Here is a 912,060-nt window from a genome sequence, read left to right on the forward strand (position 1 = left end):
CCGGTGATGCGGGAGGCGAATTCTCCCAGCGTGGCCGGCTCGCCGCGCCAGAAGTCGCGGACGGTGTCGCGGTACTTGCCGTTCCACTCGGTCCACTGCGGCGGGAAGTTGCCCACCTGGTAGCCGCCGGGGCCCACGTCCCAAGGCTCGGCGATGAGCTTGACCTGGGAGACCACCGGGTCCTGCTGGATGAGTTCGAAGAAGGTGGAGAGCTTGTCCACGTCGTAAAACTCGCGGGCAAGGGTGGAGGCGAGGTCGAAGCGGAAGCCGTCCACGTGCATCTCGGTGACCCAGTAGCGCAGGGAGTCCATGAGCAGCTGCAGGGAGTGGGGCTGGCGGACGTTGAGCGAGTTGCCCGTGCCTGTGTAGTCCATGTAGTGCTTCTCGTCGCCCTCCATGAGGCGGTAGTAGGACTGGTTGTCGATGCCCTTGAAGGACAGCGTGGGGCCCAGGTGGTTGCCTTCCGCGGTGTGGTTGTACACCACGTCCAGGATCACTTCAATGCCGGCCTGGTGCAGCGAGCGGACCATGGCCTTGAAGTCCTGGACCTGCTGGCCGCTGTCGCCGTTGGAGCTGTAGGTGTTCTGCGGGGCAAAGAATCCGATGGTGTTGTAGCCCCAGTAGTTGTTCAGGCCCTTGTCCTGCAGTGTCCCGTCATTGACGAACTGGTGCACCGGCATCAGTTCGATGGCGGTGACGCCCAGCTTCTGCAGGTGCGAGATGACCGACGGGTGCGCCACGCCGGCGTAGGTGCCGCGCTGCTCCTCGGGGATCTCGGGGTGAAGCTGCGTCAGGCCCTTGACGTGGGCCTCGTAGATGACCGACTTGTGGTACGGGACGCGCAGGTTCTGGTCACCCTCCCAGTCGAAGAAGGGGTTGATGACAACGCCCATCATCATGTGCGGAGCGGAGTCGTCGTTGTTGATGGTGTCCGGCGCTTCGCCCAGGTTGTAGGTGAACAGCGCGGGATCCCAGTCGATCTGCCCGTGCACGGCTTTGGCGTACGGGTCCAGCAGCAGCTTGTTCGGGTTGAACCGGTTGCCGGACTCGGGGTCGTAGGGCCCGTGGACGCGGTAGCCGTATTTTTGGCCCGGCTGGACCTGCGGGATGTAGCAGTGCCAGACGTAGCCATCCACTTCATCGAGGGTAAACCGCGTCTCCACGCCGTCGTCATCGAAGAGGCAGAGCTCAACCTTTTCGGCGCGTTCGCTGAACAGCGCGAAGTTAGTGCCAGTCCCGTTATAAGTGGCGCCAAGCGGGTAAGCCGATCCAGGCCAGATTTCCATGCGTGCTCCTCGTTGTTGTTCGACAGCAGGGGCCCACCAAAACATCACCGCACCCCTGCCAGCGCAGAACCTGTTCCTACGGTAGCGGGTGGGTGTGACTATTACGTTTCGAGCCCCCGTGTTTACTAAGCAGACTGACTTTACCCCAAACGTCTGCTATCGCGCCCGCAACGTGCCGGTAAGCCCTGCCCAGACCGCCGGTACCGCGTCCGCAATCCGCCCGGCAGTGAGCGGTCCCCCGGCGGCAGCGGCCTTGCCTGCCAGGCCGTGGAGGCTGGCACCCAGCGCCGCGATCGCCGCCCAGCGCTCGTCCGGGTCGATGCCTGCGTCACGGAAGCGCCCGACGTCGGGCCCCATCTGGGCGAGCAGCCCACCGATGATGCCCGCCAGGACGTCGCCGCTCCCGGCGGTGGCGAGCCACGGAGTGCCGTCGGCCTGGCTGTAGAAGTCCTGGAACGGCGACGCGACCAGGGTGGTGGCGCCCTTGAGCAGCACGGTGGCCTCGGTCAGGGCGGCGGCATGCCGGACGGCGCCCAGGGTGTTGGCCTCCACCGCGGACCGCTCGTAGTCAGCGCCGAGCCGATCCAGGAGCGCCGCCAACTCGCCGGCGTGCGGGGTCAGGACCACCTGCGGGCCCAGGACGTCGGGCAGGGCGGGCAGCGCACCGGCGTCGGCGATCACGGGCAGCCCGGACTCCACGGCGTCATAGGCCCGCCGGAGCTGGTCGGTATCGCCGGGACCCATGCCGGATCCCACCAGCCATGCCTGCACGCGCGTGTCCGCCACCGAACCGGTGCTGCAGACCACTTCGGGGCAGGACTGCCGCACCAGGTCGGCGACTGCGGGCGGGCCGAGGTAGCGGACCATGCCCGCCCCTGCAGCCAGTGCGCCGCGGCAGGCAAGCACGGCCGCGCCGGGGTAATCGGCAGACCCGGCGACGACGCCCAGGACCCCGCGGGAGTATTTGTGTGAGCGCCGCCCGGGCCGCGGCAGCAGTTGCCCAAGGTCGTCCGGTTCGAGCCGGCGCAGCGATGGCCAGGGCAAGTGTTCCTCGATGCCGATGGGCACCACCTGGACGCGGCCGGCGTGGTCGGCGCCGGGGTCCGCCAGGAGGCCCACCTTGGCCGCCCCGAACGTCACTGTCAGGTCCGCGGACAGCACGGGAGCATGGGCTTCGCCGGTGTCGGCATCCACGCCGCTGGGTATGTCGCAGGCCACCACAAGCCCGGACGTACCGGGGTCAAGGCCGGCAACCAAGGCGGCCGCTGCACCCCGCAGCCCGCCCTGCGCGCCCGTCCCCAGCACAGCATCAATAACGACGTCGGCGCCCGCCACGTGCGCGGCGAGCTCACCGGCGTTCACGTCAGTGAGCACATGGACCCGCCCGCCCGCGCGTTCAAAAGCGGCCAGCGCCTCGGGGTGGGCCGCGCCTGCGGTGAGTACCGCCGTCGTGCGCATTCCCCTGGCGGCCAGGAAGGACGCGGCGAAGAGTCCGTCTCCGCCGTTGTTGCCCTTGCCGGCGAGGACGGCCACGCTGGCGCCGTACAGGCGCCGGCCGCGGGACCGCAGCTCGTGCACGATTGCGTTGGCGAGGCCGTAGGAGGCGCGCTGCATCAGGACAGCCCCCATGCCGGCGGCCAGGAGCGGCTGTTCGGCCGCCCTGATCTGTGTTCCGGTGTAGGCGCTGATCACGGTGTCAGGTCCCTTCGCGGCTCGGCCGAGGGGCTCTCTTAGCCTTCGGCGATGACCGTGGCGGTGGCGATCCCGCCGTCGTGGCTGATGGACACATGCCAGCGCTTGACGCCCTTGGAGTCAGCCACGGCCAGGACCGTGCCCTTCACCTGGATGGTGGGGCCGTGCTGGTCCAGGCCGATCCAGCAGTCCTGCCAGTTCATGCCGGCCGGTGCACCCAGGACCTTGGCCACGGCTTCCTTGGCCGCGAACCGGGCAGCCAGGGACCGGGTGTTCAGCTCGCGTTCCGCAGGGACGAACAGCCTGTCCCGAAGCCCAGGCGTCCGCTCAAGCTGGCGGCCGAACCGCTCAATGTCTACAACGTCTACCCCAATGCCAACAATCATGGCACTACTCTACGGTGACGCCGGACGGCGGCGGGCCATATGACGGAAGCCCCGAGCCTGAGGCTCGGGGCTTCCTATGTAGAACGAGCGTGGGCCGTTCAGCCCGCGATTACTCTACGGTGACGCTCTTGGCGAGGTTGCGCGGCTGGTCCACGTCGTAGCCCTTGGCCGCGGCCAGTTCGGCGGCGAAGATCTGCAGCGGGACGGTGGTCAGGAGCGGCATCAGCAGCGTCGGGGTTTCGGGGACGTAGAAGACGTATTCGGCGTAGGCCTTCACGGCTTCGTCGCCTTCCTCGGCGATGACCAGGGTGCGGGCGCCCCGGGCGCGGACTTCCTGGATGTTGGAGACCACCTTGGCGTGCAGCGAGTCGCGGCCGCGCGGGGACGGGACAATCACGAATACCGGCTTGCCTTCCTCAACCAGCGCGATAGGGCCGTGCTTGAGCTCGCCTGCGGCGAAACCTTCGGCGTGGATGTACGCGATTTCCTTGAGCTTCAGCGCGCCTTCGAGGGCCACGGGGTAGCCCACGTGGCGGCCCAGGAACAGGACGGACTGCTCGTTGGCCATGCCTCGGGCCAGTTCGCGGAGCGGGCCTGCGTTGTCGAGGATGGTCTGGATCTTGTCCGGGATTTTGCCCAGGTCAGCCAGGACGTCCTTGATCTGCCCGGAGAAGATGTTGCCGCGCAGCTGGGCCAGGTACAGGCCCAGGAGGTAGGCGGCGGTGATCTGCGCCAGGAATGCCTTTGTGGAGGCCACCGCGATCTCCGGGCCTGCGTGCGTGTAGAGCACGGCGTCGGATTCACGGGGGATGGTGGACCCGTTGGTGTTGCAGATGGAGATGGCTTTGGCGCCCTGTTCGCGGGCGTACCGGACAGCCATCAGGGTGTCCATTGTTTCGCCGGACTGGCTGATGGAGACCACCAGGGTGTTTTCGTCCAGGATCGGGTCGCGGTAACGGAATTCGTGCGCCAGTTCCACCTCGGTGGGAATCCGGCACCAGTTCTCGATGGCGTACTTTGCCACGGTCCCGGCATAGGCTGCGGTCCCGCAGGCCAGCACGATGATCTTGTTGACCTTCTTGAGCTCCTCCGGATCGATGCGCAGCTCGTCCAGGGTCAGGTTCCCGTTCAGGTCCGAGCGGCCCAGCAGCGTCTGGCGGACAGCGTCCGGCTGGTCGTGGATTTCCTTCTCCATGAAGGAGCTGAAGCCGCCCTTGGTGGCGGATTCGGGATCCCAGTCGACGTGGTATTCCTTGCCCTCGGCCGGGGCGCCGAAGAAGTCGGTGATCTCCACCGTGTCGGCGGTGATGGTGACAATCTGGTCCTGGCCCAGCTCCACGGCGCGGCGGGTGTAGTCAATGAACCCGGACACGTCCGAGCCCAGGAAGTTCTCGCCCTCGCCCAGGCCAACCACCAGCGGGGAGTTGCGGCGGGCTGCCACCACAACACCGGGCTGGTCAGCGTGCACGGCGAGGAGGGTGAACGCACCCTCCAGCTGCTGGCAGGCGAGCTGCATCGCGGTGGCCAGGCCGCCGTCGGCGGTGTTGCCGTTAAGTTTGGTGCGGAAGATATCGCCCAGCAGCACGGCCGCGACCTCGGTGTCCGTTTCGGACGCGAACTCGTAGCCCTTGGCCACCAGGTCCAGCTTGAGTTCGGCGAAGTTCTCGATGATGCCGTTGTGGATCAGAGCCAGCTTGCCGCCGTCGGCCAGGTGCGGGTGCGCGTTCTGGTCCGTGGGGCCGCCGTGCGTGGCCCAGCGGGTGTGGCCGATGCCGGTCAGCGTCTCCGGCAGCGGGTGCGCCTCCAGCTCGGCCCGCAGGTTGCTCAGCTTGCCTGACTTCTTCCGGGACTGGATGGATCCCTCGGAGACCACCGCTACCCCGGCGGAGTCGTAACCCCGGTACTCAAGGCGCCGCAGTCCCTCAAGGACCACATCCAATGCACTGTGACCGGCATTCCCACGGCCATCAGCATGACCCACATATCCCACAATTCCGCACATGCGCATCAGCTTATCGGCAGCAGGGTTGAGATTTAAACTTGGGGCGCCGCATTTCGCTCTCAGCCGCGCGCGGGGCAGAATCTCTATAGTGACTTTGCAACGCAACGAAGCGAACGGCGAGGGTGTCTCCCCGTTCGTTGAGCTGGACCGTCAGACCTGGTCCCGGCTCGCCGCCCAGATGGAGCAGCCCCTTAACGAAGAGGACATCGTCCGTCTGCGTGGCCTCGGCGATCCCCTGGACATGAAGGAGATCCGCGAGGTCTACCTTCCGCTGTCCCGGCTCCTGCACTTATATGTGGAGGCAGCGGGCCAGCTGCATTCGGCCACCACCACCTTCCTGGGTGAGAAGACCCAGCGAACGCCCTTTGTTATTGGCGTGGCCGGATCCGTGGCTGTGGGAAAATCCACAATTGCGCGTGTGCTCCGGGAGATGCTGCGGCGCTGGCCCGGCACACCGAACGTTGAGCTCATCACCACAGACGGCTTCCTCTATCCCCTCGCCGAGCTCAAGCGCCGGCAACTGCTGGAACGCAAAGGCTTCCCCGAGTCCTACGACCGCCGCGCGCTGCTGCGCTTTGTGAGCGAGGTCAAGGGCGGCGCGGAGGAGGTCCGTGCACCCTGGTACTCGCACGTTACGTACGACATCGTGCCCGAGAAGGAAGTGGTGGTCCGCCGCCCGGACGTCCTCATTGTGGAGGGCCTCAACGTCCTGGCTCCGGCGCGCCCGCGCCAGGACGGCCGGCAGGGCCTGGCGGTGAGCGACTTCTTCGACTTCTCCATCTATGTGGACGCCAAGACGGCCTACATTGAGGAGTGGTACGTGGAGCGGTTCCGGCGGCTCCAGAGCACGGCGTTCGCGCAGCCGGAGTCCTACTTCCACCGCTACGCATCGCTCTCCCCCACCGAGGCCGAAAGCACGGCCCGGGACATCTGGAAGCGCATCAACGAGCCGAACCTGGAGGAAAACGTCCTCCCCACCCGCGGCCGCGCCCAGCTGGTGCTGACCAAGGACGCGGACCATTCCATCCGCCGCATGCTCCTGCGGAAGGTTTAACCCAGGTGTGCCACAACTGTGTGGCCGGCTCGTCTTCCGGAGCCAGCCGCCGCTCCTTTGCCCGCTTCCTCGCCGCCGGGGCCGGACTGACTGTTTTGGCAGCGTGCACGCCTGAGGCACCCGTGGCCGAGGCGCCGTCGTCGTCCGCCCCCATTCCAACCATTACCTCCGAATACACCACCCCCTCTCCCGCCGCTGTGGAAAGTACGACGGCGGCAGCTGAGCCGCCTGCGCAGGTTCCCGTTCCGCCGTCGGCTGCTGCGTCATTGCCCGGGCAGTTCTCACTGACGGATCCGGCCAGCCCCTGGGTGGTGGTGAACAAGCACCGTCCGCTCTCGCCGGCGGACTATGCGCCTGCGGACTTGGTCCAGCCCAGTGTGCAGCTGGCTGCCTCCGGCGAGGCGGCCCTCCTTAACAGCACCACCGCGGCCGCCGCGGAGGCGATGTTCGCCGCGGCCGCACGGGAGGGCATGGTCATGGTGCTGGCGAGCGGCTACCGCTCGTACGGCACGCAGGTCGTGACGTACAACGGCTATGTTGCGGCGCGAGGGCAGGCGGATGCCGACACGGCCAGCGCCCGGCCCGGCTACTCGGAGCACCAGGCCGGATGGGCATTCGACATCGCCGACGGCGGCGGAGTGTGCGGTTTCCAGCCTTGCTTCGCAGACCAGCCGGCCGCCGTCTGGGCGAAGGCGAACGGGCACCGCTTCGGCTTTGTGGTGCGGTACCCGTGGATGTTCCACCCCGTCACCGGCTACTACTACGAGCCGTGGCATCTGCGCTACATCGGCGTTGAGGCAGCCACGGACATGGTTGGGCGCGGCATCAACACCGTGGAGGAGTACTTCGGGGTGGAAGCGGCGCCGGGGTACCCCTAAACGAGATCGATGCCTGTTCGGTTCCCGACACGGAGGAAAAATTTACAAATTAGTCATGTGCGGCTCATGTTGGTGCGCTAGTTTGGTCCTATGTTGACAGGATTCAAGAATTTCATCATGAAGGGCAACGTCGTAGACCTTGCCGTCGCCGTCGTGATGGGTGCCGCTTTCGGTGCCGTCGTGACCTCAATTGTCGAGGGCCTGCTCACACCGCTGATCGGCCGTCTGTTCAGTGCCAAGGGCATTGAAGAAATGCAGTGGGAGGGATTCATGTACGGATCCGTCATCTCCTCCATCATTTCCTTCCTGCTGGTGGCCGCCGCCATCTACTTCATCGTCATCGTGCCCATGAACCACATGATCGAGCGCCGCAACCGCCGGCTCGGCATCGACCCGGACGTCAAGGAAGAATCTGCCGAGGATCCGCAGATCGCCCTGCTCACCGAAATCCGTGACTCGCTGCAGAACCGAGCACGCTAGGTTCTCCTACGCACCAACCAAGTGTGGCCCGCTTCCTGACGGAGGCGGGCCACACTTGTTTGAGACTTAGATCAGTCCGTCACGAGTTCGAGCGCAAGCTCGGTGCGGACCACCTGGGCCAACCGCTCGGCGATGGACTCAGCAGTCGCTTCGTCGCCCGCTTCCACCATGACCCGGACCACGGGCTCTGTACCGGACGGACGGAGCAGGACGCGGCCGGTTTCGCCGAGTTCGGCCTCGGCCACCGTTACAGCCTGTGAGAGGGCCGAGGACTTGTTGACGCGGCTGCGGTCAACGCCTTTGACGTTGATGAGGACCTGCGGGAGCTTGGTCATCACGGTGGCCAGTTCCTTGAGCGGTTTGCCGGTCAACGCAATCTGCGCTGCCAACTGCAGTCCGGTGAGAACGCCGTCGCCGGTAGTGGCGTAGTCGGCGAAGATCACGTGGCCCGACTGCTCGCCGCCGAGGTTGAAGCCCCCGTCGCGCATACTCTCGAGGACGTACCGGTCCCCCACTGCTGTTTCGCGGATGCTGATGCCAGCATCGCGGAGCGCGATCTTGAGGCCGAGGTTGCTCATGACGGTGGCGACGAGGACGTCGTCGACGAGCTTCCCCGAAGCCTTGAGCGCAACAGCCAGGATCGCCATGATCTGGTCGCCGTCCACTTCGTTGCCTTCGTGGTCCACGGCGAGGCAGCGGTCGGCGTCGCCATCGTGGGCGATACCCAGATCCGCGCCATGTGCCACTACTGCGGCCTTGAGCTGTCCTAGGTGCGTGGAGCCGACGCCGTCGTTGATGTTGTGGCCGTCCGGGTCAGCGCCAATGACCACGACGTCTGCCCCTGCATCCTTGAAGACCTGCGGCGAGCAGCCGCTGGCGGCGCCGTGAGCGCAGTCCAAGACAACTTTGAGACCGTCCAGGCGGTGCGGCAGCGTGCCAAGCAGATGGACGACGTAGCGGTCCTCGGCATCTGAGAAGCGCTGGATACGGCCCACGTCGGCGCCGACGGGCCGGACGGGCTCCTTGCCCATCTGCTCCTCGATGGCGTCCTCGACCTCATCAGGGAGCTTCTGGCCGCCGCGGGCGAAGAACTTGATGCCGTTATCGGGCGCAGGGTTGTGCGACGCGGAGATCATCACGCCGAAGTCGGCGTCGAGATCGGCCACAAGGTAGGCCGCGGCCGGAGTCGGAAGCACACCGGCGTCGTAGACGTCAATGCCGGAGCTGGAGAGCCCGGCCTCAACGGCCGCGGCGATGAACTCACCGCTGGCGCGGGGGTCACGCGCCACCACGGCGCGGGGCCGGGTGCCGTTGGTGTTGCGGTCATGACCCAGCACGACGGCGGCTGCCTGGGCGAGCTGCATGGCAAGCTCCGCCGTCAACAGCCCGTTAGCCAGGCCCCGGACTCCATCTGTTCCAAATAATCTAGACATCGGGGTCAAGTCTAGGGGATGCCGGGTTCAGGGCTTGAAATGACAGGTCAGACGGACCGCCAGCTCGTCATAAGACGGCAATTAACGGCAGAAGCCCGCCCCGCCAATGGCGGAACGGGCTTCTGTGCAAGCGGATTTAGCGCTTGGAGTACTGCTGAGCCTTGCGGGCCTTCTTGAGACCAGCCTTCTTGCGCTCGATGATGCGTGCGTCACGACGCAGGTAACCGGCCTTCTTCAGGGTGGCGCGGTTGTTGTCGACGTCGATCTCGTTCAGTGAACGGGCGATGCCGAGACGCAGTGCGCCGGCCTGGCCGGAGATGCCGCCGCCGTGAATACGGGCGATAACGTCGTAGGCGCCTTCGAGATCAAGGATCTTGAAGGGCTCATTGACGTCCTGCTGGTGCAGCTTGTTCGGGAAGTAGTTGTCCAGCGCACGGCCGTTGATGGTCCACTTGCCGGAACCCGGTACAACGCGGACGCGTGCAACAGCTTCCTTGCGGCGGCCAACAGCTGCGCCGGCAACGGTCAGGGCCGGGCGCTCCTTCTTCGGCGCAGCAGCTTCAGCAGCTCCGCTTTCAGAGGTGTAGCTGGTCAGGGTTTCCTCAGCCTCAACGGCTTCGGTGGTCTCTTCGTTCTGAGCCACGATTCTCCTTGTATAGATAAGTTGTTTGGTGGCCAGGACTACTGGGCGACCTGGGTAATTTCGAAAGTCTTGGGCTGCTGGGCGGCGTGGGGGTGCTCTGCACCGCGGTACACCTTCAGCTTGCCCAGCTGCTGTGCAGCGAGGGAGTTCTTGGGGAGCATGCCCTTGATGGCCTTCTCAACGGCGCGGACCGGGTTGGATTCCAGGAGTTCCGCGTAGTTGACGGAGGTCAGGCCGCCCGGGTAGCCGGAGTGGCGGTATGCGCGCTTCTGCTCCAGCTTGGCGCCGGTCAGGGCTACCTTTTCAGCGTTGATGATGATGACGAAGTCGCCCATGTCCATGTGGGATGCAAAGGTGGCCTTGTGCTTGCCGCGCAGCAGGATTGCGGTCTGGCTGGCAAGACGACCAAGGACAACGTCTGTGGCGTCAATGACGTGCCACTGGCGGTTGATATCGCCGGGCTTCGGGGTGTACGTACGCACGGTTTTTGCCTCGTTCTTGTTCTGGCGTTCTTGTTTAGGTGTCCCTCAAGCGTGGGCACCTACTATCTATGCGCTACCGGAACAGAGGTGAGGGCTCTATGTAACCAGTCATCCAGAAGTCTCGAATGTGCTCGTTGAGTAGTTATCCTGCAACCGGATTCTCAAGCGGGCACGCATCATCGAGAAAGGACACGCACAACGACTACCAATGTTAGCTTGAACTCGGCCCCAGGGTCAAAATGGGTGAGCCGGACTGTCTTCACCACGCGCCGGCCCGATTCAAGCAGGGGGACTCGATGACTTCTTTGGGCTACGCCGGTTCAACGCTGCCGCTGTATGTGGCTGGCATCGGGCTCCTGGGACTCATTCTGTCACCCATAGCTGAGCTGCTGATCGCCAGGCTCCTCCCCCGGATCGGCGGACTGCCCGCCACCCGTATAAGGATTACGACGGCGGTGATCACCGGCGTCCTTTGCGCCGCCTTCGCTTGGCGCTTCGGATTCGACGCAGCGTTACCGGCCTTCTTACTGCTTGCCGTCCTTGGTGTGCAGCTGGTCCGGATCGATATTCTGCTGCATTTGCTGCCGAACCCCCTGGTTTTGTCCCTGTTAGTAGGGGGACTCATTTGCCTTCTCGCCGCGATTTTTGGTGGAACGCAGGGGGCAGACGTACTCCGAGCAGCTGCCGGCGGGGCAATTCTCTTCGTCATCTACCTGGTTCTGGCGATTATTTCGCCAGCCGGCATGGGAATGGGCGACGTCAAATTCGCGGCACCGATCGGTCTTTACTTGGGCTACCTAGGCTGGAGCCATTTGCTGTACGGCGGCCTGTTGGGATTCATCCTGAATGGGGCCGTCACGGTCGTCATTCTGGGCAAAAACCGCTCAGAACGTACCTCTGAGGTGCCTCACGGGCCGTCCATGCTTGCGGCCGCGGCCGGTGTTGCACTCCTTTTGGGGCCCTTCGCATTTACGCATGGTTGGTTTGTTTGATCCGGTAGTGCCGGTGGCCGCCGGCGGCGAGTAGGCATCTGAGCCGGTAGTTGGTGAAGTTGCGGAAGCCTCGGGCTATTCTGCGGGTGGTTTCGATGACTCCGTTGATTGCTTCGGTAGGCCCGTTGGAGGCGCCGTTCGTTTCGAAGTAGGCCAGGATCGCGGTTTTCCATTGTTTGAGTGTCCGGCCGAGGCGGGCGACTTCCGGGATTGGGCAGGACGGGAAGGACCCAATGACTTCATTCACGAGTTCCCTGCCCCGCTCCGGCCGGGCGTGATAGATGTTGCGGAGCTTCTGGTAGCACTGCCATGCGAGGGTGACTTCGTCGTCGGGGTCTCCGGCATTGAGTTTCGCATCGAGCCGGGCGGACTGCTTGTCGGTCAGATGTTCGGCGCCGATCTGCAGGGTCCGGCGGATACCGTAGAGCGGGTCACCCTTGCGTCCGCGGTGGCCGAGAGTGTTCTGCTGGACCCGGCGGCGGACTTCGTCGACCATGGCCGATCCGAGTTTCACGACGTGGAAGGCGTCCAGGACCGTGATGGCTTCGGGCAGTTCGTCGCGGATCGCGTTGGCGTAGCCGCGGAACGGATCCAGCGCGGCGGTCTTGATCCCGGCGGTGAACCCGGGGCCACGGTCTTTGAGCCAGTCGGCGTAGGCCTTCCCGGACCGGCCTGGAACCAAGTCAAGTAGCCGTGCGTGCACCACGCCGTTCTCGTCGCGGGTGTGGTCCACGATTCCGGTGACCATGCCGGATCCCGGCGGGCCGGTGTGTGACCAGACGTGCTCATCCACCCCGAGCGCGTCAACGCCGGCGAGCCGATCGGAGTTCCTGATGCGGCGGGTGGCTTCTGCTCTGATGGCGTCCCAGACGGTGTGCCAGGAGACCCCGAGCTGGTGGGCCAGGGCCGAGACCGAGGTATCGAACCGCTGCAGCGCGTCGGTCGCCCAGTGGGCGGCTCGGGCGGTGAGTTTCGCCCGCGGCCCGGCCAGCGGGTGTTCTTCACTGAATGTTGTTTTTGGGCAGTCCGGGTCCGGGCAGCGCCAAACACGTTTGGCCCACAGCAGCCGCACCGGCTGGCCGAAACAGGGAATGTCATGGAGCCGGACCTGGCGGCGTCCGTGGCCGACCGCGACGACGCCGCAGTCCGGGCAACCGGCGAGGTCCACATCGGTTTCGACGCCCAGTACGAGGCCAGTCCTGGTTGCCGTGACGGAGCTGACGTGGACGCCCTCGACACCGAGCAGCGCATCCGCGCGCATGCACCAGCGGCCAGCAGAACAAGACATAGAGTTATTCATGTCAGGGTCTCTTTTTGGTTTTGGTTGCTTGGTCGCTACCAATTCAAAGAGGCCCTGACCTCTTTACTGCCGCACCACGCCGCACCACATCGCACCGCAGAATACCTACGCGATGGCGCCATCCTCAGACTGCGCATCCATGCTTATCTGCGAAGGCCCCCTTTTGGCCTAGGCCCGCGACGCTCCTCGAATACGGCTAAGGATCGCTTCCACTGCCGTAACCAAGTAGTGACCTGCGTACTTGTATCCCCTGGTGCGAGTACTTGGGATTGTGTTCCGAGTACGTGATTAAGGTGACCCGAAAAAAGTCGAGTACCTCTACGCGTTGTTGCCAGGTTCCCCGAATGACAATCTCTTCTTAGCGAAGTCCAGCCGCTAAGGAATTAGGGGGCAGCTGGAAATTCGTTGGAATCAATTCCAATCCATTTCACCGAATTAAGGAAATTACAATGACTTCTCTTATGGTCTCAATGACTGCGTTCATCGCCGGCGTTAAGGATCGCCTTGCATCCGAGAAGGGCGCAACGATGGTGGAGTACGGAATCATGGTCGCCCTCATCGCCGTCATCGTCATCGTGGCCGTCGGCCCTCTCGGGGACGCGATCGCGGCGATGTTCGTAGACGTCACCGATAGCGTCGACGGCCCGTAGTCAGGTTCAAACAGTGTTTGGCGGCGGAGGGTCCACCCCGCCGCCAAACACATCTATTGAGGTCACCCGAGCGAACTGGGGCGCACATTGCTAAAAACAAAAAAAGAGCGCGGCGCGGTAGCCGTCGAGATGGCAATACTGCTGCCCCTCTTGCTCATGCTGCTCATTGGAACCATCGAATTCGGCCGCGTATTCAATGTCCAAATCTCACTAAATCAGGCGGCCCGAGAAGGCGCCCGCCACGCCGCTATCCATTACGGTGACCCGACCTTAGATGTGGAAGGTACTGCACTAGCCGCAGCGCCGTCCCTCGACAATCTGACCGTACTCGTCACGGACAACGCCACCGAATGCGCTGATGATGGCGCCAACGTCGAGGTCATAGCCAGGACAACTCTCAATTCAGTGTCTGGTTTGTTCGATGTCGAACTACTGGGAATGCCCGTAATTTTCCCGCTGGAACTAACTGGAAGAGGGGTCATGCGATGCGGCGGTTAAAACTACCACTGTTGCCGCCGGACGAACGAGGGGCATCCAGCATCATCGTTGCCATTCTTTTGGTCGTCCTCCTAGGTTTCGGAGCTCTGGCCGTTGATGTCGGCGCGATGTATTCCGAGAAAGGTCAACTTCAGAATGGAGCAGATGCCGCAGCACTAGCTATTGCACAGGAGTGCGCTGCGAAGGCAAGCACCGCCCCCTGCGCCGCGGACCAGACAACGCGGGCTGTTCCGTTTGCCAACGGCAACTCCGTTGACGGCGACAGCGGTGTTATCTCGGCAACCGTTAACGCCGGCGTAGTGGACGTCCTTACCGAGACGCCAGAGAAAGCGAATGGCGAGCACTTCTCGTTGTACCTGGCTCGCGCCCTGGGATTCGAGTCGGTTGAAATTCAAGCCGCCGCTCAGGCCACCTTCGGAGGTATCGGGGCCGCCGATACCATACCCTTGACTTTTTCGCAGTGCGAATCAGATGCAACCTTCGTAAAAGGACTGCAGTTCTTTCCAACGCACGGTGACAAAATTGCCGAGGAACCTCCCTATAACTGCGCACACCAGTCGTCGTCCGGACACGAACTTCCAGGTGGGTTTGGCTGGCTCAAACACCCTGGAACGGTATGCTCCGTGCACGTCGATGTTGATGATCCATGGATTGAGGCAAGACCGGGCACCAGCTTCGACGAATCTTGTGCATCAACTTTTGACCGATGGGCGGAGCGTCTCGACGCAGGTCAAGAAGTGAAAGTCCTGATTCCAATCTTTGACACCGCCTGTCCTGAGCCAAAAAAGGTAAAGACGGGCCCAGATCCCTGCCTTAATTCCCCTTTCGGTAAAGCATTCCATATTGAGGCGTTCGCCCAACTATCAATTCGCGGATGGCATCTCACTGGCGGCGGCAGCACGTATATGACCGATGACGCGACGGACCTGTCAACAGCCCTGAAGCTGAAGAACTCCGACACCGGCCTGTTTGGAGAATTCATCCGTCGCGTGTCTCTGGTAGAAGCAGCCACAATGGGCGGGCCCGTCAAATACGGGGCATTGGGCGTGATGCTCACGCAATAGCCGCTTGAAAATCACTGGGAATTTCAATCCATAAAGGAGCAATTCAATTGAAAGCACGCCTACTGGGAGGCATAGCAGCGTTAGTCCTGTCTATAGTCGGAGCCCTCTTGCTATTCGTTTACGTTCAAGGTGCGGATAACCGCGCTCAACAAGGTCTCGAACCGATTGATGTGTTGGTAGTCGCCGACCGTATCCCCGCGGGAACCAAAGTGGCTGACATCCGCAACCGGGTTACGTTAGAGGCCGTTCCACGCTCGGCTGTAGCCGAGGGCGTTCTGACCAACCTGGACGAACACGCGGGGACCGTGACTGCAGTTGATCTGATGCCGGGAGAGCAGCTGATGTCATCCCGCCTTGTGGACCCCAAAGACCTGGTGCCCGGCACGGTGCCAGTCCCGGACGGCCTGGAGGAAGTTACTTTCCTCTTGGAGCCTGAAAAGATTCTGGGCGGCCGTGTGAAGGCGGGCGACAAGGTTACTGTTTTCACTTCATTTGAGTCGAAGGACGAGATGCCCGCCGATGCTCCTGTTGCTGCGGAAGTCAAAGGCTGGAAACAATCCACGGGCCTGCTCTTCCACGATGTATTGGTCACCGCGGTGCAACAGGCAACGCCAGAAACCGCAAAGTCGACTGGCGCTGAAGCGGACAAGGGTGTGGCCATGCCCAGCGGCTCGGCTTTCGTGACAGTAGCACGGAGCGATACAGACGCAGCTAAAATGATCTTCAGCGCTGAATATGGCAGCCTCTGGCTATCGAAGCAGACGGACAGCACAACGAAGAACGATCCGCCGGTCACTACCTTCGGTGGGCTGTACCCGTGAGTCGCTTCGTAGCAATCACTGCGGTCCGCGACTTCGAGGGCAACATCCGCGAGGCAATCATGGGTGCTCTTCACGGCGATCTGCAAACTCTCTCCCCGGAAGTGCTGGCCGGCGGCCCGGAAGACGTTTTCAAGCAACTCAGCGGCGCGCCGCCGGAGGTGTTAATTCTCGGACCAGGTGTAACTCCAGACAACGCCCTGAAATTGGCCACGGTTTTCGACCTTCAGTATCCCGAAATCAGCCTCATTTTGGTCGCCGAACCAGCACCGGAACTGGTTCTCCGTGCGATGCACGCAGGGATACGCGACGTTGTCAGGCCCGATATCGACGTGAACGACCTTCGAGTCCTGTTGGAGCGCGCGTGCCTGGCTTCCGCTAGCCGGCGTCGCGGCATGGGCCCTGCTGCCGAGTCGGCACAGGAGCGCGGCCGCATCATTGCCGTGATGTCTCCGAAAGGCGGCGTCGGCAAGACGACCATAGCTACCAACCTCGCCGTCGGACTGAGCAAGCTTGCCCCCATGAGCGTTGTTATCGTAGATCTCGACCTACAGTTTGGCGACGTCGCCTCTGGGCTACTGCTAGAACCCGAGCACTCAATCACAGAAGCCGTTCACGGTCCCGCTGCCCAAGACTCCATGGTTCTCAAAGCTTTCCTGACGGTGCACCCCGCGGGCCTCTACGCCCTCTGTGCTCCTAAAACTCCGGCGGAGTCGGACTATATAACCGCAAGTCACGTCACCCGACTCCTCAACCAGTTGGCGACCGAGTTCAAGTATGTAGTGGTCGATACTGCCCCGGGGCTTGGGGAACACTGCTTGGCCACGCTTGAACAGGCAACAGATGGCGTATGGGTTTGTGGTATGGATGTGCCGAGCATCCGCGGGCTTAGCAAAACCTTCAGCGTACTGAAGGAGCTGCAATTGGTACCCCAGGGACGCCACACAGTACTCAATTTTGCAGACCGCAAGAGCGGCATCTCGGTGGATGACGTGGAATCAACTATTGGTGTACCCATCGACGCGGTCATTCCGCGGTCCCGAACTTTGCCGTTTACAACAAACCGCGGAATTCCTGTGCTGCAGGGTAACACCAGAGACGCGGCATCAAAGGGCCTGAAAAGGCTAGTCGACAGGTTCGACGCTGACTGGATCGCCTCCAGTCAGAACAAATTGCACAGACGGGTGGTATTGACATGAAGCTATCGGACCGTCTTTCAACATCGGTAGCCAATCGGCTGCCCGCGACAGGGGCCCCGCAGGCCGGAACCCCTGTTGACAGCGCTCCCTCTGGTGCCGTGGCCGAGCGTACGATTCCCCTGGCGGAACCAAGCCAGCCGACAACCTTGTCCCGGGGCAGTTCTCCAACGCCGGTGGCAGTGGACGCCCTTGCGGGGCTGAAGCAGCGCGCTGCAGAAGCGCTCTTTGAACGGATGGGGACCAGATCGGGAGACTCATCGACCTCCGAAGAGGACCTCCGCGCACAGGCGGTCGATGAACTGTCCTCGGTCATTGACCAGGAGCAAGTGCCTCTGTCTCCGGAGGAACGTCGCCGCCTTATCCGCGAAATAGCGGATGAAGTCATGGGTTACGGTCCTCTTCAGCGATTGCTGGAAGATCCTTCCGTAACCGAAATTATGGTCAACCGATTTGATCAGATCTACGTGGAGCGATCCGGCCATCTCTCCCTTACCGGAGCGCAGTTCAGTTCGGATGACCACCTGCGGAAAGTAATCGAGAAGATTGTCTCGCGTGTGGGCCGAAGGATCGATGAATCGTCACCCCTTGTGGATGCACGCCTCGAGGATGGGTCCCGCGTCAACGCAATCATTCCACCCCTAGCTGTCAATGGACCATCGCTGACAATCCGAAAGTTTAGCCACGTTCCGTTGACGGTCCAGAACCTGATCGACTGGGGCTCCATCACACCTCAAATGGCAGAACTGCTAAGTGCATGCGTTCGAGCACGATTGAATATCATCGTTTCCGGCGGTACCGGTACAGGCAAGACAACCTTGTTGAACGTCCTGTCCTCTTTCATACCTGAAGATGATCGCATCGTCACCATCGAAGATGCCGTGGAACTTCAGCTCCAACAAGAGCATGTCGTTCGACTCGAAAGCCGGCCTCCCAACATCGAGGGCAAGGGTGCTGTGGGAATTCGTGAACTAGTCAGGAACTCCCTGCGGATGCGACCCGACCGAATTATTGTCGGGGAAGTCCGAGGCGGTGAGTCCTTGGACATGCTTCAGGCGATGAATACCGGCCATGATGGTTCGCTTTCCACAGTTCACGCAAATTCGCCTCGAGATGCCGTCGCACGACTGGAGACTCTTGTACTGATGGCCGGAATGGATCTCCCACTAAGGGCTATCCGAGAGCAAGTTTCTTCGGCTGTAGATCTAATAATCCAGGTGACCCGCTTGCGTGATGGCAGCCGAAGGGTCACCCATGTGACTGAAGTTCAAGGAATGGAGGGCGAGGTTGTGACCCTCCAGGATGCGTTCGTCTTTGACTATTCCGCGGGCATGGACGACGAAGGCCGTTTTCTGGGCAAACCAGTTTCCACCGGGATTCGGCCGCGTTTTCTGGATCGTCTTTCAGACCACGGAATCTTCGTATCGCCCGAAGTTTTCGGTAGCGCTTTCAGCCCCACGGTGAGAAGGTAACCATGGACTTTCCACTACTTCTCGTCGCGGCGTTCGTCCCCTGCCTCGGTGCGCTGCTCCTACTCTTTCTCGTAGTCCTGAAACCCAAATTTGATGCGCTTCCGCGTGACCGTCGCCGACCGCCATCAGAACTTGCTGATCCCACAGCGATAAGTCGTCTTTCGCAGTCGGCCGTCAATGTCGTGGGCGATGTCATCGGTGAGTCAGGTGGCCCCTACAACAGGACAGTCTTATACAATGCCGGCGTCAAAATGCCGCCAGCGGACTTCACAGTTGTTGTCGCCGTTGGCTCTTTCCTGGTCGCCGTATTTGCGACGCTGGTGACCAATATCTTCATCGGCCTTCTCCTAGGAGCAGCGACACCGTTCCTCACGCGCTTTATCTTGGTGATTCTCACCGATCGGCGGAGGGGACAATTCGAGAGTCAACTCATAGACACTATTCAGATGGTCATCGGCGGACTCCGCGTCGGACACAGCGTGATGCGTTCCATCGAAGCAGCCGCCGTTGAATCGGATGTTCCGACATCCGAGGAACTGTCCCGCATTGTTAATGAGACGCGAATTGGTAAAGACCCCCGACAAGCCATCGAAGAAGCCTCAATTCGAATGGACAGCGAAGACTTCCGTTGGATTGGTCAAGCCATTCAGATAAACCGCGAAGTGGGCGGCGACTTAGCCCAAGTATTAGAGCAGGTGGCCGGAACCATTCGTGAGCGTAGTGAAATTAAGGGCCAGATTCGCGCCCTCAGTGGCGAGGGAAAGATGTCAGCCTACATACTAATGGCAATGCCCGTCGGGGTCGCCATCATGATCAGCTTCATCAACCCTGGCTACATGGACGTTTTCATTGAGGAGCCGATCGGTATCGCCATGCTTATTGCCAGCTTCATCATGTTCGCAATCGGTGGCTTCTGGATGAGCCGCATCATCAAGATCAAGTTCTAGGAAGGCTCGGCCCGTGACTCCAACCGTATGGTTTATTATTGCCACTATAGTCCTTCCCTTGGCCTACTTTTCATGGACGCTCATCACTGCAGACCGAAAAGGCATGATCGCGGTTCAAACAAATCTGGGCCAGGGATTGTCCGCGACCGGAAACATCGAGTACCGGCGATTTTCCACTCTTCTTGTGCTTTCAAAGCGGTTCACCCCCGGAAGCTACGAATCCAAGCTGGACAGATGGCTGTCTCTGGCTGGTCGCCCCGAGGCAATCCCACTTGAACGGCTGATTGTCGGAAAACCCGTCCTGGCACTTGCCGGAGCTCTCCTGGGTTTGCTCCTCTTCACCGGGGATCCGAACGCGAAGAATCTCGCCATCGGGCTGTTCATTACGGTATTTATGTACTTCGTGCCGGATTTGCTGATAGTCAACAAGGGCATCAAACGGCAGGTGGCCATGGAACTGGAACTACCGAACACCTTGGATCAGATGCTCATCTCCGTGGAAGCGGGACTCGGATTCGAGGCTGCAATGTCCCGAGCAGGACAATACGGCGATGGGCCTCTCGCGCAAGAGATCGTGCGTACCCTCCAAGACATCCAGGTGGGTCGCCCCCGGCAGGAGGCCTATGAGGCATTGGCCGCCCGCAGTTCGGTTCAGGATCTGAAAAGTTTCGTCAGAGCCGTTATTCAGGCCGACAAGTACGGCATCGGGATAGCAAGCGTTCTCCGGGCCCAGGCAAAGCAAGCGCGAGTGAAGCGGCGCCAGCGAGCCGAGGAAAAGGCTTTGAAACTTCCCGTGAAAGTCCTCTTTCCGCTTCTACTCTTTATCTTCCCTGTGCTTTTCATCGTGTTGCTTGGGCCTGCGGCCATCAATATCATCGAGGCTTTCAGCTAGTACGTGCCACACCGCGTCACTTGGCGCCCCAAATACCGGACCCCCTCGGCACCCAGAACCGAGGGGGTCCGCTTGTGTGCCGGAACCATTGGGTTCCAAACTTGAGCATCGGATCAACAATGGAATTGCGCAGGAAATTCACGCTGGGAAAGCGGTTGTGAAGGAAGTTGCAACACTAACTTTCCGTGCTGTTTTCGCCATACTTGGACCTTGCCGTTATCAACGCAGTTGACACGTTCAGCGGCCAGTGACTTCGGATCAAGCGCTGCAGGGATGACTCAAGGTTTCCACAGGATCTCCGAAAAAATGGACCGTCACCTAACTACAGTAAGTAGCCTTGTCGCATGGACAGTCCACCAATCACCTCCAGCAGCGGGGGTGTCCCTGCCGAGCCGTCGGCTGCGGGATCCGCCGCGGGGGTGAAGGGTGGCGTGCATCCAGGCGTACCGACGGCCGGCGCGGAACCTGCACGGTGGGTTCAACCTGAGATCCTGGCCGAGTTGGAAGCCGAGCTGAACGGTCCCGAACTGGCCCTCGGCTTCGCTCGCGACTACGCCGCCTTGTGGGACCAGCGCTTTAGCAGGCTGACAGCAGCCATCACCGGCCAGGACCGGGCGGCTGCACTGGACGCCATCATCAGCCTGCGGATCGCTTCCGCCATGGTGGGCGGCGTCCGGTTGGCCACGCTGGCCCAAGCACTTGAGCACACCGTCCGCGGCAGCGATTTCGCTCAGGCCCACCAGCTATTGGCAGGCCTGGCTGACCACGGCGTCCGCACCATCGCAGAGCTCCAGTCCACCTATATCCAGAAGTACAGCTAGCCCCTCAGCGGTCCGGCGCCGGCCAAACCGGCAGGTCGGTCCGTTGGGGTGCCAGCCGGTAGCCAACTCCCCTGACCGTCTGGAGCCAGCGCGGTGACTGCGGATCCTCCTTGAGCTTGCGGCGAAGATTCCCCACGTGCACTTCCACGGCCCGCTCGTCAGCTTCACTGATGTACGCGCCCGGCTCATACGAGTCGCCCCGGACTGCGCGGACCAGGTCGGACCGCGTGCACACGGCACCTTCCCTCCGGAGCAGTGTGTGCAGCAGGTCAAATTCGCTGCGGGTAAGCCCCAAGTTGGACTCGCCGATGGTTACAGTGCGGGTCCGGTAGTTCAAGGCGAGTCCGTTGTGCTGCAATACGCCCGACTGTCCGGACGGGTCTTGCCCGGACAGCGAATGCCCCGAGGCACTCTGCCCAGACAAAGAGTGGCCGGGCGAAGCCTGCTCCAACGGAGTGTGTCCCCAGGTGGCCTGCCCGGCGGAAGTTCCCAACAAGGCCGGTGCCGCCGGAGGCGACGCCCAGGTGGGCGAAGCCTGCTGTGTCGGGTTGATCTCTTGGCGGGGCCGGCGCATCATTGCGGCCACCCTTGCCCTGAGTTCGCGCGGCCGGAAAGGCTTTGCAATGTAGTCGTCAGCTCCGGCGTTCAGTGCCGAGAGCAGATCCGGTTCCTCGGTACGGCCCGTCAGCATGACCACGTACGCATCGCTGAAACTCCTGATCCGCCGCAGGACCTCAAATCCGTCGATGTCCGGGAGGCCGATATCCAACGTGACAACATTGGCCATTTTGTTCCGGACCACGTCCACGCCTTCACGTCCCTCAGCGGCGGTATGGACCTCAAATCCAGCCTGACGCAGCACACCCTCCAGGAGGTTGCGTATATCCACGTCGTCTTCGATTACGACTGCTACCCCAAGATCTTCCATTTATCTATCCCTGACGCCAGGTGAAAAAGGCCCCCATTAGCCCAGCGCTAATCCCTTTTCCACTCCAACTCTCTCTACGCTACAAGGATGAACGGCAGATGACACTACTTCCCGTGTTTGGGTCTGAAATGTCAATTACCGTGACAAGACACGTACATTCGTGGGCGACCGAAGGAGCTAGTGCTTCCGCACAGCCCGCGTCAGTTCGGCCCGGGCCAGCATCTCGTCGTCGGACGGGTAGGCCACTTCCTCAAGGACCAGCGGGTGCGGGGCCGCCAGCACGGACTTGGCGTCGCGCTTCTTGGCCAGCAGCCGCTCGTAGAGCCAGCCCGGCTGCTCCACGCCCTCACCCACATACAGGGCCGAGCCAACCAGGGACCGGACCATGTTGTGGCAGAAGGCGTCGGCCTGGACTGTGGCCACGATGACGCCGTCCTCGCCGCGGCGGAACTCGAAGCGCTGCAGCTCACGGATGGTGGTGGCTCCCTCCCGCGGCTTGCAGTAGGACAGGAAGTTCTGCAGACCCAGCAGCTTGGACGCACCCTCGTTCAACAGCGATACGTCCAGCGGATTCTTGTGCCACAGCGTGAAGTAGCGTTCCAGCGGGTCCCACAGGGCAGGGCCGTCCGCGATGCGGTAGCTGTAGCGGCGCCACAGCGCCGAGAACCGGGCGTCGAACCCCACCGGGGCCAGTGACACCTGGTGCACCTCGATGGCCCCGGACAAATCGCCCAGCCCGCGGCTGAGCGCACCCCGGATCCGGCGAAGAAGCGCGACGGCGGGATCCAGCTCATGCCCCCGCGGCAGTCCCAGCCACTCGGCCTCCGTGAGGTCCAGGTGGACCACCTGCCCGCGCGCGTGGACGCCGGCATCGGTGCGCCCCGCCACTGTCACCCTAATGGGGCGCCGGACCAGCAAGGCCAGTGCCTCCTCAAGGATCCCCTGGATGGTCCGCAAGCCAGGCTGCAGCGCCCACCCGCTGAAGGGGCCGCCGTCGTACGATAAATCAAGCCGCAAACGCAAAAACCCGCCGCCCCCTAAAACGGGGGCCGCGGGTTTTTGGTGGTTCATAGACCTAAGTCTATGCGACGGAACGGGCGAACTACTTCGCTTCGTCCTCGTCCTTCTTCTTAGCGGCGGGAGCCTTAGCAGCCTTCTTGGCGGCCGGAGCTTCTTCCGTGGCAGCTTCCTCAGCGGCCGGAGCCTCTTCGGTTGCAGCTTCGGCTTCAGCCTCGGGAGCAGCAGCAGCTTCGGTCTCTACAACCTCGGCCTCGGGAGCTTCAGCAGCTTCCTCGGCGGCAGGAGCAGCGGCTACTTCCTTCTTGTCAGCGTCGCGCTTTGCAGCAGAGGTAGCCTCGGCTACGACGGCCTGCTTGGCGGAAACCGGCTCGAGAACCAGTTCGATGACAGCCATGGGAGCGTTGTCGCCCTTGCGGTTGCCGATCTTGGTGATGCGGGTGTAGCCGCCTTCGCGGTTCTCCACTGCCTGTGCAATGTCGGTGAACAGCTCGTGGACGATGCCCTTGTTGCTGATCAGGCCGAGTACACGGCGGCGGGAAGCCAGGTCGCCGCGCTTGGCGAAAGTCACCAGACGCTCGGCGTACGGCTTCAGGCGCTTGGCCTTGGTCACCGTGGTGGTGATCCGCTTGTGCTCGAACAGTGCAGCGGACAGGTTCGCGAGCATAAGACGCTCGTGAGCCGCTCCGCCTCCGAGGCGCGGACCCTTAGCGGGGGTAGGCATAATAGTTTCTCCTCATATGGAAGCCGGTGGTGGGCACACCATGGTGCCCGCCGGCAAAGATCTGTTTTAGAGTTCGTCGTCGCCGAAGGCGGCGTCGTCCTCTTCAATTGCTGCGGCGCGTGCTGCGAGGTCAAAACCGGGAGGCGAGTCCTTGAGGGACAGGCCCAGTTCAACCAGCTTTGCCTTGACCTCGTCAATGGACTTCGCACCGAAGTTGCGGATGTCCATCAGGTCAGCCTCGGAGCGTGCAACGAGTTCACCCACGGTGTGGATGCCCTCACGCTTGAGGCAGTTGTAGGAACGGACGGTGAGGTCCAGATCCTCGATCGGCAGTGCCATGTCTGCTGCCAGGGCAGCATCCGTCGGCGACGGGCCAATCTCGATACCTTCAGCTGCGGTGTTCAGCTCGCGGGCCAGACCGAAGAGTTCCACCAGGGTGGTACCTGCGGAAGCAACAGCATCGCGCGGAGCGATGGCCTGCTTGGTCTCGACGTCGACAATGAGCTTGTCGAAGTCGGTGCGCTGCTCAACACGGGTTGCTTCCACGCGGAAAGTAACCTTCAGCACCGGCGAGTAGATCGAGTCGACCGGGATACGGCCGATCTCGGAGTCGCCGGACTTGTTCTGAGCTGCCGAAACGTAGCCGCGGCCGCGCTCGATGGTCAGTTCGAGTTCGAACTTGCCCTTCGAGTTCAGCGTGGCAATGTGCAGATCCGGGTTGTGGAATTCGACGCCGGCCGGCGGAGCAATGTCCGCGGCGGTGACGATTCCGGGGCCCTGCTTGCGCAGGTAAGCAACAACCGGCTCGTCGTGCTCGGAGGAGACCGAGAGGCTCTTGATGTTCAGGATGATCTCAGTGACATCCTCCTTGACACCGGGAACCGTGGTGAACTCGTGCAGCACGCCATCGATCCGGATGCTGGTTACAGCGGCACCGGGGATGGAGGAAAGCAGGGTACGGCGGAGGGAGTTTCCGAGGGTGTAGCCGAAGCCCGGTTCCAGCGGTTCGATGATGAACCGTGAACGGTTGTCGGAGACTACCTCTTCGGAGAGGGTGGGGCGCTGTGCAATGAGCACTTAGGTTTCCTTTCGGCGAGCATCCGCTATATGACGCAACACAGGTGGTGGAAATTCGGTCTGAAGACTTAACGCGGCTGGGCTTGCCCGGACCGTAACGGTCCGGGCAAGCTCAAACAGCTGGAAAGGCTTAGACGCGGCGGCGCTTGGGCGGACGGCAGCCGTTGTGGGCTGCGGGGGTGACGTCCTGGATGGAGCCAACCTCCAGGCCAGCGGCCTGCAGCGAGCGGATTGCGGTCTCGCGACCGGATCCCGGACCCTTCACGAAAACGTCAACCTTGCGCATGCCGTGCTCCTGCGCACGCTTGGCAGCGGCTTCGGCAGCCATCTGAGCGGCGAAGGGGGTGGACTTACGCGAGCCCTTGAAGCCGACCTCACCTGAGGAAGCCCAAGAGATAACAGCGCCGTTCGGATCCGTGATGGAAACGATGGTGTTGTTAAAAGTGCTCTTGATGTGCGCCTGGCCCAGCGCGATATTCTTTTTGTCCTTCTTACGCGGCTTGCGAACCGCGCCACGAGTCTTTGGGGGCATTTTTTTCTCCTACAGAAAGTTATCGGGGAAAGCCGTGTTAATCCCGGAGGATTTAACGGGCCTTCTTCTTGCCTGCGACGGTACGCTTCGGGCCCTTGCGGGTACGGGCGTTGGTCTTCGTACGCTGCCCACGAACGGGCAGGCCCTTACGGTGGCGAATACCTTCGTAGCTGCCGATTTCAACCTTGCGGCGGATATCAGCTGCTACTTCGCGGCGAAGGTCACCCTCAACCTTGTAGTTGCCTTCGATGTAATCACGCAGCTCAACCAGCTGGGCATCGGTGAGGTCCTTAACGCGGACGTCAGCGCTGATGCCAGTGGCAGCCAGGGTTTCGTGTGCACGGGTCTTACCCACGCCGTAGATGTAAGTAAGCGCAATTTCCAACCGCTTTTCGCGGGGAATGTCTACGCCAGCGAGACGAGCCATATTGGCAGTACTCCTTGAATAAACCGGAGGTCGTAGGCAGTACACCCGCACGTACTGTGCGGCCCCAGCCTCCGACCGGGGGTTAGCTGTCCGGGCTCATACGTCCCAATTCAGCTTGTGCTGCCTTTATTTACTTGCGTGGGTTAGCAACCCAGGGTTTCCTTCAAAGAAGGAAATTAGCCCTGGCGCTGCTTGTGGCGCGGGTTCTCGCAGATCACCATGACCCGGCCATTACGGCGGATCACTTTGCACTTTTCGCAGATCTGCTTGACGCTCGGCTTGACCTTCATGGCATTCCTTTGCGTGTGGCAGTTGGTCAACTGGTCCAGCCTTCAGCTGATGCTGAGACTGCCCAGAATTTACTTGTAGCGGTAGACGATACGACCCCGAGTGAGGTCATAAGGGCTCAGTTCCACCACTACCCGGTCCTCAGGGAGAATCCTGATGTAGTGCTGGCGCATCTTGCCTGAGATGTGCGCGAGTACGATGTGCTTGTTGGTCAGCTCAACGCGAAACATCGCGTTAGGCAGCGCCTCGGTCACAACGCCTTCGATCTCAATGACCCCGTCCTTCTTGGCCATACCCTCCGCTAACTGTTGTTGCCGCAGCCCTGCCGGATTGCACCGGACATGACCACGAACGTTTTTGTTGGATCGGTTATCACCTCAGGCCCCAAACAGGGCACAGCAGGCCAGACAACCAACAAGCAACACTACCCTCTATCGCGGTAAATGTTAAATCGAGCATAGTAACCTACAGGGCGCCGTACGCACCATATTCGCCGGCAGGAGTACTCACCGCCGCCGCGCTGTGCACCCCATCCAGAATCGCCAGGCGTACGACGTCGGCTGCCGCACTTTGGAGCGTGATGAGACTTATCTGCCGGGCAGTCTCCGTACTCCGGTCCAGCGCGACGTCACCAGTCGCCAGGCAAAAGACAGTGTCCCCGTCCGCCAAGGTATGGCTCGGGTTGAGCGCCCGGGCCAAGCCGGCATGGGCAGCAGAAGCTGTCCGCTTACACTCGGCCGGGTCCAGGACGGCGTTCGTTGCTACTACGACAAGGGTCGTATTGAGTCCGGATCCCGGCTGCGCTTCCGCCGCAGCAGCTGTGCCAATGGGCAGTCCCAGCGCATTTACGACTGCGATCGCCCCCACAACAACGCCGTTCTCGAGCGTGATCGAGGCCGTGCCTACTCCCCCTTTGTAGGTCCGGGCTATGACTGCTCCGGTTCCTGCGCCTACGTTGCCGCGCGCGACGGCGTGCCCGTCCTTCTCGGCGGCGGCGGCGACGGCTGCCGCGTAGCCCATGTCCGCCGTCGGGCGCGCTGAAAAATCACCGCCGCGGCCCAGGTCGAAGATCGCGGCGGCGGGGACGATCGGCACCACTCCCCCGGTGACGGGGAAGCCCCGGCCGTTCTCCTCGCACCAGCGCTGCGCGCCGTGCGCCGCGACCAGGCCGTAGGCGCTGCCGCCGGTGAGGACCACGGCGTCGACTGTAGAAACCAGGGTGGTGGGATCCAGGGCGTCGGTCTCGTGCGTTCCCGGACCGCCTCCGCGGACGTCCACGGACCCGACCGTTCCCGGCGGCGGCAGCACCACCGTCACCCCGCTCAGCCACCCGGCGTCGTTCTTCTGTACGTGCCCAACCCGGATCCCCGGCACATCGGTAATGGCTCCCATGGCCTCCATTCTGCGCCATCACCTACAGCACTTCCCTCCCGTCAGGCAAACACTATGCAATACTGCAAGCAACACGGCGTAAATGGGCGATGAAGCCTTCACTAACTATCCTCTGACGAGGGCTTATGCGGGATTCTGCCCACCAGCCGTGTGGTGAAGTATGGCTAGATCCCCTTGCCCGTCGGCCAGCCATTGCAGGCCCCGATCCGTTAGAGACACGAATGACTCGGCAACTTGCTTCCACGCCACCCACCAGTCCACCCGGCCGGTCCGGTCCGCCGGAGAGGCTTCGGAGCCGCCGCTGGTCCGGCCGGTCCCGGCGTGATTTCATCGTCTTCCTCGCTCTGGCCCTCCCCAACCTGATCCTGATTGCCGTGTTCACCTACCGGCCGCTCATCAGCAACATCTACTACTCAACCCTCGACTGGACCCTGGGCTCCGCCTCGGCAACCGTCGTTGGGTTCGAGAACTACGTCACCTTCTTCACCAGCGACGACGCCCCCAAGGTACTCGGCACCACAGCGGTGTTCACCCTGGTGACAGTCGGCGGGTCCATGCTGCTGGGCCTTCTCATCGCGTTGGCACTGAACTCCAAGGTTCCCGGCACCACCTTTGCCCGGTCCGCGGTCTTCGCTCCCTATGTGCTTTCCGGGGTGGGCGTGGGCCTTGTCTGGCTTTTCATCTTCGACCCCGGCTACGGCGTCCTGGCCTGGCTGCTGCGCGGTATCGGCCAGCAGAGCCCCCAGTGGATCAACGATCCCCAACTGTCGTTGGTGATGGTCATCCTGGTCTATATCTGGAAGAACCTGGGCTACTGCGCCGTTGTGTATCTGGCCGGACTGCAATCGCTGCCGCAGGATGTCATGGAGGCAGCCTCGCTGGACGGGGCCAACGGATTTCGCCGGTTCATCAGCATGTCCATCCCGCTGCTGTCCCCCACCACCTTCTTCCTCCTCATCACCACCATGCTGAGCTCACTCCAGGCGTTCGATTTGATCAGGATCATGACCCCCCTCGGAGCCGGCACCAGCACCCTGATCTACGAGGCGTATTTGCAGGCGTTCGGCGCGTTCAACAGGGCAGGATATTCCGCGGCCATCTCGGTCATCCTCTTCGCCATCCTGCTGGTCATCACCGTCCTGCAACTCCGGTTCGTGGAACGGAAGGTGCACTACTCATGAGTTCACTCTCACCGGTCAATCCTGACCCGGCCGCTCCCCCGGTGGCATCGGAGCCCTTCACACCGCGGGACCGGCCCTTCTCGGCCCGGAACCTGGTCCAGACCATCGCCGGCGGCTACCTTCCCCTGCTGCTGGCAACGCTGGTGGTCTTCCTCCCGCTGCTGTGGATGATCCTGAGCTCCTTCAAGCTCCCCGGGGAAATCATCACCATGGATCTGAAGATCCTGCCGGCGAGCCTGGACCCGCAGAACTACAACATAGCGATGACCACTGTGCCGTTCGCGCAGTTCTTCATCAACAGCACCATCGTCACCGTGGTGGGCTCAACCATCAAGGTGCTGCTGGCCATCCTCACGGCCTACGCCCTGGTGTTCGTCCGTTTCCCCTTCAGGAACGCCATCTTCATCCTCATCCTCGTGGCCCTGATGGTTCCGCCCCAGGTCTCCATCCTGCCGAACTACATCCTGATCGCCGGGATGGGCGGCAAGAACACTCTGTGGGGCATCATCCTGCCCGGGCTTGGCACGGCGTTCGGGACGTTCCTGCTGCGGCAGCATTTCCTCACGCTGCCGGCCTCCATCCTGGAGTCTGCCGAGATTGACGGTGCCGGTCACTGGCGACGCCTGTGGCAGATCGTGGTCCCTGTGTCTGTCCCGTCCATTGCCACCGTGGCGCTGGTGACAGTGGTCAGCGAATGGAACGAATACATCTGGCCGCTGATCATCACTGACCGCCCGGAAACCATGACGTTGCCGGTTGGCCTGACGCTGCTGCAGAACTCCGAAAGCAACGCTTCCGGCTGGGGCATCCTCATGGCCGGCGCAGTGCTGGTGATCGTCCCCATCCTGGTGGTCTTCGCAGCCCTCCAGCGCTATATCGTTGCGGGCCTCACCCAAGGCAGCGTCACAGGCTGACCCTGGCTCGCCGCCGTTCGCTAACCCACACAGCTCTAACCCACACAGCAGCACCTTCCTAGGCAACAACCGAAAGGAACACCATGACTACGAATCTGGACCGGAGGCATTTCCTGGGGCTGGCTGGCGTAACGGCCGGCGCCGCAGCACTTTCCGCCTGCGGAGGGCCCGATACCGGCGGCACCACCACCTCAACGGAGGCCGCGGAAATCGACTTCAGCGGCGTCAAGCCGGCAGCCACCATCGATTTCTGGACGAACCACCCGGGCAAGTCCCAGGATGTTGAGAAGGCGATTATCGAAAAGTTCCACGCCAAGTACCCTGACATCAAGGTTAACCTGGTCACCGCCGGGGCAAACTACGAGGAAATCGCCCAGAAGTTCCAAACCTCCCAAGCCGCCAAGTCCGGGCTGCCCGGAGTTGTCGTGCTGTCAGACGTCTGGTGGTTCCGCTACTTTACGAACGGGAGCATCATCCCTGTGGACGGGCTCATCAAGGAACTGGACATCAAGGTGGACGATTTCCGCCAGTCCCTCGTGGACGACTACAAGTACGATGACCGGCAGTGGGCGCTCCCGTATGGACGGTCCACCCCGCTGTTTTACTACAACAAGGACCATTTTGCCGCGGCCGGCCTGCCGGACCGGGCCCCAGCCACCTGGCAGGAGTTCGGCGAATGGGCCCCCAAACTCAAGGCCACCTCCGGCGCGCAGTACGCCTACATCTATCCCGCCCTGGCCGGCTACGCAGGCTGGACACTGCAGAATAACCTGTGGGGCTGGGGCGGTGCGTGGTCAGAGGATTGGGACATCACGTGTGATTCACCCGAAGCGGTGGAAGCCCTGCAGTGGGCCCAGGACTCTATCTACAAGCACAACTGGGCCGGGGTCTCGTCCAAGGAAGCCGCTGACGATTTCTCAGCCGGCCTGACCTCCTCCACGATTTCCTCCACCGGCTCGCTCCTGGGCGTGCTGAAATCCGCCACGTTCAACGTCGGTGTCGGCTTCCTGCCGGGCGGGCCGAAGGTGAGCAGCGGGGTGTGCCCCACCGGCGGTGCCGGACTTGGCATCCCCAGCGGCATCACCAAGGAGGAACAGCTCGCCGCAGGGACGTTCCTGAAGTTCATGACCGAACCGGAGAACACGGCGGCGTTCTCCGCTGCAACGGGGTACATGCCCACGCGCACGTCGGCGGACATGGCCACGGTGCTGGCGCAGACACCGCAGATCAAGACCGCCATGGACCAGTTGGCCGTGACTAAGGTCCAGGACCGGGCCCGCGTGTTCCTGCCCGGGGCCGATCAGGAAATGGCCAAGGCCGCGGCGAAGATCCTCACGCAGCAGGGCGATGTGAAGGCCACCATGACGGAGCTGAAGAAGACTTTGGAAGGCATCTACATCAAGGACGTCAAGCCGAAGCTCAAAGCCTGACGCACGGCCCGGCCCGGTTTCGACGCGCAAAGTCGCCCGGGACACATAAAATCCCTGGAGACACCCGTATTCGGGTGTCGCCAGGGATTTTCTGCGTCGTAGGGGAAAACGCGTGTCCTCAGGTGCGCCGAAGCCTACGGGATCGGGACAGGCGTGACGCCGAGCGGCACCAGGTGCTCCGCCCCGCCGTCGGGAGCTGAGAGAACCCAGATCCCCCGATCGTGGACAGCCACGGAATGCTCCCACTGGCAGGAGCGCTTGCCGTCGGTGGTCACCACGGTCCAGTCATCCGCCAGGACGGCGGTATCGATGCTGCCGCGGACCAGCATGGGTTCAATGGCCAAGCATAGGCCGGCCTTGACCTTGGGGCCGCGGTGACTGGTCCGGTAGTTCAGGACGTCCGGCGCCATGTGCATCTCTGAGCCGATGCCGTGGCCCACGTAGTCCTCGAGGATGCCCAGCGGCTTGCCCGGAACCGACGAGACGTAGTCGTCGATGGCTGCGCCGACGTCTCCCACGTGGCCGCGCTTGGCCAGCGCCGCGATGCCGTGCCACATGGCTGCCTGGGTGACATCGGAGAGCCGCTGGTCCTCCGGATCTGCGGTGCCCACGATGACTGTCCGCGCGGAGTCCGAATGCCAGCCGTCAACAATCGCGCCGCCATCAATCGAGATGATGTCGCCGTCGTTCAGGACACGGCCGCCGGGGATGCCGTGCACCACTTCCTCGTTCACGGACGTGCAGACGGTGGCCGGGAATCCGTGGTAGCCAAGGAAGTTGGACTTGGCGCCGGCTTCGTTCAGCACCGCGGCGAAGACGTCGTCCAGGTGCTTGGTGGTGACGCCGGGCACGGCCGCTGCAACGGCAGCATCCAGTGCACGGCTCAAGACCAGGCCGGCCTCGTGCATGGTGCGCATCTGGGCGTTGGTTTTGTATTCGATACGGGGCTGGCCGAAGGCCATGGTGTGTCCTCTCAATGGCTGAGGCTCCTCCCGGGGTGCCGGGAGGAGCCTCGAAATACTGTTTGCCTGACTCAGGCGGCCTGTGCTGCCTTGATGGCAGACATCACGCGGTCGGTGACCTCGTCGATGCCGCCGATGCCGTCAACCTGGGTAAGGATGCCGCGTTCGGCATACTTGGCCACAACGGCCTCGGTCTGCTCGTGGTACAGGTCAAGGCGGTGGCGGATTACGGCTTCGTTGTCGTCGCTCCGGCCGGTTTCCTTGGCGCGGCCAAGCAGGCGGGCAACGAGTTCCTCGTCGTCGGCCGTGAGCTGCAGGACGACGTCGAGCTTTTCTTCGCTGTTCGCGAGGATCCCGTCGAGGTAGTCAACCTGCGCGGTGGTGCGCGGGTAGCCGTCCAGGAGGAAGCCGTTTTCGACGTCGTCCTTGCTGAGGCGGTCGCGGACCATTTTGTTGGTCACGCTGTCCGGAACGAAGTCCCCTGCGTCCATGTACTTCTTGGCTTCGATGCCAAGGGGCGTTTCGCCCTTTACATTCGCGCGGAAGATATCACCGGTGGAGATCGCCACGACACCGAGGCGCTCGGAAATACGTTCTGCCTGGGTTCCTTTACCGGAACCGGGCGGTCCAATAATCAACATTTTCGTCATCGCAAAAGCCCTTCGTAGTGACGTTGCTGTAGTTGCGCATCTATTTGCTTGACGGTTTCAAGGCCAACGCCCACCATGATCAGGATCGAGGTGCCACCGAACGGGAAGTTCTGGTTCGCGTTGATCAGTACCAGTGCAACCAATGGAATCAGCGCCACGAAGCCCAGGTACAGGGCGCCGGGCAGCGTGATCCGGGAGAGCACGTACTGCAGGTAGTCCGCGGTCGGTTTACCGGCACGGATACCCGGAATGAAACCGCCGTACTTCTTCATATTGTCGGAGACCTCTTCTGGGTTGAAGGTGATCGCGACGTAGAAGTATGTGAAAAACACGATCATGGCGAAGTACAGCGCCATATAGATCGGGTGGTCGCCACGGGTCAGGTTGTTGTTGATCCACTCAACCCACGGCTGAAGCTGTTCACCGGCTTTGGGCTGGTTGAACTGCGAGATAAGTCCCGGCAGGTAAAGCATGGAGGAAGCGAAGATCACGGGGATCACGCCGGCCATGTTCACCTTGATGGGAATGTAGGTGCTGGTGCCGCCTACCGTGCGGCGTCCGATCATGCGCTTGGCATACTGCACCGGAACGCGGCGCTGGGACTGCTCCACGAACACAACCAGGGCAACGGTCACAAGGCCGATGGCCAGGACCATAAAGAACGTGCCCGGACCCTGCGAGCTCCAGATGGCGCCCAGGGAAGTGGGGAAGGTCGCCGCGATGGAGGTGAAGATAAGCAGCGACATGCCGTTGCCCACACCCTTCTCGGTGACGAGCTCGCCCATCCACATGATGAGTCCGGTGCCGGCGGTGAGGGTGATGATCAGCAGGATTGTGGTGATAATGCTGTTATCCGGGATGATCGGCAGTGCACAGCCTGGCAGCAGCTGGCCTGAACGGGCCAGCGACACCAGCGTCGTAGCGTTCAGCAGGCCCAGTGCGATGGTGAGGTACCGCGTGTACTGCGTGAGCTTGGACTGCCCGGAGGCGCCCTCTTCGTACAGCTGCTGGAACCGGGGAATAACCACCCGGAGCAGCTGCACGATGATGCTGGCCGTAATATACGGCATGATGCCCAGGGCGAAGATGGACACCTGAAGCAAGGCACCGCCGCTGAACAGGTTGACGAGCTGGTAGAGCCCGCCTGCTGTCTGACCGTTCTGCAAGCATTGCTGGACATTCTGGTAGTTCACACCAGGCGAGGGAATGAAGGCACCCAAGCGGAAGATTGTGATGATTCCCAGCGTGAACAACAACTTGCGTCGCAGATCAGGCGTGCGAAAGGCCCGGCCAAATGCGCTAAGCAAGCGTCCTCCTGTGTTGTTAATAAGCGTGGTGTGATGGGGGTCAATAATCCCAACAACCGAGTCTAACGGGTGGATTGGCCATGCGAATAATCCGCAAGGTCAACCGCGCGACGGGCGGCAGGAAATTTTCGGCAGGCGGATATGAAGAAACTCCCGGCGTGCAGGGCCCTGGGGTCCTGCACACCGGGAGTTCACAACGGGCTTATGCCCACCGTCTACTAGAGAGCGGTGGTGCTTCCGCCTGCTGCAGCAATCTTCTCTGCGGCGCTGGCCGAGAATGCGTGGGCCGTGACGTCAACCTTGACGGTGATGTCGCCGGTGCCCAGCACCTTAACGGGCTGGTTCTTGCGAACGGCACCCTTTTCGACCAGGTTCTCCACGGTGACTGCGCCACCTTCCGGGAACAGCTCGTTGAGCTTGTCCAGGTTTACAACCTGGAACTCAACCCGGAACGGGTTCTTGAAGCCGCGCAGCTTCGGCAGGCGCATGTGCAGCGGCAACTGGCCGCCGGCAAAGCCAGCCTTGATCTGGTAGCGGGCCTTCGTACCCTTGGTACCGCGACCGGCGGTCTTACCCTTGGAACCTTCACCACGACCCACACGGGTCTTGGCGGTCTTGGCACCCGGGGCGGGACGCAGGTGGTGGACCTTCAGAGCGTTCTGCTTCTCAGCAGCCGCGCCCTGTGCCTTCTCAGCAGTGTTCTTCTCTGCCATTTACTTCGCCTCCTCTACCTGTACCAGGTGCGGAACCGTGTTGAGCATTCCAACGGTCACGGCGTCGGCGGTGCGGACAACGGTGTGTCCGATCCGCTTCAGGCCGAGGGACCGCAGGGTGTCGCGCTGGTTCTGCTTGCCGCCAATGACGGACTTGATCTGAGTGATCTCCAACTGAGCGTCGGAGGGAATCAGGTTCTTAGCCATGACTTAGACACCCGCCTTCTGGTTCAGGATTGCCTTCACCATTGCCGGCGGAGCAACCTCGTCGAGGGGCAGGCCGCGGCGTGCTGCCACTGCTGCCGGCTCTTCGAGGCGCTTCAGTGCATCAACGGTCGCGTGAACGATGTTGATGGCGTTCGAGGAACCGAGCGACTTGGAGAGGATGTCGTGGATGCCCACGCACTCCAGTACTGCACGGACCGGGCCACCGGCGATAACACCGGTACCGGCGGAAGCCGGACGCAGCATTACGACGCCTGCGGCAGCCTCACCCTGAACGCGGTGCGGGATGGTGTTGCCAATGCGGGGAACGCGGAAGAAGGACTTCTTAGCCTCTTCAACGCCCTTCGCGATTGCGGCGGGAACTTCCTTAGCCTTGCCGTAGCCAACGCCGACCATGCCGTTACCGTCGCCAACGACGACCAGAGCGGTGAAGCTGAAGCGACGACCACCCTTGACCACCTTGGAAACGCGGTTGATGGTGACAACGCGCTCGATGAACTGGCTCTTTTCAGCTTCACGGCCGCCGTCGCGGCCGCCACGGCCACCACGGTCGCCGCGGCCCTGGCCACGGTCTCCACGCTCGCCACGACGAGCGCCACCACGGCGGTCATCGGCAGCGGCTGCGGGAGCAGTGGTCTCAGTGGCCGGAGCAGCTACGGCTTCAGTCGCCTTCTGATCTGCAGACACAGTGTCCTTTTCGTTGTTTGCTTCCGTCACAGTGACAGCCCACCTTCACGTGCGCCGTCAGCGACAGCGGCAATCCGGCCGTGGTACTTGTTACCACCGCGGTCGAAGACAACTGCTTCGATACCGGCAGCCTTCGCGCGCTCGGCAACGAGCTCGCCAACGCGCTTGGCCTTGGCGGTCTTGTCGCCTTCGAATGCACGAAGATCGGCTTCCAGTGTGGAGGCGCTTGCCACGGTCAGGCCCTTGGTGTCATCGACAACCTGGACGAATACGTGGCGTGCGGAACGGTTGACGACCAGACGAGGACGTACAGCCGTACCGGAGATGCGCTTACGGATACGAAGCTGGCGGCGGCTGCGCGAAGCAGACTTGCTCTTGTTCGTACGCTTCTTGTTAATTGAGATGGCCATGGTTACTTACCAGCCTTTCCGACCTTGCGGCGGATGACTTCGCCTGCGTAGCGAATGCCCTTGCCCTTATAGGGGTCCGGCTTCCGCAGCTTGCGAATGTTGGCAGCAACCTCGCCGACCTGCTGCTTGTTGATACCTGAAACAGAGAGCTTGGTCGGGGTCTCAACTGCAAAGGTGATGCCGTCCGGTGCGGAGACATTTACCGGGTGGCTGTAGCCGAGAGCGAACTCAAGGTCAGATCCCTTGGCCTGAACGCGGTAACCAGTACCAACGATTTCAAGCTTCTTCTCGTAGCCCTTGGTAACGCCCTCGATCATGTTGGAGATCAGGGTGCGGGTCAGGCCGTGGAGTGAACGGGAGGCGCGCTCGTCGTTCGGGCGGGCGACAGTCAGGGTGTCTGCTTCCAGGGAAACCTCGATCGGGCTGGCCACAGTGTGGTTCAGCTCGCCTTTGGAACCCTTGACGCTGACGACAGAGCCGTCAACCTTGACCTCAACGCCGGCGGGAACGGTGATGGGGAGACGTCCAATACGTGACATTATTCTCTTCCTTTCCCGTTACCAGACGTAGGCGAGGACTTCGCCGCCCACGCCCTTCTTGCCGGCTTGCTTATCAGTCAAGAGGCCGGAAGAGGTGGACAGGATTGCGACACCCAGGCAACCGAGCACGTGCGGGAGGTTGGTGGACTTTGCGTAAACACGCAGGCCCGGCTTGGAAATACGACGAACACCAGCGATTGAACGCTCGCGGTTCGGTCCGAACTTGAGCTCGAGGGTCAGCTTCTTGCCAACCTCAGCGTCTTCTTCTTTCCAGGAGGCGATGTAACCTTCGGCCTTCAGGATGTCGGCAACGCGTGCCTTGAGCTTGCTGTACGGCATGGACACGGAATCGTGGTATGCCGAGTTTGCATTGCGCAGACGCGTAAGCATGTCTGCGACAGGATCTGTCATTGTCATTGTGGGCTCTTGCCCTTCCTCATAACGGTTTCCTCGCTGCGGCAAAGCCTCAGCGAAGGACCTGTTACGTAGCTAGATTAGTCTTCGGCCTTGAACGGGAAACCAAGCGCCTTCAGCAGCGCACGGCCTTCGTCATCGGTCTTGGCAGTGGTAACAACCGTGATGTCCATGCCGCGGGTGCGGTCGATGGAATCCTGGTCGATTTCGTGGAACATAACCTGTTCGGTCAGACCGAAGGTGTAGTTGCCATTGCCATCGAACTGCTTGCCGCTGAGGCCGCGGAAGTCGCGGATACGGGGCAGAGCCAGCGTGACCAGACGATCCAGGAATTCCCACATGCGGTCTCCACGCAGAGTTGCGTGTGCGCCGATGGGCATGCCTTCGCGCAGCTTGAACTGTGCGATCGACTTGCGGGCCTTGGTTACCTGCGGCTTCTGGCCGGTGATCAGGGTCAGATCGCGGACAGCGCCGTCGATCAGCTTGGAGTCCTTGGCGGCATCTCCAACACCCATGTTCACAACGACCTTCACCAGGCGGGGAACCTGATTGACGTTGTTGTAGCTGAATTCCTCAATGAGCGTGCTCTTGATGGAATCGGCGTACTTGGTCTTCAGACGAGGAACGATCTTCGTTGCCGGAGTCTCGAGAGTCTCAGTCATTAGATGTCCTTCCCGGAGCTCTTGGCCACGCGGACACGCACTTCGCGCTTCACGCCATCGCGCTCAACGGTCTCGGTGCGGAAACCGACGCGGGTGGGCTTCTTGGTGGACGGGTCAACCAGAGCCACGTTGGAGATGTGGATCGAAGCTTCGACGACCTCGATGCCACCGGTCTTGGTGCCGCGCTGCGACTGACCGACCTTGGTGTGCTTGGTTACGCGGTTAATGCCTTCAACCAACACGCGGTTGGTCTCCGGGAATACGCGCAGAACCTTGCCCTGCTTACCCTTGTCGCCGCCGCGCTCAGCCTTGGCGCCAGTGATGACCTGAACGAGGTCACCCTTTTTGATCTTAGCCATGGACTAGAGCACCTCCGGAGCCAGAGAAACGATCTTCATGAACTTCTTGTCACGGAGTTCACGACCAACCGGTCCGAAGATACGGGTACCGCGGGGGTCACCGTCAGCCTTCAGGATCACAGCTGCGTTCTCGTCAAACTTGATGTAGGAACCATCCGCACGGCGGCGTTCCTTCTTGGTACGGACGATGACTGCCTTAACAACATCGCCCTTCTTTACGTTGCCGCCCGGAATTGCGTCCTTGACGGTAGCGACGATAACGTCGCCAATGCCTGCGTAGCGACGGCCAGATCCACCGAGAACGCGAATGGTAAGGATTTCCTTAGCACCCGTGTTGTCGGCGACCTTGAGTCGCGACTCCTGCTGAATCACTATTTACTCCTTGCGTCGCGCCGGTTCTCAGACCGAAAATCTTCCTACGGAATGAGCCTTGCGGAACGGTTGATCGGGGTGTCTCTTGACCTGCCTGGATTTTGCCAGACCAGGCCTAAACTCCCGTGCCAAAAACATTTGCTTCCCAGGCGGTTCCGGACAGGTCCGAAGCGCTAGGGGGCACTATGCCGTGGCACGATTGTTTACGAGGTTGATGTCGGCACACGAAAGGCGCCATACAAACTCAAAATCTTAGCACAGTTTGGCCCAGCTCCCATATCACAGAGCAGCTGTCCCTGCCCATTCGCCGCCGACAGCACACGGGAACCACCGACGACGTCACGCACCGCACGCTGCTGGCCCGCCCCGGGTGCCGCTCCCCCGAAATCCCGGCCACCCGCCGTCGGACGCTCTCTCACTTAATGCGGGTTTTCGGCCGACGCTCTCTCACTTTCTTGAAGAAAGTGAGAGAGCGTCCAAGGAAATTCCACGTTAAGTGAGAGAGCGTCCGGGGTGGAGGGGCGGACGACGGCGGCACCCACGCCACGTTTTGGCCCGCCGCGTGCCGGGCGGCCCAGTTGCTACTCCCCCGGTTAACGCGGGAAACCCCCGCTCCCAAAAGGGAACGGGGGTTTCCGTGCAATACCTGCGGGCAGGTGTTACTTGGCCTTTTCGAGGACCTCAACCAGACGCCACCGCTTGGTGGCGGACAGCGGGCGGGTCTCGGCGAGGAGAACGAGGTCGCCGATGCCGGCGGTGTTCTCTTCGTCGTGAGCCTTGATCTTCGTGTTGCGGCGGATGACCTTGCCGTACAAAGCGTGCTTTACGCGGTCTTCTACCTGGACAACGATGGTCTTTTCCATCTTGTCCGAGACCACGTAGCCACGCTTCGTCTTACGGTAACCGCGTTCGCCAGCCGTAGCTGCTGCGGAAACAGTTTCCGTCACGTTCTCGTCCTTTTCACTCACTTGGCATCCTCCTCGGTCTCAACCGTTTCAGCCTTTTCGGCCTTCTTGGTTGCGGCCTTCTTGGACTTCTTTTCTTCCTTGGCTTCCACAACCGGTGCGGCAACCTCGGCACGAATGCCCAGCTCGCGCTCACGGAGAACGGTGTAGATGCGTGCGATGTCCTTCTTTACCGCGCGCAGACGACCGTGGTTCTCCAGCTGACCGGTGGCGGACTGGAAACGCAGGTTGAACAGCTCTTCCTTAGCCTTACGGAGTTCTTCAACGAGGCGCTCGTTGTCGAACGTGTCCAGCTGTGCGGATGCAAGTTCCTTGGATCCTACTGCCATTTCTATTCACCACCTTCGCGACGCAAAATGCGTGCCTTCAACGGGAGCTTGTGGATTGCCAGGCGCAGGGCCTCGCGAGCTACCGATTCTTCGACGCCGGAGATCTCAAAGAGAACCCGACCCGGCTTGACGTTAGCGACCCACCACTCCGGTGAACCCTTACCGGAACCCATGCGGGTTTCGGCCGGCTTCTTCGTGATCGGACGGTCCGGGTAAATGTTGATCCAGACCTTGCCGCCACGCTTGATGTGGCGGGTCATCGCGATACGGGCAGATTCGATCTGACGGTTGGTGACGTATGCCGGGCTCAGAGCCTGGATGCCGTACTCGCCGAACGAGACCTTGGTGCCGCCCGTAGCAGTTCCGGAGCGACCCGGGTGGTGCTGCTTACGGTGCTTGACTCGACGTGGGATAAGCATTTAAGCCTGTCCTCCTTCTACTGCAGCGGGTGCAGCCTCAACTGCCGGAGCGGCGGCAGCCGGAGCTGCCTCTGCTGCCGGACGGTCGGTACGACGGCGGCGGTCACCACGGTCAGCGCCACCCGGGCGGCCCGGACGATCGCTGGGGCCGCGGCCACGGGACGGAGCAGCAGCTGCCTGCTGAGCCAGTTCCTTGGAGGTGACGTCACCCTTGTAGATCCAGACCTTCACGCCGATGCGGCCGAAGGTGGTCTTGGCCTCGTAGAAGCCGTAGTCGATGTTCGCACGGAGGGTGTGCAGGGGCACACGGCCTTCGCGGTAGAACTCCGAGCGGGACATTTCAGCGCCGCCCAGTCGACCGGAGCAAGCGATACGGATGCCCTTGGCACCTGCACGCTGTGCGGACTGCATGGCCTTCTTCATCGCACGGCGGAAAGCCACGCGGGAAGTCAGCTGCTCAGCAACGCCCTGGGCAACAAGCTGTGCTTCCATCTCGGGGTTCTTGACCTCGAGGATGTTCAGCTGAACCTGCTTGCCCGTCAGCTTCTCAAGCTCGCCGCGGATGCGGTCTGCTTCAGCGCCGCGGCGGCCGATGACGATGCCGGGACGTGCCGTGTGGATATCCACGCGGACACGGTCACGGGTGCGCTCGATTTCAACCTTGGCGATGCCGGCGCGCTCCATGCCCGTGGACATGAGCTGGCGGATACGGATGTCTTCGCGAACGAAGTCCTTGTACCGCTGGCCGGCCTTGGTGCTGTCAGCAAACCAGTGCGATACGTGATCGGTGGTGATGCCGAGTCGGAACCCGTGCGGGTTAACTTTCTGTCCCACTTAGCGAGCCTCCTCTTTCTCCGGGGTAGCGACTACCACGGTGATGTGGCTCGTGCGCTTCTTGATCTGAAATGCACGACCCTGGGCGCGCGGCTGGAACCGCTTCATGGTCGGGCCTTCATCAACAAACGCTTCGCTGATGATGAGGTCACCTTCGTCAAACGCAACACCGTCGCGGTCCGCGAGGACCCGGGCGTTGGAGATTGCCGACTGAACTACCTTGAATACCGGCTCTGAAGCTGCCTGTGGGGCAAACTTCAGAATTGCCAGAGCCTCATTCGCTTGCTTACCACGAACAAGGTTGACGACGCGCCGGGCCTTCATAGGCGTTACGCGGATGTGACGCGCAATTGCCTTGGCTTCCATTGCTTTCCTTCTCTCGTCTTTGACGTAAGTGCAGGCGCCTAGCGGCGCTTGCCCTTACGGTCGTCCTTGACATGGCCGCGGAATGTCCGCGTGGGAGCGAATTCGCCGAGCTTGTGCCCGACCATCGACTCAGTGACAAACACCGGGATGTGCTTGCGTCCGTCGTGCACGGCGATCGTGTGCCCGAGCATGTCGGGAATGATCATCGAACGGCGGGACCAGGTCTTGATGACGTTCTTGGTGCCCTTTTCGTTTTCCCTGTCCACCTTCACAAAGAGGTGCTGGTCAACGAAAGGACCTTTTTTCAGGCTGCGTGGCATGTGTCCAGGCTCCTATCGCTTGTTCTTGCCAGTACGACGACGACGCACAATAAGCTTGTCGCTCTCTTTGTTCGGGCGGCGGGTGCGGCCCTCACGCTTACCGTTCGGGTTGACGGGGTGACGTCCACCGGACGTCTTACCCTCGCCACCACCGTGCGGGTGGTCAACCGGGTTCATGGCGACACCACGGACGGTCGGGCGAACGCCCTTCCACCGCATACGGCCGGCCTTGCCCCAGTTGATGTTCGACTGCTCGGCGTTGCCGACCTCGCCGATGGTTGCGCGGCAGCGCACATCAACGTTGCGGATTTCGCCGGAAGGCAGACGCAGCTGGGCGAAGCGGCCTTCCTTGGCAACAAGCTGGATCGATGCGCCGGCGGAGCGGCCCATCTTGGCGCCGCCGCCCGGACGCAGTTCGACTGCGTGGATTACGGTACCGACCGGGATGTTGAGCAGGGGCAGGTTGTTACCGGGCTTGATGTCAGCACCGGCACCTGCCTCAACGACGTCACCCTGGGACAGCTTGTTCGGGGCGATGATGTAACGCTTGGTGCCATCAACGTAGTGCAGGAGGGCGATGCGAGCCGTGCGGTTCGGATCGTACTCGATTTCGGCAACGCGGGCGTTGACGCCGTCCTTGTCGTGGCGACGGAAGTCGATCAGACGGTACTGGCGCTTGTGGCCACCACCCTTGTGACGGGTGGTGATCTTACCGGTGTTGTTACGGCCGCCCTTTTTGGGCAGCGGACGTACCAACGACTTTTCCGGCGTTGACCGCGTGATTTCGGTGAAGTCCGCTACGCTCGAGCCACGACGGCCCGGTGTAGTCGGCTTGTACTTACGGATTCCCATAGTTTATTTCCTCGTTAAAGTGGTCTCCGCTACGAGAGCGGACCGCCGAAGATGTCGATGGTGCCTTCTTTGAGGCTCACAATTGCACGCTTGGTGCTCTTGCGGGTACCCCATCCGAATTTGGTGCGCTTGCGCTTACCGGCACGGTTGATGGTGTTGATCGATTCGACCTTGACGGAGAAAATCTTCTCCACGGCCAGCTTGATCTCGGTCTTGTTCGAGCGGGGGTCCACCAGGAAGGTGTACTTGCCCTCATCGATCAGGCCGTAGCTTTTTTCCGATACGACGGGTGCAAGCACGACGTCGCGCGGGTCTTTGATGGTGGCTGCACTCACTTGGCATCCTCCTCGTTCTTTGCTACTGCCTTGTCAGCAACGAATGCTTCGTAGGCAGCCTTGGTGAAGACAACGTCGTCAGAGACGAGTACGTCGTAGGTGTTCAGCTGGTCTGCGTACAGAACGTGAACACCGGCGAGGTTGCGCACGGAAAGTGCTGCAACATCGTTGGCGCGCTCGATGACAACCAGCAGGTTCTTGCGCTCGGAAACTCCGCGCAGCGTTGCAAGTGCGGACTTGACGGACGGCTTGGTGCCCTCCACCAGTTCAGCAACAACGTGGATGCGTCCGTTGCGGGCCCGGTCAGACAGTGCGCCGCGCAGGGCAGCAGCAATCATCTTCTTGGGGGTGCGCTGGCTGTAGTCACGCGGTGTGGGACCGTGGACAACGCCACCACCGGTCATGTGAGGAGCACGGATTGAACCCTGACGGGCGCGGCCGGTGCCCTTCTGCTTGAACGGCTTGCGACCTGCACCGGAAACCTCGGCGCGGGTCTTGGTTTTGTGGGTACCCTGGCGAGCAGCAGCGAGCTGGGCAACGACGACCTGGTGCAGCAGCGGCACGTTGGTCTGAACGTCGAAGATCTCTGCAGGCAGGTCAACCTTGACAGTGCTAGTCATTTAACTAGGCTCCCTTCACGGCGGTGCGTACGAGTACGACCTGGCCGCGGGCGCCGGGGACGGCACCCTTGATCAGGAGCAGCGACTTCTCGACGTCAACTGCGTGAACCGTGAGGTTCAGCGTGGTGTGACGAACGGCGCCCATGCGGCCGGCCATTTTCATGCCCTTGAAGACGCGGCTCGGGGTGGATGCGCCACCGATTGAACCGGGCTTACGGTGGTTCTTGTGGGCACCGTGGGAAGCTCCAACGCCGTGGAAGCCGTGACGCTTCATAACGCCGGCGAAGCCCTTACCCTTGGTGGTGCCGATGACGTCGATCTTCTGGCCGGCTTCGAAGAGCTCAACAGAAAGCTCCTGGCCCAGCTCGTAAGTGTCAGCATCTGCAGTGCGCAGTTCGACGACGTGGCGGCGAGGCGTGACGCCTGCCTTTTCAAAGTGACCAGCCAGCGGCTTGGTGACCTTGCGGGGATCGATCTGGCCGTAGCCGATCTGTACAGCTACGTAGCCATCAGTGTCTGCGTTGCGCAGCTGGGTGATGACGTTCGAATCTGCCTGGACCACAGTGACGGGGATGAGCTTGTTGTTCTCGTCCCAGACCTGGGTCATGCCGAGCTTCGTGCCCAGCAGGCCCTTTACGTTACGGGTTGCGGTCATAGTCTCTCAGCACCTCCCTACAGCTTGATTTCGATGTTCACGTCGGCCGGCAGGTCGAGACGCATAAGCGAGTCAACAGCCTTCGGCGTGGGATCGATGATGTCGATAAGACGCTTGTGCGTGCGCATTTCAAAGTGCTCGCGGCTGTCCTTGTACTTGTGCGGAGAGCGGATTACGCAGTAGATGTTCTTCTCCGTAGGCAGCGGCACAGGGCCAACTACCGTTGCGCCTGCGCGCGTGACCGTCTCAACGATCTTCCGGGCTGAAACGTCAATGACCTCGTGGTCGTATGACTTCAGCCGGATGCGGATTTTTTGTCCCGCCATGTCGCCTGACTCTCTTTCAGTTAGTGCTGCTCTGAGTAGGGCTGCTCTGTTCACTTTCGTGTTGCATGTGGCTGCCGAAGCATTTGAAGTCTGAACTACCACCCGCCGCACAAGCTGAATCCGGATGAATCCGGGTTCCTCAACCTGCCGACGTAACCGACCCCCGCGGTCGGGCGTGTCGCGCTTAGCACGCATACAAATCCGCAGTTCCATGGGGAGTGGGTTATGTTTGGGCTTCCACTTGGACCCTGACACCCGGCATTATCCGGATCGGGACACGAAGAAGCGCTTGAACAACTCATCTAGTATGCCGGATATTGTGCGGAGAAGCGAATCTGCAGCCCGGCGCCTCCCTACGGCGCCGTCGGCCCTCAGCGTCCGGGCCCGTGAGTCTCCGGTCGGAGGCCATTGCCTTCCCCAACATCCGAATGGATGATGGGGTCATGACCGTCGAAAATGACGTTTCCATTCAGGATCTGGCCGGCCGCCTGCCGCCCTCCTTCACTCTGGGAGTAGCCGCGGCCGCGTTCCAGATTGAAGGTGCCCTGGCCACCGACGGCCGGGGCCCCTCAGGCTGGGATGCTTTCGTGGAGAAGCCCGGAGCCATCTGGGACGGCCACTCGCCGGCAATGGCCTGCGACCATTACAACCGCTCGGCCGAAGATGTGGCGCTCATGCGGGAGCTCGGAGTCGATTCCTACCGCTTTTCGCTTTCCTGGCCCCGGATCCAGCCCGATGGCCGCGGCCCCTTCAACGAGCAGGGCCTGGATTTCTATGACCGGCTGATCGACCAGCTTCTTGACGCGGGCATCTCGCCCATGGCGACGTTGTACCACTGGGATACGCCCCTGCCTCTGGAACACGGCGGCGGCTGGATGAACAGGGCCACGGCCGAAAGGTTCGCTGAATATTCAGCTGCGGCCGGCCGGCGTTTTGGTGACCGCATAGACCAGTGGGTCACGCTCAATGAGCCCGCGTCCGTTGTACTGAACGGCTACGCCCTGGGCACCCATGCCCCCGGGCGCTACCTTCTTTTTGACGCTTTTCCTGCCGTCCACAACCAGCTGCTGGCACACGGCCTGGCTGTGCAGGCCCTGCGTGCGGAGGGGGTCCGCGGCAGCATTGGCGTGACCAACCTGCACTCCCCCGTTCGCCCAGCAACAGGAAAGTTTGCCGACAGGGCCGCTGCCAAGGTCTTCGACATGATGTTGAACCGGATTTACGCGGATCCTCTCCTGCTTGGCCGGTACCCTTTCGCTCTCCGGCTTGCGAAGCCGTGGCTGCGTTCGCTGCCCAGGATTTCCGACGCAGATCTCCGCACCATCCATCAGCCGGTGGACTTCTACGGGGTGAACTACTATCAGCCGGTGAAAGTTGCGGCCGGGCAGGGCACCGGCGAAGACCTGACGGTTCCGGCGGAAGCGATGATCAAGATTCCGGCCCACCAGGTGCCGTTTGATGAGTACGAGACAACGGGTTTCGGGTGGCCGGTGGCTCCGGATCATCTGGGGATCCTGCTGCGTGAACTCAAGGACCGCTACAAGGATGCTTTGCCGCCGATTTACATCACGGAGAGCGGTGCCAGCTTCCCGGAGCCCGAACATGTCACCGGCCCCGTGCCAGACCAGCCCCGGATCAACTACATCGCGGCACATCTGCAGCATGCTATGGAGGCCACAGCCCCCGGGGGCATCGCTGACGACGTAGAACTACGCGGCTATTACGTGTGGACGCTGATGGACAACTTTGAGTGGGCTGCCGGCTACTCTCAGCGGTTTGGCCTGGTCCACGTGGACTTCGAAACCCTGGAGCGCACGCCGAAGGAATCGTTCTACTGGTACCAGGCACTGAGCCAGGCCCGGAAACCGCTGGCCGGCTAAGGCCTGGCTACTGGTTCTTGTTGGCGCGGTTGATGCGCTTTGCGCGGTCAATCTCGTTGCGGAAATGCTTCTTGGCCCAGAACACTCCTGCGACCACGGCAACAACGATGACCAGAAAAATCAGGAATTCCATGATGTACTCCTCTCGCTGCTAGCAACAGTATCAGTGCCGGCCTGACGGTTCCCGGTGGTTGCCTGGGTGAGGATCACCAGCGTGGGGGTTGCCGGACCCTGGCGTCCCCGAGGGTCCCGGTCCTGCCTCCGGCCCGCTGCCTGGCCCCGTATTCGGTCCACTGCCTGGTCCGGCGTTCGGTCCCGTGTTTGGTCCCGTATTTGGTCCGGCTTCCGGCGCCGCAGTGGACGTGCGGTTGAGCCGCCAGACGGCAAACACGATGAGTCCCACGGCCACCAGCGCCAGGAGAACGAACGTGTAGTTCCTCATCGCCCACAGAATGCAGGCCGCCACTCCGGCCGCTCCCCACCAGACAAAAAGCCGCTCGCCCACAATCAGCCCGGCCACCAGCAGGGCCGCGAACAGCACCAGTATCCACAGTTGCTGCGCACCGGTGCCGCCGAACACCACACCCAGGCCACTGAACGACAGCAACAAGGCAGCTGCTCCCACCAGGATCCGCCCGGCCGCGCGGTCGCCGGAGAAGTAGCGCAAGCCACCGAGGACGGCAGCCAAAAGCACGTACCACTGGACCACCCAGAAGGGATCCGGCAGGTCACCGAATCCGCGGCTGTTGAGCCGGCCCGGTCCATCCAGGACGAAGATTGCGGCCCGCTGGACCGCGGCGGTCAGCACCAGCGCGCCGGCTTCCAGCACAACCCGGCGGGCGCTCACGGGAGCCTCATGGTAGGCAATCGCGACGGCGGCAGCCAGGACGGCTGCCGCCGTCCAGGAGGTTTCATCGTGCGGAACTCCGGCCATGGCCACGAGGATGACTGCCACGAAGGCTGCCCCGGCAAGGGCCCAGCGGCGTACCGGATCGGACTGCAGCGGCGTACCACGAACCAGCCGCACGGCGTAAAGCACTATGGCTGCCGAGCCTGCGCCGGCCAGCCACGGCAGGAAGTTGCCCCAAACGCCGGTCTGGTCCGGGATGGACTCCGCCGCCAGTGCCATGGCACCGCTTAGTGCCGCCACAGCCGCCAGCGGATACAGCAGCGGCTGGCCTTCGACATGCGACGCCGCAAAGAACACAGCCGAAAGCACCAGGACGGCGGCGCCGGTGACCCAGTCTTCCGCCAACGGTGCGAGAACCAGGCCGGCAACGGCGAAGGAGCCAGCGGTTACCAGCCAGAGCCAATGCTCGCTGTCCTCTGTGCCAACGTTCAGCCTCCGACGCAGGATGCCCGCAGCGACCGCAACTAACGCCACGGTCAGCAGGACGACGGCAGTTCCGGTATGGCTCAGTATGGCCGCCGCCAGGTGTGTCCCGCCGAAGGTGAACAGCGGACCCAGGCTCAGCACCCCGAACAGCGCAGCGTATACGGTGAAGTAAAGAGCACCGCGCGCGCCGAAGAACTTCCTGGCAACGACGGCGGAAGCCAGGAGCATCAGCAGTTCCAGCAGCACCACCCAGCGGCCGCCGTCGTCCTCCCCCGCCTGCAGCCGTGCGCTCCCCCGACCTGCCACATACACAAGCGGCAGCAGCGCCTGGCCCGCCAGCGTGATCCAAACGGCTGCCTGCTGGAACGGAACCTCGGCCAGCCGTGCGCGCATCGCCCACCGGACCGCATGCTGGGCGGCGAGCACCACGGCGAAGGTCAGCGAAACCACTGTGGGGGAAGCGGAGATGTCGTAGCTGAGGACCAGCGCCAGGGCGGCAGTCAGCACGCGGGCGGCGACAAAGTACCAGCCCTTCCGTAGGCGCTCCGGCTCGGCCACCACCATCACTGCCGCATACACGGCGAAGATGCCGAGTATCAGCTCTACGTTGAGGAGGTTGCCGTCACTGAAGACAAGCAGCGAACCAAACGCGAACGGCGCCAGCCAGACGGCGCCGGTCTCCCTGCGGAGGAAGTAGCCGGACGCCGCAGCGCCCAGGGCTGTAAGCACGGCGGCGGAAGTGGCCTGCCAGCCCGTGGACATCGATTGCGCGAGGCTGGCGGTGGCCACCACCTGCATGACGACCACAGCGCCGGCATCCGCGAGGACCCACCGGGGAGCACGACGGCGGGCGGTGGCCAGCAGAGGCAAGCCCACCTGGAGTGCCAATACTGTCACGAGGACCGTGGCGGGGCGGAGCGCCTCGTCCGCGATGACCACCGGACCCGCCTCGTCGTGGAGTTGGCGGAAGGCGGTCAGGGCAAGGACCGTTGCTCCTGCCCGGGCCAACCACCAGTACGCCCAGCGGTGCTGACGCAGCGGCAGTTGAACCGCAATGATCGCCAGATAGGCAACTACCAGGATCAGAACTACGTTTCCGGCACCCTGGGAGACCAACCGGAAGGCTACGGCTGCGGTAACCAGGGACATGGCCAGCGGCATGGCTTCCCATACGGTCGCGGACCAGTCCTTGTCCGCGGCGGGCCGGGGAACCAGCAGCAACCCGATGGCCAAGGCCGCCGTCAGTTGGATGAGCAGGGCAACAAATGTCAGTTCGTGGGCCGGCAAGGTCTCAAGGAACGGCAGCCCGATCAGGACCAGGGCTCCAGCACCCGCGAAAGCACCCAGCGTTGCCTCCGGCGCGACGGTCTTGACGCCTGACCGCTGCAGGAGGGCAGTCAGGAGTTGCTGGCACACCAGTGCTATCAAGAGCGCGAATGCCGCGGCTTCAGCCCGCGCCGGACCATGGTCAACGACAGCTGTTACAGTCACGGGCACCGCCAGCGTCAAAGCGACCCGGGCTCCCAGTACAAGCCGACCGCGGAATGTACCTGACGCAAATGCTGCCCGGGCAGCCCAGTAGGCAGCGCCGAGGAACAGCATGACGGCAAACGGCCAGTCACCCATGGACGGGGACGCCAGCCCGGCAAGGACCAGGGCAGCCGCCGGCGGCCATTCGGTCCGGCCCGGCCACCGGGCCGCCAGGACCATGCCCGTCACCAGCGCCAACAGCACCGGAACCCAGAGGGGCACGGGTCCATCCACCTGCAACGAGCCTTGGCCGGTAAGGCTGCGGAAGAGACCCGCAGTAGCCTCAGCGATACCGTAGGCGGCCGCCGCTGCAAGCTGCAGAACGAAGGTCACCGAAGCATCGGCGGGCCAGCGGCCGCGGGCGCTGCCCGTGCCCGTGCCCGTGCCGGGATCGGAACCCGAACCGGCGGGGGCCTGCAGTCGCTGCGCCGCCTCGGGGAATCTTGTGGCTAACCGGTCCGTCAGCAGTACCAACCCAAATGCCTGGACTGCAAGCAGGACGCAGAGGGCCAACAGTGCGTCGCTCCCCCGGCCGGTGAGGTCCCAGATTGCGACTGCGGCCGCCACAGTCAGGGCAGCCCGGGCCAGGTAGAAGTTTCGGAGCCCCAGCGGACCCTGGACCACAGCCATCAGGGCGAAGTAGATCCCGCACAGGGCGATGATCAGCGCATACTCCGCTTTGTCCAGATACAGCGGCACACATGTGGCCGCCACAGCGACGGCCGGGACGACGTAAGGATGCAGGACCATCAGAGGCCGGACATAGACCGGTGGCAACCAGCCGGGCCGTCCCAGCGCCAGGCAGGTCAGCACCACTGCCACGCCCATCAGGGCGGCGAAGTACCAGACCAGTGCGCCCCCGAGGACGGAAACGCCCGAGAACGCGGTGGAGGCGACGAACGTCAGCGACAGGTAAACCAGGACCCGGCTCTCCAGCCGGACAGCCGCCGCAACATAGGCAACAGTGCCCACCAGCGATGTCAGTAGCCAGGCGGTGGGGCCGTCCGGCAGGGCAAAGTTGTAGAGTGCCAGCCCGGCGACAGGAACCATGGCGAGGCCAGTGCCTGTGAATGCCACCGCTGCAGGCCGAAGCCGCGGGACCCTGGCGTGAAGGACGAAGCCTGCACCGTAGAACAGCGCCGTCACGGTGCAGACCCCCGCAAAGCGCATCGTCGGAGGAAGGCTGGTACCAATGAACAGTGCGGCAGCAGCGACCAGCAGAAGGCTGGCCACATACAGGGTGATGTTGATGTTCTGGCGGTCCCGCTTTTCACGGCGGGCCTCGCGCTGGGCAGGCGTTTCCGGATATGACCGGAAGGACGCCGCAGGAGCCTGGGGCGGCACGATGGAAGACCTCGGGGTGGTGACCAGGGGTGCCGCTGGGGGCGCAGGCGAAGCAGGCGAAGCAGGCGGGGACTGGATTTTTACAGGCGCAGGCGGGGCCTGCTGCGCGGCTGGAGTCGGGGACCGCACTGCCGCCCATGGTGACGCTGGCGGCATGGAAACGGGGACATCAGCATTTCCTGCCGGAGCCGGAGCAGGACGATCGCCGCGTACCGCCGTCGGCCCCTCCCCTGCGGACGGTTCAGCAGGGGCAGGACTAACAGGCTCACTGGTTGCCAGGCGTGCCCCGTCCTCTGCCTGCAGCTTGGCCATGGCGTCTAGCCACCCTTGGAGGTGCCCGGCGCGGTAGCCCGCTTCAAACATTTCGTCCCTCACGGCGATCCCTCTCTACGGCGCAGCAGCCTGCACAATTAATCCAATGAGTGGATTAACCATAGCAAACAACAGCCCCGCTGCGAAGATACGCAGCGGGGCTGTTGATAAGTCTCAAGGACCCGGCAAGCGGGCTCCTGATCCTAGATCAGCAAGTGGTTACTTGATGATCTTGGTGACACGGCCTGAACCAACGGTGCGGCCGCCTTCGCGGATAGCGAAGCCGAGGCCCTCTTCCATGGCGATGGGCTGGATGAGCGCAACGGTCATCTCAGTGTTGTCGCCAGGCATAACCATTTCCGTGCCTTCCGGCAGGGTGATAACGCCGGTTACGTCCGTGGTGCGGAAGTAGAACTGCGGGCGGTAGTTGGAGTAGAACGGGTTGTGACGTCCGCCTTCGTCCTTGGAGAGGATGTAGACGTTAGCCTCGAAGTCGGTGTGCGGGGTGATGGAACCCGGCTTGACGACAACCTGGCCACGCTCTACGTCATCACGCTTCAGACCGCGGAGCAGGAGGCCACAGTTCTCGCCGGCCCATGCTTCATCGAGCTGCTTGTGGAACATCTCGATACCGGTAACCGTGGTCTTCTGGACCGGGCGGATGCCGACGATCTCGACCTCGGAGTTGATGGCGAGGGTTCCACGCTCGGCGCGGCCCGTTACAACGGTGCCACGGCCGGTGATGGTGAAGACATCTTCAATCGGCATCAGGAAGGGCTTGTCGCGGTCGCGGATGGGGTCCGGAACAGAGTTGTCCACGGCCTCCATGAGTTCCTCAACGGACTTGACCCACTCGGGGTCGCCTTCCAGGGCCTTCAGGCCGGAAACGCGGACAACCGGTGCTTCGTCGCCATCGAAGCCCTGCGAGCTGAGGAGCTCACGAACTTCCATTTCAACGAGGTCCAGCAGTTCCTCATCGTCAACCATGTCGGACTTGTTCAGCGCGACCAGCAGGTAGGGAACACCAACCTGGCGGGCGAGCAGAACGTGCTCGCGAGTCTGAGCCATCGGGCCGTCAGTGGCGGCAACCACGAGGATTGCACCGTCCATCTGAGCAGCACCGGTGATCATGTTCTTGATGTAGTCAGCGTGACCCGGAGCGTCTACGTGTGCGTAGTGGCGCTTCTCGGTCTGGTACTCAACGTGGGAGATGTTGATGGTAATGCCGCGCTGACGCTCTTCGGGAGCAGAGTCAATGGACGCGAAGTCACGCTTCTCGTTGAGAGTCGGGTACTTGTCGTACAGCACCTTGGAAATGGCGGCCGTCAACGTCGTCTTACCGTGGTCAACGTGACCAATGGTGCCGATGTTAACGTGCGGCTTAGTCCGCTCGAACTTTGCCTTTGCCACAGGTTCCTCCTAGAACGTTTTCAAATGACTTACCCTTCAACCGCGCTTATCGCGGCAGAAACTCAGGTAAGTCTACTTGGGGGGCTTTGGATTGGTGAAATTGCAGATTCAGGAACTAATACTAGTGCCTAGTGCCTGTTCGTGCAGATGGCCAGGAACCGGCCAAAACCGGGACTGCGTCCTGACCCGGTTCCGGCCATCTGCACCAGGTGTGCTTCCGCTAAGCGGAAACGCACCCGAGTTTGTCGCTGTGAAAGTCCGAAGGACTATTCGCCGCGGGTCTTCTGGATGATCTCGTCGGCAACTGCCTTCGGGACCTCGGCGTAGCTGTTGAACGTCATGGAGTACACAGCGCGGCCCTGGGTCTTCGAACGCAGGTCACCGATGTAGCCGAACATGCCGGACAGCGGGACGTGCGCACGGATGACCTTGACACCCTGTGCATCTTCCATGGACTGCATCTGGCCACGGCGTGAGTTGATGTCGCCGATAACTTCACCCATGTATTCCTCAGGGGTGCGGACTTCGACATCCATCAGCGGTTCGAGCAGAACAGGGTTCGCCTTGCGTGCAGCTTCCTTGAAAGCCATACGGCCGGCGATCTTGAACGCCATTTCCGAGGAGTCAACATCGTGGTAAGCGCCATCAATCAGCGTTGCCTTGATGCCAACAACCGGGTAACCGGCCAGGACGCCGTCGTTCAGTGCATCCTGGATACCCGCGTCAACGGACGGGATGTATTCGCGCGGAACGCGGCCACCGGTGACCTTGTTCTCAAACGCGTACAGCTCGCCGTCGGCGGTGTCCATCGGCTCGATCGCGATCTGGATCTTTGCGAACTGACCCGAACCACCGGTCTGCTTCTTGTGCGTGTAGTCGTGACGCTCTACTGCACGCTTGATGGTTTCGCGGTAAGCAACCTGCGGCTTGCCGACGTTCGCCTCGACCTTGAATTCGCGGCGCATGCGGTCCACCAGGATGTCCAGGTGGAGCTCGCCCATGCCGGCGATGATGGTCTGACCAGTGTCTTCGTTGAGGGAGACCTGGAAGGTCGGGTCCTCAGCGGAGAGCTTCTGGATGGCCGTGGAGAGCTTCTCCTGGTCACCCTTGGTGTTCGGCTCGATGGCAACCGAGATCACGGGCTCCGGGAAGCTCATGGACTCGAGAACGATCTGGTTGGCGGAGTCGCACAGGGTGTCACCCGTGGTGGTGTCCTTCAGACCGATGGCTGCGTAGATGTGGCCGGCGGTAGCGCCCTCAACGGGCATTTCCTTGTTGGCGTGCATCTGGAACAGCTTGCCGATGCGCTCTTTCTTGCCCTTGGTGGAGTTGACCACCTGTGCGCCTGCTTCCACGTGACCGGAGTACACGCGGATGAAGGTGAGCTGGCCGAAGAACGGGTGCGCGGCAATCTTGAACGCCAGAGCCGAGAAAGGCTCTTCGGAAGACGGCTTGCGGGTCAGTTCCTTCTCTTCGTCGCGGGGATCGTGACCGATCATCGGCGGGACGTCGAGCGGGTTCGGCAGGTAGTCGATGACAGCATCGAGCATCGGCTGAACGCCACGGTTCTTGAACGCGGAGCCACAGAACACCGGGTAGAGCTCAGAGTTGATGGTCATCTTGCGGATGCCGGCCTTGAGCTCGTCGACGGAAATCTCTTCGCCTTCGAGGTACTTCTCCATGAGCTCTTCAGAAGACTCTGCAACGGCCTCAATGAGGGCTGCGCGGTATTCCTCAGCCTTTTCCTTGAGGTCAGCCGGGATCTCCTGGATCTCGTACTTGGCACCCATGGTGACGTCACCCTTGGAGTCGCCGGGCCAGACCAGTGCACGCATGTACAGCAGGTCGACGACGCCGATGAAGTCGTTCTCGGCACCGATGGGCAGCTGCATTACCAGCGGCTTGGCACCGAGACGGCTGATGATGGTGTCGACGGTGAAGTAGAAGTCAGCGCCGAGCTTGTCCATCTTGTTGACGAAGCAGATGCGCGGAACGTTGTACTTGTCAGCCTGGCGCCAAACGGTCTCGGACTGCGGCTCAACACCTTCCTTGCCATCGAAGACGGCGACAGCGCCATCGAGGACGCGCAGTGAGCGCTCAACCTCAACGGTGAAGTCAACGTGGCCGGGGGTGTCGATGATGTTGATCTGGTTGTTTTCCCAGAAGCAGGTCACGGCGGCAGACGTGATGGTGATGCCGCGTTCCTTTTCCTGTTCCATCCAGTCAGTGGTCGAAGCGCCGTCGTGCGTTTCGCCGATCTTGTGGTTCACACCCGTGTAAAACAGGATGCGCTCGGTGGTGGTGGTCTTGCCGGCATCAATGTGGGCCATGATGCCGATGTTGCGGACCTTACTAAGGTCTGTAAGCACGTCCTGTGCCACGGTGTCTCCCTTTCGGATGGACTGCACGTTCGCCGCCGGCTCAGGTGAGCCGGCGGCGTCCGGGAAGTATTACCAGCGGTAGTGTGCGAAGGCCTTGTTGGACTCGGCCATCTTGTGGGTGTCTTCGCGACGCTTCACAGCGGCACCGAGACCGTTGGAGGCATCCAGGATTTCGTTCTGGAGGCGCTCGGTCATGGTCTTTTCGCGGCGGGCCTTGGAGTAGCCAACCAGCCAACGCAGGGCGAGGGCGGTCGAGCGACCCGGCTTGACCTCAACCGGAACCTGGTAGGTGGCGCCACCAACGCGGCGTGAGCGGACCTCGAGGGAAGGCTTGACGTTGTCCATGGCCTTCTTGAGGGCTGCTACGGGGTCGCCGCCGGACTTGGCGCGGGCGCCTTCGAGGGCACCGTAAACGATGCGCTCTGCGGTGGACTTCTTGCCGTCAACGAGCACCTTGTTGATGAGCTGGGTGACCAGCGGGGAGCCGTAAACGGGATCTAGTACGAGCGGCCGCTTCGGGGCCGGACCCTTGCGAGGCATATTACTTCTTCTCCATCTTTGCGCCGTAACGGCTGCGTGCCTGCTTACGGTTCTTCACACCCTGGGTATCGAGGGCGCCACGGACGATCTTGTAACGGACACCCGGAAGGTCCTTAACACGACCACCGCGAACGAGCACAATGGAGTGCTCCTGCAGGTTGTGGCCTACACCGGGGATGTAGGCAGTAACTTCCACGCCACCGTTGAGGCGCACACGTGCGACCTTACGCAGAGCCGAGTTCGGCTTCTTGGGGGTGGTGGTGTAAACGCGGGTGCAAACACCGCGGCGCATCGGGCTGCCATTCAGGGCAGGAGCCTTGGTCTTTTTGACCTTAGGCGTGCGGCCCTTGCGGACCAGCTGGTTAATCGTAGGCACTCTCGTGTTCTCCGTTGGTTTGATCTCTACCGATACATCCAGGCGTCAGCCGTCATCGCATCGGTTTTGGCGTTGTCCTTGCAGCCTTGGTGTCTCGAATCGTGCCTAGGCGTGCAAAAGAGTGGCATTCGTTGCGCACCTAACCCGCAACCCGGAAACAAGCTCACACCCAACATCATGAGAACAAAACCAAAATGATGCTGCGGCGGCCTTCATCCACTGCCACACAGAACAATTACCAAAATTCTAGCACGGCTTGCTCCCGCGCCTTAATCGGGTGTAAGGAGGGCGACGGCGGAAGCCGGGTGCCGCCGTCGTGTTCCCCCCCCCAGCGTCCTTCCGCGCTTAAGCAGCAACGCGGGGTCACTGTGAGCCCAATCCACGGTGTGGATCGGGCCGTAAGTGACCCCGCGTTGCCTTAGGCGTTAGCGGAAATCGTTGCCAAGATCGTAGTCATCCAGCGGAATGGCGTGGAACTCAGGAGCTCCGTCGCCGCCCAGGGAATCGTACGAGAAGTCACTGAATGCGCTGGGGCCGGTGAACAGGTTGGCCTTTGCTTCTTCAGTGGGCTCCACGGTGACCTCGGTGTAGCGCGGGAGACCCGTGCCGGCCGGGATCAGCTTACCGATGATGACGTTCTCCTTGAGGCCGAGCAGCGGATCGCTCTTGCCTTCCATGGCCGCCTGCGTCAGGACGCGGGTGGTCTCCTGGAAGGAAGCTGCGGACAGCCAGGACTCGGTGGCGAGGGACGCCTTGGTGATGCCCATGAGCTCAGGACGTCCGGATGCCGGAGTCTTGCCCTCGGACACAACGCGGCGGTTGGCATCCTCGAAGCGGCTGCGCTCGGCGAGCTCGCCGGGCAGCAGATCCGATTCGCCGGACTCGATGACCGTGACACGGCGCAGCATCTGGCGGACGATAACCTCGACGTGCTTGTCGTGGATACCGATGCCCTGGCTGCGGTACACGCCCTGGACCTCGTCCACCAGGAACTTCTGCGCGGCACGGGGACCCATGATGCGCAGAACCTGCTTGGGATCAACCGGGCCGTTGATGAGCTTCTGGCCTACCGTGACGTGATCGCCATCCTCAATGAGGAGACGTGAACGGCGCAGTACCGGGTACGCGATCTCTTCAGATCCGTCATCCGGGGTGATGACCAGGCGCATCTGGCGCTCGGACTCTTCGATGGCGATGCGGCCGGCTGCTTCAGCAATCGGTGCGACACCCTTCGGAGTACGGGCTTCAAAGAGCTCCTGGATACGGGGCAGACCCTGGGTGATGTCGTCGCCGCCGCTGGCGGACACTGCACCACCGGTGTGGAACGTACGCATGGTCAGCTGGGTACCGGGCTCACCGATGGACTGTGCCGCGATGATGCCCACGGCCTCACCGATGTCCACGGTCTTGCCGGTGGCCAGCGAGCGGCCGTAGCACAGGGCGCAGGTGCCAACGCTGGACTCACAGGTGAGTACAGAGCGGACCTTGACCTCGGTGATGCCGGCTGCGAACAGCTCAGCGATGACGACGTCGCCGCAGTCAGTGCCGCCGGCTGCAAGGACATTGCCATTGGAGTCCACAACATCAACAGCGAGCGTACGGGCGTAGGCACTGTTCTCGACGTTCTCGTCCAGGACCAGTTCGCCGTTGGCGTCCGGCACGGCAATGGGCGTGACCAGGCCGCGCTCGGTGCCGCAGTCCTCTTCACGGACAATGACGTCCTGCGAAACGTCCACCAGACGACGGGTCAGGTAACCCGAGTTGGCGGTACGCAGCGCGGTGTCAGCCAGACCCTTACGGGCACCGTGCGTGGCGATGAAGTATTCCAGCACCGACAGGCCCTCACGGTAGGAGGACTTGATGGGACGCGGGATGATTTCACCCTTAGGGTTGGCCACCAGGCCACGGATACCCGCGATCTGACGGACCTGCATCCAGTTACCACGTGCACCGGAGGACACCATGCGGTTGATGGTGTTCATCGGCGACAGGTTGTCGCGCATCGCCTGGGCGATCTCGTTGGTTGCCTTGTTCCAGATCTCGATCAGTTCCTGGCGACGCTCGTCGTCGTCGATCAGGCCCTTGTCGTACTGGCCCTGGATCTTGGCGGCCATGGTTTCGTAGCCGGCAAGAATCTGCGGCTTGTCCTTGGGCACCTCGATGTCCGAGATGGCGACGGTGACGCCGGACCGGGTGGCCCAGTAGAAACCGGCATCCTTCAGGTTGTCCAGCGTTGCCGCCGTGACCACCTTCGGGTAGCGCTCGGCGAGGTCGTTGACGATCGTGGACAGTTCGCCCTTGTCCGCAACGTTCTCAACCCAGGGGTAATCCTCAGGCAGTGTCTGGTTGAAGATGACCTGGCCCAGGGAGGTCTCCACGAGCACCGGCTGGCCGGGCTCCCAACCTTCCGGAGCTTCCCAGCCCGCGTAGGGAACGAAGCCTTCAAGACGGATCTTAACCTGCGAGTTCAGGTGCAGCTCGCGGAGGTCGTAGGCCATGATGGCTTCGGCAACCGAGGAGAAGACGCGGCCTTCGCCAGCTGAACCGACACGCTTGGTGGTCAGGTGGTAGAGGCCGATGATCATATCCTGCGAGGGCAGGGTGACCGGACGTCCGTCCGAGGGCTTCAGGATGTTGTTCGAGGACAGCATCAGGATGCGTGCCTCGGCCTGGGCCTCCGGGCTCAGCGGCAGGTGCACTGCCATCTGGTCGCCGTCGAAGTCAGCGTTGAAGGCGCCACAAACCAGCGGGTGCAGCTGGATTGCCTTACCTTCAACAAGCTGAGGCTCGAAGGCCTGGATGCCGAGGCGGTGCAGGGTAGGTGCACGGTTGAGCAGCACCGGGTGTTCGGTGATGATCTCTTCCAGCACGTCCCAGACCTGCGGACGGTAACGCTCAACCATGCGCTTGGCCGACTTGATGTTCTGTGCGTGGTTGAGGTCAACCAGGCGCTTCATCACGAACGGCTTGAAGAGCTCCAGTGCCATCTGCTTGGGCAGGCCACACTGGTGCAGCTTCAGCTGCGGGCCGACCACGATGACCGAACGGCCGGAGTAGTCAACGCGCTTGCCAAGGAGGTTCTGGCGGAAACGGCCCTGCTTGCCCTTGAGCATGTCGCTCAGGGACTTCAGCGGACGGTTGCCCGGTCCGGTGACCGGACGGCCGCGGCGGCCGTTGTCGAAGAGGCTGTCAACAGCTTCCTGAAGCATGCGCTTCTCGTTGTTGACGATGATCTCCGGCGCGCCGAGGTCAAGCAGGCGCTTGAGGCGGTTGTTGCGGTTGATCACGCGGCGGTAGAGGTCGTTGAGGTCGGAGGTCGCGAAGCGGCCACCGTCCAGCTGGACCATCGGGCGCAGTTCCGGCGGGATCACCGGGACGGCGTCAAGAACCATGCCGAGCGGGCTGTTGTTGGTGGTCAGGAACGCGTTGACCACCTTCAGGCGCTTCAGGGCGCGGGTCTTGCGCTGGCCCTTGCCGTTGGCGATGATGTCGCGCAGCAGGTCAGACTCGGCCTGCATGTCGAAGTTCTCAAGACGCTTCTTGATGGCTTCGGCACCCATGGATCCCTCGAAGTACATGCCGTAGCGGTCGCGCAGTTCGCGGTACAGGCCTTCGTCACCTTCAAGGTCAGCGACCTTGAGGTTCTTGAAGCGGTCCCAGACCTGCTCGAGGCGCTCGATTTCGGCGTCGGCACGCTTACGCACGTTCGCCATCTGGCGGTCGGCGGAGTCGCGGGCCTTCTTCTTGTCGGCAGCCTTGGCGCCTTCACCTTCGAGGCGGGCGATCTCGTTTTCGAGGTCGCGGGCAATCGTGGCGATATCGGAGTCGCGGTTGTCGATCAGCTGCTTCTTCTCGATGTCGTGCTCAACCTGCAGGTTGGGCAGTTCCTCGTGGCGGCTGTCGGCGTCGACGCTCGTGATCATGTAGGCGGCGAAGTAGATGACCTTTTCGAGGTCCTTCGGAGCCAGGTCAAGGAGGTAGCCCAGGCGGGACGGAACACCCTTGAAGTACCAGATGTGCGTGACCGGGGCGGCCAGCTCGATGTGGCCCATGCGCTCACGGCGGACCTTTGCGCGGGTGACTTCGACGCCACACCGCTCGCAGATGATGCCCTTGAAGCGCACGCGCTTGTACTTACCGCAGTAGCATTCCCAGTCGCGGGAAGGGCCGAAGATCTTCTCGCAGAAGAGGCCGTCCTTCTCAGGCTTGAGCGTGCGGTAGTTGATGGTTTCCGGCTTCTTAACCTCGCCGTAAGACCAGCCACGGATGTCATCCGCGGTGGCGAGGCCGATCTGCATGAGGCCGAAGGAGGATTCGCTGGACATATGGTCCCTGTTCTCTCTTGTTCTCTAAATTCTGAAGTCTTGGGTTACGGGAAGAGGGAGCCCCGGAGCAAGGCAGCGCGGCGGGCCGGCTGCCCTGCTCCGGAGGACTCTAGACCTCTTCTACGGAACTGGGCTCTGCACGAGACAGATCAATACCCAGTTCCTCCGCAGCCGTGAAGACTGCGTCATCAGAGTCACGCATTTCAATTGTGGTTCCGTCCGTGGAAAGTACTTCCACGTTCAGGCACAGCGACTGCATTTCCTTGATCAAGACCTTGAAGGACTCAGGCACGCCCGGCTCGGGGATGTTCTCGCCCTTGACGATGGCTTCGTAGACCTTCACGCGACCGTGGATATCATCCGACTTGATCGTGAGGAGCTCCTGGAGCGTGTAGGCGGCGCCATAAGCTTCGAGCGCCCACACTTCCATTTCACCGAAGCGCTGGCCACCGAACTGTGCCTTACCACCCAGCGGCTGCTGCGTGATCATGGAGTACGGGCCGGTGGAGCGGGCGTGGATCTTGTCGTCCACCAGGTGGTGGAGCTTCAGGATGTACATGTAGCCCACGGAGATCGGATCCGGGAACGGCTCGCCGGAGCGGCCGTCGAACAGGCGGGTCTTGCCTGAGGAGTTGATCAGGCGGTCGCCGTCGCGGGTCACGTTGGTGGAGTCCAGCAGACCCGTGATTTCTTCCTCACGGGCGCCGTCGAACACCGGCGTTGCAACAGTGGTCTGGCCACTCTCGCGCGGCAGGTTCGGCAGCTGCTTGACCCACTCGGGCTCGCCTTCGATCTTCCAGCCGGTCTTGGCAACCCAGCCGAGGTGCGTTTCGAGCACCTGGCCCACGTTCATACGGCCCGGAACACCCAGCGGGTTCAGGACGATATCGACCGGGGTACCGTCGGCAAGGAAGGGCATGTCCTCGATCGGGAGGATCTTGGAGATAACACCCTTGTTGCCGTGACGGCCGGCGAGCTTGTCGCCGTCGGTGATCTTACGCTTGGCAGCCACGTAGACGCGGACCAGCTGGTTCACGCCCGGGGGCAGTTCGTCGTCGTTGTCGCGGTCAAAGACGCGGACGCCGATGACGGTGCCGGACTCGCCGTGCGGGACCTTCAGGGAGGTGTCGCGCACTTCGCGGGACTTCTCACCGAAGATGGCGCGCAGCAGGCGCTCTTCCGGGGTCAGTTCGGTTTCACCCTTCGGGGTGACCTTTCCAACCAGGATGTCGCCGGCTTCAACTTCAGCACCGATGTGGATGATGCCGCGCTCGTCCAGGCCTGCCAGGACTTCCTCGGACACGTTGGGGATGTCACGGGTGATTTCCTCGGCACCAAGCTTGGTGTCGCGGGCATCGATCTCGTGCTCCTCGATGTGAATGGAGGAAAGGACGTCCTCGGCAACAATGCGCTGCGAGAGGATGATGGCGTCCTCGAAGTTGTGGCCTTCCCATGACATGAATGCCACGAGCAGGTTCTTACCCAGGGCGAGCTCGCCCTGGTCCGTTGCCGGGCCGTCGGCGATGATGCCGCCAACCTCAAGGCGCTGGCCTTCGTTAACCAGGACGCGGTTGTTGTAGCAGTTGCCCTGGTTGGAGCGCGCGAACTTGTTGATGCGGTAGTTGGTTTCGGTACCGTCGTCGTTGAGCACGATGACCAGTTCAGCGGAAACCTCGGTCACCACACCGGCCTTCTTGGCGATGGTGACGTCACCGGCGTCCACTGCTGCAGCGCGCTCCATGCCGGTGCCCACGAAGGGAGCCTCGGAACGGACCAGCGGCACAGCCTGGCGCTGCATGTTGGCACCCATGAGTGCGCGGTTGGCATCGTCGTGCTCGAGGAACGGGATCAGGGCCGTAGCCACGGACACCATCTGGCGCGGGGAAACGTCCATGAACTCGACCTCGCCGGCGGGAACGAGCACAGGCTCGCCTCCACCACCACGGGCGCGGACCAGGACGGTCTCTTCGGCGAACTTCTTGTTCTCATCCAGCGGGGCGTTCGCCTGGGCGATCAGGACCTCAGCTTCGTCGTCAGCCGTGAGGTACTGGACCTCATCGGAAACAACGCCTTCGGAGACGAGACGGTAAGGAGTCTCGATGAAGCCGAACGGGTTGATGCGGCCGTAGGATGCCAGCGAACCGATCAGACCAATGTTCGGGCCTTCAGGGGTTTCAATGGGGCACATACGTCCGTAGTGGGACGGGTGGACGTCACGGACTTCCATGCCTGCGCGGTCACGGGACAGACCGCCCGGGCCAAGCGCGGACAGACGGCGCTTGTGGGTCAGACCCGAGAGCGGGTTGTTCTGGTCCATGAACTGCGACAGCTGGGACGTTCCGAAGAACTCCTTGATGGCTGCGACAACCGGGCGGATGTTGATCAGGGTCTGAGGCGTGATGGCCTCGACGTCCTGTGTGGTCATACGCTCGCGGACAACGCGCTCCATGCGGGACAGGCCGGTGCGGACCTGGTTCTCGATGAGCTCGCCGACGGCGCGGATGCGGCGGTTGCCGAAGTGGTCGATGTCATCGATCTCGACACGCAGTTCGTGGTCCTGGCCGTCGCGCTTGCCCGTGAGGGTTTTCTCGCCGGCGTGCAGGGCAACCAGGAACTTGATCATGGCTACGATGTCTTCAACGTGCAGGACCGAAGCTTCCTTGTCGCCAAGGGAGCGGTCGATGCCAAGCTTGCGGTTGATCTTGTAGCGGCCAACCTTGGCCAGATCGTAGCGCTTGGAGTTGAAGTACAGGTTGTCCAGGAGTGACTGGGCAGCCTCGACTGTGGGCGGCTCGCCCGGTCGCAGCTTCCGGTAGATGTCCAGCAACGCGTCTTCGCGGGTTTCGGTGGCGTCCTTCTCCAGCGTTGCACGCATGGAGTCGTACTGGCCGAATTCTTCGAGGATCTGGCCTTCGGTCCAGCCGAGGGCCTTCAGCAGAACCGTGACCGACTGCTTGCGCTTACGGTCGAGGCGGACGCCGACCTGATCGCGCTTGTCGATTTCGAGTTCAAACCATGCACCGCGGGACGGGATGATCTTGGCAGTGAAGATGTCCTTGTCACTGGTCTTGTCAGCGGTGCGCTCAAAGTAGGCGCCCGGTGAACGGACCAGCTGGGAGACGACCACACGCTCGGTGCCGTTGACGACGAAGGTGCCCTTCTCGGTCATCAGCGGGAAGTCGCCCATGAACACGGTCTGCTGCTTGATTTCGCCCGTGTTGTTGTTCATGAACTCGGCCTTGACGTACAGCGGAGCCGAGTACGTTGCGTCCCGGTCCTTGCACTCGGCCATGGTGTACTTGGGGTCAGCGAACTCCGGCTCCGAGAAGCTCAGGGACATGGTGCCCTGGAAGTCCTCGATCGGGGAGATCTCTTCGAAGATGTCCGACAGTCCGGACGTGGTGGCGACGCTGAGATCGTTTTCTTCGACAGCCTTCGCTACGCGTGCCTGCCAGCGTTCGTTGCCGACCAGCCAGTCAAAGCTGTCCGTCTGCAGGGCAAGCAGATTCGGAACGTCAAGAGGTTCGTGAATCTTTGCGAATGAGAGCCGGCGAGTGGCACCATCAGTGCTGTCGGCGGTGTTAGCGGTTTCGTTATTAGAGGTGCTCGAGGCGACCAAGAGGGATCCTTCCACAGACCTTCAGGCGTTTTCAGATCTCCCCCGCTGTGCACCCTGCGGAATGACTCCGCAGTGCTACCATCCGGTTCCGCTATATGACCCGGGGCCGGGGCCGACCATACAATGACGTTGTTGACGGCACGTTGATGGTCAGCTGCCAGGCAAAGCCCACCGCTATATGAAGGCTGAAGGTAAACAGGGAAGACGCAAATATCTACGATACGGCAAAACTAATTACGTGTCTACCCCACAACCGCAGGTTTTGCAAGCACTGATTTTTTGGCGCGAACCCGGGCATCAGAGCGTCAGCGTAACGCCCTCCGCGGTGCAGGCTCCGGCGTTCGCAAAGACTGCGTCCCGCACGGCGTCCTTTGACGCCTGCTCCGGTTCTCCCCCGGTATTTACAACGGACGAGTGGTCAATGGCAAGGGAACCCAAGGTAGTGAACAGTGCTTTCAGGTTCCCTGTGTAGTTGTCCTTTACAACCCTGGCTGCCCGGTAAACGTCCTTGTAGGCGTTGCGGTCAGCGGCGGCCGCCCGGTACTCGACGTAGAGCGAGTTAAACAGTTCGCACGCTTCCCTGGTCCCGCTGGTCTGCGGCTCCGCCGAGGCGGAAGAGCGCGACGGCGACGCCTGGGCCGGTGCCGCGGCGGACGTCGCGGGGGTGGTCTCCGAGGTGGCGGGAGCGGACACGCTGCAGGCGGTGAGTCCCACGAGACCGGCCACCGCCGCCGCCGCGCACGCCCACACCATGGGCACAACTCCCCCACCGCCGGCGGGGCAAGGGCCCCGCGCAGGAATGGGCCGGGAGGCCGCAACGTTCTGGTAGTTAGGTGATGATGCTCACGATAGCCTTGGCCTACATCGCAAAAGAATGGAAGAGATAACCATGGGCAATACCCCGGACAACACTGACGTTGTCATCCTTTCAGGCGTTCGGACCCCGCAGGGCCGCCTCAACGGGCAGCTGGCGTCCTTCACCGCCGTCGAACTCGGCGCACACGCGATCAGGGCGGCGCTGGCCGCGAGCGGCGTGGACGCCGGCAAGGTGGATGCGGTCATCATGGGCCAGGTGCTGCAAGCCGGTGCCGGCCAGAACCCCGCGCGGCAAAGTGCAATTGGCGCCGGGATCGGCTGGAACGTTCCCACTGTCACCATCAACAAGGTGTGCCTGTCCGGCCTCACCGCCGTCATCGACGCCGCACGCATGATCCGCAGCGGGGACGCCACCGTGGTGGTGGCCGGCGGCCAGGAATCCATGACCCGGGCGCCCCACTTCCTTCCCGGATCCCGCCAGGGCTGGACCTACGGCTCCATCCAGGCGCTGGACGTTGCGGCGCATGACGGCCTGACCGACGCCTTTGATGGCGAGTCCATGGGGCTGTCCACCGAGACGCGAAACCTGACGCTTGGCATCGACCGCACCTCACAGGACAATGTGGCTGCGCAGTCCCACCAGCGCGCGGCGCTGGCTGCCAAGGACGGAGTCTTCGACAACGAGATCGCCCCCATCAGCATCAAGCAGCGCAAGGGCGATCCTGTGGTTGTTTCCACTGACGAAGGCGTGCGGCCCAACACCTCCATCGAAACCCTGGCCGGGCTGCGGGCCGCGTTCGTCACTGACGGAACCATCACGGCGGGCAACTCCTCGCCCCTGTCCGACGGCGCCTCGGCACTGGTGCTTGCATCACGCCGGTTTGCGGAGGACAACGGCCTAGAATACCTGGCCGTTGTGGGCAGGCCCGGCCAGGTCGCAGGTCCGGACAACTCCCTGCATTCCCAGCCGTCAAACGCCATCATGAACGCCTTGGACCGGGCCGGCTGGACGACGAAGGACCTGGACTTCATCGAAATCAACGAAGCCTTCGGTTCCGTGGCGGTGCAGTCGCTGAAGGACCTTGACTACCCGCTGGAGCAGTGCAACCTCCACGGCGGGGCCATCGCCCTGGGCCACCCGATCGGGGCCTCCGGCGCGAGGCTGGCCCTGCATGCCGCCCACGAACTCAAGCGCCGGGGCCGCGGCAAGGCTGCGGTGTCACTGTGCGGCGGCGGCGGCCAGGGCGAAGCCCTCCTGCTGTACCGCGACTGATGGAGGCAGGACTGATGGTGAGGCGAAACTAATGGTGGAGGAAGCCGGGAACGGAAGCGCCGCCGTCGGACGTGAACGCTTCCTGGCTGATGCCGCCGCGCGCGGCCTTGAGGTGCAGATCGTGCAGCGGATGGCCGCGCGCAGCCTCGAGGAGGCGGCCGGGATCCTGGGCATCACGCCGGCGGACATTGTGAAGTCGCTGGTGGTCAAGCACAAGGACGGGACGTTCCTCTTTGCGCTGATCCCCGGCAACCGGCAGATCTCGTGGCCCAAGCTGCGTGCCCTTGTGGGGGTCAACAAGTTGTCCCTGCCGTCCGCGGACGTTGCTTTGGACGCTACCGGCTACGAACGGGGCACCATCACACCGTTGGGCAGCACCACCCAGTGGCCTGTCTACGCCGACTCCACCATCACAGGCCGCCGGATTTCCATGGGCGCGGGCGAGCACGGCTACAGCGCCTTTGTGGAAGCCGACGCGCTGACATCAGCCCTCGGCGCCGTCGTCGCTGATATCTCGGACCCCACCTAGCAACGCGGGGTCAGATGCTGCCCAATAATGTGCATTTCAAGGGCAATATCTGACCCCGCACTGCGGTTAAACGCAGGAAAACCCCGCCCAACTGGCTGGCAGTGGGGCGGGGTTTTCCGTGAAGCAGCGTGAGTTACTTGAGGGTAACGGTAGCGCCGGCAGCCTCGAGCTGCTCCTTTGCCTTTTCGGCAGCTTCCTTGGTGACGCCTTCGAGAACAGCCTTCGGAGCGCTGTCAACAACGTCCTTAGCTTCCTTCAGACCCAGGGAAGTGATGGCGCGAACTTCCTTGATCACTGCGATCTTCTTTTCGCCAGCTGATTCGAGAACGACGTCGAATTCGGTCTTCTCTTCAGCTTCTTCAGCGGCGCCGCCACCGGCGGGGCCGGCAACAGCAACAGCAGCTGCAGTTACTTCGAAGGTCTCTTCGAAGAGCTTGACGAACTCGGAGAGCTCGATGATGGTCAGTTCCTTGAAAGCTTCAATGAGCTCTTCGTTGGTGAGCTTCGCCATGGTGTGGCGTCCTTCCTATAGGTGGTGCTTGGCGGCCTGGGCCGTTGCCTTCGCACCGGAGTCTGGTGGGTAAAGAGAAACTAGTTCTCTTCGGCAGCGGGTGCTTCGGCGGGAGCCTCTGCAGCTGCTTCGGGGGCTTCTTCAGCTGCAGGAGCTTCTTCAGCGGCGGGAGCCTCGGCAGCTGCCGGTGCACCGTTCTCTTCTTCAAGCTTGAGGCGCAGTGCGTCAATGGTGCGTGCAGCGGCGGCAGCAGGAGCCTTGAGGATGCCTGCAACCTTGGCGAGCTGCAGCTCGCGGGACTCGAGTGCTGCCAGGGCAACAACTTCGCTCGCGTTCAGTGCCTTGCCCTCGAAGTAACCGGTCTTGATAACCAGCTGCTTGTTGGCCTTGGCAAAATCCGTCAGGCTCTTGGCAGCGGCAACTGCGTCACCCTTGATGAACGCGATTGCAGTGGGGCCGGAGAGCTGGTCGTTGAATGCTTCAACGCCGGCTTCCTTGGCTGCAATGGCGGTCAGGGTGTTCTTGACGACCGAGAACTTGGTGTCCTGGCCGAGAGAAACACGCAGCTGCTTGAGCTGTGCAACGGTGAGCCCACGGTATTCGGTCAGGACAGCGGCGTTCGATTCCTTGAAATCGTTAGTGATCTCAGCTACTGCTGAAACCTTTGTAGGCGTTGCCATAACCCTCCTTCCGGGGATAGTGCCGGTATGCGACGGTCCCCGCTCAGGTGAGCTAAAACTAAAAAACGCCCCGCGCAGATGCACGGGGCTTGGCTCAACATGGCTTATGCCGTGGAGCGTTGCTTCGTTCACCTGCGCCGGCCGCCCTATGTTCAGGGTCCTTCGTCCAGAAAAACACTTGGTCTCCCGAGCGCAACTGCAGAGTTGAGCTGAGTTCAGGAGAGTGGATTTCCAACAACCGACGGTCTTTGGTAGTTCAAGCGTACGGGACGCCCTGCCCGTCCGCCAAATTGGCCCTCAGCTCTTGCTGGTTCCAAGGTACGGGAGTTCCTTTTCCCAGATGCCTGTCACACCGGCCGTGGTGAAGCCCAGCTGCTGGTTGACGGTCAGCAGGTACCTGTTTTCCGGCGCGTTCCAGGTGTAGATCACGCGGGCATCGGGGAACTGCTCGGTAAGCCGTTCCATGTTTGCCACTTTGATCAGCAGGCCAAGCTTGTTACCGCGGTGCTCCTGCAGGACCAACGTGTCATCCTGGAAAACCACATCCGGCCGATGGGCAAGCACACTGATGGTGGTCAGGCCAACCAGCGTTCCGGACGCCAGATGCTCGACGGCGGTGACCACCGTCCGCCTCCCCTGCGCAATGGTGACCTCCTCCGCTTCACGGAGGATCCGGCCGTCGAACACCATATCCGGCTCAACCGGAGGTTCCAGGGAAGGGTCGACGACGGCGCCCGCCTGGTTTTCGAGCGTAGCCACCGCTTCCAGCCACTCGTCCGGGCAGCGGTCCGTCCAGTGGTGCAGCCGGTAGCGGCCGTTATTGGCCTCGTCCGCTTCCGCCTGCAGCTCAGCCACCAGCTTCGTATCCAACGGCAGCGCACATGAACTGAACTGCTCGATGTGCTGGAGCGTGTAACCGGATTTACGGGCGAACTCGACTTCCGGGCTTTCCAGCGGCACAAACCCCTGCCCGGAGCCGGGAACCAGCTGCGCCCTCTCGAACTCGTGCAGCGATGCGCCGGGATGGTTGGTGTCCACCAGGATCTGGGTGCGGCCTTCATTGCGGACCAGGTGTTCAGCGGCCAGCAAAAGCTTGCGGCCCACCCCCTGCCGCTGAATTTCGGGCAGGATATCCAGGGTGAACTCGGCCAGGTCCAGGTTGTCCGTCAGCGGAAGGGCGATGTCCACGGTGCCCACGATCTGTCCGCCCACCTTGGCCACGAGGATAATCTGCCGTTCATAAGGGTCCGCGAGTTCGAGGAGCTTTTCCAGCGGCGTATAGGCGAGGTCATCGCTGCCCCACGTCTGCATCCTGACCTTGCGGCCCACTTCCACCGCGGCCAGGAAGTCCGCCGCGTCCGGCGCGTCGAGGGAGTCCGGAATCCACAGCTGCTCGATCCGCACGTCTTTAGCCCTCAGGGGCATCATCCCAGCCGTTTCTGCCATTCACCCTCATAACCAGCAGGCTTGAAACCAAGCGTTATATTGATCGCCAGCATATGCTCGTTTTCCACAGCATTCCACGTCAGGACCGAGCGCGCCGCCGGCCAGCGGTCCTGGGCGGCCCGCAGGTTCGCAGCTTTGATCAACAGGCCCAGTTTCCTTCCCCGGTGCTCCGCGGACACCAGGGTGTCCTGCTGCGTGATGCTGGCAGGAACGCCTGCCCGCCAGTTCAGGACCGTGTAGGCAACGAGCTCGCCGGATTCTTTATGCATGGCAGCTGCGACTTGGATCTGCACCCCGCCCCGGCTGTTCGACCGCTCCTCATACCGCACCCTGTCCGGGTCCCAGTCTTCGGCCTCCCAGCCGAGCCCGGCCGTGGGCACATCGGTGCTCATCCGGTTTCTGAGGACCGCGTATTGGGCCACGAGTTCGTCCGGGCACACGTCTCCCCAAGTTTTCAGCACGTAGCCGTCCGCCCGCAGGGAAGCCACTGCTGTGAGTTCTTCCAGGCGCTCCGGCGGGACCGGAAGCGCGAGGCGGCTGGCCCGCTCCACCTGCTCCAGGTCATAGCCTCCTGCGACGGCAAAGGCGATGGTGGGGTCATCAAGCGGGAGTCCGCCTGCCCCGGATTTGGCCGGCAGAAGCCGTTCTGCCATGTCCACTGCTTCCGCCGGCAGCTCACAGTAGCCATCCAGCGACGTCCTGCCCCTGGCGACGGCCACGGCTTCCGCATACTCCAGCAGCCGGCGTCCCCGGCCCCGCCGCCGGAAGCCGGGCGCCACCAGAACGTTGATTCCGGCGGTGGCAGTGTTTTCCCGAAGGGGCAGCGACACCGAGCACGTGCCCACCGCCTCCCGGCCCTGCCTCGCGATGAAGACCTGCCGCTCCTCGTAGTCGCTGCCGCGCCAATACTCCATGTCCTCCAGGAGGGTAGGGCACCGGTCCAGGTTGCCCCACTTCTCCAGATGGTGCGCTTCGAGCAGCGCGTGGCAGTCGTTGAAGTCCGTGGCAGCGCCCGGACCTGGGCCGCTGACTTGGGTGCCGCCGTCGGGCGATGGCGGGATCGCGACTCGGGTGATGGCCAGCGGGGTCATCACCCCAGCCTAGCCATCCGGGCGGCTTAGCCGAAGGAAAATTAAGCAAAAAGGGACCGCCCGGCGTGGTGCCGGACGGTCCCTTTGGTGCCGGACAAGCCCGGCTGGAGTCGCTGTGAGGATTAGACCTCGGTCAGGACCTTGGTGACGTTGGGGTCAACGGAGATGCCCGGACCGAACGTGGTGGCCACGGTGGCCTTCTGGATGTAGCGGCCCTTGGAAGCGGACGGCTTCAGGCGAAGGACCTCTTCCAGTGCTGCTGCGTAGTTCTCGGCCAGCTTGATGGCGTCGAAGGAAACCTTGCCGATGATGAAGTGCAGGTTCGAGTGCTTGTCGACGCGGAAGTCGATCTTGCCGCCCTTGATGTCGTTAACAGCCTTTGCCACGTCAGCGGTCACGGTGCCGGTCTTCGGGTTCGGCATCAGGTTACGCGGACCCAGGACCTTACCGAGGCGGCCAACCTTGCCCATGAGGTCAGGGGTGGCGACGGCGGCGTCGAAGTCGGTCCAGCCGGCTGCGATCTTCTCGATCAGGTCATCGGAACCAACGAAGTCGGCGCCGGCAGCGATTGCTGCCTCAGCCTTGTCGCCGGTAGCGAAGACGAGGACGCGGGAAACCTTACCGGTGCCGTGGGGCAGGTTGACGGTGCCGCGGACCATCTGGTCAGCCTTGCGAGGGTCAACGCCCAGGCGGAAGGCAACCTCAACGGTGGCGTCGAACTTGGACGGGTTGGTGTCCTTGGCGAGCGTTACTGCCTCGAACGGCGCGTAGAACTTCTCCGCGTCGATCTTGGCGGCTGCTGCCTCATATGCTTTGCTGCGCTTTGCCATGCTGCTTATTTCTCCTTGTGCAGTTGTGGTCTGCGGACCGCGCTGGGCCCTGCCACAGTCGGATGATCGGGGCTTGTTGTCCGTGCCCCGGTGTCCAACATTTCAGTTTCGGTGGTGCCGGTTTCCCGGCGGTGCCGCCCGTCGTCGTGATCGGTTTCCCGGAAAAGACATTGGGCAGCGAGGGAATTAACCCTCGACGGTGATACCCATGGAGCGGGCGGTGCCGGCGATGATCTTCGCTGCGCCTTCGAGGCTGGTGGCGTTGAGGTCTTCCATCTTGGTGGTGGCGATCTCGTTGACCTGTGCCTGCGTCAGCTTGGCAACCTTGACGGTGTGCGGGGTGGGTGAACCCTTGGCAACGCCTGCAGCCTTTTTGATGAGCTCTGCAGCCGGCGGGGTCTTGGTGATGAACGTGAACGAACGGTCCTCGTAGACCGTGATTTCCACGGGGATAACGTTGCCGCGCTGGGCTTCTGTGGCAGCGTTGTACGCCTTGCAGAATTCCATGATGTTGACACCGTGCTGGCCAAGCGCAGGACCGATCGGCGGGGCCGGGTTAGCGGCGCCTGCCTGGATCTGCAGCTTGATGAGGCCGGTGACCTTCTTCTTGGGAGCCAATGTAGGGTCCTTCTCTCAATATCTTCCTGGGACACAGGAGCGTGCCTCAGGTTGTTGGCCGCCATGGCGAGGCGGCCGGCCGTTCCGGGGCTGCTAAGCGGGCAGTCCGGAACGAATTCTGTGCGGGTTGCTAGATCTTGCTGACCTGGTTGAACGCCAGGGTGACAGGAGTTTCGCGTTCGAAGATCGAGACCAGCACCACGAGGGTCTGGGATTCAATCTTGATCTCGGAGATCGTGGCGGGGAGGGTCTCGAACGGACCTTCCTTGACGATGACGGACTCGCCAACCTCGAAGTCGACGTCCACGGGGGTATGAGCCTGCTTGTTGACCGGCTTGCCCTTCTCGGCCTGCTCTTCTTCGAAGACCGGAGCGAGCATGGAGAAGACTTCATCGAGGCGCAGCGGCACCGGGTTGTGGGCGTTGCCCACAAAGCCGGTAACACCCGGCGTGTGGCGGACGGCGCCCCACGAAGCATCCGTCAGGTCCATGCGGACCAGGACGTAGCCGGGGATGCGGACGCGGTTGATGATCTTGCGCTGGGCGTTCTTGATCTCAACGACTTCTTCCATGGGCACCTGGATTTCGAAGATGTAATCTTCCATGTCCAGGGTCTGGATGCGGGTCTCAAGGTTGGCCTTGACGCGGTTTTCGTAGCCGGCGTAGGAGTGGATGACGTACCAGTCACCCTCCTGGCGGCGCAGCTTGGCTTTGAATTCGTCGGCGGGGTCCACCTCGGCCTTTGCGGCCGCGGCTGCCAGCGCATCGGCGTCGTTGCCTTCAGCAGCGTCGCCTTCTGAATCAGAATCCTCTTCAGCGGCATCCTCCGCTGCGGCATCGTCGGCAGCTTCAGACTCGTCGTCGGCGTCGGCGGATTCGGGCGCAGCGGACTCGACCTCGGACTCTTCACCGGTTTCGACCGTGGGGGCCGCCGTGTTGTCCGTGGACTCTTCCAGCTCAGTCTCGGTTACCTCGAGCTCCTGCTCAGACACTTGGTCTCCTGCTTCCTCATTGCCTAACATGCCTATTTAAATGGCTCAATTCCGCACACCGTGTGGTTTCTTACCGGTTACCCGGTCAGTGCCACGCGGCCTGCGGACGGTGCGCCTTAGCGATCCCCGGGGGCAATCCCGCCGAAGACCCAGCTGACCGCGGTTCCAAAACCGAGATCCAGCAGGCTGACGATGACCATCATGATGGCCACGAAAACCAGCACCACGAGCGTGTAATTGATCAGTTCCTTGCGGGTTGGTGCAACAACCTTCTTCAGTTCGCCGATGACCTGGCGAATGAAGAGTGCAATACGAGCGAAGAAGTTTGCCTTGGCGTCCTTCTTAGCTGGGCGGCCCTTGGAGCTGCTGGCAGCTGTTTCGGTCACCTGGTCCTCGCTCATCTTTGCAATGGTGGATTACCCGGTCCTGATCAGAACCATGGTTACTGCGCGTGTTCCGGCGGCATACCGCCGGAACAGCTTGCGCAGGGCAGACAGGACTCGAACCTGCAACCTGCGGTTTTGGAGACCGCTGCGCTACCAATTGCGCCACTACCCTATGGGAGGAAATACGAAACCTTGCCGCGATTGCCAGCTTTCACTGGGGCGCACGTCATCATCCGTGTTTCAACACCGGTGAACCAGTCTACGCAACAACTTCGTCTACGTCGAACCAGCTCGTTTCGGACCTTCGTTCCGCCTTCAGATGTGCCCCTGGCCTGCAGTCACATCCACGCCGACAATCCGATCGATCCGCTGAACAGCATAGAGTAGATCTCGTCGATTTCCACCATTCAGCCTCCGGGCTGCAAGCGAAGAACGGACCCGCCATGTCTTCCGCCCGCGTTTCCAAGCGCATATCCGCCATTGCCGAATCCGCAACCCTGGCCGTAGACGCCAAGGCCAAGGCGCTCAAGGCAGCCGGCCGGCCGGTTATTGGCTTCGGCGCGGGCGAGCCGGACTTCCCCACCCCGGACTACATCGTGAAGGCGTCCATTGAGGCTGCCGGCCAGCCCAAGTACCACCGCTACTCGCCCGCCGGTGGCCTGCCGGAGCTGAAGAAAGCCATCGCTGAGAAGACCCTCCGCGATTCCGGCTACGCGGTGGGCCCGTCCCAGGTGCTGGTGACCAACGGCGGCAAGCAGGCCGTGTACAACACGTTCGCCACGCTGGTGGATCCGGGCGACGAAGTGATTGTTCCCACTCCGTTCTGGACCACCTACCCGGAGGCCATCCGGCTCGCCGGCGGTGTTCCCGTTGAGGTTTTCGCCGGGCCTGAGCAGGACTACCTGGTCACCGTTGAGCAGCTCGAAGCCGCCCTCACGGAGAAGTCGAAAATCCTCCTGTTCGTCTCGCCGTCCAACCCCACCGGCGCCGTGTACTCCCCCGAACAGGTCGCCGAAATCGGCAAATGGGCTGCCTCGAAGGGCCTCTGGGTGGTCACCGACGAGATTTACGAGCACCTGACCTATGACGGCGTTCCGTTCACCTCCATCGCCACCGCCGCCCCTGAACTGGGCGACAAAGTGGTCATCCTCAATGGCGTGGCCAAGACGTATGCGATGACCGGCTGGCGTGTGGGCTGGATGATCGGCCCGGCCGATGTCATCAAGGCCGCCACCAACCTGCAGTCCCACGCCACGTCCAACGTGTCCAACATCATGCAGATCGCCGCCCTCGCTGCCGTCTCCGGCCCGCTGACCGCCGTCGACGAGATGAAGGTGGCCTTTGACCGCCGCCGTAAGGCGATCGTTGCCGGCCTCAACGCGATCGACGGCGTGGAATGCCCGACGCCGAAGGGCGCGTTCTACGTGTACGCGGACGTCCGCGGGTTGCTGGGGAAGGAATTCCCGACGGCGGCAGGCACCGCGACGCCGTCGACCTCCGCCGAACTGGCGGCCCTGATTCTCGACGAGGTGGAAGTGGCAGTGGTTCCGGGCGAGGCCTTCGGCCCCTCCGGCTTCCTGCGGCTCTCCTACGCCCTGGGCGACGAGGATCTGGCCACCGGCGTGCAGCGCCTGCAGGACTTCCTCGGCAAAGCCAAATAGGACGCTCTCTCACTTAACGCAGGAAAAACCCGATCGCTCTATCACTCTCTTGAGGAGAGTGATAGAGCGATCAGGTTTAAGCCACATTAAGTGAGAGAGCGTTGGGGAAAAAGCCACATTAAGTGAGAGAGCGTCCGAGGGGGCGGCGGGTTAGAGGAGGCGGCGCTCCGCGGCCCACTTGGTCAGCTCGTGGCGGCTGGACAGCTGGAGTTTGCGCAGCACCGCGGACACGTGGGTTTCCACGGTCTTGATGCTGATGAACAGCTCCTTCGCCACTTCCTTGTAGCTGTAACCGCGCGCGATCAGGCGCATGACTTCCAGTTCGCGGGCGGAGAGCTTGTCCAGCTCGTCGTCGGCGATGTCGGCAGGCGCCGTTCCGAAGGCGTCCAGCACAAAGCCTGCCAGCCTGGGTGAGAAGACGGCGTCACCGCCGGCCACCCGGAACACGGCGTCGGTGATCTCACGCCCAGAAATGGTTTTGGTGACGTACCCCCGGGCCCCGGCCCGGATGACCGCCACGACGTCCTCGGCGGCGTCCGACACGCTGAGGGCCAGGAACTTCGTGGTCCCCAGCAGCGCGGCGGAGCCGGCGATGACCTCACGCCCGCCGCCGCCCAGGCCGCCGGGAAGGTGGACGTCCAGCAGCACCACCTCGGGCCGCTCCCGGGCGATCACCGCAATGGCCTGCTCCACCGTGGCGGCCTCCCCCACCACCTGGATGCTTGCATCGAGGTCGGCTTTGAGGCCGGACCGGAAAATGGCGTGGTCGTCCACAATGACCACCCGGACGGTCTGGGCCGGGCGAACGGGGCCTGTTCCCTGCGCGTTGCTCATGATCTTCCTCCTGCATTGTCCGGCTGACGCATGGTGTCCGGCTGGCGCGTGGTGTCCTGCTGCCGGCCGTTGTCCGGCTGGCGCGTGTTGTCAGGCAGGCGCGCCGGGAGACCGAGCCGCACCTCCGTGCCGTCCGGCGTGCTTGCGATGGAGGCCGTCCCGCCGTGGCGCTTCATGCGTCCGATGATGGATTCCCTGACACCCAGCCGGTCCTCGGGCACGTCGTTGAGGCCGAAGCCGGGGCCCCGATCCTTCACGAACACTTCAGCCCGGCCGTCCGAGACCTCCAAGTACACGGAGACGGTCCCGCCGCCGTGACGGGAAGCATTCAGCATGGCCTCGCGGCTAGCCTGGACCAGCGCTTCGTGGGCCTCGGTCATGGCCGCATCCCCCACGCTCACCACCTCCACGGCGTTGCCCAGGACGTCTTCCACCTCGGCTGCGGCGGCCTTGATCCGGTCCGAAAGCTGACCAGCTTCCTTGCCGGGATCCTGGAACAGCCAGCCCCGCAGCTCCCGCTCCTGAGCCCTGGCCAGGCGCACCACATCATGTTCGTTGGCGGCCCGCCGCTGGATCAGTGCCAGGGTCTGCAGCACGGAATCGTGCAGGTGGGCCGCGATCTCGGCCCGCTCGGTCTCCCTGATTCTGCCTGCGCGCTCCGTTTCCAGGTCGCGCCAGAATTTGAGTGCCCACGGCAGCAGCACGATTATTACACCGCCCAGCACCGCCACCGAGGCCAGCAGCGCCAGCCAGGTCTGTTCCCAGGAACCGGACCCGGACACCATCACCAGCACGCCAGCCACTACCAGCGCGAGGCCCGCCGCGAGGCGCGCCCAGCCGCCCGCCTGATCGGCTTTGGTTTTGTCCACCAGCCCGGCGCGGCGGCTCTCATCGAGCTGCATCCAGGCGATGGCGGCGCCGCCGAGTACAGCCGCGGCGGGAATGAGGGTCCCCAGTGGCACGTCCACGCCCAGGAGCTGGGCGATCATAATGCCCGCAACCAGCAGAAGGCCGGCTCCTAACAGGATCTCCTTGCCGTACCGCATGCTGCGGAAGCGGAACCACGGCGGACTCACGCCCGCACCATAGCCCGCAGCGGACGGGTCAGCAGCGCCGGAACCGTAGGCTGCGCCGGAGCCGTACGCGGCAGTACCGTACGCAGCTGCGGCGGCGGAAGCACCGGCGTCGGGCACTTCCCACGGTCCGGCCACGGCGGGCAGCCCCTGGAGCTTCGACGTTGCGGGCGAGGGCACGAGGCTCACCGTCGGGGCAATGGGCGACGCCGGCCGCTTGGCGTTGCGCCGGGCACTTTCGTCTGCGGTGGGGACCATAATCCACAGCCACGCGTAAAACGCCAGACCGGCGCCCCCGGCCAGGGTTGCGAGCGCCATGCCGAGCCTGACGTTTTTCACCGGCCAGCCCAGATGCGCCGCGAGTCCGGAGCATACGCCCGCGATGACACGGTCGGGGCTACGGACCAGCGGTGGGCGGGTCATGGCGGTGGTCATGTGTCAATCCAAGCATGGATCAGGGTTCCCCGGACCCGGTTCAGGCCGGAACCGGGGGTAACTCAGGGACGGGTCAGGGTGTTCCCCAGTAGAGCCGTACCGCCCCGAACGGCAGGATCGAAGTATGAACTCGCAGACCCCTACCCCTGACGACGGCCAGCCCACGGAACCCCTCCCACCCCGCGGACCGGACCAACCCACCGAACCTCTCCTGCCGCCCCCGGCTGCAGGCCCCTACGCCGCTCCCCTATGCCCCGGCCAGCCAACTGACTTCTTCACCTGGATCCGGAGCCACGGCATCCAGCGCGGACGCGACCGGTGGATCGGCGGCGTCTCCAGCGGCATCGCGAACCGGATGGGCATCGACCCGCTGATTGTCCGCGGCATCTTCATCGTGCTGACGCTTTTCGCCGGCGTCGGCGTCCTGCTCTATGGCATCGCCTGGGCCTTCCTCCCGGAGCCCGATGGGCGCATCCACGTCCAGGAAGCGGGCGCGGGCAGATGGTCCAGCGGCATGACCGGCGCCCTGGTCACCGCCGTGGTGGGCCTTACCGGGCTGGGCGGCGGATTCTGGGGCTGGAGCCGCAACGGCTTCGGCGGATTCCTCTGGACCGTCTTCTGGGTGGGCGGCGCCATCTACTTCATCTACTACCTGACACAACGCAACAAGGTCCAGAACGGAGCTCCCATGAACGCCACACCACAGCCGGCGGGCGCCGGCGGAGACGCCTCCTTCACCGCGCCTTACCCACGAACCACCTACCCCACGGCCCCGTACACCTCGCCGTACGCCGCCACTGAGACGACCGGAACGCCCCCCTACACACCCGCGTCGCCTTCCGGTCCCACCCCGCCCTCCAGCGGAGCGTTCCCCGGCGGCGACAAGTACGGAAGCGGCGATGCGTACGGCGGCGGAGGCAGCTACGGCGGCGGTAACTACGGCGGCTACCAGCCCCCGCAGGGACCAGGCAAGACGCCGCAGGTCCGCCCCTCCGGCCCCGGCGCCCCCGCCGTTGCCATCACAGCGGGCGCAGCGCTGCTGGTCGGCGGCGGCCTCAAAGCCCTCGATGCAGCAAACGTGATCAACCTCGGTGACGCCGCCAACGCCATCGTCTGGGCCAGTGGTGCAGCAGTGGTCGGGTTGGGCATCCTCATCGCCGGCCTTCGCGGAAAGACGGCCGGGATCCTGAGTTTCTTCGCCGTAGCGGCCCTCATCACCGGCGGCATCTACAACGTGGTGGGCAACAGCGACAGGGTCCGCTTCACCGAAGTCGATTGGACACCGGTCAGCGTGGAACAGGCGCGGAACGGCTTTGACATCACCGCCGGCCGCGGCACGCTCGATCTCACCGAACTGAACCTCACCGCGCCGCTGACGACCGAAGTTGTGGTTCCCCTGGACGTCACGGCCAGCAACGTCACCGTGGTGATCCCCGACGACGTCCCCGTGAAGATCGAAGCCGACATGACAATGGGCAACATCCACGAGGGCAGCAACAACCGCGGCGGCATCACCACCCGGGAAAGTACCTACAACACCGACAAGCCCGGAGCCAGCCTGGTTGTGGAGATCGACGGCACCTTCAGCAACATCACTATCGAGGAAGGAAACTGACGTGAGCAGTTTTGATCCGGTACCGGATTCATCCAAGTCAGAAAGCACGACGGCGGCAGGCCAGTCCGGAGCCGACGCACCGCAGCAGCCATCCGCCCGCGTGGGAACCATAGTCTGGGCCCTCATCGTCCTGGCGCTGGCCGCCCTGATCATCGTGGCCCAGCTGGGCGTGGTGACCCTGAACGGCACCTATGTGCTGATCGGGCTCATGATCGGGGCCGGGGCAGCCCTTGTGATCGGCGGCCTGCTGTCGGCCCGGAAACGTGACAACGAACCCACAACAGGGAAGTCTTGAGCCATGGACAAGTTTTTCAGCATTGTCAGGGGCTTCGGCCTGAAACGCGGGCCGGAACGCTGGCTGGGCGGCGTGTGCGGCGGCCTCGCCGCCAAGCTCAACGTGGATGTGGCGTTTGTGCGGATCGCCTTCCTCATCTTCTGCCTCCTCCCCGGCCCCGCGGTGGTCTTCTACCTCCTCGCATGGCTGGTCCTTCCCGACCAGCAGAACTCCATTCCGCTGCAGAGCTTCCTGGACCGCCGCTCCCTCGGCGGACGTTAAGCACCCCGTTGCACACCAGGCCCCCGTTCCGGAGACACCCTCCGGGAACGGGGGCCTTGTGTAACCGGTTTGTGTCGTAACGCACACCACCGACTACAATCTAGGTTGAGCTCAGCGTGGCGCTCTGCCCGTACGCCCTTCAATAAGGATTTGAGCAGAGAAATGAAAATTGGAATTCTTACCAGCGGTGGCGACTGCCCGGGACTCAACGCGGTCATCCGCGGAGCGGTCCTCAAGGGCATCGCCATCCACGGCCACGAATTCGTAGGCTTCCTGGACGGCTGGCGCGGTGTGGTTGAAGGCGACATCATCGATATTCCCCGCACCATGGTCCGCGGCATCGCCAAGCAGGGCGGCACCATCCTGGGCACCTCCCGCACCAACCCCTTCGAAAACGGCGGCGGCCCTGAAGTCATCAAGGCCCACATGGACCGCCTCGGCATCGACGCCATCATCGCCATCGGCGGCGAAGGCACACTGGCTGCAGCGAAGCGCCTCACGGACGCCGGGCTCAAAATCGTCGGGGTTCCCAAAACGGTGGACAACGACCTCGACGCCACCGATTACACCTTCGGCTTCGACACCGCCGTCCAGATCGCCACCGAGGCCATCGACCGCCTCCGCACCACGGGCGAGTCCCACCACCGCTGCATGATCGCCGAGGTCATGGGCCGCCACGTGGGCTGGATCGCCCTGCACGCCGGGATGGCGTCCGGTGCGCACGCCATCCTGATCCCGGAACAGAAGGTCAGCATCGAACAGATCACGGAGTGGGTCCAGGAAGCCCACGACCGCGGCCGCGCACCCCTGATTGTCGTGGCCGAGGGCTTCGTTCCGGAGCACATGGAATCCCCGCATTCAGAGCGCGGTCTTGACACCTTCGGCCGGCCCCGCCTGGGCGGCATCGCGGACCAGCTCGCGCCGGAGATCGAGGCCCGCACCGGCATCGAAACCCGGGCCACCATCCTGGGCCACATCCAGCGCGGCGGCGTCCCCTCAGCTTTCGACCGTATCCTCGCAACGCGCCTGGGCATGGCAGCCATTGATTCCGTGGTGGAAGGCTACTGGGGCACCATGGTGGCCCTCAAGGGCACCGACATCGAGCACGTCGGCTTCGAGAAGGCCCTCGGCCAGCTGAAGACAGTTCCCCAGAAGCGCTACGACGAAGCGGCCGTCCTGTTCGGTTGAGCCGCACACGGCGCCTAGGCTGGGGATATGACTCTTGACCCGGGTTCCGCCGCCATCATCCAGCTCGCTTGGGCCCGGCACCTGGGGCTCGACGACGGTGCTTTCGCAGCTGCCCTGATTTCCGGTGAGCGGGTGGTCAGGGCGGACGACGCTGCAAAGACCGTGGAATTCGTGAGGCTTTTCGGCAGTTCAGCCCTGGTGGGCCCGCAGTGGGTCATTGACGCGGCCGCCGGCATCCCCGACGACGAGATGGCCCAGCACGTGACCCTCCTGACCCTGACCCGCTCGCACGGCGGCCACGGCCTCGGTGCTGCCGCACTGTTCTTCGCAGACGACCTGCCGCTCCGGCAGCCGTCCGAGGAACTGACCGTCTCGCACGGCAACCCTGAGGCGATCGAGCTCGAAGGGCTGTGCCCGCCGGACGACGTCAACGAAGTGGGCCTCTCCGACCTCGAAAACAGGTACACCATCGTGCACGAGGTCGACGGCCGCCGGGTTCCCGTGGCGTGTGGTGCCTACGCGGAATGGGAGGGCCTGCTGGCCCATCTGGGAGTGCTGGTGGACCCCGAGTGGCGTAGGCGCGGCCTGGGCTCCCTTGCCGCGTCGATCGCCGCCCACGAAGCACTGGCCGCGGGGCTTACTGTCCAGTGGCGCGCTGAAGTCAGCAACACCGGAGCCGTCGCCCTGGCGAGGAAGCTGGGCTTGGCTGCCGGCGGCATCCAGACCAGCGTCCACCTGGGCTGACCTGCCGCTACACGGGCCGGGTGGAGCTCTCCGAAACCGCAGCTGCCGGTGCCTCTCCGGCACCCCAGCCGTCAACGGGCTTTGGTTTGGCGAAGAACAGCGTCACAGCCGCCCCAAGCAGGATCACGGCCGCCGGCAGCATGATGGACTGGCCCATCGCCGTCGAGAAGCCCTCCTGAAGTGCCTCGGGCAGAGTCCCGGCGAACGACATGGGGCCGCCGCCTGCGGCTTCTCCGGGTGCCGCGGGGAGTTCAGCGGCGAGCCTGGCCTGGATCAGCACGGCTATCGCGGCACTGCCCAGCACGGCCCCGATCTGCCGGGTGGTGTTGTAGACGCCTGATCCGGCACCGGCCTGGCGCGGCGCCAGGTTCCGGGTTGCGGTGGTGCTCAGCGGAGCCCAGATCCCCGCGTTGGCCAGGCCCAGGACGGCGCTGGGGAGCAGGAAGATCCAGATGGGCGTGTCCGGGTGCATCAGTGCCGAGTTCCAGAAGAGCGCCACAGACATCAGGACCAGGCCGGCGGCCGCGATGTACTTCGGGTTGCCGCGGTCGATGATCCTTCCCACCACCGGGGCAAGCCCGCCGGATATCACGGCCATGGGAACCATCATGAGCGCGGACTGGGTTGGCGTCAGGCCGCGGACCATCTGGTAGTAGAAGATCTGCGGGAGAGTAAAGGCAGTGATGGTGAAGCCCACTGTGGTGATGCCGATGTTGGCGAGGGAGAAGTTGCGGTCCCTGAAGAGGGCCAGGGGCAGCAGCGGCTCGCCCTTGTTGAACCGCTGCCAGAGCACAAACACCGCCAGCACGGCGATGCCGGCAATGACGAGCCCCCATACGGTGATGGGACCGGTGATGGTCCCCCAGTTGTAGGTCTCGCCTTCCTGGATTCCGAAAACCAGCAGGAACAGCCCGACGGCGCTGAGCAGGACACCGGGGATGTCGAACTTATGCGGGTGGGTGCTGAGGGACGGCACGAACCGCCAGGCCAGGATGAAGCCGACGATGCCCACCGGAACGTTGATGAAGAAGATCCACTCCCAGCCCAGGCCATCCACCAGGACGCCGCCCAGGATGGGCCCCACGAGTGTTGCCAGGCCGGCGGTGGCTCCCCAAATGCCCATTGCCGGGCCGCGCCGGTCCGGCGGGAAGATGCGGGTGATCACGGCCATGGTCTGCGGGGTCATGATGGCAGCACCAAGGCCCTGGAGGACGCGCGCCATGATGAGTGACTGGACGTCCCCGGACAGTCCGCACCACAGCGACGCCAACGTGAAGACCGCCAGGCCTGTCAGGTACAGCCGCTTCGGCCCGAAGCGGTCGCCCAGCCTGCCCATGATGAGCAGCGGGACGGCGTACGCGAGCAGGTACGCGCTGGTAACCCAGATGACGGAGTTGATGTCCGCCTTAAGGCCCTCCATGATCCGGGGATTCGCTACGGACACGATGGTGGTGTCGATCAGGATCATGAAGAACCCGATCACCAGTGACCAGAGGGCTGGCCAGGGCCTTGCCACGCTTTCCAAGCGTCAGGCTCCCAGCAGATCGAGGATGTCCGTGCGGGCGAACATCTTCGCCGCGTCACGGGCAGACGGGGTGCCGGCGTCGGGATCTGCACCGGCCTCCAGCAGGAGTTTGGCGACGTCCGTGTATCCCTTGAAGGCCGCGCCGGCCAGCGGTGTCTGGCCGCGGTCGTTGGCCGTGTCAGCCTCTGCCCCGTGCTGGAGGATCAGCTCAACGGTCCCGGCATGTCCGTGGTAGGCGGCCAGCATCAGGAGGGAATCGCCGGCCGCATTGGTCATGGAAGCCGGCGCCCCTGCTTCCAGGTACGCGCGCAAAAGCCCGGCGTCTCCCTCGCGGGCGGCCTGGAAGAGCTTCTCCGCCAGCGCAAGCGTTTCCTCGTCAGGCGCCTGGCTGGCAGGCCCTTGCCTGAGGGATTCAGAAGCGTCGGATGCGGCGTTTTCGGTCATGAGCGGGTCCCCTTCAAGAATCCTGTCTGACGCCCCACAACCTGGCCGGCGTCGGGGGCAACAATCACTTCCTGGGCGGCGACATAGGGTTCGTCTCCGTCCAGCACCGTCAGTGTTTCATCCGGTGCCACCGACCGCTTAATGACTGCCAGGGCGACGGGGCCCATTTCGTAGTGCTGGGCCACAGAGGTCACCGTTCCGACCTTCCGCTCGCCCAGCATGACCGGGCTGCCCGGTGCCGGCATGGTGTGCTGCGAGCCGTCGAGCTGCAGGAACACCAGGCGCCGTGGCGGATGGCCGAGGTTGTGCACCCGGGCGATTGTCTCCTGGCCCTTGTAGCAGCCCTTGGCCAGGTGCACCGCGGTGCGGAGGAGGTCCAGTTCGTGCGGGATGGTTTTGTCGTCCGTTTCCGCGCCGAGCCGGGGACGCCAGGCAGCGACGCGGAGGGCTTCGGCGGCCAGCATGCCGGCGAGCGGGCGGTCCCCCAGCGTCTGCTCCAGCTGGGCGGCCGGCACCAGGTACTCGATCCAGGGCCGTTCCAGCCCGGGATGGTCAGCTTCCGCCACCACGGAATACGCGTAACCGCCTGCGCCCACGTGGGGCCAGGGATCACGCCAGGCCAGCAGCCCGGCCCAGTCAGGCACATCCTTGGTGGTGCCGAGGACGGCCCAGTCACCGGAGACATCGTTGATTTCGACGCGGAGCATGAACTTCATTTTGTCCAGCCACTCAGCCAGCGGGGCAGCCTCGGCGGCCTCGACGATCAGCCAGGTGGTTTCGCCGTCATCCACTACCCGGGCGTCAAACTCGATCCGCCCCTGGACGCTGAGCAGGAGCAATTCGCTCGAATCCCCCGGCTGCAGGCCGGTGACCTGCTGCGAAGACAGCGTGTTCAGCCAGGTCAGCCGGTCCGGGCCGCTGACAGTGACCACACCGCGGTGGGAAAGATCGACGACGGCGGTGCCGGCCGCGAGGGCGCGCTGCTCGCGCAGCGGCTCCCCGTAGTGGGATGCGACGCCGGCGTCCGCGCCGGTGGCCTCGACCGCGCCAGGGCGCGACAGGAGTGGGCTGGGGGTAGTCATACTGGGGGAACGTCCTTTAGTCAGTGAGTATTCCGGTCCCGTTCCGGCGAGTGCCCCGGCCCGGGGGTGCGGGGGCAGGGACCCGATGCGGCGATGCGAGGTGAGGGCGGGTATCAGCGGTATTCCGGATTTTCGAAATCGAAGCGTGCACCGGTTTTCCATTCTTCCGGAAGGTTGCCGTAGGCGGGAATCCCGCCGGCATCCTTCAGCATCCTGGCGAAATGCAACAGGTTCCAGGTCATAAACGTGGTGTTGCGGTTGGTGAAGTCTGACTCAGGGCCGCCGGAGTCGTCGTCCAGGTAGCTGGGACCAGGGCCGACGGCTCCTATCCACCCGGCATCGGACTGGGGCGGGATGGTAAAGCCGATGTGCTGAAGGCTGTACAGGACGTTCATGGAGCAGTGTTTGATACCGTCTTCGTTGCCGGTAATCAGGCACCCGCCCACCTTCGGATAGAAGGCCCACTGGCCTTTGTCATTGAGTTCCCCGGAGTGGGCGTAGAGCCGTTCAATCAGCTTCCTGGTCTGCGAGGAATTGTCCCCGAGCCAAATTGGGCCGGCCACAACCACGATGTCTGCTTCCTGCACCGCGGGGTACAGGTCCGGCCACTCATCGGTGGACCAGCCGTGCTCCGTCATGTCCGGGTACACACCGCTGGCGATGTTGTGGTCCACCGTCCTGATCACGCGCGTGCTGACGCCCTGCTTTTCCAGGATCAGGCGGCTGACCTCGATGAGGCCCTCAGTGTTACTGGTCTCCGGTGACCGCTTCAGCGTGCCGTTGAAGAACAGCGCCTTCAGGTCGCTGTAATCGGTGGTGTTCTGCGCTGCAGCCATGATGCTCCCGGGTTCACACAGGTCCGGTTCACCCGTACGGGCCAGTGACGCTGTGGAAGCTCAGTCTACTGATCGCCGGCGAAGTAGTGCCGGGTCAGGACACTTTCTTCAGGAAGGCGGAAGCATGCGCCTCAAGGCCGGTTCCGGGCTGTCCGGTGCCGCCTGTGGCAACGTCCCAGCGCCAGAGCAGGTTGCCGTCCACCAGTCCGAAGATCCTGGTGGCAGCGCTGTAATCCTTGGAATGGCTTCCGCGCATCACCATATCCGTGGTGAGCTGGATCTGCGGGCCCTTGATCTGCCCGTAGTAAAGCTCAGAGATCCCGCCCGGGTGGGCGATGGACACGGAGATGTCGAAGCCGCCGTCCTTGTTGCGCAGGGCTTCGACTTCGTCGGCGCTCTTGAGTGCCGGGACGATGTCTGCCGGAATCAGGCCCGGACCGCCGTCGGCATCGAGCTGTTTGCGCTCAAGCGCCCAGAAGCCGGTCTCAACCGTGAGTGGCCGCAGGCGGGTGCCGTCGTCGTCCGTCAACCAGCTTTCCGCCCGATACTGCAGGTACGGCAGGCCGTTGTGCGTGAAGGAGACGTGCTGGACAAAGTGTTCAGAATCTTCGTCACCGCTGCCAAGCCGGCCGCTGCCTTCCCACTCACCGATGAGCCAGGAAAGCGGAACAAGTTCCGGTGTCAGGTCTGTTGGAATTTCAATCGGCACAACAATTACCTCAGAAAAGCGCTAGCTCCGGGACAGGGGTTTACTTCTGGCCTTTGAAGAGGCGGTAAACCACAAAACCGGCAAACCAGGCCATGGCCAGGCTGGCGACGCCGAGAAGGACAAGGAAGAAGATTTCAAATGCAAGTACGGACATGATGCCATCCTAACCGTTAGTAGATGAGTAGTTTGTCTATGAAGTAAGCAAGGGAGCCCACCGCGGAAACAGGTGCCAGACCCATGCTAAGGGCGGCAGCAAGATTCAGCGGACCCCCGCGAAGTGTGACAAGCCGGCGGAAGCTGACCAGGACAGCGCCCACCACCACACCGAAGATCGCGGCCGGCACCACGGCGAGGTCGGAGAAGACCAGGCCGGCGAGCGGCCCCGCTAGTCCTGCCAGGGCGATGCCCAGCGGAGCCACCACCCTGTCCGGCCAGCGGATCAGCCCGGCGAGCAATGCCACGCCGGCGCTGATGGCCGCCACAAGCATCATTTCGCGGACGCCGTTGAACCGGGCACCTGCAATCCAGCCGGCGCCAAGGCACGAGAGGAGCACGCCGGCGCAGCAGCCCAGCGTGGATTCGAGGCGTTTGGCCTGGCCGGTCCCCCGGATGAGCTGCACCACAAATACGGCCATCATCCCCAACGCTATAAAGGCCGGAGTCCAGTTGAGGAATCCCGGGGCCGGGAGATAGCCGGCCGCGACTGCCGAGCCCACTCCGGGCAGCGCAATAACACCTGCAAGGGTCTTCTTCGCAGGGATTCGGAGGAAGTGGGGCCAGCCAATGCCGACCGCCACCGCGATGATACTTGCGACGCCGACCAGCGCTTCCCGGGAGACATACACTCCGGCGATGATGGCAACGAGTCCTGCGACGCCGATGAGGCCAATAACCCACGAGCCCAGTGATCGCGACGGGGTACGCACCGCCGGGCTGACTCTGGGCCCGCCCGTTTCGGTTCGCCGCTTCTGCTCTGCACTCAATTCGCTGCATTCCCGTTCTGGCTCTGGACCCGGCGGCTCTGCCGTCCGCGGCAGGGCGTTCTGCCCCATTCCCCAATCCTGCCTTATATGACCCGGATATGTCGCAAAACGAAGGTCTTGGCAGCAGGAATCCCTGTTCGCGGGAACACCGTTCGGTATACTCAGAGTTCAGCTACGCTTCCCGCAAAGGTTGCCGGCCGGATGGATTCCCGTCCGGCTCCGGCCAGCGCAGGGAGCTGGTTCCCGCCGGTGAGAACCCGGTTCAGTCGCCCGAAGATGCGCGGACGCCCCTTGGAGGAACAATGTCGCACATCCTGCTATTGACGAACAGCACCGGGTCATCGGTGGACATTCTGCCTGCCCTGGAATTACTGAATCACAGGGTGCATATCCTCGCCGCCGAGCCCACCGCCCTCCTGGAGACGGATCCGTGCGACATCGTGCTGCTGGACGCCCGGAAGGACCTGGTAGGCGCCCGCTCGCTCACCCAGTTACTCAAGGCGACCGGGTTGAGCGCGCCGCTGATGCTGATCCTTACCGAGGGCGGCATGGCTGCCGTCTCCTCTGCCTGGGCCGTGGACGACATTGTGCTCGATTCGGCAGGTCCCGCCGAAGTGGAGGCGCGCATCCGGCTGTCTGTGGCGCGCGCCGTCCCCGAGCAGGAGGACGCCCCGACGGAAATCAGGGCGGCCGGCGTGGTCATTGATGAGGCCAGCTACACGGCCCGCGTCAACGGCGCACCGTTGAACCTGACGTTCAAGGAATTCGAACTCCTCAAGTACCTGGCACAGCACCCCGGCCGCGTATTCACCCGGCAGCAGCTGCTCACGGAGGTGTGGGGCTACGACTACTACGGCGGCACGCGCACCGTGGATGTCCATGTGCGCCGTCTCCGCGCCAAGCTGGGCGCGGACCATGAAAACCTGATCAGCACCGTTCGCAACGTTGGTTATCGACTCACCCTGGTGCGTCAGCAGGAAGACGAACTGACGGAGGCCTGACAGCCGCGCAAAGCAACAGCCCCGGACCATTGGTCCGGGGCTGTTGCTTTGCGCCTGTAGGTGGAGGACATACGGGTCGAACGTATCGAGGCCACCCCACTGGTGGATCCCCCTCGCCCGGCGCGTTATGTGCCGGGTGAGGTACCGACTATACGTAAGCGGCAGGAAGCCATCAAATCGGGGCACGTTCCCGTGCGGGCGTATAGCCTTGCCTCATGAGTCCTGCGCACCCGGAAAAATGGCCCGTCCTTGTTGTCCACGGCGGAGTGGACAAGCAACTGCTGAAGGACTGCCTGGGCCTCCTGGCAGCCGCCGAGGAATCCGACGGCAACCCCTCCCTGTCCGAGCAGACAGTGGTAACCGTCCGCGCCGGTGACTCCGCTGAGCACTCCTTGCTGACCCTTGCCCTCTACGCCCCGGACGAGGACTCAGACCCCTCCTCCGGGCAGGACCTGGCCGGAGTCGCAGTGGTGGTGGAAGAGGCCGATGGCAGCGGCGTGCTGGAGATCGCCGTCCACCCCAGCTACCGCAACCAGGGTGTGGCGGACCGCCTTGTGGGTGCGCTCCAGTCCGGGCGCGGCCTCGACGGCCTGAAGGCCTGGTCCCACGGCAACCATGAGGCGGCAGCCGACCTTGCCGCGCGCTACGGTTACGGCCCGGTGCGCGAGCTCTGGAAGATGCGTCTGACCACCGCCACGGCCGAACTGCCCGACGTCGGCCTTCCGGACGGTGTCACGCTCCGCGCCTTTGTGCCGGGCAAGGATGAGGAGGGCTGGCTGGCAGCGAACCGCGCCGCGTTCGCCCACCACCCGGAGCAGGGCTCGCTGAACCGCGCGGACCTGGATGCCCGGATGGCGGAGGACTGGTTTGATCCCGCCGGCTTCCTGCTCGCTGTGGACGCAGAGGACCGGCTGCTGGGTTTCCATTGGACCAAAGTCCATCCTCGCCACGGCGCGCACCCGGCGATCGGTGAGGTCTACGCGGTAGGCGTCACGCCGGCCGCCCAGGGCATGGGACTGGGTAAGGCCCTGACTGTGGCCGGCATCAGGTACCTGCAGGGACTCGGGCTTCATGCCGTCATGCTCTATACGGATGCTGACAACGCCGCGGCAGTGGCGCTTTACCGGCGACTGGGCTTCACGCGCTGGGACATGGATGTAATGTACGGGCCCGTTGCCACCGTTTAGGCCCCGCCTGGTGAGTTAGCCCACTCGGCAGATAAACGGCCGTGCCCGGCCCGAAACCCAGGGCCCCCGGAGCGGGTTTGATTGTAAGGTTGGTAGAGAACCGCGCCGGCCTTGGGCCAGCATCAAGCGCCAGGTAATGAGGAGACACCATGAAACCGGAACCCGCGGGAACAGTCACGTCCGAGGGCCCCGCAGTGCCCGTTCGGGCCCGCTTTGGTTCATCCGAAGTCCCGGCCTCGCGCGCCACCCAGGATCGGATCGACATTCCGGAGTTTGCCCCCAACCTGGTACCCGAAGGCGACATCCGTCCGGACCGCTTCCTGGACCGCGAGCTCAGCTGGCTCGCTTTCAACTCCCGCGTTCTGGAGTTGGCTGAAGACCCCAACCTCCACCTGCTGGAGCGAGTGGCCTTCCTGTCCATTTTCGCGTCCAACCTGGACGAGTTCTTTATGGTCCGCGTTGCCGGCTTGAAGCGACGCATCGCCACTGGCCTTGCCGTGCCCTCCCCCGCCGGACTCAGCCCGGTTGAGGTGCTCGAAAGGATCGGGGACGAGGCCCACCGGCTGCAGCAGCGCCATGCCCAGGTCTATGCAGACCAGATCCGGCCGGCGCTCGCCTATGAGCACATTCACCTGATGCACTGGGACGAACTGGACGACGCCGCGAAACAGATGCTCAGCGAACTGTTCGCCGAAAAGGTCTTCCCCATCCTGACGCCGCTGGCTGTGGACCCGGCACACCCGTTCCCGTACATCTCCGGGCTTTCGCTGAACCTTGCCGTAGTGGTGCGCAACCCGGTCAGCGACAAGGAACTTTTCGCTCGCCTTAAGGTTCCGGACCAGCTGCCCCGCCTGATTTCCATTGACGGCCCGCGCGCCGGGGCCGTGGCCGGCCGCGTGGCACGCTTCATCGCCCTGGAAGAAGTCATTGCCGTCCACCTGGACAAGCTCTTCGCAGGCATGGAAGTCCTGGAACACCACATCTTCCGCGTGACCCGCAACGAGGACCTTGAGGTTGAAGAGGACGACGCCGAGAACCTCCTGCAGGCTCTGGAAAAGGAACTGCTGCGCCGCCGCTTCGGTCCGCCCGTCCGTCTCGAAGTCACCAACGACATCAACCCGAACATCCGGGCGCTGCTGATCCGCGAACTTGGGGTGGAAGAGTCCGAGGTGTACTCGCTGCCCGCCCCGCTTGACCTCCGCGGGCTGTCGGTTATCGCCGGCATCGACCGCGCCGACCTCCATTACCCCAAGCACATGCCGCACACGTCGCGGTTCCTCAACGAGTCCGAGACGTCCAAGGCCGCGAACGTTTTCTCCGCGATGCGCCGCCGCGACATTCTGCTCCACCACCCGTACGACTCCTTCTCCACCTCCGTGCAGGCATTCCTGGAACAGGCCGCCGCGGACCCCAAGGTCCAGGCAATCAAGCAGACCCTGTACCGGACGTCAGGCGACTCCCCGATCGTTGACGCTTTGATCGATGCCGCCGAGGCCGGCAAGCAGGTGCTGGCGCTGGTGGAAATCAAGGCCAGGTTCGATGAGCAGGCCAACATTTCCTGGGCCCGGAAACTCGAGCAGGCGGGCGTCCACGTGGTCTACGGCATCGTGGGACTCAAGACGCACTGCAAGCTGTCCCTGGTGGTCCGCCAGGAAGTGGACGGGCTTCGTCGCTACTGCCACATCGGCACAGGCAACTACCATCCCCGCACTGCCAGGTATTACGAGGACCTCGGCCTCCTGACAGCCAACGAACAGGTCGGACAGGATCTGTCCAAGCTGTTCAACCAGCTCTCCGGCTACGCCCCCAAATCCACGTTCAAGCGGCTGCTGGTGGCACCGCGTTCTGTACGCTCGGGGCTTATTGACCGGATCGAGACCGAGATCCGCAATGCCCGGGCCGGCTTGGCCGCACGGGTGCAGATCAAGGTCAACTCCATGGTGGACGAGGCCATCATCGATTCCCTCTACCGCGCTTCGCAGGCCGGTGTCATGGTGGACGTCATTGTCCGCGGCATCTGCTCACTGCGCCCTGGTGTGCCGGGCCTCAGCGAAAACATCACGGTACGTTCAGTGCTGGGCCGCTTCCTGGAACACTCGCGGGTATTCGCCTTCGCCAACGGCGGGGACCAGGTTGTCTACATCGGTTCGGCAGACATGATGCACCGCAACCTTGACCGCAGGGTCGAGGCGCTGGTCCAGCTGGCCAACGCTGAGGACATCACTTACGTTCTTGACCTGCTGCGCCGGTACATGGATCCGGAGACAGCCAGTTGGCACCTGGATAACCAGGGCCAATGGAGCCGCCACCACATCTCCGACGACGGCACGCCCCTTGACGACATCCAGTCCTGGCTTCTGGCATCGCGCACGCGCCAGCGCAGCCTGAGCCGGCGGTAGGTCCGGCGTTGTCCAGCGACATCCTTGTAGCAGACCAGACGGACCATCCCGGCGAAGCGGTCGCGGTGGTGGCGGCCGGCGCCATCCCGTGGCGGATCAGCTCGGACGGTCTTGAAGTCCTGGTGATCCACCGGCCCAGGTACGACGACTGGTCCTGGCCGAAGGGCAAAATCGACCCCGGGGAGACCCTGCCGGAATGCGCGGCGCGGGAGGTGCGCGAGGAGATCGGGCTCGCCGCGCCCCTGGGCATCCCCCTGCCGGCCATCCACTATCACGTGCCCTCCGGCCTGAAGGTGGTCCACTACTGGGCGGTCCGCGTCAACGGGGACCGCCTGGTTCCTGACGGCAAGGAGGTGGACCGTGTGGTGTGGTGTGCTCCGGAAACCGCGGCCGGCCTGCTGTCCAACCCGTCCGACGTCGCCCCCCTGGAGTACCTGCAGGCCGCCTATAAGGACGACCAGCTGGACACGTGGCCGTTCATCGTGGTCCGGCACGCAAAGGCAAAGCCCCGCTCATCGTGGTCCAAAGCGGAGGGTGAGCGGCCTCTGGCGGCCACCGGAATCAGGCAGGCGGAGGCCGTGGCCCGGCTGTTGCAGGCGTGGCAGCCGCCGCATGTGGTGACCAGCCCCTGGCGGCGCTGTGTGTCCACTGTGGCGCCATACCTGAAGATTTCCGGAGCGAAGGTCAAGCTGGTGGACGCGCTGACCGAACACCGGCACGCGCGCACCCCGAAAAAGACGGCCGCCGTCATTGAGACGCTGCTGGAAAAGCAGCGCCCCGTGGCGGTCTGTACGCACCGTCCGGCGCTGCCCACCGTGCTGGCCCAGCTGGCCAAGCGCATGCCCGGCCGCCTTCGTGCCCTCCTTCCGGACTCGGACCCGTACCTGTCCCCGGGGGAACTGGTGGTGTGCCACGTGGCTGCCAACCATAAACAACGCATCGTCGCGGTGGAGCAGTTCAAGCCCTTTGACGACTAAGGCTCCGGGCCGTCCCAACCATTGACGCGGGATTCTTTGTATCAAATACTTAGTACATTGATGCATAAAATCTTTGGGGGATGATGTGCCAGGCGCCGACAGCTTTGGATTCAGCGTCCCGGATGTGCCGCCGATGCTGCTGATCGGGCCGTTCCTGCTGGCTGCCGGACTGTACCTGCTGTTGCGGTGGGTGGTCCGGGCTCCCGGTGGCGGAGCGTCGGCGGTCAGCGTTTCCCAGCATGCGCTGTGGGTCGGCGTCCTGGGATGGCTTGCGAGCTCGCTGCAGTCCGCCGCCAACGCCGGCATCCTTCCGCTGACCGGCACCTCACCGGCCCTGGCCAGTCCTACCGGCATCCTGGTGGCGCTGGCCTGGCCGGTCCTTGGGTGCCTGGCCATCCACGCCATCGGGCAGCTGAGCTATCCGGGACCCCGGCTCCCCCGCAGGATTGCCAGCTTGGACGTCCGCAGGGTCAGGGGCTTCCTGCCACGCCGCCTGGCGTGGACTGTGCTGGCCATTCTTGCCGGCGCTGGCCTGCAGATTGCTTACGTGGCTACCCTTCCCGGCTACGAACCCATCCCGTTTAGCACCATCCAGGACAGCGCCGGCAATTTCCGTCCCGTCGGAGGAGACGGGCGTATCGCGGGAAACGTGCTGGCGGCCTGCCTGGGTGCTGCCTGGCTCGCCCTCGCTGCAGGGACAGCCTCTGTGCTGATGCTCATCAGCCGCCGCAGGCAGCTCGAGGCCCTGAACCCGCAGGAGAACGACGTTCTGCGGACTATCGCCATGAACAGGTTACTGCGGACCGTCGCAACGATCGCCGCAGGGCTTGGCGCTGTGGCGGGCAATTTCGCTGTCCGGCCGGACCCTGCCGCGAATTCGACCGGCTGGACCAATCCCGCGGGACTCGTGGCACTCGTGGTGCTGCTGACGATGTGGGCATGGGCACCGCCAAAGCTGCCAAGCGCCCACACAGACGGTTACGGAATCCGATTGGCTGACTCGCCGGCCTCCACCCACCCGGCCACCAGGCTGTCGGTCTCAGTCGGGGCAGCCATGGGCATCGCGGCGGTGGCAGCCGGAGTGCTGGCCACCTTTATCCCCGGATTCTTTGTGCCGGGCTCCGGGTTTCCAGGGCAGCAAATGTTCTTCGTGCCGTTGTTGGCCGTGACCGTCCTGCTCGTGGCAGGCGCGGGCGAGCTGCTGCTTCAGCGCAACTACGGTTCACGGGAGGTACCCAGGACTTGGCCGCGGGAGGCGGTCAGCCCCGCTTTGCTCACCACTGGTATTACCGCCGCCGTGCTGTACGTGGCAATCACTGCAGTAACGGCCGTGGGCGAGTGGAAACTGCTGGAGGCCGGGTTTGTCGGGTCACTGCGAGCGGACAGCCCCAATGGCGGATCAGCGGCATGGGCAATCGCCGCCACGGCAACAGCTGTGGTGGCAGCGGCCGCCTGCCTGCCCGTTGCGGTGGCCCGGAAGCGCCCCGGCATTTCCGCCGATCTTCCCGGCCTGGACGCCGCGCTCAGGGCAATTACGGTTCACCGGGTGGTCCGGACGCTGGCTGCCTACTGCACGGTCCAGGGCGGCGTGGTCCTGATGACGGCCAGCAGTGCGTGGCCGCCTGCCCTGGGTCTGCCCGCTGCGTTGTGGCCGGCCGCGTGGCAGCCGGTAATGATCGCCGGGGCGATGCTAGCGGCGGTCGGCGTGGTGATCGCTGTGATCCCCGTTCGGGGATTTGCGCGGATCCCCGCATCGGGCAGAACTGTTACGCAGGCGGCCCGATGAATGCGGGAGTGTCCGTAGACCTAAGGTCGGCCACCCCGCCGTACGAGCAGATCCGTTCGCAGATCAGCTCCCTGATTGCCACCGGTGATCTTGGGGTCGGAAGCCGGCTGCCCACCGTTCGCAGCCTCGCCGCCGATTTGGGCATCGCGGCTGGAACGGTTAGCCGGGCCTACAAGGAACTTGAGGCGGCCGGCCTCATCGAATCCCGGCGGCGGAACGGAACCGTGGTGGCAGAACCGGCGCCGGGAGCCTCGGCCCGATCAAACGGGACCGTGCCCGAAGCGGTGACTGCCGCCGTCGACCTTCTGATCAACGCGGGCCGCGACGCGCGGCTTAGCGATCAGCTGCTGCTCGACCTGGTCCGCGGAAAGCTCCAGAAGGGCTGACATGATGCAGGAACATTCTCATGACCGACGCCGGCAGCGCACGGGTTCGTGCCATCACTGGTGCTGCTGGCGCTCATGGCCTATCCAACACGGTTTGCGTCAGGGCTGTGTCGGCTGTTGCGGCCGCACCCGGTCCCAAAAGGTAGACTCTAGCCGTGAGTATCCCGACGCCCTACGAAGACCTCCTCCGCGACGTCCTGGCCCATGGCACCCACAAATCCGACCGGACGGGCACCGGAACCACCAGCGTTTTCGGCCGCCAAATCCGCTTCGACCTGGGCAAGAGCTTCCCGCTGATCACCACCAAGCGCGTACATTTCAAGTCTGTTGCGGTGGAACTGCTTTGGTTCCTGCGCGGCGAATCGAACGTGAAATGGATGCAGGACCAGGGCGTGACCATCTGGAACGAATGGGCAGACGCGGACGGCGAACTGGGTCCTGTGTACGGTGTCCAGTGGCGCAGCTGGCCCACTCCGGACGGCGGCCACATTGACCAGATCGCCGAACTGGTGGAGAACCTGAAGTCCAACCCGGATTCGCGCCGGCACATCGTGTCCGCCTGGAACGTCTCCGAGCTCAAGGACATGGCGCTGCCCCCGTGCCACGCGTTCTTCCAGTTCTACGTGGCAGACGGCAAACTCTCGTGCCAGCTGTACCAGCGGTCCGCAGACATGTTCCTGGGCGTGCCCTTCAACATTGCCTCCTACGCCCTCCTCACGTGCATGGTTGCCCAGCAGGCGGGGCTGGAACCGGGCGAGTTTGTCTGGACCGGCGGCGACGTCCACATCTACGAGAACCACATGGACCAGGTCCTCAAGCAGCTGGACCGGGAGCCCTATGACTACCCGCAGCTGAAGATCACCCGGAAGCCCGCATCGATTTTCGACTACACCTTGGACGACTTCGACGTGGTTGGCTACCAGCACCACCCCACGATTAAGGCACCGATCGCCGTATGAGCACCGAGAACACAGCAGATCCCCAGGCCTTCACCGAAGAGCTCGCCGATACCGTCACCGGCGTCGGCCTGGTGTGGGCCCAAACGTCCGGCGGCGTGATCGGCAAAGACGGCGACATGCCGTGGAACCTGCCCGAAGACATGAAGCACTTCACCCGGCTCACGCTGGGGCACCCGGTAATCATGGGCCGCAAAACGTGGCTGTCTTTCCCGGAAAAGTACCGTCCGCTGCCTGGCCGCACCAATATCGTGGTCACCCGGCAGAAAAACTGGGGCGACTCACCCGAGGCGAAGGGCGCCGTCGTGGTTCCCTCCCTGGATGATGCGCTCCTGGAGTCCCAGTTCGTCGACGGCGGCGAAACAGTCTGGATCCTGGGCGGCGGCGAAGTTTTCCGCCAGTCCACAGACCTTGCCAACGTCGCGGTGGTCACCACGATTGATGTGGAGGCCGACGGCGATACGTTCGCTCCGGAGCTCGACGAAACGTGGGAAGCGGCTTCGGCCGTTCCGCCGGACGGATGGCTGACGGCAGCCAACGGCACGCGCTACAGGTTTACCAAATGGGTTAGGACGCAGGGCTGAGATGCTGAAAAAACCGGAAACACTGTTTGTGCTGGGCTATATGCTCCTGCCGCTGCTCGCGCTGCTCTCCGCAATTGTTGGCCTGACCATGGTCCTGGGCGGCAACAAGATCGCCGGCGCCATCGTGCTGGTGGTGGTGACGCAGGTCTTCGCGTTCGGTGCCTTCTTCGCCCTGCGCGCCCGAAAGCAGGCCATGCTGCAGGACGACAAGCGCGGCTGACGGCTCATCTGTACCGTCAGCCTGATGAACTCTAACTGCAGGATCTTTTGGGGATGATGCATAGTGGCTGGAAATATGTGGGGGCCGGGGAGCGAGCGCGAACGGCGCAATGACGCCGTGTATGCCGAGCACAAGGAAGCCCTGTCCCGTGGCGAGAAGCGGGTGCTCCGCAGGACTGACACCGGCGAGCTCCACAGCTATGCCGGCGATGAGATCGGGTTCTCGCCCGGCCGCGGGCAGGCCCAGGTCAGGACCTGGTGGGGCATGGGAATTGTGTCCCTCGTCCTGGGACTGTTGTTTGTCGCATCCTGGATCATACTGCTGATGCCGCTGGGCAAGGGTGAGCAGCCTTTTTGGGGTGCGCTGTTCCTGACAGCACTAGCCGGGTTGGGCTGCTGGTACACGCTTGGCATGGCCAGGGACGAGCACCGGGCCGCCAGGATCCGCCAGGAGCGCGGTGCCCCCAGGCCCGGCAGCGGGCACGTGTCCACGCCTCCTGCCAGTCCTTCCCCGACGAAGCCCTCCGACGTCTGACCGCACCGGACGGTGACCGCCGCTTCCCGCCCCTCCGTGCGGCCTGCCGCCGCCGTGCATCGGGCCGTGACGTAACCGACTGCGCGGTGCCGGTTCCGAAGTCTAAACTGTACGAATGACTACAGCAGCTACCCCCTCCGTCGGCCTGGTCGGATGGCGCGGCATGGTCGGCTCCGTCCTGATGCAGCGCATGCAGGACGAAGGCGACTTCGCCAACATCAACCCGGTATTTTTCTCCACGTCCAACGCAGGAGGTGCCGCCCCGTCACTCGCTGGAACAGCAGCGGGCAGCGCCGGCAAGCTCGAGGACGCGTTCGACGTCGACGCCCTGGCGAAGCTGCCCATCATTGTCACCGCCCAGGGCGGGGACTACACCAAGCGGGTCCACACCGAGCTGCGCGGCCGCGGCTGGGACGGCCTGTGGATCGACGCCGCCTCCACCCTGCGCATGAACGACGACTCCATCATCGTGCTGGACCCGATCAACCGCGACGTCATCGACAAGGGCATGGTCAACGGCACCAAGGACTTCATCGGCGGCAACTGCACCGTGTCATGCATGCTGATGGGCCTGGGCGGGCTGTTCAAAAACGGCCTCGTTGAGTGGGGCACGTCCATGACCTACCAGGCAGCCTCCGGCGGCGGTGCCCGGCACATGCGCGAGCTGCTCAGCCAGTTCGGCACGCTCAACGCCGAGGTGAGCTCCGAACTGGACGACCCGGCGTCGGCCATCCTCGAAATCGACCGGAAGGTCCTGGCTCACCAGCGCACGGACATCGACGCCACCCAGTTCGGCGTGCCGCTGGCCGGCTCCCTGATCCCCTGGATCGACGCGGACCTTGGCAACGGACAGTCCAAGGAAGAGTGGAAGGCCGGGGTTGAGACCAACAAGATCCTGGGCACCTCGGACGAGAACCGGATCATCATGGACGGCCTGTGCATCCGCATCGGTGCCATGCGTTCCCACTCCCAGGCCCTCACACTGAAGCTCCGTGAGGACCTGTCCGTGGCCGAGATCGAAACCCTCCTTGCCGATGACAACGAGTGGGCCAAGGTCATCCCCAACACCAAGGAAGACTCCATGGCCGGCCTGACTCCCGTGGCCGCTTCCGGCACGCTGGACATCCCGGTTGGCCGTATCCGCAAGATGGAGATGGGCCCGGAGTACATCAGCGCGTTCACCGTGGGCGACCAGCTCCTCTGGGGCGCCGCCGAGCCGCTGCGCCGCATGCTCAACATCGCCACAGGCAACCTGTAGCCTTTCCCCTGACACGAGCGGTCCCGACCCGCAGGAGCGGTGCTACCCGGCACCGCTCCTGCGGGCCGGGGCCGCTTCTGCGTCCTGGGCCCGCTCAGCGGTCCAGGAAGGTGATGTACCGTTCGGCTGCCCGGGTGAAGGCTGCCTGTGCTGCCGTACCCAGCGGCTTGGTGCCGTCGAAGAGTTCAGGCACGACGGCGGCGCTCCGGCCTGCGCCTGCGCGGGACCACGTGCCGATCACCTCTCCCCCGGCCACGAGGGTCTTCTTGAACACGCCGTTGCCGCCGGGGACGATCTTGTTGGCGTGCTCCGGCGCCAGCACCAGGCTCCGGTCCTGGTAGCCCAGCAGGAACTCGTCAAAGCCGGGCAACAGCAGCACCGACCGCTGGCCCGGCACACCGTCGTCGAGCAGTGATGCGGTCTCCGGCGACATCCAATAGCCGGCACCGCAGAATTCCAGCTCGACCAGCAGGCCCCGGACCTGTTCCATAGCGGACCGCACTTCGGTCAGCGGGATCTGGGTCCACCACGCGAAATCGCGGAGCGTGGCGGGGCCGTGGCTCCGGAAGTAGCGAAGCACGAACTCCGCGATCCCGTCCTGCCGCTCCAGCGTCCGGGACTCAGGGATCCACTCGTCGAAGGCCACCAACAGCTGCTGGTTCCCCGAGAGCGGCCCCTGGACCAGCCACCCATGCCGGCACAGCGTCCCCAGGATGTGGATCCCGCGCTGCCCGGCCGTGGGCTGGCCAGCGGCCTCAAACACGGCGAACAGTTCGTTCCTGCTGACTGACCCGCCCCCGACCACGCGCTCCAAGGCCACGTCCCGGCACTTTTCGATGTCCGCCCACGTGATGTCCAGTTCACGGTGCCGGCCCGCCACCACGCGGTGAAGCCGTTCCGCCGTCAGGCTCAGCATCCAGCGCAGGTCCTCCGGAGCCACCAGGTGGAGCGTTCCCCGCATTGGCCAGGAACGGACCACGCTGCCATCGTCCAGGGCGGCCCGGATGTCCGACAGCCCCGCACCGGGGACACGCAGTCCAACAGCCAACAGCGAAGCCTGCAGGTCCTGCGCCTGGGTAGCCGTCATCCAGCGGACAGCCGCCGGGACTGAGGCCAGCCCGGGACCAAGCAGCCCCTGCGATGCCAGCCGGAGCCGGCCCATAACGTTGCGGGTGACGCGGGTGGCTGCCATGTCCTCATCGTAGAACCCTGCCGGATAGGGTAGAAGCATGACTTTGGGGAGTTTGTGGCCGTTGTTCGCGCGTGAAACACAAGGATGGATGGTAGGAGGGACCGCTGCGGTCCTGGCCGGGGTGGCCCTCGGGCTTGCCCCGGCGCTGGGATACCCGGGCGGTGACGAGGGGCTTGAGGTGTTGTTGCCTTCCCTGTTCCTCTGCCTGGGCGGAGGGTACGCAGTCCTGTTTCCCGGTGTCAGGGTCAGCCGTGCCACCCTCCGCATTGTCCGCGACTGGAAACTCTATCCGCTCAGTGGCCGGCTGCTCTGGATCCTCGCCCATGTCACCGCCGTGACCGGCCTGGCGGTCTGCATCGCCGCCGCCACCACGGGCCTGGCGGTGCCGGGACTCCTCGTCTGGCTGTTTACCGGCCCCTATCTGGCCCTGACCGGATGGGCCGCCGCCCTGATGGGGGCGGCGGCGAACATCAGGCTGATCGGCAGCGAAGAAGGCCTCCTCGCACCGGCTGTGCAGCCCGGGTAAGGCTAGAGCGTCAGCCCGATCAGCAGCGGTTCCGGATGCAGTTCAATGCCAAAGCGTTCGACGACGCCGTCCCGCACCTCGCGGGCGATGGCCAGCATGTCCTTGGCACTGGCTGAGCCCCGGTTGGTAATGGCCAGCGTGTGCTTTGTGGACAGCGCCGCGCGCCCGCCGGACGCGCTGTCCGGTTCCAGGCCGTAGCCCTTGCCGAACCCGGCCCGGTCGATCAGCCAGGCAGCAGAGAGTTTGACCATGCCGTCCACACCGGCGGGGTACTGCGGTGCGTTGTCCGGCAGCCCGGCGGCGACGTCCGCGGGGACAACCGGGTTGGTGAAGAACGATCCGGTGGAATATGTGTCCCGGTCGGCGGCGTCCAGCACCATGCCTTTGGACGCGCGCAGGCGGAGCACTTCGCGCCGGACATCGTTTGAGTAAGCCCGTTTGCCGGGTTCGACGTCCAGGGAGCGGGCCAGCTCGGCGTAGCGGATGGGCGCACTCATCCGGCCCAGCGGCAGCTGGAATTCGACGGTCAGCACAACGTACCGGGGCGATCCGTCCACGGTGGTCTGCTTCAGGATGGAATCCCGGTAGCCGAACTTCAGCTCGGAGTTGGTGAAGGTCTGGACAGCATTCCGGGTCCGGTCCCACGTCCGGACCGCGGCGATGGTCTGGGAGACCTCTGAACCGTACGCCCCGACGTTCTGGACCGGAGTAGCGCCGGTTGCCCCGGGGATCCCGGAAAGTGCCTCGATGCCGGACCACGCATGCAGCACGGCGTGCTCCACGAGGGCATCCCAGTTGTGGCCGGCCTGCACCACCACCGCCACACCGCCGCAGGAGTCCTCAGCGTTAACAGTGAACCCTTCCGAGGCGATCTTCACCACGGTGCCGGGGAACCCGTCGTCGGAAATCAGCAGGTTGGAGCCGCCACCGATCGCGAGGACGGGCTCCCCCGCCGCGTCAGCCGTGCGGACGGCGTCGATGATCTCCGCCTCGGTCCGGGCTTCAACGTACTTGCCGGCGGGACCGCCCACAGCGGCCGTGGTCAGGGCCGCGAGCATTGTCTGGGTCACAGCTCCATCCCTAGGACAGCCTGACGACGGCCTGGGCCTTCATCAGCACTTTTTGCCCGGCCGAAACCACGGTGAGGTCAACGCGCGCGGTGCCGGCCTCGGCGTCGAGCTTTCCAACGGCGCCGCTGACCTCGATGGTGGCCCCGGGTTCCGTGGTTCCGGTGGTGTCGGTGACCAGGACCGGCTTGGTGAAGCGCGTCTGGAAGTCGACGACGGCGGCGGGGTCGCCTGCCCAGTCGGTGACCAGCTGCACTGCCGCACCCATGGTGAACATGCCGTGGGCGATCACGCCGGGCAGTTCCACGCCGGTGGCGAAGGCCTCGTTCCAGTGGATGGGGTTGAAGTCGCCGGACGCACCGGCGTACTTGACCAGGTCGGTGCGGGTGACCTCGATGGTCCGGCTGCCAATGTCCTGGCCGGCGCTGAGTTCGTGGAAGGTGGGGCTCATGGTTACTGTCCCTCTCCGCGGACGAGAATGGATGATGTGGCGGTGGCGACGGGCTCGCGTGCACCGCTGCCGCCGTCGGTCAGGGCAAAAATTTCCTGGCGCGTGGTGATCATGGCGCCTCCGCCCATGGCACGGACGCCGTCAACGTGCAGTTCCGCCACCAGCCGGTCGCCGGCGACGATGGGGCGGTGGTGGATGAAGCGTTGGTCGGCATGGACTACGCGGGTGAAATCGATGCCGGCATCAGGATCCTCGATCAGCTGGGCGTCGGCGCGCTGGGCGATGATGATGGCGAACGTGGGCGGCGCCACCAGATCGGTGTGGCCCAGGGCCTTGGCGGCCTCGACGTCGAAGTGGGCGGGGTGCGTTGCCTTGACGGCGCGGGCGAACTCGCGGATTTTCTCGCGGCCGACGTCGTACACCTCTGCGGCAGGGTAGCTGCGGCCCTGCAGATCCGGATTGATAGTCATGGCCTCAAGCCTATCGTTCCGGGCAGCCGTCGGGGTCTTGCCATCCCTTGATATGATGAATTCATCATTCCATCAAGTGACCTGCTTGCAGGATCAGGAGCGTTCCCGATGTTGACTGCCGCCCAGGCTCCGCTGTACGAGATCAAGGCCAACCTCTTCAAAGCACTGGCCCACCCCGCGCGGATCCGAATCCTCGAACTCCTGTCCGCCGCCCCGCACAACACGGCAGCGGTCAGCTACCTGCTTGCCGAGACAGGGCTGGAGGCCTCCCACCTCTCCCAGCACCTGGCCACGCTGCGCAGGCACAAAGTGGTGACATCGGTGCGGAGCGCCAACGCGGTGACCTACAGCCTGGCCCACCCGGGGATTTCGCAGCTGTTGGCCATTGCCCGCACCTTCCTGCTGGACAGCCTCGCCGACTCCAACGAACAGCTCCGACTGGCGCAGCAGCTGCCGGCCGGGCATCTGCCCGCGGAGTCCGCCTCGTGAGCACCGGGCTGCGTTCGGGTTCGCTGGCACTTTCCCGCTTCCTGCCGTCCCGGGCGGACTACGCAGGGCTCCGGCTCTCCTGGCGGACTGACGTTTTCGCCGGGATCACGGTGGGCATCGTGGCTTTGCCGCTGGCGCTGGCGTTCGGGGTCAGCTCCGGGGTGGGCGCGGAGGCGGGGCTCATCACGGCGATCGTGGCCGGACTGGTTGCCGCCGTCATGGGCGGCTCCCACGTCCAGGTCTCGGGACCAACAGGGGCCATGGTGGTGGTCCTCGCGCCGGTGGTGGCGGTGCACGGGACCGGCAGCGTAGCCCTGGTGTCACTGATGGCCGGATTGATGGTCTGCGCGCTCGGCATCAGCGGCCTGGGGAAGGCCGTGGCCTTTATTCCGTGGCCGGTGGTGGAAGGTTTCACGCTGGGGATCGCCGCCATCATCTTCCTCCAGCAGGTTCCGCTGGCCACCGGTACGGCCGGCACACCGGGCCACAACACACTGCTCGCAGCCATTGAGGCGGCATCGGTGGCAGTGGCACCCACCGTCGTGCTGACCCTCGCGCTCGTGGCGGGTGTCGCCGTCGTAATGATCCTGGTCCAAAAGTATTTCCGGGCACTGCCGGCCAGCCTCCTCGCGGTGCTCCTGGCGACGGCGGCTGCCGAACTTCTGCGGCTGGACGTGCCCCGGATCGGCGAACTGCCGCACTCCCTGCCATCGCCCTCCGTACCTGCCATGGATCTGGCTTCCGTGAGCGCCTTGGCGATGCCCGCCGTCGCCATCGCAGCCCTCGCGGCCATCGAATCGCTGCTTTCTGCACGCGTGGCAGGAGGAATGGCCGGGCCGGACGGAACTCCGAGCGGCCCCTACAGCCCGGACCGGGAGCTCACGGGCCAGGGCCTGGCCTCCATCGCCGCCGGCCTGTTCGGCGGGATGCCCGCCACCGGCGCCATCGCCAGGACGGCCGTGAATGTGCGGTCGGGCGCGAAGACCCGGCTGTCCGCCGTGGTGCATGCCGTGGTGTTGCTTGCCATTGTCTACCTGGCAGCCGGACTGGTGGGACGGATTCCGCTCGCGGCCCTCGGCGGTGTGCTGATGGTCACCGCGGCGCGGATGGTTTCCCGGCGCACCGTGACCGCGATCCTCCGTTCAACCCGTTCGGATGCGGCGGTCTTTATCCTCACAGCCATCATCACTGTGGCGTTCGACCTGATTGTGGCCATCCAGATCGGGCTGGCCGCTGCCGCCCTCTTCACGCTGCGGAAATTCGCGTCGCTGAGCAGTGTGCAGCGTGAGGAGATTGCCGGACCGGCCGCTGACGGCGATGAGCACATTGCAGTCTTCCGGCTCGATGGTGCCATGTTCTTTGGTGCCGCCGAACGCATTCTCCAGGGGATCAGCCAGGTCAGGGACGTTCAGGTGGCCATCATCAGGCTCTCCCAGGTGCGGATGCTTGACGCCACCGGCGCGCACGCCCTGGTGGAGGTGATCTCCGCGCTGGAGCTGCGCGGCATCACGGTGCTTTTGAAGGGAGTTCGGCCGGATCACCTTGCCCTGGTGACCAACGTCGGCGTGATCCGCTCGCTGCGCCACCACAAGCATTTGTTCGAGGACCTGCCGGCAGCCGTGGAACACGCCCGCAGCCACGTTCGCCGGAACGCAGCCGCCGCTACCGCTTGAGGTTCTTCCGGATGGTCTGGCCTCGCACCACGATCCCCGCGATGTGCAGCACAAGCCCGGCGCCAATAACCGCCAGGGACGCCATGGCGAGGTCGCGGTTGTTGGTGCTGTTGCCCACCAGGTTCAGGATGATCCCGACGGCGATGAGCCCCATGGCACCGAACGCCAGGACTTTGTATGAGGTGGGCGCGGACTCCCAGAATTCTTTAAGCACCGTGACAGTCTACCGAGCGTTCAGAACAGGGATTCCTGGACAGCGGGTACAGCCGAGGAAAACTCCCCCAGCACGAGTGTGCGTGCTGCGAGCCGGCCGAGGTTCACCACGAACTCCGAGTCCGTGCCATCCAGGAGGGCGAGGGCGTTGGCTCCGCTGAGCCCCGCAATGGTGAAACCATGGTGGCCGCCGTCGAGTGCATGCGGATAGGCGTGGCGCAGCGCCGGCCTGCAGAGTGCGGCAGCCTGCGCGGGCGGCACCCAGCGTTCATCAGCTACCTCAAAACCGTCGACGGCGGTCCGGTCAAGCAGGCTGCGGACACGGGCCGCGTGCCGGGCATTGATGTCCCCAAGTTCGGCTGCGGGGCGCGGCCCGGTCAGTGCCCCTGCCTTTGCGGCGGAGCGGACCTGCTGGACGAGTCCGGCCTCCCGGGTGACCATGTCCTCAAGGATCCGCACTACGCGCCCGTCCTGGGCCCGTGCCACGTAGCTGGCCACCACAGCCCCCTGTTCGGCAAGCCGGTTCCACTTCCTGAGGTCCGATGCGGTGCCCACTTTGCTGGCTCCGCCGGCGAACGTCGCCACATACAGCCAGTGCTCCTGCATCAGGTAGGTCCGCAGCCCGTCCGGCACGTAGCCGCCGCGGTGGAAGTCGTGGATGAGCCTGGAATGGTCCGCCACGAAGCATCGTTCACACTGTTTGCCCTTGGCTGCCGGCGCGCCGGCGGAGCACAGGACATGGGTCCGGCTGGTGGCCGAGTGGACCTTGTGGTGCCCCAGGCAGGACCTGCCTGGGGAGGTGACGTCGAAACCCAGCCGGATCCCCCGCCGGAGGCTTACCTCACGGAAGTCACCGGCCGGTGACTGCAGGCGCAGAACGGGGCTGCCGCCGTCGTGCCCTGCCTCCGTGGCCGGGGCACCGTCCCAAAAGACCCCGTGGACCAGATAACGGGTATCGGTCACGGGGTCTCCTGGTGTGAAGCTTCGGGTGCTACAGCGCGGGCTGCACTCCAAAGGCTACTGCGAGCTTCATGATCTTTTCGGCGCGGCCCAGCCGGGGCAGGTCAGAACCGTCGCGGATAACGCGGCCGTTGGCTTCGAAATCGGCCATAAAGTCCGTGGCCCAGGCGACGTCGGACGGCGTGGGACTGATGACCTCGTTGATGACGTTGGTCTGGTCGATGGCCAGGCACAGCTTGCCGGTCATGCCCATCATGACCGTGATGCCGGTCTGCTCGCGCAGGATGGGGTGGTTGGTGCCCACCGTGGGTCCGTCGATGGGGCCTGGAAGGTTGCCCACGCGGCTGGCAACAACCAGTTTTGCGCGCGGGTAGGCCATGGCCTCGGGGGTGGCCGCCATGCCGGTGTCGCGGCGGAAGTCGCCGGAACCGAAGGCCAGGCGGAAAGCGCCCTGCGCCTTGGCGATGTGGTTGGCCTCCTCGATGCCCAGCGCGGATTCCACCAGCGGAATGACCGGCGTATTGCCATCCATGCGGTGGAAGCTCTCGGTCACCTGGTCAGCTGACTCCGTCTTGGCGAGCATGACTCCGAGCAGGCCGGGAGTGCCGCGCAGCCCGGCGAGGTCCGCTGCCCAGAACGGGCTGGTGGCATCGTTGATCCGGACCCAGGCCTTGCCGCCGCCGCTCAGCCAGTCAATAACGTTTCCGCGCGCCTGGTCCTTCTGCGACGGGTCCACGGCGTCTTCGATGTCCAAAATGATCGAGTCAGCGCGGGAAACAGCCGACTGGTCAAACAGTTCGGTTTTCATCGCGTTGACCAGAAGCCAGGAACGGGCGATTTCAGCTGGGATGTTGCGCTCAGGCCGAACAGTCTCGGTGGCGATGGTAGAGGTCATGTATCTACCGTATCCGGCCGGGCACTGCGAGCGCTAAGCAGGATTGCCTGACGGGGCGACCAATACGAACATTACCGGCACCGCCCACGCCACCTGGATGCCCATGTAGGTAGCAGCAAGTGTCGTTATGACGGCTCAAAACGACACCTACTGCTACCTAGTTGGGTTAGGGGAGGTTGGTTCCCCGGGCTGCGATCCACAGTCCGTACCAGTCGGCCCGGGTCATGGCCTCTGACACCCGGCCTGCGTCCGCGCACGCCGCAATCCGCGCCGGGTTCACGGTGCCGATCACCGGCGCGATCCCGGCCGGATGCTTCATGAGCCAGCCGAGGAGGACAGACTCCCCCGTGCTGCCGTACTTGCCTGCCAGGTCCCGGACGAGGGCAGCCGTGGCGGTCTCGGCCGACGTCGGGTCTTCCGGCGCCGCGCCGGTGTACAGCCCCCGCGCCAGCGATCCGTAGGCCTGGAGCGTCACTCCGTTGCTGGTGCAATACTCCACCGTGCCGTGCGGGAAGGCGTAGTCCAGCGAGTCGGGATGGTTCACCAGAACCTGGCTCTCCAGCCACGCCCGCTTCAGCAGACTCATCTCCAGCTGGTTGGCCACGACGGGCACGTCCAGCCGGTCCTGCAGCGCATGGATCTGCGCGCCGGACATGTTGGACACGCCCACCTGCCGCACTGCCCCTTCTGCCAGCAACTGCCCGACGGCGCCCGCCACCTCGCCCAGATGTGTCAGGGGGTCGGGGCGGTGCAGCAGGAGCACGTCCACATGGTCAGTCTGCAGCCGCTTCAGGCTGCCCCTGACCCGTTCGAGGATGGCGTCCCTGCTGAGGTCATAATGCGTGGCCAGCCCGCGTTCGTTGAGCCGGATCCCGCACTTGGTCTGCAGCCGGATGCGGTCCCGCAGCCCGGGCGTTGCTGCCAGCACTTCGCCGAACACGGCCTCGGACTTTCCGCTGCGGTAGATGTCCGCGTGGTCGAACAGCGTGATGCCCGCGGCCAGCGCAGCCTCAACGGCGGCAGCGGCCTCGTCCACATGGTCGGTGCCGTGTGGCTCGTCGGACCAGCTGCCGCCCAGGCCCATGCAGCCATAGATGAGTTCCTGCATCAGGCGGTCTCCCCGCCCGCCACTCCCGGCGAAGTCATCAGCGCAGCCACGCTGTGCTGTTGGCGGGCAGCTTGCCGTCTTCCAGCTTGACGCTGCTGATGAGGACCTCGCCGGCGGGAAGCCCGACGGCGGTGTCCCCGAAGTTGGTCACTGACTGCCAGCCGCCGGGACGGCTGAAGTGCAGGACCTCCGGGTTGCCGGTCTCGATCCAGTCCAGTTCCTCCTCCGCCTGGAGCTCCCGGCGGAATTTCAGGGCCTTGCGGTACAGCTCTAGGGTGGAGTTTTCGGTGCCGTCCTGAGCCTCCACCGCGTACTTGCTGAACCAGTCCGGCTGCGGAAGGTGGGCACCGTCGGCGCCGAACCCGAAGGACGTCCCCTCGACCTTCCACGGCAGCGGCACCCGGCAGCCGTCCCGGCCCACCTCAACACCCTTGCTGCGGAAGAACGTCGGGTCCTGGCGGTCTCCATCCGGGATGTCCGCCACTTCCTGCAGGCCAAGCTCCTCGCCCTGGTAGAGATACGCGGAACCCGGTACGGCCAGCATCAGCAGTGTGGCGGCCCGGGCACGCCGCTCGCCCAGTTCCACGTCCAGCTCGTCCTGGGGACCGCCTGCCAGCAGCCACGCCTTGCCGTCCTGGCCCTTGGCGGGCTTCTTGTCGGCAGGTCCTTTCGCTGCCTTGGGCAGGCCGTAGCGGGTGGCATGGCGGACCACGTCGTGGTTGGAGAAGACCCAGGTGGACGATGCCCCGGTCTCCTTGGCCTCGGCCAGGTTGCGGGTGATGATCTCGCGGAATTCCTCGGCGTCGAAGTCTGCCTGGAGGAGGTCGAAGTTGAAGGCCTGGCCCAGGCCTTCAGGGCTGGCGTAGCGGGCGCGGCGGGTGGCGTGCACCCAGGCCTCGGCGACGGCGGTGCGCGGCGGGTTGTACTCGTTGAAGACCTCGCGCCACTCAACGTAGATGTCGTGGACCTCGTCGCGGTCCCAGAAAGGGTGCGAGCCGTCGTCGAAACCGTCGGTGCCGCTGTTCGCCTCAGACAGTTCCATCTTCGAGAGCAGCGGTTCGGTGAGGTCCTTGGTCAGGGCGTGGGCCACGTCTACACGGAAGCCGTCCACGCCGCGGTCGGACCAGAAACGCAGGGTCTTCAGGAAGTCGTCGCGGATTTCGCGGTTGGCCCAGTTCAGGTCAGGCTGCTCCTTCGCGAAGATGTGCAGGTACCACTGGCCGGGGGTCCCATCAGGTTCGGTGATGCGCTCCCAAGCCGGCCCGCCGAAGACGGAGTCCCAGTCCGACGGCGGCTGGTCGCCGTTTTCGCCCAGCCCGTCCCGGAAGATATAGCGGTCACGGGCGGCGGAACCCTTCGGCGAGGCAAGCGCCTCCTGGAACCATTCGTGCCGGTTGGACGAGTGGTTGGGGACGATATCGGCGATCAGCTTGATGCCGGCGCTGTGCAGTGCCTTGGCCATCTCGTCAAAGTCCGCCAGGGTGCCGAGCTTGGGATCCACGTTGCGGTAGTCGTCCACGTCATAGCCGCCATCAGCGAGAGCCGACGGGTAGAACGGGCTCAGCCACACGGCGTCGATCCCCAGCGTTTTCAGGTACGGGACCTTGGCGGTGATGCCCTTGATGTCACCGAGGCCATCACCGTTTGAGTCGGCGAAGCTGCGCGGGTAGATCTGGTAGACAGCAGCCTGCCGCCACCAGTTGGGGTCGGCGGTGAGGGCTGAATCGGACAGGGTTGCCAGCGTGGCAGTGGTGGGCAAGGGTTGATCCTTTTCATTGTGGCGGGTTCATTGTGGCGGGTTATTGGCTGGTGGATTTAGAAATCTGTCTGACGGCTCCGCGCGCGTTCATTTTTGATCTAAATTTAGTTCCTCAAGTATCATGTCGTGCAGGAGACAGGGAGGTCAACACCATGGCGGAAATTACCTCAGCAACACCCCAGCTGCTGCGGCGCGTCAGCGCCGGAGCAGTGCTGGATTTCCTCCGCGTCTCACAGGCAGTGACTGTCACGGAAGTTATGGACGCCACGGGGCTGACCCGGGCCACCGCCATCTCCGTCTGCGAGGAGCTCATGGACCGGGGCTGGATCCGCGAACTGGAAAACCAACGCGCATTCGGCGGCTACCAGAAGGGCAGGCCGGCACGCCGGTTTGAACTCAACGAACGGGCCGGATACGTCCTGGGCATGGATGTGGGCATCCTCAAGGCCACCGTGGTGGTGTCCGACCTGCGCGGCAACGCGCTGGGACGGGCCAGCCAGCCCTTCACGGATGCCGAAATTTCAGCCGAGGAGCGCATTGCCGGCATTGACAAGGCCGCCATGATGGCGCTCCATAGCGTGGGAGCCTCCCCCGACGACGTCCTGGCCGCCTGCGCCGGAATCGCGGCCCCCGTGGACCGCAACGGCGAGGTGCTGACCACCCAGCACTTCTGGGGACTGTTCGACGTCGGGCTGAAGTCCGCGTTGCACCAGCGCCGGGGCTGGACCGTCCTGCTGGAAAACGACGCCAACCTGGCAGCCCTCGGAGACCGCTGGCGCGGGGCAGCCGCCGGCGTGGACGACGTTGTGGTGATCCTGGCCAGCGAACGCCTGGGTTCAGGGGTGATCGACGGCGGGCGGCTGCTGCACGGCCGCGGCGGCGGCGCCGGGGAACTCGCGTTCCTCGAACTGCTGGAGGGCGTGGGAGACACCTACGGCATCGCAGCAATGGCCAGGACGTGGGCTGCCGACGCCCTGGCCGGCAACGCCAAAACATCGCTCCGGGAGTTCGCCGCCGAAGGCGCCGAGGCCGAACAGGTCTTCGCGGCCGCAGCCGCCGGGGACGCTGTGGCGCTGAAAATACTGGCCCGCCTGGCCGACAGGATGGCGAGGGTCATCGGGGCTATCGCCACCATGACCAACCCTGAACTTGTGGTGCTCGGCGGCGCCGTGGCCAATTCCGCGGGCGTGCTCCTGAAGCCGATCACCGAACGCCTGCCCCTTTACACAGCCACTCCCCCGCGGGTGGCCGTGTCCCCCTTGGGCGCTTCCGTGGTGACAGTCGGCGCCGTCCGCTGCGCCCTCGACTACGTGGAGAAGAACAGCCTGGACCTGGAACTCGCCCGGAGCGCCTGACCCGCCCCGGTGCTGCACGGCTATTCGGGCATGATCATGGTCCGCAGGTCCAGCTGGCGCAACACCCTGTCCGCTACTTCGGGGTCCATATCCGGCTCGTTGCGTGCCGTCACCACTTCCTGCCGGGCAGCATCGAGGGCGATCGTCTGGACAGCGATGGCCAGCCCGCGGCCCCTGCTCCGGAGGTCGGCAACGGATTCGTTCCGGAGGCTGCCGTCCAGGAGTTCGGCGTGCAGGCGGCCCATCTTTTCCTTGACCAGTGCCACTTTCTCGGGCGGCAGGTCCTTCATCAGGTCATGCTCCTTCAGGGCCGCGAAAGCGGCGGCCTGTGCCCGCTTGGCCAGGACCCTGGCGGCATCGCGTTCCTCCGAACCGTCGTTTGAGGCTTTGAGGACGCGCATCAGCCACGGGAGCGTCAGGCCGGGGAGGACCAGCGTGGCCAGGAGCACCGCGCAGGCGATTACCAGCATGTAGTCCCTGGCCGGGAAGGGTGTTCCGTCCGCCAGCGTCAGGGGCAGCGCCAGCGCAAGGGCCAGGGTGGCCAGTCCGCGCATGCCGCACCACGTCAGGATCAGGACTTCCTTGGCGGAGCCGGGCTGCAGGAGGTTCCTGCGCTTCCGTGCGCCCAGCGCCAGGACCGCCATCCAGAGGAACCGCACAGCGAACACGAGGACGCACACCAGCACCGCAACGCCGAGCATGCCCCAGATATCGTTGCCTTCGTCCTGGATGACGTGCCGGATTTCGAGTCCCACGAGCCCGAATGCCAGGCCTGTGACAAGCAGCTCCACCACATCCCAGAAAGCGGTCCGGGTGATCCTCTCGGCCGCATCTTCCGGGCGTGAATGGCGCTTCATCTCCAGGGCGGTGACAACCACAGCGATGACGCCGGAGGCGTGGACCTCCTCGGCCAGGATGTAGGCGGCGAACGGCACCACGAGCGTCACGGCACTGCGGGCCACCATCGAAGCCACCAGGCGGGTGATCAGGGCGGTGAGCCAGCCCATGGCGACGCCGACCAGCACGGCAACGGCAGCGCCGATGACAAACTTCAGGACGACGTCGGATCCCAGCTCTGTGCCGCCCACCGCCGCAGCCACCGCCGCCTGGAAGATGACGATGGCGGCGGCATCGTTGAAGAGGCCTTCGCTTTGCAGCACGGTGATGAGCCGCCGGGGCATGTGGACCCGGCCCGCTACAGACTCCACCGCAACCGGATCCGGAGGAGCAACCATGGCGCCCAGGGCGATGGCCGCGGGAATGCCGATCCCGGGGATCAGCAGCCAGGCGGCGCCCGCCACCACTGCCGTGGTGATGACAACCAATGCGACGGCCAGCATCAGCAGCGTCCGCCAGCGGACCCGGAAAACGGCCCACGAGCTGCGCTGGGCCGTGGCAAAGAGCAGCGGTGGAAGGAAGATGGGCAGGATCAGCTCAGGCGCGATGTCCAGGTCCGGGAATCCCGGGATGAAGGTGAGGGCTGCAGCCAGGATGAGCATCAGCACCGGATACGGCAGCCGGAGGCGGTCCCCCAGGCCGACGGCCACAACGGTGGCCAACAGTAGCCCGATGATGAGTGCCAACTGATCCATGTGCCTGCTTCCCCAACGGGGCGGCCTGTCCTGCCGCCCGGTGGGAGGCGCCTGCCGCCGGTCTCAGTTTAGCGGCGCCGGCACCGGCCGCCTTCCGGGCTGCGCCGGCCGGACGGGCTGCGCCGGCTGGACGGGCTGCGCCGGCTGGACGGGCTGCGCCGGTTGGATCGTCAGGCCAGCGGTTCCAGGGCTGCCGCAATGGGCAGGGTGCCGTCGCGGAACTCGATGGTCCGCCCCGCCGTCCGGGGTAAATCCAGTACAGCCGCAACCACGCTGGCCGTGTTGCTGCGCGAGGTGGCCCCGTTGCCGTCCCGTGGCGGGTTGACCTCGATCAGGCCGCTGGCCGGCTGGTCCGTCAGGCTCCCCGGGCCCAGAATGGTCCAGGCCAGGCCGGTGCCGCGCAGGTACTCGTCCGCCGCCGCTTTGGCGTCCGCGTAGGCAAAGAACGGGTTGTCGGCCGGGACGCCGTGGTCCGGGCCGGCGCCTAGGTAGGACACCATGACATAGCGCCCTACGCCGGCCTGCGCCGCAGCATCCATGGAACGGATGGCAGCATCACGGTCCACCGCATAGGTGCGCGTTGGGTTCCCGCCCCCGGCACCGGCTGACCAGACCACGGCATCGTGGCCGCTGAGTGCGTCGGCGATGGCCGCCGTCGTCGAATTTTCAACATCAAGGACCGACGGCGTCGCCCCCGTTGCCGCAACGTCTGCGGCATGGTCCGGGTTGCGGATGATCGAGGTGACGCTGTGGCCCTCTGTGGCGAGGAGCGTGGACAGGTGAAGGGCCACTTTGCCGTGGCCGCCGATGATAGCGATGCGGGTCATGGCTCCCATTGTGCCCGCAAGCGGCGCGTAAAGCTGTCAGGCGAGAACGCGGTAGCTCAAATAGACCACTCCGTTGCCGAATCTTCGTTCGTCGAGGAGTTCAAACTTCAGGTTCAGTCCGTCCGGCAGGAACCGCAGGCCGCCGCCGACGGCCACCGGGTTGACGAAAAGCCTGCACTCGTCCACGAGCCCGGCCCTGAGGGCGGCAGCGGCGAGAGTGGAGCCTCCAACGCCGAGATCTGCTTCTGTGCTGTCCTTCAATTGCCGGACCGCGTCGGCGTCAAATGTCCGTTCGATCCTCGTGCGGGCGGTCTCGACGGTGGCCAGCGAGGAGGAGTAGACAACTTTGTCTGCCCCCTGCCAGATCCGGGCATAGTCCTGGATATAGTCCGGAGCGTCCGCGGTGCCGAGGGTTTCCCAGACAGACATGACCTGGTACATGCGGCGCCCGAGCAGGTAGGTGCCGGCCTCGCGTTCGACGTCGTTAACGAAGCTGTGGACCTCCTCGTCCGGCATGCTCCAGCCGAAGTCGCCGTTCCGGTCCGCCACGTAGCCGTCCAGTGACGCGATGCCTGTGTAGATGAGCTTGCCCATCCGCTTATTGTGCCGCCGCCCTCCGCCCGTGAACAGGCCCCCCGCCCGCCCCGAGCGGCGACATCCCGGCGCTAACGCCCGCCCAAAGCGCCGAGACCTCGCCTCTCACTTGACGAAGAACTGCTGCGCCATGGTCCACAGGTTGGTGGTGGTCCAGTAGATCAGGACGCCGATCGGAAAGAGGATGCCGCCCACGCCGAAGACGATCGGCAGGGCGTACAGGATAATCCTCTGCTGCCGAACCAGGGGGTTGTCCGGGGCGTCCTCGGGCATGCTCCTGGCCATGATGCGCCGCTGCGTGATGAACTGCGCGGCCGTCATCACCAGGATCATCAGGACCGTGAGGACCGCCACCGCAGCCGGATCGCCCTGACCGCCGTGCAGCACCGAAGCTGACAACGTGGCACCAACAATGCTCGACTGGTCGAACTGCACCACCTGCCCGTGACTCATCGCCCCGATGCCCTGCCCTCGCCCGGCCGCCGACGTGATTCCGGAAAGGACCTGGAAGAGGGCGAAGAAGAACGGCACTTGGATCAGCATGGGCAGGCAAGCGGAGAAAGGATTGGTTCCGTGTTCCTTGTACAGCGCCATCTGCTCCTGCGCCATGGCCTGCCGGGACTGCGGATCGGACCGGCCCTTGTACTTGTCCTGCAGCCTCTTCAGGTCCGGTTGCAGGAGCCGCATCCGGCGCTGGGCGTTGACCTGCTTCAGGAATACCGGAATCAAGGCGGCCCGGATGATGACCACCAGCGCGATGATGGACAACGTCCACGTCCAGCCGCTCGCAGCGGGCATGCCAATGCTGCTCAGGGCATCGTGGAACCACACCATAACGGCGGACACCAGCCACTTGAACGGAACCATGAATGTTTCGAAGAAGTCCACCGGTATCCCCTTCGCCAGGTGCTGCCAAAGCTACGGCGAAATACGGCGCTTGTCACTGCCCCGCCCGCGCCAGTGCCGCCGGCGTGCCCGTGATACAGAAAAGCCCCCGGAATCTCGGGGGATTCCGGGGGCCTGTCCTGTAGCGGTGGGGAGGCTCGATCTCCCGACCTCACGATTATGAGTCGTGCGCTCTAACCAACTGAGCTACACCGCCACGAATGAGAAAAACCTGCGCAAGCCGGTCAAAAACCGCCTTGACACAGGCCCTCATTCAGAGCCCCCCACCGGAATCGATCCGGTGACCTCGTTCTTACCAAGAACGCGCTCTACCACTGAGCTAGGGGGGCAACGAGTAAATACTCTACCGGAAGATTTGGCCACCAACAAATCGAGGCCGCATAGGAGCCAAAAAGGCCTAAACACTAGCGTTGGCGGGCTTTTCAGGCCCCAGGAAGCCCCTCGGCCGCCACATCCGGCGGCGTGAGAGTGGTCACGTTTGCGGGGGACGTTGCACCGTCAACCGGGAACGACGGCGGAGGGTGGGGCGCCGCCGTCGTCGCTGCGTTAAATGCCAAGGGGCCGGCTCGAAAGCCGGCCCCTTGGGAGAACGTGTCAGGCTAGCTGACGGTTACCACTTGCCCTTGCGGTTGAAACCGCCCTGGCCGCCCTCGGTGCGGGGCTTGCGTGAACCGTCGCCGTGGCCGCCGAAGCGGGAGTCGCTGGCCTGGCCGCGGCTGGAACCGCTGTCGGCACCAACGCTGCGCTCTGAACGGTCGCTGTACGAGCGGCCACCACGGTCAGCGGAGGAACGCTCGCCGTCGTTCTTGCGGAAGTCCTTCTTGAACCCGCCGGCGCCCTTGAAGTTGCCGCCACGGTCGCCGCCGCCGGAGTAACCGCCGCGGTCGCCGCCACGGTTGCCCTGGTAGCCGCCACGCTCGCCGCCGCCGGAAGGCTTGCGGCCGTTGTCCAGCTCGAGGTGGATCAGTTCGCCGCCGATCCGGGTACGGGACAGTGCGCGCAGCTGCTCGGGGCTCAGGTCTGCCGGGAGCTCCACCAGGGAGTGGTCCGAGCGGATGTCGATGCCGCCGATCTGGGCGGAGGAAATGCCGCCTTCGTTGGCAATGGCACCCACGATGGAGCCGGGCATAACGCGCTGGCGGCGTCCCACGGCGATCCGGTAGGTGGCGTTGCCCTCGGTGAGCGTGCGGGTGGGGCCACGTGAGCCGAAGCCGTCCTTGGAGCGTTCGCGCTTCTGGAACTCAGGAGCTGCAGGCAGTTCCTTGACCAGCAGCGGCTGTCCGCCCTGCGCCATGACGGCCAGCGCGGCAGCGATCTCCGAAGCCGGAACGTTGTGCTCCTGCTCGTAGGAGGCGATCAGATCACGGAACGCCGAAACGTCCTCAGACTCGAGGGTCTCGGTGATCTTCTCGGCGAACTTGCCCAGGCGCAGCGTATTCACGGTCTCGGCCGTGGGCAGGTGCATCTGTTCCACCGGCTGGCGGGTGGCCTTCTCGATGGAGCGCAGCAGGTACTTCTCCCGCGGCGTCATGAACAGGATGGCGTCGCCGGAACGGCCTGCGCGGCCGGTGCGGCCGATGCGGTGGACGTAGGACTCGGTGTCGTGCGGGATGTCGTAGTTGACCACGTGGCTGATGCGCTCAACGTCAAGGCCGCGGGCGGCGACGTCGGTGGCCACCAGGATGTCGATGCGGCCTTCCTTCAGCGCGTCAACAGTGCGCTCGCGCTGCTGCTGCGGGATGTCGCCGTTGATGGCGGCAGCCTGGAAACCGCGGGACTTCAGCTTGTCAGCCAGGTCCTCGGTGGCCATCTTGGTGCGCACGAAGGCGATAACGCCGTCGAACTCTTCCACCTCGAGGATGCGGGTCAGCGCGTCGAGCTTGTGCGGGCCCATGACCTGCAGGTACCGCTGGCGGGTGTTGGCGCCGGTGGTGGTCTTGGACTTCACCGAGATCTCGGCCGGGTTGTTCAGGTACTGCTTGGACATCCGGCGGATCTGGCCCGGCATGGTGGCGGAGAACAGCGCGACCTGGCGGTCCGAGGGGGTCTGCTGGAAGATCTGCTCCACGTCTTCGGCGAAGCCCATGCGCAGCATCTCGTCGGCCTCGTCCAGCACCAGGTACTGGAGTTCGGACAGGTCCAAAGAACCCTTGGAGATGTGGTCGATCACACGGCCGGGCGTACCGACAACAACCTGGGCACCGCGGCGCAGGCCGGCGAGCTGGGGGCCGTAGGCGGAGCCGCCGTATACGGGGAGGACGGTGAAGTCATCGATGTGCTTGGCGTACGAGGTGAAGGCCTCGGCAACCTGGAGCGCCAACTCGCGGGTCGGAGCCAGGACCAGGGCTTGGGTCTTGCGTGACGGGCCGTTGAGGTCGTGGAGCTCGGCCAGGCGGGACAGTGCCGGTACTGCGAATGCTGCAGTCTTACCGGTGCCGGTCTGGGCGAGGCCCACGACGTCGCGGCCTTCGAGCAGCAGCGGGATGGTTGCTGCCTGGATCGGGGACGGCTTTTCGTAGCCGACGTCCTGCAAGGCGGCGAGGACGCGGCCGTCGATGCCGAGATCGGCGAACTTGATGCCCTCTTCCTCTTCCTCGGCCGGGGCTGCGGATGCTTCCTCGGTCTTGGCGGGAGCGGCAGGTGCTTCCTCGGTCTTGGCGGGAGCGGCGGGCGCTTCGGCGGCGGGCGCTTCGGCGGCAGGTGCTTCGGTAACGGGAGCCTCGACGGCGGGAGCTTCGGTTTCAGCGGCGGGCTCTGCTGCGGGGACAACGGCCTCGGTGAACTCGACGGTGGCGGTTTCGGCGGTTACCGCTTCGGCGGTAGCGTCATTCTGATTTTCGGGCATAGGGAAATTTCCTCATCCATAGGGGGCCAGGCGGCACTACCCGAGGTGAGCGGAGCCGCAGTACGTGTGCCGTGGGTGCCGGGCATCCATTGACCGGCCGGTCACTGGAAGTCCGGCGCTTTCGCAATCCCGTGGCAGGACTTCCCGCTGCATCTCTTGGCTGCTATCCCAGCAGTCTGTACAGCGTTTTCTTTAGCCGGCTCTCCCTATGAAAATGCCCGCATCGCATGTGCGGGCCCCAACACTTGCCAGTCCTGCCTCAAAAATTGGGCAGGAATAAGGGATTTCCGGAGTGGGGGATATTTCAAGTGTAAGGTACAGGTCCGCTTTGCTGCTAATTGAACGCACGACGACGGCGGTGAGCTTGCGCACACAGCTTCCGGTGGTGCCTCATGGCTGCGCACTGAGGCGCTCAGCTAGCCGCCCAGCCGCCGCGTCAGGGCTTCAAACTTCTTGCTGAATTCGGGCTGCTGCAGGCGGATCTCCCCATCGGCGTCGGCATCCCGGAGAAGCTCCATGGACTCCAGGTCAGGGTCGCTGAACCACTTGCCCACGGTGATGCCGTGTTTGGGCACAAAGATCCGGTGGATGTAGTCCCCCGCCTCGATGCTGCCGGTGCGGATCACCCTGAGGTACGTGCCCACCCGCCCGGCTTCCGTGAAGCGCTTGACGAACTGCGGTTCGGCAAGGCGCCGCTGGAAGACCGAGCATGGCGTCCGCGGCGAGGTGACTTCCAGTTCCACGTCCAGGCCGATCTTCCAGCGCTCACCGATCACTGCTCCGGTGGCGTCGATGCCGGAAACGCGGAGATTCTCGCCGAAGATGCCCGGCGGCAGTTCGCGGCCCAGTTCACCCGCCCAGAAGTCAGCGTCCTCCTGGGCATAGGCATAAATAGCCTGATCCGGGCCGCCGTGGTGCACGCGGTTGGCCTGGATATCACCCCGGAGGCCCAGCTTGTGCACCTTCACAGGCCCCTCCACCGGCCGCTTGTCGATGGCCGTCACACCCACGCTGGAGTCATCCGGCAGGAGCTGGTGGACACGGCAGACAGCAAGCACAGAAGCGGTTTCCATGGCACCAGTGTAGATTCCCCGGGCGTGAGTGGAGCCCGGGCGGCCGGGTGGGTACTTCTCCCCCGGCTTTCCGCTCGCAGCCGGCCGGGGCACCGGCTAGGCTGACTTTCAGGATTGAACTTCCGGCGCGCCGCTGCGCCCACTTTCAGCATGGACTACCAAGGGGGGACGTCATGGACCCGGATAAGGACCAGGGCAATGGTCCGGACAACGGCCAGGCCAAGGACCAACAGGGACAGGACGGGGCCAAGGACGCGCCGAAACCGCCGCCCTGGCAGGTACCCAGGCCGGAGCTGCGGCCTGAGCTCCTGAACGAACCCGTCACTCCGGTGGATCCCTTCGCCCGCGACCGCGAGCGCCAGAGCCACGAGGCAGCCACCCGCAAGAAGCGCTCCCAGCGCCGCACCGTCGTCGTGGGTTTGGGCGTCACTGCCCTGCTGGCCGGAACCATCACCGCCATCGTGGCAAGCAATGAGGACGAGCCTGAGTACGCGCAGGTGTGTTTCAACGATGAGACCGGCGAGCGCGTGGAAGATACCCAGTGCAACAGCTCGGCGGGCCGCGGCGGCGCGCTCTATGCGTGGTACTTCTACTCCCGCGGCGCCAGCGTGCCCGCGGTGGGCCAGAACCGGTCCGCGTACCCGAGCTACACCAATACCATCCCCAGCGGCGCCAAAGCCTCCACCGGCTACAGCACCAAGGGCGGAACGGTCAGCAGGGGCGGCTTCGGCAGCAGCTCCAAGGGCGGAAGCACGGGGGGCTAGGCGTGAAGCGGCTGTTATCGGAGCCCAGGCCTGACTGGAAGCAGAAGATCGAAGAGCAGGGCCTGGTCTTCTCCACCACCACCATGCCCGACGGCCGGAAGATCGAATACTGGAACGAATCCGCCTATTACGAGTTCACCCTCGATGAGGTGGAGTCACTCGAGATCCAGGCCGAGGACATGCACAGGATGTGCCTGGAAGCGGCCAAGTTCCTTGCCACCGGCGCCATGGGCACCATCGGCATCGGCCCGCAGGCCCTGGAGCTTGCCGCCGAATCGCTGCAGGCCGGGGATATGGACATCTACGGGCGCTTCGACTTCATCTATGACGGCCAGGGCGGTCCGGCCAAGATGCTCGAGTACAACGCCGACACCCCCACCGGCCTGATCGAGGCCGCCGTGGCGCAATGGTTCTGGCTGCAGGATGTGTTCCCTGAGAAGGACCAGTGGAACGGCATTCACGAGGCGCTGATCCGGCAGTGGAAGAAGATGCAGTACCGCACGGGGATGAGCACCCTTCACATAGCCCATTCCGAGGCCGAGGAGTCCGGCGAGGACTGGATGACGGCCGCCTACATGCGTGATGTTGCAAGCCAGGCCGGCTGGACCACCATTGGCATCAACATGTCCGATATCGGCTGGGATCCCAACCTGAACCGCTTTGTGGACCTGGACAACTTCATGATCAACACCATGTTCAAGCTGTACCCGTGGGAGCTGATGATGAAGGAGCCGTTCGGGCACCGTCTGCTGCAGCGGGCACACAACCCCCGCTGGGTGGAGCCCGCGTGGAAGATGCTGCTCTCCAACAAAGCACTTCTCGCCGCGCTCTGGCACCTGTACCCGAACCATCCAAACCTCCTGCCCGCCTATCTCAACGAGCCCGGCCCCCTGACGGAATGGGTGGCCAAGCCGCTGCACGGGCGCGAAGGCGACAACATCAGGATCCACGCCCCGGGCATCAATCTGGAGCAGCCCGGCGGGTACGGCCGCGAGGGCTGGTGCTACCAGCAGTACCAGCCGCTGCCCGACTTCGACGGCAACCATCCCGTCCTGGGCCTCTGGGTTGTCGACGGGGAATCCGTGGGCTGCGGAATCCGGGAATCGGATGGCCCCATCACCGACTACTTCTGCCGGTTTGTGCCCAACACCATTGACGCCCCGGCGCCGCTTTCAGCGCAGGCCCACTCAAGCAAAGCAGGTATCGCCCTATGAGCCCCCTGACACTTCCGATCCCGGTGACCGCATGAGCACGGAGACGACGACGGCGGGCGGCGGCTCCGGCGGGGGTGCCGGCGGTGCCGTCCCGGCGAAGGGACTCCGCGCGGGAATCCTGGACCTCGGTGACTCGGTCATGCTGGGCCTGGCGTCCACCGCGCCGGTCTATTCGCTGGCGGCCACGCTGGGCCTGATCGTGGCCGTCAACGGCAACTACACCCCGCTGATCCTGATCCTGGGTTTTATCCCGGTCCTGTTCATCGCCTACGCCTTCCGTGAGCTGAACAGCGCCATGCCTGACTGCGGCACCACGTTTACGTGGTCCCGCCGGGCGTTCGGTCCGTGGGCCGGCTGGCTGGGCGGCTGGGGCGTGGCCCTGGCCGGCATCGTGGTCCTCGCCAACCTGGCGCAGGTGGCCGGGCAGTACCTGTGGCTGCTGATCGGGGACGGCTCGCTGGCCGAAAACAAGGCGGTGGTTACGGGCACCGGCGTGCTGTTCATCGTCTTTATGACCCTGGTGAACTACCGGGGCATCCGGCTGGGCGAGCACGTCCAGCGTGTCCTGACCTACGTGCAGTATGTCTCGCTGGGAATCTTTGCTCTGGCCATCGTCATCAGGATCGCGGGCGGCGCCCCCGAAGGCCAGGCTTTCGACTTTGAGTGGTTCAACCCGGCCGGCGCCTTCGCAGATCCCGGCGCCGTGGTGCACGGGGCGTTACTGGCCCTCTTCATCTACTGGGGCTGGGACACCTGCCTTGCCGTGAACGAGGAAACCGAAAATCCCGCCACCACCCCGGGGCGCGGCGCCGTCACCTCAGCCTTCGTCCTGGTGGCAATCTACGTCTCCGTGGCCCTTCTGGTGATGATGTACGCCACGGTTGGAACCGAGGGAATCGGCCTCGGCAACGAGGCGAACCAGAGCGATGTGTTCCTGGCCATGAAGGACGTGGTCCTTGGACCCTGGGGCTGGCTGATCATCGTGGCCGTTCTGGCCTCGGTTCTGTCATCCACGCAGACCACCATCCTGCCGACGGCCCGCGGCACGCTCTCCATGGGTGTGCACGGCGCGCTGCCGCCGAAGTTCGGCGAGGTCCACAAGCGCAACCAGACACCCGGGTTCTCCACGCAGGTCATGGGTGCGGCCGCCGTCGTGTACTACGTGGCCATGAGCTTCCTCAGCGAGAACCTGCTGTCCGATTCCATCAGCGCCATCAGCCTGTTCATCGCGTTCTACTACGCCCTGACGGGCTTCGCGTGTGTCTGGTACTTCCGCAACACCCTCCGCAGCTCGGCACGCAACCTCTGGTTCCGGGGAATCCTTCCCCTCGTGGGCGCCCTGATCCTGACTGCGGCATTCTTTATCTCCGCGGTCCAGATGTGGGATCCGGCCTACGGCGACACGCAGATCTTCGGCATCGGCGGAGCGTTTGTCAGCGGCGTGGTGCTCCTGGCGCTGGGCGTGGTGCTGGCCGTCGTGTGCCGGTTCCTGCCCTCAACGCGGGACTACTTCACGGGAAAACCGGCCACGGCCGGCGCCCCGGCGGCGTCGGCCTAGGATGCTCCCATGAGCAACGCTGAACCCACTGCCGATGTGCCTCCCGCTGAAGACCCTTCCGATGTCCTGGCTCTGGCCGCCCTGCTGAGCTCCGACGAGCACGCCCTCCAGCAACGGATCCGGGACTTCACCGACCAGCGGATCAAACCAAACATCGCATCCTGGTATGACAACGCCCACTTTCCGCTGGAACTGGCACCGGAACTCGGCGAACTGGGCGTCCTGGGGATGCACCTTCAAGGGTATGGCTGCCCCGGCCGATCCGCCGTCGAATACGGCCTTGCCGCCATGGAACTCGAGGCCGGCGACTCCGGGATCCGCACTTTCGTGTCCGTGCAGGGCTCACTGGCCATGACGGCCATCCACAAGTGGGGTTCGGAGGACCAGAAGCAGGAGTGGCTCCCCCGGATGGCCGCCGGCGAAGTCATCGGGTGCTTTGCCCTGACCGAACCGTCGGCGGGTTCGGATCCGTCCTCCATGACCACGTTTGCCCGCCGGGACGGTTCCGGTGATGAAGCCGGCTGGGTCCTTGACGGAGCCAAGCGCTGGATCGGCTTGGCTTCCGTGGCCGGGGTGATGGTGGTCTGGGCAAAAACGGACGACGGCATCCGCGGCTTCCTGGTGCCGGCCGGCACGCCGGGGGTCACCGCCACGCCGATCCCCCGGAAGCTTTCCATGCGTGCCTCCGTCCAGTGCGATATAACGTTCGACGGCGTCCGGCTGGGTCCCGAGGCCATGCTGCCGGCCGCCATGGGCCTGCGGGCGCCGTTCACATGCCTGAACGAGGCGCGCTACGGGATCGCCTGGGGTGCCATGGGGGCGGCGCGTGATTCGTATGAGGCTGCCCTGGCGTACTCCCTGGAGCGGCTGCAGTTCGGCAAACCCCTGGCCGGGTACCAGCTGACGCAGGAGAAGCTGGTTAACATGCTGCTGGAGATCCAAAAAGGCACCATGCTGGCCATCCACCTGGGCCGCCTGAAGGACGCCGGAAAACTGCGGCCTGAACAGATCTCACTCGGCAAGCTGAACAACGTCCGCGAAGCCATCGCCATCGCCCGCGAAGCCCGCTCGATCCTCGGCGGCAACGGCATCACCCTGGACTACTCCCCGCTGCGGCACGCCGCTAATCTGGAGTCTGTCCGCACCTATGAAGGCACGGACGAAGTCCACACCCTGGTGCTGGGCCAGCACGTCACGGGCCTCGGCGCGTTCCGGTAGACCCGCCGGCGCCCCGCCCAACTAGGTAGCGCTAACTGTCGTTTTGAGGGCTCATAACGACAGTTAGCGCTACCTAGTTGGGATGCCAGGCCGCGGGTTCTTAGGCTGCTGTCACCGGGACAGGCACGGGGTCATTGTCAGTCTTGTCCTTCCGGATCGTCGCGCTGATAGCGGCGGCGATGGTGCACATGGCCGCGGCCCCGAACCAGGCGTAGGTGTACTCGCCGGTGGCATCACGGATGGCACCGGCGCCCAGGGCAGCTGCAGCCGCACCCAGCTGATGTGCAGCGAAGACCCACCCGAACACCACGCTGCCGTCCGCCCCGAACGTCTTGCGGCAGATCGCTGCGGTGGGCGGGACCGTGGCCACCCAGTCCAGGCCATAAATCACCACAAACACGATCATGCTCGGCTGGACGGTGGCGCTCAGGAGCAGCGGCAGCACCAGCAGCCCGATCCCCCGGAACTGGTAGTAGACGGCCAGCAGGACTTTGGGGTTGTAGCGGTCGGTCAGCCAGCCGGAGGCGATGGTTCCCACGATGTCGAAGATCCCGACGACGGCGAGCAGGCCCGCTGCGGTGGTTTGGGGCATGCCGTGGTCGTGCGCGGAGGGGATGAAGTGGGTGCCGATCAGGCCGTTTGTGGTGGCGCCGCAGATCGCGAAGCCGGCTACCAGCGCCCAGAACGTCCGCTCCCGGCTGGCCCGTTTGAGGATCTGAAGGGCGCGCACGGCAGCGTTGCTGCTGCGTCCGCTGTCCGCGGCAGGGGACGCAGCAGCGGCCGACGCTGCCGCTCCCTCCTCAGGAGCGGGTTCCCCGTATGGCAGGGCGCCGACGTCGGCCGGTGAGTTCTTGAGGAACTTCAGCACCAGCGGAACCACGGCGAGTGCGCCGGCGGCGATCAACAGCGAGGCCTGCCGCCAGCCCGGATCCTGGGCCAGCATGGCGATGAATGGCAGGAACACAAGCTGGCCCGCAGCGCTCCCGGCGGTCAGGATACCGATGACCAGGCCACGGCTCTTGGAGAACCACGTATTGGCGATGGTGGCGGCGAAGACGAGCGCCATGGAGCCCGTGCCCAGCCCGATCAGCAGGCCCCACGTGAGCAGGATCTGCCAGGACTGATTAACCAGGACAGTCAGCGCACTGCCGGCACCGATCATCACCAGGGCGGTGGCGGTGACGGCACGGATCCCGAAGCGTTCCATCAGGGCCGCGGCGAACGGGGCGGTCAGGCCGAACAGCACGAGGTTGATGCTGACTGCTGCCGAGAGCACGGTGGTGGACCAGCCGAACTCCTGCTGCAGCGGCACCATCAGGACACCCGGTGCGGCCCGGAATCCGGCGGCGCCGACCAATGTCAGGAAGGCAACGGCCGCGACGATCCAGGCCGGGTGCAGGCGGCGGCGCCGGCGCGATTTCGTGACTCTCATGCGGCGGCCGTGGCGAGGTTGATGGGGGCTTCCGAGCGGGTAAGGCTGTGCCAGCTGGTGTTGGCGGCCGTGAGCCGTTCCCCGCAATGGGTGCACGTGTCAGCCGAACCGGTCCGTTGCCCGCAGCCGGTATGGATCACGAACATGTGTGCCTCCGCTGAGGGTGCCGGGAGGTGCTTTTCGGACCACATCACCACGGCGTTCAGCACCGGAAGCGCATCCTCACCCATGGACGTCAGGACGTACTCCTGACGGGGCCGGCCGCCGTCGTCATAGGTCCTTTTGGCCAGCAGGCCGGCCTCCACCAGCCCTGTCAGGCGCTTGGTGAGTACGGAGTCAGCCACCGCCAGCCGGGACTTCATGGCGTCGAAGCGCCCGTTGCCAAAGAAGACCTCGCGGAGCACCAGCATGCTCCAGGGGTCGCCCAGGATGTCGAGGCCGCGTGCCATGCTGCAGGAGCGTTGGGACCAGTCGGATCGGAGTGCCATAAAGGCACCCTAGCTAACTTTCTTCAAGAAAGCCAGGGTGCCTTTATCAGCGGCGACAGAGTTATTTCAGGAAGGTAAACGCGTGCTCCAGGTCCGCGATGAGGTCCTCGATGTCCTCGATGCCGCAGGACAGCCGGATGAGGTTGACCGGGACGGCCAGCTCCGTGCCCTTGACCGAGGCGTGGGTCATCTCCGACGGATAGTTCATCAGCGATTCGATGCCGCCCAAGGACTCGGCCAGGGTGAACACGGAGGTGTTTTCCGCGACGGTGCGGGCCGCTGCTTCGCCGCCCTTGAACTGGACGGACACCATACCGCCGAACTTCTTCATTTGCTTTTTGGCCAGATCGTGGCCGGGGTGCGACGGCAGGCCCGGGTACAGGACGGCCTCCACCTCGGGGCGCTCAAGCAGCCATTCGGCCACGGCCTGGCCGTTGTCGCTGTGCCGGTCCATGCGCACGCCGAGCGTCTTCAGGCCGCGGGTGGTGAGGAAGGCGTCCATCGGGCCGGAAATCGCGCCGACGGCGAACTGGACAAAGCCGATCTTTTCCGCGAGGTCCGCGTCCTTGACCACAATTGCGCCGCCCACTACGTCGGAGTGGCCGCCAATGTATTTGGTGGTGGAGTGGACCACAACGTCGGCACCCAGGGCGAGCGGGGTCTGCAGGTAGGGCGACGCGAAGGTGTTGTCGACCACGAGGAGGGCCCCGGCGTCGTGCGCCACCTTGGCGAGTGCCTCGATGTCGGTGATCTTCATCAGCGGGTTGGAGGGGGTCTCCACCCACACGAAGCGGGTCTTGTTCGCCGCCACGGCAGAGCGCACAGCGTCCAGGTCCGCCATGTCCACGGGGGTGTTGCCGATCCCCCAGTCGCCAAGGACGCGGCTGATGAGCCGGTACGTGCCGCCGTAGGCGTCGTTGCCGAGGACGATGTGGTCCCCGGGCCGGGTCAGCGCCCGGATCAGGGAGTCCTCCGCCGCGAGGCCGGAGCTGAAGGAGTAGGCGTGGGTGCCGCCTTCGAGCGCGGCGAGCTGCTCCTGCAGCGCATCACGGGTGGGGTTGGTGCCGCGGCCGTATTCGTAGCCGTCGCGGAGTCCGCCGATCCCGTCCTGGGCGTAGGTGGAGCTGAAGTGGACGGGCGGGACCACGGCACCGGTGCGGGGCTCGAAGGCCTGGCCTGCGTGGACGGCGCGGGTGTTGAAGCCCTGGTTTTCAGAGGCAGTCATGGTGCTCCTTCGAAGCTAGTTGCTGAGGTAGGCGAGGAGGTCGTGGCGGGTGAGGATGCCCACCGGGGCGCCAACGAAGGTCACCATCACGGTGTCCACGTCGGAGAGCAGCTCCCGGGCGGCGGAAATGGTTTCCAGCGAGCCGATGACCGGCAGCCGCTCCCCCATGTGCTCAGAAATCTTGTCCGTCAGCTTCGCTTCGCCGCGGAACAGCTTGGACGTCAGGGTCCGCTCATCCACGGCGCCGAGGACCTCGCCCATCACCACGGGCGGTTCCTGGGAGAGGACCGGGATATGGCTGACGCCGAATTCATTCATGATGTTGATGACATCGCGGACGGTCTCATTGGGGTGGATATGCACCAGGTCCGGCAGTTCGCCGTTCTTGGTCTTGATGACCTCGCCCACTGACGCTTCCTCGCCGCCGGACAGGAAGCCGTAGGAACGCATCCACTGGTCGTTGAAGATCTTGGCAAGGTAGCCGCGGCCGGAGTCCGGCAGGATGACCACCACCACGGCGCTTTCCGGCAGGTCCTTGGCCACCTGCAGGGCAGCCACCACGGCCATGCCCGACGAGCCGCCCACCAGCAGCCCTTCCTCGCGGGCCAGGCGGCGGGTCATCTCGAAGGACTCGGCGTCGCTGACCGCAATGACATCATCCGGCACGGCCTTGTCGTAGTTGGCCGGCCACATGTCCTCGCCGACGCCTTCAACGAAGTACGGGCGGCCGGTGCCGCCGGAGTAGACCGACCCTTCGGGGTCGGCGCCGATGATCCGGACCCGGCCGCCGTCCGCCTCGGGGCGGTCAGCGGAAACTTCCTTCAGGAAGCGGCCGGTGCCGGTGATGGTGCCGCCGGTGCCGGCGCCGATCACGCAGTGCGTGATCCTGCCGTCGGTGTCGCGCCAGATTTCCGGGCCGGTGGTCTCGTAGTGGCTGCGCGGAGCGGCCGGGTTGGAGAACTGGTCCGGCTTGTAGGCGCCAGGGATTTCGGTGACGAGCCGGTCCGAGACGCTGTAGTAGCTTTGCGGGCTGTCCGGGGCCACGGAGGTGGGCGTGACCACAACTTCGGCCCCGTATGCCTGGAGGACGGCGCGCTTGTCCTCGCCCACCTTGTCCGGCACCACAAAGATGCACTTGTAGCCCTTCTGCTGGGCCACGAGTGCCAGACCAACGCCGGTGTTGCCGGAGGTCGGCTCAACGATGGTGCCGCCGGGCAGCAGTTTGCCGGTCCGTTCGGCCTCTTCGATCATCTTCACCGCGATGCGGTCCTTGATGGAACCGCCTGGATTGATGTATTCCAGCTTGACCAGGACAGTGGCTTTGATGCCGTCCGTCACATGGTTGAGCTTGATGAGCGGCGTGTTTCCGATGAGGTCCAGGACGGACTGCGCGTACTTCATACCTACAAAGCTACCGCCTGCCACGGCGGGCCCTTCCCCGGGGTCAGCTGCCCGCCGAGGAATCCGTCTGCCAGAGGCCCATGATGTTGCCTTCAGTGTCCTTGAAATAGGCGTACCAGCCCATGCCGGGAACGGCGTCCTTGGGCTGGGCTACCGACCCGCCGGCGGATTCGACCTGTGCCAGCGCAGCGTCAAGGTCCTCCACGTCGATGGTGATGATGGGGGTCTTGAGGCTGTCCGTACGCGGAAACAGGGCGCCGTTGATCGCCCCGGGCGTGCTCGGCATCCCTGTCTGTTCGTCCGACGGCGTGGTGATGGCGCTGGTGTAGTCCATCCCCTGCATGGGGACCAGATTCCAGCCGAATGCGCTTTCGTAGAACGTGTTGGCGCGTTCCTTGTTTTCTGTGGGGATCTCGAAATGCACAACTCCAGCCACTGCATGCTCCTTTGAATGCGAGGGGAAGGCGCGGACGCCCCGCGCCACATGGTGGAGTCTAGTCCCGGCTCCGGCGGTGTGTAAGTGGCTCCGTAAGCTTCATTGTCAGCCCGCCGTGGGACGATGAATGCATGACCATTGCTGACGCACCCGCCCGGCTGGCCGCCGCCGCGGACGCGTCGCTCCGCTGGCATCCGGACGGCCCCTACAGCCTGCAGCAGACGCTCGGCACCCTCCTGCGGGGCACCGGCGATCCGTCGTTTTCCTTCCGGCCGGACGGGCTGTGGATGGCGTTTACAACGCCGGATGGCCCTGTCACGCTGCACCTCACCGCTGCGGCGGGTTCGGGAGCGGGCGGCGTCGTCGATGGTGCCGTGGATGCCCAGGCGTGGGGCCCCGGTTCTGTTGCCGGGCTCGCGGGCGTGCCGCGGCTGCTGGGTGCCGGAGACGACTGGACAGCCTTTGATGAACCGGCCTTCCATGCCAGCCTCCCCCGTATGGTCCGTGAGGCCCGACGCCGGAACCTGGCTGTCCGCCTGCCCTCCACCGGACGCATGGTTGACTGCCTCGTGCCCACCATCCTCGAGCAAAAGGTCACCGTCATCGAAGCGCGCCGCGGCTACCGCTACCTGATGTACCGCTTTGGCTCTCCCGCGCCGGCAGCGGGCACGGCCGCTCCCGAGGGTCTCCGCGTCCAGCCCACGCCGGAGCAATGGCTGCGGATCCCCTCGTGGGAGTGGCACCAGGCCGGAGTGGGCCCGCAGCGCTCGGCGACCGTCATGCGGGCGCTGCGGTCCGCCGTCGCGCTTGAACGGCTGTCCGCCCTCCCTGCCCTGGAGGCGGCGGCAAAGCTGCAGGTCATTCCCGGCATCGGGATCTGGACCGCGGCCGAGGTGGTGCAACGGACCCACGGCTGCCCGGACTCCATCGCCGTGGGCGACTACCACCTCGCCGCCTATGTGGGCGCTGCCCTGACCGGTCGCCGGACGGACGACGCCGGGATGCTGGCGCTGCTGGAGCCGTGGAGAGGCCACCGTCAGCGCGTGGTGCGGATGATCGGACTCAGCGGCTTCCGCAAACCCACCTTCGGGCCGCGGATGACCATCCAGGACCACCGCCGGCACTGACGAATTTGTCATGGACTCGCCCCGGCAGGACGGTATAGCGTGGCGCCATGGAGGCTGCACCAGAGCCCCGGAATTCCGCATCCTCTGGAGTCACGCATGATCCACACTGACAAACTGACCAAGACCTTCGTGGTCAAGAAGGAAACGGTGGAGGCCGTCAAGGGCGTCGACATCGATGTTGCCCCCGGCGAGCTTGTGGCCTTCCTCGGCCCGAACGGTGCAGGGAAATCCACCACCCTCAGAATGCTGACCACACTGCTCAGACCCACCTCCGGCTCGGCCACCGTGGCAGGCGTTGACGTCGCTGCCGACCCTGCCGGGGTGCGCGCCCGGATCGGTTACATCGGCCAGGGCAACGGCGGCGGACACAGCTTCCGGGTCATTGATGAACTGGTGATGCAGGGCCGCTTCTACGGCATGAACACCACCGATGCCACCGCCCGGGCCCAGGAACTGCTGACGTCCCTGGACCTGGCCGACCTCGCCAAGCGCACCGTGGTCAAGCTGTCCGGCGGGCAGCGCCGGCGGATGGACGTTGCCCTGGGCCTGATGCACTCGCCGCGGCTCCTCTTCCTCGACGAGCCGTCCACCGGCATGGACCCGCAGAACCGGGCCAACCTCTGGGAGCACATCATGCGGATGCGATCCGAGCACGGCACCACCATCGTGTTGACCACGCACTACATGGACGAAGCGGACCTGATGTCCGAACGCGTCATCGTGATCGACCACGGCCAGATCATCGCCGACGACACCGCAGCCAGGCTAAAGGCCAACCTGGCCGGCGACCTGCTCGCCGTCGAGGTGGCGGCGGACTCGGCCGGGAGCGTGCGCGGGCTGCTGGGGCGGGCCGCCGCGGGCGGGGAGATCAACGAAAACGTGTACGACGGCGTGGTCCGCTTCCGCCTCCGGCTCACCGAGGGCGCCCGGCTGGCGCCGGCGCTGCTGAAGGAAATGCACGACGCCGGCGCTCCCGCACAGTCACTGGAACTGAAGCCGCCCACGCTGGATGACGTGTTCCTGGAGCTCACCGGCCGCAACCTGAGGGAAGGAGCGAACCGCTGATGGCTGTCCAGAGCAGTTTTGAGAGCGTGGAAAAACCGAGCCTCGGCCAGGTTCTCCGGGATACCAAATACGTGTTCTGGCGGGAGATGCTGCTGCCGCTCCGCGACCCGTTCTCGCTGGTCTTTTCGCTGCTCCAGCCGCTTGTGTTCCTGGGGCTGTTCGGGCCGCTTTTAGGCGCGGCTGTGGGCGCACCGGCGTTCGGCGGGCAGTCCACCCTCCAGTGGTTCCTGCCCGGCGTGGTGGTGATGATCGCCCTGTTCGGCACGTCCATGACCGGTTCCAATTTGCAGTACGAGCTCATGACGGGTTCCTACGAGCGGATTCTTGCCACGCCGTTGTCCCGCTCCTCGCTGATGATCGGCCGGGCCCTGAAGGAGTGGGCTCCGCTGGTGGTGCAGGGCCTGCTCATTGCCCTGGTCTGCATCCCGTTCGGGTTCGTCTTCCATCCCCTGCACGTGCTGTTCGGCCTGGTGATCCTGGGGATCTTCGGCATCGGACTCGGCGCGCTGTCCTACGCTTTGGCGCTGGTCTCGCAGAACAAGGAGTGGATCTTCTGGGGCGTCCAGCAGACGCTGCTCTTCCCGTTGATGATCCTGTCCGGCATCATGCTGCCCATCGAGGCCGGACCGGACTGGATGAAGACGGCCAGCCTGTTCAATCCCCTGACCTACCTGGTCAACGCCGAGCGGGAACTGTTCGCCGGGAGTGTCGGGACGGACACCCTCCTGGGCCTGCTCGCCGCAGCGGCGACGGCCGCCGTCGGACCTGTAGTTGGCGTGCGGGCCATCAACCGGAACATCAGCTGACGACGGCCGGGGCAGTTCTGCCCATCCCTTTCCCCGGCGTCGTGTCATAGGCTTCCTGAGACGCAGCAACGGCATTTGGGGGAATAGTGGCAGGCATCTATGGCGCCGACGTGGTCCAGCTCCGGGCACTCGGCAAACAACTCAGCACCTCGTCCGCGAGGCTGATGTCAACTCAGAGTGCCCTATCCCGGCAAGTGCGCGGCTCCACACCGTGGAAAGGTTCCGACGCCGACCGCTTCCGCCGCGACTGGGAAGGGACACACAGCGCCCTGTTGGCGAAAGTCGTGGAGGCCCTTGCCGCCGCCGGCAAGGCCGTGGCCCTACACACAGACGAGCAGGATAAGGCCAGCGGCGCCGGCAGCAGCCAAGGCGGCGCTGTGCACGGCACAGCCGGGAGCGCCGGCCGGAACGCCGGAACCTTCGACGGGCTATTCGACCGACCGGATCATTCGGTTCCCCGCCACCCGGACAAAGGACACGCGGACCTCAGCGGTGAAGAACTGAAGAAGCTGCAGGACCTTGTCCGGGACGCCGGAGATAACAACGACTTCTTCGAGGGGAACGACAGGGACGTCAATGAACTCCGCGATGCCCTTGCTGCCCTGAAACCTGCCCAGCTGGACCAATTCCTCAAGACGCTGTCGGACAACGAGTTAAGAAAGTTGGCCGAGGGGTCCGCCTCGGACGGCAAAGGTCTGTTCAACCGGGAGGGCACCACGCCCTTCGAGAGACACCAACTGCTGGACCAGCTGCTGTCCAAGGCCTCCGCCGAACAGGTGGACCGCCTGACGGGCCTGATCCCGTGGGCGCAGCCAAACGGCGAATCCATGGGTGACGCTGCCCGGCCGGGAGGTGCCAAAGGAAGCACAACGAATGACTGGCTGGAACCTACTGCGCCCGTGATCGGCCTGCACCCCGGCAAGGACGACATCCGCCAGACGGGATACGGCGACTGCGTGGTTCTGTCCGCTGCCGGCGCCATGATTAACGCGGACTCAGAGTGGGCCCGCAACCACGTGACCGACAACGGAAACGGCACTGTCTCCGTCAAGCTGTTCGATTCCCAAGGCCAGGAACAGTGGGTGACCGTGACCACCGATCTACCGGCCAACGAGGCCGGAGACCAAAAGGGCGCCCTGCCCGGTGACAATGGGAATTGGCCTGCCTACATTGAAAAGGCCCTCGCGCAGGTGTACACGGAAGATGACGCCCGGGACGGCACACCTCCAGGTGCTCCGCCCGACATTGCCCATGGACCCGGCAACTACAAGGCCATCGAAGGAAACTGGGGACCCGACGCCTTCAAGTACCTGGCGGGGCCGGACGTCGAACAGACGGAAGATGCTGAAAGCCTCTGGAAAGCAGCCGAGGAAGGACGTCCTGCCCTGGTAACCACTCTTGGTGATCTGCCCGACGGCGCACCGATGGGATACTTCACCGGTCATGCCTACTTTGTGACAGGTCAGGACGAGCAGGGAAACCTCCTTCTGCAAAACCCTTGGAGTCAGCACTACCCCATCCTGTCCATCACCAAAGAGCAGTTTGAACAGCAGTACCAGAACGCATCGGTGGCAGGCTGATGCGTCTGCTCCGACAGGCAGCCATGCCGGCGGCCGTGACGCTCGCGCTGCTCACCATCAGCTCATGTAGCGCCGGCCCCCAGGCAGAACCGACCACCCCTCCCACCTCACAGGAGTCCACCGTGACCACCAGCAGCTGCACCGGATCCGGTGCGTACCGGATTGTCCCGTCGATAAATGGATCCACACCACCGCTCCCGCACTCGGGGCAGGGCAGGGAGTTTACGCCGCGCATTGGGCTGGCCGGAACCAAGGTGGACGCGATGCCCCCGACGGCAAACATTTCCATCGCCGCCGACGCCCCTGACCCGGCGCCCGTGTTCTACGACGGCATGGAAGTGGGCTCCGAGGCCACACACAACGGCTACACCATCAAAGTGACCTCGATCTGCGACAAGGAAGTTCTTTTCGATCTCGTGTCGCAGCCGAAGTAAGTTGTAGCGGCCCTGGTTCGAACAGGAAACGGCGGGTCAAAGCCCGAGGCGGGCCACGGCTTCCTCGCGCATCTCCACCTTGCGGATCTTCCCGGAGACAGTCATCGGGAAGCTTTCGCGGACGTCCACATAGCGCGGGATTTTGTAGTGCGCCAGTTTCCCGCGGCAGAAGTCGGCGACGGCACCCGTGTCCAGTGGTTCCGCCCCGGGTTTGAGGATGATGCAGGCCATAAGTTCTTCGCCGTACGTGTCATCCGGGACGCCAATCACCTGCACGTCCTGGATGGCGGGATGGGTGAAGAGGAATTCCTCGATCTCGCGGGGGTAGATGTTTTCGCCGCCCCGGATCACCATGTCCTTGATCCGGCCTTCGATGACCACGTAGCCGTCCTGGTCCATCCGGGCGAGGTCGCCGGTGTGCATCCACCCGTCGGCGTCGATGGCTTCCGCGGTTTTGTCCGGCTGGTCCCAGTAGCCCTTCATCACGGCGTAGCCGCGGGTGCAGAGCTCGCCGATCTCTCCGCGCTCCAGGACTTCGCCCGAGCCGGGATCCACAATCTTGCTTTCCAGGTTCGGCATGGTGCGCCCCACGGTCTCGGTGCGCTGCCGCATGGTGTCACCGTTCCGGGTCATGGTGGACACCGGCGAGGTCTCGGTCATGCCGTAGCAGATGGCCACATCCACCATGTGCATCTCCGCAATGACCCGGTTCATGACCTCGACGGGGCACACGGATCCGGCCATGACCCCGGTGCGGAGCGTGGAAAGGTCGTAGGACGGGAAGTCCGGCAGAGCCAGCTCGGCGATGAACATGGTGGGCACACCGTACAGGGATGTCCCGCCGAAGTCCTGGACGGCCTCCAGCGCAGCCGCCGGGGTGAAGCCGCGGCCGGGAATGATGGTGGCGGCGCCATGGCTGAGGGCAGCCAGGTTCCCGATCACCATCCCGAAGCAATGGTAGAACGGCACCGGAATCACCACCCGGTCGTGCTCGGTATAGCCCAGCAGTTCGCCGATGGAGTAGCCGTTGTTCAGGATGTTGTGGTGCGTCAGCGTTGCGCCCTTGGGGAACCCGGTGGTCCCGGACGTGTACTGCAGATTGATGGGATCGTGCGGGTCCAGTTCCGCCATCCGCGCCTTCAGGCCGGAATGCCCGACGGCGTCAGCCCGCTTGAGCAGCTCGGCGTACGTCAGCTCTTGATCGCTTTGGGGGTCGCCGGCGTCGAGCCCTTCCACCAAGTGGTCCGGCAGGAAGACCAGCTCCTGAAGGTCCGGGCAGCCGGCCAGCGCCTGCCGGGCCATGCCCACATAATCGCTGTTCCGGTCTGACGGTGCGGCCACCAGCACCCGCATCCTGTTCTGCCTCACCACGGATTCCAATTCGTGGCTGCGGTAGGCGGGGTTCACGTTCACAAGGATGGCCCCGGCCTTGGCAGTGGCGTACTGCAGGAGGGTCCATTCGGCGCAGTTCGGGCTCCAGATGCCCACACGGTCCCCCTTGGCAACACCGGAGGCGAGGAGCGCACGCGCCAGGCGATCGACGTCGTCGTTCATCTTGGTGTAGCTCCAGCGGCGGGCGTCCCCGCCCGGCACTGCCGCCGCCTCGATCAGCGCGTCGTGGAAGGGAAACTCTGCTGCCACCCGCTCAAAATTCTCGCCGATGGTCTCTTCGAGTAGCGGAACGTCAGTGTCCCCGGCTGTGTAAGCGCGCATGGTGGCACGCTACCAACTGGCCCCCGGCAATGAAAGCACAAGAGCAGCGCAACAGGAGGGTGTCCGCGCGTAAACCGGACGGGCCAGCGGCGTGCGGCCCGGTATTGTGAAATCCATGAGTGCACCCATCGACCTGCAGGCAACGTTCATCCCCAACGACGGCGAGTTCTTCCGCGTGAAGCTCGCCCTGGAAATCGCCATCGACGAGGTGGTGAACGAGCCCGGCTGCATCCGCTACGAGCTGACCGAAGCCACCGAGGAGAAGCTGGTCCTCACCGAGCAGTGGGCGTCCGAGGAAGACCTCGAGAAGCACTCCAAAGGCATCGCTGTGCAGGACCTCAACGAATCGCTGAGCGCGCTGCTGGCCGAGCCCGTGAAGGTCGAGCGCATCTAACCCTCGTCTTAACCATCGATTGCTCCGTAACTGCCGTTTTGAACGATCAAAAAGGCACCTACGGAGCAATCGATGTTTAAGGGGCTATGCTCCGGGGATCTGCGTGCCGTCCTGGGGTCCGGAAGTCTTTGCACCGGCCGGGGATCCTGCTGCGGCTTCCGCCTGCGAGCGCGCCACGTGGGCGTGGACCTCGTCCATGTCCAGGGCCTTGACGGCGTCCACAACCTGCTCCAGCTGCTGGGCGTTCAGGGCACCGGGCTGGGAGAAGACCAGGACTTTTTCGCGGAAGGCCATCAGCGTGGGGATGGACGTGATGCCGGCCTCGGCGGCGAGCTGCTGTTCGGCCTCGGTGTCCACCTTCGTGAACAGGACGTCGGAGTGCTTCTCCGACACGGCGCTGTACGTGGGCCCGAACTGCTTGCAGGGGCCGCACCATTCAGCCCAGAAGTCCACCAGGACAATGTCGTTGCCTTCGATGGTCGATGCGAACTGTTCACCTGTGATGTCTACGGTTGCCATGATGTCAACGGTACGCGAGGCCCGGGCGGATGTCCCGGCCGCGAAGGCCCTGTTCGCTGCCCGCGTCATCGGGAATAACCGCTGCGGTGCCGTGTACAGCGGGCGGCACGGGGCCTAACGTAGGGGCATCAGCCGCTGACTGCCGCACACAGGAGGGACTATGGCCCAGGCTATTTCCACCAGGTCCCTTACCAAGAAATTCGGTCACCGCGAGGTGCTCCACGGGGTTGATTTCGTTGTCGAGAGTGGCTCCGTGTTCGGCGTGATCGGCCCGAACGGCGCCGGCAAGACCACCACCATGCGCTGCCTGCTGGACATCATCCGCCCCACGTCCGGTGAGGTCCGCGTCCTGGGCAAGGACCCGCGGCTGGGAGGCCCGAAGCTTCGACGCAGGATCGGCTATCTGCCCGGCGAACTGTTCCTTGAGGGCCGCGTGACCGGCCGGAAACTGCTCTCCCACTATGAGGCCATCTCCGGCCCGGTGCCTCCGGGCCGGATCGACGCGCTGGCCGAACGGCTGGGACTGGACCTCGACAGGCACACCCGCAAGCTGTCCAAGGGCAACAAGCAGAAACTCGGCCTGGTCCAGGCCTTTATGCACCATCCCGAGCTTCTGGTCCTCGATGAGCCCACCAGCGGGCTGGATCCGCTGGTCCAGCAGGAATTCCATGCCATGGTGCGCGAAGCACAGCACCAGGGGCAGACCATTTTCCTCAGTTCCCATGTGCTCAGCGAAGTCCAGCAGACGGCGGACACCGTGGCCATCCTCCGCGACGGCCGGATCATCGCGGTGGAGTCCGTCAGCGGGCTCCGGGAAGGCGCGGTCCGGCACCTGCGGTTGACGGCGAACGGCATCACAGCGCACGACGCCGGTGCGCTGCTGCGTGGGGTACCCGGCGTCGGGCACGTGGAGGTACTGGAGTCCAACGGCACCCTCACCCTGTCCGCCACGCTGGAGGGTGCCATCCAGCCGCTGGTCAAGGCCTTGGCGACGCTGCAGTTGAAGGATCTGGTCCTGGAGGAGCCCGACCTTGAGGAATCGGTGCTGCAGATGTATTCGATGCCCGGAGATTCGCGTTCCAAGGAGGCCCGGTGAGCACCGCCCTGCCGCTGTTTCGCCGTGCGTTCTTCGACAGCTGGCGCTCCACGCTCGCCTGGGCGGCCGGGATGGCTGCTGCCGTGTTCCTGTACCTGCCGCTGTACCCGTCCATCGGCGGGAGCGCGCAGATGGAGGACCTGATGAACGCCCTCCCGGCCGAGATGACCAAGGCACTGAACTACGACCAGATCGCCACCGGCCCGGGCTATACCCAGGCGACGCTCTTTGGCCTGCTCGGGTTCGTCCTGATGACCATCGCCTCGGTGGGATGGGGTGCTGCGGCGGTGGGCGGCGACGAGGAGTCCGGCCAGCTTGAGCTCACCCTCGCCCACGGCGTGACCCGCGTGCAGGTGGTACTGGAACGCGCACTGTCCCTGGTATTGAGAGTGGTCCTGCTCGCTGCGCTGGTCTTTGTACTGGTCCGGGCGCTGAACGATTCTGCCCTGCTGGATATCGTGCCGGAGAACCTCTTCGGCGCAGCGGTGCTCTTCGCCGGGCTGGCGCTGCTGACCGGAACCGCAGCACTGTGCGGCGGTGCCGTGTCCGGCCGGCGGACCTACGGTCTTGCGGCGGGTGCGGGCGTGGGCGTTCTGGGGTATGTCTTCAACGCCGTCGGCAGGCAGAGCCCGGATGTCGAGTGGCTGCTGAACCTGAGCCCGTACCACTGGGCGTACGGGAACTCGCCGGTGGCCAACGGTGCCGACTGGGCTGCGGCGGGGTGGATCTGGGGCATCTCGGCGGCCTTGGTGGCTGTGGCGGCCTTCGCTGTAGACAGGCGCGACGTCGGCGCCTGAGTTGTGCAGGCCGGTCGCGGGGATCGCGCGCGCTGGGACGTCAGACCGTGGCGTCCCACAGGTGCGGCGCGGGGGTCCGGCTGCCCGGCAGGGCGTTGGTCTCCCGCCATTCGTGGATCCACTCCGGGAGCACCAGATCGGCAGGCGGGTTGCCGAACTCCCGCAGGATCTCCTCCTGGCTGACAGGCTTGCCCTTGTTGACCAGGCGGGTGGCGATGTAGGCACGGGCGTAGATCTCGCCGTCGGACACCATGCGCTGCTCAAAGTAGATGGCCTTTGCGTCCAGGCCAATGATCTTCGTTTCGATGGTGTACTGCTGCCACAGCTGCAGCGACTTCCGGAAGGCGATTGTCTCCCCCGCCGCCACCGGACTCCAGCCCCGCCGGCGCATTCTTTTCCAGACGCCGCTGCGGACCATAAGGTCGAACCGGCCCAGGTCCATCAGGGAGAAGTACATGCCGTTGTTGACGTGCATGGCGATGTCGATGTCCGTGGGCAGGACCCGCAGCGGCAGGGACGAGGTGTCCCAGATGGTCAGCGGGGAACGGCGGGTGGATGTGAACAGCATCAGGAGTGTGCGCAGAAGCAGGTGCATCCCATCATGTTACCCGTCGGTAACTTTGTGGCAAGCCCGAGTATTTGGAAGCCGCGTAGGATGTGGAAAATGACGCAACAACGCTACCGGGATCTTGCCGAGTGGCCGCTGATGGGGACGGCACTGGTGTTCCTGGCGGCCTACGCGTGGCAGGTGGTGGGCCGCGTTGAGAGCAGCGGCGCGGGATGGCTTGAGACGGTGATGTGGCTGACCTGGGGGATCTTCGCGCTGGATTACGCGGCCAATCTGTGGCTCGCGGAAGACCGCCGCCGCTGGTTTCTTTGGAACCTGCACGAGCTCCTCATCGTGGCGCTCCCGTTCTTCCGCCCGCTCAGGCTCCTGCGGCTGGTGACCCTGCTCTCCGTGCTGCACCGCACTGTCGGGGAGACCCTCCGCGGCCGCGTGGTCACGTATGTGGCCGGCTCAGCTGCACTCCTGGTTTTTGTCGGGGCGCTGGCGGTGCTGGACGTTGAACAGTCAGCGCCCGACGCCAAGATCCTGACGTTCGGTGACGCTGTGTGGTGGGCCGTCACCACCATCACGACCGTGGGTTACGGCGACATGTACCCCGTGACGCCCATTGGCCGCATGGTGGCAGCGGCCCTCATGATGAGCGGCATAGCCGTGCTGGGCGTGGTCACAGCGTCCATCGCCTCCTGGCTGGTCCAGCGCGTAGAAGAATCCACCGAGGCTGCCGCGGAGTCCGCCGAGGAACCGGTCCGGGCCGAGCTGGCTGACCTGGTGTCGGAGATCGCAGCACTGCGGCGCGAGCTGGCCGAGCTGGCCGAGCTCAAGGATCCCCGTTCCTCCTGACAACAGGCCGCCGCCAGATTAGGTAGCCAGAACGAATAGTTGGGTATCCCTTATTCGTGCATTCGGAGCATTGGAAGACTCATACTTGGATTCCCTGGGGGTGTACAAGTGCAGGCGCATCTTCCAAAGCTGGGTCGATGATGCCGCTCCATAAGGGAAATCCGTATTTTCTGGGTATACGGGCCCATCGTGCGAGCGCAGTGCTGGCTTCAACCAGCCACCGCGCTCGCGTCAATCTTTGATCCGTCCAGCATCCGGAGACAGTGGCACCGCCGCAACAACCCTCTTGCCGGGCCGACCCACGATGGGCCCCAGCCATGGAACAGTCGCCTCTCAACACATCCGAATCCCCGCACCGACTCACCCCAGGCCGTAAACCAGTCAACAACAAGCTGTGGGCAGGCATGGCGAGCGCCGTCGTGGTCGCCTCCGTCACCGTTGCATCATTGGCAGGACCCATAGCTACAACCCCCGGAGCACCTGCCCCGGCGGGTGCCATTACGACGGCGGACCCGGCAATTGTGCGCGTGGCCCGGCCGCTCGCCCCGGCACTGTTGGATGACCCTTACCTGGGCGCGGTCCAGGCAGGCGCTGCCGATGCCGCCGCAGTTCCACCTCCAGCGGCCCCGCCGGCTGAGGCACCGCCGGCTCCTGAAGCGCCACCGGCGGCCGACACCAATCTCTACACCGTTGTGTCCGGTGACACTGTAGGGTCGATCGCGGCCAGGCATGGCGTGGATATGAACGCGATGCTTGCCGCCAACGGCCTTGGCGGTTACAGCACCATCGTTCCCGGCCAGGTCCTCAAGCTGACGGGTCCGGCCGTCGCAGCCCCGGCGCCGGTGCCGGTGCCTGCGGCCGCGCCAGTGGCGGCCGCCGCTCCTGCCCCTGCGCCGGCTCCCGTGGTGCCGGCCGCGCCGCCTGTCCGGACGATCTACGTTGCGGGCGCCGGCGGCCAGTCCATGGTGGACGCCTGCATCGGCCCGATCCATTACACGCCCAATGACGGCTATTCGCTGTTCATCACCGAACACGACTTCTGTGGCGGCTGGGCGCGGTTCTCCGGCATCGCCGTGGGTGAAACTGTCAGTATCCCCGGCTATGGCACGTACACGGCAACGGCGAGGGGCCAGGTACCCAATCCCGGCACCACGAACGACGTCATCCGGGTCTTTGGCGGTTTCCCACGGGCGATCCTGCAGACCTGCATCCCCGGGACCAGCCAGATGTTGCTGATCGCCCTGAACTGAGCATCCCGCGCCACGACGCCGGCGCTGGAACGACGCCCGCCCTGGAACGGGGGCGAAGTGGAACGGGGTCGAAGCGGAACGACGGGGGCCTGGGAGCTGAACTGCTCCCAGGCCCCGTTCCTCGGCCTGTGCCCGGTTCGCGGCCATTAAGGCAGGGAGCCGCGCACAGAGCCTTTTAGTGTTAGCTAGGCCGACATGTGGTGGCGCTCGGAAATGTGCTCCACCAGTTCACCTACACGCTCCTCGGTGTAGTTGCGTGCGATGTCACCCTGACTGAGGATGCCAACCAGTTTGTGGTCGGCAATGACCGGGAGGCGCCGGACCTGGTGCCGTTCCATAATTTCGATGGCGTCATCAACACTTGCATCCGCGTCGACCCAGTGGGGTTTGCCGGAGGCGAGCTCGCGGGCCATCATCTCGCGGGGGTTGTGTCCGGCGGCGACGCACTTGAGCACAATGTCGCGGTCGGTGATCATGCCCTTCAATTTGCCGTCATCGCCGCAGATCGGCAATGATCCGCAATCCAGGTCCTGCATCATGCGTGCGGCGTCTTCGAGCGTCTGGTCTTCCTTGATACACCGCGCGTCCGTCGTCATAAATTCACGTACTGCACTCATCGGTTCTCCTTCATCGATTGGTGTATCGACGCAAGGCATCGGGGTACATGCGCCGATGCTGCCAGACTACGCCCGGCCCGGAGCACCTGTCGACGACGGTTCCTCCCCTGATTTCCCCCTCCTCCGGCAGGCCTGTCACGGCACAAATCCCAGGCTTGTTCGCACTGACCCCGCGCATTCCAGCCGGCCCCTGATCCAAGGCACAAAAAAGCCTCCGGAACCTGGTGGTTCCGGAGGCTTTTCCAAGGGTGGCAGATGAGGGATTCGAACCCCCGTAGGCGTTGCCAGCTGATTTACAGTCAGCCCCCTTTGGCCGCTCGGGTAATCTGCCGAACTTCAAAAGAAGTACCCGCTGATGCAGTCTGTGGAACGTCCGTTTCCGGGCCGTTCCGCTTCCAGTAACCGCGGGCAAGACAACTTTACAGAACTTCTGCCGAAGAATCGAATCGAGCCTCCTCGCCATCGAAAATGGGCTCAAAACCCCTGCAAATCCGGGGAAAACAAAGGAATCAGACGTCGCCGAGAATACGGCCCGCCAACCGTGCCTCGAACTTCAGGGCCTGCTCCTCGGTGATCTGGTTCAGCTCGACCGCCCGCTTCAGGTCCTCGCTGATGCCATTCATCCGGGCAGACGCGTCCGGTACGGGGCTGAAGATGATGGAGCCTGCCAGGGCTGCAGCGGCGACTGAGGTGGCAGCGGTGGCAACTGCCCCGGCGGCAGCGGCGGTGGTTCGGGTGACGTAACGGACGGCGTTGTTCTGCATTGCTTCCCTTTCGTACTTCTTCCAACTGGTTCAACTCTTCCCCGTCCGGCTTCGTTCCCGCAGTGCGTCCGCTAGGAGGGAACTGTGAATCGCGCGCCGGCGCCGCGGTACCCTCACAGCCGATCCGTATTAGGCTGGAATGCAGAGATCCACGCCCTGCAGAGGCATTTCAGGGCATCCATCAGCACAAAGGAGAGTCATGGCAGGCGAGTCAACGTTCGATGTCGTAAGCAAAGTGGACAAGCAGGAAGTAGCCAACGCGCTGCACCAGGCGCAGAAGGAACTTGTCCAGCGCTACGACTTCAAGGGTGTAGGCGCCGAGGTCGATTTCAGCGGCGAGAAGATCCTGATGAAGGCCAACTCCGAGGAACGCGTCCTGGCTGTGCTGGACGTGCTCCAGTCCAAGCTGATCCGCCGGGGCATCTCGCTGAAGTCCCTGGACACCGGCGAGCCGTTCGCCTCCGGCAAGGAGTTCCGCCTGGAAGCCACCATCAAGGAAGGCATCGAGCAGGATCTGGCCAAGAAGATCAACAAGCTGATCCGCGACGAAGGGCCGAAGGGCGTCAAGTCACAGATCCAGGGCGACGAACTCCGTGTCTCGTCCAAGTCCCGCGATGACCTGCAGTCCGTGATGGCACTGCTGAAGGACTTTGACGAGGCCGACCTGCAGTTCGTCAACTTCCGCAGCTAGCACACAGCCAGGACACGGAAACGGGCCGGGGACACCTGAACTTAGGTGTCCCCGGCCCGTTTGTGCGTCCTGAGCCCGGACCGGTGTCCTCAACGCGGACGACGGCGGCACCGGGTTACCGGGGAATGTCACCGCAGCGGCCGGCCCGCCATCCGCTCCAGCCGGGCAATGCGTTCCCGCATGGGCGGATGGGTGGCAAACAGTTTGGTCATGGCGCCGCCGCGGAAGGGGTTGGCGATCATCAGGTGCGAGGTATTGACCAGCTTCTGGTCCTGCGGCAGCGGCGCAATCCGCACCCCTTGCTCGATCTTGTTCAGGGCTGAGGCGAGCGCCAGCGGATCGCCCGTGAGCTGCGACCCATCCTCGTCGGCGTCGTACTCCCTGGTCCTTGAGATGGCGAGCTGGATCAGCGAGGCGGCAAAGGGCGCCAGCAGCGCCATGGCAATCATGGCCAGCGGGTTCGAATTGCGCCTGTCGCCACCAAAGAACAGCAGCATCTGGCCCACCGAGGTAATCACCCCGGCCACAGCGGCTGCCACCGAGGATGTCAGGATGTCCCGGTTGTAGACGTGCATCAGCTCGTGACCCAGGACGCCGCGGAGCTCCCGGGCATCGAGCAGTTGGAGGATCCCTTCGGTGCAGCAGACTGCCGCATTTTTGGGGTTCCGACCTGTTGCGAACGCGTTCGGATTCATGGTTGGCAAGAGGTAGATCCGCGGCATCGGCTGGTTGGCCCGGACCGAGAGCTCCCGGACAATCTGGTAGAGCTGCGGCGCCTGCGCTTCCGTGACAGGGTAGGCAGCCATGGAGCGGATGGCGATCTTGTCGCTGTTCCAGTAGCCGTACGCCGTGGTGGCCACGCCCACCAGCGCCATGATCCAGATAGGAGCCGAGCTGCGGGTGTTGAGCCCGATCAGGCCGCCCAGCCCCAGCAGCACGGCCCACAGCACACCGAACAGCGCCGCAGTTTTCAGTCCGTTGTAATGCCTGTGCATGTCCGCTCCTCCATGTCACCCCGGCGGGGCCGTCCCAACGGGCAAGGCCTACGGCACCGGGTTATGGGCATCGTACTTCCGGAAGCCCGGCTGCAGCTGCGCGGCCAACCAGGCCACCAGCACGCACAACGCCCCGCCCAGGAGCAGGACCCAGCCCTCACTCAAAATCTTAGTCCCGCCGCCCGCCAGCAGGTCCCCCACCCGGGGTCCGCCGGCCACCACCACAATGAAGACGCCCTGCAGCCGTCCGCGCAGGTGGTCAGGGGTGGCGGCCTGCAGGATGGTGTGGCGGAAGACGGCGCTGATGGAGTCCGCGATGCCGGCCAAGGCACAGCACAAAGCTGCCGGCAGCAACCAAAGGGTGGCTCCGCCGTCGTCCGTCCGGCCTGCAAGGAGCACCACCAGACCGAACCCCGCAATGGACGCGCCCCACCCCATCACCGACCACACCACCGCGCTCCCCTGCCACCGGACCCGGCCCAGCGGTCCGGAGAACAGGCCGGCGAGGAAGGCGCCCACGGCGGTGGACGCCAGCAGGATGCCCACCGTAGCTTCACCGCCGCCGATCATCAGCGCACCGATGGCCGGCATCAGTGCCCGCGGCTGGGCGAGGATCATCGCAATGAGGTCGATAATGAAAGTCATCCGCAGGTTGGGCCGGGTGCCCAGGAACCGGAACCCTTCGATGACAGACCGTAGGCCCGCCCGGCCGGCTTTCCCCGAGGGCGGGACCGACGGCAGCCGGAAAATGGCCCACAGCACAAAAGCGAAGCAGATGAAATCAATGGTGTAGGTCCAGCCGAAGCCCACCCAGGCCACCAGAACCCCTGCCAGCAACGGGCCCACCGTCATGGCCAGTCCGAACGACATCATGCTGAGCGCGTTAGCTGCAGGAAGCATTTCCTTCCGGATCAGGGTTGGGATGATGGCACTTCGGGCAGGCTGGTTAATGGACTGGGCGCCGCTCTGCAGTGCCACCAGAAGGTACAGGACCCAGACGTTTCCCAGCTGCAGCCAGGATTGGAGCGCGATCATGCCTGTCGTGAGCCACAGGACGGAGGTGGCCGTGAGCGCCACCGTCCGGCGGTTGTGGGCATCGGCGATGGACCCGCCGAGCAGGCCGCCGAACACCAGCGGCACCAGCGCGAAGACGCCCAGCAGGCCCACGTAGAAGCTGTCCTGCGTCAGCCGGTAAACCTCCAGGCTGACGGCCACCAGCGTCAACTGGCTGCCGACGGCGGCCACAGCGGACCCCAGCCAGAGCCGGCGGAAGGCAGGGCTCTCCCGCAGCGGCGTGATGTCAGCGAGTAATTTCCCCACCCCGCAACCCTAATGTGGACAGGCCCGTCCGGAATGTCCCCCACGCTTGGTATCCTCAGGCGGGGAAGGGAGTGGCTCATGAGTATGTCCAGGCGGCTTCTTTACGCATCGGAGATCTGGGAGGTTGTCCGGCCGCGGACCGCACTGACCCCCGGCCATGTGCTCATCCGGCTCACCAACCCTGCCATCGCCTTTGACCTGCGTTCCGCCGCAGACTGGCTGCTCTGCCATGAAGCCGCACGTCAGGCCCTCGCCGGTCTACTGGGTGCCACGCGCTGCACGGTGGTGTTTGCGCACCAGTGGCACCCCATCGGAGCAGCCATCGGCGAGCCTGAAGTGGAATCTTCCACACCCACTTTCCATCTGTTCGGGCGTTGGGACGGCGAGCCGGTCACCCCTGGCGAACAGCTGCTGCTTCCCACCCAGCGACGCGTGCCCACCGCTGAGGACAAGCTCGAAATGTACGACGGCGGCCTCCGCGCCGCCCTGCGGCGCTCGGCTGAGGAGCGATCAGGAGAGTCCTCCCCGCCAGCGGAGGGCCCGTTGCCCGGGATTGTCGCGGTTCCACCCCCGGTGATGGCCGGACCCCACCATACGGTCCTGTCCCCTGCGCCCCTTTCCCCGGCGGCGGAGGACGCCGGGCTCACGCCCGGACACCTGCTGGCACTGGCCGCCTCGCTGCAGGGACTCACGGAACGCCGCGGGGTGACCGGCATCAGTTGCGTGGTGCCGGATCCGGGCCCGGGACGGCTGGAGGTCCACGCCTTGGGCCGGTCGGCGGGCGAATCCGTCAATCCACTGCAGGAATTCCTCGCGTTACCCAAAGTTAGCCAAGCCTTATTGTGATGAACTCATAATAAGTGCTTGAATAGAGGCATGACGGAACACTCTGACGGCCACGAAGCATGGGCTGCCGCCCTGCGCGCCCACGGCCGCCGCGTGACTAAGCAGCGGCTCGCCGTGCTGGCCGCCGTCGAACACCACCCGCATTCACCGGCGGAAAGCATCCTGACTGCGGCCCGCGCCGAGCTCCCGGAGCTCACCGCACAGTCGGTCTACGTGGTCCTGGGGGACCTGACGGACCTGCACATGCTGCGCCGCTTCGAGCCCCCGCACTCCCCCGCCCTGTACGAGACGCGCGTCGGTGACAACCACCACCACGCCATCTGCATCAGCTGCGGCCGCGTGGAAGACGTTGAATGCGCCGTCGGGCACGCCCCCTGCCTCACCCCGCACTGGGATGAGAATGCGAAGCCTATGACCATCCAGATCGCGGACGTCATGTACCAGGGCATCTGCCAGGACTGCCAGCAGTCCCAAAAACTTCCTTCCGAACGTAACCAAGTAATAGAGAAATAGGAGAACAATGACTGCCATTTCAACCACCCAGTCAGGTGCCCCCGTCACGTCCGACGCGCACTCCCAGTCAGTTGGTGCCGACGGTGCCATCATCCTGACTGACCACTACCTGATCGAGAAGCTCGCGCAGTTCAACCGCGAGCGCGTGCCGGAGCGCGTAGTGCACGCCAAGGGCGGCGGCGCTTTCGGTACGTTCAAGACCACCTCGGACGTTTCCAAGTACACCAAGGCAGCCTTCCTGCAGCCGGGCGTTGACACGGACATGCTGATCCGTTTCTCCTCCGTCGCCGGCGAGAGCGGCTCCCCTGACACGTGGCGCGATCCCCGCGGCTTCGCAGTCAAGTTCTACACCTCCGAGGGCAACTACGACCTCGTGGGCAACAACACCCCCGTCTTCTTCATCCGCGACGGCATCAAGTTCCCGGACTTCATCCACTCCCAGAAGCGCCTGCCGGGTACCCACCTGCGCGATGCCGACATGCAGTGGGATTTCTGGACCCTGTCCCCCGAATCCGCACACCAGGTCACCTGGCTGATGGGTGACCGCGGCCTGCCGGCTTCCTGGCGGGAGATGCAGGGCTACGGCTCGCACACCTACCAGTGGATCAACGCCGAGGGCGAGCGCTTCTGGGTCAAGTACCACTTCAAGTCCAACCAGGGCGTCAAGGCCATGACCGGCGATCAGGCCGAGGAACTGGCCGGCTCGGACGCTGACTTCTACATCCGCGACCTGCAGGAAAACATCGCCGAGGGCAACTTCCCGTCCTGGGAACTGCACGTCCAGGTCATGCCCTACGAGGATGCCAAGACCTACCGCTTCAACCCGTTCGACCTCACCAAGGTGTGGCCGCACGCTGACTACCCGCTGATCCACGTGGGCACCATGGAGCTGAACAAGAACCCGGAGAACTACTTCGCGCAGATCGAGCAGGCCACCTTCGCGCCGTCGAACTTCGTGCCGGGCATCGCCGCTTCGCCGGACAAGATGCTGCAGGCCCGCATCTTCTCCTACGCCGACGCACACCGCTACCGTGTGGGCACCAACCACGCCCAGATCCCGGTGAACCAGCCCAAGAGCCAGGTCAACAACTACAGCCAGGACGGCGCCGGGCGTTTCCACTTCAACGCTCCCTCCGTTCCGGTGTACGCACCGAACTCCGTGGGCGGCCCCGCGGCTGTTGAGCCGGCATCCCCGGCCGGCGGCTGGGAGAACGACGGCGAGCTGACGCTCTCCGCGCACTCCCTCCGTTCCGAGGACGGCGACTTCGTCCAGGCCGGCACACTGTACCGTGAAGTGTTCGACGACGGCGCCAAGGCCCGCCTGCTCGATACCATCACCGGTGCCGTGGGCGGCGTGAAGACCCCTGAAATCAAGGAACGCGCCATCCAGTACTGGACCAACGTTGACGCCGACCTCGGCGCCAAGCTGCGCGCCAACCTGGGCGCCGGTGTCACCGCTTCTGACGCTGAGGCTGCCAACAAGGTGGGCTAATTCCCCCTTGCGGCCCTGAGCGAGCACGCAAAACACCCCGCCGCGGACTCCTCCGTGGCGGGGTGTTTTGATTGGTGCAGTGAGGGCTAGGCGGCGTCCGTATGGCCCGGGCGGGTGGCTGGTGTTGTGACTGCCGCCGCGGGGCGGTGGCCCTTCTTGGCCAGCTGGATCTGTTCGTAGACGTGGTGGCGGAGCTCGGTGAAGCGGGGCAGGGACCGGGTCTCCAGCTGGTCGCGGTCCACCGGGAGGTCGATCACGATGTCCTCCTGGATCACGGTGGGCGAGGACGACAGGATGATGACGCGTTCGCCGAGGTAGACGGACTCGTCGATATCGTGGGTCACGAACAGCACCGTCACCCCGAACTTCTTCCAGATGGCGCGGATCAGGTCCTCCAGGTCGGCACGGGTCTGGGCGTCCACGGCGGCAAAGGGCTCGTCCATCAGGAGCACCTCAGGCTGGTACGCGATGGCGCGGGCGATCGCCACGCGCTGCTGCATGCCGCCGGAGAGCTGCCAGGGGTAGGACCGGGGGACGTGGGACAGGCCCACGGCCTCGAGTGCCTCGTCCACAAGCCTGTCCCGTTCCCCCTTGGGCACACCCTGGTTTTTCAGCGGCAGTTCCACGTTCTCGCGGACGCGCATCCAGGGGAACAGGGACCGGCCGTATTCCTGGAAGACCACGGCCATCTTCTTCGGCGGCCCGGACACGCGCTTCCCGTCCAGCATGACCTCCCCTTCGGTGGGGGCCATCAGCCCGGAGATGCATTTCAGGAGGGTGGTCTTGCCGGAACCGGACGGGCCCACGAGGCAGGCCAGTTCTCCGGCGCGAAGGTCGAAGGTCAGGTTGCGCACCGCCTCGATGTCGCCGCCGTCGGTCTGGTACACCTTCTTCAGTCCGCGGACGGAGAGCATCGCCTCCGGCAGCGTCTTTCCGGACGAAGCCGGGGTTGCGTCAGGCTGCATTTTCTACCTCTTTCTGGCCGTGGTACCAGCGCAGGATGTTCCGCTCGGCCCACTGGAAGATGAACGACATGGCCACGCCCAGGAGGCCGAGCACCACAATGCCGGACCACATTTCCGGGATGGCGAAGGACCGCTGGAACTGGACGATGGTAAAGCCAAGCCCCGATGACGAGGCGAACATTTCGGAGATCACCATCAGGATCAGCCCGAGGGACAGGGACTGGCGCACTCCGGCCATGATCTGCGGACTTGCCGAAGGCAGCACCAGGTACCGGACCCGGGCCCAGCCGTCGATGCCGTAGGTGTGCGCGGAATCCGAGAGCACCCCGTCGACTGCCCGGACACCTTCAATGGTGTTCAGCAGGACCGGCCAGACACAACCGGAAATGATCACCGCCACCTTCATGGAATCCGTAATGCCCATCAGCAGGATCAGAACCGGGACCAGGACAGGCGGCGGAATCGCACGGAAGAACTCCAGCGTGGGTTCCAACAACGCCCGGAGCCATTTGATGGATCCAATCAGCACACCACCGACGACGCCGATGATGATTGCCGCAACGACGCCGATCAGGAGCCGGCCGACGCTGGGCAGGACGTCGGAGAAGAAGCGGGGCCCGAACCAGACCTCGCCAAAAGTCCCGACGAGCGCGGCCGGGGTGGGGACAAAGAAGTTGACTGCCCCGAGGGTTGAGGCCCACCAAATCAGGACCAGCAGCACCGGCAGGGCCAGGATGTAGCCGAGAGTCTTGAGCGCATTCACACGATCACCTCGGAACGGACGGAGGAATGCCAGGACAGCGTTTTCTTCTCGATGAAGCGCATCAGGACATTGATCAGCACTCCTATCAGGCCGGTGGCCAACACCAGGGCATACATGCCAGAGATGGCGCCGCCGGACTGGGCCAGGGCGATTTCACGGCCAAGGCCAGGTGAACCGATCACAAGTTCGGCCGTGATGGCCAAGACCAGCGCCACCGTGGCGGCAAGCCGGACGCCCGTCATCAGGTAGGGCAGTGCTGTTGGGAAGACGACGTAGCGGATCCGCGCCATCCTGCCCAGGCCGTAGGTCTTCGCGGTGTTGTTTGCGACCATATCGACGTCGGCCACGCCGTAGAGGACCTGGATCAGGACCTGCCAGAACGCGGCATAGGTAATCAGCATCAGCGACGATTCAATCTTTACCCCGAAGAGCAGCACCGCCAGCGGGATCAGCGCAACCGACGGGATGGGGCGCAGGAATTCCACCGTGGAGTTCGTGGCCTTCCGCAGGAAGTCGCTGGAGCCGATGACAAATCCCAGCAGCACGGCCAAGGTGACGGCGATGACCAGTCCCAGGAACCAGGCCATCATGGTTTCGCCGACCGCGATCCAGAATGCTGTCAGGCCGAAATCCCGCAGCAGCGCGAGGATAACTTCGCTGGCCGGCGGGAGGAAGCGTTCATTGATGATGCCCAACCGTGGAATAAGTTCCCACGTGCCCAGGAATCCTACGATCCCGGCCAGGCCCAGCAGCTGTTTTGCCGGCAGCCTGCGGACCGGCCTGCGGTCCCGCCCCACAGTGGAGTCGGGACCGCCGGAGGTTGGAGCGTCTGTACTCACGGCAGGAGGTCGCCGGCGTTCGGTGCCTTGGTCAGCGTGCCGTACTTTGCCGCGGCATCGCCGAGGGTCTTGAAGGCGTCCTGATTAAATTCGACGCGGTAGCGCGGCAGGAGCATCTTGGCGCGGGTGGCCTCGTCGATCTTGGTGTAAGTGCCCACGATGTCGCGGACCTCCTGGGGATGTTCCTGGGCGTACTCAAGGGACTTGTTCATGGCACGGGTGAACTTCTCGGTGAGCTCAGCCTTGCCTGTGATGGTGTCCGCTTTGGTGAAGTAGCCCGCGATGTCCAGTTCCGGGCTCATCTCCACGAAGTTCGAGGAGACGATGGTGCCGCCCTCGTCCACAGCCTTCGAGAGGAAGGGCTCCAGGATCCACGCTGCATCCACCTGCTTGTTGGCCAGAGCCGCCGGGGCGTCCGGGAAGGCCACCTCTACAAACTTCACGCTGTTGGGGTCGCCGCCGTCTTTTTCGATGACCGATTTGATGGTGGTATCACCGATGTTGGAGAGGTTGTTCACCGAGACAGTTTTACCGGCCAGGTCTATGGCGGAGGCGATGCTGGAGCCGGCGGGCACCACCACGCCGCCGATATCCTTGCCCTCTTCACCGGTGGTGGACGCGCCGTTGGCGACGAACTTCAGGTCAAGGCCCTTGTCCTTGGCAACCATGACGGAAATCAGGTTGGAAAACGCGAAATCGAAGCTGCCACTGACGACGCCCGGGACGATTGCCGCGCCGCCGGTGGCTGTCTGGATATCCAGCTGCAGGCCCTCATCCTTGAAAAATCCCTGTTTGTCGCCCAGGTAAATGGGTGCGCAGTCGACGATCGGGATGACGCCGACGCTGACCTTCGTCAGGTCCGTGCTTCCGGTGGCACCGGCGGTGGACGTGCCGCCTCCGGGGGCGCTCGGCGAACCGGATCCGCATGCGGATAAGCCCAGGACTGCTGCTGCGGCGAGGGCGGCGATAACTGTACGACGTTCCATGTCACTCCTTTGTGCACGGGCAAGGGAGCAACGGCACTCCCAAGCCGACGCTGTCCGCATTCGGAACAGACGTTCAAGTGAAAGCTTCTGCCACCGGACGTTGAAGCGTCAACCAGATCCGCCCATCGTTACCCTCATGATACGTATGCAACCGCATGGTGGACAGGGGTACGCATTTGGCTGCATCCCGGGCTTTCCGGTACGTCTTCCCCGGCGCTGTCCACATACGCGCGATTGTCTCTGGCTGGAGTCAACTCCGGTACCTAGGATCGCAGCATGAGTACATTCGAGGGGATCCCCGCGGGGGCTTTTGAGTTCTATGCCGAGCTGGAGCACAACAACAACCGGGAGTGGTGGCTGGAGCACAAGGACAGCTACAACGCCCTGGTCCGGGACCCTGTCACGGCGCTGCTGGCCGAGCTGGAACCGCGGTTCGGGCCGGGCAGGATTTTCCGGCCCAACAGGGATATCAGGTTTTCGCAGGACAAGTCGCCGTACAAGACGGCCCAGGGTGCCTTCGCATCGGCCCAGGAGGGCGTGGGCTACTACCTGCAGATCAGCGCTGACGGGCTGTTGGTCGGCGGGGGCTACCATTCCCACACCCCTGCCCAGCTGGCACGGTTCCGGAATTCCGTGGATGCTTCCGGTACAGGTGAGTCGCTGCGGCACATCGTGGACAGCGTGACCGCAGCGGGCTTTGCAGTTGAGGGGGAGAAACTCAAGACCGTGCCGCGCGGGTACGACCGGGACCATCCACGGGGCGAGCTGCTCAAGTACAAGTCACTTTCGGGCGGCATCGAATTGGGCCGGCCGGAGTGGGTTGAGACACCGGACGCCGTCCGGAAGATCGCCGGAATGTGGGACCAGCTCCGGCCCCTGGTGGAGTGGGTAGGCCGCCACGCCGCGCCCTGAATCCGTCTACCGAACGCCTTCGCGCCCAGGCTCTTGTTCGGCGGCCGCCAGCCGGTATTCGAGATTATTGAAAAACACCGTCAGCATCAGTTCAAAAGCCTGGGTTGCCGCCTCCGGCTGGTTCATCACAACAAAATCGAACTGCAGCCCATAGAAGGTCGATGTGAAAAGCCGTGCATCGGTATCAGCAAACTGCTCGGCAACGCCCTGGACCATTAGCCAGTCACGGGTTTTGTGGTGCAGCAGTCGGAAGTGCTCCTGGGCCGTCCCCCGCGGTTCTGCGGCCACAATGTCCTGTGCCGTCGCTTCGAACTCCAGCCGGGCAAGGTGCCGGTTCCGTTGCGCCATGGTCCATTGCCAGGACTCAAGCAGATAGGACCGCCAGGCCTCCGTGCTGATCTCGCGAACATCCGTACTGCGCATGCTGTCGAGCCGGGACTCGATGGAACGGATGACCTCGGTGATCAGCTGTTCGCGGTTGCCGAAGTGGTAAACCAGCACGTAAGTGCTGATTCCCAGCCCTTCGGCGAGGGAGCGGAACGTCAGTTCGGCCAGCGTTTTGTCCATTAGGTAGTCAAGGATCGCGCTTAGCAGCTCTGCTTTGCGCTCCGGTTTTGCGGGGCGGGCCATGCAGCTAACGATATAGCGTGTTCCAACACCAAAGGCACCCGGCCGCCTGGCGGCGGGCGGATGCCTCTGGTGTTGTTACAGGCCGTTGCGGGCCGCGTTCATCTCTGCGGCGCAGCCGTCCTGATTACCGGCGGGTGAGCGTCCCGTCCCCGGCGTCGGCCCGGGCGGAGGAATTTCCGCCGTCCACGGCGGACCTGGCCGCGGCGAACTTCTCGTTCAGGCGAGAGTGTTTCTGGCCGTAGGCGAAGTAGATGATGATGCCGATCACCAGCCAGCCGGCGAAGAAGATCCAGGTCTCCACCGCCAGGTTGGTCATCAGGTACAGGCACAGCACTGCGGACACGATGGGCAGGACCTTGCCGAAGGGAACCTGGAAGGACGGCTTCAGGTCGGGCCGCTTCTTCCGCAGCACCAGGATGCCCAGGCTGACCATCACGAATGCAGACAGGGTACCGATGTTGATCATTTCTTCAAGCAGATCCACGTTGGTCAGGCCTGCCACAAGTGCCACGGCAGCACCGCAAATGATCTGGAGGCGGACCGGCGTCGAACGCTTGTCGCTGGTCTTGGACAGGGCCCGCGGCAGCAGACCGTCGCGGCTCATCGCCAGCACCACACGTGAAAGTCCCATCAGCAGCACCATGATGACCGTGGTGAGGCCGATCAAGGAACCGAACGCGATGACCTTGGCGGCGGTGGTGTTTCCCACAGCCTCGAACGCGGTGGTGAGGGTGGGGTTCTCCGCTGCGGCGAGATCGGTGTAGGACACCATGCCGGTCAGCGCGAGGGACACCAGGATATAAAGGACGGTCACAACGGCGAGGCCGCCGAAGATGCCGCGCGGCAGCGTCTTCTGCGGGTTTTTCACTTCCTCCGCGGAGGTGGCCACAACGTCGAACCCGATGAAGGCAAAGAACACGAGGGCGGCACCGGCGAAAACGCCGAGCGTGCCGTACTGGGCCGGCGCCGCGCCGGTGAGGAAGCCGAAGAAGGACTGCTTCAGGACATCGGCGGCACCGCCTGAGGTGGGCTCGGCGGCGGGCACGAACGGAGTGTAGTTCTCGAATTTGACGTAGGTGAAGCCCACCACGATCACAAACAGGACAACGCCGATCTTGATCAGCGTGAACACGTTACCCACCCGGGCCGAAAGCTTGGTGCCAAGCACCAGCAGGACGGTGAAGATGGCAACGATCAGGAAGGCACCCCAGTAGAGGTCGACGCCGCCGATGGACAACGCCGGCGGAACGTCGGCCCCCATCAGTGCGAAGACGTTACTGAGGTAGATGCCCCAGTACTTGGCGATTACTGCCGCCGCGGTGAACAGTTCCAGGATCAGGTTCCAGCCGATGATCCACGCGAGCAGTTCGCCCATGGTGGCGTAGGTAAAGACATAGGCTGACCCGGCGACCGGAATGGCGGTGGCAAACTCGGCGTAGCACATGATCGCCAGGGCGCAGGTCACGGCGGCGATCAGGAACGAGACCGTCACCGCCGGGCCGGCGAAGTTGGCAGCGGCCTTGGCGCCGACTGAGAAGATACCGGCGCCGACGGCGACGGCGACACCCATGATCATCAGGTCCCAGGTGCTGAGTGAACGCTTGAGCTTGCGTCCGGGTTCATCGGCGTCAGCGATGGACTGCTCAATGGATTTGGTCCGGAGAAGGTTCATAAGGAGTTCCACAATCCTGATTGTGTTGGAAACAGACTTATCAACTTTACCGTCCATCCACTGGACGGTCGTAATTGTCCCGTATGGTGAGACACCCCTAATGCCGAAGATTATTGTGGGAAACACCTTGGGGCCCTCCATTTTGGAGGACCCCAAGGTCAAAGCACCGAACCGGCTAAACCGGCCAGTCCATCAGGGCGGACCGGATCAGGAAGCGTTTGCCTTCGGGGGCTTCCACCGAAAAGCCGCTCCCCCGGCCCTGGACCACATCCACGGTCAGGTGCGTATGGCTCCAGTAGTTGAATTGCTCCTTCGACATCCAGAACTCCAGGGGCTGCGGCTGCAGGCCGTCGGCGATGTCGAACAGCCCCAGGAGAACATCCGCATCCCCGGTGATGAACTCCCCGGCCGGGTAGCACATGGGCGAGGAGCCGTCGCAGCAGCCGCCGGACTGGTGGAACATCAGCGGACCGTGCTGGAGCCACAGCATCCTGAGCAGTTCCATGGCCTCGGCGGTGAGCGCCACCCGGGAGAAATCCTCCCCGGGCAGCGTCACCGCGGCGTCGAGCCTGGTGTGGGGCATCAGAACCTCAGCACCACACGGCCGTCGATCTTCGCGTGCTTCATTTCGTCGAGGACGGCGTTGACTTCCCCCAGCCCCCGGACCGAGACGGTGGGATGGATCTTGCCCTGGGCGTAGAAGTCCAGTGCCTCCTCCAGATCCTGCCGGGTACCCACGATTGAACCGCGGACGGTCAGGCCCTTGAGCACAATCTCGAAGATGGGTGCCGGAAAGTCGCCCGGCGGCAGGCCATTGAACACAATCGTCCCGCCACGGCGGGCCATCCCGATCGCCTGCCCGAAGGCTGACGGGTGCACTGCGGTGACCAGGACACCATGGCAACCTCCTGTTTCGCGCTGGATGACTTCCGCTGGATCTTCGTGCAGGGCATTGACGGTCAGTTCGGCGCCGTGGGACTTTGCCAGGGCGAGCTTGTCGTCCGCGATGTCCACGGCGGCAACGCGCAGTCCCATGGCCACCGCGTACTGGACGGCGATGTGCCCGAGGCCGCCGATCCCCGAAATGGTGACCCACTGGCCCGGCTTGGCTTCGGTCATCTTGAGGCCTTTGTAGACCGTAACTCCGGCGCAGAGGACCGGTGCCACCTCAACCGGGTCCGAGCCTGCCGGGATCCTGGCCGCGTAACGGCTGTCCACCAGCATGTACTCGCCGAAGGAACCGTCCACGCTGTAGCCCGCGTTTTTCTGCGCTTCGCACAGGGTTTCCCAGCCGGTGCGGCAATACTGGCAGTCGCCACACGCGGACCAGAGCCACGCGTTGCCCACCAGGTCGCCGACGGCAAGATCCGTGACGCCCTCACCGAGGGCCACCACTTCACCGACGCCTTCGTGGCCCGGGACAAACGGCGGGGACGGCTTGACGGGCCAGTCACCCTCTGCCGCATGCAGGTCTGTGTGGCAGACGCCGGTGGTGAGCACCTTGACCAGGGCCTGGCCCGGCCCCGGGGTGGGGATGGCGATCTCCTTGACCTGGAGGTCCTTGCCGAATTCGGTTACTACTGCTGCTTGCATTGTCGTCGTCATTGGCGAAATCCTTGCGTCGTTGAAACAGTACTGAGTTGTTGAAACGGTGATGAGTTGTTGAAGCGGTGATGAGTTGTTGAAACGGTGATGAAGGGCAGGGGCGGCCCTGGGCCGCCCCTGCCCGCCGGGCCTAGAAGAAGCCGAGCTTGTTTTCGTTGTAGCTGACCAGCAGGTTCTTGGTCTGCTGGTAGTGGTCCAGCATCATGGAGTGGTTTTCACGTCCGATGCCTGAGGACTTGTAGCCGCCGAACGCGGCCCCCGCCGGGTAGGCGTGGTAGTTGTTGACCCAGACCCGGCCTGCCTGGATTTCGCGGCCGGCGCGGTACGCGACGTTGCCGTTGCGTGACCAGACACCGGCGCCGAGGCCGTACAGGGTGTCGTTGGCGATGCCCATGGCGTCGTTGTAGTCGCTGAACCTGGTCACCGAAACCACGGGGCCGAAGATCTCTTCCTGGAAGATCCGCATCTTGTTATGGCCTTCGAAGACCGTGGGCTGGACGTAGTAGCCGCCGGCCAGGTCGCCGGGGAGTTCCGCGCGGCCGCCACCGATGAGCACCTTGGCGCCCTCCTGCTTGCCGATGTCGATGTAGGAGAGGATCTTTTCGAGCTGGTCGTTGGATGCCTGGGCGCCCACCTGGGTGTCGGTGTCCAGCGGGTTGCCCTGGATCATCTTCCCCACCCGGGCGATGGCGTCGGCCATGAAGGAGTCATAGATGTCCTCCTGGACCAGGGCACGTGACGGGCAGGTGCAGACTTCGCCCTGGTTGAAGGCGAAGAGGGCGAAGCCTTCCTGGGCCTTGTCGTAGAACGCGTCGGAGGTGTCCGCCGCGACATCGTTGAAGAAGATGTTGGGGCTCTTGCCGCCCAGTTCCAGGGTGACCGGGATCAGGTTCTGGCTGGCGTACTGGCTGATCAGCCGGCCCGTGGTGGTTTCGCCGGTGAAGGCGATCTTGCGGATCCGCGGGCTGGAGGCAAGGGGCTTACCTGCCTCGACGCCGAAGCCGTTGACCACGTTCAGGACGCCCGCCGGGAGAAGATCACCGATGAGCTCCATCAGGACCAGGATGGAGGCCGGCGTCTGCTCGGCCGGCTTGAGGACCACGGCGTTGCCTGCGGCCAGCGCCGGGGCGAGCTTCCAGACGGCCATCAGGATGGGGAAGTTCCACGGAATGATCTGGCCCACGACGCCCAGCGGCTCGTGGTAGTGGTAGGCGGTGGTGTCGTCGTCGAGCTGGGACAGCCGGCCTTCCTGGGCACGGACGGCGGAGGCGAAGTAGCGGAAGTGGTCCGCGGCGAGCGGCATGTCCGCATTCAGGGTTTCGCGGACGGGCTTGCCGTTGTCCCACGATTCGGCGACGGCCAGCATCTCCAGGTTCTCGTCGATCCGGTCGGCAATCTTGTTCAGGATTGCCGCACGCTCGGCCACGGAGGTCTTGCCCCAGGACGGCGCGATCTTATGGGCGGCGTCCAGCGCCAGCTCAATGTCCTCGGCGGTGCCGCGGGCCACCTCGCAGAAGACCTTGCCCGTGACGGGCGTGATGTTTTCGAAGTACTGGCCCTTGACGGGGGCCACCCACTCGCCGCCGATCCAGTTCTCGTAGCGGTCCTTGAACGTGACCTTCGAACCCTCGGTACCGGGCTGTGAGTAAACAGTCATTGCTAGCTCCTTTGCTGTGCATGAGGCGGGGCCCTGATGCTGGCGGCCGCCGTTGGAATCAGCGTAGGAGTGCGAGGGTTGCAGTCAGGTTGCGACCGTGTGAGCCAGCTCACGGAATTGGTTTCGACAGGCTCAACCACCGGCTCGGTGATTGAGCTCGTCGAAATCCGGTTTCGACAGGCTCAACCACCCGGGGCGGTTACGCGCGGAGTTCGGCTTCCAGCCGCTCAAGGTCGGCGACGACGGCGGCCCGCTTGGGTGAGCGCGGCGGCAGCAGCTTGAGCGCGGCAGTCCGGACGTCGACGTCGTCCCTCGCCTCCGGAAGGGCCGCGTACTTGAGCAGCGTCTCGGCACTGCCGTCAGTCAGCACCGCTTCGCGCATCAGGGAGGAGACACGTTCCCGGAGCCTGACGATGCCGGGCGCTTCGGAGCGCGGCAACACGGCGCCGCGGTAGATTTCCAAGGCGATCCGGTGGGCGCCCCGCTGCAGGCAGTTCAGCACCTGGCCGCTGTCCGGGACCAGGTCCATGCTGATTTTGTAGGGCCGGGATTCGGGGACTGCGGCCGGGTTGAGCTGCTGGAGCACTTTCCGGAGCCGTACCATTTCCGGGCGCAGCGTCATGGCGGAACCGCCGCCGGGGTACAGCTGGTCACTGAGTTCCTCTGCCGTCAGACCATCCGGGTGGGTGCTCAGCAGGGCCAGAATTTCGCTGTGCCGGGCGGACAGCACAACGGTCTTGCCTTCGATGCTGAGCACAGCCTGGTCGCGGCCCAGAAGCTGCAGGCTGTTGCGGTACAGGCTGCCTTCCTTGCCGCCGCCCGCTCCCCCGGCCCGCGCCGAATCCTGCCTCGCCGCCGAACCGGAGTTCCGCCGTCGGGAGGGCCGGCTGGCAAGGGTCGCGGCCAGCTGCAGCCGCTCAACCCGGAGCTGCGCCTGCGCCGCAGCGACGGTCGCCTCCACGAGCGACAGCGTGTGGGGCGCCACCGCTGTGGCCTTGCCCGTGATGTCCACAACGCCCAGCAGCGCGCCGGAATCGGGATCATGGAACGGGACGGCGGTGCAGCTCCAGGCGTGCAGGGACCGCTGGTAGTGCTCCGCCCCGGAAATCTGGATGCCGCGTCCCAAAGCCAGGGCCGTGCCCGGTGCGCTGGTGCCAACGGTGGCTTCTGACCAGTCGGCACCAGGGACGAACATCATGCCTTCGGCGCGGCGTTGCAGGGCCGGATCGCCTTCCACCCACAGCAACCTGCCAACCTCGTCCCCCACAGCCACAAGCAGGCCGCTGTCGTGACTGGGCAGGACCAGCAGCTTCTGGATCACGGGCATGATGCTGGCCAGGGGGTGCTGCCGACGGTATTCCTCAAGCTCGTCAGTGTCCAGGGCAAGGGGCGCCTCAGGGTTGTCCGGGTTGGCCTGCAAATTGGCGGAGCGCTGCCACGATTCCCGGATCAGCCTGCGCAGGCCGGGGATTTCCGGTGCGTCCGGAAAGGCGGAGGCGTCCGGAAAAGTCCGCGCGTCGAGGTCCTCGTGGGCTGCCAGGGCATGCCGCTGGGCCACAGCAGTTGCTTCACCGCCGGACATCGGCGGCACGATCAGGTTCCTCATCGAACTCCCCTCGGTGCTGCACAGTCTAGTGGCTTGCCCAGCTTTCCGTCCGGTCACGGAGCTCGGCATAGCGCTCGTACACCTGGGGCTGCGGGGTGTCTTCAAAAACGACGGACTCGGCTCCCGGCCATGCCGGCGGCTGGTCGGCGCCACTGAGTGCCCAGGCAGCCTGGCGGGCTGCGCCCAGCGCCACATACTCCCCCGGCGCCGGGACGTTTACAGCCACACCGAAGACCTGGGGCGCGATACGGCGCAGCGCTTCCGACTGTGATCCGCCGCCGATCAGCATGATGCGCCGGGTGGGCACCCCGGTGGCACTTTCGAGGGCCTTAACCGCGTCCTGCAGCGAACACAGCAGGCCCTCGATGACGGCCCGTGCCAGGTCTTCCCGGTTCGTTGCAGAGGTCAGTCCATGCATGGTGCCGCTAGCCTCCGGCCGGTTGGGCGTCCGCTCCCCGTCCAGGTAGGGCAGCATCACGGCACCGCCCGCGCCGGGCCGGGCGGACAGGGCCAGCCTGGCGAATTCGGCATGGTCCACGCCCAGAAGGCGTGCCCCGAACTCCAGCACGCGGGCGCCGTTCAGGGTGCAGGCCAGCGGCAGGTTCCGGCCGGTGGCGTCGACGAATCCCGAGACCAGCCCGCTGCCGTCATGCACACTGGCATCAACGACGGCGGACGCCACGCCGGACGTGCCGATGGACACGCACACATCACCGGGACCAAGTCCCAGGCCGAGGGCTGCTGCCATGTTGTCGCCGGTGCCGGCGGCAATGGCCTTGCCGTCGCGGGTGGTGCCGACCACTTCGTTCGGGCCCGCTACCCGGGGCAGGCCGACGGCGTGGCCCAGTGCCAGCCCGGCGAGTTCCGGCATGAACTCACGTGCCGACGTCGAATAGTAGCCCGTGCCTGATGCGTCGCCGTGGTCGGTGGTCATCTGCTCGCTGCCGCCCAGCTGCCAGGTCAGGTAGTCATGTGGCAGCAGCACGTGCTCTGTCCGTGCTGCGCTGTCGGGCTCGACGTCCCGGAGCCAGCGGAGTTTGGACGCGGTCAGCGAGGCCACCATGACGCTGCCAACGGCGTCTGCGCAGGCCTGCGGTCCGCCGAGCTCGTCGATCAGCTGGCGGGCCTGCGGTGCGGCGGCGGTATCGTTCCAGAGGATGGCGGGCCGGACCACCCGGCGGCCGGAATCGAGCGCCACCATGCCATGCTGCTGGCCGGCCACAGACACGGCGCCGGCCTGCGGGAGCAGTTCGCCGGCGGAGTCGGCCAGGGCCGCTACCCACGCTTCGGGGTCCACCTGCGTGCCGTCCGGGTGGGCGGCGCGGCGCAGGGTATGGACTTCACCGGTCTCGGCGTCCACCAGGGCGGCTTTGCAGGACTGGGTGGACGAATCGATGCCAAGGACGTACTGGGGACTCACGAAAGCTCCTGAAGAATGAGGGGACGCTCGGTCCGGCGGGTGCCGTGCCTCACGGTGCGGGCGCGGTGTGAATTGTCAGGCCCAGCCGCTCCAGCCGGGCCCGGTGCGGGGCGGGCAGGTCCGCCTCGACCACGATGTCGTCAAAAACCTCCAGGTCAACCACATGGTAGAGGCCGTTGGATTCGAACTTGCTGGTGTCGGCCAGCAGGACCTTGCGTTCGGCCACTTCGATGATGGCCTTCTTGGTCAGGGCAGCCTCCGCGTCAGGGTGGAAAAGTGCCCCGTTTTTCAACGCCGTGGTGGACACGAACACCACGTCCGCGGCAATGCGCCTGACCTGGTCCACCACCACGGTGCCGAGGAAACTGTCCGTCTCGGAGTAGTACTGGCCACCCAGGCCCACCAGCGCGATGGCCGGGTGCTGGGCGACCGCACCCATGAGGCCCAGCGAGTGCGTGAACACCGTGGACGGCTGACGGTCCGCGATGTACCGGCCCATGGCCCCGACGGTGGTGGAGTCATCGAGGCATACGATGGCGCCGGCGGGGATGAGCCCGGCGGCGGTGCGGGCCAGGAGGTCCTTCTGGGCCGAGTTCATATGACGCCGAAGCCTGACATCGCGTTCAGCGAACCGGCGCGGAATTGCCCGGGCACCGCCACGGATGCGTTCCAGCCGTCCATCCTTGGTCAGCTGGTCCAGGTCGCGATGGATGGTCATGATGCTGACGCCGAAGGTCTCGGCCATCGCTTCCAGCTTGGCAGTGGTGCGCTCCTCCACGAACCGGGCCAAGGCGTGGCGGCGAGCGTCGGGCGGCAGGCCCTGGACGGCTGTTCCGGCGCTGGATTCCACACCTCGTTGTTCGGTAGTCACATTCCAGATGGTAGATCCAAACCCGAAGTGAATCAAACATCGGGGTTATTTCTCATTTCTAACATCAAACATGTTATGTTTGTGAAATTGATGTTAGATTGACCACACGGATTCACAGCGACGCAAGGAAGCGACATGAGCCCTGATGCACTGGCCCGGGAGGCCGCAAACACACGCCCCGACTCGTTCTTCGACCGGCTGGGGCTTCCCCGGCCGCTGATCTGGGGATTCGTCGGTCTGACGCTGTTTATGATCGGCGACGGCGTCGAGACCAACATCCTGGCGCCCTACCTCACCGATGCCCACGGGTTCTCGATCCCCCTGGCAGGTTCGCTGGTCACTGTCTACGGGATTGCTGTCGCCATCGCAGCATTCTTCTCAGCGGCCCTGTCCGACCTCTGGGGTCCGCGGAAAGTCATGATCATCGGGGCCGTGATCTGGATCGTGTTCGAGGTCCTGTTCCTCGCCGTTGCCCTGGCCGCCAGCTCCAACACGGTCCTGATTTTCGTCAGCTACGGGCTCCGCGGATTTGGCTACCCCTTCTTCGCCTACGGCTTCCTTGTCTGGATCAGCGCCACGGCCAATGCCAAAAGGCTGGCCATGTCCATCGGCTGGTTCTATGTCGCATTCAGTGCCGGCCTGCCCACGCTCGGCGCCGCCACGGCCAGCGTATCCCTGGACCTCTTTGGCCTCTCCTACTACCAGACCCTGTGGATCTCGCTGATCCTGGTGGTGGCCGGCGCTGCCGTGGCGCTCATCGGAGTCAAGGAAAAGACGGGCCGCGCCCCGCTGGTGGAAAATTCCGATCAGGTCTGGTCCACCCTGACGTTTGGCCTGAAGCTGCTGGTGACTGATCGAAGGGCCCTGCTGGTGATGCTGACGCGCATGATCAACTCGATTCCCACGTACGGCATGGCCATCTTTTTTCCGGCGCTGTTCGTGGACCGTTTCCAGTGGTCCGTGGGGCAGTTCCTGATCCTGACCACAGTGATCTACGCGGTGAACATCCCCTGCAACCTGTTCTTCGGATGGCTCGGCGACCGCCTGGGCTGGAGCCGGACCGTGACCTGGTGCGGCGCACTCGTCTGCGCCGTGTCCATGCTGGGCCTCTATGTCGTGCCGGACTACGCAGTCAGCCAGGGCTGGGCGGCCGCCTACCCGCTCACCCTGCTGATCGGCGCCGTCTTCGGCATCGGCCTGGCCGGTTTTGTTCCGCTCTCAGCCATTGCCGTGTCCCTGGCCCCCAAACACCCGGGCGCCGCCATGAGCTCCTACAACCTGGGCATCGGCGCCGCCGTATTCGCCGGACCGCTGCTCGTGGCACTCCTTTACGGGACACTGGGGGCAGCAGGAATGGTGTATCTCTTCGCCGCCCTCTACCTCGTCGCAGGTCTCTTCGCCGCCGCCCTGCGCGGAACCCAGCCCGGCTTCCACGGCGTCCCCGCTCCGGCCGCGGACGCCCCGGCCGCACCCGCCCCCGTGGCCGCCACCACCACCTGACCCGCGCCAATTCCTTCAACCCCTCAGAGGAGAGCACCATGGAACTCAGCAACAGCAGCCTGGCCGACGTCCGCGAAACGGTCGCAACGCCGTCGTACGACCGCTCCGCCGTCACCGCCGGCATCATTCATTTTGGGGTCGGCGGTTTCCACCGCGCCCACCAGGCGATGTACCTGGACCGGCTCATGAACCAGGGCAAGGCCCTGGACTGGGGAATCTGCGGCATGGGCGTCATGCCTTCGGACACCAGGATGCGCGATGCCCTCAAAGCCAGCGACGGGCTGTACACCCTGGTGGTCAAGAACCCGGACGGCAGCCGCGACGTCCGGATCATCGGTTCGATCATCGACTACGTCTTCGCCCCGGATGATCCGCAGGCCGCCGTAGAACGGCTGGCCGATCCCGCCATCCGGATCGTCTCCCTCACCGTCACCGAAGGCGGCTACAACGTCCACCCCGTGACGGGCGAATTCGACATTGGCAACCCGCAGGTGCAGGCCGATCTTGCCAACCCGGAGCGGCCGCAGACCACCTTCGGCCTGGTCTGCGCCGGCCTCAAGCTGCGCCGCGAACGCGGGATCGCCCCGTTCACAGTGATGAGCTGCGACAACATCCAAGGCAACGGCGAAGTGGCGGAACGGATGTTCACCGCGTTTGCCACGGCCATGGACCCGGAGCTTGGTGCCTGGCTTGAGGCCAACGTGCCGTTCCCGAACTCGATGGTGGACAGGATCACGCCGGTTACCACCGATGCCGACAGGGCCGATGTCACCACGGAGTATGGCATCGATGACGCCTGGCCGGTGGTCAGCGAGGACTTCGTCCAGTGGGTGCTGGAGGACAAGTTCGCCGCGGGCCGCCCGGCTTTCGAAGAAGCCGGCGTCCAGCTCGTGGACGACGTCGTTCCGTACGAGCTGATGAAACTGCGGCTGCTCAACGCCAGCCACCAGGGCCTGTGCTACTTCGGCTACCTGGCCGGGTACCGCGCGGTGCACGATGTTGTCCGGAACCCGCTGTTCGCCGAATTCCTGCTGCGCTACATGGACCAGGAGGCCACCCCCACGCTGTCCCCGCTTCCCGGCGTCGATCTGCAGGCCTACAAACGCAAACTGATCGAACGCTTCAGCAACGAATACGTGGCGGACACTGTAGCCCGGCTGTGTGCCGAGAGTTCGGACCGCATCCCCAAGTGGCTGATGCCCGTGGTCCGCGAAAACCTGGCCGCGGGCCGGCCGGTGGAACTGTCCGCCGCGATCGTTGCCAGCTGGGCGCGGTACGCCGAAGGCGTGGACGAAAGCGGCGAGCCGATCGCCGTCGTCGACCGTCTGGCCGAACAGCTGACGGCAGTGGCGCAGCGCAACCGGGAGGACCTGGACGCCTTCATCGCCAACCGCGAACTGTTCGGCGACGTGGTGGATGATGAACGCTTCCGCAGCGCCTACCGGGACACGCTCGCCTCACTGCACAGCAGGGGCGCCATCGCCACTTTGGAGAGACTGGTGGGCACTCCAGTCTCTGCTGCGTAGCGCTATCAGGCGCGGGAAATATTGATCATTTCCTCGCGCGGGACTACTTTGATGCGTTCACGCACGACGGCCGCGGTCCCGTCGTCACCGACCCATTCCGCACCGAGGGCTGCTTCGTGCGCGTCGAGCTTGATCCAGCCCTCCCACGTGGTGAACTCGATGCCCCGGTCCTGGAGGAGGTCGATGATGGCCTGCGGGTCCGGGTTCTGGGCCGGGGGCAACGATAGCCTGTCCTCGAGCAGGAAACCGATGGTTTCCAGCGCGTCGCCCTTGGTGTGCCCGATCAGGCCGACGGGACCGCGCTTGATCCAGCCGGTGGCGTAGATCCCCGGCACCGGGTTGCCTTCAGCGTCCAGGACCCGGCCGCCCTCGTTGGGGACCACGCCGCGTTTGGCGTCGTATTCCAGTTCGTCCAGGGGCGAGCCGTGGTAGCCGATGGCGCGGTACACGGCCTGGACCGGGTAGTCCACAAACTCGCCGGTGCCTTTAACGTTGCCGGTGCCGTCCAGCTCCATGCGCTCGAACTTGATGCCGGCGACGTGACCGGACCCGCCGTCGGTGCCCTCGCTCCCGAATATCTCGACCGGGCTGTGCAGGAAGTGCAGGTGCAGGCGGCGGGAGGACGGTTCGTCCGCTTCCGCGTGCTCTTCCACAAGCCAGTTGGTGAGGGTGTTCACCATGGTTTTGATCTGGTTGTTGCTCCGGATGGCGTCATCGGAGGCTTCGTCGAATTCGAAGTCTTCCGGGTACAGCACAATGTCCACGTCCTTCATGTGGCTCAGTTCGCGCAGTTCCAGCGGCGTGAACTTCACCTGGGCGGGACCGCGGCGGCCAAACACATGGACATCAGTCACCGGGGAGTTTTTCAGGCCGCGGTAGACGTTGTCCGGGATCTCCGTGGACAGGAGTTCTTCGGGGTGCTTCACGAGCATCCGGGCGACGTCCAGCGCTACGTTGCCGTTGCCGATCACGGCAATCTCTTTGGCGTCCAGCGGCCACTCCCGCGGGACATCCGGGTGGCCGTCGTACCAGGAGACAAAGTCCGCCCCGCCGAAGGAGCCGGGGAGGTCGATGCCCGGGATGGGCAGGTCCGCGTCCTTGATGGCACCGGTTGAGAAGATGACAGCGTCATAGAAGGCGCGGAAGTCATGCAGGGTCAGGTCACGGCCATAGGTGACGTTACCCAGGAAGCGGATGTCGCCGCGGTCCAGGACCTTGTGCAGCGCATTGACGATGCCCTTGATGCGCGGGTGGTCAGGCGCCACGCCGTACCGGATCAGGCCGTAGGGCGCGGGGTAGGCCTCGAACAGGTCAATGCTGACCTCGAAGTCGCCGTCCTTGACTCCGTTGGACTTGGTCAGGATGTCCGCCGCATAAACCCCTGCCGGTCCTGCGCCCACAATGGCAACGCGGAGTGGACGTTTGGAGGTGGTTTCGCCTGTGTTGGACACCGGGAGCCCTTCTGGAAGGAGGATTTCGCGCCGAAGGCGCTTCGTACAGCGCACAGTGCGGTTTGCGCACAGTGTCCCTATTCTAAATGTGCGCGGGTTCGAAGTGTGCGCGGCTGAAGGCGGCGGTCAGCCACTCTTTTGCAGCGGAACAACGTCGCCTTCCTGGTATAGCAGCGCGCGGAGCTCGGACTCGGCGGCATGCACCCGGCGGGGATCGATGGTGGCGCCGGCAGCAAAATGGTCCAGCAGGCGCGGATCAACATAGCTCTTGCGGGCGATCGAAGGCGTGTTCCCCAGGACCGCCGCTGCCTGCGCCATGGCTTCACTGATGGCACTCTTACGCGCCCCGACTTTGTTCTGCGGTCCGGTGCGCGCCAGGCTCACGGCTGCCGCCACGGTCCCGTGCAGGGTCCGGAAGTCCTTGGCCGTAAAGTCCGATCCCGTGCGTTCCTTGACGTAGCCGTTGATGTCGGCGGCGGTGACCGGATGCCAGGCCCGGCCGTTCTTGTACGCCAGCAGCCGGGCGTTACCCCCGCGCCGCTTGAGGGTACGCACCAGGGCGGCGAGGTCGGCGTCGTGGATCTCCGATTCCCAGTCCTTGCCGCTCTTGGCGGGAAACCTCAGCTCCAGGCAATCCTTGCGCACCTGGACGTGTGCACACAGGAGCGTGGCAAGGCCGCGGCTGCCATTCTCGTTTGTGTACCGCTCGGACCCCACCCGCAACGATCCGCTGTCCAGCATCCTGAAGGCCGCTGCCAGGACACGTTCGCGGCCGACGCCGTCGCTGCGCAGGTCCAGGGTGACCAGCCGCCGGGCCGTAGGCAGCGATTCCGCCAACTGCAGGGCGCGGTCGAACTTCACCCGGTCTTTCCGCTCGCGCCACTCCGGATGGTAGATGTACTGCCGGCGCCCCACCGCATCCAGGCCTGTGGCCTGGATGTGCCCGTTCTCGAACGGGGCAATCCACACGTCCGTCCAGGCCGGCGGGATCCCGATGCTTTCGAGCCTGTCCCGGATAGGTCCCGGGGGCAGCGTGGAGCCGTCCAGGTCGCGGTAGCTGAAGCCCGTCCCCGCGGCCACGCGCCGATAGCCCCGGCCGTTGGCGTTACTGCGGCGGAGCCTCACGGCGGCCACCCTTCCGGTTCGTCCGTTCCATAAAGGCAAGCCTACTGATGATTTGGCGGAATACCCGCCGGGAGCATGATGTTATGGAAGGCGTGCCTACTCCCCACGGTTCGACGTCCGCCACCCAAGCCACTGCTCCAGCGGGCCGTTCCGGCGCCGCGGGCCTGAAGGCTGTGGACAAAGAAACGACGGCGGGAATCCTGTTCGGTTTCGGCGCGTACGGGCTGTGGGGGCTGCTCCCGTTGTACTTCTTCGCGCTGCTGCCCGCCGGAGCCGTGGAGATCGTGGCCAACCGTGTGGTCTGGTCACTGCTGTTCTGCGTCCTGCTGATCACCGTCACCCGGTCCTGGGGAGCGCTGGCGAATGCCTTCCGGAACCGCGCGGTCTTCGGGGCCCTGACCATTGCCAGCGCCCTCATCGCCGTGAACTGGCTGACCTATACGTACGGCGTGACCACCGGCCAGGCCGTCGAGGCCTCGCTGGGATACTTCATCAACCCCCTTGTCTCGGTGCTCCTCGGCGTGATTGTCCTCAAGGAGAAGCTGCGCGCCCTGCAGTGGGCCGCCGTCGGGATCGGTTTTGTGGCGGTGGGCGTCCTCACGGTGAGCTACGGCAAACTGCCGTGGATCGCCCTGACACTGGCCTTCAGCTTCGGGCTGTACGGCTTCGTGAAGAAGCGTGTTGGCCCCAAGGTGGATGCCGTGACCAGCCTCAGCGTCGAGACCATGGTGCTGGCTCCTGTAGCCGGGGCCACGATGGTGTTCCTGGGCATAAGCGGCTCGGCCACCCTGACCAGCCAGGGCCCGGGGCATTTCTGGCTCCTGGCGGCGTCGGGTGTCCTCACCGCGGTGCCGCTGCTGTTCTTCGGCGCGTCAGCGAGGCGGTTGCCGTTGACCACCATCGGGCTGCTCCAGTATGTGGCCCCGGTGCTGCAGTTCATCGTGGCGCTGGTGGTGTTCCGCGAAGTCATGACCCCGGACCGCTGGATCGGGTTCGGGGTGGTGTGGCTGGCGCTGCTGGTCCTCACGGTGGATATGCTTCGTGCGACACGAAAGAAGTCCGTAGCGAAACGGCGCACCGGCCAGGCGGCTGCCCGGCCTTAGCGGGCCGCCCCGGCCGGTCGCCGGGTCAGCCGGCAGAGTCAGCCGCCCAGCTCGCGCTTTATCGCCTCGTACGCGGGCGTCGGCTTGCCGTCCTCGAACAGGAAGTCGTGGCCCTGCTGCAGCCCGCCGTCGTCGTCGATCCACCAGTCGTAGCGGCCGTCCACGCCCCACGTTGTGTAGGAGACGCAGGTGCGCGAGCCCAGGCAGGTGGCCAGCACCGTGGCGTACTGCTTCGCCTGAACGTCCCTCCCCTCGTCGTCGGAGACGTCGTTCTCCGAGATACGGGCATGCAGCCCCGCCGCCCCGATGCTGTCGAGGGTTTGGCTGAGGTCCTCGGCGGAGATGGAGTCGGTCTCAAGGTCGTAGACGTGGGCCTGGAGGCCCACGCCATAGATGTGCCCGCCCAACGCGTTAGTGTCGACGGCGAGCTTCAGCAGGGCATCCTGCCGTGGCCCCGGGACGTCGGCCCCGTTCTCGTTGATGAACTGCTTGACGTCCGGGTCCGCGTCGAAGACGGCACGGGAGACAACCGCCGGGTAGGAGGGCCCGAAGACGCGGTACCAGATGTTCTCTTGGAGGCTGGTTCCCTGATAGATGTCGAGCGGTTCGTTGACGACATCAAGGGAGTCAAGCCTTCCCTTGAAGTGCGTCACCACGGTTTTGACGAAGTCCAGCAGGGCCTCAGCGCTGGCACGGCGTTCCTGCTCGGAGCCGCTGGGGAGCTCCTGCATCCAGCGCGGCATCGCCTCCGTGAAGGCGATCGTGTGACCGTGTACCGCGATGCCCTTGCTTTCGGCGATCGCGAGGATCGCATCGGCTTCTTCAAACGTGTAGACGCCCTGCTGCGGCGAAAGGAACTGCGGCTTCATCGCGTTCTCCGGCGTGAGGGCGCCGAAGTTGCCGACGAGCTCCCGCGCGTAGTCCGCGTCTGATGCCAGCGGACCGAGGGCCACTGCCGCACCGATTTTGAAATCCGGCCGGATCCTTGCAGCCAGTGCCTGCAGTCCGTCCGCTGCCTGTTCGGCCGCAGCCACCGCGGGGCCGGCCGTGGTCAGCGAGGTGCCCTTCGGGGCGGTGGCGGTGAGTGATCTGACCTGGAACGAACCGTCGTCGCTCGACAGGCCCAGCCAGAGCTTCCCTGAGTCGAATACGCCGCCCAGGGGCAGCGACAGCACGGTGTCCCCGCCGCTGTCGACCTCGAGTGTTTTACCGGACCGCCGCACCGAGAGCTCCGCCTCCGGATCGGCGACCTTTACGTGTTCCTCATGCGCGGGCCGGGGGTTGGTCACGTCTTTTTGGACCGAGCCGTCAAAGACCGCAATCCCCAGATCGTCGCTGCGGAGGGTCAGCCGCAGTCCGGCCGGCTCGATCCTGAACTCGTCGGCGATCACCGGCGGGCTGTCGTAGACGGTCCAGGTCGCGTCGGCTGTCACATCGGTGAAGGAAACACTGAGGGAGAAGTCCCCCCCGGCTACCAGGTGCGTGCCTGCCAGGTTCAGCGGCGGGTTTGGCTGGCCTCCCCCGCCGTTCTGCTCAACGATGCTCCGTGTTGTGGCGGCGACCTGCAGCGTGCCGCCGCCGGCCGCCACGCCCGGCGTGTGCTGCCAGTCCTGCTGGAGCAGGTCAACGATCACGTCGGGCTCCGGGTTCGGATCGCCGGTACAGCCTGCGATGGTGAGAAGGAGGCAGGACGCCAACACCATGAGCACGCGCGGGCGCTTGGCCATCCTGCCTCCTTTTTCTCCCATCCTGCATTCTCGTCCTCGACTTAGGACCTGGTCCAGCGGACGTCGTCCACATAGGCCAGCACGCCCGAATTGCCGGTCACATACACCTGCAGACTGGCCCTCGCGACGTTGGTGGTGCTCGGTGAATAGGTCAGGTCGACGTTGCTGGCGCCCACCGTGGTGCTCGCGAGCTTCCACTGCCCGGAGATCCAGTTGCCGTTGGCATCGTACTCGTCGATGTACCAGCCCAGCTCACCGGCGGTGCGGTTCCTGATGCTGAGGTAGGCGGCGATCTTGTAGCTGCCCGGGGTGACGTTCACCTGCGGTGAGAACAGGTGGATGTTGGCCGCGGTGGACTGCATCTTCACGGAGTTCACCGGGTTTGCCGGCGCGCCGTTGTTGGCGCCGTCGGCCACGATGGCCGTCCCGGCGTCGCTCCTCCAGCCGCCGCTGATGCCGGCGTCGAAGGTGCCGTTGGCCACGAGGTTCGAGGCCGGCGGCTGCTGGGTCTCCGCGCTCAGCGCCATCATCTGCACGTTGTCGAGGTAGGCGGTGATTCCTGTGCCGGCCACAATGACCTGCAGGCTTGCGGTGGCCACGTTGGTCGAACTCGGCGTATAGGTGAAGTTGAGCGCTTCCACCCACCGCGTGTTCTCCCGCTTGCGGTACTGGCCCGAGATCCAGGTCCCGGCGGCGTTGTACTCGTCGACGTAGAAGGCCACCTCGCCGCTGGTAATGGCTGCGACGTTGAGGAACGTCTTGTACAGGTAGTTGGTCCCCGGGGTGACCGGGACCCGCGGCGAAAACAGGTGGCCCTGCCCTGTGCCGGAGACGAGCTTCACTGACCTCGCGGAGTCCGGGAAGCTGCCGTTGTTGCCAGTATCGGCAGTGATGGTCGCCGGGGCGTCGGTCCGCCAGCCGTCCCCGAGTCCGTTGTTGAACGTGGGGTTCGGCATCTTGTTCGGCGAACCCGTCACGAGGCCCTTGCTGACGTTGACGTTCTTGATCTGGCCGGCCGCCACCTTGGTCTTCACATACGCAGCCAGCTCGTCGAGCTCGGCGGTGCCGTACTGGTAGTCGTCCGGGTTCCGGCTGGGATTCGGCCGGATGTCGTGGAAGGTGAACACCACCCAGTTCTTGTTCGCAATCGCCTCGTCAACCTTCGCCTTCAGCGTGGCCACCGGCGTGGTCACCTCCTGGACCGGGACGTTGCGTAGCAGGTAGTCGCCGAGCGGCCAGATGTTGTTGCCCGTGTCGGCGAAGCCGCGCATCGAGCTGTAGTACTTGGCCACCTGGGCAATCACCGGCATGTCATAGTCGCCGTACGGCGGGGCGAACGCCGTCGCGTTGATGCCGCGCGCTGCGAGGGCGGACTTGCTGTTTGCCAGTTCGGCGTTGACCTGGGCGGCCGTCAGCTTGGTGGCCTGGCAGTCGTCGCCGACGCTCACAAGGCACTGGTGGGAGACGGTGTGTGAGCCGATTTCCCACCCGTAGGTGTTCTGCAGCTGCACGATCTGGTCCCACGTCATGTAAGGCACATCCGTGTCAGCCCGGCAGGTATTGGGCACGGTGGTCATGCCGACGCAGTTGGTGGTGACGTAGTTCGTGCCCGTTAGCCCGTGCTTCTGGAGCGTCGGCGCGGCCTGCGTCAGTGAACTGAGGGCCCCGTCATCGAAGGTGAAGGACACCAGCGGTCCGGGCGCCGGGTTGTCCACGGCTGCGTTCGCCACCCCTGGCGTCAGCAGCGCGGCGGCCATGGCTGCCACAGCCACCCCAATGGTCACGAGCCTGGCGTGCCCCCGCGCCAAGCTGGATCTGGTTATGGTCATGAGTTCCATCCGTTCCTTTTGTGTGGCTGACGGCACCGGGTTACGCCGCCGATTGGTGGTCACGGGCCCTGCAATTGCTGATAGGCCTGAGCGACCGTCTGCACCTCGATACCGCTTTGGTGGATGAGCGTCAGTTGGGCTGCGAGGGCGTCACTGGTGATGGTGCTCCGGTCCGCCGCGATGGTGCCGTTTTGCTGGGTGCCGGTCGAGTCGGGGGCCGCGATCTGGTGGTAAACGAGGATGAGCCAGCCGTTCATCCGGGATGTCTCGGCGAGCGCCTCGGCCAGGATCTCCGGGGTGGTCTCGTCGGTCACGTAGAAGACTTTCAGATCGTGCGGCTCCAGGTTCTGCCGGGTGTTGATGCCATCCTCTGTCCCGCGAACAATGTCGAAGTACTTGCTCGCGTACCAGTCAACCTGGGGGTCGGACCGTCCGTAGGGGGGTGCCAGGTTATTGGTGCCGAGGCCGGCGGCGGCAAGGGCTTCGTCGCTCTGCCGCATCTCATCGTGCAGCCGGTCGGCACTGATTGAGGTGAGATCGACGTGGTTGTAGCTGTGGGAGCCGAATTCATGCCCTGCCTCGGTCATCTGCTGCACCTGGGCGGCCGTCATAAAGTTCTGCGTCTCGATGGAACTGGGATTGACGTACTGGGTGGACGGGAAGTTGTGCCCGTCCAGCAACGGCAGGGCACGGTCGTAGACAGACTGCCAGCCGTCGTCGAACGAGATCGACACCATGGGCTTGGACCAGCGGAGAGGACCTGGCTTGGTGATATCCGTGAGTGAATAGTCACGGACTCCGGTGGTGCCGTCACCGTGCGAAACCAGGGTGACCATCACCGACTTTGCCCCGACCGGCACCTGGAACGGTTCCCTGATGGTTGTCCACTCCCCTGCCGGCGGGACGGTCTCCAGGTTAAGGAACGAGCGCCCGCCGTTCACGAGCTCAAACTCGGCCACGACGTCCACCTCCCGCTCGGACCTGTATGTCGCGCCGAACTCGAGATAGCGGTCGACGGCGACCGGGACCGGCGGGTACTGCCACTTGGCCTCGCCGTTCCGATAGTTCGCGATCCGGGTCCAGAGGAAGCTTCCGTCCTCGTCCTCGGTGCGCCCGGACGCCACGTTCAATGCCCCGGAGGTATACGGGGACCATGAGTAGGGTACGCCCGGCTGCGGGGCGGCGAGCCCGGAGTTGGGGATGAGGTTGGTACCCACGGCCGAAGCGGTCCGCAGCCGGACGTCCTCCGCAGCTTCGAGGTAAGCGCCCTCGACAGTGATAACGCCCGTTGTCGCGAGCCGGAAGACGTACTCCACCGCGGTGGTCGTTTCTCCGCTGTCGAACGCGTCGCTCACCGTGAAGGCGGCATTACCCGGCCGTTCGAGGGGATTCCGCAGCTGCTCCAGGGAGGTGCTGCCATCGGCGTAGTGCTTGCGGGCGAGCAGCGTGAAGTCCGTGTCGCTGGTGGTGAATGCTTTGAAAAGGTAGGTCTTCCCGGGCTGCACATCCACCCGCGGGCTCGTCAGTGTGATGTCGCCCGAGGCGTAGCGGGTGATATCGAGCTTCAGCGCGTCGTCGTTCATCTGTCCGTTGACCAGCTCCAGCGAGGTCTGGGCGTCCCCATTGTTGTTCACCTTCCATCCCCCTACAAGGCCCGCGGGCGCCGACGGCGCGGAGGCCATCGAGGCGCCGGCCGTGGTCGGATCGAGCGGGGGGAGCAAATTCGCGCCGGCCCGCGCTCGGGCCATGCTGTTGGTCCCACCGGTGTACAGGAGCCATCCTGACGTGGCAAGGATGACCACTACGGTAATGGCTACGAACGGGTTCAGCAGGAAACGGCGAAGGCGGTGTCGTTTATGCTGCACGGGCTACCACCAGGCTGCCTGCGCGCTGTGGCGACTTCCATGTGGTGTGCTCGGAACGCTTGAAGAGACCCTTGGAGCGTGCGATACAGCGGAACGCTGCCGACAACTGCACCAGGTCCATAACGTAAAACAGGAAGTAGGCGGTCGGGGCGTACACGGACAGGCGGGCGCGTTCGCTCACCGACAGGTTCTCATCCATCCAGATAGTCAGCAAAGTGTATGCGGTGATGGTGGCGTACGCTCCGAGGACCAGGGCGGGCGTCTGTGTGACCACCGACCAGTAGGCAGCATAGGTCCAGGCAAGCGGCGAGACGAGCAGCGTGAACTCGCTGAGCACGGCCATCGGCATCCGATAGTAGGTCAGCGTGCCGGTGTACCGGCGACTCGGGTTCATCACCATTCCGCGATACTTGATCAGGTTCTGCAGGCTTCCGAACTTCCACCGATAGCGCTGCTTTGCCAAGGCTCGGAAGGTGAGGACGCCCTCGGTCTTGGCGACCACGTCAGCGCCGTAGATCATGCGGAACCGGCGGTTGCCCAGACTGGTGATTTTTGTGCTCAGGCCGATGTCCTCCGTCAGGGTGTCCGTATCGTAGAAGCCCACCTTGCGCAGCACGCGCATCCGATAGGTAGAGGCCACTCCACCCACCACAAATTCGCAATTAAGCAGCGAGTAGAGCTTTTTCGAGCGGTATCCGATCATGTGCTCGAACCGCTGCAGGATGCCCAGGCCCGTCGTCTCTTCTAAGATCTGCACGTTGGCAGCGACGCCAGCCACATGCGGATCGTCAAAGTAGGTCAGCGCGTTGGCAATGGCGGTCGGCTCGAGGATGGAGTCGGCGTCCATCGTCATGACGAATTGGCCGCGTGCGTGCCTGCGAAGCGCCTCGTTGAGCGCGGCGCCTTTCCCAACGTTCTTGTGCATTCGCACGATGCGCAGATCCATATCGGGGTGCCGCACCTGGTAGTCGCGGACCAGCCGGCCCGTCAGGTCGGTGGAGGCGTCGTCCGCAACGAGGACCTCAAAAGAACGGTATGTGCTGCGCCGGAGGGAGTCGAGGGTCCGAACGATTACGGTCTCCTCATTGTGTGCTGCGATGGCAACAGAGACCAGCCCGGGCACCTCGGGGCGGGCACGGCGGGTCCATGTCGCCGTCGCCGCGCACTCCGCCTGGTACTCGGCCGGTAGCCGGACCCCGCTCATCCCTTTCCGGCGCTGCTGCCAGATGTCATAGAAGTTGGCACCCACCAGGTACAGGCCGAAGTGTACGACGTAAAGGATGCTGACACCGGCGAACAGCCAGAAGACCACCAGCGGGATATCCATACTCATCCCTCAGTAGAGTTGGCGGCGAGCGCAGGCACGTGCGTGGCGGTCCGGCGCTCGCTGCGCCAGTGGCGAAGCGAGCGCCGGGACACCTGCACGGACGTGGCGGCGACAGCCGGTGCCTCGTCCGGCTGCCGGAGCTGGTCGAACGTGGCGGGCGTGACGACGTCAGTCCTTAGCGTGTGGACGGCATCCTTTCCGGCGATGGTGGCGTGCACTGTCTCCTTCAAGGCCATGGCGGCCGGAACCGTGTCCTTGGTAGCCGCGTTGACCGTAGTGAGTGTGTTTAGCGTGTTGACTGGCACGACGGTCGGCACGACAGCGGCAATCGGGGTCAAGGCCACGACGCGTGCCTTGCGGTCGGCACCGCGCCGATACATCCAAATGCCGACGAAGCGCACCACCACGGTGAGGATCACGAGCGCCCATAAAGCGACGCTGAGCTGAGCTACAAAATCGACCAGGCCTTCGAAGAGCGCACTGTCCCGACCGAAGGTCGCCTGGGCAGGCACAGAGCTCATGATGTGCGTCATCGGAGGCCCCTCTCTTCTGCATAGGTGTTGTCAGTTGTGGCGCGCCCGTGACCGGGCCGGCATGGTTTGTCCACGAAGGTTGGCGCCGGAGCAGATGTGCCACCGGTCCAGTCCACGGCTCCCGTAAGTAGTCGAGTCATTGCATTTCCCCTGTCTCGTGCAAGATGTTGTCATTGGCCGTGGGGCGAGACGTCCAGTCCCAGGGCTAAGCCGTGTCTGCGTCCATGCATCTTGCGCAGGACCTCCGCAAGCGAGGGCACCATTGCCGCGTTGCGAAAAAATTATGGGCGGGGTGGCGTCTCCGCTTCCGACAGCGGGCACCGGAACATGACCTAAAGCAATCTCGTCTACCGCCCTTGGCATTGCCGTAAAGCAGTCGACAGCTTCGAGGAATGTCATCACGAATCTCCGCATAGTTAAGCCTTCCAGGAGCCGCTGCATAGCTCACCGATGTGTCCAAACTACGAGTCGTCCCTAAGGCCATACACGAGTAGCCGGTACTCTAATAGTTTCTTTGGGGTACTTACTCAAAGAGCCTCGCGGCTGCAGTTCATTAGGGAGTTACCCGCTGGAAGAGCGGGTGCATTAGGTATCCGTGCCCCTTTCGGCGCAAAGTCGTTAGGTAGTTCCCCTAGCTGGAATGTCCGGACAACAAAAAAGCAGCACCCCCGTTGCTGGGGGATGCTGCTTCTTGTTGCTGTTTATTGCAGGCCCACTTACTACAGGCCAGCCTGCTTCCGTCAGGCGTTAGCCTTGATGGCCGCAGCCAGGACGTCCAAACCGTCGTTCAGCAGCTCATCCGTGATAACCAGCGGCGGCAGGAGCCGGATGACGTTTCCGTAAGTGCCACAGGTGAGGATGATGACGCCGTCCTTGAGGCACGCAGCCGCCACATTCCTGGTCAATTCCGGATTCGGCTCCTTGGAGCCGGCCTGGACCAGCTCGATGGCCAGCATGGCGCCGCGGCCGCGGATATCGCCGATGACGGCGCTTCCCGAAGCGGCGAGCCGTGCCTGCAGCTCGCGCAGGCGGCCCGTGGCCAGCTCCTCGATGTGGCGGGCCCGGCCGGCGAGGTTGTATTCCTCCATGGATCCGATGGCCGCGAGGGCGGCGGCGCACGCCACCGGGTTTCCGCCGTAGGTGCCGCCCAGTCCGCCCGCGTGGACGGCGTCGAGCAGGTCGGCGCGGCCGGTGATGGCGGACAGCGGCATGCCGCCGGCGATTCCCTTGGCCATGGTGATGATGTCCGGGACGACGCCTTCGTGGTCAACGGCGAACCATTCGCCGGTGCGGCAGAATCCGGACTGGACCTCATCGGCGATGAAGACGATGCCCTTGTCCTTGGCCCAGGCGGCCAGTTCCGGCAGGAAGCCTTCGGCCGGGACGATGAAGCCGCCCTCTCCCTGGATCGGTTCGATGATAATGGCGGCCACCAGGTCCCCGCCGATCTGCTTTTCGATCATGGTGATGGCGCGCCGGGCAGCCTCGGCCCCGGTGATCTCCGGGTTTTCCTCGCGGTACGGGTAGCTCATCGGCAGGCGGTAGACCTCCGGGGCGAACGGGCCGAAGCTGCCTGCCGGGCCTGACTTGTACGGCATGGCCTTGGCGGTAAGTGCCATGGTGAGGTTGGTGCGGCCGTGGTAGGCATGGTCAAAGGCGACGACGGCGTCGCGCCCCGTGGCCAGTCGGGCCACCTTGACGGCGTTCTCCACTGCCTCGGCGCCGGAGTTGAACAGCACCGTCCGTTTCTCGTGGTCGCCGGGAGTGAGCCGGTTGAGCTGCTCCGCGAGGGCCACATAACTCTCATACGGGGTGACCATAAAGCAGGTGTGCGTGAAGTGCTCCACGGCTTCCTTCACGGCACCGACGACGGCGGGATCGGACGCGCCGACGCTGGTCACCGCGATGCCCGAGCCGAGGTCGATGAACGAGTTGCCGTCTACGTCGTGGATGATCCCGCCGTCGGCATCCGCCACGTACACGGGGACGCTTGAGGCGACGCCGGCGGCGACCACGGCCTTGCGGCGTTCGGTCAGGGCGATGGACTTAGGGCCCGGGAAGTCGGCCTGGACACGGCGCTTCTGCTCCAGGCGGAAGGTGATGTCGTTTGTGGTGGCAGTCATGGTGGTTCTTTCTCTAAGTTAAGGTGCCGGTGGCGGCCGGAGGAACGTGGCTAGGCGTCGAGCGCGGACATAACGTGCTTGATGCGTGTGTAATCCTCCACGCCGTACATGGACAAATCCTTGCCGTAGCCCGACTGCTTGAAGCCGCCGTGCGGCATTTCGGCCGTCAGCAGGATGTGCGTGTTGATCCAGACCGCGCCGAAGTCCAGGTCGCGGCTCATCCGCATGGCCGTGCCGTGGTCGGATGTCCAGACGCTGGATGCGAGGGCGTAGTCGACGTCGTTCGCCAGCTCCAGGGCCTCCGCTTCGGTGCTGAACTTCTGCACCGTGATGACCGGGCCGAAGGTTTCCTTCTGGACGATGTCGTCTGTCTGCTTGGCGCCGGTGACGATGGTGGGCTCGAAGAAGTAGCCCTTCTCCCCCGCCCGGTGGCCGCCGGTGACAATCCTGCAGTTGTCCGGGAGGTGCTCCACCACGGACGTCACGGCATTGAAGTGGTTCACGTTGTTCAGCGGGCCGAAGTAGTTGTCTTCATCGTTCTGCGAGCCGGTGTGCAGGGTCTTGGTGTGCTCCACCATGGCTGCCACAACGTCGTCGTGCACGGAGTCCTCCACGAGGACCCGCGTGATGGCGGTGCAGTCCTGGCCGGCGTTGAAGAACGCGAATTCGGCAATGGCCGCGGCGCTCTTCTTGATGTCGGCGTCCTTGAACACGATGGCCGGTGCCTTGCCGCCGAGCTCCAGGTGGGCCCGTTTGAGGCCCTTCGCGGCGCCGGAGGCCACAGCGATGCCCGCGCGGACGGAGCCGGTGATGGAGACCAGGCCGGGGACCTTGTGATCCACCATCAGGGCGCCGGTTTCGCCGGTTCCCAGCACAACGTTCAGCACACCGGCGGGCAGGATCTCACCGGCCAGGCGGGCAAGCACCAAGGTTGATTCCGGCGTCGTGTCCGAGGGCTTGAGGACCACGGCGTTGCCGGCGGCGAGCGCGGGGCCGATCTTCCAGATGGCCATGAGGAACGGGTAGTTCCACGGCGCCACCTGGGCAACCACGCCGATGGGTTCGCGGCGCACGTAGGACGTGTGGCCCTCAAAGTACTCGCCGGCGGACTTGCCTTCCAGGATCCGGGCAGCGCCGGCGAAGAAGCGGAGCTGGTCGGCGCCGGCGGCAACTTCCTCGGAGGCGATGAGCGAACGCACCTGGCCGGTGTTGCGGTGCTGGGCCTCCACAAGTTCGTCGCTGTTGGCCTCGACGGCGTCTGCGAGCTTCAGGAGCATCAGCTGGCGCTGGCCGGGGGTGGCGTGCTTCCAGGTCTTGAAGGCATCCTTCGCGGCGGCCATGGCGGCGTCAACATCTGCCTGCACTGACACGGGCGATTTCGCCACCACCTCGCCGTTGGTGGGATTGACGATGTCCAGCAGGCCTGTGCCGGCCGGGGTGACAAACTCACCGTTGATGAAGTTTTGCAAGGTCTGGACCACGATGTACAACCTCTTTCAGGGGGAAACAGCACCGTCGGTGCGGTGGGCGACTGCTCTGAGCCTATGCTGCCCCCCGCACCGAGGGAATAGCCACCTGCACACCGTTCCTCGACCTCTTTAGTGCGGTCGCCCAACCTTGCCTATCCTAGGAGTATGGCCATTTCCCTCGCGATGCTCCTCGGCGTTCAGTCCCTCCACCTGTCCAAGGCCGGGCTGGCCGAAACGACATGGCACCATGACATTAACTGGGTGGCCGTCACGGAGCTGGAAGACCCGCAGCGCTTCCTCAACGGCGGCGAACTGGTGCTGACCACCGGGATACGCCTGCGGTCCGCGCCGGAGCAGCGGAGGTTCGTCCGGCAGGTCCAGCGCGCGGGTGCCGTGGGGATCGGGTTCGGCACCGGGCTTACGCACGACGATGTTCCGCCGGCCCTGGTTGCAGAGGCCAACCGGTGGGGGCTTCCGGTGGTCCGGGTACCTTACGAGACGCCCTTTATTGCCATCGGAAAGCTGGTGGCCGATGCGCAATCCGCAGACCACGTCGCCAAGCTGGAGCGGCTGATTGCGGGCCACCAGATCCTGGCCAGGGCACTCCTCACCGGCGGCGGTCTGGGCCAGCTCCTGAAGCACCTCGGCGGCATGCTGCGCACCGACATTGCCCTCACGCAGTTCACCGCCCCGCTGTACAACAGCAGCATCGAACTTCCTACCGCGGACACGTGGGCGTCCTACCCGATTCCCACAGGCCGCCGCGACGCATGCACCCTGTGGGTCCGCCAGCCCTTCGAGGATTCCGGCATCATCGGCTATGCCCAGAACCTGATCAGCGTGGAGCTGAACAACATGGTGAAACAACGCCAGGCCCAGCGGGCCTTGTGCGGCCAGGTCCTGGAGGACGTCATCCACGGCGCCCTGGAGACCAGCGAGGCCCAGCGCCGGCTGGCCGGTGTCGGTCTGAACAGCACGCGCCGGAACGTGGTGCTGCTGGCAGTATCCGCCGCCCATCACAAGGCACTGGTGAGCACCTCGGTACCGCAGGTTCTGGAGGACGCGGTGGCCGCCGTCGTCGGGCAGGACCTGGTAGTGGTGGTGCACGACGACGGCGGCGCGGCACCTGCGCTGGCGCGGCAACTCAGCGATCACCTTGCGGAGGCGGGGATCCATGCGACCATCGGCATCGGCGGCGCGTACACAAAGCCGAACGGCCTGCGCTGGAGCTACTTCGAGGCGCGGGACGCCGCCAGCCACGGCCTGCCGGTGAACGAGCCGGAACGCCTCAGCCTGACGTCCCTGCTGCTGGCAAGCGAAGACGTGCCCCTCGCGGACATGGCCAATGAATCCCTCAGCCCGCTGCGCGCCTTTGATGCGGCCCACGGCTCCGAACTGATGACCACGCTGGAAAGCTACCTGACCAACAACGGTTCAGTGGCCGCCGTCGCCGAAGCCCTGACCCTGCACCGGAACACCGTGCGCTACCGCCTGGCGCAGATCACTGAACTGACCGGCTATGACCCCGCGGTCACGGCCGACAGGGTTCAGCTGTGGCTCGCGCTGGCGGTTGCGCGGCTCGGCGCGCGGCAAGGCAAGTAATCCACCCCTGCTCTCACAGCAACGCGGGGTCACTCCGCGTCTAATAGAGGGCCTCCGAGGGACGCTAAATGACCCCGCGTTGGAGTACCGTGCGGGACTTCTTGCGCGCCTTCCAGTACGCGGCCTCCGCCTCGGCCGCCAGCTGGACCTGCCGGGTCTCAAGCGTGACGAAGGCCGACGCCACCTCTTGGTTCAGGTCCGGCGCTGCCGCCAGCCTGGCCAGAACACCGCGGGCCACCACACTGTCCTGAAAATCGCCGAGGATCTTCTGCTGGCGGTGCGCGGCCTTGACGATCTTCCTGGCGCGTTTGCCGTGCACGGGGCCCACGGACTCCGCGACGTGGCGCAACCGCTTGGCATCCTTGCGGACCTGGTGAAGGGCGGTCTCGTGCTGGGTTCCGCGGCGGGCCCGCTTGGCTGTCCGGGCCGCCCGCTGCAGCCGCTTGGCCGCTTTCCCCACCAGTTTGCCGGCTGCCTTGCGGGCCGTGGCCTGCCCGGCCGGCCGTGTTGGCGGATGGTCGCGGAACGCCTCGAGGTCATCCAGGAGCCGGAAATACCGTTCGGAAAGCAGCGTCTTTTGGAGCTTCCGGTAGGCCGTGTCCAAAGTATTGCCGAGTTCCTCTTCCAGCCGGTCCGCCGCGGCTTTGGACGCCGGGCCCGGGGGCAGCTCCGCGGCCTGCCCGCGCAACCGGTCCAGCATCACTTCGGCGTCACGCGGTGCCCCCAGCATCCCGCCGAGCCACTTGAGCTCGTCCCGGAGCCGCCGCACTGTGGCTGCGCTGTACAGCCGCCGGTAGGCCGCGAGCGCCGAGCGGGCCCGGCGCGTGGCCGAGCGCAGGTCATGAACCGTTTCGGGCTGCTCCAGCCGCACCCCCGGATCATTGGCCAGGATTTCGCTGATCTGCGCATCCAGGTAGGCAATGAGCAGATCCGAGACCGGCCCTTTCTTGCGGGGCGGTTCGGGCGCCGGGCGGCGGCCTCCGGTGCCGGCGCCTCCGGGGCCGGCGCTTTCGGTGCCGGCCGCCGCGTCCTCGCTGCCCTGCAGGGCCTTTGCCAGCTTTGACGCGTGTCCTGCCGGCCGGGCCCCTGCGGAGGCAAGGACCTCCCCGGCCGCCGGGAACAGGTCCGGGCTGCCATGGACAAGTTCCAGTTCCCATTCCCGCCATTGCTGCGTGCGGGCCCCCTCGTCGGCCGGCACCGTGCCGCCAAGGACATGGGCCGTGACGCGGTCGTCGGCGAGATCCGCCAGGTGGACACCGTCGTCGGCGTAAAGCGCGTACGTGGTCCGCCGCGTTTCCAAGCGGACAGCCGGCACCGGTTCATCGCCGCGGAGGTACACCAGCACATGAGCCAGCAGGCTGTCGGGCACGACGTCGGGCTGGCCCAGCGGGGCGTGCAGCTCACGGCGCCGCTGAGGTGCTGAAGCCGGCTCCGCCTCGTGTGAAACCTCCGGCGGCAACTTCAGGTGCCAGCCGGCATCAGCGCCGCCGGTGCGGCGGCGAAGGGTGATGCCGCGGGCGGCGAGCGCGTGGCGCTCCGTATCGAAGTACACCGCCTGCAGCGCATCCACACGGGGTTCCCCTACGCGCGCCACCCCGGGAAGCCCGGCGAGATCGGGCACCTCCGCCTCCCCGCCGACGTCGTACTTCTTTTCGACCTCAACGTTCTCGGAAGCCATAACCATCCCGTCCCTCCACTTCGATAGCCCTAGCGGCCCGCTGGCCCGAGTCTATGCCCGCCAGCTGAACAGCCGGGAGATTTTTGCCACACAACCCTAGACATCAAACGTCTAACGTCTAACCTGAAGAGATGACTGCCGCCGCAACCGCTCCGCCCGCGCCGCCCGCCGTACCGCCCAAGCAACGTACGGTCGTTGTCTTCGGCGTTGTGGCGTTGGTGCTTATCGGGCTGAACCTGCGGACCGGTATCTCCGGCGCGTCCGCACTCCTGCACGATCTGCAGCAGGTCCTGGGCTACGGGCCGCTGGTCGCAGCGATCATCCCGTCCATCCCCACCCTCTGTTTCGCGGTGGCAGGGGCCGGGACGTCCTGGCTGACCGGACGCCTGGGAGTTGAGAAGGCCATCCTGCTGGCGCTGGCATTTTTGGCCGGCGGGTTGCTGCTGCGCGGAATACCCGCTACCGGCATGCTGCTGGCGGGCACGGTGGTGGGGATGTCCGGGCTGGCGGTCTGCAACGTCGCCATGCCGTCATTCATCCGCGAGCATTTTGCGCACCGCACCTCGGTGATGACCGCACTGTATACCGTCACCATGACCACGGGCGCCACTGTGGCCGCCGTGACGGTGGTTCCCTTGTCCCAGGCGCTGGGCTCCCCTTCCTCCGCCGTGGGTGCGCTCGGTTTCCTGGCGGTGGCAGCGTTCCTGGGCTTCCTGCCCATGGTCCTGCATACGCACCGCAACCGCGCCCTTAACACGACGCCGCACATCTCACCATGGCCTCTGCTGCGCACCCGAAAGGGCCTGCTCCTCACCGCCATTTTCACCTTGCAGGCACTGATTGCCTATGCGCTGATCAGCTGGTTCCCGTCGATGCTGACCAGCATGGGCCTCAACGCGGCGGACAGTGGCCTGCTGTTCGGGCTGCTGCAGCTGGTGTCGGTACCGGCAGGCATGCTGATCCTCGCCATCGGCTCAAGGCCCCGGATGCTCCGGCCCGCACTGTATCTGGTCAGCATCATTATGGTCTCCGGCCTGGTTTCGCTCCTGGTCATGCCCGTGCACCTGGCCGTCATCCCCGCGGTCCTGCTTGGCTTCGGCCTGGGCATCTTCCCGCTCGTGATGGTACTGATCAGCCGAAGCGGGACCAGCACCGCCGAGACCACCGCCCTGTCCACGCTGGCGCAGTCCACCGGTTACCTTTTGGCGACAGCGGGACCGTTCGGCACGGGGCTCCTGTACGGAATGACCGGCAGCTGGACCTTGCCCGTAGCACTGCTTCTGGGGCTTGCAGTGGTCCAGGTTGCAGTGGCCCACCTGATCTCGCGCAGTCCCATCGGGACGCGGAAGAAGTAGGACGACATGACCCTGAGCACCTCACACCGCCAGCCCCTCGCCGAAGAAGTCACCGCCAAACTCCGCCAGATGATCCATACCGGCGAATGGCAGCTGCAGCAGCGGATCCCCTCCGAGACTGAACTAATGCAGGCCCTGGGAGTTTCCCGCGGAACCCTCCGCGAGGCCGTCAAGGCCCTGGCCCACAGCGGGATGCTGGAAGTCCGCCGCGGTGACGGCACCTATGTCCGCGCCACCAGCGAAATTTCCGGCGCCGCCCGCCGGATGTACCAGGACCACACGGATGAACACATCCTCGAGGTCAGGCTCGGCCTCGACACACAGGCCGCCCGGCTTGCCGCCCGGAATGCAACGCCCGACGACGTCGCCGCCCTGCGTGCCGTCCTCGCCGCCCGGGAGGTGGCCTGGAACGCTGCCGACATCGAGGGCTGGGCCCGGGCGGACTGGGCCTTCCACGCCCGCGTGGCCCAGGCAACCGGGAACCCGCTGCTGCATGAGCTCTACGTCAGTTTCGGCGACGTCTTCCACCAGGACCTGCTGAGGCAGCAGCGCAAGGGCCGCCTGGACGGCCTCACCCACGAGGGCCACGGGGCCGTGGTGGATGCCATCGAAGCCCACGACGCCGAAGCCGCCGTGGCCAGCGTCAACCAGAACCTCAACTCCTGCGCCGAGTGGCTGCGGGCGTAGGGCTGCCTACGCCAGGTCGCGTCCGGTAGCGCGGCGGCTTCGCGGCGGGCCAATCCAGTCAGTAGGCTTACTTTCTGAAAGGTACTGAGCCCGGAATGCCCCGACGCTCCTGTTACCCGCCGATCGAGGAGTACACATGGCGAAAGCAACCGATCTATCCGGCCAGGAGCAGTTTCCAAAGCGGCCATCCACTGCAGCCGGACCTTTGACGGCAGAAGGTTCACCGGCCGCTTCCACCAGCGCGGCCGCGCCGCGGAAGGCCCCGCGGAGGGCGCCGGCTGAGCTCTGGGCCGACGGCCTGGGCAGGGTGGGCATCCGCTCGGCCCAGATCCTGCTGCTCCTGACGGTGGCCGTCGTCTCCGTGTACGCCCTGATGCAGATCAAGCTCCTGGTCATCCCGATCCTGATCGCGCTGATCCTGGCCGCGGCCATCGGTCCGTTTGTGAACATGCTGCGCCGGCGCGGGCTGCCTGGCGCCGCAGCCACGGGGGTGGCGTTTGTGGCCCTTCTGCTCCTGCTGGCAGGAGTTGGCACCGTCATTTACTTCTCCGTCCGGAGCCAGTGGGCTGAACTGGCGCAGCAGGCATCCTCCGGCCTGGACGAACTGGAGCAGTTCCTGCTCAACGGACCCGTTCCGATCGAGAAGGAGCAGCTGGACCAGGCGCGGGAAGGCCTCATCCAGTTCGCCACCAGCAGCCAGGTCCGTTCGGGTGCCATCACCGGGCTCTCCGTGGTGACCGAGTTCCTGGCCGGGAGCATCCTGATGGTGGTCATCCTGTTCTTTTTCCTCAAGGACGGCGCCAAGATCTGGACCTTCTTCCTGCGGCCGTTCTCGGGGGAACGCGAAGCGAAGCTCCGCCGGTCCGGCAAGCGCACCCTGGAGGTCCTGGGCGGCTACGTCCGGGGCACCGCCATCGTGGCACTCGTGGACGCCGTGGCCATCGGCGCAGCGCTCCTGATCCTCCAGGTGCCGCTGGCATTCCCGCTTGCCATCATCATCTTCATGACCGCGTTCATCCCGCTCGTTGGAGCCACCGTGGCCGGCATCCTTGCCGCCCTTGTCGCCCTTGTGGCCAACGGTCCAGTGGTTGCACTGATTGTGGTGGCCGTGGTCATCGCCGTCAACCAGCTCGAGGGCGACCTGCTGCAGCCCATCGTCATGGGTAATGCCCTGAAGCTCCACGCTTTGGTGATCCTGATGGCGCTGACCGCCGGCACCATCCTGGCCGGCATCGTGGGCGCCGTGCTGGCTGTCCCGCTGGCGGCAGTCATCTGGGCGGTCATCCAGGTGTGGACGGCCGAGGACCCCAACCTCCAGGACATGAACCCCGACCTCCCGCCACCTGACACCCAGCCCGTCTGAGGATTTGTCCGACTTTCGACGCGGACCTTCAATAAGTGACCCACGGTTCGGTTGTAGCGCACGACGGCGGTCCGGCAACCACGTGCCGGACCGCCGTCGTTCGTTAACTGCTTGGGATTGTGACCCTAGGAGCGGAGCCCTGCGAACACATTCTTGGGACGCTGCATTTCGCCGTGCTTCGCACCGAGGATGACCACCGCGCCGGCAAAGGCGGGGATGGCCCACTGCAGCAGCTTTAACTGCTGCTGGGCTGCTTTCAGCTCATCGGACGCGCCCGGCCTGGGCTCGGTGGCACCTTCGCCGCCCTGGTCCGCGAGCTTGTCCACCTTCTTGCCGAGGATGCCGGCGTACAGGGTCACGGCGGCGCCGGCCACCGTCACCGCCGTCTTGATGGCCGTATCCCGGGCCACGCCGTCCTGCTTAGCGATGCGCTCCTTGTTTTCCCAGGCGATGGCGAGGTCCGCGAGCAGATGTGAAGCGAAGGCTGCCGTCTGGACGGGTGCCCACTTCATCCAGCCCGCACTCGAGAGCCGGGTACGTTCTGCCGGGTCTTTTGCCTCGGCCGCCGCCCCGTTCAGCCCGATGGCACCCATCAGCGAACCGCCGAACCAGGCCGCGGCCGTCAGGTCGTGAATGGAGCGGGCAACAAGATTTCCTGCCATGATGTGTTTCCTCACGTTTGGTTCCAATGCCGCTGGTGCCGTTTTCTTACTGGCCACCGCGAAGGTCTTAGTCACGCTATCGTAAGCACACTTACTAATGTTACGGAACCCCGCCTTCAGCAGGCTGGATACCGCGTAATATCGTCGGCATGGAAACAGGGACTTTGTTCGGCTGGGCATTCGGGGACCCAGCCCGCGAAAATGACGGCTCATATATTTCAAACCTGGAGAAGGAAGCATTCGAAAACGCCAGCCAGACCGCCAAGGCAAGGGGTGTCACGGTGGTGGCAGGCTCTGAAGTCTTCACCTCCCTCAGCGCGAACGACAGCCTGGTGGAACTGGACCACGCTCCGGGCAAGCTGGTGGTCCGCTGCACGATTCATGTTGAAGGTCCAGGAGCCGGCAAGCTGCACGCAGAGGGGCCCATGAACGGCTAGGCCATGGCAGACGGCGAATCGGGCATCAGCGAGGCGGCAGACGCCGTGGAGGAAGCGTCGGATACCAAGGCGCTGGACATTGTGGCGCGCACCGGGTTTGCCGTAATGGCCTTGCTCCACATCATTGTGGGTGCCATCGCCATCGCCATCGCCTTCGGGCAGCCGGGACAGGCTGAAGCCACCGGCGCCATCGAGCAAATGGCCGCGAACATCTGGGGGCCTGCAGTGCTCTGGACGTGCGTGGTGGCGTGCACCGGCCTGGCGTTATGGCAACTGAGCGAAGCCACGCTCCGGGCCCGGCACCTGCCCCGTAAGCAGCAACTCGGCAAGCTGGTCTCCTCCGGGTTCCTGGCCATCGCGTACGGCAGTGTGGGCTTAAGCTTTGCCGGGTTCGCCGTTGGCCTGCGCGGGGATTCCGGGGACACCACCCGGGATTTCAGCACCGCCCTCCTGAACACGCCTGTCGGGCTGCCCGTGCTGATAGCCCTGGGCCTGACCATCATGGGCGTGGGGATCTACTTTGTGGTGAAGGGAGTGCGGCGCGGTTTCAAGGAAGAGCTCTTCCATTTCGACGGGACCCGCCGCGGCAAGCTCATCGACTCCCTGGGCGTCACCGGGCACGCGGCCAAAGGCATCGCGTTGAACCTCGCAGGGCTGCTCTTTGTCATCGCTGCTGCGAAGCGCAGCCCCGAAGAATCCACCGGCCTGGACGGCAGCCTGAAGGCCCTCCGCGACCACCCGTTTGGCCCGTATCTTTTGGTAGCGATCGGCGCCGGCTTCATCTGTTACGGCGTGTTCGCGCTGGTCCGTGCCCGGTTTGGCCGAATGTAGCCCGACGCCGGGAGCCATCTGTGAGCGAGATGCTTTACCCAATGGAAGGAACGCACAATGTCCACCGTTTCCCGCGTATTCAATTCCCCGGCCGAGGATGTCTGGAAGGTGATCGCCAACGGATGGCTGTACTCGGGCTGGGTGGTGGGGGCCTCCCGGATCCGCGCGGTTGATGCGCACTGGCCCGAAGCCGGCTCCCGGCTCCACCACTCCGTGGGCGCCTGGCCGCTGGTGATCGACGACAGCTCCCGGGTGACCGCCGTCGAGCCCGGACGCTCACTGGAACTGGTGGCACGCGGCTGGCCGCTGGGCGAAGCCAAGGTGCTGATCACCCTGGAGGATATGGGCACACAATGCCGGGTCACCATTGCCGAGGACGCCATCCGGGGACCCGGCAAGCTGGTTCCCAAGGCGGTGCGCGACCCCCTGATCGACGTGCGCAACAAGGAAACGCTCAAGCGGCTGGAGCTGATGGCCGCTGGCGGCGCCGGGAGTTAAAGGCAGGAGCGCGGGACCACCAAGGTGGTCCGGCGCTCCTAACTATGTCCTAGACCGCGGCGGTGACGCCGTCGCGGGAGATGGCAACCATGTCCTCGCGCGGCACCACCTTGATGCGCTCACGCTTGACCTCAACACCGTGGGATCCGCCGGCCTCGGTGGCCGCGGCGCCCAGCGCCAGTTCGTGGGCGTCCAGGGCCAGCCAGCCTTCCCAGCTGGTGAACTTCACGCCGCGGGCATCAAGGAGTTCGACGACGGCGTCCTCCGCGGGAACGGCGGCAACCGGCAGGTTTTCGCGGTCTTCGAGCAAGTACGTGACGGTCTCGAGCGCGTCGCCCTTGGTGTGGCCGATGAGGCCGACGGGGCCGCGCTTGATCCAGCCGGTGGCGTAGATGCCCGGCACGTGGGTGCCGGCGGCATCCAGGACGCGGCCGCCGTCGTTCGGTACGACGCCCTTCTTGTGGTCGAATTCGATCTCCGGCAGCGCCGAACCGAAGTAGCCGATGGCGCGGTACACGGCCTGCACAGGGTAGTCCACGAACTCGCCGGTGCCGCGGGCGTTGCCCGTGCCGTCCAGCTCGGTGCGCTCGAACTTCATCCCGGCAACCTTGCCCGGCGTCTCGGCGTCGTCGTAGATCTCCACCGGGCTGTGCAGGAAGTGCAGGTGCAGGCGGCGGGAGGCGGTGAGCTCGGAGAGGTCCTCGGGCTGTTCGGCGATCCAGTTGGTGAGGGTGCCCACCATGGTCTTGGTCTGGTTGTTGCTCTGGATCTGGCGGTCCGATTCCTCATCGAACTCGAAGTCCTCGGCGTAGAGGATGATGTCCACGTCCTTGGAGTGGGACAGCTCGCGAAGCTCCAGCGGCGTGAACTTCACCTGCGCGGGGCCGCGGCGGCCGAAGACGTGGACGTCTGTGACGGGTGAGTTCTTCAGGCCGGCGTAGACGTTGTCCGGGATTTCGGAGACCAGCAGGTCGTCGGCGTGCTTGGAGAGGACACGGGCCACGTCCAGGGCCACGTTGCCGTTGCCGATCACAGCGATTTCCTTCGCGTCCAGCGGCCATTCGCGGGAGACGTCCGGGTGGCCGTCGTACCAGGAGACGAAGTCCGCGCCGCCGTAGGAGCCGTCCAACTCGATGCCCGGGATGTTCAGGTCCGCGTCCTTGATGGCGCCGGTGGCGAAGATGACGGCGTCGTAATGGGTGCGAAGGTCCTCGATGGAGATGTCCGTGCCGTAGTCCACGTTGCCGAAGAAGCGGATGTCGCCGCGGTCCAGGACCTTGTGCAGGGCGTTTACGATGCCCTTGATGCGCGGGTGGTCCGGTGCCACGCCGTAGCGGATCAGGCCGTAGGGTGCCGGGTAGCGGTCAAAGAGGTCGATGCTCACGGTCAGCTCACCGCTCTTGACGGCTTCGCTCTTGGTGAGGATGTCCGCGGCGTAGACGCCGGCCGGGCCGGAGCCCACAACGGCAACGCGCAGCGGACGCTCGGCAGATCCTACGGAGGTGCTTGATGACACGGCTGTGTTCCTTTTCTTCGTTCCATCCCAACTAGGTAGCACTATCTGTCGTTTTGAGGGCTCATAACGACAGATAGCGCTACCTAGTTGGGTTGGTGGCTAGGTGGTGAGGACGCGGGTGGTGCTTTGGTTTGTGCGGGGACTGGGGGTGGTACGGGGCTTGTTCGGGGTGGTGGTGCTGTAATCGGCGGTCTTGAAGTGCGACGGCGCGAACGGGCTGACGCGGACAACGTCGCCGATCACAATCACGGCGGGATTCGCGACGCCGGTGGCTTCCGCCTGGTCAGCGATGGAACCGAGCGTGCCGATGGTCACGCGCTGATTCGGCAAATAGCCGTTTTCAACAATACCAACCGGCGTGTCCCGGGGCAGACCGGCTTTGCCCAGGGCGGACGCGGAATCGCGCAGCGCGGCAACGCCCATCAACAGAACGATCGTGTGGTCCGGGCGGGCAGGAACCTCAGACAGTTCCTCGTGGCCGGTCACCACGCTGAATCCCTTGGCCAGGCCGCGGTGCGTGACGGGGATGCCTGCGGCGGCCGGGACGGAGATCGCGGACGTGACGCCGGAGACCACTTCGACCTCGACGCCGTGCTGCCGGCAGTATTCGGCTTCCTCGCCGCCGCGGCCGAGGACATACGGGTCCCCGCCCTTGAGCCGGACAACGCGGTGCCCCTGCAACGCTTCGTCGACGAGGATGCGGTTGATCTCTGCCTGCGGCACGGGGTGGTGGCCGGGGGTCTTGCCCACTTCGATGACGCGGACGTCCGGGGCGAGTTCGTTGAGCAGTTCGCGGGGGCCGAGGCGGTCTGCAACCACGACGTCGGCCTGGCCGAGGAGCCGGCGGCCGCGGACGGTGATGAGGCCGGTGTCGCCGGGTCCGCCGCCCACGAGGGCGACACTTCCACGGTGGGCGCGCTGGCGGCGCAGCGGGAGGTCGCCGGTCTCGAGTGCGGTGGCGACGGCGTTGCGCAGGGCCATGGCGCGGCGGGGGTCTCCCCCGGCGTTGACGGCGATCTGCACGTCATCAACCACGGCGACGGCGGGAGTCCAGGCGGCTGATGCTTCGTGATCAGAGGCGTTAACGCACCAGATCCGCTGCGCTTCGGCGTCTTGTGAAACGCGGGTGTCCACGGCGGAATCGCCGGTCGCAGTCTGGACGAACCAGACGCCGTCGACGTCCTCCGGGCGGTACGGGCGCGGCTCCCAAGTGAGGAGCCCGGCGTCGGCCAGTTCTAAAAGTGCGGGGCAGGCAACGGGAGCCACGACGGTAACCCGGGCACCGGCGTCGAGCAGGCCCTTGGCGCGGCGGGCAGCCACCGGACCGCCGCCAACCACCAGCACCGGGCGGCCGAGCAGCCGCAGCGCGGTGGGGTATATATCCTGAATTGCCATGAATCAACGGTAGGGCCGCGTCACACTGGCCAACAACGGTACGGAAACACCCGGTAACGCTAGGTAATCCTGCGTCACATAGACCGCGCCACCGTCGTGCTCCCACAGCGCCCCAGAACCACCGAGGGGTCACATCAGACGATGGATATTGAGCCTAATCTGACCCCGCGTCGGTGGGAGGCAGGGAGCTGGCATCCAGTGGCGCAGCGGCGAGGAACCGTCCGCGGTCTTCGATGAGGCGCTGCAGATAGCGGCGGAGGATGAGCCTTTCTACGAGGCGGCCTGCCGGACCGAACGGCGCAGTGAACTCCACGCGGTCCGTCATGATGCAGCCGGCGGCAGTGGCTTCGAACTCGTGGACGTGGCGGAAGGCCTTTAACGGCCCTCTCACCTGCTCATCCGTGAAGCTCGCTGGGAAGTTGAGCGCCGTAATGCGGCTGGTCATCCGCAGGGGCACGCCGAAATGCCGGGCCTGCCAGGTCACCTCTTGGCCTTGACCGATGAGGCCTGTCGTGACGCCGGCGACCGCGCGCTCCCCGGCCCGCTGCTGGGACTCGAGGTGGACATCAACACTCCGGGCGAGATCGAACAGGCGTTCACGCGGGAGCGCGGACTCGGTGCGGCACACAAAGCTGACGGTCATGGCGCCAGTCTGCCAGAGTCCCTGCTCGCCGGCGGGCAGCGCAAATGCGTAACTATTGCGGGCAAGCGCCTCTGGGTTCCCCGGATTCTCGGGGTTGTGGCTACAAGGCGAGGCCAAGAATTACGCAAAGTGGTTGCCATGTGCCCGGCAAAGGCCAACGCGGGGTCAGGTTTTGCCCAATAACCATCGTTTATTGGGCAAAACCTGACCCCGCGTTGGAGGGAAACCTAGCGGGTGCTGCCGGCGAGGAGGCCGCGGCTGCGGAGGAGGCGCTTCTCGATCGGGGCGAACACCAGCAGCTCGATCAGGATGCCGACCCCAAGGATCAGCAGGATGGCAGCCATCACGATGGTCATGTCGGACAGGACGCGGCCCTGGTCAAGCAGCGAGCCCAGGCCGAACCCGATGGTGCCGCCCACCGCGATGATTTCCGCCGCCATAAGGGACCGCCAGGAGAAGGCCCAGCCCTGCTTGAGGCCCCCGAGGTAGCCGGGGAGGGCCGCGGGCAGGATGATCTGGATGGCCATCTGCAGCCGGTTCGCGCCCAGGACCGTGCCCACGCGGCGGTACTGCGGCGGGATCTGGTCCACGCCCGAGATGAGGCCGTTGATGATGGACGGGATCGCACCCATAAACACTACGAAGTAGACGGTGGCGTCGGTCAGTCCGAACCAGATGATCGCGGCAGGAACCCATGCGACGGACGGCAGGACCTGCAGACCCGAAATCAGGGGTCCAAAGGCACGGCGCAGCGGCGCAACCTGAGCCAGCAGCAGCCCCACCGGAGTGGCGATGGCAACCGAAATCAGGAAGCCGACAATGCCTCGCTGCAGCGACGTCCAGACGGCTTCCTGCAGTTTCGCATCGCCCCAGAGCACCCCGAGCTGGCCGAGCACGTCGAGCGGGCCGGGGACCAGGTCGCGGCGCTTCACACCAAGGGAGACGTAGAACTGCCAGACCAGAACCAGGATCACCAGGGCGGCCACCGGCAGGAGGACCCGGCTCCAGTCGATCCGGTGCTTGCGGGCGGCGTCGGACTGCAACGAATCCAGCCCGGCCTCAAGCTCGCGCAGGTCCTCGTGCCCGGTGGAAGTGCGGGTCAGCGCGGCGTGAATATGACGGGTTTCCGGTTCAGCCACCGGTTTGGTTTCGACAGGCTTAACCACCGGATCAGATACTGAGTTATTTGGCATGGCGGCGAATCTCCTCCCGCAGCCGGGCGGTGATGACCCCGGTCAGCTGTCCGGCGAGGCCGGCGTCGGTTCGGTGTTCCTCGGTGACGGCCCATTCCCGGACCACCCGGCCGGGGCGGGAGGACAGCAGCAGCACCCGCTGGCCCAGGCGCACGGCCTCGCGGACGTTGTGCGTGACGAAAACGATGGTGCGCCCGGTTTCCTTCCAGATGCGTTCCAGCTCGTCGTGGAGGAGGTCGCGGGTGATGGCGTCAAGGGCGGCGAACGGCTCGTCCATCAGCAGCAGCTGCCTGTCCTGCGACAGTGCCCGGGCCAGTGCCACGCGCTGGCGCATGCCGCCGGAAAGCTCGTGCGGGCGCTTGTCCCCTGCCTCGCCGAGGTGTACCAGGTCCAGGAGTTCGTCGGCCTTGATGCGGCGCTCAGCTTTCCCCACACCGCGCAGCTTCAGGGCCAGCTCGATGTTCTCCCGCGCGGTCAGCCACGGGAACAGGGCGGCGTCCTGGAACATAAACGCTGCTCCGTCGCTGGGTACTTCGAGGGCGCCCGACGTCGGGGCCTCCAGTCCCGCCATGATGTTCAGGAGGGTGGATTTGCCGCAGCCGGACGCACCGAGGAGGGCGACGAACTCGCCCGAGCCGATGGTGGCGTTGACATCCTCCAGCACCGGGGCGCCGTCGCCGAAGCGCTTGCCCAGCTGTTCCAGTACGACTGGCATGGTCCCGTCCTTAGGTTGGTGGTGGTGCGGTGGCGGCGCGGTCAGTCCTGGCCGAGGTCCGCGGCGGAGATGGGCTGGCCTGACGTGCCGATGACTTCGTTCAGGGCGCGAAGGTCAAACAGGCCGGTGATGTCGGCTTCCTTGGTGGTGCCGGCGTCCGCCCCGTCCTGGAGCAGTTTGGGGTACGTTCCGGCGAGCGGATCCACGGTGAAAATGACGTTCTGCAGGGACCGGTCGAGGACATCGGCGGAAAGAGCCGCACCGGCTGATTCCAGCAGGGCGGAGTTGATGACGTCCGCCTTCTCAGCAGCGGGTGCGCTGTTCAGCCAGGCCACGGCTTCGGCGTGGCCGCGGAGGAGGGCCTTCACGGTGTCCGGGTGTTCGGCGGCGAACTTCTTGTTCACAATCAGGATGGTGGTGGGGAATTCGCCTGCCTTGCCGGAAAGGGAACCGTCCCAGAGGTCCTTTTCATCCACCAGCACCTTTGCTCCGGCGGTCAGCACCAGGCGGGACGCCCACGGCTCAGGCAACCACGCGCCGTCGAGCTTTCCGTCCTGGAACAGCTTCAGGGTCTGCGCGTTGTCGGTGGGGTTGATGGCGACGTCGCCGCTGCCGTCCACGTTGGTTTTGTATCCCTGCGAAGACAGCCACGCGCGCAAGGCCACGTCCTGCGTGCCGCCAAGCTGCGGGGACGCCAGGGTTTTGCCGCGGAGGTCGGTCGCGGAGGTGATCTCCGGCTTGACCACCAGCTGCGCGCCGCCCGCGGCCGCACCGGCAATGACGCTGACCGACTCACCGCGGCTCTTCACGAAGGAGTTGATGGCAGGGTTCGGACCGATGTAGGCGGCGTCGATGGCGCCGGCGTTCAGGGCCTCGATCGCGGCAGGCCCGGCGTTAAACGTTTCGGTGCTGAGCGTGGTGGTGCCTAAATTCCGGGCGAGGATCCCCTGCTTCACACCCACCAGGGCGGGCGCGTGGGTGAGGTTTCCGAAGTAGCCCAGCTTGAGTTCATCGGCGAGCGTAGGAGCCGGTGCGGAGGCTTGGGCGGACGCGTCCCGCGAAATATTGGATGCCACCACGGCGCCGAGAGCGATCAGCACAACGAGCCCGATGGCCAGGGCCGCCTCGATGGCACGCTTGCGCTTAGGAACTGCGCTTTCGCCTGCCACGATGCGGGTCATCCCGGGCTTGGAACTTGTCATTGTTTCACCATAGGGAGTGGCATAAACCCATTCAATGAAGCAGAAACGGGGGGTCACGCGCGTTCACGCGGCGTCACATTCCGCACCGGGCCGGAACCACAATACGGCCGGTTCAATCCCCTTTGACGTTGATGAGCTGACGCAGTTTGTGCCGGACCTTGACGAGGTCCGAGGCGTCGTGCATGACCTGGTCGATCGGTTTGTACGCGGCCGGAATCTCGTCGATGAACGCCTCGGTGGGCCGGAACTCGATCCCCTGCATGGCCGTCTTCAGCTCCGACAGCGTGAACGCCTTGCGTGCCGCCGTTCTGGAATACTCACGGCCGGCGCCGTGCGGTGAGGAATTGAGCGACACCGGGTTGCCGAGGCCTTCCACCACGTACGACGCCGTTCCCATGGACCCGGGAATCAGTCCCGGATCGCCGTGCTCGGCTTTGATGGCCCCTTTCCGCGATACCCACACGGACTTCCCGTAGTGGGTTTCCTGCCGGGTGAAGTTGTGGTGGCAGTTGATCCGCTCGCGTTCCGTGACCGGCCCGCCCACCCAGTGGCTGAACTGGGTGGTGACGCGGTCCATCATTTCCTCGCGGTTGAGCAGGGCGAAGTGCTGGGCCCACCGCAGCTCCGCGATGTAGCGGGTGAACTCGGAGGTGCCTTCCTCAAGGTAGGCGAGGTCCGGGTCCGGCAGCCTGGTGCCGCGCTTCCGGTTGACCTGCTGTGCGACGCCGATGTGATGCTGGGCGATCTTGTTGCCAACACCGCGCGAACCGGAGTGCAGGAACAGCCAGACGGCGTCCGTTTCGTCGGCGGAGACCTCGATGAAGTGGTTGCCCGAGCCCAGGGAGCCCAGCTGCAGCTCCCACTTCGCCAGGTACTGCGCGGGGTTGAAGCCGGCTTTGGCTGCCAGCTTCCGAAGCTCGGCGAGGCGGGGCTCGGCCGTGGCCTTGACCGTGCGGTTGTTGTGGCCGGCGGACAGCGGGATGACGCGTTCGATGTCCTCGCGCAGCCGCTTCCGGTCCTTGGGAAGGTCTGTCACGGAGTACTGGGTCCGCACGGCGATCATGCCGCAGCCGATGTCCACCCCCACGGCGGCCGGAATGATGGCGTGCAGCGTGGGAATCACCGAGCCCACCGTGGCGCCCTTGCCCAGGTGGGCATCCGGCATCAGGGCCAGGTGCGGATAGATGAACGGCAGCGTTGACGTGGCGATGGCCTGCGCGCGGGTCTTCTCGTCCAGGATCGAGGCCCAGTTGATGAGCTTTGGGGTGATGGTTTCCACGCTGCGCCTCCCACTGTTGATGATGGTGGACCGCCAGCCGGGAGGCAAGAGACCGGGAAGATCCCCAAGCCCTGTTGCACCGGCGCCAGGTGGAGTAGGTTGCTCGGATGGAAGACACATACCAGGTCATCGTGGTGGGGGCCGGGTTCGCCGGGAAAACTGTGGCCAAGGAGCTCGGCCGCAAGGGCATCCCCGTGCTCCTCATCGACGCCAACAACTACCACCAGTTCCAGCCGCTCCTCTACCAGGTGGCGACCTCCCAGATCGGGGTGTCCGCTATTGCCCGGCCGCTTCGCTCCATTTTCAGGCGCATGGGGAAAGTGCGGGTGCTCACCGCGGACGTGGCCTCGGTCGATGCGGCCAACCGGACCGTGACCACGGCCGACGGCGAAACCCACCGGGCACAGATCCTGGTCATCGCGCCGGGCGCCGTCCCGAACTTCTTCAACACCCCGGGCGCGGAGGAACATGCCTATCCGCTGTATTCGGTCACCGACGCAACCCGGCTGGGCGCAAAACTGACCCACCTGCTGGATGAGGCCGACCGGGAGCCGGGCGGCTCCGTGGACGTCGTCGTGGTCGGCGGCGGGCCAACGGGCGTGGAAACCGCAGGCGCCATGGCGGAGAACGTGAAGTTCGTGGTGCCAAAATACTTCTCGCCGGAGCTCGCGGCCCGTTGCCGCGTCCATCTTGTGGACATGATCCCGACTGTCCTCAACGCTTTTTCGGAGAAGTCGCAGGAGTACACCCGGAAACGGCTGACGAAGATCGGCGTCCAGCTCCACCTCGGCGTCGGCGTGACGGAGGTCAGGGACGACGGCGTAACGCTCGCTGACGGGACGGTCATCCCGACCCGGGTGGTGGTGTGGGCCGGTGGCCTGAAGGCCGGCGGGATCATAGCGGACTCCGGCCTGAAGCAGGGCCGGGGAGGCCGCATCGATGTCCGCCCGGACCTGACCGCGCCGGACGTCGAGGGTGTGTATGTCCTCGGCGACGCCGCCAACATGACCGATTCCACTGGCGCCGCGCTCCCGCAGCTGGGCTCCGTGGCGCAGCAGGCGGGCAAGTGGGCGGCGCGCAACATCCAGGCCGACCTCACCGGCGGGACCCGGCTGCCGTTCAAGTACCTCGACAAGGGTTACATGGCGATGATCGGCCGGGGCGCAGCAGTGGCTGAGATCGGCCGGCAGCGGATCCAGCTACAGGGGCCGCTGGCCTTTATGTCCTGGCTCCTGGTGCACTTGGCCCTGCTGTCCGGATTCCAGCAGAAGCTCCGTGCCCTGTTTTCCTGGCTGAACGGCTACATCATCCACAGTCCCGCACAGGTTGTGGTGGGCCGGCCGGAGTAACGGCGGCCGCCAATACTCGCCCACGAACGGCTCTGCCCCGCACAACCGGTGCTGGGCAGCAACGGTCATGCGGGGCAGGGCAGCTCGAGCTGAGCGGCAGTTCGAACGGCTCAGATGGAGTAGCGCTCGTCCTCGTGGTCTCCCGGGTGGTCCTTGACCAGGCCCGCGGCCAGCGTGTTGCCGTCCTGAGGGTCGATCACCAGGAACGCGCCGGTGCGGCGGTGGTGCAGGTAGTTCTCGAGCGGCAGCGGCGCGGCGAGCCGGAGCTGCGCATGGCCGATGTCGTTGAGCTCCAGGCTGGACGCACCCTCAAGCTTGAAAGTGGCCAGGTCCAGCTTGCCGCTGACGCTGCGGACCAAAGCCTGGACGGTGCGGGTGCCGTGCTTGACCAGCACCTTGGCGCCCTCCCGCAGCGGCTTCGGCGACAGCCAGCACAGGGCCGCATACAGGTCGGCGGAGGACTCGCGGACGGTGCCGGCTGCTGCGATGGTGTCACCGCGGGCGACATCGAACTCGTCTGCCAGCCGGATTGCCACGGACTGCGGGGCGAACGCTTCCTGCAGGGACTCGCCGGCGAAATCGATGCCAAGCACCGTCGTCGTGCGTGCATCCTGGCCGGGCGTCAGCACGGACACGGAATCACCCACCTTCACGGACCCCTCGGTGATCTGGCCGGCGTAGGCACGGTAGTCGCGGTAGGCCTCAACGTCCAGGCCGGCGGCCACGGCGTCGGGAGCCAGCGCACCCTGCGGCCGGATGACCAGCTGCACGGGGAAGCGGAAGCTCTCCAGCTGCGTGTCGATCTCGTCGGCGGCGGGCAGGGTTTCGAGGACCTCCAGCAGGGCCGGGCCGTCGTACCAGGGGGTGCGTTCGGAGCGGTCCACCACGTTGTCGCCGTCGAGGGCGGACACCGGGATGACCAGCAGGTCATCGATGTGGTCGGCGCTGCCCAGCTCGGCGGAGCCGATGCCCAGTTCACGGGCCACCTGCTGCACGTCGGCCTGGATCTCGCGGAACACGGACTCGCTGAAGTCCACCAGGTCAATCTTGTTGACGGCCACAATCACATGCGCCACGCGCAGCAGCTGCAGCACGGACAGGTGCCGGCGGGTCTGCTCCAGCACACCCTTGCGGGCGTCAATGAGTACGACGACGGCATCCGCCGTGGACGCGCCGGTCACCGTGTTTTTGGTGTACTGAACGTGCCCGGGGCAGTCGGCCAGGATGAAGCTGCGGCGGTCCGTGGCGAAGTAGCGGTACGCGACGTCGATGGTGATGCCCTGCTCGCGCTCGGCACGCAGGCCGTCGGTCAGGAGGGCCAGGTCGATGCCGCCTGCCGAGCCGCCAAAGCCGCGGTCGGCCGAGGTGCGGGCGACGGCGTCGAGAGTGTCAGCGAGGATCGCCTTGGAATCGTGCAGGAGGCGGCCCACCAAAGTGGACTTCCCGTCGTCGACCGATCCGGCGGTGGCGAAGCGGAACAGCGTGGTGGGCAGGGCTGTTTCCAGCTCGGCGGCCAGGAGCGAAGTGTCGGTGCTCATTTAGAAGTAACCATCCTTCTTGCGGTCTTCCATGGCTGCCTCGGAGATGCGGTCATCTGCACGGGTGGCACCACGTTCGGTGATGGTGGAGGCGGCAACTTCGATCACAACGTCGCTCACGGTGGCTGCGGCCGACTCAACGGCACCGGTGCAGGACATGTCCCCCACAGTGCGGTAGCGGACCGTCTTGGTAATGACTTCCTCGTGCGGCAGGGGCTGGGATACCTCGCCCACCGCGCGCCACATGCCGTCGCGGGCAAAGACCTCGCGGTCGTGGGCGTAGTACAGGCCCGGCAGCTCGATGTTCTCGCGCTCGATGTAGCGCCAGATGTCCAGCTCGGTCCAGTTGCTGATGGGGAACGCGCGGACGTGCTGGCCCACGGTGTGGCGGCCGTTGTACAGGTTCCACAGCTCGGGACGCTGGTTGCGCGGGTCCCACTGGCCGAACTCGTCGCGGAGGCTGAGAATACGCTCCTTGGCGCGGGCCTTGTCCTCGTCACGGCGGCCGCCGCCGAACACGGCGTCGAACTTGTTCTGCTGGATGGCGTCCAGCAGCGGAACGGTCTGCAGCGGGTTGCGGGTGCCGTCAGCGCGTTCGGCAAGTTCGCCGCGGTCAATGAATTCCTGGACGCTTCCGACGACGAGCTTGAGTCCCAGCCGCTCCACCGTCCGGTCGCGGAAGTCGATGACCTCGGGGAAGTTGTGCCCCGTGTCAACGTGCAGGACGGGGAAGGGCACCTTGCCCGGCCAGAACGCCTTGGTGGCCAGGTGCAGCATCACCACGGAGTCCTTGCCGCCGGAGAACAGCAGCGCGGGCTTCTCAAACTCGGCCACGACTTCGCGGATGATGTGGATCGCTTCTGACTCGAGGGCGTCCAGGCTGGAGAGGCGCGTGGATACAGCGGCTTCAGTCACCTGGGTGGTCTCCTCAGTTAGGAAAGTACTCATTCGTGTAGTCCGCATTCTGTCTTGTCGGAGCCTGCCCAGCGGCCGGCGCGGGGGTCGTCGCCGGGCGCCACCTTGCGGGTGCAGGGCTGGCAGCCAATGGAGGGGTAACCCTGGGAAAGCAGCGGGTTGACGGGCAGGAGGTTGTCATCGGAGTACTGGACCAGCTGGTCGAACGTCCATGCAGCTACCGGGTTGACCTTGACCAGGCCGTTCTTTTCATCCCAGGAGACCAGCGGGGTGTTGGTCCGGGTGGGGGCCTCGTCGCGGCGTACGCCGGTGAACCACAGTTCGTAGCCGGCGAGGGTGCGCTGGAGCGGGGCCACCTTGCGCAGGGCGCAGCACTGGGCGGCGTCGCGGGCAAAGAGGTCCTTGCCGAGGAGCCGGTCCTGCTGTTCCACGGTGTTCTCCGGGAGGACGTCCACCACGTTGACGCGGAGGTTCGCTGCCACCTCGTCACGCGTGGCGTAGGTTTCCTTGAAGTGGTAGCCGGTCTCCAGGAACAGGACGTCGACGCCGGGCATCTGGTCAGCGACCAGCGCCGGGAGGACGGCGTCGGCCATGGAGCAGGCGACGGCGACGGCGGGCAGGTCGAAGTTGCGCTCCACCCAGGCGATCACGTCGCGGGCCGGGGTGTCCCAGCCGAGCTCGGCGGCGCCGGCTTCGGCGATGGCCTTGAGTTCTTCCACGGGACGCTTGGCAGGTGCGGGTGCGAGATGTTTTGCCATTACTGGAGGGCCTCCTCTTCTGCTGCGTGGGCCCACTCGGCGAAGGTCTGGCCTTCGGCGCGCTGGGCAACGAAGGTGCGGACCACGCGCTCCACATAGTCCGGGAGGTCCTCAACGTAGACCTTGAGGCCGCGGACGGTGCGTCCCAGGCCGGCCTCCTCGCGCTCCGACGAAGCCAGCCCGCCGCCGAGATGGACCTGGAAACCCGGGGAGGGATCGCCGTCGGGCGTTGGCAGCATCATGCCCTTGAGGCCGATGTCTGCGGTCTGGATGCGGGCGCAGGAGTTGGGGCAGCCGTTGATGTGGAGGGACAGTGCGTGCGGCAGTTCACCCGACTCCGCCAGGTCAGCAAGGCGGCGCTCCAGGTCGGCGACGGCGGTGGCGGCGGTGACCTTCGTTTCCACGATGGCCAGCTTGCAGTATTCGATGCCGGTGCAGGCGATGGTGCCGCGGCGGAACACAGACGGACGGGCGGAGAGTCCCAGCGCGTCCAGTTCGGCGACCAGCGGTTCAACCTGGTCTTTCTCGACGTCCAGGACCACAAGCTTCTGGTGCGGGGTAGTGCGCAGGCGGTAGGAGCCGCGGGCCTCGAGGGTGTCCGCCAGCTTCACCAGCGCCGCGCCGGAGAGCCGGCCGGCCAGCGGGGTGGCGCCGATAAAGAACTTGCCGTCCTTCTGCTCGTGCACGCCGATGTGATCGCCGGGGGTGGTGGGCTTGGGGGCTGCGGGACCGTCGGCCAGCTTGTAGCCGAGGTATTCGTCCTCAAGGATCTGGCGGAACTTCTCCGGACCCCAGTCGGCCATCAGGAACTTCAGGCGGGCCTTGGTGCGCATGCGGCGGTAACCGTAGTCGCGGAAGATGCTGGTAACGCCGAGCCAGACTTCGGCTGCTTCTTCGGGGCGCACAAAGGCACCGAGGCGCTTGCCCAGCATCGGGTTGGTGGAGAGCGCGCCGCCGGCCCAGAGGTCGTAGCCGATGCCGAGTTCGGGGTGCTCGACGCCGACGAGGGCGAAGTCGTTGATCTCGTGGACCACGTCCTGGCTGGGGTGGCCGGTGATGGCGGTCTTGTACTTGCGCGGCAGGTTGGACAGCAGCGGGTTGCCGATGAACCGCTCCCCCAGCTCCGCAATCAGTGGCGTGGGGTCGATGATCTCGTCCTTGGCGATGCCGGCCACGGGCGAACCCAGGATGACGCGGGGAACGTCGCCGCAGGCCTCGGTGGTGGACAGGCCAACACCTTCCAGGCGGGTCCAGATCTCGGGGATGTCTTCCACGCGGATCCAGTGCAGCTGGATGTTCTGGCGGTCGGTGAGGTCGGCGGAATCCCGGGCGAAGTCCACGGAAATCTGGCCGATGACGCGCAGCTGCTCGGTGGTGAGCGCACCGCCGTCGATCCGTACGCGGAGCATGAAGTACTTGTCTTCGAGCTCGTGCGGCTCGAGCGTTGCGGTCTTGCCGCCGTCAATCCCGGGCTTGCGCTGCGTGTACAGGCCCCACCAGCGGAACCGGCCGTGCAGGTCCTGGCCGGGGATGGAATCGAAGCCCTCTTTGGAGTAAATGGTCTCGATACGCTCGCGGACGTTGAGGCCGTCGTCTTCCTGCTTCCAGGTTTCGTTGGCGTTCAGCGGAGTTTTGCCGTCCACTTTCCACTGCCCGTGCGGCTTTGCGGCGGGGCGGTTGGTGCGCGCGGGGCGCTTGGCGGCTGCGGAGTCCGCGGACGCTCCGGCTAGAGCTGTATCAGTCATGCATCGACTGTAGGTGTCCCCGAATTGCGTCACAAAGGGTCGGGAAACGCTGAGTCACCTAGGGAAACATTTCGTCACGAATCGCCGGGGAGCCTTGAAGAACCGGGCCTCTTGTGATTCGCCGAGCCGTTGTTTTCAGGGCGCCGGGCGGGCTTGGCACGGCGCCCTTACTGCCCGTTCGCGACGGCGGCGTCGAACCGTTCCAGCGCGATCTCGGCGAGCACAGCTGACGGCAGCAGTGGTTCCGTGACGAGGTCCGCGCCCGCCTTGGCCAGCTGGTCGTGAAAGAAGCCCGGCGCGAGGAGGTAGGAGGCAATCACCACGCGTCCGCCGAGGTCAACGGCTCCCGCGGACTCCCCCGCCCCGGCACCCCCTTCGGCTTCCTCGCGAAGCATGTCGACGGCGTCGGGCACTGACGGCTTGGCCGAGGCTCCGTAGGCCGCTTCGATGCGGTTGCTTCGCAGCTCCCTGAGCTGGTTGGCGAGCTCTTCGACGCTGATGGCGGCGTTCGGGTTGGAGGACCCCGCAGCGGCAAGGACGATGGAGTCGCGGTCGGTGACACCTGCCTCGCGGAGGCGCTGGTCAAGCAGCGCGGCGAGGCGGGGATCGGGTCCAAGCGGCGCCGCCGCGAGGGTGCCCGGCCGGCTCTTCACAGCACGGGCGATGTCCACCTTGACGTGGTAGCCCACGCTCAACAGCAGGGGCACCACCACGGCGGGCGTACCTTCGGGCAGACCGGCCACCACGTCCACCAGGTCAGGCTGTTGGACGTCCACGTAGGCCTCCCGCACGTCGAGACCGGGGCGCAGGGCGGCGATCGCGGCGCGCAGGGCGTTGACTTCCGCGGCGCCCTGGCTGCTGGATGTCCCGTGGGCACAGGCGATCATGATCGGGTTGTTCATAGGGGCTAGCGTAACGTTGGAGCCGCACTGTCCGCCCACTTTGAATCCGCCGGGACGCCCATGACATTCGCCTTTGACAACGCTCCCGTGTGGCTGGACCTGCTGGGCGTTTTCTTCTTCGCGGTATCCGGCTCGCTCCTCGCGGCACGGAAGAACATCGACATCGTGGGCTCCCTGCTCCTGGCCTCCCTGGTGGGCCTTGGTGGCGGCGTGATCCGCGATCTGATCCTCGACGCCGGCCCGCCCGCGGCATTCAGCAACCCGGCCTACCTGGTCCCGCCGTTGCTGGCCACCGTCCTGGTGTACTTCCTGTTCTCCAGCGTCCAGCGGTTCACGTCGCTGCTGACACTGTTCGACGCCGGCGGGCTGGCCCTGTTCTGCATGACCGGAACCGTCAAGGCGCTGGCCGAAGGCATGAACCCGGTGGCGGCGGTGCTCCTGGGGGTCATGACGGCGGTGGGCGGCGGCCTGCTGCGCGATGTGACTGCCAATGAGGTACCCGACCTGTTCAACCCGCGGGATATCTATGCTCTGCCGGCCTTTGCGGGAGCAGCGCTGACCGCTGTTTTGTGGGTCTTGGGTGCGTTTAATGTCCTGACCGCTGCGGCCATTGCCGCGGTGGTGTTCACCTTCCGAGTGGTGGCCTGGCGCCGTTCCTGGCAGGCCCCGCTGGCCGTACACGGCCGGCACCGCCGGCCCCTGCCCAAGGACGAGTCCGGGGAAGTTGGCGGCGGCTCGGAGGGCCCCCGCGATTAGCTAGGATTGGGACCATGACTGACATGTTCCTCGAGAAGTTCCGCGCGCTTGTTCCGAAGTATCTCGAGGACGAATGGCAGGTAGAGGACGGCCTGTCTCCGGACGAGCTCGACACCGCACTCGCCGAACATCAGTTCCAGGTCCCGCTTGTCCTGCGCGAGTTCTACCAGGCGGTGGGCGGCTGCGAGGACCTCATGGAGGCCTACCACTACTTCTGGGATCCCGAAGAGCTGGAAGTGGATGACGACGGCTTCCTGATGTTCCTCGAGGACGAGGAGGAACAGTTCACCTGGGGCTTCCGCGTGGGCGATCTCAGCGTCCCGGATCCCATCGTCTACCGCCGCAACAACGCCCGTGGCCAGTGGAAATCCGAGGAGGGCACGTTCTCGGAGTTCGTCTTCGACATGTTCGAGTGGGCCTTCAACGACGAAGAGGACTAGGGCTTCTCAGGCTCTTTTTGGGGCCGTTCCTTCTGGCTCCTCGCTCGGACACCCCACGCGAAAATGCGTAACTTATAGCAACGGGCTGGCCGAGGATCCGCGACTTTCCGGGCTTTAGGGTGACCGACGGCCTCATAACTTACGCATTTGTGTCGGCTAAAGCAGACGTCGGATCAGGCAAAGCTGCTATCGGGGGCAGGGGACTCAGCTGAACTTGCCCTCGCGCTTGAGTTTCAGGACGCCGAGGACCTCCGCCACCATCTCCTCGGGTGTGTGAACCACGTCTGCGTAGTAATACCGCAGCACCAGGTAGCCGCCCAGGACGGTCCTGTTGTTCCGCCGTTGGTCCCGTTTGATGGACTTCGGCTCAAAATGGGTAGCCCCGTCAGTCTCCACCACCAGGCATTCCTCGATCAGGAAGTCGACCTCGCCAACGCCCGGGATGACAACATGCCTTAGAACCCTCAGGCCAGCTCGCCGGAAGTGTGTGTTGGCCAGGACTTCCAAGAGCGAATCTGCCCTCGGAATCACCAAGTCCAGAACCGCCCGCGCCTGCCCGTTGCGCCGCCCCGGCAATCTGGAATACAGGAAGTCCAGTTCAATATCGCGCCTGCCAGCGGCCGACTGGATCATCACCAGCGATTCAAGCTCGGGCAGGCAGCGGAGACTGTGAATCAAGACATCCGCCAGCCCAGCCACTGGAAGCCACCCATGCTTGGGGTGTCTAGTGCGGCCGTGCTCCACAATTGTGGGTTCGGGCACAGGATGGCTCCGGCAAAGGTGCAGGCCACGGGCGTCCTTCAGAGTCCACAGCTGATAGATGGGTGCCGCCGACACACAGGTCAACAGGCCGCCATTGGCTAGGGCCTCGCTGAGCTGACTCTTGCCGGGAATGCCGTAGACCCCGCGACTGACCTTCACTATCCGACCCAATGTAACGGCCTTGGTAACCTCAGGCCGGCGGAACCCGGATGCAGTCAACTGCGACGCGCGGGCGGCGCCGCCGTGTCGATGAAGGAACTCGATGATGTCCACGAACACAGGCTGACCCACTGGAACACCGCCTGCGAGACTCAAAGAGGGCTATGTGGACAACCTCCGAAGTTCGCCACCTCCAAAAGTGCGTAACTATTGGCCGCCTCCCCCACGAAGATCCCCGTGTTTCCGGTGGCGTGCTACCCGGCCCTGCCCAAAAGTTACGCATTTCGATCGGTCGGGAGCCAGAAACAAGCGGGCCAGCCCAATGGCTCCACGAAGGCCCCAAGAACCTGTGACACTCGACCTAACAGCTAGCTTGCGATTCGTGACAAACGTGTCATAGACTATTCACGGATCCGCTAAACGCCTCCGGCGGGTCTGATGCGAACGGAGATATAGCCCCGGTTCGACGCAGCGTGTGACTCGTAACGTTGCTGAGAACCGGGGCTATTGCATTTTCTAAACCAATGCCCCCAACACAAACAGCGGGGCCCGCCAAGGTTTACCTCGGCGAGGCCCCGCTCCAAGAAAAATCCGGAATCAGCTGGCGCGGTCCACCACGGCCAGCGCGAAGTTGGACAGCGACGTCTTCACAACGCCCTCCGGCAGCGGCTTCAGCGCCGCGATGGCCTCGTCGGCCCAACGCCGCGCAACCACCCAGGACTCTGCGGTCACGGGGTGCTCCCGCAGCCCGGCAACCGCCTCGGCCAGGGCTTCATCCGTGCTCAGGTCCCCGTCAATGAGCTTCAAGAGTTCGACGGCGGACTGGTCACCGGCGGCGGCATCACGCCGCAGGTACAGGACCGGCAGCGTCGGGACGCCTTCCCGGAGGTCGGTGCCGGGCGACTTGCCGGACTTGACCTTGATGCCGGTGACGTCAATGACGTCGTCGGCGAGCTGGAAGGCCACGCCCACCTTCTCACCGTATTCCACCAGCAAGTCTTCGTAGGCCTCGTCGGCACCGGAGAAGATGGCACCGAACTGGCCGGAGGCTGCCACCAGGGAACCGGTCTTGTCCGCGATGACGGACAGGTAGTGCTCCACCGGGTCCTCGTCAGGGCGCGGACCGACGGTTTCGTGCAGCTGGCCCAGGCACAGGCGCTCGAACGTGCGGGCCTGGATGCCCAAGGCACGGGAGCCCAGTTCGGACACCAGGATGGACGCCCGGGCGAAAATGAGGTCGCCGGTGAGAACTGCCACGGAGTTGCCCCAGACCTCGTGGGCGGTGGGGGCGCCACGGCGGAACGGCGCGGAGTCCATCACGTCGTCGTGGTACAGCGTGGCGAGGTGGGTCAGTTCCACCACCACGGCCGCCTGGACAACGGCGGGCAGCGAAGCATCACCGAGGTGCGCGCACAGGAGGGTCAGCAGCGGCCGGATGCGCTTGCCGCCGGCTTCGACGAGGTGGCGCGACGTTGCGTCAGCCAGCGGATCGGAGTTGGCAATGGCCTCGCGGAGTTTTTTCTCCACGCGGGCAAGGTTGGTGGTGATGGCGGGGCCCAGTTCGGCGTCCTCCGCGATGGCCGCAAAACCTGCGGGCAGCTGCAGTCCCGTGGCGATGGCAGTGGTGTTGAGGCTGGGTTCGGAGTCCGGCAGGCCGTGCCCGGCATGCGTCCAGCTGTGGTCTGCGGAGTTGGTCACGGGTTAACCCTAACTTTTTGTTGCGGATACCGCTGATTCGTAGCCGACGGGGTGTTGGACGTGGCCGGAACCAGCGATTCCAGGACGCGGATCACCCGGTCCTCAAAGCCCTTCGCGGCCGGATCTGTCAGGTTCGCGAGCAGCCGCACCACAAAGCGCATCAGCACCGGAATGGGCATCCCCGTCCGCAGCGCGAGTTTCATCACGGCGGGTTTTCCGATCAGCGCGGCAAACGCCCGGCCCAGCGTGAAGTGCGAACCCCACTGGCCGCGCACATAGTCCGCGTACCCGGCGAGGTGCGCGTCGGCGTCGTACGTTGACCCCGCAGCAAAAGACCGCGCGGAGGCGTCAATGATGAACTCCGCCGCGAATCGCGCAGACTCCATCGCGTAGGAGATGCCCTCGCCGTTGAACGGAGACACCATGCCGCCGGCGTCGCCCAGGAGGAGCAACCCGGGCGAGCAGTGCGGCGTGCGGTTGAAACCCATAGGCAGGGCGGCGCCGCGGATCTCCCCCACCTGGTTCTCCGGCGTGAAGCCCCATTCGGTGGGCATGCCGGCGGTCCATTCGCGCAGGACCTGCTTGTAGTCGAGCTTGCCGAAGTCCTTGGAGGAGTTCAGGATGCCCAGGCCCACGTTGGAGGTGCCGTCGCCCACGCCGAACACCCAGCCGTAGCCGGGGAGCAGCTTGCCGTCGCGTCCGGGGAGCTCCAGCCAGCCCTCCATCCAGTCGTCATCGTGGCGGGGGCTTGTGAAATAGGTACGCACGGCAACGCCGAGGGGGCGGTCGTCGCGCTTCTGGATGCCAAGGGACACGGCCGTCCGTGTGGAATTTCCGTCAGCTGCGAGTACGACGTCGGCGCTGAAGTCGCGCGTCTCCCCCGTCTTGCGTCCGGACTCATCCAGGAGCGCTGCGCGGACACCGGTCACGCGGCCGTCTTCCGAGCGCAGGGCTTCAGTGACGCTGTGCCGCTCCAGGATTTCGGCGCCGGCAGCCTGTGCATGGCGGGCCAGTTCCTCGTCGAACCCGAGCCGGGTGCGGATCAGGCCGTACTCCGGGAAGTCGGAGACCTCGGGCCAGGGCAGTTCGATGGTCCGCCCGCCGGCAATGAGCCGCAGGCCCTTGTTGCGCCGCCAGCCGTCCGCTTCGGGGTGCGGCAGGCCGAGCTTCTGGATCTCGCGGACTGCGCGGGGGGTGAGGCCGTCGCCGCAGACTTTCTCACGCGGGAAGCTGGTTTTTTCGAGGACGGTCACGCTGATGCCCGCCTTGGCAAGGTAGTAGGCAGCAGTCGATCCGGCCGGCCCGGCGCCGACAATCAGTACAGTCACAGGTATCAGCGGGTGATGTTGCGGCGAAGCTTGGCCACGGGGCCCTTGTGCGCGGCAATGGCGGCAGCAGCGCCGTCGGGAGTGCTGGCGGCCGCCGGGTCGAGCCGCTTGGTGGCACGGTGGACCGCCACAATCCCGCCGGTCAGGTTCCGGTAGGTGACATTTTCCCAGCCCGAGTTCTGGAGCCAGTCGGCCAGATGGTCCTGGTCGGGCCAGGCACGGATGGACTCGGCGAGGTAAACATACGCGTCCGGGTTTGATGCAACCTTCGTGGCGATGGCCGGCAGGGCACGCATCAGGTATTCGGTATACATCGTGCGCCACAGCGGCACCACGGGCGCGGAGAACTCCGCGATGACAAGCTTGCCGCCGGGCTTGGTGACCCGCAGCATCTCGGCCAGCGCCTTCTTGGGCTCGTTGACGTTGCGCAGCCCGAACGAAATGGTGCTGGCGTCAAAGCTGTTGTCCGCGAACGGCAGGTTGGTGGCATCCCCGGCAACAAAGTTGATGTCCGGGCGGCGGCGCTTGCCCACCTTCAGCATGCCGAGGGAGAAGTCGCAGGCCACCACATCTATGCCGGCATCGGCATACGGTTCGCTGGAGGTGCCGGTACCGGCTGCGAGGTCGAGCACGTGCTGTCCGGGTTTGGCGTCCACCGCTTCCACCACGATCTTGCGCCAGCGGCGCGTCTGTCCCATCGACAGGACATCGTTGACGACGTCGTATTTAGGTGCGACGTCGTCAAACATCGTGGCTACTTCGTCCGGACGCTTATCCAAGGATGCTCGGTTCACCCGCTCATTGTCTCAAAAGTTCTGCGGGCCCCCTAACTGCGGGGGAATCTTGGGCTGTGGGCTGAAAGTGCCGCAAACTGACCCTTAAAGCAGCGGGAACTACCGCAGAGTACTGTTGTCTCATCATGACGAGCACGTTCCGCACCCTCACGGTCCCCCTGGATGGCAACGCATCTGCCGGCGGACTGCCGCAGTTCCTGGTCCGGGACGACGTCCTCTGCTGGACCCGCCGCGAGGCCGGCCTGGTGGGCTTCGGCGAAATCGCCCGCTTCACCGCAACCGGCCCGGAACGCTTCCTCGAGGCCGATATCTGGTGGCGGCACCTCGTCCTGGAAGCGGACATCACCGACTCCGTGGAACTGCCCGGCACCGGGCCTGTGGCCTTCGGCTCCTTCGCCTTCTCAAAGAAATCCGCCCACGAATCACGCCTGATCGTCCCCGAGGTCGTGGTGGGCGTCCGGGACGGCCAGTACTGGGTCACGCAACTGACGTTCGACGACGGCGAACTCACCGAAGCGGGCGCCCTCGCCGCCCTGGACCGCTGGCTCAGTGGTGGCAGCACCCACGGTGACGTCACCGCCGAACCGGATGCCGGCGTCGTACGCCCTTTGCCCGCGGCTCCCGGAGCAACGCTGCATACCGGGTCGCTGAGCGAGGAAGACTGGATGGCTGCCGTCGCTGCGGGCGTGGAGGAAATCCGCACCGGGGCGCTGGAAAAGCTGGTGCTGGCCCGGGACATTGTGGCCACGGTTCCCTCGGGCGTCAATGCGGCAAAGGTCCTGCGTGAACTGGCCGTACGCTACCGCGAATGCTGGACGTACGGGGTGGACGGCCTGGTGGGCGCCACGCCGGAGATGCTGATCCAGGTGGAGGGCCGCACCGCCCAGGCGCGCGTGCTCGCAGGGACTCTAGACCGCCGCGATGCGCACGGCGAAGACGGGATACCCATGGACTACGCCGAGCGCGTGCTGGCCGGGTCCGAGAAGCAGCGGCACGAGCACGAGATCGCCATCCAGTCGCTGACCTCGCAACTGGCGCCGTTTTCCGAAGCCATGAACGCGCACGACGAGCCCTTTATCCTGGAGCTGCCCAACGTGTGGCACCTGGCGTCGGACGTGAAGGCGGAGCTCACCGAGGTGGAGGGCCATGTGCCTACGTGCCTTGCCCTGATCAACGCTCTGCACCCCACTGCGGCCGTCTGCGGCACACCCACGCTGGTGGCCGGGGCCCTGATCCGCAAGCTGGAGCACCTGGACCGCGGCCCGTATGCGGGTCCGGTGGGCTGGCTGGATGCGGCGGGCAACGGCGAGTGGGGCATTGCCCTGCGGGGCGCCGTTATCGAGGATTCCAACACCGTGCGGTTATATGCCGGCTGCGGCATTGTGGACGGTTCCCTGCCTCAGGCCGAACTCGCCGAGACGTGGGCCAAGTTCCGGCCGATGCTGGAGTCGCTCGGCATCATCAGTTAGAACTGCCCCTCTCCCAACTCCCTCCTGGGACATTGAGAGCGGCGCGGCTGGGCGGGGCGTCCGGGGTTTCAGACAGGACCGGGCGATAATCTCTTGAAATAGGCTGTGATTTAGTTATCCAATAGTGAAACTAAGTTTCATGTGATGCACATCTCTCGTTCGGCGATACACTATGAACCGATTTAGTACCGCATACCCCTGCAACAAAAGGTAAAAAACATGCAGCTCAAGTCCCTGGCCCAGGCCAAGATCGCCGCCAAGGCAGCAGCAATCCTTGCCGCCGGCGCACTCACCCTCACTGCCTGCGGCGGCGGAACGACCACTCCGGCCGCGTCCGAAGGCGGAGTCCAGCTCATCAACGCCGGCAAGCTCACCGTCTGCTCGGACGTCCCCTACGAGCCCTTCGAATTCCAGAAGGACGGCCAGATTGTTGGTTTCGACATCGACATCGCCAACGAGGTAGCCAAGGACCTCAACGCCGAACTCAGCGTTGTGGACAGCTCCTTCGAAGCCATCGAGACCGGTACCGCCCTGACCGGTTGCGACCTGTCCATCTCCTCGGTCTCCATCACGGACGTCCGCAAGTCGGTCATGGACTTCTCCGACCCCTACATGGATGACGACCTCACCCTCGTGGCCACCACGGCGTCCGGCATCACTGACATCGACAGCGCCAAGGGCAAGAAGGTCGGCGTCCAGCAGGCCACCACCGGCGCCAAGTACGCCTCAGAGAACGGCATCGACGCGCAGCAGTTCGAGGACAGCGGCCTCCTGATCCAGGCTCTGCTGGCGGGCACCATCGACGCCGCCCTGGGCAACCAGTCCATCCTGGCCTACGCCATCAAGGACGACCCCAAGTTCAAGCGCGTGGAGGACTACACCACCGGCGAGAAGCTGGGCATCTCCATCAAGAAGGGGAACACCGCCATGACCGAGAAGGTCAACGCCACCCTCAATCGCCTGAAGGACGACGGCAGCCTGGAGAAGTTCGAGACCACCTGGTTCGGCGAGACCGCCAAGTAAGTTGCCGGACTGAACTTCAGAGCCCTAAGAATTACGCCGCCGGGGCCCCTGATGAACTGCACCGCAGTCCGTCAGGGGCCTCAGCCACGCAAATGAATGTGAGCACCTCATGGCAATGACCGCACGTCAACGGGCCAGAGTAAGCCTGTATATCCAGATCGGCATCTTTGTTGTGGCCGTGGCCGCGCTGGTCCTGACCATCGACTGGAAGACGGTCGGCAACAGCGTCTTCAACTTCGCCAAGATCGGCCCGATGTTCCCGGACATCTTCCTCGTCGGCCTCAAGAACACCCTGATCTACACCTTCCTTGGCTTTGTGGTGGGCCTCTCCGGCGGCCTCCTGCTGGCTCTGATGAAGCTCTCCAGCTTCCCTCTGTACCGCTGGCTCGCCACCGGCTACATCGAATTTTTCCGCGGCGTCCCGGCACTGCTGGTGTTCATCGCGTTCGGCTACGGCGTCCCGCTGGCGTTTGGCGTGCAGTGGAACGTCACCCTGATCGTCATGATTTCCCTGGGTATGGTGGCCTCGGCATATATCGCTGAAACCCTTCGTGCCGGCCTGCAGGCTGTCCCCAAGGGGCAGTTGGAGGCCGCACGGTCGCTGGGCATGCCGCAGTGGCGGGCCATGGTGTCCATCGTGATTCCGCAGGCGTTCAAGATTGTGCTTCCGCCGCTGACCAACGAGGTCATCCTGCTGACCAAGGATTCGTCGCTGATCTACGTCCTGGGCCTGACCGCCTCGCAGTATGAGCTGACCAAGTTCGGCCGCGACGGCATCTCCAGCCTGGGTGCCGGCCTGACGCCGCTGCTCGTGGCCGGCGCCTTCTACCTGGTCATCACCATCCCCCTGAGCCTCCTGGCCCGGAAGTTCGAAAGCCGCTCCGCGCGGACCAAGCGATAGGCAGGGAAGCCATGAACGACGTCGTAAATTCCTCCTCCGGCAGCACCGGCACCATCCACGCGGCCGGGGTTTCCATCAAGGACCTGCGCAAGTCATACGGGTCCAACGAAGTCCTCAAGGGCATCAGCCTGGACGTGGCGCCCGGCGAAGTGGTGTGCCTCATCGGCCCGTCCGGCTCCGGTAAGTCCACGCTCCTGCGCTGCGTCAACCTCCTGGAGCAGCCCAATGAGGGCGCCATCCATGTGGGCGGCTTTGAAGCCACCCACCCCGACGTGGACATCGACAAGATGCGCCGCAAGGTGGGCATGGTGTTCCAGCAGTTCAACCTGTTCCCGCACCTGAATGCCACTGCCAACTGCACCATCGCGCAGACAAAGGTGCTCAAGCGCTCCCAGGAAGAGGCCACCAAGGTGGCCCGGCACAACCTGGAACGTGTTGGCCTGGGACACCTGGCCGACCGTTTCCCGGACCAACTCTCCGGCGGCCAGCAGCAGCGCGTCGCCATTGCCCGGGCGCTGAGCATGAACCCCGAACTGATGCTCTTCGACGAGCCCACCTCCGCGCTGGACCCCGAGACCGTGGGCGATGTCCTCTCGGTCATGCGGAACCTGGCCAAGGAAGGCATGACCATGCTGGTGGTCACGCATGAGATGGGCTTCGCCCGCGAAGTGGCCGACCGCGTGGTCTTTATGGACGGCGGCGTCGTCGTGGAAGAGGGCGTGGCCGAGCAGGTCATCGGCTCTCCGACGCAGGCCCGCACCAAGGAGTTCCTGCGCCGCGTACTGGACCCGACCCACATCGAGATCGAGGAGTAGGCCGGGGCTTCTCGCCTCACCCGAGGACACGCAAACGGTCCGGGGACGCCTGTTAACGGGTGTCTCCGGACCGTTTCTGCGTCCCCCGGCCGGTGCCGTGTCCTACGGAGGGCCGACGACGGCGTGGGACCCCCGCCTCCGACAACTTCCGTTCCAGTTCGCCCGCCGTCCACAGATCCGACCAGACCCAGCGCACCATGTTGCGGCCGGTGGCCCGGATGTTGTCTTCCCGCATCTTCTCGGCAACCACCACTTGACCGGGTGTCCTGCCCTTGAGGTACTCCGCCTTCTCATACTTGGCGAACCCGTCGAATTCACCAGCTGTCCGGCTGCCCTCCCAATAAAAATCCGACCAGCCCACGCGGCCCTTGCTGTTGCAAATTTCGTACTGCAGAGTTGGTGCCGTGAACCCCGCCACATGGATCAGTCCTCGGCTGTAGGACTCACCAGCCGAGCCGGACGCGGGATCTGAAAATTCGAGCGCCGCCATAACGCGCCGCTCGGCTGCGGGCGTATACCGCCCTGGCAGAGCGCCAATCAATTCATCTTTGGTCAACGCCGCCAGGCCGCGGGTGGCGTCAGGCTTCAGAACATGGTCCAGCGGAACCAATGCCTCGGCAAATGGAACGAAGGCGGCGATATCTAGTACGGTCTGGACGCGGGAGGTGATCAGGAGCCCGCCGAGTTCATGGGCGTCGATCCTGCCGGGCGCAACCAAGTGCCGGCGGATGCCGGACAGGTCTCCGCCGCGGCCTCGATCCGGACTCTGTACTGATCCCATGGCTGGAGGCCCTTCCATGCGGCCGCGTCAACGTAGACCCCTTGACGGATGCGCACGAGTGCGCCGGCTCTGACTGCCGCCGGCAACTGACGGGTGCTCACACCTAACGACGCAAGATCCCGCGTCAGGACCAGCTTGGGGAGGACTGTCATCACCCCAAGATTTCACTGGCGGCCGGCGACGTGAAGCCCGCTGGGCCGCTATGTGGACAACCTGCCCAAACATCAGGACACGGATCCGGGCCGGGGACTCGCGACCGGCACCGGGACACGCGGATGCGGGTGTCCCAGTGCCGAAAGCGCGTCCTCGGGCCGAGAGGGTGTCAGCCGCCCAGGCCCCGCGAGACTGCTGCGGACACGGCCGTCTTGATCCGGGCGTGCAGGTCCCGCAGGCCCGCCCGGTCCATACGGACTTCCACGATGCTGCGCCCCTCGATCGGCTGCGCGAGCGCCTCGGCGAGACCCGCCGTCGTACTTACCGAGCAGTGCCCGACGCCGTACGCTGCAGCGAGTGCCGCGAAGTCCACCGAGTGCGGGGTGGCGAAGAGTCGCTCGACGGCGTCCGCGTAGCCTCCCGCCTGGCGCACCGCCCCATGTTCAAGCAGGTCGAAGATGGCCCCGCCGGCGTCGTTGAGCACCACGATCCGCAGGTCCGGGGAAGCCTCGCCGGCACCGAGAAGCAGCCCGCCGGCGTCGTGCAGGAACGTGACGTCACCCAGCAGCACGGTGGTTTCCTGCCGGCCGCCGAGGGCGATTCCGGTGGCGGTGGAGATGGTGCCGTCGATACCGGACAAGCCGCGGTTGGCGTAGACGGTGGCGCCGGGTTCCGAGGCGGGCAGCCCGGCCAGGTCCACGTCGCGGATCCCGTTGGAGGACCCGAGCATCAACTGGCCACGGGCACTGCCCCATACGAGCGCGGCCGCGGACGGGCCGGTGGCGTGGGGCTCCGCGGCGAGGACTGCGTCAAGGGCGTGCTGTGCGGCGGACCCCGCCAGCAGCCATGTATCCAGCCAGTCGGACGGGCCGCGGCCGGCGAATTCGGCGAGGTCGGCCAGGTTTTCCAGCGGCAGTTCAGTGCGCCGGCCGGGCTCATACCAGGCGACGGGAACCGGCTGGTAGAGGGCGGACGGCACATCGGCCCGGGCCAGCAGTGCGGAAACCGGCCGGGACAGCGTGGGGCGGCCGAAGAGCACCACGCGTTCGATTGGCTGCGCGGAGGACGGCCCGAAGTGCTCCAGCAGCAGCCGGTACGGGCCCACCGCGTTCGGCCCGAAGCGTGCGTTGGAGGACGGCTCCGCCAGCAGCGGCAGTCCGTGGGCGCGGGCGAAGGCTTCGGCGACCGGACCGGCGTCGTGCCCAGCCAGCACCACGGTGCGCCGCTCCGCAAGGGAAGCTGAAGCCGGCTGGAGGGCCATGGTGAGCGGCTCGGTGCCGATGCGGAATTTGGGGTGACCGGCCGCCGTCGGAAGCTCCTCCCCCGGCGCTGGCACCAGCGGGTCGCGGAAGGCGAGGTTCAGCTGGACGGGACCGGGCGCGAGCTCGGAGAACGCGCCGGTCGCTGCGGCCAACGCCGTTTCCACGGCGCGGAGCGGGCTGCTGCCGGCGGGGACATCCGCGGCAAAGCGGACGTGCTCGCCGAACAGATCCAGCTGGATGGTGGTCTGGTTGGCGCCGGTCCCCAGCAGCTCTTCGGGCCGGTCTGCCGAAAGAACCACCAGCGGCACGGCGGCATGGTTCGCTTCCATCACGGCCGGCATAAGATTCCCGACGGCGGAGCCGGACGTGGTGACGACGGCCGCCGGGGAGCCGGTGGACAGGGCGAGACCCAGCGCCGTGAAGCCGGCGGACCGCTCATCGCTGCGGACCAGCAGCTCCACCCGTCCCGCTGCTGACGCTTCGGCCAGGGCATAGGCCATGGGAGCCGAGCGGGATCCGGGCGAGACCACCACGTACTCCACGCCGCCGTCGATCAGGGCGCCGACGGCGGTCCGTGCCGCCTCCAGCGCGGTCATGGGCAAGGCTGAGGAGTGCGTTTCGGGGGCGGGGTCATCCAGGGAAGTCACCGAACCAGTCTGCCACCCCCGGACGCTCTCTCACTTAACGTCGGTTTAAACCAAACGCTCTATCACTTCCCGCCGCCGGAGCAGCAGCAAGTGATAGAGCGTTGGGGAAAAACCCGCATTAAGTGAGAGAGCGTCCTTCCGGAGGCAGACGGGGAGGCGGGCTGCCGGAGGCGGCGGCAGCGGAACTAGCCGCGGAACACCTGGACCACTGACGGACGGGGCGCGCGCGCCTGACCGCGGGCCGGCGTCGTACCTTCCGCAACGAAGTCCGGGAAGAAGGAAAGCTGCTTGTCGAAGGAGCCGTCCTCGCCCGGGTGCTGCACGGCGACGAAAACGGTGCGCTCGTCGTCGTGGATGATGGGTCCGCAGGTTTCGCCGTCGCGCGGAACGGCAAGGAACTGTTCCACCTTGCCGCGCTCGGCGCCTTCAAGGGTGACCTTGAAAAGGCCGTCCGCCTTGCCGATGCCTGATGGGGCGCCGTCGGTGGAGATCCAGAGGTTGCCTACGGAGTCGAACGCGAGGTTGTCCGGGCAGGAGATGGGCGAGACCTTGTCCACCGGGAAGCCGGAGAAGTAGGTGACGTCGCCCTGGGCCGGATCGCCGCAGACCATCAGCAGGTTCCAGGTGAAGTTCGTGGAGGTCTGGTCGCCGGTTTCGGTGATTTCCACGATGTGGCCGTCGCGGTTCTCGTTGCGCGGGTTGATCTCGGTGGCGCCTTCCTTCCCTGCCTTGCCGCGGTCCGAGTTGTTGGTGCAGGCGACGTAGACCTTGCCGGTGTGGAGGCTGGGCTCGACGTCTTCGGCGCGGTCCATCTTGGTGGGGCCAACCTTGTCGGCGGCAACGCGGGTATAAACCAGGATCTCTTGGACGGACATTCCGGGCACGCAGGACGCCCCGTTCTCAACCAGCGGCAGCCACTTACCGGTGCCGTCGAAGGAGCCGTCGGCCGGAACCGTGCCCTTGCCGTCGATTTCGGCGACAGGCGAGTTGCCCGTGAACTTGGCGACGTAGAGGTTGCCTTCGGAGAGCAGCGTCATATTGTGCTTGCGGTCGCCTTCGCGGTATTTGGCCTTGGAGACGAACTTGTAGAGGTAATCGAAACGCTCGTCGTCGCCGGAGTACGCCACCACGTGGCCGGACTCGGCGATGATCACATTGGCGCCCTCGTGCTTGAAACGGCCCAGCGAGGAGTGCTTCTTCGGGGTGGACTTGGGATCGAACGGGTCAACTTCGACGATGTAGCCGAAACGGTTGGCTTCGTTCTTGTACTTGTCGTTGCGCGTGTCGAACCGGGGATCGTCCGCCTCCCAGTTGCGGGCAGTGGCCTTGTCGGTGAGGCCGTAGCGCTTGTCCTCAGGGGATGTCCCCGGGGAGCGGAAGTAGCCGTTTAAGTTTTCCTCACCGGAGAGGATGGTGCCCCAGGGGGTGGTGCCGCCGGCGCAGTTGCCGAGTGTGCCCTTGATGAAGCGGCCTTCGGGATCGTCCTTCGTCTGCACGAGCGCGGAGCCGGCGGCCGGACCCGTCAGTTCGTAGACCGTGTTGTTCAGGTAGCGGCGGTTCAGCTCCGCGCCCTGGACATAGGTCCACGGCTTGGTGGTGTTCTTGCGTTCGAGCTCGACGACGGTCAAACCGTGCGCGGCGGCCCCCACCGCACGCTTTTGGGCATCGGGCATGGTGGCCGGGAACATGATGTTCTCGTTGGTGTATTCGTGGTTGGCGAACAGCACAGCGCGGCGGCCCTTGGTGCCCGGAATCTCGAGGATGTCCGTGTAGTCGTTGTTGTAGCCGAACTGCTGTTCCTGCGCCTTGGCAGTCTGGTTGTTCAGGTCGAAGTCCGGGGCGCCCTTGAAGATGGGGTCGCCCCAGCGGATGACGGGCTGCCAGGTGAAGCCTTCCGGAACGGTCATCGCATCGACGGCGGCGTCCACCGGAGCGATCGGCGTGAACTTAAGCTTCGACTTGGAGAAGCCCTCCTTCGCGGCGGGTGCCAGCCCCGGACCGCCGGCAACGGCAGGTTCCGCGGAGGTAACAGCGCTGCCGAGTACGACGGCGAGCGCACCGGCGGCGCCAAAGCCCAGGGCGGCGCGGCGGGACATGGTGGCGGACGCGATGTCGCGGAAGTAGCTGTTGGAGCTGGTGTTGCAGACTTCGCCGGCGCAGGCGTTGTCACACTTGAGCGCGCAGGTAACGGCACTGCGCTTGCCCTTCGTATGGCCAAGCATGGGTAGCAGGGTGAACTTGCGGGATGTCGTTTCAGACAAGGGTTGCCTCCAATAAGACGATCGGGTCCCGGCCACCCTGTCAGCCGGTTTCGACGCGCAGCCATCCGCCAAGTGAAGTTCCGGTTAACCGCCGGTGACCTGCGGAAACTGCGAGAGCGTTGGCGAAAAACCCACATTAAGTGAGAGAGCGTTGGGGAAAAACCCGCGTTAAGTGAGAGAGCGTCCCTGGGGGGAGGTAGGGGTGAGGAGGGCGTGGACGCGGCTTAGCCGGGCCAGCCACCAATCGCGGCGGTCGGCGGAAGCGGCAAACCGCGAAAGCAGCCCGGCGTCGGCGGCGGCGTCGCGGAGGCGGATGGCGCCGTCATCGGCCACCAGCGGGTCCAGGGTGATGTCCGATTCAAACAGGGAGACGGTTCCCAGTCCGCACGCGTACGGCAACTCCGGCAGGGACGCCGCCAGGGCCAGCCCGGCGCGGATGCCCACGGACGTGTCCAGCGCGGAACTTACGACGGCGGGCAGTCCCGCCTGCGCCACGATGTCCAGTGCGCGCCGCACTCCCCCGAGCGGCGCCACCTTTACCACCAGCAGGTCGGCCGCGCCGGCCCGGGCCACGCGCAGGGGGTCTGACTCCTTGCGCACGCTCTCGTCCGCCGCGATCAGCACGGGAGTCCCCGCGGCCCGCAGCCGCGAGCGCACCTCAGCGAGGCCCACAATGGTGGGCACAGGCTGCTCGGCGTATTCAAGCCCGACGGCGGCGAGCCGCGTCAGTGCCTCCACCGCGGTCGGTACGTCCCAGCCGCCGTTGGCGTCGACCCGGATGGCTGCGTCCGGCAATGCAGACCGGACGGCCGCAACCCTGGCGTAGTCGTCGTCGAGCGTTTGCCCGCGTTCGGCCACCTTGATTTTGACCGCATCCACGCGGCCGAACCGGGCCAAAACCTCGGGCACCCGGTCCGCCGAGACGGCGGGGACTGTGGCGTTGACCGGAATCACCTGCCGGACCGGCTCCGGAAAACCAACCCAGCCGGCCTCGATCGCGGCGGCGAGCCAGCGGGAGGCCTCGGCGTCGTCATATTCAGGGAAGGGGCAGAACTCGCCCCAGCCGAGGGGGCCGCGCAGCAGCAGGGTTTCGCGCTCCATGATGCCCCGGAACTTCACCCGCATTGGCAGGCTCACCACATGCGCGGACGCCAGCAGCTCATCAAGCGTGGGAAATCCGAAGGACGGCATCGGACGCGGGACCGGGGAAGGCATGGGTTCACTGTACAAGCGGGGGCCGACAGGTCAGGAGTCAGCGCATCAGGAGCAAGCGTGTCAGGCGCCAGCGGTTCAGGCACCAGCCCGCGGAACGGTCACCAGCAGGTCCCCCACCTGGCAGTCCAGGGCGTTGCAGATCGCGATGAGGGTGGAGAACCGGATGGCCCGGGCGCGGTCGTTCTTCAGCACGGACAGGTTCACCAGGCTGACACCGACCGTCTTGCTGAGTTCCGTCAACGTCATCCCCCGCGCTTCCAGGAGCTCGTCAAGGCGGCAGTGGATGTCGGAGTCGCCGGCTGGCATCAAACCAGCCCGTCTGTGTCTGTCTGAAGCCGGCGGCCGTACTGGAAGACGCCAGCAACCAGGACGAGGATCAGGCCTACTCCCAAGGGCCAGAGATCGAACTCGGCAGTGAAGGCGAAGGACTCCCCCGGCGGTCGCCCGTTTGCCGCGATCATTTCCGCCAGCCGGTTTCTTGCACCCGCGTCGAGAACTTGGCCCACCGTCCCGGCCAATGCCAGCACCGCGCCGCAGGCCCCCACGATCCACACCGATCCGGGCGTGAACAGGATTGCGCTGCGGAGCCGGTAAGCCAGCACAAACACCAGTGTCAGAACTGCCAGTAACCCCGCCTGGTTCAGGGCCGCACCCCAAGCCAGAAGCTCCCCGGGGCCGGCGGGCAGGTCAGGAATAGTGGCCACCAACGACGAGAAGTGCCCGGTGGATTCCAATTCCAGTCCGCTGACGGCCCGCTGCGTTGAGGCTATGGGAAGCTCCAGCGTCACAGGCCCCCTGAAATACCCGATGATCCCTGCCACTGTCAGGCCTGTGGTCAAGACCGCCACGGCGGACGAGGTGATCATAAGAAAAACCGCATCCGCCCTCGAGACGAACTTCTTCCCGCTATTCCGCGGCCCTGCAGTGTCCTTGGTCAGTTTCATGGCTCCCCCAATGAGTATTATCGACATTCGTTAATAACGATAATCGATAAGTTACCGCCACACGCCCCCGCGCGTCAATGGCCCGGTTGACCCCCGCCCCGGCCCGCAGCTGCCTAGGCGCCCGGACACCCTAAATCCACTTATTGCGCTTGAAGGTCAGGTAGAGGCCAAGGCCCATGGCAACCATCAGGCCCAACGCGAAGGGGTAGCCGAACAGCCAGTTGAGCTCGGGCATGTCCCGGAAATTCATGCCGTAAATCGATGCCACCAGCGTCGGCGCGAACAGGATGGCCGCCCACGAGGATATGCGTTTGACCTGCTCGTTCTGGGCGAAGCTGGATTCAGTGAGCTTGCGCATCTCGTCGTTCTGGCGCTGGGCCACGAGGGCGGCGTTGACCGCAAGGGCGTTCTGCAGGAGCGCACGGAAGGACGCCACGCGTTCGTTGAGCCGGATGATGTGGTCCAGCACGTCGCGGTAGTGGTCCTGCAGTTCGGTCCCGGGCACACGTTCCGCCGTTCCGGCCATAAGCGCCTGCAGAATTCCCACCAGCGGGCTGGTGGCGCGCTGGAACGTGATGACCTGCCGGGACAGCTCGTAGATCCGCCGGGAGACATCCGGATCGGCGCCGAAGAGGTCGTCTTCGATCTCGTCCACATCGTTCTCCAGGCCCGCGGCGACGGGTTCGTATTCGTCCACCACCTGGTCCAGGATGCCGTAGAGCACCGCGTCCGGGCCGAGGGCGAGGAATTCCGGCATGGCCTCCATCCTGCGCCGAACCCTGGCGAGGTCCGGGGATTCCGCATGGCGGACGGTGATCACGTAATCGGCGCCCACAAAAACGTGGATCTCGCCGAAGTCCACCTTCTCCACATCATCCAGGTAGCGGGCGGGGCGCAGGACCAGGAACACGCACTCACCGTAGTGCTCCAGTTTCGCGCGCTGGTGCCCGGCCAGGGCATCGTCCACGGCCAGCGAGTTGAGGTCGAACTCCTCGGCCACGGAGCGGAGTTCGACGGCGTCGGGCCGGTAGAGGCCGATCCACGCCATCCCTTCGCGCTGCCTCAGCACAAAGTACGTCTCGTCGAGGTTTTCAGGGTCCGCCGTCCGCAGCCCGTCCACGTACACCGCGTTGTCGATGATGGTCATGGCTGTGACGTTAGACCCTTCAGAACCCGCCGCCAACAGCCCCTTCCAACGCATATCCATATGGGTATACAATTCGAACATGGCACGGGCAGCAACAACGGCAGATGCGTTCAACGCGGTGGCGGAGCCCCGCCGCCGCGAAATCCTGGATGCACTCACCCACGGAGAGCGCCCGGTCGGTGAGCTGGTTGACCTCCTGGGCCTGGCGCAGCCGCACGTATCACGGCACTTGAGGGTGCTGCGCGAGGTGGGCGCCGTCGTCGTGCGCGATGCAGGCCGGCAACGCATGTACCGGCTGAATCCGCAGGCGCTCAAACCCATCCACGACTGGGTGGCCACCTACCAGCACCTCTGGGAGGAACGGTTCGACCTCCTCGAGGACGTGCTGGATGACCTCAAAGACGAAGACCAGAAAGAACACGGGCACTGAAAAGGAGTACGGCAATGGCACAGACAAACACCATGGACGTGACGTTCCCCGGCGACACGGAAATCCTGATCACCCGCACCGTCAACGCGCCGCGGCACCTCGTGTACCGGGCCTGGACCACGCCGGAGCTCGTCAGGAAGTGGTGGCCGGGCCGGCGGGGCGAGATGACAGTAGCGGACATGGACTTCCGGGTGGGTGGCGGGTGGCGGTATGTCATGACCGCGCACGGCGAGTTCGAGGTGGCCTTCCACGGCACGTACCGCGAGATCGTGCCCAACGAGCGGATCGTGCACACCGAGATCATGGAAATGCAGGGCTCCGCACCGGACAGCGAAGACGGCGCAGTGGTCAACACCGTCACCTTTGAGGACGCGCACGACGGCGGCGCCACCGTGGTCAGCATCCGCACCGATGCGGGCAGCAAGGAAGTCCGGGACATGATTGCGCAGTCCGGCATGGAGGGCGGCGTGCGCGAGCAGTTCGAGATCATCGAGGAGCTGGCTGCGTCCCTCACCTGACGCACCCCCGGCCCAAGTAGGTAGCGCTATCTGTCGTTATGAGCGCTCATAACGACAGATAGCGCTACCTACTTGGGGAATGGAACGACAAGCCCGCCGGTACGCCCACCTCACACGCGTTAGGTAGACTGCAGGAAACACCGCACGCCGGAGGATACGCATGAACCGCAAAGCCACAGCACTGGACGTCGCCAAGCTCGCCGGGGTGTCCCGCAGCGCGGTGTCGCTGGTCCTGAACGGCCGCGGCGACGGCAATGTGGCCCAGGAGAGCCAGGTCCGCATCCGCGAAGCGGCAGCCACGCTGAACTACACGCCCAACGCCATCGCGGTGAGCCTTCGGAACCGCCGGTCCAGGATCATCGGCATCGTCTCGGACCAGGTGGTCACCAGCCCGTTCGACGGCAACATCATCGCCGGTGCGGACGCCGTGGCCAGGTCCCAGGGCTTTGTCACCGTGGTGATGGATACGGAGCTTGACGAGACGCGGGACGAAAGTGCCGTGGCCACGCTGCTGGACCGCCAGGTGGACGGGCTGATGTACGTCACCGTGGGCCTGCGGCCCCTGCACGTCCCGCTCAACATGCTGCGCGTGCCGGCTGTGCTGGCCAACTGTTTTGATGACCGTCCGGAGGCCGGCGTTCCCGCTGTGATCCCGGATGAGGTCCGGGGCGGCCGCGAGGCGGCGGCGCATCTGCTGGAGCTTGGCCACCGGGACATCGCGTTCCTCGCTGGCGACAACCTCACGCCCGCTGCCCCGCGACGCATCCAGGGCCACCGGGACGCTTTCGAGGCCGCCGGATTGCCGGTGCTCCCGGGCCGGATCCTTGAGGCTGGCTGGGACATCGACGCCGGGTTCCACGGTGCCATGAAGCTTCTGGACGGGGTTGCCGCAGCGGAGCGGCCCACCGCGATTGTGTGCGCGAACGACCGCCTGGCCATCGGCGTGGTGCTCGCGGCCAACCGGCTGGGCCTGGCCATCCCCCAGGACCTCTCCGTCATGGGCTACGACGACGAATTCCGCATCGCCTCCACCATGGTCCCGGCCCTCACCACCATGGCCCTGCCCCTGCGCGAGATGGGTGCCGCCGCCATGACAGGGCTCCTCGGGGAACTCTCTGAGGCACCGGAGGATCACGACGGCGGCGCCTCCACAGCGGGCGGACTCACCGTGGGCGGTGCACAGCAGACGCTGGTCCCGTGCCGCCTGGTGGTGCGCGAATCAACGGGCCCGGTCCCCGCCGGCCGGATCTGATCCAGCCGGCGGGGACCAGCAGGAGCTACTTCGGCTGCTCCAGCTGCCACACGTCAGCGGCTGCACCATCGGGAAGCCGCAGCACCCACCGCTCGCCGGGCGCCGGGTAGGCCCGCAGCGTGGTGGCCACCGACCCGCTCCGGTACACCTCCACAAGCGAAGCGTCCACAAACACCCGCAGCTCCTCCCCCGCCGCCAGTGCGCCACTGAAAATTACTTGCCCGGCGTCCGTCGTACCGTCGGCCACAAGGGAAAGTTCGACGACGGCGTCCCCGGCCAGCGCGCCCGGCCCACCAGCAGGGGCGGTCACCACAGCTTCGGCATAGGCCGGGAGCTCAACACTCCCGGTCGCCCGAGAGGCCAGTTGCGTGCCGCGGTAGGCGTCCACTTCCGGCGCGGGCGCAACGGCCAGGGAACCGTCCACCACGGACAGCAGTCGCGGATGCGTGAGCACGCCCGCCCAGCCCGCGGCATCGATCTCGTCCTGGGTGCGGCCGCGTCGGCCGTCCCGGCCTGGCCCTTCATTGGCCCAGCCCCACAGCAGCGCCTTCGGCTCACCCGCAGCACCCGCACCCGCACCGGCACCGGCGTCACCCGCACTCGCGGCATTTACGGCAGAGCCGTCCTGCAACTGCACAATCTGCGGCGCGTAGAAGTCCCGGCCCAGGTCCGATTTTCCGCCGGTCTCCGGGGAGAATACGGGCAGGCCGGTGGCGGGGTCCTCGGCCAGGGTGCCGATGAGGTGGCCCACGCCGTTGGCGTGCTCGTGGTGGTCACCGGAGAGCCAGAGCGAAAACATCATCACCCAGGCGTCCTCCGGAGAGCCGGATGCGGAACCGGAAGCCGGCACGTGCACCAGCTGCGGGCACTCCCAGATCTCGGCCGGCGTGTGGGCTGAAGCAACCGGGTTTTCGGACGTGAGCCAGATGCCCTGGTACTTCCAGTCGGCCAGGTCCTCCACCGTGTACAGCAGGAGTGCCGCGTGGCCGGAGGCGAGCCCGGCGCCCTGCATGGCGTAGCGCCTGCCGTTGAACCGGAAGATGAACGGGTCGCGGACCGCCGTCACCTGCGGATCGGACGGCATGGACGCAGCAACGTGCCCGTCCTGGTTCCAGGACACCAGGTCCGCCGATCCGCGGGAGATGACCACCTGGGAGTGGCCGCCGTCGCCGCGGACGCCGGAGTACGCAGCGGTGGGGACACCGCCGTCGTCCGTCACCACACCGGTCCAGCAGCCGTACTCGTCCGGACCGCCGTCCTGCGGGCGCAGTGCGACCGGGTGCTCCTCCCACCGCACCAGGTCGGCGGAGCTGACGTGGCCCCACGCGATCTTGTGGTGGCGGGCGGACTCGGGGTTGTACTGGAAGAAGACGTGGTAGCGGCCGTTGATGTGGCTGACGCCGTTGGGATCGTTGATCCAGCCCTGGGCGGGGCGCGGGTGGAAGTGCGGGAACGCGGGGTCCGGGTGGGCCGCGGCCAGGCGGGCGAAGTCGGTGGCGGCAAGATCCGGGGATGACATGGAGGTTGGCCTTTCAGAAGGGTTGGGGTTACTTGCCGCTGCCGGCGGTGAGGCCGTCCTGCAGCGCGCGCTGGCCGAAGATAAAGACCACCAGCGCGGGAATCATGGACAGGACCACGCCGGCCAGCACCACGGAGATGCTGCCGGTGCCCAGGTTGCCCTGGAGGGAAACGAGGCCCAGCGGGAGGGTGAAGTTCTGTTCCGAGATGGTCATGATGAGGGGCCGGAAGAACTCGTTCCAGTGGAAATTGAAGGCCAGGATGCCCACAATCGCCATGCCCGGCACGGCCAGCGGCGCGTAGACCGAGCGGAAGGTCCGCCAGGGCGTGGCGCCGTCGATCGATGCCGCTTCAGCGAGGTCGGCCGGCAGCCCCAGGAAGTACTGCCGCATCAGGAAGGTGCCGAACGCCGTCGGGATGGCCGGCAGGATCAGTGCCAGCAGGGTGTCCGAGAGGCCCATGCCGCGGATCAGCATAAACACCGGCACGATGGTCACCTGCACCGGCACCATCATGGTGGCCAGCACGATGGAGAACAGGGCGCCTCGGCCGCGGAACTTCAGGTTGGCGAAGGCGTAGCCTGCCATCGCGGCGGTGATCATCTGGCCGACGGCGATGAGCCCGGTGACCAGGGCGCTGTTCAGCACCAGGAGGACGATGTCCAGCTGCTGGAAGACCTGGGCGTAGGAGGTGAAGTCCGGGTTCCAGGGGAAGAACGACGGCGGCAGCATGAACGATTCCGACGGCGACCGCAGCGACGTGGACAGGGTCCACATCACCGGCCCCAGGGTCAGGACGGCGGCGATCATCAGCAGGACGATGCGGAGGACCAGGTTCCAGTTCAGCTTCCGCCGGGGGCGGGCAGGCACGGCCGGGGCCGTGCCGGTGGAGACACGCTCTGTAGTGATAGACATGGCTGGCCTTACTGGTAGAAGACGAATCGTTTGCTGAGCCGGAACTGCGCGGCCGTGATGGCCATGATGATGAGGGTGAGGATCACGCCGATGGCCGAGGCCTGGCCGAATTCAAGCCGCTGGAAGGCTGATTCGAAGATCACCATCACGGCTGTCCGGGTGGAGTCGCCGGGGCCGCCGCGGGTCAGGACGTACGGCTGGTCGAACACCTGCAGCGCGCTGATGATGGCCATCACCGATGCCAGCAGGGTGGTGGGGCTGAGCAGCGGCAGGGTGACGTAGACGTGCTTGCGCCAGCCGGTGGCGCCGTCAAGGGAGGCCGCCTCGTAGGTTTCCGCGGGGATGGAGGCCAGCCCGCCGATGAACAGCAGGAACGAGAACCCGAAGTTCTGCCACACGTAAACCAAAATCACGACGGCGGCGGACCCGCCGGGGGTGGTAAGCCACGGCACCGCGGGGATGCCCGCAAGGGACAGGAACCAGTTGACCACGCCGAACTGCTCGTTGAAGAGGTACCGCATGAAGATGGACACCGAGGCGGCGGAAAGGATGAGCGGGAAGAAGAATGCCGAGCGGAAGAAGGCCCGCAGCCAGGCCGGCATCTTCTCCTGCACCATCACGGCGAGCGCCAGGGCGAGGCCGAGCTGGAGGGAGACCGCCACAATCACAAACACGATGGTGTTCAGGAACGAGACCCGGACCGTGGGGTCCTGGACCACTTCGGCGAAGTTGTCGAAGCCAACGAACGTGGGGGCCGAGATAATGTCCCAGCGGAAGAACGCCAGGACCACCGAAGCCACAATGGGCACCAGGGTGAACAGGCCCATGCCCAGGATGGTGGGGGCCAGGAAGATCCAGGCAAGCCAGCGCTGGCTGTGCCGGCCGGACGCGGTGTGCCCGGGTTGCGCCCCGGGTGTTCCCGGTGTGTTCGCGCGCTGGTTTGCCCGCTCCCGGCGAGGGGTGGTGGTGCTCATGACTGCCTCCTCAGGGCGAGTTCAAGGTCGCGCTGCATGGACTCGAGGGCCTGCTTCAACTGGCGCTCATCGCCGCTGACGGCCAGCGAAACGTTCTTCATAAGGGCCGTTTCGACGGCGGCCTGCTGGGGCGGTGCCGGGATGGGGCCGGTGGTGGGGTACTTGTCCAGCGTGTCGTAGAAGACCTTCCAGTGGGCCGGGCCCTTGCCGGCGTAGAGGGCTTCGTTGACCATGGAGCGGCGGGCCGGGGTGGTGATCGGGTTGGGGAAGATCAGTTCCATGGCCTCGCGGCTGGCGCTGAACTTGATCCATTCCCAGGCGGCGTCCTTGTCCTTGGCCGTCTTCATGATGGCGTAGCCGGCCGTGCCGAACTGGTGCCGCTGGCTCCGCCACTTGGGGAAGAACGCCACGTCGTAGTCGTTCTCCTTCATGCCGGCCTCGTGCAGGCCCTGGACCCAGTAGCCGCCGGCCGGGGTGGTGCCGATCCGGTTGGAGGCGAAGAGCCCCACCAAGGAACTGCCGCCGCCCTCCTCGGGCCGGACGCCGAGGCCGTCCTTGACCAGGCCGCGGAGGTAGTCGAAGGTCTCGAACACGCGCGGATCGTCGGCGTTGGGTTCCAGCCACTGGTAGCCGCCGGAGCGCAGGCTGCGGGAGGGGTCCTTGGCGTAGAAGGAGTCCCACAGCCAGTCCCCGCCGGTGGACCGGGTCTCTTTGAGGAAGCTGGTGTCGTTGGCGTACAGCCAGGGCACCACACCGCCGAAGAGCCGGTTGGTCCAGTAGTAGGGGGTGAAATCGGACGGCCGGGCCTTCCGCATGGCGGCGAGGTTGCTGCGGAAGTCCAGGTGGGTCCAGTCGTCCGCCGGACGCTCCAGGCCTGCCTGCGAAAAGGCGGTGGTGTTGTAGTACATGTTGGCGGCATTCCAGTCCATGGGCAGCTGGAACAGGCTCCCCTTGTACATAAAGGCCTCCACCAGGCTGGGGTGGACGTCGTCGAAGAACTCGGCCATGTCCGCGGCGTCGCGGCGCAGGTACTCGTCCAGCGGGTGGGCCAACTTGTCCGCGAAGAGCTGCGCGCCTTCGGTGGCGACGTAGACAACATCCGGCGGGGTGCCCGCGGCAACCATGGTGAGGATCTTGGTGAAGAAGTCTTTCCAGTCCACGGCCTGGATGGCCTGGACCTTGACCCGGATGTCCGGGTGCAGGCGGGTGAAGGCGTCGATGGCGCGCTGGCGCGCAGCGGCATCGGCGGCTGTTCCCATGATGGCAATGCTGAGGCTGTTGTCGCCCCGCCCGGGAATGTCGGATCCGGAGAGCCGTGGCCACGACGCCACGGTTGCTCCCAAAATTCCTGCTCCCAGGGCACCCAGGGCGGTCCGGCGAGAGATCTCACGCAGGCGGCCATTTGTGGCACCGGTCATGTCAATTTCCTTCCTAACACGTGTTAGGAAGCTTAGATGCTCGACCTAACACGTGTCAAGCATCACAGGAGGAAGTGCGGCCCCCTCGCCCAAGTAGGTAGCGCTAACTGTCGTTTTGAGCCTCCATAACGACAGTTAGCGCTACCTAGTTGGGTGAGAGTTACCCGGTGGGGTGAGACTGCCTCACAGGATTTTGTGACACCCTTAACTGATGACGCTTTCACCGCCCGCGCGCACCAGGACTCCCGTTCGCCCTGCCCCGGGCTCCGGGTTTATGTTTTCCTTCGCCTGGCTCGCCTGCGTCGTGGGGCTGATCGCCACCTATTACTATTTCGTCCAGACCACCACGGGCCAGTTCATCGACGAGTCCGCGCTGGTGGAAGCCGTGGACATCCACGGGCCCGCGGGCAAGGCGGCCACCGAGTTCCTGGACTGGCTGCCCACCATCTCCCTGGTGATGGCCGCCGTCGTGGTGCTCTTTGTGACCGTGATCCGGCAGCGGTGGTCGGCTGCCGGAATCGCCCTCACGGCATGCATCTGCGCCAACGTTGCCACCCAGGTCCTCAAGGACCTCCTGCCCGCGCGGCCGGACAAGGGCGTGGTGACGCTGGAGCTGAATTCGTTGCCGTCCGGGCACACCACGCTGGCGGCGTCGGCTGCGGCTGCGGTGTTCCTGATGTCCTCGCCCCGGTGGCGTCCGCTGGCCGGTTTTGTGGGCGGCACGTTCGCCATCGCCTCGGGAGTGTCCACGCTGATCAACCAGTGGCACCGCCCGGCCGACGTTGTGGCGGCCTTCCTCCTGGTGGGCGCGTTTATGATCCCCGCCGGCTGGCTGATCATGCGGCAGGGGTCGGCGTGGAACGTGTGGGACGGCTTCGGCAGGCATCCCGGCTCGGCCAAAATCTGGCTCAAGCTGCCGGTGCTGATCGGGCTGGCGTCCGCCGCCGTCGCGGTGTATTCACTCGCCAGGATCGCGCCGGGCCCCCTCCAGGAGGGCAGCACCACCAACTATTTCTGGGCCGGGATCGCGCTGATTGTGATCGCAGGGTACCTGGCCACGGTGGCCACCACGTCACTGTTTGCCTACGCCGCACGACGGCGGGACGCGCCAGGGCGCTAACCGCACCGGCCGCGGGCCTCAGTGGCCCATTGGCGGCAGTCCCTCGTCCTTGCCCACGTTCTGCATGCCCACGGGTTCGCCTTCCGGGGTATTGGTCCGCTTGTTGATGAGCCAGGTGATGAACCACAGCACCACGCCGATCGCCATGAGTCCCCCGGCGATCTGGTACTGGATGATGTTGCGGCCCACCCACGGTCCGGCGAGGAACGCGCACAGCAGGGCGGCGACCAGCGGCAGCTGGCCCGGCGAGGTGAAGAACACCTTCCGGTTGGGATCCCGCTTGCGGCGCAGGACCACGCAGGTGATGTTCACAACGGTGAAAACGAGCAGCAGCAGGAACGCCGTGGTGCCGGAGAGGTTGGCCACCACGTTGCTCTTGGGATCGCTGGTGACGTACCAGATCAGGCCCAGCGCCAGGACGGTGGAGAACAGAATGCCGGCCCACGGAGTGCGCCGGGTCGGCAGCACCTTGCCGAGGGGACGGGGCAGGACGTTCTGGCGTGCCATCCCGTAAATCAGGCGGCTGGCCATCAGCATGTTGATCAGGGCGGTGTTGGCCACGGCAAAGACGGCAAGGAACGGGAAGATCTTGTCGATGGGGAAGTCCGGCGAGCCCTTATGCACCACTTCAAGGAGCGCTGCGCCCTCGGCTTCCCTGATGTTCTCCAGCTCGGTGGGCGAGAGGACGCTGACCACGGAGACGGCCACCAGCATGTAGAGGATCACGGCGATGCCCAGGCCTGTCAGCATGGTCCGCGGGAAGATTTTCTCGGGGTTCTGGGTCTCCTCCACCATGTTCACGGAGTCCTCGAAACCCACCATGGCGAAGAAGGCGATCGACGTCGCCGCGGTGACAGCCAGGAACAGGCCTTTGTCCTGGTAGTCGTTGAACACAAAGATTTCGCCGGGGTTGCCGGTGCCCTGGGCCATGACGTAGAAGCCGACGCCGATCACAATGCACAGCGCCGTCATCTCGACGATTGTCAGCATCACGTTGAACTTCACGCTCTCGCCCACGCCGCGGAGGTTGATGACGGCCAGCAGGATCATGAACCCCATGGCGACGACGGTGATGACGCCTTGGTCAGGCACCGCCATCCAGCCGTTGATGTTCAGGCCGCCGAAGAAGTTCTGTGCCAGGACGTTCGCCGAGGTGGACGCGCTGGTGATGCCGGAACAGACCACGGCAAAAGCCACCAGGAACGTGACGAAGTGGATGCCGAACGCCTTGTGCGTGTAGAGCGCCGCGCCCGCCGCCTGCGGGTACTGGGTGACCAGCTCCAGGTAGGAGAAGGCGGTCAGCGTCGCCACGACGAAGGCCAGCAGGAACGGCAGCCAGACGATGCCGCCCACGGTCCCGGCCATGGTCCCGGTGACCGCGTAGACGCCGGCGCCCAGGATGTCGCCCACTATAAACAAAAGCAGGAGCTTGGGCCCCATGACCCGTTTGAGCTCGTGCTTGTCACCTTCGGGAGTTACGTCGAACACTTGATCTGAAGTGGCGCTCATGGCAGGACCTCCACACTCAATACATCGATGTGACTTAGTTCACTGTGATCCTTTCGGGCTCCGTTGGCAACATATTCGGACCGTGACCCCGCCCGGCGGCGCATCTGCCTATTGCGAGGGCTTTTCAGCCGGGGCCACAATGGGCACATCAACGCCTCGAGAGCCTGATTGGGGATGACATGATCCTGAAGACCACACCGGAATCGGAAGCAACAGGGGTGGTTGCGGAAATTTACGACGACGACATCACCTCGCTCGGTTACGTCACCCCCCAGACGAAGGTCATGGCCATCGCTCCTGAGGCCTTCCAGGCGTGGGATGCCATGCTTGGTGCCATCAGGGGTTCGATGGATCTTCGCCGCTACGAGCTTGTCACCCTCGCGGCGGCCCGGGCCATCGGCTCAACGCACTGCCTGCTTGCCCACGGGGCCAAGTCGCTGAAGCTGTTTCCTGAGGACGAGGTCGCTGCCCTGGCCCGGGACTACCGGACCGCGGGGCTGACTCCGGCTGAAGTGGCCATGATGGAGTACGCCGAGAAACTCAGCAGGGATGCCGCCGCCATGACCGACGCCGACACCTTGGCGCTCCGCGGCCACGGATTCACGGACCGCGAGATCGTGGACATCACGCTGGCCGCGGCGGCGCGCAACTTCCTGAGCCGCGCGGTCCTTGCCCTGGCCGTCGACGTCGACGTGCCGCCGGGCCTGAGCCCGGAACTGCAGGAAGCGCTGCTGGCACCGCTCTCCGCCCGCAGCCCGGAGTAGCGGCCTACGCCAGAGCCGCACTTAGCGAGCGCACCAGCCATTCCCGGTAAGCCTTCACGGACCAGCCCGCATCCCCCACCAAAACAGGCCGGCCTTCGACTGGATCGAGGGCCTGCCCCTGGACACGGACGGCTGGCCTGCAACCAGCCGGGGTGTTGTGCCCGAACTGCCCGGTTTGTACTTCGTCGGGATGCCGTTCCAGTACGCGCTGACGTCGGGGCTTGTTGGCGGCGTGGGCCGGGATGCGGAGTACGTGGTGGAGCACCTGTCGGCACGCCTGTTAGTCCATCAAATGGATGATAGATGAGCCACTGACCTGCGGAAACGTAGAAATCCTTGAGAATTTCTTGATCGATTACCCGGCAGTAAGTTGAGTTTCGTCGGGGAAAGTAGTTCCTAACGGAGCCGCTGGGGCTCACAGGATCTGCGAAAATCGCACAACTTCTTAGGGGTCTCATATGGGCAAGACAACCGGCCGTAAAAAGCGCATCGTCATCACCACCGCGGCTTTGCTGGCAATCGGCGGCGGGGCAGCTTTCGCATACTGGACTGGTGTGGGGACCACTAGCACCGCGGTCACGTCGGGTAGTGAATCGGCGCTCACTGTTGAGGTCACCTCCCTTGCCAGCGGCGTCCTCACCCCGGGCGGGCCCGGGCAGTCGGCAGAGATTACTGTGACGAATCCCGGAAAAGGCGTGCAAAAGCTAAATAATGTCGTCGTAAAAGTCGCGGAATCCGACGGCTCTCCGTGGGCGGCCATCACCGGCTGCTCAAAAGATGATTTCTCGGTTGCAGCAACCGTCGATAACGTCACTCAAATCGAGGGCGGCAAGCACGTTAAAGGCACTGTGACCATTCAAATGGTCAACGGGAATTACAACCAGGATGCCTGCAAGGGCGTATCCGTTCCCCTCTACGTTTCAGTTAACTGAAGGGGAACAGGCCTAACGTTTCTTGCCCAGACTGTCAGTTTCGTCGCCCGCTGGTGACTTGGCTAAGTTCACCCAGCGTTGAGGCCAACGCCTGAAAGGCTCACATGTTCGGCAACACCAGCTCCCTCGCGGGCCTCCCCCGGCCCCGACGGGAGCTGGTGTTGTTTCGTCGCAGTGTGCAGGCAGCCATTCTGGTCATCATCTTGTCCGTAACCACTGTTTTTCAGGCGTTGCCGGCATCTGCACATTGGAGCGCAACGGGAAACGGAAGTACGACGGCGACAGTAGGGACGCTCGCCCCGCCCACGAACGTCTCGGTTCCGGCACGCAGCGACTCAGATGTAGCTGTCGGTTGGACAAAGTCCGTGGGGCTCGTCGTTCCGACGGGCTATGTGGTTACCCGAATCACTGGCTCAGGCAGCGTGCCTGCGTGCGGCTCGAGCCTGGCCGCGCCCATCACGGGGACCGGCTGTACAGACATCTCTGTGCCCGAGGGCGATCATAAATACCAGGTAACTGCTGTTTACCAGTCGTGGACCGCCGCGGCCCAGCCGAGTAACAGTGTGACTGTATCCAGCCGTCGGGACTTGTACATCAGTTCGCAGCCCTCAGTCTCGGTAATGGCAGGTGCGAAGTTCTCGCTAACTGTCCAACTGCGCACCCTATGGGAGTTCCCGTTGTTACTCGGCGACATTCCCGTGACCGTAGCCATCGGTGCCAGCCCTGGCGGTGGATCGCTCTCAGGGCCAACAAAAGTTGATACCAAATGGACAGGCACAGCCACGTTCAATGATCTGATCATCACAAAGGCCGGAACATATACGTTGACGGTCTCAAGCCCAGGGTTTGCGGGAACAGTAAGCCGCTCCTTTACTGTCACTCCGGCAGCAGCCGCACAGTTGGTGGTAACGACGCCCACGCCGGTGTCGGGAGTTGCATCCGCCACAGCCAACCTTGGGCCGGTGACAGTGGAACGCCGCGACCAATTTGGGAATCCGGCAGTTGGAACAGCGTCGAGCATCAATTTGGCCTCAGACACTTCCGCAAACGGGGTCTTTGCAGAGACGGTCACCGGGCCAGGCATCACGTCCGTAAGCATTCCGGCCGGATCGTCGTCAGCATCGTTCTACTACGGCGCCAAGATTGCAGGCACCACGCTGTTCACGGTCTCCGGCATTGGAACGCCGTTGTCCGTTCCAGTCCAGATCCTGCCGGCCCAGGCGTCCAAACTCGAGTTCGGCAAAATTGGCCTCGACGGAGTCCTCCCGAAGAACGTCCACTTCATCGTGACTGTCAGCGTTCTCGATGTCTTCGGTAACGCAGTGGACGCGCCGACGATAACTACCATTAACCAGACGGGGGCAGCGAAGTGCAGTATCGGCGGCGCGCCGCAAACCGTCTCTTCGGTTCACGGAGTGGCTTCTTTCATTGGGCTGATACACAACGGACAGCAGGACGATTGCCGGTTGACCGTCACCAGCACGGATTTACCACCGAAGGACAGCGCAACGTTCAAATTCCGCTGAGCATCAGCCCCCCACCGCCACATGGAATTCCTACACTTTCAGCGCCTTCCGCTCACGGGCGCTGATCGAGGAGACCCTGCCGCAATTCGAACAGGTGATCTGGTACCGCCGGGACGTGGTCAGGACGGGAATGAAGAACAACGTGAACTTCCGGGCGTGCTCGTCGAGGTAGTGCTGCACGAACTGGCCGCAGTTCGTGCAGGTGGCCGGCCGGCCCGGCAAAGCGCGGACTACAGTCTTGAGGCCAAAAATAAGAAGCATGAGGTTCCCTTTCAAGGATGCCGGCAGCCGAAGATGCCGAAGACTCCACGAGGTCCTGGGCAATTGGAAAAAGCGCGGCGGACTAGTCGAGCGTACAGCGTAAATAGGAAGTGGCCTTAGTATTTGGCCGTGCTTCAATGCCCGTCAGAGGGACTCGTCGCTGTTTCCGGGGCGTGGAGGTCGATGATAGGCAGGTGGCCGTCTGTACGGATGGAGTCCCCTCCCCCGTTGCGGTGGTGGTAGCCGGTGGAGAAGTTGCGGATGACGTGCACGGATTCCACCGCGTTGGCCGCACGCAGCGTCTCGATGATGAAATCGCGTTCTTCGTCGGTGCGGTCGGCGATCTTGTGGGTGATTTGGAAGGTGAACAGGGACAAGCCCACGCTTCTGTCGTAGGTGCCCGCGCCCACCCAGTCGACGGGAATGCCGCCGGGCAGCCTCCAGCCGTCGGCACACTGCCAAAAGCGGACGTGGTGCCGCTTCCGCGGATTCCCGTCGATCTCGCGCTGAAAGGCCAGGTTCTGCCTGTTACCGAAGACGTAGAGGGAGCTGACCGGTGCCCTCGGATAACTGCGGCCCCGGATCGTTGACGTTAGAGTCCTCCAGGCGGTCGCCGGGGTGAGGGCATCGGCCTCCACCCAGCCGGCCTTGAACATCGCATGCCGCAGTTCGGCTTCGGGGCCAACCACTGCGAGGTTGACCGGGTCGCCGAGGACACCGTCGCCGGTGCGGGCGCGGCCTATGAAGTAGTCGGGAATGTAGAGGCTGCTCAGGATCTTGTGTATCCGGGGAAGCAGTGCGTAAGCCAGGATCAGCCAGACCGGAATGAACACCCAGGCCTGCGACGGTCCACGGGAAAGCCTGGCAAGCAGGAAGTAATACACAGCCCAGCCCACTGCCACGGTAATGAACCCATAGAACAGCCGCTGCAGCACGGCGAGAACCGTTGCCCAGCGGCTCTGCCTGCGCTCCTGGGAGTTCTGCGCCCGGGAATGGTCCGGTTCAGCCGGAACAGGGTGGTCAGCATTCCCCGATGTCACCTTAGTAGTTCCTCCTGTGCTTCAGCCGGGGAAGGACAAAAGCAAACACTGCAGCCGCCGCGAACCCCAGGAAACCGGTGGCCGCAACCCCCGCCCCCAGCGTGGCCACAGCTGTCACGCCGGACAGCAGCACCGGCCCACCGGTGGAGCCGGCGTCGGCAATGAACCGCCACAGCCCCAGGAACTGGCCGCGGCCCCTGTCGGGCGAGAAGTCGGCGCCGAGGGTCATGATCAGCCCGGAGCTGATGCCGTTCCCGAACCCGATGAGCAGCGACGCCAGCAGCAGCCCCGTAAAGGAAGCGGTCAAGGGAATCACCAGCATCGCGATGCCCATGATGATGGTCGAGGGAATGGCCACGAACAGCCTGCCGCGCCGGTCCATCACCTTGCCCGCCGGGTAGAACACCAGCATGTCGATCGCCCCGGACAGCCCGTAGATCACCGACGCCTGCGCCGGGTCCATCCCCAGGTGGTCGGCCCACAGCGGGATAACCACCTGCCGTGAGGCGCGCAGCGCGCTCAGCAGCAGGATCCCCACTCCGAGCGTCAGGAACACGGTCCGGTGCGCGACCGCCACGTTCCGCAGCGTCGGCTCCGGAGTCTTGTGTCCGCCGTCGGGCGCTGGCGGAACCACCAGGTCCGGGATGGTGACGGCCAAAACGGCGGCCGCGGCCATGCCGGCCACCCCCACCCAGTACGCTCCGGCGAGACCGGCAAACTGCATCACAGCGGCACCCACAAAGGGCCCGATGAACACCCCGATCCGGGTCACCCCGCCAAGCGTTGACAGCGCCCGCGCCCGGAACTCAATGGGCACGGCCTCGGTGAGGTACTTCTGCCGGGCCAGGCTGAACACGCTGGCCGCCATCCCGACGACGGCCATCGCCACCGCCAGCAGCCATAGCCCGCCGGGAATCAGGGCGGACATCGCCGCGGCAGCGAGCGCAAGCGCACCCACCGCAGCAGCCCCGACGATCGACCAGCGTTCGCCGAACTTCAGCGTAATAAGGGACGCCGGCAGGTTGAAGAACCACGAGCCCAGCCCGATCAGGGTGACAAGCAGCGCAGAGACGGCCACCGAGGCGCCGAGGTCGCGCGCGGACAGCACCACCACGGGAAGCACTGCGCCTTCGCCGATACAGAACAGCAGTGCAGGCCCGAAAGCGGGTATTGCGATGCTTCGGAGATTGAACGGCTGCGGGGTTCCTGGCGAAGTCATCAGATTTATCTTAGGCCGCAGAAATTCCTTAATATTCAGGGGGTCACAAGCAGCCTCGCGAGGACTAACGTTTGCCTTGTGGGGCGCACTGCCACCTGCGCCTCAAAGCCAAGGAGGTCTCATGGGTGAGGTGTGGATCCGCACCATCAATAACAGCCTGGTCCGGGCAGACAGAGTCACGGAAATCGCGTCCACCCGGGCGTCCCTCCACGACGACCAGGGCTACGCGTTGAAGGTCATTGTGGACGGCAAGGCCCACGTGATCATTGACGACGGCGGGCTGCCGGGCTCGTTCACCGAGCGGCAGGACTATGCGCGGCATCTTGAGGATGCCCTGCTTGTTGCCATCGATGAGGCGCACCAGTCCGGCGCATCCGTCGTTGTCTGCTTCGAACCGGAATCCGAACGATGGGTCATGGCCGCCGCCGCTGAGCTGACCGGACAGATTCCCGCCGTCGGCTAACGCTTCATTTGCATCTAACGGCAGCGCCCGACGGCGGGACTTCCGTTCAGCGCGCGTTCAGCGCGCCGCCGCACGTCCGCGGGTTTCGACAGCGCCGCCCTTCAGGCCGCCAAATGGCCTGCGGCGTGAACGGCGCGGCGGGGCGGAAGAATGCTCAGCTTGCACGGGGTCTGCAGCGGATCGATCCGGACCGGCAGGTGACGTGTCAGGGAGCAGGTCTCGAGCTGGCGAAGGGCTTCCGGGTCAATGCGGGCATGGCGCATGTCCAGTTCCAGGGCAAGGTTCGGTTTCAGGGCGTTGGCGCGCTTCACCACGACGTAGAGCGCCTGGATGCTGTGAATGGTGACGTGGCCTTTGGCGAGGACGTGGGCCTTGGCGTGGTCGAGGTCCAGACGGACAAGAATGCTGAGCTTTTCGGTCAAGGCGAAACACCTTCTTTGCATGGCTGCGACGCTGCAACCGGGGCGGCCGCGACGCCGCGGCCTGTGGCCGCGCTTCAGCAGCCATCTTCAGGGTAGGCAGAATTGTGTGACCCGCACAACATTGGGTCCATTGTGTCGGTAGCCTCCATGCCCGGCGCCGGCCCTCCCGGCGCTTCGGATTGTGTGTCATAGAGTTCGGATCATGAACATCACCGTTGCAGGAGGAACCGGAACTGTTGGACGCCACGTTGTGGCCGTTGCCCGGGCACGTGGCCACCACGTAGTCAGCCTCTCCCGCGCGGACGGCCTGGACACCGTGACCGGCGACGGCCTGGCCCAAGCACTTGAGGGTACGGACACGGTGATTGACGTGGCCGGCATCCAGACGCTGAACGCGAAGAAGGCAGTGGACTTTTTCTCCACCACCACGCACAACCTGCTCAAAGCGGGGACGGCGGCCGGAGTACAGCACCATATGGTGCTCTCCATCGTCGGGACCCACAAAGCGGCCGCCGGGTACTACGCCGGCAAGCTGGCGCAGGAGAATCTGGTCAGCAACTCCAGCGTGCCGTGGACCATCCTGCGGGCCACCCAGTTCCATGAGTTCGCAGCGCAGATGCTGGAGCGCAGTTCAGTAGGCCCGCTGGCCCTTGTCCCGCGGATGGCCACCCAACCCGTGGCGGCACGCGAGGTAGCCGAGGCGCTGGTTGACGCGGCGGAAGCAGGGCCCCAGGGACGGCTTGCAGATCTTGCCGGCCCCGAACGCAAACGATTGGTGGACCTCGTCCGGGCGTATTCGCAAAAGTACGGGCCAAAGAAGCTCATCATTGAGTTCACCGCCCCCGGGCCGCTTTGGCGCGCGATGCGGAACGGCGACCTGCTCCCGGAGGCAGGGTCCGACGTCGGGCGCCAAACGTTCAGCGCGTGGCTGGCAACTGACCGTAACAGAAGTTAGGAACCGCGCGGCGGGTGATGTTCGAAACAAGGGGCCGACGACGTCAGATGTTCAGGCCTGGCTTTACCCTGAGGCCACTTCGCCGCCGGCCCCGCCTGCTCCGTCGGCAGCTGGGCGGCGACCCGTTGGTCCCTGCGCAGACGGAAACTTGAAGGCCCACCATCGGAGCCTAGGACTGACTAAACCCATTAGATTCCCTATTGACGCTGCGCGCACGAGTAGGAGCTACCCTACTTTTGGCCATCGCTGTTCGCCCTCACAGGTAGTGCCGGCTGTTCGGAAAAATGTGCCAAGTACCGGCGGCCAGGAAGTCGAGTACTGACCACTCATGCCACGGGAAGATGCCGGGAAGTAGCCTAAATACCTGCACCAGCTTCTACCGGGCGCTTCGTCCGGGTCAGACTGTGCCGGCGGCGAGAGGGCCTTTTGAGACCGGGACCCTTCATCATCCGCCGCCGGCACTACCACCGCATCAGCGCGGATCAGTCTCGGATTGGAAAAGGCGGCTGCTTACATCATTGCGAAGAATGTGGAACTGCCCGCCGTTGCCGTTGACGGCACCGTCCAGGACATAGAGTCCCCTTCCAGCTTCCGGGCCTCCGGCAGCACGGTCCAAAGCCTCCACCAGGTGCCGGCCCAGCCGCCCCTTCGGCCCCAAGGCCTTGATCTCTTCCAGTTCCTCCGCTGTCAGCCTCGCCAGTACCGCGTTGATTTCAGCCACAAAGCACCCCTCCCCAGATGTGCAGGCAATTATTGGCCTGAGTCCCCACAGGCTAGGGCAGGCCGGGAGGCCCCGCAAGAGCACCGGGGTCTAGGACTGGATCAGTGCGGTGGCTAGGATAAAAATGTGGCCTGCCAGCAGACAGCCGGCAGAAGCAGACCGTAGGGAGAGACACCATGGGTTTGGATGACAAGATCGAAAACGCCGCCGAGAAACTGGGCGGCAAGGGCAAGGAAGCCACAGGCAAAGCCACTGGCGATGAGAGCCTCGAAGCCGAGGGAAAGCTCGACCAGAGCAAGGCGGACCTGAAGCAGGCCGGCGAGAAAGTCAAGGACGCTTTCAAGAAAGACTGACTCCGCCTGACACGAAGGGCGCCGCTGCGCAGCGGCGCCCTTCGTGCTGTCGGCCGGAAGCCCGGGACAGCCAGGAAAAGAGCGGGCCTAGTGGCTTCGCCGGAAATGCATAACGCCTGCCGCAATTCCCATGGCGCCCACCAAGGATCCGAGAATGATGCTGAGGCCTGAAACGTATTCAAGAACGGTCATCGTGACTCACCTTTCATAGGGCTGAAAGGCTGACGCTAACGTGCAAAACTCAGGATCGGTCCAAGACTGCCTGTGTGTCGCATCACAATTCAGGCACGGCCCCGCGCGCCCTAATCGGTGTAATAAATACGTAACTGTTGCGTGGGTCACATTCGCCCCTTACTCTGGACAAGGCTCAAGAAACGGGCCAAAGCAAGAAGCTGCAGCGTCGCAGCCAATGCCGGGGAAGGCTTTACAACGTGAACTCAAAGCTCAACATCGTTGTCCGAATGGATCTCGACCACGCCAAGGCGCTGGTGATTGCGAAGGGGCATATCACCATCCACAGCGTAAATGCACTGTATGTAGTCGTTAAGCGGGCCAATTCCTTAATGGACGGCCTGGACCTGAAGCTGGACATCACCCACGCGCGGGTTGATGAAGATGCCCTGGAAACGCTTCATGCCGCTTCTGAATCGCACCACCTGCCGGCGCGGATCGATCCGCAGCAGGCACCATGCACCATCCATGTCCTGGCACCGCGCCGGGAACATGCACCCGCGAGGCGAGCACTGATCGCCGCCTAAGGCTTTTCAAGGCAAGGCACCCGCAGCGCCCAGGAATCGGGCCGGAGCGCCAGCCACAGGCTTTCTTTCTTCCAGATTTCCACAAGCTCAGAGTGCAGCTGTATCCGAATAGACGGGTAGCTGCACTCTTAGTTTGTGGCTAAACCCTCCTGCGCAGGCGGGAGTATCTTGAGTCATACTTGCGCCGGTCTGCACGCGGTCTTGAGCGTGTTCATGCACAGTATTCCTTAGAGACCGGAAACGCACCGTAGCTGCCAAGGCCAACAGTAGGTCCCGTTGGAAAAGCGAGTACTTCCTACTCGTGTGCTCCCCTGTTGCCCGCCTGTAACGTCCTGAAGCATGTCGAAAAGGATGCATTTACTGGCGAAAAGACTGCCGTGACTCAGCATGAGGCCCTGGTGGTCCCTCTGCTGGACAGTGCTGTGCTGGACAGGTTGCAGCTGGAGCTGGATTACGACGAAGGCGTCTGGAAAGTCTTCATTCAGGACTTCGTGGCGCTTCTTCCCGCCAGGATTGAAAGGGTCCGGATGGCGCTGACCACCGGCGATCCTGTCACGTCAAAAGACGCGGCACTCAGCCTGAAGACCGCCAGCCAGATGGTTGGTGCAGAACGGCTGGCGGGCCTTACCCTTGACCTTGAGCTCGCCATTCGGAACAGCTCTCCTGACGGCCCCCATTCCGATATCCTGCCGCGGCTGGCGGTGGCCCACCTGCCCCGCCTCCGGCAGTGTGCACAGCAGACCATCCACCTCCTCGAGAGACACCTGAGAGGTAGCCGCGCCTGAGACGGCGACGGACTCTAGCGGTACCCGTCCACGATGGCCGCCGCGATCTCCTTGTAGGCCCGCCGGGTCTCCGGTTTGAGCACATCCAGGGTGACCAGGTCGCCGTCGGCCACGCCGCGGTCGTGCGGGACTGCGATGAGCTGGCGGCAGATCCCGGCGAGGTGTTCCTCAATGGCGTCCTTGTCCACGCGGGAGGAGACCTCGTCCTTGTCCGTGATGACCACAATGGCGTTCCGGGCCAGGTCCTCGTACCCGTGGCTGGCCAACCAGTGAAGCGTGCTGCGCGCCCGCTTCGCACCGGAAACCGCATATCCGGCAGCGATCACCAGGTTATCGGCCGACTGCAGGATCCCGCTCATCGCGTTGTGCGTCACGCCGGTGCCGCAGTCGGTCAGGGCCACCGAATAGTAGTTGGAAATCAGCTTGCGGATCCGCAGATACTCGGCGGCCGTGAGCGAGTCGGACACCTCCGGGTCCTGCTCCCCTGCGATCAGGTGCAGCCGGCCGGCGTGGTGCATATACCGGGCGAGCGCGGTGAGCGAGTCCACGGATTCGATGTTCCTGAGCAGGTCCGTGATGGTGCGCGGGCTGGCCTGCTGATAGATCCCCTCGCCCAGGGCACGCTCCACGAGGTCACCGGAATCCGGGTTGGCATCAATGGCACAGGGGGCGTCGCCGCGGAATTCGGCCAGGGTCAGGCCCACACCCACCGTGGTGGAGGTTTTCCCGATGCCGCCCTTGAGGCTCAGCACGGCGGTGTTGTAGCTGCCCTGCAGCTGGCGTGCGATGCGGCGGCGCAGTTCGTCCTCGTCGCGCTGCTTGGCGCTGGGCCCGAGATTCCAGGCCCCGCCCGTCATCGCGTAGATGGCGCCGCGGACTCCGCCCACGGGCCGGGGCTTCTGCTCTTTCACAAACAGGCCCGGGGAGCTGATGAAGTCAGGCATGGGGCTCTCGGCAATGACGTCCGCTGCGGTCGGGCGGATGCGCCGGAATGCCGGTGTTTCGTCCGGAAGGGACGACGACGGCGGCGCCGGGGTGCCGGCGTCGTGCGCCACCGCGGAGGTACCCGAGTCCTGGCCGGCGGACTGCGCCGCCTGCGGCCGCGCAGTGATCGGCGGCTTGGCGGGACGGCGGGTTGGCGCCGGAACGGGCGCCGCGGGTTTGGCCTGGTCGGCGGCAGCCGCGGCCTCCGCCCAGGAGGTGCGGCGCGGAACCGGGGTGCCGGCGTCGGGAGTGGCGAAAGGCTCTGGAGTTAGGGCTGGCATGGTTCCTGTCTGGGCATCCGAAAGCGCGCCGTCGGCGCGGCGAAGGTCGCGGCGTCGTCGGGACGGTTGCGGTTGCCCTGCATCCTCTGCATTGGCGCGTGCGTTCTGATCCGCCGGATCTGGCATGTCTGTCCCCCAGGACGTTCGGCACAAGGTTCTGCGGCACTTTACGGACTGATTCAGTCACCAAGTCTAGGCGCTGCGCCGGAAATACGAGGTCAGTGACGGGCCAGCGCAGCCACCACAACACAGGCGGTGAGGATTAGAAGGACGGCGAGGACGGCGTAGCCCTGCCAGCGGGGACGGCCCTTGTGCGGGTTGATGTCGACGTAAGGCATGGCTAGTTGCGTTCGCTCCTTGTGGCGGTCACCCTGACGGCGCGCCGTTTGAGGCGCAGTACCTGGTACATCGCACAGAAAGGAACCAGCAACGTGAACAGCAGCGCGCAAAGCGCCAGGACATAGTCAATGAGAGCCACAGCGGCCTCCGTTGGTTTAGCAGTGATCCCCCATGCGATCTGGGTCAGGCTAACCGTTTGTCACAGCCGTTTACAAGTCACGTCAAGGGTTGCGGCCTCCCGAAGCCCGCCTGAACTCCTGCAACGCGGGGTCAGACATGGCCCGATAACCGGCATTCCAGGGCCCGAAAGTGACCCTGCGTGCGGGCCGTTATCTTCCCTGCACCGGACCTTTGAGCTTGTAACCGCATTGGAACGATTGCCGCCCCCGTGGAGCCGCTGGCCACCTTACTATCGGTGAATACGCAGTTGTGTGGTCCGAGGAGGCACCCCATGAGCAGGCACCGTCCACGTTTAATGTTCCTCCCGGCCGCGTTGTGCGTGGCCTTCGCCCTCAGCTCGTGCGCCGGGGTCCCCGCACCCGCAGGCACGAAAACCACGGCGCCTTCGGCGTCCACAGCGCCGGCCTCCACAGCGCCGGCATCTCCGTCCGGCTCCGCGTCCGCCTCCCCCACCGAAACGCCCGACGGCGGCAGCACCGCCGTCGCGCTCTCCACCTTTTCGGGGACCTGGGAGGACGTGGAGTATTCGTTCGACCACCCGTCCGACTGGACGGTGCGGGACACCACCAAGGACGACCCGCCGCAATCCGGTGCGGTGACGGTCCTGGGACCTGACGGCCGGGAGCTCGCGCACCTGACCATCCTGCTGGCGTGGGGCGCGGAGTGCCCGTGCGTGGAGAGGCCCGCGGTGCACTTCGGTGATGTGCCCGGCAAGACGCCGCTGTCCAAGTCAGGACCCTTCGTGGCCCGGTCCGTGGCCATGGACCTCACGGACTTCCCGCAGGACCGCGCGGACCGTCTGTGGACAAACAACGTCCAGGTGGTCACGTCCCTCACCGGAGCGTCGGCCCCGGTGAGCGCCACGCTGGTCCCGCGCCTGATGTACGGACTGGGCCTGGTGGAAACCGGCGTAATGGCCGTAACTGAGGTCACGCACCGCACCGTCCTCTTCATTTCCGGCCGCGACTTCGGGACCATGGCGGAAGCCGAGGCCTACGGCGCGTCGGAGGAACACCGGCAAATCCAGGAGATGATCGCGTCGTTCCGGGAAGTTAGCGCCAGCGCCTAGCGCCGGGCCCCAACCAACGCGGGGTTAGCGGTTCCGCGAGCCGTTCCAAAGCACGTGGCCCAGGCGTATCATCCGGGTACGTTGGAGGGCCGGTTTTGCGCCCGCAATGGACCTGCAATGGACGGAGGACCCATGAGTGAGCTCCACCACTACGCTCCAAAATTACTCAGACCGGGCTCGCAGCGCACGCTCTTCGTGGCCGCTGCGCTGGGGCTCGCCGTTGGAAGCTCACTGTTTCTCTTCACCACCCAGACTGACCGATTTTTCGCTTGGACCATCCAATCGGCGCTGACGGCTGCGTTCCTCGGCGGCTCATACTTATCCGCCGCCGTTCTCTTTCTTATGGGAGGACGCGAGCGCCTATGGGAGAATGCGCGTGGCGCACTCCCAGGTGTCATCGTCTTTTCTGCGCTGACGTTCGCCGTGACGCTGATACACGCCGACAAGTTCCATTTCAGCGCGGGCGAGATATTCACAAGCGCGGGCACATGGGTCTGGCTGGTCATTTACGCACTTGTGCCGATTGTCTTGACCCTGGTGTTGATCCTCCAAGTACGTTCGCCCGGGAGCGATTCACTGCGCCAGTGGCCACTTGCATCGTGGGCCCGGGCAGTCTTGTGCTCTTTCGCTGCGGCCATGGTTTTTCTCGGTGTCGTTCTCCTGGTGGCCCCCGGCACCGGAGGACTGCTCTGGCCGTGGGCGTTGACACCGCTGACGGGTCGCGCCGTCGGCGCATGGCTTGTGGGACTCGGTATCGCCGCCGGGCAGGCAGCTCTCGAGAACGAACTGCGGCGTGTACGCCCCCTGGCTGGCGCCGCCGTGACCTTCGGTGTGCTCCAGTTCATCGCATTGTTGCGCTTTCCCAGCGAGTTCGACTGGGGCGGGCTCCGCGGCTGGTTCTACCTCACCTTCCTGGTACTTTTCCTGCTGGTTGGCGCCTACTGCTGGCTTGCGGGCCGGACCACGGTGGCTTCCGGACCGTCCCGTCACACGCGCCCAGTCAGTGAAGGCTCAAGTGATACGAGATGACAGCCAAAGACTTCGAATTCATTAGCGTCTGGCGGCTTCAGGCAACGATGCCTGAAGTGTTCGACGTCCTCGCCGATGGGCTGTCCATGCCGATCTGGTGGCCCGCCGTGTTCCTCGACTCCTGCGAACTTGAGCCGGCCGGGGCGAATGGCCTCGGGAGGGTCCTCGACCAGCATGCGAAAGGCTGGCTGCCCTACACACTGCACTGGCAGTCCCGCCTGGCTGACAAAGAACCGTGCAGCAGACTCACAGTCGAAGCCCGCGGAGACTTCGTGGGCTGGGGACGCTGGACGCTCGCACAGGATGGCGAATGGACGGTGGCCACATACGCGTGGAATGTGCAGCTCAACAAACCCGTGCTGCGCCGGTTCACTTCCGTGATGGAGCCGATATTCTCGGCCAATCACAGCTGGGCTATGGCGCGCGGGGAGGAAAGCCTTGCCCTCGAAATCGCCCGCTGCCGCGCTACCACGCCGGCTGAGCGGGCGTGCATTCCTGCACCGCCGCCGCCTACACCCTCCCTTGGGCCGGCGCTGCTCGCCACAGGCAGTGCAGCCCGCCGGCTCATCCGGCGCCTAGGGCAGCGGGCCTCCTAAGGAGACCTATGGCAACGCTGTCAGTGGAGGGGGCGCGTCTCCTGCAGGCGCTTGATGAACCAGCGCGACTGCTCCGGGCCGTAGGGCAGAACCGGGATGGCCTTGGTGGCGTCGGAGGGGGCTTCGCGGATGGACAGCTGGGCCTGGCGGACTGCGGTGGTCATGGTGTTGGCCATGGTCTTGACGAACTGGTCAGTGCAGGGCTCGCCGTGGCCGGGGATGAGGAATTCGTAGCGGTGGCGCAGCGCGGAGATGTGGCGCAGGCTGTCGGCCCAGTCCTCCGGGTAGGAGTCCTCGAAGGACGGGTGCGCGCCCTGCTCCACGAGGTCACCCACGAACAGGGTGGAGGGGGTGCCCACCAGGAGGTCGCCGTCGGTGTGGCCGCGGCCCAGGTAAAACAGGGTGACGGTGATCCCGCCGAGGTCCACCAGCACGGGCTGGTCGCGGACGATCGCGTTGGGCACCACCAGGTCCACGTTCTCGCCCTCGCCGGTGGACATTTCCGGCTCCAGCGTGCCCACGAAGCGGCGCTGCAGGTCACCGTGGGTGTCGATTTCGCGGGCGCAGTTTTCGTGCGCCCAGAACTCGGTGGCGCCGTCGGATGCGAACACGGCGTTGCCGAAGAAGTGGTCGTAATGCGCGTGCGTGTTGACCACCACGATGGGCAGGTCCGTCTTCTCCCGCACAGCGTCCAGAATCTCGCGCCCCTGCCGCGGTCCGCATCCGGTATCAACCACCATGGCACGCTCGGAACCAACAATCAGGCCGGTATTCAGCAGCGAACCTTCGGTCACCAGCACGTAATTGTCCGCGCCGACTTCGAGCCATTCTGACATTTTTACTCCGTACCTCCGGAAAGCACTTGTGTTCTTCTTGGCCTCGATTCTACCCACGGAGCCGGCGAGCTTCCGGGAGGCGCTGCAGGCGCTGAACGCCCGACGGCGGCATTCCGCCGTGTGCGGCTGTCCAGCTTCGGGGCACGCAGCCATGCCCGGGTAGCCCGGCTGACGCGGTGGGCAGTGCTCCCCATCGCGGCCCGCTCACGAAACCCGGCATGATGGTAGTTGCACTTCTCGCGCCAAATATTGGGGGAACCACGTGACCAACAACCAGCAGCCCGGCCAGCCGCCCTACACCCAGCAGGAGTGGCCGCAGCAGGGCCAGGCCCCGTACGGCAACGAGGGTGGTCAGTACGGCCCAGGCAGCTCCTTTATGCAGGCCCCGCCTAAGAAGGGCATGCCGGTGTGGGGCTGGGTAGCAGGCGGTGCGGGCGTTGTGGCTGTCCTCGCCGTGGCCGGAGTCATGGCCTTCAATGGCTTGGCGGGCAGCAATCAGGCGGACCCCGTGCCCGTGCTCAAAGCCAGCGAATCCGCGGCGCCGGAAGAATCTGCTGCGTCCGAGGAGCTGGCGGAGTCCGGGGACACGAGGTCCTCATCCGTATATACCTTTGACGATGCCGGCTTCACCAGCGCCCCCGTATGGTCCATCAAGGAACCCCAGGGCTGGACCAAGGAACAGGTCAGCGAAGGAACCGTCAACTACCGGAACTCCAGCCTGCAGTGCACCTTCACCACGTACCAGGCAACCCTGGAGCCCACCGGCGAAACCGACGATGAGGCCAGCACAAAACGGATCCTGGCCTCGGAGATCGAGGGCGTCAAAACCTCGTTGGGTAAGCCGGTTGAGCTGGTCGACGACACCCGGTCGCTCTACGTCAAGCTGCGCGACGACGGCCGGGAAATCGAAATGCAGCAGGCAGAACTCCGCTTCAAGAACGACAGCGATGCCGACGTTGTCTACCGGCTGGCCGTGCGCACAACTACCAGCAGCAACGGGCTGATGGAACTGGCGCTGGCGTGCCCCGCCGGCATGGACTATGACTACGGGCTCTGGCTGGAACTGGCCGAGCGGGTCAGCATGGTGGAGGCGCCGTAGCTCCCCAGCAACAAGCCAATGAGCGGCACAGGCCATGACGGCCTGGGCCGCTCATTCAGTTCCTGGGCCGCTCATTCAGTTAACGTGGCCCACGCTTCCAAAAACTTCCCGGCCATGTGGGCGTAGCCGGCGGTGTTGGGGTGCGCGCCGTCAGCATCGAACCCGGGGCTGTTCGCGGCCGTGAACCAGCCGGCCTCGTACGCATCGATAAACGGGGCGCTGGCGGCCTCGGCGCCCGCACGGACCGCGGTGTTCGCGCTGCTGAGCTCTTCGGCGAGGGGCTGCGGGGCGGAGGGCCCCAGGACCACCACCTGGACGCCGGGCCACAGCCTGCGGGCCGTCTCGATGGTCTGCGTGGTGGCGGTTTTCAGCTCATCGGGGTTGTTGAGGAAGGCGTCGTTCTGCCCGCCCTGAAGGATGAGGAGGTTGGGGACGAAGCGCGGATCTTCGGCGATTTCCCGCAGCCGGACTTCGTACTCAAGGCCCCGGTCATCCTGCGGTCCACCGCCCCAGGCGAACCCCGTTCCGGGAACGCCGTCGATGTTCGTGGGATAGCCGAGCGAGTCGGCAACCACGTACGCCCACCCCTGGTCCTCCCGGGTCGCCCCCATACCGGCCGTGTAGGAGTCACCAAGAATCAGGAGGACGGGCTGGGCGGGAAGCTCGATTCCCAGCCGCTGCGCCGTTGCGGACGCCGAGGGGGTGGCGGTTGCCGTGGCCGTCGGTGCCGGGGCCGACGTCGCAGAACCGGTTGGTGTTGCGGCCGGAAGGGTCGCCGACAGGGCGCCTGTCGGTTCCTCCGGAGCCCGCGGGTTGGTCAGGGCGATCCCGGCAACGCCGAAAGCGACGACGGCCAGCAGAAAAAGCGCGCCGTACTTGATCCATTCCTGCTTGGTCACGTTGAAGCCCCCACGGTTTCTTATCACCGGCACATCTTACCGTCGCCCGGCGTTTGAGCCCGGGTCTAGGCTGGGTGCTGAACCGACAGAGAGCGATTTGCATGAGCAGCCACCACACGGTCCTGGCCGGCCTCGAGGCCGAACTCCCTTGGGTCCGGGACGTCTACCAGGACCTTCACCGGCACCCGGAGCTCAGCCTCGAAGAGCACCGGACCTCCCAACTCGTCGCGGAGAAACTCGCCACGTTCGGTTACGAGGTCACGCATCTGGGAGGTACCGGCGTCGTCGGCGTCCTGCCCAACGGCGAAGGCCCCACGGTCCTGGCGCGCGCGGACATGGACGCGCTGCCCGTCACCGAGGCCACCGGCCTCGGGTATTCCTCCACAGTGGCCGGCGTGATGCATGCGTGCGGGCACGATGTGCACGTCAGCACGCTGCTGGGCGCCGCGAAGCTGATGGCGGACGGCCGCGCCGCCTGGTCCGGGACGTACATTGCGCTGTTCCAGCCGGCCGAGGAGGTGGGCGTGGGGTCCCAGGCAATGGTCGACGACGGCCTGGTCACCACGGTGCCGCGGCCCGACGTCGCCCTCGCCCAACATGCGATGCCGATTGCCGCCGGCACGGTGGCCACCGCGGCGGGACCGGTGCTGTCCGCCGGGGATTCGCTCCGGATTACGGTGTTCGGGAAGGGCGCACACGGGTCGATGCCGCACATGGCGGTGGACCCGGTGGTGCTGGCATCCTCGATTGTGCTCAGGCTGCAGACCGTGGTCTCGCGGGAAACGAAACCCGGGGACTTCGCCGTGGTCACGGTGGGGGCACTGAACGCCGGGACAAAGTCGAACATCATCCCGGACCGCGCCACACTGCTGCTGAACATCCGCACGTACGACAACCAGGTGCGGACTGCAGTGCTCGCGGCCATCGAGCGGATCGTCCGGGGCGAGTGCGTCACCGCGGGGTCGCCGCAGGAGCCCAAGTTCGAGTACTACGACCAGTTCCCGCTGACCAGCAACGATGAGGCCGTGACCGCTAAAGTCACCGACGCGTTCACCGCCCACTTCGGCAGCGACGCCGTCCATAGCGCTACAAGACAGACCGCGTCCGAGGACTTCAGCCGCATCCCGGACGCGTTCGGCGTCCCCTACACGTTCTGGATGATCGGCGGCGCGGACCCCGAAACGTACCGGGCCGCCGTCGCGAACGGAACGTTAAGAAGGGACGTACCGGCCAACCACTCCCCCTTCTTCGCGCCCGTCATGGATCCGACGCTGGAAGTGGGGGTCAGGGCGCAGGTGGTGGCGGCCCTGACTTATCTGGGAGGTTCCGCGTAGAGGTCAGTCGGCCGCGTCCCTGTTCCACTGCAGGTCCCGCTGTTCAGCAGGCACCACCTGCCGCGACGCGGAACACGCATCGCATTGGCCCACAAACTGGTGAGGGCAATTCATGGGATCCAGGTTGTCACCGGTTGCCAGTCTGATTCGCATAGTGTCCTGCGTTTCCGCCCCTGCCGCGATGGCCGGGCTGTACTCGGTCCAGGTAATGGAGCCGGCGGCGACCGTTGTGGGCATCAACCCTGATGCCGCCGGCTCCATAAGTACATCGAATGTACGGGCTACGTGCACGAGTACGAGGTACTTGATTTCTTGGCCATCACTACGGGTCAGGGCGCCGCTCGTGGACCGTCCAACCGAGCACGTATCGTGCATGCGCCACGATGTCTTCCTGATCTAGACGGGACAGTTCCGGGTTCGGATCGTCCCCCACAATGTTGGCCGCCACGAATCGGCGGACTGCTTCAGCCAGGCGCTTCATTCAGCGACCGTAGGACGCGGCGTGGCCGCACCAACAGCGTAGGCAGTACCCGTTTGCCGGACCCCGGCTACCTGCCTCCTGGCCGGGAAATAAGTGCAGGAACTTTTGCGCAAAGAACTCATGGCGGCGACGTTTGGAGCTGTAACGCCGCAGTAACGCGTCCCCCGAATGCTTGAGCGTGCACATCCATAAAAGGAAAGGTGACACGATGAGCGGACTTCGGAGCGAATGGACGCCGCAGCAAGTGCAGGAGAACCTCGGCGAAGCCAGCGAGAACCTGCCTGAAGCACGGACTACCGACAGGTTTCCGGTAACAGGCACAGCGAGTGGCATGGACTTGCGCGAAGGCGAGGATCTGGACGAGGAGTACGCGGCCGCAGCAGGTCCAGGCAGCGACCTGATGCCCCCGGACCCGCCACGGCGCCCCACGGATCAGGAGGCCCGGTGATGGGCCTCTACTTCAAGAACGGCACCGGGGACACCCTCTTCGTGGCCTACGCCTACCACTCTCCCGGTTGCGAGGGCGGCACGGACTGGTCCAAGAAGGGCTGGTACCGCATCGGGCCCGGTGGCACCGTGAAGGTCTACAGCGGGTGGGCGGGGCCCGGGAAGTACTTCGTCTTCGCCGAGAACGAGTCCCGCACCAGGAGCTGGTCCGGCCCGTTCTTCACGCAACTGCCCTCAAATGCCTTCGACTGGTGCTGGCAAACCGGGAGCAGCAACAGCCGCACGCTAGGTCTGGCCAAATTCGAGGTGGGCTGGGGAATCCTGGACCACACCGTCCGTTTGGCTTGAACCCTGGTCCGGCATACCCGTAACGCGCAAGTAACGGGGTGCGACCTACTCTTCAAATCCATGCCCAAGGAGGCCATAAATGAACGAAGCATCCCTTCCCCAGGACCCTGTGCCTTGGAAAAACGTAGAACAGAGCATCCTCCGTGCGCTCGCCACGGGCGGCGTTAGCGACGAACTGGCACGAGGACTTCTGGAAGATCTATCGGGCTTGGACGTCATCAGGTCCTACCCGATAAAGCCATTCCCCTATGGCATCATCAATCCGGACGGTATAGCTGTTCAGATCGTCCTTGACCGGGACGGCGTACGGAAGTTGGGCGAGAGCCTTATCGATATTGGGCGCCTCGACAGGTTCGAGTACTTTCCTTACGGGATCATCGACCCACAAATTTTCGTTGGACGCGCCGAGTTCCGGTTCTGACCAGCATGCGAGAAGTGAGCGCAGGCTTCGGGCACCGTGTCCTGCAGGTCCACCCGACTTTACGATGCAACTTGAAATGCACCCACTGCTACTCGTCCTCAAGCCCGGCCAACGTCGAAGAAATGGATGTGGAACCCCTTAGGGATGCGATAACGGCGGCGGCCCACCTCGGTTTTCAGTCAATGTCAGTCTCCGGCGGAGAACCACTGATGTACCGGGGCTTGGACGAGCTGCTTGCCCATGCCAGGTCGATCGGGATGCGGACCGGTGTTGTGACCAACGGGGCTCTGGTGTCAAAGGACAAGGTGAAACAGCTTGCCGCCCTGGTAGACGTGGTGGCCGTCAGCTTGGATGGCCCGAAAGATCTACACAACCGGATCCGGGGGTCCCATCAGTCCTACGACCGGGCTTTGAGGGCTTTGGCCCTGCTCGCAGAGGCCGGCGTCTCCACGGCAGTTCTTCATACGGTTACCAAGGACTCACTGCCCTTCGTGGCAGACCTGGTTTCGACGGCCCGTGAGCACGGAGCTGCCGTTGTGCGGCTTCATCCGCTGGAGCTCTACGGCCGGGCAGCCGGGTCAATGGGCGGTCAGGCTTTGGACGAGGGAGACAAGAACAGGCTCTACCTCCAGGCACTCGCTTTGGACAAGCTGCTGGGTGGCGGGATGAGGGTCGAAACGGACCTCATCCTCCGTGCCCAGATTCTTGGTGCGCCGGAAAGAGTCTATGCCTCGCCCTTCCACAGCGACGGAAGTGCCAGCGGGGTGGGCCTCATTGACACCCTCGTGCTCGGCGCGGACGGCGACGTCATACCCGTGGCCTACGGAATGAACAGCTCTTACCGGATCTGCTCGCTCCGTGAGTCCGGTCTGGCTGATGGATTTCAAAACTTCGTGGATTGCAGGTACGAGGGTTTTTTGAACCTCTGCAGGAGTCTGTACCAGCGGTTGGAGTCAGAAAGCCGTTTGGTCGTGAACTGGCACGAATTACTGGTGGCGGCCAGCAACAAAGAGCCGTTGTTGGCTGCTGCCGGCTAACCCCGCGAATGAACGACCCTTGATGTTTACCCTCGCGAAACGTCGCCCCGCTTAGAATCATGGAATGGGGACAAAACAACACACCACATTCTGCCCATCCTGCGGTAAGTCAACCAAGCACGTGACCCGTTACCAAAAGGACGACGGCGGCAGCCAGTTACGAGCGACCGTCCAGTGCACTGAACACGCGGAATCGCCGGCCTAACCTACGTCGGCAGAATCGGCGCTAACCAACCACTCGGCCCGTTGCCGAGCTGGGTTAGCGGGTTAGTACGAAGGTAACAATAGCTACACCCACCAATAGGACGGTGCTCAGTAACACGATCCGCGGCAGGCCTCGCTTGACTGGGGTGGGATTTCTGCGGCGTCCGTGCCGGCGCTCAACAATCTGTGCCATGCAGTTGACCTTATCCAGCGTCCAAGTATGGCACCCGCGTATCGACTACTTGTTTTGGGAACACCCGAATACTTGGCATGGGCGAGGACGGCGTCAGCCGGACCACGTTGAAAGCCCCTCCTGGGAGGGGCTTTCAACGAAGTGCGGGCGTTCTACAGGTCCGAAAGCACCGATCCCGGGTTCTCGATGGCGTCCGCGACGAACCGGAGGAACCCGGCTGCCGTGCCGCCGTCGCACACGCGGTGATCGAACGTGAGCGTCAGTTCGGTGACCTTGCGGACCGCGAGTTCCCCGCTCACCACCCACGGCTTGTCGATGATGCGCCCGACCCCGAGGATCGCCACCTCGGGGTGGTTGATGATGGCCGCGGAGCCGTCCACGCCGAACACCCCATAGTTGTTCAGCGTGAAGGTTCCGCTGCCCAGTTCCTCCGGGGTTGCCTTCCCCTCGCGTGCGACGGCGGTGAGCCGGCGGATCTCTCCGTCCAGTTCGCGGGCGCTGAGTTTGTCCGCGTTCCGGATGGAAGGGACCATCAGTCCGCGGTCCGTCTGGGCCGCGAAGCCAAGGTTGACGCCGCCGAAGGACACGATCTCCTGGGCGCCGCCGTCAGTGGTCTCGATGCGGGTATTCAGCTCCGGGAATCGTTTTAACCCGGCCGTGACAAAACGGGCGATGAAGGCCAACAATCCCGGCGTAGCGTGCGAATCGGCCTTCTTCAGGCCCGCGCGGAGCTCCACCAGCGCGGTGGCATCAACGTCAACCCAGACTGTGGCTTCGGGAATCTCCTGCCGGCTTCGGGCCATGTTGGCCGCGACGGCCTTACGGACACCCTTGACCGGCGTCCGGGCGGAAATATCGAGGCCGGTCCGGGAGTCAACAGCGCCCTGGGTTGCGGCAGGCTCAACTACCGGGCTCACCTCAACAGTTGGGCTCTCCTTAACGGCCGGGATAATGGCGGCTTCGACATCCCGGCGCATGATCAGGCCGCTGTCGCCGGAGCCGTGCAGCTCGCCGAGGTCCACACCGTGCTCACGGGCCATCCGCCGGACCAGCGGCGAAATGACCGCGCCAAGCTTCCCGGGTACCCGTGTACGGAGCAGCGAGAGGTCCACATCCTGGGTCTCGGCGGGATTAGTTGCGGCAGGCTCAACTACCGGGGTCCGCGGTGCCCGCGAGCGCCGCGACTGACCTTCGCCGCCGGGCGTCCCGTAGCCGATCAGCACGTTGCCGGACCCCGCCTTCTCCTCCTCGCGGTAGGCGTTGGCTGCTACCGCAGCCGGCGCGGATGATGCCGGCGCGGAGGCCGGCGAAGGGGCGGGGGCGGCATCATCCGCGCCGGACTCACGCGCTAGAGAACCAACCGGAGCAACAGAAATCAGCGGCTTCCCCACGTCCAATGTCTGCCCGGGCTCGCCGTGCAGCTCAAGGACCGTGCCGGCGTAGGGCGAGGGCACTTCCACCACGGACTTGGCCGTCTCAACCTCGGCGATGGGCTGGTCCACGAGGATCTCATCGCCCACGGCGACAAGCCAGTTCACCAGTTCGGCTTCGGTGAGGCCTTCGCCGAGATCGGGCAGCAGGAATACTTTGGTTTCGCTCATTGGTCAGTTCTCCCACTGGAGGTCGTCTACGGCGTCGAGGATGCGGTCCACGCCGGGCAGGTAGTAGTGCTCAAGCTTCGGTGCCGGATAGGGGACGTCGAACCCCGTCACCCGGCGGATCGGCGCTGCTAAATAGTGGAAGCAGCGTTCCTGGACCCGCGCCACTATCTCGGAGGATACGGATGCGAAGCCGTGCGCTTCGGCGATCACCACGGCCCGGCCGGTCTTACGTACCGACGCGCACACTGTCTCGTCATCGAACGGAACGATCGAGCGTACATCGATGACCTCCAGGAAGCGGCCCTCCTCTGCTGCGGCTGCGGCCGCTGCGAGGGCCGTGGGCACGGACGATCCGTAGGCGATCAGCGTTGCGTCAGTTCCGGAACAGGCGACGGCGGCCCGGCCTTCCGATGACGTCCCGGCTTCTGTGTTGGCTGAGTGCTGAGCCCTTAGCTGGTCCAGGTCCACCATGTCCTTGGACCAGTACAGCTTCTTGGGCTCCATAAACATGACCGGGTCGTCCGAATCGATGGCCTCCCGCAGCATCCGGTAGCCGTCGGCAACGGTGGCGGGAGTGAACACTTTTAGGCCTGCGGTATGGGCGTAGTAGGACTCCGAGGAGTCGCAGTGGTGCTCCACTCCCCCGATGCCGCCGGCATACGGAACCCGGATCACCATGGGCAGCTTCAGGGCGCCCTTGGTGCGGTTGTGCATCTTGGCCACGTGGCTGACAATCTGCTGGAAGGCCGGGTAGGCGAAGGCATCAAACTGCATCTCCACCACGGGACGCATGCCGTTCATGGCCATCCCCACGGCCATGCCCACAATGCCGGACTCCGCCAGCGGCGTATCGAAGCAGCGCTGCTCGCCGAAGGTTTTGGTCAGCCCATCCGTGATGCGGAAAACGCCGCCCAGCATGCCGACGTCCTCACCGAAGACCAAAACCGTCTCATCGGCCTGCATCGCATCGGCTAAGGCCCTGTTCAGGGCTTTGGCCATCGTGATGGACTGTGGACCTGTTGCTTCTTGGGAGGCCGCCGCGGTTGCCGCAGCGCGGGCGGTTGCCGCGCTGACGTTCCCGTTTGCCTCCGACGACGTGGTCACTGTCGGACTCATTTGGCTGACTCCTTGGACGATGCTTCGCGGGCAAGTTCGTCGGCGAGCAGTGCAGCCTGCTCCTTCAACTGAGGCGTGGGTGCAGAGAACACGTGGCGGAAAAGGTCCTGCGGGTCCACGGGAACGTCCTCGCCGAGGCCCTCGCGAAGCTGAGCGGCAACATCCTCCGCGTGGGCCGCAATCCGTGCCTCGGCTTCCCCGTCCAGGACCCCCCTGTCCATAAGGTAGGTCTTCATCCGGCTGATCGGGTCCTTGGCCAGCCACTCAGCAACCTCGCTGTCCTGCCGGTAGCGTGTGGCGTCATCGGCGTTGGTGTGGGCCTGCATCCGGTACGTATGGGCCTCCACCAGGAGCGGACCCGAGCCGCCCCGCGCGAGAGCAACTGCCCGGTCCAGCACGGCGAGGAGGGCAACCACGTCATTGCCGTCGACGCGCTCACCGGCCATGCCGTAGCCAACTGCCTTGTGGGCGAGCGACGGCGCCACCGACTGGTGCGCCAGCGGAACAGAGATCGCGTACTTGTTGTTCTGGACGAAGAAAATGACCGGAAGGTGAAAGACGGCCGCGAAGTTCAGGGCTTCATGGAAGTCGCCCTCGCTGGTGGCACCATCACCGCACATCGCCAAAACCACAGTGTCCTCGCCGCGCAGCTTGGCCGCGTGGGCAACACCGACACCGTGGAGCAGTTGTGTGGTCAAGGGAGTGCACTGGATGCCCACCTTGTGCTTGGCGGGGTCGTAGCCGCTGTGCCAGTCGCCGCGGAAGATTGTCATCGTCTGCACGGGATCAACTCCGCGCGTCATGACGGCCACAGCGTCGCGGTAGGTGGGGAACAGCCAGTCGCCGTCGGAGAGGCAGAGGGCCGCCGCCACCTGACAGGCTTCCTGGCCGTGGCTGGACGGATACACGGCCATCCGGCCCTGGCGGACGAGCGCAGAGTTCTGGTCGTTGACCCGGCGTCCAACGACGAGCTGCTCGTAGGCAGCCAAGAGTTCATCGTCGCCGGGCAGCGGATACTCGTGGCCGGGTTCGGTTCCCTGCTCGCTTTCGGCTTTGAGCCGTCCGTCCTGGTCCACCATCTGGATCTGGTGACGGGCGGGAAGCATGTAATCCTCGGCAGTGATGCCGAATTTCCGCACGGCTTCGGTTACGGCATCTTCGGCCGGCAGCCGTTGGGCCTGGTCCGGCGCAGGGTGGTCTGCGGAGATCGTCATTGGTCCGTCCTTTATTTAGGCACTATTCACCCCCAGTATCTGCCTATTGCAAGTTTCGTATCCAGACCTGAGCTGAATCGTGGAGAAGCCAGTTCCGCGGGGCTATTCTGAGAGACGAATCGTCAGTTACACCGGCACTACGGCAAGGAGCTGTGGACATATTGGCACGCACAACCGACCGCGCAGAAACGGCGACGTTGGACGATGTGGACCGGCGCATCATCTCAGAACTGACCAGGGACGGCAGAATGTCCGTCACCCAGGTGGCGGAGAACGTCCATATCTCCCGCGCACACGCCTACACACGGATCGCAAGATTAACCAGCGAAGGCGTGCTGACGAAATTCACGGCCCTGGTGGACCCTATCAAGGCAGGACTCAAATCCTCCGCCTACGTGACGCTGAAGGTCAGCCAGCATTCGTGGCGCGAGCTGCGCGAACAGCTCCGCGCTATCCCGGAGGTCCACCACATTGCCCTGGTCGGCGGCGACTTCGACGTCATCCTGCTGGTGCGGGCCATCGACAACATCGATCTCCGCCGTGTGATCTTCGACCAACTCCAGTCCATGCCCGGAGTCCTGGACACGCAGACGTTTCTGGTGTTCGAGGACTTGGATACGCGTTAGGTTCCTGGAAATGCTAACTCGTACGCGGCTCTCCGGAAGCCTGATATCCGGGCCTTTTGCAGTTTGAGCATGGACGCGCAGTCTGAGGATGGCGCCGTCGCCTAGGTATTCCGCGCTGCGGCGTGGTGCGCCAGGAAAGGGGTCAGGGCCTCTTTGAATAGGTAGCGACGAAGCAACCAAAACCAAAGAGACCCTGACATAAATAACTCTATGTCCTGTCCCCATTACAGCTGGTGTACGCGCACATATGCGCTGCTCGGTGGCGAGGGCATCCACGTCATCTTCGTCATTAATGCCGGGACCGGCCTCGTACTGATCAGCGAAACCGGATGGTCCTGGCCGCTGGCCCGGACTGCGGCATCGCCCGCGGTCGGCCACGTACGCCGCAAGCTCCGGCTCCATGACATTCCCTATTTCGGCCAGCCGGTGCGGTTGCTGTGGGCCAGACGGGCTCTTCACCCCACCAACCATGAAGAGATGCAAGCCACTTAACCGGCTCTTCCACTTTTAGCGTGGCGGCAGGTGTTCAGCATGCTTGTTGGGCTGCTGTGTACAACAATAACCGGAGCCTGTAATGGTCATGGTTCCGATATCCGCGTGCCGCGCGTTTGAGGTTTTTCGCGCTGAGGTTCGCCGCTTCGCTGCGGGCGTTTGTGACCCGTGTCCGGCAGAACGTGAGCAGCTCTCTCCGCCACATCCGCAGGGTCAGAAACAGTGATTTGGCCTCCCGCATCCTGGTTGCTTTCACGGCGTGTTCGAGTTCGGCCCAGGCGCGGTGGAACGCGTCGATGTGATCTGTCTTCAGCAGCTGGCGGACGTGTTCTTTGATGCCCCAGACGACGCCGAGTTCGATGTCGGCAGCGATGATTTCCTGCATCCGTCCGCGCTGGGCGCCGGACATATTTTCCTGATTGCACGTCAGCAGCTTCCGGTATTTCCAGGCCGGATCCGTGGCCCGGCCGCGCCTGCCATGCAGGTCGTGGGCACGGCGCCGCCGGACCTCGGTGACCATCTGATTCGCCCGGGCCACCACATGCCAGTGATCGACGGTGATTGCTGCCTTAGGCAGGGCCTTGCGGACGGCCCGGCGGAACTCGGTGGACATATCCATCGCCACCAGTTCCACCCTGTTCCGCCACCAGCGCGGCCGGGCCCCGAGCCAGTCCCGCACCGCCTGCCCGCGGCGGCCATCCACAATGTCGAGGATGGCCCCGGTATCGAGATCGGTGAACACGATCGACCAGGGCTCGACCCGGGTGACCTTGCCGGAACCGTCCTTCAGGTATCTGACCCGTCGGAAGCGGTGTTCATCCACGCCCAGCCGGCGGACGAGTCTTCGGTCCACGCCCCCGTCTAGGACGGCCGTGTCAGCTGTAACTCGCATGACTGTTGTCCATGACACTCCGGCGGCTGCAGCGACCCGGGAGACGGCACGCAGCTCAGTGGACAGCCCCGTGACAATGCCAGCCACCAGCCTGCTGGTCGGCCGGGACCGCAACGGAATTTCATCTGTGGTCTGCACGAACGACCTCCGCGGACACTCTGGTTCCAAACAGGCCAGACGCCGCTTCCGGACCCGGACTTCCAGCGGCGCTCCGCCGCACTGGACATCCCGGACGCGATGAATCGGGCGGGCCTGGACCCGGGACGACAGCACACCGCAGTCCGGGCAGGCGCCTTCGCGTTCGACGGGTTCGACCAGCACCGCCCGGGTGTCGCCGGCATGCTCGGCGGAGAGCACAACATGGCCCTCCAAATTGAACAGAATCGACGCGGCATCGCACGTCTGCGTAATCTGTAACAAGGCTCGTAGTCCTCAGCAATAGATGTCTCGACAACACCTATGCTCGCAGGGCTACGAGCCCCTTCATTTGAAGGACACCACGCTAAAAGTTGATGAGCCACTTAACCTTGCGCAGCTCATCTTCCTTCTCCGCCTCGAAATACAAGGTGGTGACGTCATACAAGACCAGGGAGACGTCCCCGTCCCTGCTGGCGTGCTCGAAGCACCAGGTCGCGATCCTGTCGCGGTACTTTCCGGCAGAGGCCCGGCCGAGAGTCCGCTTCATCGTCGCGTAACTGGCAGGGGCCTGACCCAAGTCCCGCAACACCCGCCGGCATCCAGCAGCGAGGTCGGCTCCACAACCCGGGCGACCACCAGGTCACGGAAGACCTCGTCCCTCAGGCCGTCGAATCCCAGCGCAGTGAAGACACTGGCCAACGCATTGAACAGGACACGTAAGTCGGTGCCGACCACGCGGGCAGGGCCGGTGCGATCAGATGTTTCTGCACTGGCGGCACGGTCGAACCGGCCCGAATCGCCGGCCGGAGCGAGCAACCTCACCGATGGAGGCGTGGGCTCAACACCGAGTTCCAGGACGCCCTGCGCAGGGTCCTCAAGCAACTCGCGGGCACGCGCCAGCAGCACACCGAGCTCGGCCGCCGTATGCGCTGAGCCCACGTGCTCAACGATACGCTGCCGGCGCCGAACATACTGGCTCTTCGCATTGCAGTGGCTGTCCACGCCAACCACAACTAAGGCGAAGAGTCTCAAATCACGCTACGGCGGAGAAGGAGCTTCGAGACTCGGCGCCCACTTATATCTCTGGCTTCCCTCCAGCGACCTTCGGAATGCGGATGATCCGACCATCAGTACAGGAAATGGAGATGTCCGTATCTGACTGGTTAACCGATGGTCGCATCTCATTGTTATTATCATCTGCTATGTCGTAGAGACGCGACGCCGCAATGAACACATTCACTTCGCAGGAGGCGTTATCAAGAAGGCCCATTACAGCGGATGGACCGAGGGGAGAGGTGACGTCCCCTGCTACTAGTGAAGCTTGCCTAAAACCGTGTAGCCCGATAAGTTCTGCGCCGGTCGTGGCATTTCGCCACCGCGCACTGGGGATGTCGGAGTCGCTATCCACCGTGTACTCGTATGCCACCGATTCCGACGGCAAAGCCCAGCTAGTCAGGCGAAAATGCAGCCCAGGCTTCTCTTTAGAAAGGCAAAAGATTTGGATGTCCCACTTTCCATCCAATATCGTGTACTCCACTATGCTGACACCACCGGCGGCAAGCACGCGAGGGCCGATTCGATCAAACTTCCCGAAATTCAACAGGTTTGAGGAAAACAAGAACCTAGTAACGGTGGGCTCAATAATTGACGCTGCATAGTCACGCGAGGTGGTAACAACCTTAACGACGCCACGACCACTCAAACGTCCTTTTTGCAATATCCCAAAAGAATTATCCGGCATTCCCGAAATCTCAATCGGAACAGTCCGACTTGAGTAGCTTCGACGCGTGTACAGCGGATCATCCTTGAAAAATGCTGTCACTCTAGCCTTTTGATGATCGCTACCATGATTATGCAGGATAGCAACTTTAGCGCGGGTCGTCGCGAGGAGGCCTACACCCGACACGGCATGTTCACTCCGGGCTTCGGCTTCTGGCGCATCTTGTTTCCAGAACTCTGACTGATTCGGAATCAGCAACGCTGCGAATGCTTTTGAAGCCCAGTACGGTGAAGCCGGTCCAGTATAACGCTGAGCCATTTCTCGATACTCACCGTGCCAGCCAACACTCAACAGACCACCTGTAACCGCGCCCCGAGACATGAAGTACTCGATCACAGCGGACCAAATACGCCCGCGCTCCCCGTCATCCCTGACCGCCGGACTAATAAGTGCCGAAACGGCAAAAGGTGCAGCAATTGCGAACCTGTAAGTCAGGGACCTGCCAAAAAATACGGGCGCACCAGAAGACTCAACCAAGTTTCTAGCGAATCGCCAATACTCGTCCAGTCGGGCGCCATATAGCTCAAGAGCGGACTGATCTCTACCCAAGTGAGAGATGAGGGGTAAGTAAAAATGAAAAGCCCACGCATTGTAGTAATCAAAAGTTCGGCCACTTCCATCTGTATATAATCCCCCACCCCGATACCAACTCTCGGTGTATTTTCGAGAATTAGCGATAGCCCGACGCGTCTTTTCGTCGGATAATCCGATGGATTCCAAGAAATCAGCGATAACGTGCGGGAACATAACCCAATTGTTCTCAGATGGGGTGACATCTAAAGATCGTCGGAATCGCTCAATCAAGGAGTTTTTGGCTCCTTGACTCAAAGGCTCGAATAGGCGGGAAGGTGCGATGCGAAGGCTTAACGCCAGCGAGGCGGTCTCAACCAGTGCTTGCGCCAACTTATCGGCTTCTGGCCAACCGCCACGGTTCGATGCCCCCAATTCGATAACGTCCAACAGGCGGTCATGCCACTCAGGCAATCCTGGCGATCCTGCCAACCTAAACGAGGCGAGCAAGAGAGGACGGCTGACTCCTTCGTACCCGTCGGAAGCGGTACCCCACTTACTGGCTTTGCCCGGTAGATGAATGGAGCCGTCAGTCGAGGCACGGTCAATCACAGCAGAAAGGAGGACATCGGCCAGATCCAGTGCGCTTTGCTTATCCATATTACCTCCGGGCCGATTTAATGTATTTCACCTTTGAGGCACATCCAGAACGAGAGGAATGCCTTGGAAAGGTAACTACCACAAAGATTCGAACGAGCAGAATCGGCAAGACAATTGTAAGGCCATAATATAGGTCAAATGCCGAGCCGCCGAGCATGAACCGGAACGTAACAAGGACAACCACTGCGAGCCAAAACGATTGAGAGAACTTCAAGGCAAGTGAAGACATGAGGGCCGAAAATAGAATAATTCCAGCTAGAGCGCCGACATAGGAACCGAGAGCCAAAGAGAGATATCCAATTGGCGATAAATACTGACCGCTTGCTTCATATCGCAGATATCGAGAGCTCACATCTACCGAAATTTCTTCAGGCTTTTCAGGCCAGATCGCGCGGGGAATAAATGTGGTTACTACGGCAAGCAGATCGGAGGGCCGCGGTTCTTCGAACGTGAGTATGCGTTGAGAAAACCGATACCCATCCAGAGTATCCAGGCCAGACTCGTATGGCGCCGTCCAAGGATTCTCAAACGTTTGATCTACTACCTGTTGAGCCGTATATCCATAATTCCGTGTCAAATTTGCGCGCATATTTGACATAACAGAGCCTGCGAAGGCAAAGACAAGAATCAACGCAACTGCGGACACAAATCGTCGCTTGGTTCTAAATTCGTTTCTGCTGATCATGCCAGCTATGAAGGCGATAATCACGACTAGGAGAGGACTTCGCACATTGCCCAGAAGTAGGAAAATGACGCCGCCAGCTAGCAAAAATCCGAAGCTCCTCTTACCAAAGAACTTATGGTAGCTGATCAACGCGAGGCCAGAAAGTAGGAACGTCCTTAGAAGAACCTCGAATCCCTGCCCACCAGCAGCCCGCTCATCTAGCGCAGGCGGAGGAAAGATCAGCGTTGCCGACGCGCCCACCACCACAAGTAGCACGGCAACACGCTCGACGCCCCACCAGTTCGGTACTACCTGATCACCACCAGCGCGCTCCGTGGCTGCCCGCTGTTGCAAAACAAGAAGCCCAACTAGCACATCTGTGACCACGATTAAGCCGAGCTCTAGGCTCCACCGGAGGGCCAAATCCTGAATTTCAGCTGACACGGGGGGTGCAGCAAACCCGGCTTTGTCTAATTTACTCGTGATGAGGCCAGATTCTTGAAGGTGGGCCGGCACCCACATGAACAGAACATAGACCAACACGGCGATCGCAGAAACAACGCCTTGTGAGGCACGCCCCGACAGACAGTGTCTCAGCCAACGGGCTAAGCCCAGAAAAGCCACGACTAGGAATAGCGCTTCATGCAAAGGAATACAGCCTGTCAATAGTAGTCTGGTAGAGGGCCTCCGCCACTCTCCACCACGGCACGCCTTCCAACACTACGACCGCGAACCGTCCCGGCAAATTTCTCTAATCAAGCTGTAATGAGCATCCGCCCACACCTTCTCCGATCGCAGCCGCAGGGAGGCCTCCGGCAATTTCTGGCTCACCAGACTCGCGGCGTCCGAAATAACCTTGGCCAAACCTTCGCCCGTGGGGTAAAACGTGGTGCATAACAGTTCGCGGGCTTCACTCGCAGCATGACAATCTTCGGCAATCAACACAGGAACCCCCAAGCGTCTTGCCTCAAGCATAATCATCGGAGAGCCCTCGCGGGCTTCACGCCCAGAAGTGATCACAACCGCGCTGCATGAGGCCACAACCGGCAAGACGGGCGTAACCAGCCCAAGAAACTGTACATTTTCGGGGCTAATTGATTCGTAATAACCACGGTCTGGTCCATCACCAGCAATCAGAACTTGTATCTCTGGCTTCAATCTAGCGGCTTCGATCAGCAGCTCAATTCGTTTAGAACGATGCAGTCTACCCGCAAAGAGAAGGCTGGTAGCTGCGGGAGGACGCCGCTCAACTTGCACTCCGCCAACGTCGATGGAAGGCATGGGATTGGGAATAACCCGACTGGATATTCCTTGGGACAGCAAGGACTCAGAAACACCCTTGCTTACAGCAACAACAGAACAATACCGGGACTGTCTGGCTAGAAGGCGGAGACCTCCAGGAGGAAAGTTCTCAGGCAGCGGCCCATGCTCGGTCCACAGAATCGGAAGTCCCCGGAGAAAGAATGGCAATGTCAACTTCTCTTTAAAATACTGGACGTGGATAACGTCATAACTCTTTCGCTTTGCGATTTTGTAAGAGTTGATCATTGGAGCAACCAAGCTAAAAATTTGGAAAATCAAACCTCGTCTGCGAGTGAGCTTCGGGGACCTTCCGACCGGCCGGACGGCGCCTACAACTTTTGGCCATTGCGGAAGGCTACCCACCAGGTCAACGGTAACCCGGCCGTCTTTGACGAGATGACTATACAGTCTATACAGGTACTGCTCACCGCCACCGGAGATGTCAGAACTCACGATCAAACCGACTCGAATGGGCTCTCTTGCAATATCATTTTCCGCGCGCACTGTTAATAACCCCCACTAGACTAGTCGATTCTATTTCCGTTACACCGCGCCTCGAGGGGCGATTTCTAAACACAAAAAGAATGAGAATTGCAATAAATAAGGCCGACACTTGGCTGAATAGAGAAATATAGGCAGCACGCGTGCTGTTCATAGCATCGCCGACGTAGATGAATCCTGCAATTGTTACCAGTAATCCTCCCAGCGGGATCAACGAAGACATTGCAGGCTTACCCCGACCTGCAATTATTGAAATCAGGGTCATTGAAATGCATGCAAAGCCCGTGCCGATTACTAGGACTTGGACGGAAGCTACGCTCGGAACGAAACTTGCTCCAAAAAACAGAGGTACAAGCCCCGGAGCAATGGTGGCCAAAATTGCACTCGCCCCTACGGCCGCCACCAGAAATGGGCCGACCGCCTTAGCCACTTGTAAGGTCGAGGCACCCTTTCCTGACTCGTGCAAGGCGTTCCTTGCCGCCAGAGCCCCGAAGATCAGAGGCACCTCTGCGACAGTCACGGCAATTGAATAGTAGCCGAGTTCCCGGCTCGGAGAGACCAAAGGGAGAAGGACCTGGTCCAAACGATTATTGGCTACGATAGCAATGGTCCCCAGCGAAGCCCCAAGCGAGTATTTGGCAACTTCCGCATACCGGATCCGTCCCCGCCCGAAAACTACACCGCTCCCAGGTGTCCAAAGTATCAAGGCCGCGACGCAGAAAGCGGCTAGCGATCCTAGTGCAAACGATGGCGCATACGCTATTCCTAGGAACGCCAGAACAACAACCACTGCGAAACGCAGCAAGGCAAAGCTGAATCTTTCAGCATCAAGTTTCCGCCAGCGACCTTGTCCTTGCCAAAATCCGCGTCTAATTTGGATTACAGCAGATGGAAATATAATAGCCCAACATAAAATTAAACTGCCTAACGGAAGGTTTTGTTGCCTACTCACCTCCCCGGCGTAGATGCACATGCCGATAAACGTCAGCACGGCTGGAACGATAGCCAAAACGATCCCTCTGCGATAGACAGAACCCGCTCTAGCCCCTTTTGCAGAAAAATAGGCGACGGCCGCAGGAATGCCCAAGCTTGCTACCGCACCTGCTAAAGTAATTGGTTCCATTATGCTCGCGAACTGCCCGCGCCCATCGGGACCCAACGCGCGGGCAAGTATCGGGCCACTGAGCAGCCCAAGGATCGGGCCGGCGCCATAAGCGAGTGAACCGCGAAGAATCGGCCAAAGCCTTCGCACAAATGATTCCAGCCCTTTCAAGACGATGTCGCCGTCTTTGGCTCTGTCTCTAGGGGTAGTGTTCGGACAAGCCGGGCGGGAACCCCCACATATAATCCATGAGGTTCGCAGTCAGTTGAGACTAATGCAGAGGCGCCGATGACAGCACCGTCTCCAATGGTTACACCTGGGAGGATCACTGCATTCGACCCAATGAAAACACCGTCTCCGACTAGGACACCAGCGCTCTTCCCGCTTCCTGCCCTACAGTCGGGATCCGATATGTCATGGTCTGTATTGAGAAACTTAACACCAATTCCAATGCCGACACGATCACCAATTCTAACTCCTGCCCGATTATCGAATACGCAAGCATAGTTGATCGTAGACCCGCGGCCGACAGTAAGCCTACGGCTGCGAATTAGACAACCAGGCCGCACCAAAGTAGACCAAGCTATGTCTATCTTCATTGCCCGATAGAGGAGTGTGCGAACACGGCCGGAAACACAACTCGAAGCTGCCACGGAATTCACGACTGAATGCCACCACAAAGGCTGCGGTTCGCCTCCATCACAGAGGAAGACCTGTCTGACTCCCTTAGCAATCGAAGAGAATCCCATTATATGTTCCCGCGTTCGGGCTTGTGGGGCCCCAAAAGTCCAGTCAGAAGCCTCTCCGCCTCCTCTGTTCTCCGCGTCCACGAATGATCGGAAGCATCAAGTGTTCGTACTTCAGCCTGCTCCTCAGTAAATATCCCAAGTTCATGCAATACCTTCTCGATGAAGGCCTCCTTGTTGTCTGCTAAGTGCAACCCACTTATTTGTCTCTCTTTCAGACTGGGTAAGGGGGTTGAAACAACAGAAAGTCCAGAAGCTAAGTACTCGTAAACCTTCATGGGAAACACGCCTGCAGTATATTCGTTTATATGGTAAGGAATAAGTCCTACTTTAGACTTCGAGAACTCTACGGCCAATTCGGCTAGTTCTAGGTTTCCTAGATAGTCGACGAACGGATGATTCAATACGGAGCTAAGCGCGCCTGACAGAGGTGTCCCGTCAATATTGATTGGACCGGCAAGCGCGACCTTCACACCGCTCTCAGCAAGATCCAGCAAGAGCTCTGCCTGGACTTTTGTTGGCGTCAAGTTCCCGGCAAATATTGCGCGTCGAAGTCTGTCATTCTTTGTGCCCGAAAACAGCTCCACCGACGCGACGTTTTCCCATAAAACGACATCGGGGGCCCCGAGGGAATCCAGGTGTTGTTTGACACCCTGACTGCTCGCGATCACGACCTCTGCAGCACGCACGAGCTCTTTTTCTGCAGCAAGCAAAGCTGCGGTTGGAATGCCCGGAATCGTGTGAAGTAGATCAACTGAATGGTACACAACGTTACCGAAGTGAGAATCCAATCCGTAGTTCAAGGGACTGAAAGTCCAATATACAACTGAATCGCCAGGAACCGGCAGTTTTGGTTTTAGCATGGAGCGAATCAGAATACTATTCAGCATACGAACTAACCGAAATTGATGGAAAGGAATCACAAGCGGCCGAACGACCTCAGGACGGTTAGTTGTCCTGTTAGCAGCCGGCCCTTCCTTTAGGTTGGCCCGGCGCAGTTTCTGCCAGATTCGCCCCAGATCACGTCTCGAGAAAGTGGGGCGTCGCAAACCGAGGGACTCAATATAGACCACTCTGTGGTTCGATATAAGCCCGCTTGCCAGGTGTTGCTTGTTCGTCCAGACCTCGCTCTCAAAGTCTGCCGTCGAGAGTATGACGACAGTGCTGTCTGGACCAGGATTCTTGACCATATGAATACTAACCAATACATTCTGGCGAAATCTCGCCACTATTTCACGGCGGTTCTACCCGGCGCCGGGCATCTTGCTATTTTGACTTCGTTGATTGAGGAAGGCCAAGCCCGGATACGGAGTCCGATTCATCCTTGATCCAACTTGTAAGCGAAGTTCGAAAGACGTCATTGCCAAAAGCCCTAGCCCTGCGACGGCATGCCTCTGTATCTAAGGACGCGGCAGCGGATAGCGCGTCAACGAATTCACGCCCACCGAAGTCCTCCAGGAGGAAACCGGTTTCACCGTGAAGAACTGTTTCCGAGGCTCCGCCTATGTTTCGGGCGATGACAGGTGTCCCAGTCGCCATTGCTTCAACAGGCATAATTCCAAAGTCTTCAATCGGCGGAAAGACGTAGACGAGACTTCGCCGATACAACTCACGCAACAAAGTCTGTGAGGGACGGTCAATAAACGTCACCAGATTCGGAAATTCGTCGGCCATTGCCCTGAGGGCACCGAGGCTAGGGCCGCTCCCGGCAAGTACAACTTTGACCCCGGCAACGTTCCCCGCTCGGATTACCTGATCCAATTGCTTGTAGGGAACAAAGCGCGACGCCCCCAAGATGAATTCCTTCGGAAGATCGGATAGTATGCGCTCTTCATCGGCAGTGAACGCTCCATCCTCGCCGCCGCTGTAAGCGGTCACATCAACCGGAGGATAAATAACTGTGCTTTCGCGGTCCCAGAAATCTGCGATGCGCTGCTGCACGAAGCGGCTGATGGCCGCAATTGCATGCGGCTCTTGCGCACGACGGGCGTCGAGATGGCGGAGCGGTTTGGACGCCTGTTTCGCCGCCCAGGACGTTCCGCGCGAATCTATTTCGGGAGTCCAGATGTAACGTGCGGGGGTGTACGCATATACGAATTTGGGGCTTGATCGAGCTGCTCCAGCGAAACGAGCATGATGAGCGAATAAGTGAGAGCTGCACAGCACCCACTCAGCATCGGAGTTACCGAGATTTCTCCAAGTCAACGGCATGAAGGGTAGTGCGAAACTTTTCTTTTTTCTGAGAGGAGTTTCCGCTAGCCATGTTTCGTGAACTCGTGATGAATCAAAGCGTCCTGGGGCATCATTCCAAAGGGTCCAAATGGGAGCGTCTGGAAACGCAGCAGCCATCTGGTCGATAACTTTTTCTGCCCCACCATGGGGCTCCAACCATTCATGCACTATCATTCCAGGCATATATTCTCCTTTTCGTTCACCTATGTTCCCTAAGTGACGATTTTCAGGTCGTTTTGTACCATCCTGCTTGCGATCTCGAAGAATGGCACGGTGGGCCGCCAGCCCAATGTAAGCGCAGCCTTCGCTGGGTCTCCACGCATCTCCGGGGCATCGGCTGGACGAGCAAGCGTAGGGTCCAGGAGAACGTATCTCTCCCAATCATGTATTCCCGCCGACTCGAAGGCGGCTTGGACGAACTCGCGTAGGCTATGCGATTCACCTGTTGCAACAACGTAATCGTCGGCTGCCTCCGTACTTGACATTCGGATCATCGCATCCACGTAGTCCGGCGCCCATCCCCAATCTCGCCTTACGTCCAAATTTCCCAGTCGTAGAGTATCCTGCAGACCTGCTGCAATCTTCGCTACGCCTAAGGTGATCTTCCGAGTTACAAATTGCTCAGGTCGCCGCGGGGATTCATGATTGAAAAGGATCGCTGCCGACGAATGGAGACCACGGTTCCTATACATGGCAACCATATGATGTGCATAAGCTTTGGCAGCGCCGTAGGGATTTACCGGCCGCACAACAGAGGTTTCTGTTTGTGGATTATCCCGTGAAATCCCGAAGATCTCCGCGCTAGACGCCTGTACGAATTTTACAGGTCTCCCCAGCCGCTCTTGAAGGCGCCAAGCCCCTTCAAGAAGTTCAGCTGTAGCGGCACCCGTTACAACTGCAGTGCGAGTCGGTGCCCCCCAAGAAGCGGCCACTGACGAGATGCCGCCCAAATTGAAAATCACATCCGGTTCAGACGCATCCACAGCTTTCCTGATGGATTCATCATCGGCCAAGTCTCCAAAATGCGTCGTAACGCCTGAATCCAAGGCTTCGGCTTCTGTGTCGTGTCGGCGCACGAAAACATGTATGTCGTAGCCATCTGCAAGTAGCATCTCTTGGAGGTAGCTGCCATCTTGCCCCGTACTTCCGGTGATTAATGCTCTCGGGCTCACAATAGCCTCAGTGGACCAACGCCGATTGCTCGGCTAGGTCGGCCTCAACCATCAATTTGATCAACTCATCGAAGCCGACGGCCGGCTTCCACCCGAGAACTTCACGGGCTTTTGACGCGTCTCCGACGAGCAAATCCACTTCTGCCGGTCGCATAAACCGGGGGTCTTGCTCGACATACCGGGCCCAGTCGTCGACGCCTACGGCCTTGAAGGCGGCGTCAAGAAGGTCACGAATGGAATGAGTTTCACCAGTGGCGATGACATAATCGTCTGCAACGGGCTGCTGAAGCATCCGCCACATTGCCTCTACGTAATCCCCGGCGAATCCCCAGTCCCGCTTTGCGTCCAGGTTCCCCAAGGTCAGCGAGTCCTGCAAACCGAGCTTGATGCGCGCAACTGCCATAGTGACTTTGCGTGTTACAAATTCAGGGCCCCTTCGAGGAGATTCGTGGTTGAAAAGAATCCCGCTAGACGCGTGCATGCCGTACGACTCGCGATAGTTGATAGTCATATAGTGACCGAAAACTTTAGCGACTCCATAAGGAGAGCGAGGCCAAAGGAGTGTACTTTCTCGTTGGGGCACATCCTGCACCTTGCCAAACATCTCGGACGACGACGCTTGATAGAATCGAACCTTTTCGATGTCATCGCCTGCATAGAGTCGCGTTGCCTCCAGCATGTTTAGGACGCCCTTGCCTGTCACATCCGTGGTCAGAGCTGCGTTCTCCCACGAGTATGCAACAAATGAGACCGCTCCCAAGTTGTAGATCTCATCTGGCTGAGCAACGGCCAAGATCCTCACAAGGCTAGACACATCGGTGAGATCCCCCGTTAACACCTGGACTTCCGGAGCAACTCGACGAAGCACGTCAAGCTTAGGATTATTTTGACCACGTACGAGCCCGAAGACCTCATAGCCTTTTGACAGCAACAGCTCTGACAGATACAGGCCGTCTTGACCGGTAATCCCGGTGATAAGTGCTCGAGGCACAGTTCCCCCTTGTTTCTTTGAAATCTTGCATCGAGCAGACGTACGAGGCTGCCATATGGTCGGAACGAATGGTGAGGTCGGCTTAAAATTGCCGGTCCGACCAGCTATGTTCGGCACCTACCCTAGCGTTGCCGGGTGTCACTTGATGAAGTGCTTGCGCTCATTGTTACCACCAGCGGCAAGCTTGGAGCCTATGTTACGCGAAACGCTGCGAGGCGATGACAGGATCTGCGGATTCGCTCCGGGGCAAGATGCTGTTGGCAACGAATCTCCCATGCGATATGGATAACAGGCGTGCTCCGTGATGTTAGAAGTTTCTGTGGCTCAGGAGACGGATCTTTAGCCTCGTAGATTGCTGCGGCCGGCTCGGTCCGTTTCGTGTTGTTCCTGCCCTAAGTTGCTGGGGGATCCCCCCGCCCTCACTGCACTGTGGCCGTTTGAGAGATCGACCACGCAAATTACTCCGATTGCTGATCAATCCCTTCGGAGTTTGTGACGGACCGGCTAACTAGACGAGGCGCTAACGTAACTGAAATGAAAGCGTCGGGCCGCCCCCTAAGCGAGCTGGCAGTCTTACAGATTCCCTCCTTGGGCTCGGTAGAAGCGCGGGCCCCGTCAAGAATCTTCGTATATGCCTTGGTCCTCGGCGGGTCCGGTTCATTTCATCAACGATGTGCCGCGTGCCAACCTGCTACTAACACTCATTCCTGGTGGCGTCACCGTGCCCCATTTTCCGCGGGATACAATCAAGTGGCTTGTCTCCGTGGGGGGGCATGGATACAGCGCTAGAAAGGTCTCATCTTGCAGTTGAGCGACTATTTGCCCGTATTACGCCGTAACTGGCTCGCGATCTCTGCCATCACTATGCTTGGCCTAATTATCGCAGCAACGGCATCAATCATGGTGAAGCCGACGTACACCGCCCAGACGCAACTATTTGTGTCGATACAAAGCTCGGGATCGGTCACGGAGCTTCAACAGGGCAATACATTCAGTCAGGCCCGAGTCAAGTCCTACGTCGAGGCCGCAAAAACGCCGGCTGTGTTGCAGCCTGTGATCGACAGTCTAGGTTTGCCGCTTTCGCCTGCAGAGCTGCGGAGGCAGGTTACCGCAAGCGCCGACTTGAACACAGTCATCATCTCTATCGCAGTTGAGGACACTTCAGCGGTGCAGGCCTCGGCGATCGCCCAAGCTGTGGGCACGAGCCTTATCTCCACCATAGAAACACTGGAAAGCCCGACGGCTGGCGGGCCCTCACCCATCAAGATTTCCGTTGTTACCCCCGCCAGCGCGCCGACGGTCCCCTCTGCACCTAACACACGGCTGAATCTGGCGCTAGGAACGCTTATGGGTCTCGCTTTCGGCATTTGCTTGGCTATTGTTCGGAACGTACTCGACACGAAAGTTCGAGGAGAGGCAGACCTCCGTCGGGTTCACGACGCACCTATCCTCGGGGGCATTGCGTTCGATACCGACGCCGCTAAGAGGCCCCTGCTAACTCAGACGGAGGCACAAAGCCCACGTGCAGAGTCATTCCGCCAAATACGTACTAATCTCCAGTTTGCGCACGTCAGCCACAAGTCTAAATCCATGCTTATTACTTCTTCGTTACCCGGAGAAGGCAAAAGCACGACTGCAACAAATCTAGCCATAGCGATGGCCCAGGGAGGTCAGTCTGTGGTTCTCGTGGACGCGGACCTTCGGCGCCCTAGTGTTGGAGACTATTTAGGCTTGGAGCGCAACGCGGGATTGACAACGGCATTGATTGGTGAAGCCGACGTGGATGACCTGCTTCAGCCTTGGGGTGACGACGCACTCTACGTCCTGACTTCTGGCCAGATTCCCCCCAACCCAAGCGAGCTGCTGGGTTCCACCGCTATGAGGCAACTGATTTTGCAACTCGAGCAAACATTTGACGCGGTAATTATCGATGCCCCGCCGCTGCTTCCCGTAACGGATGCGGCGGTACTAGCCCAACAGGTAGGGGGCGTGGTGTTGGTAGTTGGCTCATCCAAAGTGAAGTTGCCCGATCTGCAGAAATCGTTCAAAGCACTTGAAATGGTAGACGCCGATTTGCTGGGGGTTGTGTTGAATCTGCTACCAGCGAAGGGTCCGGATGCCTATGCCTATAGGTACCCCAAGTATGATTCGGCACCGAGCGACACGCCGGCGTTGGCTTCCAATACCCGCAAGGTCCGGAATCGGCCCGCCACCAGCGAAACTCACGAGGCCTCGCACAGACACGAGCGAACCGCATCCCGCTAGTTCCATGGTTCGGCTGAAACGTGAGAGCGCGGAATCGATTCCTGAACGTAGACGCTGATCTCGCGTGGGCTCTCAGGCAAAGAGTACCCCGACAAATCTCACCATCGGATATTTGAAGATCGCCGCTTCGACTTAGCGCAGCGGAAGTCGACTCGCCCTGGCTAAGAACCGTGTCGAGTCAAGCCGCAGTCGCAAACCGCAACCGCGGAATCTTCTGCGGTCGAGAATTTCAAGGTCTCAGCGCTATTGCTTCCGTCTTCGTCGTCGCCGCTTAATCCTCCACAGCAGCAACTGTGTCAAGTAATCAACCCAACGCGCGCGCAGCGGGAAATTGTGTAAATGCAAGAGAGGAGCCACCGCATTGGGGGCTAATGAGAATTGGCGCAGGCGTTCTTCGCTGAGCCTACAGATGGTCGACGCCTTCGTCGTCATTTGGGCCGTTTTGGGAGCGTTCCTGATACGATTCGGGCTGGACTCAGAATTTGCTTCAGCGGGCCAGGATTTACCATACGTGTGGTTCTCGGTGGTCCTCGCGGCCGCATGGTGGGTAATGCTGGGCGCTTGGAACAGCCGTCAGAGCCGCATCCTTGGGTCAGGACCTGACGAGTACAAGCGAGTAGCCGCGGCTTCCTTATGGTTATTTGGCATCGTCGCTATCGTTTCCTACGTTTTCCGGATCGACACAGCCCGCGGGTACGTGGGGCTGGCCCTTCCTGTTGGACTACTTGGACTCCTGCTTGGCCGATGGCTCATGCGGCAGCACCTCAGTATCAAGCGTAGACAGGGCCAGAGCATGTCCCGCCTCCTCTTAGTTGGTGGACCCGGGGCCGTCTCTCACTTAGCCTCATCCCTGACTAGCGCACAACATGCAGGTTATCTTCCCGTCGCGGTATACATGCCTGGGGTAAAGAGCAACCTTGCGGTCGAGCCAAGCTCGGGACTTGAAATTCTGGGGTACAAACCTGATACACATTCCATCGTCGCCGCCTTGAAGGACTGTAGTGCCGATGCCGTTGCCCTGTCCGCAGGAGTTCAGTTGCATCCTCAGACCCTTAGGCACTTAGGCTGGGAGCTAGCGGCTCGGAACATTGGCCTAATTATGGCTCCCGCTCTCACAGACATCGCTGGGCCTCGGATACATACCCAGCAAGTCGCGGGCTTACCCCTGATTCACGTCACGACACCAACACTTGAAGCAGGACAACGAGTTGCTAAGCGGCTTTTTGACCTTTTCGCCGCTGGCATTCTCTTGTTGATGGCATCCCCCGCAATGATCCTCGTAGCCATCCTTGTAAAGCTAGACAGCCCGGGTCCTATCCTTTTCCGCCAAGAACGTGTGGGAATAGAAGGGAGCCATTTTTACATGCTCAAGTTCCGTTCAATGATTGTGGATGCAGAAGCCCGTTTGGCCGATTTGACCCGGGAGAACGAAGGTAGCGGTCCTCTATTTAAGATGAAGAATGATCCGCGGGTTACTCGCATAGGAGGATTTCTACGCCGATTCAGCCTGGACGAACTGCCCCAGCTCCTGAACGTCCTCACCGGAACAATGAGTTTGGTGGGCCCACGGCCGCCACTCCCGAAGGAAGTCGAAGCCTACGAAAGCGATGTCCGTCGTCGTCTGCTGGTCAAGCCCGGATTAACGGGACTCTGGCAGGTCAGCGGACGCTCGAATCTGTCGTGGCAAGACTCCGTCCGGCTCGACTTGTACTACGTAGAAAATTGGTCGCTAGCCGGCGACCTGGTCATCATCCTCCGTACCGTCCGAGCTGTCTTTGGCAGTAGCGGCGCCTACTAAAAGCGCGTTTCCACGCGACGCGACAACTCACCCCTTGGGGAAGGAATCATCAAATGCGTATTTCTGTAATTGGCTGTGGCTATCTGGGCGCTGTCCACGCGGCATGCATGGCTAAGTTAGGCCACGAGGTGGTCGGTATCGATGTGGACGCGCGGAAGGTCGAAGAATTGTCTGCCGCACGTGCTCCGTTCTACGAGCCAGGGCTTGAAGACCTCCTGAAGGAAGTTCAAAATACGGGACGCTTGTCCTTCACCACCGACTTAGCCGCTGCAGCTGGAAGCGCCGTGCACTTCATTTGCGTGGGCACACCGCAGAAGAAGGGAGAAAACGGTGCTGACCTGACGCACGTGGACGCCGCCGCAATAGGGCTGCTCCCCTACATTGCACCAAACGACCTGGTTGTAGGAAAGTCGACGGTACCTGTCGGAACTGCTTCACGCCTGGCGGCTCTCCTCCGCAGTGAACAACCTGAGGCGCACTTGGTTTGGAATCCGGAATTCCTTCGTGAAGGACACGCGGTAGCGGACACTCTGCACCCCGACAGGTTTGTTTACGGCGTTGCGGGCGGTTCTGAGGACCATCCTGCAGTTGCAGTCCTTGACGATGTGTATTCGGCTCCGCTCGCGTCCGGCACTCCCCGCCTGGTGACCGACCATCCAACCGCGGAGCTCGTCAAGACGGCCGCAAATTCCTTCCTCGCCACAAAGATTTCGTTTATTAATGCTATGGCTGAGGTTTGTGAAGCAGCAGGAGCAGACGTAACGCAGCTCGCTGACGCCATCGGAATGGATGATCGGATCGGTCGCAAGTTTCTCAATGCGGGCATCGGCTTCGGCGGAGGCTGCCTACCCAAGGACATCCGTGCGTTCATGGCCCGCGCCGGTGAACTCGGTGCCGACCAAGCGCTTACTTTCCTTCGCGAGGTCGATGCCATTAATATGCGCCGTAGAACCCGTGTGGTTGAGCTCGCGCGCGATTTGTGTGGCGGATCCCTGCTAGGCAAACGAGTCACCGTGCTGGGCGCCGCATTCAAGCCAGAAAGTGACGACGTTCGCGATTCCCCCGCCCTCAGTATTGCGGCACAGCTGCAGTTGCAAGGGGCTGTGGTTACGGTGACAGACCCGAAGGCCTTGGCAAACGCCGCACGTAGATTCCCGGAGCTCCACTACGTAGCCGGCACGTCTGATGCAATCCAGAAGGCGGATGCTTTGCTGTTGCTTACTGAGTGGCAGGAATACCGCGACCTGGACCCTTACGCGTTGGCGGACTCAGTTTCTTCGCTTCGCGTCCTTGATGGCCGCAACGTTTTGGACGCTGCGAAATGGCGGGCTGCTGGCTGGAGCTACCGTGGCCTAGGCCGACCCTGACGATGAATGAAAATCAAGGCACCCCGGCAATTGCTGTGCCGTCCACGAGCCAGCTTTCCAAATCCGGCCGGAAAGTTCGTCGCCGACTGCTCGTGAGTCTGCTGGGCTCGTTGGCGGCCATCGTACTCATTGCTGTGGCCGGGGCAGCCTGGTTGGGAGGCAAGGCGTCCGCGATAAACTCTGAACTCACCTCCGTGACCGGCCTGATCCCATCCCTCAAAGAAGAAATAGCTTCCGGTAATTCCGATGCGGCCACTGTCACGGTTGAAAGCGTGCGCGCCCATGCTGCAACCGCGAAACAAGCAGCAGACGACCCATTATGGACCTTGGCATCGACGTTGCCTGGAGTTGGATCAAACTTCAGCGCGGTCGCCGAAGTTGCACGCTCAGCCGACGATGTAGCCAACCTCGGTCTAGCACCGCTGGTTGAAGTCTATGGCTCTCTTGATTGGGGAACGCTTCTGCCTAGCGCCTCAGGTACCGATTTGGAACCACTCCGAGCAGCCTCGCCAAGCATTTCTGCTGCTGCGCATGCCGTTCGGCTGTCGGCGGACAGGCTACGTCAGATCGACACCACGAAACTCATGCCGCACGTGGCTGAGCCCTTAACCAGAGCTAGGGACCAACTTCAAGACATTACTGGGACCCTAGACGCAGCCGCCAACGCGTCGAGCCTCGCGCCGGGAATGCTCGGCGCGCAATCACCACGCAGCTATCTCCTCATGATCCAAAATAACGCCGAGACTCGGGCCTCTGGCGGCATACCTGGAGCGCTTGCCGTTCTCAATTTCGATGAGGGCAGGCTGACGCTCGGCGCACAAAGCAGCGCCGCAGATATCGGTGTCATGTCCCCAATAGTGCCTACTGATCCCGAGCAACAACAGATCTACTCGCAGCGCGTGGGCAAGTTTATGCAAGATGTTAATTTGACGCCAGATTTTCCAACGGCGGCCAGCACCGCTCAGGCCATGTGGGAGAGAAAGACCGGACAGCGTGTTGACGGAGTAATCTCCATTGACCCAGTTGCATTATCCTATATCCTGGATGCCACCGGCCCTGTGAAGATTACCCATCCCGAGCTTGTGAAGCTCGCGTCTCTGGGCTTACCGACAGAACTGACCGGGAAAAACGTCGTCCAGACCCTACTCTCCGACGTTTATGCCAAGATCGAGCAGCCCGTTCTTCAAGACGTCTACTTCGCCGGAGTCGCTCAAGAGATCTTTGCGGCCCTATCAGACGGCAGGGGAAACGCAAAGGGCATGATCGAAGGCCTCACTCGGGGTACCGGCGAGGGTCGTGTTCTCGTCTGGTCAGGATTGCCATCGGAGCAGTCAGTAATAGCGAAGTACGCCTTAAGCGGATCCGTCGCTGGACCGAGCGTTGCCCCAGCACAGTTCGGTGTCTACTTCAATGACGGCACAGGCGCAAAAATGGATTTCTACATCAAGAGGACCGTGCAACTGATTCAAGAGTGCACCTCCGATGATTATTCACAAATCACTGTCAGGATTGCGAGCACAAATACCGCACCTTCAAACGCAGCAACTTCGTTGCCCTCTTATGTGACGGGTGGCGGAGCGTTCGGCATTGCGCCAGGTACTGTTCAAACCAACGTGACAGCATACGGGCCGGTTCAGGCAAATCTGGCTGGCGCAAAGCAGGACGGCAAGGTGACTTCTGTCAGTTCGCACCGCCACGCCGGAAGACCGGTCGGCACTACAACAGTGACGCTGGCACCGGGCGAATCAAGCACAGTTGACATGAAATTCAATAAAATCGTCCAACATACCCGCCCCGCCCTGCGTGTGACACCCACTGTCCAAGACATCGGAGACGTGCTTCTGGAAACCGAATCGGCGACATGCGACCCTGTTCCGTGACGAGATTGTGAACGGTATGTAAAGTGTTTGGATTCACTTTGGATCCTCCACTAAGTGAGTGGTATCGTCGTTTTGGGCAAGACATGAGATTCACCCCAATGTCACATGGGGATGGGGAATCTCCACAAATAATGTGACATCCGGTTTGAAAAGGTCTCAGGGGGACAAAAATGAAGAAGTCTATTGCTGCGCTCGCGCTCGCAGGATCCATCGCGCTCATTGGCGCAGGCCCGGCCATGGCAGGTCCGGCGGTACCATACCCGGCTCCGAGTACGGGCACAACAGTTTCCGCCACTATCGTAACTCCGGGTGGAACGGTCATCCTCACGGTGGTCAGTGGCTTCACGCCCGGTGAGACCATCACCATCACCATTACGTTCAACGGAGTACCGCAGGCCATCAGTAGCAACCTCGGCGGTGGCGCCAGTATGGCGGTTCCGTCCAAGATTAACGTCCTTTCGCAGACGGCACCGGAATCGTTCACCGTCACAGCGAACGAGGATGGCGGCTTCTCGACGCCGGTAACGCTTGGCGCTGCTGAAGGAACCTACACGATCACCGCAGTTGGTAACGAGTCCGGTCGCTCAGTCTCGCAGACCGTTACCGTTGACGCCTCTACCGGTTCAGGCACAGGCTCCGATCTTGCAAACTCAGGCGGTGGCGACGCCGACGGCGCCGCATTGGCCAACACTGGCGCTGACTCGGGCTTGGTCCTCTGGACCTTGGTTGGTGCTGGCGCGCTTGCAGCCGGTGCCGTTTCCGTAGTTGTAGTTCGCCGCCGCGCTAAGTCCGAGGCAGCAGCGTAACGCAGCACACCCACCAACACCAAAGCGGGTGGGGAGTCTCCGGTTTTCCGGAGGCTCCCCGCCCGCTTTTAAATGTCGACAGGCCACCACCGAACGGATGGGCTCAACCCCGAATTTGGGAGCTCCTTGAGATACCTTGAGAGTTATGGGCTGTGGCGATTTGTGCTTGTCGCCATGCTTGTTCCCCTGGCACTGATCGCATTCTGGCCCAGCCCTGTTGATGCCCCCGTTGAGGGCCAACTCGCCGGCGTCCTAAAGTTCCTCCACGCAAACGGATTCCCTGAGTGGTTCAATTACCACTTTGTCGAAGCGTCGGCCAACGTAGTGCTCTTCGTTCCACTGGGCGTTGTGGCGGCGGTGGCCTTTCCTAAAAAGTACTGGTGGCAGATCGGAATTTTAGGATTTATCGTCTCCGGCTGCATCGAGCTGGGCCAGTTACTGTTTCTTCACAACCGGTTCGCGAGCCCGCTGGACCTTGTCACAAATACGGGCGGGGCTGTCATCGGCTCCATGATTGCCGCTGTGGCCCTTAAACAGCTACAGGCCCACCGCCAATCAGAGGTGGGCCCGTAGGGGCATCACAGACACTTCAGCAGCTAGCCTACAAAGGTCTTCAGCCACGTTTTCAGGTCATCGCCGAACTCGACGCGTTCTGATGCAAGGGTGATTACGGCTTTGAGGTAACTGAGCTTGTCGCCTGTGTCGTAACGGCGGCCCTTGAAGACCACACCGTACACGCCGGAGCCTTCGCCGTCGGCCGCAGCCAAGGTCTGCAGCGCGTCGGTCAGCTGGATCTCCCCGCCGCGGCCCGGTTCGGTGTTCGAGAGAACACCGAACACTGAAGGATGCAGCACGTACCGGCCAATGACGGCGAGGTTGGACGGCGCCTCGTCGATGGCCGGCTTCTCCACCAGGCTGTTGACGCGTACATACTCCTCGCCGTCGATGGCCGTGATGTCTGCGCAGCCGTAGGCACTGATCTGAGTCGGATCCACTTCGATCAACGCAATCACCGAACCGCCCGTATTCTGCTGCACCTCCATCATGGTAGTGAGAAGCGTTTCAGCCTCATCGATCAAGTCATCGCCCAGGAGGACGGCGAAAGCCTCCTCGCCCACGTGCTGCTGTGCGCACAGCACTGCGTGGCCCAACCCCTTTGCCTCGCCTTGACGAACGTAATGGATGGGACCAAGTTCAGAGGCTTCGTGGACAGCATCCAAGCGGGCTTGATCGCCTTTAAGTTCCAGTATCCGTTCAAGCCCCGGCGCACGGTCGAAATGGTCTTCGAGGGCACGCTTGCTGCGCCCTGTGATCATCAGGATGTCATCGAGACCAGCCTTCACGGCTTCCTCAACGACGTACTGGATAGCCGGCCGGTCAACCACCGGCAACATTTCCTTCGGCATCGCCTTGGTGGCGGGCAGGAAGCGCGTCCCCAAGCCTGCAGCAGGAATCACGGCTTTTGTAATGTTTTTCCCCATAGTCATAGGTGAACCTTACAAAATCGATGGCTGAAACCTTCAATCGGGGACGACGATTACGATCGTCAGGTTCTACAGGCTCAACGACCGGAAACCCTCGGCCGCGCTTCGACACAACGCGCCCACGGTGCGGCTCTCGCTGCTGCCATCCGAGAATCACGCGTGGCTCGCGCAGATGATCCACATCGCGACCGTAAAATTCAGGAGATACCAAGGGCTCAAAGGCTTCGAGATTTCGACAGCTTCCCCACGGGGCTGGGTAGGCCCAATGCCGGCCAGCAAATTATCAGCTACCAAAGGTCGGTTCAGCCGACGAACGGGAGGCTCACCAACAGGCCGACGCTTATTATCCCTTCTGGAGTGGGCTGAGGTCGCGCAAGATTCGCGGTGCCGCTCGCAGAAACCGCGCCCACCGGGCCTTATGCAATTTAAGCCTGCCCGGGAGGGACATATCGGCATAGATATCACGAGACAGATGCACTTCAGGCGCAGGAAAGACCGCACGGAACAGCATTCTGGACTTCGCCCGCAGGGGGGCTTGGGCAATCCCGATAAGCCGCGCACTGCCCGGCTCTTTGGCCATCAAGCGGTTGCTCCATTCCGTGGAAATCTGCGGCCATTCCACCGCCACAGGCAGGGGAAGGATGTCCTCGAGGAACGGGCGCATGGCTGCGAGGGAGCCGGTCGCCCTGGCGAGAAACAGAAGTTCGGGGAACTGCAATAGCCGTTCCGTGAGGTTGGCCAGGAACTCGAGTTCCTGCCTGCATGCGGGCAGGTGGGGTGAGCGGAGGGCATGCAGGACAAGGATGACGATTCCCAGCGCCTTTGACGGGACCCGCACCCCCTGCCCTGCAAGTTCAAGGCGCTCGGTGTTCGCCCACATCACGTCAAAACAGTCAGCGGGCGCGTTCTCCATTCCCGGAAAGCGGAAGTGGACGTCGATGCAGCAAGGCCATTCTGGGTGATCGACCGTAACCGAGTGCTGTGGAAACGTTCTGTTGTCCGGATCCACCGGGCGTTCCCGCCACCCTCTCTCCCGGAGGCCGGAAAGCATCACATCAAGTTCCCCAGGGGACACAAAGACGTCTACGTCAGCTGACGTCCTGGGGAGACGCAGCCCCTGAATCACAGTGGCCGGGCCCTTGATAAAGAAGGCCTTGATGCCCAGTTTGTCGACCACCCGCGAGACCAGGGCATGGCCCAGCAGGACGGCCTCGGGGATGCTGAGCTCCGTTTCATTCGCTTGGTTTTCCACGCGTGAACTAGCCACGCGTCCGACGGCCAACGGGCACGGGTTCTCGGACCGTGCGCTCCGCACTGCCCCGCCGGGGATCGACGAGTTGCGGTCCAGCAGAAGGTGCTGGACGGGACGCGGAGGTATAGGTGCCATAGTAGGAATAGGCATCCGTTCCTCTGGTCGGCACGTAGTTGAGGACGGCACCCAAAATTCGGCCCTTCACTTTTTCCAGGTTCCCCAGGGACTGGGCCAACTGCTCGTGAGTGGTTTTGCCCGACCGGATCACGACTATGGCGCCATCTGCCACATTGGAGAGGACCGCGGCGTCCGTCACCGGCAGAAGCGGAGGAGCGTCAATCAGGACGATTGCATTCTCCGCCAGGGTGCTGAGCAGGTTCTGCATGGCCCGGGACCCCAGCAGCTCACTGGGGTTTGGCGGAATACGGCCGGAGCCAAGAACCGAAAGGTTCGGCAGGGCACCCCAAGGCTGAAGGACATCCGCCAGTTCGGCGGTGCCGGTAAGAACATCGGTGACCCCGACCCCCGGAACCAAGTTGAAAACGTCCACCAGCGTGGGGCGCCGGAGATCGCCGTCGACCACTACGACATTCTCGCCGGCGGCCGCCATGGTGACCGCCAGGTTGGCTGTGACAGTAGATTTCCCTTCTGCCTGCATGGAGCTGGTGACCACAATGATCCGCGGCGGGTGATCCACGTCAAGGAAGCTGAGGTTGGTGCGCAGCTCCCGAAGGGCCTCGGCCATCGCCCCGCCGGCATCGTGGAGTGGGGCTTCGCTGCCGTCTTCCAGGACGGTGCTTTTTCCATCCAAACGGTGGTCCACTGGGAGAGTGCCGATCACAGGGACATCGAAGAGCCGCTCGATTTCTGCCGCGTTGCGGATGCGCCGGTCCAGGTGCCTGCGGACCAGCGCATAGGCCAAGCCGAGGGCGAGGCCGATCAGCGCACCGAGCACAAGGGTGAGCTTGACGTTGGGTGAAACGGGCGATGTGGGTAGGACCGCCTTTCCCAACGGGAGCACCCGCACTGCTGAAGCGGATGCGGAAGCTGAGGTTCCGGCGTCCGGCGTTGCTGCTGTGCCGGGCTCAACGGCCTGGGCGGGAGGTGCCGTTTCGATCGCTTCCACCTGGGCGGCGAGGCCGTTGACCCAGGCATCGGCCACGCGCTGTGCGATGGCCGGGTCGGTCGACTGGGCGCTCACCCGTATCTCGGCGGTGTCTAGCGGAACCTTCACGCTGATGGTGCCGAGCAAGGCGTCGGCCGTTGTCTTCAGGTCAAGATCTGCGATCACTCGATCCGCCACAAGGCGGGATTGCGCCACCGACTCGTAGTTCTTGACCTTTGCCTTGGCTAGGCTGTCACCGGCGAGGGAGAGGCTTACGTTGTCCGAGCCGGGCGTCACCACGATGCCGCTGGAATCGGAGGAGTAGATCTTGGGCTGGAGGACTGTCCAGCAGAACGCCGTCAACGTGGCCAGCAGGGTGAACGCGGTGATCGCCTTCCAGTATGTCTGGACCACCCGCAGGTAGTCACTCAGGGCCAGACCTGCAGGGGCCTCCCCCGGGGTGGCTGTGGTGACGCTCATGGCGGTTCCTTCTCATTCGTTTCGGGTGCTGCTGGACCGGTCTTCGTTGCCGGGTCTATGCGTCGAGTGGTTTCCCACGCGGATGGCGGCTAGTTGCTGCCCTGTGCCAAGACTGATTTCGCAATGAGCTGCTGGACGGCCTCGGAGACGGCGACCCGGTAGCCTTCCCGGCGGCCGTGCACTTTTCCTACTTCGTCGGCCAGCTGGTCTTCCGCTACGGCTTTCGCGGTTGCTTCCCAGATGGCCGGGCCGATCCCGCTCAGCCGCACAATCTCGTTGTCCAGCATGAGCAGGAGGTCATCACCGATGGCCACTGCGTCCTTTGATGCTGCGCGCCGGATGAAACCCGCCGGGATCTGTCCCGACCCGGTTTCAACTGCGGGCGCTTCCCACTCGGGGTTCGTTCGGAGCTGCTCCTGAAACAGCGGTTGCAGCGCTGCTGGCAGGTCGGCGGCTTCCGAGTAGGTCACCCGCCACACTCCCCCGACGCTGTCGATCAGGCGGCACAGCGACTGCAGCGGCTGATCGATTTCGCCCTGCGAGGAGGAATCCGGGATCAGTGCCAGCAGGGCGTCGGCGAGCGGCTCCTTGCTTAGGGTTGGGCGGACGGCGCCCTCAACTCGGTCCAGCAGCACTATGGACTGGATGAAGAGCTTGGTGTGAGCCGGCTGGAGTCTGAGCTCGTCCGGGCCCACCTGGAGCTTTGGAACAACGTACTCCTGCTTCAGTGACAGCGGCTTAGGGTACGGAACCACCGAGCCGTCCGGCCTGATAGCGACCGTCTCGTCCGTGACGTAACCATAGGTTCGGGCCATCACACTCGCTGCTGTGGTCTTGCCGGTCCCCGACTTAGCAACCAGGGCAACCACCGCCCCCGTGGCCGGATCAGCCACACCGCAGGCGTGCAGCATGGTGAGCTCCCCCGCGTTTGCCAGGATGGCGGCAACGGTCATGCGGGAGGTCAGGTTCTCAGCCAGCTCCTCAAAGGAGGCTGCCTGCAGGGCGAACGTGCCGCCGTCGTTCGTTGGTGACTGATAGGTGACGCACGCCGAGAACGGCTGGGAGCCGTTGGGTTCCCGCGGCAGTGAAGGAAGGCGAGGTGCGCTTTCACTGGCACACCGCGCCCACGCCGAGCGCATCCGCTCCCGCTGCTGCCCGGTGACGCCCCGCCCCCAGCGCACAGTGAACTGCACGCCCAAAATGTCCAGGCACAGCGGGTGCCTTCCGCCCAGCATTTCCTCAACCTGCAATGGCGCCCACGCCACTAGTACGTTGCTGTTGCTCATGATTCCCCCCGGATCTGAAGCTGTTTGTTGTTACTGGCCAGCGGCGCTGGCAGGTTCAATCAGGTACTGCTCTTGGAGATGCGCCAGAAATTCGGCGACTTGGGACGCCATCTGGCCGCTTTGGTCCTCGAAGCTGGCCTCTAGCTCGGCCAGGATTCCCTGTTCGGTGCGTTGGCCGTCGATCAGCTCCCAGATGGCTGCTGCCGTGCCTTCGAGGACCACCGGCTGGGTGGCGTCGAGGTGAAGTAGGGCAACGCGGTTTGCTGATTCGGTGCGGACCTGGGCGACGTTGGTGGAGTGGCGCCATGTCATGGCTACTCCGCTGTGTCGAACTGACGTCACGGGAAGACGACCGTGATGGTGGCCGGAACAGTCACAGATGTGGAATTGCCCAGCGTGACCGTAAGGGTGACTGCGTACTCGTGAGTTCCCTTTCCTGGACTTACGTCGAAAGTAAACCGATTCAACGCGACCTGAAGTTTGTGGTTTCCGGGTGTGGTGGTCAAGGTGTCGGAAAATGTTGTGATTACCTTGCTGCCAGTACCAGAAATAACGGTCTTCCCAGAGGTACTCGGAGTCACTGACGCTACTGAGATAAGCGCCCTCTGATTTCCCGCCACCGCGTCAATGGAGATTCCGTAGGTGACCGACGTGCCCGCAAAGGTGGTCCCGGTCTCTATATCGAAACTCGTTGGACCGGTAGCTGATGTTGCCCCTGCTACAGTCACTGATCCAACCGCAAAGGTTGCTGACGGGGTCGTTGGGGAAGCCGCGGCCGCCGGAGCCGCGATGGCTGTGGCGATAACCGGAAGTGACCAGGCCACGCCCTTGGCTACTCTTCGGCGGCTGAATTCGCGCGCCTCGTTGCTAGCTACTTTTTCTTTCAGAACCTCAGACAAATGCGCCCCCAAATCGTTGCGGCTGCGGTCCTTTGGACCGGCCAATTGCTCGGCGCGTTGTCGCGACAGTCCACACTCTTCCCAACGCGACTAAAGGTTCAGTCAACCGCGTTGCAAGATTGGGTCAAGTTCTGCTGTTTTTTGCTTCAAGAAGGCTCTGACCTGCGGCGATGCAGCGGCCTTGCGGCACAGCCCGTGATTTAGGCCCGCGGGTCAGGCTGGATCTCCACCCTGACATCAAGTCCGCCAAGGAGCTTCCGACGTTCTGCATCCCGCTCAACGATGCTCAGGCCAAAGGACTCTCCTACCTGTCCTTCCTGCGGCCGGTCGATCATGAGGAATAAGGTGTGCGAGGCACCGGGCGGCAGAACGATGCCTCGCAGCCGGACCTTCTTACGCCTGCCCGCAACGAACATGAGGCCGTGGTCCAGTGCGGCTTGGATGTCCCCGAGCCGTTGCTTGGACCAGCCTTTGTGGTACGCGTGCCGGCTTCCCTGGTTCGTGGTGATGAGCTCACTCTGTTCCGCGGCCCATACTTTGAACTGCTCGAAATCTTCACCGGGAGACAAGCCGTCGCCCGCCTCGATAATGGCGCCCCGAGTTGTCAGCCGCGGCAGAAACAGCCTCACGCGGCCGCGATAACCGGAAAGACCAATGTCCAGATCGGACGTAACTTCCCGCTCGGCGTCGGCCCCGTGGATACGGAACGCGACCATCGCAGGTGGCGGCGACGGGAGTGTGCCGGTGAACTGGACCACGGCGAGGTTCTTGTGGGCTGCCTTGCGTTCCCGAACCGAATTCACGTCCGTGTTGGTGATTGCAGACGTGTAGGGGTCATCCTGGTGGTGGAGCAGAGCCAGTACGCAGAAGTGATGGTTGCCGGACAGGTTTGCCGGTGGCGGCAGTTTGTCCGAGGTCAGGTTGAAAGCTGCAATCTGGGGGAACCCTGCCCGCACATCGTTGAGCGTCACCACGCCCAGCGTCTGCCAGTTGGACGTGTTGATGTTAGTTCCGTTTTGCACGCTTGTCTGGTAGCCGGGCGGAAGCGGCGGCAAGCCCGCGGACGCGTTGGCCAGAAGGCACATGACCCTCACATTGTCCGCGGGGACAACGCCGCGGTTATGGACCTGCACGTAGACCCTGGTGGTTATTGTCGCCGTCGCGTGCGTCGCGACATTCTGGGAATCATCACTCAGCGTGTCGACGAAGTCCAGGAAGTTAATCGTTCCGCCGAGCGGGAATTGGTATTGGCCGTTCACGTTAGGCGTATCGACCCTGATATCGGGGCCGCGCCAATGGGCCACGGTCTGCCCCTGGTTGACTGGGTCCGCGATGGAATTGACGGTGGGGAACCGGCCCTGGTCCAGCTGGGTGTCCCGGACGTAGAGCTCGATGCCCTGTTTCGGCAGGTTGTCGAGAGTACGCTCAAACGCCCCGCGGCCATGGGTGCTCGCCCGGAGCAGGCGGCGCGGATTGTGCAGCTTCAGGTCCAGCACCGCGGCGTCAGGAAGACCATCAGAGAAAACCTGCCACGTAGTACCGCCGTCAACGGAGCGCCAGATGCCAATATCGGCCCCGGCATAGACTTGTGCGGGGTTCACCGGGTCGACGGCAAGGGCGTTGTGTTGGACATCGAGAAGCGCATCGGCGGCGCCGGCTGCTGATCCGCTTCGCTGCTGCCATTGGGCGCCGTTGAAATGCCAAATGTGCCGATAGTCCCCCACGCCACCGAAAGTGATGTAGATCGAGTTGCCGGTCGCATCCGCGGGATCGACGGCGATTGACGTCACGACGCCTTCAAGCGGCAAGTTATTCGCCCCGCCAATGGTGTCGAGCTGCGTCCGCGTCCAAGTGGCACCGGACCTGTCCAGCCGGTAGACGCCCCCACTCATGGTTCCGGCATAGAGTCTTGCCGCATTGGCGAATGTGAGGCACTTTATTCTGTCGTTGAGCCGGTCGCCGGCCAGCGTATTGTTCGGGATCGACTGCCATGTCGTAGCGAAGTTGCTGCTGATCCACGGGCACACGGAGCCGAAGGCAAGAATCTCCGCTTCACCTGGCGCCGCGGGGTTGGGTGGCGTTCCCACGAGCGGCGCGTAGAAGAGAACATTCTCGCCAGCCCGCAGCGGCACCGCGTGGGTGGTGTAGCTGTAGCGTGTTCCGCCGGTGGTGCTGCGACGGACAGAGCCGCGGACATAGGTGTCGGCCACGCGGTAAGGGTCGATCCAGTTGACGACGAAATAGCCGCTGTCTCCCCCCGACGTGTATAGCCACGCTTCCTCCCCGGTGAAGCGTTCGCCGCCGTTGTCCTGGGACCCCGAGAAGACCACAGCGTCCTCGGTGGGGTGCTGGCCTAGGTAGTTCAGTGTGAGCGTCTGCAGGCCTTTGTTCAAGGACGTGAACAAATCCCCTGTGCCCGTTGCGTTGTTAGTGCGGTAGACGCCGCCATCGCAGCCAACCCAGAGCTGTGCCGCGTTCCCTGGGGTGAACACGATGGTGTGAATGTCCGCATGGACGGAATTGCCTATATACGTAGCGACGGCTGATACCGCTGCGGCGCTGACCGTAATGTCGCCACGGTAGAGCGCTCCGGACCAGTCGCCCCCTGAGAAGACAATCGAACCGCCGAGGTAGATACGGTTGACACTGTCCGGTGCCACCGCGATTGCCAGATCGTACGAGCCCTGGCTGCCGACAAGGTCACCAGCCGCTGGCAGGCCTGTGACCTGCCGCCAGTTTCCGGCGGCCGTGTCGAGACGATAGACGTTGCCCTGCTCTGTAAATGCGTAAAGCACACCGGGGTTATTAGGCTGGACCGCAAGGCTGATGCGGCCAACCTGCGCAGGAAAACCTGTACCGACGGCTGCCCACGTCTCGCCGTCGGTCGACGAATAGACCGGACCGAACCAGAAAGCGGCGAAGAACGTGGTGGTACCCCCGGTTCGGGCTACGACGACGCTGGTGGCCCACGCCGAACCCGGGCCCGGCGGCGTCTTGCTGTCCCAGTGGAAGCCTCCGGCTCCATCAGGCTCCCGCCGGTAGAGGCCCCGTCTGGTTGCGCCGACAACACGGTCCGGGTCAGCCGGATCGACCGCCAGCGCATAGAACGCGCTCCCGGCCAGGTCCGGGCTGCCGGGGGAAACCATTTCCGTGGCCCAGCTCTGTCCGCCGTCCAACGAAATAATCGGGCCGACTCCGAAGTATGCTCCACCCGCCCCCTCGCCTGATCCGACGTAGATCCGGTCCTGGCCGACGCCGGCCCCCGGCACCACGGCAATCGCCCCGACGGACAAGCTGTCCGAGCTCGCGTGTGCCGGATTGAGGTCGAAAGCGTCCATCAGCGATATCCACGACGAGCCGCCGTCTTCAGTACGCCATACACCCCCGTTTGCCGCGCCGATATAGGCGCGGCTGCCTCCGGGGACAGGGGCAATCGCGGGCGTGCGCCCGCTCACTGCGGGCTTAACTCCGCCCTGGCCTTGCCGGACAACCGAGGGACCGAACGGAATCCAGTTATTCGCGGGCGGCGGCGCCGTGGGAGCCTCGGGCACTCCCTCCGGCGGGTGCCCTAAGTCCTGTTTCCTGCGGTACTCCTCGATCAGCCGCCTTCGGTCAGGCAGAGGGGCCGGTCCCTCCTCCTCAGCTTCCGGTGACCCTTCAGTAGCCGGTCCGCCAGGTTCCCGTCCACCTTGCCGGGAAGGCTCTTCCCTCGCGGCAGGGGGTGGCGACGGCGGCGGAGTGCCCGTACCTGCAGATTTCCGGCGCAAGGGCGTAAGCCGTTCCTCCAAGAACGCCCGCGACCGCTCGGCGGGTCCACCCTCCGGCTCCGCCTCTTCCCGTTCCGGGGGCATCGAGTCATCGGGCTCCGGCCCGCCGGTCTCATTGTCTCCGTTGGGGCCACCCGGTTGGTCGGTCATCACGGCTCCTTCCTGTCATGGCGTGTGCCTTGAATTCAGGGATGTGGAAGGAATACAACTTCTAACTCCCGCGACAGGAAAACGCGATGTCTGCAGAAGTTCTTTGGTGCGGATTTGTGTCGATTTCATCAGGGTAGGCCGCCAAAAATTGAGGGTCAAGGACTGTTTTTGGAGGGGTTTACTGACCCGTTTTCAGTAACGCTGCAGTAACGGCAAGGGTTGTTTACTGGAGCTGAAGTCCGTCTTGCGGCGCCCACTTACGAGCGTCATGCCTTACTACGGGACTCGGCCTGATATAGGAAAGGAAGGCCCATTCATGTTTCAGCTTTTCAAATTCCTCAGCGCGCAGCAGCTCGTTTTGCAGCAACTTCCGGTCTTTCTGATTTCCTTCGGAATAGCGGCTTTCTTCTACAAATTTGGCAGCTTCGCGATCGAGTGCATCGCTTTCCTCGCCACGTGGGCGGTGCTGGATTTAGTTTCGGATTGGCTCGTTACCCGAGGTAAACAGCAGGCGGAGGACACATCTGATGTCTGAGCACGGCGGGCATGGCGGGCATGGCGGCACGATGGGTGTCCACGGCATGCTCCTGTTGGTGACGATGCCATTTTCATGTCGCATCTGCCCATGTTCGAAGGTCCACACAATTTTCAAGTGATCCTTGAGGTGGTGCTGGACGACGCTGCAAGCCAACTCCTCAGCGCCGACCGCGAAACCAACGGCAATGGTTTATGGACGTTCGAGCCCGAGAAATTCCATATCACTGAGCTCGATCCCAGCGGCGACGGGCCGGCACGATCGTCAATCGCGGGCACCATATACCGGGGCCACTTCGAGCGCGGAGGGCACCCGATTGTCCGCGGCGTTGATGCCGCGGTCCGCAGCGTCGTGCACTTCAACGAGCTCGACGTCGCTGCTGCCCACAGTGCGACCCAGGAGCTGACGTATCTCTGCTTCGGGCGGGCCAAGCAAATCCACCTCGCACATCGGATTACGGCCAGCCCGGACTTTGATCAGGTCCTCACGGCACGATTGGTCCCCGGTACCGTTACGAATCAGGCAGGACGTCCTGTGGGAGAGGACATTACGCGAGACTTCGATCATGCCGCGCCTGTTGAATTTCAGGGCCGCCGCGACACTCCGGAGTTCCGGCTGATACCCCAAGAAACCGTCGAGGGGTCCTTCTTCGCGACCATCGCACCAAAGGGGTTCCACGGTTTCCGAGTTCAGATACAAATCGACCGGGAACTCTACCTTGAATTACGTGAGCTTGGCTCTGGCTGAACAAGCCCACCTTGCATACTGCCAGGCGTTCACCCTTCCGTTCACCCTTTGATTATCAGCGAGACGTAAGAACGGTGCGCGTTTCTTCCAATGATTGAACTAACGTATTGAGTTCCCTCTGCGGCTCCGCAAATATCGTTGCATACACTCCAAGAACTGCCGCCGCATCTGGAATGTATATGGGGTGCGCCATACCAGCAGGAGCCAGGGCTGCGTCGACATCTTTAACCGCCGCCTCTGCCAGCTCCATCATCCGGCGAATTGTGTCGGCAAGTTTTTCATCGTCCGCATAAAAGTTGCTCCAGACACTTGCCAGCTCTGCGGCATCCCGGCGACCTTTCTCGCCCAACAACCCGAACATGGAATCCCAGCCACGGTCCGTACTGTGCGCATTAAGGGCATCGCGCAGGTCACGGACTTTTCCGCTGCTGCCCTTCAAATCCCGAAGCCGGCCATTGAGCTCGACAAGTTTTGCCTTCTGCTCGATCACATAGTTGTTGAAGCGCACCGTCTCGTAATCGGCGGCTGGACCCCCGCTGAACCGAAAGGCACTGACCACCTTGGTGACCTCGGCAAGACCTTCCACCGTCCGTTGCATTTGATCGAGGAGGTCAGCCCACTCGTCCCTTGAATCGGGATAGTTGAGCTCCAGGTACTTGCGGCCATCGTTGACTGCCTGGATGATATCGCGGGTATTCCGCACCACGTCTGCCACCATTTTTACAACTTCTGCAATATCGCTAACTCCGGCCACCACACCCCATCTCCTTTGCGAATCAGTACTACGGGGAATTCTTTTTGCACCTAGGGCAGCCTCTCAAACGGGACCCGGGCCGACTTCACCGACGTTTCACCACTGGCCCTGACGACGGTCGAGAACCCGGGGGGAGGCGCATCTTTCGGCACAATGATGGTGGTGCTGAATGCTCCCTGGCTGTCAGCTTTCTCCTGCTTGATAAGCGTGGCGTGAATATATATTGCGACAGTCTCGTCCGGGTAGAAATTCCGGCCACTGACACTCAGCGACTCCCCGACCTGTGCCTGAGAGGGGGCGATCTCGATGTGGGCCGTTTCCTGGACCTGCTGCTTGATCATGTCGGCGCGGTTCCGGGATTCCTGGGCCGCCGACTTATCCACCGCCGAATCCGCCTGCGTCTCGGCAATCTTCAGGCAGTCGGACACGACTTGGAGGGCGACCACCGTGTTCTCCCGTTTCTGCTCCTCGTAGGCCGCCTCGACGGATGCATCGGCAACCACTTTGAAGGTTCCTCCGAGTTTTCCGCCCACTTTGGTTGTTAGGTCGACCCCGCGCTCCTTGGTGCATTCGATGTACGTGATGGCCATACCACTCAGGCATTGGCCGTTGTACTCTCTCGTATTGCCGGTACAGGTCGGTCCCCCGCACGCGACCAGCATGGCGCTGACGGCAAACTGGACCAGCAGCAGTGCAACCATGCGGGAAGACCCGCCGGTCACCTTCTTACACGCATCGTCACGGCCATCCATGACTAACTCCATCCCGACTGAATGTCCTGCAGCATGCAGGCACGAGCCTGACCTGAGTAAACGCGATTGCCCGTTACCGGTGCGTTACTGCCTCCGCGGCCTCAACGGGGCCCTTCGCGGGCCTGGAGATTCCTCTCGGGCGCCGCCGACACAGAAAAATCACCGGCCGGAAATACTCCGGCAACCTGACCACGGCATGCTTGGGCCTACGGGGACAACCAGCAGGGGGCACAGCATGACAGCACAGCAGACCGAAACGGCGCCACTCCAGGTGGACGACTACATTCAGGCGTGGCACAACGGGAAGCTTTTCCACCAGGGGCGCGTGACCGACGTCGTCCGTTCACTGGACCTTATCTGGATCCTGGACGTGGGCACCGGAACGCGGAAGCTCCTCGATCCGGAAGCCCTGGAGATCGTCCGGGTTGAGGGCCCCGCCCTCTAGGGATTTTTGGGGGACGTTCCGCAGCATCCAAACGGCAAGCCCCACGATGGCCACCGCCAGACCCACCAGACCCAGCTGCAGCACCGTTTCCGGAAAGACGGTACGGAACGCGATGGGAATGACGCTCGCCATGTACAGGACCACCATGCCCTTCGGCACGCTCGAGCTGCGCCAAAGCGCCAGCATCAGGACCACCGTACCGAGCAGGAACAGCATGGAGACTACGGTCAGGGCGATGCCCAGCGGGCCGGCACGCAGGGCAGCCACCACCCCGGGATCAACATAGGGAAAGACAAGGTTGAGCACAAACTCCACCCCCACGAGGCCGGCCAATGCCACCACGGAGATCACCGCACCCGCGGCTCCCAGCGCTCGTGCCTGGTGGGAAACCAGCACATAGATCCCGAGCACCAGCCCGATCGCAGCGAGTTGGGCGACCGGAGCAGCCAGCTGCGTGAAAGAGGACGTGGGGATGACGCCTGCCCGCTTGGCGGCGTTCACCAGCAGGATGGCTGCGGAGAGAAATCCGGCCAACGCAAAAATCCTGATGAGGACGGCGGGCAGGTAAAGCTCAATTCTTGAGGACATCAGAGGCTCTTGACTACTCGTCATGCACGAAGCGCCGGCTGTTTCCAATCGACGTGACCCGGGCAGGGTGCCGGGGTCAGTTCGAAGCTACGGCGGGGCAGGGTGAGCGGGCATCACCACATGTGGTGATTGGGAGGGTGACTGGAGTCGGCAAAACCGGCGGCCAAATCAGGGCAGCCGCGCACCGACGTCGCGCTTTAGAATGGCGACATGACACCTCAGGAACTGGCCAACCTGGCGCACTTGCGCCGCGCCCGTGACCTGATCGACCGCGAGTACGCCAAGCCGCTGGACGTCCCCACCATGGCCGCCGGCGCCCTGATGTCCGCGGCGCATTTCTCCCGCCAGTTCAAGGCCGCCTACGGTGAGACGCCGTACAACTACCTCATGACCCGCCGGATAGAACGCGCCATGGCGCTGCTGCGCGCCGGCGCCAGCGTCACCGATGCGTGCATGGAAGTGGGCTCCACGTCGCTGGGTTCGTTCAGCTCGCGGTTCACCGAGATCGTGGGCATGACCCCCAGCGCCTACCGCGCCCGGGAGCACCATGCGGTAAAGGCCATGCCGTCCTGCATCGCCCGGCAGCACACCCGGCCCTCGCGCAAACCGAGCAGGATTGAAGAAGCGTCCCTGACGCCGCCGCAATAGCGTGGAAGACATGAACATTTCACTGAAATACGCACACGTCACCGTCAACGATCTCGATGAGTCCCTCGCGTTCTACCGCGACGCCCTCGGCTACGAAGTCCGGAACGACGTCGGCTCCGACGGACAGCGCTGGGTCACCCTGGGCAACGCCGCCCAGCCCGACCTCGAACTGGTCCTCTCCCCTCCGCACGCCGGCCGCTCCCAGGCCGACGGCGACGCCATCCAGGAACTGCTCACCAAGGGCGTGATGCCCATGCTCGTGTTCACCACGGACGATCTCGACGCCACCTTCGAGAAGCTCCGCGCATCCGGCGCCGAAGTCCTCCAGGAACCCATCGACCAGCCGTGGGGCCCGCGCGACTGCGCCTTCCGCGACCCCTCCGGCAACATGATCCGCATCAACCAGGGCTAGCGTCGCTCCCCCACCACCGGAGCGCACGACGTCGGCACCCAAGTTGGGTGCCGACGTCGTGCGTTTTGAAACGGCGCGGGGCAACTGTGTGACAGTTAGCACCTCCCAGTCTGTAACCGGTGCTGACCCGCGCACCTAGCTAGTAGCGAATTGGCCAGAGCAACGGCCCACACGCATGCCACTCGAACTCGGGGCCGTGGTAGACGTGCTGGAGGTGTGCGACGTACCACATCACCACGTCCGTGCCGTTGACTGGCTCACCGGTGATGTGCTGATACAGCCCGTCATCGCTGGCCGATCCCAGGCGCCCTCTCAGGTCTTCAGCGCCCCGGTAGGCTACGATCGCCCCATTCAGCCCGCCGAAAAAGTCGGGCCGCCCATCGAACTGTCCCCGATTGATCTTGTAGCCACGGTTCGATTTCTTGTTCAGAATCGCCCAGGAGGTGTTGGACGAGTAAATGGCCTCCTCGCCCACTAATGGCCGCCAACCCGGCCCGTAGCCCCAGTTTGTGGTCTGCCCCGGCGAGTACTCCAGTGGCAAGTTGTTCGAAGCCCCTTCGATGTCGAAGTCGAAGCGCCAGTACACATGATGCTGATGGGTGGACGGATGCTGCAGGCCGGCGCTGTGGAGCTGCGGCAGGATGAGTCCGTCGTGGCGGAAGAACCATCGGTTGAGGAGATGATATCTGCCGATCCGGTGATAGCTCTCCACCACCAGGTGACGGAAACCTCCCTGGAAGTGCTCGTAGACCTTGACGGGTCGATCCATGTTCCCGATGCTCAGTTGGTCCTTGTAAGGGCCGTTCCCAGAGTCGTAGCGGACCCGGATCATAGGCAAGCTTGCCTTGTGCAGGACCTTCCTGCCGCGGAAGACCACATCCCGAAAGGCGATGGCCTCGGTGTCCCCGTCGTTTAGCTCCCACAGGAACGTCCAGACCGGAGCCTCGGCAGGCCAACTCACACGTGCGAAAACGCTCATAGTGATGCCTCCTCCCTCGGTATCAGGCCGGTCTTGACGACCTCCCGGTTGCTGAGATCAACGATGGCAAAGGCCGTCGGGACGTACCTGTCCGCAGGTCCAAAGCGCAAGTCCACCACCCGATGCCCGAAGCGAGGGCTCTGAAAGTTCACGTCCTCGACAATCAGACTCACGGCGGGGTCGAGGTCAATGCCGGCGTCGGACAGCGGGTTCTCGGCACGCAGGATGGCCAGCGCCTCGCGGTGCTCGGCGTCGGTCACCGGTGGCTGATATCGCTTGACGCTCACATCGAGCACCGCCTTCCGGGCCGGATCGACCATCGCCTCCACAACGACATCGTCGGTGTAGTCGTAGATGATGACCAGGGGGAAGTCGGTCTCGCGATCCAAGGATCGCGTACCGATCTCCAGCACCTCGTAGCGTTTGTCCCGGAGATTTGATGCGACCGCTTCCGAAGCGAGGGCAACGTCCGCCGCTTCCCGGCGACTTTCATCGCTGATCCTGGGCTCCAAATACTCGACGTCGACCGGGGTGATGTTCGGCGGGGTCAGGTAGTGGCTGAAGTCTGGAACGTCGACGAACGGAGGATCGATAACGGGTCCCAGGTTGGGGATCTCGGCACTGAAGAGGTTCGGCGGCGGTAGCAGGTCGGAGGGCCGCCTGCCGGCGGTGTTCGTTTCTTCTCCATCGTCATTCGCCATGGAAGCTACTCCTCGCGTAGGGGTGAACGTCTGACTCAGCACACCGCGAGTGGCGCGACGTGTCACCCGTCATGGAATCAAACCCGCCGTTACGGTGGCGTTACCCGGGCGTTCCCGTTCCCCGTGACGAGAACGCCCGTCGTCCCCGGGTTCGGTCACCGCGTGCGGCCGCCAGGACGAGTGCGAAGGTTGCGAACAGGATCATGATCGCTGCCTCGAGGGCCATTACACAGAAGCTCCGGTCTCGTAGGAACTGAGGCTTTCGGAACGCCGCGCAGGGACAACCACAAGGGGTAGGCCTACTCCTTGCGGGCGGGCCTAAGATATCGTCATGCCGCTGCGCTTCTTCTCCCGCCGCCCGCGTTCCGTCCCGGAGCCCGGGCAGCTACGCCCCAAACGGCGACGGCGGGTGCTTCGGGTTATTGCGCGGGTTGCCCTGGTGCTGCTCGGGCTGGTGCTTGTCTCCACTGCTGCCAACCTCATCCTGGAAGGCGTTGAGCGCGCCAATGCCACTCCGTACGGCGAGCGCGTCCGGATCGAACAGGGAACCATCAACGTCTCCCGCGCAGGTGACACCGGGCCAACACTGGTGCTGCTCAGCGGGCTGGGCACCCCGGCGCCGGGGCTGGACTTCGCCCCGCTGGTCAGGGAGCTGGACGGGTACCGGACCGTGGTGGTGGAGGGGTTCGGCTACGGCTACAGCGACACGGACGTCAGGCCGCGGACCCTCGAGAACCAGTCCGAGGAACTCCATTCGGTGCTCTCCGCGCTGGGCATCAACGGGCCCTATGTTCTGGCGGGCCACTCCATCGGCGGCTTCACCACCCTGTACTACGCCAACAAGTACCCCGCGGAAGTGTCGGCGGTCATCGGCCTCGACGCCACTGTGCCTACCGCACCCGCTCCGCCGCCCGGCTCCGCGGCACCTGCCGATGCACCGCCGTCGGGCAATTTCTGGGAACGCCTGGCCTCCACCACCGGGCTGGTCCGCTGGGCTGCGGCGCTGGGCCTGGCCGATCCGGAGGGCAGCAGCTATACGCAGGCCGAAATTGAGCAGATGCGCATGCTCGCGAGCTGGAACTTCGGCAACGCGGCGGTGACCGATGAAACGAACCGGATCGGGGAAAACGCCGCGAAACTGCACGGCCTCAGCTACCCCAGCGGGCTTCCGGTGCTGCAGTTCCTGGCACAGGACACCATCGACCACCGGGCAGACTGGCTGAGCCTGCACGAACGCCAGCTGGAGAATGTGGCGCGGCATCAGCTGGTGGTGCTCGAGGGCCCGCACTACCTGCACTGGACCGAGGCCAAGGAGCTGGCGGACGGGATCGACGCGTTCCTGGGGGCAGGGGCTGGATAGGCGCAGGGACGATTAGGGGCGTCCGGGTTGTGGCTGCTCTCCGTTCGTCCTAGATTTGGGCATGACCATTTCCCCCGAACACGAGCTGCTCCTTGAGCTCCAGGACCTGATCATCGGCACGGGATCGGTAGCCGATTTCCTGGGCGGGCTGTCCAGCATTGCCGCCTCCTCACTCAGCCGTGCGGCCGGGACCACGGTGGAGTGCGGCGTCACCCTCCGGCACAACAAAAAAACGCGAACAGTCGGCGGCAGCACAGAGCGGGCCATCCACCTGGACAAGATCGAACAACAGGTGGGTGAGGGCCCCTGCATCGACGCCCTGAAAGTGAAGGCCCCCGTCCTCCTGGCAGACGTCCGGACGGACCCCCGCTGGCCCGTGTACCAGGAACGCCTGTTCGAGGAGGGTGTCCTGAGCGCCCTTGGTGTGCCTCTTGACCTCAGTGAGGACGCGACCGCTGCCCTGAACTTCTTCGCATCGACAACAGGCGTGTTCACCGAGGCGACCATCACTGAGGCTGTCAGCTTCGCCGGAGTCGCCCGCACCGCCGTCCGCCTGGCCGTGCGGGTGGCTAGCGCCGAAGGGGCAGCGGATGACCTGAGCGCCGCGATGGAAAGCCGCACCGCCATCAACCTCGCATGCGGCATCATCATGGGCCAGAACCGCTGCACCCAGAACGAAGCCATGGGCATCCTGATCAAGGTCTCCAGCCACCGGAACCAGAAGCTCCGGGACGTTGCCGAGGACATCGTCATTAAGATCTCGGGCGAGGAACCTACCACCTACTTCGACATGTAAGTCCCTGGTTTTCTCGGCTACGAGGATTTGGGCCTGGCCCGAATATGCATGCGCTCGCCCTGCTGTCCGAACAGGCTGATGAATTCGACGGGTTTGCCGTCAGCGCTGGCGAACCAGTGCGGGGTGCGGGTGTCGAACTCCGCCGCTTCGCCGGCGCGCAGTTCAAAGTCCTTCTCCCCCAGCACCAGGCGCAGCCGCCCATTGAGGATGTAGAGCCACTCGTACCCCTCGTGAACACGGGGATCGGGCTCGGCGCCGCGGGCACCGCCGTCGAGCACCATCTTGAACGCCTGCAGGCCGCCCGGGCGGCGCGTGAGGGGAACAGCCGTCATCCCCGCGTGGGTGATGGGCCGCATGTGGATCCGCGGATCCCCTGTGGGCGGGGCACCCACCAGATCATCGAGCGGCACCCCGTACAGCTGCGCCAGGGGCAGCAGGATCTCCAGGTTGGGCCTGCGCTGGCCGGATTCAAGGCGGGACAGCGTGCTCACAGAGATCCCCGACGAGGCTGACACTTCCCCGAGGGTGAGGTTCCGTTCCGTCCGGAGAGCCCGAAGCCGGGGACCCACCGCCCCGAGTACGTCATCAAGTTCATTGGCCATGTCCTGCATTTTGCCATAACAGCAAGAAAGTTTGCCAACAATTGGTGGTGCGCCCGAAGCTGGATTGACCGCCACTGATATTGGCGGCTCTCTCTCAGGACGTGAACGAAGGACAGGCACCATGGACACCACACGATACGACGCTGTGATTATTGGCGGCGGCGCCGCGGGACTCAGCGCGGCCACAACACTGGCCCGGGCGCTGCGCTCGGTGCTGGTCATTGATTCCGGCACGCCCCGCAACGCACCGGCGGCGGGTGTGCACGGCTATCTTTCCCGGGACGGCATGAACCCGCTCGAGCTGCTGGCCGCCGGGCGCAGCGAGGTGCTCTCCTACGGAGGGACGGTCCTCGACGGCGAAGCTGTTTCGGCCCGGCGGACGCCTTCCGGATTCGAGGTTGTGCTCGGGGATTCCCGCCGGTTCACCGGGCGACGACTCCTGGTGACCACCGGCCTGGCCGACGGGCTGCCGCCCATCGACGGGCTGCGCGAACAGTGGGGACAGGGCGTGGTGCACTGCCCCTACTGCCACGGCTGGGAAATCCGCGGGCAACGGATCGGCGTGCTGGGCACGGGCCCGCTGTCCATCCATCAGGCGCTGATGTTCAGGCAGTGGTCCCCCGACATCACCCTGTTCCTCAACGACACGGTTTCTCCCACGGACGAGGAGTGGGAGAAACTCGCTGCCCGGTCAGTCCGTGTGGTTGGGGGTGCCGTGGCCTCTGTCGACTCTGTGGACGGTGTCCTTACGGGGGTCTCTTTGCGGGAGGGTTCGTCGTTTTCCGTGGAGGCCCTGGCCGTCGGGTCACGGATGGAAGCCAGGTCCGCGCTGCTGGAATCCCTTGGGCTTGCTTCGCAGGTGCACCCGTCGGGGGCCGGACGGTTTATCGAGACCGACGCCATGGGTGCCACGGCGGTTCCGGGCGTGTATGCGGCCGGCAACGTCTCCAATCTGATGGCCCAGGTGATCACCGCGGCATCCGAGGGTGTGATGGCCGGCGCGAGGATCAACGCCGACCTCATAGAGGAGGAGACCCGCTGGGCGGTGGAGGGGCGTTTCGGTCCCTTCTCAGCCGCTTCCGAAGCGGCTGTGTCCGAGGCCGTGCTGGGCGGGCAGCGCCACGGCCTGGCAAGGTAGGGTGACGGCATGGAACTCCGACTCGAAGTTGTTCAGGTGCCCGTTTCCGATGTGGACCGCGCCAAGGCCTTCTACACTGACCAGCTCGGCTTCGTGCTCGATCACGACGTCGAACACATTCCCGGGATGCGCGTTGTCCAGCTGACCCTGCCGGGCTCCGCCGCCTCAATTGTGATCGGCACCGGCATGAACAGCATGGTGCCGGGCAGCCTTGAGGGTCTTCAGCTGGTGGTGCCGGACATGGCCGAGGCCCGCACCGAGCTGGTCCGCCGCGGCGCCCCCGTCAGCGAGCCCCAGGACATGGGCGGGTTCCTCTTCGCTTCCGTCAGCGACCCGGATGGCAACAAGTGGGTTATCCAGGAGATTCCGGCGCGGTAGAACGCTTCCGAATAACCGGAACATCAGGTTACGGCTGGGTCATTTTTTGTAGACCTCGAGCCTGTGCGCAACCCGCGCGACGGTGACGGTCAACACCTCGTCATGGATCTCGTACAGCACACGGTAGTCCGCAATTCGCACCCTCCAGGCGTTCTGCTCGCCTACAAGTTTCTTGCATCCGGCCGGGCGCGGATCCTCTGCAAGGGCCGCGACAGACGAGAGTATTCTTCGACGCACACCAGCGTCCAGCTTGCGGATTTCTTTGGCTGCGCCGGTGGTGAATTCGACCGCGTAGCCGGCCACGCCTAGAGGTCAGCCTGAAGCTCGGCCAGGCTGACGCGAGTGCCATCGTCTTCGGCCTTGGCTGCACGGAATTCCGCAAGATCAACTGCGTCCTCAAGCGCTTCCAGCCGTGCGAAATCCTCAACGCCTATCAGGAAAGCGACCGGTTTGCCATGACGTGTTATTTGAACGCGCTCATGCCCGTAGTTTGCCCTGTTGACAACATCAGGCAAGTGCTCGCGCAGGGCGCCGACAGTGACCGAGTTGGGATCAATTTCCATCCTTGTAGGGTACACCGAAAGTACATTTCGTACAGAACTTACGAAATGATGCAAAGGTACAAAAGCCAGGCTACGGCAGCCTCCCAAAAAACGAGTACTCACTACTCGTGCGTCCCAGTACTCAGGTTCGTATGCTGTGGGGGTACCGACTCTGGGGGTTTGGCGCATGCTAATTGAACAACATAAGACCTGGCTTGGCTCCGGTTCGGGAGCCTTGCTGGACATCCATGGGCATTCGGAGGCCGCACTGGCGCGGGCTCTGGTCCGGATCACTGTCAGTGCGGTCGGTGATCTTGCCGGTTCGCCGGTGGAAGGCACCGTGACGCTGGTGCGCCCGGACGGGACACCGTGCACGGTGGCACACGGCGAGGGTCCCGCCGTCGAGCTTTCCCGCTGGGACCAGCGCACCGGCGCCGGTCCCACAGGGCGTGCCCTTGGCGGCCGGCTGTCCATCGTCCTCAACCACCGCCGCCCGGACCAGCGGTGGCCCGAGTACGTCGGCAACCTTACGGCGGCAGGTTTCCGGTCCGCCGTCGCGATCCCGCTCCAACTGGAACGCGGGTACACCGCCGCGCTGACGCTCTACTCCGCGACCCCGAACATGTTCGCGCCGGAGATTGCGGGCAAGGTCCTGGTCTTCTCGGGCGTGGCTGCCAAAAGCCTCCGGCTCGCGCTGAAATACCGCGCAAACCTCGCCGTGTCCGCGGAGAACCGCGCCACACTGGCCGCCCGCACCGCAGTCGACACAGCCTGCGGGGTGATCATGGGACGGAACCAGTGCTCCTACGAGACGGCGTTCCAGATCCTCACCCAGACTTCGAGGCAGCGGAACCTCACGGTCCGCGAGGTGGCCGAGGACCTCCTGCGGGTCATGCCCGGCGGGGTGCCGGCCGCGTACTTCAAAGCGCGGGCCTGAGGTTTCGCGTCCCCCCCTCTCCCCCAAATGTAAGTAGCGCCAACTGTCGTTATGAGGGCTCAAAACGACAGTTAGCGCGACCTAGTTGGGTGGGGACGCGCGGAAACGGTCAGCGCAGAATAACTGTCCGCCCGCCGTCGAGCATTACCCGGCCCTCACAGTGCCAGCGGACCGCGTTGGACAGCGCCTTGCACTCGGCATCGCGGCCCACCCGGACCAGGTCCTCGGCGGTGTGCGTGTGGTCCACCTCGATGACCTGCTGGGCGATGATGGGTCCCTCATCCAGCTCGGCGTTGACGTAGTGCGCCGTGGCGCCGACGGTTTTGACGCCGCGGTCGTACGCCTGGTGGTACGGCTTCGCTCCCTTGAAGCTGGGCAGGAACGAGTGATGGATGTTGATGGTTTTGCCCGTCAGCTTCGCGGACAGCTCGTCGCTGAGGACCTGCATGTAGCGGGCCAGGACAACAAGCTCCACATCAAACTCGTCCACGAGTTCCAGCAGCCGCGCTTCCTGCGCCGGCTTGGTCTCCTTGGTGACCGGCAGGTGGAAGAACGGGATGCCATGCCACTTGACCAAGTCCTCGTGATCTGTGTGGTTGGACACCACAGCCACGATGTCCACCGGCAAGTCACCCGTGCGGGCGCGGAACAGCAGGTCGTTGAGGCAGTGCCCGAACTTGGACACCATCACCAGCACCCGGCGCTTGCGGCCGTGCGGCTCCAGCTGCCAGTTCATTTTCCACTCGCCCGCCAGGGGTTCGAAGTCGCGGCGGAGCTCCTCGGTGGTGAACTCCTTCTTCCCGGCCGCAAAGTGCACCCGCATAAAGAACTGCCGGGCGTGCCGGTCACCGAAATGCTTGGTGTCGATGATGTCGCAGTCGTGGTCGAGCAGGAACCCGGTGATCGCGTGGACGATGCCCGGCGATTCGGCACAGTTGACTGTGAGGACGTGTTCGGTCTCCATCTAGCTCTCCCGTGCAGCCTTCGCGTCGGCGAGCTCTGCGTCTGCCTTGGCGTCGGCTATAACCTTCTCGCCGGCGAGGGCCTGCTGGAACTCCGCGTAGCGGGCCAGGTGGGACGGCCGCTTGCGCAGGATGAACCAGGCGACGCCGAGGATGACGAACCAGATGGGCGTCACCAGAAGCGCGGTCAACGTGTCCGGCTGCGTGGTCAGGGCCCACAGGACGAAGGCGAAGAACGCGAACACCAGCCAGACCATGGGGATGCCGCCGGGCATCTTGAACTTGGACGCCGTGTGCAGGTGCGGGCGGCGTGAGCGGAACTTCAGGTAGCTGGCCAGGATGATCGACCAGACAAAAACGAAGCAGACGGCAGCCACGGTGGTGACCATGTCGAAGGCCTTGGCGATGTCCTTGCCCGCATACATTAGGACGATGCCGGAGAGCAGCAGGATGCAGGAGAGGAACAGGGCGTTCTGCGGAACCTTGCGGGTGGAGAGCCGGCTGAACACACCGGGCGCGTCGCCTTCCTGGGCCAGGCCGTAGACCATGCGGGAGGTGGAGTAGATGCCGGAGTTGGCCGAGGACATGGCAGAGCTGAGCACCACCAGGTTCACGATGGTGGCCGCGGCGCCGAGGCCTGCCAGGGAGAACATGGCGATGAACGGGCTGTGGCCGGCCTGGAACTGGGTCCACGGGGTGACGGACATGAGGATGATGAGGGCGCCCACGTAGAAGAGCAGGACGCGGATGGGGATGGAGTTGATGGCCTTGGGCAGGTTCTTCTCCGGGTCCTTGGCCTCGGCGGCGGTGGTGCCCACGAGCTCAATGCCCACGAAGGCGAACACGGCGATCTGGAAGCCGGCAACAAAGCCCATGAATTCGTTCGGGAACATGCCGCCGTGGCTCCACAGGTTGGTGAAGGTGGCAGGGCCGGCGTCGGACTGGAAACCGCTGAAGATCATAAACAGTCCCACGATGATGAGCGCGGCGATGGCGATGATCTTGATCAGCGCGAACCAGAACTCAGTCTCACCGAACGCCCGCACCGTTGCGAGGTTCAGGACCAGCAGGATGACCACGGTGGCGATGCCCGGGATCCACAACGGGACGCCCGGCCACAGTTCCTCCGAGTAGGCGGCAATGGCGATGACGTCCGCGATGCCCGTGATCACCCAGCAGAACCAGTAGGTCCAGCCGGTGAAGAAGCCGGCCCACGGGCCCAGCAGGTCAGCGGCGAAGTCGCTGAAGGACTTGTAGTTCAGGTTGGAGAGCAGCAGCTCGCCCATGGCCCGCATAACGAAAAACAGCATAAAGCCGATGATCATGTAGACGAAGATGACGGACGGGCCGGCCGCCGAAATGGTCTTGCCTGAGCCCATGAACAGGCCGGTGCCGATGGCGCCGCCAATGGCGATCAGCTGGATGTGCCTGTTGCTGAGCTGGCGCTCAAGGTGGGGTGTTTCCTGGGAAACGGTGGATTTAGATGTCACGTGCTGCTCCTCGAATCAATTCTGGCTGGAGTGCTTTTGTGGAAGACGCGGCCGCTTCGTTGGGAACCGCGTCCAGATTGTTGAAACTGTAAAGATGGATCCCTGCGATGCCGGGCTGGTTTTCCAGCGCCGCCACCAGGGCGTCGGGTGAGTAGCGGTCGCCGCTGAGGAGCTTGCGCGCCAGCGGGCCTTTGCGGCTGAGGAACTTCAGGGAACTTCCGACGCCGATCTTCGTGGCAAGTGCCACCAGCTTGGTCCGCGGCACGGACCCCGCCACACCCGCCCAGACGGGCAGGTCCACTCCTTCGCGGCGCAGGAGCGCCGCGAAATCGAGGATTTTCGGGGCGTCGAAACACATCTGGGTGACAACGCTCGTGGCCAGGTGCTGCTTGCCCTGCAGGGCATCGATGAGGTCCAGGGCGGCCACCGTCGGGTGGCCTTCCGGGTAGCCTGCCACCCCTGCGCGCATCATGCCCCCGGTGTACTGGGCGATGTCTTCGAGCACCGGCAGCGCGGACTCGTACGGGCCGGCAGGGTTCTTCCGGTCACCGCCGATCACAAACACTTCTTTGATGCCGGCCACGTCGCAGTCGCGGAGGATTCCGGTCAGCTCGGCACGGCTCTGCAGGCTGCGTGCAGCCAGGTGCGGGATGACCTTGTAGCCGTGCGTGGCCAGCTCCACCGAGGCGCGGACGGTGCGTTCGATGCCGTGGTGGGGCAGGCAGGTCATGGTCAGTGTGGTGGTTCGGGGAACCAAATCCTGGACCAGGTCCACGATCCCGGCCGAGGGGATGATTTCGATTCGTGTAGGGAACATCGTTGGTCCTTTCTGGGTATCGGCTCGTGTTTTGGGCGCGGTTCAGTGGGCGCGGTTCAGCTCGTGCTGCCGGCGCGGGTCACCCGGCGCGGGCGGCGCGGGTCAGCTGGCGTGTGCGGCGAGCAGGGAGCTGGCTTCCTGGCGGGTGCTGCCGGAGGACTCGATGTGGGCGAGTTCGGCGGGGATTTCCCAGCCCTTCTTGCGCATCGCGGTGGCCCAGAGCCGGCCGGCCCGGTAGGAGGACCGGACCAAGGGCCCAGACATGACGCCGAGGAACCCGAGTTCGGTGGCCTCGTCCTGGAGGTCCACGAACTCCTGGGGCTTGACCCAGCGGTCCACCGGCAGGTGCCGCTCGGACGGGCGCAGGTACTGGGTGATGGTGATCAGGTCACAGCCGGCCTCATGCAGATCCCGCAGCGCTTCGGAGATCTCCTCGCGGGTCTCGCCCATGCCCAGGATCAGGTTGGACTTGGTCACCATGCCCAGGGCCCGGCCCTGGGTGATGACATCCAGGGACCGCTCGTACCGGAACGCCGGCCGGATCCGCTTGAAAATCCGCGGCACCGTCTCGACGTTGTGCGCGAACACCTCGGGCTTGGAATCGCAGATCGCCGCGATGTGCTCGGGCTTGCCGGAGAAGTCCGGGATCAGCAGCTCCACCCCGGTGCCCGGGTTCAGCTCATGGATCTTCCGGACCGTCTCCGCGTACAGCCACACCCCCTCATCGGCGAGGTCATCGCGGGCCACCCCGGTCACGGTGGCGTAGCGCAGCTGCATGGCCTGGACACTCCGGGCCACCTTCGTGGGCTCGAACATGTCCACCGGGGAAGGCTTGCCGGTATCGATCTGGCAGAAATCACAGCGACGGGTGCACTCGGACCCGCCGATCAGGAACGTGGCTTCCTTGTCTTCCCAGCACTCAAAAATGTTCGGGCAACCGGCCTCCTCACAGACCGTGTGCAGGCCTTCCTTTTTGACCAGGTTCTTGAGCTGGACATACTCAGGACCCATCTGGACCTTGGCCTTGATCCACTCCGGCTTCCGCTCCACGGGTACAGCGGAGTTACGCTGCTCAACGCGCAGCAGCTTCCGGCCTTCTGGTGCCAATGTCATCAGTACTCTTTCCTTAGCATTCCACTACGTTGACGGCGAGGCCGCCCATGGCTGTTTCCTTGTACTTGGAGCTCATGTCCCTGCCGGTTTCCCGCATGGTCACAATCACCTCGTCGAGGGACACGCGGTGCGTGCCGTCTCCCCAGAGCGCCATCTTCGCCGCGTTGATGGCCTTCGCCGCCGCGATGGCGTTCCGCTCGATGCAGGGAACCTGCACCAGGCCGCCGATCGGATCGCACGTCAGGCCCAGGTTGTGTTCCATCGCGATTTCCGCGGCGTTCTCCACCTGCTGCGGTGTGCCGCCCATGACCTCCGCGAGCCCTGCCGCCGCCATCGACGACGCCGAGCCCACCTCGCCCTGGCAGCCCACCTCGGCGCCCGAAATGGACGCCTGTTCCTTGTAAAGCACCCCGATGGCACCGGCCACGAGCAGGAACTTGACCACAACGTCGTCGCGGTCTTCCTGCGTTGCCTTATCCATTCCGGGCGCAAAATGCAGCGCGTAATAGAGTACCGCGGGGATGATGCCGGCCGCGCCATTGGTGGGCGCGGTGACCACGCGGCCGCCGGACGCGTTCTCCTCGTTGACCGCCAGGGCGATCAGGTTCACCCATTCCTGCCAGTACTTGGGGTCCCGGTCCTTGTCCTCCTTGAGGAGGCGTTCGTGCCAGTCAGGCGCACGACGGCGGACCTTCAGTCCCCCGGGCAGCAGCCCCTCGCGCTTGAGGCTGACTTCCACGCACTCCTCCATGACGGAGTAGATGTGCAGCAGCCCCTCGCGGATCTCTTCCTCGGTGCGGGAGGCACGTTCGTTGACGAACATGATCTCGCCGATGGACAGACCCTTGGACTGGCACCGGCCCAGCAGCTCCGCCGCGGTGCGGAAGGGCAGCGGCAGCTCCTTCTTGGACTCGTCGAGCTCCTTCAGGGCCGCGTCCTCTTCGCCTTCGCGGACAATGAAGCCGCCGCCGACGGAGAAGAACGTGGCCTTGTGCAGCTCCTCACCGTTTTCGTCGGTGACCGTGAACGTCATGCCGTTGGTGTGGCGCGGCAGGATGGTCAGCGGGCGCAGGATGATGTCCTTCACGCCGTAGGGAAGCTGGACGCCTCCCCCTTCACCGGCGCCGGCAAGGTTCAGCATCCCGGTCTCGGCAATCGCGGCGAGCCGCTCCTCCACCTCGGCCGGCAGGATCTTTTCGGGATGGAACCCCTCAAGACCCAGCAGGATGGCCGTCATGGTGCCATGGCCGTGGCCCGTTGCAGCGAGCGACCCGTACAGGTCCACCCGCAGCCCCGCCACTTTCTCCAGGACGCCGGCGCCCCGGAGCTCTTCGGCAAACACGGCAGCAGCCCGCATGGGCCCAACCGTGTGCGAGCTCGAAGGCCCGATCCCGACGGAGAACAAATCAAAGACTCCAACGGCCATGTGCATTTCCTAACTAACTAATTCTTCGTGATGCGGCACCGCAGTACACGGTGCCGCACGAGGTGCCGGCCGGAGCCGGACTTTTCGAAAGCGTGCGTCAAAGCGAGGAACTGGGCCCACACCGTCAGGGTTCCCTGGCCGAGCTTGCGAGGCTAGGGGGACGGTGGGGCGCAGCACGCGTGAAAAGTCCGGTCCGCCGGCACCGGGGTTGCTAGAGCCCCGGGTACAGGGGGTGGGCTGCGGCGAGAGCCTCAACCCGGTGACGGAGACCGGAAAGGTCCGCGTCGGCGTCGGCAATCAGTGCCTCGGCGATGATGTCCGCAACTTCACGGAACGCTGCCTCGCCGAAACCACGGGTGGCCAGGGCGGGGGTGCCGATCCGGAGACCGGAGGTGACCATCGGGGGGCGGGGATCGAACGGCACGGCGTTGCGGTTGACGGTGATGTCAATCGCGGCCAGGCGGTCCTCGGCCTGCTGGCCGTCGAGCTCGCAGCTGCGCAGGTCAACCAGGACAAGGTGGACGTCGGTGCCGCCGGAAATCACGGAGATTCCCTTGGCCGTGACGTCCGGCTGGACCAGGCGGTCGGCCAGGATGCCGGCACCCAACAGGACGCGCTCCTGGCGTTCCTTGAACTCCGGCGTGGCGGCGATCTTGAAGGCCACCGCCTTGCCGGCGATGACGTGCTCCAGCGGCCCGCCCTGCTGGCCCGGGAAGACAGCAGAGTTGATCTTCTTGGCGATCGCGGGATCGTTGGAGAGGATGATGCCGCCGCGCGGACCGGCGAGGGTCTTGTGCGTGGTGGAGGTAACAACGTGGGCGTGCGGCACCGGGCTCGGGTGCAGGCCGGCTGCCACCAGGCCTGCGAAGTGCGCCATGTCCACCATCAGGTAAGCTCCCACCAGATCAGCGATCCGGCGGAACTCGGCGAAGTCCAGCTGGCGGGCGTATGCCGACCAGCCGGCAACGATCAGCTGCGGCTTGGTCTCCAGCGCCAGGCGCTCCACCTCGGCCATGTCAATGGTGTGGGTGTCTTCGCGGACCTGGTACGGGACCACGTTGTAGAGCTTGCCGGAGAAGTTGATCTTCATGCCGTGCGTGAGGTGCCCGCCGTGAGCCAGGTTCAGGCCCATGATGGTATCGCCCGGCTTGATCAGCGCGTGCATCACCGAGGCGTTGGCCTGTGCACCGGAGTGCGGCTGCACGTTGGCGAAGTCTGCACCGAAGAGTGCCTTGACGCGGTCGATGGCCAGCTGCTCGATGACGTCCACGTGCTCGCAGCCACCGTAGTAGCGCTTGCCCGGGTAGCCCTCGGCGTACTTGTTGGTCAGGACCGAGCCCTGCGCCTGCATGACCGCGACGGCGGTGTGGTTCTCCGAGGCGATCATTTCCAGGCCGTCACGCTGGCGGCCCAGTTCGTCGTTGATCTTGACGGCGATTTCCGGGTCCAGTACGGACAGGTCCGCGTCCAGGCTGGCGGAGACTACCTGCTCGAAGACTGTGTCGGTGCCTGCGGCCGCGGCAGCCGCGATCACAGTTCGCCGCCGTTGGCCTCGGCGTATTCCTGCGCGGACAGCAGCGGGCCCTCTTCGGTCACGGTGACCTTGAACAGCCAGCCGGCACCGTACGGATCGGAGTTGATCAGGGCGGGATCGCTGACGGCTTCGTCGTTGATCTCGGTGACCTCGCCGGTGACCGGGGAGTACAGGTCAGAGACGGACTTGGTGGACTCGATCTCGCCACAGGTGTCCCCTGCGGTCACAGTGGAACCAACCTCGGGCAGGTCCACGTACACAATGTCGCCCAGTGCTTCGGCAGCAACGGCGGACACACCAATCACGGCAGGACCGTCTCCGTCAGCGGCGATCCACTCGTGCTCAGCGGAGTACTTCAGTTCAGCGGCAACCTTGGCCATGTCTTGTGTTCCTTAAGTTTGGAGGTATCGGAAAGTGAGAGAGCGTTCGCCCAAAACCCACATTAAGTGAGAGAGCGTTCGCCCAAAACCCACATTAAGTGAGAGAGCGTTCGGGGGTGCTGGGGCCGAGGGGCCGGCGGCCCGGGGTTTTCGAAAGCGTGCGTCAAAGCGACGAAGGAGCAGCACGCGTGAAAACTCCGGGTTGCCGGTTCCGGACCCACCCCCCGGAGGGACTACTTTTGGCGCTTGTAGAACGGCAGGGCGATGACCTCGAAAGGTTCTGCCTTGCCGCGCAGGTCGACGTCCAGTGCGGTGCCCAGTTCGGCGTGTTCGACGTCGACATAGGCCAGTGCAACAGGGTACCCGAGCGTGGGGCTGGGCTGGCCCGAGGTGACTTCGCCGACGACGTTGCCGTCCTTGAGGACCGGGTAGCCGCCACGGCCGGCGCGGCGGCCGAGGCCCTTCAGGCCCACAAGCTTCCGCTTGGAACCGGCTGCCTTGGAGGCTTCCAGTGCGGAGCGGCCCACGAAGTCGCCTTCCTTGGACTTGAGCGCCACAACGCCGCCGAGGCCGGCATCGAACGGTGAACGTTCCAGGGAGAGCTCGTTGCCGTACAGCGGCATGCCGGCTTCCAGGCGCAGCGAGTCGCGGGACGCGAGGCCGCACGGAATGATGCCGAACTCTTCCCCTGCTTCGGCGACCTTCGCCCACAGGTCCGCGGCGCCGTCGTTCGGTACAAAGAGCTCGAAGCCGTCCTCGCCGGTGTAGCCGGTGCGGGCCAGGATGACGTTGTGGCCGGCGACGGTGAGCTCGTTGAACGCGTAGTACTTCAGGTCGGTGACCAGCGCGTGCTGGGCCTCATCGGTCAGCTTGAGCAGGATGGCCTCGGCCTTGGGACCCTGGACGGCCACCAGCGAGGTTGCAGCGGAAGCGTCCTCAACCTTCACGTCGAAGTCCGCTGCGCGCTCGGCGAGAGCGGCGGCGACGGTGGGGGCGTTGCCCGCGTTGGGGACCACGAGGTACTTCTCGTCGCCGAAGCGGTAGACGATCAGGTCATCGATGATGCCGCCGTCGGGGTTGCAGATCAGCGAGTACTTGGCCTTGCCATCGGCGACGGCGGAGAGCTTGCCCACCAGGGCGTAATCCAGGAACTCGCCGGCTGCGGGGCCGGTGACCCAGACTTCGCCCATGTGGGAGAGGTCGAACAGGCCGGCAGCGTTGCGGACTGCGTGGTGCTCGGCGAGCTCGGAGCTGTACTTCAGGGGCATCTGCCAGCCACCGAAATCGGTGAAGGAGGCGCCGAGTTTCTTGTGCTCTTCGTAGAGAGCGGTGTACTTCTCAGTCATGATCGGAATCCTTAGTTTTCGAACTCGGAGAGCGGCGGGCAGGAGCAGATGAGGTTACGGTCTCCGCCGGCGCCGTCGATCCGGCCCACCGGGGGGAAGTACTTGTCCTGCTTGAGGTGGTGGACGGGGAAGACGGCCTGCTCACGGGAGTACTCGCGAGTCCAGTCAGAAATTACGACGGCGGCCGCTGTGTGCGGTGCGTTGCGCAGCGGCGAGTTCTCCACGGTGAAGTCACCGGCAGCGACCTGGTCGATTTCCTTGCGGATGGTGATCATCGCGTCGATGAACCGGTCGATCTCGGCCAGGTCCTCGGACTCGGTGGGCTCCACCATCAGCGTGCCCGCGACCGGGAACGCCAGGGTAGGGGCGTGGAAACCGTAATCGATCAGGCGCTTGGCCACATCCTCGGCCGTCACGCCCGTCTTGGCGGTCAGTTCGCGCAGGTCCAGGATGCACTCGTGCGCCACCAGACCGCCCTCACCGGTGTAGAGGACCGGGAAGTACTCGTTCAGGCGGGCCGCAACATAGTTCGCCGCGAGCAGCGCCGACTTCGTCGCTTCCTTCAGGCCCTCGGCACCCATGAGCTTCACATAGGCCCAGGAGATCGGCAGGACACCGGCGGAGCCGAAGTTCGACGCGCTGATCGCCACGCCGTGGCCTTCCTGGTGGGCTGCCTTGTTCGCGTCCCCGGGCATGAACGGGGCCAGGTGGGCTTTCGCCGCGACCGGGCCAACACCGGGTCCGCCGCCGCCGTGCGGGATGCAGAAGGTCTTGTGCAGGTTCAGGTGCGAGACGTCCCCGCCGAACTTGCCCGGCTGGGCCAGCCCAACGAGGGCGTTCAGGTTCGCACCGTCCACATAGACCTGCCCGCCCGCGGCGTGCACGGCGTCGCAGATCTCGGTCACGTCCGCGTCATACACCCCGTGGGTGGAGGGGTAGGTGATCATGATCGCGGAGAGGGCGTCCTTGTGCGCCTCGATCTTCGCGTACAGGTCCGTGTGGTCAATGGTGCCGTCCGCCGCGGTGGCGACAACAACAACCTTCATGCCGGCCAGGACCGCGGACGCGGCGTTGGTGCCGTGCGCGGAGGCCGGGATCAGGCAGACGTTGCGCTGCGCATCGCCGTTGGCCCGGTGGTACCCGCGGATCGCCAACAACCCGGCGAGTTCGCCCTGGGACCCGGCGTTCGGCTGCAACGAGACCTGGTCATAGCCGGTGATCTCGGCCAGGTCGTCTTCCAGGCCCTTGATCAGTTCGCGCCAGCCCACGGTCTGGGACTCAGGGGCGAACGGGTGGATCGAGGCGAACTCCGGCCAGGAAATCGCCTCCATCTCCGCGGTCGCGTTCAGCTTCATCGTGCACGAACCCAGCGGAATCATGGTCCGGTCCAGCGCCAGGTCACGGTCCGAGAGCTTGCGGATGTAACGCAGCAGCTGCGTCTCGGAACGGTGCGTGTTGAACACCGGGTGCTGCATAAATTCGGAGGTGCGGAGCACCTCTGCGGGCAGCTCGAAGCCCTTGGCCTCGACTACCGGGCCGGCGCCGAAGGCGACGGCAACAGCGGACAGGACATCCGCCGTCGTGGTTTCATCAACGGACACACCGATGGTGTCCTCGTCGATGTGGCGCAGGTTGATCCCGCGTGCTTCGGCGGCGGCGATGACCTTGGCGGCCTTGCCCGGGACGGACACGGTGACGGTGTCGAAGAAGGTCTCGGTGGCCAGGTCGCGGCCGGCGACCCTGAGGGTGGTGGCGAGGGCGCGGGCGTGGTTGTGGACGCGTTCGGCGATGGCCTTCAGCCCGTCCGGGCCGTGGTAGACGGCGTAGAACGAGGACACGATGGCCAGCAGGGCCTGCGCGGTGCAGATGTTCGAGGTCGCCTTCTCCCGGCGGATGTGCTGCTCGCGGGTCTGCAGCGCCAGACGGTACGCCGGCAGGCCGGCGTCGTCCTTCGACACACCCACGAGGCGGCCGGGCATGGACCGCTCCAGCCCCTTCGCCACCGCCATGTAGGCCGCGTGCGGGCCGCCGAAGAACAGCGGCACCCCGAAACGCTGGGTGGAACCGACCGCGATGTCCGCGCCCTGCTCACCGGGAGGGGTGATCAGGGTCAGCGCCAGCAGGTCCGCCGCGACCGTGACCAGAGCACCGCGCTCCTTGGCAGCCTTGATGACCTCGGCGTGGTTGAACACCCGGCCGGAGACGCCGGGCTGCTGCAGCACGATGCCGTTGATGACACCCTCGGGCAGGCCCTTGGACAGGTCAGCGACCTCCACCTCGAAACCGAGGGCCTCGGCGCGGCCCTTCACGATCGCGATGGTCTGCGGCATCACATCCGCATCCAGGACGGTCTTGCCCTCCACGGCGGCCTTGTTTTTGTTCGCCCGGCGCATCATCAGCACGGCCTCGGCCACGGCGGTCGCTTCATCCAGCAGCGACGCGTTGGCGATGGGGAGTCCGACGAGGTCCTGGACCATGGTCTGGAAGTTCAGCAGCGCCTCGAGCCGGCCCTGGGAAATCTCGGGCTGGTAGGGGGTGTACGCGGTGTACCAGGCCGGCGCTTCAAGGATGTTCCGGCGGATCACGGCAGGGGTCACCGTGTCGTAATAGCCCTGGCCGATCATCTGGACCGCGGTCTTATTCTTGCCGGCGAGCTTGCGCAGCTCAGCCAGGACTTCAACCTCACTGAGGGCGTCCTTGAGGGCAAGCGGCTTGGCCTGGCGGATGGAGTCGGGGACGGCAACGTCAACGAGGCCATCAACGGTGTCATAGCCGACGGCCTTGAGCATTGTTTCGATGTGCGACTGGCTGCGCGCACCGATATGCCGGTCGGCGAAGGTGGTGGGGGACGACTGAACTGTCATGAAAGGAACTCCATAATTCAGGTGGCGTCCGCTGGGTACGCCACATTGATTCGGGTTCCTCCCCACTCTGTAGGGAACCTGAGAGTTTCCGCGTCCACCTGTTTTTGCAGGATTTCGCTTGCACCGTCGGTGAGCCCGTTGCCGGACTGCTTTCCAGAGTTGCCTAACCGCGGCGGTACGGGGGCCTGAGAGATTCCTGGGGAGGATTTGCTCCTACGGCGCCTGCTGAACGTACCGGCAGAACTCTCCCGCCGCAGATCAAAAGCATGTGCCACATAGTCCGTGACACGCCTCACAGCTTACCGTGAACGGTGTCCGCAAGCAATTTCCCGGGGCGCGCGCAGGTCATGATGGGACGGGCGTCACGCTCCCCCGGCATCGATTGCTCCGCAAGGGCCCTTTTGGGACTCGAAAAGGACCTCTACGGAGCAATCGATCGACGATGACGCCGCCGCTCCCTTGGCGGGCTACGCGTCGGTGCCCTTGCCCCGCCGTCGTTCGTTGCGGCGCAGCTGCAGGATGCGGGCTCCGCCGGCGATGGCCACAAGGATTCCGCCGCCCACGGCAGCGATGAAGAAAGCCACACCCTGGGCGAGGCTGCCCTCCCAGCCGAGGAACCTGACGGCGACCATGTCCTGGTTCTGGATAAAGAAGATGATCAGGAGCACCAGCACCGCCAGGCTGACCGCCACGGCACTCCAGATGACTGCGGCCCGGGTGGTGCGGGTCCTGTCAGCGGCAGTTTTGGGAGCCGCGGTCCTGGGAGCCGGCGCAGCAGGCGCGGCGGGCCGTTCCGCAGGCTGGGAAGGCTGGGCGGGAGGCACGGCTGAAGGTCGAAGCGGTTCTTCTGAGCTCATATCGCCATTGTCCCCCCGCGCAGGAGCTTTCGGGGGCAACCGGGCCGGTGGCAGCGCGGGGTGGTGCGGGTCAGGCCTGGACGTCGGCGGCCAGCGGCTGGCCGTTGTAGTACTCCAGCTGCCAGCCCTCGTGGACGTGATGGTGGGCGAGGTTGAGCACGGCGTTGTCGATGCTGTGCAGGGTGCGGCCGATGGCACGGCTGAGGCTCACCCGCAGGAGCGTGCCGTGGGCGACAACCAGGACGCGGCGGCCACGGAACTCCTCGGCCAGTTCCTCCAGGGCGGCCAGTCCGCGGCTCGCCGCAGCATCTTCGCTCTCGGCGCCCTGGAATCCGCCCGGAATGCGCAGGGCCTCCAGTTCGGGGCCGGCCTGCAGCCCTTCCGCCCGGCCGAAGCTCCGCTCGGTGAGCGCGGGGACGTGCCGGGCCACACTGAGACCAAGCCCCTCGGCAATCAGGTTGGCGGTTTCCGCGGCACGGCTCAGGGGCGAGGTCACCACGGCGTCCCAGTCATGGCCCGAAAGGTTGGCGACGGCGTCCCGCGCCTGGCCGCGGCCGACGTCGTTCAGTGGAATGTCAGTGGCGCCCTGCAGGCGGCGCTGCGCGTTCCAGTCAGTCTGGCCGTGGCGGACGAGGGCGAACGTCGTGAGGGTCATGCCTTCCATTGTCCCCGACGGCGGGAGCCTGCCGGCGCAGGGCGGCCTGCCCTGGCCCTCAATCCTGGTGCGGTGCAGATCCCGACAGCGCATCGATCAGCTTGAGCCCCCGCTTGGCCCATTCGATTTCCGTCTCCGCGCGGGCAATCAGGCCTTCGTAAGTGAAGACTTTGTATTCGATGGTGCGTTGACGGTCGGTTTCGGGGGTGGCAGCCAGTCGCTTGCTCAACATCTCGTTTGTTCCTGCCCGCAACTCGGTGATCATGTCCGCCCACTGATCGCGACGCATCGTGTGATAGTCGATATGGGCCCGCATGTGCTCCCGCGCCACAGCGGGTTCCGCCCACTCCAGGTAGGCGGCCTTCAGGTGCACGGGATCGCGCTCACGGGAGTACTCCAGCGGCTCGTGCATCCAGGTACGGAACGCGGCCCGGCCGTCGTCGGTCATCCGGTACTGCGTCTTCTTGCCGCGGGGCCCCCACGAAACCTCCTCGGCTTGCAGCAGTCCCTCCTTCGCCATCTTCCGCAGCTCCGGATAGATCTGCGAATCAGGCGCATGCCAGACGAAGGCAACCGAGGACTCAAATCGCTTGGCCAGGTCGTAACCGGTCATGGGTTCCACGGAAAGCAAAGCCAGAAGCGCGTAACGAAGACTCACGGGTAAATCCTTTCAGGGTCTTGCCAACTAACTATATCTATAGCTAGTGTGTGATCCAAGCCACCAACTATGGACATAGATAGTTGAGGGCACCCCCAGAAAATCTTCATGCGTCCGGCGTGCAGCGTGAGCAGCGCCGCCGGGCATCGGAAAGAGGTCAATGATGACTGTGCTTCAGTCCAGCAGTTCCACCACCAACAAGGTCCTCGGCCATCCCCTGAACGCCTGGTACGTCGCCGCCTGGGACCACGAAGTCACCCGCAAACCCATGGCGCGCAAAATCGCTGACCGCCCGCTGGCGCTGTACCGCACCGAGGACGGCAAGGCCGTCGCCCTTGCGGACGCGTGCTGGCACCGGCTTGCCCCGCTGTCCATGGGAAAGACCGTTGGCAAGGACGGCATCCAGTGCCCGTACCACGGCATCGTCTACAACTCTGCGGGCCGCTGCGCGTCCATGCCGGCCCAGGAGAGCATCAACCCCTCGGCGACCGTCCCGTCCTTCCCGGTGGTGGAGCGTCATCGGTTCGTGTGGGTCTGGCTTGGCGACCCCACCCAGGCGGATCCCGGCCTTGTCCCGGATATGCATCAGATGGACAGCCAGGACTGGGCAGGCGACGGTGAGACCATTTTCGCTCCGTGCAACTACCAGCTGGTCCTGGACAACCTGATGGACCTCACCCACGAGGAATTCGTCCACGCCTCCAGCATCGGCCAGGAAGAGCTGAGCGAGTCCGAGTTCGTGGTCACGCACGATGACCGCACCGTGACCGTTTCGCGGTGGATGCTCAACATCGACGCCCCGCCGTTCTGGCTCAAGAACATGCGGGACAAGTTCCCCGGCTTCGAAGGCAAGGTGGACCGCTGGCAGATCATCCGCTTCGAGGCACCCTCCACGATCCGCATCGACGTCGGCGTTGCCAAGGCAGGCACCGGAGCCCCCGACGGCGACCGCAGCCAGGGCGTCAACGGCTACGTCATGAACACCATCAGCCCGGAGACCGCCAAGTCCTGCCACTACTTCTGGGCATTCATGCGCAACTACTGCCTGGACAGCCAGCTCATCACCACCCAGCTCCGCAATGGCGTCCACGGCGTGTTCGGGGAGGACGAAGCGATGTTGAAGGCCCAGCAGGAAGCAATCGACGCCAACCCGGATTACGAGTTCTACAGCCTGAACATCGACGCCGGCGGAATGTGGGTCCGCAGGCTGATCGAGCGCATGCTCCAGGCAGAGGGCCGCCTCGCGGCGGCTCTCTAAACCGGCCAAAGACCCAAGGAACAAGACAATGGCAGCAACCAACAACGAAGTCTGGCAGTCCGCAACGGTCGTGGCCGTCACGGATGTGGCCGCAGGCATCCGGCGTATTGAACTGGAACCGTCAGCACCCAAGCATGCAGAGCCCGGCTCGCACATTGACCTGACCGTCACCATCAACGGCGAGCAGGAGAAGCGCTCCTACTCGGTGGTGGAATCCCTCGACGGCGGAAACACCCTCGTCATCAGCGTCTTCAAGGCTCCCGTCTCCCGGGGCGGGTCCGTCTTTATGCACACGCTCAAGCCGGGTGACACACTCCGCATCACCCAGCCCCTGCAGAACTTCCCGCTGCGTGTCGGGGCAGAGCGGTACGTCCTGCTGGCCGGTGGCATCGGCATTACCGCCATCGCGAACATGGCCGCGGTCCTTCGCAACGTCAAGGCCGACTACACCGTGGTGTACGCGGGCCGAAGCCGTGCCGCGATGGCCTATCTGACGGATCTGCAGGACCTGCACGGGGACCGGCTCCAGATCCATGTCGACGACGAGGGAAGCAGCCTGGACGTCAGCGCCCTCATCGGCGGCATCGATCCCGGAACCGAGCTCTACATGTGCGGACCCATCCGGCTGATGGATGCGGTCCGCCGGGGCTGGACCGAACGCGAACTGGCGCTGCCGGACCTTCGCTACGAAACGTTCGGAAACTCCGGCTGGTACGACCCCGAGGAATTCGTCGTCCGCATCCCACGGCTGGGCATCGAAGCCACAGTCGGGCAGGGCCGCTCCATGCTCGAGGCACTCGAGGACGCCGACGTGGACATGATGTTCGACTGCCGCAAGGGCGAGTGCGGTCTCTGCGAAGTCCGCATCCTGAACCTGGACGGCGCCGTGGACCACCGCGACGTTTTCTACAGCGAACGGCAGCAACATGCCCAGGAGAAGATGTGCTGCTGCGTCTCACGGGCCGTCAGCTCCGCCACAGGTTCCCGTGCCGACTCACCCGGCAGGCCCGCCGTCGTCACCATCGACGTGTCCTAGCCCCACCTGAACTAGGGCTGCCCGCATCCCGGGCAGCCGTCAACAGCTTTCGCTCCCGCCGGGGAGCCCCTAGGTTTCAAGGAAGATGCCATGGATCTGCGTGAACGTATCAACACCTCGAAGATGTCGCCCTATCAGTGGGCCATCATCGGCATGTGTGTCCTGCTGAATGCCCTCGACGGCTTCGACGTACTGGCGATGGCCTTCACCGCCAACGGCGTCACCAAGGAGTTTGGCCTGACCGGCTCCGAACTGGGCATCCTGCTCAGCGCGGGGCTGGTGGGCATGGCCATCGGCTCCCTATGCCTCGCCCCGCTGGCAGACATCATCGGACGGCGCCCCATGATCATCGCATCGGTGGGCGCGGCCGGCGCCGGCATGCTGCTGGCAGCGACGGCCACCACCATGGAGCAGCTGGGCATCTGGCGCCTCCTGACAGGACTCGGAGTTGGCTGCATCCTTGCGTGCACCAACGTCATCGCCAGCGAATACTCCTCAAAAAAACGCCGCGGCCTGAGCATCAGCATCTACACCGCCGGTTACGGCATCGGGGCAACCCTTGGCGGCGCCGCCGCCGTCTACCTCCAAAGCCAGTACGGCTGGCGTTCCGTCTTCGTTTTCGGCGGCGTCTCCACCCTCAGCATCCTGCTGGTCCTGCTGTTCCTCCTGCCCGAATCCGTTGACTTCCTCGTCACCAAACGGCCCCGCAACGTCCTGGACCGCCTCAACCGGATCGCCCGCAAGACGGGACACCCCGAGGTCACGGCGCTCCCGGACGTCCAGGCCGTCGCCAAGGCAAAAACCAACCCCGTTTCCGACCTGCTGTCCCCTGCCAACCGGCGTTCCACCCTGCTGCTCTGGCTGGCGTTCTTCACCACAATGTTCGGTTTCTACTTCGTCAACAGCTGGACCCCGCGGCTGCTGGTCACCGCGGGCATGACGGAAAGCCAGGGCATTACCGGCGGCCTTATGCTCACCCTGGGCGGGATCTTCGGCGCGGTCCTCTACGGCGTCCTGGCCACCAAATGGAACAGCAAGATTGTCCTTGTGGCCTTCACCGTGCTCTCGGCCGTCATGATCGTGGTGTTCATCTCGTCCGCCTCCATCATCGTGCTCGCCCTCGGTGCAGGCGTCCTCGTGGGCATGCTGATCAACGGCTGCATCGCCGGCCTCTACACGCTGGCCCCTTCCCTCTACCCGGCCTCGGTCCGCAGCACGGGCGTCGGGTGGGGCATCGGCATCGGGCGGATCGGAGCCATCATTGCCCCGCTGATCACCGGTGCCCTGCTTGATGCATCCTGGTCCGCCGTGCAGCTCTATCTCGCTGTCGGTGCGGTGGTGCTGATCAGCGCCGTTGCGGTCGGCATGATCCGCTCCAAAGAGCCGGTCAAGAGCCCGGCATCCGCGGAGGAACTCACCGGAGTCTGATCAGAGAACCTTTTCGCCGGGCCCTCGACCGCATTTATGTGCGTCGGGGGCCTGGCTCTTTAAACCGGCGTTACTCCACTCCGCCGAGGCGCACCGAAAGTCGCCGCGCCACCTCAAGGCCCCGCGACGCGGGGACCCCGGCGCCCGGTTCCCCGTCCTCGGCAGGTGCGGCAGCGCCGACGTCGGACGCTACCTGCTCCCACCGGTGCAGCTCCCGGACCACAAACCGCCACGCATCTTCCGGAAGCGCCACCGTGAGCTTGTCGTCCGTAGGCGGCCAGTCGCCCCAACCATCGTGGCGGCGCGGGTGCGCCCGGGTTGCCGCCCAGCCTGCTTCGCGGATGCTCCTCCCCTGCCGGACCACGGAATCGTTGCCGTCCGTGGCAGCAATCGAGACTGTGTTGTCGATGGTCGCGTCGATGAACAGCCAGTCGTCCACGCGCATGGTCAAGCTAAGCGGTTCGTTCCCCATGGCTCGAACCTAACCCACTACCGCCCTGTTGCGGGACGCCGTCCACGAGGGGGACCACGGTCACCGAACCGAGATTGCGCAGGGATCCGCGCGCTGCCGCTTCGAGGCGTTGGACGACGACGGCGAACTCCCCCAGGTGCGTACCGGCACCCGCCGGGACGGTTATCTCCGCGTGCAGCCGGTGCCCGCTCCACCGCAGCCGGGAGGAACTTCCCTCCGGCGCGTTCTCGGTGACCAGTGCGGCCAGCCGGTCGGACAGGGCGGGGTCGACGCCGTCCAGGAGGCGGCGGCCGACGTCACGGACAGTGCCCCACAGCAGGACGAAGATGGCCGCCGAAATAAGCAGGCCCACGATGGGATCGGCCAGCGGGAAGCCAAGCCAGATACCGATGACACCAGCGACCACGGCCAGCGAGGTAAATCCGTCCGTCCGGGCGTGGACGCCGTCCGCCAGCAAAGCCGCTGAGCCGATCCGGCGGCCCACCCGGATCCGGTAGATGGCCACCAGCTCGTTGCCGGCGAAGCCCACGAGGCCGGCGGCCAGCACCCAGCCCAGGTTATGGACGGGCTGCGGCTCGAAGAAACGGCGGAAGGATTCCACGGCCGCCACCACCGCCGAGAGGGCGATCATGGCCACGATGAACAGGCCCGCGAGGTCCTCGGCCTTGCCCAGGCCGTAGGTGAACGTCCGGGAAGCCGGCCGGCGTCCCAGGACAAACGCGATCCAGAGCGGGACGGCGGTGAGGGCGTCGGAGAAGTTGTGGACGGTGTCGGCCAGCAGGGCCACCGACCCGCTGACCAGCACAATGGCCAGCTGGAACAGCGCCGTTGCGCCGAGTCCCAGCAGGGAGATTTTGACGGCCCGGATGCCCTGGGCGCTGCTCTCCAGGGCGTCATCCACCGAGTCTGCGGAGTCGTGGGAGTGGGGAACGAATATCTCCTGGAGCCAGCCCTTGAATCCGGTCGCGTGGTGATGATCGGCGGGGTGGTTGTGATGCCCGTGCTCGTGGTGGTGGTCGGCGGGGTGGTTGTGATGCCCGTGGTCGTGGTGGTGACCGTGCCCGTGCCCGTAGTGCGCGTCCCCGCTCTGGTGTGGGCCGCCGTCGGGCGTTTCCCCCTGCGCGTGATCCGATTCCGCTGATTTGTGGCTCACTTTTCCTGCCCGCAGTGGGGTGCCATGCCATGGTTCGGGGCCGTCCCCAGGGAGTGCTCGGCCTGATGGATGGCGTCGGCCACCAGCTGCGAGGCGTGGCCGTTTTGCAGGCGGTAGAAGACCTTGGTGCCTTCCTGGCGGGTGGACACCATCCGGGCCAGCCGCATCTTGGCCAGGTGCTGGGACACGGCCGGGGCCGGCTTTCCGGCGATCGCGGCGAGCGCGTTGACGGGCAGCTCGCCGTCTCGGAGGGCCAGGATCAGGCGCACCCGCGTGGCGTCGGCCAGCATCGCGAAGACCTCCACTGCCAGTTCGACGTACTGGCTGTCAGGCGCATGCGCGGAGGCGTGCATATCTGCATTCATACGCAGATACTTACATAGGTTGGCACGCAATATCTACTGGCTCCCGGCACCGGGCCGCCTTACAGCCCGGGAGCGGCCGGTGCTGTCATATGGCGGAACGACGGCCGAGGTGTGTGCCCTTCCGCGTGCGCCGCCCCGAATTCGGGCGTACCCCCATTTCCCGGAGTGCGGCATCAAGCTCGGCGGGCCGTCCCGGCAGCTCTGCCAGGCGGACTATCTCGGCCGCTACCGCCGCGAGCTTCACGTTGCGGTGACTGCTGTGGGTTACAAGCATCCGGAAGGCATCCTCGGAGCCAACCAGCAGCCTGCCCATCAGAATGCCGCGGGCTTGATCGATGATGCTGCGGGTGGCCGTGGCCGCAACAACGGCTTCCCGGGCTATCTGCTCCGTCTCCCGCCGCAGCGTGGACGACAGGTCCAGCAGAATGCCCTCCAGCGCCGTCACCGTGCCGTCCTTATCCTGGATCGCGTCGCCGGAGGTAAGGACATGGCGGATGTTTCCCTGAGCATCGATGATCCGGTGGTACATGCAGAAATAGCCGCCGGTCTGCAAAACTTTGGTCACGATCTCCTGGCACCGCCGCCTGTCATCGGGATGTTTGTGGGAGTACAGAAGATCCAGGGTGGGCACCACCTCACCGCGCTCGTAGCCGTGAATCTGGAACATCGCGTCAGACCACTCCACGGTCTGCTCGGGAAACCTGGCCTTGAAGGTGCCGGCCAGGCACGGACCGTCTCCGAGGGCGCTGGAATAGGTCATGGGGCTGTTGAGCTTGGCCATCAGGACGCCTCCAACCAGTATCCGGCTGCCGCCATTGATGCCGGTGTGCCTTCCAGTATGGACACGAAGTCCGTCCAATCGGTAGCCAGCCGGGCCTCATTTGCGCCTTCCGGGGGCATCGGGAGAGGCTGGAGGTTCTTGACATCGCATACCCCCCGGGGGTATCTTGTGAGTGTTGTCAGTGACATGGTATGTCCCGGCGGGCGCCAAGGCACCAGCTTTCACAGCCGTTCAATCCCAGCACCAGTTGATCCTCTCCAACGGAATGGAACTCACATGTGTGGAACTGAACATCGCACCGACGCAGCCTCGGGACGGCTGCAGCTGCCACTGGTAGGGGCAGCCGCGGCAGGCTGCAGCTGCTGCTCACCCGCAACGGGCGCCAGTGCCTCCGCCGGCGCAGCGGGAAGGACCGACGCCGGGATCCCTGGTAACGGAGGCACCGCCGTCGGGAAGACCCAATTCACGGTTGAAGGCCTGACCTGCGGGCATTGTGTTCAGGCGGTCGAGAAATCCGTCTCCGCCCTGCCGGGCGTTGAGGACGCTTCGGTCCACCTCGTCGCCGGCGGGCGCTCCCGCCTTGTGGTGGCCGGCGCCGTTGACGCTTCAGCGGTACAGAAGGCAGTCAGCTCAGCCGGCTACATCTTCATTCCTGCCGGCCCCGGCCTGGAGGAGGAGTCATGAAAGATCACACAGGCCACACCGGCCACACCGGCCTTGCCGGGCACGGGGGCGACGCCCGCCATGGTGGCGACGCCGGCCATGCCGGGCGCATTAGCCATGCCGACCACGGAACCATGACGTCGGCTACTGCCGCAGGGGTCCCGGAAGGTTCGTCCCCTGCGGACATGCACGCACAGCACGGCGGGCACCCGCCGCAGCACGGGCACGGCCCGGACGACGACCATGCCGTGCACACTCACGGCCAGCACGCCGGACACAGCACGGCCATGTTCAAAAACAGGTTCTGGCTGACCCTGCTCCTGTCCGTTCCCGTGGTCTATTTCAGCCCCATGGTGGGTCACCTCCTGGGCTATATGCCGCCGATGTTCCCCGGCTCGGCCTGGATCCCGCCCGTGCTGGGAACCGTCATTTTCCTCTACGGCGGCCAGCCGTTCCTCAAGGGCGGTGTCCGCGAGCTGAAGGAACGCCAGCCCGGGATGATGCTGCTGATCGCCATGGCCATCACGGTGGCGTTTGCCGCGTCCTGGATCACGAGCCTGGGCATTGGCGGATTTGATCTGGACTTCTGGTGGGAGCTGGCCCTGCTGGTGGCCATCATGCTGCTGGGGCACTGGATCGAGATGCGTGCCCTCGGCTCGGCCCAGGGTGCCCTGGACGCCCTCGCCGCCCTGCTTCCGGATGAGGCGGACCGCATCACCGACGACGGCACCGAGACCGTCCCCGTCTCCGAACTCCGCGAAGGGGACACCGTCCTGGTGCGCTCCGGGGCCAGGATGCCTGCCGACGGGACAGTGGTGGACGGCCAGGCCGAGTTCGATGAATCCATGATCACCGGCGAATCCAAGACCGTCCCGCGGACGGTGGGCGACGCTGTGGTGGCCGGGACAGTGGCCACGGACAACAGCGTCCGCGTCCGGGTCACCGCCGTCGGAGAGAACACCGCGCTGGCCGGGATCCAGCGCCTGGTGGCCGAAGCGCAGGCCTCGTCCTCGAAAGCCCAGGCCTTGGCCGACCGTGCCGCGGCCTTCCTCTTCTACTTCGCAGCCGGCGCCGGCGTCATCACGTTCATTGTGTGGACCCTGCTGGGCAGCGTGCCGGAGGCGGTCACCCGAACCGTCACCGTACTGGTGATCGCCTGCCCGCACGCCCTGGGCCTGGCCATTCCGCTGGTGATCGCCATTTCCACTGAACAGGCGGCCCGGGCCGGCGTCCTGATCAAGAACCGGATGGCGCTGGAACGCATGCGCACCATCGACGTTGTGCTGTTCGACAAGACCGGCACCCTGACCACCGGCGCACCCGACCTCAAGGACGTCGCTGTCGCCCCGGGCGTCGACGCGGACACCCTGCTGGCCGTCGCTGCCGCCGTCGAATCCGACAGCGAACATCCCGTGGCCCGGGCCATCGTCCGCGCCGCCCGCCAGCGTGGCCTTGTCCTGCCGGCTGCCAGTGGTTTCAGTTCGCTGACCGGACGCGGCGTCCGCGCCGAGGTGGACGGACGCACTGTGCACGTCGGCGGACCCGCGCTACTGCGCGAGCTCGGCGTCGTCGAGCCTTCTGCCGTGGCGGCCACGACGCGCGGGTGGATGGACCGCGGCGCCGCGGTGCTGCATGTCATTGACGACGGCGGCCGCGTCCTGGGTGCCGTGAGCCTCGAGGATGCGGTGCGGGCGGAGTCGCGGCAGGCCGTGGCGGCGCTGCAGAACCGCGGCGTGAAGGTTGCCATGGTCACCGGCGACGCGCGTCAGGTGGCTGAGGCCGTGGCGGCGGACCTGCACATCGACGAGGTGTTTGCCGAGGTCCTGCCCGCGGACAAGGACAAAAAAGTGGCTGAGCTGCAGTCGCGCGGGCTGAAGGTGGCCATGGTGGGCGACGGCGTCAACGACTCCCCGGCCCTCGCCCGGGCCGAGGTGGGCATCGCCATTGGCGCCGGAACCGACGTCGCCATGGAATCGGCAGGCGTGGTCCTGGCCGGCAACGACCCGCGGGCGGTGCTGTCCATGGTGGATCTCTCCCGGGCCAGCTACCGGAAGATGTGGCAGAACCTGGTGTGGGCCACGGGCTACAACGTCCTGGCCGTGCCGCTTGCCGCAGGTGTCCTGGCGTTCGCCGGCGTGGTGCTCTCCCCCGCTGCCGGTGCGGTGCTGATGTCCGCCTCCACCATCGTGGTTGCGCTCAACGCCCAGCTGCTGCGGCGTGTGAAGCTGAACCCCTCGGCGGTCCGATGAAACGCTCTCTCACTTACCGTAGGTTTTTCCCGGACGCTCTCTCACTTAATGTGGGTTTTTTCCAAACGCTCCTGCAGCGTGGCGCCCTGCTAGCAGGGGTTCTGGCAGTCATCGCCGGAATCCTCGGCATGCATGTGCTGACCGCGAACCATGCCGCGCACGGAACCCACACCGCGGCGGTCCAGGCCGCCGGGGCACTGGTGGCTGAGGTGCATGAGTCCGGTACGCATGTCTCCGGTGCGCATGTCTCCGGCGTCCATGCGTCCGGTGCGCACACAGGGGCGGCGCATGCTGAACACAGCCACGCGGAGCCCGCGCAGGCGGACCAAGAGGACGCGGCCCCTGCCGGCGTCGTTTCCTGCGGGGGCTCGTGCCACGGTATGCAGGAATCCGGAACGTCCTGCATTCCCTCCGCCCAGGCGGGCACCCTGGCATTTTTCCCGCCGCACCAAACCGGTGCCGCCGTCCACCCACCCCGTGCACACAGCGGCCCGGCCATGGCCTACGCCTACACTCCCCGGAGCCCAACACCCTGCGACTTGTCCATCAGCCGGACGTAAACCGGAACTGTGCCATACCAGCCCACCGCAGTTCCCCCCACGTTTTGAAGGACACTTTCGATGAAGACCAAGATTCGCTTTACCGTGATCGCTGCTGCTTTGGCAGCCTCCCTGGGCCTGGCCGGCTGCTCGGCCCCGTCCCCCGCCGGCCCCATGCCCGGCATGCCCCATGGCAGCTCCGGGCCGATGTCCAGCATGATGCCTGACGCCAACGCCGACCATAACCAGGCGGACATCATGTTCGCCCGGATGATGATTCCGCACCATGCCCAGGCGGTGGAGATGAGCGACATCATCCTGGCAAAGCAGGACATCCCCGGCTCCGTGACAGCTTTGGCCACCAAAATCAAGGCAGCCCAGCAACCCGAAATCGAGCTCATGACAGGCTGGCTGGAGTCCTGGAACCAGCCCACCGGCATGATGGGTGCCTCCGGCATGCCCGGCCATGGGATGGGCGGCATGGTGGATGCGGAGGGCATCCAGAGGCTCAAGTCGGCCGCCGGAACGGACGCCGTCCGGCTGTTCCTGGAGGACATGATCGGCCACCACGAAGGCGCCATCGACATGGCTGAGCAGGAGATCCGCACTGGCAAGTACCCGGCCACCATCCAGCTCTGTCGGGACATCGTGGCCTCGCAGGGGGCGGAGATCAAGGAGATGCAGGCGCTGCTGGCCGCCCTCTGACCCCCACCCCCAGGACGCTCTCTCACTTAATGTGCGTTTTTGGCGGACCCTCTCTCACTCGATGCGGAGGGTCCGCTGCACGTTCAGTGATAGAGCGTTCGGGAAAAACCCACGTTAAGTGATAGAGCGTTTCGGAAAAACCCACATCAAGTGAGAGAGCGTCGGGAGGGCGGGCCTGGGGCATGGCCGTGTTAAGTTGAAATAGCCCGGCCGTACCCGGTCCGGCGCCCCGGCTGGAAAGAGATGTTCCGTGGAATCCCCCGCACCTGCCCCTGCTCCCGTGAGGATCCTGACCGTCTGCACCGGCAACATCTGCCGGTCCCCCGTGGCCGAGCGGCTCCTGCAGGCGGGCCTCGACCAGGTGCTGCCGGGCGGATTTGAGGTGACCAGTGCCGGGACCCGCGCCATGGTGGGCGACCCCATGCAGCCGCTCTCCGGGGACATCGTGCGCATGTTCGGCGGAAACCCCAACGGCTTTGTCTCCCGGCAGCTGACCGGCAAGATCCTGCGCGGCGTGGACCTGGTGCTCACCATGACCTCCGGCCACCGCGGCGAAGTCCTCCAACAGGACGCGTCCCTGCTCAAGCGCACCTTTACCATCCGCGAGTTCGCCCGGATGCTCGACGTCCTGGACGACCGCGCGGATGGCTCCCCAACGCAGGCAGGAACGGCCGACGGCGGCTCTCCCCTCAGTGCCAACACCGCCTTCTGGCGGGGGCTTCCGGCGCGGGCAGCAGCTGTGCGGCACCTGTCACTGCCGGCGGACTCCGCCGACAACGACATCATCGACCCCTACCGCCGCGGCCCCGAGGTCTACCGCCAGATGGAAGACGAACTGGCCCCGGCGATCGTCTCCGTGCTGCGTCACGCCCGCCTGAACGCTCCCGCTTAACCCGGCCCGCCGGCGTCGTACGCCTGCTGCCTCTGCCCTGAATCCGGCGCCGGCATCAGCCCCCGTCAACCGTTAGGAAATCGACACACTACTGCCCATGGCGGAACCGCCCCCGCAGGCGGACACTAAGTCATGGCTACCCCAAGCGGTCCAGAACGAATCGGCCCCGGCGCACCGGGCCAGGAAAATACTGCGCCAGCCGCGAGCAAACGACGCCGTTTGCTCGCGGCTCTTTTGTCCCTCTTTTTGGTGGCGATGGTGGTTGGATCCGCCCTCCTGTTCAGCCGGCCGGCCGCCCAGGTTGCGGCCCCGGAGCCGACAGCCACCGAAACCGTCACCCCTACTCCGTCCGAGACCACCCCGCCGCCCCCGCCGGCCCCCGCGCCTCCGCCGCCGCCCGAACCCATCGCCGAACTCCCGGCGGTGCCCATGAACATCCTGCTGATCGGCAGCGACAGCCGCGCCAACGCCAGGGACCAGGCGGCCCACACCCAGGCCACGGGCGAATGGCAGGATCACCGGGCCGACACGCTGATGCTGGTCCATGTCCCCGCCGACCGGCGGAGCGTCCACGTGGTCTCCCTCATGCGGGACCTGTACGTCAACATCCCCGGCTACGGCGCCTCCAAGATCAACGACAGCCTGTCGGTGGGCGGCATGCCGCTGGCGGCGCAGACTGTGGGGCAGCTGATGGGCACCACGATTGACCACACCATCATGCTGGACTTCAACGGGTTCCGGGCCCTGACCGACGCTCTGGGTGGCATCGCGGTGGACGTGCCGCTGGCGTTCCAGTCCACCCACGACAGCCAGCACGTGTTCACCCAGGGCGTCAACCATCTCAACGGCCAGGCCGCCCTGGAATTTGTCCGCGAGCGCTACGCCTTCGTCGACGGCGACTTCCAGCGGGTCCGGAACCAGCAGACGTTCCTCCGCGCCATCCTCGCCAGGCTGACCAGTGACACCGTTCTCCACGACGTCACCGCCTTGCGGGGCCTGGTGAACTTCGCCGGTAGCTACCTCACGGTGGACCAGGGCTTTGATCCGGCGGGTGTGGCAGTCCTGGCCTACGCAATGCGCGGCATCGACCCCAACAGTTTCGTCTCCCTCACCCTGCCCACGGCCGGCGTGGGCTTTGCGCCGGGCGGGGCATCGGTGGTTTTCCCGGACTACGGCGGGATCGCCCAGGTGGCCGCGGCCATGCGCGAAGGCCGGCTGCCTGAGTACGCGGGGGTCCGCTAACGTCCGCGCCGCGGCGGGATCCTGCGTCAGGACACGGACTGGCCCCCGGCATCTGCCGGGGGCCAGTCGGGTTAACTCCGCGTCGGGTCAGGGTGCAGCGGCACCGGCCCTGGATCCGGGACGGGCAGCGGGCCGGGCGGCTCGGGCGTCGGGACGGGGCTGGGCCTCTCGGGTCCCGGATGGCCGGGATGCGTGGGATCCGGCGTTAACGGATCCGGCCCTGGCTCGGGCGGGAACGGCTCGGGTTCGTGCACTGGCGGGATGGTCATTCAACTTCCCCTCTCACGCTGGGCGGATGCGCCTTGGCGTGATCAGGATACGCCCGACCGCGTCCCCCATCTACGGACGGCCCGGACGCTCTCTCACTTAATGCGCATTTTCCTGGAACGCTCTATCACTTAATGCGGTAAATACCGGAACGCTCTATCAGTTCCCGACGGCGGCGCAACAGGAAGTGCGAGAGCGTCAGCAAAAACCCACATTAAGTGAGAGAGCGTCGGCCAAAAACCCACGTTAAGTGAGAGAGGGTTTGGCAAGGGCGGGCGGGGCGTGAGCCGGGAGCCCGGGTCCTAGGCCGGGCGGCGGAGGCCGTGCTGGGGGTACTCCGGCACCTGCTCCAGTTCGTCGGCGTCGTGCATCGCCGGGACGGCGAAGGACACCACATAACGGGCTTCAGCGGCGTCGGTAGAGCGGATGGTCAGGCTTCTGGTGCCGGGAGGTACTGATGGCCTGAACACTTGGATGTTCCGGGAACCCATGGTGATGGAATCCCGGAAGTGGTAGGCCGTGCCCCAATGGTCCTCCACAACAATTTTGGGGATTGCATTCCCCGCGGCGGACTCCACATGGATATTCACCACCAAGCAGGTGCTCCAGACCTCCACGGAGAGCACTGTGAAGTCGGCGGCCCGGGTCAGATGCAGCCCGAAAGTGGGCGGCAGGAGCATCTGGCGGAGAGTGCCTTTCGGGATTATGTTTCTCATTGTCCTCGACCCCAATGTGATAAGTGTGCTTACAATTACCGCGCGGTAAGGTCGCCATGTCAAGAGTTCTCTCTTGGTTCTGTGGAAAGCCGCACTGACCTGCGCTAACGCCGGTGGTTACAGCCGATTTCGGGCGTGCGGTGACGGGCAGCGGAACGCCAGCGCCGCCGTCGGACGTTAGCGCACGCAGATTATGGGTACGCCGCAAGTGACGCCCCTGCGCACGGCAGGCGGCACATGGCAGCGGGGTGGTCGAGGGTGGAAAACAGCGGGTTGACGCAGGCGGTGCGGGAAGCGGGAGCTGTGGAGCTCATCCTGGTGCGGCACGGCGAAAGCGAAGGCAACGTGGCGGCAACCCAGGCCAGCCGGGCCGGGGCGGACGTGATCGAGGTACCTGCCCGGGACGCCGACGTCACACTGTCCCGGACCGGGCAGGACCAGTCGCTCGCCCTGGGCAGAGCATTGGCATCCATCCCGGAGGAGTTGAGGCCCGACGCCGTGGTGTCCTCCCCCTACCGTCGGGCATTCCAGACGGCGGAGATCGCCGTGGAAACCGCCGGCTGGCCGGTCAAGGTCCGCACTGACGAGCGCCTCCGCGACCGTGAACTCGGCATCCTGGACATGCTTACCCGTCAAGGCGTGGACCGGCGGCATCCCGACGAGGCCGAACGCCGGCTGTGGCTGGGCAAGTTCTACTACCGGCCGCCCGGCGGGGAGTCCTGGGCGGATGTTGTGCTGCGGCTGCGCTCCGTGCTCGCCGAACTGAACAACCTGGGCAGCGGACACCGCGTGATGCTGGTCTGCCACGATGCCCTGATCCTGTTGGCACGGTACGTCCTGGAAGGGATGACCGAAGCGGAAGTCCTGGACCTGGCCGCCGGCACGTCCGTCCTGAACGCCTCCCTAACCCGCTACGTGCGCCCCGAAGGACAGGGGCCGTGGGCGCTGGAAAGCTTCAACGTGGCGGACCACCTCATCGCCGAGGGCGTGGAGGTTACCGAACACGCCGGGGATGCCAATGTCCACCCGCGGTAGTGCAGACGGAGCCAACGGGACGCGCTCCGGCGGCACTGGCTCCGGCGGGACGGGCTCGGGCGGCGGGGGCTCGGGCGGGACGGGCTCCGGCGGGACGGGCTCTGGCGGAGAGTCCGCCGACGCTTCACGGGCGACGCCGGTCACCCCGTCGTTGCTGCGCGGCTGGCCGCTGCCGGCCGCCGGGGAGGACAAATACTCCCGCGGCACGGTGCTGGTGATCGGCGGCGCCCGCGCCACGCCCGGCGCCGCGCTGCTGGCCGGCACCGCCGCGCTCCGGGCGGGGGCCGGAAAAATCACCATGGCAGTCTCCGAATCGGTGGCCATGCAGCTGGCCGTCAGCTTCCCCGAGTCCGGCGTCATAGGCCTTCCCGAAACCCGGAACGGCTCCGTCCGGGGCACAGGGCTGGAAGCCATCGCTTCGGAGCTCGAGGGTGCGGACGCCTTGCTGATCGGGCCCGGGCTTGACGATCTGGACCGCAGCGAAGAGCTGCTTCGGCAACTGCTGGAAAGCGATTCCGACGGCGGATCGGGCACCGGAGGTGCCACCATCATTCTGGACGCCTTCGCGCTGGGCTGCCTGCCCAGGCTGGGGGACGCACTGCAACCATGGATGGGGCGGCTGATCCTTACCCCCAATCCACAGGAGGCGGAGATCCTGCTGGAACGCGAGGCGGACCAGCTGGAATCCGCCGTGTGCGACATCGCACGCAAGTATCAGGCCGTGGTGAGCTGCCAGGGCTTCATCGCACGCCCGCCCGGCGGGGAAGCGCCGGAAGGCCCGGAGCTCTGGGCGATCACCACCGGCTACGGAGGGCTGGGCACATCCGGCAGCGGGGACGTTTTGGCCGGCGCCATCGCGGGACTTCGCGCGCGGGGCGCCAGTGATGCCCAGGCCGCGTGCTGGGGAACCCATCTCCACGCCGCCGCCGCCGACAGACTCGCCAGCAGGCTGGGCCCTCTGGGGTTCCTGGCCCGCGAGCTTGCGGACGAACTGCCCGCGCTCATGGTGGAACTGGCAACGTGACCGTAGTAGATCTCAAAAGCGTGGCCCCCGGCGATGCCGGGGGCCACCGTATGACGCTATGCGGAAATCTTGTGTTGCGCTTCCCTGGTCTCGATCTCGATCTTGCGCGGCTTGGCCTTCTCGGCGACAGGTATCCGCAACGTCAGGACACCGCCGTCGTACGTTGCCTTGACGTTGTCCGCGTCCAGCGTGTCACCGAGGATCAGCTGCCGGCTAAAGGTTCCCCTCGGACGCTCGGAGGCGATCAGCTCAATGTCCTTGCCTGCCGGATCCGGCCGCTGGGCCTTGACCGTGAGCACGTTCCGCTCGATATCGAGGTCAACCGAATCGAGGTTCACCCCGGGCAAATCAAAAGCCACGACGAATTCCTGGTCCTCCCGCCACGCATCCATGGGCATCGCCGCAGGGTGCGCGGTGGTTCCGAGAACCTGCTGGGCCAGCCTGTCCAGTTCGCGGAACGGATCGGTTCGCATCAGCATGACTTTCCTCCTCGTTGATGTTCAGCACCTTCATGTCAGCAGATTATCTATGTTTGCTGACATAGATTTTTTATAGCACCAAGGCCCAATTGGGCGCAAGCCCGCGTGAGCCCGCGTGAGCAGATTTTTCGCCGTCACCCATTGGCCTCTTCCTTTTAGTAAGCATGCTTAGCATAATTAACGGACTGGTTATGAACCCGGCACAAGGCCTGGCAACCAGGGCGCGCACGCCGGCTCAAAACCCGATCAGGCCGACGGCCCCAACGGTCGCCTGAACAGTTGAGAGAAGTTTTCCCACTGATCCAACAACTCATGACAGGAGCACCCGACATGACCACCAACACCAGCGCAACCAGGACGAACCTCCAGAAGGCAGCCCTTGCGATGGGAGCAGTCTTCCTACTGGTGGGCGTTCTGGGCTTTATCCCCGGCATCACCACAAACTATGGGTCGCTGGGCTTCGCCGGGCATGGCTCGGAAGCCCTCCTCCTGGGGATCTTCCAGGTCTCCGTCCTGCACAACATCGTGCACTTGCTCTACGGGGCGGCCGGCATCGCGCTGGCGCGCACCCACGGCCAGGCCAAGCTGTACCTTCTCTATGGTGGCGTGGTCTACCTGGTCCTCTGGCTCTACGGACTGCTGATCGGCCACGACACACCGGCCAACTTCGTTCCGGTTAACACCGCGGACAACTGGCTGCATCTGGTCCTTGGCCTCGTCATGATCGGACTTGCCGTACTCCTTGCCAGGAACACGGCCCCGGCCCGGGCTACTGTCCGCGGCGCAGGACGCTAATTACGCCGGGCGTTAGTCACGCGGGGCGCCATCACCAGGACTAGCCGGCACGGCATAGGGATGGCCCCCGGCGATGCCGGGGGCCACCGTATCGGGAGGGTCGCCCGCAACTGCCGACGCGCGGTCTGGCGCTGTGGCGTGCCGAAACGGCTAACCGCCCTCAAGAGGCAGATGATAAAGAACGCGTTCGGACTCTCCCGGTACTGCCGTTTTAGCACCACGCAGTGGACCGTTCAAGGGCTCCTGGCCGGTAACTTTCAGGACGGACTGAACTGGTCCCGAAAAGTTCAGACCGCGAGAGCGTCCGGGAAAAAGCCACATCAACTGAGAGAGGGTGTGCCAAAAATCCACATTAACTGAGAGAGCGTCCCGGGGGGGGCGGTGCGGGCGCCAAGGCCGAGGCCCTGGGGCGGCTACCCCGGTAGCGAACGGGCGGGCCCTTTGTCGGCGGGGGTCTATATATTGAAGGAATGACCCAGACGCCGTTGCAGGATTCCGCCAGCTCCTCCCCCGCTTCCGCAGGGCCGCAGTCGCCGCCCGCGCCGCCGCAGGCCAAAAAGGTCCGGCATGAGCGGACCCACCACGGCGACACCTTCGTGGACAATTACGAGTGGCTGCGCGAGAAGGAATCGGACGAGGTGGTGGACCACCTGAAGGCCGAAAACGCCTACCAGGAGGCGGTCACCGCGCACCAGGAGCCGCTCCGCGAGGCCATCTTCCAGGAGATCAAGGGCCGAACGCAGGAGACAGACCTGTCTGTCCCGAACCGGAAGGACGGCTGGTGGTACTTCAGCCGCTCGGTGGAGGGCAAGGAGTACGGTATCCAGTGCCGCGTCCGCGCCCAGGACACCGGCAACCCCGTGGCCGACTGGACTCCCCCGGCGGTGGAGGCCGGCGTCGAGATCCCGGGCGAGGAAGTGCTGCTGGACGGCAACGTTGAGGCCGAAGGCAAACCCTTCTTTTCCGTGGGCGGTTCCGCCGTCACCGTGGACGGAAACCTCTACGCCTACGCCGTGGATAACGCCGGCGACGAACGCTTCACCCTGCACATCAAGGACCTGCGCACGGGTGAGCTGCTGCCGGACGTCATCGAGAACATCTTCTACGGCGTCAGCTTCTCCCCCGACGGCACCCGCATCTTCTACACCGTGGTGGACGAGTCGTGGCGTCCCTACCAGGTCAAATCGCACGTCCTGGGCACGCCCGTCGCCGACGATGAGGTGATTTACCAGGAGGACGACGCCGCCATGTGGCTGGGCTTTGAGCTCTCCTCTGACAGGCGTCACCTCGTGCTGGGGATCGGCTGCTCCGAGTACAGCGAAACGCGGCTGCTCCGCTTTGATGACCCGACGGCGGAGCTCACCACCGTCATTTCCCGCAACGAGCGCGTCCTCTACGAGGCGGAGCCGTTCCTCCTCGCGGGCCCTGACGGCGAAAAGTCCGAGCGGATCCTCATCACGCACAACCGGAACGCCGTGAACTCCATGGTCTCCCTGGTTGACCCGGCCGAGCTCATCAAGCCGCTGGCCGGGCAGCACTGGAGCACCGTCGTCGAGCATTCCGACGACGTCCGCGTCAACGGTGCCGGCGTGACCTCCACGCACCTGATCGTCTCCGTCCGGAAGGACACCATCGAGCGGGTCCAGGTGATGGGGCTGTCCGGCCTGGGGACACCCACCCCGAAGCCACCCGTGGAGCCGGAGTTCGACGAGGAGCTGTACACGGCGGGCGTCGGCGGTTCGGACTATGAGGCGCCGGTGATCCGGCTGGGCTACACGTCCTACTTCACGCCGTCGCGCGTGTACGACTTTGTGCTGCCCACCCCGGCGCAGCCCGCCGGCGAGCTGCTGCTCCGCAAGGAAAGCCCGGTGCTCGGCGGCTACTCCGCCAGCGACTATGTGGCCACCCGGGAATGGGCGGACGCCGCGGACGGCACACGCATCCCCCTCTCCGTGCTGCGGCACAAGAGCGTCAAGCAGGACTCGACGGCGGCGGGCCTGGTGTACGGGTACGGCTCCTACGAGCTGAGCATGGACCCCGGTTTCGGCATCGCGCGGCTGTCCCTGCTGGACCGCGGCGTGGTGTTTGTGATTGCGCACATCCGCGGCGGCGGCGAGCTGGGCCGGCACTGGTACGAGGACGGCAAGAAGCTGGCCAAGAAGAACACCTTCACCGACTTTGTGGACGCCACGGACTGGCTTGCGGGATCCGGCTGGGTTGATCCGTCCCGGATCGCCGCACTGGGCGGGTCCGCCGGCGGGCTGCTCATGGGCGCGGTGGCCAACCTGGCGCCGGAAAAGTACGCGGCGATCGTGGCTCAGGTCCCGTTCGTGGACCCGCTGACGAGCATCCTTGACCCGGAGCTGCCCCTGTCCGCTCTGGAGTGGGAGGAGTGGGGCAACCCCATCACGGACCCGGCCGTCTATGCCTACATGAAGTCCTACACGCCCTACGAGAACGTGCGCTCCGTTGCGTACCCGAAGATCGCCGCGGTGACCTCCTTCAACGACACGCGTGTCCTTTACGTGGAGCCCGCTAAGTGGGTACAGGCGCTGCGGTCCACGACGACCGGGACCGAGCCGATCGTGATGAAGATCGAAATGGACGGCGGCCACGGCGGAGCGTCCGGCCGGTATGTCCAGTGGCGCGAGCGGGCGTGGGACTACGCGTTCATCGCCGACTCCCTCGGCGCCACCGAACTGCTGCCGGGGGCGGGCCTGAAATAGGCGATGACTGGAAAGCCAGCCGAGCCGGCTAGGGGCTGACGTAGGGCTGTCCGGTGGGGCCGGATCATCCGCACCGGATGATCGTTAGCCGCCGTTCTGGCCGTGATCGGGATGCTCGGCCAGCAGGTCCGCGAGCGTCTCCAGGTTGGCCCGGACGGTCCTGCTGTGGGCTTTCTGAACAAACGAATCAGCCAGCTTTCCGAACACGCCGCCGAGGCCGGAGTCGGCGTCGATGCTGTAGGTCAGGCGTGTCCCCTCGGCGCCCTGTGGCTCCAGGCTGTACGAAATGGTGAAGGTCATGGGCCCTTCCACGCTCCGGATCACCGTTTTCGACGGCGGCTCGAACTGGATGTTTTCGGTGACCCAGTCGAAGCGCCTGCCCATGATTTTGCTGGTGCCTTTGAACCGCGTGCCCACTTGGACGGGCCCGTCCCCCACCTGTTCTGCCTGGATAACCGACGAGTCCCAGACGGGGATGTTTGAGGTCTTGGTCAGGAAATCGAACACTTCCTGAGGCGGGCGGGAGATGAGAACACTTTCCTCGATAACGGCCACGGGATACTCCTCGGCATCGCCTGGTGACGGCACGGCGTGGCCGGCAGGTAGGCTCAAGCGCCAGTGTGATCGGACCCAACCGCACTGTCAACGGGGCAGGACCCGTGACCAGCGATACTAACCATGCTTACTATTGGTAGCAGCTTGTTTCTCACCCCGGACCGAAGGAGCAGACATGTCGCTACGCAAGGGAACCTCCGTGGAATGGAACACGCCCCAGGGACCCACCCACGGGAAGATCGTGGAGAAGAAGACCAGCGATTTCGAACTGGACGGGAACCAGCACCGGGCCAGCGACGCAGAACCACAGTACGTTGTGGAGTCCGCCAAGACAGGGGCCCGGGCCGCCCACAAGGCGTCGGCCCTGACCGAGAAGGACTAGGGCAATGACCGCCACGGCGCATCACGACGTCCTCGTTATCGGCGGCGGCAACGCCGGAATCTCCCTGGCGGCACGGCTCCACCGCTACGGCGTGACTGATATCGCCGTCGTCGAACCCAAAGACCACCACCTGTACCAGCCGCTCTTCTCGCACATCGCCGGCGGCCGGGCGAAAGCGTCCGAGGCGATCCGTTCGCAGGCTTCCGTCACCCCAAAAGGTGTCGAATGGATCCACGACGCAGCCCTGGTTGTCAACGCGGCAGCAGACACCGTCACGCTGGAGTCCGGCGAGCAGGTCACCTACAACCACCTGGTGGTCTGCCCTGGCATGCAGCTGGACTGGGACAAGATTCCGGGCCTGGCAGCCGCCGTCCACTCGCCCTTCGGCGCCTCGCATTACGACTTCGAGCTGGCCCCCAAAGCGTGGACCCTGCTCAGCAGCCTCAAGTCCGGCACCGCGGTGTTCACCATGCCCTCCGGTCCGGCCAAGTGCGCCGGGGCGGCCCAAAAACCCATGTATCTGGCCTGCGATTACTGGAAGGAACACGGAGTCCTCGACAAAATCCGTGTGGTCATGGTCCAGCCGTACCCGAGCATCTATGGGGTCCCCGGCGTGGACGAGGAACTCAACCGGAAGATCGCCGAATACGGCATCGAGCTGCGCCTCAACAGCGAACTGACAGCGGTGGACCCGCTCGGACGGACCGTGGTGATCAGCGACAACGCCGCGGGGACCACCGAGGAAATCCGCTATGACGTCCTGAACGCTGTTCCCCCGCAGTCGGCACCGGACTGGCTCAAGGCCACGGATCTGCCGGCCCCGGGGAACGACGGCGGATTTGTACAGGTGAACCCGGAGACCCTCCGGCACGTCCGCTACCCCAACGTGTGGTCGCTGGGCGACGCCGCCGCAACCACTAATTCCAAGTGCGGCGGCGCGCTGCGCAAACAGACCAAGGTGCTGGCAAAAAACCTCATGGATGCCAGGAAAGGCGCGCCGCTGACAGCGAAGTACAACGGCTACGCGGTGTGCCCGTTCACGGTGTCCGGCTCAACCGTGGTGTTCGCCGAGTTCGACGCCGACTACCGGCCCATGCCCACCATCCCCAAGATCCCCACATGGAAAGAGAGCCGCGCGTCCTGGGTGGTGGACCGCGACGTCTTCCCGCAGGTCTACTGGAACCTGATCCTCAAGGGCCGGGCATAGATTCCTCATCGATTGCTCCGTAAATGCCCTTTTGGACCCTCAAAACGGCGGTTACGGAGCAATCGATGGGATTATCTGTCCCGCGCCCGCCATTCGTCCTCGAGGATCGCGTAGACCACTTCCGTTGAGGTCAGCTTTGGGCCGGGTCCAGCGGGACCGGAACGATCGGCTGATCGTTCGCCGTCAGGTCAATGCCAAAGTCTTTGGCGAAAACGAGCCGCGTGTCCTTGTAGACTCCGGGGTGGCCCTCGTCCAGTTCGAAGACGCGGGCGCCACGCAGCCGGTTCCGCTCGGCGCCGTCCAGCCCGTAGGCCCCAAATCCCGTTCCCGGACCGTAGCCAAGCTGCACGCCGTAATAGTCACCGACGTAGGTGTTGACGTGGTCGTGCCCCACGAAGTACCCCCGGACGTCCCCGCGCTCCAGGAAAGCGTTGAACAACCCGGAGTTGAAGGGTCCCGGGCACTCGTCCTCATTGCGCTCGCCGACGATGCTGTGCTTGGCGACGGCGCGGGCGTGATCTGCTTCAGTACGCGAGTCGATGCTGGCGAACCACATGTTGCGGTGCTCGTGCAGGGCGATGTGGCCCCACATCAGGGAGGGGATTTTCTTGCCGTACTTCTGCTCCGTGGCGATGGACTGGTTCCGGTACCAGGTGACTTGGTCCATGCGTACCCAGTCCCAGTCGGGGTAACCTTCAAAGTCCTGGCCGTTGATGGCGTCCGGCGCGTACCGGCCGGTGTCAATGAGCCAGAGGCCGAAGACAGGATCCTTGGATCGCGAGGACTGGACCAGCAGCTGCGAGTTGGACGTACCGGTCAGGCCCGGCACCGAGTCGGCGTTGACGTTGTGGGCGTAACTCTGCAGGAATTGAAGCATCCTGGCTTCGGTCGTCCCCGTCCGCTGCGCGGAATCCTCGTCATGGTTGCCGAACGTGATGGCCCACGGAATCCGGCGGCTTTCCATCGGTTTGACCACGTGGTTGAGCGCCTGTTTGACGTCCAGCTCCGAGTCGCATCCGCCGTTGATGACATCGCCATTGATCACCACGAAGTCCGGCTTCTCCGCATCCAGGGTCCGGTCCATGAGCTCTATGGTGCGGCGGTCCGTCTGTTCGTCATCCTGCGTGTCGTTGAACTGCACCACTTTGAACGTGCCGTCCGGGCGGAAGGCAAGCGTGGGTTTGGGCGCCTTCGCGCCGGGGGCAGCCTTGCCCGCGGCTGCAGCGGACACTGTGATTCCCAGCGCCCCGAGCGTTCCGGCTGCCGCCAGGGCCGCTCGCCTGCTGAGTGTGGGCTGGTTGATGCGTGAAGTCACTGTTACCTCTCGTTGCGGTGACGGCCGCAATATCGTGCGGCCTTACTGCCGAGACGATAGAGAGGCCAAGCATCCAGCCCAGGAACTGACAGTGAACGAAAGGTGCCCGCGTAATCCCATCCACTGGTCCGTAAGCGCCGTTTTGGGCGGCCAAAACGGCAGTTACGGAGCAGCGGATGAACGGACGACGGCGGCAGTCGCCTCTGCGATCGCCTGTTCTTCGTCGGTGGGAACCACCAGGACAGGGATGGCGGACCCGGGCGTGGAAATCACCCTGGGTTCCTTGGACCGCTCACTGTTCAGGCCGGCGTCGAGCTCTATGCCCAAGGCACCCAGTTTGTCCGCCACGAGCGTGCGGAACTGGTGCGAGTTCTCCCCGATGCCCGCTGTGAACACCAGGGCCTTCGCTCCCCCGACGGCCACGTGGTAGCCGCCGATGTACTTGGCCAGCCGGTAGGACGTGACGGCGAGGGCCATGGATGCTTTGGCGTTCCCGGCTTCGGACGCCTCCACCACGGAGCGCATGTCGTTGTTGCCGGCGAGCCCCTTGAGGCCGGATTCGCGGTTGAGCATGGTGTCGATGTCCTCCGGGGTCCAGCCGGCCCGGCCAAGGAACACGAGGATGGAAGGGTCCACATCTCCCGAGCGGGTGCCCATTACCAGGCCTTCGAGCGGGGTGAAGCCCATGGACGTGTCCACGGATTTGCCGCCCCGGATGGCTGTGACGGAGGCGCCGTTCCCCAGGTGGGCGATGACGCCGTCGAACTCTTCCACCGGAAGGTCCAGCAGCGCGGCGGCGCGATGCGTTACGTACTCGTGCGAGGTGCCGTGGAAGCCGTAGCGGCGGATGCCGTGCTCCGTGTAAAGCGAGTCCGGGACGGCGTAGCGCCAGGCGTGCTCAGGGAGGCTGCGGTGGAAGGCGGTATCGAACACAGCAACCTGCGGCATGTCCGGCCATTTTTTGCTGATGGCGCGGATGCCCAACACGTTGGCGGGGTTGTGCAGCGGGGCCAGCGGGTTGAGGCGCTCGATGGCGCGGGTGATCTCGTTATCGACCAGGACCGGTTCGGCGAACCGCTCCCCGCCGTGCACCACGCGGTGCCCCACCGCGGCCAGTTCGAGGTCGCCGAGCTCGGCGTGGATGGCCGCGTCCACCTGTTCCAGCGCCTCCGCGTGGTCCCGCGGGCCCTCGATCTCGCCGTCGCCGTCGCCGCCGTTGCCCATGCCGATCTTCTCGATCAGCCCCTCGGTCAGCACACTGCCCGCGGCAACATCGCGGACCTGGTACTTGAGCGAGGACGAGCCGGAATTGATGACGAGCACAAGCATGGGGGCCTCCTGAGCCTTACTGGCATGGTTACAGCCACTATATGTACTGCCGGCGTGGCGGGACCGCCGCGCCGGGGGTGATCTTCGGTTCGTTCCCCGAACCCCAACCCCGCTGGACTTGTTTTTGAGAACCATTCTCATTAGAGTGATCGGTATGCAACTCACAGTGATCAGTTCCCTGGACGCCCTGTGCCGCCAGCAGGCGTGCCACGAGGCGGCCGAGGCCAATCCCGGTGCCGTGGTGGTGCTTCACGACCTGCTGGAGAACGGCGTGGTCATCCGGAGGATCGCCAGCCACTGCGGACTTGTGGAGCGCTCCGAGACGCAGCTGGAACATGGCTGCCTAAGCTGCACCGTGCGGCTGGACCTGGTGCCCGCTATCGAGCGGCTGCTGGACCGCGGGGAGGCCGAGGTGATCGTCGGACTCCCTCCCGCAGTGTCCGCGGAGGCCGCGATCGGGGCGCTGCGGAGGTGTCTTTCCCGCCCGGTGACAATTGTGTCCGCGGTCCTTGCCTGCACCGCTGACACGCTGGAGGACCATATTTGGGACCGCCACACCTTGTTTGAGTCCGGGTTCACGCCGGTCCCCGAGGACCAGCGCACGGCGGGTGAATTCCTCATAGGCGAGCTGGCGTTCACTGACACCGTCCTGCTGGCGGACGTGGACCTGTTTCCGGCCGACCCCGCCCTGCGCGTTCGCGGCACCCAACTCGTCAGGGAACTGGCTCCGCACGCTGACGTCGTGGAACACGCCGCCCTTATCCGCCCGGGCCGCCACAACTACCAGGACGCCCTCGGCCGGACAGTGCCGGGCACAGTCCGGATCCCGGCGTCGTCCTCCACCTCACCGTTCACCACCGTGACGCACCGCGCCCAGCGTCCGCTGCACCCTGAACGGTTCCGGCACGCCCTGACCACTCTCGCGGAGGGATGCTGCTGGTTGCGCGGCCGCCTCTGGATCGCCGCCGCACCGAAGTGCCGGATCGCCATCCAAGGCATCGGCCCGCGTGTCTGGCTCGAAAATACCGGGCCGTGGCTGGCCGACCAGGACGCCGGCGCGGTGCCGGATCCCCTGAACCATGTGGACGCCCACCTGGACTGGCATGCGGAACACGGGGACCGCGGCAGCGTGCTGGCCGCGACCGGCGAAGGCATCGACCCCGCGGAAATTGCCCGGCTGCTCTCCGCGTGCGAGCTCACCGACGCGGAGATGGAAGCCGGATTCGCCGGACTGGCCGATCCGTTCCGGCTCGACTCCGCTCCATCCTGAACCCGCTACTACCCGCCACCCGAACAAGGAGCAACCCATGAAAGTCAGAAATTCCCTCCGAGCCCTGAAAAAGGTTCCCGGCGCCCAGATCGTCCGACGCCGGGGCCGCACCTTTGTGATCAACAAAAAGAATCCGAGGATGAAAGCCCGTCAGGGCTGAGCCGGCGGCCGACTCACCCGTGCCTGCCGTTGCGCCAGCGGCCGGGGCCTGCATAGAGTCGGCGGGCACGTTACATTCCGCAGAGAGGGACTTCCATGCCGAACGACACCACTCAGCCCGACAACTCAGACAGCACCACGCAGGATCCGGCTTCAGGCTCGGGAACCAAGGACCCCACCGGCGTGGAGGGCGCCAACCCGGCCCTGGACGACACAGGCAAGCCCAAGGCCGAAGAAGTCGGTGACGCCCCCGAGCAGCCCGAGAACCCGGAAAACCTTGACCTCACGCCCGAAGGCCTGTCCGACGAGCCGGCCACGCAGGAAGACCCGGAGAGCCTGGCCAAGCCCGAAAACAGCTAACGCCCCGAGTCCGGCCTGCGAGGTCAGTCCACCGCCTCAACCGAGATCAGGACAATTCCCAGGTCCCGGACCTTCATCAGTACCCCATACAGTGCTGCCTGATCCGGGACGAATCCACAGAGCGTCGTGGTGCCGTCGCCCTCATGGGTCAGTGTGAGGTCACCAAACCAGGCCGACCAGTGTTTTTCGAGGTGCCCGCCGATACGGATCTCGTACCGGGCGGGCACCTCCTGCTTTGGGGACGCCGTCATGGTGCCTCCACCCCCACCGCCGTCGCGCTGTTACGTGCCGGCGCCGGGCGCAGTCCGCTCCACAGCGAATACCCCAGTCCCATCAGGGCAACGCCGAGGGGCAGGGCGAACAGCCTGTCGTTGACCTGCGGCAGCAGCGGGAGGAAGAGGGTTGCCACGGAGCCGGCGGCGAGCAGCGCGGCGGCCCAGCGGGCGAGCACCCCGGCGCGGAAGAGGGCGATACCGAAGAGGAGTCCGCCACCGAGGAATGTCACCGCCGACGCCAGATTGAGGACGGACATCAGGCCGATGTCGCCGGTGACCGGGTCCCCCATGACTGTGGCGAACACGTCGTTAACGTAGCCGGGTGTGGTGCGGGCAATCGTGGGCAGGACAGCCGCACCGATGATTTCGACGCTGAACATGATGAGGTAACCGGCGCCAAACACGAGGTAGCCGATCAGTCCCAGCACGCCGGCCTGGGCCACCTGGCGCAGGTACATGCCAGTGATGCCGATGAGTGCGAGGCCGGCCATCAGCGCCTTCAACGACTGGCGGACGGTGTACTCCGCGGTGGTGGCGAACCCGGCGTCCAGGTGGGGGTGGTTGATCTGGACGCCGATGAACAGCAGGCCCGCGGCGGCTGCGGACAGCCCTGCCCAGCGGGTGAGTTTGGTGGTGGTGATGGACATGTCCGGCTCCTTGAGTCTGCTTCCGGCGGCGGGCGCTGCCGGATAACTTAAAGGTAGGGACGGGTGGTGTGAGGCGGCATCACCCGATGATGTGACTTCGCAGGGTGAACCTGGCCATCGGAAAGTGCCGGGGCGGTCCCGGTCACAGCAGGCCTCGGTCGCGCGCACGGCTGACCGCCGCCCGGCGGCTGGTGACGCCCAGCTTGGTGAAGATGTGTTTGGTGTGCGTGCGCAGCGTATTGTGCGAAATGAACAGTGCGCGGGCGATCTCCGGGCCGCTCAGCTCGCTGTCGAGGAGCCTCAACACCTGCAGCTCGCGCTCGCTGAGCGGGTCAACGTCCGACGGCGGCCGCTCGCCCGGGTGGGTCACCGCACTGTGGGCGGGGGTCGTCTGCGGAGGTGCTGAGTGCGGCGGCGCACCCAGGGTGAGGAGACGCTGCGCGCGGGCGGCAGCACCGACATCGTGCGTTGCTGCATCCGGTGCATCTCGCATGGCGTCACGCAGGAGCTTCATCATGGGCGGTCCTTCGTCCAGGAACAACCGCACGTACTCATCCGGTTCGGGCGATCCATCAAAGGCAGCGCCAAGGGCCTCAACGGCTTGGCTGCGCTGATCCAACACGTCATGGGCAAGGGCCTGCAGGATGCGGATCTCCACCACGCTGCCCGCACGGCCGGACTCCGTTGCGCGGGCCAGTAGCCGGTCCAGCAGGCCCAGCGCCCCCGCGACGGCACCGGTATCAGGCTGGGCGCGGTGCTGCGCAATCACAAGCCGGACCAGGGTGAGGTGGTTGTACTCCTGCATGTAACCGGCGCTGTTGGCCACGGATAAGCCGCGGGCACGGGCCCAGCCGGCAGCCCCGGACAGGTTGCCGGCACGTATCCAAACCCGGGCTTTGATGGTCGGGATGGGGCGCACCTCCGGGAAGAACCCCGGCCGGAAAAGCTGCTCTGCCTGGTCCAGGTAGCCGATGGCGCCGCCCACGCCGCCCTCTTCCCGGGCCACCAGAGCACTCGCCACGAACCAGCGGTAGCGGCTCTCGGTGATGGGCCCATTGTGCACGAACGGCGCGGCAGCCTGGAGGTGGTCCTTGGCGCTGCCGAGGTCGCCTGCCTCCCGGCTGATCTCACTGAGTGCCACGTGTAGCTCGGCGCTGGCGCGCGCCATGGAATCCCCGCGTGCCTCGGCCTGCCGCAGCGCAGTCAGGCAAATCCGGCGCGCCTCACTTGGCCGGCCCGCCGCCAGCCACATGTCCGCGAGGATGACGGTGCTGCTGAGTTCGTCCAGCAGGTTTCCGGCCGCACGCAGGCTCGCAACGGCCTGCGTGAACGTCTCCAACGCATCCTGCACATCGCCCTCCGCCCACGCCGCCAGCCCGAGGAAAGCGCCTGCTGCGCCGCGCGCAAAGTGATGGTCAGGCCCGGCCAGCTCCAGCGCATGCCGGGCGTGGGCCGACGTCCCGGCCACGTCGCCCCTGGCCTGCGCGAGCGAGGCGCGGTACATCGCGATGGTGGCCGGCAGCATCTCAAGCTCCGCGGCTGCGGCCCCCTCCGGCCCGGAAGACGCCGTGGCCCGCTCCACGGCAACCATGTCCTCCCCCGCAGCCGCGCGGTCCGCAGCCGCAGGGTCCATTGCCGCTCGTTCCGCGAGCGCGCGGTCCGCGAGCGCGCGCTCGGCGTCGTCGAACCGCTGCTCCGCCCCGCCGAGGTCGCCGGACGCCATGAGCATTCCGCCGTAAAACACGCTCAGCAGCGGGCTGCGCCGGATGACCAGGTCCGGGAGTTCCTTCAGCCAGCCGAACAGCACAACGTCCTGGCGGCTGCGGCGGAGCACCGGTACGGCCCGTTCCACAAGGCGGGCAGCATGTTCAAAGTCCTGGCCGCTCAGGGCGTGCCGCACGGCGTCCTCGACGTGTCCGTGGGCCTCGTACCAGTGGCTGGCACGCCGGTGAAACAGCGGAATGTGCCCGGGTTCCTCGCTGAGCAGGCGGCCGCGCAGGACGTCGGCGAAGAGGTGGTGGTAGCGGTACCACTCGCGCCGGTCATCCAGCGGGACCACAAAGAGATTCGCGCGTTCCAGGGCCACGAGCATGGCGCTGCCGTCGTCGCGGCCGGTGACCGCATCGCACAGCGGCCCCGTCAGCCTGTCGAGGACCGCGGTGTGCAGCAGGAGACCCCGGACGGCTTCCGGCTGGTGTTCCAGGACCTCTTCCACCAGGTAGTCCACGATGTAGCGGTGGTCCCCGGCGAAGCGTTCGATGAATCCGGCGGCGTCTTCATGGTCCCGGAGCGAGAGCGCGGCGAGCTGGAGTGCGGCAATCCAGCCCTCCGTCCGCTGGTCCAGGGTGGTCACCTGCTCTGCGGGCAGGTCCAGTCCGGCCACGTCGTTGAGGTACGCCGCAGTCTCGTCCGGGGTAAACCGCAGGTCTGCTGCGCGGATCTCCACCAGCTCTCCCCGCGCACGCCATCGGGCCAGGGGCCAACCGGGGTCCGACCGGGTGCCCACCACAACGTGCACCTGCGGCGGAAGGTGCTCCAGGAAGTAGGTCATGCCCGTCCCGATGGCCTGGCTGTCCACCGTATGGTAATCGTCCAGCACGAACCACACGTCGCGGGCCACGTCTCGGGTCACGTCCGCCAAGTCGTTCACAAGGTCGTTCACGAGTGTGGTGAGCACCAGCTCGGTAGCCAGTGGCTGTGACCCGATCAGCTCCAGCGCCGCCGAACCAACGCCGGGCATTGCGCTCTGGAGCGACGCAATAACGCTGCTCCAGAAAACGGCCGGCTCGCGGTCCCCCGGATCCAGCGAGAGCCAGGCAACGCGGCGCTCCGGCCCGGCGCCGGCAGCCAGCCAGTCCGCCAAGAGGGCGGTCTTCCCGAATCCGGCCGGTGCGGACACAAGGGTGAGGCCGGACTCCGCGCCGAGGCGCAGCTTCTCCAGCAGCCGCGGACGCACCACAAAACCCCGGCGCGGCGCGGGGACGTACAGCTTAGTGGCCATCATCGAACGTTCCATACGAATCCGTTCCAGCCTAGGCGACGGCGGTCGGGCAGGGTGCTGATCAGCCTCAAGTTGGACCCCGGCCTCGCAACCGCACTGTCTGCGTCTACGAGCAGTGACTGGCCGCAGCGGCGTTCGATCAGCGGGCACCCGGCGACGGCGGCACCCAACCAGGGTGCCCGCCGTCGGACGTTAACCGCTATGCCTCCGCCGGAACCGGCACCTGCGCCTGGATGGCCGTGATGGCCACCGTGTTCACGATGTCCTCCACGGTGCAGCCGCGGGAGAGATCGTTGACCGGTTTGCGGAGGCCCTGCAGGACGGGCCCGACGGCGACCGCACCGGAGCTCTGCTGCACCGCCTTGTACGTGTTGTTGCCGGTGTTCAGGTCCGGGAAGATGAAAACTGTCGCCTGCCCGGCCACGGTCGAGCCCGGCATTTTGGACTCCGCGATGGAAGCGTCCACGGCGGCGTCGTACTGGATGGGGCCTTCGACGGCGAGATCCGGGCGGCGTGCACGCACCAGTTCGGTGGCCTGCCGGACTTCGTCCACGGCCTCGCCGGAGCCGGAACCGCCGGTGGAGTACGAGAGCATGGCCACCCGCGGCTCCACCCCGAACTGCACGGCGGTTTCGGCCGAGGCCAGGGCGATGTCCGCCAGCTGTTCCACGTTGGGGTCCGGGTTCACGGCGCAGTCGCCGTAGACCAGAACACGGTCGGGCATGAGCATCAGGAACACCGAGGAGACGATCTTCACGCCCTCGCGCGTCTTCACGAATTCCAGCGCCGGACGGATGGTGTGGGCGGTGGTGTGCGCGGCGCCCGAAACCATCCCGTCCACCACACCCAGCTGGACCATCATGGTGCCGAAGTAGCTGCCGTCCTGCATGATCTCCAGGGCCTTGGGCAGGTCCACGCCCTTGTGCGCGCGCAGTTCGGCATACTTTTCGGCGAATTGTTGGCGCAGCTCCGAGGTGGCCGGGTCCACGATGTTGATGCCGGCGAGGTCGATGCCATTGGCCGCAGCCAGCTCGCGTACGTCCGATTCGGGCCCCAGCAGGGTCAGATCGCAGACGTCGCGGCGGTGCAGGATTTCGGCGGCACGCAGGATCCGCACGTCTGTGCCCTCCGGCAGCACCACGTGCCGGCGCTGTCCGCGGGCCCGTTCAATGAGGTCGTGCAGGAAGCGGAGCGGGGTCATCCGTTCCAGGCGGGGCAGGTGGAGGCGTTCCACCAGCTCGGCTTCGTCCACCCGCTTGGACCACAGGCCCAGGGCTGAGGCCACCTTGCGGCGGTGCCCTGACCAGATCTCACTCCGGACTTCGGAGACGCGCTTGGCCGTCATGTACGTGTCCTCGCTGGCGGCAAAAATGGGGAAGGGAGACTGTGCCAGCAGGGGCAGGATGTTGGCGTCCGGGGCCAGGCCGCCGGTGAGAATCAGCGCCGACGGTACGGGGAATTCCGGCGAGAACGACGACGCCAGGCAGGCCACCATCACATCCGCTCGGTCGCCCGGGACGATCACCAGGGCGCCCTCGTCCAGCACGTGCAGGAAGTTGCCCACATTCATGGCGGCAACCTTAATGTCCCGCACGTCGCGTTCCATGTCCGCACGGCCGGCGATCTGCCGTACCCCCAGCGCCGCGGCCACCTCACCGGTGGTGGGCCGCGCGATTTCCTCCAGCTCCGGCAGCACATACACCGGCCGGCCGGATGCACCCACAGTGACTTCGGCGGCGATCCGGTCCACGAGCTCCGGGTCGGCGCGGTTCACCATGATGGCCAGCAGCGCGCACTTCTCGGCGATCAGCTCCTTGCGGGCAACCTCGACGGCGGCTGCCGCCTCCGCCACGCTGAGTCCCTTCGCGCCCACCACAGCGACCACCGGGGCGGCCAGGTTGTTGGCCAGCCTTGCGTTGAGGTCAAACTCGACGGCGGCGTCCTGGCCGGTCAGGTCCGTCCCCTCCACGATCACCACATCGCAGTCCTTGGCGATTTCGGCGAAGATCTCCACGCAGCGGGCATCGATCTCGGCGCGTTTTCCGTCTGCGAGGAGGGCACGCACCTCAGCGGACGTCAGGCCCCCACGGCAGCGGTCGTCGTCGAGCCCGAAGCGTGCCTTCATCAGCGCCACCATCGGGTCATCCGCGGCATCCGGGCCGTGGACCACCGGCTTGAAGAAACCGATCCGGTCCGCGTGCCGGTGAAGAGTGTCCGCGAGGCCCAGGGCTACAAGGGATTTGCCCGAGCCCGGAGTGGTTGCGCTGACGTAAATGCCTTTGGCCATGGTCCGCCCTTTGCTGTGCTGGTGCCGGTCCCAACCATCCTTTCACTTCCGGGGTGCGGCGTGCTGCACCGGCTCCGCCGTACCCCGCCCGCCCCCTCACCCCCGGACGCTCTCTCACTTAACGTGGGTTTTTTCGGGACGCTCTCTCACTTAACGCAGGAAACCACAGACGGCCCAGCCGGGCGGGCGTTCCAGCCCGGTTGCCACTGGTTTCGCGGCCACCCGCGCGGCGTTTCACGGCGTGTCCCCGGTCCGAAGCAGGTCGCGAATCCGACTGACTGGGCTGGAACGTACGCCTCCTAGGCCTGCCTGCGCTTCCAGACCGCATGCCCCGCCGTGGCAGCCACCGTCAGGACGATGCTTATGCCAAAGCTGAGGGCGAATATAGTCTCGTACCGGCCATCTTCGGCGAGTCCTGCCGTGCCGTATGCAGCCACGGAGCTGCCCAGAAACAGTGCGCAGGCAAACAGGGAAACGGTGGTGGCGCGTGCCTGCGGGGCCACTTCAGTGACCCAGCCCTGCATGGATGAATGAAGGACGGCGTTCGACACCCCAATGAGCACCGCCGTCACCGTTAGGGTCGCGGGTAGCTGCCACAGGGATGAAGCTGCGAAGGCGCTGACGAGCACCATTCCCCCGATGGCAATAAGCCGTGTGTGGTTATAAAGCTGGACCAACAACCGCATCAGGCGGGCACCGGCAATAACGCCGACTCCATAGCCGGCTGCGAGGATACCGGCCAAGGAAACCCCACTCCCAGCCTGTTGCAATGCCGGGACGATGTAGGTCAAAGCCCCCATCAGCACCGCTCCTTCCATCACGGCGAGCCCATAAACGCCCAGAGGAGCGCCCGCGAAAGCGCTGCGAAAGTCCACGCGGCCGGTCCTCGAGGAACCCGGACCAACCCGGCGCAGGGCCACCAGCAAAACCAGACAGCCGACCGCGGGCAAAGCGAATACCAGTCGCCAGTCCAGCAGAGCTGCCAAAGTACCGGCTGCAAGGGTTGCGCCAGTGGTTCCCAGTGAGGAGTAGATCTGCAGATCGGACAGACCTTTAGCCCGCAGGATCCCGGTCCGCGTGTCGCCTAGGAGCGTCAACAGGGTTGGATACAACGCACCGACCATAAGCCCCGTGAACGCCCTGGCCAGGAGGAGGGGAATATACGCACTGACCAACGTGCTTGCCACTGCTCCCAGCAACACTCCGACAAGCGCCGTCCGCAGTACCGTGATCCGTCCGAACCGGTCGCTGATGAGCCCCCACACTGGCTGTCCAACAGCGTAGAGCAGGGCATAGGCGGCGACGAGTTCGACGGCTTGGCCCAGCGAGAGGTCGGTCCGCTCGGCAAGCACGAGGAGCATAGGCGGGGTGGCGAATCGGTCGAAGAAGGACAGGAAGCCGACCGACCGCAGTATGGAGTCGGGAACCTCGTCCCGCCGGCTGGCGGATCGTTTGCTGTGGCCCAGCATCTGGTCAGCTACTCCTCAGACAAGGCGCTCGGCGCGTCCGTCGTCGTTTTCGATCCACTGCAGAAAGATCCGTCGGTCTATTTTTCCTCTGTCGGTTAGGGGCAACTCACTGAGTGCGTAGTAGTGGACGGGCCTTTTGTCCCGGCTTAGGAGTTCATCCAGTCCCGCCGTAAGGGCGGTAGGGGTGAGGCCTCCACAGGAAGGAACGATTCCGGCCACAACACGATGACCACGCAGGTCATCGGGCAGACCGACTGCCACTGCAGTTTCGACGCCGGGAACGGAGGACAGCGCGAGTTCGACCTCGTGCGGGTAGACGTTCTTCCCCGCCGTGTTGATCATGTCCGAGCTCCGCCCCAGAATGTGCAAATCGCTGCCGCTGAGGTATCCCTGATCACCGACGGTCACGTAGCCGTTCAGACGGCGAAGGGCTTTCCCGTCGTCGCCCCAGACGTACCCCTGGCACAACATGGGGCTTTTGACGCCGATGTTGCCCGGGGTGCCGTCCGGCAGGGGTGTTCCGTGGTCGTCGAGGATCCGCACCTCCACACCAGGGAAGGCCGTGCCAATGGCGGTGCCGGCAGAGTCCAGCGGCTCCCTCGCGGCAAAGCCGCGACCGGACACGAAGCTTAGTTCCGCGGCGCCGTAATACTCGAAGATGGTGGCGTTCGGCGCCCAGCGCCGGGCTGCTTCCAACGTCCGGGCATCCAGCTTGGATCCGGCGCAGATGATGGTCCTTATCGCGGAGGCATCCACTGATGCCATGAGTCCGCGTTCACTGAGTAGGCGGAGCATTGTTGGGACAAGAACCAACCTAGTGATCCCGTCATGGGTGATTACTGCATGCGCTTCTCCAACATCGAAACTGCGCAGGGTGTGGAATTCAGTGCCGGCGTAGAGGCATTCGGAGAGTGCAAATAGGTTCAGGCTGGCCGAGAGCGGTCCGGGGGCAAGTGTCTTGTCGTCCGGCCGTAGGCCGAAAAACTCGATGGACGCTTCAAAAGAGGTCTGCCAGGACCGGCGGGAGCGTGTGAAAGCCTTGGGTGTCGAGGTGGTGCCGGCGGTAAAACCGATGAGGAAGGTCGAGTCTGGGTCGCCGTCTTCCAGCGCGGTTCCCGCTGCACGGGACGGGGCAGGCAGCTTCCGAATGATTTCCTCCCTGGCCTGCGGCGTCCAGGCCGGATCCAGTACGGCGATCTGCCGCCCTCCTGCAATTCCGGCACAGTAGAGCGCAGCAAACTCAGCCGTGTTGGGCTCGGACAGGATATACGTTTCCGGGGTAGAGGGGACGAGCTCCTCGGCAGCTCCGCGAAGCTCGGACCAGCTGAATCCACGGCCGCCGACGGCGATTGCAGTTTCTGCCGGGCGGAGATCCGCCCACATCTGGACTCGGTTCAGGAATGGCAAGGGGTTCACGTCCTGTGTTGGGTGCCGCTGTGCCGGCGTCCGGTCGGGCGAATACCCTTTAGTAAGTATGCTGGAGGGCCGCATCGAGATCAAGACGAGCGTTTGTTCTTAGACTATCCGGACGCGACAGAAGGTGCGATCCTCGATCGCTATACCTGAACCAGGGTCGCTGGCTGCTACTCCCTCAGCTGATGGGTCAGCACTTCAAATTCGTCCACGCCGAGGATTTCCATATGTTGTTCGGCCGTGGTTTCGGCGCGGATGCGGTCCACCACCGGACGGCTGGCATCAAGAGCGTCCTCGTCGTCCCACAGGGTGAGGGCAAGTGAGGTGTCTTCTTTGCCCAACAGGTAATAGATACCCCGGCACCCGGGCAATCCAAGCACTTGCTGGACGGTTTCCCCTGAGGGCTTTCCGGAACTGCCAGGTGCTGGGCGGTACGTGCTGACGCGAGCAAACATTATCGATCCTCCAACAGTTGCTGGTGAAGCCTGCGCGCGGCTCAAGGTGGTGGCGGCAAGCTCAGAGGCATGGCCTCATCCCACCAGTAAGGACCCGGGTTGCTCGAAGCGCAAGATGAGTGAAATCTACTGCCCCGCCCGGGTCCTTACCCAGTCACTGTGGTGGCTGTGGTCAGTGTTCCTCGTCCAGCGAATGCTTGTACCGCTCCGGCAGGGTCAGCGTGGCAATGATGGAAATCATCACGATGCCCAGTGCGATTGCCGTCAGGGCGAACGTTCCGTTCTCCGTGTTCTGGAAGATCCATGCGGCGATGAACGGAATGGGCGCACCAAAGATCAGGCCCGCCAGGGTCATGCCAAGCGCGGATCCGGTGTAGCGCATGCTCGTGGGGAGCGATTCGGCGAAGAACGCGGCCTGCGTTCCGGCGGTGACCTGGATCCCGCACAGGGCCAGGGCGATGATCGCGACACTGGCAGGGTAGTTCATCGTGTTCATGACGGGGAACATGGTGCCGGCCGCGATGCCCTGCATGACCAGGCCCAAGAGGAAGGTCTTCTTTCGGCCGATGCGGTCACTGAGGCGGCCGCCCAGGACCGCCGCGGGAATCGACACGAGGTTGGCGACGAGCAGGAGCCCGAAGGTGATCGAGTTGTCGTAACCCAGTTCCTTGGTCAGGTAGTTCACGGCATAGGTAACGCTGATCCAGAAAAGGCCGGCAGATGCAGCCCAGGACAGAACCAGCTTGATGACCGTTCCCGGCTTCTTGAGAATCACTGCCAGAGCGCGTTCCTGCGGGATGGCCGATTCGGCTGCCTTCTTTTGGTTTTCCTTGAAAGCCGGCGTTTCTTCGATCCGCCGGCGGATGAATACGCCAACAACCAGCAAGAACACGCCCATAAGGAAAGGAATCCTCCAGCCCCACGCTGCGAAGTCATCCTTGGACAGGAACATGGCCAGTCCGGTGAGGGTAATGGACGCGAAGGTCTGGGCGAGAGGCGAACCCGTAGCCAGGATGCCGCCATACAGGCCGCGGTGATTCGTCGGGGCATGTTCAACAACCAGCACCTGGACACCGGTGGCCTCGCCGCCGAGTGCGAAGCCTTGGAGGAACCGAAGAACCACCAGGAGTATCGGGGCGACAATCCCGGCCATAGCGTAAGTAGGCAGCAACCCGATGAGTATGGAAGCCGCGCCCATAAGGACCAGTGTGAACATCAGCACGTTGCGCCGGCCGATCCTGTCGCCCAGGGCACCGAAGACGATGCCGCCCAGCGGACGGGCAACCATGCCTGCGCCGAAGGTGGCAAAGGAGGCAAGGATTGCAGTGTTTTCATCGAAGCCGGGGAAGAAGAGCTGGGGAAAGAGGGTTGCGGAAAGGGTGCCGTATACGGCGAAATCGAACCACTCGAGGGCGGTGCCGAAAGTCCCGCTCACAACGGCCCGCCGCGACGTCTTCGGATCGAACGTGGGTGCTTCGCCCGCCTGGGGCGGAAAATGCTCTACAGGCTTGGTCAATTCCGACATTGGAACTCACTCCTAAATCGATGGAAAGTCAGCGGCATCAGCCGGTCTACCGTGCGGCAAACTGCACCGGAGTTCGGATACGCCTTCAGACGAGGGTCCTGCACCGCGAGGGATCTGCAATAAAAAACAAGCGTTCGTTTGTAAGTGTACGCTGTGACATGTATCGCATACAACGGCTTTGGAAGAAAAGGTCTCCGTCGTTTCCAGACGGAGACCAAAGTGCTTAGGGTAAGGCGGCGAGGGCCCGGTTGCCACCGGGCCCTCGCCCATAACCAGCGGCTATGCAGAGGCTGTGGCAGGGGCTCCCGCGGCGACCTCTGCGCGGCGCTTCATCAGGGCGGTCCGGCGGACAACGCAAACCAGTTCGTCGTTCTGGTTGTAGCCGCGGTGCTCGATGCCCACGATGCCCGTCTCCGGGCGGGACTTTGATTCGCGCTTGTCCAGGGCCTGGGTCTCCACGCGCAGGGTATCGCCGAAGAAAACCGGCTTGGGGAACTCGATGTCACGGAAGCCGAGGTTACCGAGGGTGGTGCCGAGCGTGGTGTCCTGCACGGGAACGCCGGTGACCACGCCGAGGGTGAAGATGCTGTTGACGATCTGGCGCCCATAGATGCTGTTCTTTGAGAACTCGGCATCCAGGTGCAGCGGCTGGACGTTCATGGTCAGCGTGGTGATCAGCAGGTTGTCCGTCTCCGTGACGGTACGGGTCACTTCATGCTTGATGACGTCGCCAACAATGAAATCCTCGTAGTACATTCCGGCCATGACTGGCCTCCTTCTCGCGTTTAGTTCTGCTGGTTTTCTTGGGGGGCAGGGCAGGTCTTACGTTTTCGCGAGGGCAAGGGCCTCGCGGGCGTGGTTCGCGTGTGCCAGGTCGATATGGTCGCCCCGGAAGGAGACAGCCCCGTGCCCGTTGCGCTGGCCTTCTTCAAATGCCTCGATCAGGCCTTGGTAGTAGTCCTGAAGAGTCGCTGTTAGTCCGTATTCCTCGTTGGCGATAGGTGCGTGTGAGGGGTGGATAAGGACCTGGCCTGTGTAGCCGAGCCCGCTGTTGTCCTGCGCGAAGACGCGCAAACCGTCAAGGTTTCGGACCTCCTGCCAGAGGCCCAACACGATCGTGCGGATACCCGCGGCACGAGCGGCCACAACCACCTTGGAACGCAGGTAGAGGGTCTCCACCCCCGCGGCTGTCCAGCGGAAGCCGACTTCCCTTGAGACGTCCGCGTCCTTGGCGGCTGCCGCCATGACGCCGCCCACCCGCGGGCCGGCCAGGATTTCGTCCACCTTGCTGATGGACGCCGCAGTCTCCAGTGACGGGACGAGCTCAACGGTGCCGCGATCAATCCCGTGCTCCAGCTCCGCGGCGGTGACCAGGGCATCGAACCGGACCACGTCGTCGCGTGAGAACAGCTTGGGCAGCAGGAACGCAGTCAGGTTCCGGTGCGTCACGGTGGCCACGTCCCGGCCGAAGAACTCAGTGTCCAGGGCGTTTGGACGGACCAGGATCCCCTTGGAACCGTCATGGGCTTCGAGGGCTTCACGGGCGTTGGCGCGGGCCAGTTCCTTGTCCTGTGAGGGGACGGAATCCTCGAGGTCGATGATCACGGCGTCGGCTTCGGAGTTCAAGGCTTTGTCGATCCAGTCCCTCTTGTGGCCGGGGACAAAGAGCAGGGAGCGGTAGGGCTTCATGCTGCAGCCTCCTCGGTCACCTTGGTCAGCAGCGTGCCGGCTGCGAGGGATTCACCGATACTTGCAGTGATGTCACCGACGACGCCGGCCACCGGGGCAGCGATGGGGTTCTCCATCTTCATGGCCTCGAGAACGAACATCACGTCACCCTTGGCTACCTTTTGGCCTGGCGTCACATTGATTTTAATGATGGTGCCCTGCATCGGAGCCTTGACCGTGCCATCGCTGACAACCTCGCGCCTGGCCCGTGCCTGGCGGGTCTTCCCGACGGCGGCAGCGGGATCGCCGGGCGCGGTGTCCGCACCCCCTGCAGCAACAGCACTGCCGTAGCCGCCGGCGGTGCCGTAATCGCTGAAAGTGGGGATGATGTAGAAGCGTCCGCCCACTTCCACGTTGGCGCGGTCAACGGGTTCCGGCTCGGTGAAGTCAACCGATTCCTCGAGCCACAGCGTGCTGAAGCGCAGTTCCTGGAAGTCCGGGTGCGACACAATGATCTTCGCGGCCGGGGCCGTGGTGGGAACCCCCTCTACCTGCAGCCTGTCCAGGCCATCAAGCAGGCGCTTCATGGCCGTGGCACGGTCAGGACCGTACGCGATCAGCTTGCCGATGAGGCTGTCGTAGAACGGCAGCACGGTGTCACCGGACTCGTAGCCGGCATCAAAACGCAGGCCTTCACCGTCAGGCGCATTCAGCACCTGCACCGGTCCAGGTGCTGGAAGGAAACGGCCCTCGGCGACGTCCTCAGCGTTGATTCGGGCTTCGATGGCTGCACCCTGGGGCTTCAGGTTGTTGAGGATTGAAAGCTTCTCCCCTGCCGCGACGCGGATCTGTTCCGCGATGAGGTCCACCCCGTGGACCATTTCCGTGACCGGGTGCTCCACCTGGATGCGGGTGTTCATTTCCAGGAAGTAGAACTTTTCGTCTTCCACAAGGAACTCCACGGTTCCGGCACCGACGTATCCCACTTCGCGGGCCAGCCGCACCGCGGACTCGCCCATGGCCGCACGCAGTGCATCCGACAGGCCTGGGGCCGGGGACTCTTCGATCAGCTTCTGGTGCCGGCGCTGCACGGAGCAGTCGCGGTCCCCGACGTAAACGGCGTTGCCATGGGTATCGGCGAAAACCTGGACCTCAACGTGGCGTGCATGCGTGAGGTACCGTTCCAGGTACACCTCGCCATTGCCGAACGCGGCAGTGGCTTCACGGACGGCGGCGTCGAAAGCTTCCCTGGCCTGGGGTTCGGAGTCGATGCGGCGCATGCCACGTCCCCCGCCACCGGCTGAAGCCTTGACCAGCACGGGGTAGCCGTGCTCGGCGCCGAACGCTTCAACTTCAGCAGCGCTGGCGATCGCACCATCAGTGCCCGGCGCCAGAGGCACCTGGACGCGGATGGCCACATCCCGGGCCGCGACCTTGCCGCCCATGGTGGTGATGGCGTGCGGGGAAGGACCAATGAAGGTCAGGCCGGCGGCCGCGACCGCTTCGGCGAACTCCGGGTTTTCCGAGAGGAACCCATAGCCCGGGTGGATCGCCTGGGCACCGGATTCAAGGGCGGCTGCGATGATCTTGGGGATATTCAAGTAGTTCTCGCTGGCGGGCCCGTCACCGAGGTTGATGGCGGCATCCGCCACTCGCACGTGCAATGAGCCGGCGTCGGCGGCTGAATACACTGCCACGGACTCGATGCCCATAGCACGGCAGCTGCGGGACACCCGGACAGAAATTTCGCCACGGTTGGCGATGAGGATCTTGGTAAACATGATGGTCCTTAGTGCTAGGGCGCAGGAATCAGGGGCCGGATTCAGCGCAGGATGCAGGCGTTGCGGCATTCGCCGATGCCGGAGATCGAGGTGGTGACGACGCTGCCGTCAGCCAGGAATTCCTTGGGATTAAGGCCGTCGCCCACTCCCCCGGGGGTTCCGGTGAGGATTACATCACCGGGGTTGAGCGTGGTCACCGCGGAGATGTAGCGGACCAGCTCAACTGGACCGAACACCAAATCACCGGTGTCCGCCTTTTGCTTAGTGGCGCCGTCCACGGTGCAGGAAATCTCCAGCGCGGGTGCACTGCCGGCCTCATCGGCCGTCAGCAGGAACGGACCCAGAGGCGTGGTTGCATCGAAGGTTTTGCCCTGCAGCCACTCCGTGGTGCGGCGCTGGAAGTCGCGGGCTGAAATGTCGTTGGCAACCGTGAACCCGGCGATCGCGGCCGCGGCTTCCTCCTCCGTGGCCCGTGAGACCCGGCTGCCGATCACCACGGCCAGTTCGGCTTCCCAGTCCACTGCTTCCGATCCCGGCGGCAACACGATGGGATCGTTCGCCCCGATCAGGGCGTCGGCGAACTTCGCAAAAAGCGTGGGATGGGTCGGCAGTTCCCGGCCCATCTCCAGGATGTGCTCACGGTAGTTCAGCCCTACGCACACAATTTTTCCGGGTGCGGTGACCAACGGCGCAAAGTCCGCCTCTGACAACACCAGTCGTGCGCCGCCGTCGTACGCTTCAACCGCGGGCGAACCGGCACGCAGCCACTCCCCGACGTCGGAAAACGGCAACAGGGTCAAAGCACCTTCTGCCTCGACGGCGGCCGACGTGCCTCCTTCAATGCGTACAGTTGCGAGTTTCATGCTCCCCATCCAAGGTTTGTCTTGAGCTGCGATTTCACGAGCTTCCCGGCGGCAGACCTCGGCAGCTGGTCCGCGCCCATAAAGACGATCTTCTTCGGGATCTTGTACCCGGCCAGGTGGGAGCGCAGAAAGGTGGAGAGCTCCTCACCGTTGGCGCTGACTCCGTGACGGAGTACGACGACGGCGCGCACCTCCTCGTCCCAGCGAGGGTCAGGGACACCCACCACAGCCGCTTCCAGGACTGCGGGGTGAAGGTGCAGCGCCTGTTCGATTTCCGCGCAATAGACGTTTTCGCCACCGGTCTTGATCATTTCCTTGAGACGGTCGCGGAAGAAGTAGTAGCCGCGCTCATCCTGTACCGCGAGGTCGCCGGTGTGCAGCCAGCCGCCACGGAATGCCTCGGCGGTGGCATCCGTCCGGCCGTAGTAGCCAGTCATCAACGAGGGACCCTTGACGCAGATCTCGCCGAGCTCGCCGGGTGCAACCGGCTGGCCGAGCGGATCCTGGAGTTGGGCCTCGGCCAATAGGTATTCGGTTCCGATCGAACCGTCCACGGCCGGGTCCAGCATGTCCCGTGGCTTGAGCCTGGTGACCATGGGCCCGGCTTCGGTCAGTCCGTAGCGGAAGTACAGTTCGGCGCCGGGCAGCAGATCCGTAAACAGCTGCTTGTCCGGCATCCGCAGCAGGCCCGCACCGGTATGAACGGCTTTAAGATGGGTCCTGATGGCCTGATCCGCGAAAACCCCGCTCTCCATAAGGCGGCGCATCATGTTGGGAATGAGGAACGTGTTGGTGATCCGTTCCCGTCCCACGAGGTCCACGATGAGTTCGTCGTTGAACTTCTCCGCGATGACGCTGGTGGCGCCGGCGATGAAGTGGGGAACCAGCCAGCACAGCAAAGCAGCCGAGTGGAACAACGGCGTGACAATCAGGCCGCGTTCGTCCTGCCGGTTGCCGACTCCGCAGTCGTACATTTCGTTGAAGGCGTTGGCCGCTGCCGCGCCGTGCGACATGACCACCCCCTTGGGAGTGCCGGTGCTGCCGCCGGTATATATGATGCACAGCGGGCTGTCCAATGTGGTGACGTCCTCAAGCGGACCCGCGCCGGTGTGCAGGCCCTCAAACTCCGCACCCTGGCGGACCAGGTGCGGAACTTCCCCTTCAGTACGGCCAAGGATTTCAAGGGCTTCCTCGGCATTGGGAAGCATGCGTTCCTCGACCAGGATGATCTTCGCGCCCGTTTCCTTCATGCCCGCGGCAAGTTCCGCCGGGGCCCAGCGCCAGTTGTACGCCACGTAGGTGCCGCCGGCCGCGGCGACACCAAAGAATGCTTCAGCATTAAAGACCGAATTGCCGGCAAGGACGCCCACATTGTCGCCTGCGCGGACGCCGGCGTCCCGCAGGCCACGGCCCAGGCCCCAAGCGCGCTCCGCGAGTTGACCGAAGGTCAGCCGGCTGGTGCCGTCCACCAAGGCCTCACGCGTGGGGTAGCGCCGGTGGTTGAGCCTGATCCACTCACCAATCGTTCGCAATGTTTACTCCTCGGTCGGGCTGAAGTGGGCCGTTGTGTCGCGGACTCCACGACACTTGTTCATCAACGAACAAGCGTACGTTCGATAGCTTAGTCCGAGATGGTTCCTGCCGCAAGAGGCTGGGATAATTAGGACCGCCTATGCCTTATTTTGTCCGCAAAACGGCAGGTTTGAGCACGGAAAAACCGGCTCCGCAACGCTGGGTGCGCAGCGGAGCCGGCCGGTATTCCTTAAATTTCCCGGGGGAATCTAGCGCTTCACCGCCAGGACGGGACATTCAACGCCCATGAGGAGATCGTGCGCCACGCTGCCCAGCACCAGTTTGCCCACGGGGCTGCGGCGCCGAAGACCGATGACCAGCATTGACGCCGGAAGTTGCTCGGCCAGGTCTTCGATTTCCTCCGCGGCCGTCCGGCCGCGGACAAATTGTTTCAGTTCATAGGTCACGCCGGAGGCGGCCAGCTCCTGGTCCACCTCGTCCATGTCCGCGGTATCAGAGAAGGCTTTGCTCATGTGGTCACCCCCCGGCCCGGCGTTCACCACATAGAGCGGCTGGCCGGTCAGCCTGGCCATCTCGATGCCACGCATGACGGCGGCGCGCCCCTCGGGGCGGGGGACGTAGGCTACAAGGACGGTCATTTCGCCTCCGCGGAGAGGGCAGCAGCAGGCTGCCCGGTAGCGGATCGCTGAGTAGGGTCCTGCCGGGTGGCATCGGGATCCGCCGCCGCGCCCAGGTACACCTGCTGGACCATCCTGTCCGCCTTGAGTTCCGCGGAAGTCCCGGAGGTCAGGACGCGGCCGCCGCTCATGAGGTAGCCGCGGTCGGCCAGGCCCAGGGCCGCGTGCGCGTTCTGCTCCACCAGGACGATGGTCAGTCCGGATTCCCGGCGCAGTTCACCCAGCACCTCCATGATCCGCGCGGTCATCTGCGGTGCGAGCCCCAGGCTGGGTTCATCCAGCAGCATCACTTTCGGACGGCTGAGCATGGCCCGGCCGATCGCCAGCATCTGCTGTTCGCCGCCGCTGAGTGTGCCGGCGAGCTGGTTGGACCGCTCGGACAGCCGCGGGAAGATATCGAACACCCGCTCAATGGTGGCTTTGGCGGTGCCTGCGCGGCGGGACACATAGCCGCCGAGGACCAGATTGTCGTGGACTGTCAGTGAGGAGAACACCTGGCGGCCCTCGGGAACCAGGACGCAGCCCAGCTTCACCACGCCGGCCTGCGAGAGCCTTTCGGTCCCGTGGCCAGCCATCCTGATATTCCCGCGCCGCAGCTTGTGGGACCGGGCCACGACGTTGAGCAGGGTGCTTTTCCCCGCGCCGTTGGGCCCGATGATCGTGACGATCTCGCCTTCCGCGGCTTCGAAGGAAACGTCGTAGAGGACCTGGGCGCGGCCGTAAGAGTAACTGACATTTGAGACTTCGAGCATGGCGCTCATCGAATGACCTCCGGTTCAAGGGGCTGGTCCGTGGCATCTACGGAGTCACTGGGGACGCCCAGGTAGGCATCGATTACGGCCTGGTCGCCCTGCACCTCGGCAGGGCTACCGATCTTGAGGGTGGCACCGAAGTTGACCACATGGACCCTGTCGGCCGAAGCCATAACAAACTCCATATCGTGTTCGATCACCAGGACGGCAATTCCTTCGCGGCCCAGCTGTCGAAGGAGCACCAGCAGTGATTTCTTCTCCGCCTTGTTGAGGCCGGCGCAGGGCTCATCGAGCAGCAGCACCTTCGGATTGGCCACCAGTGCGCGGGCAATCTCGATCTTTTTCTGCTGGCCCAAGGACAGGTTTTTGGCATCCTCAGCCGCAAAGGCGGCCAGTCCCAGACGGTCCAGGACCTCGTGTGCCAGCCTGTCCAGCTCCCGCTCCTCGCGGAGAGCCCCGGGAGTGGGGAGAGACGAGCGGAGCATACCGATATTCCCGCGCAGATGCGCTCCCACCTTGACGGTGGACAGCACATCCATGCCTTCGAAGAGGCACGGCGTCTGAAACGAACGGCTCAGTCCGTGCTGCGCCACGACGTGGGCGGGTTTGCCGGTGATTTCCTCGTCAAGGATGGAGACTGTTCCCGCCGTCGGCAGCAGGTTTCCGGAGAGAAGGTTCACCAAGGTGGACTTGCCGGCGCCGTTCGGTCCGATCACCGCGAGCACCTCACCGGCGTGGATGTCCAGGGAGATATGGTCGACGGCAGTGACGCCGCCGAAGCGCTTCACCAGCCCACGGGCCTGCAGGACTACCTCGCCTAGGGCATGGCCTTCGCGTTCCCGGACGGCGTCATCCGCTGACCGGGCCTGCGCCATGGTCACGTACTCTTCCTGGTCTGCTTCGGCGGCGGTCTCCCGAGCGGCCGCCTTCCGCTTGAACTTCCGGACGATGCTTGCTGCAACCCCCACGATCCCGTCCGGTCGCAGGATCAGAATGACCACAAGCAGTGCGCCCAGAACCAGCGTCTGGCCCGCACCAACGGCGGCAGAGCCCAACAGCTGCGTCAGGACGCCTTCGATGCTCTGGTGCAGGAATTCCAGGACCACCGCACCAATCACCGCACCCCACGGGGAGCGCATGCCGCCAAGGACGGCAATGACCAGCACATCGATGGCGGTGGCCACGCCAAAGGGCGGCGGATTCACGTACATGACCTGGTGCGCGTACAGCGATCCGGCCAGGCTGCTGATCACGGCGGATGCCACAAACACCCGCGTCTTGGAGGCGGCAATATTAATGCCGGCGGAGGCGGCGGCGGCCTCATGGCCGCGGATGGCTTTGAGGGCGCGCCCTTCGCGGCCCACAGCAAGCCGCAGGCAACCCCAGAGGACCAGGCCAACGATGAGCCAGTTCAGGATGAAGTGCTGGCCGGTGTCAAAGAGTTCAAATCCGAAGACGTCCAGGGCGGAAAGGGGAAGGCCGGAGGAACCGCCGGTGATTTCAAGGTTGTTGACCAGCAGGAAGAAGACTTCACTGAGGGCGAGGGTTCCCATGGCGAGAAAGTGTCCACGAAGCCGGAAGATGGGCCGTCCCAACATGTACGCGGCACCCCCCGCCAAAGCGGCGCTCACGATGATGGCGAGGATACCCAGCCAGCCAAAGTTCATGGTCAGCAGTGCGCTGCCGTAGGCACCGATTCCGTAGAAGGCGCCGACGGCGAGCGAGAACTGGCCTGCGTAGCCGGTCACCAGAATCATGCCGAGTGCGAGGAGGGCCATCAGGCCAACGCTTGCACCAATGCCCTGCCAGTAGTCGCTGAGCCCAAGTCCGGCAGCGGCAACCACCACGACCCACATCAGGGCGGCAGCACCGTGGGACCATTTCAGGCCGTTTCCGCTCAGGCTGACGGGCAGTGCTGCCCTTGCATTCTTGCGATCGTTCTCGGTGAGGGAGGACCTAGACACGTTCGACCACCAACTTTCGGGTCAGGCCTTGCGGACGCAGGATCAGGAGGGCAATAAGGAGCACGAACAGGATGGTCTCCGAGTGCGCCGTGGAAATGCTCCGGGACGCCACGTTTTCCACCAGGGCAATGAGGAAGCCGCCCGCCAGGGTGAGCCCGATCTTGTCGAAGCCGCCCAGGATGGCGGCTATGAAGCCTTTGAGTCCGAGGGCGAACCCGGCACCGACGGTGATGAACGACGTCGGGACCTGGGTTGCCAGGACAGCGCCGGCAACGGCGCCCGACAGGGCAAACGCTATGGTGGCCATGACCGTGAGATTGATGCCCACCACGCCGGCGGCATAGCTGTTGACCGCACAGGCGCTGAGAGCCTTGCCGGTGAGTGTCCGTTCGAAGAACATGGCGAGGGCGACGTAGGCCACCAGGGTGATGCCGATAACCCAGAACGCCTGCTGGGGCAGCGATGCGCCGGCAATGTTCACGGGGCCGCCGGCGGTGATCGGATCAAATTGGCGCGGGCCGGTTCCGAAGACCAGCTGCAGGACAGACCGGATAACAATGCCAACCCCGAGGGTCACGATCGTCTGTACCAGCAGGCCCTGCTTGCGGAGCGGGAAAATGGCCAGGTGGTACATCAGGACGCTCGCTACGGCTCCCGTCAGCGCGCCGACACCGATGGCGGCAAGCGGGGGAAGGACAGCCGAAGCGACAACCGCCCCGAATGCGCCAGCGACAGCGATGTCGCCCTGGGCAAAGTTGACCATTCCTGTCATGCGATGGATCACCACGTAGCCGATGCCCATCGAACCGTAAATGGCGCCCACGGCTAGCGCGGAAAGCACTAGTTGCAACGCAACTTCCATGAGAAGCCTCTCTCAAAAACAGTGGAGCCCGGAACCGATTGGTTTACGAGCATTGACATACAAGCGTTCGTTCGTTTTGATGGAGTCTACGAGCGTGACGCAGATCATGTCAACGCTCGCCCCAACTCTCCGCACCGGCAATGTTGCCGGGATGAAAGGCAGACCCATGCGTCGTAATTTGAGTTCCACATTCAACCGGAGGACCTTCGGCGCCATTGCCGCAGCGGGCGTTCTGGCCGCGTCCCTGACGGCCTGCGGGGCCAACGCCGCAGGCGGCGGGACCGAGGCATACAAGGTTGGCGTCCTGGTCGGCTTGACAGGCAGCTATGCCGCCCTGGGCGAGCCCGAGCGCAAGGCAATCGAGCTGTACTTCGAGGACGTCAACGCGTCCGGCGGTGTCAACGGCAAGAAGGTTGAACTTGTGGTCCTGGACAGCACCAGCGATGAGGGCAACGCCGTCAACCAGCTCCGCAAGCTGGCCACCCAGGAGCAGGTCCATGCTGTTCTTGGCCCCAGCTCCAGTGGGGAATCGATTGCCCTGAAGTCCTTCGCCAAGTCCCTGAAGCTGCCCGTCATCTCGCTGGCTTCATCTTCCGCGATCGTTTCGCCGGCGGCAGAGGCGACCTACATGTTCAAGGAATACACAGACACCAAACTCTCCCTCCAGGCACAGCTCGCGCTGGCCAAAGACAAGGGTTGGACCAAGATCGCACTGCTGGCCACGAATGACGGCTACGGCCAGGATGCGGTCAAGACCATCGAACCGCTGGTCAAGGAGGCGGGCGTGGAGCTCGTTGCCAACGAAGTGTTCAACGCAACCTCCACGGACGTCACCGCCCAGCTTTCCAAGATCGCGTCGGCTGCGCCCGATGTGGTTCTGGTGTGGGCCGTGAACCCGGCCAACGCGATCGTTGCCAAGAGCGCTGCGTCCATCAACTTCAAACCGATACTCTTCCACTCCCCCGGCGCGGGCTCACCCGCCTATATAGACAACGCTGGCGCCGCAGGCGAGAACACCCTGCTGCAGGGTTCCAAGGTGCTCGCGGCGGCCGACGTGAAGGAAAGCGATCCCCAGTACAAGGTGGTGCGCAACCTCGTGGACAAATACACAGCAAAGTACAACGAGGCCCCCGGCCAGTACTCCGCGAACGGCTGGGATGGAGCCATGCTCCTGGAGAACGCGCTCAAGAACCTCAAGAGTGAACCCTCCGGCCTCCAGGACACGCGTGACGCCATCAGGGATTCCCTGGAAAACAACACCAAAGACCTGACCGCCGTCAACGCCATCTACACGTTTACACCCGAATACCACGGCCCCACAGGGCTCACCGGGTTGACCGTGCTGGCGGTCAAGGACGGAAAGTTCGTCGTCGAAAAGACGTACTGACCACTACGAACAAAGCGCGAACGCCCGGCTGGAATCTCCAGCCGGGCGTTCTGGCGTGCACTCCGCCGTCGGGTGGCGGCATCTCTGCGCCAAGAGCCGGCTTTAGCGCCGGGATCCCACGCCTCGATTAGGGAACTAGGCAGCACCCCGCCGGACGCGCTCGTCAGCGTCCTTGACGTTCAGCTCACGCAGGGCAAGCCGCGTGTAGATGCGGACAATTTCCTCGAGCGAGAACCGGCCACCGGGCTTGAACCAGCTGGCAATGTGCGTCGCCTGCGCCACGAAGCTGTACACATGGATTTTGGGGTCGATGACGTCAGCGAGGCCGTCCTTGCCTGCAGCACGAACCAGCTTTTCAAGGATCAGCTCATAGTCCGCACGCTTCTTGATGACTACTTCACGGGCCTCCTGGGGCAGCGAGCGCAGCTCGGCGTTGCCGATGAAGACTTCCTGGGCCCGCTCGGCGTGGAAGGTGATGTGCTCGGCGAGCGCAGCCTGGAGCAGGTCCACACTGTCGCCACCCTCCGCTCCGGCAATGGCTTCCTCAACGCGTTCGAGCAGATCATCGATGATCCCGCCCATGATCTGCAGGAGGAGGTGTTCTTTGCTGTCGATATGGTTATAGAGGCTGCCGACCTTTAGCCCGGCAGCGGAGGCAACCTGGCGCAGTGTGGTGGCGTCGTAGCCGCGCTCGAAGAAGAGCTTGGCCGCGCCCTCCCTAATGGTGTGGGCCGTGTTTCGTTCAGCTCGTACAGTCATGCTGGCCGCCTCCTTTCAACGTCGTGTTCGTGGTGGTCCCTATCCTAACAAGCGTCCGCTTCTGGTGATCAGGCATTGACATCGCCAAGAACATCCGCAAAACTCAGCTTAACGTACAAACGCTCGTAAGTCATGAGGAGAAGACCTTGGAACGTCCCAGCCGCTTGTTCCACAGTGTGGTCGTGGGAGGCCAGTCGCTTCGGAACCGCATTGTCCTGCCGCCCCTGACGCGCAGCCGTGCAACTGATGACGGCGTCCCAACGCCGCTGATGGAGGAGTACTACCACCAGCGCGCAGGTGCCGGCCTGGTGATCAGCGAGGGAGTGGTGATCGCTCCGCAGGCCACAGCATACGCGCGGGTGCCCGGGCTCTACTCCGCTGAACAGGTGGCGGCGTGGCGCCCGGTGGTTGCCGCGGCCAAGCGCGATGGCGCAGCAGTGTACGCCCAGCTGTGGCATGTCGGCCGGCAGTCCCATTCCAGCGTCCAGCCCGATGGCCTGCCGCCAAAGGCGCCCTCAGCCATCCCCATCACCGGCTACCAGTACCGCAGCCCCCAGGGCCGGATTCCGTATGAGGTTCCGCGGGAACTGACGACGGCGGACATCGCCGGCATCATTCACGCGTACGGTGCAGCGGCCCGCAACGCTGTCCGGGCAGAGTTCGATGGCGTCGAACTTCACGCTGCCAACGGTTACCTGGTGGACCAGTTCCTGAACGACGGCTCCAACCGCCGAACCGACCAATACGGGGGGTCGCTCGAAAACCGCACGCGGTTCCTCCGCGAGGTGATCGGGGAAATGTCCCGGCACCTCCCGGCGGACCGGATCGGCGTCCGGCTCTCGCCGTCGTCAGACTGGATGGACGCCCACGATTCAGACAAGCGGACGCTTTATTCCACGGTGATCCGCCAGCTCAATGACCTTGGAATCGCCTACCTCCACCTTGTGGAGCCCGAAATCGCCGGATCCACCACTGTGGAGAGTCCGGCCGATTCCATCCCCACTGCAGAGCTCGCGGCCTTGTTCGACGGCGTGGTGATTGTCACCGGCGGACACGACCAGGCGTCCGCCGAACGGCTCCTCGCCGATGGGACTGCGGACCTCGTGGGCTTTGGCAGGTTGTTCATCGCCAACCCCGACCTCCCCCAGCGTTTCCGGGCCGGGGCGCCGCTGGAGCCGCTGCGTCCTGCCGGCATCTATGGCGGAGGCCATGAGGGCTACACCGACTACCCGTCGCTGGCCATCAGCGGGATCTGACCGCGGGCTGTCCCCTCCTCTGAACCACCGCCGCAACCGACTTCCTGAAAGAGACGCAACGCTATGAGCACTCCCCTAAACATCCTGGTGACTGGCGCTGGCGGCGGTATGTGCCGCGGCATCAACGCCCGCCTCGCCGGAGCCGGCCACACCATCGTCTGCGTTGACCTGAACGCCGAAGCCAGCGAGGCGGCCGCCCAAACCATCCGGGACTCGGGCGGGAATGCAAGTGCCTTTGCCGCAGACGTGGCCGATGAAGCCGCCGTCGCCCGCCTCCTTGCCGAGGTGACCTCGGCAGTAGGTCCCGTGCAGGCGCTGGTCAATGCCGCGGGCATCCTGGACCGCAAGTACCTCGCGGATAGCACCGCCGAATCCTTCCGCCGCGCGCTGGACGTAAACCTGGTTGGCCCGTTCAACCTCATCAGGGCGTTCTCCCCCGCCATGATCGAAGCCGGCTGGGGGCGGATCATCAACATCGCCTCCATCGCCGGCGTTACGGGCTACCCGTACCCGAGCTATGCGGCGTCGAAAGCCGGCCTCGCCAACCTCACGCGTTCGCTCCTCGAAGATTTCTGGGGCACGGGGGTCACCGTCAATTCAGTGTGCCCAGGGGTGGTGGACACCCCCATGGTCATCCAGGAGGTCCGGGACCAGGTCCGACGGCGTGTCCCCACGCAGAACGTCATCGAACCTGCTGAGATCGGAGCCATGATTGCCTTCCTCCTCACCGACGACGCGCGCAATATCAACGGTGCGGACCTTCTGATCGACGGCGGCGCCACCCGCCTCTTCTCGCTGTTCAACAACCATGAGGGCTGAGACCGCGGGCATCACCATCACCGGCACCGCCCAGCGTGAAGCCTGGCACAGCAAGGTCCTGCCCCCGGTGGAGCTGGTCGCGGCGGGCGTGCACAGCGTTCCGGTGGTCTTTCCCGGGAACCCCATGCGTTACACGCTCAGCTACGTGCTGCTCGACGGCGACGAATGCGTCGTGGTGGATCCCGGCTTCGATTCCGACGAAGGCCACGGCCAGCTGATTGCCGCCCTTGCCAGCCTGGACGTTGGCCCCCGGGAAATCACCGGCATTGTTGCCACCCACTTCCACACCGACCACCTGGGCATGGCAGCACGCCTGGCGAGCGGCTCCGGGGCATGGATCGCCCTGGGCAATAACGAGCGACGTCATATCAGCGCCTTCGAGGACGCCCACGAGGAATCGGCCCTGGACCAGACCCGTATGCGGGCCTGGGGCGTGCCTGAAGAACGGGTGCCAGAGGCGGCCATGACCCCGGAGTCACTTCTGGACATGCGCCGCCTGGCCGACCCCGACCGGCGCCTCGGCGACAACGATATCCTGTCCGTTGCCGGCCGCAACTGGCGCATCATGGACACCCCCGGCCACACCCCGGGCCACATCTGCCTGTGGGACGACGCCGGCGAATTGGTCCTGTCCGGCGACCACGTCCTTCCCCGCATCTCCCCCAACGTGTCCCTCGAAATCCGCGGCGACACCGATCCGCTGCGCCGCAACATCGAGTCGTTGCAGAAGATCGCCGGGAACGACCACTACGAAGTCTGCCCGGCACACGAATACCGCTTCCGGGGCGTGGGCCACAGGGCCCGTGTCCTGGAAGAGCACATTACCGAACGTTCACGCGAGGTGCTGGCCGTCCTGAGCGCGGGCGCTTCGACGGTCCATGACGTGGCCAGGCAGCTCACTTGGTCCAGGGGCTGGGCCTCGCTGGGGCAGCTGCAGTTCAGACTGGCCCTCAGCGAGACAGCCGCCCACATCCGCTACTTGGCGACCTCAGGAATCCACCCCGGCGTCCCGGGACTGGTCGCGGCGCCGTAACCGCCGGTTTCCAGTCATTACGCGTCAGGAATCCAGTCCGGGGTAGGTTCAATCAGGCTCGACATGGGTGGGCGCACCTGATCCCCGGTGAGCAGGTCGATCCGGGTCCGGAGGAGCCGCATGACAGAAATGCGCCATCGTCCGTTGAGGCGGCGGTATTCCTCTTCGTAAAAGCCGTACCCCCGGATTCCATACAGTCCGGGGACACAGGCCCCGCGGTAGTCCCTGCTGTCACGGGGCCACAGCAGGTAATCGTGCATTGACCAGAGTCCATGGATAGCGCTGTCGGCGGTAGCTGCCAACCGGGGCATAAAGCCCTGGTGCACAGAGTCCACACCATGCAGGAACCCCGATACGCTCCGGACGAAGTCATCTGCGTCCTCCGTATCGAAAGGAAAGCCGCCGAAAGTGGCATCGGCATGGAACAGGGACCTCAGGCCAGACCAATTCTTGGCGTCAAGGTGCCGAAAATAGTCGGCCTTGAGATTCCTGATCTCTTCAAAGTCTTCGGGTCCGGTCACTTTGTTTCCTCCATCTCCCCGTCCGGGGACTCCAGGGTTCGGTTCGAGCCTGCTTGCGCCAGGCCGGTCCGGGCGTCGCCGGCCGGCACGGCGCCCGCTTGGGCCAGGACAATCCCGGCAATGACGATCGCAGCTCCGGCGAGCTGATTCCAGGTGATTTCCTCGTGGAGTACCAGCGCACCGAGGGCCACCCCCACCAGCGGAGTGATGTAGGCAACCGTGGATGCTGCCGTGGCACCCCACTGGCCGATGAGGCGGAAATTCCAGATGTAAGCCAGGCCGGTACTAACCACGCCGAGCAGCAACATGCCAACCACCACCGGTACGGTCAGCGTCACCGGGCCCACGGCAATGAAGGGCGCCATGACCAGCACCAGCAGGCATGCCGCTGCCATCTGGACAGCGGCCACGCCGACGGGATCCGCTGAGTGCGGCGAAACGTATTTCTTCGTGTACGCAAAGACAACGCCGAAGCAGAGCACTGCTCCGAGGCAGGCGAACTGCCCCCACAAATCGACTGCGTCCGCGGCGTAGAAGCGCCAGGGCGATAACACCAGGAGGATTCCGACGGCGCCCGTGAGGATGCCGGCCAGCTTCCACCGCGTTACTTTTTCCTGCCGCAAGGCCAGGGCTGTGACCGCAGCAGTGGCAAGCGGCACCGCCGAGTTCAGGACGCTGGAGACGCCACTCGGGATCCGTTCCGCCGCCCAGGCGAACAGCAGGAACGGAATGACGCAGCCGACGGCGGCGGTCACCGCCAGATGAAGCCAGAGTTGGCGTTGCCGGGGCCACGGGCGCCGCGCCAGGACCAACAGCAGGCTCAACGCCAGCGCACCGAGGACCAGCCTCCCCAGGACCACCTGTCCCGGTGACAGCCCGGCCACCGCCAGTTTCATCATCAGGAAACTGGAACCCCAAGCTCCTCCGAGCAGGATGAAACGGACCACCGCACCGGCAGGAGTCATGCTTGTTCCTTTCCTGGCCCGCTTCCCGTGGCCGTCGGTTCAATCAACGCGGGCAGTCAGATGATGACAATTTCCTCGGCCAGGCAGGCATGCAACCGGGTCAGGACGCCTTGGAGTCCGTCCATTCCCTGAGCCAGCTGCTGGTCCAGCTCATCAGCAGCCGCCTGGGCGGCGGCCTGGGTAGCAAAGCCGATGGAGACAGCCACTTCTGGAATCGGTTCTTCGCGGCGCAACGCCTCGCGGACTAACAGCTCGGCCCCCGGGACCAGGACGTTCACGCCCCAGCCGAGGGCGCCGTCGTGCGTTGCGGACAGCTGCTCCGCCCAGAACTCGAGGGCATCCCGTGCCGGTTCTGCCCCGTCCGCCCAGCGGGCCAGCACCCAGACCTTGAACGGCCAGTGAGCGTTCGGCGTGCCGGCCGTGACCGGTCCACCGGTCAGGCCGCTGAGGAAGTTCGGTTCGTCCACAATCAGCCGGGCGGCGACGTCGGACGCGAATCCCGCTCCCACGACCTTCTCATCGGCGAACCACAACTCCACGATGCCGTCGACGCGGTACGCCAAGCCCTCCGCCGACTCCTCGACGGCGGATGCGGCAGCGGGCGCGGACGATTGGCCGGCGGGCGGCAGAACGTGGTTCTGCCGGTAGGCCGTCACGCCAGGCAGATCCCGGGCTATCTCGGCGTGCGTGGTTGACCAGTGGGTCCGGAACGCTTCCCGGTCCTTGTCCGGCCGGGCTTCCAGATACGTGATCCGCTTGGGCATTCGTCAGGCACCTGCCGTCAGCGGCACGTCGATTTCCTCGGCCAGGAACCATTCAACGCTTTCAAGGAAGTGGTGCTCATGGTCGAACAGTTCCTTGCCTTCGGGCCCTGCGTAGGCCACCTTGACGTCCTCCACCGACGCGAACCAAAGCTCAGCCATGCCGCTGTAGGGCCAGGGCTTCCGGTGCTCAATGGCGGGGTTCTGGCGGTATCGGATAATCCCCGGCAGCTTCCGCACGTAGTCCGGATGTTCCGCGTTCCAGAAGTGCAGGAACTCCTCTCTTGTGAGTTCCGGCTTTGCCTTGATCACTGCCACTACTTTGATCACGGGTTCCGCCTAGGCCGGGGTGACGGCCTGGCGCCGCTCAACGGGGACCATCTTGCGCTTGGAGTACAGTCCAAGCCGCCTGGTCAGGTCAGCACGAAGCTCGTTGGCGGGAACCACGGCCTCCACAGCGTTCGCGTTGGCGATCTTGAACACGTCGATGCCTTCGGCGTACTCGTTGTGCTTTTCCAGGATGAAGGCCTTGCGTGCAACGGGGTCCTCAATCTCGTGGATCTGGTTGTAGTAGATGCCGTTGACGGCAGCGTCGGGACCCATGAGTGCGGGGCGGGCCGTGGGCAACGCAATGACCGCGTCCGGGTTCATGGGGGCACCCGACATGGCGAGGTAGCCGCCGCCGTAGGCCTTGCGGACAAGGACGGTGATGCGCGGGACCCTGCACTCCGAGACTGCGAAGATCATCTTGGCCCCGTGCCGGATGATGCCCTGGCGCTCCACAGCCGAACCGATCATGTAGCCCGCGATGTCCACGAGGAAAACAATCGGGATGTTGTAGGCGTTGCAGATCCAGATGAAGCGGGCAGCCTTGTCCGAGGAGTCGGGGAAGATGGACCCGCCCATGTGCTTGGGCTGGTTGCCTACCAGCCCAACGGGGCGGCCGTTGATCCGGGCGAACCCTGTCAGCATTTCCGGGGCGAACAGTTCCTTGTACGGGAACCAGGATCCTTCGTCCACGAGGGATTCGACGAATTCCTCCATGTCGAAGACTTCAGCTTCGCGGAGGGGCACAATGTCCTGCAGTGACCGGCCCGGGCGGGGTTCAATCGCAGGAGCAAGCGGCGCGGGGGTCTCCCAGTTGGCGGGAAGGAAGGAAAGCCAGACTCGGATAGCGTTGAGCGCTTCCTCGTCGTCTTCAACCAGTACGTCACCGAGGCCGGAGACGGTGCAGTGCATTTCGGCGCCACCCATTTCCTCCAGCGTGACTACTTCACCGGTGACCATTTCGGCCAGGCGGGGTGATCCGAGGTACGCCGTCGCGTGGCCACGGACCATGATGGTCATGTCGCACAGCGCGGGAACGTAGGCCGAACCGGCGGGTGAGGGACCGAAGAGTGCGCAGACCTGCGGGACGCGGCCGGAGATCTGGACCTGGTTGTAGAAGATGTTGCCCCACGCGTGGCGGCCGGCGAAGCTTTCAAACTGCTCGTCGATACGTGCTCCGGCGGAATCGAACAGGTAGACGATGGGGATGCCTGCGGCATCTGCCTTCGTCTGTGCCTGGATGATTTTTTCAAAGGTACGGTTGCCCCAGGTGCCGGCCTTGACGGAGAAGTCGTTGGCAATAACGCAGACTTCGCGTCCGTCGACCCGGCCGAACGCGATGACTACGGCGTCACCTGGCAGGCCTTCTTCATAGCGGGCCAGCAGGCCGTCTTCGATGTAGTTTTCGTCGTCGAAAAGGATCGCGAGGCGCTGGCGGACCAGGAGCTTGCCGGATTCGATGATTTTCCTGCGGTTCTTTTCGGAACCACCGAGGCGGGCCGAAGCGAGCTTCTCGGTCAGTTGTTCATGCACCGTGGGTGCCGGAACTTCGATGTCCGACGCCGGCGCGGGGGCGACGATCGTAGCTTCACTCATGTTGAGCCTCCAGAAAATTAGAGTTGGTGTCCTCTATTAGTATACGAACAAGCGTTCGCTCGTCTAGTCTTATTCAAGAGGGACTTACGATTCCCCTAGGGACCCGTCCTCATTTGACCGAACAGGAGAGAGACATGCACGGCACTAATCCCCAAGCGGCCGGCACCACACTGCCGCTTCCCAAGGGCCGCCCCGACCACTTCTGGGAAGACCTGGTGGCCGGTGACGTGATCCATACGGCCGGAATGACCATCACGGATGCGCACCTGGTCCAATGGGCAGGGCTCACCGGCGACCTTGTCTCGTTGCACCTTGACGAGACCTACGCGGCAACGACGCCGTTCGGCCAGCGCATTGCCCACGGCCCCCTCACGCTGTCACTGGCACTGGGACTGATGACCCAGACCGGTTACTTCAGCAACGTGGTGGCCTGGCTGGGACTGGACGAGGTCCGCGCGTCAGCGCCGGTGTTCATCGGCGACACCATCCGCGTCATCGCCACCGTTGATATGGCCCGCGAGACCAAAAAGCCCGGACAGGGCATCTGGAAAATCAACTACTCGGTCCTGAAACAGGACCACACCACCGTCATGACATTCAGCAGCAGCTTCATCATCAAGAGGAAATAGGCAATGAGCATTCAAGACGATTTCAAACCCGCGCCGCCGGCCGACATCGCCGAGCCCGCCGAATTCGCTGCGCTGCGTCAGCGGGTCCGGGCCGTCCTGGCCGAACACGTCACCCCGGAACGGCTGAACAAATTCGATGAAGCCGAAGAGTACGACGTCGAACTCTTCCGCGAGATAGCGGCCGCCGGCCTGCTCAAGCTCGACGGCGAGCTCCACGGCCCTGGCCCGAAGCACCAGGCGCAGGCCGTGGTCCTAGAGGAACTCGGTGCCGGACCCACCTCGGTGGGCGTCAGCATGGTGGTCCAGTACATGGGTGTCCAACTGCTACACTCGTACGGCAACCGCGAGCAGCAGGAGGAGTTCCTGGCACCCCTGCACGCCGGAGCGGCCAAGATGTCCTTCGGGCTGAGCGAGCCCGACGGCGGCACTGACGTTGCGCGGGCGATGAAGACTATTGCAACCCGGCTGGAAGACGGCAGCTACTCGATTACCGGGCAGAAACGTTGGATCGGTGGTGCGATGGATGCGGACTACCTCATCCTTCTGGCCCGGACCAGTGAAATATCCCGCTCCGCAATCGACGGCATCACCATGTTCCTGATCCCGCGGTCCACCCCGGGGATCCGCACCGAAGTCATCGACACCATGGGCATCCGCGGGCTGGCGCAGTGCGATGTCTACCTGGACGACGTCCGCGTCCCGGCCTCGAACGTCCTCGGAGAACTCGACCGGGGGTTCCGGCAGGTGCTGGACACCCTCAACGGGGAACGGCTCAATGGCGCCGCAGTGGCCCTGGGGATCGCGCGCGGAGCCATGGAAACCGCCGTCGGCTGGGCCCGGCAGCGGCACGCCTTCGGCAAGCCGGTAGGTTCGTTCCAGGGCCTGCAGCACAGCCTGGTGGATGCGAGCGTGAAGATTGAATCGGCGCGGCTCCTGCTGCGTCAGGCCGCAGAAGCGTCCGACGCCGGCCCGGTTACCAATGAGACCTGGTCGGCCATGGCGAAGCTCGCCGCCTCCGACGCTGCCACCACCACCACGGACATCGGCATGCGCGTCATGGCCGGTTGGGGCTTCTTCCGCGGACTGCCCATGCAGCGCTACTTCCGCGACGCCAGGCTGTACACGTTTGCCCCGCTGACGGATGAGATGACCCGAAACTACATCGGTGAGAAGCACCTCGGACTGCCGCGGTCCTTCTGAACCTGACCAAACGGGAAAGAACGACGGCGGGCGCGCACCCGCCGTCGTTCTTTTGTTCCCTACAACCTCCCGCGCACGAAAAACAGGGTGGCCACCTTCCGGCAGCCACCCTGTATTTCCCTCACTCAGGAACGGTAGTCGATCTTCAGGTCCACAATCTCCTGGTCGTGCAGGTTCACTACGATGTTGTCCGGCGTCCGGGTGGTCATCCAAATCAGTTCTTCGGTCTTGCTGGCGTTGCCTTCGATGTGCGGCATGAACGGCGGCACAAACACGAAGTCCCCCTCTTCCAGGTAGACGATCTGGCTATACGCCTCGCCGTAGCGAATAAAGCCACGCCCCTGGAGGACGTAGCCTCCCGTGTTCGCTTCGCCATGGTGGTGGGCGTCCGAGATTTCGCCCGGACCGGTGTACACCTTGCCAAACCACAGTTGCTCGACAGGGCTGTTTTCCTTGCTGACACCGGAGATGCGGCGGGCATTCAGCGTCTGGCCGGGGGCGGCCGCTAGCTCGTCGGCACGGTTGACCCGGAACAAATCCACGTTGCGGTTGATATCAAAAGCCACTTCGGTCATGGCAATCCTCCTGAGGTTTCGAGTTGCCGCCGGTTTCGTCGTTGCAGCCGGGGGTCCTGATTCAGTATGTCGGCTGCGCCTACAGTAGTCAAGACGTACGCTCGTTCGTATCTTTTCAACGCCGGATTTCCTGATTTCGGCAGGCCCATGGCTCACTCCCCCCGGACACTGGCGGCGTCTTGCACCCGGCGCTACGGTGGAGGGACAGAGCCGACGTCCAAGTGGAGGTTGTCGATGAAGCCACCATCCAGCTCAGCGCGCGGCCGTCGGGGCGCGTTCCTGGCAACGGTGTTTAGCGCAGTCCTGGCGCTTTCCGCCTGCACGAACTCACCGACGCCCGGCCCTTCGCCCGTCACCACGGGGAGCACATCGCCCGGCTCCGCCGCCACCACGGGCGCTGCTCCTGCTCCGGCCGATCCGGGCACAGCCTTGTCGATCACCCAAATCGTGGAGAACTTAGCCCCGTCGGTGGTTACCATCTTCACCGACGGCGGGCTGGGCAGCGGTGTGGTCTACTCAGCGGACGGGCTGATCCTGACCAATGAGCACGTGGTCCGCGGCAACACAGAAGTGGAAGTGGGTTTTGCTGACGGCCAGCGTGTGGCCGGCACCGTCAAGGCCACCGATCCCGTGACGGACCTTGCCCTGGTCCAGGCGTCACGGACCGGCCTGCCCCAACCGACATACCAGCCGGCCCTGCCCAAGGTTGGTGAGGGCGTGGTCGTGCTGGGTTCGCCGCTGGGCTTCGAGAACACTGCCACAGCCGGCATCATTTCAGGCCTCCACCGGTCTATTCCCGGATCGGCGCAGGACAGCCTGTCCCTGGTGGACCTTATCCAGACAGATGCGCCGATCAGCCCCGGCAACTCCGGCGGGGCCGTGATCAACATGCGCGGTGAGGTGGTGGGCATCAGCGAGGCCTACATTCCGCCGTCGTCCGGTGCTGTGGCGCTGGGCTTCGCGATCCCGGCAGCCACCGCCGTCGAAGTGGCCGAGGAGCTGTTGGCAGACGGCACGGCGGAACACGCTTATCTGGGACTGACACCGGGCGAACTGACGCGGCCCATTGCCGAGCAGCTGGGCGTCGACGTCAGTACCGGCGTCGTTGTTCTCTCTGTTGACGGGGACGGCCCGGCAGGGCGCGCGGGCATTCGCCCGGGGGACGTCCTCGAATCCATGGAAGGCGTGGCGCTCACCGCCCCGGAGAAACTGCTGGCCGAACTCCGGAGCCGCAATCCGGGCGACACCGTTGGCTTCCAGGTCAAGCGGGGCGGCGAGAGCCTGGACATCAAAGTCGGGCTCAGCGAACGGCCGGCCAGCAACGCCGGCCGGTAGCCGTCCGTTCAGCGCCGTCCGCCGGCCGGGCCTGGTCGCGTGCCGGGTTGGCCGCGTGCCGGTCAGAGCTGGTATTCAGGCTCGCTGCCGCCCAGAGTCTCGTGGACGCACAGGATGTTGTGTTCGGTATCCATGAACCAGGCACACTTCTCTGAGTCCGTGGTACAGATGTGGTTTTCGGTCCTCAAGTTGGGCAGGTCGTAGTCCTGGAACCGGACACCCTTGGCCTCCATGTCCTGCACGATCCGCTCAATATCGTGCACCTCGAAGCTGAGGGCGGTGTGCTCGGAATGCTTGCCGTCCGAGACCGGCTTCAACTGCAGCATCGGGCCGCCGTCGGTACCGAGCAATTCGCTTCCATCCTCTGTCATCCCGCGGTGCGGAAGGCCCAGTTTCTCGGTGTAGAAACTGTGGGCCCGCGCGGGATCGTCGACGGGCAGAATGGTTCTGGCTGTGGTCATCGCTAGGGTCATTTCGCCACCTCCTACGGTGCAAATTTTACGCCCGGGCGGCCGGGAAAGATCCGCCGGGTACCCCCGCCCTTGCCCCCTCAATCGGACCTCTCTCACTTAATGTGGGTTTCTGGCCAACGCTCTCTCACTCGATCAAACTGCCGAGGCCGTCAGTGCGAGAGGGTTCCGGAAAAACCCGCATTAAATGATAGAGCGTTTGGAGAAAACCCACGGTAAGTGAGAGAGCGTCCCAGGGGGGCTACTCCGCCGGGGTTGCGCGCTGCCGCCTCCGCCGCTGTGCCAGCAGCAGCAGGACACCGCCGACGGCGAGCGCAGCGGCCGCAAGACCGGCGGCCAGGAGCAGGCCGGAGACACCGGTGTTGGCAAGCGCGGCGGGCCGGTCAGCCACGAGCGGACGGACGACGGCGGCGCTGTTACTGAGGGCGGTTGGCGCACCGCCCGCCGCGGTCACCGCCGCCGGGGTTTCGACCACCGGTGCGGGAACCGGAGGCGCCGGAGCGAACTCGAACTGCCTGACGCCCGACGCGCTGAACCCGTTGACCGTTTCAGCTGTAAAGCGCAGCGGTCCTGCCACAGCCGGAGCCGTAAACGACCATGCACCGGCCGTATCCACAGGCACCTCAAACGGCGCCTCGCCGGCGACCGTGACCCTGACCTTCGAACCCGCCGCGACTGCCGATGCCGGAGCGGCGGCCACCTGGCCGCTGATGGTCTGCCCGGCGTCGAACATTGCACCGGGGGCCGGCGAGGCGACCGTGGGCCTGTTGAGGAAGAGTTCCAGCTGGTACCCGGGGAGCACCGCGAGCGCATCCTCCAGCGTGGCGGCCACAGCGAAGTTCGCTGGCGCAGCTTCACCGGGCCTGGGTGCTTCTTCGCCTGCCGCGTGGGTGCCCACCGCGTAGTTCCCGCTCAGCCACGGCCCGCCCGAGTCGCCGCCGCCGGACTGGACATCGAAGGACAAGAACCCGTTGAACGCCCTGAGATCCAGGGGGTCGGCCGGGTAGCCGTGCCCCGGCACAACGAAGATCCCCACCGCGTCGATGGTTCCGCAGGACCAGGCGGACGTCCGGCCCGAGCGGCAGACGGGCATGCCCACTACAGGGGCCGAGGTCCCGACGACCTTCACATCCGGGTCCGGTTCCGACGGGTTGCCCCAGGTGCTGGCCGCCGGCGAGGGGTCCACATCGGGCCGGAGGTCATCGATCACGGCGATGTCCGTCCCCACGTTGCCGGGGTCGGTGGAATTGCCGGGCCGCAGTACCGTGGTGTTTCCCGGCCCGCCGAACTGGCTGAAGCCAAAGTCTCCGAGCCGCCCGGCCGGAGTTCCAAGGAACTGCAGCGTGGCCGACCGTGCCGAGCCGTCGTTGGTGCAGTGGCCGGCAGTAAGGACGGCGGGCAGCCCCGCCGGATCAAAGGCGGCGAAGCCCGTGGAGCAGACATAGCCGGTGTCGGCGGCATAGCCCAGGCCCCCGGGGACGTCCGCTTCGGGGGCGAGCCGGGCGCCGGCGTCGAGCTCCACGTTGGCGAAGCGCGCCACGAACTCCTCGGCGGAAATCTTGCCCGCGGCGGCAGCGGCCTCCGGGCCCGCGACGTCCGTGCCCGCACTTTCGGGTGCGCCCATGCCTTCCTGTGATGCTTCGGAGGTGTTCACTCCCCCGGTGCGGATGACGAACCCGCTGCCGGTGTGGGCCACTGCCTGGAGCCCTGCCGGTCCCACCTCGCGAAGGTAAGCCTGGTACAGCTGCTGCGTGCTGTGCGCGAGCTCGCTGCCCGTCGCGGCTTCTGTCCGGGACGTGGCCGGGGTGCCGGCGGCGTCACCCGAACCAGCCGCCGTCGGAGCGGACCCAGCCGGCGCGGACCCATCCGGAAGGGACTCTCCCGGAACGTCCGACGGCGGCGTGGTCCGTACCGCTTCAAGGGTCACCGCCGGGATGGTCACCCTAAGTTTGGCTACCGCGGATTGCAGTTCCTTCCCGCTGCCGGCAACGAGAATACTGCCGTCCTCAAGCCGCGTTCCGAGGTATCCGGGGACGTCCCGCAGCGCCGCGGCAACATCAGCGGCCTGCTTACCCAGCTGGCCGGCGGCGGCGAATTCCGCGGGCGTCAGGCCGAGGTCCCGGAGGGCGGCCTCGGCCAGGCCGGCCTCCGAAAGGCCACCACCCGCCGTCGGGCTTTCCCCTGCATCCGGCGATGGAACCTCTGCCGACGGATCTGAGGACGGAGCCTCCGACGGCGCCACCGGCGCCGGAACAGCCGGGGGCGTTGACCCCGGCACCGCCGCCACCGCAGACGCCGGAACGCCGCCCAATCCCACGGCAAGTGCCATCCCCGCTGCCGATGCTGCTCCCCATACGCGCTTCAAACCGGCCGCCTTCGCTCTTGTTCTAGTCATCTGCTCTGGTCATCTGCATCGCTCCGCCGTGACAGGTAGGCGGTGATCACTGCGGCCACGCACAGCACGGCCCCTGCCACCATCAGGAAGACCTGACCGGGAAGCCACTCGCCGTGGACGGTCCCGTCGCCGAGGCCGAAATTTTCGTCCGTCTGCCCAACATCCGAGGTCAGGACGGCCCAGAGAGGCCCGGCCACGAGCATCACCACACCCGCCACGGCAAGGCCGGCTGCCACATATCGGAGCGTATTCATGGCCCCTCCGGACGTTCGAGCAGTCGAAGGATGGCGGCGAGTTCGGTGTCCCTTAGCCCGTTCTGCAGCAGGAAGGCCCGCGTATCCAGCTCGCGGACGAACGTCACCACGGTCCGGGAGCGTTCCTCCAGAAGAGGCGTCAGCTCGGCGTCGGGGAGGTAGCGTTCCCGCGTGTGCGGAGGCCCGTGCGTCCGGTAGCGCTCGTTGATGCCGCGGCCCGCCTTCGCGTAGCCGTCGGCGATGAGGTTATCCGCGTGGCCGGCCAGATCCTGGAGCATCGCGGCCACCATGCCGCTGCGGTCCCGGCCCGCCGCGCAGTGGACCACAACGGCGCCGGCAGACGCCCTGGCCAGGGCACGGAAGACGCCGACAAGCTTTTCCGGGAAAAGCCTGACGTTGTGCAGATAATGCGCAGGATCGTTGAGGTACGGGCCGCAGACGGCAGTGAAGCGCGGATCGTCGGGCTCTTCGGTGGGGGTGATGACGATGTCCACGCCGGACAACGCCTCGTCAGGCACGGCCGGGTCGGTGTCCCGGCGACGCACCTCGCGGGGGTGACGGAGGTCCACCACGGTGCGGATGCCGTCGTCGTGCGCCTGCCGCCACCCGGCCTCGGTGAGCCACTCGCGGCGGCCCATCCGGTAGACACGGCCGGCGACGTGCCATGCGTTGACGGCTCCGTCCCAGCTCACAGCTCCCCCAATCGTCTCCACCCGGACAGCTAACCACAAAGCCGCCACGGCCCGCACGCGCATTGGTGCAGGTACACCCCACGTATCCGGGCAGGGGCAGCGCGAAAGTCGAGTACTCCGGAGCGGTGACGAGGTTGGACGTGAGGCGTACGGTGTCACTTATATGCCTGTGTCACCCGTTCAATGGATCAATCTGAGGGGAATTCGATGGCAACGTCAGCAGTACGACGGCGGCGCCCGGCTTTTGCGGCCGGCCTCGCCACCATGGTCATGGCCTTGGGGTTTGCGGCTATTCCGGCGGAGGCGGCACCGCCTGCGCCCAAGGTGGACTACGTCGCTTTGGGCGATTCGTACGCCGCCGGGACCGGCGCGGGTGGCGCGGAGCGTCCCGGGGGAATCGCCTGCTGGCAAAGTCAGCGCGGCTACGTTGACGTCGTAGGTAAGACAAGCCGCGTGGACCTAGCTCCTAACGCGGCCTGCCACGGTGCCGTGCTCTCCGCCCAGAGCCCCGCTTACGATCCTGTGATCTCCACTCCCACCGTCGAAGAGCAGCTCGATCGCTTGGTGTTCACCGGAAAGATCTCAGATGCGACCGAACTCGTCAGTATCACTGCCGGGGCCAACGATTTGGGGTTTGCTTACGTCCTTGGCCAGTGTTCAGTTTCGCCGGAGGCCTGCAACGTAGCCATCGCGTCGGCCACGAGCGAGGCGGCCCTGGCCGAACTTACGTCCGCCCTGGTCCAGACTTATGCTGACATCCACGCCGCGGCACCACATGCCAAGATCGTGGTCTTGGGCTATCCACTGCTTTTTGCCCCGGACAGCCCGGTTGCACCCCTTCCACCAGCCTCACAGTTGGCTATCAACCAAGCCACCCTGGGGCTTAACGAACTGATTGAAAATGCTGTAGCACTAGCTAACTATTACTACAGTGCCAACGCCGTCTTCGTCGACGTAACGCCACGCTTCCTTGGACATGCCGTGAACTCCGCCGACCCATGGCTCGTTTTTGATCCGAACAATCCCACCGCAGATTACAACTTCCATCCAAACCGGACGGGACACACCTTGGGCTATGCAGCAGCTCTGGTGGCAGCCATGTAGCAGGCGCGCAGAGCCCGAACCCGCAGTCCCAACTCGCCAAACACCCCTAGGGGTGCTTGGCGAGTCTGTGTTCGAGCCCGTTGCGGACCATGGGCCACTCGTGCTCCAGGATGGAGAACACCACGTAGTCCCGCAGAACGCCGTCGGCCGTGCGTGAGTGGCTGCGCAGCACACCGTCCTGCTTGGCGCCGAGCCGGGCAATGGCCTCGCGGGACTGGTGGTTCATCCAGTGGGTGCGGAACTCCACCGCCACACAGCCCAGTGCTTTGAAGGCGTGCTGAAGCAGCAGCAGCTTGGAGTCCGGGTTGGTGCCGGTGCCGTGGGTTGAGGCGGCGTTCCAGGTGTAGCCGATCTCCACGCGGGGCGTGACGGCGTCGACATTGCAGTAAGTGGTCATCCCGATGATGCGGCCCGGGCCGCCAGTCGCGGGATCGATCAGCCGTGTGGTGAACGGCAGCATGGACCCCTGCGCCTGCATGGCCAGCCTGCGCTCAATCTCCGCGCCCATTCCGTCCGGGGTGGGAACGGACGTGTACCAGAGTTTCCACAGGTCGCCGTCCCGGGCCGCTGCCACCAGGCCGTCGTGGTGCCCGTACCGCAGCGGCTCAAGGATGACGTGGCGGCCGGTCAGGGTGAGGGGCTGAAGAAAAGTCACGGCACCAGCCTAGGCCCGCCACCCGCTGGCAGTTAGTCTGGGGACACGATCAGGACCACCCCACGCCGAGCCGAGGAAGTTACCGTGACAGGACCTAACCCCGATCCGCAGGACGACAAGATCACAGGCCTGGAACCGGGCGGCGGTGTTCCTCCCGGTGAAACCCCGCCTGGCGAGGGTTCCGTGGCCGGCACACACGAACCAACGCTGCGGGGCTCCGGAAAAGGCCAGCAGGTTTTCTGGATCGCAGCCATCGCAGGTGGCGTCCTGCTGTTTCTTCTCTTCTTCATCGGCTACATCGTGGGCTTCTTCGACTGACCCTGGTGTAACCGGCACCTCAGGACCGGGCTACACCACCCGCATGCCCAGGTGTGCCGCCAGCAGCGGGGCCAGCAGGCTCAGCTGGTAGTCGTCAATCACGACACCGGCCAGGCTCCCCAGACCGCTGATGGTCCTGAAGTCCGTGCCGCGGATATCGAAGTCCTTGAGCCGGGCCCCGGTGAGGTCCAGCGTCCCGATGGTGCAGTTCTCCAGCGCCACTCTTGTTCCCGCGGCGGAGCCCAGGTCCAGCTCGTTGATGATGCAGTCCGTGATCAGCACGTCTGTCAGCTTGGCGCCCCGCAGGTTGAGGAAGTCCAGCTTCCCGCCGTCGACGCGCACCGATTGCCAGCCGCTCTCGTAGAGTTCAGCGGACCCGAGTCTGGGGTTGTTCAGCTGCACGTCACGCCATGTGGACCGGGCCGCCCTGAACACAGGCGCGTACAGCTCGGACAGGACGCAGTCGCGGAAGCCGGCGCCGCGGAGCTGGGTCTCATTGAACGAGGCGCCCTGGAACTCACACTCGGCGAAGTCCGTGCCGCTAAGCTCCAGACCGTCAGCCGCCGCCCGGCTGTACCGGACGCCGTCGTACGTTTCACCGCGCCGGAAGTCCGGCGAAGGATCCTCGGTGAGGTCCTCCAGCCGCACCTCACTGATCCGGGGACCGGTGATCTTGGGAAGCTTGACCGCCACTAGAGCGATTCGGCTTTGGCCGCGATTTCCGCCAGATCCTTGGTCAGGGCCTTGCGGGTAATGTTCATGCCGAGCTTGCCGAACAGGCCCATGTAGATCTTGCTCAGCGTGGTGGGTTTGACCACTTCGGCGCCGAAAGTCACCGTGAGGTCCGTCCCGCCGTCCCGCTCGGCGAGGCTGAAGCGCGTGGTGTAATCGGCTCCGCCCTGGTTGGCCTTGACGGTGGTGCTGCGTGGCGGATCAGCCTGGTTCACCCACATCTCAACCGTTTCCGCCCGGCCCATCATCCTCCGCGTCTCCTTCCAGCGTGTCCCCTCACCGTAGGGTCCGTCGCTGAGCATCTGCACCGCCTCGATGCTGGACAGGGTGGCAGCAGAGCCTGGAATATCCGAGATGACGGCCCAGACCTTGTCCGGGCTGGCATGGATGTGCTGCGTCAGGCTTGTTGTGTGGTCCATGCATCGAGCCTAGCCGGGGCTGCTGACATTCAATAGGCAACCTCAACCGGGCCCTTGAAATAGTAAGCATGCTTTGTGTTATGGTGAAAATGCAGTGTTTGATCAACAGGAAACGAAAGGCGGTCAGTGACATGGGCCTCGGAGACAAGATCAGTAACGAAGCGGAAAACCTCGGCGGCAAGGCCAAAGAAGCGGCCGGCAACGCCACGGACAACGACCGCCTGAAGGCTGAAGGCCAGACGGATCAGGTCAAGGCTGACGCCAAGAAGGTCGGCGAAGACGTCAAGGACACCTTCAAGAAGGATTAGTTCCTAACAGAACCGGACGGCGGCGGATTCCTATGGGGGATCCGCCGCCGTTCTTTTGCCTCTTTCCTCATCGACTGCTCCATAACGGCCCTTCTGAGGCCCCATAAGGACCGTTACGGAGCAGTCGATGCAAGGGCCCGGCTACCCTTGCCCCATGACGTACGTCGACCTGAGCGCCGAAAGTGCCGCTGCCGGGGGTTCGCCCTCGCTGGGCGGCTACCTCGCCAGGCCGGCCGGAGCCGGCCCTTTTCCCGCCGTCCTCATGATTCACGAGGCCTTCGGCCTGAACGACTCGATCCGCGGCCACGCGGAGCGGCTGGCCCGCGCCGGTTACCTCACGCTGGCGGTGGACCTGTTCAGCGACGGCGGTGCCCGGCGCTGCGTGGTCAGCACCATGCGGAGCATGATGACGGGCAGCGGCCGCGTGTTCACCGACCTCGCCACCGCCAGGACCTGGCTGGCCAAGTCACCGCTGTCCACGGGCAAAACCGGTGTGATCGGGTTCTGCATGGGCGGCGGCTTCGCCCTGCTGGTGGCCCGCGACGGCTTCGATGCGGCCTCGGTCAACTACGGCCGTCTCCCCCGCGATTTGGAGGGAGCCCTCCGCGGAGCCTGCCCCATCGTGGCCAACTTCGGAGCCAAAGACACCACACTCAAGGGCGCGGCCCGCAGGCTCGAGACCGCCCTGGACAACCTCGGCATCGAAAACGACGTCAAGGAATTCCCCACGGCCGGCCACGCGTTCCTCAACGAAACCGACCTGGGCCCGGCAGTGCTCCGGCCGTTGATGCGGGTCATGGGCATCGGCCCAGACCCCGAATCCGCCCCTGAGGCCTGGCAACGGATCGAGGATCACTTCGCCCGGCACCTGAAGGGCTCGGACAACCCGGCTGTCTGAGCACTCCAGCCCGGTTACTCCCCCGAAATCCAGGCAGACCGCCCGAAATGGCGTGATTATGGCCGGGCCGGCCGGACAAACCGGGCAGGAACGCACGGGAGTACGACGGCGGCGGCCACCTTGGGAAGGTGACCGCCGCCGTCGTTCGTACTGCTTGGGTGGAAAGCCTTAGCTGAAGAGTTCGCTCTTGGGCTCGTTGTGCTTGACCTTCTGCCAGCCCAGCCACAGCACCAGCGCGAAGAACGGGATGGTGGCCAGGGTCCAGAGACCGAGGTGGAATACCTCGCCGGTCTTACTGGTCATGGTGTCGAAGCCGATCAGCACGGTAATGGCCAGCAGTGCGATGAGGCCAGCCCAGCTGCTCCAGATGCCGCCGGGCGCGGGCAGGGAGGAAACCTTGCCTTTCTTCGTGCGGAGCGCGATCTGGCTGGCGAAGATGGCACCCCACGTGAAGATCACGCCGATTGATGCGGAGTTCAGCGCGAGGTCGAAGGCGTGGGAGCCGCCCAGCCAGATGTTCAGCAGGATGCCCACAAGGTACACGGCGCCGATGGCTAGGATGGCGGCGTAGGGCACGTGGCTCTTGGACATCCGGGTGAGCCATTCCGGAGCGTGCCCGTTGTTGGCCATGGTGCGGAAGATCCGGCCGATGGAGTACAGGCCCGAGTTGCAGGAGGACAGCGCGGCGGTGATGACGATCATGTTCATGACATCGCCCATCCAGCCGAGGCCCATCTGGCCGAACACGGTGACGAACGGCGAGGTGCCGGCTACGTACTGGTCCGAGGGCAGCAGCATGGCCAGAAGGGTCACGGAACCGACGTAGAACACCACGATGCGGAAGACGACGGCGCGGATGGCCTTGGGCACTTCCTTGGCCGGGTTCTGCATTTCGCCGGCGGTGATGCCCACCAGTTCGATGCCGTTGTACGCGAAGATCACGGCGTTCAGCACCAGGATCATCACAAGGGCGCCCTTGGGGAACATGCCGCCTTCGGCCGCGAAGAGGTTGTTGACCGAGGCGTTACCGTCGCCCACCTGGGCATTGGTGATGACCATGAAGGTGCCCACGGCCAGGAAGATCATGATGGCGCCGACCTTGAGGCAGGAGGCCCAGAATTCGAATTCGCCGAAGGCCTTGACGCTCAGGAGGTTGACGCCAACGAGCAGCAGCAGGGCGGCGATGGCGGACAGTTCAACCGGAACGTTGGGGAAGAAGAACTGGAAGTACAGTCCGATCGCAATGAGCTCGGCGATGCCGGTCATGGCCCAGTTGATGAAATACATCCAGCCGGAAAGGTACGCGCCCTTCTTGCCGAACATTTCGCCGGCATAGCTGACGAAGGAACCGGACGTCTGGCGGTACATGATCAGTTCGCCCAGTGCACGCATCAGCAGGTAGGCGATGACGCCGGCAATGGCGTACGAGAAGATGAGCGCCGGGCCGGTGGAGGCCAGGCGTCCGCCCGCACCCATAAAGAGGCCGACGCCGATGGCGCCGCCCATGGCGATCATGGTGACCTGGCGGCCGCTCAGGGATTTTTTGTAGCCCTCGGCGCTGAGGGTGGAGTCGACGACGGCGGATTGCGCCGTGGGGCTCACGAGTTCTGTGGGGGTACTTTGAGGCACAACAATTCCTTGTGGGTAGGGGATTGGCCGGCGCCCCTGGCACAGCTCTCTCATCCTGAAAATTCGGCTTCAGTATGTTTGAAGGAATTTCCTGCATGGAAAGTCTCATTGCGTCGAAGTTCGCGCGGCCTGTCTATCCTACAAGACCCGCACCGCAGCGAGTGACGCGGACTACATTCAGCGGCAATTAAGCTGAAGAACTGCGAGCCGCTTCCCCGCATTGCAGAATAATATTTCGCGCAGGATCCGCCTGCACCCCATAGGCGGTGAGTGGTTCGGCACCGGTTGTGGAGCAGCCGGTATCCAGCTCGAAAGCGTGCTGGTGGAGCGGGCACATCACAACCTGCCGGTCGATGGTGCCGTCCGCAATGGGTCCGCCGCGGTGGGGACACACGGCTGAAAGTGCCCGCAGGGACCCGTCACGGAGCCGGAAGACCGCCACCTGCTCCCCGTCAACGCCGAACGCACGCCCCTCGCCGACGGGGATCTGGTCCACCGGGCCCAGGTTGTGGGTATGGACGCTTGAAGGGCCGCTCATCGGACCGGCACCTGGGGCAGGACCGTGAGCGGCAACGCTGTGCGGAACTGGCCGGGCGTCAGCGGATCGTGGCGCTCGCTCCAGGGATCCACGTAGCTGTCCACGGATGCCTGCATGGCGGCGTCGAGAGCGGCGGCGATGCCTTCGGAATCCTCCACAATCACCGCGCGGAGGTGCTCAATGCCTACCCGCGGCACAAAGGCGTAGGTCCGCTCCAGCCAGTTGGCCTGCTCGCGGTAGTACTGCATAAACCGTCCGGTCAGGAGCTTGACCTCCTCTGGATCGTCCACGGTGGCCAGGAGGTCGCCCTTGCGGATGTGGGCTCCCGCCGCTCCCCCGACGTAAAGCTCCCAGCGGCCGCCTTCCACGGCCACCACGCCCACGTCCTTGACCAGCGACTCCGCACAGTTCCGCGGGCAGCCGGACACGGCCAGCTTCAGTTTGGCCGGCGACTCGATCCCCTGGAACCGGGACTCGATCTCGATGCCCAGCTTGGTGGAATCGCCCGTGCCGTACCGGCAGAAGTCCTTGCCCACGCAGGTCTTGACGGTGCGGAAGCTCTTGCCGTAGGCGTAACCGGAGGGCATGTCCAGGTCCGCCCAGACCTGCGGGAGGTCCTCCTTGGGGATCCCCAGCAGGTCGATCCGCTGCCCGCCGGTCAGCTTGATCAGCGGCACCTTGTGCTTCTCGGCGACGTCGGCGATGCGGCGCAGCTGCTGCACGGACGTCACGCCGCCCTTCATCTGCGGCACCACGGAGAACGTGCCGTCGCGCTGGATATTGGCGTGGACACGGTCATTGATGAACCGGGCGTCGCGTTCGTCGATGTACCGGTCCGCGAGCATCATTTTCAGCAGCGAGGCCAGGCCCATCTTCGACTTGGCGTCCTCGGCACTGCCGGGAGCCAACGCCGCGAACACCTGGGACACGGACCGCAGCCCCTGCTTCCGGATGGCGGCCATGAGCGCCGGCTTGTCCAGCGGGATCCCGGGCACGTAATAACTGGCGGCCGGGTCCTCCTCCACGGCGCCGTCGGCCGCCCACTCCACCACCTGCTTTACCAGGAGCTTGCACGAACCGCAGCCCTTGCCGGCGCGGGTGGCGTCCATCGCGCCCGAAACCGTCGCGCAGCCGCCCTTCACGGCGGCCACGAGCGCCCCTTTCGAGACGCCGTTGCAGTTGCAGACCTGGGCGCCGTCGTCGAGCTCGGCCACGCCGGCCTCCTCACCGGGCCCGCCGACGTCGAACAGGAGCGCGATCCGCTCCTCCGGCAGCGGCAGCCCGCGGTCATACGCCTGCGTCAGGTAGGCCACTTTCCGGCTGTCGCCCAGCAGCGTTGCGCCCACCATTTTGTTGTCGCGGACGACGATGGACTTGAAGATGCCGCGGCTGGGCTCGGAGAAGACGATGTGCTCGTCCGTGTCGAGTTCCGGTCCGTGGAGCCCCATGGAGGCGACGTCGACGCCGGCGACCTTGAGCTTGGTGGCTGTCCGGGAGCCGAGGTAGGCCGACGACGTATCGGCGCCGGTCACGTGGTTGGCGAGCACCACGGCCTGTTCCCACAGCGGCGCCACCAGTCCGTAGACTTCCCCGCGGTGCTGGACGCATTCCCCCACCGCAAAGATATCGTCCTCGTCCTGGACCATCAGCCGGTCATCCACCACGATGGCCCGTTCCACCGGCAGCCCGCTCAGCACGGCCAGGTCCACGTTCGGCCGGATCCCGGCGGCCACCACCACCATGTCGCACGCGATGTCCTCCCGGTCCCGGAGGCTGACCCCTATGACGCTGTCGGTGCCGAGGACGGCAGTGGTGCGGCTGGACGTATGCACCCCGATGCCCAGCGCCTCCACGCTCCTCCGCAGCACCGCGCCGCCGTCGGGCCCCATCTGCGCATTCATGAGGTGCCCGCCGGAGTGCACCACTTCCACGGCGATGCCATGGCTTTTCAGCCCATAAGCGGCTTCCAGGCCCAGGAGGCCGCCGCCGATCACCACCGCCCGGCGGTGGTGATCCTGCTGGGCGTGCTGGACCATCTTGCGCGTGTCATCGATGGTGCGGAAGCCGAAAATCCCGTGTTTCACGGACCCGCCGGGAGTGTACAGCCCGTCCATCGGCGGCATGTGGGAGCGGCTGCCGGTGGCAATAATGAGGGTGTCGTACGGCGTGACGCGGCCGTCGTTGGAGAACACGTGCTTGGTGGCCTTGTCGATCCGGTCAACGCGGACCCCGGCGTGCAGCGTGATGCTGTTCTCGTTGTACCAGGACAGCGCGTTGAGGAAGATGTCGGCATCACTTTCCTCACCGGAGAGGACATGGCTGAGCATGATCCGGTTGTAGTTGCCGTAGGGCTCGTCGCCGAACATGGTGATGGTGAACTGGTCCGCGCCTCCGCGGGCAAGGATCTCCTCCACGGCGCGGGCACCGGCCATCCCGTTGCCCACCACCACCAGCCGACGGCGGGGCGCGCCGCCCGGGTGCCTGCCGTGCGGCCGCTCCAGCACGCTGGTCATCAGTGCTCCACCATGCCCAGGTCCACCACAACGAATCCCGCCACGCCGTCCGGTGCCGCGACATGGAGCTCCACCACCGAGCCGCCGTCGATGTCCTCCACCACGCGCAGCGGCACGTGGACCTCGCTCTTGGCGCCGATGGGAAAATAGCGCATGGGCACGCCGTTCCGCATCAGCACCACCGTGATGAGCTCAGCGCTGGAATTGCCGCCGCGGAAGTAGAGCGTCTGGTTGATGACCCCGTCCGGGACGTAATGCGACAGTTCGCTGTGGATCAGGCCGGGTTTCTCCAACCCCGCGCCCTCGAACGGGAAGATGCCCTGCAGGAAAAGGTTCTTGGTGATCATGGACAGATCCTTTCGGCCGGCGGGAAGACTGGCATGAGCCCATCTTCCGCCGCCGATGTTTCCGTCCGCCGGTCCGCCGGTAACTTTTCGTTTGCGCAAAACTCACCGTTTCGGGGGCGCGGTGCGCGGGCGCGGGCCGGCGCAGCGCAGTGCGCGGGCGCTCAGGCCCCGGCCAGCACCCCGCTGTCCATCGAGTACCGGATCCAGCGGCCGGCCTCGTCCGTCCGCGACTTTTCGCTCTTCTTCGCGCAGCGGGCAAACCAATCCCGGAGGGCGCGGTCGTGGCTGACCATCACGAGAGTCCCGGTGAAGTCCGCGAGCGCCTCCTCGAGCTGCTCCACCAGCACGGGCGCCAGGTGGTTGGTGGGCTCGTCCACGATCAGGGTGCTGTAGCCGCCCAGCAGCAGGCGGGCGAGGGCGAGCCGGCGCTGCTGGCCTGCTGACAGGCTGCCCACCGGCACGTGGAACTCGCTGGTGCGGAACAGGCCTAGGCGGAGGAGGGCCTCGGCGTGCTCATCGATATTGCCGCCCAGTCCCGCCACGAAGGCCGGCAGCAGCCGCAGTGAGGGCCGTTCCGGCAGTTCGAGTTCCTGCTGCAGATAGCCGACGCGTGCCGGGCGGCTCACGCTCCCCCCGGCCGGCTCCAGGGTGCCGGCCAGTACGGAAAGCAGCGTGGACTTGCCGGCGCCGTTGGGACCGGTGATGAGGATCTTGTCGCCGGTCCAGGCTTCGAAATCCGTAGGGCGCAGGCGGCCCGGAACGCTCACGCCACGGACGGAGAGGACCGCTGAGGGCTCATCCAGGCCAGGGGCGGTTTCCGTGTCCACGGCCAGGTCCGCGTTCAGCCGCAGCGGAACCGGCGGGCGGTCCACCGGGCTCGCCTCAAGCCGGCGGAGCCGTTCCTGGGCATTGCGGACCTTGCTGGTGGCCGCCTTCTGCCAGGTCCCGGCCTTGAAGTCGAAGCCCATCTTGTCGCCGTCGCGTTTGCGGGCGTAGCCCATTTTTCCGGCCACGGTGTCGGCCTGCCGCTGTTCGGCGTCCATCGCGTCGATCCATTGGTGGTACTCCTGGACCCAGCGCTGACGCTCGGCGGCCTTCTCGCGGAGGTAGCCGTCATACCCGTTGCCGAAGCGGGCCACTGCGAGACGCTCGGCGTCCACCTCGATAATCGTGCCGGCAACCTTACGGAGGAGCACACGGTCGTGGGAGACCACCACTACCGTGCCGCGGTGGGCGGCCAGCCGGTCCTCCAGCCACGCCGTTCCCCGCGCGTCCAGGTGGTTGGTGGGTTCGTCCAGGAGCAGGATGTCCGCCGGATCGGCCAGCACGCAGGCCAGGGCTACACGTTCCTGTTCGCCGCCGGAAAGTGAGCCCAGGGTCCGGGTCCGGTCCAGGCCGCCCAGGCCCAGCCGGTCCAGCGCGGCCTCCACCCGTGATTCCGCGGCGTAGCCTTCGCGCAGCTGGTACTCGGTCTGGAGCCTGCCGTACGTTTCCAGGTCGTCGTCCTCGGCCTCGGCCAGGCCTGCCTCCAGCCGGTCAAGCTCAGCCTCGAGAGCCCTTAGCGAGGCCAGGGAAGCGTCGATGGCGGCGCCCACGGTGAAGTCTTCCGGCAGGCCGTGGGCCTGCGAGAGGTAGCCCACCCGGCCATCACTGGTGACGGAGCCTTCGTCGGGCGTTTCGAGGCCGGCCATAATCCGGAGCAGGGTTGATTTACCGGCGCCGTTTTCGCCCACAATGGCCACATGTTCCCCGGCCGTGATGACCAGGGTGATGGCAGCCAGCAGCTGGCGGTCGCCGTAGCCGTGGGAGACGCCTGAAAGCTTGAGATGTTCGGTCACGGGAAGTCCTTGTATTTTTCCGCAGTGTGGCCGCCGGAGCTGAACCGGAATTGTTCAGGGGGTGCTCGACGACGGCCTTGGGTTTCGGGGGAACGGTCCGGCCTGGCCGGTCCGCTGCTTAGGACTTCATCGGTCCAGCCTGCCGTGCGGCGGTCCGTCAGTCAATAATCGGGACCCCTGTGCGGGATTACGCGGCCTGAAGCGCGGCTGCCTTCTTGCGGCGGGCCTTCGCCAGCCGGGTTCCGATCAGCCCCTGCCGCGGGCTGAAGAGATAGACGACGGCGAACACGGCTCCCTGCGTGAGCACCACCATCGCGCCGGAGGCTGTGTCCAGGTAGTAACTGAAGTAGATGCCGGCGATGGAGCAGGTGGCCGAGACCGCCGGGGCGATCACCAGCATGCGGGAGAAGCGGTCGGTCAGCAGGTAGGCCGTGGCACCCGGAATGATGAGCATGGCCACCACCAGCACCACGCCCACGGTCTGCAGCGCCACCACGGACGTCAGCGCGAGCAGCCCCAGGAGCAGCGCCCCCAGCCGCTTCGGCGAGAGGCCGATCGCGTGGGCATGCGTGGGGTCAAAGGCGTAGAGCGTCAGGTCACGGCGCTTCAGGATCAGGATGGCGAAGGCAACAACGCCGAGGACCAGCACCTGGATGAGGTCCGGGATGCTGACTCCCAGGAGGTTGCCGAAGATGATGTGATTCAGGTCTGTCTGGCTGGGTGTGACGGAGATGAGAACCAGGCCCAGGGCAAACAGCGAGGTGAACACGATGCCGATCGCGGCGTCCTCCTTGACCCGGCTGGTGTTGCGCACCACCCCGATCAGCGTCACGGCGATCAGCGCGAACACCAGCGCGCCGACTGCGAACGGCGCCCCCACAATATAGGCGAGAACGACGCCGGGCAGCACAGCGTGCGATACGGCGTCACCCATCAGCGACCAGCCGATCAGGACCAGCCAGCAGCTGAGCACGGCACAGACGATGGCGGCGAGGGCGGTGGTGATGATGGCACGGACCATGAAGTCGTAGCTCAATGGCTCCAGGAGCAGTTCCATGGCTCAGCTCCTGCTCTCGGTACCGGCTGCCGTGGCGCGTGCTGTGGGGTGTTTGCGGCCAGGCTCCTCCGGAAGGTCCCGGTTCAGCACGTCCAGGCCGAACGCCATGGCCAGGTTTTCCGGCTGCAGGACCAGCTCGGGGGCGCCGTGCATCAGGACCCGGCGCATCAGGAGCACGGCTTCGTCGCACAGTTCGGGAAGGGCGTGCAGGTCATGGGTGGAGACCAGGATGGTGCAGCCGTCGGAGGCGAGTTCGCGCAGCAGCCGGGTGATGGTGGCTTCGGATCGTTTGTCGACGCCGGCGAACGGCTCGTCCAGGAGCATCATGGTGGCGCCCTGGGCGATGCCGCGGGCCACAAATGCCCGCTTCTTCTGGCCGCCGGACAACTGGCCGATCTGGCGTCCGGCGTACTCGGACAGTTCCACCCGGTCCAGTGCTTCGTCCACGGCGGCGCGGTCTGCCTTGGAGGGGCGGCGGGTGAATCCCTGGTGCCCGTAGCGGCCCATCATCACCACATCGCGGACGGACAGCGGGAACTGCCAGTCCACATCCTCGCTCTGCGGCACGTAGCCGATCCCGCCTGCCTTGCGTGCCCTGGCGGGTGACTGTCCGCCGATCAGGACGCGGCCGGCGTCGGGCTTGATCATGCCCATGATCACCTTGAACAGGGTGGATTTCCCGGACCCGTTCATGCCGATCAGGCCGCAGATCCGGGCGGCGTCCAGGGTGAGCGAGGCGGAATCGAGCGCCAGGACCTCGCCGTAGTGGACGGTGACGTTTTCAACGAGGATGGCCGGGGCGTTCATGACGTTGCCCGGGCTGAAGCTGCTGCGGTGCCGGTGAGCGCCTTGGTGATGAGGTCGGCGTCGTGCCTGATCAGATCCAGGTAGGTGGGGACGGGGCCGTCCGCCTCGGATAACGAGTCGACGTAGAGGATGCCGCCGAACGTCGTCCCGGTTGCCCCGACCACCTGCTGCATGGGGGCGTCTGACACGGTGGATTCGCAGAAGACAGCCGGGACCTGGTTCGCCTTGACGTACTCGATGGCGCGGGTGATCTGCTGCGGCGTGGTCTGCTGCTCGGCGTTGACGGCCCAGATATAGACCTCGCGGAGGCCGGCGTCGCGGGCCAGGTAGGAGAACGCGCCTTCGCAGGTCACCAGGGCACGCTGTTTCTCCGGGACGCCGGCCAGGCTGGCTGTCATCTCGTCCTGCACAGCCTGCAGCTCGGCCTTGTACGCGTCACCGTTGGCCTTGAAAGCCGCCGCGTTCTCCGGGTCCAGCCCGCTGAATGCCTTGACCATGTTGTCCACATAGATCTGCACGTTCACCGGGGACATCCACGCGTGCGGGTTCGGCTTGCCCTGGTAGGAGTCCTCGCTGATGTCCATGACCGCCACACCGTCGCTGACCACGGCGTGCGGCACATCCAGACCCTCCACGAACTGCGCAAACCACGCTTCAAGGTTGAGTCCGTTGTCCAGGATCAGGTCGGCTTTGGACGCCTTCCGGATATCGCCGGGGGTTGGCTCGTAGCCGTGGATTTCGGCGCCTGCTTTGGTGATGGACTCCACCGTCAGCTTGTCCCCCGCAACGTTCCGGGCCACATCCGCCAGCACCGTAAAGGTGGTCAGCACCACGGGCTTCTCACTGTCGCCGTTGCCCGACGCATCGCCGCCGCAGGCTGTAAGGGACAGGGAGAGGAGGACGACGGCGGCAGCACCTGCAGCGCGCAACCTCGCCGCTTGGGGCGCGAAGGTCCGGGCGGCTACTTTGGCGCACCGAAACAGAAAGTTAGGCATACCGAATATTCTACGGGACGCCGAACTGGGGCCGCAATGTGACGCCACCCGCTTCCCTCGCCCAACTAGGTAGCGCTAACTGTCGTTTTGGAGCCCCATAACGACAGTTAGCGCTACCTAGTTGGGCGGGCGATAGGCTGAACCCATGGCGACAATCCACCGGCGACCACCCGCTCCGCAGCCCGAGCTCTACCGGTTTTCGGCCCTCGACTTCACCACCGTGGCCCTGTACGTCGCCGCGGCCGGACTCTTCGCCGTTGCCGGTGAACTGCTCGCCCCGTTCCTGCGCCAGCTGGCACCCAGCCCCGCCGCGGCGTCGTACGGGGTGAATCTGTTGTTCTACGGGTCCGTCGGGATCCTGGCCGTGATCGCCGCCCGCCGGGTGATGGCCAGGGACCTCCGGGTGCTGGCCACCCGGCCATGGTTCACGCTCCTGATGATCCCCACCGCGGTGATCGCCATGATGATCCTCACCGCCATCGTGGTGACCGCGGCCGGCGGCGTGCAGACCTCCGCCAACCAGGCCGGACTCCAGGAGCTTATGCAGCAGGTCCCCGCCTGGCTCATGGTGCCCGTGGTGGTCATCGTGGGCCCTTTTGTGGAGGAGTACATCTTCCGGCACCTGCTGATCGGCAAGCTCAGCCGCAAACTGAACATCTGGCTGTGCTGCGGCCTGTCCGTGGTGCTGTTCGCCGCCCTCCACATCGTGGGCCAGGAAGCCATCACGCTCCCCGCCCTGCTGCCGTACCTGGCCATGGGCGCCACGCTGGTCTTTGTGTATGTCTGGACCGGCAGGAACCTTATGTTCGCCTACTTTGTGCACGCGGCGAAGAACCTGCTGGCCGTGGTGTTCATCTACGCCATCCCGCCCGAGCTGTTCGAGCAGCTCCAGCAGGTCCAGCCTTAACAGTTCCGGCCCAACAGGGGGCCGGCTCCCCTATCCATCAGCAAGCCGCCGCGCGTAGGTTGGTGGGATGGGACTGAAGATCCAGATTGTGGTGGACAGCAAGAACCCGCACGAGCTCGCCGACTGGTGGGCGGAGACCCTGGACTGGGCTGTGGAACCTCAGGACGAGGGCTTCATCCGGTCCATGATCAGCCAGGGCTACGCCACGGAAGCGGAAACCCTCACCCACAACGGCAAACTCGTCTGGCGCACAGGACAGGCTATCCGGCCGCCGGAGGAACTCGAGGCTCAAGCGCCCGCCCACCGCGTGCTGTTCCAGGCAGTCCCGGAAGGGAAGACCGTCAAGAACCGTGTCCACTGGGACGTGCGGCTGGACGGGCGGGACAAGGAAGAAGTCCGGAAGCGACTCGAAGCCCGCGGGGCCACCTTCCTCTGGACCGCGAACGAGGGCCCGCACGAGTGGCACACCATGGCTGACCCGGAAGGCAACGAGTTCTGCATCAGCTGACCCGATTACTAGACTTGTCCGGTGAGCAACCAAATTCCCGCCAAGGTGTCCGACGTCTTTGACCCCACCCGCTGGCGCACCGTCTCCGGCTTCGATGACTTCCAGGACATGACGTACCACCGGCAGGTGGAGCGCTCCGGGGATGGCACCGTAACCAGGGACCTGCCCACCGTCCGGATCGCGTTCAACCGCCCCGAGGTCCGCAACGCGTTCCGCCCCGGCACCGTGGACGAGCTCTACCGCGCCATGGACCACGCCCGTATGACCCCGGACGTCGCCACCGTCCTGCTCACCGGCAACGGCCCCTCCCCCAAGGACGGCGGCCACTCGTTCTGCTCCGGCGGGGACCAGCGGATCCGCGGCCGCGACGGCTACCGGTACGCGGAAGGTGAGACCAAGGAAACCATCGACCCCGCCCGCGCCGGCCGCCTCCACATCCTGGAAGTCCAGCGGCTGATGCGGACCATGCCCAAGGTGGTCATCGCCGTCGTGAACGGCTGGGCAGCCGGCGGCGGGCACTCCCTGCACGTGGTCTCCGACCTCACCATCGCCTCCCGCCAGCACGGCAAGTTCAAGCAGACCGATGCCACCGTGGGAAGCTTCGACGCCGGATACGGCTCCGCACTGCTGGCCCGCCAGATCGGCCAGAAGACCGCCCGCGAGATCTTCTTCCTGGCCCGCGAGTACTCCGCCGAAGACATGGTCCGCATGGGCGCCGTAAACGAGGCCGTGGACCACGAACGGCTCGAGGAAGTGGCCCTGGAATACGCCGCGGACATTGCCCGCCAGTCACCCCAGGCCATCCGCATGCTCAAATTCGCCTTCAACCTCGCCGACGACGGCCTGGCAGGCCAGCAGGTCTTCGCCGGCGAAGCCACCCGCCTGGCCTATATGACGGACGAGGCCGTGGAAGGGAAGGAAGCGTTCCTGGAGAAACGCGACCCTGACTGGTCCCGCTTCCCCCATTACTTCTAAGGCAGGACGGCACATGAACATCGGACGCCAGCACATCGGCCCCCTGGACATTGAACCGGCGCTCACCGCCCTGGCGGCCGCCCTCCGCGGTGAGGGCCCCGCCGTCGAACTATCCATCAGCCCTGACGGCGAACTGGTGGTGGGGCACACCGAAACCCCCGGCTGCGACGACGCCGTGGCAGTGGTGCGCACGTCTGGCTCGACCGGCGCGCCGAAGGCCACCGTCCTGACCGTCGAGTCACTGGCCGCGTCCTCCATGGGCACAGCGCTGGCACTCCAGGGCGAAGGCCAGTGGCTGCTTGCCCTTCCGGTCCAGTTCGTGGCCGGCGTTCAGGTGCTGGTGCGCTCGCTGTTTGCCGGCACACGGCCGTGGGTCATGGACATGTCCGGCGGTTTCACGCCCGAAGCGTTCACGGCGGGCGCCCTGGAGCTCACGGATCCCATCCGATTCACCTCGCTGGTGCCTACCCAGCTGCAGCGCCTCCTGGACGCCCCGTCCCCGGAGACCCTGGCTGTCCTGCGGCGTTTCGACGGCATCCTGCTGGGCGGCGCACCGGCGTCGGCCGGGCTCCTGAAGGACGCCCGCGAGGCCGGGCTGCGGATCATCACCACTTACGGCTCGGCGGAAACCTGCGGGGGCTGCGTCTACGACGGCGTGCCGCTGACCGGTGTGGAGGTCCGGATCGCCGAGGACGGCCGGATCCTGCTGGGCGGCGACACCGTGGCCGCCGGATACCTCGACGCGCCCGAAAGCACTGACACGTTTTATGAGGAAGACGGCGTGCGCTGGTACCGCACGAACGATCTGGGCTCCGTGGACGCGGACGGCCGGCTCACCGTGCTGGGCCGCGCCGACGACGTCATTATCACCGGCGGCGTCAAGGTCTCCGCGGCGCACGTACAGGAAGAGCTGGAAAAGTCCGACGGCGTCGCAGCGGCTTTTGTGGCCGGTGTCCCGTCCGCGGAATGGGGCCAGGCCGTGGCCGCCTATGTTGCGCTGGCCGGCGGCGCCTCCGGCGCCGATGCTTTGGCAGCTCCCCCCGGCGACGCCCCCTCCGGCGCCGGGGATCACGCCGTCGTGCTTGAACAGAGATGGCACGCCCGGCTGGGACTGCTGGCCCCGAAAACAATCCTCACCGCCAGTGAGCTGCTGATGCTTCCCAACGGCAAGCCGGACCGCCTGGCCATGATCGAGCGGCTCAACGCCCTGCACCAGGGAAAGTAGAGTAGAGCTGCACCGGCCGCCCCCGCAGCCGGTGCACACCGTTTCACCGTTTTCCCCCAACCCAACACGAGGTACTCACCGTGGCCACAGCCGCACAATGGATCCAAGGCGCCCGCCTCCGCACTTTGCCGGCCGCCATCGCCCCCGTGCTGATCGGCACCGCCGCAGCCTACGAGCTGGATTCGTTCCGCCCCGTGAACGCCGTGCTGGCCGCCCTGGTGGCGCTGCTCCTGCAGGTCGGCGTGAACTACGCCAACGACTACTCCGACGGCGTCCGCGGCACCGACGAGGACCGGGTGGGACCGCTGCGGCTGGTGGGCTCCGGCGCTGCCAAACCCGAGCACGTCAAGTATGCGGCGTTTGGTACGTTCGCCCTGGCCATGCTGTTTGGCCTGGCACTGGTGGTGATCACCCAGAGCTGGTGGCTGATCCTGGTGGGGATCGGCTGTGTGATGGCGGCCTGGGGCTACACCGGCGGCAAGAACCCGTACGGCTACATGGGCCTGGGTGACGTTTTTGTGTTTGTCTTCTTCGGCCTCGTGGCCACGCTCGGCACCACCTACACCCAGGCCGGTCAGGTCAGCCTGTCGGCGGTGATCGGCGCGATCGGCACGGGCCTGATTGCCTGCGCCCTGCTGATGGCCAACAACGTCCGCGATATCCCCACGGATATCCAGGCGGGCAAGAAGACCCTGGCCGTGCGGCTGGGCGATAAACACGCCCGCGAAAGCTACGTGCTGATGCTCGCGGTGGCCATCCTACTGGTGGTGATCCTTGCACCCGGGCGCCCATGGATCCTGATCGTGCTGCTGCTCATCCCGGCCTGCCTGATGCCCGCCTGGCTGATGATCAACGGCCGCAAGCGCAAGAGCCTGATCCCCGTCCTCAAGCAGACCGGCCTGATCAACCTCGGCTACAGCCTGCTGTTCACACTGGGACTGGTACTCAGCCACGGTTTCTAGGCGTCGGGAGTCTTCGGGGTGGTATTCCGGATGGTGACGTCGGTACTGGCATCCGTGAGGCGGTCCTCGGCGGCGGCATCCGCGGCCTCACCGGCGTTGGGCCCCGGCTTTGTCTTGCCGGTGAACCGGTCATGCAGGGCGGCCGCAGCTTCGTCGCGCTGCTTCTGGAAGAACAGGTAGCTGACGGCGAAGGCAATCAGCGCCGCGCAGACAACAGACAGCAACGCCCCCAACTGCAGGAACATAAACAAGACGAAGAGCGGCGCAAACAGCGCCAGCCGGATCAGGGAGTATCTCAGGAAAGCCACCACCCAAGTTTAGCCGCCCCGCCTGAACGCCAAACCCCTGCGGACGATAGACTTAATGGCATGCTCTTCCGTGTGGCTCTGGCCGTGGCAGTACTCGTCATCTTTGTGTATGGATTGGTGGACGTGATCCGTACTGACGCCCGCCTGACCCGGGGGATCTCCAAGCCCGCATGGATCATCGTCATGATCGTGCTTCCCGTGATCGGCGCCATCCTCTGGCTGCTGATGGGGCGTCCCCGGAACACGCCTCCTGCCCGGCGCGCCTACAGCGGCCCCACCGCCCCGGACGATGATCCCGACTTCCTCCGGAACCTGGAGGTCCGCCGCCGGAAACAGGCCGAAGCAGCCCGCCTCAAGAAACTCAAGGATGACCTGGAGGCGAAGGCCGACGACGGTCCCGCCGGCGCCGGACCGGACAGCACAGGAGACGCAGACACCCACGACACCGGCGACGTGAAGTAGGACCTATGCCACAGCACCCCGACGGAAACCCCCAACTGCCAGTTGCGCCCGCCGGGGCTGCTTCGCCCCCTCCTCCCCCGCCGCGGCCGGGCCTGTCCTACGCCGCACCGGCTCCCATCCTGGTGATTCCGCCGGCCCCGCGCAGCATACGGCTGGGCCGGGCCCTTTGGCTGTCCAGTTTCGTCGCCGGGCTTGCCGTCCTGGTGGGCTCTTTCCTCACCCGGGATTCCCATCTGGAGCGGCTCCGCGCCGTCGTGGACGAGATGGCGCCGGGCGGGGATGACGCCGCCCTCACCACGTCCACGGCCATCGTTTTTTGGGGCAGCGGCGGTGCCCTGCTTCTGTTGATCCTTCTCCAGGCGGCCCTGCTGGGGGCTGTCTCCGGCCGCCGCGGGTGGGCCCGCTGGCTCATGATCCTGCTCCTGGCCGGGCAGGTGGGCGTGATGGCCGTGACAGCAGTCTTCCTCGTTCCCGAGGGCGACGCCGGCAGTTACGTTCTTATCCTTTGGGCCGCCCAGGTGCTCCTGGCCTTCGCCGGCCTCCTGGCACTGCTGATGCCTTCGGCCCACCGCTGGTTTAAGTCACGGCGGAACCGGCCCTAGCAGGCCGTCGCGGGCGCCCGCTGTCAGGCAGGTTGCTTGTGCAGGTGCACCCCGGCGGCCTCAGCCAGGATGCCCTCACAGCTGCGCACCACTACCCGGCACACATCCAGTACGGATCGGTCCGTCAGCGGATTCTCGGCCAGCAGCCGCCACCGGTGAAGGACGCGGTGGGCCTCCGCGCTGATCTCGTCCCGCGACGCCTCCGGCTCCAGGCCCAGCCTCAGATGGGCTGCCACGCCCTCACCGCCAACGATCCGCTCGGCCTCCACGGCCAGTTCGTGCTTCAGCGTGACCCCGGTGGTCCGCAGCGTGGCCAGCAGGCCCAGTTCCCTGAACTCGTGGGCGTTGATCTGGAGCCGTTCCAGTGCTGTGGCCAGGTGCCCCGTTCCGTCCCGGGGTGAGTTGCGGAGCAGGGTTTCCACCCCCACCAGGGCGGTGCGGGCCTTGAGTGCGTCCGCGCGTGCATGGAACTGGCCCGCCAGCATGGCCAGCAGCGGGTCCAGGCCGCTGCGCCTGGCCAGCTCGTGGGCCAGTGGCGTGGGGTCCGTAAAGCCTGCCCGGATCAGGACTACGGCCAGCCGGATTCCGAACAGTCCGAACCGCTCCAGCAGCTGCTTCCGTGCCTCGGCGGTGAGGCCGTCCGGAACGCCCGCCCGCAGAAACCTGTCCGCGGAGAGCAGCAGGCGCTCCCGTTCCGCCCGGTCCAAGGTGGAGAGAAGTGCCAGCGACTCGTAGTCGGACTGGCGCATGCTCCGGGCACTCTGGGCCAGCAGACCGGCCACCGGGACCACCCCCAATGCCAGCTTGCGCAGGCCGGGGTCCCGGCGGTACCGCTCTGCGATTTCTCCGGCCGAGAGCAGGGAATCGATCCGCCCGGCGCCGATTTCGTCGGCCCGGGACAAAACCGCCAGGGCGTTGACTGTTCCCGAACGGCCGGCCTCGGTGTCCTTGAAGGACTCCAGGAACCGCAGATCGGCGGCATGCATATGCCGCATCAGGTACACAATGGCGTCCGCTTCGGAGGGCGAGTCGGCAGGAGTGAGGAAATTGACGGACCGGGCAGAAACGTCGCCGGACAGGGAAGCGATGCCAGGGGTGTCGATCAGGGTGACGTTCCGCAGGCTTTCCGACGGCCATTCCACCACCAGTCGTTCCACGTCCTCCGCCCGGTCCCTGCCGAGATCGAAGACGAGGCGCCCGTTGCTTCGTCGCAGGGGAAGCGGGCGGGGTTCGCCCGCAACGGGATGGAGCATGATGCGGGGCGAGTGGGCGAACCGGTACCAGGTGACGATGCGGGTGCATTCACCGGTGTCCGTGGGGGCGATCTCCTCCCCGATGATGGCGTTGAGAAGGGTTGATTTTCCGGCTTTCACCATTCCGGCCACGGCGATCCGCAGAGGCTCCGACAACCTTGCGGCCCAGCCTTCCAGAGCCTCCACCGCAGCGGGGTCATCGCGGTAGGCGGCAAGCGCCTCCTGGATCAGGTCCGCTACTCCCGCGACCGTGGTCACCTTCATCCGGCTGCCACCACCGCCGGAGCCCGCCGCGGTACGGAAACAGCCCCGTGTGCCGGCTTGGAAGGCGCCTGCTCCTTCTCCGCCAGGGCCCTGGCAGCCTGCTGCAAGGTGTCCACCCGCTTGAGCTCGGCCTTGATGTCCCGGATGCGCGTGTCCTTTTCAAGCTTGTACGTCGTGGCTGCCTTCTGCGCCGCCGACACCGAATCCGAGAGCGAGCGGTGATGCTCCTCGGCGATTTCCGTGAAGTGGTCACGGGTGGACCGCTGGACCATCCGCAGCCTGTCCTTGAGCTGCTTTCCCACCTGGAAGACCACATCGTCCAACTGGCGGCGGACCAGGGCCTTGGCCTCTGACTGCCGGCGTTTGAGCCTGGCGTCCTTGTCCTCCCGGTAGGCCTTGCGCCCCAGCAGCAGCCCCGCGCCGACGGACAGCGGATTGATCAAAGCCATGCCGAAGATCCCTGTCAGGAGGCCGAACATCAGGACACCGCCATAGGATCCCCGCATGCCGATAAGGACTTTTTGCATCGGGTTGATGTGCCCGTCGTCGAGGCCGGGCATATCGTCCACGGGGTCCAGGGCATCCCCGGTATCGGAGACGCGCAGCACCGGAAGTGTTACCTCGTCCTCGGAGAAGTGCTCGGCAACCTGCGTTGCCAGCCACTGGGAGCGCTCGCTCGTCCAGACGAAGGTGTCCGAAATCGCGGCAGCGGTGCACTCTTCAAGCCATTTGGTGAACGCCGTCCATGTAGGGCCGGGATCGCCCTGATCAATGGCGTTCTCCGCATCGCGCTGGATCCGCCGCAAGCGGTCCCGCAGGTCGTATTCCATGTCGGCTATCAAATCGCCGATACCGTCGTTAAGGGTGATCTGCCACCGTGCCGAGCGTTTGCGGAGGTCGTCGGCCTCCAGTTTCGCCGCTTCAAGGCCGGCGATCATGGCCGGCGTCCCTGCCGGGTTCTCCAGGGCCGCCAGTTCCGCCTGCAGGGACAGGCGGAGGTTATCGGTCACGGAGACCAGGTCCTGGCTTACGGAGCGCCGCTGGATCCGCTCGGCCTTCCCCACGATTTCGTTCCGCAGATGGCCGATGAGGCCGGGGAAGCCCGATTCATTGTTCAGTTCCGCATCCTGGTGCCGTGCGGCCTCGAGCCGAAGGTCCGAGGACACGGGGAACAGCGGGATGTCGGCCGACACCTGGGCGAGGTGTCCGCGGTCCAGTTCAGCCACGCGGCGCCAATCCGGGTAAAGGTCCGTCTTGGACAACACTCCGACAACGCTTGGTGTGATGCGCATTGCCTGCCGGAGGAACCTTATTTCCGGCTCGGTGTATTCCTGGGACGCATCCGATACCAGCAGCATCGCGTCTGCGGTCGGCAATGCCGTCAAGGTGGTCAGCGTGTGGCTGGAGCCCATGCCGCCGACACCGGGGGAATCAACAACCGTCAGGCCGCCGGCCAGGACTTTGCGGGGCAGGAACACTTCCGCGGCCACCAGCTTCTTCGCGTTGCCGGGATTCCCGCGTTCGGAAACATAGGCGGCCAGGTCAGCGATGTTGATCGGCAGCCGTTCGAGTGGTTCGTCGTCACCGGGGTCCTTGTCTGCCCGGGGCAGGAGGACAGAAGCCGACGCCGGATCGCCGTGCCGGACAACCGTGGGCACCGAGGTGGCAATATCGTCGTCGACGGGGCAGACCGGCGCGTTGACCAAAGCGTTGATGAGTTTGCTTTTGCCTTGCTTGAACTCGCCCACCACTATCACCCGGATGCTGGGATCCTTCAGCCGTGAAAGGGTCTGGTCCAGGCGCTTCCGCAAGTCGGCCCGCTCACCCTCGCTGACGATGTCGATTGCCTGCTCAACGAGCCTGACCAGCTGCACTGAGGTCGCCGGCGCCGCTGGCTGGGGCGGGGCGGGAGATTCTGCCGCCGCTGCCGGAGCTCCTGATCGTTGCGTTTCAACCACAGCCAGTCCTTTGGTCAATTCTCGAAAATGGGACGTTAGGGTGAGCCGGGAAATGCCCGGCGGGAGGTTGGACTCCCGCCGGGCACTTCCTGGCTACCGCCTTAGTTAGTCGATTTCGTTGTCGTTCAGCGAATCAACCACCAGTACGTTGTCCTCGATGTCCACATCCGTGTTGATCGAGTTGTCGGAGTTGTCCTCGGTGAACTCGAGGGTGTTGTCCTCAACATTGACATCGGTGTAATCGATGTCGCCGACCGTCACAGACTCGTCAGTGGTGGTGGTGTTGTTGAAGTTCTCCAGGTCGTTCTCGGTGTTGGCGACATTCTCCAGGTTGTACTCGGTGTTTCCGACGTCCTCCACATCCACCTCGATGGACTCGTCGTTGTAGGAGCCGGTGGTCTCCTCGGAGTTGTCCACGCGGTTGTCCGAGTTGTCGTTCAGCGAGTCCTCGATATCAACGTCGATATCCGTCTCCGACGAGTTATCGGAGTTGTCGGAGTTGTCGGAGTTGTTGTTGTTGGAATCGTTGGTGGAGTTATCCGAGTTGTCGTTGAAGGATTCTTCAATGTCGACGTCAAGGTCGGTGTTGAAGGAATCCTCGATGTCCGTCTCTTCGTTTCCGATATTGACGTCGCCGCCTGCGCGGATGGAGTTATCCGTCGAATCGTCGTGCGAGTTGTCCGTGTTGTAGGAGTCCTCGATGTTGTTCGAATCCTCAATGTCGACGTCGTCGCCGGCAGCCACTGCACGGTCACCGGAGGCAACGACGGAGTCGTTGTCGAACCACTGCGTGACATCGCCATCGGCCCAGATGTTCTGGTTGACGGACTGGTCCGTGATGGTGTCGCGGTCATCCACCGTTGAGGTGTAGGAGTAGTTGTTCACTACATGGTGCAGCTGCTGGACGGCGTGTGCGTGGTCATCGTGGTCGTGGTCACCATGATCATGATCGTGGTCATGGTCGCGGCCGCCTCCGGCCGGAGGCGGGGTGTGGCCGCCGCCACTGACCTCGGAATCGTTCCCGCCGGTGTTGTATTCCCGGTCGAAGGACGAAGCATTAACGGTGATGGGAGCGAAGTCCAGGATGACGGGCATTGCGGCATCAACATCTGCTGAGCAGACCTTGTCGAGTCCGTGTTCCTCAAGGACCTTCTCCGGATCATCCAGGAATTCCTTCGCTGCCTCCTCATTACCGAAAAGGCTCATCAGGAACAGTACGAGGTCGTTTGCGAGTGTAGGCATTGGATGGTCCTCAAATCTTCTCTGAGTTATGGGTAGCCCGGCTTCCTTGCGGGGCCTGAATCAAACGTAAGGTCCTACCCCGGGACCGGGCATCGGGTCGTTTCCCCCTACCGGGCCGGCCCCTACGGGGGATGGGCCGGCCCGGGCGGTTAGGGGTACTAGGGATCATTCGCGCGGGGGTTCTTCCGGCCCAAGGGCCAGCCTCAGCCGCACCAGCAGGTCAGAGCGGTTTTCAGCCCCCAGCCGGCGGCGCATCCGGGCAATGTGGTGCTCGGCGGTACGCGGCGAGATATAGATTGCTTCCCCGATTTCCCGGTAGGTTTTTCCTTCCAGCACCAGCCTTGCCACTTCTTTTTCGCGTTCACTCAGCACGGACGCATCCGATGGCCGGGTGCCATTGCCCTGGTCAGCGTCGGGAACATTGTGGACTTCGGCCTGGACGGACGGTTTCGGCCCGCCTGAGCTCGACTGCGGGTGGAGGTCCCGGGCGCAGGAGAGCAGGCGGAGCATGTCTTTCCGCTCGTCTGCGCGGGCCGCGGCGTGCCCTGCCAGCCGGGCACCTTCCCAGGGCATCCCGACCGTGTTCAAGCCCCGGGCTGCCGCCTCGACGTCTGCCGGCTGGAATTTTCCGGCGAGGACCGAGACCCACGCTTTGCCGGCAGCCGCCAGCAGGGAGGCAAGGTGGCTGTGGTCCGCAGCGCGGGCAAGGGCTGCTGCATGGGGGCCCAGTGCGGCCGGACTTTCGTTCAACAGCGCCGCCTGCACGGCGGCCCAGTGGAATGGCACTGCCCAGAGCGGCGGCTCCCCCAGGTCCCGCAGAAGCTTCCACGCCTCATCGAAGTAGTGCGACACCCGCCGGGTTTCCCGCAGGCGGGCGGCGGTGATCATCAGTTCCCCCCACGGAAGGAGGCTGTACAGGTCCAGCGTGGTGTGCAGCATGGCTTCGCGGGCCCGTTCCCACGCCAGGACCAGGCCATGAACTTCGCCGCTCCGGCGCGCCAGGCCTACCTCCAAGGCAGCGCAGAGGAATTCGTCTCGCGGGACCAGCGGCCAGTGGTTGGCTTTGGAGGCTTCGTTGATGGCCAGCCTCGCTTCATCCGGATTGTCCTGTTGCATGGCGGACCATGCCTGGAGCAGGAACAGCCGTGGCTTGGCCGCATCGCCCCCCTGGCCCGCCGCCGCCGCGGCGCGCACAATCGTCTCTGCGAGATGGGGTTCGCCGCTGTGCAGTGCAACCAGCGCGGCCAAAGCCCCGGGCGTATCCGGAGCAGGCAGGGCTGCGCCCGAAGCGTTCAACATGTCTGAGGCGTGGATGAGAATCGGAAGCCCCTGATGCGGATCCCCAGCCAACGATTCCATGATGCCGTTGGCCATTTGGGCCTGCGCCACGGCCAGCGACGTGGGCGACGCGGGCGCAGATCCCTTCGGGAACATTGCCTCGGCACCTTCGCGGTCGCCGCTGCCGATCATCGCAACGGCGGCCGCCGGCCGGGACGGTCCCACCCTCTCCGGGCCAAGCCACGTGTACACATCGGCGCCGCGGGCCAGCATACCCCGCTGTGCCCACACTGCAGCAGAGACGTCCGCCCCCAGCCGGAGGTCCGGCGGATCAGGACACATCAGCAATCCGTCGATGATCCGGCTGGCAGAATCCAGGTCCCCGATGGCAAACGCTGCCTGGGCGCGGCGGGCCGCGGTGGCCAATTCATCCGCGCCGGCTAGGAGGGCCTCGTCGTAGAGCTGGGCGGCCAGTCCGGGATTGTGTTCCAGGGCCCGGTCCCCGGCCTTTTCAAGGTCGGCTGCGACGCGGGGGTCGGCCAATCCAGTGCGTGCCAGTTGGCGCGCGAGTTCGCCGAGGGGACGCCCGTCCGCAGCGAAGCAGCCCACAAGTTCGCGCTGCAGTGCGTGAACCCGCGGCGTCGGGGTGGACGACAGGAGAGCGTGCTGGACGGTTCCCATCACTGTGCCGTCAGGATTCAGAAGCCCGGATGATTCCGCCCGGGCGACCAGGGAGTTAAGGCTCTCCCCTTCCCCGTCTGCCATCCGGCGGGACAATTCCCCGGGCAGCGGTCCGGGAAGTGTGAACCCGACGGACAAAGCCAGCAGAAGCTCCCGTAGCACGGCGTCCTCGCCACGGAGCTGTGCAGCAGTGTGCTGGGGGTTGGCGGGCAATGACGATTCCGTTGCCGGCGTGGCCTGATGTCTCATCATGGATCACCCTGCCGGAACGATGGTCGGATCGGGTGTCGGCTCTGCGGTCTGCGCAACGGTCTGCGTAGCCGTTGGTTCCGGTTCGGGCGCGGGCGGCGCAGACGGGGTCGGCGCAGGCTCGGCACTTGGCTCCGGCGTCACAGGCGTATCCGTGGGCGGCGGCGGATCAGTTGACGGCGGCGGGGTGGGCGTCGTCGGTGGCTCCGTTGGCGGCGGGGTGGCAGTCGTCGGCGGCGTCGTCGGTTCCTGCGTCGCCGGAGGAGGATCCGTTGGCGCAGGCGTGACCGGGGCCGTCGTCGAAGGCGGAGGGATCGTGGTGTCGGGTGTTGTCCCGGCGGGAGTTCCCGGTACGGCCGCCGCCGGCGTTGGTTCAGTCTTTGTCCCCTGCCCGTCGGGGGTGGACGCCGGGGCCGCGGCGTCCGGCGTGGTGCCGGCAGGCGATGACGCTGCGGGGGACGGCTTGCTGCTGGGTGACGCCGCCGCTTCGAGTCCTGCTGAACTGCCAATTGTGTCCGCAGGCTTCTTCGCGCTGGCCTCAATGCCACTCGCGGGATCCTGTACCGCGTCCGCAGAACCTCCGGGCGCCGCCGCCACGCCGTTGCCGCCGCCTGGAGAGGCGTCGGCCGGCGCGGCTGGCGGTGCGAACATCGCGGTGAGGTTTCCCAGCCCCTCCGGGCTTTGCGCGGCAGTGGCGGTCAGGATGGTGAACAGGGCAGCCCCTGCCGCCACCGCTGTCAGCCGGATGGCGGGACGCGGAGCATGTGCCCCCGCCTTCGCACCATGCCGGCGGCCCGCGGCAACTCCCCTGGCACCGTCGCCTGCGGCGGCCGTGCCGGCCAAAGAGCCAAACCCGGGTTTCCGGGACCAGCTGGCGCGGCGGTCAGCGTTGTGCGGCTCATCCGCCAGGTCTGCTGGAGCCGGGATCGCAGGAACCGTGCCGGCAACAGCGTCAGCGGGGCCGGCTGCGGACGCCGCAGCGGCCCGGAGCGCGGCGACGGCCGCGCCGAGGCAAATGGAAGACTTGGGGTCTGCATCTACGGCGATAGGCCGGTCCAGCTGTTCGGAGATCAGCTGCGCCACCAACGGAATCCGTGAAGAACCGCCAATCAGGAGCACCGCGGACAGGTCAGCAGGCTCCAGCCCGAGCTGCTCCAGCGAACGTTCCAGCGCATCCACGGTTTCGCGGATGGGCTCCTCGATCATGGCCTCGAACTCTGAGCGGACCAGCCGGACCTGCTGCTGCATGCCGGGCAGGAAGACGGAGATGTTCGCCTCGCTGTCGGCCGAGAGTGCCTCCTTGGCCTCCACACATTCACGCTTCAGCCTGGCCAGTGCGGCCAGGGCGCCGGGGTCCTCCGGGTCAAGGGCTGCCAGCGCCTCCCCGGTATGCGAGGCAACGTACCGGAGCACGGCAGCGTCAAAGTCGGCGCCGCCCAGCCCCTCAATGCCGTCCGGGCTGCCCAGGAAGTCGAAGCGGCCGTTGCCGGCCTTCTTCAGGATGGCTGTGTCGAACGTCCCGCCGCCCAGATCGTAGACGGCAATAGTGCTGCCGTCCTCCACGCGAACCTGGGAGGCGTAGTGCAGTGCCGCCGCTTCCGGTTCGCTGATGAGCGTAACGTTGTTCAGTCCTTTGGCAGCGAGGGCTGCCAGGACCGCGGTGGTCCGGTGTCCGCCCCAGGCTGCGGGGTGCGTGATGATGATTTCCGACGGCGGGGCGCCCTCGCGTTCTTCGGCCCGGTCGGCGACCCAGCGGGCCATCGTGGCAAAGATGTCCTCTGCGGGCAGGGCTAATGTACCGACTGCGATGGGGACGCTGTCACCGATGCGGCGTTTGAACTCGCGCACAACCCTGGCGGGAACATCCAGGCCGCGGCGTTCGGCTGCCTCCCCCACCAGGACGGGGCCCTCTTCAGGGTAGTAGACCACTGAGGGGACTGCTGTTCCGCGGAGGCCCAAGGGCAGGCTCTCAGGAACAGGCTGGTCGTTTTTGGCAATCGCGGCGGCGGTGAAACTGGTCCCGACATCAACGGCGAGGACATAGCTCATGGGTACCTCGGAAAAACGCAGCTGGCCGTCTGCAAGCTTCATCACAGACGAGCTTCCACCAAGGTAGCATCACCGTCTGCCGGGCGACACCCTTATTCGTACATCGATTAGCGTATTACGCCGGAGGCTGGCGACCGATCCGACGAAACCGCTGATCAGAGCCCTGAATACGAGTGCAGGCCGTTAAAGAACTGGTTCACGATGGTGAAGTTGAAGACGACACAAAGGTAGCCAACAATCGACAGCCATGCTGCGCGGGTTCCGGTCCAGCCGCGTGTGGCACGGGCATGGAGGTAGCCGGCGTAGACCACCCAGATCACAAACGTCCAGACTTCCTTGGTGTCCCAGCCCCAGAACCGGCCCCAGGCCTTTTCGGCCCAGATGGCCCCGAACATCAGGGTGAACGTCCAGCCGATGAAGGCGATGGCGTTGATCCGGTAGGACAGGTTTTCGAGGCTCAGGGCTGAGGGCACCAGGCGCATAAAGCCAAGCTTGTCTGCGCCGCCGGCCGCGATGGTCTTTTGCCGGTGGGACTGGACCAGCTGCAGGGCGGACATGGCGAACGTGAGCGTAAACAGGGCCGAGGAGAGCACGGCGATGGAGACGTGGATGATCAGCCAGTAGCTTTGCAGCGCCGGGACCAGGTGGCCCACGGGCGTCCAGTAGGCCACCGACGCGGCGACCAGCATAACGATCGCCAACCCGACGACAAATGTCCCCAGGAACCTCAGGTCGCGACGGATCAGCACCAGCAGGAAGACGGCCACCGCCACGAACGCGCCTGTGGTGAGGAACTCGTACATGTTGCCCCACGGCACGCGGCCGGCGCCGAGGGCGCGCGTGACCACTCCGCCGCCGTGGATCAGGGCACCCAGGACGGTGAGGGCGACGGCTACCCGTGCAGGGACGCGGCGTTCAGCCGCGTAGCGCATGTCGGCGTCGGCCGTCAGCCCCGCTCCCGAGGCAGTTCCGGCTTTCGCCGCGGACGACGACGGGCGCTCGGCCCGTCCGGCCGGTCCGGCCAGGTGCGAATCCACGCGGTCCGCTGCCGCGGCTGATGCGCCGACTCCCGCCGCCACCGGAACCTTGGCACCGGCCGCACCGGCCGTACCGGCAGCCTCGGCGGCCTTCAGGTCAATGGCACGCAGGGCCTTGCTGCTTCTGGCCAGGTCCCAGGCGAAGGCGATGAACGCCACGGTGTAGGTGCCGGCGGCGAGCAGCATCAGCAGTTCGCTGTATGCGCCCATGGTTTCGTTGATCACGACAGGCATTACTGGTCCTTTGTGGGTCCGGCGGAGCCGGTGGGGGTGGTGACGGAGTCTGCGCCATTATCGCCCTGGCGGCTGGGAGTTTGCTGGGTGGAACCGGAATCGTCAAGGTCCCATTCCTCGGCGAGAAGCTTCCGGATAGCCTGCGCTTCCCCGGCCAGGCGGTGGTCCTCGCCACGGGCAAGGAGGCCATATTCCACCATTGTCCGGCCGTCGTCGTGGGTTCCGGTGCGGATCCAGACGCGGCGGCGGTTGACGTAGAGCGAAACGATGAGCCCGGCCACCGCAAGCAGGGCGAAAATGAGGGCGTAGAGCTGGCCGGGGTTGTGGTGGATGTCCACACCCACGTACCGCTTCACGCTGTCAAAGCTGATGCTGCCCTTGCCGTCGGGCAGGGTGTAGGTGCTGCCCGGGGCCAGGGTGATGCCGCCGGCCTCCAGGTTGCGGTTGTTCAACGGTGTCAGGTCCGCCACGTCAAGTTCAAAGACGTTCTGCGGTGACCCGTTGTCCAGGCCGAGGTCCCCGAAGTAGGAGTTCAGGGTCAGCTGCGGGTTGAAGAGGTCCGGATCGCCGCTGAAGGAAATGCCCTCGTCGGTGATAAACGCGGTGGGGAGGAAGAAGCCCACAAAACCCAGCTGGTCCGGCTTGGCATCGGGGACCTTGATGACCACCGACGAGTAGTAGTTCTCGCCTTGCAGCTTCGCCACCACGGGGCCCTGCATCGCCACGTTGCCGGCGCCGTCGCGGATGGTCACCACGGGCGCGTAGCCATTGCCCGTGAGGTAGATGCTGGTGCCGCCCAGGGTCACCGGTTCGTTGACCTTGAGGACCTCCTGCTTCGCGGGCGCGTCCGGGGTTTCCCGGGTGGTGACTTCGGCGTTGAAATCGATGGGCTGGCCGAACTTGCCCGGGGACTCGCGGTCGAACACAACGTCGAACTTGTCCAGCTGGATGGAGTACGGCTGCAGCTGGCTGGACTGGAAGTTGGTGCCGGGGGTGAACTGGTCATAGCCCACCAGGGTGTTGACGAACGTATCGCCCTCCACCAGGATGCGCTGGCCGCTGTAGCCGAACAGGCCGCCGATGGCCACGGACACCAGCACGCCGATCAGCGAGGTGTGGAACACCAGGTTCCCTACCTCCTTGGCGAAGCCGCGCTCGGCCCCCAAAGACGGCCGCGCGCCGTCGTCGTCCCTCACCTCAACGCGGTAACCGCGCTTCCGGAGCAGCCCGGCGGCGCTGTTAATAGCGTCCGACGCCGGGAAGTTGGCGCTGGCGGGAACCACCAGGGTGCCGTACTCGGGGAGGCGGGAGAGCCGCTTGGGGGTCCGCGGCGGCTGGGAGCGCATGGCCTTGTAGTGCGCAATGGCGCGCGGAACCACGCAGCCGATCAGGGAGATAAAGAGCAGGATGTAGATGGCCGAGAACCAGGCCGAGGAGCAGACGTCGAAGAGCTGGAGGGTGTCCAGCAGTTCACCGTATTCCGCGTTGTCCTTGATGTACTGCGTGACGACGAAGGGGTTGGCCGGGCGCTGCGGGAACAGCGAACCCGGCACCGCGGCAACAGCCAGCAGGAGCAGGAGGAACAGCGCCGTGCGCATGCTGGTTAGCTGCGTCCAGGCCCACCGCAGCATCCCGAGCGGCCCCAGGACGGGCAGGGCCGCGTCTGCCTTGGCAGCAGCAACCGGGGCCGGGGACTTCTTGTTTGCTTTCACTCGCTCGCTCATCAGATTGGTAACTTCACGTCGGTTTGGAACCAGTACTGCAGTTCGGTGACCCAGGTGCCCCAGACGCCGCTGGCCATCAGCAGGCCCAGCACCACCAGGATGCCGCCGCCGATCCGCTGGATGGCAAGGCGGTGCTGGCGGAAGAAGGACATCACGCCCATGCCGCGGCGGACGGCCAGGGCAATCAGCAGGAACGGGATGCCCAGGCCCAGGCTGTACACGAACGCCAGGAGGGCGCCTTTGGCGGCGGAGGACCCGCCGGACAGGCTCAGGAGCTGGACGGCCGAGTAGGTGGGGCCGATGCACGGCGCCCAGCCAAGGCCGAAGGTGAGCCCCAGCAGCGGCGCTCCCCAGAGACCGGCCGGCGGCTTGGCGTGGATCTTGGCGTCACGCTGCAGCCAGCCGAATCCGCCCATAAAGACCACGCCCATGATGATCACCAGGATGCCCAGGAGCTGGGTGATCCAGGCGTTCTGGGAACCCGTGATGAGGGTGCCTAACTGGCCGAAGGCACCGCCCAGCAACACAAAAATGACCGAGAAACCCAGCACAAAAAGCCCGATCCCGGCGAACATCCGCCCGCGCTTCTGCTTCTGTAGGTCCACCCCGCTCAGGCCGGTGACGTAGCCCAGGTACCCGGGCACCAGGGGCAGCACGCACGGGGACAGGAAGGACACCAGGCCGGCGAGCAGTGCCACCGGAATGGCAAGCAGCAGCGAGCCGTTCAGGATGGTTTCGGCGAAGGGACTGTTCACGGTGGGCGGCCGCTACTCTGCCACTGCGGCGGCAATGAGGGCTTTGAGGGTGCCCTTTTGGATTTCGCCCAGCACGCGGGAGGCTACCCGGCCCTGCTTGTCCAGGACCAGCGTGGTGGGGACCGCCCCCGGCGGGACAATGCCGGAGACGGCCAGGAGCACGCCGCCGTTCTTGTCATCGAAACTGGGGTAAGTCAGGTTGAAGGTCTTGTCGAAGGCCTCAGCGGTGGCTTTTTCGTCGCGGAGGTTAACGCCAAAGAACTGCACGCCCTGGTCCTTGAACTCCTGATGGAGTTCTTCCAGGATGGGCGCCTCCACCCGGCACGGGGCACAGGCGGCGAACCAGAAGTTCAGGACGGTCACCTTGCCCTGGAAGTTTTCGGGCGTGACTGTGGTGCCGTTAAAGAGGGTGCCGTTGACGGCGACGGCTGACTTGCGGTCAGCGGCGGTGAATTCCGTCACCGAGCCGTCTCCGGCGATGTAGTTCTTGTTGTCGCCGGCTTTGGCCTGCTTGGCGAGGGCATCCTCCTGGGCGCAGGCGGAGAGCCCCAGGACGAGGAACGCTGCGCCGCCGGCGGTGAGCAGGGCGCGTCGGGAGGTGGTGGGGTTAAAGGTCACGGTCAGGCCCCCGGGGTGGTGGCGGCACCGGGAAGAAGGGCGGCAGCGGGCTCGCTGTACTCAACGCGCAGGAGGGAGCCGTCGTCGTCGAATACCAGGGAGGTGATTGACGTCAGCGTGCACTCGCGTTTGCGCGGGTCATGCCACAGAGGGCGGCCCTCGGCGCTCAGGCGCGTGGCCCAGATGGGCAGCTGATGGCTGACCATGATGGCTTCGGGGCCGCTGGTTCCATAGTCACCGGCGGCCAGTTCGATGGCCCGCAGCCGGGCATCCTCGACGGCGGTCCGGACGCGGGCAGCCTGCGCCTTGTAGGGCTCGCCCCAGGACGGCCGCAGCGGGTTGACCAGGTGCGGCCAGTGCTTGGGCTTGCGGAGTTCGGCCTTGGTGACCTTCATGCCCTGGAAATAGTTCTCAGCCTCGATGATGCGCTCGTCCGTGTGGACCTCGAGGCGCAGCGCCTCGGCAGTGGGGGCGGCGGTTTCCTGGGCCCGGACCAGCGGCGACGCTGCCAGATAAGTGATCCGGGCGCCATGGGCGGCGCGCTCGGCGAAGTGCTCGGCGAGGGTCTGCGCCATTTCCCGGCCCAGCTCGGAGAGGTGGAATTCGGGCAGCCTGCCGTACAGAACGCCGTCGGGATTATGGACCTCGCCGTGGCGGAGCAGATGGACAGTGGCTTGGGGCATGTTTACCAGTTTCTCAAAGATGGCGTGCGATCCGAAATCTTCTACATTCCGTAGAACTGAAACTCTGGGAAAAAAGTTCCTGAACACGGAACAAAACATGCAAATGCATGCTTATACTCGGTACAGCGGATGGTTGATACTTCAATAGCTGAAGCGTCAAGCTGTCCGGCAGGACCACCCGACAAACATTAAGGAAAACACCATGACTCTTCCCGCAGACGTCACCACCGGCACCTGGACCCTCGACAACTCGCACAGCGAAATCGGCTTCACCGTCCGCCATGCCGGCATCAGCAAGGTCCGCGGCCAGTTCAAGGATGCGGCCGCAACCCTGGACCTCGCCGAAAACGTGGCCGATTCCAAAATCAGCGCCACCATCCAGACCGCAAGCTTCGACTCCGGCGACGCCAACCGCGACGGGCACGTCCGCGGCGAAGACTTCTTCGACGTCGAGAAGTTCCCGGAAATCTCTTTTGTCTCCAACGGCCTCGTGGCCGCAGGCGACGGCTACGAACTGACCGGCGACCTCACCATCAAGGGCATCACCCGCCAGGTTTCCCTCGAGACCGAGTTCAATGGCGTGGCCGTTGACCCGTTCGGCATGACCCGCGCCGGCGTTTCCGCCGAAACCACCATCAGCCGCAAGGACTTCGGCCTGACCTGGAACGCTGTGCTCGACGCCGGCGGCGTCCTGGTCAGCGACAAGGTTGCCATCAACCTTGAACTGGCATTCATCGCTCCCGCTGCATAGTTCTTCCCACGCTGAGCCCGGCTGCCGGATCCCCAAGGGGGTCTGCGGCCGGGCTCAGTACGTTAACCCCAACTAGGTAGCGCTAACTGTCGTTTTGACGGCTCAAAACGACAGTTAGCGCTACTTAGTTGGGGCGCAGTGGGCGCGGGGTGCGGGTCCACTCATTCCTGCGTTGCGCATGCCGACGTGTCCCCCGGAAGGCCGCCTCCGTTCCCGGCGAGTTTGCCCCGATTCTCCTAGAGAACCGGGAATTCGCCGTCTACAGTGAGAGCCATGAGCAACCCCAGTGACACACCGCCGCCTCAGCCCGGTGACCAGCCGCCCGTCGGCAACGTTCCGCCCACCGGCTACCAGCCGCCGCAGGGATACCCGGCTCCGCAAACGCACCAGCCGCCAGGCCAGCCCTATCCCCCACAGGGCCAGAGCTACCAGCAGCCTGGCCAGCCGGGCGCCTTCCAGTTCCAGATGCCAACCGACGGTCCGCGCAACTTCAACGATGTGATGCCGAAGGGCGGGCTCTCGGGGATGTTCAGCGTGGCCGGGCTTCCCATGGAACTCAAGGTCTCGTACTGGATCTGGCTCATCGGCGGCATGCTGGGTGTGCTCGGCACGTTTTTCGGTCTGCTTGCTGCTCTGGCTGTTTTCACAGTGGCCCCCGCCCTGGCGGCCATCGTTCTCGTCCTGGTCCTGGTTGCCCTCGCCCTTGCCGTGGCTCAGATCGTCCTCGCTTTGAAGATGAAGGAGGGAAAGGAATGGGCCCGCCTGGCACTCACCATCGTTGCGGGCGTCTCATTGATCCTGGCGGTCATCGGCGGCAGCTTCGGTGAAGGCATCGGCAATAACTGGTTCGGCTTCCTGATCAGCGCCGCGGCGACCGTACTCATGTGGCTTCCCAACTCGCAGGCCTGGTTCAACGCTTCCAAAGGCCGCTGACCAGCCCGTTTCCACCATGATTCCGCTTGGCCGGGAGGGCGCGAATACCTCTCTGGTATGACCCGTCCCGGCACCGGCAGGGGTACGGTTGGAAGTAAGCCGTACTGGGGGCAGGGCCAGTGGACTGCACCCAGCAGCCGAACTGACTTCCGACCTGCAAAGGACCGCTCATGAGCACACCCGTCCCGCCTCCCGTCCCGAACGAACCCGAGCCAGGCAACCAGCCCCAGGCACCCCGCTACGGCGGGAACGGCCCGCAGTCCGGGCAGCCCGTTCCGCCGGCGCCGCAGTACGGCCAAAACTCCCCGCAGCAGCCGCAGTACGGCCAGAACTCACCACAGCCGCAATTCGGCCAAAACGCACCGCAGTACGGCCAAAACTCACCGCAGGCACCACAGCAGCCCTACGGCCAGAATCCACCCCAGTTCGGGCAACCTACGCCGCCGGCCTATGGCCAGCAGCCGTACGGGCAGTCCCCCTACGCCCAGTACCCTTCTGAGCAGCCGCAGGCCACCGGAGCCAAGGGCGTTCCCCAGCTGGTCAACATTTCGTTCTGGCTCCTGATCGCTGCGGCTGCACTCTTTGTCATCACCCTGCTTGTGGGCATCGGCATGCTCGATGACCCGATCATGCGTGACGCGTTCGAAGATGCCATGCGCAGCAGCGGCGCCACCGGCACGGAGTTCAACTTCGAGGACTTCAGGAGCGTCTTCGCCGGAACGCTGGTGGTCGTGGCAATCCTCGGTGCGGGAATGTACTTGCTGGTGGCCTTCTTCATCCGCAAGGGTAAGAACTGGGCCAGGATCCTGGGAACCGTATTCGCGGCGCTGTCCATAACCAGCCTTTTCCAGGTGCCGAACCTCGGGACTTTGGGAACCGTGGCTGGAATCGCAGCGATCGTTCTGCTGTACCTGCCGTCCACCGCTCCGTATTTCCGCAAGCAGCAGCCGTTCGCCAACCCCTACAGCTCGCCGGGCAACCCCTACGGCCAGTAGGTCCCGGCCAAGCCAGACACGACGGGCGTGGACCCCGCCAGCCGCCGAACAGAACCTAGGCGGTTTGGTCCGGGGCCTGCGCCCGTTGCGCGTGATACGCCAGGATCTGAAGTTCGGTGGCCATGTCCACCTTGCGCAGGTTGACTCCGGCGGGGACCTGCAGCATGACCGGAGCGAAGCTCAGGATGCTGTGGACACCGGCCGCAACGACGCGGTCGCAGATTGCCTGTGCCACGGCGGCCGGCAGCGCCAGGACCACCATATTGGCGCCCGTCCGCTCGAGTACTGTTTCGAGGTCGGCAACGTCGCTGACGCGCAGCCAGCCCACCTCGTTGCCCACCACCATCTGGTCGGCGTCGAAGATTGCCACAACGTCAAAGCCGCGGGACTCGAAACCGCCGTAACGGGCCAGCGCCTTGCCCAGGTTGCCGGCGCCGACGATGGCCACCTTCCAATCATGGGTCAGCCCGAGGGCCGCGGAGATGTGGCGGCTAAGGTACTGCACTTCATAGCCAACCCCGCGCGTGCCATACGAGCCAACATAGGACAGGTCCTTGCGCAGTGTTGAAGAACTCACGCCCGACGCTTCCGCCAGGGACTCCGAGGACACGCGCTCCACACTGTCTGCGAGCAGTGTGTTCAGGGCGCGCAGATAGATGGTCAGCCGTGCCACGGCGGCGGGCGGAATCTGCTTGGCGATTTCCCCGGTCGGGGAAACGCCCGCACCTTCTACGGCATGGGGGGATGAATCCAGTGAACTCACTATCCCCTCCGTTGCCTCGCGTTGTGACTCCACTCTAGAGCCCCGCGGCTGGTGTCAACAAAGCCAGCGACATTTTTGGCAATCGGTTGTCTACTGGGCCATGGCACGCTGGAGGACACGCTCAAGCCGGGTTTCATCAATTTGCCAAAAGTCACGCTGGATGCCGTCCACCAGCACCACGGGAATTTCCTCCGCGTACCGCTCACGCAGTTCCGGTAGTTCATCAACCCGCTGTTCCGTCCACCTGAGTCCCAGCGAGGCGGTAACCCGTTCGACGGCGTCGCGCGCGTCTGCGCACAGGTGACAGTCTGCTTTGGTGATGAGGACTACCTCCGGTTTTGCCATGCTTTAACCGTATCGCCCTTTGGGTGCTGCCAGCGCTGCGGGCAGGGTCGCCGGCGCCTGCTGAAATGTTCGGCGCCGAGTATTGACTAGACTCGTGGAATGCCCGAGGAGAAGTACGTCGCTGTGATCACCAAGCCGGATGCGGTGATGCAGACCGGCGAAGCGGCCTTCTTTGACGTTGACAACACCCTAATGAAGGGCGCCAGCCTCTTCCACGTGGCCCGTAAGATGCACCAGCGGGGCGCCTTCACGCTGACCCAGGCGGCCGGATTCGCCTGGAAGCAATTCAAGTTCGTGACGCGCGGCGAGAACATGGACGATGTCCATGCAGTACGCGATTCGGCCCTCACCCTCGCGGCCGGCATCACGGTGGACGACATCAAGGCCCTGGGCGAAGAAGTGTACGACGAGATGATCGCCTCCAGGATCTGGCCAGGAGCCAAGGCACTGGCGCAGCAGCACCTACGCGTGGGCCGGCGGGTCTGGCTTGTCACGGCCACCCCCATCGAAGTTGCCGCAGTCATCGCAACCCGACTGGGACTCACCGGAGCGCTGGGCACTGTGGGCGAGATTGCGGACGGCATGTACACCGGCCGGCTGGTGGGTGACATCCTGCACGGCTCCGCGAAAGCAGTGGCAGTCCAGGAACTGGCCGATGCCGAGGGCCTGGACCTGAAACGGTGCTGGGCGTACAGCGACTCCTACAATGACATCCCGCTGCTGACCCTCGTGGGTCACCCGGTGGCCATCAATCCCGATGCCCGGCTCCGCAGCCACGCGCGCGACCACAATTGGCCGGTCTACGACTTCCGCTCCGGCCGCCGCGCCGCCACCCTGGGCCTCAAGGCGGCAACGGCCGGCGGCGTGGTCTACGGACTGTGGAAGGGCTTCGCCCGCATCCGCGGCCCCCGGGCATAACTGCGGCCCCCGGGCATAACCGCCGTCGCGACTGTCGCCGTCGGCGTTTCACCGTCTTTTGCACACAAAAATGCCCGCTGCCGGGGAGGCAACGGGCATTTCACACAGTTCGAAGTATCTCTACTTCTTATTGCGGCGCTGGTGACGCGTTTTGCGAAGCAGCTTGCGGTGCTTCTTCTTGGCCATACGCTTGCGACGCTTCTTAATAACTGAACCCACGAAAGTTCCTCACAAACTAGATGTAGTACCTGTCTGATGGAAGTGGTCCGTGAGCAGAGCTACAGACTGAAACAACTGACAGATTCTTACAATGACGTAAAACAATCCTTAACAGGGTACCGCTTTCTGGCGTCGACCACCGACCGCAGTCCATCCTCGGGCCGAATCATCGGTTGGAACGCCAGGTTGTCACGCGGTTTCGGTGTGACCGTCCACCACCGCACCCTTGAGATACTGCTCGACGGCGTTCTCAGGCACTCTGTATGAGCGACCGAAACGCACCGCGGGCATTTCACCTGAATGAACCAGCCGATAGACGGTCATTTTGGAGACGCGCATGACCTGGGCCACTTCGGCCACGGTCAGGAACTTCGCGTTCGAGAAGTTCTGTTCTGCAGACATTTCCCTATTCCTTTGCTGACGGATGACTACTAACCCCAGCGTGTTCCATTGCGGTGTGCCGATGCTGAGCCATCCACCAACCATGTGATAGATACTCTAGAGGTTCATGGGGCTGTAGTGAAAGTCATTTCCGGCAATCACTGTGCAGTACGGCGTTTCCGCGCGGACGCTGCGAGCTGGTTGAGGACCGATGCTGACACATCCCACTCCATGCATGCATCCGTTACGCTCTGCCCGTACACGAGCGCGGAGGTTCCCGCGGCGTGCTCGGCGACATCCAGGTTCTGCGCCCCGCCTACGAGGAAGCTTTCGAGCATCACGCCGGCGATGGCCTGGGCAGCCGGGCCGCCCTCCTCAAGCTGGGCGCCGATTTCGAGCGCAACTTCAGCCTGCCGGTGATGGCTCTTGCCGCTGTTGGCGTGGCTCGCGTCCACGATCAGCCGGGGGTTCAGTCCCTTGCCGGCCAGCAAGGCGGAAGCGCTTTCGACGTCGGCTGCTGAGTAATTGGGCCCCTTGCGTCCGCCGCGGAGAATGACGTGCGTGTCCGGGTTGCCTGCAGTGGCCACCAGCGCGGCGCGGCCGTCACCGTCGATCCCCAGGAAAGCCTGCGCTGCCGCGGCGGCACCGCACGCGTCAATCGCAACCTGGAGGCCGCCGTCGGTACCGTTCTTGAAGCCGATGGGCATGGACAGCCCGGACGCCAACTGGCGATGGATCTGGCTCTCGGTGGTGCGAGCACCGATGGCACCCCAGGAGATCAGGTCCGCCATGTACTGCGGGCTGATGGGCTCCAGGAACTCTGTTGCGGTGGGCAGGCCGAGTGCGGTGACCTGCTGCAGGAACTGCCGGGCAGCGCGGAGGCCGGTTTCCATGTCGTGGCTGCCGTCCAGGCGGGGATCGTTGATGAGGCCCTTCCAGCCCACCGTGGTGCGCGGCTTTTCGAAGTAGGCCCGCATGACAATCAGCAGGTCTTCCTTGTGCCTCTCGGCCTGGCTGACGAGCCGGCGGGCGTATTCCAGGCCGGCCTTTGGGTCGTGGATGGAGCAGGGGCCAACGATAACCAGCAGCCGGTCGTCCACGCCGTCCATGATGGCGCGGACCTCATCGCGGCCGCGTTCGACGACGTCAGTCACCCGGTCATCCAGCGGCAACTCGGCGATGAGCTCGGCGGGCGTGGGCAGCGCAGTGAATTCGCTGACGCGCAGGTTGGATGTGGATTTAGCGGGAGTTGCTGTTGCGGGGCTCATGCTCGGGGTCCTGTTCCAGATAGGAAGCGGGCCCAGATCAGAACCCGCCGGAGAAATGGCGAAGGGCAGAGAATGATCTCTGCCCTGTTGGCTCTGAAGGAAGTTGGATGCGTGTCAGTTAGACGCGGGCTCCTCCAGAGCCAACGAAAAATACGCATACCAACGGTTAGTCATAGGGAGACCATAACCGGACGATTTGGCCCGTGCAAAATCGGCGGCGTCACACACCGCAATCCGCCCCTCCCCAAGTAGGTAGCGCTATCTGTCGTTATGAGCGCTCAAAACGACAGATAGCGCTACCTAGTTGGGCCGGGAAACGGGTACGCGCCGGATGGTCAGCCGAGGAGCTTGCGGAGGTACTGCAGCTGCCGGATCCAGTGGTGCTCCTGGCCGCCCTCGTGGTTGTTGAACCGGTAGACCTCGATCTCCTTGGCGGCCCCGGTTCCGTAGGCATTGAAGCTGGCGAACACGGTGGACGGCGGGCAGACATCGTCCATCAAAGCCACCGAGTAAAGCGCCGGGGCGGTGGCCGCCCGGGCAAGGTTGACGCCGTCGAAATAGTTCAGCACCGCCAGCATCGGCTCGTACCGGTCGCGGTGCCGGCCCAGGAAGGCCGCGATTTCCGGATAGGGGCCGCGCGGTGCGATGTCGATGGACCGGGGAAAGTCCTGAAGGAACGGGACATCGGGCAGCGCGGCGATGACGCCGTCGAGTCTTCCGGCCGCCAGTCCGGCCACCGCCACCACGATGCCGCCGCCCTGGCTGATTCCGGCCAGGACCACGCGCGACGGATCCACCTCCGGGTGGGCTTGCGCCGCCTCCACAGCACGGAACGCGTCGACATACACGCGCCGGTAATAATAGTCCTCGCGATTGGCTGCGCCCCGGGTCATGAGTCCGGCATAGGCGACGTCACCGGCGGACGGGTGAGGGTCCGGAGTATCGCCCGTGATCCCGCCGTATCCCTGGCCCCGCGTGTCCATGATGAACTGCGCATAGCCGGCCTGTGCCCATCGAGTGTCCTGGTTGACCAGACCGCGACCGCCTGAATATCCGATGTACTGCACGACGACGGGCAGCCGGCTCCCGGCCGGACGGTTTGCCGGGAGGTGCAGCCAGCCTTTGATCGGTGCGCCGCCGTAGCCGGGGAACCTGACGTCGAAGGTGTCGATGACGGTCAGGTGGTTCTCTACCGGCTCGAACGTCGCGGTGAGCGGAAAGGTCCTGGCTTCCCGGATGGTGGCGTCCCAGAAGTCCTGCAGGTCCGGAGGCGGTGCGACGGAGGACGTGTAGCCGCGGAGCTGCTCAAGCGGGAGGTCAAAGAGGGGCATGGTGCTGTCCGGTCCTTACTCGTCTGGATACCTTCGGAGATCCTATGTCATACAAATCACCCGCGGCACCCGCTGGCCTGCCAACCCCGGCGAGTCACAACCGGGACAGCTGCTGCGGCGTGAAGGTCCGGAGGCCCGCCGACGCCGCCGCCAGGCGCCGCAGATCCGCTAGTCCCCCGCTAACCTTCCCGGCAGCCCGTGCCTGGATGAGGATGTTGCCGAGCGCGGTGGCTTCGACGGGTCCTGCGATGACGCGTTTGCCGATGGCATCGGCAGTGAGCTGGCAGAGCAGCTTGTTTTGTGAGCCGCCGCCGACGATGTGGACGACATTCACCGTGCGGTCTGACAGTCGCTCCGCTTCTGCCAGGGTGCGGGCGTAGCCGGCGGCGAGGCTGTCCATGATGCACCGGGTGATCGCTGCGGGGTCATCGGGCAGGATGTCCCCGGTGTGGCGGACGGCGCCGCGGATGCGGTCTGGCATGTTGTCCGGGGCAATGAAGTAGGAGTCGTCGGGGTTGATCTGCGGCCCCCCCGGGGGTAGTGCCGCAGCCGCTGACAGCAGTTTGGGGAGGTCCGGGGTGAAGCCTTCCGCGGTCCAGGTACGTTGGCATTCACTGAGCAGCCAGAGCCCGCCCATGTTGCGCAGGTAGCGGATGGTGCCGTCCACACCGCGTTCGTTGGTGAAGTTCGCCGTCCGGCTGGCTTCGGTCAGGACCGGGTGCTTCAGTTCGAGCCCCACCAGGGACCAGGTGCCGGAGGAGATGTAGGCGAAGTTCTCCTCGCTGCCCTCAGATGTCACGGCGGGAACGGCGGCGACGGCGGAGGCGGTGTCGTGCGAGCCGACGGCCACTACCTTGGTTGCGTGGGCCAGGCCGGTCCGCGCGGCGATGTCCGGCAGCAGGGTCCCGACGGTTTCGCCGGGCTCGATCAGCGGCGGGAACACGTCCTTGGGCAGGCCCAGGGCGGTGAGGAACTCGGTGGCCCACTCCCCCGCGACGGCGTCGAACAGTCCCGTGGTGGAGGCATTAGTGGATTCCGTCCGGCGGACTCCGGTAAGCAGGAACGCGATCAGGTCCGGGATGAGCAACGCCTGCAGACCCTCCAGGTCCGGTTCGGTGGCGAGCTGGTAGATGGTGTTGAACTGCAGGAACTGCAGCCCCGTGGTGCCGTAGAGCCGCGCAGGGTCCAGTTTCTGGTGCACCGGGGCGACGGCGGCGCGGCTACGGTCATCCCGGTAGCTGTACGGCTGCGCTGTCAGTTGCCCGGCCGTGGTGACCAGGCCGTAGTCCACCGCCCAGGTGTCGATCCCGATGCTGGTAATGGTCTCGCCGCGCTCCCCGGCCGCGCGGGCCGCGGCAGCGAGCCCGGTGAGGACCTCGGCGAACAGGGCGTCGAAGTCCCAGCGGAGACCGCCGTCGAGCTCCACCACCCCGTTGGGGAACCGGTGCACGGTCTCCAGCTCCACGGCGTGTTCCCCGGTGCTTCCCTTGTCACCGATCCGGCCGAGGATGACCCGGCCGGAGGACGCACCGATGTCGACGGCGGCGAACACGCCGCCATCGACACCCGCCTGTGCATGGGTTGCGCCGGTGTTCATCGGAGGAAGGCTGCTGCCACGCCGGCGTCCACGGGGATGTGGAGTCCGGTGGTGTGGGACAGTTCGGCGCTGGTCAGGACCGCGGCGGCGTTGGCCACGTGCTCGGGCAGGACTTCGCGTTTGAGCAGGGTGCGCTGGGCATAGTACTTGCCCAGTTCCTGCTCGTCCACGCCGTAGACTGCGGCGCGTTTGGCGCCCCAACCGCCGGCGAAGATCCCGGATCCGCGGACTACGCCGTCGGGGTTGATGCCGTTCACGCGGATGCCGTACTCGCCGAGCTCGGCCGCGAGGAGCCGGACCTGGTGGGCCTGGTCTGCCTTGGTAGCGGAGTAGGCGATGTTGTTCGGGCCCGCGAAGACGGAGTTCTTGGAGGAGATGTAGATAATGTCCCCGCCCATATCCTGTCCGATCATGACCTTCGCTGCGGCCTTGGCCACCAGGAACGAGCCCTTGGCCATCACGTTGTGCTGCAGGTCCCAGTCCTTCTCGGTGGTGTCCAGCAGCGGCTTGGAAATGGACAGTCCGGCGTTGTTGACCACCAGATCCAGCCCGCCGAACGCCAGCACAGCCGCGTCGATCGCGGCGGCAACCTGGACTTCGTCGGTCACGTCAGCCTGGACACCGATGGCGACGTCGGGTCCGCCCAGTTCCGCGGCGACCTTTTCCGCGTTTTCAAGGTTCAGGTCCGCAATGACCACGCACGCGCCGTCGGACGCCAGCCGGGTGGCGATCGCCTTGCCGATCCCGGAGGCGGCACCGGTGACCAGCGCGATGCGGGTGGCGTGGGACTTGGGCTTGGGCAGCCGGGCGAGCTTGGCTTCCTCGAGAGACCAGTATTCGATCCGGAACTTCTCGGCTTCCTCGATCGGGGCGTAGGTGGAGATCGCCTCGGCGCCGCGCATCACGTTGATCGCGTTGAGGTAGAACTCACCGGCGACACGGGCGGTCTGCTTGTTCGCCCCGAACGAGAACATGCCCACGCCCGGGACCAGGACGATGGCCGGGTCCGCGCCGCGAAGGGCCGGGGAATCGGCGTCGGCGTGCCGGTCGTAGTAGGCCTGGTAATCCGCCCGGTACGCGGTGTGGAGTTCCTTCAGCCGGGCGATCGAGTCCTCGATGGACGCGTCGGCGGGCAGGTCCAGGATCAGCGGCTTGACCTTGGTGCGCAGGAAGTGGTCCGGGCAGGACGTGCCCAGGGCGCCCAGGCGGGGGTGTTCGGCGGCTGCGAGGAAGTCCAGGACGACGGCGTCATCGCTGAAGTGCCCCAGAACCGGTTTGTCGGTGGAGGCCAGGCCGCGGATCACCGGGGCGAGGGCGGCGGCCTTCGCGCGGCGCTCCGCCACCGGCAGGGCGCCATAGCCGGGCAGTTCGGGGCCGAACGGCTGCAGGCGGCCGTTGTCGCGGATGTACTTTTCGGCTTGTTCGATGATCCAGAGGGAGTTGGCTTCGGCTTCTTCGGACGTGGCGCCCCAGGCGGTGATGCCGTGGCCGCCGAGGATGGTCCCGATGGCCTGCGGGTTGGCCTCCTTGATCGCGGCGATGTCCAGGCCCAGCTGGAACCCGGGCCGGCGCCACGGCACCCACACCACCTTGTCACCGAAGATCTTGGTGGTCAGGGCCTCCCCGTCCACCGCGGTGGCAATCGCGATCCCGGAATCCGGGTGCAGGTGGTCCACGTGTGCGGCGTCCACCAGGCCGTGCATGGCGGTATCGATCGAGGGGGCGGCGCCGCCCTTGCCGTGCAGGCAGTAATCAAAAGCGGCCACCATCTCATCTTCACGATGCACACCGGGGTAGACGTTCTTCAGCGCGTTCAACCGGTCCAGGCGCAGTACCGCGAGGTTCTGTGCCGTCAGCGTGCCGAGGTCCCCGCCGGAGCCCTTCACCCAGAGGAGCTGGAGGTCCTCGCCGGTCACCGGGTCCTTCGCGGTGCCCTTGGCCGAGGTGTTGCCGCCGGCGAAGTTGGTGTTGCGCTTGTCCGCACCCAGGCGGTTGGAACGGGAAATCAGGTCTTCAACAGTCTTGTTGTTGCTCATGCTCTTAGGCGCCCCATCCGGCTTGCTGGCCGCCTGCGCGGTCCTCGTTGATCTGTTTCTGGTAACCGCTGGCCTTGAACGCGGCCATCGGGTCCGCGGGCAGGCCGCGCTCTTCACGCCAGTCGGCCAGGAGGGGCCGGACGTCTGTGTAGAAGGCATCGTTGAAGATGCCGTTCGCGGCCAGGACATCGCCGGCACGCTGCGCCTCACCCAATGCAGTGGTGTCCACCAGCATGGCCCGGGCCGTCATTTCCTGGACGTTCAGGACCGACCGGATCTGGCCCGGAATCTTCTCCTCCAGGTTGTGGCACTGATCCAGCATGAGCGCCACACCGGATTCCTTCCCGAAGCCTCCGCCGCGGATGACCTCGTACATGATGCGGAACAGCTGGAACGGATCCGCCGCACCCACAATCAGGTCATCGTCCGCGTAGAAACGGGAATTGAAATCAAAAGAGCCCAGCTTGCCCAGGCGCAGCAGCTGCATCACGATGAACTCGATGTTGGTGCCCGGCGCGTGGTGGCCGGTGTCCAGGCACACAAACGCCTTCTCACCCAGCGCCAGCGTCTGCGCGTAGGACGTACCCCAGTCCGGAACATCGGTGTGATAGAAAGCCGGCTCGAAGAACTTGTACTCCAACACCAGACGATGGTCCTCGCCCAGGCCCGCGTAGATCTCCTGCAGCGACTCAGCCAAACGGTCCTGCCGTCCACGCATATCGTCCTGGCCCGGGTAGTTAGTGCCGTCCGCCAGCCAGATCTTCAGATCCTTCGAACCGGTAGCGTGCATAATCTCAATGCAGTCCAGGTGATGCGCGATGGCCCGGCGCCGCACAGCCTCATTCGAGGACGTCAGCGAGCCGAACTTGTACTCGTCATCCTGGAACGTGTTGGAGTTGATGGTGCCCAAACCGACGCCGAGGCCCGCCGCGTAGTCCTTCAGGGCCGCGTAGTCATCCACCCTGTCCCACGGAATGTGCAGGGCCACGGTGGGGGCCAACCCGGTCAGCTCATGGACCTTGGCCGCGTCCGCGATCTTCTCCTGCACCGTTCGGGGGGTGCCCGGCGTGCCAAACACCTTAAACCGAGTGCCTGAATTTCCATACGCCCACGAAGGGACCTCGATGGCAAGCTCCCCGAGCCTGCCCAGCGCCGTTGCTACGTCATTCATGATGTGTTCTTTCAGTCTGTGGTTCTGCGGTCGATAACCGCTGTGGTTAAGAAGCTGTGGTCTGTAACTGCTGCCTGCGTGTGCTGCAAGGTATTGCGGCCCTGCCGCGGGTGCCGGTGAATTCAGCGTGCGGTGGACTCCGCCGCCGCCAGCTGGTCATCAAGGTTGAAGACTTCTTCAAGGACGCGGAACCCTTCGTCGGGTGCCTGGTCCGGATTGTCGAAAAGTGCTGCCATTTCCGTCTGCCACCGGGCGTTCACTTCGGTCAACGCCATCCGGGCCCGGACTGCGTCGAAGTCGTCGCATTCGAGATAGCCAACGAGGAGCCCGTCCTCACCGAGGAAAAGCGAGTAGTTGTGCCAGCCGGCACTTTCCAGCGCCTGCAGCATGTCCGGCCACACGGCTGCGTGCCGCCGTCGGTATTCATCGATCTCCTGCGGCATAACCGAAGCTCGGAAACACACCCTCATCTGGACCCCTCGTGAAGTTTCGCGTATTTGAATCGTTTCATTGTTACGATTCAAAGTACCCGTGGGGCCAGAGGGTGTCAAGCAATTTTTCGGCCGTAGTCTTGGAGCAGGAAGCAATGCAGGCCAAGAGGTACGGAGGACCATGAATCGCTCAGCCAGCATCAAGGACGTCGCCAACCAGGCCGGCGTGGCTGTCGGCACGGTGTCCAACGTCCTGAACTACCCGGACAGGGTGTCGCCCCGGACCAAAGAACGGGTGCAGCGGGCCATCGATGAGCTGGGTTTTGTCCGCAACGATGCTGCCCGCCAGCTGCGTGCCGGCCACAGCAGGACTATCGGGCTGATCGTGCTCGATGTCGGAAACCCGTTTTTCACCTCGGTGGTGCGCGCCGCAGAGGACGCCGCCGCCCTCCAGGGCAGTGCCGTTTTGCTCGGCGACAGCGGCCACAACGCGGGACGCGAATCCAACTACATCGACCTTTTCCAGGAACAGCGGGTACAGGGTCTCCTGATCTCCCCGGTCGGAGACGTGACTGCCCGCATCGACCAGCTCCGGGAGCGCGGCGTCCCAACCGTCCTGGTGGACCGGCTCGCCGATGAGAAAAAGTACAGTTCGGTTTCAGTGGACGACGACGCCGGCGGTTACCTCGCTGCCCGGCACCTGCTGGATACCGGCCGCCGTCGGCTCGCCTTTGTTGGCGGCCCGGCGTCCATCCGCCAGATTGCCGACCGTCTTCAGGGCGCGGAGCGCGCCATGAAAGAGGAACACGATGCCACGCTGGAAGTCCTCGATTCCGACGGACAGACCGTCCTGGCCGGACGGAGCGTGGGAAACACGCTGGTGGAACGTGGGCTTGAGGACCTCCCGGACGGCATCTTCTGCGCCAATGACCTCCTGGCCCTTGGAGTCATGCAATCACTCGCCATGACCCACCGGCTAAGGATTCCCGAAGACGTCGCCCTGATCGGCTACGACGACATCGACTTCGCAGTTTCCGCGGTCGTACCGCTCTCCTCCATCCGCCAGCCCACCGAAGCGTTGGGACGCACGGCCATTGAACTGCTGGCTGAGGAACTCGAATCCGACCAGCCCAAACACAGGGCCGTCATTTTCACCCCCGAACTGGTGGTGCGCCAGAGCACTGGCGGGGCCAAAATAACAGCAGCCGCCGACACCCGGTAGGGAGCCCTCTTCAGCCTCAGCTTTTCCCGCCTTTCCGCGTCCCGCCGCACGGCTCCAGTTTCCTCTTGTCAGGCCTACAGCGTTGTGGGACTCTGCTGGAAGGAGCGAGAGGTCCGTGATTCCAGTGACACAAAGCGTGGAGATCGACGGCACTGCCGTCGACGAACTGCAGAGGTCCTTTCGAGGCGAAATCCTCCGCCCGGATGATGCCGGGTACAACGATCACCGCAAGGTGTGGAACGGGTCGATTGATCGCCGACCCGCCGTGATAGCCCGCTGCGCCGGCGTCGCAGACGTTCGCGCCGCCCTGCGGCTGGCACGTTCCCAGGGCCTGCGGACCGCCGTCCGCGCGGGCGGTCACAGCTTCCCGGGACTGTCCGTCTGCGACGACGGCCTGGTGATCGACCTGGGCCTGATGAAGGGGATTCGTGTGGATCCCGAGGCGCGGATGGCGCGCGTCCAGGCCGGTGTTCTGCTTGGAGAGCTTGATCGCGAGACGCAGGAGTTCGGGCTGGCCGTTCCCTCGGGAATAGTCACCCATACCGGCGTGGCAGGCCTGACCCTGGGCGGCGGCATCGGCTGGATCATGCGCAAGCACGGACTCACCATCGACCAGTTGGTGTCCGTTGATCTTGTCACCGCGGACGGCGAGCTGGTCACGGCCAGCGAGCATCACAACGCCGACCTCTTCTGGGGCGTGCGGGGCGGGGGCGGGAACTTCGGCATCGTCACCGAGTTCGAGTTCCGGCTTGTCCCTGTGGGTCCCCAGGTGATGGCCGGGCCGGTGTTTTGGGCCATGGAAGACGCCCCGGAGGTGTTGCGCTTCTATCGTGACTGGATCGCAGACTGCCCTGATGAGCTTATGACCGCCGCGATCCAACGGAAGGCACCGGCGCTGCCGACCGTTCCGCCCGAACTGGTGGGCAAGCGCGTTATCGCAATCGTCGGATGCTATTCCGGATCGGTTGATGACGGCGAACGGGTCATGCGCCCGCTGAAGGAATTCGGGTCCCCCGTACTCGATCTTTGCCGGCCGAAGCCGTTCCTGGAGCACCAGAAGATGTTCGATCCCTCGTTCCCGCACGGCTGGTCGTATTACGTCAGGTCCTGCGATGTCGCGGGCCTCAGCGACGACGTCATTGACATCGCCACCGAATACGGGCTGCGCATCACCTCGCCCGTCACCAGCGTGGCCATGTGGCAGCTGGGCGGTGCCGTGGGTCGGGTTGGCAACGATGCCACCGCGTTCAACGGACGCCAGGCAGGGTTTACCTTCAACATCAACGGCAACAGCAAGACCGCCGATGGTTTCGATGCTGAGCGGCAGTGGGCCCGGGACTATTGGTCGGCGCTGGCACCCCATCACACCGGCGTCTACGTGAATTTCCTTATGGAAGAGGGTGAGGAGCGCGTCAGGCAGGCGTACGGTGCCGCCAAGTACGACAGGCTCAAGACCCTCAAGCGCAAGTACGATCCCACGAACTTCTTCCGCCTCAACCAGAACATCAAGCCCGACTAAGGTCCTTACGGATCGGAGAACGTCGTGCTCAAGATGCTGCTCTGCAAAAAGAACGTGCGTCACGATTGGCACGTTGAAACCACGGTCGACGGCGGCCGGTACCGGCAATGCGCACGCTGCGGCAAGTACAAGACGGGCGGCAGCGGCCGCAACGGCAACTGGGCAGCCCCGCTCGGCGGGTAGCCGGCGGGCAACAAGCCTGCGCGCAACCGGCCCGTCGCGCGCCTCCCCCTACACAGATCGGGGCACAGATTCCGCCTCCGCCCGGAAACGTCAGCGGCCCTGCCCCGCTCAAACGGGGTGGGGCAGCACCGGTCATGCGGGTGAGGGCCGGCCATGCGGGCGAGCACCGGTCATGCGGGCTACGGCAAGCGGGGTGGACCGGTGGCGCGGGGCAGCCTGCAAGACACACTGGACGACCGCCCTGGCTTTGCTGCACACTGGATGCGGGAAAGCGCTTGCCCAGCGATTGGGAAGCAAGCCCCTTGCGCCCTTCTGGGCAGGAATGGAGCACCATGGGAACGTCATCGCCCGCAACGCCGTCACCAGTCCAGGCACAGCCCGCCGCTGCGCTGACCGGCAGGCCAACGACGCCGGCGAGGGTGGCGCTGGTAGGCGTCCACGGCTTCGGTACTCACCACCTGCGGAACCTTGAACGATTGCAGGAGGCCGGCGTCGTCGACCTCGTGGCAGTGGCTGATCCGCAGCCACCGGAACCGGGGTCCGTTCCGGAGACCGCCGCGGCCTTCCCTGGACTGGCTGAACTCCTGACGGACACACCGGACCTTGACGTCATTATTGTGGCCACGCCCATCCAGACCCACGCGCCACTGGGCCTCGCGGTCCTGGAAACCTCGGCCGACCTCTATCTGGAGAAGCCTCCCGTTGCTTCACTGGCGGATTTCGACGCACTGCTTGATGCTGCCGCGGCCTCCGGGCGGGCAGTGCAGATCGGTTTCCAGAGCCTTGGATCGCATGCCCTGGCCGCCATCGGGGAGCTCGTCGCTGACGGAACCATCGGCATCCTTGAGGGCATCTCCGCGACCGGTCGCTGGGTTCGTCCCCGCGCGTACTACACGCGCTCCCGGTGGGCGGGGAAGCGCAGTATTGACGGCATCGATGTGGTGGACGGCGTCGCCACCAACCCGCTGGCCCATGCGGTGGCAACGGCCCTGCGGATTGCGGGGGCGCGCACCAAAGCTGATGTCGCCTCTGTGGAAACCGATCTCTACCGCGCCAACGACATCGAATCAGATGACACGTCCGTAGTCCGGATCCGCACCGCTACGGGGCTGCCCATCACCTGCGCCCTGACCATCTGCGCCAGCGAATCAGTGGAACCCTACGTGACCCTGCAGGGCTCAGCAGGCACGGCAGTTTTCCACTACACCGAGGACCGCCTCGTCGTGACAACGGCAGAAGGGCAGTCAGAAACCACTTTTGGCAGGGACGATCTCACCGAGAACCTGATCGCGCACCGTGGAGGGGACGCCAAACTGATCAGCCCTATCGCGGACAGCGGCGCCTTTATGCTGGTCCTCGAAGCGATCCGAACAGCGCCTGCACCCACCCGCATCGCGCCGGAGTACATCCGCTGGGAGGGCGTCGGCGGCCAGGCGAACGCCGTGGTGGTAGGGATCGAAGACGCCCTGGAACGGGCAGCCACAGGACACGCAACGTTCAGCGAACTGGGGCTGCCTTGGGCGAACCACTCTTAATGACGCCCTCAAGCTAAGCTTCCCCGGGAACAAGGGACCGGCCGGTCTATGCGGCAGACAGTCCGGTCACGGAGCCGCGGATCTGGACCTTCCCTGCAATCAAGGCTCAGCGGTTTAGCGCCCCTTAGGCCTGGCATTCAGCCACAGCAAGAGACCGACAGCGGCCGCGGACACCATGGCCAGCGCACCGGTGACAACCAGGCCGGTCCGCACGCCGAACTCCTCGGTCAGCCAGCCGGCCAGCAGCCCGCCGAGGGCATGCCCGCCCAGAAGCAGCGGCAGGTAGAGCGCCATCACCCTCCCCCGGACCTCGGGGCCCGCCTCCAACTGCACGGCCGTTGCTGCGCTGGTCAGGAAAAGCAGGGTCGTCAGGCCCACCACGACGAGCATCACGATGAAAAGAACCAGCGTGGGCATCAGTGCGGCGATCAGCTGCGAGAGCCCAAAAAGGCCGGCGGCGGCGACGATTCCCTTGCGGCCAAGGGTCTTCAACCGGGCAGCCAGGAGTGCGCCGGCAAGAGCGCCGGCAGCGCTCACCGTATTGAAAAGCCCGAACCCGGCGGCTCCGTTGTGCCACACCCGTTCGGCGAAAGCTGCCAGGACCACCGGCCCGTTCATGCCAAATGCCCCCAGCAGCCCGGCCAAAGTAATGATCAGGAGCAGCGATGGCCGCTCACGGACGTACCGGAACCCCGCCAGCAGCTGACCGCGTCCGCGCGATGCCGGGGCGCTGGCGTGCAGGAGCGCCGGGCGGACGGCGGCGATCATGCCCAGCACCAGCAGCGAAAGGACGGCGTTGGCGGCGAAGGCGGCGGCAGATCCCGCCTGCGCGATGACCACCCCGCCCAGTGCCGGCCCCAGCATGGCACCGAACTGGCCGATAGCATTGTTGACGCCGATCGCGGGCCTCAGCCCGGCGTCGCCCACCACCTCGTTGACGAACACCTGGCGGGCCGGCCCATCGATGGCCGACGTCACGCCCAGCGCCACGCAGCTTCCGTACACGGCCCAGACCGTGATGTTGCCGCTGGCCGCCCAGGCCGCCAGGCCGATGGCCAGAAGCGCGATCACCGACTGGCAGACCATCATGATGCTGCGCTTGGGGAAGATATCCACCAGCAGGCCGCTGAGCGGGCCGACGATCAGCATGGGGAGGAACTGCAGAGCGACGGCGATACCCACCGCCGCAGGACTGCCGGTGAGTTGGAGCACCAGCCAGTCCTGGGCCAGCCGCTGCATCCACACGCCCATGCTGCCGGCCAGTGTCATGCCCAGGAACAAGCGGTAGTTATGCTGCGTCAGCGGGTGGTACCACCGGACCGGTGGCTGAGGTGAACGAAGGGATTCTGCGGACTGCGGGCGGTCGGAAGACACGACTGGGCTCAACTCGCTAGTGATGGAAAGGTCTCGTAAGAGGTTGGAGACGGAGAGAACAAGTTCCTAAGCGCGGGCGGACCGCATTTTGACCGCAGCCGCCGCCAGGATCAGCGTGCCCGGAACCACCACAAACAGGGCTGCGAGCATCCAGACAAAGACCACGGACGCGAACAGCGCCGCGGCAAGAAGGAGCGAGCCCGTCCAGTCACGCAGCGTCAACGCTTTAGCGGTACTAATGGCCGAGTGCCATGCTCCCGGCGCAGCGGATCCCCCGCCGGGAACGGCGGAATCGCGACCGTCAGGCCAGGCAGCTGCAGTGCGCAGGAGCAGGATCGCGCCGGCCACTGCCAGGACCAGCGTGGCCGGAAGGACCACCGCACTGCCCGGCAGCTGCCCCACTGTTGCGAGCAACAGGTTAAGGACAATCACGACGGCGGCTCCCGCCGTCGTGATTCCCAGCTTCCAACTGCCGGGGAGAGCAGCGCGGAAGGTGGTCCACAGGGAACGGACGGAATCGTCGCGTCCCGAAAGATGCCGTTCCAGGTGGGCGATCCCCGCCGCATACGCGGCAGGGATCGTAACCAGCGGAACGGACAGCACCAGCACCAGCAGCCCGGCGAGGAGGGTCTCGGAAAAGAGTGCGAAGCGGTTCACCGGGATGGGATCACTCCGGTCGGAGTCGGCTCTGGTGCTGTCCATGATGCTCATTTTTCTGTATCCGATTTCCGTTGCCGTCAGCCCTTGAGGCCCTGGGTGGAGACGCCTTCAACGATGTAGCGCTGGAAGACGAGGAAGAAGATCAGCACCGGGAGCAGCGCCAGGACGGACATGGCGATCATGGCACCGTAGTCCGAGGATTGGGTCTGGTCCACGAAGAGGCGCAGCGCCAGGGGCAGCGGGTACTTTTCCGGGGTGTTCAGGTAGAGCAGGGGGCCCAGGAAGTCGTTCCAGCTCCAGATGAAGGAGAAGATCGAGGTGGAGATCAGGGCCGGTTTCATCAGCGGGAGCATGATGGCGGTGAAGATCCGGACGTGGCCGGCGCCGTCGATCCTTGCCGCTTCGTCCAGTTCTGCCGGGAGGTTGCGCATGAACTGGACCATGAGGAACACAAAGAACGCGTCAGCGGCGAGGAACTTGCCGATCAGCAGCGGAACGTAGGTGTCCACGAGGCCCAGCTGGTTGAAGACGATGTACTGCGGGATGATCACCACGTGGAAGGGCAGGAGCAGGGTGGCGATCATCATCCCGAAGAAGATGCTGCGGCCAGGAAACTTGATCCGGGCGAAGGCGTAGGCCGAGACGGACGCGGAGAGGATGGTGCCGACGACGGCACCGATGGCCAGGACCAGGGAGTTGGTGAAGAACTGCAGGGTGGAGACCCCGCCGATCCCGTCCATGGCCGTCACGAAGTTATCGAAGCTGAAGTTGTTGGACCACAGCGACGTGTTCGCGCCACCGATCTCGGCGTTGGGTTTGAAGGCTGAGGCAACCATCCACAATGCCGGGTACAAGACGACTGCGGTGAGCGCGAGGGCCACGATGTGGAAGATGGTGTTCTTGACCCGCTTGGCCGTGGCCGACTCGGATTTGGGGTTGTAGTGCGGCACCTGGTCGTCCGGGATGGACTGGGTGGGGGTTGCCAAAGTTGTCATTTAGAATCACCGCTGTAGTGGACCCAGGACTTGGAGGTTTTGAAGAAGATGAGGGTGATAACGCCGACCACGACCACCAGGAGCCAGGCCATCGCCGAGGCGTAGCCCATCCGGAAATCGGAGAAGCCGCGCAGGTACAGGTAGAGCGTGTAAAAGAGGGTGGAACCGGCCGGGCCGCCTTCACCGTTGGAGATGATATAGGCCGAGCTGAAGATCTGGAACGCGTGGATGGTTTCCATCAGCAGGTTGAAGAAAACAACCGGGGAGAGCATGGGCCAGGTGATGTTGAAAAACTTCCGCACAGGGCCGGCGCCGTCCATCGACGCCGCCTCGTAGAGGTCCGCCGGGATCTGCTTGAGGCCGGCGAGGAAGATCACCATCGGCGCACCGAACTGCCAGACGGTCAGCAGGATGAACATGGCCATGGTCATGGACGGGTTGCCCACCCAGCCGCCGAGGTTGATGCCGAAGAAGGACAGGCCCTGGTCCACCGGGCCGGCATCGCCGAACATCGCCTTCCACACGATCGCGATCGAGACCGACGCTCCAATCAGGGACGGTGCGTAGAACGCCGAGCGGTAGAAACCCTGTCCCTTGCGTGCACTGTTCAGCAGCATCGCCACCGCCAGTGCCGCCGCGAGCTTGAGTGGGGTACCGAACACCACGTAGCCCACGGTTACGCCCACGGACTGCAGGAACCGCTCGTCCTGGAACATGGTGACGTAGTTATCCAGCCCGATCCATTTGGGGGCGTCAAAGAGGTTGTAGTTGGTGAAGGACAGGTACAGCGAGGAAATCATCGGGCCCACGGTCAGGGCGATGAATCCCAGCAACCAGGGCAAGAGGAAGGTGTAGCCGGCGCGGGCGTCCGCCCCGCTCCGCTTGGACGTGGGCCGGCGCGATGTGCGGGGCTGCGAAGGAGCGGAGCGCGGCGGGCGCCTGCTCAGGGTTGGGCTTTGAGTCACGATTTCAGTCCGTCAGTTATGAGCGTCGGGCAGGCAATACGCTGCTCAGGCGTTCTGCTTGATGAGGTCTTCAGCTTCCTTGAACCAGGCGTCTGCTGCACCGTCCACGGTCAGCTTGCCGTAGTTCAGATCGGAGGCGACGCGCTTGAACGACGACTCGAGAGTGCCGAAACCGACGATGGGCGGCTCGGGGGCATCCTTGAGGTACTGCTCGATGGACTTCTCGTAGTCAACAACCAGCTTGTCGGTCCCTTCGAAAGTGGTGCCGTCCCGCTGCGTTTTGGATGCGGGAACCCCGCGGGAGGTCTTGAAGATCTGACCCACCTCGGGATCGTTGACCATAAAATCGATGAACCGGGCAGCAGCGTCCTTGTACTTGGTCTTGGCGCTGGCCACCATCAGCATGGAAGGCTTCAGGAACAGGCCCAGGTTGTCCGCGTCGTCCGACGGAACCGGGACGAGCTTGAGCTCCTTGGCGCCGCTGTCACCGAGGTAACTGGCCATGAAGTTGTCCCACGTGACTTCCGAGCCGGTGACGTTTGAGCCGAACGGCGACTTGGGAGCAAGCTGGGTGACGCGTTCTTCGGAGACGATCGCAGGGGTGCCGCGGAGCTCGGCGGTGACGTTCCACCACTTCTTGAGGTCATCCTTGGTGAAGCCGAGCTTGCCGTCCTCGGTGAAGGCCTCGATGTTGTTCTGGCGCAGCCAGATGTTGAACATCCACCAGACGGAGGTGTAATCCGTGGCGCCGAACAGTGCACCGTTTCCCTTGGCCCCCACCTCGGCGAGGAACGCGTTGTAGTCCTTGTAGGTCCACTTGCCGGTCGGCTCTGTGATGCCCAGGGAGGCCAGCTTGGCGGGATCGTAATAGACGGCAAACGCGTTGGTGCTGGTGGGGATGCCGTAGGTCTTGCCCTTGATCTGGCCGGACGGCAGAAGGGACTTCTCGAAGGCGTCCGTGTTGATCTTGACGGTGCCGAGATCCAGGAGCTGGTTGCGCTGGCCGTAGTCCCGGAGGTAGGACAGGTCCCACTGCATCACGTCCGGCAGGCCGCCGCCGGCAGCCTCCGTGGCGCGCTTCTGCCAGTAGCCGGCAAAGTCAGTGAAGTTGCCGTTGACCTTGATGTCCGGGTTTTTCCCCTCGAAGAGGGCAATCGCCTTGCGGGTTCGCTCGGCGCGGTCGTCGTTGCCCCACCAGGTGTAGTTGATGGTGACGGGGTTCTCCGCAGAGCCCGTCTGGCTCGCTGCGGGTGAGCCGCAGGCCGCCAGAGCCGCGGCCGATGCCGAACCGATCGCTACCGTGGTGATGAAACTTCTCCTGCTGATCATAAGAGCCTCCTTGCTCGGGTTGTGCAAACCATTCGCTCCGGCAACTGCAGGTTGTGAGCTGGCTTACACGCTTTCTGAATCGATACAATACGGGCATTCCCCGGATTGGGCAAGCGTTTTCCCAGGGCCGTTATTGCGATACGTTTAGTCCATCCCGCAGACCAAGGAGTCCCATGACCAGGCAAGGCAATTCCGTCCCCGCCAGTATCTGGAGCAACGTGGAAGGGATCGCTTACGGCGGCGATTACAACCCGGAGCAGTGGCCGGTCAACGTCCGGCTCGAAGACCTCGAGCTGATGAAGGAAGCCGGCGTCACGTTCCTGAGCGTCGGGATTTTCTCCTGGGCTCTGTTGGAACCCTCCGAAGGCCAGTACAACTTCGGCTGGCTGGACGAGGTAATGGACAACCTGGCCGCCCACGGAATCAAGGTGGCCCTGGCTACGGCAACGGCGGCACCACCGGCGTGGCTGGTCCGCAGGCACCCGGAAATCCTCCCCGTCACGGCTGACGGGAGCGTGCTGGGACCGGGCTCACGGCGGCACTACACGCCGTCGTCGGCCGTTTACCGCCGGTACGCCAGCGGCATTACCCGCGTCATCGCCGAGCGGTACAAAAACCACCCCGCTCTGGCGCTCTGGCATGTGGACAACGAACTGGGCTGCCACGTTTCCGAGTTCTACGGAGCCGAGGACGCGGCGGCCTTCCGGGCGTGGCTGGAGCGGCGATACGGCAGCATCGATGCCCTCAACTCAGCGTGGGGAACGGCGTTCTGGTCCCAGAACTACGGTTCCTTTGAAGAGATTCTGCCGCCGGGCGTCGCGCCTTCAACACTCAATCCGGGCCAGCAACTGGACTTCCAGCGGTTCAACTCGTGGGCCCTGATGGACTATTACCGGGAACTGGTGGCGGTCCTGCGGGAGGTCACCCCCGGCATTCCGGCTACCACCAACCTCATGGCCTCCAGCGCCACCAAAGCTCTGGACTACTTCGATTGGGCGAAGGATCTGGACGTTATCGCCAACGACCACTACCTCGTGGCGGCGGATCCCGAACGGCACATCGAACTGGCATTCAGCGCGGATCTCACCCGGGGAATTGCGGGCGGGGACCCGTGGATCCTGATGGAACATTCGACGTCGGCCGTCAACTGGCAGCCGCGCAACCAGCCCAAACTGCCGGGCGAGATGCTGCGCAATTCGCTGGCGCACGTGGCCCGCGGCGCAGACGCCGTGATGTTCTTCCAGTGGCGGCAAAGCTTCGCCGGGTCCGAGAAATTCCACTCGGCGATGGTGCCCCACGGCGGCCGGGACACGCGGGTGTGGCGCGAGGTAGTGGGACTCGGCGCCGCCCTGAAGCGGCTTGCGCCGGTCCGCGGATCCCGAGTGGAATCGCGCGTGGCGATCGTGTTCGACTACGAGGCCTGGTGGGCAAGCGAAATCGATTCAAAGCCGAGCGAAGACGTCCGATACCTGGACCTGCTGCGGGCCTTCCACCGGTCGCTGTTCCTGCGGGGCGTATCCGTGGATATGGTGCATCCTTCAGCCCCGCTTGAGGCATACGACCTGGTGCTGGTATGCACGCTGTACGCGGTGTCCGATGCCGACGCCTCCAACATCGCGGCTGCTGCGTCCGGCGGCGCGACAGTGCTGGTGACGTACTTCAGCGGAATCGTGGACCAGAACGACCATGTCCGGCTCGGCGGCTACCCGGGTGCCTTCCGGGACCTGCTGGGCATTCGGGTGGAGGAATTCCATCCGCTGTTGGCCGGTAGCCAGCTGAAGTTGAGCGACGGCGGCGTGTCCAGCATCTGGAGTGAGCACGTCCATCTTGCCGGGGCCGAGGCCGTGCAGAATTTTGCTGAATATCCCTTGGAGGGCGTGCCTTCCCTGACCCGCCATGCTGCCGGTTCCGGTACTGCCTGGTACTTGGCGACGTTCCCGGACCATGACGGCATCGAGGCGCTCGTGGACCGGCTGCTGGCCGAATCCGGAGTTGCCCCCGCTGCTGCGGCCGACGCCGGGGTGGAGCTCGTGCGCCGCCGCGCCGACTCGGGCGGGAGCTATCTGTTTGCCATCAACCACACCCGGTCCGCTGCCGCCGTTGAGGCTGTGGGTATTGACCTGCTGACCGGTTCGGCGTTCGCGGGGACGGTTGAGGCCGGCTCAGTTGCGGTGATCGCGGAGGACTGATTCGGAGGGTTACCGGGGGGCTTCCGAACGCTCTCCGGTCCCCCTTCCAGAAGGAATGCCCGACGCCGGCCTAAATGTCAGTGCCTCACGGCAGAGTATTCCCATGGAGGCTTTGACGGAGCAACTCACGGGGAACGGCAGCCGTTCCGCTGTGCAATTGCGCGCCGCCACCACAGCTGACGAGTGTTCCCGAGGCGGAATGCGACGCCGGCAATAATGTCAGTGCCTCACGGCAGAGTATTCCCATGGAGGCTTTGACGGAGCAACTCGCGGGGAACGGCAGCGTTTCTGCCGTGGCTGCGCCTGCGAGTCTGGCGGCGGCGATCGGCGTCGTCCGCGCCGCTGCCGCCGCCGCCCCGGCCCACCTGGCCATGGCCTCCTATCTGGAGGCCGCCGATTACGCCGGCCTCACCGAAGAACTCTCCCGGACCGTGGAGTACCTCCAGATCCTCTCCGCCGGGGCCGTGGACCGCACCCGCACCCAAGCCATCGCCGACGCCGCTGCCACCCGGGCGGTCAGGTCCTGGACCACCGGCTGGGACAGCACCGGCATCGAAACCGTCACCGAAACCGACGCAGCCTGGCCCGCCGGCGCAGGCACTCCTGCTCCTGCGTCCGGGTCACCGGCGGACGACGGCTGCAAAAACACCGCCGAATTCCTCCGTCTACGGCTGCGGATCGGTGGCAGCGAAGCCAAACGCCGCCTCCACCTCGCCCACGCCATCCTCCCCGAAACCACCCTCACCGGCGACACCCTCCCACCGGCCCGCGAACACCTCGCCGCAGCCCTCACCCCCACCAGCGACACGACAGACCCCGGCACCGAAACCCTGAACCCCCTTGAGCTCCCGGCAGCAGCCGGGCCCGTGATGTCCTCCCAGGCCGGGACAATCATCAGCGCCACCCTGGACCGCCTCACACACCACACCACCGCCGAAACCCTGGACCGGATCGAACACGACCTGACCCGCGCCGCCGCGACCACCGACCCCGACTTCCTCGCCCGCCTCGCCCGCCGCTGGGCCGACACCCTCGACGCCGACGGCACCGAACCCACCGAAGAAGCCCTCCGCCACACCCAAGGCGCGTTCATCCGCAAACCCCGCCACGGCCTGCACCACCTCGAAATCTTCGCCACCACCGACCAATACGAACACTTCGCCACCATCATGAACGCCGCCACCAACCCCCGCACCCACCCCACCACCAGCCCAGACACGGACAGCAACACCGGCAGCGCCGGCACGGACAACAGCGACGGGACCGGGCAGGGCGCGCGGCAGAACACCGGCGTGTGGCAGGACAATAACGTGGACCTGGACCGGCGCACCCGGCCCCAAAAACAACTCGACGGCATCATCACCGCCTTCAAAGCAGCCCTCACCACCAACAAACTCCCCACCGCCGGCGGGAACCGCCCCCAAATCATCGCCACCATCAACTACCAGGACCTCCTCCCCCACCTCCCAGCCCCGGAAACCGGCACCGACACCGGTCCGGCCAGCGCCGACACGGACACAGTCGCAAATACAGGTGCAGGTACAGGCACAGGCACAGGCAGTTTCATCTTCACCGGACCCGCCGCGGCCGCCACCATCCGCAAACTCGCCTGCCACGCCGACATCATCCCCACCCTCCTGGGCACCCACGGCGAAATCCTGGACCTCGGCCGCAAAACCCGCCTCTTCACCCCCGCCCAACGCCTCGCCCTCACCGCCCGCGACCAAGGCTGTACCTTCCCCAACTGCACCATCCCCGCACCCTGGTGCGAAGCCCACCACATCACCTACTGGTCACACAACGGCCCCACCAGCACCACCAACGGCGTCCTCCTCTGCTCACACCACCACCACCTCATCCACAAAGAACAATGGACCATCCACACCACCAACGACACCCCCTGGTTCACACCCCCACGCCACATCGACCCCACCCAAAAACCCCAACAAAACCACTACTTCAAACCACCCCCACCACCCCAACGCGAATAAGCAGCCGTCCACGCTTACGTGGCATGCCGCCGGAACACACGACAATCACTCCAGTCGGTGGGAATCCGGTATCACCAGGAATTCCGGGAGCAGAACACTACTCGGCCGCTGCGGCCAGGACCGGGCCCGCCCGCTCCCCCATGGCACCGCCGGACGTAAAGCCCAGGACCTCAATCAGGACATCCTTTTCGCGATGTACCTCTGTCACGTTGACGGAGCGGGCCGATCCTTCAACGACGCCTGCCGGGTAGCCGTCAATGGTCACTCCCCACCGGTACACCGCCGGATCAGCAGACTCCCAGCTGACTTTGACCTCGCTGATCCGCCCCACCGTAGAGAGAACTTCGACACGGACATTAGACGGCGCTGCCAGCCGCGGGTGCGACGGTGCAGTGCTGACGCGAACTGGTGTCTCCAACGTGTCGGTACCACCGGCAATGCCGGTGGTACCGAGAATCATAAGTCCTTCAAATTCTGCGGCGTAGGTGTGCTTGAGGACCGGAGCGTTAGTGGTTCGGTCGTAGCTTCCGTCCCCGTCCAGGTCCCATTCGTACTTCACGACCACGCCCACGGATTCTGATGCGTCATACGTAATTTCCATACCCGGCATTGCGAAGTATCCGTTGATCGGCAACCTGGCCTCGACATAGTCAACATGCTTACCCAGAGGAATGGCGATCGCCTGCACCGGAGCACCCGAAGCCTGCCCCGACGGCGAGGAAGCGTCCGCGGGGGCTGGAGGTACGCCGGTTTCGGCGGGAGCTGAAAGAGTCCACGTCTGCGGCGTCGCACCTCCTCCCGGCACACCTTCGGCGCAACCCGTCACCAGGAGCGCTAACGCTAAAAGTGTTGCGGGCGCCACAGCGCGCCTGCTCAGCCGGTTGGATGCCTTCATGTTTCCCCCAAAGAAGTGACGTGCACCAAGTGGATCACGCGCGCCGCTTCCGGTCTATGGCCACATGCAGCCAGCAAACCCGCCACGACTCCGCGGGCACTTTCGACCTGGTCTCAAGAAGCACTCTTGCGGGGCAACGTCCTTAAACACGGCTGCCCCGGCCGGAACCCAAAGGTTCCGGCCGGGGCAGTGGTGACAACCCGCCGTCGTACGCTTCCTGCATGCGCCCCAGGTCCCGTCAGAGGCGCCCGGAGGGATGCACTGGCGCGTCCTTAGCTGATTGCGGACTTCATTTCGTCGTGTGCCTTCTTGCCCGCGTCGTCAGTGGAGAGTCGGTTGAAGAGGACTTCGGAGGTGTAACGCTTGACGATCTCCTGGATGGCGCCGGCGCCCTTCGGCGGCGGTGCGGGAGCCTCGCCGAGCTCATCCTTGATCTGATCGATGAACTTGACCACCTTGATATCGGCGGGGGTGAGCTTCGGCTCGATCGCTGCGCGGACGTCCGAGTTGGGGTACACACCGCGGTCTGCCAGCAGGGCCTCGCCGGCCTTTTCACTGTTGGCCAGGAAGTTGATGAACTTGGCGGTTTCCTCAGGGTGCTTGGTGCGCGATGAAGCCGACCAGAACTGGGAAGCCTTGTACCAGAGCTGCGCATCGGCAGCTTTGCCCGTGGTGGACGGGAAGCGGAGGATCTGCAGGTCCGAACCCGCAGCCTTCTCCAGTGCCGGCAGCTGGTTGGACCACCAGAACGCGAGCCCGTTCTTGCCGACGGCCAGGCCACTCTGATCGAGCGGGGCGGCCTCGGCTTCCACAACCTCAGACGCCGTGGGCACAGCCTTGTTCTCGCTGAGCTCCTTCAGGTTTGCCCACCACCCGGCGATGTCGCCCGGCTCGAAGCCGAGCTTGCCGTCGGAGGTGTACAGGGACTTGCCGTTCTGCCGGAGCCAGACGCCGAGCGAGGCTTCATCCGTGCCATAGGCGGCGGCACCGTAGGTGCCCTTCGGCGAGTTGGCGGTCACTTCGGCGGAAATGCGCGCGAAGTCGTCCCAGGTCCAGGTCGTGTCGTCCGGGAGTTCAACCCCGGCGGCCTTGAAGACTTCCGGATTGGCCAGAATGGTGGCGGCATTGATGCCGGCCGCGATGCCCGTCAGGCCCTTCTCACTCTTGCCGGCGTTGAGGGCTGCCTCGTCAAGCTTTGACGTGTCGATCTCGTACTTGGAGAGGTCCAGGAGCGCACCGCGGGTTGAGTACTCGGTGATGTACTTCTCGTCCATCTGGATGATGTCCGGGGCATCGTTGGCAGCAACCTGGGTGGCCAGCTTGTCCCAGTAACCGCTCCAGTCGCCGTACTCGGGCTTGATCTTGATGTTGGGATTCTCTGCCTCGAAGGCGGCGATGGCGGCCTGTGTGACCTGGGCCCGCTTGTCGCTTCCCCACCAGGAGAAGCGCAGTTCAACGGGTCCGCCGTCACTCTGCGGGGCGGCTCCCCCGCCGCAGGCGCTAAGGGCCATGACGACGGCGGCTGCCGCGGCTACCGCGCCTGTCTTACGGAAGCGGCGGCGTGCGCCGGAGGGTGACGCAGCTGCCGGACTTTGGTTGCCAGCAGCGTCAGAGCGGGGAAAAAGCGGCACTGGATACTCCGATCTTCTTTGATCTCGTGAGGAAGGAATGGATGAGAAAGCGTTTTCTTGATCTAATGCTACAAGTCTATGACTTGTATTACAAGAGGTTATTTGATGCCCGTGGTGGCGATGCCCTTGATCAGGAACCGCTGGCCAAAGAGGAACACGAGGAACACCGGCAGCAGCGAGACGATGGACATCGCGAACAGCGATCCCCAGCTGGTGGCGGACTGCGCATCCACAAAGGCGCGAAGAGCTACGGGGACTGTGAACATGTCCGGATCGGTCAGGTAGATAAGGGCGCCGAAGAAATCGTTCCAGGTCCAGATGAAGGTGAAGATGGTGGTGGTGGCGAGGGCCGGCACCATCAGCGGCAGGATCACCCGCAGGAAGATGCGCGGGTGGCCGGCGCCGTCGATCCGCGCGGCCTCATCGAGGTCCTTCGGGATGCCGCGGATGAACTGGACCATCAGGAAGACAAAGAATGCGTCCGTTGCCAGGAGCTTGGGCACGATGAGCGGCCAGAACGTGTTCACCCAGCCGATCTGCGAAAACAGAATGTACTGCGGCACAATCACCACGTGGAACGGCAGCATGATGGTCAGCAGCATGATGCCGAAGAAGAGCTTCTTGCCACTGAACTGCAGCCGGGCAAACGCGTAGGCGGCCATCGAGCATGAGATGAGGTTGCCCAGGATGGAGCCGATCACCACGATGGCCGAGTTGAGCATGTAGTGCCCGAACGGATGCGTCAGCGCGGACCAGCCGTCCGTGTAGTTGCTCATTTCCAGGGTGCTTAGCCAGAGTCCGGGATCCTTGAAAATCAGGTCATTGGGCCGCAGGGAGGACACCACCATCCACAGCAGCGGGTAGATCATCAAGCCGCCGGCCAGGATCAGGATGGCGTGCTTGATCAGCGCCTTGGTGCGGGCCGAGCGGCTGAACGCGAGGGTTCCGCGGGATTCGCGGGCCTTCTTGGGCTTGCGGTGGTTCGTTGGCGTACCGGCGCCGGCATTGTTCTTATCCGGGGCGGGCAGCGTCTCAAGTTTAGTCGTCATAGAAAACCCAATACTTTGCAGCGATGAAGTTGATGGCGGTGAATACACCGATGATGACCAACAGGAACCAGGCCATGGCCGAGGCGTAGCCCATGTCGAACTGGCCGAAGCCCTTCTGGTACAGGTACAGCGTGAAGAACATCGTGGAGTCCGACGGCCCGCCGTTGCCGCCCGAGACGATGAACGCCTGGGTGAAGGACTGGAACGATCCGATGATCTGCAGCACAAGGTTGAAGAAGATGATGGGGCTGAGCATCGGCAGCGTGATCTTCCAGAACTGCTGAAGCGTGGTGGCGCCGTCAACCTTGGCGGCTTCGTAGTACATCACCGGGATCTGCCGGAGGCCGGCCAGGAAGATGATCATGGGGGCGCCGAAGGTCCACACGTGGAGCAGGACAATGGAGCCCAGCGCCGTGCTCGGGTCGGAGATCCAGCCCGGGCCCTGGATGCCAACAAGGGCCAGCGCCTGGTTGACCAGGCCGGTGGTGCCGAAGATCTGCTTCCACAGGATAGCCACCGCCACCGAACCGCCCAGCAGGGACGGCAGGTAGAAGACCGAGCGGTAGAACGGCAGGCCGCGCAGGCCCTTGTCCAGCACCAGCGCGATCAGCAGGGCCACTGCGAGCTGCAGCGGCACACCAACAAAGACGTACGTGAACGTCACGCCCAGCGAGTTGTGCAGCCGGGCGTCGGTGAACATCCGGATGAAGTTGTCCAGGCCGGTCCATTCCGGCGGCTGCAGGAGGTTGTAGTCCGTAAAGGACAGGTACAGCGACATCAGCATCGGTCCGATGGTGATGGCCACCAGGCCTACCAGCCATGGCAGCAGGAAGATGTACGCGGCCTTGTTGTCCCGGCCGTTAGCCTTCTTCTCCTCAGCCGTCATCGGCCCCTTGCGGCGCTTGAGCGTTGAGAGTTCACCAATGGCGCTCATACTGGCGCCCTGCTGTCGCCCCGCCGGGCTGCTGCAGCCAGCACGCCTTCCGGGGACGGTCCCGCCGGGCGCAGAGCCCCGGGTTTCTGGTTAGCGGCCATATGGTCTCCTTTGGTCATCGTGGCCCTCCACGTGGTGTTGATCGCTCCGGCAGGGTGAATCCGCCGGTTCGGGTGAGTGCGCAGTCCGGGTAGACCCGCAGATCGGATGACCGCAACCGGGTCATCAACCCATGCGATCCGTTGCCATACCGCTTCCGATGGCGGATTCTGTCCGTATCCGGCTAAGAGGCGCCGGCCCGGATCCTGCCACCGTCCCGCGGTCTGCGGGAAAGCGGTTCCCTACCAAAGTAAACGGTTTCTTGACTGCTGTACAGGCTTTTGCTAATTTTTGAGAAAGCGTTTTCCGAAACGGGTCCGCTGACTCAGCCACCGGCTTTGTCTGCCTCTAACAGTGACGTTTCTGCGCCAGAAGTCTGTAATGGGAATGACACCGGGAGTAAACGTACGACGACGTCACCTCCTCCCAGCCCCGTTCACCACTAGCCCCAAGGATCCTGATGATTCAGCAATCGGCCAAGCAGGCCGCCCGCCACACCGTCGGGCCCGGGGCTTCTGCCCCTACAGCGCCTCCGCGCATCGCTTTGGTAGGCGTGCACGGCTTTGGCGAGAGGCACCGGGCCAACCTGACTGGGCTCCAGGCGGCCGGCGTCGTCGAGCTCGTGGCAGTGGCCGATCCCTACCCCCCGCAGGACGGCACTCTCCCCGGTTCTGTGGCGGTCTTCAACACACTGGACCAGCTTCTGGCCGCCGGCGCAGCCCCTGACGTGGTCATTCTTGCCACGCCTATCCAGACGCACGCACCGCTTGCGCTGGCCGCGCTCACGGCCGGGTCCGACATCTACGTGGAAAAGCCCCCGGTGGCGTCCATGGCACAGTTCCAGGACCTGCTGGCCGCGGCGGATGCGTCGGGACAGCTGGTCCAAGTGGGGTTCCAGAGCCTGGGATCGCACGCCCTCCCCGCGATCCGCAGGGCCATCGACTCTGGCGGGATTGGCGACGTCCTGGGGCTGAGCGCCCAGGGCAGGTGGGTGCGGACCAGGGGGTACTTCACGCGTTCGCGCTGGGCCGGCAAACGCAGCCTGGACGGCACCGATGTGGTGGACGGCGTGGCCACCAACGCGCTGGCACATGCGGTAGCCACCGGACTCCACATGGCAGGCGCACACACCACCGCAGATGTGGCTTCCGTGGAGACCGACCTCTACCGTGCCCACACCACCCAGAGCGATGACACCTCGGTAATCCGCGTCCGCACCACCGCCGGCCGGACACTGCTGTGCGCCCTCACGCTCTGCGCCCCGGAACAGCAGAATCCCTCGGTGACGGTCCACGGCACGCTGGGCGACATCACGTTTTTCTACACCGAAGACGAGGTGGTCACCACCACCCGCGACGGCGAGCGCCGTGAAACCTTCGGCCGGACCGATCTGCTGGAGAACCTGCTCGCCGCGCGGCAGACCGGGACTCCGCTGCTGTGTTCCCTGGCGGATACCGGCGCGTTCACGTCGGTACTCGAAGCCATCCGGACGTCCCCGGAGCCCCAGGAAATCGGCGCCGATCATGTCACCTGGGAGGGCGACGGTGACGACGCGCACCCTGTCGTCCACAATCTTCCCGAGGTGATGGACCGCGCGGCCAAGGCACAGGCCACCTTCGCGGAACTGGGCGTTCCGTGGGCACGCAGCCTTCCGGCGTCCCGAAGCTTCGTCTTGGACGGTCATCCTGTGGCCGCCTTCCAGGACGGCAGCCGCATCCGCTCCGTTTCCTCTCCGCGGCCCTACCTTCATCCCGTCCGCACACTGGCCGGGACCGTCGTCACGGATCACCAGCCGCTCGACCACGTGTGGCACCTCGGTGTCGGCGTGGCCCTGCAGGATGTGGACGGCGTCAACTTTTGGGGCGGCCGCACTTATACCCGCGCGGCGGGCGAATACGTCTGGCGCCCGGATCACGGCAGCATCGTCCGGTTGGGTGAACCGCTCGAGCGGGACGGTTCCCTGGCGGAAAAACTGTCCTGGAACGGTCCCGACGGCGCTCCCATCCTGACAGAACAGCGCATCTGGACGTGGGCCGCCGTCGCGCCTTCCGTTTGGCGGCTCACGCTGGACTTCGCGCTCTCCCCCGCCGGCCGCCATCCCGTCAGCCTGGGCAGCCCGGGCTCCAACGGCCGCGCCCAAGGCGGATACGGCGGGTTCTTCTGGCGCCTCCCCGAATGCTCCGGAGCCACCGTGTGGGCGCCAGATGCAGCCGGGAATACCCTGACCGGCGAGTCAGCCGTGCACGGGACCGTGACGCCGTGGCTTGCCTGGTCCGGCGCTTTTGCCGGCAGCGCCGCCACTTTGGTGTTCGTCGCCGCTGAGGGCTCCCATGACCCGTGGTTTGTGCGCGTGGACGGCTACCCGGGCGTGGGGCAGTCGCTCGCTTGGGATGCGCCGGTAATTGCCGAGCCCGGCACACCGGTCCGGCGGAGCGTCACCGTGTTTATCGCCGACGGATTTTTGGGCACCGACGACATCGAGACCTTGATATCAAAACTTTGACCAGACCACAGGGGACCCCATCATGAGCCAGACAACCACCGTCGTCACGCCGCCGTCCCTGCTGAATGCAGCCGCAGACCCCGCGGACCAGTTCCGCCGCACGGCACCCGCCTCGGCGAAGGACCGTGCCATCAAGCGGCGCAGGGTCCTGGACATCCTGGATGCCAAGGGGCAGGACTCGCTGCTGCTGACAACACACACGGCACTGACCTGGTATCTCGACGGCAGCCGCGTGCACATCAGCCTGGCCGGCGATCCCATCGCCGCGCTGCTCGTGGACCGGGAGGGCGACCACCTCGTGACGTTCAACAACGAGGCCGGCAGGGTCGCGGCCGAGGAGCTTCCTGCCGGAGTCTCACTCCACGCGGTGCCCTGGTACGGGAATCTGCACGAGGCTGCTGCCGCCGTCGGGCGTTCTTCGGGCGCTGCGGCAGTGCCACTCGCTGAGGCCGCGGTGGCAACCGAGCTGAGGGCCGCCCGTCAGCAGCTGCTGCCGGGCGAGAGCGCACGCTACGCAAACCTGAGCGCGGAACTCGCGGGCATCATGACCGATGTCCTGTCCGACGCACGGCCGGACACCACGGAATTCGAGCTGGTGTCCGCGCTGGCCGCCCGAGTGGTGGCGGCGGGTGCTGAGCCGCTGGTGCTGCTGTGCAACGGCAGCTCCCGCAGCGAGTTCCGCCACCCGCTGGCTACACACTCGCCTTTGGGCCGCCGTGCCATGGCCGTGATGTGCGCCCGCCGGGACGGCCTGGTTGCCAACATCACCCGCTGGGTAAGGTTCGACGCCGGCACTCCTGACGAGCTCGACGCCGAGGCCCGCATCGCTGCGGTGGAGGCGGACATCTTTGATGCGACCGTTCCCGGCGCCCGGCTGGATGCGATTTTCGGCGAGATTCAGGCAGCCTACGTCCGGCACGGTTTCGGCGCAGATCAGTGGGAGCAGCACCACCAGGGCGGCCCCGCAGGATATGCGGGGCGGGACCCGCGCGTCACCGCCGCGGTCACCGACACCGTGGTCATGGGCCAGCCGTTTACGTGGAACCCCTCGGGACCGGGAGTGAAGATCGAGGACACCGTGCAGCTCATGGAGTCGGGCCTCAAAGTCCTGACCGTGGATGACCGCTGGCCGACTACGACGGTCAACGGCCTGCAGCGGCCGGTCACTCTCCAGCTGTAGCCCCCTGCTACCACCCGCCCCCGCCCGCCCCTGGAACGCTCTCTCACTTAACGTGGGTTTTCCGGCGACTGCGGCCGTATGGTTTTCTGAGACAGCTTGATGGGAGCTTTGCTTCAGATGACCACGCCCAGAAGAAAATACGATGCCGCTTTCCGTGAGGAAGCAGTGCGGCTGGTTTTGTCCACAAACCGTTCGGTGAAGCAGGTCGCTGAGGAAATCGGGGTGAAGGAGAGCACGCTGGGGAACTGGCTTCACCGGCATCGGGAACGCCAACCAAACGCCACTGTTCCTCCTGAGGACCGGGGCCCGGTGGCGTGGGATGAGCATCAGAAGGCCTTGGCCGAAAATGAGCGTTTGAGGGCCGAGGTCGAGTTCCTGGGAAAAGTCAGCGCCTTCTTTGCCGCGAAGCAAAAGTAGAGGACTTCTACGAGTTCATCGAAGCGGAGAAGGCCAACCATTCCGTGGTGTGGCTGTGCCGGGCGTTGAAGGTTTCCCGAGCCTCTTTCTACCGGTGGCGGAACCCCGCTGGGCCTTCACCGCGCGCCGTGCGGCATGAGGACCTGACCAGTGCGGTAGCCGGCCTATATGAGAAGGAAGGGGGCCGTGCCGGGCGGGACCAACTGACGCTCTTGCTGAACGCGGCCGGGACCAAGGTCTCGGCCCCGACCGTCGGGGCCATCATGCGCCAGAACGGCCTGCGGGCCATCCGCACCCAGGCCTGGAAACGGACCACGGTCCAGGACCCCCAGGCCAAGACCGCCCACATCGAGAACCACATGCTCGATGACCAGGGCAAACGCGATTCACCTCCGCCGTGCCAGGGACCCGGCTGGTCGGCGACATCACCTACCTGCGCACCGGTGAGGGCTGGCTGTATCTGGCCACCGTCATCGACCTGTTTTCCGGAATGGTCATCGGCTGGGCCATGGCCGAACACATGCGCGCCAGCCTGTGTACCGCGGCCCTGAAGATGGCCCGGAACCACGGCCGCTTCGCCGAGGATTCTGTGGTCTTCCACTCCGACCGCGGCACCCAGTACACCTCCGAGGAATTCCAGACATGGTGCGGCGCCCACGGGCTCACCCAGTCGATGGGCAAAGTCGGGGTGTGCTGGGACAACGCAGTCGCGGAGAACTTCTTCTCCCACCTTAAAACCGAGTTCTACCACCACCACCGCTTCGGCTCCCGGCTCGCTGCCCGGACCGCCGTGATGGACTACATCGAGGGCTGGTACAACCGCCGCCGGCCCAACCGCAGAGCCGGCGGCATCCCACCAGCCACCGCCCACACAAACCACCAAACCAGCGCCCAGACAACCCTGGCCGCCTAACCAACAACAACGACGACCTGTCTCAAGAACTTGACGACCGCAGACGCTCTCTCACTTGATGTGGGTTTTCCGGCGATCCTCTCTCACTTAATGTGGGTTTTCCGGCGATCCTCTCTCACTTCCTGGACCTCGGAACGCGTGGCCTGTCTTCATCAAGAAGCGAACACGAACAAAACCCGAACGCAAATAACGCTCCCGCAGTCTGTGACTGCGGGAGCGTTTGGCTCAAAGCAACATTAAGTGAGAGATCGTTTGGATTTAATGCACATTAAGTGAGAGAGGGTTGCGGGGAGTCGCGGAAGCGGAAACCCAGCCCCGGCTGGTCCGCCAGCGCCACCCGGCTGTTGCTGAAGCGGACCGGTGACGGTCCCGCCAGGATGCCCAGCTGCTCGAAGGACGCATCCTCCACGTCTTCCACCAGGGTGGCTTCGGCCAGTGTGAGGGCGAGCTGCCCGGACAGTTCGGGCAGCAGGTGCGGCATGACCCGGATGCTGTTGGTCCGGGCCAGCTCCACGATCCGCCGGAACGGTGTGATGCCGCCCACCCGGATGATGTTGGGCTGGATGATGTCCACCGCCTCCGCCTCGATGAAATCGCGGAAGCGGTAGATGGTGTGCAGGTTTTCGCCGAGTGCAATAGGTACAGGTGAGTGCTTCCGCAGCCTGCGGTAGGCCCAGAGGTCGTCCGCACGGAGGGGTTCTTCGAGCCATTCCAGCCCGTACTCCGCCAGCACGTCCAATGCTTTGAAGGTGGCGGGCAGGTCCCAGCGCTGGTTGGCGTCGATCATCAGCTTCCGGTCCGGGCCGAGCACGGAACGGACGGCCGCAACGCGCTCGGCATCCTCGCGGATGTCCGGCTTGCCCACTTTGATCTTGACGGCACGGTGCCCGGCGGCCACCCAGCGTTCGGTCTGTGCCACCAGTTCCTCAAGCGTGTAGTGCAGGTTCACGCCGGAGCCGTACACCTCGGCGGACTCCTGCCGCTGGCCCAGCAGACCCGTGACCGAGGTGGCGGCCCTACGGGCCTGGAGGTCCCAGAGGGCGAGGTCGATGCCGGCCATCGCGATGGTGGTCAGTCCCCCGCCGCCTGCCTCATGCAGCCGCTTCCACAGCGCGTCCCACACCGTCTCCGGATGTGCGGGAAGCCCCGTCACAAAAGGTGCGATGTCGTAGTCGAGGAGGGCCTTGACGGCCTGCGGCCCAATGGTGGGCGTCCACGAAAAACCGTGCCCTGCGCCGCCGTCGTCCGTCTGGATTTCCGTAACGATCACATGGTTTTCCGGCGCGTCAGTTCCCCAGCTGCGGCGCAGGGGGACGGTCAGGAGCCGGGTGGACAGCCCCGTAATCACCGGGGCAGTCCGGACGGAAGCCATTGCGGGCGCACTCATCAGCGGCCAGCCAGCTCGTAGCCCCTGGCCAGGATGGACTTCAGCTGGACCAGCTGGTCTTCAGTGGGGTCAACCAGCGGCGGACGGACGGGGCCCACAGGCAGCCCGCCCAGGCGAAGCCCGGCCTTGATCAGGGAGACGCCGAAGCCTGGCGTCTGGTCGCGGAGCCGCACCAGCGGAGCGTAGAACTCCTCCAGCAGCGCGTTGCGGCGGTCCTCGTCACCGGCCACGTAGGCGTCGTAGTACGCCTTGGCGATCTCCGGGGCCATGGCGAACGCAGCTGACGAATAGAGCGGGATGCCCAGGCCGCGGTAGGCACCCTGCGTCAGTTCGGCGGTCAGCAGGCCGTTGAAGAACGCGAAGTCCTCGCGTCCCGTGGCGCGCACGGCGGACACAATTTCCTGGGCGAGGCCCACGTCGCCGAGCCCGTCCTTGAAGCCCGCCACTTTCGGGTTGGCCGCCAGCCTGGCGACGGAGGCGGCCGTGAACTTGGCGTTTCCGCGGTGGTACACGATCACCGGGAGGCTGCTGGCGTCCGCCACTGCTTCGATGTAGGCCACCAGGCCATCGGTGGGGCCGGTGACCAGGTACGGCGGCAGGACCAGGAGTGCGTCGGCGCCGGCCTCCTCCGCCACCCGGGCGGCAGCAAGCGCGTGGCCCAGCGGCCCGCCGGCCCCGGCAACCACTGGCACCTTCCCGGCCACAACCTCGACGGCGGCCGTTACCACGGTGCGCACCTCATCGATGCTGAGGGCGTGGAATTCTCCGGTGCCGCAGGCGGGGAACACACCGCCCGGGCCGTACGGCAGCCGGGAGCTGATGTGCTCCTTGAGAAGGTCAACATCCACGGCGCCTTCGGGCGTGAACGGGGTGACAGGGAAGAACAGGACGCCGTCGAATTTCATGGTGTCTCCTTGGACCCGGCTCCGGCTGTGACCAGTGAAGCGGACGTCTCGTCATTGAGGTGGGTGTTTGTTTTGAGTTCGGTCCGCCAGCTGCGTTTGGGCTCCCAGCCCAGCAGCTCAAAGGCCTTGGTGATGGCGAAAGCGGGGCTGGTGCCGGTCAGTCCGGCGGCGAGCGCTTCGCTTCCCGGCAGGAAGCGGGGCATCAGCTCCGCCAGCGGTGCGGTGGCCAGGGCGTCAGCGGCCCCAACGAAGAAGGTTTCGCCGTTGGGGATGGAATCCATCTTCTGCAGGAGGATGTCCAGGAAATCTGCGACGTCACGGGCGTCCACATAGTTGAACAGCGCGGGCGCGGACAGGGCCGGGTCGGCAAGGCGTTCGGCAAGGGTATGGCCCTGCTGGGTGGGGGCGCCGTCCCATTCCTCGGGCGAGATGACGTAGCAGGGGCGGAAAGCGGCGTACCGGATCTTCGTACCCTGTGCTGCGGCGAACATCTGCACGGTCTGCTCGGCGATGAGCTTGGACAGGGCGTAGGCGTTCCACGGTTTGGGCGCGGTGCGCTCATCCAGCGGGAAGCTGTCCGGCAACCAGCCGGCCGGCGATCCATAGCCCAGCACTGTGGGGCTGCTGGCCGTGACGATCTTGCCGATCCCCAGTTCCGTGGCCGCACTGATCACGGCATAGGCGAGACGCGTGTTCTTGGCGAAAATGACGTCCTCGGGCGCGCTGAACGGCACGGCGATTGCGGCAAGGTGGATGACGGCGTCGGGCGCGGTCTTCCGGAGGAGGCGCAGCGCCTCCCCTGGCGCCAGCAGGTCGCCGGTCTCCTGTATGACGCCGGCGGGCAGCTGGTCGGCCGGGATCGAGTCGCGGTCCACCGAGATGACCTGATGGCCCGCTTCGGCGAGGCCGGCCACTACGCTGCGGCCGAGACGGCCGGAGCCGCCGGTGACAAAGATTTTGCTCATGGTGGTTCCTTAGTAGGTCAGGATTGCGCGGGTCAGGCCGCGGCGGTCAGCGAGTCAGAGCGGGGGCTAGGCGCCGCGGCGGAGGTCGGCGCCGAGGTCCAGGTCCTCGATGCGGACCGGGAGGGATGATTCCAGGGAGCGGTTGCCGGCAATGCCCACGGAGACAGAACGGAGTCCGTCGAGGTAGCCGGACGGGCGGCCCAGCGGGTCCTCGCCGGGACCGTTGAACAGGTCCGAGAGGAGCAGCGCGTCGCCGCCGCCGTGGCCGCCCTCGCCGTTGACGATGGGCACCTCATAGGCTGCTTCCCAGTGGCGCTGGACCACCAGGCGTTCGCCGATGCGGCGGACGGCGTCCTCCTCCTCGATGGGTGTGGCGCTCGGGTCCACCACCAGCTTCTTATCGGTGCTGCTGACCACCGCGGCGCGTTCCACCACCTCCAGTTCAGCCCGGCCTTCGGTTCCGTTGACGGCCACGCGGTAGCCTTCCCACGGGCTGTGGGCATTCAGGGAGTAGCTCAGCCGCGGTCCGCCCTGGTATTCGACCACGAGGGCAAGGTTGTCCTCGATGGTGATGCCGCCGGTGAAGACGTCCTGGTCGCGGCGGTACCCGTCATAGTGTTCGTTGTCCAGGAAAAGTGCCTTGAGCCGCTCATCGTCACGGAGGTCCAGCACGAAGGGGTCCTTTTCGGCTGAGCTGTCCCGCGCACCCGGGCTTCCGGCGTCGGGCGTTCCGCGTTCCGGACGGGGACCAAGTCCGCGCTCGGCGGCATTCCTGTCGCCATAGAACTGCAGCCCGCCGGAGGCGAAGACCCGCTCGGGAACATCGTCAATCCACCAGTTGACCAGGTCGAAGTGGTGCGATGCCTTGTGGATCAGCAGGCCGCCGGAGTTCTTCTTTTCACGGTGCCAGCGGCGGAAGTAGTCTGCGCCGTGGACGGTGTCCAGGACCCAGCTGAAGTCGATGGATGTAACCTTGCCGATCACGCCGCTCTGGATAATCTCTTTGAGTGCGCTGTTGCGCGGCGAATACCTGTAGTTGAAGGTGACCACCACGTTGCGGCCGGTCTCTGCCACCGCTTTGGTGATGCGGCGGCAGCCGTCAGCGTCGATGGTCAACGGCTTTTCGACCACGACGTCGGCACCCGCCTCGAGTGCCTCCACGATGTAGTCCGCGTGGGTGTAGTCCGGCGTGGTCACCACGACGCGGTCGACGTTGTTCGCCTGGATGAACGCTGTGAGGTCCGCGGGATCGAAGGTAGCCACGGGAGCGGGCGCCCCCAGTTCCTGGATGAGTTTCTGGTAGTACTCCACGCGGCCGGGGTTGAGGTCGGAGAACGCAACGAGCTCCGCGGTGTCGGCGTGCTTCCCGTAAACGGCGCGGATGTACATCTCGGAGCGGCCGCCGGTGCCGATCAGCGCGAGGCGGGCTTTGGTGCGCGCGCCGGCTTCCAGGGCTGTTTCGGTCTGTGCGCTGCGGGCCGCGGTTCCGGCTGCGCTGCCGGTTCCTGCGCTGCCTGTTCCTGCGCTGGCTGCTGCGCCGGGCAACGGGACGGGACTGGAATCGGCGGCGGTGCTCGGTTCGGCGGTGTTGACCATGGGGGTCCCTTTCGAAAGCTCAATACGCGGCCGGGCATGGCCGTTCGTGGCTCTGGGGACTGCGTGTTCTGCAGTCGCTGTAGAGTTCGGTGAGAAAGCGTTTTCTCGGTTCGCTACATGATTTCTATCAATAGACGCGCAGTCCCGTCAACCCTTATTCTTTCTAGGAGAAAGCGTTTTCTACGATCGGCGCCGGAAACACGTCCTGAGCATCACCCGGAAACGCAGCTTCGGGTGGAAATCGGTTTCTGAGCGCGATATATGCTTCTCACAACAGTGACTTTGGAACACGGCTCAGGGCCGGGACTCACAGGCGAGCGCCCGCCGGGGCTGAATATACACCGCGACACGAAAGGCAGGACATGGTCAGGAGATCGGCAACAGGCAGGATCGGCATTGCGGATGTCGCCCTCAAGGCCGGGGTTTCGCATGCCACGGTTTCGCGCGTCATGAACGGCAACTTCACGGTGGACCCGGACATCGCGGCGCGCGTCCGGGCGGCCGCCGTCGAACTCAAATACCAGCCCAACCCCGTGGGACGCAGCCTCGCACTGGGCAAGACGGACACCATCGGCATAGTGGTGCCGGACCTGGCCAACCCCACGTTCCAGGCAATCCTGCGAGGCCTGAGCCGGGCCGCGGCGCAGGACGGCTACCGGGTCCTTATTGCCGATTCCTTCGAAGTCTCCAGCGAGGAAGCCATCCTGGCCGGCGAGGCGCGCCGGCGCTGCGACGGCCTGGTGCTGTGCGCCCCGCGCATGAGCGACGCCGAGCTCGAGGAAATCTCACCGTCCCTGCACCCGCTGGTCCTGATCAACCGCACCACGGCCGCGCCAGGAATTCCCAGCCTCGTGGTGGACTACGGGCAGGGCGTCCAGGCCCTCGCGGAGCACCTGGTGGGGCTCGGCCACACACGCCTCGCATTCCTCGCCGGCCCGGCAGGCAGCGCCTCCAACGGGCTCCGGCTCGAAGGGCTGGCAGCCTTCAAGGCCAGCCACCCGCACGTAAGCGTCACCATGCTCGACGGCGGCTCGGACTTCGACACCGGCCATGACGCCGTGGACGCCGTCCTGGCCAGCGGCGCCACCGGCATCCTGGCGTTCAACGACCTCGTGGCCATGGGCCTCATGAGCGGCCTGCACGAACGCGGAGTCAACGTTCCCGCCGACATCTCCGTCACCGGCTTCGACGACATCCCCTTCGCCCGCTACACCACACCCACCCTGACGACCGCCGCGGTTCCCATCGCCGATCTCGGCGCCCAGGCCTGGTACCAGATGCGATCGCTGATCCGTCAGGAAGGCCTCGAGATTCCCGGCAGCCGCTACCAGCCGCGCCTCGAAATCCGGGCCAGCAGCGGCCCTGCACCGGTGAACGCTGCCCAGGGAACCCCCGGCCCCACGAAACCAGCCAAGGATCCCGCTCCCGCGAGATGACACTCTGCCGGAGCGTGTTCCGCCAACGCGGCTGCCGACTGGCGTCCCGACGCCGGGTCAAGACTTCGGCGCGTGCCTGACCCCGGCTTCCCGGTAGTAGCCCTCGATGTGGTCAGCGACGAGCTTGGCCGCGAGGCCGCCGTCGCCGTTCCGGATGGCGGCCAGAATGCCGCGGTGCTCAGCCTGGAGGCGCTGCGCCGTGGCGTCCCACTCCGGGAGGTTGGCCGTCAGCGTGGCGGCATAGCCTTGGATGGACTCGCGCAGGGACCCCATCATGGCACTGACCACGGCGTTGCCGGCAGCGTCGGCCAGACAAAGATGAAACCGGACATCCAGCGCGAGGAAGGCATCCGCCTCCCGGCTGCCGTGTCCGACGGCGTCCATTTCGTCCAGGAGCGTCGCCGCCTGTTCCAGCTGGGGTGCGTCAGCCCTGGCCCGGGCGGCTGCCCAGGATTCCAGCAAGACGCGCGTCTCTACAATGTCCGCGACGGGCAGGTGCTGCGTGGCAACGTGGAGCCGCAGCGCCGAGCCGAGCGCCGCCGTCGGATCCGAAATGACCACGGTGCCGGCTTCCGGACCGGAACCGACCCCGGCCCGGACCACACCCATGGCCTCCAGGATCCGGATGGCCTCCCGCACCGAGGTCCGCGAGACGCCCAGCTTCTCAGCAAGGGTCCGCTCGGCAGGCAGCCGTCCGCCCACGCTCAGTTCCCCGTCGGAGAGCTGCTTTTCGATCCACGTCAGGACAAGTTGGTGCGTACGCATATCGCCATAGTAGTTGATGTGGTCGGACCACATGGCTTACAGTGTGGTTAGACCACAGCGCAACCCGCAGGGTCCGGCACGTCCGGCCCGCCAATGGAGGAAGCCATGACCCACACCATCCAGCCGAACAATCCCGAGACCACCCCGGCTCCGGATGCAACGGACATTCCAGCCACCGACACCGTCCCGCGCGCCACGCCGTCGTCGGTTGTGCCTGCGGCACTCAAGCGCCGGGTCCCCAAGTACTCGGACCTCGCCCCGCTCATGCAGTTCAAAAAGCCCGAGTTCAGCCGCACCGCGAAACTCAAGCGCGCAAGCACCATCTGGGAACTGCGCGATATGGCCAAGCGCCGCACCCCGCAGGCCCCGTTCGACTACACCGATGGTGCGGCCGAGGAAGAAATCACCCTGCGCCGCGCGCGCCAGGCGTTCCTGGACATCGAATTCCGGCCCGGTATCCTGCGGAACGTCTCGGAGATCGACCTGACCACCGACATCCTGGGCAAGCCCTCCCGGCTGCCCGTGGGCATCGCCCCCACCGGCTTCACCCGGATGATGCAGTCCGAGGGCGAATATGCCGGCTCGCAGGCTGCCGAAGCCGCCGGCATCCCCTATACCCTTTCCACTATGGGCACCGCCTCCATCGAGGACGTGGCCGCCGCCGCCCCGAACGGCCGCAACTGGTTCCAGCTCTACCTGTGGACGGACCGCGAGCGGTCCCTCGAACTGATCGAGCGCGCCGCCAAGGCCGGAAACGACACCCTGATGGTCACGGTGGACACCGCCGTCGCAGGCGCCCGCCTCCGCGACGTCCGCAACGGCATGACCATCCCGCCGGCACTGACCGTCAAAACCGTGCTGGACGCGTCCTACCGCCCGGCCTGGTGGTTCAACTTCCTCACGCACGAGCCGCTGACCTTCGCCTCGCTCTCCCGCTACACCGGCACCGTGGCTGACCTCATCAACTCCATGTTCGACCCCACGCTGACCTTCGAGGACCTGGACTGGCTGCGCGAAACCTGGAAGGGCAACCTGGTGGTCAAGGGCATCCAGACCGTGGAGGATGCCCGGAAGGTGGTGGACCACGGCGCCGACGGCATCGTGCTCTCCAACCACGGCGGCCGCCAGCTGGACCGCGCACCCATCCCGTTCCATCTGCTGCCGGAGGTTTCCGCTGCCCTGAAGGCGGACAACTCCGAGGCCGCCATCATCCTGGACACCGGCATCATGAGCGGCGCGGACATCGTGGCCGCGCTGGCCCTCGGTGCCGACTTCACCTTGATCGGCCGGGCGTACCTCTACGGCCTGATGGCCGGTGGCCGGGCGGGCGTGGACCGTGCCATCCAGATCCTGGAAAAGGACATGGCCCGCACCATGGCCCTGCTCGGCGTCAGCTCAATCTCCGAGCTCACCCCGGACCACGTCCGCCTGCTCAACAAGTAAGGCGCCCGCTCAACTAGGTAGCAGCACATGTCGTTTTGGGGCCCCAGAACGACATGTGCTGCTACCTACTTTGGGTTAAGTGGTTATTTCTTGCGGCCGAACTTGGGGAGGTTCGGGAGGTTGGCCAGCAGGTCCGCCGCCTTGGTGGCGGCGCGGCCCACGGTCCGGCCGATCTGCTGCGGCACGGTGTCGTCGCTGAGCGGGGTGGTGGTACCGCCGGGGATTACGACGGCGGGGCTCAGCTCTGCGTCTTCGCGTGCCAGAACGGCTGCCACGGCTGCGTCATCCGGCAGGTGAGGTGCCGCGGCGGGTTCACTCCCCGCTTCCGCGGCAGGAGCCTCAGGTGACGCTGCAGCGCTGGCTGTCCGGCCGACGTCGAACGTTTCCAGCCAGCTGATGACGCCTTCCAGCGGCTTGGGGTTGAGCGCGTAATAACGCTTCTGGCCCTGTGCGCGCATGCTGACCAGCTGCGCCTCGCGCAGGACTTTCAGGTGCTTGGAAATTGTGGGCTGGCTGGCGGAAAGTTCCTCCACCAATTCCCCCACTGCCTTGTCCCCTGCGCGAAGGGATACCAGGATGTCGCGCCGGGTTGCTTCCGCAATGACGGCAAATACGTCGTCTGTCACCATGCCTCCCACCCTAGCGACATATACGCCGCAGGGCATCAACTATTTCGCCCGCCGAACGTGCAGGGGAATTAGTCGAACCAGGGATCCAGGCCGTGGAAGGGGAATACGGCTTTACGTGTGGCCATGACGGACCGGTCAACGGCGTCGTTGGGGTCGAACCCGACCTCCCAGGACCGCCACCAAAGCTCCACGTCATCCCCCATCATGTCCGGGGCATCGCGGCCAAACTTCGCCAGCACATAGGCGCGCCAATCCTCTGGCACCTCAGTCCGCAACGGCACGGGACGTCCGGCGGCTATGGCTATCAGATGGCTCCAGGACCGCGGAACGACGTCGGTGACGCTATACCCGCCACCGCCCGTGGCAATCCAGCGGCCCTCGCAGTGCCGCGCGGCAAGATTCCCGACGGCGGTTGCGGCCTCACGCTGGCCGTCCACGCTGATGTTCAGGTGGGCCAGAGGGTCGCGGCGGTGCGAGTCGCAGCCGTGCTGGCTGACAATGACTTCGGGCTGGAACGCACCCACCAGTTGCGGCACCACGGCGTGGAAGGCACGCAGCCAGCCGGCGTCGCCCGTGCCCGAGGGAAGCGCCACATTGGCGGCGCTTCCCTCCGCCTGCGGACCGCCGGTCTCGTTGGCGAAGCCGGTCCCCGGGAACAGTGTGAGTCCGCTTTCATGCAGCGAGATGGTGAGCACGCGGGGGTCATCCCAGAAGATGCTTTCCGTTCCGTCCCCGTGGTGCGCGTCGACGTCGATATACACCACCCGGCGGATGCCGCCGTCGAGCAGCCTCTGGATTGCCAGCGCGGAGTCGTTGTAGATGCAGAAGCCGCTGGCGCGCTCCCGGGCGGCGTGGTGCAGGCCGCCGCCGAAGTTGACGGCGTGGAGGGCCGAGCCGTCAAGGATGGCGGACGCGGCCATCAGCGATCCGCCCGACAACCTCGCGGCAGCCTCGTGCATGCCGGCGAAGGCGGGATCATCGTCCGTGCCCAGGCCCCGGGCTTCATCAGGCGACAGCGGATCCGCACTCACGCGGCGGACCGCGGCCACAAACCCGGGCGAATGGACGGTCTCCAGTTCGGCGTCTGAAGCGACCTCAGGGGCGGCAACGGAAACGTGCTCCAGGTCGAACAGTCCCAGGCTCCGGGCCAGTCGCGCCGTCAGGTCCAGGCGGGCCGGGGCCATGGGATGGACCGGCCCAAAATCGTAGGCGGTCATGGCGGAATTCCACACCACCATCGTTGGTGGCGCGGGCTGACTGAGGCCTGGCAGGAATGTCATCACTGACAGGCTACCGGAGGTCGCCGCCGGCCCGGCCCGGCCATTACGCATGCATTAGTGGTTTACTACTGAAGGAAACAGTTTCTACCAAGGAAAAGCCACCTATGACGGATCGCCAGTCGAGGCCCCGAAACCCGGCCCCCTGGCACCCTGCCGCACCGGAACGCGAAGGCCTGTGGATGTTCGCGCGGCTGCGCGACTTCGTTGACGACATTGCCAACACCTCGCCCGCCCGGCTGGCCCTGACGGTGTTCGCAGCGGTCTGCCTGGTGTTCACATTCATCCTGTCGCTGCCCGTCTCATCCGCGACCGGTACGGCCACCCCGCTGCACCAGGCAATGTTTACCGCGGTATCGGCTGTGTGTGTCACCGGCCTGACGGTGGTTTCGACGGCGGTGCACTGGTCATTCTTCGGCCAACTCGTCATCCTTATTGGCATCTTCGTGGGCGGCTTGGGAACCCTGACGCTCGCCTCCCTGCTAGCCCTGATGGTGAGCAAGAGGCTTGGCGTCCGCGGCAAGCTCATTGCACAGGAAGCCATGAACAACGCCGGCCGCCTGGGCGAGGTGGGTACACTCCTGCGGATCGTCATCACCACCTCCGTGGTGATCGAAGGTGTGCTGGCCCTGGCACTGATCCCCCGCTTCATGACGCTGGGCGAGCCGTTCTGGCAGTCTGTGTGGCACGGCATCTTCTACGCAATCTCGTCCTTCAACAACGCCGGCTTCACCCCCCATTCAGACGGAATCGTGCCCTACGAGACAGATCTGTGGATCCTGGTCCCGCTGATGCTGGGCGTCTTCCTGGGCAGCCTGGGCTTCCCCGTGGTCATGGTCCTGCAGCAGAACGGCCTCAACTGGAAGAAATGGAACCTGCACACCAAGCTGACCATCCAGGTGTCCTTTATCCTCCTCTTCGCAGGCACCTTCCTCTGGGGGCTCATGGAGTGGGACAACATCCGGACCATCGGCCACATGGACCTCGGCGACAAAATCACCCATTCGCTGTTTGCCTCCGTCATGACCAGGTCCGGCGGCTTCAACCTCGTGGACCAGAACCACATGGAGTCCACCACCATGCTGCTGACGGACGCGCTGATGTTCGCGGGCGGCGGCTCGGCGTCCACAGCGGGCGGTATCAAGGTCACCACCATTGCGGTGATGTTCCTTGCCATCGTTGCTGAGGCCCGCGGCGACGCGGACGTCAAGGTCTACGGCCGGACCATCCCCCAGGGTGCCATGCGGGTGGCCATCTCGGTGATCGTGGCCGGGGCAACGCTCGTCTCCGTCTCGGCGTTCCTGCTCCTGCAGATCAGCGGCGCATCGCTGGACCGGGTGCTCTTCGAAACCATTTCCGCCTTCGCCACGGTGGGGCTGAGCACCAACCTCAGTGCCGAGCTGCCGCCGTCGGGCGTTTACGTCCTTACTGCCCTGATGTTCGCGGGCCGCGTGGGCACGGTAACCCTTGCCGCCGGCCTCGCCCTGCGCCAGCGCAGCCAGCTGTACCACTACCCGGAAGAGAGGCCCATCATTGGCTAATTCCTCAGGCACCCCAAACCGCCCCGCCCACAACGCACCGGTGCTGGTGATCGGATTGGGCCGTTTCGGTTCGTCCACGGCCGAGCAGCTCGTGAAGCAGGGCCGGGAAGTGCTGGCGATCGAGCGCGACCGGACCCTGGTGCAGAAGTGGGCGCCGCTCCTCACACACGTCGTGGAGGCGGACGCCACGAACATCGACGCGCTGCGCCAGCTCGGCGCTCAGGAATTCAGCTCCGCCGTCTGCGGCGTAGGCACGTCCATCGAGTCCTCGGTGCTGATCACCGTGAACCTTGTGGACCTGGGCATCGAGCACCTCTGGGTCAAGGCCATCACGCCCTCGCACGGCAAGATCCTGACCCGGATCGGCGCCAACCACGTGATCTACCCTGAGGCCGACGCCGGCGTCCGCGCCGCGCACCTCGTCTCCGGCCGCATGCTGGACTTCATCGAGTTCGACGACGACTTCGCCATCGTGAAGATGTACCCGCCGCGCGAGACGGTGGGCTTCACCCTGGACGAATCCAAGGTGCGTTCCAAGTACGGCGTGACGATTGTCGGCGTGAAGTCCCCCGGCGAGGACTTCACTTATGCCCGGCCGGAAACCAAGGTGTCGGCCCGTGACATGCTGATCGTGTCCGGCCATGTGGATCTGCTGGAACGGTTCGCCGCCAGGCCTTAACCCTTGCGGTCGAGGCTCCACTCAGCCGAGCTGTTTGGTGATCTCCGCTGCCCGGTTTGCGGCGGCACGGGTGCCGGCGGCGATGATGGCCGGCAGGCCCCGCTCGTCGAAGGTGGCGAGGGCGCGCTCGGTGGTGCCTTTGGGGCTGGTCACACCTTTGCGGAGCGCTGACGGATCGGCGCCCGGCTCGGCGAGCATAAACCCGGCTCCGGCTACTGTCTCCCTCGCCAGGAGCAGCGCCAGATCCTTATCCAGGCCTAGTTCGACGCCCGCGGCTGCCATGGCCTCGGCGAGGTAGAACACATACGCCGGGCCCGAGCCGCTGATGGCTGACAATGCATCCACCTGCTCCTCGGGAACCTGAACCACTGTGCCCGCGCCTTTGAAGACGGCCTTGGCCTGCTCGAGCTGCTCCGGCGTGCAGTTGGTCCCCGGGGAGACGGACACGACGCCGCGGCCCAGTTTCGAAGGCGTGTTGGGCATTGTCCGGATGACCGGCTGCCCGGACGGCAGGGCAGCTTCAAGCTGGGCAAGCGAAACACCCACGGCGACGCTGACCACGATGGTTTTCGGCGAGAGGGAACCGCTGATCTCCCGCGCCAGGTCCGCGATGCCCACAGGTTTGACACCCAGAATCACCACCCCGGAGCCCTTGGCCGCCTGCTTGTTGTTGTCCGGCTCCTCTTCACCCGCGATGGCCGTAATACCGTGATGGCGCTCGGCCAGTTCCGCAGCGCGTTCGGCCCGCCTGACGGTGGCCACGACGTCGGCGGGGTCGGTTCCGGCCTTAAGCAGGCCGGAAAGGATGGCTTCGTTCATGGATCCACAGCCCAGGAAGGCGATTCGGTTGCTCATGGACCCATCATTGCAGTTTGGGTGGACGGCTGCAGAAATGGAATTAATCCTGTGAAGCGGGAACTCCCTTATTTGGACTCCCAGCGGACTCCCATGTTCGCTGCAGCTTGTTCACAAGTTGCCCGACTAACGTAGTTACTACCTCATTGAGGGTGCGAGTGATGCGGCAAGCATGGGGATGTTTGCCCGAGGCGCCGGTAGTTTGCAGCAGGTTTCCCCCCATTTTCCTGCTGTGGACGCCGGCGCTTGCGCGTTAACGGGTAGCTGGCACGCCGACGTGGGGTGCGGGATCGAGCGGACCGGCAAAGACAAGCTGGTCCAGGCGGCGCAGGATCAGGCCCTCGCGCAGCGCCCAGGGGCAGATTCGCATCTTCTTGAACTTGAACAGTTCCAGCGCAGCTTCGGCCACCAGTGCCCCTGCGAGCAGCTGGTGCGCGCGGGCATCGGATACACCCGGCAAAAAGAGCCGGTCCTCGACTTTCATGGCGGAGATCCGCTGCGCCCACACGCCCAGGTCGGTGGCGTTTAGCTCGCGCTTCACGTACGGCCCGGCCGCGCTGGGGGCTGCGCCGGCGATCCGGGCAAGCGAACGGAAGGTCTTGGACGTTCCCGCCACCACGTTCGCCCGGCCAAGGCCCTCGAACTGTTTCACCGCAGGGGCGAGCGTGGCCCGGATATAGCGGCGCAACTCCTTGACGCTTTTGGCCGACGGCGGATCCTCGGCCAGCCAGTCCCTGGTCAGGCGGCTGGCGCCAAGCGGAACCGACGTGGCCACTTCCGGCAGCTCGTCCTGGCCGAAAGCCATTTCGAAGGAGCCGCCACCGATGTCCAGGTTCAGGACGGGTCCGGCCCCCCAGCCGTACCAGCGGCGGACGGCGAAGAAGGTCATGGACGCCTCCTCGCTGCCCGTCAGTTCCTGCAGGGTCACCGTGGTCTCGTATTTGACGCGTGCCAGCACGGCGGGGCCGTTGGTAGCTTCGCGGATGGCCGATGTACAGAAGGCCAGCAGGTCATCGGCCTTGTGCCGGGCAGCGAATTCCCAGGCTTCCAGGACGAATTCGGTCAGCTCATGCTGACCGGCATCGTTGATGTTGCCGTCCGCGTCCAGGTACTGGACCAGGGACAGCGGCCGCTTATGAGAGGCGAAGGGAACCGGGCGCGCGCCAGGGTGGGCATCCACCAGGAGGAGGTGGACAGTGTTGGACCCGATATCGAGGACGCCTAGCCGCATCCTGCCATTATTCCCCGGCCCGGGCCTGCACTCACAACCGGTCCAAAAGTGTCAGTTGGCGGAAGAGTCTTCGGGTGCGCCGTCGGGAAGCTCATCGGCGCGCTTGAAATCGCGTTTGATGTTGGCCACGCCCTCAGGGTTGATCTCGAAACCGTACGCGGCTCCGGGGTTGATCACCATGCCCAGGTCCTCGCCGAGGTTGGCAATAATCGCGGCTCCCTGCGTTCCCAGGACGTTCGGGGCCGCCTCGAGGTAGTGCTCATCAACGCGGGTGGGGTGCGAGAACACGGCCAGGACCGGCTCGCCCTCGGCGTTGGCCAGGACCAGGGGCTCCACCTGGGAATCTTCGCCTTCGATCCCGTCGGTGCTGATGACGTACACCTCGCTGTTGAGGAACGACAGGATGACGTCCACCGGGCTGCCCTCAGGCTGTCCGCCCTGGGCGAGCTTCTCTTCGAGGTCGTTCAGCGGCGTGGGGTCGGCTGTGCCGGGCTGTTCAGTCATGTATCTACTCGACCACGTTGAGCCCGGCACCGCAAATAGAGCCGCTCCCCACACTACTTCTTGGCCGGGGCCTTCTTCTTCGCCGGAGCCTTGCGGGCTGTTGTGGTGCGCTTGACCGGCCCCTTGGCCCGCTTCTCGGCAAGGAGTTCGATGGCCTGTTCGCGCGTCAGTTCCTCCAGGGAGGTGGCGCGCGGCACGGTGATGTTGGTGACGCCGTCGGTGATGTACGGGCCGAAGCGGCCTTCCTTCACCACGATGTTCTTCTCGGACACCGGGTCCGGGCCGAACTCGGCCAGCGGCGGAACCGCTGCACGGGCTCCACGCTGCTTGGGCTGGGAGTAGATCTCCAGCGCCTGCTCGAGCGTGATGGTGAAGATTTCCTCTTCGGTGCCGATCGAGCGCGAGTCCGTACCCTTCTTCAGGTACGGGCCAAAGCGGCCGTTCTGTACGGTGATGAGGTTGCCTTCGGCGTCCTCGCCGAGCGCACGGGGCAGGCTCATCAGCTGGAGTGCTTCGTCCAGGGTGACCGATTCAACCGTCATGGACTTGAACAGCGAACCGGTGCGCGGCTTGGCCTTGACAGGCTTCTTCGGCGGCTTCGGCTTGCCGTTCTTGTAATACTCCACGGGCTGGTTGGCGATCTGCTCCTCGGTCATCTCCGGGATGACTTCGGTGACGTAGGCGCCGTAGCGGCCGTTTTTCGCAACCACGGTGTGGCCGGTGTGCGGATCGGCACCCAGGACGCGTTCCTCGGGTGCGGCCGTCTCCATGAGTTCCACTGCCTTGGCAGGGGTCAACTCATCCGGAGCCAGCTCCTCGGGCACGTTGGCGCGCGAGTTCTCCACGATTTCGCCGGTCTTCGGATCAACCACGGCAGCGGAGCTTTCCAGGTACGGGCCGAACTTGCCCACCCGAAGCGTGATTTCATCCGTGATGGGAATGGAGTTGATTTCCCGGGCGTCGATCTCGCCGAGGTTGTTAACGATGCTCAGCAGGCCGGGCTCGGTGTCCTCACCGAAATAGAAGTGACGCAGCCAGGCGGACCCCACAGCCTGCCCGTTGGCGATCTTGTCCAGGTCGCCTTCCATGTCTGCAGTGAACTCGTAGTCCACGTAATCCGAGAAGTGCTGTTCCAGCAGGCGGATCACGGAGAAGGCGATCCAGCTGGGCACGAGTGCGGATCCCTGTTTCCGGACGTAGCCGCGGTCCTGGATGGTGGAGATGGTGGAGGCATAGGTGGACGGACGCCCGATGCCCTTCTTCTCCAGCTCTGCGGTCAGTGATGCTTCGGTGAAGCGCGGCGGCGGGGAGGTCTCGTGGCCAACAGCAACAATGTCCGACGCCGTCAGGGCATCGTCCTTCGCGACGTTCGGGAGCCTGCGGGCCTCGTCGGAGTCGTCGTCACCGCGGCTTTCGTCCTTGCCTTCTTCATAGGCGGCCAGGAAGCCCGGGAAGGTGATGACGGTGCCGGAGGCAGAGAACTCAGCGTCGCGGCCATCGGTAGCAACGGCACCCAGGCGGATGGTCGCCGTCGACCCCTTGGCGTCACCCATCTGGGATGCCACGGTGCGCTTCCAGATCAGCTCGTACAGCCGGAATTCGTCACCCGACAGCAGCTTGGCCACCTGGGCCGGGGTGCGGAAGGAGTCACCGGCGGGACGGATGGCCTCGTGGGCTTCCTGCGCGTTCGCGGCCTTGCTGGAGTAAACCCGCGGCGATGCCGGGATGTACTCCGGGCCGTACAGCTCCGAAGCCTGGCGGCGGGCGGCCGTGACGGCTTCGTCGCTCAGCGCGGAGGAGTCGGTACGCATATAGGTGATGTAGCCGTTTTCATACAGGCGCTGGGCAATCTGCATGGTGCTTTTGGAGGAGAAGCGCAGCTTACGGCCGGCCTCCTGCTGCAGCGTCGAGGTGGTGAACGGCGCGGCTGGGCGGCGGGTGTACGGCTTGGTGTCGACGGAGCGGACGCGGAAGTCCGCCTCCTGGAGCCCTGCCGCCAGCGACGTAGCAAGTTCCTCGTTGAGGTGGACGGCATTGCGCGCGGTGAGCACGCCGTCGTCGTTAAAGTCGCGGCCACTGGCCACCTTGGCACCGTCAACGGCCGCCAGCTTGGCTTTGAAGGAGGAGGCGCCGGCGCCGAACTGGCCCGTCAGGTCCCAGTAGGAGGCAGCCTTGAAGGCCATGCGTTCGCGTTCGCGGTCCACCACCATACGTGTGACCACGGACTGCACGCGGCCGGCGGACAGGCCGCGGGCCACCTTGCGCCAAAGTACCGGGGAGATCTCGTAGCCGTAGAGGCGGTCCAGGATTCGGCGGGTTTCCTGCGCGTCCACCAGGGCAGTATCAACGTCGCGCAGGTTGTCCATGGCGCGGTGGATGGCTTCCTTGGTGATTTCGCCGAAGGTCATCCTGTAGACCGGGACCTTGGGCTTGAGCACTTCCAGCAGGTGCCACGCGATGGCCTCGCCCTCGCGGTCCCCATCGGTTGCGAGATAGAGGGCGTCGGCATCCTTGAGCGCCGCCTTCAGCTCGGTGACCTTTTTCCGCTTGTCCGCTGACACCACGTAGTACGGTTTGAAGTCGTTTTCGATGTCGACGGCGAACTTGCCCACCGAGGTCTTCTTCAGTTCCGCGGGAAGCTCGGACGGCTGCGGCAGGTCGCGGATGTGACCAATGGAGGCCTCAACGATGAAGCCTTCGCCGAGGTATTTGGCGATGGTCTTGCTCTTGGCGGGAGACTCCACAATCACGAGTTTCTTGCCGGTTTTGGCCTTGCTTGGCACGGTGCTCCTACAGAAAAAGGTTGCTCGGGCAGATGAGCCCATACTCGCCTAGTTCACCATATTTTGGCCAAGGATGCGCATTCATGTGGAAAACGTCAGGGTCCGCAGCGCGGTTTTTGGGCCCGGAATCCCCGCTATTTCGCGCCGCGGGGATCCTCCCTAATCCGCCGGCACCAGGAATCCGTCGCGGACCAGGTTGCCCGCTTCGGTAAGCAGCGCCGCCCGGAATGCGTCGTCGTCGAACCCGTCTTCCCCGGCCAGGCTGCCTCCCAGCAGCGCGGCAAGTGCCCCGATGATCTGCCCAACGGAGAGGTCGCCGTCGCACGCGGATACGAAGCCGGCCAGCTCCGTGCTGAGCAGGTTGGTCCGGCGCAGCCCCGCACCCTGGCGGAGCAGGATCACGCCCGGATGTTCGGCGCCCGGGCGCTGGTGGCGTTCCTCGGTGACGTCGTCAGCAACGAGCAGGTGTGCGTCCTCAAGACTGTGTGCGGCCAGCCAGTCCGAACGATCGACGGCGGCACCCAGGTGTGGTCCCACCGGCTGTTCGATGGGGTAGGTGATTTCCTCGAAGCGGCTGATGGTGGCCCCTCCGGATCCTGGAGCGGCGGATCCACGTACGGCGGGGCTTGCAGTGGCGGGACGCCGCAGCCAGATCATGCCGAAACCGATCCCGGCAACGTTCCGGGAGGCAAAGTCCGCGAGGTAGGCGGCGTAGGCGTCGCGATAGTGCTGGCGGTCGCGGGCCTCGGAGGCGTCCTGCAGCCACGTTTCGGCGTACTGTTCCGGGCTGACCTGTTCCCGCTGGATGAACCAGGCATCCGCGTCCGGACCAGCCCAGCTTTGCGGCCGTTCTGCCCAGTCCGCCCCCGCCGGGATCTCCCAGTTGCCCAATAACTGGGCTGTTCCGCCAGGAGCCAGGACCGAGGGAAGGTCCCGGACCAGCGAGGACACAATCTGGTCCCCCGGCAGGCCGCCGTCGCGGTACGTGAACTGCCCGGAAGCCTGTTCGCCGGAGGTTCGCGGCGTAATCACAAACGGCGGGTTGGATACCACCAGGTCGAATTCCTCCCCGGCCACAGGCTCCAGCAGTGAGCCGAGCCGGAGGCTTACCCGGTCCTCGAGGCGGGCGGGATCCAGGTGCAGCGCCTCGGCGTTGAGGAGCAGGTTGAACCGGGTGAAGGCCAGTGCCCGTGCGGAAATGTCCGTGGCCGTGACGTGTTCGGCGTGGTGCAGGAGGTGGAACGACTGGATTCCACAGCCCGTCCCCAGATCCAGCGCCTTGGCCACGTGCCGCCGGATGGTGGTCTGCACCAGCGTGGTGGACGCCTGGCCGATCCCCAGCACATGGTCGTGGCGCAGCATCCCGGCCTGCTGGTGGGCGGCGAGATCGCTGGCCACCCACAGTTCGGCGCCGCCGCTGCTGACTGTGTCTTCCCCTTCGGCGCCCTCCCAGCCATAGGGCCGGAGGTCCGCCTTGGCTTGCATGAGCCCGGCCCCTGCGGACGCGGTGCCGGGCACGGGCTCCAGCAGCCCCAGCTCCACCAGGCCCGCTGTCCGGATTCGCGGCAGGGCGGCGTCGAGCGTTGCCGGCGTCTGCGGTTCCGCCAGGAGCCAAAGACGGACGACGGCGGCGAGCGCTGCCGCTGTCCGGTCACCGGATGTGCCGCCTTCAACGCCGGCCTCGACGGCGCTTTCGGTGGCCAGCAGGGCCGGGATGATCTGGTCCCGGTTCAGCGCGTTGTAGGCGGACTCACCCAGCAGAGAGGCCACGCCGTCGAGCGTGTAGTCCACCGCCCGCAAGTCGGCGGCGAGAGCCGCCAGGAGTTCCGGGCGGTCGCTGCGCGGTGCGTCGGGGGTGTTGCCGGCGAAGAAAAGCGTGGAATCAGTCACCGGCCAAGTCTATTGGCGGAGTATCCCCGCGCCGTGCCCAACTAAGTAGCGCTAACTGTCGTTTTAGCGCCTCAAAACGACAGTTAGCGCTACTTAGTTGGGAGGGACCGGAACCTAGCAGGGCGACCAGCTACAGGTTCTTCTCCGCGTAGACCGCGAGGGCGTCCCTGACAAAACCTGCCCCCTCAGCCCCGCCGTAGTTCTTGGCGAACCTGGGGTCCGCGACGTACATTTCGCCGAGACCCGTGACATACCCCTTGACGCCTCCGGTGCCACCACCCGCGCCGTCTGCCGTGCCGCGGGCGTCCGACGCCGGTGTGCCCGGTATGCCGGTCAGCCATTCGACGTGCCGCTTCGCGAGGGCCTGGGCTTCGGCGCTGTCGGGCTCGATGCCGGCCGTGGCAGCAGCGATCCAGTCCTCGCCCAGCTGCTGCGAGCGCTGCTTCCACGCCGCTTTCTCATCGGCGCTCATGCCGCGCCACCACGAATCCCCCTTGGCGTAGGCGTCCTTGCCCCAGCGCTCCTCCACTTCGTCCTTGTACTGCGTGTGGTCAAAACCGTTGAACATCTCTTCTGCCATGATTTCGCCGCCTCCTTTTACTGCGTTGATGGTTTGTGTGACCGACGCGATCTGCCGCGACAGTCTGTCCTGCTCCTGTTTAAGCCAGGCGAGATGGCCGGCGAGGGCCTTCGCGGCGTCCGTTTCGTCGTCGAGCACCTGGCTGATGACCGGCAGGCCCAGCCCGAGTTCCCGAAGCAGCAGGATGCGCTGGAGCTGTACCAGGGCCGCCTGGTTGTAGAACCGGTATCCGTTGTGGCCGGTGCGGCTGGGTTTCAGCAGGCCAATGCTGTCGTAATGCCGCAGTGTCCTGCTGGTGGTACCGGCGATCCGGGCGATCTCCTGGATGGACCAGTCCATCCGCTCCTCCTTCCGGTGCATTTCCCCGAAATATAAGGCGTCCCGGGCTGATGGTTAAACCGTAAATGTTGACGCTGCGTCAAGGTCAAGATGTTTGGGATCCGCGGATCACAGGGGCTCCGGGTAAGTTTGAAGCATGGCTCTCTTTCCCACTTCCATCCCGCGTGCCCTGACCGCGGTGGCGGCAGCCGCCGTGGTGCTTGGCGTTTCCGGTTGTGCACAGCGGCTTTCGGTGGAGAACGCCGATGTTCCGGCATGGAAGGCCACGGCGATGCCCTCGGCCAGCGGCATCGTGGCCGAGGATGCAGGCAAGATCCTCGACGGCCGGCCCGTGGACCACACCGAGAATGTACCGGCAGGAAAATACACGCTGACGCTGGTGTGCGACGGCGGCGGCAAGGCTTTCCTCGCCGTCCGGTCAGGCGGCAAGGACCTCATGGACCTCGGCGCTGCCTGCTACGGAACCCGCGAGACAGCGAGAATCACCATCACGGAATCCGGACCGCTGGAGCTCAGCGCCTCCAGCGTGGACGCACCAACCCTCTATGCCTACCAGCTTGTGCAGGCCGGCTAGTGCCTGTGAATGCGGGACGATCTCTGCTCGTAGCCGGCGGCATGCTGCTGGCTGCGGTATCGCTGGGCGCGTGCGAGTACGAGGATGCGGAACCCCGGCCTGGCGGGAGCACCGCTGCGCTGCCGTCGGCCCCCGCCGACTCAACCATGGACGCAGGCGAAGCCGCCCGGCAGGCGGAACTGATGGCCGAAGTGGAATCCCTGATGGGTGAGCCCGAAGGCGTCGTTTCCCTTGGGGCGATGGGCGGATTGCGGGACGGTCGCGGCATCACCACGGGGGGCCTGCTGCGGGACACCGGCACGTACACGGTCCGCGCTCTCTGCACCACCGGCCCCGGCGCCACGGTGACCGTCCGGCAGCATGGAGAGTTGCTCCTCTCGCAGCGGATCGAGTGCGGCGCTCCGCACGACACGGTGCTTGACCTTACCGCCGGCGAGGTGTCGGCTGCTCTTGAACCCATCGGGGACGCGGGGCCGGCTGGCGGTGCCGTGCGTTTCGCCGGCCCGGCCTGAGCCACGCGGCTGCGGCTTGGCTACGCGGCTCCGGCGCGCGGCTCCGCCGCGCGGTTAGCGCGCGTTTAAGTAGGGGGCGCATGACCCGCTTCTGCCGGGCCTGCCGGCGTTAAAATCAGTCCATGCCCTCACTGCAGGGAGCATCTGCGCATCACCGTGCGGCTTGTCGTCCGGGCCTTTGCCTGTCCGGGAAGGTTCCCCTGCGCACCCGGACAAGGGCCGCCGTCGCGCTTTCAACGGCGGGTGCCTTGCTGGCGGGAGCGGTGCTGGCCGGGTGCGAATACAGTTACGACGACGGCTGGCGGACTGCCCTCAATTACGTTTCCGCAGCCCCGCGGGTCACAGAGCCGGATGTTGCCGCGGAGCAATGGCAGAACGAACCGGTCAGTGCGGCGGGCCTTGAGGCCTGGCTCGAGACGGTCCAGCTCGGCTCCGGGCTGCAGGTTGCACACCGGGGCTATGGCCTGCTTCAGGCCAAGGAAGTCCGGACCGAAACCGTGGCCGGCCTGCCGGTGGGGACATACGTCTTAGCGCTGGTGTGCCGCAGCCAGCGGCCGGTCACCTTCACCGTCAGCAACGAGGTGTACACCATGGTGCACCTCAGCCTGCGGTGCGGATCGAAGCGGCAGAATGTGATCTACCTGGCGAAGGAAACGGCGCTGACTTTCCGGGTGGAAGCGCAGTCCGAGGCCAATTACGCGTACCGGCTGATCTGGCTCTAACGGCAACGCTTTAGGCGGCGCAGCCTTCAGGGCAGCGCAGCGTCTCCGGGCTGGCGGCGCACTCTGCGCAGTACAGGGTGAGGGTGCGGCAGCTGAGGTTGGAGCAGTTTTCGAACTTGCTGGTGGGTGCTGCGCAGCGGACACATTCGCCGATGGTCTTCGCCTCCTCGCTGAACTCCAGGTGCATGCGCTTGTCGAAGACGTAGAGCGAACCTTCCCAGAGGCCCTGGTCCTTGAACGTTTCGCCATAGCGGACAATGCCGCCGTCGAGCTGGTAGACCTGTTTGAAACCGCGGTTCACCATCAGGCTGGACAGCACCTCGCACCGGATGCCGCCGGTGCAGTAGGTGACGACCGGCTTGTCTTTGAGGGCGTCGTACTTGCCGGAGTCGAGTTCCTTGATGAAGTCGTGTGTGGTGGCGACGTCCGGGACGATCGCGTCCTTGAACTTGCCGATCTGAGCCTCGAAGGCGTTGCGGCCGTCGAAGAACACCACGTCCTCCCCCGCCTGTTTCCTGTCCGCTACCAGTTCATGCAGCTCTTCGGGCTTCAGGTGTGTGCCGCCGCCCACAACACCGTTTGCATCCACCTTGAGCTCGCCGGGAGCGCCGAAGGAGACAATCTCGTCCCGGACCTTGACGCTCAGCCGCGGAAAGTCTTCCGCACCGCCGTCGGACCACTTCACGTCGATGCCGTGGAAGCCCTTGTATTCGCGCGTGGTCTTGACGTACTGCTTGACGGCGCCGATCTCGCCGCCCACCGTGGCATTGATGCCGTCCTTGGAGATCAGGATGCGTCCGGTCAGCCCGAGCTTCTCGCACAGGGCACGCTGCCAGAGCCGCACCGCGTCCGGATCAGCGATGGGCGTAAAACCGTAAAAGAGCACAATTCTGTTCAAAGCCACGTATTTAAGGGTACTGGCTTTGCCCCGCCCGGTCCTGCCGGTGAGCCAGCGGCCGCCAGGGTTCGCTGCGCCGGCTGCATCGCGCCTGTTCAGCACGGTTTCGGCATCCCTGTAAGCCGGGGACGACGACGGCAAACCGCACAGCGGTGACCGTCACCGCTGCCGTGGCCGCGTCTGCGCCGCTGTATCCCCGGGTCACGATTGGATAAGCAAGTCACATCAAGGGAGGCAACCCCTGTTGCTTGTGACGGGGCTGGAATACCCTCATCACATGAGTCCGGATGCCATGGTTGAAGACATTACGAACCTTCTTGAGGTCTGGGTAACTGGCTGGGCAGGTTGCCGCGGGTACCAGACGTCCACTGAGGGCCGCTTCCCCGCTGTACTGCGGGCCGACACCACCGGGGACTGGGAATACTTCTCCCATGACCCTTCCGACGATGAGTTCGCAGCATTGGTAGCAAAGACCGTTGAAGCTCCTTCACGGATTCTGACCGTGCTGACCAATGACGTCCTCCGCTACACGCAGCTTGCCGAGAAGCACGGGCTGAACATCACCTCCGCATCGCAGGCCATGATGATCGTGGATATGGAAACCCAGGACACCGAGGATCCCTGGCTCTCGGATGACGAGTTGAACCTGGTCACGTCGCAACTCGACGGCGTCCACCACGCCGTTGTCCGCTCCGGTGATGAGGTTGCGGCCAGCGGCAGGGTTTTTGTGGTGGACGGGACGGCCGTGTTCGACAAGATTGTGGTCCAGCCGGAGTTTCAGCGCCGCGGTCTGGGCAGCTTCATCATGAAGGCCCTCGCGGCGCAGGCCATCGGACCGGACGTTGAAAACGGCCTGTTGCTGGCCTCGCTGGATGGCCAAAAGCTCTACTCGCACCTGGGCTGGTCCGTGGTGTGCCGGGTACTGATGCTCTCCACGTCCTCCGAAGGTTCCGACCTGTCCGTGGGCTGATTTTTCCCCGGGTGAAAGAATGTTGGGGTGAACCCCCATGACTCGCTGATCCCGTTGCTGGGCCGCGGCCCGGACCCGGAGCAGCTCCGTCATGTCCGCACCATCCCCGCCCGGCGGGCGGTCCACGAGCCGTGGCCTGACTGGGCCCATCCAGACCTGGTGGCAGCCTATGGGTCGCTGGGCATCCATGAGCCCTACCGCCACCAGATCCAGGCGGCCAGCCTGGCCCACGGCGGCGAGCACGTGGTGATTGCCACCGGCACGGCCTCCGGAAAATCCCTTGCGTACCAACTGCCGGCGCTGGACGCCATCCACCGCTCCGAGCTGCGGGTGCTGTCCGAACCCGGAAAAATCCACGACGACGGCGCCGTGACGCTGTACCTCTCCCCCACCAAGGCGCTCGCCGCCGACCAGCTGGCGGCCATCCGCTCCCTGAAGCTGCCCACCGTACGGGCAGAGACGTACGACGGCGACACGGACCCCGCGTCCCGCCGCTGGATCCGGGACCACGCCAACTTCATCCTGGCGAACCCGGACATGCTGCACTTCGGCATCCTGCCCAACCACGCCTGGTGGGCAAGTTTCTTCCGGCGGCTGCGGTACGTCATTGTCGATGAAGCCCACAGCTACCGGGGGGTCTTTGGCTCCCATGTTGCCAACCTGATGCGCAGGCTGCGCCGCATCTGCGCCTACTACGGTGCCGGGACGTCCCACCCGGGCCCGGTCTTCATCGCGGCGTCCGCCACAGCCTCGGAGCCGGGTACATCGTTCGGGCGGCTGATCGGGGCGCCCGTCCGGGCTGTTGCCGAGGACTGCTCGCCGCACGGTTCCACCACCGTGGCGTTCTGGGAGCCGGCCCTGACCGAACTCAAGGGTGAGAACGGGGCCAAGGAGCGCCGCACAGCTGTTGCGGAGACCGCCGACCTGCTGGCCAACCTGGTCTCCTCCCGGATCAGGACCATCGCCTTCATCAAGTCCCGGCGCGGGGCCGAAACCATCTCCTCGATCACCAAGCGATTACTGGACGAGGTGGACCCCAGCCTGCCGCAGCGCGTGGCCGCCTACCGGTCGGGCTACCTGCCGGAGGAACGGCGCGCCCTGGAGAAGGCCCTCCGCTCCGGAGAGCTCCTGGGTGTCTCCAGCACGTCCGCCCTCGAGTTGGGGATCGACATCTCCGGGCTGGACGCCGTGCTGGTGGCCGGCTGGCCGGGCACCAGGGCATCGCTGTTCCAGCAGATCGGCCGGGCCGGACGCGCCGGCCAGGACGCCATTGCTGCGTTCGTTGCCAGCGACGACCCCTTGGACACGTACCTGGTGAACCATCCCGAGGCCATCTTTGACGTCTCGGTGGAAGCAACCGTGTTTGACCCTTCCAACCCCTACGTGCTGGGACCGCATCTCTGCGCTGCCGCCGCGGAGCTCCCGCTTGGTGTGGCCGAACTCGGGCTCTTCGGCAACACGTCCGAAAAGCTGCTGGGGCAGCTTGTTGCCCAGGGTTACCTGCGGCGCCGGCCGGCCGGCTGGTTCTGGACCCACTCCCAAAGCGCTGCCGCCATGGTGAACCTTCGGGCCGACGGCGGCGGACCGGTGAGCATCGTGGACGCCGACACCGGCTCCCTGCTGGGGACCATGGACTCGCCGCAGACCCACTATCAGGCCCATACCGGGGCGGTCTACGTCCACCAGGGTGACAGCTATGTTGTGGAGGAGCTGAACGAGGACGACCACTGCGTGATGGTCCGCCGCGCCAACCCCGACTACTACACCACCGCCCGCGACGTCACCCAGATCGAGGTCCTCGAAACCCAGCGGACCGCACAGTGGGGCGACGTTTCCGTGCACTTCGGGGACGTCAAAGTCACAACCCAGGTGGTCTCCTTCCAGCGGAAGGCCCTGATCTCCAATGAAATCCTGGGTGAGGAACCGCTGGAGCTGGGCGCCCGCGACCTGTTCACCAAGGCCGTCTGGTTCGTGGTGGAGAACCGTTCGCTGACAGGTGCGGGGCTGATCGAGGCACAGTTCCCGGGAGCTCTGCACGCTGCCGAACACGCAGCGATCGGGCTTCTGCCGCTGGTGGCCTCGAGCGACCGCTGGGACATTGGCGGCGTGTCCACAGCCATCCACGCCGACACGGGCGTGCCCACCATCTTCGTGTATGACGGGCACCCCGGGGGCGCGGGTTTCGCGGAGCGCGGCTTCGACAAGGCGAAGGTCTGGCTCTCGGCGACGCGGGACGCCATCAAAGCCTGTGAGTGTGAGTCCGGCTGCCCGTCCTGCGTCCAGTCCCCTAAATGCGGGAACAAAAACAACCCCTTGGACAAGGCTGCGGCCATCATGCTGATCAACGTCCTCCTCAAAGACTCGAGCGAGGCGCCTCCCCGAGACGTGGAACTCCCGCCCCCTGCGGAGCGCGACCTCGATCCGGTTTCGGCTCAGGGCGGCGGTCCCGCCCGCGCATGACCGCTGGCGGCGCCCAACACGGTCCGGACCGCCAGCTCTGTTCTGACTTCCAGGGTCTGCCCGGGTCCTTCCGTGCACGTCACGAGGACGGCGCTGTGCCGGGCGGCCACGTCCGCTGCGACCGTACAAGGATCACCTGAGGTCAGCCCGCGCAGGGCATCTGCTCCGGCGAGCGCGGCAAGGTCCGCCGCCGCTGCCGCCCTGCTGGCCATCACGGCTGACTGGGCAAGAAGCACCATCAGCGCCAAAGCCATGATGACCACCAGCCCCAGCCCTGCCGCCAGGACGGTTCCCGAGCCGCGCTCCCGCTGGTCCCGGCTCCGGACGCTCATGACCGGACGTCGCTCAATCGGGGCAGCACGTCGGGCGGCACCATGCTGTGGAGGGCGATTCCTGACGCTACCGGCACTTCGCCGCGGGTTGATGCCCGTGCTGTCAGGGTCCACGGCACGGTGGCGCCCATGGGACCGCCAACCCTGTCCGCAACGGTGACGCTAAGCCACTCGCCGTTGACCGTCACAGACGCCGTGGCCGACGCGCCCGCTAAGGTCCGGACGATACCCTCCACCGCACCCGGGTCCTCGCCTCGTGCCAGTGCCCTGGCGCCAGCGTGTGCTGCCTCCTCAAGCCTGAGCTGGGTGACGCCGGCAGCGGTTCCGGACAGGAGCAAAGCAAGCAGCAGAAGGACAGCCGGCAGCGCCACGGCGAATTCGGCCGTCACGGCGCCGGTCACGGAGCCCGGGGCATTTCCGGCCCCACGAGCTTCACCACCACGACCCCCGCGACCGGCAGGGACGGGATCCGGCTTCCTGATGCTGCCCTGCCCGGTGTCCGGAAGCATCGCTGCCGGCGCCCTTCTCACGGCAGGGCCAGCGCGGTGCGGATCAGCGTCAGCAGGAATCCGCGTACCTCGTCGCTGCGGAGAATGAAGACGAGGATCCCGGCGAAGCCCACCGCCGCCAACGTGGCTATGGCGTATTCGGCTGTAGCCATCCCGGCCTCGGAAGCCGTGAACTGCTGCCAGCGCTTCTTCGCCGCGCTGGCTCCCGGGTTCAGCTCCACAACGTTGCCCGCGGTCTCTGTGCCGTCCTCCCGCGGGCAGGTGCAGGCGACGGATTCTGCAACGGAAGGCGCTGCCGGGTCCCGCTCAGGGGTACCGGCAAACCCAGCGCCGGACTGCGGTGCAGGGGCCGGGGAAAAGCCGTTTTGGATGGTTGTCATGGTTGTTTGTCCCTTCTGTGTCCGGCCGAGTTGCCGGGCTGATTCGACTCTTCCGGGCTTCCCACGGGGCGGTAAGGGCGAAACTCCTCCAAGTGGATAACCGGGCCTGTGAACAGGTTGTGGAGGAGGGGACGGAACCAGTGCCAGGACCCGGCGTTACGATCCAGAGGGAACCAGCGCCAGGAGAACGGGCACCACGCCGAGGCAGATGAAGGCAGGAAGGGAGCACAGGCCCAGCGGGATGACGAGCTTCACGCCCAGGGAGGCGGCGCGTTTCTCCGCCGCACGGAACCTTTCCCGGCGCAGCCTGGCGGCCTGTGCATAGAGAATGGCGGACGACGGCGCGCCGGTCAGGGCGGCAAACCCGAGTGCATCACGCAGTTCCAGGATCTCGGGAAGCCGGACTTCGGAACTGCGCCAGGCCGTCTCCCAGTCGGCCCCGATGGCCAGTGCCGAGACTACCGGGCGCAGCGCCTGGCGGTAGTCCTTGGACGCGGAGGCCGCAATGAGTTCCAAGGAGCGTCCAATTCCGGAGCCGGCGTCCAGCATTGCGGCCACAAGTTCCAGCATCATGGCTGTGTCGCGCAATCCGTCAGGGAGGCCCTGGCCATCGCCCTGCCGGGAGCCATCCCGGGCGCTCCGCGTACCCGGTTTGTTGCCGGACCGCCCGGACCGCACACCCAATCTCAGCAGCCGCTGCCGTACCCGGCCCGGCTGTGAAAAGACCAGACTTGAAACGAGGACCAGGAGAACGGCGAGCACAACCCCGGGCACAAAGTGACCTGTCACGGCACGGCCCCTGCGGCAGCGTGGACCAGGCGGGCGGACCAGATTCTCCCGGCCACGGTGAGGGCCACCCCCGCTGCGAGCGCCGCCATGCCCAACGGCGTCCCGAACAGCATGGCCAGGGGGTCTGCACCCAGGGCCATGCCCAGGCCCAGGCCCGTCGCTGGCAGCCAGGTCAGGAGGCTCACGGTGGCCTTGGGCCCGGCAAGCGCTGTTTGCCGGGCGGCGTCCGCGTCATCTTCCACCTCCAGCTGGGCTGCGAACCGCGCCAGGACATCCGCCAGGGGACAGCCGCTGGCTTCGGCAATGTCAAAACACGCGGCCAGCTCCAGCCAGATCCGGGTCTCCCTGCCGGCAGCGCGCGGAAATGCTGCCGGGGCGGCTCTCCTGATCGCCTCGGACACCGGCAGGCCCCGGGATGCAGCGGCCCGGACGGCGCCCAGCATCGCCAGGGAACCGGGGCTCAGGCCAGGTACATTACGCCCGGCAGCTCGTGCCTTGGCTGAAGCAGCCGGTGCCTCGGCCGGAGCAGTTCGTGCCTTGGCCGGAGCAGCTGGTGCCTCGGCAGGATTCCTTTGCCGGGCAATGCCTGATGGGCCACGTCCGCTTTCTTCCGGACGGCCGTGGTGGACCAGCCATAATTCGTCCCACAGCCGCGCCGGTGTGCGCCCTCCCTTCAGCAACGCCGCGAGCTGCTGGACCACCAGGGTCAGCGAAAGCTGACCTTGGCCCTGTCCGGCACGGCGTACCTTGCGCCATGAAAGGCCAAAGCTGAATCCCGGCGCCGAACGGTCGATGCTTCCGTCACCGTGCAGGGCATCCGGACCTGCGGCGCGGCCCCGGCCGGTGCTCCCTGCAGCCCGCCGAAACCGGCCCGCCGCACCGCCGGGCGGCCGGAACAGCAGAATGACAGCAGCGGCGAGGATGCCGGCCAGCACGGCCGTCACGCCGCGGCGCCCAGCTCAGGCGACATCCCCAGCCGCTCACTCAGCAACTCCCAGGCGGGCCCGGCGGCTAACCGGTTGAGCCGGTTCTCAAGGGCCGGGACCACAGCCAGTCCTCCGGGGCCATCCTGCACCACGCCCACACAGGATACCCGCCGTCCCTGACGCGACCGCTCCACATGCACCACAACGTCCAGTGCACTGGCTGCCTGGAGCCGGACCGCGTCCTGGCCTAGCCCTGCGAGTGCGCCCAAGGCCGTCAACCGGGCTGGGACGGCGGTGGCCGTATTCGCGTGAATGGTCCCTCCTCCGCCGGTGTGGCCGGTGTTCATGGCCGTCAGGAGTTCCCGAACCTCGGCGCCCCGGCACTCCCCCACCACCAGGCGGTCCGGGCGCATCCGCAGTGCTTGCCGGACCAGTTCGCCCAAATCCACCTCGCCTCCGCCTTCGAGGTTTCCGTGCCGGGACTCGAGCGAAACGATGTGCGGATGGACGGGGTTCAGTTCGGAGGCGTCCTCGATCAGGACCAGCCGCTCCGCCGGGGAACACAGCCCCAGCAGGGTAGAGAGCAGAGTGGTCTTCCCCGAGCCGGTGGCTCCGCTGATGAGGAAGCTCAGCCGGTGCCGGACAATGCCCTCCAAAACCTCATGCACCACGCTGCCGAACATCCCGCCGGAGCTGAGCTCCGCCATGGTGAAGACCTGTTCGCGCCGGATCCTGACACTCAGCAGGGTGCCCGCTGTCGAAATCGGCGGCAGTACGGCGTGGACACGGTAGCCGCCTTCGAGCCTGACATCAACGCACGGCGAACCGTCGTCCAGCCGCCTTCCGCCGGCAGCCACAAGCCTCGAAGCCAACGCCCTCACCTGGGCTTCGCCGGCAAACGAAACCCCCGCCGGTTCGATGCCCCTCCCCCTGTCGATCCATACCGAGTCCGGGGCATTGACGAAGATGTCCGTGACCCGGACGTCCCGGGTCAGCTCCTGGAGGGGTCCAAGTCCGTTCAGCTCCGCGCTGATCCGTTCGACGGCCGCCAGGGAACCGGCTGTGCCCAGCAGCCGTCCGGTGGCCTGGACAGCTGCCGCAACGCGGGAAGCCGTAACCGGACCGGCGTCGGCCATGACCGACTCGCGGACCGTTTCCAGCAGTGCCGAATCAACACCGCGAGGGTCCAGGACACGTGCCTGGCGGCGGCGCGCTCCGGCAGGCTGAACCGGTGGAAACGGCATGGACGGCGGACCGGCCTGCCTGGTCACAGCAACTCCCCCACCGGGATGTCGCCGGCCACAAGATCCAGCACAGATCCGGCGAAGTGCCTGATGCTTCGCCGGTTGCCCAGGTCAAGAAGCCGCCCGTTTTCCCCGGCCGCGGTGACGCCCCGCAGCTCCGGCACCCGGCCCTGCACTGGCAGACCAACAGCGTCCGCAATCAGTCCGGCGTCCAGTGCGGCGCCGGTTTTGCCCCGGACCAGCAGCGCCGCCTCAACCGGGGGAAGTTCGTGGAGCAGCCGGGCCGTTGCCACGGCGGCTTTCAGCTGTGCCGGCACAACCACCAGAAGCCGGTCACAGTCCCAGGCAAACATGTGGACGGGCTCTGCGCCGCGACCAATGTCCACCACCACCAGTTCGTAGCCGCGGCGGGCAGCATCCAGCACACCACCCGCGGCAGCAGCATCCACAGGCGCCGGACGATCGCGGCTGCCCGGCCAGGACAGGAATGAAAACCCGCCGGCGACGGGCAGTGACTCGGCGAGCTGCTCTGGATCGATGCTGCCGCTGGCGCCGGCCAGATCCGGCCAACGCAGGCCGGGCGTCTCCTCGGCGGCCAGCGCGAGCTCCAGGCCGCCGCCCCAGGGATCGCCGTCAACCAGCAGGACCCGGACACCCAGCCTGGCTGCTGCCTGTGCAATCCAGATGGCCGAGGTGGTGGCTCCGGCCCCGCCGCAGCCGCCTGTGATACCCAGAACCAGGCCGCCGGCTTCGGGCGAACGCGATCTGCTCAGATGCTCAGCCAGCCAGGCCGAGGCATCGGGAAGCACTGCCACCCGCTCCGCCCCGAGGGCCGCAGCCAGGTGCCAGAGGCTGTCCCCTTCCCCGTTGAGGCCCACCAGTACCGCGGGTGCCCGGCGTCGCGGAGGCAGTTCACGGACATCGCTTCCCACCAGCACGGCGGCGGCGGAGTCCCAATATTTGGCCGCATCCGCGACGTCTGCCACGACCCTTAGCTGTCCGCCGGCGGCAGCCACAATCTGCTCCACCTGCCCCTGCAGAAAGTCCTGGCCGGTGACCAGCAGCACCTCGTCTGCCGCCGTGTCCGGCAACCATGCCCCGGCAGCCGGCCCGGAGCCGGACGTTCCGGCGCCCAACCCGCCGGGCCCCACCCCGCCGGCACCTAACCCACTGGCCTCGAAGCCGCCGGCCCCGGGCTCGGCGGATGCAGCTCCACGGGGAGGGGAGGACCGGGCGCGGGGCCGCTGGGAAGACGGCTGGTCGGAAGGTGATGGCGATAGCTGGTGCCTGCTCATGGAGCAACTCTCCACGTCACCGGGTCCGACACACAGGGGCCGTTCCCTCTATGTGGACAACTCCACTCATCCGGAAAGGAATGGACCTACGGGCCGATGACCCTGGAGGTCCACATCCCTCCCGCCCGGCTACTGCTTCCCGTACTTTCGGTGGACGGCCTGCTTACTGACGCCCAGGCACAGGGCAATCGCTTCCCAGGACAAACCCGCCTGCCGGGCCTTGCGGACCAGGGACGCCTCAGTGCGTCCCACTTCCTTGTGCAGTTCGGCCACCGCGTAGAGCGCTTCCGCAGGCCCTTTTCCGTCCATTGATGCCACCAGCATTTTCATTCGTTCCACCTCCATGCCGTCAACACTAGTTGACAACCTGATTGGCGTCAACAAACGTTGACGGAGAACCGCCGTCCATCCGCGCCCCCGCCACAAGGCAGAATTGACGGTATGTACCTGCTGCTCGCCGCCCATTCCCACGGCGCAGCCCTCCAACAGGTCACCGAGGCCGGTGATCCGCACCCGGACCGCCCTGAACCGCGGCTGATCAGCGCAAGCGAGCTGCCCGGCGTCGTACGCCACCTCGAAACCCGGCCCCGCGAAGCGCCGCCGCGTTGGATCTGGCACCGCACGCAGGACTGGTACCCGGCGCTGCTGGCAGCCGGAGTGGAAGTGGACCGCTGCTACGACCTCAGCCTGTGCGGGACGATTCTGGCCTACTCGGAGTTCACCGCCCACACCGAGTACGCCCTGAACGCCGAAAAGGCCACGCTCGACGATCCCCGGGAACCGCCCCGCGCCCTCCAGCCGCCACCCCCGCCCGCAGACCAGGGCGCACTCTTCGACGATCTCCGGCACCGGGCGCCGCGCCACACACTGGCGGACCTGCGCGCCGAATTCGCGGCCCAGCAGACAGCACTGACCGCAGCCGCCCCGGACGGGAACAAGCGGAAACGGCTGCAGCTGCTGCTTGCCGCCGAGTCCGCCGGCGCCATGATCGCGGCAGAAATGCAGCACAGCGGTGTCCCTTGGCGGGAGGACCTGCACGAGCAGATACTCGCCGAATACTTGGGACCCCGCCCTCCCGCGGGCCACCGGCCTGCGAAACTCGAAGCCCTGAACACCGAGCTCCGTGCCCTCCTGAACTCCCCCGCGCTGAACCCGGATTCGCCGCAGGAACTGATGCGCGCGCTGCACCGCAACGGCATCGAGGTCAAGAGCACGCGGCAGTGGGAGCTGATGGAGTCCAGCCATCCCGCCATCGAACCGCTCCTCGCCTACAAAAAACTGTCCCGCCTGCACACCGCCAACGGCTGGGCCTGGCTGGATGCGTGGGTGAGCAACGGCCGGTTCCAGCCCGAGTATGTGGTGGGCGGCGTGGTGTCCGGCCGGTGGGCCTCCCGGGGCGGCGGTGCCCTGCAGATTCCCCGGCAGATCCGCGGTGCCGTCCATGCCGATCCCGGCCACAAGCTCATCGTCGCCGACGCCTCCCAGTTGGAACCGCGTGTCCTGGTGGCCCTGGCGCAGGACGCCAAAATGGCTGAAGCTGCGCGCGACAAGGACCTTTACGCGGGCATCGCCGCGCAGGGCTTCGGCGGCGACCGCGCCAAGGCCAAGGTGGCCCTCCTGGGCGCCATCTACGGCGCCACCACCGGGGAATCCGGGCGGCTCATGCCGCAGCTGGCCCGCACCTACCCCCGCGCCGTCGGCTTCGTGGAGCAGGCAGCGCGTGACGGTGAGGCCGGCGGGACCGTCACCACACGGCTTGGCCGCAGCAGCCCGCCGCCGTCCGAACAGTGGTTCCGGAGCCAGCAGTCGGCAACGGCGGAGGAACAGCGCCGCGCGGAAGCCATCGCGCGCTCCCGCGGCCGCTTCACCCGCAACTTCGTGGTGCAGGGCTCTGCCGCCGACTGGGCGGCGTGCTGGCTGGCTGAATTACGACGCCGGCTGCGGTCCCTGCGTGCCGACGGTTCGGTTCAGGCGGAGCTGGTCTTTTTCCTGCACGACGAGGTGATGGTGCACGTCCCCGAGTCCGGAGTTGCCGCCTGCATCCGCGCCATCGAGGAAGCGGCTGCCGCGGCAAAGGAGCTCCTGTTCGGACCCATCCCCGTGGAATTCCCGGTCAGCGTGGCCGTGGTGGATTCCTATGACAACGCCAAGTAGCGGAAGGTAACCTACCCGGCAGTAGCTGGTTCTGCGCTGTGACGGTGGTTACAGTCGGGGAAGACCCGCTGAAGCAGACGGCGGGGCTAAACATGCAATGACGCATATTAGGGGAGGTCCGGATCATGCCCGGCAGGCTAGAAATACATCGGGTGAGTGACGAAGCCTATCGCTTCAATCTCACTGACAAAAACGGCAAGGTTGTGGCCGTTTCGCCCGACTTCAAGCACCTTGGGGCGCTGAAGGACGGCATCAAGGCCTTGCGTGAAAACGCGGCAACCGGAGTGGTTGTGGATCTGCGCCATAAACCGCATCCGAGCTAGGCGGGCCAAACCCCGCACCGGCAACCGGGCCCGGCCGTCAGGCCGGGCCCCAGCCATTTAAGGCCGGCTGGAGAACTTAGAAAGCTACCTCGTGCACGCGCGTCCGGTCCCACGGCACGGCCCAGCCCAGCTGTTCAAAGAGGCCATCAAGAATAATCCCGGTGAACCCCCAGACCAGCACGCCGTTCACGGCGAACGCCGGACTGCTGAAGGTCCTGCCGTCACGGCCGACTGTTGCAGTCACCCGGTTGGCCGGGTCCAGCAGGTCGCGGACAGGGATCCGGAAAACCTGCGCGGATTCGGCGTAATCCACCACGTGGACCGGCGACGGCGACGCCCACCAGCCGAGCACGGGCGTCACCAGGAAGTTGCTGCGGGCCAGGCCCAGCTCCTGAAGGGTGCCCAGGACTTCCACTCCCGTGGAGTCCAGCCCCGTTTCTTCCTCGGCTTCCCGCAGGGCGGCGGCAATGGGGGTTTCGCCCTCATCAATGCCCCCGCCCGGAAAGGCGACCTGGCCCGGGTGCGAGCCGAGCGTGTGCGCGCGCTCCAGCAGCAGGACATCAAGATCCGCCGCGGCCAACAGTTTGTCCGACGCCGCCGGAACGTCGTCCAGCACACCGAAGAGCATCAGGATTGCGGCCTTGCGGGCCACGCTTTCGTCCACCGTCAGAGCTGCCCACGCGGTGTTGGGCGCGTCCACTGTGCCGTCATCCGATCTGCGCACCAGGTCAATCAGATCCTGCCGTGCGGTCACGGTACCCGCCTCTGGGATTCCATCCGGATCTCGGCCGCACGGTGCGTTTCGGCCAACAGCTGCTCCAACAGAGCCTCGTTTCCGGGCGCCAGTTCGTATTTCAGGAGCTTGGCGGCTTTGACGGGGTCCGTCTCGCCGAGGCCATAGCTGGGGCACCAGTTCGCTACGGGGCACGCGCCGCAGGCCGGCTTCCGTGAGTGGCAGACACGCCGCCCGTGGAACACCACCCGGTGGGACAGCATGGTCCAATCCTTGGGCTCGAACAGCTCGGCGACGTCGAATTCAATCTGGACGGGATCCTCGGACCCGGTCCAGCCGAAGCGCCGGGCCAGCCTGCCGAAGTGCGTATCCACAGTAATTCCCGGGATCCCGAAAGCGTTGCCCAGCACCACGTTGGCGGTTTTCCGTCCGACCCCGGGAAGGGTCACCAGGTCTTCGAGCTTGCCGGGCACCTCGCCGTTGAACTCGTCCACGAGCCGGTGGCTCAGGGCCAGGACATTCTTCGTTTTGGCCCTGAAGAAGCCGGTGGGCTGCAGGATGGCTTCCAGCTCGGCGGGATCGGCCTCGGACATGGTGCGGGCATCAGGGTACCGGGCAAACAGGATCCTGGTGACCTGGTTGACCAGCACATCGGTGGTCTGCGCCGACAGCACGGTGGCCACCACCAGCTCGAACGGGTTCCGGAAATCCAGCTCCGCGTGGGCGTACGGGTATTTTTCCGCCAGCGCCCTGTTGATCCGCCGGGCCCGGCGCTTCAACGCCAGCAGCGACTCCGCGGCTATGCCGGGCGATGCCGGCCGCGGCGCGGGACCCCGGGCCAGACGGGGGCCGGTTCCTGTTCCGGGCGTACGGGAGGTGGCCACGGTCGGGGCTAGCCGCGCTCGATGTTGCTGAGATCGCGCAGCAGGCCCAGGCGTCCGTCGGTGTGCTGGACCAGGAACTCGTGGCCCCGGTCTTCGAGCGCCAGCACCCAGCCACCGGGTTCGATCACAAAGGCAGGGGCGCCGGTGTGGGGGTCCACGGCGGTGCGGTGCTGTGCCACGGCAAACCAGAAAGCCTCATGCACCGGCTGTTCCTCGGATTCGTCCGGCCGGCTGGCAGGGTCCACTGTCGCGCCGATGGGCTCGGCGTTGCGCACCTGCTGGTGCACCGCCGTGGCGGCGGGTTCGGCGGCGGCCGGGCGGGAGGCGGCACCCGCCTGCGCTCCGTCGTCGTGCGCTGCAGCTTCGGCAACAGGCGCCGCAGCTGTCCGGGGCGCTGACGAGCCGCCAGCGGGGATGTCACCCAGCTTCGTCTCATCGGCGGCGGATGCTGCGGAAGCGTTTGACGCTGAAGGCACGACGTCGGCCGCCTGGGTTGCGGGGCCTGCGTCACCGGCAGCGGTCCATTCCCTGACCTCGGGGGCGGTAGAAACTGCTCCGGCCGCGGCCGGAGCGCCAGCACCGGCGCCCGCAGCGGCAACGCCCGTAGCGGAAGCGCCTGTGTTGGCGGGCGCGGACGCCGCAGGAGCCGAGGCGCCGTGCGACGTCTGTGCAGGCTTGGAAGCAGCCGAACGGTTGGCCGGCCAGAGCCCGGCAGGGATCCCGAAAGCCGGCTTGGACGCCGCCCCCGCCTCTGCGGCGGGCTTGGGTTCCTTGGGCGTGTGCGGCTTGGGAAGCGGAACGGCCGCGTCGCGGGCCATCACGTGGGCGGCGGTTTCGTCGCGTCCCAAAAAGTCGCCGGCGAAGTACGGGATGAAACGGCTCAGCACCGTTGCGGCGAACAGGATGGCGGAGCCCGCCAGGCCCACCAACAGGCTGGGCACGTAGGCTGCAGCGGCGGACACAAAGAAGAACGCGAGAGCGAAGGACGCCACCACCGAGGCGAACTGGTCAACGGACAGTGAGCCGATCCGGACCTTGGTGGCGGGAGCCAGCCGGCGTGCGGCAAAAAGGGCGGTGACGATCATCGGCAGGACGATGCCCAGTCCGAGGAAGAACAGGCTGCCAGCATTCCAGAGGTTGAACCGGCCAAGGAAGATCGGCAGCAGAGAGGCCACCAGGAGAACCAGAGTGGCGCCAAAAACCGTCAGGTCACGCAGCGTAAACGGGCCCAGTACGGCCTGGTTGGTGGTGCCGGGCTTGGCGCCGGCCTGCCGCTGCGGGTCCTGCGCTGCGCCATTTTCCGGCGTGGCGTCATGCCCTGCCTCCGTTGCGCGGCCAAGTTTCTGGCCGGAGCTTTGCTGGTTCATTCTGTTCTCCTTAGCGTGGCGGCACGGGGCGGTTCCGCCCCAAAAACTGTGCCGTCCGGAACGGCGGCAGCGGCCAGGTCCGGGCAGTGATGCACCGGGTCCGACAGCTCCGTAGAAAGTCACAATTCACATCTCAGCCTAGTCATCCGTATGGCCGATCACTAGCTGATCCGTGGCGCCGGGAGCTCAGCGTGCACGGCCCCGCAACCATTCACCGCTAAATAAATGCCGTTCGCGGGCTGCAGTGTGACAGCTGACACACAGGAGCAGGTGCAAGCATTAGTCTTGTTCCGGAACAGCTCTTTGCGGAACTTCCGTGATCCGCCTTGCCCGATGCCGCGCACAGTGGCGGAGCACGGCGAGGTGACGGCCGGCCGCAGCAAAGACCGATGAATGATGAGGTTCACCAATGTCCCAGGACACTCCCGGCGCCACCGCCACTGCCCCCAAAGCCGCTGAGCAGAGCCTGCAGGGCGACGCCTTTGAAAACCTGCTCCATGAGAACCGCACCTTCCCCCCGAGCCCCGAATTTGCTGCCGACGCCGTTGTCACCGCAGCCGATTACGCTGAGGCCGACGCCGACCGGCCGGCTTTCTGGGCCCGGCAGGCCCGCGAGCTGCTGACCTGGTCCAAGGACTTCGACCAGGCCCTTGACTGGTCCAATCCGCCGTTCGCCAAGTGGTTCGTCGGCGGAGAGGTCAACGCGGCCTACAACGCGCTGGACCGGCACGTGGAGAACGGCCTGGGCGACCGGGTGGCCATCTACTTCGAGGGCGAGCCCGGGGACACCCGCACCTACACCTACGCGCAGCTCACCGACGAGGTGAAGAAGGCCGCCAACGCGTTCGAGTCCCTCGGCGTGGCCAAAGGCGACCGGGTGGCCGTCTACCTGCCCATGATCCCCGAAGCGGTGATCACTCTGCTGGCCTGCGCCCGGATCGGCGCCGTGCACTCGGTGGTGTTTGGCGGGTTCTCCGCCGACGCGCTCCGGTCCCGGATCGAGGATGCCGAAGCGAAACTGGTGGTCACCGCCGACGGCACCTACCGGCGCGGGAAGCCCAGCTCCCTGAAGACCGCTGTCGACGACGCCCTCGCCGCCGAGGGCCACACTGTCCAGAACGTCGTGGTGGTCAAGCGCAACGGCCAGGACGTGGACTGGCACGAAGGCCGGGACCACTGGTGGGCGGACACAGTTGAGGCGGCATCAACCGAGCACACCGCCGTCGGGCACGATTCCGAGCACCCGCTGTTCATCCTCTACACGTCCGGCACCACGGGAAAGCCCAAAGGCATCCTGCACACCACCGGCGGGTACCTCACCCAGGGCGCCTACACCCACAAGGCAGTCTTCGACCTGCACCCCGAGACGGACGTGTACTGGTGCACGGCCGACGTCGGCTGGGTCACCGGGCACTCCTACGTCGCTTACGCCCCGCTCATCAACGGCGCCACCCAGGTCATGTACGAGGGCACCCCGGACTCCCCGCACCAGGGCCGCTGGTGGGAGATCATCGAGAAGTACAAGGTCTCCATCCTCTACACCGCCCCCACCGCGATCCGGACGTTCATGAAGTGGGGCCGGGAGATCCCGGACAAGTACGACCTGTCCTCCCTGCGCGTCCTCGGCTCGGTGGGCGAATCCATCAACCCCGAAGCCTGGATGTGGTACCGGGACGTCATCGGCGCCAACAAGACCCCCATCGTGGACACCTGGTGGCAGACCGAAACCGGCGCCCAGATGATCGCCCCGCTCCCCGGCGTGACCGCCACCAAACCCGGCTCCGCCCAGACACCGCTGCCCGGCATCGCCGTGGACGTCGTGGACGAGATGGGCGAATCCGTCCCTGACGGGCACGGCGGCTTCCTGGTCATCCGGGAGCCCTGGCCGGCGATGCTCCGCGGCATCTGGGGCGATCCTGAGCGGTTCAAGGACACCTACTGGTCCCGCTTCGAGGGCATGTACTTCGCCGGTGACGGCGCCAAGAAGGACGAGGACGGCGACGTCTGGCTCCTGGGCCGCGTGGACGACGTCATGAACGTCTCCGGCCACCGGCTCTCCACCACCGAAATCGAATCCGCCCTGGTCTCCCACCCCGCCGTGGCCGAAGCCGCCGTGGTGGGCGCCTCGGACGAAACCACCGGCCAGGCCGTCGTCGCCTTCGTCATCCTCCGCGGCGACGCCGTGGACTCCGGCGACGCCATCGTCCAGGAACTCCGCAACCACGTCGGCAAGGAAATCGGCCCGATCGCCAAACCCAGAACCATCCTCGTGGTCCCGGAACTGCCCAAGACCCGCTCCGGCAAGATCATGCGCCGCCTCCTCAAGGACGTCGCAGAAGGCCGCGAAGTAGGCGACGCCACCACCCTCGCCGACAACACCGTCATGGCCCAGATCGCCGCGTCGCTCAAGAAATAAGGAGACAGGAGCGGCCCCGGACCGGCGGGCAGAAGCGTCAGGCATGTTAGCTTGAAGTCGCGTGCACCCGCCACCGATGCCGGGGCCGTTCCTGGAGGGGGAGTTCAATGAGTGGGAATGTGCGTTGGGGCGTCCTGGGTACCGCCCGAGTCGTCCGCAAGACGATTCCGGCGTTGCAGGAAACGAGAAACGGCGAGGTAGCGGGCATTGCTTCCCGCAGCGAGGAAAAGGCCCGGGAATACGCTGCCAGGCACGGCATCCCGCAGGCGTTCGGCTCGTACGAGGCGCTGCTCGCTTCGCCGGACATCGACGCCGTGTACATCGCCTTGCCGAATGCACTGCACCGTGAGTGGATCCTCAAATCCTTGGACGCAGGCAAGCATGTCCTCTGCGAAAAACCCCTGGCGATGAGCGCCGCCGAGTGCGGGGAGATTGCGCGCAAGGCCGGGGAGACCGGGCTCAAGGTCCTTGAAGGTTTTATGTACCGTTTCCACCCGCGTTTCGAAAAGCTGCAGGAGCTGCTGGCGGCCGACGCGGTAGGCAAGCTGACATTTGTCCACGTCGCGCACTCCTTTGACGCGGGCGGAGACGATAACATCCGCTGGTATGCAGGGCTCGGTGGCGGCGCACTGTTTGATACCGGGTGCTACGTCGTCAACATGAGCCGGATGGTCACGGGGCAGGAGCCGGCTCACGTCGCCGCCTTTGGCAACTACCGGGACGCCAACGACGGCGGCCGGATCGACACGAGCATTGCGGGCATGCTCCGCTTTCCCGGCGGCGCAACCGCGCTTTTTGATACGGGAGTCAACCTCGAGCGCCGTAACTTCCTGGAAGTAACCGGAACTGAGGGACGGCTCTATCTCGACAATCCTTTTGGGCTCCTGGAGGAGGATTCGGTTTTGGAGGAGCATCACTTCGGGCAGGACACCATCCGTCACACGATCAAGGGCGGCGCGAACCACTTCGTCCGGATGGGCGAACACTTCGCCGACAGCGTCCTGAACGGTACACCGCTCCGCTATGACCTCACGGACGCGGCAAACAACGCTCGGGTTTTGGAGGCACTGGACCACGCAGCGCGGACACAGGAGGGGGCACCTGAACCCTCGCTGCGTTCTGGGGCAGGCGTCAGCTGAAGGTTCCGCCGTTCAGGCCGCTCCCCCTTCCGCGTGGGCGGCTCAAGCAGCCAAAATACTGCACGCCCTAGACTGGGACCAGCCCTGACCGCCGTTCTGAAGGATCCCCTGATGCTCCCCGCTGCACGTCACCAGGCCATTGTGGACGCCGTCCAGCGGGAGCGGGTTGTCCGGGTGTCGGACCTGGCACAGCAGTTGGGTGTCTCCCTCATGACCGTGCGGCGCGACATTGAACTTCTCGAGGAAGGCGGCCGGCTGGAGCGCATCCACGGCGGCGCCAAAATCCCCGGCGATGTCAGCACCCATGAGCCCGGTTTTGAACTCAAATCCACCCAGCTGACAGCCGAAAAGAAGGCCATTGCGCTGGCGGCCGCTGGCCTGGTGCACGAGGGCATGGCCGTCGGATTCAGCGCCGGCACCACCACATGGGCGCTGGCCAAGGAACTGGTCAACGGTCCGCGGATCACCGTGATCACCAACTCGGTGCGCATTGCCGATCTCTTTCATCACGCTGCCGCGGCGGGAGTCCCCCGCTTCAGCTCAACGGTGATCCTGATCGGCGGCGAGCGCACGCCGTCGGACGCCCTGGTTGGACCCATCGCGACGGCGGCGCTGAAGCAGCTGCACCTGGACGTGCTGTTCCTGGGAGTGCACGGCATGGACGCGGAGGCAGGATTCACTACCCCGAACCTGCTTGAAGCCGAAACCAACCGGGCCTTCATAGCGGCTGCGCGCAAAACCGTGGTCCTGGCCGACCACACCAAGTGGGGACTCCAGGGCATCAGCACCATCGCAGCCCTGGACGACGCCGACGAGGTCATCAGCGATTCAGGCCTGGGCTCCGAGGCGCAGCGGCAGATCAGTGAGAGCACCCGGCTCAGGGTGGTTCCTGTCTAGGGCACGCCTCAGGCTGAATCGCGCCACATTATGGCGGTTTCCAGGACCCGCGGCGGGCTGGGCTGTCCCGAAAGCTGCGCCAGCACAAGCTCAGCGGCCGCACTTCCCAGCAGGTCCGCCGGCTGGCGCACCGTGGACAGCTGGGGCCTGCAGCGCAGCGCCCAGCTGCTGTCATCGAAACCAACGATGCCCACGTCTTCAGGTACCCGCCGGCCGGCTTCCTGCAGAGCTGTCATTGCCCCTGCGGCCACGGCATCGGAGGCTGCAAAGACGCCGTCGACGGCAGGATCGCGGCGCAGCAGTTCCTGCATCCCTTCCAGCCCTGCTGCATAGGTGTAGAGGGGATATTCGACCACCAGCCCCGGATCGAAGCTGTCGCCCATGGCGGCCCGGAACCCGGCAAGGCGGTCCTGGCCGGAGTCACGGTCCAGCGCACTGGCGATCATGCCCACCCGCCGCCGGCCCGTCTGGAGCAGCCTGCTGGTGATGCTGCGCGCGCCCTCCACGTTGTCGATGGCTGCGTAAGGCAGGTCCGGAGTGCCGTCCGGGTGGCCCACGAAGGCGGCGGGAAGTCCGATGTCGGCAACAGCGGCTGCTATCGGATCCGACGCCCTGGCCGAGATGATCACCGCACCGTCCACAAGGCCGCCGCGCAGGTAATCCGCCACCCGGCGGCTGTCGCGGTCCGAGTCGATGATGAGGGATACCAGCTGGTAATCCGCCTTTGACAGCACTTCGTTGGCACCGAGCAGGATGGAGCCGATGTTCGGGTCTTCGAAGAGCAGCGAGTGCGGCTCGTGGATGATCAGGCCAATGGCCCGGGATTCCTGCTTGACCAGGTTCCTGGCCGCGTTGTTGCGGACGTAGCCCACCCTGGCAATGGCCTCTTCCACCGCCAGCCGGGCTTCATCGGAGACGTACTTTTCCCCGTTCACCACCCGTGAAACGGTGCCGCGGGAGAGCCCGGCAGCGTCCGCCACATCATTGATGGTGGCGCGGCGGGCACGGGTGCGGGTATGGGCCATACCAGTACTGTAGCGGAGGCCCAGCCTGCGCATCTTTGGCCAAACCGTTGACATGAACGAAAGCCCGCCTATAGTCTGTGAACGTTCCCACACCAACCCGGCCCTCAGAAGTTTGCGCCGCTCTGGGAACGTTCACAGATTAGACGACAACGGCGTCCATGTCCCAGGGAGCACTCCTTCGGCCGGCACGCCTGCTGCAAGCCGAAGGAGCAGGGTTGAGCCCCACCCGAACACCCGTCAAACAACTTTCCGGGAACGGAAAGCTCGTGTACGGCTGCGATTACAACCCCGAACAGTGGGACCGCGCGGTCTGGGAGGAAGATGTCCGCCTCATGAACCAGGCTGGCGTGAACCTGGTAGCGGTCAATATCTTTGGCTGGGCCGAACTGGAAAGCTCCCCCGGCACGTACACGTTCGAGCGGCTGGACGAGATCCTCGACCTGCTCCACGCCAGCGGCATTGGCGTGAATCTGGGCACCGGAACGTCTTCCACCCCCGCATGGCTGACCGCCCTCTATCCGGAAATCCTGCCCCGGTCAGCGTCCGGAACAGTGGCATGGCCCGGCGGACGCCAGGCCTGGTGCCCCAGCTCCCCGCGGTACCGGGAACACGCCCTCCGGCTGGTCAGTGAGACGGTGCGCCGCTACGGTGCCCATCCTGCCGTCCGCCTGTGGCACGTGTCCAACGAGCTCGGGTGCCACAACGCCCTGTGCTACTGCGACGTCTCAGCCACCTCGTTCCGTGGATGGCTCAAAGCCCGCTACAGCACCCTGGATGCGCTGAACAAGGCCTGGGGCACCACCTTCTGGTCCCAGCGGTACTCTGCCTGGGAGCAAATCCTTCCGCCCCGGACCACCATCTCCACAAACAACCCCACCCAGGTCCTGGACTTCCACCGCTTCAGCTCCGACGAACTGCTTGGCTACTACCAGGCAGAGGCCGCGGTCCTCCGGCAGCACAGCAGCGTTCCGGTGACCACCAACTTCATGGTGGCCGCCCACATCCGCAACCAGGACTACTGGTCCTGGGCGCCCCACATGGATGTCATCGCCAACGACCACTACCTGGACCACCGGCTTGCTGACCCCGCCACCGAACTCGCCTTCGCCGCCGACGCGACCAGGGGGCTGAGCCAGGGCCAGCCCTGGCTATTGATGGAACATTCCACCTCTGCCGTGAACTGGCAACCCCGCAACATCGCCAAGGGCCCCGGTGAAATGCTGCGCAATTCCCTGGCCCACGTGGCACGCGGAGCCGACGGGCTCTGCTTCTTCCAGTGGCGCGCCTCCGTCCAAGGCAGCGAAAAGTTCCACTCGGCCATGCTTCCCCATGCCGGAACAGATTCACGGATCTGGCGCGAGGTCCTGGAACTGGGCGGCATCCTCGAGACGCTGGCCGAGGTAGCCGGGACCACGGTCAGGGCAGACGCCGCGCTGGTGTTCAGCTGGGAGGCCTGGTGGGCCTATGACCAGGAGTCCCACCCCTCCTCCGATGTTGGCTACCTCGATCAGGTCCACGCCACGTACAGGGCACTCCGGGAATCCGGCATCACCGTGGACGTCGTCGCCCCGGGCGCCGATCTCTCGGACTACAAACTGGCTATCGTTCCCGGGCTGTATCTCGTACGGGACAGTGAGTCCGCAGTACTGACCGAATTCGTCCGGACCGGGGGAACCGCCGTCGTCACGTATTTCAGCGGCATCGTGGATGAGAACGAGAAGGTGCTCACGGGCGGTTACCCGGGAGCGTTCCGGAACCTGTTGGGGATCCGCTCCGAGGAGTTCTACCCCCTGCCGCCGGGACAGGCACTGGCGCTGGACAACGGTTCCACCGCCACGCTGTGGACTGAGGCCATGCGGCTCGAAGGTGCCGAAGCAAGGCTGTCATTCACGGCGGGACACCTGGCCGGCACACCCGCCGTCACCCGCAACACCTACGGAGCCGGGGCCGCCTGGTATGTCGGCACGGCTCTTGACCCGGCGGCGCTGCGAACCGTCATGACCGATGCCGCCGCCGAGGCGGGCGTCAGGGCCCTGATCGCTCCGGAGGGACTGGAAGTGGTTGTCCGCTCAGGCACCGACAACAGTTACGTGTTCCTCATCAACCATTCCGAGGAAGAGCACAAGTACCCTGCGCACGGCCGCGAACTGATTGTGGGCGAGGACGTCTCCAACGCCGTCGCCATTCCTGCGGGCGCCGTGCGCGTCGTCCGCACTGCCAACCCCGTACCCCAAACCGCTGGATTCACCACCGGCCAAAAGGATGTTGAAAGTGACTAGACCAAGCACGGCACCGGTACCGGCCCTGGGGGCGCCGAAGAACCGGAAAGCCAAAACTACCGGGGCCCAGCGCCGGGCCGTCTTCCTGTTTGTCGCGCCGTTCGGCGTGCTCTTCCTGGCCTTCTACGCCGTCCCGATTATCTTTGCGGTGGTGCAGTCGCTGCTGACGGTGGAGCGCAAAGGAACCTTCGGCCCGCCGAAACAGGTTTTCGGCGGGTTCGTCCAGTACCAGCAGGTGTTCCAGAACAGCGAATTCTGGGAGTCCGTGGGACGGGTGCTCCTGTTCGGAGTGGTCCAGGTACCGATCATGCTGGGCCTGGCCCTTCTGTTCGCCCTGCTGCTCGATTCTCCCCTGCTGAAGGGCAAGAAGTTCTTCCGCCTGGCGTTCTTCGCCCCGTATGCGGTCCCCGGGGTTATTGCCGCCATCATGTGGGGCTTCCTGTACTCGCCGTCACTCTCCCCGTTTGATGCCATCACCTCCGAGGTGAACTTTCTCTCGGCCGAGCTGGTGCTGTGGGCTGTAGCAAACATCGTGACGTGGGTGTACGTGGGCTACAACATGCTCATCATCTATTCGTCCCTTCTGGCCATCCCCACTGAAATCTATGAAGCCGCCCGCCTGGACGGTGCCAGCAACTTCCAAATCGCTTGGCAGATCAAGGTTCCGCTGGTGGTGCCCGCCATCATCCTCACCGGCGTCTTCTCCATCATCGGTACGCTCCAGCTGCTCGCCAAGCCCCAGACCCTGCGCAGCTTCAGCTCAGCCATCAGCAGCACGTTCACCCCCAACCTGGCGGTGTACACCACAGCCTCGGTCCCGAACTACAACCTGGCCGCAGCATTCTCGGTGGTGCTGGCGCTGGCCACATTCGTTCTTTCATTCGTCTTCCTCAAGGCAACCCAGCGGAAGGTCTCCCAGTGAGTGCAGCAGCGGCAACGGCCACAGAAAGTTCGCCTACCCCCGGTCAGGCCAACCCCCGCGGTCCACGGCACAGCATCATGTCCCGCAGCGCAGCGATGCTCATCATGGGGGTCTTCACGCTCTACTTCCTGACCCCCATCTGGTGGCTCCTGGTTTCCTCCTCCAAGACCGGCGGCGAGATCACAAGCACCGCGCCGCTGTGGTTCACCGCGGATTCCACGTCCACGTTCCTGGCCAACCTGGGCAGCCTCTTCACCTATGGCGACGGCGTTTTCGGACGCTGGCTGGCCAACAGCGCCCTGTACGCGGGGCTCGGTGCCCTGCTGGGAACGCTCATCGCCGCAATGTGCGGCTATGCCCTGGCAAAGTACGAGTTCCGCGGCCGGGAGGCCATCTTCAACATCGTGCTCAGTGGTGTGCTGGTTCCCGCCACTGCCCTGGCCCTGCCGCTGTTCCTGATCTTCAGCGAAGTGAAACTGACAAACACCTTGTGGGCCGTGTTCCTGCCCAGCCTGGTCAGTCCCTTCGGCGTCTATCTCGCGCGGATTTACGCGGCGGCCAGCGTTCCCACCGAACTCCTGGAGGCGGCCCGGCTCGACGGTTCCTCGGAAATCCGGACGTTCTTCACCGTCTCCACCAGGCTCATGGCACCGGCGCTCGTGACCATCTTCCTGTTCCAGTTTGTCGCCATCTGGAATAACTTCTTCCTGCCCCTGATCATGCTTCGCGATCAGGTGCTGTTCCCCGTGACCCTTGGCCTTTACGCCTGGAACAGCCAGATCAGCCAGATTCCCGAACTCCGCGTCCTGGTGATCGTCGGCGCACTCGTCTCGATCCTCCCGCTCATCGGAACGTTCCTTGCGCTTCAGCGCTTCTGGAGCAGCGGGCTTGGCGCTGGAAGCGTCAAGTAGCTCCCCCGCCATCCCCCAAAAAACGTCCTGCGGCGGCCGCCACGGGAACACCCCATTGATAGGAAAAGAAATGCGCGCGCATTACGGAAAAGCCACTGCAGCCTTTGCCATCGCTTCAGCGCTGGCCCTCGCCGGCTGCTCCGGCGGGAGCGGCGAAGGAGGCACAACGGCCGACGCGGCCGCAGCCTCCTGCGAGCCGGCTTCCGGCCCGGTCGAACTGACCTTCACCACGTGGGTTCCAGGCATGGACAAAGTGGTGGACCTCTGGAATAAGGAAAACGAGAACATCCAGGTCAAGGTGCAGACCGGCCCCAACGGCAACTCGGGAACGTACCAGAACTTCTTCAACCAGCTGCAGGCCGGGAACGCCCCGGACCTTGGCCAGATCGAGTACGACGCACTGCCCAACTTCCGCGTCCAGGACGGCCTGGAGAACATCGCTGCCTGCGAGGGTGTGGCCGGCGCCAAGGACAAGTTTGTGGACTGGACCTGGGGCCAGGTCACCTTCAATGAGGCGGACGCCGTCTATGCAGTCCCGCAGGACAGCGGCCCCATGGCCATGTTCTACCGTGCCGACCTCTTCAAGGAGGCGGGCATCAAGGTTCCCACCACCTGGGACGAATACGCTGCCGCCGCTGAGCAGATCAGGGCCCGCGGTTCCTACATCACCAACTTCCCGCGCGGCGACGTCAACTGGTTCGCCGGCAACGTGTGGCAGGCCGGCGGGCAGTGGTTCTCCAGCGCCAATGACCAGTGGGAGGTAAAACTGACCGGGGAGGAGTCCGCGAAGGTAGCCACTTACTGGCAGGACCTGCTGGCAAAGAAGCAGGTCTCCACGCTGCCGTCCTTCTCGGACGAGTGGAACGCTTCCTTCAATGAAGGCCAGCAGTGGACCTGGGTCTCCGCAGTGTGGGGCGCCTCAACACTGGCAAGCGGCGCTCCGGACACCGCAGGCAAGTGGGCCGTTGCCCCCATGCCGCAGTGGGAACAGGGCGGCAAGGCGGCCGGCAACTGGGGCGGCTCCTCCACCGCTGTCCTCAAGGGTTCCAAGCACCCCTATGAGGCGTCCAAGTTTGCACTGTGGCTGAACACCGATCCTGAAGCCCTTGCCCTGGCCAACGAACTGGGCGGCCTCTACCCCGCGGCCAAGTCGGCCACTGACCTGGACGCATTCACCGGCGGCGTGGACTATTTTGGCGGCCAGAAGATCTATGAAGTGTTTGCCGAGGCTTCCGCGAACGTAGATCCGAACTTCACGTGGGGCCCCACCATGACGCAGACCTACACGGACGTCTCGGACGGATTCGGCAAGGCCGCCGGCGGCAGCGGAACCCTCCTGGACGCGCTCCGGAACGGTGAGAAGAAGACAATTGATTCGCTGAAGTCCCAGTCCATCCCCGTCAAGGAGTGACTCTTCGGGTTGTAACTTAGCCCTGAGTTCCTGACAGGCAATCCACCGCCTCCGCAGCCCGCGGAGGTGGTGGATTGCTGTTTAAGGAACCACCGGAAGCCGCGGAAAAGGCTCACGGGGGGGGTTTCAGGGACAGCCGCAGGACTGGCGGACGAGCAGTTTCGTGGGAAAAATCCTGTGCCGCGGCTTTTCCCCACGGGCGGCACCCACCAGTGCCGCCACGGCGGCTTCCGCCATGGCAGCAACAGGCTGCTCCACCGTGGTCAGCGGCGGCCACGAGTATTCAGCCTCGATGGAACCGTCAAATGACACCACGGCCACCTCACCCGGAATCGCCAACCCGGCTTCATGCACGGCACGCAACAGGCCCACCGCCTGGGTGTCAGAAGTAGCAAAGATGGCAGTGGGCCTGTTCACTGAGGCAACCAGGCGTTGCCCGGCAAGGTAACCGCCGGGCCAGGTGAAGCCGCTGTAGACAATGGGACCTTCAGGCAACCCTGCGTCCTGCAGCGCCTGGCGCCAGCCCACCTCGCGGCCGTCGGTGCTGCCCGACACGTTGGTTCCCATCGCCAGGCCGATGTTTGTGTGGCCGTGGCCAATGAGGTGTTCGACGGCGATCCGGGCGCCGGCGGCTAGGTCCACGCCAATACTGTTGAACCCCGGCGCGTCCCGCTCCTGGTTAAGCAGGACCGCCGGGATGTCAGCCCGCTCCAGGACTTCAAGATCGGGTTCGAAGAGCACGCTGGCCAGCAGCACCCCGTCCACTTGCCGGGCCGCAAGGTTGCGGATGTTGCGCCGCTCCTTGGCGAGGTTGCCGTCGGAATTACTGAGTACCAGGGCATAGCCGAGCTCCGCGGCGGCATCCTCCACCGCGTGGGCGAACAGCGAGAAGAACGGGTTGGTGTTGTCCGGGATGATCAGGCCCAGCGTCTCGCTGGAACCCAGCTTGAGGGCCCTGGCGGCCGCGTTGGGCCGGTAGCCCAGCACCCGGATGGCATCCTGCACCTTGGCTTCGGTGGCCGGAGCGACTTTCTTGGGCCCGCCGTTGACCACGTAGCTGACGACGGCGGTGCTGACGCCGGCGTACCGGGCAACATCCTTGCGGGTCACAGGGCCACGCGGAGCCTGCACTGCGGGAGTGGTCATGGTGTTCATGCTAACCGCCTGACTTTCGACCGGGAGCACACCCGGCGAGCGCTCCGCGTCAGAGCCCAGTGTCCCACCTGCAATCTACTCGAGTCAACACGCCATCAATTGGAAGAATCCCGCTTGTTAGCAGCCGGAAAAACACTGTTGCGATCCTCGATCTACTCGTGTAGATTCATCGGCAGTTGTTATCCACATCACAGTCCAGGAAAGGGTCGACGATGACCACCCTTGCCAAACCCACACGAACCGCCCGGCCGCAGACGGGCGCACCGAGCCCCCGCGGCGGCTACCGCCGGCTCGGTGACCTGAAGATCGCCCTCCTCTTCATCGCCCCGGCCATGATCGGTTTCACTTTCTTTTACGTCGTGCCCACCATCCGTGGCGTGTACCTGAGCTTCACCGAATACAGCATCCTCGGCGACCCCGAATGGGTGGGCCTGGACAACTACACGGCCCTCGCCACGGACCCGCTGTTCTGGAATTCACTGGCCGTGACCGGCCAATACGTCTTCCTCAACATCGTTCTTCAGACGGCCTTGGCCCTGGGCCTGGCCCTGCTGATGCACCAGGTGGCCAAGTCCACGCTGGTCCGGGGCGCGCTGCTGCTGCCGTACCTGATGTCCAACGTCATCGCGGCGCTGCTCTGGTTCTGGATGCTCGATTACCAGATCGGCGTGGTGAACCAGTTCATCGAATGGGCAGGCATCCCCCGCATCGCTTTCTTTGGCAGCGAGGAGTGGGCCATCCCCACCCAGGCCCTGATCAACACGTGGCGCCACATGGGCTACACGGCACTGCTGATCTTCGCCGGCCTGCAGGCCATCCCCCACCACGTCTATGAGGTGGCCAAGCTGGACGGCGCTTCCCCGTTCCAGACCTTCCGCAAGATCACCATTCCGCTGCTGCGGCCGGTGCTGGTCCTTGTCCTGGTGGTTACCGTGATCGGTTCGTTCCAGGTCTTCGACACCGTCGCCGTCACTACCCAGGGCGGTCCGGTCAACGCCACCCGGGTCATCCAGTACTACATCTACCAGCGCGCCTTCACCGAGTCGGACTTCGGGTACGGGTCCGCCATCGCCGTCATTCTTTTCCTCATCCTCGCCCTGGTGGCCTTCATCCAGATGAAGTTCCTCAAGGGCAACGAGTCGGACCTGGACTAAGGAGTCCCGCATGAGCACCACCATCAGCCGCACCGCCGCGGTCGCCCCGGCCCGCCGCCGTCGCCCGTTCAACGCCCGCCGCGCGGGCGCCTGGGCCCTCCTGCTCCTGGCCATCGCCGTCTCCGTCCTGCCGTTCCTGTGGGTCCTGCGCACGGCGCTGTCCACCAACAGTTCGCTCGCCTCACAGTCGGCCAGCCTGCTGCCGGCGGACTTCACCTGGGGCGCCTTCCTGCGGGTCTTCGGGCTCCAGAGCCCGGCGGATGCCATCGCGGAAGGCGGATCGGGGGCAGCCATCGACTTCTGGCTGTACCTGCGCAACTCCGTGATCTTCTCCTCCATCACCACCGCCGGCGCCGTGTTCTTCAGCGCGATGGCTGCCTACGCCTTCGCCCGGCTGCGCTGGCGGGGCCGGAACACGGTCTTCAGCCTGTTCCTGGGCACCATGCTGGTCCCGCCGATCTTCACCGCACTGCCCAACTTCCTGCTGATCAAGAACCTGGACCTGCTCAACACGATGCTCGGCATGGTCCTGCCCTACGTCTTTATGACGCCCTTCGCCATCTTCTTCCTCCGCCAGTTCTTCCTGAACATGTCCCGCGAGGTCGAAGAAGCGGCAATGCTCGACGGCGCCAAGCACCTGCGCATCTTCTTCCAGATTGTGCTTCCCAACGCCGCAGCCCCGCTCGCCACCCTGGCGCTGCTCACCTTCATCGGCCAGTGGAACGAGTACTTCTGGCCCCTGCTGGTGGGCTCCCAGGACGACGTGCGAGTCCTGCAGGTGGGCCTCGGCGTTTTCAAGTCCCAGTCCCCGCAGGGATCCCCGGACTGGTCCGGCCTGATGGCCGCCACCCTGGTCTCGGCCCTGCCCGTCCTCATCCTCTTCGCGGCCTTCGGCAAGAAGATCGTCAACTCCATCGGCTTCTCCGGCATCAAATAAGCACTCCACCCTCCGCACCCTCCCGAATTCCCCGAACGGAAAGTAGAACCATGAAGAAATCCCTCGGCGCCGTCGCCGCTGCCGCCGTTATGGCGCTGTCCCTGTCCGCCTGCGGCGGTGGCTCCTCCTCCGCAGAATCCGCCAAGGGCGAGATCAACTACTGGCTCTGGGACGCCAACCAGCTTCCCGCCTACCAGCAGTGCGCGGACGATTTCACCAAGGCATACCCGGACATCGCCGTCAAGATCACCCAGCGCGGCTGGGACGACTACTGGAGCACCCTGACCAACGGATTTGTGGGCGGCACCGCCCCGGACGTCTTCACCAACCACCTTGGCCGTTACGGTGAGCTCGCCGAAAACAAGCAGCTGCTGGCCCTCGACGAGGCCGTGGAAAAGGACAACGTGGACGTCTCCGCCTACAACGAGGGCCTCGCTGACCTCTGGGTGGGCCAGGACGGCAAGCGTTACGGCCTGCCGAAGGACTGGGACACCATCGGCCTGTTCTACAACAAGGCCATGCTCACCAGTGCAGGCATCTCAGAGGACCAGATGAAGGACCTCACGTGGAACCCCCAGGACGGCGGCACGTACGAGGACGTCATCGCACACCTGACCGTGGACAAGAACGGCAAGCGCGGGGATGAGGCCGGCTTCGACAAGAACAACGTGGACGTCTACGGGCTCGGACTGAACGGCGGCGGCGATTCCTCAGGCCAGACGGAGTGGAGCTACTTCGCAAGCACCACCGGCTGGTCGCACACGGACAAAAATCCGTGGGGCACACAGTACAACTACGACGACCCGAAGTTCCAGGCCAGCATGGAGTGGTTTGCCGGACTCGTCAGCAAGGGCTACATGCCCAAGCTGGAGACCACTGTTGGCGCGAGCATGGCGGACACCTTCGCCGCAGGCAAGTCGGCCATCAACGCGCACGGTTCGTGGATGGTGGGCCAGTACACCGGCTACAAGGGAATCGAAGTGGGAATCGCTCCCACCCCGGTAGGCCCCGAAGGCAAGCGTGCGTCCATGTTCAACGGCCTGGCGGACTCGATCTGGGCCGGGACCAAAAAGAAGGACGCATCCATCAAGTGGGTGGAGTACCTCGCCTCCGCTGAGTGCCAGGACGTTGTGGCTTCGAAGGCCGTTGTCTTCCCGGCCCTGAAAGCCTCCTCCGACAAAGCCGCCGAAGCCTTCAAGGCCAAGGGTGTGGACGTCACCGCCTTCACCGAACACGTCAAGAACAAGACCACGTTCCTCTACCCCATCACGGACAACACCGCCAAGGTCAAGGGCATCATGGAGCCCGCCATGGACGCTGTGGTTTCGGGCAAGGCACCGGCCAGCTCCCTGACCCAGATGAACGAACAGGTCAACGCGCTTTTCAAGTAGGCTCCCAGCATCACCCGGCCGTGCGCCGCGGGCATTGTCCTGCGGCGCACAGCCTCCCATTCACAACCCCTCGCAGAAGGACAGCATTCTATGGACCCGCTCCACCTCCGTTCCGCCGGCACCAGCCTGGTGATGAGCTTCGCCAGCGCGGAGGCCGAGATCATCCACTGGGGCGCAGATCTGGGCCCCACGCTGCCGGACCTCGCCATCCTCGGCGACCCGATCCCCCACTCCGCCATCGACGCCACCGTCCCTGCCGGCCTCCTGCCCCAGGCATCCTCCAGCTGGCGCGGCCGTCCGGCACTCCGCGGGCACCGCATTGCCGACGGCGTCTCCGGCCTGGACTTCTCTGTCCGCCTCCGCGTGGTGAGCGCGGGCGCCGACGGGGACTCCGACGCCGGAAGTGCCGCCGCCGGCCGTTCCGCGGTTATTGTCCAGACCGATCCCGACGCCGGCATCACCGTCGTGTCCTCCCTGACACTGCACGACGGCGGGCTGCTGGAACTGCGTCACACCCTCACCAATGACGGCACCACCCCGTACCAGCTCGACGAACTGGCCACCGTCCTCCCGGTGGCGCCGGACGCCGTCGAACTCCTCGACCTGACCGGCCGCTGGTGCCGCGAAAACCACCCGCAGCGCCGAGCCATCCAGCAAGGCACGTGGGTCCGCACGGGCCGCCACGGCCGCACGGGGCACGATTCCTCGCTGCTCTTCGCCGCCGGCACCGCCGGGTTCGGCAACCGGCATGGCCGGGTGTGGGCCACGCACCTGGCGTGGAGCGGCAACCACGAGCAATTCGCAGACAGCATCGGTGACGGCCGCACCATGATCGGCGGCTCCGAACTCCTCGGGCCGGCCGAAGTCATCCTCGAACCGGGCGGCAGCTACACCACGCCGGCCCTGTTCGCGGCGTATTCGGACCGCGGGCTGGATGGCATCAGCGAGGCGTTCTACAGCTGGTTCCGCTCGCGCCCTCACCATGTGCTGCCCGCCGCCGGCACGGGCCTGCCTTCCGGAAAGCCCCGCCCCGTGGTCCTGAACACCTGGGAAGCGGTCTACTTCGACCACAACCTGGCCACCCTGATTGAGCTTGCCGATTCCGCGGCTGAACTCGGCGTGGAGCGTTTTGTGCTCGACGACGGGTGGTTCCGCGGGCGCCGCGACGATCACGCGGGCCTGGGCGACTGGTACGTGGACGAGGCACTCTGGCCGGACGGACTCACTCCCCTGATCGAGGCCGTGACCTCGCGCGGGATGGAATTCGGGCTGTGGGTGGAACCGGAAATGGTCAACCTGGATTCGGACATTGTCCGCGCGCATCCGGAGTGGATCGCCGGACCTGCTGCCGTGTCCTACAAGGACGGGGGCCGGCTGCCCCTTGAGTGGCGCAACCAGCATGTGATCGACCTCGTGAACCCCGAGGCCTGGCAGTACATTTACGACCGCGTCGACGCCCTCCTGCGCGGGAACAACATCAGCTACCTCAAGTGGGACCAGAACCGGGACCTGCTGGAACACGGCCACGCCGGCCGGCCGTCCGTCCACGAACAGACGCTGGCCGCCTACCGTCTCTTCGACGAACTCAAGAAGGCGCATCCCGGCGTCGAGATTGAAAGCTGCTCCTCAGGCGGCGCACGTGTTGACCTGGGAATCCTGGAGCGGACGGACCGGATCTGGGCCTCGGACTGCAACGATGCCCTGGAACGCCAGACCATCCAGCGCTGGACCGGGCTGGTGGTGCCGCCGGAGCTGGTGGGCGGCCACGTCGGCCCCACCACCTCGCACACCACGGCCCGCACGCACGATCTGTCCTTCCGCGCCATCACGGCCCTGTTCGGTCACTTCGGCATGGAGTGGGACGTCCGGCAGGTCACCGGTGCCGGGCGCGAGGAGCTCAAACGCTTCATCGGCCTCTACAAGGAGCACCGCGGCCTGATCCACTCCGGGCGAATGGTCCGCGCTGACCTCGCCGACAGCTCTTTGATGCTGCATGGCGTCGTGGACGCCGGGGCTGCCGGGTCACCTGAGCCGGGCACGACGGCGGCGCTGTTTGCCCTGGTCAGCACAGGCACCTCCTTCGCGGAACAGACCGGCCGGATCACCATCCCCGGCCTGGATCCGGACCGCTCCTACCGGGTGGACGCCATCTTCCCGGCGCCGGGAGACGCGGACTACGCCCATACGTTCACGCAGGTCCAGCCGCCGGCGTGGCTGGCGGACGGAGCCGAAGCCAACGGACGTTTCCTGGCCGGGGTGGGCCTGCCGATGCCCATCCTCAACCCGGAGCACGCCATCGTCCTGAGGTTCACGGCGCTGTAGGTCACAGGGTCAGGCCGCGTTGCCTAGCCTCGAATCCCCGAGCCGGGACGAGATCGCGGAGCCCAGCAGCAGGACCCGGAACGTCCGCTCGGTGGCCTCACGCAGCAAAGTGGCCCCGTTCGCGACAGCTGTATCAAGGTCCATGGGGATGGGGATGATCCCTGCAATGGCATCGATCCCCGCCGCATGGACATCGCCGGAGTCCTTGCCGATGGACCCGGCGAGCGCCAGCACCGGGACACCGGCCGCCTGCGCCCGCCGGGCCACCTCGGCCGGCACTTTGCCGCGGGGTGTCTGGAAGTCGATGGCACCCTCGGCCGTCACCACGAGGTCCGCCCGGGAGATGTGGGCGTCGAGGTCCACACCGGCCAGCCCCGAGTCCAGCAGCAGTTCAAAGCGCGGAACCAGGTTGGCTCCCAGCGATGCCAGACCTGCACCGAGGCCGCCCGAAGCGCCCGTACCGGGGCCTGTCCGCAGGTAGCTTTCCGGCTGTCCGGTGGCCCCGGCAAGCAGCTGCGCCCACCGGTCCAGTCCCGCGGAAAGGACCTCAACCTGTTCCGGAGAGGCCCCTTTCTGCGGACCGAACACACGGGCCACTCCCTGCGGTCCGCAGAGGACGTTGTAGGGGTTGAGCGCCAGGTCGATCCGGGTGCTGGCAAGGCGGCTGTCCAGCCCGGACAAGTCCACAGCCGCGGCGTGAGCCAGGGCTGCGCCGCCTTCGGGCAGGTGGTTGCCCTCGGAGTCCCGCACCCGGGCGCCGAGCGCACGCAGGGCGCCCGCACCGCCGTCGGACGTTCCCGAATCGCCGCAACCCACAATGATGCGTTCGGCACCCTGGTCAAGGGCGGCGAGGATCAGTTCGCCCACGCCCCGGGTGGTGGTCAGTCCCGGGTCGCGGAGTCCGGCCGGCACCAGGCGCAGGCCCGCCGCCGCTGCCATCTCCACGACCGCGGTGGGCCGGTCCACTTTGCCGAGCATCGCGAAGTGCGAGTCAACGGGGCTTCCCACCGGGCCGGTCACCCGGTGCCGGACCAGGCGGCCGCCGGTGGCACTGGACAGCGCCGCGGCGGTCCCTTCACCGCCGTCGGCCATGGGCACGGTGGTGACCTGGACGCCCGGGATGACCCGCCTGATGCCGGCCGCGATCGCAGCGGCCACTTCGACGGCGTCGAGGCTCTCCTTGAAGCCGGACGGTGCCACCAGAATGCGTTGCGGAATGGACATAACCATGGGAGCCACCTTCGGTGTAGGGCTGAAATTAGGGCGTAAAGAGGGGCAGGCCCAGGACGGGCCAGACCGCAAAACTGAAGAGCAGGACCACAGCGGTGCTGAGCGGCCCCAGCCATGCCGAGAGCCGCAGCAGATCCGCCGCGGAGTAGTGCGTCACGCCGTCGGCCTCGGCGAACATGGCCACCGGCTTGGCTGAACTCGTCAATGTGTGGCAAAACCCTGCCGCCGCCGTCGAGGCGAAAGCCGCTGCCATGGGATCCACGCCCATGGAACCGGCCGACGCCACCACCACGGGGATCAGGACGGCGGACCGGGCCGACCGCGACTGGATCAGCAGGTGCGCCGCTGCCGAGACCACCACCACCGCCACCACAAAGACCGGGGCTTTCCAGGCGCCGAGAACTGCCAGCGGGGCGAGCATCGAGGAGGCCAGCCAGTCGGCGGCTCCCGTGGTCACCAGGCTGGATCCCAGCGCCAGGGTGGCGGCCATAAAGAGCAGCATGGACCATGGCACCTTCTTGAGTGCCGCGCCCAGTTTCACCGATCCGTAGTACGGGGAGCTCACCACCAGGGCGCCGATGAGTGCCACCAGGGCGGGTTCGAGGCCGTGGATCGGCTCGGTGCACCACAAGGCCACGACGGCGACGAGCAGCATCAGCGAGCGCTGCTCATCAAGGTCCAGCGGGCCGCGAAGGCGCGTGGGGCTCTCCCGCTGCAGCTGGGCAGCGTCCACCCGCAGCGGCACGTTCCTGTCACTGGGGTCGGTAAAGAGGCGGACTGTCAGCTCGGCGGCCATGGCGCTGGACACCAGCGCCAGGGGCAGCCCCAGCAGGAGCCAGGAGGCGAAATCAAAGCCTTCGTGGCCCGCCGACTGCAGCACCTGGCTGGTGATCAGGTGCGCGCCCGCACCGAGGAAGGAGGCCACGGCGGACAACAGGATGACGGTCGGGAACAGGATCGCCAGCATCTTTACGACGGCGGGCCGGTCCTTCAGTGCCGTGCGCAGGGCCAGGAAGATGGGCAGCACCAGAGCCGCCCGGCCGGAGGTGGCCGGGATGGCGAACGCGGTGACGATCAGGCCGAGGCTGGTCAGGTGCGCCAGCTGCCGGACGCTGCGTGCTCCCGTGATCACAAAGGCAGCGCCGCGGGCGGCAAGCCCGGTGGACGCCACGGCGCTGGCGATGACAAAAGCCGCCATCAGCAGCCACACGGACTCTTCGCCCAGGGCGTCGAACAGGCTCCGGGTTGGCATTGCCCCGCTGATGACCAGCGCCACCGCCGCGCCCAGCGCAACATAGGTGTCCTCCACCGGCGAGAAGATCCAGAACCACACCGCCGCCAGGAAAATGCAGAGCGCGACGGCGGCCTCCGCACCGAGCGATCCGGGTCCCGCCTGCAGGGACAGCGCCACCATGGCCGCTGCCGCGACGCCGGCCGAGATCAGCGCGGGCGGCCGCAGCATGGCCGGCAGTCCGATGCGGCCCGTCGTGGCCCCGTCCGGGCCGGCGGCGCGCGGCGTGGCTTCGTAATAGGTGGTTTTCATCTGAGCCGGTATCCCGCGCCGCGGACGGTCTCCAGCCGAGCGGCACCAATCTTGGCCCGGAGCGCCCGGACGTAAACATCGACGACGTTGGACGCCGGGTCGAAATCCATGTCCCAGGCGTGGGAGATGAGCTGCTCCCGGGTCAGGACCTGGCGGGGGTGCCGCAGGAAGACCTCCAGCAGCGAGAACTCACGGGACGTCAGGTCCGCGTCCTGCTCCCCGCAGCGCACGCGTCGGCTGCGGAGGTCCAATTCCATGTCCTCATGGCTGAGCTTCATCACGGGTGTTGAGTCGCCGTCGTCGGTCAGCCGGAGGCGCACGCGTGCCAGCAGTTCCGCGAACTGGAACGGCTTGGTCATGTAATCGTTTGCCCCGCTTTCGAGCCCGTACACGGTGTCGGCCACGGAGTCGCTGGCGGTAAGGACAATGACGGCGGTTTTGGAGCCTTCGCCGCGGAGCCGTTCCAGTACTTCGAAGCCGCTCAGGGTGGGCAGGCCGATGTCGAGGATGAGCATGTCGAACTCGCCGGAGCGTGCCAGCAGGAGGGCACTGGCGCCGTCGTCAACGGTGAGGCAGGAGTAGCCTGCGGCGCGGAGGCCTTTCTCCACGAAGGCTGCGATGCGGCTGTCGTCTTCCGCGATCAGGATCCGTTTCATGGTTGCTCCTTCTGCGGCTCGGCGCCGGTGCGTTCTGACCTGTGGGGTTTCCCGGCTGCGTCCTGGTCCTCATCCGGGGCGGGGATGGTGAGGCCGAAGGTGGCGCCCTCCCCCTCATTGCTGCGGACCCAGGCGGTGCCGTGGTGGGCCTCGGCGATGCTGCGGACGATGGCCAGTCCCAGCCCCGCGCCGGGACGTGCGGCATCCGGGTGGCGGGCGGCTTCACCCCTGTGGAAACGGCCGAAGATCCGGGCTGCCTCGTCCTGGCTGACGCCGATGCCTTCATCGGAAACCCACACCGAGAAGCTGCGTTCCTGGCCGGAGCCCTCAAACCGGGAACCCAGGCGGACGGTGGTCCCCCCGGCCGAATACTGGCAGGCGTTGGTGGCCAGCTGCAGGACGGCCTGGGTGATGCGCTGCGGGTCCAGGCTGATGTGTCCTTCCGCAATTTCCAGGATGGGCCAGCCCCGCGAACCGAGGGTCTGTGCCTTGGCTTCGATGTCCAGCAGCAGCGACGCGGCGTCAGTGCTGCGGAGCTGGGTGAAGCCGGGGCGGTCCACTTTGGCCAGCAGCAGCAGGTCCGAAACGATCCTTCCCATCCGGGCCAGTTCATCATCCACCAGTGCCAGGGTGCGCCTGCGCTCCGGGGGGCTGTCCGACATCAGTTCGAGGTGGCCCCGGATGACCGTGATGGGTGTCCGGAGTTCGTGGGAGGCGTCATCCACGAAGGCCCGCTGCGTGCGGTAGGCCCCTTCCAGCCGGTCCAGCATGGTGTTGAAGGTCAGCGCCAGTGCGGCGATATCGTCGTTGCCCTGAACGGGGACACGGGCGGTCAGGTCTGATTCAGAGATGTCCTCTGCCACGCGGCGCACTTCCCGGATGGGCCGGAGGATCTGGCCGGCAACCAGCCAGGCGATACCCGCCGTGACAGCCAGCCCGCCGAGGGAAACGAAGAAGATGGTGACGGTGGTGCTGGCCACCTGGGCTTCACGCGGCGCCATGTAATCGCCAACGATCAGGAAACCTGTGTCGCTGCCGGACTCAATCGGCAACCGCGCCCAGTGCATCTCGCCCGCGCTGGTTGCGGCGATGCCGCTGGCTGCCTGCCCCGACCGGATGCTGTCCAGCAGTTCCGTGTCCGACGGCAGCTGGTGGCCGGCGTCCGGGGAGTTCATGGCCCCGCTCGGCGTGTACAGCACGCGCTGGCCTACGCTGCCCAGGATCACTTCGCCGGACGCGGCCGACTGCCGGCTCAGGTACCGTTCCAGCATCTTTTCAATCGACGTGAACGGCAGGGCGGTAGTGGGGTCAACGCCTTCCTTGGCGAAGGCCCTGAATTCCTGCAGCTCCTGGGAGATGGCCTGGTGCGCCTGGACGCGGGCCTGGTTGACCATCAGCGAACGGACCGTCAGCAGGACAGCCAGCAGGGTCAGCGCCGTGGTGAGCAGGATCCAGCCGGCGATCCGCCAGCGGGCAGGCACCCGGGACCCAAGGCGTCCGCGGGCGGCGTGGGTCCGGGGGGCGCGGGCCGGAGCCTCCGGTGCGGCTGCCGCGGCGGGCGGTTGGTGCGTTGCCGTGTCAAGCACGGCTGTCTGGTGCTCCATGGTCAGTCCCCGTCGTCGAAAGCGTCATCATCGTCGTCGTCCTCGATTACCACCGGCGGCGCCACAGGTGCCGGCGGCGCAACCGCGGGCGGCGCCACAGGTGCCGGCGCTGGCGCGGCTGGCGCCGGCGGTGGTGCTGGCGGCTCTGCCGGCCCGGACTCGGCCGGATCCTGCGCCGGCGGCACGGGGTCCTGCGCTGGCGGCGCCGTTGGCGGCTCCGACGGCGGCGCTGACGGCTCGAGGCCGGGTGCAGGAGTGCCGCCGGGACCGGCACCCAGCCGGACAGGCTGCGAGTCGATGACCGGCGGGCCGGCCGGTGCTGCGAGGAGGCTGCCAGCCACAGCGAGCAGCACCGGGATAACCAGTACGGCTGCCATCACTGCGATGCGTCGGATCATGTGCATGCCTTTATGCTGTCAGGCCTTCATGAGGGGCTGATGAAGCGGGCATGAAGAAACCTTCATCCGCGATGGCGCCAGGAAACCTTTCTTGCCCGCCGGCGTCGGTAGATTGGAGCCATGACTGACGTTTCTTCCCCTCATTCCGAATCTGCAACCTCCGCCGGCCGGGAAACCAACGGACGCGGCACCATCCTGGTGATCAACGGCCCCAACCTCAATCTGCTGGGCACCCGCGAACCGGAAAAGTACGGCACGTCCACCCTCGCCGACGTCGAACAGCTGGCTGCTTCAACGGCACAGGCCCACGGCTTCACGGTGGAATGCGTCCAGTCCAACCACGAGGGCGTCCTGCTGGACGTCATCCACGCGGCCCGCACCAACGCTGTCGGCATTGTCCTGAACGCCGGTGCGTTCACGCACACCTCCGTCGCCCTGCGCGACGCCTTGGCAGCGGTGCAGCTGCCCGCCGTCGAGGTTCACATCACCAATGTGCATCAGCGCGAGGAATTCCGGCACCATTCGTACCTGTCGCCGGTGTGCGTCGCCGTCATCGTGGGGGCCGGCGTGTTCGGATACAAGCTGGCCATCGACTACCTGGCTGAAGCCCTGTAGCCATGACCGGGCGGACCGCGGCGTGGTACCGGCATTTCGGCACGGTTGACGCGCCGGGGTCATCGCCCTGTTATGCCGAATGGTCGCTGGGCATCGCCGAGGACCCACCGCTGATCGCCCGCATTGACCTGTGGCCGAATGACAAGCGGCAGCCCATCCTGCTGTTCGCGGCCGCGCGGTTCCTCGGCGCAGTTCCCGGCCCCTTCGAGGAGTTCCGCAGGTTCCTTGAAACCCACTGGGACGACGTCAGCAGGGTGGTCCAGTCCCGCGCGACGCAGACCAACGAGGCAGGACGCTGCGCCACCCTCCTGCCCTCCCTCGCTGCGATCGCCGCGGCGGAGGGCAGGCCGCTGGCGCTGCTGGAGGTGGGCGCCTCGGCTGGCCTGGCCCTGTACCCTGACCGTTACCGCTACGAGTACGACGACGGCACAACCGTCACGCGGCTGTCTCCGGTTTCTGACGGGGGAACCCCTGCCGCGGCCCCGATCCTGACGTGCGCCACCAGCGGCTTGGTTCCGCTGCCGGCAGCGCTTCCACCGGTGGTGTGGCGGGCGGGCATTGACCTGAACCCGCTTGACGTGGGCAATCCCGATGACGTCGCCTGGCTGGAAGCCCTGGTGTGGCCGGAGCAGGAATTCCGGCGGGAGCGGCTCCGGCAGGCTGTAGCGATTGCGCGGCGGGATCCGCCGCTGCTGGTGGCAGGCGACCTGAATGAACGGCTGCTGGAGGTGGCGGCGCAGGCTCCTGCCCAGGCAACCCTGGTGGTCTTCCACAGCGCGGTCATGGGTTACGTCAGCGCGGCGGGGCGACTCGCGTTCCGGCAGGCCATGGCCCGGCTCTCAGCCAGCCGGGGATGCCACTGGCTGTCCAATGAGGGGCAGATGGTGATTGACCAGGAAGACGGCTCCACTGAGGTACCCGAGGTGGACCCGCAGCTGATCCTGGGCAGGTTCCTGCTCACCCATAACGGCACTCCCGTGGCCATCACCGGGCCGCACGGCCAAAGCCTCGACTGGCTGTGAGCCGGGCGTGCGTCCTACTTCTGGATGCACTGCCCGGAGGAAACCGGCGCACTCAGGCCGGCAGCCTGTGACGCCACCGGGTAGAGGTCATCCATGGTGATCGCGAAGCCCATTTCGGCGTCGGACGTCGCTTTGGCAAAGATGACTCCCGCCACCAGGCCGTCCATGGTCAGCAGCGGTCCGCCGGAGTTCCCGGGCTGGACGTCTCCGGCGAGGCGGTAGATGTCTTCCGGCGCCGGGTTCTCGCCGTAGATATCCGGCACCAGCACCGAGGCGATGTCCTGGACCGTGGCTGGGTTGGACTTGAACGGACCGCCGTGTGGGTACCCGGCGAAGGCGGCCGGGCTGCCGCCGGGAAGGTCTGATGTCAGCGCCAGCGGTTCGGACGGCAGCCCGTCCACGGCCAGGACGGCGAGGTCGTGCCGGGTGTCGAAATAGACCACGCGTCCGGGCATCGCCCCGCCGTTGGGGACCTCCACCACGGGCTGCGACACGCCCGCCACCACATGGGCATTGGTCACAACCCGCCCGGGAGACACCACGAAGCCGGTGCCGGTCTGGTTCTGGCCGCACTGATAAGCCGTTCCGGCGATTTTCAGGACCGATTCGGCCGCCCGGTTCAGCTCCGGCGTATTGGTGCTGGCATTGGGGACAGCTACCTGGGGTCCCTGGCCGAGGCCTTCGATCAGCGTGGGGATGCCGTTTCCGATCACCGTTGAACGGAGCTGCGCAAGGGTCGCCTTGACCGGGACGGGCGTCAGTCCGTCGATGTACCGGATGACCCGGGATTCGGCGAGCTGCTGGGAGACGAAGGGAACACCCAGGGAGCTGATACTGAAAGCCAGCATGGACATAACGAGGGCTGAAACCACCACATTGACGGCCCCGCCGACCAGCCGGTCCACGGCCCGCAGCGGTTTGATCCGCACGGCGCCGCGGATTTTGCGGCCGATCATGGTTCCGAGGCCGTGGCCCATGGCCATCAGTACGACGGCGGCCGCCACGATGGCGGTAAGCCTCCAACCGGAGTCATCCACGAACTCGCTGACGAGGGGGACAGCAAAGAAGGCGGCTACGGCGCCCGCGGCGAAGCCTGCGATGCCACCGAGGGTCACCAGGAAGCCGTTGCGCAGGCCATAGATCAGGTAGGACAGCAGGGCCAGGATCAGCGCAAGGTCCAGAACGGTCAAGCCAAACACTGACGCTCCTCTAATACGGTTGAGAACCAATTCTAGGGGCGTACGCTGACATTCCTCTGTGGAGGGCCTTACGGTGCCGGTTCCCGCCGGGTTCGGGCGCCAAAGCTTCCCCTCGCCGTGCTGCCCGGGCACCCGCATGGCCCTCTTTGCACCCATTCAGCGGCGTTTCCGCTGCCAAGTACGTCACAGAACCTTGAAACTTCTGAAACAATGGCAAAAGCGCCACAGCCGAAACTTTTTATTCAGGAGATTTTATGGACATCGAGGTACTGCGCCGAGCACCACTCTTCGCCACGCTTGACGACGAAGCATTCAGACTGCTGACGGACGAGCTGACCGAGGTGGACCTTTCACGCGGTGCATCGGTATTCCGCGAGGGCGATCAGGGTGACCAGCTCTACTTCATCGTCTCGGGCAAGGTAAAGCTGGGCCGCACCTCCCCGGACGGCAGGGAGTCCCTCCTGGCCATCCTCGGCCCGGGCGAACTGTTCGGCGAAATGGCACTCTTTGATCCCAGCCCCCGCACGGCTACGGCCACGGCCGTTTCCGAGACCCGCCTGGCCGGCCTGAAGAACGAGAGCCTCAACGGCCTCCTGCGGACCCGCCCTGAGGTGTCAGCCCAGCTGCTGCAGGCCCTGGCCCGCCGCCTGCGCCGCACCAACGATTCGCTGTCCGACCTGGTCTTCTCCGACGTTCCCGGCCGCGTGGCCAAGGCGCTGCTGGACCTGGCAGACCGCTTCGGCCGCCCCGCAACTGACGGCGTCCTAGTGGCCCACGAGCTCACGCAGGAAGAACTGGCCCAGCTGGTCGGCGCCTCCCGCGAGACCGTCAACAAAGCCCTGGCAGAGTTCGTCCAGCGCGGCTGGCTCCGCCTCGAGGCCCGCGCCGTTGTGATCCTGGACATGCAGCGCCTCCGCCAGCGCTCCCGCTAAGCCACATAGCAAAAGCCGCTCCGGTTCTGAATCGGAGCGGCTTTTGTTGTTAACGCACTTAGGCGGCCCTTCGCCGTCGCCCTGACGCACGCTTCCGGATGCGGGCGACCTCGGCCTTTTTCGCGTCCCTGGGAAACGCTCTCTCACTTAATGTGGCTTTTCCTCAAGCGCTCTCTCACTCTCCTAAAGAAAGTGAGAGAGCGTCGGCCGGAAACCCACATTAAGTGAGAGAGCGTTTCCAGCCGGGGCGGAGTCTTCCGCGCAGGAGCGCGGGTCAGCGTTCGCGCTGGGGGTCTCCGGCTACGGTTATGGCGGCCTCGACTTCGAGCATCAGCCTGCCGTCCTCTTCGACCAGCTTCGCCTGGTAGACGTGGGGCTTGCGCTTGTAGCTGAGGTAGGCGATGCAGCCGTTCGCGGCGGCCATCTTCTCGAGCATGATCTCGGAGCCCGGCACCAGGAGCTGGCCGAGGGTGAGGCCGACCGTGTTCTCCTGGCCCACCTCGTCGCCCAGGGCGGTGGTGTCGCGTTCGGCAATGGCTTTCGTGGCGCACACCCAGCGGCCCCAGACGCCTTTGCCCTCCAGCAGGCTCGGCTGCTGGTTCACCGGCACAGTAGCTGCAAAGTAGCGGGTGTCGAAGCGCCGGTGGGCGAAGTCCGGAGTCCGCCAGTTGACCAGCGACTTCAACAGGTCGGTCCGGACCGAGAGCCCGCGTTTGGCGAGCAGCTCGGGGAAGCTCTTCTCCTGCTCTGCCACAGCCACGCGGATCTTCATCCATTCGTGGCTGGACGTGCCTTCCACAGTGGTGGACATGTCCGGCCCGGCCAGGAGCACACCGGTTTCCTCAAACAGCTCGCGGATGGCGCCCACCACGTGGCGGCGCGCCAGCCCGACGTCGTCCGTCCCCAGGTGGTCAGCCCAATGCTGCGCTGAGGGACCCAGCCACCCGACGGCGTCGTCGTCGGACGCCTCCAGGGAACCTCCCGGGAAGGCGAGCACGCCCAACGGCGAGGAGCCGGGGCGGTATCCCAGCCACGTCTCCAGGCCGGTGGGCGAATCGCGCAGAAGCACCACGGAGGATGCCGGGCGGGCGGCGCGCGGTGTCCGCTCGCCATGGTCCAGCCAGCTTTGAGCCGCCCCTTCCAGATCCGGAGGGAGGGCGAACAGGCGTCGGGCGAGGTGAGGCAATTGAGTGAACCGGGTCCTTAGCTGAATTCAGCGATCAGTTCGACCTCTACCGGGGAGTCCAGCGGAAGGACGGACACCCCGACGGCGGAGCGGGCGTGCTGCCCCGCCTCGCCAAAGACCTGGCCAAGGAGCTCGGACGCGCCGTTGATGACGCCGGGCTGGCCGGTGAAGGACGGGTCCGATGAAACGAAGCCCACAACCTTCACGATCCGGGTGATGCGATCAAGGTCACCTATGACGCTCTTCACTGCTGCCAGCGCGTTGACAGCGCAGACGGCGGCGTAGGCCTTGGCGTCCTCCGGGGACACGGTGGGCTCGTCGGACGTGCCCTCCGTGCCGGTGGAAACCTTGCCGGTTGCTTCGAGTTTGCCGTTAATAAAGGGCAGCTGGCCGGAGGTGTAGACGTAGCTGCCGGTGATGACCGCCGGCACGTAGGCGGCTACCGGGGCGACCACCTCCGGAAGGGTCAGGCCCAGCTCGGCGAGACGCTGTTCGACGGCGGAAATGGGAGCCTCTGGAGCTCCGGATGCGGTCTCTGCGGAGGTGCTCACTGCTACTGCTTCTCCCTCTTGAGGTAGGCAACCAGGCCGTTGCCGTCCGGTCCGGTAACTACCTGAACGAGTTCCCAGCCGTCCTCTCCCCACTGGTCCAGGATCTGCTTGGTGGCGTGAATAATGAGCGGAATCGTCGCGTACTCCCATTTGGTCATGAGAGAAAGACTAGTCGTTGCCGGTAAAGTGGAAAACATGGTGACTCGTAAGAACCCCATTTTCGACACGGCCACTACCCTCGGAAAGATATTTGGTTTCCTTGGCGTGAGCGCTATTTGTGGTGTCCTGGTGGCAGGCCTGCTGGTGCCGGCCGCAGCAGTTTCAGGCAGCGCGGCGAGTGGCTCGATCGAGTTCTTCGACACCCTCCCGGCGGAGCTGAAAGTGGACCCGCCCAACCAGACCACCCGCATCCTGGCCTCTGACGGCAGTGTGATCGCGAGCGTCTTCGAGGAGAACCGCACCAAGGTCAGCCTGGACCAGATCTCGCCGTTCATGAAGGAAGCCGTCATCGCGGTGGAGGACAGCAGGTTCTACGACCACGGCGGCGTTGACACCACCGGCATCATGCGAGCATTGGTGGCCACCGCCCGGGGTAACAAGCAGGGTGCTTCCACCATCACCCAGCAGTACGTCAACAACGTCCTCAACGCCAACCTCGCCGCTGAGGGCAAAGACGAGGACATCAAGCTCAACGGTGTCAACAAGGGCGTCGGCGACAAGCTTCGTGAGATGAAGCTCGCCATCGCCCTCGAGAAGGAATTCTCCAAGGAGCAGATCCTTGAGGGTTACCTGAACATCGTGTTCTTCAACCGCGACGCCTACGGCATTGAAGCCGCGTCCAAGTTCTTCTTCAGCACCACGGCCAAAGACCTCACCCTTCCGCAGGCCGCACTCCTTGCGGGACTCGTCAACAGCCCCTCGGCCTTTGACCCGATCAACAACCCTGAAAGCTCCAAGGCCCGCCGTGACCTGGTGCTGAGCCTGATGCTGAGCCAGACCAAGATCACCCAGGCCGAATATGATGCCGCCGTGGCCACACCGGTGGAGACCCAGGTCACCCCGGCACGCCAGGGCTGCGCCTACGCGGCCACCGCACCGTACTTCTGCGACTACGTGCTGCACCTGCTGGAAAACAACCCGGCGTACGGTGCGGACCTGAAGGAACGCCAGCGCCTCATCTACGGCGGCGGGCTGACCATCACCACCACGCTGGATCCGGCAGCCCAGGCATCCGCCCAGGAGCAGGTCAACGCTTCTGCCGGCGCCAACCCGGACAAGTGGGGTGCGGCACTGGTTTCGGTGCAGCCCGCCACCGGCAAGATCACCAACATGGCTCAGAACACGTCGTTCCTGCCGGCTGAGGGCGGCTTCGATTCCCAGGTCAACTTCAGCGTTGACCAGCTCGACAAGGACGGCAACGACCTCAACGGCCTCGGCGGTGCCCAGCCCGGGTCGACCATGAAACCGTTCACGTTCGCGGAGTGGCTGAACGAAGGCAAGTCCATGAACACCGTGGTCAACGCCGCCCAGCGCCGGTATCCGCTGAACTTCAACTGGAAGCACACCTGCGGCCAGGTGACCGGCGCGTACAACACTGCGCAGAAGGCCCTCGGCGCGGCGGATGACCTGCAGAACGCGGAACCTCAGTTCTACCGGAACATGCCTGTCCTTTTCGGCCTCTACAACTCCATCAACACGGCCACCTTTGCCTCCGCCGCACAGCTTGATTTCTGCGGCATCCAGAAGGTCGTGGACGCTGTCGGACTGCACAGCGGGCTGCCGAACAAGGATGGCGAGCCCAACCCCAAGATCGACATGTCCACCCTGGGCAACCTGCTTGGCTCCACCCAGACGGCGCCGCTGACCATGGCCAGCGCGTTCGCCACCTTCGCGAATGACGGCAAGTACTGCGAGCCGATCGCCATCACCTCCGTGACTGACCAGTCCGGCGCCCAGTTGCCCGCCCAGAGCAGCAGCTGCCGCGACGCGATCAAGCCCGAGGTTGCCCGTGGCGTGAACTACGCCCTGCAGGAAGTGATGAACGTCGGTTCCGGCTCCCTGATCCAGCCGCGGCTGTCCACCAGGACCAACTTCCCGGTTGCCGCCAAGACCGGTACCTCCAACATGAACGAATCCACCTGGGTTGTCGGGCACACCACCGGGCTGGCAACCGCCGCCTGGTTCGGCGATCCGCTGGGCGCCCAGAACCGCCCGGGCCGTGACCTGACCTTCAACGGCAAGTTCTACGAATCCCTTGACGGCTACATGATCGCCGGGCCCATGTTCTCCAAGTTCATGACCCAGATGGCCCCCGCGTTCGGCACGGACCCGTTCCCGGCACCCCCCACCAACATGGTGAGTGGCGGCGGCACGCAAACCCGGACACCATCCACCCAGGCAACGGCCCCGGCCCCCGCCCCGCAGGCCTCAACCCCGGCCGCGGACAGCCCGGGCAACAGCGAGAAGAAGGACTAGCCGCCCATGGCCGTCAGTCCTGCGTTGGCGAGCCGCGTCCGGAACATCGGGCGCGGCTTTGCCGTCACCGCCGCCACGGGAACAGCAGCCGGTCTCGCTGCCTTCGGGTACGGGCTCTGGGAGAAGAACCAGTTCGTCCTGCGCGAAGAAACCCTGCCCATCCTGCCGCCGGGCCAAGCGCCTTTCCGGGTCCTGCACCTGAGCGACATCCACTTTGTCCCCGGCCAGGACACCAAAGCGGCGTGGCTTGAATCGCTGGCCTCGCTGAAGCCGGACCTGGTGGTCAACACCGGCGACAACCTGAGCCATGTCAACGCCGTGGATCCCCTCCTCAAGGCACTGCGGCCGCTCATGGAATTCCCCGGCGTGTTTGTGCCCGGATCCAACGACTACTACGCCCCCACGCTCAAGAATCCCGCGTCCTACCTGCTGGGACCCTCGAAGGCCAAACCGAAGCCGGTCGAACTCGACTGGCCGCGCCTGCGCTCCGGGTTTGGCATGGGCGGCTGGATTGACCTCACCAACCGGCACCAGTCCGTGGTGCTGAAGGGAATGCGCTTCGACTTCTCCGGGGTTGACGATCCCCACCTGCACCGGGAACGCTATGCCGGCTGGCCCCGCGGCACCCGCAACCAGGACCAGGACCCGCACCTTCGCGTGGCCGTCATCCACGCCCCCTACCAGCGTGTGCTGGACCACTTCACCGAGGCCGGTGCGGACCTGCTGCTGGCGGGCCACACCCACGGCGGACAGTTGTGCATCCCGGGCTATGGTGCGCTGGTGGCCAACTGCGACATCCCCACGTGGCGGGCGAAGGGCCTCAACGACTGGGAAAGTGACGGACGTACGACGCCGGTAAACGTCTCGGGCGGCATCGGCACCTCACGTTTCGCTCCCATCCGGATCGCCTGCAAGCCAGAGGCTGTGCTGCTGACGCTGACGTCCCGCGAACAGGGCGTGTGAACAGGCTCACGTCATGGCATAGGGTAGTTGCTACGGGAAACTACATTCGATTTAGAGCTTGAGAAGCGGGCATGGCCAAGCAGACCTCATTTTTCAGATCCATCAGCCGTCTCTACCCCCACGTCAGGCCGATCCTCCCCCGGCTGGTGCTGGGACTCATCAGCGCCCTGCTGGCCAGCCTTGTGGCCCTGACCATCCCGCAGGTGCTCCGGGTCCTCGTCAACGAATCGCTGAAACCGGGCGGCGCGGCGGGCGCAGTCTGGACGGCCGCCGTCGTCATCCTGCTCCTCGGCATCGCCGAAGCGGTCCTCGTGGCCCTGCGCCGGCAGTTTGTGATCAACCCTGCCACCACCGTGGAAACCAGGATGCGGGTCTCGCTGTACGGGCACCTGCAGGACCTGACCGTCTCCTTCCATGACCGCTGGGGCTCCGGCCAGCTCCTCTCCCGGGCCATGACGGACCTGAACTTCCTGCGCCGGTGGATGGCGTTCGGCGCCATCATGCTTGTTGTCACCACCCTGACGGTTGCCATCGGCATCGTGGTGATGTTCTCCATGAGCTGGCAGCTGGCCCTGATCTTCATGGCCGCCGCGGTGCCCATCATGGCGTACAGCTTCCGATTCCGGACCCGCTTCAGCAAGGTGGCGCGCCGCAGCCAGGATCAGGCCGGCGATCTTGCCACCACCGTGGAGGAATCGGTCCACGGAATCCGCGTCCTGAAGGCTTTCGGCCGCAGCCGCGAAGCCCTGGAGAACTTCAACGAGCAGGCCGAGGAGCTCCGCCAGACCGAGATCGCCAAGGCCAAACACCAGGCCGGCTTCACCATGGTGGTGACCCTGCTGCCGGAGCTCGCGCTGGGCGCCGGCCTGGTAGTGGGCGTGATGCTTTGCGCCAGCGGCCAGCTGAGCATCGGTGCCCTCGTGGCGTTCTTCGCCACCGCCGCGGTGATCGCCACGCCCGTGGAATTTTCCGGCATGCTGCTGGCCATGGCACTGTCCGCCAAGACGGCTCTCGACCGCCACTTCGAGGTGATGGATTCGGTGAACACCATCACCAGTCCCCCGGCCCCGCGCAAACCGGAGCAGCTAAGGGGCGCCCTGCGTTTCAACAACGCCGCCTTCGCGTTCGAGGACGCCCCGGACAAGCCCATCCTGCAGGACGTCAACCTGGAGATCCTCCCGGGTGAAACCATGGCGCTGGTGGGCATCACCGGCAGCGGCAAGAGTGCCCTGATCCAGCTGGTCCCCCGCCTGTACGACGTCACGGCCGGTTCCATCACCATCGACGGCGTGGACGTGCGCGAGTTCGCCGTCGACGAGCTCCGCAAGGTGGTGGGCGTCGCGTTCGAGGACACCACGCTGTTCTCCAGCTCGGTCCGGGACAATGTGCTCCTCGGGGCGCAGGAGCGGACCGAGGAAGCACTCGACGAAGCCCTCGACGTGGCCCAGGCCCATTTCGCGTACTCGCTGCCGGAGGGTGTGGACACGCTCATCGGCGAGGAGGGCCTGAGCCTGTCCGGCGGGCAGCGCCAGCGGCTCGCCCTGGCCCGGGCCATCGCCGCACGGCCGCGGGCACTCGTGCTGGATGACCCCCTCTCTGCGCTCGACGTGCACACCGAGGAACTGGTGGAAACCCGGCTCCGGGCGGTCCTGAAGGACACCACCACGCTGATCGTCGCGCACCGCCCTTCCACTGTGGCGCTGGCTGACCGGGTGGCGCTGCTCGAGGACGGCCGGATCGCCGCCGTCGGAACCCACACCGACCTGCTGTCCCACAACCCCCACTACCGCTACGTCATCGCCAGCCTCGACCAGGAACCACGGGACCTGGATACGGAACTGTCGGAACTCGAGGAAGCGGCAGAGGAAGCCACCCGATGAGCAACTCAACCTTCGGCACCGCCAATGAGGACAACGCCCACCTGAGCAAGGCGGAGAGCAAAGCCGTACGACGCCGGTCGCTCGCCCTGCTTGCCACGCTGATCCGTCCCGTCCGGCTCAGGTTTTGGCTGACCATCGCCATGGTGGTCCTCTCGCAGGCGGCCCGGGTGGCCGGGCCGGCGCTGATCGCCTTCGGCATCGACCACGCGCTGCCCGCCCTCCGCGCCGGGGACAACCTGCCGCTGGTGCTCACCGGCGTCGCTTACCTGCTGGCGGCAATCACGACGGCGGGACTGACCGCCCTCTACGTCACCTCCACCGCGAGGCTCAGCCAGGCCATGCTGCTGGACCTGCGCGTCCGGGTCTTCCGCCACACCCAGCGCCTGAGCCTGGAATTCCACGAAAAGTACACGTCCGGCCGCATCATCGCCCGGCAGACCTCGGACCTGGAGGCCCTGCGCGAACTCCTCGACTCAGGTGTGAGCTCGCTGGCGTCCGGCCTGCTGTTTATGATTTTCACGGCCATCACGGTGTTCGTCCTGGATTGGAAGAGCGGCCTGATTGTCCTGGCCGCGGGAGTGCCCATGTTCTTCCTGGCGCGCTGGTACCAGAAGCACTCCCAGATCGCCTTCCGCGAATCCCGGGTGGTGTCCGCCGGCCTCATTGTGCACTTTGTGGAGACCATGACCGGGATCCGCGCCGTCAAGGCCTTCCGCAAGGAACGGGAGAACGCCGAACGCTACGGCCGGCTCGCCGAGGACTACCGGCAGGTCACCGTGCGCTCCATCAACCTGAGCGGCGTTTTCCAGCCCGGCCTGGTGCTGATCGGGAACGTGTGTGTGGCCGCGGTCCTGCTGTTCGGCGGGTTCCGCGTGCTGGGCGGGGACCTTGCGGTGGGCGTGCTGCTGGCGCTGATCCTTTCCACCAAGCGTTTCTTCCAGCCGGTTGACCAGATGGCCATGTTCTATAACTCCTTCCAGAGCGCCCAGGCCGCCCTGGAGAAGGTGTCCGGCCTCCTGGAAGAGGTGCCGACGGTCCGGCCGCCCAAGAACGCCGTGGCGCTCCGCGATGCCCGCGGCTCCATCGAGTTCAAGGCCGTGGAGTTCCGGTACGGCGACGGTCCTGTGGTCATCCCCGCTCTGGACCTGCACATTCCTGCGGGCCAGACTGTGGCACTCGTAGGCCAGACCGGCGCCGGCAAATCCACGCTGGCGAAGCTGGTGGCCCGTTTCTACGACGTCTCCGCCGGTTCCCTGACCCTGGACGGGGTGGACCTCCGCAGCCTCAGCACCACGGACCTGCGGCGGAACATCGTGATGGTCACCCAGGAGGCCTTCCTGTTCAGCGGCTCGGTGGCTGACAACATCGCCCTGGGCCGGCCCGAGGCCTCCCGCGAGGAAATCGTTGAAGCCGCCCGGGCGGTGGGCGCCCACGGGTTCATCACCGAACTCCCCGACGGCTACGACACGGACGTCAACAAGCGCGGCGGCCGCGTCTCGTCCGGCCAGCGGCAGCTGATCAGCTTCGCCCGGGCGTTCCTGGCCCGGCCGGCGGTGCTGATCCTGGACGAGGCCACGTCGTCCCTGGACATCCCTTCCGAGCGGCTGGTGCAGACCGGCCTGGCGCGGCTTTTGCAGGCAACGTCCGACGCCGGCAGCGGGCCGGGTGCCCCGGGGTCCGGTGACCTGCCCGGTTCAGAGAGCGCTCCTGACCCCGCCCGCGTTGATGCTGCCTACGGCAGCGCCGCGGGGGGTGCGGGACGGACGGCGCTGATCATCGCCCACCGGCTTTCCACGGTTGAAACCGCGGACCGGGTGCTGGTGGTCCACGACGGCCGCATCGTGGAAGACGGCACGCCTGCCGAACTCATCGGCGGCGGCGGCCGGTTCGCGGACCTGCACGGCGCCTGGAAGGACTCGCTGGTGTAAGGATTGGCACCCCGGCCGACGCCGATTTCGCATCCGGGCGGGCATCGGATACTCTTGTAAAGTTGCTTTTGCAGCGGATCGGGATGTGGCGCAGCTTGGTAGCGCGCGTCGTTCGGGACGACGAGGTCGCAGGTTCAAATCCTGTCATCCCGACCAAATAAAAAGAGGGCCCCCCTTGGGAGGCCCTCTTTTTGCATCTCCGGTGGCATTGAGAGGGGCAGGAAATCGGCAGCATGGCACGAGCACGAACAAGATCAGGCAGGCACGAAAAAGCCCCGGGCATGATATCCATGCCCGGGGCCGCGCGCCTCCGAAGTGAGGAAGCTTCTACATCGGGTTGGGCCAGTTACCGCTGTATGCGGTGTAGGAGGTGTCGGCGGTAGACTTTTTGCCCTTGTCGGCCTTCTCCTTGGTGGACATGGGATTGGGCCAGTTACCGCTGGCAACGGCGACACCCGTGCTGTCGGAAACGGAACCTGCGGACAGGACGGCTGGTGCCGCCGCCGAGAATGCCAGGGCGCCGGCTAGTACAGCTGCTGCTGCAATCTTCTTGAACATTTGAGTTCCTCAATACGAGTCGGATTCGTTACAAAGTCAGCACGTCCTTGTTGACACTTATTGTAAAATGGGTCCCACAGGGCCTGTCAAGCTTTGCGTCCCAAGACGGTCCGGAACAAGGAGGAACCCCATGGGCAATGGATTCGGGGAAAAACTTCGAGCAGAGCGGCTTGAGCGAGGGCTGACTCAGGCCGAACTCGGCAAGGACCTCTATTCCCCCAGCTATATATCACTCCTGGAGACCGGCCGCCGCGAGCCTACCGCCGAGGTAATCGATGAACTCGCCCGCCGTTTGGAGTTGGCGCCGAAAGCTTTGGAGGCCTGGAGCCAGCCCATCTCGGCCAGCGACGCCGAGTACGTCCTTGCCGGTCTCTACGCGCGGCAGGCCTGGGACCTTCGCGACTACGAGCTTGCCGCCAGCCATGCCGCAACGGCCGCAAAGATTGCCCTCGAAGGCAAGAACACAAGCGCCTGGTGGAACATGACGTACATGCAGGCCGAGTGCCTGGTGCGGCACGGTGACCTGCTGGAATGCCAGCGCATCACCGAGCGGCTTATCGAACATCCGATGGCACGGGAATCCATAGGACTGGGAGTACGTGCCCGCCAAATGCTGGCTGCTGTCCTGCAGCGGCAGGGCCAGCTGTCAGCCGCCGTGGATCAGGCCTTGGAAGCCACCAAGCTGTCCGAGCAGCTGCCGAAAAGTTCAGCGATCATCATCGGGGCCCTGCGTGTCCTCATCGGAGCCTTGGCGGAGAGCGGCCGGCTGGAGGAGGCTTGGACGTACTGTCAGACGCTGGTCAGCCAGGTTGATGCAACCACGATGCCCCAGCTTGCCGGTGAGGTCGCCTGGGTAGTGGGCAACGTGGCCTTTATGCGCCATGACTATGCAGAGGGAGTCAAGGAACACGAACGGGCCGCAAAGCTGCTGTCCCCCGCCAACGACATCGAAATGTGGGCCCGGTTCAACAAAGCATCGGCCGCCGTCAGGCTGCAGGCAGGCATCGTCGAGCCCGAGACCCTGGCCTCGATCGAGCGCGCAGAGCTGGCATTCTCCATTGTTTACGAGATGAAAAGTGATGAACTCGAAGTCGCGTTCATCCGTGCCCGCTGGCTTTACCTCACCGGCGATATCGTGGCCGCCATTGAGAAGTTACGGAAAATCCATGCAGAACGTGAGGCCTTGGCCAAGCACACCGCCGGCGAGGTTGCGCTCCTGCTCGGCAAGTCCCTCAAGGCCGCCGGCGAGTCAGAGGAAGCGATTGTCTACCTGAAGGAAGCGCAAAAAGCCTTCAGCTCCGCCGGAGCCCAGGATCTGGTCCAGCAGGCTTTGGATGCCATCCTTGAAATCAATCTGGCCCAGCAGCGCGCAGCCGCGGCGGCAAAAAAGGCCAAAGCCAGCTAGTGGCGGACCCGGCTGAAAACCGGGCCCGCCAGGGCAAGCTAGACGAACTTCTTGCCGGTCAGCTTCTCGTAGGCCTCTACATACCGGCTGCGGGTGCGGGCTATGACATCCTCGGGCAACGCCGGCGGCGGCACATCCGAGGAGCGGTCCCAGCCGGATTCAGCTGAGGTCAGCCAGTCGCGCACGTACTGCTTGTCATAGGACGGCTGCGCCTGCCCGGGCTGGTACGTGGCCGCGTCCCAGAAACGGGACGAGTCCGGGGTGAGGACCTCATCGCCCAGGGTGATGGCACCGGACACGGCGTCGTAGCCGAACTCCACCTTCGTATCAGCCAGGATGATGCCGCGTTCGCGGGCGGTCTTCTCCGCCGTGGAGTAGATCTTCAGGGTCAGTTCGCTGAGGCGTCCGGCGATGTCATCCCCCACCATGGCCGCAACATCGTTGTAGGAGATGTTCTCGTCATGCTCGCCGATTTCGGCCTTCGCGGACGGCGTGAAGATGGGCTTCTCAAGCCGTGAACCGTCCACCAGGCCCGGAGGCAGCGGAATCTCGCAGACCGTCCCGGAAGCCTTGTACTCCAGCAGCCCTGACCCGGTGAGGTAGCCGCGGGCAATGCACTCCACCGGGAACATGTCCAGCTTCTTGCAGATCATCGCACGGCCTTCAACAGCCGCGGGAACCCCGCCTTCCACAGTGGATGCCAGAACGTGGTGCACCACATCAAGCTGGTCGAACCACCATAGGCTCAGCTGGGTCAGGATGCGGCCCTTGTCCGGGATCTCGCTTGCCAGGACGTGGTCGTACGCACTGATGCGGTCGCTGGCCACCACCAGGACGCAGTCCTGGCCCACCTGCTCGCGGATGGATTCGTCCGCAGGTTCGTACAGGTCGCGGACCTTGCCGGAATAGACGTGCGTCCAGCCGGGCAGGTCAAGGGTTGCGGTGCTGAAGCCGCGCTTCCGGGCTTCCTCAGCGGAATTCTCAGTCATGGTTATGCCTTCGCCTTCGTGACAGGCAGCGATGCGGTTGCGTTGGAGGCAACCTTGATCTCGCCGCGGGTCGCCTTGCGTCCGATGTCCGTCCGGAACTGGGAGCCTTCGAGCTGAACCAGCTCCACGCCGTCGTACGCCCGTTCCCGTGCCTCCACCAGGTCACTGCCGAGGGCAACAACGGCGAGCACACGCCCGCCGGCGGAAATCACCTTGCCGTTTTCGTCCAGCGCGGTGCCTGCATGGATCACGTGCACGCCCTCGAGCGCCTCCGCTTTCTTGAGCCCGCGGATGCGGTCGCCGGTGCGCGGGGTGTCGGGGTAGTTCTCAGACGCGACGACGACGGCGACAGCGGTCTCCTTGGACCAGCGCAGCTCGTCTGCCTTGTCCAGTTCGCCCTTGGCCGCTGCCAGCAGCAGCGCGCCGAGCGGGGTCTTGAGCCTCGCCAGCACAGCCTGGGTTTCGGGGTCGCCGAAGCGGACGTTGAACTCGATGACGCGGGTGCCGCGCGACGTCAGGGCCAGGCCGACAAAGAGCACGCCCACAAACGGGGTGCCGCGGTGGGCCATGGCGTTCACGGTGGGCTGGGCCACGCGCTCGATGACTTCGTCCACGAGCCCGGCTGGAGCCCACTCAAGCGGGGTGTAGGCTCCCATGCCGCCGGTGTTGGGGCCCTCGTCGTTGTCGAAGATGCGCTTGAAGTCCTGCGCCGGGGACAGCGCCACCGTGTTGCGGCCGTCGCAGAGGACAAAGATGGAGACCTCGGGGCCGTCCAGGAATTCCTCGATTACCACGGTGCCGCCGGCGTCGAAGCAGGTCTGGGCATGGGCCAGGGCTTCATCGCGGTTTTTGGTGACCACTACCCCCTTGCCGGCTGCCAGGCCGTCATCCTTGACGACGTAGGGTGCGCCGAAGGTGTCCAGGGCCGAGGCTGCTTCCTCTGCGTTCGTAGCCACCATGGCCATGGCCGTGGGGACGCCCGCTTCGGCCATGACTTCCTTGGCGAATGCCTTGGAAGCCTCCAGCTGGGCCGCGGCTTTGCTGGGTCCAAACACCGGTATGCCGGCCTCGCGGACGGCGTCGGAAACCCCGGCAGCAAGCGGCGCCTCAGGGCCGACCACAACAAGGTCAACACCGAGCTTCGTGGCCAGGGCGGCTACGGCGTCCGGATCATTGCCGTCGATGTTGTGGGTGGGGACCAGCTTGCTGATCCCGGCGTTGCCGGGAGCTGCATGGACTTCGGACACGTTGGGATCGGCGAGCAGGGAGCGGACAATGGCGTGTTCGCGGCCTCCAGGGCCAATGACGAGTACCTTCACAGTCTCCAAGGGTACTTTGTGCACCCTTCCGTTTCCTAAGGGAGAAAGTCCCAAGCTGTCTGCCTGCCCAACCATCCCTGTTGCCTGCCGCAACGAACCCACAGCATGAAGAAGCTCCTGAACTGGCTCAAGGAACCCGCCGCCCTGGCCGCTTTGGCAGGCGTGGCGGCCGCCGCCGTCGTGCTTGCCGTGGCGGAACTGATCGGAGCGTTCTTTACGGCGCGCGCCACCCCGGTCATTGCTCTGGGGTCCACATTCATCGACTTCACCCCGCCGTGGCTCAAGGATTTCGCCATTTCCACGTTCGGCACCAATGACAAGGCCGCCCTCTTTGTGGGGATGGGGCTGACCATTGCCGCGCTGGCCTGCCTGCTGGGCGTGGCGGCATACCGAAAGTGGGCGCTGGGGGTTGCAGGGGTGCTGCTGATGGGAGCGGTGATTGTGGCCAGCGTGGTGACGCGGGCAGGCGTCCAGCCCCTGGATGCCATCCCCACCGTGCTGGGCACGCTGGCAGGCCTGGTGGTGCTGAGGCTGCTGGTGGCGCCCCTCTGGCAGCTCAGATCGTGGCCGGAAGCGTCGGCCGACACCGCAGCCGGGGAAGCCGGCCGCACCGCCACGAGCCGCCGGCGCTTCTTCGCCGCTACGGCCCTCACTGTCGCGGGGGCCGGAATCGCCGCCACGGGCGGCCGCCTGCTCAGCGGCGCCCGCAGCAACATTGCCAAAGCGCGGGAAGCCTTGCAGCTTCCCGCGCCGGTTAAGGCGGCCGCGGCGGTTCCCGGCGGTGTGCAGTCCCCGGTGGCCGGCGTCACGCCCTGGATCACCCCCAACGGAGAGTTCTACCGGATCGACACGGCCCTCAGCGTGCCCGAAATCAACGCCGAGGACTGGGAGCTTCGGGTCCACGGCATGGTGGAGCAGGAAATCCGCCTGAGCTTCCAGGACCTGCTCGACGCCGACCTTATCGAATCGCACGTGACCCTCACCTGTGTGTCGAATCCGGTGGGCGGAAACCTGGCCGGCAACGCGAAGTGGCTGGGCTTTCCGATTCGTGAGGTCCTCAAGCGGGCCCGCCCCAAAGACGGTGCGGACATGGTGCTGTCAACCTCAATCGACGGGTTCAGCGCCTCCACGCCCCTGGAAGTCCTCCTCGATGACCGGGACGCCATGCTGGCGATCGGGATGAACGGTGAGCCGCTGCCTCTGGAACACGGCTATCCCGTGCGCATGGTGGTTCCCGGGCTGTACGGCTTCGTCTCGGCGACTAAGTGGGTGGTGGACCTGGAGGTAACGCGCTTCGCGGACAGCAAGGCCTACTGGACAGAACGTGGCTGGTCCGAGCGCGGCCCCATCAAGACCATGGCCAGGGTGGAGGTGCCCAGGTCTTTCGCCAAGGTGCCGGCCGGCCGCGTGGCAATCGGCGGGACGGCCTGGGCGCAGACCCGCGGCATCACCAAGGTGGAAGTGCAGATCGACAACAACCCCTGGGCCGAAGCCGTCCTGTCCGCCGAGGCGTCCCTCATCACCTGGCGGCAGTGGTCCTTCGACTGGGACGCCACGCCGGGTCCGCATTACATCAAGGTCCGGGCCACCGACGGCACCGGTGAGGTGCAGACGGATCAGCGGGCCGATCCCGTACCCGACGGAGCCTCAGGCTGGCAGTCAGTCATGGTCACCGTGGAGTAGCGCGGCCTTCCGCATTCCTTCCCAAGCCGCTACCAGGGCATTCCCTCCGGGGGCCATAGACTTGGCAGCATGCCCCACAACCCGCATGCCACGTTCACCGTGGACTCCGCCGTAGAACTCGCCGTCATCGAACGCAGCGGATTTGTGGAGTCCCGGCACATCGGTTCCGCAGTAGTACTGTCAGCCGACGGCAGTGTGGTCACCGAACTCGGTGATATCAGGACTCCGCTCTATGCCCGCTCCTCGCTCAAACCGCTGCAGGCGCTGGCATCCATGCAGTCCGGCGTTCCGCTCCGCGGCGCGCAGGTGGCGGTGGCCTGCGGCAGCCACGTGGGTTCCCTGGACCATATGGATGTGGTGGAGGGAATGCTGAAGGCAGCCGGCGTGAAGGAAGAACAGCTGCAGTGCCCCGCCGCATGGCCGCAGGACGAGACAGCCCGCAACTGGCTGCTGCGCTCCGATCGCGGCAAGTCCAGGCTCGCCTTCAACTGCTCAGGCAAACACGCCGCGTTCCTGTGGGCCTGCACGGAAAACGGCTGGGACACCCAGAGCTACCTGGAGCCGAACCATCCGCTCCAGCAGCGGGTCCGCAGCGTAATTGAGGAGTACAGCGGCGAGCACATCGCCCATCTGGGCATCGACGGGTGCGGCGCCCCGGTTGCGGCCATTTCCTTGACCGGCCTGGCCCGCGCCTATTCCATGCTGGCCAAGGCGCCGGGAGACAAAAACTCCAACGCCCGCGCCGCCACCATCGCCACCTCCATGCTCGACTACCCCTGGGCGGTCCAGGGCCGCGGCGAGGCCAACACCATCGTGATGGACGAACTCGGCATTATCGCCAAGATCGGCGCTGAGGGCGTGCTGGCCATGGCCACTCCCCAGGGCGTCTCGGTGGCCATCAAAATGCTGGACGGGAACCTGCGCGCCACGTCCCTGGTGGGCCTGACGCTCCTCGCCGCCGCCGGCGCCGCGGACATCCCCGGCGTCTCCAGTGTCCTGGAAAAGGTGGTGGCCCCGGTGATGGGCGGCAGTCACCCGGTAGGCAAGATCCGCCTGGGTCCGGCCGTGTCGGCCCTGCTGGACTGAGCCCGCCCGGCTGAACCGCCGGAGTGAACCCGCCCGGCTGAACCGCCCCGAAGGGAAGCTGCCCGAATGGAAGCTGCCCGCTAAGCGCAGGGCGCCCGGACCGCTGACTGCTTCGCCAACGGCGCGCTGCCAACGGCCCGGACTTCCTGTGGGTTCCCCGGAGGGCAGGCGGCTACGCCGCGCTGTCCTGGACCGGCCCGACGGCGGTTGCCATGCTCGGCTGGTAAGGGCGCCCCAGTGCCCGGTATTCCCATCCCCGGGACGTGTACCGCTCGGGATCGAGCGCGTGCCGTCCGTCCACGATGCGGCGGTGGCGCACCAGGACCCCCAGATCGTCCGGGTCTGCCGTGCGGAACTCGTCCCACTCCGTCAGGAGTGCCACAACGTCGGCCTGTTCCACGGCGGCAGCCAGGCTGCCCGCGTAGTTCAGGTCCGGATAGAGGCGGTGGGCGTTGGCGTTGGCTTCCGGATCGTAGACGCTGACTGTGGCGCCCTCGAGGTAGAGCATCCGTGCAACGTCCAGTGCGGGGGCATCGCGTACGTCGTCTGAGTCGGGTTTGAAGGCAGCCCCGAGGGCAGCGATCTTCATCCCGGCAAGGCTTCCCCCGGCAAGCTCCCTGACCAGGTCCACAGTGCGGACGCGGCGGCGGTTGTTGATGGAATCCACCTCGCCAAGGAAGCTGACGGCCTGCCCCACGCCGAGTTCCTCGGCGCGGTGCTTGAAGGCGCGGATGTCCTTGGGGAGGCAACCGCCGCCGAAGCCAAGGCCGGGTTTGAGGAACCTGCCGCCGATCCGGTCATCCAGGCTCAGGGCGGACGCCAGGAGGCTGACGTCGGCGGAGGTGGCCTCGCAGACCTCGGCCATCGCATTGATGAAGGAGATCTTTGTGGCCAGGAAGGAGTTCGCGGCCACTTTGACCAGTTCCGCGGTGGCGAGGTCGGCAACGACCAGCGGGGTACCGTCGTCGAGCAGTGGCTTGAAGGCGCGCCGGAGCGCGTCCTCCGCCCAGTCCGAGGTCACCCCGAACACCAGGCGGTCAGGATGCAGTGTGTCCTGGACCGCGAAACCCTCGCGCAGGAATTCCGGGTTCCAAGCAAGTTCGAGTTCCGTGCCCAACGGCGAAATGTCCGCAACCAGGGCTGTAAGGCGTTCAGCGGTGCCGATGGGAACCGTGGATTTGCCCACCAAGAGTGCTTTGCGGCGGATCCGGGCGGCCAGGCCGGTAAATGCCGCCTCCACGTAACTGAGGTCCGCCGCGAATGAGTTGGGTGCCTGGGGCGTGCCAACGCAGATGAAGTGCACGTCGCCGAATTCGGCAACCTCATCCAGATCGGTGGTGAACTTCAGCCGGCCGCCGGCCAGTGCCTCCTGGAGCTTCTCTGGCAGCCCCGGTTCATAGAAGGGCACCTTCCCTGCCCGGAGCTGTTCTATCTTGTGGTGGTCGACGTCGAAGCCCATGACGTCGAAGCCCATGATCGCCATGCAGATTGCGTGAGTTGCACCGAGGTACCCGGTACCGATCACCGTGATTTTGGGCGCGCTTAAGGACTCAAGGTTGTTCATTGGATTCTCGTTCCATTGGTGTGAAGAGAGGATTGAACAGAGTTCCCGGTTCCGGGGACGTTCCCTAGTTCGTGCAGGGCAGGTTGGAAAGGCCCTGCTCCGCGTGGGAGGCAGTGTTGCTGCAGTCGACCACGTTGTCGCGCACCGGTTTCAATGAGTATCCAAGCCCGGGACCGTTGACTTCGGCGGTGTTTTCCCGGAAGACGTTTCCGGTGCCCCATCCGTCGAGGATCTCGTGTGTTTGGAACCCGTCCAAGGGCGAGTTCTTGCCACTGTTCCTTTCTATCCGCCAGCCCTTGCCTTTGACATCAACCCAGGAGTCGGCCTCCCGAATTGATGAACCTTCGAAATTGTTGCCGATCAGGACCCCATCCGAGGTCCCTTCCTTGATGTCGACGCTCTCGGCAGTAGTGCCGGAGATGATGTTGTCGCTGATTTCGTTGCGATCGCTTTTGTCCGGTTCACACGATGAGATGTTGCACCAGTTGCTCTCGGCGGTGCCGACGTAGATGCCTTCGCCGAACTTTGGCTTGCGCAGGCCGGCGCCGGTCACGGTGTTGCCCGCCACCCTGTTGTCCGAGCTGAACCTGCGCAGGTGGATTGCCTCATCACCGATGCCTTCGACCAGAAGGCCCTGGATGACCGATTGGGTCGTCTCGTCGAGCATGACCCCTTTTTGCCCGTTCCGTACCGTGAAGCCCTGCACTGTCCAGTACGATGCCCGGTCCAGATGGAGTACGTAGCCCTCCTCCTGGCCGCCGCCGTCGAGCACCGCTCCCCTTCCGCCGCACAGTGTGACGTGTTGATCAGAGGTGCCGGCGCCCGTTCCCACGAAGTTGCCCACGTATACGCCGTCCGCGAGGAGGATCACTGCACCGGGCTGCGGCGCCGCAAGTGCCGCCGTCAGTTCGGCCGCCGTGGCCACTGTCACGGTTGCAGCGGGGCAGTCAGGGGGAACAGCCGCGGGCCCGCCGGCTCCGCCAAGGGGCCCGGCAGATTCCGTCGGACCCGGCGTAGAAGGTTCGCCAGCCTTCGGAGCCGCGTCCTGGAAGCTGATCACCGCGAAGACGGCAACCAGTGCCACCAGGACCATGAGGACCAAGGCGATCCACGCCGCGGGTTCCATCCTGCGGCCGGTCACTGGAGCTGCCTCACGTCGTTATATGTCACCACTCCCTTGCTGAGGGAGGTCAACGGGACATGGTCGGCGTAGGGGCTGCGGAGCACGCGTTCAGCGTTTCTTCCACGGGCCACGGCGGTCACCAGTAACAGGGCACCCAGGAGGAACCAGATAAAGGTAAGCGGCTGGAACACCGATTTGACCACGCGCTCCGCGGTGAACGCCGGCGCCCAGGCGAGGGTGTCGTTGTCTCCGACCAGGGCTCCCGTAGACGCTTCAGCCCAGATGGCAGTGGACCCGTTTCCCGCGACGAAGTTGCCTTCCACACTGGTCTCGTTGACTGCGCCCAGCAAGGTGATGCCGTGGTTGGAAATGTGGTTCATGGTGTTTTCCTTCACCACGGCGCCGGCGTCCCGTACGTAAATTCCCGTGTCCCCACCGGTGATGGAGTTGCCGGTAACCACCGCTGCGGAGCCCACATCCCTGATGGCCACACCCTGCCGGATCTGGTCCAGCAGGGTGTTGTCGGCGATGGTCACGTTCGTGGCCCCGTCCGCCGCAACAATCCCCACCTCGTTCAGGGCCACCCTGTTGTTCCGGAGAGTGAGTCCGGATCCACCAACCACCTCGATCCCGTACCGGGCGTTCCGCTCGAATGAACCGCCGCTGACCTGGTTGCCGCCGTAGCCGTTGACGGCGGTTCCCACGGCATTGGGACCATCGGCCAGTGGCTGGCCGTCCATGGAGAGTCCGTTGCGGCCGTTATCCCGGGCCTGGATGTTTTCAAAGCTGATCTTTTCGGTGGACCGTCCGATGCTGAACCCGTCAACGGCGTTCCCGGAGGAGGAAGTCCCCGTGATGGTGGCGTTGGTGACGAACCGGTGGAGCACCAGCCCGTCCACCAGGCTTCCGGAAATGATGGTGTCTTTGATGGCTACATCCCTGGCGTTGGTGACGAAGAGCCCGAAGGCGTTGCTGTCGACCCGAAGGTTTTCAATTCCTGCCGTGACCACACTGTAGTCCTGGGCGGATTCCTGGGTGAGGTCTTTCAGCTCGGCCTCCGGGAGGAGCCGGGCGCCGCCGCCCGCCTCCCGGGCCTCCGCCGACGTAGGCTGCTCGTCAGTGAACACAGCCACCGCATCCGTCCCGGTCAGGGAGAGCCCCCCGGTGTTTCCGCTCCAAAAACCCAAATGGGAGACGTTCGAGTGGGCAAAAGATGCATGGCCCCCAATGACGCGGATATAGGCCCGCCCATCCTTTGTGGTCTTGTCCGGTCCCCCCTTGGTGCTGTCCCAGCTTGAGACCGAAACCTTGGAGGCCTCGGAGCCGCCCAGGGTGAGGGATCCACCCAGGGCCACCACGGAGGCAAACCCCTCCGCTCCACTTTCAAGCCGGAGGTCCAGGCCACGGGCCGGGTCCGGGGAAGCCAGCGCGAGCGTGGCTCCTGCGAGCACGGCAATGCTCTCGGAGAGCAGGTACGATCCACCTTGCTGCAGACGGAATGCATTGGGGGCCAGGGCCAGCAGGTCCGTCACCGTGTAGGCCGCGCTGCGGGCCGGGAGGACCAGCGTGTAACTCGATCCTGTCCGGATCCGATAGGCGCCTTCGAGGCCCTCCACCCGCCACCGGGCTGCGGAGGCGATGGTCCGGACGTAGACCAGCCGCTCGTCTTCCTGCTCCACGAGGCGTGCCTCGCTGGCGGGGTCGCCCGGATAGAGCACTCCCTGGACGTTGCCGTTGTCCGCAATCTCGTTGCGGCCCATGGCATCCACCGCGTCACCGTTACCTATGCTTCCCGCATAGATGAAACCTGCGGTGGCCAGCGTGACAGCCAGGGCAGCAACCATAATCACCCGGCCCGTCTTCATGCTGCCACCTCCCCGGTGGACAGGCTCGCCGCATCCTGTCCGTCGCCGCCCAGCGTGTCTGCGTGGCGGGTCAGCCAGCCCTGCTTGTTCATGGTGGCGAAGGCGTACAGCTTGATGGGGAGGGCAACGAGGATCACCGTGACCGCCAGAACGGGAAGGATCAGGATGTCCTTGGGATGCCTCCGCAGATGGGAGATGCCGCGGATACCCCGGCCCAGCAGCAGCCAACATACGGCCGCGGCCACGCCGAAGGGTGTGGGATCAAGCCGGTTGAAGATGAGGTAGAACATGGTCAGGCCCATGGTGAGGGGCGTGAGGATGATCTGCAGGACGGTCACCTTCGTCACGAACGGCACCCGCCAAAGCCATCCTTTGGCTGCCGCGGTGAGATAGCACCGGTACGAGTTCCGGCTCCAGCGGATGCGCTGCTTCATGAATGCCCGGAAGCTGGCGGGGAACATGGACAACGCGCGGGCCGAGGACTGGTGGACGGTTTTGTAGCCGGAGGCGAGCACCAGCCACGTGAGCCGTCCGTCGTCGCCCGAGATGCACCGCCTGCCCATAAAGTATTCGTTCTCCAGGTGCTCGATCAGTCCCATCACGGCGCTGCGCCGGTAGACCGCTGTACGGCCCGAGATGCAGGGCACTGCACCCGCCCGGCCCATCGCCGGGACGTAATCGAGGTACCGGACGTTGACCAGCCAGTCCGCTATCCGCCGCCAGACACTCGTGTCCCGCTGGTACACGGTCTGATGGGTCCCCACACCCCCGACGGAGGGGTCAGCAAACGGCATCTGGACGTTCGCCAGCAGGCCAGGCTCCCACCAGGTGTCAGAATCTGTCAGCACCAGGATGTCGAACCGCGCCATCCGCATGCCAACGCCCAGCGCGGATCTCTTGCCGACGTGGTGGAACAGGACCGGCCGGATTGTTTCGTCCGCCAGTGCGGTGATCCGGTGATAGGCGTCCAGATCCTCAACATCCAGGACCACGATGATCTCGTCCGGTTTTTGGGCCCGCCATGATTCCAACGCACTCATCAGGATCTCGGGATCCTCATGGAACGACGGGACCACCACCGACGTGGACGCCCTGAAATCCGTCACGATCGGTCCGGCACGGTGGGAGAGGACGAAGCGGTAAAGCCAGAGGCCCCAGACAATCACACCGGCGACGGCCAGCGGAAAGTAGGGCGAAATTTCGGCATAGAACTCGCTGACGCTGCCGCCGGTGAGGCTGCGAAAGGCATCATTGAAATCCAGGGGAAGGGGAGGCATGAGCGGTCCTTCGCTGTTGCGGATGTCAGTGAGGGAACTGCCGGGCGGATACGCCGGCGGTCAGTCCGGTCCGCCACATCGATTCGGGTGGCGGAAGCCCTGTATCTATCACCCCCACGGCGGGGGCCGGGCTGTTCACTGCTGCCAACTCTCCGATGAGCCTTGTTATCGAGCATGCGGGAGCAGGTTCGTCCGCCGCCAGTATTCGCGCTACCCTAATTCACTTCGTGACTACCCGACTTCCTTCGTCCGGGGTACTCGCGTTCTACACAGGTGATTACTGAGATTGTTTCCGGAAGGGGATTGGGACCTCATGGCCGTAGCGCGTCGTCGGATCGGCATCGAAGAAGGGAAGGCGGCGCTCGCCGCGTGGCGGGAAGCCGCCGCCACGCCGTCGGACGCCCCGCTCCCCCGCAGCGTCACCGCTACGGCCGTGCGGTACACGCTGGAGGAAGTTACGGCCCGCGCCCCCGGCAACTCGGTGGAGGTCAGGGTGCCTCCGTTCGGCGTCACCCAGTGCGTCGAGGGGCCGCGGCACACGCGCGGCACCCCGCCGAATGTGATCGAGTGCGACGCCGTCACCTGGCTCTCGTTGATAACGGGCCAGTTGACGTGGTCGGACGCAGTGGCCGCGCACCGGGTGGCCGCGTCAGGACTCCGGGCGGACCTCTCAGCCCTGCTGCCGCTGTAGGGGCTTCGGGGACTACTTCCCGGGGTTGAGGACCACCTTGATGCAGCCGTCCTCTTTCTTCTGGAACTTCTCGTACAGGGCGGGCGCACCGTCCAGGCCGGAGCGGTGAGTGACCAGGTCCATCACGCCCAGCGGATCAGCGTCGTCCTCCACGAGCGGAAGCAGGTCATCAGTCCAGCGGCGCACATTGCACTGCCCCATCCGGACCTGGATCTGTTTGTCGAACATGGTCAGCAACGGCATGGGACTGGCCTGGCCACCGTACACTCCGCTCAGCGAGACCGTCCCGCCGCGCCGCACGGCGTCAATGGAGGTGTGCAGCGCAGCCAGCCGGTCCACCCCGGCCGTCTCCATTGCCTTTTGCGCCAGCTTGTCCGGCAGCAGCCCGAGTGCCTGGTGCGCGAAGCCTGCCACCGGGGAACCGTGGGCTTCCATGCCCACGGCGTCCACTACTGCGTCCGGTCCACGCCCGCCAGTCATCTCCCGCAGTTCGTCCGCAACATTCTTGCTGTAATCGATGGTCTCCACGCCGTGCCGCCCTGCCATGGCGCGGCGCTCAGCCACCGGATCCACGCCGATGACCCGGAGCCCGCGGTGGACACCGATCCGGCCGGCGAACTGGCCCACGGGCCCCAGCCCGAATACCGCCAACGTGCCACCTGGCGCCACATCCGCGTACTCCACTGCCTGCCAGGCCGTGGGAAGGATGTCGGAGAGGAACAGGTACCGCTCATCGGGCAGGTCCATTCCCACCTTCACCGGACCGTAGTCTGCGTGTGGCACACGCAGGAATTCGGCCTGCCCGCCCGGGACGGACCCATAAAGCTCCGAGTAGCCAAAGAGGGCGGCGCCCGATCCCTTATCCCGGACCTGCGTGGTTTCGCACTGGGACTGGAGCCCCTGCGAACACATGTAGCAATGACCGCAGGCAATGTTAAAAGGGACCACCACCCGGTCGCCTTTGCGCAGGTTGGTGACGGCACGTCCGACATCCTCCACGATGCCCATGGGTTCGTGTCCGATCACGTCCCCCTTGTGCATGTACGGGCCGAGAACCTCATAGAGGTGCAGGTCCGATCCGCAGATTGCCGTGGACGTGATCCGCACGATCGCGTCGGTCGGTTCCTGGATCACGGGGTCCGGGACGTTTTCCACCCTGACTGAGCGCTTGCCTTGCCACGTGAGTGCCTTCATGGTCTGCCTTTCTGTCGGATCCGGCGAATGTGCGTCCTTCGACGCTAACGAATTGTCGCGAAAAAAGTAAGCAGGCTGACTAATTTCCTGTGAAGACCGGCGATTCCTTGTGAAGGCCCGGGACGGCCTCTAGCGTAGGGAAGGTCAGATGTGACCCACCGACAGTGAGGAGGCGCCGCCATGGCGCTGCACCAGCCGGAACCCGTAGAGATCTCCACCCGGATGCGTCCCGGGGAATGGACAGATGCCACCCTGGCCGAACTGGTCGCCAGCTACCGCGCCAAAATCATGGACATGGGCGCTTCGGCTTCGGAAGTGGTGGAGGAGATCGAGAAGAACGACGACGGCTCGGTCAAGGTGAACGTTTCGTGGGTCAAGCCGGCGCTTTAGGTTTCCAGCCCGAGCAGCCTGCCGATGGCACTCTGCTGGAGATTGTCGAGTAGGTCACGGGGGCCGGCATAAACCTCGGCGGCCCCCGCATCAAGGAGTTCAGCGGCGCTCCTGCCGCCACAGGTGACGCCGATGGACGGCATTCCCAGTGCAGCGGCGGCTTTCATGTCCCACACCGCGTCGCCGACAAACACGGCCGCGGCAGCCGGCACCCGAACGGCCTCCAGCGCCGCGACAAGAATGTCCGGAGCCGGCTTGCTTTCCTTCGCGTCATTGGCGCTGGTGGCCGCATGGATAAAAGCGTCCGCGGCAAGCGCCTTGCGGCTGGCAGCCAGGTCCTGGTTCCGCGCGGATGAAGCCAGGGCGACGGCGAGTCCCCCGGCGTGGCACTGGGCAAGCAGCTCTTTGGCGCCGTCGAACGGGCGCAGTGATGGCCAGCTGCTGGCGAAAATCGCCGCGTGGCTGGCCATGATGTCTGCGTCGGCACCCTTGTCGCGGCTGCCGGGAAGGAGGCTGTCCACCAAGCGGTCGCCACCCATTCCCACGTGCCAGTGGATGGCAGCCATGGGGACGTCATACCCGCGCTGGCGGAACGCCTGCCACCACGCGAGGGTGTGGACGTACGCGGAATCCACCAGCGTCCCGTCAACATCGAAAAGCACGGCGCCCCGCCACCAGGCTGCCGGGCCATGACTCTGCGGGACCATCACCCGACTGTTGCGCGCGGGGTCTTGGAAGCCTTCCGGGCCCGGGGTTCCAGGCTGTCCTTTGGAGCCGACACGGTGCGGCTCTTACCCCGGATGACCCCGCCGGCCCCGTTGTTGCTGCAGTCCTTGATCAAGCCCGTACCGGCGATCTCGCGCGCCATGGCGACGCCGGCGACGGCGGCCCGCTTGGTTGGAAACGTCACCGAGATTGCCATCAGGCTTCCTGAGCCGTCCAGCATCCGCACTCTGTAGCCGCCGTCAGGCGCATCCACCAGCTCAAAATGTCCGGCCATTCCTACCACCCCTCGTTCAGTCGCGGTGGCGTGCCGTGTCTACGGGCACTCCGCGAGTATTTAGTAAGTCTACTTACCTCTTCCGTGGAGTTGAAGTGCGCACCGCCCACCGGGCCGTTACTGCCCTACCCTTTCGGACTCAGGCGGAATAGGGGTATCACTTCGCCGGACCGTGTCCTGATGCAGTTCGAGGGCGCTTGTCACGAGCGCGAAGTGGCTGAAAGCCTGGGGGGTGTTACCCAGTTGCCGCCCCGCCTCCACGGCCCACTCCTCACTGAGCAGGCCCACATCGTTGCGCAGTTCCAGCAGCCGTTCGAAGAGGACGGTGGCTTCCTGGCTGCGCCCGGCCCCCAGGAGCGCCTCCACAAGCCAGAAGGAGCAGGCCAGGAACACACCTTCGTCCCCCGGCAGCCCGTCGTCGCTGTCGGCAGGGCGGTAGCGCAGCACGAATCCGTCCTCGGTCAGCTCCCGCTGGATGGCCTCGATGGTTCCCACCACGCGGGGGTCATCCGGCGGCAGGAACCCGACCCGCGGAATCAGCAGCAGGCTGGCGTCGAGTTCGGGCCGTCCGTAGGACTGCACAAAAGTGTTCCGGACGGGGTCGTAGCCGTTGGCCATGACCTCAGCATGGATAGCGTCCCGAAGGGCCTCCCACCGTTCCACCGGTCCCGGCAGGCCGAAGTCACGCACGCCCTTGACCATGCGGTCCGCCGCCACCCAGGCCATCACCTTGGAGTGCGTGAAATGGCGGCGTGGTCCACGCATCTCCCAGAGCCCGTTGTCCGGCCGGTCCCATACGGTTTCCAGATGCTGCATCAGGGCAACCTGCAGATCCCAGGACTCATCAGTGTGTTTCAGCAGCGAGTTCCGCGTCAGGGCCAGGCAGTCAAGCACCTCGCCCCAAACGTCCAGCTGAAGCTGCTCGGCGGCACCGTTACCGGTCCGCACCGGCTTGGAATTCTCGTAGCCGGCCAGCCAGGGCAGCTCCAGTTCCGGCATCCTCCTTTCGCCATGGATCCCGTACATGATCTGCAGATCAGCCGGGTCACCCGCCACAGCGCGGAGCAGCCAGTCCCGCCACGCGGCAGCCTCCGCTGTGTAGCCCGCTGCCAGCAGCGCCTGAAGCGTCAACGTGGCATCCCGCAGCCAGCAGTAGCGGTAGTCCCAGTTACGGGGACCCCCGAGTTGTTCCGGAAGCGAGGTGGTCACGGCGGCAACGATGCCGCCGGTGGGCGCATACGTCAGGGCTTTCAACGTCACCAGGGACCGGAGCACGGCGTCCTGGTACTTTCCCTTGACGGTGCACTGGGAAGCCCAGCCGCGCCAATAGGCCAGGGTTGTGCCCAACACGTGCTCCGCGTCCACCGTGTTGGGCCGGGGAACGTGGCTGGGCGCCCACGTCAGGACAAAGGGAACCCGCTCCCCCTCCTTGACCGTGAAGTCACTGATCGAGTGCATGTTTTCGCTGTGGAGGGGTGCCGGGGTGACGAAGTAGACGGCATCCGGACCGGCGATGGCGTGCAGGCCGTGCTTGTCTTTCCGCACCCAGGGCATGATGTGCCCGTAGTCGAACCGCAGGGCCAGTTCGCTGTGCATCCTCACGCTTCCGGTGACGCCTTCGACAATCCTCACGATGTCCGCCACTTCGTCACGCGGGGGCATAAAGTCGATCACCCTGACGGTGCCGTCGGGGGTTTCCCATTCCGTTTCGAGGACCAGCGTGCCCTCTTTGTAGCCGCGTCTGGTGCAGGTGCCGCCACCCTCGGGTGCCAGCAGCCAGCGCCCGGACTCGGGCGTATCAACCAGCGCGCTGAAACAGGCCGGTGAGTCGAAGCGGGGCAGGCAGAGCCAGTCGATGGAGCCTTCTGTGCTGACCAGGGCGCCGGTGTGAAGGTCCCCAACAACTGCATAATCCTCGATGAGCGCCATGACCTTACACTGCCACAACGATGCCCTGTGCAGGGGAAAACGCAGCGAAACCCTGCGGGGAAACACCCGCGCCCAATCCGGCACAGTAGCCTGAAGGCAAGGCCAGTCCCCGAAGACACCGGAGGCATCATGACCCACCCCGCATGCCCGGACGGCTGCTGACCGTGGCGATCCATATCGGCACCTCCGGCTGGAGTTACGACCATTGGGACGGTGTGCTGTACCCGCCGGGCCTCCCCGCCCGGGACAGGCTGCAGCATTACGTTGCCCGGTTCAGCACCGTCGAACTGAACGCCAGCTTTTACCGCTGGCCAAGGGATACCTCCTTCGCCAGCTGGCGTCGCCGGCTCCCGGACGGATTCGCGATGTCCGTCAAGGCTCCCCGCGGCCTGACGCACGGCAAAAAGCTTTACGCGCCTGAAGTGTGGCTGGAGCGGATAGCGCGGTGCTGGCACGAACTGGGCGACAAACGGGCAGTCCTGCTGGTTCAGCTTCCGCCGCAGATGGAGCGCGATGATGCCCGGCTGGACTACTTCCTCGCCGCCGTGCCCTGGTGGATCCGCGTGACCGTCGAGTTCCGGCATTCCAGCTGGGACCATCCTGACGTCTACTCCCTGCTGGAGCGGCACGGAGCCGCATACTGCATCATGAGCGGCGCCAACCTCCCGTGCATTCTGCGCGCCACGGCACCGTTCGTCTACATCCGCCTTCACGGCCCTGACCATGAGCATCTGTATGGCGGTTCCTACTCTGACGCGGACCTTCAGTGGTGGGCGGACCGCATCCGGGAATGGTCGGCGTCCGGCCTGGACGTGTACGCCTATTTCAACAACGACGGCGGCGGGAATGCGGTGCGGAACGCCGAAACCCTGCGGTGGTTCGTGGGGGCCGGCTGACGTCACGTACGACGGCGGCACCGCCGCACGTGCCGGCGCGGCGGTGCGCTGTGGCAGAGTGGAGGCATGGACATGGCTCCTCAGAATTCATCCCGGAACACTCCGCACCAGGCTCCGCTGTCCGGCACGCAGCTATTCCGCCTGGCTCACCGGATTTCAGACACGGTCAATTCCACGCGCATCCGCCTCGCGGGACGCTGGAATTTTTCCCCGCAGACTATCGGCTACCAGGGCTACGGATCATCCACCGGGTGGGTGCGGGTTCTTGGCCGGGTCCTGCTGACAAAGAAGCCGGTCCCCGGCAGCCCGGCCGCCCATGCGGCCCTCAACGGCACCCAGAACGTCCGCGGCTGGCGGGCCTTCACCAGCGTTCCCCTCCAGCACACCGAGGTGGAAATCACCATCGGCGGCGTGTCCACGCGGGTCAAGGCAGACCGCGGCGGGCTGATCGACACGGTAGTAGACGTAAAACTGTCCCCCGGGTGGCATACGGCTGTCCTGCAGGCGGACGGGACCGAGCCGGTGGAGACCCTGATTCAGGTGATCGGTGAGGACGCGAAGTTCGGCATCGTCTCCGACATTGACGACACCGTCATGGTGACTGCCTTGCCGAGGCCGTTCCTGGCCCTGTGGAACACGTTTGTGCTCAGTGAGCGGGCACGCATGGCCACGCCGGGGATGGCTGTCCTGCTGGACCGGCTCACCATAGAACACCCGGAAGCCCCCGTCATTTACCTCTCCACCGGCCCGTGGAACGCGGCGCCCACGCTCAAACGGTTCCTGGGCCGGAACATGTATCCCGCCGGCGCCCTGCTCCTCACCGACTGGGGCCTCACGCAGGACCGCTGGTTCCGCAGCGGACAGGAGCACAAGCACCGGAATCTGGAACGCCTTGCCAAGGAGTTCCCGGACATGCGCTGGCTGCTGATCGGCGACAACGGCCAGCACGACGAGCAGATCTACTCAGGTTTTGCCCAGGACCATGGGGACAAGGTGGCCGCCATCGCCATCCGGCAGCTCTCCGTCAGCGAGTCCGTGTTTGCCGGCGGCCACTCCGAGGACGGCGACCACACCGCCTCGGCAGTGCCCTGGATCTATTCGACGGACGGTGCCGGGATGGCCAAACAGCTCAAGGTCCTGGACCTGCTCTAGGTGTAATTCCCACATCTAGGGCCCATCAGCACCGCATCAGTCAGGCGGACGCGCCCGAGGTGGTCACGCCGTCGTCGGGTACTGCTGCTGCATCGTCTGCTTCGTCCGGTTCCGCACTCAGGGCGTGCGCGACGGCGGCACCCGCCGCCGCGGCAAGGTTCCGTTCCTCGATGAGCTCCTGGAACCAGAAGTAGGAAGCCTTGGGTGTCCGCTCCAGGGTCTCGAAATCGACATGGAGCAGGCCGAACGGCTGGTTGTACCCCGCGGACCATTCAAAGTTGTCCAGCAGGGACCACACATAGTAGCCGCGCAGGTCAATGGCCTCGGCGTCACCGCCGGGGCCTGTGGCCTCCAATGCGGACTGGATGTGGTCCGAGAGGTATTTGAGCCGCCGTTCGTCCGGGATGAACGTGGTGTTGGTGGATTTGTCGCGGACGAGGATGTCCTCGAAGCTGGCCCCGCCTTCGGTAATGATGACCGGCGGCAGGTTCGGATAGCGCTCGGCCATCTCCTTGAGCGCCACCTTCATGTACTCGGGCTTTACCGGCCAGCCGTAGGAGGTGATGTCCGCTTCCGGCCAGGTCACCACGTGGAACGGCGTGGCACCGTTGCCCGCGGCACTCAGGTCGCTGCCCATGGCCTCCGCCATGCTCGCCGGCACCGCACCTTCGCCCGGGCCCACCGCAACCTTCGTGGGCATGTAGTAGTTCAGGCCGTAGAAGTCGAGCGGCTGGGAGATGATCTCCATGTCCTCGTCCGGGTGGTTGAAGGAGCTGAAGAACTTCGCGGCCCGAATGATGTCCGGGTACTTGCCGGTGAGGACCGGGTCAGCGTAGAGCCGGTTCTGGGCGATGTCCATGAGGCCCGCGCTGATCTTGTCCAGGGGGTTGATGGAGTTGGGGACCATGGGCGAGTACACATTGGTCATCCCGATCTCGCCGGGGACCCCCGCCGCCCGCAAGGCCTGGAGCGCCACGCCATGTCCCAGAAGCTGGTGGTGGACGGTAGGCAGGGCGTTGAGCATCAGGGCTTCGCCCGGCGAATGCAGGCCCAGCGTGTAGCCGTTGGTGGTGACAGTGGCGGGCTCGTTGATGGTGCACCAGCGTGCCACGCGGTCACCGTACGCGGCAGCGGCGATCGCGGCGAACTCCGCGAGGCGGTAGGCGGTGTCGCGGTTCATCCAGCCGCCGGCGTCGTCCAGTGCCAGCGGCGTGTCCCAGTGATAGAGGGTCAGCATGGGTGAAATGCCGTTGGCGAGCAGCTCATCAAGGAGCCGGTCGTAGAAAGCCAGGCCGGCAGGGTTCACAGGGCCGCTGCCGTTGGGCTGGATCCGGGACCAGGACAGCGAGAACCGGTACGAATCGACACCGAGCTGTTTCATGAGGGCCACGTCGTCCGGCATGCGGTGATAGTGGTCGGTGGCAACAGCAGGGCTGTGGTTCTCCACGATGGCGCCGTCCTTGGCGGAAAACACGTCCCAGCCCGCGGGACCCCGGCCGTCTTCAGTGAGCGCGCCCTCGATCTGGAAGGCGGCGGTGGCCACGCCCAGGGTGAAGTCCGAAGGGATACGGGCTGCCAGGTCTTTGGCGGAAATATGCATGGTGTCAGCCCTTAATGAAATGCGAAAACATGGAACTGGTGAGACTCAGAATCGTACACCGGCGTGGCTGTCGGACCGGACTGTTAGGGTCGGGGCATGGATGAAAAACTGGGGAAGTTCATCGATGATTTTGGCGCGCTGGTCCAGCTTTCGCAGGCCGGCAACCATCGGCAGCAGAAAGGCCTCCAGCTGCTTCCGGCGCTGACCGCACACCTGAGGGCTCCCGCTGACGGGCTCTCGGTGGTGGAGGAAAAGATCCCGCCGCACCGCTTTGTGGACGCTGACATTGTGATGGCGGGGCTCGCCGCGCAGGACCCCTCCAGCCGGCTGGTCGGCATCGGGGGCGGGGGCCAGCGGCACCACCAGTCGTTCAGTGACATGGTGCAGCAGTCCCAGCTCTATCCGCAGTTTCCGCTCGCCCAGCCCGACTACGCCAACCTGGCGGTAGGGCCGGACACACAGCGGCAGGCCGTGGCGCTGGGCCTCTGGCTTTTCAGCTTCGCCGGGAACCCGCTGGCGGTCTTGCAGCGCGACGCCGAGCCTCGCTCCGGACGCCAGACAGCATCGCTGGAGGTCCTGGCCACCAACCCGGAAACCGCCACGAAGTTCCTGGCGGAATTCCGCGTCCGGCTGGATAACAACAGCGTCCTCAAGGGCCAGGTCATTTCCCTGGTGATGTCCGAGTACGGCCCCAGCACCGCGGGGGTGACCTTCCACCACCGCCCCCGCCTGCCGGCGTCGGAGGTCATCCTGCCCGACGGACTGCTGCAGAAGGTTGCCGATCACACCGTGGGCATCGCCACACACAGGGCGTCCCTCAAGGACCACGGCCAGCACATTAAGCGCGGCATTCTGCTCTACGGCAGGCCGGGGACGGGCAAAACGCACACCGTGCGCCACCTCCTGAGCCAAAGTGAAGGCTCGACGGCCATCCTCCTCTCGGGCGGGTCACTCGCCCGGATCTCCGAGGCGGCCCGCATGGCCCGCGCGCTCCAGCCGTCCATTGTGGTGCTGGAGGACTGCGACCTCATTGCGGAGGACAGGAGTTTCGGTCATGGACCGCAGCCGCTGCTTTTGAGGTTCTGGACGCCATGGACGGGCTGGACGACGACGCTGACGTGGCGTTTGTCCTCACCACCAACCGGCCGGACATGCTGGAGCGGGCACTGGCCCAGCGGCCGGGCAGGGTGGACCTCGCCGTCGAAATTCCGCTCCCGGCGCACGCCGAGCGGGTCCGGCTGCTGGAGCTGTACGGCCGCCTCGTCGGCTTCAGTCCCGCGGCACTCGAGGCCGCCGCGGAACGGACGGAAGGCACCACCGCATCCTTCGCCCGCGAGTTGGTGCGCCGGGCCGTGGTGGCCGCGGCACTGGAAGACGTGCCGGTCTCCGACTCCCACCTCAGCGCCGCCGTCGAAGACCTGATGGCCGACGCCGAAACCCTCACACGCAGCCTGCTGGGCAGCGGTTCGGATCCGGCGGCCGGGCCTGGTCCCGGTTTCCCCGGGCCCGGGCTTCCCCGGCCGGGACTATTGTGAGCCGAACAGGAATTCCTTGGCGTGCGCCACTGCCTTGCGGTAGGCATCGTTCCGGAGGGTGACGAGCTGCTCGGTGTCGCCGTCGGCAGGTTCGAGATAGCCCGTGTAGCCCGGCCGGAGGACCCAGATATCACCGGCGGGCGGGAGATAGAACACTCCGAAGGAGCGCTGCTGGCGTTCCTCCGCTGTCCATACCGGCACAACCGCCAGGGCCGCACCCGTGGCCGGGTTGATCCACTGCGCGCGCGGAAGCGGCTCTTCATGGGCCTCGGGATCGAGAAACGGGGCGGTACCCTTGCCCCAACGCGCTTCGAAGCGTTCGTGGAACGCCGGAATCAAATGCGAATCGTAGCGACGCCATTCGCTCATTGTTGTGTCCGCCTCCTCGCGGTGATGCTGCCGCCCCGTGGTGCGGACTACGTCCAGGGTCCGCTTTCCCAGCGTACGGGCGTGATTCTGATGGTGTTGCCGGCCGGCTGGTCACGCCGCTGCACCTTGCGGACCGGAATAACCACCGGTCCGCTGCTCTGCGTGCCTGTACCTGCCCCGGCGCGGCTCCGGTCGTAGGCCGCGCGTTGGGCGGGGTCACGCAGGACAGAGAACGCCTGCATGATCTGCAGCAGCTCACGGCGGGACAGTTCACCGCCTTCTGCCGCGCCGTCATCCAGGTCCGGATGGTGGGTGCGCATCAGGGCACGGTAGGCGCGGGAGATCTCCTGCGGGCTGGCGGCTGGCTTCACGCCCAGAACGTCATAGTAGTCCGGCTGGCTGGTCATGGCGGCGTCCCGGTGAATTCTCAGGAGCACGGCGCCGGGGCGCCGGCATCATGCCGGCGCCCCGGAGAAGGGCTAGCCCTTGATCTCGTGCATCTGGCCCTTGGTTTCGATCTCGATCTTGCGCGGCTTGGCCTGCTCCAAGACAGGGATCCGCAGGGTCAGGACGCCTTGGTCGTAACTGGCCTTGATGTGCTCCGTGTCCAGGGTGTCGCCCAGGATCAGTTGGCGGCTGAACACACCACGGGGGCGCTCCGCGGCCACCAGCTCAACGTTGGGCTGGGTCGGATCAAGACGCTCCGCCCGCACCGTCAGGACGTTCCGCTCAACATTCAGGTCCACGGAGTCGAGCTTGACCCCGGGCAGGTCAAAGGCCACCACAAAATGACCGTCTTCCTGCCAGGCGTCCATAGGCATGGCCGCCGGCCGGGCCGCTGTTCCGAAGACCTGCTGCGTCAGCCGGTCCAGCTCCCGGAACGGGTCCGTACGCATCAACATCATTTCCCACTCCTTCAGCACTTGCAGTTCATTGATTGGGTAATACCCACGGGCCACTATCTGTGGTGGTGGATATAGATTTTTTATAGCACCTGTGCGAAACTGAGGCAAGCCACTTTCGAGAGTTTTTTGGGAGCAGACATGACCGAACCGGACACCGAACCTGCACGCCAGCCCCGGGCGGGCCAGGGTCTCTACGCCATCTCCGTAGCTGCCCAGCTGGCAAGCACAGGACAGCAGAACATCCGGCTTTACGAGACCCGCGGACTCCTTAGGCCCGCGCGTACTGCCGGCGGCACCCGTCAGTACAGCGACGCCGACATCGCCATCCTCCTGCACATTGGAGAGCTGCTGGAGCAGGGGCTGAACCTTGCCGGCGTCGCAAAGGTCCTGGAACTTGAGGCTGCCAACGCCAAACTGCGCCGCGCGCTTAAACGCGCCCGCTCTCTCCCGCAGCGCTAGCGCCTTCCGGAACCGCCCGACGCCGGCCGGTCAGGTTCCGCGTCCGCCAGCCAGCCGGTAGGACTCATCGAGCAGTTCGCCCAGTTCAGCGGTCTCGATCCGCGCCAGCCGCACCAGCACCAGCTTGGGTGACCGTTCGTGGTGCGGAGTCCAAAAGTAGGTTTCGGGGTCCGTTCCGGCCAAGGCTTCGCGTTCGGTGGTTTTTACGGTCAGTACGCCGTCCTCCCATATGCGTGCCACCAGCGTTTTTGCGAACCAGGCGGGCTGGCCCCAGCTGCTCCGTTCGGTGACACCGGGCAGTGCCAGGCACATCCTGCGGACATCCTGTTCGGTGGCCATAGCGGCTAGTCGCCGGGTGCGTCGGCTTTGGAGAGCTCGCCGGTGATCCGCTCACCCGGAATCCTGGCGGTCCGCCACGTGTCAAGGGCAATGACGGCACCCAGGATGACCAACGCCAGGGAAAGCGAGGCGAGGGCGTCACTGAGCCAGTGGTAGCCGAGGTAAAGCCGGCTCACCGCGGCCAGCACAATGCCAACACCCGCACCTGCAAAACCCAGAACGGCGGACCGCGGGTTCTCCCGGCGCGAGAAGCTCAGGAAAGTGCCCACCAGCAGGAAGTCGCAAGCCCCCAGGACGTGGCCGGAGGGAAAGGAAAAGGTATGGTCGGCCCCGAAGAGCATCAGCTCCACGGGCGGACGCGACCGCCGGACGATCTGCAGGATGATCTGCGAAATCACCACGCCGCTGAGCATGGCGGCAGCCAGGACGATGGGCCGCCACGCGTGTTTGGCCGCAAACCCCCACGCCACCGTGACCACCAGCACGATGATGGGCAAGGCGATAGGTCCGAAGATCACGGCGAGGAAGATCATCACGCCCGTAAGCGTCTCCGAGCGGGTGCCCAGCAGCCAGTCCCGGATCGGCTCGTCCGGTCCCCACGGGGCGGTGCCGCTTTGCACTACCCCCACGAGGGTGGCGATGAACATCAGGGCGCCTACCCCGATCAGGATTACCGCAGCGCGGTAGAGGTTCCTGCGCGCCCCCGGCTCCATGTAGCGTTCTTCCACCACAAACTTGTCATGGAAAATGCGCCACCAATGGGGCCCCTTCCCGGATTTTCCTGCCTGTTCTGCCACGTCTGACTTCCGTCCCTGCGCCGTTGAAGACTTCCTTCAGATGAAGACTATCGCTGTAGCCTGACCGGATGGGCGCAATGAACGAACTGATCAGCCGGAGCAACGTGGAAGCGCTTGCTGACATCCTGGCGCTGTCAGCACCCGGGACGCAGTGGCCCAACGTGGGCGTGGCAGCAGCAACGCTGGAGGAGCTCAGCCTGCGCGGGCGGACCGACCGGGTCAGCGGAGCCCTGCTGGCTGACCTCCGGCAGGTCCCTCGAGCGGACTATTCGAGCACGGCAGCCCTCTTCCGCCGTGCTCTGGACCACCCGGGATTCACAGGCTGGATCCTCTGGCCGGTTTCCGAAACGGCAGTCACCCTGGCACTCGAAACGGACACCACGGCCGGCTTTGCTGATTGCCTGGCGCTGCTGGCCGAGCTCACCCCGCGGCTCACCGGGGAGTTTGCCATCCGGCGGCTGCTCGCCCGTGATACCGACGCCGCACTCGAAATAGTCCTCCGGTGGACGTCACACCCGGACGAACACGTCCGCCGCCTGGCCTCCGAAGGCACCCGCCCCTACCTCCCGTGGGCGGTGCGGGTTCCGACTCTGGTTGAGCGGCCCGAGGCGACCATTCCCATCCTGGACGCCCTGTACCGGGACCCGTCCGACTATGTGCGCCGGTCCGTCGCCAACCACCTCAACGATCTGGCCCGGCATTCACCGGATGCCGTGGTGGCGACGGCCGGCGGCTGGCTGCAGGCCCCGGATGGCAACACGGCGTGGGTGGTCAGGCACGGCCTGCGGACCCTGGTCAAGAAAGGCCATCCGGGCGCGCTGGCACTCCAGGGCTTCGCGCCGGCGTCGGTTGCTGTCACCGCACTCCGGCTGGACCGGCAGGTGGTGGCGATGCCGGAAGACCTCGGGTTCGAGTTCGAGATTTCGAACACCGGGCGGCAGACGCCCGGCTGGCCGTGGACTACGCGGTCCACTACGTCAAGGCCAACGGCAGCCAGTCCGTGAAGGTCTTCAAACTGACGGCACTAACGCTGGCCGCCGGCGAAACACGAACACTGGCCAAGCGCCACGCGTTCAAACCGATGACCACCCGCGTCCACCACCCCGGACTGCACGCCCTCGAAGTGCAGGTCAACGGTGTCCGGCACGGCCATACGGAATTCGAAGTCCGGACGTAGCTGAACCGTACTGGTTCCCGGTGAGCTCCGCGTATAGCTCCCGGACCCGGGCGCTGATATCGTCCCGGACCAGGCGCATCCGTTCCATGCCTTCGATGCCGCGTTCGGAGGGCTCGTCGGTTTCCCAGACCTCCAAGCGGGTGCCCTTGCGCGGTTCGAGTTTCGCTTCGGTGCCCAGGACAATGACGGCGTCCACGGTGTCCAGAACCTCGTTGGTGACAGGTTTGGGATGTTCGCCGGTGATGTCGATGCCCAGTTCGGTCAGGGACTCCACAGCCTGCGGGTTCAGGGACGTGCCCGGTTTGGTGCCTGCCGAGTACACGGTCACGGCCCCGCCGGCGAGCTGGTTCATCAGGCCGGCGGCGAGCTGGGATTTGCCGCCGTTCTTGCTGCACACAAAGAGCACGGAAGGGATCTTCCCCGCAGCAGGTGTTTCCAGTGTCATGGGAGCGTTGTTTCCTTTGTGAGTGAGGCCACCAGGGTCTTGACCCGTGCGTGGATCTGGTCGCGGATCTCCCGGACCGTTTCGAGGGGCTGGCCGGCCGGGTCCGGGAGTTCCCAGTCCTCGTAGCGTTTTCCGGGGTAGATGGGGCAGGAGTCGCCGCAGCCCATCGTGATCACCACATCGGAGGCGCGCACCACGTCGTCGGTCAGCGGTTTGGGGTAATTCCGGGCAAGGTCCAGGCCCATCTCGGACATCACAGCCACAACATCCGGATCGAGTTCCGCCGACGGCAGGGAGCCGGCGGACCGGACATGAATCCTACCCTTGGCCTCGACGGTGAGCAGGGCGGCGGCCATCTGGGACCGTCCGGCGTTCTGGACGCACACGAACAGGACCTCGGGCACCCCTGCGGCAACCGCATTGGACTTCGCCAGGGCGTTCAGCCGGTCGTTGGCAAAGTGCTCCGTGGTGGCTGGAAGGTAGGCGGTGACCTTCGCGGTCCTGGCCAGCGCCGCATAGGACTCAAAGACATAGCGCTCGACGGTTTCGGCGGCAAAAACCCCGGCGAACCTGTCAGCGAGGCGGGCGCTGATGCGGTGGAGTAGCTCGGTGTTGTCCTGCAGCCCCAGGCTGGTCTCACGGTGTTCAGTCATGACGGCACTCCAATTCTGGGTTAGGGACAGACGGTGCTCAGTTGATGCCGGAGCGGCCGTGGGCCAGGCCGGTGGGGAAGCCGACCAGCACCGGCTCCGGAGCGGCGCAGCAACCGGTCTCCGCCGCGGCAGCGACGGGCGCCGGGGCATCGCAGCTGGTACCGGAGTCGGTGGAGCAGACCCCCGTTTCGGGGAGTTCCAGATGCACCGTGTCAGCGGCTTCGCGGTCCCCGGCGAGGGCCGCGGCGACAGAGCGGACCTGTTCGTAGCCGGTGGCCAGCAGGAAGGTCGGGGCCCGGCCGTAGGACTTCATGCCGACAATGTAGAAGTCCTTCTCCGGGTGGGCGAGCAGCTTAGCGCCGTGCGGCTGAACCGTGCCGCAGGAGTGGAATTCCGGGTCTATCAGCGGGCCCAGCTGGGTGGGTGCCTCGACGGCCGGGTCCAGGTCAAGCCGAAGTTCGCGCAGGATGTCCAGATCCGGGCGGAACCCGGTGCAGGGAACGACGACATCGGCATCCAGGGTGCGTCCATCGACAGCCTCCACGCTCACGCCGGAGTCCAGGGATTTGAGTGCGGCGATGCCGAAGCCCGTGTGCAGTTCGATGGTTCCGGCCTCGACGAGGCGGCGGAGCCGGGAGCCGAGCTGGCCGCGGGCCGGCAGGCCGTCAAGGTCCCCGCCGCCGTAGACCTTTTCCGCGGAGGGCCCCCGTACGGCCCACAGGATAGTGGTTGCGGGTTCCTCCTTCGCGAGGCCGGCGAGGCTGATCAGCGTGTTTGCTGCCGAGTGGCCCGCCCCGACCACCAGGACGCGGCGGCCGGCGAAGGAAGCGCGGTCCCGTCCGGCGACGTCAGGCAAGGGCAGGGAGATCCGGCCTGCTGCTGCCTCTTCACCGATGGCGGGAAGCCCGGCGGTGCCGAGCGGGTTGCGGGTGGACCAGGTGCCCGACGCGTCAATGACGGCGGAAACAGTGTGATCGCGGACCTCGCCGCCGTTGCGTTCGACCCGGACGGTGAAGGGCATGGTGCCGCGGTCCCGGGTGTGGGTTTTGTCCATGCCCTGGCGCGTCACGGCGATGACCCGGGCGCCGGTCTGAAGCCGGGGCGCGAGGGCCGGGGTGGCAGCCAGCGGGGTGAGGTAGTTGTCAATCAGTTCCCCGCCGTAGGGCAGCGCGGTCAGGCGGGGAGACTCCCAGCCCGTACCGTCGAGCAGGCGGACGGCGGCGGCGTCGAGATTGAACCGCCAGGGTGAGAACAGCCGGATGTGGCGCCACTGCCCGATGGCCCATCCCGCCGTCGGGCCGGCTTCGAAGATCAGCGGCTCGAGGCCGCGCTCCAGGAGGTGGGCCGCGGCGGCAAGACCTATGGGTCCGGCGCCGATGACTGCGACGGGAAGGTTCTTCACTGGATCCAAGCTGTCCTCTGTTCCATCTGTAGGTGTCACGGTTGGGGATTGGCCTGCCGGGTCCTCATGGGCCCGGCAGGCGGCGTGTCAGCAGCAGCCCTGCATGTCATCGTCGTCGTCGCAGCAGCCATCGCCACAGCAGCCGGTGTTCATTCAGCTCACCTCCTTGCCTGCCGGAGTGAGGGACCCGATGAGTCCTTCGATGCGGGTTTTGATCTCGTCGCGGATGGGGCGGACGGCGACCACGCCCTGGCCGGCCGGGTCCTCCAGGACCCAGTCTTCGTAGCGCTTGCCGGGGAAGTACGGGCACTCGTCGCCGCAGCCCATGGTGATCACCACGTCGGATTCCTTGACGGCTTCCGTGGTGAGGATCTTGGGGATTTCGGCGGACATGTCGATGCCGAGCTCGGCCATCGCCTCGACGGCGGCCGGATTGACCTTATCGGCGGGCTGGGAACCGGCGGAGCGGACCTCGATGCCGCCCTTGGACAGCGTGGTCAGGAACGCGGCGGCCATCTGGGAACGGCCGGCATTGTGGACGCACACAAACAGGACGGAGGGCTTCTTGGCGGATTCGGTTTCGGTGCTCATGGTGTTTCTCCTGAAGTCAGTGAGGCGTGGATCGGTTTGGTTGTGCCATCGTCCCCGCCGCCCTGCGAATCAGACATTGATGATTGTCGATATAGGCAGTATCGGGCAGGAGATCGATGCTTGTCAATATTTGCGGGCCGGGGATTCAGGCAGCGTGCAGACGGGGTGCGAGGCCGCCGACACGGCGGGCGATCTCACTGAATGCGGCTTCGAACGCATCCTCCGTGTTCAGCCGCAACGGATCCGGAACGGACCAGTGGATTCCTCCCGGATTGAGGATTTCCTCATGGGCGTTATCGCACACCGTCACCACAAAGTCATCGCCATGCGCCACGTCATCCAGCCGTCGCGGGGGAAGGTCCGCAAGCGCGACCCCGTGGCGGTTCGCAACATCAATGGCGCCCGGGGCGATGCGGTCCGCGGGATGCGTTCCCGCCGACGCGGCAGGAATTTCACTGACCTGGTTCCAGAGGGCGGTGGCCAGCTGGGATCTGGCGCTGTTGCGGGTGCAGACGAAGAGGATGCGGCGGGCCCCGTGTTCGCGTCCGGGAGCCAACCCTTCCAGGGCGCCCGTAGCGAGCCGGATGTAGCTGCGCCGCTTGTCCGCTTCCGATCGGTGACGTGCGGCCAGACCCGCGCTTTCGAGCGTACGCAGGTGATGTGACAACAGGTTTGAGGGCATGCCGAGTTCGGCCTGCAGCTCGGTGGGCGAAAAATCCCCCAGAGTCAGCAAGTCCACAATACGGAGCCGCGCCGGATCCGCGAGGGCCGCATGTTTGGCAACCCGCGCCATAAAAACGTCAACTGGGTCAGTATTCATTGGTTCAATTTTGACTGAGTTAATTTCTTCCGTCAAGCTATTGTCATGACTTCTCACCAACCGCCGCTGTGGCGCCGCGCCGTCGCTGAGCTGCTCGGCACCAGCCTGCTCGTGATGATCGTGGTGGGTTCCGGAATTGCAGCCCAGCAACTCTCCCCCAACGACACAGGGCTGCAGCTGCTCCAGAACAGCACCGCCACCGTCCTCGGCCTGACGGTCCTCATTCTCGTCCTGGGGCCTGTCAGTGGCGCCCACTTCAACCCTGCAGTGTCCCTGGTGGACTGGATCCTCGGCCGCCGCAGCGGAACCGGCCTGAGCCTGCCGGAGCTGGGGACCTACGTCATTGCCCAGACCGTGGGCGGGATCAGCGGCAGCGTCATCGCGAACGCCATGTTTGAGGTGGGAACCTCCATCTCGGCCAAGGACAGGGCGACTCCGGGCCACCTACTCGGCGAAGTGGTTGCCACCGCGGGCCTCGTGCTGCTGATTTTTGCCCTGGCCGCCACCAGGCGGGGCACCCTCGCGGCCCCTGCCCTCGGCGCCTACATCGGCGCAGCCTACTGGTTTACGTCTTCGACGTCCTTTGCGAACCCGGCAGTGACAGTGGGCCGCATCTTCAGTGATACCTTCGCCGGCATCGCCCCGGCGTCGGTCCCCGGCTTCGTGGCCGCCCAGCTGATCGGCGCAGCGGCCGGGCTTGGGCTCCTGCTCGTCCTGTTCCCCTCCGCGTCCCGGACCGCAGATGACGTGGTTGTGCCTCACGCTTCGGAATCACCCGGCCGATAGCGTCCCTGTCCGGGTAGATTCCCGAAACTGCCCGTACTTCACATGGCAACAGCCAATCAACGATGCCCAAACTACCAGCGTTTACACCGCCCACGCCGAGACCGCCTACCTCAGCGACGAAGAACCCGTGGAACTTGGCTCACGGCAGGCCGCCATGTCCTGACGCCCCTGCCGCCCAACCAGGGTGAGCGGGCGACGGCGGGACCTCCCCGCCGTCGCCCGCTCACTTTTGCGTGGGTCACGTACTCATACATTGATGCCCATCAATATCAGGGCATAATGGGTACATGAACCTGCTGCGCGTACTTGAACCGGCTACGGACGAAGCCTGCTGCACACCGGCAGGCCAGCCCGCTCTGGGCGCCGAGGAGGCCCGGCAGAAAGCCCTGGTCTTCAAAGCACTGGCCGATCCCAACCGGCTCCGCCTGCTCTCCATGGTCAAGGCCGAGGCGTCCGGCGAGGCCTGCGTGTGCGACCTGTCCGGACCGCTCGACCTGGGCCAGCCAACGGTCTCCCACCACCTGAAGATTCTGGTGGAGGCCGGGCTGCTGCACCGGGAAAAGCGTGGAACCTGGGCCTATTACTCTTTGGTTCCCGGCGCTTTGGAGGAGACAGCCGGGGTCCTGGCCGCGCTGTGACCCCGCACCGGAACGGGATGGATCCGGCCAAGGAAACAATCCTGGCCGGCTACAGCCGTGACCGGCACGACCTCGAGAGGTGGCTGAAGGACGCGGGCGCTGCGGACCTTCGCAGAAGGAGTGACGGCACCCGGTGGACCAACGAGGAACTGCTGTTCCATATGGTTTTCGGTTACATGGTGGTCCGCGCCTTGCTCCCGATGGTCCACGTCATCAGCAGGCTCCCCGTGCCTGTTGGTAAAGCCTTTGCAGCCCTCCTGAACGCCGGAACACGGCCTTTCGACTTCGTGAACTATTGGGGGTCCCGCGGCGCGGCCATGATCTACAACAGGCAACGGATGGGCCGGAAACTCGAGAAGACCATCACCGCGATAACCCGCCGCCTTCACCGGGAGGACGCCCGAAGCCTGGCCCGGACCATGCCGTTTCCCGACCGCTGGGACCCGTTCTTCGCCCCGACGATGTCGCTCAAGGACGTCTACGCCTACCCGGCACGTCACTTCGATTTCCACGCCCGGCAGCTGTCCTTGAGGCAGCCGCTCCGTTAGCGGACCGTGGCGCCGCTCCGGGCGGAGGCCAGCATCACGAGCTCTTCACGTGTGGGCAGGCCCTCCCAGTCTCCGGCGGTGCTGACGGCGAAGGCTCCCATCACCGTTCCGCGGTGCAGGCGCCCGGCAATGTCCTCGCCGTCGAGCAGTGCGGAGAGGTAGCCGGCCGTGAACGCGTCCCCGGCGCCGACGGTGTCGATACTGGTCACTGCCACGGCGGGCGACTCGAACCGCCCGGCGGCCGTGTGGACGCCGGCGCCGTGGGCGCCCCGCTTGACCACAACTTCGGTGACCCCGCGGCCAAGGAGTTCTTCGGCAAGTGCGGTTTCGGCGTCGTCGGACATTCCGCTGCCCAAGGCGGCGGACGCCACGAGGTCAAGTTCGTCGTCGGACGCTATGAGGATGTCGGCGTGACGGACGACGGGCGCCAGCACGGCGCGTGCCTCATCCCGGGTCCACAGCTTGCTGCGGTAATTAACGTCGAGGGAGACCACCATGCCCTCTGCCGCGGCCCGCTCGGCGGCGTATTCCAGTGCCGCCCGGGCTTCCGTGCCGAGGGCGGCGGTGATGCCGGTCAGGTGCAGGACGCGGGCGCCGGCGGTCAGGGCGTGGTCCACGTCGTCCCGGCGGAGGGTGGAGCCCGCGGAGCCGGCGCGGTAGTAGAACGCCCGGGTCAGGTCGGCGGTCCGCTGCTCGAGGAACATCACGCCCGTGCTGCGCGACGGATCCAGCCGGTGCCTTACCTGGATTCCCTCGGCACGAAGTTGCCGCAGGATGAATTCGCCGTGCGGATCCGCACCAACAACGCCGGCCCAGCCGACGCTGTGGCCCAGGCGGGCGGCCCCCACAGCCACATTCGATTCGGCTCCGGCCACGTGCATGGCCAGGCTGCCTCCCGCGGACAGCGGGCCGGCTGAGCGCAGGGAGACCATGGACTCACCGAACGTCAGGAGGTCGACGGCGGTGCTCACCTTGCGTCCGCCGCGGCCGCGCCGGCGGATCGCCGTCCGAACGCCGCTGCCAGGTCCACGAACGCGCGGGCGCGCTCACGCATTGGGGCGAGGTCTCCCCCGGAACCGGCGTTGCCGAACAGCGGTCCCCCGAGCCCGACGGCGATCGCACCGGTTTCCCAATAACCTGCGGCTTCGTCAAGGCCCACTCCGCCCACCGGAATAAACGGGATCCCGGGGAAGGGATCCCGCAGCGCCTTGAGGTAGCCGGGGCCGCCGATGGATGCGGGGAAGAGCTTGACCGCCGTGGCGCCGCGGTTCATGGCCTCGTACGCCTCACTCGGGGTCAGGGCACCGGCCAGCACCGGGATCCCGAGGCGCGCGGACTCCGCGATTGATGCCGCCAGCGCCGGGGTCACCATAAACTGGCCGCCGGCCCGGGCAACCTTCTCCACGTCCTCCGCTGTCAGCACTGTTCCGCCGCCCACGAAGCAGCCCTCCGGCGCCGCCGTCCGGACCTCGCGGATCGCGTCGAAGGCGCCGGGCGTCGTCAGGGCGATCTCGACGAACCGGAAACCCTCCTCCATCGCGGCGATGGCGGCCTTCGCGGCAGCACCGCCGCCGGTGCCGCGGACGATTGCCACCAGCCGGGCCTCTTTGATTCCGGCCAGCAGGCCGCCGGGGGTAACACTGTCAGTCATGTTGTTCACCATTCTGCGAAGGCTCCGTCCGGGTGGCGCCAGACCGGTCCGCGCCAGGCGTGGCCGCGTTTGTCCGCCGCCCGGACAACCGCTTCATCGATTTCGATGCCGAGGCCGGGGCCGGTCAGACGTTCAATATGGCCGTTGACGAACTTCAGCGGACTCTTGTCCACCACGTAATCCAGGACTTCGGCGCCCTGGTTGTAGTGGATGCCGATGCTCTGCTCCTGGATCAGGAAGTTGGGCGTCGCGAAGCCCACCTGCAGGCACGCGGCGAGGGCAAGGGGTCCAAGCGGGCAGTGCGGGGCCAGTTGGACGTCGTAGATCTCGGCCAGGGAGGCGATCTTGCGGACCTCGGTGATGCCGCCGGCGTGCGAGAGGTCCGGCTGCGCCACGGCGATTCCGGCCTGCAGTGCCGGCAGGAATTCCTGCCGGCTGTAGAGCCGCTCACCCGTGGAGACCGGAGTGGTGGTGGATGAGGTGAATTCGCGCAGCAAGTGCGTGTTTTCCGGGACCACGGGCTCCTCGAGGAAGAACGGCCGGTACGGTTCCAGCAACGGCGCCACGCGACGGGCGTTGGCCAGGCTGAAGCGGCCATGGAAGTCCACCGCGACGTCGCCGTGGTCTCCCAGGACTTCGCGCGCCGCGGCAACCCGGCGGATGACGCCGTCGATCTCTGCCACCGAGGCCACCGGGCTCATCCGGCCGCTGGCGTTCATTTTCACGGCGGTCAGGCCTACGTCGAGCTGGGCGCTGATCTGGTCCGCCACCTCGTTGGGTTCGTCCCCGCCCACCCAGCCGTACATCCGGATGCGGTCCCGGACGTGGCCGCCCAGGAGCTGGTGCACGGGGGTGTTGAAGTGCTTGCCCGCAATATCCCATAATGCCTGGTCCAGCCCGGATACGGCGCTGGCGAGGATGGGTCCACCCCGGTAGAAGGAGCCCTTGGTCATGACCTGCCAGTGGTCCTCGATGCGGAGGGCATCGTTGCCGATGAGCAGCTCCGAGAGCTGTTCAACGGCGGTGCGCACGGTTTCGCTGCGCCCTTCGCAGGTTGCCTCGCCCCAGCCGACGATGCCGCTCTCGGTTTCGATCCGGACAAAAAGCCACCGCGGGGCGACGAGGAAGGTTTCGATCCTGCTGATGCGTGTCATGCCGGCCTAGCCTTTGGTAGCGCCGGCGGTCATGCCGGAGACGATGTACTTCTGCGTAAAGAGCGCAATGATCATGATGGGAACGGTCACCACGGTGGCGGCCGCCATCAGGCCGCCCCAGTCGATGCTGGCGTAGGAGACGAAGTCGAAGATGGCCACGGGGAGCGTCTTGGTCTTGGACCCGGACAGCACCAGGGCGAACATGAAGTTGTTCCACGAGAAGATGAAGGACAGGATGCCGGCGGTGGCCATGCCGGCCACGGACAGCGGCAGCGTGATGCGGCGGAACGCGCCGATCGGGGTTAGTCCGTCCACCTGCGCCGATTCCTCCAGTTCCAGCGGAAGGGAATCGAAGTAGCTCATCATGATGTACACAATCAGCGGCAGCGCCACGAACATGTGGCTGAGGATCAGCACCTCGAAGCCGCCCACCATCCGCAGGTTGGAGAAGACGTAGTACCAGGGCACCAGCAGCGAGACGCCCGGGATGACACGGGCCATCAGCACCACCAGGGCTGATCGGTGCATGGTGAACCGGCTCATGGCGTATGCGGCGGGGACCCCCAGCACCAGCGAGAGCACCGTGGAGACGAACGCCACCCAGAAGCTGTTGAAGATGAAGACGAAGTAGTTGTTGCGCTGCAGGACGTTCGCGTAGTTCTCGCCCGTGGGGGTGAAGATGATGGATTTGGCGGAGTCGTAGATGTCCACGTTGGTTTTGAAGGACGCCATCAGCATCCAGGCCAGCGGCGCGAGAAGGAACAGCACCACGGCGATCAGGGCGACCACCCGGAAGACCTTGTAGGCGCGGGTGGCAAGGGGCTTACGGCGGCGGCGGACCGGCTGGGAAGGCCTGGCCGACGTCGGGTTCCCTGTGTTTTCGGCGTTTTCGTTGACGACGGTCATTTGCTTACCGCTTTCTTGCGCATGGTCAGCAGCCACATGGAACCGATGATGATCATAAAGAACAGGATCAGCACCGCGGAGGACAGCCCGTACTGGTTGTAGTCGAAGCTCAGCCCGTAGGCGTAGACGTTCAGGGTTTCCACTTCATGGAAGGACCCGCCGCCCTTGCCTTTGGTGGCGTACAGGATGTCGAAGGTTTTCAGGGCGTCGATCCCCCGGAGCAGGATGGCCACGATGACGGTGGGCATCATCAGGGGCAGCGTGATGTAGAAGAAGCGCTGGAAGGAGTTGGCCCCGTCCACGCGTGCCGCCTCGTCCGGTTCCTCGGACAGGGAGGTCAGGCCGGCCAGCAGGATCAGGACCACCATGGGGGTCCACTGCCAGACGTCCATAAAGATGGTGGTGCCCAACGCCGTGTCCTGGCCGGACAGCCAGGGCTGGGCGGGGATGCCCACCATGCCCAGGAGCTGGTTGACGAACCCGATATTGGGATCGAAGATCAGCCTGAACATCATGCCCACAGCAACCGGGGTGGCGACGAGCGGCAGCAGGATGGCCACGCGGACCCATTTTTCGCCGCGGAACGGCCGCCACAGCAGCAGGGCGATGCCCATGCCCAGGACCACTTCGCAGACCAGGGCAATGCCGGTAAAGGTGAGGGTGCGGCCCACCGCGGGCCAGAAGCGTTCCACGTCGGACAGGACCGTCATGTAGTTTTCCAGGCCAATGAACTCGGTGGCGGCACGGACTGAACCCTGGGAATCGGTGAGGCTCAGGTACAGCGTCCAGGCCAGAGGGAAGGCGATGAGGACGGCTACGAAAGCCATCGCCGGGGCTGCGAAGAGCCACTTCCGGTGCGTATTGGTCCAGTCAGAGAATTTTTCGCGGCCGTTCGGGGCACGCCCGGCATTCCGCGCTGCGCTGCGGGGAGAGGTCGTTACAGACATGGTTCACCTAAAAAGTTGGAGGGTGAAGAGTGGCCGGGGCGGGACGGCAGCAGCACTGCCATCCCGCCCGGGCAAAGGGGGCGCCGGGGACAATTGGCCGGACCGGCGCCCCGGGTGCGGTACTACTTTTCGCTGTCCAGGAACTTCTGGAAGGCTTCGTGTGCCGTCTCCGCAGCTGCGGCAGCGTCGGCCCCGGTGATGCTTGCAACGATCGGCTCGCCCACGATCTCGCGGGCCTTACCGACGGTGACCACCTCGGGACGGTCGTGTCCCACACCGTTCTTGGCGCTGGCGGCAATGGCTTCGGCCAGGTCCTTCGGGTACGTGGACGTGCCCTCGGGGTTGGACCAGACGGAGGCACGGGGTCCGGGGACGCCGGCCTTCTGTGCAGCCAGCGTGCGTTCCTTGCCCGTTGCCCACTGAATGAACTTCCAGGCGTTGTCCTGGTTGCCCGAAGCCTCGTTCACGGCCAGGCCCCAGGAGGGGATGTTGTACGGCTTGGAACCGGCAGGGCCGGCCGGCAGTGCGGCGAAGCCGACCTTATCGGCAACCTTGGACTTGGCCGGGTCGGTGGCGTTCTTGTAGAGCGAGTCCGCCTCTGTGTAGAAGGCGGCCTGGCCCTGCGTGAAGATGGCCATCGCCTCGGGCCAGCTCATGTCCGTGCTGACGTTGGCAGGGCCGTAGTTCTTGATCAGGCCGCCATAGTAGGCGTAGGCCTCTTTCGCTTCGGCCGAATTGACCGTGGACTTTCCGCTGGCATCCATGAAGTCGCCGCCGAAGCTGAAGAGGAAGCTCGAGAACTGGGTAACAGCGGCGGACTTGCCGGTGCGGGCCACAAAGCCTGCGGTGCCCGGGTTGGATTCCTTGATGGCCTTGGCTGCTGCTTCAAGCTCTTCCATGGTCTTGGGCACCTCGAGGCCGGCGGCCTGCAGCAGGTCCTTGCGGTAATAGAGGACTTCGCGCTCGGTGATGATCGGGACGCCAACCACCTTGCCGTCAGCCGTGGTGGCCTTGACGGGGCCCTCCTGGAAGTCCTTCCAGTCCCAGCCCGAATCCGATGAAACCTTTTCGGTCAGGTCCGCGAGGTAGCCGTTCTTCGCGAATGCCTTGCCCTCCTGGAGCGGGCGGTACATCATCACGTCGATCTCGTCGCTGCCGGCGTTGAGCTTGACGTTGTACTGGTCGGAGAGCTGGTCCTCGCCGAGCTGGGTCAGTTCCACCTTCAGCCCGGTGGAGCTCTCGAACTCGGGGATTGCTGCCTTAATGCCCTCGGTCCAGACGTGGTTGGCCAGCGTCACCCTGACCGTGCCCGATTCCTTGGCGTCGCTGCTGCCGCTGCCGCCGCAGGCAGTCAGGCCCATGGAAAGTGCCGCAGCGACTGCCGCGTACTTCATTACTGAACGTCGCTTCATGACGACTCCCTTGTTTTCTGGCTGACGTCGGTGTGCAGCCGGTCACAAATGCATCTTTACATCTGCTCTGGGGAAGATCATAGGTAAATAAGGCAGACTTAAACAACCCTTTTTGCTACACCGTATGATTTATTCATGAAAACCCCACAGGCGGAGTCCCCGATCGACCGGCATGCCTCGTTGGTCCAGAGCCTGGGACTCGCCATCGCCGAGGGTTCCCTGGCACCGAATTCGGTGGTGCGCCTGGACGAGCTTGAGACGCAGCACAACGTCTCCCGCTCGGTAGTCCGCGAGGCCGCCCGCGTGCTTTCCTCAAAGGGCATGCTGGCATCGCGCCGGCGCTTCGGCACGGTGGTGCAGCCCGAAGCGGCCTGGAATCTGTATGACCCGGAGGTCATCCGCTGGCGGCTCGCCTCATCCCGGCGGCTGGAGCAGCTGCAGGCCCTGAACGAGCTCCGCGGTGCCATCGAGCCGCAGGCAGCCCGGCTCGCCGCCGAACGCGCCTCCTGGGATGCGGGCAGCGACCTGGTCCACCTTGCGGCGCGGCTGTGGGCCGCCGGCCAGCGGGGAGACCAGGACGAATTCCTGCGCCTGGACGTCGCGTTCCACGCCGCGGTGCTCAAAGCATCAGGCAACGCCATGTTTGCCCAGCTTCTCAATCTTGTGGCCGAGGTCCTCACCGGCAGGGCCGAGCACGGCCTGATGCCGCACCTTCCGGATCATGAGGCCCTGCAGCTGCACGTTGACGTGGCCAGCGCCATTCAGCGCGGCGAGGCTGCCGCGGCGCATGCGGCGATGAGCCGGATCGTCCAGCAGTTCGCCGAAGAGGTAGGCCACATCTGGTCAGAGCATCACCCTGACACGGCGGCAAAGGCGCCCAGGCAGCGGGGAGAATCCGACGACGCCCCCCACCGGCCGCCGTCGGACTCCCTTACCCGGCCGACCGGTTAGAACGATCCCGTGGTGAACTGCCACGTGCTGCCGGCCAGGTGATTGCCGGCGAGGTCCCGGATGGCCGCGGCCCCGCCGGTAACGGTGACGGTGTATTTCGTTTTGGCGGACAGGGCCTGCTGCGGGTCCAGGACCCACTGGTTGGTGGTGCCGTTGCGGACCACGGCGGCCGGAACCACTGCGCCGGTGCCGGCGTTTTTTACTACGAAAGTGGAGGTGCCCACGCCCAGGACAGCCTCGTTGAAGGTGACCGTGATGTTGTTGTTGCGGCGGACCAGGATGGCGTTGCTGCCGGGCGTGTAGCCGGTGACTACCGGCGCCGGGCCGGTGGTGAACGTCCAGCCCGTGGTGGCGAGCGGTGTGCCCGCAGCGTCGCGGATGGCGGTGGCACCACCGGTCAGCGTTGCCGTGAATTTCCCGTCGGCGGCCAGGCTCGCAGCCGGGTTGAGGGTGGCCGTCCTGGTGGTGGCGTTGTAGCTGACTGTTGCGGGGATGGCGGTTCCGGCGGCGTTCCGGAGCACAAACGTCCCGGCGCCGACGCCCTGGACCGGGGCGCTGAAGGTGGCGGTCACGTTACTGCCCTGCGGTACTGACGTTGCGCCTGCTGCCGGCGTTTTGGCAGTCACCGTGGGAGCGGGAGCCGGTGCGGGAGCGGGAGCGGGTGCGGGTGCAACGGGCGCCGCGGCCGAATACAGGAGCCTGTTGGGCGTGCCGGCCGCGGCACCGCTGATGACCCCGGCGGTGGCGTTCGATGCCAGCGCCGAGGCCACCTGCGCGGGGGTGAGTCCGGGGCTTTGGGAGAGCAGGACCGCCGCGGCGCCGGCAACATGCGGCGTGGCCATCGAGGTGCCGGACATGGATGCGGTGGCCGTGGTGGAGGTGTACGCCGCGGACACGATCCCTACGCCGGGTGCGTAGAGGTCCACGCAGGAGCCGAAGTTGGAGAAGGACGCCTGGCGGTCGGCGGAATCGCTCGCTGCCACGGTGACCGCTGCGGGAAGCCGTGCGGGCGAACTGCCGCAGGCCTCTGCGGCGGAGTTGCCGGCGGCAACCAGGGCAGTGACGCCGTCGTTGATTACCGCCTGGAGAGCGGCATCCACCGCCGGGCTGGCCGGTCCGCCCACACTCAGGTTGGCCACGGCCGGGGTCCCGGCGGCGTGGTGGGCCACGATCCAGTCCAGGCCGGCCACCACGTCCGAGTTGTAGCCGGAGCCGGTGCAGTCGAGGACGCGCACGGGAACGATCGTTGCGCCCTTGGCCACGCCGTACGTGGACCCGGCCACTGTTCCTGCCACATGCGTGCCGTGGCCGTTGCAGTCCCCCGAGCCCCTGCCGTCCGCCACGGCACTCCACCCCGCGGTGATGCGGCCGGAAAACTGGGCATGGGAGGCCAGCACGCCGGTGTCCACCACGTACGCACTGACCCCCGCGCCTGCTGCCGTCCAGCTATAGGAACCGGACAGCGGCAGGGCCCGCTGGTCCGAGCGGTCCAGCCCCCACGGTGCGGGCTGCTGCGATTCGGAAACCGCGACGGGCGCGTCCACTTCCACGGAGGCGACATCCGCCGCCCGGGACAGCGCCGCCGCCTGCGCCGCTGTTGCGGTCACCGCGGCGCCGCGGACTGCGTGCGAAAAGGAGCGTCCGACGGCGATGCCCTGGGACGTGAGCCGGCCCACCGCCGCGGGGACATCGGTGCCGGGGGCGTAGCGGACCAGATAGCGGGCGGCCGCCTCGTTGGTGTCTCCTTTCCTGTCCGCCGCGGCTGCCGGCAGCGCGGGAACCGCAAGGACCGCGGCGATGATCAGCGTCGAGGCGGCGGGCAGCACAAAACGGAGGGTGCGCATGGGGAGTTCCTAGCGTGGCGGTGCGGGCTGATGAGGGGCGGAAGGTCCCTGCCCCCACATCAGGGTAGGAGCCCACGCCGGGCCATGGCGGGAACTCAGCAGATCCTGCGCCAACCCTTGGCCGGCTGCGGAAAACCGTGGGTTTACCGGGGCTGCGCCGCTTCAGTCCTCCGTGGGCGTGGTGCGGTTCGAGTGGTAGGAACGCCAGGTGTGTTCGGGCTCGAATCCCAGCAGGCGCCGGGCTTTGTCGATGGACAGCATGGTCTCGTGCTCGCCGAGTTCCTTCGTTACCTTGACGTTGGGGAACACCTCCGCCGCGAGGCCGGCACTGGAACGGGACATCACGGTATCGGCGTTCGCAATGATGAACGCCTCGAAGCCCGGCCGGCCGTGTTCGAGGGCGCGTGCTACGGCCTGCGCCCCGTCGCGTCCGTCGATGTAGCCCCACAGGTTGAATTTTCGCGCCCGGGCGTCTGCGTCGAACTGCGGGAACCGTTCGTAATCGTCCGGGTCCATCACGTTGGAGAACCGCAGGCCGGTGATGCTCAGCTCCGGGTCCCAGCGGGTGAACTGGATGGCCATCTGCTCCTCGAGGTGCTTGACCAGCGAGTACGTGCTTTCGGGCCGGGCCGCGTATTCCTCGTCCACCGGGATGTAGGGAGGGTCGGCGTCGAACGGGAGTCCCAGCACCGTCTCGCTGGAGGCGTACACCACCTTTTTGATGCCGGCCCGCCGCACGGCCTGGAAAACGTTGTAGGTGGAGAGCATGTTGTTTTCGAACGTGGCGGCCTCGGGTGCCATCCCGGGTGCGGGAATGGCACCGAGGTGGACCACGGCGTCGAAGTCCCTGAGCCTGTCATCGAGGCCAAGCAGGGCATCCATGACCTGCCCGTAGTCCCGCAGGTCCACCCGGGTCATGAGGTGGCTCCGCTCCCCGGAAGAGGCTACTTTATCCAGGGTGAGGACCTGATGGCCGTCATCGGTGAGCCTGCGGACCACATGGCGCCCGAGTTTTCCGCTCCCGCCGGTGACCGCAATCCTCATGGGGTCACTCCGGCTGCCAGGAACTTTTCGACGGCGGCGATCGCACGCTTGGTGATCTCCCCCGGGTCACCGCTGCCGTCCACGGAGACCACCATGCCCCGGCCGGCATAGACCGCCACCACCTCATGGGTTTCCCGGTGGTAAAGGTCCAGCCTGCGCCGGAAGACCTCCAGGGTGTCGTCCTTACGGCCCTGCTCCTTGGCGCGCCGGAGCATCCGCTGTTCCAGTTCGGAATCCTGGGCGCGGAGTTCCACCACGGCGTCGAGGCGGTGGCCCTGCGAAGCCAGCATGTTGTCCAGTTCCATGACCTGGGGCGCGGTCCGGGGGTACCCGTCCAGCAGAAAGCCCGGCTGGACATCGGCGTCGAGGAGCCGATCCTTGACCAGCGCATTGGTGAGGTGATCCGGCACAAAAGCACCGTCGTCGAGATACCTTGCGGCTTCCAGCCCCAGCGGTGTTTCCTCGCTGACGTTGGTCCGGAAGATTTCGCCCGTGGAGACGGTGGGGACGCCGAAGTGCCTGGCGATGTGTTCCGCCTGCGTGCCCTTGCCGGATCCGGGCGGCCCGATGATGAGCAGTCTGGTCATGTCCTGTCCCTCCGCGGCGCCGTCGCCGGCTGGTTTCGGGTCCACCGCCCGCAGCGGCCAACGTGAGCTACATTCTGCCCACAAGTGGCAACGCAACGCCAGAGGCAGCCCGCCGTGCCACGGCGCGAAATGTGGCATTTGAAATACTCAGGCCTGTATATACTTCTGGTTACCGGTTTAGCAGCAGGCCGTTGGACAGTTCGTCGATCCAGCGATCGCCGCCACCCTCATGCCTCACGGGCAGATTGTGCGGGGCATTGCCGGGTCGTTTTGACCTGAGCGAATGGCACTAAGAACCGTGGCCAGCGAGTCAACAGCAAATACAGCTACATCAATCACTGATCACCTGCACGAAGAACTCCTCAACAGCTCCGACGTTGAGGAGTTCCTTGACGAACTCGCGCGCGTCTCCGCGCGCAACCTCTCCGGGTCCGGAGACGAGGTTCTCTGCAGCATCACCCTGCTGCGGCAGCGCAAGGCGGCAACCGTCGCCAGCAGCGGCGCAGCTGCCCAATCCATCAGCCAGATTGAATGCCAGTCCATTGACAGCCCGGGCATGGCAGCCTCCGTGGACCAGCTGACCGTCCACGTTCCCGATCTGCGGGAAGAGGGCCGCTGGCCTGAGTACACCGAAGCGGTGCTGGGTCACGGCATCCTCTCGGTCCTGGCCATCCCCTTCCAGCTGGAAGGCGAAACCAAAGCGACCCTGCTGTTGTATTCACACCGGAGCGGCCGGTTTGAGGGCCGCATCCTGGAAACCGCCGAGGATTTTGTCCGGCAGACATCCCTCGCCCTGCGGCTGGCGGTGCGGTTCGCGCATTACAGCGAAACCGCTGCCCACCTGCGTGCCACCCTCAAAACCCGTACCGTCATCGACATGGCTGTGGGGATCATCATGGCCCAGAACCGCTGCAGCCAGCAGGAGGCCTTCGAGCTCCTCAAGGCCGCCTCAAGTACCCGCAATTCCAAGCTTCGGAACGTCGCTGCCGCCGTGGTGAACGCCCTCGGCCAAGGTCCCGCCGAGACCCACTACGACGGGTAGCGCCGGGGCGGACCGGAGCAGCCCGGCGTCAGGGCGCGTCGCCGACGTCGGGGGGCCGCCCGGTTTTCCGCTGAATTCGACGCCAGCTACACCTGGTCATAGACAAGCTCTGTCCCGCTGACGCGCACACCGGACGTTAGCCGGTGTGGTGCCAGTTTTCCGCCGGGCATCAGGTGCAGGACGCTAACCCCATCGAGCAGGACGGCATGATCGGAGATCAGCCGCCGATGGCACCGCCACCACACGGTCTCGCTGCACATAATGGCGGTGGACTGTTCTCCAGCCTGTGCCAGCAGTTCGCTGAGGGCCAGCGAAAACTCCGGGGTCCGCATGTACGCTGCGTAGGCCCTGAAGGAGTCATTGCGCAATGCCACATCCGGCGAATCCTGCGGCAGCTTCCGGAACCCGCCCAGCCGCTTCTCCCAGCGGTAGGCCACCCCGGCCGCAGGCAGCCATTCTCCCAACAGGTCCTTGCCAAAATGCGGGAACTTCCGGCTGCCGGGGGCGATCCGGACATCCACCAGGGATTGGATTCCTGCTGCGGCCAGCATCCCGGCGAACTGCTCCTGGCCGGCCGTTCCGTGGCCCACTGTCAGTAACGTGTGGTCTGCGGAATGTGTCATGGTAGCGATTCTCCATCACCCCAGCCCGTACACTGGTCTCAAGCTGGCTCTGGGGGCTTTATGGAAACTCAACGCGTCTGCCTCGTCATCGAGGACAACTACGATATCCGCGGGCTGATCACCGTGGTACTCACCCGCGCGGGCTTTGACGTGCGCGCCGTTGCGAGCGGCGCCGAGGGCATCGCCGCGGCAGCGGACCCCTCCGTGGCACTCATCACCCTGGATCTTGGCCTGCCGGACATGGACGGCCATGTGGTTGCCCGGGCCATCCGCGCCCTCAGCGATGCTCCGCTGCTGTTCCTCACCGCCCGGTCCGAAGAGGATGACTACCTGGCCGGAATGGCGTCCGGGGCTGCCGCTTACCTGACCAAACCGTTCCACCCCAAGGAATTGCGGGAACTGGCACTGCGGCTCTGCCCGGCAACCGCGCCGGCGCCTGCGCCGTCAAGCGCGCCAGCACCCGGCAGCCAGGACTCTCCCGCCCAGTCCCGGTAGCCCGCGGACCCGGTAGCCGGCGAGCGCGGTAGCCGCAAGCTCGGCCTCAAGGCGGCGCTGTATCACGGCGGCCACTACGTCTTTCCGCTCTTACGCGCTTTCACAGGCTGGGCACATCTCCGGCAAATCCCTGCGCTAGCTTGGCTGCCTAGAACTGAGGAATGACTCCTCTCAAGAACACTAAACGCCAAGGCAGCCGCATACGGCGCGCCGTCGTCGCGGGGGCAGTTGCCCTCACGCTGTCCGCGGGAGGCGCCACGGCCTGGGCGCTGGACCGCTTCGTGGTCCAGCACGTGGAAATCTCCGACGTCTCCGCATATGAGGCCAGCCAACTGGGCACCAGCCAATCCGGTTCGGGCCAGGGCACGACGGCGGGCACAGCAGCCGGGTCGGCCACCGCGGTCACCACCGACACTTCCTATTCTTCCGACAGCTCCGAGATCAATATCTCCACGGTGACCACCGGCAGCGGTGACAGCACCGTCACCTACTACGTTGCCGACGTCGTTCTTGACGATGCCACCGCGCTTCAGTCCGCCTTCGCCGAGAACAGTTTCGGCGAGAACATCACCGAAACCACGTCGGCAATCGCGGAGGCCAACAACGCGGTCTTCGCGATCAACGGCGACTACTACGGGTTCCGCGACACCGGCATTGTGATCCGCAACGGCGTGGTGTTCCGCGACGAGGGTGCTCGCCAGGGCCTCGCCTTCTACCGCGACGGCACCGTCAAGGTCTACGACGAAACCGCCACCACCGCCGAGCAGCTTGTGGCGGACGGCGTCTGGAACACACTCTCCTTCGGACCGTCCCTGCTGGACAACGGCGAGGTGGCCGAGGGCATCGAGGACGTGGAAGTGGACACCAATTTCGGCAACCACTCGATCCAGGGCGAACAGCCGCGCACCGCCGTCGGGATTATCGACGCCAACCACCTGGTGTTTGTGGTGGTGGACGGCCGCAGCCCCGGCTACAGCGCCGGCGTCACCCTGACGGGGCTGGCGGAAATCATGCAGGGCCTCGGAGCCACCACGGCGTACAACCTCGACGGCGGCGGCTCGTCCACCATGTACTTCAACGGTTCCCTGGTGAACAACCCGCTGGGCGCGAACAAGGAACGCGGCACCTCAGACATCCTGTACATCGCGGGATAGGCGGGTAGCGATGATCATCCTGATCCCGGCGTACGAGCCGGACCACCAGCTTCCCGCCCTGATCCGTGCCATCCGCGACGCCGAGCCGGCTGTGGCGGTGGTGGTGGTTGATGACGGCAGCGGGCCCGCGTACAAGGACGTGTTCGACGCCGTCAGGAAGCTCGGGTGCCACGTCATCGGGTACACCCGGAACCGGGGAAAGGGCTTCGCGCTGAAAACCGGATTCGGGTTCATCGCGGACCATCTCGCCGGCCAGGACGTTGTCTGCGCGGACAGCGACGGCCAGCACACCATCGTGGACATCCTGCGTGTGGCGGCCGGGGTGGCCTCCGGCGGCGGACCAGGCGGCGGAGCGCCGGCCATGGTGCTGGGAACCCGGAACTTCACCGGAAACGTTCCGGCACGCAGCAGGTTCGGCAATGCGGCCACCCGCCTGCTGTTCCGGCTGGCCACCGGCGAGCGGATTACCGACACCCAGACAGGCCTGCGCGGCTACCCGGCGGCCATGCTCCCGTGGCTGCGCTCCGTCCGCGGCGAACGCTACGAATACGAGCTGAACCTGCTGCTGGAAGCGAAACAGGCAGGCTGCGCCATCCGTACCGTGGACATCGCCACCGTCTACCTTGACCACAATTCCGGGTCCCACTTCCGGCCGGTGGCGGACTCGGTCCGCATTTACGCTCCCCTGCTGAAGTTCCTGGCGTCCTCCTTTTCGGCCTTCCTCATGGACACTGTGGTGTTCCTGCTCCTCACCCTCGTCACCGACTCGCTGCTGGTTGCGGTGTTGGGTGCCCGGGCTGTCAGTTCTGCCGTCAACTTCCTGGTGAACCGGCGGCTGGTGTTCAATCACGGCCGCGACAGGCCGGTCTCCGCCGCCGGGCTGCGCTACTTCAGCCTGGTGGCGGTTCTGCTCGCCGCCAACTACGGATTGCTTTCTGTCCTCGGTGCGCTGTCTGTTGCTGCACTGCCGGCCAAAGTCCTCACTGAAATCGTGCTCCTGACCGTCAGCTACGCGATGCAGCAGCGGTACCTCTTTTCGGCGAACCCAGTTGATCTTTCACGGCAGACTGCCGACGATCAGACTTCTGTGGAGGTCACTTCCGGACGGGCCGTCCTGTGACCTAACCTGCAGTGCCCATCTTCCCGGCGTAGGACGTGGCCTGTCTGCGGACCTGGTCCACATAGGAATCGGACTGGTTGTAGGAGTAGACGGCCCCGGTCCAGCCGTTCGCGGTGGTGAGGTCACGTCCGCGAGCGCACAAGTAGCCTGCCGCACTGAGGGCGGCATCGTCGATGTTGAAGGGATCCGCTGTTCCGTCGCCGTTCCCGTCCCGTCCCGCAAGCTCCCAGGTAGAGGGAATGAACTGCATGGGTCCGACGGCACGGTCCCAGCGGGCGTCGCCGTCCAAAGCGCCGCCGTCGGTATCAGCGATGGCGGCAAATCCGTTCCCGTCCAGGCTGGGGCCAACGAGCGGCCCGCTCGCCTGCCCTGCGGCATTCAGGCTTCCGCCGCCGTACGCTCCGTGGGCGGATTCGACGAAGCCGACCGCCGCCACCGTATTCCAGCCGATCCCACACCCCGGAGCGAAACGGCCGGCCGCATCGGCCGCGGCAACGTAGGCCCGAAGCGCACGTGCGGGAATACCCGTCTGCTCGGCGGCCCCCATGAGCCACTCGGCGTCAGCATTCCTCGTGACGTTCACGGCGGGGCTAATACCCGGGGCCGTTTCAAATACGGCCTCAGACCGGGGCGGCGGAAGGGCTCCGCCCGCCTCCGCGCCGGAGCGCTCCAGTGCCCAGAATGACACCGCCGTGACCACACAGATCGCAAACACACAGAAGACCACAAAGCGCCTTAGCCAGAGCACGCGGCTCCGCCCGGGAAGCGGGTGTCTCCGGCGGGAAACGCGGGGTCACAAGGGGCAGTCACGGGTTTGATCCTATCCACCGAAGCCGGCCGGGTCGTGCACCCGCCCCCGCAAACAGCAGGTGAACGCCCGGCCAACACTCATATTCGGGCCTGGGTTCCGTCACAGCACCTGCACAGTTTCGCCCGGGATTGTAGAGAACAGCCCACCAACAGATTCCGGAGAATCCGATGACTTCACTCATTTTCATCGCCGCAGACCTCGCGGCCATCAGCGTCCTGACCTTCATCCTCTACCTCCGCCGCCACCGGCGCCGCGACCTGGTGGTGTCCTACCTGGGCATGAACGTCGGCGTCCTGGCCGTAGCCACCGCACTGTCCGGCTCAGCCGCCGGCCTCGGCCTGGGACTCGGCCTCTTCGGCGTCCTGTCCATCATCCGGCTCCGCTCCACCGAACTCGCCCAGCACGAGGTGGCCTACTACTTCTCAGCCCTGGCGCTAGGCCTGATCGCCGGCCTCGGCATCGAACCCCTATGGCTCACCGCCTCACTGATGGGCCTGATCCTGCTGGTGATGTTCGTCGGCGACCACCCCCGCGTCCTGCCCGCCCACCGGCACCAGACCGTGATCCTGGACCGGGCCCTGACCGAGGACGGCGAGCTGCATGCACGGCTCGAGGAAGTCCTGCACGGCAAGGTCCACTCCGCCACCATCCTGGAACTCGACCTGGTCAACGACAAAACTATCGTGGACGTCCGCTACGCCTACAGCCCCGCTGCGGCCCCGGCCGCTGTGACCTACCTTCCGACGGCGGGTCCCCGCCATGCCGAGCCGGCACCTCACCTGACCCTTCCCCCGGACGAAACAGCGCCGGCGTCGTCCGCTCCTACCCACGCCTCGGCTGGTGCGGCATGAGCGCCCCGGCCGGCGCCGGCGTCGTGAGCAGCCTCCGCGGCCTGCCCGGCGTGGGACTGGAGGAACTGAACACCGAAGCGGCGCTGCAGACCAGGGTGGACCGCAAGTACGTCGTCCCCGAAGACCTGGCCCGGGAGCTCCTGGCCACGTTCGATGCCGAGGTCCGGGTCCTGGAAATGGACGGCTCCCGCTGCTTCGCCTACGACTCCGTGTACTTCGACACGGCGCAGCTGGACAGCTACCTGCTGGCCGCCCGCGGCCGCCGCCGCCGCTACAAGATCCGCACCCGGACCTATGTGGACAGCGCCATCAGCTTCCTGGAGGTTAAAACCGAAGGCGCCCGCGAGGCAACGGTGAAGGAACGCATCCCGTATGAGCTCACGGACCGCGCCCGGCTGACCGCGGAAGGCCTTGACTACGTCAATGAAACGCTCGCCGCGGCGGTTGGCGGAGCCCCCGCCGGGCCGCTCGGGCCCGTGATCGAGACCCGTTACCACCGCACAACGCTCTTCCTCCCGTTGTCCGGCAGCCGGGCCACCATCGATACGGATGTCACCTGGCAGCGGCCCGGGGAACCGGCCTGGGTGCTTGACGGTGCGGTGATTGTTGAGACCAAGTCCGGCTCGGCCGCCGGGCCCCTGGACAGGCACCTCTGGGCCGCCGGGGTCCGGCCGTCCCGGATCTCCAAGTTTGCCACCGGCATGGCGGCCCTCTGCCCCGATCTGCCAGCCAACCGCTGGAACCGCACACTCCGCCGCACCATGGCCCTCCGGCCTGCGGCCTGACCTTTCACAGACTTCCCCTAAGCTCACCGAAGGAACACACCATGAACCGCTTCCGCACCGCCCTGTCCGTCACTGCCCTCGCCCTCACCGTTGGCCTGGCCGGCTGCGCCTCCGCCGGAACGGCCGGCACCGGCTCGTCCATCACGGGCACCACATCTGCCGGCTCCTCCTCATCCACCACGTCCGGCACCGCCCAGGCCGCTGTCTCCCTGGACACCCTCGCCGCGGACACGCATTACGACGCCGATGACCTCACCTGGGATGCGGCCGCCGAAGTAGCCGTGACCCTGGCGGACGGCGCCAGCACTGTCGCCTCTGGATCGTCGTCGGACGCCGTGAAGGTCGACGGCGACACCGTCACCATCAGCGCGGCCGGCACCTACCGCCTCAGCGGGTCCCTGTCCGACGGCCAGGTGGTGGTGGCCGCCGGCGAGGAGGACGTGGTCCGGATCATCCTGGACGGCGCAGAGATCTCCAGCTCCACCGGCTCCCCGTTTGTGGTGCAGAGCGCCAACGAGGCCATCGTCTACCTGGAAGCCGGCTCGTCCAACTCATTGAGCGATGCCACCACCTACGCGGACACGGCCGAGGATGCCCCGAATGCGGCCCTGTACTCGCAGGCCGACCTGACCCTCGCCGGCTCCGGTTCGCTGAGCGTGCAGGGCAACTTCAACGACGGCATCTCCTCCAAGGACGGCCTGGTGCTGGCTGCCGGCAACGTCACCGTGGAGGCCACGGACGACGGCATCGTGGGCAAGGACTACGCGGTCCTGCTCGACGGCGCCTACCAGGTCACCGCGGGCGACGACGGCTTCAAGTCGGACAACGAGGAGGACGAAGGCCGCGGCTGGGTCCTCCTCAACGGCGGCACGTTGAACGTCAGCGCCGTGGACGACGGCATCAAGGCGTTCAACACCCTGACCATCGCGGCCGGCATCACCACCGTTGAGGAGTCGGAGGAAGGCCTGGAGGCCCAGCACATCGTGATGTCCGGCGGTACCGCCAACGTCACGGCGAACGACGACGGCGTGAACGCCTCGGGCGGGTCCACCACCTCAACTTCCGGCGCCGCGGGCGGAATGGGCGGCGGCATGGGCGGCGGCGAGATGGCTGTGGGCGACTACACAGTGGAGGTCACCGGCGGGTCACTGACCATCAATGCGCAGGGCGACGGCCTGGACTCCAACGGCAACGCCAGCATCTCCGGGGGCACCGTGGTGGTCAACGGCCCCACCAACTCCGGCAACGGCGCCCTGGACGTCAACGGTGATCTGACTGTCACCGGCGGCACCGTGGCAGCGGCCGGCAGCGTGGGCATGGTGGTCACCCCGGGCGCCTCCTCCACCCAGTCCGGTGTGCAGGTGTCCCTCGGATCAGCGGTTCCGGCGGGCACCGTGGTGCAGATCGCTGACCCGAGCGGCACCGTGGTGGCAGCCTTCGTGACAGCCAAAACGACGGCGTCGCTCGTGTTCTCCTCAGCCGCGATCACCGAAGGTGAGGACTACACCGTCTACACCGGCGGCACGGCCACGGTCAGCGCCGGACTCGGCGAAGGCTCCCTGGACGGCGCCGACCAGGCGGGAACCGTAACAGCCGGCGAATACACGGCAGCCCAGGGCCCCGGCGGCGGAGGCGGCAGCTTCGGCGGCCGCCCCTAACCCGACCCCCTTGAGACGCTCTCTCACTTAATGCGGGTTTTTGACCGACGCTGTCTCACTTTCTTGAAGAAAGTGAGAGAGCGTCGGTCGTTTTCCCGCATTAAGTGAGAGAGCGTCTGCGGCCGTATGGTTTTCTGAGACAGCTTGATGGGAGCTTTGCTTCAGATGACCACGCCCAGAAGAAAATACGATGCCGCTTTCCGTGAGGAAGCAGTGCGGCTGGTTTTGTCCACAAACCGTTCGGTGAAGCAGGTCGCTGAGGAAATCGGGGTGAAGGAGAGCACGCTGGGGAACTGGCTTCACCGGCATCGGGAACGCCAACCAAACGCCACTGTTCCTCCTGAGGACCGGGGCCCGGTGGCGTGGGATGAGCATCAGAAGGCCTTGGCCGAAAATGAGCGTTTGAGGGCCGAGGTCGAGTTCCTGGGAAAAGTCAGCGCCTTCTTTGCCGCGAAGCAAAAGTAGAGGACTTCTACGAGTTCATCGAAGCGGAGAAGGCCAACCATTCCGTGGTGTGGCTGTGCCGGGCGTTGAAGGTTTCCCGGGCCTCTTTCTACCGGTGGCGGAACCCCGCTGGGCCTTCACCGCGCGCCGTGCGGCATGAGGACCTGACCAGTGCGGTGACCGGCCTATATGAGAAGGAAGGGGGCCGTGCCGGGCGGGACCAACTGACGCTCTTGCTGAACGCGGCCGGGACCAAGGTCTCGGCCCCGACCGTCGGGGCCATCATGCGTGAGAACGGCCTGCGGGCCATCCGCACCCAGGCCTGGAAACGGACCACGGTCCAGGACCCCCAGGCCAAGACCGCCCACATCGAGAACCACATGCTCGATGAACAGGGCAAACGCGATTTCACCTCCGCCGTGCCAGGGACCCGGCTGGTCGGCGACATCACCTACCTGCGCACCGGTGAGGGCTGGCTGTATCTGGCCACCGTCATCGACCTGTTTTCCGGAATGGTCATCGGCTGGGCCATGGCCGAACACATGCGCGCCAGCCTGTGCACCGCGGCCCTGAAGATGGCCCGGAACCACGGCCGCTTCGCCGAGGATTCTGTGGTCTTCCACTCCGACCGCGGCACCCAGTACACCTCCGAGGAATTCCAGACATGGTGCGGCGCCCACGGGCTCACCCAGTCGATGGGCAAAGTCGGGGTGTGCTGGGACAACGCAGTCGCGGAGAACTTCTTCTCCCACCTTAAAACCGAGTTCTACCACCACCACCGCTTCGGCTCCCGGCTCGCTGCCCGGACCGCCGTGATGGACTACATCGAGGGCTGGTACAACCGCCGCCGGCCCAACCGCAGAGCCGGCGGCACCCCACCAGCCACCGCCCACACAAACCACCAAACCAGCGCCCAGACAACCCTGGCCGCCTAACCAACAACAACGACGACCTGTCTCAAGAACTTGACGACCGCAGTCCGGGGTGTGAGGGCAGGGCGTGTGCGGCTACAAGGTCAGTTCTTACCCCGTCGTATGGTCGTTGCTTCGCATTCGGAGGGCGACTACCAGGCCGGAGGCGGCTGTGAGTGCGGCGATGGTGGCGATGGCTGCGGGAATCCCGTACAGGTCCGCGAGCAGTCCTGCTGTGAGTGCTCCAATGGCGAAGCCGCCGTCACGCCAGAGCCGGTAGACCCCGACAGAGCGGGCCCGCCAGGCAGGGTGGGCGACGTCCCCGACGGCGGCCAGGAGGGCGGGGTAGACCATGGCCGTTCCGAGCCCGAGGAGGATGGCTGCCGCGAGCCAGGGCCAGAAACTGTGGGAGGCGGCGACTAGCGCGAGTCCCGCGGCCTGGACGCCCATGCCAGCCACGATGAACCATTTGCGGCCCCACCGGTCTGACGCGGCGCCGGTGAAGAGCTGCCCGGCGCCCCAGACCGCGGGATAAACGGCGGCCAGAATCCCTACCTGGTTCAGGCTCAGCCCGGAGCTGACGAATAAGACCGGAAAGAGGCCCCAGGCGAGGCCGTCGTTGAGGTTGTTCACCAGGCCGGCCTGGCTGATGGAGGACAAGGACCTGTCCCGGAAGCTGGTGAGCGTGAAGACGTCCCGGGTGCGCAGGCCGGCCCCTGCTCCCGCATGGACGGAGACATGGCCAGCGGCCTCGGCCTTGGCATGGTGGTGTGTCTCGCGCACTGTCAGCACGGACAGCCCCAGGCCGATGGCGATGAAGGCTGCGCCGAGCAGGAACGGCCACGGGCGAAGGCCGAAGCTTGAGGCGATGTAGCCGGTGGCCAGTGCCGTGCCGGCAACGCCGAGGTAGCCGGCGGCTTCGTTCAGTCCCATGGCCAGTCCCCGGCGTTTGGGGCCAACAAGGTCCATCTTCATCATCACGGTGGTGGACCAGGTGAGGCCCTGGCTGATGCCCAGCACCACGTTGGCGGCGACGATCAGGCCCCAGGAATCACCGAAGATCAGCAGGAACGGGACCGGGAGGGCGATGAGCCAGCCCGCCACAAGCACCGGTTTCCGGCCGTAGCGGTCCGAGAGTGTTCCGGCGAAGTAGTTGGTGGCGGCTTTGGCCACACCGAACGCAACGATGTAGGTCAGGGCGGCCGTGTACTGGCCCAGGCCAAAGACCTGGTCCGCAAGCAGAGGCAGCACGGTGCGCTCCTGGCCAAGGGTGCCGCCCACCAGGGCGTTGACTGCCACCAGCAGCATGAACTGTGCCAGGTTTTGCCGAAGCCCCAGCACGGTACCGGCTGATCCCCGGCCTTGGCGCTGGAGTGTCCTGCCCTGCATGTGGAGTGCTCCGTTCGTCGTGGGGACAAGAAGGTGCCCGGACGCGTGGGGGCGCGCCCGGGCGTGCCCGGGCCGGAGGGGTGACCGGCCCGGGCGGTCTGGGGGATGCCTGGTTAGGCTGCGGGAACGGAGTTCCGCCAGGCATTCCAGCCGGCGTAGCTGCCGTCGAGTTCGACGACGTCGTACCCCGCCCGGCGCAGGGCGCTGGCTGCCACGGAGTTCCGGACACCGGACTGGCAGTAGGTGACGATGGTGCCGTCGGCGGGGAGCTCATCGAGGTGCCACATGACCCGGCCGCCGCTGAGCTGGTGCGAGCCCGGGATGTGGCCGGCGGTGTGTTCGGTCTTGTTGCGGACGTCCAGGACCATGGCGGCCTCGAAGCTGTCGAGGTTCCCGGGCTGGATGAGCTTCGGCGTGAAGGTGGGGAGCCCTTCGATGCTGGTGACGTAGCCTGCGACGTTGTCGATGCCCACGCGGATCAGGTGGTCCCACATGTCCATAGCCTGGTCCTGGTCGTTAGCCAGGAGCACCAGGGGATTTTTGTCGGTTTCCGGGTTGACTACCCAGGCGCCGTAGCTGGCCACGGACTTGCCTGCCGGCACGTTCAGGGAACGGGCTACCGTGCCTTCGTGGACCTCGCTGTTGGAACGGGTGTCGATGAAGGTCAGGGTGTCCGCTGCCAGGCCTGCAGCAACGATGCCGGGCGCGAGCTCGGGCAGCGGGGTGCGTTCGCCCATGATGGCCGGGCCTTCACGGTTTTCGCGTTTCATCCGGCCGAAGTAGGCGTGGGCGTCGGGCTGGCCGTCGAGGAGTTCGTTGATGAAACCCTGCTCGTCGTTGGCGGCGAGGTAGGGGCCCCACCAGGCGTAGAGGCGCTCATAGCCCACGGTTGAGGAGGGGATGGCGCCGAGGGCCTTGCCGCAGGCGCTGCCGGCGCCGTGGGCAGGGTGGACCTGGACGTAGTCGGGGAGTGTGAGGAACTTGTCCTGCAGGCTGGCGAAGAGCTGCTTGGCACCTTCGAAGCGGGTGTCGATGCCGCCGGCTGCCTCGTCCAGCAGGTCCGGCCGGCCCAGGTCGCCTGAGAAGACAAAGTCGCCCGAGAGCAGGTAGCCGGGCTGGTCGCTGAAGGCGCCGTCGGTCACCAGGAAGGACAGGTGCTCGGGGGTGTGGCCGGGGGTGTGGAGGGCCTTGATGGTGATGTTGCCCAGGGTGATGGCGTCGCCGTCGTAGAGGCGTTCGCCGTCGAATTCGTACTGCCAGTCTGGTCCGCCCTCGCCGGAGACGTAGATCTTCGCGCCGGTGGCAGCGGCCAGTTCGCGGGTGCCGGAAAGATAGTCGGCGTGGATGTGGGTTTCGGTGACGGCCACGATCTTCATGCCGTTCTTCGCGGCAAGATCCTGGTACACGGCGATGTCGCGGCGGCCGTCCACGACGATGGCTTCCCCCTTGGCCTGGCAGCCAATCAGGTAGCTGGCCTGGGCGAGGTCTTCGTCGTAAATGCGCTCGATAAGCATCTGGTGCTCTCCTTCGTGGAGTGGGTTTTTAGAGAAGGTCTTGGCTTAAGTGTAATACCCCAGGGGGTATCCAGCAACGAGGGGTGCGGGCCGGGCAATCCGCGCGTGCGTCAGGCGGGCTGCCGGGCTGCGTCAGCCCGGAGTTTGTTCATGTCGAGGTTTTTGACTTCCTGGATGACTTCTTCGAGGCCGGTGGCGTTGAGGGCCTGTTCGGCTTCGGTGCCCTCCTTGGCGAAGTCGATGGTTGCCATCGTCTTTTGTGTCCTTTCGGGCGTGGTTTGGGGTGAAGGGTGGCGGAACTGTGGGGTTAGGTGGTGGGGAGGCCGGCGCGGGTCCAGGCGATCATGCCGCCGGCCATGGTGTCCGCGGTGAAGCCGGCTCCGCTAAGGGCGTCGGCCACGCGGGCTGAACGGTTGCCGCTGCGGCAGACCGCAATGACGGGGACGGCGGAGTCCAGCTCGGACAGGCGTGCCTGCAGCTGGCCCATGGGGATGTGCAGGGCACCGGGGATCATGCCTTCGGCGACCTCGAAGTCCTCGCGGACATCGAGGATGCGGGCGGTGGCACGGCGCTGGTCGGCCTCGGTGATGGTGATTTCAGCCATGGGATTCTCCTTCGACATACGTGTGGGGCTGTTGTTAGCGGACGGGTTCGCCGGCAGAGCGCCAGGCGCCCATGCCGCCGCGCAGGGAGTAGGCCTCGTACCCCTGGGAAGCGAGGAGACGGGCCGCTGAAGCGGAGCGGACCCCGGACTGGCACATGGCTACTGAGACCGTTTTATAGGGCTTGCTGAAGGCTTTTTTCAGGGAGCTGATGAGGCCCATGGTGTTCTCCTTGGCTGGTTGGTGGCGGGTTTAGACGGGTGAGGGGACGTTGCTGCGCCGGCCGCTTCGGTTGCGCAGCGGGCACGAGCTGATGAAGAACCAGCAGGTGCCCGCGGTGACTGCCATCAGGGCTGCGACTCCGGCAGCGATGAACCACCGCAGGTCGGCAGGGGCCTGCTGGATGAGGACGAAGGTTCCCATGGCCAGGACGAACCAGCCGAACGCCTTCCGCAGGGCGGCCTCCGGGATGCGGCCGGCGAGTGTGGAGCCGGCAAGGGTGCCAACGATGGCAGCTACGGTCACGCCGAGGGTGATGCCCCAGTCGAGCTGGACGGTGGTGAGGTAACCGGCGAGCCCGGCGAAGGACTTCATGGCGATGACCACCAGGGAAGTGCCCACGGCAACAGACATCGGGAGGCCGCCCAGGAGCGCCAGGGCCGGAACCACAAGGAAACCGCCGCCCGCGCCGACCAATCCGGTCACGAGCCCGACGACCGCCCCGTCCAGTAGCACCCTGCCCAGGGGCAGCTCATGCTTCACCGGTGCGCCGCCGTCGTCGTTCTTCTTCTTGCGGCCGCGAAGCATGGCCACGGAGGTGGCCACCATCATGACCGCGAAGGCGATGAGCAGGATCTGGCCGGGGATGTGCCCGCCCAGGAGGCCGCCGACGAACGCGCCGGCCATGCCGGCCGCGCCGAAGATCAGGCCGGTCCGCCACATCACCCTGCCGCCGCGGGCGTGGCTGAACACGCTGACCGCGGAGGTGACGCCGACGACGAACAGGGAGGCCGCGATGGCTTCCTTGGCCTCGAAGCCCGCCACGTAGACCAGGATCGGCACGGTCAGGATCGATCCGCCGCCGCCCAGGACGCCGAGCGAGAGCCCGATGACTACCGACAGGGCAAGGACCAGGAGGAGGGTGGTGGTCATGAGGCCTTGGCCTCACCGTTTCCGGTGGCGCGTGCACCCGCGACGGGAAGGGTCAGGATGGCGCTCTCGCGGGTGGGTTCCTTGGCAGCCTTATTCCACGGCATTGCCGAGATGGCCTGGCCCATGGCGCAGGTATTGGTGGCGGCCGAGAAGGTCAGTCCTGTGCCGATGGCGCCGGCGAGCAGGCGGATTTTCGGGGAGACGAACTTGCCGCCCGCCAGGCCCAGGACCACCAGGGAACCGGCCACGAGGCGGACCTGGCGCTCCAGGTCCCAGCGGCTCTTGCCCCGGACAACGTCGCCGCCGGTGGCAGCGAAGCCGGGCGCGCCGCCGGTCAGGACGTAGGCACCGTCGATCCCGGACTTGCCCAGCCGCTGGCGCGCCTGCTCGGCGCGGGCACCGGACTGGCAGACAAGGACCACACGGGAGCCCAGGCGGGCCGCGAGTTCATCCGCGTGCTCCGACAGCAAGGGAAGCGGCACATTGTAGGAGCCCCGGATATGCATGGACTCGAACTCGGCGGCGGAGCGCACGTCGATCACCACGAGGTCCTGATGCTGGTCAATCCAGGTGCGCAGGGTCTCTGGAGCAAGGGCGGTAACGGCCGATGCCGCGGAAGGGGAAGTCATGTGCTGGCCTCTCGATTTGGGAAATGGTGGATACCCCACCGAGTATTACAGATACCCCCATGGGTATGTCAAACACCCTGGGGGGTATACAATGGACGGAGTCGCCGACATTGGAGAAACCCATGGAACTCAACCCGTCAGAACTGACGCCCGTGATCAACAGGCTCAAGCGCGCCCAGGGCCAACTGGCCGCTGTCACCCGCATGCTTGAAGAAGGCCGGGACTGCAAGGACGTCGTCACTCAGCTCGCGGCCGTGTCCAAAGCACTCGACCGGGCCGGATTCGCCATCATCGCCACAGGCCTGGAGCAGTGTATCGTCCAGAAGGACGCAACGATGGACAAGAAAGAGCTGGAAAAGCTCTTCCTTTCCCTCGCCTGACCAGCGCCGCCCCGGACGCCATGTCCGGTAGCTGAAGCTTCAGATGAACCCATGGGACGCTCTCTCACTTAATGCGGGAAAAAGACCGACGCTGTCTCACTTTCTTCAAGAAAGTGAGACAGCGTCGGTCAAAAACCCGCATTAAGTGAGAGAGCGTCCGGGGTGGGGTGCTGTATCGGGTCCGCGTAACGGCGCATACTTGAACGCACAGGCGGCCCTGGCCCTAGGAGGACACCATGAAGTTTCTCGGAGCACTGATTGTCATCTGGCTGATCATCGGAGGAATCGCCGCCTGGCAGCGCGGCTACTTCGGCGGCGCCCCCGGGACCTGCGCACAGGCCGGCACGGTGGCTGTGACCATCATCGCGGGTCCCCTGAACTACATGGGCGTCAACCCGAAGATCGAGTGCGAACTCCCCCAGCCGTCCCAGTAGCCGGATCCGGCAGTCCCTTCCTTGGAGCCGCGCCGGGCGTTGCCTAGAGTAGGAAATGCCGGGCGCGGCGCGTCCGCGCCCTGATTCTGATCCCGAAGCTTCGAAAGGACCGCCAGATGGCCTACGTCACCGTTGGAACCGAGAACAGCACCGATATCGAGATCTACTATGAGGACCACGGAAGCGGACAGCCTGTGGTCCTGATCCACGGGTACCCGCTGGACGGTTCCTCCTGGGAGAAGCAGACCACAGCCCTGCTCGAAGCCGGCTTCCGCGTCATCACCTACGACCGCCGCGGATTCGGCAAGTCAAGCAAGCCCACCAAGGGCTACGACTATGACACCTTCGCCGCCGACCTCAACACCCTCCTGACCACCCTGGACCTGACCAACGCCGTCCTGGTGGGCTTCTCCATGGGCACGGGCGAAGTGGCCCGGTACATCAGCACCTACGGTTCAGAGCGTGTCGCCCGGGCCGCGTTCCTGGGATCGCTGGAACCTTTCGTGCTGAAGACCGATGACAATCCCGACGGCGTGCCGCAGGAGGTTTTCGACGGGCTCACCGAAGCCGTCACTGCAGATCCATACGCGTTCCTGCGGGAGTTCTTCAAGAACTTCTACAACACCGACACCTTCCTGGGCACCCCACGCCTCAGCCAGGAAGCCGTGGATGCCAGCTGGAACGTCGCCGCCGCCGCAGGAGCCACTGCCCTGGTTGCCGCGCAGCCCACCTGGCTCACCGATTTCCGGGCAGACATCCCCAAGATCGATGTCCCGGCCCTGATCCTGCACGGCACGGCGGACAACATCCTGCCCATCGACGTGACCGGCCGCCGGTTCACCAAGGCGCTGCCGAGCGCCCAGTACCGGGAGATCGAGGGCGCGCCGCACGGCCTGCTGTGGACGCACGCCGCGGAGGTCAACGAAGCCCTGCTCGCGTTCCTCAAGAAGTAGATCCTCAAGAACCCCCGGCTGCGGAGACAACAAGAGGAGGGATCAGGCACCATGCCTGATCCCTCCTCTGTGTTGGTGCGGTGGTGCCTTAAGCCTTGGCAGTCTTGCCCGGCAGCGCCAGGCGGAAAATCTTGCCCCAGGTGGATCCAACCTGCTTCAGCAGCGGACCCGTGGTGTACTTCAGGCCGTAGCGCTGGCAGATTTCACGAACGAGCGGTGCAACCTCGGCGTACCGGTTGGACGGCAGGTCGGGGAAGAGGTGGTGCTCGATCTGGTGCGAGAGGTTGCCGGTCATCAGGTGCATGAACTTCGACCCGGAGATGTTGGCTGAACCGATCATCTGACGGACGTACCAGTCCCCGCGGGTTTCGCCTTCCACCATTTCCTCGCTGAAGGTGTCTGTGCCTTCGGGGAAGTGGCCGCAGAAGATGACAGCGTGCGCCCAGACGTTGCGGACGGCGTTGGCCGTCAGCGTGCCGTAGAGGGCCTGCTTGCCGGAACCGGTGAGCATGGCGACGGCGGGAGTGGCGGCGTAGTCCTTGGTGAACTGCGTGACCACCTTCTTGCCCAGCGCCTTGAGGTCCTTGAGCAGGGCTTCCTTGGACTTCCTGCCCTCCTTGAACTCGGTGAGCTCGAGGTCGTAGATGGCGATGCCCCACTCGAAGAGGGGCGCCAGGATGGCGTTGTACAGCGGGTTGCCCAGGTTCGCAGGCACCCACGGCTGGCTCTCGTCCATGCGGAGGAGGTTGTACCCGACGTCGTTGTCCTTGCCCACCACATTGGTCCAGCGGTGGTGCAGGTCATTGTGGGTGTGCTGCCAGGAGCGCGACGGGGTGACGAAGTCCCACTCCCAGGTGGTGGAGTGGATATCCGGGTCCCGCATCCAGTCCCACTGGCCGTGGAGCACGTTGTGCCCGATCTCCATGTTCTCGAGGATCTTCGCCAGGCTCAGGAGGGTGGTGCCGGTGACCCAGGCTGCCTTGTTCTTGCTGACCAGGAGTGCCGCGCGGCCGGAGATTTCAAGACCGCGCTGGATCTTGATGATGCGCCGGATGTAGGCGGCGTCCGACGCGCCGCGCTTGGCGAGGATATCGTCGCGGATCGCGTCGAGTTCCCGGCCCAGCTCAGCTACCTGTTCATCTGAGAGGTGCGCGGCTGTGGGAGGGCGGACCGACGGGCTGCCGGACTCGGCGAGCGCACCGGGGCGCGTCCTTGCCGCTCCTGTCGGGGCGGTCTTGCCTTCTGAAATTGTCTTCTTTTCTGAAACTACTGACATGCGGTGAAGCTCCTCAGAGTTCGAGGTTGACGGGTCCGGCGGCTGCCGAGACACACGTTTGGATCAGTTCGCCGGGCTCGCCGTGGATCTCGTTGGTGCGGAGATCGCGGACTTGTCCGGCCAGGAGCGGGGTAAGGCAGCTGTGGCAGATTCCCATCCGGCAGCCGCTGGGCATCAGCACCCCGGCGTCCTCGCCGATGTCCAGCAGCGGGGTGTCGCCGTCGGCATCGACTTCCCGGTCCGACGCCTCAAAGGTGACCAGGCCGCCGTCGTGCCCCACACCCCCGGCGAAGGTGGTGTTAAACCGTTCAATCATCAGGTTGCCGGGGTCGCCGGCAATCGCAACGTCCGAACCCGGGGCGGCGGTGGTCAGCGCGGCCTGTTTCCAGAGCGCCTCGGCGTCGTCAAGGAAACTGTCGGGGCCGCAGGCGTACGCGGCGCGTTCTTTCCAGTCAGGGCAGATCGCATCCAGCTCCGCCGTGTTGGTCAGGTCCATCCGGCCCTGCTCGCCGGTGTACCAGTGGGCCAGGCGGAAGTTGGGAAACTGGTCCGCCAGCTCGGCGAGTTCCTCACGGAAGAGGCTGTCGCCCGGGGTACGGGCGGAATGGACCAGCACGACGTCGGCATCCGGGCGGCGCGGGACCAGCGTGCGGATCATGGACATCACCGGAGTAATGCCGCTTCCGGCGGTAACCATCAGCAGCGGCCGCGGGTGCTCGGGAAGGACAAAGTCACCCTGCGGCGGTGCGAGGAAAAGGACGTCCCCGGGCTTGGTGGTGCGCACCAACGTTCCGGAAACGGCCCCGACGTCGGTCACTGTGATGGCGGGGTCCTTGCCGGCGGGGGCGCTCAGGGAGTAGGACCGCCAGTGCCGGACGCCGTCGAGCTCAACGCCGATGCGGGCCCATTGGCCGGCCAGATGGGAATGCCACCCGCGGCCGGGGCGGAAAAATATGGTGGCCGACTGCGCCGTTTCCTGAACCACGCGGGTGACCACACCGCGAAGCTGGCGGGCCGAAAACACGGGGTTGAACAGCGACAGAATATCTTCTGGCGACAGGGGCGTCGTCAGGACGGACGCGGCTTGAGCCAGTTGGCGTAGCCGGATCATGCAGTTGTACCTAAAGCGGCGCGAGCCATATTTCTCTCTCCTGACCGTTCCGCAGTCACGCTGTAGCAGTCACACTGTTGTGTAGGGCATAAGCCCCCAAACCCGCTATAAGCCTAACGGCTTCGGCTGGTGGATGGTTCCCGGATCAGCGGGTATCCCGCGACTGGAATTCCTCGTCAAGGTCCTGATGCCTGAATTCCGTCTCCGGATTCGGTTCGCCTTCGGCCACGTATTCGTAATCGAGCTGGCGTTGCACCTGGCTGTCCAGGACCTGGAGCTGCTGGTCTGGAAGTGCAGCCAGGTCCGCAGGGAATTCGTCTTCCGGCGACAAATGGAGCTTTTCGGACATGGGTGCCTCTCTGGCTGCAGGGCAGAGCAGGGATCAGCAGGTTGCCCGGTCCTCATAGGATATTCCCTCCGCGCCGGATTACCCATCGAAATCTGCCCGTCTCAGGAGGTGGACGGGCCCCGGCGGATGGCAGGGGCAATGTACCGGGCTATGTTGCCCAGCATTTTGGCGTTGAAGTCCACGCCCAGCTGGTTAGGCACTGTGACAAGAAGGGTATCGGCGGCCTGGACGGCGGCGTCCGCCGCGAGCTGTGCTGCCAGGACATCAGGTGCTCCTGCGTATGTTTTGCCGAACCGGGCAGTCAGGCCATCGATGACACCAACCTGGTCACGGCTGTCCCGCAGGGCGCTGCCGGCGAAGTAACGGCTGTCCTCCTCGTCCACAATGGGAAGGACGCTCCGGCTGACGGACACGCGCGGCTGATGGCTATGCCCGGCGGCCGCCCACGCATCCCGGAAGAGCTGGATCTGTTCCGCCTGAAGCTGGTCGAAGGGCACACCGGTGTCCTCGGTAAGCAGCGTTGAGCTCATCAGGTTCATGCCCAGGCCCGCAGCCCAGACCGCTGTTTTCCGGCTGCCTGCTCCCCACCAGATACGCTCGGCAAGGCCCGGCGACTGCGGCTGAACCGGCAACAGGCCGGCAGCCGCGTAGCGCGGGTCCGCCTCTGCCACGCCGGCGCCGCTGATGGCCTGTCTGAACAGTTCCGTATGCCGGCGGGCCATGTCCGCATCCGTTTCGCCGGCCTCCGGACGGTAGCCGAACACCGCGGCGCCGTTCCGGGCAGGTTCGGGTGAACCGCGGCTGATACCAAGCTGCAGCCTGCCGCCGCTGATCAGGTCCGTGGCCGCGGCTTCTTCGGCCAGGTAGAGCGGATTCTCATAACGCATGTCAATGACGCCGGTCCCGATCTCAATCCGACTGGTCCGGGCCGCGATGGCGGCCAACAGCGGAAACGGGGACGCCTGTTGCCGGGCGAAGTGGTGCACCCGGAAGAACGCGCCGTCGATGCCCAACTCCTCGGCGGCCACAGCGAGGTCAATGCCCTGGAGCAGGGCGTCGCCCGCCGTTCTGGTCTGTGACCCCTGGCCGGGGCCCCAGTGGCCGAATGAGAGGAATCCAATGCGCTGCATGTCCTGCCCAACCCAGACAAGGCCACCCGCATTCCCGGCTGGCATGATGGGCCTGTGAACATTCCTACTGAAACGGTGTCGATCGCCAAGACGGCTGTGCTCTTTCTTCTCGCCGCGGCGGCTGAGATCGGCGGCGCGTGGCTGGTGTGGCAGGCCGTCCGCGAGGGCAAGGACTGGTGGTGGGCCGGACTCGGCGTCATTGCACTGGGGCTGTACGGGTTTGTTGCCACGCTGCAGCCGGACGCGCACTTCGGCAGGATCCTGGCGGCCTACGGCGGAGTTTTTGTGGCCGGCTCGCTGGCCTGGGGTGTGATCTTCGACGGCTTCCGGCCGGACCGGTGGGACATCGCCGGGTCTGTCATCTGCCTGCTGGGCGTGGCCGTGATCATGTTCGCGCCGCGGAACGCCGGCTGACCCCACCCGGCACACCCCGGCTGACAGCCCGGCCGGGAGCCGACCCGCCCGGCCGCGCCGGCATTCCCGGCTAAACTGGCCCGGTGTCCAGCAACCAGCCGCCCAGCGGGCCCGTGCCGCCTCCTCCCCCGCCGTCGCGCGGAAAGATCGCCGAACGGCTGCTTCCCGGCGGCACCGAGCCCGATCCCCGGTTCACGCTGGCCAACGAACGGACCTTCCTCGCGTGGATCCGCACCGCACTGGCACTCCTGGCCGGCGGCATCGCCATTGAAGCGTTTACCTCGGACCTGTTCCTGGAGCCTGTCCGCAAGAGCCTGGCGGTCATGCTCCTGCTCCTGGGCATGCTGCTGAGCGCGGGCGCCGCCGGGCGCTGGATCCGGGTGGAACGGAGCATGCGGAACAAAACCCCGCTCCCGCTGCCGCTGATCGTGCCTCTGCTGGCCGGCGCCGGGGCGCTGGCTGCCGCCGTCGTCCTCGTTTTTATTCTCTGGCGGTAGCCCGTGGTCCGCAGCCGGCTGCCTGACCCCGCACCGCACGGGGATCCAGGGCTCCAGCCCGAACGGACCACGCTGGCATGGGGCCGGACCATGCTGGCGCTGGTGACGGTCAGCGCCATCTTCCTGCGCTGGCTGCCGCACCACGGCCTCCCCATCCTGCTGCTGTTCGCCGTGTCCTCAGCCGCCGCGGCGGCAATCTACTTCACCCAGCGCCGCCGGTACAGTGCCAGTTCACGCGGCATCGCCAAGGAAAATGTCGACGCCGATACCTCCGCAGTGCTCTGGACCGCCTTCGCCGGGGTTGCGCTGGGCGGGCTGGGGATCGTTGTGGTCCTCGCGGCCTAGGCTTCGGCCAGGTGGGGCCGCTTGGAGGGGCCCCGGAGTGCCACGATGGTGAATACCAATGCCACGACGGCGGTGGCGACGAGAAGGAGCAGGCCGATCGAGTAGCTGCGGGTCGCGGCGTCGTAGGTTGCCCCCATCACAAGCGGCGGGAAGTAGCCGCCCAGGCCGCCTGCCGCGCTGACCACCCCGCTGATGCTGCCCACTTTGCCCTGCGGCGCGAGGACGCCCACCCAGGCGAATACCCCGCCCGCGCCCAGGCCGAGGGCCGCGGCCATGCCCAGGAAGGTCAGGCCGGCAGGCACGTCGCCGTCGGGCTGCAGGTTCACCACCCAGGCCAGAATGGCAACGCCTGCCAGCGACGTGATGACCACCGGCTTGGACCCGAACCGGTCCGCCAGCACGCCGCCCACCGGGCGGGCCAGCACGGCCGCGAGGGCGAACCCTGCCGTGCGGGCGCCGGCGCCGCTGGGGTCAAAACTGTACACATCCCGGAGGTAGGTGGGCAGGTAGGTGGCGAAGGAGACGAACCCGCCGAATACGACGGCGTAGAGGAAGCACATCCTCCACGTCACCGGGGTCTTGGCGGCGTCCAGGAGCTTGGGCAGCACCGGGGAATTGTTCCGCGTCCATCCCGGCGACTCCTTCATCAGGAACCAGACCAGGGCCGCCATTACGGCCAGGACGCCGGCGATCAGCAGGTGCGTGGGGAAGTACCCGATTCCCGCCACCAGCCGCGGGTTCAGGAAGGCTGCCAGCGCCGTCCCGCCCATCCCGGCGCCAAAGACTCCCGTGGCGAAGCCCCGCCGTGACGGCTCGTACCAGCCGCTGACAAAAGGGATTCCGACGGCGAACACGGTACCGGCGACTCCCAGCAGCAGGCCGGCGCCCAACACCAGCGCGAACGAATTGAGGAGTCCGCCTACGGCCACCAGGAGGATGGGCGGGATGGCGGCCAGCAGCACAAAGGAGAACATGGCGCGGCCGCCGTATTTGTCCGTCAGCGCCCCCACGGCGATGCGCCCCAGCGAACCCACAAACACCGGCATCGCCACGAGGACACCCGTTGCCGCCGGATTCAGCTGCAGGTTCTGTGTGTAGAACGAGCCCAGGGTGGCCACCGAATTCCAGGCCCAGAAGCCGGCCACGGACGCCGCCGTGGCCAGCACCAGGTTCAGGGTCCGTCCTTGGGCGCCCGCCAATGGGAGTGGTGCCGTTCCAGCCACTGTTACTCCTTAGGATTCGGCGATGAGGATTCAGCGATGAGGATTCAGCCGGCCATGTCAACGGTTGCGGGTATCTCTGTCCTTGGTCCCTACCGGGGACCAGCCTCGCCGGGCCACGGCATCCCGGGAGCGGTAGACGATGTACGGCCGGAAAAGGTAGTGCAAGGGCGCCGTGAAGGCATGCACCAGCCTGGTGAACGGCCAGATGACGAACAGTGCCATCCCCACCAGCGTGTGCAGATGGAAGGAGAACGGTGCTGCCGCCATGGCCGCGACATCCGGCTGGAAGATGAACAGGGAACGGAACCAAGGGGCCACCGTTTCCCGGTAGTTGTGCCCGTGCTCCCCCTCGAAAACGCTGGCCAGGGTGGTCCACAGCCCGAACACGATGGCGGCGGTGAGCACCACGTACATGGCTTTGTCGTTGGTGGTGGTGGCCATAAAGACAGGCCCCGTGGTGCGGCGCCGGTAGATCAGCAGGATGATCCCGCCGAGCGTCCCGACGCCGGCAATGCCGCCGACGAACAGCGCGTTGAAGTGGTAGAAATCCTGGCTCATCCCCACGGCCTGGGTCCACGCCATCGGGATGACCAGGCCGAAGAAGTGCCCGGCGATGACGGCCAGCAGGCCGAAGTGGAACAGCGGTGAGGCAATCCGGAGCAGCTTGGACTCATACAGCTGGGAGGAGCGGGTGGTCCAGCCGAATTGGTCGTACTTGTATCGCCACACCAGGCCGCCCACCAGGACCACCACCATGATGTAGGGCAGGACGCCCCACAGTGCGGTGTCCAGGGCGGAGATTTCGACGACGGCCCCTGGCTCCGTTTCGAACGGCGCGGTTTCGAAGGTCAGCATTCTCAAGTCCCCTTTACGGGCAGCAGTCGCGGGTCATACGGGTCCAGCCCTACGGCCTCGGTAGGCGGCCCGTAACCGGCCATCCGCATCACGGCCTGTTCGTCGGCCGGCGATTTCCCGGGCAGCGTGTCGCAGATGGCCTGCAGGATCCGGGCATGCGGGAGCTCGTCCCGCAGCAGGCCGAACCTGAGCATCTCGAGGCTGGCACGGTAGCCGATGAGGAGTTCCCGGCCGGCGCTCAGGTCCACCAGCGCCGCATATTCGAGGACCATGGGCAGGTAGTCAGGCAGCTCGCCCCGCGTGTCCACCAGGATGTCGCTCTGCCGGTAAGCCTTCTTGAAGCTGCCCAGGACTTCACCCCGGCGCCGGGTGTCGCCGTCCGTCCAGTAGCTCAGGTGCAGCGCGTGGCGCCGGCCCAGGTCGAACTCCCGCACGTAGAAGGCCTGGATCTCCATCGGTCCGGAGGATTCGAGCAGGTCCAGGACCGCTGCGAAGTCCTGGACCGCGCCGGGAAACTCGGCCAGGGCGGCCCGCATCAGCGGTACCTTGGCTATCAGGTCCTCGTCCGGGTACGACAGGCACCAGGCTGCGGCCATGTAGACCACCTGGTCGCGCCGGCTCACAGCCGGTCCTCAGGCGCGCGCTTCTCGGGCGCGGGTTTCTCCGGGACGGGCTTCTCCGGGATGTGCTTCTCCGGGAACAACCCCGACGGCGCCCCGGTGCCATCCCAGTTCAGCAGGTTTACCCGGCCCCGGAGAGTCGATTCACCGGGTGCGGCATCAGAGGTCTGCCGGTCGCGGAGGGCGTTGAACGTCTCCACGGCAACCGGCACCGGCCTGCCGCTGGCCTCGCCGAACGGGGACGAGTCCTGCATGCCCGGGCCGCCGTCGAAGTCCAGTGAGCAGCCCATCTCCTCAAGATCGTGGGCCTGTTCCACGTGGGCCTTGGGGATGACGTACCGTTCGTCGTACTTCGCGATGGCCATCAGCCGGTACATCTCGTACATGGTCTGGCCGTCCATGCCCACGGCCTCTGCGATGGACTCGTCCGGATCGTTGCCGAGGCTGATGCCGCGCATAAAGGAGCGCATGGCGGCAAGCTTTTTCAGCACCCCGGTGACCCTGTCTGCGTCCCCGGCGGTGAACAGCTCCGCAAGGTATTCCACCGGGATGCGCAGCGCGTCGATGGCGCCGAACAGATTGCCGTGATCCTCGCCGTCGTGCCCCTGGTCGCGCAGCAGGTCAACCACGGGCGATAGCGGCGGCACGTACCAGACCATGGGCATGGTCCGGTATTCCGGGTGCAGCGGCAGGGCAACCTTGTAGACCTTGGCCAGCGCGTACACCGGCGAGCGCCGGGCGGCGTCAATCCAGTCCTCGGGGATGCCCTGTGCGCGGGCGTTGGCTTGGACGGCGGGGTCGTTCGGGTCGAGCAGGACGTCCATCTGCGCGTCGTAGAGTTCCTGCGGGTCGGTGACAGCGGCGGCTGCGGTAACCGCGTCGGCGTCGTACAAAAACAGCCCCAGGTACCGCAGCCTGCCCACGCACGTTTCGGAGCAGACCGTGGGCAGCCCCACCTCCACCCGCGGATAGCAGAAGGTGCACTTCTCGGCCTTGCCGGTCTTGTGGTTGAAGTAGATCTTTTTGTACGGGCAGCCCGTAACGCACTGCCGCCAGCCGCGGCATTTGTCCTGGTCCACCAGGACAATCCCGTCCTCCACCCGCTTATAGATGGCGCCGGAGGGACAGGACGCCATGCAGGAGGGGTTCAGGCAGTGCTCGCAGATCCGAGGCAGGTAGAACATAAATGTCTGCTCGTACGCGAACTTGATCTTGTCCTCGGACTCGCGGCGGACCTTCTCCACGATCGGATCCAGGTGGCCGTGCTCAGTGGAGCCGCCGAGGTCATCGTCCCAGTTCGCGGACCAGGTGATCTTGGTGTCCTCCCCCGTGATGAGGGATTTGGGCCGCGCAACCGGGAAGTCATCCCCTAGCGGTGCGTCGATGAGGGTCTTGTAGTCGTAGGTCCACGGCTCGTAGTAGTCCTTGAGCTCGGGCTGGACCGGACTGGCGAAGATCCCGAAGAGTTTCTTCACCCGGCCGCCTGCCTTGAGGACCAGCTTGCCGCGCCTGTTCAGTTCCCAGCCTCCCTGCCACTTCTCCTGGTCCTCGTAGCGCCGCGGATACCCCTGGCCGGGCCGGGTTTCCACGTTGTTGAACCAGACGTATTCGGTGCCGGCACGGTTGGTCCAGGCCTGTTTGCAGGTCACCGAACAGGTGTGGCAGCCGATGCATTTGTCCAGGTTCATGACCATGCCCATTTGAGCCATTACACGCATCAGTACTGCACCTCCTGGGAACGACGGCGGACGGTGGCAACCATGTCGCGCTGGTTCCCGGTGGGGCCAAGATAGTTGAACGCGTAGGCCAGCTGCGCGTAGCCGCCGATCAGGTGCGAGGGTTTGACCAGCAGCCGGGTGACGGAGTTGTGGATGCCGCCCCGCCTGCCCGTCGCCTCGGACTTCGGCACGTCGATGGTGCGTTCCTGCGCGTGGTGGACGTACACCACGCCGGCCGGCATCCGGTGGCTGACAATTGCCCGGGCCACCAGGACGCCATTGATATTCAGGCATTCCACCCACTCGTTGTCCCGGACCTTGATGGACTCGGCGTCGGCAGGGCTCATCCAGACCGTGGGTCCGCCGCGGGACAGCGAGAGCATCAGCAGGTTGTCCTGGTATTCGGAGTGGATGGACCACTTGGAATGCGGCGTCAGGTACCGGACCACCACTTCGAGCTGCCCGTTGCTGCCCAGCCTGGGCTCGCCGAAGAGCCGGTGCATGTCCAGCGGCGGGCGGTAGATCGGCAGCGCCTCGCCGATGTCGGTCATCCAATCGTGGTCCAGGAAGAAGTGCATCCGGCCGGTCAGGGTGTGGAAGGGCTTGAGCCGTTCGATGTTGATGGTGAAGGGCGCGTAGCGCCGCCCGCCGGTTTCGGAGCCGGACCATTCCGGCGAGGTGATCACCGGGACCGGGCCGGCCTGGGTCTGGGCGAAGGTGATGAACTTTTCCTCGGAGCCCTCGGACAGGTCCGCCAGCTTCCGTCCGGTCCGAACTTCCAGGTCCTTGAAGCCCTGCACGGACAGGGCACCGTTGGTGGTCCCGGAGAAGGCCAGAATGGCCTCGGCGAGCTTCGCATCCGTGTCGATGGCCGGGCGTCCGTCCGCGGCGCCGCCGAGCATCACGCCGTTGGACCGGCTGAGCCGGTCCAGGGCGCCGGCGAGTTTGTAGGTGACATTCTTGACCGTGAAGCCCAGCTTGTCAGCCAGGGGCCCGACGGCGGCCAGCTTGTCCGCGATGGCCGTATAGTCCCGCTCCACCACCGAGAAGACGGGCATGTTCTGCCCCGGCACCGCGGGGATGCCGGTTTCCCGCCAGTCCCGGACGATCCCGCCGGGCTGCGCCAGCTGGCCGGGGGTGTCGTGCTGCAGCGGCACGCTGACCAGGTCCCGCCTGACGCCCAGATGGGTTGCTGCCAGCCGCGAGAATTCCCGCGCGAGCAGGTGGAACGTGTCGAAGTCCGTTTTGGTTTCCCACGGCGGGTCAATCGCCGGGCTGAAGGCGTGGACAAACGGGTGCATGTCGGTGGAGGAAAGATCGTGCTTCTCGTACCAGGTGGCGGCCGGGAACACGACGTCGGACAGCAGCGTGGTGGAGGTCATCCGGAAGTCTGCGGAGACCAGCAGGTCCAGCTTTCCTTCCGGTGCCTGCTCATGCCATCTCACGTCCCGGGGCTTGAGCCCCTCGGCGTGGTCCTCGCCCAGGACGTTGTTGTGGGTGCCCAGCAGGTTCCGCAGGAAGTATTCGTTGCCCTTCGCTGAGGAACCGAACAGGTTGGAGCGCCACAGCACCAGGGTCCGCGGCCAGTTCTCCGGGGCATCCACGTCCTCGATGGCCGGGTTCAGGGTGCGGTTCTTCAGGGCCTCCGCGACGTAGCTGGGGGTGTCCTTCGCGGAACCGGCGGCGACGGCGGCCTCCGCCTCGTCCGCGAGGTCCAGCGGGTTGCGGTCGAACTGCGGATAGAAGGGCATCCATCCCAGCCGCGCGGACTGGGCCAGCGCGTCCGCAGTGTGCATGCCGTCCAGGGCTCCGGTGGACAGCGGGGACTTCAGCGCGTCCGCGGAGTAGCCGTCCTGCCGCCACTGGTCCGTGTGCATGTACCAATAGCCCGTGCCGATCATGGTCCGCGGCGGCCGCGACCAGTCCAGGCCGTTGGCCAGCGATAGCCAGCCGGTGACCGGCCGGGTCTTCTCCTGCCCCACATAGTGCGCCCAGCCGCCGCCGTTGCGGCCCATGCAGCCGGTCAGCATCACCAGGGCCAGCACGGCCCGGTACGTGGTGTCGCCGTGGAACCACTGGCAGATCCCGGCGCCCATGATGATCATGGACCGGCCTTTGGACTGCTCGGCATTCCGGGCAAATTCGCGGGCCACGCGAATGCAGGCCTGTGCCGGAACGCTGGTGATCTCCTCCTGCCAGGCCGGGGTGTAGGGGGTGGCGGCGTCGTCATAGCCCGCTGCCCACTCGCCCGGAAGCCCGGCCCGGCCCACGCCATACTGGGCCAGCATCAGGTCGTACACGGTGGTGACCAGGTGGCCCTCCATCTCAAGGACGGGCACGCCACGGCGCAGGACGCTGCCCGCTCCCCCGGCGTCCTCGAAGCACGGCAGCAGGATCTCGGCGCTTTCGCCGGAGACCTCCCGCAGCGACAGCGCCGGGTCCATCCCCTCGAGGTCCAGGTTCCACTTGCCCTCGCCGCTTGCCGAATAGCGGAACCCCAGGGAGCCGTTGGGCACCGCCGGACGTCCCGCCTTTTTGTCGAACAGGACGGTGCGGAACGCCGCGTCCTCAGCCCCGGACTCCCCCGGGAGATCCGCCGCGGTGAGGAATTTCGACGGCGTCAGGGCGCCGTCGTCGTTCCTCACCAGCCGGACCAGGAACGGGAGGTCCGTGTACTGCTTCACGTAGTCAGCGAAGAAGGGGACCTGCCGGTCCACGAAGAATTCCTTGAGCATGACGTGGCCCATGGCCATGGCGAGCGCGGCATCGGTGCCGGCCTGGGCGGGGAGCCATTCGTCGGCGAACTTGGTGTTGTCCGCGTAGTCCGGGCTGACCGTGACCACCTTGGTGCCCCGGTACCGCACCTCGGCCATCCAGTGCGCGTCCGGGGTCCGGGTCACCGGGACGTTGGAGCCCCACATCATGAGGTAGCGCGCGTCCCACCAGTCCCCGGATTCGGGGACGTCGGTCTGGTCGCCAAAAACCTGCGGGCTGGCAACGGGGAGGTCCGCGTACCAGTCGTAGAAGGACGTCATCACCCCGCCGATGAGCTGGATGAAGCGGGTTCCCACGGCGTGCGAGACCATGGACATCGCCGGGATCGGCGAGAAGCCCGCGCACCGGTCCGGCCCGTAGGTCCTGATCGTGTTCACGTGCGCCGCGGCCGCGATCTCAATGGCTTCCTGCCACGAGACCCGCACCAGTCCGCCCTTGCCGCGGGCCTGCTGGTAGCGGCGGCGGCGTTCCGGGTCAGCCGCGATCTCCGCAAAGGCCAGCACCGGGTCGCCGAGGCGGGCTTTGGCTTCCCGGTACATCTCAACCAGGACGCCGCGGGCATAGGGGAAGCGGACCCGCGTGGGTGAGTAGGTGTACCACGAAAAGGCTGCCCCTCTAGGGCAGCCTCGTGGTTCGTATTCAGGACTGTCCGGGCCTACCGAGGGGTAGTCGGTCTGTTGGGATTCCCAGGTGATGATGCCGTCCTTGACGTACACCTTCCAGGAGCAGGAACCGGTGCAGTTCACCCCGTGCGTGGACCGGACCACCTTGTCGTGGCTCCAGCGGTCCCGGTAGAAGATGTCGCCTTTGCGGCCGCCCTCCCGGAACACCGCCCTGCCGTCCTCTGTCTGGTCCCATTTCGTGAAGAAACGGCCCAGCTTCAACATTGCATCTGATGCGGGTCCATCCAACCCCGCATGGGGTCCGGCAGCCATGGGCAACACGCTATGCCTCGGCGGGCCGCAACTCCAGATCGAAGGGCCCTACCTGAAAGCGACGGCGTAGGGTAGGCACCGGGTCAAGGGCAACCCTTTTCCCCGGGAGCCTTTAGAACATCGGGAGCAGAAAACCAGCGATCAGGGCTGCTGCCCCGATGCCGGTCAGAACGCGGCCAAGTACGACGGCGGTCCTCGCCACCTCTTCCGGCGCTGCGGTCTGCCACTGGGTGGGGCGCTTGGGGTGGTAGTAGATCGGCAAGGTGTCCCCGACGGCCAGGTCTTTGATGTCGTGGGGCGACATCGGCGCGTGATGAACCTGGAACTTGCGGTCAAACCAGCGAAAACCTGTTCCGCTCTCGTCAGCGTAGACCACAGCTTCAGCTTCTGACCACGGATGCACAAAGCGCCGCAGGATGCCCGAATAGAACAGCAGGCCGAGCCCGGCGGGCAGGCACAGCCAAGTCAGTATCTCCAGAATGGGACCTGCCATTTCAAGCACAGTGGGCATAAGTTGATGCTACCGGTGGTGCTTGGCTGCCGATAATTACGGCCGCTCAGCCCGGTAGTGAGCGGCCGTTCATCCAGAGGAAATCACGGGCCGCTGGCCTCCGCTCCGGACCCTCTTTTCACCGCGCGAAAGCAACTATGTAACGTGCAGGAAACATGACCGCCATGCGGTATTCACACAGCGCCAAATTGCGTAACATCCCCGCAACGCAGCGCGGCATGGACGGAAACAAGAGGCCACAACTATTGACCAGGGGGATTGCGCGGGCCAGATGTCCGGGTGATCAGGATCAATGGAAGGAACCGGCGTGGACATCACTGCGCAACATGTCTGGATGATGATCGCGGCGGCGATGGTGCTGCTGATGACTCCCGGACTTGGCCTTTTCTACGGCGGCATGACCCGGGCCAAGGCGGCCCTCAACATGATCATGATGAGCTTCATCTCGGCCGGCATCGTTGGTGTTGTCTGGGTTCTCTGGGGCTACTCCATGACCACGGGCGAGGGCGTGCTTGGCATCTTCGGTAATCCCTTCGCCAACTTCGGCCTGCAGAACCTGATGGGCTCACCCGATCTGATCAAGGCCGGCTTCAGCGCCACGTTCGCGATCATCACGGTGGCCCTGATCAGCGGCGCCATTGCGGACCGGGCCAAGTTCAGCGCCTGGGCCCTGTTCGTCCCGCTGTGGATCACGCTGGTCTACTGCCCGCTCGCCTACATGATCTGGGGCGGCGGCCTCATGAGCGCCGGCGGTGCCATCACCGCCGTCTTCGGCCAGGTGATCGACTTTGCCGGCGGTGCCGTCGTGGAAATCAGCTCGGGCACGGCCGCCCTGGTGCTCGCGCTGGTGGTTGGCCAGCGCCACGGTTTTGCCAAGGATCCCGGCCACCGCCCGCACAATGTCCCCTTCATCATGCTGGGTGCTGCCATCCTGTGGTTCGGCTGGTTCGGCTTCAACGGCGGCGCCGCCACCACCGCGGAGCAGGCCGGCCTGGTCTGGATCAACACCCTGGTCACCCCGGCCGCGGCCATGCTGAGCTGGCTGCTCACGGAAAAGGTCCGCCACGGCCACCCCACGTCCCTGGGCGCAGCCTCTGGCGTTGTGGCCGGCCTGGTTGCCATCACGCCGTCCTGTGCCAACATCAGTCCAGTGGCCGCAGTCGGCCTGGGCCTGGTGGCCGGAGCGGCCTGCTGCGTATTTGTTGACTTGAAGTTCCGTTTCGGCCTGGACGACTCCCTGGACGTGGTGGGTGTGCACCTCGGAGCCGGCCTGATCGGAACCCTGGCGCTGGGCTTCATCGCCCTCCCGGTGGACGGCCAGGGCGGCGGCCTGTTCTATGGCGGCGGACTCCAGCAATTGGTGGCACAGTCCGCGGCCGTGGTGGTCACCGTGCTGCTGTCCGGCATCGTCACCCTGGTCATTGGCCGGGCCATCCACCGGTTTATCGGCTTCCGCGTCAGCCACGAGGCCGAGACCGTCGGAGTGGACCTGTCCGAGCACGCAGAGAGTGCCTACGCGTTTACGGAAACGGGCCGCAGCTTCAACCCCGCGGGGCACCACCAGCTGTCACCTGCCGTCGCCGGCGGGGACACGGCCGCGGAGGTTTACGCCCGTCGGGGCAAGGAAAATACCTTCGCCTAGGCTTCAGCCTTCGTCACACAGCAGGTGGTACCAGCTGTCTGCCAACACCTCGAGCGCATGCTCACGGTTCGGCTCAAACTTACGGCGGGTCCACAGCGTGGCCACGTAATCGAGCGACGTGAAGGCGAGGGTTCCCCTGATGTGGCGCGTTTCCTCCGGGAACCGGCCGGCCAGCTGCATGCCCCGCACGATGTCGGAAATGACTTCTTCGTGCCACTCTTCGAGCATGGCCCGCACGTCCCGGTCCACGGCTGCGGCTTCGTCGAGAACGTCGAGGTAGGGGCGGAAAACCGGCCACAAAGCCGCCCGTGACTCCAGCCAGGCAAGGATGCCGGACAGCTCGCCTGCACGCACAACGTCCACAAGCTCGGGGGCGGTGGTGCCCTGTTCGGGGGCATCCGCGCGCTCCAGCACGGCGTTGACCCGCGCCATGAAGTCACGCATCAGATCGCTGCGGGACGGGTAGTAGGCGTAGAACGTTGCCCGCGTGGTTCCGGCCGCCGCCGCAACCTCGTCAATGGTGGTGGCGGCGTAGCCCTTCTCCGTAAACAACTTCAGTGCCCGCTCGACGATCACGTCCCGGGTCAGCTGTTTCTGGGCTTCTCGCAGCGACGACATGCGTCCATCCTATCCGTGGGGTGTGGCGGCCGGACACATCAGACGCCTGCGGGCGCGGTCCGTTGCAGGGCCTCCGGACCGGCGTTGGCCAGCCTGCGCAGTTTGGGGATCGGGATCCGGTAGTTGATCGCGGCGGCTGTGCCGGAACCGTCCTGGTTGTCCCAGCGCATCAGCATCGAGTCCGTACCGTCACCCGGATCACAGAAATCGGGAGTGCCGGCCACGGGCGTGAAGCCCACTGCCTTGAGCGAGAGTCCGAATCCCTCGGTCCAGAAGTACGGCTGGAAGGTGAACCCGGGCGCGGCGTCACCCTGCAGAAGTCCGACGGCGGCTGCCTTCGCCTGGTCGATGGCGCTCGTCCACAGCGGAATCCGCTGTACGCCGCGGCTGGTGGGAAAGAATGCCACGTCGCCGGCGGCCACGATGTCCGGCCGGAGCCGGCCACGCGAATCCACGCTCAGTGAACCGTTGTCGAGGAGTCCCGAGCCGGCCAGCCACTCAACGTTCGGCTCGTCCCCGATGGCGGTGACCACGAGGTCCGCCGCCACCGTGGTGCCGTCTGCCAGGACCACCTGTGACCCGTCGTCGGAATCCGAAAGGCGGGCCCGCCCGCCGCGGATGATTTTCAGGCCGCGCCGGATGGCGGCGGACGTGAAGATACCGGCCAGATGCTCACCCAGCTGCCGCGACAGCGGCGTGGCATCAGAGACAAGCGTGACGTCGCAGCCCACGTGGAGGCACCCGGAGGCCACCTCCATGCCGAGCGGGCCGCCGCCGATGACCACCACCGAAGGCCGCGAAGCCACCAGTTCCTTGAGGAGGATCGCGTCCTCGATGGTGCGCAGCGTCAGCTCCCGCGGAGTGCGGGTACCTTCCTCAGGCAGTCCCGCCGCAAGGCGCTTCGCCCGGGAACCGGAGGCGATGACCAGCCCGTCATAGGGCAGCTCGCCGCCTCCTTCCAGGCGCACCAGCCGCGCATCAACATCCAGGCCCGTGGCGCTCACGCCCAGCAGTTCGGTCGCTTCATGGGTGGGCCGGGGCAACTCGTGGGCCTGCAGGTTGTCCTCGCCGTTCCCGTTAACACCGTGCAGCAGGGCCTTCGACAGGGCGGGCCGGCTGTACGGCTGGTGCCGCTCGGCACCCACCACCGTCAGCTCGCCGTCAAAACCGGCAGACCGCAGCGAGTCGCAGGCCGTCAGCCCTGCGATCCCGTTGCCAACCACCACAATCCGGCGCATTGTCATGCCGCGGCCAATCGCAGCGCGGCCACCGGGCAAATCCGGACCGCCGCCTTCGCGGCGTCAAGCTCCGCCCCGTCCACCTCCGGGACATCGATGACCAGTTCGCCGTCGTCGTCCAGGTGCATCAGCGCCGGCGCGGCTTCCTCACAGAGTCCGTGACCCTCGCAGCGCGGCCGGTCGAGTTCGATCCTCATGCTGCCACCACCTTTTCGACCTGGAGCTTCTCGATGCTCCGCGTAATATTGCTCGGTTCCCGGACCTCGTCACCGAGCGTCAGCGTCTGCACGCGGCGGGCGAGGGCTTCGATGACGGCGTGTGCTTCCAGCTTCGCCAGTCCCTGGCCGGCGCAGCCGTGCGGGCCGTAACCGAAGGACAGGTGGTCCACCGGGTTGCGCGCGACGTCGAAACTGTCCGGGTTTTCGTAGTGCCGCGGGTCGCGGTTTCCGGCGCCGAACAGGATCCCCACTTGAGCGCCGGCGGGGATGGTCACGCCGTCGATCTCCACGTCGCGCGTTGCCTTGCGGCCCCAGATGTGGACCGGCGCCCAGTAGCGCAGCACCTCGGCGAAGGCAGCCGGAACCAGATCCGGGTTGGCCCGGACCAGGTCGAACTGCTCGGGATGGCGCCCGAACAGCGCCACGATGTTCCCGATCGCGGCGATGGTGGTATCGACGCCGGCGCCCAGGTACTGGTGGATGATGTGCCCTGCGGTGCCTTCGGGAATCTCGCCCCGGGTCTCGGCGTCGAAGATTCCACGGCCGATGGAGCCGGCGGCGAGGTCTTCGGCGGTAACCGACGAGCACCAGCCGTAGAGTTCCCCGGCGATGGGGAAGCTCTCCTGGGTGCGCTGGTTGAGCGGGCCGATGACCTGCATGGCGGCCTGGCCCCAGCGGAGCATGTTGTCCTTGACGTGTCCCTGGAACCCGATGAGGTCGGCAACGATCTCGATGGGGAATGCACGGGCCAGGGAATCGATGGCCTCGAAGCTTCCGCTCTCGGCGAGCTCGGCAACCAGCTTGTCGGCTTTTTCGTCGATGGTGACCTTGAGGCCGCGGAGCGCCCGGGGCGTCAGGTTCTGGGAGAGCGTTGCGCGCAGCTGGGTGTGCAGGGGCGGGTCGGAGGCCAGGGAGGTGCCCTGCAGTGCCTCGTTGACCATGGGGTTGAAGCCGATGCTGGCGGACGAGAACGTTTCCGGATCACCGAGTGCGTCGCGGATGGCGTCGTAGCGCGTCAGGACGTAGAGGTCGTTCCTGGGGAGGTGGACCACGGCGGCCTGCTCGCGGAGCGCGGCGTAGGTGGGGTAGGGGTCAACGAGGACGTTGTCATCCCAGATGTCGATGTCTGACTGGACGGGTGCAGTCACAATATTCTCCTTGCGGCTTGGAAATGGTTCGGTGAAGTTTTTGGTGGAATAAGACGGTCAGCTAGACAACAGCCCCGGCGTTTTCCTGGGTGGTCCCAGCGACGGCCTCGGTCATGGGTGCCGAGGACCGGGCGGAGATGAACAGGGTCAGGATGGCGGAGAGGATGGCCGCGACGCCGGCCGTGAAGTACACGGCCTGGAATCCCTGGCCCAGCGAGGTCCCGGCAACGCCCTGGATTTGCGGCTGGGCGGCGTTGAGGGCCTGGACCATACCGTCGACGGCGGGAGCGGGGGCGCCGCCGGCTGCGGCCTGGCCGGAGAACTGCGCGATCACGCCGTCCCAGCCGGAGAGGAAGCCCAACGGCGGTATGTTCGCCAGCCCACTGACGGCCTCGGCCGGCAGCCCGGCTCCGCCGAGGATCCCGGCAAGGGGACCCGCAAAGGCCGTGGCTCCGATACCGAAGGCAATGGCTGAGCCGACAACGGGACCGAGGGCGAAGCCGAGGTCACGCAGGAGGTTCGTTGTGGCCGAGGCCATGCCGATCTGCCGGGGCGGAACGGTGTTGATGGCAACAGCGGTGACGGAGCCGACCGTGAGGGCGAAGCCGATGCCCAGCACCAGGAGCGGCGGGATGAACGCTGTCCACGGCGACCCGCCGAAGGCCTCCGGGGTGCCGAGGGCGAAGGTCGAGAGCCAGAAACCGGACACGGCCATTAGTGCGAAGCCCGCGGTGAGTACCCAGCGCGGGGCCACGTGGTGAATAAGCCATCCCACCACCGGGATGAAGGCGAACGCGGGACCCTGGATGAAGACGAAGAGCACACCGACCTTCCAGGTCTCGGCAAGGGCGAGTCCGCTGACGGCGACACTGGTGCTGAAGCAGATCGCGAGGAAGGCGAACATGCCGGTGACGGCCACGATGCCGGTGATCGAGTAGGCACTGTTCCTGAACAGCGAGAGGTGGATCAATGGCTCGGCCGTGCGTGACTCGATGATGACGAAGGCAGCAAGGAGGACGACACCAACGACGTAGCTGGCAATCACCTGGGCGCTGCCGAAGCCGGCGTCCACCGCGGTCACCGTGGCGTAGAGGACAGCGATCAGGCCGAGTGCGAGCGTCGCCTGGCCGGGCAGGTCGAGCTTGCGCCGCCCGTCCGCAGCCGCAGAGTCCTTCGCCCGGAGAGCGACCATGAGCACCAGCACGGCAAGGCCTGCCGCGATCAGGTAGGCCGCCCGCCAACCGCTGAATGTGTTCGGGGCGCCCGGAGCCACGCCCGGCACGGTAAAGAACTGTGCCGTGAATCCGGCGAGCACCGGGGAGATCACCGCGCCGAGGGACAGGAACCCCGCCCAGGTGGCGATGACCTTGGCCCGGGCACGGTGGTCGGGCGTGATCGCCGCGATCATGGACAGCGAAATGGGGAACAGGATGCCCGCCCCGATGCCGCCGACCGCCTGGGCGAAGATCATCACTTCGGTGGTCTGCGCCAGCGCTGCCAGGACGGAGCCGGCAACACTGACTGCGGCTCCGACGTAGAGCAGCTTCTTGCGTCCGAACATGTCGCCCAGGAGGCCCCAGCTGAGCTCGAACACCACAATGCCCATCAGGAACATGCCCGCGATCCACGTCAGGCCTGCCCCCGAAGTGCGGAATTCCACGGCAAACGTGCCGCTGAGGGCGCCGGGCAGGGCGTTGGTGATCTGGGCCAGCGTTACCGCACTGTAGGCGGCCACAAAGGTGGCCCGTACCGAGCCGCGGCTCGACACCTTGAAGGTCTGACTCATCGATGAAACTTCCTTGTCTCCGGTCGATTTTCACGTGTTGCCCCAAAGAACCGGTGTCTGTCCGGCGGGGCCAACTGGATGTGGCGCTGCCCACATTCTGGCGCTAAGCTTTACACAATGTCAAGAGAGACTACGAAGCGTGTGCTTCATAAACTCCAAGATTAAAATCCACAAAACACCTCGACTATTTCCTTGACACTGTGTATAGAAATATGTGATGCTGGCTACACCTGCAACGGAGGGCCTGCACAGTCCGGCTCCGCGATCCCCAGCATTCAGCAACCCCACCTTCAAGGGAGAAGCCCAGTGAGTCACACCGCACCCGTCGCCGCCGGTGACGCGTCCCAAGCCCCCGCCGGGCCGACAGTCAACACGGTCCTCGGTCCCGTTCCCGCCCACGAACTGGGCGTGGTGGCGGTGCACGAGGCGCTCCTGTCGGTCCTCCCGGGCGCCCAGTACGCCCCGGACATCTCCATGGACCGGGCGGAGATCTTCGAGGTCCTGGCCGCAAAGCTCACTGAGTTCCGCGGGCACGGCGGAGGGTCCATCGTGGACAGCACCGGCATGTTCCACGGCCGGGACCTCAAGCTCTACGAGGCACTGTCCCGCTCCACCGGCGTCCACATCATTGCCTCCACCGGCCTTGGCCCCGAGGAGGAACTCGGCGGCTACTTCCTGACCCCGCAGACCAACCCGCCCACACCGTGGCCTGCCGAGAAGTTCGCCGATCTCTTCGGCAAAGAGGTCACTGAGGGAATGGTGATTCCGCGGGTCGAGCGCCGCGCAGCTGCCGGCATCGTGGCCACTATCGCCGACCGCTCCGGTATGACTCCGACCGAAGAAAGCCTGTTCCGCGGCTCCGCCCGCGCCGCCCGGGACACCGGCGTGCCGGTCTCCATCCGGTTCGGCGCTGACGCCCTGCATGACCTGGACATCGTCCTGGACGAGCAGATCGGGGCCGACCGGGTGCTGGTGGGCGGCCTCGACCGCCGGGACGCCAAGGACTCGGCCGTCCAGGTGGCGGCCCGCGGGGCGTTCGTGGGCATCGACCATGTGGGCCTGAACGACCACGCCGATTACGTCACCGACCAGGAGCGCGCCGAGCTGGTCCTCGAGCTGGTCAAGGCCGGTCATACGGACAAGATCTTTCTTTCGGGCAACTCGATCGGCGTGGCCAAGGGCGTGCCCGAGTACAACCTGCCCTTCAGCCACGTCCTGACCACGTTTGTGCCTTTCCTTAAGTCCCGGGGCCTGAGCGAAGAAGACGCCCGGCGGATCCTCGTGGACAACCCCCGCAACCTGCTGACCGTGCGCTAAGCACGCCGGCTGCCATCCAACAAGCTTTCGAACCCCTGAGGTGAACGAATGACCAAGGTCAACACCGTGCTGGGAACCATCCCGGCCGAAGAACTGGAAATCGTGGCCGTCCACGAACACATCGGCTACGGCATGCCCGGCTCCGAGCTGGACACAAAGTGGTGGAAAACGCCGGAACAGGCGTACGAGGAAACCGTGCCGAAGCTGCGGAAGTTCCGCGAATACGGCGGCGGTACCTTCGTGGATGCCACGGGCATCTGCAACGGCCGCGACGTGGACTACTACAAGTCGCTGTCCCGGAAGACGGGCGTGCACATCGTGGCCTGCACCGGCTTCGTGGGCGGCGACACCGCCCTCCCGCACTTCTCCCGCGCCACCGTGGACTACCTCGCGAAGGTGTTTATCCACGAGATCACGGTCGGCATCGGCGACACCGGCGCCAAGGCCGGCGTCATCAAGGTCGGAGTGAGCCGCGGCGGACGGATGACGGACCTCGATAAGCGCATCTACCGCGCCGCGGCGCGCGCCGCCGTCGTCACCGGCGCCCCGATCCTGACGCACCTGGCCATCGACCCGGAACCGGCCATAACCATCTTCAACGAAGAGGGCCTCCCGCTGGACCGTGTGCTCTTCGGCCACGCCGACGACGGCCTGAACGCTCCCGTCACCCCGCACGACTGGATCTACGAGCAGGGCGGCCGCATCGGGTTCGATACCTTCGGTTACGACCTCGAACTGCCGGATCCGCCGTTCTGGGGCCGCAAGCGCGCCGAACGCATGGAGCACTTCGTCAAGCTCGTCAACAAGGGCTATGCGGACAAGCTCCTGGTCTCGGCCGATGCCAACTGCAGCCCGCTGGGCTGGCCGGGGGTGAAGGGCCACACCATCAACTACATCTTCGAGGACATGATCCCCGATATGCGCGCCGCCGGGATCGACAACGCCACCCTCAAACTCCTGCTTGAGGACAACCCTGCCGACTTCCTGTCGCTGCACGCCTGATCCCGGACAGACCCGCCACAACTACCCCTCCCAGGCGCCGCCTGGCTCATGAAAGAGACTCATCCAATGAAGGCTGAAGACATCAAGAACCTCAAGATCGCCGTCATCGGCGCAGGCTACGGCGGCGCTGCCGCGGCAAAGGCCCTGAGCCTGCTCGGCGCAGACGTCACGGTCTACGAGCAGGCTCCCCGGATGGGCGAGGTGGGCGCCGGCATCGGCCTGCGCCCCGCCACCATGGCCCGGTTCCGCCAGTGGGGGATCTTCGACGCTATCGCCAACGTGAGCTCGGCAAGCGACTACTTCGAGATCCTCACGGCCACCGGTGAGCCCATCATGAAGGACACCTGGCCGGAATTCGGCGACGAAAAGCACACGTACCTCATCCACCGCCGCGACTTCATCGAGGCCCTCGTCGGCGTGCTTCCGGAGGGCATGGTGCAGCTCGGCCACCGGTTGGAGTCCATCGAGGACAACGGCGGCCGCTCCCTCCTGACCTTCACCAATGGAAAGACCGCCGAGGCCGATCTGGTGGTGGGTGCCGACGGCATCAAGTCCACAGTGCGCGAGCAGCTCTTCAGCGACAAAGGCCCGGTGTTCTCCGGCGAGCACGCCTACCGCGTGGTGATCTCCGCCGACGATGCCCACGGCATGGTGACCGACGACAACCTGCGCATGTACATCGGCAAGGGCACCAAGGTCTACCTGCTGCCGCTGCGCCACCGCAACCAGATGTCCTTCGACATCACCGCCCTGAACCCGGACAGCACCTGGGCGCCCGCCATCACCAAGGATGAACTCCTGAAGACCGTGGAAGGCTTCGACGAACGGATCGTGGCGATCGCCCGCGGTTTGGACATGGACACCGTGAACATCCGCGCCGTGTACGACATCGACCCCGTCGAGAACTGGCACACCGACTCTGTTGTCCTTATGGGCGATGCGGCACACTCCATGCTGCACCACCAGGGCCAGGGTGCGAACTCCGCCATTGAGGACGCCGGCGCGCTCGCCGATGCCCTCGTGCAGGCCGGTTCCGTCAAGGAGGCACTGGCACTGTTCCAGGCGACCCGCAAGCCGGTCACCGACGAACTGCAGCGCATCTCTCGCCAGGGCTGGAGCGAGGAAGAGGTCAACGACGTCTTCCCGGGCCAAAAGCCGGCTTCGCAGCAGCCTGCAGAAGCAGCGAAGGCCTGAACGCCATGACCATCCATCCAGAAATTGCCAAGATCCTGGCTACCCTGCCGGCGCCCGACGGTTCCCCGTTGGACCCTGCCGCCATGCGCGCCGGCGAGGCCGCACACGTGGCGCCGCTTGCCGACCGGCTGCCGCTGCACGCCGTGGAGGACCTCACGGCCGCCACCAAATCCGGCCAGGTGCCGGTCCGCATCTACACGCCTGCCGAGGCCGACTCCTACGGCGTGCTGGTGTACTTCCACGGCGGCGCGTTCTTCCTGGGCAGCCTGGACACACACGACCATGTTGCCAGGGCGCTGGCCAAGGAGACCGGCTACAAGGTCATTTCTGTGGGCTACCGGCTGGCCCCGGAGGCTGCGTTCCCCGCCGGACTCGAGGACTGCTACGCGGTGCTCCGCTGGGCCGCCGAACAGGGCACTGCCCTGGGTTGGGACGGCAAGAACCTCGCCATCGCGGGCGACAGCTCCGGCGGCAACTTCGCGGCCGCCGTCGCCGCCAAGGCCCACGATGACGGGTTCGACGGCGTCACGCACCAGATCCTGTTCTACCCGTCGGTAGACCTGGACTTCGATGAAGAGCGGTATCCGTCGATGCGGGAGAACGCCGTCGGGTATGGGCTCGAAACTGCGGGGCTGAAGCCCTTCAATGCCTTCTACCTCGACAGTGGCGCCGATCCCGCCGATCCCCTGGTCTCCCCCATCAAGCGGGAAGACCTCACCGGACTGCCGCCGGCCCTCATCATCACGGCCGAACACGATCCCCTGCGGGACGAAGGCGAGCTGTACGCCCAGCGTCTGCGGGAAGCCGGAGTAGGCGCCACCGTAAGCCGGTACGCCGGCGCCAACCACGGCTTCGTCCAGAACTTCTCTTGGATCCCCGAGTTCTACCGGCCGTTCCGCGAAGCAGCCGGCTTCCTGGCCGCGAGGGCCGGGCAGTGACCCAACCGGTCGCCGTCCATCCCCTGGTCTCCCCGTGGGGCCGGTTCGGGCTCTACAGCTTCTTCATCGACGCTCCGGAACCTGCCATCGTGGACACGGGGATCGCCTCCTCGCCCGCCGAAGGCATGGCGCCGGCGCTGGCGGCGATCGGCCGGAACATCGAGGACGTCCGCTGGATCTTCCTGACCCACGGACATATTGACCACATCGGCGGCGCGTACGCGCTGTGGGAGCTCACCGGACGGCGTGCCCAGGTGGTCATCCACGAAGCTGACGCACCGTTGCTCCGCTCACGCCGTGCCCACGTGGACGACTACCTTGCCGGCCGCGCACAGTATCTGAATGACCCGGACGGCGAGGCGAAGCTGACGGCAGCCACCAACGCCGTCATCTCCGGCGAGATGGAGCCGACGCTGCTGGTGCGGGGCGGCGAAACCATCTCCCTCGGCGGCGACGTCACCGTCTCCGTCCACTCGATCCCGGGCCACACCCCGGGGTCGGTGGCCTATGTGATTGACGGACAGAACGACGTGTTCGTCGGCGACGCTGTCCAGGTCCATGGTGCTGCCAACGGATTCCCGGGCTTTGTGGATCCGGCCGGTTACCGCAGCGGCCTCCAGTACCTCACCGATGAGGTCCGTCCGCAGCACCTCTACCTGGGGCACCCCTACCGGACCGCGGAGGGCACACCCTACGGTGTGGAGCTCGACGCCGACCAGGCCCGGGAAGCGCTCCGGGCCAGCCTGGAAATCGAGGCCCGCGTCAGTGCAGCGGCGTGCAACTGCCTGGCGGCCGGGCTGCAGGATACGGACTCACCGTATTCACCGTTCGCCGGTGTGGCCGCGGACCTGGGCTACAACGGCGATCCCACACTGGAGCCGTCGCCATTCTTTACAACACTGCACGGCTACCGCACAACGTTCGGCCGTTTGACCGAAGATGAGGAGATGAGCACTCGTGGATGACTTCCAGCTTGTGAATGCCGGCGCTGAGAAAATTGCAGTCCGCAAGGACCTGCGGGTCCCCATGCGCGACGGCGTTGAACTCGCCGCGGACGCCTACCAGGGCACCGAGGACAGGCCACGCCCGGCGCTGGTGGCGCTGAGCCCCTACGGCAAGGAACTGCAGGCCCTCGCCCTGACCACCCCGCCGCAGCGCCGGCCCAGCCCCATGTGGGACGGCTGCATCGAGGCCGGCGACATCGCCCGGATCGTTAAGGAAGACTACGTCCACGTGATCGGGGACCTTCGCGGCTCCGGCGCGTCCGGGGGCGAGCACATCGGCAACTACAACGCCGGCGGCGTCTCTCTGGGCCAGGACGCGTACGACTTCATCGAATGGGTTGCCGAACAGCCCTGGTGCGACGGCAACGTGGGCATGGTGGGCATCTCCTACTTCGGCTCCATGCAGGTCCTGGCAGCTGCCGAGCGCCCGCCACATCTGAAGGCCATCTTCGTCTCGGGCGGCCACTACGACTTCTACGAAACCACCTACCACGGCGGCGTGATGTGGTTCATGCCCCGTGCCGCCCGTGAAGGCCGCGGCGGCGACTCCGGCTGGGCCTTCACGGACAACGTCAAGTCCCGCATGATCGAAAAGTACTCGCCCGAGGAGCTGAAGAAGCTTGTGGCCGAGCGCCTGCAGGATCCGGACGTGGCCGCCTGGCCCAACCTGGTGCACGTGCTGAACTACCCCAAGAACCACGAGGCCTGGTTCGACATTGTGATGAACGAGCTCGACGGCGACTGGTACGAAGAGCGCAATCCGATCACGCTGGCCCCGAACATCGACATCCCCGTCTACCTGCAGCTTGACCAGGGCCGCGGCTGGACCCTGGACGGCACCATCGAGCTTTACAACGGGCTCAAGGGCCCCAAGAAGCTGGACATCGGCCCCTACCCGCCCATGCAGTCGCGCCCCTTCATCGAAGAGCACGACAAGATGTTCCGGTGGTACGACTACTGGATCAAGGGCATCAACAACGGCGTCATGGACGAGCCGGCCGTGAGTGTCTTCGTGGAGGGCTCCCGCGAGGTGGTCACCGCGGACCAGTGGCCGCCGAAGGACGTGGAGTACAAGTCCCTGTACCTGCGCCCGCGCGGCAAGCTGTCCCCGGAAGCAGAGCCAATGGGTGCCGAGTACGCCGCTCCGGACGGCTTTTACCAGGCACCGCTGACGGTCACGGACAAGGTGGAAATCCTCTCCTGGAGCACCGATACGTTCGAGACAGCCACCGAGCTGATCGGCACCGGCGCCGCGCACATCTTCGCGGAGATCGACCAGCCGGACACCAACTTCATCATGCGCCTCTGGGACTACGCCCCCAACGGCAAACGCCAGCTCATCACCAGCGGATACCTCAAGGCCTCACACCGCGAGCTCGACGAACGCACCACCGAGGGCAACCCCTACCACCCGCACACCCGCTCGGTGCCGGTGGAGCCGGGCCGGATCGAGGAGTACGTGCTGCGCCTCTACCCGTTCGCAAACACCTTCATGCCGGGCCACCGCCTGGTGGTGGAACTGTCCAACGACGAGCCGCTGGCCGACGAGCACAACGCGCTCCTCCCTCCGGACGCGTTCCACCTGCCGGTGGGCCGCCCCGTCACCCACAAGATCTACCGCGACGCCGCCCACCATTCGCGGCTCGTCCTGCCGTTCACCACGGGCAAGGGCCACTAAAGTCAACGCACGACGCCGGATCCTGGTCAGTCGGCCAGGATCCGGTAGAGTGCGCGGCGGGTTTCGTCGAGCTTCTCGATTGCCGCGGTGCGCTGCTCTTCGGTAGCGGCGGTCCGGAACTGATGGATGACCCCCATCAGTTTTCCCACACTCTGGTGGAACGCAGGCCCCGACCCTTCGGCGTCGTTATTCCAGGCGTTCTCAAGCTCCTCCGCATGCTCTGCCACGTAGGCCCTGCCCGCATCGGTGAGCGTGAAGTCCGTCCGCCGGCCCTCGCTCAGTGGTGTCACCAGTTCCTCGTCCACCAGCTGCTGGAGCGTGGGATAGACCGACCCCGGGCTCGGCCGCCAGGCCCCTGAGGTTTTCTCAGCGATGGTCTTGATCAGGCCGTAACCATTCGACGGCGCTTCGGCCAGGAGCGACAGGATGGCCCACCGGACATCACCCCGTCCGGCCCGCCTCGAACCGGGCCCGCCGCCAGGCCCGAACCCCGGGCCAAAGCCGGGTCCAAAGCCGCCGCGCGGCCCGAATCCCGGGCCGAACCCGCCACCCCTGTGGCCATGCGGACCGCGGCGTCCCCGCCCGCGCCCAAACTTTCCCCGCCCGAATGGCGGTTCCAAAAACTTCTCATCGTGTATGCCTTTCATGGTGGCATCGTCCCTTCATGTTCGCTGGAATCGGTGAACCGATCACCGATAGTTAACGATATATCGGTAACTATCGGTTCGACAAGAGGTATTCCGGAAAGTCGCTGGGAAATTGCGGCTTGGCATCAGTTCATCCAGCCTCTGGCTGCGGCAGCCCCTGCGGCGTATCCTGTTCAAACGCTGCTAGCTTGAGGGCTGATCAATGGCGACGAAGAATCGCGGGCATGGGACGGCCGGGACCTTGGCAAGGATCCTCGGGTTCTTCATCGCGAGCGCCCTGTGCGGCGTCCTGGCTGCCAGCCTGATAGTCCCGGCCGTGGCGGCCGCCAGCCTCGGGGTCCGCACGTCCATAGGATTTTTCGACAGCCTCCCCGAGGAACTCACCGTTCAGCCGCCGTCGCAATCCACCAAGGTCCTCACCGCCGACGGTCAGCCAATCGCCACGTTCTATGCCGAGAACAGGGTCCGGATTCCGCTGGACCAGATGTCCCCGTACATCAAAGACGCCGTGGTGGCCATCGAGGACAGCCGCTTTTATGCCCACGCCGGCATCGACCCCCAGGGCATCGTGCGGGCGCTCGTGTCCAACGTGACCTCCGGCGGGCGGCAAGGCGCCTCCACCATCACCCAGCAATACGTCACCAACGTCATCAACGAAGCACGGCTCTCGCAGGACAAACGGGATGAGGTGATCCTGAGCGGCCAGAAGGACATGGGCGACAAACTGCGGGAGATGAAGCTGGCCGTCGCGCTGGAAAAGAAGTTCACCAAGGAACAGATCCTTGAGGGTTACCTGAACATCGTGTTCTTCAACAGTGACGCCTACGGAATCGAGGCCGCTTCCCGGTATTTCTTCAGCAGCACCGCCAAAGACCTGACCCTTCCGCAGGCAGCATTGCTGGCCGGGCTGGTCAACAGCCCCACCTTCTACAACCCCGCCATCAACCCGGAAAATTCGATGGCCCGCCGCAACCAGGTGCTCGACGAGATGCTCAAACTGGACAAGATCACCCAGGTCCAGCACGACGAGGCCGTGGCCACCCCCATCGAACTGAAGATCAGTCCGGAGCGGCAGGGCTGCGCTAATGCCACCATGGCACCCTATTTCTGCGACTACATCTCACACCTGATCCTCAACAACCCCGCCTTCGGAACGAGCCTGATCGAACGGCAGCGAAAGCTCTACCGCGGCGGCCTGACCATCACCACCACCTTGGACAGCAGGCTGCAGGCAGCGGCCCAGGCTCAGGTGGACGGTACGGCGGGTCCCAACCCGGACCGATGGGGAGCCGCCCTGACCACCGTGCAGCCGGGCACCGGCAAGATCCTGGCCATGGCGCAGAACACTGTATTCCTGGCCGAACCCGGGAAGTTCGATACCCACCTGAACTTCAACGTTGATGCCAGGGATCCCCAGGGCAATGACCTCAACGGAGCCGGTGGCTTCCAGCCCGGGTCCACCATGAAGCCGTTTACGTTCGCTGAGTGGCTGAATGAAGGCAAGTCAATCACGGCAGAAGTGGACGCTTCCCGTCGGGTCTACCCGCTGGGATTCCCGTGGCGGTCCAGCTGCGGAAAGGTGATGGGCGCCTACAGCACGGCACAGAACAATCCTGAACTGGGCGCTGCCGATGACCTGCAGAACGCCGAAGAGGGCTTCTACCGCAAAATGCCCATAAATTACGGGCTGTACAACTCCATCAACACCGCCACCTTCGCCTCCGCAACCCAGCTGGACTTCTGCGGCATCCAGAAAATGGTCGACGCAGTAGGCCTGCACAGCGGGCTGGATGGCGCCCCGATCAACATGCACCAGCTGGGCAACCTGCTGGGCGCCATCGGCGTGGCACCCCTGCATATGGCCAACGCGTTCGCCACATTCGCGAGCGACGGGAAGTACTGCAACCCCATAGCCCTCGTGGAAATCATCGATGCCACCGGGGGCAAGCTCCCGGCCCAGAACGTCGAATGCCGGGACGCTGTGAAGCCTGACGTTGCCCGGGGCGTCAACTCGGTGCTGCAGGATGTGCTGGTCAAGGGCTCCGGCTTCTGGATCAACCCGAAGATCCACGACAAGATGCCGACTGCCGCCAAGACCGGCACCTCGAACAACAACGGATCCACGTGGGTAGTGGGATACACGTCGGGCCTGTCCACCGCGTCCTTCTTTGGTGATGCGCTGGAGGGCCAGAAACGTTCCGGCCAGAACGTCACCATCAACGGGACCTTCTACCCCCGGCTGGATGGCTGGATGATTGCCGGGCCGCAATGGGTCAATTACATGTTGAAGGCGGCTCCGCTGTATCCGGCGAACCCGTTCCCGCCGCCACCGGCTGCCATGATGAAACCGACCTACTACGCTCCGGTCGCGCCCACCACCCCCTGGGTTGCGCCCCCTCCTGCTGCCCCGGCAGCCGTTGCCCCGGACCCGGTCCCGGCTCCGGAATCACCGGTTCCGGCACCACCGGCTCCGGAATCACCGGCTCCGGCACCCGAACCGCCGCCTGCACCAGCGCCGCCGCCCGCCCCCGCTCCCGAGCCGGCACCTGCTCCCGTTCCTGAACCGGCCCCGCCGGCACCCGAGCCGGAGCCGGAGCCGGAGCCCGATCCTGAACCCGAGCCGGACCCGTCCGAGCCGCCGCTCCCGCCGGACCTGCCGCCTGATGCCGGCTTCCAGGGAGGCAGGCGCTAAGTTGTTCCGCGCCAGAGCCGCTGCCACCAGGAGCGCTTCGGCTCCGGCTCCGGCCGGGCGGCCAGGGCGCGGGCCGCGCGCCGCTCGTGCCACCGGGCCACTTCGGCGTCCACGTCCCGCGTTTTGGTAATGACGGGCGGGCCGCCCTGGAGCTGGCGCCGGGCGTCAATGACCCGGGCGTTGAAGTCCGCAAGGAGGTCACGGACCTGCTTTTCTGTGAACTGGGCATCGAGCCGGCCGTCCAGTTCGGCGTCCTCGGTGCGGAGCAGAATGGCTTTGGGACCCAGTCCGCTGAGATTCTCACGCTGGATCAGGCCTTTGACCCACCAGTCGGGATCGTAAGCCTCACCCAGTCCCGGGATGGGTTTGCCCGCGTATTTGAGGTTGTCGAACTTTCCCTGCGCCATGGCGTCCCTGATCAGGTATTCCACCCGCCGGGCATCGTCCACCTTCTTGCGCTTCTCTCGCTCCTTCGCCTCTGCCGCCTCAAGTTCGGCTTCCTCATCGGCACTGATGCCCGCTCCGCGGTAGGAGCGCAGCTCCGCCCCACGTTCCAGCCGCCGTCGAAGTTCGCCTGACCCGCCCATCGCCCCGCTGCCTCCCAGTCCGCCTCATTCCCCAGGTTTCCAGTATTCCTAAGGCAGCGGCGGTCAGGGAAGCCCCAGGGCCGGCACCCCGGCGTCGGCTACAACCACCGCGCCGCTCGCCGTCGAATCCGGGTTCAGCATCCAGCCCATCCGCTTGGCCCTGCTGAGGATTACGGCGCTTTCCACGAGCTCAATCTCCGGAATGCGTTGCTGGAGGGCCAGTTCGGCGTTCATGACATCCGCCAGCGACTTGAGCCACATGAGGATGACGAAGTTAGTCCTCCCGCTGGTGGATGCGTTGAGCCGGACTGTCCGGAGGCTGCGAAGTTCCGCTGCGGCAGCCTCGTGCTGGCCGGGCGGGACGTTGGCGAACCACTGGCAGCTCACCGGGTAGCCGGAGAGGTTCTGCGCAATGTCGCACCGGAAGGTCAGCAGGCCGCTGGATATGACCCTGTTCAGCTGCCGCTGCACCGTCGCCGGGCTTCGGCCCAGGCTCCGGGCAATGTCGGCTGCGCTCGCCCTCCCGTCACGCGCCAGGAACGGAATCAGGTCCATGTGGCTTGGCGGCAGCGGGCCGCCGGAGCGCGGTCCCGCATGGGCCGTATCCTGGCCAACCAGTGCCTGCAAGGCATTCTGCTGCGCGGGATCCAGCGCGTTCAGCCGCCACACATGGCCGGCGGAGTGCAGGCGGGTGCCCAGCGAGGTGCGGTATTTCAGCAGTCCCGGGATTTCCTTGAACCGGGGCAGAACGTGGTCCGTGAACTGCTCCAACGTGGGCGAAATGACCGTCAGCATGAGGTCCCTGTTGCTCGCGGCTTCCTCCACCGTGACCACGTCCGGGATGGCGGCCAGCTCGGCGGTGACTTCGGCGCGCAGCCGCATTTCGCAGTCCACATCCACCAGCGCCAAGCACATCTGTTTGGGATCGCCAATCAGGTGTGCGGTGGTCCAGGCAGCGCCCGCAGCCTTCAACTTGTCCCAGCGCGCGGCCAGCGTGGTGGCATGTACCCCCAGCACCTCCGCCGCGTCGGACCAGCTGATGCGGGGCGTCACCTGCAGGACGTTGATGAGGGCCAGGTCCTCTTCACTGAGCATCACTTCGCACCAACCTTCCGTTGCATTGAATGAATTCTGCATTTCCCAGCATACTTTTGATTTTTTCCAGTTAGTTCGGCGCCTGTGAACCACGTCACCCCACAATGGACAGCAGAGCAACAAAGGCCGCATTTCCAGAAGGAGAGAAGATGTCAATAACCGCCGACGCCCAGGAGCTGCAGGCAGAGCTTGTCCAGCTTCGTCGTGGGCTGCACCAGGAACCCGAGACCGGCCTGCAGCTGCCCCGGACCCAGGAAAAGGTCCTCAAGGCGCTTGACGGCCTGCCGTTCGAAATCACCCTGGGCAAGACCACGACGTCGGTCACGGCGGTCCTGCGGGGCACCGCACCTTCTGCGCTTGCCGCGAAACCTGAGGCGAAGCCGGCGGTCCTCCTCCGCGCCGATATGGACGGCCTTCCCGTGCAGGAACGGACGGGGGTGGAGTTCTCGTCCAAGGTTGAGGGCGCCATGCATGCCTGCGGCCACGACCTCCACACTGCCATGCTCGCGGGGGCGGCCACCCTGCTGGCCGAGCGCCGGGACCAGCTGGCCGGCGACGTTGTCCTGATGTTCCAGCCGGGTGAAGAAGGCTGGGACGGTGCATCCCACATGATTGCCGAGGGTGTGCTGGACGCGGCAGGCCGCCGGGTTGATGCCGCTTACGGGATGCACGTCTTTTCGGCCTTGGAGCCCCACGGCCGGTTTGCCACCAAGTCAGGGGTGATGCTCAGCGCGTCAGACGCGCTCACCGTCACTGTACTGGGCGCAGGCGGCCACGGCTCGGCGCCGCATATTGCCAAGGATCCGGTGACCGCGGCAGCCGAAATGGTGACCGCCCTGCAGGTCATGATCACCCGCCAGTTCAACGTCTTCGATCCGGTTGTCCTGACGGTGGGCGTCCTCCAGGCCGGCACCAAGCGCAACATCATTCCGGAATCAGCCAGCATCGAAGCGACCATCCGCACGTTCTCGGAATCCTCCCGGGAACGAATGATGACCGCCGTCCCCACACTGCTGAAGGGGATCGCCTCTGCCCACGGGCTGGAGGTGGACGTAGACTACCGTCACGAATATCCCGCCACCATCAACGATGTTGACGAGACACATACAGCCGAGAAGACCATTGAGAATCTCTTTGGAACCTCGCGCCTCTCCCGCTGGGCCACTCCGCTCGGCGGCTCCGAGGACTTCTCCAGGGTCCTCGCCGAAGTACCGGGAACGTTCATCGGCCTCAGCGCCGTCGCCCCCGGAGCAGACCATAACGCCACTGCCTTCAACCACTCCCCGTACGCCACTTTTGACGACGGCGTCCTCTCCGACGGAACTGCGCTCTATACAGAGCTGGCCGTCTCCCGCATCGCAGCCCTGGCCTCGGCCCACTAGAACCTCCCGGAGCACACCATGACCACAACTGCAGGCGTCCCAGCTGACGTCCAGGTACACAAGTCCCACCTGCGGACGCTCGTCGGCACCGGCATCGGCAACGCCGTTGAATGGTACGACTGGGCCATCTACGCCACGTTCTCACCCTTCATTGCCAGTGCCCTGTTCAGCAAGGCGGACCCGACGTCGGCCTTCCTGGCCACCTTGGCGATCTTCGCCGTGGGCTTCGTTGCCCGGCCCTTCGGCGGATTTGTGTTCGGCTGGATCGGCGACCGCATCGGCCGCAAGACCTCGATGACCTTTGCAGTGGGCCTCGCCGCCCTCGGCAGCCTGCTGATCGGCATCGCCCCCACCTTTGAAGTGGTGGGAGCTTTCGCCTCCGTCCTGCTGCTGGTGGCCCGGCTCATCCAGGGCCTGGCCCACGGCGGCGAGCTGCCGTCGTCGCAGACCTACCTCTCCGAGATGGCGCCCAAGGAAAAGCGCGGCTTCTGGGCAACCCTGATTTACACCTCGGGCACGGCGGGCATCCTGGCCGGTACCATGCTCGGCGCCATCCTGTCCAACGTCCTGAGCACGTCCGACATGAACGCCTGGGGCTGGCGGATCCCATTCCTGATCGGTGGCGCACTGGGCCTCTACGCGCTGCTGATGCGGGCCCGCATGAAGGAAACGGCGGCCTTCGAAGCAGAATCACCCAAGGAAAAGCACGAGCCCATGTGGCCGCAGATCTACAAGCACCGCAAGCAGGCCCTGCAGGTCATCGGCCTGACCGTCGGCCTGACTGTCTCCTACTACATCTGGGGCGTCGTGACCCCCAGCTATGCGTCCTCGGTCCTGAAGATGGACCGCGGCGAAGCCCTCTGGGCCAGCGTGATCGCCAACGTCCTGTTCATCGCCGCCCTGCCGTTCTGGGGCAGGCTGTCGGACCGGATCGGCCGCAAGCCCGTCATGATCATGAGCGCCGCGGGCGCCGCCCTGCTCCATTTCCCCATGACGTGGCTGCTCAAGGACTCCCCCTGGCAACTCGCCGTCACCATGTCCGTGATGCTGTTCTTCATCGCCGGCAGCGCAGCGATCGTCCCGGCCGTTTACGCTGAACTGTTCCCCACCAAGATCCGTACCGTCGGAGTAGGCGTCCCCTACTCCATCTGCGTGGCCCTCTTCGGCGGCACCGCACCGTATCTGCAGGCCTGGCTCGGTTCCATCGGGCAGCCCAACCTGTTCAACGTCTACGCGGTGATCCTGCTCGTCATCAGCATCGCGTTTGTGTTCACCATCCCCGAAACGAAGGGCAAGGACCTGACCCACTGATTCTCTGATCTGTTTGTCTGATCTTTGCCAGCCGTCGCCTCACCCGAGGCTTGATCACCAACGCTCTCTCACTTGATGCGGGAAAAACAGCAACCCTCTCTCACTTTCTTCAAGAAAGTGAGAGAGGGTTCCGGTAAAACCGACATTAAGTGAGAGAGCGTCATGCTTGGCTCCGGGGCGGACAATCTTCAGGCGGGCAATATCGGGCCGGGCGTCACAGTTATCAGCGTGCGCTCCCACAGGGTAAGTCTTGAGGGAGCGCGCGGTACTTTAGGCACCGCGCCCTACTTTTGAGGACCCACATGAACGCCCACCGTGCCAGCCGCGACGCCCGGCCCCTCACGCTGTTCTGCGCCTTTGCGCTCAAACAGGCAGTCGAGGGCACCATCCTGCGCGCGTACCTCCGGGCCGGCGGGCCACCGGTCGAGGCCGTCTATGAGCCAACGTTCCGGCTGCTGACGCGGATCGAGTCGGGGGCCCGGCCGGATGTGATGGTTGGGATCACCGGCTCGCTGGCGGACCTCGTGACGGCCGGTGTTGTGGCGGACCCCAAGCCCGTTGCCCGGACCGGCGTCGGCGTTGCCGTTGCGCCGGAGGCAGCGATCCCGGACATCAGCAGCGTGGAAGCGTTCGTAAGCGCGGTGACCAGCGCCCGCTCGGTGGCCTACTCCCGCAGCGGACCCAGCGGTATCTACTTCGCCGGACTGCTGGAACGGCTCGGGATTGCGGAGCAGGTCAAAGCCAAGGCCACCGTGGTCGATTCAGGACCAACGGCATTGGCGCTGCTGGACGGCCGCGCCGACCTCGCCATCCACCAGCTCAGCGAACTTATCCTCGTGCCGGAGGCCGCCATCATCGGCCCGCTTCCGGAGGCCATCCAGGAGTACACGGACTTCTCGACGGCGCTGGGCACCCCTGCGTCCCTGATGGCGGACCAGCCTGCGGGCGCCGCGGAGCTGCGCGACTTCCTGCATGGCCCCGAAGCCAGGGCGGCCTACGAGGCCAACGGACTGGAAACTGCCTAAGGCGTATTCAGCCCGACGGCGGCGTGAACTGGCTGGCGGTGAATTCCGCTCCCTGCGGGTCGCGGATCAACGCGGCGCGTGTCCACTCGGTGTCGTCCTCGCTGAGGATCCGGGCACCGAGCCGCTTTGCGTCAGCGACCGTCCGGTCCCGGTCGGCCACGGCGAAGGCGACGTGCCAGTGTGGCGGTTCACCCGGGGCGGCAAGTGCGAACCAGGCGACCGCGTCCTCGAATCCGGGCGGCGTGTTTACGTCAGCCTGCCGCTGCCTGATGTCCGGATCGGTTGTGGCCTCGAGGTGGTCGCCATAGCCCGGCCTGCGGACCATCGTCCCGAAGCCCAGGTCGTCGAACTCCCAGCCGAACGCTTCCCGGTAGAACGCCATGGCCGCACCAATGTCGGACGTGTGGAGTCGCTGAAGTTCCACGATCCGGGTTCGTTGACCGCCTGCGCACCCAGCCGCCGCCTGGCCTGCCAGATCTGGAATTCAATTCCCTGGCGATCGGTGAGCACGGCACCGCGGCCGCCCTCTCCGGCATCGGCGGGCGCTGACACCACGGTGGCACCGGCGGCCGCCAGCCGCCGGGCTGCGGCATCCGCGTCGTCCACGGCAATGTACGTGCTCCAGGCCGCGGCATCGCCCTCCGTGCCGGTCAGCCCGCAGACATCCCTGCCGTCCAGCTTGGCGATGAGGTAGGTACCCGGCGCGCCTGGCGGCATGGCCTCCTCGAACGTCCAGCCAAACAGCCCGCCGTAGAAGTCAGCGGCTGCCCGGACATCAGGCTGCCGGGTGTCGATCCAGGAGGGCACGCCCTCCGGATAGCTTCGCTGGGTCATGGCTCGCTCCCGTGCATGGGGCAAGCCTACCGAGCCATGACCGGGCCCGGTACCCCAAAATAACTGGAAGAAAATACTTGACTCTTCAACTTTACGGGACTATATTTAGTTGTAGCTTCAAGTATCGCGCTCCCGGCAGAATCCTCCAGCAGAACAGAATCTGATGAAAACCCTCCTCGCCCGCCTTTTCGGAAAGAAGAACACCATGACTGACATCACCATCATCGGTAACGGCAACATGGCCCGTGGCATCGCCACCCGCGCCGTCGCAGCAGGCAAGCAGGTCGAGATCCTCGGCCAGGATGCCGCCAAGGCCCAGGCGCTCGCCACGGAACTCGGCGCCGGCGTCACGTTCGGCACCACCGCCAGCGCCCCGCAGGGCAGCATCGTGATCCTCGCCGTCCCGTTCGAAGCCGCCAAATCAGTGGTCACCGCGTACGGCGACCAGCTCGCGGGCAAGACCATCGTGGACATCACCAACCCGGTCGACTTCGAGACTTTCGATTCCCTGGTCGTGGCCCCGGGCTCCTCGGCCGCTGAAGAAATCGCAGCCCTGGCTCCGGCCGGCGCCAACGTGGTCAAGGCCTTCAACACCACCTTCGCGGGCACGCTTGTGGCAGGCGAATCAGGCGGCCAGCCGCTGGACGTCTTCATCACCGGTGACGACGCCGCCGCAACCGAGGCGGTAAGCACCTTTGTCAGCGCGGCCGGCATGCGCCCACTGGCAGTCGGGCCGCTCAAGCGTTCCCGCGAACTCGAGGGCTTCCAGTTCGTCCTCATGACCATGCAGGCCAACCCGGCGTTCGAGGATTTCAACTGGGACACCGGACTCCTGGTCACCAAGTAGCACCGGCCACCAAGTAGCACCGGTCACCAAGTAGCACCCGTCGCCGGCTGACCCAAGTCGCCACAAAGGCTCAGGTGCGGGCGTGCTCGGCGAGGATTGCATCGACCTGGCCCAGAGCCTCCTTCATGCCTTCCTCCATGCCCATCTTGACCATCTCTTCCATCTGCTCTTCGGAATCGAAAGTGGACATGATGGTCATGCGGGTGCGGCCACCCATGTCCTCAAGGTCAACAGCGGCATGGGCGCTGCCCATGGCATCCACGGGCACTCCGGATTCGTCAGCGAAGCCGTCATCAAATTCGAGCCTGCGCGGCGCCTCAATGGTTCTGAATTTCCACCAGCCCCGCGGCTTCTCGCCTTCCGGGGTGGTCATGTAGTAGTCGGCCTTTCCTCCGGGCTGGAAGTCGAACCGGTCAAACGTGGCCGGATAGTTGGGCGGGCCCCACCAGCGCTCAAGCTGCCGGGGGTCTTCCCAGATCTGCCAGACGCGTTCGACGGCGGCGTCGAACTCGGCGACGAGGGTGAGGCTGAGTGCCTCGAGATTCTTGGTGGAACTGATAACAGGCATTGCCGTACCTTCCTTATCCTTCAGCCAGAATGTCCGCGATCCGATCGGCCCGCTGCAGCCAGATCGCCTCATACTCATCGAGCAGCCGGCGGGCCTTCGCCAAACCGTCGTGGTTGCCCCGCACGATCTGCTCCCTTCCGCGCTTCTCCTTGGTGACCAGGGAAGCGCGCTCCAACACCGCCACATGCTTCTGGACGGCGGCGAAACTCATGGCGTAGAGCGCAGCAAGGCCGGAGACGGAATACTCCGCCAGGGTCACCCGCCGGACGATGTCCCGGCGGGTAGCGTCCGCGAGGGCCTGGAACAGGCGGTCAACGTCCGCATCACTGAGCTGATATACAACCATTTGGTTGTACGATACGCCTGCCATGCACGCGCGTCAAGGTTTTCAGAGAGACGCCGGGGCGCCCCGGGTAAGCTGGAGGAACCACCCAGCACCGCCAGCCCGAGTCCGTCCACGGAGGCCAGCATGAGCCAGCGCTCCAAACCAGAATCCGACGTCAGGCCGGGCCCCGCCACAAGGCCGGCCGGCACATCGCTGCGGCTGATTCCGGCAACGCTCGTATCGGCGTCGGGCTTTACCCTCTTTGCCCTGGAAAACCGGCTCGTCGGACTTATCCTCCTCGGCGCCGCCCTGCTACTGGCCGGATTCATCAGCCGCCGCCTGCTGCTCGACCTCGCCCTGATCGGCGTGGGCCTGACGGCCATGAGCGCCGTCCCCATCACCACGGACATCAGCACCGGGCACATGCTGGTCATGGGCACGGCCATGATCGTGGCTGTCGGCATTCCGTACCTGGTCTCCCGCTTCGCCACCAAGGACCATGCCATCGGCTTCCCCCTTCGGACCGGTGAGCGCTGGACCCGCGCCGAGAAGTGGTACCTGCTGGCCGTCCCGGCGCTGGGCTATGCGGTGCTCCCTGTCTACATGATCAGCACGGGCGTCTATCAGAACTGGCCGGCCGTCAGCGATCCGGAGGGCATCGGCAGGCTGTTCCTGGGCACCAACGCGCTAGGTATCTGGGACGAGCTGTTCTTCATCTGCACCGCGTTCACGCTCCTGCGCCGGCACCTCCCCGACTGGCAGGCCAACCTGCTCCAGGCGGTCCTCTTTACGTCATTCCTCTGGGAGCTCGGGTTCCACGCGTGGGCGCCGTTTTTCATCTTCCCGTTCGCGCTGCTCCAGGCGAAGCTCTTTACGCTCACCCGCTCACTGACCTACATCGTGGCCATCCACCTGCTCTTCGACTTTGTGCTGTTCCTGGTCCTGCTGCACGCGCACAACCGCGCGTGGATCGACATTTTTGTTTACTGAGCACCCTCGCCGGCGCCCCTGAACCGGCGTAACAGGCGCACGACACGAACGTGGAATCCATCACACTTTCGCCGTTTTGGTTGCCACAGCCCCGGCTCACCATGAACCATGAAGTAAGGGCCCCGTGCCCCGCACACCTAAACCAGCAATCCTCACCGACGAGGATGCGGCCTTATCAAGGATGACCGGGCCGTCAACTGCTAGAGCGAAAGTACTGACAATGACGTTTGATTCCAGCCACTCTGTGACCCTCAAAATCTGGGACCGCACCGCGGTCGATCACACCCTTGACGCTGCAGCGCAGGACCTTTCTGCCAAGGCAAACACCACCAAGTGCCGCATCGCGGTCCACGCCAGCGGCCCGAACACCTTCACGCTGACCGTCCGCAGCGACGACCGCCAGCTCGTCACCGTCTAACGGCTCCACACCAAAACCAAAGAAGCGGACGTCGCCGGGACCCCATCGGGTTCCAGCGGCCGTCCGCTTCTTTTGTGTGCCCCGGGGCACACCCTCCTGACGACCCCGTCACGTTCGGGGTCCACCCGCCGGGAACTGGCGTACAGTAAGCATAAGTGCATGCATATGCATGAAGTGATTTCACAAAAGAGCTTAAGGAGACGCCCCATGAAGGCATGGCAGTTCACCGGAACCAATAACCCGCTGGCACTCAACGAGGTGGCCGAACCCACGGCGGGTCCGGGCCAGGTGGTTGTCAGCGTCAAGGCCGCAGGCGTATGCCACTCTGACGTCACCGCCATTGACGACGCCGGGTGGATGCCGCTGTTCCCGGTTCTTCCCCGCACCATGGGCCACGAGAACGCCGGTGTCATCACCGGGGTGGGCGAAGGCATGAACCACTGGAAGGTCGGCGACCGGGTGGGCCTCTCCCCCGTGATGAGCGACGGCGACGCCATTGGCTACGGCAAGTGGGACGGCGGCTTCGGCCCCAAGCTGCTCGCCACGGACGACAACCTGGTGAAGCTGCCCGACGAGGTCTCGTTTGAGCTCGGGGCCATGGCAACTGACGCCGGGCTCACCGCATACCACGCCATCATGGCTGTTGGCGGAGCCAAGGCGGGCATGAAGGTGGGCGTGATCGGACTGGGCGGCCTCGGCTACATCGGGGCACGCGTCGCCGTCATCGCCGGCGCGGAGGTCTACGGCGCCGAGGTGAACCCCGAGACCCAGAAGCTCGCCGACGAGATCGGCCTGGCAGGAGTCGCCGACTCCATCGAGGCCTTCAAGGACAAGAACCTCGACCTGATCGTTGACTACGCCGGCTTCGGCAGCACCACGGCCGCCGCGCTCGAGACGCTCGCCGAGTTCGGCACGCTGGTGCAGGTGGGCATGGGCCGCCTCGAAGCCACCATTAACACCTACCCGCTGATCGTCAACCAGCTCTCCATCAAGGGTTCCAAGTCGGGCACCAAGGAAGACCTCGAGAACCTCTACGCCCTGATGAAGTCGGGCCAGCTGAACCCGCCGATGAACCTCATCACCCAGGCGGACATCCCGGAGGCAATCGACAAGCTGCGCACGGGCGGCGTTGTGGGCCGCTTCATCGCGGTATACCAGGACTAGGTTCCCCAGCACCTCAGGCAAAACGGAAGCGGACGACGCCGGGACCTCCCGGCGTCGTCCGCTTCCGTTAAAGCTGCCCCCTGCGGCAGCCGCGCCTACGCGGGCTTAGCGGGCAGGTTCACGCTCCAGCGGTGCCGACGGTCCGCTTTCGACCTCGGCAGCCGCGGTTTCTACTGCCGCGGTCTCCACCGCGGCGGCTGCAACGGAGTTGCGCACCAGCAGGGTGGCCAGGGCGGCGAGCACCAGCGGCACGGCCAGGGTCATGAAGTAGCCCGAGGCGCCAAAGCCGGCCAGGATGAGCCCGCCAAGGGCTGAGCCCACAATGGAGCCGAGGCGGCCGATGCCGATGCCCCAGCCGGTTGCCGTGGCGCGCAACTGGGTTGGGTAGGCATTCGCAATCAGGTAGTTCAGGGCCAACTGCTGCCCGCCGATGCCGAAGCCGGCCAGGCCGATCAGGATGAACACCAGGGCGAAGTTGGAACCGGCCAGGCCCAGGCCCAGCGCCACGAGGATTCCCGCGCCGAACATGGCCAGCAGCAGCTTCCGGGGGTTGACCCTGGGCAGGATGATGGACAGCGGAATGGCGAAGAGGATGAAGGCGCCGTTGACGGTCACGGTGCCCATGGCCGCCTGTGAGGCTGCCAGACCCAGCGTCTTCAGGGCGGTAGGCATCCAGAGCAGCAGCAGGTACCAGGCGATCCAGTTCAGCAGGTACGTGGCGAAGACGGCGATGGTGACCATGCGGTACTTGGCGGAGAACAGTGCCGAGATGGAGCTCTTTTCCTCCTTCTTGTCTTCAGTGACAAGCTCGACGTCCGGATCAACCGGCTTTCCGGAGATGGCAGCCATGATTTTGCGCGCCTGGGCCTGGGCAGCGGGCGTCAGCTTGGTAGCCAGGAACACCGGGGACTCGGGGAGCATTTTGAGGCACACGAGGAGCAGCGCCAGCGGAAGCACGCCGCCCACCAGGAAGATGCCGCGCCAGCCCATCACGGGGAGCCAGGCCGCCGCCACCAGGCCGCCGAGCAGCGCGCCGCCCGGGAGGCCAAGCAGCACCAGGGTCATAAACGTTCCGCGGCGGGCCTTCGGGCTGAACTCCGCCGTCAGGGCCAGGAGTGCCGGCGTTGCGCCGCCCATGCCGAGGCCGATCAGGAACCGGAGGACGATGATCTGTTCGAGCGTCTGGGCGAAGGCACCGGCCAGGGAAAAGACGCCAAAGAGGGCTAGCGCTAGGAGGATCGTCTTCTTGCGGCCGATCCGGTCACCGAAAGTGCCCAGCGTCATGGCCCCGGCGCACATGCCGATGGTGCTGGCGGTGATCACCCAGGTCATGTCCGTGGCCTGCAGGCCGAAATCCTCGGCGATGGCCGGGCCGATGAAGGCGATGGACTGGGTATCAAAACCGTCCAGCAGGGCAACAATGAAGCACAGGGCGATGACGGACCAGCGCTTCACCCCCATGGGCGTGTTGTCGATAACGTCCTGGACGTTATAGGCAGCTTTAGTCAACGGTGACTCTCTTTCACATATCTTTGGCCTTGGTAGCCGTGGGGGCGTGGGTAGCCCGGGAATTACGGTGGCTGACAACCGCACGATGTGCCGGGCATCACGTCAGCGACATCCGCAACCTTATGGCACCGATTCGGCAATGGGAAATACTAATTCAGGCTTGATTGATATTCCAGAGGTCTAAATACTGCCCACCTGCTGTTATGGCTCGCATTCCGTCCGGCCCGGCAGGAACAGACACCCCGGCCCTGGGTACATATGCTGAAACGATGCAGCTCGAAGAGTTCAATGCGGCCGGCCGGCGGGAGGCTGTCGATTTCCTTCGCCCCTGCCTGGACATCCCCCGGTGGCTTGATGAGCTCGCCGACGGCAGGCCGTACTCCAGCCTTGCGGAACTCCTGGCTGCCGCGAACGACGCAGCTGACCCGTTTACCCGCACGGAAATCGAGGCGGCGCTGGCCCGCCATCCAAGGATCGGCGAGCGCGCACAGGGCGACAGCGCCGAGGCCAGGCTGTCCAGGTCAGAGCAGGCCGGGCTGGGGGCGGCCGATGCCGCCGTCGAGGACGCTTTGGCGGAAGGCAACCAGGCCTACGAAAGGAAATTTGGGCGGGTCTTCCTGATCCGGGCGGCCGGCCGCAGCCGGGCGGAGATCCTCGCCGCGCTCACCACGCGGCTCGCCAACACCCCGGAACACGAAGAACCAATCATTGGCCGGCAGTTGCGGGAAATCGCGGTACTCCGGCTCGAAGGGCTGATGGGCACATGAGCACCTCCCACGTCACCACCCATGTCCTTGACACCGCGTCCGGCCGGCCGGCTGCGGGCGTCCCGGTCATCCTCCAGGAACCCGACGGCGAACGCTGGGTCCGGCTCGCGGAAGGCCTCACGGACGCTGACGGGCGCATCAAGGAACTTGGGCCTGAACGGCTTGCTTCCGGGACCTACCGGCTGGTCTTCGACACGGGAAAGTACTTTGCCGCCAACGGCACACAAGCCTTCTTCCCGGAGGTGGCCCTCACGTTCAGCCTGGCAGAGAGCGAAGCGCACTACCACGTGCCCCTGCTGCTCAGCCCGTTCGCTTACTCCACTTACCGGGGCAGCTGAGCCGGTCCCGCTCAGCCCCGCCCGATGTCAGCCCCGCCCGATGAACGGCATTCCCGCTGCCGTAATCACCACGGACCCGACACTTGCCGAGGCCGGCATGCCCGCCATCATCAGCACCGCCCGGGCTGCGTCCGCCACGGGGAACATCGGCTCGACCTTCCGCGAGCCGTCAGCCTGGAGCGCGCCGGAACCAACGCCAATAGTGTCCATGATGTCGGTGGCGGTATTCCCGATGTCTATCTGCCCGCACGTGATGCCAAAGGCCCGCCCGTCCAGCTCGATGCTTTTGGTCAGGCCACTCATGGCGTGCTTGGTGACGGCGTAGGCCACCGTCCGGGGCCGCGGCGAGTGGGCCGAAATGGACCCGTTGTTGATGATCCTGCCGCCTTGCGGGACCTGGGCCTTCATGGCCCTGACCGCCGCGCCGGCGCACAGCAGGGAGCCGGTCAGGTTCACGGCCAGGACCTCCTCCCACTGCGCAAGGCTGATCTCGTCCACCGACGCCGCCGGGCCGAACACACCCGCATTGTTGAACAGGACATCCACCCGCCCCCACCGCCGGACGACGCTGCCGAACAGGTGCTCGACGTCGTCGGGCCGGGTGACGTCGCACGGCACCACCAGCGCTTCCGGATGGCCGTCCGCCGTGTCCAGCAGCGGGGCCTCCCGGCGCCCGGCAAGGGCCACCCGGTAGCCGTCGGCCAGCATCTGCCGGGCCACTTCCCGGCCAATCCCGGAACCGGCCCCGGTCACCACCGCAATGCGTGCGGGCAGCTGTGGAGTGGTCATGGAAAGCTCCTCATCTGATCGCGTCACACTTCTACCAGCGGGGGTGGATGGCGTCGCGGAAGTAGTGGTCGTAGATCCAGCGGACGCCGTCGTCGAACTCTTCGGTGACCTGCACGGACGCCGCAGCCGCGTTCGTCGTCGCCTGTTCCACGTTCCGCGCGCCGGGGATCACGGTGCTGACGCCGTCCTGCGCTGCGATCCAGGCGACGGCCGCCTGCGCGGTGGCGGCTCCGGGCGGGACCAGCTGTTCAAACTCCGCCACGGCTTTGAGTCCCAGTTCAAAGTCCACGCCTGAGAAGGTCTCCCCGACGTCGAAGGAGCCGCCATTGCGGTTGAAGTTCCGATGGTCGTCCCCGGCGAAGGCGGTTTCCTTGGTGTACTTTCCGGAGAGCAGCCCGGATGCGAGCGGTACACGGGCGACGATCCCCACGTTTGCTGCCTTCGCTGCGGGAAGGACCTCATCCAGGGGTTTGAGGCGGAAGGCGTTGAGGATGATCTGTACGGAGGCGGTTCCCCCGTGGCGGATTGCTTCCAGGGCCTCGTCGGCGCGCTCCACGCTGACGCCGTAATGGCGGATGGCACCCTCGGACACCAGCGTGTCCAGGGCGTCATAGACTTCGGCGTTGCTGTACACCGGAGTCGGCGGGCAGTGCAGCTGGACCAGGTCCAGGGTGTCCGTGCCCAGGTTCTTCCGGGACCGGTCCACCCACTGGCGGAAGTTGGCCAGCGTGTAGTTCTCAGGCCGCTGGTCAACGCGCCGGCCCATTTTGGTGGCCACGGTGATGTCCAGCCCGGGGTTCCCGGCGAGGAACGTTCCGATGGCCTGCTCGCTCCTGCCGTCACCGTAGACGTCGGCGGTGTCAAAAAAGTTGACCCCTGCCTCCGCCGATGCCGCCAGGATTGCCTGGGCCTGGGCCGGGTCCACGTTCCCCCAGTCCGCGCCCAGCTGCCAGGTGCCCAGTCCCACGACGGAAACGCTACGTCCGGTCTTGCCTAAAATCCGCTGTTCCATTCCACGACTATATGGGTCAGAACACGCCGGTTCCCAAGCTCTGGCTTTCCGGCCCACGCGCAGTAAGGATGAAGCATGGACGGAATTAAGGTAGTCGTGAACGGGCAGCCCCGCGATTGCAGCGGCACCAGCCCGCATACCCGGCTCCTCGACTGGTTGCGCGGGGAGGGCCTGACCGGCGCCAAGGAAGGCTGCGCCGAGGGCGAATGCGGGGCCTGCGCGGTCCTGGTGGCCCGGCCGGACGGGCCGGACCGCAGCCGCTGGACCCCGGTGAATGCGTGTCTGCCTCCGGCCCTGGCTTTTGACGGCCAGGAAATCATCACAGCCGAAGGCCTCGGTACGGTATACGTGCCCGACGCCGCCCGGGAAGACCTCCATCCGGTCCAGCAGGAAATGGTGGACCGGGGCGGATCCCAATGCGGATACTGCACCCCAGGCTTCATCTGCTCCATGGCGGCCGAGTACTACCGCCCGGACCGCAGCCCCGCCCAGGCACAAAAGGAAACCGGGACCGCCGCCGTGGGTGAAGAGCATGCCACCGATCACGAATACGGCCCCAACGGGTTTGACCTTCACGCCCTGAGCGGGAACCTGTGCCGCTGCACGGGCTATCGGCCCATTCGGGATGCGGCCTATGCTCTCGGTGCACCACCGGCCGCCGATCCGCTGCTGGCCCGCCAGAACCGGCCGGCCCCGGCCGCGAAGCACACGCGTACAGAAGGCGGCGCGCAGTTTCTTCGCCCTGGAACGCTGGCCGAGGTCCTCCAGGTCCTGCAGGAACACCCGGACGCAAAACTCATGGCAGGAGCAACCGACCTCGGCGTCGAAGTGAACCTCCGGCACGCCCGTCCCCCGCTGGTCCTCGCCATCGACCGCCTCGAGGAGCTGCGGTCAGTCAAGCTCGACGGCGACACGATCGAGATCGGGGCAGCCCTCACCCTGTCGGAAGCCGAACACAGCCTCGACGGCCGGGTGCCGCTCCTTAGCCAGCTGTTTCCGCAGTTCGCGTCCCGCCTGATCCGCAACGCCGCAACCTTCGGCGGGAACCTCGCCACGGGGTCACCCATCGGCGATTCCGCCCCGGTGTTCCTGGCCCTCGACGCGCGGGTAGTACTGGCCTCCGCAGCCGGTGAGCGGGAGGTTCCGCTCTCGGAGTACTACACCGGATACCGGCAGAGCGTGCGGAAGCCCGGCGAAGTGCTCCGGGCCGTGCGGATTCCGACGCCGCTGGCCGGCAGCACCGCGTTCTATAAGATCGCCAAGCGGCGCTTCGACGACATCTCCAGCGTGTCGGTGGCCATCGCACTCACCATCACCGACGGCGTCATAGCCTCGGCCCGGATCGGCCTCGGCGGTGTGGCAGCCACGCCAATCCGCGCCTCCGCAACAGAGGACGCCCTGGCGGGCCGGCCGTGGACCGCTGACACTGTGGCTGCGGCGGCCGCCGTGATGGCGGGCGAGGGCACGCCGATCGACGACATGCGTGCGAGCGCGCTATACCGTTCGGCCATGCTCCGGCAGGCCCTCCTGAAGTTCCATGCCGAAAACGCTCCCGCGCTGGAGGTGGCCTCATGAAATCCCTGGCAGACCGTCCGGTCAACCCTGTGGTCGGTGTTCCCGTTTCGCACGAGAGCGCCGACGCGCACGTGACCGGGACCGCCCTCTACACCGATGACCTCGTGGTCCGGTCCCGCAGCGTGCTGCACGCGTGGCCGGTCCAGGCCCCGCACGCCCATGCGCGGATCCTTTCGATGCAAACCCGGCCCGCGCTGGAGGTTCCGGGCGTGGTGAAGGTGCTGACGGCGTCGGACGTTCCTGGGATCAACGACTCCGGCACCAAACATGACGAACCGCTCTTCCCCACCGAGGTCATGTTCCACGGCCAGGCGGTGTGCTGGGTCCTCGGCGAATCGCTGGAGGCGGCACGGCTGGGCGCGGAGGCTGTGGCGGTGGAGTACGAGCCGCTGCCGTCGCTCCTCACGCTGACCGAAGCCATTGCCGCCGGCAGCTTTCAGGGCAACCAGCCCAGGCTGGCCCGGGGTGAGCCGGACAAGGCTCTGGCGGGCGCGGCACACCGGTTCAGCGGCGAGTTCGAGTTCGGCGGCCAGGAACACTTCTACCTCGAGACCCAGGCGTCGTTGGCCTCCATCGACGACGGCGGGCAGGTCTTTGTGCAGTGCAGCACCCAGCACCCGACCGAGACGCAGGAAATCGTGGCCCATGTGCTCGGGCTCTCCAGCCACCAGGTGACAGTGCAGTGCCTGAGGATGGGCGGCGGGTTCGGCGGCAAGGAAATGCAGCCGCACGGGTTCGCTGCAGTGGCAGCACTGGGTGCAAGCCTGACCGGGCGGCCGGTCCGGCTCCGCCTCAACCGGACCCAGGACATCACCCTGACCGGCAAGCGGCATCCGTTCCACGCACGCTGGGAGGCAGGATTCGACCACGACGGCCGCATCCAGGCACTCAAGGCCACCCTCACCAGTGACGGCGGCTGGAGCCTTGACCTCTCCGAGCCCGTCCTGGCAAGGGCGGTGTGCCACATCGACAACGCGTACTTCATCCCCAACATCGAGGTGCACGGCCGGATCGCGAAGACCAACAAAACCTCGCAGACGGCGTTCCGCGGCTTCGGCGGTCCGCAGGGGATGCTGGTCATGGAGGACCTCCTGGGCCGGTGCGCGCCGCTGCTGGGCGTCGAGCCGGGCGAGCTCCGCCGCCGGAACTTCTACGAGCCAGGTCAGAGCACACCGTACGGGCAGCCCGTGCGCCACGCGGAAAGGCTGACCGCGATCTGGGAATTGCTGCTCGACCGAGCGGACGTGGCGCGGCGGCGCGAGGACATCGCGGGATTCAACGCAGCGCATCCGAACACGAAGCGGGCGCTCGCGATAACGCCGGTGAAGTTTGGCATCTCCTTCAACCTCACCGCGTTCAACCAGGCGGGCGCGCTGGTCCATGTCTACAAGGACGGGTCCGTGCTCATCAACCACGGCGGCACCGAGATGGGCCAGGGCCTGCACACCAAGATGCGCCAGGTGGCCGCCACAGCCCTGGGGGTGCCGCTGGCGTTCATCAGGCTGGCTCCCACCCGGACCGACAAGGTGCCCAACACCTCAGCCACCGCGGCAAGCTCCGGTGCGGACCTCAACGGCGGGGCCGTCAAAAACGCCTGCGAGCAGATCAGCTCCCGGCTGGCCGAGGTGGCTGCACGGAAGCTCAACATCCACCCGGATGATGTGAGGTTCCACGACGGCAAGGTGACGGGGATCGGGTTCCACGACCGCGATCTCACTTTCGCCGAGGTGGTCCACGATGCGTACTTCCAGCGGGTCCCGCTGTGGGCCGCCGGGTACTACCGGACGGAGGGTCTGCACTGGGACAGTGCCCGGATGCAGGGCGAGCCGTTCAAGTACTTCAGTTACGGCGCGGCGGTCACCGAGGTGGAGGTGGACCGGTTCACGGGCACGTACCGTCAGGTGCGGGCAGACATAGTGCACGACGTCGGCGACAGCCTTTCGCCGCTGATCGACGTTGGGCAGATCGAAGGGGGCTTCGTGCAGGGCGCGGGGTGGCTGACCCTTGAGGACCTGCGGTGGGACGTGTCCGACGGCGACGGGCGGGGACGCCTGACCACGCAGTCGGCCAGTACGTACAAACTGCCGAGTTTCTCGGAGATGCCTGAGCAATTCAACGTCCACCTGTTCGAACGGGCCACCGAAAGCGGCGTGGTCTACGGCTCGAAGGCAGTGGGTGAGCCGCCGCTGATGCTGGCCATCAGCGTCCGCGAGGCCCTGCGGGCGGCGGTGGCGGCCTTCGGTCCCGCCGGAATCTCCGTGGAACTGGCCAGCCCGGCAACTCCGGAGGCCGTGTTCTGGGCAATTGAAAGGCTCACGCCGCAGTCCGCGTACAACCAGCACGACTCCCGCCCGTCAGCCACGGCGTCAGTGCCCTGACATGGACTGGCTGGATGCGTTGCAGCACTTGAGGTCCGCGGGTCTGCCCGCGGTCCTGGCCACCGTGTCGGGGGTGCGCGGCCATGCGCCGCGTGAGGCGGGCGCCAAGATGGTGGTCGGGGCTGAAGCCACCTGGGGCAGCATTGGCGGCGGCAATCTCGAGGCCACCGTAGTGGACCAGGCCCGGGACATGATGGCGCGGGGCATCACCGCGCCCTGCACCACCGAGTTCGCGCTCAACGAGCACGCGCCCACAGAGCACGGCCGGCAGTGCTGCGGCGGGAAGGTCACTGTGCTGCTGGAACCTTTCCTGTCGCTTCCCACAGTGGCGATTTTCGGCGTCGGCCATGTTGGTTACGAACTCGGCCGCATCCTCTCGAGAATGCCCATGACCCTTTACCTGGTGGACAGCCGCGGGGAACAGCTCGATGCCGCGAGGCTGGCCGACGTGACCTCCGGGTTAGCGGACGTGCGCCCGGTGCACACCCCGGTTCCCGACTCGTTCCTCGGCGACCTGCCTCCCGGCGCCCATGTGTTCATCATGAGCCACGACCACGCCGAGGACTTCATGCTCTGCCACGCAGCGCTGCGCCGGGGAGACCTGGGACGCGTGGGACTGATCGGTTCGCGGGCCAAGTGGCTGCGGTTCCGGCAGAAGCTGGCCGCGGAAGGTTTCGCCGAGGCTGAGATTGACCGGATCCAGTGCCCCATAGGGCTCCCGGAAGTGCGGGGAAAGGCCCCGGCGGTCATCGCCGTGAGCGCCGCCGCAGACCTGCTCGCGGCCCTGCCGTCAGCCGGCCCGCAACCCAGCGCCTCGGCCAGCGCCTCAGCCAGCCCGTCAGCCAGCGAACACCTATGAAGTGGGGAATCCGACCATGAGCAGCAACATCATCCTCGGCCCGAACCAGTATGGAAAAGCCGAAGTCCGGGTCGTCAAGATCACCCGCGACACCCGCCGCCACGAGATCGAGGACCTGAATGTCACCTCCCAACTGCGCGGGGACTTCGAGGCCGCCCACCTTGAGGGCGACAACGCCCACGTGGTGGCCACGGACACCCAGAAAAACACCATTTTCGCTTTCGCCCGTGACGGCGTCGGCTCCCCCGAGGCGTTCCTGCTGCGGCTCGGAGAGCACTTCACGTCCAGTTTCGACTGGGTCACCGGCGGCCGTTGGGAAGCCGAGTCCTACAGCTGGGACCGCATCCAGGCCCACGGCTCCGGGCACCACCACTCGTTTGTGCGCAACGGCCAGGAAGTCCGCACCGCCGTCCTGGTGCGCGACGGCGCCGGCACCCACCTCATCGCCGGGCTGAAGGACCTCACGGTCCTCAAAACCACCCAGTCTGGCTTTGTGGGCTACGACAAGGACAAATACACCACGCTCCCGGAAACCACGGACCGCATCCTGGCCACCGATGTTTCAGCGCGCTGGCGCTTCAGGACCACGACTGACTTCAGCACGCTGGACTTCAACAAGAGTTACGCCGACATCAAGGCCCTCCTGCTCGAAGCCTTCACGGAGAAATACTCCCACGCCCTGCAGCAGACCCTGTTCGATATGGGCAGCAAGGTCCTGGAAGCCCACCAGGAGCTCGACGAGATCAGGTTCTCGATGCCCAACAAGCACCACTTCCTGGTGGACCTTTCGCCGTTCGGCCTCGATAACCCCAACGAGGTCTTCTTCGCGGCAGACCGGCCCTACGGACTGATCGAAGCCACGGTCCAGCGCGACGACGCTGTCCCTGCTGAGACGGCCTGGTCCGGCATCGCCGGGTTCTGCTAGCTTTCAGCACGGGACCACCACCGGACATCACAGCGCGAAATTCATCCGACTGAACTGCCTGACGGCAGCCATCGAAAGGACCAGCAATGGCCATCACCGTGACCGACCCCCAGCCGATCGAGCGGGCTGAGGAAATCCTCACGCCCGAGGCACTGGCGTTCATTGAAGAACTCCACCAGCGCTTCGGCGGCACCCGCAACGAACTTCTTGCTGCACGCCGGGTCAAGCGGCAGAAGGTCGCAGAAACCGGCAAGCTGGATTTCCTCCCGGAGACCCGGGACGTGCGCGACGGCGACTGGAAAGTTGCAGCGGCGCCGGCACCTTTGCAGGACCGCCGGGTGGAAATGACCGGGCCGGCATCGCCTGCCAAAATGGCCATCAACGCCCTGAACTCCGGCGCCAAGGTCTGGCTCGCGGACCTCGAGGATGCCAGCACTCCCGCCTGGGGCAACGTCATCGACGCCATCCTGAACCTCCGGGACGCGGCCCGGGGCACGCTCAGCTTCACGTCGCCCGAAGGCAAGGCGTACTCCCTGCGGACCGATGCTCCGCTCGCTGTGGTGGTGGCCCGACCGCGCGGCTGGCACCTGCCGGAGAAGCACGTGCTGATCGACGGCGAACCCGCCGTGGGTGCGCTGGTGGACTTCGGCCTGCACTTCTTCCACGTGGCCAGGCAGCTGGTGGAGAACGGCCAGGGTCCGTACTACTACCTGCCCAAGATGGAGAGCCACCTTGAGGCCCGCCTCTGGAACGAGGTGTTCGTCTTCGCCCAGGACTTCCTCGGACTGCCGCAGGGCACGGTCCGGGCCACCGTCCTGATCGAAACCATTCCTGCCGCGTTCGAGATGGACGAGATCCTCTACGAACTCCGGGACCACGCCTCGGGCCTGAACGCGGGCCGCTGGGACTACCTGTTCAGCATCATCAAGTACTTCCGTGACGCCGGTGAGCAGTTTGTCCTCCCGGACCGCGCTTCCGTGGCCATGACGGCTCCCTTCATGCGGGCCTACACCGAGCTGTTGGTCAAGACCTGCCACAAGCGCGGCGCCTTCGCCATGGGCGGCATGGCGGCGTTCATCCCCAACCGCAAGGAGCCGGACGTCACGGCCGCTGCTTTCGAGAAGGTCCGCGCGGACAAGACCCGTGAAGCCAATGACGGGTTCGACGGTTCCTGGGTGGCGCACCCGGATTTGGTGTCCACCTGCCAGGAGGTGTTCGATGCCGTGCTTGGCGATCCGGAAAACGGCGGCCGTCCCAACCAGCTGGACAAGCAGCGCCCGGAGGTCACTGTCACGGCCGATCAGCTGCTGGACATCGCCTCAGCAGGTGGCCAGGTCACCGAGGCCGGGCTGCGCCTCAACCTTTACGTCGCCATCGCCTACACGGCGGTGTGGCTGTCCGGCAACGGTGCCGTGGCCATCCATAACCTGATGGAAGATGCCGCCACGGCGGAGATCTCCCGGTCCCAGGTGTGGCAGCAGATCCGGAACAAGTCAGTCCTGGCGGACACCGGCAACACCGTGACCCGGGAACTCGTGGAGCGGATCCTGGGTGAGGAAACGGAACGGCTCCGGGCGGAGGTGGACGAGGAAGCGTTCCAGGGCTACTACGAACCCGCCAGCCACCTGATTGCCGGCATCTGCCTTTCTGAGGACTACACCGATTTCCTCACCCTGCCGGCCTACGAACTGGTGGACTGAGGCATGGCGGTGTCCCCCACTCCTGCACTGTCCGCGGCGGACACCGCCCACATCGACGCCCAACTCGCCGCTACGGATCGTCTTCTGGAGCGGAACTATCCGGGCGATGACGGCTCGCGCCAGCCCGTGCACAGTGTCTACGTCCCTGCCGACCGGTTTACGCCGTCGCTCGCTGCGGATTGGGGTTCCCAGGCGCTGGCGACGGCGGCGGCCCACGGCGGGCTGGAACGCCTGGGCGCGTTGCTGGGCCAGGACGCGGAGCTCGCCGGGGCGGTTGGGTCCCGGGTCCGGGCAAAGCTGGAAAGCGAACCGATCGAGGACCTGCGCCTGGACTTCGAGGACGGTTACGGCGCCCGCGGGGACGAAGCAGAAGACGCCGACGCCGTTGCTGCCGCCAACGCTGTGGCTGCCGCAGTTGCCGCCGGCACCGCTCCCCCGTTCATCGGGATACGGTTCAAGTGCTTCGAAGCTGCCACCCGGGCCCGCGGGCTCCGGACGCTGGACCTCTTTGTCTCCGGGCTTGCAGCGGCCGGCGAACTTCCCGAGGGCCTGGTTCTGACCCTGCCCAAAGTCAGCACCGTTGCCCAGGTCCAGGCCATGGACTATGCGGTGTCCCGGCTTGAAGAGGTCCACTCCCTCCCTGCCGGCCGGCTCCGCTTTGAGGTCCAGGTGGAAACCCCGCAGCTCATCCTGGGGCCGGACGGCACCTCCCCGGTAGCGCTGCTGCCGCACGCTGTTCCCGGCCGAATCAGCGGGCTGCACTACGGCACCTACGACTACTCCGCGTCGCTGCAGATTTCCGCCGAATACCAGTCCCTTGCACACCCTGTGGCGGACTTCGCCAAGGAAGTGATGCAGCTGGCTGTCGCGGGAACGGGTATCCGGCTTTCTGACGGTTCCACCAACATCATCCCGGTGGGTGACAACGTCGAAAACGCCTGGGCGCTGCATGGCCGGCTGGTCCGCCGGTCCTTGGAGCGCGGCTACTACCAGGGCTGGGACCTCCACCCCGCCCAGCTGCCCAGCCGCTTCGCCGCGACCTATGCCTTCTACCGCGAAGGCCTTCCGGCTGCCGCGGCCCGGCTGCGGAACTATCTGGCGCGGACCCCGGGAGCCGTGCTGGATGAGCCCGCAACGGCCCGGGCTCTGGCGGCCTTCGTGCTGCGCGGGTTCCAGTGCGGCGCCGTCGGTGCCGACGAGATCCAGGTGCTGGCCGGCGTCGAGCTTTCCCGGCTGACCGCACTGGCGCACCCGCGGCTGGCGCAGTCCACTTCCAAATCACAGCCCGCCTCGCAGCCCCAGTCCATCTCGAAGTAAGGAAGGCTCCACCATGGGCACGTACTACTACCCCCAGGGCGGCCTGCCGCCGCAAACGCACCTCACCACGGAGCGGGCCATCGTCACGGAGGCGTACACGGTCATCCCCAAGGGCGTCTTGACCGACATCGTGACCAGCAACCTGCCGGGTTTCTCCAACACCCGGTCCTGGATCATTGCCCGCCCGATCTCCGGCTTTGCCACCACCTTTTCGCAGCTGATCGTGGAGATCGGCCCGGGCGGGGGCGCCCCCAAAGCAGAGTTCGAGGCCGGGGTGGAAGGCGTCATTTTTGTCACCACGGGCAAGGTCAACCTGACCCTGAACGGCGAACTGCACCAGCTTGCGGAGGGCGGCTATGCGTACCTGGCCGCCGGTTCCGGCTGGGGGCTGGAGAACGTCTCGGATGAGATCGTCTCCTTCCACTGGATCCGCAAAGCCTACGAACGCCTCGAGGGCTACGAGGCGAAGTCGTTCGTCACCAGCGACCAGGACGTGGAACCGACGTCCATGCCGGACACGGACGGCGTCTGGAAGACCACCCGCTTCGTGGACCCCAACGATCTGGCCCACGACATGCACGTGAACATCGTGACGTTCCAGCCCGGCGGCGTGATCCCGTTCCCGGAGACGCACGTGATGGAGCACGGCCTGTACGTCCTTGAAGGCAAGGCCATGTACTTGCTCAACAGGGACTGGGTGGAAGTGGAAGCCGGGGACTTCATGTGGCTGCGCGCCTTCTGCCCGCAAGCCTGCTACGCGGGCGGACCGGGCGAGTTCCGCTACCTGCTCTACAAGGACGTCAACCGCCAGATCCGGCTCACCTGAGCTTCTCGCCGGTACTGGAGTGACCAGGCTGACGCCTGTGACAAGGCCGCCGCGTACTATTTGGCAATCGAAAGAAGCAACTGAAAAAGGTTGCAGTTTGCCCTAGCGCTAGGCCCGAAGGCAGGCGCACCATGGATTTACCGGATCACAACCATCGAAAGTGAGTCCGGAGTCAAGCCCCCGCTCAGTCGGGCGTGCTGTTTGAAAAATGGGGACCAAGAAGGCCGCGGCTGCCACGCTGCTCCAAGCGCGACATTTTGCTCGGTTGCGCGCGGTTTTGCGCTGCCCAAAAAATTGTGAATCGCATCCTTACAAGGAGCAATAAATAATGTCTGGCACTACAACTACGAAAAGCCGTTCAATGCGGGCAAGGATCGCTTTGGTTCCGGCCCTGTCGTTGAGCTTGCTCGGGGGCTCCGCGGTGTTTGCTGCCCCGGCCCAAGCTGACAATGACCGTGATTCAAAACGTGGATGTACAGTCGAAGCCCTGAAGCCTTCGGACGAACGCGGGGTGTGGGTGAACTTCAGGATCAAAGTGGATTGCACAGATGGGAAGCGGACTGTCCACATCAAGCAGGTACGCTACGAAGCTGATCGCGGCCGGGATACCAGGCTGGGCGACAGCTACATTGAGCGCGATGTGAGGGGCCACAAGGTAATCGACAGCCTTGACAAAGTCCGGCAGAACCTCGACCGCCGCGGCAGCGAAGAGGTCTATCACGTGATCTGGTACGGGGTTGAGAACAAGGATGGCAAAGTGACGAAGTGGCACTACGACAAGAGCCCCACCTTGAGGTACGTCAACTCGCACTATGACCGCTAACTGACAACCATGCAGTACCAATCAACGCAGTACTAATCAATGCAACCCGGGAGCCAGGGGCCCACAACCCCTGGCTCTTCGATGCCCCCGCAGGTCAGACCGTGGCGGGGTCCGTGTTGGCGCCGCAGAGAATCACGGCCACGCGTTCCCCGGCCGCCGGGACATAGGCGCCGGACTGCAGGGCTGCGAACGCTGCAGCCGCCCCGTGCTCCACGATGATGCGGTACTCCTGCCACAGCAGGGAACGGGCGGCCACGATGTCCTCGTCCGAGACCAGCACAGCGCGGACGCCGGTGCGGACCGCCACCTCAAACCCGATCCGGCCAATCCTGCGGGCCCCAAGGGAGTCGGCGGCGATGCCGGCGACGGCCACGTCCACGGGTTCCCCGGCGGCGAGCGCGGCGTGGAGGGTGGGCGTTGTTTCGGATTCGACGCCCACCACTGTGGCCCGGCCCTCGACGGCGGCCGCAACGCCCGCCATGAGCCCGCCGCCGCCTACGGCCACCATAATGGTGTCCACTTCGCCCAGCTGCTCCAGCAGTTCGGTTCCGATGGTCCCGGCGCCGGCTGCGATCTCCGGCTGGTCGTAGGCGTGGCAGTAAACGGCGCCGGTCTCGGCGGCGTAGGCGATGGCGGCGTCGTACGCTTCGGAGTATTCGGTTCCCTGCTGAACCACGTTGGCGCCGACGGCCCAGAGCTTTTTGACCTTCACGGCGGGAGCCGTCTCGGGCACAAATACCGTGGCGGGGACGCCGAGTTCCCTGGCGGCATAGGCGTTGGCGAGGCCGGCGTTTCCCCCGGAGGCCACCACGATGCCAATGTCATCCTTCAGTTCGCCGTGCTCGCGGCAGGCCAGGACCCGGTTGAACGCGCCCCGGGCCTTGAACGTGCCAGTGTGCTGCATGAACTCGCACTTGAGCCACACATCGCAGGGGAACATTCCGGCGTCGGCCTTCAGGACGGGTGTGACGCGGATCCTCGGTGCGATCCGGGCGGCCGCTTCGTCAACGTCGGTGCGTGTAATCAAGGGGAAATCCTCGTTCCGGAGTGCGGCTTGCGGGCGGTCTTCAGGCTATCGCGGGAAGATGGATCAACGCCCCTTCCCGGAAGGACCCACGATGACCTACACGGTGAACTGCTCCATCCTCCTGACCGAGCTTCCGCTGCCCGAACGTCCGGCCGCCGTCCCACAGGAGGACGTCCGTGCCTGACGAACGCTTTGACCTGGTGATCCGGGGCCGCACCCTCACCGCCGACGGCATCGCCCCGCGGGAAGTGGGCGTGCGGAACGGCAGGATCGTGGCCGTCGAACCGCTCGGCAGCGGCCTCGCCGGCACTGAACCGGCCGGCACTGAACTGGCCGGCACTGAACTTGTCGAGCTTGCCGACGACGAAACGCTCCTTCCCGGCCTCGTGGATACCCACGTCCACGTTAACGAGCCCGGCCGCACCGAGTGGGAGGGGTTCGCCTCCGCCACCCGCGCCGCGGCGGCCGGCGGCGTCACCACCATCATCGACATGCCGCTGAACTCCATTCCGCCCACCACCACCGTGGAGGGACTCAAGCTCAAGCGGGACGTGGCTGCGGACCAGGCGTTCATCGACGTCGGGTTCTGGGGCGGCGCCATTCCAGGCAACAAAGCGGACCTGCGCCCCCTGCATGACGAAGGCGTGTTCGGCTTCAAATGCTTCCTGCTGCATTCCGGCGTTGACGAGTTCCCGCACCTGGACGCGCACGGGCTGGAGGAGGACATGGCCGAACTCAGGACCTTCGATTCCCTCATGCTGGTGCATGCCGAGGACTCCCGCACCATTGACCACGCCCCGCACCCGGGCGGCGGCGACTACGGGACGTTCCTGGCCTCCCGCCCGCGCGATGCCGAGAACACAGCTATCGCCGAGGTCATCGAACGGGCACGACGGACCGGCGCCCGCGCCCACATTGTGCACCTCTCGTCGTCGGACGCCCTGCCCATGATCGCGAGCGCAAAGCGCGACGGCGTCCGCCTCACCGTGGAGACGTGCCCGCACTACCTCACCCTCATGGCCGAGGAGATCCCCGACGGCGGCACGGCATACAAGTGCTGCCCGCCCATCCGCGAGGCGTCCAACCGCGAGTTGCTGTGGATGGGGCTGCAGGACGGCACCATCGACTGCATCGTCTCGGACCACTCCCCCTCCACGCTGGACCTGAAGGACCTGGAAAACGGCGACTTCGCCATGGCCTGGGGCGGCATTTCCTCCCTGCAGCTGGGGCTCGCCCTGGTGTGGACCGAAGCCAGGCAGCGCGGCATCACCCTGGCAGAGGTGGTTTCCTGGATGGCTGAGAAACCCGCCGTCGTGGCCCGCGTGCACAACAAGGGCCAGCTGGCTCCCGGATTCGATGCGGACTTCGCGGTGTTCGCACCGGACCAAACGTTCGTGGTGGATGCCGCCAGGCTCAAGCACAAAAACCCCATCACGCCCTACGACGGGAAGGCGCTCACCGGCGTCGTCCGGAAAACATACCTGCGCGGCGTTGAGGTGGACGGACTGACACCCCGCGGCAGGCTGATCCGCCGCCGCAGCGTGTAGCCCCCTCCGGACGCTCTCTCACTTAATGCGGGAAATCCCCGGACGCTCTCTCACTTAACGCAGCTCCAGCGCGATGCACACCGGCCGCATGGCCCCGGCACAGGAACAGCACAGCTGCACCCGCAACCGTGGAATGAACACATTCCCGAGCCTGGAGCAGGATCCATGCAACGTTCCACCGGTGCCATTCTCTCCTCCTCCGCCCTTGCGGTGGCCCTCGCCCTGACGGGCTGCGGAACCGGCACGGGCGCCACCTCCACGGGGTCCTCCGCCACGGCGACGTCCACCGCGACGTCCACAGCGGCGTCCGCGGCCGGAGCGGAGGCGAACGGGACAGAAGCTGCAACGACGACGGCGGGGACCACCCTTTTCGCGGACGGCGCCTCCCATTCGGTCAGCATCACGTGGAACGCGGATGATTACGCCGCCATGATCGCCGCCTATGAGGCTGACGGCTCCAAGGACTGGATCACGGCCAACATCACCATCGACGGCACGCTGGTGTCCAACATAGGCGTGCGCCTCAAGGGCAACTCCACCTTGAGGAGCCTCAGCGGCGGCAGCGATATGGGCGGCCCCGGCGGAACGTCGGCCGGGATCTCCTCTGACGTCCCCGAATCGCTGCCGCTGCTGATTGATTTCGACAAATATGTGGACGCCCAGACCTATGAAGGCCTGACACAGCTTTCGCTGAGGCCGGGTTCCCCCGTCCTGAACGAGGCCCTGGCGCTTGCGCTGACTGCGACCAGCGGCCAGGCCACGCAACGCTACGCCTACACCACCTACTCGGTTAACGGCAGCGCCACCCAGACCCGGCTGCTGGTGGAAAACCCGGACGAGGCGTACGCGGATTCCCTGTTCGACACCGACGGGGTCCTCTACAAAGCGGATGCCGAGTCCAGCTTTACCTACCAGGGCGACGACCTGGCCACTTACGAGGAACAGTTCAAGCAGCTCAACGCTAAAAAGACGGCGGACGTCCAGCCCGTTGTGGACTCCCTCAGGTGGCTGTCCGAAGCCAGCGACGAGGAGTTCGACGCCCAGCTGGGCGAGTGGGTGGATGTGGAGTCCTTCGCACGCTACACCGCCACAATGAACCTTTTGGTCAACGGCGACGACATGGCCGGCCCCGGCCAGAACTACTACCTCTGGTACGACCTCGGGACGAAAAAGATCTCCGTGATCTCCTGGGACCTGAATCTGGCAATGACCGGCAACGCGGCCGCATCCCCGGACGAGCAGCTGTCCATCGGCGGCGGTGGAAACGGCGCAGGTGGCGGCGGTGGCGGGGCAATGCGGCCACCCGGGCAAAATGACGACGCCGGTGCGCCCCTTGCGGGATCCGGCCGCGGCGGCAACGAACTGAAGGAGAGGTTCCTGGCCTCGGCCGCCTTCCAGACCGCCTACGACGACGCCTACGCAGAGCTCTATCAGCAGCTGTACGCCAGCGGGACCGCCGCCGGCCTGCTGGACGCGATCGCCGCCGTCGTGCCCTCAAGCGATGGTCTGACCGCCGACGAACTGGCAGCGGAGACTGAAACGCTCCGCACCTTCCTGCAGGAACGCACCGATGGGCTCCGTGCGGCAGCGGCCTCCTGAACTACGCTGCGCGGAGCCGGCCCAGGCAGTAGTTCTTCGCGAAATGCCGGACCGGTTGCGGAAGCCGTGGATACACCGCGGCCGACACACGGGTGGTGCGGTCGAAGAGGCGGCTGCGGCGCGCACTCCACGGCAGGCCGTAGCTGCTTCGAAGGCGATCGGGCAGGAGACCTGCGGTGATGAACCGGATCACTGGCATGCTCATCCGTAGCCAGAGCGGGCCGGTTGGCGGGTAGAGCAGATCGCGGCCGACGCGCGCCGTGACATCGTCCGGCTCGAGTGCCTGCATGCGGGCGTCCCAGTACTTCCTAAAGGCTGCCCTGTCAGCCGGCCAGAGTTCCGCCGGCAGCTGCAGGACGGTACCGAGGCGGGCGTAGTCCTTATACATCAGCTCGGCTGTCTCGTCGTCCATCGGGCCGTAGATCTTCTCGTAGACGGTGACCGCGGTGTCGTACAGCGTTGCCACCACCCAGAGTTGCGCGTGCGCGTCGAAGGCGCTGTATCCGTGGTGGCCTGCCCCGGCCTTGCGGCGCACAACAGCGTGGGCGCGGTTTACGCTGCGGCGGACAGCTGCCACCTGGTCCTCAGTTCCGTACCTCACCGCGTACACATAGGTGAGCGTGGCACGAAAACGGTCCAAGGGCCGCGAGACGAAGTCGCTGTGCTCGGCCACACCGTGGCCCACCGCGGGGTTGGCGATCTGCAGCAAAATGGCACGCCCGGCTCCCGCGAGCAGAACGCCTTCCGCTCCAATATCGGCCACGTTGCGCACCATGCCCACACGATACCCAGAATCCCCGCGGCCGGTACAGGGCCTGTCCGGCGACAATTTGCCTGAGTTCCGGCTGTCTCCTTCGGTCCTGGCGGCCGTCGCACTCCTCGCCATTGAGGAACGGTTGACACTTGGTCAGGCGGTCCTATACTTAGCCATGCCCGTGACCGGCCGAGCCGTCTCCGCCGCGGTGCTGCTCGTCGTTGGGGCAGGACTGGCTCTGCTCGCTGTGCTGGTCCACTACGAATTTATGAGAGTGTACGGCGATATCACCGCTACCGCGTTGGAAGGGCTCATGTGGGGGCTCACGGCCGGTCCCGCCGGGTTGGCGCTCGGCCTGGTCGCGGTAGTTGCCTTGATCGGCTTTATGCTCTCGACACGACTCTGGATGCGGCTGGCAGCCGTGGCCATCCCGGTCCTCATGCTGGTGGGGATGTTCGCTGTCACCCCCTCGGCACTGGGGCAGCGGCTTGCGGTGCAGTTCAACTCGACTCCGCAATGCGTGATTGAGGGCATGGATGAACGCACGGCCAGCGCAGACCGTGAGTCCCAGCAGACGTTCGATTCCATCGAGCACATCGGGCATTTCGGTGGTGGCGGCATGAACGGTGTCGGTGGCTGTACCCGCGGTTTTGTGCTCTCGGGAGACGCCGATGTGCTGCAGCACTACCGTGCAGCGCTGCCAGCGGCGGGCTGGGACGTGGTCGAGGATGACGGGCGCCACCTTCGGGCCCGGCTTGATGGCAGAGCGTTCGCGGTGATGCCCTGTCCCCGAGGCGGTGTCGTCTGGGCAGGAAGCGACGACGACCCCGCGTTCGGGCAGGGAAGGCCTGAGCTGGCGGGCGCTGAAATCTGTCCGCACGACCTCTGAAAAACGGCGTGACGCTGCCCTGGCCCGCAACCTCGCGCGTGGCTGGTTCCGTTGGTGGCCTGTCAGGCCTGCAGCGGCACGGTCAGGTGACCGAGTTCCGCCGTCCGGGGCGGGTTGGCCCCTGGCCGTGAGCAGGTGATCGCCGCGGCGCGGTTGGCGTAAGCCGCGAGCGCCTGCAATTCCTCCACGGTGAGCGCCTGCAGCCGGCGCCTTCCGCCGGCGCCGAGGGCTGAGAGCTGGTCCAGGCCAGAGATGAGGGCTGCCATGAACGAGTCGCCCGCCCCCACAGTGTCCGCCACCTTGATGGGTTCGGCGGCCAGCTCCACCCGGCCCCGGCGGGCGAGGATGACAGGGCCCGCCGCGCCACGCGTCAGGGCGACGATGGCCGGCCCGAGCTCCAGCCACGCTGACAGTGACTGCTCCGGCGTCCGGTCCGGGTAGAGCCAGGCGAGATCTTCGTCGCTGGCCTTGACGATGTCACTGGCGGTGACAAAGCGTTCGGTCTGTGCCCGCGCCGCGTCCACGTCCGGGCTAATCCCGGGCCGGCAGTTCGGATCATAGCTGATACTCGCGTGCTCCCGGGCTGCCGCCAGGAGGGCAAGCGTGGCCTGGTCGCCCGGCGCCACCACGGCGGCAATGGATCCGGTGTGGACGTGCCTGGAACCCTGAACCGCTTCAAGGGCAGGCAGGGCTGCCCCGTTGATGTCCCAACTGATGGTGAACGCATAGCTGGCGCCGCCGTCGGGCCCCAGCGTGGCAGTGGCCGTCGACGTCGGTGCGCTGCCGCCCCGGATCGCGGTGACGCCGTTCACGCTCAGGTGTTTTTCGATCATGTCCCCGTATGAATCGCCGGCGTAGTGGGTCACGAGGGTGGTCGCCAGGCCCAGCCGGGCCGCGCCGACCGCCACGTTCAGGGGGCTCCCGCCCGGGTGCGCCTCGGTGGGCGCCTCCCGGTGCGGGCCACTGATGATGTCCACAAGCGATTCGCCGATGACAGTGATCATGGTCAGCGGCCCGGGTAGACGACGGCTTTGAGCTGACCTGCCTGCTTGCCCGCTTTCAGGGCTTCTTCAGACTCGGCAAGGCTGAATTTGCCGGTCACCAGGATGTCCAGGTCCACCTTGCCGTCGGCGATCAGCTGGATCGCCAGCGGCCAGGTATTGGTGTACCGGAACACACCGGAGAGCCAGATTTCCCGGTTCTGGATGAACGACACGGGGAGCTCGACGTCGTCCGCCCCGAGCCCCACCAGGATCACCCGGCCTGCCGGGCCCACTGCCTTGATCCCGGAACGGACTGCCTGCGGGGCGCCGGAAGCGTCAATAAAGGCATCGACGTCGAGCCCTTCCACGCTATCCGTTTTCGCGTTGAGCGCGTGTGTTGCTCCGTGTTTGAGGGCGAACTCGAGCCGGTCGTCGGCGATGTCCGTGATGTAGATTTCCGTGGCTCCGAACGCACGGGCCGCCTGCGCGGCGATGATGCCGATGGGGCCGGCGCCGGCGATCAGGACCCGGCTGCCGGGCTTGATCCCGGCACGTTCACAGGCCCAGAGGCCCACGGAGAGCGGCTCGATCAGTGCTGCCGCCTCGTCGCTGACACTGTCCGGGATGTCGTAGGCGAAGTCGGACTGGATGGTCACGTATTCGGCGAAGGCGCCGTCGATCGGCGGGGTGGCGTAGAACTCGATGTCCGGGCAAAGGTTGTAGCGGCCGGCCTTGCACTGCTTGCACGTGCGGCAGGGGCGCTGGGGCTCGACGGCGACGCGCCGGCCGATGCGGGCAGGGTCCACGGCGCTTCCGACGGCGGCGATCCGGCCGGACAGTTCGTGGCCGAGGATGAGCGGGTGGTCCACCACATAGTCGCCGATGCGGCCGTGCTCGTAATAGTGGACGTCGCTGCCGCAGACCCCCACGGCAGCCACTTGCACCAGGACCTGGTCGGCGTCGAGTGTCGGAACGGGCAGCGTTTCCATCGTCATGTCGCCCTGGCTCTTGAGGATGTTGGCCCGCATCGTGGCGGGCAGTCCGGAACCGGTGGCAGGTGACTGTGCGGTTGTTGTTGTCATCGAAGTTGTTCCTTTGCAGCTATGGGTGGGAAGGTTACTTGACTGCGCCCAGGGAGAGACCCTGGACGAGCTTGTCCTGGGCGGCGAAGCCGGCGAACAGTACCGGCAGGGAGATCACGACGGCGGCGGCGCAGACCTGGGCCAGGAAGAGGCCCTGGCCTGAGACGAAGCCGGTAAGGAAGACGGGCGCGGTCCCTGCCACCACACCGGTGAGGACCCGGGCCAGGAGCAGTTCGTTCCAGCTGAAAATGAAGCAGATCAGGGCAGTAGCCGCGATGCCGGGCATGGCCACCGGGGCGATGATCTTGCGCAGGATGAGCAGGAGGTTCGCGCCGTCGATCTGGGCTGCCTCCAGCATTTCTTCCGGCACCTCGGCCAGGAAGGAGCGCATCATCCATACGGCAATGGGCAGGTTCATGGACGTGTACATCAGGATCAGGAACCAGATGTTGTCCAGTGCCCCCACGGTCCGGGCGAAGAGGTAGAGGGGCAGGATCGCCGCCACCACCGGCATCATCTTGGTGGAGAGGAAGAAGAACATCACGTCCGTCCACTTCTTCACCGGCCGAATGGAGAGCGCGTAGGCGGCCGGGAAGGCCAGGAGCAGCACGAGGACCGTGGACAGGATCGATGCGGTGGCCGAGTTGATCAGCGACGGCCACGGGCTAACGCCGGAGGTTTCGCCGAAGAACTCCCGGTACGCGTCCAGGGTCAGGTTCGCAGCGATCGACGGCGGGTTGGTGGCGGCGTCGGTTTCGGAGTGGAACGAGGTGAGGATCATCCACAGGACCGGGACGGCGAAGAGCAGGGCGAGCAGCCAGGCGGCGATGCCGGCGGCGGTGTTGTTGCGGGTGGGGTCCATCCGGGTCTTGCCGCGGCGTGGAGTGCGGCCGGTGTTCAGCGCGGTGGGACCGGGAGGGGTGTTCTGCGGTGCGGCGGGGGTGAGGGTGCTCATCGTGCTGCCTCCTTCTTGAAGAGTGAAAAGACGGTGCGGAGTGCGAAGGTGGCCACGATGATGGTGCCGATGACCACCACGACGCCGGCGGCGGAGGCCAGGCCGTATTCGTTCGCGAAGTAGAACGTCTGGTAGATGGCGTAGGGCAGGTTGGCTGTGCCCAGTCCGCCTGCCGTGAGGGTGAAGACCGCGTCGAAGTTCTGCACGATGTAGATCGCGCCGAGCAGGCCGCCGAGTTCCAGGTATTGGCGCAGGTGCGGCAGGGTCAGGTGACGGAAGATCCCCCAAGGTGTGGCGCCGTCCATCTGGGCAGCTTCCACGGTGTCCATGGGGCGGGACTGCAGGCCGGCGAGCAGGATCAGCATCATGAACGGGGTCCACTGCCACACGAGGGAGAGGATTACCGCCATCATGGGTGCCTGGGAGAGGAGGTCCAGCTGGGGCGCCGTGGCGCTGCCGAACAGGGACCACACCCAGGTCAGGATGCCGTTGATCAGCCCGTAGGTGGGGTTGAGGAGGGCGTGCTTCCAGATCAGTGCCGCTGCCACAGGTACCACCAGGAACGGGGCGATCAGCAGGGTCCGCGCCAGGCCGCGGCCGATGAACTTCTTGTCCAGCAGCAGGGCCAGTCCCAAGCCGATGAGCAGGCTGATCAGCACGACGGAGACAGTGAGGAGGATGGTGGTGAAGATGGCCTGGCGCAGGTCCGGATCCGTGAGGACGGTGACGTAGTTCTCGAAGCCGGCGAAGGCGGTCTTGTCCGGGCTCAGGCTGTTCCAGTTCATAAACGAGATGATCAGCGTCACCACGAACGGAAGCTGCGTGACCAGGATAAGGAAGATCAGGGCCGGGAGCAGCGGTGCACGCCGGGCCCACGCCAGGGCGCGTTCCCGCGACCGGCTGTCTTTCGAAGGTTTGGCTGCGTGGTGTCCCGGGCGGGAGATGCGCGCCGTTGCGGTAGTCATGATGTTCTCCTGCGGTTCGGTTAAGGCTGCTTGTACTTGTTGGCGACTTTTTGGGCGGCTTCCTGGCCCTTGGCCAGCGCGTCGGCCACGGTGCCCTGGCCGGCGATGGCGGAACTGACACCCTGAGAGACGTTCGTGCCCAGGGCAGCGAATTCGGGAATACCCACAAACTGGATGCCGACGGCGGGACGTTCCTGCGCGCCGGGGTTCTTCGGATCGGCGTTCTCAATGGCGAAGCGTTCAGCTTCGAAGAACGGGGCGGCCTTCTGGAACTCAGCGTTTTCGTAGGTGGAAATGCGCTTACCGGAGGGAACCTTCGCCCAGCCGAGCTCGGAGGCCACGAGCTCCTCGTAGTCCTTCGAGCTGGCCCAGGCGATGAATTTCTCGGCGGCGTCCTGCTTCTTGGACGCCGCCTGCATGGCCCAGGACCAGGTCCACAACCAGCCCGAGGACTTGGTCTCCTTCACGGGTGCCTGGGCGTAGCCGATCTTTCCCTTCACCGGAGAATCCTCGGCTTCCAACGCACCTGCGGCCGACGTTGCGTCGTACCACATGGCAACGTTGCTCTGGCTCATGTTGTTCAGGCACTCGGTGAAGCCGGCCTGTGCGGCCCCTGCCTCACCGTGATCGCGGACCAGCTTGGTATAAAACTCCACGGCCGCGGTGAACTCCGGGGAGTTGACCTGTGCGTTCCAATCCTTATCGAACCAGGTGCCGCCGAAGGTGTTCACCACGGTGGTCAATGGTGCGAACACCTGGCCCCAACCGGGCTGGCCGCGGAGGCAGATGCCCTTCATACCCGGTTCCGCACCGTCTACCTTCGCCGCGATGTCCGCGACTTCGTCCCAGGTGGGCTTCGCCGGCATGGTCAGGCCCTTGGCTTCAAGGATGTCCTTCCGGTACATCAGGAACGAGGACTCGCCATAGAACGGTTCGCCGTAGAGCTTGCCGTCCTCCCCAGTGAGGGACGCCGTGTAAGCCGGCAGGATGTCGCCCTGATGAAACTCAGGGTCCTCGGCAACGTCATCCAATGGTGCCAGCCAGCCGTTGGCGGAATAGAACGGGATCTCGTAGTTGGACAGCGAGGCGACGTCATACTGGCCGGCCTGGCTTGAGAACTCCTGGCTGATCTTGGCCCGGACGTCGTTCTCCGGCAGGATCGTGTAGTTGACCCTGATCCCGGTTTCCTTGGTGAAGTTCTCTGCCGTGAGCCGCTGCAGGTCCTCCATCTGGGGGTTGTTCACCATCAGGACACTGATGCTGTTCGGGTCACCGGCGGAGTTGCCTCCGCCGGCTCCGGCACAGGCCGAGGCGCTCAGGGCGACGCACAAAGCGCCGGCGGCGAGGGTCGCAGCACGCATTTTTGGGCGCATTAAGGACTCCTTTGTTCTTCAGGGGATGCGCAGCCGGCTTGCGTCGACTGCGGTATCGACGTCCTGCGGCTGTGGCTGGCCCGTCATCGGGATTTCGATGGGCCGGGCTGGTCTTCCTCAACTGTAGGGGTGTGCGGTATGCCACAACTAGCGTCGTCGTTGACATATCCTGATACTTATTTTCCGCATGATCCGCACTGTGGGCGCTAATCTTGGGGAAGGCGCACGGTATCGTGTCCAAATTTCATGAAACCCCAAAGCCTGGAGAACCATCATGAGTGCTGCCGACCTGAGCGACGGAGCAACGGCCCGGCTGGCCGAAAGGCTGCTGGGCATGCGCGCCAACCGGGAGATCATCCCCCCTGATCCAAACCACTCCGTCCGGTGGCACCAGCATGACTACCCCAGCACCGTGGCACGGTGGAATTATCATCCCGAGTACGAGATCCACCTCATCCGCAAAGGCACCGGCAAGTTCATCGTCGGTGACCACATCGGCACATTCGAGGCCGGGCATGTCTCCCTGGTGGGATCAGGACTTCCCCACGACTGGGTCAGTGACCTCGAGCCCGGCGAGGTTATCGCGGGCAGGGACGCGCTGATCCAGTTCGATGGGAAGTGGGTGGAACAGACGGCAACCCTTGTTCCCGAATTCGCCGAAATCAAGCCCCTGCTCGAACAGTCCGCGCGCGGGATCGAGTTCCTGGGGACCACGGCTGTGACGGCGGCCGCAGCCATAGAAGCGATGGGGGCTTCCACCGGGCTGGAACGGCTACACCATCTCTTGGAGCTCTTTGCGATTCTTGCGCATGCTCCGCAGGAAGACCGGCGCTACCTGGCGGACGAATGGTTCAGGCCGCAGCTGGACGGACAGGCCGCCGCGGTGGTGGACATCGTCCTCGAGTATGTCTTCAGCAACCATGCCGGCAGCGTCAAAATGTCCGAGGCGGCCGCCCTGGTGGGGATGCCCGAACCGACATTCTCGAAATACTTCAAACGCGCCACGGGGCAGAATTTCAGCGACCTGGTCCGGAAGCTACGCCTTGCCCATGCCCGGCGGCTGCTCGAGCACAGCGATAAGGCCATCTCGGACATTTGCTACGAAGTGGGCTTCTCCAACCTGTCCAACTTCAACCGGCATTTCCTCAACGACGCCGGCGAAACGCCCCGGCAGTACCGCCAGCGGACGCAGGGCTGATGCAGACCCACGCAGCTACTGCACCGGAGACCCGGCAAAACCAGCGCGACGGCGGAACCTCCCGCCGTCGTCCGCGCACGTTGCGCTTAGGCGGCGCTGGCGCCCAGTTCCCGGTTGACGGCGGGCATGATTTCGGTGGCGAGGAGCTCGATGGAGCGGGCAGTTTCGGCGAAGGGCAGGCCGCCGAGGCCGATCTGGGCCATGTAGCGGGTGTTGCCGAGCGTTTGCTGGATGACCAGGAGCTTCTCGATGATCTGCTGCGGGCTGCCCACCAGCAGTCCGCCGCCCGGATCGCTCCAGTCATCGAAGGTGGAACGGGGGAAATGGTCCACGTTGCGCGGCATGTTCTGCTCGAAGTAGCCCCGGTAGTGCGGGTAGAACGTGTCCCGCGCCTGCTGCGAGGTGGCCGCGGCGTAGAAGTGGCCGCCCACGCCCACCGGCAGGGCTGCGGCATCGTGCCCTGCTTCGTCGGCGCTCTGGCGGTACAGCGCGGCCAGGCGGCGGAAGCGCTCCGGGCCGGACAGCAGGGCGATGAACAGCGGGAGGCCAAGCCGTCCGGCGCGGGCGAAGCTGGCGGGCGTGCCGCCCACGCCTACCCAGATGGGGAGCTTTTCCTGGCGGGGCCGCGGCGCAATGTCCATGCCTGGAATGCTTTGGGTCAGGTTGCCCTTCCAGTTCAGGACGGCGTTGTCGCGGAGTTCGAGGAGCATTCGCAGCTTCTCGTCGAACAGGCCGTCATAGTCCGCGGTGTCGTGGCCGAACAGCGGGTAGGACTCGATGAACGCGCCGCGGCCGGCAATGATCTCGGCGCGGCCGTCGGAGATGAGGTCCAGGGTGGCGAACTGCTCGAAAAGCCGGACGGGGTCCTGTGTGGACAACACGGTCACGGCCGTGCTGAGCCGGAGGTTGGTGGTTTCCCGGGCGATGGCCGCGAGGACGATTTCCGGGGCCGAGAGCGCGAAGTCGTGCCGGTGGTGTTCCCCCAGGCCCATAAAGCCGAGGCCCGCCTGGTCCGCCAGTTTGGCAAGCTCAATGATCTCCTTGAGCCGCTGCCCGGGTGAAAGGGCGCTGCCGGTATCGCTGCGGGTGAGTTCGCCGAAGGTAAAGATGCCAAAGTCCATGACTGCTTGAACATTCAAGTTTCTGGATTCATTCCCAAGGCAAGCGGACGACGACGGGTGGCGCCGCCGTCGTCCGCCCGCTGCGGTTACCCGCTGAAGAGCACCTTCTCCCAGGACAGGACTTCGGCGCCCCGTGCGTTGTTCGCCGCGACGTTGAACTTCACGTAGTTGGTGGCGTTGGCGGATCCGTCCACCGTGATGCGCTGCAGGTGGTCAGCGGCCGTGTCCTGGCCGTAGACAGCCAGCCATGGTGACCCCTCGGCAAGCGGCTGGTTTTCGGCATAGACGTGGCTATCGCCGTTGATGAGGTAAACGGGACCGTCGAAGCGGTTGGTCTCCTCGACGATGGCCTGGACGATCCCGCGGAAACCGGACATGGTTTCGGGGTCGGCGGTCGCCGTACCGAGCAGCGAGGGATCGAACATGTCGGCCTGGGTCATCAGGACCACGGCACGGTCGTTCCGGCGCGTAGCCTCGCTGAAGGTGGTCCGGATCTGCTCCAGGACGGCAGCGGTCCGGTGCTCCACTTCGGCCAGCTGCTCAGGTGTCGCGGCCGTCTCGCCCAGGCCGGTCCACGGCTGCAGGGAGTTGTTGCTGCCCTGGACATTCACCACGGAGAAAGCCACACGGTTCTGCGTGAAGCGGACATTCTCCGGCAGGCCCTGGCTTTCCTGGGTTGTGACGGGCATGGTCTCGCCCAGCGTCTTACCGGGTTCGTTGAAGAAGACCTGGCGCAGCTTGTCCAGCCGCTCCAGGGGGTTGTAGGCGCCGTTGTTGGTGCGGTGGCAGTCCACCCACTCGTTGTCGCCGGGGGTGAAGACCAGCGGGTGCTCGAAGGTATCGAACTCGGATCGGATGTGCTGGAAGTACTCGTCAGAACAGATGGATGACCCGTTCTTGATGTCTCCCACGTGCGTGACAAACTTCAGCCCGGTGTCAGCGTTGATGTCCTTTATCCGGGCCGGGAACTTGGCGATTTCAGCGGCGCCGTACGGGATGTCGCCGATGACGCCGAAGCTGAACGCCTGGTCGCTGACGGGGGCGCCGGCGGGAACACCCGCGCCGGACGGAACACCCGCGGCGGCGGGAACAGCGGACGGGCCTGCGAGTCCGGTTACGGACAAAAGCGTCACAAAGGCGGTGACGGCGCTTCTAACAAACACGGAGGTTCTCCTCGGTCAATGGCTGCTCAGGTGGCCGGGTTATCCCCCGGGCTGCGCTGGGCGTGTGCCTTAACAGACTTCAGGGCGAGGACCAACGTTCAGGGACCACATGGTTTCGGGGCCGTGAACAGCAGCTGTCCTGGTGACAGAGGGCCCGAGGGCCCAACAGGCCCGACGCTCAAAGGGCCGCCCGGAACCCTTCCACAAACAGCTGCGCCCTCTCCTCCACATACTGTTCCAAAGGCACAAGGCCGGCAGTGATGCCTGGGCGGCCGCTGAGGGCGGCCGAGTCTATGTAGAGCCGGGACGTTTCCCAGACGAGGACAAAATGCGGCGGCGGAAACCACTCTGTGGCGCCTTCGGCCGGTCCGGAGTCCGCCAGATCCGCTTCCTGGGCAAACTGGATGTAATGGCTCAGGCCCTCATGGAGTGGAACTGCGCGGTCCGGGAGGGCGAGCTGGAGTTCCCCTTCCCGCGTGACATTCAGATACACAGCACCGTGCGGATGGTAGGTGAAACCGTTGTCCCGCCGTTTGAACAAGGCGTCCGCCACGGGCCAGCTATCGCCGGGGATGGTCCCGGTTATCCCGGCCTGGGCGTACTTTTCGAGGGTGCGCGAACCGAGCTCACGGAAATACGGCACGAGACGTTCAATCCGTCGCTTCTGTTCAGCTTCGTCAGCGGCCATGGCCCGATCGTACGCTCCAGAAGCTCAACCTGTTACCTACGGTCCGCCCACGCCATGCTCTGCCCAAGCCACACGGCCGGGAACAAGTGCACTGCCCCGGCCGTTGGCATACCTACGACGTGCTGCGGGCTTGGGCCGGGCTGCACCCTACGGAACGGAACCACATGGTCAGGGCTGTCTGGAATGGAAAAGTCATTGCCGAATCAGGGGAGACAGTGGTGGTTGAAGGCAATCACTACTTCCCGCGGGACGCCGTTAATCCGGACTTCCTCAGGGACAGCGACCTCCATTCCTTCTGCCCTTGGAAGGGGCGCGCCAGCTATCACACCTTGGAAGTCGACGGAAAGCTGAACGTGGACGCCGCCTGGTTCTACCCCGAGACCAAGTCGCGGGCGAAGCCCATCGAGGACCGGATCGCCTTCTGGCACGGCGTGACCATCGAGGCGTAGTCCACTCACCCTGGGTGACGCGGACGACGGCGGGAGGCGGCCGCCGTCGTCCGCGCGCCAGTCATTCGCGCCAGTATCGGGCACCACCGGAATCGGCCACTAAGCTGAGCTGACCATCCAGAGTGATGGATGCAGCGGCAAAAGGGGGAACTGTTGGGTTCAGGTTCTGACGACGGGGATCTTCCGCATATCCGCCGGTCACCGAGCGGCCGCATTCCGCAGTGGGCCATCGATGAGGCACGGGGGAAACAGCCAGCGCCCGACCCCTGGCGGAGTGCTCCCGTTTCACAAATGACTGCCCGGCGAACCGGTTACGCCCGCAAGCGGCCTGTCCGCGCGCGTAAGTGGAAAAGGCGGGCGACCACGGTCCTGGGCCTCGCGCTGGTGGTGGTCCTGTACTTCACGCCCACCCTCTTCGACCGCTATGTACTGCCGGCGGCCGCACCCCATCTGCCGGGGGCGAAGGTGCCGCCGCCAGGATTTGAGGCGGCGCCGTCCCCGCTCGGACTGCCTCCGGCGTCCAGCGGATCCACGGCCTACGTCCTGCAGAAATCGCCGGACCCGGGCCAGCCATTTGTTGCCTACGATCCGTGCCGACCCGTGCACTACGTCGTCCGGCCGGACAATGCACCGCCGGGCACGGACCGGCTCATCCAGGAGGCCGTGGCCGCAGTTTCCGCCGCCTCGGGACTGCAGTTCGTCGACGACGGAACCACCGATGAAGGGCCGTCCGAAGCGCGCGAAACCTACCAGCCTGATCGGTACGGCAAGAAGTGGGCCCCCGTCCTGATCACGTGGTCAACGCCGGAAGAAGCACCCGAACTTGAGGGCAAGGTTGCGGGCACAGGCGGAAGCGCGTCAGTCCAGATTCCGGGCGAACCCTACGTTTCCGTCACCGGCCAGGTGACGCTTGACGCGCCAGGCCTCGCCGAAACACTCTCCCGGCCCGACGGTCCCCCGCTGGTCCGTGCCATCATCATGCATGAACTGGCTCACGTCCTGGGACTGGACCACGTGGACGACCCCACACAGCTGATGCACGAAGAGAACACCGGGCAGTTCGACTTCGGCGAGGGCGACAGGGCCGGGCTGGCCCTCCTGGGAACCGGGGCGTGCGTCCCGCGGTTGTGACTTCCGTGATCACGGGCCAGGTGCACGATGAAGACCCGGGATCATGGCTGGCTGCGACCTGGCAGTGTTTCGCTTTGCACCGCGTGCTCTTGGGTGTTCCGGGGAGCCACGGTAAGGGACGCCACGTTTTCCAGCCTCGGGTGCAGGTTGTCGCCGTGGTGCACCACGCCGGTTTGCCACCAGAGTTTCAGTCCTTCCGGGGTGACTTCGAGGCTGGCCAGATTGTTGTCGAACCACGGCCCCTTAACCCGTTTCCAGGCAAAGGGCGGGTCGGGTACACGCGCCGAGCGGGCCACCAGGGCGCCGATCGGGGCAGCAAAGCCGTAAGACAGAACGGCCCCAAAGGACCGCATCAGGCGGGGAAGTGGATTGCGGATCGGGGAGCACACCGCCTGCATAATTCGGCTTCTCGACGAGCGCTCAACCTCCGCCACGTAGGAAAAGTGCACGTCCCCGGACAGGAACGTCACCGTATCCGGCGCCGGGCCGCGCATGCCGTCCGCCACCTCGGCAGCCATAACGGCCACCGCATGGAAGCTCTTCTGGAAGGCACCCCAGTGCTCCAGATCCAGGGCCCGCCTAAGCTTTTCACCAACCTGGCCGACGTGCTTCCCCCAGGCTCCTTCGGACACGGCCTCATCCCAGGACTCGACATGGTGCAGACCCATCGGCAGCAGGAAAGGCAACGACGTCGCCACCAGGACATGGCGGAATCCCCCGCGCATCTGGGCGTCGAGCCAGGCCATTTCCTCGGCGTCGAGCAGGCCGCGGTTTTCCGGTTTCAGGTTCCGGGCGGCGCGGGAGTCGACCACGATCAGCCTCGTGTCACCAAAGTCCCGGCAGAAGCTCCATCGGTACGACTCAGGGTCCCGATCAGCCCGGTCCGCGAAACTGTCCAGCTCTGTGCTGAGATCAATTTCAGGTTCATCGTTCCGGTGCAGGGCGATCCGCTGCCAGAGGGCATCCTCGGCGCGCTCCCTCGGGGACAGGTTCCCCAGGTGTTGGTAGACCCAGTACGAGCCCAGTCCCGCGACGATCCGCTCATGCCACCAGGAAGTTGCTTCCATTTCCTGTTTCCAGCTCAGCGAGGAGTTCCAGTCGTCCCGGATGTCGTGGTCGTCGAAAATCATGGCGCTGGGCAGGGTGGACAGCAGCCATCGGTTAGCCGGGTCTGACCACGCGAGATGGTACAGGTGGGCATACTCCTCGTAGTCCTTGAGCTCCTCTCCGGGCGGCGCATCAATGTCCCGCCGGGAACGAATGAACTCCTGCATCTGCTCGCTGGTCAGATCTGCGTAAACCTGGTCTCCGAGGAAAGCCACCAGGTCCGGCCACGCCAGGCCTCCGCCGGCTGCCATCGCCAAAGCATAGGCCCGAAGCGAGTCCACGCCGTGGGTCCGGTTGCCCGCACTATCGTGCGGAACACTGGTGCGGCAGGAACCGTAGGCCATACGCAGCGGCTTGCCGGGCTTCAGGGTGGCGATCACCGGCGGCGGGTACTCGGAAGCGGCCTCAGGCCAGCACTGCGTTCCGTTGATGTCCAGGGTGTACTGCAGCACCGAACCAGGCTCTATGCCGTCCGCCTCCACCAATGCGTAATGGTGGCCGTGCACGGCGAAGGTGCGGGCCTCCCAGCTGCTGCCACCTGCGCGGACGGTGACACGGGAATCAGTTCGGGTTTCCACCCAGATGCTGGCGGAGGTCTCATCCACGTACCGCATCATCGGGCCAAGCACCAGGGAGGACATCGTCATGACTTAGTTGTACCCGTTCGGAGCCGCCGCAACCATGGGCACCAAAAACCCGAGGGCCCCACTGAACCGCGCAACCACTCAACCGCACGGGACGTTTGTCAGGCGAGCGCATGGAGGAACCGCTCCAGGCCGTCTTCTCCCAGGGATACCCCGAGGTGGACGAAGTCCGGCGGGCCGCCCCGGGGTCCTGCCGGCTGTTTCAGCAGGTCCGGCTGGTTGAGTAAGTCTGGCCAGTGTGGTGGTTCCCAGTCCTGGTGTTCGCTTCGGTATCGTCGGCCGGAGGGTGAGATCCAGCCGGGTGGTTCGTTTTGGGTGGCCGGGGTGGGGGTCCAGGGTGTGGTGTGTCGGAGTTTGTGGTGGGCCGGGCAGGCCTGGCCGAGGTTGCTGATGCCGGTGGTCCCGCCTTGGGCCCAGGCGAGGAGGTGGTCCGCTTCGTTGTCCAGGGACTGGTTGTTACAGCCCGGGAAGGAGCACTTGCCGTCCCGCAGCCGCAGCCAGTTCCGCATGGCTTTGGTGAGCCGGTAACTGGTCCGGCCGATTTCCAGCGGCGCCCCGTCCCGCGGATCGATCAGGACCCGGTAGAACGAGCCGGCCCCGTTCGCCACGAGGTCCCGGGCCATCGACGCCGGAATCGGGCCGTAACCGTCCAGCATCGCCGGTTCCTCGGTGACGCCGAGCAGGGAAAACACCGGGACCGTCACCAGGACCTGGGCCCGCGGCGGCGGGACCTGCCCCGGACCGGATCCTTCGTGGTCTCCGTTGCTGAGTTGGTTTCCGCCGCTGAGCTGGTTTCCGTGGTTGAGGAGGGCGGTGGCGAAGGCGTCGGCGCGGAGCTGGGTGAGGGTGCGGTCCTCGTCCGGGCCCTGCAGGCCGCGGGCGATCGCGGTGGTCCGGTTCCAGATGGCTGCGGCCTGGTCTGCGGGGAGGTAGGCGGTGAGCCAGGCCATGCCGTCCTGGTCCGGGCAGTATTCCACCCGCCGGTCCAGGAGGCCTTTGGCGTGGCGTTTCTCGAGGCTTTCGGTGTGGTGGCGTTCGCGCCAGGTCCGGGCCCGGTGCCGGAACCGGGACGCCGGCATCTCCCCGGCGGGACAGCCGCTGGCCGCGCCCGGCGCGTCAGGGTCCAGGAAGTGTGCCTCCAGCGCCGCGGCGCCGGCGGGGTCGAGGGTGGCGGCTTCGTCCGCCATGACCCGGGCGTGCTGCCAGGAAATGGACCCGGATTGCAGGGCGGCCAACGTCAGCGGCAAAGCAGTGGTCAGGGCGTGGGACACGGCCAGGAACGAACCGGCCGCCCGGCCGCCAATGGTCATGGCACACGCGACCTCGGCGGTGACTGCCATCTCCCGGGCCTGTGGCGAAGCGTCCGGCGGGGCCGCCGCGTCCGCGGCCGCAACAAATGTCGCGGCAGTCAGGGCTTTCAGCCCGGCAATTTGCGCGTCCGCTCCCGCCGCCCCGGCCAGGATATCCAGGCAATCCCCGGATAATTCCTGCAACGGATCGACCCCCGGAGAAAGTCCACCAGGGCCAGATTCGCCCGCCTCACCGGTGAGCACGCCGTTGACCACTCCGGTGAGCACAGCAACGGCAGCGGTGATCTCCGCGTACGCCTTCGCCACCACCGGATTCCTCATATACCCATCATGACAAGGGGGTCTGACAATCAACCGAGACCGCTGGTAACGCGCAAAAACCGGGGGCCGCCGGAACGGCAGCCCCCGGTTTTCGAGTGGCTCAATCACAGATACGGCTAGCCGCGCAGGCGCTCCATGCCTGGATCGAAGAGCGGCTCGGCAGAGACTGTCGCGGCGATGCGCTTCCCGAAGTACTCAATCTCCACAGCGTGGCCCTCGGACACTGCCGCAGGCAGCCAGGCGTAGGCGAGGGGCTTGCGGATCGAGTAGCCGTAGGCTGCGCTGGTGACGTAGCCAACGGCAGAACCGTCCACGTACACCGGCTCCTTGCCCAACACGATGGAGGCGCCGTCGTCCACGGTCAGGCACCGCAGCACCTTCTCCGGCTGCTGCTCCTTCAGCGCGGCCAACGCCTCGGCGCCCACAAAGCCCGTCTTGTCCTTGGCCACCGAGAAGCCCAGGCCGGACTGGTAGGGGTTGTGCTCGGTGTTCATGTCCGTGCCCCACAGCCGGTAGCCCTTCTCGAGCCGCATGCTGTTGAACGCGCCGCGTCCGGCCGCAACGATGCCGTACTCCTGCCCGGCCTCGAACAGCAGGTCCCACAGCTTCAGCCCGTACTCGGCGGTGGTGTACAGCTCCCAGCCGAGTTCGCCCACATAGGAGAGCCGCATGGCTGTGACCGGGATGCCGGCCACCGAGATTTCCTTGGTGCGGAAGTACTTGAGGCCGTCGTTCGTGAGGTCGTCCGTGCTGAGTTTGCCCATGACTTCACGGGCCAGCGGGCCCCACAGGCCGATGCAGCAGGTGCTGCCGGTGATGTCGGAGACATGCACCCACTGGGCGGGATCGGCGGCGGACTGCTTCCGCGCCTCAACGCGCAGGTAGTCGAAGTCCACGTTGCTGTTCACGCCCAGCTGGAAGTCTTCCTCCGCGAGCCGGGCGACGGTCACGTCACTGCGGATGCCGCCGTCGTGCTCCAGCAGCAGGCAGTACGTCACAGCGCCGGGCTTTTTGGCGATGTTGCCGGTGCTGAGGCGGTGCAGCAGTGCCTGCGCGCCGGGGCCCACCACGGACAGCCGCTTCAGCGGCGTCATGTCATAAAGTCCGACGGCGGTGCGCGTCTTCCACGCTTCGGCTGCGGAAATGGGGGAAGAGAACATCGCCGACCACTCATCCCGCGGAGGCGTCTGCCATTCCTCCGGCAGCTCTGACAGGAGCCCGCGGTTGGCCTCGAACCAGTGCGGCCGCTCCCAGCCGGCGGACTCGAGGAAGAACGCGCCCAGCTCCTTTTGCCGGACGTTGAAGGGGCTGACGCGCAGGTCGCGCGGGGATTCCTTGGGCTGCAGCGGGTGCAGGATGTCGTAGATTTCCACGAAGTTCTGCTGCGAGGTTTCGCTGACGTACGCATCCGAGGTCTGGACCTTTTCGAAACGGGTCAGTTCGGTGCCGTGCAGGTCGGTACGGGAGCGGCCTTCTACCAGCAGCTCGGCCACGGCTTTGGCCACACCCGAGGAGTGCGTCACCCACACTGCCTCGGCCACCCAGAAGCCGGACAGGTCCGGGTGCTCGCCCATGAGCGGGCCGCCGTCGGGGGTGAAGGAGAAGATGCCGTTGAAGCCGTCCTGGATCGCGGAGCTGCGCAGTGCCGGCAGCAGGTCCTGGCTGTCCTCCCAGGCCGGCAGGAAGTCTTCCAGGGTGAACTCCAGGCGTGACGGCATCTTGTGGTCCGACATTTCCTCGGCGGGGACCTTCGGCAGGGCGGACATGTCCACGGGCATGGGCCGGTGCGCGTAGCTGCCGATGCCGATGCGGTTGCCCCATTCGCGGTAGTAGAGGTCCTTGTCCTGGTAGCGCAGGATGGGCTTGCTGGCACCCTTCGGGAGCTCGTTGACGCCCTCAAGTTCGGCAAGGGGGGCGGTGACCACGTACTGGTGGGCAAGCGGCAGCAGCGGCACTTCCAAGCCCACCATCTTGCCGAGCTCACGCCCCCAGAAGCCGGCGCAGGACACCACGATGTCGGCCGGGATCACGCCGTCGGAGGTTTCGACGCCGGTCACCTTGCCGCCCTCCTGGGCGATGCCGGTCACGGTCGTGTTCCCTTGGTATGTCACGCCGGCCGCACTGGAACGCTCGATCAGCAACTGCACCGCACGGGCGGCCAGGGCCAGGCCGTCGGTGGGAATGAGCAGGCCGCCCAGGACTTCGCGGCCGCCAGTGAGCTCGCCGGTGTTCAGGAGGGGGTAGATCTTTTCGCATTCGTCGGCGTCGACCATCCGGCTTTCCACGCCCCAGGAGGTCATCACGCCCATCTTGCGCTTGAGGTCGGCCAGGCGCTCGGGGGTGGTTGCCAGCTCCAGGCCGCCCACCTGGTTGAAGCAGCAATCGCCGTCCTTGGTCAGGGCCAGCAGCTTGTTCACCGTGTAGGTGGCGAATTCGGTCATGGTCCGGGACGGGTTGTTCTGGAACACCAGGCCCGGCGCGTGCGAGGTGGAGCCGCCGGCCAGCTCAAGCGGGCCCTGTTCCACCACCGTGATGTTGGTCCAGCCGCGGGTGGCGAGTTCGTCGGCAAGGTTGGTTCCGACAATGCCGGCACCGATAATGACAACGCGTGGTGATGCGCTCATGGTGTTGTTTCTCCTGTGTAGCTTTGCGGGCGTTGGCGTTAGCGGAAGACGACGGTGCGGGTGTTGTTGAGCAGGACCCGGTGCTGGCTGTGCCACCTGACCGCGCGGGACAGTGCCTGCGATTCGGCATCCCTGCCTACGGTGACCAGGGCGTTCGGGTCCAGGCTGTGGTCCACCCGGAACACTTCCTGCTCGATGATCGGTCCCTCGTCCAGGTCTGCGGTGACGTAGTGCGCGGTGGCTCCGATGAGCTTCACGCCGCGGTCATAGGCCTGGTGGTAGGGCTTGGCCCCCTTGAACCCGGGCAGGAAGGAATGGTGGATGTTGATGGCGCGGCCGCGGAGGCTGGCGCACAGGTCGTTGGACAGGACCTGCATGTACCGTGCCAGGACCACCAGGTCCGCGTTGTACTCGCCCACCAGTTCCAGCAGGCGCGCTTCCGCTTCGGGCTTGGTAGCGGCCGTCACCGGGACGTGGATGAACGGCAGGCCGGCGGCTTCCGCCATGGGGCGGAGATCCTCGTGGTTGGACACCACGACGGCGATTTCCGCACCCAGGCTGCCGGCGCGCCAGCGGAAGATGAGGTCGTTGAGGCAGTGGCCGAACTTGGAAACCATCACCAGCAGCCGCTGCGGCCTGCCGTCATGGATGGCGAATTCCATGCCGAACTCATCGGCGATGGAAGCGAACTCCGCGCTGAGGCCTTCCGCGGAAACTTCCTTGCCCCCGGGAGTGAAGGCCGTGCGCAGGTAGAGCTTGCCGCTGATGTGGTCATCGAACTGCTGGTGTTCAACGATGTCGAAGCCGCGATCAGCCAGGAACGCGGTGATCGCCCGGACGATTCCGGGGCGCTCCGGGCACGCAAGGGTCAGGACGTACTGTACGGTGTCGGTGCCGCGACCGCCGACGACGGCGCCGGCCTCCGCCGTCACGTTAGCAGTGGGGCGGCCTTCGAGGACTGTGGTCATTGTCTACTCCTGGTTCTTTGCGGGGGCTTGGGTGTCAGCGGGAGAAGCCGCGCAGCGGCTGTCGTCCGGACAGTGCTGATCACACTGATGCTTGGTAACGAGATCGAACTGGACGCCGCCGTGCTGGTCCACGCCGCTGCGAATGGCGCGCTCCACGACGGAGTCCGCCAGCCGGCGCCGGAGGGACAGTGGATCCCGGCGCAGGTCCTTGACCAGGGCGAAGCACAGCAGCAGCATGACAAGCACGAACGGCAGGGCCGCCACGATGGTGATCCGTTGCAGGCCGGAGAGCGCCTCGGACGGTTCATCGCCGCCGGCCAGCATCATCACGGCGGCAACTGCGCCGGTGAGGAGGCCCCAGAAGATGACCAGTCCGCGCTTCGGGTCGGAGGATCCGTTGGAGCTCAGGGACGCCATGATGATCGATGCCGAGTCGGCACCGGTGATGAAAAAGATGGCCACCAGGACCATGGCAAGGACGATGACCGCCGCGGTCAGCCAGGCCGGCATGGACATGTTCTTCACCAGGTTGAACAGGGCTCCGTCAAAGTCGATGGACGGTGACCCGCTGGCCATGGACATGAGGCCGGCCGTGCCGGCCTTGTCCGCGTCCTCCTGGATCTTGAAGGCCGTTCCGCCGAAGATGCCGAACCAGATGACGCTGACGATGCTGGGTACCAGCAGGACGCCGGTGACGAACTGCCGGATGGTGCGGCCGCGGCTGATCCGGGCGATGAACATGCCCACGAAAGGCGTCCAGGACACCCACCAGGCCCAGTAGAAGATGGTCCAGCCGGACATCCAGGTGCGCAGGGCCTCGTCACCGACGGCCTCGGTGCGGGAGGACATTTCGGCCAGGTCCCTGGCGTAGTCGCCCACCGCGGCGGGAATGAGGTTGAGGATGAACAGCGTGGGCCCTGCGATGAAGACGATGAGCGCCAGGATCACGGCGAGGACCATGTTGATGTTGGACAGCCATTGGATGCCGCGGCTGATGCCGGACACCGCCGAGGCGACGAAGCAGGCGGTCAGGATGGCAACGATGGCCACCAGGACGGGGGTGCCGATCTCGCCGATCCAGCCGTTGGAGGTCAGGCCGCTGCCGATTTGGAGGGCGCCGAGACCCAGGGAGGCCGCCGTGCCGAAGAGCGTGGCGAAGATCGCCAGGATGTTGATGAACTTGCCTACCGGCCCTTCCACCGTCCTGATGCCGAACAGCGACGTGAACGCGGCCGAGATCAGCTGCCGGCGGCCCAGCCGATAGGTTCCGTAGGCCATGGCAATGCCGACGACGGCGTACATCGCCCAGGGGTGCAGGGTCCAGTGGAAGATGGAGGTGGCCATGGCGGTCTGGATGGCCGCCGGGGTCCTCCCGTCCACCGTTCCGGGCGGCGGAGAGATGTAGTGGTAGAGCGGCTCAGCCACACCGTAGAACATCAGGCCGATGCCCATGCCGGCCGCGAACATCATGGCGATCCAGGAAACAGTCCGGAACTCCGGCTTTTCCCCGTCCTTGCCGAGGGGAATGTTGCCCCACTTGCCCAGGGCAAGCCAGAGGACGAAAACAACGAACAACGAGGCGAGGACCATAAAGAGCCAGCCGGTGTACTCCATCACCCAGTCAAGGGCCAGTGTGGAGGTGGCGGCCAGGCTGTCCCGGCCCAGGAAGCCCCAGGCCACAAAGGCAATGGCGAGGACCCCGGTGATGCCGAAGGTGGCCTTGTCGAGGGTGAGCTTACGGTTCCGCCGCTCCGCAACAGCCTGCTCGGCCTTGGTCTGGCGAAGCTCCTGCATGATCTGCTGGGTGTTCTCCGCGTCGTGTGAGTCGTGGGACGAAGGAGAGTTCTCCGGTGCCGGAACCGGTGTGGGCTCCTCCAGGTCAAGGGGTGGTTGGGCATCCGTGCGGATGTCGCTGTTCAAAGCCATGTCAAGTCCTTTGGTTTGAATTCATGGGCTTACGCTGTACTCCGGCGTCCCCAAGCCGGGCGGAAGATCGGGAGCTTCCTGGCCTTCAGTAATTAAGTTCAGGCATCGATCACCAGGTCCGTCTGCGCGGTGGAGCAGCAGGGCAGGAACTTGCCTGCAGAGATTTCCCGCGCCCGGATCCCGCCCTGGTGGTTCATCTCGACCTCCCCGGAAAGCTTGACGACCTTGCAGGAGCCGCACATGCCTTCCTTGCAGTTCGCGCCGATCCTGACGCCCGCACGCTGTGCCACCTCGAGGATGCGCTCGGCGGGGTCGATCCGCACATTGATGCCGGTACGCATGAAGGACATGGTGAAGCTGCCTGTTCCCACCGTGTCGAAGCTCGAGGCATCAGGGGAACCGGCTTCCGGTTCCCCGCCGGGGCTGTCGGCGGAGGGGTCGGAGCCGGGCGTCTCCGGGCCGACGATTTCCAGCGGCAGGCCCGAGGCCTGCAGAGTCCCCTCGGCGTCGTAGCCAGGCTCGTAGAGCCCGAACGCGGCGGGCTGGCCTTCAAAGTAGTCCTCGGCGGATTCGGCGATCTCCTCGGCGATCTCCTCCGCGACGTCGGCTGCAAGTGCCACCTCCGCCTGGTACTCAAGGAGCGTCTGGCGGTCTCCGGAGAAGAACTCCATATAGATGGAAGTGTCGTCCACACCGACGTTCTTGAGGAGCTCGGTGGCCGTGTTCAGGTAGCCCTCAGGACCGCATGCGTATACCTGGCGGCCGTTGGCGTCCGGAGCCACCTCCTCGAGCATGGCCGCAGTCAGTCTTCCGCTGAGTCCCTCCCACCCCTCGGGTATGCTGCGGTCGCCCAGGGAGTAGTAGACCTTGATGCGTGAGTCCACGGAGGCGATATAGGCCAGTTCCCGGTGGAAGGCAAAGCCTCCAGCGTCCGAGCCGTGGTAGAGCACCACAACATCGGCGTGTCCGGGCAGGGAGTGGATGGTCCGCATCATGGACATGATGGGAGTGATGCCTGCGCCGGCGGCCAGCAAAAGATACCGTGCCCGGCGGTCAGCATCGGGCAGGTGGAATGCTCCCACCGGTCCCAGCATCTCAAGGACGGTGCCGGGTTTGATGTTCTCGTGCACCCACGGCGAGACCAGTCCCGTGGAGTCGCACTTGACGGTAATGCTGAAGGTCCACGGCTCGGTGGGCGAACTGGACAGCGAGTAGCTGCGGTCCACCGGTTCCTGGTCCTCGCCATTCACGGGAAATGCGACGTTCACGTACTGGCCGGCACGGAACGCCAGGGGCGCACCGTCGCAGCGGCGGAACACGAAGGTCATCATGGCGCCGGCCTCGGGAATGGTCTCGACGCATTCGGCCATGAACTCCTGCGGATGCCATGGGCCCAAAGCACGGGCTGCCCGGGCGGGTGTCTCAGTGCTTCCCATCACCCTGTTCCAGGGCATCTCAAGACCGCGGATACGCTGTGGTTCCTGGATTGCCGTTTCAGTGAGGAGTTCAATCACGCCAAGTGCTCCTGCACGCGCTGCACGTACCAGTTGATGAATGCCTCGACCTGGTATTCGCTCTTCATGTAGGGGCCGGGCTCGTAGGCGGGACTGCCGGCACCCTGCTGGCACAGCTCCACGAACGCCTTGTCCTGCAGGTTCGTCTGCTTCCAGGTGTAGGTGAGCTTCTCCAGGTCGTAGTCGACGCCTTCCACGGCGTCGTCAGCCACAAGCCACGTGGTGCGTACCAGGCTCTGGTGTTCGTTGATGGGGAAGACACCGAACGTGATGACATGGTCGCCGAGGAAATGGAACCAGCTGTTGGGCTGCAGGTGCATCGAGCAGCGGCCAAGGCGGAAGTCGCGCAAGTCACCGAGGAGCTTCTTGGAAAGCCTCCGACCGTCGGCAGAGAACGATTCACCGTCTCCATCGAGTGATTCCCGCGAGATGCGGATTCCGGCGATGCGCGTGTCCAGCTGCTCGACCACCTCGTAGGGAAGGCCGTAGCGGCGGCACCGCTCCTCGAGGGAGGACTGGGCCTCCTTGTTCCGGTTCCACACTTCCTCAAGGTGGGGCGGGATCAGGCCCTCCGTCAGGCCCCAGGTGGGGAAGAGGGAGCAGGCGAGCTCAGGGTGGCCGTCGCAGTGGTAGCACTCACGGTTGTTCTCCATGACGAGCTTCCAGTTGCCCTCTTCGATGATGTTCTGCTGGTAGGCAATTTTTGTCTTCGAGAGATCGTGGGGCGCCAGGTAGGGTTCAAAGATCTTTGCGGTTTCGTCGAAGTCCGTCGGCGGTTCATCCGCGATGCAGACGAAGATAAGTCCGGCAACCTCGCGGCCGTGGGCGCGCTTGAGGCCGAAGCAGCTCTTGTCGAACTTCGTTTCCCCCGGCGCGGAGGCATGGATCAGGTTGCCCTCCGGGGAGTAGGTCCAGGAGTGGTAGCCGCAGACAAGGTTTCCGGTTGAGCCGGCCGCTTCCGTGAGGACGCGGGCGCCGCGGTGGCGGCATACGTTGTGCAGGACGTTCACGCCGCCGTCGTCGTTGCGCAGCACAATCAGGGAGTAGGGCCCGTAGTCGACGGTGACGTAATCGCCCGGCTCCGGCAGTTCGGCGGTGCTTGCGGCAAAGATCCAGTGCTGGCCAAAAATGGCCTCCATGTCGATCTTGAAGATCGAGGGATCGGTGTAGAAGGGGGCATCGAGGGAGTAGCCGGTGCGCCGGAACTCAAACAACGCGGTAATTTCTGCCAGCTGCTCGGCAGGCAGTGATGCAGCGATTTTTCCGCGTGAATTGAGGGGCACGTTCACTGAAGCAGTCATGGGTTTCCTCCCGGGAGGCATGGGTAGTGGGTGTTGCGTGTTGACCACGGGTGCTAACGGCGTGGTCGAAGTACCTGTAATGATGAGATTAGAGTCACATCAGCTGCAATAAAAGCGCAAGATTTTGAAGATAACCATGCAGAATAGATGCATGATCGATCCGAGGCTTATCACACTTCGCGTGTTCGCCCGGTGCGGCACCGTAGGCGCCACCGCGGAGCTCACGGGCTTTTCTCCCTCTGCCGTCTCATCGCAATTGCGCGAGCTCCAGCGCGTGCTGGGAATGCAGCTGCTGACGAAAGACGGCCGGGGCCTGCGGCTTACCGCGACGGGACGCTTTCTGGTGGCGGGCTCGGATCCCCTTATTGCCCAATGGGAGAGCCTGCGCGCCGCAGCCATGGAGGCTGGCGACCAAGTGCAGTCCCACTTTGGCCTCGGCGGATTCTCCTCTGCGGCTGCCCAGTTGCTCGCGCCGCTGGCCGCCACCCTGCGCTCGACACGCCCCCTGCTGGAGGTGCAGGTTCTTGAGGCTGAACCGGCCCGCTGTTTCGACTTGTTGGTTGCGGAACGGATCGACCTTGCGGTTATCGTCGCCATGCAGTCCGACAGTTATGGTGAGGACGATCCACGCTTCGAGCAGAGAGTGCTGCTCGACGATCCACTGGACGTGATCATTCCCGGGGACCATCCGCTGGCATCACGCCAAACAGCGACGCTTGAAGAGCTGGCATCGGAACCTTGGATTACCGAGGCCGCCGGTTCCACGTACCATTCCCTCTTCACCGCGGCGTTCACGGCAGTCGGGGTGACGCCGCGGATTGCCCATGAAGCCGTTGAATGGGAAACGCACATCGCGTTCGTGGGAGCGGGGCTGGGCGTAGGCCTGCTGCCCCGGCTGGCGCCTTTGCATGGTGCCGAAAACGTGGTTCGGCTACGCATCACGGGTCAGACGAAACCTACGCGCCGCATCGTCGCCGCGGTGCGCAGGGGCAGCATCGCCTCACCCCTGATCCAGGAGTCGCTCGGTATCCTGCAGTTCAATGCCAACCGGATTCTCACCGAGCGGCTCGACGAGGATCTCTGAACGCTGCCGCCGCGGGGCGTGCAGGCTTTGTGCCCATCGCGAGGTCCCCAATCGGGAGGTTAGTTTTAGGACATGACAGAAACCTACCGGTACGACGTCGAGATCCGGCACCTCCTGGTGTCACCGGCACACGCCTACTTCGGCCGCGCACGCGAAGGGGCGGCGGACGTCCCCACCGCGGACGCGGACAGCGTCGAGCTGGTGGCCGGCAAGGGGATCGTGGGTGACCGGTTTTTCGGCAAGGCCGCCCACATGGATGCCGCCGTCACCCTTCTTTCGGTTGAAGCCCTCGAAGCGATGGCGGCAGAACTGGGTGCCGCACCGTTCGACCCGCTGCTGACCCGGCGCAACATCGTCCTCCGCGGCGCCCACCTCGCTCCGCTCATTGGCGGCGACTTTGCGCTGGAATCCAACGGGCACGAGGTGTGGTTCAAGGCCGGCCGGCCCGCCAACCCCTGCGCGTGGATGGACCAGATGCTGGCCCCCGGCGCCCACAAGGCGATGCGCGGCCGGGGCGGCGTGCGCTGCCAGCCGCTCACCGGCGGCATCCTGCACCGCGGCCCGGCAGTGCTGATCAGCCCGGTTCCGCTGGAGCCTGGCCGCGCCGGCGAGGCGTCGATGTTGAGGGCGTCAAGGCTGCCCTAGCAGGGCCGGTGAAGCGGGTCAGACGTGCTGGTCTACCAGGACCGGGTTGCCGTCCGGGTCCACCACGATGAAGCTGCCCGGCCCGGCCGTTGCTTCGTCCGCTTCGGACGTGAACTCCATCCCCTGGGCCTTGAGTTCCTTCTGCAGGTCACGAACATCGGTGAACGAGTCCAGCGCTTCGGCGTTCTGGCTCCAGCCGGGGTTGAACGTGAGCATGTTCTTCTCAAACATCCCTTGGAAGAGGCCGATAACCGTCTCACCGTTCTTCAGGATCAGCCAGTTCTGGGTGATGTCGCCACCGAAACTCGTGAAGCCGAGCTTCCCGTAGAACGCAGCCGAGGCCGCGATGTCCTTGACGGCGAGGCTGATCGAAAAGGCGCCGAGCTGCATGGGTAACTCCACTCTCAAAGGGACGGATGCTCCGATGATACCCATCTCACCGCCTGCGGGAGCTTCAGGGAACTGGAGCGTTCGACGGCGGGACGTCCCGCCGTCGAGCATTCCCGCACTGCGGTTATCCAGCCGGGAGGAGCCCCGCGCTCCGGAGCCAGGACCGGATGTCAGCCCCTGCCTCGCGGACTTCCTCGCCTTTCACTGCCAGGCCTTCCGCGACCGTGACCCCGGGGCAGGATTCCCCATAGTCGCGGGCGGTGGTCCCGAGCCCGCTCATGGCGTGGGTGGTGACGGGAAAGACGGTTTTCCCGGTGAAGTCGTAGCTTTCGGCAAAGGTGGTCATGATCATCGGCGCCCTGACGTTCCAGATGCCGCTGGCCAGGATCACGGTGTCAAACTCGTCGATGGCGGGCAGCGGGTTCCTGATCGCGGGACGGGCATCCTCACGCTGTTCGCGCACATTGCGCGCCACAGTGGCGTCATAGCTGCCCGGGTAGGCCTCCGCAGCCTCTATCCGGTGCACCTGGCACGGAATCAATGCGCTGACCATGCCCGCGAGCACCTCGGTGTTGCCGACCTCAAGGTTGGTCCGGCCGCCGTAGTAATAGTTCTCGCCCGCCCGGGAGAAGTAAGCCAGCAGAATCCGCCCGCCGCCGTTGCCCGGGCCGTTGCCGGGGCCTGAAGTGCCGGGAACGGGGGTGGCTTCCCGGGATGGCGGTGCGCCTGGTCCTTGAGGTGTGCAGGCTATCGTTCCGGCAGTCAGGAGCGCCCCGGTCAGGCCGGCGGCAGCACCGCGAAGGGCGGACCGCCGGCTGACGTCCAGCGGATTGGCGTTCAAAGCGTGTCCTGCTCTCAGCTGTACCGGCGGTCGCCAAGCCAGCTGACCATGGCGGGGTCCCGGTGGTCGAAAAAGAGGCTGGCGCCGGTGTCCAGCGCCGCGATCCGGGTCATCTGCTCATCGGTAAGGGCGAAGCCGAACACATCGAGGTTCTGGGCCATGCGTTCCGGCCGGACTGATTTCGGGATGACCACAACGTCGCGCTGGATGAGCCAGCGCAGCACCACCTGCGCGACGGACTTGCCGTGGGCATCGGCGATGGCGCTCAGGACGGGATCGGTGAAGAGATTGTTGCGGCCCTCCGCGAACGGCCCCCAGGACTCGATCTGGACGCCGCGTTGGCGCATCAGTTCCTGGTCGGCGGCGCGCTGGTGGAAGGGGTGGGTCTCGATCTGGTTCACAGCAGGGACGATTTCGTTATGGTCGATGAGGTCCACCAGCCGGTCAGGCTGGAAGTTGGACACACCGATGGCCCTGGCCAGGCCGTCCTTGTTCAGGTCCTGCAGGGCGCGCCACTCGCTGTAGTAGTCACCGAGCGGCTGGTGGATCAGGTAGAGGTCCACATAGTCCAGTCCAAGCCGGTTCAGGGAGTTCTGAAACGAGGCTTTGCTGTCGTCATAGACGCTGCCTGCGGGTGCGTGCTGGATCCAGATTTTGGTGGTGATGAAAAGTTCACGGCGGCTGATGCCGCTGGCTTTGATGGCCGCCCCGACGGCCTGCTCATTGCCGTAGGACGCGGCGGTGTCCAGATGCCGGTACCCGGCGGCCAGAGCTGCTTCGACGGCGGCCTGCGTATCTTCTTCCGGGATCTGGAAGACGCCAAATCCCAGGATGGGCATCTCGACGCCGTTATTGAGCGTGACAGTCTTCATGGGTCTTCCTTCGTTATGTCTCTTGTGGTCAGCGTTGCGCCTGGCCAACGGTGTGTCCCGAACGGGAACCGGCCTGATCCAAGGGAACCACCCCTCTTTCCTGTGTGGGAGTGCCTGTTGTGCGGTGTACTGGCAGTTCCTGTTAGAGCCCACCGGACCGCCGTAGCGTAGAGGCCATGGACAATACGAGCGACGTTCGCGAGTTCCTCATGACCAGACGGTCGCGGATCACGCCGGCCCAGGCGGGGCTGCCCGCCTACGGAGGAACCAGGCGGGTTGCCGGACTCAAGCGCGAGGAAGTGGCCATGCTGACCGGCGTCAGTACCGAGTACTATGCCCGCCTTGAGCGGGGAAACCTGCGGGGCGTGTCCGAGTCCGTGCTTGACTCGCTCGCCCGTGCCCTGCAGCTCGACGAGGCAGAACGCGCCCATCTGTATGACCTGGCCAAAGCCGCTGCGCCTGCATCAGCATCGGGCGTGCGCCGTCCACGGTCTGAGGTGCGCCCGAGCATCCACAGGCTGCTGGCCGGGATGACAGGGACGCCCGCCTATGTCCGGAACGCCCGCATGGACGTGGTGGCCGCCAACAGCCTCTGCTTCGCCCTGTACACGGACATCCTCGGCCCGGAGACGCTCCCGGTGAACCTTGCCCGGTTCATGTTCCTGGATCAGCGGTCCCGGGACTTCTTTGTGGACTGGGAAACCCTCGCCGACGATTTCGCGGCGGCAATGCGCACGGAATCGGGCCGGAGCCCGCGGGACCGGGCATTGAACAACCTTATTGGCGACCTCGCCGCCGGCAGCACTGAATTCTCCGCAAGGTGGGCGCGGCACAACGTCCGTTTCCACCGGACGGCCCGGAAGACGCTGCGCAATCCGCTTGTAGGCGAGATCGAACTCACCGGCGACGCCCTGGAGCTTCCGGGCGAGGGACTGACCCTGATCGCTTATACCGCCGAGCCGGGCAGCCGCGCACAGGATCAACTGGACTTCCTCGCCAGCTGGAGCGCCGGCAATAGAAGCCCGGCCGAACCAAGCGCAGTGGTCCCGCCGACGGCTTGAGACCGAACACGGCGGGAGGTTCTTTGGGTTCCTGGAACCGCCCGGGGGTGCCGAGTGGATTCGTATGTTCCCACCGTCTAGCGTGAGTTCCATGTCGGCGTCCGATTCATCATCTAAGTCCAGCAGCAGCAACCCCTTGCTTGTCCTGGGAAAGATCACGTCGATCCTTGATGCGTTCTCCCTCTCCAAGCCGGTCCTGTCGCTGAGTGATATCCGCGAGTACACGGGAATGCCCACGTCAACGGTGCAGCGGCTGGTCACCAACCTGACCTCCCAGGGATTCCTCGACCGCGAGGAGGACGCCTACCGCATCGGTATGCGGATGGCCTACTGGGCGGCGCCCGCAACCCGCGGGATGGAAGTTGTGGACATTTTGAGCCCGTTACTCAAGACCCTGCGCGACACCACAGGCGAAACAACCTGTTTCTTCAAGTCCGAGCAGCACTATCGCGTCTGCGTGGCCATGGCCGAAACCCGCCACGCCCTGCGCCGCGAGATGCACCTGGGCAAAGTGGCCCCGCTTTACGCAGGCTCGGCCGGGCGGGTCTTGCTTGCCTGGGATCCGGAGCTGATGGACGCGGTCCTGCGCGATCCCCTGACACCGATTACGGAATCCACCATCACCACGTCCGAGGACCTTGCTGTCGCCGTCAAGCAGACCCGGCGGGACGGGTTCGCCATCACCGTCGGCGAGCGTGAAGACGGATCATCCGGTCTTTCGGCCCCGGTTTTCGATTCTGCGGCCAGCCTGGTGGGTGCGGTGACCATCAGCGGTCCAACCCTGCGGATGCCGCTGGAGACGTGCGAAGCGTGGGTGGAGCCGCTGCTCACCACGGCGGAGCACATGACCAGGCTGATCGGCGGCAGGTTTCCCGGGGAGCAGTAAAGCCGCAGGGAATACCGGGCTCCTGCGCCTGCAACGCCGGCTACAGAGCGGCGATTGCCTTGCCGGCAACGCGCATGGCGGCAGCATCGGTGGCGATATAAATGTCCGCAAAGTGCTCGGCGTAGCTCCCCAAGTCGTCAGCAACACAGCCGACAACTGCGACCACCGGGATATCCCGTCCTGAGTCCCGCACGCGTTCCAGGATTGCGGAGATGATTTTCCCTTCGCCTGTTTGCGAGTCCAGCCGCCCCTCCCCGACCACAACGGCGTCAGCAGTCGTGAGCAAGGCATCGAACCCGGCTGCGTCCAGGACTGCATCCGCCCCGGACACAAGGTCTGCTCCAAAATGCGCCCACAGCCCGCCGGACAGACCTCCCGCAGCACCGGTGCGCGGAACACCCTCGGGGTTGCGCGGATAGGAACCGGCAAGCTGGGCGAGGCGGTCCGCCAGCAGTCTGACGGTGGCCGGATCCGCGCCTTTCTGGGGTCCGAAGACTCCTGGTGCGTCAAGGAACGTTGTGGTGACGTCGGAGAGCACCGTGATCCGGGCACTGCCGAGGCCGCCGTTTTCGTTGATGGCCTGCACCGCCCCGGACCCGCCGTCGGTAGTGGCTGATCCGCCGGCCGCCACCAGGATGCGCTTGGCACCAAGGTTCACCGCGGCGGCGATCAACAGGCCCGTGCCGTAAGTGCTGGCCGAGAAAGAATCGGCCGGGCTGGTCCGCCCGGCCGAGAGGCCGCTCGCCTGGGCAACCTCGACGACGGCGGTTCCGTCGGCTGCCAGCCCCAGAGTTGCCTGCAGCGGTTCGCCCCAGGAATTGACGACGTCGACACTCACCGGTGATGCCCGCAGGCTGCGGCAGAGCGCGTCGAACGTTCCCTCCCCTCCGTCGGCGACGGGCAGTTGCGTCGCCGATCGTCCTCCGTCGCTAACTCCCGCGGCAATGGCCGCCGCGACCTCCGCCGCCGAGTAAGTTCCCTTGAAGCTGTCCGGGGCGATAAGGATGGTCATACGGCGATGAGGGAGTTGACCGGATGAAGCGGTAAGCGTCCCTCGGCGATGGCGATGGCGTTGAGGGCGCTGAGCCGTGCCATTTCGCTGCGGACGCGGACGGTGGCGCTGCCGACGTGGGGCAGCAGCACGGTGTTGGGCAGTTCGGCGAGACCGGGCGCCAGCCGGGGTTCGTCCTCGAACACGTCCAGCCCGGCACCGGCAATGACCCCGTTGCGGAGGGCCTCCACCAGGGCGGCCTCGTCCACCACCGGCCCGCGGGCGGTATTGATGAGGATGGCGTCGGGCTTCATCCGTGCCAGCACCCCGGCGTCCACAAGGTGGCGGGTCTGGTCGTTGAGCGGGACGTGCAAGGAAAGGAAGTCGCTCGATTCCACCAGCTCGGTCCACGGAACCTGCCGGACCTTGCCGGCGAACTCGCCGAGTTCCTCGTCGCTGACCGGCCTGTCACCCGGCGGCCTCGGCGAGAAGATCACGTCCATGCCGAATCCCAGCGCGCGCCGGGCGGTGGCCCGGGCGATCCGGCCGAAGCCGGCCAGGCCCAGCACGGCGCCGGACACGTCCCGCCCCAGCAGGAGCTCCGGTTCCCAGCCAAGGAACTTGCCGTCGCGGACCAGCCGGTCCGCTTCCACGACACGGCGGGCCGTGCCGAGGATGAGGAGCATGGCGATGTCCGCCGTCGCGTCCGTCAGCACACCCGGGGTGTTGCCAATCAGGATGCCGTGCCGGGTGGCGGCGTCAACGTCGATGTTGTTGTACCCCACGGCATAGTTCGACACGCCCTTGATGCGGGCGTCCGCCAGCAGCGGTGCATCCACGACGTCGCGCAACTGGGTAAGGACGACGTCGAAATCGCCTGAGGCGCACAGCCTCGCCAGCGTGCCGTAGTCGGGCGGTTCGGGCAGCACAGTGACCCGGCCGGCGTCGGACAGCAGCTGCAGGCCGGGCTCCGGGATCGCCGTGGTGACCAGGAAATGGTTCCCCATGCTCAGTTCCTTCCGGCAACGCCGGGTGCGGGGCTGGAGCTTTCCGCAGCAATGACCCATTCGAAGGCGGGCGCCTTGGACCGGGCGCCTTGGGCTGCTTTGGAGCGGTTTGGTTCGCCGAGTTCGGCGAGCAGCTTTTCGGACAGGACCACGAGGTCTGCGAAGGTGTCTGTGGTAAGCCATTCCGGGCGGGTGGCGAAGAGGATGTCTTCGCTGGAGGTATTGCCGCTGGCGCCGGGTGCGAACGGGCAGCCGCCGAGGCCGCCGAGGGCGCCGTCCACCATGGTTGCGCCGGCCTGGATGGCGGCGAGGGTGTTGGCCACGCCGAGGCCCCAGGTGTCGTGGCCGTGGTAGACGACCCGGCGGGCCGGGGATTCGTCCCGGACGCGGGTGATGAGCCCGGCCACCTGGGCGGGGAAGGCCTGTCCCAGGGTGTCGCAGAGGACGATGTCCGTGGTGCCCTCGGCCCGGGGATCGTTGGCGATGGAGAGGATCCGCTCCTCAGGCACGATGCCTTCGAAGGGGCAGGTGAACGATGTGGCGATGCAGAGCTGGATCTGCCCGTTGACAGCCTGGGCGTACTTGATGGCTTCGGGCAGTGCGGCGAGGCTTTCCTCGGTGGTGCGGCCGATGTTGGCCTTGTTGTGCGAGTCCGAGGCTGAGAGGCAGTACTGGAAGTTCCGCGCGCCGGCGGCTGAGGCTTTGGCGACGTGGCCGGGGGTGGCCACCCAGATCCAGCATTTTTCCAGTTCTTCGGGGGTGAGGGCCTGGACCACGTCGAGGGTGTTGGCCATGGTGGGGACGAGGTCGGCGCGGGCCATGGAGCCGAGCTCGATGGCGGGCACCCCGAGCCGGATCAGCTCGCGGACGGTTTCGACTTTCCGCTCGGTGGAGAGCAGTTTCCCGGTGAGCTGGAGCCCGTCGCGCAGGGTCACGTCCCGGAGGATGGTGTTGCCCAGCGTGCTGGCGAGGCTGGTTTGGTCGGGGTTCATGGCTGGAGGGCCTCCTCGCGGCCGGAGGCCGCACTGATCTGGGCGGGGTCCATGTGCAGGAGCCCGGCAAGGATTTCTTCGGTGTTTTCGCCCAGGTCCGGGCCGAGGTTCCGGATGGGCAGGGACTGGTCGCCGATCACGGGCACGATGCCGGGGAAGCCGACACCGGGCAGGACCTCGTCCCCGGTGGAGACGTCGAACTTCTGGATCATGTTCCGGGCAGCATATTGGGTGTCGGTGCTGATGTCCGCTGCGGTGTAGATGGGACCGGCGGGCACGCCGGCGGCATCCAGGGCTGCGAGGGCGTCGGCGGCATCCAGCTCCGATGTCCAGGCGCCGATGGCCTGGTCGAGTTCTTCACGGCGGGCCCACCGGCCGGCGTTGCTCTGCAGCGTCGGGTCGGCGGCCAGGTCCGGGCGGCCGATGGTATCCATGTACCGCTGGTAGATCGAGTCACCGTTGCCGGCCACCACGATGCTTGCGCCGTCCTTGCAGATGTAGGCGTTGGAGGGGGCGATCCCTTCCATCCGGCCGCCCACCCGCTGCCGGTCCACTCCGTAGGCCTGGTAGTCGGGGATAAGGGATTCCATCATGGAGAACATCGCCTCGTTGAGGGCCACGTCGATGATGCGCTCGGTGAGCGGGACAGCGGCGGCCGCGTCCCGGCGTCGTGCTTCCCGCTGGTACAGGCTCATCATGGAGCCGAAGGCGGCGTAGAGGCCGGCGATGGAGTCCCCGATGGAGACGCCCACCCGGACCGGGGGGCGGTCCGGGTCACCCACGAGGTTCCGGAACCCGCCGTAGGCCTCGGCGACGGCGGCGAAGCCGGGCCGGGCGGACAGCGGGCCGGTCTGCCCGAAGGCCGAGATGCGGGTGATGATGAGGTCCGGGTTGGCCTCGTTCAGGACCTCGGGCCCGAGGCCCCACTTTTCCAGCGTGCCGGGCCGGAAGTTTTCGAGCAGGATGTCCGACTCTGCAACGAGTGCGAGGACTGCCTGTTTGCCGGCTTCAGTGCGGAGGTCCAGCACTACGGATTTTTTGTTGCGGTTGATGGTCCGGTACAGCATGGACGTATCGCCCTTGTGGAGGCGCCAGTTGCGCAGTTCGTCCCCGGTTCCGGGCCGTTCCACCTTGATGACTTCGGCGCCGAAGTCGGCGAGCAGCCTGCCTGCGGTGGGGGCGGCGATGTAGTTGCCGAGCTCCAGGACGCGGACCCCTTCCAGGGGCGCGATGGGTGTCTGTGTCATGTCAATCTTCTTTCGTTGGCGTGGGCCAGGACGGACGGGGCGGTTCCGGTCAGAACAGCAGGCTCATGGGAAGGATCAGGAGGATCGCGACGACGGATGCCACCGAGACGCCGACGGTCACCGACTTCAGCGCACCCCGGACACTCTGCCCCAGGAGTGACTGCAGGAGCCAGAACGTGTTGCTGGTGACGTGGACCATAAAGAGGGATCCGGCGCCGGCGGCGAGGGCCAGCAGCACGGGGTCCAGGCCGATGGCCGGGGCAATCGGGGCCAGCAGGCCGGCGGCGGTGATGGCGGACAGCGTGACGGAGCCGACGGCGATGTGCAGGACAGCGGCGATGGCCCAGACCACCAGGAGCGGGGCGACGGTGCTGGCGGAGAAGAATCCGCCGAGGATGTCGCCGAGGCCTGCTGCGGCGACGGTTGCGGCGAGGGATCCGCCCACGCCGGTGAGGATGAGGATCTGACCGCTTTCCTTGAAGCCTACGGTGATGGCCTGTTCGACTTTTTCCTGGCCGATGGCGGCGCGGGTGACGAGGCAGGTGCCGATCAGGCCGATGAGCAGGGCAATGACGGGCTCTCCGAGGAGCTGGAGCCAGGGCAAGTCGATGTTCAGGATCTGTAGGATGGCGCCGGCGCCGATGAGGAGCAGGGAGGTCAGGAGCGGGGCGAAGAGCAGGAGCAGCGGTGCCTGCTTCCGTTCGCGTTCGGCCACCGTCACGGTTCCGCGGCCCGGCCGGGCATCGGCTCCCCCGTTACCCTGCCCGCTGCCCGCGGACTGGCCGGGTGCTGACTGGCTCGTGCCGCCGTCGGACTCTTCTTCGCCCTCACGGTCCTCCTCTTCGACGAAGGTGTGATCCTCGTCCTTGGCTTCGCTCCAGAAGCCGCGCCGGAAGAGGAACGTCATGATCGCGATGGAAATGATGATGGTGGGGATGACCAGGAGGAGACCGAACAGGAGCATCTTGCCGAGCGGGACGTTCAGGAGGCCGGCCAGGGCGAGGGACGCGACGCCGGGAACGGTGAAGACAATGCCGCACTCGAGCGCGATGGCCATGGCCGTCGCCATCCGGGCCGTGCCAAGTTTGCCGATCTTGGGCGCCAGCTTGCGTGCCAGCGGAGCGGAAATGACCAGCAGTACATCCAGGAAGATCGACTGGAGGACCGTGCCGATGGCCAGGCCCATCGTGTAGGGCAGCCGCTTGGGACCGAACGTGCTCAGCAGGTGCTCCACGAGGCGGCGGATGGCGCCGCTCTGGTTGAGGATGGACCCCATCAGCACACCAAAGGCGATGAGGAGTCCAACCTCCACCATGATTTCGCCGAACCCGGAGGTGATGGTCTCTACGGTCTTTTCGACGCCCAGGCCTACGGCGAGGCCGAGGTACACCGAACCGATCACCAGGGCGATAACGGGGTTGACTCTGAAACGGACAATCAGGACCACTGCGGCAAGGACCGCCACGGCCGTGTTGATCAGGACAGCTATGTCTGACATTGGGGGAATCCGATCGTTGGGCCTTCGGCGTTGAAGGCTTGGGGATTGAAGAGCACCTTGTGAGGAGGGCCACATCTCTAAACCCATATTATGGGATTCAGCTCACAATGCAAGACTTTTACGCTTTTGATCTGGCCTAACCAACGCCGAAGAGCCACAACGGCCGGGCTTTTTGGGCAAAGAAAAAGGTCGACGGCGGGACCTTCCCGCCGTCGACCCCTGTCGCTTACAGCCCAGTTGGACAGTCCGGCTAAGACTTCTTTGCGGATTTGGCAGGGCTCGTGGCGGTGCTCTTGGCCCGGCCCTTGCCGTCAGACGTAGCTGTGGTGTCCTTGGGGTTGTTCGCGTCCTGCAGCTCCACCTCTGCGGTCGCCTGGATCAGGGCGAGGAGGTCGGGGTCGAGTCCCGGGGAGAACTCCTCGCGGCGCTCCGGGGAGATGGTCATCGGGAAGCCCTCTGGCATAACGTCCGTGCTGAGCTCGGTGCCGTCATTGGAGGGCGAGGCGCCGCGGTAGAGCTTGCCGGCCTCGCTGAGGTTGTCCGCGCTGAACGTGTACTGGATGCTCTGCAGGCCCACGTCCAGCAGCTTCTTGACCTCGGGGAACTGCTCGGCGTTGGTTTTGGGGATGGGCAGCACCTTGCCCCAGTTCACGCCCAGGGATTCGAGTGCCTTGGCGAAGGCGTTCTCGTGGGCCTGGTCCCGGACAATGAGGTACGCGATGGTGGACCGGGCCGTTTTGTTTTCTGTCATCTCGTAGATCCGGCACTTCTGCAGCCGGCCGGTGGATTCCAGCATGAGGTTGTACAGCAGGTCCAGGACCAGGTTGCCGCTGTTGTAGACGTAGGAGCCGCTCCACGGGTTTCCTGCCGCGTCCACTGGCAGAGCACCCTGCGCGCCAACCAAATAGTGATGGATGTTGCTGGTGTCCAGCGCGATCTTCAGGGGCGTGGCACCTTTGGCGCCCGGCTCATCCAGGGGGTCTGTCTTTTTGCCCTGGTACCGCGGGGAGCCGTCCAGGAGCTGGGAGATGGTGGTTCCGATGAGCTCGACGTGGCTGATCTCCTCCGTGCCTACGCCCTGAAGCAGGTCCTTGTAGGGCTTGGCGGCGGCGTCGCCACGGAAGTTCATGCTCTGGAACAGGTACTGCATCATGGTCCGCATCTCGCCGAACTGTCCGCCGAGACCCTCCTGTAGCGCGTTGGCGGCAGCGGGATCCGGCTCGTCGGCAGCGATTTCGTTGATCAAAAGCTGTGTATGCAGGTACATGGGCTTCCTCACTCATTGATCTGATGACGGAGCATTGACGTGATCCGTGTCACTACCATAAGCATGCTTATCATCCAATTGGCAAGCATACTTATCATTTAGGCATGGCGAAGTCATGGCGCAGCGGCGCCGGTCATCAGACTCCGGGAAGGCCTCGCCCCGGGATTATTTGCGGTCCGTGGATCCTTCGTCCTCGGCGACCACCTGGTTGGCGATCAGGTCCACCCGGTCCGCGGCGGTCAGGTCCTCGTCCGCCTGGATGGCAGCAACGTCGCTGCTGTCCACGGAATCCGGCCCGGCAGGCTCAGCATCGCCGTCGTGGTGCGGGTGATCTTTGTGCCGGGCCTCCTGGAGGTGGTGCTCCAATTTCTCCTCCGCCTCGCGGCGTCGCTGCCCCACCGTCCGAATTTGCTGTGTTGTCGGGGCCGAGTGGGCATGCAGGTGCGGGCCGTGGTCGTGTGTGCTGTCAGGAATGTCTGCGCTCATACTGAAATCGTCCCACCGCACACGCACGCCGGGAAGGTGCCGCATTGACTCATATGCCACCTCCGGCTGGGCAGGGCTGTCGGGGCCTGGCAAGTTGCTCTCTCCTTGTCGGCACTCGGGTCGAGAGCTTACCCGCACCCTTCTGTGTATCGACGATTGTCGATACTCTGAGGAGAAGTCGCAATCACACCGCTTACGTCCCACGAAAGCCCCAGGAGAACAACATGCCTGCTATTCGAATTTACGAATCCGAGTCTGCTCTGACACCGGGGTCTGTGGCCCTGAAATGGACCACGTCCTTGATCGAAAAGTCCGGCGGCTGCTGCTGCGGCGGCTCAGCGAGCTGCAGCTAGGTCCCCGTCGTGAAGTTTCTCGAGAACGCGCCCCGATTCCTGTTCTTTACCGGCAAGGGCGGTGTGGGCAAGACCTCCGTAGCGTGCGCAACTGCGCTCACCCTCGCCAAGTCCGGGAGGAAAGTCCTGCTGGTGAGCACCGACCCCGCGTCCAACGTCGGGCAGGTCTTCGGCATGATCATCGGGAACACCGTCACCCCCCTTCGGGATGTGCCGGGCCTATCGGCCCTGGAAATCGATCCGGAGCAGGCAGCCGAGGCTTACCGGGAGCGGATCATCGCCCCCGTCCGGGGGCTCCTGCCAGAGACGGAACTGGTCGGCATCGCCGAGAGCCTCTCAGGATCCTGCACCACGGAGATCGCCTCCTTTGACGAGTTCACCAACCTTCTCGCCGACGACACTTCCTACGGGGACTATGACCACATCGTCTTCGATACCGCCCCGACGGGCCACACCCTCCGGCTGCTGCAGCTGCCCGGTTCGTGGACCGATTTCCTCGCTGCCGGCAAGGGAGACCCCTCTTGTCTGGGCCCGCTCTCAGGGCTGGAAAAGCACAAGCAGGTGTACGCCAAGGCACTCCAGACCCTCACGGACCCGGCGAGGACCAGGCTTGTCCTGGTGAGCCGCGCCCAGACCTCGTCCCTGGGCGAGATTGAGCGGACCTACCTCGAACTCAACCAGATCGGGATCGGTGGCGGATACGTCGTCGTCAACGGCGTCCTGCCGGAAGCCGCAGGCGACGAGGATCTGGCGCAGGCATTGCGCGCCCGGGAAGCGGCTGCCATCGCGGCCATTCCCGAAGCGGTTGCCGGGCTGCCCCGCGATGTTCTGGATCTGAAGCCGGGGAACATGGTCGGCATTCCGGCACTTGAGTCCCTGTTCGCGGCCACGTCCGAAGCCGTCATTACTGCTGACGCCGCGCTAGCCGACGTCGAGGAGGCCCCGCTGGCCGCTCTGGTGAACGAAGTGGAGTTCGGTGGCCACGGCCTCGTGATGTGTATGGGCAAGGGCGGGGTCGGAAAGACCACCGTAGCTGCCGCCATCGCGGTCGCCCTGGCCAAACGCGGCCATGCGGTCCACCTCACCACGACGGATCCCGCAGCGCACCTTACCGAAACACTCCACGGTTCCATCCCGGGCCTGACGGTCTCCCGCATCGATCCGGAAGCGGCCATTACGGAGTACCGGAGCCACGTCATGGAGACCAAAGGCCGAAACCTGGACGATGACGGGCGCGCGGCCCTCGCTGAGGACCTGTTGTCGCCCTGCACCGACGAGGTGGCCGTGTTCCGGCAGTTCTCCAAGGTGGTCCAGGAATCCCGCCGGCACTTTGTCGTGATGGACACCGCACCAACCGGCCACACCCTGCTGCTCCTGGACGCCACCGGTTCGTACCATCGAGAGATCGCCCGCCAGGTTGGCGACGCCATGGGATTCGTGACGCCGCTCATGCGGCTTCAGGACCCGGCACAGACCAAGGTCGTCCTCGTCACCCTGGCCGAAACGACGCCCGTGCTCGAAGCCGAAGAACTCCAGGACGACTTGGAAAGGGCCGGAATCCACCCCTGGGCGTGGGTCATCAACAACTCGATCGCGGCCGCACACCCGCAGACGCCGTTCCTGCAGGCCCGCGCCGCGGGCGAAATGGACCAGATCACGAAGGTGCACACCCTGACGGACCGGGTCGCCCTCATTCCCCTGTTACCCGAAGAACCCATCGGTGAAGCGAAGCTGTCCGCCCTGACCGCGCTCAGCTCCCAGCCCGCCTGACGAGGATCCAGGAGGCGCAAAGATCACAGTCAGGCCGAGGGATCCCTGCAAAAGAAATTGCGGGAGGTCGCCGTCGTGCGTTCCCAGCTTGAAGTAGGTAGACTGGGCTACCTACTCATCCTCAGGGAAGGACCGGCCATGACGGCGAAGCAGACTGCATCGGCACCGCCCCCCGCACGCCGACCAGCCAGGGAGGCGCTCCTGGAGGCGGCCGCCAGGCGTTTCTACGCCCACGGCCTCACCGGGACGGGCATCGATACCATCACAGCCGAGGCTGGCGTGGCCAAGAAAAGCCTCTACAACAACTTCGCGTCCAAGGCCGACCTGGTGATCGCCTACCTCTACGCCCGGCATGAGGAATGGCTGGGGCTGTACCGGGCGCGGCTGGAAAGGGCGGCCACACCGAAAGACCGCGTGCTGGCCGTCTTTGATGCCTACGCAGACCACGCCGACTTGGCCTACGAGCACGGTTTTCGCGGGTGCGGGCTCCTGAATGCGGCGGCTGAACTGCCTGCCGGCGACCCCGGGCGTGCGGTGGTCCGGCGGCACAAGGAAGAGGTGGAAGCGCTCCTGGCCGGCCATCTGGCAGAGTTCCTGCCCGATCCGGCAAAGCAGGCTGCACCCCTGGCGCAGCATCTGGCGTTCCTCCTCGAAGGGGCGATGGTCCGCGCCGGACTCGAAGGCGACGATCGCTGCGTCCTGGAGGCGCGCGGCATCGCGGCCACCCTGATCGGCGCCCCGTGACGGCGGCCCGCCCGGCGGCCCGGCCTGTGACCCGGCCTGTGACGGGGGCCCGGTTTCACGGGACCACCTGGGGCGCGCTGTTTGTGCTCGCCGCTTCTGTCCTGTGGGGCACCACAGGCACGGCGGCCACGTTCGCTCCGGGTGTCAGCCCGCTGGCGATCGGTGCGGTGGCCATGGGGTTCGGCGGCCTGCTGCAGGCGGCGGTCGCCGTGCGGCCCATGATGGCTTTCAGCGCAAGCCTTCGAAAACAGTGGCGCACCGTGGCACTCGGCGCACTGGCTGTGGCCGCGTACCCCCTGGCTTTTTACTCGTCCATGCACCTGGCCGGCGTGGCGATAGGAACAGTTGTGTCCATCGGCTCGGCTCCCCTGGCTTCGGCTGTCATCGAAAGGGTGGTGGACAAGAGGCCCTTCACAGGCCGCTGGGTTGCCGGCGCCGTCCTCGGCGTCATCGGCGCCGTTCTCCTGTGCATCGCCGATGCCGGTCACCCCGAAGCGGCAGGATCGGGCAGCACGGAGTGGTCCACACCCGCGGGGATCGCGCTGGGCCTGCTGGCCGGACTGACATACGCCCTCTACTCCTGGGCCGCCCACCGGCTCATTAACACGGGCGTGCCATCACGGGCGGTGATGGGCGCGGTCTTCGGCATCGGCGGGCTGCTGCTTATGCCCGTACTGGCGGCAACCGGAGCACCTTTGTTGGCTTCCTGGCAGAACCTGGCAGTGGGTGCCTACATGGCGCTTGTCCCCATGTTCGCCGGGTACGTCCTGTTCGGCTGGGGCCTGGCCCGCGTCCGCGCCAGTACGGCCACCACCCTGTCCCTCTCGGAGACGGTGGTGGCGGCCGTGCTCGCCGTGCTGGTGGTGGGCGAACGCCTGCCGGCCCTCGGCTGGGCCGGCGCTGCGATGATCGCCGGCAGCCTGCTCATCCTGACACTGCCGGCGAGGCGCCGCCCCGGGCCGGTCCCGGCCATGGAAGAAACGCAGCCCGCTTAGGCTGCCAACGGTGCGTCGAAAAGCTGCTCGGCGAGCCGGATCAGGCGGATGGGAGCGTCCGATTCGTCCCCATGGGCGCAGTGCCCCAGGAACACTGCTGTCCCGTTCAGTGTGTCATCGAGATGGACCCCTGCCTCACGGGCAAGCACTTCGGCTCGGAAGTTCTGGGGCAGGCGGCTCCCCTCATCATTCAGGTAAACGTGCCAGTCCCGGCTGGTGATGGATTCAATGTTTCCTGCAACCAGCTTCTGCAGCGCCGCCATGCCCGTATCCACGGTCTCAATGCGCACAGGCTGGGCGAGCTGGGCAGGAACGATCAGGGCCCGATAGTTGGTGTTCATGGTCTTGTCCTTGTGACTGAAACGTCGTGCTCAGGGGCGGCCTCAATTCCGCGGCATGAGTGTGGCAGGCAGCCGATTGGGTCTAGGAGTCTCGCAATCGGCTGCCCGCGGCATATTAGCGCTGGTTTTTGCGCGGCTTTACGAACAAGTCATTGGTCTCGCCCTTAGCCCTTTTTTCGGCGCACTTTTCGAGAATTGACTTTCCCGCTTTTTTGGCACTGCCGCTTTTGGGAGATTTTCCTGACAACGCAATCACACCTTTCTATCCTCTGTGCTTACCCAGTACCATACACACTTATATTTTTATTGCCAGTTTCTCCGAAAATCCCCGCCAGTTCGCCACCATGGACTCGTGCGGTCAAGCGCGTCGCGCCCTGGATAAAGCCGCAGGATTCTGCAGTTGATGTCACATTCCCGGATTTTTGATGGTAAATAAAACCTGCTTGCCCCGTTTTATTCGGTTCACTTGCGTAACCCATATTAAGTTCGCCGTAGGCACCTAAATAAGTGCCGGCGTCGAACTTTATGCGTCTTATAGGTTTTTCGCTGCTCCGGCGTCTTGGACTTACCGGGCGATCTTGCCCACGATCCGGCTGGCTACCATCCGGTCGATGCCCGGCACATGACTGGCCCGGATGACCAACCGGCGCAGAAGACGCCGGATCCGGTTTGACGGGAGGAAGGATGACGCGGCGCGCCTCCCGGCGGCCTGGGCCTCCTCCACCGCCGGACGCCAGCGCCGCTCGAATTCGGCGAGCGCCGGGCCCACACCCGCCGGAGTGACAACTGGCCCAAGGAGGTCTACGAGCAGCGAGGCGCCGGCAACCGCCAGCGAACCTCCCTGCCCGGCGAGGAGCGACACCGCGCCGCAGGCATCCCCCAGGAGCACCGCCCGCCCCACATGCCAGCCCGGCATGACAATCTGTGCTACCACGTCGTCGTACGGTTGCTCCGGGCATAGCTCCAGCAGCCTGTCCACAGTGCTGCCGAGGCCGCTGAATTCACGGCGCAGCCGCTCACGCGTACTGCCGGCGGTCAGCTCCCCTGCCTCAGCTGCTCCGCACCGGTAGACCAGCAAGGCCGCAACCTCGTCCGAACGCAGGCTGTACAGGCCGGCTACCCGGCCGATGCTGTCCGTCAGGACGAACCGGTCCCGGAACCGGGCATTCAGCCGGTAATCCTTCACGATGAAGGCGGCAGCACGCATCCCCAAAGGGCGCAGATACTGCTCTTCGGGCCCGAAGAGCAGGGCCCGCACGCCGGAATGGAGGCCGTCCGCGCCCACCAGGACATCCGCAGCAAGGATCTTTTCCGGGGAGCCGCCGGCGGCCCGGACGCCGTCGTCGTCATTCCATACCAGGGAGCCCGGCGCGCCATACCGGAGGCGCACCCGCCCGGGCGGAACGTCCCCGATCGCGGCGAGGGCGGCGCGCTCCAGGTCCGGGCGCAGCAGGCTCAGGACGTTCCCGCCGGCGAGCCGCGCGAACCGGCGGTAGTCGAGCCGGGACGTGGGCCGCCCTGCCATATCCACGTACTCGGCCGCGTCAACCCGGTAGGCGGCCGCGGCAAGCCGGGGATAGAGGCCGATCCGCTCCGCCGCCGCCACCCCCGGCCCAAAGAAGTCCATCATGTAGCCATCAGGACGCGGAGCGGGAGACTTCTCCAAGACCTCAACGTCCCAGCCGGCAAGCCCGAGCTGGCGGGCAACGACCAGCCCCGCAATCCCGGCCCCGATCACGATGGCCCTCACATCGCCTCCCCGCCACCAAGGCCCGCTGCAGTGCCTATGTCGCCGCTTCGGCCTCCGCCAGCCTGACCATGCGGAGCGCATCCGCCACGGCCCGGGAAGGCCAGTAGTTTCTTGCCATGTCCCGCGCCCGGTTCTGATCGGCAGCAGGGAAAATTTTCCCGAACAACCCGGTTGCGTACAGCAGGCCAACGAGCGCCGTGGCCCGGGGATCGAATGATCCGGCATACGGCGCACCGTCGGCCGGCACAGTGCCGGCTGCATCGCTACCGGATGAATCGCCGCCGGGTGAATCCCCGCCAAGGACGGCCTTGATTTGTTGCAGGAGGGCCGCTTCAGGCCCGTGGTCCTTCTCGGGGTACCGCGTGGTCCTGAACAGGCGGAGATGTCTTTCGCCCACATGTTCCACAATGCCCAGCGCTGCCATGCCGTCATACACGCGGTGCAGTTCGGCACGGCTCTCCAGCATGGAAATGCACTTCTTCGGGGTGTGCAGCCCGGGCCTGTCGCGGAGGATCTCCAGCTGGTGCTGAAAGTCCGTGCGCGGGGTGGCGCGGGTTGTCACCACATGCTTCCCCTGCAGTTCGATAGCTCCCAGCAGATCCAGCTCGGCCAGGGTGGCGCCAGCCACGCCGGCCCTGAGGACAGCAGGCTCAACCTCGGGTTCGCCGTCGGTGTCGTTCGTAGCCAGCAGGAGGAAAGCCTGGGGCAGGCTTAGCTCCACACCCTTCTGATAGTTGGCATCCATATGACCATGGTCCCGCTGAAAACCGTCCACCACAACGAGTATTTACAAGCCGGAAACCAAAAACCCTTCTCGCAAAGAAAATTGCAGAGTACATTGGATGCAATCAGCCTTGCAGAGTGATCCGCACTACAGAACAGGTTCCGGAGTGAACATCAGCGCAGTGGATGTTGACAACGCGGAGGGCGCCGGCAGCACCGGCAAAGCCTCCCACGCGTGGCTCGGTGACGCGCTTCCCGATGTCCCGCTATCCAAGGCCCAGAGCCGGGTAGTGGATGTCATCGGCCGCAATCCCCAGCTCTCCTCCTACGCGGACATCGCGGAAATTGCCCAGCGCGCCGACGTCAACAACTCCACCGTGGTCCGCGCAGCCCAGCACCTGGGATACCGGGGCTGGCCCGACCTGCAGCGGGAGCTGCGCTCCAGGTACCTCGTGATGATCTCCACCGAGGACACGCTGACCGAGCACGGGGAGCACCGCAGCCCCCTGCACGACGCGCTCAACCACGACATCGACAACCTGCGCCTGACACTGGAATCCAATACAGCGGACGACGCCGAGGCAGCAATCGCGGCGATGGCAGCCGCCAAGTCAATCACCGTCGTCGGGCTTGGCTCATTCGCCGGACCCGCCAGCGTGATGGCGCATCTCGGCTCCACCATGGGCTATCCCATCAGCCTGGAGAACCGCGGCGGCGTCCACTTGGCGTCCAGCACCAACACCCTGGGCGAAGGGGACGTCCTGGTGGTCATCAACATGTGGCGCTCCATCCAGCAGATCATCGTCACCGCCGAAGCCGCCAGGCAGGCCGGTGCCACGGTGATTGCCATCAGCGACATGCGCCGCGGCCGCCTCGCCGCGGCAGCCCATCACCTCCTGGTGGTGGCCTCGGAAGGCATCTCTTTCTTCCAGTCCGTCACCGCCGCAAACTCCCTGGTCTACGGCCTGCTCGCGGGCATGGAGGCGGCACACCCCGAACGCAGCCGCGCCGCCATCCGCCGCACCCAGCAGCTCTGGAAAGACCTGGACATCTACCTTGACTGACACCCGCAGGTCCCCCGACGCACACACCGCAAGACTTCAGGAGCACTTCATGAACACCACCACCGAACGCCGCGTCGCCGTCATCGGCCTCGGCGCCATGGGCGGAGCAATGGCCGCCACCCTCCACCGCGCCGGCTGGATCGTCACGGGATTCGACCCGTTCGACGGCGCCCGGGCCGCCGCCGCGGAGGCCGGGATCAAAACCACCGCGAACCTTGAGGACGTGGCCGGCACCCCTTACGCGGTCCTCTCCCTGCCGGCGGCCGGCACCGTGGAAACCACCGTGCCGCAGCTCCTGGCCGCGCCCGGAACCGTGGCGATCGTGGACACCACAACCTCCGAACCCGCCACCAGCAAAAGGATGGCTGAACTCGCCGAAGCCCGGGGCGCGGCGTTCGTGGACGCTCCGGTTTCCGGAGGGCGCGACGGCGCCGCAACCGGCACGCTGAGCGCTTTCGTGGGTGCCACGGACGCAGCCCTCAAAACAGCCGAGCCAGTGCTGCTCGCCCTCACCGGCGGCAAGTACAGCCACATCGGCGGACCCGGCAGCGGCAACGTGGTCAAGCTCCTCAACAACGTCCTGGCCGCGGCCAACCTGGTTTCCGTGGGCGAGGCCCTGGGCGTGGCCAAGGCGTACGGCATCGACCCCGTCACGGCGGCTGCCAGCATCAGCGAAGCCTCCGGCGGCAGCAGAGTCTCCGCGAACATGTATCCAAACTGGGTCCTCAGCGGGACCCACAATTCCGGCTTCTCCCTCGGGCTGATGGCCCGCGACGCCGCCCTCGCCGTGGACATCGCCGCCCAGATCGGGGAGAACCCTGCCCTGCTCGCAGCCGTGGCCGGGCAGTGGCAGGAGGCCCTGGCCGTCCTCGGACCCCGCGCCGACTTCACCGAAATCGCCAGGGCCGTGGCCCCGGCCATCACGCCCGCCGGTGCCCCCGGCACCAGCGCGCCCGGCACCACTCCCGTCTCCTAAGCCCCCAGCCCCCAGCCCTCAAGGACCACCACATTGAGCATCACCACAGCACCCACCTCCTCCTCGGCGGCCACCGCCCGGGCAGTCCTGGACGCCGCCTTCCCGGCCGGTCTCGGCGCCTTCGTTGACGGCAAAGTAGTCACTGGCAGCGGCGAGAGCATCACGCTCACCGCTGCCGCCACCGGCGAACCCTTCGCCACCTACGCGGACCCCGGCGCCGAAGGCGCCAACGCCATCCTGGAAAGCTCGATGGCGGGCGCGGCCGCCTGGGCCGCGCTGAACGGTTTCGAGCGGGCCGCCATCCTCCGCAACGTCAGCCTCGTCGTCGGACGGCATGGCGAGGAACTGGCCATCCTCGAATCAGCCACCACGGGAAAGCCCCTCCGCGACACCCGCATCGAAGCCGCCAAGGTGGCCGAAATGTTCGGCTACTACGCGGGCTGGGCGGACAAGCTCACCGGCCAGACCATCCCTGTCCCCGGCAACTGGCACACCTACACGGAGCGCGTGCCGTGGGGCGTCGTCGTCGCCATCACCCCCTGGAACGCTCCCCTCTTCACGGCGGGCTGGAACTCCGCCGCCCCGCTCGCGGCCGGCAACGCCGTGATCATCAAGCCCAGCGAATTCACCCCGGCCTCCTCGGTCCGGCTCGCCCAGATCGCGCACGAAGCCGGGCTGCCGGCAGGCGTCTTCAACGTCGCCGCAGGGCTCGGCCAGACCGTCGGCGCCACCCTCACCACCGACCGGCGGGTGGGTAAAGTCAGCTTCATCGGCTCCGTCCCCACCGGCCGCCGCGTGGCCGTTGCTGCCGCGCAGGCCGGGATCCCCGCCCTGCTGGAACTCGGGGGCAAGAGCGCCAACATCGTGTTCGCCGACGCCGACCTGGACCGTGCCGCGGACGGTGCCATCTCCGCGATCTTCTCCGGCGCCGGCCAATCGTGCGTGGCCGGCTCCAGGCTCCTGGTGGAGCGGAGCGTGCACGCGCAGTTTGTGGAGCTGGTGGCCGCCAAGTCGGCAAAGCTGCGCGTCGGCGACCCGCTGAGCGCGGACACCGAGGTGGGCCCCATCATCACAGCCCGGCAGTTCGCCACCGTCACCACCCTCATCGAGGCAGGAATGCACGACGGCGGCCGCCGGGTCACCGGGGGCACGCTTCCGGAGGCGCTGGCCGGGTCCGCCCTGGCCGGCGGCCACTGGGTGATGCCCACCCTGCTGGACGGGGTGACGCCGGCGAACCGGCTCGAAACCACGGAAGTCTTCGGTCCCGTGGTGGGCGCGGACGCGTTCGATACCGAAGCAGAAGCCATTGCCCGGGCCAACAACACGAACTTCGGCCTGGCCGGCGCCGTGTGGACCTCGGACGTGTCCCGCGCCCACCACGTTGCCCGCGAGGTTAAGGCCGGCACGTTCTGGATCAACTCCTATAAGACCATCCACGTGGCGGTCCCGTTCGGCGGCTTCGGCGATTCCGGCCACGGCCGCTCCTCCGGCCCCGGCGTCCTGGACGAGTACACCCAGACCAAGGCCATCTGGGTTCCCACCCGCGCGGCAGGATCGCCCTTCCCGTCGCTGTCCTACTGACACCTCAAACTGACACGCCAAAACAGAGCAGGCAGGTACTTATGGAACTGACAGACACCCCGCCCACGGCGACGCTCCGCACAGCCCTGGCGGACGCCGTCGAACGCTGGAAGCCCCGCGTCCAGGCACTGGCGCAGGAAATCCACGCGCTCAAGGAGGTCTCCTTCGAGGAGGTCCGCTCGGCTGATGCCATCGCAAGGCTGCTGGAAGAGGGCGGCTTTGAGGTGGAACGCGGCACCGGCGGGCTGGCCACGGCATTCACCGGGACTGCAGGCAGCGGCGAGCTCACGGTGGCCCTGTGCGTGGAATACGACGCCCTCCCTGACATTGGGCATGCGTGCGGGCACAACCTGATCGCCGGCGCCTCGGTGGCCGCCGCGCTTGCCCTGGCGCCGTACGCGGACGAGCTGGGCATCACGCTCAAGGCCATCGGGACACCGGCGGAGGAGCACGGCGGCGGCAAGGCGCTGATGCTGGAACAGGGCGCTTTCGACGGCGTGGGGCTGGCTTTGATGGTCCATCCCGTCCAGGACGGCCTCACGTACAACCCGGCAGGCACCAGTGCGCAGGCCGTTGGACGGTACAAGGCAACGTTCACGGGCAAGGCGGCGCATGCCGCGGCAGCACCGCACCAGGCCATCAACGCCGCGGACGCCGCCGTGCTGAGCCAGGTGGCCATTGGCCTGCTCCGCCAGCAGATCCCCAGCGACCACCGCATCGCCTGCTTCGTGGCCGAGGCCGGACACGTCACCAACATCATCCCGGACAAGGCCGTGGTGCAGTTTGAGTGCCGGGCCTTCACCCTGCCGGAGTACGAGGCCCTGCTGGAGCGTGTCCGCCGCTGCTTTGAGGGAGCGGCCCTGGCCACCGGAACAACGCTGGCCATCGAAGCAACCGAACCCCTTTACGAGCCCTTGCTCCAGGACGACGCCCTCGCGGCGCACTGGACGGATGCGATGGATGTGTTCGGCAAGGACACGTCCCGCTCGTCCGGGCTCAGCGGCGGCTCAACGGACATGGGCAACATCTCCCAGGTCATCCCGTCCCTGCACCCCTGGCTCAGCATTCCCGGGGCCAATGTACCCATCCACTCGCACGCGTTCGCCGCACTGGCCGACACGCCGCAGGCGTACGGGGTGATGTTCGAGGCCGCCACCGCGCTGGCCTGGACCGTCGCCGCGGCCGCCTCAACCCCCGCAGAACGGGAACGCTTCACCCAAGCGGCATACCGCCGTCGTACTTCCACCCAGGAAGCTTTCACCCAGGAAGGCACATCATGAGCAGCAGCACCAAAACAGCGCGGACGGACAAGGCCGGCACCAGGCTGACCCTCCCGATTGCCGCCCTGGCCTTCGTCATTGCGCTGGCGGTCCAGTTCATCGGGCAGGCCAAAATCGACGTGGGGATCGGCTCGATCATCATCTTCCCCATGGTGTGGGGCCTTATTCTGGGCCTGCTGGTCTCGGTCCAGAAGTTCAAACCGCTCGGCCTGGACCTCCAGCGCGTTGCGGCCGCCCTTGTCGGCGTGGCCGTGCTGCTCCTGGTGGCCCGGCTGGCATTCAACATCGGCCCCAGCCTGCCCACCCTGCTCAAAGCGGGGCCGGCGCTGCTCCTCCAGGAGGTGGGCCACCTGCTCGGCACCATCGTGCTGGCGCTCCCCCTCGCCGTCCTGCTGAGGATGGGCAAGGCCACCGTGGGTGCCACGTTCTCGCTGGACCGCGAGCCGTCGTTCGCCATGGTGTCCGAGAAGTACGGGCCCGATTCGGACCAGTACCGCGGCGTGCTGGCCATGTATGTTTTCGGCACGCTGTTCGGTGCCGTGTTCATCACGCTCCTGACCTCGCTCGTGGCCAACTGGAAGATCTTCGATCCGCTGGCCCTGGCCATGGGCGCCGGCGTGGGGTCCGGGTCCATGATGGCGGCCTCCGCGGCCAGCATCGTGGCGGCCTACCCTGCCGATGAGGAAGCCATCCTGGGCATGGCGGCCGTGTCCAACCTGATCACCACCGTCCTGGGCGTTTACGTGGGCATCTACATCGCGCTGCCGCTGGCCGACAAGTTCTACAAAGCCCTCACCCGCAAGCAGACGGCCCGTGAAACTGCGGCCGTGACGTCGGGGGCGCCTGCCGAGCGGTCCGCTGCCGACGTTGACCGCGACGCAGCACAGGCGGAGGAGAACCGGCTGTTCCGCGAGCGCGTGGCCGAATCCTCCGCGGCCATGAGGCTGCCTCTGTGGCTGTCGCTGTCCGTCCTTACGGTGCTGGGCATCGGCACGGCGTCGGTGGCGGCGAAGGGCTTCAGCATCTCGATTGTGGCCGGATACGCCATCATGCTTGCCCTGGTCCTGCTCAGCATCGCGCTGGCGAAGCTCACCCGGAAGATCTCGGCGATCGTTTTTGTCACCACCATCGGCGCCTACATCTCCAGCCCGTGGTTCTTCGGCGCGGAACCGCTGAACGCGGCCGTCAAGACCGTGGACTTCCTGTCCATCGCCACCGTGATGCTGACCCTCGCGGGCCTGTCGCTCGGCAAGGACATCCCGCTGCTGAAGAACATCGGCTGGAAGATCATCCCCGTGGGCCTGGTGGCCATCACGGCGTCCTTCCTGCTCTCCACGGTGATCGCGGAGTTCGCCCTCGGCCTCTGGCACTAACCTGCAACGCTCCCCGCTGCTGCGGCGGAGAAGGTGAACGGCCGACGGCGGGACCTCCCGCCGTCGGCCGTTTCCGTTTACGTCGGCCGCGTTGGTGGGGTACCCGCGTCAGCCGGTTGTTACTAAAGTGGAGCCATGACCGAGCACGAACCGGCGCAGGCCGGGATCGCGGAGTCCTCAGGCCTGGCCGACCCCGACGCCGTCGACACCACCTTGCGCAGTCCAGCCCAGCGGTCCCGCACGTTCGCCGGGATCCTGATTAACACCGCCCTGGCCAACATCACCACAAGCTATCTCTGGTTCGCCCTGACGTTCTGGGTGTACCTGGAGACGCGCAACGTGATCGCCACCGGGGTGATCGGCGGCGCCTACATGCTGCTGATCGCCCTGTCCAGCATCAGCTTTGGCACGTTCGTGGACCGCTACCGCAAGCTGGCCGTGATGCGCTTCGCCGCCGGTTTCACCCTGGTCATGTTTGTGCTGTCCGGAGTGATGTTCCTGCTGACGCCAGAAGCCTCGATGCTGGACCTGACGCAGCCGTGGTTCTGGATCTTCGCCCTGATCATCCTGGTGGGTGCGGTGGTGGAGAACATGCGCAACGTGGCCCTGTCAACCACCGTCACCATCCTCATCGATCCGGACCGGCGGGCCAATGCCAACGGGATGGTGGGCATGGTGCAGGGGCTGGCGTTTATCGTCACCTCGGTGCTCTCCGGGTTATCGGTTGGGCTGCTGGGTATGGGCTGGACCATTGTGGTGGCCCTGGTGCTCACTGCGCTGGCCTTCGCGCACCTGCTCACGCTGCGCATGCCCGAGGAAGTCCGCGTGGCCGCCACGGACGCCCACGGCGCGTTCGACCTGCGCGGGTCCATCGCCGCCGTCCTGGCCATTGCCGGGCTGTTCGCGCTGATCCTGTTCAGCACGTTCAACAACTTTATTGGCGGCGTCTACATGGCGCTGATGGACCCCTACGGCCTGGAGATGTTCCCGGTGGAAGCCTGGGGAGCCGTGTTCGCTATCGGTGCCACAGGCTTCATCCTGGGCGGCGCGCTGATCGGCAAGTTCGGGCTCGGGTCCAACCCGCTGCGAACCATGCTCTTCGCGGTGATCGTGATGGGCGTCCTCGGTGCGGTGTTCACCATCCGGGAGTGGGCGTGGCTGTACATCGTTGGCATCTGGCTCTACATGGTGCTGATCCCCTTTGTGGAGGCCGCCGAGCAGACAGTCATCCAGCGGGTGGTACCCCTCCCCCGCCAGGGCAGGGTGTTCGGCTTCGCCATGGCGTTCGAGTCCGCGGCGGCGCCCATTACCGCGTTCCTCATTGCGCCGCTGGCACAGGTCTGGATCATCCCCTGGGGACGGTCCCCGGAGGGCGCCGCCCAGCTGGCCCCTCTGCTGGGCGAGGGCGTCTCCCGCGGCATCGCCCTGATCTTCCTGGTGGCCGGGACCCTCATGATCGCGGCCGCACTGCTGGCCTTCCTGACCCCGGTCTACCGCCGGGTGTCGGCATCGTATGCGCAGGCGGCTGCTGAGGAGCGGGAGGTGGCAGAGTCTTGAACAGGATGAGTGCAGCCGGGCGCCCTGACTGCCACACTTAGTTAATGAATGAGGCGCTTTCACCGTCCCGCAGGCCTGGTATCCGTGCTGCGATGTTTGTTGATTTCGACAATGTCTTTACCGGTCTGCAGGCCCTCGATCCGCTGGCGGCAAAGCGTTTCGCCGAAGACCCCAAGCACTGGGCGGACGCTTTATCCTCCGGAAGTTCGGGCGAGGATACCCGCCGCTTCCTGATCCGTAACTGCTACCTGAACCCGGTGGTGTATTCGAAGTATCGGACCTACTGGACCCGTGCCGGCTTCCGCGTGATCGACTGCCCGTCCCTGACCCAGCGCGGAAAGAGCAGCACCGACATCAACCTGGTGCTCGATGCGATGGACGCCCTGTCAGGCAACGTTGGCATCGAAGAATTCTTCATCGCCTCGGCTGACGCCGATTTCACGTCCCTCATCCAGCGGTTCCGGGCTGCGGACCGGATGACCACTGTCATTGCCGCCGGCGCCGTGGCGTTCGCCTACCGTGAGATGGCCGACCATGTGGTGGAGTCCCACGACTTCGTCGCCATCCTCAACGGCACCACAGCGGAACCGATTCATGCGGTCGCATCCGTAAAGCAGCAGGATGCTCCGGTCACCGCGAAGGCGAAAACCAGGTTCAAGGCAGCATCACCCGCGATCCGTGACGTCCTCGATCTGGTCCGTGCCGCCCCGGGCCCGGTGGTGGGCGCGATGGTGGCCCACCGGGCGCTGACGGCCGAGCCGTCGCTGAAAACAGACTGGGCTGGCTTCGGAAAGTTCGGGACCTGGGTGTCCCAGATCGGCCAGGGCGTGGAATACTCCCCCCGCACAGGGCGGCTGGGTGTGGGACGGCAAGCGGTTTTCCAGCGAGGACCTGCCCGCACCCGCCGATCTCGAGCCGGGCATCGAGGAGCAGGTCACCAGGGTCACGGATGTGCCGGCACTCTCGGCGGCCCAGTTCCGGCAGATGTTCCAGGCCATGGCGGCGAGGCTACGGGAGCATCCCCTCACACCGCACCGAGCTGTCCCGGCAGGTCCGGGACGATTGCGTCAACGCGGACCAGCCCGTTTCCCGCAACGCCGTGAGCTTCGTCCTGCAAGGCATTGCCTACGCCAACTTCCCGCTCAACGACGAGGCGACGCCGGAAGGCCTTGCCGCAGCATGGACCGCGAACGTGGAGGAACTCTGCAGGGTGGCGCTGCTGGAGTTCGACGCCGGGGAAAAGCTGGCGGTGCGGCGCTGGGCCAGCGGCGGGTTACTGGACCACTGACCCTGGGTGGAACGCACGACGGCGGGGCCTCCCGCCGTCGTGCGTGGGAGTTGGTTCCGCTCACCGCGGTTCCAGGCGCTACAAAGTTGCGGCTTCCTGCTCCGCCAGCCTGATCAGCCGAAGTTCGTCCTCCACAGCGCGGGTGGGCCAGTAATCCTTGGACAGCTCGCTTGCTGCGGTCAGATCGGCTGAAGGGAAGAGCTTCCCAAGCAGCCCGGCCGCCTGCAAAAGGGCGATCAGCACGATGGTCCTGGCATCGGGCCCCTTGGAAACGGGCTTGGACCCGGGGGCCCCGACATCAGGTGCGCCGGGCACTGAGGCATCGATCGGGACCGTCGTATCGGGCACCTCGAGCTCGGACGGCGGGCCGCTGAGTGCAGCCTCGACTTTCTTGAGGAGCGCCGCCTCCGGCGCATGGTCCTTCTCGGGGTACCGCACGGCCCGGAACCGGCCCAGGTGCTTTTCACCCACATGTTCCACGATCCCCAGGGACGCCATGCTCTCGTAGACACGCTGCACTTCGGCGCGGCCCTCAAGCATGGAGACCCACCTCTTGGGTGAATGCGGCCGTGATTTGCCGCGGATGACGTCCAGTTCGTGCTGGAGGTCGGTTTCGGGGGTGGCACCGGTGGCCCTGACCTTCTTCCCCTGCAGCTCAACCGCACCGAGCAGGTCCAGCTCGGCCAGTATTGACCCGGCCACCGTGGTCCTGAGTGCGAACACCGGCACTTCAGGTTTGCCGGTGGTGTCGTTCGTTGCCAGCAGGAGGAAGGCCTGGGGAAGGTTCAGTTCCGACGTCTTCGGTGTTTGAGCGTTCATACGATCATGGTGGCCCTGTTGTGGGTCGACCACAATGGTCCGCCTATCGGGGCAGGACCACCGTTGTCTCGATCTCGATGAGCAGCCCGTCCATTGCGAGGCCGGTAACGCCCAGGATCGTCTGGGCGGGATGGTCCGTGGAGCCCTGAACTTCCTCGATGGCGGCGGTGATCGTCTCGTATTGCGTGGGCTGGAGGGTGTAGATGGTCCGCCGGTAAACGTCCTCCCACGAAGCCCCGATGGCATCGAGTGCGGTATTGATGTTGCGCATGGCGGCCTTGGTCTGCTCAGCAAGGTCGTCGCCGCCGACGATGGTGAAGTTGGCGTCAAGCGCGACCTGCCCCGATAGAAACGCCAGTCCTGCGGCGGGAGCGGTGACAACGTGCGTGAATCCGGGTGCCGCGTGAAGCTCGGTGGGGTTCAGTAACTTGCGGTCTGACATGGGAAAGCCTTCCTTCTTATCCAAGGAGTCATGGTGCCGAGCCTAGCCAGGTGGCGTTACCTGGACGTTACGAGGCCCGCGTGAAGGTTCCCAGCCCGGTTCTGTCGTAGAAGTCCAGCGTGACACTTGGTGCGGGGCCGCCGCTTGCCCCTGCAAAGATTGCGCCGGCCAGGCCGTTGGCATTTTCTCCGACGGATTCGAAGCTGAACGTGTCGCCGTCAAAGTGGGTGAGCGGGAAGTCCGTGGGACTGGCGGCGGGCCCCATTCTCATGGCCAATTTGCTGCCCTCGTCAAAGACCTCAAGCCGGCCATAGTAGGAATTGTCATAGGTGCCTGTGTACGCACTGTTCGCCCTGGCAGGGGACGGGTTGGAGGGAACCTTCGTGTAGTCGACCTCAGGTTTGTCGGCCTCATCTATTTGTTTGAAGACGCCGGCCGTAAAGGCCAGCCAAGAGACTGTGGGTGATCCGTGCTGGGCTGCATCCAGGAAGCCGGCGGCGATTGCTTCAGGAATGCCCTGCGGGCGCCCGTTGGTCAGGGCCGCAATGGCCAGTTGTTCTCCGGGAAGCATCGAGACGGCGGTTGCTGCACCGAGATTGAACGCCCCGGAGTGTCCCAGCTGGACCCGGGCCTGGTCGTCGTAGGAGACGTTCCAGCCCAGCCCGTAGAAGCGGGAACGGGCAGCCGGAGCCGATGCCGGACCGGAGACTGAGTGGGGAACGTGGGTTGTTTGGAGGGCGGCGGGATCAATAACGGGCTGCCCCTCGTAGCTGCCGCTTCCCAGCTGCAGCCGGAGCCACTGGGCCAAGTCCCGCACTGATGAGCTCGCTCCCCCGGCCGGAGCCTCGGAATCGGCGTTGCGGCGGTATTTCGGTGCCCACTCTTTGTTCCCCAGCGGCACATGCAGGATGGCCCTGTTGGCTGCCCTCGCATAGTCCGCGTGACGGTAACTGCTGGCGGACATGCCCAGCTTCCGGAACAGGACCTCGTCGGCCAGATCCTCCCAGGTCATGTTCACCGCATCGGCCGCCGCCTGGCCCGCTTCCGTGAAGCCGAAGTTGCTGTAGTTATAGCTGGACCGGAACGCATCAAGGGGCTCCTGGCTGAGGTGGCCGAGGATGTACGCGCGGTCGTAGCCGAGGTCCTCCAGCAGGTCGCCCGAACCTGTTTTCAGCCCGCTGCGGTGTGACAGTAGATCAGCAAAGCTCGCATTCCGCGTGACGTAGTCATCCTTGAGCGCGAAGTTCTTGTTATGGTCCACGACGGCGTCAGTCCAGTTAATGACCTGCCGCCCCACCAGTCCTGCCACCACTGTGGACGCGAGGGGTTTGGACACCGAAGCCACCTGGAACACCGTGTCAGGTGTGATCTCCCCGGGTTTCCCCACCTCCCGGACCCCGAAGCCCTTGGAGTACACCACCTCGTCCTGATAGACCACGGCCACGGCCATCCCCGGGAGTCCGGTGCTTTCCATGGCTTCGCGGACCAGGTCCTCGAGCTTGCCTAAGGCGTTTGTAACTTTCGCCCGGTCCAGCAGCGGCTCGACCTGGCCCGGCGGGGCCGGGAGCAGTGACGCCGGGGTTGATGACGCGAGCCGGGCAGGTTCTTCGGTGCAGGAGGACAGCAGGGGGATGGCGGCAACGCTGGCCGCCCCTATCCCGGCCGCCTTCAGCAGCGTACGTCGGTTAGGGGCAACGGAACCGGTGCTGTCCATGGACTCTCCCTTGAGCCGTCAGGGGGTGGGCGCTCCGGTCCGTACCGGCCCACCCAATTCCCTCCATAGTGAACCGCGCATTGCAGCGAGGGCAATGGATGCACAAGAAGTTGGGGGATCACCGGGCACCGCGTCCCTAGCGTTGGACCAGCTCATGGATCCGCCGGGAGATTTCCTCCCCTGCCAGGATGCCGCGGGCCTCAGTGACGCGCAGGTGATCCCTGCGGAAGCCGACGTCGGCCAGTTCGCCGTGCGAGGGACGGAAGGCGACGTCGGCTTCGGCCAGCATCGCCCCGTCCAGCAACGAATCCCCGGCCGCAATCACCCGCGAGGCTCCGGTGCGCCGGGCGACCTCTGCGACGGCGCTGTTCTTCGTCACCGCTTGCGGCACGCAGTAGAGCTTGCGGCCCTGGACGGACACCGTCCAGCCAAGCGAGGCACACCATGCGTCCAGCTCCCGGACGAATTCCGCCGGCATCAGCGCCCGGTCCACAAGGGAGTAGAGGAACAGGTCTTCGGCCCGGCGCGGCCCGAGGATCCAGGACCGGTAAGCCTCCCGGGACAGAAACTCCTCGATGACGGCCAGCGGTGCGGAGCTTTCCGAGACCGCCTGCCCCACGGCGCTCTGCCACTCGATGTCCCGCTCGCCGTTCTTGAGCAGGACGCCGCCGTTGGTGGTGACCGCGTATTCCGGCACGGGTCCGGGCAGCCGGACCCGCCGGTACTGCGCCTCGGTCCGGGTGGTCACCGGGACAAAGATGGCCGCCCGGGTCAGTTCCAGGAGCAGCCGCTCAGCCGTGCGGGTCATAAACGAGATCGGCACCCCCTGGTGGAGCTCCGCGACCACCATGTCCGGTGCCAGGTGGTCCGGGACGTCCAGGAAAAAGGCCTTCGCGGAGTAGATCAGGGTCCGGTCCAGGTCCGAGGCCACCAAAACGGAAGTCACAGTGCGGCCGCCACTGCTGATCCGTCGGCGGATCCGCCGGCGCCGGTTCCCGCACGGCTTAACCGCGGTTCGATGAGCCCCACGCAGCTGAAGGGCAGGCCCGGCACCTCCACCGCGTCCACGCCGCGCTGCTGAGCCAGCAGCAGGATGTGCGCTATCTCGGCCGCGGCGTCAGGACGCACCAGGATCTTCCACGGCACCCTGCGCAGCAACACCCGTGTTGTCTCGCCGACCCCCGGTTTGATGAGGTTCAGGTCCTCGATCCCGTGGTCCCGGGCGAGGCGTTCCACGGCGAGCCGGCCCGCCCAGGTAGGCGTCCGGTCCGCGGCCAGCAGGATCCGGGCTCCGGCCAGGGCGGACTCTTCGACGTCGCCGAAATGGCCGGCGACGGCGGCCAGGAAGTCCGCCGAGACGTCGTCACCGTGCAGCTGGTGGTAGTACTTGGCCCCGTGGAAGTCGTCCGGACCAATGAAGTCCCCGTTCAGGACGGTGCGGGACACGAGCCCGGACACGGTGGAGTTCAGGCAGGCGGACGGTATGAGGTAGTCCTCGCGGGTGCCGTACAGGTCGGCGCAGTGCCCGGGATCGGCCAGCACGGCAAGGTCCTTCGGGAACACAACACCGTCGGTTTCGGCGAAGCGGTCCAGGGCAGCGGAGAGCTCACGGGTGATGGCGCCCTTTCCGGTCCAGCCGTCCACAAAGAGAACCTGCTCCGGGTCATGATGGGCGGCCAGGTACCGCAGCGCCGTCTCGTCCAGACCGACGCCCCGCACAACGCTCATCGTGTAGTGGGGCAGGTCAATGCCGTGGATCTGCTGCGCCCAGCGGCGCATCAGGATGCCCACCGGAGTGCCGGCCCTGGCCAGGGAAACCAGCACCGGCCGGTTGCCGCGCGCGGCCAGGGCCAGCTCGGTCACGGTGCCTACGGCCTGCGCCACGCGGGCGGCGGAGCGTTCCAACGCATCCCGGTACAGCTGCCGGTACTGCGGTGAAGGCGAATATTCGATCGGCAGGGACTCTGCATAGCTACCCCCGCCCGATTGCATCACGGCTTCACGATCGGCCGCAGGCGCTTCCAGCGCGGCATCACCGATGTCCTTGAGCAGCCAGGCGACGTCCTCCGGGGCGTAGGAACCGAACGCAGGCCCCGCCAGCGGCGCCGGAAGGATGGGCGCGGCAGGCAGGAGGACAACGACGACGGCGCTGCAGGCGGTGCTGAGCGCCTCGGTCACACTGCCGGGGCCGGCAAGGACATCCTCGGCGGTCCCGGGTTCGGGCATCAGCACGATCGTGCCGAACCTGCGTCCTGCGGAGGATACGTTGTGGGCGAAGCGCACACCGGGACCGTCCACGGTGACGTCATGGCTGGCGAACTGCACTGTGCCCTTGATGGCGTAATCCGGGCGGTCCAGCGCGACGATCGGGGACCGGGTGGTGGTGGAGAACCGGACGCCGCGGTCCGGATTCAGCCGGTCCAGTGCGTCGGCCACGGCCAGGGGAATGTGGATGAACTCCTCGCTGCCCAGGACCAGAACGGGCTCTCCGGCGGCCGCCCCCGGCAGTTCCCGGTGGATCGCTTCGCCGATGGCGGCCAAGGTGGCCGCCGCGGCCGAACCGCCATTGCCGAACCGGTCGCTGCGAACAGCTGCGCCGGCCGTCCCCGGCCTGAGGAAGGTCACCGTGCCGGGTGCCGCATCGGGAGTGGCCGGCGCCTGGGGCAGTGCCGCCACCACTTCCCCGGCGCGTTGGAGGATCTCCGCGCCCAGGGTGATCCGGCCCGTGCCCAGGGCCACCACCCGGATGCAGGTCCCGAGCCGTTTCGCGAGTTCGTCGAACCTGGCACGGTCGCCCGGTCTCCGCAGGTCCACGAGTGCGGCCACCGTGTAGCTGGGGTGGGGTGCGAGGGCATGGAGTTCGGTGATGGTGTTGATGATGGTGGCACCGGTGCTGAGTTCGTCGTCCACCAGCACCACCGGTTCCGGGGCACTCAGGCGCCGGGGATCCGTGGGCAGCAGCCGGTGTGAGGTCGCGTGCGAATGTGATTCCTCGAAGGACCCGTAGGCGGCGGCACCAGCCGGGGCATGGCGGGAGGAATGGATGTAGTACGAGCCGATCGTGTCGGCCACAAGCCGGCCCAGGCCGGTTGCCGTTTCCGCGTACCCGATGGTGATGACCTGCTGGTTGCGGGTCTTCAACCCGGCCAGCTCCCGCCGGAGGCTCTGCAGCGCGGCCCGCCGGCCGCCGTCGTGCGTTTCCCCGCGCAGGAGCGCCGCGAGCCCGGCCGCAACCGTCCGGGTGACGGGTCCGGACTCCGGGGCCGGGGACAGCGCCTCGCCGACCAGCACCCCAAGCAGCTCACCGGCGGCGATGACCAGGCCGGGTTCCGACGGGACGTGCTTGCCCAGCACACGGGACACCAGCAGGTGGGCCCGTTTGGGGTTGCGGCGCAGCGCCAGTCCCACCAGGTCCTCGACCGGCAACAGGCTGGCGGAGTGGTCGGTGGTGATGTCCACGCCGAGAGCGTGCTGTACAAAGCCGCCGGTCCAGGGGTGCTGGCTCAATTCATGCTCGCTTCCAGGAGGTCAACGTAGGTGATGTTCTCGGCGGCAACCCCGAAGGCTGCGGCACGAAGCAGCGTCTGGCCGGCCCAGGCCTGATGGGGTTTCATCTCATTCATCTTGTTGCCGTACGGCGAGGCTGAAGCGCCGCCGCCGTTCTTGCCGGCGATCTCCAGCGCGTCCACGTACTCCTCGTGGCTGACCACGCACATGGCATGGACCAGCGGGACATGGGTGGGATGGATGACCGTCTTGCCCAGCAGCCCGTTGGCCAGGTCCAGTTCGATTTCGCGGATGAGCCCGTCGAGGTTATTCGTCAGAATCCGGTCGCGCAGCGGCATCTCATTGGCGTCGGCGAAGGGAGTGCGCCGCAACAGCGGTCGCAGCACCCGCTCGCTGTTGCTGTAGTGCTCCCAGACCGGACCGGAGATCACGAACCCGCTGTCCGGCCGGCCCAGCATGTTCACGATGTCCCCGATCACTGCGGCGACCACCTTGACGTCGTAAATGGTCAGGTCCCGGGAGCGGCGCAGGCCGAAGGCACTGGACATGTCCGTGGCACCCACGCGGACGGCCAGGACATCCTCGCGGTTGGCCTGCAGCACGTCGCAGACACCGGTCAGGGTTTTGGTCCGGGTCTCGCCGTGGATCATGAGCGGAGATTCCATAATGGGCATGATCCGCAGCCGGCGGCCGTCACCGCGGGAAGCGTTGATCTCATGCAGGGCATCCAGGAACTGCTGCGCCCTGCCGGTTTCATTCTCAAACTTCGGGATGACGAAGCCCACCAGCATGTCCAGGGCGGTGCCGCAGCGGCGGGCCAGGCTCAGCATCTGTTCGGGGGTGCGGACCCGGAGGAACAGCAACGGCCCCCCGTCGGGTTTGAACGCGTCGTCGGGGCCGCCGGCATGCATCCGGGTCAGCGTGTCCACGACGTTGGTCTCGGCGGAGTCCACCGCATCATCGGCGATGGAATCCTCAAGGCAGATCACCATGCTGAGGCAGCCGCGGGCCGCCTGTTTGCGGATGTCCTGCGCCAGGTTGGGGCGGTCCGCCGGAGTGTAGAGCGTGGCGCCCAGGGCCACGGCAAGCACCGCGGGGGCCGAGTCCAGGCTCAGCTCCTGTGGCGCGATGTGGAAAAGCCGCGAGGCATGCTCGTCGGTTAGGAAACTGAAATGGCGCATGCCGTCCCGTCAGGGTCCCTGCCGGCGGGCGGCAGCTTGGGTGGTCATGGAAAAGCCGAATTCCTGCCAGTGCAAGGGGGCGTCGGCGCGGGCCGGCACCGGTTCGGCCCGAAGCTCGATGACGCCATCGATGGCGGTCAGGGACAGGATGTGCCCCGTCTCCCCGTCGGCTGCAGGCAGCGTCACGGTGCCGCCGTCGAAGATCTCCACGCTCAGCGGGGCCGAAGGGTGTCCGATAAAGAGCGCCCGCCGCAGTTCGCGGACATGCCGCAGCGCCACGACTGCCGTCCCGTCCACGTATCCAACAAGCGGGCGGTTGCCCGGGCATGTGACGGACGTGCCGGAGACCGTGCCGTCAACGGACATCGCCCCGGTCACGTGCTTTGAGCTTTCCCAGGCCGCCGAGGTTGCCCCCGTCACCAGCAGGCTGCCGATCGCCGACTGGCGCCGGTCAAGGCGGATCATGGGCGTCTGGGCGTTGAGCAGCCTGGTCTCGCCGATCCCGGGAGCAGGAAAGAGCCTGGTGGGCCGGTGCGCAGCCACGGGGCGGGCTCCGGCGGACGTGGTGGCCGCCGGCGTGGTGACTGTTGACGGGGCCGGTGCCGGGGATGCGGGCGCGGGGGTTCGGCTGAGGGACAGCGATGTGGCAGCTGCCGGAGCGGCAGTGGACACAGCGGACGACGGCGGTGCTGCCGCCGGGGCGGGTGCCGCGGCGGATGCTTCAGCGCGGGCGGCCGGCGCGGACGTGTCAGCGCGGGCGGCCGGCTTGACGCGGCGGCTGAGGTAGGTGATGTCCGTGCGGAGGGTGGACCTGTTCAGTGCCATCGCCTAGATGTCGAACCGGAAGTCGGCGGCGACGCCGCGCAGGCCGGTGGTGTAGCCCTGGCCCAGGGCCCGGAACTTCCAGTCCTCACGGTGGCGATACAGTTCGCCGAACATCATGGCGGTGATGTTGTCCTGCGGGGACTGGGGAATATCGAAGCGCACCAGCTCCTGGTTGTGTGCGGTAGCCACCCTGATGTACTGGCTGCGGATCGAAGAGAAGGTGCCGGGCCCGCGGAGATCGGGGTCGACGTAGACGATGAACGTGATCTTGGCGACGTTGTCCGGCACCAGGGACAGGTCCACGTCGATCTGCTCCTGGTCCTCGGTGCCGGCGAAAGCCACCGAACCCTCGGGGCTGGCGATCTGGTTGAAGAACACCAGGTGATCATTCGAGATGGCCCGGCCGCCGGCGTCGCACATGATCGCCAGGGGAACCAGCTCGGACTGCGGGCCCCGGCTGGGGATGGACTGCCAGCCCAGGCCGACCAGGATCCTGGTCAGTCCCGGGTTCTCGGCTGTCAGTGCGGCGTTGGCTCCTGCCACAAGCTTGCCCATCAGCGGCCTTCCAGACGTAGCGCGGACGGCGCGAACTTGTCCTCGAGGAACCGGCCGTGGGTGGACAGCTCGGCAATGGCACCGATCCGAACCTGGTTGGCCAGGTCCCGGGCGATCTCCTCGAGCGTGGCGAGCTGTTCCGCCAGCAGCTGCGTTGGCCCGGACTCTTCAGTCCTGGCACTGTCCGGGAGCGCCAGGTAGGTGCGCAGCGGATCCGGGATGTAGCTGCAGACGATGGAATTCAGCAGCACCTGCTGTTCCATCGAAGCGCCCTGCTCGGACATATGGCTGACCAACGGGCGCAGCACATCGTCGATCTGGCGCAGCTGCGAGGAGACCAACGTCGGCAGTTCAGCGCCGGTCCGCCGGATGGCGCTGCGCAGGTTGTCCAAGGATGCGGCGGCCTGCGCCAACTCGGCGTCGGCCGTTGGCTCGGAGGCCTGTTCGGCGATGCCCGGCACGGGGGCAGCGCCGAACAGGGAGCCGATGAACTTACCAATCACTGCGGTACCGCCTGCTGCTTTCCGCTGTCATTTAGTCTGTCTGGCCCTGCCGTGCGCGTTCCAGGTAGGGCCGGGCCTTCTGCACGCTGGCTTCGAGGGCACCGACGGTGCTCTCCATGTTCTTGGCAGCCTCCGACCGGAAGGTGTCAATGGCATCCATCGTGGCGAAGACATTGTCGAAGGCCTTCTGGAGCGTCTCCACGCTGACACCGGAGCTGGAAGCCTGCTGGTGGATCCGGGCAGTCTGGTCCTTGAGCATTTCGCTGGTGCTCAGGATCATGTTGTTGGTGGTGGTGTTGACGGCGTCGATCTGGTCCAGGACCATCTTCTGGTTGGCGAGGGCCTGGGCCACGATCACAGCAGTACGCAGGGCCGAGATGGTGGTGGTCCGCGCCCGCTCAACACCCTTGATCAGTTCCACGTTGTTCTTGCGGATCAGGTCCATCGCCAGGTATCCCTGAACGGAGACGGCGAGCTGGGTCAGGATGTCCTGGTGGCGTTGGCGGACCGGGAACAGGACGTCCGCCTCCATTTTCTGGGCTTCGGTGATCTGACCGGCGGCGCGGGCGGAGTCGATCTTCTCCACGCAGGCTGCGTCCAGGGCCTTGGCGAACACGGCATATTCACTCAGTGCCTGCATCGTTTCCCAGAGCTGGACCTTTTCGTTGGCCAGGCTGGCATTGTCCTTGAGCAGCTCGTCCTGGCCTGTCATCAGGGACTTGATGATCTGGTTCAGCTGGGTCTGAGCCGACTCGTATTTCTGGAAGTACTTGGCCAGCTTGTTGCCGCCGGGGATGAAGCCCAGGATTTTTTTGCCCACGCTCAGGTTGGCCTGGTTGGGGGTGAGGTCCTCCACCGTGCTCCGCAGCTCACCGAGGGTGTTGGCGACCGCCACCTGGGCGCTGTTCCCGGACTTCTTGGCGCCGGCAATGGATGTCGAGGAACGTTCCAGCAGCCTGCTGGAGGAGTTGCTGGACGCCGTGATCTCGGCGCTGCCGATCTTGTTGATGCCGTCCACCTGTGAGGAGAACTCCGGGCTGCGCGCGTCCAGCGTGGCCAGTCCGGCCACGAACTCCCTGGCCTGCCTGTCGATCTCGGCCCGCCGTTCGTCGGGGACCGGCACCATGCCGGGAGCTTCTTCGGGCTGAACAATGGCGGGGGCTTCCGGGGCATGGAGCACCAATGAAGCCTCTGCGGCGTCGGGGGGAGTCAACGGAGAATTCATGATGCTGCCTTTTCAAGAGTTCGGTGGTGTCCCGGTTTCGATGTGCCGGGACACCACCTCAGGTGGAAACGATGCGGAGCCGAAGGAGCGGTCCGGACCTCATCAGTCCGGGGTACTCATCAGCTAAGGTCGACGCCGAAGTCCTTGGCGATGCCTGCGAGTCCGGTGGCGTATCCCTGGCCGACGGCCTTGAACTTCCAGTCACCGTTGTTGCGGTAGACCTCGGCAAAAATCATCGACGTTTCGGGCGCGGCGTCCTCGCTCAGGTCGTAGCGGACGATTTCCTTGTCGTCGACCTGGTTGATCACGCGGCAGTAGGCGCTGCGCACCTGGCCGAAGTTCTGGCCGCGCGTTTCGCCCTGGTCGATGGAGACCACAATGACAACGCGTTCGACGTCGGCCGCCACCAGGGAGAGATCCACCAGGATCTGCTCGTCGTCGCCGGCGCCTTCGCCGGACCGGTTATCACCCAGGTGGGTGACGGAGCCGTCCGCGGCAGCGGGCTGGTTGTAGAAAATGAAGTCCGCTGAGGACCGGACCTTGCCGTCCGCGGCAATCAGGAGGGCGGAGGCGTCGAGGTCAAAAGCCTCGCCCGTCGTCGTACGCGGGTCCCAGCCCAGCCCAACTACAGCCTTCGACAGACCTGGTGCGCTCTTCGTCAGGGACAGATTGCTGCCTTTGGTAAGGGTTAGTCCTGCCATGTTTGTACCATTCCTTCGTGTTGAATCGGTCGTGCGAACTAGTCCAGCGAAATGCCGAAATCCGTGGCGATGCCGTGGAGGCCCGTGGCATAGCCTTGGCCAACCGCCCGGAACTTCCATTCGGCACGGTTGCGGTAAATCTCGGCGAAAATCATTGACGTTTCAGGTGCCGCGTCCTCGCTCAAATCGTAGCGGACCACTTCCTGGTCCGTGTCCTGGTTCAGCACACGGCAGTACGCGCCGCGGATCTGGCCGAAGTTCTGGCCACGGACATCCGCCTGGTCGATGGACACAACGATGACAACGCGGTCCACGTCTGCTGCGATCAGGCTGAGGTCGATCAGGATCTGTTCATCGTCGCCGTCGCCCACACCGCTGCGGTTGTCGCCCTGGTGGACCACTGACCCGTCTTTGGCCTGGAGCTGGTTGTAGAAGATGAAGTCGTCCTGGGACCGGACCTTGCCGTCCGCCCCGACAAGGAGCGCCGAAGCGTCCAGGTCGAAGGCTTCGCCGCTGGTGGTCCTGGGATCCCAGCCCAGGCCGATCAGGGCCCGCTCCAGGCCCGGATCGGCCTTGGTGAGGGAGAGATTATTGCCTTTGGTAAGGGTCAGGCTCGACAAAATAATTGATCCTTCGAACGGCTAGAGGACGGCAGCGGCCGGTGCAATCAGATCCGCGACCGAGCGGCCCTGGGCGCGCTCACCGATTGCCTTGAACGTCCAGCCCGCGCCGTCACGGGACACCTTGGACATGATCATGGCCGAATGGGTACCCGAGTCGGTCAGCTGGTACTTGGCGATTTCCGGGCTTCCCGCGGTCGAGTCGTCCACCAGGCGGCAGAAGGCATTCTGCACCTGGTCGAAAGTCTGGCCGGTGTAGCTGCTGATGACGAACACGATGTGTGCCACGGCCGGGGAGACAAGCTCCAGGTTGACCAGGATCGTCTCATCATCGCCGGCGCCGTCGCCGGTCAGGTTGTCCCCGGTGTGGCGCGTGGAGCCGTCCTTGCTTTGCAGCTGGTTGTACCAGACCTGGTCCAGGGCCCTCCCGGACGCGTCGAAGAAAATGGCCGAGGCATCGAGGTCCACCTCTACGGTCTTGGCCTTTCCAAAAAAGCCCTTTTTGACCGGAGCCGCCGAGTCCCAGCCCAGGCCCATCTTGGTTTTTGTGAGCGAACCGCCGTCTTTTTTGGTCAGCGACAGCGACTGGCCCTTCTGCAAGCTCAAACCCATAATTTCTCAACCTCCAGCTAGTGTGAAAATACTCGCGTCCTCAATTCCCAACGTGCCCGCCCATGCCCTAGTTCCTTATCTACATGTGACGTTAGCCGGGGTGAGGACGCAGACCATGCCGATCAGGCCGGACTCGAGAGCGATCCTAGCCGGAATAGAGATAAGTGCGAAGCCCCTTTACGCTGGCGGCAAAATCAGCGAAGCGACGAATGCATGAACCCACGGTAAACGCCCCGTGCAATTGAGAAATTTTGGCAATCCGGCCTCCGGGCGGATGCGCTCCAAAATTGGGCCGTGGCGCGGGCGGAGCCGGACAAGGCGGCCGTGTATGGTCTCGTCTAATTGACGAATTCAGAAGGGACTGAGTTCAATTGGGGGAAAATGACTGACTTGAAGTATCAGGCGCGCCTGCAGGTATTGTCCCAGTGGGCCACTGACGCAGCCGGGCAGGGCCACCTTGTGCCGCGCATCGCGGATCTGGAGGCAATCTCCGCGGCGAGGACCGTCGAGGCCCCGGGGGTCAGCAGGGACGTTGTCGAGCCGTGGTTGCCGACCATCCAGTGGCTGTTGAAACAGGCGGCCTTTGGTGTGGTGGACGCACATGCCCAGCTCCCCGACGAACTGTCGCGTCCCTTGGGCGCCGCCGTTGAGCTGCCGGCGCCGCCGGTGATGGAAGTCAGCCTGGTGGCAGTGGACACCGCCGAAGCCGTCACGGTGGTCGCGGAGATTAAGCCCGCGCCGCCGGCCGCCAAGGTACCGAAGTGGGAGTCCGAGGCCCACGAGCAGGTGAAAGCTGCCGTGCAGCGGTTCACCAAGCCACTCCATGATCTCCTGGCCCGTGATGCCAACGAGGGTGACACCCGCCTGTTGATCACGGACATGCTCTGCGAGGGATTGGGTTACGACAAATTCCGCGATCTGACCACCGAATACATGGTCAAGCAGGATTTCGCGGACTACGGCGTCAGGATTGATAAACAGCTCATTGTGTTCATCGAGGTCAAGCGGGTGAGCCAAAACTCAGCGAGCGCCACCTTCGCCAGGTCCAGATGTATGCGGTCAACGAGGGTGTGGAGTGGATGATCCTCACCAACGGCCAGGTCTGGCAGGCGTACCACCTCACCGGCGGGCTCCCAGTGATTGTGAATCTCGCCTTCGAAATTGACCTCCTCGGCCCCGAGCCGCTGGAGGAAAAAGCGGACAAGATGTTCTTCCTCCACCGGGAAGCACTCAAGCGCCGCCGGATCGATGAGCTGTGGAAGCACCGGGCGGCAACATCGCCGGATGCGCTTCTGGACATCATCCTGTCCGACTCGGTGCTGGACGTCATCCGCAAGGAAATCAAGCGGAACACCGGGATCACCACAACGGTCCAGACGCTGGCGGCCGTGATCCGGACAGAAATCGTCGACCCGAAGCTTCGCAACAGGTAAGGCGGCCGACGGCGGGACCCCCCGCCGTCGGCCGGTTCTGCGGGCTGCGAATTGGGGGAAGTGCTGGTCCGGGCATCGGTCTAAGCTTGTAGGACCAGCAGCTCTCTTCCACTACCGGGGAGGTCATCGTGGACGCTGAAACGGCCACTGTGATTGGCCATGATGTCACCACCATCACCTGCGTCTGCGGCAACACCGTCAGCAAGGACGGGCTGATCCAGGCCAATTCACAGGGCGTCCCTGTCCATAACGCTGACGACACCCCCGTTCCCCCGGAGCTGGCGGCCTGGCCTGACGACGAGGATCTCTACACGCTGTGCCCCGCCTGCGGCCGCGTGTACAGCGACTCGGTGGTCGAAGAGACCGGGACCGCGCCCGTTGCTTTCCGGGTAGACGTCGCAAGCGAGCGAATTGCCGAGGCCATCCGGGTCCACTGGAGCCTTAGCACGTAGGACTTGGCCCGGGACCAGACCCGATGGCTAAGTCGACGCGTCCCGTTCGATTTCCTCCGCAAGGTCGTCCACCTCTTCGGGCGGCAACTCGATGCCCGCCTTGTCGAAGCGCTCCTCGAGAACGTGGCTGACGTCGTCCTCCACGTGCCCCAGACGAATCTCGTGAACGATTTCTTCGGCGATGCTTTCGGGGGTTTCGGTGTGCTCCGACACGACGCTGTCGCCGTCAAGAGGGGCACCCGCGGTATCAGCTCCTGATTCGCTCATAACTCATGGTGGCCGGTCGGCATGGGGCCGTCAATGACTCCGGCCCTTGGCCGGCAGGCAGCGTTGGAGCTTAGGGTGGGCATACCTGGACCGCATGAAGCGACCGGCCTAACGAGGCATCAGAGTTTGGGCCAAGTCACCCTTCCAGGACCTGCCTGATTCCGAACCCGCCCACGGCGAACATCCGCGGGTTGTCGTCGGAGTTACTCACCATCGCGGTGGCCAGGACAAGCGCCCAGCCCAGGGCCCTCACCCAGGTGTCGCTGTCCACCGCGGCGCCAAGGGCGGCCTGGAAGCGGCGGCGGGCGCCGGCGTCGAACATCAGCCATCCCACCGCAAGGTCGACGGCCGGGTCCCCGGCCCCCACGTCGCCGAAATCGATGACGCCGGCCAGCGATCCGTTGTCCGTCAGCAGGACATTGCCCGGGTGAAGGTCGCCGTGGAGCATCATCGGCGGACCATCCCAGGCTGCAACAGCACAGGCTTCGGCCCAGACCACACCCAGCGCTGCTGCCTGCGGGTAGCGTCCGCGGTCGCGGAGCCGATCCACCACCGCCGTGTCACGGTCCGTTAGCGGCACGCCGCGGAACGGATTGACCGGGACGCCGGTTCCGGCTGGCACATGGAGGGAGAGGAGGAAGTCTGCCAGGCCGTCAGCGGCCGGCCCGCGGTCTGCGGCGCCGACGTCGGCCGCGGCCGTTCCGGTGACCCACCGTACGATGCTCCACGGCCACGGAAAGTCCGACGTCGGCTGGCCGGCATGGACGGGCACAGGAACCGCCACCGGGGAGCGGCGGGCTATGCCGGGGACGTAGGCCTGCTCATGCAGAATCAGCGGAACGGCCTCCGCCCTGCGCGGCAGCCGGACGGCGAGGTCCCCGCCCAGCCGGAAGGTCGCGTTGTCCCACCCGTTCGCAACCAGGGTCAGAGGCCGGTCTATGAGGTCGGGCCGCTGGTCCCGGAGAAGGGACCGGACCACTGCGTCGTTCACTTCCAGCGTCGCAGGGGGCATTTCCGCCATACAGAGATCCGTCTCCTCATTAACTGCACCAGGCCGTTACTGCAACAGTCAGGTCCTTCCGTTGTCCGAATATAGTTCAGACTCCGCCTCTAGGCTGCCTGCGGTCCTGGGGCTATAACAGTTGCTAGGCGACCTGATCCGGGAACCCAACCAACCACGAAGGGACCCCTAAATGCCCACCAATGATGCGGAGATGGTCAGTGTCCGGTACATGGTTGATAACGTGGAGGCATCCATCGACTTCTTCACGAAGCACCTCGGATTCACCCTCAGGATGAGCGCTGCGCCGGCCTTTGCCGACGTCGCACGCGGCCAACTGCGGCTTCTCCTGAGCGGGCCAACCAGCTCCGCGGGCCGGCCGATGCCGGACGGAGCCACCCCGGGTCCGGGAGGGTGGAACCGCATTCACCTCATCGTGGCGGACATCGACGCCGAGGTTGAACGGCTGCGCGCCGCCGGCCTCAGCTTCCGCAACACCATTGTCACCGGACCCGGTGGCCGGCAGATCCTGTTGGAAGACCCGTCCGGCAACGTTGTGGAGCTGTTCCAGCCCGCAGGCAGCTGAAACCCGGCCGCGCAGGCAGTTAGAACAGGGACCGCACCTATTTGGCCCAGTCGGCGTCGCCGTAGGGCCGGCCGCGGAAGTGGGCACGAAGGTACTCCCCCACGACGGCAGCCCCCAGGTCCCCGACGTCGGGTGCCACCACCCGCCCGTCCACCCGGCGGACCATCTTCTGGACAAACCGTTCCAGGCCGGGGTCATCACCCAGCCGGAAGAACGTGACCTGCGTGCCGGCCCGCCCCAGGCGGTCCAGCTCGGCCACGGTAAGCCGGATGGTCTCGGGGTCCGGCGGGTAGTCGAACCAGGTTTCGCCGTCGGCCAGCAGGTGCGCGGTGGGTTCGCCGTCGGTCACCACCAGGAGGACAGGCTGCATGGACGGGTGTTTGCGGAAGAACCGGCCAGCCAGCAGTAAACCGTGGTGCAGATTGGTTCCCTTGGTCTGGAAGGGCGGCAAGGCGGTGAGCTCGCCGATGTCCGTGGTCTGCGCGTAGCGGCCGAACGTGATCAGCTGCAGCCGGTCGCCGCGGAAGCGGGTGGAAATGAGATGGTGCAGGGCGAGCGCTGTGCGTTTCATCGGCACCCAGCGTCCCTGGGCGGCCATCGAGAACGAGACATCCACGAGCAGGACCACGGCGGCCTGGGTGCGTGCCTCAGTTTCCGCCACCTCGATGTCCTCCGGGGCGAGGCGCAGTCCGCTGCCCGGGGCGCCGCCGTCGGCAATGGTGCGGCGGATGGCGTTGGTGATGGTCCGCGTGACATCCCACGGCTCGGCATCCCCGAACTCCCACGGGCGGCTCGAACCGGTCTGCTCGCCCGCTGCACCGGCAACACGCGTGTCCCGGCGTCCCTGCCGGCTGGACAGTTGCTTCGCCGTGTCCCGCAGCAGTGCCCGCCCAAGCCGCCGCATGGACTGCGGTGACAGCCGGAGGTCCCCGTCCGCCCCGCGGTGGAGGAACCCGCCGTCGTGCATTGCCTTCTCGATTTCCGCGAGGGTGCGTGCGGTCACGGCGGCATCCTGCCCGAGCTGGCGGGCCAGGGCGTCCAGGTCCAGGTCGTCCAGGCTGGACCCGTTGTAGGACTGCGAGAGCTGCTCGGCGAGCTCGTCCAGCTCGGCGAGGTCCTGCAGCACGCCGGTGCCGTCGCCCAGGCCGAGCCCTTCCTCCCCCTCGAACCGTTCGGAGCCGGCCCAGTCTTCGCCGGGGCGCAGGGCGCGCAGGTTATCGTCGAGCTGGCCGAGCTGGGCCATGAGTTGCGGCGAGCCGAACGCCTGGGCCGAGAGGTTCATCAGCTCCTCCCGCTGCTCCCGGGACATGGACTGCAGCATCCGCTGGGCTGCTGCTGCGCGCTGGGCGAGGGCGTCGATCAGTTCCTCGACGGACTGCGGATTCTCAGGGAAGTACTGCCCGTGCCTTGCCATGAAGTTCTGGAAGTCCGCGTCCGTATCCTCGCCGCGCCGGTGCTTGTCGAGCAGTCCGTTGAGGTCCTGCAGCATCTCGTTGACCGCCGCACGGTCTTCATTGGTGGCGTTCTCCAGCGCCTGCTTCATGCCGGCGAACCGCTGGTCCAGGACCTCGCGGCCCAGCAGGTCCTTGATCCGCTCATACGCCTCGCGGGCTGTCGACGACTGCCAGTCATAGGTGGCCAGTTCGTTGACCGCCGCTGCCGTGGACCGGGGCAGGTTCTGCAGCTGCATCTCCCGGAACGCGCGGTCGGTGTTGTCCATCATGGCGTCGCGGGCCAGCTGTTTTCGCTCCTCCAGCACCGCGGTCTCCAGCAGTTTCTGGACTTCATTGAGAGTGCCGTCGAGTTTGTGCCGGCCCAGCAGGTCCTTGCGCCGCTGCTGGACGCGGCCGGCGAGGTCGTCCAGGCCTTCCCGGCTGCGGCCGCCGCGGCGCAGGAACTCCTGGAGGGCGTGCCGCGGCGAGTAACCGGCCATGACGTCCTCGGCCACGGCGTCAAGGGCCTCCGCCAGGTCCACCGGCGGGGCGAGCGGATCAGGGCCCCCGCGGTACCGGCTGTACCTGGACCGGTTGTGAATGCTCATGGGCCCTCCTGCCCTCAGCGTCCGTACGGCAAGCGCTACCCGTAAACCGTTGCCTCGTCGTCGGACTCCTTGGCGATCCGGCGGGCGAGGTAGAGGCCTTCCAGCGCGAGTTCGACGGCGGCGGCCCGCTGACCGTCGTTGGTCGCACCGAGGCGTTCACTGATTTCGTCGTAGAGGCGGGAGCCGTTGAGGGACGGGAGGTTCTCCAGAAACTCCCGCGCGGTGACCAGTTCGCCGGTGGTCACCGTGGTGTGGCCGTCGAGCGCGGCCACCAGCTGGCCCATGTCGATGCCATGGAAGTGCGCGCGCACGGCTTCCGCTGTGGCCATGCGCAGGAGATGCTCGAGGATGTCCTGTTCGCGGCCTTCCTCGCCGGATTCGAACTCAATTTTGCCGGCAAGGACTTCCACGGCCGCTTCGAGGTCGATGATTCGTGCCACGGCCTCGTCTTCGCCCCTTACGCTGGCGCGGCGCAGGGCTGCCGCGGCAACGGTTTCGGCGCCGGCGATGGCGAACCGGGCGGATACCCCGGAGGTCTGGTTGATGGCCGGGGACTGCCGCAGCGCCCGGGTGTAGCGGGCCAGGATCTCCAGGATGACGGGCGGGACGCCGGCCACCAGCTGCCCTTCCTGCCGGATGACAGCCACCTCGTCGTCGAGCTCTATGGGGTAATGCGTGCGGATCTCGGCGCCGAAGCGGTCCCGCAGCGGCGTGATGATCCGGCCGCGGTTGGTGTAGTCCTCCGGGTTGGCGGACGCCACCACCAGCACGTCCAGCGGCAGCCGCAGCACGTAGCCGCGGATCTGGATGTCGCGTTCCTCCATCACGTTGAGCATCGAGACCTGGATGCGCTCGGCGAGGTCGGGCAGTTCGTTGATGGCGATGATTCCGCGGTTGGAGCGCGGGACCAGGCCGTAGTGGATGGTTTCCGGATCACCGAGCCGGCGGCCCTCGGCCACCCGCATCGGGTCGATGTCGCCGATCAGGTCGGCGACGGAGGTGTCCGGCGTCGCGAGTTTTTCGACGTACCGTTCGGAGCGGTGGCGCCACGCCACCCGCAGCCGGTCCCCCTCGGTGAGGGCGCGGGCCCGGGACTGCTCCGTGATGGGTTCATAGGGGTGTTCGTTGAGTTCCGAATCTTCGATCACCGGCGACCATTCGTCCAGCAGCCCGGCCAGGGTGCGCAGGAGCCGGGTTTTGCCCTGCCCGCGTTCGCCGAGGAGCACGACGTCGTGGCCGGCGAGCAGGGCGCGCTCGAGCTGCGGCAGGACGGTCCGGCTGAAGCCGTACATCCCGGGCCAGGGGTCCCGGCCTGCGGAGAGCGCGGCGAGCAGGTTGTCACGGATTTCGCGGCGCAGGTCCTTGTGCGCGTGGCCGGAGGCACGCAGTTCACCAACAGTGAAGATATCGGGACGATCACTCACCCCTCTACGGTAGACCTCCATCGGGCGGGGAATCGAGGGATTTGCCGAGATTCCTGCTCGCTTGCCTCCCGTGCGTCTTACGCTTGATCCTGATGACTGCAGCAACGCCTGAACCTTCATCGGAGCCCTCACCGCCGGCACCACCGCCGGCGCCGCCGTCGGGCACCTTGCTCCTGTTGGTGCGCCATGGGGTGACACCGACCACGGGCAAGGTGCTGCCGGGGCGTGCGCCGGGACTCCACCTGTCCGACGGCGGCCGGGCGCAGGCCGAACGGGTTGCGGAACGTCTCGCGGATGTGGCGGTCGAGGCCGTCTATTCCTCGCCGCTGGAGCGCGCGCGGGAGACGGCGGAGCCAACGGCCGTCCGCGCCGGACTGGATGTTAAGCACGACGACGGTCTGCTCGAATGCGATTTCGGCGACTGGACCGGGGCTGCCCTGGCGGACGTTGCCGGGCTGCCGGAGTGGAAAACGGTCCAGCACAGCCCCTCCACCTTCCGCTTCCCGAACGGCGAGAGCTTCACCGAAATGCAGGACCGGATCGTCGGATCGCTGGAGGCCCTGCGCACGGCCCATGCCGGGGGCGTGGTGGTGTGTTTCTCCCACGCCGATCCCATCAAGGCGGCCGTGGCCCACGCGCTGGGCACACCCCTGGACCTTTTCCAGCGGATCGTCATCAGCCCGGGTTCGGTGTCGGCCATCTCCTTTGTGGAGGGTCAGGCGCCGGCCGTGCTGATGGTGAATTCGACGTCGGAACCGCTCAGCGGGCTGAGGGGGCCGTGACGTGGGGACGCCCGGCGGGACAGACGGCGGGACGGGGCAGGCGGTGACCGGCCGGGAGCTGACGCTGCTCTCCGAGGGCAGGGTTGAGCTGGTGGGACGGATCCCGCGCAGCAGCAACGAGACGTTCCTCGCCGAGGTCTCCTGCGCGGAGGACTCCGGGTATGCGGTCTACAAGCCGGAAGCCGGGGAACGCCCGCTGTCCGATTTCGAGCCGGGCCTCTACCGGCGCGAACGCGCAGCATACCTGCTCAGCGAGGCGCTGGGATGGGGCCTGGTGCCGCCGACGGTGATCCGGGAGGAAGCGCCGCTGGGGGTAGGGTCGCTGCAGTGGTTCATCGAGTGCGACTTCCAGGAGCATTACTTCACGCTCTACGAGGATGCACCCGAGACTCACCCCGACCTGGCCAGGATCGCCCTGTTCGACTACGTCGCCAACAACACCGACCGTAAAAGCGGGCACGTGCTCCGCGGCGACGACGGCCGGGTGTGGGGCATCGACCATGGGCTGTGCTTCGCGGCCAGCTTCAAACTGCGAACCGTGATCTGGGATTTTGCCGGCCATCCCATCCCCGCTGCCCTGCTTGAGGACATCGCGCCCCTGGCGGAAGCCACGCCTCCAGAGGTGGCGGAACTGCTCGACGCCGGCGAGGTCACCGCCCTGGAGCGCCGCGTCCAGCGCCTGCTCAGCTCCGGCGTGCTGCCGGTTGACCGCACCGGCATGCGGTACCCGTGGCCGCTCGTTTAGCGCGTCCTTTTATCATTCTTTGGGGTAAAGCCGTTCGTCTTTTCGGACGCCCTGAGACAATGGCCCAATGGAAATCGCCCTGGGACTTCTGGTTCTCGTCGCGGTGGTCTGCGCCGGCAGCGCCCTTGGCCGGAAACTCAACATTTCCGTTCCGTTGCTGCTGGTGCTGGCCGGCGTTGCCGGGTCCTTCCTCCCGTTCGTTCCGCGCATTGAGCTGACCCCGGAACTGGTCCTCGTGGGCCTGCTGCCTCCCCTGCTGTACGCCGCCGCGCTCCGGACTTCCCTGTTCGATTTCGGCTCGAACCGCCGCGCCATCGGGTTACTCTCGGTGGGCTACGTCATCTTCGGAACCATCACCGTGGGCTTTGTGGTCTGGTGGCTGTTCCCGGAGATCCCGCTGGCCGCCGCAATCGCCCTCGGTGCCGTCCTGGCGCCGCCCGATGCGGTGGCTGCGACGGCCATCGCCCGGAAGGTGGGGATGCCGCGCAGGATTGTCACCATCCTTGAGGGTGAGTCCCTGGTCAACGACGCCACCGCGCTGATCTGCCTCCGGGCTGCCATTGCGGCCATCGCAGGTTCGGTGTCCGCAGCGGAGATCGCCGGGGACTTCCTGCTCGCCGTGGGCGGCGGATTGGTGGTGGGCATGGCAGCGGCCTACGTGCTGACCGCGCTGCGGAAGCGGATCCGGAATGTGGCCATTAACACGTCAACGTCGCTGGTGGCCCCGCTTGTCGCGTACCTGCCGGCCGAAGCGATCCACGCCTCGGGCGTCCTCGCCGTCGTCGTAACCGGCCTGGTGATGGGCACCAAGGCGCCATCCATGCCCAACGGCGCCGCCCGGCTGAGCCAGCGCAGCAACTGGAACACGGTGCAGTTCCTGCTGGAGAACTCAGTGTTTCTCTTGATCGGGCTCCAGGTACGGACCATCATCGACGGCGTCCAGGACGACTCCCTAGGGGCCGGCAGGATCTGGGCTGGCTGCGTCATCATCCTGCTGGCGGTCCTGGTGCTCCGGCCGGTGTGGGTGTTCCCGGCCACGTACCTGCCCCGGCTGATTCCGGCCGTACGGCGGAACGACCCGGCACCGCCGTGGCAGTTCGCGGCAGTGGTCTCCTGGGCCGGGATGCGCGGGGTGGTCACGCTGGCCGCGGTGCTGGTGCTGCCCGCGGATCTCGAACACCGTTCGGTGCTGATCCTCGCTGCCCTGGTGGTGGTGGGCGGCACGCTGACGCTGCAGGGCTTCACCCTTCCGGCACTGGTCCGCGTCCTGCGGGTGCAGGGCCCGGACCAGCGCGAGGACGCGCTGAACCAGGCCTCGCTGATGCAGCAGGCCACCGCTGCGGGCGTGGCCCGCCTGCAGGAACTGCGCACGGACGACGATCCGCCGGAGGTCGTGGCCATGCTCAAACGGCGCACCCAGGAGCGCGGACTGGCCGCCTGGGAACGGCTGGGCCGGCCGTCGGCGGAGACCGCGACGCCCAGCGAGCGCTATGCCAGGCTGCGGCTAGCCATGCTGGAAGCGGAGCGGGCCAAGGTGCTCGAGTTGCGGCGCGGCGGCGAGTACGCCCACGAGGTCCTCAGCGACGTCCTGGAGCGGCTGGACGTTGAGGAATCCATGCTGGACGTCGCGCTGGACGAGGTGGACACGTCCGGCGAGGGCGGCGGCGAAGGGATCGCACGGCCCGGCGGGGTGTGCGGCCACCTCGAGTCAGCCCGGTCCCGGGACGTGCCCCCGGACGCCTTCTGCGAGGACTGCGTTCGGGAAGGCACGACGACGGTGCACCTGAGAATGTGCCTGCGGTGCGGCAACGTGGGGTGTTGTGATTCTTCGGCAGGCTCCCACGCGTCCCGGCACTTCGAAGCGACCGGGCACCCCGTCATGCGGAGCATTGAGCCGGGCGAGGACTGGCGGTGGTGCTACCAGGATGACCTGCTGGGGTGAGGGGTCTAGCCGTCCAGCCGCACACCGCGGAGCAGCAGGAGCGTCCCGCCCACTACCACCGCCGATGCCAGGAACACTCCCCCCGCGCCGAGCCCGGCCGCCACGACGCCGATGGCGCTGGGCAGCACCACCTGGCCTACCCTGTTGCCGGCCAGCCGCAGGGCCAGCGCCCGGCCGCGCTGCCCCGCAGGAGCCTGCGCTGACAGCCAGGACATGGTGAGGGGCTGGCCGATGCCGAGCCCCAGACCCAGGACGGCCATGACCACAAAGAGCAGCCATGCCGGCATGGGAATTGCGGCCGCGGACAGGGCAACAGTGGACAGGGCGAGGCTGAAAACCAGCAACCGCATGCGCCCCAGCTTCCGCGACATCTGCCCCAGCATCAGCCGGGACACCATGGAAAACACGGCGCGGGTGGTGAGCATCAGGCCCACCGTTGCCGCAGTGAGCCCGCGTTCGGCGCCGAGTGCGGGGAGGTAGACCATGGTCAGGTCCACCACGGCCAGGACGGTGGCGCTGGTGGCCAGGGCACGTGCCACGCCGGGCGTCTTCAGCAGCGAAACGGCACTGCCGTTCCCGCCGTCGCCCGTAACCGCTTTCCTTTTGCCGCCGCTGACTTTGGCCGAGACACCGAACGTGGTCACAAAAAGCACCAGGCTCATGCAGACGGCAAGGAAGAAGATCGCCTGGGTGTCGGGCCGGACGGAGGCGCCTCCCACCAGGGAAATTGCCAGCGGCCCCAGGGCCTGCCCCAGAGATGCCGCGAATGTCAGGTAACCGAAGGCGGAGTCCATCCTGGATGATGCGGCGTTGTTGGCCACCACCGCCTGCTGCCCCACAACGCAGGCAAGCTGGCCGGCGCCGAGGAACGCCGTTCCGATGATGAGCGCCACGATGGACGATCCCCACAGAAACAGAAAAGCAGAGCAGGCAAGAACGACGGCGGACCCGATCGCCATCAGCCGGCGCTCACCCAGGCGGTCCACCAGTCCGCCCGTGGGGACGGCGAGCAGCAGGGGAAAGACGGCGTAGCTGGCGGCGAGGAGGCCCAGCGCGTAACCGGGCACGTCCAGTTCGAGCGCCCGGTAGGTGGCGGCAGGACGGACCAGGAAGGTCACGGCCTGGATCAGGGCGGAGTGCGTGAGGAGGGCTGTGGCCGAGCGGCGGCCGAGTTCACCAATCATGAGACGGTGAGGCTGCCCGTGATGGCACGCACCGCCGCGTCCCGGGCTCCCATAACGTGGTCGAAGGCGAGCTTGGCGGCTTTTTCCGGTTTGCCGGCGGCCACCGCATCCACCAGGATCCGGTGCTGGGCCAGGGCCTGGTCCCGCCGCTCCTGCGTGCTGTTGGTGAAGTGGCGGTACCGCTCCATCTGGCTGGAGATCTGGTCATGAAACCGCCTGGCCCACGAGTTCCCCGCAATTTCGGCGATCTTCGCGTGCAGCGCCATGCCCTGTTTCATGGCGTCATCGGCAAACGTCACCATGGCGGCATTGCGTTCAAGGATGCCGTTGAGTGCTTCGATGTCGGCCGCGGTCGCCTTCACGCACGCCTGCCGCGCCATCAGCGATTCCATCGACGCGCGCACCTCGTACAGCTCGGAAATTACTGCCTCATCCAAGGCCGGCACCAGGACACCCCCGGTGGGCTGCTGTTCCAGCAGGCTCTCGGAAATGAGCCGCCGGATGGCCTCCCGCAGCGGCGTGCGGCTCACCTGCAGCGCCTCAGCCATTGCGGGTTCGTAGATGCGCGCCCCGGGCTTCAGTTCCAGGCTCAGGATCTGCCGCTTCAGTTCCGTGTAGACAACGTGTGCCCCGGTGTTCCGGGACGGTGAATCTGCCATGTGGTGACCTCCGCGTTAATCATACTTGTATACATCTATACATGAGTACGCGAGGGTTGCGCGAAAGCGGCCTTACTCACCGGACCAGCGGAGCCGCATGACCGAAATTCGCACGAATATGGGCAAGGCCGCGGGCGAGCGGGGTGAGAATGGTGGAATGAGCTCCGCGTTGACACGAAACCGGCCCAAATGCCGACAGCCAGTCCGGGACCGGGGTCCCGCCGTCGGCGTTAGGCCGGCGCTGCGGTGAGTTCGTTCGTTCTGATCCCGGGCGCCGGCGGCGCAGCATGGTACTGGAGCCACGTCGTTCCTCTGCTGCAGGGGGCAGGCCACCAAGCCGCCGCGGTCGATCTGCCCGGCGACGACGAAACCGCCGGGCTCCCCGAATACACCAGTCTGGTCGTGGAAGCCATCGGTGAGCACCACGGCGTGGTGCTCGTGGCGCAGTCCTTGGGAGCCTTTACCGCTCCGTTGGTGTGTGAGAAGGCGTCCGTCGGGGAGTTGGTGCTGGTGAATGCGATGATCCCCGCGCCGGGCGAGACGCCGGGCGCATGGTGGGACAACACCGGATGGGCTGAGGCGCAGCAAAGCGCAGCGAAGGCCCACGGCTACAGCACCGGCTTCGACACGGACACCTACTTCCTGCACGACATTCCCCCGGAAATCGCCGCTGAAGGGGAGGCGCATCAGCGCCCTGAAGCCAACGCAGTGTTCGAATCGGTCTGCACCTTCACGGCGTGGCCCGGCATCCCTACACGCGTACTTTCCGGGGAGGGGGACCGGTTCTTTCCCCTGGACTTCCAGCGCCGGGTGGCGCGTGAACGCCTCGGCATCGAGCCCGACGTTGTGCCCGGCGGCCACCTCCTCGCCCTGGCAAATCCGGAAGGTGTAGCCGAGTACTTGCTGCGCAGGTGAACGGGACGACACCCCGGGAAGCGGCCGACGGCGGGACCTCCCGCCGTCGGCCGCTCCGTTTATCGGGCGTCGCCGTGGGCGAGGTTGCTGGAGAGCTCCCGGTGGGCATTGGCCTGGTCCAGGAGGGCCCTGGCCCGCGTCTCGAAGGTGCCGACGGCGTCCGCTCCGGCGGCGAACCGAAGCGGCGGCTCATCCAGTTCGGCCAACTGGATCAGCGCGTCGGCCAGCTTGGCCGGGTCTCCACCCTGCTGGCCGTCCATGCTTTGCCATGCCTTGACGGTCTGCCCGGTGCGCTCGGCGTAGTCCTCAATAGTGGATTCGGCGTAGCTGGTGGATTCCGGGGTGAGCAGCTCGGTGCGGAAGAACCCCGGCTCCACGATCATGCTGCGGATACCGAACGGAGCCACCTCCGGGGCCAAGGACTCCGCCCAGCCCTCCACACCGAATTTCGACGCAGCGTAAGCGGTGAGGAACTCGCCGCCTGCGAGGCCTGCGGTTGAGGAGATGGTGACCACCAGGCCCGAGCGCTGTGCCCGCAGGACCGGCAGGGCCGCGCGGGTGACGTTCATAGGACCGAACATGGTGGTTTCGATTTGTGCCCGAAAGTCCGCGGGAGTGATTTCCTCGAAAAATCCGGCGTAGAAGTTGCCGGCGTTGTTCACAAGGACGTCGATCCGGCCGAACCGGGCCACGGCTGCCTGGATGGCGGCGGCCGAATCGGCGGGGTCTGTGACATCGAGCTTCACGGCGAGGAGGTTCTCGTGTTCGCCGATGGCCCTGGAAACTTTGTCCGGGTTCCGGCCGGTGGCGACCACGGCATGGCCGGCGGCGAGGGCAGCCTTAGCGATATCTGTCCCCAGGCCTCGGCCTGCGCCGGTAACGAACCAGACCTTGTTGCCGGCCAGGTTGTCGTTCTCAGTGGTGGTGTTCTGCTCAGTCATGGGTTGGTTCTGTCTTTCCTGGGTTGCGTGATTCCGGCCGCGCGCGGAAGCGCGCGGGCCGGGAGGATCCGCCGGCAGGATCGCCGGTGGTGGTTGTTTCTGGCGGCGATGCCGCCCAGCTGGCGAGGAAGGCCAGCGCGTTTTCAGAGGCGGAGCCCGGCTCCGCGGTGAAGGTAAACAGGGTCTGCCCTTCGTCACCGGGGAGGTCCAGCGTCTCGAACTGCAGGGACAGGTCGCCGGCCACCGGGTGGTGGAAGCGTTTAGTTCCTGTGGTGTGGATGCGCACGTCGTGCCCGGCCCACAGCTCTGCAAAGAACCCGCTGCCCGTAGTCAGTTCCCCAACAAGTTCGTTCAATGCCCTGTCGTGGGGATTCCGGCCTGACGCCAGGCGAAGCATGGCCACTGTGGTGGCCGCCACCGCCTTCCAGTCAGGGTAGAGATCGGCTGCGCCAGGGTCGAGGAAGAGGTAGCGTGCCTGATTCGGCAGCCGGTTCGGAACGTCCGGACCCACTGAGACGGCTGAGGTCAAGACCTCGGCATACAGCGCCCTGCCCAGCAGGTTAGTGGCGAGCACATCGCCGCGGCCGTTCTGCACCATGGCGGCCACGCCGGTCATTCCGTCCAGCAGGCGCAGCACCCCGGGACGGACGCGCTGCTGTGTCGGGCGGCGGGGCGTCCGGACCGACGGCGTGTTGGCCGTTCGCGCCAGGTCCATCAGGTGTTCGCGCTCGGCCTCGTCCAGCTGAAGGGCTGAGGCCACAGCCCCGAGCACCGAGTCGGAGACGCCGCGGATGCTGCCGCGTTCCAGCCGCGTGTAGTAATCCGTGCTCACCCCGGCGAGTTGCGCCACTTCCTCACGGCGCAGGCCCGGCACGCGCCGCAGCTCCCCGTAACTGGGGATTCCGGCCTGCTCCGGGCTGACCTTCGCACGACGCGAAATCAGGAAATCACGGATCTCTTCTTTTCTGTCCACAACCACCACGCTACGCAGCGCGGTTGGCTGGCGGCAGTGTCTGTCAGACACCCCCACAGGCGAGTTCGGGCGGCGGAGGCAATGAATCGATCCACACCGGACATCACCCTGAGAGCCTTCTCACACGAGAGGACCGGACGCGGTCAAGCCTCGGAAGCGGGACGAAACAATTGACTCGAGCGGCCGGTTCCAGTACGCGCGCGCCAATGAAATGCAAGCGCTTACGCATGGCCCGGAATCAGCGCGGCACGGCCGCCGAAACGTGTTTGTGCGCGGTCCCTGAACGCCCCTACGGTGGAAAAGCCAGATGACCTCGAGTCTCTCGCCACAACCGTCGCTGCTGCGACGGTATCCCCCAAACAATGGTGTCCCTGATGACGCCTGCGTAATCGGGGCGCCGGAGTAACGGGATGTGGGCACCCGCCCGTCTTCCACGAACAGTTTCACCTCCGCGAGAAGAGCACTATGCACAAGCACCCCCAATCACACCCCATGCTGCTGTGGCGCCCGGCCGCCGCGGCCCTTGCCGTCGCCATTGCGGCCTCGGCATTCCTGGCGGTACCGTCCGCACAGGCCAACGAGCCTGCTGACCCGCCGGCCGTCGAGCAGATGCCGGCGCCCACCCAGGGATTCCCCCTCCCCACCGAGCACACGCAGCAGGCCCACGATCCGGCGTCGGACTTCACGTCAAAGTGGACCCGCGCGGATGCCAAGCAGATCATGGCGCAGAGCGATTCCACCGTGGCCCCGGGCCAGAACTCCATGAGCCCTGATGTCACCATGCCGGAGATCCCCGAGGACTTCCCCGCCATGAACGATGACGTCTGGGTCTGGGACACCTGGTCGCTGACGGACGAGAACGCCAACCAGATCAGCTACAAGGGCTGGGACGTCGTCTTCTCCCTCGTCGCGGACCGCAACGCCGGCTACGGCTTCGACCAGCGGCACTGGAACGCCCGCATCGGCTACTTCTTCCGCAAGACCAATGCAGACCCGGCCAAGGACAAGTGGAACTACGGCGGCCACGTCTTCGCGGACGGCGCGTCCATTGGGAACACCGAGTGGTCCGGCTCCACCCGGCTCATGCAGGGCAACCAGGTCAACGTGTTCTACACCGCCACCACCTTCCACGACGTGGCCGAGCGCAACGCCGGCGGCGGCGGGATTGCCCCGGACGCGGCCATTGCCAAGGCCCTGGGAAAGATCCACGCCGACAAGAACGGCGTGACGTTCGACGGCTTCCAGCACACCAAGCTGCTGGAACCGGACGGCGAGATGTACCAGACCAAGGAACAGAACCCCGGCTTCGCGTTCCGCGATCCCTACACGTTTGCTGACCCGGCCCACCCCGGCAAGACCTTCATGGTCTTCGAGGGAAACACCGGCGGAACCCGCGGCGAGTACGAATGCAAGCCCGAGGACCTCGGGTACCGCCCCGGCGATGCCAATGCCGAGTCCGTTGACGAGGTCAACAGCAGCGGCGCCTACTACCAGACCGCGAACGTCGGGCTGGCCGTGGCGGACAACAAGGACCTCACCAAGTGGTCCTTCCTGCCGCCCATCCTTTCCGCGAACTGCGTGAACGACCAGACTGAGCGTCCCCAGATCTTCATCCAGAATGAAGGCGGCAAGAACAAGTACTACCTGTTCACCATCAGCCACCAGTTCACGTACGCTGCCGGAATGCGCGGTCCCGACGGCGTGTATGGCTTCGTGGGCGACGGCGTCCGTTCCGATTACCAGCCGATGAACAACAGCGGCCTTGCACTCGCCTCACCGACCGACCTGAACCTGCCGTCCGAATCACCGGAGGCACCCACCCCGAACCAAAACGGCCGCCAGTTCCAGGCCTACTCGCACTATGTGCAGCCCGGCGGCCTGGTGCAGTCCTTCATCGATAACGTCAACGGCGTGCGCGGCGGTTCCCTGTCCCCCACGGTGAAGATCAACTTCCGGAACGGCGTCTCGGCCGTTGACCGCAGCTTCGGCCAGAACGGACTCGGCCCGTTCGGTTACCTGCCCACCAACGTCCGCGTCGGCGGCGAGGGACTCTACAAGTAACCAGTACGGAGCGGGGCGCCTTGGGGGCGCCCCGCCCCGTTGCCGGTGAAGCACCCGCGTCCGCAAAGCGGCCTTATTGTTGATTGGTCACCATGCCGGAAAATCCTCCTGCCCGCCCTCTCCTCACCCGGCGCACTGTCTGGGTCATAGCCATCTGCAGCGCAGCCCTGATTGCCCTTCTCGTCAGTGTTGTTCCGATCAGCGGATCGGATGCCAAAGCCCGGGCAGAACAGGCCCTTGGGAGCATTGCGGCTGCCCAGACGGCATCGAAGGATTCCAACGGCACGTATGCCTCGTACTGGCTGACGGGCGGTGACCACAGCCTGACTGCCATTCAACCGGTCACGGCCGAAGGGGCAGCGGACATCAGGAGCATTTATTGCGAGGACGGCTGGGTTGCAGCAGCCAGCGTGAACGGCGAAATTTACCTGCGCTCAAGCCTTGAAGAAGATGCCGTGCCGGCCGCAGAAGTCCGCCGGCCCGGCTGCATCACGGCCGAAGCTGTCCGCCACATGCTTTCGGACATTGGCCTGCCTGAAGAACCGCCTGCTGCCGGTTCAGCAATTGATCGGCCCGCGGGTTCATCGAAGTACCGCCCGAACTTCCACATCACCCCGGAACGGAACTGGATGAACGATCCGCAGAAGCCGTTTTTCCTCAACGGGCTGTGGCATTACTACTACCTGTACAACTCGGACTATCCGGAAGGAAACGGAACCGAGTGGTACCACCTCACCAGCGAAGACCTGCTGACCTGGAAGGACGAAGGGGTGGCCATCGAGAAATACAAAAACGGGCTGGGGGACATTGAAACGGGCAGTGCCGTGGTGGATCACGAGAACACCGCCGGCTTTGGGCACGGGGCTGTCATCTCCGTGCTGACCCAGCAGGACCAGGGGGTCCAGCGACAATCGCTGTTCTACTCAACGGACGGCGGGTACACCTTTGCCTCCTACGAGGGAAATCCGGTGATGGACAATCCCGGAGCAGAACATTGGCGGGACCCGAAAATTGTCTGGGACGGACCAAACAAGCAGTGGATCATGCTCCTCGCCGAGGGCCGCAAGATCGGCCTGTACACCTCCCCGGACCTCAAACAATGGCACTACGTTTCCGGTTTCGAACGGACCGGCCTGGGAACCCTGGAGTGCCCCGACTTTTTCCAGCTGGACCTGGACGGCGACCCCGCCAAGAGAACCTGGGTTTTGGCGGCCAGCGCCAACGGGACAGCAGAGGGCCGAACCACAGGGGTTGCCTACTGGACCGGAAACTGGGATGGAAGCGGGTTCACGCCCCAGGACGAGAGGCACCAGTGGCTGGATGCGGGATCTGACTTCTATGCAGCAGTGACCTGGGATGACCCCCGGCTGACAGAAGGCCAGCGAATGCAGTCCAGGCAGGCCATCGGCTGGATGAACAACTGGGACTACGCCCGCAAACTCCCTACTGAGGACTGGCACGGCGGCATGGATTCCCTCATACGGGATATCAGGCTCAAAACCGTCCAGGACCGCCCAACACTGGTCTCCGCTCCCGCTAAGAGCCTGGGCAGGCTGGAGGGCCACACCGAGTCTGTGGATTCCGAGGTGATCAGCCCCGACGGCACCACAAATCTGCCGTCCCCGGAAGGGGGCGCGTACCGGCTGGACCTAACGGTTGAACGGCCGGAAAACCATGAGGGGTCAGAGGCGCGGCTGAAGTTGGAGAGTGACGGCCGGACGTTTGCAACCATCGGTTACAACTTCCCGGACCAAACCGTGTCCCTGACCCGGGAACAGCCAAGCGGCACGGACCTGGGCCCGCTCTTCAGCCAACCGCGGACCGCGTCAGTCCCCGGAAGCGACGGCGTGGTGAAGCTGACCGTTTTCGTTGACTACTCGTCAGTGGAGGTGTTCGTGAACGAGGGCGAGCAAACGCTCACCTCACTCGTCTTCCCCGGCTCGGAGCGGCACGCCATCAGCATGTCCACGGACAAAGGAACGCTGTCCCTTAGATCCCTGACGTCCACGTCCATGTCCGCAGCCCGCTGAAGCAGGCTGCCCGGGGCGTAGGATCCTGCCTATGGAATTCGTTGTGCTGTACACCGTGCGTGAGGGCGTCGACCGCCCCCGCCTGTTCGAGACCTATCCCCGCCACAAGGCCTACTTTGAGGCGTTCCATGCGGCCGGCGGCGGGCTCATCGCACTCGGCCCGTTCCAGACAGCAGATCCGGCGGGCGGGTCGATGGGGATCTTTGCCTCGCGCGGGGACGCCGAGCGCTTCATCGCCGACGACCCCTTCGTCACCGAAGGGCTCGCCGATCCACGAATCCTTGAGTGGGATGCCGTGCGCTTCGAGTAACTGCCTCACCCCACTCCGCACCTCACGCTGAGCACGGCGGCGGGACCGCCCGCCGTCGTGCTCTTACGCGTGGCGCCGCTCCCCTACAGCGCCCAGGGAAAGGCTCCTGCTGAAGAACTACCCGTCGTTTCCGCAAAGGTCCATCGTGTAGCAGACGGCGGTACCTTCAAGGACAACTGTCCCATCGCCACGGACAACCCACGTCCGAAGCTTGGTAATCGGCTTGTCCTCGCGTGCTTCCAAGACTTCCACATGTCCGGTAATGACGTCCCCAGGGCGGACAGGCGCCTTGAAGTCCCAGTTGACGTTGAGAAAAACGGTTCCTGGACCAGGCAGTTCCTCCGCCACAACGGCATTCAAGATGGCGCTGGTGATTCCGCCCTGAACCACAATTCCCCCAAATCGGGATGATTTCGCCGCTTCAGGATCATAGTGGAGGGGATTGCGGTCACCGCTGATTTCGGTGAACAAACTGATATCGGTCTCCGCGACCCTGCGTGACATCTGGGCGGTTTGCCCCACGACGGGACGGGTGCGGGCTTGGATCGGGGTCATAAGTGACCGACCTTTCTTGCGGATAGGCCCAGTTCAGATTGGGAATGAAGTGTCCCAACAGAATTACGGTGACGCGCCTGCAGGTCAATCCGTACTGGCTTCCGTAGCGAAATCCGTGATTACCACGGATGCACCAGCCCTGTGATGCATCCCACACTGGGTGGGGCGTCCTGCAGACCGCCGGCCACAACCCTCCTCAACAGTTCGATGCCCTCCACCGCATCCCACAGAAAGAAGAACCATCGTGAAGCTCCAAGTTGCTATGGACGTTCTGACCACTGAAGCCGCCCTCGAACTCGCCGGCCAGGTCGCCGAGTTTGTTGACATCATCGAGCTGGGCACCCCGCTGATCAAGGCCGAAGGCCTCTCAGTCATCACGGCGATCAAGAACGCCCACCCGGACAAGGTTGTCTTCGCTGACCTCAAGACCATGGATGCCGGCGAGCTCGAAGCCGACATCGCGTTCAAGGCCGGCGCTGACCTGGTCACCGTGCTCGGTGCTGCCGATGACTCCACCATCGCCGGTGCCGTCAAGGCCGCCAAGGCCCACAACAAGGGTGTTGTCGTTGACCTCATCGGCATCGAGGACAAAGTCACCCGTGCCAAGGAAGCCCGTGCCCTGGGCGCGAAATTCGTTGAGATGCACGCCGGCCTGGACGAGCAGGCAAAGCCCGGCTTCGACCTGAACGGTCTGCTCCGTGCCGGCGCAGAAGCCGATGTTCCGTTCTCCGTTGCAGGCGGCGTAAAGCTCGCCACCATCGGTGACGTCCAGAAGGCCGGTGCCGATGTCGCCGTCGCCGGCGGTGCCATCTACGGTGCAGCCGACCCGGCACTGGCAGCCAAGCAGCTCCGCGCGGCCATCAACTAACCAGCCGTCCATGGTGGCACCAGTCACCGCCCACGACCCCCTCAGCCTGCACAATCCGACTTCGTTGAACCTCCCGCCCTCTCTCAAGCCACAGGAGTTCTCCCGCCATGTCCAGCACCTCTGTCATTGAAAGCCCAATCCTCACCGCCACAACACCCACAGCCCCACCACCTCCACCCACCGGTCCGCTGGCAGGGGCACCCGGCATCGTCGGCATCCCCATGGCTGTTGCCGGAGCATTCGGCCTGGGCCTGGTCAACACCGGATTCATACCCGCCAGTGCAGCAGCCGCTGCCTTACCCACGGTGATCGCTGCCTCTGCGGTTGGTCTGCTGCTGACCACGGTCTGGGCCTGCGCGCTCGGCCAGAACACGTCAGCGGGTATCTTCGTCCTCTTCTTCGGATTTTTTGCCACCTACGGCGCACTGTCACTCGGACTCATCAATGGCTGGTACGGCATTCCCGCTGACCAGATGGTCAATGCGCAAGCCCTCTGGCTTACCTGCTGGCTGTTCATATTCGTGATGCTCACTTTCGTGACATTACGTCTTCCCTGGAGCTCCACCCTGATGCTCGTTTTCGTCGATATCGCCCTCGCCCTGCTTCTCATGGGCACCCTGCAGGGCGACGCGGGCATGACCAACCTCGGAGGCTGGTTCACGTTCGCCTTCGTTGCAGTGGCCGTTTACCTCTACGTCGACGTCATGTGGAGCCAAACCGGTGGCCGCGGGCTGCCACAAGGACGCCCGCTCGTGCGCTAAGCAGTTCAGTCTCGGTATAGCGAGGCACAGCAGCACTGAAGACCCCCGGCCGCGCCCCCTGTGGGCCCGCGGCCGGGGGTCTGCTGCGCTGCCCCCATCGAGGCCGGCGGGCACTCACGGGTTGACGTCCTGAGCTCGACGTCGGCTGCATTGCGGCACGCCGCCCTCGCAAAACAAATCCGCTTACGCGTATCCAGGTCACTCAGTACCGCCTCCCGTGGAGAAATCCGTAATGACCACGGATGCACAGCCCTGTGACGCAATCCACACTGAAAGGGAATTGTTGTAGCGCTAAATGCGTGGCTCCATCCTTACCAAACCATTGAAAGGAAGAATCATGACTGCACAAATTGCTGACAACGGTGTTCTCCTCCAGGAGGCTCTTACTCATTTTCCTGCCGGTGTTGTAGCCCTCTCGGCGACGGTAAAGGGTGAGCGGCAGGTTCTCATTGCTTCGTCTTTTTCGGTCGGAATTTCCTATGAACCGCCGCTCGTTCTGTTCTCCGTTCAAAAATCTTCATCCACGTGGCCGAGCATCAAAGATGCACCTCTCATTGGCGTTTCGGTAATGGGTGAAGACCATAACCCGGTCTGCCGCCAACTCGCGTCACGCGATAAATCAAAGCGATTCAACGGCGTAGAGACTTTTTCCGGTGAACAGAATGATCTTTATATTTCCGGATCTCCCCTGTGGCTCACATGCTCCATTTACCAGGAGGTCGATGCTGGCGACCACATTCTTATTCTGCTGAAAATTGAGGATTTCCAGGCTCATAGTTTGCACATGCCCCTGGTACTCCACCGCTCGGCTTTGGGCCGCTGGGACCGCATTTAGCGCTCACCGCGACGAATGAGAGGCATGAGAACCGTGATTAGCACCCTTCCGCAGAACGTGAATGTGATGAACACGCCAACGGTCGCAGATGACCGGGCCCAGGGCCTGGCGCCTGTTGAACAGGTGTCACCGGGGGCCGGCACGTCGAGAGGGAGTGCGGTGCACCTGGACATTCTCCTCACGTGGAGGGGCCGGGTGGGGCTCTTCAAAAAGTCCGCGCATGGTTCAACGGGGAGCACCCCGTGGCAGCTTCTCTCCGTCCCCCGGGCGGGCCATGCATCAGCTTTGGACGACGAATTGCTGCAGTGCATCGACGTGCTTCATGGCGGAACCGGCCTCGCCGTCCGCGACATCCTCACGATTCGGTGTGGCCCCATGGTCGAGGTCCCTCATGGTTCGCAAAGCACTCAGCACGTGGTCTACATAGTCGAAACCAATCAGCGGCGATTGGCCCTTGGGCCTGAGTACTCGGTGTACCGCTGGGTCAAAAAACCCAGGATCGGGCGCTTCGATGGTGGCGCTGAGTGGCTGGCGCCCGTTCTGGAAGCAAGCGCTTCAACGCCCGCAAAGTCGCGGGAATTGATACTCAACACGGCCGGCCGAGGCGCGATATTGGCCGCGTGAACGGTCCAGCCCGTTCCCGCGATGAAACCAGGCGCACCTCCCCGTCGAATGACTGAAGGATACGAATGGCACTCCAACAAGCAACCTTGCCCGTAGAAGTTCGAGGGCGCACCAGATCTATTCGCCTCATCCTGCTTTGTCAGGTCCTGACCTTGGCCGTCTGGTTTGCCTCGACTGCTGCGTTGCCGAGCATCGCGGTTCTCGAACCCATTTCCGAGACCCAAATGGCACTGATGACCAGCGTGCTGCAGGTGGGGTTCGTTGTCGGTGCCCTGCTCAGTGCTTTTCTCAATGTGGCAGACAGATTCGACCCCCGAAACCTTTTTGCAGCGTCGGCGGCGGTGGCAGCCGTGACTACCGCGGCCCTGCTTGTGGTCTCGCCCGTAGGAACCGAAGCGCTCATTCTCAGGGCCCTCACCGGAGTGGCCCTGGCAGGAATTTACCCCGTGGGTATGCGCATGGTGGCCAGTTGGGCCACCAATGATCTGGGGAAACTTGTCGGCTTGCTGGTCGGAGCACTGACAATAGGCTCTGCCCTGCCTCATCTCTTCACCATCGGTGCCGCCTGGGACTGGAAACTCGTCTATGCAGCTTCGTCGATTGCCGCCCTCTCGGCAGCGTGCCTGGTCAAATTCGTGAAGCTCGGACCTGCGTTCAAGCGGGCGCAACGTTTCGATCCAAGCACTATCAAAGCTGCCTGGCTCAAACGGCCGGTCCGCTTGGCCAACCTGGGATACCTGGGCCATATGTGGGAACTGTACGCAATGTGGGCATGGATCGGGTTGTTTTTCCGGGCATCACTGGACGCCCGGGGAGTTGAACAACCGGGCCTCGCCCCCGCAGCCACCTTCCTTGTCATTGCCGCAGGCGCCCTGGGTGCGCTGATCGGAGGACGTTTGGCCGACCGATTTGGCCGCACCGCTGTAACCATCTATTCCATGGCAATCAGTGGTGCCTGCGCGCTGACTGTCGGCTGGCTCTTTGGCGGGCCACCTCTGCTGATTCTCATAGTGGCCATGGTTTGGGGAGTATCAATCATTGCGGACTCTGCTCAATTCTCAGCGTGCGTCGTGGAACTGTCACCCCCCGAGTCGGTGGGCACCATGCTGACCATACAAATCTGCATGGGCTTCGCACTAACCCTCGTCACAATCCAGTCCATGGGATTTGTCGTCAATCATCTGGGTTGGGGAATCGGGTTCTCGATGCTCGCGCTGGGTCCGCTTTTTGGCTGCCTGGCCATGTGGTTGCTTCGACGTGACCCGGCATCGTCCCTGCTTGCGGGCGGGCGCAAATAACACTCTGTTCGATCTGAACCTTCATTCCGCCCTCAACGAAGCGAGGTGGGAGACCAATCTGCCAGGAAGGGAATTCACATAATGCGCAGTCAAGCCACCAAACATTTGGAAATCATTGTCACCGAGCCCGGTCGTCTATACGAGCTACTTAACAGTGCCGAGGCCGCGCTCCGGCAGACGGCCGTTACCCACCGCCAGTCCGGAATCCTCGTGACCCGCCACCATCCTGGCCGATACACGCTCACGCTCAGCAACAAAGTTCCTTTCGGGGAGACCCGCGAGCAGATCCTCTCGTGACTGCCAGGCAATCGCTGCACTGACCATCGACATTAAAGGCAACAGTGCTGCCAGGACTTCCTCGCTGGTCTGCGGCCTCACCAGATATCTAGGAGAAACACCATGACCACCCAGGCGCAGCAACTCCCGGATGGCGGAAGCGCCATCTGTCTTGATCGCCGCTCCCGGGGCCCGGGCTACGACGCCACCGGTGCCGCGCAGCAGGCACTTGAGCAGCATCTGCCCACTCTTGTGGCGGACCGGATTGCGACCCGGATCTTCGCGAAGGACCATACCCTGTGGGGTCCGGAGGCCGAGGCCGAGTCTGCTGTCCGCCTGGGCTGGGTCGAGGCGGCTACCGTCTCGCAGGCCCTGGTGCCCGGGATCCTTGAGCTCCGTGATGCCCTGCACGCCGACGGCGTGTCCCGCATCGTGCTTTGTGGCATGGGCGGATCCTCGCTGGCTCCCGAGGTTATCGCCGGTACCGCTGGCGTCGAGCTGACTGTGCTGGACAGCACGGATCCCGATCAGGTCCGTGCCGCCCTCGCGGACCGGCTGGCCGAGACCGCGATTGTGGTCTCGTCCAAGTCCGGATCCACCCTGGAAACTGATTCGCAGCGCAGGATTTTCGAGCACGCCTTCACCGCGGCCGGGATCGACGCGAAGAGCCGGATCATCATCGTCACCGACCCCGGCTCCCCGCTGGATAAGGCCTCCCGCGAGGCCGGCTACCGGGCCGTGTTCAATGCGGATCCCAACGTCGGCGGCCGGTACTCGGCCCTGACCGCGTTCGGGCTGGTCCCTTCGGGCCTGGCCGGCGTGGATATCCAGGCGTTCCTGGACGAGGCCGAGGAAGCCGCCGAGATCCTCAACGAGGATGCTCCGGACAACATCGGTCTGGCCCTGGGCGCGGCCCTGGGCGGAACCAGCCCGCTGCGGGACAAGATCGTCATTGCCGAGGACGGGTCCGGGATTGTGGGTTTCGCCGACTGGGCCGAACAGCTCATCGCCGAATCCACCGGAAAGTCCGGCACCGGGGTCCTGCCGGTCGTGGCCGGCCCGGCGGCGCCCGAGGTCAGCTCCGGTGCCGCTGATGTGCTGGTGGTGCGGCTGGTTGCTGCTGATGCCGACGTCGAACTCGGTGAGAACGAGGCGGCCATCGCCGGCGGGCTCGCCACCCAGATGATGGTGTGGGAATTCGCCACGGCCGTCGCCGGCCGGCTGCTGGGGATCAACCCGTTCGACCAGCCGGATGTGGAGGCAGCGAAGGTCGCCGCCCGCGGCCTGCTGGACGCCCAGCCCGAACCCACACTGGCCGCCTTTGTGGACGGCGCCATCGAGGTCCGCGGCGGTGACTGGCTCCGCGGTGCCCACACGGCCGAGGAAGCCGTCGGTGCCCTCCTGGGAACACTGGACGACGAGAGCTACCTCAGTGTCCAGGCATACTTCGACCGCCTGGCTTTCGCCGAGCTGGAAGGCATCCGGGACCAGCTCGCCGCCACCAGCGGCCGCCCGGTCACCTTTGGCTGGGGACCGCGGTTCCTGCACTCCACCGGGCAGTTCCACAAGGGCGGCCCCGCGATCGGCGTGTTCCTCCAGGTCACCGCGGCACCCGCCGAGGATCTGGCCATCCCGGAACGTCCCTTCACCTTCAGGGAACTGATCTCCGCGCAGGCCGCCGGGGACGCCCAGGTCCTGGCCGGTCACGGCCGCCCGGTCCTGCGCCTGCACCTCACCGACCGCACCGCCGGCGTTGCACAGCTGCAGGAGATCATCGCCGCTGTCGCCGCCCAGTCCGCATCCCTCACCGACAGCTAAACCCGCCAGGAATGGCACGGGGCGCCCGCCGCACAGCGGGCGCCCCGTTCTCGTGCAGCCCGTCCGAGGGCTGTTCTGCCCGCGCGGCCGCCGGCGGGCTCCTCGATCTTCTGCAGGGGCACAGGACACTGCACGAAAGGACATCCCCAAATCTTGTCCAGCGGGGTTCTGTCAGGCTGCCGTCCACCAATCACGCTGCATCAGCCGGGCACGGCACGGCGGCAACTCCGCAAGATGTCGGTACGGATACCCGTGGTGAATTCAGTGTTGAGCACGGATGTAGGGCAGCACCCGCTGAACATAAGTTGGGCAGTGATCGGCATCACAGTGACGTCGAAGATGATGGAGGAAGTTATGTCGAGCTCTGTTGGCTTACTGGTGATGCTTGAGGCGAAACCCGGCAAAGAGTCCGAACTGTCCGAATTCCTGAAGTCCGCTCAGGACCTCGTTGTTGAGGAACCCGGCACGTCCACCTGGTATGCCTTCCGGATCAATGCCAGCCAGTTCGGAATTTATGACACCTTTCCGCATGAGGAAGGCCGTCAGGCGCACCTGGCCGGCAAGGTCGCCACAGCCCTTGGAGCGAGGGCGGATGAGCTTCTCGCCTCCGCACCTTCTCTTCAGCCCGTGGAGGTCCTGGCCTTTACCTAAATCGTTGGCTCCCGAAACCGTTCCTTATCTACATACCCCTAAACCGTAAAAGGATATAGACATGGCAAATAAGCAGAACCCCCAGAAGCGCATGATTCTGAACGCATTCGACATGAACTGCGTGGGGCATCAGAACCCCGGGATGTGGACGCACCCCGACGACCAGACCCACCGCTATATGGACGTGGACTACTGGACCGACCTGGCGAAGCTCCTTGAACGCGGCGGGTTTGACTGCCTCTTTATTGCAGACGTCCTGGGCTACTACGACGTTTATGGCGGATCACGGGACACTGCACTTCGCACCGCCGCCCAGGCACCTGTGGGAGACCCTGCGATCCCGATCTCAGCAATGGCAGCTGTGACGGAGAGGCTCGGGTTCGGGGTTACGAAGTCACTGACTTACGAACTTCCCTATTCTTTCGCCAAGACAATGACCACCTTGGACCACATCACAAAGGGCCGGGTCGCCTGGAATATCGTGACGTCGTACCAGGCAAGCGCAGCAGAGAACCTGGGGCTCGACAAGCAGATCCCGCATGACGAGCGTTACGCGGTGGCGGACGAGTTCATGGAGGTCTGCTACAAGCTTTGGGAAGGTTCATGGGACGAAGACGCAGTGGTCTTCGACAAAGAAAAGCGCATCTTCACGGATCCGTCCAAAGTCCATGACATCAACCACGAGGGTAAGTATTACAAGGTTCCCGGCGCCCACCTCGGTCAGCCGAGTCCGCAGCGTACTCCGTTCCTGTTCCAGGCCGGCACGTCCAAAAAGGGTATGGAGTTCTCGGGGAAGCACGCCGAGGCCGTGTTCGTCATCGGCACAAGCCCCGAAGAGCTGCGGCCAACCGTCGACAAGGTCCGCCAGCAGGCGGCCGAGGCAGGCCGGGACCCGCGCAGCGTAAAGGTCATCGTGATGCTGACCCCCATCACGGCACCGACGGACGAGGAAGCCCAGGCCAAGCTTGAGGACTTCTACAAGTACGCAGATACTGACGCCGCACTGACCCTCTTCGGCGGATGGACAGGCATTGATATGTCTTCGGCGCCGGCGGACCAGCCCTTGGAGAGCATCGAGAGTGACGCTATCCGGGCCATGATCGACATGCTGACCGGCGTGGACAGCGAGGTTGTCTGGACAAAAGAGCGGCTGGCGAAATGGCTGTGCATTGGCGGATTTAGCGCGTCAGTGGTCGGTTCGCCCACAACCATCGTCGACGAGATGGAGCGATGGATGGAGATCGCGGATGTTGACGGATTCAACCTTGGCCGCGTCATTGCACCCGGGACGATGGAGGACTTCGTCGAGCTGGTGGTACCAGAACTGCGCAAGCGGGGCCATGTCCCGCAGGACCCCGCCGCTGAGGGAGTGATGACGTTGCGTGAACGTCTCACAGGCGACGCCCGGCTCCCCTCAGAGCACGCCGGCGCCAACTACCGGCTGGGTGTGGCGGCGTCAGTCTCCTGATGAGGTCACCTGAACTGCGCCGCTGAAAAGGATGAGAACGGCGGCCTCCGATTTGCGGGTCGGCGGCCGCCATTCCTTCCCTGAATTCAGGGTTCAACGACGCGGTTCGCGGATTCTAGCGCAGCCGGAACGTTCACGCCGTGGACAGGCCGGGTGTTCCTGGTCACCTGTAGGTAAAGTATTGCGATCAGATCGAACTACGCGAGGGCCGGTCGAAGGAGACCGGCTGATCGTGAAGTTGCACTGCCACACTTTGGGGTTCAGAGAGGAATCCGTAAATGCCGGTAGATTTTAAGCAACCAAAGCCTCAGTCGTGTGTAGACCGGGGCATCACCTCCCGGGAGTGGGAGGTCCTCCAAGCCGTTCTTAATCATCTGGCCAACGCCGAGATCGCAGCCACGTTGGGGATCAGCGTGCGAACGGTCGAAAGCCATGTCTCCAACCTTCTGACGAAGTTTGACGTCACGTCCCGTTCAGGGTTGTTAGCTGCCGTCCGGGCCACTGAGAATGCCGGACCGTTACGACTCGAGGCTCCCCCTTCACTGCTTCGCATGGCGAAGGCAGGTGAATTTGTCGGCCGGCTTCCGGAACTCCAACAACTGCACGATGAGTGGGACTTGGCCAAAGCGGGTGCACAGCGACTCGTGCTGGTCTCGGGCGATGCTGGCATCGGAAAGAGCCGGCTGGTGGCAGAGTTCGTGCGGCAACTGTTGGTCAATGACGACCCGCTCGTGCTGCATGGACGTTGCGACGAAGACGTGGCAGGTCCTTTTGAAGCAGTCGGCCACGCCCTTGCCCCGTATATCCGTGCAAGCAATCCCGCCAGTTTGGCGGGAGAGCTTGGTGACGTAGCCGCCGAACTGGAGACGATCATTCCAATTTCCGGCATCCGTTTACCGGGGATCCCGGTTGATGCCGTGCGCACCGACCCGAACGTTACCCGGCTGCGACTCTTCGACGCCGTCACTCGCGTCCTCCGCCATGCCTCGGTTTCCTCACCCATGCTGTTGGTACTCGATGACCTGCACTGGGCTCCCGGGCCTACGCTCCTGCTGCTTAAGCACCTGATGCAGGAGGAATCGCTTAAGCGCACAATGATTATCTGCACTCTTCGCCCCGGGGACGTTTCAGATGCCCTTATCGACTTCCTGGGTAGGTTGCGCCGGGACGCAATGCCCGTTCAGATTCAATTGGGCGGATTGCACCGGCTCGAGGTCGCTCAACTGCTGGCTTCCGATGACGGATCGGCACAGTCACGCGATGACACTTTCTCTGAAAGCCTGGCCTATGACATCTACTCGGAAACACGGGGAAATCCGCTGTACGCCGGAGAGCTGATCCGAAGCCTGGGAGAAGGCAGCGGACCGAAATCGGCGGGCAATGCAGACGTTCCTCACGGAGTGAAGGACATCGTTACTGCACGTGTTCGGCGGCTCAAACAAGAGACTCAGACCCTGCTCGGCATAGCCGCCGTACTGGGGCAGGAATTTGACCTCAGCGTGCTGCAGCAACTTGCTGAAGTTGACGATTTCACTCTTCTGGAAGGAGTGGAGGAGGCAACCCAGGCGCAGCTTCTGTATGACGTGACAGCCGCTTCTCCCGACGCCGTTGAACGCTATGAATTTGTGCACGCCATCGTGCGTCGGGCAATCATTGAAAGCCTGTCGCCGGCCCGCGTGCGTCGAATACATGCTGCAGCCGGCACAGCGTTGGAGCAGCTTTTTCCTCAAGCCTTGGAAATGCGGGCCGATGAAATTGCCTGGCATTTGGTTCAGGCAGGACAAATCAAAGACCGCCGGAATATTGTCCGCTATCTGACCATGGCGGGCCGGGCCGCGCTGAACAGTTCCGCGGCGGAAGAGGGGCTTCGCTTTCTGGACCAGGCTTTGGAATACATCGATGCGGCTGAGGCCTTTGACCGCGCCGAACTTTGGTTCCAGCGTGGCCTGACGTTGCGAACACTTGGCCGCTGGCCCGATTCTGTGGCCTCGTTACGCAACGCGCTGGACCTTTATGCAGAAGTGGGAGACCTGGAAGCCATTTCCCGCACGTGCCGCGCAGCCACACACACGATGTTTTGGTTTTTCCGGATGCCCGAAGCCCTCGATTTAGCTGCTTATGGACTAAAGATGCTTGACGGTCACGAGGGCGCAGAACGGGGAAGGCTGCTGGGCGCGTTGTCTTTTGCCCAGGCCTGGAGCGGTGATTACGGCTCAAGCATGAAGGCTATCGACGAAGAGTTGGCCATTGCTTCCCGGCTCAAGGATACGGATCTGAAAGGACATGCCTTGGCCATACGCGCGATGCAGCTCCCCGCGTTCCTTGAGCATAAAGATGCAGCCTCGGCAGGTTATGAGGCGCTTGAGATACTCCGCGGCTCCGACGATGTCTGGACCTTGACGAGCATGCTCGGCTTTTTGAACTACACGCTTGTTGGTTTGGGTCGCCTGGAGGCAGCCCGTGAGGTAGGCGCTGAACTGGCCCCACTCGCGGTTCGGGTAGGGAACTACGCCGCCCAACAGCAGCACACCCGGATGAACGCCATGGTCGAATTCTTTGAGCAGGGAAGCCCTGTCGCCCTGGAGAAATTCGCCCGGAAGGACCTCGCATTCTGCAAGGCCGTCGGGCTTGCAACGCCTGAGCATTCGCTCGCATGGCTTGGGTTGGCCAAATTCCTCGCCGGCGAATGGGAGGAAGCAAGGGGTGCTTACTCAGCCGCGCTCGAAACAGAGGCGGACACGGGAATGGTCGGCTGGGGATGGTCTTCCCTGTTCGAGTTGCTCGCGTACATGGGCGATTCCCAAGCTGCCATGGGTTTGCTTGAAAAGCACCGAAACACTCTGCCGCACCTGGACCGGGCCAACACCTGTGGCTCATGGGTGGCGGCGCTAACGGCGGTTGAAGGTTTAGTCGTATTGGGAGAGTTGGAGCAGGCCGCCGCACTGCTCCCTGCTATCGAACAATGCATTCAGCGGACGGGGGTCGTTTGTATCGAATTCCGGGGTGGGCGCCTAGTCAAGCGTTCAGCGGCAATTGCCGCTGCAGCGGCCGGCGACTGGGCGCGCGCGGAAAAGTACTTTCGGGAGGCACGTCGTGATGCCGAGACCATGCCCCACGTCGTGGAGCGTGCCCACACCCTGAGATTTCACGGGAGAATGCTGCTTCAGACTGGCGAAGCAGCATCCTCTGCCCGGGCAAAGTCGTATCTGCAGGAGGCGCGCGCTGTCTACGCGAAACTCGGCATGCCCCGTCACGTGGAACTCTGCGATCTGGAGACGAAACCGACCCGGGTTACGAGCAAAAGGTCTACAACCCCTGACCCCGGCCTCTTCGGCTTTCTCACCAACCTGATGTATGGGGAGTAACTGCGAGCCTTCCCAAGGCTGTTCTTCATCCCTTACATAAAAACTTAGTCATTTGCCCGAAGTTTGAAGTGAAATAACCCGACTGAATGGACTGCTGCTGTGCGTACATTGGAGTTTCCAAAGCAACGGAACCACAATTATTTCCAGATCACTGGGGTGGTTGGTCATGGCGACCAACGGGGACGCCTGATGGGCTTTCCCACAGCCAATATTGCTATTCCACCAAATGGCGGCCGCAACGGCGTATGGGCCGGCACGGTTCACCTCGATTCACCCGATCGCCGCGCCCTTCATGTGGCTGCCATATCCATCGGCGACCGGCCCACGTACTACTCCCGGGGCCAGAGTCTCCTGGAGGCGAACCTCTTGGACTTCACGGGCGATCTGTACGGGCAGACCGTCGTGGTGACGCTTCGCCTCCTCATCCGGCCCCAACGCAAGTTCTCAGGCACGTCCGAACTCGTGGACCAGATCCAGGACGACGTAGCCCGGGTTCGAAGCTGGGCTCGGCAAGCAGGCTTTGGGGGCTGCCTCCGGGCAGAACAGGAACCCACCCGCTCGCATTCCAACCCCCTGGCTACCGTTCACCCCATCGCCCTCGGCCACAGGCTCCCCGATCGAGGCGCTTCGCTGTCCGAATTTCTACCGCTGCACAGCTAGGGGTGCCTGCTACAGGCCTACCCCACCGTCGGATCTCCCGGCCGGTCCGAAGCCTGAGCGCCTAGCCGTTGACAGCTCCGGCCAGCCCGGCCTGGATCTTGTCCATGGTCTCGTTGTAGGCAGCGGTCATGTCGATGCCCAGGCGATCCGCCAGGACGAAAATCCACCAGAGCGAGTCGGAAAGCTTGTGCTCAAGCTCCGCGGTGGCGTCCCCTTCAATCTGCCAGGTGCCTTCGCGTGCCAGCAGCAGCCGCCCGATGTAGCCGACGTCGTTCGTGAAACCCAGCATCAGCTCGTGGTCCGACCAGACCCTGCCGTTCAGCCGCTGTTCAAGAACTTCGTACAGCGCACGCACCTCAAGGGCACGGTCGCGGGCATCGGCGAGTTCTGCATGCTTGGGGGAAGTCATCGGTTCCTTCTTTCTATGGGTTACCACTGGAACACGGGCCAATCCCGAATTATTCGCTGTGCCGTGAACCTAGAGGTAGTCGCCGGCCCGTTCGCGGGCGATTTCGAGCAGCGTGGAGTGAAAGGCCACCTCCGCCGGGGCGTACACCTTGTCCTGGCGCTGGGCCAGCAGGATGCGGCGCAGCGGGGCAGCGTCGCCGAGGCTGAGCACACGGACGTCCGGGTGCTGTAGGGCGACGGCGGTTTTGGGCACCATGGCCACTCCCATGCCGACGCTGACCATGGCCTGCGCTTCCTGGTAATCGTTGGCGAGGAAACCGATGGTTGGTTCGAACCCGGCGTCGTGGGCGGAGCGCTGGAGCACCTCCACCACGGGGTGGGCCTCCGCGCGCACAATCCACGATTCGCCGCGCAGGTCCTCCATGCTCACCTGCTCCCGGCCGGCGAGCGGGTGGCTGCCGGCCACCAGGATCACCGTGCTCTCCTGGAAGACTTCGGTAACCCGGATGGAGTCGTCATGGAACCTGTTCCAGGGATAGTCCCACAGCAGGCACAGGCCGGTGATCCCTGACTGCAGGTCCGCCACCAGTTCATCAAAGCGCGCACTGCGCAGCGAGAGGCTGATGGCCGGGTACCGCTTCTTGAAGGCGCGGATGACGACCGGCAGGAAGGACCCTGCCAGCGTAGGAAAAGTGCCCACGGTCAGGGCGCCCCGCTTGAGGCCGGCGATCTGGTCCAGGTCAGACTGGGCAGCCCGCATCTGCCGGATGATCTGGCGCGCATGGCCGGCCAGCACCTGCCCGGCCTCGGTGGGCACCACACCGCGGGAGCGGCGGTTGAGCAGGGGCTGTCCCACCTCCTGCTCGAGCTTGCGCAGTTGCTGGGAGACAGCAGAGGGCGAGTACATCATCAGATCGGCCGCAGCGGTGATCGATCCCTGCTCCACCACCTCCAGCAGCAGCGCCAGGCGCCGCATATCGAAAAGATGCTGCTCGTCATCGTGAAGCATCGCTTTACCCCTCAGCTGATTTGGTTAATTTCCTGCAGGAACTCTGCCAGTGCGGCCATTTGGGGCGGCCAACTCAGATTTGCACCCCGAATGAGGCCGCTTTGCGTAGGCAACCGCAGTGATTGAAGCAATCCTACATCCCCCTTCAATTATTGAACATTGTCTTAATTTGTGATCTGGATCAATCTCTTATCAGGGCCCCTCAAGAAACCCGAGGCACAGAGGAGATGTGGAAGACCAATGAAGATCGAAGCGGAGTGGATGCGCGGAGGCACCAGCAAATGCTGGGTGTTCGAAGCCGGGCATCTGAACGACAGCACGAGCCTGGACTCGCTGCTTCCCCGGGTGTTCGGTAGCCCCGACTCGCGGCAGATCGACGGCGTTGGCGGCGCAACATCGACCACCAGCAAAGCGATGATCCTGCACCGCCCCGCCGAGGAGGACATCGACGTTGATTTCACCTTTGCACAGGTGGGCATCGAAGAAGCCGCCGTGGACTGGGGCAGCAACTGCGGGAACTGCTCGGCCGTAGTGGGCCTGTACGCCATCGAAAAAGGATGGGTGGTCCCCAGCGGGGACGTCACCCGCATCGTCACCCGCAACACCAACACGGGCCAGATCATCGTCCAGCGCGTGGCCACCCCGGCCGGCGCCCTGCCCATCGTTCCCGATGCCCAGATGCCCGGAGTGCCGTTCCCCGGCTACCGCGTGGGGCTCGGCTTCCAGGACCCCGCCGGCAAGACCACCGGAGCGTTGCTTCCCAGCGGTTCAACGACAGACACCATCACCGCAGGGGGGACCCGCTGGACAGTTTCCATGGTCGACGCCGGAGCGCCCGTGGTGATCGTCCGAGCCGAGGACCTGGGCCTGGATGCCGGCCGGTATGACAGCTGGCTGGCCGGCGTGGAACTGCAGCTGGAGACGCTGGAGCAGATCCGGCGGCAGGCGGCGGTGCGCATGGGACTGGCAGCCACCACCGCGTCGGCGGCGCGGGCCATCCCCAAGCTCGCCATTGCTTCCGCCCCCGGCCCCGCGGACACCGGCTGTGACCTGAACGTCATGATGCTGTCCATGGGCCGGCCCCACCCGGCACTGGCTATCACCGGCAGCATCGCCCTGACCCTGGCAGCCCGGACCCCGGGCACGGTGCTGCATGCCATCACCGGCCACACCCTGGGAGCCACGCTGACCCTGCGGACCCCAGCCGGGATCATCGAGACCTGGACCGAGGACCAGGACGGAACCCTTCTTGTGGGCGTCGACCGGACGGCCCGCACCATCGCCACCACCATCATCCATCTCCCCGAGGCCCTCGGCAGCGCCGCCGAAGCCCACCTCGCGGGAGCCACTCATTGAGGAGAACCACCATGACTAAGACTGCGGAACGCACCACCGGCACGGTGGAAGAGACTCAGGACCAACATTCCGGGCGCCCGGCCCGTCGCCGCCGTATCCTGCTGATGGCGGTGGTCGGTATCACCCTCCTTGGTTTGGTGGCCCTCGTTCTGGCGGGAGGCATCTTCAACCAGGCGCCCACCGCGGAACCGGAGCCGACCATGACCGCTATACAGATCATTCCGCTCATCATCCTCGTGGTGATGTTCGTGGTCGCCACCAAGTGGCCCCTGAACATCGGCGTGATGGGGCTGGTGGCGTCCTTCGGCGTCGGCTATTTCATGCTGGGCATGACGGACAAGGAGATCCTCGCGGATTTCCCGGCCAACATCGTCATCACCATCATTGGTGTCACCTACTTCTTCAGCATGGCGCAGCGCAACGGCACCATCGACATCATCGTCCAGACCTGTGCGCGCCTCGTCAGGGGCAAAACCCTCCTGCTCCCCTGGGTGTTCTTCCTGATGGCCGCAGCCCTCACGGCCCTGGGCACCTTCTCCCCCGCCGCCGTGGCCCTGCTGGCACCGGCCGCCATCGGCCTGGCCTACGAGTCCCGGATCCACCCGGTCCTGATGGGCGCCTTCATCATCAACGGCGCCCACGCCGGCGGGTTCTCCCCGCTCTCCGTGGCCGGCGTGCTGGTGCACGACATCGCTGTCAAGAACGGCTTCCCCATCTCGCAGGGCGCCCTGTTCACCGCCAGCTTCGCCATCAACCTGATCCTCTCGGTCCTCACCGTGGTGCTGTTCGCCCTGCTGGGCAAACTGCGCGACGGCGACGGCCAGCACGCCGACCTTGAAACGGCCGCCACCGGCCGCCCCCACGGCCAGCAGGTCCTGACGCTCGCACTGATTGGCGCCCTGCTGGTCTGCGCACTGGGCTTCCACATGCCGATCGGCTTTGTGGCCCTCTCCGCCGGTCTTCTCCTGGCGCTGGTCAACATCAAGGAACACCGCACCTTCATCGGCGGCGTCTCCTGGTCTACCGTCCTGCTGGTCGCCGGCATGATCACGTACGTGTCCCTCCTCCAGCACGTGGGCGTCATCGACACCCTCGCCGAGCAGGCACTGGCACTCGGCGCCCCGCTGCTGGTGGCACTGGTCCTCTGCTACGTCATCGGCGTCGGCTCGGCTTTCGCGTCCTCGACGGCGCTGCTCACCGCGTTCATTCCGCTGGCGGGACCGCTGCTGGCCACCAGCTCGCTGAGTGCCTCCGGGACAGTGGCTGCACTGGCCATCGCCGCCACTGTTGTGGACGTCTCACCCTTCTCCACAGACGGCGCCCTGGTGGTGGCCAACGCCCGTGAGGACGACCGGCAGCGCGTCTACAAGCAGCTGATGATGTACGCGGGCGGCGTGGTGCTGGCCGCTCCGGCCCTGGCCTGGGCACTGCTGGTACCCACCGGCATCATGTGAGTTCTCCGGCCGCGCCGGACGCAGGAGCGCGCGCCCGCACACGACGAAGGCAGGACCCGAAAGGGTCCTGCCTTCTGGTGTTCGGCGAAGCCCGCTCAGTCAGTGCTGCACGCTCAGGACCGACGTGTCCCTGACCCGTCCCTCACGCAGGCTCGTCTGGCACTCAGCCGACCGTCCGGCGACGTCGCCGTGGACGGCAGAGGTAATGGCCTCGACAACGGCAATTTGGCCGGTCGTGTCAGGGACGCCGGGAAACTGCACCTGAGGTGCCTCCACTGCGGCTGCGGGCGCCTCGTTCGTGGCGCGCATGCGAAGAAGCGCTATGGCAGAAATGACGAACCAGGCGACATTCGTGACGACTGACGGCCAGGCCTCGTGGACAGTGCCGTTGACAATAAAAGCGCAGGCACCGACGAGGTTGGCTGCCTGGAATCCCTTGCCGGCCTTCAGCCACCCCATGGACACCGACAGGTACGCACTCAGAATCAGGGCCGCGCCAGTCCAGCCGGCGATTTCCCACAGTACTTCCATGATGTCCTTTCAGGGGTGGTGCCCTGCTGCACCCCTGGGTGGAGGGCAGATGACGGGCTGAATTTTTGTTTTTTCGGGGCTGTTGCCGATTGGCTGAGGCGTCCCCGGATTTTGGCTTTCAAAAGCAATTATGAGGACGCGATGACTGTAGGGCAATTGCATTCTTCTGAAGAGATGGTTTAGAACTACTTAACATGGAAATTGATCCGCGCCGGCTTCGTGTTCTCCTTGCCATCGCCCGCACCGGCGGGGTGCTCGCGGCGGCTGACGAACTGGGGATCACGCCGTCGGCCGTGTCCCAGCAACTCAACAAATTGGAGGACGAGACAGGGCATGCGCTGGTGCTGCGCACGCCCAAAGGCTCAGTCCTGACACCCGCCGGCCTGGCCGTCGCGGAAGCCGGCGAGGAAATCGAACGCGCACTCAGCGTCGCCCGCGCCCGCATTGAAGGCGGGGCCACGGTGGCAGGAGTGGTGCGCGTGGGCGCGTTCACCAGCTTCATCCGGACAGTGGTGATCCCCCGCCTGCCCGAGTGGCGCACCCAGTACCCGCAATTGCAGATCCGGATCGTCGAGGACGACTTTCCTGCCATGATGCGGCTGCTCCGCCAGCGCCAGCTCGACGCCGTCGTGGTCGAGCATGATTCGACGACGGCCGATCCGCGTTTGCTCTCCGCCGGAATGACCGAGGAGCCTCTGCTGGACGAACCGTGGAAGCTGGTGGTTCCCTCCGGAGCCCTGCTCACCACCGAGAACATCGACCTTGCCCGGCTGCCGCTTCCGTGGCTCGGCGTCGAGTCCACAGCGGCCAACGCTTTGGTGCTCGGCCGGCTCCGCCGGTCAACGGGCGCCCCGATGGACACGGCACACCAGTACCAGGAAACGCTGACCGCCCTGGCACTCGTCGCGGCGGGTGAGGGCATAGCCATCTTGCCCACGCTGGCTTTAAGCGGCGTGGTCCATGACGGCGTGGACATCCTGGACGTCCCCGGACTCGGAACCCGGCGGATCGTCCTGCGGCGGTTCGACCGGCGGCGGTCAACCAGCGCGCCGGTGGACACGGTGGCACGCCTGCTGCGGGAATCGGCGGCGGCCTTCGACACCCGGTCGGCATCCTGACCGGCCGCACCAAGGTCATGCGTCCCCCGAAAGTGCACTCGTTACGGGTTAGGCAATAGTCTGGCCAGATGGGGACCAAGGCCGTGAACTCCGGTGAACAGATGGACAGACAGTCGCGCATTCTTGAGGCGGCGCTGGATCTGCTGTCCCGCCACGGGATTTCCGGTGTGAGCATGCGGGCCGTGGCCCGCGAGGCCGGCGTCGCGCTCGGCCTGGTGAATTACTACTACGACGACAAGACCAGCCTGATCCGGGCAGCCCTGCGCCGGGTGGACGAGCACGATCTTCTCCTGGTGGCGCCCGACCCGTCATCCGGCCCCGAGGAACAGCTGCGCAAGGCCCTGCGGCGAGTGGCGGCCGCCGATCTGCTGACCACCCGCTACCTGTCCCTCCGCCTGCACCTGTGGGCCCTCGCCCAGGCGGACGAGGGCTATGCACAAATCAACGCCGAGGCCTTCGACCGCTATCTCGACGGCCTCGCTGCCCTCGTTTCCAACGCCCAGCCCGACCTTTCCTGGGAAGTCTGCCGGGAGCGGGCGGCTGACATTGTGGTCATCCAAAACGGCATGTGGCTGACGGCGCTTCTCGGCGTGGATGAGGCCGCCATCCAGCGAAGCATCGCCCGCACGGAGGAAATCGCCTTCGCGCCGCTTCACGACCACACCGTCTAGGTCTACGGGTTGCACCGGCCCTGAACCACCCGCACCGGGTACGTTGAGTTCGAGTTCGTAGCATTGAACGAGTGTTCAAAAAAACATTGAACACTCGTTCAATCTGCATTACTGTCCTTCCTATGACTTACGCCACACCAGCCCATGACGTCATTCGAACCGCAACAACCGAGACAGCATCCACCCTGTTCATCAACGGTGCCTGGGAGCCGGCCGCCTCCGGCGCCGTGCGTGCAATCCGCAACCCCGCCGACGGCGAGTTGGTGGCCACCGTGTCCGAGGCCGGCCGGGAGGACGCCGGACGCGCCATCGCCGCAGCCCGTGCAGCCTTCGACTCCGGAATCTGGTCGAACGTCCCGGCACCCGAGCGCGGCACCTTCCTGCTCAAGGTCGCCGCCGGACTGCGCGAACGCCGGGAAAAGTTCGCCCGCGCCGAGTCGCTGGACACCGGCAAGCGAATGGTCGAGAGCCGCATCGACATGGACGACATTGCCGCCTGCTTCGAGTACTTCGGCAGGCTCGCCGGGCAGCAGGCGGGCCGCATCGTCGACGCCGGGAACACCGCCGTCGTCAGCAAAATCGTCTACGAACCCGTGGGCGTCTGCGGCCTGATCACCCCGTGGAACTACCCCCTGCTCCAGGCGGCATGGAAGATCGCACCCGCACTCGCCGCGGGCTGCACGTTCGTCCTCAAGCCCTCCGAGCTGACCCCGTCCACCGCTATCCTGGCCATGCAGCTGCTGCAGGACCTCGGCCTGCCGGACGGCGTCGCCAACCTCGTGACCGGCGCCGGCGCGGAGGCGGGCGCCCCGCTCTCGGAGCACCCCGCCGTCGACCTCGTCTCCTTTACGGGCGGGCTGGAAACCGGCAAGCGGATCGCGGCGGCCGCCGCCGGCACCGTCAAGAAGGTGGCCCTGGAGCTCGGCGGGAAGAACCCCAATGTGGTGTTCGCGGACGCGGACTTCGACGCCGCCGTGGACAACGCCTTGAACGGCGCGTTCGTCCACTCCGGGCAGGTCTGCTCCGCCGGGGCGCGGCTGGTGGTGGAGGAATCGATCGCCGAACGCTTCGTGGACGAGCTGGTCCGCCGCGCGCAAACCATCCGCCTGGGCGGCCCCTTTGACGACGCCGCAGAAACCGGACCGCTGATTTCCGCGGCACACCGCGACAAAGTCAACGCCTATGTCCAGCGCGGCATCCAGGAGGGTGCGCGGCTGCGGACCGGCGGTGCGGCGCCTGCCGGGGAGAAGTACGACGGCGGGTTCTACTACCAGCCCACCGTCCTGGACCGCGTCACCCGGGGGATGTCCGTGGTCACCGACGAGGCGTTCGGCCCGGTGGTGACCGTGGAAACGTTCCGCACCGAGGACGAGGCGGTGGCCACCGCCAACGACACCGTCTATGGCCTGGCCGGCGCGGTCTGGACCCAGGATGCCGGCAAGGCGCAGCGCGTGGCATCCCGGCTGCGGCACGGCACCATCTGGATCAACGACTACCACCCTTACCTTCCCCAGGCCGAGTGGGGCGGCTTCGGCCAGTCCGGCGTCGGCCGCGAGCTGGGTCCCACGGGCCTGGCCGAATACCAGGAAGCCAAGCACATCTACCAGAACACCAGCCCGCAGGTCACCGGCTGGTTTGCTGACCACGGCAAGGAGAACTAGATGCACTACGACAACATTGAGGACCTCACCGAGCGCGGGTTCGACTACGTCGTCATCGGCGGCGGATCCGCCGGTGCCGCCGTCGCCGCCCGGCTGAGCGAGGACCCGGACGTGACCGTGGCCCTCGTGGAGGCCGGCCCGGATGACCGTAACCTGCCCGAAATCCTGCAGCTGGACCGCTGGATGGAGCTGCTCGAATCCGGCTACGACTGGGACTACCCGGTGGAACCGCAGGAAAACGGCAACTCGTTTATGCGCCACGCCCGTGCCAGGGTGATGGGCGGCTGCTCGAGCCACAACTCCTGCATCGCCTTCTGGGCACCCCGCGAGGACCTGGACGAGTGGGAGTCCAAGTACGGCGCCACGGGCTGGAATGCCGATGCCGCCTGGCCCCTCTACCAGCGGCTGGAAACCAATGAGGACGCCGGCCCGGACGCACCCCACCACGGGGACTCAGGACCCGTGCACCTGATGAACGTGCCCCCGGCGGATCCTGCCGGCGTCGCGCTTTTGGACGCCTGCGAACAGACGGGCATTCCCCGGGCGAAGTTCAACACCGGCACCACCGTGGTCAACGGCGCCAACTTCTTCCAGATCAACCGCCGCGCGGATGGCACCCGGGCCTCCAGCTCGGTCTCCTACATCCACCCCATCGTGGACCGCCCCAACTTCACCCTGCTGACCGGCTTGCGCGCCCGCCAACTGGTGTTCGACGCGGCAAAGCGCTGCACCGGCGTGGACGTGGTGGACTCCGCATTCGGCCGGACCCACCGGCTCTCCGCGCACCGCGAGGTGATCCTCTCCACCGGCGCCATCGACTCCCCCAAGCTGCTGATGCTCTCCGGCATCGGCCCGGCCGCGCACCTGGCCCGGCACGGCATCGAGGTGCTGGTGGACTCCCCCGGCGTGGGTGAAAACCTGCAGGACCACCCCGAAGGCGTGGTCCAGTTCGAGGCCAGGCAGCCCATGGTGCAGACCTCCACCCAGTGGTGGGAGATCGGCATCTTCACCCCCACCGAGGACGGCCTGGACCGCCCGGACCTGATGATGCACTACGGCTCCGTCCCGTTCGACATGAACACCCTGCGGCACGGCTACCCCACCACGGAGAACGGCTTCAGCCTCACCCCGAACGTCACGCATGCCCGCTCCCGCGGCACCGTCAGGCTGCGCAGCCGCGATTTCCGCGACAAGCCCATGGTGGATCCGCGCTATTTCACCGATCCCGAGGGCCACGACATGCGCGTTATGGTGGCCGGCATCCGCAAGGCCCGCGAAATCGCCGCCCAGCCCGCCATGGCCGCATGGACCGGCCGCGAGCTCTCGCCCGGGGTCGAGGCGCAGACTGACGAGGAGCTGCGGGAGTACATCCGCAAGACCCACAACACCGTGTACCACCCGGTGGGCACCGTCCGGATGGGAGCGGACGACGACGGCATGTCACCGCTGGATCCCCAGCTGCGGGTCAAGGGCGTCACCGGCCTGCGCGTCGCCGATGCGTCCGTCATGCCTGAACACGTCACCGTCAACCCCAACATCACCGTCATGATGATCGGCGAGCGCTGTGCTGATCTGATCCGCGCAGGCCACACCGGCGGCACTAAAAAGCTCGCTGCAAAGCTCGCTGAAAAGAAAGAGGAGGACCTCAGCCCGTCCTTCGCCTGAGGGGCACGTTCCGGAGGCTATTGATTTCACCCCGCGTCCAATGGCGTCCGCGGGTTGCATCGCGCGTACTTTTCTGACCTAGGAGTTCACATTTTGGAACCCAGCAAGAGTATTGATTCAAGCGGCATGGATGAGTTCGGCTACACCCAGACCCTGGACCGGAGCATCGGCAAGTTCGCCAGCTTCGCCGCCGGCGTCAGCTACATCTCCATCCTCACCGGCGTCTTCCAACTGTTCTACTTTGGTTTTTCCATGGCCGGCCCGGCGTACGCCTGGTCCTGGCCCATCGTGTTTGTCGGCCAGCTGATGGTGGCACTGTGTTTCGCCGAACTGGCCGGCCGCTACCCCGTGGCCGGCTCGGTCTACAACTGGGCCAAGCGGCTCTCGTCCGGGACGTCGTCCTGGCTGGCGGGCTGGCTGCTGATGCTGTCCTCCATCATGGCGCTGGGGTCAGTGGCACTGGCCCTGCAGCTCACCCTGCCGCAGCTGTGGTCCGGGTTCCAGTTCGTCGGTGACGGCACCGGACCCTACGACTTCGCCATGAACGGCGTAATACTGGCCACCATCATGATCACCATCTCCACGCTCATCAACGCCTTCGGCGTGAAACTGATGACCAGGATCAACAGCATCGGCGTCTTCGTGGAGCTGATCGCGGCTGTGCTGCTGATCCTCGCGCTGGGCTGGCACACAGTGCGGGGCCCGGAGGTCTTCTTCGACACCGCCGGCTTCGGCGAAGGGCACGACCTCGGCTTCTTCGGCGTCTTCCTCATCGGCGCCATGGCGTCCGGCTACGTTATGTACGGCTTTGATACCGCCAGCTCCCTCGGCGAGGAAACGAAGGACCCCAAGCGCACCGCACCCAAGGCCATCCTGCGCGCCATCACCGCCTCCTTCGTGCTGGGCGGGCTGATCCTGCTCTTCGGCATCCTGGCCGCACCGGACCTGACGGACCCGCAGGTGGGAGCTCCCGACGGCGGGCTCCAGTACATCGTGCTCTCCGTCCTCGGCGGACCGTTCGGCAAGGCCTTCCTGGCCTGCATCGTGGTGGCCGTGGTGGTCTGCACCCTGGCCGTCCACGCCGCCGCCATCCGCATGATGTTCGCCATGGCCCGGGACAACAACCTGCCGTTCAGCCGGCAGCTCAGCAAAGTGGACCCGGTCCGCAGGACCCCCAAAGTCGCGGCGATCGTGATCGGTGTTATGGCCATCATCCCCCTTCTGGTCAACGTGATGCAGCCCGCCATCTTCACCATCCTGTCCAGCATCAGCATCGTGCTGATCTACCTGTCCTACCTCCTGGTCACGGTTCCCCTGCTGCGCAACCGGCTCCTGAAGAAGTGGCCGCTTGCCGACGACGGCTCCGAGCCCGGCTTCAGCCTGGGCAAATGGGGACTGCCAGTAAACATCCTGGCGGTCCTGTGGGGCGCGGCCATGACGGTGAACCTGGTCTGGCCCCGGCCGGAGATCTACAACTCGGTGCCGCCCTTCGAGTGGTACCTGCAGTGGGGCGGCGTGATCTTCGTGGCCGCCGTGATCATCGGCGGGACCATGCTTTACCGCCTGAAGATCCGCCACCAGACAGGCGTGCTGGCAGAGCACGCCGCGGCAGTGGCAGCACATCCGTCGTCGGGCGCCGCGCAGCATCAAGCGCCGCAGCACGAAGCCGCGGAGGATGCCCTGGTCCCCGCGTCGGAAGCGTCGTAACACCCGTCCGGAAAACGGCCGACGGCGGCACTCACCTGAGTGCCGCCGTCGACCGTTGCACTTTTGGAACTGCCCGATCGGGCCGCTGTCCTAGACCTCACCACGCCAGGCACCGGTTTCGGTGCCGCGCGATTCGATGAAGTCCTTGAACTTTCGCATGTCGGCCTTGACCTGCATCTCGTCAATCTTCAATGCCGCGCCTGCCTTTTCAGTGGCGGTTTCCGGCGCCCATTCGAAATGGACTCTGACCTTCGTGTGATTGGCATCCAGCGGAGTGAACCTGATGATGCCGGCATGCGACTTGCCGTCGGTGCTGCGCCAGGCGATCCGATCGTCAGGCTCCTGGTCAACTATTTCGGTATCGAATTCCCGCTGAACGCCACCCACCTTGGTGACCCAGTGGTTGGTGGTGTCGGTCAGCTGGGTTACTGATTCCACACCGGACATGAACTGCGGAAAGGATTCGAACTGGGTCCACTGGTTGTACGCGGTCCGCACCGGAACTGCGACTTCAACGGTCTCTTCAACGTGTTCCATCTGCTTCCTCCCTATGACGGACGGCAGCAACAGCGGACCGGCAGAGCTTGCCATCCTGCCAGTCAGGCAGCCGCCACATTTGCACGATAAATCCGGCGGCCACCGGTGTCCAGACCTTCAAAATTCCCTCGATCTCGGCGCATGTAACCGCCTGGCACCCTGACGTCACACAACGTGACGGCCTCCAGATCCCGACACGCCACGCCCTACCCTTGAAGCGTGACTTTGACTAAGATCCGCACCGCCGCCGCGAGCTCCCTCGCCGCCGCCGGTCTCCTGCTGACCCTCGCCGCCTGTTCCACACCGGCCGCCACCCCATCCGCCTCTGCGCCGGCTTCCTCTGCAGCGCCTTCCTCCGCGACGGCTTCAGCCAATGCCTCCGAGCCCTGCACCGGCGTGAAGGTCATCGTCGATTCCGGCTCCCTGGAGCAGGCTGCCGCCGATACCTCCGTGTGCGTGCCCGTGGACGGACCCACTCTGGCATCTGCCGTGCTGAGCGACGCTGAGGTGAAGATCGAGGGCACCGCTAAGTACCCCACGAGCTTCGCGTGCCGCGTCAACGGTGTGCCCGCTGCGGACTTCGACATCAAGCACAAGGGTGGCACTATCCGCGAAGTGTGCGATGACAAAAACACTGTCTCTTATTGGGCCCTCTGGGTGAAGCCCGCTGCCGGCACGTGGGGTTACGCGCAAGAAGGTCTGGACAGCCTCAAGCTCAACCCGGGAGAGAGCCTGGAGCTGCTCTACACGGTCGACGGCGAACCGGCCGCACCCGCAGCATGACCTTTCGACCCGCGCCGCTACGAGCAGCGGCGGCTCTCGCCGTCGTCTTCATCGCGGCGCGGGTCATTTACCGCATCCTCTTCAACGGGGCGGGACTTGGCGAACCGGTCCTACTCGACCTCCCGTCGATGCGGCTGCCGGCCCCGTACGCGCATGTGGTTTTTCTCGGCCCGGTCAGCGGACCCGGCCTGTGGGCCGCGGTGGTATCCGCCCTGCCGATTGCCGGGATGTTCCTCGCCTTCGGCCTGCTCAACGCCTGGGTGGACGTGGCCCGCGGCTTCGTGCACCTGGCCCGCCGCGGTCCCATGCAAGGTTTGGCCCGGACGCTTGTGGTGGCGTGGGCGGCGCTTCCGGCGCTTGCCGACGCCGTCACCTCCGTCCGCCTGGCGTTCCGCCTGCGGGGCGAACGGTTCGGCCCCCGCGCCCTGGTGCCCGTGCTCGAGCGCACCCTGGAACACGCGGCGCGGGTTGCCGCGGCGCTGGAGCTGTGCGGCTTCGGGAGCCGGGCGCCGCACTGTGCCGGGAACGACGACGGCGGCCCGCTTCTGGTGCGTGACGCACAGTTCCGCATCGGCGACGCCTCAGTGAACGTCCCGGGATTCACGCCGTCCAGCGGGTCCATCACGGTGATGACCGGCCCGACCGGGTCCGGCAAGTCCACCGTCCTGCGCGGCATCGCCGGCCTCCTCTCCCACGTCGACGGCGGCGAAATCTCCGGCACCGTGCGCGTCGCCGGAGCACACCGGGCCACCACGCCGCCGCGCGACACCGCACGCCACGTCGGCGTCGTCCTGCAGAATCCCCGCGCCGCCTTCGCCTCCACCCGGGTCCGGGACGAGATCTCCCTCGCCCTTGAGCTGCGCGGCACGCCATCCGCTGCCGCCAAGGCCCGGGTGCTCGAGGTCGCGGACCGCATCGGGGTGTCGGCGCTGCTGGACCGGAATATCAGCACCCTCTCCGCGGGTGAGGCAACGCTCGTGGCCATCGCCGCCGCGGTGGTGGATGATCCGGCCCTGCTCCTGGTGGACGAGCCCTTGGCCGACCTTGATACTTCGGCCCGCGGACGCGTCATCGCCGTGCTCAGCGCCCTCGCCCGTGATGCCGGAGTCTGCGTCATCGTGGCGGAGCACCGCGCGGAAGCACTCGTTCCCATTGCCGACTCGTGGTGGACCATCGACGACGGCGCCCTCGTGCCAGGTGCCGCGCCAACCGCTTCGGTCCCGGCTGTTGCACATCCAACACCCACTCCGGAAACGGGGCACGCGCCCGTCCTGGCGGCGGCCAACCTCGCGGTGCACCGCAAGGGCAAGGCGCTCGTGAGCGATGCGTCCCTGACCCTGAACCGCGGCGAAGTGGTGGCCCTGGTGGGACCAAACGGCGCCGGAAAGTCCTCCCTCCTGGTGGCGCTCGCCCTGGGCGAAGGAACGGTCAACGGCGGTACTCTCGGCGGCGGCCGCGTCGCCCTCGTCCCGGACGCCTCGGACGACCTCTTCACCAGGGACACGGTGGCAGGAGAGCTCCGCGCCGCCGAGCACCGCCAAGCCCGCGGAAAAGGCGCCCGGCCCGAACCAGGATCCGCGGCCTCACGCCTGGCCCGGTTGCGCGGAGACGTCCGGATTCCCATCGGGCACGAGCATCCCCGGGATCTCTCGGCCGGAGAGCGCAGGATCCTTGCCATCACGCTGCAGACCATGGACCACCCCCAGGTGCTCCTCATCGATGAGCCCACCCGCGGACTCGACCCTGCGGCACGCACGGCGGTCGCGGCTGCGCTGCGGGCAGCCGCGGACGACGGCGCGGCGGTCCTCATCGCCACCCACGACCTCTCCTTTGCCCACAGCCTTGGCGCCCGGATCCTCCCGATGCGTGACGGCGTCGCGCCCTCCACTGCGTCTGAGAAAACAGAATCCGCCCCGGAACCGCACCTCCCGCTCCCCCGGCAGGAAAACGCCCGAGCCCGGCCACGCGTCACCGAACAATCCGACACGCACGCCCCCACACGGCAGCACCGCCACCGGATGCCGCGCGGCGCCGAACTCGCCGTCCTCGCCGCCGCCAACGTCCTGGCCCTCGCAGCGTTCTGCTGGCCGCTGCTCGCAGCGGCCTTCCCCGAGGACGCCGCCGCGTCACTCCCCTACGCGGCGCTGGCCATCGCGCCGCTCGCCGTCGTCGCCATCGTGGTGTCCCTCGACGGCTCGGTGAGCTCGGCACACACGGTGGCGCTGCTCGGTGTCCTGGCAGCGGTCGGTTCCGCGGTGCGGGTGGCGAGCACCGGCGTCGGGGGCGTGGAGGCGGTCTTTATCCTGCTGATCCTGGCCGGCCGGGCCTTCGGCGCCCGGTTCGGCATGCTCCTCGGGGCTGCCACCATCGCCCTCTCCAGCGCCCTGTGGGGCGGCATCGGGCCGTGGACGCCGTTCCAGATCTTCGCCTGCGCGTGGGTGGGGGCGGGCGCCGGGCTGCTCCCCCGGCGGGTGCGGGGCAAGGCCGAACTGTGGATGCTGTGCGGCTACGGCATCGTGGCGTCGTACCTGTTCGGGCTGCTGACCAACCTGTGGTTCTGGCCCTTCGCGGTGGGGGCCGGCACCGGCATCTCCTACCTGCCCGGCGCGCCGCTGGGCACCAACATCAGCAGCTTCCTGCTCTACTCGCTGGTGACCTCGACGGCGGGCTGGGACACCCTGCGTGCCGTCACCACCATCATCGGAATCGCCGTGGTGGGGCGGGCCATCCTCGCCGCCCTCCGGCGGGTGAAGCCCGTCTCCAGCGCGGGCGCGCACGCGGCGCAGGCCCAACCCGCCCAGCCCAGGGACCGGCTTCACCTCAAGGTCTGAGGAGCCCGCCAGGACCGGCCCCCCTGGTTGATGATGTGCGTCAGGCACCGGCGTACCCAGGGCGACCACCCGAAGAATGAGCCAGGAATCGTTCATGCACTGATTCTGCATGGTTATCTTCAAATTCTTGCGCTTTTATTGCAGCGCTTGTGACCCTAGTCTCATCAGTAGAGCTGTCCCGTGACCGTGAAGGGTGCTTCGGTGGCCTGAAACCTGGGGAGGTATCCTCATCGAAGCACCGCTCTCGGGCCATGGGGCAGCGCCTGCAAATTTGCCGGCCAGTGCAAGGCCATCCGAACGGAAGGCCTGGCACCAAATACCCCTACACAAAGGAGTGTCCATGTCAGGAAACAGAGCCGTCGCCTACAAAGAACCCGGTGTCGTCGAAATCATCAACACCGACTACCCGACGTTCGAACTCAAAGATGGGCCTGGCGTTAATCCCGCCAATGTGGGCCGAAAAGTACCCCACGGCGCGATCCTGCGCACGGTGACCACCAATATCTGCGGCTCGGACCAGCACATGGTGAGGGGCCGGACCACAGCCCCAAAGGACCTCGTCCTCGGCCATGAAATCACCGGTGAAGTGGTGGAGGTCGGTCCGGACGTGGAGTTCATCAAGGTGGGCGACATTGTCTCCGTACCTTTCAATATCTCCTGCGGCCGGTGCCGGAACTGCAAGGAGCGCAAGACGGGCATCTGCCTGAACGTCAACCCTGACCGCCCGGGCAGCGCCTATGGTTATGTGGATATGGGCGGCTGGGTGGGCGGCCAAGCCGAATATGTGCTGGTCCCCTATGCTGACTGGAACCTGCTCAGGTTCCCGGATCGCGACCAGGCCCTGGAAAAGATCATGGACCTGACCATGCTTTCCGATATCTTCCCCACAGGCTTTCACGGCGCCGTCACCGCCGGGGTGGGCGTCGGATCCACTGTCTATATTGCCGGTGCCGGCCCGGTGGGCCTCGCGGCCGCCGTCGGCGCCCAGCTGCTCGGTGCAGCCGTGGTGATTGTCGGCGACATGAACGAAGACCGCCTGGCTCAGGCCCGATCCTTCGGCTGCGAAACGGTGAACGTCACAAACGGCGATCCGAAGGACCAGATCGAGCAAATCCTTGGCGTCCCCGAAGTTGATTGCGGCGTCGACGCCGTAGGGTTTGAAGCCCGCGGTCACGGCAAGGACGCCTCCCACGAGGCCCCCGCCACCGTGCTGAACTCGCTCATGGACATCACCGCTGCAGGCGGGGCTCTGGGCATTCCCGGCCTGTATGTCACCGGCGACCCTGGTGGAGTTGACGAGGCAGCCAAGCACGGCTCCCTCTCGCTGTCCTTGGGTACCGGATGGGCAAAGTCCCTGTCGTTTACCACTGGACAGTGCCCCGTCATGTCATACAACCGCCAGCTGATGATGGCGATCCTGCACGACAAGGTTCAGATCGCCAAGGCAGTAAACGCGAAAGCGATCCCGCTTGAGGATGCACCGCGCGGTTACGCCGAATTTGACGCCGGTTCGGCGACGAAATTCGTGCTGAATCCGAACGGATACGTCAAGGCGTAGAACCGCAGCGCATCCACTCTCCCAGCACCAGCAAAGGTAATCACATGACCCACCGCACCGACCAAGAATCGATTCTCCGCCTTAGCAGCAACGGGGAAAAGCCTGTTGACATCCGGCTCGAAGCATCGAGTCCGGTGACCGTTCGGCTGCAGCTGGATGGTGGCTGCAATTGCCACCATGGCACTGAAAATCGCCCCGGTTCGTATGTTGACAGCGACCTCGGCGTCCGCTGACAACGGCTGCACCGGCCATTCGGCATCAGCCCTGAGGCCGGGACCACTCAGATAGGCCTGAAGTGCGCACACAGGAAAGCGGCCGACGGCGGGAACCTCCCGCCGTCGGCCGCTTTCGTTGTGTAAGGGTTCGGGGTGTAAGGGTGCGGGCCACCTGGACCACCGGTATTGCTCCCCGGCCGAAGCCGGCCGGAGCCATGCGCCCAACACGGCCAGCGCACTAATCCAGGTTGTTGCCTGCCGTTTCAGGCCCGCACGGCATTGCCCCGCAGGGCGTCAGACGTTGGACCGCTGTTTGAGCCAGCCCCACACGCCCGTGGCCACGAACAGGATCAGGCCGATGAAGGCCAGCCACAGCAGGCCCTTCACCACGAAGCCGAGGATCGAGAGGACAAGCCAGATGATAAGCAGTGTGATGATAATTCCCATAGGGGAAGCTTAAGCCTTGTCCCTGCCGAAACCGGCCCCAGACTCACACCTTGAAGTACTTCGCCTCCGGGTGGTGGAACACAAACGCGTCGGTGGACTGTTCCGGGTGCAGCATCAGCTCGTCGCTGAGGACCACGCCCATCCGCTCGGGTTTCAGGAGCTCCGTCACCTTGCGGCGGTCCTCCATGTCCGGGCAGGCGGGGTAGCCAAGTGAGAATCGTGCACCGCGGTACTCGAGCTTGAACAGGCCGGCCTTGTCCTTGGGCTCCTCGGCCGCGAAGCCCAGCTCGGAGCGGATCCGCGCATGCCAAAATTCCGCCAGCGCCTCGGTGAGCTGCATGACCAGGCCGTTGAGCTCGTAGTAGTCGCGGTAGTGGTTCCCGGCGAACAGTTCGGACGTGACTTCCTCGATCTTCGAGCCGGCGGTGACCAGCTGCACCGGCAGGACGTCGATCGTTCCCGATTCGCGGGAGCGGACAAAGTCGGCGAGGCACAGGTGCCGGTCGCGGCGCTGACGCGGGAAATTAAACCGCAGCCGGTCGGTGCCGATCGGGCCGCCTGACCCGCCGTCGGGGGCGAGCAGTCCGGGGGTGCCGAGGACGCCGTCGCGGTCCTCGCCGTGGTGCAGCACCACAACCTGCTCCCCCTCGGAGACCACCGGGAAGTAGCCGTAGGCGACGGATGCGTCCAGCATTCCCTCGCCGAGGATGCGGTCCAGCCAGTAGCGCAGGCGCGGCCGGCCCTCGCGTTCCACCAGTTCCTCGTAAGAGGCGCCGTCGTCGCCGCGGCCGGGCTTGAGGCCCCACTGCCCCATGAAGGTGGCGCGCTCGTCGAGGAAGGTGGAGTAGTCGTGGAGCGAGACGCCGCGCACGATGCGGGTGCCCCAGAACGGCGGTGACGGCACGTGGTTGTCGGCGGCGACGTCGGACCGGCCGGGCATTGACTCCGGCTCGGTCACCGTGAACTTCGGGCCGCCCTTGTGGATCCGCTTCTTCAGCGGCGGAAGGCCGACGGCGGCGGGGTCGGCGCCGCGGGCCACCTGCACCAGCGGTTCCATGAGGGCGAGGCCCTCGAAGGCGTCCTTGGCGTACCGGACGGTGCCTTCAAACTGCTCCGCCAGGTCCTGCTCCACGTAGGCGCGGGTCAGAGCTGCGCCGCCGAGGACGATGGGCCACTTCTTCGCGAGGCCGCGGGACTGGAGTTCGGCGAGGTTCTCCTTCATCACCACGGTGGACTTCACGAGCAGCCCGGACATGCCGATGACGTCGGCGTTGTGTTCCTCGGCTGCGGCCATGATCTCGGCGATGCCCTGCTTGATGCCGATGTTGATGACTTTGTAGCCGTTGTTGGTGAGGATGATGTCCACCAGGTTCTTGCCGATGTCGTGCACGTCGCCGCGGACGGTGGCGATCACCATGGTGCCCTTGCCCGAGGCATCCGACTTCTCCATGTGCGGCTCGAGCAGGGCCACCGCGTTCTTCATGACCTCGGCGGACTGGAGTACGAAGGGCAGCTGCATCTCGCCGGCGCCGAAGCGCTCACCGACGACCTTCATGCCTTCGAGCAGTTGGTCATTGATGATGCCGAGCGGGGTCATGCCTTCGGAGCGCGCCAGGTCGAGGTCCTCTTCGAGGCCCTTGCCTTCGCCGTCGATGATGCGCCGCTGCAGGCGTTCGCCGGTGGGCAGCGCCGCGAGTTCCGCGGCGCGCTGATCCTTGAGCGCTGCGGTGTCGACGCCGGCGAACATGTCCAGCATGATGTTGAGGGGATCGTAGGTCACGTTGCCGTCGGCGTCGTATTCGCGGCGGTCATAGACGAGGTCCAGGGCCACCTTCCGCTGCTCCTCCGGGAGCGAGGCGAGCGGCACGATCTTGGCGGCGTCGATGATGCCGCTGGTCAGGCCGGCCTGGACGGCCTCGTGCAGGAACACCGAGTTCAGGGCCATGCGCGCTGCCGGGTTCAGGCCGAAGGACACATTCGAAACGCCGAGGGTGGTGTTGATGCCGGGGTACTTGGCGGTGATCTGGCGGATGGCCTCGATGGTTTCGATGCCGTCCCGGCGGGTTTCTTCCTGGCCGGTGGCGATGGGGAAGGTCAGGGCGTCCACGATGATGTCCTCGACCCGCATGCCCCATTCGCCCACCAGGGCGTCGACGAGGCGTGAGGCGATGGCCACCTTGCCCTCGGTGGTGCGTGCCTGGCCCTGTTCGTCGATGGTCAGGGCGATCACGGCGGTGCCGTGTTCCTTTACGAGCGGCATGATGCGCGCGAAGCGGCTGTCCGGGCCGTCGCCGTCCTCGTAGTTGACCGAGTTGACCACCGGGCGGCCGCCGATGAGTTCCAGCCCGGCCCGCAGCACGGGCGGTTCGGTGGAGTCGATGACGAGCGGGAGGGTGGAGGCCGACGCGAACCGTGAGACGACCTCCTTGATGTCGGCCACGCCGTCGCGCCCCACATAGTCGATGCAGACGTCCAGCAGGTGTGCGCCGACGCGGACCTGTTCGCGGGCGATGTCCACGCAGTCGTCCCAGCGCTCTTCCAGCATCGCCTGGCGGAACGCCTTCGAACCGTTCGCGTTGGTGCGCTCGCCGATGGCGAGGTACGCGGACTCCTGGTCGAAGTTCACGTGGTGGTAGAGGGACGCGATGCCGGCTTCACGCTCGGTGGGAACGCGGCTGCCATCGGCGCCCCGCCCGCCGCTGGTGACCGCGGCGGCGGCGCGCAACGGCGCAAGGCGTTCGACGACGGCGGCCATGTGCTCCGGCGTCGTACCGCAGCAGCCGCCCACCAGGCCCAGGCCGAATTCGCGCACGAACTGCTCGTGCGCGGTGGCGAGTTCGGTGGGTGAGAGCGGGTAGTGCGCGCCGTTGGGGCCGAGGACGGGGAGGCCGGCATTGGGCATGCAGGCGATGGCCACGGAGGACTGCTTGGAGAGGTGGCGGAGGTGCTCGCTCATCTCGTCCGGCCCGGTGGCGCAGTTCAGTCCGATAGCGTCGACGCCGAGCGGCTCGAGAGCGGTGAGTGCGGCGCCGATTTCGGAGCCCATGAGCATGGTTCCGGTAGTTTCGACGGTCACTTCCACGAAGATGGGGAGCCTGATGCCGCGGGTGACGATGGCCTGCTTGCAGCCGTTGACCGCGGCTTTGGTCTGCAGGAGGTCCTGGCTGGTTTCGATGAGGAAGGCGTCCGCGCCGCCGTCGATGAGGCCCTCGGCCTGCAGGGCGAAGGTCTGCTTGAGGTAGTCGTAGGTGGTGTGGCCGAGGCTGGGGAGCTTGGTGCCCGGCCCCATGGAGCCCAGGACCCAGCGCATGCGGCCGTCGGTTTTTTCTGCCGCTTCGGCGCGTTCGCGGGCGATCTCGGCGCCCTTGCGGGCGAGCTCTTCGATCCGGTCGTCGATGCCGTAGTCGGAGAGGTTGGACCAGTTGGCGCCGAAGGTGTTGGTTTCGACAGCGTCGATGCCCGTGGCGAAGTACGCGTCGTGGATGTCCGCGAGGACATCCGGGCGCGTGTGGTTGAGGATCTCGTTGCAGCCTTCCAGCCCCAGGAAGTCGTCGTCGAGTGACAGCTCCCGGCCCTGCAGCATGGTGCCCATGGCCCCATCGGCAATGACGACCCGGTGGTTCACCGCATCCAGCAGCTCCTGGGCGCGGACGGGACGGGGCACGGAATCAATATCAAGCGCAAAACGAGGCATCTAAACAGGTTACGTCTGGGGGCCGGAAGGTTGCGCTGTGTGTCTATGTGCTACGACGGCGAGGGGGTGGGAGTTCAGACCTTGGGTAGCGCCTCTGGGCTTACGGCAACTGGCATGCACGGGTATTCATGGGACGGGAGTAGCCGCCTCCGTCATTTGCCCGACGGTGAACGGCACTCATACTGCTCGGTGGCGGGGCCGATGTTAGCTCATGACAGAAAGCTCCTCCGGCTGTAGGCTCCGAATATGCCTGAGGGTCGGAAGCGCCTTGAGCCGCGTATGACGCGGGGCGGATTTCGCTGGCAGCTGGTCATGGTGTCCTTCATGGCCGTAAACGCAATCGTGCAAATTGCATTCCGGTGGAATCAAGCTTGGGGTGCCTTTCTTTACCTCATGCTGGCCATGCTGATTATCTGCGCGGTCTTCACCGCCTATCTGCTCTATGTGCGCCACTACGACGGTCATTTCTGGGACGAGGAAGAAGCCCGTCGCCAGGACTGGGATCGTCGGGGCCGGCAGCTTTAGATTTGGCGAACGCCGAGGGACATCCTCCTCGAAAGCAAGCGGGTCCAGGTAGTCCTAGTTGCGCCCTGCGTGCAGGCCTGACCCGCTTACTGCTGCGATGTACCGGGCGTAGGCGGCGGCTGAGTCTGTGGCGTGGCGTGGCGTTCGATGGTCGTGGGGGAGTATCCCAGGGTTTCGGCGATGATGGCCACGGGTGCGAGTTTGGTGAGTTCGTGGAGTGTTCCCAGTCGGGCGGCCCGTGTGCTGAACAGCTTGCTGAGGCGTGTTGTGAGGTGTCCGGGATGGATGTGTCGTCCGGGCGAGACTCCGCGGAATACCCAATCAGTGTTGGGGTGGGAGGCGGTGAGGTCGTGCCCTGGGTTTGCGGCGAGTTCTCGCCATGGCTCGGCGAGCGGATCCGGTAGTGCGATTCGGGTGGCCCCGAGCTGGATGGTGACCAGTTCTCCGGTGATGGTCACGTCGTTCCAGGTTAGTCGTGCGATGTTTTCGGCCTGTTGTCCGAAGACGAGGATGAGTATGGCGGCGGCCCGGTCACGTGCTTCGAGTCCGTCGGCGCCGGTGACTCGTTTGAGTGCTTCGTCCTGTCCCGGCTTGGCGAGTCTTGGGCTGGTGCCGCGGCGGTGCGGAACGATGGTGAGCCCGGATGGGGCGGCTTTGGTTTTGATGGCCCATTTGAGGAAGCGTTCGGCGATGCGCCGGGTTGTTGGCCCTTCGGCTTGCCATACGTCGAGGTGGGATTGCTGCAACTCGGGCAGTTTGATGTCATGTCCGGTGAGCCAGTTGAGGAGGTCGATGGCCACGGTGACTTCCTGTTTGGCGCGAAGGAAGGTGCCGCGGGTGACTTCGTCCATTAGGTTCATTCGTCGTTGGTGGTGCCAGCGGATGTAGCGGCGAATCACGTCAAGGTGCTGGGGATCTTTCACGCGTTCTAGGGCTTGTGCGCCCCAGCTGTCGTAGCGCATCCGGAGCTCGTCGCGTTGGGGGAGCACTCCGTGTTCTGTGAGGAGTCCGCGGACGTATTCGCGGGTGCGTGAGTCGGGCAGTTCGTCGAAGGTTTCGTGGGTGATCTTTGGTGCGACCGCGAGGTTGCGGAGGAATGCGGTGACGTGCTTTTGGCGGATCCAGGTCATGCCGCTGTTGGCCCGTTTCATCGACTTCAGGGCGGCAGCCAGCGGGATCAGATCGTTGGCGATGGCTCCCGTGGCCGGGTCGGTGAGCAGGTCATCTACGACAATGCCAAGGACGCAGGTCCACCAGCGCCCGCCGCTGTGGAGTTCGTCCTCGGCTCCGCAGGTCTCGCAGTCGATGTTGAGTCGGATGCCTGAGCATCGACGGCATGCGGGTTGGTTATCGATGAGGCCGGGCAGGACGCCTTCGTGTCCGCAGGCGCAGACTCCTCGGGTGCGCTTTGCTTGCTGGTAGCAGTAGCCACAGACTCCACCGTCGGGCCATCGTGCGACGGTTTGGTGGTGCTGGCCGCAGCGGTTGCAGGGGACCGGCCAGCGGATCGGGTCCTCTGCTTTGCGTGGCCTACTCACCGTCCTCAGGCGTGACGAGCCGGATGCGCTTGGCTATCGGGCTACCTGGTTGGATTCCGAGATCTTCGCTGCGCTGCGGCGCGTTTGCCGTCGCCGCGGCCCGCATCTCAACGAATGGTTCGAACAGGTCGTTCGGCGTGCAGTCCAGGATGTCGCAAAGCGCCGCGAACGTCCTGGCCGGAATGCGTTCCGGCGTGGCCGTGACCAGCCGGTAGACCTGGCTCTCGGAGAGGTTGATTCCGCGGGACCTCAGAAGGGGCATCAACTCGGTTGTCTTCCAGAGGTTGCGCCTGGCCATGAGAGCACGCAAGTTCCAGCGGTAGCCGATCCGGCGCTGTTCAGGCATCTGGGTCCTCCAAGTTCGTGATGCGGCGTGCGATCATCTGCTGCACGGTTTTCTGCTTGAAGTCCGACGATACCGATGTGTAGAGGCCAGTGGTCGAGGCGTACGAGTGGCCAACCTGTGTCTGCATTATCTTGAGCCCGTCAGGGTGGTGTGCCTCTGGCCTGCGGTTTTGTGTTGGTGGGTGTGTCCGGGACGTGCATGACGGTGGCATTGGGTGTCCTTTCTTCTCGTGAAACTGTTATTGATTCGGGATGCTTGCGGCAGCTGGTCATGGACTTTGGCGGCGTTGTCCGAGGGCGTGTGCGAGTTGCTGTCGCAGGCGTTGGTTCTCGTCGTTGAGTCGCCGGATTCTGTCGTTGGCGGCTTCGAGTCGTTGCCGTAGCGAGGCCTCGCTTGCCCGCTGTGCGGGTGATTCCTGTGTGGGCTCCGCCGAGGCCTGGTTTTGGCGGAGGTGTTCGATTTCTGCGCGGAGGTCGGGCTGGGTGTAAAGCCAGGACCGGGAGACCCGGGCGTATCTGGCGACGGCGTCGAAGGTGATCGGGCGGCCGTCCGCGTGCAGGGCGCGCAGCGCTTGGACGGCTTTGGACCGGGTGAGCGCCGCGCGCTGCTGTGCAGCTTTGATCAGGTGCCGGCTGTTATCGGGGCGGTTCATCCGGCCGCCTCGGCTGGTGCGGTGTCGTCGAGGGAGTCGATGATGCGGTCCAGGTTGTGCAGTACTGCCTGGTTCATCTCGATGAGCCGGGTCTGTCCGCGTGCCTCGGCTGCGGAAAGGATCTGGACGGTCTGGCGGCGCTGCTCTTGGTGCTGGGGGAGGAAATCGGCGGTGGTGACAAACATGGGACAGGTCAGGCAGGCGTTGGCGTGCGGGCAGGACTTCTGGACCGGGAGCCCGCAGAATCCGTTCGGCAGGCTCTGCGTCGCTCGGCCGAGGCGTTGCTTGGCCCAGCTGGCTTCGGCGAGGGGACCTTGCGGGTCAATGGTGATGGTGTCGCCGTTGATGTTAACCTTGCGGGCCTTCTCCCAGTGGCGGCGCACGGTCGTGTCGTGCAGCCGAGCGTAGTGGGCGGTCATCTCCGCCGAGGTGTGGTCGAGGAGGACCCGAACAACTTCTTGGGGGACGTCGCGGTTGATCAGTGTTGTCCCGAAGGTATGGCGCCACTGATGCGGCGTCAGGCGCACCTCCTGCCCGTGTTCGTCGCGGATGGCACAGCGTGCCAGCCAGTCTTCAAGCTGTCCGCGGTAGGAGTGCGTGGTCAGCGGTTTTGCTCCGTCGGGGTTCATCTTCGGGGCCGGGAACAGCCAGTTGCTGCCTTCGGGGAATCGTTCGCGGACGCGTCGTTGCTGGTCGAGTATGGCGGTATGGACTTCCTCATCGAGGGGCACGAGGGCTTCGCGCTTCATCTTCCGGTTCATATAGCGCAGGTATGGGGCACCGTCACCGTCACGGACCACGCAGTCTGATACCAGGTTGCAGGTGTCCCCGACGCGCAGACCGCAGCGCATCAGTATCAGGGTGAGAAGCCGACTGTCGGGGCTGGTCCATTTGCCGAGGTTTTCGGGTTGGTCCAGTTGCGCCATGATTTGGTCGGCCAGGGCCCTGGGCAGTCGTTTGGCCGGTCGTGGGAAGTCTTCAGGGTAGAAGTTCGCCGATGCCGGCAGGTCCTTGGCCCAGCCGTGGCGGCGGATCGCGGCGAAGAAGGCGTTCAGGGAGCTGACGTCGCGGCCACGGGAAGTCACGGCCCGTTTGTCACGGGCGAGCTCGGCGAGGAAGCGTTCCAGGATGCCGCGGTCGATGCAGTCCGGGCCGTCGGAGCCAGCGATGGTGTGCGCGAGGAACGCGGCGAATCGGTTCAGAGCGAGGAGGTCGACGCGGGCCTGGATGATCTCCCGACCGCTGGTCAACCGCCACCGGATGAAGCGTTTTGCCAAGGAGCGCAGCCACGGTTGCGGGATCTTGTCGAAGCGGAGGGCGCCGCGCGTGTCGGTGTAACCGAGGCGGTGCAGGGCCCAGGCGTCGCGGCCAAACTCAGACTCCCACCCGGTGCCGGCGGCGAGGTCTTCGAGCCGGGTGTAAGCAAAGCGCAGGAACGCGAGTTGCCCGTTGTGGCGGTGACTGCGGCCTACCCGGCCGGCGCCGTAGAACGCTGACCACTGCTCGAGATTCCAGTCCAGCAGCGAGGCGACGCCGCTGTCGGAGACGAGCCGGATCACGGGCGTCACAACGGAGGCGCGGGTACTGGCCCGGCGTTCGTCGTGGCGGCATTGCAGGGCGTGCTGGAGCTCAAGCCGCAACTGGGGACGATCAGCCAGGCATCGGAAATCGAACCGATCCAGACCCACGCTTTCGCACCGGGTGACGAACTCGTCGATATCCGGTGCGCCAATGGCGTGCCAGCGGGACTTGTGGTTGAGACACAACGGCGAGTTGCCTTGGGCCCAGAGGTCGCAGAACGCGAGCCTGCATTCGGGCCGTTCGGCGGCCGGCTCGGGGGAGAGGGTAGCGAGCCACTTAATCACGTCGGTCTCGCTAGAACGTCCGAAGAACCCGTGATGGCTGACGCAGAGGCCGCGTCTGGCCGAACCGAAGCGGCACCACGTGACGGTGCATGCCGCCAGGGGGCCATCGCCTACGGGCAATGGGCCGGGGCTGGCGAGGAATGATTCGGTTTCCGGGCGTCCTTGGTCCAGCCAACGCTTGTAGTGGCTTTTGCAGAACCCTTTGACCGTGCGTTGCCTTTCACACTCGTCGATCCGGCAGGGCTCGGTGTTGAAGACGAGGGAGCCTGGGGCTGGAATCACGATCCCGGGTCGGAATTCCGGCCGGACCGTGGCCATGAGCTTAGCCAACAGACCGCGACTATCCTCGTAGTCGTTCAGCGCAGGGAAGTTCACCACGTGACCTCTTTTCCGGTCAGCAGCCCTGCCTTTTCGAGGGCGCGGCGGGCGTCCTCGACAGTGAGGTGGCCGTAGACGTCGATGGTGGTCGCGACCGATGCGTGGCCAAGCAGGCTGCTGATGACCTCGATCGGCGTCCCTGCCCGCAACAAGCGGGTGGCATAGGTGTGGCGGAACCAGTGCGGGTCAAAATCCACTCCAGTGTCCCGGCGCAGCCGCTTCACCAAGTCATAGACTGCCGCGTAGCTCATCGGCCGGCCGCGGGCGCCGGCCCACAGATTCACGAACACATAGTCGCTGTCCAGATCGCCGTATTCCTCGTGAAGGTAGTCGCCGTAGACCCGCACGACGTCCGCGCAGATCGGTACCGTGCGCGGCGAAACGGACTTCGCCCGGGCCCGGTTGGCGTTTACGCGCCGGCGGATCGTCAGCTCGCCCTCGGCCACTGCAATGTCCTCATGCCGCAGTCCGAGTGCTTCGCCGATACGGATTCCCGACTCCCAGAGCAGGACGAACAGGAACCGGTCCCGGAGCCGCGTGCACGCATCCAGCACTGATTGTGCCTTCACCGCAGACAGGACCGTGGGCAGTCTCTTCGGCTCACGCAGTTTCACGATCCGGCGCCGCTGCGGCCTGTCCCCGGCAAGATGGGCAAGGAATGGTCTCCATCCCGTTCTTCGGTGCCGGACCGTTTCAAACTCGGTAACAAGGTCACCCAGCGGGACCCCATGACGTGAGTGGAACACGTAGAGGCCGCTGACCGCGGCCAGCTTGCGGTTCACCGTGCCCGGCCCGCAATGATGGGAGGCCGATGGTAGTAACGTCACGTCCGCGGCGCGTCCGGCAGGCGGAAGCCGCAGCCAGGCGACGAACTCGCCGACGTTCTCCAGCCTCACTTGGCGCCAATCAACGCCGCGGTATCGAAGAAAGACGAACCAGTCCTTCAGATCATGTGCATACGCTTTGAGCGTGTTCGGTGACCGCTCGACGTCGGTCAGATAAGCCAGGAACCGTTCCACCGGCTCGACGACACCATGATCATCAAGCACAGTCCACGACTCAAGCTGCGAACCGGACACCAAAACTCGTTGAACCTGCATTAACCCTCCCGCGATCCCGTGTGATGGACAGCTTCAGATAAGCACCTCCATCACGCGGAATTGCACGGTTACGTGCCCCGTGCTGCACGTCAAAGACACCACGGTTCCGGCTCCAGATAATCTGCACGAATGCCGGGTCATAGCCGGCTTCGATCAAATGAGTGACATAGGAATGCCTGAGGCAGTGCAGCCCCAGTTCTTTGGGCAATCCAACAGCGTCCCGTGCAGCTGCGAAGGCATCCCCGAAAGAACCAAGCGACATCCGGGCGCCCCGCTCGCTGGGCCACATCGCCGATGACCGGTCCGCTGTTGGGAAATTGGCCCGCATCCCGCCGGAGGTCCACGTCCTCAGCTGATCCACGACCCAAATCGAACTCCGGCACGGTCAGAACAGTGCGCCGTCTGGGCCCGGAACCTGCGGTGCCTTTGGCGAACCGCACCTGGATGGCACCGAAGCGGCCATAGTCGGTGACGTGGGGATTGGGGCCGAAGTCCTCCAGATCCAGCATCGTCATCTCGCGCCGGCGAAGCCCGTAGGCATAACAGACTTTGAATGCCACCGAGTCGCGGAACAGGGGCAGCCACCGCTTGGTTCCCGCAGCATATTCACGGTCGACGAGATCGTCGATATGGTCAAAAATCCGTTGCAGTTCCGCCTTGGTGAACGCCCGCCGCGCTGCCGGGACCGCGTCGTCGGTCGTGTGCCTGGGCGTGTTCCATTCAAAGCAGATCTGGCTCGGAATGTCGCCGAAAGTGCGTTCGCAGAACTCACCCCATCCATAGCCAGGATGCGTCAGGTAAGAGCAGAACATCGCCACGGCATTGCTATAAGAGCGCAGCGTCTTCAGGCTGATCGGCTTCGCACCGGAACGCAGGCCGGCCAGGAAATCATCGACGTCTGCCGGCCGCCATTGCCACGGAAACTCACCCGTGAACTCCTGGAACCGTTCCAGCAGCTGGCAGCGCTGCTTGATGGTGTCCGTCGTGAGCCCACGGGCCAGCATCTGCGCCCGCCAGCCATCCAGCATGGCCGTAAAAACCCGCTCGTCGGCCCTGAACAGCCCAACAGCCGGATCCACCAGCATCCTCGGGACAAAACCCGGAACGGCACCACTCACTCCAACCCCTAAACCATGGAAACATGCATTAGATGCAGGAAACCTACAGCGACATGGGATCCGCGGGCAAATTCGGCTTGGACTCAGAATGGTCATGTTCGCCGTCTCGCATGCCTGACCTGCGAAAACGCCGAATTCGCCAAGGGACGGGAGTTCTCGCAGCTACTTCTACTCCCGTGGTTTTACTACCGATATCGGACGTTACGTAAAGTAAGCAGGCTGATAGTTGCACACGAAGTGCATTTCGCGACCCTGCTACCTACCCAATGTCACGCATTTCAACACGCCGTCCCGCCGGCGACACGCTGGATGTTAATTGTGGCTAAGTACTCCACAGGGTGTGAATTTCATCCGGAAAAACGCCGGGATTCCGGACGTTGAGCAACCCGGCGCCTGTGGATTAAAAGTGCATCAAATGACATACCTGTAATACATCATCTTGGGGTTCCGAAGAGCCGTCTGCACTACATGTAGTGTTCTACCTGTGCCTGAATTTGGGCACGAAAAAGCCTCAGGGTAATCCCGCCCTAAGGCTGGAGGCTTACCGACTGAGGCTATTTTCGTTTCCCATGCGACCGGGATGAAAAGAGCTTACATCCTCAAGACTTGCTCAAGACACTATTCGGCGAGTCTTAGGGAGTGTCGGAAGCCACACCTAGCAACTAGGAGTGGCATGACCATTTCACTTGAACGCCCACAGCTCGACGACCTAGAAAAGGTGCTTGGTGCCGGCATTTCCTCTCTGGACATCTCGGCAGAGGAACGGGCTAAGGTAGTCGCCCGCTATAACAGTCTGGGTCAGACCCTCAACGAACACTGGGCCGAATCGACGGCCGAGAACAGGGTGTATGTCCAAGGCTCTTTTGCGCTAGGAACTGTGACCCGCCGGATTCACCGCAATGACGACGTCGACATCGACCTCGTCGTAGTACGCGGCATTCAGACCTCGTCAACCACTCAGGTGGCGTTAAAGGCAGACGCTGGCACCGGCCTTCGCAAGTTCGTTGCAGCTTCGCATCCCAAAGCATTGCTTGCAGAGAGCGAGAGGTGCTGGACGCTTGAGTATCCGGGGATGCACATGGATGTACTTCCTGCAGTTCCCGATGCATCCTCGGAGCGAGGGTCGGACGACGGGATCCTAATCACTGATCATGACGTCAGGTCGTGGCTTCGCTCCGATCCACTTGGCTACGCAAACTGGTTCCGAGACGTTGCGCGTAAAGAGGTAATGGCCAAGGAAGCGTTCCTGGCCGAACGGGGGGTCGATGTTGTGGATGTGCCTGAATGGACGCGCAAAACAACGCTTCAACTAGCTGTCCAGGCACTAAAGCGGCACCGGGACATCTACTTCACGGGCCGCCTGGATCACCGCCCTTCGTCCATCATCATCACCACGCTAGCGGCGCATGCATATCAGCTTGATCAGCTTGGCGGGAACCTGTTCGATGTCATGAGGGCTATCGCCACCAATCTTGTCGACCACATTGAGGTGATCAACGGACAGCACGTGATTGCGAATCCGGTGATGCCGGAAGAAAACTTCGCCGACTGTTGGGCCAGTGAGCCTTGGCGGGCTTCGGCGTTGTTTGAATGGGCGGATGCTGTATCCCAGGACATCAGTGGAATCGCTGCACGCAGCGGCAACGACAATGTCCTAAAAGGGATCCGTATGGTTCTTGGCGAGCATGCAGCCCTGGCCGGAGCCCGCGCTCTTAGCTATCCGCATGTTGAGGCCCGACGTTCTGGCATACTTCGGGCACAGAACGGGTTAGGAACCCTGACGGTCACTGGCCCTGCAAGCTCCACCCGGCCGGTCAAAGACCATACATTCCACGGGGGCCGGATGTGAGAAATGCAAGTCTGAGCCTTCCACAACAAGCGCTTGCTCTCAAGAGCGTGTATACCGGCAGCACCGTGCGTTTATGCCCAAGAAGCCTGGTCTGGCGCGGTCGACTGAAGCCGTCAGCACTGTCAGCGCAATACCTGACCGAAGTTTCCCTCCAAGCGGGCGGGAATCCAGTGGTCAAAGTTATTGAGCCTTCGCTGAGACCAGATGAACACAGTCTCCTCCCGCACATATGGGATGACGGGTCGTTATGCCTCAACACTGCAGGACAGTGGTCTCCGACCATGCTCCTAGTCGATACCGTCCTCCCCTGGTCCTCGGAATGGTTGTTTCATTACGAGATGTGGAAAGGCACCGGCATATGGTTCGGTGATGGGGTCGCAGAAGAAGAACCTGAAGCCCAATCGAAGCTGCTGCACCCGCTAATTCCTAAACAGGCGGGTGAAGAATCTGGCAAGGAACAGGCCTGATTGCCGCCGACCAAAGACCCGCACCTCGACCCCATCGGGAAGCACCTACTCCCTGGCTCTCGGCCGACAAGGCGCGCCGCCTTGGCTGCGATAGCACATGGCCAGACGGCCAAGCAGGTTGGCAAGGGAAGATGTGGAACGTGGCGGACTGGAACGATGATCGAGTTTGCAAACAATTAGGACTTGGTGGGCATTGCTGGCTGGGAGGTATCTGGGAGTGAGAGTAGACGTTAATCTGGACTTAATCAGGGAGGATTTTGGGCGGGTGGTTTACACCCATAAGACCCATGAAAAGGCTCGCGAACTGTGCACCCGCCACGCGACAGCTTCAAAGTGGATGAACATCGTTCTTAATGCCCTGACCTTCGGGGGAGTATTGACGAGCGTTACAAGCGAGAACCGCGACCTCCTTTTCGTGGCATTGTTCTTTGCAACCTTGACAGCAGGTTTTACCTTGTATCAGCTCAGCTTCAACCCCACCCAAGAAGCTGCGGAACACCGCGACGCCGCAAAGTGCCTCCTCAAAATCCGCGATAGCTATATCCACTTGCTAGCTGACGTAGAAGGGAACGCTTTGTCGGCCAAGGAGGTCAGAAATCAAAGGGACGGTCTCAGTGCGCAGTCACAGAAAGTGTTCCTGACCGCCCCCGACACCAGCTCCAAAGCGTATAGTCTGGCTCGGCGAGCTTTGAAGGAGTCTGAAGATTTTACTTTCTCTGACGAGGAAATCGACAAGTTCCTGCCTATGAATCTCCGCAGGACTACACAGAACCGAGTCTCGTAACAACCTTCCCAACCGGAGGTCGTCGCGGCCGCGGCGCCCTCGGTTGGAGCGGTTCCCTGTCGCTAGTGCGCTAAGCGTCCACCGTCAACTGGTCGGTTATGAACGGAGGACTCCTTTACATCTCGCTGAGTCTGTCACTACCGAAGTCTGGGAGTGCGTTACTGGGCCGGCCCTGGTCTGGCTCGCCCAGAAAGAGTCATTGCCTATTGACTGTTGTCCGGCAAGAACCTGAAACTCAGATTGACAGGTCCAGGGTTGGAGGCGCCGATGGTCGGACAGCGGATTGGGTACGTGCGCGTGAGCACGCTGGATCAGAACGAGAAGCGCCAGCTGGAGGGCCAAGTCCTGGACCGGGTCTTCACGGATAAGGCCTCCGGCCGGGACACCGCCAGGCCGCAGCTCACGGAGCTGCTGCGGTTCGCCCGCGATGGTGACACCGTCATCGTGCACAGCATGGATAGGCTCGCCCGCAACCTCGACGACCTGCGCGCTCTCGTCCAGGGCCTGACACGCAGAGGTGTGCGGGTGGAGTTCGTCAAGGAGAGCCTGGTCTTTACCGGCGAGGACTCCCCCATGGCCAATCTCATGCTCTCCGTCATGGGCGCCTTCGCTGAATTCGAACGCTCCCTCAGCAGGGAACGCCAACGGGAAGGAATCGCCCTGGCCAAGAAGCGCGGCGCCTACAAAGGACGGAAAAAGACCCTCACACCGGAACGCGCAGCCGAACTGGCCGAACGCGCTGGCACCGGTGTACCGAAAGCCGTCCTCGCCCGCGACTACGGGATCAGCAGGGAGACCGTCTACCAGTACCTGCGCCACGCCAAACTGGCCTGAACCGCTCCCCTGCCTGCGCCGAAAGTCGTGCCATAGTCCCTGCGGCCGTAGCTTGACGGAATACCTATTATCGGCTAAAAGTTGGGCTACTGACTAGCCTGAGTTTCGGCTAAAGTTGTGCCATGAGAACGGTACCGCTCAGCGAAGCAAAGGACAAGCTTTCCGCCCTGGTGGAGGAAGCTGACAAGACCCACGAGATCATCCAGATCACCCGCCACGGTCACCCGTCGGCAGTGCTGATGTCCGCGGCGGACCTTGAGTCGCTGCAGGAAACAATTCACTGGCTTTCCCAGCCTGGCATCCGCGAAGATCTGGACCAGGCCCGGCGCGACATTGCGGACGGCAACACGACCAGCGGTGATGACCTCCGCCGCGAATTCGGGCTGCCGCCGCGGTGACTGATGCACAGACCGCCGGTCATGCGCCATGGAAGGTCGAAGTTACCAGCCCCGCGTTGAAGGGTTTTCGGCGGTTACCGGAGAAGGCAGCGGCAGCAATCGTCGAATTCGTCACCGGCATCCTCGCCGATAACCCTTACCGACTGAGTGAACTGAATATTCGCTCTTTTGGGGTCCACCCGTCGCGTGTTTGGGGGCCGGTGGCCAGAGCGCGCAGTAGCGGTCTTGGGAGCCGGGCGGTGGCGTCGTTGGGGGCCACCCCGGCTTAGGCTCCTTCCGTCGTGTGTATAGGGCGCACGGCGGAAGGAGTAATCAGTAATGGTACGGAAGATCAGGGCGAAGCTGGTGTTGCAGTTGCGCGCCGAGGGCCTGTCGGGCCGGGCAATCGCAGCGTCGCAGGGAATGTCCCGGAAGAGCATCACGGCGGTGCTGGAGGCAGCCGACGCGGCCGGGGTGGTGTGGGACGAGATCGCCGACAGCTCTGACAGGGAGGTGTATGCCCGGTTGTTCCCGGGGCGCGGTGAGCATCAAAGCGTGTTCGCGCAGCCGGACTGGGACCAGGTGCATCGGGAGATGGCCCGGGTCGGGGTGACGCTGAAGCTGCTGCATGGCGAGTACGCCGATTCATGCGCCGCTGCCGGTGAGCCGGTGATGGGCTATGACCGTTTCTGCAGGACCTACCAGCGGCACGTGCTGGTAACGGGAGTGGCATCGAGGGTCGGACACAAGGCCGGGCAAACGGTGGAGGTCGACTGGTCGGGGCCGACAATGCAGTTAACCGATCCGGTCACGGGCAAGGCCAGGACCGTATATCTGTTCGTGGCGTGCCTGCCTTTCAGCCGGTACGCGTTCGTCGAACCCGCTCTGGACATGAAGCAAGACACCTGGCTGCGGGCCCACGTGGCGATGTTCGAGGCCTTCACCGGGTCGGTGCCGCGGATCGTGCCGGACAATCTGAAGACCGGGGTCATCAAGCATCCCCGCGAGGGCGAGGTCGTGCTCAACGACGCCTACCGCGAGATGGCGGCGCACTACTCGGCGGCGGTGCTGCCCGGACGTGTCAGGGCGCCGAAGGACAAAGCCAGCGTGGAAAACACGGTCGCCCACGTGGCTACCTGGGTCATCGCCGGGCTGCGCCAACGGCAATTCACGTCGTTGACGGAGCTCAGGGCCGCCATCATCGAGCGCGTGGCGGCCTACAACGCGGAGCTGTTCCAGAAGCGGCCCGGGTCCAGGGCCAGTGTGTTCGCAGCCGAGGAACAGCCCCTGCTGACGGGATTGCCGGCGGTTGCCTACGAGATCAGCAGGTGGGTCTACGGGCGCCGGGTGGGCCGGAACGGGCACGTGGTCTGGGAGCGGAACTACTATTCGGTGCCCTTCGCCCATGTCGGCACCACGGTGGACCTGCGGATCACCGATCGGGTAATTCAGGCCTACCGGGGCACCGAACGGCTGACCAGCCACCTGCTGCTGCCCGAGGGCGCGGCCAATGAATACCGCACCAACGACGCCGACCTGCCCGCCGGCGAGAAGTACCGGCAATGGGATGCGCTCCGGGTGCGGGAGTGGGCCGGACGGATCGGCCCGGCGGCGGTGACCGTGGTCAACCGGATCTTCGAGTCCGTCCCGGTCGACGAGCAGGGCCTGGACGCAGCACTGGCCGTGCTGCGGCTCTCCCGGCGCTACTCCGCCGAACGCCTCGAGGCAGCCTGTCGGCTCGCGTTGGCAGGCCGGGTGCGGTCCCCGCGGTATGCGCACCTGCAGCCGATCCTGGCCACAGAGCAGGACAAGGCCGCCGGTCTCAGACCACCACGGGATGAACCCGCCGAACACGGCGGATACGTGCGCGGCGCCGAATACTACGCAGGGGGTGCCAAGTGAGCGGGATCGATCTCGAGACCAAACGCAAGCTCCGTGAGATGGGCGCCTCCCCGATGCTGGAAGCGCTCGAGGCCCAGGACGAGACGCTCGTGCTCGGCATGGCCTTCGAGGAACGGCTCCGCCTGGTCGTCGACGAGGCCCACTCCGGGTTCAACCACGCCAAGGTCGAGGGACTGATCCGGCGGGCCGGGCTACGCTACCCGGGCGCGGATCTGCGCCGGCTCGACCTCGTGGACGAGCGTGGCCTGGATCGGAACGTGATCGCCCAGCTCGGCACGTGTTCGTTCATCGAACGGCAGCAGAACGTCGTGTTTCAGGGATTCACCGGATCCGGGAAATCCTACCTGGGGTGCGCACTGGCCAAGCAGGCCTGCCAGCACCGGATCCGGGCCCACTACGTCCGCATGCCCGACCTTGAGGAAGCCTGGGCGCTGGCGAAGGACAAGCCCCAGGGGCAGACTAAATTCCTGAACAAGTACGCGGCCTTCACCCTGCTCGTGATCGACGAATGGCTTCTCGACCACCCCGACGAGGGCATGCGCAGCATGCTCCTGGAGTTACTGGAGCGCCGGTACGACACGGCATCGACCGTGTTCTGCACCCAGTACGCCAAGAAAGACTGGCACCAACGGCTCGGCTCCGGGGTCCACGCCGATGCGATCATGGACCGCATCGTGCACAACACCATCTGGGTCGATACCGGCAACCACAACATGCGCCAACACGCCACCATGAAGCAGTAAGAAAACGTCGGTGGGGGCCGGTGGCCCCCACAACCCCGGCCACCGGCCCCCACCGGCAATATCACTGGCCCCGAAAGGCAATATCGAGTGGCTTCCAAACCTTCAAATACTCAGTGAACCCTTGACGAACGAACTCCGCGGCCTGCGCACCGCACGCCGCGGTGACTATCGCGTGCTGTTCACCCTCGACGTCGAAGAGCACATCCTGTATGTCCACCGCATCGAACACCGATCCGACGTACACAAGCCGCGTTAGCAACTTCAAGGAAAGATGTGCCAGCTGGGGGCCTCTCCCCCAGCTCAGGCTGACGAAAGGTCCATTATCGGCGGTTAAATTGGACGGGGAGTGCCCGCAAAAGGGGTGGTTGTCCCTTCTCGTTCCAGTTGTCAGTTTTCTCATTCAACATGTCAGTTAACGGATTCCGGGCGATTCTCAGTTAAGTTGTCAGCGTGGTTTCATGGAGGCTTTGAGGTCCCTGCCGAGGGAGTAGTCCGTAGGACATCTTCTGGACCCGTCAACGCATTTACGGAACTGACAACATGGATGAGAAAGAATCTGCCAAATTGTTCTCATCTAATCTGTCAGTTCCCACGTCGCTACTGACAACTACGTTGCGAGCGGACAGTGGTGCCGGATAGCTTCCTTGTGGCCTTTGGACCCAAATTTCGCGTTCAGAACGCGCATCTATCGCCTGGTTTTTGGTGGGATGTTCCGGCTGGCCGCTTCTTTGCGCCGCTCCGCACACAGAATGCGTCCAGGGCGGCTTAGGGGCTTTTATGGCTAAATGCAGGTCAAGCCCCGGCCGGGGCCGAGACGGCAGTTCCGATCGCCCCTCGCCGGACCCTGTCTGCGCACATCCTATTCCGAGGGTGCTGGCACAGTAGGTTGTTCGCTGCTATCCGTCCTCGACCTTTACACGTCGGAGCCGGGCAGTATCCGGTCGACTGGAGCTTCTTCAAGGTTATCTTCACCTGCCTCTTGACGTGTGCCCGGGGTCACAGTACCGTTGAGCCTAATCCTTTAGGTAATCCACAGAAGACTCGCTGAGCCACTGGCCTAAACGATTAGGAAGGAGGCGGCAGATGGCAAAGAAACCCACGTTGCGGGACCTGAGCGAAGCCACCGGCCTGTCTTCATATACGGTTTCCCGGGCCTTGAGCAATGGAGCCGATGTCTCTGCTGCGAGCCGGAAGCTGGTCTTGGAAGCGGCTCGGGAGCTTGGCTACGTTCCGAACCGTGCCGCGCAGGAACTCCGCAAGAACACGCGCAGTTCGATCGCAGTCATCACGGCAAGCACGTCTAATTATTACTATCTGGACCTGATGAAGGGCATCCAGAGGGTGCTGCGTGCCTCCAACCGCAACGCCGTTGTAGCAGACATTGCCGCGGAGGGCGTCTACACGGCCGAGGTTGAGGATGCCACAATTCAGGATTTGATCCAGTCGCGCACGGCCGGCATCATCACAACTCTGACGCTGAGCACGCAGAACATCAGGCTCTTGGAACGCTGGGACATCCCCGTGGTTTTCGTGGATTCGGCACCGCCTGAGGCCGCTACCCGTGTGCCGAGCATTCTGACGGACAACTACGCCGCGAGCATGAAAGCTGGGGCCCACCTGGCCCAGCACGGTCACACGGATTGGTTGTTTCTGGCCTATCCGGGCAGATGGTCCACACGTGCGGAGCGGGAGCGCGGGCTCCGCGATGCGGCTATCAAGCACGGGGCCGAACTTCAGGTGCTGGAGACTGAAAACGACTCCGACTCGGCCCAACACGCGCTGTCTGCTTATCTTGACAGCTCCGGGCGGGCACTGCCCAGAGCCATCATCGCGGGAAACAACCCACTGCTCCACGGTGTCCTCACTGTGCTCCAGGAACGCGGAACCGCTGTCCCCGATGAAGTGGCACTTATCGCGTTTGACGAATTTGCCTGGGCGCCGTTACTGGATCCGCCGCTCACTGTGGTGGATGAGGACAGCGAGTCAATCGGAGTTCTGGCAGCACAGATATTGACCCGGATCCTGGACGGACAGCTCGATGCCGAACGGCGCGGTCAGGCTCCGGTGCCGGACTACCGTCCCGAGGACCGCAGGGAGGTGAGCGCGGACCTGATCGTGCGACGGTCCTGCGGGTGCTGACCTCGCCTCGTCCACCTACTTCCTCTGACAACTCCGGCTCACCGACCCAGTCACAGCTTGCTTTCCCAGTCGGCCCCGGTACCGGCAAAGTCAGGCCCACCGCTGACGAATCCCCTAGAGGATCGTCACATGAATGGGCCATACGAATGAAGCCGGTAGCCACCTTGGGCGAGCCGGCGCACCATCAAGTCTCATCCCCTCATATTCCACGGACACGGACGGCCCCACCGGCCGCATCTTGTTCCGGTTCAAAGGAGATCCGAAAATGAATCAACTCGCTAAAAAGACGGCAGTTATCGCCGCCACCGCAACACTGGCCGCGTTCAGCATGACGGCCTGCAGCTCAGGCGACACTCAGCCAGCTACCAGCAAGCCCACGAAGATCGAGAAGATCGGGCTCATGGTCCAGGACATGTCCAACCCGTTCTTCTCGGCCATGGACAAAGGGGCGAAGGAAGCAGCCGCGAAGATCGGCGCCACCTCCAACACCCAAGACGCGCAGCTTGACCTGGCAAATCAGAACACCCAGATCGACACGTTCATCCAGCAAGGCGTGAACCTGATCGTCATCAGCGCTGTGGACGAAAACGGTATCCAGCCGGCGATTGAACGGGCGAAGCAGGCAGGAATTATTGTCATCGCAGTCGATACCCCAGCCAAGAGCGCCGACGCTGTTGTGATGACCGACGCCGTCCAGGCCGGCGAAAAATCCTGCCAGTACCTGTTCGAGCAGATGGGTGGAAAGGGCAACATTCTCATGGTGGACGGGACCCCGCTCCAGACGATCCGGGACCGGATCACCGGCTGTAACAACGTCGTGAAGCAATTTCCTGACATCAAAGTCGTTGGGCAGCAGGCTTCAAAGAACGACCGCGCCTCCGGCCTCGCCGTAACCACCGACATGCTCACGGCCACCCCTGACGTGCAGGGAATCTTCGGCATGAACGACCCGTCCGCCCTAGGTGCGGTCCTGGCCGTCCAGCAGGCCAAAAAGAGCGACACGGTGAAGGTCACCGGTGTCGACGGCAGCCCGGAGGCTGTGGCCGAACTCAAGCAGGCCGGCTCCCCCTTCATCGGAACGGCGACGCAGAACCCAGCCGAGATGGTCCGTAAGGCAGTCGAGATCGCCCAGGACATCATTGACAACAAACCCCCGGCAGAAACTACGGTGCTGATCCCGAGCGAGCTCGTGACCCGGGAGAACGTCAGCCAATACAAGGGCTGGTAAGGCCCACCACTGCTGTGTGGGGCACGCTGCCGCTGCTGCCGCCCCACACGACCGGACCGAAAATAGGCCACCATGACCACAACACCCACCCCGCTGCCTCTACTCCAACTGGAAGGAATCACAAAACGGTTCGGCGCCACACTCGCGCTCAACAATGTCCACTTCGACCTGCGTCCCGGTGAGGTACACGCCCTGATGGGTGAGAACGGTGCCGGAAAATCCACCCTGATGAAGGTCCTGGCCGGTAACGTCGCCCGTGACTCCGGGCGTATCGTGATGGACGGCACCGAAGTCGAGATCCGCACCCCGCAGGAAGCCGTTTCCCACGGGATCGCTATCATCCACCAGGAATTGAACACGGTCCCGGCGATGACAGTTGCCGAAAACCTTGCCCTGGGCCGCGAGCCCTCCACCAGAGTCGGATCGTTGGACCGGCGGGCCATGACCACCCAGGCCCGGGAAAAGCTCGCCAGAGTCGGCGCCCGAATCGACCCGCGAACCGAGCTCGGCCAGCTCAGCGTCGGCATGCAACAGATGGTTGAAATTGCCCGGGCCGTCAGCGAAGATGCCAGGATCTTGGTACTCGACGAACCAACGGCGGCTCTCTCCCGGACCGAAACGCTCCACCTGTTCGCCATCATCAACGAACTGCGCGCCGCCGGTGTCGGGCTCGTTTACATCTCCCATCGGATGGAAGAGGTCTGGGAACTCGCCGACCGCGTCACCGTTTTCCGTGACGGGGCGTACGTCGGCACCCGGGAAAAGAACGAAATCAGCCCTCCTGACGTCGTGCGGATGATGGTGGGACGCGATCTCGAGGACCTGTACCATCACGACCGGCACAGCCCGGGAGAGGTCATGTTGGATGTCAAAGACCTCACCGACGGAGGCGCCATCGGACCAGTCAGCTTCCACGTCCGCTCAGGCGAGGTCGTCGCCCTTTCCGGGCTCATTGGGGCCGGCCGCACAGAAACGGCCCGGATGATTTTCGGTGCCGACCAATCCCGCGGCGGAAAAGTCACCGTCCAAGGCAGGGCCGCAACCGCCTCCAGCCCGGCTCAGGCGATCGCTCATGGAATCGCCATGGTTCCCGAAGACCGCAAAGACCAGGCATTGTTTGTCTCCCACACGGTCGAGGACAACATCGCGGTCAGCTCCCTGGGTAATCACGTCACCGTAGGCGTGCTCCAACGGTCCAGGATCCGGGCGGCCGTGCGAAAGCAGATGGAACGCCTGCATCTCAGGCAAAACGCCCTGCGGCTGCCGGTCAGTGCACTTTCGGGCGGCAACCAGCAAAAAGCAGTGCTGGCCCGCTGGCTGATGCGACAGTCCGACGTGCTGATACTCGACGAGCCCACCCGGGGCGTGGATATCGGAGCAAAGAGCGAAATCTACGAGGTCATCAACGACCTTGCCAAGGCCGGCAAGGCCATCCTGGTCATCTCATCTGACCTGCCCGAAGCGATCGGCATCAGTGACCGTGTCCTCGTGATGCGCTCGGGCCGGATCGTGCACGAACTAAACTCACGCACCGCCAGCGAAGAGGACGTCATGTCCCACGCCACCGGTACAGCAACACGTACAAACGGAGAATTCAATGACTAACAAGGCTCTCAACCCCCAGGGCGCGGACGTCCGGCCAGAAGCGGTACCTCCGCCCAGCCGTGGCTTCGACTTCGCCTACTGGTGGGACCGCGTCGGCATCCTCGTGGTACTGATCGCCCTCGTGGCGCTGATGATAGTCATCGCCCCGAACTTCGCCAGCGTCAACAATCTGCTCAACATTGCCCGGTCCATTTCGATCAACGCGATTCTCGCCGCCGGAATGACGTTCGTCATTCTCGCCGCCGGAATCGACCTCTCCGTTGGTTCCATCCTGGCCGTCGCCGGAGTCTCATCGGTCATGGCAGGCATCGCAGGACTGCCAGCACCGATCGCGATCCTCGTCGGTGTCCTCACGGGCGCAGCCGCCGGACTGATCAACGGTATGCTCAGCGCCTACCTCTCCCTGGCCGCTTTCATCGTTACCCTCGGTACGATGACCTTCCTTCGGGGCTTGGCGTACACCATGACCGATGGACAACCCATCGTTTCCAACACACTCAATTTCCGGGACATCGGCAACGGATACCTGGCAGGCATACCGGTGCCGGTGGTGATCATGATCATCGTCTATGTCGCTGCGTGGTTCGTCCTGGAGCGCACCCGTTACGGTCGGCATGTCTACGCCGTCGGGGGCAACGCGGAGGCCGCCAGACTCGCAGGCATCAACGTCAAGCGCGTCATCACGTCCGTGTATGTCATTGCCGGAGTCTGCGCAGGACTCGCCGGCGTCATCTTCTCCGCCCGCGTCGTCTCGGCCCAGCCCACAGCCGGCACCGGCTACGAGCTCGACGCCATCGCCGCAGTCGTCCTGGGCGGCACCAGTCTTATCGGCGGACGGGGCCGGATCTATGGAACGCTCATCGGCTCCATCATTCTCGGGGTCCTGAGCACGGGCCTGATCCTGATGAACGTCCAGTTCTTCACCCAGCTGCTGATCAAAGGCCTCGTCATCATCCTCGCGGTGGCAATCGACAGCCTCAAACAACGAACGCTCCGACTGCCATGGTCCAGGGCCATCACAGCCCAGACGCCCTAGCGGCACACCCGATAACCGGCACGCATTTCATCGGCAACCAGGCCAGCTTCCGGAAGTGGTCCGCAGCAGCCCCATGCCAAAAAAACTGAGAGGAAAGCCCGTGGCATTGCCCACCATCGTCCTGACTGACACGCTTCCCGGTCACCGGAGCAACGAACCCGTGACCTTCGCCGTCGACGCCGACCTAAAGGAAAACGTCTGGACAGCAACCACCAGTACTGGAGAGACCCTCACCTGCCAACGGCTGCAAGCCCAGTCCACACCCGGCAAGACCAGTTTCATCACCGTCGCGAGCTTCGAAGGAAGCATGGAATTCACCCTTGCCGCACCCCTCACCGGACACGCCGAAGGGATCACCGAACTGGAACCTGTTGAACCTGATGCCTTCGTTCGCCTCGATACCGGATACTTCGACCTCGAAATGTGCTCGGGGACAGCCGAGGGCACAGGCTCTTCAAAATGGGGACTGCGCCATTTCGCCACCCTGAAGGAAGGCATCGACCTGCTGCCCTCCGGCAACAACGCCATCGGCGGCTTCTACGGCCCTTTCTTCACACCAGAAAACGGTCTCATCAACCCGCCCGAGCACACGACCGTCGAAATCGAAACAATTGAACACGGCCCTATCCTGCACCACTACCGGATGCACGGTACCGTTCCTGACGGCATTCTCGAGGAACTCAAGGGAAAGACCTTTTCCATCGACTGGAAGTTCACTCACGGCACGCCCTACTTCACGCGCAGCTACCGGGTAGACGACTTTCAGACCGTCATCAACGGCCGCTCAATAACCAACAAGATCACCGTCGGTGACGAATTCGAGGCCGGCCAGGGCGAGGTGGTATTTGACCGCTTTGAAGCATACGGAGGCACCCGGTACCGCTCTGGGGATCCGTACGCTGCCGAACTCGCAAAAATGGTGGATGAAACCATCGTGACCTCCACCTCAGACACGACGAAGTTCCGAGAATTCCGCCGCCAACTGACCGGCGATATTGAATCCGCCCACTGGGACCTGTACTGGCGTCTGTTCTGCAGCTGGGAGGGTGCCCTTGACAACGATGAGATCCGCAATCGCCTCACCCAGGTCCGCGCGAGCTCACACGTACTCGCTGACTTGCCCGACCGTAAATGGACCATCGCAAACGACCCCGTCAACGTCTCAGTTATGCCACACGAAACAATCTTCCCTGGACCAGCGTCCAAAACCGCTGAATTCCATTCGGAACTCGACAGAGCCATGATCTGGTGGACCTCTGCACCCTCTGGAGCCTTTCAGATTGTCCAGCGCCGTCAATCCGGCTGGGTTAACTGGGGCACCAACGGGGAGAATGAATGCCCAGAACTCCCCGTCGGCGTCCAGATCAAAACCGCCTACGGTATGTTCACCCACAACTGGCAGCATGTAGCCGACCAGCTGGAAACTCCCCCCACCGTTCGCACCGACTAAAACGGCCGCCGCTGGCTATCGCGAACCACGTTCCTGACGGTTCCTTGGTTGATGGGCTGGCCTCTGTCTGCGTCATTTTCCGGAGGTGCCTATGCGGCTGTGCCAGCCGTATATCGGACTGGATCTCGCTAGCCTCCCGAACTATGTCATCTCAGGAGACGCACGGATAAAAAGTCGTTGAAAGTGGAGAGTCTCCCCCACACGGTGCCACGTCAGATAATGAGTCCGTCACTTGTGCTGGACTCCCACTGTTCCGACGTACTCTGCGTTCCCGGCACTCGAAGTGACACGATGTCTCCGGGGGTGAGCCTGGTCAAAGTATCAGTCGGCTACCCAACCCCATACAGATAGGCAGACATATGGTGCATCGGCGCCTAAGTGGGACGAGTAGGAGCAGCTGCGAGAAGCCCCGTCCCATGCAGTGAGAAAAAGCAACGGCCTTCCGAAAGGCCGTTACCCATCCATGGGCGGCCGTATTCGGCGATGTTGATCAGCAGCAGCGTCAGCAGTTTTGAACGCATCTGTCCCAATGGATATCGCGTGGGGTGGGCCTTTCTGGATGAAAGCTGAAGCATCATTCGTCCTTTAGGTTAGATAACGCTTTGATAACGCTGTTGCGTCAACGCGTTTGACGAATCCACAGTTACATCAATCGTTTGAACCACGAGATCAAACGATTGATGCCGAAGGATCAAACGATTGATACAAGCTGTGAAGGGAGGCGGGCGAACCGATGTCGTTGGTTACCCTGAGGGACATTGCAAAAGAAGTCGGTGTATCCATCTCTGCCGTCTCGCTCGTCCTCAATGACCGCAGTGATGGCCGCGTTAATGCAGAAGCTGCGGCAAGGATCAGAGCCGTCGCCGAAGAACTTGGCTATGTCCCGAACCTGTTGGCCAGAGGCCTTAAGACCAAGCACTCGCTGACTATCGGATTGCTTTCCGATGGGGTGGCTTCTACTCCTTTTGCAGGACCGATGATCGCGGGCGCGCAAACAGTCGCTGCCGAATTCGGTTACCTACTGATGCTCATTGACACGGTAGGAATGACCGGGCTCGAAGCTCCTGCTGTAAAGGCGCTGCTTCAGCGGAACATTGAAGGTCTGATCGTCGCGCCTGACTACCACGCAATAGTGACGCTGCCACGTGTGCCGCGGTCTTTGCCCATAGTGGTCCTTGACGGTCGACCCGAAGACCCCACCATGTCGGATTGGGTTGTACCGGATGAAACGGGAGGCGCCTTTACCGCCACCCGGCACCTCATCGAGGCAGGCCACCGCCGCATCGCTATGTGCAACTTCGACAACAAGCGGTACGTAGCGACCAAGTTGCGCAGGCAGGGTTACGAGGAAGCCTTGCGCACCGCCGGTATCGAGCCTGACCCTTCTCTTCATGTGCTCGCTAAGGAACTCACCGCCGCAGCCGGTAAGGAGGCGGCACTGGAACTGTTGTCGAGGTCAGATCGGCCTACCGCTGTGTTCTGTTTCTCGGACAAATTGGCCTTCGGCGTTTACCAGGCCGCCGCGCAGTTGGGTCTGCGGATCCCCGAGGACCTGTCCATCGTTGGCTTCGATAACCACGCCTTTGTTGCCGAGAGCCTTCTGCCCGGGCTGACGACGGTCCAGTTGCCTCACCATGAGATGGGCGTCTGGGCAGCGAGGCGCCTCATCGAACGCAGCCAGGAAGCCGGGGAACCCGGCCCTGTCGTCTCACAACTTGCCCATTGCCCGTTAGTAGAACGTGCGTCCGTCGGGCCACCACGGGCTTAACCCTTTTGTAAACAAAGAATCCGAGCTTACTGCTACGGACATGCAGTCCTGCCCTTAAGGGCATCGGCTAACAACTCAGAGAGGAGTTCGCATCATGCGAGCAATTTCCCGTCGTCAGGTCCTTGCTGGCCTTGGCGCGCTCAGCGTCAGCGCCTTGGCACTTACAGCATGCAACCCGGCCGGCCAGCAGGGTGGGTCATCCGGTAGCGGAACATTCAAAATTCTGCAGTACGAAGATCCCACCACGCCGCAGGGCCAGGGCTGGCAGAAGGCAGTCGAGCTGTTCAAGGCGAAGCACCCGGACGTGACCATTGACGTCCAGCAGACAAGCTTCGATGCCTTCCGGCAGAACGCCAAAATTCTCTTGAGCGGTAACGACGTTCCTGACGTGGTTGAGTTCAATAAAGGCAACGCGGATGGCGGCCAGCTGGCGTCCCAGGGTCTGCTCGAGCCACTCAACGACGCGGTCAGCCAGTTCGGCTGGGATAAGAAAGTTTCCGGTTCGATGGCCGCGTTCGCCAAGTACGACGAGGAAGGCAAAGCCGGCTCGGGCGACTGGTACGGCATCCCGAATGTCGGCGAATACGTGTACTTCTACTACAACAAAGCAAAGTTCGCGAAAGCCGGCATTACCGACCTGCCAACCGATCTCGCCTCTTTCGAAGCCGCCATGGATAAGTTGAAAGCGGCAGGCGAAGTGCCCATCTCCAGCTCGGCCAGCACAAGCCAGGGCTTCAACCAGATGTGGGTCTGGTACTCGCTGGTCTCTGCAGAAGCCAGCCGCAAAGACATCGACGACTTCATGTTCATCCGGGACGCAGTCGATTTCAAATCCGGCCCATGGAAGTCCGGAACGGAGCGTTTCCAACAGTGGATCGACAAGGGATACGTGGGTGACCAGCTGGGTGGCCTCTCTTTCGAACAGGCAACAGTGAACTTCCTTTCGGAAAAGGCCGCGATGCTGCCTTGGAATAACGGCATGTTTGCTCGCATCCGGAAGGACGCCGCGTTCGACTGGGGCTTCTTCATCATGCCTGGCGCCAACCTCTCCATGGGCTCCTCCGGGCATCTTTGGGGTGTCCCCGCCAAGTCCAACAACAAAGAACTCGCCTATGACTGGATCGAGACCACGCTCAGCCCTGAGGTCCAGAACCTCATCGGCGAGAAGGGCGGCCTGCCGCTGGCAGGTGACATCAATGTCATTTCCGACCCTCTGACAAAGGAACTGACCGAAAAGTTCAATGAACTAGTGAAGGCAGACACCCTTTCCTTCTACCCGGACTACCCCGTACCCGGGTTCTTGGATTTCATCCAGAACCACATGCAGGCTATGTCGAACAAGAACGAAACAGCCTCCGAGTACCTGGACGCCCTGCAGGCGTTCTATGACAAGGGCACGAAGAACTAGCACTCCCGGGACGGGGTGCAGCATCTCCAGCTGTGCCCCGTCCCGGACACCACCTCATCCCCCTCAACGAATGGAACCTTGCCGTGAGCAATGGACTGGCGCCGCGATTGCGCCGACCGAGCGGCTACTGGCTATACCTCATACCGATCTTCATCGGTTTCCTGGCCGTGGTCGGTATCCCCTTTGGAACCAATGTCTACTTCTCCCTTTTCCGCTGGAAAGGAGGGGCAGCACCGATGCGCTGGAACGGTCTGGACAACTACGTCACCTTGTTCGCCGACGTCGAATTCTGGACATCGCTCCGCAATTCAATCTTCATGGTGATCGCCATCGTCGTGATCCCCACCATCATCGGCCTCCTCCTGGCGGCGTTGCTGACCGAGACAATCGGCCGACGCTTCGGTCCCAGGATCGCCAGCTTTCTTCGTGCCACCTACTACCTTCCCCAGATTCTGCCGATCGCCGTCGCCGGTTTCATGTGGAGCTGGATCCTGGACCCATCCAATGGCGCCATCAACACCTTTCTGCAGTCAGTTGGGGCGAAGGGGCCGGACTGGCTGGGAAACCCTGACCTGGCCATTTATGCGGTGATGCTGATGCTCATCTGGCTGCAGATCGGCTACCCGCTGGTCATCTTCATGGCGGCCCTGTCCCGGGTGGATCCCGAGCTTTACGAGGCGGCTGCCTTGGATGGTGCCGGCAAGTGGCGCCAATTCCGGGCCATCTCCGTGCCCACTATCCGGCCCGAGATCTTCATCGTCGTGCTGACAGCCACCGTGGCCGCGCTGAAAGTCTTCGCCCCCATCCTGATCCTGACAGGAGGCGGTCCGGAAGGATCAACCGTCGTCCCGTCCTACTACGCCTACCGCAACTTCTTCGAACTGTCCCAGGTGGGATACGGCTCGGCCATCTCCACCGTCATGGCCCTTGTTATTTTTGCCATTGCAGCGCTCATGCTGTGGTGGCAGCGCAGGCAGGAAGCACAATGAGCACTACGCAAACCCGGGAAAAAGTGAGTTTCACGCCTAAGCCCGCGCACAACCGAGCTCAGCGCCGGACGCCCAGCGAATGGGTGCTGCTTGCCGTGGCGGTCATCGCGGGCATCGCGATTTTCGCGCCTTTTGGCCTGATCATCCTCAATGCCTTCAAATCCACGCAGGACTATTCAAGCAACGGTCCGCTGAGCTGGCCGACATCCTTTTCAGTAGACGCCTTCGTTAACTACCTGGGCAGGGTCAACTTCGGCCAGGCCTTCTGGAACTCGGTCATCATTTCACTGCTCGTGGCAGCGATAGCGGTGGTGCTCTCCCTCATGAGCGCCTACCCGCTGGGAGTGGGCCGCGTAAAAGCCAACGGTATAGTCCTGGCCGTACTGCTGGTTGCCACCATGCTCCCGCATGAAGCCCTGATCTACCCGCTGTTTTATGGCGCCCAAGCCACGGGAACCTTTAACACCGTGTGGAGCGTCATCATTGTCTTCTCCGTCCTGCAAGCGGCATACGGAACATACCTCCTGGCCAGCGTCATGGGCGCCATCCCCAAAGAACTGATCGAGGCAGCCCAGCTGGACGGGGCCAGCCGGTGGCAAATCCTCTGGAAGGTACTGGTGCCCATCCTGCGACCGAGCCTGGCCGTCCTGGTGGTGTTCTTCTTCATCTGGACCTGGAACGAGTTCTACATCCCCGTCGTACTCCTCGCCGACCAGTCGTCCCAGACCATCCCCATTGCACTGGCCACACTTCGCGGCCAACACAACATCGACATCACCGTCCTCAACGCCGGCTCGCTCCTGTCGTTGCTGCCAACCCTCGTTTTCTTCCTGCTCTTCCAGCGCACCCTCGTGCGTGGCGTCGCAGCCGGAGCAGTCAAGTAAGCCATTCCGGCTACGAAAATTCCACCGAAAGGAACCCCGCCAAGTGACCATCCAATGGGCCACTATGCCCCCGGGCGTCAGCAGCCGCTCCATCAACGCCGAAAACTTCACCGGCATGCCAGGTCAGGGTGCACAAGCCTCCTCCAACCTCGGCCCCGGCCGCAAGGGATCCGCCTGGATCCACATCCCTTCAGGGGAAACAGCCACGCTGGCCGAAATCGAAGGCCCCGGAGTAATCCGCCACATCTGGCTGACCGTTGACCACCGCACCGACGCCGGACCGTTCGTCCTGCGCGACCTGGTCCTCCGGATGTACTGGGACAACTCAGAAATCCCGAGCGTCGAGGTCCCCTTGGGAGACTTCTTCTGCAACGGCTTTGCACAGCGGGCGCTGGTAACCTCCGAGCCCATTGTTGTCGCTCCAACCGGTGGCATGAACAGCTTCATACCCATGCCTTTCCGCGAAGGGGCACGCATTACGATCGAGAATCAGCACGGCGGAGAACTCACCCACTTCTTCTACCAAATCGACTACACCGTCGGGGACGATGTAGCAGACGCGATGTACTTCCACGCCCAATGGCGCCGATCAAACGGCAATCTTCCGCACGGCGAGGATCACGTCATTCTCGACGGCGTGCAGGGCCGCGGCAGCTACCTCGGCACCTACGTCGCCCTTGCTTCCCTGCAGCGGTACTGGTGGGGCGAAGGAGAGGTTAAGTTCTACGTGGATGACGACACCGACTACCCCACCCTGTGCAGCACAGGCCTCGAAGATTATGCCGGCGGCGCCTGGGCATTCCAGGACGAGCTGCGAACCGTCCCGGACCCCAAAGTCCTCACCTTCAACGCCCCCTATTTCGGGTACCCATTCCACGAGACCGTTGACCAGACCAGGGCCGCGCCCTTCCACCCAGGGATGCCTCCCATGCATGGCATCTACCGCTGGCATATCCCGGACCCCATTTACTTCCAGGAGCGCCTGCGTGTGACAGTCCAGCAAATTGGTACTTGGGACCACGGAGGACTGTTCGAACGCAGTGACGACATCTCCACGACGGCGTATTGGTACCAGGACAGCGTCAACCAGCAGGTTCCGCAGCTTCCCGGCGCCCAGCAACGCTGGCCGAGGTAAAAAAACCGGCCAGGCGAAGGTTTTCCGGACAGGTATTCATTTGCAGTCCGCCCGGGCATCCGACCTGGCCATGCACGACCTAAACGCCTGTTCGACGGATGCGGCGATAATCGTCGCCGCATCCGTCCAACTCACTCCCGCGTTTTGCTCGCAGCTGCTTTCCCCCCAGCCACGTCCAGCGGCTCTCGCTCCGAAACTGCGCTGGAACTTACCCCGGCTCCCGGGCTGCCGATAAGAACGCATGCAAACGGGAGGTACTTTCGCCGCATGCGTAGGCGACCCGGACGCCGCATACAATTCATCCCGCTGTGCCAAACAAAGAAGGATTGTCCCGACCATGGCATTCCCAGGACTGTACGAGCCCGACCGAGGGGGCAACGTCCTCACCGTAATAGGAGAGTCACTCATCGATCGGATTCAGTCAGAGCAACGCTCCCCCATCGCCGACTACGTCGGTGGGAGTCCCCTGAACGTTGCCGTGGGTTGCGCCCGACTGGGAGTGCAGACGCGCCTCGTGACACATGTCGGCAAGGATGACCACGGTCAGTTAATTTTCGACCACCTGGCCCACAACGACGTGGAAATCGTCACCGGTGGAACTGCGCCCACGTCCACAGCTACAGCCACCCTTGGTCCCGATGGCAGTGCCAGCTACGAATTCTCCCTTGACTGGGACCTCTCCAGCGCCTCGCTTGCCGCATGGGCAAGCTTCGAAACATCCTCCCACCTGCACACCGGCTCCATCGCAACAATGCTGATGCCGGGTGCCCATACGGCTTACACACTGCTGCACGACGCCAAGGACATGGCAACCATCAGCTACGACCCCAACTGCCGACCAAGTATCATCCAGGACGTGGGCTTCGCCCGGCAGCAGGCAGAGCACTTTGTCGGCATCAGCGACATCGTGAAGGCCAGTGATGAGGACCTCCAGTGGCTGTACCCGGATAAGAGCATTGACCTGGCCATGCAGCACTGGCTGGAACTAGGGCCAGCACTTGTCATCGTTACCAAGGGCGCTCACGGACCTGTTGCCCTCACCCGGCACTTCCGTCTCGAACTGCCCGCAGATTCCATAGTCGTGGCAGACACCGTAGGGGCAGGTGACTCTTTTATGGCCGCACTGATCGCCGCCCTGAACCAACTGGATCTTCTTGGCCCATCTAAGCGTGAGGACCTTATGAACCTTGACCAGGAGCAGCTACTCGCCGTATTGCGCTACGCGATAAGGGCATCTGGAATTACATGTTCGCGTGCCGGGGCCAATCCTCCACAGCTGGGCGAGCTAGGAACGGTAACAGCTCCTGCCTAAGCCAACAAAGTGCCGCTTCCCGACAATCTCCCGGTTCCGGAAAATGCCACCCGACCCACGCCTAGACCAGGGGATCCGCGGGAAAGCCTAACGGCAAACCAAGCGGCCCCCACCCAAAAGACAAGAAATCAAAAGGAGATGGATCCATTGACGATTATGCCTGCCGGGCAAGACCGCCCGGTTCTCTATGCCGAGTTCACTGCGTTGCCGGGAAATGCCGACATAGTTCAGAGCCTCCTCAAAGACCTGGCACAACAGGTTCGCCAGGAACCTGGCAACGTCCTCTTCGTTACACATCGGGAAACTGAACGCCCCGAGCGATTCTTCGTATATGAGGAATACGCGGACGCTGCTGCCTTCGAAGCGCATATCAACGCGAGCTATGGCGCTAAGTTCAACCAAGCTCTCGGTCCACTGATCGTTGAAGACAGGTCGCAACTCACATGGCTAAATCCACTCTGAGACCCTATCCCGTCATACCCTCAGTAGGAGTGAGGCCATGAGAATTGGATCCTCACCAGTGGCGACTGCCCCGCACTGAACGCGGCAGCGTCCCCTCCGTCTACGCGACGCCTCCTGGACAACCTCCTGGGCGTGGCCGCCATCGACTCCGTGCTGGAAAGCTTCCGGGGCACCATGCTGGCGCTCAAAGGCACCGAAATCCAGCACTTCGGCTTCCAGGAAGCCCTGGGCCAGCTCAGATCGTCCCAGAGAAGCGTTACGACGAAGCCGCCGTGCTGTTGGCTGACGCGCACCTGCTGCCCTCGGCCGAGCCCAGTTTTACGAGGAAAGGAAAATCATGGCAATTCAGCAACTCATGCTTAAGAAGGATGAAAGGCTCATTGCAGACTTTGTAGTCGCAACCCCTGAGGAGCGCGACAGCAAACTCGACAGAGCCGTGTCCGCCGCCCGCACTCTGGCTTCCATCGACGCCCGCCTCGGGATTCTGGTAACCCGGCACGACTTCTGGCGATTTTCGGTAGCCCTGAGTGCGGACATCCCCTTCGGCCAGATCCAGGAATGCGATTTTGCGCAAGCGTGAGGTGGGCTCAGTCAGCTGAGTTGCTGAGGTGACCGGCATTGCACCAGTACCGTGACGCGAGCATCGAGGATTCCGCCAAGTGCGGGTCGGCTAACCGCTTACGATACTTCTGCACGGATTAGGGACCGGTACTTCTGAGTTCGGCCGGGGTCACCTCACCTGACCCCCGTTCGATTAGGCGGGTATGAAGCTGGATTGTTCGGGGGGAGCCGGTGTCGCCGGCTATCCGCTGAAAGAGAAGTTCGGCAGCAGCGGTCCCGAGCCCGGCAGGGTCCTGGGCAATGACTGTGATACCCGGCGTGAGCAGGTCGAAGAGTTCAAAGTCGTCGAACGCTACGTGCGCGACCTTCAGTGACGTCGTTGCCAACGCCCGTAAAGTGGCAAGCGTGCTCACGCTGTTCCCTGTGAACATGGCCGACGGAGGAGACGCCAGGCTCTGCATCTTAAGCAGATGGGAGCGGATCTGAGGAGAATCCGGATTTCCTAAGGCGACAAGATCCGGGTCCACGGGGATCCCATGCCGGTCCAGCGCTTCCTTGTATCCCTCAAACCGCTCCGCTCCCGTGTAAAACGATGGGGACTCCCCGATATAGGTGATCTTGCGGTGCCCATGGCGAATCAGATGTTCAACCCCCATGCGGGCTCCGGCCCGGTTATCGCTCAATACAGTGTCAGCATTCAAACCCTGTGCTGGACAGTCCAGGAACACCACGGCAAGCCCCGACGATATCTCCGGTGCGAGGTAAGCGTGATCGGTTGATGAGGGAATGATGATGAGCCCGTCAACCTGGCGCGACGAGAGACTGAAGGTCAGCTGGCGTTCCCGTCCAGGATCATCGGTGGATGAAGCAGCAAAAAGGTGCGCACCGCGGCCAGACGCGACGCGTTCAACGGCACGTGCGATGGAGGACTGAAAGGGTTCTGAAATGTCCTTCACGACGAGCCCGACAGTGGAGGTTTGTCCATGCCGCAACGCCGCCGCTGCAGCATTGCGGCGAAATCCGAGTGTCCCAATCGAGGCCAGCACCGCTTTGCGGGTGCTCGCTTTGACCCCGGCTTCCTCATTAACGACGCGGGACACCGTCTTAAGGGAAACGCCGGCATGTGCCGCCACATCTTTGATCGTGGGACGTTGAGGCTTTACATCTGTGCTCGCGTTCCCGGCTGAGGACGACATAGGCACGTCTCCGCCCTCCTTTCACTGGCAAAAAGCTGGATACATACACAGTAATCGAAGCCGGGAAGACAACGATATCTACAATTATGTCGTTCTATTAAGACTCTTAAGCCACTAACTTAGAACGTCAAACGGCAACACTTGACTGTGAGACAGATCACTCTAAAGACTGAGTAGCGACAACGTTGTCATACTCCCCATAAAAGTTGAGAGGAAGATCAATGGCGATGCCTAAATCCCTGCTCGCGCTTTGCGCAGCTGTAGGACTGACGCTAACTGCTTCTGGATGCTCGTCCACCCCGTCAAATGATGGCCCGGAGCAGGTGAACCTGCGCTGGGCGATGTCGGCAGACTCCCAGGCGGAAGTTGACGTCTGGAAACATCTGGCCGACATGGTTCACGAAAAGCACCCGAACATTACTGTCACGTTCGAGAGCACTGCCTTTCAGAGCTACTACGACAAACTCAATACCCAGGCCGCGAGCAACAGCCTCCCCTGTATCGCCGGCTTGCAAGCCCAGCGTGTTCCTGACGTCGGCAAGCTGTTCAAAGACCTCAAGCCGCTCTATGAAAAGGACACCTCCTTCTCATTGGCCAGTTACGAGGAATCGATTACTAAGGGTCTGACCCAGGACGGTAAGCAGCTCGCTGTGCCCTATGACCTGGGACCGTATGTCCTTTACTACAACAAGGACATGTTCGACGCTGCCGGGATCCCCGCACCTAAGCCCGGGTGGACAAAGGATGAGTTCCTTGCCGCCGCGAAGGCACTGACCAACGACGGCAAGTACGGCTACGCCGCAGACGGCACCCCGGACATGTGGCTTCCCTACGTTCTCAGCATCGGCGGTGACTACCTCAAGGACGGCGAGCCGGACCTGACAAACGACAAGGTTGTCGAAGGTTTCTCCTTTGTCACTGGACTTGCCACTGACGAGAAGGTCGCTCCGGTGGTTCCGGCGACCGGTACTGCCAACTGGCCGGCCGACCAATTCCGCAACGGCAACGCCGCAATGTATATCGATGGTCCCTGGCAGCTGATCAATGCCAAGAAGAACGTCGACTTCACGCTCGGGCTCGCCACCGTCCCCGCTTTCGATGGGAAGTCTGTGACCACGATGTCCGGCACAGGTTTCGGCGTGACTGCAGCCTGTGAGCATCCGGAGGAGGCGTGGAAGGCAGTTTCGGTGATCATCGGCAAGGACGCGCAGGAGTACATTGCCAACGCCGGCCGTGGTTTCCCTGCCTACACCGAAGCGCAGGAGCTTTGGTACTCCACTGCTTCAGTGGACGGGGCCAAGGAAGCCATTGACGCAGCATTGGAAACGGTCGATGTCTATGAAACCGCGCCCAAGTGGAACCGGCTGTCGGCGCTCCTTCAGCAGTACGCAGTGGAGGCCTTCAGTGGCAGCAAGTCCCCGCGCGACGTGCTCACCCAGGTCCAGCAACAGGTCTCTCAGTAAGGAGGACAGGCGGGGGCTTAGCTTAGGCCCCCGCCTCACCCGGCATGGCATCAACCCTGTCCACTGACAACAACCGTCGAAGCTCCATCAAGCCGACTGCCTCCTCCCCCACTCCCCGCAGGCGCAAGTCAGGCGATCGCGCGGCGGTCCTCGGATTTCTGGCCCCCAACCTCGCCGGTTTCCTGCTGTTCACCCTCGTCCCGATCGGCGCCTCCCTCGCGCTAAGCCTCTATGAGTGGCCGCTGATCGGCGAAGCCACATTTTCAGGCTTTGAGAACTTTGTACGCCTCTTCACCAAAGACCCCGTCTTCTGGGAAGTTGTCGGCAATACGTTCTACTTCGTGGTTGGATACGTCGTCCTAAACCTCATCGTCTCACTGAGCCTGGCAGTCTGGCTTACGTCCCGCATCCGGTTCGCTGGCCTGTTCCGGTTTGCCTTCTTCCTCCCGGTCGTAGCTCCCATGGTCGCAAATGCCGTGGTCTGGCGGCTGCTGTTCACCCCCGATGACGGCCTTATCGCCTGGGCGACAAGGACATTCACCGGACTGGAAGCTCCCAACTGGCTGGGATCGAGCGAATGGGCAATGCCGGCAGTCATCATCATGTCCGTCTGGGCCGGGTTCGGCTACAACATGATTATCTTTGTCGCCGCAATTGAGAGCGTCCCTGACAGCCTCTACGAAGCGGCAGCGATAGACGGTGCCGGGTGGTGGCGGCGCCTTCTCGGAGTCACTCTGCCCCTGATCAGCCCGAGCATGTTCTTCGCTACGGTCATGACTGTTATTTCATCACTCCAGGTCTTCGCCCAACCGTACATTCTCACCGGCGGCGGCCCCGGCTCGTCAACGACGACCCTGGTCTTCTACCTCTACAAGCAAGGCTTCCAGGGATACGAGATGGGCTACGCGTCCTCAATCGCCTGGTCGCTCTTCGTCCTGATCATGGGCATTACGTTCCTCCAGTTCCGCGCCCAAAAGAGATGGGTACACTACGCATGAGCACCATCACAACACGGCAAATACCGCCGCTTTTAAGAACAATCGGCAGTTGGACCTCGCACATCCTGCTCATCCTCACAGCGCTGATTACTCTGGTCCCATTCGTCTGGATGATCTCAACAGCCCTGAAACCATCCAGCGAGGTGTTCTCAACACCCCCGAAACTTATCGGCTCCTCCATCCAATGGGGCAACTTCGCCGACGCGTGGAACTATCTCCCATTTGGCAGGTTCATGCTCAACGGAGTCCTCGTCTCTGCTTTAGGGACCCTGCTCGTCGTCATCACCAGCGCGATGGCTGCATACGCGTTCTCCCGCCTGCGCTGGCGTGGACGGAACGGGGTTTTCCTCATCTACCTGGGGACCCTCATGATCCCGCAGGAAGTGCTGATCGTCCCCATGTTCATCCTGATGCGGAACCTCGGATGGGTGAATTCATACCAAGCCCTCATCATCCCCTGGGCTTTCACCGCCTTCGGAACTTTCCTGCTCCGCCAATTCTTCCTCACGCTCCCCGACGAGCTTGAGGACGCAGCGCGAATCGACGGCGCCAACCGCTTCACCAGCTTCACACAAATCCTTCTGCCCCTTGTCCGGCCGGCACTGGGAACCCTCGCCGTCTTCACCTTCATCGGTTACTGGAACAGCTTCCTTTGGCCCCTGCTGATCGTCAGTGACGTGAACATGGCCACGGTTCCACTGGGACTGAACATGTTTCTTGGCCAAACAGGTAACCAGTGGAACCTCCTCATGGCGGCCTCCACTATTTCCATCCTTCCGAGCGTCCTCATGGTGCTCGGTCTGCAGCGCTACCTCGTCAAGGGCATCGCACTCAGCGGCCTCGGCGGACGCTGAAGCACCTAACCATTCACACGAAAGGAACAAACTACGTGAGCTCTATCTACTACCAGCACCCAAACACCTGGTTCGGGGACTGCATGCCGGTCTACGCCGAAGGCGCCTTCCATCTCTACCATCAGCGAGATACCCGCAAGCCCGGACCCTTCGGGGAACCGTTCGGCTGGGCACTGGCCAGGACTAGGGACTTCGTCAATTACGAGGACCTGGGCGAATCACTGGAAAAGGGCGCCGACGACGCCCAGGACCAGTTCATCTTTGCCGGCAGCGTCTTCGAAGCCAAGGGGACTTACTACGCCCTCTACACCGGCTACAACCGGGATTACCCAGATCAGGGCAAGGCCTCCCAGGTGCTCATGATCGCTACAAGCACCGACTTGGTGAACTGGAGCAAGACCGACCGCTCACTCGTGGTCCCCCAGGAGGGCTACGACAAAGACGACTGGCGCGACCCGTTCATCCTGTGGGACGACGAACGCGAAGTCTTCCTCATGATCCTCGGCGCCCGACTCGACGGCGACAAGAAACTGCTTACCGGGCGCACAGTTGCCTTCACTTCCACTGACCTGGAGAACTGGGAATTCGAAGGCGACTTCTGGGCCCCGGACCTGTACACCATGCACGAAATGCCGGACCTGTTCAAAATGGGCGAGTGGTGGTACCTGCTCACCACCGAGTACAGCGACAAGAGCAAAACGGTCTACCGTATGAGCCGTTCACTCAGCGGACCCTGGAGCGCGCCCGTGGATGATGCCTTCGACGGCCGCTCCTACTACGCCGCGCGGTCGGCCTCTGACGGAGAGCACCGGTACCTCTTCGGCTGGGTCGCAACCAAGGAAGATGAACAGGACAGTTCGCCCTGGCAATGGGGCGGAACACTCGTTGTGCATGAGCTTTACCAGCGCACCGACGGTTCCCTCGGCGTGAGGATTCCCGACACGGTCACCGGCGCCTTCTCGCACCAGAAGCAGCTTCTGGAGCAGCCGGAAGCCGTCCGCAACGCAGACGGCCGCGCCCAGCTCACCCTCGCTGAACGCTCGGGCGATACGTTCCTGTGGGAGACAACCCTCAGCATCGCCGAAGGTACCCGCTCTTTCGCCCTCCTGCTAGCCCAGGATGAAGCCTCCGGAGACGCGTACGAATTCCTCTTTGAAGTGGGCGAAAACCGCCTGCGCTTCGACAAAGTTCCCAACTACCCATGGAACCGCTACGACAACAAGGGACTTGAGCGACCCTTCACGATCACGCCGGACGACAAAATCCACATCCAAGTGGTTGTCGACCGTAGCATCGCGACGGTCTACGCCAACGGCGTCGCCCTCAATGCCCGAATCTACGATGTTAAGGGCCAATCTCTCGCCATTCAGGCCATCGACGGCGAAGTCACGGTCCACGAGTCAGTACTCCGGCATCTAAGCCAAGAACGCGCTGAAACATCCTTGGAAGAGGAAGTTTCCATCGCTTAAGGCCCAAGGCGTTGGTACGGCGAGGTCTATCTCGCCGTACCAACGCATCCTATTCATTAACCGCTCCAGCGTGCTTACGCTAGTACACCCCAACCTGACGTCCGGGCGCCTGGCCAGGGAGGATTCGCCTATCGGTGGAGCTCCGCTCTTGTTCTCAGAGACCTGTCGACCCGCAAGGGAATGACATCGCCAGCCCAGCCCCAGCCGATTTCCATCAAGCCCGATTTTTCGCATTATTTCGATGATTCTCGGGCTACCGCACCGCGGTTCCGACCCTTCCGACTGTCAGGGTGGAATCTGAGAACATCATGAGCCACTGTCAATAAAACGGAATCTCGCGCTATTCTGACGCCACCGTAGATCGGCGCATCGAATTTTCGCGTGCCAGATGAGGACGGCAGACCGGCGCCCGGAAGTTGCCGCGCGCTGCCCGCCACCGAGTCGGAGATGCATAAGTCTCTGTAGGCGATTGGAACGAACGCCTCGTGCGGTGGGTGCGCTGGCTCGGCCGGTTTGTGGAGGCGAACGTCGCCCTTGCCGCGAGCTAAAACACTCAGGTTTTGCAGCAGCGAGGCAACTGGCTAAAGCCTCTCTGTGGGGGCTGAGATTGGTTTTTCCTATCAGGCCAGTAGGGATTTCGTCTTGGACGTGATTCGGGTCACGGATGCACAGTAGGTCCAACCCCTACGACGAAAGGACGACGATGTCCAACAATCTGACTGAATCTTCAGCGGCCACCTCACCACCCCAGCGGACCGATGTCCGGGCCGCCCTCCTCGGCGGCAAGACGTTCAGGAGCTTGAGCGAGCAGAAGCTGACTCCCCGTGAGGAAAAGTTCGAGCGGGCCCGGCAGACACTGGGATTCTTCCTGGCACCGGCAGTCTCAATTATTTTTGCGCTTCTCCCGACCGGGATGGATCACACCCAGCAGCTGCTCGCAGCTGTCCTGCTGGGCGTGATTATCCTTTGGATCTGCGAACCGGTACCCATCCCGGTGGGTGGACTCATCGGTGTTGCTGCTGTCGTCCTGCTCGGCGTGGCACCAGCCAATGAGGTGCTGCGACCCTTTGGCTCGACAACCATCTTTACCTTCATCGGCGCCTTCATACTCGCGGCGGCCATGCTGAAACACGGCATAGCCCAGCGGCTGGCGTTCGCCGTTTTGTCCATTCCCGGTGTCGCCAAATCCACCTACCGCGTCATCATCGCCTTCGGTGCAATTACCTGCGTCCTGTCCGCGTTCGTTTCAAACACCGCCACCGTCGCCATGCTGATGCCTACCGCCCTGGGCATCCTGGCCGTGATCGCAAAACTGATGCAGGACCGCGGCGTCGTCAAGGCAGACTTCGACCCGCTGCGCCTCCGCGTGGGCGCAGCCCTGATGCTGATGCTCGCCTACGGCGCCAGCGTCGGTGGCCTCCTGACACCGGTAGGAGCACCCCCGAACCTGATCGGCCGCGGACTTATAGAGGAAGCAACCGGTACCAAGATTTCCTTCGTTCAATGGACAGCCACAGTGGCTCCAGTCTGCGCAGCAATGTTCGTCGTGCTGGCGCTCATCATGTTCCTTTTGAACAAGCCGGAAATCCGCCGCATCGAAGGCGTGGACAAATTCATCCGCGAGCAGAAGGCCGAGCAGGGAAAAATGTCCCGGGCCGAAATTAACACTCTCATCGCTTTCGGCCTGACGGTCACGCTGTGGCTCCTTCCGGCAATCGCAAGCCTCATCACCGGTCCGGACTCCGATCTCTATGCGTTCCTTGACGACCGGCTGGACGAAGGCATCGTTGCTGTGATCGGCGCATCCCTGCTCTTTATCCTTCCGACCAACTGGAAGGAACGCCGCGCGACCATGACCTGGTCCGACGCCGCGAAGATCGACTGGGGAACGATCATCCTTTTCGGTACGGGCATCATCTTCGGCGCCCTCCTGTCGGCAACCGGCCTCGCAGAGACGATCGGGAACGCTGCCGCTCAGAACCTTGGCGTCACCAACATCGTTGCGATCACTGCATTCGCGGCAATCCTGGCGATCCTCATCTCGGAGACAACCAGCAACACCGCATCCGCGGCCGTCGTTGTTCCCATCGTCATCCCGTTGTGTGTCGCCATGGGAGTGGACCCCCTTGTTCCCGCGCTGGCAGCAACGTTCGCCGCATCGTTCGGGTTCATGCTGCCGGTCTCAACGCCGCAGAACGCCATCGTCTACGGCTCCGGCGCCGTTCCCATCACCCGCATGGTCCGCACCGGATTTACATTCGATATTCTCGGCGCGCTACTCATCATCAGCATCGTCCCGATCATGGTCGGTGTCACGGGCATCGGCAGATAGCCAGAACCGAACCGGTCAGATCCACAGCCATCTCAAGGGCAGGCTGTGGATCTGGCCGGTTCTCCCGCAGGCTGCCCTAGAAACCAGGACGTCACCATGACTGGCCGCAAAATCGCCGGGATAGGCGGGGATTCGGCGGAACGGGGACAGGACTGGGACCCGCAAAGAGTTTCAGCTTGCTCGAAGGAGCTCCCTTCAGTGGGAACCGTTGAAGCGACAGTTTTCCCGGCGCGGGCAGGCGGAACCGCAACACGCACCCGAAAGACGGGGCCCGCGCCGGGATTTATCTTCTGCTGGTTACACGGCACGTTCGACGGCCGGCTTCACTGTCAGGACGTGACCACGAAGGAACGCCGCCACACAGGCGAGTAGCGAAACTTCACGGTGCCTCAACGACATCAGAATCGTGTCGACAGGATTCCAGGTGCACCCCGCCAGCGTGATTCTGACCCGAACGTTGCCGAGTCCTGCCAGTGGCGGACAATGTCTGCCCGCTCGGCGCGACGTGCGGCGGTACGGGGTTCAGCCTTTACCCGGGCCGGGACCGCCTGGCATGGGATCAGCAGCGGCGAGTTGTTTCTTTCCTACTAGAGTTTTAGTCCAGTAACGTGGTGTAGCCCTCGGCCCGGTCCAACAGGCGACGGCCGGCGCCGTTGCCCTGCAAGAGCCACAAGTACCGCCCGTCATCGGAGATGTCGTCCACACGTCCCGTGATCCGCGGGTTTCGCTTATCTGATGTCAGGAGCACGACGGTGTCACCGGGGGTCAGCTCGCGCCAGTTGCCTATTTCCTTACGCAGGCAGGTGGAGGGCAGGGGGTGGGGAGTGCGGGGATTCGAGATGTACATGCCGTGGCTGGCCCTTCGTTTTTATCAAGGTGAATGCTCAAGTGACCGTCGAGAGTGTTCGACGTCAGAACCCGGACCACTTGGCAGCTGCCACCGAACTCGCGTCGTAGCAGACGTAGAGCACCGGATTCTTCCCGTTTCAGAACGTGGCGCGGCTATCCGCGTACCGTTCTCGTAGGCGGATCCGAGACCCCTGATGATGCCCAGCGGGCGAGCCGGACACCCTTCGGGGCTGCTACGTCTCCTGAAGGGGCTGCCATATCGTTCCATTAGAGCCACTGCTTGAGGGATGCGTCCAAGACCTAGAAGCAATCCGCCTGATAGGCGTAGGCTAATAGGCCGATGCTCCAGCGTCCGGGTACGGAGGTTACTTAATGCCCCCGGCAGAAACCTGAGGTTTGAAAACCCGTTAAGGAGTTGCGTGGATACGCGAAAGTTGAAGTACTTTTTGGCTGTGGTGGATCACGACGGCTTCAACCGCGCCGCCGAGCATTTGCTGATCGCCCAGCCCTCGCTCTCGCAGACCATCGCAAGTCTCGAAAAGGACCTGGGCGTGCCACTGTTCCACCGCATCGGCCGCCGCGCCGTCCTCAGCGAAGCGGGAAAAGAACTCGTCGGGCCGGCCAGGCTGGTCATGCGTGATCTCGATGCGGCGGCCTCAGCAGTCCAGGCTCTTCGCGGAATCAGAAGCGGGCGACTGGACATCATCTCAATGCCATCCCCTGGCATTGAGCCGCTGACGTCGATGATCGCCGGCTTCACACGGCTGCACCCTTCTGTCCGACTGAACGTCAGCGCAGCCTTCACACCGGAAGAAGTTATTAACTCCGTCCGGTCCGGTAGCACCGAGATCGGCCTGGCCGGCTCCCCCACCCCCATCCGGGTGCCAGGAGTCCAGGTCCTTGAGCTGGAACACCAGCCGCTGATTCTCATCGTGAATCCCCAAGCCGACACCTTCAACCCCGGAGAGTCGATACAACGCGAAGACCTGGGCGGCCACCGGTTGATCGCGAGCCAGCGCGGATCCCTGATGCGATGGCTGGTCGATGATGCGCTGGCCCACGGCGTCGACACCGAAATCGTGGTCGAAGTCGCTCACCGGACCTCGATCCTCCCGCTCGTTCTCGCTGGCGTCGGCCACGCTGTGATGCCTTCATCCTGGGCACCTCTGGCCCAGAAATCAGGACTCAGAACTCTGCTCATTGAACCCGTCTCCCACCTGGACGTTGCGATCCTGAGCCGGAAGGAAGACCTGACGCCCGCTGCACGGGCCTTCCTGGCAGTGGCAGAACTCCATGCCTCTCCCGGCCCGAAAACCGCGGGCCTCCCGTCCCCGTCGATAGGCTGAGCCTATATGCCGTATCGGATCTTAGTCTTGGACGGCGCATAGGAGCAGGCCGTCTACTTGAAGAGGAAGAACAGTGTGACCCCGCTAACAGGCTCACTGCTAACAAACTCAACGAGGAGGTAGGCACATGAGCGCCACCCAGAATTTCCGCATCGCATCCATCCCCGCCGACGGCGTGGGCAAGGAAGTCGTCTCCGCCGGCCGCCGCGTCCTGGACGCACTGGCCAAGGATTCCAACGGCAAGTTCGCCTTCGACTGGACCGAGTTCCCCTGGGGCTGCGGCTACTACGCAGAAACCGGCAAGATGATGGCCGACGATGGCCTGGAGACGCTGAAGGACTTCGACGCGATCTATTTCGGCGCTGTCGGTTGGGAAAACGTCCCGGACCACATCAGCCTCTGGGGCCTGCGCCTGAACATCACCCAGAACTTCGACCAGTGGGCCAACATCCGCCCCGTGAAGTTCCTCCCCGGTGTCCAGTCCCCGCTGCGCAAGGCTGACAACACCGAGCTCGACTGGGTCGTTGTCCGCGAAAACAGCGAAGGCGAATACGCCGGTCTCGGCGGCCGGAACCTGAGCGGCCGCGGCCCCGGCAACGAGGTAGCCCTGCAGACCGCCCTGTTCACCGAAAAGGGCTGTGAGCGCATCATGCGCTTCGCCTTCGACCTGGCCCGGACCCGCACCGTGAAAAAGGTTTCCTCCGTCACCAAGTCCAACGCCCAGCAGTACGGCATGGTCCTGTGGGACGAAGTCTTCAACCGCGTTGCCCTGGACTACCCGGACGTCCAGACCGAAAGCGTCCTCGTGGATGCCATGAGCGCCAAGTTCATCCTCAAGCCCGAGGACCTGTCCGTCGTTGTGGCGTCCAACCTGAACGCTGACATCCTCTCGGACCTCGGCTCCGCGCTGGCCGGCAGCCTGGGCCTGGCCGCCAGCGCCAACCTGAACCCGGAACGCCGCTTCCCCTCCATGTTCGAACCGGTCCACGGTTCCGCTCCGGACATCGCCGGGCAGGGCATCAGCAACCCGATCGGCGCCATCGCCTCCGCCGCCCTGATGCTGGACCACTTCGGTCTCCACGAGGAAGCACGCAAGGTTGAAGCCGCCATCGAAGCTGCCACGGCCACTGGGCACCTGACCCGCGACGTCGGCGGGAACGCCAACACCGACGACGTCACCGAGGCAATCATCAAGGCCCTGACCAACACCCTGGCCGCCGTCTAGCCAGCACGCGCGACCGGCCAGGGACGATCCCGGCGGTCAGTACATAGCCCGGAGTGGACGGCGGCAGAACACCGCCGCCGTCCACTCCGGCATGCCCACCTTCATCGAGCACCTTCCAGCTACATTCCACAACGAGGTAGGAATCATGGACCACATCACTACCGCCGGTACAGCTTCGGCGGCCCGCAAAACACCTTTGTACCGCCAACTGTATTTCTGGGTACTGACCGCCATCGTCGTCGGCATTCTCGTCGGCTGGCTCGCGCCAAGTGTCGGCATCGCCATGGAACCCATCGGGACCACCTTCGTTGATGCGATGAAGATGCTCATCGGCCCCATCGTTTTCCTCACGATCGTGGGCGGCATCGCCAGCGTCGCGGACCTGAAAAAGGTGGGCATGACGGGCCTGAAGGCCCTCACCTACTTCCAGGTCGGCACCATCCTGGCCATGATCTTCGGCCTCGTCGCCATCAACATCTTCCGGCTGGGCGACGGCGTCAACGCAGATGCTGGCAGCATCGAGACCTCCGAGTCTGCCGCGAAGCTGATCGACGCCGGCGCGAACCAGGAATGGTGGCAGTTCCTCACCCACATCATCCCCGAAAGCATGGTCTCCCCCTTCGTTGAGGGCAACATCCTGCAGATCATCTTCATCGCCGTGATCTTCGGCATCGCCCTGAACGCCATGGGCAAGGTCGGAGCTCCCGTCCTGGACGGTGTACAGCGCCTCACCGGTGTCATGTTCAAAATCCTCAGCTTCATCATGAAGGCCGCCCCGATCGGTGCCTTCGGCGCCATGGCCTACGCCGTCGGCAAATTCGGCGTCTCCTCCCTAACCAGCATGGGCGGACTCATCGCCCTGTTCTACATCACCTCCATCCTCTTCGTGGTGATCGTGCTCGGCTCCATCATGCTCTTCCTGAAGCTGAACATCTTCACGATGATCCGCCACCTCAAAGAGGAATACATGCTCATCCTCGGCACCTCCACCGCCGAACCGGCCCTCCCCGGCCTGATGCGCAAACTCGAACACGCCGGCGTCAAGAAAGAAACCGTAGGCCTGGTCGTCCCCACCGGCTACAGCTTCAACCTCGACGGCGCAGCCATCTACCTCTCCCTCGCAGCCCTGTACATCGCCCAGGCCACCAACACGGACCTGACCATCGGTGAACAGCTGGGCCTCCTCGCGGTCATGCTCCTGACATCCAAGGGCGCTGCAGGCGTGGCCGGCGGTGGCTTCATCGCACTTACCGCCACCCTGACCACCCTGGGCACCATCCCGGCGGCGGGCATCATGCTCATCTTCGGCATCGACAAGTTCATGTCCGAATGCCGCGCCCTGGTGAACTTCACCGGTAACGCCGTCGCAACCCTCTTCATCGCCTGGTGGGACCGCACCCTCGACGCTGACCGTGCCCGCCGGGTCTTCGCCGGTGAAACCGTGGAGCCCATGCCCTCCGAGGACCCGATCCACCTGGACGAGGTCATTGACATCGATGACGACCTCACCGAGTACGGACACCACGGGCCCAAGGAAACTGTTTCCAAGCACGCAGACCCAGTTGCCGAGCTCGCCCCCGCGGGCTCCCGTCCCATCCACTCGGAGACTGTCTAACTGACATGAGCACAACCACACCCCTCAAGACCGTGCGGACCCTTATCGCCCCCGACAAGTTCAAGGGCAGCCTCACAGCCAGCGAGGTAGCGCAGGCCCTGGCAACAGGGCTTCGCTCCGCCGCTGACGTCCCAGGCGCGGCCGGAGCGGTCCAGTGCGAACTGCTTCCCCTGGCAGACGGAGGTGACGGCAGCGTAGACGCCGCCGTCACCTCCGGCTTCACACGCCACAGCTACACCGTCGCCGGCCCCACCGGTCAGCCCGTACAGGCCAGCATCGCTTTCGACGGCACCACGGCCGTCGTCGAGGTGGCCAACACCTGCGGACTTGGACTGCTGCCGGAAGGCAAATTGGAGGCATTGAATTCCTCCAGCCGTGGATTCGGCGAAGCGGCCCTGTTCGCGCTCAGCCTTAACCCTGCAAGGATCGTTCTGGCACTGGGCGGTTCCGCCAGCACCGACGGCGGAATGGGAATGCTCACGGCCCTGGGCTACAGCTTCCACGACGCCGACGGGCGCCAGCTCTACGGCAGCGGAGGAGCGTTGGCACAGGTCCGGTCCGTTCACCGCACCGCGCTCCCGGAACTGCAGGACACCGAACTCGTCGTCGCGAGCGACGTCCACAACCCCCTCCGCGGCCCCAACGGTGCACCGGCCATCTTCGCCCCACAAAAGGGCGCCACAGCAGAGGAGGTCGCATTCCTCGACGACAGTCTGGGGCACTTCGTGACCAAAATGGCCGAAGCCGGATTCGCCGACGCGGAGTCACTGGCAGCACATGAAGGCGCCGGAAGCGCCGGCGGCATCGGCTACGCCTGCCTGCTGCTCGGCGCCACACAGGTATCCGGAGCCGACTACTTCCTGGACCTGCTGGACTTCAACACCCGCAAGGACAGCTGCGACGTGGTGATCACCGGCGAAGGCAGCATCGACGAACAGACCCTGGCAGGGAAACTGCCCGCCGCCGTTGCGCGACGGTCAGGCACCCGGCCCATCATCGCTGTCGCCGGCCGCTCACTGCTTCCCAAGGAGCGATGGGCTGAAATGGCCCTCACCCGGGTGTACACGCTGGCTGAATACACCGATCTGGACTCCTCCAAAGACCCTCACCTCTCCGCCACCCTGCTCCGACAAATCGGCAGAGAAATCGGAACAAGCCTCCTGTAGCCGAACTCCACATACTGCGGGAAGCAGAAACAACTCCGCCCGGGATAAACACGGGCGGGCGTTTCTGTATCGAAAGCCAATGCAAAGAATACAAAGGCAGGTATATGAGACGCGCTAAGATTGTGGCCACTTTTGGCCCGGCAATTGCCAGCTTTGAGAACACGCTCGCGGTGTTGGAAGCCGGTGTGGATGTGGCCCGGATGAACATGAGCCACGGTGACTACTCCGTACACGACAACACCTACGAGAACGTCCGCAAGGCTGCAGCCCAGCTGAGCAAGCCGGTGGCCATCATGGCTGACCTGCAGGGCCCGAAGATCCGTCTGGGCCGGTTTGTGGACGGCCCCCATGCCCTCGCCGTGGGCCACATCTTCACCATCACCACCGAGGATGTTCCGGGCACCAAGGAGGTCTGCTCCACCACGCTCAAGAGCCTCACCGAAGACGTCAACGTGGGTGATGCCCTGCTGATCGACGACGGCAAGGTGGCCCTGCGCGCCATCGAGGTGGACAACGTCAAGGTCGTCGCCGAAGTGACGGTGGGCGGAATGGTGTCCAACAACAAGGGCATCAACCTTCCCGGCGTAGCCGTCAACGTTCCCGCACTGAGCGAAAAGGACGAGGACGATCTCCGCTGGGCCATCCGCCGCGGCGTGGACATGGTTGCCCTGTCCTTCGTCCGCGACGCCACGGACATCAAGCGCGTGCACGAGATCATGGATGAAGAAGGCCGCCGCGTGCCGGTGATCGCCAAGATCGAAAAGCCGCAGGCAGTTGACCAACTCTCTGAGATCATCGACGCGTTCGATGCCATCATGGTGGCCCGTGGCGACCTCGGCGTGGAACTTCCCCTCGAGGAAGTGCCGATCGTCCAGAAGCGCGCCATCGAGCTGGCACGCCGCTGGGCCAAACCGGTCATCGTGGCCACCCAGGTCCTCGAATCCATGGTCGACAACCCGCGCCCCACGCGCGCAGAAGCCTCTGACTGCGCCAATGCCGTGCTGGATGGTGCAGACGCAGTAATGCTGTCCGGCGAGACCAGCGTGGGCAAGTACCCGATCGAGACCGTCAAGGTCATGGCCCGGATCATCGAATCCACCGAGGTCCACGGCCTGGAGCGCGTTCCTCCGCTGGGTACCAAGCCCAAGACCCGTGGCGGCGCCATCACCCGTGCCGCCGTCGAGATCGCGGACCAGCTGGACGCGAAGTACATCTGTGCTTTCACCCAGTCCGGCGATTCCGCCCGCCGCCTTTCCCGGCTGCGTCCCATCAGGCCGGTCTTCGCGTTCACCCCGGTGGAGCAGGTCTGGAACCAGCTGGCGCTGACCTGGGGGATCCAGCCGGTGCTGGTCCCCATGGTGGACCACACCGATGAGATGACCGCGCAGGTTGACCGCAGCCTTCTAGAAATGGGCCTCGTGGACGACGGCGACCTGGTGGTCATTGCCGCCGGTTCGCCTCCCGGAAAGGCCGGTTCCACCAACTCACTGAAGGCCCACAAGGTGGGCGACCTCGCCGATACCGCCCGTTTGGGTGAAGCCGCCAGCAACAGAGAAAAGCTCGGCCCCTGGCCGGAAAAAATGAAACAAGCCTGATACGCCAGAGGCGACCCATACGCAGCGAGCAGTGGCGCGTATGGGTCGTCGAACACGGCCTTATGCGTACCGGGTCCGACTCGGAAAGTCCAAAGAAGCTAACGGGACTGCCCCGGTCGGGAGTTCGTTTTTTAGGGCACACCCCAGCCTGACGTCAGGCAGTGATTCAGAATGCCGTCAGAATAGGGCCCAGAAACTGTTTCCCGTACGCCCTTAGTTGGAATTCTTCAATCCTAATCTGACACAGGGCCGCCAGGCGGCTGGCTATCTGGCTGGAAATGCCCGTCCGGGGTTCGATCATCCCCTAGCAAGAAGTGGAACGTAACCGGTCAGGAGGCTCCATTACGTAGGATACCTAAACCGCGCGACAGGAGCCGCGAACTGCGCTTCCTCCAGCCGCGCGTAGGCCCCGCCCGCTGGCAGCAGCGGACACGCGTACCCGGCACCACGATCTGGCACCGAGGCGACCTCGACGCCCTCCAGCATTGTCCGTTTGCGTCGACCTCGTAGTTCACCAGCGTGGTTTGCCTACCCCGGACTAAACCAGGTTCGCCAAGGATCCAGCTGAGTATATCTGGGTAACGGATGGATGGGCGGGCCCTTCGCTGACTACCGGCTGACAGGCGGAGCTAACCGGTGCGGCAAGACGCCAGGCTAGTGGTGAGTGCCGCGCCTGCTCCGGGGCAGGCAGGTGAAGAAGGAGGGCTGCTCAACCGGCGCGAGCGGGACCACAAGCCACTGGCCTCCGTAGAACTCCACGTACGAGTCGGAAGGGCAACCTGCATAGGCTTCTTCACGTGTCATGCCGATCAATCCTTCCAAACCCCGGTTGATGGAGATGTCCTCATCTCCTCTTCTGCTACAAGTCTTAGACCTTTAACGTTACATGTCAATAGACATTTGATATTAAAGGTTAGAGAATGGAGGTGGCGTAGCTGCGCACGCCTGACGAAGGAGCAACCCGTTCATGAACACGTGGAGAGAGCAGCTCGCCTTCGCCCCCTTGGCCACCTTTGACCGGGGGGAAGAGGTGGGGAGGCGCCTCAGATACGCCATCGAGCTTGGCGTGCTTGAAGACGGGACCCAGCTGCCCAGCGAAAACGAACTGGCAGCCAAGATGGGCGTCTCCACACTGACTCTCCGAGCGGCGCTGGCCGACCTGCGCGGGCGCGGCCTGCTCGAGACGCGGCGGGGCAAGGGCGGCGGAAGCTTCGTCAAAGCCAGCACCGGCGACATCATCAAGGCCGAGCGCGAATCGGTCATGGCCTACTCCCTCGATGACCTGCGTGACATCCGCGACTACTGGGCCTTCCTGGCGGGCTCGGCAGCTGCCGCCGCAGCGGAGCGCAGCGGGCGGCTTTCCCTTGCGCGCCTGGCATCCATGGCCGGGAAGATCGAGTCGGCTGAGGATTCTGCGCAGGCCATTCGCGACGACAGCAGGTTCCACATCGAGCTTGCCGCCAGCTCAGGCTCCGTGCGGCTCACCCGCGAGGAAATGGCGATGCAGGCCCAGGTGGGGCCACTGATCTGGGCTGCCCCCGCCGGGTACGGGAACGCGGCATCAGAACATGCCGCCATCGTCGAGGCGATCCGGTCCGGTGACGGGACACGTGCCCGCGCTCTGGCCGAAGATCACGTCCGTGCCGACATGAACCGGGTACTCGACCTGCGCATGAGCGTGGATGCATCCCGGAAAGACGCCTTTACCGATCCTGCAAAGGAAAAACGCGAAGTCGCGCTGATCGAATCCTTCGTGGAGCTGCTGGCGGACACGGCCACAACCTCGATCCGTGCGATTGAAGACGCGGTGCGCGTCCAGCTCGGCTCGAAGCGTGAGGCCGACAGCTCAGCCCTGGACGCTATCTACGGCGCTTCGCGACGCACGCTCGAAGGGGCCGTCCCACTGCTGTACGGGGCGGGCTTCCTCCCCGACACCGCATTCGGTCATGCGGGCGCGGCGTGGTGCCATGCCCCGGCAGGCCCGCAGTCACTTCAGCGGCTCGTCATCGACTGGGACTTATATGACATCGGAACCGTAGTGTGGCGCCCAGAGCACTACGGCGACGGAACCGTCCATATCAGCCATGCATACCTGGACGCCAACGGGAGCAACGAAAACATCGTCACCTTCAGCAAAGCCGTTTTCGTGGACGACGAAATAGTCGGGATCGTCGCCGCAGATGTCCTGGTCCGGGGCATCCAGAGCCATCTCGAACCCCACCTTCGGGCCTTGCCCCCGAACACGTGCCTCGTTGACCAGCAGGATGCGATCATCGCAACCAACACGGGCCGCTTTATGGGAGGAACCTACTCACCCGGACACTATGCCGGGAAGCAGCTAGAACTCCACGCCATGCCGTGGCGGCTGTTTGTGGGCACCCCTGCCGCCGGCTCCGCCGGAGAATGAGGAACGTCCGACGGCGGGACATCAGTCGCGTGCGTCGACAGCCAAACTGAGGCGGTCAACGCCGTGCATCGCATCTGCCGCCCTGACCAGGGTCAGATGCGAGAAGGCCTGCGGAAAGTTGCCCGCCATCCGATCCTCGTCCGTGGCGTACTCCTCGCTCAGCAGACCCAGCTCGTTGGCGAACCCCACGAGTCTGTCCATCAGGACCTTTGCGTCGTCCTGCCGGCCTGTGCGCGCATACTGCTCCACAAGCCAGAAGGAGCAGGCGAGGAAAGGATGTTCACCCGGTGCCAGTCCGTCAACGCCCGTTTCCGTCCGGTAGCGCAGCAGCAGGCCGTCGTCGGTCAGGAGTTCCTCTTCCAGCCGTGCGACGGTGCCGAGCATGTGCTTGTCGTTGTAGGGCAGAAAGCCGACCTGGGGCATCACGAGCAGGGCCGCATCAGTCTGCGTTCCACCGTAGGTCTGTGTGAAGGAATTGATGTCCTGGTTGAAGCCCTCGCGCATGATCTCTTCCCGTAACCGGTCCCGGAGTTTCTCCCACTTGGTCGCATCGCCAGGCAGTCCGTGGATCTGGATGGCCCGGATCCCGCAGTTGAAGGCGGCCCACATCATCACGCGGGAATGGGTGAAGTACTGCGCGGTCCCGCGCATCTCCCACAGGCCGAAGTCCTTGTCATCGATGTGTTTCTCGACGAATCCCAGGAGTGCCTTCTGCAGGGCCCAGGAGAAATGGTCTTCCTTTCCGCCGGCCATACGAAGCCGTTCCAGTGCCACCATCACTTCGCCCACAACATCAGCCTGGAACTGCGAGACGGCGGCATTTCCGATCCGCACAGGCTTGGAGTCTTCGTACCCGGGGAGGTGCGCCAGCTCGCGTTCGGGGAGTTCCCGTTCTCCCCCCACCCCGTACATGATCTGCATCTGCTCGGGATCGCCAGCGAGGGCACGAAGCAGCCAGTTCCGCCACTGCAGCGCCTCCGTCTCGTAGCCATGGGTCAGCATCGATTCCAGCGTCAGCGCCGCATCGCGCAGCCAGCAGTACCGGTAGTCCCAGTTCCGCGGCCCGCCGAAATCCTCGGGGAGGGACGTGGTGGGCGCCGCGACGATGCCGCCCGTTTCAAAATGCGTCAGCGCCCGCAACACCAGGAGCGAACGCTTCACCGCACCCCCATAAACCCCGTCCTGCCGGCAGTGGCTACCCCAGCGGCTCCAATAGTCCGTGGCTTCCTCGAGGGCCGCATCAACGTCAGTGGCCGGCGGCAGGGGCCGGTGCGAGGGGAACCACGTCAGTTCGAAATCAAGCTGCTCGCCCTTCGAAACAAGGAACTCTCCCTCGTGTCCATGTGCGTGGGCGTGCGGAAGATGAGGCCCCCTCAGGGCGAGGGCATCCGGACCAGCCATCGCCAGCAGGACCGGCGCCGCCGTCGGCTCCTGGTCGCGTACCCGGCTCATCCAGGGCAGGACCGTTGAATATCCCGGCCGGATCCGCAGTTCCTGGCGCATTTCGACGCTGCCTTCAACACCGGTAATACGGCGGACAAGGGATGACCCGCTGTCGCCCAGCGGCATGAAGTCGGTGACCCGCACGGATCCGCTGCCGGTCTTCCAGGTGGTTTGGAGGACAAAGGTCGAGTCGATATAGCGCCATTCCACAACTTCAGCGTCGGCTCCACTGGGGGCCAACAGCCAGCGGCCATGCTCCTCGGTGCCAAGGATCCGGCTAAACACCGACGGCGAGTCGAAGCGCGGGAAACACAGCCAGTCCACGCTGCCGTCCCGGGCGATAAGAGGCCCGGTTTGAAGGTCCGACAGCAACGCATAATCCTCGATGGGGGAAGCCATGCTCCCCACTCAACCACAATTTTTTCACCCGGGTTAGGCCCGTTTTCGGCCCGCCCTGACCGGCCCGGAACCGTTCCACCGGCCGCTTCCACGTCAGGGATGGTGGGGCCCGATCGCGCTACCTACCTAAAGGGGTGGTTAGAACCATCCAGAAATAGCGTTTCGCCTACCTGCCGATGACGGGACCATGGATAACAAGCCCACCTCCGGCGAAAGAGGAAAAAGCAGTTCCCATCCCAGCGACGCATGACCTAGCGAGAAAGACTGATCACCATGACACGAGAAGAAGCCTACGCACGGTGCCCCTCGGATTCGTATGTGGAATTTTATGGCGGCCAATGGCTCGTCGTTCCGCTTGCACCCGTCCAGCAGCCCGCCTTCTTTACGTGTCTTCCGGGCGAACGCCGCAGCGCCCGCCGTTGACCGCAGGCGCAGGTAGCTAAACTTCCGCCGCAGGGGCCGCGAACTGCGCCTCGCAAAAGCCCGCATATGGCCTGCCCGCAGGTAGGACCGAAGCTGCGTCCCCTGCTCCGCGATCTGGCCAGCCTTCATCACCAGGATGAGGTCGGCGTCGCGGATCGTGGACAATCACATAGGAAGTCCGGAGGCTCTCCCCCGCTGACACGTTCGTGTCCTCGTCCTCCAGCACCGTCTCCGCCGGCTCCGCCACGAGACAAAGAGAGATCTTGTCAGGCGAATTCAACAGACTCCTCGTCCTCATCCAGCAGCGATAACACCTACACTGCCGACGCCACTCCGGATCATTGGTGGCATCTTGAGTGGGCAGTCATTGAACCCGTTGTTTGCCCGGGAACGAAATCTTGGCAGTCACTAGGGGGTTGGCTCCCAGGCGCAACGGTCCGTCTGCGATTGCCACAGGGAGTCCATTCTTGGCCCAGTATTCGATGCCGCCCATCATCTCTCGGACCGAGTAGCCAAGTTCTGCGAAGGCGAGTGCTGCGTAAGTGCTTCCATTGCAGCCAGGCCCCCAGGAGTAGACCACCACCTTCCTGTTCTGCGCAATCAATTGCGGGGCATGATGCTGAATATCTGCCGTGGGCAGGTGAACTGCCCCCGGCACGTGGCAGTGGTCCCAGGATTCACGACGACGCGAGTCGACGAGGACGATTTCCCCTCCGGCCAACGCATCGGCGACATCCATCACGTCGATTTCGTGCTGGATCTTTGCCAGATAAAACGCAGCGGCGTCAGTTTGCATAAGTTTCAGCCTTTCTTCCGCGCGACCAGGGAGCCCGCGCCGGGACCTATTCGTCGCGCAGTACGCCGACGGTGAGGATGAGGTTGCCAAACCGCCGGGTGTCACCGCTGACAATGCACAGCGCGATGTCCTCGGAGCGCCCTCGTTCATACAGTTCATCCCGCGATATCCACTTGACGGGAGTGTCCCCGAGGATCCCTTGTAGTTCAGTGTGGACATCCGCCGGGAGGTGCTCGTCAGGAACCTTCGGCAGCTCTGCCGACTCGATCGGGACGTTACTGACGATGCGTTGAGCAATGAACGGAACGGACGGCTGCCCTGCGACAAGCGCCAGCCGGATAACAGGGGCCCCTTGCCGAATAGCGGTCGCCACAGGGTAGTGGGCGTCCGTGATGATGATTTTCGACCCATGGCCCGCGCCGGCGAGGGCCGCAAGGACACCCGGGTGCTTGATTTCTCCGCGGATCATGGCTTATCCGAAGTACTGGGCGCCGTTGACGTCCACCACGGTTCCGGAGACAAAAGATGAGCCCTCGCCGGCGAGCCAGAGAACAGCGTCAGCGACATCGCTCGGCCGGCCCGCCCTGCCTGCCGGGATTCCGCTAACTGTTGCGGCCTTGGAGGATTCGGTCGTGAAGGTGTCATGGAAGGGGGTTGCCTCGATGAACCCGGGCGCAACGGCATTGACAGTGATGCCATCAGGGGCGACTTCTTTTGCCAAGCCGCGCGTGAAGCCGAACAGGGCGGCCTTGCTGGTGGCGTAGGCGGTGGCGCCGGGATGCCCTCCATTGCGTCCGGCCAGGGAGGCGATGTTGATGATTCGGCCGCCCGGGCTGCTCAGCAGTGCGAGTGCGTGGTGCGTGGTCAGGAATGCGCTGTCGGTGTTGACCGCCTGGACGGAGCGCCATAGATCGAAGTCCATGTCCTTGATCAGGCACCGCTGAACGAGTCCGCCCGCGTTGTTCACGAGAATGTCCAGCCTGCCGAACTCGTTCTCGATGGTCTTCATCAGCTTGGAAGCCGCGGCATCGTCTGTTGCATCCGATGCGATGGCGAGCGGCTGCGATCCATCGCTGGCGACGAGCTGCTTCATCTGGTCGTCGCCAGGCTGGTGGGACCGGAACGTGACGGCCACCCGGGCGCCGGCGGCAGCCAGTGCGGCAGCAATTTCAAAACCGATACCAACCCCTCCCCCGGTAACAAGGGCAGTTTTTCCTGCAAACGAGTTCGACATTGATCCTCCGGAAGTAGCGATGGCGTGAGTAGCGGCACCTGAACCGCCTACTGACGAACAGTGTGCAACATGCGCACTCATTGTGCAAGAAACTGACGTGTGAATGGCGAAGCGTTCAGGACTTTCAGCCAAACTTGCCTAGTTCGTTGACATCTGAAGGCGGTGGTGCATAGTCTTCTTGCACATTCAGTGCATATGTTGCACAGATAAGCGTCCCGGCGGGGTGCACCCGATCAAGGAGGATCACATAATGCAGAGGCGCAGTTTTTTGATACTGGCCACAGGATCCCTGGCGATGGCGGCACTGGCGGGCTGCTCGCAGCAGGCTGTTCCCGCCGGCGACCGCGAGGCCACCCTGAAGGTCTGGAACCCCCAGGACAACTGGCGCAAGACCACAAAGTTCTATGACAGCAAGGTCCAAGCGTTCAAGGACAAGTACCCGAACGTCAAGGTGGAATACGTCGACGTCCCCTACGGACAATACGAAGCGCGCTACACCTCAGGATTCAGCAGCTCCTCCGATGCACCGGATATCTTTATGGGCCAGGTCTCCTACTACGGCGGTGCCCTGGGAATCGCAGCCACAGCACCGGACGAACTCCAGAAGTCCTGGGACGAGAAGCTCAGCAACGTCACCCGTGACAATTTCAAGGTCGACGGAAAATGGGCCGGATATCCCGTCAGCACAGACCTTGGAATGCAGCTCTACTACAACACCGAGCACTTTGAAGCCGCGGGCCTGGATCCCAACTCTCCACCTAAGACGTTCGAGGAACTGCGCCAATTCGCCGGAAAACTGGCCAAAAGCGAGGGTGGGAAAGTCACCCGCAACGGGCTGGCGCTGCGGTATTCCGGCAACCCCACCGGTATCGCGGACAAGGCACTTCCCTATGTCCATGCCTTCGGCGGGCGTCTGTACTCCGAAGACCACAAGACCTCCAAGGGCTTCATCAACAGCGAAGGAACGGTCGCAGGGATCCAGTACATGCAGGACCTGGTTTCCAAAGACCGTGTCAGCAGCCTCGAACTGGGCAGCCCTGACGACACCTTCGCGCAGGGCCTGTCGTCGATGACACTGCGCGAAGGCTGGTACGAGGGCTGGCTGAAGCAAAACGCCCCGGGCGTAAAGTTCGCCGTCGTGCCCTACCCGGAAGGACCCCAGGGTTACCCCAAGGTGTCCCTGCTGTTCAACTGGGCGTGGATGGTCAATGACCGCTCCGACAAAAAGGACCTCGCGTGGGAATGGATGAAGACTGTAGCCAACCCGGCCACCGACTTGGAACTCGCCCAGGTTGAGGGATACCTGCCTGTCTGGACAGAGAACTTCTCTACCCCCTACGTGACCCAGCGCAGCGATTTCAAGGCGGTGGAAAAGCAGGTCTCGGAAGGCCCCGGGCCGGTGTACAACGCACCGTATACAAACCAGATTGCGCTCGTAGTGGGCAGCGCCATCGAGAAGTGCCTGCAGGGTGCGGACGTCAAGGAGACTCTGGACGGCATCGTTCCGCAGGTCGATGAGCTCCTGGAACGCGGGCAGTGACAGTGAGCACACCCGCCCTGAAAACGAAAGGGATGAACGCATCCCTGCACACGAAGCGCGCCTACATGTTCCTGGCGCCAGCACTGTTCTTCGTTGTGGTTCTCTTCATCATTCCGCTCGGCTACAACCTGCTCATCAGCTTCTTCGACTGGTCGGCCGTGGGCCGGAAGCAGTTCAACGGCATCGAGAATTACGCAAAGGTACTGGGCAGCGAGCGGTTCCTCAACGCTGCCGGCAACACGGTCTACTTCACGGTACTGGCCGTCCCGATCGGCGTCGTTCTTTCGCTGATAGTGGCGTTGGGGTTCAATGCCCTGTTCATCACGAAAATAACCGGGTTCATCAGGGCACTCTATTTCGCCCCGGTGGTGGCATCACTTACCGCAGTTGCTTTCGTCTGGCTCTGGATCTTCAACCCGTCCTACGGCTTGGCCAACGAAGTGCTCGGCATCTTCGGGATCGGACCCCAGCCCTGGCTGACGGACGAATCCCAGGCAGTCCCTGCACTGGCCATCATGTACGTCTGGGCCCGCATGGGCTTCAACGTGATCATCCTCCTGGCCGGGCTGCAGGCCATTGACCGCTCCTACTACGAAGCCGCCAGAATCGACGGTGCCGGTCCCTTCAAAATGTTCTGGTCCATTACGCTGCCCCTCCTGAACCGGCAGATGGTCCTGGTCATCAGCGTGGAAGTCATGAACGCCATCAAGCTCTTCGAATTGCCGTTCGTTGCGACCAAGGGTGGCCCCGTCGGCTCAACCCGATCGATCGTTATGGAAATCTACGAACTCGCCTTCCGCGCCGACCGGTGGGGAGAAGCCGCCGTCTACGTGATTTTCCTCTTCGCTTTCCTGCTCGTCGTGACCGGACTGATCCGGAAACTCTTCACAAGGGACATATCGGAATGACCACCACGATTATCCGACCTGAAAAAAATAGCCTGTCTCAGCCGGCCCCCCGCCGACCCAAATTCCGCTGGCACTTGCTGTTGATCCAAACAGCACTCATCCTGGGCGGCCTGGCACTGCTGGTCCCGCTCGCCTGGGTTGCGCTGTCGTCGCTGAAACGACCCGACGAGATCCTACAGCTCCCGGTGAAATGGTTGCCGGACAACTTCTTCAACTTCAACAACTACGTCCAACTGTTCTCGCAGTACGACTTCGGCCGCTACATCGGCAACTCGTTCCTGGTCACGGGCATCGGCATCCTCACCAGCCTGGTCATCGCCCTCCTTGCGGCCTATGCGTTTGCCTACTACCAGTTCCCCTTCAAAGAACCGATCTTCCTGCTGGTTCTGGCCCTTTTTATGGTTCCCCAGGAAGCCCTGGTCATCCCGATGTTCCTGATGGTCTCCGGCGCAGGCCTGAACAACACCTACATAGGTATGGCCTTTCCTGACCTCTTCACAGTTCTGGGCGTTTACCTCCTGCGGCAGTTCATGGAGGGAATCCCCTACAGCTACGTCGAGGCCGCACGCGTGGACGGTGCCAGCGAGTTCCGCATCCTCACCCGCGTCATCACACCGATGGTCGCACCGGCGATCGTGGTCTTCATCATCATCAAGTTCATGTTCACGTGGAACACGTTCCTCTGGCCCATGCTGGTCGCTCAGGACGAGAAGATGTACACCGTCACCGTGGGGCTGGTGAACTTCGCCGGGTCTGAGTTCAACCAGTGGAACCTGATTAACGCTGCCACGATGATCAGCATGATCCCAACCATCATTCTCTTCATCACCCTGCAGCGCTATCTGGTCCGGGGCGTTGCCATGAGCGGCATGAAATAGGCGCACCGGTCAGACCTGAGTCACCAACAAATGTCTAAACTGAGGACATCAGATCGTATGCCGCACCCAATCCGCAAGACGAATATTGCAATCACAGGAACGAGCAGGCCATGTCGCAAACAGTAGCCAGAGCCATCCAGATTCTGGAATACTGCAGCGCTCACCCGCGGTCATTGAAAGACATCGCCGCCGACCTTGGCGTTCACCGGACAACGGCTTCCCGGATTCTCCAGACCATGATGGACGCCGGATTCGTCCGGACCGACGAACGTGGCCTCTATGGAGTGGGGTTCCGGCTCGCCGGGCTGGCGCAATCAGCCCTGGAGCAGTTTGACCTCCGGTCGGTAGTCCACCCCCACATTGTCCGGCTCAGCGAACACCTCGGGCACACCGTCCAGTTCGCTGTCCCGGAGACCAACCACATCGTCTACGTGGACAAGGTGGAACCGCAGGAAGCCATCAGCCTCAACACGCGCATCGGCGGATTTGTGGTCATCCATACGGCCGGAGTCAGCAAGGCAATCCTCGCGTTCATGGACAACGCGCGAAGGGACGCCATTCTTAGCAACGCCACCTTCGAGCCGCGAACACCGACAACGATCACCACCAAGCCGGAATTCATGAAGCGCCTGGACACGGTGCGGAAACGCGGGTGGGCAGAGGACAACGGCGAATTCGACGTCGTTTCAAACTGCATCGCCGCTCCCGTCTGGGACCACGCTGACAGGGTGGCCGGAGCAATCTCCATTACTACCTTCCGTGAGAAGACCGGTCTGGAGGAGCTCCGCAAGAGTGTTCCCGACCTGTTGGCAACCACCATGTCGATCTCCCTCGAGCTCGGCTGGAAGCCCAAGGCGGGCGAGGAAGATGCCCCCTTTGAACGGGCCGGCTGATTTCCCACCCCTCCAAACGGAAGACCGCGGATCGTCGCCACCGGCGTCTGTTCCCCCAGCAGCAGCGCGTAGGCGGTGGTTGTCAGCAACGACGATGGCTAGATCTCCGCCACGGGAGCCGCGAACTGCGCCTCGTACAGCCGTGCGTATGCCCCGCCGGCGGCCAGCAGTGAAGCGTGCGTTCCCTGCTCCACGATCTGGCCAGCCTCCATCACCAGGATGAGGTCGGCGTCGCGGATCGTGGACAGGCGGTGGGCGATGACAAAGCTCGTCCGGTCGCTCCTCAAAGCCCGCATCGCCTTCTGCACCAGCACCTCAGTCCGGGTATCCACGGAGGACGTCGCCTCATCCAAAATCAAAACCGACGGCCGGGCCAGAAACGCCCGTGCAATCGTCAGCAGCTGCTTCTCCCCCGCGGAGACGTTGGAGCCCTCGTCCTCCAGCACCGTGTCGTACCCCTCCGGCAGCGACCGCACGAACCGGTCCACATACGTGGCCCGCGCCGCCTCCAGAATTTCGGATTCAGTAGCACCAGGCCGCCCGTACGCGATGTTGTTCCGGATGGTCCCGCCGAACAGCCACGTATCCTGCAGCACCATCCCCAGCCGCGAGCGCAGCTCCCGCCGCGGCACCGAGGTGACATCCACGCCGTCGAGCGTTATATGCCCCTCATCCAGCTCGTAGAACCGCATCATCAGGTTCACCAAAGTCGTCTTGCCCGCCCCGGTCGGGCCCACAATCGCCACCGTCTGCCCCGGCTCCGCCACAAGAGACAACGATGAAATCAACGGCTTGTCCGGCGAATACGAGAACGAGACGTCCGAGAACACCAGCCGCCCACGCCCAAACACCGGACCAGAAGAGGGAGGAGGCTCAGCAGACTCCTCCTCCTCATCCAACAACGAGAACACCCGCTCGGCGCTCGCCACCCCGGACTGCAGCAGGTTCGCCATGGACCCCAGCTGCGCCAACGGCATGGTGAACTGGCGCGAGTACTGGATGAACGCCTGCACGTCGCCCAGCTGCATGGCCCCGGACGCCACCTGCAGGCCGCCCACCACCGCGATCCCTACGTACACCAGGTTCCCGATGAACGTCATGGCCGGCATGATCAGCCCTGAAATGAACTGCGCGCCGAAGCTCGCCTCGTACAGCTCCACGTTCTTCTGCCGGAACCGCTCCTCCACCTCGCGCTGCCGGCCGAACACCTTCACCAGCGCATGCCCGGTGTACGTCTCCTCGATCTGCCCGTTCAGCTCACCCGTGTTCTTCCACTGCGCCACAAACAGCTTCTGCGAGCGCTTGGCGATCAGCGCCGTCACCCCCAGCGTCAGCGGCACGGTCACCAACGCGATCAGTGCCAGCGTGGGCGAAAGGATCACCATCATCACCAGCACACCCACCACCGTCAGCACCGACGTGACCGCCTGGCTGATGGACTGCTGCAGGCTCTGCGAGACGTTGTCCACATCGTTCGTGACCCGGCTCAGCAGCTCGCCGCGCTGGATCGAATCGAAATACCGCAGCGGCAGCCGGTGGATCTTCGCCTCGATCTCCTCCCTCAGCCCGAACACCGTCCGCTGCACCACCCCGTTGAGCACATACGCCTGCACCCACATAAACGCGGACGCCAGCACGTACAGCACCAGCGCCCACAGCAGCACGCTGGACAGCGCCGCGAAGTCGATCCCGTCCCCCGGCGTCAGCGCCATGGGCGTGAGCATGTCCGCCTTCTGGTTCTCCCCCGCGGCCCGCAGCTGCGCGATCAACTCCGCCTTGCCCACCCCGGCGGGCAGCTCCCGCGACACCACCCCGGCGAAGATCAGGTTGGTGCCCTCCCCGAGCAGCCGCGGTCCGATCACCGAGAGCGCCACGCTGGCAATGCCCGTCACCAGCACCAGCAGCAGCCACGCCCGCTCCGGCCGCAGGGTGCCCAGCAGCCGTTTGGCCGACGGCCAGAAATTCATCGCCTTCTCCGCCGGGATATTCATCCCGCCGAACGGTCCGCCCTGTCCCGGTCCGCGCGCGGGGCGCGGAATGCGTACGACGTCGGCAGCTCCCGTTTTCGAGGCAGGTGCGGTTCCGCCGGGGGCGGCGGTGTTGGATCCGGCTGCGTGCGCGGAAGCAGCGCCCGACGGTGGCCGGTTCTGCGTGCTCATACCGTCTCCTCCGCTGCCAGCTGGGAGGAGACGATCTCGCGGTACGTCTCCGAGGTTTCCAGCAGCTGCGCGTGCGTTCCGCGCGCGACGATCCTGCCGTCGTCGAGCACTAAGATCTGGTCCGCGTCCACGATGCTGGAGACGCGCTGGGCGATGATCACCAGCGTGGCGCCGGCGGTGCTGCGCTTGAGGGCCTGGCGGAGCCGGGCGTCGGTGCCGGTGTCCAGGGAGGAGAACGAGTCGTCGAAGATGTACAGCTCGGGCCGTTTCACCAGGGCCCGGGCGATGGCCAGCCGCTGCCGCTGCCCGCCGGAGATGTTGGTGCCGCCCTGGGAGATGGGCGCATCGAGACTGCCCTCCATCTCCTCCACGAAGTCCTTGGCCTGGGCGATCTCCAGGGCTTTCCAGAGTTCGTCCTCGGTGGCGTCCGGCTTGCCGTACTGCAGGTTGCTGCGGACGGTCCCGCTGAAGAGGTAGGGCCGCTGGGGGACCAGGCCGATGTGCCCCCAGAGCAGGTCCGGGTGCAGCTCGCGCACGTCCACGCCGTCCATCCTGACCGAGCCGGTGGTGGCATCGAACAGCCGCGGCATGAGGTTCACCAGGGTGGTTTTGCCGGCGCCGGTGCTGCCGATGATCGCCGTGGTCTGCCCTGCCGTGGCGGTGAAGCTGATCCCGGAGAGGACGGGCTGATCGGCACCCGGGTAGGCGAATCCGACGTCGCGCATTTCCAGCTGCCCGCGCCGGTGCCCGTCCTTTGAGGCGGCGGAGCTGACAGGATGCAGCGGCGGCCGGACGCTCGACTCCGTGTTCAGCACCTCGCCGATCCGGTCCGCGGAGACGGCGGCGCGCGGGATCATCACCGCCATGAAGGTGGCCATCATGACGGACATCAGGATCTGCATCAGGTAACTCAGGAACGCGATCAGGGTGCCCACCTGCATGGAGCCGTCCTCGATCCGGAACGAGCCGAACCAGATCACCGCCACGGACGAGACGTTCAGCACCAGCATCACCACGGGGAAGGCGAGCGCCATCAGCCGGCCGGCACGCAGCGCGGTGTTCGTGACGTCGTCGTTCGCCTGGCCGAAGCGGGCGGTCTCGATGTCCTCCCGGACGAACGCGCGCACCACGCGGATGCCGGTGAGCTGTTCGCGGAGGACGCGGTTCACCGTGTCGATCCGCTTTTGCATCTTCCGGAACAGCGGCACCATACGGATGATGATCAGGCCCACGCCGATCATGAGCGCGGGCACGGCCACGGCGATCAGCCAGGACAGCTGCAGGTCCTGCCGCACGGCCATGATCACCCCGCCGATGGCGAGCATGGGCGCGGCCACCATCATGGTGGCGCCCATCAGAACCAGCTGCTGGACCTGCTGGACGTCATTCGTGGACCGCGTGATCAGGCTGGGCGCGCCGAACCTTGTGACTTCCTGCTCGGAGAACTCGCCGACCCGTGTGAAGATCGCGCCTCGCAGGTCGCGGCCCGCGCCCATGGCCGCCTTAGCCCCGAAGTACACGGCGATCACGGAACACACGATCTGCAGCAGCGTGATCCCCAGCATCAGGGCGCCCAGGCTGAGGATGACGCCGGTATCGCCTTTGGCCACGCCTTCATCGATGATGTCCGCGTTCAGCGTGGGCAGGTACAGGGACGCGATGGACTGCGCCAGCTGGAAAACCACGACGGCGATCAGCAGCTGCCGGTGCGGCCGCAGGTATTCAACTAGCAATTTCCAGAGCATCCGGGTTCCAACCTGACGCAGTGTCCACAAAACGTGGTGCGAGGGTCAGTTTACGTCCGGAGGCTGGGAACGGCGCCGGTGATAGAGAGGAAGTTGGGGCGGTTCTCGCAGGGCGAACCCGGTCGCTGCGATGCTGTGCCACCATGCCCCATTGACGTAACCGGCGTCACGTTCTATCTTTGATGAAACGATTCATCGGAAAGGCCTTTCCAGCCTGATCTCTTCACGGTCACGTTGACCGTCCGGAACATACCGTCCCGGTTCCTAGCCAATGACGACGAAGGAATTCATCAGAATGAGCACCACCCCAGGGGCAATCCGCCCAACCCCTGAAGCCAGCGCCGGCCAGCGGGACCCCAAGAAAGCGGCAATGAGCGGCTGGATCGGAAGCGCACTTGAGTACTACGATTTTGCGCTGTACTCGCTGGCCGCGACGCTGATCTTCCCGGCCATCTTCTTCCCGTCCGAGAACAAGACAGTGGCCATCATCGCCTCGCTCGCCACCTACGCCGTGGGCTACGTTTCCCGTCCGGTGGGCGCAGTTGTCCTGGGCGCTTACGGCGACCGGCACGGCCGTAAGCAGGTGCTGGTTTTTGCCATGCTGCTGATGGGCTTCGCGACGTTCGCCGTCGGGCTCCTGCCCACATACGGACAGGTGGGCGTCCTGGCACCGATCCTTCTGGTGATCCTCCGCCTGATCCAAGGGTTCGCCGTCGCCGGCGAACTGGGCGGCGCCAGCGCCATGATCGTGGAGCACTCTCCCGATGCCAAGCGCGGATTCTTCACAAGCTTCAGCCTGCAGGGCACACAGGTGGGCTCCATCCTTGCCACCGCCGTGCTGCTTCCCCTCGCAGCCATCCTCCCCGCTGACCAGTTCCAGTCCTGGGGCTGGCGCATCCCGTTCCTGCTCAGCGCCTTCGTGATCCTGGCCGGCTACCTCATCCGCCGTCGTGTACAAGAGCCGCCGGCGTACTTGGCGCAGACCGGAACGGGCAAGGCGAAGCCCCGGTTCCCCTTCGTTGACCTTGTGCGCAGCCATCCCTGGGTCATGGTCCGCTGCGTCATCATGACGTTCACCAACGTGATCGGCATGGCCACGCTGATCTTCGGCGTCTCCTACGCCACCCAGGAGGGCTACGGCAACGGCTTCACCAGCAGCGAATTCCTCTGGGTGACACTCGTGGCCAACGTGGCCGCAGTCGCCACCATCCCGCTTTTCGGCGCACTGTCGGACAGGATCGGCCGGCGGATGCTGATGGTGGCCGGCGGCATCGGCGGCGGAGTGCTGGCCGGCGGATACCTGTGGGCCATCGAGCAGGGCAGCCTGGCACTGGTCTTCGTGTGCGTTGTGGTTGTCCAGGGCATCTTCTTCCAGATGTGGAACGCCACCTTTGCCACGTTCTTCCAGGAGCAGTTCCCCATGCGTATCCGCGTGACGGGGTTCGCGGTGTCGCAGAACCTGGGCCTCATGATCGCCTCGTTCTTCCCGAGCATCTTCACCGCTATCGCTCCGCCGGGATCCGCCAACGTCCCCCTGGTGATCGGGCTGACAACATTCGGCATCTGCGCCGTCGCAGCGCTGGCTACCTTCCTGTCCCCCGATACCAAGGGCAAATCGCTTGACGACCTTGAGGCCCGCAAGTCTGATCCGCAATTCCTGACCAGCCCCGAAGCACCGGATTTCCGCCAGGTTCGCGAAACCGCGGCAGCGAGGGTGCGAGTGTAGCCCTTGCCACCCCGGGGCGGCTGACTTAGGTGGCATCCAATACTCAGTCATCGACGGCGGGACTTCCCGCCGTCGATGACGGTTTCGGCAGGCTCAACCACCGGTGGTTGAGCCTGCCGAAACCCGTTTCCTCAGTTGGACGGGAAGTTGTACGACGCGCCTGATGCGTGGCTTGCTTCGGGCCAGCGTGAGGTGACCACCTTGCCGCGGGTATAGAAGGACACACCTTCGGGGCCGTAAATGTGCTTGTCGCCGAAGAGTGACGCCTTCCAGCCGCCGAAGGAGTAGTAGGCAACCGGCACCGGCAGCGGCACGTTGATGCCGATCATGCCCACGTCCACGGAGCGCTGGAACTTCCGGGCAGCCGCGCCGGAGGAGGTGAAGATGGCTGTGCCATTGCCGTACGGGTTGGCGTTAATGAGGGCAATTCCGGCGTCGAGGTCCTCGACGCGGACCACAACGAGAACCGGTCCGAAGATCTCCTCGGTGTAGGCGCTCATTTCGGTCTTGACGTGGTCGATGACCGTGGGGCCAACCCAGAAGCCTTCCTCATGGCCGGGTACCACCAGGTCGCGGCCGTCCACCACCATCGCGGCACCCGCGGCCTCCGCCTCGGCAATCGTCTTGACGATGAAGTTCCTGGAGTCTGCGCTGATGACCGGTCCCATGTCGGCGTCCGGTTCGGTGCCGTTCTTGACCTTGACGGCCACGGCACGCTCTTCCACCTTCTTCACCAGCAGGTCGGCGGCGTCACCGACGGCGACGGCCACGGAGATGGCCATGCAGCGCTGGCCGGCGGAGCCGAATGCGGCCGCGGCGAGGTGGTCGGCAGCGTTGTCGAGGTCGGCGTCGGGCAGCACGATGGCGTGGTTCTTCGCACCGCCCAGGGCCTGTACGCGCTTGCCGTGGGCCGTCGCTACCTCGTTGATGTGCTTGGCCACCGGGGTGGAGCCGACGAAGGAGATGCCGTCCACATCCGGGTGGGTCAGGAGGCCGGAGACCACTTCGCGGTCTCCGTGCAGGACCTGGAACACGCCGTCGGGCAGACCTGCCTGCGTGAAGAGGTCGGCCAGCAGCATTGCCGCGGACGGAACCCGGTGGGAGGGCTTGAGGATGAAGGCGTTGCCGGTGGCGATCGCCATCGGCGCCATCCACAGCGGTACCATCACGGGGAAGTTGAACGGGGTGATGCCGGCGACCACGCCGATCGGCTCCCGGAAGGAGAACACGTCGATGCCGGTGGAGACCTGGTCCGAATATTCACCCTTGAGCAGCTGCGGGATGCCGCAGGCGAACTCGATGACCTCCAGGCCGCGGCCGATCTCGCCCTTCGCGTCGGAGAGGACCTTGCCGTGCTCGGCGGTGATCAGCTGCGCGAGGTCATCCACGTGGGCGGCGACCAGTTCACGGAACTTGAACAGCACCGCGGTGCGCTTGGCCAGGGAAATATCGCCCCAGCTGACGGCGGCGGCCTTGGCCGCCGCGACGGTCGCGTCAAGGTCCGCCTGGTTGGCCAGCCGCAGCTCTGCGGTGACGGCGCCCGTCGCGGGGTTGTAGACGGGCTTGGTGTCGGTTCCAGAACCTGTTGCCTCGGATCCGCTGATGAAGTGGTTGATGAAAGTCATGGTTACTGCTCCTGTAGTAAGTGGTGTTCCACGGCGTGGACCGGTTCGACGTTCCGTGGGAGTCCTGCGGCGAGGGATTCATGGAGGGCGAGGCGGACGGCCAGGTTCTGTTCCGTCAGTTCCTGGTGGACAACTTCCTGCCCGGCGCTGCGGGCCCAGATGCTGAACCGTTCAATTTCGACCTTGAACGGGTCTTCGATCACGTCGAAGACCTCGGTGCTGCCGTCCCGGAGGGAAACGGTCACGCGGGCTGCCTCCCCCGGAAGCGGGTCAAAGGCGTTGTCGAGCGTGATCTGCCCCTTCGTGCCGATGATCTGGAACGTGTTCACGCGGGGTCCTTCGAAACCACAGTCCAGGGTTCCGATGACGCCGTCGTAATCCAGGATCGCGGCGACGGTGGTCTCCACGGGGTCCCCCGGGCTGGTTCCCTTGGCGTACACGCTCGCGGGGGCGCGTCCCATCACCATGTTCATGATGTCGACGGCGTAGCAACCGACATCGTTGACGGCACCTCCCTCAAGACCCGTCTGAAGGCGGACCTCGCCCGGGCTGCGGTCCATCACAAAGTGGAACCGCGCATGCATCGAGACAATCCGGCCGATCCGGCCCGCGTCGATGAACTCACGGACTTTCTGGTGCTGCGGGTGGAAACGGTACATAAACGCCTCCATCAGGCTCACCCCGTTGCTCTGGCAGGCCTTGACGACGCGGGCGTAGTCTTCGAGGCTGCCCACCAGCGGCTTCTCGCACAGGATGTCCTTGCCGGCCTCCGCCGCCGCGATGATCCATTCCGCATGCAGTCCGTTGGGAAACGGGAGGTAGACGGCCTCGATGGCCGGATCCGCCAGCAGCTCTTCATGCGACGAGTAGACAGCCGGGATGCCGAAGCGGGCGGCGACCTCGGCGGCTCGGCCGTTGGGGCTGCTGATCGCCGAGGCGGTGGCGTTGCGGGCCTTTTGCATGGCCGGCAGGAACCTGTCCTGGGCGATGCGGGCGGTGGTGAGAACGCCCCAGCGCACCGCGCTCATGTAGCGAGCCCGGCTTCCAATTCACGGAGGAAGGCCACAGACTGCCGGACATCCCGGACGGGCCCGTCCCCTGCCGGGGCGGCCTCGAGGATGGTGTCCTGTTCCATCGTGAACCAGCCGCCGTAGCCGGCCTCGAGGAGGTTCAGGACGATGTCTGAGATTCCGGCATCCCCCTGTCCTAGGGGGACGTACATTCCGGTCTTGACGCCGTCGGTGTAGGAGATTTCACCCTTCTGGACGCGATCGGCCACGGCTTTGCGCACGTCTTTGAGGTGCGTGTGGCCGATGCGCGCGGCGTAGTCCCGGGCTAGCTGCCCGGGGTCTGTGCCGCCGATCAGAAGGTGGCCGGTGTCCAGGCAGAGGTTCGCGGCGGTGTCGTTCAGGACGCGGTTGACGTCCGACGTCGTCTCGATCATTGTGCCCACGTGCGGATGCACTACTGCCTGGATGCCCTGATCGGCGGCTGCCTGGACGATGGTGTCAAGGTTCCGGCCGAACAGGTGCCAGCCGTCGGCGTCGAGCTCGTGCCGCTGGTCATATCCGGCGACGCCGGTTTCCGCGGCGAGGACCATGATGGTGGCTCCTGCCGCCTGGTAGGCGTCCAGTTCCGCGGAAACTGCTTTGAGCGGGTCCTTGGCGGCATCGTGCAGGATGATCGGAAAGAATCCGCCGATGGCCTGCAGGTTGTGCCGCTGCAGCACCTCGGCGCGTGCGGTTGCTTCCTCGGGCAGGAAGCCTGCCGGGCCGAATTCCGTGGCCGTGATGCCCAGGGCGGTCATCTCGGACAGGACGCGGTCTGCTTCAAGCTGGTGCCCCCACCCGGGGACTTCGCACACGCCCCAGGAAATGGGGGCGGCGGCAAGGCGGCTGGTAATGATGCTCAATCTGATCCTCCAAGTACGTTCTGATCCCAGTCAATGACCGAGCCGGTGACCACTCCGCTCCGGCTGGAGAGGAGAAAAACTACAAATTCGGCGATCTCGCCCACTTGTCCGAGCTTGCCCATCGGCACGGAGGCGTTGGCTTTTTCCAGCCAGTCGTCTCCTGCGCCGTGAAATTTCCGCTGGGTCTCTTCTTCGCCTTCGGTGGCCGTCCAGCCGATGTCCAGGCCGTTGATCCTGATCTTGTCCCAGCGGTGCGCGTGGGCGGCGTTCCGGGTAGCGCCGGCCAGCCCGGCCTTTGCCGCCACATAGGGCGCCAGGTAGGGCTGGCCGCCGAGTTCGGCGATGGAGATGACGTTCAGGATGCTGCCGGGGACTTTGCGCTCCCGGAGGTGCTTGATCGTCTCCGCCATGATGAAGAACGGCGACTTCAGGTTGATTGCGATGTGCGCATCGAAGAGTTCCGGGGTGGTGTCCAGCATCGTTCCGCGGGTGGTGAGGCCGGCCGCGTTCACGGCGCAGTCGAGCTGCCCGAAGACGGAGATGGTTTCCAGCACGGAATTGCGTGCCTGCTCGACGTCGGCCAGATCAGTTTTGATGAAGCGGGCCTTGACGCCGGACTTCTCCAGCTCGGCGGCGAGCCTTTCGCCCGAATCGGCGTTGCGGCCGGTCACGGCCACTCCGGCCGCGCCTTCGGCTGCCGCCCGGCGGGCAATGCCTGCCCCGAGGCCCTGGGTGCCGCCGCTGACAAGGACCACCTTGTCAGCGAGGAGCGGGTTGTTCATTCCCTACTCCTTTCCGATGGTGACCACGTGGCCTGACCTGGCGGATTCCTCGGCAGCGTTGGCCAGCACAAGGGCCATGACGCCGTCGTCGAAGCCGGGGCTGCAGCTGGTTCCGCCGCGGACGGCCTTGACGAAGCTGTCCAGCTCATTGCGGTAGGCCTGGCCGTAGCGTTCCAGGAAGAACGGCAAGTAGGCGTCGGACTCTTCGGTGCCGGCGGCGCTGAACTTTCGCACTGTGGTGGGAGCCATGTTGCCAGCGGTCAGCAGGCCCTCGCTGCCGAAGGCTTCCAGCCGCTGGTCATGGCCGTAGGCGCTGTGACGGGAATTGATGATTGTGATCTGCTCACCGCCGCGTCCCCGCAGATTGATGACCACCGAGTCGAAGTCACCGGCCTCTTCGATGTAGTCGCAGAACAGGTTTGAGCCGGTGGCCGATACTTCGATGATGTCCGGGACGAAGAACCGGGCCATGTCGAGGTCGTGGATGCTCTGGTCCCGGAAGATCCCGCCGGACGTTTCGATGTATGCCTTGGGCGCCGGAGCGGGGTCCCGGCTGATGATGGTCAGCTGCTCCAGGCGCCCGATTTCCCCGGCTTCAACCCGTGCGCGGAGCGAGGCGAAGTTGGGGTCGAAGCGGCGGTTGAAGCCGAGCATCAGGGGGCTGGTGGTGCCGCGGATCTGGTCCCGGCATTCGCGGACCCGGTCGATGTCCAGGTCAATGGGCTTTTCGCAGAGGGCGGCGACGCCGGCGGCCGCGGCCCGGGAGATCAGGTCGACGTGGGTGGGCGTTGGCGAACCGATGATGATGGCGTCCAGGTCAGCGTTAGCGAAAACCTCATCGGCGGTTTCGACGGCCTGCGCGCCGGTAACGGCGGCAAGGTCCTGTGCGCCCTTGATGAACGGGTCAGCGATCCAGGCCAATTCCAGGTCCGGGTGGTCGGCGATGTTCCGGGCGTGGACCTGGCCGATGCGGCCGGATCCGAAGAGGGCAACCTTGAGCGGTCGTTCACTGGACATGGGTGGGGGTCCTTTCGTGTTTCCCGCCGGCGGGTGATCCGCCTGTGGTTGATTCAGCTTGAGTAAGTGTGGTGGGGGTGTTCATCACGGGGTTGCCACGGCTGCCGGGGCCCGTCCTGCGAGGACGTCGACGGCGCCTTTGGCGGCGTCGCGGACCGTGTGGGCCATACCCTGGCGGGTGAAGCCCATCAGGTGGGGCGTCAGCACCACGTTCCCGAGGTCAAAGACAGCGTGGTGGGCTGGCGGTTCGGGATCGTAGACGTCGAGTCCGAGGCCGCCCAACTGCCCGGAGAGAAGGGCCTGGTGGGCTGCGTCAAGGTCCACGAGCCCGCCCCTGCTGCAGTTGACGAGGACGGCTCCGGCGGGCATCAAGGCGAGGCGTTCTGCGTTGATGAGGTTGTGGTTTTCCGGTGTCAACGGCACGTGCAGGGTGACGAAGTCGCTGCGTTCCAGCAGTTCTTCGACGGTTTTGCACCGGACGCCGGCAGGAACGTCTGCGAACGGATCGAAGGCCAGGACCTTGAGGTCGAAGGCTTCGGCGATCCGGGCGACGCGGCGTCCTATGCGCCCGTAGCCGATGATGCCCAGCGTGAAGCCCTCCAGGTCGCCCACGGCAACGGCGGAGCGTTCGTTCCAGCGGCCGTCGCGGACCAGGGCCGTCAGCGTCGAGAGCTTCTTGACCAATGCCAGGAGGTGGGAGAACACGCCTTCGGCCACGGACGCCGTGTTGCTTCCGGGCGTGATGACCACCGGGATGCCCCGGCGGTTCGCCTCGGCGACGTCCACGAGGTCGGTACCGACGCCGGTCCTTGCGATGACCTTCAGGGCGGGCATCCGGTCAAGGAGTTCACGGTCAACACGGTACGCGGCGCGGACAATGGCGGCATCGGCCCGGGCAAGGTCCGCGTCGGTGGGATTGTGGATGATCTGCTGGTGCGGTGCCAGTTCCGGTTCGACCAGTCCGGCCTCGACGCCGCCAAGGGCTACGAGTATTTGGGGTGTGCTGAGGGAAGCCATCGTCATCCTTGAAGATGTGGGGGTGCACCCCGGGGCGGCTGGAAAGCCTACGGGGTGGCGGTGGGTGGGAGGTTAGAGGCCGAGCAGGCTGGACGTGCGTATGACCAGTTGAGGGACGATCGGCTGGTGGACGAAGCCGCCGCCAAAATCGCTGTCGGCGATGCGCTCCAGGAGCGTTTTGGCCCCGGCGACGCCAATGCCGGAGCTGTCCGGATCAACGGTGGTCAGTCCAAGGCGGGGCATGGCACCCAGCGCGATGTTGTCGTAGCCGGTAATGGCCACTTCGACGCCGCGTTCATCGGCAGCGGTCATCGCGCCGAAGGCGGCGAGGTCGTTGATGCACGCCAGCGCGGTGGGGCGCTGGTGCCTGGACCGCGAGGAGCCCAGTGCCCGCTGGGCGGCAACGTAGCCGGACTCCTGGAAGAAGTCGGCTTCGACAATATGGATGTGGCGGGACAGCCCGTGTTCTTCCATGGCGGCGGAATATCCGTCCACGCGGGCCCGGCCCACCGAGCCGCCCAGCCCGCCCAGATGCGCGATGTTCTCGTGCCCCTGGGCGATCAGGTGCTCAACCACCATGCTCATGCCAAGGGTATCGTCGCTGCGGACCACGTCTGCCGTGTCAATGTAGTCCGGTCCGCCGCCGGCGAAGACCACGGCCCCGCCGGACACGGCCCGGTTGAACGGCGCCTTGTCGGGCACCGTTCCCACCACCAGCAGGCCCGCCACGCGCAGGTCCCGGAAGGCCTGGAGGATGGACTGGTCCACTCCCCTGCCTGCGGCCGTGACCGCGCTGAAGAGGACGGTGTGTCCGGCCTCTTCCAGCACGGTCCGTGCGGCGTCGGCCACGTCAAACGCCCAAGGGTTGTGCATGTCGCTGACCAGGACACCAATAGTGCCGTTGTCCCGGGTTGCCAGGGACCGGGCTGCGAGGTTCAACTCGTAGCCCATCTCCTCAACAACTTCGAGCACCCGCTTACGGCGTTCGTCACTGACGCGCGGTGAATCGCGCAGGACGAGGGAGACCAAGGATTTGGAGACGCCGGCGCGTTCGGCCACGTCCTTGATCGTGGGCCGACGGGCGGATGCGATGCTCATCGCTAGGCCCGCGCTGCCGTGGTGCCGTGGATTTCCTCAATCTTCTGCCACTGGCCGGAGAATGAGGAGGCTTCGGCAGCGCTGACGATCGCGGCAGCCGAGGCGGCATCGTGGATGTTCGAGTTTTCCTGCGCTCCGCCGGCGACGGCGACGAGGAACTTCTTCGCCTCGATCACCTTGAGGTCGTCAAAGCCCATGCTGTTGCCGGGGCCGGGCTGGAAGTAGGCGTAGTCGCCGTGGCGCGGGCTGGCGTTCACCGTGGTGTACCCCTGCTCGTCGTTGTTGCGTCCCAGGCAGACCTTGAGTTCGTTCATGCGCTCAAAATCCCATTTGAGTGAGCCTTCGGTGCCGTAGACCTCGATCTGGTAACCGCACTCGGGTCCCACGGCGACGCGGGACGATTCGATGGTGCCGACGGCGCCTGCGCCGACTGCGGACGGGCCGAAGCGGACCAGCGCTGCCGCGTAGTCTTCATTCTCGACCTCCCCCATTTCACCGTTTTCAATCACTGCGAAGTGCGTGCCGGATCCCATCGCCAGCTTGGGCCGCTGCGTGTAGACGGTGCTGGTCAGCGCGGTCACCTCGGCGATGGGTCCGACTACATACTGGCACAGGTCGGTTGCGTGGCTGAACAGGTCGGCCAGCACGCCCGTTCCGGCGAGTTTCCGGTCGAAGCGCCAGGACAGGGCGCCGTTGGGCTCAGAGGCGTAGCCGGAGAAGAAGACGGCCCGGACGTTGGTGATCCTGCCAAGCCGTCCGTCAGCAATCAGCTTCCTTGCGTGCTCCACAGCCGGAGCGTGGCGGTAGTTGTAGCCGATGGACGTCACGACGCCGGCCTCCACGGCGGCTTCCTGCACGGCTGCGGTTTCCTGGTAGCCGCGTCCGACAGGCTTTTCGATCCAGAAGTGCTTGCCTGCTTTGGCGGCTGCAATGCCGATCTCAGCGTGCAGGAAGTTGGGCGCGCAGATGGAGACGACGTCCACGTCGGGGTGGTTCAGGACGTCGTGGTAGTCGGTAGTGCCTTCAGCGAAACCCAGGACATCGCGTGCATAGTCCACGCGGCCGGGCGCTGTGTCGGCGGCAATGACGAGCTTCGTCTTCAGGCCCAGCTCCGGGTAGGCGTACGGGACGGCCTGGTAGGCCCTGGAATGGAGTTTTCCCATCCAGCCGACGCTGATGAGACCGACGCCGATGGTGCGAGATTCTGCGTTCACGTTCTTGCTTTCCTTTGCTTGTAATGAGTCAGTTGCGGGCGGTATCGAAGGCGTCGCGGAACGCCGCCGCCATGATGGTGGAGTCCGAGCCGATGGCCACGAACCGGAAGCCCTGGCGGACATACTTGGCGGCTCCCATGCCGTCCACGGCGAGGATGCCGGCTGCCTTGTTGTGCAGTTGGGCCGCGGCTACGACGCGCTCCAGGGCCTCCTGGAAGACGTTGCTGTCCAACTGCAGCGGAACCCCGAGGGCGTAGGAAAGATCCAGGGGCCCAACAAAGATCACGTCGACGCCGTCGTGGGCGGCGATGTCTTCGACGGACTCCAACGCATCGAGGGTTTCGATCTGAATAACACCGAGGGTCTCCTGTTGCGGTTCGGTGAGCGTGCGACGGTCCATGCCCCAGCGGCAGGCGCGGTTGTAGGTGGCCACACCTCGGTCCCCGAGGGGCGGATACAGCATGTGCTTCACCGATTCGGCGGCCTGATCGACGGTGTCCAACCGCGGAACCATGATCCCGGCGGCGCCCTGGTCCAGGACACGGCCGATCCGGATGCGGTCTCCGGATTCGACCCGGACGATGGTGGGGACGCCGTAGCTGCCGGCGGCAACAACGCCGTCGCGGACCGCGTCCTCGCCGCCGGAGCCGTGTTCGAGGTCGATCAGGATCCAGTCGGCTCCGGCGGCGGCACAGACTTCGGCCGCGGTTGCCGAGGACAGTCCGACGAACGTGCCGATCGTGACATCGCCGTCGGACAAGCGCCGGCGCAGCTGCCCCGCATTCAGTGGTCCCTGGCTCATCCGAACCACCGCTGGCTGCCGCGTGCCTTCTCGTAGTCAGTGCGGAGGGTGCGGACCCATTCCTGCCCGGAGACTTCCGCCGGGGCAACATCCCACCAGACGTCACCGCCGGGCAGGTCAACATGCGGCACCGTGGGTACCACGATGACCACCGGGCCCTGGGTGTCCCGGGTGGAAGACAGCGCCTCGCGGACCTCGGCTGCCGAGGTGGCGCGGATGGCCAGTGCACCGAGGCCTTCGGCGATCTGCCGCAGGTCCACCTTGAGGTAGTCGCCGTCGAGCCGGGCCTTGGGGGCGTCAGTGGCCGCGACACTGCCTCCGGTGGTGCGGTAACGGAACTCGTTGCCGAATTCCTTGCCGGTGCGGTTCATCTGCAGCCGGTGGATGACCTGGTAGCCGTGGTTTTCGGAGACGATGATGGTGACGTTGAGCCCTTCCTGCGCCGCGGTGAGGATCTCCGTGGGTGCCATCAGGAACGTACCGTCGCCGATGAACGTGACCACGCGGTTGTCGTTGTTGCCTTCGGCCAGGCGGACGCCCATGCCGGCGGCAATTTCGTAGCCCATGCAGGAGAAACCGAATTCGAGGTGGCAGTTGCGGTTCCCTGTGGCGTCCCAGACCTTCTGCAGGTCGCCGGGAGCACCGCCGGCAGCGGCAATGACGGTGTCGCCGGAGCGTGCGTGTTCCTGCATGAGTCCGATCAGCTGCGGCTGGGTGAGGACGGCTTCCGTGACGGGCGCGTCCGGATGCTCGGCCGGGTTGTAGGCGGTGTCGGCGTCGAGCCACGTGGACCGGATCGGTGCCCAGCCGGCCTTCTCGGCCTGGACGGTGTCCTGCCAGGCTTCGCTGGTGCTGTGGCCCTCCAGTGCCTGGGCGAGGGCTTCCAGCCCCAGTCGGGCGTCGGCGAGGATCCCTGTGGCGCCCTGCTTGCGGGTATCGGCATCCACAATGTTCAAGGACGCGAAACGGACCTCCGGGTTCTCGAAGATGGACTGTGAACCGGTGGCGAAGTCGGTGAGCCGCGTGCCGACGTTCAGGACCAGGTCGGCCTGCTTGACGAGGGTGTTGGAGGCGAAGTTACCTTCCAGGCCCACACCGCCTACCTGCCACCATTCGTCCTTTGTGACGGCGCCCTTACCGCCGAAGGTCTCCACCACGGGAATTCCGACCTGGCCGGCCAGCGCTTCGAGTGCAGCGTGGGCATCGGAGTAGTGGATGCCGCCGCCGGCGATGATCACCGGACGCTCAGCCGAGCGGACAAGCCGGGCGACGTCGTCGACCTCTTCAAGGTCCGGCAACGGACGGCGGATCTTCCAGTCGCGCGGTTCGAAGAATTCGGCCGGGAAGTCGTAGGCGTGGGACTGCACGTCCTGGGGCAGCGAAATGACCACGGCGCCGGTATCGGTGGGGCTGGTCAGCACACGCATGGCCTGTGGCAGGGCGGTCAGGAGCTGCTCCGGACGGTTGATCCTGTCGAAGAAGCGGGAGACGGGCCGGAACGCGTCGTTGACCGTGGCGTCCGCCTCAATGGGGTGCTCGAGCTGCTGCAGTACAGGGCCCTGATGCCGTGTTGCGTACGTGTCTCCGGGAAGGAGGAGCAGCGGAAGCCTGTTCACTGTCGCCAGTCCGGCGGCGGTGACGAGGTTGAGGGCGCCCGGGCCAATGGATGCGGTCACGGCGAGGACGGCCTGGCGTCGGCTTGCCTTTCCAAACGCCGTGGAAATGTGGGCCATGTACTGTTCGTGGCGGCCCTGGATGAAGGGCATGTCATCGGCGAGTTCGTCGAAGGCCTGGCCCAGCCCGGCAACGTTGCCGTGTCCGAAGATGCCCAGGGCAGCAGGCACCAGGCGGCGTCGGACACCGTCCGCAACGGAATGCTGGACCGACAGGTATTTGATGAGGGCTTGGGCTGTGGTGAGCCTGATGGTCTGTGAGTTAGTGGTCATTGCCTTATTCCAAGTCGGGTGGTGGGTTACCAGGGGCGTCCGTGCAGGATGACCGTTTTCTCTTCGGTCATTTCATTCACTGCGGAGCGGACGCCTTCCTTGCCGATGCCGCTGCCCTTGAGCCCTCCGTAGGGCATAAGGTCGGCCCGCCACAGGGGCGTCCAGTTGATGTGGATGTTCCCGGCATCGATCTGCCGCATGGCCTGGATGCTGCCGGAGACATCTGAGGTGAAGATTCCGGCGCCGAGCCCGTAGTCGTTGTCGTTGGCCATGGCGATGGCTGATTCGATGTCCGTCGCGGAGGAAACGGCGACGGCGGGTCCGAACAGTTCGTTGCGGCTCAGCGGGGAGCGGGGGTCGACGCCGGCAACAACGGCCGGGGTGATAACGGCGCCATCGCGGTCTCCGCCGGTGAGCACCTTGGCGCCGGAGTTCCGGGCCTCACCGATCGAGGTGTGGACGCGGATCGCTTCTTCTTCAGAGATCAGTGACCCGAGCCGGGTGTCGGCCTCCTTCGGGTTGCCCACGGCGATGGCCTCCACCTTGGGCACGAGGGCGTCCAGGAAGTCTGCTTCGACGCGGCGGTCCACGATGACCCGCTGCACCGAGATGCAGACCTGGCCGGAGTTGATGAAGCCGCCTGCTGCCACGGCGCTGGAAGCGAGTTCGAGATCTGCGTCCGGCAGGATGATCACGGGGCAGGAGGCGCCAAGTTCGAGGGACAGTTTCTTGACCCCGGCGATGGAGCTGATCCGCGTTCCCGTGGCAGTGGACCCGGTGAACGAGACTTTCCGCACCCGGGGGTCGGTGACGAGCACATCGCCCAGGGTGCTTCCGGGGCCGGTCAGGACGGACAGAGCCTCCGGCGGCAGGCCGGCGTCGACGAAGCACTGCGCCAGTTTCAGCGCCGTCAGCGGCGTGGCACGGGCGGGTTTGAGCACGACGGCGTTGCCGGCTGCCAGCGCCGGCGCAATCTTGTGCAGCACCAGCAGGGCTGGGTAGTTGAACGGTGTGATGGCAACAACGATGCCCACGGGCTGCCGCAGGGTGAAGCCGATCTTGTCCAGCCCGGTACCCGCGTTGGCATCCAGCGGAAGGGTGGATCCATACAACTGACTTCCCTCGTAGGCGGCAAGGCGGATGATGTTTCCTGACCTGCTGGCTTCGCCCCGGGCTTCCGTGATCGGCTTCCCGGTTTCGGCACTGATCGCCTGGGCAATGTCCTCGGCACGCTCGTCGGCCAGGGCAGCCGCGCGGAGGAGGATGTCCACCCGCACGTGTGCCGGCGTGGCCCGCTGCAGGTGGGCGCCGATCTCGGCCCGGTCCAGAGCGGCCTGGGCGTCCTCGACCGTGGCGACCGGAACCGTGTCAATGATCCGGCCATCAAAGGGCGACCGTACGTCCTCGGTCCTGCCGTCGGCGGCACCGCGCCAGGTTCCGGCGATTAGCATTTGCATGGTTGCTCCATCTGGTTGTAAATGTTGGCGCTCAGTGGCGCTTGGTGGTGCCCTCGTGGGCTGCGTCAGCGACTTCCGCTACCTCGGCCTGAACCTCTTTCACGACGTCGCTGTGGCCGCCGAGTTGTTCGAGTTCGTGGGCGAGTTCGGCGAGTTCGGCGCCGCCGGCCATCTGGGCGGTGAGTTCGTCCAGGGTGATGTCCTTTTTGTCGTAGTAGCCGATGGACTTGCCGCGCTTGAGCAGCAGGAACCGGTCTCCCACGGGGAAGGCGTGGTGCGGGTTGTGGGTGATGAAGATGACCCCCAGGCCGCGGTCGCGGGCCTGCAGGATATAGCGCAGCACCACACCGGACTGCTTCACGCCAAGCGCCGCCGTCGGCTCGTCCAGGATCAGGACCTTCGCGCCGAAGTACACCGCGCGGGCGATCGCCACACACTGGCGTTCACCGCCGGAGAGCTGCCCGATGGGCTGCTCCACATCCCGCAGGTCGATGCCCATCTCGGCGAGTTCCTTGAGCGTGATGGCCTTCATCTTCTCCACGTCCATGCTCTTGAACGGCCCAAAACCGCTGGTGAGCTCGGAGCCGAGGAAGAAGTTCCGCCAGATCGGCATCAAAGGCACCACAGCAAGGTCCTGGTAGACCGTGGCGATCCCGGCATCCAGGGCATCGCGCGGGGAAGAGAATTTCCGTTCCTCGCCCATGATGTTCAAGACACCGGCGTCGTGCTGGTGGAGGCCGGCGATGATCTTGATCAGCGTGGACTTCCCCGCGCCGTTATCGCCCAGCACGCAGGTGACCCGGCCGTTGTCCACGGCCATGGTGACATCGGACAGAGCGATGATGTTCCCGTAGTGCTTGCCCACCCCGTCGAGCGAGAGCAGGTGCACCGGGGTGTGCGTGAGAGGATCTTTTTCGTTTTGCAGCAGGGTCTGCTGGTCGATCTGATTGGCGTTCATTTCCGGGCCCCTTTACTTCAGTTCCGCGCGGCGCTTGACGATGAGGTTCACGATGGTGGCCAGCAGCAGCATCAGGCCCAGGAAGAACTTGAACCAGTCCGGGTTCCACTGCGCGTACACGATGCCCTTGTTGGCCATGCCGAAGATGAACGCACCGATCGCCCCGCCCACGGCCGAGCCGTAGCCGCCGGTCAGGAGGCACCCGCCGATCACCGCGGCGATGATGTAGAGGAACTCGTTGCCCACGCCCTCACCGGACTGCACCGTGTCGAAGGCGAAGAGGTTGTGCATGCCCAGGACCCAGCCGCAGAACCCCACGCCCATGAACAGGCCGATCTTGGTGGCCTTGACCGGCACACCCACGGCGCGGGCCGCGTTCTCGTCCCCGCCGACGGCGAAGATCCAGTTCCCCACCCGGGTCCGCATGAGCACCCAGGTGGCCACCGCGACGAGGGCGATCCAGATAAAGACAGTGATTTTGACGTCGATCCCGGCGATGGTGACGGAGGAGGCAAACACGGCCCGGGCCGAGGCGAAGCCGTCCATGGTGGAGATCGAGGGTGAAGACACCGAACCGCCGATCAGGCGGGTCAGGCCCAGGTTCAGACCGGTCAGCATCAGGAACGTGGCCAGGGTAACGATGAAGCTGGGCAGCTTGGTCTTCATCAGGATCCAGCCATTGATGAACCCGATCCCCACCGAGACAATCAGGGCAAGAAGGACCCCCACCCAGACATTCGTGCTGAAGTACCAGCTGAACATCGACGCGGTCAGCGCCGAGGAGATCACCGCCACACCCGTGGAGAGGTCAAACTCCCCGCCGATCATCAACAGCGACACCCCCACCGCCATGATCCCGATCGTAGAACTGCCATACAGGATGGTCGCCAGCGCATTGGGCTGGGTAAACGTTGAAGACACCAACGCGAAGAAGATGAAGAGGACAATCGCGCCCACCAGGGCGCCGACCTCGGGACGGCCAAGGAGCTTCTGGAACGGGCTGCGCTTCGCAACGCGCTCATCGGCAGCTGCCGACTTTGGGGTTGTTTTTGTCTGAGTGATGGTCATGATGATTCTCCTTGCTGCCGGGCCGGCGTAGACCGGCCCGGCCAGCGGGCTGTTAGCGGATACCCTGTTCGGCGAATTTCAGGACGTCGGCTGCGTTGTTCTTGTCGATGACGGCGGGGCCGGTGTAGACCTGCTGGCCGCCGCCCACGGTGAAGCCGCCCACCCTGCTCAGCCAGATGGCGTCGACGCTGCCGTAGCCCTGGAGGTACGGCTGCTGGTCAACGGTGAACGCCACACTCCCGTCCTCTACGGCCTTCGCGAGTTCACCGTTGAGGTCGAAGGACGCGACCTTGACTTTGCTTCCGGTCTCCTTGACGGCCTTAACAATCGTCAGGGTGAACGGCGCACCCAGTCCGATGATGGCGTCGGCATCCGGGGTGGACTGGAGCTTGGCGCTGACCGTGGAGGACACGGAGGTCATGTCGGCGCCGTTGACGTTGAGGATCTCCGTTCCGGGGATGTTCTCCTTGACTCCGGCGCAGCGGTTCTCGAGGCCCACGTGGCCCTGCTCCTGAATCACGCAGATCGGGTGCTTGACCCCCTCGGAGGCAAGCCGCTGTCCGACCGTCACGCCGGCGAGCTTGTCGCTCTGTCCAAAGTGGGTAAAGGCACCAATGGCCTTGGACTGGTCTTCACCGGCGTTGAAACTCACAACGGGAATGCCTGCATCCGTGGCCTTCTTCACCACGTCCCTGAGATTTTCGGGCTTGGCGAGCGTGAGGACGATACCGTCAACCTTCTGATCGATGGCCTGCTGCACCAGCTGCGCCTGGCGGCCGCCTTCAGCGTCGCCGCTGTAGAGAAGCTCGACGTTGTCCTTTTTGGCCGCAGTCTCGGCTCCCTTGCGCACGATGTCCCAAAACGTGTCGCCGGCAGCGGCATGGGTGATCATCGCGATCTTGATCCGGGCGGTGTCCGCAACTTGCCCGGCTTCTCCGGATGATGCCGCTTCGGTCTTGCCGCCGCTGCTCGAGCATGCTGCCAGTGTCAGAAGCGGGACGATGGCGAGGGCAATTGTGCCTCGGTGCCAACTGAATTTTGCCACGTGAAATCTCCCTTGATTCGTGCCAATTTGGGACCTCGTGAACGCTGCATGCCCACGCCACGACGTAGGGCGAGATGCGGAGGCCGCTGGTCTGAACGATTGCGATCCACATCGCTTAGTGGAACGGTCCAACTCTAGAATGCAGGCATCGCGTAAGTCAATAGACCGTTCCAACGATCTATGGTTTGATATTTTCAAGCCCTCTTCGCATCGCGGGTCCGCCCCATTCGGTTCAAAGGAGAACAATGACCACCACCACCGCCCCGGAACTCGTCGCATCGTGCTGGACCAGCGCCGGCAGCGCGGCGCCGCTGCAAAACCCCGAGACCAGCCCCGTGCCCATTGCCGAGCGCCTCGAAGCCATTGCCTCCACTGGGTGGTCCGGCTTCGGTCTCGCACATGACGATCTGGCAACCGCGCGGGCCACCCTGGGCTTTCCGGCGTTGCGGGACCTCATCGACGTAGCCGGCCTGCGCTACGTTGAAGTCGAACTCCTCACCGACTGGTGGGACGAGAGCCTCGCCCCAGCCTGGCGGCCTAAATTCGATCTGCTCCTCGAGGCTGCGGAGACGCTCGGCGCCCGGTTCATCAAAGTGGGAACCTCCATCGGCAAGCCTCTGGATGACCTGGACTTCCTGGTGGAACCCCTCCGGCGCCTGACGGCCGAGGCCGCACTGCGGGGCACACGCATTGCTCTGGAGCCGATGCCCTTTTCGATGGTCGGAAGCGTGCCGGTGGCCGCGGACCTCATGCGGAAGGTGGACCTGCCCGGGTGCGGGCTGGTGGTGGACTACTGGCACGTCTTCCGCGCCGGAACTACGCTGGACGAACTGTCAGCGAGCCTCGAGGCAGACAAGGTTTTCGGCGTCGAACTTAACGATGCGGCGGCGGAAGTCCGGGGCACTCTCTTCGAAGACACCCGGGACAACCGCCGCCTGTGCGGACAGGGGGACCAGGATGTCACCGGGTTCATCCGCTCCCTGAAGGCACTCGGCTTCGATGGTCCCTGGGGCGTGGAAATCCTGTCCGACGAACACCGTGCGCTTCCAGTCAAGGAGGCCCTGCAGGCAGCCCACGCCACAACGCTTGCGTGCTTCCCCGCGGACTCCCGGTAGGCCCGGGAAGCTCCGTGAAAAACAAGCTGCACCTACAGGCCGATTGGTTGCCGGTTATCGGTGAGGTTGTCGAAGTTCGCCTTCACAACCAGCTTGTCCGAAAGGGCCGGATCGATTGCGTGACGTCTGACGGTCAGATCCTCTGGATGGCCACCGACGGGGCCGATGCCCGGTCAATGTTTGAACGCTCCCGTGGCTATTCGGTCTGGATCGAATACAGCTGGGAGACGGGACCGGCCAGGGCGCAGGGTTCGGAGCGAATACCGGGCGTGGTCCATCAGTGACGCAGCAGCCCACCGAGACCGAAAAGGCCACCGCTGAGGCAGCCCTGGTCTCGTCGGCCCGGAGCGCCTCCTAGCCGGTAAGCACCCCAAGAAAAACCACAACAACGGACGACGGCGGGAACCTCCCGCCGTCGTCCGTTGCCGTGCCCTGCGGCTCGTTTTAGGCGCCCTCCGCCTGGCCGGCGGCTTCCCCGCCCCGGGGCCGCCACCTGCGTGGGCGCCGGCGCGCGATGACAGCACCAAGCTGCTGCCGAAATGACAGGCTGCTGCGCCGGCTGACCACGATGGTGGCCGCCAGGCCGGTCAGCAGGACGATCGCCCCGCCGAAGGCCACCGCCCAGCGCGCGCCGAACTCCGTGCCGATCCATCCCATCAGGGGCGCCCCCAATGCGGTGCCGCCTTGGAGGACAGCCAGGTACAGCGCAAGCACCCGCCCGCGGAACTGCGGATTCACCGTGAGCTGGATGCTTGTGTTGCAGCTGTTGAGGAAGGTGATCGACGCCAGGCCAACGGGTACCAGGACTGCGGCATACAGCCAGAAGGTCGTCGACACGCTGCCGGCCAGCGTGAAAATGCCCAGCGCCAGCGCCCCGCCCAGCAGGAGGTGAAGCCGCGGCCCCGACCGCCGGGCTGCGAGCAGGGCACCGGCCAGTGTCCCTACGGCCATGATGGAGCCCAGGAGCCCGAATTCCTCCGGTCCCATTCCGAATTCCGCCGTTGACATCAGCGCATTGGTAATGGGGAAATTCATCCCGAATGCTCCGAGGATCCCCACCATAGTGAGGATGAGCATCAGATGCGGACGCCGCCGGACGTACGCCAGTCCCTCGGCGACCTGATGCCCGCCACGGGATGCCGGCACGGAAGGTGAGAGTTCCGAGGTGCGTATGCGCCACAAAGAGAGCAGGACCGCCGCAAAGCTGGCCGCGTTGAGGAGGAACACGGGGCCGGTGCCAATCCAGGCAATGAGCAGGCCGGCGATGGCGGGTCCGGTGAGCCGGGCTGTATTAAACGACGCTGCGTTCAGTGAAACTGCGTTGGCCAGGTGTTCCTGGCCCACCAGTTCGGAGACGAAAGCCTGGCGCGCCGGACCGTCAACGGCACTGGCCAGCCCCAGGCACAGGGCGGCAACGTAGACCTGCCACAGCTGCGCGGACCCGGACACCACCAGCAGCCCGACCGCCAGGCCGATCAGGCCCATGGCCGTCTGCGCCCACAGCAGGATCACGCGTTTCCGGTAGCGGTCCGCGAGCACTCCGGCGTACGGACCCAGCAGCAGCATGGGAAAGAACTGCAGTCCGGTGGTGATGCCCACGGCGGTCCCGGAATGGTCGGTGAGGACGGTCAGCACAAGCCAGTCCTGGGCGATCCGCTGCATCCATGTGCCGATATTGGAGACGAGCGCCCCACCGGCCCACAGCCTGTAGTTGCGGTTCTCGAGGGCGCGGAACATGGCGCTCATCGGGCGCTCAATTCCTGCATGATGTGCGCGGCCCGGCTCAGCGTCAGACGGTCCTCTTCGCTGAGCCCGGCCACGCGCCGGGCCAGCCAGGCTGTCCGCTGGCTGCGGGCCTCGTTAAGGACGGCCTCGCCCGCCGGCGTGATCTCTACGTGGATTTGGCGGCCGTCCTTGGGATGCGCTGTCCGCGACACAAGACCTTGTTCTGTTAGTGCATTGACTATGCGCGTCATTGAGGGCGCCTGCACGTGCTCGCGTTCTGCCAGTTCACGGAGGGTCAGGGCGCCGCCGCGGACGTGCGCCAGCACCGTGTATTGGCCCGGCGTGATGACATCCCCGGTCGCTTCGATGCGCAGCCGGCGGGATGTGCGCATCACGGCAATCCGAAGGTCAATTGCCAATGTGTCCGGCTCGATACCCTCGCCGGGCCCGCCGCCGATGCCGGAAGAAACCTCAGTTGTCATGTTGCTGCCCGATATCATGATAGTTAGCATTGCTATTTAGCCTTGCTAACTATTATTCGGCTTTAAGCACACAATGGTCAACCGGGAGTAGCCGGCCTCCTGCCCGGACGGAGCAGGAGGCCGGCCAGTGATCAGGCGAGGGCCGGCGTGTCCCAGAGATTCAGGACGGTGCCGATGTTCTGCTCGTCGGCGGCACGGTAGAGATCTGTCGCCCAGGCAACATCTTCCACGGGCATCCCGCCTACGGAATAGAGGATGATTTCTTCGTCATTGCGGCGGCCGGGGAGCTTGCCCGTTGCAATGTCGGCGATCTCCTCGATTTTCGACGCGGGAATTTTTCCGTCTTCGAGCAGGCCGAACCAGTGCGAGCCCGGGATGCCCAGGATCTGGTATGCGGTGGGGCCGTATTCCTCGAGCCATGCCTGGTACAGGCCCTCAGCGTCGATCACCAGGCGCGCGTCACCCTGGAGGAAGTCGTCGTCGAAACGGGCGGCGGCCGGAAGCAACAGCAGGGCGCCGGGCTTGATGGCCGATTTCGGGAAGTAGGGGAACGCATCGCTTCCTGCTGCATCGGTTGAGGTGGTCGCCATGACGATGTCAGCATCGGCGATGGCCTCCTCGATCGTCCCGGCCGACGTGACGCTGCTGAGCTGCGGGAACTTGGCCTTGGCCCAGTCAACAAACGTCTGCGTGCTGCCGGCGCTTCGGCCCTTCACCAGCAGCGTGTCGATCGAGGGGCGCAGCGCCAGCGTCGTCTCAAGCACGGAGCGCGCGATGACTCCGGGGCCGACAACCGCCGCAACCTTGGCGTCGGCCTTCGCGAGGTGCTTGACCCCGACGCCGGGGACGGCGCCGGTGCGGTAGGCGCTGAGAAGGTTGGCACTCATGATGGCAAGCGGTGCCCCGGTATCCCTGTCATTCAGGACAAATACGTGGATCGAGCGGGGCAGCCCCTTCTGGCGGTTTTCCGTGTTGGAGCCGTACCATTTGACGCCCGAGGTGCCGAAGCGGCCGCCCAGATAGGCGGGCATTGCCATGAAACGGCGGTCCGGCCCGTCCTTCGGCATGCCGTCGAATCCGGGCGCCTCCGGGAACGTGATCATGGCACCGTGGGAATTGCCGTTATCGCCCGCCATCCGGTAGTCACCCTGGCGCAGGAGAACAAGCGCCTCCTCCATCACGTCAGTGCAGCGGACAACGTCGCCGACGCCGGCCTCGACCATGTCGGGTTCGCTCAGGTAACGGAGGTTGATTCTGGTGGACATCTAGATTCCTTCGTGATTCATATCGGTAAACTTTGACTAATATCAGTAAATCGCTCGCACATTTCCGACCCATCAAGCCCGGGTTTCCGGCGTGTAACTTCTTCCCCGGCCTCGTACATGTCCCCACCGGGGCGGTCAGGGAACACCAGCAGCATGCGCGCCGTTGCACCCACGGGGAACAGTCCCCAATAAGTTCTAAGGACTGTGTACATGAAGTGGATTCTTCTCGCCGGCGCGATCCTGAGCGAGGTGACGGCGTCCCTCTCTTTAAAAGCGGCCCTTGAAAACCCGACTTTCTTCATCGTGGTGGTCCTCGGTTATTCCGCCTCTTTCGCGTTCCTCGCCGGAGTCCTCCGCAAAGGCCTGGGCCTTGGCGTGGCGTATGGGATCTGGGCTGCGCTGGGAGTAACACTCACCGTGCTGCTGGCCGCCGTCCTTTTTGGCGAAGCACTGACCCCGGTAATGATGATCGGCGTGGCCATGGTCATCGGCGGCGTGCTCTGCGTTGAACTCGGGTCACGCAAGGAGCCGGCAAAAGAACCGGAACACGAGGCGGTTGCCGCATGATGTGGCTGTTGCTGACGGCGGCAATCCTCACCGAGGTCACCGCTACCCTCTTGCTGCGAGTCGCGTCCACCGGGAAACGCCGCTGGTACATCCCTGTGGGCGTCGGCTACTTCCTGGCGTTCACGCTCCTCACCCTGACCCTGGACCAGGGAATGAACCTCGGGGTCGCCTACGGGATCTGGGCCGCTGCCGGGGTTGCCCTGACGGCCCTCGCCAGCCGTGTCTTCTTCAAGGAGACCATCACGCCGGTCATGATGCTCGGGCTCGGCCTCATCATCGGCGGCGTTCTCCTCATCGAGCTGGGTGCAGCCCACTAAGGGCACTGTGAAGGGCCTCCCCAGCACACCCTGTCTATGGTCAAATGGGAAGGTTGAACCGGCCGCCCGAGTCCGCTCCACGGCCTCGGCCACATGGAAGGAAGCTCATGACCGATCGTCCGGAACACCCCCCGATCCCCACCCCAGGAAGTGCCCAGGGCCTGGACAGCAAAGTTGAAGGCGGCTGCCCGGTTGCCCCTGGCAGCGCCACCTCGCACGGCAGCGAGAGCGAAAACCCGGCGATCGACTCGCCGCAACCCAAGGCCCACCGTCCACGGACCGTTGCGGACTGGTGGCCGAACCAGCTGGATCTCTCCGTACTCCACGCGCACAACCAGGCGGGCAACCCGCTGGGCCCCGATTTCAGCTACCGCGAGGAGTTCCGGAAGCTCGACGTCGAGGCGCTGAAGCAGGACATCACACAGGTCCTGACCACCTCCCAGGACTGGTGGCCCGCGGACTTCGGCCACTACGGCGGTCTCATGATCCGCCTCAGCTGGCATGCGGCCGGAACCTACCGCGTCCATGACGGCCGCGGCGGCGCCGGGGACGGCAGCCAGCGTTTCGCGCCGCTTAACAGCTGGCCGGACAACGCCAACCTGGACAAGGCCCGGCGCCTGCTGTGGCCGGTCAAGCAGAAGTACGGCCGGAAGCTTTCCTGGGCTGACCTGATTGTCCTGGCAGGCAACGTGGCGCTCGAGTCCATGGGCTTCAAGACCTTTGGCTTCGCTTTCGGCCGCGAGGATGTGTGGGAGCCCGAGGAGATTTTCTGGGGACCGGAGGACACCTGGCTCGGGGATGAGCGGTACATCGGGGAGGGCCGGATGTCGGAGGAGGTCGGCTCCACGGAGATGGGCCTGATCTACGTCAACCCCGAGGGTCCGATGGGCAACCCGGACCCGCTGGAGGCCGCGGCTTTCATCCGCGAGACGTTCAAGCGCATGGCGATGAATGATGAAGAGACCCTGGCACTAATCGCCGGCGGCCACACGTTCGGCAAGACCCATGGCGCCGGTGACGCCGACGCGCACGTCGGCCCCGAACCCGAGGCCGCCGACCTCGAGACGCAGGGCCTGGGCTGGCTCAGCACCTACGGCACCGGCAAGGGCGCCGACACCATCACCTCCGGCCTCGAGGTCACCTGGACGGACCGGCCCACCGAGTGGAGCAACCGCTTCTTCGAGATCCTGTTCGGGCACGAGTGGGAGCTCGTCAAAAGCCCCGCCGGAGCGCACCAGTGGGTGGCCAAGGACGCGGAGGAGATCATCCCGGACGCCCACGATCCCGGGAAGAAGCACCGTCCCACAATGCTCACCACGGACCTCTCGCTGCGTGTTGACCCGGCGTACGAGAAGATCTCGCGGCGTTTCCTGGAGAATCCCGACGACTTCGCGCTCGCCTTCGCGAAGGCCTGGTACAAGCTGCTGCACCGCGACATGGGTCCGGTCGGCCCGCACATGCTGGGGCCGTGGGTCCCGGAGGCGCAGCTCTGGCAGGATCCCGTCCCGGCGGCGGACCACGAGCTGATCGGCGAGCATGACATCGCCTCGCTCAAGGCAAAGCTGCTGGATTCGGGACTTTCCGTCTCGCAGCTCGCCGGCACGGCATGGGCAGCCGCGTCCACTTACCGCAAGACCGACAGGCGCGGCGGTGCCAACGGGGCGCGCATCCGGTTGGAGCCCCAGCGCAGCTGGGAGATCAACGAAACCGAGCAGCTTTCGACGGCGGTGCAGGCGCTTGAAGCGGTGCAGCAGCAGTTCAACTCCGCCCAGGCCGGGGGCAAGAAGGTCTCGCTGGCAGACCTGATTGTCCTCGGCGGCTGTGCAGCGGTGGAGAAGGCGGCGAGTGACGCCGGCTTCCCCGTCACTGTGCCGTTCCGCCCGGGCCGTACCGACGCCGCCCAGGACGAGACCGACGTCGAGTCCTTCGAGTACCTGAAGCCGCGGGCGGACGGGTTCCGCAACTACGTGCGCCCCGGCGAGAAGCTCCAGCCGGAAACCCTCCTGCTGGACAAGGCATACCTGCTTGACCTTTCCGCCCCGGAAATGACGGCGCTGGTTGGCGGCATGCGGGCCCTCGGCACCAACGTCGGCGGTTCGTCCCACGGCGTCCTCACCGACAGGCCGCAGGTCCTGACCAACGACTTCTTCGTGAACCTGCTTTCGCCGGGTACGAAGTGGAAGGCCTCGGAGTCGGAGGAGAACGTCTACGAGATCAGCGATGTCACCACGGGCGAACTGAAATGGACGGCCACGCCCGCGGATTTGGTGTTCGGCTCCAACTCCCAGCTCCGGGCACTGGCCGAGGTCTACGCAAGCGAAGACGGCGGGGAGAAGTTCGTCAACGACTTCGTGTCCGCCTGGGTGAAGGTCATGGAGCTGGACCGCTTCGACCTGCGCTGACCGATGCGCCCGGGCCGGCTGCCGACGCGGCCGGCCCGGAGCACGGTTCCTGAATCAGATACGGTTCCTGAATCAGAACAGGAGCGGCTTCAGTCGTACCGTGAGTTCACGGGCCGCCTCCGCGTGTTCGGAGATTGCGGTGAACCGTTCCGCCGGGCCGGTGAGGCACAGTGCCGCACCCGCTGACCCGTCCGGCAACTGCACGGGAAGTGCAAGGCTGGCGGATCCTTCTTCGAGTTCGTTGATCTCCGAGGCCTGGCCCGCGACCCTGATTTCTGCCAGTTGTTCTTCCAGCCGGCCACTGTCCGTAATGGTGTGGTCCGTCACCTTCACAAGCTGACCGCCCGGAAGCGCAAGGGCCGGATCACCAAGCTCGGCGAGCATCAGTTTCCCCGCCGCTGAAGCGTGTGGATACCGGAGCAGCTCGAATACTGAATGGAGCGGATAATCAGGATCTTCTTCGGCGACCCTGAGCGAAGCGCTCCTGAACATCATGAGGTGGACGGCAAAACGGACCCCCTGCCGGAACTCGTCGATGATGGTGCGGGCTGCGGTGCATACGGTTGGCGGGGTCGCCGCGGCGACCAGACCTGACAGGGCGTGGCCGAGGGCGAAGCCGCGGAGATCGGAGGTGCGGACCAGGTATTCGTCCCCCACAAGCGCATTCAGCAGCCTGTAGGCAGTGGCCGGAGGCATGCGCAGGGCATCGGTGATCTCTTTCGCCGTTGTCCCGGTGCCGAACCGGGCCACCGTCTCCAGGATCCTGAGCGAGTTCGACGCCGGTCCCGAACCGGCGTGCGCTGGCTTGTAGCTCATGTGGCCGGGCCCCCATGGAACAGGTCCGATTGCCGGGTCTCGTCGTAGATGCCCACTGATGCCAGGCGCTGGGGCAACCGCCGGTGAAGGTACATCGCGTAAATGACGCTGGCAAGGAGGACGCCGCCGTAGATGAGCGTCTGCAGGTTCCCTGTCCCAATCGACGCGGCGGCAGCCATCCACAGCACAGCCCCGAGAACCAGGGATGTTGCCGCTCCAAGTATCCAGCTGGCATAAGTGGTCTCCCCGATCCTGCGCAGGAAAAACGGCATGGACGCACTGGCAAGGACGTAGGACCCAAGGTACCCGTAGGCGCCGAGCGTAAAGAGGTTCGCGAGTCCCTGCTCAGGACTGGATCCGGAGAGGATGATGGCGATGGGAACTATGGCGACGACAGGCATGACGGCGAGTATCGCCGTCGAGGGTGTCCGAAAAGCAGGATGTGTCCGCCCGACAGCACGCGGGGCGACGCCTTCGCGGCCCATGCAGAAAAATATCCGGGCCAGGGCGTTGACGGAGGCGATGGCGCAGGCAAACCACGATGCCGCAATTCCGAGATCGAGGAGGGCCGCGAACGCGGGGGACGTCTGCGAAAACAGGTCTGACAACGGCGTGGAACTGGTTGTTATGCCGGATGGCGCATCCCTGAGGGCTACGTCCTGTGCGGTGGCCGCGAGGAGATAGAGGACGCCGGCCAGGATGGGAGTCCAGGTAATGGCCCGCGGCACGCTGACGAAGGGTTTCTGTGCTTCCCCTCCGAGGGTGGTTGGGCTCTCGAAGCCGACGAAGGCACTGACTGCCACCACGATTCCGATCGATAGCGAATCAAGGTGTCCGTTCCAGGCGAACACACTCGTGAAATTGAGCGTCGGCCCATTGACGGCGAAGTAGACGATCATCAGGACGGCGAGGATTCCGATGGAGACGGTTTCCATTAAGAGGGTGGACCATGCGGATAGCTGGATCCCCCTGATCATGAGGAAACAGGCGGCGCCGGCGGCGGCAACAATGACCAGCACAGTGAAAGCTTTGGGATCTGCGGCGGGCATGCCGAGGTTGATGAACAGCTCCACCACATAGGTGCCAACGGCCAGCAGGCTCGCCATGGCAACAAGGCCATACCCGAAGATGGCGGACCAGCCGGCGGTGATAGCCGTCCGCTGGCCCAGCCCCTTGGCGGTGTAACTGTAGAGGCCGCTGACGGCGGCCATGCGCTTTGCCATCGGCCTCAGGCAGAAGGCAACCAGGACCATGACCGCCATGGCTACGCCGAAGGTGAGCAAAAGGCTTGTCCCGCCGGCTCCAAAGACAAGCCCCGGAAAGATCAGGGCCGGGATGACAGTCATGGCGCCGGCGGGCGCCACGTTTGCTACTGACTGCGCGAACACCGGCAGGAAGGAAAGCTTCCGCCGCCGCAGGCCCTCCACCGGAGAGCGGGGCGTGATGAAGCGATCACCGCGTGCAGACACTGGGACCAACTTTCCCTCCGGCGTGCAGGATCGTCGTTGATTTTGCGTGACACAAGTCACCGGCCAGAGATGCAAAACATTAGCATTCCCCGCCCCCAATGGTGGCTCCGAGCGTGATTGTGAATGTTTCCGGCATGTTAACTGCAGTGGGAAAAATCTGCCCCGACTTTCTCACTCACCACGGCCTCCAAGCCCCATCCCGAATGTTTCCAACATGTTAACTGGGGTGGGAAAATGCCTCCGCGAAGTTCTCACGCAGATATCCCGAAAAGGCTCGCCCCCAGTGAACTGAATGGCGTAGCTTTTCTTACACAGACGGAATACACGTGATCCGCATCACGCCAATAGGGCCCAGAGTGGGGTCCGGCCGGCACTCAGAAAATGAGGATGCTGATTGCAAAGGATTTATTCTCCAGCCTCAAACGGGCACGAGAGTGATCTCTAATGCAGCCGCGCATGAACACATGAATTAGTTGTTCTGACAAAGCCAAAAGACAAATAGTTCTGTTATTCCGCGGATCCTGGCGTTTATATATTCCGCAATGGCAATTCCGCCGGCCGCAGCCCGGGAAACCATCCCGGCCACAAGCCAGCGAGCCTTCACTTTGAATAGAACCAAGGAGAAAACCATGACTCTCAACACTGAAATTCACACCGGGGTAGGGGTTTCCCACCCGCTTGATCCGCTCTCCCGCGAGGAGATTTCCCGGGCCGCCGCGATCCTGAAGGACGGCCCGGCCGCCGCGGAATCGTTCCGCTTCATCAGCATTGAACTGCGCGAACCGGAGAAGGAACTGCTCCGCACCGGCGCCGCTGTCACCCGTGAAGCCGACGCTGTCCTGGTCAACCGCGCCGAAGCCCGGTCCTACGAAGCGATCGTGGACCTCGAATCAGGCATCGTCTCCAAATGGACCCAGCTGCCCGCGCACATCCACCCCCCGTTCATGCTCGACGAATTCGCCGAAGGCGAAGAGTCCTGCCGCCAGAACCCCGAGGTCCAGGCCGCCCTGGCCAAACGCGGGATCACCGACATGTCCCTGGTCTGCTTCGAACCCTGGTCCGTAGGCTACTTCGGCGAAGACGACCTGGGCCGGCGCCTGATGCGCGCCCTGGTCTTCGTCCGCGAAGAAGCCGACGACAGCCCCTACGCCCACCCGATCGAGAACTTCATCGTCATCGTGGACCTGAACTCCGGCGAGGTCGTCAAGGTCGATGACGACCAGGCCATCCCCGTCCCCTCCGCGTCCGGGAACTACCTGCCCAAATACGTCGGCGAACCCCGCACCGACCTCAAACCCATCTCCATCACCCAGCCCGAAGGCGCCTCCTTCACCGTCACCGGCAACCACGTCCAGTGGGCCGACTGGTCCTTCCGCGTCGGCTTCACCCCCCGCGAAGGCCTGGTCCTGCACCAGCTCAAATTCCGCAACAAGGGCGTCGAACGCCCCGTGATCAACCGCGCCTCCCTCTCCGAAATGGTCGTCCCCTACGGTGACACCGCCCCCGTCCAGGCCAAAAAGAACGCCTTCGACTCCGGCGAATACAACATCGGCAACATGGCCAACTCCCTCACCCTGGGCTGTGACTGCCTGGGCGAAATCAAATACTTCGACGGGATCACCGCCGACAGCCACGGCAACCCCCTCACCATCGAAAACGCCATCTGCATGCACGAAGAAGACGACTCCATCCTCTGGAAGCACTTCGACTTCCGCGAAGGCACCACCGAAACCCGCCGCTCCCGCAAACTCGTCATCTCCTTCATCGCCACCGTCGCGAACTACGAATACGCCTTCTACTGGCACCTCTTCCTCGACGGATCCATCGAATTCCTCGTCAAAGCCACCGGCATCCTCTCCACCGCCGGCCAGAAACCCGGCGAAAACAGCCCCTACGGCCAGAACCTGAACAACGACGGACTCTACGCCCCCATCCACCAGCACATGTTCAACGTCCGCATGGACTTCGAAATCGACGGCCCCACCAACGCCGTCTACGAAGTCGACATGGAAATCCCCGAACACAACCCCACCCACACCGCCTTCATGGCCGTGGACCGGCTCCTGGAAACCGAACAGGCCGCCATCCGCAAAACCGACACCTCCAAACACCGCTTCTGGAAAATCGCCAACCGCGACAGCAAAAACATCGTCAACGAACCCGTCGCCTACCGCCTGATCCCCACCGACGGCATCCAACTCGCCGCCGGCGATGAATCCTACGTCTCCAAACGAGCACAGTTCGCCCGGAACAACCTCTGGGTCACCGCCTACGACCGCACCGAACGCTTCGCCGCCGGCGAATTCCCCAACCAAGCCACCGGCGAAGACGACGGCCTGCACATCTGGACCCAAAAAGACCGCAACATCGTCGACCAGGACCTCGTCGTCTGGTACACCTTCGGCATGCACCACGTCGTCCGCCTCGAAGACTGGCCCATCATGCCCCGCCAAAACATCGGCTTCATGCTCGAACCCCACGGCTTCTTCGACCAAAACCCCACCCTCAACCTCCCCACCAACGAAAACCGCACCAACACCACCACCGACACCTGCTGCACCAAGGACTAACACTCCTTAACCAACTCCGCGGGGGCGCAGTGATTCGTCACAGCGCTCCCGCGGAGCCGCCTCGCCACAAAGGCGAAATTCCCTCGGACCTTCCTACGTGCCTGGTCGTTCGCGCATCGGGGTCCGTCCCATACTCGCTGGCCGCCAACGGGCGTCCCGGCAGTAAAGATCACACGACGTTCAGTTCATCGAAGGAGATGTTATGAGTGACAAGCATTTGGATGAAGTGGGTGACCTGAAAAGGTCAATTAACTGGAAGCAGGGCGCGGCCATCGCGCTGGGTGTTCCCATGCTGATTCTGCCCTCGCTGGGCTACCTGCCAATGTACGTATCTGCCGCAGCAATCCTCATCTGGGGCATATCCGTCCTTCAAGGCTTTATGCAGAACGCCGCATATGCCGAAATGGCCACCACCTTCCCCAAGGCTTCCGGCTTGCCAGGCTTCGCGCAGCACGTGTTCCGCACCGAGAACTACAAAGGCAAGTACGACAAGGGCAAACTGATCGGCGGTTTCACCGCCTGGAGCTACTGGTTCGGCTGGAACCCCATCCTGGCGATCTTCGCCATCACGGCCGGCAGCTACCTCCACGGCATGTTCCCGGTCCTGAGCGAAACCTTCACCGAGTACCAGCTCGCACTGGTCTCCGGCGTGGTGATCTTCAGCATGCTGTTCATCGTGAACTGGTTCGGCCTCAAGGACGGCGCCATCCTGGGATACGTCCTTGCCGCGATTTCCCTGATCCCCCTGGTCATCCTGGCCGTGGCACCGTTTGCCACCGGACACGTGGAGATGGCCAACATCACCGGCAACTGGTGGCCCGCCGACTGGACCTGGGACATGCACCACATCCTGATGCTGTTCGGCATCTTCGGGATTGCCCAGTGGAGTGCCTGCGCCTGGGAAACGGCAGCCATCTATGGCCCCGAATACAAAAAACCGTCCAAGGATCTCCCCAAGGCACTGCTTGCCTGTGGCATCATCTGCTTCGCCCTCTACGTCCTGCTGCAGGCTGCAGTCATCGGCGTGCTCGGTGTCGAGGGCGTCCAGGCCGAGGCTGTCTCGCCCCTGATCCCCGTGGCCCAGGCCGTCTTTGGCCAGGCCGGCTCCGTCATCACCATCATCATGCTGATCGCCGCCATGGTGCTGATCATCCAGACGGCCTACCTGGGCTCCTCCCGCGCCATGCACTCCATGTCCACGGAAGGCAACCTGCCCAGGGTGTTCGGCAAAACAAACCGCCACGGCACGCCCTTCATTGCCATGCTGGTCATCGGCGCCTTCAACCTGGTGCTGATCTCCATGGGAAACGCCGCGGCAATCCTTGCAGCCTCGGCAATCGGCTACACCTGTGCCAACGGCATCAGCCTCTTCGCGTACGTCAGGGCCAAAAAGCACCCCGCGTTCAAAAACCTGGAACGGCCCTTCAAGGCCCCCAAGGGCTGGAAACATGTGGCCATGGTCTTCGGCCTGTTCAACGTGCCCCTGTGCCTGATCGGCGTGGTGTACCTGAACAGCCTGGAAATCGGCTGGACTTCAACCTGGGTGGGCTTCCTCGTCCTGTCGCTATACCTGCCTATCTGGCTGTATTCCCTGCATGAAACCCGACGCGAAAAAGCCAAAGCAGAAGCCGCTGCTGCCGCTTCGGCCGATACGTCCGATCAGGATGCACCGGATCGGGAAAAGGTCCTGGACCTCGCATAGCGGAACCGGTACTCCCGGCTCCAGGACACTGGAGCCGGGATAGCCCGAAGGCGGTCCCCGGTGCTGTCGTCAGTCGCACCGGGGACCGCTCCCATTAACCCCGTCGAATTAACCCCCATCGAAGTAGAGCGTGATTCGCGTGTTCAATGACCCCACAGTTACCTGGACTCTCACGGCCGTCCTGCTGCTTTGCGCCAGCCATTACCTGCTTCAGGCGGCAAGGTCCCGCCACCTCACGGACCAAGCCAACAAAGGCCTCCATGCCCTCATGAACGTCCTGATGGCCGCCATGTTGTGGAACCTCGTGCCGTCCACCATGCTGGCCCAGATCGCAGTCCTCGCCGGCGCGGCACTGTGGTTTGTGATTCAGGCGGTCGCCCGGCCGGAATTCAAAATACTCTGCGCGGGAAGCCAGGACCGCCTGAAATGCGTGTATCACAGCCTCACCATGGCCGGCGCGGCCCTCATGCTCGCAATGATGGCCCGCGCTCCCGGCGCCGGCCAGGAAATCGTTCCGGCAGCTGCATCGTCAACGCCTCACGCCCATCACGCACCGGCACCCGCGGTCCAAAACCCGTTGGCATCAGGACTGGACCACCTATCCACTCTCGCGATGCCGCTCACGGTATTCTTCGGAACTGCAGCGGTGGTTTTCCTTCTTCTGCTACTGCGCGGCCGGGCCGCAAAACCCGCTGCCCGCGGCCGAACCGCTCCCCAGCACTCCGTCCGCGCCGACCATGGCCGCGAGGCTCTTGGCGCTGCCGTCATGGCGCTGATGTTCGCCACCATGTCGGCATAACCAGAGCATATTTTGCCCTGATGAAAGCTCTGGAGCGGAACCCGTCCTACCCCGGGAAGTGGCCATGAATCCCTTAGCCCTGAGCCTCATCGAACTGGGGGCCGTTGTATTTTCCCTCGGCCTGTTAGCCAGACTTGCCGGACGGTTCGGAATGTCGCCCATCCCGCTCTATCTCCTGGGTGGGCTCGCCTTTGGCACAGGAGGGATCGTCGAGCTCGAAGGCATGAAGGACTCCGCGCACCTTTTTGGCGAGATCGGCGTCATCCTCCTGCTGCTCATGCTGGGGCTGGAATACACGGCGTCGGAACTGTTCACCGGGCTGCGGCGGTCGTGGCAGGCGGGGGTCCTTGACCTCGTCCTGAACTTCCTGCCGGGGGCAGCCCTCGCCCTCCTCCTGAACTGGGGGTTTGTGGGGGCCGTGGTGATGGGCGGTGTCACCTACATCTCGTCGTCCGGAATCGCGGCGAAGGTGATCAGTGACTTGGGCTGGCTGGGCAACCGCGAAACCCGCGTGGTGATCTCCATCCTTGTGTTTGAAGACCTGACCATGGCGGTCTATCTTCCCGTCCTCACCAGCATTCTTGCGGGCGCCAGCTTCCTGAGCGGCCTTACAACGGTGGGTATTGCGCTGGCTGTTGTCAGCGTGGTCCTCACAGTTGCGCTGCGCCACGGACATCGGGTCTCCAAGGCTGTCCATAGCGAGAACTCCGAGGTGTTCCTCCTGAACATTTTGGGTGCGGCGCTGCTCGTAGCCGGCGTGGCATCATCAATGCAGGTATCCGCGGCAGTGGGCGCGTTTTTGCTTGGCATCGCCATCTCCGGTGCCGCATCGCACAGAGCCACGCGTGTCCTTACACCGCTGCGTGACCTCTTTGCCGGGATTTTCTTTGTGGCCTTCGGGCTGAACACCGATCCTGCCACCATTCCACCCGTACTTGGCTGGGCGCTCGTCCTCGCTCTTGTCACAGCGGCGACCAAAATGGGTACCGGCATCTGGGCCGCGAAGCGGGCCGGCATTGCCCGCCCCGGCCGTCTCCGTGCCGGCGCGGCGCTGATAGCCCGTGGCGAATTTTCGATCGTCATCGCCGGACTGGCAGTGGCGTCGGGCGCCGTCACGCAGGAACTGGCTGCCCTGGCCACTGCCTATGTGCTCATCATGGCCGTCGTCGGCCCCTTGGCCGCCCGCTACATCGAACCGCTGGTGGACATCGTGGTGCCGATGGAACGCGTCGTCACGAAAGCCGGATAACTACCCCGCATTGGCCGGCCGGTCTCAATCATGCGGCCTTTACGCATCGGCTATGTACGGACGTACCTATCTAGCGTACGATCGTACCTAACTCGATGTCGCGATAAGGGAGCGTTATGCAGAACAGGTACCTCGTGGACGATGGCCGCAGCATGCGTCAGCGCATGCTGGACGGTGACGATTACGTCGCCGACGATCCGGACCTCGCCGCCGCGAACCGCCGGGCCATCGAACTCTCGTTCCGCTTCGAGCAGACCTGGCCTGCCGATCCCGCAGCAGGCAATGCCATCCTGGCGGACCTGCTTGGTTCACTCGGCCCTGACACAGAAGTGCGGCCGCCGTTTCGCGTGGATTACGGCAGCCGCATCTCCATCGGGGCGAGGACGTTCATCAACTACAACATGACTGCTTTGGACGTCGCACTCATCACGATTGGTGACGACGTCCAGATCGGACCGAACGTCCAGCTGCTGACGCCCACCCACCCGGTCGCTCCAGAGCCCCGGCGCGCGAAAGTTGAAGGTGCTAAGCCCATCATCATCGGGGACAACGTCTGGATTGGCGGCGGGGCGATCATCCTCCCCGGCGTCACCGTGGGGGAAAACTCCGTGATCGGGGCGGGCGCGGTGGTCACCCGTGATGTTCCGGCGAACGTCGTGGTGGTGGGCAACCCGGCCCGTGTAGTGCGCGAACTCAGCGAAGCCACCGGGCCAGACCAGGCATGACGGGCCCGGCGGAGGACAATGCCACCGAACCAAAGCCGCGCCAACGCCGGCACGATCCGGACCGCAGGGAGCGGCTCATCGACGTCGCCCTCAACGTGATCGCCGAGCACGGCGTTGCCGGAACGTCCCACCGGCGGGTCGCGGCGGCGGCGGAGGTTCCCCTGGGGTCCATGACCTACCACTTCACCGGCATGGACGAGCTGCTGGAAGCCGCCTTCAACCGGCTGGCCGAGCAGACTGCCCGCGCCTTTGACCAGGCCATGCTGCGGGCCAGGAACCCCGAGGAAGCGGTGGAGGCCATCGTCGGGCTGATCACCGGCGATGTGCTCAACCGCCGGGAATCCATGGTGGCCACCTATGAGCTGTACTCCCTGGCCGCCCGGCGGCCGGAAATACGCACCATCACCACCGCCTGGATGGCCCGCAGCCGGGACGCCCTCGAACGCCACTTCACCCCGGACGTTGCCGTGATGCTCGATGCCCTCATTGAAGGCCTGACCATCCACCGGGCACTCGCCCTCGACCCCATGCCCGACAGTACCGTCCGCGCCGCCATCCAGAGGATCACCGCCGCATGACTTCGCTCAACATCACGCCGGCCGCCGTCCACTCCCCAAGCGGCTTGGCCAGGCCCGCGCCGCCGTCGCGGTCCTGTTCCTCACCAACGGTGCTCTCTTTGCCAACCTGCTCCCCCACTACCCCTCCATCAAGGCCGAACTGGAGCTCAGCAACACTGCGCTCGGCATCTCCATAGCTGCCTTCCCGCTGGGCGCCATCATCGCCGGACTGGCGTCGGGCAGCCTGATCCGGCGCTTCCGTTCCGCCCGGGTAGCAACCGCCGGCACCATCCTGATCGGCCTCGCGATCCTGATCGCGGGGCTGTCCCCGTCCTGGGCCGCCCTCACCGTTGCCCTGTTCATTGCCGGGTCCATGGACGCCATTGTGGACGTTGCACAGAACTCCCACGGACTGCGCGTCCAGAAGCTCTACAAGCGGTCCATCCTGAATTCCTTCCACGCCGTGTGGAGCATCGGAGCCGTGCTCGGCGGCCTGATGGGAGCCGCGGCAACCGGCCTCGACATACCCCGCGGCGTCCACCTTTCAGCATCCCTCGCGCTCTTCAGCGTCCTGGCTGCGGTGTTTTACCGCTTCCTCCTGCCCGGCGCCGAGCCCGAAGGATCTGCCGAGGAAGAATATGCGGATTCAACCAATCCGGCAGGCAAGACAACCGGGAACGTCCGGCGCCGGGTTATGGTCTGGGCGCTTGCCGCCCTGGTGCTCATCGCGGCCGCGGGGGCTCTGGTGGAGGATGCGGGAAGCTCGTGGGCCGCGGTATACCTCGCGGGCCCGCTCGGCGCTCCAGTCACCATCGCCGGCCTCGGATACGTGGCCTTGGTGGGGCTGCAGTTTGTGGGCCGGCTCATCGGCGACCGGCTGGTGGACCGCTTCGGCCAGCGGGCCGTCGCCCAGGCGGGAGGCGTCCTCGCGGCCGCCGGCATGGGGATTGCACTGCTCTTCCCCTCGGTGCCGCTCACCATCCTTGGCTTCGGTCTCGCCGGCCTGGGCGTGGCAACACTGGTCCCCGCCGCGATGCACTCGGCCGATGAGCTGCCCGGCCTGAAAGCAGGCACCGGACTCACAGTGGTCAGCTGGCTTATGCGCCTTGGATTCCTGCTCTCCCCGCCAATCGTCGGCGCGATCGCGGACAACACCAGCCTGCGCACGGGCCTCCTGGTGGTTCCGCTGGCCGGGCTCCTGGTCCTCCTGGCATCACCGGTCCTCCCGCGACGGGTGGCACCCCACCTGCCCACATAGGACGACGGCGGCCGCCGCCAGCCGGGGCGCTGCCAGCCAGGGCGGCGTCAGCCGTTCTTGAGGAGGGCCACGTCGGAAACAAGGTCAATGTGCTCCAGCATTGCCGCGGCGGCAGCAGCGGAATCCTGGGCCCTGATGGCCTCGGCAATCCTGCGATGAGAGGCGAGGGACTGCTCGGGACGGCCGGGCTGGCCGAGGGACTCGAGGCGGGTCTCCAGGACCATTCCCGCGATGAACCCCATCAGCTGAGCCAGAACGGCGGAGTGCGCAGCCGTGGTCACGGCCTGGTGGAACAGCTCGTCGCCGTGCGCGCCACGCGCCCCGGACGCAACCTCTTCAGCCATTGCGTCGAGCGCTTTGTCGATGGCCTTCATGTCTTCGGAGCTACGTCTGTCTGCAGCCAGCTCCGCAAGCTTCACTTCCAGTGTGCTCCGGGCCTCCACGATCTCGGGCAGGCGGCTGCTGTGCTCACGCAGGCCCCTGATGACGGACGGAACATTAGGACGGTAAACGAGCACCGCCCCGGTCCCGTGCTGGACGTCAATCACGCCGAGAACTTCCAGCGCCACCAGGGCCTGGGCGAGCGTCGCACGCGATACGCCCAGGCGTTCGGCGAGTTCCCGCTCGGCAGGCAACGTATCTCCGGGTGCCAGCTGGGCAGCCTCGATATAGTCCATGAGCTGCTCCACGAGCTGTTCATAGAGCCGGGGCCGCGACACCCGGGAAATCTGTTCTGCTGCTGACCGTTTGGGCACGGGCGCTTCCTTTCGCAAAAAGGCCTCAGAGCTAAGACTAACTGATGACTATTGACAAAGACACCCAGTGTCTAGGAGGCTAGGCCAGTGAGCCACTTCACGCTATTTTCCGATCCGGAGGCACAAAGATGTCCGCTCCCGTCCTGTCCATCATCATCCTGGCCGCCATGTTCCTGCTGGCCACGGTGCTGCCCCTCAACATGGGGGCACTGGCCTTCGCGGGAGCATTCCTGCTGGGCACTGTCGTGCTGGGAATGTTCCGTTCCTGGCTAGTGGAGAGATCGGAGCTGTCGGCGTCATCGCCGCACTGGCCGTCGCCTCCACGATCGTTGACGTGTCCCCGTTCTCCACCAACGGGGCCCTGGTACTCGCCAACGCCCCCGAGGACGTGGACAAGGACAAGTTCTACAAGCAGATTCTGGCCTACAGCGGCATCGTCGCCGCCGTAGGACCCGCGATCGCCTGGCTGGCATGGTGGTTCCGGGCTGGATGTAGCCCGCCACTTCAGCCCGAGCCCCACACCGCTATCAGAGGATTTCCGCTATGAGCAACGAACCGACTCTCCAGACCGACGGCCCGCTGACGGGGTACCTTGTGGTTGACCTGAGCCGCGCCCTCGCCGGTCCGCACGCCGGCATGATGCTGGCCGATCTGGGCGCCCGCGTGATTAAGGTCGAAAACCCCGGGACCGGGGACGATACGCGCGGCTGGGGTCCGCCGTTTGTCGGTCCCGAAGACGATCCGCAGGCCACGTACTTCCTGTCCTGCAACCGCAACAAGGAATCCATCGCCTTGGACCTGAAGGACGACGACGGGCGGACAGTCCTGCGCCAACTGCTGGGACGTGCCGACGTCGTGATCGAAAACTTCCGTCCCGGCGTCCTGGACCGGCTCGGCTTCTCCCCGGCGGAAATGCATGCTCTCAACCCGGCTCTGGTGATCCTGTCCATCACCGGCTTCGGGCACGACGGCCCGGAATCCAGCCGCAGCGGGTACGACCAGATCCTGCAGGGTGAAGCCGGGCTGATGTCCCTGACGGGGTCCGGACCGGACGACCCCCAACGCGTGGGGGTACCCATCGCCGATCTGCTGTCCGGCATGTACGGGGCGTTCGGCACGCTCGCGGCCCTGCTGCAGCGCGAACGCACCGGGCAGGGACAAATCGTCCGGACCTCACTGCTCGCGGCACTCATCGGCGTGCATGCCTTCCAGGGCACCAGGGCCACGGTGGCCGGCGAGACTCCGAAAGCACAGGGCAACCACCATCCCTCCATCGCCCCGTACGGCCTGTTCCGCTGCCGGCAGGGCCAGGTCCAGATCAGCGTGGGAAGCGAAAAGCTCTGGCGCTCGTTCGCGACCACGTTCGGAATCGACGCCGCATGTCCGGAGTTCGCGTCCAATGCGGACCGGGTCCGCAACCGGGGCATGGTCATCGAAGTGGTGGAACAGGCCTTCGCCGGATACGAGGCCGGGCCGCTGCTCGCCAAGCTCAACGACGCCGGCATCCCGGCCGGCAAGGTCCGCACCCTGGATGAGGTCTACGCCTGGGAGCAGGTCCACTCCCAGGGGCTCGTGATCGACGTAGACCACAAGATCCTCGGCACCGTGAGCCTGCCCGGCCCGCCGCTGCGGTTCTTCAGCGCCGCCGACACCGCCGAAACCACCCTGACAACCCACACCGCACCGCCGCTGCTGAATCAGGACGGGAAACAGATCCGCCACTGGCTTGGGCTGGTACCGGCCGGCGTATCCCGATCGGCTGCCGGCACCGGCGCGGCACCGGAAAGGAGCTGACCATGCTGACTGAGCAGAAAGCCAGGCACCTGGACGCCGCCGGACTGATCACCGCAGTGCTCGATCCCGACACGTACCGGAGCTGGGACACCCCCGTCGTGGACCCCGACCCCGCTCCCGAGTACCGGGAAGAGCTGGCGGCCGCAAGGGCAAGAACCGGCCTGGACGAATCAGTCCTCACCGGCGAAGGCCGCATCCGCGGCCGGCGTGTCGCCGTCATCGTCAGTGAATTCCGCTTCCTCGCCGGCTCCATTGGCCTCGCCGCCGCCGAACGGATCGTCACCGCCGTCGAACGGGCAACCCGGGAGGGCCTGCCGCTGCTGGCGGGACCGGCGTCGGGAGGGACCCGCATGCAGGAAGGAACCATCGCGTTCCTGTCCATGGTCAAAATCAGCGCGGCCGTCCGCGCCCACCGCCAGGCCGGGCTGCCCTACCTTGTCTACCTGCGGCACCCCACCACAGGCGGAGTCATGGCATCGTGGGGATCCCTCGGCCACATCACCGTCGCGGAACCCGGCGCGCTGCTGGGCTTCCTCGGCCCCCGCGTCTACGAGGCCATCAACGGCACACCCTTCCCGCAGAATGTCCAGGTCGCCGAGAACCTCTTCGACAAGGGCCTCATCGACGCCGTGGTCCCGCCATCGCAGCTCTCCGACGTCGTGGACCGCGCACTGAGCATCCTGGTCACCGGCCCGCACCCCAGGCTTGAGCCGCCCAGGACCCTTTCGGTCCGACCATCCGAGGCCGGCGCCTGGGAGTCCATCACTATTTCCCGCAATCCGAAACGGCCGGACCTGCGCCAACTGCTTGCCTACGGCGCCAGGGACGTGCTGCCCCTCAACGGCACCGGGCAGGGCGAGAAGGATCCCGGCCTCCAGCTTGCCCTGGCCCGCTTCGGCCAGGAATCCTGCGTGGTCATTCGGCCACACCCGGCCCCGGCCATCCCAGCAGACGGCCATGGGTCCGGCTTCCCTCCGCGAAGCCCGTCGCGGCATGAGGCTCGCCGAGGAACTCGGGCTGCCCCTGCTCACCGTCATCGACACCAGCGGCGCGGCCCTCTCCAAGGAGGCCGAGGAAGGCGGACTCGCGGGCGAAATCGCCCGGTCACTCCACGACCACATCGGCCTGAACTCGCCCACCCTGTCAGTACTCATGGGCCAGGGCACCGGCGGCGGGGCACTGGCGCTCCTTCCCGCGGACCGCACCATCGCCGCCCAGCACGCCTGGCTGTCACCGTTGCCCCCCGAAGGCGCCAGTGCCATCGTCCATCGGACCACCGATTACGCACCCGCCATGTCCGAAGCCCAGGGCGTCAACGTCGCCTCCCTGTACGCCAACGGACTCGTTGAACACATCGTGGACGAACGCCCCGACGCATCCTTTGAGCCGAAAGCGTTCTGCACGCGCCTGGGGCAGGCCATCGAATACGAACTCGCAGCCCTGGCCAACACCGGGATCAGGAATCTGCTCCCACAACGGCTCACAAAATACCGGGGGCTGGGCGGCCCAACGGACAACTAGAGCTCCGGCATGCCGTGAATGGCCCCTAGGATGGCTGGTATTCCCGGTGCAGCCATCCCGGTGGGCAGGGTGGCTCAGCCGGAAGAAATAGCCCGCTGGGTCTGGCTCCTCACCGGAAGCGGCGATGCCGGTTTTATGACCGGCGAAACCATCACCCTTTCCGGCGGTGACGTGATCCGGTAGCCGCAGACGCGGGCTGACACGTCAGGCCCGGGGCGCACCCCGGGCCTGACGTGGAATTGCTTCCGCGGTCAGGCTGCGAAGATGACAAAGAATTTCCTGATCCGCTCCTGGATCTCCCATGTCCCCTGCCACCCGATCGGGAAGATCGCGGCGGTTCCGGCCTCGAGGGTGATCGGCTCAGCGCCGTCCTCGGTGACCACCATGCGGCCTTCCAGAACGTGAATCGCCTCGCCGCGCTCCAGGAACTCCCAGCGGGAGAGGCCCGGATCGGCTTCCCAGACGCCGGAGAGGATGCGGGAGTCCTCGCTGGTGAAGGGAATGCCAATTCGCGTTGGGATCTCGTCGCCCAACACATCGGCCAACGGCGGGCCGAGCGGGCCCTCGTCCAGTTTCCCCTTGAACAGTTCGGTGGGCTGGAAAGTAATGCTCATGTGATTATGCCTTTCTGCTTATACTCGCCGGCAACGTCTCCGGCGGGCTGGTGGCTGACCAGTTAGAGGCACTGTAGCCCAGTCTGTTCGGGTGGGGAAGCGTCGGTGCAGCGCCTCGGCGCGCCGTTCAGACTACCCATTGGGGTAGTCAAAACCATCCCGAAATGGCGTTTCCCCTATCCGCAAATGACAGGACGATGGAGGCTAGGCCAAGCTCCACCAGAACCGCCCATTGCGAAAGGACGCCCCATGCTACAACCCTCAGATTCTGCCCTTGTGACGTGGATGGGCCGTGAGGCCCTTGCCGAGGCGATGATTCCGGTGATTGGCCGGCTGTACCGCGAAAACAACGTGGTGACAAGCATCCATGGGCGCAGCCTGGTGAACACGTCCACCATGAACATCCTGAAGGCCCACCGCTTCGCACGCCGGGTCAGCAAAGAGGAGCTTCTCCTGGAGGAGACCGCTCCGCTCCTAAACGCCCTCGCCGGCCTGGAGCTCGGCGCGGCAGCGATCGACATCGCCCGCCTCAACCAGAAATTCAAGGAAGAAGGCGGCGGGGCAACGCTGGAGGAGTTCCTCCGCAACGAACTCGCCGACGTCGTCGGCCGCCGCGGCGCTGATGACCGCACCAGCACCGATGTTGTGCTGTACGGGTTTGGCCGCATCGGCCGCCTGCTGGCCCGCCTCCTGATCGAAAAGGCAGGCGGCGGCCACGGCCTGCGACTGCGCGCCATCGTGGTGCGCCGCGGTTCGGACAAGGACATCGTCAAGCGTGCCAGCCTGCTGCGCCGCGACTCCGTCCACGGCCCGTTCGAGGGCACCATCCGTGTGGACGAGGAAGCCAACACCATCACCGCCAACGGCGTGCGGATCCAGGTCATCTACTCGGACAACCCTGCCACCATCGACTACACCGCCTACGGCATCAAGGACGCCCTGGTGGTGGACAATACCGGCCGCTGGCGCGATGCCGAGGGCCTGTCCCAGCACCTGCAGAGCAAGGGCGCGGCCCGTGTCCTGCTCACCGCACCGGGCAAGGGTGCGCTGAAGAACATCGTGCACGGCATCAACCACGGCAGCATCGAGGATACCGACCAGATCGTTTCCGCCGCGTCGTGCACCACCAACGCCATCACCCCGGTGCTGAAGGCCATCAACGACAGGTTCGGAGTGATCCACGGCCACGTTGAGACCGTCCACTCGTTCACCAACGACCAGAACCTGATCGACAACTTCCACAAGGGTGACCGCCGCGGCCGTTCCGCGGCGCTGAACATGGTGATCACCGAGACCGGGGCCGCCACCGCCGTGGCCAAGGCGCTCCCCGAACTTGAGGGCAAACTCACCGGCAGTTCCATCCGCGTCCCCACCCCGGACGTGTCGCTGGCCATCCTGAACCTGAGCCTGGAAAACGGCACCACCAAAGAGGAAGTCAACAGCTTCCTCCGCGACATGTCGCTCCATTCGGACCTGCGCAAGCAGATCGACTTCATGGATTCACCGGAAGTTGTCTCCACGGACTTCGTCGGTTCCCGGCATGCCGGCATCGTGGATGGCCTGGCCACCATCTCCAACGGCAAGAACCTCGTCCTGTACGTCTGGTATGACAACGAGTTCGGCTACAGCTGCCAGGTGGTCCGGGTCATGGAGGAAATGGCAGGCGTCAGCCGGCCGTCGTTCCCCGCGAGGGACGTGGTTCAGGAGGCCATGTCAGTACTCGCCGCGTTGAAATCCGCCTAGCTTAAGGAGACTCAATGCTCTTTATTGATCCCTCTGCGGGCAAGGAGCCGCCTCGCACACCGCCTCCCGCCGGCAGGCGGCCCGTTCCCACACCCTTCAGGAAACCTGTTCCCCTCTCCCAGGTGCGGCCCGTCCGGGGCCGCGACCGGGAAATGCAACAGCTCATCCACGATCTCGCCGTCCTGGCGGCCAAGCATGGTCAGCAGATCAGTGGCGGGCAGTCTCAAACAGGAGTCTCGCCGTGAAGCGGCACGTGCAGCTCAGGCTTGTCCGGTGCGGCGCACCCCGGATCTGCAACAGGTTTATGCCCTGCCGCCTGTCTTCCACAACACTTCCAGCCGCCTCAGTATGGCGTTCTGCCTGTAAACCATCTCCCAGAATTTGAGCCGAAACATGAAAATTGGAATCCTCACCAGCGGCGGCGACTGCCCCGGCCTGAACGCGGTCATCCGCGGCGCAGTACTGAAGGGCATAACCGTCCACGGCCATGAGTTCGTCGGTTTCCTGGACGGCTGGCGCGGTGTGGTTGAGGGCGACGTCATTGAGATCCCCCGCACGATGGTCCGCGGCATCGCCAAGCAGGGCGGCACCATCCTGGGCACCTCCCGCACCAACCCCTTCGAAAACGGCGGCGGCCCTGAAGTCATCAAGGCCCACATGGACCGCCTCGGCATTGATGCCATCATCGCCATCGGCGGCGAGGGAACCCTGGCGGCAGCCAAGCGGCTGACCGACGCCGGCCTGAAGATCGTGGGTGTTCCCAAAACGGTGGACAACGACCTCGACGCCACCGATTACACCTTCGGCTTCGACACCGCCGTCCAGATTGCCACCGAAGCGATTGACAGGCTGCGCACCACCGCGGAATCCCACCACCGCTGCATGATCGCCGAGGTCATGGGCCGCCACGTGGGCTGGATCGCCCTGCACGCCGGGATGGCCGCGGGCGCCCACGCCATCCTGATCCCGGAACAGAAGGTCAGCATCGAACAGATCGCCCAGTGGGTGAAGGAAGCCCACGCCCGCGGACGCGCACCCCTGGTTGTGGTGGCCGAAGGGTTTGTTCCGGACCATATGGAGTCCCCGCATTCCGAGCGCGGGCTGGACACCTTCGGCCGGCCCCGCCTGGGCGGCATCGCGGACCAGCTGGTCCCGGAACTGGAATCCCGCACCGGCATCGAAACCCGGGCCACCATCCTGGGGCACATCCAGCGCGGCGGCGTACCGTCGGCCTTTGACCGGGTCCTTGCCACCCGTTTGGGCATGGCGGCGGTGGACTCCGTAGTGGCGGGCCGCTGGGGCACCATGGTGGCGCTCAAGGGAACGGATATCCGGCACGTGAACTTCCAGGAAGCCCTGGGCAAGCTGAAGACAGTCCCACAGGACCGCTACGAGGAAGCAGCGGTCCTGTTCGGCTGACCTTTCTTTAGAACGTTTTTCCGGCGGAACCGAGCTGCTTGGTTGCCTCCACGATGCGGGCGGACAGGCCGGCTTCGGCGGAGGCGCCCCAGACGCGCGGATCGTAGAGCTTCTTGTTGCCCACTTCACCGTCGACCTTGAGCACGCCGTCGTAGTTGCGGAACATGTGGTCCACCACCGGACGCGTGTAGGCGTACTGGGTGTCGGTGTCGATGTTCATCTTGATCACACCGTAGGACACGGCGTCAGCGATTTCCTGGTCCGAGGAGCCGGACCCGCCGTGGAACACCAAGTCAAAGGGGCTGTCCTTGCCGAGCTTCGCACCCACCTGGGCCTGGATGTCCTTCAGGATCTCCGGACGCAGCTTCACCCCGCCCGGCTTGTACACACCGTGCACGTTACCGAACGTCAGGGCCGTGATGTAGCGGCCGTTCTCCCCGGCACCGAGCGCCTCAATCGTGGCCAGCGCATCCTCAACAGTGGTGTACAGCTTGTCGTTGATGGCGTTCTCCACACCGTCTTCCTCGCCCCCGACAATCCCGATCTCAACCTCGAGAATCATCTTTGCGGCGGCCGTGCGCTCCAGCAGCTCCCGCGCGGTGCTCAGGTTCTCGTTGAGCGGCTCGTGCGAGCCGTCCCACATGTGCGAGTTGAAGATCGGGTTGCGGCCGGCCTTGACCTCGGCCTCCGATGCTGCCAGCAGCGGCAGGACAAAACCGTCCAGCTTGTCCTTGGGGCAGTGGTCCGTGTGGAGGGCGATGTTGACGCCGTAGTTCTTCGCAACTTCGCGGGCGAACGCGGCGAAGCCGAGCGAACCGGCCACCATGTCCTTGGTCGCGGCGCCGGACCAGTACGCGGCACCGCCGGTGGACACCTGGACAATGCCGTCGGACTCGGCCTCGGCGAAGCCGCGCAGCGCGGCGTTCAGCGTCTGCGAGGACGTGACGTTGACGGCCGGGAACGCATAGCCGCCGGCCTTGGCACGGTCAATCATCTCGGAGTAGATCTCTGGGGTTGCAATGGGCATGCTGACTCCTGCTGTTGGTTTTGGTTGTTAAAAGAAAGCGGCCACGTCATAGCCCCGCCGCATGGGACGGGGCTATGACGTGGCCAGGGTTTTACTCGGCCACCTCACCGGTGGTTTCGTAGGTTGCGATCTTGCCGATGCGGCGCTCATGGCGCTCGGCATTGCTGAAGGGTTCCGCCAGGAACGCTTCGATCAGTTCGGTGGCCTCCTGAACGGTGTGCTGCCGCCCGCCCACCGCCACAACGTTGGCGTTGTTGTGCTCGCGGGCAAGCTTCGCCGTGTCGAGGTTCCAGGCCAGCGCGGCGCGGACCCCCTTAACCTTGTTTGCGGCGATCTGCTCACCGTTGCCCGAGCCGCCCAGCACAATCCCGAGGGCGTCAACGCCGGCGGCCTGATCGGCCACAACAGCTGCTGCTGCGTTAATACAGAACGACGGGTAGTCGTCCTCGGGATCATAGGCGGCCGGCCCGTGGTCCACCATCTCGTAGCCGCTGGCAGACAGTGCATCGATGAGGTGGGAGCTTAGCTCCAGACCGGCGTGGTCGGTTGCGATATGAACGCGCATGAGGGGTCCTTCAGACTGGTTGGGGTGCAGGGTTGCTGAGGTTGAGGGCCGTCCGGCCGAAGGCGAGCTGCCCGTTGGTGCGCAGTGACTCGATGGCATCCTCCGGTGAGGCCTTGCCGTACACGGCGGACCCGGCCACGAAGACGTTGGCACCTGCCTCCGCGGCCCGGGTGATGGTTTCCTCGGTGATGCCGCCGTCCACCTGGATGGCCACGTTCACCCCTGAACCGTCCACCGCAGCGCGGGCGCGGCGGATCTTCGGCAGCATAACGTCCAGGAATGCCTGGCCGCCAAAGCCCGGTTCAACGGTCATGATCAGCAGCATGTCCAGTTCGGAGAGCATGTCCAGGTAGGGCTCCACAGGGGTGGCCGGGCGAAGTGCCATGCCCGCCTTGGCCCCGCGGGCCCGCAGTTCCCGGGCCAGTTTGATGGGGGCTTCCGATGCCTCCACGTGGAAGGTCACCGAGCTGAGGCCGGCGTCGGCGTACAGCGGTGCCCAGCGGTCCACATTGGCGATCATCAGGTGGGCGTCCAGGGGGACGGGGCTGACTTTCTGGATACGTTCCACAACAGGCAGGCCGATGGTCAGGTTCGGCACAAAGTGGTTGTCCATAACATCCACGTGCACGGCATCGGCGTTGCTGATGCGGGCGAGCTCGGCCTCGAGGTTGACGAAGTCGGCCGAGAGGATGCTGGGGTTGATGCAGCAGTTCAGGGGTGATGCGGACATGATGTCTGCCTTTCGGTAGCAGTCAGAGCTCGGGTCAGGATGCCTTCCGTGCGGTGGCGAGGGCGCCTTCGACGTCGGCCAGCAGTTCCTTCCAGCTGGCAACAAACTTGTCCAGGCCTTCGGATTCGAGAAGGGCAACCACCTCGTTGTAGGAAACGCCCAGCGCGTCCAGTGCGTACAGCACTGCCTTGGACTCCGCGTAGGTGGCGGTGATGGTGTCCCCGGTGACCACGCCGTGGTCGAACGTGGCGTCGAGGGTCTTCTCCGGCATGGTGTTGACGATGTCGGCAGCAACCAGTCCCGTCACGTACAGGGTGTCAGGGTAAGCCGGGTCCTTGACGCCGGTGGAAGCCCACAGGGGACGCTGCGGACGGGCTCCGGCTTCGGCCAGGGCCTCCCACCGGTCGGTGGAGAAGAGCTGCTCGTAGACCTGGTAGGCCAGGCGGGCGTTGGCCACGCCGGCCTTGCCCTTGAGGGCCTTGGCTTCATCGGTGCCGAGGGCGTCAAGGCGCTTGTCGATCTCGGAGTCCACGCGGGAGACGAAGAACGAGGCCACCGAGTGGATCGTGGACAGGTCGTGCCCGTTTTCCCTGGCCAGTTCCAGGCCGGACTGGAAGGCGTTGATGACGGCGCGGTAGCGGTCCAGGGAGAAGATCAGGGTCACGTTGACGCTGATGCCTTCGCCCAGGGTTGCCGTGATGGCTTCGAGGCCTTCGAGCGTTGCGGGGATCTTGATGAGGACGTTGTCCTTGTCCACCTTTTTGTAGAGGTTCTTGGCCTCGGCGATGGTGCCTGCCGTGTCCCAGGCCAGCCGGGGATCAACCTCAATGGACACACGGCCGTCGACGCCGTTGGTGGCGGCTGCGATCGGTGCGAACAGGTCGCAGGCGTCAGCGACGTCGGTGGTGGTGATTTCGAAGATGGTCTCCTCGACGCCGGCGCCCTGGGCCGCGAGTTCTGCGATCTTTGCGTCGTAGTCCGAGCCGGAGGTGATCGCGGCCTGGAAGATGGACGGGTTGGTGGTCACGCCCACCACGTTCTTTTCGTCGATGAGCTTCTGCAGGCTGCCGCTGGCGAGACGCTCACGCGAGAGGTCATCAAGCCAGATGGACACACCGGCGTCGGACAGCTGTGCAGTGGGGGTTGCGTTGGTCATGGCTTCTGCTACTTCCTTCAAAAATTGTGGACTGGTGACAATTCGCGGCCGCGCCGCGGGACGTCCCCCATGAGGCCGTCCCGCGGCGCTGGCCGCAGTGCTGGTTTTGGTCAGTTGCGGGCAGCGGCCAGGGAGTCCTTGGCTGCGGCGGCGACTGCCTCCGCGGTGATGCCGAACTCCTTGAACAGGCGCTTGTAGTCAGCCGAAGCGCCGTAGTGCTCAAGCGAGATGGAGCGGCCGGCGTCGCCGACGAACTCCCGCCAGCCCAGGGCAAGGCCGGCTTCGACCGAGACGCGGGCCTTGACGGCGGCGGGCAGCACGGACTCGCGGTAAGCGGCGTCCTGCTTGTTGAACCACTCGACGCACGGCATGGAGATGACGCGGGCGGCGATGCCTTCGGCCTGGAGGGCTTCGCGGGCCTGGACGGCCAGCTGGACCTCGGAACCGGTAGCGATCAGCAGCACGTCCGCCGGAACGGTGGCGCCGTCCTTGGCCGCTTCGGCCAGCACGTAGCCGCCCTTGGCCACACCCGCCGGGGAGGCAAAAGTGTCACCCTGTGCCGCACCGTTGCCACGGGCGAAGGTGGGGACGTTCTGACGGGTGAGGACGATGCCGGCCGGGTTCTCGTGGTTCTCCAGCATGGTCTTCCACGCGATGCCCACCTCGTTCGCGTCACCGGGGCGGACAACGTCCAGGCCCACGATGGCACGGAGGGTGGAGAGCTGTTCCACCGGCTGGTGGGTGGGTCCGTCTTCGCCCAGGCCGATGGAGTCGTGCGACCAGACGTAGATGGACGGGACACCCATCAGGGCGGAAAGGCGGATGGCCGGGCGCTGGTAGTCGCTGAAGATCAGGAACGTGCCGGAGAACGCGCGGGTCCGGCCATGCAGCGAGATGCCGTTCACGATTGACGCCGCGGCGTGCTCGCGGATGCCGAAGTGCAGGACACGGCCGTACGGGTTACCCTTCCAGGCATCGGTGGAGCGGGAAACCGGGATGAACGACGCCGATCCTTCGATGGTGGTGTTGTTGGATTCGGCGAGGTCAGCCGAGCCGCCCCAGAGTTCGGGCATGACCGGGCCGAGTGCGTTCAGGACCTTGCCGGACGCTGCACGGGTGGAAACGTCCTTGCCTGCTTCGAACACCGGCAGGGCGGCGTCGATTCCCGCGGGAAGCTGCTTGGCTTCGATCCGCTCCAGCAGGGCTGCGCCCTCCGGGTTGGACTGCTGCCAAGCCTCGAACGAGGAATCCCATTCGCTGCGGGCGGCTGCACCGCGGTCAACCACGGCACGGGCGTGGGCCAGGACGTCCTGGTCCACCTCGAAGGACTTCTCCGGGTCGAAGCCCAGGACGGACTTCAAGCCGGCCACTTCCTCGGCGCCGAGGGCGGAACCGTGGATCTTGCCGGTGTTCTGCTTCTTCGGTGCCGGGTAGCCGATGATGGTCCGCAGCGAGATGATGGACGGCTTGGACGTCTCTGCCTTCGCCGCGAGCAGGGCCGAGTAGAGCTCCTGCACGTCTTCGACGTACTCGCCCGTCTCGGTCCAGTCCACGCGCTGGGTGTGCCAGCCGTAGGCCTCGTAGCGCTTGAGGACATCCTCGGTGAAGGAGATGTCGGTGTCGTCCTCAATGGAGATGTGGTTCTCGTCGTAGACCACAACGAGGTTGCCCAGCTCCTGGTGGCCGGCCAGCGAGGAAGCCTCGGAGGTCACGCCTTCCTGGATGTCGCCGTCGGAGGCGATGACCCAGATGGTGTGGTCAAACGGGGACGTGCCCTCGGCAGCGTCGGCGTCGAACAGGCCGCGCATCCGGCGCTGGGAGTACGCGAAGCCCACCGAGGAAGCCAGGCCCTGGCCCAGCGGACCGGTGGTGATCTCCACACCGGCGGTGTGTTTGTACTCAGGGTGGCCCGGGGTCAGCGAATCCCAGGTGCGCAGCGCCTTGAGGTCGTCCAGTTCCAGGCCGTAGCCGGAAAGAAACAGCTGGATGTACAGGGTCAGCGAGGAGTGGCCGGGTGACAGGATGAACCGGTCACGTCCCAGCCAGTCCGGGTCACGGGGATCGTGGCGCATCAGCTTCTGGAAAAGAAGGTACGCGGCCGGGGCAAGGCTCATGGCCGTGCCGGGGTGGCCGTTGCCGACCTTCTCCACAGCATCCGCAGCCAGGACACGGGCGGTGTCCACCGCGCGGTCGTCTGCGGGCGTCCAGTTGAGTGTTGCTGCAGTTGCAGCACCGGGGATCGTCACATTTGTTGTCGGGTTCACGGTTTGTCCTTTTGGATCTGGTCGGCCTGGAGCGGCCGGACGGATGCTTTCTGGTTGATATCCATGATTGCGAACCAAATGGGCAGGGGTAACACTGTTTTCTGACGGTTGTTCCTACCCTTTTGGGTTGGACGGACGTTTTTGCCCGGGTAAGCTGTCCGGATGGGCAACGTCGCCCATCCGCCCGTGAAGGAATCCATAATGCCTCTTCCAGACTTGCCGTGGCCGCTGTTACAGAGCGTGGCAGCCTTGGCCGATGCCCCCCTTTCCCAGATAGCAGAACGCCTGCGCGAAGCCACGCTGCCCTACATGGGTAGCAGCGCCTTAGTGATCTTCACCGAAGACTGCACGGGCCGGCCGCAGAAAAAAGCCGGCGATGAGGACATCATTTCCCGGGTCTCCATCACCGAACTGGACACGCTGCGCGCCACCCTTAAGGATGAGGGGCCTTGGTTCGGGGAGGCCGAGCTCGCGGGCAAGACCCGCCCCGTGCTCGCCCTGAAGCACGCCTCCAGCAACGCCCTCCTGGTCCTCACCGATCCCCCTGCCGATCCGGGGCGCAAGGACGGGCTGGAGCTGGTGACCTATCTGTGGCGGCTCACTGCGCGGAGGATCCGCGAGAAAGTGGCCGATGCGCCGCCGTCGTACCTCCTCGAATCGCGCGCGGCGTCCGCAGAACGCCTCCGCGTAACGGCGGAACTGACCGATCTGCACTCCACCACTCTGGAGACACTCCTTGCAGCCCTGCGTTCATCCTCTTTGGAGGATGCGGCAGCCCGCACCACCGTCACCGACCTCACCGCCAAGGCTTTGATCGGGCTCCGGACCCACAGCGACCGCACAACAGACCTGGTGAAGGAGCCTGTGGCCAAGGCTTTCGAACGCCTGCGGGATGACCTGCGGCCGCTCACACGCTACAGCGGCATCGAGATCGAATTCATCGAACCGCCACTCAACGGACGGGCCCTGCCAGGCGAGGTGGCCCACGCGGCCCGGGCGATCGTCCGCGGACTTGTGCTGACCATGACGGAGCAGCCGGATGTCAGCCGCGTGCGGACGCAGTGGGACTGCGACGGCGAAAACCTGCTGATCAACGTCCGCGACGACGGCCGGGGTGCGCTCAAAGCCGACGCGCCGAGCATCGCGCGCCTGGACCGCCGTGTCCAGGCCCTCACCGGAACGCTGCGGATCGACGTTATGCCGGGCTGGGGTGCGGACGTGTTTGTCACCCTCCCCCTGGACCTTAAGAAGACGAGCCCGGCCGGGGATGTCGCCGGCTGGGATCTTGCTGCCAGGGAGCTTGAAGTGCTCGAGCACCTTGTTGCCGGGCACCGCAACCGGACCATCGCGTCCACGCTGGGCATCAGTGAGAACACGGTGAAGTTCCACGTGCGGAACCTGTTCAGGAAGCTCGACGTCGGCTCCCGCACCGAGGCGATCGCCCTGGCGCACAGCCACGGACTTCGGTGACGGCTTAACCGGCTGAACAAACGCACACCCAACGGCCCCGCCTCCCCTTGAACTTCTTCGGAGGCCGGGGCCGTTGTGCTGTCCCGTCAGCCGGCAGTGGCCGCCGACAGCGAGGCCGATTCGTCTGCTGATTCCGGCTCCGCCATGTGCGGCACAAACCGGACGAACATCGCCTTGAAGCCGGGGGTGTTGGATTCCCTGGCGACGTTTTCCTTGTGGACCAGGGCGTTGGCTTCGGGGAAGTACGCCGCGGCGCAGCCCTTCGCCGTCGGGTAGGCAACGAGGCGGAACTTGTCCGCCTGCCGGTCGTGGCCGCGGAACGTGCTGACCACGTCCACGAGGTCCCGGTCCTCGAACCCGAGTTCCGCCAGGTCCTCAGGGTGCACCAGGATCACGCGCCGGCCGCCCGAGATGCCGCGGTACCGGTCATCCAGGCCGTAGAACGTGGTGTTGTACTGGTCGTGGCTGCGGATGGTCTGCAATACCAGGTGGCCGTCCGGCGGGGTCAGGTATTCCAGCGGGCTGACCGTGAAGCGGCCCCGGCCGATGTCCGTCTGGAAGGAGCGGGTATCGCGCGGCGGGTTGGGCAGCACAAAGCCGTTTTTGGTCCTGACCCGGGTGTTGAAATCCTCGAACCCGGGCAGGACGCGCGAGATGTGGTCGCGGACCACGTCGTAGTCCTCGGCCATGGCTTTCCAGTCCACGGAGTGGTCCGGCCCGAAGGTCGCTTCCGCCATCCGTGCCACGATGACCGGTTCGGCCAGCAGGTGCTCGGACACAGGCTGGAGCCTGCCCTGGGTGGAGTGGACCACGGACATGGAGTCCTCCACGGACAGGAACTGCGCGCCCTTGGGGTGCTTGTCGTCCTTGTCCGTACGGCCCAGTGTGGGCAGGATCAGGGACGTGCGGCCGTGCACAATGTGGGACCGGTTGGGCTTGGTGGAGATATGCACGGTCAGGCCGATCCGCTGCATCCCGGCTTCCAGGGTTTCGGTATCCGAGCAGGCGAGCGAGAAGTTGCCGCCCATGGACACAAAAACGTCCACCTCGTCGCGCTCAAACGCTTCCATGGACTCCACGGCATCGTAGCCGTGGTGCCGCGGGGACTGGATCCCGAACTCGGTGTCCAGTGCTTCGAGGAGCCATTCCTTGGGTTTTTCCCAGATGCCCATGGTCCGGTCACCCTGGACGTTCGAGTGCCCGCGCACTGGGCAGGCGCCGGCGCCCGGCTTGCCGAAGTTGCCCTGCAGGAGCAGGACATTGACCATTTCCTTGATGGTGTCCACCGAGTGCGGCTGCTGCGTGACGCCCAGAGCCCAGCAGAAAATGGTGGCCTTGGACTTGATGAGCATCCCGGCAACGGTTTCGATCTGTCCGCGGGTCAGGCCGGTGGCCTTCTCGGTTTCTGCCCAGTCCAGCTCGCCGCGGGCGTCGCGGTAGGCATCGAACCCGTCGGTCTGCGCGTCAATGAAGGAACGGTCGACGACGGTACCGGGGTTGCGTTCTTCCTCCGCGAGGAGCAGGTGGCCCAGTGCCTGGAAGAGTGCCAGGTCACCGCCCACCTTGATCTGCAGGTACTCGTCGGCCAGCGGCGTACCGCCGCCCACCACACCCGAGACGGTCTGCGGATCCTTGAAGTTGAAGAGGCCGGCCTCCGGCAGCGGGTTGACGGCCACCACCTTGCCGCCCTTGTCCTTGCATTCCTTCAGTGCGGAGAGCATCCGGGGATGGTTCGTCCCGGGGTTCTGCCCCACCACAAAGATGAGTTCGGAGTCGTGGATGTCCTCCAGGGACACGGTGCCCTTGCCGATGCCGATGGTCGGGTTCAGCGCCGAACCTGAGGACTCGTGGCACATGTTGGAGCAGTCCGGGAGGTTGTTGGTACCCAGGGCGCGGGCGAACAGCTGGTACATAAACGCGGTCTCGTTGGCGGTGCGGCCTGAGGTGTAGAAGACGCAACGGTCCGGTGTGGAGGCGCGGATGTGTTCACCCACCAGGTCGAAGGCGTCGGCCCAGGAGATCGGGGAATAGTGCGACTCCCCTTCACGGATCACTACAGGTTCGCTCAGCCGGCCCTGGTTGCCCAGCCAGTACTCCGTTTTTCCGGAGAGCTCGGCGATGGAATGCCTGGCCCAGAACTCCGCGCCCACCGTGCGGAGGGTGTTTTCCTCGGCCACCGCCTTGGCACCGTTCTCGCAGAATTCGGCTGCCTTGCGCTTGGTGGCCGATTCCGGCCAGGCGCAGCCAGGGCAGTCGAACCCGCCCTGCTGGTTCAGCCGGAGCAGGGACTGCGCGGTCCGGGTCACGCCGGCCTGGGCCACGGCGCGTTCCAGGGCAACCAGCACAGCCTTGACACCGGCCGCTTCCTTTTTGGGCTTATGGACGGCGAGGTGGTCCTCGTTGATGTCGTCGACGGGGGCGGGCTGCTTACCGAACTTCATTGTCCCAACTTCCTTTGCGGCTCGCGCCGTTCTTGTTCAAAACGCCCGTTGAGGCGCGCCAGCTGACCTGGCGCGCCTCATCGGAATCCTGCTGTTCAAGTCCTTGCTTACTGGGAAACCTTAGCCAGCGTTTCCCGTTCCGCACCAATGGTGGTGTTATCGCCATGTCCGGTGCGGACCACGGTCTCCGGCGGGAGGGTGAGGAGCCGTTCCCTGATGGACGTCAGGATGGTGGGGTAATCGCTGTAGGAGCGTCCCGTCGCTCCGGGTCCACCGTTGAAGAGGGTGTCGCCGGTGAAGACCGTCCCCTCACTTTCGAGGTAGAAGCAGGTGGAGCCCGGGGAATGGCCCGGGGTGTGGATGGCCAGCAGCGCCGTGCCGCCCACCTCGAAGACGTCCCCGTCGCCGTGGTAACGGTCCGGGTCCGCATCCGGGTAAACCTGCTTCCAGAGGACCAGGTCCTCCGGGTTCAGGATGATCGGGGCGCCGACGGCGGCCGCAACCTCGCGTGCCGCGCCGATGTGGTCGTTGTGCGCGTGGGTCAGCAGGATGGCCAGGACCTTGCGGCCGCGGACCTGGTTGATGATCGCGGCAGCATCGTGCGGGGAATCGATGATCACGCACTCATCGTCGTTGCCCACGATCCAGACGTTGTTGTCCACGTCCCAGGTGCCGCCGTCGAGCGAAAATGTGCCCGAGGTGACCAGGTTTTCGATGGTGACTGTCATGAGAACTCCTTCAGTGTCTTAACTTCAACAACCGAGCGCAGGACCTTGCCGTCATGCATCTTGGCGAAGGCTTCCTCCACCTGGTCGATGGTGATCCGCTCGGTGACAAAGGCATCCAGGTCAAGGTTGCCCTGCTTGTAGTGCGCCACGAGCATGGGGAAATCGCGGGACGGCAGGCAGTCCCCGTACCAGGAGGACTTCAGCGACCCTCCCCGGCCAAAGACATCCAGCAGGGGCAGCTCAAGCTTCATGTCCGGCGTCGGGACACCCACCAGCACCACGCGGCCGGCGAGGTCGCGTGCGTAGAACGCCTGCTTGTACGTTTCCGGGCGTCCGACGGCGTCGATCACCACGTCCGCTCCGTTGCCTCCCGTGAGGGCCCGGATAGCCTCGATGGGGTCCTCTTTGCCGGAATCCACCCCGTGGGTGGCCCCCAGGGACTTGGCCATCTCCAGCTTGTTGGCGTCGATGTCCACCGCGATGATGGTGGTGGCGCCGGCCAGCTTTGCGCCGGCGATCGCGGCGATGCCCACGCCGCCGCAGCCGATGACGGCCACGGATTCGCCGCGCTTGACCTCGCCCGTGTTAATGGCCGCTCCGATGCCGGCCATCACACCGCAGCCGAGCAGCCCGACGGCGGCGGGATCGGCGTCGTCGTCAATCCTGGTGCACTGCCCGGCGGCAACAAGCGTTTTCTCCGCGAAGGCGCCAATGCCCAGCGCGGGCGAGAGTTCCGTACCGTCCTCGAGCGTCATCTTCTGCGTGGCGTTGTGCGTGTTAAAGCAGTACTGCGGCTGGCCCTTGGCGCAGGCGCGGCATTCCCCGCAGACGGCCCGCCAGTTCAGGATGACCCGGTCACCCGGCGCCACCTGGGTGACGTCCGGACCCACCGCGCTGACGATGCCCGTGGCCTCATGGCCCAGCAGATAAGGGAAGTCGTCGCCGATGCCGCCCTGCTTGTAGTGCAGGTCCGTGTGGCAGACCCCGCAGGTGAGAATGTCCACCAGGGCCTCCCCCGGCCCTGGATCCGGGACCAGGATGGTCTCCAGCGAAACCGGGGTGTTCTTCTCCCTGGCGATGACGGCCTGTACTTTGTGGACCATTATTCTTGTGTTCCTTTCCTGGATCCGTCCGGATCCGGTGAATCGGCACCAAGTGCCAATCTAACTGACGCGTTGGGGTTCCACGTCTTCGGTTGCGCGGTCCCGTTAAACGGTGATCAGTGACTGGCGGTCCTTGTTACGTTCCGGTTCCCCGCTGCACGTGAACGTCATCAGGGGGTCCTGCTGCATCGTTGCGGTGGGGAGGTTGGTAATCACTTCTCCGAAGACTTCGTCGGGGTCGAGGCGGCGGAGTTCTTCGGCGAGGCAGTCTTTGAGGCTGCGGCGGGGCAGGGAGATGCGTTGGGCGGGTTGGCCGGGCTGGGTGAGTTCGGCGATGGAGGTGCCGGGGCGGAAGAGTTGGACGTCGCCGTGGGGGCGGGTGAGCCGGACGCGGCGGATCCCGGTCCCGGCGGGGTCCGCGACGATGGTTACGGGTGCGTCCAGGGCCAGGGTCAGCCAGGCCGCGAGCAGGATCGTGGACGGGGAGTCGGAGGCGCCTTCGACGGCGACCGCGGTCACGGGGGACCCGTCGGTCTGGTCCAGGACGGCGGCGAGCTGGATCCGCCAGTTCGTGAGCCTGGTCCAGGCCAGGTCGGTGTCGCCGGCTTTGTAGGTGGCCCGGATGTTCTCGAGCGCTTTTTGGGGATCGGGTTCGTTCGCGGAATCGGTGATCCGGCGGTGCGCGATCTTCCCCACGGAGGTTTCGCAGGCGTTCTCCGGTGCCCCGTGCGGCCACCAGGCCACGATCGGGGCGTCCGGGAGGAGCAGGGCCGCGACCAGGGACTCGGACTCGTGCGCGAGTTCCCCGTAGCCGCGCAGCACGATCACTTCCGAGGCGCCGGCGTCCCCGCCGACCCGGATCTGGGCGTCGAGCCGGTTCGGGGCCTCGGCGCCGGCGTCGGCGAGCACGATGATCCGGCAGGGGTGTTCCCGGCTGGCTTCGTTCGCGGCCTCGATCGCTTCTTCCTCGAGCCCGGACCGGGTCACGACTACCAGGGTCAGGACCCGGCCCAGGGCGATCACGCCGCCCTGCTCGCGCAGGGACATGATCTTCTTGGAGATCTTCGAGGTGGTGGTGTCCGGCAGGTCTACGATCATGGCCTTCTCCAGGTTCGTCCGTCACGGGCCAGCAGCTCATCGGCGCTGGCGGGGCCCCAGGACCCGGGGGCGTAGGGTTCGGGCTGCTCCGCCAGGGAGGCCCAGTAGTCCTCGAACGGGTCCAGGATCTTCCAGGACAGTTCCACTTCCTCATGCCGCGGGAACAACGGCGGCTCGCCCAGGAGCACGTCCAGGATCAGCCGCTCATACGCCTCCGGGGAGGACTCGGTAAACGAATGCCCGTAGCCGAAGTCCATCGTCACGTCCCGGACTTCCATCTGCGTGCCCGGGACCTTGGACCCGAACCGGATCGTCGCGCCCTCATCGGGCTGGACCCGGATGACCACCGCGTTCTGCCCGAAATCATCCTCCCCGTGGTCACGGAAGAGCAGGTTCGGGGCGCGTTTGAACACCACCGCGATCTCGGTCACCCGCCGCCCCAGCCGCTTCCCGGCCCGCAAATAAAACGGGACCCCGGCCCAGCGCCTCGTGTGGATATCGACCCGGATCGCCGCGAACGTTTCGGTCTTCGAATCCGCGGGGATCCCCTCTTCCTCCAGGTAGCCCTGGACCTGTTCCCCGCCCTGCCAGCCGCCGGCGAACTGACCCCGCGCCGAATGCGTGGACAAATCCTCCGGGAGCTTCACCGCGGCGAGGACCTTTTCCTTCTCCGCCCGCAAATCATCGGCGTTAAAGGAGATCGGTTCCTCCATCGCCGTCAACGCGAGCAACTGCAGCAGGTGGTTCTGGATCACATCCCGCGCCGCGCCCACACCGTCGTAATACCCCGCCCGGCCGCCGGTGCCAATATCCTCGGCCATCGTGATCTGGACATGGTCCACGTAATTCGCGTTCCACAACGGCTCGAACAACTGGTTCGCGAACCGCAACGCCAGAATGTTCTGCACCGTCTCCTTCCCCAGATAATGATCAATCCGGAACACCGCATCAGCCGGGAACACCGACTCCACAATGTCATTCAATGCCCGGGCCGAGTCCAGGTCATGACCGAACGGCTTCTCGATCACCACCCGCCGCCACTTCTCCCCATCACCCTGCGCGAGGCCGTGCTTGGACAGCTGCCGGCAGACCTGCTCAAACGCCTTCGGCGGAATCGAGAGATAAAACGCGTGGTTCCCCCGCGTCCCGCGGACCTCATCGAGCTCATCAATGACCTCACCAAGCCGCTCAAACGCGTCATCATCATCAAACGCGCCCCGAACAAAACGGATCCCCTCCGCGAGCTGGTTCCACACCGCCTCATCAAACGGGGTCCGCGCAGACGCCAGCACCGCAGCCTTCACCTCCGCCGCAAAATCCTCATCCGACCACTCACGCCGGCCAAACCCCACCAACGCGAAACTCGGCGGCAACAACCCCCGGTTCGCCAGGTCATACACAGCCGGCATCAGCTTCTTACGCGCCAAATCCCCCGTCACCCCAAAAAGCACCAACGAGGACGGACCCGCAATCCGGTTGAGACGGCGATCCCGCGGATCCCGCAACGGATTACGCCCGGACTTCTGCACGGGCCTCACACTTGGATCAACGTAGGTAAGTGACATGGTGGCTTCTAACTTTCGACAGAATGGCGCGGCCGCGGACCGGCGGTCAGGAGAGGATCTGCTCGCGGGTCTCACCGTAGGGAACGGTGTCGCTGAGGGCGAGGGTGTAACGGCTGGGAGTGTGGCGGGTGACCAGAATGCCGGAATAGCAGTGCGGCCTGGCTACCTGGCGGAGGGTGGCCTCGGCATCATCGAGCAGCTCGTAAAGACGGCTTGGCTCGGTAACAACTACTTCTAAATTATGTGTGGCCTGACTACGCATGATGAACAGTTCCTTCCCATGGGTCTTGGTGCGCCCATGTGCCAACCCCACGTCATTGGGGTGTTGTGTTTTTGGAATCGGATTCAGCACGGAACCGTACTGCCCGCGGAAACGTGTCTCCGCGGGCAGTACAGGAAAGACATTCCGGGCTGCAGGCCCTCAAAAACGAGGTCCTGCAGCCCGGAGGTGGCATCCCGCGACGTGTTGGGAGTGCGGGACGCCTCCGTCAACCGGCTGGTTAGTTGATGGCCGCGCGGAGCTGCTTGGCTGCCAGTGCCGGGTCGGCTGCACCGTAGATGGCACCGCCGGCAACGGCGACATCAGCGCCGGCCTTCTGGACGTCACCGATGGTGGCGAGCTTTACGCCGCCTGCAACGGAGAACGGAACGCGGGCTTCAGCGCCGGCACGGAGCAGACCGTTCAGGTCGAAGCCGGGCTTTGCCTGCTCGTCCAGGCCGGCGTGCATCTCAACGAACTTCGCACCCAGGGCGCGGACTTCCTTGGCACGGGTTACCTTGTCCTCGATGCCGATGAGGTCAACGACAACACCCTTGTTGTGGGCCTTGGCGGCCTTGACGGCACCGGCGATGGTGGAGTCATCGGCAGCACCGAGCACGGTGACCAGGTCAGCGCCGGCCTTGAACGCGATGTCCGCTTCGAGCTCGCCGGCATCCATGGTCTTGAGGTCAGCGAAGACAACCTTGTCCGGGTGGGCGTTCTTGATCGCCGTGATGACTGAGAGGCCTTCGGCCTTGATCAGCGGGGTGCCCAGCTCGATGATGTCAACGAATTCGGCGACCTGGCCGGCGAGTTCGAGGGCGGCTTCGGTGGTCAGCAGGTCGATAGCAACTTGGAGCTTCATGATGGTGTTTTCCTTCTGTTGAGAAATGCGGTTGGTGTTGAAACTTGATCAGGTACTGCGGTTGGTGAAATCTGTGTCTCGATTACTCGAGGTTTGCGTGCCTGAGCCAAAGCTCCTCGGCAGGTACATCCGTGTTGTCCCACAAGGACTGGAAGATGGCTTCGGTGGCGAGGAACAGGACCTGCTCGAAGAGGGACCCTGAGTACTGGCGGGTAACGCTCGAGCCGTGGTCGGTCTTCTGTGCGGCGGGAATGATCACCACGGAGTCGGCCAGGCCGGCAAGCGGTGAGCTCGCGTTCGTGGTGAACGCGGCAATCCGCGCCCCTGCCTTGGCTGCTGTCTCGGCTGACTTGACTACGCCCGAGGTGGTTCCCGATCCGGAGGCCACCAGGAGCAGGTCGCCGGAAGCGATTGCGGGTGTGGTGGTGTCACCGGCGATGTGGACGTTCAGGCCCAGGTGCATCAGCCTCATGGCAGCCATCCGGAGCACCAGGCCGCTGCGGCCGGCTCCGGCGACGAACACCCGGCCGGGATGGCTGAGGTGACGGGCCAGGTCGGCCAGCTGCTGCTCGTCGAGCTTGGCCGCGGTGTCCGTGATCTCGTCCCTGACAAGAGAGAGATTCCGGACAATGTCATCTGTGCTGCTGTACCCGGTACGAACTGCACTTGCTGTCGTAGTCACGATGTTTTCCCCTTCTATTCGGTCGTTGGCCTGTGGAGCCGAACGACGCTTTCTGGTTGATATCCATACTCCCGAAGGGAACGGGCAGGGGTAACACTGTTTTCTGACGGTTCTAACTACACTTAAGGATTGGTGCTACCTACCGGCGCAGGGTGGGTGGCCCGGACAGGGCCCGGAAAACCGCAGTTTTGAGGGATTTATTGCATAGACTCTGGGAAACGAGTTAAGTCCTGCCGATGTTGTCTGGACTGCTTGTCATCGAACCACCCCATATCTCATTCCCCGGAGCGCAGAATTTTGGCCTCGCCGTCCTCATTCCAGTCCCAGATCTACCGGTCACTGCCGGAAATCGAGAGGGCCGACGCGATCGTGGACAGAATTACCAAGGCCATCGGCCTGGGACTGCTCAAAGTAGGTGAACGCCTGCCGCCCGAAGCGGCGCTCTCCGAAATGTTTGGCGTTGGCGGGGCCACGCTTCGCGAAGCACTGGGGGAACTGCGTGAGAGCGGCGTTGTCGAGACCCGCAGGGGCCGCAGCGGTGGAACTTTTGTCGTCAGCCAGCCGCGTACGCAGACCGATACGATACGCGATTGGTTCCTCTCGACGTCGATCTCCGAAATCCGTGACATCGGTGACGAACATTCCGCCATCGCCGCCACCACCGTCCGCCTCGCATGTGAGCGTGCCGAAGCACATGACTGCGAACGCCTGCAGGAACTTGCCCGGGCTTTGGTCCTGGCCGATACCCCTGAACTGCGCGCACCTGCGGATAGCCGCTTCCACATAGAAATGGCCATCGCCGCACAGTCACCACGGCTTGCCAATGCCGAGATCCGGCTTCAGGAGGAAACAGTGCAGCAGCTTTGGACTCCGCTCACTGTGGCATTTGACCCTGAGCAGGCAACCGCTGAACACTTGGAACTGGTGCGGGCAGTTGCCCAGGACCAGCCGGAGAAAGCCCAGAACCTTGTCCTTGAGCACATCCGGCGGAACATTTTCCACCTCATCGACAAGAAGCTCACCCTCGGCTACGCCCAATCAACCCAGGATGGTCAATGATGCCCGCCGCTGAAGTCGCACACGCTGCCGCTACCCTTTCTTCCTGGCTGAGCGGCGTCTGCGCGGAGGTGAATAAACTCGCCAGCGACATTTCCTCCCTCCTGGAGGGAAATCTGGCCGGCAAGCCCGGCATCGACATGGCTGCACTGGCAGGGCTGGACGAATATCCCCGCGACTTCCTGACACGGAATACCTTTGCGGCCGGAGCCGGAACGTTCTTTGCGGTGGACACCCTCGCGCCGGGGCTTCCGGCGTTGGACTGGTGGGCCCGCAAGGAATACGGCACCGTCGGCAGGCTCGACCTGGATGTGACTCCCGGCAGCAGCCGCTACTACGACTATGAAAAGCTGCCGTTTTTCTCCACCGCCGCGTCCACAGGTGAACAGAGCCTCTGGGGGCCGTACGTGGACTTCCTTGGCTTCGAGGAATACATCCTGACATTTGCGGCTCCGCTGTCTGTCCAGGGACGGTTCACCGGTGTAGCTGCCTGCGACATCAGGATCAAGGACCTGGAACCCCTCATCATGCCGACCCTGCGCGCTATCTCGGCCGACGCCGCCCTCGTCAACGCCAGCAACCGCGTCATTCTCGGCAACTCCGGTTTATATCTTGTGGGTGAGCGGATAAAGTCCGACTACCCCAGTCAGCATCGGACCGCCCTGGACGTCCCCCACCTCGGGCTTTCCTTGATCTATATCGCCTAGCGTTCGGACTTGCGCTGCCAACGGAGCAGACCGGCAAGACGCTGGCCAGACTTATTGTGTACAAAAGCTATCGCAATAGAGGTTTTAAGCTGTAACCTCTGGGAGTGATCTGCTTCACATCGCGTTAGTGCGGAACAGTCATGAGTCCTTCGGCATAGCCCGTTGGGTCCACTCCTGAGCACCGCAGCCTCCTCGTCCTACATGCCGGCGCGCGCCGTCCGGAAATTTCACGCGGCAGCATGTCGCCGCGGCACTACATGCCTGACTGGACAGAGCTGATCATTCACCGCCAACGGGGGATCCAAAACCGAGTTCCATAACGAAGAAGTCAGAGACGACTTCAGTAGTTTTAGGGAGATTCAATGAGTGAAAATCGTTTAGACGGCACCGATCACCTGGAAAGGTCGATCGACTGGAAGCAGGGTTTGGCCATTGCGCTGGGCGTTCCCTTGCTGATTCTGCCCTCCTTGGGCTACCTGCCGATGTACGTGTCTGCCGCAGCAATCCTCATCTGGGGAATATCGGTCCTGCAGGGTTTTATGCAGAGCACCGCCTATGCCGAGATGGCCACCACCTTCCCCAAAGCATCCGGCCTGCCGGGCTTTGCACAGCACGTCTTCCGGACGGAGAACTACAAGGGCAAGTACGACAAGGGCAAGCTGATCGGCGGCTTCAGCGCCTGGAGCTACTGGTTTGCCTGGAACCCTGTACTCGCCATCTTTTCCATCCTGGTGGGCGGATACCTGCACGGGCTGTTTCCGGTGCTGGCCGAGACCTTCACCGAGTACCAGCTGGCGCTGATCTCCGGCCTGGTGATTTTCACCGGGTTGTTCGTAGTGAACTGGTTCGGCCTCAAGGATGGCGCCAAGCTGGGTTACGTCCTGGCTGCGTTCTCTCTTATACCCCTGGTGGTCCTGACCGTAGCGCCCTTCGCCACCGGGAAGGTGGAGCTCTCAAATATCACCGGCAGCTGGATGCCGGCCGACTGGGCCTGGGACATGCACCACATCCTGATCCTCTTTGGCATCTTTGCGATCGCCCAGTGGAGTGCCTGCGCCTGGGAAACGGCAGCCATCTACGGTCCCGAGTACAAAAACCCGTCGAGAGACGTTCCCAAAGCACTCTATGCCTGCGGCATCATCTGTTTCTTCTCGTTTGTACTGGTGCAATCTGCAGTGATCGGCGTGCTGGGAGTTGAGGGCGTACTGGCCGAGCCCTTGTCGCCGCTGATTCCAGTGGCCCTGGCTGTCTTCGGCCAAGCAGGCACCATGGTCACCATCATCATGCTGATCGCTGCCATGATCCTCATCATCCAGACGGCCTACCTGGGCTCCTCCCGCGCCATGCACTCCATGTCGAGTGAAGGCAACCTGCCCAGGGTGTTCGGCAAAACAAACCGCCAGGGTACACCGTTTGTTGCCATGCTGGTCATCGGCGCCTTCAACCTCGTGCTGATCTCCATGGGGACGCCGGCGGCAATCCTTGCGGCGTCCGCGATCGGCTACACCTGCGCCAACGGCATCAGCCTGTTTGCCTATGTCAGGGCCAAAAATCACCCTGCCTTCAAAAACCTGGAACGGCCCTTCAAGGCACCCAAGGGCTGGAAAAAGGTTGCCCTGATCTTCGGCCTCTTTAACCTCCCCCTGTGCCTGGTGGGCGTGGTGTACCTGAACAGCCTGGAGGTCGGCTGGACTTCAACCTGGGTGGGCTTCCTCGTACTGTCGCTATACATACCCATCTGGTTGTATACCCAGCGCGAATCCCGCCGCTTAAACGGCAAGGCAGCTACCGCTCCCTCCTCGGACGAGGACGCCGGAGATCTTGAAAGGGTTCCAAGTCCCTGACAAGGACAACACCCAAGCTTTCCAGCGCATATTTCACGGCGGATGCCGGGCCTTTCCAGGGCCCGGCATCCGCCGTGAGTGCGTTCAGGGACCCCGGCCTGTCAACCGCGCCACGAAGAAATAAAACAGAATTTTGGCCTTAACTTTTAAAAAGTCTGGACTAGATGAATTAAGTCCCGTAGGTTTACTTGTGGGGCAGGAAGCGTGACTCACATCACATCTCACGCAGGTCGGCCAGGCCGGTCCTCCGGAAGACGTCCCTTCCCGAATCCCATCTTTCACACCACCAGTCATAGGAGACAGCACCATGGAAACTGCACTCGTAGGATCACTGACCAAGGCCGGATCCATCCAAAAGGTCGAAAACGGCTTCATCGGCCTGCCGTCGATGAACGAGCCCGGCACGATCTCCGCGATCGGCGACTCGCTGCACAACCCGGAGGGCTCGGTCATGTGCGCCGGCTTCTTCGAACTGAAGGCGTCCGAGCCGCTGATCTACACCTACACCTACGACGAGATGAAGGTTGTCATCAAGGGCGAATTCATCCTCACCGACCAGAGCACCGGCGAAGTCACACACGCCAAGGAACGCGACGTGCTGTTCTTCCCCAAGGGCACCACCGTGAAGTTCGAGACCCCCGAGTACGGCCTGGGGTTCTTCGCCGGCGACCGCACCTTCAACCCGTAAGGACCGACCATGCGTTCCGCGTCCACGCCGCCAGCAGCCGGCAACGGCCTGGAACCTGGTTTCCGCGGTGTCATCTGTGTATCTTTCGGATCCACAGGTGACACCGCAGTTCCAGACACCGATGGCCAGCCCCGCTACGATCTCCATTTCGAAGCAGCAACAGCCGACACCCTCTTGGAACTCAAGTCCGTATTCAGCAGTTCCCATGTTGGCGTCCGCCTTGTCCTTGCAGGACCCCCGGCAGATATCCGGGCAGCCGCCGCCGTCGCAGCGGACTGCGGACTTCTGGGGGAGGAAGTAACGCTCCTGTCCCAGGAAACCGGACCCCGGTTTGTTTATTGTCCGCATTGCCTCTCCACCACCGCTGACCGGACAGGCGGCACCGAGGTGACGTGTCACGGGTGCTCCACCGTCCTGGCCGTCACTGATCACTTTTCCCGACGAAGAGGCGCATACCTGGGCTACTCAGCCCATGCCGAGGAGGCAGCATGACCGCCATAGCGCTCCAGCCCCAGGTCCACCCGGCGGTGGAGGGAGGCCTCCACCTGGAGGTGACAGACATCAGCCGCCAGACGGAATCGATTGTCAGCATTACCTTCGCCGCTCCGGAGGGTGGACGGTTGCCCTCCTATGTCCCGGGGAGCCACCTGGTGGTCCAATACGGGAGCGGCGTCAATGCATACTCGCTGACAGGTTCAGGCAACGCACCGTCCGACTACACCATCTCTGTCCTGAGGGTCGATGAAGGCGCCGGCGGCTCGGTAGCCATGCACCGGCTCTCCGTCGGCGACCGTGTTAACGTTTCGCGCCCCCGGAGCGCATTTGCTCCCGCATCAACCGCGTCGCATCATCTGCTGGTTGCTGCAGGAATCGGGATCACGCCGATTCTTTCGCACGCCAGGGCCGCGGTGGAGCGGGGCAACACAGCATCAATGATCTACGTGCACCGGCCGGACGCCGGCGCCCACGTGACGGAAGCACGGGAACTGCTGGGGCCGGGGCTGACCGCTCTGGTGGAGTGCACCAGCCGGAGCAGTTTCCAAAGCGTTCTGGCCGAAGCGCTCATAACACAGCCCCTCGGCACCCACCTCTACGTGTGCGGTCCCGTTGTCTTCATGGATGCGGTCCTGGAAGAGGCCCGGAGCCAGGGCTGGTCAGCCGCCCGGCTTCACTCAGAAGCCTTTGGCGCAACCGAACTGGACGCGGGTGAACCCTTTACGGTGCATCTGGCACGCAGCGGCGTTAGTTTGGAAGTTCCGGCCGGCGTTTCGCTGCTGGAGACACTCGAAACAGCAGGGAAGACCATCCCCAACATGTGCCGCAAGGGCATCTGCGGGGAATGCGTCCTGCCGGTTCTTCGTGGCGCACCGCAGCACCGCGACCTGTACCTGTCCGACCAGGAAAAAGCCGAGAACACCACAATGATGTGCTGTGTTTCGCGCAGCAACGACCCAGAATTGGAGTTGGACCTTTGAGTAGCACGATCATCGAAACCGATCCGGACGCAGTCCTTCTCCCCGAACGGATCAGGCGCTTCCCTTTTCCTTTTGCCAACGACACGTACCGGTACAGCGCTAACGTCGAACCGGCCACCAAAACTGCACCGACAGAAGCCGGCTCCTGGGGAGCCCACCTGGTGGACATCGACGAACACTACCTGGACGAACTGTCCGAGCGCGCCAAAGTGCTGGAACGCGACGCTTCCCGCGTGAACGTCCTCCCCCACATGCGACCGGCAGTGTGGGACGCCCTGACCACCCTGCTGTCCTCCATGGCGGATGATTACCCGGACACGATGTCTTTCCACCGGGAAGGCAACGTCTGCCGCTGGCATAACGGCCTGCAGGATCTCGACGTCGAATTTACCGTCGGCGACGACAGCTCACTGCCTGAAGGTCCGCTGCGCTTCCTCGGCAGCCAGATCCAGGACGACATCATTCTTCTCGACGTCCGGGACGATACGCTGTGGCTTGATGCCGGCCTCGTGACCTTCGCCGCTGACTGGTCATTCGGCTTCGATGTCGGCATGAACTTCATGGAAATCCATCATCCCGTCCCGCGGGTGAAGGAAGAACGCATCATCAGCCGGGCTGAGCAGTTCCTGCTGCGCCTGCAGCCCGGCGAACAGTTCCGGCGGACCAACTGGACCATGACCATCGGCCGGCGCATGGACACCTCCACGGAAACGTACCCGGAATGGGGTCCGGACCGAAGCACCATTGCCGACGACCCTGCCATGCCGGAGAAGCTCCACCTTCGCGTGGAAGTTCAGCACCTGGTCCGCCTTCCGCACTCCGGCGCCTTGCTGTTCCTGGTCAGGACCCACCTCCTGCCCCTTTCCGACATCGCCCGGGTACCGGCGTGGCGGGAAAAGATGGGCCATGTGCTGGCCGAACTGCCGGACGACATGGCCGAATACAAGGGCATCATCCGCTACCGCAAAGCCGCTTCTGACTGGCTGCTGGGCCGCTAGCTCCCGCTAGTGCGCCATAAATAGAGCAATAAGAGAATATCCCTAAAAAAAGCTAGACTAAATGATTTATTTCACGTAGCTTGGCTGCAAGAGGAATACGTGACCGGCATCACGCCAACGGAGCTCAGTGCAGAGCTCCGCTGGCAAAGCCCGGGTCCGGTCTCCTCCAGGCAGGTTTCAAGAACATGAGCGGTCTGCCAAGTACTTGCCAAACGCCACTCATGTCACGGGGCAACTCGCCTAACAGGCCATAGGGATCTTCATCCTCACGAAAGAACCAAGGAGAAAACCATGACTCTCAACACTGAAATTCACACCGGGGTAGGGGTTTCCCACCCGCTTGATCCGCTCTCCCGCGAGGAGATTTCCCGGGCCGCCGCGATCCTGAAGGACGGCCCGGCCGCCGCGGAATCGTTCCGCTTCATCAGCATTGAACTGCGCGAACCGGAGAAGGAACTGCTCCGCACCGGCGCCGCTGTCACCCGTGAAGCCGACGCTGTCCTGGTCAACCGCGCCGAAGCCCGGTCCTACGAAGCGATCGTGGACCTCGAATCAGGCATCGTCTCCAAATGGACCCAGCTGCCCGCGCACATCCACCCCCCGTTCATGCTCGACGAATTCGCCGAAGGCGAAGAGTCCTGCCGCCAGAACCCCGAGGTCCAGGCCGCCCTGGCCAAACGCGGGATCACCGACATGTCCCTGGTCTGCTTCGAACCCTGGTCCGTAGGCTACTTCGGCGAAGACGACCTGGGCCGGCGCCTGATGCGCGCCCTGGTCTTCGTCCGCGAAGAAGCCGACGACAGCCCCTACGCCCACCCGATCGAGAACTTCATCGTCATCGTGGACCTGAACTCCGGCGAAGTCGTCAAGGTCGATGACGACCAGGCCATCCCCGTCCCCTCCGCGTCCGGGAACTACCTGCCCAAATACGTCGGCGAACCCCGCACCGACCTCAAACCCATCTCCATCACCCAGCCCGAAGGCGCCTCCTTCACCGTCACCGGCAACCACGTCCAGTGGGCCGACTGGTCCTTCCGCGTCGGCTTCACCCCCCGCGAAGGCCTGGTCCTGCACCAGCTCAAATTCCGCAACAAGGGCGTCGAACGCCCCGTGATCAACCGCGCCTCCCTCTCCGAAATGGTCGTCCCCTACGGTGACACCGCCCCCGTCCAGGCCAAAAAGAACGCCTTCGACTCCGGCGAATACAACATCGGCAACATGGCCAACTCCCTCACCCTGGGCTGTGACTGCCTCGGCGAAATCAAATACTTCGACGGCATCACCGCCGACAGCCACGGCAACCCCCTCACCATCGAAAACGCCATCTGCATGCACGAAGAAGACGACTCCATCCTCTGGAAGCACTTCGACTTCCGCGAAGGCACCACCGAAACCCGCCGCTCCCGCAAACTCGTCATCTCCTTCATCGCCACCGTCGCGAACTACGAATACGCCTTCTACTGGCACCTCTTCCTCGACGGATCCATCGAATTCCTCGTCAAAGCCACCGGCATCCTCTCCACCGCCGGCCAGAAACCCGGCGAAAACAGCCCCTACGGCCAGAACCTGAACAACGACGGACTCTACGCCCCCATCCACCAGCACATGTTCAACGTCCGCATGGACTTCGAAATCGACGGCCCCACCAACGCCGTCTACGAAGTCGACATGGAAATCCCCGAACACAACCCCACCCACACCGCCTTCATGGCCGTGGACCGGCTCCTGGAAACCGAACAGGCCGCCATCCGCAAAACCGACACCTCCAAACACCGCTTCTGGAAAATCGCCAACCGCGACAGCAAAAACATCGTCAACGAACCCGTCGCCTACCGCCTGATCCCCACCGACGGCATCCAACTCGCCGCCGGCGATGAATCCTACGTCTCCAAACGAGCACAGTTCGCCCGGAACAACCTCTGGGTCACCGCCTACGACCGCACCGAACGCTTCGCCGCCGGCGAATTCCCCAACCAAGCCACCGGCGAAGACGACGGCCTGCACATCTGGACCCAAAAAGACCGCAACATCGTCGACCAGGACCTCGTCGTCTGGTACACCTTCGGCATGCACCACGTCGTCCGCCTCGAAGACTGGCCCATCATGCCCCGCCAAAACATCGGCTTCATGCTCGAACCCCACGGCTTCTTCGACCAAAACCCCACCCTCAACCTCCCCACCAACGAAAACCGCACCAACACCACCACCGACACCTGCTGCACCACAGATAAATAATCCGGATCCAGCTTCAGGAAAGCCACGAACCACGGACATGAACTAAAGCTGGAAACGAACATCCTCAAACAGGCGGTCCCCGGTGCTGTAAGAAAAGCACCGGGGACCGCCTGTACCCAACCCAATCCTGTAGCGAGAGTGTGATCCGCGTGTTCAATATCCCCGCAATTACCTGGACCCTCACGGTAATCCTGCTGCTTAGCGGCAGCTACCACCTCCTGCAGGCTGCCAAGCCGCACCAGCTCACCGACCGGGTCAACAACACCCTCCACGCCGTCATGAACATCCTGATGGCCGCCATGCTCTGGAACTTCGCACCTTCCACCGTGCTCGCCCAGATCGCTATCCTCGCGGGCTCAGCCCTCTGGTTCGTCATCCAGGCCGTCGCGCGGCCCGAATTCAAAATCCTCTGTGCAGGCAGCCAGGGCCGCCTGAAATGCCTGTACCACAGCTTCAGCATGGCCGGGGCCGCCGTCATGGTCACCATGATGACCAGCCACATCACCACCGGCACTGGAGCGGTCCACGCGGACGCCTCAGCGCTTCCCGGCGCCCACCACGGAATGTCGCATTCAACCCCCGCCATGGCCACGGCCACCCTTGACCACCTGCCCGGCCTCGCCACGCCCCTGACAATCGTCTTCGCGGCCGCGGCACTGGTCTTTGCCTCCCTCCTGGTGCGCAACCGGAAACCGTCAACCGCAGCCCGCGGCACAGCAACGGCAATGCACTCCCCCCGAAAACAACACGGCCTCGAAGCCGTGGGCGCCGCCGCTATGGCCCTCATGTTCGCCACCATGGCCTAGGGGATGATCCCCCAATGAACCCTGCGGTCAGCTCCTCCCCCGATGCCGGCGAACACCTCATCGAAAAGACCTGCGACTCAAACCTCGAACCCGGGGAGTGCTTCTTCTGCACCGGACCCGAGACGGATTGAGGACGCGACACAGCCCGGGGCCTTCCGTTCGGATAGCGGGAGGCCCCGGTTCCAACCCTTGGGAAGGTTCATCGTGAAACTGGCCACCCGCCGTCGGGCGCTGCAAGCGCAGCCAAAGGATCCGTCATGTCGTGGATGATCCTCATTCTTTCCGGGTCGCTCGAGGCCGTCTGGGCCGCGGCCCTGCACCGGACCTTCCAAGCCACCGGCCGGCGCCGCATCGCCCCCGCACTCCTGTTCCTCGTCTCCGTCCTCGCCAGCATGGCCGGACTCGCCTTTGCCATGCAGACCATCCCCACCGGGACCGCGTACGCCGTCTGGGTGGGCGTGGGCGTAGTGCTGACCTCCGCCTACGCCATGATCACCAAGGCTGAACGCCCGACGACGGCGCGCCTGCTGCTGCTCACCGGCATCGCCGCGTGCGTGGTTGGCCTGAAGGTGGTGGCGTGATGACCAAGCGTTCCGTTGCGTGGCTGCTGCTGCTGGCCTCCGCCGTCCTCGAAGCCGTCTGGGCCACCGCCCTGGGCCTGTCCGACGGCCTCACCGTTCCCCTCCCCACCGCGGTGTTCGCCGTGACCACCACCCTGAGCATGATCGGCCTCGGCCTGGCCATCCGCAGCATTCCCCTCGGCACCGCCTACGCCGTCTGGGTAGGAATCGGCGCGGCCCTGACGGTGGGCTGGGCCATGGCCACCGGCGTCGAACCCTTCAGTGTCCTGAAGGTGCTGTTCATCGGGGGGATTGTGGGCTGCGCAGCAGGCCTGAAGTCCCTGCCGGCGGACACCACGCCCGCTGCGGGAGGTTCCGACGCGGACCGAACCGAGGCGGACCGATCTGATGCGGATCGCTCCGACGCCGGAATCCCCGCCTGAGCTTCACGCTGGATCGTTCCAGCGGTTCAGACGCCCGCTTTGAGGAGAAGCGCGTCAATCATCATGAAGAACTGGGCGCGGTGATCAGTAGCTTTGGGGTCGGTCATGTATTGGATGGCAGCGCCGTCGTAAATCATCAGGAAAAGCCTCACCAGCGCAGGGAACTCTATGAGGCAGCGGTCGCCGTTGCTTTGGGCGGCAGCGGAGAATATGTTTCCCAGTTCCACTTCATACGCGGGATAAATCTTCGCGGCCAGCGGGCTGACTGCCGCATTACGCGTTGCCCACAGAATGAGTTCGATCTCGGAAAGGATGCTGGCGGGCTCTTCCTCCAAAGCACGCCAGTAGCCTTCGGCCACCTGTTCCACGGCTTTTCGGAGGCCCAGATGGGCGGGAACGTCACGGGAAAAGCGGCTTAGGTTCTTAAACCAGGCCTCGGCGGCTGCGTCCATCAGTTCTTCTTTATTGCTAAAGCAATAGTGAGCCGTGGCCAGGGGAGCGTTAGCCTCCTTGGCGATGGCCCGAATAGTCACGGACTGAACCCCCTCGCGGCGCATAAGTTCAACCGTTGCTGCAATTAACTGTTCTTTTCGTTCTTCGGCGGATACCCGCATGGCTCACTCTCCAGTCTCCCGTTTCGGCCCGACAGGGACACTTCCTTAAAGACTATTGCGTGAGCGCCCAAAAAAGGTCCAAGCCCACTGCGCAGGCTACGGGGAAGGGATTGCTTTCTGGCCGGCGCAGGCCCTGGCCCCCATGAAGGACCAGTGGCAGAACCTGCCGATACCGGGCACCCGTCTACGCGCGCATGGTCACCGTTTACGGCCCAATCCGGACGGCGCCGAATCGCAGTCGTTCCGATACTCCGAAGTCTGAGCCACGGCAGATGCAGAAACGAACACGGTGGGCGATGAAATCGCCCACCGTGTTCGTTTGTGGCATCCGCAGGCTCCTCCTATGCGGGGGAACCGGTGGCCGGTGGTAGCTGTGGAGTGATGATCGAAGGATGGTCGTATTCGCTCGAGAAGGCCAGGAAGCCCAGGTGGGCCTCGTAACGGACCAGCACGTCTTCCATGATCTGCTGCGGGGTCACGCCCATCAGGTCATAGCCCTCGGAGCCGGTCTGCGCGAACACTTCCACGCGGTAGTAGACATCGGATTCGTGTTGCATGCCGCGGCCGAATTTCGGTACTGAAGCTTCGACAGCCTGGAGCTGGTAGTGGAAGTCCCTGTGGTCCGGGATGGCCACCACGAGCACATGGCCTGAGACACCCGTGTCTTCGTTCGGGATGGTTTCCAGGGTTGCGTTATGGCCCTGTTTGGTGAACTCCTCGACAGCCTCGGCCAGCGCCGGCTGCGCAGTGAACTCAAGGAACTTCGCAGCCTCGTCCTTGGACGGGTAGGAGCGTATCTTCGCCAGTCGCTGGCCCCACGTGCGGTCCGCCCTGTGGCCTCCGTGCACCGCTATCGACTGCCGCCGCTGGACGCGGGCCTCACGTTCGATCCGCTCCATCCGCAGCGCCTTGGTGAAGGAGACCATGACCAGCCAGGCGATGATGGTCACCGGTAGGGCGAAGATCAGGGTGGCGTACTCCATGGTGGTCACGCCGCCGGCCACCAGCATCGCGATGGTCAGCAGGGCGGTGACCAAGGCCCAGAAGATCCGCAGTCCCTTGGCGCCGTCCTGGGTGGCATTAGTGATGTTGGACGAGAAGTTGGACATCATCATGGCCCCGGAGTTGGCGCTGGTGAGGTAGAACAGCATGCCGGACAACGTGCCCAGCCCGATCAGGAGAGGAGCTCCGGGGAACATCCCGAGCAGCGCGTACCAGCCCTCTTGCGGGCTGGTAATGGCCAGCTGCGCGAACGCCTCGTTGCCGTTCAGTACCTCATGCAGGGCACTGTTACCGAAGATGCTTACGACGAGGAAGTCGCAGAGCACCGGGAAGGTGATGGCGGCGATGACGAACTCCCGCAGGGTCCGGCCACGGGAGATGCGGGCCAGGAACAGGCCCACGAACGGGCCCCAGGCCAGCCAGAAGGCCCAGAAGAACAGGGTCCAGCCACCCATCCACTCCGAACCGCCGTCCTGGTAAGCGAACGTCTGCAGGGTGCGTTCGGGCAAGGTAACGGCAAACCTGCCGATGTTCTCCACCAGGGAGTTGAGCAGGAACGAGGTTTGGCCGGTCACCAGCATGTACAACAACAGGGCAGCGGCGCTCCAGATGTTCAGCTCCGCGACCCAGCGGATCGCTTTGTCCACGCCGGAGGTGCAGGCCGCGATGGTGAGGACGACGGCGACAATGACCAGGGCGATCTGCAGGGCCAGGCCCTGCTCCAGTCCGAACATGATGGAGAATCCTACGTTCAGCAGGACCACACCGATCCCCATGGCCGTAGCCACACCGAAGACGGTGCCCACCAGGGTGATGATGTCGATCGTGTCCCCGAGCCCGCCCCGGACGCGTTTGCCCAGCAGGGGATACAGGGCTGCGCGGATGGACAGCGGCATGCCCCACCGGTAGGCGAAGTAGCCCATGGCCATGCCGAGGAGGGCATACATGGCCCAGCCCGCAATGCCGTAGTGGAACATCGTCCACACCACGGCTTCGCGGGCTGCCTCGGCCGTCTGGCCTGCGCCCTCCGGCGGTTTCATGTACTGGGTGATGGGTTCGGTCACGGAGTAGAACAGCATGTCGATGCCCACCCCGGCGGCGAACAGGTATGCCACCCAGGTGAACAGCTTGTACTGCGGACGGGAGTGGTCCGGGCCCATCCGGACCGAGCCCACCTTGGAGAACGCCACCCACAGCACAAACCCGATGACGACAGTGACCGTGAGCACATAGAACCAGCCGAGGTTCTGTGCGATCCAGCCCACCACCGTCTTCATGGTGGCCTGGGCGCTGGCGGGGACCAGCATTGCCCAGACGGAGAAGGCAATAATAATGACTGCAGCGATGATAAGGACCCGCCAGTTAACCTTGGGCGCGCGGTCCTTTGCGAGTTCGGCCGGCACAGTGTCTGGCTCTTTGTCAGTGATGATACTCAAAGGTCCAACTCCAATTCTTGGTCTCTGCTGCGTGAACGCAGCACATCATGATGGTGTTCGCGGCCTTTTGCTGGTCAGTCAGGTAGGGGTCCCATTGCAGGAGACCTCGGATTTTTCGGCAGGGAGCAGCCGCCGGCAGATGCCTTAAGGCACAGGCGGGGGGCCACTTTCCTGCTTTTTCGAGGAGCTCCGGCAACGGGACGCCGGCCGGAACGTCCAATCTGATGCCGCTACGGGCCAGGTTCACAGCGAACCGTTGGCCCTCGTCGATTTCGGCCATGCCGAAGGCTTATGTATGCAGCGGGCGGACTGGCCTGCTGAGATCCCGGATGAGCGGGAGGACGACGCGGAGGACCGGGCTGATCTTCGAGGGGGGTCAGCGCCCTGAAGGTGGAATGGGGCAACTCCGCCGATTCCCCATTCGGACGCCACCGGTTTTAGCGGCCCGCGCCGGTGGGACGCGGGCCGCATGGTCGGTCCTTACGGGTTGAAGGTGCGGTCGCCGGCGAAGAACCCCAGGCCGTACTCGGGGGTCTCGAACTTCACGGTGGTGCCCTTGGGGAAGAACAGCACGTCGCGTTCCTTGGCGTGTGTGACTTCGCCGGTGCTCTGGTCGGTGAGGATGAATTCGCCCTTGATGACAACCTTCATCTCGTCGTAGGTGTAGGTGTAGATCAGCGGCTCGGACGCCTTCAGCTCGAAGAAGCCGGCGCACATGACCGAGCCCTCCGGGTTGTGCAGCGAGTCGCCGATCGCGGAGATCGTGCCGGGCTCGTTCATCGACGGCAGGCCGATGAAGCCGTTTTCGACCTTTTGGATGGATCCGGCCTTGGTCAGTGATCCTACGAGGGTGGTTTCCATGGTGTCTCCTAAATGAAGTGTGGGAAAGATTCGTCAGAGCTGTACATCGTTGGCAGAACTGTTCAATCTTTGGCGCTTGTAAGACTGTGTCGAAGAACCGGGCTGGAGCCCGCCTGGGGCATCCTGAGGGATCGCCTGCTACCCGAAGTTGTCATTCGTACCAACCGGCTGAGGTCTGCTAGAGAGCCACTTCCGATGTGACACCAATCACGTTGTCCGTCCCACAAACTTTGACATGAACAGCAGTTCAAGTCAATCGTTCAAGACAAGATTTCAGAAGCTTTTTTATCTCCAAACCACGGCAATATGAACGGCCTTAAGTTGGGAGGAGTCCGGCATGGCAAAGCAGGGTAGGGAATCCCCCCTGAAGGGAAGTCACACAAGGCCTGTCGCCGCGGCTGGGTCTCAGCCCAGGATCCAGGCTGCTCCCAGGAGCAGGGGTACCGCGAGAAGCGTCGTAAGCACAGCTGCGGACTGGGCTATTTTCTGGGCGACACCGTACCGGACTGCATACAGGACCACATTCTGACCCGTGGGAAGGATGGCGCAGGCCACAACGACGAAGGTGCCGAAGGGGTCGAGGTGTAAAACGAAAGCGGCCAGCAGCCAGGCCAGAAGGGGCTGGATGCCGGACTTGAGCAGCACAGCCAGGAGCGTCGGCACCCGGTCGCCGGCGCTTTGCCCCACGGCGAGTCCGTTCAGGGACATACCGAAAATGATCAGCATCAGGGGAACGGTCAGTTGCGCGACCAGCCTCATGGGGTCCAAGAGCAGGTCAGGTACCTGCACTCCGGACGCACTGACGAGAATACCCAGCACGGCCGCCACCGTCACCGGGTTGCGCAGCGGGATGGAGAGCATGTGCCCGAGTGACACCTTTTTCCTGGCCGGATCGGTGAGATCAAGGATGGTCAGTGCCACCGGCGTCACAACGGCCAACTGGAAGAGCATGATCGGCGCCACAAAGTGGCGCTTCCAAGGATGTACAGCGAGAGCGGGACGCCAAGGTTCGTGGAATTCACTATCCCCGTGGCCAGAGCCCCGATGGTGGTGCGGCGAACTCCCCAGCGGCCGATCGCCCCGATGACGGCGAACAGGATCATGACGGCAGCTGCCGTTACCACCGAGATCAGGCCTGTCGGGCTGAGAACCTCCGAGATGTGGCGTGAGGCGATCATGGAAAACATCAGGCTGGGTAACCCGACCAGGAACGTCAACGTGGACAGTACCTTTGTCCCCTGCGGACCCAAGGCATTCGTCTTGCCTAGGACGTACCCCACCAGCAAGACGGCGCCCACGACGAAGAAGCCCTTTAGCACTCCGTCCAAGCGTTGCCCCTCAATTCAGTTGGCGTAGAAAGAAATGGGCCGGCCTGTGGCGTCAGGTGTTACCGGTGGCGGGCCGTCTCCGCGTGGATCAGGCATCGCCGGACAATGCGCCTGCTCAAACCAGTCCTGCGGGCGGCGTCCGGACTCCCTCGTCGATGCGGCCCGCGTTGCTCACTTGCCGCATAGCTCAGTCGCCATACATCAGGCTGGCGAGAAACCTCTCCAACTCCGAATCCGCGGGCAGGGCGCTGGCCGCGGCGCTGTCCTGGGACTCCTCGATTTCGAGGTAAAGCCCTTCCCAGGGAGCCGCAGTGATTCCAGCACTTCCGCCGGCGGCCGCGGCTTCCGTATGCGCAGGCGCCTGCACGGGCTGCGTGCCCCAGTGGCTCGCAGCCGGGCGGCGCAGGAAGGCGGCAGAAAAAGTGCGCGGGACGATGGTCATGATGGCTTCCTCTCTGAAGCATTCGGGGCAAACTGCTGAAGATCAATAAATGAACGCCACGTTCACTCTCTGAACATAGAAACAGCATGACATAGGTCACGTTGTCAGGCAAGAGAGTGCGCCGGACATGGGGTTGGAGGCGGACTCAGTCCCGCTGGTGCATCCGGTGGCGCATCTCCCCCACGCCCCGGACGTAGCTCACAAGTTCATCCCCGTCATGCAGGAAGCGTTGGGGAACCCGGCCCGCTCCCACTCCCGGCGGCGTACCGGTGAAGATGACGTCGCCGGGAAGCAAGGGCGTGACAGCGGAAAGCCGGGCGATGATTTCAGGAACCGGAAAGACCATATCCACTGTGTTTCCCGCCTGCACAGGTTCCCCGTTGATGGCACAGCCGAGTTCGATTGCGTCAGGGTTTTCAAACTCATCCGGAGTTACCAGCAACGGTCCCATGGGGCCGAAGCCGGGGTACGATTTCGCCAGACTGTATTGCGGCGCAGGTCCCGCGGACTGCCTTGTCCGCTCAGAGAGGTCCTGCCCGGCCGTAACGCCGGCCACGTGGCGCCATGCGTTGTCCGGGCTGATGCTCTGTCCGCCCCGTCCAATGACCACAACGAGCTCGATCTCCCAGTCGACGGTTCCCTGCGGCAGGGCTATGGCGCCGTACGGGCCGGTGAGCGCGCTGACGAACTTCGTGAAGACAGTGAGTTCCTGAGGGACTTCCAATGCTGCCTCTGCAGCGTGCGCTGCATAGTTCAGCCCGATGGCAAACACCTGGCGCGGGCGGGGAGCCGGACTGCCGACATGACGCTGCGGCACGTCCGCCAGCGGTCGGCCGCCGTCGTCCTCCAGAGAGCCCGCGACGTCGAGAACCTCCTCCCAGCGGTCGTAGCACTCCTGGACGCCGGGGCTGATGCGTCCGCCTGTTGCCTGCGAGACATCCACCACCATTCCGGCGTGTGTGATAAGCGACAGCCGGTCTGAGATATTGGCCAAACGCATGGGACTCCTTAGTGCTGGGCGGATGCATCGTGGAAGCGGATAGGTCGTGGAATAAGAACAGGGGCCCGGCCCCTTCCGGGGACCGGACCCCTGCGGAGGCCTTGCCTTAATCAGTTGGCTGCAGCGTCTGTGACGTCGAATTCGACAGTGCCCCAGCCCTCGAATGTCCCCGTCCACCGGCCGGCTTCGTTCATGGGGACGGCCTGCAGGCAGCTTCCCGGAAGGATGACCTGGCCGGCCTCGAACGTGACGCCGTACGCGGCGAGGCGGTTGACGAGCCAGGCGACGGCGGCAAGCGGGTTGCCGAGGATGTTTCCGGTGGAGCCGCTGATGACTTCCCGGCCGTTGAAGCGCAGGACGCCCCTGGTGTCCCGCAGGTTCAAATCCGTCACCCTGCGCGGTGTGCCGCCGAGGATGACGGCGCCGGTGGAGCCGTTGTCGGCCAGGGTGTCGCACAGCCCGATATCCCATTGCTTCACGCGGGAATCGATGATCTCGATAGCCGGAAGGGCGAACTCGATGGCATCGATGACGTCCGCAACTGTGGTGTTGTGTCCGCCCAGAGGCTTGCGGAGCATAAATGCGGGTTCCAGTTCAACGTACGGCGCGATGAACCGGTCACGTTCGAGAGCGGTTCCCTCATAAGCAAAAGTACTGGCAAGAAGGTGTCCGTAGTCTGGCTGGTCGAGGCCAAAGGCATCCTGCATGACCTTGGCGATGTTGCCTAGCTTGTATCCGACGAGCCGGTCTCCATCTGCCAGGGCATGGTCCACATTGATCTTCTGGACCTCGAAGGCGCCGTCGGGATCCAGGCCAGGCCAGGTTTCGATCGGCGCTTCAATGGGCTGGCCCTGCCTGCGTGCTGCGCGGAGGGAGGAGGCAATGTCCTCGAGCGTAATGGTGGACATGTGAAGCCCTTTCAAATGGACGGTGGATTTCCGGCCCCGGACGAATGTGTTGAGGGAGTCCTGCCCGGGGCCGGAAGCTGTTGAAGTGTGTGTGCCGGCGTCAGTTCTGCTGCGGCTCTGCGTGGCCGTTGACCAGCCGGTGCACCTTCCAGGGATTGGCATCCTTCAGCGGCGCCGGAAGCAACTCGTCAGGGAAGTTCTGGTACGAGACCGGCCTGAGGAACCTATCCACGGCCAAGGTTCCGACAGACGTGGTGCGGGAGTCGGACGTAGCCGGGTAGGGGCCGCCGTGAACCATGGCGTGCCCCACCTCCACTCCGGTGGGCCAGCCGTTGATGATGATCCTGCCAACCTTCCGTTCCAGGAACGGGATGAGTCTCGATGCGGCGTCATAGTCGTCGGCGTCGAGATGGAGGGAAGCCGTCAGTTGGCCTTCCAGGCGGGAAGTTGCCTCAATCAGGTCATCGGCGTCCTTGTAGCGCACAATCAGGCTGGCCGCCCCAAAAATCTCCTCGTGGAGCGCCGCGTTGCGGGTGAAGACATCAAGGTTTGTCCCAAAGACAGCCGGGGCGGGGGCGTTTGCCGTCGTACCTGCCCGGCCCCGGGCAACCAGCTGCACATCATCGACGCCGGCAACAGAGTTGTACCCCTTATCCCACGAGGCAGCAATCCCCTGGCTGAGCATTGTCTGGCCGGCCTGGCCGGCTACGGAGGAAGCGACGGCGGCGGCAAAACGGTCACCGGCCTCGCCCTCGGGCACGAACACCAGACCAGGCGACGTGCACAATTGGCCCGAGCTTCCCGTCACAGAGGTGACGTACTGGGCGGCCAGGGCATCAAGATCGCCTGTGAGGGCCCCTGGCAGGACGTAGACCGGGTTGATGGAGGACATCTCCGCATAGACAGGAATGGGCTCGGGGCGTGCCGCGGCGGTGCGCATCAAAGCAGTGCCGCCGGCCCGGGACCCGGTGAATCCCACCGCTTTTATGGCGGGATCGGCAACAAGCGCCTGCCCGATGCTCGCACCGGAGCCGTAGACCAGGGAGAAAACGCCCGGGTGCAGTTCCAGGTCGCGGACGGCTTTCGCCACGGCATGCCCTACAAGCTCCGCCGTTCCCGGATGGGCATTGTGTGCCTTAACAACAACCGGGCAGCCGGCGGCGAGCGCGGAGGCGGTGTCCCCTCCCGCCACGGAGAATGCCAGCGGAAAGTTGCTGGCACCGAACACGGCCACAGGGCCCAGGGGGATCTGCCTCAGGCGGATGTCGGCGCGGGGCAGGGGTGCCCGTTCAGGGAGCGCCGGGTCTACCCGGACGCCGCGGAAGTCGCCCGTCCGGACCACGTTGGCAAAAAGGCGAAGCTGACCGACGGTGCGGGCACGTTCACCGCGCAGACGTTCTGCTCCCAGTCCGGTCTCGGCGGAGGCACGGTTAATCAGTTCCTCGCCGACCGCGTCGATATTCTCTGCGATGGCTTCGAGGAAGCGCGCGTGGCGCTCGGGCTCCAGTGTGCTGAATGATTCGAAGGCGTCGGCGGCCGCATCTGTGGCTGCTTTCAGCTGGTCGTCGCTGACCAGCGTGTAGGCCGGCTCCAGCGCTTCGTTGGTGGCCGGGTTGATGCCGAAGGTGGAGCCGTTGGTGCCGGCCACCTCCGTCCCGGCGATGAGGGAGTTTCCGGTCAGTGTCATGGTTGCGTCTCCTGGACGTAGTAAAAAGTGAATAGCTGGACCTAGTTGCCTGCGCCCAGGTGCCAGATGCCGAGGGAAGAGAGAAGTTCCCGGGGGTCCCAGACCACCCATTCCTCAGCAATCTTTCCGTCCTCGAATCGAAGGAAAGACGCTCCCGTGACGGTGACGCTCCGCCCTGTGGCGGGAACGTCCATAAAAGAACCCCGGTGAGTGCCGTGGGTCTGCCAATGGATGGCTGCAGTCTCACCTTCCTCGATAATGTTCAGGATTTCCGTTGTTGTGTCCGGGAAGGCCACGTGCGTGGCTTCGATGGTCTTCCGCAGCTGCTCGACGTCTTCGGTGCCGGACTTCGAGTGGCGTACATAGCCTGGCGCGAGCAGCGCCTCGAAGACCGACAGGTCGCCGTCGCCCCAGGCGCCGTTCCAGGCTTTGAGGATCGATTCCTGCTTGGTGCTCATGATGCTGTCCTTACTGCTTCCGGTGCCGGGATTTCGATAGGAAGGTACTGGCCGAATTTGCCGCCCCGGAAAAGCAGGGCATCGCCGGTTCCTTCTTCCATGCTGGTCACTGCTCCGACCACCATGTAGTGGTCGCCCACCACCACTTCCGCGGTGACGATGCAGTCGATATAAGCGGTGGCGCCGTCCAGGTGGGGTGTGCCAAGGGGCCCGGCAGTGCAGGGCAGGCCTTCAAACTTCTCCGGGCCCTTGCGGGAAAGGGAGCGGCAAATGCCGATCTGGTCATCCGCGAGGATGTTGGCGGTGAACTTCTGCAGCTTGCGCAGTTTCGGCCAGCTGGAGGAGGACTTGTCCACGCAGAACATCACCAGTGGAGGTTCCAGGGACAAGGACTGGAAGGTGCCCACCACCAGGCCGAGCTTCTCGTCATCGTCGTTGGTTCCTGTGATGGCTACGACGCCGGTGGGCAGCTTTCCGAGTATCTGGCGGTAGAACGCGGGGCTGATGTCCGCGGTGAGTGTATCGGCTGCTGCCGGGGTGATGTCCATGTCAATCTCCTTTGATCGATGAGGCCGGTGTGGCGCCGGGTTCGGCGAACCCGCCGAAGCGGCCGCCGTGGAAGATGAGGGGGCTGCCCTCGCCGGGGGTCATTTCCAGCACGCTGGCGATGACGATGAGATGGTCCCCGGCAACTATCTGCTGCTCGACGCGGCAGTCGAACCAGGCCAGCGAACCGTGGATGTGCGGTGTACCCCAGAGGGACTCAGACCAGTTCACCGTGCCGAGTTTATCCGGGCCTTTGGCTGACAGTGCGCGGCAGACCTGCTGCTGGTCTTCGGCGAGCAAACTGACGCTGAACCGGTCGGCCGCGGCAATCTGCGGCCAGCTGGAGGACGTGTGCGTGACGCTGAAGGTGACCAGGGCCGGTTCCATGGACAGGGACGCGAACGTCCCAACGATCATCCCGTTCCGTGCCCCCGTGACGGGATTCGTGGAGCAGATGGCCGCTACGCCGGTGGGCAGGTGCCGCATCACGGCGCGGTAGTGGTCCGACGCGATGGGGCGGGCTTCCAGTGCCGGGGCGCTCATGGCCGTACCTCCTTTAGTTCTGCGTGGATGGTGCGTCCGGCGCGGAGGGCGGACTCGATGGCGCCGTCGAAGAAGCCTGCCCAGATGTTGGCGGTGTCGCTGCTGGCGAAGTGCAGTGCGCCTTCGCTGGCCTGCTGTGCGGCATGGTACTTGGTGAGCTGGCCGGGGCGCTGGATCTGCCAGGTTTCCTCGGCGTAAGGATCTTCACCCCACTTGTGTCCGGTGACTTCGAGGACTTCCAGGTCATCCCGCCATACCCTGATGGCTTCCTTGACCTGCTCGATGTCGGTCACATCGATGCGGTTCGCATCGGCGCCGAAGCCGACCAGGACGGCGTCGTCGTCACCAATGAACTCGGTGCGGATCACGGAGAGCGGTTTGTCCTGGGCGGAGTAGGCGAAGAAGGGCTTGATCGGGCCCTTGACCCGGATCCATGCCTTGACGCCCTGGGACGCGGTTTTTTCCCGGCTGGGGGCGAGCTTGCCCTCGGACAGGGCGGGCTGGACATCGAGTTTGTGCAGCACGTTCTGCGGCAGGGTGATGACCACCTTCGTAGCCCGGATGTCGTGGCCGGCACCGTAGGTGACGGTGGCGCCGTCGCTGTCGTGGCGGACGCTTGTCACGGGTGTGTTGAGGCGGATGTCCGCAGTGGTGTCCGCGGCGATGGCGTTGGCCAGCCCGTCGTTGCCGTTCTTCAGGCGGTAGATCGCCGAGGCCTCGTGCATCAGGTGCCAGTGGCCGGAGGATCCGGCGGTCCAGCGCAGGGCGTTGACGTAGGCGCACTGGTCCAGGGGCGCGTTGAAGTGGCCCACCCAGGCGGCCTCGTTCGCGTTCCGTTCGTCCTCGGAGAGGTCCAGCTTGTCCAGCATTTCCTGCAGGTTGTATTGGTCCACGTCGGCGAGGTTTTCCACGGTCAGGGGTGCATCGGGGCGGGGAAGCCACTTCGTGGTGTCTTCGAGCAGCCGCGTCATGCCGGGGTCGATCAGTTTCATGAAGTCGTCCAGGTTGCCGCGGCGCACCTCGTTGCCGGCCAGCCAGAAGGTTTCCTCGGAGCGCGGGCCGCGGGAGACCTCCAGGCCGTAGCTGGTCACCTCGGCCCAGACGTGGGGCTGGGTCCAGTGCAGCCAGTTGCCGCCGAGTTCGAGGTTCTGGCCCAGGCGGCGTTCGGTGTAGACGCGGCCGCCGATGCGGTCGCGGGCTTCCAGGACCACTACCTGGTGGCCCCGGTTGGTGAGTTCGCGGGCAGTGACGAGGCCTGCGAGACCGGCGCCGATGACGACGACGTCTGTTTGTTCAGTCATGGTTGTCTCCGTTGTGATTTCTACGTCGTGAAGGGTCAGCGGGCCGCGGGGGCCAGCCGCGCGGTGCGGTGTTCAGTGGCGGGGTGCCCGTCCAGCGTGTACTTCTGGCCGAAGAACTTTTCGCGGAGGGTAACAGGCTCCTGGTCCTCGCCACGCGCGGGGGCAATGATGCCGTGAGCGCGGAGTTCCGGCAGGGCTAGTTCGATGAACTCTTCCCAGCCCCCGGGCTTGGTGATGTAGCTGAGGTTGATACCGTCAATGTCGGCCTCGTCACGCCAGCGGCGCAGCTCGGCAGCGACCGTTGCCGGGGACCCGATGATCGTGGCGCCGGTGCCGCCGACAGCCAGGAACTCGGCGATCTGACGCGGGGTCCAATCCCGGTCCGGGTCCGCCTTGGAGAACATGTCCACCATCGACTGACCCGCTTTGGTTCCAACCGACCGCAAGGGGGTATCGAGCTCGTATTCCGACATATCAATTCCGGTCCACCCGCTGAAGCGTGCCAGGATTCCATCGATCGGCGCGCTGTCCACGGCTTTCCGGTACTTCGCCTGGGCTTCTTCATCGGTGGGCGCAACCACCACGGTCAGTAGGATGACCACCTTGACGTCGCGGGGATCGCGGCCTGCATCCGCCACTGCCTGGCGCAATTTCGCCACACTTCGCTTGGCACCCTCAACAGACGTGCTCTGAATAAAGACCGCTTCGGCGTGCTTTCCGCCAAACTCCATGCCCCTGGACGAAGAGCCGGCCTGGAACAGCACGG

At 64.7% G+C, this 912,060-nt stretch carries 862 protein-coding genes, 5 tRNA genes, 6 pseudogenes and 1 riboswitch (2 of these 874 running past the window's edge); of the genes and pseudogenes, 371 read left to right on the forward strand and 502 right to left on the reverse strand.

Annotated elements, in window-relative coordinates:
- The 4 genes from glgX to glmS form a co-directional block, all read right to left on the reverse strand.
- Positions 1-1,286: the 5' portion of a glycogen debranching protein GlgX gene (gene glgX, locus IDT60_RS13600; protein WP_164205978.1), read on the reverse strand. The gene continues 973 nt to the left of window position 1, outside the view; only the first 1,286 of its 2,259 coding nucleotides appear in the window; it begins with the start codon at positions 1,284-1,286; its stop codon lies off the left edge, out of view.
- A 156-nt stretch (positions 1,287-1,442) separates the two neighbouring features.
- Positions 1,443-2,978, reverse strand: coding sequence for an NAD(P)H-hydrate epimerase (locus IDT60_RS13605; RefSeq protein ID WP_191079447.1), 1,536 nt, complete (start codon positions 2,976-2,978; stop codon positions 1,443-1,445).
- A gap of 38 nt (positions 2,979-3,016) precedes the next feature.
- Positions 3,017-3,364, reverse strand: coding sequence for a holo-ACP synthase (locus tag IDT60_RS13610; RefSeq protein WP_164205973.1), 348 nt, complete (start codon positions 3,362-3,364; stop codon positions 3,017-3,019).
- Positions 3,365-3,473: 109 nt separating this feature from the next.
- A complete protein-coding gene (gene glmS / locus IDT60_RS13615) occupies positions 3,474-5,366 on the reverse strand; it encodes a glutamine--fructose-6-phosphate transaminase (isomerizing) (protein ID WP_191079448.1) in 1,893 nt (630 codons plus the stop codon).
- A gap of 88 nt (positions 5,367-5,454) precedes the next feature.
- Between glmS and coaA the strand changes: the two genes are divergently transcribed.
- The 3 genes from coaA (at position 5,455) to mscL (ending at position 7,778) form a co-directional block, all read left to right on the forward strand.
- Positions 5,455-6,420 carry a type I pantothenate kinase gene (gene coaA / locus IDT60_RS13620; protein WP_164205969.1) on the forward strand — a complete coding sequence of 322 codons (966 nt, stop codon included), beginning with the start codon at positions 5,455-5,457 and terminating at the stop codon, positions 6,418-6,420.
- Positions 6,421-6,425: 5 nt separating this feature from the next.
- A complete protein-coding gene (locus tag IDT60_RS13625) occupies positions 6,426-7,298 on the forward strand; it encodes a D-alanyl-D-alanine carboxypeptidase family protein (RefSeq protein WP_191079449.1) in 873 nt (290 codons plus the stop codon).
- A gap of 90 nt (positions 7,299-7,388) precedes the next feature.
- The gene (gene mscL / locus IDT60_RS13630) at positions 7,389-7,778 is read left to right on the forward strand and encodes a large conductance mechanosensitive channel protein MscL (RefSeq protein WP_191079450.1); all 390 of its coding nucleotides are present in this window, start codon (positions 7,389-7,391) and stop codon (positions 7,776-7,778) included.
- A gap of 71 nt (positions 7,779-7,849) precedes the next feature.
- Here mscL and glmM read toward each other — a convergent pair whose 3' ends face one another.
- The 3 genes from glmM to rplM form a co-directional block, all read right to left on the reverse strand.
- Positions 7,850-9,211, reverse strand: coding sequence for a phosphoglucosamine mutase (gene glmM, locus IDT60_RS13635; protein ID WP_191079451.1), 1,362 nt, complete (start codon positions 9,209-9,211; stop codon positions 7,850-7,852).
- A gap of 136 nt (positions 9,212-9,347) precedes the next feature.
- A complete protein-coding gene (gene rpsI / locus IDT60_RS13640; RefSeq protein WP_164205955.1) occupies positions 9,348-9,854 on the reverse strand; it encodes a 30S ribosomal protein S9 in 507 nt (168 codons plus the stop codon).
- Between the two features lie 38 nt (positions 9,855-9,892).
- Complete coding sequence (gene rplM / locus IDT60_RS13645; protein ID WP_015937805.1) at positions 9,893-10,336, reverse strand: 50S ribosomal protein L13; 444 nt, start codon at positions 10,334-10,336, stop codon at positions 9,893-9,895.
- A gap of 296 nt (positions 10,337-10,632) precedes the next feature.
- Here rplM and IDT60_RS13650 point away from each other — a divergent pair, with 296 nt between their 5' ends.
- Positions 10,633-11,328 (forward strand): prepilin peptidase, encoded by a 696-nt coding sequence (locus tag IDT60_RS13650; RefSeq protein WP_191079452.1) that lies wholly within the window; start codon positions 10,633-10,635, stop codon positions 11,326-11,328.
- On the opposite strand, the gene IDT60_RS13655 is transcribed toward IDT60_RS13650, so the two are convergent.
- A complete protein-coding gene (locus IDT60_RS13655; RefSeq protein ID WP_223883723.1) occupies positions 11,306-12,616 on the reverse strand; it encodes an ISL3 family transposase in 1,311 nt (436 codons plus the stop codon). The genes IDT60_RS13650 and IDT60_RS13655 overlap by 23 nt on opposite strands.
- Before the next feature lie 473 nt (positions 12,617-13,089).
- Between IDT60_RS13655 and IDT60_RS13660 the strand changes: the two genes are divergently transcribed.
- From IDT60_RS13660 to IDT60_RS13700, 9 genes are all read left to right on the forward strand, one after another.
- Positions 13,090-13,278 carry a Flp family type IVb pilin gene (locus tag IDT60_RS13660; RefSeq protein WP_191079454.1) on the forward strand — a complete coding sequence of 63 codons (189 nt, stop codon included), beginning with the start codon at positions 13,090-13,092 and terminating at the stop codon, positions 13,276-13,278.
- Positions 13,279-13,365: 87 nt separating this feature from the next.
- Positions 13,366-13,776, forward strand: coding sequence for a TadE/TadG family type IV pilus assembly protein (locus IDT60_RS13665; RefSeq protein WP_191079455.1), 411 nt, complete (start codon positions 13,366-13,368; stop codon positions 13,774-13,776).
- An 11-nt stretch (positions 13,777-13,787) separates the two neighbouring features.
- Positions 13,788-14,840, forward strand: a complete 1,053-nt coding sequence (locus tag IDT60_RS13670; protein WP_223883724.1) for a TadE/TadG family type IV pilus assembly protein — start codon at positions 13,788-13,790, stop codon at positions 14,838-14,840.
- A gap of 107 nt (positions 14,841-14,947) precedes the next feature.
- The gene (locus IDT60_RS13675) at positions 14,948-15,661 is read left to right on the forward strand and encodes a Flp pilus assembly protein CpaB (RefSeq protein ID WP_223883725.1); all 714 of its coding nucleotides are present in this window, start codon (positions 14,948-14,950) and stop codon (positions 15,659-15,661) included.
- Positions 15,658-16,857 carry an AAA family ATPase gene (locus tag IDT60_RS13680; protein WP_191079458.1) on the forward strand — a complete coding sequence of 400 codons (1,200 nt, stop codon included), beginning with the start codon at positions 15,658-15,660 and terminating at the stop codon, positions 16,855-16,857. The genes IDT60_RS13675 and IDT60_RS13680 overlap by 4 nt, the downstream gene beginning before the upstream one ends.
- Entirely contained in the window at positions 16,854-18,326 is a 1,473-nt protein-coding gene (locus tag IDT60_RS13685) for a CpaF family protein (protein ID WP_191079459.1), read from the forward strand. The genes IDT60_RS13680 and IDT60_RS13685 overlap by 4 nt, the downstream gene beginning before the upstream one ends.
- A 2-nt stretch (positions 18,327-18,328) precedes the next feature.
- Entirely contained in the window at positions 18,329-19,273 is a 945-nt protein-coding gene (locus tag IDT60_RS13690) for a type II secretion system F family protein (RefSeq protein WP_191079460.1), read from the forward strand.
- A 13-nt stretch (positions 19,274-19,286) separates the two neighbouring features.
- Entirely contained in the window at positions 19,287-20,165 is an 879-nt protein-coding gene (locus IDT60_RS13695) for a type II secretion system F family protein (protein ID WP_191079461.1), read from the forward strand.
- Positions 20,166-20,509: 344 nt separating this feature from the next.
- Complete coding sequence (locus IDT60_RS13700) at positions 20,510-20,986, forward strand: Hpt domain-containing protein (protein ID WP_191079462.1); 477 nt, start codon at positions 20,510-20,512, stop codon at positions 20,984-20,986.
- A 4-nt stretch (positions 20,987-20,990) separates the two neighbouring features.
- Here the strand turns inward: IDT60_RS13700 and IDT60_RS13705 are convergent, their stop codons facing one another.
- The 9 genes from IDT60_RS13705 to IDT60_RS13745 all read right to left on the reverse strand — a co-directional run bounded on the left by IDT60_RS13705 (position 20,991) and on the right by IDT60_RS13745 (position 27,371).
- Positions 20,991-21,914 (reverse strand): response regulator transcription factor, encoded by a 924-nt coding sequence (locus tag IDT60_RS13705; protein WP_191079463.1) that lies wholly within the window; start codon positions 21,912-21,914, stop codon positions 20,991-20,993.
- 177 nt (positions 21,915-22,091) lie between these two features.
- Positions 22,092-22,985: a tRNA pseudouridine(38-40) synthase TruA gene (locus tag IDT60_RS13710; RefSeq protein WP_191079464.1), complete on the reverse strand. Its 894-nt coding sequence runs from the start codon at positions 22,983-22,985 to the stop codon at positions 22,092-22,094.
- 31 nt (positions 22,986-23,016) lie between these two features.
- On the reverse strand, positions 23,017-23,655 hold the full coding sequence (gene rplQ, locus IDT60_RS13715) for a 50S ribosomal protein L17 (RefSeq protein WP_191079465.1): 639 nt from the start codon (positions 23,653-23,655) through the stop codon (positions 23,017-23,019).
- Between the two features lie 66 nt (positions 23,656-23,721).
- On the reverse strand, positions 23,722-24,732 hold the full coding sequence (locus IDT60_RS13720; RefSeq protein WP_164205914.1) for a DNA-directed RNA polymerase subunit alpha: 1,011 nt from the start codon (positions 24,730-24,732) through the stop codon (positions 23,722-23,724).
- Between the two features lie 130 nt (positions 24,733-24,862).
- On the reverse strand, positions 24,863-25,264 hold the full coding sequence (rpsK, locus tag IDT60_RS13725; RefSeq protein ID WP_018769149.1) for a 30S ribosomal protein S11: 402 nt from the start codon (positions 25,262-25,264) through the stop codon (positions 24,863-24,865).
- 52 nt (positions 25,265-25,316) lie between these two features.
- A complete protein-coding gene (gene rpsM, locus IDT60_RS13730) occupies positions 25,317-25,691 on the reverse strand; it encodes a 30S ribosomal protein S13 (protein ID WP_028275004.1) in 375 nt (124 codons plus the stop codon).
- A gap of 176 nt (positions 25,692-25,867) precedes the next feature.
- Positions 25,868-25,981: a 50S ribosomal protein L36 gene (rpmJ, locus tag IDT60_RS13735; RefSeq protein WP_009358722.1), complete on the reverse strand. Its 114-nt coding sequence runs from the start codon at positions 25,979-25,981 to the stop codon at positions 25,868-25,870.
- Positions 25,982-26,050: 69 nt separating this feature from the next.
- Entirely contained in the window at positions 26,051-26,272 is a 222-nt protein-coding gene (gene infA, locus IDT60_RS13740; RefSeq protein WP_009358723.1) for a translation initiation factor IF-1, read from the reverse strand.
- Between the two features lie 172 nt (positions 26,273-26,444).
- Positions 26,445-27,371 (reverse strand): P1 family peptidase, encoded by a 927-nt coding sequence (locus tag IDT60_RS13745; protein ID WP_191079466.1) that lies wholly within the window; start codon positions 27,369-27,371, stop codon positions 26,445-26,447.
- 221 nt (positions 27,372-27,592) lie between these two features.
- Between IDT60_RS13745 and IDT60_RS13750 the strand changes: the two genes are divergently transcribed.
- The 3 genes from IDT60_RS13750 to IDT60_RS13760 all read left to right on the forward strand — a co-directional run bounded on the left by IDT60_RS13750 (position 27,593) and on the right by IDT60_RS13760 (position 30,896).
- Complete coding sequence (locus IDT60_RS13750) at positions 27,593-28,552, forward strand: carbohydrate ABC transporter permease (RefSeq protein WP_191079467.1); 960 nt, start codon at positions 27,593-27,595, stop codon at positions 28,550-28,552.
- The gene (locus IDT60_RS13755) at positions 28,549-29,466 is read left to right on the forward strand and encodes a carbohydrate ABC transporter permease (RefSeq protein WP_191079468.1); all 918 of its coding nucleotides are present in this window, start codon (positions 28,549-28,551) and stop codon (positions 29,464-29,466) included. Before IDT60_RS13750 ends, IDT60_RS13755 begins: the two co-directional genes overlap by 4 nt.
- An 83-nt stretch (positions 29,467-29,549) precedes the next feature.
- Positions 29,550-30,896, forward strand: coding sequence for an ABC transporter substrate-binding protein (locus IDT60_RS13760; RefSeq protein WP_191079469.1), 1,347 nt, complete (start codon positions 29,550-29,552; stop codon positions 30,894-30,896).
- Positions 30,897-31,030: 134 nt separating this feature from the next.
- Here the strand turns inward: IDT60_RS13760 and map are convergent, their stop codons facing one another.
- From map to rpsJ, 23 genes are all read right to left on the reverse strand, one after another.
- Complete coding sequence (gene map, locus IDT60_RS13765; protein WP_191081955.1) at positions 31,031-31,858, reverse strand: type I methionyl aminopeptidase; 828 nt, start codon at positions 31,856-31,858, stop codon at positions 31,031-31,033.
- 71 nt (positions 31,859-31,929) lie between these two features.
- Positions 31,930-32,499: an adenylate kinase gene (locus IDT60_RS13770; protein WP_191081956.1), complete on the reverse strand. Its 570-nt coding sequence runs from the start codon at positions 32,497-32,499 to the stop codon at positions 31,930-31,932.
- Between the two features lie 5 nt (positions 32,500-32,504).
- Entirely contained in the window at positions 32,505-33,815 is a 1,311-nt protein-coding gene (secY, locus tag IDT60_RS13775) for a preprotein translocase subunit SecY (protein ID WP_164205906.1), read from the reverse strand.
- Between the two features lie 218 nt (positions 33,816-34,033).
- Positions 34,034-34,528, reverse strand: a complete 495-nt coding sequence (rplO, locus tag IDT60_RS13780; RefSeq protein WP_051628706.1) for a 50S ribosomal protein L15 — start codon at positions 34,526-34,528, stop codon at positions 34,034-34,036.
- Complete coding sequence (rpmD, locus tag IDT60_RS13785) at positions 34,529-34,735, reverse strand: 50S ribosomal protein L30 (protein ID WP_164205902.1); 207 nt, start codon at positions 34,733-34,735, stop codon at positions 34,529-34,531.
- Positions 34,736-34,738: 3 nt separating this feature from the next.
- Entirely contained in the window at positions 34,739-35,470 is a 732-nt protein-coding gene (gene rpsE, locus IDT60_RS13790) for a 30S ribosomal protein S5 (RefSeq protein ID WP_164205900.1), read from the reverse strand.
- Positions 35,467-35,850, reverse strand: a complete 384-nt coding sequence (gene rplR / locus IDT60_RS13795; protein WP_058931720.1) for a 50S ribosomal protein L18 — start codon at positions 35,848-35,850, stop codon at positions 35,467-35,469. Before rplR ends, rpsE begins: the two co-directional genes overlap by 4 nt.
- Positions 35,851-35,852: 2 nt before the next feature.
- The gene (rplF, locus tag IDT60_RS13800) at positions 35,853-36,389 is read right to left on the reverse strand and encodes a 50S ribosomal protein L6 (protein ID WP_104042533.1); all 537 of its coding nucleotides are present in this window, start codon (positions 36,387-36,389) and stop codon (positions 35,853-35,855) included.
- A gap of 18 nt (positions 36,390-36,407) precedes the next feature.
- On the reverse strand, positions 36,408-36,806 hold the full coding sequence (rpsH, locus tag IDT60_RS13805) for a 30S ribosomal protein S8 (protein WP_191079470.1): 399 nt from the start codon (positions 36,804-36,806) through the stop codon (positions 36,408-36,410).
- A 77-nt stretch (positions 36,807-36,883) separates the two neighbouring features.
- Positions 36,884-37,465 carry a 50S ribosomal protein L5 gene (rplE, locus tag IDT60_RS13810; protein ID WP_164205897.1) on the reverse strand — a complete coding sequence of 194 codons (582 nt, stop codon included), beginning with the start codon at positions 37,463-37,465 and terminating at the stop codon, positions 36,884-36,886.
- Positions 37,465-37,824, reverse strand: coding sequence for a 50S ribosomal protein L24 (gene rplX, locus IDT60_RS13815; protein WP_024366125.1), 360 nt, complete (start codon positions 37,822-37,824; stop codon positions 37,465-37,467). Before rplX ends, rplE begins: the two co-directional genes overlap by 1 nt.
- Positions 37,825-37,827: 3 nt before the next feature.
- The gene (gene rplN / locus IDT60_RS13820) at positions 37,828-38,196 is read right to left on the reverse strand and encodes a 50S ribosomal protein L14 (RefSeq protein ID WP_024366126.1); all 369 of its coding nucleotides are present in this window, start codon (positions 38,194-38,196) and stop codon (positions 37,828-37,830) included.
- Between the two features lie 659 nt (positions 38,197-38,855).
- Positions 38,856-39,164 (reverse strand): 30S ribosomal protein S17, encoded by a 309-nt coding sequence (gene rpsQ, locus IDT60_RS13825; RefSeq protein ID WP_164205895.1) that lies wholly within the window; start codon positions 39,162-39,164, stop codon positions 38,856-38,858.
- The gene (gene rpmC / locus IDT60_RS13830; RefSeq protein WP_066293285.1) at positions 39,161-39,490 is read right to left on the reverse strand and encodes a 50S ribosomal protein L29; all 330 of its coding nucleotides are present in this window, start codon (positions 39,488-39,490) and stop codon (positions 39,161-39,163) included. The genes rpsQ and rpmC overlap by 4 nt, the downstream gene beginning before the upstream one ends.
- 2 nt (positions 39,491-39,492) lie before the next feature.
- Complete coding sequence (rplP, locus tag IDT60_RS13835; RefSeq protein WP_108599007.1) at positions 39,493-39,909, reverse strand: 50S ribosomal protein L16; 417 nt, start codon at positions 39,907-39,909, stop codon at positions 39,493-39,495.
- On the reverse strand, positions 39,910-40,743 hold the full coding sequence (gene rpsC / locus IDT60_RS13840) for a 30S ribosomal protein S3 (protein ID WP_164205893.1): 834 nt from the start codon (positions 40,741-40,743) through the stop codon (positions 39,910-39,912).
- Entirely contained in the window at positions 40,744-41,109 is a 366-nt protein-coding gene (gene rplV / locus IDT60_RS13845) for a 50S ribosomal protein L22 (protein ID WP_003803798.1), read from the reverse strand. It abuts the gene before it with no gap.
- A 38-nt stretch (positions 41,110-41,147) separates the two neighbouring features.
- A complete protein-coding gene (gene rpsS, locus IDT60_RS13850; protein WP_011692805.1) occupies positions 41,148-41,429 on the reverse strand; it encodes a 30S ribosomal protein S19 in 282 nt (93 codons plus the stop codon).
- 12 nt (positions 41,430-41,441) lie between these two features.
- Positions 41,442-42,281: a 50S ribosomal protein L2 gene (gene rplB / locus IDT60_RS13855; protein WP_164205891.1), complete on the reverse strand. Its 840-nt coding sequence runs from the start codon at positions 42,279-42,281 to the stop codon at positions 41,442-41,444.
- Positions 42,282-42,310: 29 nt separating this feature from the next.
- A complete protein-coding gene (gene rplW / locus IDT60_RS13860; RefSeq protein WP_090950936.1) occupies positions 42,311-42,616 on the reverse strand; it encodes a 50S ribosomal protein L23 in 306 nt (101 codons plus the stop codon).
- Entirely contained in the window at positions 42,613-43,236 is a 624-nt protein-coding gene (gene rplD, locus IDT60_RS13865) for a 50S ribosomal protein L4 (RefSeq protein ID WP_164205889.1), read from the reverse strand. Before rplD ends, rplW begins: the two co-directional genes overlap by 4 nt.
- Before the next feature lie 4 nt (positions 43,237-43,240).
- Positions 43,241-43,891 (reverse strand): 50S ribosomal protein L3, encoded by a 651-nt coding sequence (gene rplC, locus IDT60_RS13870; protein WP_108599010.1) that lies wholly within the window; start codon positions 43,889-43,891, stop codon positions 43,241-43,243.
- A gap of 17 nt (positions 43,892-43,908) precedes the next feature.
- Positions 43,909-44,217 carry a 30S ribosomal protein S10 gene (rpsJ, locus tag IDT60_RS13875; RefSeq protein ID WP_038464699.1) on the reverse strand — a complete coding sequence of 103 codons (309 nt, stop codon included), beginning with the start codon at positions 44,215-44,217 and terminating at the stop codon, positions 43,909-43,911.
- 443 nt (positions 44,218-44,660) lie between these two features.
- Between rpsJ and IDT60_RS13880 the strand changes: the two genes are divergently transcribed.
- Positions 44,661-46,097 (forward strand): GH1 family beta-glucosidase, encoded by a 1,437-nt coding sequence (locus IDT60_RS13880; protein WP_191079471.1) that lies wholly within the window; start codon positions 44,661-44,663, stop codon positions 46,095-46,097.
- 7 nt (positions 46,098-46,104) lie between these two features.
- Here IDT60_RS13880 and IDT60_RS23420 read toward each other — a convergent pair whose 3' ends face one another.
- The 9 genes from IDT60_RS23420 to IDT60_RS13920 form a co-directional block, all read right to left on the reverse strand.
- Positions 46,105-46,230 carry a hypothetical protein gene (locus tag IDT60_RS23420; RefSeq protein ID WP_255527060.1) on the reverse strand — a complete coding sequence of 42 codons (126 nt, stop codon included), beginning with the start codon at positions 46,228-46,230 and terminating at the stop codon, positions 46,105-46,107.
- Positions 46,231-46,260: 30 nt separating this feature from the next.
- On the reverse strand, positions 46,261-50,307 hold the full coding sequence (locus tag IDT60_RS13885; protein ID WP_191079472.1) for a hypothetical protein: 4,047 nt from the start codon (positions 50,305-50,307) through the stop codon (positions 46,261-46,263).
- Positions 50,308-50,838: 531 nt separating this feature from the next.
- Complete coding sequence (gene tuf / locus IDT60_RS13890; protein WP_164205885.1) at positions 50,839-52,029, reverse strand: elongation factor Tu; 1,191 nt, start codon at positions 52,027-52,029, stop codon at positions 50,839-50,841.
- A gap of 266 nt (positions 52,030-52,295) precedes the next feature.
- Positions 52,296-54,410 carry an elongation factor G gene (fusA, locus tag IDT60_RS13895; protein WP_191079473.1) on the reverse strand — a complete coding sequence of 705 codons (2,115 nt, stop codon included), beginning with the start codon at positions 54,408-54,410 and terminating at the stop codon, positions 52,296-52,298.
- Between the two features lie 69 nt (positions 54,411-54,479).
- Positions 54,480-54,950: a 30S ribosomal protein S7 gene (rpsG, locus tag IDT60_RS13900; RefSeq protein ID WP_026531948.1), complete on the reverse strand. Its 471-nt coding sequence runs from the start codon at positions 54,948-54,950 to the stop codon at positions 54,480-54,482.
- Between the two features lies 1 nt (position 54,951).
- Positions 54,952-55,326, reverse strand: coding sequence for a 30S ribosomal protein S12 (rpsL, locus tag IDT60_RS13905; protein WP_011692814.1), 375 nt, complete (start codon positions 55,324-55,326; stop codon positions 54,952-54,954).
- A gap of 425 nt (positions 55,327-55,751) precedes the next feature.
- Positions 55,752-59,651: a DNA-directed RNA polymerase subunit beta' gene (locus IDT60_RS13910; protein WP_191079474.1), complete on the reverse strand. Its 3,900-nt coding sequence runs from the start codon at positions 59,649-59,651 to the stop codon at positions 55,752-55,754.
- A gap of 109 nt (positions 59,652-59,760) precedes the next feature.
- Positions 59,761-63,270, reverse strand: coding sequence for a DNA-directed RNA polymerase subunit beta (rpoB, locus tag IDT60_RS13915; protein WP_164205879.1), 3,510 nt, complete (start codon positions 63,268-63,270; stop codon positions 59,761-59,763).
- Positions 63,271-63,567: 297 nt separating this feature from the next.
- Positions 63,568-64,023 carry a hypothetical protein gene (locus IDT60_RS13920; protein WP_191079475.1) on the reverse strand — a complete coding sequence of 152 codons (456 nt, stop codon included), beginning with the start codon at positions 64,021-64,023 and terminating at the stop codon, positions 63,568-63,570.
- Positions 64,024-64,159: 136 nt separating this feature from the next.
- Here IDT60_RS13920 and IDT60_RS13925 point away from each other — a divergent pair, with 136 nt between their 5' ends.
- Positions 64,160-65,359 carry an acetyl-CoA C-acetyltransferase gene (locus IDT60_RS13925; RefSeq protein ID WP_191079476.1) on the forward strand — a complete coding sequence of 400 codons (1,200 nt, stop codon included), beginning with the start codon at positions 64,160-64,162 and terminating at the stop codon, positions 65,357-65,359.
- A gap of 31 nt (positions 65,360-65,390) precedes the next feature.
- On the forward strand, positions 65,391-65,888 hold the full coding sequence (locus tag IDT60_RS13930) for an aminoacyl-tRNA deacylase (RefSeq protein WP_191079477.1): 498 nt from the start codon (positions 65,391-65,393) through the stop codon (positions 65,886-65,888).
- A 133-nt stretch (positions 65,889-66,021) separates the two neighbouring features.
- On the opposite strand, the gene rplL is transcribed toward IDT60_RS13930, so the two are convergent.
- The 9 genes from rplL to IDT60_RS13975 form a co-directional block, all read right to left on the reverse strand.
- Positions 66,022-66,399 carry a 50S ribosomal protein L7/L12 gene (gene rplL, locus IDT60_RS13935; protein ID WP_164205871.1) on the reverse strand — a complete coding sequence of 126 codons (378 nt, stop codon included), beginning with the start codon at positions 66,397-66,399 and terminating at the stop codon, positions 66,022-66,024.
- An 80-nt stretch (positions 66,400-66,479) separates the two neighbouring features.
- Positions 66,480-67,079 (reverse strand): 50S ribosomal protein L10, encoded by a 600-nt coding sequence (gene rplJ, locus IDT60_RS13940; protein ID WP_191079478.1) that lies wholly within the window; start codon positions 67,077-67,079, stop codon positions 66,480-66,482.
- A 297-nt stretch (positions 67,080-67,376) separates the two neighbouring features.
- Positions 67,377-68,525, reverse strand: a complete 1,149-nt coding sequence (locus IDT60_RS13945) for a GNAT family N-acetyltransferase (RefSeq protein ID WP_191079479.1) — start codon at positions 68,523-68,525, stop codon at positions 67,377-67,379.
- Complete coding sequence (locus IDT60_RS13950; protein ID WP_191079480.1) at positions 68,504-69,616, reverse strand: GNAT family N-acetyltransferase; 1,113 nt, start codon at positions 69,614-69,616, stop codon at positions 68,504-68,506. The genes IDT60_RS13945 and IDT60_RS13950 overlap by 22 nt, the downstream gene beginning before the upstream one ends.
- A 122-nt stretch (positions 69,617-69,738) precedes the next feature.
- Positions 69,739-70,446, reverse strand: coding sequence for a 50S ribosomal protein L1 (gene rplA / locus IDT60_RS13955; RefSeq protein WP_066293317.1), 708 nt, complete (start codon positions 70,444-70,446; stop codon positions 69,739-69,741).
- A 186-nt stretch (positions 70,447-70,632) separates the two neighbouring features.
- Positions 70,633-71,064, reverse strand: coding sequence for a 50S ribosomal protein L11 (gene rplK / locus IDT60_RS13960; RefSeq protein ID WP_024365990.1), 432 nt, complete (start codon positions 71,062-71,064; stop codon positions 70,633-70,635).
- 130 nt (positions 71,065-71,194) lie between these two features.
- The gene (nusG, locus tag IDT60_RS13965) at positions 71,195-72,055 is read right to left on the reverse strand and encodes a transcription termination/antitermination protein NusG (protein ID WP_191079481.1); all 861 of its coding nucleotides are present in this window, start codon (positions 72,053-72,055) and stop codon (positions 71,195-71,197) included.
- 116 nt (positions 72,056-72,171) lie between these two features.
- Positions 72,172-72,456, reverse strand: a complete 285-nt coding sequence (gene secE, locus IDT60_RS13970; protein ID WP_164205861.1) for a preprotein translocase subunit SecE — start codon at positions 72,454-72,456, stop codon at positions 72,172-72,174.
- Between the two features lie 84 nt (positions 72,457-72,540).
- Positions 72,541-72,613 (reverse strand) — tRNA-Trp (locus IDT60_RS13975).
- Positions 72,614-72,884: 271 nt separating this feature from the next.
- Between IDT60_RS13975 and IDT60_RS13980 the strand changes: the two genes are divergently transcribed.
- Positions 72,885-74,102, forward strand: coding sequence for a pyridoxal phosphate-dependent aminotransferase (locus IDT60_RS13980; RefSeq protein ID WP_191079482.1), 1,218 nt, complete (start codon positions 72,885-72,887; stop codon positions 74,100-74,102).
- Positions 74,103-74,252: 150 nt separating this feature from the next.
- Here IDT60_RS13980 and IDT60_RS13985 read toward each other — a convergent pair whose 3' ends face one another.
- Positions 74,253-74,936, reverse strand: coding sequence for a response regulator transcription factor (locus IDT60_RS13985; RefSeq protein WP_191079483.1), 684 nt, complete (start codon positions 74,934-74,936; stop codon positions 74,253-74,255).
- On the reverse strand, positions 74,933-76,444 hold the full coding sequence (locus IDT60_RS13990; protein ID WP_191079484.1) for an ATP-binding protein: 1,512 nt from the start codon (positions 76,442-76,444) through the stop codon (positions 74,933-74,935). Before IDT60_RS13990 ends, IDT60_RS13985 begins: the two co-directional genes overlap by 4 nt.
- A 124-nt stretch (positions 76,445-76,568) precedes the next feature.
- On the opposite strand from IDT60_RS13990, the gene IDT60_RS13995 reads away from it, so the two are divergent.
- The 5 genes from IDT60_RS13995 to IDT60_RS14015 all read left to right on the forward strand — a co-directional run bounded on the left by IDT60_RS13995 (position 76,569) and on the right by IDT60_RS14015 (position 80,547).
- Positions 76,569-78,059 (forward strand): PspC domain-containing protein, encoded by a 1,491-nt coding sequence (locus IDT60_RS13995; RefSeq protein ID WP_191079485.1) that lies wholly within the window; start codon positions 76,569-76,571, stop codon positions 78,057-78,059.
- Between the two features lies 1 nt (position 78,060).
- The gene (locus tag IDT60_RS14000) at positions 78,061-78,354 is read left to right on the forward strand and encodes a hypothetical protein (protein ID WP_223883726.1); all 294 of its coding nucleotides are present in this window, start codon (positions 78,061-78,063) and stop codon (positions 78,352-78,354) included.
- Positions 78,355-78,357: 3 nt separating this feature from the next.
- Positions 78,358-78,615: a PspC domain-containing protein gene (locus IDT60_RS14005; RefSeq protein WP_191079486.1), complete on the forward strand. Its 258-nt coding sequence runs from the start codon at positions 78,358-78,360 to the stop codon at positions 78,613-78,615.
- 162 nt (positions 78,616-78,777) lie between these two features.
- Positions 78,778-79,803 (forward strand): 6-phosphofructokinase, encoded by a 1,026-nt coding sequence (locus tag IDT60_RS14010; protein ID WP_164205849.1) that lies wholly within the window; start codon positions 78,778-78,780, stop codon positions 79,801-79,803.
- A 27-nt stretch (positions 79,804-79,830) separates the two neighbouring features.
- Positions 79,831-80,547, forward strand: a complete 717-nt coding sequence (locus tag IDT60_RS14015; RefSeq protein WP_191079487.1) for a GNAT family N-acetyltransferase — start codon at positions 79,831-79,833, stop codon at positions 80,545-80,547.
- Between the two features lie 7 nt (positions 80,548-80,554).
- Here IDT60_RS14015 and IDT60_RS14020 read toward each other — a convergent pair whose 3' ends face one another.
- From IDT60_RS14020 to IDT60_RS14045, 6 genes are all read right to left on the reverse strand, one after another.
- Positions 80,555-82,072 (reverse strand): DHA2 family efflux MFS transporter permease subunit, encoded by a 1,518-nt coding sequence (locus tag IDT60_RS14020; RefSeq protein ID WP_191079488.1) that lies wholly within the window; start codon positions 82,070-82,072, stop codon positions 80,555-80,557.
- 3 nt (positions 82,073-82,075) lie between these two features.
- Positions 82,076-82,516, reverse strand: coding sequence for an ankyrin repeat domain-containing protein (locus IDT60_RS14025; protein WP_191079489.1), 441 nt, complete (start codon positions 82,514-82,516; stop codon positions 82,076-82,078).
- On the reverse strand, positions 82,513-83,598 hold the full coding sequence (locus tag IDT60_RS14030) for a folate-binding protein YgfZ (protein WP_191079490.1): 1,086 nt from the start codon (positions 83,596-83,598) through the stop codon (positions 82,513-82,515). Before IDT60_RS14030 ends, IDT60_RS14025 begins: the two co-directional genes overlap by 4 nt.
- A gap of 113 nt (positions 83,599-83,711) precedes the next feature.
- Positions 83,712-84,434 carry a flavodoxin family protein gene (locus IDT60_RS14035; protein ID WP_191079491.1) on the reverse strand — a complete coding sequence of 241 codons (723 nt, stop codon included), beginning with the start codon at positions 84,432-84,434 and terminating at the stop codon, positions 83,712-83,714.
- Positions 84,435-84,528: 94 nt separating this feature from the next.
- On the reverse strand, positions 84,529-85,143 hold the full coding sequence (locus IDT60_RS14040; protein ID WP_191079492.1) for an FABP family protein: 615 nt from the start codon (positions 85,141-85,143) through the stop codon (positions 84,529-84,531).
- A 170-nt stretch (positions 85,144-85,313) separates the two neighbouring features.
- On the reverse strand, positions 85,314-86,048 hold the full coding sequence (locus tag IDT60_RS14045; RefSeq protein WP_164206843.1) for a permease: 735 nt from the start codon (positions 86,046-86,048) through the stop codon (positions 85,314-85,316).
- A 380-nt stretch (positions 86,049-86,428) separates the two neighbouring features.
- Here IDT60_RS14045 and IDT60_RS14050 point away from each other — a divergent pair, with 380 nt between their 5' ends.
- The 11 genes from IDT60_RS14050 (at position 86,429) to asd (ending at position 97,414) form a co-directional block, all read left to right on the forward strand.
- Positions 86,429-87,127 carry a response regulator transcription factor gene (locus IDT60_RS14050; protein WP_164205833.1) on the forward strand — a complete coding sequence of 233 codons (699 nt, stop codon included), beginning with the start codon at positions 86,429-86,431 and terminating at the stop codon, positions 87,125-87,127.
- Between the two features lie 215 nt (positions 87,128-87,342).
- Positions 87,343-88,314, forward strand: a complete 972-nt coding sequence (gene mshD / locus IDT60_RS14055) for a mycothiol synthase (protein WP_191079493.1) — start codon at positions 87,343-87,345, stop codon at positions 88,312-88,314.
- A 149-nt stretch (positions 88,315-88,463) separates the two neighbouring features.
- On the forward strand, positions 88,464-90,713 hold the full coding sequence (locus IDT60_RS14060; RefSeq protein ID WP_191079494.1) for an RNA degradosome polyphosphate kinase: 2,250 nt from the start codon (positions 88,464-88,466) through the stop codon (positions 90,711-90,713).
- Between the two features lie 8 nt (positions 90,714-90,721).
- Positions 90,722-91,690 (forward strand): NUDIX hydrolase, encoded by a 969-nt coding sequence (locus IDT60_RS14065; RefSeq protein WP_164205827.1) that lies wholly within the window; start codon positions 90,722-90,724, stop codon positions 91,688-91,690.
- A gap of 85 nt (positions 91,691-91,775) precedes the next feature.
- Positions 91,776-93,476, forward strand: coding sequence for a hypothetical protein (locus IDT60_RS14070; protein WP_223883727.1), 1,701 nt, complete (start codon positions 91,776-91,778; stop codon positions 93,474-93,476).
- Positions 93,473-93,862 (forward strand): GntR family transcriptional regulator, encoded by a 390-nt coding sequence (locus IDT60_RS14075; protein WP_191079495.1) that lies wholly within the window; start codon positions 93,473-93,475, stop codon positions 93,860-93,862. The genes IDT60_RS14070 and IDT60_RS14075 overlap by 4 nt, the downstream gene beginning before the upstream one ends.
- A gap of 155 nt (positions 93,863-94,017) precedes the next feature.
- Positions 94,018-94,821 carry a thymidylate synthase gene (locus tag IDT60_RS14080; protein WP_164205823.1) on the forward strand — a complete coding sequence of 268 codons (804 nt, stop codon included), beginning with the start codon at positions 94,018-94,020 and terminating at the stop codon, positions 94,819-94,821.
- Complete coding sequence (locus IDT60_RS14085) at positions 94,818-95,402, forward strand: dihydrofolate reductase (RefSeq protein ID WP_164205821.1); 585 nt, start codon at positions 94,818-94,820, stop codon at positions 95,400-95,402. Before IDT60_RS14080 ends, IDT60_RS14085 begins: the two co-directional genes overlap by 4 nt.
- Position 95,403: 1 nt before the next feature.
- A complete protein-coding gene (locus tag IDT60_RS14090; RefSeq protein ID WP_164205819.1) occupies positions 95,404-95,622 on the forward strand; it encodes an NF038396 family protein in 219 nt (72 codons plus the stop codon).
- A gap of 63 nt (positions 95,623-95,685) precedes the next feature.
- A complete protein-coding gene (locus tag IDT60_RS14095) occupies positions 95,686-96,156 on the forward strand; it encodes a hypothetical protein (protein WP_223883728.1) in 471 nt (156 codons plus the stop codon).
- A 115-nt stretch (positions 96,157-96,271) separates the two neighbouring features.
- Complete coding sequence (gene asd / locus IDT60_RS14100; protein WP_191079496.1) at positions 96,272-97,414, forward strand: aspartate-semialdehyde dehydrogenase; 1,143 nt, start codon at positions 96,272-96,274, stop codon at positions 97,412-97,414.
- Positions 97,415-97,508: 94 nt separating this feature from the next.
- Here the strand turns inward: asd and IDT60_RS14105 are convergent, their stop codons facing one another.
- The gene (locus IDT60_RS14105) at positions 97,509-98,606 is read right to left on the reverse strand and encodes a winged helix DNA-binding domain-containing protein (RefSeq protein WP_191079497.1); all 1,098 of its coding nucleotides are present in this window, start codon (positions 98,604-98,606) and stop codon (positions 97,509-97,511) included.
- Between the two features lie 88 nt (positions 98,607-98,694).
- Here IDT60_RS14105 and IDT60_RS14110 point away from each other — a divergent pair, with 88 nt between their 5' ends.
- Positions 98,695-99,132 carry a hypothetical protein gene (locus IDT60_RS14110; protein ID WP_191079498.1) on the forward strand — a complete coding sequence of 146 codons (438 nt, stop codon included), beginning with the start codon at positions 98,695-98,697 and terminating at the stop codon, positions 99,130-99,132.
- A 2-nt stretch (positions 99,133-99,134) separates the two neighbouring features.
- On the opposite strand, the gene IDT60_RS14115 is transcribed toward IDT60_RS14110, so the two are convergent.
- Genes IDT60_RS14115 through IDT60_RS14125 form a run of 3 tightly spaced genes read right to left on the reverse strand, consistent with a single transcriptional unit; the run spans position 99,135 to position 101,120 of the window.
- Positions 99,135-100,202 carry a UDP-N-acetylmuramate dehydrogenase gene (locus tag IDT60_RS14115; protein ID WP_191079499.1) on the reverse strand — a complete coding sequence of 356 codons (1,068 nt, stop codon included), beginning with the start codon at positions 100,200-100,202 and terminating at the stop codon, positions 99,135-99,137.
- Between the two features lie 10 nt (positions 100,203-100,212).
- Positions 100,213-100,650 carry a MaoC family dehydratase gene (locus tag IDT60_RS14120; RefSeq protein WP_191079500.1) on the reverse strand — a complete coding sequence of 146 codons (438 nt, stop codon included), beginning with the start codon at positions 100,648-100,650 and terminating at the stop codon, positions 100,213-100,215.
- A 2-nt stretch (positions 100,651-100,652) separates the two neighbouring features.
- Complete coding sequence (locus IDT60_RS14125) at positions 100,653-101,120, reverse strand: MaoC family dehydratase N-terminal domain-containing protein (protein WP_191079501.1); 468 nt, start codon at positions 101,118-101,120, stop codon at positions 100,653-100,655.
- Between the two features lie 108 nt (positions 101,121-101,228).
- Between IDT60_RS14125 and IDT60_RS14130 the strand changes: the two genes are divergently transcribed.
- Together IDT60_RS14130 and IDT60_RS14135 are read left to right on the forward strand one after the other, a co-directional pair.
- The gene (locus IDT60_RS14130; protein WP_164205803.1) at positions 101,229-101,609 is read left to right on the forward strand and encodes a metalloregulator ArsR/SmtB family transcription factor; all 381 of its coding nucleotides are present in this window, start codon (positions 101,229-101,231) and stop codon (positions 101,607-101,609) included.
- Entirely contained in the window at positions 101,606-103,282 is a 1,677-nt protein-coding gene (locus IDT60_RS14135; RefSeq protein ID WP_191079502.1) for a SulP family inorganic anion transporter, read from the forward strand. The genes IDT60_RS14130 and IDT60_RS14135 overlap by 4 nt, the downstream gene beginning before the upstream one ends.
- Here IDT60_RS14135 and IDT60_RS14140 read toward each other — a convergent pair.
- The 5 genes from IDT60_RS14140 to IDT60_RS14160 form a co-directional block, all read right to left on the reverse strand.
- The gene (locus IDT60_RS14140; protein WP_191079503.1) at positions 103,272-103,496 is read right to left on the reverse strand and encodes a DUF3188 domain-containing protein; all 225 of its coding nucleotides are present in this window, start codon (positions 103,494-103,496) and stop codon (positions 103,272-103,274) included. The two genes, IDT60_RS14135 and IDT60_RS14140, sit on opposite strands and share 11 nt — an antisense overlap.
- Positions 103,497-103,516: 20 nt before the next feature.
- The gene (locus IDT60_RS14145) at positions 103,517-104,458 is read right to left on the reverse strand and encodes a DUF2797 domain-containing protein (protein ID WP_191079504.1); all 942 of its coding nucleotides are present in this window, start codon (positions 104,456-104,458) and stop codon (positions 103,517-103,519) included.
- 28 nt (positions 104,459-104,486) lie between these two features.
- Positions 104,487-105,350, reverse strand: a complete 864-nt coding sequence (locus IDT60_RS14150; RefSeq protein ID WP_164205797.1) for a CoA ester lyase — start codon at positions 105,348-105,350, stop codon at positions 104,487-104,489.
- A gap of 166 nt (positions 105,351-105,516) precedes the next feature.
- Positions 105,517-106,458, reverse strand: coding sequence for an aldo/keto reductase family oxidoreductase (locus IDT60_RS14155; RefSeq protein ID WP_191079505.1), 942 nt, complete (start codon positions 106,456-106,458; stop codon positions 105,517-105,519).
- A gap of 37 nt (positions 106,459-106,495) precedes the next feature.
- Positions 106,496-108,217 (reverse strand): glycoside hydrolase family 13 protein, encoded by a 1,722-nt coding sequence (locus IDT60_RS14160; protein ID WP_191079506.1) that lies wholly within the window; start codon positions 108,215-108,217, stop codon positions 106,496-106,498.
- Between the two features lie 152 nt (positions 108,218-108,369).
- Between IDT60_RS14160 and IDT60_RS14165 the strand changes: the two genes are divergently transcribed.
- On the forward strand, positions 108,370-109,572 hold the full coding sequence (locus tag IDT60_RS14165; protein WP_191079507.1) for an ROK family protein: 1,203 nt from the start codon (positions 108,370-108,372) through the stop codon (positions 109,570-109,572).
- Positions 109,573-109,592: 20 nt separating this feature from the next.
- Here the strand turns inward: IDT60_RS14165 and IDT60_RS14170 are convergent, their stop codons facing one another.
- The 8 genes from IDT60_RS14170 to IDT60_RS14205 all read right to left on the reverse strand — a co-directional run bounded on the left by IDT60_RS14170 (position 109,593) and on the right by IDT60_RS14205 (position 117,409).
- The gene (locus IDT60_RS14170; protein WP_191079508.1) at positions 109,593-111,164 is read right to left on the reverse strand and encodes a Na+/H+ antiporter; all 1,572 of its coding nucleotides are present in this window, start codon (positions 111,162-111,164) and stop codon (positions 109,593-109,595) included.
- Positions 111,165-111,334: 170 nt separating this feature from the next.
- Positions 111,335-111,991, reverse strand: a complete 657-nt coding sequence (locus tag IDT60_RS14175; protein WP_191079509.1) for an SDR family oxidoreductase — start codon at positions 111,989-111,991, stop codon at positions 111,335-111,337.
- A 36-nt stretch (positions 111,992-112,027) separates the two neighbouring features.
- On the reverse strand, positions 112,028-112,585 hold the full coding sequence (locus IDT60_RS14180; protein ID WP_191079510.1) for a dihydrofolate reductase family protein: 558 nt from the start codon (positions 112,583-112,585) through the stop codon (positions 112,028-112,030).
- A 105-nt stretch (positions 112,586-112,690) separates the two neighbouring features.
- The gene (gene yidC, locus IDT60_RS14185) at positions 112,691-113,473 is read right to left on the reverse strand and encodes a membrane protein insertase YidC (protein ID WP_191079511.1); all 783 of its coding nucleotides are present in this window, start codon (positions 113,471-113,473) and stop codon (positions 112,691-112,693) included.
- A gap of 140 nt (positions 113,474-113,613) precedes the next feature.
- Positions 113,614-113,687: transfer RNA gene (locus IDT60_RS14190), tRNA-Met, on the reverse strand.
- 61 nt (positions 113,688-113,748) lie between these two features.
- Positions 113,749-113,820 (reverse strand) — tRNA-Thr (locus IDT60_RS14195).
- A gap of 281 nt (positions 113,821-114,101) precedes the next feature.
- On the reverse strand, positions 114,102-116,336 hold the full coding sequence (locus IDT60_RS14200; protein ID WP_191079512.1) for a DEAD/DEAH box helicase: 2,235 nt from the start codon (positions 116,334-116,336) through the stop codon (positions 114,102-114,104).
- 416 nt (positions 116,337-116,752) lie between these two features.
- Complete coding sequence (locus IDT60_RS14205; protein WP_191079513.1) at positions 116,753-117,409, reverse strand: MOSC domain-containing protein; 657 nt, start codon at positions 117,407-117,409, stop codon at positions 116,753-116,755.
- Between the two features lie 173 nt (positions 117,410-117,582).
- Here IDT60_RS14205 and IDT60_RS14210 point away from each other — a divergent pair, with 173 nt between their 5' ends.
- The 4 genes from IDT60_RS14210 to IDT60_RS14225 are packed head-to-tail and all read left to right on the forward strand — an operon-like array spanning position 117,583 to position 122,163.
- Positions 117,583-118,173, forward strand: coding sequence for a Tat pathway signal protein (locus IDT60_RS14210; RefSeq protein ID WP_191079514.1), 591 nt, complete (start codon positions 117,583-117,585; stop codon positions 118,171-118,173).
- A gap of 2 nt (positions 118,174-118,175) precedes the next feature.
- Complete coding sequence (locus tag IDT60_RS14215) at positions 118,176-119,387, forward strand: glutathionylspermidine synthase family protein (RefSeq protein ID WP_164205776.1); 1,212 nt, start codon at positions 118,176-118,178, stop codon at positions 119,385-119,387.
- Positions 119,388-119,418: 31 nt separating this feature from the next.
- A complete protein-coding gene (locus IDT60_RS14220) occupies positions 119,419-120,945 on the forward strand; it encodes an APC family permease (protein WP_191079515.1) in 1,527 nt (508 codons plus the stop codon).
- A 9-nt stretch (positions 120,946-120,954) separates the two neighbouring features.
- The gene (locus tag IDT60_RS14225) at positions 120,955-122,163 is read left to right on the forward strand and encodes an acyl-CoA dehydrogenase family protein (protein ID WP_191079516.1); all 1,209 of its coding nucleotides are present in this window, start codon (positions 120,955-120,957) and stop codon (positions 122,161-122,163) included.
- Between the two features lie 100 nt (positions 122,164-122,263).
- On the opposite strand, the gene IDT60_RS14230 is transcribed toward IDT60_RS14225, so the two are convergent.
- From IDT60_RS14230 to IDT60_RS14250, 5 genes are all read right to left on the reverse strand, one after another.
- Positions 122,264-123,595, reverse strand: coding sequence for an MFS transporter (locus IDT60_RS14230; RefSeq protein WP_191079517.1), 1,332 nt, complete (start codon positions 123,593-123,595; stop codon positions 122,264-122,266).
- The gene (locus IDT60_RS14235; RefSeq protein ID WP_191079518.1) at positions 123,592-124,083 is read right to left on the reverse strand and encodes a helix-turn-helix domain-containing protein; all 492 of its coding nucleotides are present in this window, start codon (positions 124,081-124,083) and stop codon (positions 123,592-123,594) included. Before IDT60_RS14235 ends, IDT60_RS14230 begins: the two co-directional genes overlap by 4 nt.
- 61 nt (positions 124,084-124,144) lie before the next feature.
- Positions 124,145-125,308 carry a cystathionine gamma-synthase gene (locus IDT60_RS14240; protein ID WP_191079519.1) on the reverse strand — a complete coding sequence of 388 codons (1,164 nt, stop codon included), beginning with the start codon at positions 125,306-125,308 and terminating at the stop codon, positions 124,145-124,147.
- Positions 125,309-125,323: 15 nt separating this feature from the next.
- Positions 125,324-126,709 (reverse strand): cystathionine beta-synthase, encoded by a 1,386-nt coding sequence (locus IDT60_RS14245; RefSeq protein WP_164205762.1) that lies wholly within the window; start codon positions 126,707-126,709, stop codon positions 125,324-125,326.
- Between the two features lie 43 nt (positions 126,710-126,752).
- Positions 126,753-127,145, reverse strand: a complete 393-nt coding sequence (locus IDT60_RS14250) for a VOC family protein (protein ID WP_164205760.1) — start codon at positions 127,143-127,145, stop codon at positions 126,753-126,755.
- A gap of 131 nt (positions 127,146-127,276) precedes the next feature.
- Between IDT60_RS14250 and IDT60_RS14255 the strand changes: the two genes are divergently transcribed.
- From IDT60_RS14255 to IDT60_RS14275, 5 genes are all read left to right on the forward strand, one after another.
- On the forward strand, positions 127,277-128,272 hold the full coding sequence (locus IDT60_RS14255; RefSeq protein WP_191079520.1) for a DNA-3-methyladenine glycosylase: 996 nt from the start codon (positions 127,277-127,279) through the stop codon (positions 128,270-128,272).
- 96 nt (positions 128,273-128,368) lie between these two features.
- On the forward strand, positions 128,369-129,337 hold the full coding sequence (locus IDT60_RS14260) for an ATP-binding cassette domain-containing protein (RefSeq protein ID WP_191079521.1): 969 nt from the start codon (positions 128,369-128,371) through the stop codon (positions 129,335-129,337).
- Entirely contained in the window at positions 129,337-130,143 is an 807-nt protein-coding gene (locus tag IDT60_RS14265; RefSeq protein ID WP_191079522.1) for an ABC transporter permease, read from the forward strand. Before IDT60_RS14260 ends, IDT60_RS14265 begins: the two co-directional genes overlap by 1 nt.
- A gap of 86 nt (positions 130,144-130,229) precedes the next feature.
- Complete coding sequence (locus IDT60_RS14270; protein WP_191079523.1) at positions 130,230-131,723, forward strand: hypothetical protein; 1,494 nt, start codon at positions 130,230-130,232, stop codon at positions 131,721-131,723.
- Positions 131,723-132,157 (forward strand): hypothetical protein, encoded by a 435-nt coding sequence (locus IDT60_RS14275; RefSeq protein WP_191079524.1) that lies wholly within the window; start codon positions 131,723-131,725, stop codon positions 132,155-132,157. Before IDT60_RS14270 ends, IDT60_RS14275 begins: the two co-directional genes overlap by 1 nt.
- Before the next feature lie 36 nt (positions 132,158-132,193).
- On the opposite strand, the gene IDT60_RS14280 is transcribed toward IDT60_RS14275, so the two are convergent.
- Positions 132,194-133,870, reverse strand: coding sequence for an AMP-binding protein (locus IDT60_RS14280; protein WP_191079525.1), 1,677 nt, complete (start codon positions 133,868-133,870; stop codon positions 132,194-132,196).
- A gap of 115 nt (positions 133,871-133,985) precedes the next feature.
- On the opposite strand from IDT60_RS14280, the gene IDT60_RS14285 reads away from it, so the two are divergent.
- Positions 133,986-134,264, forward strand: coding sequence for a putative quinol monooxygenase (locus tag IDT60_RS14285; protein WP_164205748.1), 279 nt, complete (start codon positions 133,986-133,988; stop codon positions 134,262-134,264).
- An 84-nt stretch (positions 134,265-134,348) separates the two neighbouring features.
- Here IDT60_RS14285 and IDT60_RS14290 read toward each other — a convergent pair whose 3' ends face one another.
- Positions 134,349-134,783 carry a co-chaperone YbbN gene (locus IDT60_RS14290; protein ID WP_164205745.1) on the reverse strand — a complete coding sequence of 145 codons (435 nt, stop codon included), beginning with the start codon at positions 134,781-134,783 and terminating at the stop codon, positions 134,349-134,351.
- Positions 134,784-134,943: 160 nt separating this feature from the next.
- Between IDT60_RS14290 and IDT60_RS14295 the strand changes: the two genes are divergently transcribed.
- Together IDT60_RS14295 and IDT60_RS14300 are read left to right on the forward strand one after the other, a co-directional pair.
- On the forward strand, positions 134,944-135,879 hold the full coding sequence (locus IDT60_RS14295; protein WP_191079526.1) for an ABC transporter ATP-binding protein: 936 nt from the start codon (positions 134,944-134,946) through the stop codon (positions 135,877-135,879).
- A complete protein-coding gene (locus IDT60_RS14300; RefSeq protein ID WP_191079527.1) occupies positions 135,876-136,676 on the forward strand; it encodes an ABC transporter permease subunit in 801 nt (266 codons plus the stop codon). The genes IDT60_RS14295 and IDT60_RS14300 overlap by 4 nt, the downstream gene beginning before the upstream one ends.
- A 40-nt stretch (positions 136,677-136,716) precedes the next feature.
- On the opposite strand, the gene IDT60_RS14305 is transcribed toward IDT60_RS14300, so the two are convergent.
- Complete coding sequence (locus IDT60_RS14305; RefSeq protein WP_164205738.1) at positions 136,717-137,271, reverse strand: thioesterase family protein; 555 nt, start codon at positions 137,269-137,271, stop codon at positions 136,717-136,719.
- A gap of 69 nt (positions 137,272-137,340) precedes the next feature.
- Between IDT60_RS14305 and IDT60_RS14310 the strand changes: the two genes are divergently transcribed.
- Both IDT60_RS14310 and IDT60_RS14315 read left to right on the forward strand, forming a co-directional pair.
- A complete protein-coding gene (locus tag IDT60_RS14310; protein WP_191079528.1) occupies positions 137,341-138,084 on the forward strand; it encodes a potassium channel family protein in 744 nt (247 codons plus the stop codon).
- Between the two features lie 317 nt (positions 138,085-138,401).
- Positions 138,402-139,334, forward strand: a complete 933-nt coding sequence (locus IDT60_RS14315) for a LysM domain-containing protein (protein WP_191079529.1) — start codon at positions 138,402-138,404, stop codon at positions 139,332-139,334.
- 185 nt (positions 139,335-139,519) lie between these two features.
- On the opposite strand, the gene IDT60_RS14320 is transcribed toward IDT60_RS14315, so the two are convergent.
- From IDT60_RS14320 to IDT60_RS14330, 3 genes are all read right to left on the reverse strand, one after another.
- The gene (locus IDT60_RS14320) at positions 139,520-139,951 is read right to left on the reverse strand and encodes a CBS domain-containing protein (RefSeq protein WP_164205732.1); all 432 of its coding nucleotides are present in this window, start codon (positions 139,949-139,951) and stop codon (positions 139,520-139,522) included.
- A gap of 249 nt (positions 139,952-140,200) precedes the next feature.
- A tRNA-Tyr gene (locus IDT60_RS14325) sits at positions 140,201-140,282 on the reverse strand.
- Positions 140,283-140,460: 178 nt separating this feature from the next.
- A complete protein-coding gene (locus IDT60_RS14330; protein ID WP_191079530.1) occupies positions 140,461-140,715 on the reverse strand; it encodes a hypothetical protein in 255 nt (84 codons plus the stop codon).
- A 199-nt stretch (positions 140,716-140,914) separates the two neighbouring features.
- On the opposite strand from IDT60_RS14330, the gene IDT60_RS14335 reads away from it, so the two are divergent.
- On the forward strand, positions 140,915-141,406 hold the full coding sequence (locus IDT60_RS14335) for a YajQ family cyclic di-GMP-binding protein (protein ID WP_164205727.1): 492 nt from the start codon (positions 140,915-140,917) through the stop codon (positions 141,404-141,406).
- 128 nt (positions 141,407-141,534) lie between these two features.
- Here IDT60_RS14335 and htpX read toward each other — a convergent pair whose 3' ends face one another.
- Positions 141,535-142,401: a zinc metalloprotease HtpX gene (htpX, locus tag IDT60_RS14340; protein ID WP_191079531.1), complete on the reverse strand. Its 867-nt coding sequence runs from the start codon at positions 142,399-142,401 to the stop codon at positions 141,535-141,537.
- 48 nt (positions 142,402-142,449) lie between these two features.
- Positions 142,450-143,721, reverse strand: a complete 1,272-nt coding sequence (locus IDT60_RS14345; RefSeq protein ID WP_191079532.1) for an MFS transporter — start codon at positions 143,719-143,721, stop codon at positions 142,450-142,452.
- A gap of 78 nt (positions 143,722-143,799) precedes the next feature.
- On the opposite strand from IDT60_RS14345, the gene IDT60_RS14350 reads away from it, so the two are divergent.
- Genes IDT60_RS14350 through IDT60_RS14360 form a run of 3 tightly spaced genes read left to right on the forward strand, consistent with a single transcriptional unit; the run spans position 143,800 to position 146,572 of the window.
- On the forward strand, positions 143,800-144,567 hold the full coding sequence (locus IDT60_RS14350) for a hypothetical protein (RefSeq protein ID WP_191079533.1): 768 nt from the start codon (positions 143,800-143,802) through the stop codon (positions 144,565-144,567).
- 30 nt (positions 144,568-144,597) lie between these two features.
- Positions 144,598-145,080: a Fur family transcriptional regulator gene (locus IDT60_RS14355; RefSeq protein ID WP_191079534.1), complete on the forward strand. Its 483-nt coding sequence runs from the start codon at positions 144,598-144,600 to the stop codon at positions 145,078-145,080.
- Positions 145,081-145,087: 7 nt separating this feature from the next.
- Positions 145,088-146,572 carry a catalase gene (locus IDT60_RS14360; protein ID WP_164205717.1) on the forward strand — a complete coding sequence of 495 codons (1,485 nt, stop codon included), beginning with the start codon at positions 145,088-145,090 and terminating at the stop codon, positions 146,570-146,572.
- Between the two features lie 86 nt (positions 146,573-146,658).
- Here IDT60_RS14360 and IDT60_RS14365 read toward each other — a convergent pair whose 3' ends face one another.
- The 4 genes from IDT60_RS14365 to IDT60_RS14380 are packed head-to-tail and all read right to left on the reverse strand — an operon-like array spanning position 146,659 to position 150,125.
- Positions 146,659-147,537, reverse strand: a complete 879-nt coding sequence (locus IDT60_RS14365; RefSeq protein WP_191079535.1) for an ABC transporter ATP-binding protein — start codon at positions 147,535-147,537, stop codon at positions 146,659-146,661.
- Positions 147,527-148,300 (reverse strand): ABC transporter permease, encoded by a 774-nt coding sequence (locus IDT60_RS14370; RefSeq protein ID WP_191079536.1) that lies wholly within the window; start codon positions 148,298-148,300, stop codon positions 147,527-147,529. The genes IDT60_RS14365 and IDT60_RS14370 overlap by 11 nt, the downstream gene beginning before the upstream one ends.
- Entirely contained in the window at positions 148,297-149,097 is an 801-nt protein-coding gene (locus IDT60_RS14375) for an ABC transporter permease (RefSeq protein ID WP_223883987.1), read from the reverse strand. The genes IDT60_RS14370 and IDT60_RS14375 overlap by 4 nt, the downstream gene beginning before the upstream one ends.
- A 38-nt stretch (positions 149,098-149,135) precedes the next feature.
- Positions 149,136-150,125: an ABC transporter substrate-binding protein gene (locus tag IDT60_RS14380; RefSeq protein ID WP_191079537.1), complete on the reverse strand. Its 990-nt coding sequence runs from the start codon at positions 150,123-150,125 to the stop codon at positions 149,136-149,138.
- A gap of 276 nt (positions 150,126-150,401) precedes the next feature.
- Here IDT60_RS14380 and IDT60_RS14385 point away from each other — a divergent pair, with 276 nt between their 5' ends.
- Entirely contained in the window at positions 150,402-151,037 is a 636-nt protein-coding gene (locus IDT60_RS14385; RefSeq protein WP_191079538.1) for a DUF2461 domain-containing protein, read from the forward strand.
- A 6-nt stretch (positions 151,038-151,043) separates the two neighbouring features.
- Here IDT60_RS14385 and IDT60_RS14390 read toward each other — a convergent pair whose 3' ends face one another.
- The 8 genes from IDT60_RS14390 to IDT60_RS14425 form a co-directional block, all read right to left on the reverse strand.
- Positions 151,044-151,667, reverse strand: coding sequence for a TetR/AcrR family transcriptional regulator (locus IDT60_RS14390; protein WP_191079539.1), 624 nt, complete (start codon positions 151,665-151,667; stop codon positions 151,044-151,046).
- A gap of 124 nt (positions 151,668-151,791) precedes the next feature.
- A complete protein-coding gene (locus IDT60_RS14395; RefSeq protein WP_164206834.1) occupies positions 151,792-153,339 on the reverse strand; it encodes an amino acid permease in 1,548 nt (515 codons plus the stop codon).
- Positions 153,340-153,514: 175 nt separating this feature from the next.
- Complete coding sequence (locus IDT60_RS14400; RefSeq protein ID WP_164205707.1) at positions 153,515-153,922, reverse strand: DUF779 domain-containing protein; 408 nt, start codon at positions 153,920-153,922, stop codon at positions 153,515-153,517.
- Entirely contained in the window at positions 153,922-154,944 is a 1,023-nt protein-coding gene (gene adhP / locus IDT60_RS14405) for an alcohol dehydrogenase AdhP (RefSeq protein WP_191079540.1), read from the reverse strand. Before adhP ends, IDT60_RS14400 begins: the two co-directional genes overlap by 1 nt.
- 130 nt (positions 154,945-155,074) lie before the next feature.
- Positions 155,075-156,601 (reverse strand): aldehyde dehydrogenase family protein, encoded by a 1,527-nt coding sequence (locus IDT60_RS14410; RefSeq protein ID WP_164205705.1) that lies wholly within the window; start codon positions 156,599-156,601, stop codon positions 155,075-155,077.
- 199 nt (positions 156,602-156,800) lie between these two features.
- Positions 156,801-158,207, reverse strand: coding sequence for a helix-turn-helix domain-containing protein (locus IDT60_RS14415; RefSeq protein WP_191079541.1), 1,407 nt, complete (start codon positions 158,205-158,207; stop codon positions 156,801-156,803).
- 25 nt (positions 158,208-158,232) lie between these two features.
- Positions 158,233-159,627 (reverse strand): xylulokinase, encoded by a 1,395-nt coding sequence (xylB, locus tag IDT60_RS14420; protein WP_191079542.1) that lies wholly within the window; start codon positions 159,625-159,627, stop codon positions 158,233-158,235.
- Between the two features lie 49 nt (positions 159,628-159,676).
- Positions 159,677-160,498 carry a DeoR/GlpR family DNA-binding transcription regulator gene (locus IDT60_RS14425; protein WP_191079543.1) on the reverse strand — a complete coding sequence of 274 codons (822 nt, stop codon included), beginning with the start codon at positions 160,496-160,498 and terminating at the stop codon, positions 159,677-159,679.
- Positions 160,499-160,633: 135 nt separating this feature from the next.
- Here IDT60_RS14425 and IDT60_RS14430 point away from each other — a divergent pair, with 135 nt between their 5' ends.
- Together IDT60_RS14430 and IDT60_RS14435 are read left to right on the forward strand one after the other, a co-directional pair.
- The gene (locus IDT60_RS14430; protein WP_191079544.1) at positions 160,634-161,998 is read left to right on the forward strand and encodes an MFS transporter; all 1,365 of its coding nucleotides are present in this window, start codon (positions 160,634-160,636) and stop codon (positions 161,996-161,998) included.
- 38 nt (positions 161,999-162,036) lie between these two features.
- Positions 162,037-163,524 carry a mannitol dehydrogenase family protein gene (locus IDT60_RS14435; RefSeq protein WP_191079545.1) on the forward strand — a complete coding sequence of 496 codons (1,488 nt, stop codon included), beginning with the start codon at positions 162,037-162,039 and terminating at the stop codon, positions 163,522-163,524.
- Between the two features lie 5 nt (positions 163,525-163,529).
- Here IDT60_RS14435 and IDT60_RS14440 read toward each other — a convergent pair whose 3' ends face one another.
- A complete protein-coding gene (locus IDT60_RS14440) occupies positions 163,530-164,975 on the reverse strand; it encodes an FAD-dependent oxidoreductase (protein WP_191079546.1) in 1,446 nt (481 codons plus the stop codon).
- 126 nt (positions 164,976-165,101) lie between these two features.
- Positions 165,102-166,100 carry a DNA topoisomerase IB gene (locus tag IDT60_RS14445; protein ID WP_191079547.1) on the reverse strand — a complete coding sequence of 333 codons (999 nt, stop codon included), beginning with the start codon at positions 166,098-166,100 and terminating at the stop codon, positions 165,102-165,104.
- 83 nt (positions 166,101-166,183) lie between these two features.
- Between IDT60_RS14445 and rarD the strand changes: the two genes are divergently transcribed.
- The gene (gene rarD / locus IDT60_RS14450) at positions 166,184-167,203 is read left to right on the forward strand and encodes an EamA family transporter RarD (RefSeq protein WP_191081960.1); all 1,020 of its coding nucleotides are present in this window, start codon (positions 166,184-166,186) and stop codon (positions 167,201-167,203) included.
- A gap of 38 nt (positions 167,204-167,241) precedes the next feature.
- On the opposite strand, the gene IDT60_RS14455 is transcribed toward rarD, so the two are convergent.
- The 7 genes from IDT60_RS14455 to IDT60_RS14485 all read right to left on the reverse strand — a co-directional run bounded on the left by IDT60_RS14455 (position 167,242) and on the right by IDT60_RS14485 (position 178,088).
- Positions 167,242-168,930: an endo-1,4-beta-xylanase gene (locus IDT60_RS14455; RefSeq protein WP_191079548.1), complete on the reverse strand. Its 1,689-nt coding sequence runs from the start codon at positions 168,928-168,930 to the stop codon at positions 167,242-167,244.
- Positions 168,931-168,971: 41 nt separating this feature from the next.
- On the reverse strand, positions 168,972-170,759 hold the full coding sequence (locus tag IDT60_RS14460; RefSeq protein ID WP_191079549.1) for a polysaccharide deacetylase family protein: 1,788 nt from the start codon (positions 170,757-170,759) through the stop codon (positions 168,972-168,974).
- 59 nt (positions 170,760-170,818) lie between these two features.
- Complete coding sequence (locus IDT60_RS14465) at positions 170,819-172,624, reverse strand: polysaccharide deacetylase family protein (protein ID WP_191079550.1); 1,806 nt, start codon at positions 172,622-172,624, stop codon at positions 170,819-170,821.
- Positions 172,614-173,957 (reverse strand): glycosyltransferase, encoded by a 1,344-nt coding sequence (locus IDT60_RS14470; RefSeq protein WP_191079551.1) that lies wholly within the window; start codon positions 173,955-173,957, stop codon positions 172,614-172,616. Before IDT60_RS14470 ends, IDT60_RS14465 begins: the two co-directional genes overlap by 11 nt.
- Entirely contained in the window at positions 173,954-174,484 is a 531-nt protein-coding gene (locus IDT60_RS14475) for a hypothetical protein (RefSeq protein ID WP_191079552.1), read from the reverse strand. Before IDT60_RS14475 ends, IDT60_RS14470 begins: the two co-directional genes overlap by 4 nt.
- A 740-nt stretch (positions 174,485-175,224) precedes the next feature.
- On the reverse strand, positions 175,225-176,607 hold the full coding sequence (gabT, locus tag IDT60_RS14480) for a 4-aminobutyrate--2-oxoglutarate transaminase (RefSeq protein ID WP_191079553.1): 1,383 nt from the start codon (positions 176,605-176,607) through the stop codon (positions 175,225-175,227).
- Positions 176,608-176,657: 50 nt separating this feature from the next.
- Positions 176,658-178,088, reverse strand: a complete 1,431-nt coding sequence (locus tag IDT60_RS14485) for an aminobutyraldehyde dehydrogenase (RefSeq protein ID WP_191079554.1) — start codon at positions 178,086-178,088, stop codon at positions 176,658-176,660.
- A gap of 153 nt (positions 178,089-178,241) precedes the next feature.
- Between IDT60_RS14485 and IDT60_RS14490 the strand changes: the two genes are divergently transcribed.
- Positions 178,242-179,678 (forward strand): PucR family transcriptional regulator, encoded by a 1,437-nt coding sequence (locus IDT60_RS14490; protein WP_164205673.1) that lies wholly within the window; start codon positions 178,242-178,244, stop codon positions 179,676-179,678.
- A gap of 64 nt (positions 179,679-179,742) precedes the next feature.
- On the opposite strand, the gene IDT60_RS14495 is transcribed toward IDT60_RS14490, so the two are convergent.
- Positions 179,743-181,356, reverse strand: coding sequence for a CYTH and CHAD domain-containing protein (locus IDT60_RS14495; protein WP_191079555.1), 1,614 nt, complete (start codon positions 181,354-181,356; stop codon positions 179,743-179,745).
- A 131-nt stretch (positions 181,357-181,487) separates the two neighbouring features.
- On the opposite strand from IDT60_RS14495, the gene IDT60_RS14500 reads away from it, so the two are divergent.
- From IDT60_RS14500 to IDT60_RS14510, 3 genes are all read left to right on the forward strand, one after another.
- Complete coding sequence (locus IDT60_RS14500) at positions 181,488-182,711, forward strand: MFS transporter (RefSeq protein ID WP_191079556.1); 1,224 nt, start codon at positions 181,488-181,490, stop codon at positions 182,709-182,711.
- A 6-nt stretch (positions 182,712-182,717) separates the two neighbouring features.
- A complete protein-coding gene (locus tag IDT60_RS14505; RefSeq protein ID WP_191079557.1) occupies positions 182,718-183,398 on the forward strand; it encodes a FadR/GntR family transcriptional regulator in 681 nt (226 codons plus the stop codon).
- A gap of 136 nt (positions 183,399-183,534) precedes the next feature.
- Complete coding sequence (locus IDT60_RS14510) at positions 183,535-184,761, forward strand: AI-2E family transporter (protein WP_191079558.1); 1,227 nt, start codon at positions 183,535-183,537, stop codon at positions 184,759-184,761.
- A 125-nt stretch (positions 184,762-184,886) separates the two neighbouring features.
- Here the strand turns inward: IDT60_RS14510 and IDT60_RS14515 are convergent, their stop codons facing one another.
- Positions 184,887-185,423, reverse strand: a complete 537-nt coding sequence (locus tag IDT60_RS14515) for a hypothetical protein (protein WP_191079559.1) — start codon at positions 185,421-185,423, stop codon at positions 184,887-184,889.
- 149 nt (positions 185,424-185,572) lie between these two features.
- Between IDT60_RS14515 and IDT60_RS14520 the strand changes: the two genes are divergently transcribed.
- From IDT60_RS14520 to IDT60_RS14530, 3 genes are read left to right on the forward strand one after another with little or no spacing between them, the layout of a single operon-like run.
- On the forward strand, positions 185,573-185,860 hold the full coding sequence (locus IDT60_RS14520; protein ID WP_164205663.1) for a hypothetical protein: 288 nt from the start codon (positions 185,573-185,575) through the stop codon (positions 185,858-185,860).
- Between the two features lie 3 nt (positions 185,861-185,863).
- Entirely contained in the window at positions 185,864-186,691 is an 828-nt protein-coding gene (locus IDT60_RS14525; RefSeq protein WP_191079560.1) for a DUF1206 domain-containing protein, read from the forward strand.
- Positions 186,692-186,748: 57 nt separating this feature from the next.
- Positions 186,749-187,189, forward strand: coding sequence for an SRPBCC family protein (locus tag IDT60_RS14530; RefSeq protein WP_191079561.1), 441 nt, complete (start codon positions 186,749-186,751; stop codon positions 187,187-187,189).
- Positions 187,190-187,238: 49 nt separating this feature from the next.
- On the opposite strand, the gene IDT60_RS14535 is transcribed toward IDT60_RS14530, so the two are convergent.
- The 7 genes from IDT60_RS14535 to IDT60_RS14565 all read right to left on the reverse strand — a co-directional run bounded on the left by IDT60_RS14535 (position 187,239) and on the right by IDT60_RS14565 (position 195,132).
- Entirely contained in the window at positions 187,239-188,705 is a 1,467-nt protein-coding gene (locus IDT60_RS14535; protein ID WP_191079562.1) for an FAD-dependent oxidoreductase, read from the reverse strand.
- A gap of 99 nt (positions 188,706-188,804) precedes the next feature.
- Positions 188,805-190,100: a uroporphyrinogen-III C-methyltransferase gene (gene cobA, locus IDT60_RS14540; protein WP_191079563.1), complete on the reverse strand. Its 1,296-nt coding sequence runs from the start codon at positions 190,098-190,100 to the stop codon at positions 188,805-188,807.
- A 154-nt stretch (positions 190,101-190,254) separates the two neighbouring features.
- Positions 190,255-190,743: an SRPBCC family protein gene (locus IDT60_RS14545; protein ID WP_191079564.1), complete on the reverse strand. Its 489-nt coding sequence runs from the start codon at positions 190,741-190,743 to the stop codon at positions 190,255-190,257.
- Positions 190,744-190,970: 227 nt separating this feature from the next.
- A complete protein-coding gene (locus tag IDT60_RS14550) occupies positions 190,971-191,936 on the reverse strand; it encodes an ABC transporter permease (RefSeq protein WP_191079565.1) in 966 nt (321 codons plus the stop codon).
- Positions 191,926-192,651 carry an ABC transporter ATP-binding protein gene (locus IDT60_RS14555; RefSeq protein ID WP_164205647.1) on the reverse strand — a complete coding sequence of 242 codons (726 nt, stop codon included), beginning with the start codon at positions 192,649-192,651 and terminating at the stop codon, positions 191,926-191,928. The genes IDT60_RS14550 and IDT60_RS14555 overlap by 11 nt, the downstream gene beginning before the upstream one ends.
- 41 nt (positions 192,652-192,692) lie before the next feature.
- Entirely contained in the window at positions 192,693-193,832 is a 1,140-nt protein-coding gene (locus tag IDT60_RS14560; RefSeq protein WP_191081961.1) for an ABC transporter substrate-binding protein, read from the reverse strand.
- 133 nt (positions 193,833-193,965) lie between these two features.
- Positions 193,966-195,132: an RtcB family protein gene (locus IDT60_RS14565; protein ID WP_191079566.1), complete on the reverse strand. Its 1,167-nt coding sequence runs from the start codon at positions 195,130-195,132 to the stop codon at positions 193,966-193,968.
- Between the two features lie 107 nt (positions 195,133-195,239).
- On the opposite strand from IDT60_RS14565, the gene IDT60_RS14570 reads away from it, so the two are divergent.
- Positions 195,240-196,481 carry an NAD(P)/FAD-dependent oxidoreductase gene (locus IDT60_RS14570; RefSeq protein WP_191079567.1) on the forward strand — a complete coding sequence of 414 codons (1,242 nt, stop codon included), beginning with the start codon at positions 195,240-195,242 and terminating at the stop codon, positions 196,479-196,481.
- Between the two features lie 110 nt (positions 196,482-196,591).
- Here IDT60_RS14570 and IDT60_RS14575 read toward each other — a convergent pair whose 3' ends face one another.
- The 5 genes from IDT60_RS14575 to IDT60_RS14595 form a co-directional block, all read right to left on the reverse strand.
- The gene (locus IDT60_RS14575) at positions 196,592-198,019 is read right to left on the reverse strand and encodes a sulfate adenylyltransferase subunit 1 (RefSeq protein WP_164205641.1); all 1,428 of its coding nucleotides are present in this window, start codon (positions 198,017-198,019) and stop codon (positions 196,592-196,594) included.
- Entirely contained in the window at positions 198,020-198,967 is a 948-nt protein-coding gene (cysD, locus tag IDT60_RS14580; protein ID WP_164205638.1) for a sulfate adenylyltransferase subunit CysD, read from the reverse strand.
- Positions 198,964-199,692, reverse strand: coding sequence for a phosphoadenylyl-sulfate reductase (locus IDT60_RS14585; protein ID WP_191079568.1), 729 nt, complete (start codon positions 199,690-199,692; stop codon positions 198,964-198,966). The genes cysD and IDT60_RS14585 overlap by 4 nt, the downstream gene beginning before the upstream one ends.
- On the reverse strand, positions 199,692-201,437 hold the full coding sequence (locus IDT60_RS14590; RefSeq protein WP_191079569.1) for a nitrite/sulfite reductase: 1,746 nt from the start codon (positions 201,435-201,437) through the stop codon (positions 199,692-199,694). The genes IDT60_RS14585 and IDT60_RS14590 overlap by 1 nt, the downstream gene beginning before the upstream one ends.
- A 167-nt stretch (positions 201,438-201,604) precedes the next feature.
- On the reverse strand, positions 201,605-202,339 hold the full coding sequence (locus IDT60_RS14595; protein WP_191079570.1) for a sirohydrochlorin chelatase: 735 nt from the start codon (positions 202,337-202,339) through the stop codon (positions 201,605-201,607).
- Between the two features lie 60 nt (positions 202,340-202,399).
- Here IDT60_RS14595 and IDT60_RS14600 point away from each other — a divergent pair, with 60 nt between their 5' ends.
- Together IDT60_RS14600 and IDT60_RS14605 are read left to right on the forward strand one after the other, a co-directional pair.
- The gene (locus IDT60_RS14600; protein WP_191079571.1) at positions 202,400-203,095 is read left to right on the forward strand and encodes a trimeric intracellular cation channel family protein; all 696 of its coding nucleotides are present in this window, start codon (positions 202,400-202,402) and stop codon (positions 203,093-203,095) included.
- Positions 203,096-203,109: 14 nt separating this feature from the next.
- Positions 203,110-203,535 carry a hypothetical protein gene (locus IDT60_RS14605; protein ID WP_191079572.1) on the forward strand — a complete coding sequence of 142 codons (426 nt, stop codon included), beginning with the start codon at positions 203,110-203,112 and terminating at the stop codon, positions 203,533-203,535.
- A 204-nt stretch (positions 203,536-203,739) separates the two neighbouring features.
- Here IDT60_RS14605 and IDT60_RS14610 read toward each other — a convergent pair whose 3' ends face one another.
- From IDT60_RS14610 to IDT60_RS14625, 4 genes are all read right to left on the reverse strand, one after another.
- Positions 203,740-204,570, reverse strand: coding sequence for a type IV toxin-antitoxin system AbiEi family antitoxin domain-containing protein (locus tag IDT60_RS14610; RefSeq protein ID WP_191079573.1), 831 nt, complete (start codon positions 204,568-204,570; stop codon positions 203,740-203,742).
- A gap of 483 nt (positions 204,571-205,053) precedes the next feature.
- The gene (locus IDT60_RS14615) at positions 205,054-206,154 is read right to left on the reverse strand and encodes a polyprenyl synthetase family protein (protein ID WP_191079574.1); all 1,101 of its coding nucleotides are present in this window, start codon (positions 206,152-206,154) and stop codon (positions 205,054-205,056) included.
- The gene (locus IDT60_RS14620; RefSeq protein ID WP_191079575.1) at positions 206,151-207,482 is read right to left on the reverse strand and encodes a geranylgeranyl reductase family protein; all 1,332 of its coding nucleotides are present in this window, start codon (positions 207,480-207,482) and stop codon (positions 206,151-206,153) included. Before IDT60_RS14620 ends, IDT60_RS14615 begins: the two co-directional genes overlap by 4 nt.
- Before the next feature lie 5 nt (positions 207,483-207,487).
- Complete coding sequence (locus IDT60_RS14625; protein WP_223883729.1) at positions 207,488-208,276, reverse strand: demethylmenaquinone methyltransferase; 789 nt, start codon at positions 208,274-208,276, stop codon at positions 207,488-207,490.
- Between the two features lie 125 nt (positions 208,277-208,401).
- Between IDT60_RS14625 and IDT60_RS14630 the strand changes: the two genes are divergently transcribed.
- The 4 genes from IDT60_RS14630 to IDT60_RS14645 all read left to right on the forward strand — a co-directional run bounded on the left by IDT60_RS14630 (position 208,402) and on the right by IDT60_RS14645 (position 212,484).
- Entirely contained in the window at positions 208,402-209,745 is a 1,344-nt protein-coding gene (locus IDT60_RS14630; RefSeq protein WP_191079576.1) for an isochorismate synthase MenF, read from the forward strand.
- A gap of 219 nt (positions 209,746-209,964) precedes the next feature.
- The gene (locus tag IDT60_RS14635) at positions 209,965-210,768 is read left to right on the forward strand and encodes an ABC transporter substrate-binding protein (protein ID WP_191079577.1); all 804 of its coding nucleotides are present in this window, start codon (positions 209,965-209,967) and stop codon (positions 210,766-210,768) included.
- A 109-nt stretch (positions 210,769-210,877) separates the two neighbouring features.
- Positions 210,878-211,669 (forward strand): amino acid ABC transporter permease, encoded by a 792-nt coding sequence (locus IDT60_RS14640; RefSeq protein WP_191079578.1) that lies wholly within the window; start codon positions 210,878-210,880, stop codon positions 211,667-211,669.
- Positions 211,670-211,680: 11 nt separating this feature from the next.
- The gene (locus IDT60_RS14645) at positions 211,681-212,484 is read left to right on the forward strand and encodes an amino acid ABC transporter ATP-binding protein (RefSeq protein WP_191079579.1); all 804 of its coding nucleotides are present in this window, start codon (positions 211,681-211,683) and stop codon (positions 212,482-212,484) included.
- Positions 212,485-212,536: 52 nt separating this feature from the next.
- Here IDT60_RS14645 and IDT60_RS14650 read toward each other — a convergent pair whose 3' ends face one another.
- The 8 genes from IDT60_RS14650 to IDT60_RS14680 all read right to left on the reverse strand — a co-directional run bounded on the left by IDT60_RS14650 (position 212,537) and on the right by IDT60_RS14680 (position 220,894).
- Positions 212,537-213,265 (reverse strand): hypothetical protein, encoded by a 729-nt coding sequence (locus IDT60_RS14650; RefSeq protein ID WP_223884025.1) that lies wholly within the window; start codon positions 213,263-213,265, stop codon positions 212,537-212,539.
- Positions 213,154-213,417, reverse strand: a complete 264-nt coding sequence (locus IDT60_RS23575; RefSeq protein WP_223883730.1) for a type IV toxin-antitoxin system AbiEi family antitoxin domain-containing protein — start codon at positions 213,415-213,417, stop codon at positions 213,154-213,156. Before IDT60_RS23575 ends, IDT60_RS14650 begins: the two co-directional genes overlap by 112 nt.
- 170 nt (positions 213,418-213,587) lie before the next feature.
- Positions 213,588-215,276, reverse strand: a complete 1,689-nt coding sequence (gene menD / locus IDT60_RS14655; protein WP_191081963.1) for a 2-succinyl-5-enolpyruvyl-6-hydroxy-3-cyclohexene-1-carboxylic-acid synthase — start codon at positions 215,274-215,276, stop codon at positions 213,588-213,590.
- A 236-nt stretch (positions 215,277-215,512) separates the two neighbouring features.
- Positions 215,513-217,588, reverse strand: coding sequence for a PhoX family phosphatase (locus tag IDT60_RS14660; protein WP_191079580.1), 2,076 nt, complete (start codon positions 217,586-217,588; stop codon positions 215,513-215,515).
- A 168-nt stretch (positions 217,589-217,756) separates the two neighbouring features.
- Positions 217,757-218,803 (reverse strand): o-succinylbenzoate synthase, encoded by a 1,047-nt coding sequence (locus tag IDT60_RS14665; RefSeq protein WP_370590691.1) that lies wholly within the window; start codon positions 218,801-218,803, stop codon positions 217,757-217,759.
- Positions 218,804-218,878: 75 nt separating this feature from the next.
- Entirely contained in the window at positions 218,879-219,109 is a 231-nt protein-coding gene (locus tag IDT60_RS14670) for a helix-turn-helix transcriptional regulator (protein ID WP_191079581.1), read from the reverse strand.
- The gene (locus IDT60_RS14675) at positions 219,109-219,669 is read right to left on the reverse strand and encodes a hypothetical protein (protein ID WP_223883731.1); all 561 of its coding nucleotides are present in this window, start codon (positions 219,667-219,669) and stop codon (positions 219,109-219,111) included. The genes IDT60_RS14670 and IDT60_RS14675 overlap by 1 nt, the downstream gene beginning before the upstream one ends.
- 208 nt (positions 219,670-219,877) lie before the next feature.
- Complete coding sequence (locus tag IDT60_RS14680; RefSeq protein ID WP_191079583.1) at positions 219,878-220,894, reverse strand: magnesium and cobalt transport protein CorA; 1,017 nt, start codon at positions 220,892-220,894, stop codon at positions 219,878-219,880.
- A gap of 79 nt (positions 220,895-220,973) precedes the next feature.
- Here IDT60_RS14680 and IDT60_RS14685 point away from each other — a divergent pair, with 79 nt between their 5' ends.
- From IDT60_RS14685 to IDT60_RS14695, 3 genes are all read left to right on the forward strand, one after another.
- Positions 220,974-221,324, forward strand: coding sequence for a helix-turn-helix transcriptional regulator (locus IDT60_RS14685; protein ID WP_191079584.1), 351 nt, complete (start codon positions 220,974-220,976; stop codon positions 221,322-221,324).
- 14 nt (positions 221,325-221,338) lie between these two features.
- Positions 221,339-221,842: an SRPBCC family protein gene (locus IDT60_RS14690; protein ID WP_191079585.1), complete on the forward strand. Its 504-nt coding sequence runs from the start codon at positions 221,339-221,341 to the stop codon at positions 221,840-221,842.
- A 160-nt stretch (positions 221,843-222,002) separates the two neighbouring features.
- On the forward strand, positions 222,003-223,094 hold the full coding sequence (locus IDT60_RS14695) for a LacI family DNA-binding transcriptional regulator (protein ID WP_191079586.1): 1,092 nt from the start codon (positions 222,003-222,005) through the stop codon (positions 223,092-223,094).
- A gap of 25 nt (positions 223,095-223,119) precedes the next feature.
- On the opposite strand, the gene IDT60_RS14700 is transcribed toward IDT60_RS14695, so the two are convergent.
- Genes IDT60_RS14700 through IDT60_RS14715 form a run of 4 tightly spaced genes read right to left on the reverse strand, consistent with a single transcriptional unit; the run spans position 223,120 to position 227,918 of the window.
- A complete protein-coding gene (locus tag IDT60_RS14700) occupies positions 223,120-224,613 on the reverse strand; it encodes a glycoside hydrolase family 32 protein (protein WP_191079587.1) in 1,494 nt (497 codons plus the stop codon).
- 28 nt (positions 224,614-224,641) lie between these two features.
- Positions 224,642-225,526, reverse strand: a complete 885-nt coding sequence (locus tag IDT60_RS14705; RefSeq protein WP_191079588.1) for a carbohydrate ABC transporter permease — start codon at positions 225,524-225,526, stop codon at positions 224,642-224,644.
- A gap of 8 nt (positions 225,527-225,534) precedes the next feature.
- Positions 225,535-226,500, reverse strand: coding sequence for a carbohydrate ABC transporter permease (locus tag IDT60_RS14710; protein WP_191079589.1), 966 nt, complete (start codon positions 226,498-226,500; stop codon positions 225,535-225,537).
- Positions 226,497-227,918, reverse strand: a complete 1,422-nt coding sequence (locus IDT60_RS14715; RefSeq protein WP_164205586.1) for an extracellular solute-binding protein — start codon at positions 227,916-227,918, stop codon at positions 226,497-226,499. Before IDT60_RS14715 ends, IDT60_RS14710 begins: the two co-directional genes overlap by 4 nt.
- Positions 227,919-228,129: 211 nt before the next feature.
- Between IDT60_RS14715 and IDT60_RS14720 the strand changes: the two genes are divergently transcribed.
- On the forward strand, positions 228,130-229,038 hold the full coding sequence (locus IDT60_RS14720) for a phosphatase PAP2 family protein (protein ID WP_191079590.1): 909 nt from the start codon (positions 228,130-228,132) through the stop codon (positions 229,036-229,038).
- 18 nt (positions 229,039-229,056) lie between these two features.
- On the opposite strand, the gene IDT60_RS14725 is transcribed toward IDT60_RS14720, so the two are convergent.
- Positions 229,057-230,547, reverse strand: coding sequence for an APC family permease (locus tag IDT60_RS14725; protein ID WP_191079591.1), 1,491 nt, complete (start codon positions 230,545-230,547; stop codon positions 229,057-229,059).
- A gap of 179 nt (positions 230,548-230,726) precedes the next feature.
- Here IDT60_RS14725 and IDT60_RS14730 point away from each other — a divergent pair, with 179 nt between their 5' ends.
- The 3 genes from IDT60_RS14730 (at position 230,727) to IDT60_RS14740 (ending at position 233,769) form a co-directional block, all read left to right on the forward strand.
- Positions 230,727-231,311, forward strand: a complete 585-nt coding sequence (locus IDT60_RS14730; protein WP_191079592.1) for a carboxymuconolactone decarboxylase family protein — start codon at positions 230,727-230,729, stop codon at positions 231,309-231,311.
- Between the two features lie 458 nt (positions 231,312-231,769).
- Positions 231,770-232,243: a hypothetical protein gene (locus IDT60_RS14735; protein WP_191079593.1), complete on the forward strand. Its 474-nt coding sequence runs from the start codon at positions 231,770-231,772 to the stop codon at positions 232,241-232,243.
- Between the two features lie 620 nt (positions 232,244-232,863).
- Entirely contained in the window at positions 232,864-233,769 is a 906-nt protein-coding gene (locus tag IDT60_RS14740) for a carboxypeptidase-like regulatory domain-containing protein (RefSeq protein WP_223883732.1), read from the forward strand.
- Positions 233,770-233,799: 30 nt separating this feature from the next.
- On the opposite strand, the gene IDT60_RS14745 is transcribed toward IDT60_RS14740, so the two are convergent.
- The 3 genes from IDT60_RS14745 to IDT60_RS14755 all read right to left on the reverse strand — a co-directional run bounded on the left by IDT60_RS14745 (position 233,800) and on the right by IDT60_RS14755 (position 236,289).
- Complete coding sequence (locus IDT60_RS14745; RefSeq protein WP_164205571.1) at positions 233,800-234,030, reverse strand: zinc-ribbon domain-containing protein; 231 nt, start codon at positions 234,028-234,030, stop codon at positions 233,800-233,802.
- A gap of 134 nt (positions 234,031-234,164) precedes the next feature.
- Positions 234,165-235,070 (reverse strand): LssY C-terminal domain-containing protein, encoded by a 906-nt coding sequence (locus tag IDT60_RS14750; RefSeq protein ID WP_191079595.1) that lies wholly within the window; start codon positions 235,068-235,070, stop codon positions 234,165-234,167.
- 1 nt (position 235,071) lies between these two features.
- Positions 235,072-236,289, reverse strand: coding sequence for an MFS transporter (locus IDT60_RS14755; RefSeq protein WP_191079596.1), 1,218 nt, complete (start codon positions 236,287-236,289; stop codon positions 235,072-235,074).
- A gap of 121 nt (positions 236,290-236,410) precedes the next feature.
- On the opposite strand from IDT60_RS14755, the gene IDT60_RS14760 reads away from it, so the two are divergent.
- The gene (locus tag IDT60_RS14760) at positions 236,411-236,752 is read left to right on the forward strand and encodes a hypothetical protein (protein ID WP_191079597.1); all 342 of its coding nucleotides are present in this window, start codon (positions 236,411-236,413) and stop codon (positions 236,750-236,752) included.
- Positions 236,753-236,853: 101 nt separating this feature from the next.
- On the opposite strand, the gene IDT60_RS14765 is transcribed toward IDT60_RS14760, so the two are convergent.
- Positions 236,854-237,174, reverse strand: coding sequence for a hypothetical protein (locus IDT60_RS14765; RefSeq protein WP_191079598.1), 321 nt, complete (start codon positions 237,172-237,174; stop codon positions 236,854-236,856).
- Positions 237,175-237,376: 202 nt separating this feature from the next.
- Between IDT60_RS14765 and IDT60_RS14770 the strand changes: the two genes are divergently transcribed.
- A complete protein-coding gene (locus tag IDT60_RS14770) occupies positions 237,377-238,129 on the forward strand; it encodes an SDR family oxidoreductase (protein ID WP_191079599.1) in 753 nt (250 codons plus the stop codon).
- Positions 238,130-238,601: 472 nt separating this feature from the next.
- Here IDT60_RS14770 and IDT60_RS14775 read toward each other — a convergent pair whose 3' ends face one another.
- On the reverse strand, positions 238,602-238,850 hold the full coding sequence (locus IDT60_RS14775) for a hypothetical protein (protein ID WP_191079600.1): 249 nt from the start codon (positions 238,848-238,850) through the stop codon (positions 238,602-238,604).
- Between the two features lie 176 nt (positions 238,851-239,026).
- Between IDT60_RS14775 and IDT60_RS14780 the strand changes: the two genes are divergently transcribed.
- The 3 genes from IDT60_RS14780 to IDT60_RS14790 all read left to right on the forward strand — a co-directional run bounded on the left by IDT60_RS14780 (position 239,027) and on the right by IDT60_RS14790 (position 240,746).
- Positions 239,027-239,203 carry a CsbD family protein gene (locus IDT60_RS14780; RefSeq protein ID WP_164205557.1) on the forward strand — a complete coding sequence of 59 codons (177 nt, stop codon included), beginning with the start codon at positions 239,027-239,029 and terminating at the stop codon, positions 239,201-239,203.
- A 461-nt stretch (positions 239,204-239,664) separates the two neighbouring features.
- The gene (locus IDT60_RS14785; protein WP_370590692.1) at positions 239,665-239,961 is read left to right on the forward strand and encodes a hypothetical protein; all 297 of its coding nucleotides are present in this window, start codon (positions 239,665-239,667) and stop codon (positions 239,959-239,961) included.
- Between the two features lie 377 nt (positions 239,962-240,338).
- Positions 240,339-240,746, forward strand: coding sequence for an Hpt domain-containing protein (locus IDT60_RS14790; RefSeq protein ID WP_191079602.1), 408 nt, complete (start codon positions 240,339-240,341; stop codon positions 240,744-240,746).
- Positions 240,747-240,760: 14 nt separating this feature from the next.
- Here IDT60_RS14790 and IDT60_RS14795 read toward each other — a convergent pair whose 3' ends face one another.
- Complete coding sequence (locus IDT60_RS14795; protein ID WP_191079603.1) at positions 240,761-242,137, reverse strand: MinD/ParA family protein; 1,377 nt, start codon at positions 242,135-242,137, stop codon at positions 240,761-240,763.
- Positions 242,138-242,351: 214 nt separating this feature from the next.
- Positions 242,352-242,489 (reverse strand): hypothetical protein, encoded by a 138-nt coding sequence (locus IDT60_RS14800; protein WP_191079604.1) that lies wholly within the window; start codon positions 242,487-242,489, stop codon positions 242,352-242,354.
- A 312-nt stretch (positions 242,490-242,801) separates the two neighbouring features.
- On the opposite strand from IDT60_RS14800, the gene IDT60_RS14805 reads away from it, so the two are divergent.
- The 3 genes from IDT60_RS14805 (at position 242,802) to IDT60_RS14815 (ending at position 245,224) form a co-directional block, all read left to right on the forward strand.
- The gene (locus IDT60_RS14805) at positions 242,802-243,599 is read left to right on the forward strand and encodes a hypothetical protein (protein ID WP_191079605.1); all 798 of its coding nucleotides are present in this window, start codon (positions 242,802-242,804) and stop codon (positions 243,597-243,599) included.
- A 132-nt stretch (positions 243,600-243,731) separates the two neighbouring features.
- Positions 243,732-244,628 carry a hypothetical protein gene (locus tag IDT60_RS14810; RefSeq protein ID WP_191079606.1) on the forward strand — a complete coding sequence of 299 codons (897 nt, stop codon included), beginning with the start codon at positions 243,732-243,734 and terminating at the stop codon, positions 244,626-244,628.
- Complete coding sequence (locus IDT60_RS14815) at positions 244,625-245,224, forward strand: polyketide cyclase (RefSeq protein ID WP_191079607.1); 600 nt, start codon at positions 244,625-244,627, stop codon at positions 245,222-245,224. The genes IDT60_RS14810 and IDT60_RS14815 overlap by 4 nt, the downstream gene beginning before the upstream one ends.
- A 20-nt stretch (positions 245,225-245,244) precedes the next feature.
- Here the strand turns inward: IDT60_RS14815 and IDT60_RS14820 are convergent, their stop codons facing one another.
- The gene (locus IDT60_RS14820; RefSeq protein WP_191079608.1) at positions 245,245-246,060 is read right to left on the reverse strand and encodes an MBL fold metallo-hydrolase; all 816 of its coding nucleotides are present in this window, start codon (positions 246,058-246,060) and stop codon (positions 245,245-245,247) included.
- Positions 246,061-246,322: 262 nt separating this feature from the next.
- Between IDT60_RS14820 and IDT60_RS14825 the strand changes: the two genes are divergently transcribed.
- Positions 246,323-247,159, forward strand: coding sequence for a hypothetical protein (locus tag IDT60_RS14825; RefSeq protein WP_191079609.1), 837 nt, complete (start codon positions 246,323-246,325; stop codon positions 247,157-247,159).
- A gap of 71 nt (positions 247,160-247,230) precedes the next feature.
- Here the strand turns inward: IDT60_RS14825 and IDT60_RS14830 are convergent, their stop codons facing one another.
- On the reverse strand, positions 247,231-248,058 hold the full coding sequence (locus tag IDT60_RS14830; RefSeq protein WP_191079610.1) for an SGNH/GDSL hydrolase family protein: 828 nt from the start codon (positions 248,056-248,058) through the stop codon (positions 247,231-247,233).
- 101 nt (positions 248,059-248,159) lie between these two features.
- Between IDT60_RS14830 and IDT60_RS14835 the strand changes: the two genes are divergently transcribed.
- Positions 248,160-249,392, forward strand: coding sequence for an amidohydrolase (locus tag IDT60_RS14835; protein WP_191079611.1), 1,233 nt, complete (start codon positions 248,160-248,162; stop codon positions 249,390-249,392).
- 3 nt (positions 249,393-249,395) lie between these two features.
- On the opposite strand, the gene IDT60_RS14840 is transcribed toward IDT60_RS14835, so the two are convergent.
- Complete coding sequence (locus tag IDT60_RS14840) at positions 249,396-249,629, reverse strand: hypothetical protein (protein WP_191079612.1); 234 nt, start codon at positions 249,627-249,629, stop codon at positions 249,396-249,398.
- Between the two features lie 85 nt (positions 249,630-249,714).
- Complete coding sequence (locus tag IDT60_RS14845; RefSeq protein ID WP_191079613.1) at positions 249,715-249,873, reverse strand: hypothetical protein; 159 nt, start codon at positions 249,871-249,873, stop codon at positions 249,715-249,717.
- 208 nt (positions 249,874-250,081) lie between these two features.
- Here IDT60_RS14845 and IDT60_RS14850 point away from each other — a divergent pair, with 208 nt between their 5' ends.
- The 4 genes from IDT60_RS14850 to IDT60_RS14865 all read left to right on the forward strand — a co-directional run bounded on the left by IDT60_RS14850 (position 250,082) and on the right by IDT60_RS14865 (position 252,126).
- A complete protein-coding gene (locus IDT60_RS14850) occupies positions 250,082-250,321 on the forward strand; it encodes a hypothetical protein (RefSeq protein ID WP_191079614.1) in 240 nt (79 codons plus the stop codon).
- Positions 250,321-250,668 (forward strand): DUF1036 domain-containing protein, encoded by a 348-nt coding sequence (locus IDT60_RS14855; protein ID WP_191079615.1) that lies wholly within the window; start codon positions 250,321-250,323, stop codon positions 250,666-250,668. Before IDT60_RS14850 ends, IDT60_RS14855 begins: the two co-directional genes overlap by 1 nt.
- Positions 250,669-250,747: 79 nt before the next feature.
- Positions 250,748-251,089 carry a hypothetical protein gene (locus IDT60_RS14860; protein WP_191079616.1) on the forward strand — a complete coding sequence of 114 codons (342 nt, stop codon included), beginning with the start codon at positions 250,748-250,750 and terminating at the stop codon, positions 251,087-251,089.
- A 5-nt stretch (positions 251,090-251,094) separates the two neighbouring features.
- A complete protein-coding gene (locus tag IDT60_RS14865; protein ID WP_223883734.1) occupies positions 251,095-252,126 on the forward strand; it encodes a radical SAM protein in 1,032 nt (343 codons plus the stop codon).
- A gap of 549 nt (positions 252,127-252,675) precedes the next feature.
- On the opposite strand, the gene IDT60_RS14870 is transcribed toward IDT60_RS14865, so the two are convergent.
- The 3 genes from IDT60_RS14870 to IDT60_RS14880 are packed head-to-tail and all read right to left on the reverse strand — an operon-like array spanning position 252,676 to position 256,454.
- Positions 252,676-254,124 (reverse strand): dihydrolipoamide acetyltransferase family protein, encoded by a 1,449-nt coding sequence (locus tag IDT60_RS14870; protein WP_191079618.1) that lies wholly within the window; start codon positions 254,122-254,124, stop codon positions 252,676-252,678.
- A gap of 3 nt (positions 254,125-254,127) precedes the next feature.
- The gene (locus IDT60_RS14875) at positions 254,128-255,240 is read right to left on the reverse strand and encodes an alpha-ketoacid dehydrogenase subunit beta (RefSeq protein WP_191079619.1); all 1,113 of its coding nucleotides are present in this window, start codon (positions 255,238-255,240) and stop codon (positions 254,128-254,130) included.
- Complete coding sequence (locus tag IDT60_RS14880; protein WP_191079620.1) at positions 255,237-256,454, reverse strand: thiamine pyrophosphate-dependent dehydrogenase E1 component subunit alpha; 1,218 nt, start codon at positions 256,452-256,454, stop codon at positions 255,237-255,239. Before IDT60_RS14880 ends, IDT60_RS14875 begins: the two co-directional genes overlap by 4 nt.
- Before the next feature lie 161 nt (positions 256,455-256,615).
- Between IDT60_RS14880 and IDT60_RS14885 the strand changes: the two genes are divergently transcribed.
- Together IDT60_RS14885 and IDT60_RS14890 are read left to right on the forward strand one after the other, a co-directional pair.
- Positions 256,616-257,080 carry an Lrp/AsnC family transcriptional regulator gene (locus IDT60_RS14885; RefSeq protein ID WP_191079621.1) on the forward strand — a complete coding sequence of 155 codons (465 nt, stop codon included), beginning with the start codon at positions 256,616-256,618 and terminating at the stop codon, positions 257,078-257,080.
- Between the two features lie 210 nt (positions 257,081-257,290).
- Positions 257,291-257,572, forward strand: a complete 282-nt coding sequence (locus tag IDT60_RS14890; protein ID WP_191079622.1) for a hypothetical protein — start codon at positions 257,291-257,293, stop codon at positions 257,570-257,572.
- Positions 257,573-257,606: 34 nt separating this feature from the next.
- Here the strand turns inward: IDT60_RS14890 and IDT60_RS14895 are convergent, their stop codons facing one another.
- The 12 genes from IDT60_RS14895 to IDT60_RS14950 form a co-directional block, all read right to left on the reverse strand.
- A complete protein-coding gene (locus IDT60_RS14895) occupies positions 257,607-258,884 on the reverse strand; it encodes an ISL3 family transposase (RefSeq protein WP_191079623.1) in 1,278 nt (425 codons plus the stop codon).
- A gap of 82 nt (positions 258,885-258,966) precedes the next feature.
- Positions 258,967-259,149, reverse strand: coding sequence for a hypothetical protein (locus IDT60_RS14900; RefSeq protein ID WP_191079624.1), 183 nt, complete (start codon positions 259,147-259,149; stop codon positions 258,967-258,969).
- Entirely contained in the window at positions 259,146-259,541 is a 396-nt protein-coding gene (locus IDT60_RS14905) for a hypothetical protein (protein ID WP_191079625.1), read from the reverse strand. The genes IDT60_RS14900 and IDT60_RS14905 overlap by 4 nt, the downstream gene beginning before the upstream one ends.
- A 136-nt stretch (positions 259,542-259,677) precedes the next feature.
- A complete protein-coding gene (locus IDT60_RS14910) occupies positions 259,678-261,552 on the reverse strand; it encodes a DUF2264 domain-containing protein (RefSeq protein WP_191079626.1) in 1,875 nt (624 codons plus the stop codon).
- Between the two features lies 1 nt (position 261,553).
- Positions 261,554-262,864, reverse strand: coding sequence for a hypothetical protein (locus tag IDT60_RS14915; protein ID WP_191079627.1), 1,311 nt, complete (start codon positions 262,862-262,864; stop codon positions 261,554-261,556).
- Between the two features lie 72 nt (positions 262,865-262,936).
- Positions 262,937-264,022 (reverse strand): glycosyltransferase, encoded by a 1,086-nt coding sequence (locus IDT60_RS14920; RefSeq protein ID WP_370590693.1) that lies wholly within the window; start codon positions 264,020-264,022, stop codon positions 262,937-262,939.
- A complete protein-coding gene (locus IDT60_RS14925; protein ID WP_223883988.1) occupies positions 264,006-265,271 on the reverse strand; it encodes an oligosaccharide flippase family protein in 1,266 nt (421 codons plus the stop codon). The genes IDT60_RS14920 and IDT60_RS14925 overlap by 17 nt, the downstream gene beginning before the upstream one ends.
- 17 nt (positions 265,272-265,288) lie before the next feature.
- A complete protein-coding gene (locus tag IDT60_RS23580) occupies positions 265,289-265,870 on the reverse strand; it encodes a DapH/DapD/GlmU-related protein (protein ID WP_370590694.1) in 582 nt (193 codons plus the stop codon).
- On the reverse strand, positions 265,870-266,670 hold the full coding sequence (locus IDT60_RS14935; protein ID WP_191079631.1) for a glycosyltransferase: 801 nt from the start codon (positions 266,668-266,670) through the stop codon (positions 265,870-265,872). The genes IDT60_RS23580 and IDT60_RS14935 overlap by 1 nt, the downstream gene beginning before the upstream one ends.
- A 463-nt stretch (positions 266,671-267,133) precedes the next feature.
- Positions 267,134-268,282 (reverse strand): glycosyltransferase, encoded by a 1,149-nt coding sequence (locus tag IDT60_RS14940; RefSeq protein WP_191079632.1) that lies wholly within the window; start codon positions 268,280-268,282, stop codon positions 267,134-267,136.
- Positions 268,283-268,311: 29 nt separating this feature from the next.
- On the reverse strand, positions 268,312-269,271 hold the full coding sequence (locus IDT60_RS14945) for a GDP-mannose 4,6-dehydratase (protein ID WP_223883735.1): 960 nt from the start codon (positions 269,269-269,271) through the stop codon (positions 268,312-268,314).
- A 7-nt stretch (positions 269,272-269,278) separates the two neighbouring features.
- The gene (locus tag IDT60_RS14950) at positions 269,279-270,262 is read right to left on the reverse strand and encodes a GDP-mannose 4,6-dehydratase (RefSeq protein WP_191079633.1); all 984 of its coding nucleotides are present in this window, start codon (positions 270,260-270,262) and stop codon (positions 269,279-269,281) included.
- Between the two features lie 801 nt (positions 270,263-271,063).
- Here IDT60_RS14950 and IDT60_RS14955 point away from each other — a divergent pair.
- The 6 genes from IDT60_RS14955 (at position 271,064) to IDT60_RS14980 (ending at position 278,951) form a co-directional block, all read left to right on the forward strand.
- On the forward strand, positions 271,064-272,527 hold the full coding sequence (locus tag IDT60_RS14955) for a polysaccharide biosynthesis tyrosine autokinase (RefSeq protein ID WP_191079634.1): 1,464 nt from the start codon (positions 271,064-271,066) through the stop codon (positions 272,525-272,527).
- Positions 272,528-272,936: 409 nt separating this feature from the next.
- On the forward strand, positions 272,937-274,325 hold the full coding sequence (locus IDT60_RS14960; protein WP_191079635.1) for a sugar transferase: 1,389 nt from the start codon (positions 272,937-272,939) through the stop codon (positions 274,323-274,325).
- Positions 274,326-274,378: 53 nt separating this feature from the next.
- Positions 274,379-275,692, forward strand: a complete 1,314-nt coding sequence (locus tag IDT60_RS14965; RefSeq protein ID WP_191079636.1) for a UDP-glucose/GDP-mannose dehydrogenase family protein — start codon at positions 274,379-274,381, stop codon at positions 275,690-275,692.
- Between the two features lie 2 nt (positions 275,693-275,694).
- Positions 275,695-277,572 carry a DUF4012 domain-containing protein gene (locus IDT60_RS14970; RefSeq protein WP_191079637.1) on the forward strand — a complete coding sequence of 626 codons (1,878 nt, stop codon included), beginning with the start codon at positions 275,695-275,697 and terminating at the stop codon, positions 277,570-277,572.
- Positions 277,573-277,742: 170 nt separating this feature from the next.
- A complete protein-coding gene (locus IDT60_RS14975) occupies positions 277,743-278,378 on the forward strand; it encodes an LPXTG cell wall anchor domain-containing protein (protein WP_191079638.1) in 636 nt (211 codons plus the stop codon).
- A gap of 174 nt (positions 278,379-278,552) precedes the next feature.
- Positions 278,553-278,951 (forward strand): VanZ family protein, encoded by a 399-nt coding sequence (locus IDT60_RS14980; protein WP_255527061.1) that lies wholly within the window; start codon positions 278,553-278,555, stop codon positions 278,949-278,951.
- Positions 278,952-278,974: 23 nt separating this feature from the next.
- Here the strand turns inward: IDT60_RS14980 and galU are convergent, their stop codons facing one another.
- The 6 genes from galU to IDT60_RS15010 all read right to left on the reverse strand — a co-directional run bounded on the left by galU (position 278,975) and on the right by IDT60_RS15010 (position 288,222).
- Complete coding sequence (galU, locus tag IDT60_RS14985; RefSeq protein ID WP_191079640.1) at positions 278,975-279,865, reverse strand: UTP--glucose-1-phosphate uridylyltransferase GalU; 891 nt, start codon at positions 279,863-279,865, stop codon at positions 278,975-278,977.
- Positions 279,866-280,205: 340 nt separating this feature from the next.
- Positions 280,206-281,039 carry a nucleotidyltransferase family protein gene (locus IDT60_RS14990; RefSeq protein WP_255527062.1) on the reverse strand — a complete coding sequence of 278 codons (834 nt, stop codon included), beginning with the start codon at positions 281,037-281,039 and terminating at the stop codon, positions 280,206-280,208.
- A gap of 82 nt (positions 281,040-281,121) precedes the next feature.
- Positions 281,122-282,699, reverse strand: coding sequence for a polysaccharide biosynthesis tyrosine autokinase (locus IDT60_RS14995; protein ID WP_191079642.1), 1,578 nt, complete (start codon positions 282,697-282,699; stop codon positions 281,122-281,124).
- Between the two features lie 89 nt (positions 282,700-282,788).
- Complete coding sequence (locus tag IDT60_RS15000) at positions 282,789-283,985, reverse strand: ATP-binding protein (RefSeq protein ID WP_223883736.1); 1,197 nt, start codon at positions 283,983-283,985, stop codon at positions 282,789-282,791.
- 30 nt (positions 283,986-284,015) lie between these two features.
- A complete protein-coding gene (locus IDT60_RS15005) occupies positions 284,016-284,297 on the reverse strand; it encodes a PqqD family protein (RefSeq protein ID WP_191079643.1) in 282 nt (93 codons plus the stop codon).
- Between the two features lie 787 nt (positions 284,298-285,084).
- Positions 285,085-288,222 (reverse strand): hypothetical protein, encoded by a 3,138-nt coding sequence (locus tag IDT60_RS15010; protein WP_191079644.1) that lies wholly within the window; start codon positions 288,220-288,222, stop codon positions 285,085-285,087.
- Between the two features lie 895 nt (positions 288,223-289,117).
- Here IDT60_RS15010 and IDT60_RS15015 point away from each other — a divergent pair.
- Entirely contained in the window at positions 289,118-289,336 is a 219-nt protein-coding gene (locus IDT60_RS15015) for a hypothetical protein (RefSeq protein ID WP_191079645.1), read from the forward strand.
- Between the two features lie 117 nt (positions 289,337-289,453).
- Positions 289,454-290,083 (forward strand): hypothetical protein, encoded by a 630-nt coding sequence (locus IDT60_RS15020; protein ID WP_191079646.1) that lies wholly within the window; start codon positions 289,454-289,456, stop codon positions 290,081-290,083.
- 55 nt (positions 290,084-290,138) lie between these two features.
- Here IDT60_RS15020 and IDT60_RS15025 read toward each other — a convergent pair whose 3' ends face one another.
- The 3 genes from IDT60_RS15025 to IDT60_RS15035 form a co-directional block, all read right to left on the reverse strand.
- Positions 290,139-290,840, reverse strand: coding sequence for a hypothetical protein (locus tag IDT60_RS15025; protein ID WP_191079647.1), 702 nt, complete (start codon positions 290,838-290,840; stop codon positions 290,139-290,141).
- Between the two features lie 47 nt (positions 290,841-290,887).
- Entirely contained in the window at positions 290,888-291,589 is a 702-nt protein-coding gene (locus IDT60_RS15030; protein WP_191079648.1) for a hypothetical protein, read from the reverse strand.
- Between the two features lie 343 nt (positions 291,590-291,932).
- Positions 291,933-292,622: a hypothetical protein gene (locus IDT60_RS15035; RefSeq protein WP_191079649.1), complete on the reverse strand. Its 690-nt coding sequence runs from the start codon at positions 292,620-292,622 to the stop codon at positions 291,933-291,935.
- 210 nt (positions 292,623-292,832) lie between these two features.
- Between IDT60_RS15035 and IDT60_RS15040 the strand changes: the two genes are divergently transcribed.
- Positions 292,833-293,270 carry a helix-turn-helix transcriptional regulator gene (locus IDT60_RS15040; protein WP_191079650.1) on the forward strand — a complete coding sequence of 146 codons (438 nt, stop codon included), beginning with the start codon at positions 292,833-292,835 and terminating at the stop codon, positions 293,268-293,270.
- A 10-nt stretch (positions 293,271-293,280) separates the two neighbouring features.
- Entirely contained in the window at positions 293,281-293,682 is a 402-nt protein-coding gene (locus tag IDT60_RS15045; RefSeq protein ID WP_164205405.1) for a VOC family protein, read from the forward strand.
- Between the two features lie 139 nt (positions 293,683-293,821).
- Here IDT60_RS15045 and IDT60_RS15050 read toward each other — a convergent pair whose 3' ends face one another.
- Together IDT60_RS15050 and IDT60_RS15055 are read right to left on the reverse strand one after the other, a co-directional pair.
- On the reverse strand, positions 293,822-294,661 hold the full coding sequence (locus IDT60_RS15050) for a hypothetical protein (RefSeq protein WP_191079651.1): 840 nt from the start codon (positions 294,659-294,661) through the stop codon (positions 293,822-293,824).
- Positions 294,658-295,362, reverse strand: a complete 705-nt coding sequence (locus IDT60_RS15055) for a hypothetical protein (RefSeq protein WP_191079652.1) — start codon at positions 295,360-295,362, stop codon at positions 294,658-294,660. Before IDT60_RS15055 ends, IDT60_RS15050 begins: the two co-directional genes overlap by 4 nt.
- A 331-nt stretch (positions 295,363-295,693) precedes the next feature.
- On the opposite strand from IDT60_RS15055, the gene IDT60_RS15060 reads away from it, so the two are divergent.
- Positions 295,694-296,722 (forward strand): alpha/beta fold hydrolase, encoded by a 1,029-nt coding sequence (locus IDT60_RS15060; protein WP_191079653.1) that lies wholly within the window; start codon positions 295,694-295,696, stop codon positions 296,720-296,722.
- A gap of 61 nt (positions 296,723-296,783) precedes the next feature.
- Entirely contained in the window at positions 296,784-297,518 is a 735-nt protein-coding gene (locus IDT60_RS15065) for a GAF and ANTAR domain-containing protein (RefSeq protein WP_191079654.1), read from the forward strand.
- A 17-nt stretch (positions 297,519-297,535) separates the two neighbouring features.
- Here IDT60_RS15065 and IDT60_RS15070 read toward each other — a convergent pair whose 3' ends face one another.
- The gene (locus IDT60_RS15070; protein ID WP_191079655.1) at positions 297,536-298,120 is read right to left on the reverse strand and encodes a helix-turn-helix domain-containing protein; all 585 of its coding nucleotides are present in this window, start codon (positions 298,118-298,120) and stop codon (positions 297,536-297,538) included.
- 121 nt (positions 298,121-298,241) lie between these two features.
- Here IDT60_RS15070 and IDT60_RS15075 point away from each other — a divergent pair, with 121 nt between their 5' ends.
- Entirely contained in the window at positions 298,242-299,258 is a 1,017-nt protein-coding gene (locus tag IDT60_RS15075; protein WP_191079656.1) for an NAD(P)/FAD-dependent oxidoreductase, read from the forward strand.
- A gap of 9 nt (positions 299,259-299,267) precedes the next feature.
- The gene (locus IDT60_RS15080) at positions 299,268-299,636 is read left to right on the forward strand and encodes a VOC family protein (RefSeq protein ID WP_191079657.1); all 369 of its coding nucleotides are present in this window, start codon (positions 299,268-299,270) and stop codon (positions 299,634-299,636) included.
- A gap of 39 nt (positions 299,637-299,675) precedes the next feature.
- Here IDT60_RS15080 and IDT60_RS15085 read toward each other — a convergent pair whose 3' ends face one another.
- Entirely contained in the window at positions 299,676-299,939 is a 264-nt protein-coding gene (locus IDT60_RS15085) for a type II toxin-antitoxin system RelE/ParE family toxin (protein WP_191079658.1), read from the reverse strand.
- A gap of 2 nt (positions 299,940-299,941) precedes the next feature.
- A complete protein-coding gene (locus IDT60_RS15090) occupies positions 299,942-300,199 on the reverse strand; it encodes a type II toxin-antitoxin system Phd/YefM family antitoxin (protein WP_191079659.1) in 258 nt (85 codons plus the stop codon).
- Positions 300,200-300,365: 166 nt separating this feature from the next.
- Between IDT60_RS15090 and IDT60_RS15095 the strand changes: the two genes are divergently transcribed.
- Positions 300,366-301,115 (forward strand): GAF and ANTAR domain-containing protein, encoded by a 750-nt coding sequence (locus IDT60_RS15095; RefSeq protein ID WP_191079660.1) that lies wholly within the window; start codon positions 300,366-300,368, stop codon positions 301,113-301,115.
- Positions 301,116-301,224: 109 nt separating this feature from the next.
- Here the strand turns inward: IDT60_RS15095 and purU (IDT60_RS15100) are convergent, their stop codons facing one another.
- The 12 genes from purU (IDT60_RS15100) to IDT60_RS15155 all read right to left on the reverse strand — a co-directional run bounded on the left by purU (IDT60_RS15100) (position 301,225) and on the right by IDT60_RS15155 (position 315,217).
- Positions 301,225-302,079 (reverse strand): formyltetrahydrofolate deformylase, encoded by an 855-nt coding sequence (gene purU / locus IDT60_RS15100; RefSeq protein WP_191079661.1) that lies wholly within the window; start codon positions 302,077-302,079, stop codon positions 301,225-301,227.
- A complete protein-coding gene (gene cycA / locus IDT60_RS15105) occupies positions 302,080-303,567 on the reverse strand; it encodes a D-serine/D-alanine/glycine transporter (RefSeq protein WP_191079662.1) in 1,488 nt (495 codons plus the stop codon). It lies immediately after the preceding gene.
- Positions 303,557-304,384: a methylenetetrahydrofolate reductase gene (locus IDT60_RS15110; protein WP_191079663.1), complete on the reverse strand. Its 828-nt coding sequence runs from the start codon at positions 304,382-304,384 to the stop codon at positions 303,557-303,559. The genes cycA and IDT60_RS15110 overlap by 11 nt, the downstream gene beginning before the upstream one ends.
- A gap of 102 nt (positions 304,385-304,486) precedes the next feature.
- Positions 304,487-305,497 (reverse strand): lipoyl synthase, encoded by a 1,011-nt coding sequence (gene lipA / locus IDT60_RS15115; RefSeq protein ID WP_191079664.1) that lies wholly within the window; start codon positions 305,495-305,497, stop codon positions 304,487-304,489.
- 13 nt (positions 305,498-305,510) lie between these two features.
- Positions 305,511-306,923, reverse strand: a complete 1,413-nt coding sequence (locus IDT60_RS15120) for an L-serine ammonia-lyase (protein ID WP_164203421.1) — start codon at positions 306,921-306,923, stop codon at positions 305,511-305,513.
- Positions 306,924-307,134: 211 nt separating this feature from the next.
- Positions 307,135-308,457, reverse strand: a complete 1,323-nt coding sequence (glyA, locus tag IDT60_RS15125; RefSeq protein ID WP_305072119.1) for a serine hydroxymethyltransferase — start codon at positions 308,455-308,457, stop codon at positions 307,135-307,137.
- Positions 308,454-308,837, reverse strand: a complete 384-nt coding sequence (gcvH, locus tag IDT60_RS15130) for a glycine cleavage system protein GcvH (protein WP_164205383.1) — start codon at positions 308,835-308,837, stop codon at positions 308,454-308,456. The genes glyA and gcvH overlap by 4 nt, the downstream gene beginning before the upstream one ends.
- 233 nt (positions 308,838-309,070) lie before the next feature.
- Positions 309,071-310,183 carry a glycine cleavage system aminomethyltransferase GcvT gene (gene gcvT / locus IDT60_RS15135; RefSeq protein WP_191079665.1) on the reverse strand — a complete coding sequence of 371 codons (1,113 nt, stop codon included), beginning with the start codon at positions 310,181-310,183 and terminating at the stop codon, positions 309,071-309,073.
- 11 nt (positions 310,184-310,194) lie between these two features.
- Positions 310,195-313,047: an aminomethyl-transferring glycine dehydrogenase gene (gcvP, locus tag IDT60_RS15140; RefSeq protein ID WP_191079666.1), complete on the reverse strand. Its 2,853-nt coding sequence runs from the start codon at positions 313,045-313,047 to the stop codon at positions 310,195-310,197.
- A gap of 163 nt (positions 313,048-313,210) precedes the next feature.
- A riboswitch (glycine riboswitch) is annotated at positions 313,211-313,308 on the reverse strand.
- 206 nt (positions 313,309-313,514) lie between these two features.
- Entirely contained in the window at positions 313,515-313,904 is a 390-nt protein-coding gene (locus tag IDT60_RS15145; RefSeq protein WP_191079667.1) for a lipopolysaccharide assembly LapA domain-containing protein, read from the reverse strand.
- A 70-nt stretch (positions 313,905-313,974) separates the two neighbouring features.
- Positions 313,975-314,559, reverse strand: a complete 585-nt coding sequence (locus IDT60_RS15150) for a histidine phosphatase family protein (RefSeq protein ID WP_191079668.1) — start codon at positions 314,557-314,559, stop codon at positions 313,975-313,977.
- Positions 314,560-314,617: 58 nt separating this feature from the next.
- Entirely contained in the window at positions 314,618-315,217 is a 600-nt protein-coding gene (locus IDT60_RS15155) for a PadR family transcriptional regulator (protein ID WP_191079669.1), read from the reverse strand.
- Between the two features lie 163 nt (positions 315,218-315,380).
- On the opposite strand from IDT60_RS15155, the gene IDT60_RS15160 reads away from it, so the two are divergent.
- The 3 genes from IDT60_RS15160 (at position 315,381) to IDT60_RS15170 (ending at position 318,939) form a co-directional block, all read left to right on the forward strand.
- Positions 315,381-316,475, forward strand: a complete 1,095-nt coding sequence (locus tag IDT60_RS15160) for an aromatic ring-hydroxylating dioxygenase subunit alpha (RefSeq protein ID WP_164206798.1) — start codon at positions 315,381-315,383, stop codon at positions 316,473-316,475.
- 28 nt (positions 316,476-316,503) lie between these two features.
- Positions 316,504-317,511 (forward strand): PDR/VanB family oxidoreductase, encoded by a 1,008-nt coding sequence (locus IDT60_RS15165; protein WP_191079670.1) that lies wholly within the window; start codon positions 316,504-316,506, stop codon positions 317,509-317,511.
- A 90-nt stretch (positions 317,512-317,601) separates the two neighbouring features.
- A complete protein-coding gene (locus tag IDT60_RS15170; protein WP_191079671.1) occupies positions 317,602-318,939 on the forward strand; it encodes an MFS transporter in 1,338 nt (445 codons plus the stop codon).
- Between the two features lie 70 nt (positions 318,940-319,009).
- On the opposite strand, the gene IDT60_RS15175 is transcribed toward IDT60_RS15170, so the two are convergent.
- The 4 genes from IDT60_RS15175 to IDT60_RS15190 all read right to left on the reverse strand — a co-directional run bounded on the left by IDT60_RS15175 (position 319,010) and on the right by IDT60_RS15190 (position 321,710).
- On the reverse strand, positions 319,010-319,411 hold the full coding sequence (locus IDT60_RS15175; RefSeq protein WP_191079672.1) for a hypothetical protein: 402 nt from the start codon (positions 319,409-319,411) through the stop codon (positions 319,010-319,012).
- Positions 319,392-320,564, reverse strand: coding sequence for a cation diffusion facilitator family transporter (locus IDT60_RS15180; protein ID WP_191079673.1), 1,173 nt, complete (start codon positions 320,562-320,564; stop codon positions 319,392-319,394). Before IDT60_RS15180 ends, IDT60_RS15175 begins: the two co-directional genes overlap by 20 nt.
- A complete protein-coding gene (locus IDT60_RS15185) occupies positions 320,561-320,929 on the reverse strand; it encodes a metalloregulator ArsR/SmtB family transcription factor (protein ID WP_191079674.1) in 369 nt (122 codons plus the stop codon). The genes IDT60_RS15180 and IDT60_RS15185 overlap by 4 nt, the downstream gene beginning before the upstream one ends.
- Before the next feature lie 85 nt (positions 320,930-321,014).
- On the reverse strand, positions 321,015-321,710 hold the full coding sequence (locus tag IDT60_RS15190) for a PAS and ANTAR domain-containing protein (protein WP_191079675.1): 696 nt from the start codon (positions 321,708-321,710) through the stop codon (positions 321,015-321,017).
- Positions 321,711-321,986: 276 nt separating this feature from the next.
- Between IDT60_RS15190 and IDT60_RS15195 the strand changes: the two genes are divergently transcribed.
- The 6 genes from IDT60_RS15195 (at position 321,987) to IDT60_RS15220 (ending at position 328,000) form a co-directional block, all read left to right on the forward strand.
- Positions 321,987-322,394 (forward strand): heavy-metal-associated domain-containing protein, encoded by a 408-nt coding sequence (locus IDT60_RS15195; protein WP_191079676.1) that lies wholly within the window; start codon positions 321,987-321,989, stop codon positions 322,392-322,394.
- Positions 322,391-324,622 (forward strand): heavy metal translocating P-type ATPase, encoded by a 2,232-nt coding sequence (locus tag IDT60_RS15200; protein ID WP_370590695.1) that lies wholly within the window; start codon positions 322,391-322,393, stop codon positions 324,620-324,622. The genes IDT60_RS15195 and IDT60_RS15200 overlap by 4 nt, the downstream gene beginning before the upstream one ends.
- Before the next feature lie 50 nt (positions 324,623-324,672).
- A complete protein-coding gene (locus IDT60_RS15205) occupies positions 324,673-325,182 on the forward strand; it encodes a hypothetical protein (RefSeq protein ID WP_191079677.1) in 510 nt (169 codons plus the stop codon).
- Between the two features lie 60 nt (positions 325,183-325,242).
- Positions 325,243-325,866: a DUF305 domain-containing protein gene (locus IDT60_RS15210; protein ID WP_191079678.1), complete on the forward strand. Its 624-nt coding sequence runs from the start codon at positions 325,243-325,245 to the stop codon at positions 325,864-325,866.
- 250 nt (positions 325,867-326,116) lie between these two features.
- On the forward strand, positions 326,117-326,758 hold the full coding sequence (locus IDT60_RS15215; protein ID WP_164205356.1) for a low molecular weight phosphatase family protein: 642 nt from the start codon (positions 326,117-326,119) through the stop codon (positions 326,756-326,758).
- Positions 326,759-327,013: 255 nt separating this feature from the next.
- Positions 327,014-328,000: an LCP family protein gene (locus tag IDT60_RS15220; RefSeq protein ID WP_223883737.1), complete on the forward strand. Its 987-nt coding sequence runs from the start codon at positions 327,014-327,016 to the stop codon at positions 327,998-328,000.
- Between the two features lie 569 nt (positions 328,001-328,569).
- On the opposite strand, the gene IDT60_RS15225 is transcribed toward IDT60_RS15220, so the two are convergent.
- Positions 328,570-328,983 (reverse strand): hypothetical protein, encoded by a 414-nt coding sequence (locus IDT60_RS15225; protein WP_191079680.1) that lies wholly within the window; start codon positions 328,981-328,983, stop codon positions 328,570-328,572.
- 237 nt (positions 328,984-329,220) lie between these two features.
- Here IDT60_RS15225 and IDT60_RS15230 point away from each other — a divergent pair, with 237 nt between their 5' ends.
- On the forward strand, positions 329,221-330,018 hold the full coding sequence (locus IDT60_RS15230; protein WP_191079681.1) for a histidine phosphatase family protein: 798 nt from the start codon (positions 329,221-329,223) through the stop codon (positions 330,016-330,018).
- On the forward strand, positions 330,002-331,042 hold the full coding sequence (locus tag IDT60_RS15235; RefSeq protein ID WP_223883738.1) for an NAD(P)H-hydrate dehydratase: 1,041 nt from the start codon (positions 330,002-330,004) through the stop codon (positions 331,040-331,042). Before IDT60_RS15230 ends, IDT60_RS15235 begins: the two co-directional genes overlap by 17 nt.
- A gap of 56 nt (positions 331,043-331,098) precedes the next feature.
- On the opposite strand, the gene IDT60_RS15240 is transcribed toward IDT60_RS15235, so the two are convergent.
- Positions 331,099-331,521, reverse strand: coding sequence for an Hsp20/alpha crystallin family protein (locus IDT60_RS15240; protein ID WP_164205346.1), 423 nt, complete (start codon positions 331,519-331,521; stop codon positions 331,099-331,101).
- A 330-nt stretch (positions 331,522-331,851) separates the two neighbouring features.
- On the opposite strand from IDT60_RS15240, the gene IDT60_RS15245 reads away from it, so the two are divergent.
- Together IDT60_RS15245 and IDT60_RS15250 are read left to right on the forward strand one after the other, a co-directional pair.
- A complete protein-coding gene (locus tag IDT60_RS15245) occupies positions 331,852-332,316 on the forward strand; it encodes a DUF4383 domain-containing protein (protein ID WP_191079682.1) in 465 nt (154 codons plus the stop codon).
- A gap of 470 nt (positions 332,317-332,786) precedes the next feature.
- Complete coding sequence (locus tag IDT60_RS15250; protein ID WP_191079683.1) at positions 332,787-335,042, forward strand: S9 family peptidase; 2,256 nt, start codon at positions 332,787-332,789, stop codon at positions 335,040-335,042.
- An 84-nt stretch (positions 335,043-335,126) separates the two neighbouring features.
- On the opposite strand, the gene IDT60_RS15255 is transcribed toward IDT60_RS15250, so the two are convergent.
- Entirely contained in the window at positions 335,127-335,654 is a 528-nt protein-coding gene (locus IDT60_RS15255) for an SRPBCC family protein (protein ID WP_223883739.1), read from the reverse strand.
- 118 nt (positions 335,655-335,772) lie between these two features.
- On the opposite strand from IDT60_RS15255, the gene IDT60_RS15260 reads away from it, so the two are divergent.
- Positions 335,773-335,979 (forward strand): DUF2945 domain-containing protein, encoded by a 207-nt coding sequence (locus IDT60_RS15260; protein ID WP_191079685.1) that lies wholly within the window; start codon positions 335,773-335,775, stop codon positions 335,977-335,979.
- 4 nt (positions 335,980-335,983) lie between these two features.
- Positions 335,984-337,186, forward strand: coding sequence for an NAD(P)/FAD-dependent oxidoreductase (locus IDT60_RS15265; RefSeq protein WP_191079686.1), 1,203 nt, complete (start codon positions 335,984-335,986; stop codon positions 337,184-337,186).
- A 130-nt stretch (positions 337,187-337,316) separates the two neighbouring features.
- Here IDT60_RS15265 and IDT60_RS15270 read toward each other — a convergent pair whose 3' ends face one another.
- On the reverse strand, positions 337,317-338,501 hold the full coding sequence (locus tag IDT60_RS15270) for a metallophosphoesterase family protein (RefSeq protein WP_191079687.1): 1,185 nt from the start codon (positions 338,499-338,501) through the stop codon (positions 337,317-337,319).
- A 162-nt stretch (positions 338,502-338,663) separates the two neighbouring features.
- A complete protein-coding gene (locus IDT60_RS15275; protein ID WP_191079688.1) occupies positions 338,664-339,830 on the reverse strand; it encodes an acetate kinase in 1,167 nt (388 codons plus the stop codon).
- Positions 339,831-339,984: 154 nt separating this feature from the next.
- On the opposite strand from IDT60_RS15275, the gene IDT60_RS15280 reads away from it, so the two are divergent.
- The 3 genes from IDT60_RS15280 (at position 339,985) to IDT60_RS15290 (ending at position 341,619) form a co-directional block, all read left to right on the forward strand.
- Positions 339,985-341,100: a GTP-binding protein gene (locus IDT60_RS15280; RefSeq protein ID WP_191079689.1), complete on the forward strand. Its 1,116-nt coding sequence runs from the start codon at positions 339,985-339,987 to the stop codon at positions 341,098-341,100.
- A gap of 37 nt (positions 341,101-341,137) precedes the next feature.
- Positions 341,138-341,260 carry a type B 50S ribosomal protein L36 gene (gene ykgO / locus IDT60_RS15285; RefSeq protein ID WP_058931424.1) on the forward strand — a complete coding sequence of 41 codons (123 nt, stop codon included), beginning with the start codon at positions 341,138-341,140 and terminating at the stop codon, positions 341,258-341,260.
- Between the two features lie 95 nt (positions 341,261-341,355).
- A complete protein-coding gene (locus tag IDT60_RS15290) occupies positions 341,356-341,619 on the forward strand; it encodes a hypothetical protein (RefSeq protein WP_191079690.1) in 264 nt (87 codons plus the stop codon).
- 23 nt (positions 341,620-341,642) lie between these two features.
- Here IDT60_RS15290 and IDT60_RS15295 read toward each other — a convergent pair whose 3' ends face one another.
- The 17 genes from IDT60_RS15295 to IDT60_RS15375 all read right to left on the reverse strand — a co-directional run bounded on the left by IDT60_RS15295 (position 341,643) and on the right by IDT60_RS15375 (position 362,770).
- Positions 341,643-341,870 carry a hypothetical protein gene (locus IDT60_RS15295; RefSeq protein WP_191079691.1) on the reverse strand — a complete coding sequence of 76 codons (228 nt, stop codon included), beginning with the start codon at positions 341,868-341,870 and terminating at the stop codon, positions 341,643-341,645.
- Positions 341,867-342,541 (reverse strand): hypothetical protein, encoded by a 675-nt coding sequence (locus tag IDT60_RS15300; protein WP_191079692.1) that lies wholly within the window; start codon positions 342,539-342,541, stop codon positions 341,867-341,869. Before IDT60_RS15300 ends, IDT60_RS15295 begins: the two co-directional genes overlap by 4 nt.
- Before the next feature lie 142 nt (positions 342,542-342,683).
- The gene (locus IDT60_RS23480; protein ID WP_305072121.1) at positions 342,684-345,545 is read right to left on the reverse strand and encodes a LuxR C-terminal-related transcriptional regulator; all 2,862 of its coding nucleotides are present in this window, start codon (positions 345,543-345,545) and stop codon (positions 342,684-342,686) included.
- 196 nt (positions 345,546-345,741) lie between these two features.
- Positions 345,742-347,829: a phosphate acetyltransferase gene (pta, locus tag IDT60_RS15310; RefSeq protein WP_191079694.1), complete on the reverse strand. Its 2,088-nt coding sequence runs from the start codon at positions 347,827-347,829 to the stop codon at positions 345,742-345,744.
- Positions 347,830-348,128: 299 nt separating this feature from the next.
- On the reverse strand, positions 348,129-349,298 hold the full coding sequence (locus tag IDT60_RS15315) for an MFS transporter (RefSeq protein ID WP_191079695.1): 1,170 nt from the start codon (positions 349,296-349,298) through the stop codon (positions 348,129-348,131).
- 15 nt (positions 349,299-349,313) lie between these two features.
- The gene (locus IDT60_RS15320; RefSeq protein WP_191081969.1) at positions 349,314-350,705 is read right to left on the reverse strand and encodes a class I adenylate-forming enzyme family protein; all 1,392 of its coding nucleotides are present in this window, start codon (positions 350,703-350,705) and stop codon (positions 349,314-349,316) included.
- Positions 350,706-350,881: 176 nt separating this feature from the next.
- Positions 350,882-351,052, reverse strand: a complete 171-nt coding sequence (locus tag IDT60_RS23285) for a hypothetical protein (protein WP_223883740.1) — start codon at positions 351,050-351,052, stop codon at positions 350,882-350,884.
- Positions 351,053-351,338: 286 nt separating this feature from the next.
- Positions 351,339-352,691 (reverse strand): MFS transporter, encoded by a 1,353-nt coding sequence (locus IDT60_RS15330; RefSeq protein WP_223883741.1) that lies wholly within the window; start codon positions 352,689-352,691, stop codon positions 351,339-351,341.
- Positions 352,692-352,970: 279 nt separating this feature from the next.
- Complete coding sequence (locus tag IDT60_RS15335) at positions 352,971-353,456, reverse strand: MaoC family dehydratase (protein WP_191079697.1); 486 nt, start codon at positions 353,454-353,456, stop codon at positions 352,971-352,973.
- A 57-nt stretch (positions 353,457-353,513) separates the two neighbouring features.
- Positions 353,514-354,380 carry a CoA ester lyase gene (locus IDT60_RS15340; protein ID WP_191079698.1) on the reverse strand — a complete coding sequence of 289 codons (867 nt, stop codon included), beginning with the start codon at positions 354,378-354,380 and terminating at the stop codon, positions 353,514-353,516.
- The gene (locus IDT60_RS15345) at positions 354,377-356,140 is read right to left on the reverse strand and encodes an acetyl-CoA carboxylase biotin carboxylase subunit (RefSeq protein WP_191079699.1); all 1,764 of its coding nucleotides are present in this window, start codon (positions 356,138-356,140) and stop codon (positions 354,377-354,379) included. The genes IDT60_RS15340 and IDT60_RS15345 overlap by 4 nt, the downstream gene beginning before the upstream one ends.
- 41 nt (positions 356,141-356,181) lie before the next feature.
- Positions 356,182-357,003, reverse strand: coding sequence for a fumarylacetoacetate hydrolase family protein (locus IDT60_RS15350; protein ID WP_191079700.1), 822 nt, complete (start codon positions 357,001-357,003; stop codon positions 356,182-356,184).
- On the reverse strand, positions 357,000-358,535 hold the full coding sequence (locus IDT60_RS15355) for a class I adenylate-forming enzyme family protein (protein ID WP_191079701.1): 1,536 nt from the start codon (positions 358,533-358,535) through the stop codon (positions 357,000-357,002). The genes IDT60_RS15350 and IDT60_RS15355 overlap by 4 nt, the downstream gene beginning before the upstream one ends.
- 249 nt (positions 358,536-358,784) lie before the next feature.
- Entirely contained in the window at positions 358,785-359,174 is a 390-nt protein-coding gene (locus IDT60_RS15360; RefSeq protein ID WP_191079702.1) for a universal stress protein, read from the reverse strand.
- The gene (locus tag IDT60_RS15365; protein WP_223883742.1) at positions 359,171-359,974 is read right to left on the reverse strand and encodes an ABC transporter ATP-binding protein; all 804 of its coding nucleotides are present in this window, start codon (positions 359,972-359,974) and stop codon (positions 359,171-359,173) included. The genes IDT60_RS15360 and IDT60_RS15365 overlap by 4 nt, the downstream gene beginning before the upstream one ends.
- On the reverse strand, positions 359,971-361,929 hold the full coding sequence (locus tag IDT60_RS15370; RefSeq protein WP_191079703.1) for an ATP-binding cassette domain-containing protein: 1,959 nt from the start codon (positions 361,927-361,929) through the stop codon (positions 359,971-359,973). Before IDT60_RS15370 ends, IDT60_RS15365 begins: the two co-directional genes overlap by 4 nt.
- The gene (locus IDT60_RS15375; protein WP_223883992.1) at positions 361,922-362,770 is read right to left on the reverse strand and encodes a branched-chain amino acid ABC transporter permease; all 849 of its coding nucleotides are present in this window, start codon (positions 362,768-362,770) and stop codon (positions 361,922-361,924) included. The genes IDT60_RS15370 and IDT60_RS15375 overlap by 8 nt, the downstream gene beginning before the upstream one ends.
- A gap of 187 nt (positions 362,771-362,957) precedes the next feature.
- Between IDT60_RS15375 and IDT60_RS15380 the strand changes: the two genes are divergently transcribed.
- Positions 362,958-364,178, forward strand: a complete 1,221-nt coding sequence (locus IDT60_RS15380) for an ABC transporter substrate-binding protein (RefSeq protein WP_191079705.1) — start codon at positions 362,958-362,960, stop codon at positions 364,176-364,178.
- Between the two features lie 135 nt (positions 364,179-364,313).
- Here the strand turns inward: IDT60_RS15380 and IDT60_RS15385 are convergent, their stop codons facing one another.
- On the reverse strand, positions 364,314-364,937 hold the full coding sequence (locus IDT60_RS15385) for a TetR/AcrR family transcriptional regulator (protein ID WP_191079706.1): 624 nt from the start codon (positions 364,935-364,937) through the stop codon (positions 364,314-364,316).
- A gap of 176 nt (positions 364,938-365,113) precedes the next feature.
- Here IDT60_RS15385 and IDT60_RS15390 point away from each other — a divergent pair, with 176 nt between their 5' ends.
- The 3 genes from IDT60_RS15390 (at position 365,114) to IDT60_RS15400 (ending at position 368,045) form a co-directional block, all read left to right on the forward strand.
- Positions 365,114-366,193 (forward strand): alkene reductase, encoded by a 1,080-nt coding sequence (locus IDT60_RS15390; RefSeq protein ID WP_223883993.1) that lies wholly within the window; start codon positions 365,114-365,116, stop codon positions 366,191-366,193.
- 63 nt (positions 366,194-366,256) lie between these two features.
- Positions 366,257-367,012, forward strand: a complete 756-nt coding sequence (locus IDT60_RS15395) for an SDR family NAD(P)-dependent oxidoreductase (protein ID WP_191079707.1) — start codon at positions 366,257-366,259, stop codon at positions 367,010-367,012.
- Positions 367,002-368,045: an MBL fold metallo-hydrolase gene (locus tag IDT60_RS15400; protein WP_223883743.1), complete on the forward strand. Its 1,044-nt coding sequence runs from the start codon at positions 367,002-367,004 to the stop codon at positions 368,043-368,045. The genes IDT60_RS15395 and IDT60_RS15400 overlap by 11 nt, the downstream gene beginning before the upstream one ends.
- A gap of 17 nt (positions 368,046-368,062) precedes the next feature.
- On the opposite strand, the gene IDT60_RS15405 is transcribed toward IDT60_RS15400, so the two are convergent.
- The 5 genes from IDT60_RS15405 to IDT60_RS15425 are packed head-to-tail and all read right to left on the reverse strand — an operon-like array spanning position 368,063 to position 372,215.
- Complete coding sequence (locus IDT60_RS15405) at positions 368,063-368,566, reverse strand: nuclear transport factor 2 family protein (RefSeq protein WP_191079708.1); 504 nt, start codon at positions 368,564-368,566, stop codon at positions 368,063-368,065.
- Positions 368,563-369,531, reverse strand: coding sequence for a DMT family transporter (locus IDT60_RS15410; RefSeq protein ID WP_191079709.1), 969 nt, complete (start codon positions 369,529-369,531; stop codon positions 368,563-368,565). Before IDT60_RS15410 ends, IDT60_RS15405 begins: the two co-directional genes overlap by 4 nt.
- Before the next feature lie 56 nt (positions 369,532-369,587).
- Positions 369,588-370,295 carry an EthD domain-containing protein gene (locus IDT60_RS15415; RefSeq protein ID WP_191079710.1) on the reverse strand — a complete coding sequence of 236 codons (708 nt, stop codon included), beginning with the start codon at positions 370,293-370,295 and terminating at the stop codon, positions 369,588-369,590.
- Between the two features lie 3 nt (positions 370,296-370,298).
- Entirely contained in the window at positions 370,299-370,622 is a 324-nt protein-coding gene (locus tag IDT60_RS15420; protein ID WP_191079711.1) for an EthD family reductase, read from the reverse strand.
- Positions 370,623-370,631: 9 nt separating this feature from the next.
- Positions 370,632-372,215 carry an acyl-CoA carboxylase subunit beta gene (locus IDT60_RS15425; protein WP_191079712.1) on the reverse strand — a complete coding sequence of 528 codons (1,584 nt, stop codon included), beginning with the start codon at positions 372,213-372,215 and terminating at the stop codon, positions 370,632-370,634.
- Positions 372,216-372,349: 134 nt separating this feature from the next.
- Between IDT60_RS15425 and IDT60_RS15430 the strand changes: the two genes are divergently transcribed.
- Both IDT60_RS15430 and IDT60_RS15435 read left to right on the forward strand, forming a co-directional pair.
- Positions 372,350-372,844 carry a MaoC/PaaZ C-terminal domain-containing protein gene (locus IDT60_RS15430; RefSeq protein ID WP_191079713.1) on the forward strand — a complete coding sequence of 165 codons (495 nt, stop codon included), beginning with the start codon at positions 372,350-372,352 and terminating at the stop codon, positions 372,842-372,844.
- A gap of 3 nt (positions 372,845-372,847) precedes the next feature.
- A complete protein-coding gene (locus IDT60_RS15435; RefSeq protein WP_191079714.1) occupies positions 372,848-374,044 on the forward strand; it encodes an acyl-CoA dehydrogenase family protein in 1,197 nt (398 codons plus the stop codon).
- Positions 374,045-374,169: 125 nt separating this feature from the next.
- On the opposite strand, the gene IDT60_RS15440 is transcribed toward IDT60_RS15435, so the two are convergent.
- Positions 374,170-374,619, reverse strand: coding sequence for a cupin domain-containing protein (locus tag IDT60_RS15440; RefSeq protein WP_191079715.1), 450 nt, complete (start codon positions 374,617-374,619; stop codon positions 374,170-374,172).
- Positions 374,620-374,853: 234 nt separating this feature from the next.
- Between IDT60_RS15440 and IDT60_RS15445 the strand changes: the two genes are divergently transcribed.
- Entirely contained in the window at positions 374,854-375,954 is a 1,101-nt protein-coding gene (locus IDT60_RS15445) for a S1C family serine protease (protein WP_191079716.1), read from the forward strand.
- Positions 375,955-376,016: 62 nt separating this feature from the next.
- On the opposite strand, the gene IDT60_RS15450 is transcribed toward IDT60_RS15445, so the two are convergent.
- From IDT60_RS15450 to IDT60_RS15465, 4 genes are all read right to left on the reverse strand, one after another.
- Positions 376,017-376,415 (reverse strand): VOC family protein, encoded by a 399-nt coding sequence (locus tag IDT60_RS15450; RefSeq protein WP_223883744.1) that lies wholly within the window; start codon positions 376,413-376,415, stop codon positions 376,017-376,019.
- A 250-nt stretch (positions 376,416-376,665) separates the two neighbouring features.
- Positions 376,666-378,789, reverse strand: coding sequence for a S1 family peptidase (locus IDT60_RS15455; RefSeq protein WP_223883745.1), 2,124 nt, complete (start codon positions 378,787-378,789; stop codon positions 376,666-376,668).
- A gap of 26 nt (positions 378,790-378,815) precedes the next feature.
- On the reverse strand, positions 378,816-379,073 hold the full coding sequence (locus tag IDT60_RS15460) for a hypothetical protein (protein ID WP_191079717.1): 258 nt from the start codon (positions 379,071-379,073) through the stop codon (positions 378,816-378,818).
- Positions 379,070-379,765, reverse strand: coding sequence for a tyrosine-protein phosphatase (locus tag IDT60_RS15465; RefSeq protein WP_223883746.1), 696 nt, complete (start codon positions 379,763-379,765; stop codon positions 379,070-379,072). Before IDT60_RS15465 ends, IDT60_RS15460 begins: the two co-directional genes overlap by 4 nt.
- A 207-nt stretch (positions 379,766-379,972) precedes the next feature.
- Between IDT60_RS15465 and IDT60_RS15470 the strand changes: the two genes are divergently transcribed.
- Positions 379,973-380,869: an SGNH/GDSL hydrolase family protein gene (locus IDT60_RS15470; RefSeq protein ID WP_191079719.1), complete on the forward strand. Its 897-nt coding sequence runs from the start codon at positions 379,973-379,975 to the stop codon at positions 380,867-380,869.
- Positions 380,870-380,915: 46 nt separating this feature from the next.
- Here IDT60_RS15470 and IDT60_RS15475 read toward each other — a convergent pair whose 3' ends face one another.
- Positions 380,916-381,524 (reverse strand): GNAT family N-acetyltransferase, encoded by a 609-nt coding sequence (locus tag IDT60_RS15475; protein WP_191079720.1) that lies wholly within the window; start codon positions 381,522-381,524, stop codon positions 380,916-380,918.
- A gap of 84 nt (positions 381,525-381,608) precedes the next feature.
- Here IDT60_RS15475 and IDT60_RS15480 point away from each other — a divergent pair, with 84 nt between their 5' ends.
- Complete coding sequence (locus tag IDT60_RS15480) at positions 381,609-381,842, forward strand: DUF6480 family protein (RefSeq protein WP_164205306.1); 234 nt, start codon at positions 381,609-381,611, stop codon at positions 381,840-381,842.
- Between the two features lie 30 nt (positions 381,843-381,872).
- Here the strand turns inward: IDT60_RS15480 and IDT60_RS15485 are convergent, their stop codons facing one another.
- On the reverse strand, positions 381,873-382,535 hold the full coding sequence (locus IDT60_RS15485; protein WP_223883747.1) for a pentapeptide repeat-containing protein: 663 nt from the start codon (positions 382,533-382,535) through the stop codon (positions 381,873-381,875).
- Positions 382,535-382,993 carry an SRPBCC family protein gene (locus IDT60_RS15490; protein WP_164205302.1) on the reverse strand — a complete coding sequence of 153 codons (459 nt, stop codon included), beginning with the start codon at positions 382,991-382,993 and terminating at the stop codon, positions 382,535-382,537. The genes IDT60_RS15485 and IDT60_RS15490 overlap by 1 nt, the downstream gene beginning before the upstream one ends.
- A 131-nt stretch (positions 382,994-383,124) precedes the next feature.
- Between IDT60_RS15490 and IDT60_RS15495 the strand changes: the two genes are divergently transcribed.
- Positions 383,125-383,301, forward strand: a complete 177-nt coding sequence (locus tag IDT60_RS15495; RefSeq protein WP_164205300.1) for a CsbD family protein — start codon at positions 383,125-383,127, stop codon at positions 383,299-383,301.
- Between the two features lie 154 nt (positions 383,302-383,455).
- Positions 383,456-384,199: a dienelactone hydrolase family protein gene (locus IDT60_RS15500; RefSeq protein ID WP_191079721.1), complete on the forward strand. Its 744-nt coding sequence runs from the start codon at positions 383,456-383,458 to the stop codon at positions 384,197-384,199.
- A gap of 168 nt (positions 384,200-384,367) precedes the next feature.
- On the opposite strand, the gene IDT60_RS15505 is transcribed toward IDT60_RS15500, so the two are convergent.
- The 8 genes from IDT60_RS15505 to IDT60_RS15540 all read right to left on the reverse strand — a co-directional run bounded on the left by IDT60_RS15505 (position 384,368) and on the right by IDT60_RS15540 (position 393,923).
- Positions 384,368-385,828 (reverse strand): amino acid permease, encoded by a 1,461-nt coding sequence (locus IDT60_RS15505; RefSeq protein ID WP_164205296.1) that lies wholly within the window; start codon positions 385,826-385,828, stop codon positions 384,368-384,370.
- 187 nt (positions 385,829-386,015) lie between these two features.
- Positions 386,016-386,366 (reverse strand): Rieske 2Fe-2S domain-containing protein, encoded by a 351-nt coding sequence (locus tag IDT60_RS15510; RefSeq protein ID WP_191079722.1) that lies wholly within the window; start codon positions 386,364-386,366, stop codon positions 386,016-386,018.
- Entirely contained in the window at positions 386,363-388,879 is a 2,517-nt protein-coding gene (gene nirB, locus IDT60_RS15515) for a nitrite reductase large subunit NirB (protein ID WP_191079723.1), read from the reverse strand. Before nirB ends, IDT60_RS15510 begins: the two co-directional genes overlap by 4 nt.
- Entirely contained in the window at positions 388,879-389,226 is a 348-nt protein-coding gene (locus IDT60_RS15520) for a molybdopterin oxidoreductase (RefSeq protein WP_164205290.1), read from the reverse strand. Before IDT60_RS15520 ends, nirB begins: the two co-directional genes overlap by 1 nt.
- Before the next feature lie 161 nt (positions 389,227-389,387).
- Positions 389,388-391,064: an ABC-F family ATP-binding cassette domain-containing protein gene (locus IDT60_RS15525; protein WP_191079724.1), complete on the reverse strand. Its 1,677-nt coding sequence runs from the start codon at positions 391,062-391,064 to the stop codon at positions 389,388-389,390.
- 187 nt (positions 391,065-391,251) lie between these two features.
- Complete coding sequence (locus tag IDT60_RS15530) at positions 391,252-392,121, reverse strand: metal ABC transporter permease (protein ID WP_164205286.1); 870 nt, start codon at positions 392,119-392,121, stop codon at positions 391,252-391,254.
- 3 nt (positions 392,122-392,124) lie between these two features.
- Positions 392,125-392,928, reverse strand: coding sequence for a metal ABC transporter ATP-binding protein (locus IDT60_RS15535; protein ID WP_191079725.1), 804 nt, complete (start codon positions 392,926-392,928; stop codon positions 392,125-392,127).
- A complete protein-coding gene (locus tag IDT60_RS15540; RefSeq protein ID WP_191079726.1) occupies positions 392,925-393,923 on the reverse strand; it encodes a metal ABC transporter substrate-binding protein in 999 nt (332 codons plus the stop codon). The genes IDT60_RS15535 and IDT60_RS15540 overlap by 4 nt, the downstream gene beginning before the upstream one ends.
- Before the next feature lie 145 nt (positions 393,924-394,068).
- Between IDT60_RS15540 and IDT60_RS15545 the strand changes: the two genes are divergently transcribed.
- The 5 genes from IDT60_RS15545 (at position 394,069) to IDT60_RS15565 (ending at position 398,500) form a co-directional block, all read left to right on the forward strand.
- Positions 394,069-394,830: a CPBP family intramembrane glutamic endopeptidase gene (locus IDT60_RS15545; RefSeq protein WP_191079727.1), complete on the forward strand. Its 762-nt coding sequence runs from the start codon at positions 394,069-394,071 to the stop codon at positions 394,828-394,830.
- A 67-nt stretch (positions 394,831-394,897) separates the two neighbouring features.
- Entirely contained in the window at positions 394,898-395,338 is a 441-nt protein-coding gene (locus tag IDT60_RS15550; RefSeq protein WP_191079728.1) for a VOC family protein, read from the forward strand.
- Between the two features lie 21 nt (positions 395,339-395,359).
- Positions 395,360-396,313: a 1,4-dihydroxy-2-naphthoyl-CoA synthase gene (locus IDT60_RS15555; protein ID WP_191079729.1), complete on the forward strand. Its 954-nt coding sequence runs from the start codon at positions 395,360-395,362 to the stop codon at positions 396,311-396,313.
- Between the two features lie 13 nt (positions 396,314-396,326).
- Positions 396,327-397,538 (forward strand): AMP-binding protein, encoded by a 1,212-nt coding sequence (locus IDT60_RS15560; RefSeq protein ID WP_191079730.1) that lies wholly within the window; start codon positions 396,327-396,329, stop codon positions 397,536-397,538.
- An 80-nt stretch (positions 397,539-397,618) separates the two neighbouring features.
- Positions 397,619-398,500 carry a 1,4-dihydroxy-2-naphthoate polyprenyltransferase gene (locus IDT60_RS15565; RefSeq protein WP_164205275.1) on the forward strand — a complete coding sequence of 294 codons (882 nt, stop codon included), beginning with the start codon at positions 397,619-397,621 and terminating at the stop codon, positions 398,498-398,500.
- Here the strand turns inward: IDT60_RS15565 and IDT60_RS15570 are convergent.
- Positions 398,497-398,808, reverse strand: a complete 312-nt coding sequence (locus IDT60_RS15570) for a DUF4229 domain-containing protein (RefSeq protein ID WP_191079731.1) — start codon at positions 398,806-398,808, stop codon at positions 398,497-398,499. The two genes, IDT60_RS15565 and IDT60_RS15570, sit on opposite strands and share 4 nt — an antisense overlap.
- Positions 398,809-398,868: 60 nt before the next feature.
- On the opposite strand from IDT60_RS15570, the gene IDT60_RS15575 reads away from it, so the two are divergent.
- Together IDT60_RS15575 and IDT60_RS15580 are read left to right on the forward strand one after the other, a co-directional pair.
- Positions 398,869-399,270: a PLD nuclease N-terminal domain-containing protein gene (locus tag IDT60_RS15575; RefSeq protein ID WP_191079732.1), complete on the forward strand. Its 402-nt coding sequence runs from the start codon at positions 398,869-398,871 to the stop codon at positions 399,268-399,270.
- Positions 399,271-399,275: 5 nt separating this feature from the next.
- Positions 399,276-399,872 (forward strand): hypothetical protein, encoded by a 597-nt coding sequence (locus IDT60_RS15580; RefSeq protein ID WP_223883748.1) that lies wholly within the window; start codon positions 399,276-399,278, stop codon positions 399,870-399,872.
- A 23-nt stretch (positions 399,873-399,895) separates the two neighbouring features.
- On the opposite strand, the gene IDT60_RS15585 is transcribed toward IDT60_RS15580, so the two are convergent.
- The 10 genes from IDT60_RS15585 to IDT60_RS15630 all read right to left on the reverse strand — a co-directional run bounded on the left by IDT60_RS15585 (position 399,896) and on the right by IDT60_RS15630 (position 413,897).
- A complete protein-coding gene (locus tag IDT60_RS15585; protein WP_191079733.1) occupies positions 399,896-401,389 on the reverse strand; it encodes a dynamin family protein in 1,494 nt (497 codons plus the stop codon).
- Positions 401,386-403,263, reverse strand: coding sequence for a dynamin family protein (locus IDT60_RS15590; RefSeq protein ID WP_191081976.1), 1,878 nt, complete (start codon positions 403,261-403,263; stop codon positions 401,386-401,388). The genes IDT60_RS15585 and IDT60_RS15590 overlap by 4 nt, the downstream gene beginning before the upstream one ends.
- A 189-nt stretch (positions 403,264-403,452) precedes the next feature.
- The gene (locus IDT60_RS15595) at positions 403,453-404,589 is read right to left on the reverse strand and encodes an IniB N-terminal domain-containing protein (RefSeq protein ID WP_191079734.1); all 1,137 of its coding nucleotides are present in this window, start codon (positions 404,587-404,589) and stop codon (positions 403,453-403,455) included.
- A gap of 165 nt (positions 404,590-404,754) precedes the next feature.
- On the reverse strand, positions 404,755-406,797 hold the full coding sequence (locus IDT60_RS15600; RefSeq protein ID WP_223883994.1) for a LuxR C-terminal-related transcriptional regulator: 2,043 nt from the start codon (positions 406,795-406,797) through the stop codon (positions 404,755-404,757).
- Positions 406,798-406,803: 6 nt separating this feature from the next.
- Positions 406,804-408,846: an Hsp70 family protein gene (locus IDT60_RS15605; RefSeq protein ID WP_191081977.1), complete on the reverse strand. Its 2,043-nt coding sequence runs from the start codon at positions 408,844-408,846 to the stop codon at positions 406,804-406,806.
- A 155-nt stretch (positions 408,847-409,001) separates the two neighbouring features.
- A complete protein-coding gene (ccsB, locus tag IDT60_RS15610) occupies positions 409,002-410,117 on the reverse strand; it encodes a c-type cytochrome biogenesis protein CcsB (RefSeq protein WP_191079736.1) in 1,116 nt (371 codons plus the stop codon).
- Positions 410,117-411,841 (reverse strand): cytochrome c biogenesis protein ResB, encoded by a 1,725-nt coding sequence (locus IDT60_RS15615; protein WP_191079737.1) that lies wholly within the window; start codon positions 411,839-411,841, stop codon positions 410,117-410,119. Before IDT60_RS15615 ends, ccsB begins: the two co-directional genes overlap by 1 nt.
- The gene (locus IDT60_RS15620; RefSeq protein WP_164205260.1) at positions 411,841-412,596 is read right to left on the reverse strand and encodes a cytochrome c biogenesis CcdA family protein; all 756 of its coding nucleotides are present in this window, start codon (positions 412,594-412,596) and stop codon (positions 411,841-411,843) included. The genes IDT60_RS15615 and IDT60_RS15620 overlap by 1 nt, the downstream gene beginning before the upstream one ends.
- A gap of 12 nt (positions 412,597-412,608) precedes the next feature.
- The gene (locus IDT60_RS15625) at positions 412,609-413,214 is read right to left on the reverse strand and encodes a TlpA disulfide reductase family protein (RefSeq protein ID WP_191079738.1); all 606 of its coding nucleotides are present in this window, start codon (positions 413,212-413,214) and stop codon (positions 412,609-412,611) included.
- Positions 413,215-413,216: 2 nt separating this feature from the next.
- Complete coding sequence (locus tag IDT60_RS15630; protein WP_191079739.1) at positions 413,217-413,897, reverse strand: histidine phosphatase family protein; 681 nt, start codon at positions 413,895-413,897, stop codon at positions 413,217-413,219.
- Between the two features lie 202 nt (positions 413,898-414,099).
- On the opposite strand from IDT60_RS15630, the gene IDT60_RS15635 reads away from it, so the two are divergent.
- The 3 genes from IDT60_RS15635 (at position 414,100) to IDT60_RS15645 (ending at position 416,576) form a co-directional block, all read left to right on the forward strand.
- Positions 414,100-414,648 (forward strand): YceI family protein, encoded by a 549-nt coding sequence (locus tag IDT60_RS15635; protein WP_191079740.1) that lies wholly within the window; start codon positions 414,100-414,102, stop codon positions 414,646-414,648.
- 273 nt (positions 414,649-414,921) lie between these two features.
- Positions 414,922-415,581: a hypothetical protein gene (locus tag IDT60_RS15640; protein WP_223883749.1), complete on the forward strand. Its 660-nt coding sequence runs from the start codon at positions 414,922-414,924 to the stop codon at positions 415,579-415,581.
- 170 nt (positions 415,582-415,751) lie between these two features.
- A complete protein-coding gene (locus IDT60_RS15645; RefSeq protein WP_191079741.1) occupies positions 415,752-416,576 on the forward strand; it encodes a Yip1 family protein in 825 nt (274 codons plus the stop codon).
- A gap of 55 nt (positions 416,577-416,631) precedes the next feature.
- Here the strand turns inward: IDT60_RS15645 and IDT60_RS15650 are convergent, their stop codons facing one another.
- Both IDT60_RS15650 and IDT60_RS15655 read right to left on the reverse strand, forming a co-directional pair.
- Entirely contained in the window at positions 416,632-417,339 is a 708-nt protein-coding gene (locus IDT60_RS15650) for a redox-sensing transcriptional repressor Rex (protein WP_191079742.1), read from the reverse strand.
- A 90-nt stretch (positions 417,340-417,429) separates the two neighbouring features.
- Positions 417,430-417,684, reverse strand: a complete 255-nt coding sequence (locus IDT60_RS15655; protein WP_191079743.1) for a glutaredoxin family protein — start codon at positions 417,682-417,684, stop codon at positions 417,430-417,432.
- Between the two features lie 99 nt (positions 417,685-417,783).
- On the opposite strand from IDT60_RS15655, the gene IDT60_RS15660 reads away from it, so the two are divergent.
- The gene (locus tag IDT60_RS15660; protein WP_191079744.1) at positions 417,784-418,602 is read left to right on the forward strand and encodes an HAD family phosphatase; all 819 of its coding nucleotides are present in this window, start codon (positions 417,784-417,786) and stop codon (positions 418,600-418,602) included.
- Positions 418,603-418,722: 120 nt separating this feature from the next.
- Here IDT60_RS15660 and IDT60_RS15665 read toward each other — a convergent pair whose 3' ends face one another.
- The 8 genes from IDT60_RS15665 to IDT60_RS15700 form a co-directional block, all read right to left on the reverse strand.
- Positions 418,723-418,821 (reverse strand): 30S ribosomal protein bS22, encoded by a 99-nt coding sequence (locus IDT60_RS15665; RefSeq protein ID WP_003792170.1) that lies wholly within the window; start codon positions 418,819-418,821, stop codon positions 418,723-418,725.
- A 189-nt stretch (positions 418,822-419,010) separates the two neighbouring features.
- Positions 419,011-419,223, reverse strand: a complete 213-nt coding sequence (locus IDT60_RS15670; RefSeq protein ID WP_164205247.1) for a helix-turn-helix domain-containing protein — start codon at positions 419,221-419,223, stop codon at positions 419,011-419,013.
- 137 nt (positions 419,224-419,360) lie between these two features.
- Positions 419,361-420,470, reverse strand: a complete 1,110-nt coding sequence (locus IDT60_RS15675; RefSeq protein ID WP_191079745.1) for a 3-deoxy-7-phosphoheptulonate synthase — start codon at positions 420,468-420,470, stop codon at positions 419,361-419,363.
- Positions 420,471-420,805: 335 nt separating this feature from the next.
- Positions 420,806-421,801 carry an acetylxylan esterase gene (locus IDT60_RS15680; RefSeq protein WP_191079746.1) on the reverse strand — a complete coding sequence of 332 codons (996 nt, stop codon included), beginning with the start codon at positions 421,799-421,801 and terminating at the stop codon, positions 420,806-420,808.
- Between the two features lie 94 nt (positions 421,802-421,895).
- On the reverse strand, positions 421,896-423,398 hold the full coding sequence (locus IDT60_RS15685) for a rhamnulokinase family protein (protein WP_191079747.1): 1,503 nt from the start codon (positions 423,396-423,398) through the stop codon (positions 421,896-421,898).
- Positions 423,395-425,434 carry a bifunctional aldolase/short-chain dehydrogenase gene (locus IDT60_RS15690; RefSeq protein WP_191079748.1) on the reverse strand — a complete coding sequence of 680 codons (2,040 nt, stop codon included), beginning with the start codon at positions 425,432-425,434 and terminating at the stop codon, positions 423,395-423,397. Before IDT60_RS15690 ends, IDT60_RS15685 begins: the two co-directional genes overlap by 4 nt.
- Before the next feature lie 4 nt (positions 425,435-425,438).
- A complete protein-coding gene (gene rhaI, locus IDT60_RS15695; protein WP_191079749.1) occupies positions 425,439-426,605 on the reverse strand; it encodes an L-rhamnose isomerase in 1,167 nt (388 codons plus the stop codon).
- 122 nt (positions 426,606-426,727) lie between these two features.
- Entirely contained in the window at positions 426,728-427,075 is a 348-nt protein-coding gene (locus tag IDT60_RS15700; RefSeq protein ID WP_191079750.1) for an L-rhamnose mutarotase, read from the reverse strand.
- Between the two features lie 142 nt (positions 427,076-427,217).
- Here IDT60_RS15700 and IDT60_RS15705 point away from each other — a divergent pair, with 142 nt between their 5' ends.
- The 4 genes from IDT60_RS15705 to IDT60_RS15720 all read left to right on the forward strand — a co-directional run bounded on the left by IDT60_RS15705 (position 427,218) and on the right by IDT60_RS15720 (position 431,495).
- Positions 427,218-428,258, forward strand: a complete 1,041-nt coding sequence (locus IDT60_RS15705) for a LacI family DNA-binding transcriptional regulator (RefSeq protein WP_191079751.1) — start codon at positions 427,218-427,220, stop codon at positions 428,256-428,258.
- Between the two features lie 115 nt (positions 428,259-428,373).
- Positions 428,374-429,777, forward strand: coding sequence for an FAD-binding oxidoreductase (locus IDT60_RS15710; RefSeq protein ID WP_223883750.1), 1,404 nt, complete (start codon positions 428,374-428,376; stop codon positions 429,775-429,777).
- Between the two features lie 24 nt (positions 429,778-429,801).
- Positions 429,802-429,960 (forward strand): hypothetical protein, encoded by a 159-nt coding sequence (locus IDT60_RS15715; protein ID WP_191079752.1) that lies wholly within the window; start codon positions 429,802-429,804, stop codon positions 429,958-429,960.
- 332 nt (positions 429,961-430,292) lie between these two features.
- The gene (locus tag IDT60_RS15720; protein ID WP_191079753.1) at positions 430,293-431,495 is read left to right on the forward strand and encodes a Gfo/Idh/MocA family protein; all 1,203 of its coding nucleotides are present in this window, start codon (positions 430,293-430,295) and stop codon (positions 431,493-431,495) included.
- Positions 431,496-431,609: 114 nt separating this feature from the next.
- Here the strand turns inward: IDT60_RS15720 and IDT60_RS15725 are convergent, their stop codons facing one another.
- From IDT60_RS15725 to IDT60_RS15745, 5 genes are all read right to left on the reverse strand, one after another.
- Positions 431,610-432,869, reverse strand: coding sequence for an MFS transporter (locus IDT60_RS15725; protein ID WP_191079754.1), 1,260 nt, complete (start codon positions 432,867-432,869; stop codon positions 431,610-431,612).
- Between the two features lie 66 nt (positions 432,870-432,935).
- On the reverse strand, positions 432,936-433,580 hold the full coding sequence (locus tag IDT60_RS15730; protein WP_370590696.1) for a Poxvirus protein I5: 645 nt from the start codon (positions 433,578-433,580) through the stop codon (positions 432,936-432,938).
- 26 nt (positions 433,581-433,606) lie between these two features.
- Entirely contained in the window at positions 433,607-434,524 is a 918-nt protein-coding gene (locus IDT60_RS15735; RefSeq protein ID WP_191079756.1) for a carbohydrate ABC transporter permease, read from the reverse strand.
- Positions 434,521-435,489 carry a carbohydrate ABC transporter permease gene (locus IDT60_RS15740; protein ID WP_191079757.1) on the reverse strand — a complete coding sequence of 323 codons (969 nt, stop codon included), beginning with the start codon at positions 435,487-435,489 and terminating at the stop codon, positions 434,521-434,523. Before IDT60_RS15740 ends, IDT60_RS15735 begins: the two co-directional genes overlap by 4 nt.
- A 45-nt stretch (positions 435,490-435,534) precedes the next feature.
- Entirely contained in the window at positions 435,535-436,818 is a 1,284-nt protein-coding gene (locus IDT60_RS15745) for an ABC transporter substrate-binding protein (RefSeq protein ID WP_191079758.1), read from the reverse strand.
- Between the two features lie 173 nt (positions 436,819-436,991).
- Between IDT60_RS15745 and IDT60_RS15750 the strand changes: the two genes are divergently transcribed.
- Both IDT60_RS15750 and IDT60_RS15755 read left to right on the forward strand, forming a co-directional pair.
- A complete protein-coding gene (locus IDT60_RS15750) occupies positions 436,992-439,007 on the forward strand; it encodes a beta-galactosidase (RefSeq protein ID WP_191079759.1) in 2,016 nt (671 codons plus the stop codon).
- 245 nt (positions 439,008-439,252) lie between these two features.
- Positions 439,253-440,998, forward strand: coding sequence for an HNH endonuclease signature motif containing protein (locus IDT60_RS15755; protein ID WP_191079760.1), 1,746 nt, complete (start codon positions 439,253-439,255; stop codon positions 440,996-440,998).
- Between the two features lie 97 nt (positions 440,999-441,095).
- Here IDT60_RS15755 and IDT60_RS15760 read toward each other — a convergent pair whose 3' ends face one another.
- The 4 genes from IDT60_RS15760 to IDT60_RS15775 all read right to left on the reverse strand — a co-directional run bounded on the left by IDT60_RS15760 (position 441,096) and on the right by IDT60_RS15775 (position 445,507).
- Complete coding sequence (locus tag IDT60_RS15760; RefSeq protein WP_191079761.1) at positions 441,096-441,599, reverse strand: hypothetical protein; 504 nt, start codon at positions 441,597-441,599, stop codon at positions 441,096-441,098.
- A 566-nt stretch (positions 441,600-442,165) separates the two neighbouring features.
- Positions 442,166-443,524: an ABC transporter substrate-binding protein gene (locus IDT60_RS15765; protein WP_191079762.1), complete on the reverse strand. Its 1,359-nt coding sequence runs from the start codon at positions 443,522-443,524 to the stop codon at positions 442,166-442,168.
- Between the two features lie 98 nt (positions 443,525-443,622).
- A complete protein-coding gene (locus IDT60_RS15770) occupies positions 443,623-444,573 on the reverse strand; it encodes a carbohydrate ABC transporter permease (protein WP_191079763.1) in 951 nt (316 codons plus the stop codon).
- Positions 444,563-445,507, reverse strand: coding sequence for a carbohydrate ABC transporter permease (locus IDT60_RS15775; RefSeq protein ID WP_191079764.1), 945 nt, complete (start codon positions 445,505-445,507; stop codon positions 444,563-444,565). The genes IDT60_RS15770 and IDT60_RS15775 overlap by 11 nt, the downstream gene beginning before the upstream one ends.
- Before the next feature lie 559 nt (positions 445,508-446,066).
- Here IDT60_RS15775 and IDT60_RS15780 point away from each other — a divergent pair.
- From IDT60_RS15780 to IDT60_RS15790, 3 genes and pseudogenes are all read left to right on the forward strand, one after another.
- Positions 446,067-448,109, forward strand: coding sequence for a DUF6807 family protein (locus IDT60_RS15780; protein WP_191079765.1), 2,043 nt, complete (start codon positions 446,067-446,069; stop codon positions 448,107-448,109).
- 22 nt (positions 448,110-448,131) lie between these two features.
- Complete coding sequence (locus IDT60_RS15785) at positions 448,132-449,289, forward strand: Xaa-Pro peptidase family protein (protein WP_223883751.1); 1,158 nt, start codon at positions 448,132-448,134, stop codon at positions 449,287-449,289.
- A 117-nt stretch (positions 449,290-449,406) separates the two neighbouring features.
- Positions 449,407-450,619: pseudogene (locus tag IDT60_RS15790) on the forward strand (IS3 family transposase).
- Between the two features lie 268 nt (positions 450,620-450,887).
- Here IDT60_RS15790 and IDT60_RS15795 read toward each other — a convergent pair.
- The 4 genes from IDT60_RS15795 to IDT60_RS15810 all read right to left on the reverse strand — a co-directional run bounded on the left by IDT60_RS15795 (position 450,888) and on the right by IDT60_RS15810 (position 455,472).
- Positions 450,888-452,006, reverse strand: coding sequence for a mandelate racemase/muconate lactonizing enzyme family protein (locus IDT60_RS15795; RefSeq protein ID WP_191079766.1), 1,119 nt, complete (start codon positions 452,004-452,006; stop codon positions 450,888-450,890).
- Positions 452,006-452,911 carry a 5-dehydro-4-deoxyglucarate dehydratase gene (locus tag IDT60_RS15800; protein WP_191079767.1) on the reverse strand — a complete coding sequence of 302 codons (906 nt, stop codon included), beginning with the start codon at positions 452,909-452,911 and terminating at the stop codon, positions 452,006-452,008. Before IDT60_RS15800 ends, IDT60_RS15795 begins: the two co-directional genes overlap by 1 nt.
- Entirely contained in the window at positions 452,908-453,876 is a 969-nt protein-coding gene (locus IDT60_RS15805) for an NAD(P)-dependent oxidoreductase (RefSeq protein WP_191079768.1), read from the reverse strand. Before IDT60_RS15805 ends, IDT60_RS15800 begins: the two co-directional genes overlap by 4 nt.
- Positions 453,877-453,942: 66 nt before the next feature.
- The gene (locus IDT60_RS15810) at positions 453,943-455,472 is read right to left on the reverse strand and encodes a Gfo/Idh/MocA family protein (RefSeq protein ID WP_191079769.1); all 1,530 of its coding nucleotides are present in this window, start codon (positions 455,470-455,472) and stop codon (positions 453,943-453,945) included.
- 362 nt (positions 455,473-455,834) lie between these two features.
- Here IDT60_RS15810 and IDT60_RS15815 point away from each other — a divergent pair, with 362 nt between their 5' ends.
- Entirely contained in the window at positions 455,835-456,908 is a 1,074-nt protein-coding gene (locus tag IDT60_RS15815) for a LacI family DNA-binding transcriptional regulator (protein WP_191079770.1), read from the forward strand.
- A gap of 57 nt (positions 456,909-456,965) precedes the next feature.
- Here the strand turns inward: IDT60_RS15815 and IDT60_RS15820 are convergent, their stop codons facing one another.
- A complete protein-coding gene (locus IDT60_RS15820; RefSeq protein WP_223883752.1) occupies positions 456,966-457,706 on the reverse strand; it encodes a FadR/GntR family transcriptional regulator in 741 nt (246 codons plus the stop codon).
- 72 nt (positions 457,707-457,778) lie between these two features.
- Between IDT60_RS15820 and IDT60_RS15825 the strand changes: the two genes are divergently transcribed.
- Positions 457,779-459,116, forward strand: a complete 1,338-nt coding sequence (locus IDT60_RS15825) for an alpha-hydroxy acid oxidase (RefSeq protein ID WP_305072122.1) — start codon at positions 457,779-457,781, stop codon at positions 459,114-459,116.
- Between the two features lie 83 nt (positions 459,117-459,199).
- On the opposite strand, the gene IDT60_RS15830 is transcribed toward IDT60_RS15825, so the two are convergent.
- Entirely contained in the window at positions 459,200-459,745 is a 546-nt protein-coding gene (locus tag IDT60_RS15830; RefSeq protein WP_164205196.1) for a helix-turn-helix transcriptional regulator, read from the reverse strand.
- A 68-nt stretch (positions 459,746-459,813) separates the two neighbouring features.
- Positions 459,814-461,025 (reverse strand): acetoin utilization protein AcuC, encoded by a 1,212-nt coding sequence (locus IDT60_RS15835; RefSeq protein WP_191079771.1) that lies wholly within the window; start codon positions 461,023-461,025, stop codon positions 459,814-459,816.
- A 104-nt stretch (positions 461,026-461,129) separates the two neighbouring features.
- Between IDT60_RS15835 and IDT60_RS15840 the strand changes: the two genes are divergently transcribed.
- On the forward strand, positions 461,130-462,563 hold the full coding sequence (locus IDT60_RS15840; protein WP_164205194.1) for a TrkH family potassium uptake protein: 1,434 nt from the start codon (positions 461,130-461,132) through the stop codon (positions 462,561-462,563).
- Positions 462,564-462,603: 40 nt separating this feature from the next.
- Positions 462,604-463,242 (forward strand): TrkA family potassium uptake protein, encoded by a 639-nt coding sequence (locus tag IDT60_RS15845; protein ID WP_191081982.1) that lies wholly within the window; start codon positions 462,604-462,606, stop codon positions 463,240-463,242.
- A gap of 21 nt (positions 463,243-463,263) precedes the next feature.
- On the opposite strand, the gene proC is transcribed toward IDT60_RS15845, so the two are convergent.
- The 6 genes from proC to IDT60_RS15875 all read right to left on the reverse strand — a co-directional run bounded on the left by proC (position 463,264) and on the right by IDT60_RS15875 (position 471,424).
- The gene (gene proC, locus IDT60_RS15850) at positions 463,264-464,097 is read right to left on the reverse strand and encodes a pyrroline-5-carboxylate reductase (RefSeq protein WP_191079772.1); all 834 of its coding nucleotides are present in this window, start codon (positions 464,095-464,097) and stop codon (positions 463,264-463,266) included.
- A gap of 253 nt (positions 464,098-464,350) precedes the next feature.
- Positions 464,351-465,328 carry a Ppx/GppA phosphatase family protein gene (locus tag IDT60_RS15855; protein ID WP_164205189.1) on the reverse strand — a complete coding sequence of 326 codons (978 nt, stop codon included), beginning with the start codon at positions 465,326-465,328 and terminating at the stop codon, positions 464,351-464,353.
- 51 nt (positions 465,329-465,379) lie between these two features.
- On the reverse strand, positions 465,380-465,832 hold the full coding sequence (locus tag IDT60_RS15860) for an SseB family protein (RefSeq protein ID WP_191079773.1): 453 nt from the start codon (positions 465,830-465,832) through the stop codon (positions 465,380-465,382).
- Positions 465,833-465,885: 53 nt separating this feature from the next.
- Positions 465,886-468,615 carry a type I DNA topoisomerase gene (gene topA, locus IDT60_RS15865; RefSeq protein WP_191079774.1) on the reverse strand — a complete coding sequence of 910 codons (2,730 nt, stop codon included), beginning with the start codon at positions 468,613-468,615 and terminating at the stop codon, positions 465,886-465,888.
- 159 nt (positions 468,616-468,774) lie between these two features.
- Positions 468,775-470,505 (reverse strand): methyltransferase, encoded by a 1,731-nt coding sequence (locus IDT60_RS15870; protein ID WP_191079775.1) that lies wholly within the window; start codon positions 470,503-470,505, stop codon positions 468,775-468,777.
- Between the two features lie 130 nt (positions 470,506-470,635).
- A complete protein-coding gene (locus IDT60_RS15875) occupies positions 470,636-471,424 on the reverse strand; it encodes a MerR family transcriptional regulator (protein WP_191079776.1) in 789 nt (262 codons plus the stop codon).
- A 136-nt stretch (positions 471,425-471,560) separates the two neighbouring features.
- Here IDT60_RS15875 and IDT60_RS15880 point away from each other — a divergent pair, with 136 nt between their 5' ends.
- The 3 genes from IDT60_RS15880 (at position 471,561) to IDT60_RS15890 (ending at position 473,232) form a co-directional block, all read left to right on the forward strand.
- The gene (locus tag IDT60_RS15880; protein ID WP_191079777.1) at positions 471,561-471,998 is read left to right on the forward strand and encodes a hypothetical protein; all 438 of its coding nucleotides are present in this window, start codon (positions 471,561-471,563) and stop codon (positions 471,996-471,998) included.
- Positions 471,998-472,510, forward strand: coding sequence for a hypothetical protein (locus IDT60_RS15885; RefSeq protein ID WP_191079778.1), 513 nt, complete (start codon positions 471,998-472,000; stop codon positions 472,508-472,510). Before IDT60_RS15880 ends, IDT60_RS15885 begins: the two co-directional genes overlap by 1 nt.
- Before the next feature lie 122 nt (positions 472,511-472,632).
- Positions 472,633-473,232: a hypothetical protein gene (locus IDT60_RS15890; RefSeq protein ID WP_223883753.1), complete on the forward strand. Its 600-nt coding sequence runs from the start codon at positions 472,633-472,635 to the stop codon at positions 473,230-473,232.
- Positions 473,233-473,242: 10 nt separating this feature from the next.
- Here IDT60_RS15890 and IDT60_RS15895 read toward each other — a convergent pair whose 3' ends face one another.
- Positions 473,243-474,136: a rhodanese-related sulfurtransferase gene (locus tag IDT60_RS15895; protein WP_191079779.1), complete on the reverse strand. Its 894-nt coding sequence runs from the start codon at positions 474,134-474,136 to the stop codon at positions 473,243-473,245.
- A 271-nt stretch (positions 474,137-474,407) separates the two neighbouring features.
- Here IDT60_RS15895 and IDT60_RS15900 point away from each other — a divergent pair, with 271 nt between their 5' ends.
- Complete coding sequence (locus IDT60_RS15900; protein ID WP_164205172.1) at positions 474,408-475,100, forward strand: GNAT family N-acetyltransferase; 693 nt, start codon at positions 474,408-474,410, stop codon at positions 475,098-475,100.
- Between the two features lie 27 nt (positions 475,101-475,127).
- Positions 475,128-477,560, forward strand: coding sequence for a DEAD/DEAH box helicase (locus tag IDT60_RS15905; RefSeq protein ID WP_223883754.1), 2,433 nt, complete (start codon positions 475,128-475,130; stop codon positions 477,558-477,560).
- On the opposite strand, the gene IDT60_RS15910 is transcribed toward IDT60_RS15905, so the two are convergent.
- From IDT60_RS15910 to IDT60_RS15945, 8 genes are all read right to left on the reverse strand, one after another.
- Complete coding sequence (locus IDT60_RS15910; protein WP_191079780.1) at positions 477,533-477,892, reverse strand: Rv3654c family TadE-like protein; 360 nt, start codon at positions 477,890-477,892, stop codon at positions 477,533-477,535. The two genes, IDT60_RS15905 and IDT60_RS15910, sit on opposite strands and share 28 nt — an antisense overlap.
- Positions 477,889-478,293: a TadE family type IV pilus minor pilin gene (locus IDT60_RS15915; RefSeq protein WP_223883755.1), complete on the reverse strand. Its 405-nt coding sequence runs from the start codon at positions 478,291-478,293 to the stop codon at positions 477,889-477,891. Before IDT60_RS15915 ends, IDT60_RS15910 begins: the two co-directional genes overlap by 4 nt.
- Positions 478,294-478,418: 125 nt before the next feature.
- A complete protein-coding gene (locus IDT60_RS23290; RefSeq protein ID WP_223883756.1) occupies positions 478,419-478,781 on the reverse strand; it encodes a DUF4244 domain-containing protein in 363 nt (120 codons plus the stop codon).
- 156 nt (positions 478,782-478,937) lie between these two features.
- Positions 478,938-479,570 (reverse strand): type II secretion system F family protein, encoded by a 633-nt coding sequence (locus IDT60_RS15925; protein ID WP_191079782.1) that lies wholly within the window; start codon positions 479,568-479,570, stop codon positions 478,938-478,940.
- Positions 479,567-480,514 carry a type II secretion system F family protein gene (locus IDT60_RS15930; RefSeq protein ID WP_191079783.1) on the reverse strand — a complete coding sequence of 316 codons (948 nt, stop codon included), beginning with the start codon at positions 480,512-480,514 and terminating at the stop codon, positions 479,567-479,569. Before IDT60_RS15930 ends, IDT60_RS15925 begins: the two co-directional genes overlap by 4 nt.
- A complete protein-coding gene (locus tag IDT60_RS15935) occupies positions 480,511-481,740 on the reverse strand; it encodes a TadA family conjugal transfer-associated ATPase (RefSeq protein WP_191081984.1) in 1,230 nt (409 codons plus the stop codon). Before IDT60_RS15935 ends, IDT60_RS15930 begins: the two co-directional genes overlap by 4 nt.
- Before the next feature lie 23 nt (positions 481,741-481,763).
- Positions 481,764-483,035: a septum site-determining protein Ssd gene (gene ssd / locus IDT60_RS15940; RefSeq protein ID WP_191079784.1), complete on the reverse strand. Its 1,272-nt coding sequence runs from the start codon at positions 483,033-483,035 to the stop codon at positions 481,764-481,766.
- 129 nt (positions 483,036-483,164) lie between these two features.
- Entirely contained in the window at positions 483,165-483,380 is a 216-nt protein-coding gene (locus IDT60_RS15945) for an AsnC family protein (RefSeq protein ID WP_164205161.1), read from the reverse strand.
- 96 nt (positions 483,381-483,476) lie between these two features.
- Here IDT60_RS15945 and IDT60_RS15950 point away from each other — a divergent pair, with 96 nt between their 5' ends.
- Both IDT60_RS15950 and IDT60_RS15955 read left to right on the forward strand, forming a co-directional pair.
- Complete coding sequence (locus IDT60_RS15950) at positions 483,477-485,189, forward strand: bifunctional 3'-5' exonuclease/DNA polymerase (RefSeq protein WP_191079785.1); 1,713 nt, start codon at positions 483,477-483,479, stop codon at positions 485,187-485,189.
- Between the two features lie 152 nt (positions 485,190-485,341).
- Positions 485,342-485,512, forward strand: a complete 171-nt coding sequence (locus IDT60_RS15955; RefSeq protein WP_370590697.1) for a YegP family protein — start codon at positions 485,342-485,344, stop codon at positions 485,510-485,512.
- 76 nt (positions 485,513-485,588) lie between these two features.
- On the opposite strand, the gene IDT60_RS15960 is transcribed toward IDT60_RS15955, so the two are convergent.
- From IDT60_RS15960 to IDT60_RS15970, 3 genes are read right to left on the reverse strand one after another with little or no spacing between them, the layout of a single operon-like run.
- Positions 485,589-486,266 carry a CoA pyrophosphatase gene (locus IDT60_RS15960; protein ID WP_164205155.1) on the reverse strand — a complete coding sequence of 226 codons (678 nt, stop codon included), beginning with the start codon at positions 486,264-486,266 and terminating at the stop codon, positions 485,589-485,591.
- Positions 486,263-487,087: an endonuclease III gene (nth, locus tag IDT60_RS15965; protein WP_223883996.1), complete on the reverse strand. Its 825-nt coding sequence runs from the start codon at positions 487,085-487,087 to the stop codon at positions 486,263-486,265. The genes IDT60_RS15960 and nth overlap by 4 nt, the downstream gene beginning before the upstream one ends.
- Before the next feature lie 50 nt (positions 487,088-487,137).
- Positions 487,138-488,496 (reverse strand): hypothetical protein, encoded by a 1,359-nt coding sequence (locus IDT60_RS15970; protein ID WP_191079787.1) that lies wholly within the window; start codon positions 488,494-488,496, stop codon positions 487,138-487,140.
- Positions 488,497-488,905: 409 nt separating this feature from the next.
- Here IDT60_RS15970 and acs point away from each other — a divergent pair, with 409 nt between their 5' ends.
- The 3 genes from acs to IDT60_RS15985 all read left to right on the forward strand — a co-directional run bounded on the left by acs (position 488,906) and on the right by IDT60_RS15985 (position 492,948).
- Positions 488,906-490,912, forward strand: coding sequence for an acetate--CoA ligase (gene acs, locus IDT60_RS15975; RefSeq protein WP_191079788.1), 2,007 nt, complete (start codon positions 488,906-488,908; stop codon positions 490,910-490,912).
- 107 nt (positions 490,913-491,019) lie between these two features.
- Positions 491,020-492,051 carry a Gfo/Idh/MocA family protein gene (locus IDT60_RS15980; protein WP_191079789.1) on the forward strand — a complete coding sequence of 344 codons (1,032 nt, stop codon included), beginning with the start codon at positions 491,020-491,022 and terminating at the stop codon, positions 492,049-492,051.
- Positions 492,052-492,162: 111 nt separating this feature from the next.
- Positions 492,163-492,948: a DeoR/GlpR family DNA-binding transcription regulator gene (locus IDT60_RS15985; protein WP_191079790.1), complete on the forward strand. Its 786-nt coding sequence runs from the start codon at positions 492,163-492,165 to the stop codon at positions 492,946-492,948.
- Positions 492,949-492,956: 8 nt separating this feature from the next.
- Here IDT60_RS15985 and IDT60_RS15990 read toward each other — a convergent pair whose 3' ends face one another.
- The gene (locus IDT60_RS15990; protein WP_191079791.1) at positions 492,957-493,973 is read right to left on the reverse strand and encodes a LacI family DNA-binding transcriptional regulator; all 1,017 of its coding nucleotides are present in this window, start codon (positions 493,971-493,973) and stop codon (positions 492,957-492,959) included.
- A gap of 215 nt (positions 493,974-494,188) precedes the next feature.
- Between IDT60_RS15990 and IDT60_RS15995 the strand changes: the two genes are divergently transcribed.
- The 4 genes from IDT60_RS15995 (at position 494,189) to IDT60_RS16010 (ending at position 499,496) form a co-directional block, all read left to right on the forward strand.
- Positions 494,189-496,252, forward strand: coding sequence for a beta-galactosidase (locus IDT60_RS15995; protein WP_191079792.1), 2,064 nt, complete (start codon positions 494,189-494,191; stop codon positions 496,250-496,252).
- Positions 496,236-497,174 carry a carbohydrate ABC transporter permease gene (locus IDT60_RS16000; RefSeq protein WP_191079793.1) on the forward strand — a complete coding sequence of 313 codons (939 nt, stop codon included), beginning with the start codon at positions 496,236-496,238 and terminating at the stop codon, positions 497,172-497,174. Before IDT60_RS15995 ends, IDT60_RS16000 begins: the two co-directional genes overlap by 17 nt.
- 77 nt (positions 497,175-497,251) lie before the next feature.
- The gene (locus IDT60_RS16005; protein WP_191079794.1) at positions 497,252-498,085 is read left to right on the forward strand and encodes a carbohydrate ABC transporter permease; all 834 of its coding nucleotides are present in this window, start codon (positions 497,252-497,254) and stop codon (positions 498,083-498,085) included.
- Positions 498,086-498,155: 70 nt separating this feature from the next.
- Complete coding sequence (locus IDT60_RS16010) at positions 498,156-499,496, forward strand: ABC transporter substrate-binding protein (protein ID WP_191079795.1); 1,341 nt, start codon at positions 498,156-498,158, stop codon at positions 499,494-499,496.
- Positions 499,497-499,622: 126 nt separating this feature from the next.
- On the opposite strand, the gene IDT60_RS16015 is transcribed toward IDT60_RS16010, so the two are convergent.
- Positions 499,623-500,642 carry a LacI family DNA-binding transcriptional regulator gene (locus IDT60_RS16015; protein ID WP_164205145.1) on the reverse strand — a complete coding sequence of 340 codons (1,020 nt, stop codon included), beginning with the start codon at positions 500,640-500,642 and terminating at the stop codon, positions 499,623-499,625.
- A 221-nt stretch (positions 500,643-500,863) separates the two neighbouring features.
- Between IDT60_RS16015 and IDT60_RS16020 the strand changes: the two genes are divergently transcribed.
- The 4 genes from IDT60_RS16020 to IDT60_RS16035 all read left to right on the forward strand — a co-directional run bounded on the left by IDT60_RS16020 (position 500,864) and on the right by IDT60_RS16035 (position 506,455).
- Positions 500,864-501,805, forward strand: coding sequence for a carbohydrate ABC transporter permease (locus tag IDT60_RS16020; protein WP_191079796.1), 942 nt, complete (start codon positions 500,864-500,866; stop codon positions 501,803-501,805).
- Positions 501,806-501,815: 10 nt separating this feature from the next.
- Positions 501,816-502,742: a carbohydrate ABC transporter permease gene (locus IDT60_RS16025; protein ID WP_191079797.1), complete on the forward strand. Its 927-nt coding sequence runs from the start codon at positions 501,816-501,818 to the stop codon at positions 502,740-502,742.
- A gap of 50 nt (positions 502,743-502,792) precedes the next feature.
- Positions 502,793-504,133, forward strand: coding sequence for a sugar ABC transporter substrate-binding protein (locus IDT60_RS16030; protein ID WP_191079798.1), 1,341 nt, complete (start codon positions 502,793-502,795; stop codon positions 504,131-504,133).
- Positions 504,134-504,223: 90 nt separating this feature from the next.
- Positions 504,224-506,455, forward strand: coding sequence for an alpha-galactosidase (locus IDT60_RS16035; RefSeq protein WP_191079799.1), 2,232 nt, complete (start codon positions 504,224-504,226; stop codon positions 506,453-506,455).
- Positions 506,456-506,464: 9 nt separating this feature from the next.
- On the opposite strand, the gene IDT60_RS16040 is transcribed toward IDT60_RS16035, so the two are convergent.
- Genes IDT60_RS16040 through IDT60_RS16060 form a run of 5 tightly spaced genes read right to left on the reverse strand, consistent with a single transcriptional unit; the run spans position 506,465 to position 511,886 of the window.
- Complete coding sequence (locus IDT60_RS16040) at positions 506,465-507,685, reverse strand: glycerate kinase (RefSeq protein WP_191079800.1); 1,221 nt, start codon at positions 507,683-507,685, stop codon at positions 506,465-506,467.
- A gap of 28 nt (positions 507,686-507,713) precedes the next feature.
- Positions 507,714-509,228 carry an SLC13 family permease gene (locus IDT60_RS16045; protein ID WP_223883758.1) on the reverse strand — a complete coding sequence of 505 codons (1,515 nt, stop codon included), beginning with the start codon at positions 509,226-509,228 and terminating at the stop codon, positions 507,714-507,716.
- Complete coding sequence (locus tag IDT60_RS16050; RefSeq protein WP_191079801.1) at positions 509,225-509,884, reverse strand: response regulator transcription factor; 660 nt, start codon at positions 509,882-509,884, stop codon at positions 509,225-509,227. Before IDT60_RS16050 ends, IDT60_RS16045 begins: the two co-directional genes overlap by 4 nt.
- Positions 509,881-511,488, reverse strand: a complete 1,608-nt coding sequence (locus IDT60_RS16055) for a HAMP domain-containing sensor histidine kinase (protein WP_191079802.1) — start codon at positions 511,486-511,488, stop codon at positions 509,881-509,883. The genes IDT60_RS16050 and IDT60_RS16055 overlap by 4 nt, the downstream gene beginning before the upstream one ends.
- Before the next feature lie 2 nt (positions 511,489-511,490).
- Positions 511,491-511,886 carry a hypothetical protein gene (locus IDT60_RS16060; RefSeq protein ID WP_164198705.1) on the reverse strand — a complete coding sequence of 132 codons (396 nt, stop codon included), beginning with the start codon at positions 511,884-511,886 and terminating at the stop codon, positions 511,491-511,493.
- A gap of 120 nt (positions 511,887-512,006) precedes the next feature.
- Between IDT60_RS16060 and aroQ the strand changes: the two genes are divergently transcribed.
- Entirely contained in the window at positions 512,007-512,501 is a 495-nt protein-coding gene (aroQ, locus tag IDT60_RS16065; protein WP_191079803.1) for a type II 3-dehydroquinate dehydratase, read from the forward strand.
- Positions 512,502-512,503: 2 nt separating this feature from the next.
- Positions 512,504-513,523 (forward strand): DUF2332 domain-containing protein, encoded by a 1,020-nt coding sequence (locus IDT60_RS16070; RefSeq protein WP_191079804.1) that lies wholly within the window; start codon positions 512,504-512,506, stop codon positions 513,521-513,523.
- Between the two features lie 14 nt (positions 513,524-513,537).
- On the opposite strand, the gene IDT60_RS16075 is transcribed toward IDT60_RS16070, so the two are convergent.
- A complete protein-coding gene (locus tag IDT60_RS16075; protein WP_191079805.1) occupies positions 513,538-514,722 on the reverse strand; it encodes a MarP family serine protease in 1,185 nt (394 codons plus the stop codon).
- 254 nt (positions 514,723-514,976) lie between these two features.
- Between IDT60_RS16075 and IDT60_RS16080 the strand changes: the two genes are divergently transcribed.
- Entirely contained in the window at positions 514,977-515,654 is a 678-nt protein-coding gene (locus IDT60_RS16080) for a Crp/Fnr family transcriptional regulator (protein ID WP_123254700.1), read from the forward strand.
- A 274-nt stretch (positions 515,655-515,928) separates the two neighbouring features.
- Here the strand turns inward: IDT60_RS16080 and IDT60_RS16085 are convergent, their stop codons facing one another.
- The 3 genes from IDT60_RS16085 to IDT60_RS16095 are packed head-to-tail and all read right to left on the reverse strand — an operon-like array spanning position 515,929 to position 517,549.
- Complete coding sequence (locus tag IDT60_RS16085) at positions 515,929-516,840, reverse strand: NUDIX hydrolase (protein ID WP_191079806.1); 912 nt, start codon at positions 516,838-516,840, stop codon at positions 515,929-515,931.
- Between the two features lie 17 nt (positions 516,841-516,857).
- Positions 516,858-517,391, reverse strand: coding sequence for a RidA family protein (locus tag IDT60_RS16090; protein WP_191079807.1), 534 nt, complete (start codon positions 517,389-517,391; stop codon positions 516,858-516,860).
- A gap of 2 nt (positions 517,392-517,393) precedes the next feature.
- A complete protein-coding gene (locus tag IDT60_RS16095) occupies positions 517,394-517,549 on the reverse strand; it encodes a DUF4177 domain-containing protein (RefSeq protein WP_011693223.1) in 156 nt (51 codons plus the stop codon).
- Between the two features lie 37 nt (positions 517,550-517,586).
- On the opposite strand from IDT60_RS16095, the gene IDT60_RS16100 reads away from it, so the two are divergent.
- The 5 genes from IDT60_RS16100 (at position 517,587) to IDT60_RS16120 (ending at position 524,793) form a co-directional block, all read left to right on the forward strand.
- The gene (locus IDT60_RS16100; RefSeq protein WP_191079808.1) at positions 517,587-519,866 is read left to right on the forward strand and encodes a transglycosylase domain-containing protein; all 2,280 of its coding nucleotides are present in this window, start codon (positions 517,587-517,589) and stop codon (positions 519,864-519,866) included.
- Positions 519,867-519,872: 6 nt separating this feature from the next.
- Positions 519,873-520,829, forward strand: a complete 957-nt coding sequence (locus tag IDT60_RS16105) for a metallophosphoesterase (protein WP_191079809.1) — start codon at positions 519,873-519,875, stop codon at positions 520,827-520,829.
- Between the two features lie 71 nt (positions 520,830-520,900).
- On the forward strand, positions 520,901-522,709 hold the full coding sequence (locus IDT60_RS16110; RefSeq protein ID WP_191079810.1) for an ABC transporter ATP-binding protein: 1,809 nt from the start codon (positions 520,901-520,903) through the stop codon (positions 522,707-522,709).
- Positions 522,706-524,637, forward strand: coding sequence for an ABC transporter ATP-binding protein (locus IDT60_RS16115; RefSeq protein ID WP_191079811.1), 1,932 nt, complete (start codon positions 522,706-522,708; stop codon positions 524,635-524,637). The genes IDT60_RS16110 and IDT60_RS16115 overlap by 4 nt, the downstream gene beginning before the upstream one ends.
- Before the next feature lie 79 nt (positions 524,638-524,716).
- Positions 524,717-524,793: transfer RNA gene (locus IDT60_RS16120), tRNA-Pro, on the forward strand.
- Between the two features lie 171 nt (positions 524,794-524,964).
- Here IDT60_RS16120 and IDT60_RS16125 read toward each other — a convergent pair.
- Complete coding sequence (locus IDT60_RS16125) at positions 524,965-525,195, reverse strand: hypothetical protein (RefSeq protein WP_191079812.1); 231 nt, start codon at positions 525,193-525,195, stop codon at positions 524,965-524,967.
- Between the two features lie 130 nt (positions 525,196-525,325).
- Here IDT60_RS16125 and IDT60_RS16130 point away from each other — a divergent pair, with 130 nt between their 5' ends.
- Complete coding sequence (locus IDT60_RS16130) at positions 525,326-526,600, forward strand: helix-turn-helix transcriptional regulator (RefSeq protein ID WP_191079813.1); 1,275 nt, start codon at positions 525,326-525,328, stop codon at positions 526,598-526,600.
- Positions 526,601-526,638: 38 nt separating this feature from the next.
- Here IDT60_RS16130 and IDT60_RS16135 read toward each other — a convergent pair whose 3' ends face one another.
- Positions 526,639-527,589 (reverse strand): phosphoribosylaminoimidazolesuccinocarboxamide synthase, encoded by a 951-nt coding sequence (locus tag IDT60_RS16135; protein ID WP_191079814.1) that lies wholly within the window; start codon positions 527,587-527,589, stop codon positions 526,639-526,641.
- 2 nt (positions 527,590-527,591) lie between these two features.
- Entirely contained in the window at positions 527,592-528,908 is a 1,317-nt protein-coding gene (gene purD / locus IDT60_RS16140; protein WP_164206766.1) for a phosphoribosylamine--glycine ligase, read from the reverse strand.
- 105 nt (positions 528,909-529,013) lie between these two features.
- Here purD and IDT60_RS16145 point away from each other — a divergent pair, with 105 nt between their 5' ends.
- Positions 529,014-530,591, forward strand: a complete 1,578-nt coding sequence (locus tag IDT60_RS16145; protein WP_191079815.1) for a molybdopterin-dependent oxidoreductase — start codon at positions 529,014-529,016, stop codon at positions 530,589-530,591.
- Positions 530,592-530,660: 69 nt separating this feature from the next.
- On the forward strand, positions 530,661-531,677 hold the full coding sequence (locus IDT60_RS16150) for an asparaginase (protein ID WP_191079816.1): 1,017 nt from the start codon (positions 530,661-530,663) through the stop codon (positions 531,675-531,677).
- A 172-nt stretch (positions 531,678-531,849) separates the two neighbouring features.
- Here the strand turns inward: IDT60_RS16150 and IDT60_RS16155 are convergent, their stop codons facing one another.
- From IDT60_RS16155 to IDT60_RS16170, 4 genes are all read right to left on the reverse strand, one after another.
- The gene (locus tag IDT60_RS16155) at positions 531,850-533,241 is read right to left on the reverse strand and encodes a UDP-glucose/GDP-mannose dehydrogenase family protein (RefSeq protein WP_191079817.1); all 1,392 of its coding nucleotides are present in this window, start codon (positions 533,239-533,241) and stop codon (positions 531,850-531,852) included.
- A 64-nt stretch (positions 533,242-533,305) separates the two neighbouring features.
- Positions 533,306-534,382 (reverse strand): DUF1565 domain-containing protein, encoded by a 1,077-nt coding sequence (locus tag IDT60_RS16160; RefSeq protein ID WP_223883759.1) that lies wholly within the window; start codon positions 534,380-534,382, stop codon positions 533,306-533,308.
- Positions 534,379-536,229 carry a right-handed parallel beta-helix repeat-containing protein gene (locus IDT60_RS16165; protein WP_191079818.1) on the reverse strand — a complete coding sequence of 617 codons (1,851 nt, stop codon included), beginning with the start codon at positions 536,227-536,229 and terminating at the stop codon, positions 534,379-534,381. The genes IDT60_RS16160 and IDT60_RS16165 overlap by 4 nt, the downstream gene beginning before the upstream one ends.
- Positions 536,226-537,506, reverse strand: coding sequence for a glycosyltransferase (locus IDT60_RS16170; protein WP_191079819.1), 1,281 nt, complete (start codon positions 537,504-537,506; stop codon positions 536,226-536,228). The genes IDT60_RS16165 and IDT60_RS16170 overlap by 4 nt, the downstream gene beginning before the upstream one ends.
- Before the next feature lie 313 nt (positions 537,507-537,819).
- Between IDT60_RS16170 and IDT60_RS16175 the strand changes: the two genes are divergently transcribed.
- Complete coding sequence (locus IDT60_RS16175; protein ID WP_191079820.1) at positions 537,820-538,197, forward strand: sterol carrier family protein; 378 nt, start codon at positions 537,820-537,822, stop codon at positions 538,195-538,197.
- Positions 538,198-538,209: 12 nt separating this feature from the next.
- Here the strand turns inward: IDT60_RS16175 and IDT60_RS16180 are convergent, their stop codons facing one another.
- Entirely contained in the window at positions 538,210-539,391 is a 1,182-nt protein-coding gene (locus tag IDT60_RS16180; protein ID WP_191079821.1) for a zinc-dependent alcohol dehydrogenase, read from the reverse strand.
- A 180-nt stretch (positions 539,392-539,571) separates the two neighbouring features.
- On the opposite strand from IDT60_RS16180, the gene IDT60_RS16185 reads away from it, so the two are divergent.
- The gene (locus IDT60_RS16185) at positions 539,572-539,781 is read left to right on the forward strand and encodes a hypothetical protein (RefSeq protein WP_191079822.1); all 210 of its coding nucleotides are present in this window, start codon (positions 539,572-539,574) and stop codon (positions 539,779-539,781) included.
- On the opposite strand, the gene IDT60_RS16190 is transcribed toward IDT60_RS16185, so the two are convergent.
- The 3 genes from IDT60_RS16190 to IDT60_RS16200 all read right to left on the reverse strand — a co-directional run bounded on the left by IDT60_RS16190 (position 539,778) and on the right by IDT60_RS16200 (position 542,710).
- Positions 539,778-540,488 carry an HAD family hydrolase gene (locus IDT60_RS16190; RefSeq protein ID WP_191079823.1) on the reverse strand — a complete coding sequence of 237 codons (711 nt, stop codon included), beginning with the start codon at positions 540,486-540,488 and terminating at the stop codon, positions 539,778-539,780. The two genes, IDT60_RS16185 and IDT60_RS16190, sit on opposite strands and share 4 nt — an antisense overlap.
- Positions 540,488-540,781 (reverse strand): hypothetical protein, encoded by a 294-nt coding sequence (locus IDT60_RS16195; protein ID WP_164205087.1) that lies wholly within the window; start codon positions 540,779-540,781, stop codon positions 540,488-540,490. The genes IDT60_RS16190 and IDT60_RS16195 overlap by 1 nt, the downstream gene beginning before the upstream one ends.
- Before the next feature lie 117 nt (positions 540,782-540,898).
- Positions 540,899-542,710, reverse strand: a complete 1,812-nt coding sequence (locus IDT60_RS16200) for a glycoside hydrolase family 15 protein (protein WP_191079824.1) — start codon at positions 542,708-542,710, stop codon at positions 540,899-540,901.
- A 164-nt stretch (positions 542,711-542,874) separates the two neighbouring features.
- Between IDT60_RS16200 and IDT60_RS16205 the strand changes: the two genes are divergently transcribed.
- On the forward strand, positions 542,875-543,606 hold the full coding sequence (locus IDT60_RS16205; protein ID WP_164206762.1) for a DUF72 domain-containing protein: 732 nt from the start codon (positions 542,875-542,877) through the stop codon (positions 543,604-543,606).
- Positions 543,607-543,672: 66 nt separating this feature from the next.
- Positions 543,673-544,758, forward strand: a complete 1,086-nt coding sequence (locus tag IDT60_RS16210) for an App1 family protein (protein ID WP_164205083.1) — start codon at positions 543,673-543,675, stop codon at positions 544,756-544,758.
- 40 nt (positions 544,759-544,798) lie between these two features.
- On the opposite strand, the gene IDT60_RS16215 is transcribed toward IDT60_RS16210, so the two are convergent.
- Complete coding sequence (locus IDT60_RS16215) at positions 544,799-546,358, reverse strand: glycoside hydrolase family 1 protein (RefSeq protein ID WP_191079825.1); 1,560 nt, start codon at positions 546,356-546,358, stop codon at positions 544,799-544,801.
- 675 nt (positions 546,359-547,033) lie between these two features.
- Between IDT60_RS16215 and IDT60_RS23425 the strand changes: the two are divergent.
- Positions 547,034-547,363, forward strand: a pseudogene (locus IDT60_RS23425) (AAA family ATPase); the annotation flags it as partial.
- An 86-nt stretch (positions 547,364-547,449) separates the two neighbouring features.
- Complete coding sequence (locus IDT60_RS23430) at positions 547,450-547,893, forward strand: hypothetical protein (RefSeq protein ID WP_255527063.1); 444 nt, start codon at positions 547,450-547,452, stop codon at positions 547,891-547,893.
- Here the strand turns inward: IDT60_RS23430 and IDT60_RS16225 are convergent.
- From IDT60_RS16225 to IDT60_RS16235, 3 genes are all read right to left on the reverse strand, one after another.
- The gene (locus tag IDT60_RS16225; protein WP_191079826.1) at positions 547,885-548,262 is read right to left on the reverse strand and encodes a hypothetical protein; all 378 of its coding nucleotides are present in this window, start codon (positions 548,260-548,262) and stop codon (positions 547,885-547,887) included. The genes IDT60_RS23430 and IDT60_RS16225 overlap by 9 nt on opposite strands.
- 47 nt (positions 548,263-548,309) lie before the next feature.
- Positions 548,310-548,669 (reverse strand): J domain-containing protein, encoded by a 360-nt coding sequence (locus IDT60_RS16230; protein ID WP_191079827.1) that lies wholly within the window; start codon positions 548,667-548,669, stop codon positions 548,310-548,312.
- Between the two features lie 72 nt (positions 548,670-548,741).
- Positions 548,742-549,164 carry an Hsp20/alpha crystallin family protein gene (locus tag IDT60_RS16235; RefSeq protein ID WP_191081987.1) on the reverse strand — a complete coding sequence of 141 codons (423 nt, stop codon included), beginning with the start codon at positions 549,162-549,164 and terminating at the stop codon, positions 548,742-548,744.
- Between the two features lie 141 nt (positions 549,165-549,305).
- Here IDT60_RS16235 and IDT60_RS16240 point away from each other — a divergent pair, with 141 nt between their 5' ends.
- Positions 549,306-549,626, forward strand: coding sequence for a MerR family transcriptional regulator (locus IDT60_RS16240; protein ID WP_164205073.1), 321 nt, complete (start codon positions 549,306-549,308; stop codon positions 549,624-549,626).
- A 30-nt stretch (positions 549,627-549,656) separates the two neighbouring features.
- Here the strand turns inward: IDT60_RS16240 and IDT60_RS16245 are convergent, their stop codons facing one another.
- The gene (locus IDT60_RS16245; protein ID WP_191079828.1) at positions 549,657-549,965 is read right to left on the reverse strand and encodes an MmcQ/YjbR family DNA-binding protein; all 309 of its coding nucleotides are present in this window, start codon (positions 549,963-549,965) and stop codon (positions 549,657-549,659) included.
- A gap of 5 nt (positions 549,966-549,970) precedes the next feature.
- Positions 549,971-550,762 carry a phosphatase PAP2 family protein gene (locus IDT60_RS16250; RefSeq protein ID WP_370590698.1) on the reverse strand — a complete coding sequence of 264 codons (792 nt, stop codon included), beginning with the start codon at positions 550,760-550,762 and terminating at the stop codon, positions 549,971-549,973.
- Positions 550,763-550,830: 68 nt separating this feature from the next.
- On the opposite strand from IDT60_RS16250, the gene IDT60_RS16255 reads away from it, so the two are divergent.
- Both IDT60_RS16255 and IDT60_RS23300 read left to right on the forward strand, forming a co-directional pair.
- Entirely contained in the window at positions 550,831-551,766 is a 936-nt protein-coding gene (locus IDT60_RS16255) for a DNA alkylation repair protein (protein WP_223883760.1), read from the forward strand.
- On the forward strand, positions 551,718-551,939 hold the full coding sequence (locus IDT60_RS23300) for a hypothetical protein (RefSeq protein WP_223883761.1): 222 nt from the start codon (positions 551,718-551,720) through the stop codon (positions 551,937-551,939). The genes IDT60_RS16255 and IDT60_RS23300 overlap by 49 nt, the downstream gene beginning before the upstream one ends.
- On the opposite strand, the gene IDT60_RS16260 is transcribed toward IDT60_RS23300, so the two are convergent.
- The 5 genes from IDT60_RS16260 to IDT60_RS16280 form a co-directional block, all read right to left on the reverse strand.
- Positions 551,893-552,384, reverse strand: a complete 492-nt coding sequence (locus IDT60_RS16260; protein ID WP_191079829.1) for a low molecular weight phosphatase family protein — start codon at positions 552,382-552,384, stop codon at positions 551,893-551,895. The genes IDT60_RS23300 and IDT60_RS16260 overlap by 47 nt on opposite strands.
- Positions 552,381-553,037 (reverse strand): arsenate reductase ArsC, encoded by a 657-nt coding sequence (locus tag IDT60_RS16265; RefSeq protein ID WP_191079830.1) that lies wholly within the window; start codon positions 553,035-553,037, stop codon positions 552,381-552,383. Before IDT60_RS16265 ends, IDT60_RS16260 begins: the two co-directional genes overlap by 4 nt.
- Positions 553,038-553,074: 37 nt before the next feature.
- The gene (locus tag IDT60_RS16270) at positions 553,075-554,448 is read right to left on the reverse strand and encodes an FAD-dependent oxidoreductase (RefSeq protein ID WP_191079831.1); all 1,374 of its coding nucleotides are present in this window, start codon (positions 554,446-554,448) and stop codon (positions 553,075-553,077) included.
- Between the two features lie 144 nt (positions 554,449-554,592).
- On the reverse strand, positions 554,593-555,030 hold the full coding sequence (locus IDT60_RS16275; RefSeq protein ID WP_191079832.1) for an arsenate reductase ArsC: 438 nt from the start codon (positions 555,028-555,030) through the stop codon (positions 554,593-554,595).
- Between the two features lie 145 nt (positions 555,031-555,175).
- A complete protein-coding gene (locus IDT60_RS16280; protein WP_191079833.1) occupies positions 555,176-555,850 on the reverse strand; it encodes a helix-turn-helix domain-containing protein in 675 nt (224 codons plus the stop codon).
- Positions 555,851-555,895: 45 nt separating this feature from the next.
- On the opposite strand from IDT60_RS16280, the gene IDT60_RS16285 reads away from it, so the two are divergent.
- The 3 genes from IDT60_RS16285 to IDT60_RS16295 all read left to right on the forward strand — a co-directional run bounded on the left by IDT60_RS16285 (position 555,896) and on the right by IDT60_RS16295 (position 557,822).
- Positions 555,896-556,636 (forward strand): MIP/aquaporin family protein, encoded by a 741-nt coding sequence (locus IDT60_RS16285; protein ID WP_191079834.1) that lies wholly within the window; start codon positions 555,896-555,898, stop codon positions 556,634-556,636.
- Positions 556,637-556,923: 287 nt separating this feature from the next.
- Entirely contained in the window at positions 556,924-557,274 is a 351-nt protein-coding gene (locus IDT60_RS16290; RefSeq protein WP_191079835.1) for a helix-turn-helix transcriptional regulator, read from the forward strand.
- Positions 557,271-557,822, forward strand: a complete 552-nt coding sequence (locus tag IDT60_RS16295) for a DinB family protein (RefSeq protein WP_223883762.1) — start codon at positions 557,271-557,273, stop codon at positions 557,820-557,822. The genes IDT60_RS16290 and IDT60_RS16295 overlap by 4 nt, the downstream gene beginning before the upstream one ends.
- On the opposite strand, the gene IDT60_RS16300 is transcribed toward IDT60_RS16295, so the two are convergent.
- From IDT60_RS16300 to IDT60_RS16325, 6 genes are all read right to left on the reverse strand, one after another.
- Complete coding sequence (locus tag IDT60_RS16300; protein ID WP_223883763.1) at positions 557,819-558,793, reverse strand: sugar kinase; 975 nt, start codon at positions 558,791-558,793, stop codon at positions 557,819-557,821. The two genes, IDT60_RS16295 and IDT60_RS16300, sit on opposite strands and share 4 nt — an antisense overlap.
- Positions 558,790-559,473 carry a bifunctional 4-hydroxy-2-oxoglutarate aldolase/2-dehydro-3-deoxy-phosphogluconate aldolase gene (locus IDT60_RS16305; protein WP_191079836.1) on the reverse strand — a complete coding sequence of 228 codons (684 nt, stop codon included), beginning with the start codon at positions 559,471-559,473 and terminating at the stop codon, positions 558,790-558,792. Before IDT60_RS16305 ends, IDT60_RS16300 begins: the two co-directional genes overlap by 4 nt.
- A 5-nt stretch (positions 559,474-559,478) precedes the next feature.
- A complete protein-coding gene (gene dgoD / locus IDT60_RS16310; protein WP_164205050.1) occupies positions 559,479-560,627 on the reverse strand; it encodes a galactonate dehydratase in 1,149 nt (382 codons plus the stop codon).
- A gap of 6 nt (positions 560,628-560,633) precedes the next feature.
- Entirely contained in the window at positions 560,634-561,533 is a 900-nt protein-coding gene (locus IDT60_RS16315; protein ID WP_191079837.1) for a carbohydrate ABC transporter permease, read from the reverse strand.
- Complete coding sequence (locus IDT60_RS16320) at positions 561,530-562,480, reverse strand: carbohydrate ABC transporter permease (RefSeq protein WP_223883764.1); 951 nt, start codon at positions 562,478-562,480, stop codon at positions 561,530-561,532. The genes IDT60_RS16315 and IDT60_RS16320 overlap by 4 nt, the downstream gene beginning before the upstream one ends.
- 122 nt (positions 562,481-562,602) lie before the next feature.
- The gene (locus IDT60_RS16325; RefSeq protein WP_191079838.1) at positions 562,603-563,892 is read right to left on the reverse strand and encodes an ABC transporter substrate-binding protein; all 1,290 of its coding nucleotides are present in this window, start codon (positions 563,890-563,892) and stop codon (positions 562,603-562,605) included.
- A 135-nt stretch (positions 563,893-564,027) separates the two neighbouring features.
- Between IDT60_RS16325 and IDT60_RS16330 the strand changes: the two genes are divergently transcribed.
- Positions 564,028-564,843, forward strand: coding sequence for a FadR/GntR family transcriptional regulator (locus IDT60_RS16330; RefSeq protein ID WP_191079839.1), 816 nt, complete (start codon positions 564,028-564,030; stop codon positions 564,841-564,843).
- Here the strand turns inward: IDT60_RS16330 and IDT60_RS16335 are convergent.
- From IDT60_RS16335 to IDT60_RS16345, 3 genes are all read right to left on the reverse strand, one after another.
- Positions 564,840-566,687 carry a S8 family serine peptidase gene (locus tag IDT60_RS16335; RefSeq protein WP_223883765.1) on the reverse strand — a complete coding sequence of 616 codons (1,848 nt, stop codon included), beginning with the start codon at positions 566,685-566,687 and terminating at the stop codon, positions 564,840-564,842. The genes IDT60_RS16330 and IDT60_RS16335 overlap by 4 nt on opposite strands.
- Before the next feature lie 162 nt (positions 566,688-566,849).
- On the reverse strand, positions 566,850-567,731 hold the full coding sequence (locus IDT60_RS16340) for an NAD(P)-dependent oxidoreductase (protein WP_191079840.1): 882 nt from the start codon (positions 567,729-567,731) through the stop codon (positions 566,850-566,852).
- Positions 567,728-568,318, reverse strand: coding sequence for an adenylate kinase (locus IDT60_RS16345; RefSeq protein ID WP_164205040.1), 591 nt, complete (start codon positions 568,316-568,318; stop codon positions 567,728-567,730). Before IDT60_RS16345 ends, IDT60_RS16340 begins: the two co-directional genes overlap by 4 nt.
- 298 nt (positions 568,319-568,616) lie before the next feature.
- On the opposite strand from IDT60_RS16345, the gene IDT60_RS16350 reads away from it, so the two are divergent.
- A complete protein-coding gene (locus IDT60_RS16350) occupies positions 568,617-569,360 on the forward strand; it encodes a GAF and ANTAR domain-containing protein (protein ID WP_191081993.1) in 744 nt (247 codons plus the stop codon).
- Positions 569,361-569,446: 86 nt separating this feature from the next.
- Here the strand turns inward: IDT60_RS16350 and IDT60_RS16355 are convergent, their stop codons facing one another.
- Entirely contained in the window at positions 569,447-569,983 is a 537-nt protein-coding gene (locus IDT60_RS16355) for a DUF488 family protein (protein ID WP_191079841.1), read from the reverse strand.
- A 60-nt stretch (positions 569,984-570,043) separates the two neighbouring features.
- Between IDT60_RS16355 and IDT60_RS16360 the strand changes: the two genes are divergently transcribed.
- The 3 genes from IDT60_RS16360 to IDT60_RS16370 all read left to right on the forward strand — a co-directional run bounded on the left by IDT60_RS16360 (position 570,044) and on the right by IDT60_RS16370 (position 572,752).
- A complete protein-coding gene (locus tag IDT60_RS16360; protein WP_191079842.1) occupies positions 570,044-570,478 on the forward strand; it encodes a response regulator transcription factor in 435 nt (144 codons plus the stop codon).
- A gap of 161 nt (positions 570,479-570,639) precedes the next feature.
- On the forward strand, positions 570,640-571,632 hold the full coding sequence (locus tag IDT60_RS16365; RefSeq protein ID WP_164205034.1) for a phosphodiester glycosidase family protein: 993 nt from the start codon (positions 570,640-570,642) through the stop codon (positions 571,630-571,632).
- A gap of 10 nt (positions 571,633-571,642) precedes the next feature.
- Positions 571,643-572,752: a GtrA family protein gene (locus tag IDT60_RS16370; protein WP_191079843.1), complete on the forward strand. Its 1,110-nt coding sequence runs from the start codon at positions 571,643-571,645 to the stop codon at positions 572,750-572,752.
- 1 nt (position 572,753) lies between these two features.
- Here the strand turns inward: IDT60_RS16370 and IDT60_RS16375 are convergent, their stop codons facing one another.
- Positions 572,754-573,335 (reverse strand): lytic transglycosylase domain-containing protein, encoded by a 582-nt coding sequence (locus tag IDT60_RS16375; protein ID WP_370590699.1) that lies wholly within the window; start codon positions 573,333-573,335, stop codon positions 572,754-572,756.
- A 395-nt stretch (positions 573,336-573,730) separates the two neighbouring features.
- Here IDT60_RS16375 and IDT60_RS16380 point away from each other — a divergent pair, with 395 nt between their 5' ends.
- The 4 genes from IDT60_RS16380 to IDT60_RS16400 all read left to right on the forward strand — a co-directional run bounded on the left by IDT60_RS16380 (position 573,731) and on the right by IDT60_RS16400 (position 578,236).
- Positions 573,731-574,414 (forward strand): DUF4956 domain-containing protein, encoded by a 684-nt coding sequence (locus IDT60_RS16380; protein WP_191079845.1) that lies wholly within the window; start codon positions 573,731-573,733, stop codon positions 574,412-574,414.
- Entirely contained in the window at positions 574,411-575,199 is a 789-nt protein-coding gene (locus IDT60_RS16385) for a polyphosphate polymerase domain-containing protein (protein WP_191079846.1), read from the forward strand. Before IDT60_RS16380 ends, IDT60_RS16385 begins: the two co-directional genes overlap by 4 nt.
- Before the next feature lie 41 nt (positions 575,200-575,240).
- Positions 575,241-576,857: a carbohydrate-binding domain-containing protein gene (locus tag IDT60_RS16390; RefSeq protein WP_191079847.1), complete on the forward strand. Its 1,617-nt coding sequence runs from the start codon at positions 575,241-575,243 to the stop codon at positions 576,855-576,857.
- 165 nt (positions 576,858-577,022) lie between these two features.
- Positions 577,023-578,236, forward strand: a protein-coding gene (locus tag IDT60_RS16400) for an IS3 family transposase (protein WP_370590752.1) whose coding sequence is annotated in 2 segments (ribosomal slippage) — positions 577,023-577,284 and positions 577,284-578,236 — 1,215 coding nt in all. Because the reading frame shifts where the segments join, the coding sequence is not laid out codon by codon here.
- An 87-nt stretch (positions 578,237-578,323) separates the two neighbouring features.
- Here the strand turns inward: IDT60_RS16400 and IDT60_RS16405 are convergent.
- From IDT60_RS16405 to IDT60_RS16435, 7 genes and pseudogenes are all read right to left on the reverse strand, one after another.
- Positions 578,324-579,601, reverse strand: a complete 1,278-nt coding sequence (locus tag IDT60_RS16405) for an MFS transporter (protein WP_191079849.1) — start codon at positions 579,599-579,601, stop codon at positions 578,324-578,326.
- A gap of 113 nt (positions 579,602-579,714) precedes the next feature.
- The gene (locus IDT60_RS16410) at positions 579,715-581,115 is read right to left on the reverse strand and encodes a rhodanese-like domain-containing protein (protein ID WP_191079850.1); all 1,401 of its coding nucleotides are present in this window, start codon (positions 581,113-581,115) and stop codon (positions 579,715-579,717) included.
- A 110-nt stretch (positions 581,116-581,225) separates the two neighbouring features.
- Positions 581,226-581,321, reverse strand: a pseudogene (locus IDT60_RS16415) (thiol reductase thioredoxin); the annotation flags it as partial.
- Between the two features lie 101 nt (positions 581,322-581,422).
- Positions 581,423-581,719, reverse strand: a complete 297-nt coding sequence (locus IDT60_RS16420) for a rhodanese-like domain-containing protein (protein WP_191079851.1) — start codon at positions 581,717-581,719, stop codon at positions 581,423-581,425.
- 34 nt (positions 581,720-581,753) lie between these two features.
- Positions 581,754-581,939, reverse strand: coding sequence for a rhodanese-like domain-containing protein (locus IDT60_RS16425; RefSeq protein ID WP_191079852.1), 186 nt, complete (start codon positions 581,937-581,939; stop codon positions 581,754-581,756).
- Positions 581,940-581,969: 30 nt separating this feature from the next.
- Positions 581,970-582,869 (reverse strand): sulfite exporter TauE/SafE family protein, encoded by a 900-nt coding sequence (locus tag IDT60_RS16430; RefSeq protein WP_191079853.1) that lies wholly within the window; start codon positions 582,867-582,869, stop codon positions 581,970-581,972.
- The gene (locus IDT60_RS16435) at positions 582,866-583,498 is read right to left on the reverse strand and encodes a rhodanese-like domain-containing protein (RefSeq protein WP_191079854.1); all 633 of its coding nucleotides are present in this window, start codon (positions 583,496-583,498) and stop codon (positions 582,866-582,868) included. The genes IDT60_RS16430 and IDT60_RS16435 overlap by 4 nt, the downstream gene beginning before the upstream one ends.
- A gap of 122 nt (positions 583,499-583,620) precedes the next feature.
- On the opposite strand from IDT60_RS16435, the gene IDT60_RS16440 reads away from it, so the two are divergent.
- From IDT60_RS16440 to IDT60_RS16450, 3 genes are all read left to right on the forward strand, one after another.
- Positions 583,621-583,878, forward strand: a complete 258-nt coding sequence (locus tag IDT60_RS16440; RefSeq protein WP_017200146.1) for a metal-sensitive transcriptional regulator — start codon at positions 583,621-583,623, stop codon at positions 583,876-583,878.
- A gap of 236 nt (positions 583,879-584,114) precedes the next feature.
- Positions 584,115-584,312: a hypothetical protein gene (locus IDT60_RS16445; protein ID WP_191079855.1), complete on the forward strand. Its 198-nt coding sequence runs from the start codon at positions 584,115-584,117 to the stop codon at positions 584,310-584,312.
- 116 nt (positions 584,313-584,428) lie between these two features.
- The gene (locus IDT60_RS16450) at positions 584,429-585,265 is read left to right on the forward strand and encodes an alpha/beta fold hydrolase (protein WP_191079856.1); all 837 of its coding nucleotides are present in this window, start codon (positions 584,429-584,431) and stop codon (positions 585,263-585,265) included.
- 88 nt (positions 585,266-585,353) lie between these two features.
- On the opposite strand, the gene IDT60_RS16455 is transcribed toward IDT60_RS16450, so the two are convergent.
- The 4 genes from IDT60_RS16455 to IDT60_RS16470 all read right to left on the reverse strand — a co-directional run bounded on the left by IDT60_RS16455 (position 585,354) and on the right by IDT60_RS16470 (position 589,131).
- A complete protein-coding gene (locus tag IDT60_RS16455; RefSeq protein ID WP_191079857.1) occupies positions 585,354-586,541 on the reverse strand; it encodes an acyl-CoA desaturase in 1,188 nt (395 codons plus the stop codon).
- A 13-nt stretch (positions 586,542-586,554) separates the two neighbouring features.
- Positions 586,555-587,652, reverse strand: a complete 1,098-nt coding sequence (locus IDT60_RS16460) for a ferredoxin reductase (RefSeq protein ID WP_164205007.1) — start codon at positions 587,650-587,652, stop codon at positions 586,555-586,557.
- Positions 587,653-587,797: 145 nt separating this feature from the next.
- On the reverse strand, positions 587,798-588,001 hold the full coding sequence (locus IDT60_RS16465; RefSeq protein WP_191079858.1) for a hypothetical protein: 204 nt from the start codon (positions 587,999-588,001) through the stop codon (positions 587,798-587,800).
- Positions 588,002-588,102: 101 nt separating this feature from the next.
- Positions 588,103-589,131 carry an LLM class flavin-dependent oxidoreductase gene (locus IDT60_RS16470; RefSeq protein ID WP_191079859.1) on the reverse strand — a complete coding sequence of 343 codons (1,029 nt, stop codon included), beginning with the start codon at positions 589,129-589,131 and terminating at the stop codon, positions 588,103-588,105.
- A gap of 75 nt (positions 589,132-589,206) precedes the next feature.
- Between IDT60_RS16470 and IDT60_RS16475 the strand changes: the two genes are divergently transcribed.
- The 3 genes from IDT60_RS16475 (at position 589,207) to IDT60_RS16485 (ending at position 590,387) form a co-directional block, all read left to right on the forward strand.
- On the forward strand, positions 589,207-589,545 hold the full coding sequence (locus IDT60_RS16475; RefSeq protein ID WP_191081994.1) for a YnfA family protein: 339 nt from the start codon (positions 589,207-589,209) through the stop codon (positions 589,543-589,545).
- Positions 589,546-589,628: 83 nt separating this feature from the next.
- Positions 589,629-590,042: a YidH family protein gene (locus IDT60_RS16480; protein WP_164205001.1), complete on the forward strand. Its 414-nt coding sequence runs from the start codon at positions 589,629-589,631 to the stop codon at positions 590,040-590,042.
- A gap of 3 nt (positions 590,043-590,045) precedes the next feature.
- Positions 590,046-590,387, forward strand: coding sequence for a DUF202 domain-containing protein (locus IDT60_RS16485; RefSeq protein WP_191079860.1), 342 nt, complete (start codon positions 590,046-590,048; stop codon positions 590,385-590,387).
- Here the strand turns inward: IDT60_RS16485 and IDT60_RS16490 are convergent.
- The 6 genes from IDT60_RS16490 to IDT60_RS16515 all read right to left on the reverse strand — a co-directional run bounded on the left by IDT60_RS16490 (position 590,384) and on the right by IDT60_RS16515 (position 599,024).
- Complete coding sequence (locus IDT60_RS16490; RefSeq protein WP_191079861.1) at positions 590,384-591,610, reverse strand: nitrate/nitrite transporter; 1,227 nt, start codon at positions 591,608-591,610, stop codon at positions 590,384-590,386. The two genes, IDT60_RS16485 and IDT60_RS16490, sit on opposite strands and share 4 nt — an antisense overlap.
- 57 nt (positions 591,611-591,667) lie before the next feature.
- A complete protein-coding gene (narI, locus tag IDT60_RS16495) occupies positions 591,668-592,465 on the reverse strand; it encodes a respiratory nitrate reductase subunit gamma (RefSeq protein WP_164204996.1) in 798 nt (265 codons plus the stop codon).
- Positions 592,466-592,467: 2 nt separating this feature from the next.
- The gene (narJ, locus tag IDT60_RS16500) at positions 592,468-593,088 is read right to left on the reverse strand and encodes a nitrate reductase molybdenum cofactor assembly chaperone (RefSeq protein WP_191079862.1); all 621 of its coding nucleotides are present in this window, start codon (positions 593,086-593,088) and stop codon (positions 592,468-592,470) included.
- Positions 593,085-594,803 (reverse strand): nitrate reductase subunit beta, encoded by a 1,719-nt coding sequence (gene narH / locus IDT60_RS16505; protein WP_191079863.1) that lies wholly within the window; start codon positions 594,801-594,803, stop codon positions 593,085-593,087. The genes narJ and narH overlap by 4 nt, the downstream gene beginning before the upstream one ends.
- Positions 594,803-598,513 carry a nitrate reductase subunit alpha gene (locus IDT60_RS16510; protein ID WP_191079864.1) on the reverse strand — a complete coding sequence of 1,237 codons (3,711 nt, stop codon included), beginning with the start codon at positions 598,511-598,513 and terminating at the stop codon, positions 594,803-594,805. Before IDT60_RS16510 ends, narH begins: the two co-directional genes overlap by 1 nt.
- A 112-nt stretch (positions 598,514-598,625) precedes the next feature.
- A complete protein-coding gene (locus tag IDT60_RS16515; protein ID WP_191079865.1) occupies positions 598,626-599,024 on the reverse strand; it encodes a hypothetical protein in 399 nt (132 codons plus the stop codon).
- Between the two features lie 307 nt (positions 599,025-599,331).
- Between IDT60_RS16515 and IDT60_RS16520 the strand changes: the two genes are divergently transcribed.
- Complete coding sequence (locus IDT60_RS16520) at positions 599,332-600,666, forward strand: ammonium transporter (protein ID WP_223883767.1); 1,335 nt, start codon at positions 599,332-599,334, stop codon at positions 600,664-600,666.
- A 3-nt stretch (positions 600,667-600,669) separates the two neighbouring features.
- Here IDT60_RS16520 and IDT60_RS16525 read toward each other — a convergent pair whose 3' ends face one another.
- The 5 genes from IDT60_RS16525 to IDT60_RS16545 form a co-directional block, all read right to left on the reverse strand.
- A complete protein-coding gene (locus IDT60_RS16525) occupies positions 600,670-601,284 on the reverse strand; it encodes a TetR/AcrR family transcriptional regulator (RefSeq protein ID WP_164204984.1) in 615 nt (204 codons plus the stop codon).
- A 38-nt stretch (positions 601,285-601,322) separates the two neighbouring features.
- A complete protein-coding gene (locus IDT60_RS16530) occupies positions 601,323-602,528 on the reverse strand; it encodes an NAD(P)/FAD-dependent oxidoreductase (protein ID WP_191079866.1) in 1,206 nt (401 codons plus the stop codon).
- Positions 602,525-602,719, reverse strand: a complete 195-nt coding sequence (locus IDT60_RS16535) for a ferredoxin (protein WP_191079867.1) — start codon at positions 602,717-602,719, stop codon at positions 602,525-602,527. Before IDT60_RS16535 ends, IDT60_RS16530 begins: the two co-directional genes overlap by 4 nt.
- The gene (locus IDT60_RS16540; protein WP_191079868.1) at positions 602,716-603,888 is read right to left on the reverse strand and encodes a cytochrome P450; all 1,173 of its coding nucleotides are present in this window, start codon (positions 603,886-603,888) and stop codon (positions 602,716-602,718) included. Before IDT60_RS16540 ends, IDT60_RS16535 begins: the two co-directional genes overlap by 4 nt.
- Before the next feature lie 61 nt (positions 603,889-603,949).
- A complete protein-coding gene (locus tag IDT60_RS16545) occupies positions 603,950-605,674 on the reverse strand; it encodes an MFS transporter (RefSeq protein WP_191079869.1) in 1,725 nt (574 codons plus the stop codon).
- 306 nt (positions 605,675-605,980) lie between these two features.
- Between IDT60_RS16545 and IDT60_RS16550 the strand changes: the two genes are divergently transcribed.
- From IDT60_RS16550 to IDT60_RS16575, 6 genes are all read left to right on the forward strand, one after another.
- On the forward strand, positions 605,981-606,991 hold the full coding sequence (locus IDT60_RS16550) for a phosphotriesterase (protein ID WP_191079870.1): 1,011 nt from the start codon (positions 605,981-605,983) through the stop codon (positions 606,989-606,991).
- 48 nt (positions 606,992-607,039) lie between these two features.
- The gene (locus IDT60_RS16555; protein WP_191079871.1) at positions 607,040-607,993 is read left to right on the forward strand and encodes a phosphotriesterase; all 954 of its coding nucleotides are present in this window, start codon (positions 607,040-607,042) and stop codon (positions 607,991-607,993) included.
- 66 nt (positions 607,994-608,059) lie between these two features.
- Positions 608,060-609,187 (forward strand): NAD(P)/FAD-dependent oxidoreductase, encoded by a 1,128-nt coding sequence (locus IDT60_RS16560; protein WP_191079872.1) that lies wholly within the window; start codon positions 608,060-608,062, stop codon positions 609,185-609,187.
- Positions 609,188-609,192: 5 nt separating this feature from the next.
- Positions 609,193-610,125, forward strand: coding sequence for an alpha/beta hydrolase (locus IDT60_RS16565; RefSeq protein ID WP_191079873.1), 933 nt, complete (start codon positions 609,193-609,195; stop codon positions 610,123-610,125).
- On the forward strand, positions 610,122-611,090 hold the full coding sequence (locus IDT60_RS16570) for an MBL fold metallo-hydrolase (protein ID WP_191079874.1): 969 nt from the start codon (positions 610,122-610,124) through the stop codon (positions 611,088-611,090). Before IDT60_RS16565 ends, IDT60_RS16570 begins: the two co-directional genes overlap by 4 nt.
- The gene (locus IDT60_RS16575) at positions 611,083-612,807 is read left to right on the forward strand and encodes a CocE/NonD family hydrolase (RefSeq protein ID WP_191079875.1); all 1,725 of its coding nucleotides are present in this window, start codon (positions 611,083-611,085) and stop codon (positions 612,805-612,807) included. The genes IDT60_RS16570 and IDT60_RS16575 overlap by 8 nt, the downstream gene beginning before the upstream one ends.
- A 26-nt stretch (positions 612,808-612,833) precedes the next feature.
- Here IDT60_RS16575 and IDT60_RS16580 read toward each other — a convergent pair whose 3' ends face one another.
- Positions 612,834-613,454, reverse strand: coding sequence for a PadR family transcriptional regulator (locus tag IDT60_RS16580; RefSeq protein WP_191079876.1), 621 nt, complete (start codon positions 613,452-613,454; stop codon positions 612,834-612,836).
- A 202-nt stretch (positions 613,455-613,656) separates the two neighbouring features.
- Between IDT60_RS16580 and IDT60_RS16585 the strand changes: the two genes are divergently transcribed.
- Positions 613,657-616,146: a transglycosylase domain-containing protein gene (locus IDT60_RS16585; protein WP_191079877.1), complete on the forward strand. Its 2,490-nt coding sequence runs from the start codon at positions 613,657-613,659 to the stop codon at positions 616,144-616,146.
- Here the strand turns inward: IDT60_RS16585 and IDT60_RS16590 are convergent.
- Together IDT60_RS16590 and IDT60_RS16595 are read right to left on the reverse strand one after the other, a co-directional pair.
- Complete coding sequence (locus IDT60_RS16590; RefSeq protein ID WP_191079878.1) at positions 616,143-616,733, reverse strand: DUF1992 domain-containing protein; 591 nt, start codon at positions 616,731-616,733, stop codon at positions 616,143-616,145. The two genes, IDT60_RS16585 and IDT60_RS16590, sit on opposite strands and share 4 nt — an antisense overlap.
- A gap of 63 nt (positions 616,734-616,796) precedes the next feature.
- Complete coding sequence (locus IDT60_RS16595; protein WP_223883998.1) at positions 616,797-617,828, reverse strand: Lrp/AsnC family transcriptional regulator; 1,032 nt, start codon at positions 617,826-617,828, stop codon at positions 616,797-616,799.
- 149 nt (positions 617,829-617,977) lie between these two features.
- Here IDT60_RS16595 and IDT60_RS16600 point away from each other — a divergent pair, with 149 nt between their 5' ends.
- From IDT60_RS16600 to IDT60_RS16610, 3 genes are all read left to right on the forward strand, one after another.
- The gene (locus IDT60_RS16600; protein ID WP_191079880.1) at positions 617,978-619,210 is read left to right on the forward strand and encodes a M20 family metallopeptidase; all 1,233 of its coding nucleotides are present in this window, start codon (positions 617,978-617,980) and stop codon (positions 619,208-619,210) included.
- A gap of 18 nt (positions 619,211-619,228) precedes the next feature.
- Entirely contained in the window at positions 619,229-620,521 is a 1,293-nt protein-coding gene (locus tag IDT60_RS16605) for an MFS transporter (RefSeq protein ID WP_191079881.1), read from the forward strand.
- Positions 620,522-620,823: 302 nt separating this feature from the next.
- A complete protein-coding gene (locus IDT60_RS16610) occupies positions 620,824-621,546 on the forward strand; it encodes a substrate-binding domain-containing protein (RefSeq protein ID WP_191079882.1) in 723 nt (240 codons plus the stop codon).
- Between the two features lie 7 nt (positions 621,547-621,553).
- Here the strand turns inward: IDT60_RS16610 and IDT60_RS23585 are convergent, their stop codons facing one another.
- Positions 621,554-621,970 (reverse strand): VOC family protein, encoded by a 417-nt coding sequence (locus IDT60_RS23585; protein WP_370590700.1) that lies wholly within the window; start codon positions 621,968-621,970, stop codon positions 621,554-621,556.
- Positions 621,971-622,080: 110 nt separating this feature from the next.
- Positions 622,081-622,380, reverse strand: a pseudogene (locus IDT60_RS23590) (VOC family protein); the annotation flags it as partial.
- Between the two features lie 205 nt (positions 622,381-622,585).
- On the opposite strand from IDT60_RS23590, the gene IDT60_RS16620 reads away from it, so the two are divergent.
- Positions 622,586-623,227, forward strand: coding sequence for an NADPH-dependent F420 reductase (locus IDT60_RS16620; protein WP_191079883.1), 642 nt, complete (start codon positions 622,586-622,588; stop codon positions 623,225-623,227).
- A 70-nt stretch (positions 623,228-623,297) separates the two neighbouring features.
- Here the strand turns inward: IDT60_RS16620 and IDT60_RS16625 are convergent, their stop codons facing one another.
- Together IDT60_RS16625 and IDT60_RS16630 are read right to left on the reverse strand one after the other, a co-directional pair.
- The gene (locus IDT60_RS16625) at positions 623,298-623,795 is read right to left on the reverse strand and encodes an SRPBCC domain-containing protein (RefSeq protein WP_191079884.1); all 498 of its coding nucleotides are present in this window, start codon (positions 623,793-623,795) and stop codon (positions 623,298-623,300) included.
- Between the two features lie 13 nt (positions 623,796-623,808).
- Positions 623,809-624,141, reverse strand: a complete 333-nt coding sequence (locus IDT60_RS16630) for a metalloregulator ArsR/SmtB family transcription factor (RefSeq protein ID WP_164206742.1) — start codon at positions 624,139-624,141, stop codon at positions 623,809-623,811.
- A gap of 123 nt (positions 624,142-624,264) precedes the next feature.
- Between IDT60_RS16630 and IDT60_RS16635 the strand changes: the two genes are divergently transcribed.
- From IDT60_RS16635 to IDT60_RS16645, 3 genes are all read left to right on the forward strand, one after another.
- Positions 624,265-625,110: a CPBP family intramembrane glutamic endopeptidase gene (locus IDT60_RS16635; RefSeq protein WP_223883768.1), complete on the forward strand. Its 846-nt coding sequence runs from the start codon at positions 624,265-624,267 to the stop codon at positions 625,108-625,110.
- A gap of 220 nt (positions 625,111-625,330) precedes the next feature.
- The gene (locus IDT60_RS16640) at positions 625,331-625,528 is read left to right on the forward strand and encodes a hypothetical protein (protein ID WP_164204945.1); all 198 of its coding nucleotides are present in this window, start codon (positions 625,331-625,333) and stop codon (positions 625,526-625,528) included.
- A gap of 207 nt (positions 625,529-625,735) precedes the next feature.
- Positions 625,736-626,692, forward strand: coding sequence for a zinc-binding dehydrogenase (locus tag IDT60_RS16645; protein WP_191079885.1), 957 nt, complete (start codon positions 625,736-625,738; stop codon positions 626,690-626,692).
- A gap of 105 nt (positions 626,693-626,797) precedes the next feature.
- Here the strand turns inward: IDT60_RS16645 and IDT60_RS16650 are convergent, their stop codons facing one another.
- Entirely contained in the window at positions 626,798-628,201 is a 1,404-nt protein-coding gene (locus IDT60_RS16650) for an MFS transporter (protein ID WP_223883769.1), read from the reverse strand.
- A gap of 269 nt (positions 628,202-628,470) precedes the next feature.
- Between IDT60_RS16650 and uraD the strand changes: the two genes are divergently transcribed.
- A complete protein-coding gene (uraD, locus tag IDT60_RS16655) occupies positions 628,471-628,968 on the forward strand; it encodes a 2-oxo-4-hydroxy-4-carboxy-5-ureidoimidazoline decarboxylase (protein ID WP_191079886.1) in 498 nt (165 codons plus the stop codon).
- Positions 628,965-629,306: a hydroxyisourate hydrolase gene (uraH, locus tag IDT60_RS16660; protein ID WP_191079887.1), complete on the forward strand. Its 342-nt coding sequence runs from the start codon at positions 628,965-628,967 to the stop codon at positions 629,304-629,306. The genes uraD and uraH overlap by 4 nt, the downstream gene beginning before the upstream one ends.
- Before the next feature lie 27 nt (positions 629,307-629,333).
- On the opposite strand, the gene IDT60_RS16665 is transcribed toward uraH, so the two are convergent.
- Complete coding sequence (locus tag IDT60_RS16665; protein WP_191079888.1) at positions 629,334-630,095, reverse strand: SDR family oxidoreductase; 762 nt, start codon at positions 630,093-630,095, stop codon at positions 629,334-629,336.
- Between the two features lie 31 nt (positions 630,096-630,126).
- Complete coding sequence (locus tag IDT60_RS16670; protein ID WP_191079889.1) at positions 630,127-631,107, reverse strand: aldo/keto reductase; 981 nt, start codon at positions 631,105-631,107, stop codon at positions 630,127-630,129.
- A gap of 75 nt (positions 631,108-631,182) precedes the next feature.
- Between IDT60_RS16670 and IDT60_RS16675 the strand changes: the two genes are divergently transcribed.
- The 8 genes from IDT60_RS16675 (at position 631,183) to IDT60_RS16710 (ending at position 641,510) form a co-directional block, all read left to right on the forward strand.
- Positions 631,183-632,682 (forward strand): xanthine dehydrogenase small subunit, encoded by a 1,500-nt coding sequence (locus IDT60_RS16675; protein ID WP_191079890.1) that lies wholly within the window; start codon positions 631,183-631,185, stop codon positions 632,680-632,682.
- Positions 632,679-635,060: a xanthine dehydrogenase molybdopterin binding subunit gene (gene xdhB, locus IDT60_RS16680; RefSeq protein WP_191079891.1), complete on the forward strand. Its 2,382-nt coding sequence runs from the start codon at positions 632,679-632,681 to the stop codon at positions 635,058-635,060. Before IDT60_RS16675 ends, xdhB begins: the two co-directional genes overlap by 4 nt.
- A 1-nt stretch (position 635,061) precedes the next feature.
- A complete protein-coding gene (gene xdhC / locus IDT60_RS16685) occupies positions 635,062-635,919 on the forward strand; it encodes a xanthine dehydrogenase accessory protein XdhC (protein WP_191079892.1) in 858 nt (285 codons plus the stop codon).
- 16 nt (positions 635,920-635,935) lie between these two features.
- The gene (gene pucL / locus IDT60_RS16690; protein ID WP_191079893.1) at positions 635,936-636,844 is read left to right on the forward strand and encodes a factor-independent urate hydroxylase; all 909 of its coding nucleotides are present in this window, start codon (positions 635,936-635,938) and stop codon (positions 636,842-636,844) included.
- Between the two features lie 86 nt (positions 636,845-636,930).
- Positions 636,931-638,544 carry a malate synthase A gene (gene aceB, locus IDT60_RS16695; RefSeq protein WP_191079894.1) on the forward strand — a complete coding sequence of 538 codons (1,614 nt, stop codon included), beginning with the start codon at positions 636,931-636,933 and terminating at the stop codon, positions 638,542-638,544.
- 3 nt (positions 638,545-638,547) lie between these two features.
- On the forward strand, positions 638,548-639,861 hold the full coding sequence (locus tag IDT60_RS16700; protein WP_191079895.1) for an aldolase: 1,314 nt from the start codon (positions 638,548-638,550) through the stop codon (positions 639,859-639,861).
- 13 nt (positions 639,862-639,874) lie between these two features.
- Complete coding sequence (locus IDT60_RS16705; RefSeq protein WP_191079896.1) at positions 639,875-640,687, forward strand: bifunctional allantoicase/(S)-ureidoglycine aminohydrolase; 813 nt, start codon at positions 639,875-639,877, stop codon at positions 640,685-640,687.
- A gap of 535 nt (positions 640,688-641,222) precedes the next feature.
- Positions 641,223-641,510, forward strand: a complete 288-nt coding sequence (locus IDT60_RS16710; RefSeq protein WP_191079897.1) for a hypothetical protein — start codon at positions 641,223-641,225, stop codon at positions 641,508-641,510.
- A 94-nt stretch (positions 641,511-641,604) separates the two neighbouring features.
- Here IDT60_RS16710 and IDT60_RS16715 read toward each other — a convergent pair whose 3' ends face one another.
- Entirely contained in the window at positions 641,605-642,537 is a 933-nt protein-coding gene (locus IDT60_RS16715; RefSeq protein WP_191079898.1) for a threonine/serine dehydratase, read from the reverse strand.
- Between the two features lie 176 nt (positions 642,538-642,713).
- Between IDT60_RS16715 and allB the strand changes: the two genes are divergently transcribed.
- Both allB and IDT60_RS16725 read left to right on the forward strand, forming a co-directional pair.
- Entirely contained in the window at positions 642,714-644,084 is a 1,371-nt protein-coding gene (allB, locus tag IDT60_RS16720) for an allantoinase AllB (RefSeq protein ID WP_191079899.1), read from the forward strand.
- A gap of 165 nt (positions 644,085-644,249) precedes the next feature.
- A complete protein-coding gene (locus tag IDT60_RS16725; protein WP_191079900.1) occupies positions 644,250-645,683 on the forward strand; it encodes a CotH kinase family protein in 1,434 nt (477 codons plus the stop codon).
- A gap of 1 nt (position 645,684) precedes the next feature.
- Here IDT60_RS16725 and IDT60_RS16730 read toward each other — a convergent pair whose 3' ends face one another.
- Positions 645,685-646,458, reverse strand: a complete 774-nt coding sequence (locus tag IDT60_RS16730) for an oxygenase MpaB family protein (protein ID WP_164204913.1) — start codon at positions 646,456-646,458, stop codon at positions 645,685-645,687.
- Between the two features lie 154 nt (positions 646,459-646,612).
- Between IDT60_RS16730 and IDT60_RS16735 the strand changes: the two genes are divergently transcribed.
- Complete coding sequence (locus IDT60_RS16735; protein ID WP_223883770.1) at positions 646,613-647,326, forward strand: hypothetical protein; 714 nt, start codon at positions 646,613-646,615, stop codon at positions 647,324-647,326.
- 62 nt (positions 647,327-647,388) lie between these two features.
- Here IDT60_RS16735 and IDT60_RS16740 read toward each other — a convergent pair whose 3' ends face one another.
- Genes IDT60_RS16740 through IDT60_RS16760 form a run of 5 tightly spaced genes read right to left on the reverse strand, consistent with a single transcriptional unit; the run spans position 647,389 to position 652,684 of the window.
- Positions 647,389-648,330: a carbohydrate kinase gene (locus IDT60_RS16740; protein ID WP_191079902.1), complete on the reverse strand. Its 942-nt coding sequence runs from the start codon at positions 648,328-648,330 to the stop codon at positions 647,389-647,391.
- A 2-nt stretch (positions 648,331-648,332) separates the two neighbouring features.
- Complete coding sequence (locus IDT60_RS16745; protein WP_191079903.1) at positions 648,333-649,391, reverse strand: NAD(P)-dependent alcohol dehydrogenase; 1,059 nt, start codon at positions 649,389-649,391, stop codon at positions 648,333-648,335.
- A gap of 34 nt (positions 649,392-649,425) precedes the next feature.
- Complete coding sequence (locus IDT60_RS16750; protein WP_191079904.1) at positions 649,426-650,346, reverse strand: carbohydrate ABC transporter permease; 921 nt, start codon at positions 650,344-650,346, stop codon at positions 649,426-649,428.
- Positions 650,343-651,311: a carbohydrate ABC transporter permease gene (locus IDT60_RS16755; protein WP_191079905.1), complete on the reverse strand. Its 969-nt coding sequence runs from the start codon at positions 651,309-651,311 to the stop codon at positions 650,343-650,345. Before IDT60_RS16755 ends, IDT60_RS16750 begins: the two co-directional genes overlap by 4 nt.
- A 20-nt stretch (positions 651,312-651,331) precedes the next feature.
- The gene (locus IDT60_RS16760; RefSeq protein ID WP_191079906.1) at positions 651,332-652,684 is read right to left on the reverse strand and encodes a sugar ABC transporter substrate-binding protein; all 1,353 of its coding nucleotides are present in this window, start codon (positions 652,682-652,684) and stop codon (positions 651,332-651,334) included.
- A 274-nt stretch (positions 652,685-652,958) separates the two neighbouring features.
- On the opposite strand from IDT60_RS16760, the gene IDT60_RS16765 reads away from it, so the two are divergent.
- Positions 652,959-653,882: an AraC family transcriptional regulator gene (locus IDT60_RS16765; protein WP_191079907.1), complete on the forward strand. Its 924-nt coding sequence runs from the start codon at positions 652,959-652,961 to the stop codon at positions 653,880-653,882.
- 86 nt (positions 653,883-653,968) lie between these two features.
- On the opposite strand, the gene IDT60_RS16770 is transcribed toward IDT60_RS16765, so the two are convergent.
- The 3 genes from IDT60_RS16770 to IDT60_RS16780 form a co-directional block, all read right to left on the reverse strand.
- On the reverse strand, positions 653,969-655,021 hold the full coding sequence (locus IDT60_RS16770) for an LLM class flavin-dependent oxidoreductase (RefSeq protein ID WP_223883771.1): 1,053 nt from the start codon (positions 655,019-655,021) through the stop codon (positions 653,969-653,971).
- A 68-nt stretch (positions 655,022-655,089) separates the two neighbouring features.
- Positions 655,090-656,166, reverse strand: coding sequence for a metallophosphoesterase (locus IDT60_RS16775; protein ID WP_191079908.1), 1,077 nt, complete (start codon positions 656,164-656,166; stop codon positions 655,090-655,092).
- 178 nt (positions 656,167-656,344) lie between these two features.
- Positions 656,345-656,854 carry a hypothetical protein gene (locus tag IDT60_RS16780; RefSeq protein ID WP_191079909.1) on the reverse strand — a complete coding sequence of 170 codons (510 nt, stop codon included), beginning with the start codon at positions 656,852-656,854 and terminating at the stop codon, positions 656,345-656,347.
- A 164-nt stretch (positions 656,855-657,018) separates the two neighbouring features.
- Between IDT60_RS16780 and IDT60_RS16785 the strand changes: the two genes are divergently transcribed.
- Both IDT60_RS16785 and IDT60_RS16790 read left to right on the forward strand, forming a co-directional pair.
- Positions 657,019-657,303, forward strand: coding sequence for a DUF427 domain-containing protein (locus IDT60_RS16785; RefSeq protein WP_191079910.1), 285 nt, complete (start codon positions 657,019-657,021; stop codon positions 657,301-657,303).
- A 291-nt stretch (positions 657,304-657,594) separates the two neighbouring features.
- On the forward strand, positions 657,595-658,434 hold the full coding sequence (locus IDT60_RS16790; RefSeq protein WP_223883772.1) for a peptidase: 840 nt from the start codon (positions 657,595-657,597) through the stop codon (positions 658,432-658,434).
- A 41-nt stretch (positions 658,435-658,475) separates the two neighbouring features.
- Here IDT60_RS16790 and IDT60_RS16795 read toward each other — a convergent pair whose 3' ends face one another.
- The 7 genes from IDT60_RS16795 to IDT60_RS16825 form a co-directional block, all read right to left on the reverse strand.
- Positions 658,476-660,188 (reverse strand): alkaline phosphatase D family protein, encoded by a 1,713-nt coding sequence (locus IDT60_RS16795; RefSeq protein ID WP_191079912.1) that lies wholly within the window; start codon positions 660,186-660,188, stop codon positions 658,476-658,478.
- Between the two features lie 98 nt (positions 660,189-660,286).
- Positions 660,287-661,816, reverse strand: coding sequence for an HNH endonuclease signature motif containing protein (locus tag IDT60_RS16800; protein WP_191079913.1), 1,530 nt, complete (start codon positions 661,814-661,816; stop codon positions 660,287-660,289).
- A gap of 116 nt (positions 661,817-661,932) precedes the next feature.
- Positions 661,933-664,440: an FAD-dependent oxidoreductase gene (locus IDT60_RS16805; protein WP_191079914.1), complete on the reverse strand. Its 2,508-nt coding sequence runs from the start codon at positions 664,438-664,440 to the stop codon at positions 661,933-661,935.
- Positions 664,441-664,478: 38 nt separating this feature from the next.
- Positions 664,479-665,408, reverse strand: a complete 930-nt coding sequence (gene purU, locus IDT60_RS16810; protein WP_191079915.1) for a formyltetrahydrofolate deformylase — start codon at positions 665,406-665,408, stop codon at positions 664,479-664,481.
- Positions 665,409-665,411: 3 nt separating this feature from the next.
- Positions 665,412-667,334, reverse strand: coding sequence for a BCCT family transporter (locus IDT60_RS16815; protein ID WP_191079916.1), 1,923 nt, complete (start codon positions 667,332-667,334; stop codon positions 665,412-665,414).
- Positions 667,335-667,432: 98 nt separating this feature from the next.
- A complete protein-coding gene (locus IDT60_RS16820; protein WP_191079917.1) occupies positions 667,433-668,848 on the reverse strand; it encodes a ferredoxin reductase in 1,416 nt (471 codons plus the stop codon).
- Complete coding sequence (locus IDT60_RS16825) at positions 668,845-670,149, reverse strand: SRPBCC family protein (protein ID WP_164204877.1); 1,305 nt, start codon at positions 670,147-670,149, stop codon at positions 668,845-668,847. Before IDT60_RS16825 ends, IDT60_RS16820 begins: the two co-directional genes overlap by 4 nt.
- Before the next feature lie 151 nt (positions 670,150-670,300).
- On the opposite strand from IDT60_RS16825, the gene IDT60_RS16830 reads away from it, so the two are divergent.
- Together IDT60_RS16830 and IDT60_RS16835 are read left to right on the forward strand one after the other, a co-directional pair.
- Positions 670,301-671,233 carry a LysR family transcriptional regulator gene (locus IDT60_RS16830; RefSeq protein WP_191079918.1) on the forward strand — a complete coding sequence of 311 codons (933 nt, stop codon included), beginning with the start codon at positions 670,301-670,303 and terminating at the stop codon, positions 671,231-671,233.
- 72 nt (positions 671,234-671,305) lie between these two features.
- A complete protein-coding gene (locus tag IDT60_RS16835; RefSeq protein ID WP_164204873.1) occupies positions 671,306-671,878 on the forward strand; it encodes an MOSC domain-containing protein in 573 nt (190 codons plus the stop codon).
- 18 nt (positions 671,879-671,896) lie between these two features.
- Here the strand turns inward: IDT60_RS16835 and IDT60_RS16840 are convergent, their stop codons facing one another.
- The 3 genes from IDT60_RS16840 to IDT60_RS16850 all read right to left on the reverse strand — a co-directional run bounded on the left by IDT60_RS16840 (position 671,897) and on the right by IDT60_RS16850 (position 673,981).
- Positions 671,897-672,268 (reverse strand): VOC family protein, encoded by a 372-nt coding sequence (locus IDT60_RS16840; RefSeq protein WP_191079919.1) that lies wholly within the window; start codon positions 672,266-672,268, stop codon positions 671,897-671,899.
- A gap of 124 nt (positions 672,269-672,392) precedes the next feature.
- Positions 672,393-673,109 (reverse strand): flavodoxin, encoded by a 717-nt coding sequence (locus IDT60_RS16845; RefSeq protein WP_223883773.1) that lies wholly within the window; start codon positions 673,107-673,109, stop codon positions 672,393-672,395.
- A 14-nt stretch (positions 673,110-673,123) separates the two neighbouring features.
- The gene (locus IDT60_RS16850) at positions 673,124-673,981 is read right to left on the reverse strand and encodes an aldo/keto reductase (protein ID WP_191079920.1); all 858 of its coding nucleotides are present in this window, start codon (positions 673,979-673,981) and stop codon (positions 673,124-673,126) included.
- A gap of 176 nt (positions 673,982-674,157) precedes the next feature.
- Between IDT60_RS16850 and IDT60_RS16855 the strand changes: the two genes are divergently transcribed.
- Both IDT60_RS16855 and IDT60_RS16860 read left to right on the forward strand, forming a co-directional pair.
- Complete coding sequence (locus IDT60_RS16855) at positions 674,158-675,042, forward strand: helix-turn-helix transcriptional regulator (protein WP_191079921.1); 885 nt, start codon at positions 674,158-674,160, stop codon at positions 675,040-675,042.
- A gap of 91 nt (positions 675,043-675,133) precedes the next feature.
- A complete protein-coding gene (locus IDT60_RS16860; protein ID WP_191079922.1) occupies positions 675,134-675,928 on the forward strand; it encodes an IclR family transcriptional regulator in 795 nt (264 codons plus the stop codon).
- A 40-nt stretch (positions 675,929-675,968) separates the two neighbouring features.
- Here IDT60_RS16860 and IDT60_RS16865 read toward each other — a convergent pair whose 3' ends face one another.
- The 7 genes from IDT60_RS16865 to IDT60_RS16895 form a co-directional block, all read right to left on the reverse strand.
- Positions 675,969-676,940, reverse strand: coding sequence for a glycerate kinase (locus IDT60_RS16865; RefSeq protein WP_191079923.1), 972 nt, complete (start codon positions 676,938-676,940; stop codon positions 675,969-675,971).
- Positions 676,937-677,926 carry a D-glycerate dehydrogenase gene (locus IDT60_RS16870; RefSeq protein ID WP_191079924.1) on the reverse strand — a complete coding sequence of 330 codons (990 nt, stop codon included), beginning with the start codon at positions 677,924-677,926 and terminating at the stop codon, positions 676,937-676,939. The genes IDT60_RS16865 and IDT60_RS16870 overlap by 4 nt, the downstream gene beginning before the upstream one ends.
- Before the next feature lie 2 nt (positions 677,927-677,928).
- Positions 677,929-678,918, reverse strand: coding sequence for a hydroxymethylglutaryl-CoA lyase (locus IDT60_RS16875; protein ID WP_191079925.1), 990 nt, complete (start codon positions 678,916-678,918; stop codon positions 677,929-677,931).
- The gene (locus IDT60_RS16880; RefSeq protein ID WP_191079926.1) at positions 678,915-680,165 is read right to left on the reverse strand and encodes a CaiB/BaiF CoA-transferase family protein; all 1,251 of its coding nucleotides are present in this window, start codon (positions 680,163-680,165) and stop codon (positions 678,915-678,917) included. The genes IDT60_RS16875 and IDT60_RS16880 overlap by 4 nt, the downstream gene beginning before the upstream one ends.
- Positions 680,166-680,214: 49 nt before the next feature.
- On the reverse strand, positions 680,215-681,663 hold the full coding sequence (locus tag IDT60_RS16885) for a GntP family permease (protein ID WP_191079927.1): 1,449 nt from the start codon (positions 681,661-681,663) through the stop codon (positions 680,215-680,217).
- 250 nt (positions 681,664-681,913) lie between these two features.
- Positions 681,914-682,930, reverse strand: a complete 1,017-nt coding sequence (locus tag IDT60_RS16890; protein ID WP_223883774.1) for a manganese catalase family protein — start codon at positions 682,928-682,930, stop codon at positions 681,914-681,916.
- A gap of 165 nt (positions 682,931-683,095) precedes the next feature.
- A complete protein-coding gene (locus IDT60_RS16895; RefSeq protein ID WP_191082045.1) occupies positions 683,096-683,416 on the reverse strand; it encodes a hypothetical protein in 321 nt (106 codons plus the stop codon).
- Positions 683,417-683,778: 362 nt separating this feature from the next.
- Between IDT60_RS16895 and arsA the strand changes: the two genes are divergently transcribed.
- From arsA to IDT60_RS16910, 3 genes are all read left to right on the forward strand, one after another.
- Entirely contained in the window at positions 683,779-685,539 is a 1,761-nt protein-coding gene (gene arsA / locus IDT60_RS16900) for an arsenical pump-driving ATPase (RefSeq protein ID WP_191079928.1), read from the forward strand.
- Positions 685,540-685,677: 138 nt separating this feature from the next.
- Positions 685,678-686,283 carry a TetR/AcrR family transcriptional regulator gene (locus IDT60_RS16905; protein ID WP_191079929.1) on the forward strand — a complete coding sequence of 202 codons (606 nt, stop codon included), beginning with the start codon at positions 685,678-685,680 and terminating at the stop codon, positions 686,281-686,283.
- Between the two features lie 38 nt (positions 686,284-686,321).
- On the forward strand, positions 686,322-687,278 hold the full coding sequence (locus IDT60_RS16910; protein WP_370590753.1) for a DMT family transporter: 957 nt from the start codon (positions 686,322-686,324) through the stop codon (positions 687,276-687,278).
- Here the strand turns inward: IDT60_RS16910 and IDT60_RS16915 are convergent.
- The 3 genes from IDT60_RS16915 to IDT60_RS16925 form a co-directional block, all read right to left on the reverse strand.
- The gene (locus IDT60_RS16915; RefSeq protein ID WP_164204846.1) at positions 687,275-687,619 is read right to left on the reverse strand and encodes a DUF3846 domain-containing protein; all 345 of its coding nucleotides are present in this window, start codon (positions 687,617-687,619) and stop codon (positions 687,275-687,277) included. The genes IDT60_RS16910 and IDT60_RS16915 overlap by 4 nt on opposite strands.
- Positions 687,620-688,184: 565 nt before the next feature.
- The gene (locus IDT60_RS16920) at positions 688,185-689,369 is read right to left on the reverse strand and encodes an FAD-dependent monooxygenase (protein WP_191079930.1); all 1,185 of its coding nucleotides are present in this window, start codon (positions 689,367-689,369) and stop codon (positions 688,185-688,187) included.
- Between the two features lie 34 nt (positions 689,370-689,403).
- Positions 689,404-690,114, reverse strand: a complete 711-nt coding sequence (locus tag IDT60_RS16925) for a GPP34 family phosphoprotein (protein ID WP_191079931.1) — start codon at positions 690,112-690,114, stop codon at positions 689,404-689,406.
- 145 nt (positions 690,115-690,259) lie between these two features.
- Between IDT60_RS16925 and IDT60_RS16930 the strand changes: the two genes are divergently transcribed.
- From IDT60_RS16930 to IDT60_RS23305, 8 genes are all read left to right on the forward strand, one after another.
- On the forward strand, positions 690,260-691,156 hold the full coding sequence (locus tag IDT60_RS16930; RefSeq protein WP_370590701.1) for a MurR/RpiR family transcriptional regulator: 897 nt from the start codon (positions 690,260-690,262) through the stop codon (positions 691,154-691,156).
- Between the two features lie 49 nt (positions 691,157-691,205).
- A complete protein-coding gene (locus tag IDT60_RS16935; RefSeq protein WP_191079932.1) occupies positions 691,206-692,132 on the forward strand; it encodes an NAD(P)-dependent oxidoreductase in 927 nt (308 codons plus the stop codon).
- Positions 692,133-692,165: 33 nt separating this feature from the next.
- On the forward strand, positions 692,166-693,713 hold the full coding sequence (locus IDT60_RS16940) for an aldehyde dehydrogenase (RefSeq protein WP_191079933.1): 1,548 nt from the start codon (positions 692,166-692,168) through the stop codon (positions 693,711-693,713).
- A gap of 41 nt (positions 693,714-693,754) precedes the next feature.
- Positions 693,755-694,993, forward strand: coding sequence for an amidohydrolase (locus tag IDT60_RS16945; protein ID WP_191079934.1), 1,239 nt, complete (start codon positions 693,755-693,757; stop codon positions 694,991-694,993).
- Positions 694,990-696,366 carry a DUF3100 domain-containing protein gene (locus IDT60_RS16950; protein ID WP_191079935.1) on the forward strand — a complete coding sequence of 459 codons (1,377 nt, stop codon included), beginning with the start codon at positions 694,990-694,992 and terminating at the stop codon, positions 696,364-696,366. Before IDT60_RS16945 ends, IDT60_RS16950 begins: the two co-directional genes overlap by 4 nt.
- 135 nt (positions 696,367-696,501) lie before the next feature.
- Positions 696,502-697,923, forward strand: coding sequence for an MFS transporter (locus IDT60_RS16955; RefSeq protein ID WP_191079936.1), 1,422 nt, complete (start codon positions 696,502-696,504; stop codon positions 697,921-697,923).
- 44 nt (positions 697,924-697,967) lie between these two features.
- Complete coding sequence (locus IDT60_RS16960; RefSeq protein ID WP_223883775.1) at positions 697,968-699,026, forward strand: NYN domain-containing protein; 1,059 nt, start codon at positions 697,968-697,970, stop codon at positions 699,024-699,026.
- Complete coding sequence (locus IDT60_RS23305; protein WP_223883776.1) at positions 699,023-699,211, forward strand: hypothetical protein; 189 nt, start codon at positions 699,023-699,025, stop codon at positions 699,209-699,211. The genes IDT60_RS16960 and IDT60_RS23305 overlap by 4 nt, the downstream gene beginning before the upstream one ends.
- A gap of 78 nt (positions 699,212-699,289) precedes the next feature.
- Here IDT60_RS23305 and IDT60_RS16965 read toward each other — a convergent pair whose 3' ends face one another.
- The 13 genes from IDT60_RS16965 to IDT60_RS17025 form a co-directional block, all read right to left on the reverse strand.
- On the reverse strand, positions 699,290-700,030 hold the full coding sequence (locus IDT60_RS16965) for a GPP34 family phosphoprotein (RefSeq protein WP_191079937.1): 741 nt from the start codon (positions 700,028-700,030) through the stop codon (positions 699,290-699,292).
- Positions 700,031-700,073: 43 nt separating this feature from the next.
- A complete protein-coding gene (locus IDT60_RS16970; RefSeq protein ID WP_191079938.1) occupies positions 700,074-700,472 on the reverse strand; it encodes a RidA family protein in 399 nt (132 codons plus the stop codon).
- A gap of 67 nt (positions 700,473-700,539) precedes the next feature.
- Complete coding sequence (locus IDT60_RS16975) at positions 700,540-702,186, reverse strand: serine hydrolase (RefSeq protein ID WP_191079939.1); 1,647 nt, start codon at positions 702,184-702,186, stop codon at positions 700,540-700,542.
- Between the two features lie 136 nt (positions 702,187-702,322).
- Positions 702,323-703,132 carry a hypothetical protein gene (locus IDT60_RS16980; protein WP_191079940.1) on the reverse strand — a complete coding sequence of 270 codons (810 nt, stop codon included), beginning with the start codon at positions 703,130-703,132 and terminating at the stop codon, positions 702,323-702,325.
- Positions 703,129-705,693 (reverse strand): phosphoribosyltransferase domain-containing protein, encoded by a 2,565-nt coding sequence (locus IDT60_RS16985; RefSeq protein WP_191079941.1) that lies wholly within the window; start codon positions 705,691-705,693, stop codon positions 703,129-703,131. The genes IDT60_RS16980 and IDT60_RS16985 overlap by 4 nt, the downstream gene beginning before the upstream one ends.
- A complete protein-coding gene (locus IDT60_RS16990) occupies positions 705,690-706,874 on the reverse strand; it encodes an HpcH/HpaI aldolase/citrate lyase family protein (protein ID WP_191079942.1) in 1,185 nt (394 codons plus the stop codon). Before IDT60_RS16990 ends, IDT60_RS16985 begins: the two co-directional genes overlap by 4 nt.
- A gap of 9 nt (positions 706,875-706,883) precedes the next feature.
- Positions 706,884-707,699 (reverse strand): hypothetical protein, encoded by an 816-nt coding sequence (locus tag IDT60_RS16995; RefSeq protein ID WP_191079943.1) that lies wholly within the window; start codon positions 707,697-707,699, stop codon positions 706,884-706,886.
- A 3-nt stretch (positions 707,700-707,702) separates the two neighbouring features.
- On the reverse strand, positions 707,703-708,254 hold the full coding sequence (locus IDT60_RS17000; RefSeq protein WP_191079944.1) for a TerD family protein: 552 nt from the start codon (positions 708,252-708,254) through the stop codon (positions 707,703-707,705).
- Positions 708,254-708,757, reverse strand: coding sequence for a hypothetical protein (locus tag IDT60_RS17005; RefSeq protein ID WP_191079945.1), 504 nt, complete (start codon positions 708,755-708,757; stop codon positions 708,254-708,256). The genes IDT60_RS17000 and IDT60_RS17005 overlap by 1 nt, the downstream gene beginning before the upstream one ends.
- A gap of 31 nt (positions 708,758-708,788) precedes the next feature.
- The gene (locus IDT60_RS17010) at positions 708,789-709,982 is read right to left on the reverse strand and encodes a toxic anion resistance protein (protein WP_191079946.1); all 1,194 of its coding nucleotides are present in this window, start codon (positions 709,980-709,982) and stop codon (positions 708,789-708,791) included.
- A gap of 119 nt (positions 709,983-710,101) precedes the next feature.
- A complete protein-coding gene (locus IDT60_RS17015) occupies positions 710,102-710,683 on the reverse strand; it encodes a TerD family protein (RefSeq protein ID WP_164204805.1) in 582 nt (193 codons plus the stop codon).
- Positions 710,684-710,721: 38 nt separating this feature from the next.
- Positions 710,722-711,303: a TerD family protein gene (locus IDT60_RS17020; protein ID WP_164204803.1), complete on the reverse strand. Its 582-nt coding sequence runs from the start codon at positions 711,301-711,303 to the stop codon at positions 710,722-710,724.
- 21 nt (positions 711,304-711,324) lie between these two features.
- On the reverse strand, positions 711,325-711,915 hold the full coding sequence (locus IDT60_RS17025) for a TerD family protein (RefSeq protein WP_164204801.1): 591 nt from the start codon (positions 711,913-711,915) through the stop codon (positions 711,325-711,327).
- Between the two features lie 381 nt (positions 711,916-712,296).
- Between IDT60_RS17025 and IDT60_RS17030 the strand changes: the two genes are divergently transcribed.
- From IDT60_RS17030 to IDT60_RS17040, 3 genes are all read left to right on the forward strand, one after another.
- On the forward strand, positions 712,297-712,998 hold the full coding sequence (locus IDT60_RS17030; protein ID WP_191079947.1) for a hypothetical protein: 702 nt from the start codon (positions 712,297-712,299) through the stop codon (positions 712,996-712,998).
- Positions 712,995-713,348 (forward strand): hypothetical protein, encoded by a 354-nt coding sequence (locus IDT60_RS17035; protein ID WP_191079948.1) that lies wholly within the window; start codon positions 712,995-712,997, stop codon positions 713,346-713,348. The genes IDT60_RS17030 and IDT60_RS17035 overlap by 4 nt, the downstream gene beginning before the upstream one ends.
- 128 nt (positions 713,349-713,476) lie before the next feature.
- Complete coding sequence (locus tag IDT60_RS17040; RefSeq protein ID WP_164204797.1) at positions 713,477-713,800, forward strand: hypothetical protein; 324 nt, start codon at positions 713,477-713,479, stop codon at positions 713,798-713,800.
- A gap of 27 nt (positions 713,801-713,827) precedes the next feature.
- Here IDT60_RS17040 and IDT60_RS17045 read toward each other — a convergent pair whose 3' ends face one another.
- Together IDT60_RS17045 and IDT60_RS17050 are read right to left on the reverse strand one after the other, a co-directional pair.
- Positions 713,828-714,067, reverse strand: coding sequence for a hypothetical protein (locus IDT60_RS17045; RefSeq protein WP_191079949.1), 240 nt, complete (start codon positions 714,065-714,067; stop codon positions 713,828-713,830).
- Between the two features lie 136 nt (positions 714,068-714,203).
- Positions 714,204-715,088, reverse strand: a complete 885-nt coding sequence (locus tag IDT60_RS17050) for an aminoglycoside phosphotransferase family protein (protein ID WP_191079950.1) — start codon at positions 715,086-715,088, stop codon at positions 714,204-714,206.
- Positions 715,089-715,260: 172 nt separating this feature from the next.
- Here IDT60_RS17050 and IDT60_RS17055 point away from each other — a divergent pair, with 172 nt between their 5' ends.
- Positions 715,261-715,653, forward strand: a complete 393-nt coding sequence (locus IDT60_RS17055; protein WP_191079951.1) for a VOC family protein — start codon at positions 715,261-715,263, stop codon at positions 715,651-715,653.
- 37 nt (positions 715,654-715,690) lie between these two features.
- Here IDT60_RS17055 and IDT60_RS17060 read toward each other — a convergent pair whose 3' ends face one another.
- Together IDT60_RS17060 and IDT60_RS17065 are read right to left on the reverse strand one after the other, a co-directional pair.
- Positions 715,691-717,694: a VWA domain-containing protein gene (locus IDT60_RS17060; protein WP_191079952.1), complete on the reverse strand. Its 2,004-nt coding sequence runs from the start codon at positions 717,692-717,694 to the stop codon at positions 715,691-715,693.
- Between the two features lie 35 nt (positions 717,695-717,729).
- On the reverse strand, positions 717,730-719,118 hold the full coding sequence (locus IDT60_RS17065) for a sigma 54-interacting transcriptional regulator (RefSeq protein WP_164204785.1): 1,389 nt from the start codon (positions 719,116-719,118) through the stop codon (positions 717,730-717,732).
- A gap of 92 nt (positions 719,119-719,210) precedes the next feature.
- On the opposite strand from IDT60_RS17065, the gene IDT60_RS17070 reads away from it, so the two are divergent.
- The 3 genes from IDT60_RS17070 to IDT60_RS17080 all read left to right on the forward strand — a co-directional run bounded on the left by IDT60_RS17070 (position 719,211) and on the right by IDT60_RS17080 (position 722,587).
- Positions 719,211-719,900: an MSMEG_4193 family putative phosphomutase gene (locus tag IDT60_RS17070; RefSeq protein ID WP_191079953.1), complete on the forward strand. Its 690-nt coding sequence runs from the start codon at positions 719,211-719,213 to the stop codon at positions 719,898-719,900.
- Positions 719,901-719,943: 43 nt separating this feature from the next.
- Positions 719,944-720,645: an SCO1664 family protein gene (locus IDT60_RS17075; RefSeq protein WP_191082001.1), complete on the forward strand. Its 702-nt coding sequence runs from the start codon at positions 719,944-719,946 to the stop codon at positions 720,643-720,645.
- Between the two features lie 67 nt (positions 720,646-720,712).
- Entirely contained in the window at positions 720,713-722,587 is a 1,875-nt protein-coding gene (locus IDT60_RS17080) for a Na+/H+ antiporter (protein ID WP_191079954.1), read from the forward strand.
- 5 nt (positions 722,588-722,592) lie between these two features.
- On the opposite strand, the gene IDT60_RS17085 is transcribed toward IDT60_RS17080, so the two are convergent.
- Positions 722,593-723,771: an MFS transporter gene (locus IDT60_RS17085; RefSeq protein WP_191079955.1), complete on the reverse strand. Its 1,179-nt coding sequence runs from the start codon at positions 723,769-723,771 to the stop codon at positions 722,593-722,595.
- On the reverse strand, positions 723,768-724,430 hold the full coding sequence (locus IDT60_RS17090; RefSeq protein WP_191079956.1) for a GntR family transcriptional regulator: 663 nt from the start codon (positions 724,428-724,430) through the stop codon (positions 723,768-723,770). The genes IDT60_RS17085 and IDT60_RS17090 overlap by 4 nt, the downstream gene beginning before the upstream one ends.
- A gap of 246 nt (positions 724,431-724,676) precedes the next feature.
- Between IDT60_RS17090 and IDT60_RS17095 the strand changes: the two genes are divergently transcribed.
- Positions 724,677-725,345, forward strand: a complete 669-nt coding sequence (locus IDT60_RS17095) for an alpha/beta fold hydrolase (protein WP_191079957.1) — start codon at positions 724,677-724,679, stop codon at positions 725,343-725,345.
- A 59-nt stretch (positions 725,346-725,404) separates the two neighbouring features.
- Here the strand turns inward: IDT60_RS17095 and IDT60_RS17100 are convergent, their stop codons facing one another.
- Positions 725,405-726,286: an SDR family oxidoreductase gene (locus IDT60_RS17100; protein ID WP_223883777.1), complete on the reverse strand. Its 882-nt coding sequence runs from the start codon at positions 726,284-726,286 to the stop codon at positions 725,405-725,407.
- Positions 726,279-727,259 (reverse strand): helix-turn-helix transcriptional regulator, encoded by a 981-nt coding sequence (locus IDT60_RS17105; protein ID WP_191079958.1) that lies wholly within the window; start codon positions 727,257-727,259, stop codon positions 726,279-726,281. The genes IDT60_RS17100 and IDT60_RS17105 overlap by 8 nt, the downstream gene beginning before the upstream one ends.
- A gap of 465 nt (positions 727,260-727,724) precedes the next feature.
- Here IDT60_RS17105 and IDT60_RS17110 point away from each other — a divergent pair, with 465 nt between their 5' ends.
- The 3 genes from IDT60_RS17110 (at position 727,725) to IDT60_RS17120 (ending at position 731,660) form a co-directional block, all read left to right on the forward strand.
- Entirely contained in the window at positions 727,725-729,320 is a 1,596-nt protein-coding gene (locus IDT60_RS17110) for a glycoside hydrolase family 68 protein (RefSeq protein ID WP_191079959.1), read from the forward strand.
- A gap of 92 nt (positions 729,321-729,412) precedes the next feature.
- The gene (locus IDT60_RS17115) at positions 729,413-731,350 is read left to right on the forward strand and encodes a glycoside hydrolase family 32 protein (protein WP_191079960.1); all 1,938 of its coding nucleotides are present in this window, start codon (positions 729,413-729,415) and stop codon (positions 731,348-731,350) included.
- 31 nt (positions 731,351-731,381) lie between these two features.
- Entirely contained in the window at positions 731,382-731,660 is a 279-nt protein-coding gene (locus IDT60_RS17120; protein WP_164204771.1) for a YciI family protein, read from the forward strand.
- 117 nt (positions 731,661-731,777) lie between these two features.
- Here IDT60_RS17120 and IDT60_RS17125 read toward each other — a convergent pair whose 3' ends face one another.
- Entirely contained in the window at positions 731,778-732,215 is a 438-nt protein-coding gene (locus IDT60_RS17125) for a MaoC family dehydratase (RefSeq protein WP_191079961.1), read from the reverse strand.
- A 244-nt stretch (positions 732,216-732,459) separates the two neighbouring features.
- Here IDT60_RS17125 and hxlA (IDT60_RS17130) point away from each other — a divergent pair, with 244 nt between their 5' ends.
- The 11 genes from hxlA (IDT60_RS17130) to IDT60_RS17180 all read left to right on the forward strand — a co-directional run bounded on the left by hxlA (IDT60_RS17130) (position 732,460) and on the right by IDT60_RS17180 (position 744,839).
- Entirely contained in the window at positions 732,460-733,083 is a 624-nt protein-coding gene (gene hxlA, locus IDT60_RS17130; RefSeq protein ID WP_191079962.1) for a 3-hexulose-6-phosphate synthase, read from the forward strand.
- Positions 733,084-733,190: 107 nt separating this feature from the next.
- A complete protein-coding gene (locus IDT60_RS17135) occupies positions 733,191-733,844 on the forward strand; it encodes a GPR1/FUN34/YaaH family transporter (RefSeq protein WP_164204765.1) in 654 nt (217 codons plus the stop codon).
- A 337-nt stretch (positions 733,845-734,181) separates the two neighbouring features.
- Positions 734,182-734,679, forward strand: coding sequence for a flavin reductase family protein (locus IDT60_RS17140; RefSeq protein ID WP_164204763.1), 498 nt, complete (start codon positions 734,182-734,184; stop codon positions 734,677-734,679).
- Between the two features lie 285 nt (positions 734,680-734,964).
- Positions 734,965-735,303: a hypothetical protein gene (locus IDT60_RS17145; protein ID WP_191079963.1), complete on the forward strand. Its 339-nt coding sequence runs from the start codon at positions 734,965-734,967 to the stop codon at positions 735,301-735,303.
- A gap of 65 nt (positions 735,304-735,368) precedes the next feature.
- The gene (locus tag IDT60_RS17150; protein WP_191079964.1) at positions 735,369-736,601 is read left to right on the forward strand and encodes a nitrate/nitrite transporter; all 1,233 of its coding nucleotides are present in this window, start codon (positions 735,369-735,371) and stop codon (positions 736,599-736,601) included.
- Between the two features lie 81 nt (positions 736,602-736,682).
- Complete coding sequence (locus IDT60_RS17155) at positions 736,683-736,898, forward strand: hypothetical protein (protein WP_164198703.1); 216 nt, start codon at positions 736,683-736,685, stop codon at positions 736,896-736,898.
- A gap of 102 nt (positions 736,899-737,000) precedes the next feature.
- Positions 737,001-738,695 (forward strand): glucose-6-phosphate isomerase, encoded by a 1,695-nt coding sequence (locus IDT60_RS17160; protein WP_191079965.1) that lies wholly within the window; start codon positions 737,001-737,003, stop codon positions 738,693-738,695.
- A gap of 354 nt (positions 738,696-739,049) precedes the next feature.
- Positions 739,050-739,346 (forward strand): putative quinol monooxygenase, encoded by a 297-nt coding sequence (locus IDT60_RS17165; RefSeq protein ID WP_191079966.1) that lies wholly within the window; start codon positions 739,050-739,052, stop codon positions 739,344-739,346.
- 61 nt (positions 739,347-739,407) lie between these two features.
- Positions 739,408-740,814, forward strand: a complete 1,407-nt coding sequence (locus tag IDT60_RS17170; protein WP_191079967.1) for an LLM class flavin-dependent oxidoreductase — start codon at positions 739,408-739,410, stop codon at positions 740,812-740,814.
- A 278-nt stretch (positions 740,815-741,092) separates the two neighbouring features.
- Entirely contained in the window at positions 741,093-744,179 is a 3,087-nt protein-coding gene (locus IDT60_RS17175) for an AAA family ATPase (RefSeq protein WP_191079968.1), read from the forward strand.
- 99 nt (positions 744,180-744,278) lie between these two features.
- A complete protein-coding gene (locus IDT60_RS17180) occupies positions 744,279-744,839 on the forward strand; it encodes a riboflavin kinase (protein WP_191079969.1) in 561 nt (186 codons plus the stop codon).
- Between the two features lie 61 nt (positions 744,840-744,900).
- On the opposite strand, the gene IDT60_RS17185 is transcribed toward IDT60_RS17180, so the two are convergent.
- Together IDT60_RS17185 and IDT60_RS17190 are read right to left on the reverse strand one after the other, a co-directional pair.
- Positions 744,901-745,248 (reverse strand): hypothetical protein, encoded by a 348-nt coding sequence (locus IDT60_RS17185; RefSeq protein WP_191079970.1) that lies wholly within the window; start codon positions 745,246-745,248, stop codon positions 744,901-744,903.
- 69 nt (positions 745,249-745,317) lie between these two features.
- A complete protein-coding gene (locus tag IDT60_RS17190; RefSeq protein ID WP_191079971.1) occupies positions 745,318-746,256 on the reverse strand; it encodes a LysR family transcriptional regulator in 939 nt (312 codons plus the stop codon).
- Positions 746,257-746,496: 240 nt separating this feature from the next.
- On the opposite strand from IDT60_RS17190, the gene IDT60_RS17195 reads away from it, so the two are divergent.
- Both IDT60_RS17195 and IDT60_RS17200 read left to right on the forward strand, forming a co-directional pair.
- The gene (locus IDT60_RS17195) at positions 746,497-747,612 is read left to right on the forward strand and encodes a PrpF domain-containing protein (RefSeq protein WP_164204744.1); all 1,116 of its coding nucleotides are present in this window, start codon (positions 746,497-746,499) and stop codon (positions 747,610-747,612) included.
- Between the two features lie 11 nt (positions 747,613-747,623).
- Positions 747,624-749,066, forward strand: coding sequence for an SLC13 family permease (locus tag IDT60_RS17200; RefSeq protein ID WP_191079972.1), 1,443 nt, complete (start codon positions 747,624-747,626; stop codon positions 749,064-749,066).
- A 99-nt stretch (positions 749,067-749,165) separates the two neighbouring features.
- On the opposite strand, the gene IDT60_RS17205 is transcribed toward IDT60_RS17200, so the two are convergent.
- Positions 749,166-749,597, reverse strand: a complete 432-nt coding sequence (locus tag IDT60_RS17205) for a hypothetical protein (protein WP_191079973.1) — start codon at positions 749,595-749,597, stop codon at positions 749,166-749,168.
- 194 nt (positions 749,598-749,791) lie between these two features.
- On the opposite strand from IDT60_RS17205, the gene IDT60_RS17210 reads away from it, so the two are divergent.
- The 5 genes from IDT60_RS17210 (at position 749,792) to IDT60_RS17230 (ending at position 756,419) form a co-directional block, all read left to right on the forward strand.
- Positions 749,792-750,715: a LysR family transcriptional regulator gene (locus IDT60_RS17210; RefSeq protein ID WP_191079974.1), complete on the forward strand. Its 924-nt coding sequence runs from the start codon at positions 749,792-749,794 to the stop codon at positions 750,713-750,715.
- 68 nt (positions 750,716-750,783) lie between these two features.
- Positions 750,784-751,386 carry a TetR/AcrR family transcriptional regulator gene (locus tag IDT60_RS17215; protein WP_191079975.1) on the forward strand — a complete coding sequence of 201 codons (603 nt, stop codon included), beginning with the start codon at positions 750,784-750,786 and terminating at the stop codon, positions 751,384-751,386.
- A gap of 122 nt (positions 751,387-751,508) precedes the next feature.
- The gene (locus IDT60_RS17220) at positions 751,509-753,047 is read left to right on the forward strand and encodes an aldehyde dehydrogenase family protein (protein WP_191079976.1); all 1,539 of its coding nucleotides are present in this window, start codon (positions 751,509-751,511) and stop codon (positions 753,045-753,047) included.
- Positions 753,048-754,712, forward strand: coding sequence for a GMC family oxidoreductase (locus IDT60_RS17225; protein WP_223883778.1), 1,665 nt, complete (start codon positions 753,048-753,050; stop codon positions 754,710-754,712). It begins immediately after the preceding gene.
- Positions 754,713-754,838: 126 nt separating this feature from the next.
- Positions 754,839-756,419, forward strand: coding sequence for an APC family permease (locus tag IDT60_RS17230; RefSeq protein ID WP_191082003.1), 1,581 nt, complete (start codon positions 754,839-754,841; stop codon positions 756,417-756,419).
- Between the two features lie 90 nt (positions 756,420-756,509).
- Here IDT60_RS17230 and IDT60_RS17235 read toward each other — a convergent pair whose 3' ends face one another.
- Positions 756,510-756,956 (reverse strand): SRPBCC family protein, encoded by a 447-nt coding sequence (locus tag IDT60_RS17235; protein WP_164204729.1) that lies wholly within the window; start codon positions 756,954-756,956, stop codon positions 756,510-756,512.
- A gap of 219 nt (positions 756,957-757,175) precedes the next feature.
- Between IDT60_RS17235 and IDT60_RS17240 the strand changes: the two genes are divergently transcribed.
- From IDT60_RS17240 to IDT60_RS17255, 4 genes are all read left to right on the forward strand, one after another.
- Positions 757,176-757,739, forward strand: coding sequence for a hypothetical protein (locus tag IDT60_RS17240; RefSeq protein WP_191079977.1), 564 nt, complete (start codon positions 757,176-757,178; stop codon positions 757,737-757,739).
- On the forward strand, positions 757,736-760,570 hold the full coding sequence (locus tag IDT60_RS17245) for an ATP-binding cassette domain-containing protein (protein WP_191079978.1): 2,835 nt from the start codon (positions 757,736-757,738) through the stop codon (positions 760,568-760,570). Before IDT60_RS17240 ends, IDT60_RS17245 begins: the two co-directional genes overlap by 4 nt.
- Before the next feature lie 340 nt (positions 760,571-760,910).
- Positions 760,911-762,128: a formaldehyde dehydrogenase, glutathione-independent gene (fdhA, locus tag IDT60_RS17250; protein ID WP_164204710.1), complete on the forward strand. Its 1,218-nt coding sequence runs from the start codon at positions 760,911-760,913 to the stop codon at positions 762,126-762,128.
- Positions 762,129-762,172: 44 nt separating this feature from the next.
- Entirely contained in the window at positions 762,173-762,361 is a 189-nt protein-coding gene (locus IDT60_RS17255) for a hypothetical protein (protein WP_191079979.1), read from the forward strand.
- A gap of 276 nt (positions 762,362-762,637) precedes the next feature.
- On the opposite strand, the gene IDT60_RS17260 is transcribed toward IDT60_RS17255, so the two are convergent.
- Both IDT60_RS17260 and metH read right to left on the reverse strand, forming a co-directional pair.
- Positions 762,638-762,790 carry a hypothetical protein gene (locus IDT60_RS17260; protein ID WP_167525100.1) on the reverse strand — a complete coding sequence of 51 codons (153 nt, stop codon included), beginning with the start codon at positions 762,788-762,790 and terminating at the stop codon, positions 762,638-762,640.
- A gap of 43 nt (positions 762,791-762,833) precedes the next feature.
- The gene (gene metH / locus IDT60_RS17265; protein ID WP_191079980.1) at positions 762,834-766,484 is read right to left on the reverse strand and encodes a methionine synthase; all 3,651 of its coding nucleotides are present in this window, start codon (positions 766,482-766,484) and stop codon (positions 762,834-762,836) included.
- 279 nt (positions 766,485-766,763) lie between these two features.
- Here metH and IDT60_RS17270 point away from each other — a divergent pair, with 279 nt between their 5' ends.
- Positions 766,764-767,009, forward strand: a complete 246-nt coding sequence (locus IDT60_RS17270; protein ID WP_370590754.1) for a DUF2244 domain-containing protein — start codon at positions 766,764-766,766, stop codon at positions 767,007-767,009.
- 86 nt (positions 767,010-767,095) lie between these two features.
- On the opposite strand, the gene IDT60_RS17275 is transcribed toward IDT60_RS17270, so the two are convergent.
- The 6 genes from IDT60_RS17275 to IDT60_RS23310 all read right to left on the reverse strand — a co-directional run bounded on the left by IDT60_RS17275 (position 767,096) and on the right by IDT60_RS23310 (position 773,216).
- Positions 767,096-768,547, reverse strand: a complete 1,452-nt coding sequence (locus IDT60_RS17275) for a Fis family transcriptional regulator (protein WP_223883780.1) — start codon at positions 768,545-768,547, stop codon at positions 767,096-767,098.
- Entirely contained in the window at positions 768,540-768,893 is a 354-nt protein-coding gene (locus tag IDT60_RS17280; protein ID WP_191079982.1) for a helix-turn-helix transcriptional regulator, read from the reverse strand. The genes IDT60_RS17275 and IDT60_RS17280 overlap by 8 nt, the downstream gene beginning before the upstream one ends.
- Before the next feature lie 268 nt (positions 768,894-769,161).
- Positions 769,162-769,545, reverse strand: a complete 384-nt coding sequence (locus IDT60_RS17285) for a DUF6262 family protein (RefSeq protein WP_191079983.1) — start codon at positions 769,543-769,545, stop codon at positions 769,162-769,164.
- Positions 769,542-771,788: a tyrosine-type recombinase/integrase gene (locus IDT60_RS17290; RefSeq protein ID WP_223883781.1), complete on the reverse strand. Its 2,247-nt coding sequence runs from the start codon at positions 771,786-771,788 to the stop codon at positions 769,542-769,544. Before IDT60_RS17290 ends, IDT60_RS17285 begins: the two co-directional genes overlap by 4 nt.
- Positions 771,782-772,888, reverse strand: coding sequence for a tyrosine-type recombinase/integrase (locus IDT60_RS17295; protein WP_191079984.1), 1,107 nt, complete (start codon positions 772,886-772,888; stop codon positions 771,782-771,784). Before IDT60_RS17295 ends, IDT60_RS17290 begins: the two co-directional genes overlap by 7 nt.
- A complete protein-coding gene (locus IDT60_RS23310) occupies positions 772,848-773,216 on the reverse strand; it encodes a tyrosine-type recombinase/integrase (RefSeq protein ID WP_255527099.1) in 369 nt (122 codons plus the stop codon). The genes IDT60_RS17295 and IDT60_RS23310 overlap by 41 nt, the downstream gene beginning before the upstream one ends.
- 145 nt (positions 773,217-773,361) lie before the next feature.
- On the opposite strand from IDT60_RS23310, the gene IDT60_RS23315 reads away from it, so the two are divergent.
- The 22 genes from IDT60_RS23315 to IDT60_RS17405 all read left to right on the forward strand — a co-directional run bounded on the left by IDT60_RS23315 (position 773,362) and on the right by IDT60_RS17405 (position 796,958).
- Positions 773,362-774,018, forward strand: coding sequence for a hypothetical protein (locus tag IDT60_RS23315; protein WP_223883783.1), 657 nt, complete (start codon positions 773,362-773,364; stop codon positions 774,016-774,018).
- 661 nt (positions 774,019-774,679) lie between these two features.
- Positions 774,680-775,855, forward strand: coding sequence for a nucleotidyltransferase (locus IDT60_RS17305; protein ID WP_191079985.1), 1,176 nt, complete (start codon positions 774,680-774,682; stop codon positions 775,853-775,855).
- Positions 775,856-776,136: 281 nt separating this feature from the next.
- A complete protein-coding gene (locus tag IDT60_RS17310; RefSeq protein WP_191079986.1) occupies positions 776,137-776,322 on the forward strand; it encodes a hypothetical protein in 186 nt (61 codons plus the stop codon).
- Positions 776,323-776,539: 217 nt separating this feature from the next.
- The gene (locus tag IDT60_RS17315) at positions 776,540-777,106 is read left to right on the forward strand and encodes an SLATT domain-containing protein (protein WP_191079987.1); all 567 of its coding nucleotides are present in this window, start codon (positions 776,540-776,542) and stop codon (positions 777,104-777,106) included.
- Between the two features lie 267 nt (positions 777,107-777,373).
- Entirely contained in the window at positions 777,374-777,940 is a 567-nt protein-coding gene (locus IDT60_RS17320; RefSeq protein ID WP_191079988.1) for a recombinase family protein, read from the forward strand.
- A gap of 122 nt (positions 777,941-778,062) precedes the next feature.
- Positions 778,063-778,338, forward strand: a complete 276-nt coding sequence (locus IDT60_RS17325; protein WP_142940294.1) for a type II toxin-antitoxin system Phd/YefM family antitoxin — start codon at positions 778,063-778,065, stop codon at positions 778,336-778,338.
- Between the two features lie 318 nt (positions 778,339-778,656).
- Entirely contained in the window at positions 778,657-780,219 is a 1,563-nt protein-coding gene (gene istA, locus IDT60_RS17330; protein WP_191079989.1) for an IS21 family transposase, read from the forward strand.
- Positions 780,216-780,962, forward strand: a complete 747-nt coding sequence (locus IDT60_RS17335) for an ATP-binding protein (RefSeq protein ID WP_191079990.1) — start codon at positions 780,216-780,218, stop codon at positions 780,960-780,962. The genes istA and IDT60_RS17335 overlap by 4 nt, the downstream gene beginning before the upstream one ends.
- A gap of 121 nt (positions 780,963-781,083) precedes the next feature.
- Entirely contained in the window at positions 781,084-781,218 is a 135-nt protein-coding gene (locus tag IDT60_RS17340) for a type II toxin-antitoxin system RelE/ParE family toxin (protein ID WP_191079991.1), read from the forward strand.
- Positions 781,219-782,045: 827 nt separating this feature from the next.
- On the forward strand, positions 782,046-783,101 hold the full coding sequence (locus IDT60_RS17345) for a LacI family DNA-binding transcriptional regulator (protein ID WP_191079992.1): 1,056 nt from the start codon (positions 782,046-782,048) through the stop codon (positions 783,099-783,101).
- Between the two features lie 265 nt (positions 783,102-783,366).
- Positions 783,367-784,329 carry an ABC transporter substrate-binding protein gene (locus IDT60_RS17350; protein ID WP_191079993.1) on the forward strand — a complete coding sequence of 321 codons (963 nt, stop codon included), beginning with the start codon at positions 783,367-783,369 and terminating at the stop codon, positions 784,327-784,329.
- 72 nt (positions 784,330-784,401) lie between these two features.
- On the forward strand, positions 784,402-785,934 hold the full coding sequence (locus tag IDT60_RS17355; RefSeq protein ID WP_191079994.1) for a sugar ABC transporter ATP-binding protein: 1,533 nt from the start codon (positions 784,402-784,404) through the stop codon (positions 785,932-785,934).
- On the forward strand, positions 785,927-786,970 hold the full coding sequence (locus tag IDT60_RS17360) for a ribose ABC transporter permease (protein WP_191079995.1): 1,044 nt from the start codon (positions 785,927-785,929) through the stop codon (positions 786,968-786,970). The genes IDT60_RS17355 and IDT60_RS17360 overlap by 8 nt, the downstream gene beginning before the upstream one ends.
- Positions 786,971-787,070: 100 nt before the next feature.
- Positions 787,071-788,420 (forward strand): hypothetical protein, encoded by a 1,350-nt coding sequence (locus IDT60_RS17365; RefSeq protein WP_191082004.1) that lies wholly within the window; start codon positions 787,071-787,073, stop codon positions 788,418-788,420.
- Between the two features lie 733 nt (positions 788,421-789,153).
- A complete protein-coding gene (locus tag IDT60_RS17370; protein WP_191079996.1) occupies positions 789,154-790,188 on the forward strand; it encodes a LacI family DNA-binding transcriptional regulator in 1,035 nt (344 codons plus the stop codon).
- Between the two features lie 94 nt (positions 790,189-790,282).
- Positions 790,283-791,596: an ABC transporter substrate-binding protein gene (locus IDT60_RS17375; RefSeq protein WP_191079997.1), complete on the forward strand. Its 1,314-nt coding sequence runs from the start codon at positions 790,283-790,285 to the stop codon at positions 791,594-791,596.
- An 83-nt stretch (positions 791,597-791,679) separates the two neighbouring features.
- Positions 791,680-792,585 carry a carbohydrate ABC transporter permease gene (locus IDT60_RS17380; RefSeq protein ID WP_223883784.1) on the forward strand — a complete coding sequence of 302 codons (906 nt, stop codon included), beginning with the start codon at positions 791,680-791,682 and terminating at the stop codon, positions 792,583-792,585.
- On the forward strand, positions 792,582-793,469 hold the full coding sequence (locus IDT60_RS17385) for a carbohydrate ABC transporter permease (RefSeq protein WP_191079998.1): 888 nt from the start codon (positions 792,582-792,584) through the stop codon (positions 793,467-793,469). The genes IDT60_RS17380 and IDT60_RS17385 overlap by 4 nt, the downstream gene beginning before the upstream one ends.
- Positions 793,470-793,512: 43 nt before the next feature.
- Entirely contained in the window at positions 793,513-794,604 is a 1,092-nt protein-coding gene (locus IDT60_RS17390) for a glycoside hydrolase family 172 protein (RefSeq protein WP_223883785.1), read from the forward strand.
- A 337-nt stretch (positions 794,605-794,941) separates the two neighbouring features.
- Positions 794,942-795,916, forward strand: a complete 975-nt coding sequence (locus tag IDT60_RS17395; protein ID WP_191079999.1) for a carbohydrate kinase — start codon at positions 794,942-794,944, stop codon at positions 795,914-795,916.
- Positions 795,917-796,054: 138 nt separating this feature from the next.
- The gene (locus IDT60_RS17400; RefSeq protein WP_191080000.1) at positions 796,055-796,378 is read left to right on the forward strand and encodes a putative quinol monooxygenase; all 324 of its coding nucleotides are present in this window, start codon (positions 796,055-796,057) and stop codon (positions 796,376-796,378) included.
- Between the two features lie 337 nt (positions 796,379-796,715).
- Entirely contained in the window at positions 796,716-796,958 is a 243-nt protein-coding gene (locus tag IDT60_RS17405) for a hypothetical protein (protein WP_223883786.1), read from the forward strand.
- Between the two features lie 118 nt (positions 796,959-797,076).
- Here the strand turns inward: IDT60_RS17405 and IDT60_RS17410 are convergent, their stop codons facing one another.
- The gene (locus IDT60_RS17410; RefSeq protein ID WP_255527064.1) at positions 797,077-798,072 is read right to left on the reverse strand and encodes a LacI family DNA-binding transcriptional regulator; all 996 of its coding nucleotides are present in this window, start codon (positions 798,070-798,072) and stop codon (positions 797,077-797,079) included.
- A 404-nt stretch (positions 798,073-798,476) separates the two neighbouring features.
- On the opposite strand from IDT60_RS17410, the gene IDT60_RS17415 reads away from it, so the two are divergent.
- The 5 genes from IDT60_RS17415 to IDT60_RS17435 all read left to right on the forward strand — a co-directional run bounded on the left by IDT60_RS17415 (position 798,477) and on the right by IDT60_RS17435 (position 805,251).
- Entirely contained in the window at positions 798,477-799,598 is a 1,122-nt protein-coding gene (locus IDT60_RS17415) for a sugar ABC transporter substrate-binding protein (protein ID WP_223883787.1), read from the forward strand.
- Positions 799,599-799,642: 44 nt separating this feature from the next.
- Complete coding sequence (locus IDT60_RS17420) at positions 799,643-800,596, forward strand: carbohydrate ABC transporter permease (RefSeq protein ID WP_191080003.1); 954 nt, start codon at positions 799,643-799,645, stop codon at positions 800,594-800,596.
- Positions 800,593-801,450, forward strand: coding sequence for a carbohydrate ABC transporter permease (locus IDT60_RS17425; RefSeq protein WP_191080004.1), 858 nt, complete (start codon positions 800,593-800,595; stop codon positions 801,448-801,450). Before IDT60_RS17420 ends, IDT60_RS17425 begins: the two co-directional genes overlap by 4 nt.
- Positions 801,451-801,485: 35 nt before the next feature.
- On the forward strand, positions 801,486-802,919 hold the full coding sequence (locus IDT60_RS17430; RefSeq protein ID WP_191080005.1) for a glycoside hydrolase family 32 protein: 1,434 nt from the start codon (positions 801,486-801,488) through the stop codon (positions 802,917-802,919).
- Positions 802,920-803,622: 703 nt separating this feature from the next.
- Positions 803,623-805,251, forward strand: coding sequence for a DASS family sodium-coupled anion symporter (locus IDT60_RS17435; protein ID WP_191080006.1), 1,629 nt, complete (start codon positions 803,623-803,625; stop codon positions 805,249-805,251).
- Positions 805,252-805,846: 595 nt separating this feature from the next.
- Here IDT60_RS17435 and IDT60_RS17440 read toward each other — a convergent pair.
- Complete coding sequence (locus tag IDT60_RS17440) at positions 805,847-806,098, reverse strand: hypothetical protein (protein ID WP_191080007.1); 252 nt, start codon at positions 806,096-806,098, stop codon at positions 805,847-805,849.
- A gap of 421 nt (positions 806,099-806,519) precedes the next feature.
- Here IDT60_RS17440 and IDT60_RS17445 point away from each other — a divergent pair, with 421 nt between their 5' ends.
- From IDT60_RS17445 to pyk, 5 genes are all read left to right on the forward strand, one after another.
- Entirely contained in the window at positions 806,520-807,446 is a 927-nt protein-coding gene (locus tag IDT60_RS17445) for a LysR family transcriptional regulator (RefSeq protein ID WP_191080008.1), read from the forward strand.
- Positions 807,447-807,573: 127 nt separating this feature from the next.
- Positions 807,574-808,671, forward strand: coding sequence for a tartrate dehydrogenase (locus IDT60_RS17450; protein WP_191080009.1), 1,098 nt, complete (start codon positions 807,574-807,576; stop codon positions 808,669-808,671).
- A 145-nt stretch (positions 808,672-808,816) separates the two neighbouring features.
- The gene (gene dctA, locus IDT60_RS17455; RefSeq protein WP_191080010.1) at positions 808,817-810,286 is read left to right on the forward strand and encodes a C4-dicarboxylate transporter DctA; all 1,470 of its coding nucleotides are present in this window, start codon (positions 808,817-808,819) and stop codon (positions 810,284-810,286) included.
- A 5-nt stretch (positions 810,287-810,291) separates the two neighbouring features.
- The gene (locus IDT60_RS17460; RefSeq protein ID WP_191080011.1) at positions 810,292-811,452 is read left to right on the forward strand and encodes a glycerate kinase; all 1,161 of its coding nucleotides are present in this window, start codon (positions 810,292-810,294) and stop codon (positions 811,450-811,452) included.
- Between the two features lie 104 nt (positions 811,453-811,556).
- A complete protein-coding gene (gene pyk / locus IDT60_RS17465) occupies positions 811,557-813,047 on the forward strand; it encodes a pyruvate kinase (RefSeq protein ID WP_191080012.1) in 1,491 nt (496 codons plus the stop codon).
- 654 nt (positions 813,048-813,701) lie between these two features.
- On the opposite strand, the gene IDT60_RS17470 is transcribed toward pyk, so the two are convergent.
- The gene (locus IDT60_RS17470; protein ID WP_191080013.1) at positions 813,702-813,851 is read right to left on the reverse strand and encodes a hypothetical protein; all 150 of its coding nucleotides are present in this window, start codon (positions 813,849-813,851) and stop codon (positions 813,702-813,704) included.
- Between the two features lie 163 nt (positions 813,852-814,014).
- Here IDT60_RS17470 and IDT60_RS17475 point away from each other — a divergent pair, with 163 nt between their 5' ends.
- The gene (locus tag IDT60_RS17475; protein ID WP_191080014.1) at positions 814,015-815,454 is read left to right on the forward strand and encodes a GntR family transcriptional regulator; all 1,440 of its coding nucleotides are present in this window, start codon (positions 814,015-814,017) and stop codon (positions 815,452-815,454) included.
- 21 nt (positions 815,455-815,475) lie between these two features.
- Here the strand turns inward: IDT60_RS17475 and IDT60_RS17480 are convergent, their stop codons facing one another.
- The 5 genes and pseudogenes from IDT60_RS17480 to IDT60_RS17495 all read right to left on the reverse strand — a co-directional run bounded on the left by IDT60_RS17480 (position 815,476) and on the right by IDT60_RS17495 (position 819,749).
- On the reverse strand, positions 815,476-817,296 hold the full coding sequence (locus tag IDT60_RS17480; RefSeq protein ID WP_191080015.1) for a glycoside hydrolase family 15 protein: 1,821 nt from the start codon (positions 817,294-817,296) through the stop codon (positions 815,476-815,478).
- Positions 817,297-817,735: 439 nt separating this feature from the next.
- Positions 817,736-817,884 (reverse strand): annotated as a pseudogene (locus IDT60_RS23595) (permease); the annotation flags it as partial.
- Positions 817,885-818,083: 199 nt separating this feature from the next.
- Positions 818,084-818,515: a rhodanese-like domain-containing protein gene (locus tag IDT60_RS17485; protein WP_191080016.1), complete on the reverse strand. Its 432-nt coding sequence runs from the start codon at positions 818,513-818,515 to the stop codon at positions 818,084-818,086.
- A gap of 46 nt (positions 818,516-818,561) precedes the next feature.
- Positions 818,562-818,984, reverse strand: coding sequence for an RbsD/FucU domain-containing protein (locus IDT60_RS17490; RefSeq protein ID WP_191080017.1), 423 nt, complete (start codon positions 818,982-818,984; stop codon positions 818,562-818,564).
- A 3-nt stretch (positions 818,985-818,987) separates the two neighbouring features.
- Positions 818,988-819,749 (reverse strand): SDR family NAD(P)-dependent oxidoreductase, encoded by a 762-nt coding sequence (locus tag IDT60_RS17495; RefSeq protein WP_191080018.1) that lies wholly within the window; start codon positions 819,747-819,749, stop codon positions 818,988-818,990.
- A 250-nt stretch (positions 819,750-819,999) separates the two neighbouring features.
- Here IDT60_RS17495 and IDT60_RS17500 point away from each other — a divergent pair, with 250 nt between their 5' ends.
- The 4 genes from IDT60_RS17500 (at position 820,000) to IDT60_RS17515 (ending at position 823,968) form a co-directional block, all read left to right on the forward strand.
- Entirely contained in the window at positions 820,000-821,289 is a 1,290-nt protein-coding gene (locus tag IDT60_RS17500) for an ABC transporter substrate-binding protein (protein WP_191080019.1), read from the forward strand.
- Positions 821,290-821,321: 32 nt separating this feature from the next.
- Positions 821,322-822,197: a carbohydrate ABC transporter permease gene (locus tag IDT60_RS17505; protein WP_191080020.1), complete on the forward strand. Its 876-nt coding sequence runs from the start codon at positions 821,322-821,324 to the stop codon at positions 822,195-822,197.
- 80 nt (positions 822,198-822,277) lie between these two features.
- A complete protein-coding gene (locus tag IDT60_RS17510) occupies positions 822,278-823,075 on the forward strand; it encodes a carbohydrate ABC transporter permease (protein WP_191080021.1) in 798 nt (265 codons plus the stop codon).
- 110 nt (positions 823,076-823,185) lie between these two features.
- Positions 823,186-823,968 (forward strand): IclR family transcriptional regulator, encoded by a 783-nt coding sequence (locus tag IDT60_RS17515; protein ID WP_191080022.1) that lies wholly within the window; start codon positions 823,186-823,188, stop codon positions 823,966-823,968.
- 98 nt (positions 823,969-824,066) lie between these two features.
- Here the strand turns inward: IDT60_RS17515 and IDT60_RS17520 are convergent, their stop codons facing one another.
- Together IDT60_RS17520 and IDT60_RS17525 are read right to left on the reverse strand one after the other, a co-directional pair.
- Positions 824,067-826,127 (reverse strand): ABC transporter ATP-binding protein, encoded by a 2,061-nt coding sequence (locus IDT60_RS17520; RefSeq protein ID WP_305072125.1) that lies wholly within the window; start codon positions 826,125-826,127, stop codon positions 824,067-824,069.
- Positions 826,124-827,872, reverse strand: a complete 1,749-nt coding sequence (locus IDT60_RS17525; RefSeq protein WP_191080023.1) for an ABC transporter ATP-binding protein — start codon at positions 827,870-827,872, stop codon at positions 826,124-826,126. Before IDT60_RS17525 ends, IDT60_RS17520 begins: the two co-directional genes overlap by 4 nt.
- A 295-nt stretch (positions 827,873-828,167) precedes the next feature.
- Here IDT60_RS17525 and IDT60_RS17530 point away from each other — a divergent pair, with 295 nt between their 5' ends.
- A complete protein-coding gene (locus IDT60_RS17530; protein WP_191080024.1) occupies positions 828,168-829,598 on the forward strand; it encodes an MFS transporter in 1,431 nt (476 codons plus the stop codon).
- Positions 829,599-829,729: 131 nt separating this feature from the next.
- Here IDT60_RS17530 and IDT60_RS17535 read toward each other — a convergent pair whose 3' ends face one another.
- The 14 genes from IDT60_RS17535 to IDT60_RS17600 form a co-directional block, all read right to left on the reverse strand.
- Positions 829,730-831,223, reverse strand: coding sequence for a CoA-acylating methylmalonate-semialdehyde dehydrogenase (locus tag IDT60_RS17535; RefSeq protein ID WP_191080025.1), 1,494 nt, complete (start codon positions 831,221-831,223; stop codon positions 829,730-829,732).
- 2 nt (positions 831,224-831,225) lie between these two features.
- Positions 831,226-832,251, reverse strand: a complete 1,026-nt coding sequence (locus IDT60_RS17540; RefSeq protein ID WP_191080026.1) for a Gfo/Idh/MocA family protein — start codon at positions 832,249-832,251, stop codon at positions 831,226-831,228.
- Positions 832,248-833,135, reverse strand: a complete 888-nt coding sequence (locus IDT60_RS17545) for a sugar phosphate isomerase/epimerase (RefSeq protein WP_191080027.1) — start codon at positions 833,133-833,135, stop codon at positions 832,248-832,250. Before IDT60_RS17545 ends, IDT60_RS17540 begins: the two co-directional genes overlap by 4 nt.
- Positions 833,132-833,917 (reverse strand): SDR family oxidoreductase, encoded by a 786-nt coding sequence (locus IDT60_RS17550; protein ID WP_191080028.1) that lies wholly within the window; start codon positions 833,915-833,917, stop codon positions 833,132-833,134. The genes IDT60_RS17545 and IDT60_RS17550 overlap by 4 nt, the downstream gene beginning before the upstream one ends.
- Before the next feature lie 3 nt (positions 833,918-833,920).
- Positions 833,921-834,934, reverse strand: coding sequence for an inositol 2-dehydrogenase (gene iolG / locus IDT60_RS17555; protein ID WP_191080029.1), 1,014 nt, complete (start codon positions 834,932-834,934; stop codon positions 833,921-833,923).
- 84 nt (positions 834,935-835,018) lie between these two features.
- The gene (locus tag IDT60_RS17560; RefSeq protein ID WP_191080030.1) at positions 835,019-835,951 is read right to left on the reverse strand and encodes an NAD(P)-dependent oxidoreductase; all 933 of its coding nucleotides are present in this window, start codon (positions 835,949-835,951) and stop codon (positions 835,019-835,021) included.
- Positions 835,952-836,023: 72 nt separating this feature from the next.
- Positions 836,024-837,049 (reverse strand): LacI family DNA-binding transcriptional regulator, encoded by a 1,026-nt coding sequence (locus IDT60_RS17565; protein WP_191080031.1) that lies wholly within the window; start codon positions 837,047-837,049, stop codon positions 836,024-836,026.
- 2 nt (positions 837,050-837,051) lie between these two features.
- Positions 837,052-838,263, reverse strand: coding sequence for a Gfo/Idh/MocA family protein (locus IDT60_RS17570; RefSeq protein WP_191080032.1), 1,212 nt, complete (start codon positions 838,261-838,263; stop codon positions 837,052-837,054).
- Positions 838,264-838,291: 28 nt separating this feature from the next.
- Positions 838,292-839,065, reverse strand: coding sequence for an HpcH/HpaI aldolase/citrate lyase family protein (locus IDT60_RS17575; protein ID WP_191080033.1), 774 nt, complete (start codon positions 839,063-839,065; stop codon positions 838,292-838,294).
- Positions 839,062-841,011, reverse strand: coding sequence for a 3D-(3,5/4)-trihydroxycyclohexane-1,2-dione acylhydrolase (decyclizing) (iolD, locus tag IDT60_RS17580; RefSeq protein WP_191080034.1), 1,950 nt, complete (start codon positions 841,009-841,011; stop codon positions 839,062-839,064). The genes IDT60_RS17575 and iolD overlap by 4 nt, the downstream gene beginning before the upstream one ends.
- 26 nt (positions 841,012-841,037) lie before the next feature.
- On the reverse strand, positions 841,038-842,468 hold the full coding sequence (locus IDT60_RS17585) for an aldehyde dehydrogenase family protein (protein WP_191080035.1): 1,431 nt from the start codon (positions 842,466-842,468) through the stop codon (positions 841,038-841,040).
- Positions 842,469-842,499: 31 nt separating this feature from the next.
- Complete coding sequence (locus IDT60_RS17590) at positions 842,500-843,426, reverse strand: ATP-binding cassette domain-containing protein (protein ID WP_191080036.1); 927 nt, start codon at positions 843,424-843,426, stop codon at positions 842,500-842,502.
- Positions 843,427-843,438: 12 nt separating this feature from the next.
- On the reverse strand, positions 843,439-844,494 hold the full coding sequence (locus tag IDT60_RS17595) for an ABC transporter permease (RefSeq protein ID WP_191080037.1): 1,056 nt from the start codon (positions 844,492-844,494) through the stop codon (positions 843,439-843,441).
- A gap of 52 nt (positions 844,495-844,546) precedes the next feature.
- Positions 844,547-845,539: a substrate-binding domain-containing protein gene (locus IDT60_RS17600; RefSeq protein ID WP_191080038.1), complete on the reverse strand. Its 993-nt coding sequence runs from the start codon at positions 845,537-845,539 to the stop codon at positions 844,547-844,549.
- A 245-nt stretch (positions 845,540-845,784) separates the two neighbouring features.
- Between IDT60_RS17600 and IDT60_RS17605 the strand changes: the two genes are divergently transcribed.
- On the forward strand, positions 845,785-846,654 hold the full coding sequence (locus IDT60_RS17605) for a sugar phosphate isomerase/epimerase (RefSeq protein ID WP_191080039.1): 870 nt from the start codon (positions 845,785-845,787) through the stop codon (positions 846,652-846,654).
- Positions 846,655-846,668: 14 nt separating this feature from the next.
- Positions 846,669-846,938 carry a hypothetical protein gene (locus IDT60_RS17610; protein ID WP_191080040.1) on the forward strand — a complete coding sequence of 90 codons (270 nt, stop codon included), beginning with the start codon at positions 846,669-846,671 and terminating at the stop codon, positions 846,936-846,938.
- Positions 846,939-847,098: 160 nt separating this feature from the next.
- On the opposite strand, the gene IDT60_RS17615 is transcribed toward IDT60_RS17610, so the two are convergent.
- The 3 genes from IDT60_RS17615 to IDT60_RS17625 form a co-directional block, all read right to left on the reverse strand.
- Positions 847,099-848,400 (reverse strand): MFS transporter, encoded by a 1,302-nt coding sequence (locus tag IDT60_RS17615; protein WP_191080041.1) that lies wholly within the window; start codon positions 848,398-848,400, stop codon positions 847,099-847,101.
- Positions 848,397-848,861 (reverse strand): MarR family winged helix-turn-helix transcriptional regulator, encoded by a 465-nt coding sequence (locus IDT60_RS17620; RefSeq protein WP_191080042.1) that lies wholly within the window; start codon positions 848,859-848,861, stop codon positions 848,397-848,399. The genes IDT60_RS17615 and IDT60_RS17620 overlap by 4 nt, the downstream gene beginning before the upstream one ends.
- Before the next feature lie 131 nt (positions 848,862-848,992).
- Positions 848,993-850,126 carry a tyramine oxidase subunit B gene (locus IDT60_RS17625; protein ID WP_191080043.1) on the reverse strand — a complete coding sequence of 378 codons (1,134 nt, stop codon included), beginning with the start codon at positions 850,124-850,126 and terminating at the stop codon, positions 848,993-848,995.
- A 210-nt stretch (positions 850,127-850,336) separates the two neighbouring features.
- Between IDT60_RS17625 and IDT60_RS17630 the strand changes: the two genes are divergently transcribed.
- The 3 genes from IDT60_RS17630 (at position 850,337) to katG (ending at position 853,412) form a co-directional block, all read left to right on the forward strand.
- A complete protein-coding gene (locus IDT60_RS17630) occupies positions 850,337-850,693 on the forward strand; it encodes a multidrug efflux SMR transporter (protein WP_191080044.1) in 357 nt (118 codons plus the stop codon).
- A complete protein-coding gene (locus tag IDT60_RS17635; protein ID WP_164204666.1) occupies positions 850,690-851,010 on the forward strand; it encodes a multidrug efflux SMR transporter in 321 nt (106 codons plus the stop codon). The genes IDT60_RS17630 and IDT60_RS17635 overlap by 4 nt, the downstream gene beginning before the upstream one ends.
- Before the next feature lie 107 nt (positions 851,011-851,117).
- On the forward strand, positions 851,118-853,412 hold the full coding sequence (gene katG, locus IDT60_RS17640; protein WP_191080045.1) for a catalase/peroxidase HPI: 2,295 nt from the start codon (positions 851,118-851,120) through the stop codon (positions 853,410-853,412).
- A gap of 72 nt (positions 853,413-853,484) precedes the next feature.
- On the opposite strand, the gene IDT60_RS17645 is transcribed toward katG, so the two are convergent.
- A complete protein-coding gene (locus IDT60_RS17645; protein ID WP_191080046.1) occupies positions 853,485-854,228 on the reverse strand; it encodes an IclR family transcriptional regulator in 744 nt (247 codons plus the stop codon).
- On the reverse strand, positions 854,225-855,697 hold the full coding sequence (locus tag IDT60_RS17650) for an APC family permease (protein ID WP_223883788.1): 1,473 nt from the start codon (positions 855,695-855,697) through the stop codon (positions 854,225-854,227). Before IDT60_RS17650 ends, IDT60_RS17645 begins: the two co-directional genes overlap by 4 nt.
- A gap of 629 nt (positions 855,698-856,326) precedes the next feature.
- Between IDT60_RS17650 and IDT60_RS17655 the strand changes: the two genes are divergently transcribed.
- From IDT60_RS17655 to IDT60_RS17680, 6 genes are all read left to right on the forward strand, one after another.
- The gene (locus IDT60_RS17655) at positions 856,327-858,267 is read left to right on the forward strand and encodes a primary-amine oxidase (protein ID WP_191080047.1); all 1,941 of its coding nucleotides are present in this window, start codon (positions 856,327-856,329) and stop codon (positions 858,265-858,267) included.
- Positions 858,268-858,469: 202 nt separating this feature from the next.
- A complete protein-coding gene (locus IDT60_RS17660) occupies positions 858,470-859,969 on the forward strand; it encodes an APC family permease (protein ID WP_191080048.1) in 1,500 nt (499 codons plus the stop codon).
- A 139-nt stretch (positions 859,970-860,108) separates the two neighbouring features.
- Positions 860,109-860,768 (forward strand): DUF5134 domain-containing protein, encoded by a 660-nt coding sequence (locus tag IDT60_RS17665; RefSeq protein WP_191080049.1) that lies wholly within the window; start codon positions 860,109-860,111, stop codon positions 860,766-860,768.
- 64 nt (positions 860,769-860,832) lie between these two features.
- Entirely contained in the window at positions 860,833-862,017 is a 1,185-nt protein-coding gene (locus IDT60_RS17670; RefSeq protein ID WP_191080050.1) for a cation:proton antiporter, read from the forward strand.
- Between the two features lie 116 nt (positions 862,018-862,133).
- Positions 862,134-862,742, forward strand: a complete 609-nt coding sequence (locus tag IDT60_RS17675) for a sugar O-acetyltransferase (RefSeq protein WP_191080051.1) — start codon at positions 862,134-862,136, stop codon at positions 862,740-862,742.
- Positions 862,739-863,320, forward strand: a complete 582-nt coding sequence (locus IDT60_RS17680) for a TetR/AcrR family transcriptional regulator (RefSeq protein ID WP_191080052.1) — start codon at positions 862,739-862,741, stop codon at positions 863,318-863,320. The genes IDT60_RS17675 and IDT60_RS17680 overlap by 4 nt, the downstream gene beginning before the upstream one ends.
- Here the strand turns inward: IDT60_RS17680 and IDT60_RS23435 are convergent.
- Positions 863,307-863,438 carry a hypothetical protein gene (locus tag IDT60_RS23435; RefSeq protein WP_255527065.1) on the reverse strand — a complete coding sequence of 44 codons (132 nt, stop codon included), beginning with the start codon at positions 863,436-863,438 and terminating at the stop codon, positions 863,307-863,309. The two genes, IDT60_RS17680 and IDT60_RS23435, sit on opposite strands and share 14 nt — an antisense overlap.
- A gap of 9 nt (positions 863,439-863,447) precedes the next feature.
- Between IDT60_RS23435 and IDT60_RS17685 the strand changes: the two genes are divergently transcribed.
- On the forward strand, positions 863,448-864,557 hold the full coding sequence (locus tag IDT60_RS17685) for an MFS transporter (protein ID WP_370590755.1): 1,110 nt from the start codon (positions 863,448-863,450) through the stop codon (positions 864,555-864,557).
- A 47-nt stretch (positions 864,558-864,604) separates the two neighbouring features.
- Here the strand turns inward: IDT60_RS17685 and IDT60_RS17690 are convergent, their stop codons facing one another.
- Positions 864,605-865,312, reverse strand: coding sequence for a FadR/GntR family transcriptional regulator (locus tag IDT60_RS17690; protein ID WP_191080053.1), 708 nt, complete (start codon positions 865,310-865,312; stop codon positions 864,605-864,607).
- 334 nt (positions 865,313-865,646) lie between these two features.
- On the opposite strand from IDT60_RS17690, the gene IDT60_RS23485 reads away from it, so the two are divergent.
- The 4 genes and pseudogenes from IDT60_RS23485 to IDT60_RS17710 all read left to right on the forward strand — a co-directional run bounded on the left by IDT60_RS23485 (position 865,647) and on the right by IDT60_RS17710 (position 868,810).
- Positions 865,647-865,859: a hypothetical protein gene (locus IDT60_RS23485; protein ID WP_305072127.1), complete on the forward strand. Its 213-nt coding sequence runs from the start codon at positions 865,647-865,649 to the stop codon at positions 865,857-865,859.
- On the forward strand, positions 865,856-867,106 hold the full coding sequence (locus tag IDT60_RS17700) for a CaiB/BaiF CoA-transferase family protein (RefSeq protein ID WP_191080054.1): 1,251 nt from the start codon (positions 865,856-865,858) through the stop codon (positions 867,104-867,106). The genes IDT60_RS23485 and IDT60_RS17700 overlap by 4 nt, the downstream gene beginning before the upstream one ends.
- 2 nt (positions 867,107-867,108) lie before the next feature.
- A pseudogene (locus IDT60_RS17705) lies at positions 867,109-868,627 on the forward strand (carboxyl transferase domain-containing protein).
- Between the two features lie 30 nt (positions 868,628-868,657).
- Positions 868,658-868,810, forward strand: coding sequence for a hypothetical protein (locus IDT60_RS17710; protein WP_191080055.1), 153 nt, complete (start codon positions 868,658-868,660; stop codon positions 868,808-868,810).
- A 68-nt stretch (positions 868,811-868,878) separates the two neighbouring features.
- Here the strand turns inward: IDT60_RS17710 and IDT60_RS17715 are convergent, their stop codons facing one another.
- Positions 868,879-869,241: a cupin domain-containing protein gene (locus tag IDT60_RS17715; protein ID WP_191080056.1), complete on the reverse strand. Its 363-nt coding sequence runs from the start codon at positions 869,239-869,241 to the stop codon at positions 868,879-868,881.
- 249 nt (positions 869,242-869,490) lie between these two features.
- Here IDT60_RS17715 and IDT60_RS17720 point away from each other — a divergent pair, with 249 nt between their 5' ends.
- Positions 869,491-870,984, forward strand: coding sequence for a glyceraldehyde-3-phosphate dehydrogenase (locus IDT60_RS17720; protein WP_191080057.1), 1,494 nt, complete (start codon positions 869,491-869,493; stop codon positions 870,982-870,984).
- 393 nt (positions 870,985-871,377) lie between these two features.
- A complete protein-coding gene (locus IDT60_RS17725; protein ID WP_191080058.1) occupies positions 871,378-872,403 on the forward strand; it encodes an ATP-dependent 6-phosphofructokinase in 1,026 nt (341 codons plus the stop codon).
- Positions 872,404-872,410: 7 nt separating this feature from the next.
- On the opposite strand, the gene fbaA is transcribed toward IDT60_RS17725, so the two are convergent.
- The 5 genes from fbaA to tkt all read right to left on the reverse strand — a co-directional run bounded on the left by fbaA (position 872,411) and on the right by tkt (position 878,145).
- Positions 872,411-873,430 (reverse strand): class II fructose-bisphosphate aldolase, encoded by a 1,020-nt coding sequence (gene fbaA, locus IDT60_RS17730; protein ID WP_191080059.1) that lies wholly within the window; start codon positions 873,428-873,430, stop codon positions 872,411-872,413.
- A gap of 91 nt (positions 873,431-873,521) precedes the next feature.
- On the reverse strand, positions 873,522-873,995 hold the full coding sequence (locus tag IDT60_RS17735; RefSeq protein ID WP_164204639.1) for a ribose-5-phosphate isomerase: 474 nt from the start codon (positions 873,993-873,995) through the stop codon (positions 873,522-873,524).
- Positions 873,996-874,005: 10 nt separating this feature from the next.
- Positions 874,006-874,725: a ribulose-phosphate 3-epimerase gene (rpe, locus tag IDT60_RS17740; protein ID WP_164204637.1), complete on the reverse strand. Its 720-nt coding sequence runs from the start codon at positions 874,723-874,725 to the stop codon at positions 874,006-874,008.
- 34 nt (positions 874,726-874,759) lie between these two features.
- Positions 874,760-875,881: a transaldolase gene (tal, locus tag IDT60_RS17745; protein WP_191080060.1), complete on the reverse strand. Its 1,122-nt coding sequence runs from the start codon at positions 875,879-875,881 to the stop codon at positions 874,760-874,762.
- 110 nt (positions 875,882-875,991) lie between these two features.
- On the reverse strand, positions 875,992-878,145 hold the full coding sequence (tkt, locus tag IDT60_RS17750; protein ID WP_223883789.1) for a transketolase: 2,154 nt from the start codon (positions 878,143-878,145) through the stop codon (positions 875,992-875,994).
- Between the two features lie 201 nt (positions 878,146-878,346).
- Here tkt and IDT60_RS17755 point away from each other — a divergent pair, with 201 nt between their 5' ends.
- Positions 878,347-879,615, forward strand: a complete 1,269-nt coding sequence (locus IDT60_RS17755; RefSeq protein ID WP_164204633.1) for a response regulator transcription factor family protein — start codon at positions 878,347-878,349, stop codon at positions 879,613-879,615.
- An 86-nt stretch (positions 879,616-879,701) separates the two neighbouring features.
- On the opposite strand, the gene IDT60_RS17760 is transcribed toward IDT60_RS17755, so the two are convergent.
- The 8 genes from IDT60_RS17760 to hxlB form a co-directional block, all read right to left on the reverse strand.
- Positions 879,702-882,056: an FdhF/YdeP family oxidoreductase gene (locus IDT60_RS17760; protein WP_191080061.1), complete on the reverse strand. Its 2,355-nt coding sequence runs from the start codon at positions 882,054-882,056 to the stop codon at positions 879,702-879,704.
- A gap of 107 nt (positions 882,057-882,163) precedes the next feature.
- Complete coding sequence (locus IDT60_RS17765; RefSeq protein ID WP_164204629.1) at positions 882,164-882,784, reverse strand: MBL fold metallo-hydrolase; 621 nt, start codon at positions 882,782-882,784, stop codon at positions 882,164-882,166.
- Complete coding sequence (locus IDT60_RS17770) at positions 882,781-883,887, reverse strand: S-(hydroxymethyl)mycothiol dehydrogenase (RefSeq protein WP_191080062.1); 1,107 nt, start codon at positions 883,885-883,887, stop codon at positions 882,781-882,783. The genes IDT60_RS17765 and IDT60_RS17770 overlap by 4 nt, the downstream gene beginning before the upstream one ends.
- 105 nt (positions 883,888-883,992) lie before the next feature.
- On the reverse strand, positions 883,993-884,985 hold the full coding sequence (locus IDT60_RS17775; RefSeq protein WP_223883790.1) for a glucose-6-phosphate dehydrogenase assembly protein OpcA: 993 nt from the start codon (positions 884,983-884,985) through the stop codon (positions 883,993-883,995).
- On the reverse strand, positions 884,982-886,550 hold the full coding sequence (gene zwf, locus IDT60_RS17780) for a glucose-6-phosphate dehydrogenase (protein ID WP_191080063.1): 1,569 nt from the start codon (positions 886,548-886,550) through the stop codon (positions 884,982-884,984). Before zwf ends, IDT60_RS17775 begins: the two co-directional genes overlap by 4 nt.
- 46 nt (positions 886,551-886,596) lie before the next feature.
- Complete coding sequence (locus IDT60_RS17785) at positions 886,597-886,812, reverse strand: hypothetical protein (protein ID WP_164204625.1); 216 nt, start codon at positions 886,810-886,812, stop codon at positions 886,597-886,599.
- Positions 886,813-887,050: 238 nt separating this feature from the next.
- Positions 887,051-887,674 (reverse strand): 3-hexulose-6-phosphate synthase, encoded by a 624-nt coding sequence (gene hxlA / locus IDT60_RS17790; RefSeq protein WP_164204622.1) that lies wholly within the window; start codon positions 887,672-887,674, stop codon positions 887,051-887,053.
- A gap of 82 nt (positions 887,675-887,756) precedes the next feature.
- Positions 887,757-888,356, reverse strand: coding sequence for a 6-phospho-3-hexuloisomerase (gene hxlB, locus IDT60_RS17795; protein WP_208786664.1), 600 nt, complete (start codon positions 888,354-888,356; stop codon positions 887,757-887,759).
- 297 nt (positions 888,357-888,653) lie between these two features.
- Here hxlB and IDT60_RS17800 point away from each other — a divergent pair, with 297 nt between their 5' ends.
- The 11 genes from IDT60_RS17800 (at position 888,654) to IDT60_RS17850 (ending at position 899,168) form a co-directional block, all read left to right on the forward strand.
- Complete coding sequence (locus IDT60_RS17800; RefSeq protein WP_191080064.1) at positions 888,654-889,415, forward strand: FadR/GntR family transcriptional regulator; 762 nt, start codon at positions 888,654-888,656, stop codon at positions 889,413-889,415.
- Positions 889,412-890,119 (forward strand): cache domain-containing protein, encoded by a 708-nt coding sequence (locus IDT60_RS17805; protein ID WP_191080065.1) that lies wholly within the window; start codon positions 889,412-889,414, stop codon positions 890,117-890,119. The genes IDT60_RS17800 and IDT60_RS17805 overlap by 4 nt, the downstream gene beginning before the upstream one ends.
- A gap of 362 nt (positions 890,120-890,481) precedes the next feature.
- Complete coding sequence (locus tag IDT60_RS17810; RefSeq protein WP_191080066.1) at positions 890,482-891,963, forward strand: APC family permease; 1,482 nt, start codon at positions 890,482-890,484, stop codon at positions 891,961-891,963.
- Between the two features lie 307 nt (positions 891,964-892,270).
- Complete coding sequence (locus tag IDT60_RS17815) at positions 892,271-892,651, forward strand: cupin domain-containing protein (RefSeq protein WP_191080067.1); 381 nt, start codon at positions 892,271-892,273, stop codon at positions 892,649-892,651.
- A gap of 9 nt (positions 892,652-892,660) precedes the next feature.
- Positions 892,661-893,143 carry a dimethylamine monooxygenase subunit DmmA family protein gene (locus IDT60_RS17820; protein WP_191080068.1) on the forward strand — a complete coding sequence of 161 codons (483 nt, stop codon included), beginning with the start codon at positions 892,661-892,663 and terminating at the stop codon, positions 893,141-893,143.
- Complete coding sequence (locus IDT60_RS17825) at positions 893,140-894,126, forward strand: PDR/VanB family oxidoreductase (protein WP_208786663.1); 987 nt, start codon at positions 893,140-893,142, stop codon at positions 894,124-894,126. The genes IDT60_RS17820 and IDT60_RS17825 overlap by 4 nt, the downstream gene beginning before the upstream one ends.
- Positions 894,123-895,124 carry a DUF3445 domain-containing protein gene (locus IDT60_RS17830; RefSeq protein ID WP_223883791.1) on the forward strand — a complete coding sequence of 334 codons (1,002 nt, stop codon included), beginning with the start codon at positions 894,123-894,125 and terminating at the stop codon, positions 895,122-895,124. The genes IDT60_RS17825 and IDT60_RS17830 overlap by 4 nt, the downstream gene beginning before the upstream one ends.
- A 291-nt stretch (positions 895,125-895,415) precedes the next feature.
- Positions 895,416-897,359: a primary-amine oxidase gene (locus tag IDT60_RS17835; RefSeq protein WP_191080070.1), complete on the forward strand. Its 1,944-nt coding sequence runs from the start codon at positions 895,416-895,418 to the stop codon at positions 897,357-897,359.
- Between the two features lie 149 nt (positions 897,360-897,508).
- Positions 897,509-898,165, forward strand: a complete 657-nt coding sequence (locus tag IDT60_RS17840) for a DUF5134 domain-containing protein (RefSeq protein WP_191080071.1) — start codon at positions 897,509-897,511, stop codon at positions 898,163-898,165.
- Between the two features lie 257 nt (positions 898,166-898,422).
- Positions 898,423-898,746, forward strand: a complete 324-nt coding sequence (locus IDT60_RS17845) for a multidrug efflux SMR transporter (protein ID WP_191080072.1) — start codon at positions 898,423-898,425, stop codon at positions 898,744-898,746.
- Positions 898,746-899,168 carry a multidrug efflux SMR transporter gene (locus tag IDT60_RS17850; protein WP_191080073.1) on the forward strand — a complete coding sequence of 141 codons (423 nt, stop codon included), beginning with the start codon at positions 898,746-898,748 and terminating at the stop codon, positions 899,166-899,168. Before IDT60_RS17845 ends, IDT60_RS17850 begins: the two co-directional genes overlap by 1 nt.
- A 26-nt stretch (positions 899,169-899,194) precedes the next feature.
- Here the strand turns inward: IDT60_RS17850 and IDT60_RS17855 are convergent, their stop codons facing one another.
- The 14 genes from IDT60_RS17855 to IDT60_RS17915 all read right to left on the reverse strand — a co-directional run.
- The gene (locus tag IDT60_RS17855; protein ID WP_164204601.1) at positions 899,195-899,782 is read right to left on the reverse strand and encodes a TetR/AcrR family transcriptional regulator; all 588 of its coding nucleotides are present in this window, start codon (positions 899,780-899,782) and stop codon (positions 899,195-899,197) included.
- 341 nt (positions 899,783-900,123) lie between these two features.
- On the reverse strand, positions 900,124-902,220 hold the full coding sequence (gene betT, locus IDT60_RS17860) for a choline BCCT transporter BetT (protein ID WP_191080074.1): 2,097 nt from the start codon (positions 902,218-902,220) through the stop codon (positions 900,124-900,126).
- 480 nt (positions 902,221-902,700) lie between these two features.
- Entirely contained in the window at positions 902,701-903,081 is a 381-nt protein-coding gene (locus IDT60_RS17865; RefSeq protein ID WP_191080075.1) for a cupin domain-containing protein, read from the reverse strand.
- A gap of 405 nt (positions 903,082-903,486) precedes the next feature.
- Entirely contained in the window at positions 903,487-904,032 is a 546-nt protein-coding gene (locus IDT60_RS23320; protein WP_223883792.1) for an AEC family transporter, read from the reverse strand.
- Positions 904,008-904,400: an AEC family transporter gene (locus IDT60_RS23325; protein WP_223884001.1), complete on the reverse strand. Its 393-nt coding sequence runs from the start codon at positions 904,398-904,400 to the stop codon at positions 904,008-904,010. The genes IDT60_RS23320 and IDT60_RS23325 overlap by 25 nt, the downstream gene beginning before the upstream one ends.
- Before the next feature lie 196 nt (positions 904,401-904,596).
- Entirely contained in the window at positions 904,597-904,851 is a 255-nt protein-coding gene (locus tag IDT60_RS17875) for a hypothetical protein (RefSeq protein ID WP_191080076.1), read from the reverse strand.
- Positions 904,852-904,996: 145 nt separating this feature from the next.
- The gene (locus tag IDT60_RS17880; RefSeq protein WP_191080077.1) at positions 904,997-905,851 is read right to left on the reverse strand and encodes a fumarylacetoacetate hydrolase family protein; all 855 of its coding nucleotides are present in this window, start codon (positions 905,849-905,851) and stop codon (positions 904,997-904,999) included.
- A gap of 110 nt (positions 905,852-905,961) precedes the next feature.
- Entirely contained in the window at positions 905,962-906,759 is a 798-nt protein-coding gene (locus tag IDT60_RS17885; protein ID WP_191080078.1) for a 2-keto-4-pentenoate hydratase, read from the reverse strand.
- A gap of 100 nt (positions 906,760-906,859) precedes the next feature.
- Positions 906,860-908,446 carry an aldehyde dehydrogenase (NADP(+)) gene (locus IDT60_RS17890; RefSeq protein ID WP_191080079.1) on the reverse strand — a complete coding sequence of 529 codons (1,587 nt, stop codon included), beginning with the start codon at positions 908,444-908,446 and terminating at the stop codon, positions 906,860-906,862.
- A gap of 41 nt (positions 908,447-908,487) precedes the next feature.
- A complete protein-coding gene (locus IDT60_RS17895) occupies positions 908,488-908,904 on the reverse strand; it encodes an ester cyclase (protein WP_191080080.1) in 417 nt (138 codons plus the stop codon).
- Entirely contained in the window at positions 908,901-909,452 is a 552-nt protein-coding gene (locus IDT60_RS17900; RefSeq protein ID WP_191080081.1) for a flavin reductase family protein, read from the reverse strand. Before IDT60_RS17900 ends, IDT60_RS17895 begins: the two co-directional genes overlap by 4 nt.
- Position 909,453: 1 nt before the next feature.
- A complete protein-coding gene (locus tag IDT60_RS17905) occupies positions 909,454-909,993 on the reverse strand; it encodes a flavin reductase family protein (protein WP_191080082.1) in 540 nt (179 codons plus the stop codon).
- Positions 909,990-911,294: an NAD(P)/FAD-dependent oxidoreductase gene (locus tag IDT60_RS17910; protein ID WP_191080083.1), complete on the reverse strand. Its 1,305-nt coding sequence runs from the start codon at positions 911,292-911,294 to the stop codon at positions 909,990-909,992. The genes IDT60_RS17905 and IDT60_RS17910 overlap by 4 nt, the downstream gene beginning before the upstream one ends.
- A gap of 35 nt (positions 911,295-911,329) precedes the next feature.
- A protein-coding gene (locus IDT60_RS17915; protein WP_191080084.1) for an LLM class flavin-dependent oxidoreductase crosses the window boundary here: on the reverse strand, positions 911,330-912,060 show its 3' portion. Its footprint extends 667 nt past the window's final position; only the last 731 of its 1,398 coding nucleotides appear in the window; its start codon lies off the right edge, out of view; the stop codon is at positions 911,330-911,332.

This window comes from Pseudarthrobacter sp. BIM B-2242 (assembly GCF_014764445.1).
GTDB classification, from domain to species: Bacteria; Actinomycetota; Actinomycetes; order Actinomycetales; family Micrococcaceae; genus Arthrobacter; species Arthrobacter luteus_A.

What these genes read in the sequence shown, in the direction of transcription:
- IDT60_RS14200 (WP_191079512.1), bottom strand. Translation starts at nt 116,336, where the DNA reads ATGCCCGAAAATCAGAATGACGCTACCGCCGAAGCGGTAACCGCCGAA.
- IDT60_RS13995 (WP_191079485.1), top strand. Translation starts at nt 76,569, where the DNA reads ATGAACTCGCAGACCCCTACCCCTGACGACGGCCAGCCCACGGAACCC.
- IDT60_RS14210 (WP_191079514.1), top strand. Translation starts at nt 117,583, where the DNA reads ATGGACCCGGATAAGGACCAGGGCAATGGTCCGGACAACGGCCAGGCC.
- IDT60_RS15340 (WP_191079698.1), bottom strand. Translation starts at nt 354,380, where the DNA reads ATGAAGCCCTACCGCTCCCTGCTCTTTGTCCCCGGCCACAAGAGGGAC.
- IDT60_RS16005 (WP_191079794.1), top strand. Translation starts at nt 497,252, where the DNA reads ATGTCCCGCAGCGCAGCGATGCTCATCATGGGGGTCTTCACGCTCTAC.
- IDT60_RS14675 (WP_223883731.1), bottom strand. Translation starts at nt 219,669, where the DNA reads ATGATCACCTCGTCCGCCGTGGCGGTCTTGACCACAGGCCTGACAGTG.
- IDT60_RS17385 (WP_191079998.1), top strand. Translation starts at nt 792,582, where the DNA reads ATGAGCACTACGCAAACCCGGGAAAAAGTGAGTTTCACGCCTAAGCCC.
- IDT60_RS16850 (WP_191079920.1), bottom strand. Translation starts at nt 673,981, where the DNA reads ATGAAGACTGTCACGCTCAATAACGGCGTCGAGATGCCCATCCTGGGA.
- asd (WP_191079496.1), top strand. Translation starts at nt 96,272, where the DNA reads ATGACTACAGCAGCTACCCCCTCCGTCGGCCTGGTCGGATGGCGCGGC.
- IDT60_RS14715 (WP_164205586.1), bottom strand. Translation starts at nt 227,918, where the DNA reads ATGACCGGTGCCACAAATGGCCGCCTGCGTGAGATCTCTCGCCGGACC.
- zwf (WP_191080063.1), bottom strand. Translation starts at nt 886,550, where the DNA reads ATGTCACTTACCTACGTTGATCCAAGTGTGAGGCCCGTGCAGAAGTCC.
- IDT60_RS14780 (WP_164205557.1), top strand. Translation starts at nt 239,027, where the DNA reads ATGGGTTTGGATGACAAGATCGAAAACGCCGCCGAGAAACTGGGCGGC.
- IDT60_RS16955 (WP_191079936.1), top strand. Translation starts at nt 696,502, where the DNA reads ATGACCGAGCACGAACCGGCGCAGGCCGGGATCGCGGAGTCCTCAGGC.
- IDT60_RS14075 (WP_191079495.1), top strand. Translation starts at nt 93,473, where the DNA reads ATGAATGCGGGAGTGTCCGTAGACCTAAGGTCGGCCACCCCGCCGTAC.
- IDT60_RS16025 (WP_191079797.1), top strand. Translation starts at nt 501,816, where the DNA reads ATGAGCACCACCATCAGCCGCACCGCCGCGGTCGCCCCGGCCCGCCGC.
- IDT60_RS15190 (WP_191079675.1), bottom strand. Translation starts at nt 321,710, where the DNA reads ATGGCCAAGCTCAACAGCCCCATGACCTATTCCAGCGCCCTCGGAGAC.
- IDT60_RS16280 (WP_191079833.1), bottom strand. Translation starts at nt 555,850, where the DNA reads ATGAATACTGACCCAGTTGACGTTTTTATGGCGCGGGTTGCCAAACAT.
- IDT60_RS15990 (WP_191079791.1), bottom strand. Translation starts at nt 493,973, where the DNA reads ATGGCCCATACCCGCACCCGTGCCCGCCGCGCCACCATCAATGATGTG.
- IDT60_RS14395 (WP_164206834.1), bottom strand. Translation starts at nt 153,339, where the DNA reads ATGAACCTTCTCCGGACCAAATCCATTGAGCAGTCCATCGCTGACGCC.
- IDT60_RS15970 (WP_191079787.1), bottom strand. Translation starts at nt 488,496, where the DNA reads ATGAACCAGCAAAGCTCCGGCCAGAAACTTGGCCGCGCAACGGAGGCA.
- purU (WP_191079915.1), bottom strand. Translation starts at nt 665,408, where the DNA reads ATGACCACAGTCCTCGAAGGCCGCCCCACTGCTAACGTGACGGCGGAG.
- IDT60_RS15660 (WP_191079744.1), top strand. Translation starts at nt 417,784, where the DNA reads ATGCCCGAGGAGAAGTACGTCGCTGTGATCACCAAGCCGGATGCGGTG.
- IDT60_RS16255 (WP_223883760.1), top strand. Translation starts at nt 550,831, where the DNA reads ATGGGCGCAATGAACGAACTGATCAGCCGGAGCAACGTGGAAGCGCTT.
- IDT60_RS14865 (WP_223883734.1), top strand. Translation starts at nt 251,095, where the DNA reads ATGCGAGAAGTGAGCGCAGGCTTCGGGCACCGTGTCCTGCAGGTCCAC.
- IDT60_RS13880 (WP_191079471.1), top strand. Translation starts at nt 44,661, where the DNA reads ATGACCGTCGAAAATGACGTTTCCATTCAGGATCTGGCCGGCCGCCTG.
- rplO (WP_051628706.1), bottom strand. Translation starts at nt 34,528, where the DNA reads ATGGCAGAGAAGAACACTGCTGAGAAGGCACAGGGCGCGGCTGCTGAG.
- IDT60_RS16780 (WP_191079909.1), bottom strand. Translation starts at nt 656,854, where the DNA reads ATGGCCGCTGACGAAGCTGAACAGAAGCGACGGATTGAACGTCTCGTG.
- rplP (WP_108599007.1), bottom strand. Translation starts at nt 39,909, where the DNA reads ATGCTTATCCCACGTCGAGTCAAGCACCGTAAGCAGCACCACCCGGGT.
- IDT60_RS17010 (WP_191079946.1), bottom strand. Translation starts at nt 709,982, where the DNA reads ATGAATTCTCCGTTGACTCCCCCCGACGCCGCAGAGGCTTCATTGGTG.
- IDT60_RS17470 (WP_191080013.1), bottom strand. Translation starts at nt 813,851, where the DNA reads ATGACACGTGAAGAAGCCTATGCAGGTTGCCCTTCCGACTCGTACGTG.
- IDT60_RS14085 (WP_164205821.1), top strand. Translation starts at nt 94,818, where the DNA reads ATGAGCACCGAGAACACAGCAGATCCCCAGGCCTTCACCGAAGAGCTC.
- IDT60_RS16180 (WP_191079821.1), bottom strand. Translation starts at nt 539,391, where the DNA reads ATGAAGGCACTCACGTGGCAAGGCAAGCGCTCAGTCAGGGTGGAAAAC.
- IDT60_RS16835 (WP_164204873.1), top strand. Translation starts at nt 671,306, where the DNA reads ATGACAGAAACCTACCGGTACGACGTCGAGATCCGGCACCTCCTGGTG.
- IDT60_RS14175 (WP_191079509.1), bottom strand. Translation starts at nt 111,991, where the DNA reads ATGACCCGCATCGCTATCATCGGCGGCCACGGCAAAGTGGCCCTTCAC.
- IDT60_RS14705 (WP_191079588.1), bottom strand. Translation starts at nt 225,526, where the DNA reads ATGTCTATCACTACAGAGCGTGTCTCCACCGGCACGGCCCCGGCCGTG.
- IDT60_RS14295 (WP_191079526.1), top strand. Translation starts at nt 134,944, where the DNA reads ATGGCCCAGGCTATTTCCACCAGGTCCCTTACCAAGAAATTCGGTCAC.
- proC (WP_191079772.1), bottom strand. Translation starts at nt 464,097, where the DNA reads ATGAGCAACCGAATCGCCTTCCTGGGCTGTGGATCCATGAACGAAGCC.
- IDT60_RS15450 (WP_223883744.1), bottom strand. Translation starts at nt 376,415, where the DNA reads ATGACCACAGCCAGAACCATTCTGCCCGTCGACGATCCCGCGCGGGCC.
- IDT60_RS16275 (WP_191079832.1), bottom strand. Translation starts at nt 555,030, where the DNA reads ATGAGCACCGAAACCGAATCCGCCAAGAAGCCCTCCGTCCTGTTTGTG.
- IDT60_RS14385 (WP_191079538.1), top strand. Translation starts at nt 150,402, where the DNA reads ATGAGTACATTCGAGGGGATCCCCGCGGGGGCTTTTGAGTTCTATGCC.
- IDT60_RS13705 (WP_191079463.1), bottom strand. Translation starts at nt 21,914, where the DNA reads ATGGAAGATCTTGGGGTAGCAGTCGTAATCGAAGACGACGTGGATATA.
- iolD (WP_191080034.1), bottom strand. Translation starts at nt 841,011, where the DNA reads ATGACCACTAACTCACAGACCATCAGGCTCACCACAGCCCAAGCCCTC.
- IDT60_RS16995 (WP_191079943.1), bottom strand. Translation starts at nt 707,699, where the DNA reads ATGGCACTGAACAGGTCCACCCTCCGCACGGACATCACCTACCTCAGC.
- IDT60_RS14230 (WP_191079517.1), bottom strand. Translation starts at nt 123,595, where the DNA reads ATGAGAGTCACGAAATCGCGCCGGCGCCGCCGCCTGCACCCGGCCTGG.
- IDT60_RS16630 (WP_164206742.1), bottom strand. Translation starts at nt 624,141, where the DNA reads ATGGTTGTATATCAGCTCAGTGATGCGGACGTTGACCGCCTGTTCCAG.
- IDT60_RS14470 (WP_191079551.1), bottom strand. Translation starts at nt 173,957, where the DNA reads ATGAGTATGGATATCCCGCTGGTGGTCTTCTGGCTGTTCGCCGGTGTC.
- IDT60_RS14855 (WP_191079615.1), top strand. Translation starts at nt 250,321, where the DNA reads ATGGGCCTCTACTTCAAGAACGGCACCGGGGACACCCTCTTCGTGGCC.
- aroQ (WP_191079803.1), top strand. Translation starts at nt 512,007, where the DNA reads ATGACTGACGTTTCTTCCCCTCATTCCGAATCTGCAACCTCCGCCGGC.
- IDT60_RS14740 (WP_223883732.1), top strand. Translation starts at nt 232,864, where the DNA reads ATGGCAGGTGCGAAGTTCTCGCTAACTGTCCAACTGCGCACCCTATGG.
- glmM (WP_191079451.1), bottom strand. Translation starts at nt 9,211, where the DNA reads ATGTCTAGATTATTTGGAACAGATGGAGTCCGGGGCCTGGCTAACGGG.
- IDT60_RS17140 (WP_164204763.1), top strand. Translation starts at nt 734,182, where the DNA reads ATGACTGCACAAATTGCTGACAACGGTGTTCTCCTCCAGGAGGCTCTT.
- rplA (WP_066293317.1), bottom strand. Translation starts at nt 70,446, where the DNA reads ATGGCAAAGCGCAGCAAAGCATATGAGGCAGCAGCCGCCAAGATCGAC.
- IDT60_RS17885 (WP_191080078.1), bottom strand. Translation starts at nt 906,759, where the DNA reads ATGTCCACCATTACGCTCGAGGACATTGCCTCCTCCCTCCGCGCAGCA.
- IDT60_RS16305 (WP_191079836.1), bottom strand. Translation starts at nt 559,473, where the DNA reads ATGACTGACAGTGTTACCCCCGGCGGCCTGCTGGCCGGAATCAAAGAG.
- IDT60_RS14235 (WP_191079518.1), bottom strand. Translation starts at nt 124,083, where the DNA reads ATGGCACTCCGATCCGACTGGTCCCAACGCTCCTGCAGCATGGCACGC.
- IDT60_RS16790 (WP_223883772.1), top strand. Translation starts at nt 657,595, where the DNA reads ATGACTGCCCGGCGAACCGGTTACGCCCGCAAGCGGCCTGTCCGCGCG.
- IDT60_RS14505 (WP_191079557.1), top strand. Translation starts at nt 182,718, where the DNA reads ATGACCCTGAGCACCTCACACCGCCAGCCCCTCGCCGAAGAAGTCACC.
- IDT60_RS16610 (WP_191079882.1), top strand. Translation starts at nt 620,824, where the DNA reads ATGAACGCCCACCGTGCCAGCCGCGACGCCCGGCCCCTCACGCTGTTC.
- IDT60_RS14400 (WP_164205707.1), bottom strand. Translation starts at nt 153,922, where the DNA reads ATGCCCCACACCAGGCTCGACGCCGCGGTGACGCTGCCCGGGGAGGAT.
- IDT60_RS23290 (WP_223883756.1), bottom strand. Translation starts at nt 478,781, where the DNA reads ATGACAACCATCCAAAACGGCTTTTCCCCGGCCCCTGCACCGCAGTCC.
- IDT60_RS16815 (WP_191079916.1), bottom strand. Translation starts at nt 667,334, where the DNA reads ATGGCTTTGAACAGCGACATCCGCACGGATGCCCAACCACCCCTTGAC.
- gabT (WP_191079553.1), bottom strand. Translation starts at nt 176,607, where the DNA reads ATGACTGCCACCACAAACGACATCACCTTCCGCCTGGAGCAGAAGCGC.
- IDT60_RS16320 (WP_223883764.1), bottom strand. Translation starts at nt 562,480, where the DNA reads ATGTCTGTAACGACCTCTCCCCGCAGCGCAGCGCGGAATGCCGGGCGT.
- IDT60_RS14380 (WP_191079537.1), bottom strand. Translation starts at nt 150,125, where the DNA reads ATGGAACGTCGTACAGTTATCGCCGCCCTCGCCGCAGCAGCAGTCCTG.
- IDT60_RS16405 (WP_191079849.1), bottom strand. Translation starts at nt 579,601, where the DNA reads ATGCAGGGCAGGACACTCCAGCGCCAAGGCCGGGGATCAGCCGGTACC.
- IDT60_RS17185 (WP_191079970.1), bottom strand. Translation starts at nt 745,248, where the DNA reads ATGACTTCCCCCAAGCATGCAGAACTCGCCGATGCCCGCGACCGTGCC.
- IDT60_RS15950 (WP_191079785.1), top strand. Translation starts at nt 483,477, where the DNA reads ATGTACCTGCTGCTCGCCGCCCATTCCCACGGCGCAGCCCTCCAACAG.
- IDT60_RS16560 (WP_191079872.1), top strand. Translation starts at nt 608,060, where the DNA reads ATGAAGGCTGAAGACATCAAGAACCTCAAGATCGCCGTCATCGGCGCA.
- IDT60_RS16645 (WP_191079885.1), top strand. Translation starts at nt 625,736, where the DNA reads ATGAAGGCATGGCAGTTCACCGGAACCAATAACCCGCTGGCACTCAAC.
- IDT60_RS17905 (WP_191080082.1), bottom strand. Translation starts at nt 909,993, where the DNA reads ATGAGCGCCCCGGCACTGGAAGCCCGCCCCATCGCGTCGGACCACTAC.
- IDT60_RS14600 (WP_191079571.1), top strand. Translation starts at nt 202,400, where the DNA reads ATGACATTCGCCTTTGACAACGCTCCCGTGTGGCTGGACCTGCTGGGC.
- IDT60_RS16530 (WP_191079866.1), bottom strand. Translation starts at nt 602,528, where the DNA reads ATGACAATGCGCCGGATTGTGGTGGTTGGCAACGGGATCGCAGGGCTG.
- IDT60_RS15170 (WP_191079671.1), top strand. Translation starts at nt 317,602, where the DNA reads ATGGATCTGCGTGAACGTATCAACACCTCGAAGATGTCGCCCTATCAG.
- rpmD (WP_164205902.1), bottom strand. Translation starts at nt 34,735, where the DNA reads ATGGCTAAGAACCTGATTCCCTCCGACGCTCAGTTGGAGATCACTCAG.
- IDT60_RS17490 (WP_191080017.1), bottom strand. Translation starts at nt 818,984, where the DNA reads ATGATCCGCGGAGAAATCAAGCACCCGGGTGTCCTTGCGGCCCTCGCC.
- IDT60_RS14665 (WP_370590691.1), bottom strand. Translation starts at nt 218,803, where the DNA reads ATGCCTTCCCCGGTCCCGCGTCCGATGCCGTCCTTCGGATTTCCCACG.
- IDT60_RS16600 (WP_191079880.1), top strand. Translation starts at nt 617,978, where the DNA reads ATGTCAATAACCGCCGACGCCCAGGAGCTGCAGGCAGAGCTTGTCCAG.
- IDT60_RS17755 (WP_164204633.1), top strand. Translation starts at nt 878,347, where the DNA reads ATGCCTCTTCCAGACTTGCCGTGGCCGCTGTTACAGAGCGTGGCAGCC.
- IDT60_RS14315 (WP_191079529.1), top strand. Translation starts at nt 138,402, where the DNA reads ATGGAACAGTCGCCTCTCAACACATCCGAATCCCCGCACCGACTCACC.
- IDT60_RS14710 (WP_191079589.1), bottom strand. Translation starts at nt 226,500, where the DNA reads ATGAGCACCACCACCCCTCGCCGGGAGCGGGCAAACCAGCGCGCGAAC.
- IDT60_RS16890 (WP_223883774.1), bottom strand. Translation starts at nt 682,930, where the DNA reads ATGTACCTGCATACACAGCTTTTGATCAACGAAATCGCTGCCGACGAG.
- IDT60_RS17400 (WP_191080000.1), top strand. Translation starts at nt 796,055, where the DNA reads ATGGATCCATTGACGATTATGCCTGCCGGGCAAGACCGCCCGGTTCTC.
- IDT60_RS14170 (WP_191079508.1), bottom strand. Translation starts at nt 111,164, where the DNA reads ATGGATCAGTTGGCACTCATCATCGGGCTACTGTTGGCCACCGTTGTG.
- IDT60_RS17900 (WP_191080081.1), bottom strand. Translation starts at nt 909,452, where the DNA reads ATGGACATCACCCCGGCAGCAGCCGATACACTCACCGCGGACATCAGC.
- IDT60_RS14680 (WP_191079583.1), bottom strand. Translation starts at nt 220,894, where the DNA reads ATGACCATCATCGACAACGCGGTGTACGTGGACGGGCTGCGGACGGCG.
- IDT60_RS15800 (WP_191079767.1), bottom strand. Translation starts at nt 452,911, where the DNA reads ATGAAATTCGACGGCGTCCTGTTCTTCCCTGTCACCCCGTTCACGCCC.
- IDT60_RS14605 (WP_191079572.1), top strand. Translation starts at nt 203,110, where the DNA reads ATGACTGACATGTTCCTCGAGAAGTTCCGCGCGCTTGTTCCGAAGTAT.
- IDT60_RS15460 (WP_191079717.1), bottom strand. Translation starts at nt 379,073, where the DNA reads ATGAATACGCTCCGATATGTGGCAGCCGGCCTTGCCGTGGCGGGTGTG.
- IDT60_RS16195 (WP_164205087.1), bottom strand. Translation starts at nt 540,781, where the DNA reads ATGGCCGGACATTTTGAGCTGGTGGATGCGCCTGACGGCGGCTACAGA.
- IDT60_RS17360 (WP_191079995.1), top strand. Translation starts at nt 785,927, where the DNA reads ATGACTAACAAGGCTCTCAACCCCCAGGGCGCGGACGTCCGGCCAGAA.
- IDT60_RS14730 (WP_191079592.1), top strand. Translation starts at nt 230,727, where the DNA reads ATGATCCTGAAGACCACACCGGAATCGGAAGCAACAGGGGTGGTTGCG.
- IDT60_RS14220 (WP_191079515.1), top strand. Translation starts at nt 119,419, where the DNA reads ATGAGCACGGAGACGACGACGGCGGGCGGCGGCTCCGGCGGGGGTGCC.
- IDT60_RS15045 (WP_164205405.1), top strand. Translation starts at nt 293,281, where the DNA reads ATGAACATTTCACTGAAATACGCACACGTCACCGTCAACGATCTCGAT.
- IDT60_RS15425 (WP_191079712.1), bottom strand. Translation starts at nt 372,215, where the DNA reads ATGAGTGAAGCTACGATCGTCGCCCCCGCGCCGGCGTCGGACATCGAA.
- IDT60_RS15670 (WP_164205247.1), bottom strand. Translation starts at nt 419,223, where the DNA reads ATGTCTGCAGAACAGAACTTCTCGAACGCGAAGTTCCTGACCGTGGCC.
- IDT60_RS17170 (WP_191079967.1), top strand. Translation starts at nt 739,408, where the DNA reads ATGGCAAATAAGCAGAACCCCCAGAAGCGCATGATTCTGAACGCATTC.
- IDT60_RS14815 (WP_191079607.1), top strand. Translation starts at nt 244,625, where the DNA reads ATGACAGCCAAAGACTTCGAATTCATTAGCGTCTGGCGGCTTCAGGCA.
- rhaI (WP_191079749.1), bottom strand. Translation starts at nt 426,605, where the DNA reads ATGAATGACGTAGCAACGGCGCTGGGCAGGCTCGGGGAGCTTGCCATC.
- metH (WP_191079980.1), bottom strand. Translation starts at nt 766,484, where the DNA reads ATGCCTCGTTTTGCGCTTGATATTGATTCCGTGCCCCGTCCCGTCCGC.
- IDT60_RS15315 (WP_191079695.1), bottom strand. Translation starts at nt 349,298, where the DNA reads ATGCTGGGCCACAGCAAACGATCCGCCAGCCGGCGGGACGAGGTTCCC.
- IDT60_RS17200 (WP_191079972.1), top strand. Translation starts at nt 747,624, where the DNA reads ATGACTAAGACTGCGGAACGCACCACCGGCACGGTGGAAGAGACTCAG.
- IDT60_RS16860 (WP_191079922.1), top strand. Translation starts at nt 675,134, where the DNA reads ATGTCGGCGTCCGATTCATCATCTAAGTCCAGCAGCAGCAACCCCTTG.
- IDT60_RS15545 (WP_191079727.1), top strand. Translation starts at nt 394,069, where the DNA reads ATGGCGACAATCCACCGGCGACCACCCGCTCCGCAGCCCGAGCTCTAC.
- IDT60_RS17820 (WP_191080068.1), top strand. Translation starts at nt 892,661, where the DNA reads ATGCGTTCCGCGTCCACGCCGCCAGCAGCCGGCAACGGCCTGGAACCT.
- IDT60_RS15075 (WP_191079656.1), top strand. Translation starts at nt 298,242, where the DNA reads ATGGACACCACACGATACGACGCTGTGATTATTGGCGGCGGCGCCGCG.
- IDT60_RS15000 (WP_223883736.1), bottom strand. Translation starts at nt 283,985, where the DNA reads ATGAGCAACAGCAACGTACTAGTGGCGTGGGCGCCATTGCAGGTTGAG.
- IDT60_RS16595 (WP_223883998.1), bottom strand. Translation starts at nt 617,828, where the DNA reads ATGCTCAGTGAAGAGGACCTGGCCCTCATCAACGTCCTGCAGGTGACG.
- IDT60_RS13985 (WP_191079483.1), bottom strand. Translation starts at nt 74,936, where the DNA reads ATGAGCAACGCGCAGGGAACAGGCCCCGTTCGCCCGGCCCAGACCGTC.
- IDT60_RS16265 (WP_191079830.1), bottom strand. Translation starts at nt 553,037, where the DNA reads ATGACTGAACACCGTGAGACCAGCCTGGGGCTGCAGGACAACACCGAG.
- IDT60_RS14240 (WP_191079519.1), bottom strand. Translation starts at nt 125,308, where the DNA reads ATGACTGCCTCTGAAAACCAGGGCTTCAACACCCGCGCCGTCCACGCA.
- IDT60_RS14410 (WP_164205705.1), bottom strand. Translation starts at nt 156,601, where the DNA reads ATGACTGTTTACTCACAGCCCGGTACCGAGGGTTCGAAGGTCACGTTC.
- IDT60_RS13920 (WP_191079475.1), bottom strand. Translation starts at nt 64,023, where the DNA reads ATGGTGTGGGCGTGCGCGGCGGCGGCGGTGGCCGGTCTCGTGGGACTC.
- IDT60_RS14015 (WP_191079487.1), top strand. Translation starts at nt 79,831, where the DNA reads ATGACTCTTGACCCGGGTTCCGCCGCCATCATCCAGCTCGCTTGGGCC.
- IDT60_RS14900 (WP_191079624.1), bottom strand. Translation starts at nt 259,149, where the DNA reads ATGAAGCGGACTCTCGGCCGGGCCTCTGCCGGAAAGTACCGCGACAGG.
- IDT60_RS15185 (WP_191079674.1), bottom strand. Translation starts at nt 320,929, where the DNA reads ATGAATGCAGATATGCACGCCTCCGCGCATGCGCCTGACAGCCAGTAC.
- IDT60_RS16155 (WP_191079817.1), bottom strand. Translation starts at nt 533,241, where the DNA reads ATGAACAACCTTGAGTCCTTAAGCGCGCCCAAAATCACGGTGATCGGT.
- rpsH (WP_191079470.1), bottom strand. Translation starts at nt 36,806, where the DNA reads ATGACAATGACAGATCCTGTCGCAGACATGCTTACGCGTCTGCGCAAT.
- IDT60_RS17245 (WP_191079978.1), top strand. Translation starts at nt 757,736, where the DNA reads ATGACCTTTCGACCCGCGCCGCTACGAGCAGCGGCGGCTCTCGCCGTC.
- IDT60_RS17160 (WP_191079965.1), top strand. Translation starts at nt 737,001, where the DNA reads ATGACCACCCAGGCGCAGCAACTCCCGGATGGCGGAAGCGCCATCTGT.
- IDT60_RS15980 (WP_191079789.1), top strand. Translation starts at nt 491,020, where the DNA reads ATGAGTGGGAATGTGCGTTGGGGCGTCCTGGGTACCGCCCGAGTCGTC.
- IDT60_RS15160 (WP_164206798.1), top strand. Translation starts at nt 315,381, where the DNA reads ATGACTGTGCTTCAGTCCAGCAGTTCCACCACCAACAAGGTCCTCGGC.
- IDT60_RS16035 (WP_191079799.1), top strand. Translation starts at nt 504,224, where the DNA reads ATGGACCCGCTCCACCTCCGTTCCGCCGGCACCAGCCTGGTGATGAGC.
- IDT60_RS16110 (WP_191079810.1), top strand. Translation starts at nt 520,901, where the DNA reads ATGGCCAAGCAGACCTCATTTTTCAGATCCATCAGCCGTCTCTACCCC.
- IDT60_RS14700 (WP_191079587.1), bottom strand. Translation starts at nt 224,613, where the DNA reads ATGTCATCCCCGGATCTTGCCGCCACCGACTTCGCCCGCCTGGCCGCG.
- htpX (WP_191079531.1), bottom strand. Translation starts at nt 142,401, where the DNA reads ATGCACAGGCATTACAACGGACTGAAAACTGCGGCGCTGTTCGGTGTG.
- IDT60_RS15050 (WP_191079651.1), bottom strand. Translation starts at nt 294,661, where the DNA reads ATGAGCGTTTTCGCACGTGTGAGTTGGCCTGCCGAGGCTCCGGTCTGG.
- IDT60_RS14030 (WP_191079490.1), bottom strand. Translation starts at nt 83,598, where the DNA reads ATGACTACCCCCAGCCCACTCCTGTCGCGCCCTGGCGCGGTCGAGGCC.
- IDT60_RS15200 (WP_370590695.1), top strand. Translation starts at nt 322,391, where the DNA reads ATGAAAGATCACACAGGCCACACCGGCCACACCGGCCTTGCCGGGCAC.
- IDT60_RS15490 (WP_164205302.1), bottom strand. Translation starts at nt 382,993, where the DNA reads ATGGACCACACAACAAGCCTGACGCAGCACATCCATGCCAGCCCGGAC.
- IDT60_RS15350 (WP_191079700.1), bottom strand. Translation starts at nt 357,003, where the DNA reads ATGAAACTCGCAACTGTACGCATTGAAGGAGGCACGTCGGCCGCCGTC.
- IDT60_RS14060 (WP_191079494.1), top strand. Translation starts at nt 88,464, where the DNA reads ATGAAACCGGAACCCGCGGGAACAGTCACGTCCGAGGGCCCCGCAGTG.
- IDT60_RS17110 (WP_191079959.1), top strand. Translation starts at nt 727,725, where the DNA reads ATGCACAAGCACCCCCAATCACACCCCATGCTGCTGTGGCGCCCGGCC.
- IDT60_RS17680 (WP_191080052.1), top strand. Translation starts at nt 862,739, where the DNA reads ATGACGGGCCCGGCGGAGGACAATGCCACCGAACCAAAGCCGCGCCAA.
- IDT60_RS17055 (WP_191079951.1), top strand. Translation starts at nt 715,261, where the DNA reads ATGCCCACCAATGATGCGGAGATGGTCAGTGTCCGGTACATGGTTGAT.
- IDT60_RS14475 (WP_191079552.1), bottom strand. Translation starts at nt 174,484, where the DNA reads ATGACGCACATCATGAGCTCTGTGCCTGCCCAGGCGACCTTCGGTCGG.
- IDT60_RS23480 (WP_305072121.1), bottom strand. Translation starts at nt 345,545, where the DNA reads ATGATGGCCACTAAGCTGTACGTCCCCGCGCCGCGCCGGGGTTTTGTG.
- IDT60_RS15785 (WP_223883751.1), top strand. Translation starts at nt 448,132, where the DNA reads ATGAGCCAGACAACCACCGTCGTCACGCCGCCGTCCCTGCTGAATGCA.
- IDT60_RS14150 (WP_164205797.1), bottom strand. Translation starts at nt 105,350, where the DNA reads ATGACCTCTACCATCGCCACCGAGACTGTTCGGCCTGAGCGCAACATC.
- IDT60_RS16330 (WP_191079839.1), top strand. Translation starts at nt 564,028, where the DNA reads ATGAAAACCCCACAGGCGGAGTCCCCGATCGACCGGCATGCCTCGTTG.
- IDT60_RS16060 (WP_164198705.1), bottom strand. Translation starts at nt 511,886, where the DNA reads ATGATCCGACGCATCGCAGTGATGGCAGCCGTACTGGTTATCCCGGTG.
- IDT60_RS16200 (WP_191079824.1), bottom strand. Translation starts at nt 542,710, where the DNA reads ATGGCGCTCATCGAGGATTATGCAGTTGTTGGGGACCTTCACACCGGC.
- IDT60_RS16515 (WP_191079865.1), bottom strand. Translation starts at nt 599,024, where the DNA reads ATGCCCACTGTGCTTGAAATGGCAGGTCCCATTCTGGAGATACTGACT.
- IDT60_RS15700 (WP_191079750.1), bottom strand. Translation starts at nt 427,075, where the DNA reads ATGAGGGTGTGTTTCCGAGCTTCGGTTATGCCGCAGGAGATCGATGAA.
- IDT60_RS16070 (WP_191079804.1), top strand. Translation starts at nt 512,504, where the DNA reads ATGACCGGGCGGACCGCGGCGTGGTACCGGCATTTCGGCACGGTTGAC.
- IDT60_RS15030 (WP_191079648.1), bottom strand. Translation starts at nt 291,589, where the DNA reads ATGGATGGCCGTGACGATGCGTGTAAGAAGGTGACCGGCGGGTCTTCC.
- IDT60_RS14810 (WP_191079606.1), top strand. Translation starts at nt 243,732, where the DNA reads ATGAGTGAGCTCCACCACTACGCTCCAAAATTACTCAGACCGGGCTCG.
- IDT60_RS15910 (WP_191079780.1), bottom strand. Translation starts at nt 477,892, where the DNA reads ATGAGCGTCCGGAGCCGGGACCAGCGGGAGCGCGGCTCGGGAACCGTC.
- rpsJ (WP_038464699.1), bottom strand. Translation starts at nt 44,217, where the DNA reads ATGGCGGGACAAAAAATCCGCATCCGGCTGAAGTCATACGACCACGAG.
- IDT60_RS16745 (WP_191079903.1), bottom strand. Translation starts at nt 649,391, where the DNA reads ATGACAACAACAACCGCACAGTCACCTGCCACCGGTTCCGGACTGCCC.
- IDT60_RS16355 (WP_191079841.1), bottom strand. Translation starts at nt 569,983, where the DNA reads ATGACACATTCCGCAGACCACACGTTACTGACAGTGGGCCACGGAACG.
- IDT60_RS15780 (WP_191079765.1), top strand. Translation starts at nt 446,067, where the DNA reads ATGATTCAGCAATCGGCCAAGCAGGCCGCCCGCCACACCGTCGGGCCC.
- dctA (WP_191080010.1), top strand. Translation starts at nt 808,817, where the DNA reads ATGGACCACATCACTACCGCCGGTACAGCTTCGGCGGCCCGCAAAACA.
- IDT60_RS15655 (WP_191079743.1), bottom strand. Translation starts at nt 417,684, where the DNA reads ATGGCAAAACCGGAGGTAGTCCTCATCACCAAAGCAGACTGTCACCTG.
- IDT60_RS15300 (WP_191079692.1), bottom strand. Translation starts at nt 342,541, where the DNA reads ATGTCCATCACCACCACCAAACTCACCCGCTGGGCAGGGCTGTCCGCA.
- mshD (WP_191079493.1), top strand. Translation starts at nt 87,343, where the DNA reads ATGAGTCCTGCGCACCCGGAAAAATGGCCCGTCCTTGTTGTCCACGGC.
- IDT60_RS15690 (WP_191079748.1), bottom strand. Translation starts at nt 425,434, where the DNA reads ATGAGCAACAACAAGACTGTTGAAGACCTGATTTCCCGTTCCAACCGC.
- IDT60_RS15495 (WP_164205300.1), top strand. Translation starts at nt 383,125, where the DNA reads ATGGGCCTCGGAGACAAGATCAGTAACGAAGCGGAAAACCTCGGCGGC.
- IDT60_RS15585 (WP_191079733.1), bottom strand. Translation starts at nt 401,389, where the DNA reads ATGAAGGTGACCACGGTCGCGGGAGTAGCGGACCTGATCCAGGAGGCG.
- uraH (WP_191079887.1), top strand. Translation starts at nt 628,965, where the DNA reads ATGAGCACCTCCCACGTCACCACCCATGTCCTTGACACCGCGTCCGGC.
- IDT60_RS14720 (WP_191079590.1), top strand. Translation starts at nt 228,130, where the DNA reads ATGACGCTTTCACCGCCCGCGCGCACCAGGACTCCCGTTCGCCCTGCC.
- IDT60_RS16885 (WP_191079927.1), bottom strand. Translation starts at nt 681,663, where the DNA reads ATGTCAGACATAGCTGTCCTGATCAACACGGCCGTGGCGGTCCTTGCC.
- IDT60_RS15365 (WP_223883742.1), bottom strand. Translation starts at nt 359,974, where the DNA reads ATGAGCGCCATGCTCGAAGTCTCAAATGTCAGTTACTCTTACGGCCGC.
- IDT60_RS16705 (WP_191079896.1), top strand. Translation starts at nt 639,875, where the DNA reads ATGGGCACGTACTACTACCCCCAGGGCGGCCTGCCGCCGCAAACGCAC.
- IDT60_RS17485 (WP_191080016.1), bottom strand. Translation starts at nt 818,515, where the DNA reads ATGCAAACTGACGCCGCTGCGTTTTATCTGGCAAAGATCCAGCACGAA.
- IDT60_RS16905 (WP_191079929.1), top strand. Translation starts at nt 685,678, where the DNA reads ATGACGGCGAAGCAGACTGCATCGGCACCGCCCCCCGCACGCCGACCA.
- lipA (WP_191079664.1), bottom strand. Translation starts at nt 305,497, where the DNA reads ATGACATTGGCACCAGAAGGCCGGAAGCTGCTGCGCGTTGAGCAGCGT.
- IDT60_RS23420 (WP_255527060.1), bottom strand. Translation starts at nt 46,230, where the DNA reads ATGGAATTCCTGATTTTTCTGGTCATCGTTGTTGCCGTGGTCGCAGGA.
- IDT60_RS14970 (WP_191079637.1), top strand. Translation starts at nt 275,695, where the DNA reads ATGAATGAAAATCAAGGCACCCCGGCAATTGCTGTGCCGTCCACGAGC.
- IDT60_RS15395 (WP_191079707.1), top strand. Translation starts at nt 366,257, where the DNA reads ATGAGCACTCCCCTAAACATCCTGGTGACTGGCGCTGGCGGCGGTATG.
- IDT60_RS14365 (WP_191079535.1), bottom strand. Translation starts at nt 147,537, where the DNA reads ATGCAGCCTGACGCAACCCCGGCTTCGTCCGGAAAGACGCTGCCGGAG.
- cobA (WP_191079563.1), bottom strand. Translation starts at nt 190,100, where the DNA reads ATGGCAATTCAGGATATATACCCCACCGCGCTGCGGCTGCTCGGCCGC.
- IDT60_RS15195 (WP_191079676.1), top strand. Translation starts at nt 321,987, where the DNA reads ATGTGTGGAACTGAACATCGCACCGACGCAGCCTCGGGACGGCTGCAG.
- IDT60_RS16440 (WP_017200146.1), top strand. Translation starts at nt 583,621, where the DNA reads ATGGAACTCAACCCGTCAGAACTGACGCCCGTGATCAACAGGCTCAAG.
- IDT60_RS16620 (WP_191079883.1), top strand. Translation starts at nt 622,586, where the DNA reads ATGACTGACATCACCATCATCGGTAACGGCAACATGGCCCGTGGCATC.
- IDT60_RS16855 (WP_191079921.1), top strand. Translation starts at nt 674,158, where the DNA reads ATGGACAATACGAGCGACGTTCGCGAGTTCCTCATGACCAGACGGTCG.
- IDT60_RS14130 (WP_164205803.1), top strand. Translation starts at nt 101,229, where the DNA reads ATGTTGACTGCCGCCCAGGCTCCGCTGTACGAGATCAAGGCCAACCTC.
- IDT60_RS14555 (WP_164205647.1), bottom strand. Translation starts at nt 192,651, where the DNA reads ATGCCAGTCGTACTGGAACAGCTGGGCAAGCGCTTCGGCGACGGCGCC.
- IDT60_RS14335 (WP_164205727.1), top strand. Translation starts at nt 140,915, where the DNA reads ATGGCAGGCGAGTCAACGTTCGATGTCGTAAGCAAAGTGGACAAGCAG.
- IDT60_RS14960 (WP_191079635.1), top strand. Translation starts at nt 272,937, where the DNA reads ATGGTCGACGCCTTCGTCGTCATTTGGGCCGTTTTGGGAGCGTTCCTG.
- IDT60_RS16040 (WP_191079800.1), bottom strand. Translation starts at nt 507,685, where the DNA reads ATGGTTATGTCCATTCCGCAACGCATTCTGGTGGCACCGTCCGGCTTC.
- IDT60_RS15945 (WP_164205161.1), bottom strand. Translation starts at nt 483,380, where the DNA reads ATGGAGGTGGAACGAATGAAAATGCTGGTGGCATCAATGGACGGAAAA.
- IDT60_RS16880 (WP_191079926.1), bottom strand. Translation starts at nt 680,165, where the DNA reads ATGACACAGACACCCATCGCGCCCCTGGAAGGGGTCCGCGTCCTGGAG.
- IDT60_RS16010 (WP_191079795.1), top strand. Translation starts at nt 498,156, where the DNA reads ATGCGCGCGCATTACGGAAAAGCCACTGCAGCCTTTGCCATCGCTTCA.
- IDT60_RS15090 (WP_191079659.1), bottom strand. Translation starts at nt 300,199, where the DNA reads ATGGAAATTGATCCCAACTCGGTCACTGTCGGCGCCCTGCGCGAGCAC.
- galU (WP_191079640.1), bottom strand. Translation starts at nt 279,865, where the DNA reads ATGACTATGGGGAAAAACATTACAAAAGCCGTGATTCCTGCTGCAGGC.
- IDT60_RS16130 (WP_191079813.1), top strand. Translation starts at nt 525,326, where the DNA reads ATGGGCAATGGATTCGGGGAAAAACTTCGAGCAGAGCGGCTTGAGCGA.
- IDT60_RS15860 (WP_191079773.1), bottom strand. Translation starts at nt 465,832, where the DNA reads ATGACTGAACAGCCCGGCACAGCCGACCCCACGCCGCTGAACGACCTC.
- IDT60_RS13685 (WP_191079459.1), top strand. Translation starts at nt 16,854, where the DNA reads ATGAAGCTATCGGACCGTCTTTCAACATCGGTAGCCAATCGGCTGCCC.
- IDT60_RS14755 (WP_191079596.1), bottom strand. Translation starts at nt 236,289, where the DNA reads ATGACTTCGCCAGGAACCCCGCAGCCGTTCAATCTCCGAAGCATCGCA.
- IDT60_RS15770 (WP_191079763.1), bottom strand. Translation starts at nt 444,573, where the DNA reads ATGACGACTAAACTTGAGACGCTGCCCGCCCCGGATAAGAACAATGCC.
- IDT60_RS15015 (WP_191079645.1), top strand. Translation starts at nt 289,118, where the DNA reads ATGTTTCAGCTTTTCAAATTCCTCAGCGCGCAGCAGCTCGTTTTGCAG.
- IDT60_RS14225 (WP_191079516.1), top strand. Translation starts at nt 120,955, where the DNA reads ATGAGCAACGCTGAACCCACTGCCGATGTGCCTCCCGCTGAAGACCCT.
- IDT60_RS17495 (WP_191080018.1), bottom strand. Translation starts at nt 819,749, where the DNA reads ATGTCGAACTCGTTTGCAGGAAAAACTGCCCTTGTTACCGGGGGAGGG.
- ccsB (WP_191079736.1), bottom strand. Translation starts at nt 410,117, where the DNA reads ATGCCTGTCGTGATCAACGAAACCATGGGCGCATACAGCGAACTGCTG.
- IDT60_RS16125 (WP_191079812.1), bottom strand. Translation starts at nt 525,195, where the DNA reads ATGTTCAAGAAGATTGCAGCAGCAGCTGTACTAGCCGGCGCCCTGGCA.
- IDT60_RS16740 (WP_191079902.1), bottom strand. Translation starts at nt 648,330, where the DNA reads ATGATCACTGTCATCGGCGAATCGCTTGTGGACATCATCAGTGGCCCG.
- IDT60_RS15730 (WP_370590696.1), bottom strand. Translation starts at nt 433,580, where the DNA reads ATGAGCATCATGGACAGCACCAGAGCCGACTCCGACCGGAGTGATCCC.
- IDT60_RS15630 (WP_191079739.1), bottom strand. Translation starts at nt 413,897, where the DNA reads ATGCCCCAAGCCACTGTCCATCTGCTCCGCCACGGCGAGGTCCATAAT.
- IDT60_RS16285 (WP_191079834.1), top strand. Translation starts at nt 555,896, where the DNA reads ATGACTTCTCACCAACCGCCGCTGTGGCGCCGCGCCGTCGCTGAGCTG.
- IDT60_RS17675 (WP_191080051.1), top strand. Translation starts at nt 862,134, where the DNA reads ATGCAGAACAGGTACCTCGTGGACGATGGCCGCAGCATGCGTCAGCGC.
- IDT60_RS15640 (WP_223883749.1), top strand. Translation starts at nt 414,922, where the DNA reads ATGAGCAACCCCAGTGACACACCGCCGCCTCAGCCCGGTGACCAGCCG.
- IDT60_RS15065 (WP_191079654.1), top strand. Translation starts at nt 296,784, where the DNA reads ATGACCATTTCCCCCGAACACGAGCTGCTCCTTGAGCTCCAGGACCTG.
- pucL (WP_191079893.1), top strand. Translation starts at nt 635,936, where the DNA reads ATGAGCAGCAACATCATCCTCGGCCCGAACCAGTATGGAAAAGCCGAA.
- IDT60_RS16555 (WP_191079871.1), top strand. Translation starts at nt 607,040, where the DNA reads ATGACCAAGGTCAACACCGTGCTGGGAACCATCCCGGCCGAAGAACTG.
- IDT60_RS16510 (WP_191079864.1), bottom strand. Translation starts at nt 598,513, where the DNA reads ATGGCTGCCGGACCCCATGCGGGGTTGGATGGACCCGCATCAGATGCA.
- IDT60_RS16210 (WP_164205083.1), top strand. Translation starts at nt 543,673, where the DNA reads ATGGACATGGCTCCTCAGAATTCATCCCGGAACACTCCGCACCAGGCT.
- IDT60_RS15735 (WP_191079756.1), bottom strand. Translation starts at nt 434,524, where the DNA reads ATGACAACTTTGGCAACCCCCACCCAGTCCATCCCGGACGACCAGGTG.
- IDT60_RS13660 (WP_191079454.1), top strand. Translation starts at nt 13,090, where the DNA reads ATGGTCTCAATGACTGCGTTCATCGCCGGCGTTAAGGATCGCCTTGCA.
- IDT60_RS15175 (WP_191079672.1), bottom strand. Translation starts at nt 319,411, where the DNA reads ATGGGGAACGAACCGCTTAGCTTGACCATGCGCGTGGACGACTGGCTG.
- IDT60_RS16370 (WP_191079843.1), top strand. Translation starts at nt 571,643, where the DNA reads ATGATCATCCTGATCCCGGCGTACGAGCCGGACCACCAGCTTCCCGCC.
- IDT60_RS15220 (WP_223883737.1), top strand. Translation starts at nt 327,014, where the DNA reads ATGGTGGTTGGATCCGCCCTCCTGTTCAGCCGGCCGGCCGCCCAGGTT.
- IDT60_RS14690 (WP_191079585.1), top strand. Translation starts at nt 221,339, where the DNA reads ATGGCACAGACAAACACCATGGACGTGACGTTCCCCGGCGACACGGAA.
- IDT60_RS16225 (WP_191079826.1), bottom strand. Translation starts at nt 548,262, where the DNA reads ATGAGCGAATGGCGTCGCTACGATTCGCATTTGATTCCGGCGTTCCAC.
- IDT60_RS17770 (WP_191080062.1), bottom strand. Translation starts at nt 883,887, where the DNA reads ATGGTCCACAAAGTACAGGCCGTCATCGCCAGGGAGAAGAACACCCCG.
- IDT60_RS13945 (WP_191079479.1), bottom strand. Translation starts at nt 68,525, where the DNA reads ATGGCAGAAACGGCTGGGATGATGCCCCTGAGGGCTAAAGACGTGCGG.
- IDT60_RS16190 (WP_191079823.1), bottom strand. Translation starts at nt 540,488, where the DNA reads ATGGTCCCGCAGAGTCATGGCCCGGCAGCCTGGTGGCGGGGCGCCGTG.
- IDT60_RS16100 (WP_191079808.1), top strand. Translation starts at nt 517,587, where the DNA reads ATGGTGACTCGTAAGAACCCCATTTTCGACACGGCCACTACCCTCGGA.
- IDT60_RS14265 (WP_191079522.1), top strand. Translation starts at nt 129,337, where the DNA reads ATGGCTGTCCAGAGCAGTTTTGAGAGCGTGGAAAAACCGAGCCTCGGC.
- IDT60_RS16915 (WP_164204846.1), bottom strand. Translation starts at nt 687,619, where the DNA reads ATGAACACCAACTATCGGGCCCTGATCGTTCCTGCCCAGCTCGCCCAG.
- IDT60_RS17050 (WP_191079950.1), bottom strand. Translation starts at nt 715,088, where the DNA reads ATGGCGGAAATGCCCCCTGCGACGCTGGAAGTGAACGACGCAGTGGTC.
- rpsM (WP_028275004.1), bottom strand. Translation starts at nt 25,691, where the DNA reads ATGGCTCGTCTCGCTGGCGTAGACATTCCCCGCGAAAAGCGGTTGGAA.
- IDT60_RS17205 (WP_191079973.1), bottom strand. Translation starts at nt 749,597, where the DNA reads ATGGAAGTACTGTGGGAAATCGCCGGCTGGACTGGCGCGGCCCTGATT.
- IDT60_RS15280 (WP_191079689.1), top strand. Translation starts at nt 339,985, where the DNA reads ATGCAACTCACAGTGATCAGTTCCCTGGACGCCCTGTGCCGCCAGCAG.
- IDT60_RS16420 (WP_191079851.1), bottom strand. Translation starts at nt 581,719, where the DNA reads ATGGCTGAAATCACCATCACCGAGGCCGACCAGCGCCGTGCCACCGCC.
- IDT60_RS14770 (WP_191079599.1), top strand. Translation starts at nt 237,377, where the DNA reads ATGAACATCACCGTTGCAGGAGGAACCGGAACTGTTGGACGCCACGTT.
- IDT60_RS17615 (WP_191080041.1), bottom strand. Translation starts at nt 848,400, where the DNA reads ATGAGCGCCATGTTCCGCGCCCTCGAGAACCGCAACTACAGGCTGTGG.
- IDT60_RS15600 (WP_223883994.1), bottom strand. Translation starts at nt 406,797, where the DNA reads ATGAGACATCAGGCCACGCCGGCAACGGAATCGTCATTGCCCGCCAAC.
- IDT60_RS17550 (WP_191080028.1), bottom strand. Translation starts at nt 833,917, where the DNA reads ATGAACAACCCGCTCCTCGCTGACAAGGTGGTCCTTGTCAGCGGCGGC.
- IDT60_RS16390 (WP_191079847.1), top strand. Translation starts at nt 575,241, where the DNA reads ATGAACCGCTTCCGCACCGCCCTGTCCGTCACTGCCCTCGCCCTCACC.
- IDT60_RS14995 (WP_191079642.1), bottom strand. Translation starts at nt 282,699, where the DNA reads ATGAGCGTCACCACAGCCACCCCGGGGGAGGCCCCTGCAGGTCTGGCC.
- tal (WP_191080060.1), bottom strand. Translation starts at nt 875,881, where the DNA reads ATGACCAACGCAACCCCCACTGCACAGCTGTCCGACGCCGGTGTGTCC.
- IDT60_RS16045 (WP_223883758.1), bottom strand. Translation starts at nt 509,228, where the DNA reads ATGAAAACCACCTATTACGAAGCCACGCCGCGCGCCGCCGGCCCGGAC.
- IDT60_RS14360 (WP_164205717.1), top strand. Translation starts at nt 145,088, where the DNA reads ATGACTGCCATTTCAACCACCCAGTCAGGTGCCCCCGTCACGTCCGAC.
- IDT60_RS17645 (WP_191080046.1), bottom strand. Translation starts at nt 854,228, where the DNA reads ATGAGCTACAAGCCAGCGCACGCCGGTTCGGGACCGGCGTCGAACTCG.
- IDT60_RS16665 (WP_191079888.1), bottom strand. Translation starts at nt 630,095, where the DNA reads ATGACCACTCCACAGCTGCCCGCACGCATTGCGGTGGTGACCGGGGCC.
- purU (WP_191079661.1), bottom strand. Translation starts at nt 302,079, where the DNA reads ATGGAGACCGAACACGTCCTCACAGTCAACTGTGCCGAATCGCCGGGC.
- IDT60_RS15385 (WP_191079706.1), bottom strand. Translation starts at nt 364,937, where the DNA reads ATGACTGTACGAGCTGAACGAAACACGGCCCACACCATTAGGGAGGGC.
- IDT60_RS15705 (WP_191079751.1), top strand. Translation starts at nt 427,218, where the DNA reads ATGAATCGCTCAGCCAGCATCAAGGACGTCGCCAACCAGGCCGGCGTG.
- rpe (WP_164204637.1), bottom strand. Translation starts at nt 874,725, where the DNA reads ATGTCCGCATCACCCCTGAACTGCTGCATCAACCCCAGCATCCTCTCG.
- IDT60_RS16785 (WP_191079910.1), top strand. Translation starts at nt 657,019, where the DNA reads ATGGTCAGGGCTGTCTGGAATGGAAAAGTCATTGCCGAATCAGGGGAG.
- rplB (WP_164205891.1), bottom strand. Translation starts at nt 42,281, where the DNA reads ATGGGAATCCGTAAGTACAAGCCGACTACACCGGGCCGTCGTGGCTCG.
- IDT60_RS16000 (WP_191079793.1), top strand. Translation starts at nt 496,236, where the DNA reads ATGTTGAAAGTGACTAGACCAAGCACGGCACCGGTACCGGCCCTGGGG.
- IDT60_RS16640 (WP_164204945.1), top strand. Translation starts at nt 625,331, where the DNA reads ATGACGTTTGATTCCAGCCACTCTGTGACCCTCAAAATCTGGGACCGC.
- IDT60_RS15330 (WP_223883741.1), bottom strand. Translation starts at nt 352,691, where the DNA reads ATGTCGGAATTGACCAAGCCTGTAGAGCATTTTCCGCCCCAGGCGGGC.
- IDT60_RS14350 (WP_191079533.1), top strand. Translation starts at nt 143,800, where the DNA reads ATGAGTATGTCCAGGCGGCTTCTTTACGCATCGGAGATCTGGGAGGTT.
- IDT60_RS16165 (WP_191079818.1), bottom strand. Translation starts at nt 536,229, where the DNA reads ATGAAGACGGGCCGGGTGATTATGGTTGCTGCCCTGGCTGTCACGCTG.
- IDT60_RS14310 (WP_191079528.1), top strand. Translation starts at nt 137,341, where the DNA reads ATGACGCAACAACGCTACCGGGATCTTGCCGAGTGGCCGCTGATGGGG.
- IDT60_RS17220 (WP_191079976.1), top strand. Translation starts at nt 751,509, where the DNA reads ATGACTTACGCCACACCAGCCCATGACGTCATTCGAACCGCAACAACC.
- IDT60_RS23320 (WP_223883792.1), bottom strand. Translation starts at nt 904,032, where the DNA reads ATGCTCTTCCAGTTGGCCGTTGTGACGCCGGTGGCACTGACCATCCTT.
- IDT60_RS15145 (WP_191079667.1), bottom strand. Translation starts at nt 313,904, where the DNA reads ATGAGCTCAGAAGAACCGCTTCGACCTTCAGCCGTGCCTCCCGCCCAG.
- IDT60_RS15775 (WP_191079764.1), bottom strand. Translation starts at nt 445,507, where the DNA reads ATGAGCGCCATTGGTGAACTCTCAACGCTCAAGCGCCGCAAGGGGCCG.
- IDT60_RS17030 (WP_191079947.1), top strand. Translation starts at nt 712,297, where the DNA reads ATGACTGACTTGAAGTATCAGGCGCGCCTGCAGGTATTGTCCCAGTGG.
- IDT60_RS16185 (WP_191079822.1), top strand. Translation starts at nt 539,572, where the DNA reads ATGGCGCTGCACCAGCCGGAACCCGTAGAGATCTCCACCCGGATGCGT.
- IDT60_RS16435 (WP_191079854.1), bottom strand. Translation starts at nt 583,498, where the DNA reads ATGACTTCCCCTTCCGCGGCATCGGCCGTTACCGCCCTTGCTCCAGAG.
- IDT60_RS16750 (WP_191079904.1), bottom strand. Translation starts at nt 650,346, where the DNA reads ATGAGCACCCTCACCCCCGCCGCACCGCAGAACACCCCTCCCGGTCCC.
- IDT60_RS14090 (WP_164205819.1), top strand. Translation starts at nt 95,404, where the DNA reads ATGCTGAAAAAACCGGAAACACTGTTTGTGCTGGGCTATATGCTCCTG.
- IDT60_RS15035 (WP_191079649.1), bottom strand. Translation starts at nt 292,622, where the DNA reads ATGTCCTCAAGAATTGAGCTTTACCTGCCCGCCGTCCTCATCAGGATT.
- IDT60_RS17225 (WP_223883778.1), top strand. Translation starts at nt 753,048, where the DNA reads ATGCACTACGACAACATTGAGGACCTCACCGAGCGCGGGTTCGACTAC.
- IDT60_RS17270 (WP_370590754.1), top strand. Translation starts at nt 766,764, where the DNA reads ATGACGCGGGGCGGATTTCGCTGGCAGCTGGTCATGGTGTCCTTCATG.
- IDT60_RS16235 (WP_191081987.1), bottom strand. Translation starts at nt 549,164, where the DNA reads ATGTTGATGCGTACGGACCCGTTCCGGGAGCTGGACCGGCTGACGCAG.
- IDT60_RS14695 (WP_191079586.1), top strand. Translation starts at nt 222,003, where the DNA reads ATGAACCGCAAAGCCACAGCACTGGACGTCGCCAAGCTCGCCGGGGTG.
- IDT60_RS17350 (WP_191079993.1), top strand. Translation starts at nt 783,367, where the DNA reads ATGAATCAACTCGCTAAAAAGACGGCAGTTATCGCCGCCACCGCAACA.
- IDT60_RS17260 (WP_167525100.1), bottom strand. Translation starts at nt 762,790, where the DNA reads ATGGGAATTATCATCACACTGCTTATCATCTGGCTTGTCCTCTCGATC.
- IDT60_RS16170 (WP_191079819.1), bottom strand. Translation starts at nt 537,506, where the DNA reads ATGCCTCCCCTTCCCCTGGATTTCAATGATGCCTTTCGCAGCCTCACC.
- IDT60_RS16525 (WP_164204984.1), bottom strand. Translation starts at nt 601,284, where the DNA reads ATGTCGTCGCTGCGAGAAGCCCAGAAACAGCTGACCCGGGACGTGATC.
- IDT60_RS16380 (WP_191079845.1), top strand. Translation starts at nt 573,731, where the DNA reads ATGACTTCACTCATTTTCATCGCCGCAGACCTCGCGGCCATCAGCGTC.
- IDT60_RS17210 (WP_191079974.1), top strand. Translation starts at nt 749,792, where the DNA reads ATGGAAATTGATCCGCGCCGGCTTCGTGTTCTCCTTGCCATCGCCCGC.
- IDT60_RS23430 (WP_255527063.1), top strand. Translation starts at nt 547,450, where the DNA reads ATGGACGGGCTGGACGACGACGCTGACGTGGCGTTTGTCCTCACCACC.
- IDT60_RS14490 (WP_164205673.1), top strand. Translation starts at nt 178,242, where the DNA reads ATGGCCATTTCCCTCGCGATGCTCCTCGGCGTTCAGTCCCTCCACCTG.
- xdhC (WP_191079892.1), top strand. Translation starts at nt 635,062, where the DNA reads ATGGACTGGCTGGATGCGTTGCAGCACTTGAGGTCCGCGGGTCTGCCC.
- IDT60_RS17070 (WP_191079953.1), top strand. Translation starts at nt 719,211, where the DNA reads ATGACTGCAGCAACGCCTGAACCTTCATCGGAGCCCTCACCGCCGGCA.
- IDT60_RS14525 (WP_191079560.1), top strand. Translation starts at nt 185,864, where the DNA reads ATGGCAGACGGCGAATCGGGCATCAGCGAGGCGGCAGACGCCGTGGAG.
- IDT60_RS16115 (WP_191079811.1), top strand. Translation starts at nt 522,706, where the DNA reads ATGAGCAACTCAACCTTCGGCACCGCCAATGAGGACAACGCCCACCTG.
- IDT60_RS14290 (WP_164205745.1), bottom strand. Translation starts at nt 134,783, where the DNA reads ATGGCAACCGTAGACATCACAGGTGAACAGTTCGCATCGACCATCGAA.
- IDT60_RS16230 (WP_191079827.1), bottom strand. Translation starts at nt 548,669, where the DNA reads ATGACCAGCCAGCCGGACTACTATGACGTTCTGGGCGTGAAGCCAGCC.
- IDT60_RS15415 (WP_191079710.1), bottom strand. Translation starts at nt 370,295, where the DNA reads ATGCCCAAGCGGATCACGTATCTGGAAGCCCGGCCGGACAAGGACCGG.
- IDT60_RS17910 (WP_191080083.1), bottom strand. Translation starts at nt 911,294, where the DNA reads ATGACTGAACAAACAGACGTCGTCGTCATCGGCGCCGGTCTCGCAGGC.
- IDT60_RS17420 (WP_191080003.1), top strand. Translation starts at nt 799,643, where the DNA reads ATGGCATCAACCCTGTCCACTGACAACAACCGTCGAAGCTCCATCAAG.
- IDT60_RS16590 (WP_191079878.1), bottom strand. Translation starts at nt 616,733, where the DNA reads ATGGGCGGGTCAGGCGAACTTCGACGGCGGCTGGAACGTGGGGCGGAG.
- IDT60_RS15360 (WP_191079702.1), bottom strand. Translation starts at nt 359,174, where the DNA reads ATGACCGTCCTTGTAGCCTACGTCCCCCGCCCCGAGGGGCGCGCCGCC.
- IDT60_RS15835 (WP_191079771.1), bottom strand. Translation starts at nt 461,025, where the DNA reads ATGACATTCCTGCCAGGCCTCAGTCAGCCCGCGCCACCAACGATGGTG.
- IDT60_RS14785 (WP_370590692.1), top strand. Translation starts at nt 239,665, where the DNA reads ATGGATCTCGACCACGCCAAGGCGCTGGTGATTGCGAAGGGGCATATC.
- gcvH (WP_164205383.1), bottom strand. Translation starts at nt 308,837, where the DNA reads ATGGCCAAGGTTGCCGCTGAACTGAAGTACTCCGCTGAGCACGAGTGG.
- rplJ (WP_191079478.1), bottom strand. Translation starts at nt 67,079, where the DNA reads ATGGCAACGCCTACAAAGGTTTCAGCAGTAGCTGAGATCACTAACGAT.
- IDT60_RS13770 (WP_191081956.1), bottom strand. Translation starts at nt 32,499, where the DNA reads ATGTTGATTATTGGACCGCCCGGTTCCGGTAAAGGAACCCAGGCAGAA.
- narI (WP_164204996.1), bottom strand. Translation starts at nt 592,465, where the DNA reads ATGCTGACCTTCGAAACCGCGCCGTTCGAAACGGAGCCAGGGGCCGTC.
- IDT60_RS14515 (WP_191079559.1), bottom strand. Translation starts at nt 185,423, where the DNA reads ATGGCAGGAAATCTTGTTGCCCGCTCCATTCACGACCTGACGGCCGCG.
- IDT60_RS16825 (WP_164204877.1), bottom strand. Translation starts at nt 670,149, where the DNA reads ATGACTGCTTCAGTGAACGTGCCCCTCAATTCACGCGGAAAAATCGCT.
- IDT60_RS16105 (WP_191079809.1), top strand. Translation starts at nt 519,873, where the DNA reads ATGGCCGTCAGTCCTGCGTTGGCGAGCCGCGTCCGGAACATCGGGCGC.
- IDT60_RS15810 (WP_191079769.1), bottom strand. Translation starts at nt 455,472, where the DNA reads ATGGTCAACACCGCCGAACCGAGCACCGCCGCCGATTCCAGTCCCGTC.
- rplF (WP_104042533.1), bottom strand. Translation starts at nt 36,389, where the DNA reads ATGTCACGTATTGGACGTCTCCCCATCACCGTTCCCGCCGGCGTTGAG.
- IDT60_RS17880 (WP_191080077.1), bottom strand. Translation starts at nt 905,851, where the DNA reads ATGCGTTTGGCCAATATCTCAGACCGGCTGTCGCTTATCACACACGCC.
- IDT60_RS16365 (WP_164205034.1), top strand. Translation starts at nt 570,640, where the DNA reads ATGACTCCTCTCAAGAACACTAAACGCCAAGGCAGCCGCATACGGCGC.
- IDT60_RS16020 (WP_191079796.1), top strand. Translation starts at nt 500,864, where the DNA reads ATGACCACCCTTGCCAAACCCACACGAACCGCCCGGCCGCAGACGGGC.
- IDT60_RS15635 (WP_191079740.1), top strand. Translation starts at nt 414,100, where the DNA reads ATGACTCTTCCCGCAGACGTCACCACCGGCACCTGGACCCTCGACAAC.
- rplD (WP_164205889.1), bottom strand. Translation starts at nt 43,236, where the DNA reads ATGACTAGCACTGTCAAGGTTGACCTGCCTGCAGAGATCTTCGACGTT.
- IDT60_RS13980 (WP_191079482.1), top strand. Translation starts at nt 72,885, where the DNA reads ATGTCTTCCGCCCGCGTTTCCAAGCGCATATCCGCCATTGCCGAATCC.
- IDT60_RS15560 (WP_191079730.1), top strand. Translation starts at nt 396,327, where the DNA reads ATGAACATCGGACGCCAGCACATCGGCCCCCTGGACATTGAACCGGCG.
- nirB (WP_191079723.1), bottom strand. Translation starts at nt 388,879, where the DNA reads ATGACCAGCGTGCTGGAGCGGCCGCACGGCAGGCACCCGGGCGGCGCG.
- IDT60_RS13755 (WP_191079468.1), top strand. Translation starts at nt 28,549, where the DNA reads ATGAGTTCACTCTCACCGGTCAATCCTGACCCGGCCGCTCCCCCGGTG.
- gcvT (WP_191079665.1), bottom strand. Translation starts at nt 310,183, where the DNA reads ATGACTGAGAAGTACACCGCTCTCTACGAAGAGCACAAGAAACTCGGC.
- IDT60_RS17565 (WP_191080031.1), bottom strand. Translation starts at nt 837,049, where the DNA reads ATGAGCATCGCATCCGCCCGTCGGCCCACGATCAAGGACGTGGCCGAA.
- IDT60_RS14650 (WP_223884025.1), bottom strand. Translation starts at nt 213,265, where the DNA reads ATGGGATCAGTACAGAGTCCGGATCGAGGCCGCGGCGGAGACCTGTCC.
- IDT60_RS23575 (WP_223883730.1), bottom strand. Translation starts at nt 213,417, where the DNA reads ATGACAGTCCTCCCCAAGCTGGTCCTGACGCGGGATCTTGCGTCGTTA.
- IDT60_RS17195 (WP_164204744.1), top strand. Translation starts at nt 746,497, where the DNA reads ATGAAGATCGAAGCGGAGTGGATGCGCGGAGGCACCAGCAAATGCTGG.
- IDT60_RS15760 (WP_191079761.1), bottom strand. Translation starts at nt 441,599, where the DNA reads ATGGAAATTACGTATGACGCATCAGAATCCGTGGGCGTGGTCGTGAAG.
- IDT60_RS15755 (WP_191079760.1), top strand. Translation starts at nt 439,253, where the DNA reads ATGGAGGCTTTGACGGAGCAACTCGCGGGGAACGGCAGCGTTTCTGCC.
- IDT60_RS16605 (WP_191079881.1), top strand. Translation starts at nt 619,229, where the DNA reads ATGACCACAACTGCAGGCGTCCCAGCTGACGTCCAGGTACACAAGTCC.
- IDT60_RS17535 (WP_191080025.1), bottom strand. Translation starts at nt 831,223, where the DNA reads ATGACTTTCATCAACCACTTCATCAGCGGATCCGAGGCAACAGGTTCT.
- IDT60_RS17845 (WP_191080072.1), top strand. Translation starts at nt 898,423, where the DNA reads ATGTCGTGGATGATCCTCATTCTTTCCGGGTCGCTCGAGGCCGTCTGG.
- IDT60_RS15055 (WP_191079652.1), bottom strand. Translation starts at nt 295,362, where the DNA reads ATGGCGAATGACGATGGAGAAGAAACGAACACCGCCGGCAGGCGGCCC.
- IDT60_RS15245 (WP_191079682.1), top strand. Translation starts at nt 331,852, where the DNA reads ATGACCACCAACACCAGCGCAACCAGGACGAACCTCCAGAAGGCAGCC.
- IDT60_RS15070 (WP_191079655.1), bottom strand. Translation starts at nt 298,120, where the DNA reads ATGGCCAATGAACTTGATGACGTACTCGGGGCGGTGGGTCCCCGGCTT.
- IDT60_RS16145 (WP_191079815.1), top strand. Translation starts at nt 529,014, where the DNA reads ATGAAGAAGCTCCTGAACTGGCTCAAGGAACCCGCCGCCCTGGCCGCT.
- iolG (WP_191080029.1), bottom strand. Translation starts at nt 834,934, where the DNA reads ATGTCCAGTGAACGACCGCTCAAGGTTGCCCTCTTCGGATCCGGCCGC.
- pyk (WP_191080012.1), top strand. Translation starts at nt 811,557, where the DNA reads ATGAGACGCGCTAAGATTGTGGCCACTTTTGGCCCGGCAATTGCCAGC.
- IDT60_RS15820 (WP_223883752.1), bottom strand. Translation starts at nt 457,706, where the DNA reads ATGTGGTCCGACCACATCAACTACTATGGCGATATGCGTACGCACCAA.
- IDT60_RS17805 (WP_191080065.1), top strand. Translation starts at nt 889,412, where the DNA reads ATGATGCCCGCCGCTGAAGTCGCACACGCTGCCGCTACCCTTTCTTCC.
- IDT60_RS17090 (WP_191079956.1), bottom strand. Translation starts at nt 724,430, where the DNA reads ATGGCAGATTCACCGTCCCGGAACACCGGGGCACACGTTGTCTACACG.
- IDT60_RS16735 (WP_223883770.1), top strand. Translation starts at nt 646,613, where the DNA reads ATGCCCGTGACCGGCCGAGCCGTCTCCGCCGCGGTGCTGCTCGTCGTT.
- IDT60_RS17835 (WP_191080070.1), top strand. Translation starts at nt 895,416, where the DNA reads ATGACTCTCAACACTGAAATTCACACCGGGGTAGGGGTTTCCCACCCG.
- IDT60_RS17280 (WP_191079982.1), bottom strand. Translation starts at nt 768,893, where the DNA reads ATGCCTGAACAGCGCCGGATCGGCTACCGCTGGAACTTGCGTGCTCTC.
- glmS (WP_191079448.1), bottom strand. Translation starts at nt 5,366, where the DNA reads ATGTGCGGAATTGTGGGATATGTGGGTCATGCTGATGGCCGTGGGAAT.
- IDT60_RS16240 (WP_164205073.1), top strand. Translation starts at nt 549,306, where the DNA reads ATGACCGAACCGGACACCGAACCTGCACGCCAGCCCCGGGCGGGCCAG.
- IDT60_RS16565 (WP_191079873.1), top strand. Translation starts at nt 609,193, where the DNA reads ATGACCATCCATCCAGAAATTGCCAAGATCCTGGCTACCCTGCCGGCG.
- IDT60_RS15745 (WP_191079758.1), bottom strand. Translation starts at nt 436,818, where the DNA reads ATGATCAGCAGGAGAAGTTTCATCACCACGGTAGCGATCGGTTCGGCA.
- IDT60_RS15985 (WP_191079790.1), top strand. Translation starts at nt 492,163, where the DNA reads ATGCTCCCCGCTGCACGTCACCAGGCCATTGTGGACGCCGTCCAGCGG.
- IDT60_RS14415 (WP_191079541.1), bottom strand. Translation starts at nt 158,207, where the DNA reads ATGAGGAACCTGATCGTGCCGCCGATGTCCGGCGGTGAAGCAACTGCT.
- IDT60_RS16535 (WP_191079867.1), bottom strand. Translation starts at nt 602,719, where the DNA reads ATGAGGATCGAACTCGACCGGCCGCGCTGCGAGGGTCACGGACTCTGT.
- IDT60_RS14965 (WP_191079636.1), top strand. Translation starts at nt 274,379, where the DNA reads ATGCGTATTTCTGTAATTGGCTGTGGCTATCTGGGCGCTGTCCACGCG.
- IDT60_RS16290 (WP_191079835.1), top strand. Translation starts at nt 556,924, where the DNA reads ATGAACCTGCTGCGCGTACTTGAACCGGCTACGGACGAAGCCTGCTGC.
- IDT60_RS17025 (WP_164204801.1), bottom strand. Translation starts at nt 711,915, where the DNA reads ATGGGTTTGAGCTTGCAGAAGGGCCAGTCGCTGTCGCTGACCAAAAAA.
- IDT60_RS14165 (WP_191079507.1), top strand. Translation starts at nt 108,370, where the DNA reads ATGGCGGAAATTACCTCAGCAACACCCCAGCTGCTGCGGCGCGTCAGC.
- IDT60_RS14745 (WP_164205571.1), bottom strand. Translation starts at nt 234,030, where the DNA reads ATGCTTCTTATTTTTGGCCTCAAGACTGTAGTCCGCGCTTTGCCGGGC.
- IDT60_RS15890 (WP_223883753.1), top strand. Translation starts at nt 472,633, where the DNA reads ATGCCCTCACTGCAGGGAGCATCTGCGCATCACCGTGCGGCTTGTCGT.
- IDT60_RS14255 (WP_191079520.1), top strand. Translation starts at nt 127,277, where the DNA reads ATGACCATTGCTGACGCACCCGCCCGGCTGGCCGCCGCCGCGGACGCG.
- IDT60_RS17560 (WP_191080030.1), bottom strand. Translation starts at nt 835,951, where the DNA reads ATGGCTTCCCTCAGCACACCCCAAATACTCGTAGCCCTTGGCGGCGTC.
- IDT60_RS14845 (WP_191079613.1), bottom strand. Translation starts at nt 249,873, where the DNA reads ATGAAGCGCCTGGCTGAAGCAGTCCGCCGATTCGTGGCGGCCAACATT.
- IDT60_RS14495 (WP_191079555.1), bottom strand. Translation starts at nt 181,356, where the DNA reads ATGGCTTCCGAGAACGTTGAGGTCGAAAAGAAGTACGACGTCGGCGGG.
- IDT60_RS15335 (WP_191079697.1), bottom strand. Translation starts at nt 353,456, where the DNA reads ATGGCCGGAATGTACTACGAGGATTTCATTGTTGGCGACGTCATCAAG.
- IDT60_RS15805 (WP_191079768.1), bottom strand. Translation starts at nt 453,876, where the DNA reads ATGAGCAAAATCTTTGTCACCGGCGGCTCCGGCCGTCTCGGCCGCAGC.
- IDT60_RS16580 (WP_191079876.1), bottom strand. Translation starts at nt 613,454, where the DNA reads ATGAAAGGCATACACGATGAGAAGTTTTTGGAACCGCCATTCGGGCGG.
- IDT60_RS15225 (WP_191079680.1), bottom strand. Translation starts at nt 328,983, where the DNA reads ATGAGAAACATAATCCCGAAAGGCACTCTCCGCCAGATGCTCCTGCCG.
- IDT60_RS15645 (WP_191079741.1), top strand. Translation starts at nt 415,752, where the DNA reads ATGAGCACACCCGTCCCGCCTCCCGTCCCGAACGAACCCGAGCCAGGC.
- IDT60_RS15110 (WP_191079663.1), bottom strand. Translation starts at nt 304,384, where the DNA reads ATGTTCCCTACACGAATCGAAATCATCCCCTCGGCCGGGATCGTGGAC.
- IDT60_RS15290 (WP_191079690.1), top strand. Translation starts at nt 341,356, where the DNA reads ATGCCGAACGACACCACTCAGCCCGACAACTCAGACAGCACCACGCAG.
- IDT60_RS13745 (WP_191079466.1), bottom strand. Translation starts at nt 27,371, where the DNA reads ATGGGAGCCATTACCGATGTGCCGGGGATCCGGGTTGGGCACGTACAG.
- IDT60_RS14320 (WP_164205732.1), bottom strand. Translation starts at nt 139,951, where the DNA reads ATGAGTGCAGTACGTGAATTTATGACGACGGACGCGCGGTGTATCAAG.
- IDT60_RS15265 (WP_191079686.1), top strand. Translation starts at nt 335,984, where the DNA reads ATGACCGCCACGGCGCATCACGACGTCCTCGTTATCGGCGGCGGCAAC.
- IDT60_RS16760 (WP_191079906.1), bottom strand. Translation starts at nt 652,684, where the DNA reads ATGCGCCCAAAAATGCGTGCTGCGACCCTCGCCGCCGGCGCTTTGTGC.
- IDT60_RS15540 (WP_191079726.1), bottom strand. Translation starts at nt 393,923, where the DNA reads ATGCCTAACTTTCTGTTTCGGTGCGCCAAAGTAGCCGCCCGGACCTTC.
- IDT60_RS16095 (WP_011693223.1), bottom strand. Translation starts at nt 517,549, where the DNA reads ATGACCAAATGGGAGTACGCGACGATTCCGCTCATTATTCACGCCACC.
- IDT60_RS16470 (WP_191079859.1), bottom strand. Translation starts at nt 589,131, where the DNA reads ATGCAGCGCATTGGATTCCTCTCATTCGGCCACTGGGGCCCCGGCCAG.
- IDT60_RS16175 (WP_191079820.1), top strand. Translation starts at nt 537,820, where the DNA reads ATGGCCGTAGCGCGTCGTCGGATCGGCATCGAAGAAGGGAAGGCGGCG.
- IDT60_RS16945 (WP_191079934.1), top strand. Translation starts at nt 693,755, where the DNA reads ATGGAACTGACAGACACCCCGCCCACGGCGACGCTCCGCACAGCCCTG.
- IDT60_RS16585 (WP_191079877.1), top strand. Translation starts at nt 613,657, where the DNA reads ATGGCGACGAAGAATCGCGGGCATGGGACGGCCGGGACCTTGGCAAGG.
- IDT60_RS14795 (WP_191079603.1), bottom strand. Translation starts at nt 242,137, where the DNA reads ATGCCAGATCCGGCGGATCAGAACGCACGCGCCAATGCAGAGGATGCA.
- IDT60_RS15095 (WP_191079660.1), top strand. Translation starts at nt 300,366, where the DNA reads ATGCTAATTGAACAACATAAGACCTGGCTTGGCTCCGGTTCGGGAGCC.
- IDT60_RS17825 (WP_208786663.1), top strand. Translation starts at nt 893,140, where the DNA reads ATGACCGCCATAGCGCTCCAGCCCCAGGTCCACCCGGCGGTGGAGGGA.
- IDT60_RS17295 (WP_191079984.1), bottom strand. Translation starts at nt 772,888, where the DNA reads ATGCAGGTTCAACGAGTTTTGGTGTCCGGTTCGCAGCTTGAGTCGTGG.
- IDT60_RS14805 (WP_191079605.1), top strand. Translation starts at nt 242,802, where the DNA reads ATGAGCAGGCACCGTCCACGTTTAATGTTCCTCCCGGCCGCGTTGTGC.
- IDT60_RS15520 (WP_164205290.1), bottom strand. Translation starts at nt 389,226, where the DNA reads ATGATCACCAAGAACCTTTTCCTGCAGGGCATCTTCCCGTTCGAGGGC.
- IDT60_RS17080 (WP_191079954.1), top strand. Translation starts at nt 720,713, where the DNA reads ATGGAAATCGCCCTGGGACTTCTGGTTCTCGTCGCGGTGGTCTGCGCC.
- IDT60_RS14155 (WP_191079505.1), bottom strand. Translation starts at nt 106,458, where the DNA reads ATGCAGGAACTCATCTATGGCTGCATGGGCCTGGGCGGCAGCTGGTCC.
- IDT60_RS14005 (WP_191079486.1), top strand. Translation starts at nt 78,358, where the DNA reads ATGGACAAGTTTTTCAGCATTGTCAGGGGCTTCGGCCTGAAACGCGGG.
- IDT60_RS15120 (WP_164203421.1), bottom strand. Translation starts at nt 306,923, where the DNA reads ATGGCCGTTGGAGTCTTTGATTTGTTCTCCGTCGGGATCGGGCCTTCG.
- IDT60_RS14530 (WP_191079561.1), top strand. Translation starts at nt 186,749, where the DNA reads ATGTCCACCGTTTCCCGCGTATTCAATTCCCCGGCCGAGGATGTCTGG.
- IDT60_RS17630 (WP_191080044.1), top strand. Translation starts at nt 850,337, where the DNA reads ATGAAGTGGATTCTTCTCGCCGGCGCGATCCTGAGCGAGGTGACGGCG.
- IDT60_RS14275 (WP_191079524.1), top strand. Translation starts at nt 131,723, where the DNA reads ATGCGTCTGCTCCGACAGGCAGCCATGCCGGCGGCCGTGACGCTCGCG.
- IDT60_RS15880 (WP_191079777.1), top strand. Translation starts at nt 471,561, where the DNA reads ATGGCTCTCTTTCCCACTTCCATCCCGCGTGCCCTGACCGCGGTGGCG.
- IDT60_RS17635 (WP_164204666.1), top strand. Translation starts at nt 850,690, where the DNA reads ATGATGTGGCTGTTGCTGACGGCGGCAATCCTCACCGAGGTCACCGCT.
- xdhB (WP_191079891.1), top strand. Translation starts at nt 632,679, where the DNA reads ATGAAATCCCTGGCAGACCGTCCGGTCAACCCTGTGGTCGGTGTTCCC.
- IDT60_RS15875 (WP_191079776.1), bottom strand. Translation starts at nt 471,424, where the DNA reads ATGGACTGGTCCATCCAGGAGATCGCCCGGATCGCCGGTACCACCAGC.
- IDT60_RS14205 (WP_191079513.1), bottom strand. Translation starts at nt 117,409, where the DNA reads ATGGAAACCGCTTCTGTGCTTGCTGTCTGCCGTGTCCACCAGCTCCTG.
- rpsS (WP_011692805.1), bottom strand. Translation starts at nt 41,429, where the DNA reads ATGCCACGCAGCCTGAAAAAAGGTCCTTTCGTTGACCAGCACCTCTTT.
- IDT60_RS17150 (WP_191079964.1), top strand. Translation starts at nt 735,369, where the DNA reads ATGGCACTCCAACAAGCAACCTTGCCCGTAGAAGTTCGAGGGCGCACC.
- IDT60_RS17875 (WP_191080076.1), bottom strand. Translation starts at nt 904,851, where the DNA reads ATGACCATCGTCCCGCGCACTTTTTCTGCCGCCTTCCTGCGCCGCCCG.
- IDT60_RS14645 (WP_191079579.1), top strand. Translation starts at nt 211,681, where the DNA reads ATGAACGACGTCGTAAATTCCTCCTCCGGCAGCACCGGCACCATCCAC.
- IDT60_RS15535 (WP_191079725.1), bottom strand. Translation starts at nt 392,928, where the DNA reads ATGAACGCCCCGGCCATCCTCGTTGAAAACGTCACCGTCCACTACGGC.
- IDT60_RS14435 (WP_191079545.1), top strand. Translation starts at nt 162,037, where the DNA reads ATGGAACTCAGCAACAGCAGCCTGGCCGACGTCCGCGAAACGGTCGCA.
- IDT60_RS14125 (WP_191079501.1), bottom strand. Translation starts at nt 101,120, where the DNA reads ATGACTATCAATCCGGATCTGCAGGGCCGCAGCTACCCTGCCGCAGAG.
- IDT60_RS16765 (WP_191079907.1), top strand. Translation starts at nt 652,959, where the DNA reads ATGAGTGCTGCCGACCTGAGCGACGGAGCAACGGCCCGGCTGGCCGAA.
- IDT60_RS16445 (WP_191079855.1), top strand. Translation starts at nt 584,115, where the DNA reads ATGAAGTTTCTCGGAGCACTGATTGTCATCTGGCTGATCATCGGAGGA.
- IDT60_RS15720 (WP_191079753.1), top strand. Translation starts at nt 430,293, where the DNA reads ATGGGAACGTCATCGCCCGCAACGCCGTCACCAGTCCAGGCACAGCCC.
- IDT60_RS14460 (WP_191079549.1), bottom strand. Translation starts at nt 170,759, where the DNA reads ATGACCATAACCAGATCCAGCTTGGCGCGGGGGCACGCCAGGCTCGTG.
- IDT60_RS15830 (WP_164205196.1), bottom strand. Translation starts at nt 459,745, where the DNA reads ATGGTGACAGACGACGTATTTGCCGTCATTGCGGAAGCAACCCGGCGC.
- IDT60_RS23580 (WP_370590694.1), bottom strand. Translation starts at nt 265,870, where the DNA reads ATGGGATTCTCTTCGATTGCTAAGGGAGTCAGACAGGTCTTCCTCTGT.
- IDT60_RS14570 (WP_191079567.1), top strand. Translation starts at nt 195,240, where the DNA reads ATGGAAGACACATACCAGGTCATCGTGGTGGGGGCCGGGTTCGCCGGG.
- IDT60_RS14685 (WP_191079584.1), top strand. Translation starts at nt 220,974, where the DNA reads ATGGCACGGGCAGCAACAACGGCAGATGCGTTCAACGCGGTGGCGGAG.
- IDT60_RS16795 (WP_191079912.1), bottom strand. Translation starts at nt 660,188, where the DNA reads ATGACGATGTCCTCCCTGGTGCTTGGCCCGATGATGCGGTACGTGGAT.
- IDT60_RS16410 (WP_191079850.1), bottom strand. Translation starts at nt 581,115, where the DNA reads ATGCTTATCGAGCGCATTTACGACGAAGACCTCGCCCAGGCCAGCTAC.
- IDT60_RS13990 (WP_191079484.1), bottom strand. Translation starts at nt 76,444, where the DNA reads ATGACCACCGCCATGACCCGCCCACCGCTGGTCCGTAGCCCCGACCGT.
- fdhA (WP_164204710.1), top strand. Translation starts at nt 760,911, where the DNA reads ATGTCAGGAAACAGAGCCGTCGCCTACAAAGAACCCGGTGTCGTCGAA.
- IDT60_RS15040 (WP_191079650.1), top strand. Translation starts at nt 292,833, where the DNA reads ATGACACCTCAGGAACTGGCCAACCTGGCGCACTTGCGCCGCGCCCGT.
- IDT60_RS14010 (WP_164205849.1), top strand. Translation starts at nt 78,778, where the DNA reads ATGAAAATTGGAATTCTTACCAGCGGTGGCGACTGCCCGGGACTCAAC.
- IDT60_RS17850 (WP_191080073.1), top strand. Translation starts at nt 898,746, where the DNA reads ATGACCAAGCGTTCCGTTGCGTGGCTGCTGCTGCTGGCCTCCGCCGTC.
- IDT60_RS17190 (WP_191079971.1), bottom strand. Translation starts at nt 746,256, where the DNA reads ATGCTTCACGATGACGAGCAGCATCTTTTCGATATGCGGCGCCTGGCG.
- IDT60_RS14575 (WP_164205641.1), bottom strand. Translation starts at nt 198,019, where the DNA reads ATGAGCACCGACACTTCGCTCCTGGCCGCCGAGCTGGAAACAGCCCTG.
- IDT60_RS14305 (WP_164205738.1), bottom strand. Translation starts at nt 137,271, where the DNA reads ATGCACCTGCTTCTGCGCACACTCCTGATGCTGTTCACATCCACCCGC.
- IDT60_RS16840 (WP_191079919.1), bottom strand. Translation starts at nt 672,268, where the DNA reads ATGCAGCTCGGCGCCTTTTCGATCAGCCTCGCCGTCAAGGACATCGCG.
- IDT60_RS16055 (WP_191079802.1), bottom strand. Translation starts at nt 511,488, where the DNA reads ATGGAGCACCAGACAGCCGTGCTTGACACGGCAACGCACCAACCGCCC.
- IDT60_RS17710 (WP_191080055.1), top strand. Translation starts at nt 868,658, where the DNA reads ATGGCTGGTATTCCCGGTGCAGCCATCCCGGTGGGCAGGGTGGCTCAG.
- IDT60_RS16545 (WP_191079869.1), bottom strand. Translation starts at nt 605,674, where the DNA reads ATGAGTCAGACCTTCAAGGTGTCGAGCCGCGGCTCGGTACGGGCCACC.
- IDT60_RS13760 (WP_191079469.1), top strand. Translation starts at nt 29,550, where the DNA reads ATGACTACGAATCTGGACCGGAGGCATTTCCTGGGGCTGGCTGGCGTA.
- IDT60_RS17285 (WP_191079983.1), bottom strand. Translation starts at nt 769,545, where the DNA reads ATGAACCGCCCCGATAACAGCCGGCACCTGATCAAAGCTGCACAGCAG.
- IDT60_RS17530 (WP_191080024.1), top strand. Translation starts at nt 828,168, where the DNA reads ATGAGCACCACCCCAGGGGCAATCCGCCCAACCCCTGAAGCCAGCGCC.
- IDT60_RS17670 (WP_191080050.1), top strand. Translation starts at nt 860,833, where the DNA reads ATGAATCCCTTAGCCCTGAGCCTCATCGAACTGGGGGCCGTTGTATTT.
- IDT60_RS13700 (WP_191079462.1), top strand. Translation starts at nt 20,510, where the DNA reads ATGGACAGTCCACCAATCACCTCCAGCAGCGGGGGTGTCCCTGCCGAG.
- IDT60_RS17625 (WP_191080043.1), bottom strand. Translation starts at nt 850,126, where the DNA reads ATGTCCACCAGAATCAACCTCCGTTACCTGAGCGAACCCGACATGGTC.
- IDT60_RS15470 (WP_191079719.1), top strand. Translation starts at nt 379,973, where the DNA reads ATGGCAACGTCAGCAGTACGACGGCGGCGCCCGGCTTTTGCGGCCGGC.
- IDT60_RS17060 (WP_191079952.1), bottom strand. Translation starts at nt 717,694, where the DNA reads ATGAGCATTCACAACCGGTCCAGGTACAGCCGGTACCGCGGGGGCCCT.
- IDT60_RS17120 (WP_164204771.1), top strand. Translation starts at nt 731,382, where the DNA reads ATGGAATTCGTTGTGCTGTACACCGTGCGTGAGGGCGTCGACCGCCCC.
- IDT60_RS16015 (WP_164205145.1), bottom strand. Translation starts at nt 500,642, where the DNA reads ATGACCACTCCCGCAGTGCAGGCTCCGCGTGGCCCTGTGACCCGCAAG.
- IDT60_RS15825 (WP_305072122.1), top strand. Translation starts at nt 457,779, where the DNA reads ATGACCCACACCATCCAGCCGAACAATCCCGAGACCACCCCGGCTCCG.
- menD (WP_191081963.1), bottom strand. Translation starts at nt 215,276, where the DNA reads ATGACCGCGCTGGAGGCGGCACGGACCGCCGTCGGCGCCCTGATCGAC.
- IDT60_RS14735 (WP_191079593.1), top strand. Translation starts at nt 231,770, where the DNA reads ATGGGCAAGACAACCGGCCGTAAAAAGCGCATCGTCATCACCACCGCG.
- IDT60_RS16950 (WP_191079935.1), top strand. Translation starts at nt 694,990, where the DNA reads ATGAGCAGCAGCACCAAAACAGCGCGGACGGACAAGGCCGGCACCAGG.
- IDT60_RS15500 (WP_191079721.1), top strand. Translation starts at nt 383,456, where the DNA reads ATGACGTACGTCGACCTGAGCGCCGAAAGTGCCGCTGCCGGGGGTTCG.
- IDT60_RS15445 (WP_191079716.1), top strand. Translation starts at nt 374,854, where the DNA reads ATGAAGCCACCATCCAGCTCAGCGCGCGGCCGTCGGGGCGCGTTCCTG.
- IDT60_RS14025 (WP_191079489.1), bottom strand. Translation starts at nt 82,516, where the DNA reads ATGACCGAAAACGCCGCATCCGACGCTTCTGAATCCCTCAGGCAAGGG.
- acs (WP_191079788.1), top strand. Translation starts at nt 488,906, where the DNA reads ATGTCCCAGGACACTCCCGGCGCCACCGCCACTGCCCCCAAAGCCGCT.
- IDT60_RS14050 (WP_164205833.1), top strand. Translation starts at nt 86,429, where the DNA reads ATGTCGCACATCCTGCTATTGACGAACAGCACCGGGTCATCGGTGGAC.
- IDT60_RS14180 (WP_191079510.1), bottom strand. Translation starts at nt 112,585, where the DNA reads ATGGGCAAGCTCATCTACACAGGCATCGCGTCACTGGACGGCTACGTG.
- rplX (WP_024366125.1), bottom strand. Translation starts at nt 37,824, where the DNA reads ATGGCTAAGATCAAAAAGGGTGACCTCGTTCAGGTCATCACTGGCGCC.
- pta (WP_191079694.1), bottom strand. Translation starts at nt 347,829, where the DNA reads ATGGCCAAAGGCATTTACGTCAGCGCAACCACTCCGGGCTCGGGCAAA.
- IDT60_RS16335 (WP_223883765.1), bottom strand. Translation starts at nt 566,687, where the DNA reads ATGCGCACCCTCCGTTTTGTGCTGCCCGCCGCCTCGACGCTGATCATC.
- IDT60_RS17585 (WP_191080035.1), bottom strand. Translation starts at nt 842,468, where the DNA reads ATGCAAATGCTAATCGCCGGAACCTGGCGCGGTGCCGCCGACGGCAGG.
- IDT60_RS17775 (WP_223883790.1), bottom strand. Translation starts at nt 884,985, where the DNA reads ATGATCGTAGACCTGCCGGACACCACCACCTCGAAGATCTCCAAGAAG.
- IDT60_RS16895 (WP_191082045.1), bottom strand. Translation starts at nt 683,416, where the DNA reads ATGAGCGCAGACATTCCTGACAGCACACACGACCACGGCCCGCACCTG.
- gcvP (WP_191079666.1), bottom strand. Translation starts at nt 313,047, where the DNA reads ATGACAGTTCAGTCGTCCCCCACCACCTTCGCCGACCGGCATATCGGT.
- IDT60_RS16975 (WP_191079939.1), bottom strand. Translation starts at nt 702,186, where the DNA reads ATGGACAGCACCGGTTCCGTTGCCCCTAACCGACGTACGCTGCTGAAG.
- IDT60_RS16385 (WP_191079846.1), top strand. Translation starts at nt 574,411, where the DNA reads ATGAGCGCCCCGGCCGGCGCCGGCGTCGTGAGCAGCCTCCGCGGCCTG.
- IDT60_RS16325 (WP_191079838.1), bottom strand. Translation starts at nt 563,892, where the DNA reads ATGAAGCGACGTTCAGTAATGAAGTACGCGGCAGTCGCTGCGGCACTT.
- IDT60_RS13950 (WP_191079480.1), bottom strand. Translation starts at nt 69,616, where the DNA reads ATGACCCCGCTGGCCATCACCCGAGTCGCGATCCCGCCATCGCCCGAC.
- IDT60_RS13930 (WP_191079477.1), top strand. Translation starts at nt 65,391, where the DNA reads ATGGTGGAGGAAGCCGGGAACGGAAGCGCCGCCGTCGGACGTGAACGC.
- IDT60_RS13925 (WP_191079476.1), top strand. Translation starts at nt 64,160, where the DNA reads ATGGGCAATACCCCGGACAACACTGACGTTGTCATCCTTTCAGGCGTT.
- IDT60_RS15260 (WP_191079685.1), top strand. Translation starts at nt 335,773, where the DNA reads ATGTCGCTACGCAAGGGAACCTCCGTGGAATGGAACACGCCCCAGGGA.
- IDT60_RS17415 (WP_223883787.1), top strand. Translation starts at nt 798,477, where the DNA reads ATGTCGGCAGACTCCCAGGCGGAAGTTGACGTCTGGAAACATCTGGCC.
- IDT60_RS17505 (WP_191080020.1), top strand. Translation starts at nt 821,322, where the DNA reads ATGAACGCATCCCTGCACACGAAGCGCGCCTACATGTTCCTGGCGCCA.
- IDT60_RS14880 (WP_191079620.1), bottom strand. Translation starts at nt 256,454, where the DNA reads ATGACGATCTCCGCAGACCACCCTGCGCCGGACCAGGCCCAACGGCTG.
- IDT60_RS15210 (WP_191079678.1), top strand. Translation starts at nt 325,243, where the DNA reads ATGAAGACCAAGATTCGCTTTACCGTGATCGCTGCTGCTTTGGCAGCC.
- IDT60_RS14035 (WP_191079491.1), bottom strand. Translation starts at nt 84,434, where the DNA reads ATGGCTGCAGCGCAGAACACCACCGATTACAGCGACCTGAAGGCGCTG.
- adhP (WP_191079540.1), bottom strand. Translation starts at nt 154,944, where the DNA reads ATGACGACGACAATGCAAGCAGCAGTAGTAACCGAATTCGGCAAGGAC.
- rplV (WP_003803798.1), bottom strand. Translation starts at nt 41,109, where the DNA reads ATGGAAGCCAAGGCAATTGCGCGTCACATCCGCGTAACGCCTATGAAG.
- IDT60_RS17620 (WP_191080042.1), bottom strand. Translation starts at nt 848,861, where the DNA reads ATGACAACTGAGGTTTCTTCCGGCATCGGCGGCGGGCCCGGCGAGGGT.
- IDT60_RS16960 (WP_223883775.1), top strand. Translation starts at nt 697,968, where the DNA reads ATGAATGAGGCGCTTTCACCGTCCCGCAGGCCTGGTATCCGTGCTGCG.
- rplL (WP_164205871.1), bottom strand. Translation starts at nt 66,399, where the DNA reads ATGGCGAAGCTCACCAACGAAGAGCTCATTGAAGCTTTCAAGGAACTG.
- mscL (WP_191079450.1), top strand. Translation starts at nt 7,389, where the DNA reads ATGTTGACAGGATTCAAGAATTTCATCATGAAGGGCAACGTCGTAGAC.
- IDT60_RS16925 (WP_191079931.1), bottom strand. Translation starts at nt 690,114, where the DNA reads ATGGATGCCAACTATCAGAAGGGTGTGGAGCTAAGCCTGCCCCAGGCT.
- IDT60_RS17325 (WP_142940294.1), top strand. Translation starts at nt 778,063, where the DNA reads ATGAGAACGGTACCGCTCAGCGAAGCAAAGGACAAGCTTTCCGCCCTG.
- IDT60_RS17100 (WP_223883777.1), bottom strand. Translation starts at nt 726,286, where the DNA reads ATGACTGAGCAGAACACCACCACTGAGAACGACAACCTGGCCGGCAAC.
- IDT60_RS17700 (WP_191080054.1), top strand. Translation starts at nt 865,856, where the DNA reads ATGAGCAACGAACCGACTCTCCAGACCGACGGCCCGCTGACGGGGTAC.
- IDT60_RS16970 (WP_191079938.1), bottom strand. Translation starts at nt 700,472, where the DNA reads ATGTCAGACCGCAAGTTACTGAACCCCACCGAGCTTCACGCGGCACCC.
- IDT60_RS16755 (WP_191079905.1), bottom strand. Translation starts at nt 651,311, where the DNA reads ATGACTACCGCAACGGCGCGCATCTCCCGCCCGGGACACCACGCAGCC.
- IDT60_RS16865 (WP_191079923.1), bottom strand. Translation starts at nt 676,940, where the DNA reads ATGACCATCCTTATCGCCCCGGACAGCTTCAAGGGAACTTACTCGGCG.
- IDT60_RS13710 (WP_191079464.1), bottom strand. Translation starts at nt 22,985, where the DNA reads ATGAACCACCAAAAACCCGCGGCCCCCGTTTTAGGGGGCGGCGGGTTT.
- IDT60_RS17595 (WP_191080037.1), bottom strand. Translation starts at nt 844,494, where the DNA reads ATGACCATCACTCAGACAAAAACAACCCCAAAGTCGGCAGCTGCCGAT.
- IDT60_RS14110 (WP_191079498.1), top strand. Translation starts at nt 98,695, where the DNA reads ATGGTAGGAGGGACCGCTGCGGTCCTGGCCGGGGTGGCCCTCGGGCTT.
- IDT60_RS15240 (WP_164205346.1), bottom strand. Translation starts at nt 331,521, where the DNA reads ATGCTGATGCGAACCGATCCGTTCCGCGAACTGGACAGGCTGGCCCAG.
- IDT60_RS17450 (WP_191080009.1), top strand. Translation starts at nt 807,574, where the DNA reads ATGAGCGCCACCCAGAATTTCCGCATCGCATCCATCCCCGCCGACGGC.
- IDT60_RS15010 (WP_191079644.1), bottom strand. Translation starts at nt 288,222, where the DNA reads ATGGACGCTTTCGACCTCAATCCGGCACACGCGAGCTCGGACAGCTTG.
- rplC (WP_108599010.1), bottom strand. Translation starts at nt 43,891, where the DNA reads ATGACCGCAACCCGTAACGTAAAGGGCCTGCTGGGCACGAAGCTCGGC.
- IDT60_RS15550 (WP_191079728.1), top strand. Translation starts at nt 394,898, where the DNA reads ATGGGACTGAAGATCCAGATTGTGGTGGACAGCAAGAACCCGCACGAG.
- IDT60_RS15060 (WP_191079653.1), top strand. Translation starts at nt 295,694, where the DNA reads ATGCCGCTGCGCTTCTTCTCCCGCCGCCCGCGTTCCGTCCCGGAGCCC.
- IDT60_RS15595 (WP_191079734.1), bottom strand. Translation starts at nt 404,589, where the DNA reads ATGCCTACACTCGCAAACGACCTCGTACTGTTCCTGATGAGCCTTTTC.
- IDT60_RS16965 (WP_191079937.1), bottom strand. Translation starts at nt 700,030, where the DNA reads ATGAACGCTCAAACACCGAAGACGTCGGAACTGAACCTTCCCCAGGCC.
- IDT60_RS16800 (WP_191079913.1), bottom strand. Translation starts at nt 661,816, where the DNA reads ATGAGGAATCCGGTGGTGGCGAAGGCGTACGCGGAGATCACCGCTGCC.
- IDT60_RS17045 (WP_191079949.1), bottom strand. Translation starts at nt 714,067, where the DNA reads ATGAGCGAATCAGGAGCTGATACCGCGGGTGCCCCTCTTGACGGCGAC.
- IDT60_RS16150 (WP_191079816.1), top strand. Translation starts at nt 530,661, where the DNA reads ATGCCCCACAACCCGCATGCCACGTTCACCGTGGACTCCGCCGTAGAA.
- IDT60_RS15685 (WP_191079747.1), bottom strand. Translation starts at nt 423,398, where the DNA reads ATGAACACCGGCGCAACCCATGCACAGGCGGGTGTCGATGGCGGCGTG.
- IDT60_RS17525 (WP_191080023.1), bottom strand. Translation starts at nt 827,872, where the DNA reads ATGCTCTGGAAATTGCTAGTTGAATACCTGCGGCCGCACCGGCAGCTG.
- IDT60_RS15080 (WP_191079657.1), top strand. Translation starts at nt 299,268, where the DNA reads ATGGAACTCCGACTCGAAGTTGTTCAGGTGCCCGTTTCCGATGTGGAC.
- rpmC (WP_066293285.1), bottom strand. Translation starts at nt 39,490, where the DNA reads ATGGCAGTAGGATCCAAGGAACTTGCATCCGCACAGCTGGACACGTTC.
- IDT60_RS15230 (WP_191079681.1), top strand. Translation starts at nt 329,221, where the DNA reads ATGGCAGCGGGGTGGTCGAGGGTGGAAAACAGCGGGTTGACGCAGGCG.
- rpmJ (WP_009358722.1), bottom strand. Translation starts at nt 25,981, where the DNA reads ATGAAGGTCAAGCCGAGCGTCAAGCAGATCTGCGAAAAGTGCAAAGTG.
- IDT60_RS17395 (WP_191079999.1), top strand. Translation starts at nt 794,942, where the DNA reads ATGGCATTCCCAGGACTGTACGAGCCCGACCGAGGGGGCAACGTCCTC.
- IDT60_RS16430 (WP_191079853.1), bottom strand. Translation starts at nt 582,869, where the DNA reads ATGACCACCACCCTCCTCCTGGTCCTTGCCCTGTCGGTAGTCATCGGG.
- IDT60_RS15795 (WP_191079766.1), bottom strand. Translation starts at nt 452,006, where the DNA reads ATGAGTGCGCCCGCAATGGCTTCCGTCCGGACTGCCCCGGTGATTACG.
- IDT60_RS15435 (WP_191079714.1), top strand. Translation starts at nt 372,848, where the DNA reads ATGAGCATTCAAGACGATTTCAAACCCGCGCCGCCGGCCGACATCGCC.
- IDT60_RS16260 (WP_191079829.1), bottom strand. Translation starts at nt 552,384, where the DNA reads ATGACACTGGAAACACCTGCTGCGGGGAAGATCCCTTCCGTGCTCTTT.
- IDT60_RS17500 (WP_191080019.1), top strand. Translation starts at nt 820,000, where the DNA reads ATGCAGAGGCGCAGTTTTTTGATACTGGCCACAGGATCCCTGGCGATG.
- IDT60_RS14550 (WP_191079565.1), bottom strand. Translation starts at nt 191,936, where the DNA reads ATGCCAAATAACTCAGTATCTGATCCGGTGGTTAAGCCTGTCGAAACC.
- uraD (WP_191079886.1), top strand. Translation starts at nt 628,471, where the DNA reads ATGCAGCTCGAAGAGTTCAATGCGGCCGGCCGGCGGGAGGCTGTCGAT.
- IDT60_RS14430 (WP_191079544.1), top strand. Translation starts at nt 160,634, where the DNA reads ATGAGCCCTGATGCACTGGCCCGGGAGGCCGCAAACACACGCCCCGAC.
- IDT60_RS14860 (WP_191079616.1), top strand. Translation starts at nt 250,748, where the DNA reads ATGAACGAAGCATCCCTTCCCCAGGACCCTGTGCCTTGGAAAAACGTA.
- IDT60_RS13910 (WP_191079474.1), bottom strand. Translation starts at nt 59,651, where the DNA reads ATGTCCAGCGAATCCTCCTTCGGCCTCATGCAGATCGGCCTCGCCACC.
- IDT60_RS15345 (WP_191079699.1), bottom strand. Translation starts at nt 356,140, where the DNA reads ATGTTTACCAAGATCCTCATCGCCAACCGTGGCGAAATTTCTGTCCGG.
- IDT60_RS14835 (WP_191079611.1), top strand. Translation starts at nt 248,160, where the DNA reads ATGAGCAGCCACCACACGGTCCTGGCCGGCCTCGAGGCCGAACTCCCT.
- IDT60_RS16675 (WP_191079890.1), top strand. Translation starts at nt 631,183, where the DNA reads ATGGACGGAATTAAGGTAGTCGTGAACGGGCAGCCCCGCGATTGCAGC.
- IDT60_RS15275 (WP_191079688.1), bottom strand. Translation starts at nt 339,830, where the DNA reads ATGCTTGTGCTCGTCATCAATTCCGGCTCGTCCTCGCTCAAGTACCAG.
- IDT60_RS16245 (WP_191079828.1), bottom strand. Translation starts at nt 549,965, where the DNA reads ATGGCCACCGAACAGGATGTCCGCAGGATGTGCCTGGCACTGCCCGGT.
- IDT60_RS14390 (WP_191079539.1), bottom strand. Translation starts at nt 151,667, where the DNA reads ATGGCCCGCCCCGCAAAACCGGAGCGCAAAGCAGAGCTGCTAAGCGCG.
- IDT60_RS15900 (WP_164205172.1), top strand. Translation starts at nt 474,408, where the DNA reads ATGAGTCCGGATGCCATGGTTGAAGACATTACGAACCTTCTTGAGGTC.
- rplQ (WP_191079465.1), bottom strand. Translation starts at nt 23,655, where the DNA reads ATGCCTACCCCCGCTAAGGGTCCGCGCCTCGGAGGCGGAGCGGCTCAC.
- IDT60_RS14760 (WP_191079597.1), top strand. Translation starts at nt 236,411, where the DNA reads ATGGGTGAGGTGTGGATCCGCACCATCAATAACAGCCTGGTCCGGGCA.
- IDT60_RS15815 (WP_191079770.1), top strand. Translation starts at nt 455,835, where the DNA reads ATGGTCAGGAGATCGGCAACAGGCAGGATCGGCATTGCGGATGTCGCC.
- IDT60_RS16345 (WP_164205040.1), bottom strand. Translation starts at nt 568,318, where the DNA reads ATGACCAGACTGCTCATCATCGGGCCGCCCGGATCCGGCAAGGGCACG.
- IDT60_RS17440 (WP_191080007.1), bottom strand. Translation starts at nt 806,098, where the DNA reads ATGTACATCTCGAATCCCCGCACTCCCCACCCCCTGCCCTCCACCTGC.
- IDT60_RS17760 (WP_191080061.1), bottom strand. Translation starts at nt 882,056, where the DNA reads ATGAAGTTCGGTAAGCAGCCCGCCCCCGTCGACGACATCAACGAGGAC.
- IDT60_RS15150 (WP_191079668.1), bottom strand. Translation starts at nt 314,559, where the DNA reads ATGACCCTCACGACGTTCGCCCTCGTCCGCCACGGCCAGACTGACTGG.
- IDT60_RS16830 (WP_191079918.1), top strand. Translation starts at nt 670,301, where the DNA reads ATGATCGATCCGAGGCTTATCACACTTCGCGTGTTCGCCCGGTGCGGC.
- dgoD (WP_164205050.1), bottom strand. Translation starts at nt 560,627, where the DNA reads ATGACACGCATCAGCAGGATCGAAACCTTCCTCGTCGCCCCGCGGTGG.
- IDT60_RS17575 (WP_191080033.1), bottom strand. Translation starts at nt 839,065, where the DNA reads ATGAGCCAGGGACCACTGAATGCGGGGCAGCTGCGCCGGCGCTTGTCC.
- IDT60_RS15005 (WP_191079643.1), bottom strand. Translation starts at nt 284,297, where the DNA reads ATGACATGGCGCCACTCCACCAACGTCGCCCAGGTCCGCACCGAATCA.
- IDT60_RS14560 (WP_191081961.1), bottom strand. Translation starts at nt 193,832, where the DNA reads ATGACCCGCATCGTGGCAGGCGAAAGCGCAGTTCCTAAGCGCAAGCGT.
- IDT60_RS16875 (WP_191079925.1), bottom strand. Translation starts at nt 678,918, where the DNA reads ATGAACCCCGACCAAACCAGCCTCGCCAGCACGCTGGGCAACACCATC.
- IDT60_RS14105 (WP_191079497.1), bottom strand. Translation starts at nt 98,606, where the DNA reads ATGGCAGCCACCCGCGTCACCCGCAACGTTATGGGCCGGCTCCGGCTG.
- IDT60_RS17230 (WP_191082003.1), top strand. Translation starts at nt 754,839, where the DNA reads ATGGATGAGTTCGGCTACACCCAGACCCTGGACCGGAGCATCGGCAAG.
- IDT60_RS16635 (WP_223883768.1), top strand. Translation starts at nt 624,265, where the DNA reads ATGAGCCAGCGCTCCAAACCAGAATCCGACGTCAGGCCGGGCCCCGCC.
- IDT60_RS16725 (WP_191079900.1), top strand. Translation starts at nt 644,250, where the DNA reads ATGCAACGTTCCACCGGTGCCATTCTCTCCTCCTCCGCCCTTGCGGTG.
- IDT60_RS17310 (WP_191079986.1), top strand. Translation starts at nt 776,137, where the DNA reads ATGCTCCTAGTCGATACCGTCCTCCCCTGGTCCTCGGAATGGTTGTTT.
- rplR (WP_058931720.1), bottom strand. Translation starts at nt 35,850, where the DNA reads ATGGCCATCTCAATTAACAAGAAGCGTACGAACAAGAGCAAGTCTGCT.
- IDT60_RS14975 (WP_191079638.1), top strand. Translation starts at nt 277,743, where the DNA reads ATGAAGAAGTCTATTGCTGCGCTCGCGCTCGCAGGATCCATCGCGCTC.
- IDT60_RS17540 (WP_191080026.1), bottom strand. Translation starts at nt 832,251, where the DNA reads ATGAGCGCGGTGCGCTGGGGCGTTCTCACCACCGCCCGCATCGCCCAG.
- IDT60_RS16805 (WP_191079914.1), bottom strand. Translation starts at nt 664,440, where the DNA reads ATGAGCGCATCACCACGCGTTGTCATTATCGGTGCCGGCATTGTCGGA.
- IDT60_RS17460 (WP_191080011.1), top strand. Translation starts at nt 810,292, where the DNA reads ATGAGCACAACCACACCCCTCAAGACCGTGCGGACCCTTATCGCCCCC.
- IDT60_RS15605 (WP_191081977.1), bottom strand. Translation starts at nt 408,846, where the DNA reads ATGAGCTATGTCCTCGCCGTTGATGTCGGGACCAGTTTCACCGCCGCC.
- IDT60_RS16425 (WP_191079852.1), bottom strand. Translation starts at nt 581,939, where the DNA reads ATGGGCCTCATCAGCTCCCTGAAAAAAGCCTTCAGCAAGCCCTATAAA.
- IDT60_RS17735 (WP_164204639.1), bottom strand. Translation starts at nt 873,995, where the DNA reads ATGCGCGTTCATATCGCAACCGACCACGCCGGTCTGGAGCTAAGCTCC.
- IDT60_RS17765 (WP_164204629.1), bottom strand. Translation starts at nt 882,784, where the DNA reads ATGACAGTCACCATCGAAAACCTGGTCACCTCGGGCACATTTTCGCTC.
- IDT60_RS17855 (WP_164204601.1), bottom strand. Translation starts at nt 899,782, where the DNA reads ATGCGGGTATCCGCCGAAGAACGAAAAGAACAGTTAATTGCAGCAACG.
- IDT60_RS14280 (WP_191079525.1), bottom strand. Translation starts at nt 133,870, where the DNA reads ATGCGCGCTTACACAGCCGGGGACACTGACGTTCCGCTACTCGAAGAG.
- IDT60_RS15580 (WP_223883748.1), top strand. Translation starts at nt 399,276, where the DNA reads ATGCCACAGCACCCCGACGGAAACCCCCAACTGCCAGTTGCGCCCGCC.
- IDT60_RS15510 (WP_191079722.1), bottom strand. Translation starts at nt 386,366, where the DNA reads ATGAGCGGCCCTTCAAGCGTCCATACCCACAACCTGGGCCCGGTGGAC.
- IDT60_RS17655 (WP_191080047.1), top strand. Translation starts at nt 856,327, where the DNA reads ATGACTCTCAACACTGAAATTCACACCGGGGTAGGGGTTTCCCACCCG.
- IDT60_RS17515 (WP_191080022.1), top strand. Translation starts at nt 823,186, where the DNA reads ATGTCGCAAACAGTAGCCAGAGCCATCCAGATTCTGGAATACTGCAGC.
- IDT60_RS14850 (WP_191079614.1), top strand. Translation starts at nt 250,082, where the DNA reads ATGAGCGGACTTCGGAGCGAATGGACGCCGCAGCAAGTGCAGGAGAAC.
- IDT60_RS15750 (WP_191079759.1), top strand. Translation starts at nt 436,992, where the DNA reads ATGACCAGGCAAGGCAATTCCGTCCCCGCCAGTATCTGGAGCAACGTG.
- IDT60_RS14590 (WP_191079569.1), bottom strand. Translation starts at nt 201,437, where the DNA reads ATGACTGATACAGCTCTAGCCGGAGCGTCCGCGGACTCCGCAGCCGCC.
- IDT60_RS14840 (WP_191079612.1), bottom strand. Translation starts at nt 249,629, where the DNA reads ATGCCCACAACGGTCGCCGCCGGCTCCATTACCTGGACCGAGTACAGC.
- IDT60_RS16870 (WP_191079924.1), bottom strand. Translation starts at nt 677,926, where the DNA reads ATGGGGAACCATTTCCTGGTCACCACGGCGATCCCGGAGCCCGGCCTG.
- IDT60_RS14545 (WP_191079564.1), bottom strand. Translation starts at nt 190,743, where the DNA reads ATGACCGTCAGCTTTGTGTGCCGCACCGAGTCCGCGCTCCCGCGTGAA.
- IDT60_RS16080 (WP_123254700.1), top strand. Translation starts at nt 514,977, where the DNA reads ATGGACATCGAGGTACTGCGCCGAGCACCACTCTTCGCCACGCTTGAC.
- IDT60_RS16215 (WP_191079825.1), bottom strand. Translation starts at nt 546,358, where the DNA reads ATGCATATTTCCGCCAAAGACCTGGCAGCCCGTATCCCTTCGGACTTC.
- IDT60_RS17085 (WP_191079955.1), bottom strand. Translation starts at nt 723,771, where the DNA reads ATGATTGGTGAACTCGGCCGCCGCTCGGCCACAGCCCTCCTCACGCAC.
- IDT60_RS15840 (WP_164205194.1), top strand. Translation starts at nt 461,130, where the DNA reads ATGACGGATCGCCAGTCGAGGCCCCGAAACCCGGCCCCCTGGCACCCT.
- rpsK (WP_018769149.1), bottom strand. Translation starts at nt 25,264, where the DNA reads ATGCCCCCAAAGACTCGTGGCGCGGTTCGCAAGCCGCGTAAGAAGGAC.
- IDT60_RS16465 (WP_191079858.1), bottom strand. Translation starts at nt 588,001, where the DNA reads ATGTCCGAAAAGCTCCATTTGTCGCCGGAAGACGAATTCCCTGCGGAC.
- IDT60_RS14595 (WP_191079570.1), bottom strand. Translation starts at nt 202,339, where the DNA reads ATGAACAACCCGATCATGATCGCCTGTGCCCACGGGACATCCAGCAGC.
- IDT60_RS17810 (WP_191080066.1), top strand. Translation starts at nt 890,482, where the DNA reads ATGAGTGAAAATCGTTTAGACGGCACCGATCACCTGGAAAGGTCGATC.
- IDT60_RS17035 (WP_191079948.1), top strand. Translation starts at nt 712,995, where the DNA reads ATGATCCTCACCAACGGCCAGGTCTGGCAGGCGTACCACCTCACCGGC.
- IDT60_RS17425 (WP_191080004.1), top strand. Translation starts at nt 800,593, where the DNA reads ATGAGCACCATCACAACACGGCAAATACCGCCGCTTTTAAGAACAATC.
- IDT60_RS16670 (WP_191079889.1), bottom strand. Translation starts at nt 631,107, where the DNA reads ATGGAACAGCGGATTTTAGGCAAGACCGGACGTAGCGTTTCCGTCGTG.
- IDT60_RS16315 (WP_191079837.1), bottom strand. Translation starts at nt 561,533, where the DNA reads ATGACCGTCGTCAACGAAAACGCCGAAAACACAGGGAACCCGACGTCG.
- IDT60_RS16030 (WP_191079798.1), top strand. Translation starts at nt 502,793, where the DNA reads ATGAAGAAATCCCTCGGCGCCGTCGCCGCTGCCGCCGTTATGGCGCTG.
- IDT60_RS13750 (WP_191079467.1), top strand. Translation starts at nt 27,593, where the DNA reads ATGACTCGGCAACTTGCTTCCACGCCACCCACCAGTCCACCCGGCCGG.
- ssd (WP_191079784.1), bottom strand. Translation starts at nt 483,035, where the DNA reads ATGAGCAGGCACCAGCTATCGCCATCACCTTCCGACCAGCCGTCTTCC.
- IDT60_RS17345 (WP_191079992.1), top strand. Translation starts at nt 782,046, where the DNA reads ATGGCAAAGAAACCCACGTTGCGGGACCTGAGCGAAGCCACCGGCCTG.
- IDT60_RS14510 (WP_191079558.1), top strand. Translation starts at nt 183,535, where the DNA reads ATGGCGAAAGCAACCGATCTATCCGGCCAGGAGCAGTTTCCAAAGCGG.
- fbaA (WP_191080059.1), bottom strand. Translation starts at nt 873,430, where the DNA reads ATGCCCATTGCAACCCCAGAGATCTACTCCGAGATGATTGACCGTGCC.
- IDT60_RS17125 (WP_191079961.1), bottom strand. Translation starts at nt 732,215, where the DNA reads ATGACCCCGATCCAAGCCCGCACCCGTCCCGTCGTGGGGCAAACCGCC.
- IDT60_RS17155 (WP_164198703.1), top strand. Translation starts at nt 736,683, where the DNA reads ATGCGCAGTCAAGCCACCAAACATTTGGAAATCATTGTCACCGAGCCC.
- IDT60_RS17305 (WP_191079985.1), top strand. Translation starts at nt 774,680, where the DNA reads ATGACCATTTCACTTGAACGCCCACAGCTCGACGACCTAGAAAAGGTG.
- IDT60_RS17375 (WP_191079997.1), top strand. Translation starts at nt 790,283, where the DNA reads ATGCGAGCAATTTCCCGTCGTCAGGTCCTTGCTGGCCTTGGCGCGCTC.
- IDT60_RS17370 (WP_191079996.1), top strand. Translation starts at nt 789,154, where the DNA reads ATGTCGTTGGTTACCCTGAGGGACATTGCAAAAGAAGTCGGTGTATCC.
- IDT60_RS17660 (WP_191080048.1), top strand. Translation starts at nt 858,470, where the DNA reads ATGAGTGACAAGCATTTGGATGAAGTGGGTGACCTGAAAAGGTCAATT.
- IDT60_RS17015 (WP_164204805.1), bottom strand. Translation starts at nt 710,683, where the DNA reads ATGGCAGGACTAACCCTTACCAAAGGCAGCAATCTGTCCCTGACGAAG.
- IDT60_RS14820 (WP_191079608.1), bottom strand. Translation starts at nt 246,060, where the DNA reads ATGTCAGAATGGCTCGAAGTCGGCGCGGACAATTACGTGCTGGTGACC.
- rpsG (WP_026531948.1), bottom strand. Translation starts at nt 54,950, where the DNA reads ATGCCTCGCAAGGGTCCGGCCCCGAAGCGGCCGCTCGTACTAGATCCC.
- IDT60_RS14640 (WP_191079578.1), top strand. Translation starts at nt 210,878, where the DNA reads ATGGCAATGACCGCACGTCAACGGGCCAGAGTAAGCCTGTATATCCAG.
- ykgO (WP_058931424.1), top strand. Translation starts at nt 341,138, where the DNA reads ATGAAAGTCAGAAATTCCCTCCGAGCCCTGAAAAAGGTTCCCGGCGCC.
- IDT60_RS14245 (WP_164205762.1), bottom strand. Translation starts at nt 126,709, where the DNA reads ATGAAGTACGCGCAGTCCGTCCTGGACCTCATCGGAAACACGCCGCTC.
- IDT60_RS17235 (WP_164204729.1), bottom strand. Translation starts at nt 756,956, where the DNA reads ATGGAACACGTTGAAGAGACCGTTGAAGTCGCAGTTCCGGTGCGGACC.
- IDT60_RS15250 (WP_191079683.1), top strand. Translation starts at nt 332,787, where the DNA reads ATGACCCAGACGCCGTTGCAGGATTCCGCCAGCTCCTCCCCCGCTTCC.
- IDT60_RS14940 (WP_191079632.1), bottom strand. Translation starts at nt 268,282, where the DNA reads ATGCCTGGAATGATAGTGCATGAATGGTTGGAGCCCCATGGTGGGGCA.
- IDT60_RS14725 (WP_191079591.1), bottom strand. Translation starts at nt 230,547, where the DNA reads ATGAGCGCCACTTCAGATCAAGTGTTCGACGTAACTCCCGAAGGTGAC.
- IDT60_RS14260 (WP_191079521.1), top strand. Translation starts at nt 128,369, where the DNA reads ATGATCCACACTGACAAACTGACCAAGACCTTCGTGGTCAAGAAGGAA.
- IDT60_RS14980 (WP_255527061.1), top strand. Translation starts at nt 278,553, where the DNA reads ATGCTTGTTCCCCTGGCACTGATCGCATTCTGGCCCAGCCCTGTTGAT.
- IDT60_RS15935 (WP_191081984.1), bottom strand. Translation starts at nt 481,740, where the DNA reads ATGCCGTTTCCACCGGTTCAGCCTGCCGGAGCGCGCCGCCGCCAGGCA.
- IDT60_RS15380 (WP_191079705.1), top strand. Translation starts at nt 362,958, where the DNA reads ATGCGTCGTAATTTGAGTTCCACATTCAACCGGAGGACCTTCGGCGCC.
- IDT60_RS15295 (WP_191079691.1), bottom strand. Translation starts at nt 341,870, where the DNA reads ATGACGGCGTCCCCAAAGCAGGAGGTGCCCGCCCGGTACGAGATCCGT.
- IDT60_RS17255 (WP_191079979.1), top strand. Translation starts at nt 762,173, where the DNA reads ATGACCCACCGCACCGACCAAGAATCGATTCTCCGCCTTAGCAGCAAC.
- IDT60_RS13610 (WP_164205973.1), bottom strand. Translation starts at nt 3,364, where the DNA reads ATGATTGTTGGCATTGGGGTAGACGTTGTAGACATTGAGCGGTTCGGC.
- IDT60_RS13690 (WP_191079460.1), top strand. Translation starts at nt 18,329, where the DNA reads ATGGACTTTCCACTACTTCTCGTCGCGGCGTTCGTCCCCTGCCTCGGT.
- IDT60_RS17165 (WP_191079966.1), top strand. Translation starts at nt 739,050, where the DNA reads ATGTCGAGCTCTGTTGGCTTACTGGTGATGCTTGAGGCGAAACCCGGC.
- IDT60_RS17320 (WP_191079988.1), top strand. Translation starts at nt 777,374, where the DNA reads ATGGTCGGACAGCGGATTGGGTACGTGCGCGTGAGCACGCTGGATCAG.
- IDT60_RS16700 (WP_191079895.1), top strand. Translation starts at nt 638,548, where the DNA reads ATGGCGGTGTCCCCCACTCCTGCACTGTCCGCGGCGGACACCGCCCAC.
- IDT60_RS14875 (WP_191079619.1), bottom strand. Translation starts at nt 255,240, where the DNA reads ATGAGTCCGACAGTGACCACGTCGTCGGAGGCAAACGGGAACGTCAGC.
- IDT60_RS16990 (WP_191079942.1), bottom strand. Translation starts at nt 706,874, where the DNA reads ATGCGCCATTTCAGTTTCCTAACCGACGAGCATGCCTCGCGGCTTTTC.
- IDT60_RS17405 (WP_223883786.1), top strand. Translation starts at nt 796,716, where the DNA reads ATGGCAATTCAGCAACTCATGCTTAAGAAGGATGAAAGGCTCATTGCA.
- IDT60_RS16455 (WP_191079857.1), bottom strand. Translation starts at nt 586,541, where the DNA reads ATGTCAGTAGTTTCAGAAAAGAAGACAATTTCAGAAGGCAAGACCGCC.
- IDT60_RS17890 (WP_191080079.1), bottom strand. Translation starts at nt 908,446, where the DNA reads ATGACACTGACCGGAAACTCCCTCATCGCCGGGACGGAGGTGGCCGGC.
- IDT60_RS17815 (WP_191080067.1), top strand. Translation starts at nt 892,271, where the DNA reads ATGGAAACTGCACTCGTAGGATCACTGACCAAGGCCGGATCCATCCAA.
- IDT60_RS17355 (WP_191079994.1), top strand. Translation starts at nt 784,402, where the DNA reads ATGACCACAACACCCACCCCGCTGCCTCTACTCCAACTGGAAGGAATC.
- IDT60_RS17715 (WP_191080056.1), bottom strand. Translation starts at nt 869,241, where the DNA reads ATGAGCATTACTTTCCAGCCCACCGAACTGTTCAAGGGGAAACTGGAC.
- IDT60_RS16360 (WP_191079842.1), top strand. Translation starts at nt 570,044, where the DNA reads ATGGAAACTCAACGCGTCTGCCTCGTCATCGAGGACAACTACGATATC.
- IDT60_RS15165 (WP_191079670.1), top strand. Translation starts at nt 316,504, where the DNA reads ATGGCAGCAACCAACAACGAAGTCTGGCAGTCCGCAACGGTCGTGGCC.
- IDT60_RS17590 (WP_191080036.1), bottom strand. Translation starts at nt 843,426, where the DNA reads ATGAACGCCAATCAGATCGACCAGCAGACCCTGCTGCAAAACGAAAAA.
- IDT60_RS14120 (WP_191079500.1), bottom strand. Translation starts at nt 100,650, where the DNA reads ATGAGCCCCACCTTCCACGAACTCAGCGCCGGCCAGGACATTGGCAGC.
- IDT60_RS14285 (WP_164205748.1), top strand. Translation starts at nt 133,986, where the DNA reads ATGAGTGCACCCATCGACCTGCAGGCAACGTTCATCCCCAACGACGGC.
- IDT60_RS15855 (WP_164205189.1), bottom strand. Translation starts at nt 465,328, where the DNA reads ATGCGGCTAGGCGTCCTCGATATCGGGTCCAACACTGTCCACCTCCTC.
- IDT60_RS17865 (WP_191080075.1), bottom strand. Translation starts at nt 903,081, where the DNA reads ATGGAAACCACCCTCGTAGGATCACTGACCAAGGCCGGATCCATCCAA.
- IDT60_RS17135 (WP_164204765.1), top strand. Translation starts at nt 733,191, where the DNA reads ATGTCCAGCACCTCTGTCATTGAAAGCCCAATCCTCACCGCCACAACA.
- IDT60_RS17605 (WP_191080039.1), top strand. Translation starts at nt 845,785, where the DNA reads ATGACCACCACCACCGCCCCGGAACTCGTCGCATCGTGCTGGACCAGC.
- narH (WP_191079863.1), bottom strand. Translation starts at nt 594,803, where the DNA reads ATGCGTGTAATGGCTCAAATGGGCATGGTCATGAACCTGGACAAATGC.
- IDT60_RS14330 (WP_191079530.1), bottom strand. Translation starts at nt 140,715, where the DNA reads ATGCAGAACAACGCCGTCCGTTACGTCACCCGAACCACCGCCGCTGCC.
- IDT60_RS13650 (WP_191079452.1), top strand. Translation starts at nt 10,633, where the DNA reads ATGACTTCTTTGGGCTACGCCGGTTCAACGCTGCCGCTGTATGTGGCT.
- IDT60_RS15430 (WP_191079713.1), top strand. Translation starts at nt 372,350, where the DNA reads ATGCACGGCACTAATCCCCAAGCGGCCGGCACCACACTGCCGCTTCCC.
- IDT60_RS16935 (WP_191079932.1), top strand. Translation starts at nt 691,206, where the DNA reads ATGAACACCACCACCGAACGCCGCGTCGCCGTCATCGGCCTCGGCGCC.
- IDT60_RS16450 (WP_191079856.1), top strand. Translation starts at nt 584,429, where the DNA reads ATGGCCTACGTCACCGTTGGAACCGAGAACAGCACCGATATCGAGATC.
- IDT60_RS13655 (WP_223883723.1), bottom strand. Translation starts at nt 12,616, where the DNA reads ATGTCTTGTTCTGCTGGCCGCTGGTGCATGCGCGCGGATGCGCTGCTC.
- IDT60_RS17785 (WP_164204625.1), bottom strand. Translation starts at nt 886,812, where the DNA reads ATGCGTAGTCAGGCCACACATAATTTAGAAGTAGTTGTTACCGAGCCA.
- IDT60_RS17000 (WP_191079944.1), bottom strand. Translation starts at nt 708,254, where the DNA reads ATGGGCAAGCTTGTGGCAGGAGCCAACGCCGCACTGACAGCCGAGAAC.
- infA (WP_009358723.1), bottom strand. Translation starts at nt 26,272, where the DNA reads ATGGCCAAGAAGGACGGGGTCATTGAGATCGAAGGCGTTGTGACCGAG.
- IDT60_RS17480 (WP_191080015.1), bottom strand. Translation starts at nt 817,296, where the DNA reads ATGGCTTCCCCCATCGAGGATTATGCGTTGCTGTCGGACCTTCAAACC.
- IDT60_RS14500 (WP_191079556.1), top strand. Translation starts at nt 181,488, where the DNA reads ATGACTGCCGCCGCAACCGCTCCGCCCGCGCCGCCCGCCGTACCGCCC.
- IDT60_RS14870 (WP_191079618.1), bottom strand. Translation starts at nt 254,124, where the DNA reads ATGAGCGAAACCAAAGTATTCCTGCTGCCCGATCTCGGCGAAGGCCTC.
- IDT60_RS17175 (WP_191079968.1), top strand. Translation starts at nt 741,093, where the DNA reads ATGCCGGTAGATTTTAAGCAACCAAAGCCTCAGTCGTGTGTAGACCGG.
- IDT60_RS17895 (WP_191080080.1), bottom strand. Translation starts at nt 908,904, where the DNA reads ATGAGCACCAAGCAGGAATCGATCCTCAAAGCCTGGAACGGCGCCTGG.
- IDT60_RS17115 (WP_191079960.1), top strand. Translation starts at nt 729,413, where the DNA reads ATGCCGGAAAATCCTCCTGCCCGCCCTCTCCTCACCCGGCGCACTGTC.
- istA (WP_191079989.1), top strand. Translation starts at nt 778,657, where the DNA reads ATGGTACGGAAGATCAGGGCGAAGCTGGTGTTGCAGTTGCGCGCCGAG.
- IDT60_RS16050 (WP_191079801.1), bottom strand. Translation starts at nt 509,884, where the DNA reads ATGAAACGGATCCTGATCGCGGAAGACGACAGCCGCATCGCAGCCTTC.
- katG (WP_191080045.1), top strand. Translation starts at nt 851,118, where the DNA reads ATGACCGATCGTCCGGAACACCCCCCGATCCCCACCCCAGGAAGTGCC.
- IDT60_RS15530 (WP_164205286.1), bottom strand. Translation starts at nt 392,121, where the DNA reads ATGGAACTGCTCCTGGAGCCATTGAGCTACGACTTCATGGTCCGTGCC.
- IDT60_RS15235 (WP_223883738.1), top strand. Translation starts at nt 330,002, where the DNA reads ATGTCCACCCGCGGTAGTGCAGACGGAGCCAACGGGACGCGCTCCGGC.
- IDT60_RS17475 (WP_191080014.1), top strand. Translation starts at nt 814,015, where the DNA reads ATGAACACGTGGAGAGAGCAGCTCGCCTTCGCCCCCTTGGCCACCTTT.
- IDT60_RS17435 (WP_191080006.1), top strand. Translation starts at nt 803,623, where the DNA reads ATGTCCAACAATCTGACTGAATCTTCAGCGGCCACCTCACCACCCCAG.
- IDT60_RS14355 (WP_191079534.1), top strand. Translation starts at nt 144,598, where the DNA reads ATGACGGAACACTCTGACGGCCACGAAGCATGGGCTGCCGCCCTGCGC.
- rarD (WP_191081960.1), top strand. Translation starts at nt 166,184, where the DNA reads ATGGAAGGCGTGCCTACTCCCCACGGTTCGACGTCCGCCACCCAAGCC.
- IDT60_RS16625 (WP_191079884.1), bottom strand. Translation starts at nt 623,795, where the DNA reads ATGCCTGTTATCAGTTCCACCAAGAATCTCGAGGCACTCAGCCTCACC.
- IDT60_RS23310 (WP_255527099.1), bottom strand. Translation starts at nt 773,216, where the DNA reads ATGCGGGCCAATTTCCCAACAGCGGACCGGTCATCGGCGATGTGGCCC.
- IDT60_RS14630 (WP_191079576.1), top strand. Translation starts at nt 208,402, where the DNA reads ATGACGAGCACGTTCCGCACCCTCACGGTCCCCCTGGATGGCAACGCA.
- IDT60_RS15400 (WP_223883743.1), top strand. Translation starts at nt 367,002, where the DNA reads ATGAGGGCTGAGACCGCGGGCATCACCATCACCGGCACCGCCCAGCGT.
- IDT60_RS16340 (WP_191079840.1), bottom strand. Translation starts at nt 567,731, where the DNA reads ATGAGGATTGCGGTCACCGGCGGGAGCGGAAAACTCGGGCGCCATGTG.
- IDT60_RS15440 (WP_191079715.1), bottom strand. Translation starts at nt 374,619, where the DNA reads ATGACCGAAGTGGCTTTTGATATCAACCGCAACGTGGATTTGTTCCGG.
- cysD (WP_164205638.1), bottom strand. Translation starts at nt 198,967, where the DNA reads ATGAGTACTTTCCTAACTGAGGAGACCACCCAGGTGACTGAAGCCGCT.
- IDT60_RS15615 (WP_191079737.1), bottom strand. Translation starts at nt 411,841, where the DNA reads ATGAGCGAGCGAGTGAAAGCAAACAAGAAGTCCCCGGCCCCGGTTGCT.
- IDT60_RS15675 (WP_191079745.1), bottom strand. Translation starts at nt 420,470, where the DNA reads ATGAGCCCCGCAACAGCAACTCCCGCTAAATCCACATCCAACCTGCGC.
- IDT60_RS14890 (WP_191079622.1), top strand. Translation starts at nt 257,291, where the DNA reads ATGTCCTGTCCCCATTACAGCTGGTGTACGCGCACATATGCGCTGCTC.
- IDT60_RS16460 (WP_164205007.1), bottom strand. Translation starts at nt 587,652, where the DNA reads ATGATCCGGCTACGCCAACTGGCTCAAGCCGCGTCCGTCCTGACGACG.
- IDT60_RS16730 (WP_164204913.1), bottom strand. Translation starts at nt 646,458, where the DNA reads ATGGTGCGCAACGTGGCCGATATTGGAGCGGAAGGCGTTCTGCTCGCG.
- IDT60_RS16135 (WP_191079814.1), bottom strand. Translation starts at nt 527,589, where the DNA reads ATGACTGAGAATTCCGCTGAGGAAGCCCGGAAGCGCGGCTTCAGCACC.
- IDT60_RS15410 (WP_191079709.1), bottom strand. Translation starts at nt 369,531, where the DNA reads ATGACTCCTGCCGGTGCGGTGGTCCGTTTCATCCTGCTCGGAGGAGCT.
- IDT60_RS15680 (WP_191079746.1), bottom strand. Translation starts at nt 421,801, where the DNA reads ATGCCCCTCTTTGACCTCCCGCTTGAGCAGCTCCGCGGCTACACGTCC.
- IDT60_RS17215 (WP_191079975.1), top strand. Translation starts at nt 750,784, where the DNA reads ATGGGGACCAAGGCCGTGAACTCCGGTGAACAGATGGACAGACAGTCG.
- map (WP_191081955.1), bottom strand. Translation starts at nt 31,858, where the DNA reads ATGGCCTTCGGCCAGCCCCGTATCGAATACAAAACCAACGCCCAGATG.
- IDT60_RS14910 (WP_191079626.1), bottom strand. Translation starts at nt 261,552, where the DNA reads ATGGATAAGCAAAGCGCACTGGATCTGGCCGATGTCCTCCTTTCTGCT.
- IDT60_RS17520 (WP_305072125.1), bottom strand. Translation starts at nt 826,127, where the DNA reads ATGAGCACGCAGAACCGGCCACCGTCGGGCGCTGCTTCCGCGCACGCA.
- IDT60_RS15575 (WP_191079732.1), top strand. Translation starts at nt 398,869, where the DNA reads ATGCTCTTCCGTGTGGCTCTGGCCGTGGCAGTACTCGTCATCTTTGTG.
- IDT60_RS14670 (WP_191079581.1), bottom strand. Translation starts at nt 219,109, where the DNA reads ATGCCAGCCGGCGACTCCGACATCCACTGCCGCCTTGACGAGCTCCTG.
- IDT60_RS17725 (WP_191080058.1), top strand. Translation starts at nt 871,378, where the DNA reads ATGAAAATTGGAATCCTCACCAGCGGCGGCGACTGCCCCGGCCTGAAC.
- secE (WP_164205861.1), bottom strand. Translation starts at nt 72,456, where the DNA reads ATGAGCGAGGACCAGGTGACCGAAACAGCTGCCAGCAGCTCCAAGGGC.
- IDT60_RS14455 (WP_191079548.1), bottom strand. Translation starts at nt 168,930, where the DNA reads ATGGCCAAGCGCCCGCGCGTGCTCATGGTGTTGGCGTCCTGCCTCCTT.
- IDT60_RS17720 (WP_191080057.1), top strand. Translation starts at nt 869,491, where the DNA reads ATGCTACAACCCTCAGATTCTGCCCTTGTGACGTGGATGGGCCGTGAG.
- IDT60_RS14635 (WP_191079577.1), top strand. Translation starts at nt 209,965, where the DNA reads ATGCAGCTCAAGTCCCTGGCCCAGGCCAAGATCGCCGCCAAGGCAGCA.
- IDT60_RS14585 (WP_191079568.1), bottom strand. Translation starts at nt 199,692, where the DNA reads ATGGCAAAACATCTCGCACCCGCACCTGCCAAGCGTCCCGTGGAAGAA.
- aceB (WP_191079894.1), top strand. Translation starts at nt 636,931, where the DNA reads ATGGCCATCACCGTGACCGACCCCCAGCCGATCGAGCGGGCTGAGGAA.
- IDT60_RS14520 (WP_164205663.1), top strand. Translation starts at nt 185,573, where the DNA reads ATGGAAACAGGGACTTTGTTCGGCTGGGCATTCGGGGACCCAGCCCGC.
- rplE (WP_164205897.1), bottom strand. Translation starts at nt 37,465, where the DNA reads ATGACTGAGACTCTCGAGACTCCGGCAACGAAGATCGTTCCTCGTCTG.
- hxlA (WP_164204622.1), bottom strand. Translation starts at nt 887,674, where the DNA reads ATGAAGCTCCAAGTTGCTATCGACCTGCTGACCACCGAAGCCGCCCTC.